General features: G+C 65.0%; 847 protein-coding genes, 10 tRNA genes, 19 pseudogenes and 1 riboswitch (2 of these 877 only partly in view). Of the genes and pseudogenes, 338 read left to right on the forward strand and 538 right to left on the reverse strand.

The genetic code is table 11. The annotated features are described in order from the left end of the window. From EDD25_RS03775 to EDD25_RS03785, 3 genes are all read right to left on the reverse strand, one after another. On the reverse strand, positions 1-1,301 hold the 5' portion of the coding sequence (locus EDD25_RS03775) for an aldehyde dehydrogenase family protein (protein ID WP_134172095.1). The gene continues 226 nt to the left of window position 1, outside the view; the window shows 1,301 of its 1,527 coding nt (coding positions 1-1,301); the start codon lies at positions 1,299-1,301; the stop codon falls past the left edge of the window. A 10-nt stretch (positions 1,302-1,311) separates the two neighbouring features. Further along, complete coding sequence (gene deoC, locus EDD25_RS03780) at positions 1,312-2,325, reverse strand: deoxyribose-phosphate aldolase (RefSeq protein ID WP_134172096.1); 1,014 nt, start codon at positions 2,323-2,325, stop codon at positions 1,312-1,314. Between the two features lie 69 nt (positions 2,326-2,394). Then, positions 2,395-3,345: a sugar-binding transcriptional regulator gene (locus EDD25_RS03785; RefSeq protein ID WP_134172097.1), complete on the reverse strand. Its 951-nt coding sequence runs from the start codon at positions 3,343-3,345 to the stop codon at positions 2,395-2,397. Between the two features lie 135 nt (positions 3,346-3,480). Here EDD25_RS03785 and EDD25_RS03790 point away from each other — a divergent pair, with 135 nt between their 5' ends. Then, complete coding sequence (locus EDD25_RS03790) at positions 3,481-4,422, forward strand: ROK family protein (RefSeq protein WP_134172098.1); 942 nt, start codon at positions 3,481-3,483, stop codon at positions 4,420-4,422. 13 nt (positions 4,423-4,435) lie between these two features. Here the strand turns inward: EDD25_RS03790 and EDD25_RS03795 are convergent, their stop codons facing one another. The 7 genes from EDD25_RS03795 to truB form a co-directional block, all read right to left on the reverse strand. Next, entirely contained in the window at positions 4,436-5,653 is a 1,218-nt protein-coding gene (locus EDD25_RS03795; protein WP_134172099.1) for an MFS transporter, read from the reverse strand. Positions 5,654-5,669: 16 nt separating this feature from the next. Next, on the reverse strand, positions 5,670-6,317 hold the full coding sequence (locus EDD25_RS03800) for a ScbR family autoregulator-binding transcription factor (RefSeq protein WP_134172100.1): 648 nt from the start codon (positions 6,315-6,317) through the stop codon (positions 5,670-5,672). Positions 6,318-6,433: 116 nt separating this feature from the next. Next, on the reverse strand, positions 6,434-8,881 hold the full coding sequence (locus EDD25_RS03805) for a transglycosylase domain-containing protein (protein WP_134172101.1): 2,448 nt from the start codon (positions 8,879-8,881) through the stop codon (positions 6,434-6,436). Between the two features lie 146 nt (positions 8,882-9,027). Next, on the reverse strand, positions 9,028-9,975 hold the full coding sequence (locus EDD25_RS03810) for a bifunctional riboflavin kinase/FAD synthetase (RefSeq protein WP_134172102.1): 948 nt from the start codon (positions 9,973-9,975) through the stop codon (positions 9,028-9,030). Further along, positions 9,972-10,415 carry a hypothetical protein gene (locus EDD25_RS03815; protein ID WP_134172103.1) on the reverse strand — a complete coding sequence of 148 codons (444 nt, stop codon included), beginning with the start codon at positions 10,413-10,415 and terminating at the stop codon, positions 9,972-9,974. The genes EDD25_RS03810 and EDD25_RS03815 overlap by 4 nt, the downstream gene beginning before the upstream one ends. 43 nt (positions 10,416-10,458) lie before the next feature. Further along, positions 10,459-10,827 carry a hypothetical protein gene (locus EDD25_RS03820; protein WP_134172104.1) on the reverse strand — a complete coding sequence of 123 codons (369 nt, stop codon included), beginning with the start codon at positions 10,825-10,827 and terminating at the stop codon, positions 10,459-10,461. Continuing rightward, positions 10,824-11,783, reverse strand: a complete 960-nt coding sequence (gene truB, locus EDD25_RS03825) for a tRNA pseudouridine(55) synthase TruB (RefSeq protein ID WP_134172105.1) — start codon at positions 11,781-11,783, stop codon at positions 10,824-10,826. Before truB ends, EDD25_RS03820 begins: the two co-directional genes overlap by 4 nt. 200 nt (positions 11,784-11,983) lie before the next feature. On the opposite strand from truB, the gene EDD25_RS03830 reads away from it, so the two are divergent. Further along, positions 11,984-12,991: a ketopantoate reductase family protein gene (locus EDD25_RS03830; protein ID WP_134172106.1), complete on the forward strand. Its 1,008-nt coding sequence runs from the start codon at positions 11,984-11,986 to the stop codon at positions 12,989-12,991. 22 nt (positions 12,992-13,013) lie between these two features. Here EDD25_RS03830 and EDD25_RS03835 read toward each other — a convergent pair whose 3' ends face one another. Continuing rightward, positions 13,014-13,619: a nucleoside/nucleotide kinase family protein gene (locus EDD25_RS03835; RefSeq protein WP_134172107.1), complete on the reverse strand. Its 606-nt coding sequence runs from the start codon at positions 13,617-13,619 to the stop codon at positions 13,014-13,016. Between the two features lie 23 nt (positions 13,620-13,642). Between EDD25_RS03835 and EDD25_RS03840 the strand changes: the two genes are divergently transcribed. Further along, on the forward strand, positions 13,643-14,554 hold the full coding sequence (locus EDD25_RS03840; protein ID WP_134172108.1) for an HhH-GPD family protein: 912 nt from the start codon (positions 13,643-13,645) through the stop codon (positions 14,552-14,554). A gap of 147 nt (positions 14,555-14,701) precedes the next feature. Here EDD25_RS03840 and rbfA read toward each other — a convergent pair whose 3' ends face one another. The 5 genes from rbfA to EDD25_RS03865 all read right to left on the reverse strand — a co-directional run bounded on the left by rbfA (position 14,702) and on the right by EDD25_RS03865 (position 21,436). Continuing rightward, positions 14,702-15,166 (reverse strand): 30S ribosome-binding factor RbfA, encoded by a 465-nt coding sequence (gene rbfA / locus EDD25_RS03845; protein WP_134172109.1) that lies wholly within the window; start codon positions 15,164-15,166, stop codon positions 14,702-14,704. Positions 15,167-15,298: 132 nt separating this feature from the next. Continuing rightward, a complete protein-coding gene (infB, locus tag EDD25_RS03850; protein ID WP_134172110.1) occupies positions 15,299-18,217 on the reverse strand; it encodes a translation initiation factor IF-2 in 2,919 nt (972 codons plus the stop codon). Between the two features lie 76 nt (positions 18,218-18,293). Beyond that, complete coding sequence (locus tag EDD25_RS03855) at positions 18,294-18,551, reverse strand: YlxR family protein (protein WP_134172111.1); 258 nt, start codon at positions 18,549-18,551, stop codon at positions 18,294-18,296. A gap of 8 nt (positions 18,552-18,559) precedes the next feature. After that, entirely contained in the window at positions 18,560-19,570 is a 1,011-nt protein-coding gene (nusA, locus tag EDD25_RS03860; RefSeq protein WP_134172112.1) for a transcription termination factor NusA, read from the reverse strand. A gap of 102 nt (positions 19,571-19,672) precedes the next feature. Continuing rightward, the gene (locus EDD25_RS03865) at positions 19,673-21,436 is read right to left on the reverse strand and encodes a proline--tRNA ligase (RefSeq protein ID WP_134172113.1); all 1,764 of its coding nucleotides are present in this window, start codon (positions 21,434-21,436) and stop codon (positions 19,673-19,675) included. A gap of 252 nt (positions 21,437-21,688) precedes the next feature. On the opposite strand from EDD25_RS03865, the gene EDD25_RS03870 reads away from it, so the two are divergent. After that, positions 21,689-23,173: an HNH endonuclease signature motif containing protein gene (locus EDD25_RS03870; RefSeq protein ID WP_134172114.1), complete on the forward strand. Its 1,485-nt coding sequence runs from the start codon at positions 21,689-21,691 to the stop codon at positions 23,171-23,173. An 88-nt stretch (positions 23,174-23,261) separates the two neighbouring features. Here the strand turns inward: EDD25_RS03870 and rbsD are convergent, their stop codons facing one another. Genes rbsD through EDD25_RS03900 form a run of 6 tightly spaced genes read right to left on the reverse strand, consistent with a single transcriptional unit; the run spans position 23,262 to position 29,077 of the window. Next, positions 23,262-23,645: a D-ribose pyranase gene (gene rbsD, locus EDD25_RS03875; protein WP_134172115.1), complete on the reverse strand. Its 384-nt coding sequence runs from the start codon at positions 23,643-23,645 to the stop codon at positions 23,262-23,264. After that, positions 23,642-24,565: a ribokinase gene (locus EDD25_RS03880; RefSeq protein WP_134172116.1), complete on the reverse strand. Its 924-nt coding sequence runs from the start codon at positions 24,563-24,565 to the stop codon at positions 23,642-23,644. The genes rbsD and EDD25_RS03880 overlap by 4 nt, the downstream gene beginning before the upstream one ends. Beyond that, positions 24,565-25,506 carry a substrate-binding domain-containing protein gene (locus tag EDD25_RS03885; RefSeq protein WP_134172117.1) on the reverse strand — a complete coding sequence of 314 codons (942 nt, stop codon included), beginning with the start codon at positions 25,504-25,506 and terminating at the stop codon, positions 24,565-24,567. Before EDD25_RS03885 ends, EDD25_RS03880 begins: the two co-directional genes overlap by 1 nt. Before the next feature lie 46 nt (positions 25,507-25,552). Further along, a complete protein-coding gene (locus EDD25_RS03890; protein ID WP_134172118.1) occupies positions 25,553-26,521 on the reverse strand; it encodes an ABC transporter permease in 969 nt (322 codons plus the stop codon). Beyond that, a complete protein-coding gene (locus EDD25_RS03895) occupies positions 26,518-28,059 on the reverse strand; it encodes a sugar ABC transporter ATP-binding protein (protein WP_134172119.1) in 1,542 nt (513 codons plus the stop codon). The genes EDD25_RS03890 and EDD25_RS03895 overlap by 4 nt, the downstream gene beginning before the upstream one ends. Before the next feature lies 1 nt (position 28,060). After that, the gene (locus EDD25_RS03900; RefSeq protein ID WP_134172120.1) at positions 28,061-29,077 is read right to left on the reverse strand and encodes a LacI family DNA-binding transcriptional regulator; all 1,017 of its coding nucleotides are present in this window, start codon (positions 29,075-29,077) and stop codon (positions 28,061-28,063) included. 362 nt (positions 29,078-29,439) lie between these two features. On the opposite strand from EDD25_RS03900, the gene EDD25_RS03905 reads away from it, so the two are divergent. Further along, positions 29,440-30,921: an HNH endonuclease signature motif containing protein gene (locus EDD25_RS03905; RefSeq protein WP_134172121.1), complete on the forward strand. Its 1,482-nt coding sequence runs from the start codon at positions 29,440-29,442 to the stop codon at positions 30,919-30,921. 113 nt (positions 30,922-31,034) lie between these two features. Here the strand turns inward: EDD25_RS03905 and ispG are convergent, their stop codons facing one another. From ispG to EDD25_RS03945, 8 genes and pseudogenes are all read right to left on the reverse strand, one after another. Beyond that, positions 31,035-32,186, reverse strand: coding sequence for a flavodoxin-dependent (E)-4-hydroxy-3-methylbut-2-enyl-diphosphate synthase (gene ispG, locus EDD25_RS03910; RefSeq protein WP_175183006.1), 1,152 nt, complete (start codon positions 32,184-32,186; stop codon positions 31,035-31,037). A 9-nt stretch (positions 32,187-32,195) separates the two neighbouring features. Then, on the reverse strand, positions 32,196-33,260 hold the full coding sequence (locus tag EDD25_RS03915) for an alpha/beta fold hydrolase (RefSeq protein ID WP_134172123.1): 1,065 nt from the start codon (positions 33,258-33,260) through the stop codon (positions 32,196-32,198). 53 nt (positions 33,261-33,313) lie between these two features. Continuing rightward, positions 33,314-34,237 carry an alpha/beta fold hydrolase gene (locus EDD25_RS03920; protein ID WP_134172124.1) on the reverse strand — a complete coding sequence of 308 codons (924 nt, stop codon included), beginning with the start codon at positions 34,235-34,237 and terminating at the stop codon, positions 33,314-33,316. Next, a complete protein-coding gene (locus EDD25_RS03925) occupies positions 34,230-34,946 on the reverse strand; it encodes a TetR/AcrR family transcriptional regulator (RefSeq protein WP_134172125.1) in 717 nt (238 codons plus the stop codon). The genes EDD25_RS03920 and EDD25_RS03925 overlap by 8 nt, the downstream gene beginning before the upstream one ends. Continuing rightward, positions 34,943-36,292 carry an AMP-binding protein gene (locus EDD25_RS03930; RefSeq protein WP_134172126.1) on the reverse strand — a complete coding sequence of 450 codons (1,350 nt, stop codon included), beginning with the start codon at positions 36,290-36,292 and terminating at the stop codon, positions 34,943-34,945. The genes EDD25_RS03925 and EDD25_RS03930 overlap by 4 nt, the downstream gene beginning before the upstream one ends. Beyond that, positions 36,285-37,299: pseudogene (locus tag EDD25_RS03935) on the reverse strand (branched-chain amino acid ABC transporter permease). Before EDD25_RS03935 ends, EDD25_RS03930 begins: the two are co-directional and overlap by 8 nt. Further along, positions 37,296-37,769, reverse strand: coding sequence for an ABC transporter permease subunit (locus EDD25_RS03940; RefSeq protein WP_134172127.1), 474 nt, complete (start codon positions 37,767-37,769; stop codon positions 37,296-37,298). Before EDD25_RS03940 ends, EDD25_RS03935 begins: the two are co-directional and overlap by 4 nt. Continuing rightward, positions 37,766-38,302 (reverse strand): ATP-binding cassette domain-containing protein, encoded by a 537-nt coding sequence (locus tag EDD25_RS03945; RefSeq protein ID WP_341765331.1) that lies wholly within the window; start codon positions 38,300-38,302, stop codon positions 37,766-37,768. Before EDD25_RS03945 ends, EDD25_RS03940 begins: the two co-directional genes overlap by 4 nt. A 158-nt stretch (positions 38,303-38,460) precedes the next feature. On the opposite strand from EDD25_RS03945, the gene EDD25_RS03950 reads away from it, so the two are divergent. Continuing rightward, positions 38,461-39,645, forward strand: coding sequence for an acetyl-CoA C-acetyltransferase (locus EDD25_RS03950; protein WP_134172129.1), 1,185 nt, complete (start codon positions 38,461-38,463; stop codon positions 39,643-39,645). Between the two features lie 52 nt (positions 39,646-39,697). Here the strand turns inward: EDD25_RS03950 and EDD25_RS03955 are convergent, their stop codons facing one another. Beyond that, on the reverse strand, positions 39,698-41,074 hold the full coding sequence (locus EDD25_RS03955) for a M50 family metallopeptidase (protein WP_134172130.1): 1,377 nt from the start codon (positions 41,072-41,074) through the stop codon (positions 39,698-39,700). 175 nt (positions 41,075-41,249) lie between these two features. On the opposite strand from EDD25_RS03955, the gene EDD25_RS03960 reads away from it, so the two are divergent. Then, a complete protein-coding gene (locus EDD25_RS03960) occupies positions 41,250-42,473 on the forward strand; it encodes a serine/threonine-protein kinase (protein WP_277871691.1) in 1,224 nt (407 codons plus the stop codon). After that, positions 42,470-42,994, forward strand: a complete 525-nt coding sequence (locus EDD25_RS03965) for a mucin-associated surface protein (protein WP_134172132.1) — start codon at positions 42,470-42,472, stop codon at positions 42,992-42,994. The genes EDD25_RS03960 and EDD25_RS03965 overlap by 4 nt, the downstream gene beginning before the upstream one ends. Here EDD25_RS03965 and dxr read toward each other — a convergent pair. Further along, positions 42,991-44,082, reverse strand: coding sequence for a 1-deoxy-D-xylulose-5-phosphate reductoisomerase (dxr, locus tag EDD25_RS03970; RefSeq protein WP_134172133.1), 1,092 nt, complete (start codon positions 44,080-44,082; stop codon positions 42,991-42,993). The two genes, EDD25_RS03965 and dxr, sit on opposite strands and share 4 nt — an antisense overlap. Positions 44,083-44,126: 44 nt before the next feature. Between dxr and EDD25_RS03975 the strand changes: the two genes are divergently transcribed. Together EDD25_RS03975 and EDD25_RS03980 are read left to right on the forward strand one after the other, a co-directional pair. Continuing rightward, on the forward strand, positions 44,127-44,909 hold the full coding sequence (locus EDD25_RS03975; protein ID WP_422386782.1) for a lysophospholipid acyltransferase family protein: 783 nt from the start codon (positions 44,127-44,129) through the stop codon (positions 44,907-44,909). Between the two features lie 50 nt (positions 44,910-44,959). Next, the gene (locus EDD25_RS03980; RefSeq protein ID WP_134172134.1) at positions 44,960-46,309 is read left to right on the forward strand and encodes an aminotransferase class III-fold pyridoxal phosphate-dependent enzyme; all 1,350 of its coding nucleotides are present in this window, start codon (positions 44,960-44,962) and stop codon (positions 46,307-46,309) included. A 17-nt stretch (positions 46,310-46,326) separates the two neighbouring features. Here the strand turns inward: EDD25_RS03980 and EDD25_RS03985 are convergent, their stop codons facing one another. Then, complete coding sequence (locus EDD25_RS03985; RefSeq protein ID WP_134172135.1) at positions 46,327-46,815, reverse strand: OsmC family protein; 489 nt, start codon at positions 46,813-46,815, stop codon at positions 46,327-46,329. A 77-nt stretch (positions 46,816-46,892) separates the two neighbouring features. On the opposite strand from EDD25_RS03985, the gene gabT reads away from it, so the two are divergent. From gabT to ald (EDD25_RS04000), 3 genes are all read left to right on the forward strand, one after another. Next, positions 46,893-48,275 (forward strand): 4-aminobutyrate--2-oxoglutarate transaminase, encoded by a 1,383-nt coding sequence (gabT, locus tag EDD25_RS03990; protein ID WP_134172136.1) that lies wholly within the window; start codon positions 46,893-46,895, stop codon positions 48,273-48,275. Between the two features lie 86 nt (positions 48,276-48,361). Further along, the gene (locus EDD25_RS03995) at positions 48,362-49,354 is read left to right on the forward strand and encodes an asparaginase (RefSeq protein WP_134172137.1); all 993 of its coding nucleotides are present in this window, start codon (positions 48,362-48,364) and stop codon (positions 49,352-49,354) included. Positions 49,355-49,479: 125 nt separating this feature from the next. Continuing rightward, complete coding sequence (ald, locus tag EDD25_RS04000; protein ID WP_134172138.1) at positions 49,480-50,595, forward strand: alanine dehydrogenase; 1,116 nt, start codon at positions 49,480-49,482, stop codon at positions 50,593-50,595. Here ald (EDD25_RS04000) and EDD25_RS04005 read toward each other — a convergent pair. From EDD25_RS04005 to EDD25_RS04070, 14 genes are all read right to left on the reverse strand, one after another. Next, positions 50,592-53,591 (reverse strand): ATP-binding protein, encoded by a 3,000-nt coding sequence (locus tag EDD25_RS04005; RefSeq protein WP_134172139.1) that lies wholly within the window; start codon positions 53,589-53,591, stop codon positions 50,592-50,594. The genes ald (EDD25_RS04000) and EDD25_RS04005 overlap by 4 nt on opposite strands. Before the next feature lie 91 nt (positions 53,592-53,682). Continuing rightward, entirely contained in the window at positions 53,683-54,270 is a 588-nt protein-coding gene (locus EDD25_RS04010; RefSeq protein ID WP_134172140.1) for an FHA domain-containing protein, read from the reverse strand. Beyond that, on the reverse strand, positions 54,267-56,660 hold the full coding sequence (locus tag EDD25_RS04015) for a transglutaminase TgpA family protein (protein WP_134172141.1): 2,394 nt from the start codon (positions 56,658-56,660) through the stop codon (positions 54,267-54,269). Before EDD25_RS04015 ends, EDD25_RS04010 begins: the two co-directional genes overlap by 4 nt. After that, a complete protein-coding gene (locus tag EDD25_RS04020; protein ID WP_241986436.1) occupies positions 56,657-57,988 on the reverse strand; it encodes a DUF58 domain-containing protein in 1,332 nt (443 codons plus the stop codon). Before EDD25_RS04020 ends, EDD25_RS04015 begins: the two co-directional genes overlap by 4 nt. Beyond that, complete coding sequence (locus EDD25_RS04025; protein ID WP_134175121.1) at positions 57,981-58,955, reverse strand: AAA family ATPase; 975 nt, start codon at positions 58,953-58,955, stop codon at positions 57,981-57,983. Before EDD25_RS04025 ends, EDD25_RS04020 begins: the two co-directional genes overlap by 8 nt. A 17-nt stretch (positions 58,956-58,972) precedes the next feature. After that, positions 58,973-64,918, reverse strand: coding sequence for an Ig-like domain-containing protein (locus EDD25_RS04030; protein WP_134172143.1), 5,946 nt, complete (start codon positions 64,916-64,918; stop codon positions 58,973-58,975). A gap of 16 nt (positions 64,919-64,934) precedes the next feature. Further along, the gene (locus EDD25_RS04035) at positions 64,935-66,419 is read right to left on the reverse strand and encodes a serine/threonine-protein kinase (protein ID WP_134172144.1); all 1,485 of its coding nucleotides are present in this window, start codon (positions 66,417-66,419) and stop codon (positions 64,935-64,937) included. A 118-nt stretch (positions 66,420-66,537) separates the two neighbouring features. Continuing rightward, positions 66,538-67,371 (reverse strand): PP2C family protein-serine/threonine phosphatase, encoded by an 834-nt coding sequence (locus tag EDD25_RS04040; RefSeq protein ID WP_134172145.1) that lies wholly within the window; start codon positions 67,369-67,371, stop codon positions 66,538-66,540. Positions 67,372-67,420: 49 nt separating this feature from the next. Further along, on the reverse strand, positions 67,421-68,551 hold the full coding sequence (locus EDD25_RS04045; RefSeq protein WP_134172146.1) for an FHA domain-containing protein: 1,131 nt from the start codon (positions 68,549-68,551) through the stop codon (positions 67,421-67,423). A 91-nt stretch (positions 68,552-68,642) separates the two neighbouring features. Beyond that, positions 68,643-69,854 carry a DUF4192 domain-containing protein gene (locus EDD25_RS04050; RefSeq protein ID WP_134172147.1) on the reverse strand — a complete coding sequence of 404 codons (1,212 nt, stop codon included), beginning with the start codon at positions 69,852-69,854 and terminating at the stop codon, positions 68,643-68,645. Positions 69,855-69,952: 98 nt separating this feature from the next. Continuing rightward, positions 69,953-71,917 carry an ABC transporter ATP-binding protein gene (locus EDD25_RS04055; RefSeq protein WP_134172148.1) on the reverse strand — a complete coding sequence of 655 codons (1,965 nt, stop codon included), beginning with the start codon at positions 71,915-71,917 and terminating at the stop codon, positions 69,953-69,955. Further along, positions 71,914-73,647 (reverse strand): ABC transporter ATP-binding protein, encoded by a 1,734-nt coding sequence (locus tag EDD25_RS04060; RefSeq protein ID WP_134175123.1) that lies wholly within the window; start codon positions 73,645-73,647, stop codon positions 71,914-71,916. The genes EDD25_RS04055 and EDD25_RS04060 overlap by 4 nt, the downstream gene beginning before the upstream one ends. A gap of 11 nt (positions 73,648-73,658) precedes the next feature. Then, complete coding sequence (locus EDD25_RS04065; RefSeq protein ID WP_134172149.1) at positions 73,659-74,327, reverse strand: TetR/AcrR family transcriptional regulator; 669 nt, start codon at positions 74,325-74,327, stop codon at positions 73,659-73,661. Between the two features lie 60 nt (positions 74,328-74,387). Then, positions 74,388-75,350: an aldo/keto reductase gene (locus EDD25_RS04070; RefSeq protein ID WP_134172150.1), complete on the reverse strand. Its 963-nt coding sequence runs from the start codon at positions 75,348-75,350 to the stop codon at positions 74,388-74,390. A gap of 111 nt (positions 75,351-75,461) precedes the next feature. Here EDD25_RS04070 and EDD25_RS04075 point away from each other — a divergent pair, with 111 nt between their 5' ends. Together EDD25_RS04075 and EDD25_RS04080 are read left to right on the forward strand one after the other, a co-directional pair. Further along, the gene (locus EDD25_RS04075; protein ID WP_134172151.1) at positions 75,462-75,962 is read left to right on the forward strand and encodes a methylated-DNA--[protein]-cysteine S-methyltransferase; all 501 of its coding nucleotides are present in this window, start codon (positions 75,462-75,464) and stop codon (positions 75,960-75,962) included. Then, positions 75,959-76,582 (forward strand): DNA-3-methyladenine glycosylase I, encoded by a 624-nt coding sequence (locus EDD25_RS04080; protein WP_134172152.1) that lies wholly within the window; start codon positions 75,959-75,961, stop codon positions 76,580-76,582. The genes EDD25_RS04075 and EDD25_RS04080 overlap by 4 nt, the downstream gene beginning before the upstream one ends. Here the strand turns inward: EDD25_RS04080 and EDD25_RS04085 are convergent. The 14 genes from EDD25_RS04085 to prmC all read right to left on the reverse strand — a co-directional run bounded on the left by EDD25_RS04085 (position 76,579) and on the right by prmC (position 88,935). Beyond that, positions 76,579-77,574, reverse strand: a complete 996-nt coding sequence (locus EDD25_RS04085) for a malate dehydrogenase (RefSeq protein ID WP_479684280.1) — start codon at positions 77,572-77,574, stop codon at positions 76,579-76,581. The genes EDD25_RS04080 and EDD25_RS04085 overlap by 4 nt on opposite strands. A gap of 63 nt (positions 77,575-77,637) precedes the next feature. Next, positions 77,638-78,420, reverse strand: coding sequence for a YaaA family protein (locus EDD25_RS04090; protein WP_134172154.1), 783 nt, complete (start codon positions 78,418-78,420; stop codon positions 77,638-77,640). A gap of 22 nt (positions 78,421-78,442) precedes the next feature. Beyond that, positions 78,443-78,706, reverse strand: coding sequence for a F0F1 ATP synthase subunit epsilon (locus tag EDD25_RS04095; protein ID WP_134172155.1), 264 nt, complete (start codon positions 78,704-78,706; stop codon positions 78,443-78,445). Between the two features lie 2 nt (positions 78,707-78,708). Continuing rightward, positions 78,709-80,172 carry a F0F1 ATP synthase subunit beta gene (gene atpD / locus EDD25_RS04100; protein ID WP_134172156.1) on the reverse strand — a complete coding sequence of 488 codons (1,464 nt, stop codon included), beginning with the start codon at positions 80,170-80,172 and terminating at the stop codon, positions 78,709-78,711. Between the two features lie 17 nt (positions 80,173-80,189). Next, a complete protein-coding gene (locus tag EDD25_RS04105) occupies positions 80,190-81,095 on the reverse strand; it encodes a F0F1 ATP synthase subunit gamma (protein WP_134172157.1) in 906 nt (301 codons plus the stop codon). 49 nt (positions 81,096-81,144) lie between these two features. Then, entirely contained in the window at positions 81,145-82,782 is a 1,638-nt protein-coding gene (atpA, locus tag EDD25_RS04110) for a F0F1 ATP synthase subunit alpha (protein WP_134175125.1), read from the reverse strand. 84 nt (positions 82,783-82,866) lie between these two features. After that, a complete protein-coding gene (locus EDD25_RS04115; RefSeq protein WP_134172158.1) occupies positions 82,867-83,664 on the reverse strand; it encodes a F0F1 ATP synthase subunit delta in 798 nt (265 codons plus the stop codon). A 3-nt stretch (positions 83,665-83,667) separates the two neighbouring features. Further along, complete coding sequence (locus tag EDD25_RS04120) at positions 83,668-84,234, reverse strand: F0F1 ATP synthase subunit B (protein WP_134175127.1); 567 nt, start codon at positions 84,232-84,234, stop codon at positions 83,668-83,670. Positions 84,235-84,264: 30 nt separating this feature from the next. Next, a complete protein-coding gene (gene atpE, locus EDD25_RS04125) occupies positions 84,265-84,501 on the reverse strand; it encodes an ATP synthase F0 subunit C (RefSeq protein WP_134172159.1) in 237 nt (78 codons plus the stop codon). Between the two features lie 50 nt (positions 84,502-84,551). Continuing rightward, positions 84,552-85,355, reverse strand: coding sequence for a F0F1 ATP synthase subunit A (atpB, locus tag EDD25_RS04130; RefSeq protein WP_481764301.1), 804 nt, complete (start codon positions 85,353-85,355; stop codon positions 84,552-84,554). Positions 85,356-85,524: 169 nt separating this feature from the next. Next, complete coding sequence (locus EDD25_RS04135) at positions 85,525-85,995, reverse strand: Cg1360 family ATP-synthase-associated protein (protein ID WP_134172161.1); 471 nt, start codon at positions 85,993-85,995, stop codon at positions 85,525-85,527. Further along, positions 85,992-87,227: an MraY family glycosyltransferase gene (locus tag EDD25_RS04140; protein WP_134172162.1), complete on the reverse strand. Its 1,236-nt coding sequence runs from the start codon at positions 87,225-87,227 to the stop codon at positions 85,992-85,994. Before EDD25_RS04140 ends, EDD25_RS04135 begins: the two co-directional genes overlap by 4 nt. A 3-nt stretch (positions 87,228-87,230) precedes the next feature. Further along, positions 87,231-87,974, reverse strand: coding sequence for an L-threonylcarbamoyladenylate synthase (locus tag EDD25_RS04145; protein ID WP_134172163.1), 744 nt, complete (start codon positions 87,972-87,974; stop codon positions 87,231-87,233). A gap of 49 nt (positions 87,975-88,023) precedes the next feature. Beyond that, complete coding sequence (gene prmC / locus EDD25_RS04150) at positions 88,024-88,935, reverse strand: peptide chain release factor N(5)-glutamine methyltransferase (protein ID WP_422386784.1); 912 nt, start codon at positions 88,933-88,935, stop codon at positions 88,024-88,026. An 84-nt stretch (positions 88,936-89,019) separates the two neighbouring features. On the opposite strand from prmC, the gene cysK reads away from it, so the two are divergent. Beyond that, entirely contained in the window at positions 89,020-89,958 is a 939-nt protein-coding gene (cysK, locus tag EDD25_RS04155; RefSeq protein ID WP_134172164.1) for a cysteine synthase A, read from the forward strand. Positions 89,959-89,978: 20 nt separating this feature from the next. Then, on the forward strand, positions 89,979-90,569 hold the full coding sequence (epsC, locus tag EDD25_RS04160; protein WP_134172165.1) for a serine O-acetyltransferase EpsC: 591 nt from the start codon (positions 89,979-89,981) through the stop codon (positions 90,567-90,569). 95 nt (positions 90,570-90,664) lie between these two features. Here epsC and prfA read toward each other — a convergent pair whose 3' ends face one another. The 8 genes from prfA to argS form a co-directional block, all read right to left on the reverse strand. Next, positions 90,665-91,744, reverse strand: a complete 1,080-nt coding sequence (gene prfA / locus EDD25_RS04165; RefSeq protein ID WP_134172166.1) for a peptide chain release factor 1 — start codon at positions 91,742-91,744, stop codon at positions 90,665-90,667. Beyond that, entirely contained in the window at positions 91,744-94,131 is a 2,388-nt protein-coding gene (gene rho, locus EDD25_RS04170) for a transcription termination factor Rho (protein WP_134172167.1), read from the reverse strand. The genes prfA and rho overlap by 1 nt, the downstream gene beginning before the upstream one ends. Positions 94,132-94,426: 295 nt before the next feature. Further along, positions 94,427-95,374 carry a homoserine kinase gene (gene thrB, locus EDD25_RS04175; protein WP_134172168.1) on the reverse strand — a complete coding sequence of 316 codons (948 nt, stop codon included), beginning with the start codon at positions 95,372-95,374 and terminating at the stop codon, positions 94,427-94,429. Further along, the gene (gene thrC, locus EDD25_RS04180; RefSeq protein WP_134172169.1) at positions 95,371-96,522 is read right to left on the reverse strand and encodes a threonine synthase; all 1,152 of its coding nucleotides are present in this window, start codon (positions 96,520-96,522) and stop codon (positions 95,371-95,373) included. Before thrC ends, thrB begins: the two co-directional genes overlap by 4 nt. After that, positions 96,522-97,856, reverse strand: a complete 1,335-nt coding sequence (locus tag EDD25_RS04185) for a homoserine dehydrogenase (protein ID WP_134172170.1) — start codon at positions 97,854-97,856, stop codon at positions 96,522-96,524. The genes thrC and EDD25_RS04185 overlap by 1 nt, the downstream gene beginning before the upstream one ends. Continuing rightward, on the reverse strand, positions 97,853-99,304 hold the full coding sequence (lysA, locus tag EDD25_RS04190) for a diaminopimelate decarboxylase (protein WP_134172171.1): 1,452 nt from the start codon (positions 99,302-99,304) through the stop codon (positions 97,853-97,855). The genes EDD25_RS04185 and lysA overlap by 4 nt, the downstream gene beginning before the upstream one ends. Before the next feature lie 157 nt (positions 99,305-99,461). Continuing rightward, positions 99,462-100,217 carry an LmeA family phospholipid-binding protein gene (locus EDD25_RS04195; protein WP_134172172.1) on the reverse strand — a complete coding sequence of 252 codons (756 nt, stop codon included), beginning with the start codon at positions 100,215-100,217 and terminating at the stop codon, positions 99,462-99,464. 2 nt (positions 100,218-100,219) lie between these two features. Further along, positions 100,220-101,896 (reverse strand): arginine--tRNA ligase, encoded by a 1,677-nt coding sequence (argS, locus tag EDD25_RS04200; protein ID WP_134172173.1) that lies wholly within the window; start codon positions 101,894-101,896, stop codon positions 100,220-100,222. Between the two features lie 43 nt (positions 101,897-101,939). On the opposite strand from argS, the gene EDD25_RS17405 reads away from it, so the two are divergent. Together EDD25_RS17405 and EDD25_RS04210 are read left to right on the forward strand one after the other, a co-directional pair. Then, positions 101,940-102,584 carry an iron ABC transporter ATP-binding protein gene (locus tag EDD25_RS17405; protein ID WP_166671189.1) on the forward strand — a complete coding sequence of 215 codons (645 nt, stop codon included), beginning with the start codon at positions 101,940-101,942 and terminating at the stop codon, positions 102,582-102,584. 37 nt (positions 102,585-102,621) lie between these two features. Beyond that, positions 102,622-102,693: transfer RNA gene (locus EDD25_RS04210), tRNA-Arg, on the forward strand. 30 nt (positions 102,694-102,723) lie between these two features. On the opposite strand, the pseudogene EDD25_RS17905 reads toward EDD25_RS04210, so the two are convergent. Further along, positions 102,724-102,957, reverse strand: a pseudogene (locus EDD25_RS17905) (site-specific integrase); the annotation flags it as partial. Between the two features lie 1,726 nt (positions 102,958-104,683). Here EDD25_RS17905 and EDD25_RS04220 point away from each other — a divergent pair. Continuing rightward, positions 104,684-105,265, forward strand: coding sequence for a recombinase family protein (locus EDD25_RS04220; protein ID WP_134172175.1), 582 nt, complete (start codon positions 104,684-104,686; stop codon positions 105,263-105,265). Positions 105,266-105,603: 338 nt separating this feature from the next. Here EDD25_RS04220 and EDD25_RS04230 read toward each other — a convergent pair whose 3' ends face one another. From EDD25_RS04230 to EDD25_RS04240, 3 genes are all read right to left on the reverse strand, one after another. After that, a complete protein-coding gene (locus EDD25_RS04230) occupies positions 105,604-107,037 on the reverse strand; it encodes an ATP-dependent nuclease (RefSeq protein WP_134172176.1) in 1,434 nt (477 codons plus the stop codon). Positions 107,038-107,194: 157 nt separating this feature from the next. Further along, positions 107,195-107,962, reverse strand: coding sequence for an ATP-binding protein (locus EDD25_RS04235; protein WP_134175133.1), 768 nt, complete (start codon positions 107,960-107,962; stop codon positions 107,195-107,197). Next, on the reverse strand, positions 107,962-108,786 hold the full coding sequence (locus EDD25_RS04240; protein ID WP_134172177.1) for a Mu transposase domain-containing protein: 825 nt from the start codon (positions 108,784-108,786) through the stop codon (positions 107,962-107,964). Before EDD25_RS04240 ends, EDD25_RS04235 begins: the two co-directional genes overlap by 1 nt. Positions 108,787-108,985: 199 nt before the next feature. Between EDD25_RS04240 and EDD25_RS04245 the strand changes: the two genes are divergently transcribed. The 3 genes from EDD25_RS04245 to EDD25_RS04255 are packed head-to-tail and all read left to right on the forward strand — an operon-like array spanning position 108,986 to position 112,207. Continuing rightward, complete coding sequence (locus EDD25_RS04245; RefSeq protein ID WP_134172178.1) at positions 108,986-110,230, forward strand: tyrosine-type recombinase/integrase; 1,245 nt, start codon at positions 108,986-108,988, stop codon at positions 110,228-110,230. Continuing rightward, positions 110,227-111,201, forward strand: coding sequence for a tyrosine-type recombinase/integrase (locus tag EDD25_RS04250; RefSeq protein ID WP_134172179.1), 975 nt, complete (start codon positions 110,227-110,229; stop codon positions 111,199-111,201). The genes EDD25_RS04245 and EDD25_RS04250 overlap by 4 nt, the downstream gene beginning before the upstream one ends. Continuing rightward, on the forward strand, positions 111,188-112,207 hold the full coding sequence (locus EDD25_RS04255) for a tyrosine-type recombinase/integrase (protein ID WP_134172180.1): 1,020 nt from the start codon (positions 111,188-111,190) through the stop codon (positions 112,205-112,207). The genes EDD25_RS04250 and EDD25_RS04255 overlap by 14 nt, the downstream gene beginning before the upstream one ends. Positions 112,208-112,228: 21 nt before the next feature. Here the strand turns inward: EDD25_RS04255 and EDD25_RS04260 are convergent, their stop codons facing one another. Together EDD25_RS04260 and EDD25_RS04265 are read right to left on the reverse strand one after the other, a co-directional pair. Further along, positions 112,229-113,032, reverse strand: a complete 804-nt coding sequence (locus tag EDD25_RS04260; RefSeq protein ID WP_134172181.1) for a DDE-type integrase/transposase/recombinase — start codon at positions 113,030-113,032, stop codon at positions 112,229-112,231. 122 nt (positions 113,033-113,154) lie between these two features. After that, a complete protein-coding gene (locus tag EDD25_RS04265) occupies positions 113,155-113,484 on the reverse strand; it encodes an AAA family ATPase (RefSeq protein ID WP_134172182.1) in 330 nt (109 codons plus the stop codon). A gap of 195 nt (positions 113,485-113,679) precedes the next feature. On the opposite strand from EDD25_RS04265, the gene EDD25_RS04270 reads away from it, so the two are divergent. After that, positions 113,680-114,075 (forward strand): hypothetical protein, encoded by a 396-nt coding sequence (locus EDD25_RS04270; RefSeq protein WP_134172183.1) that lies wholly within the window; start codon positions 113,680-113,682, stop codon positions 114,073-114,075. A 433-nt stretch (positions 114,076-114,508) separates the two neighbouring features. Then, positions 114,509-115,966: pseudogene (locus EDD25_RS04275) on the forward strand (PAS domain-containing protein); the annotation flags it as partial. 14 nt (positions 115,967-115,980) lie between these two features. On the opposite strand, the gene EDD25_RS04280 reads toward EDD25_RS04275, so the two are convergent. After that, on the reverse strand, positions 115,981-117,231 hold the full coding sequence (locus EDD25_RS04280; RefSeq protein WP_134172185.1) for a PucR family transcriptional regulator: 1,251 nt from the start codon (positions 117,229-117,231) through the stop codon (positions 115,981-115,983). A 168-nt stretch (positions 117,232-117,399) separates the two neighbouring features. Here EDD25_RS04280 and EDD25_RS04285 point away from each other — a divergent pair, with 168 nt between their 5' ends. From EDD25_RS04285 to EDD25_RS04300, 4 genes are read left to right on the forward strand one after another with little or no spacing between them, the layout of a single operon-like run. Beyond that, a complete protein-coding gene (locus EDD25_RS04285; RefSeq protein ID WP_134172186.1) occupies positions 117,400-119,151 on the forward strand; it encodes an aldehyde dehydrogenase family protein in 1,752 nt (583 codons plus the stop codon). 59 nt (positions 119,152-119,210) lie between these two features. Then, positions 119,211-120,797 (forward strand): AMP-binding protein, encoded by a 1,587-nt coding sequence (locus EDD25_RS04290; protein ID WP_198418920.1) that lies wholly within the window; start codon positions 119,211-119,213, stop codon positions 120,795-120,797. Then, on the forward strand, positions 120,794-122,422 hold the full coding sequence (locus EDD25_RS04295; RefSeq protein ID WP_134172188.1) for a GMC family oxidoreductase: 1,629 nt from the start codon (positions 120,794-120,796) through the stop codon (positions 122,420-122,422). The genes EDD25_RS04290 and EDD25_RS04295 overlap by 4 nt, the downstream gene beginning before the upstream one ends. A gap of 25 nt (positions 122,423-122,447) precedes the next feature. Further along, positions 122,448-123,059 carry a hypothetical protein gene (locus EDD25_RS04300; protein WP_134172189.1) on the forward strand — a complete coding sequence of 204 codons (612 nt, stop codon included), beginning with the start codon at positions 122,448-122,450 and terminating at the stop codon, positions 123,057-123,059. Between the two features lie 184 nt (positions 123,060-123,243). Here EDD25_RS04300 and EDD25_RS04305 read toward each other — a convergent pair whose 3' ends face one another. Next, the gene (locus EDD25_RS04305) at positions 123,244-124,341 is read right to left on the reverse strand and encodes a type I restriction endonuclease (RefSeq protein WP_134175135.1); all 1,098 of its coding nucleotides are present in this window, start codon (positions 124,339-124,341) and stop codon (positions 123,244-123,246) included. 164 nt (positions 124,342-124,505) lie between these two features. Here EDD25_RS04305 and EDD25_RS04310 point away from each other — a divergent pair, with 164 nt between their 5' ends. Both EDD25_RS04310 and EDD25_RS04315 read left to right on the forward strand, forming a co-directional pair. Next, on the forward strand, positions 124,506-125,075 hold the full coding sequence (locus EDD25_RS04310; protein WP_134172190.1) for an RNA polymerase sigma factor: 570 nt from the start codon (positions 124,506-124,508) through the stop codon (positions 125,073-125,075). Further along, positions 125,062-125,670, forward strand: coding sequence for a hypothetical protein (locus EDD25_RS04315; RefSeq protein ID WP_134172191.1), 609 nt, complete (start codon positions 125,062-125,064; stop codon positions 125,668-125,670). Before EDD25_RS04310 ends, EDD25_RS04315 begins: the two co-directional genes overlap by 14 nt. Before the next feature lie 336 nt (positions 125,671-126,006). Here the strand turns inward: EDD25_RS04315 and EDD25_RS04320 are convergent, their stop codons facing one another. Next, positions 126,007-126,684, reverse strand: coding sequence for a CHRD domain-containing protein (locus tag EDD25_RS04320; protein WP_134172192.1), 678 nt, complete (start codon positions 126,682-126,684; stop codon positions 126,007-126,009). Between the two features lie 329 nt (positions 126,685-127,013). Here EDD25_RS04320 and EDD25_RS04325 point away from each other — a divergent pair, with 329 nt between their 5' ends. From EDD25_RS04325 to EDD25_RS04340, 4 genes and pseudogenes are all read left to right on the forward strand, one after another. Further along, entirely contained in the window at positions 127,014-127,388 is a 375-nt protein-coding gene (locus EDD25_RS04325; protein WP_134172193.1) for a hypothetical protein, read from the forward strand. A gap of 168 nt (positions 127,389-127,556) precedes the next feature. Continuing rightward, a pseudogene (locus EDD25_RS18225) lies at positions 127,557-127,775 on the forward strand (transposase domain-containing protein); the annotation flags it as partial. A 746-nt stretch (positions 127,776-128,521) separates the two neighbouring features. Then, positions 128,522-129,439 carry a hypothetical protein gene (locus tag EDD25_RS04335; protein ID WP_134172194.1) on the forward strand — a complete coding sequence of 306 codons (918 nt, stop codon included), beginning with the start codon at positions 128,522-128,524 and terminating at the stop codon, positions 129,437-129,439. Further along, positions 129,436-129,822, forward strand: coding sequence for a GntR family transcriptional regulator (locus EDD25_RS04340; protein ID WP_134172195.1), 387 nt, complete (start codon positions 129,436-129,438; stop codon positions 129,820-129,822). The genes EDD25_RS04335 and EDD25_RS04340 overlap by 4 nt, the downstream gene beginning before the upstream one ends. A gap of 125 nt (positions 129,823-129,947) precedes the next feature. Here the strand turns inward: EDD25_RS04340 and EDD25_RS18140 are convergent, their stop codons facing one another. The 3 genes from EDD25_RS18140 to EDD25_RS04350 all read right to left on the reverse strand — a co-directional run bounded on the left by EDD25_RS18140 (position 129,948) and on the right by EDD25_RS04350 (position 130,889). Next, the gene (locus EDD25_RS18140; RefSeq protein WP_277871710.1) at positions 129,948-130,073 is read right to left on the reverse strand and encodes a hypothetical protein; all 126 of its coding nucleotides are present in this window, start codon (positions 130,071-130,073) and stop codon (positions 129,948-129,950) included. Positions 130,074-130,311: 238 nt separating this feature from the next. After that, on the reverse strand, positions 130,312-130,689 hold the full coding sequence (locus tag EDD25_RS04345) for a type II toxin-antitoxin system death-on-curing family toxin (RefSeq protein WP_134172196.1): 378 nt from the start codon (positions 130,687-130,689) through the stop codon (positions 130,312-130,314). Then, on the reverse strand, positions 130,686-130,889 hold the full coding sequence (locus EDD25_RS04350; RefSeq protein WP_175183032.1) for a ribbon-helix-helix domain-containing protein: 204 nt from the start codon (positions 130,887-130,889) through the stop codon (positions 130,686-130,688). The genes EDD25_RS04345 and EDD25_RS04350 overlap by 4 nt, the downstream gene beginning before the upstream one ends. A gap of 62 nt (positions 130,890-130,951) precedes the next feature. Between EDD25_RS04350 and EDD25_RS18230 the strand changes: the two are divergent. The 8 genes and pseudogenes from EDD25_RS18230 to EDD25_RS04385 all read left to right on the forward strand — a co-directional run. Beyond that, a pseudogene (locus tag EDD25_RS18230) lies at positions 130,952-131,125 on the forward strand (uracil-DNA glycosylase family protein); the annotation flags it as partial. Positions 131,126-131,264: 139 nt separating this feature from the next. Then, positions 131,265-132,392, forward strand: a complete 1,128-nt coding sequence (locus EDD25_RS04360; protein ID WP_241986635.1) for an alcohol dehydrogenase family protein — start codon at positions 131,265-131,267, stop codon at positions 132,390-132,392. A gap of 189 nt (positions 132,393-132,581) precedes the next feature. Then, on the forward strand, positions 132,582-132,752 hold the full coding sequence (locus EDD25_RS18235) for a hypothetical protein (protein ID WP_338419653.1): 171 nt from the start codon (positions 132,582-132,584) through the stop codon (positions 132,750-132,752). A gap of 3 nt (positions 132,753-132,755) precedes the next feature. Next, the gene (locus EDD25_RS18240; protein WP_338419655.1) at positions 132,756-132,944 is read left to right on the forward strand and encodes an HNH endonuclease; all 189 of its coding nucleotides are present in this window, start codon (positions 132,756-132,758) and stop codon (positions 132,942-132,944) included. After that, entirely contained in the window at positions 132,928-133,428 is a 501-nt protein-coding gene (locus EDD25_RS04370) for an aldo-keto reductase family protein (protein ID WP_134172197.1), read from the forward strand. Before EDD25_RS18240 ends, EDD25_RS04370 begins: the two co-directional genes overlap by 17 nt. A gap of 48 nt (positions 133,429-133,476) precedes the next feature. Further along, on the forward strand, positions 133,477-134,499 hold the full coding sequence (locus EDD25_RS04375; RefSeq protein WP_134172198.1) for an NYN domain-containing protein: 1,023 nt from the start codon (positions 133,477-133,479) through the stop codon (positions 134,497-134,499). A 172-nt stretch (positions 134,500-134,671) separates the two neighbouring features. Next, positions 134,672-135,196, forward strand: coding sequence for a hypothetical protein (locus EDD25_RS04380; RefSeq protein ID WP_134172199.1), 525 nt, complete (start codon positions 134,672-134,674; stop codon positions 135,194-135,196). Continuing rightward, the gene (locus EDD25_RS04385) at positions 135,196-135,657 is read left to right on the forward strand and encodes a hypothetical protein (protein WP_134172200.1); all 462 of its coding nucleotides are present in this window, start codon (positions 135,196-135,198) and stop codon (positions 135,655-135,657) included. The genes EDD25_RS04380 and EDD25_RS04385 overlap by 1 nt, the downstream gene beginning before the upstream one ends. 94 nt (positions 135,658-135,751) lie before the next feature. Here the strand turns inward: EDD25_RS04385 and EDD25_RS04390 are convergent, their stop codons facing one another. After that, the gene (locus EDD25_RS04390; RefSeq protein WP_134172201.1) at positions 135,752-136,255 is read right to left on the reverse strand and encodes a GNAT family N-acetyltransferase; all 504 of its coding nucleotides are present in this window, start codon (positions 136,253-136,255) and stop codon (positions 135,752-135,754) included. Positions 136,256-136,395: 140 nt separating this feature from the next. On the opposite strand from EDD25_RS04390, the gene EDD25_RS04395 reads away from it, so the two are divergent. From EDD25_RS04395 to EDD25_RS04410, 4 genes are all read left to right on the forward strand, one after another. Beyond that, positions 136,396-137,628, forward strand: coding sequence for a glycosyltransferase (locus tag EDD25_RS04395; RefSeq protein WP_241986637.1), 1,233 nt, complete (start codon positions 136,396-136,398; stop codon positions 137,626-137,628). Next, positions 137,625-138,356: a PIG-L deacetylase family protein gene (locus EDD25_RS04400; protein ID WP_134172202.1), complete on the forward strand. Its 732-nt coding sequence runs from the start codon at positions 137,625-137,627 to the stop codon at positions 138,354-138,356. The genes EDD25_RS04395 and EDD25_RS04400 overlap by 4 nt, the downstream gene beginning before the upstream one ends. A 93-nt stretch (positions 138,357-138,449) precedes the next feature. Further along, positions 138,450-138,881 (forward strand): universal stress protein, encoded by a 432-nt coding sequence (locus EDD25_RS04405; protein WP_134172203.1) that lies wholly within the window; start codon positions 138,450-138,452, stop codon positions 138,879-138,881. Further along, positions 138,878-140,353 carry an alanine/glycine:cation symporter family protein gene (locus EDD25_RS04410; protein WP_134172204.1) on the forward strand — a complete coding sequence of 492 codons (1,476 nt, stop codon included), beginning with the start codon at positions 138,878-138,880 and terminating at the stop codon, positions 140,351-140,353. The genes EDD25_RS04405 and EDD25_RS04410 overlap by 4 nt, the downstream gene beginning before the upstream one ends. A gap of 112 nt (positions 140,354-140,465) precedes the next feature. Here the strand turns inward: EDD25_RS04410 and EDD25_RS04415 are convergent, their stop codons facing one another. Then, positions 140,466-141,248 (reverse strand): gamma-glutamyl-gamma-aminobutyrate hydrolase family protein, encoded by a 783-nt coding sequence (locus EDD25_RS04415; RefSeq protein ID WP_241986638.1) that lies wholly within the window; start codon positions 141,246-141,248, stop codon positions 140,466-140,468. A 231-nt stretch (positions 141,249-141,479) separates the two neighbouring features. Here EDD25_RS04415 and EDD25_RS04420 point away from each other — a divergent pair, with 231 nt between their 5' ends. From EDD25_RS04420 to EDD25_RS04445, 6 genes are all read left to right on the forward strand, one after another. Next, a complete protein-coding gene (locus EDD25_RS04420; protein WP_134172205.1) occupies positions 141,480-142,211 on the forward strand; it encodes a PspA/IM30 family protein in 732 nt (243 codons plus the stop codon). Positions 142,212-142,248: 37 nt separating this feature from the next. Continuing rightward, on the forward strand, positions 142,249-142,896 hold the full coding sequence (locus EDD25_RS04425) for an NADPH-dependent F420 reductase (protein ID WP_134172206.1): 648 nt from the start codon (positions 142,249-142,251) through the stop codon (positions 142,894-142,896). A gap of 125 nt (positions 142,897-143,021) precedes the next feature. After that, complete coding sequence (locus tag EDD25_RS04430) at positions 143,022-143,798, forward strand: arginase family protein (RefSeq protein ID WP_241986639.1); 777 nt, start codon at positions 143,022-143,024, stop codon at positions 143,796-143,798. A gap of 86 nt (positions 143,799-143,884) precedes the next feature. Beyond that, positions 143,885-144,700 carry a crotonase/enoyl-CoA hydratase family protein gene (locus tag EDD25_RS04435; RefSeq protein ID WP_134172208.1) on the forward strand — a complete coding sequence of 272 codons (816 nt, stop codon included), beginning with the start codon at positions 143,885-143,887 and terminating at the stop codon, positions 144,698-144,700. Positions 144,701-144,781: 81 nt separating this feature from the next. Then, the gene (locus EDD25_RS04440) at positions 144,782-146,269 is read left to right on the forward strand and encodes a dihydrolipoyl dehydrogenase family protein (RefSeq protein ID WP_134172209.1); all 1,488 of its coding nucleotides are present in this window, start codon (positions 144,782-144,784) and stop codon (positions 146,267-146,269) included. A 19-nt stretch (positions 146,270-146,288) separates the two neighbouring features. Continuing rightward, positions 146,289-146,648 carry a Fe-S oxidoreductase gene (locus EDD25_RS04445; RefSeq protein WP_134172210.1) on the forward strand — a complete coding sequence of 120 codons (360 nt, stop codon included), beginning with the start codon at positions 146,289-146,291 and terminating at the stop codon, positions 146,646-146,648. 65 nt (positions 146,649-146,713) lie between these two features. On the opposite strand, the gene EDD25_RS04450 is transcribed toward EDD25_RS04445, so the two are convergent. The 7 genes from EDD25_RS04450 to EDD25_RS04480 all read right to left on the reverse strand — a co-directional run bounded on the left by EDD25_RS04450 (position 146,714) and on the right by EDD25_RS04480 (position 154,291). Further along, positions 146,714-148,189 (reverse strand): catalase, encoded by a 1,476-nt coding sequence (locus EDD25_RS04450; RefSeq protein ID WP_134172211.1) that lies wholly within the window; start codon positions 148,187-148,189, stop codon positions 146,714-146,716. Next, a complete protein-coding gene (locus tag EDD25_RS04455; protein WP_134172212.1) occupies positions 148,186-148,677 on the reverse strand; it encodes a Fur family transcriptional regulator in 492 nt (163 codons plus the stop codon). Before EDD25_RS04455 ends, EDD25_RS04450 begins: the two co-directional genes overlap by 4 nt. Before the next feature lie 84 nt (positions 148,678-148,761). Then, entirely contained in the window at positions 148,762-149,625 is an 864-nt protein-coding gene (locus tag EDD25_RS04460) for an ABC transporter permease (RefSeq protein ID WP_134172213.1), read from the reverse strand. After that, on the reverse strand, positions 149,622-150,425 hold the full coding sequence (locus tag EDD25_RS04465; RefSeq protein ID WP_175183033.1) for an ABC transporter permease: 804 nt from the start codon (positions 150,423-150,425) through the stop codon (positions 149,622-149,624). Before EDD25_RS04465 ends, EDD25_RS04460 begins: the two co-directional genes overlap by 4 nt. Further along, the gene (locus EDD25_RS04470; RefSeq protein ID WP_134175147.1) at positions 150,425-151,237 is read right to left on the reverse strand and encodes an ABC transporter ATP-binding protein; all 813 of its coding nucleotides are present in this window, start codon (positions 151,235-151,237) and stop codon (positions 150,425-150,427) included. The genes EDD25_RS04465 and EDD25_RS04470 overlap by 1 nt, the downstream gene beginning before the upstream one ends. A gap of 135 nt (positions 151,238-151,372) precedes the next feature. Next, positions 151,373-152,461: an ABC transporter substrate-binding protein gene (locus tag EDD25_RS04475; protein WP_134172214.1), complete on the reverse strand. Its 1,089-nt coding sequence runs from the start codon at positions 152,459-152,461 to the stop codon at positions 151,373-151,375. Between the two features lie 375 nt (positions 152,462-152,836). Continuing rightward, a complete protein-coding gene (locus EDD25_RS04480; RefSeq protein ID WP_134172215.1) occupies positions 152,837-154,291 on the reverse strand; it encodes an amidase in 1,455 nt (484 codons plus the stop codon). Between the two features lie 34 nt (positions 154,292-154,325). Between EDD25_RS04480 and EDD25_RS04485 the strand changes: the two genes are divergently transcribed. Further along, positions 154,326-155,126: an SDR family NAD(P)-dependent oxidoreductase gene (locus EDD25_RS04485; protein ID WP_134172216.1), complete on the forward strand. Its 801-nt coding sequence runs from the start codon at positions 154,326-154,328 to the stop codon at positions 155,124-155,126. Positions 155,127-155,166: 40 nt separating this feature from the next. Here EDD25_RS04485 and EDD25_RS04490 read toward each other — a convergent pair whose 3' ends face one another. The 7 genes from EDD25_RS04490 to EDD25_RS04520 all read right to left on the reverse strand — a co-directional run bounded on the left by EDD25_RS04490 (position 155,167) and on the right by EDD25_RS04520 (position 161,702). Further along, positions 155,167-155,745, reverse strand: coding sequence for a GNAT family N-acetyltransferase (locus EDD25_RS04490; RefSeq protein ID WP_175183034.1), 579 nt, complete (start codon positions 155,743-155,745; stop codon positions 155,167-155,169). A 30-nt stretch (positions 155,746-155,775) separates the two neighbouring features. Then, complete coding sequence (locus tag EDD25_RS04495) at positions 155,776-156,450, reverse strand: uracil-DNA glycosylase (protein ID WP_198418923.1); 675 nt, start codon at positions 156,448-156,450, stop codon at positions 155,776-155,778. Positions 156,451-156,493: 43 nt separating this feature from the next. Beyond that, positions 156,494-157,213 carry a Type 1 glutamine amidotransferase-like domain-containing protein gene (locus EDD25_RS04500; RefSeq protein ID WP_134172217.1) on the reverse strand — a complete coding sequence of 240 codons (720 nt, stop codon included), beginning with the start codon at positions 157,211-157,213 and terminating at the stop codon, positions 156,494-156,496. Positions 157,214-157,338: 125 nt separating this feature from the next. Beyond that, positions 157,339-158,481, reverse strand: coding sequence for a bifunctional 2-methylcitrate synthase/citrate synthase (locus EDD25_RS04505; RefSeq protein WP_422386818.1), 1,143 nt, complete (start codon positions 158,479-158,481; stop codon positions 157,339-157,341). Between the two features lie 45 nt (positions 158,482-158,526). Further along, positions 158,527-159,444, reverse strand: a complete 918-nt coding sequence (gene prpB / locus EDD25_RS04510) for a methylisocitrate lyase (protein ID WP_134172219.1) — start codon at positions 159,442-159,444, stop codon at positions 158,527-158,529. Beyond that, positions 159,444-160,976 (reverse strand): MmgE/PrpD family protein, encoded by a 1,533-nt coding sequence (locus tag EDD25_RS04515; RefSeq protein WP_422386817.1) that lies wholly within the window; start codon positions 160,974-160,976, stop codon positions 159,444-159,446. The genes prpB and EDD25_RS04515 overlap by 1 nt, the downstream gene beginning before the upstream one ends. A 15-nt stretch (positions 160,977-160,991) precedes the next feature. Next, complete coding sequence (locus tag EDD25_RS04520) at positions 160,992-161,702, reverse strand: GntR family transcriptional regulator (RefSeq protein WP_338419654.1); 711 nt, start codon at positions 161,700-161,702, stop codon at positions 160,992-160,994. Positions 161,703-161,778: 76 nt separating this feature from the next. On the opposite strand from EDD25_RS04520, the gene EDD25_RS04525 reads away from it, so the two are divergent. Genes EDD25_RS04525 through EDD25_RS04535 form a run of 3 tightly spaced genes read left to right on the forward strand, consistent with a single transcriptional unit; the run spans position 161,779 to position 165,769 of the window. Next, positions 161,779-163,737: an AMP-binding protein gene (locus EDD25_RS04525; RefSeq protein WP_134172221.1), complete on the forward strand. Its 1,959-nt coding sequence runs from the start codon at positions 161,779-161,781 to the stop codon at positions 163,735-163,737. Positions 163,738-163,796: 59 nt separating this feature from the next. Then, complete coding sequence (locus tag EDD25_RS04530; RefSeq protein WP_134172222.1) at positions 163,797-164,144, forward strand: DUF485 domain-containing protein; 348 nt, start codon at positions 163,797-163,799, stop codon at positions 164,142-164,144. After that, positions 164,141-165,769, forward strand: a complete 1,629-nt coding sequence (locus tag EDD25_RS04535; RefSeq protein WP_134172223.1) for a solute symporter family protein — start codon at positions 164,141-164,143, stop codon at positions 165,767-165,769. Before EDD25_RS04530 ends, EDD25_RS04535 begins: the two co-directional genes overlap by 4 nt. 90 nt (positions 165,770-165,859) lie before the next feature. Here EDD25_RS04535 and EDD25_RS04540 read toward each other — a convergent pair whose 3' ends face one another. After that, on the reverse strand, positions 165,860-166,636 hold the full coding sequence (locus EDD25_RS04540; RefSeq protein WP_134172224.1) for an SDR family oxidoreductase: 777 nt from the start codon (positions 166,634-166,636) through the stop codon (positions 165,860-165,862). A gap of 29 nt (positions 166,637-166,665) precedes the next feature. Between EDD25_RS04540 and EDD25_RS04545 the strand changes: the two genes are divergently transcribed. The 6 genes from EDD25_RS04545 to EDD25_RS04570 all read left to right on the forward strand — a co-directional run bounded on the left by EDD25_RS04545 (position 166,666) and on the right by EDD25_RS04570 (position 173,717). After that, the gene (locus EDD25_RS04545) at positions 166,666-167,766 is read left to right on the forward strand and encodes an acyltransferase family protein (RefSeq protein WP_134172225.1); all 1,101 of its coding nucleotides are present in this window, start codon (positions 166,666-166,668) and stop codon (positions 167,764-167,766) included. Positions 167,767-167,896: 130 nt separating this feature from the next. Further along, positions 167,897-169,228, forward strand: coding sequence for a bifunctional o-acetylhomoserine/o-acetylserine sulfhydrylase (locus tag EDD25_RS04550; RefSeq protein WP_134172226.1), 1,332 nt, complete (start codon positions 167,897-167,899; stop codon positions 169,226-169,228). A 69-nt stretch (positions 169,229-169,297) separates the two neighbouring features. Next, positions 169,298-170,500 (forward strand): homoserine O-acetyltransferase MetX, encoded by a 1,203-nt coding sequence (gene metX, locus EDD25_RS04555; RefSeq protein ID WP_134172227.1) that lies wholly within the window; start codon positions 169,298-169,300, stop codon positions 170,498-170,500. Between the two features lie 84 nt (positions 170,501-170,584). After that, positions 170,585-171,754 (forward strand): sensor histidine kinase, encoded by a 1,170-nt coding sequence (locus EDD25_RS04560; RefSeq protein WP_134172228.1) that lies wholly within the window; start codon positions 170,585-170,587, stop codon positions 171,752-171,754. After that, a complete protein-coding gene (locus EDD25_RS04565; RefSeq protein ID WP_134172229.1) occupies positions 171,751-173,013 on the forward strand; it encodes a hypothetical protein in 1,263 nt (420 codons plus the stop codon). Before EDD25_RS04560 ends, EDD25_RS04565 begins: the two co-directional genes overlap by 4 nt. Before the next feature lie 47 nt (positions 173,014-173,060). Beyond that, complete coding sequence (locus EDD25_RS04570) at positions 173,061-173,717, forward strand: response regulator (protein ID WP_277871711.1); 657 nt, start codon at positions 173,061-173,063, stop codon at positions 173,715-173,717. Positions 173,718-173,780: 63 nt separating this feature from the next. Here EDD25_RS04570 and EDD25_RS04575 read toward each other — a convergent pair whose 3' ends face one another. After that, on the reverse strand, positions 173,781-175,052 hold the full coding sequence (locus EDD25_RS04575) for an MFS transporter (protein ID WP_134172230.1): 1,272 nt from the start codon (positions 175,050-175,052) through the stop codon (positions 173,781-173,783). Positions 175,053-175,201: 149 nt separating this feature from the next. Between EDD25_RS04575 and EDD25_RS04580 the strand changes: the two genes are divergently transcribed. Beyond that, positions 175,202-176,680 (forward strand): HNH endonuclease signature motif containing protein, encoded by a 1,479-nt coding sequence (locus EDD25_RS04580; RefSeq protein WP_134172231.1) that lies wholly within the window; start codon positions 175,202-175,204, stop codon positions 176,678-176,680. 98 nt (positions 176,681-176,778) lie between these two features. Here EDD25_RS04580 and EDD25_RS04585 read toward each other — a convergent pair whose 3' ends face one another. From EDD25_RS04585 to rsmI, 10 genes are all read right to left on the reverse strand, one after another. Continuing rightward, on the reverse strand, positions 176,779-177,438 hold the full coding sequence (locus EDD25_RS04585) for a methionine ABC transporter permease (protein WP_134172232.1): 660 nt from the start codon (positions 177,436-177,438) through the stop codon (positions 176,779-176,781). A gap of 1 nt (position 177,439) precedes the next feature. Continuing rightward, the gene (locus EDD25_RS04590) at positions 177,440-178,468 is read right to left on the reverse strand and encodes a methionine ABC transporter ATP-binding protein (RefSeq protein ID WP_134172233.1); all 1,029 of its coding nucleotides are present in this window, start codon (positions 178,466-178,468) and stop codon (positions 177,440-177,442) included. A 114-nt stretch (positions 178,469-178,582) separates the two neighbouring features. Beyond that, positions 178,583-179,491, reverse strand: coding sequence for a MetQ/NlpA family ABC transporter substrate-binding protein (locus tag EDD25_RS04595; RefSeq protein WP_241986343.1), 909 nt, complete (start codon positions 179,489-179,491; stop codon positions 178,583-178,585). Positions 179,492-179,723: 232 nt separating this feature from the next. After that, on the reverse strand, positions 179,724-181,517 hold the full coding sequence (locus EDD25_RS04600) for an ABC-F family ATP-binding cassette domain-containing protein (RefSeq protein ID WP_134172234.1): 1,794 nt from the start codon (positions 181,515-181,517) through the stop codon (positions 179,724-179,726). A gap of 70 nt (positions 181,518-181,587) precedes the next feature. Next, positions 181,588-182,526 (reverse strand): 4-(cytidine 5'-diphospho)-2-C-methyl-D-erythritol kinase, encoded by a 939-nt coding sequence (locus EDD25_RS04605; RefSeq protein WP_134172235.1) that lies wholly within the window; start codon positions 182,524-182,526, stop codon positions 181,588-181,590. A 51-nt stretch (positions 182,527-182,577) separates the two neighbouring features. Further along, positions 182,578-183,468 carry a 16S rRNA (adenine(1518)-N(6)/adenine(1519)-N(6))-dimethyltransferase RsmA gene (gene rsmA / locus EDD25_RS04610; RefSeq protein WP_134172236.1) on the reverse strand — a complete coding sequence of 297 codons (891 nt, stop codon included), beginning with the start codon at positions 183,466-183,468 and terminating at the stop codon, positions 182,578-182,580. Then, the gene (locus tag EDD25_RS04615; RefSeq protein WP_134172237.1) at positions 183,465-184,433 is read right to left on the reverse strand and encodes a TatD family hydrolase; all 969 of its coding nucleotides are present in this window, start codon (positions 184,431-184,433) and stop codon (positions 183,465-183,467) included. The genes rsmA and EDD25_RS04615 overlap by 4 nt, the downstream gene beginning before the upstream one ends. Further along, positions 184,426-185,988, reverse strand: a complete 1,563-nt coding sequence (metG, locus tag EDD25_RS04620; protein WP_134172238.1) for a methionine--tRNA ligase — start codon at positions 185,986-185,988, stop codon at positions 184,426-184,428. The genes EDD25_RS04615 and metG overlap by 8 nt, the downstream gene beginning before the upstream one ends. A 65-nt stretch (positions 185,989-186,053) precedes the next feature. After that, the gene (locus tag EDD25_RS04625) at positions 186,054-187,043 is read right to left on the reverse strand and encodes an NADP-dependent oxidoreductase (RefSeq protein WP_134172239.1); all 990 of its coding nucleotides are present in this window, start codon (positions 187,041-187,043) and stop codon (positions 186,054-186,056) included. 86 nt (positions 187,044-187,129) lie between these two features. After that, entirely contained in the window at positions 187,130-187,972 is an 843-nt protein-coding gene (gene rsmI / locus EDD25_RS04630) for a 16S rRNA (cytidine(1402)-2'-O)-methyltransferase (protein WP_134172240.1), read from the reverse strand. A 56-nt stretch (positions 187,973-188,028) separates the two neighbouring features. On the opposite strand from rsmI, the gene EDD25_RS04635 reads away from it, so the two are divergent. The 7 genes from EDD25_RS04635 (at position 188,029) to EDD25_RS04665 (ending at position 195,872) form a co-directional block, all read left to right on the forward strand. Next, positions 188,029-189,564 carry a dolichyl-phosphate-mannose--protein mannosyltransferase gene (locus EDD25_RS04635; protein ID WP_134172241.1) on the forward strand — a complete coding sequence of 512 codons (1,536 nt, stop codon included), beginning with the start codon at positions 188,029-188,031 and terminating at the stop codon, positions 189,562-189,564. A gap of 157 nt (positions 189,565-189,721) precedes the next feature. Then, entirely contained in the window at positions 189,722-190,822 is a 1,101-nt protein-coding gene (locus tag EDD25_RS04640; RefSeq protein WP_134172242.1) for a fatty acid desaturase family protein, read from the forward strand. Between the two features lie 123 nt (positions 190,823-190,945). After that, positions 190,946-191,938, forward strand: a complete 993-nt coding sequence (locus EDD25_RS04645) for a YeiH family protein (RefSeq protein WP_134172243.1) — start codon at positions 190,946-190,948, stop codon at positions 191,936-191,938. 73 nt (positions 191,939-192,011) lie between these two features. Continuing rightward, complete coding sequence (locus EDD25_RS04650; protein WP_134172244.1) at positions 192,012-193,346, forward strand: O-acetylhomoserine aminocarboxypropyltransferase/cysteine synthase family protein; 1,335 nt, start codon at positions 192,012-192,014, stop codon at positions 193,344-193,346. 5 nt (positions 193,347-193,351) lie between these two features. Further along, positions 193,352-193,882 carry a CoA-binding protein gene (locus tag EDD25_RS04655; RefSeq protein ID WP_241986349.1) on the forward strand — a complete coding sequence of 177 codons (531 nt, stop codon included), beginning with the start codon at positions 193,352-193,354 and terminating at the stop codon, positions 193,880-193,882. A gap of 42 nt (positions 193,883-193,924) precedes the next feature. Further along, entirely contained in the window at positions 193,925-195,301 is a 1,377-nt protein-coding gene (locus tag EDD25_RS04660) for an L-serine ammonia-lyase (protein WP_134172246.1), read from the forward strand. A gap of 139 nt (positions 195,302-195,440) precedes the next feature. After that, complete coding sequence (locus EDD25_RS04665; protein WP_134172247.1) at positions 195,441-195,872, forward strand: LysM peptidoglycan-binding domain-containing protein; 432 nt, start codon at positions 195,441-195,443, stop codon at positions 195,870-195,872. Positions 195,873-195,894: 22 nt separating this feature from the next. Here EDD25_RS04665 and EDD25_RS04670 read toward each other — a convergent pair whose 3' ends face one another. The 6 genes from EDD25_RS04670 to EDD25_RS04695 all read right to left on the reverse strand — a co-directional run bounded on the left by EDD25_RS04670 (position 195,895) and on the right by EDD25_RS04695 (position 204,539). Next, positions 195,895-196,941, reverse strand: a complete 1,047-nt coding sequence (locus EDD25_RS04670; RefSeq protein WP_134172248.1) for a Gfo/Idh/MocA family protein — start codon at positions 196,939-196,941, stop codon at positions 195,895-195,897. Between the two features lie 49 nt (positions 196,942-196,990). Further along, positions 196,991-199,090, reverse strand: a complete 2,100-nt coding sequence (locus tag EDD25_RS04675; protein ID WP_134172249.1) for an alpha-galactosidase — start codon at positions 199,088-199,090, stop codon at positions 196,991-196,993. Positions 199,091-199,194: 104 nt separating this feature from the next. Then, positions 199,195-200,520: an ABC transporter substrate-binding protein gene (locus tag EDD25_RS04680; RefSeq protein ID WP_134172250.1), complete on the reverse strand. Its 1,326-nt coding sequence runs from the start codon at positions 200,518-200,520 to the stop codon at positions 199,195-199,197. 88 nt (positions 200,521-200,608) lie between these two features. Then, positions 200,609-201,526: a carbohydrate ABC transporter permease gene (locus EDD25_RS04685; protein ID WP_198418849.1), complete on the reverse strand. Its 918-nt coding sequence runs from the start codon at positions 201,524-201,526 to the stop codon at positions 200,609-200,611. Next, the gene (locus EDD25_RS04690) at positions 201,523-202,464 is read right to left on the reverse strand and encodes a carbohydrate ABC transporter permease (RefSeq protein WP_134172251.1); all 942 of its coding nucleotides are present in this window, start codon (positions 202,462-202,464) and stop codon (positions 201,523-201,525) included. The genes EDD25_RS04685 and EDD25_RS04690 overlap by 4 nt, the downstream gene beginning before the upstream one ends. Further along, positions 202,461-204,539, reverse strand: a complete 2,079-nt coding sequence (locus tag EDD25_RS04695) for a beta-galactosidase (RefSeq protein WP_134172252.1) — start codon at positions 204,537-204,539, stop codon at positions 202,461-202,463. The genes EDD25_RS04690 and EDD25_RS04695 overlap by 4 nt, the downstream gene beginning before the upstream one ends. A gap of 127 nt (positions 204,540-204,666) precedes the next feature. Here EDD25_RS04695 and EDD25_RS04700 point away from each other — a divergent pair, with 127 nt between their 5' ends. Further along, the gene (locus EDD25_RS04700; protein ID WP_134172253.1) at positions 204,667-205,689 is read left to right on the forward strand and encodes a LacI family DNA-binding transcriptional regulator; all 1,023 of its coding nucleotides are present in this window, start codon (positions 204,667-204,669) and stop codon (positions 205,687-205,689) included. A 63-nt stretch (positions 205,690-205,752) separates the two neighbouring features. Here the strand turns inward: EDD25_RS04700 and EDD25_RS04705 are convergent, their stop codons facing one another. Next, on the reverse strand, positions 205,753-208,275 hold the full coding sequence (locus tag EDD25_RS04705) for a DEAD/DEAH box helicase (protein WP_134172254.1): 2,523 nt from the start codon (positions 208,273-208,275) through the stop codon (positions 205,753-205,755). Positions 208,276-208,414: 139 nt separating this feature from the next. Here EDD25_RS04705 and EDD25_RS04710 point away from each other — a divergent pair, with 139 nt between their 5' ends. After that, positions 208,415-210,025 (forward strand): molybdopterin-dependent oxidoreductase, encoded by a 1,611-nt coding sequence (locus EDD25_RS04710; RefSeq protein ID WP_134172255.1) that lies wholly within the window; start codon positions 208,415-208,417, stop codon positions 210,023-210,025. Between the two features lie 3 nt (positions 210,026-210,028). Here EDD25_RS04710 and EDD25_RS04715 read toward each other — a convergent pair whose 3' ends face one another. After that, positions 210,029-210,460 carry a nitroreductase/quinone reductase family protein gene (locus tag EDD25_RS04715; protein ID WP_134172256.1) on the reverse strand — a complete coding sequence of 144 codons (432 nt, stop codon included), beginning with the start codon at positions 210,458-210,460 and terminating at the stop codon, positions 210,029-210,031. A gap of 212 nt (positions 210,461-210,672) precedes the next feature. Here EDD25_RS04715 and EDD25_RS04720 point away from each other — a divergent pair, with 212 nt between their 5' ends. Further along, positions 210,673-211,443 carry a ribonuclease H family protein gene (locus tag EDD25_RS04720; protein ID WP_134172257.1) on the forward strand — a complete coding sequence of 257 codons (771 nt, stop codon included), beginning with the start codon at positions 210,673-210,675 and terminating at the stop codon, positions 211,441-211,443. Between the two features lie 120 nt (positions 211,444-211,563). Next, positions 211,564-211,950, forward strand: coding sequence for a TraR/DksA family transcriptional regulator (locus EDD25_RS04725; protein ID WP_241986344.1), 387 nt, complete (start codon positions 211,564-211,566; stop codon positions 211,948-211,950). Positions 211,951-212,052: 102 nt separating this feature from the next. On the opposite strand, the gene EDD25_RS04730 is transcribed toward EDD25_RS04725, so the two are convergent. After that, complete coding sequence (locus EDD25_RS04730) at positions 212,053-213,237, reverse strand: exonuclease domain-containing protein (protein WP_134172258.1); 1,185 nt, start codon at positions 213,235-213,237, stop codon at positions 212,053-212,055. 176 nt (positions 213,238-213,413) lie between these two features. Here EDD25_RS04730 and EDD25_RS04735 point away from each other — a divergent pair, with 176 nt between their 5' ends. From EDD25_RS04735 to EDD25_RS17410, 6 genes are all read left to right on the forward strand, one after another. Further along, a complete protein-coding gene (locus EDD25_RS04735) occupies positions 213,414-214,073 on the forward strand; it encodes an IclR family transcriptional regulator (protein ID WP_134172259.1) in 660 nt (219 codons plus the stop codon). Between the two features lie 69 nt (positions 214,074-214,142). Next, entirely contained in the window at positions 214,143-215,831 is a 1,689-nt protein-coding gene (gene hutU / locus EDD25_RS04740) for a urocanate hydratase (protein ID WP_134172260.1), read from the forward strand. Beyond that, complete coding sequence (locus EDD25_RS04745) at positions 215,828-217,042, forward strand: allantoate amidohydrolase (protein ID WP_198418850.1); 1,215 nt, start codon at positions 215,828-215,830, stop codon at positions 217,040-217,042. The genes hutU and EDD25_RS04745 overlap by 4 nt, the downstream gene beginning before the upstream one ends. Beyond that, positions 217,039-218,439: a formimidoylglutamate deiminase gene (locus EDD25_RS04750; RefSeq protein ID WP_134172261.1), complete on the forward strand. Its 1,401-nt coding sequence runs from the start codon at positions 217,039-217,041 to the stop codon at positions 218,437-218,439. The genes EDD25_RS04745 and EDD25_RS04750 overlap by 4 nt, the downstream gene beginning before the upstream one ends. Before the next feature lie 11 nt (positions 218,440-218,450). Then, positions 218,451-219,656, forward strand: a complete 1,206-nt coding sequence (gene hutI, locus EDD25_RS04755) for an imidazolonepropionase (protein ID WP_134172262.1) — start codon at positions 218,451-218,453, stop codon at positions 219,654-219,656. A gap of 138 nt (positions 219,657-219,794) precedes the next feature. After that, positions 219,795-219,950 carry a hypothetical protein gene (locus tag EDD25_RS17410; protein WP_166671191.1) on the forward strand — a complete coding sequence of 52 codons (156 nt, stop codon included), beginning with the start codon at positions 219,795-219,797 and terminating at the stop codon, positions 219,948-219,950. 21 nt (positions 219,951-219,971) lie between these two features. Here the strand turns inward: EDD25_RS17410 and EDD25_RS04760 are convergent, their stop codons facing one another. Continuing rightward, positions 219,972-221,447, reverse strand: coding sequence for a sugar porter family MFS transporter (locus EDD25_RS04760; protein WP_241986345.1), 1,476 nt, complete (start codon positions 221,445-221,447; stop codon positions 219,972-219,974). A 235-nt stretch (positions 221,448-221,682) separates the two neighbouring features. On the opposite strand from EDD25_RS04760, the gene EDD25_RS04765 reads away from it, so the two are divergent. Beyond that, entirely contained in the window at positions 221,683-222,597 is a 915-nt protein-coding gene (locus EDD25_RS04765; protein ID WP_134172264.1) for an oxygenase MpaB family protein, read from the forward strand. Between the two features lie 73 nt (positions 222,598-222,670). Here the strand turns inward: EDD25_RS04765 and EDD25_RS04770 are convergent, their stop codons facing one another. Beyond that, a complete protein-coding gene (locus tag EDD25_RS04770) occupies positions 222,671-223,951 on the reverse strand; it encodes a M18 family aminopeptidase (protein ID WP_134172265.1) in 1,281 nt (426 codons plus the stop codon). Between the two features lie 85 nt (positions 223,952-224,036). Here EDD25_RS04770 and EDD25_RS04775 point away from each other — a divergent pair, with 85 nt between their 5' ends. Further along, positions 224,037-224,642 (forward strand): DUF2510 domain-containing protein, encoded by a 606-nt coding sequence (locus tag EDD25_RS04775; RefSeq protein ID WP_134172266.1) that lies wholly within the window; start codon positions 224,037-224,039, stop codon positions 224,640-224,642. Positions 224,643-224,649: 7 nt separating this feature from the next. Here EDD25_RS04775 and EDD25_RS04780 read toward each other — a convergent pair whose 3' ends face one another. After that, positions 224,650-225,387, reverse strand: a complete 738-nt coding sequence (locus EDD25_RS04780) for a hypothetical protein (protein WP_134172267.1) — start codon at positions 225,385-225,387, stop codon at positions 224,650-224,652. Positions 225,388-225,466: 79 nt separating this feature from the next. On the opposite strand from EDD25_RS04780, the gene EDD25_RS04785 reads away from it, so the two are divergent. The 5 genes from EDD25_RS04785 (at position 225,467) to EDD25_RS04805 (ending at position 230,559) form a co-directional block, all read left to right on the forward strand. After that, positions 225,467-225,946 (forward strand): PPOX class F420-dependent oxidoreductase, encoded by a 480-nt coding sequence (locus EDD25_RS04785; RefSeq protein ID WP_134172268.1) that lies wholly within the window; start codon positions 225,467-225,469, stop codon positions 225,944-225,946. Positions 225,947-225,987: 41 nt separating this feature from the next. Then, positions 225,988-228,129, forward strand: coding sequence for a RecQ family ATP-dependent DNA helicase (locus tag EDD25_RS04790; protein WP_134172269.1), 2,142 nt, complete (start codon positions 225,988-225,990; stop codon positions 228,127-228,129). A gap of 131 nt (positions 228,130-228,260) precedes the next feature. Beyond that, positions 228,261-229,070: an amino acid ABC transporter substrate-binding protein gene (locus EDD25_RS04795; RefSeq protein ID WP_134172270.1), complete on the forward strand. Its 810-nt coding sequence runs from the start codon at positions 228,261-228,263 to the stop codon at positions 229,068-229,070. A 60-nt stretch (positions 229,071-229,130) separates the two neighbouring features. Next, complete coding sequence (locus EDD25_RS04800) at positions 229,131-229,799, forward strand: amino acid ABC transporter permease (protein WP_134172271.1); 669 nt, start codon at positions 229,131-229,133, stop codon at positions 229,797-229,799. After that, entirely contained in the window at positions 229,786-230,559 is a 774-nt protein-coding gene (locus EDD25_RS04805) for an amino acid ABC transporter ATP-binding protein (protein WP_134172272.1), read from the forward strand. The genes EDD25_RS04800 and EDD25_RS04805 overlap by 14 nt, the downstream gene beginning before the upstream one ends. Here the strand turns inward: EDD25_RS04805 and EDD25_RS04810 are convergent. Further along, positions 230,556-232,034: an HNH endonuclease signature motif containing protein gene (locus tag EDD25_RS04810; protein ID WP_134172273.1), complete on the reverse strand. Its 1,479-nt coding sequence runs from the start codon at positions 232,032-232,034 to the stop codon at positions 230,556-230,558. The genes EDD25_RS04805 and EDD25_RS04810 overlap by 4 nt on opposite strands. A 350-nt stretch (positions 232,035-232,384) precedes the next feature. Here EDD25_RS04810 and EDD25_RS04815 point away from each other — a divergent pair, with 350 nt between their 5' ends. Then, complete coding sequence (locus tag EDD25_RS04815) at positions 232,385-232,996, forward strand: Pr6Pr family membrane protein (protein ID WP_134172274.1); 612 nt, start codon at positions 232,385-232,387, stop codon at positions 232,994-232,996. A gap of 154 nt (positions 232,997-233,150) precedes the next feature. Here EDD25_RS04815 and EDD25_RS04820 read toward each other — a convergent pair whose 3' ends face one another. Next, positions 233,151-236,147, reverse strand: coding sequence for an AAA family ATPase (locus EDD25_RS04820; RefSeq protein ID WP_134172275.1), 2,997 nt, complete (start codon positions 236,145-236,147; stop codon positions 233,151-233,153). Then, positions 236,144-237,334 carry an exonuclease SbcCD subunit D gene (locus tag EDD25_RS04825; RefSeq protein ID WP_134172276.1) on the reverse strand — a complete coding sequence of 397 codons (1,191 nt, stop codon included), beginning with the start codon at positions 237,332-237,334 and terminating at the stop codon, positions 236,144-236,146. Before EDD25_RS04825 ends, EDD25_RS04820 begins: the two co-directional genes overlap by 4 nt. A 168-nt stretch (positions 237,335-237,502) precedes the next feature. Here EDD25_RS04825 and EDD25_RS04830 point away from each other — a divergent pair, with 168 nt between their 5' ends. From EDD25_RS04830 to EDD25_RS04850, 5 genes are all read left to right on the forward strand, one after another. After that, a complete protein-coding gene (locus tag EDD25_RS04830) occupies positions 237,503-238,291 on the forward strand; it encodes a DeoR/GlpR family DNA-binding transcription regulator (protein ID WP_134172277.1) in 789 nt (262 codons plus the stop codon). Then, on the forward strand, positions 238,288-239,274 hold the full coding sequence (locus EDD25_RS04835; RefSeq protein WP_134172278.1) for a 1-phosphofructokinase family hexose kinase: 987 nt from the start codon (positions 238,288-238,290) through the stop codon (positions 239,272-239,274). Before EDD25_RS04830 ends, EDD25_RS04835 begins: the two co-directional genes overlap by 4 nt. Next, positions 239,271-241,286 carry a PTS fructose transporter subunit IIABC gene (locus EDD25_RS04840; RefSeq protein ID WP_134172279.1) on the forward strand — a complete coding sequence of 672 codons (2,016 nt, stop codon included), beginning with the start codon at positions 239,271-239,273 and terminating at the stop codon, positions 241,284-241,286. Before EDD25_RS04835 ends, EDD25_RS04840 begins: the two co-directional genes overlap by 4 nt. A gap of 103 nt (positions 241,287-241,389) precedes the next feature. Further along, positions 241,390-243,087 (forward strand): phosphoenolpyruvate--protein phosphotransferase, encoded by a 1,698-nt coding sequence (ptsP, locus tag EDD25_RS04845; RefSeq protein WP_277871679.1) that lies wholly within the window; start codon positions 241,390-241,392, stop codon positions 243,085-243,087. Positions 243,088-243,139: 52 nt separating this feature from the next. Further along, a complete protein-coding gene (locus EDD25_RS04850; RefSeq protein ID WP_134172280.1) occupies positions 243,140-243,418 on the forward strand; it encodes an HPr family phosphocarrier protein in 279 nt (92 codons plus the stop codon). A 10-nt stretch (positions 243,419-243,428) separates the two neighbouring features. Here the strand turns inward: EDD25_RS04850 and EDD25_RS04855 are convergent, their stop codons facing one another. After that, a complete protein-coding gene (locus EDD25_RS04855; protein ID WP_134172281.1) occupies positions 243,429-246,899 on the reverse strand; it encodes a TM0106 family RecB-like putative nuclease in 3,471 nt (1,156 codons plus the stop codon). 294 nt (positions 246,900-247,193) lie between these two features. Further along, positions 247,194-247,370, reverse strand: a complete 177-nt coding sequence (locus EDD25_RS17415; protein WP_166671192.1) for a hypothetical protein — start codon at positions 247,368-247,370, stop codon at positions 247,194-247,196. 59 nt (positions 247,371-247,429) lie between these two features. Between EDD25_RS17415 and EDD25_RS04860 the strand changes: the two genes are divergently transcribed. From EDD25_RS04860 to EDD25_RS04870, 3 genes are all read left to right on the forward strand, one after another. Next, positions 247,430-249,550 carry a S9 family peptidase gene (locus EDD25_RS04860; protein ID WP_134172282.1) on the forward strand — a complete coding sequence of 707 codons (2,121 nt, stop codon included), beginning with the start codon at positions 247,430-247,432 and terminating at the stop codon, positions 249,548-249,550. 172 nt (positions 249,551-249,722) lie between these two features. Then, the gene (locus EDD25_RS04865; RefSeq protein ID WP_241986347.1) at positions 249,723-250,349 is read left to right on the forward strand and encodes a GAF and ANTAR domain-containing protein; all 627 of its coding nucleotides are present in this window, start codon (positions 249,723-249,725) and stop codon (positions 250,347-250,349) included. A 38-nt stretch (positions 250,350-250,387) separates the two neighbouring features. After that, the gene (locus EDD25_RS04870) at positions 250,388-251,101 is read left to right on the forward strand and encodes a GAF and ANTAR domain-containing protein (RefSeq protein WP_134172284.1); all 714 of its coding nucleotides are present in this window, start codon (positions 250,388-250,390) and stop codon (positions 251,099-251,101) included. A gap of 43 nt (positions 251,102-251,144) precedes the next feature. Here the strand turns inward: EDD25_RS04870 and EDD25_RS04875 are convergent, their stop codons facing one another. Next, complete coding sequence (locus tag EDD25_RS04875; RefSeq protein ID WP_134172285.1) at positions 251,145-252,509, reverse strand: bifunctional PIG-L family deacetylase/class I SAM-dependent methyltransferase; 1,365 nt, start codon at positions 252,507-252,509, stop codon at positions 251,145-251,147. Positions 252,510-252,757: 248 nt separating this feature from the next. On the opposite strand from EDD25_RS04875, the gene EDD25_RS04880 reads away from it, so the two are divergent. Both EDD25_RS04880 and EDD25_RS04885 read left to right on the forward strand, forming a co-directional pair. Then, a complete protein-coding gene (locus tag EDD25_RS04880) occupies positions 252,758-255,844 on the forward strand; it encodes a DEAD/DEAH box helicase (protein WP_134172286.1) in 3,087 nt (1,028 codons plus the stop codon). 59 nt (positions 255,845-255,903) lie between these two features. Next, positions 255,904-256,236 (forward strand): hypothetical protein, encoded by a 333-nt coding sequence (locus EDD25_RS04885; RefSeq protein WP_134172287.1) that lies wholly within the window; start codon positions 255,904-255,906, stop codon positions 256,234-256,236. 130 nt (positions 256,237-256,366) lie between these two features. On the opposite strand, the gene mgrA is transcribed toward EDD25_RS04885, so the two are convergent. Next, a complete protein-coding gene (gene mgrA / locus EDD25_RS04890) occupies positions 256,367-257,392 on the reverse strand; it encodes an L-glyceraldehyde 3-phosphate reductase (protein ID WP_277871680.1) in 1,026 nt (341 codons plus the stop codon). 49 nt (positions 257,393-257,441) lie between these two features. Between mgrA and EDD25_RS04895 the strand changes: the two genes are divergently transcribed. Further along, complete coding sequence (locus EDD25_RS04895; RefSeq protein ID WP_134172289.1) at positions 257,442-257,828, forward strand: VOC family protein; 387 nt, start codon at positions 257,442-257,444, stop codon at positions 257,826-257,828. A gap of 28 nt (positions 257,829-257,856) precedes the next feature. Further along, positions 257,857-258,414: an MOSC domain-containing protein gene (locus EDD25_RS04900; protein ID WP_134172290.1), complete on the forward strand. Its 558-nt coding sequence runs from the start codon at positions 257,857-257,859 to the stop codon at positions 258,412-258,414. 9 nt (positions 258,415-258,423) lie between these two features. Here EDD25_RS04900 and EDD25_RS04905 read toward each other — a convergent pair whose 3' ends face one another. Together EDD25_RS04905 and EDD25_RS04910 are read right to left on the reverse strand one after the other, a co-directional pair. Next, positions 258,424-259,296: a DUF4433 domain-containing protein gene (locus tag EDD25_RS04905; RefSeq protein WP_166671193.1), complete on the reverse strand. Its 873-nt coding sequence runs from the start codon at positions 259,294-259,296 to the stop codon at positions 258,424-258,426. 131 nt (positions 259,297-259,427) lie between these two features. After that, positions 259,428-260,120, reverse strand: coding sequence for an HAD family hydrolase (locus tag EDD25_RS04910; RefSeq protein WP_134172292.1), 693 nt, complete (start codon positions 260,118-260,120; stop codon positions 259,428-259,430). Positions 260,121-260,210: 90 nt separating this feature from the next. On the opposite strand from EDD25_RS04910, the gene EDD25_RS04915 reads away from it, so the two are divergent. Next, a complete protein-coding gene (locus tag EDD25_RS04915; RefSeq protein ID WP_134172293.1) occupies positions 260,211-260,429 on the forward strand; it encodes a hypothetical protein in 219 nt (72 codons plus the stop codon). 93 nt (positions 260,430-260,522) lie between these two features. On the opposite strand, the gene EDD25_RS04920 is transcribed toward EDD25_RS04915, so the two are convergent. Both EDD25_RS04920 and EDD25_RS04925 read right to left on the reverse strand, forming a co-directional pair. After that, positions 260,523-261,260, reverse strand: coding sequence for an endonuclease/exonuclease/phosphatase family protein (locus EDD25_RS04920; protein ID WP_134172294.1), 738 nt, complete (start codon positions 261,258-261,260; stop codon positions 260,523-260,525). 75 nt (positions 261,261-261,335) lie between these two features. Next, positions 261,336-262,655, reverse strand: a complete 1,320-nt coding sequence (locus EDD25_RS04925; protein WP_134175166.1) for a short-chain fatty acid transporter — start codon at positions 262,653-262,655, stop codon at positions 261,336-261,338. Positions 262,656-262,851: 196 nt separating this feature from the next. Between EDD25_RS04925 and EDD25_RS04930 the strand changes: the two genes are divergently transcribed. From EDD25_RS04930 to EDD25_RS04955, 6 genes are all read left to right on the forward strand, one after another. Next, complete coding sequence (locus EDD25_RS04930; protein WP_134172295.1) at positions 262,852-263,451, forward strand: histidine phosphatase family protein; 600 nt, start codon at positions 262,852-262,854, stop codon at positions 263,449-263,451. A 116-nt stretch (positions 263,452-263,567) separates the two neighbouring features. Continuing rightward, complete coding sequence (locus tag EDD25_RS04935) at positions 263,568-263,771, forward strand: hypothetical protein (protein ID WP_134172296.1); 204 nt, start codon at positions 263,568-263,570, stop codon at positions 263,769-263,771. A gap of 129 nt (positions 263,772-263,900) precedes the next feature. Then, the gene (gene aceB / locus EDD25_RS04940) at positions 263,901-265,526 is read left to right on the forward strand and encodes a malate synthase A (protein WP_134172297.1); all 1,626 of its coding nucleotides are present in this window, start codon (positions 263,901-263,903) and stop codon (positions 265,524-265,526) included. Between the two features lie 92 nt (positions 265,527-265,618). Continuing rightward, positions 265,619-265,897 (forward strand): glutaredoxin family protein, encoded by a 279-nt coding sequence (locus tag EDD25_RS04945; RefSeq protein ID WP_134172298.1) that lies wholly within the window; start codon positions 265,619-265,621, stop codon positions 265,895-265,897. A 72-nt stretch (positions 265,898-265,969) separates the two neighbouring features. Then, positions 265,970-267,064, forward strand: a complete 1,095-nt coding sequence (locus EDD25_RS04950) for an S-(hydroxymethyl)mycothiol dehydrogenase (protein WP_134172299.1) — start codon at positions 265,970-265,972, stop codon at positions 267,062-267,064. Next, the gene (locus EDD25_RS04955; protein ID WP_134172300.1) at positions 267,064-267,690 is read left to right on the forward strand and encodes an MBL fold metallo-hydrolase; all 627 of its coding nucleotides are present in this window, start codon (positions 267,064-267,066) and stop codon (positions 267,688-267,690) included. The genes EDD25_RS04950 and EDD25_RS04955 overlap by 1 nt, the downstream gene beginning before the upstream one ends. Positions 267,691-267,794: 104 nt before the next feature. Here the strand turns inward: EDD25_RS04955 and EDD25_RS04960 are convergent, their stop codons facing one another. After that, positions 267,795-269,507, reverse strand: coding sequence for a tetratricopeptide repeat-containing diguanylate cyclase (locus tag EDD25_RS04960; protein ID WP_134172301.1), 1,713 nt, complete (start codon positions 269,505-269,507; stop codon positions 267,795-267,797). A gap of 634 nt (positions 269,508-270,141) precedes the next feature. Continuing rightward, the gene (locus EDD25_RS04965) at positions 270,142-274,980 is read right to left on the reverse strand and encodes an NAD-glutamate dehydrogenase (protein ID WP_134172302.1); all 4,839 of its coding nucleotides are present in this window, start codon (positions 274,978-274,980) and stop codon (positions 270,142-270,144) included. A 192-nt stretch (positions 274,981-275,172) separates the two neighbouring features. Between EDD25_RS04965 and EDD25_RS04970 the strand changes: the two genes are divergently transcribed. Further along, positions 275,173-275,616 carry a DUF1294 domain-containing protein gene (locus EDD25_RS04970; RefSeq protein ID WP_198418851.1) on the forward strand — a complete coding sequence of 148 codons (444 nt, stop codon included), beginning with the start codon at positions 275,173-275,175 and terminating at the stop codon, positions 275,614-275,616. Here the strand turns inward: EDD25_RS04970 and EDD25_RS17720 are convergent. Both EDD25_RS17720 and nagA read right to left on the reverse strand, forming a co-directional pair. Beyond that, complete coding sequence (locus EDD25_RS17720) at positions 275,613-276,458, reverse strand: aggregation-promoting factor C-terminal-like domain-containing protein (protein WP_134172303.1); 846 nt, start codon at positions 276,456-276,458, stop codon at positions 275,613-275,615. The genes EDD25_RS04970 and EDD25_RS17720 overlap by 4 nt on opposite strands. A gap of 319 nt (positions 276,459-276,777) precedes the next feature. Further along, the gene (nagA, locus tag EDD25_RS04980; protein ID WP_134172304.1) at positions 276,778-277,935 is read right to left on the reverse strand and encodes an N-acetylglucosamine-6-phosphate deacetylase; all 1,158 of its coding nucleotides are present in this window, start codon (positions 277,933-277,935) and stop codon (positions 276,778-276,780) included. A 137-nt stretch (positions 277,936-278,072) separates the two neighbouring features. On the opposite strand from nagA, the gene EDD25_RS04985 reads away from it, so the two are divergent. Both EDD25_RS04985 and EDD25_RS18335 read left to right on the forward strand, forming a co-directional pair. After that, positions 278,073-278,399, forward strand: coding sequence for a cupin domain-containing protein (locus tag EDD25_RS04985; protein ID WP_134172305.1), 327 nt, complete (start codon positions 278,073-278,075; stop codon positions 278,397-278,399). A gap of 183 nt (positions 278,400-278,582) precedes the next feature. Beyond that, positions 278,583-279,218: a DarT ssDNA thymidine ADP-ribosyltransferase family protein gene (locus EDD25_RS18335; protein WP_422386770.1), complete on the forward strand. Its 636-nt coding sequence runs from the start codon at positions 278,583-278,585 to the stop codon at positions 279,216-279,218. 119 nt (positions 279,219-279,337) lie between these two features. Here the strand turns inward: EDD25_RS18335 and EDD25_RS18340 are convergent. Continuing rightward, positions 279,338-279,901 (reverse strand): annotated as a pseudogene (locus EDD25_RS18340) (GGDEF domain-containing protein); the annotation flags it as partial. Continuing rightward, positions 279,801-280,637 (reverse strand): hypothetical protein, encoded by an 837-nt coding sequence (locus EDD25_RS17425; protein ID WP_166671194.1) that lies wholly within the window; start codon positions 280,635-280,637, stop codon positions 279,801-279,803. The pseudogene EDD25_RS18340 and the gene EDD25_RS17425, both read right to left, overlap by 101 nt. Before the next feature lie 423 nt (positions 280,638-281,060). On the opposite strand from EDD25_RS17425, the gene EDD25_RS05000 reads away from it, so the two are divergent. The 4 genes from EDD25_RS05000 (at position 281,061) to alr (ending at position 285,452) form a co-directional block, all read left to right on the forward strand. Further along, positions 281,061-282,338: an ABC transporter substrate-binding protein gene (locus EDD25_RS05000; protein WP_134172307.1), complete on the forward strand. Its 1,278-nt coding sequence runs from the start codon at positions 281,061-281,063 to the stop codon at positions 282,336-282,338. Between the two features lie 84 nt (positions 282,339-282,422). After that, positions 282,423-283,313, forward strand: coding sequence for a carbohydrate ABC transporter permease (locus tag EDD25_RS05005; RefSeq protein ID WP_134172308.1), 891 nt, complete (start codon positions 282,423-282,425; stop codon positions 283,311-283,313). Then, entirely contained in the window at positions 283,310-284,236 is a 927-nt protein-coding gene (locus EDD25_RS05010; RefSeq protein WP_134172309.1) for a carbohydrate ABC transporter permease, read from the forward strand. The genes EDD25_RS05005 and EDD25_RS05010 overlap by 4 nt, the downstream gene beginning before the upstream one ends. A 73-nt stretch (positions 284,237-284,309) precedes the next feature. Then, a complete protein-coding gene (alr, locus tag EDD25_RS05015) occupies positions 284,310-285,452 on the forward strand; it encodes an alanine racemase (protein WP_134175170.1) in 1,143 nt (380 codons plus the stop codon). Between the two features lie 57 nt (positions 285,453-285,509). On the opposite strand, the gene EDD25_RS05020 is transcribed toward alr, so the two are convergent. Beyond that, positions 285,510-286,715, reverse strand: coding sequence for a PucR family transcriptional regulator (locus tag EDD25_RS05020; RefSeq protein WP_134172310.1), 1,206 nt, complete (start codon positions 286,713-286,715; stop codon positions 285,510-285,512). Between the two features lie 302 nt (positions 286,716-287,017). Here EDD25_RS05020 and ald (EDD25_RS05025) point away from each other — a divergent pair, with 302 nt between their 5' ends. The 3 genes from ald (EDD25_RS05025) to EDD25_RS05035 all read left to right on the forward strand — a co-directional run bounded on the left by ald (EDD25_RS05025) (position 287,018) and on the right by EDD25_RS05035 (position 290,901). Further along, positions 287,018-288,154, forward strand: coding sequence for an alanine dehydrogenase (gene ald, locus EDD25_RS05025; protein WP_134172311.1), 1,137 nt, complete (start codon positions 287,018-287,020; stop codon positions 288,152-288,154). Positions 288,155-288,254: 100 nt separating this feature from the next. Further along, the gene (cycA, locus tag EDD25_RS05030) at positions 288,255-289,727 is read left to right on the forward strand and encodes a D-serine/D-alanine/glycine transporter (RefSeq protein WP_134172312.1); all 1,473 of its coding nucleotides are present in this window, start codon (positions 288,255-288,257) and stop codon (positions 289,725-289,727) included. Positions 289,728-289,860: 133 nt separating this feature from the next. Further along, positions 289,861-290,901, forward strand: a complete 1,041-nt coding sequence (locus EDD25_RS05035; RefSeq protein ID WP_134172313.1) for a GmrSD restriction endonuclease domain-containing protein — start codon at positions 289,861-289,863, stop codon at positions 290,899-290,901. Positions 290,902-290,963: 62 nt separating this feature from the next. On the opposite strand, the gene EDD25_RS05040 is transcribed toward EDD25_RS05035, so the two are convergent. Beyond that, the gene (locus EDD25_RS05040) at positions 290,964-291,596 is read right to left on the reverse strand and encodes a nuclease-related domain-containing protein (RefSeq protein WP_134172314.1); all 633 of its coding nucleotides are present in this window, start codon (positions 291,594-291,596) and stop codon (positions 290,964-290,966) included. A gap of 325 nt (positions 291,597-291,921) precedes the next feature. Between EDD25_RS05040 and EDD25_RS05045 the strand changes: the two genes are divergently transcribed. Then, a complete protein-coding gene (locus EDD25_RS05045) occupies positions 291,922-292,416 on the forward strand; it encodes a universal stress protein (RefSeq protein WP_134172315.1) in 495 nt (164 codons plus the stop codon). 115 nt (positions 292,417-292,531) lie between these two features. Beyond that, positions 292,532-293,323: a metal-dependent hydrolase gene (locus EDD25_RS05050; protein WP_166671195.1), complete on the forward strand. Its 792-nt coding sequence runs from the start codon at positions 292,532-292,534 to the stop codon at positions 293,321-293,323. 19 nt (positions 293,324-293,342) lie between these two features. Here EDD25_RS05050 and EDD25_RS05055 read toward each other — a convergent pair whose 3' ends face one another. Together EDD25_RS05055 and rraA are read right to left on the reverse strand one after the other, a co-directional pair. Beyond that, positions 293,343-294,176, reverse strand: a complete 834-nt coding sequence (locus tag EDD25_RS05055) for a nuclease-related domain-containing protein (protein ID WP_166671196.1) — start codon at positions 294,174-294,176, stop codon at positions 293,343-293,345. A 164-nt stretch (positions 294,177-294,340) separates the two neighbouring features. Next, on the reverse strand, positions 294,341-294,808 hold the full coding sequence (rraA, locus tag EDD25_RS05060; RefSeq protein WP_134172318.1) for a ribonuclease E activity regulator RraA: 468 nt from the start codon (positions 294,806-294,808) through the stop codon (positions 294,341-294,343). Positions 294,809-294,902: 94 nt separating this feature from the next. Here rraA and EDD25_RS05065 point away from each other — a divergent pair, with 94 nt between their 5' ends. Both EDD25_RS05065 and EDD25_RS05070 read left to right on the forward strand, forming a co-directional pair. Beyond that, on the forward strand, positions 294,903-295,172 hold the full coding sequence (locus EDD25_RS05065) for an acylphosphatase (protein ID WP_241986348.1): 270 nt from the start codon (positions 294,903-294,905) through the stop codon (positions 295,170-295,172). Positions 295,173-295,272: 100 nt separating this feature from the next. Next, positions 295,273-296,013 carry a Pr6Pr family membrane protein gene (locus EDD25_RS05070; RefSeq protein ID WP_134172320.1) on the forward strand — a complete coding sequence of 247 codons (741 nt, stop codon included), beginning with the start codon at positions 295,273-295,275 and terminating at the stop codon, positions 296,011-296,013. A 54-nt stretch (positions 296,014-296,067) separates the two neighbouring features. On the opposite strand, the gene EDD25_RS05075 is transcribed toward EDD25_RS05070, so the two are convergent. Then, positions 296,068-297,327, reverse strand: a complete 1,260-nt coding sequence (locus EDD25_RS05075) for a flavin monoamine oxidase family protein (protein ID WP_166671197.1) — start codon at positions 297,325-297,327, stop codon at positions 296,068-296,070. On the opposite strand from EDD25_RS05075, the gene EDD25_RS17430 reads away from it, so the two are divergent. Next, positions 297,326-297,493, forward strand: a complete 168-nt coding sequence (locus EDD25_RS17430; protein WP_166671198.1) for a hypothetical protein — start codon at positions 297,326-297,328, stop codon at positions 297,491-297,493. The genes EDD25_RS05075 and EDD25_RS17430 overlap by 2 nt on opposite strands. A 191-nt stretch (positions 297,494-297,684) precedes the next feature. On the opposite strand, the gene EDD25_RS05080 is transcribed toward EDD25_RS17430, so the two are convergent. The 5 genes from EDD25_RS05080 to EDD25_RS05100 all read right to left on the reverse strand — a co-directional run bounded on the left by EDD25_RS05080 (position 297,685) and on the right by EDD25_RS05100 (position 303,342). Continuing rightward, positions 297,685-299,235 carry a DUF7059 domain-containing protein gene (locus tag EDD25_RS05080; RefSeq protein ID WP_134172322.1) on the reverse strand — a complete coding sequence of 517 codons (1,551 nt, stop codon included), beginning with the start codon at positions 299,233-299,235 and terminating at the stop codon, positions 297,685-297,687. Positions 299,236-299,252: 17 nt separating this feature from the next. Further along, positions 299,253-300,380 (reverse strand): FAD-dependent oxidoreductase, encoded by a 1,128-nt coding sequence (locus EDD25_RS05085; protein WP_134172323.1) that lies wholly within the window; start codon positions 300,378-300,380, stop codon positions 299,253-299,255. Further along, positions 300,373-301,134 (reverse strand): methyltransferase domain-containing protein, encoded by a 762-nt coding sequence (locus tag EDD25_RS05090; RefSeq protein ID WP_134172324.1) that lies wholly within the window; start codon positions 301,132-301,134, stop codon positions 300,373-300,375. Before EDD25_RS05090 ends, EDD25_RS05085 begins: the two co-directional genes overlap by 8 nt. Positions 301,135-301,142: 8 nt before the next feature. Continuing rightward, entirely contained in the window at positions 301,143-302,396 is a 1,254-nt protein-coding gene (locus EDD25_RS05095; protein ID WP_134172325.1) for a type III polyketide synthase, read from the reverse strand. Positions 302,397-302,457: 61 nt separating this feature from the next. After that, positions 302,458-303,342, reverse strand: a complete 885-nt coding sequence (locus tag EDD25_RS05100) for a phosphatase PAP2 family protein (RefSeq protein WP_134172326.1) — start codon at positions 303,340-303,342, stop codon at positions 302,458-302,460. Between the two features lie 85 nt (positions 303,343-303,427). On the opposite strand from EDD25_RS05100, the gene EDD25_RS05105 reads away from it, so the two are divergent. Next, on the forward strand, positions 303,428-303,640 hold the full coding sequence (locus EDD25_RS05105) for a hypothetical protein (RefSeq protein WP_134172327.1): 213 nt from the start codon (positions 303,428-303,430) through the stop codon (positions 303,638-303,640). 187 nt (positions 303,641-303,827) lie between these two features. Here EDD25_RS05105 and EDD25_RS05110 read toward each other — a convergent pair whose 3' ends face one another. Further along, on the reverse strand, positions 303,828-305,384 hold the full coding sequence (locus EDD25_RS05110) for an IS1182 family transposase (protein WP_134172328.1): 1,557 nt from the start codon (positions 305,382-305,384) through the stop codon (positions 303,828-303,830). Between the two features lie 340 nt (positions 305,385-305,724). On the opposite strand from EDD25_RS05110, the gene EDD25_RS05115 reads away from it, so the two are divergent. After that, the gene (locus EDD25_RS05115; protein WP_134172329.1) at positions 305,725-306,678 is read left to right on the forward strand and encodes a phosphodiesterase; all 954 of its coding nucleotides are present in this window, start codon (positions 305,725-305,727) and stop codon (positions 306,676-306,678) included. On the opposite strand, the gene EDD25_RS05120 is transcribed toward EDD25_RS05115, so the two are convergent. From EDD25_RS05120 to EDD25_RS05130, 4 genes are all read right to left on the reverse strand, one after another. Beyond that, positions 306,605-308,323 (reverse strand): stealth family protein, encoded by a 1,719-nt coding sequence (locus EDD25_RS05120; RefSeq protein WP_134172330.1) that lies wholly within the window; start codon positions 308,321-308,323, stop codon positions 306,605-306,607. The two genes, EDD25_RS05115 and EDD25_RS05120, sit on opposite strands and share 74 nt — an antisense overlap. A gap of 147 nt (positions 308,324-308,470) precedes the next feature. Beyond that, positions 308,471-308,617 carry a hypothetical protein gene (locus tag EDD25_RS17435; RefSeq protein ID WP_166671199.1) on the reverse strand — a complete coding sequence of 49 codons (147 nt, stop codon included), beginning with the start codon at positions 308,615-308,617 and terminating at the stop codon, positions 308,471-308,473. Between the two features lie 143 nt (positions 308,618-308,760). Beyond that, a complete protein-coding gene (locus EDD25_RS05125; protein ID WP_134172331.1) occupies positions 308,761-310,656 on the reverse strand; it encodes a thioredoxin domain-containing protein in 1,896 nt (631 codons plus the stop codon). 393 nt (positions 310,657-311,049) lie between these two features. After that, a complete protein-coding gene (locus tag EDD25_RS05130) occupies positions 311,050-311,883 on the reverse strand; it encodes an aldo/keto reductase (RefSeq protein WP_134172332.1) in 834 nt (277 codons plus the stop codon). 152 nt (positions 311,884-312,035) lie between these two features. On the opposite strand from EDD25_RS05130, the gene EDD25_RS17915 reads away from it, so the two are divergent. Beyond that, entirely contained in the window at positions 312,036-316,163 is a 4,128-nt protein-coding gene (locus tag EDD25_RS17915) for a DUF3418 domain-containing protein (RefSeq protein WP_134172333.1), read from the forward strand. A gap of 100 nt (positions 316,164-316,263) precedes the next feature. Here the strand turns inward: EDD25_RS17915 and EDD25_RS05140 are convergent, their stop codons facing one another. Genes EDD25_RS05140 through EDD25_RS05150 form a run of 3 tightly spaced genes read right to left on the reverse strand, consistent with a single transcriptional unit; the run spans position 316,264 to position 318,986 of the window. Further along, entirely contained in the window at positions 316,264-317,058 is a 795-nt protein-coding gene (locus EDD25_RS05140; RefSeq protein ID WP_277871664.1) for an amino acid ABC transporter ATP-binding protein, read from the reverse strand. Next, complete coding sequence (locus tag EDD25_RS05145; protein ID WP_134172334.1) at positions 317,055-318,092, reverse strand: amino acid ABC transporter permease; 1,038 nt, start codon at positions 318,090-318,092, stop codon at positions 317,055-317,057. The genes EDD25_RS05140 and EDD25_RS05145 overlap by 4 nt, the downstream gene beginning before the upstream one ends. 3 nt (positions 318,093-318,095) lie before the next feature. Then, positions 318,096-318,986, reverse strand: a complete 891-nt coding sequence (locus EDD25_RS05150; protein ID WP_134172335.1) for an ABC transporter substrate-binding protein — start codon at positions 318,984-318,986, stop codon at positions 318,096-318,098. 744 nt (positions 318,987-319,730) lie between these two features. Between EDD25_RS05150 and EDD25_RS05155 the strand changes: the two genes are divergently transcribed. Next, entirely contained in the window at positions 319,731-320,939 is a 1,209-nt protein-coding gene (locus tag EDD25_RS05155) for an MFS transporter (RefSeq protein ID WP_134172336.1), read from the forward strand. 33 nt (positions 320,940-320,972) lie between these two features. Further along, the gene (locus EDD25_RS05160; RefSeq protein ID WP_134172337.1) at positions 320,973-321,797 is read left to right on the forward strand and encodes an aldo/keto reductase; all 825 of its coding nucleotides are present in this window, start codon (positions 320,973-320,975) and stop codon (positions 321,795-321,797) included. Positions 321,798-321,806: 9 nt separating this feature from the next. Here the strand turns inward: EDD25_RS05160 and EDD25_RS05165 are convergent, their stop codons facing one another. The 3 genes from EDD25_RS05165 to EDD25_RS05175 form a co-directional block, all read right to left on the reverse strand. Then, on the reverse strand, positions 321,807-322,793 hold the full coding sequence (locus tag EDD25_RS05165) for an aldo/keto reductase (protein ID WP_134172338.1): 987 nt from the start codon (positions 322,791-322,793) through the stop codon (positions 321,807-321,809). A 117-nt stretch (positions 322,794-322,910) separates the two neighbouring features. After that, positions 322,911-323,642 carry an IclR family transcriptional regulator gene (locus EDD25_RS05170; RefSeq protein ID WP_198418830.1) on the reverse strand — a complete coding sequence of 244 codons (732 nt, stop codon included), beginning with the start codon at positions 323,640-323,642 and terminating at the stop codon, positions 322,911-322,913. A gap of 2 nt (positions 323,643-323,644) precedes the next feature. Continuing rightward, a complete protein-coding gene (locus EDD25_RS05175) occupies positions 323,645-325,120 on the reverse strand; it encodes an APC family permease (RefSeq protein ID WP_134172340.1) in 1,476 nt (491 codons plus the stop codon). A 237-nt stretch (positions 325,121-325,357) separates the two neighbouring features. On the opposite strand from EDD25_RS05175, the gene EDD25_RS05180 reads away from it, so the two are divergent. The 4 genes from EDD25_RS05180 (at position 325,358) to EDD25_RS05195 (ending at position 330,526) form a co-directional block, all read left to right on the forward strand. Continuing rightward, entirely contained in the window at positions 325,358-326,842 is a 1,485-nt protein-coding gene (locus EDD25_RS05180; protein WP_134172341.1) for an APC family permease, read from the forward strand. A gap of 56 nt (positions 326,843-326,898) precedes the next feature. Further along, on the forward strand, positions 326,899-328,920 hold the full coding sequence (locus tag EDD25_RS05185; RefSeq protein WP_134172342.1) for a primary-amine oxidase: 2,022 nt from the start codon (positions 326,899-326,901) through the stop codon (positions 328,918-328,920). 12 nt (positions 328,921-328,932) lie between these two features. Continuing rightward, positions 328,933-329,463 (forward strand): hypothetical protein, encoded by a 531-nt coding sequence (locus tag EDD25_RS05190; RefSeq protein WP_134172343.1) that lies wholly within the window; start codon positions 328,933-328,935, stop codon positions 329,461-329,463. Positions 329,464-329,572: 109 nt separating this feature from the next. Beyond that, positions 329,573-330,526, forward strand: a complete 954-nt coding sequence (locus tag EDD25_RS05195) for an SDR family oxidoreductase (RefSeq protein WP_134172344.1) — start codon at positions 329,573-329,575, stop codon at positions 330,524-330,526. Positions 330,527-330,560: 34 nt separating this feature from the next. On the opposite strand, the gene EDD25_RS05200 is transcribed toward EDD25_RS05195, so the two are convergent. After that, the gene (locus EDD25_RS05200; protein ID WP_134172345.1) at positions 330,561-331,463 is read right to left on the reverse strand and encodes an alpha/beta fold hydrolase; all 903 of its coding nucleotides are present in this window, start codon (positions 331,461-331,463) and stop codon (positions 330,561-330,563) included. A 3-nt stretch (positions 331,464-331,466) separates the two neighbouring features. After that, the gene (locus tag EDD25_RS05205; protein WP_134172346.1) at positions 331,467-331,667 is read right to left on the reverse strand and encodes a hypothetical protein; all 201 of its coding nucleotides are present in this window, start codon (positions 331,665-331,667) and stop codon (positions 331,467-331,469) included. Positions 331,668-331,834: 167 nt separating this feature from the next. On the opposite strand from EDD25_RS05205, the gene EDD25_RS05210 reads away from it, so the two are divergent. Together EDD25_RS05210 and EDD25_RS05215 are read left to right on the forward strand one after the other, a co-directional pair. After that, positions 331,835-332,710 (forward strand): DUF4349 domain-containing protein, encoded by an 876-nt coding sequence (locus tag EDD25_RS05210; protein WP_166671200.1) that lies wholly within the window; start codon positions 331,835-331,837, stop codon positions 332,708-332,710. A 110-nt stretch (positions 332,711-332,820) separates the two neighbouring features. Further along, positions 332,821-334,164 (forward strand): threonine/serine exporter family protein, encoded by a 1,344-nt coding sequence (locus tag EDD25_RS05215; protein WP_134172348.1) that lies wholly within the window; start codon positions 332,821-332,823, stop codon positions 334,162-334,164. Positions 334,165-334,169: 5 nt separating this feature from the next. Here EDD25_RS05215 and EDD25_RS05220 read toward each other — a convergent pair whose 3' ends face one another. Further along, on the reverse strand, positions 334,170-334,415 hold the full coding sequence (locus EDD25_RS05220; protein ID WP_134172349.1) for a hypothetical protein: 246 nt from the start codon (positions 334,413-334,415) through the stop codon (positions 334,170-334,172). A 218-nt stretch (positions 334,416-334,633) separates the two neighbouring features. On the opposite strand from EDD25_RS05220, the gene EDD25_RS18145 reads away from it, so the two are divergent. After that, positions 334,634-334,756, forward strand: a complete 123-nt coding sequence (locus EDD25_RS18145; RefSeq protein ID WP_255408738.1) for a hypothetical protein — start codon at positions 334,634-334,636, stop codon at positions 334,754-334,756. Between the two features lie 86 nt (positions 334,757-334,842). Further along, on the forward strand, positions 334,843-335,709 hold the full coding sequence (locus EDD25_RS05225) for an alanyl-tRNA editing protein (protein ID WP_134172350.1): 867 nt from the start codon (positions 334,843-334,845) through the stop codon (positions 335,707-335,709). A gap of 44 nt (positions 335,710-335,753) precedes the next feature. Here the strand turns inward: EDD25_RS05225 and EDD25_RS05230 are convergent, their stop codons facing one another. After that, positions 335,754-337,784, reverse strand: a complete 2,031-nt coding sequence (locus tag EDD25_RS05230) for a CocE/NonD family hydrolase (RefSeq protein ID WP_134172351.1) — start codon at positions 337,782-337,784, stop codon at positions 335,754-335,756. Between the two features lie 14 nt (positions 337,785-337,798). Beyond that, a complete protein-coding gene (locus tag EDD25_RS05235; protein WP_134172352.1) occupies positions 337,799-339,076 on the reverse strand; it encodes an ATP-grasp domain-containing protein in 1,278 nt (425 codons plus the stop codon). A gap of 75 nt (positions 339,077-339,151) precedes the next feature. On the opposite strand from EDD25_RS05235, the pseudogene EDD25_RS18245 reads away from it, so the two are divergent. The 4 genes and pseudogenes from EDD25_RS18245 to EDD25_RS05250 form a co-directional block, all read left to right on the forward strand. Further along, a pseudogene (locus EDD25_RS18245) lies at positions 339,152-339,343 on the forward strand (DUF6855 family protein); the annotation flags it as partial. Between the two features lie 106 nt (positions 339,344-339,449). Further along, positions 339,450-340,469, forward strand: a complete 1,020-nt coding sequence (locus tag EDD25_RS05240) for a VOC family protein (RefSeq protein WP_134172353.1) — start codon at positions 339,450-339,452, stop codon at positions 340,467-340,469. 177 nt (positions 340,470-340,646) lie between these two features. Next, positions 340,647-341,876 (forward strand): NRAMP family divalent metal transporter, encoded by a 1,230-nt coding sequence (locus EDD25_RS05245; protein WP_241986290.1) that lies wholly within the window; start codon positions 340,647-340,649, stop codon positions 341,874-341,876. 44 nt (positions 341,877-341,920) lie between these two features. After that, the gene (locus tag EDD25_RS05250) at positions 341,921-342,730 is read left to right on the forward strand and encodes a putative hydro-lyase (RefSeq protein ID WP_134175175.1); all 810 of its coding nucleotides are present in this window, start codon (positions 341,921-341,923) and stop codon (positions 342,728-342,730) included. A gap of 119 nt (positions 342,731-342,849) precedes the next feature. On the opposite strand, the gene EDD25_RS05255 is transcribed toward EDD25_RS05250, so the two are convergent. From EDD25_RS05255 to EDD25_RS05285, 7 genes are all read right to left on the reverse strand, one after another. Next, positions 342,850-343,530 (reverse strand): GntR family transcriptional regulator, encoded by a 681-nt coding sequence (locus tag EDD25_RS05255; protein WP_134172354.1) that lies wholly within the window; start codon positions 343,528-343,530, stop codon positions 342,850-342,852. A gap of 17 nt (positions 343,531-343,547) precedes the next feature. Further along, positions 343,548-345,278: an acetyl/propionyl/methylcrotonyl-CoA carboxylase subunit alpha gene (locus tag EDD25_RS05260; protein ID WP_134172355.1), complete on the reverse strand. Its 1,731-nt coding sequence runs from the start codon at positions 345,276-345,278 to the stop codon at positions 343,548-343,550. A gap of 3 nt (positions 345,279-345,281) precedes the next feature. Further along, positions 345,282-346,979 carry a 5-oxoprolinase subunit B/C family protein gene (locus EDD25_RS05265; protein WP_134172356.1) on the reverse strand — a complete coding sequence of 566 codons (1,698 nt, stop codon included), beginning with the start codon at positions 346,977-346,979 and terminating at the stop codon, positions 345,282-345,284. A gap of 3 nt (positions 346,980-346,982) precedes the next feature. After that, complete coding sequence (locus EDD25_RS05270) at positions 346,983-347,741, reverse strand: LamB/YcsF family protein (protein WP_134172357.1); 759 nt, start codon at positions 347,739-347,741, stop codon at positions 346,983-346,985. A 92-nt stretch (positions 347,742-347,833) separates the two neighbouring features. Continuing rightward, the gene (locus EDD25_RS05275; protein WP_134172358.1) at positions 347,834-349,027 is read right to left on the reverse strand and encodes an acetyl-CoA acetyltransferase; all 1,194 of its coding nucleotides are present in this window, start codon (positions 349,025-349,027) and stop codon (positions 347,834-347,836) included. Then, positions 349,024-349,680: a CoA transferase subunit B gene (locus EDD25_RS05280; RefSeq protein WP_134172359.1), complete on the reverse strand. Its 657-nt coding sequence runs from the start codon at positions 349,678-349,680 to the stop codon at positions 349,024-349,026. Before EDD25_RS05280 ends, EDD25_RS05275 begins: the two co-directional genes overlap by 4 nt. Before the next feature lie 25 nt (positions 349,681-349,705). After that, on the reverse strand, positions 349,706-350,419 hold the full coding sequence (locus EDD25_RS05285; RefSeq protein WP_134172360.1) for a CoA transferase subunit A: 714 nt from the start codon (positions 350,417-350,419) through the stop codon (positions 349,706-349,708). A gap of 203 nt (positions 350,420-350,622) precedes the next feature. Here EDD25_RS05285 and EDD25_RS05290 point away from each other — a divergent pair, with 203 nt between their 5' ends. Further along, a complete protein-coding gene (locus EDD25_RS05290; RefSeq protein ID WP_134172361.1) occupies positions 350,623-351,420 on the forward strand; it encodes an IclR family transcriptional regulator in 798 nt (265 codons plus the stop codon). Positions 351,421-351,525: 105 nt separating this feature from the next. Then, positions 351,526-353,100, forward strand: a complete 1,575-nt coding sequence (locus tag EDD25_RS05295) for a DUF4389 domain-containing protein (protein ID WP_134172362.1) — start codon at positions 351,526-351,528, stop codon at positions 353,098-353,100. Positions 353,101-353,319: 219 nt separating this feature from the next. Here EDD25_RS05295 and EDD25_RS05300 read toward each other — a convergent pair whose 3' ends face one another. Next, entirely contained in the window at positions 353,320-353,868 is a 549-nt protein-coding gene (locus tag EDD25_RS05300) for a helix-turn-helix domain-containing protein (protein ID WP_134172363.1), read from the reverse strand. A gap of 9 nt (positions 353,869-353,877) precedes the next feature. After that, positions 353,878-354,546 (reverse strand): cyclase family protein, encoded by a 669-nt coding sequence (locus EDD25_RS05305; protein WP_134172364.1) that lies wholly within the window; start codon positions 354,544-354,546, stop codon positions 353,878-353,880. A gap of 91 nt (positions 354,547-354,637) precedes the next feature. Here EDD25_RS05305 and EDD25_RS05310 point away from each other — a divergent pair, with 91 nt between their 5' ends. From EDD25_RS05310 to EDD25_RS05325, 4 genes are read left to right on the forward strand one after another with little or no spacing between them, the layout of a single operon-like run. After that, positions 354,638-356,209, forward strand: coding sequence for a purine-cytosine permease family protein (locus EDD25_RS05310; RefSeq protein WP_134172365.1), 1,572 nt, complete (start codon positions 354,638-354,640; stop codon positions 356,207-356,209). After that, the gene (locus EDD25_RS05315) at positions 356,206-356,658 is read left to right on the forward strand and encodes a nuclear transport factor 2 family protein (protein WP_134172366.1); all 453 of its coding nucleotides are present in this window, start codon (positions 356,206-356,208) and stop codon (positions 356,656-356,658) included. The genes EDD25_RS05310 and EDD25_RS05315 overlap by 4 nt, the downstream gene beginning before the upstream one ends. Beyond that, positions 356,655-357,359, forward strand: a complete 705-nt coding sequence (locus EDD25_RS05320) for an SDR family NAD(P)-dependent oxidoreductase (protein ID WP_134172367.1) — start codon at positions 356,655-356,657, stop codon at positions 357,357-357,359. The genes EDD25_RS05315 and EDD25_RS05320 overlap by 4 nt, the downstream gene beginning before the upstream one ends. Next, entirely contained in the window at positions 357,359-358,015 is a 657-nt protein-coding gene (locus tag EDD25_RS05325; RefSeq protein WP_134172368.1) for an SDR family NAD(P)-dependent oxidoreductase, read from the forward strand. The genes EDD25_RS05320 and EDD25_RS05325 overlap by 1 nt, the downstream gene beginning before the upstream one ends. Before the next feature lie 53 nt (positions 358,016-358,068). Here EDD25_RS05325 and EDD25_RS05330 read toward each other — a convergent pair whose 3' ends face one another. From EDD25_RS05330 to galU, 5 genes are all read right to left on the reverse strand, one after another. Further along, entirely contained in the window at positions 358,069-358,578 is a 510-nt protein-coding gene (locus EDD25_RS05330) for a mycothiol transferase (protein WP_134172369.1), read from the reverse strand. A gap of 113 nt (positions 358,579-358,691) precedes the next feature. Beyond that, a tRNA-Ala gene (locus EDD25_RS05335) sits at positions 358,692-358,764 on the reverse strand. Between the two features lie 65 nt (positions 358,765-358,829). Next, positions 358,830-359,837 carry a hypothetical protein gene (locus EDD25_RS05340; RefSeq protein WP_134172370.1) on the reverse strand — a complete coding sequence of 336 codons (1,008 nt, stop codon included), beginning with the start codon at positions 359,835-359,837 and terminating at the stop codon, positions 358,830-358,832. A gap of 82 nt (positions 359,838-359,919) precedes the next feature. After that, positions 359,920-360,588 (reverse strand): GNAT family N-acetyltransferase, encoded by a 669-nt coding sequence (locus EDD25_RS05345; protein ID WP_134172371.1) that lies wholly within the window; start codon positions 360,586-360,588, stop codon positions 359,920-359,922. 87 nt (positions 360,589-360,675) lie between these two features. Continuing rightward, positions 360,676-361,569 carry a UTP--glucose-1-phosphate uridylyltransferase GalU gene (gene galU, locus EDD25_RS05350; RefSeq protein WP_134172372.1) on the reverse strand — a complete coding sequence of 298 codons (894 nt, stop codon included), beginning with the start codon at positions 361,567-361,569 and terminating at the stop codon, positions 360,676-360,678. A 34-nt stretch (positions 361,570-361,603) separates the two neighbouring features. Here galU and EDD25_RS05355 point away from each other — a divergent pair, with 34 nt between their 5' ends. The 3 genes from EDD25_RS05355 to mscL all read left to right on the forward strand — a co-directional run bounded on the left by EDD25_RS05355 (position 361,604) and on the right by mscL (position 363,117). Further along, positions 361,604-362,182 (forward strand): 5-formyltetrahydrofolate cyclo-ligase, encoded by a 579-nt coding sequence (locus tag EDD25_RS05355; protein ID WP_134172373.1) that lies wholly within the window; start codon positions 361,604-361,606, stop codon positions 362,180-362,182. Positions 362,183-362,231: 49 nt separating this feature from the next. Further along, the gene (locus EDD25_RS05360; protein WP_134172374.1) at positions 362,232-362,582 is read left to right on the forward strand and encodes an FmdB family zinc ribbon protein; all 351 of its coding nucleotides are present in this window, start codon (positions 362,232-362,234) and stop codon (positions 362,580-362,582) included. Positions 362,583-362,661: 79 nt separating this feature from the next. Further along, the gene (mscL, locus tag EDD25_RS05365; protein ID WP_134172375.1) at positions 362,662-363,117 is read left to right on the forward strand and encodes a large conductance mechanosensitive channel protein MscL; all 456 of its coding nucleotides are present in this window, start codon (positions 362,662-362,664) and stop codon (positions 363,115-363,117) included. A 204-nt stretch (positions 363,118-363,321) separates the two neighbouring features. On the opposite strand, the gene EDD25_RS05370 is transcribed toward mscL, so the two are convergent. From EDD25_RS05370 to EDD25_RS05400, 8 genes are all read right to left on the reverse strand, one after another. Further along, complete coding sequence (locus EDD25_RS05370; RefSeq protein ID WP_134172376.1) at positions 363,322-364,113, reverse strand: ATP-binding cassette domain-containing protein; 792 nt, start codon at positions 364,111-364,113, stop codon at positions 363,322-363,324. Beyond that, a complete protein-coding gene (locus tag EDD25_RS05375) occupies positions 364,110-365,162 on the reverse strand; it encodes an ABC transporter permease (protein WP_134172377.1) in 1,053 nt (350 codons plus the stop codon). The genes EDD25_RS05370 and EDD25_RS05375 overlap by 4 nt, the downstream gene beginning before the upstream one ends. A gap of 67 nt (positions 365,163-365,229) precedes the next feature. Then, positions 365,230-366,231 carry a substrate-binding domain-containing protein gene (locus EDD25_RS05380; protein WP_134172378.1) on the reverse strand — a complete coding sequence of 334 codons (1,002 nt, stop codon included), beginning with the start codon at positions 366,229-366,231 and terminating at the stop codon, positions 365,230-365,232. Positions 366,232-366,312: 81 nt separating this feature from the next. After that, positions 366,313-366,477 (reverse strand): hypothetical protein, encoded by a 165-nt coding sequence (locus tag EDD25_RS17440; protein WP_166671144.1) that lies wholly within the window; start codon positions 366,475-366,477, stop codon positions 366,313-366,315. Next, positions 366,474-366,668 carry a hypothetical protein gene (locus EDD25_RS05385; protein ID WP_134172379.1) on the reverse strand — a complete coding sequence of 65 codons (195 nt, stop codon included), beginning with the start codon at positions 366,666-366,668 and terminating at the stop codon, positions 366,474-366,476. The genes EDD25_RS17440 and EDD25_RS05385 overlap by 4 nt, the downstream gene beginning before the upstream one ends. A 174-nt stretch (positions 366,669-366,842) precedes the next feature. Then, positions 366,843-367,049 carry a hypothetical protein gene (locus EDD25_RS05390; RefSeq protein ID WP_134172380.1) on the reverse strand — a complete coding sequence of 69 codons (207 nt, stop codon included), beginning with the start codon at positions 367,047-367,049 and terminating at the stop codon, positions 366,843-366,845. Between the two features lie 10 nt (positions 367,050-367,059). Continuing rightward, a complete protein-coding gene (locus EDD25_RS05395; protein WP_241986289.1) occupies positions 367,060-370,830 on the reverse strand; it encodes an AAA family ATPase in 3,771 nt (1,256 codons plus the stop codon). 115 nt (positions 370,831-370,945) lie between these two features. Next, positions 370,946-371,962, reverse strand: coding sequence for a magnesium and cobalt transport protein CorA (locus EDD25_RS05400; RefSeq protein ID WP_134172381.1), 1,017 nt, complete (start codon positions 371,960-371,962; stop codon positions 370,946-370,948). Between the two features lie 65 nt (positions 371,963-372,027). Here EDD25_RS05400 and EDD25_RS05405 point away from each other — a divergent pair, with 65 nt between their 5' ends. Further along, positions 372,028-372,645, forward strand: coding sequence for a 4'-phosphopantetheinyl transferase family protein (locus tag EDD25_RS05405; protein WP_134172382.1), 618 nt, complete (start codon positions 372,028-372,030; stop codon positions 372,643-372,645). An 83-nt stretch (positions 372,646-372,728) separates the two neighbouring features. Here the strand turns inward: EDD25_RS05405 and EDD25_RS05410 are convergent, their stop codons facing one another. The 6 genes from EDD25_RS05410 to EDD25_RS05435 form a co-directional block, all read right to left on the reverse strand. Next, positions 372,729-374,057, reverse strand: coding sequence for a M1 family metallopeptidase (locus tag EDD25_RS05410; RefSeq protein WP_134172383.1), 1,329 nt, complete (start codon positions 374,055-374,057; stop codon positions 372,729-372,731). A 10-nt stretch (positions 374,058-374,067) separates the two neighbouring features. Next, positions 374,068-378,165 carry a Pls/PosA family non-ribosomal peptide synthetase gene (locus EDD25_RS05415; RefSeq protein ID WP_134172384.1) on the reverse strand — a complete coding sequence of 1,366 codons (4,098 nt, stop codon included), beginning with the start codon at positions 378,163-378,165 and terminating at the stop codon, positions 374,068-374,070. Between the two features lie 39 nt (positions 378,166-378,204). Beyond that, on the reverse strand, positions 378,205-379,236 hold the full coding sequence (locus tag EDD25_RS05420) for a nitronate monooxygenase (protein ID WP_134172385.1): 1,032 nt from the start codon (positions 379,234-379,236) through the stop codon (positions 378,205-378,207). Between the two features lie 77 nt (positions 379,237-379,313). Continuing rightward, positions 379,314-380,276, reverse strand: coding sequence for an ATP-grasp domain-containing protein (locus EDD25_RS05425; RefSeq protein WP_134172386.1), 963 nt, complete (start codon positions 380,274-380,276; stop codon positions 379,314-379,316). Between the two features lie 104 nt (positions 380,277-380,380). Beyond that, a complete protein-coding gene (locus EDD25_RS05430; RefSeq protein ID WP_134172387.1) occupies positions 380,381-381,658 on the reverse strand; it encodes a hypothetical protein in 1,278 nt (425 codons plus the stop codon). Positions 381,659-382,023: 365 nt separating this feature from the next. Then, positions 382,024-383,640: an isocitrate lyase gene (locus EDD25_RS05435; protein ID WP_134172388.1), complete on the reverse strand. Its 1,617-nt coding sequence runs from the start codon at positions 383,638-383,640 to the stop codon at positions 382,024-382,026. Positions 383,641-383,978: 338 nt separating this feature from the next. Here EDD25_RS05435 and EDD25_RS05440 point away from each other — a divergent pair, with 338 nt between their 5' ends. From EDD25_RS05440 to EDD25_RS05470, 7 genes are all read left to right on the forward strand, one after another. Next, positions 383,979-385,517, forward strand: coding sequence for an ABC1 kinase family protein (locus EDD25_RS05440; protein WP_166671201.1), 1,539 nt, complete (start codon positions 383,979-383,981; stop codon positions 385,515-385,517). 413 nt (positions 385,518-385,930) lie between these two features. After that, a complete protein-coding gene (locus EDD25_RS05445) occupies positions 385,931-386,596 on the forward strand; it encodes a GntR family transcriptional regulator (protein ID WP_241986288.1) in 666 nt (221 codons plus the stop codon). Between the two features lie 26 nt (positions 386,597-386,622). Further along, a complete protein-coding gene (locus EDD25_RS05450; RefSeq protein WP_166671202.1) occupies positions 386,623-387,339 on the forward strand; it encodes a GntR family transcriptional regulator in 717 nt (238 codons plus the stop codon). A gap of 129 nt (positions 387,340-387,468) precedes the next feature. Then, entirely contained in the window at positions 387,469-388,662 is a 1,194-nt protein-coding gene (locus tag EDD25_RS05455; RefSeq protein ID WP_134172391.1) for an NAD(P)/FAD-dependent oxidoreductase, read from the forward strand. A 43-nt stretch (positions 388,663-388,705) separates the two neighbouring features. Further along, entirely contained in the window at positions 388,706-390,103 is a 1,398-nt protein-coding gene (gene hglS, locus EDD25_RS05460; protein WP_134172392.1) for a 2-oxoadipate dioxygenase/decarboxylase, read from the forward strand. Between the two features lie 34 nt (positions 390,104-390,137). After that, on the forward strand, positions 390,138-391,679 hold the full coding sequence (amaB, locus tag EDD25_RS05465) for an L-piperidine-6-carboxylate dehydrogenase (RefSeq protein ID WP_198418829.1): 1,542 nt from the start codon (positions 390,138-390,140) through the stop codon (positions 391,677-391,679). A 371-nt stretch (positions 391,680-392,050) separates the two neighbouring features. Beyond that, positions 392,051-394,873 carry an FAD-binding and (Fe-S)-binding domain-containing protein gene (locus EDD25_RS05470; protein WP_134172393.1) on the forward strand — a complete coding sequence of 941 codons (2,823 nt, stop codon included), beginning with the start codon at positions 392,051-392,053 and terminating at the stop codon, positions 394,871-394,873. Between the two features lie 80 nt (positions 394,874-394,953). Here EDD25_RS05470 and EDD25_RS05475 read toward each other — a convergent pair whose 3' ends face one another. Both EDD25_RS05475 and EDD25_RS05480 read right to left on the reverse strand, forming a co-directional pair. Further along, complete coding sequence (locus EDD25_RS05475) at positions 394,954-397,404, reverse strand: GcvT family protein (RefSeq protein WP_134172394.1); 2,451 nt, start codon at positions 397,402-397,404, stop codon at positions 394,954-394,956. 505 nt (positions 397,405-397,909) lie between these two features. Beyond that, positions 397,910-398,773: an IclR family transcriptional regulator gene (locus tag EDD25_RS05480; RefSeq protein ID WP_241986287.1), complete on the reverse strand. Its 864-nt coding sequence runs from the start codon at positions 398,771-398,773 to the stop codon at positions 397,910-397,912. A 120-nt stretch (positions 398,774-398,893) separates the two neighbouring features. Here EDD25_RS05480 and purU (EDD25_RS05485) point away from each other — a divergent pair, with 120 nt between their 5' ends. Both purU (EDD25_RS05485) and EDD25_RS05490 read left to right on the forward strand, forming a co-directional pair. After that, positions 398,894-399,766: a formyltetrahydrofolate deformylase gene (purU, locus tag EDD25_RS05485; RefSeq protein WP_134172395.1), complete on the forward strand. Its 873-nt coding sequence runs from the start codon at positions 398,894-398,896 to the stop codon at positions 399,764-399,766. Between the two features lie 75 nt (positions 399,767-399,841). After that, positions 399,842-400,615 carry an IclR family transcriptional regulator gene (locus tag EDD25_RS05490; protein WP_134172396.1) on the forward strand — a complete coding sequence of 258 codons (774 nt, stop codon included), beginning with the start codon at positions 399,842-399,844 and terminating at the stop codon, positions 400,613-400,615. Between the two features lie 15 nt (positions 400,616-400,630). On the opposite strand, the gene EDD25_RS05495 is transcribed toward EDD25_RS05490, so the two are convergent. The 7 genes from EDD25_RS05495 to EDD25_RS05525 form a co-directional block, all read right to left on the reverse strand. Continuing rightward, a complete protein-coding gene (locus EDD25_RS05495) occupies positions 400,631-401,764 on the reverse strand; it encodes an aromatic ring-hydroxylating oxygenase subunit alpha (protein ID WP_134172397.1) in 1,134 nt (377 codons plus the stop codon). 76 nt (positions 401,765-401,840) lie between these two features. Beyond that, positions 401,841-402,998 carry an NAD(P)/FAD-dependent oxidoreductase gene (locus tag EDD25_RS05500; protein WP_134172398.1) on the reverse strand — a complete coding sequence of 386 codons (1,158 nt, stop codon included), beginning with the start codon at positions 402,996-402,998 and terminating at the stop codon, positions 401,841-401,843. An 18-nt stretch (positions 402,999-403,016) separates the two neighbouring features. Beyond that, on the reverse strand, positions 403,017-403,355 hold the full coding sequence (locus EDD25_RS05505) for a bifunctional 3-phenylpropionate/cinnamic acid dioxygenase ferredoxin subunit (protein ID WP_134175183.1): 339 nt from the start codon (positions 403,353-403,355) through the stop codon (positions 403,017-403,019). 258 nt (positions 403,356-403,613) lie between these two features. Beyond that, entirely contained in the window at positions 403,614-404,216 is a 603-nt protein-coding gene (locus tag EDD25_RS05510; RefSeq protein ID WP_134172399.1) for a sarcosine oxidase subunit gamma, read from the reverse strand. Then, entirely contained in the window at positions 404,206-407,064 is a 2,859-nt protein-coding gene (locus tag EDD25_RS05515) for a 2Fe-2S iron-sulfur cluster-binding protein (protein ID WP_134172400.1), read from the reverse strand. The genes EDD25_RS05510 and EDD25_RS05515 overlap by 11 nt, the downstream gene beginning before the upstream one ends. Continuing rightward, entirely contained in the window at positions 407,061-407,339 is a 279-nt protein-coding gene (locus tag EDD25_RS05520; protein WP_134172401.1) for a sarcosine oxidase subunit delta, read from the reverse strand. The genes EDD25_RS05515 and EDD25_RS05520 overlap by 4 nt, the downstream gene beginning before the upstream one ends. A gap of 18 nt (positions 407,340-407,357) precedes the next feature. Further along, positions 407,358-408,608: a sarcosine oxidase subunit beta family protein gene (locus EDD25_RS05525; RefSeq protein ID WP_241986286.1), complete on the reverse strand. Its 1,251-nt coding sequence runs from the start codon at positions 408,606-408,608 to the stop codon at positions 407,358-407,360. Between the two features lie 199 nt (positions 408,609-408,807). On the opposite strand from EDD25_RS05525, the gene EDD25_RS05530 reads away from it, so the two are divergent. Then, positions 408,808-409,476 (forward strand): GntR family transcriptional regulator, encoded by a 669-nt coding sequence (locus tag EDD25_RS05530; protein WP_134172402.1) that lies wholly within the window; start codon positions 408,808-408,810, stop codon positions 409,474-409,476. Between the two features lie 83 nt (positions 409,477-409,559). Here the strand turns inward: EDD25_RS05530 and EDD25_RS05535 are convergent, their stop codons facing one another. Further along, a complete protein-coding gene (locus tag EDD25_RS05535; protein ID WP_134172403.1) occupies positions 409,560-410,195 on the reverse strand; it encodes a TetR/AcrR family transcriptional regulator in 636 nt (211 codons plus the stop codon). Between the two features lie 162 nt (positions 410,196-410,357). Between EDD25_RS05535 and EDD25_RS05540 the strand changes: the two genes are divergently transcribed. The 5 genes from EDD25_RS05540 (at position 410,358) to EDD25_RS05560 (ending at position 414,963) form a co-directional block, all read left to right on the forward strand. Beyond that, positions 410,358-411,155, forward strand: a complete 798-nt coding sequence (locus EDD25_RS05540; protein WP_134175186.1) for an SDR family oxidoreductase — start codon at positions 410,358-410,360, stop codon at positions 411,153-411,155. Between the two features lie 99 nt (positions 411,156-411,254). Continuing rightward, complete coding sequence (locus EDD25_RS05545; RefSeq protein ID WP_134172404.1) at positions 411,255-412,520, forward strand: acyl-CoA dehydrogenase family protein; 1,266 nt, start codon at positions 411,255-411,257, stop codon at positions 412,518-412,520. Further along, entirely contained in the window at positions 412,520-413,641 is a 1,122-nt protein-coding gene (locus tag EDD25_RS05550) for a phosphotransferase family protein (protein WP_241986285.1), read from the forward strand. Before EDD25_RS05545 ends, EDD25_RS05550 begins: the two co-directional genes overlap by 1 nt. 382 nt (positions 413,642-414,023) lie before the next feature. Next, positions 414,024-414,221 (forward strand): hypothetical protein, encoded by a 198-nt coding sequence (locus tag EDD25_RS05555; RefSeq protein WP_134172405.1) that lies wholly within the window; start codon positions 414,024-414,026, stop codon positions 414,219-414,221. A gap of 391 nt (positions 414,222-414,612) precedes the next feature. After that, positions 414,613-414,963, forward strand: coding sequence for an HPF/RaiA family ribosome-associated protein (locus EDD25_RS05560; protein WP_134172406.1), 351 nt, complete (start codon positions 414,613-414,615; stop codon positions 414,961-414,963). Between the two features lie 276 nt (positions 414,964-415,239). Here the strand turns inward: EDD25_RS05560 and EDD25_RS17445 are convergent. The 4 genes from EDD25_RS17445 to EDD25_RS05575 all read right to left on the reverse strand — a co-directional run bounded on the left by EDD25_RS17445 (position 415,240) and on the right by EDD25_RS05575 (position 419,780). Continuing rightward, a tRNA-OTHER gene (locus EDD25_RS17445) sits at positions 415,240-415,307 on the reverse strand. Between the two features lie 696 nt (positions 415,308-416,003). Further along, positions 416,004-416,603, reverse strand: coding sequence for an RHS repeat-associated core domain-containing protein (locus EDD25_RS05565; protein ID WP_134172407.1), 600 nt, complete (start codon positions 416,601-416,603; stop codon positions 416,004-416,006). A 279-nt stretch (positions 416,604-416,882) separates the two neighbouring features. Then, positions 416,883-418,271, reverse strand: coding sequence for an aspartate aminotransferase family protein (locus tag EDD25_RS05570; RefSeq protein WP_134172408.1), 1,389 nt, complete (start codon positions 418,269-418,271; stop codon positions 416,883-416,885). Between the two features lie 21 nt (positions 418,272-418,292). After that, the gene (locus tag EDD25_RS05575) at positions 418,293-419,780 is read right to left on the reverse strand and encodes a CoA-acylating methylmalonate-semialdehyde dehydrogenase (RefSeq protein WP_134172409.1); all 1,488 of its coding nucleotides are present in this window, start codon (positions 419,778-419,780) and stop codon (positions 418,293-418,295) included. 120 nt (positions 419,781-419,900) lie between these two features. Here EDD25_RS05575 and EDD25_RS05580 point away from each other — a divergent pair, with 120 nt between their 5' ends. The 5 genes from EDD25_RS05580 (at position 419,901) to EDD25_RS05600 (ending at position 426,867) form a co-directional block, all read left to right on the forward strand. After that, positions 419,901-421,505: a PucR family transcriptional regulator gene (locus EDD25_RS05580; RefSeq protein WP_134172410.1), complete on the forward strand. Its 1,605-nt coding sequence runs from the start codon at positions 419,901-419,903 to the stop codon at positions 421,503-421,505. Positions 421,506-421,518: 13 nt separating this feature from the next. After that, complete coding sequence (locus EDD25_RS05585; protein ID WP_241986284.1) at positions 421,519-422,433, forward strand: LysR family transcriptional regulator; 915 nt, start codon at positions 421,519-421,521, stop codon at positions 422,431-422,433. A gap of 299 nt (positions 422,434-422,732) precedes the next feature. Then, positions 422,733-424,064, forward strand: coding sequence for an MFS transporter (locus EDD25_RS05590; protein ID WP_243834548.1), 1,332 nt, complete (start codon positions 422,733-422,735; stop codon positions 424,062-424,064). A gap of 40 nt (positions 424,065-424,104) precedes the next feature. Continuing rightward, positions 424,105-425,376: a M20 family metallo-hydrolase gene (locus tag EDD25_RS05595; protein WP_277871663.1), complete on the forward strand. Its 1,272-nt coding sequence runs from the start codon at positions 424,105-424,107 to the stop codon at positions 425,374-425,376. A 3-nt stretch (positions 425,377-425,379) separates the two neighbouring features. Beyond that, complete coding sequence (locus EDD25_RS05600) at positions 425,380-426,867, forward strand: amidase (RefSeq protein WP_134172413.1); 1,488 nt, start codon at positions 425,380-425,382, stop codon at positions 426,865-426,867. Between the two features lie 492 nt (positions 426,868-427,359). On the opposite strand, the gene EDD25_RS05605 is transcribed toward EDD25_RS05600, so the two are convergent. The 4 genes from EDD25_RS05605 to EDD25_RS05620 all read right to left on the reverse strand — a co-directional run bounded on the left by EDD25_RS05605 (position 427,360) and on the right by EDD25_RS05620 (position 430,346). After that, positions 427,360-427,431, reverse strand: a tRNA-Arg gene (locus tag EDD25_RS05605). 208 nt (positions 427,432-427,639) lie between these two features. After that, entirely contained in the window at positions 427,640-428,143 is a 504-nt protein-coding gene (locus tag EDD25_RS05610; protein WP_134172414.1) for an HNH endonuclease, read from the reverse strand. Positions 428,144-428,509: 366 nt separating this feature from the next. Next, positions 428,510-429,199 (reverse strand): C40 family peptidase, encoded by a 690-nt coding sequence (locus tag EDD25_RS05615; RefSeq protein WP_166671203.1) that lies wholly within the window; start codon positions 429,197-429,199, stop codon positions 428,510-428,512. Between the two features lie 439 nt (positions 429,200-429,638). Then, positions 429,639-430,346 carry an iron-dependent transcriptional repressor DtxR gene (locus EDD25_RS05620; RefSeq protein ID WP_134172416.1) on the reverse strand — a complete coding sequence of 236 codons (708 nt, stop codon included), beginning with the start codon at positions 430,344-430,346 and terminating at the stop codon, positions 429,639-429,641. An 86-nt stretch (positions 430,347-430,432) separates the two neighbouring features. Here EDD25_RS05620 and serC point away from each other — a divergent pair, with 86 nt between their 5' ends. Continuing rightward, a complete protein-coding gene (serC, locus tag EDD25_RS05625; RefSeq protein WP_134172417.1) occupies positions 430,433-431,551 on the forward strand; it encodes a phosphoserine transaminase in 1,119 nt (372 codons plus the stop codon). 21 nt (positions 431,552-431,572) lie between these two features. Then, positions 431,573-431,809 (forward strand): DUF2530 domain-containing protein, encoded by a 237-nt coding sequence (locus EDD25_RS05630; RefSeq protein ID WP_134172418.1) that lies wholly within the window; start codon positions 431,573-431,575, stop codon positions 431,807-431,809. A 122-nt stretch (positions 431,810-431,931) separates the two neighbouring features. On the opposite strand, the gene EDD25_RS05635 is transcribed toward EDD25_RS05630, so the two are convergent. Both EDD25_RS05635 and EDD25_RS05640 read right to left on the reverse strand, forming a co-directional pair. Then, entirely contained in the window at positions 431,932-432,408 is a 477-nt protein-coding gene (locus tag EDD25_RS05635) for a DUF3027 domain-containing protein (protein ID WP_134172419.1), read from the reverse strand. Continuing rightward, positions 432,401-432,781 carry a cold-shock protein gene (locus tag EDD25_RS05640; RefSeq protein ID WP_134172420.1) on the reverse strand — a complete coding sequence of 127 codons (381 nt, stop codon included), beginning with the start codon at positions 432,779-432,781 and terminating at the stop codon, positions 432,401-432,403. Before EDD25_RS05640 ends, EDD25_RS05635 begins: the two co-directional genes overlap by 8 nt. A gap of 103 nt (positions 432,782-432,884) precedes the next feature. Here EDD25_RS05640 and EDD25_RS05645 point away from each other — a divergent pair, with 103 nt between their 5' ends. The 3 genes from EDD25_RS05645 to EDD25_RS05655 are packed head-to-tail and all read left to right on the forward strand — an operon-like array spanning position 432,885 to position 436,766. Further along, complete coding sequence (locus EDD25_RS05645; protein ID WP_134172421.1) at positions 432,885-433,157, forward strand: hypothetical protein; 273 nt, start codon at positions 432,885-432,887, stop codon at positions 433,155-433,157. Between the two features lie 4 nt (positions 433,158-433,161). Next, positions 433,162-435,078 carry a helicase-associated domain-containing protein gene (locus EDD25_RS05650; RefSeq protein WP_134172422.1) on the forward strand — a complete coding sequence of 639 codons (1,917 nt, stop codon included), beginning with the start codon at positions 433,162-433,164 and terminating at the stop codon, positions 435,076-435,078. A 41-nt stretch (positions 435,079-435,119) separates the two neighbouring features. Next, the gene (locus EDD25_RS05655) at positions 435,120-436,766 is read left to right on the forward strand and encodes a DNA repair helicase XPB (RefSeq protein ID WP_134172423.1); all 1,647 of its coding nucleotides are present in this window, start codon (positions 435,120-435,122) and stop codon (positions 436,764-436,766) included. 91 nt (positions 436,767-436,857) lie between these two features. On the opposite strand, the gene EDD25_RS05660 is transcribed toward EDD25_RS05655, so the two are convergent. Next, on the reverse strand, positions 436,858-437,586 hold the full coding sequence (locus tag EDD25_RS05660; RefSeq protein WP_277871665.1) for a pyrimidine reductase family protein: 729 nt from the start codon (positions 437,584-437,586) through the stop codon (positions 436,858-436,860). Next, a complete protein-coding gene (folP, locus tag EDD25_RS05665) occupies positions 437,586-438,491 on the reverse strand; it encodes a dihydropteroate synthase (protein WP_134172425.1) in 906 nt (301 codons plus the stop codon). Before folP (EDD25_RS05665) ends, EDD25_RS05660 begins: the two co-directional genes overlap by 1 nt. 230 nt (positions 438,492-438,721) lie before the next feature. On the opposite strand from folP (EDD25_RS05665), the gene EDD25_RS05670 reads away from it, so the two are divergent. Both EDD25_RS05670 and EDD25_RS05675 read left to right on the forward strand, forming a co-directional pair. Next, complete coding sequence (locus tag EDD25_RS05670) at positions 438,722-439,414, forward strand: response regulator transcription factor (RefSeq protein WP_134172426.1); 693 nt, start codon at positions 438,722-438,724, stop codon at positions 439,412-439,414. A gap of 32 nt (positions 439,415-439,446) precedes the next feature. After that, positions 439,447-441,555: a WXG100 family type VII secretion target gene (locus tag EDD25_RS05675; protein ID WP_134172427.1), complete on the forward strand. Its 2,109-nt coding sequence runs from the start codon at positions 439,447-439,449 to the stop codon at positions 441,553-441,555. Positions 441,556-441,566: 11 nt separating this feature from the next. On the opposite strand, the gene EDD25_RS05680 is transcribed toward EDD25_RS05675, so the two are convergent. Continuing rightward, positions 441,567-442,772: an ROK family protein gene (locus EDD25_RS05680; RefSeq protein WP_134172428.1), complete on the reverse strand. Its 1,206-nt coding sequence runs from the start codon at positions 442,770-442,772 to the stop codon at positions 441,567-441,569. A 108-nt stretch (positions 442,773-442,880) separates the two neighbouring features. On the opposite strand from EDD25_RS05680, the gene EDD25_RS05685 reads away from it, so the two are divergent. Next, positions 442,881-444,575 (forward strand): glycoside hydrolase family 13 protein, encoded by a 1,695-nt coding sequence (locus EDD25_RS05685; protein WP_134172429.1) that lies wholly within the window; start codon positions 442,881-442,883, stop codon positions 444,573-444,575. Between the two features lie 131 nt (positions 444,576-444,706). Here EDD25_RS05685 and groL read toward each other — a convergent pair whose 3' ends face one another. The 5 genes from groL to EDD25_RS05710 all read right to left on the reverse strand — a co-directional run bounded on the left by groL (position 444,707) and on the right by EDD25_RS05710 (position 448,882). Beyond that, on the reverse strand, positions 444,707-446,326 hold the full coding sequence (gene groL, locus EDD25_RS05690; RefSeq protein WP_134172430.1) for a chaperonin GroEL: 1,620 nt from the start codon (positions 446,324-446,326) through the stop codon (positions 444,707-444,709). A gap of 131 nt (positions 446,327-446,457) precedes the next feature. Continuing rightward, a complete protein-coding gene (locus tag EDD25_RS05695) occupies positions 446,458-447,405 on the reverse strand; it encodes a DUF3048 domain-containing protein (RefSeq protein WP_166671205.1) in 948 nt (315 codons plus the stop codon). 171 nt (positions 447,406-447,576) lie between these two features. Continuing rightward, positions 447,577-447,780 (reverse strand): cold-shock protein, encoded by a 204-nt coding sequence (locus EDD25_RS05700; RefSeq protein WP_134172432.1) that lies wholly within the window; start codon positions 447,778-447,780, stop codon positions 447,577-447,579. Between the two features lie 223 nt (positions 447,781-448,003). Then, positions 448,004-448,567: a LytR C-terminal domain-containing protein gene (locus tag EDD25_RS05705; RefSeq protein ID WP_134172433.1), complete on the reverse strand. Its 564-nt coding sequence runs from the start codon at positions 448,565-448,567 to the stop codon at positions 448,004-448,006. A gap of 36 nt (positions 448,568-448,603) precedes the next feature. Then, positions 448,604-448,882 carry a DUF3263 domain-containing protein gene (locus tag EDD25_RS05710; protein ID WP_338419609.1) on the reverse strand — a complete coding sequence of 93 codons (279 nt, stop codon included), beginning with the start codon at positions 448,880-448,882 and terminating at the stop codon, positions 448,604-448,606. A 229-nt stretch (positions 448,883-449,111) separates the two neighbouring features. Here EDD25_RS05710 and msrB point away from each other — a divergent pair, with 229 nt between their 5' ends. The 3 genes from msrB to EDD25_RS17455 all read left to right on the forward strand — a co-directional run bounded on the left by msrB (position 449,112) and on the right by EDD25_RS17455 (position 450,367). Beyond that, a complete protein-coding gene (gene msrB, locus EDD25_RS05715; protein WP_134172435.1) occupies positions 449,112-449,513 on the forward strand; it encodes a peptide-methionine (R)-S-oxide reductase MsrB in 402 nt (133 codons plus the stop codon). A gap of 65 nt (positions 449,514-449,578) precedes the next feature. Then, complete coding sequence (locus tag EDD25_RS05720) at positions 449,579-450,106, forward strand: nitroreductase family protein (RefSeq protein ID WP_134172436.1); 528 nt, start codon at positions 449,579-449,581, stop codon at positions 450,104-450,106. Positions 450,107-450,190: 84 nt separating this feature from the next. After that, a complete protein-coding gene (locus tag EDD25_RS17455; RefSeq protein WP_166671206.1) occupies positions 450,191-450,367 on the forward strand; it encodes a hypothetical protein in 177 nt (58 codons plus the stop codon). Here the strand turns inward: EDD25_RS17455 and EDD25_RS05725 are convergent. The 3 genes from EDD25_RS05725 to EDD25_RS05735 all read right to left on the reverse strand — a co-directional run bounded on the left by EDD25_RS05725 (position 450,364) and on the right by EDD25_RS05735 (position 453,517). Continuing rightward, a complete protein-coding gene (locus EDD25_RS05725) occupies positions 450,364-451,371 on the reverse strand; it encodes a DMT family transporter (RefSeq protein ID WP_241986283.1) in 1,008 nt (335 codons plus the stop codon). The two genes, EDD25_RS17455 and EDD25_RS05725, sit on opposite strands and share 4 nt — an antisense overlap. A 135-nt stretch (positions 451,372-451,506) precedes the next feature. Beyond that, on the reverse strand, positions 451,507-452,475 hold the full coding sequence (gene ctlX, locus EDD25_RS05730) for a citrulline utilization hydrolase CtlX (protein ID WP_134172437.1): 969 nt from the start codon (positions 452,473-452,475) through the stop codon (positions 451,507-451,509). 10 nt (positions 452,476-452,485) lie between these two features. Next, positions 452,486-453,517 carry an ornithine cyclodeaminase gene (locus tag EDD25_RS05735; protein WP_134172438.1) on the reverse strand — a complete coding sequence of 344 codons (1,032 nt, stop codon included), beginning with the start codon at positions 453,515-453,517 and terminating at the stop codon, positions 452,486-452,488. 124 nt (positions 453,518-453,641) lie between these two features. On the opposite strand from EDD25_RS05735, the gene EDD25_RS05740 reads away from it, so the two are divergent. After that, entirely contained in the window at positions 453,642-454,073 is a 432-nt protein-coding gene (locus EDD25_RS05740) for an Lrp/AsnC family transcriptional regulator (protein ID WP_134172439.1), read from the forward strand. Positions 454,074-454,086: 13 nt separating this feature from the next. On the opposite strand, the gene EDD25_RS05745 is transcribed toward EDD25_RS05740, so the two are convergent. The 4 genes from EDD25_RS05745 to EDD25_RS17460 all read right to left on the reverse strand — a co-directional run bounded on the left by EDD25_RS05745 (position 454,087) and on the right by EDD25_RS17460 (position 459,602). After that, positions 454,087-456,705: a putative bifunctional diguanylate cyclase/phosphodiesterase gene (locus EDD25_RS05745; protein WP_134172440.1), complete on the reverse strand. Its 2,619-nt coding sequence runs from the start codon at positions 456,703-456,705 to the stop codon at positions 454,087-454,089. Positions 456,706-456,968: 263 nt separating this feature from the next. Next, positions 456,969-457,700 (reverse strand): IS21-like element helper ATPase IstB, encoded by a 732-nt coding sequence (istB, locus tag EDD25_RS05750; protein ID WP_175183030.1) that lies wholly within the window; start codon positions 457,698-457,700, stop codon positions 456,969-456,971. Then, on the reverse strand, positions 457,697-459,178 hold the full coding sequence (gene istA / locus EDD25_RS05755; RefSeq protein WP_134175076.1) for an IS21 family transposase: 1,482 nt from the start codon (positions 459,176-459,178) through the stop codon (positions 457,697-457,699). The genes istB (EDD25_RS05750) and istA (EDD25_RS05755) overlap by 4 nt, the downstream gene beginning before the upstream one ends. Before the next feature lie 250 nt (positions 459,179-459,428). Continuing rightward, complete coding sequence (locus tag EDD25_RS17460; RefSeq protein ID WP_166671207.1) at positions 459,429-459,602, reverse strand: hypothetical protein; 174 nt, start codon at positions 459,600-459,602, stop codon at positions 459,429-459,431. Positions 459,603-459,807: 205 nt separating this feature from the next. Here EDD25_RS17460 and EDD25_RS05760 point away from each other — a divergent pair, with 205 nt between their 5' ends. Together EDD25_RS05760 and EDD25_RS05765 are read left to right on the forward strand one after the other, a co-directional pair. Continuing rightward, positions 459,808-460,251, forward strand: coding sequence for a helix-turn-helix transcriptional regulator (locus EDD25_RS05760; RefSeq protein WP_134172441.1), 444 nt, complete (start codon positions 459,808-459,810; stop codon positions 460,249-460,251). 22 nt (positions 460,252-460,273) lie between these two features. Beyond that, positions 460,274-460,711 (forward strand): VOC family protein, encoded by a 438-nt coding sequence (locus EDD25_RS05765; RefSeq protein ID WP_134172442.1) that lies wholly within the window; start codon positions 460,274-460,276, stop codon positions 460,709-460,711. A gap of 528 nt (positions 460,712-461,239) precedes the next feature. On the opposite strand, the gene EDD25_RS05770 is transcribed toward EDD25_RS05765, so the two are convergent. Then, entirely contained in the window at positions 461,240-462,574 is a 1,335-nt protein-coding gene (locus tag EDD25_RS05770) for a dihydrolipoamide acetyltransferase family protein (RefSeq protein WP_134172443.1), read from the reverse strand. After that, positions 462,574-464,760: an alpha-ketoacid dehydrogenase subunit alpha/beta gene (locus EDD25_RS05775; protein ID WP_134171461.1), complete on the reverse strand. Its 2,187-nt coding sequence runs from the start codon at positions 464,758-464,760 to the stop codon at positions 462,574-462,576. The genes EDD25_RS05770 and EDD25_RS05775 overlap by 1 nt, the downstream gene beginning before the upstream one ends. Before the next feature lie 163 nt (positions 464,761-464,923). On the opposite strand from EDD25_RS05775, the gene EDD25_RS05780 reads away from it, so the two are divergent. The 3 genes from EDD25_RS05780 to EDD25_RS05790 are packed head-to-tail and all read left to right on the forward strand — an operon-like array spanning position 464,924 to position 467,538. Further along, positions 464,924-465,451: a VOC family protein gene (locus tag EDD25_RS05780; protein WP_134171460.1), complete on the forward strand. Its 528-nt coding sequence runs from the start codon at positions 464,924-464,926 to the stop codon at positions 465,449-465,451. Positions 465,452-465,461: 10 nt separating this feature from the next. Further along, entirely contained in the window at positions 465,462-466,151 is a 690-nt protein-coding gene (locus EDD25_RS05785) for a GntR family transcriptional regulator (protein WP_134172444.1), read from the forward strand. 10 nt (positions 466,152-466,161) lie between these two features. Beyond that, positions 466,162-467,538 (forward strand): NADP-dependent succinic semialdehyde dehydrogenase, encoded by a 1,377-nt coding sequence (locus EDD25_RS05790; RefSeq protein WP_134172445.1) that lies wholly within the window; start codon positions 466,162-466,164, stop codon positions 467,536-467,538. 74 nt (positions 467,539-467,612) lie between these two features. Here EDD25_RS05790 and EDD25_RS05795 read toward each other — a convergent pair whose 3' ends face one another. Both EDD25_RS05795 and EDD25_RS05800 read right to left on the reverse strand, forming a co-directional pair. Further along, positions 467,613-468,911 carry a M24 family metallopeptidase gene (locus tag EDD25_RS05795; RefSeq protein WP_134172446.1) on the reverse strand — a complete coding sequence of 433 codons (1,299 nt, stop codon included), beginning with the start codon at positions 468,909-468,911 and terminating at the stop codon, positions 467,613-467,615. 66 nt (positions 468,912-468,977) lie between these two features. Further along, a complete protein-coding gene (locus tag EDD25_RS05800; RefSeq protein ID WP_134172447.1) occupies positions 468,978-469,685 on the reverse strand; it encodes a cupin domain-containing protein in 708 nt (235 codons plus the stop codon). 166 nt (positions 469,686-469,851) lie between these two features. Here EDD25_RS05800 and EDD25_RS05805 point away from each other — a divergent pair, with 166 nt between their 5' ends. Next, complete coding sequence (locus EDD25_RS05805; RefSeq protein WP_134172448.1) at positions 469,852-471,237, forward strand: M24 family metallopeptidase; 1,386 nt, start codon at positions 469,852-469,854, stop codon at positions 471,235-471,237. Then, the gene (locus tag EDD25_RS05810) at positions 471,234-472,277 is read left to right on the forward strand and encodes a zinc-dependent alcohol dehydrogenase (protein WP_198418821.1); all 1,044 of its coding nucleotides are present in this window, start codon (positions 471,234-471,236) and stop codon (positions 472,275-472,277) included. Before EDD25_RS05805 ends, EDD25_RS05810 begins: the two co-directional genes overlap by 4 nt. On the opposite strand, the gene EDD25_RS05815 is transcribed toward EDD25_RS05810, so the two are convergent. From EDD25_RS05815 to EDD25_RS18345, 7 genes and pseudogenes are all read right to left on the reverse strand, one after another. Next, positions 472,233-473,324 (reverse strand): LacI family DNA-binding transcriptional regulator, encoded by a 1,092-nt coding sequence (locus EDD25_RS05815; RefSeq protein ID WP_134172449.1) that lies wholly within the window; start codon positions 473,322-473,324, stop codon positions 472,233-472,235. The two genes, EDD25_RS05810 and EDD25_RS05815, sit on opposite strands and share 45 nt — an antisense overlap. A 32-nt stretch (positions 473,325-473,356) precedes the next feature. Further along, positions 473,357-474,409 (reverse strand): branched-chain amino acid ABC transporter permease, encoded by a 1,053-nt coding sequence (locus tag EDD25_RS05820; RefSeq protein ID WP_134172450.1) that lies wholly within the window; start codon positions 474,407-474,409, stop codon positions 473,357-473,359. After that, positions 474,409-475,287, reverse strand: a complete 879-nt coding sequence (locus EDD25_RS05825; protein WP_134172451.1) for a branched-chain amino acid ABC transporter permease — start codon at positions 475,285-475,287, stop codon at positions 474,409-474,411. Before EDD25_RS05825 ends, EDD25_RS05820 begins: the two co-directional genes overlap by 1 nt. A 13-nt stretch (positions 475,288-475,300) precedes the next feature. Then, positions 475,301-476,056, reverse strand: coding sequence for an ABC transporter ATP-binding protein (locus EDD25_RS05830; protein WP_134172452.1), 756 nt, complete (start codon positions 476,054-476,056; stop codon positions 475,301-475,303). Next, the gene (locus tag EDD25_RS05835) at positions 476,053-476,793 is read right to left on the reverse strand and encodes an ABC transporter ATP-binding protein (RefSeq protein ID WP_134175195.1); all 741 of its coding nucleotides are present in this window, start codon (positions 476,791-476,793) and stop codon (positions 476,053-476,055) included. Before EDD25_RS05835 ends, EDD25_RS05830 begins: the two co-directional genes overlap by 4 nt. 47 nt (positions 476,794-476,840) lie before the next feature. Further along, on the reverse strand, positions 476,841-478,088 hold the full coding sequence (locus tag EDD25_RS05840; RefSeq protein WP_134172453.1) for an amino acid ABC transporter substrate-binding protein: 1,248 nt from the start codon (positions 478,086-478,088) through the stop codon (positions 476,841-476,843). Positions 478,089-478,581: 493 nt separating this feature from the next. Beyond that, positions 478,582-478,939 (reverse strand): annotated as a pseudogene (locus tag EDD25_RS18345) (IS701 family transposase); the annotation flags it as partial. 400 nt (positions 478,940-479,339) lie between these two features. Between EDD25_RS18345 and EDD25_RS05850 the strand changes: the two are divergent. The 4 genes from EDD25_RS05850 (at position 479,340) to EDD25_RS05865 (ending at position 481,027) form a co-directional block, all read left to right on the forward strand. Next, a complete protein-coding gene (locus EDD25_RS05850; RefSeq protein WP_134172455.1) occupies positions 479,340-480,224 on the forward strand; it encodes an NAD(P)-dependent oxidoreductase in 885 nt (294 codons plus the stop codon). An 8-nt stretch (positions 480,225-480,232) separates the two neighbouring features. Continuing rightward, positions 480,233-480,481: a ketopantoate reductase family protein gene (locus tag EDD25_RS18350; protein ID WP_134172456.1), complete on the forward strand. Its 249-nt coding sequence runs from the start codon at positions 480,233-480,235 to the stop codon at positions 480,479-480,481. Next, positions 480,387-480,725 carry a ketopantoate reductase family protein gene (locus EDD25_RS05860; protein WP_243834549.1) on the forward strand — a complete coding sequence of 113 codons (339 nt, stop codon included), beginning with the start codon at positions 480,387-480,389 and terminating at the stop codon, positions 480,723-480,725. Before EDD25_RS18350 ends, EDD25_RS05860 begins: the two co-directional genes overlap by 95 nt. Before the next feature lie 104 nt (positions 480,726-480,829). Further along, positions 480,830-481,027, forward strand: coding sequence for a hypothetical protein (locus EDD25_RS05865; RefSeq protein ID WP_134172458.1), 198 nt, complete (start codon positions 480,830-480,832; stop codon positions 481,025-481,027). A gap of 12 nt (positions 481,028-481,039) precedes the next feature. Here the strand turns inward: EDD25_RS05865 and EDD25_RS05870 are convergent, their stop codons facing one another. Continuing rightward, positions 481,040-481,366 carry a Dabb family protein gene (locus EDD25_RS05870; protein WP_134172459.1) on the reverse strand — a complete coding sequence of 109 codons (327 nt, stop codon included), beginning with the start codon at positions 481,364-481,366 and terminating at the stop codon, positions 481,040-481,042. Between the two features lie 70 nt (positions 481,367-481,436). Here EDD25_RS05870 and EDD25_RS05875 point away from each other — a divergent pair, with 70 nt between their 5' ends. The 3 genes and pseudogenes from EDD25_RS05875 to EDD25_RS17465 all read left to right on the forward strand — a co-directional run. Then, complete coding sequence (locus EDD25_RS05875) at positions 481,437-482,465, forward strand: ketopantoate reductase family protein (RefSeq protein WP_134172460.1); 1,029 nt, start codon at positions 481,437-481,439, stop codon at positions 482,463-482,465. Between the two features lie 129 nt (positions 482,466-482,594). Continuing rightward, on the forward strand, positions 482,595-482,882 hold the full coding sequence (locus EDD25_RS05880; RefSeq protein WP_134172461.1) for a cupin domain-containing protein: 288 nt from the start codon (positions 482,595-482,597) through the stop codon (positions 482,880-482,882). Positions 482,883-483,134: 252 nt separating this feature from the next. Beyond that, a pseudogene (locus EDD25_RS17465) lies at positions 483,135-483,389 on the forward strand (cupin domain-containing protein); the annotation flags it as partial. Position 483,390: 1 nt separating this feature from the next. Here the strand turns inward: EDD25_RS17465 and EDD25_RS05890 are convergent. The 7 genes and pseudogenes from EDD25_RS05890 to EDD25_RS05920 all read right to left on the reverse strand — a co-directional run. After that, positions 483,391-484,449, reverse strand: coding sequence for a ketopantoate reductase family protein (locus EDD25_RS05890; protein WP_241986261.1), 1,059 nt, complete (start codon positions 484,447-484,449; stop codon positions 483,391-483,393). A gap of 36 nt (positions 484,450-484,485) precedes the next feature. Next, positions 484,486-485,685 (reverse strand): OsmC family protein, encoded by a 1,200-nt coding sequence (locus tag EDD25_RS05895; protein WP_134172463.1) that lies wholly within the window; start codon positions 485,683-485,685, stop codon positions 484,486-484,488. After that, positions 485,646-486,101 (reverse strand): leucine zipper domain-containing protein, encoded by a 456-nt coding sequence (locus EDD25_RS18355; RefSeq protein ID WP_134172464.1) that lies wholly within the window; start codon positions 486,099-486,101, stop codon positions 485,646-485,648. The genes EDD25_RS05895 and EDD25_RS18355 overlap by 40 nt, the downstream gene beginning before the upstream one ends. 241 nt (positions 486,102-486,342) lie before the next feature. After that, positions 486,343-487,623: a TRAP transporter large permease gene (locus EDD25_RS05905; protein WP_134172465.1), complete on the reverse strand. Its 1,281-nt coding sequence runs from the start codon at positions 487,621-487,623 to the stop codon at positions 486,343-486,345. Beyond that, positions 487,620-488,180 (reverse strand): TRAP transporter small permease, encoded by a 561-nt coding sequence (locus tag EDD25_RS05910; protein WP_134172466.1) that lies wholly within the window; start codon positions 488,178-488,180, stop codon positions 487,620-487,622. Before EDD25_RS05910 ends, EDD25_RS05905 begins: the two co-directional genes overlap by 4 nt. A 291-nt stretch (positions 488,181-488,471) precedes the next feature. After that, entirely contained in the window at positions 488,472-489,464 is a 993-nt protein-coding gene (locus tag EDD25_RS05915) for a DctP family TRAP transporter solute-binding subunit (protein ID WP_134172467.1), read from the reverse strand. Positions 489,465-489,769: 305 nt separating this feature from the next. After that, positions 489,770-490,321: pseudogene (locus EDD25_RS05920) on the reverse strand (transposase); the annotation flags it as partial. Between the two features lie 332 nt (positions 490,322-490,653). On the opposite strand from EDD25_RS05920, the gene EDD25_RS05925 reads away from it, so the two are divergent. The 3 genes from EDD25_RS05925 to EDD25_RS17470 all read left to right on the forward strand — a co-directional run bounded on the left by EDD25_RS05925 (position 490,654) and on the right by EDD25_RS17470 (position 493,140). Beyond that, positions 490,654-491,934: an IS110 family RNA-guided transposase gene (locus EDD25_RS05925; protein ID WP_134172468.1), complete on the forward strand. Its 1,281-nt coding sequence runs from the start codon at positions 490,654-490,656 to the stop codon at positions 491,932-491,934. Then, a complete protein-coding gene (locus tag EDD25_RS05930) occupies positions 491,931-492,287 on the forward strand; it encodes a tyrosine-type recombinase/integrase (RefSeq protein ID WP_134172469.1) in 357 nt (118 codons plus the stop codon). The genes EDD25_RS05925 and EDD25_RS05930 overlap by 4 nt, the downstream gene beginning before the upstream one ends. A 691-nt stretch (positions 492,288-492,978) precedes the next feature. Then, the gene (locus EDD25_RS17470; RefSeq protein WP_166671210.1) at positions 492,979-493,140 is read left to right on the forward strand and encodes a hypothetical protein; all 162 of its coding nucleotides are present in this window, start codon (positions 492,979-492,981) and stop codon (positions 493,138-493,140) included. Between the two features lie 188 nt (positions 493,141-493,328). Here EDD25_RS17470 and EDD25_RS05935 read toward each other — a convergent pair. Continuing rightward, positions 493,329-493,401, reverse strand: a tRNA-Thr gene (locus EDD25_RS05935). 218 nt (positions 493,402-493,619) lie between these two features. Continuing rightward, positions 493,620-494,549 carry a DsbA family protein gene (locus tag EDD25_RS05940; protein WP_134172470.1) on the reverse strand — a complete coding sequence of 310 codons (930 nt, stop codon included), beginning with the start codon at positions 494,547-494,549 and terminating at the stop codon, positions 493,620-493,622. Between the two features lie 256 nt (positions 494,550-494,805). On the opposite strand from EDD25_RS05940, the gene EDD25_RS05945 reads away from it, so the two are divergent. Together EDD25_RS05945 and EDD25_RS05950 are read left to right on the forward strand one after the other, a co-directional pair. Further along, positions 494,806-495,903, forward strand: a complete 1,098-nt coding sequence (locus EDD25_RS05945; RefSeq protein WP_134172471.1) for an ABC transporter ATP-binding protein — start codon at positions 494,806-494,808, stop codon at positions 495,901-495,903. A gap of 111 nt (positions 495,904-496,014) precedes the next feature. Beyond that, positions 496,015-497,337, forward strand: a complete 1,323-nt coding sequence (locus tag EDD25_RS05950; RefSeq protein WP_134172472.1) for a DUF4032 domain-containing protein — start codon at positions 496,015-496,017, stop codon at positions 497,335-497,337. Positions 497,338-497,423: 86 nt separating this feature from the next. Here EDD25_RS05950 and rlmB read toward each other — a convergent pair whose 3' ends face one another. The 4 genes from rlmB to EDD25_RS05970 all read right to left on the reverse strand — a co-directional run bounded on the left by rlmB (position 497,424) and on the right by EDD25_RS05970 (position 501,820). Continuing rightward, a complete protein-coding gene (gene rlmB / locus EDD25_RS05955) occupies positions 497,424-498,560 on the reverse strand; it encodes a 23S rRNA (guanosine(2251)-2'-O)-methyltransferase RlmB (RefSeq protein WP_134172473.1) in 1,137 nt (378 codons plus the stop codon). Next, a complete protein-coding gene (gene cysS / locus EDD25_RS05960) occupies positions 498,560-499,975 on the reverse strand; it encodes a cysteine--tRNA ligase (protein WP_134172474.1) in 1,416 nt (471 codons plus the stop codon). Before cysS ends, rlmB begins: the two co-directional genes overlap by 1 nt. Continuing rightward, positions 499,972-501,210, reverse strand: a complete 1,239-nt coding sequence (gene ispD, locus EDD25_RS05965; protein WP_134172475.1) for a 2-C-methyl-D-erythritol 4-phosphate cytidylyltransferase — start codon at positions 501,208-501,210, stop codon at positions 499,972-499,974. The genes cysS and ispD overlap by 4 nt, the downstream gene beginning before the upstream one ends. A gap of 127 nt (positions 501,211-501,337) precedes the next feature. Beyond that, positions 501,338-501,820: a CarD family transcriptional regulator gene (locus EDD25_RS05970; protein ID WP_134172476.1), complete on the reverse strand. Its 483-nt coding sequence runs from the start codon at positions 501,818-501,820 to the stop codon at positions 501,338-501,340. A gap of 187 nt (positions 501,821-502,007) precedes the next feature. On the opposite strand from EDD25_RS05970, the gene EDD25_RS05975 reads away from it, so the two are divergent. Both EDD25_RS05975 and EDD25_RS05980 read left to right on the forward strand, forming a co-directional pair. Beyond that, positions 502,008-502,541, forward strand: coding sequence for a hypothetical protein (locus EDD25_RS05975; RefSeq protein ID WP_134172477.1), 534 nt, complete (start codon positions 502,008-502,010; stop codon positions 502,539-502,541). 588 nt (positions 502,542-503,129) lie between these two features. Next, positions 503,130-503,831 carry a M23 family metallopeptidase gene (locus EDD25_RS05980; protein ID WP_241986262.1) on the forward strand — a complete coding sequence of 234 codons (702 nt, stop codon included), beginning with the start codon at positions 503,130-503,132 and terminating at the stop codon, positions 503,829-503,831. A gap of 781 nt (positions 503,832-504,612) precedes the next feature. Here the strand turns inward: EDD25_RS05980 and EDD25_RS05985 are convergent. Further along, positions 504,613-505,293: a response regulator transcription factor gene (locus EDD25_RS05985; RefSeq protein WP_134172479.1), complete on the reverse strand. Its 681-nt coding sequence runs from the start codon at positions 505,291-505,293 to the stop codon at positions 504,613-504,615. A 10-nt stretch (positions 505,294-505,303) separates the two neighbouring features. Next, positions 505,304-506,476 (reverse strand): sensor histidine kinase, encoded by a 1,173-nt coding sequence (locus tag EDD25_RS05990; RefSeq protein WP_134172480.1) that lies wholly within the window; start codon positions 506,474-506,476, stop codon positions 505,304-505,306. 179 nt (positions 506,477-506,655) lie between these two features. Between EDD25_RS05990 and phoU the strand changes: the two genes are divergently transcribed. Then, positions 506,656-507,312, forward strand: coding sequence for a phosphate signaling complex protein PhoU (gene phoU / locus EDD25_RS05995; protein ID WP_134172481.1), 657 nt, complete (start codon positions 506,656-506,658; stop codon positions 507,310-507,312). Between the two features lie 77 nt (positions 507,313-507,389). Here the strand turns inward: phoU and EDD25_RS06000 are convergent, their stop codons facing one another. The 4 genes from EDD25_RS06000 to EDD25_RS06015 form a co-directional block, all read right to left on the reverse strand. Beyond that, a complete protein-coding gene (locus EDD25_RS06000; protein ID WP_134172482.1) occupies positions 507,390-508,139 on the reverse strand; it encodes a phosphoglyceromutase in 750 nt (249 codons plus the stop codon). Between the two features lie 35 nt (positions 508,140-508,174). Further along, positions 508,175-509,398: a CAF17-like 4Fe-4S cluster assembly/insertion protein YgfZ gene (gene ygfZ / locus EDD25_RS06005; RefSeq protein WP_134172483.1), complete on the reverse strand. Its 1,224-nt coding sequence runs from the start codon at positions 509,396-509,398 to the stop codon at positions 508,175-508,177. 93 nt (positions 509,399-509,491) lie between these two features. Next, the gene (locus EDD25_RS06010) at positions 509,492-510,106 is read right to left on the reverse strand and encodes a heme-binding beta-barrel domain-containing protein (protein WP_134172484.1); all 615 of its coding nucleotides are present in this window, start codon (positions 510,104-510,106) and stop codon (positions 509,492-509,494) included. Between the two features lie 218 nt (positions 510,107-510,324). Further along, entirely contained in the window at positions 510,325-510,588 is a 264-nt protein-coding gene (locus tag EDD25_RS06015; RefSeq protein ID WP_134172485.1) for a hypothetical protein, read from the reverse strand. Between the two features lie 75 nt (positions 510,589-510,663). On the opposite strand from EDD25_RS06015, the gene EDD25_RS17920 reads away from it, so the two are divergent. From EDD25_RS17920 to pstB, 8 genes are all read left to right on the forward strand, one after another. Beyond that, positions 510,664-511,353: a response regulator transcription factor gene (locus tag EDD25_RS17920; RefSeq protein ID WP_241986263.1), complete on the forward strand. Its 690-nt coding sequence runs from the start codon at positions 510,664-510,666 to the stop codon at positions 511,351-511,353. Further along, entirely contained in the window at positions 511,322-512,242 is a 921-nt protein-coding gene (gene mshD, locus EDD25_RS06025; RefSeq protein WP_134172486.1) for a mycothiol synthase, read from the forward strand. Before EDD25_RS17920 ends, mshD begins: the two co-directional genes overlap by 32 nt. A gap of 55 nt (positions 512,243-512,297) precedes the next feature. Beyond that, positions 512,298-514,472, forward strand: coding sequence for an RNA degradosome polyphosphate kinase (locus EDD25_RS06030; RefSeq protein WP_134172487.1), 2,175 nt, complete (start codon positions 512,298-512,300; stop codon positions 514,470-514,472). Then, positions 514,469-515,404, forward strand: coding sequence for an NUDIX hydrolase (locus EDD25_RS06035; protein ID WP_134172488.1), 936 nt, complete (start codon positions 514,469-514,471; stop codon positions 515,402-515,404). The genes EDD25_RS06030 and EDD25_RS06035 overlap by 4 nt, the downstream gene beginning before the upstream one ends. A 136-nt stretch (positions 515,405-515,540) precedes the next feature. Further along, the gene (gene pstS / locus EDD25_RS06040; protein WP_241986264.1) at positions 515,541-516,629 is read left to right on the forward strand and encodes a phosphate ABC transporter substrate-binding protein PstS; all 1,089 of its coding nucleotides are present in this window, start codon (positions 515,541-515,543) and stop codon (positions 516,627-516,629) included. Positions 516,630-516,770: 141 nt separating this feature from the next. Next, a complete protein-coding gene (gene pstC, locus EDD25_RS06045) occupies positions 516,771-517,715 on the forward strand; it encodes a phosphate ABC transporter permease subunit PstC (protein ID WP_134172490.1) in 945 nt (314 codons plus the stop codon). Further along, entirely contained in the window at positions 517,715-518,803 is a 1,089-nt protein-coding gene (gene pstA, locus EDD25_RS06050; RefSeq protein ID WP_134172491.1) for a phosphate ABC transporter permease PstA, read from the forward strand. The genes pstC and pstA overlap by 1 nt, the downstream gene beginning before the upstream one ends. Before the next feature lie 33 nt (positions 518,804-518,836). Next, a complete protein-coding gene (gene pstB / locus EDD25_RS06055) occupies positions 518,837-519,616 on the forward strand; it encodes a phosphate ABC transporter ATP-binding protein PstB (protein ID WP_134172492.1) in 780 nt (259 codons plus the stop codon). Between the two features lie 86 nt (positions 519,617-519,702). On the opposite strand, the gene EDD25_RS06060 is transcribed toward pstB, so the two are convergent. From EDD25_RS06060 to EDD25_RS06075, 4 genes are all read right to left on the reverse strand, one after another. Next, entirely contained in the window at positions 519,703-520,590 is an 888-nt protein-coding gene (locus EDD25_RS06060) for an aminodeoxychorismate lyase (RefSeq protein WP_134172493.1), read from the reverse strand. Positions 520,591-520,639: 49 nt separating this feature from the next. Next, positions 520,640-521,488 carry an anti-sigma factor gene (locus EDD25_RS06065; protein ID WP_134172494.1) on the reverse strand — a complete coding sequence of 283 codons (849 nt, stop codon included), beginning with the start codon at positions 521,486-521,488 and terminating at the stop codon, positions 520,640-520,642. Next, positions 521,485-522,069, reverse strand: coding sequence for an ECF RNA polymerase sigma factor SigK (gene sigK / locus EDD25_RS06070; RefSeq protein ID WP_422386762.1), 585 nt, complete (start codon positions 522,067-522,069; stop codon positions 521,485-521,487). Before sigK ends, EDD25_RS06065 begins: the two co-directional genes overlap by 4 nt. A 282-nt stretch (positions 522,070-522,351) precedes the next feature. After that, positions 522,352-522,981 (reverse strand): DNA-directed RNA polymerase subunit beta, encoded by a 630-nt coding sequence (locus EDD25_RS06075; protein WP_134172495.1) that lies wholly within the window; start codon positions 522,979-522,981, stop codon positions 522,352-522,354. Between the two features lie 147 nt (positions 522,982-523,128). Here EDD25_RS06075 and EDD25_RS06080 point away from each other — a divergent pair. Together EDD25_RS06080 and EDD25_RS06085 are read left to right on the forward strand one after the other, a co-directional pair. Then, a tRNA-Lys gene (locus EDD25_RS06080) sits at positions 523,129-523,201 on the forward strand. Positions 523,202-523,323: 122 nt separating this feature from the next. Next, positions 523,324-524,991 (forward strand): AMP-binding protein, encoded by a 1,668-nt coding sequence (locus EDD25_RS06085; protein ID WP_134172496.1) that lies wholly within the window; start codon positions 523,324-523,326, stop codon positions 524,989-524,991. On the opposite strand, the gene EDD25_RS06090 is transcribed toward EDD25_RS06085, so the two are convergent. Genes EDD25_RS06090 through EDD25_RS06100 form a run of 3 tightly spaced genes read right to left on the reverse strand, consistent with a single transcriptional unit; the run spans position 524,988 to position 528,085 of the window. Next, positions 524,988-526,283, reverse strand: a complete 1,296-nt coding sequence (locus EDD25_RS06090; RefSeq protein ID WP_134172497.1) for a DUF445 domain-containing protein — start codon at positions 526,281-526,283, stop codon at positions 524,988-524,990. The genes EDD25_RS06085 and EDD25_RS06090 overlap by 4 nt on opposite strands. A 7-nt stretch (positions 526,284-526,290) precedes the next feature. Next, positions 526,291-527,253: an aldose 1-epimerase family protein gene (locus tag EDD25_RS06095; RefSeq protein ID WP_134172498.1), complete on the reverse strand. Its 963-nt coding sequence runs from the start codon at positions 527,251-527,253 to the stop codon at positions 526,291-526,293. A 4-nt stretch (positions 527,254-527,257) separates the two neighbouring features. After that, positions 527,258-528,085: a DeoR/GlpR family DNA-binding transcription regulator gene (locus EDD25_RS06100; RefSeq protein WP_134172499.1), complete on the reverse strand. Its 828-nt coding sequence runs from the start codon at positions 528,083-528,085 to the stop codon at positions 527,258-527,260. Between the two features lie 84 nt (positions 528,086-528,169). Between EDD25_RS06100 and galT the strand changes: the two genes are divergently transcribed. Together galT and galK are read left to right on the forward strand one after the other, a co-directional pair. Next, positions 528,170-529,339: a galactose-1-phosphate uridylyltransferase gene (gene galT, locus EDD25_RS06105; RefSeq protein WP_134172500.1), complete on the forward strand. Its 1,170-nt coding sequence runs from the start codon at positions 528,170-528,172 to the stop codon at positions 529,337-529,339. A 1-nt stretch (position 529,340) separates the two neighbouring features. Next, positions 529,341-530,501: a galactokinase gene (gene galK, locus EDD25_RS06110; RefSeq protein WP_134172501.1), complete on the forward strand. Its 1,161-nt coding sequence runs from the start codon at positions 529,341-529,343 to the stop codon at positions 530,499-530,501. Positions 530,502-530,535: 34 nt separating this feature from the next. Here the strand turns inward: galK and EDD25_RS06115 are convergent, their stop codons facing one another. Next, a complete protein-coding gene (locus EDD25_RS06115) occupies positions 530,536-532,032 on the reverse strand; it encodes an HNH endonuclease signature motif containing protein (protein ID WP_134172502.1) in 1,497 nt (498 codons plus the stop codon). A gap of 84 nt (positions 532,033-532,116) precedes the next feature. Beyond that, positions 532,117-533,394: an alpha-hydroxy acid oxidase gene (locus EDD25_RS06120; RefSeq protein WP_134172503.1), complete on the reverse strand. Its 1,278-nt coding sequence runs from the start codon at positions 533,392-533,394 to the stop codon at positions 532,117-532,119. 120 nt (positions 533,395-533,514) lie between these two features. On the opposite strand from EDD25_RS06120, the gene EDD25_RS06125 reads away from it, so the two are divergent. Next, positions 533,515-535,152, forward strand: a complete 1,638-nt coding sequence (locus EDD25_RS06125) for a PucR family transcriptional regulator (RefSeq protein ID WP_134172504.1) — start codon at positions 533,515-533,517, stop codon at positions 535,150-535,152. 42 nt (positions 535,153-535,194) lie between these two features. On the opposite strand, the gene EDD25_RS06130 is transcribed toward EDD25_RS06125, so the two are convergent. Together EDD25_RS06130 and EDD25_RS06135 are read right to left on the reverse strand one after the other, a co-directional pair. Then, positions 535,195-536,091 (reverse strand): ABC transporter substrate-binding protein, encoded by an 897-nt coding sequence (locus EDD25_RS06130; RefSeq protein ID WP_134172505.1) that lies wholly within the window; start codon positions 536,089-536,091, stop codon positions 535,195-535,197. Positions 536,092-536,216: 125 nt separating this feature from the next. Further along, a complete protein-coding gene (locus EDD25_RS06135) occupies positions 536,217-536,693 on the reverse strand; it encodes a YbaK/EbsC family protein (protein WP_134172506.1) in 477 nt (158 codons plus the stop codon). A gap of 43 nt (positions 536,694-536,736) precedes the next feature. Here EDD25_RS06135 and EDD25_RS06140 point away from each other — a divergent pair, with 43 nt between their 5' ends. Continuing rightward, positions 536,737-537,276 carry a gamma carbonic anhydrase family protein gene (locus tag EDD25_RS06140; RefSeq protein WP_134172507.1) on the forward strand — a complete coding sequence of 180 codons (540 nt, stop codon included), beginning with the start codon at positions 536,737-536,739 and terminating at the stop codon, positions 537,274-537,276. Between the two features lie 83 nt (positions 537,277-537,359). Here the strand turns inward: EDD25_RS06140 and EDD25_RS06145 are convergent, their stop codons facing one another. From EDD25_RS06145 to EDD25_RS06185, 9 genes are all read right to left on the reverse strand, one after another. Beyond that, a complete protein-coding gene (locus EDD25_RS06145) occupies positions 537,360-538,244 on the reverse strand; it encodes a bifunctional methylenetetrahydrofolate dehydrogenase/methenyltetrahydrofolate cyclohydrolase (RefSeq protein WP_134175203.1) in 885 nt (294 codons plus the stop codon). Between the two features lie 125 nt (positions 538,245-538,369). Beyond that, entirely contained in the window at positions 538,370-539,668 is a 1,299-nt protein-coding gene (gene glyA / locus EDD25_RS06150; RefSeq protein WP_134172508.1) for a serine hydroxymethyltransferase, read from the reverse strand. Between the two features lie 21 nt (positions 539,669-539,689). Further along, a riboswitch (ZMP/ZTP riboswitch) is annotated at positions 539,690-539,778 on the reverse strand. A gap of 39 nt (positions 539,779-539,817) precedes the next feature. Further along, positions 539,818-540,201, reverse strand: a complete 384-nt coding sequence (gene mnhG, locus EDD25_RS06155) for a monovalent cation/H(+) antiporter subunit G (RefSeq protein ID WP_134172509.1) — start codon at positions 540,199-540,201, stop codon at positions 539,818-539,820. Further along, on the reverse strand, positions 540,198-540,464 hold the full coding sequence (locus EDD25_RS06160; RefSeq protein ID WP_338419606.1) for an MrpF/PhaF family protein: 267 nt from the start codon (positions 540,462-540,464) through the stop codon (positions 540,198-540,200). The genes mnhG and EDD25_RS06160 overlap by 4 nt, the downstream gene beginning before the upstream one ends. Further along, positions 540,461-541,054: a Na+/H+ antiporter subunit E gene (locus tag EDD25_RS06165; RefSeq protein ID WP_134172510.1), complete on the reverse strand. Its 594-nt coding sequence runs from the start codon at positions 541,052-541,054 to the stop codon at positions 540,461-540,463. The genes EDD25_RS06160 and EDD25_RS06165 overlap by 4 nt, the downstream gene beginning before the upstream one ends. Continuing rightward, positions 541,051-542,610: a Na+/H+ antiporter subunit D gene (locus tag EDD25_RS06170; protein WP_134172511.1), complete on the reverse strand. Its 1,560-nt coding sequence runs from the start codon at positions 542,608-542,610 to the stop codon at positions 541,051-541,053. Before EDD25_RS06170 ends, EDD25_RS06165 begins: the two co-directional genes overlap by 4 nt. Further along, the gene (locus tag EDD25_RS06175) at positions 542,607-543,110 is read right to left on the reverse strand and encodes a sodium:proton antiporter (RefSeq protein ID WP_134172512.1); all 504 of its coding nucleotides are present in this window, start codon (positions 543,108-543,110) and stop codon (positions 542,607-542,609) included. The genes EDD25_RS06170 and EDD25_RS06175 overlap by 4 nt, the downstream gene beginning before the upstream one ends. After that, on the reverse strand, positions 543,107-546,088 hold the full coding sequence (locus EDD25_RS06180) for a Na+/H+ antiporter subunit A (protein WP_134172513.1): 2,982 nt from the start codon (positions 546,086-546,088) through the stop codon (positions 543,107-543,109). Before EDD25_RS06180 ends, EDD25_RS06175 begins: the two co-directional genes overlap by 4 nt. 185 nt (positions 546,089-546,273) lie before the next feature. After that, positions 546,274-547,548, reverse strand: a complete 1,275-nt coding sequence (locus EDD25_RS06185) for an MFS transporter (protein WP_134172514.1) — start codon at positions 547,546-547,548, stop codon at positions 546,274-546,276. A 191-nt stretch (positions 547,549-547,739) separates the two neighbouring features. Here EDD25_RS06185 and purU (EDD25_RS06190) point away from each other — a divergent pair, with 191 nt between their 5' ends. Both purU (EDD25_RS06190) and EDD25_RS06195 read left to right on the forward strand, forming a co-directional pair. Continuing rightward, complete coding sequence (gene purU / locus EDD25_RS06190) at positions 547,740-548,648, forward strand: formyltetrahydrofolate deformylase (protein WP_134172515.1); 909 nt, start codon at positions 547,740-547,742, stop codon at positions 548,646-548,648. A 52-nt stretch (positions 548,649-548,700) separates the two neighbouring features. Further along, entirely contained in the window at positions 548,701-549,060 is a 360-nt protein-coding gene (locus EDD25_RS06195) for a YrdB family protein (protein WP_134172516.1), read from the forward strand. Between the two features lie 5 nt (positions 549,061-549,065). Here EDD25_RS06195 and EDD25_RS06200 read toward each other — a convergent pair whose 3' ends face one another. From EDD25_RS06200 to EDD25_RS06210, 3 genes are all read right to left on the reverse strand, one after another. Next, on the reverse strand, positions 549,066-550,286 hold the full coding sequence (locus EDD25_RS06200) for an MFS transporter (RefSeq protein ID WP_134172517.1): 1,221 nt from the start codon (positions 550,284-550,286) through the stop codon (positions 549,066-549,068). Positions 550,287-550,463: 177 nt separating this feature from the next. Continuing rightward, entirely contained in the window at positions 550,464-552,356 is a 1,893-nt protein-coding gene (locus tag EDD25_RS06205) for a heavy metal translocating P-type ATPase (RefSeq protein WP_134172518.1), read from the reverse strand. Between the two features lie 119 nt (positions 552,357-552,475). Continuing rightward, positions 552,476-553,690 (reverse strand): NADP-dependent isocitrate dehydrogenase, encoded by a 1,215-nt coding sequence (locus EDD25_RS06210; RefSeq protein WP_134172519.1) that lies wholly within the window; start codon positions 553,688-553,690, stop codon positions 552,476-552,478. Positions 553,691-553,848: 158 nt separating this feature from the next. Here EDD25_RS06210 and EDD25_RS06215 point away from each other — a divergent pair, with 158 nt between their 5' ends. Both EDD25_RS06215 and EDD25_RS06220 read left to right on the forward strand, forming a co-directional pair. Next, complete coding sequence (locus EDD25_RS06215) at positions 553,849-554,301, forward strand: GNAT family N-acetyltransferase (protein WP_134172520.1); 453 nt, start codon at positions 553,849-553,851, stop codon at positions 554,299-554,301. A 12-nt stretch (positions 554,302-554,313) separates the two neighbouring features. Continuing rightward, positions 554,314-554,634, forward strand: a complete 321-nt coding sequence (locus EDD25_RS06220) for an MGMT family protein (protein ID WP_134172521.1) — start codon at positions 554,314-554,316, stop codon at positions 554,632-554,634. Positions 554,635-554,646: 12 nt separating this feature from the next. Here the strand turns inward: EDD25_RS06220 and EDD25_RS06230 are convergent, their stop codons facing one another. Both EDD25_RS06230 and EDD25_RS06235 read right to left on the reverse strand, forming a co-directional pair. Next, entirely contained in the window at positions 554,647-556,350 is a 1,704-nt protein-coding gene (locus EDD25_RS06230) for an ABC transporter ATP-binding protein (RefSeq protein WP_241986265.1), read from the reverse strand. Continuing rightward, positions 556,347-557,884: pseudogene (locus tag EDD25_RS06235) on the reverse strand (ABC transporter ATP-binding protein). The gene EDD25_RS06230 and the pseudogene EDD25_RS06235 overlap by 4 nt, the downstream one beginning before the upstream one ends. 597 nt (positions 557,885-558,481) lie before the next feature. On the opposite strand from EDD25_RS06235, the gene EDD25_RS06240 reads away from it, so the two are divergent. Continuing rightward, entirely contained in the window at positions 558,482-559,171 is a 690-nt protein-coding gene (locus EDD25_RS06240) for a DedA family protein (protein ID WP_134172522.1), read from the forward strand. A gap of 64 nt (positions 559,172-559,235) precedes the next feature. Here EDD25_RS06240 and EDD25_RS06245 read toward each other — a convergent pair whose 3' ends face one another. The 7 genes from EDD25_RS06245 to sucC form a co-directional block, all read right to left on the reverse strand. Then, a complete protein-coding gene (locus EDD25_RS06245) occupies positions 559,236-560,132 on the reverse strand; it encodes an SCO6745 family protein (RefSeq protein WP_134172523.1) in 897 nt (298 codons plus the stop codon). Between the two features lie 216 nt (positions 560,133-560,348). Then, positions 560,349-561,428, reverse strand: coding sequence for a Glu/Leu/Phe/Val dehydrogenase dimerization domain-containing protein (locus tag EDD25_RS06250; RefSeq protein WP_134172524.1), 1,080 nt, complete (start codon positions 561,426-561,428; stop codon positions 560,349-560,351). 221 nt (positions 561,429-561,649) lie between these two features. Further along, a complete protein-coding gene (gene purH, locus EDD25_RS06255; RefSeq protein WP_134172525.1) occupies positions 561,650-563,359 on the reverse strand; it encodes a bifunctional phosphoribosylaminoimidazolecarboxamide formyltransferase/IMP cyclohydrolase in 1,710 nt (569 codons plus the stop codon). Further along, entirely contained in the window at positions 563,356-563,949 is a 594-nt protein-coding gene (gene purN, locus EDD25_RS06260; protein WP_134172526.1) for a phosphoribosylglycinamide formyltransferase, read from the reverse strand. The genes purH and purN overlap by 4 nt, the downstream gene beginning before the upstream one ends. 190 nt (positions 563,950-564,139) lie before the next feature. Next, positions 564,140-565,477: a cell division protein PerM gene (locus EDD25_RS06265; RefSeq protein WP_134172527.1), complete on the reverse strand. Its 1,338-nt coding sequence runs from the start codon at positions 565,475-565,477 to the stop codon at positions 564,140-564,142. Between the two features lie 267 nt (positions 565,478-565,744). After that, positions 565,745-566,644 (reverse strand): succinate--CoA ligase subunit alpha, encoded by a 900-nt coding sequence (gene sucD / locus EDD25_RS06270; RefSeq protein WP_134172528.1) that lies wholly within the window; start codon positions 566,642-566,644, stop codon positions 565,745-565,747. A 30-nt stretch (positions 566,645-566,674) separates the two neighbouring features. Continuing rightward, complete coding sequence (gene sucC, locus EDD25_RS06275; RefSeq protein WP_134172529.1) at positions 566,675-567,844, reverse strand: ADP-forming succinate--CoA ligase subunit beta; 1,170 nt, start codon at positions 567,842-567,844, stop codon at positions 566,675-566,677. A 233-nt stretch (positions 567,845-568,077) separates the two neighbouring features. On the opposite strand from sucC, the gene EDD25_RS06280 reads away from it, so the two are divergent. Both EDD25_RS06280 and EDD25_RS06285 read left to right on the forward strand, forming a co-directional pair. Further along, positions 568,078-568,788: a VIT1/CCC1 transporter family protein gene (locus EDD25_RS06280; protein ID WP_134172530.1), complete on the forward strand. Its 711-nt coding sequence runs from the start codon at positions 568,078-568,080 to the stop codon at positions 568,786-568,788. An 18-nt stretch (positions 568,789-568,806) separates the two neighbouring features. Beyond that, positions 568,807-569,187 carry a DUF3054 domain-containing protein gene (locus EDD25_RS06285; protein WP_134172531.1) on the forward strand — a complete coding sequence of 127 codons (381 nt, stop codon included), beginning with the start codon at positions 568,807-568,809 and terminating at the stop codon, positions 569,185-569,187. 73 nt (positions 569,188-569,260) lie between these two features. On the opposite strand, the gene EDD25_RS06290 is transcribed toward EDD25_RS06285, so the two are convergent. The 4 genes from EDD25_RS06290 to EDD25_RS06305 all read right to left on the reverse strand — a co-directional run bounded on the left by EDD25_RS06290 (position 569,261) and on the right by EDD25_RS06305 (position 574,011). After that, positions 569,261-570,571 carry a DUF2079 domain-containing protein gene (locus EDD25_RS06290; RefSeq protein WP_134172532.1) on the reverse strand — a complete coding sequence of 437 codons (1,311 nt, stop codon included), beginning with the start codon at positions 570,569-570,571 and terminating at the stop codon, positions 569,261-569,263. 9 nt (positions 570,572-570,580) lie between these two features. Next, positions 570,581-571,591, reverse strand: a complete 1,011-nt coding sequence (locus EDD25_RS06295) for a YihY/virulence factor BrkB family protein (RefSeq protein ID WP_166671211.1) — start codon at positions 571,589-571,591, stop codon at positions 570,581-570,583. A 273-nt stretch (positions 571,592-571,864) separates the two neighbouring features. Continuing rightward, positions 571,865-572,821: an ROK family protein gene (locus EDD25_RS06300; protein ID WP_134172534.1), complete on the reverse strand. Its 957-nt coding sequence runs from the start codon at positions 572,819-572,821 to the stop codon at positions 571,865-571,867. 17 nt (positions 572,822-572,838) lie between these two features. Next, on the reverse strand, positions 572,839-574,011 hold the full coding sequence (locus tag EDD25_RS06305) for a DUF6544 family protein (protein ID WP_134172535.1): 1,173 nt from the start codon (positions 574,009-574,011) through the stop codon (positions 572,839-572,841). 302 nt (positions 574,012-574,313) lie between these two features. On the opposite strand from EDD25_RS06305, the gene EDD25_RS06310 reads away from it, so the two are divergent. Together EDD25_RS06310 and EDD25_RS06315 are read left to right on the forward strand one after the other, a co-directional pair. Continuing rightward, positions 574,314-575,180 (forward strand): NmrA family NAD(P)-binding protein, encoded by an 867-nt coding sequence (locus tag EDD25_RS06310; RefSeq protein WP_166671212.1) that lies wholly within the window; start codon positions 574,314-574,316, stop codon positions 575,178-575,180. Between the two features lie 294 nt (positions 575,181-575,474). Further along, complete coding sequence (locus tag EDD25_RS06315; RefSeq protein WP_134172537.1) at positions 575,475-576,992, forward strand: APC family permease; 1,518 nt, start codon at positions 575,475-575,477, stop codon at positions 576,990-576,992. 144 nt (positions 576,993-577,136) lie between these two features. Here EDD25_RS06315 and EDD25_RS17475 read toward each other — a convergent pair whose 3' ends face one another. Next, positions 577,137-577,274, reverse strand: coding sequence for a hypothetical protein (locus EDD25_RS17475; RefSeq protein ID WP_166671213.1), 138 nt, complete (start codon positions 577,272-577,274; stop codon positions 577,137-577,139). 188 nt (positions 577,275-577,462) lie between these two features. Between EDD25_RS17475 and EDD25_RS06320 the strand changes: the two genes are divergently transcribed. Then, entirely contained in the window at positions 577,463-577,957 is a 495-nt protein-coding gene (locus tag EDD25_RS06320) for a MarR family winged helix-turn-helix transcriptional regulator (RefSeq protein WP_134172538.1), read from the forward strand. 11 nt (positions 577,958-577,968) lie between these two features. On the opposite strand, the gene EDD25_RS06325 is transcribed toward EDD25_RS06320, so the two are convergent. From EDD25_RS06325 to EDD25_RS06350, 6 genes are all read right to left on the reverse strand, one after another. Beyond that, positions 577,969-578,469: an FMN-binding protein gene (locus EDD25_RS06325; protein WP_241986266.1), complete on the reverse strand. Its 501-nt coding sequence runs from the start codon at positions 578,467-578,469 to the stop codon at positions 577,969-577,971. Next, positions 578,466-579,875: a ferredoxin reductase family protein gene (locus EDD25_RS06330; RefSeq protein ID WP_241986267.1), complete on the reverse strand. Its 1,410-nt coding sequence runs from the start codon at positions 579,873-579,875 to the stop codon at positions 578,466-578,468. Before EDD25_RS06330 ends, EDD25_RS06325 begins: the two co-directional genes overlap by 4 nt. Before the next feature lie 115 nt (positions 579,876-579,990). Further along, positions 579,991-580,179 (reverse strand): hypothetical protein, encoded by a 189-nt coding sequence (locus EDD25_RS06335; RefSeq protein ID WP_134172539.1) that lies wholly within the window; start codon positions 580,177-580,179, stop codon positions 579,991-579,993. 132 nt (positions 580,180-580,311) lie between these two features. Next, a complete protein-coding gene (locus EDD25_RS06340; RefSeq protein ID WP_241986268.1) occupies positions 580,312-581,418 on the reverse strand; it encodes an FUSC family protein in 1,107 nt (368 codons plus the stop codon). Then, a complete protein-coding gene (locus EDD25_RS06345) occupies positions 581,418-583,874 on the reverse strand; it encodes an ATP-dependent helicase (RefSeq protein WP_134172540.1) in 2,457 nt (818 codons plus the stop codon). Before EDD25_RS06345 ends, EDD25_RS06340 begins: the two co-directional genes overlap by 1 nt. 56 nt (positions 583,875-583,930) lie before the next feature. Next, positions 583,931-584,944 carry a glycerophosphodiester phosphodiesterase family protein gene (locus tag EDD25_RS06350; protein WP_134172541.1) on the reverse strand — a complete coding sequence of 338 codons (1,014 nt, stop codon included), beginning with the start codon at positions 584,942-584,944 and terminating at the stop codon, positions 583,931-583,933. Positions 584,945-584,979: 35 nt separating this feature from the next. On the opposite strand from EDD25_RS06350, the gene EDD25_RS06355 reads away from it, so the two are divergent. Further along, positions 584,980-585,489: a hypothetical protein gene (locus EDD25_RS06355; RefSeq protein ID WP_134172542.1), complete on the forward strand. Its 510-nt coding sequence runs from the start codon at positions 584,980-584,982 to the stop codon at positions 585,487-585,489. Positions 585,490-585,591: 102 nt separating this feature from the next. Further along, positions 585,592-586,386: a Bax inhibitor-1/YccA family protein gene (locus EDD25_RS06360; RefSeq protein WP_134172543.1), complete on the forward strand. Its 795-nt coding sequence runs from the start codon at positions 585,592-585,594 to the stop codon at positions 586,384-586,386. A 71-nt stretch (positions 586,387-586,457) separates the two neighbouring features. Here the strand turns inward: EDD25_RS06360 and EDD25_RS06365 are convergent, their stop codons facing one another. The 3 genes from EDD25_RS06365 to EDD25_RS06375 all read right to left on the reverse strand — a co-directional run bounded on the left by EDD25_RS06365 (position 586,458) and on the right by EDD25_RS06375 (position 589,762). Continuing rightward, positions 586,458-587,963 carry an APC family permease gene (locus EDD25_RS06365; protein WP_134172544.1) on the reverse strand — a complete coding sequence of 502 codons (1,506 nt, stop codon included), beginning with the start codon at positions 587,961-587,963 and terminating at the stop codon, positions 586,458-586,460. Between the two features lie 130 nt (positions 587,964-588,093). Continuing rightward, positions 588,094-589,056, reverse strand: a complete 963-nt coding sequence (locus EDD25_RS06370) for an AraC-like ligand-binding domain-containing protein (protein WP_134172545.1) — start codon at positions 589,054-589,056, stop codon at positions 588,094-588,096. 109 nt (positions 589,057-589,165) lie between these two features. Beyond that, positions 589,166-589,762 (reverse strand): TetR/AcrR family transcriptional regulator, encoded by a 597-nt coding sequence (locus EDD25_RS06375; protein WP_134172546.1) that lies wholly within the window; start codon positions 589,760-589,762, stop codon positions 589,166-589,168. Between the two features lie 134 nt (positions 589,763-589,896). Here EDD25_RS06375 and EDD25_RS06380 point away from each other — a divergent pair, with 134 nt between their 5' ends. Beyond that, positions 589,897-591,831 (forward strand): primary-amine oxidase, encoded by a 1,935-nt coding sequence (locus tag EDD25_RS06380; RefSeq protein WP_134172547.1) that lies wholly within the window; start codon positions 589,897-589,899, stop codon positions 591,829-591,831. A gap of 31 nt (positions 591,832-591,862) precedes the next feature. Continuing rightward, complete coding sequence (locus tag EDD25_RS06385; protein ID WP_166671214.1) at positions 591,863-592,507, forward strand: DUF5134 domain-containing protein; 645 nt, start codon at positions 591,863-591,865, stop codon at positions 592,505-592,507. A 59-nt stretch (positions 592,508-592,566) separates the two neighbouring features. Here the strand turns inward: EDD25_RS06385 and EDD25_RS06390 are convergent, their stop codons facing one another. Next, on the reverse strand, positions 592,567-593,976 hold the full coding sequence (locus EDD25_RS06390; RefSeq protein WP_134172549.1) for an aldehyde dehydrogenase family protein: 1,410 nt from the start codon (positions 593,974-593,976) through the stop codon (positions 592,567-592,569). Positions 593,977-594,196: 220 nt separating this feature from the next. On the opposite strand from EDD25_RS06390, the gene EDD25_RS17480 reads away from it, so the two are divergent. Next, on the forward strand, positions 594,197-594,352 hold the full coding sequence (locus EDD25_RS17480) for a hypothetical protein (RefSeq protein WP_166671215.1): 156 nt from the start codon (positions 594,197-594,199) through the stop codon (positions 594,350-594,352). A gap of 266 nt (positions 594,353-594,618) precedes the next feature. On the opposite strand, the gene guaA is transcribed toward EDD25_RS17480, so the two are convergent. The 8 genes from guaA to EDD25_RS06430 all read right to left on the reverse strand — a co-directional run bounded on the left by guaA (position 594,619) and on the right by EDD25_RS06430 (position 601,071). Next, complete coding sequence (guaA, locus tag EDD25_RS06395) at positions 594,619-596,238, reverse strand: glutamine-hydrolyzing GMP synthase (protein ID WP_479684279.1); 1,620 nt, start codon at positions 596,236-596,238, stop codon at positions 594,619-594,621. After that, positions 596,235-596,687 (reverse strand): DUF3817 domain-containing protein, encoded by a 453-nt coding sequence (locus tag EDD25_RS06400; RefSeq protein ID WP_134172550.1) that lies wholly within the window; start codon positions 596,685-596,687, stop codon positions 596,235-596,237. Before EDD25_RS06400 ends, guaA begins: the two co-directional genes overlap by 4 nt. A gap of 9 nt (positions 596,688-596,696) precedes the next feature. Beyond that, the gene (locus tag EDD25_RS06405; protein ID WP_134172551.1) at positions 596,697-597,479 is read right to left on the reverse strand and encodes an SURF1 family protein; all 783 of its coding nucleotides are present in this window, start codon (positions 597,477-597,479) and stop codon (positions 596,697-596,699) included. 5 nt (positions 597,480-597,484) lie between these two features. Further along, on the reverse strand, positions 597,485-598,963 hold the full coding sequence (locus EDD25_RS06410; RefSeq protein WP_134172552.1) for a cation:proton antiporter: 1,479 nt from the start codon (positions 598,961-598,963) through the stop codon (positions 597,485-597,487). Between the two features lie 3 nt (positions 598,964-598,966). Beyond that, a complete protein-coding gene (locus EDD25_RS06415; RefSeq protein WP_134172553.1) occupies positions 598,967-599,494 on the reverse strand; it encodes a cation:proton antiporter regulatory subunit in 528 nt (175 codons plus the stop codon). Between the two features lie 109 nt (positions 599,495-599,603). Then, positions 599,604-599,909: a hypothetical protein gene (locus tag EDD25_RS06420; RefSeq protein ID WP_134172554.1), complete on the reverse strand. Its 306-nt coding sequence runs from the start codon at positions 599,907-599,909 to the stop codon at positions 599,604-599,606. Continuing rightward, the gene (locus EDD25_RS06425; protein ID WP_241986269.1) at positions 599,906-600,499 is read right to left on the reverse strand and encodes an Asp23/Gls24 family envelope stress response protein; all 594 of its coding nucleotides are present in this window, start codon (positions 600,497-600,499) and stop codon (positions 599,906-599,908) included. Before EDD25_RS06425 ends, EDD25_RS06420 begins: the two co-directional genes overlap by 4 nt. Further along, positions 600,496-601,071, reverse strand: a complete 576-nt coding sequence (locus EDD25_RS06430; protein WP_166671216.1) for an RNA polymerase sigma factor — start codon at positions 601,069-601,071, stop codon at positions 600,496-600,498. Before EDD25_RS06430 ends, EDD25_RS06425 begins: the two co-directional genes overlap by 4 nt. A gap of 128 nt (positions 601,072-601,199) precedes the next feature. On the opposite strand from EDD25_RS06430, the gene EDD25_RS06435 reads away from it, so the two are divergent. The 5 genes from EDD25_RS06435 to EDD25_RS06455 are packed head-to-tail and all read left to right on the forward strand — an operon-like array spanning position 601,200 to position 603,484. Continuing rightward, positions 601,200-601,709: an Asp23/Gls24 family envelope stress response protein gene (locus EDD25_RS06435; protein ID WP_134172556.1), complete on the forward strand. Its 510-nt coding sequence runs from the start codon at positions 601,200-601,202 to the stop codon at positions 601,707-601,709. Further along, a complete protein-coding gene (locus EDD25_RS06440; protein ID WP_134172557.1) occupies positions 601,706-601,894 on the forward strand; it encodes a DUF2273 domain-containing protein in 189 nt (62 codons plus the stop codon). The genes EDD25_RS06435 and EDD25_RS06440 overlap by 4 nt, the downstream gene beginning before the upstream one ends. Next, entirely contained in the window at positions 601,894-602,292 is a 399-nt protein-coding gene (locus tag EDD25_RS06445; protein ID WP_134172558.1) for a hypothetical protein, read from the forward strand. The genes EDD25_RS06440 and EDD25_RS06445 overlap by 1 nt, the downstream gene beginning before the upstream one ends. A 2-nt stretch (positions 602,293-602,294) precedes the next feature. After that, positions 602,295-602,873 carry an Asp23/Gls24 family envelope stress response protein gene (locus tag EDD25_RS06450; RefSeq protein WP_134172559.1) on the forward strand — a complete coding sequence of 193 codons (579 nt, stop codon included), beginning with the start codon at positions 602,295-602,297 and terminating at the stop codon, positions 602,871-602,873. Further along, positions 602,870-603,484, forward strand: a complete 615-nt coding sequence (locus tag EDD25_RS06455; protein ID WP_134172560.1) for a hypothetical protein — start codon at positions 602,870-602,872, stop codon at positions 603,482-603,484. Before EDD25_RS06450 ends, EDD25_RS06455 begins: the two co-directional genes overlap by 4 nt. Positions 603,485-604,720: 1,236 nt before the next feature. On the opposite strand, the gene EDD25_RS06460 is transcribed toward EDD25_RS06455, so the two are convergent. Both EDD25_RS06460 and EDD25_RS06465 read right to left on the reverse strand, forming a co-directional pair. Next, positions 604,721-606,469 (reverse strand): glycerol-3-phosphate dehydrogenase/oxidase, encoded by a 1,749-nt coding sequence (locus EDD25_RS06460; RefSeq protein WP_175182973.1) that lies wholly within the window; start codon positions 606,467-606,469, stop codon positions 604,721-604,723. A gap of 49 nt (positions 606,470-606,518) precedes the next feature. Then, positions 606,519-607,637 carry a GuaB3 family IMP dehydrogenase-related protein gene (locus tag EDD25_RS06465; protein ID WP_134175221.1) on the reverse strand — a complete coding sequence of 373 codons (1,119 nt, stop codon included), beginning with the start codon at positions 607,635-607,637 and terminating at the stop codon, positions 606,519-606,521. 150 nt (positions 607,638-607,787) lie between these two features. Between EDD25_RS06465 and EDD25_RS06470 the strand changes: the two genes are divergently transcribed. Further along, entirely contained in the window at positions 607,788-608,210 is a 423-nt protein-coding gene (locus tag EDD25_RS06470) for a thioredoxin (RefSeq protein WP_134172561.1), read from the forward strand. Positions 608,211-608,239: 29 nt separating this feature from the next. After that, complete coding sequence (locus EDD25_RS06475; RefSeq protein WP_134172562.1) at positions 608,240-609,889, forward strand: DUF3179 domain-containing (seleno)protein; 1,650 nt, start codon at positions 608,240-608,242, stop codon at positions 609,887-609,889. A 114-nt stretch (positions 609,890-610,003) separates the two neighbouring features. Here EDD25_RS06475 and guaB read toward each other — a convergent pair whose 3' ends face one another. After that, complete coding sequence (gene guaB, locus EDD25_RS06480; protein WP_134172563.1) at positions 610,004-611,506, reverse strand: IMP dehydrogenase; 1,503 nt, start codon at positions 611,504-611,506, stop codon at positions 610,004-610,006. Between the two features lie 296 nt (positions 611,507-611,802). Between guaB and EDD25_RS06485 the strand changes: the two genes are divergently transcribed. From EDD25_RS06485 to EDD25_RS06500, 4 genes are read left to right on the forward strand one after another with little or no spacing between them, the layout of a single operon-like run. Continuing rightward, the gene (locus EDD25_RS06485; protein ID WP_175182974.1) at positions 611,803-613,077 is read left to right on the forward strand and encodes a branched-chain amino acid ABC transporter permease; all 1,275 of its coding nucleotides are present in this window, start codon (positions 611,803-611,805) and stop codon (positions 613,075-613,077) included. Between the two features lie 12 nt (positions 613,078-613,089). Then, positions 613,090-614,070 (forward strand): branched-chain amino acid ABC transporter permease, encoded by a 981-nt coding sequence (locus EDD25_RS06490; RefSeq protein WP_134175225.1) that lies wholly within the window; start codon positions 613,090-613,092, stop codon positions 614,068-614,070. Beyond that, positions 614,060-615,007, forward strand: coding sequence for an ABC transporter ATP-binding protein (locus EDD25_RS06495; RefSeq protein ID WP_198418822.1), 948 nt, complete (start codon positions 614,060-614,062; stop codon positions 615,005-615,007). Before EDD25_RS06490 ends, EDD25_RS06495 begins: the two co-directional genes overlap by 11 nt. Continuing rightward, on the forward strand, positions 614,994-615,761 hold the full coding sequence (locus EDD25_RS06500) for an ABC transporter ATP-binding protein (protein ID WP_134172564.1): 768 nt from the start codon (positions 614,994-614,996) through the stop codon (positions 615,759-615,761). The genes EDD25_RS06495 and EDD25_RS06500 overlap by 14 nt, the downstream gene beginning before the upstream one ends. A gap of 402 nt (positions 615,762-616,163) precedes the next feature. On the opposite strand, the gene EDD25_RS06505 is transcribed toward EDD25_RS06500, so the two are convergent. The 4 genes from EDD25_RS06505 to groES all read right to left on the reverse strand — a co-directional run bounded on the left by EDD25_RS06505 (position 616,164) and on the right by groES (position 619,753). Beyond that, a complete protein-coding gene (locus EDD25_RS06505; RefSeq protein ID WP_134172565.1) occupies positions 616,164-617,462 on the reverse strand; it encodes an ABC transporter substrate-binding protein in 1,299 nt (432 codons plus the stop codon). A gap of 127 nt (positions 617,463-617,589) precedes the next feature. Beyond that, complete coding sequence (locus EDD25_RS06510; RefSeq protein WP_134172566.1) at positions 617,590-618,306, reverse strand: ABC transporter substrate-binding protein; 717 nt, start codon at positions 618,304-618,306, stop codon at positions 617,590-617,592. 40 nt (positions 618,307-618,346) lie between these two features. Beyond that, entirely contained in the window at positions 618,347-619,309 is a 963-nt protein-coding gene (gene rarD, locus EDD25_RS06515) for an EamA family transporter RarD (protein WP_134172567.1), read from the reverse strand. Positions 619,310-619,456: 147 nt separating this feature from the next. Then, a complete protein-coding gene (groES, locus tag EDD25_RS06520) occupies positions 619,457-619,753 on the reverse strand; it encodes a co-chaperone GroES (protein ID WP_134172568.1) in 297 nt (98 codons plus the stop codon). A 131-nt stretch (positions 619,754-619,884) separates the two neighbouring features. On the opposite strand from groES, the gene EDD25_RS06525 reads away from it, so the two are divergent. Continuing rightward, on the forward strand, positions 619,885-621,087 hold the full coding sequence (locus EDD25_RS06525) for a class I SAM-dependent methyltransferase (protein WP_134172569.1): 1,203 nt from the start codon (positions 619,885-619,887) through the stop codon (positions 621,085-621,087). 105 nt (positions 621,088-621,192) lie between these two features. Here EDD25_RS06525 and EDD25_RS06530 read toward each other — a convergent pair whose 3' ends face one another. From EDD25_RS06530 to glmS, 10 genes are all read right to left on the reverse strand, one after another. Next, the gene (locus tag EDD25_RS06530) at positions 621,193-621,597 is read right to left on the reverse strand and encodes a hypothetical protein (protein ID WP_134172570.1); all 405 of its coding nucleotides are present in this window, start codon (positions 621,595-621,597) and stop codon (positions 621,193-621,195) included. A 60-nt stretch (positions 621,598-621,657) separates the two neighbouring features. Beyond that, a complete protein-coding gene (locus tag EDD25_RS06535; RefSeq protein WP_134172571.1) occupies positions 621,658-622,149 on the reverse strand; it encodes a DUF4190 domain-containing protein in 492 nt (163 codons plus the stop codon). Between the two features lie 66 nt (positions 622,150-622,215). Beyond that, positions 622,216-622,611 (reverse strand): DUF4190 domain-containing protein, encoded by a 396-nt coding sequence (locus tag EDD25_RS06540; RefSeq protein ID WP_134172572.1) that lies wholly within the window; start codon positions 622,609-622,611, stop codon positions 622,216-622,218. 83 nt (positions 622,612-622,694) lie between these two features. After that, positions 622,695-623,762, reverse strand: coding sequence for a tRNA (adenosine(37)-N6)-threonylcarbamoyltransferase complex transferase subunit TsaD (tsaD, locus tag EDD25_RS06545; protein ID WP_134172573.1), 1,068 nt, complete (start codon positions 623,760-623,762; stop codon positions 622,695-622,697). Between the two features lies 1 nt (position 623,763). Then, a complete protein-coding gene (rimI, locus tag EDD25_RS06550) occupies positions 623,764-624,270 on the reverse strand; it encodes a ribosomal protein S18-alanine N-acetyltransferase (RefSeq protein WP_166671217.1) in 507 nt (168 codons plus the stop codon). Next, a complete protein-coding gene (gene tsaB, locus EDD25_RS06555; RefSeq protein ID WP_134172574.1) occupies positions 624,271-624,903 on the reverse strand; it encodes a tRNA (adenosine(37)-N6)-threonylcarbamoyltransferase complex dimerization subunit type 1 TsaB in 633 nt (210 codons plus the stop codon). It lies immediately after the preceding gene. Between the two features lie 9 nt (positions 624,904-624,912). Beyond that, a complete protein-coding gene (locus tag EDD25_RS06560) occupies positions 624,913-625,743 on the reverse strand; it encodes a sulfite exporter TauE/SafE family protein (protein WP_134172575.1) in 831 nt (276 codons plus the stop codon). A 9-nt stretch (positions 625,744-625,752) separates the two neighbouring features. Further along, positions 625,753-626,265, reverse strand: a complete 513-nt coding sequence (gene tsaE, locus EDD25_RS06565) for a tRNA (adenosine(37)-N6)-threonylcarbamoyltransferase complex ATPase subunit type 1 TsaE (protein WP_134172576.1) — start codon at positions 626,263-626,265, stop codon at positions 625,753-625,755. Beyond that, complete coding sequence (locus EDD25_RS06570; protein WP_134172577.1) at positions 626,262-626,615, reverse strand: holo-ACP synthase; 354 nt, start codon at positions 626,613-626,615, stop codon at positions 626,262-626,264. The genes tsaE and EDD25_RS06570 overlap by 4 nt, the downstream gene beginning before the upstream one ends. A 26-nt stretch (positions 626,616-626,641) precedes the next feature. Next, positions 626,642-628,492 (reverse strand): glutamine--fructose-6-phosphate transaminase (isomerizing), encoded by a 1,851-nt coding sequence (glmS, locus tag EDD25_RS06575; protein WP_134172578.1) that lies wholly within the window; start codon positions 628,490-628,492, stop codon positions 626,642-626,644. A gap of 33 nt (positions 628,493-628,525) precedes the next feature. Between glmS and coaA the strand changes: the two genes are divergently transcribed. Then, positions 628,526-629,482: a type I pantothenate kinase gene (gene coaA, locus EDD25_RS06580; RefSeq protein ID WP_175182975.1), complete on the forward strand. Its 957-nt coding sequence runs from the start codon at positions 628,526-628,528 to the stop codon at positions 629,480-629,482. 9 nt (positions 629,483-629,491) lie between these two features. Here coaA and EDD25_RS06585 read toward each other — a convergent pair whose 3' ends face one another. Genes EDD25_RS06585 through idi form a run of 9 tightly spaced genes read right to left on the reverse strand, consistent with a single transcriptional unit; the run spans position 629,492 to position 638,922 of the window. After that, positions 629,492-631,126, reverse strand: a complete 1,635-nt coding sequence (locus tag EDD25_RS06585; RefSeq protein WP_134172579.1) for an MFS transporter — start codon at positions 631,124-631,126, stop codon at positions 629,492-629,494. Between the two features lie 11 nt (positions 631,127-631,137). Next, positions 631,138-633,306 carry an MMPL family transporter gene (locus EDD25_RS06590; RefSeq protein WP_134172580.1) on the reverse strand — a complete coding sequence of 723 codons (2,169 nt, stop codon included), beginning with the start codon at positions 633,304-633,306 and terminating at the stop codon, positions 631,138-631,140. Positions 633,307-633,313: 7 nt separating this feature from the next. Next, entirely contained in the window at positions 633,314-634,198 is an 885-nt protein-coding gene (locus EDD25_RS06595) for a prenyltransferase (protein ID WP_134172581.1), read from the reverse strand. Beyond that, positions 634,188-634,517, reverse strand: a complete 330-nt coding sequence (locus EDD25_RS06600; protein ID WP_134172582.1) for a lycopene cyclase domain-containing protein — start codon at positions 634,515-634,517, stop codon at positions 634,188-634,190. The genes EDD25_RS06595 and EDD25_RS06600 overlap by 11 nt, the downstream gene beginning before the upstream one ends. After that, positions 634,514-634,843, reverse strand: coding sequence for a lycopene cyclase domain-containing protein (locus EDD25_RS06605; protein WP_134172583.1), 330 nt, complete (start codon positions 634,841-634,843; stop codon positions 634,514-634,516). Before EDD25_RS06605 ends, EDD25_RS06600 begins: the two co-directional genes overlap by 4 nt. Then, the gene (gene crtI, locus EDD25_RS06610) at positions 634,840-636,408 is read right to left on the reverse strand and encodes a phytoene desaturase family protein (protein WP_241986270.1); all 1,569 of its coding nucleotides are present in this window, start codon (positions 636,406-636,408) and stop codon (positions 634,840-634,842) included. Before crtI ends, EDD25_RS06605 begins: the two co-directional genes overlap by 4 nt. A gap of 5 nt (positions 636,409-636,413) precedes the next feature. Next, a complete protein-coding gene (locus EDD25_RS17925; protein ID WP_241986271.1) occupies positions 636,414-637,301 on the reverse strand; it encodes a phytoene/squalene synthase family protein in 888 nt (295 codons plus the stop codon). Then, on the reverse strand, positions 637,298-638,368 hold the full coding sequence (locus EDD25_RS06615) for a polyprenyl synthetase family protein (protein WP_134172584.1): 1,071 nt from the start codon (positions 638,366-638,368) through the stop codon (positions 637,298-637,300). The genes EDD25_RS17925 and EDD25_RS06615 overlap by 4 nt, the downstream gene beginning before the upstream one ends. Then, on the reverse strand, positions 638,365-638,922 hold the full coding sequence (gene idi / locus EDD25_RS06620; protein ID WP_134172585.1) for an isopentenyl-diphosphate Delta-isomerase: 558 nt from the start codon (positions 638,920-638,922) through the stop codon (positions 638,365-638,367). Before idi ends, EDD25_RS06615 begins: the two co-directional genes overlap by 4 nt. 89 nt (positions 638,923-639,011) lie before the next feature. Between idi and EDD25_RS06625 the strand changes: the two genes are divergently transcribed. After that, positions 639,012-639,602: a MarR family winged helix-turn-helix transcriptional regulator gene (locus EDD25_RS06625; protein WP_243834550.1), complete on the forward strand. Its 591-nt coding sequence runs from the start codon at positions 639,012-639,014 to the stop codon at positions 639,600-639,602. A gap of 21 nt (positions 639,603-639,623) precedes the next feature. On the opposite strand, the gene EDD25_RS06630 is transcribed toward EDD25_RS06625, so the two are convergent. Further along, positions 639,624-640,823 (reverse strand): sensor histidine kinase, encoded by a 1,200-nt coding sequence (locus EDD25_RS06630; RefSeq protein ID WP_134172586.1) that lies wholly within the window; start codon positions 640,821-640,823, stop codon positions 639,624-639,626. Then, on the reverse strand, positions 640,820-641,488 hold the full coding sequence (locus EDD25_RS06635) for a response regulator transcription factor (RefSeq protein ID WP_134172587.1): 669 nt from the start codon (positions 641,486-641,488) through the stop codon (positions 640,820-640,822). Before EDD25_RS06635 ends, EDD25_RS06630 begins: the two co-directional genes overlap by 4 nt. Before the next feature lie 98 nt (positions 641,489-641,586). On the opposite strand from EDD25_RS06635, the gene EDD25_RS06640 reads away from it, so the two are divergent. From EDD25_RS06640 to EDD25_RS06650, 3 genes are read left to right on the forward strand one after another with little or no spacing between them, the layout of a single operon-like run. After that, positions 641,587-642,999: a ferredoxin reductase family protein gene (locus EDD25_RS06640; protein ID WP_134172588.1), complete on the forward strand. Its 1,413-nt coding sequence runs from the start codon at positions 641,587-641,589 to the stop codon at positions 642,997-642,999. Continuing rightward, positions 642,996-643,493 (forward strand): FMN-binding protein, encoded by a 498-nt coding sequence (locus EDD25_RS06645; RefSeq protein WP_198418823.1) that lies wholly within the window; start codon positions 642,996-642,998, stop codon positions 643,491-643,493. Before EDD25_RS06640 ends, EDD25_RS06645 begins: the two co-directional genes overlap by 4 nt. Before the next feature lie 2 nt (positions 643,494-643,495). Beyond that, positions 643,496-644,230, forward strand: a complete 735-nt coding sequence (locus EDD25_RS06650) for an FAD:protein FMN transferase (RefSeq protein WP_241986272.1) — start codon at positions 643,496-643,498, stop codon at positions 644,228-644,230. Positions 644,231-644,239: 9 nt separating this feature from the next. Here the strand turns inward: EDD25_RS06650 and EDD25_RS06655 are convergent, their stop codons facing one another. Next, complete coding sequence (locus tag EDD25_RS06655; RefSeq protein WP_134172589.1) at positions 644,240-645,241, reverse strand: acetamidase/formamidase family protein; 1,002 nt, start codon at positions 645,239-645,241, stop codon at positions 644,240-644,242. A gap of 25 nt (positions 645,242-645,266) precedes the next feature. Next, positions 645,267-646,028 (reverse strand): SDR family NAD(P)-dependent oxidoreductase, encoded by a 762-nt coding sequence (locus tag EDD25_RS06660; protein WP_134172590.1) that lies wholly within the window; start codon positions 646,026-646,028, stop codon positions 645,267-645,269. Positions 646,029-646,159: 131 nt separating this feature from the next. Between EDD25_RS06660 and EDD25_RS06665 the strand changes: the two genes are divergently transcribed. Next, the gene (locus EDD25_RS06665; protein WP_134172591.1) at positions 646,160-646,819 is read left to right on the forward strand and encodes a class I SAM-dependent methyltransferase; all 660 of its coding nucleotides are present in this window, start codon (positions 646,160-646,162) and stop codon (positions 646,817-646,819) included. A gap of 309 nt (positions 646,820-647,128) precedes the next feature. Here EDD25_RS06665 and glmM read toward each other — a convergent pair whose 3' ends face one another. The 4 genes from glmM to truA form a co-directional block, all read right to left on the reverse strand. Continuing rightward, the gene (gene glmM / locus EDD25_RS06670) at positions 647,129-648,490 is read right to left on the reverse strand and encodes a phosphoglucosamine mutase (protein ID WP_134172592.1); all 1,362 of its coding nucleotides are present in this window, start codon (positions 648,488-648,490) and stop codon (positions 647,129-647,131) included. A 24-nt stretch (positions 648,491-648,514) separates the two neighbouring features. Further along, positions 648,515-649,000, reverse strand: a complete 486-nt coding sequence (gene rpsI / locus EDD25_RS06675; RefSeq protein ID WP_134172593.1) for a 30S ribosomal protein S9 — start codon at positions 648,998-649,000, stop codon at positions 648,515-648,517. 48 nt (positions 649,001-649,048) lie between these two features. Further along, complete coding sequence (gene rplM / locus EDD25_RS06680) at positions 649,049-649,495, reverse strand: 50S ribosomal protein L13 (RefSeq protein ID WP_134172594.1); 447 nt, start codon at positions 649,493-649,495, stop codon at positions 649,049-649,051. A 171-nt stretch (positions 649,496-649,666) separates the two neighbouring features. Continuing rightward, the gene (gene truA, locus EDD25_RS06685; protein ID WP_241986273.1) at positions 649,667-650,581 is read right to left on the reverse strand and encodes a tRNA pseudouridine(38-40) synthase TruA; all 915 of its coding nucleotides are present in this window, start codon (positions 650,579-650,581) and stop codon (positions 649,667-649,669) included. Between the two features lie 76 nt (positions 650,582-650,657). On the opposite strand from truA, the gene EDD25_RS06690 reads away from it, so the two are divergent. Continuing rightward, positions 650,658-652,544 carry an acyltransferase family protein gene (locus EDD25_RS06690; protein ID WP_134172596.1) on the forward strand — a complete coding sequence of 629 codons (1,887 nt, stop codon included), beginning with the start codon at positions 650,658-650,660 and terminating at the stop codon, positions 652,542-652,544. 107 nt (positions 652,545-652,651) lie between these two features. Here the strand turns inward: EDD25_RS06690 and EDD25_RS06695 are convergent, their stop codons facing one another. From EDD25_RS06695 to EDD25_RS06755, 13 genes and pseudogenes are all read right to left on the reverse strand, one after another. Next, positions 652,652-653,683 (reverse strand): GNAT family N-acetyltransferase, encoded by a 1,032-nt coding sequence (locus tag EDD25_RS06695; protein ID WP_134172597.1) that lies wholly within the window; start codon positions 653,681-653,683, stop codon positions 652,652-652,654. 113 nt (positions 653,684-653,796) lie between these two features. Further along, positions 653,797-654,312 (reverse strand): 50S ribosomal protein L17, encoded by a 516-nt coding sequence (rplQ, locus tag EDD25_RS06700; protein ID WP_134172598.1) that lies wholly within the window; start codon positions 654,310-654,312, stop codon positions 653,797-653,799. Positions 654,313-654,361: 49 nt separating this feature from the next. After that, positions 654,362-655,351: a DNA-directed RNA polymerase subunit alpha gene (locus tag EDD25_RS06705; RefSeq protein ID WP_035834642.1), complete on the reverse strand. Its 990-nt coding sequence runs from the start codon at positions 655,349-655,351 to the stop codon at positions 654,362-654,364. Between the two features lie 160 nt (positions 655,352-655,511). Then, positions 655,512-655,910, reverse strand: a complete 399-nt coding sequence (gene rpsK / locus EDD25_RS06710) for a 30S ribosomal protein S11 (RefSeq protein WP_134172599.1) — start codon at positions 655,908-655,910, stop codon at positions 655,512-655,514. Between the two features lie 45 nt (positions 655,911-655,955). Then, a complete protein-coding gene (rpsM, locus tag EDD25_RS06715; protein WP_134172600.1) occupies positions 655,956-656,330 on the reverse strand; it encodes a 30S ribosomal protein S13 in 375 nt (124 codons plus the stop codon). Positions 656,331-656,477: 147 nt separating this feature from the next. Next, positions 656,478-656,591, reverse strand: coding sequence for a 50S ribosomal protein L36 (gene rpmJ / locus EDD25_RS06720; protein ID WP_035880836.1), 114 nt, complete (start codon positions 656,589-656,591; stop codon positions 656,478-656,480). A 90-nt stretch (positions 656,592-656,681) separates the two neighbouring features. Further along, positions 656,682-656,903, reverse strand: coding sequence for a translation initiation factor IF-1 (gene infA / locus EDD25_RS06725; protein WP_035834638.1), 222 nt, complete (start codon positions 656,901-656,903; stop codon positions 656,682-656,684). A 130-nt stretch (positions 656,904-657,033) separates the two neighbouring features. Then, positions 657,034-658,182, reverse strand: a complete 1,149-nt coding sequence (locus tag EDD25_RS06730; protein ID WP_134172601.1) for a mannitol-1-phosphate 5-dehydrogenase — start codon at positions 658,180-658,182, stop codon at positions 657,034-657,036. Beyond that, positions 658,179-658,616, reverse strand: coding sequence for a PTS mannitol transporter subunit IIA (locus EDD25_RS06735; protein ID WP_134172602.1), 438 nt, complete (start codon positions 658,614-658,616; stop codon positions 658,179-658,181). The genes EDD25_RS06730 and EDD25_RS06735 overlap by 4 nt, the downstream gene beginning before the upstream one ends. Further along, positions 658,613-660,091, reverse strand: coding sequence for a PTS mannitol transporter subunit IIBC (locus tag EDD25_RS06740; protein WP_134172603.1), 1,479 nt, complete (start codon positions 660,089-660,091; stop codon positions 658,613-658,615). The genes EDD25_RS06735 and EDD25_RS06740 overlap by 4 nt, the downstream gene beginning before the upstream one ends. Beyond that, positions 660,088-661,758 carry a phosphoenolpyruvate--protein phosphotransferase gene (gene ptsP / locus EDD25_RS06745; RefSeq protein WP_422386763.1) on the reverse strand — a complete coding sequence of 557 codons (1,671 nt, stop codon included), beginning with the start codon at positions 661,756-661,758 and terminating at the stop codon, positions 660,088-660,090. Before ptsP (EDD25_RS06745) ends, EDD25_RS06740 begins: the two co-directional genes overlap by 4 nt. 77 nt (positions 661,759-661,835) lie before the next feature. Continuing rightward, positions 661,836-662,102 carry an HPr family phosphocarrier protein gene (locus tag EDD25_RS06750; RefSeq protein WP_134175239.1) on the reverse strand — a complete coding sequence of 89 codons (267 nt, stop codon included), beginning with the start codon at positions 662,100-662,102 and terminating at the stop codon, positions 661,836-661,838. A gap of 129 nt (positions 662,103-662,231) precedes the next feature. Continuing rightward, positions 662,232-662,426 (reverse strand): annotated as a pseudogene (locus EDD25_RS06755) (PTS sugar transporter subunit IIB); the annotation flags it as partial. A 226-nt stretch (positions 662,427-662,652) separates the two neighbouring features. Here EDD25_RS06755 and EDD25_RS06760 point away from each other — a divergent pair. Beyond that, a complete protein-coding gene (locus EDD25_RS06760; RefSeq protein WP_134172605.1) occupies positions 662,653-664,587 on the forward strand; it encodes a BglG family transcription antiterminator in 1,935 nt (644 codons plus the stop codon). Between the two features lie 119 nt (positions 664,588-664,706). Here the strand turns inward: EDD25_RS06760 and map are convergent, their stop codons facing one another. From map to EDD25_RS06970, 42 genes are all read right to left on the reverse strand, one after another. Continuing rightward, the gene (map, locus tag EDD25_RS06765; protein WP_241986274.1) at positions 664,707-665,537 is read right to left on the reverse strand and encodes a type I methionyl aminopeptidase; all 831 of its coding nucleotides are present in this window, start codon (positions 665,535-665,537) and stop codon (positions 664,707-664,709) included. A gap of 18 nt (positions 665,538-665,555) precedes the next feature. Next, positions 665,556-666,170, reverse strand: coding sequence for an adenylate kinase (locus EDD25_RS06770; RefSeq protein ID WP_175182976.1), 615 nt, complete (start codon positions 666,168-666,170; stop codon positions 665,556-665,558). After that, positions 666,167-667,489 (reverse strand): preprotein translocase subunit SecY, encoded by a 1,323-nt coding sequence (gene secY, locus EDD25_RS06775; protein WP_134172606.1) that lies wholly within the window; start codon positions 667,487-667,489, stop codon positions 666,167-666,169. Before secY ends, EDD25_RS06770 begins: the two co-directional genes overlap by 4 nt. 114 nt (positions 667,490-667,603) lie before the next feature. Continuing rightward, entirely contained in the window at positions 667,604-668,194 is a 591-nt protein-coding gene (rplO, locus tag EDD25_RS06780) for a 50S ribosomal protein L15 (protein ID WP_134172607.1), read from the reverse strand. Beyond that, complete coding sequence (rpmD, locus tag EDD25_RS06785; RefSeq protein WP_174775401.1) at positions 668,194-668,376, reverse strand: 50S ribosomal protein L30; 183 nt, start codon at positions 668,374-668,376, stop codon at positions 668,194-668,196. The genes rplO and rpmD overlap by 1 nt, the downstream gene beginning before the upstream one ends. Continuing rightward, positions 668,376-669,086, reverse strand: coding sequence for a 30S ribosomal protein S5 (gene rpsE, locus EDD25_RS06790; RefSeq protein WP_134172608.1), 711 nt, complete (start codon positions 669,084-669,086; stop codon positions 668,376-668,378). The genes rpmD and rpsE overlap by 1 nt, the downstream gene beginning before the upstream one ends. After that, on the reverse strand, positions 669,083-669,454 hold the full coding sequence (gene rplR / locus EDD25_RS06795; RefSeq protein WP_134172609.1) for a 50S ribosomal protein L18: 372 nt from the start codon (positions 669,452-669,454) through the stop codon (positions 669,083-669,085). Before rplR ends, rpsE begins: the two co-directional genes overlap by 4 nt. Positions 669,455-669,457: 3 nt before the next feature. Continuing rightward, positions 669,458-669,994, reverse strand: a complete 537-nt coding sequence (gene rplF, locus EDD25_RS06800; RefSeq protein ID WP_134172610.1) for a 50S ribosomal protein L6 — start codon at positions 669,992-669,994, stop codon at positions 669,458-669,460. A 6-nt stretch (positions 669,995-670,000) separates the two neighbouring features. Continuing rightward, on the reverse strand, positions 670,001-670,399 hold the full coding sequence (gene rpsH / locus EDD25_RS06805; protein ID WP_134172611.1) for a 30S ribosomal protein S8: 399 nt from the start codon (positions 670,397-670,399) through the stop codon (positions 670,001-670,003). 193 nt (positions 670,400-670,592) lie between these two features. Next, positions 670,593-671,195, reverse strand: coding sequence for a 50S ribosomal protein L5 (gene rplE, locus EDD25_RS06810; protein WP_134172612.1), 603 nt, complete (start codon positions 671,193-671,195; stop codon positions 670,593-670,595). Next, positions 671,195-671,554: a 50S ribosomal protein L24 gene (rplX, locus tag EDD25_RS06815; protein WP_134172613.1), complete on the reverse strand. Its 360-nt coding sequence runs from the start codon at positions 671,552-671,554 to the stop codon at positions 671,195-671,197. Before rplX ends, rplE begins: the two co-directional genes overlap by 1 nt. Before the next feature lie 2 nt (positions 671,555-671,556). After that, a complete protein-coding gene (gene rplN, locus EDD25_RS06820) occupies positions 671,557-671,925 on the reverse strand; it encodes a 50S ribosomal protein L14 (RefSeq protein ID WP_134172614.1) in 369 nt (122 codons plus the stop codon). A 35-nt stretch (positions 671,926-671,960) separates the two neighbouring features. Next, the gene (rpsQ, locus tag EDD25_RS06825) at positions 671,961-672,260 is read right to left on the reverse strand and encodes a 30S ribosomal protein S17 (protein WP_134172615.1); all 300 of its coding nucleotides are present in this window, start codon (positions 672,258-672,260) and stop codon (positions 671,961-671,963) included. 2 nt (positions 672,261-672,262) lie between these two features. After that, positions 672,263-672,607 (reverse strand): 50S ribosomal protein L29, encoded by a 345-nt coding sequence (gene rpmC, locus EDD25_RS18150; protein ID WP_134172616.1) that lies wholly within the window; start codon positions 672,605-672,607, stop codon positions 672,263-672,265. After that, positions 672,607-673,026, reverse strand: a complete 420-nt coding sequence (gene rplP / locus EDD25_RS06835) for a 50S ribosomal protein L16 (protein WP_134172617.1) — start codon at positions 673,024-673,026, stop codon at positions 672,607-672,609. Before rplP ends, rpmC begins: the two co-directional genes overlap by 1 nt. 2 nt (positions 673,027-673,028) lie before the next feature. Beyond that, a complete protein-coding gene (gene rpsC, locus EDD25_RS06840) occupies positions 673,029-673,805 on the reverse strand; it encodes a 30S ribosomal protein S3 (protein ID WP_134172618.1) in 777 nt (258 codons plus the stop codon). After that, positions 673,805-674,170: a 50S ribosomal protein L22 gene (gene rplV / locus EDD25_RS06845; RefSeq protein WP_035834614.1), complete on the reverse strand. Its 366-nt coding sequence runs from the start codon at positions 674,168-674,170 to the stop codon at positions 673,805-673,807. Before rplV ends, rpsC begins: the two co-directional genes overlap by 1 nt. A gap of 26 nt (positions 674,171-674,196) precedes the next feature. Next, a complete protein-coding gene (gene rpsS, locus EDD25_RS06850; protein ID WP_035834613.1) occupies positions 674,197-674,478 on the reverse strand; it encodes a 30S ribosomal protein S19 in 282 nt (93 codons plus the stop codon). Between the two features lie 9 nt (positions 674,479-674,487). Further along, positions 674,488-675,327 (reverse strand): 50S ribosomal protein L2, encoded by an 840-nt coding sequence (gene rplB / locus EDD25_RS06855; RefSeq protein ID WP_134172619.1) that lies wholly within the window; start codon positions 675,325-675,327, stop codon positions 674,488-674,490. A 24-nt stretch (positions 675,328-675,351) separates the two neighbouring features. Further along, positions 675,352-675,654, reverse strand: a complete 303-nt coding sequence (gene rplW, locus EDD25_RS06860) for a 50S ribosomal protein L23 (protein WP_134172620.1) — start codon at positions 675,652-675,654, stop codon at positions 675,352-675,354. Next, positions 675,654-676,304: a 50S ribosomal protein L4 gene (gene rplD, locus EDD25_RS06865; protein ID WP_134172621.1), complete on the reverse strand. Its 651-nt coding sequence runs from the start codon at positions 676,302-676,304 to the stop codon at positions 675,654-675,656. Before rplD ends, rplW begins: the two co-directional genes overlap by 1 nt. A gap of 5 nt (positions 676,305-676,309) precedes the next feature. Then, on the reverse strand, positions 676,310-676,969 hold the full coding sequence (rplC, locus tag EDD25_RS06870) for a 50S ribosomal protein L3 (protein ID WP_134172622.1): 660 nt from the start codon (positions 676,967-676,969) through the stop codon (positions 676,310-676,312). A gap of 8 nt (positions 676,970-676,977) precedes the next feature. Next, a complete protein-coding gene (gene rpsJ, locus EDD25_RS06875) occupies positions 676,978-677,286 on the reverse strand; it encodes a 30S ribosomal protein S10 (RefSeq protein WP_134172623.1) in 309 nt (102 codons plus the stop codon). A gap of 501 nt (positions 677,287-677,787) precedes the next feature. After that, complete coding sequence (tuf, locus tag EDD25_RS06880) at positions 677,788-678,981, reverse strand: elongation factor Tu (protein WP_134172624.1); 1,194 nt, start codon at positions 678,979-678,981, stop codon at positions 677,788-677,790. 134 nt (positions 678,982-679,115) lie between these two features. After that, positions 679,116-681,230 (reverse strand): elongation factor G, encoded by a 2,115-nt coding sequence (gene fusA / locus EDD25_RS06885; RefSeq protein WP_134172625.1) that lies wholly within the window; start codon positions 681,228-681,230, stop codon positions 679,116-679,118. 99 nt (positions 681,231-681,329) lie between these two features. Continuing rightward, positions 681,330-681,800 carry a 30S ribosomal protein S7 gene (gene rpsG, locus EDD25_RS06890; protein WP_134172626.1) on the reverse strand — a complete coding sequence of 157 codons (471 nt, stop codon included), beginning with the start codon at positions 681,798-681,800 and terminating at the stop codon, positions 681,330-681,332. Further along, positions 681,800-682,174, reverse strand: coding sequence for a 30S ribosomal protein S12 (rpsL, locus tag EDD25_RS06895; RefSeq protein WP_035834602.1), 375 nt, complete (start codon positions 682,172-682,174; stop codon positions 681,800-681,802). The genes rpsG and rpsL overlap by 1 nt, the downstream gene beginning before the upstream one ends. A gap of 317 nt (positions 682,175-682,491) precedes the next feature. After that, positions 682,492-683,163, reverse strand: coding sequence for a spermidine/putrescine ABC transporter substrate-binding protein (locus tag EDD25_RS06900; protein ID WP_134172627.1), 672 nt, complete (start codon positions 683,161-683,163; stop codon positions 682,492-682,494). Positions 683,164-683,189: 26 nt separating this feature from the next. Beyond that, positions 683,190-683,678: a DUF6121 family protein gene (locus tag EDD25_RS06905; protein ID WP_134172628.1), complete on the reverse strand. Its 489-nt coding sequence runs from the start codon at positions 683,676-683,678 to the stop codon at positions 683,190-683,192. Positions 683,679-683,758: 80 nt separating this feature from the next. Further along, positions 683,759-684,697, reverse strand: a complete 939-nt coding sequence (locus EDD25_RS06910; RefSeq protein ID WP_134172629.1) for a ribonuclease E domain-containing protein — start codon at positions 684,695-684,697, stop codon at positions 683,759-683,761. Positions 684,698-684,779: 82 nt separating this feature from the next. Then, positions 684,780-685,610 carry a prepilin peptidase gene (locus tag EDD25_RS06915; protein WP_422386760.1) on the reverse strand — a complete coding sequence of 277 codons (831 nt, stop codon included), beginning with the start codon at positions 685,608-685,610 and terminating at the stop codon, positions 684,780-684,782. A gap of 16 nt (positions 685,611-685,626) precedes the next feature. Then, positions 685,627-686,370, reverse strand: a complete 744-nt coding sequence (locus EDD25_RS06920; RefSeq protein WP_134172630.1) for a hypothetical protein — start codon at positions 686,368-686,370, stop codon at positions 685,627-685,629. A gap of 2 nt (positions 686,371-686,372) precedes the next feature. Continuing rightward, positions 686,373-687,038 carry a hypothetical protein gene (locus EDD25_RS06925; protein ID WP_134172631.1) on the reverse strand — a complete coding sequence of 222 codons (666 nt, stop codon included), beginning with the start codon at positions 687,036-687,038 and terminating at the stop codon, positions 686,373-686,375. Further along, a complete protein-coding gene (gene pilM, locus EDD25_RS06930) occupies positions 687,035-688,078 on the reverse strand; it encodes a type IV pilus assembly protein PilM (protein ID WP_134172632.1) in 1,044 nt (347 codons plus the stop codon). The genes EDD25_RS06925 and pilM overlap by 4 nt, the downstream gene beginning before the upstream one ends. Before the next feature lie 192 nt (positions 688,079-688,270). Then, on the reverse strand, positions 688,271-689,623 hold the full coding sequence (locus tag EDD25_RS06935; protein ID WP_134172633.1) for a hypothetical protein: 1,353 nt from the start codon (positions 689,621-689,623) through the stop codon (positions 688,271-688,273). A gap of 68 nt (positions 689,624-689,691) precedes the next feature. Further along, entirely contained in the window at positions 689,692-690,282 is a 591-nt protein-coding gene (locus tag EDD25_RS06940) for a PulJ/GspJ family protein (protein ID WP_134172634.1), read from the reverse strand. Further along, positions 690,279-690,704: a type II secretion system protein gene (locus EDD25_RS06945; protein WP_134172635.1), complete on the reverse strand. Its 426-nt coding sequence runs from the start codon at positions 690,702-690,704 to the stop codon at positions 690,279-690,281. The genes EDD25_RS06940 and EDD25_RS06945 overlap by 4 nt, the downstream gene beginning before the upstream one ends. A 94-nt stretch (positions 690,705-690,798) precedes the next feature. Further along, entirely contained in the window at positions 690,799-691,227 is a 429-nt protein-coding gene (locus tag EDD25_RS18155) for a type II secretion system protein (protein ID WP_198418824.1), read from the reverse strand. Positions 691,228-691,350: 123 nt separating this feature from the next. Further along, complete coding sequence (locus EDD25_RS06955; RefSeq protein WP_134172636.1) at positions 691,351-692,580, reverse strand: type II secretion system F family protein; 1,230 nt, start codon at positions 692,578-692,580, stop codon at positions 691,351-691,353. A gap of 3 nt (positions 692,581-692,583) precedes the next feature. Continuing rightward, positions 692,584-693,867: a type IV pilus twitching motility protein PilT gene (locus EDD25_RS06960; RefSeq protein ID WP_241986275.1), complete on the reverse strand. Its 1,284-nt coding sequence runs from the start codon at positions 693,865-693,867 to the stop codon at positions 692,584-692,586. 17 nt (positions 693,868-693,884) lie between these two features. Next, positions 693,885-695,555, reverse strand: a complete 1,671-nt coding sequence (locus EDD25_RS06965; RefSeq protein ID WP_134172637.1) for a GspE/PulE family protein — start codon at positions 695,553-695,555, stop codon at positions 693,885-693,887. A 94-nt stretch (positions 695,556-695,649) separates the two neighbouring features. Further along, on the reverse strand, positions 695,650-698,562 hold the full coding sequence (locus tag EDD25_RS06970) for a GGDEF domain-containing phosphodiesterase (RefSeq protein WP_166671219.1): 2,913 nt from the start codon (positions 698,560-698,562) through the stop codon (positions 695,650-695,652). Between the two features lie 263 nt (positions 698,563-698,825). Here EDD25_RS06970 and EDD25_RS06975 point away from each other — a divergent pair, with 263 nt between their 5' ends. Further along, positions 698,826-699,452, forward strand: a complete 627-nt coding sequence (locus tag EDD25_RS06975; RefSeq protein WP_134172639.1) for an acetate uptake transporter — start codon at positions 698,826-698,828, stop codon at positions 699,450-699,452. Positions 699,453-699,523: 71 nt separating this feature from the next. On the opposite strand, the gene rpoC is transcribed toward EDD25_RS06975, so the two are convergent. Next, a complete protein-coding gene (rpoC, locus tag EDD25_RS06980) occupies positions 699,524-703,420 on the reverse strand; it encodes a DNA-directed RNA polymerase subunit beta' (RefSeq protein WP_134172640.1) in 3,897 nt (1,298 codons plus the stop codon). Positions 703,421-703,461: 41 nt separating this feature from the next. Continuing rightward, entirely contained in the window at positions 703,462-706,953 is a 3,492-nt protein-coding gene (rpoB, locus tag EDD25_RS06985; protein ID WP_134172641.1) for a DNA-directed RNA polymerase subunit beta, read from the reverse strand. A gap of 289 nt (positions 706,954-707,242) precedes the next feature. Here rpoB and EDD25_RS06990 point away from each other — a divergent pair, with 289 nt between their 5' ends. From EDD25_RS06990 to EDD25_RS07010, 5 genes are all read left to right on the forward strand, one after another. Further along, positions 707,243-708,112, forward strand: coding sequence for a spermidine synthase (locus EDD25_RS06990; protein ID WP_134172642.1), 870 nt, complete (start codon positions 707,243-707,245; stop codon positions 708,110-708,112). 161 nt (positions 708,113-708,273) lie between these two features. After that, on the forward strand, positions 708,274-708,828 hold the full coding sequence (locus EDD25_RS06995; RefSeq protein ID WP_241986276.1) for a hypothetical protein: 555 nt from the start codon (positions 708,274-708,276) through the stop codon (positions 708,826-708,828). A 14-nt stretch (positions 708,829-708,842) separates the two neighbouring features. Beyond that, on the forward strand, positions 708,843-709,982 hold the full coding sequence (locus EDD25_RS07000) for a PQQ-dependent sugar dehydrogenase (protein ID WP_134172643.1): 1,140 nt from the start codon (positions 708,843-708,845) through the stop codon (positions 709,980-709,982). After that, positions 709,975-710,469 carry a SprT-like domain-containing protein gene (locus tag EDD25_RS07005; RefSeq protein WP_134172644.1) on the forward strand — a complete coding sequence of 165 codons (495 nt, stop codon included), beginning with the start codon at positions 709,975-709,977 and terminating at the stop codon, positions 710,467-710,469. The genes EDD25_RS07000 and EDD25_RS07005 overlap by 8 nt, the downstream gene beginning before the upstream one ends. A 101-nt stretch (positions 710,470-710,570) precedes the next feature. Next, entirely contained in the window at positions 710,571-710,957 is a 387-nt protein-coding gene (locus EDD25_RS07010) for a RidA family protein (RefSeq protein ID WP_134172645.1), read from the forward strand. A gap of 2 nt (positions 710,958-710,959) precedes the next feature. Here EDD25_RS07010 and EDD25_RS07015 read toward each other — a convergent pair whose 3' ends face one another. From EDD25_RS07015 to EDD25_RS07025, 3 genes are all read right to left on the reverse strand, one after another. Next, entirely contained in the window at positions 710,960-711,499 is a 540-nt protein-coding gene (locus tag EDD25_RS07015; protein ID WP_134172646.1) for a 2-phosphosulfolactate phosphatase, read from the reverse strand. A 165-nt stretch (positions 711,500-711,664) separates the two neighbouring features. Further along, the gene (locus EDD25_RS07020) at positions 711,665-712,915 is read right to left on the reverse strand and encodes a hypothetical protein (RefSeq protein ID WP_134172647.1); all 1,251 of its coding nucleotides are present in this window, start codon (positions 712,913-712,915) and stop codon (positions 711,665-711,667) included. Between the two features lie 29 nt (positions 712,916-712,944). Then, positions 712,945-713,385, reverse strand: coding sequence for an EVE domain-containing protein (locus EDD25_RS07025; protein ID WP_241986277.1), 441 nt, complete (start codon positions 713,383-713,385; stop codon positions 712,945-712,947). Between the two features lie 43 nt (positions 713,386-713,428). Between EDD25_RS07025 and EDD25_RS07030 the strand changes: the two genes are divergently transcribed. From EDD25_RS07030 to EDD25_RS07095, 14 genes are all read left to right on the forward strand, one after another. Further along, on the forward strand, positions 713,429-713,965 hold the full coding sequence (locus EDD25_RS07030) for a hypothetical protein (protein ID WP_134172648.1): 537 nt from the start codon (positions 713,429-713,431) through the stop codon (positions 713,963-713,965). Between the two features lie 111 nt (positions 713,966-714,076). Beyond that, positions 714,077-714,745, forward strand: coding sequence for a DUF1684 domain-containing protein (locus EDD25_RS07035; protein WP_134172649.1), 669 nt, complete (start codon positions 714,077-714,079; stop codon positions 714,743-714,745). A gap of 83 nt (positions 714,746-714,828) precedes the next feature. Next, positions 714,829-715,263: a hypothetical protein gene (locus tag EDD25_RS07040; RefSeq protein ID WP_134172650.1), complete on the forward strand. Its 435-nt coding sequence runs from the start codon at positions 714,829-714,831 to the stop codon at positions 715,261-715,263. A gap of 90 nt (positions 715,264-715,353) precedes the next feature. Further along, the gene (locus EDD25_RS07045; RefSeq protein WP_134172651.1) at positions 715,354-715,947 is read left to right on the forward strand and encodes a DUF305 domain-containing protein; all 594 of its coding nucleotides are present in this window, start codon (positions 715,354-715,356) and stop codon (positions 715,945-715,947) included. Between the two features lie 203 nt (positions 715,948-716,150). Further along, on the forward strand, positions 716,151-716,942 hold the full coding sequence (locus EDD25_RS07050; protein ID WP_134172652.1) for a M23 family metallopeptidase: 792 nt from the start codon (positions 716,151-716,153) through the stop codon (positions 716,940-716,942). Then, positions 716,935-718,272 (forward strand): M23 family metallopeptidase, encoded by a 1,338-nt coding sequence (locus tag EDD25_RS07055; RefSeq protein ID WP_134172653.1) that lies wholly within the window; start codon positions 716,935-716,937, stop codon positions 718,270-718,272. The genes EDD25_RS07050 and EDD25_RS07055 overlap by 8 nt, the downstream gene beginning before the upstream one ends. Then, positions 718,265-719,224, forward strand: coding sequence for a F510_1955 family glycosylhydrolase (locus EDD25_RS07060; RefSeq protein WP_134172654.1), 960 nt, complete (start codon positions 718,265-718,267; stop codon positions 719,222-719,224). Before EDD25_RS07055 ends, EDD25_RS07060 begins: the two co-directional genes overlap by 8 nt. A 96-nt stretch (positions 719,225-719,320) precedes the next feature. Further along, the gene (locus tag EDD25_RS07065) at positions 719,321-719,572 is read left to right on the forward strand and encodes an SHOCT domain-containing protein (protein WP_134172655.1); all 252 of its coding nucleotides are present in this window, start codon (positions 719,321-719,323) and stop codon (positions 719,570-719,572) included. 2 nt (positions 719,573-719,574) lie between these two features. Next, on the forward strand, positions 719,575-721,035 hold the full coding sequence (locus tag EDD25_RS07070) for a multicopper oxidase family protein (protein WP_134172656.1): 1,461 nt from the start codon (positions 719,575-719,577) through the stop codon (positions 721,033-721,035). A gap of 82 nt (positions 721,036-721,117) precedes the next feature. Beyond that, positions 721,118-723,217 (forward strand): heavy metal translocating P-type ATPase, encoded by a 2,100-nt coding sequence (locus EDD25_RS07075; protein ID WP_134172657.1) that lies wholly within the window; start codon positions 721,118-721,120, stop codon positions 723,215-723,217. A gap of 312 nt (positions 723,218-723,529) precedes the next feature. Continuing rightward, positions 723,530-725,092, forward strand: coding sequence for a DEAD/DEAH box helicase (locus EDD25_RS07080; protein WP_134172658.1), 1,563 nt, complete (start codon positions 723,530-723,532; stop codon positions 725,090-725,092). Positions 725,093-725,200: 108 nt separating this feature from the next. Beyond that, positions 725,201-725,692, forward strand: a complete 492-nt coding sequence (locus tag EDD25_RS07085; RefSeq protein ID WP_134172659.1) for a GNAT family N-acetyltransferase — start codon at positions 725,201-725,203, stop codon at positions 725,690-725,692. A 35-nt stretch (positions 725,693-725,727) separates the two neighbouring features. After that, entirely contained in the window at positions 725,728-726,693 is a 966-nt protein-coding gene (locus tag EDD25_RS07090) for a nucleoside hydrolase (RefSeq protein WP_134172660.1), read from the forward strand. 77 nt (positions 726,694-726,770) lie between these two features. Then, positions 726,771-727,028: an SHOCT domain-containing protein gene (locus EDD25_RS07095; protein WP_134175251.1), complete on the forward strand. Its 258-nt coding sequence runs from the start codon at positions 726,771-726,773 to the stop codon at positions 727,026-727,028. 114 nt (positions 727,029-727,142) lie between these two features. Here EDD25_RS07095 and EDD25_RS07100 read toward each other — a convergent pair whose 3' ends face one another. Next, positions 727,143-727,727, reverse strand: coding sequence for an NUDIX hydrolase family protein (locus EDD25_RS07100; RefSeq protein ID WP_134172661.1), 585 nt, complete (start codon positions 727,725-727,727; stop codon positions 727,143-727,145). A 155-nt stretch (positions 727,728-727,882) separates the two neighbouring features. Next, entirely contained in the window at positions 727,883-728,308 is a 426-nt protein-coding gene (locus EDD25_RS07105) for a DUF6157 family protein (RefSeq protein WP_134172662.1), read from the reverse strand. A 27-nt stretch (positions 728,309-728,335) separates the two neighbouring features. Here EDD25_RS07105 and EDD25_RS07110 point away from each other — a divergent pair, with 27 nt between their 5' ends. Next, positions 728,336-728,986: an alpha/beta hydrolase gene (locus tag EDD25_RS07110; RefSeq protein WP_134172663.1), complete on the forward strand. Its 651-nt coding sequence runs from the start codon at positions 728,336-728,338 to the stop codon at positions 728,984-728,986. A 128-nt stretch (positions 728,987-729,114) separates the two neighbouring features. On the opposite strand, the gene EDD25_RS07115 is transcribed toward EDD25_RS07110, so the two are convergent. Further along, complete coding sequence (locus tag EDD25_RS07115) at positions 729,115-729,558, reverse strand: DUF5997 family protein (protein ID WP_134172664.1); 444 nt, start codon at positions 729,556-729,558, stop codon at positions 729,115-729,117. Positions 729,559-729,622: 64 nt separating this feature from the next. On the opposite strand from EDD25_RS07115, the gene EDD25_RS07120 reads away from it, so the two are divergent. Next, positions 729,623-730,417, forward strand: a complete 795-nt coding sequence (locus tag EDD25_RS07120; protein WP_134172665.1) for a LysR family substrate-binding domain-containing protein — start codon at positions 729,623-729,625, stop codon at positions 730,415-730,417. A 125-nt stretch (positions 730,418-730,542) separates the two neighbouring features. Here the strand turns inward: EDD25_RS07120 and EDD25_RS07125 are convergent, their stop codons facing one another. From EDD25_RS07125 to EDD25_RS07155, 8 genes are all read right to left on the reverse strand, one after another. After that, positions 730,543-730,929 (reverse strand): VOC family protein, encoded by a 387-nt coding sequence (locus EDD25_RS07125; RefSeq protein WP_134172666.1) that lies wholly within the window; start codon positions 730,927-730,929, stop codon positions 730,543-730,545. Positions 730,930-730,966: 37 nt separating this feature from the next. Further along, positions 730,967-731,809 (reverse strand): ABC transporter permease, encoded by an 843-nt coding sequence (locus EDD25_RS07130; RefSeq protein WP_134172667.1) that lies wholly within the window; start codon positions 731,807-731,809, stop codon positions 730,967-730,969. Continuing rightward, positions 731,806-732,843: an ATP-binding cassette domain-containing protein gene (locus EDD25_RS07135; RefSeq protein WP_241986278.1), complete on the reverse strand. Its 1,038-nt coding sequence runs from the start codon at positions 732,841-732,843 to the stop codon at positions 731,806-731,808. Before EDD25_RS07135 ends, EDD25_RS07130 begins: the two co-directional genes overlap by 4 nt. Positions 732,844-732,857: 14 nt before the next feature. Further along, on the reverse strand, positions 732,858-732,983 hold the full coding sequence (locus tag EDD25_RS18160) for a hypothetical protein (protein ID WP_279586315.1): 126 nt from the start codon (positions 732,981-732,983) through the stop codon (positions 732,858-732,860). Between the two features lie 25 nt (positions 732,984-733,008). Next, positions 733,009-734,064: a CNNM domain-containing protein gene (locus EDD25_RS07140; protein ID WP_134172668.1), complete on the reverse strand. Its 1,056-nt coding sequence runs from the start codon at positions 734,062-734,064 to the stop codon at positions 733,009-733,011. After that, entirely contained in the window at positions 734,061-735,446 is a 1,386-nt protein-coding gene (locus EDD25_RS07145; RefSeq protein ID WP_134172669.1) for a hemolysin family protein, read from the reverse strand. Before EDD25_RS07145 ends, EDD25_RS07140 begins: the two co-directional genes overlap by 4 nt. A 600-nt stretch (positions 735,447-736,046) precedes the next feature. Next, entirely contained in the window at positions 736,047-737,333 is a 1,287-nt protein-coding gene (locus EDD25_RS07150) for an ATP-binding protein (protein ID WP_134172670.1), read from the reverse strand. A 258-nt stretch (positions 737,334-737,591) separates the two neighbouring features. Beyond that, complete coding sequence (locus tag EDD25_RS07155) at positions 737,592-737,936, reverse strand: hypothetical protein (protein ID WP_134172671.1); 345 nt, start codon at positions 737,934-737,936, stop codon at positions 737,592-737,594. A gap of 433 nt (positions 737,937-738,369) precedes the next feature. On the opposite strand from EDD25_RS07155, the gene EDD25_RS07160 reads away from it, so the two are divergent. Continuing rightward, positions 738,370-739,125 (forward strand): SDR family NAD(P)-dependent oxidoreductase, encoded by a 756-nt coding sequence (locus EDD25_RS07160; protein ID WP_134172672.1) that lies wholly within the window; start codon positions 738,370-738,372, stop codon positions 739,123-739,125. Between the two features lie 235 nt (positions 739,126-739,360). Beyond that, positions 739,361-739,675, forward strand: a complete 315-nt coding sequence (locus tag EDD25_RS07165) for a GIY-YIG nuclease family protein (protein ID WP_134172673.1) — start codon at positions 739,361-739,363, stop codon at positions 739,673-739,675. Between the two features lie 351 nt (positions 739,676-740,026). Here EDD25_RS07165 and EDD25_RS07170 read toward each other — a convergent pair whose 3' ends face one another. The 3 genes from EDD25_RS07170 to gmd all read right to left on the reverse strand — a co-directional run bounded on the left by EDD25_RS07170 (position 740,027) and on the right by gmd (position 742,842). Beyond that, entirely contained in the window at positions 740,027-740,575 is a 549-nt protein-coding gene (locus EDD25_RS07170) for a sortase (RefSeq protein ID WP_134172674.1), read from the reverse strand. A 249-nt stretch (positions 740,576-740,824) separates the two neighbouring features. Next, complete coding sequence (locus EDD25_RS07175; protein ID WP_134172675.1) at positions 740,825-741,787, reverse strand: GDP-L-fucose synthase family protein; 963 nt, start codon at positions 741,785-741,787, stop codon at positions 740,825-740,827. Next, a complete protein-coding gene (gmd, locus tag EDD25_RS07180; RefSeq protein WP_134172676.1) occupies positions 741,787-742,842 on the reverse strand; it encodes a GDP-mannose 4,6-dehydratase in 1,056 nt (351 codons plus the stop codon). Before gmd ends, EDD25_RS07175 begins: the two co-directional genes overlap by 1 nt. Before the next feature lie 581 nt (positions 742,843-743,423). Here gmd and EDD25_RS07185 point away from each other — a divergent pair. Next, on the forward strand, positions 743,424-744,200 hold the full coding sequence (locus EDD25_RS07185) for a WecB/TagA/CpsF family glycosyltransferase (protein ID WP_134172677.1): 777 nt from the start codon (positions 743,424-743,426) through the stop codon (positions 744,198-744,200). 152 nt (positions 744,201-744,352) lie between these two features. Continuing rightward, positions 744,353-745,309: a glycosyltransferase gene (locus EDD25_RS07190; protein ID WP_166671220.1), complete on the forward strand. Its 957-nt coding sequence runs from the start codon at positions 744,353-744,355 to the stop codon at positions 745,307-745,309. Positions 745,310-745,325: 16 nt separating this feature from the next. Here EDD25_RS07190 and galE read toward each other — a convergent pair whose 3' ends face one another. The 3 genes from galE to EDD25_RS07205 all read right to left on the reverse strand — a co-directional run bounded on the left by galE (position 745,326) and on the right by EDD25_RS07205 (position 748,885). After that, on the reverse strand, positions 745,326-746,312 hold the full coding sequence (galE, locus tag EDD25_RS07195; RefSeq protein ID WP_134172679.1) for a UDP-glucose 4-epimerase GalE: 987 nt from the start codon (positions 746,310-746,312) through the stop codon (positions 745,326-745,328). 220 nt (positions 746,313-746,532) lie between these two features. Continuing rightward, positions 746,533-747,390 (reverse strand): glycosyltransferase family 2 protein, encoded by an 858-nt coding sequence (locus EDD25_RS18360; protein WP_134172680.1) that lies wholly within the window; start codon positions 747,388-747,390, stop codon positions 746,533-746,535. A gap of 367 nt (positions 747,391-747,757) precedes the next feature. Beyond that, positions 747,758-748,885: an MATE family efflux transporter gene (locus EDD25_RS07205; protein ID WP_134172681.1), complete on the reverse strand. Its 1,128-nt coding sequence runs from the start codon at positions 748,883-748,885 to the stop codon at positions 747,758-747,760. 752 nt (positions 748,886-749,637) lie between these two features. Between EDD25_RS07205 and EDD25_RS07210 the strand changes: the two genes are divergently transcribed. Next, a complete protein-coding gene (locus tag EDD25_RS07210) occupies positions 749,638-750,798 on the forward strand; it encodes a glycosyltransferase (RefSeq protein WP_134172682.1) in 1,161 nt (386 codons plus the stop codon). A 68-nt stretch (positions 750,799-750,866) separates the two neighbouring features. Then, on the forward strand, positions 750,867-752,066 hold the full coding sequence (locus EDD25_RS07215) for an O-antigen ligase family protein (RefSeq protein ID WP_166671222.1): 1,200 nt from the start codon (positions 750,867-750,869) through the stop codon (positions 752,064-752,066). Between the two features lie 174 nt (positions 752,067-752,240). On the opposite strand, the pseudogene EDD25_RS07220 reads toward EDD25_RS07215, so the two are convergent. Beyond that, positions 752,241-752,557: pseudogene (locus tag EDD25_RS07220) on the reverse strand (transposase); the annotation flags it as partial. A gap of 161 nt (positions 752,558-752,718) precedes the next feature. Here EDD25_RS07220 and EDD25_RS07225 point away from each other — a divergent pair. From EDD25_RS07225 to EDD25_RS07235, 3 genes are read left to right on the forward strand one after another with little or no spacing between them, the layout of a single operon-like run. After that, positions 752,719-753,939, forward strand: a complete 1,221-nt coding sequence (locus EDD25_RS07225) for a tyrosine-type recombinase/integrase (RefSeq protein ID WP_134172684.1) — start codon at positions 752,719-752,721, stop codon at positions 753,937-753,939. Next, positions 753,932-754,861 (forward strand): tyrosine-type recombinase/integrase, encoded by a 930-nt coding sequence (locus tag EDD25_RS07230; RefSeq protein WP_166671223.1) that lies wholly within the window; start codon positions 753,932-753,934, stop codon positions 754,859-754,861. Before EDD25_RS07225 ends, EDD25_RS07230 begins: the two co-directional genes overlap by 8 nt. Next, positions 754,858-755,853: a tyrosine-type recombinase/integrase gene (locus EDD25_RS07235; RefSeq protein ID WP_134172686.1), complete on the forward strand. Its 996-nt coding sequence runs from the start codon at positions 754,858-754,860 to the stop codon at positions 755,851-755,853. Before EDD25_RS07230 ends, EDD25_RS07235 begins: the two co-directional genes overlap by 4 nt. A gap of 71 nt (positions 755,854-755,924) precedes the next feature. On the opposite strand, the pseudogene EDD25_RS07240 reads toward EDD25_RS07235, so the two are convergent. The 5 genes and pseudogenes from EDD25_RS07240 to istA (EDD25_RS07260) form a co-directional block, all read right to left on the reverse strand. Beyond that, positions 755,925-757,016: pseudogene (locus EDD25_RS07240) on the reverse strand (IS1380 family transposase); the annotation flags it as partial. Positions 757,017-757,844: 828 nt separating this feature from the next. Then, positions 757,845-758,738, reverse strand: a complete 894-nt coding sequence (locus EDD25_RS07245; RefSeq protein ID WP_166671224.1) for a nucleotidyl transferase AbiEii/AbiGii toxin family protein — start codon at positions 758,736-758,738, stop codon at positions 757,845-757,847. After that, on the reverse strand, positions 758,735-759,319 hold the full coding sequence (locus tag EDD25_RS07250; RefSeq protein WP_134172688.1) for a type IV toxin-antitoxin system AbiEi family antitoxin domain-containing protein: 585 nt from the start codon (positions 759,317-759,319) through the stop codon (positions 758,735-758,737). Before EDD25_RS07250 ends, EDD25_RS07245 begins: the two co-directional genes overlap by 4 nt. A 359-nt stretch (positions 759,320-759,678) precedes the next feature. After that, a complete protein-coding gene (istB, locus tag EDD25_RS07255; RefSeq protein ID WP_134172689.1) occupies positions 759,679-760,458 on the reverse strand; it encodes an IS21-like element helper ATPase IstB in 780 nt (259 codons plus the stop codon). Further along, positions 760,455-762,017, reverse strand: coding sequence for an IS21 family transposase (gene istA, locus EDD25_RS07260; protein WP_175182977.1), 1,563 nt, complete (start codon positions 762,015-762,017; stop codon positions 760,455-760,457). Before istA (EDD25_RS07260) ends, istB (EDD25_RS07255) begins: the two co-directional genes overlap by 4 nt. Positions 762,018-762,112: 95 nt before the next feature. On the opposite strand from istA (EDD25_RS07260), the gene istA (EDD25_RS07265) reads away from it, so the two are divergent. The 3 genes from istA (EDD25_RS07265) (at position 762,113) to EDD25_RS07275 (ending at position 765,884) form a co-directional block, all read left to right on the forward strand. After that, positions 762,113-763,702 (forward strand): IS21 family transposase, encoded by a 1,590-nt coding sequence (gene istA, locus EDD25_RS07265; RefSeq protein WP_134172690.1) that lies wholly within the window; start codon positions 762,113-762,115, stop codon positions 763,700-763,702. Then, positions 763,699-764,469: an ATP-binding protein gene (locus EDD25_RS07270; RefSeq protein ID WP_134172691.1), complete on the forward strand. Its 771-nt coding sequence runs from the start codon at positions 763,699-763,701 to the stop codon at positions 764,467-764,469. Before istA (EDD25_RS07265) ends, EDD25_RS07270 begins: the two co-directional genes overlap by 4 nt. 500 nt (positions 764,470-764,969) lie before the next feature. Continuing rightward, positions 764,970-765,884 carry a tyrosine-type recombinase/integrase gene (locus EDD25_RS07275; protein WP_134172692.1) on the forward strand — a complete coding sequence of 305 codons (915 nt, stop codon included), beginning with the start codon at positions 764,970-764,972 and terminating at the stop codon, positions 765,882-765,884. A gap of 98 nt (positions 765,885-765,982) precedes the next feature. On the opposite strand, the gene EDD25_RS07280 is transcribed toward EDD25_RS07275, so the two are convergent. The 3 genes from EDD25_RS07280 to EDD25_RS17485 all read right to left on the reverse strand — a co-directional run bounded on the left by EDD25_RS07280 (position 765,983) and on the right by EDD25_RS17485 (position 769,139). After that, positions 765,983-767,458, reverse strand: a complete 1,476-nt coding sequence (locus EDD25_RS07280) for a sugar transferase (RefSeq protein WP_134172693.1) — start codon at positions 767,456-767,458, stop codon at positions 765,983-765,985. 380 nt (positions 767,459-767,838) lie between these two features. Next, positions 767,839-768,660, reverse strand: coding sequence for a hypothetical protein (locus EDD25_RS07285; protein WP_134172694.1), 822 nt, complete (start codon positions 768,658-768,660; stop codon positions 767,839-767,841). Positions 768,661-768,977: 317 nt separating this feature from the next. Beyond that, a complete protein-coding gene (locus EDD25_RS17485; protein ID WP_166671225.1) occupies positions 768,978-769,139 on the reverse strand; it encodes a hypothetical protein in 162 nt (53 codons plus the stop codon). On the opposite strand from EDD25_RS17485, the gene EDD25_RS07290 reads away from it, so the two are divergent. Further along, complete coding sequence (locus EDD25_RS07290; protein ID WP_134172695.1) at positions 769,138-769,827, forward strand: response regulator transcription factor; 690 nt, start codon at positions 769,138-769,140, stop codon at positions 769,825-769,827. The genes EDD25_RS17485 and EDD25_RS07290 overlap by 2 nt on opposite strands. Next, entirely contained in the window at positions 769,827-771,212 is a 1,386-nt protein-coding gene (locus EDD25_RS07295; RefSeq protein ID WP_134172696.1) for an ATP-binding protein, read from the forward strand. Before EDD25_RS07290 ends, EDD25_RS07295 begins: the two co-directional genes overlap by 1 nt. A gap of 37 nt (positions 771,213-771,249) precedes the next feature. Here EDD25_RS07295 and EDD25_RS07300 read toward each other — a convergent pair whose 3' ends face one another. Further along, the gene (locus tag EDD25_RS07300; protein ID WP_134172697.1) at positions 771,250-771,690 is read right to left on the reverse strand and encodes a hypothetical protein; all 441 of its coding nucleotides are present in this window, start codon (positions 771,688-771,690) and stop codon (positions 771,250-771,252) included. Between the two features lie 187 nt (positions 771,691-771,877). Between EDD25_RS07300 and EDD25_RS07305 the strand changes: the two genes are divergently transcribed. Both EDD25_RS07305 and EDD25_RS07310 read left to right on the forward strand, forming a co-directional pair. After that, the gene (locus tag EDD25_RS07305) at positions 771,878-772,360 is read left to right on the forward strand and encodes a DUF2127 domain-containing protein (protein ID WP_134172698.1); all 483 of its coding nucleotides are present in this window, start codon (positions 771,878-771,880) and stop codon (positions 772,358-772,360) included. 20 nt (positions 772,361-772,380) lie between these two features. Then, positions 772,381-772,677, forward strand: coding sequence for a hypothetical protein (locus EDD25_RS07310; protein ID WP_134172699.1), 297 nt, complete (start codon positions 772,381-772,383; stop codon positions 772,675-772,677). A 137-nt stretch (positions 772,678-772,814) separates the two neighbouring features. Here the strand turns inward: EDD25_RS07310 and EDD25_RS07315 are convergent, their stop codons facing one another. From EDD25_RS07315 to EDD25_RS17490, 6 genes are all read right to left on the reverse strand, one after another. After that, positions 772,815-775,208, reverse strand: coding sequence for a trehalase-like domain-containing protein (locus EDD25_RS07315; RefSeq protein ID WP_134172700.1), 2,394 nt, complete (start codon positions 775,206-775,208; stop codon positions 772,815-772,817). A 178-nt stretch (positions 775,209-775,386) separates the two neighbouring features. Further along, entirely contained in the window at positions 775,387-775,731 is a 345-nt protein-coding gene (locus tag EDD25_RS07320) for a zinc ribbon domain-containing protein YjdM (RefSeq protein ID WP_134172701.1), read from the reverse strand. 38 nt (positions 775,732-775,769) lie between these two features. After that, a complete protein-coding gene (locus EDD25_RS07325) occupies positions 775,770-778,205 on the reverse strand; it encodes a penicillin-binding protein (RefSeq protein ID WP_134172702.1) in 2,436 nt (811 codons plus the stop codon). Positions 778,206-778,315: 110 nt separating this feature from the next. Further along, on the reverse strand, positions 778,316-779,296 hold the full coding sequence (locus EDD25_RS07330; protein WP_134172703.1) for an alpha/beta hydrolase: 981 nt from the start codon (positions 779,294-779,296) through the stop codon (positions 778,316-778,318). A 106-nt stretch (positions 779,297-779,402) separates the two neighbouring features. Beyond that, positions 779,403-780,170, reverse strand: a complete 768-nt coding sequence (locus EDD25_RS07335; RefSeq protein WP_134172704.1) for a hypothetical protein — start codon at positions 780,168-780,170, stop codon at positions 779,403-779,405. 156 nt (positions 780,171-780,326) lie between these two features. Continuing rightward, positions 780,327-780,500 carry a hypothetical protein gene (locus EDD25_RS17490; RefSeq protein ID WP_166671226.1) on the reverse strand — a complete coding sequence of 58 codons (174 nt, stop codon included), beginning with the start codon at positions 780,498-780,500 and terminating at the stop codon, positions 780,327-780,329. A 184-nt stretch (positions 780,501-780,684) separates the two neighbouring features. On the opposite strand from EDD25_RS17490, the gene EDD25_RS07340 reads away from it, so the two are divergent. The 4 genes from EDD25_RS07340 (at position 780,685) to EDD25_RS07360 (ending at position 784,699) form a co-directional block, all read left to right on the forward strand. Further along, positions 780,685-782,169 (forward strand): HNH endonuclease signature motif containing protein, encoded by a 1,485-nt coding sequence (locus EDD25_RS07340; protein ID WP_134172705.1) that lies wholly within the window; start codon positions 780,685-780,687, stop codon positions 782,167-782,169. 294 nt (positions 782,170-782,463) lie between these two features. Beyond that, positions 782,464-782,943 (forward strand): ATP-binding cassette domain-containing protein, encoded by a 480-nt coding sequence (locus EDD25_RS07345; protein WP_134172706.1) that lies wholly within the window; start codon positions 782,464-782,466, stop codon positions 782,941-782,943. Further along, a complete protein-coding gene (locus EDD25_RS07350) occupies positions 782,933-783,721 on the forward strand; it encodes an ABC transporter permease subunit (protein ID WP_134172707.1) in 789 nt (262 codons plus the stop codon). The genes EDD25_RS07345 and EDD25_RS07350 overlap by 11 nt, the downstream gene beginning before the upstream one ends. A gap of 264 nt (positions 783,722-783,985) precedes the next feature. After that, the gene (locus EDD25_RS07360; protein WP_134172708.1) at positions 783,986-784,699 is read left to right on the forward strand and encodes an IclR family transcriptional regulator; all 714 of its coding nucleotides are present in this window, start codon (positions 783,986-783,988) and stop codon (positions 784,697-784,699) included. 8 nt (positions 784,700-784,707) lie between these two features. On the opposite strand, the gene EDD25_RS07365 is transcribed toward EDD25_RS07360, so the two are convergent. Further along, a complete protein-coding gene (locus EDD25_RS07365) occupies positions 784,708-786,603 on the reverse strand; it encodes an FAD-binding monooxygenase (protein ID WP_134172709.1) in 1,896 nt (631 codons plus the stop codon). 201 nt (positions 786,604-786,804) lie between these two features. Here EDD25_RS07365 and EDD25_RS07370 point away from each other — a divergent pair, with 201 nt between their 5' ends. After that, complete coding sequence (locus tag EDD25_RS07370; protein WP_166671227.1) at positions 786,805-787,578, forward strand: MOSC domain-containing protein; 774 nt, start codon at positions 786,805-786,807, stop codon at positions 787,576-787,578. Between the two features lie 34 nt (positions 787,579-787,612). Here EDD25_RS07370 and EDD25_RS07375 read toward each other — a convergent pair whose 3' ends face one another. The 7 genes from EDD25_RS07375 to EDD25_RS07405 form a co-directional block, all read right to left on the reverse strand. Next, positions 787,613-788,383 carry an amino acid ABC transporter ATP-binding protein gene (locus EDD25_RS07375; RefSeq protein ID WP_198418880.1) on the reverse strand — a complete coding sequence of 257 codons (771 nt, stop codon included), beginning with the start codon at positions 788,381-788,383 and terminating at the stop codon, positions 787,613-787,615. Next, positions 788,380-789,414, reverse strand: coding sequence for an amino acid ABC transporter permease (locus tag EDD25_RS07380; RefSeq protein WP_241986489.1), 1,035 nt, complete (start codon positions 789,412-789,414; stop codon positions 788,380-788,382). Before EDD25_RS07380 ends, EDD25_RS07375 begins: the two co-directional genes overlap by 4 nt. Positions 789,415-789,418: 4 nt before the next feature. Beyond that, a complete protein-coding gene (locus EDD25_RS07385; protein ID WP_134172711.1) occupies positions 789,419-790,351 on the reverse strand; it encodes a transporter substrate-binding domain-containing protein in 933 nt (310 codons plus the stop codon). 54 nt (positions 790,352-790,405) lie between these two features. Further along, complete coding sequence (locus tag EDD25_RS07390) at positions 790,406-791,887, reverse strand: amidohydrolase (protein WP_134172712.1); 1,482 nt, start codon at positions 791,885-791,887, stop codon at positions 790,406-790,408. 3 nt (positions 791,888-791,890) lie between these two features. Then, positions 791,891-792,823, reverse strand: a complete 933-nt coding sequence (locus tag EDD25_RS07395; protein WP_166671228.1) for an ABC transporter substrate-binding protein — start codon at positions 792,821-792,823, stop codon at positions 791,891-791,893. 77 nt (positions 792,824-792,900) lie between these two features. Continuing rightward, positions 792,901-794,010 (reverse strand): o-succinylbenzoate synthase, encoded by a 1,110-nt coding sequence (gene menC / locus EDD25_RS07400; protein ID WP_134172714.1) that lies wholly within the window; start codon positions 794,008-794,010, stop codon positions 792,901-792,903. Further along, positions 794,007-796,094 (reverse strand): M20/M25/M40 family metallo-hydrolase, encoded by a 2,088-nt coding sequence (locus tag EDD25_RS07405; RefSeq protein WP_134172715.1) that lies wholly within the window; start codon positions 796,092-796,094, stop codon positions 794,007-794,009. The genes menC and EDD25_RS07405 overlap by 4 nt, the downstream gene beginning before the upstream one ends. Positions 796,095-796,165: 71 nt before the next feature. Here EDD25_RS07405 and EDD25_RS07410 point away from each other — a divergent pair, with 71 nt between their 5' ends. Continuing rightward, positions 796,166-797,170 carry an Lrp/AsnC family transcriptional regulator gene (locus tag EDD25_RS07410; RefSeq protein WP_134172716.1) on the forward strand — a complete coding sequence of 335 codons (1,005 nt, stop codon included), beginning with the start codon at positions 796,166-796,168 and terminating at the stop codon, positions 797,168-797,170. 85 nt (positions 797,171-797,255) lie between these two features. Next, positions 797,256-797,933 carry a haloacid dehalogenase type II gene (locus EDD25_RS07415; protein WP_166671229.1) on the forward strand — a complete coding sequence of 226 codons (678 nt, stop codon included), beginning with the start codon at positions 797,256-797,258 and terminating at the stop codon, positions 797,931-797,933. 45 nt (positions 797,934-797,978) lie between these two features. On the opposite strand, the gene EDD25_RS07420 is transcribed toward EDD25_RS07415, so the two are convergent. From EDD25_RS07420 to EDD25_RS07495, 16 genes are all read right to left on the reverse strand, one after another. Continuing rightward, positions 797,979-798,767, reverse strand: a complete 789-nt coding sequence (locus EDD25_RS07420; protein ID WP_198418879.1) for a Crp/Fnr family transcriptional regulator — start codon at positions 798,765-798,767, stop codon at positions 797,979-797,981. Further along, the gene (locus EDD25_RS07425) at positions 798,764-799,216 is read right to left on the reverse strand and encodes a hypothetical protein (RefSeq protein ID WP_166671230.1); all 453 of its coding nucleotides are present in this window, start codon (positions 799,214-799,216) and stop codon (positions 798,764-798,766) included. Before EDD25_RS07425 ends, EDD25_RS07420 begins: the two co-directional genes overlap by 4 nt. A gap of 187 nt (positions 799,217-799,403) precedes the next feature. Next, on the reverse strand, positions 799,404-799,703 hold the full coding sequence (locus EDD25_RS07430) for a hypothetical protein (protein ID WP_134172717.1): 300 nt from the start codon (positions 799,701-799,703) through the stop codon (positions 799,404-799,406). A gap of 88 nt (positions 799,704-799,791) precedes the next feature. Further along, positions 799,792-800,397, reverse strand: coding sequence for a helix-turn-helix domain-containing protein (locus EDD25_RS07435; protein ID WP_134172718.1), 606 nt, complete (start codon positions 800,395-800,397; stop codon positions 799,792-799,794). An 88-nt stretch (positions 800,398-800,485) separates the two neighbouring features. Beyond that, positions 800,486-800,935 (reverse strand): cytidine/deoxycytidylate deaminase family protein, encoded by a 450-nt coding sequence (locus EDD25_RS07440; RefSeq protein WP_134172719.1) that lies wholly within the window; start codon positions 800,933-800,935, stop codon positions 800,486-800,488. Positions 800,936-800,949: 14 nt separating this feature from the next. After that, positions 800,950-801,768 (reverse strand): ABC transporter permease, encoded by an 819-nt coding sequence (locus tag EDD25_RS07445; RefSeq protein WP_134172720.1) that lies wholly within the window; start codon positions 801,766-801,768, stop codon positions 800,950-800,952. Further along, the gene (locus EDD25_RS07450; protein ID WP_134172721.1) at positions 801,768-802,589 is read right to left on the reverse strand and encodes an ABC transporter ATP-binding protein; all 822 of its coding nucleotides are present in this window, start codon (positions 802,587-802,589) and stop codon (positions 801,768-801,770) included. The genes EDD25_RS07445 and EDD25_RS07450 overlap by 1 nt, the downstream gene beginning before the upstream one ends. Continuing rightward, positions 802,586-803,683, reverse strand: a complete 1,098-nt coding sequence (locus EDD25_RS07455; RefSeq protein WP_166671231.1) for an ABC transporter substrate-binding protein — start codon at positions 803,681-803,683, stop codon at positions 802,586-802,588. Before EDD25_RS07455 ends, EDD25_RS07450 begins: the two co-directional genes overlap by 4 nt. Positions 803,684-803,786: 103 nt before the next feature. Further along, positions 803,787-804,392: a helix-turn-helix domain-containing protein gene (locus tag EDD25_RS07460; RefSeq protein ID WP_134172723.1), complete on the reverse strand. Its 606-nt coding sequence runs from the start codon at positions 804,390-804,392 to the stop codon at positions 803,787-803,789. 167 nt (positions 804,393-804,559) lie between these two features. Beyond that, positions 804,560-804,892 carry a ferredoxin gene (gene fdxA, locus EDD25_RS07465; RefSeq protein WP_134172724.1) on the reverse strand — a complete coding sequence of 111 codons (333 nt, stop codon included), beginning with the start codon at positions 804,890-804,892 and terminating at the stop codon, positions 804,560-804,562. A gap of 9 nt (positions 804,893-804,901) precedes the next feature. Then, on the reverse strand, positions 804,902-806,335 hold the full coding sequence (locus tag EDD25_RS07470) for an aldehyde dehydrogenase family protein (RefSeq protein ID WP_134172725.1): 1,434 nt from the start codon (positions 806,333-806,335) through the stop codon (positions 804,902-804,904). Between the two features lie 26 nt (positions 806,336-806,361). Further along, entirely contained in the window at positions 806,362-807,135 is a 774-nt protein-coding gene (locus EDD25_RS07475; protein ID WP_134172726.1) for an SDR family oxidoreductase, read from the reverse strand. Beyond that, a complete protein-coding gene (locus EDD25_RS07480) occupies positions 807,135-808,061 on the reverse strand; it encodes a dihydrodipicolinate synthase family protein (RefSeq protein ID WP_134172727.1) in 927 nt (308 codons plus the stop codon). Before EDD25_RS07480 ends, EDD25_RS07475 begins: the two co-directional genes overlap by 1 nt. After that, positions 808,058-808,858: an enoyl-CoA hydratase-related protein gene (locus EDD25_RS07485; RefSeq protein WP_134172728.1), complete on the reverse strand. Its 801-nt coding sequence runs from the start codon at positions 808,856-808,858 to the stop codon at positions 808,058-808,060. The genes EDD25_RS07480 and EDD25_RS07485 overlap by 4 nt, the downstream gene beginning before the upstream one ends. Next, entirely contained in the window at positions 808,855-810,048 is a 1,194-nt protein-coding gene (locus EDD25_RS07490; protein ID WP_134172729.1) for a CaiB/BaiF CoA transferase family protein, read from the reverse strand. Before EDD25_RS07490 ends, EDD25_RS07485 begins: the two co-directional genes overlap by 4 nt. Then, positions 810,045-811,409: an FAD-dependent oxidoreductase gene (locus tag EDD25_RS07495; RefSeq protein WP_134172730.1), complete on the reverse strand. Its 1,365-nt coding sequence runs from the start codon at positions 811,407-811,409 to the stop codon at positions 810,045-810,047. Before EDD25_RS07495 ends, EDD25_RS07490 begins: the two co-directional genes overlap by 4 nt. A gap of 652 nt (positions 811,410-812,061) precedes the next feature. Between EDD25_RS07495 and EDD25_RS07500 the strand changes: the two genes are divergently transcribed. Beyond that, complete coding sequence (locus EDD25_RS07500; protein ID WP_134172731.1) at positions 812,062-813,642, forward strand: alkaline phosphatase PhoX; 1,581 nt, start codon at positions 812,062-812,064, stop codon at positions 813,640-813,642. Between the two features lie 119 nt (positions 813,643-813,761). On the opposite strand, the gene EDD25_RS07505 is transcribed toward EDD25_RS07500, so the two are convergent. The 8 genes from EDD25_RS07505 to EDD25_RS07540 form a co-directional block, all read right to left on the reverse strand. Further along, positions 813,762-814,994 carry a Dyp-type peroxidase gene (locus EDD25_RS07505; protein ID WP_134172732.1) on the reverse strand — a complete coding sequence of 411 codons (1,233 nt, stop codon included), beginning with the start codon at positions 814,992-814,994 and terminating at the stop codon, positions 813,762-813,764. After that, positions 814,994-815,542: a copper chaperone PCu(A)C gene (locus EDD25_RS07510; RefSeq protein ID WP_134172733.1), complete on the reverse strand. Its 549-nt coding sequence runs from the start codon at positions 815,540-815,542 to the stop codon at positions 814,994-814,996. Before EDD25_RS07510 ends, EDD25_RS07505 begins: the two co-directional genes overlap by 1 nt. Positions 815,543-815,621: 79 nt before the next feature. Further along, positions 815,622-816,230: a copper resistance CopC family protein gene (locus EDD25_RS07515; protein ID WP_134172734.1), complete on the reverse strand. Its 609-nt coding sequence runs from the start codon at positions 816,228-816,230 to the stop codon at positions 815,622-815,624. Between the two features lie 132 nt (positions 816,231-816,362). Further along, a complete protein-coding gene (locus tag EDD25_RS07520; RefSeq protein ID WP_134172735.1) occupies positions 816,363-816,995 on the reverse strand; it encodes a hypothetical protein in 633 nt (210 codons plus the stop codon). Between the two features lie 94 nt (positions 816,996-817,089). Further along, on the reverse strand, positions 817,090-817,854 hold the full coding sequence (locus EDD25_RS07525) for a sulfite exporter TauE/SafE family protein (RefSeq protein ID WP_134172736.1): 765 nt from the start codon (positions 817,852-817,854) through the stop codon (positions 817,090-817,092). Next, a complete protein-coding gene (locus EDD25_RS07530) occupies positions 817,851-818,162 on the reverse strand; it encodes a rhodanese-like domain-containing protein (RefSeq protein WP_134172737.1) in 312 nt (103 codons plus the stop codon). The genes EDD25_RS07525 and EDD25_RS07530 overlap by 4 nt, the downstream gene beginning before the upstream one ends. After that, positions 818,159-819,208: a HoxN/HupN/NixA family nickel/cobalt transporter gene (locus EDD25_RS07535; RefSeq protein WP_134172738.1), complete on the reverse strand. Its 1,050-nt coding sequence runs from the start codon at positions 819,206-819,208 to the stop codon at positions 818,159-818,161. The genes EDD25_RS07530 and EDD25_RS07535 overlap by 4 nt, the downstream gene beginning before the upstream one ends. A gap of 94 nt (positions 819,209-819,302) precedes the next feature. Next, a complete protein-coding gene (locus EDD25_RS07540; protein ID WP_134172739.1) occupies positions 819,303-820,664 on the reverse strand; it encodes an MBL fold metallo-hydrolase in 1,362 nt (453 codons plus the stop codon). A 167-nt stretch (positions 820,665-820,831) separates the two neighbouring features. Here EDD25_RS07540 and EDD25_RS07545 point away from each other — a divergent pair, with 167 nt between their 5' ends. After that, on the forward strand, positions 820,832-821,200 hold the full coding sequence (locus tag EDD25_RS07545) for a thioredoxin family protein (protein ID WP_134172740.1): 369 nt from the start codon (positions 820,832-820,834) through the stop codon (positions 821,198-821,200). A gap of 23 nt (positions 821,201-821,223) precedes the next feature. After that, entirely contained in the window at positions 821,224-822,516 is a 1,293-nt protein-coding gene (locus EDD25_RS07550) for an MFS transporter (protein WP_241986488.1), read from the forward strand. Here the strand turns inward: EDD25_RS07550 and EDD25_RS07555 are convergent. From EDD25_RS07555 to EDD25_RS07575, 5 genes are all read right to left on the reverse strand, one after another. Further along, a complete protein-coding gene (locus tag EDD25_RS07555; RefSeq protein WP_134172741.1) occupies positions 822,483-823,199 on the reverse strand; it encodes an ABC transporter ATP-binding protein in 717 nt (238 codons plus the stop codon). The genes EDD25_RS07550 and EDD25_RS07555 overlap by 34 nt on opposite strands. After that, the gene (locus tag EDD25_RS07560; protein WP_134172742.1) at positions 823,196-825,115 is read right to left on the reverse strand and encodes a branched-chain amino acid ABC transporter ATP-binding protein/permease; all 1,920 of its coding nucleotides are present in this window, start codon (positions 825,113-825,115) and stop codon (positions 823,196-823,198) included. Before EDD25_RS07560 ends, EDD25_RS07555 begins: the two co-directional genes overlap by 4 nt. Before the next feature lie 6 nt (positions 825,116-825,121). Further along, a complete protein-coding gene (locus EDD25_RS07565) occupies positions 825,122-825,994 on the reverse strand; it encodes a branched-chain amino acid ABC transporter permease (RefSeq protein ID WP_341765332.1) in 873 nt (290 codons plus the stop codon). A 2-nt stretch (positions 825,995-825,996) separates the two neighbouring features. Beyond that, complete coding sequence (locus EDD25_RS07570; RefSeq protein WP_134172744.1) at positions 825,997-827,181, reverse strand: ABC transporter substrate-binding protein; 1,185 nt, start codon at positions 827,179-827,181, stop codon at positions 825,997-825,999. Between the two features lie 252 nt (positions 827,182-827,433). Further along, on the reverse strand, positions 827,434-827,742 hold the full coding sequence (locus EDD25_RS07575; protein WP_134172745.1) for a thioredoxin family protein: 309 nt from the start codon (positions 827,740-827,742) through the stop codon (positions 827,434-827,436). Between the two features lie 119 nt (positions 827,743-827,861). On the opposite strand from EDD25_RS07575, the gene EDD25_RS07580 reads away from it, so the two are divergent. Beyond that, on the forward strand, positions 827,862-828,677 hold the full coding sequence (locus EDD25_RS07580; protein WP_134172746.1) for a thioesterase family protein: 816 nt from the start codon (positions 827,862-827,864) through the stop codon (positions 828,675-828,677). Here EDD25_RS07580 and EDD25_RS07585 read toward each other — a convergent pair. The 4 genes from EDD25_RS07585 to EDD25_RS17940 all read right to left on the reverse strand — a co-directional run bounded on the left by EDD25_RS07585 (position 828,655) and on the right by EDD25_RS17940 (position 832,173). Next, positions 828,655-829,311, reverse strand: coding sequence for an alpha/beta hydrolase (locus tag EDD25_RS07585; protein ID WP_134172747.1), 657 nt, complete (start codon positions 829,309-829,311; stop codon positions 828,655-828,657). The two genes, EDD25_RS07580 and EDD25_RS07585, sit on opposite strands and share 23 nt — an antisense overlap. A gap of 2 nt (positions 829,312-829,313) precedes the next feature. Next, on the reverse strand, positions 829,314-830,285 hold the full coding sequence (locus EDD25_RS07590) for a ring-cleaving dioxygenase (RefSeq protein WP_134172748.1): 972 nt from the start codon (positions 830,283-830,285) through the stop codon (positions 829,314-829,316). Between the two features lie 249 nt (positions 830,286-830,534). Continuing rightward, positions 830,535-831,821, reverse strand: coding sequence for an APC family permease (locus tag EDD25_RS07595; protein ID WP_134172749.1), 1,287 nt, complete (start codon positions 831,819-831,821; stop codon positions 830,535-830,537). Between the two features lie 157 nt (positions 831,822-831,978). Continuing rightward, complete coding sequence (locus tag EDD25_RS17940) at positions 831,979-832,173, reverse strand: heavy-metal-associated domain-containing protein (RefSeq protein WP_243834552.1); 195 nt, start codon at positions 832,171-832,173, stop codon at positions 831,979-831,981. A 272-nt stretch (positions 832,174-832,445) separates the two neighbouring features. Between EDD25_RS17940 and EDD25_RS18250 the strand changes: the two genes are divergently transcribed. Then, complete coding sequence (locus EDD25_RS18250) at positions 832,446-832,700, forward strand: metal-sensitive transcriptional regulator (protein ID WP_134172751.1); 255 nt, start codon at positions 832,446-832,448, stop codon at positions 832,698-832,700. Here EDD25_RS18250 and EDD25_RS17945 read toward each other — a convergent pair. Further along, positions 832,699-832,908, reverse strand: a pseudogene (locus tag EDD25_RS17945) (IS110 family transposase); the annotation flags it as partial. The gene EDD25_RS18250 and the pseudogene EDD25_RS17945 sit on opposite strands and share 2 nt — an antisense overlap. Here EDD25_RS17945 and EDD25_RS07610 point away from each other — a divergent pair. Together EDD25_RS07610 and EDD25_RS07615 are read left to right on the forward strand one after the other, a co-directional pair. Continuing rightward, positions 832,858-833,226: pseudogene (locus tag EDD25_RS07610) on the forward strand (ISL3 family transposase); the annotation flags it as partial. The pseudogenes EDD25_RS17945 and EDD25_RS07610 overlap by 51 nt on opposite strands. A 171-nt stretch (positions 833,227-833,397) precedes the next feature. After that, on the forward strand, positions 833,398-834,276 hold the full coding sequence (locus EDD25_RS07615) for a bacteriorhodopsin-like (protein ID WP_198418878.1): 879 nt from the start codon (positions 833,398-833,400) through the stop codon (positions 834,274-834,276). A gap of 400 nt (positions 834,277-834,676) precedes the next feature. On the opposite strand, the gene EDD25_RS07620 is transcribed toward EDD25_RS07615, so the two are convergent. Then, positions 834,677-835,252, reverse strand: a complete 576-nt coding sequence (locus EDD25_RS07620; RefSeq protein WP_134172752.1) for a TetR/AcrR family transcriptional regulator — start codon at positions 835,250-835,252, stop codon at positions 834,677-834,679. Between the two features lie 191 nt (positions 835,253-835,443). Here EDD25_RS07620 and EDD25_RS07625 point away from each other — a divergent pair. Continuing rightward, a pseudogene (locus EDD25_RS07625) lies at positions 835,444-837,113 on the forward strand (AMP-dependent synthetase/ligase). 184 nt (positions 837,114-837,297) lie between these two features. Here the strand turns inward: EDD25_RS07625 and EDD25_RS18170 are convergent. The 5 genes from EDD25_RS18170 to EDD25_RS07645 all read right to left on the reverse strand — a co-directional run bounded on the left by EDD25_RS18170 (position 837,298) and on the right by EDD25_RS07645 (position 840,872). Next, positions 837,298-837,432, reverse strand: a complete 135-nt coding sequence (locus EDD25_RS18170) for a hypothetical protein (RefSeq protein ID WP_277871694.1) — start codon at positions 837,430-837,432, stop codon at positions 837,298-837,300. 167 nt (positions 837,433-837,599) lie between these two features. After that, on the reverse strand, positions 837,600-837,947 hold the full coding sequence (locus EDD25_RS07630; RefSeq protein WP_241986502.1) for a type II toxin-antitoxin system PemK/MazF family toxin: 348 nt from the start codon (positions 837,945-837,947) through the stop codon (positions 837,600-837,602). Then, positions 837,941-838,117, reverse strand: a complete 177-nt coding sequence (locus EDD25_RS07635) for a hypothetical protein (RefSeq protein WP_241986504.1) — start codon at positions 838,115-838,117, stop codon at positions 837,941-837,943. The genes EDD25_RS07630 and EDD25_RS07635 overlap by 7 nt, the downstream gene beginning before the upstream one ends. A 408-nt stretch (positions 838,118-838,525) precedes the next feature. After that, positions 838,526-839,644 (reverse strand): Fic family protein, encoded by a 1,119-nt coding sequence (locus tag EDD25_RS07640; RefSeq protein ID WP_134172754.1) that lies wholly within the window; start codon positions 839,642-839,644, stop codon positions 838,526-838,528. A 976-nt stretch (positions 839,645-840,620) separates the two neighbouring features. Next, positions 840,621-840,872 (reverse strand): PLDc N-terminal domain-containing protein, encoded by a 252-nt coding sequence (locus tag EDD25_RS07645; RefSeq protein ID WP_134172755.1) that lies wholly within the window; start codon positions 840,870-840,872, stop codon positions 840,621-840,623. A gap of 228 nt (positions 840,873-841,100) precedes the next feature. On the opposite strand from EDD25_RS07645, the gene EDD25_RS07650 reads away from it, so the two are divergent. After that, the gene (locus tag EDD25_RS07650; RefSeq protein ID WP_134172756.1) at positions 841,101-842,048 is read left to right on the forward strand and encodes a hypothetical protein; all 948 of its coding nucleotides are present in this window, start codon (positions 841,101-841,103) and stop codon (positions 842,046-842,048) included. Further along, a complete protein-coding gene (locus EDD25_RS07655; protein ID WP_175183013.1) occupies positions 842,048-842,455 on the forward strand; it encodes a GntR family transcriptional regulator in 408 nt (135 codons plus the stop codon). Before EDD25_RS07650 ends, EDD25_RS07655 begins: the two co-directional genes overlap by 1 nt. A 181-nt stretch (positions 842,456-842,636) precedes the next feature. Here EDD25_RS07655 and EDD25_RS17740 read toward each other — a convergent pair. From EDD25_RS17740 to EDD25_RS07670, 3 genes and pseudogenes are all read right to left on the reverse strand, one after another. Beyond that, positions 842,637-842,747 (reverse strand): annotated as a pseudogene (locus EDD25_RS17740) (IS21-like element helper ATPase IstB); the annotation flags it as partial. A 93-nt stretch (positions 842,748-842,840) separates the two neighbouring features. Then, positions 842,841-843,332, reverse strand: coding sequence for a GNAT family N-acetyltransferase (locus EDD25_RS07665; protein ID WP_134172757.1), 492 nt, complete (start codon positions 843,330-843,332; stop codon positions 842,841-842,843). Between the two features lie 77 nt (positions 843,333-843,409). Then, a complete protein-coding gene (locus EDD25_RS07670; RefSeq protein ID WP_198418881.1) occupies positions 843,410-843,934 on the reverse strand; it encodes a bleomycin resistance protein in 525 nt (174 codons plus the stop codon). A gap of 667 nt (positions 843,935-844,601) precedes the next feature. Here EDD25_RS07670 and EDD25_RS07680 point away from each other — a divergent pair. Next, on the forward strand, positions 844,602-845,012 hold the full coding sequence (locus EDD25_RS07680; RefSeq protein ID WP_166671233.1) for a MarR family winged helix-turn-helix transcriptional regulator: 411 nt from the start codon (positions 844,602-844,604) through the stop codon (positions 845,010-845,012). Positions 845,013-845,049: 37 nt separating this feature from the next. Here EDD25_RS07680 and EDD25_RS07685 read toward each other — a convergent pair whose 3' ends face one another. The 4 genes from EDD25_RS07685 to EDD25_RS18180 form a co-directional block, all read right to left on the reverse strand. After that, on the reverse strand, positions 845,050-845,382 hold the full coding sequence (locus EDD25_RS07685) for a type II toxin-antitoxin system RelE/ParE family toxin (protein ID WP_134172760.1): 333 nt from the start codon (positions 845,380-845,382) through the stop codon (positions 845,050-845,052). Further along, complete coding sequence (locus EDD25_RS07690) at positions 845,379-845,648, reverse strand: ribbon-helix-helix domain-containing protein (RefSeq protein WP_134172761.1); 270 nt, start codon at positions 845,646-845,648, stop codon at positions 845,379-845,381. Before EDD25_RS07690 ends, EDD25_RS07685 begins: the two co-directional genes overlap by 4 nt. Before the next feature lie 823 nt (positions 845,649-846,471). After that, the gene (locus tag EDD25_RS18175) at positions 846,472-846,603 is read right to left on the reverse strand and encodes a hypothetical protein (protein ID WP_277871695.1); all 132 of its coding nucleotides are present in this window, start codon (positions 846,601-846,603) and stop codon (positions 846,472-846,474) included. Positions 846,604-846,633: 30 nt separating this feature from the next. After that, positions 846,634-846,759 carry a hypothetical protein gene (locus tag EDD25_RS18180; protein ID WP_277871696.1) on the reverse strand — a complete coding sequence of 42 codons (126 nt, stop codon included), beginning with the start codon at positions 846,757-846,759 and terminating at the stop codon, positions 846,634-846,636. Positions 846,760-846,831: 72 nt separating this feature from the next. Here EDD25_RS18180 and EDD25_RS07695 point away from each other — a divergent pair, with 72 nt between their 5' ends. The 5 genes from EDD25_RS07695 to EDD25_RS07715 all read left to right on the forward strand — a co-directional run bounded on the left by EDD25_RS07695 (position 846,832) and on the right by EDD25_RS07715 (position 849,880). Beyond that, complete coding sequence (locus EDD25_RS07695) at positions 846,832-847,260, forward strand: hypothetical protein (protein WP_241986506.1); 429 nt, start codon at positions 846,832-846,834, stop codon at positions 847,258-847,260. Positions 847,261-847,289: 29 nt separating this feature from the next. Continuing rightward, positions 847,290-847,766, forward strand: a complete 477-nt coding sequence (locus EDD25_RS07700) for a hypothetical protein (RefSeq protein ID WP_134172762.1) — start codon at positions 847,290-847,292, stop codon at positions 847,764-847,766. A 332-nt stretch (positions 847,767-848,098) separates the two neighbouring features. Further along, positions 848,099-848,935, forward strand: coding sequence for an alpha/beta fold hydrolase (locus EDD25_RS07705; protein WP_134172763.1), 837 nt, complete (start codon positions 848,099-848,101; stop codon positions 848,933-848,935). Positions 848,936-848,954: 19 nt separating this feature from the next. Next, positions 848,955-849,497 (forward strand): TetR/AcrR family transcriptional regulator, encoded by a 543-nt coding sequence (locus tag EDD25_RS07710; protein WP_166671234.1) that lies wholly within the window; start codon positions 848,955-848,957, stop codon positions 849,495-849,497. 53 nt (positions 849,498-849,550) lie between these two features. Beyond that, a complete protein-coding gene (locus EDD25_RS07715; protein ID WP_166671235.1) occupies positions 849,551-849,880 on the forward strand; it encodes a DUF4260 family protein in 330 nt (109 codons plus the stop codon). Between the two features lie 146 nt (positions 849,881-850,026). On the opposite strand, the gene EDD25_RS17495 is transcribed toward EDD25_RS07715, so the two are convergent. Together EDD25_RS17495 and EDD25_RS07720 are read right to left on the reverse strand one after the other, a co-directional pair. Further along, positions 850,027-850,188 (reverse strand): hypothetical protein, encoded by a 162-nt coding sequence (locus EDD25_RS17495; RefSeq protein WP_166671236.1) that lies wholly within the window; start codon positions 850,186-850,188, stop codon positions 850,027-850,029. 47 nt (positions 850,189-850,235) lie between these two features. Further along, on the reverse strand, positions 850,236-850,763 hold the full coding sequence (locus EDD25_RS07720; RefSeq protein ID WP_134172766.1) for a GNAT family N-acetyltransferase: 528 nt from the start codon (positions 850,761-850,763) through the stop codon (positions 850,236-850,238). Between the two features lie 160 nt (positions 850,764-850,923). On the opposite strand from EDD25_RS07720, the gene EDD25_RS07725 reads away from it, so the two are divergent. The 3 genes from EDD25_RS07725 to EDD25_RS07740 all read left to right on the forward strand — a co-directional run bounded on the left by EDD25_RS07725 (position 850,924) and on the right by EDD25_RS07740 (position 854,074). Next, positions 850,924-851,406, forward strand: coding sequence for a hypothetical protein (locus EDD25_RS07725; protein WP_134172767.1), 483 nt, complete (start codon positions 850,924-850,926; stop codon positions 851,404-851,406). A 258-nt stretch (positions 851,407-851,664) separates the two neighbouring features. Next, entirely contained in the window at positions 851,665-852,954 is a 1,290-nt protein-coding gene (locus EDD25_RS07730; RefSeq protein ID WP_134172768.1) for a nidogen-like domain-containing protein, read from the forward strand. Between the two features lie 316 nt (positions 852,955-853,270). Continuing rightward, entirely contained in the window at positions 853,271-854,074 is an 804-nt protein-coding gene (locus tag EDD25_RS07740; RefSeq protein WP_134172181.1) for a DDE-type integrase/transposase/recombinase, read from the forward strand. 21 nt (positions 854,075-854,095) lie between these two features. Here EDD25_RS07740 and EDD25_RS07745 read toward each other — a convergent pair whose 3' ends face one another. From EDD25_RS07745 to EDD25_RS07755, 3 genes are read right to left on the reverse strand one after another with little or no spacing between them, the layout of a single operon-like run. Further along, positions 854,096-855,115, reverse strand: coding sequence for a tyrosine-type recombinase/integrase (locus tag EDD25_RS07745; protein ID WP_134172180.1), 1,020 nt, complete (start codon positions 855,113-855,115; stop codon positions 854,096-854,098). Beyond that, the gene (locus tag EDD25_RS07750; RefSeq protein ID WP_134172179.1) at positions 855,102-856,076 is read right to left on the reverse strand and encodes a tyrosine-type recombinase/integrase; all 975 of its coding nucleotides are present in this window, start codon (positions 856,074-856,076) and stop codon (positions 855,102-855,104) included. The genes EDD25_RS07745 and EDD25_RS07750 overlap by 14 nt, the downstream gene beginning before the upstream one ends. Beyond that, positions 856,073-857,317, reverse strand: a complete 1,245-nt coding sequence (locus EDD25_RS07755; protein WP_134172178.1) for a tyrosine-type recombinase/integrase — start codon at positions 857,315-857,317, stop codon at positions 856,073-856,075. Before EDD25_RS07755 ends, EDD25_RS07750 begins: the two co-directional genes overlap by 4 nt. Before the next feature lie 199 nt (positions 857,318-857,516). On the opposite strand from EDD25_RS07755, the gene EDD25_RS07760 reads away from it, so the two are divergent. Further along, entirely contained in the window at positions 857,517-858,341 is an 825-nt protein-coding gene (locus tag EDD25_RS07760) for a Mu transposase domain-containing protein (RefSeq protein ID WP_134172177.1), read from the forward strand. Further along, entirely contained in the window at positions 858,341-859,108 is a 768-nt protein-coding gene (locus EDD25_RS07765) for an ATP-binding protein (protein WP_134175133.1), read from the forward strand. Before EDD25_RS07760 ends, EDD25_RS07765 begins: the two co-directional genes overlap by 1 nt. 100 nt (positions 859,109-859,208) lie before the next feature. On the opposite strand, the pseudogene EDD25_RS07770 reads toward EDD25_RS07765, so the two are convergent. Further along, positions 859,209-859,655: pseudogene (locus EDD25_RS07770) on the reverse strand (transposase); the annotation flags it as partial. Positions 859,656-859,722: 67 nt separating this feature from the next. Between EDD25_RS07770 and EDD25_RS17500 the strand changes: the two are divergent. Next, positions 859,723-859,935, forward strand: coding sequence for a hypothetical protein (locus tag EDD25_RS17500; RefSeq protein WP_166671238.1), 213 nt, complete (start codon positions 859,723-859,725; stop codon positions 859,933-859,935). 212 nt (positions 859,936-860,147) lie between these two features. Then, the gene (locus tag EDD25_RS07775) at positions 860,148-861,251 is read left to right on the forward strand and encodes a tyrosine-type recombinase/integrase (protein WP_134172771.1); all 1,104 of its coding nucleotides are present in this window, start codon (positions 860,148-860,150) and stop codon (positions 861,249-861,251) included. Between the two features lie 46 nt (positions 861,252-861,297). On the opposite strand, the gene EDD25_RS07780 is transcribed toward EDD25_RS07775, so the two are convergent. Then, complete coding sequence (locus tag EDD25_RS07780) at positions 861,298-861,774, reverse strand: DUF1643 domain-containing protein (protein WP_134172772.1); 477 nt, start codon at positions 861,772-861,774, stop codon at positions 861,298-861,300. 233 nt (positions 861,775-862,007) lie between these two features. Beyond that, a tRNA-Ser gene (locus EDD25_RS07785) sits at positions 862,008-862,097 on the reverse strand. A gap of 85 nt (positions 862,098-862,182) precedes the next feature. Here EDD25_RS07785 and EDD25_RS07790 point away from each other — a divergent pair. Next, positions 862,183-862,968 carry an SGNH/GDSL hydrolase family protein gene (locus EDD25_RS07790; RefSeq protein WP_241986339.1) on the forward strand — a complete coding sequence of 262 codons (786 nt, stop codon included), beginning with the start codon at positions 862,183-862,185 and terminating at the stop codon, positions 862,966-862,968. A 10-nt stretch (positions 862,969-862,978) separates the two neighbouring features. Beyond that, on the forward strand, positions 862,979-864,343 hold the full coding sequence (radA, locus tag EDD25_RS07795; protein ID WP_134172774.1) for a DNA repair protein RadA: 1,365 nt from the start codon (positions 862,979-862,981) through the stop codon (positions 864,341-864,343). Between the two features lie 2 nt (positions 864,344-864,345). Here radA and EDD25_RS07800 read toward each other — a convergent pair whose 3' ends face one another. From EDD25_RS07800 to EDD25_RS07815, 4 genes are all read right to left on the reverse strand, one after another. After that, complete coding sequence (locus tag EDD25_RS07800; RefSeq protein ID WP_134172775.1) at positions 864,346-864,786, reverse strand: dehydrogenase; 441 nt, start codon at positions 864,784-864,786, stop codon at positions 864,346-864,348. 181 nt (positions 864,787-864,967) lie between these two features. Further along, on the reverse strand, positions 864,968-865,606 hold the full coding sequence (locus tag EDD25_RS07805) for a hypothetical protein (protein ID WP_134172776.1): 639 nt from the start codon (positions 865,604-865,606) through the stop codon (positions 864,968-864,970). Positions 865,607-865,743: 137 nt separating this feature from the next. Further along, positions 865,744-870,435 carry an ExeM/NucH family extracellular endonuclease gene (locus EDD25_RS07810; RefSeq protein WP_241986340.1) on the reverse strand — a complete coding sequence of 1,564 codons (4,692 nt, stop codon included), beginning with the start codon at positions 870,433-870,435 and terminating at the stop codon, positions 865,744-865,746. Between the two features lie 232 nt (positions 870,436-870,667). Further along, positions 870,668-871,186 (reverse strand): amino-acid N-acetyltransferase, encoded by a 519-nt coding sequence (locus EDD25_RS07815; protein WP_134172778.1) that lies wholly within the window; start codon positions 871,184-871,186, stop codon positions 870,668-870,670. A 572-nt stretch (positions 871,187-871,758) separates the two neighbouring features. Here EDD25_RS07815 and EDD25_RS07820 point away from each other — a divergent pair. Beyond that, positions 871,759-873,243, forward strand: coding sequence for an HNH endonuclease signature motif containing protein (locus tag EDD25_RS07820; RefSeq protein ID WP_134172779.1), 1,485 nt, complete (start codon positions 871,759-871,761; stop codon positions 873,241-873,243). A 96-nt stretch (positions 873,244-873,339) separates the two neighbouring features. Here the strand turns inward: EDD25_RS07820 and EDD25_RS07825 are convergent, their stop codons facing one another. The 17 genes from EDD25_RS07825 to tilS form a co-directional block, all read right to left on the reverse strand. Further along, positions 873,340-875,865 (reverse strand): ATP-dependent Clp protease ATP-binding subunit, encoded by a 2,526-nt coding sequence (locus EDD25_RS07825; RefSeq protein WP_134172780.1) that lies wholly within the window; start codon positions 875,863-875,865, stop codon positions 873,340-873,342. A 154-nt stretch (positions 875,866-876,019) separates the two neighbouring features. After that, on the reverse strand, positions 876,020-877,483 hold the full coding sequence (gene cls, locus EDD25_RS07830; protein ID WP_134172781.1) for a cardiolipin synthase: 1,464 nt from the start codon (positions 877,481-877,483) through the stop codon (positions 876,020-876,022). A 5-nt stretch (positions 877,484-877,488) separates the two neighbouring features. Then, positions 877,489-877,668, reverse strand: a complete 180-nt coding sequence (locus tag EDD25_RS07835) for a hypothetical protein (protein WP_134172782.1) — start codon at positions 877,666-877,668, stop codon at positions 877,489-877,491. 16 nt (positions 877,669-877,684) lie between these two features. After that, positions 877,685-877,828, reverse strand: coding sequence for a hypothetical protein (locus EDD25_RS17505; RefSeq protein WP_166671239.1), 144 nt, complete (start codon positions 877,826-877,828; stop codon positions 877,685-877,687). A gap of 2 nt (positions 877,829-877,830) precedes the next feature. Beyond that, positions 877,831-879,351: a lysine--tRNA ligase gene (lysS, locus tag EDD25_RS07840; protein ID WP_134172783.1), complete on the reverse strand. Its 1,521-nt coding sequence runs from the start codon at positions 879,349-879,351 to the stop codon at positions 877,831-877,833. 54 nt (positions 879,352-879,405) lie between these two features. Beyond that, a complete protein-coding gene (panC, locus tag EDD25_RS07845; RefSeq protein WP_134172784.1) occupies positions 879,406-880,272 on the reverse strand; it encodes a pantoate--beta-alanine ligase in 867 nt (288 codons plus the stop codon). Between the two features lie 11 nt (positions 880,273-880,283). After that, the gene (locus tag EDD25_RS07850; RefSeq protein ID WP_134172785.1) at positions 880,284-881,078 is read right to left on the reverse strand and encodes a Rossmann-like and DUF2520 domain-containing protein; all 795 of its coding nucleotides are present in this window, start codon (positions 881,076-881,078) and stop codon (positions 880,284-880,286) included. Then, positions 881,075-882,736: a PH domain-containing protein gene (locus EDD25_RS07855; RefSeq protein WP_134172786.1), complete on the reverse strand. Its 1,662-nt coding sequence runs from the start codon at positions 882,734-882,736 to the stop codon at positions 881,075-881,077. Before EDD25_RS07855 ends, EDD25_RS07850 begins: the two co-directional genes overlap by 4 nt. Then, positions 882,733-883,254 (reverse strand): PH domain-containing protein, encoded by a 522-nt coding sequence (locus tag EDD25_RS07860; RefSeq protein WP_134175278.1) that lies wholly within the window; start codon positions 883,252-883,254, stop codon positions 882,733-882,735. Before EDD25_RS07860 ends, EDD25_RS07855 begins: the two co-directional genes overlap by 4 nt. Beyond that, positions 883,229-883,723: a DUF3180 domain-containing protein gene (locus tag EDD25_RS07865; RefSeq protein ID WP_134172787.1), complete on the reverse strand. Its 495-nt coding sequence runs from the start codon at positions 883,721-883,723 to the stop codon at positions 883,229-883,231. The genes EDD25_RS07860 and EDD25_RS07865 overlap by 26 nt, the downstream gene beginning before the upstream one ends. Continuing rightward, positions 883,720-884,259 carry a 2-amino-4-hydroxy-6-hydroxymethyldihydropteridine diphosphokinase gene (folK, locus tag EDD25_RS07870; protein WP_134172788.1) on the reverse strand — a complete coding sequence of 180 codons (540 nt, stop codon included), beginning with the start codon at positions 884,257-884,259 and terminating at the stop codon, positions 883,720-883,722. The genes EDD25_RS07865 and folK overlap by 4 nt, the downstream gene beginning before the upstream one ends. Then, positions 884,256-884,618, reverse strand: a complete 363-nt coding sequence (folB, locus tag EDD25_RS07875) for a dihydroneopterin aldolase (RefSeq protein ID WP_134172789.1) — start codon at positions 884,616-884,618, stop codon at positions 884,256-884,258. The genes folK and folB overlap by 4 nt, the downstream gene beginning before the upstream one ends. A 14-nt stretch (positions 884,619-884,632) precedes the next feature. After that, positions 884,633-885,448 carry a dihydropteroate synthase gene (folP, locus tag EDD25_RS07880; protein WP_134172790.1) on the reverse strand — a complete coding sequence of 272 codons (816 nt, stop codon included), beginning with the start codon at positions 885,446-885,448 and terminating at the stop codon, positions 884,633-884,635. Then, positions 885,445-886,014 (reverse strand): GTP cyclohydrolase I, encoded by a 570-nt coding sequence (folE, locus tag EDD25_RS07885; RefSeq protein WP_134172791.1) that lies wholly within the window; start codon positions 886,012-886,014, stop codon positions 885,445-885,447. The genes folP (EDD25_RS07880) and folE overlap by 4 nt, the downstream gene beginning before the upstream one ends. Before the next feature lie 6 nt (positions 886,015-886,020). Further along, a complete protein-coding gene (gene ftsH, locus EDD25_RS07890; RefSeq protein ID WP_134172792.1) occupies positions 886,021-888,033 on the reverse strand; it encodes an ATP-dependent zinc metalloprotease FtsH in 2,013 nt (670 codons plus the stop codon). A gap of 98 nt (positions 888,034-888,131) precedes the next feature. After that, positions 888,132-888,707 carry a hypoxanthine phosphoribosyltransferase gene (gene hpt / locus EDD25_RS07895; RefSeq protein WP_134172793.1) on the reverse strand — a complete coding sequence of 192 codons (576 nt, stop codon included), beginning with the start codon at positions 888,705-888,707 and terminating at the stop codon, positions 888,132-888,134. Then, complete coding sequence (tilS, locus tag EDD25_RS07900; RefSeq protein ID WP_134172794.1) at positions 888,688-889,728, reverse strand: tRNA lysidine(34) synthetase TilS; 1,041 nt, start codon at positions 889,726-889,728, stop codon at positions 888,688-888,690. Before tilS ends, hpt begins: the two co-directional genes overlap by 20 nt. A gap of 45 nt (positions 889,729-889,773) precedes the next feature. On the opposite strand from tilS, the gene EDD25_RS07905 reads away from it, so the two are divergent. Beyond that, positions 889,774-890,265 carry an inorganic diphosphatase gene (locus EDD25_RS07905; RefSeq protein ID WP_035880063.1) on the forward strand — a complete coding sequence of 164 codons (492 nt, stop codon included), beginning with the start codon at positions 889,774-889,776 and terminating at the stop codon, positions 890,263-890,265. Between the two features lie 119 nt (positions 890,266-890,384). Here the strand turns inward: EDD25_RS07905 and EDD25_RS07910 are convergent, their stop codons facing one another. Both EDD25_RS07910 and EDD25_RS07915 read right to left on the reverse strand, forming a co-directional pair. Continuing rightward, complete coding sequence (locus EDD25_RS07910) at positions 890,385-891,848, reverse strand: C40 family peptidase (protein WP_134172795.1); 1,464 nt, start codon at positions 891,846-891,848, stop codon at positions 890,385-890,387. After that, on the reverse strand, positions 891,841-893,244 hold the full coding sequence (locus EDD25_RS07915) for a peptidoglycan DD-metalloendopeptidase family protein (protein WP_241986509.1): 1,404 nt from the start codon (positions 893,242-893,244) through the stop codon (positions 891,841-891,843). The genes EDD25_RS07910 and EDD25_RS07915 overlap by 8 nt, the downstream gene beginning before the upstream one ends. A gap of 231 nt (positions 893,245-893,475) precedes the next feature. On the opposite strand from EDD25_RS07915, the gene EDD25_RS07920 reads away from it, so the two are divergent. The 11 genes from EDD25_RS07920 to EDD25_RS07970 all read left to right on the forward strand — a co-directional run bounded on the left by EDD25_RS07920 (position 893,476) and on the right by EDD25_RS07970 (position 902,025). Beyond that, positions 893,476-893,548: transfer RNA gene (locus tag EDD25_RS07920), tRNA-Glu, on the forward strand. A gap of 119 nt (positions 893,549-893,667) precedes the next feature. Then, positions 893,668-893,741 (forward strand) — tRNA-Asp (locus EDD25_RS07925). Positions 893,742-893,807: 66 nt separating this feature from the next. Further along, positions 893,808-893,880, forward strand: a tRNA-Phe gene (locus EDD25_RS07930). A gap of 438 nt (positions 893,881-894,318) precedes the next feature. After that, entirely contained in the window at positions 894,319-895,872 is a 1,554-nt protein-coding gene (locus EDD25_RS07935) for a sugar transferase (protein ID WP_134172796.1), read from the forward strand. After that, entirely contained in the window at positions 895,872-896,516 is a 645-nt protein-coding gene (locus EDD25_RS07940) for an acyltransferase (RefSeq protein ID WP_134172797.1), read from the forward strand. The genes EDD25_RS07935 and EDD25_RS07940 overlap by 1 nt, the downstream gene beginning before the upstream one ends. Next, positions 896,513-897,916: a glycosyltransferase family 4 protein gene (locus EDD25_RS07945; protein WP_134172798.1), complete on the forward strand. Its 1,404-nt coding sequence runs from the start codon at positions 896,513-896,515 to the stop codon at positions 897,914-897,916. The genes EDD25_RS07940 and EDD25_RS07945 overlap by 4 nt, the downstream gene beginning before the upstream one ends. 18 nt (positions 897,917-897,934) lie before the next feature. Then, complete coding sequence (locus tag EDD25_RS17745) at positions 897,935-898,147, forward strand: asparagine synthase-related protein (protein WP_241986511.1); 213 nt, start codon at positions 897,935-897,937, stop codon at positions 898,145-898,147. After that, positions 898,144-898,854, forward strand: coding sequence for a hypothetical protein (locus EDD25_RS07955; protein WP_134172799.1), 711 nt, complete (start codon positions 898,144-898,146; stop codon positions 898,852-898,854). The genes EDD25_RS17745 and EDD25_RS07955 overlap by 4 nt, the downstream gene beginning before the upstream one ends. Next, complete coding sequence (locus EDD25_RS07960) at positions 898,845-899,684, forward strand: hypothetical protein (protein WP_134172800.1); 840 nt, start codon at positions 898,845-898,847, stop codon at positions 899,682-899,684. The genes EDD25_RS07955 and EDD25_RS07960 overlap by 10 nt, the downstream gene beginning before the upstream one ends. A gap of 5 nt (positions 899,685-899,689) precedes the next feature. Next, positions 899,690-901,057, forward strand: a complete 1,368-nt coding sequence (locus tag EDD25_RS07965) for an O-antigen ligase family protein (RefSeq protein ID WP_134172801.1) — start codon at positions 899,690-899,692, stop codon at positions 901,055-901,057. Beyond that, on the forward strand, positions 901,054-902,025 hold the full coding sequence (locus EDD25_RS07970; RefSeq protein WP_134172802.1) for a glycosyltransferase family 2 protein: 972 nt from the start codon (positions 901,054-901,056) through the stop codon (positions 902,023-902,025). Before EDD25_RS07965 ends, EDD25_RS07970 begins: the two co-directional genes overlap by 4 nt. A gap of 6 nt (positions 902,026-902,031) precedes the next feature. On the opposite strand, the gene EDD25_RS07975 is transcribed toward EDD25_RS07970, so the two are convergent. Both EDD25_RS07975 and EDD25_RS07980 read right to left on the reverse strand, forming a co-directional pair. Next, positions 902,032-902,685 carry a polysaccharide deacetylase family protein gene (locus tag EDD25_RS07975; protein ID WP_134172803.1) on the reverse strand — a complete coding sequence of 218 codons (654 nt, stop codon included), beginning with the start codon at positions 902,683-902,685 and terminating at the stop codon, positions 902,032-902,034. Further along, a complete protein-coding gene (locus EDD25_RS07980; protein ID WP_134172804.1) occupies positions 902,682-903,557 on the reverse strand; it encodes a glycosyltransferase family 2 protein in 876 nt (291 codons plus the stop codon). The genes EDD25_RS07975 and EDD25_RS07980 overlap by 4 nt, the downstream gene beginning before the upstream one ends. A 98-nt stretch (positions 903,558-903,655) precedes the next feature. On the opposite strand from EDD25_RS07980, the gene EDD25_RS07985 reads away from it, so the two are divergent. After that, a complete protein-coding gene (locus EDD25_RS07985) occupies positions 903,656-904,522 on the forward strand; it encodes a hypothetical protein (protein WP_198418885.1) in 867 nt (288 codons plus the stop codon). A gap of 98 nt (positions 904,523-904,620) precedes the next feature. On the opposite strand, the gene EDD25_RS07990 is transcribed toward EDD25_RS07985, so the two are convergent. After that, a complete protein-coding gene (locus tag EDD25_RS07990) occupies positions 904,621-906,165 on the reverse strand; it encodes a DUF4082 domain-containing protein (protein ID WP_134172805.1) in 1,545 nt (514 codons plus the stop codon). A 302-nt stretch (positions 906,166-906,467) separates the two neighbouring features. On the opposite strand from EDD25_RS07990, the gene EDD25_RS07995 reads away from it, so the two are divergent. Next, positions 906,468-906,764: a hypothetical protein gene (locus EDD25_RS07995; protein WP_134172806.1), complete on the forward strand. Its 297-nt coding sequence runs from the start codon at positions 906,468-906,470 to the stop codon at positions 906,762-906,764. Here EDD25_RS07995 and EDD25_RS08000 read toward each other — a convergent pair. The 9 genes in view from EDD25_RS08000 to EDD25_RS08040 are tightly spaced (at most 27 nt apart) and all read right to left on the reverse strand, a layout consistent with a single transcriptional unit that may run on beyond the window. Further along, positions 906,744-907,001 (reverse strand): acyl carrier protein, encoded by a 258-nt coding sequence (locus EDD25_RS08000; protein WP_134172807.1) that lies wholly within the window; start codon positions 906,999-907,001, stop codon positions 906,744-906,746. The genes EDD25_RS07995 and EDD25_RS08000 overlap by 21 nt on opposite strands. A 27-nt stretch (positions 907,002-907,028) precedes the next feature. Further along, entirely contained in the window at positions 907,029-908,255 is a 1,227-nt protein-coding gene (locus EDD25_RS08005; RefSeq protein ID WP_134172808.1) for a pyridoxal-dependent decarboxylase, exosortase A system-associated, read from the reverse strand. After that, positions 908,252-909,829 (reverse strand): acyl-CoA ligase (AMP-forming), exosortase A system-associated, encoded by a 1,578-nt coding sequence (locus EDD25_RS08010; RefSeq protein ID WP_134172809.1) that lies wholly within the window; start codon positions 909,827-909,829, stop codon positions 908,252-908,254. The genes EDD25_RS08005 and EDD25_RS08010 overlap by 4 nt, the downstream gene beginning before the upstream one ends. Continuing rightward, positions 909,829-910,038, reverse strand: coding sequence for a hypothetical protein (locus EDD25_RS08015; RefSeq protein ID WP_134172810.1), 210 nt, complete (start codon positions 910,036-910,038; stop codon positions 909,829-909,831). The genes EDD25_RS08010 and EDD25_RS08015 overlap by 1 nt, the downstream gene beginning before the upstream one ends. Next, positions 910,035-911,279 carry a glycosyltransferase family 1 protein gene (locus EDD25_RS08020; RefSeq protein ID WP_134172811.1) on the reverse strand — a complete coding sequence of 415 codons (1,245 nt, stop codon included), beginning with the start codon at positions 911,277-911,279 and terminating at the stop codon, positions 910,035-910,037. Before EDD25_RS08020 ends, EDD25_RS08015 begins: the two co-directional genes overlap by 4 nt. Further along, positions 911,279-912,745, reverse strand: coding sequence for a glycosyltransferase family 4 protein (locus EDD25_RS08025; RefSeq protein WP_134172812.1), 1,467 nt, complete (start codon positions 912,743-912,745; stop codon positions 911,279-911,281). The genes EDD25_RS08020 and EDD25_RS08025 overlap by 1 nt, the downstream gene beginning before the upstream one ends. Beyond that, positions 912,742-914,328, reverse strand: a complete 1,587-nt coding sequence (locus tag EDD25_RS08030; protein ID WP_134175284.1) for a lipopolysaccharide biosynthesis protein — start codon at positions 914,326-914,328, stop codon at positions 912,742-912,744. The genes EDD25_RS08025 and EDD25_RS08030 overlap by 4 nt, the downstream gene beginning before the upstream one ends. Further along, the gene (locus tag EDD25_RS08035) at positions 914,328-915,560 is read right to left on the reverse strand and encodes a glycosyltransferase family 4 protein (RefSeq protein ID WP_134172813.1); all 1,233 of its coding nucleotides are present in this window, start codon (positions 915,558-915,560) and stop codon (positions 914,328-914,330) included. Before EDD25_RS08035 ends, EDD25_RS08030 begins: the two co-directional genes overlap by 1 nt. After that, a protein-coding gene (locus tag EDD25_RS08040) for a DegT/DnrJ/EryC1/StrS family aminotransferase (protein ID WP_134172814.1) crosses the window boundary here: on the reverse strand, positions 915,557-916,172 show its 3' portion. It continues 512 nt past the right edge of the window; the window shows 616 of its 1,128 coding nt (coding positions 513-1,128); its start codon lies beyond the right edge, outside the window; the stop codon is at positions 915,557-915,559. Before EDD25_RS08040 ends, EDD25_RS08035 begins: the two co-directional genes overlap by 4 nt.

The following is a 916,172-nucleotide window of genomic DNA, read 5'->3' on the forward strand; positions in this document are numbered from 1 at the left end:
TTGTCGGCGACGGCGAGGATGCGGCTTCCCTTGTCACTCCAGATGCCCGCGGAGAGGCCGTACGGGGTGTTGTTGGCCTTGGCGATCGCCTCGGCGGGGGTGCGGAAGGTGAGCACGGACAGCACCGGCCCGAACACCTCCTCGCGGGCGATCCGGTGACTCGTCGACACGTTGGTGAAGATCGTCGGTGCGAACCAGAATCCGTTCTCCGGAATGGCGCAGTCGGCACTCCACCGTTCGGCACCTTCCTGGTCGCCGATGTCGGAGAGCTCGGTGATGCGCGCAAGCTGCGCGGCACTGTTGATGGCACCGATGTCGGTGTTCTTGTCGAGCGGGTCGCCGAGGCGCAGGGTCGACAGTCGCTGCTTCAAACGATCGATGACCTCGTCGTGGATGCTCTCCTGCACCAGCAGACGACTGCCCGCGCAGCAGACGTGGCCCTGATTGAAGAAGACACCGCGAACGATGCCCTCGATGGCCTGGTCGATGGGCGCGTCATCGAAGACGATATTGGCGCCCTTGCCACCAAGCTCGAGGGTGAGCTTCTTATCGGTGCCGGCTACCGACCGCGCGATGGCACGTCCGACGGCCGTGGACCCGGTGAAGGCCACCTTGTTCACGTCCGGGTGGTTGACGAGAGCGGAACCGGTGTCTCCGGCGCCCGTGATGATGTTGACGACACCGGCGGGCAGGTCTGCCTGCTGCAGAATCTCGGCGAACAGCATGGCGGTCAGCGACGTGGTCTCGGCGGGCTTGAGCACGACCGTGTTTCCGGCAGCGAGGGCCGGCGCGATCTTCCACGCGAGCATCAGGAGCGGGAAGTTCCACGGGATGACCTGGGCGGCAACGCCCAGGGCCGCCGGGTTCGGGCCGACGCCGGCATGATCGAGCTTGTCTGCCCAGCCCGCGTAGTAGAAGAACCACGCGGCCACGAGGGGCACGTCCACGTCGCGGGTCTCCTTGATGGGCTTGCCGTTGTCGAGGCTCTCGGCGACGGCGAGTTCCCTGGCCCGTTCCTGCACGAGCCGTGCAATACGGAACAGGTACTTGCCACGGTCACTGCCGGAAAGGCGCGACCACGTCTGTTCGTAGGCGTGACGTGCGGCGGCCACGGCGAGGTCGACATCCGCCGCGTTGGCCGAGGAGATCATGGCGATCTGCTTCTCGGTGGCCGGGGAAATAGTCTGGAACGGGGTCCCGCGACCGGGCGTGAAGTCCCCGTCGATGAACAGGCCGTACTCGGCCTGGAGGTTGAGGAGCGCCTGGGACTCCGGGGCGGGGGCGTAGTCAAGAAAATTCATGGGAAGGTCCTTAGTCGATCGTCACGTAGTCGGGGCCGGAGTAGTGCCCTGTGGTCATCTTCTGGCGCTGAAGCAGCACGTCATTGAGCAGGCTCGACGCGCCGAAGCGGAACAGGTGCGGCTGGAGCCATTCCTCGCCCACCGTTTCGGCCACGGTGACGAGGTACTTGATCGCGTCTTTCGACGTGCGGATGCCGCCGGCCGGTTTGACACCGACCTTCTCCCCGGTGAGACGGTGCCAGTCGCGGACAACCTCGAGCATCGAGAGGGTCATGGGCAGGGTCGCCGCCGGGGCGACCTTTCCGGTGGAGGTCTTGATGAAGTCTCCCCCGGCGAGGATGGCGAGCCAGCTCGCGCGGCGCACGTTGTCGTAGGTGTTGAGTTCACCGGTCTCCAGGATGACCTTGAGGTGGGCGGACGTTCCATCGCTGCGACGGCAGGCGTCCTTCACCGCCACAATCTCGTCGTAGACCTGGCCGAAGCGACCGGAAAGGAAGGCACCACGATCAATGACCATGTCGATCTCGTCGGCACCGGCGTTGACCGCGTCGGCGACGTCGAGCAGCTTGATCGCCAGCGACGCACGGCCACTCGGAAAAGCGGTGGCGACGGCCGCGACATTCACGCCCTCCGCTCTGCCTGCGGCATGCGCGGAACCGAGAGCGGTCACGGCCGTGCCCACCATGTCGCCGTAGACGCAGACGGCAGCAACGCGCGGGCACCCCGGATCGCTCGGGTCGGGGATGAGCGCCTTGCTCACGAGGGAGCGCACCTTGCCGGGGGTGTCGGCGCCTTCCAGCGTCGTGAGGTCAATGAGGCCGATGATCGTGTCGATCGCCCAGCGCTTCGAGCTGGTCTTGATGGAGCGGCTGCCGAGATCGGCGGCGCGCGCCTCAAGGCCGACGGCATCAATTCCGGGGATGCCGTGCAGGTAGCGGCGCAGGTTCGCGTCGGTCGCTTCGCCCCCGATGAGGGAATGCGCGCGCTGGGCCGCCCGGGCGGGTACCAGATTACTGGTCGTCATAACGTGTCCTTACTGTGAAAGTCTGGCTCGGCACCGGGTGATGGATGCTGTTCGATGTCGGTGTGCGGGTCAATCGCTGCTGCTGAGGAGTGCGTTTGCGGTGTCCTCGTCGGTGATGAGCACGGTGCAGAGGCCGTTGTCCACGATGGCCCTGGCAACCCGGTGCTTGGCTCGTCCGGAGATGACGGCAATGGCATGCGGTGCGCGCCGCAGTTGCTCCAGTTGGATACCGACCGTACGCTCATCAAGTTCGGGGTCGACGATGCGTCCGTTCTTGTCGATGTAGCGGCCCACGATGTCACCCACCGCACCTTTTTGCACGAGCTCGGTGATCTGAGCGACGGTGAGGTAGCCGCTGTCCACGAGCGCAGAGTTCTCGTCGGCCTGGCCGGCACTGTAGAGGTAGGCGGTGGCGTTCGCGCCCTGCTCCAATACCGCTGCGACGGTGCGGTCGGATTCGATCGCACGTTTGGTCTCGCGGTGCTCGAAAATTGCGGGGCTGGGCAGCAGGGTAGCCAGTCCGTGCGCTTTCTGGGCAATCATCACGGCCGTGGCCGCCGCGGTGCCGGCGTGCTGGTTGAGGCTCACGCCGCCGTTGATCTGCACGACGTTGACGCCGGGGGCCCAGCCCGGCTTGAGGCTGAGGGAGATTTCGTGCAGGGTACGTCCCCAGCTGATGCCGAGGGTGCGGGGAATCGGTCGGAGCCCGGTGAGGTAGTCGGCAGCGGCCTGGGCCGTGCGCGCCTGCAGTTCCTCGTCGCTTGAGACCCCGGCGGCGGAGACGACGATGACGTCAGTGAGACCGGTGGTCTCACGCAGCTTGCGTTCGATCGGCAGGCGGCGGGCTCGTGGATGCACGATTTCGATGCGGATGAAGCCGTTGGCCTTGGCCTGGGCGAGGAGACGTCCCACCTTCCAGCGGGTGATACGCAGGATCACCCCGATTTCGTCCTGCGTCTGGTTCTCCTCGTAATAGAGCTCGGCGGCTCGAATGGAGAGAAGCTCATCAATGTCGCTCATACGTCCGGCCTTTCCACTGTCCTGAGGCCAGCCTAGGTTGCTCCGCGGACGCAAACAACAGACGTTGAAAATAATGCTCATATGAGCGGGCAGGGTCACGTCGCGCCGTGACCGGCCGCAGCCTAGGCTCTCACCATGGACCACACGCCCCCACACCCCGCCCTCGCCATTGACGTGGGCGGCACGAAGGTTGAAGCCGCCCTCGTAGACAGCCTCGGGGCTCTGGTGCCCGGAACCCGGCATCGCGCGCCCACGGGCCAGGGTGCCACGAGCGGCGAGCTCGCCGCGGCCGTGACCGCCGTTGTCACGCGCACGCTCGCCGACCTACCCGCCGAATCGGAACTGGCCGGCGTGGGTATCGGATGCGCCGGACCCATCAATCTTCCGGACGGCGCCGTGTCCCCGCTCAACCTTTCGGTGTGGCGCGACTTCGGCCTGCGCAACCTCGTGCAGGCACTCGTGCCCGAAACCACGGTGCGGCTCCGAATGGACGGCCTGTGCATCACGCTCGCCGAACACTGGGTGGGCGCCGGGCGCGGCTACGACAACGTCATGGGCATGGTCGTATCGACCGGGGTCGGCGGAGGACTCATCCTCGACGGCAACACGGTGAGCGGCCCCACCGGGAATGCCGGACACGTGGGACACATCGAGGTCGGCGGATTCGACGACCCCTGCGTGTGCGGCGGGACCGGATGCCTCGAAGCCATCGCATCCGGACCCAAGACCGTGGCCTGGGCCCGGCGTCAGGGGTGGACGGGCGAAACGGGGGAACATCTCTCGGAGGCCTATGCGGCCGGGGATGCGATCGCGATGCGCGCCGTTCAGCGCAGCGGCCGCGCCCTCGGGCAGGCCATTGCCGCCGCGACGACTCTCCTCGACCTGGACATCGTAGCCATCGGGGGCGGGTTCTCCCAGGTGACGCCGGACCTGTTCCGGTTCGCCCGCGAGGCGATTGCCCTGCGCACCCAGCTGCCCTACGCCACCCGGGTGCAGGTCGTGCCGTCGGCGCTCTCGGGCGACGGGCCCCTGATCGGTGCCGCCGCCCTCATCCACCGCGCGTCGCTCGTGCCGTGATCCCTCTCGAACGTCAGCGTGACCGGTTGAGATCGTCCTCAAGCATGTGCGGACGGGAAATGACGGCCGCCGCCACCGGCACCACACCCGCCATGGCGACAAGGACCAGCAGCGGCCAGGTCCACCCGCCAGTGACTGAGTGCAGCAGGCCGAATAGGAGCGGCCCGAGCGCACCAATCGTGTAACCGACGCTCTGCACGAATCCGCTCAGGGCCACGGAGCCGGTGCGGGTGCGGGTGCGCAGGTTGATGAGCACGAGGGCCAGCGGAAACAGAAGCGGCCCGAGGCCGGCGAACACGACCCACAGCCAGGTGAGCGTTTCGGGTGCGAGGAGCAGGCCGAGGTCCCCCGCAATGAAGAACCCCACGCCGAGGTACACCAGCCGTCCGATGTTCTTCATCCGGGCGGCCAGCACCGGGATGAGGAACGCACCCGGAACACCCATCCCCGCATAGACGGCCAGCAGGGTTCCCGCCTGGGCGGCGCTCATCCCCGCGGTATCCCGGAGCAACTGCGGCAGCCACGCGAAGAAGGAGTACGCGTTGACGGCGGCGATTGCGAAGATCGCGGCAATCGCCCACGCGACCGAGGAACGCCAAATACGGCCCAGAACAACCGGGTCGGCCTCGTCGATCACCGGGGTCGGCGCGCTCCGCGTGCGGTGGCGCACGAGCATGGTCGTCCACGGCACGAGAGCCACCAACGCGAGCACCATCCACATGCCGAGCGAGGTTCGCCAGCCCACGGCATTCGCTACGGGGACGGCCACGAGCGCCGGGAACAGGGTACTGAGCGCCATCAGGGTGACGTAGAGCGAGGTGAGGAGTCCGACCCGGTCGGGAAAGTATTTCTTGACCAGCGGCGGCAGGAGCACATTGCCGATGCCGAGGCCCGCAAACGTGAGCGCGCTCCCGAGCAGCAGGCCCATGAGCGAGACCGAGAGACCACGGGCCAGATGACCGAACAGAATGGCGAGCAGGGAAACGATGAGGAGGCCCTCAAGCCCGATTCGGCGCGTGAAGACGGGGGCGACGATGCCGAACACCGCAAAACACACCGGCGGCAACATTCCGAGCACGCCCAACGTTGCGACACTCAGCGAAATGTCCGCGTCGATTCGACTCGCGATCGGCGACAGGGCGGCGACGGCCGTGCGCAGGTTCGCGGCGACCAGCAGGATCCCCACAAACGCGAGGGTGCGGCCGTAGAACACGCGGCGCCTGGCGCTCATGCGGCCAGCGGGCGGTTCACGCCGCGGCGCGTTCCTCGCGAATGCGCGTGGGAAGGTCTTTCAGCTCAAGCCAACGATCGGTCGGCACGAGTGAGGGCATAACAACGGCCCACATCTCGATCAGGCGATCTTCGATGTCGTCGCGGCCGGTGAGCACGTCCGAGACGACCTGCACGCCCGTGAAGGCCGAGATGATGAAATGCGCCATCGCGACGGTGTCGATGTCGGGTGAGATCTCACCCTCCGCGATGCCGCGGCGCAGGTACTCTTCACAGGCCTCCATCCAGTCGAGATAGGGACCGGCGACCGGCGTCTCGAAGTTGGCGGCCTCGATCGTGAGGCGCACGCCCGCGCTGACAATCGGGTCTTCGTGCAGCTGGCGCGCGAGTTCGAGGGACATGATGATGATCGCCCGCAGTCCAAGCACATTCTCGCTCAGCAGGGTGCGACCAATGGCAGCGGATGCCTCGTGCTGGGCGTCGATGACGGCAACCGCGAGGGCTTCCTTGGAGTCGAAGTGAAAATACAGCGCCCCCTTCGTCACCCCGGCCGCTGCGCTCACCTGCGCGAGGGAGGTGCTGCCGTAGCCGCGTGTCTGGAAGGCCGCAGCCGCCCCGCGAATGATTGCCGCGCGCGTTTCAATCGCTCGTTCCTGCTGTGCCATGCCACTCCTCGCTCGTTCCTGCTGCAAGGTTAGCGGCCCAAACGGGGCACGGCCGAATCACCGGCCCCCTGACGGGCGCTTCCCTGATGGGGGCACCCGTCGAAGACGGCGTGCGTTCAGCCCCCGGGCGGTGCCCCCGGAGCCTCGGCCGGGGCATCCGGTGCCGGCGCATCCGGTGTCGGACTCGGTTCCGGAACGACCTCCGGAACCCCGCTGCTCGTGAAGACGGTGACCGTGCTGCCCTTGAAAGCAGAACGGGAGGGGTCTGAACGCACGACCGTGCCCTCTGGCATGTCTGAGGTGATCACGCCGCCGTGCGCAAACCGGAACCCGGCCCGTTGAATGGTGGCCTTGGCCTGGGAGAGCTGCATGCCGCGCACATCAGGCACCGAAACCGGTACACCATTGATGACCTCGGACGTGGGCTCGGCGAAGGCGTCACCGCCGTACTTGGCGTTGGCGACGTCCATAACATCTGGCCACATCCGGTGACGTGCCTCAGAAACCCGTCCGCTCGCGAAGCGGAGGCTGCGCTGGCTGAGCTTGCCCGTGAGGCTCACCACGCCGGCAACCGTGGCCACCTTGCTGCTCGCGCCCGTCATCCACGTGTCGGCGCCGGAGTCGGTGGTACCCGTCTTGGCGATCATCGGAACGCGCGGGGACGTGGCCCAGTAGGACGCTCGCGCGGTGCCGCTCGTCATGACGCGCTGCATGGCGTAGGTCATGCCCGCAGCAACCGAGGGCTGCACAGACGTTTCGCACGTCGACTGCGGAATGGGACGTTCTTCGCCGTTGGCGCCGATGATCTGGTCGATGACGATCGGGCTGCACGTCACGCCGTTGTTGGCAATCCCGGCGAACGCCACTGCCATGGTGAGGGGCGCGATCTCGTTGGTGCCGATGACGGTTGCGGCACTCTGCTTGAGCGGGTCGCCGTCGGCGCGGTGAACGCCGAACGATTCGGCGCGTTCCTTGATGTCGCACAGGTCGAGGCGTTTGGCCATACCGATGAACCCCGTGTTGTAGGAGTTGATGGTGGATTGCAGGGCACTGTAGTGGGCCCCGGTCTCGCTCAGCGAGTCGTTGCGGGGGTTCCAGCCCTGACTGTTGTAGTTCTGCGGACCGAGGCACCGGTCCGAGAAGGTGCCCCAGTTGGCCTTACGTGCCGAGTCGACCCGCTCGCCGAGGGCGTGGCCGTCGCTCAGCCACTGGGCCAGGGTAAACACCTTGTAGGTCGATCCCGGCTGGAATCCGCTCGAACCGCCCATGTTCTTGTCGGTGTTGTAGTTGAGGCTCGTGTAGTTGGCGCCGGTTGCCAGAACTGCTGGATCCTGGCTGTAGTCCTTGCTCTGCGTCATGGCGAGCACCCGCCCGGTTCCCACCTGAACGCTCGTGATGACGCCGCCGAGATCGCCGGCGGCGTAGGTCTTGGGCACGTTGCTGTTCATCGTTGCGACCGCGGCGCCCTGAACGTCGAGGTCGAGGCTCGTATACACGTCGTAGCCGCCGAGGCGGATGTTGGCCGCGCGTGCGTCCTCGTCGGCACCGAAGGTGGCATCGGTCTTCAGCACCCGCGTGACGTAGTCGCAGAAGAACGCGTTGTCCCCGGCGGTCTGGCATCCCGTGCTGGGCGGAGTGATCACGGGCTCAATCACCGTGGCGACGGCCTCATCGTGCTCTTCCTGGGTGATCTTGTCATACGTGAGCATCTCGCGCAGGATGTAGTCCCGGCGCTGCTTGTTGGCGGCGTATCCGCTCGCCGCACCGTTGAACTCACTCGCCGGGCGATCAAGCTGGTACCGCACCGGATTGTTGACGATGGCAACGAGGCTTGCCGCCTGCGGCAGGGTGAGGTTGAGGGCGTTGGTGTTGAAGTAGTAGTTGGCTGCAGCCTCGATGCCGTAGACGGTTCCACCGAAGCCGGTGATGTTGAGGTAGCCGCGCAGGATGTCATCCTTGGAGTATTCCTTCTCCATGCCGATCGCGAGGCGCATCTCCTTGAGCTTGCGGCTGGCCGAGATCTCGGTGGCGCTCACGTAGCATTCGCGGCTCGCCTCCTGGTCCTGCATGGCTTCGCACTTCTGCACCAGGACGTTCTTCACGTACTGCTGGGTGATGGATGACCCGCCGCGCGTGCCTCCCCCGGCGAACGTGCTCACGGCGCCGCTGATGGTGCCCTGCAGGTCGATACCGCCGTGCTCCAGAAAGCGCGGGTCCTCGCTCGACACGACGGCGTCCTTGACGAAGGGGCTGATGGCGTCCGAGCCCACCTCGACCCGGTTCTGCTGATAGAACGAGGCCATGAGTACCGGCGTTCCGTCGGTCTGCCTGGCGTAGATGTTGCTCTTCTGCGACAGCTGCTCCAGGGCAATGTATCCGGGCAGATTCTCAAACATGTTGATCGTGTTCGTTGCCGTCATGCCGGAGAGCGCGAGGGCGGGCGTGACGGCCACGGTCACGAGCAGGCCGGCGACGGCGCTCATGCAGATCAGGCCGATGAAGCCACCGACGACTCCCCCGAGCCGTCGCCCTGTGCTGGGACTCGAACCGGTGTCCTCGTTCATGCCACTACCCCTTGCAAATTGCGATACGACGTGCGGCGAACCCCGGGCCGCTCGTCTACTCTACGCAGCGATTCTGGATATCGTCACCGCTCCGCCCGCCGACTGCTCGTTACCCCCTCGAACTGGGGCAACCGGTCGGTTGGACTTTAAGCGTGTTGCTGCAGCTCGAGGATCGCACGCACGCGCTCGACATCGTCACGAATCTGTTCAATCAACGGTTCGATTCCGGAATAGGCAACCATGCCGCGAATTCGGCGTACGAAGGACACATCCACGACATGGTCGTACAGGTCAAGATCGGTTTCATCGAGCACGTAGGCCTCCACCTGGCGACGCTGAACGCCCTCGAACGTGGGATTGTTGCCGATGGAAATAGCCGCTGGATACCGAGTGCCCGCATCCGTCAGCCACCCGGCATAGACGCCATCGGCGGGGGTGAACCCCTCCGAATCGGGAGCGAGGTTCGCGGTCGGAAACCCGAGTTCGCGGCCGCGGGCGGCACCGTGCACGACGAGCCCGCGCATGGTGGGAAGGTGGTCGAGCATCTCGGTGGCCGTCGCCACGTCGCCGCTTCCGAGCAGGTCACGAATCCAGGTGGACGACACCCGACGGTCCTGGCGCGGTTTCACGTCATCGATCAGTCGCACCTCAAAACCGTATTTCGTGCCGAGGCGCTTGAGCAGTGCAACGTCACCCGCGCCCTGGGCACCGAAACGAAAGTCGCGGCCCACGAGCACGAACCTGGCCTGCAGGGCGTGCACAAGAATCGAGGCGACGAACTCCCCGGGGGCCAGCCCGGCGAGCTGCGAATCGAAGCCGAGCACGAGAGTCGCGTCAACGCCGGTTTCGGCCAGCAGGTCAAGCTTCTGCTCCAGGCTCACGAGCGCGTCCGGGCAGTGTTCCGGCGACAAGAGGGCGAGCGGATGCCGATCGAACGTCACCACGACGGCCGCGAGCTGATGCTCGGCCGCGAGAGCGTTGAGTCCGGTGATGACCGCACGATGGCCGGCATGCACTCCGTCGAACTTGCCGATGCACACGGCAGAGGCCGGCCAGTCGGCCGGTACGGCCGTGGTGCCGTAAAGGGTCTTCACGAGTGCGCCACCGCCCGGGTCGTCGGGGCGGGGTGGCGAGCGAGCCACCACATTCCGAGGATCGGAAGCACAAGGGGAACAAAGCCGTAGCCTCGCCCGAAGACCGACCAGACGGTCTTGTGCTGGAAGAGCTCCGGGTCGACCAGACTCAGGGTTCCAACGACCAGCACGCCGAGCAGTTCGAAACTGATCGTGATCCAGGCCACGCGGTACCAGGCCGGACTACGCCGCACCAGGGCGATGGTGGCCACGATGTACACCGCTGCGGCAAGGGCGGAGAGGGAATACGACAACGGAGCATCGGAGAAGGTCTCCACTATCTGCACGAAAGACCGACCCGTCGCCGCGAGGGCCAGCAGGCCGTAGACGGCAATCAGGAGTCGCCCAATGCCGGTAACTCGTCGCGTTGGGGCCGCCGCTTCGGTCTGCTTTTCTGTCATGGCTTGGTAATTATCGCAGTTTCCCGAACGGGTCGGCACCGGTTCAGAGTCCCTGCACGGTCCAGATCTGCAACATGCGGTACAACATGACGGCAACCGCGAGGCAGGCTACCCCGAGAATAACGGTGCTCCAGCGGCTGCGTTCCACGAGCGCCCAGAACCCGGCTGCCACGGGAAGCAGGATGGCGCTGACGAGGTAGGTGTAGAACTCCAGCACGCTCCCGGTGGCCGCGTTGCCCACCAGGGGCGCCACGATTGCGACCACGAGCTGAACGAGAAGGAGCAGTTCGACGAGGGCCGTCGCCCCCATGGTGAGGTCCGTTGGTTTGCGCCCCGCAAGTCCGAGGGCGACACACAGCAGCCCGGCGGGAATGGCCACGGCCAGTTGCAACCAGGTGAGCCATTCGATCATGCGGATTCTCCCGGAAGTGTCTCGCCCTGCGCCGTTACGGGTGTTGCCGGCTCATCGGGCGGAAAATTGAGAATCGATTTGGCCTGGCTGCCGCGCATTTCGACGAGGCCCACGAGCCGGCCATCCGGCGCGATTGCGGCGATGGGCCCCGTGCCCTCCGGCGGCGGCGCCACGTCGATGCGTTTGCCGTGGCCGAGGTCAATCGCCTGTTGTTCGGTGAGGTCCAGCCGGTCGAGCAGGCGGGTCGCGGCATCCGTTGGGGAGATGAGGGACGCGGACACGTCGAGCTCGTCGAGCGGGAAGGCCGATTCGATCCGAAACGGGCCGATGCGGGTGCGGCGCAGCTGCGTGAGGTGCCCGCCGACGGCGAGGGCGTCGCCGAGGTCGCGGGCCAGCGCCCGAATGTACGTTCCGGAGCCGCAGTTGACGCGCACCTCGAGGTCGAGAAAACCGTCCAGCGGGGTGCTGGAGAGCAGTTCGAAGGAACTGACCGTGACCGGGCGCTCGGCGAGCTGCACGTCTTCGCCGGCGCGAACGCGGGCGTAGGCGCGCACGCCGGCGACCTTGATGGCACTCACGGCACTCGGCCGCTGGCTGATGTCCCCGGTCAGGGCCGCGATTCCGGCGGTGATGGCGTCGGCGGTCACGCCGTCCATCGCCGCGGCGGTTGCCCGCTCGATTTCTTCGCCCTCAGCGTCATCGGTGGTCGTCGAGGCCCCGAGGCGGATGGTGGCGAGGTATTCCTTGTCAAGGCCGACGACAAAGGTGAGCAGGCGCGTGGAGCTGTTCACCCCAAGAACGAGCAGTCCGGTTGCCATGGGGTCGAGGGTTCCGGCGTGGCCCACCTTGCGGGTGCCGGCGAGACGGCGGGTGCGGGCAACGGCGTCGTGGCTGGTCCAGCCCTGCGCCTTGTCCACCAGCAGCAGGCCGCTGTGAACCGACGCGGCGGGCTTCATGCCGGCACCTGCGATGTCGCGGCGGCGCTCGGGGTGTTCGGGTCGCATGGGGTGGGGGACGTAAAACGTTCGGTTTCAGCAGCACCTCGGGGGGCCGGAATCGTGTCCCTCGATGTCTCAATCACAGGTCAAATCTTACCAGTGCGACGCTAAGCCCCTCCTCGCCCCGTCGTGGTCGAACGTCGCCCTAGGCTGAAGTCATGCGAATTGCTGTGATCGGTGCCGGCGCCCTGGGCGGAACGTTCGCCACCCTGCTTGAGGGTGCGGGGCATGAGGTCACGGTCACCGCGCGTGGCGAGACCCTCGCCGCGATCCGGGCCGATGGCATCCGGCTCAGCGGTGCGTTCGGCGACGCGCACGCGCATCCCCTGGCGCTGACGCGCCTCACCGAAACACCCGATCTCGCGCTCGTATGCACGAAGGCGCAGGACGCGGCCGCAGCGATCACCGACAATGCCGGGTTTCTGAACGGATGCCCCGTGATCGTCGTGCAAAACGGCCTTCTCGGGGTGCGCACCGCCACCGACCTCCTGCCGGATTCGGAGTGCTTCGGCCTGCTCGTGATCGTGGCCGCGAACTACACCGAACCGGGGCACGTGAGCGTGACGACCGCTGCACCGAGTTACCTCGGTCGCGGCAGCGGGGCCGTCGACGACGAGACGATGCGCTGGCAGGCGGTGCTCGGCGGCCCGCTCCGCACCGTAACCATCGCCAACTTCGTGGGCGCGCAGTGGACCAAGCTTGTCGTGAACATGCTCAATTCCCTGCCGGCGATCACCGGGCTCAGCGTGCAGGAGGTCGTTGACGCTCCTCGTCTGCGGCGGGTGCTCACGGCGAGCATGCGCGAGACCGTGCGCGTGGCGATGCGGCGGGGCGTGCGTTTCGGCTCCCTGCAGAAACTTGACGACCGCCGGTTGCGGGTCTTCTCACGGCTGCCGCTCTGGGCCGGGCAGGTTCTCCCCCTCGGCATGCGCGCGCGGATGGGGCAGGTTCCCAACCGCGGCTCCACCCTGCAGAGCCTGCTGCGGCGACAGCTCACCGAGATCGACTTCCTCAACGGCACCGTCGTGCGCGAGGCGCAATCGGCCGGACTGACGGCGCCCGTCAATGCCCTGCTCACGGCGCTCGTGCACGAGGTGGAGTCCAGCGGCACCAGCCTCCCCGTGAACGAGGTGCTCGAACGCTTAGCGGTGCTCGGTCGTTCCTGAGACGCCACCTCGACCAACGGGGTCAGCAGCTGTCGAGGAAGAGGCGGCGCGGGGCCGCGGCATCCGTGTTATCGACCACGGCATCGACAAGGTTTCGCGGGGCAACCTCCGCCCGGTAGAGCCTGTCTGCCGCGGTCTCTGGGCCGCTCTCCACGAGGATGCTGAACAACCACAGGTCATGGAGCTCCGGGCGGTTGGCGAACTCGCCCTCCACAATCAGGATCGCGTCGGGCGACGTGGTACTCCACGTTGGTTCGATCCACGTATCGCGATCCGGGTCGAAGTGCTCCATGACAAACCCCGCGCTCCCGTTGATCCGGAACGGCTCAACCAGCACGCGCCGCAGCGCCGAGTAGTCGTAACCGAAGCGGTAGCGGCGCTCGGGCGTTGGCGTTCCGAACGCGTTCTGCTCTGCCGTTGAGCGTTGAAAGAAGTGCAGGGAGGCGCTGAACACGTTGCGTTCATCGTCTTCCCGGAGCACCTCTGCGAGGTCTTCCGCCACTCGGGCCCGACCGGAGGCGTCAGAGCCGTCGACCGAGATGACGGTGCGGCCCCGCCCGTAGTGGTGCAGGATTTCGTCCGCGAGGGTTCGTAGGAATTCGACGCGCGGTGTGGAGGGAAGCCTCATGAATCGAGCCTAGGTTAGAACCAATGAACGTTACAGCCCCCACCACGGAGACCGGCGCCCCGACCGGCGCCCTCAGCCCGGTGCTCAACGAGTGGTTTCGCGGCAATGCCAGGGACCTGCCGTGGCGGCGCAGCGACTTCTCGCCGTGGGGTGTGCTCGTGAGTGAGTTCATGTTGCAGCAGACGCCCGTGGTACGCGTCATCCCCCGTCTGAACGAGTGGCTCGCACGCTGGCCGACGCCCGCGCACCTTGCCGCGGCGCCTCCCAGCGAGGCCGTGCGCGCTTGGGCGTCCCTCGGGTACCCCCGGCGAGCCCTGTGGTTGCACGCGGCGGCCGTGCAGATCACGGAGCGTCACGACGGTCGGGTACCCGAAGAAGTTGATGACCTGCTCAGCCTCACCGGGGTCGGGGATTACACCGCGCGCGCGGTGGCTGTCTTCGCGTTTGGCCACCGGCATCCGGTCGTCGATACGAACACACGGCGTGTGCTCGCACGCTCCGTCACCGGGCAGGCCGAACCGGCCCCGCCCAGCCGCACGCGCGACCTCGATCTGATGTCGTCAGAGCTGCCGGAGGACCCGGTCGAAGCCGCCGTGTTCAACGCGGCCACGATGGAGCTCGGCGCCGTGGTGTGCACGAGCCGATCCCCCCACTGTGCGGAGTGTCCCCTGCGAGATTCATGTGCGTGGCGTGCGCTCGGGTACCCGGCGTACACGGGTGCCCGCAAGGCCGTGCAGAAGAAGTTCGAGGGCAGTGATCGCCAGGTTCGCGGCCTCATCATGGCGGAGTTGCGTTCCACGCATCGCCCCGTGACGGCGGAGGAGATAACCGGTCTTTGGGCCGATGCCGCGCAGCGCGACCGTGCGCTGGCGAGCCTCCTCGTCGACGGCCTCGCGGTGCCGGCCCCGGCCGGCGGCTACACGCTTCCGGGTTAGCCCTGCACCCGTGTGGGTGCTACTTCAGGACTGTGCCCGCGCCGCCCGTGCCCGCCCGGTTAAACACCGGTGACTCCCTGCTGCCAACCCAGGATCTCCTGAAGTAGCAACCGGAAGCCACCGGGGCGTTGCCTGATGCCGTCTGACCTATTTGGCGACGGACTCGTCGGCCGTGTCGTCGTCCTCGTCGGACTCACGCGGCTTGGCGTACGGGTCGGCATCGCCAGCGTACGTGGCCGTGACCGCGTCGCGCTCCGTGATGGAGTCGCGTTCGTGAGCTTCGCGCAACAGGTCGTCAATGAGTGCGGCGTTCTCGGGGATACCATCCGCAATGAACTCAATTGACGGAGTCAGCCGCGCGGTGATGTTCTTGCCCACCTCGCTGCGCATCATGCCGGTCGCCGCCTTGAGTGCTGCGGCGCTGTCGGTGCGTTCTTCGATCGAACCGTACACGGTGTAGAAGACCGAGGCGTGCTGCAGGTCGCCGGTCACCTTCACGTCGGTGATCGTCACGAAGCCCAGACGCGGGTCGCGCAGGCCGCGTTCCAGACGCTTGGCGATGATGACCTTGATGCGGTCCGCCATCTTTCTCGCGCGTTCCGGATCTGCCATGACTTTCTCCTTCTATCAAAAACTGCGGTTGTGGTGATTCAGTGTTGGGTTCGTTCAGTGTTGCGTTAAAAACCGGGGGTCTCCGCCCGATTGCCCGGTGGACAATCGAGCGGAGACCCCTGGACCGTGGAGTTAGACCCGCGGCTTTTCCTTCATTTCGATCGTCTCGATCTCATCGCCGATCTGGATGTCGTTGAACTTGCCCAGTCCGATACCACACTCGAAGTCCGTACGGACCTCGGTGACATCGTCCTTGAAGCGACGCAGCGATTCGATGCCCAGGCTGTCCCCCACCACGACGCCGTCGCGGATGACGCGAGCCTTGGCGTTTCTGGTGATGGTTCCGGAGCGAACGATAACGCCGGCGACGTTTCCGAACTTGGACGAGCTGAAGACCTCGCGGATCTCGGCGACACCACTCTGCACCTCTTCGAACTCGGGCTTGAGCATTCCCTTGAGGGAGCTCTCAATGTCCTCGAGCGCGGAGTAGATGACGGAGTAGAAACGCACGTCCACACCTTCGCGAGAAGCACGTTCACGTGCCTTCGTGTCGGGGCGAACGTTGAATCCAATGATGATGGCGTTGTCGACGGTAGCGAGGTTGACGTCGCTCTCGGTGACCGCACCGACACCACGGTGGATGATGCGCAGCTGTACGGAATCGTCGACCTCGATCTTGAGGAGCGACTCTTCCAGTGCCTCAACGGCACCGGAAACGTCACCCTTGATGATGAGGTTGAGCGACTCGACCTTGCCCTCTTCGAGTGCACGGGTGAAGTCTTCGAGGCTGATGCGCTTGCGGGCCTTGGCCAGCAGTGCGTTGCGCTGGGCGGCTTCACGCTTCTCGGCGATCTGACGCGCGGTGCGGTCTTCCTGGATGACCAGGAAGGTGTCACCGGCACGAGGAACGCTCGAGAGGCCCTGCACCTGGACGGCGCGTGACGGGGTGGCCGCGAGGACCGCGTTGCCATTCTCGTCAGCCATGGCACGAACGCGGCCATAGGCCGTTCCGGCAACAATCGAGTCTCCGATGTGCAGGGTTCCCGACTGGATGAGCACTGTTGCGACGGCGCCGCGGCCCTTGTCGAGCTTGGCCTCGATGGCCACACCGCGAGCATCCTTATCGGGGTTTGCACGCATGTCGAGTCCGGCATCCGCTACGAGCAGCACGGCGTCCAGGATTTCCTGGATTCCGGTCTTGTTCTTAGCCGAAACGTCGACGAACATGACGTCTCCACCGTATTCTTCGGCCACGAGACCGAACTCGGTGAGCTGCTGGCGAACCTTCTGCGGGTTGGCGCCAGGCTTGTCAACCTTGTTGACTGCAACCACGATCGGCACGTCAGCGGCCTGTGCGTGGTTGAGTGCCTCAATGGTCTGCGGCATGATGCCGTCGTCGGCGGCGACCACGAGGATCGCGATGTCCGTCACCTGCGCACCACGAGCACGCATGGCGGTGAACGCCTCGTGGCCCGGTGTGTCAATGAAGGTGATGGCGCGGTCGATGCCCTCGTGCTCGCTGACGACCTGGTACGCACCGATGTGCTGCGTGATGCCTCCGGCCTCACCGGCGGCAACCTTGGCGTTACGGATCGCGTCGAGCAGTGCGGTCTTACCGTGGTCGACGTGGCCCATGACCGTGACGACGGGAGGACGAATCTGGAGCTGTTCGTCGGTTTCTTCTTCGAGTTCCTGGTCGATGTCGATGTCGAAGGCCAGCAGAAGCTCGCGATCCTCATCGTCAGGCGAGACCATCTGGATCTTGTAACCGAGCTCGCTGCCGAGCACGTCGAAGGTGGCCTCGTCGAGGGACTCCGTTGCCGTTGCCATCTCACCGAGGTGGAACAGCACGGTAACGAGGTTTCCGGGGCTCGCGTCAATCTTGTCGGCGAAGTCCGTGATCGAGGCACCGCGACGCAGGCGAACAACGGTTCCACCGTCGCCACGGGGTACGCTCACGCCACCCAGCGACGGGGCTTCGCGCAGTTCGAATTCTGCTCTCTTCGTGCGCTTGGACTTGCGTGCCTTGTTCTTGCCGCCACCACGACCGAATGCACCAGCGGTTCCACCGCCGGGGCCGCGACCGCGACCAGCGCCGCCGCCTGCGGGCCGGGGCGGGCCAAAGCCGGGCGCGCCGGCCGGTGCTCCACCAGGACGCGCGGGGCGTGCGCCACCGGCGCCGCCGGGTGCTCCGCCGGGACGCTGGAATGCGCCGGGGCGCTGACCAAAGCCGGTCGGGCGAGCGGCCTGACCGGGTCCGCCGGGGCGAGGAGCCCCCGGGCGAGGCTGCGCGGGGCGGGGGATGTTGCTCGGGCTGGGCGCCGCGGGACGCTGACCCATGCCCTGCGCGCTTGCGAACGGGTTATTACCCGGACGCGGCGGCTGGGCGGGGCGCTGGCCCATGCCCTGGTTACTGGCGAAGGGGTTGTTTCCCGGACGTGCTGCTCCGGGGCGAGGCATCCCCGGCTTGACCGGAGTGGCCGAGCCACCCTTGGTTTTTGCGGCGGGGGTCTCTGTACTCGGCGTCGCCTCTGGTTCGGCGGCAGCTGCCTTGTCTGCTGCCGCTGCCTTTTCGGCGGCCGCGGCCTTCTCCGCGGCCTGCGCCTGGCGTTCGGCAACCGTGAGCGGTGCGACGGGAACCGGCGCGGCCTCAGTTGCTTCGGCCGGCTCTGCCACGACGGCGGCAGGCTGAGGTGCGGGCGCTCCAGGGGTGGGACGCGCTCCGGGCTTGACGCCCGGCTTCATTGCGCCGGGCTTGACCACTCCAGGCTTGACGCCTGTGCTCGGCCGCGGGCCGGGTGCAGGCGCCTTTGTGGTGGCGGCCGTGGCCGTACCCGTCGGTGCGTCCGAGGCGGGAGCTGCCGGGTTGGCAGCCTTGGCGCTCGCGCTCTCAGCTTCCAGGGCGGCACGAAGCCGTCTGGCCACCGGGGGCTCAACGCTACTGGACGGTCCCTTGACGAACTCGCCCATTTCTTTCAATTTTGCAAGGGCAACCTTGCTGTCGACTCCGAGCTCGCTAGCGATCTCGTGTACGCGTGGTTTTGCAGCCACAATTCTCCTGTTCCGGGCCTGCACCCGGAAAGGGGCAGACCGTTAGTAACGGACGGGTCTCATTTCGAGCCGCTCATTAGTTATCCATAAGCCAAGTCAGCCTGTTCTCTAGTTGTTTCGCGTCCAGCGAACTGGTCACGCGAAGGGCACGCACGAAAGCGCGTCGCCTCTGTGCGTCTTGGAAGCACGAGACGGTCGGATGCAACCACGCGCCCCTGCCGGGGAGAGTAGCGGTTTCATCCACCACGATCTCTGGCCCACGGGCGACGATCCTCATGAGTGAAGAACGTTCGGCGCGCGAACGGCATCCAATGCACGTTCTAACGGAGTCCATCGTACCCCCTATTCGGCATCCTCCAGAATGCTGTCCGGCTGAATGTCGATTTTGGCACCCGTCAGCTTGGCCGCGAGGCGCGCATTCTGGCCCTCTTTGCCAATCGCGAGAGAGAGCTGATAGTCGGGAACCAATGCTCGAACGGCCTTGATCGACTCATCAATCACGTAGGCGCTCGTCACCTTGGCGGGCGACAGTGCACTGGCGACAAAGGTGGCCAGGTCGGGCGAAAAGTCGACGACATCGATCTTTTCGTTGTTGAGCTCGTTCGTGACGGCGCGTACGCGCTGGCCGAGTTCACCGATGCAGGCACCCTTGGCGTTCACGCCCGCTTCGGTCGCCCGAACGGCGATCTTGGTGCGGTGTCCGGCTTCACGCGCAAGGGAGACGATTTCCACGACGCCGCTGGCGATTTCCGGCACCTCGAGAGCAAAAAGCTTGCGCACGAGCGAGGGGTGGGTGCGTGAAACGGTGATCTGCGGGCCCTTGAGACCACGTGCAACCGTCGTAACGAACACGCGGATGCGCGCGCCGTGCACGTAAGTCTCGCTCGGAACCTGCTCCTCGGGAGGCATGATGGCCTCGATGCTGCCCAGGTCAATGTGAATCATGCGCGGGTTGGGACCCTGCTGGATGATCCCGGCGACAATGTCACCTTCGCGGCCCTTGAACTCGCCGAGAACAGCGTCATCCGCGAGGTCGCGGAGACGCTGGTTGATGACCTGCTTGGCCGCGAACGCCGCGATTCGACCGAAGTCTGTCGGGTTGCTGATGGCTTCACCGATGACGTTGTCATCTTCGTCGTGCTCTGGAACGTAGATGTCTACGTGCCCGTTCTTGCGGTCGAGTACAACGCGTACTCCCGCCTCTTCCATGGCTGCCTGCTTCGTGGGCTCATCCGGGTGGGTGTGCTTCAGATAGGCCGTCAGGATTGCCTGCTCAATAATCTGCACGAGTTCCTCGAAGGGAATCTCTTTCTCGCGCTCCAATTGCCGCAAAACACTGAGGTCGATGTCCATGGCCGGCCTCCTCTATTCAGATCTTGCCGCCGCGAAACTGCGCAGCGGGCTCACGTCTAAAGGTACCCGACTCCGGGGGCCATTGTCACCGCAGCCGAGGGTCTAGGCGAAGTGCGCGGCCACGTCAGCAACCGTGACCTGCTCGCGCTCCCCCGTGCTGCGATTCCAGAGTTCCACAATGCCGTCGGCCGCTCCGCGTCCCACAATAACGATCCACGGCACGCCGATGAGCTCCGCGTCACCGAACTTCACGCCGGGCGATACCTTGCGGCGGTCGTCGTACAAGACCTCACGGTTGGAGGCCTCGAGGGCGGTCACGACGAGCTCAGACGTCTCGAAGACGATCTCGTCCCGGCCGGTCGCGATCACGTGCACGTCGAAGGGAGCAACGGCCTCTGGCCAGATGAGGCCCTTTGCGTCGTTGTTGAGTTCGGCGATGACCGCGAGGATGCGGGTGACACCGATTCCGTAGGACCCCATGGTCACGGTCACGAGCTTGCCATTCTCATCCAACACTTTGAGCCCCAGGATCTCCGCGTACTTGCGTCCGAGTTGGAACACATGTCCAATTTCCATTCCGCGAATGAGTTCGACCGGTCCGGAGCCATCGGGCGCCGGGTCCCCGGCGCGCACGTCGGAGGCCTCCACGATCGAGTCAACGGAGAAGTCACGCCCGGCAACGAGACCGAAGGCGTGGCGTCCTGCCTCGTTGGCGCCGGTGATCCACTCGGTGCCGGCAACAACGCGCGGGTCGACGAAGAAACGTATGCCGGTGGTCGACTTCTCGCCGAGCACTGCTCCGGCCGCGCTCCACGGTCCGATGTAGCCCTTGACCAGGCCAGGCTTCTTGGCGAAGTCGCCCTCGTTTGCGGCTTCAACCTCGGCGGGGCCGAAGGCCACCTCCACGCGCTTGAGGTCGACGTCCCGGTCACCGGGAACGCCGATCGCGATGATCTCGCGGGTACCGTCAGGCTGGATGAGCGCCAGCACAACGTTTTTCAGCGTGTCGGCCGCGGTCCACTCCCGACCGTCGGGGCGGGGCTGCTCGGCGTTGGCCTTGTCGACCAGAGTCTGAATCGTGGGAGTGTCCGGCGTGTCGAATACCGCGGCAGCAGGCAGCGCGGTCCAGTCGGTAGCGGGCGGGGCGATTGTGCGGAACGCCTCGACGTTGGCCGTGTACCCGCCTGCGGAGCGCACGAACGTGTCTTCGCCGACCATGGTGGGGTGCAGGAACTCTTCGCTCTTGGACCCACCCATGGCGCCGGCATCCGCTTGCACAATGGCGTATTCGAGGCCGAAGCGGGTGAAGATGCGCTCGTAGGCGTCGCGCTGCGCCTGGTAGCTCGCGTCGAGCCCGGCGTCGGTGTAGTCGAAGGAGTAAGCGTCTTTCATGGTGAATTCGCGGCCGCGCAGCAGGCCACCGCGGGAGCGTGCCTCGTCGCGGTACTTGTCCTGGATCTGGTAGATCGACAGCGGCAGATCCTTGTAGCTGCTGTACAGGTCTTTCACGAGCAGCGTGAAGACCTCTTCGTGGGTGGGGGCGAGAAGCATGTCGGAGCCCTTGCGGTCCTGCAGGCGAAACAGGCCGTCGCCATACTCGTTCCAGCGGCCCGTGAGCTCGTAGGGTTCGCGCGGCAGCAGCGCCGGAAAGTGCACCTCGTAGGCGCCCGCGGCCGTCATCTCCTCGCGGATGATCTTCTCGACTTTCGCCTTCACTCGCAGCCCGAGGGGCAGCCAGGCGAAGATACCGGGAGCCTGGCGACGGATGTATCCAGCGCGCACCAGAAGGCGGTGGCTGGTCACCTCGGCGTCGGAGGGATCTTCGCGGAGTGTACGGAGGAAGTAGTTAGAGAGACGTGTAGGCACCCGACTACCTTACGGTGAACCGGCGCCTTCCCCCACAGGGCGATCTCGCGGGTGCCGCTGAGCGCCAATTTCAGGGCCGCGGATGGGCCGGCAGGTGGGCCGCGACCGGGCCGGGAACACCCGCCGTTGCCGCTCCTGCGGGCGTCGGAGGGCTCATTCGCGCCCTCCGGTCAGGGTAATCAACTACGAGAGTTCTAAAGATTTAGGTGAGCAACTCTCGCGTTTACGTTCGATTCGCGCTAAAATGGGGGTATGTTCACGACGGTGAAGTCCGGAGCTGAGATGGTCGCCCTGCTACTGCAGGCCGGCGAACTCGTCACGGCCGCCCTCGCCGGAGTGCAGTTCAGCCTCCTCGATGATGACGATGCACTCAGCGTGATGGGCGCGCTGGAGGCCGTGGGGCGTCGGGTGGATGGTGGCCGGATCAGCTCCGCGGCCAATGTCGGGTTTCGCGCCGACTCCGGCCTCGGGCATGACTCGCTCGCGTGGAAGAACGGATGCCGCGGCAAGTTCGAACTGATCACCGGGGTGACGCGTATCTCGAGTAGCGAGGCGAAGCGGCGGATGCGCCTCGGCGGCACCATCACCGGGGTCTCGTCCGCGACCAGCGGCCTGGTCGGGCAAGTCATGCCGGTGCGGCACCCCGCCGTCGCCGAGAGTCTGGCCGCCGGGGAACTCGGCATCGACGCCGCCGACGTCATCGTCACCGCTCTGGAGCAGATCTCGACCCGGGTCGCCCCGGACGACCTCGACCGGGCCGAACGCGCCCTGGTGGCGTCGGCGACGGGGGCGATCACCCCGGAGACCGAAGGACTCCCGGGTGCGGGGATCGCGTTCAGTGCCGACCTCATTCGGGCGCAGGCCCACGAATGGGCGGCGATGCTCGACCCTGATGGGGCGGCGCCGAGCGACGACAAGACGGCCGCGAAGAGCACGTTCGGGTTCGGGCTCCTGCGGGATGGGCTGTATCCGCTGCGCGGCGGCGTGACGCCCGACCTCCGCGGCGTGATGAACGGGGTGTTCAACACGTTCCTCAGTGCCCACGCGGCACCCGCGTTTCCGTCGGCGGAGGACCAGGCGCGCCTGGAGGCCGGGGAACTCATCCCCGGCGCCGAAGAAGCCGTCGACGACCGCACCGGCGGCGAGAAGTGCGCCGACATTCTGCGGGCGGTGTTCGAAAAGACCGCCCGAGACCCGAAAACCCCGACCATGGGCGGCGCGGCGCCCGTCGTGATGGTGCACGTGAACGCCCGCGACCTGAAGAACGGTCGCGGCGTCGGCTGGATCGACGGCGTGGACGCCCCGATCAGCCTTCGCAGCGTAAACCAGCGGCTGTGCGCGGGCGGCTACCAGCAGGTCATCATCGGCGACGACGGCCACGTACTGCACCTCGGAGCGAAGGAACGCTTCTTCAGCCCCGCCCAGCGCCGCGCGATCGCCGCCCGCGACGGCGGCTGCGTCATCCCCGGCTGCAAAATCGCGGCCGCCTGGTGCGAGGTGCACCACGTGATCCCGTGGCAATCTCAGGGAAAGACCGACGTGGAAAACGGTGTGCTGCTGTGCTGGTTCCACCACCACACCATTGACACCGCCGGGTGGGACATCCAGATGATCAACGGCCGGCCTCACCTGCGCGGCCCGGTGCTCTTCGACCCCACCCGAACCTGGCGACCCGCCGCCGCACACCGCGCCAACACACCCAGCAGTGACCCGCCGTGGCTCAGATCGAAGCAGTGAAGAGCGCGGAGCAGTTGCACCCTACGGCCCGCCCCGGACAGACTTGCCGAACCAACAGCGGAGGCAAACGCTTCGCTCGCCGCCGGTCTTAGAAGGGCACGCCGCAGACCAGCGCTGCGTTGGCGTAGGGCGTCGCCTCACCGGTGCGAATGAACAGGGCAGCCGTCTTGGATAGCTCTTTCACATCGACATGGCTTCGAAGCTCGATATTGTCGAATCGGCTCGTGAGCCAGTGCTCCGCCACCGTCGACCGAATCTCCTCCGCAGCGACGCACCGTTCAAACACGGCCTCCTCAAGCAGAGCATCGAGCACCTGCTCAAACCGGGGAACGCCATGCACGAGGGCGAGGTCGATGACCGTGACCCCGGCCGGTATCGGCAGGCCACAATCGGCCACGATCACGACGTCAAGGTGACCCAGGCGGCTGATCGCCGCGTTCAGGTCGGCATTCAGAATTCCGCGGCGCTTCATGCCGCCACCTCCGGAAGAACGTCGTCCAGCGTCGGATACGAGGGCTGCGTTCCATGACCCCGCACGGCGAAGGCGCCGACACGAACCGCCACCCGAACGCCGTCGACCAGCGTCGCACCGGCCGCAAGCTCCGCGCTCAACGCGCCGACGAAGGCGTCACCGGCGCCCGAGGAATCAATCGATTCCACCGTGGGCGCCGCAACCGAATGCGTTCCGGTCGAATCTGCGATGACAGCACCCAGCGGCCCACAGGTCACCACAACGGAGGCGATTCCCCACGCCCGAAGCGCGTCGGCAACTCCGGCGTCGTCGCCCGGCACATCCTGGCCGGCAGCCACCTGCTGGAGCAGTAGTCCTGCTTCGTGCTCGTTCACGACGAGCGGATCGGCCAGGCGCAGCGCCTCAGCGCCCACCGCAACCACGGGCGCGAGGTTCAATACCACCCGACCACTGGTCCGCAGCATCACGGCCGTGATCGTGCTGACCGGGATCTCCCCCTGGAGCACGACGACAGCCGCCGTCTCGAGCAGCGACGCGTGCTGCTCAGCGACATCCGCTGTGACCGCATCGTTGGCGCCCGGAACGACGATGATGGTATTTTCACCATCGGCGCCGACCGTGATCAGTGCCAGGCCCGTGGGGCCCGGCACCACTCGAACCAGTGAAACGTCAACACCGCTGCTCGTGAGCGTCGCGAGGGCAGTGGCCGCGTGCGCGTCGTCGCCGACCGCACCGATCATGCTCACACGTGCACCACGCAGGGCAGCAGCGACAGCCTGGTTCGCTCCCTTGCCGCCCGGCAGCACCTGCAGTGAGCCACCGATCAAGGTCTCTCCGGGTCGCGGGTGTCGATCGACCCTGACCACCTGGTCGACGTTGATGGATCCCACCACGACGACGCGAGCTGCGGTGTGTGTCATTAGGAGAAGTCGCCGACGTTCTCCTTGGTGACCGATACGACCTCGACCGGAACGATCTCCTCAACCGTCTCACCGTTGATCGCCTTCAGTGCCTGCTCGACCGCGAGCTGTCCGAGCTTCGCGGGCTGCTGGGCAACCGTGCTGTGGAGTGTGCCGGCCGAGATGGCCTCGAAACCGTCGCTGGTGCCGTCGAACCCGGCGACCATCACCTCGGTACCGGCGCGGGCGCCGAGCGACTGGATGGCGCCAAGGGCCATCTCGTCGTTCTCGGCGAATATTCCGGTCACGCCGGCGTTGGCCTGCATGAGGTTGGTGGTCACGTCGAGCGCTGCGGCCCGGTCGAAGTTGGCGGTCTGCTCGGCGACGATCTGAATGTTCGGGTACGCCTTGATGCCTTCGCGGAATCCTTCGCCGCGGTCACGGCTGGCCGACGTGCCGGCGACGCCCTGCAAGATGATGACGCTGCCCGTCTCGCCCATCGATTCGGCGAGTGCGACAGCGGCCTGCGCTCCGCCCGCAACATTGTCGCTGGCGACCAGCGACACCACGTCGGCATCGTTCACGGTGCGGTCGACCGCGATGACGGGGATGTTCGCCTTGTTCAGCGCGGTGACCGAGGGGCCGGCTGCGGCCGAGTCGACGGGGTTCACGATGACGGCCTTGGTGTTTCCGGCCATCGCTGTCGCGAGCTGGTTGGCCTGGGTGGCCGAGTCATTCTGAGCGTCAACGATGTCGAGCTGCACGCCGGCCGACTTGGCGGCGGCCAGTGCGCCGTCGCGAAGGTCGACGAAGAAGGGGTTGTTGAGTGTGGAGAGGGCCATGACGATCTTGGTCTCCCCTTCGGCGGCCTCACTGGTGCGGTTGCAGCCGACCGTGCCGGCGAGAACGAGGGCAGCGACAGCGGAGAGCGTGGCTACCTTGCGGAATGCAGAAAACTTCATTGTCTTTTTCCTTGCGGGTTGAGGGTGGTGAATGTGAAAGAAGGGATCAGCGGCTGGAGGTCTTGCGACGCAGCACGTCGAAGCCAACGGCGACGGCGATGACCAGGCCGATGACGACCTGCTGCCAGAACGACGTGACGTTGAGTAGGTTGAGTCCGTTGCGAATGACGACGAGCACGAGGGCGCCGATGAACGTACCCGAAATGCGGCCCACGCCGCCCGCCAGGGAGGCTCCACCGATGACCACGGCGGCAATCGCATCGAGCTCGTAGCCGGCAGCGGCCTGCGGTTGGGCGGAGTCGAGCCGGCCCGCCAGGAGCAGGCCGGCGACGGCGGCGAACAGCCCGGCGAGGGCGAACACCGTCACCGTGATGCGCTTGACCGGCAGCCCGGAGAGACGGGCCGCTTCGGCGTTACCGCCCACGGCGTACATTGACCGGCCGATGACCGTTCGATTGAGAACGAACGACGCGATAAGGGCGGTACCGATCAGAACGATGATGGGCATCGGGATCGGGCCGAGGTCGCCGCCGAGGAACGAGACTTCGGGCGAGGTCGAGATCGGCCGTCCGTCAGAGATCACCAGGGTGAGTCCTCGAGCAACGCTGAGCATGGCCAGCGTGGCGATGAAGGAGGGGAGCTTGCCGTAGGCGCTTGCCAGGCCGTTGACCGTGCCGATCACCAGTCCGGTGACGAGTCCGCCGACCAGCGCCATCCAGCCGGGCAGCCCCGCGCTGGCGAAGAACCAGCCCGACACGGTGGCCGACAGCGCCGCGACGGAGCCGACCGAGAGGTCGATCCCGCCGGCGACGATGACGAACGTCATTCCGAAGGCGAGCACAGCGACCGTTGACACCTGAATGCCGATGTTGAGCAGGTTCTGGCCGGTCAAGAAGTTGGGGGTCGCGATGAACAGCGCCAGGCACAGCACAACCAGTCCCACGAGGGCGCCGTTGTTGGACAGGAATTTCTTGTAGTCGAAGGAGCGTGCCCGCGCCTGCATGGTGTCGGTCATCGTCGAACCTTCTTCTCTGCGTCGTCTGTGGCTGTCTCGGTCTCGAGCGCATCCCGGGTGGCAAGCGTCATGATTTCGTCCTGGCTGGTGTTGGCCGTGATCAGCTCGCCGGCCAGCCGGCCGTCACGCATGACCAGGATGCGGTCGCTCATGCCGATCAGTTCCGGAAGTTCGCTGGAGACCATGACAATCGCACCGCCGGCCGCGGTGATCTCGTTCATGAGCTCATAGATCTCGACCTTGGCGCCCACATCAACCCCGCGGGTCGGTTCATCGAGCAGCAGCACTGTCGATGCGGCGAGGATCCACCGGCCGAAGACCGCCTTCTGCTGGTTGCCTCCGGACAGCGATCCGATGGGCTGGTCGATGCTGTTCATGCGGATCCGCAGCGTGTCTGCGACGCTTGTCGCCCGCTCCCGCTGTCCGGCAAAGTCGGCGAGGCCGAGCCGTGCCGTGGAGGCGAGCGTGGCGTAGCCGAGGTTGTCGTTGACGGATGCGTCGAGCACGAGCCCCTGCACCTTGCGGTCCTCGGGCACATGGCCGATCCCGGCGGCGATGGCGGCGCGCACGTTTCCCTTGGGCAGGAGCGTGTCCCCTACCCGCACCGTGCCGGAGTCGTAGCGGTCGGCGCCCGCAATCGCGCGGATCACCTCGGTGCGTCCGGCCCCGACGAGTCCGGCGATGCCGAGCACCTCTCCGGCCCGCAGGCCGAAGCTGATGCCCTCGAAGCGGCCCTTCGCCGTGAGCGAATCAACGGTCAGCACCACGGCGGTCGTGTCGCTTTCGGTCAGGCGCCGGGGGAACTGGTCGTCGATGCTGCGCCCCACCATAAGTGTGACCAGGTCGGCTTCGGGTGTCGATGCCGGCACCTCGGCGACGAATTCACCGTCGCGCAGCACGGTGATGGAATCGCCGATTTCACCGATCTCATCGAGGTGATGACTGATGAACAGCATCCCAACGCCGTGGCTGCGCAGGTCGTTGACGACTCGGAACAGTCTGTCGGTTTCGGTTCTGGTCAACGCGGCGGTCGGCTCATCCAGAATCAGAATGCGAGCGTTGATGCTGAGTGCCTTGGCAATCTCGACGAGCTGCTGGCGTGCGATTCCCAGCTCCCCCACCCGGGTATCGACATCCATGTCCAAGCCGATCAGCTGCAGCGCGGCGCGAGCCTGGCGACGCAGCTCCTTGCGGTCGACCAGGCCAAACCTGGTGGGGAATCGGCCCATCATGACGTTCTCGGCGATGGTCAACGACGCAACCAGATTGAGTTCCTGGTGAATGGTCGCGATGCCGAGAGCTTCGGCCGCCCGAGTGTTCGGCAGGTGCACGGCGGTTCCGTCGACCAGGATGTCCCCGGCGTCCGGCTGGTAGACGCCAGCCATCATCTTGATCAGGGTGGACTTGCCTGCGCCATTCTCACCGAGCAGCACCTGCACCTTCCCCGGGTAGACGTCCACGGTGACGTCACGAATCACGCGGACGGGACCGAAGGATTTGCTCACGTTCTTCAGTGAGATGAGCGGCTGCTGGGTCATGTCAGTTCCTCCGTGTGATCGGGCCGGTGGCCGACGAGGCCCGGACGATCAGCTCGCTGGGCAATTGCACCGATGCGGGCCGACCGCCGGCAATGACCTGCTCGAGCAGGTCGACGGCGATGCGTCCCATGTCTTCGACGCTGTGCGAGACGACGCTCAGCGCGGGGTTCAACAGGGCGAACCATTCGATGTCATCGAAGGCGACGAGCGCGATCTGCTCCCCCAGCCGTACGCCGCGACGATTGAGCGTCGCGATCGCTCCGACGGCCATGAGGCTGTCGGCGGCAAGAATTGCGGTGGGCGGCTCGGTCAGTCCGAGCAGCGCCTCCACGCCAGCCGACCCGCTCTCGGCTTGAAAGTCGCCCTGAAAGATGAGTTGGGCGTCATGCGGGAGCCCGGCCGAAGCGATCGCTCGCGTGAACGCATCGAGGCGTTCCCGACCGGTCGACACGTCCTGCGGGCCGGCAATGTAGCCAATACGGGTGTGGCCGACGGCAACGAGGTGCGCCACGGCCTGGCGGATACCGCCATCGCTGTCGGTCGTCACGCTCGGCACGTCGATACCGGCAATCCGGCGGTCAACGAAAACCGTGGGGATGCCGCGTTCGATGAGCGAACGGATGCTGCCGCTGCCGTCGCCCTGGGGCGCCACGATGATTCCGTCAACGCGCTGCGAAATCATGACGTCGAGGTAGCGGTCCTGCTGGGCGGTCTGCTCGTTGGCGTTGCCGAGCAGGGTTACGTAGCCAGCGCCACGAGCGGCCTGCTCGACCGCGTGGGCGAGGTCGGCGAAGAACGGGTTGCGGATGTCGGAGACCAGCAGGCCGATGGTGTGGGTGTGGGTCGAGCGCAGTGCTCGCGCTTGTGCGTTGGGCCTGAAATCGAGTTGCCGCACCGCTGCGGCCACGCTTTCCCGGGATTCGGGGGAAGTCGCCGGGTTTCCGGAGAGAACCCGCGATGCGGTTGCCGCGGACACACCGGCCAGAGCGGCCACGTCCTTGATTGTTGTCACGCTCACCCGGAATCACTTCATCGTGGTTATCATGGAATCGATTCCATGGAAACGATTCCATGAGCATAGGTCGAACGAGGAGCCCGTGTCAAAACGAGCACCGCCCCGCGACCACGGCACCCCTCCCTCGCCAACGAGAACCCGCATGATCCCCGATCAGGCACCAGTGACGCTGGGCACCCATCTCCGGGCCGAGGAATGGCCGGTAGGCGGGCTGCGTTGGCGACGAGAACCGGCGTCAGCGCCGCCCGTGAGGGCGCTGGCGGGTTCGTTTACGGGCTTCGGTCGGCAGAATTACTTACTAAGGTCTATAAAGAAATAGGTGAGCAACTCTCGCGTTTACGTTCGATTCGCGCTAAAATGGGGGTATGTTCACGACGGTGAAGTCCGGAGCTGAGATGGTCGCCCTGCTACTGCAGGCCGGCGAACTCGTCACGGCCGCCCTCGCCGGAGTGCAATTCGCACTCCTGGACGACGATGCGGCGCTGGCCGTGATGGGCGCGTTGGAGGCCGTGGGGCGTCGGGTGGATGGTGGCCGGATCAGCTCCGCGGCCCATGTCGGGTTTCGCGCCGATTCCGGCCTCGGTCATGACTCGCTCGCGTGGAAGAACGGATGCCGCGGCAAGTTCGAACTGATCACCGGGGTGACGCGTATCTCGAGTAGCGAGGCGAAGCGGCGGATGCGCCTCGGCGGCACCATCACCGGAGTCTCGTCCGCGACCAGCGGCCTGGTCGGGCAAGTCATGCCGGTGCGGCACCCCGCCGTCGCCGAGAGTCTGGCCGCCGGGGAACTCGGCATCGACGCCGCCGACGTCATCGTCACCGCACTGGAACAGATTTCGACCCGGGTCGCCCCGGACGACCTCGACCGGGCCGAACGCGCCCTGGTTGCCTCCGCCACCGGGGCGATCACCCCCGAGACCGAAGGACTCCCGGGTGCCGGGATCGCGTTCAGTGCCGACCTCATTCGGGCGCAGGCCCACGAATGGGCGGCGATGCTCGACCCCGATGGGGCGGCGCCCAGCGACGACAAGACCGCCGCGAAGAGCACGTTCGGGTTCGGGCTCCTGCGGGATGGGCTGTATCCGCTGCGCGGCGGTGTGACGCCCGACCTTCGCGGCGTGATGAACGGGGTGTTCAACACGTTCCTCAGTGCCCACGCGGCACCGGCGTTTCCGTCGGCGGAGGACCAGGCGCGCCTGGAGGCCGGGGAACTCATCCCCGGCGCCGAAGAAGCCGTCGATGACCGTACCGGCGGCGAGAAGTGCGCCGACATTCTGCGGGCGGTGTTCGAGAAGACCGCGCGTGACCCGAAAACCCCGACCATGGGCGGCGCGGCGCCCGTCGTGATGGTGCACGTGAACGCCCGCGACCTGAAGAACGGTCGCGGCGTCGGCTGGATCGACGGCGTGGACGCCCCGATCAGCCTTCGCAGCGTAAACCAGCGGCTGTGCGCGGGCGGCTACCAGCAGGTCATCATCGGCGACGACGGCCACGTACTGCACCTGGGAGCGAAGGAACGATTCTTCAGCCCCGCCCAGCGCCGCGCGATCGCCGCCCGCGACGGCGGCTGCGTCATCCCCGGCTGCAAAATCGCGGCCGCCTGGTGCGAGGTGCACCACGTGATCCCGTGGCAATCCCACGGACTGACCGACGTGGAAAACGGTGTTCTGTTGTGCTGGTTCCACCACCACACCATCGACACCGCCGGGTGGGACATTCGAATGATCAACGGGAGGCCCCACCTGCGCGGCCCCGTACTCTTCGACCCCACCCGAACCTGGCGACCCGCCGCCGCACACCGCGCCAACACACCCAGCAGTGACCCGCCGTGGCTCAGATCCAGATAGTAAGCCGGGTCTTCCTGGCCCCACTGTCCCCTCCCCCGCAGGCGAAGGTTTCCGAACCGGACATCAGCGCCCATTGCGCTGGCCACACGTGTCCGATTCGGGACCTCTTGCGGCTACTGGGAGACGCTAACCGTGGGGGAACCGAGCTCGGCGGCGGGCATTTCCGCGGCGAGGCGGTTGGCTTCCTCGATCAGCGTGGCGACGATCTCGGACTCCGGCACGGTCTTGATGACCTCACCCTTGACGAAGATCTGGCCCTTGCCGTTGCCGGAGGCCACACCGAGGTCGGCTTCGCGAGCCTCACCCGGTCCGTTGACAACGCAACCCATCACGGCAACGCGCAGCGGAACGGTCATGCCCTCAAGGCCGTCCGTCACATCGTTCGCGAGCTTGTACACGTCGACCTGGGCGCGTCCACAGCTGGGGCACGACACGATCTCAAGCTTGCGCTCGCGCAGGTTGAGCGACTGCAGAATCTGCAGGCCCACCTTGATCTCCTCCGCAGGAGGCGCGCTGAGGGACACGCGAATGGTGTCGCCGATGCCCTCCCCGAGCAGGATGCCGAACGCCGTGGCGCTCTTAATGGTGCCCTGGAACGACGGCCCGGCCTCGGTCACACCGAGGTGAAGCGGCCAGTCGCCGCGTTCGGCGAGCATCCGGTAGGCCTTGACCATGATCACCGGGTCGTTGTGCTTGACCGAGATCTTGAAGTCGTGGAAGTCGTGATCCTCGAACAGGCTCGCCTCCCAGACGGCGCTCTCCACGAGCGCCTCCGGGGTGGCCTTGCCGTACTTCTGCAGCAGGCTGGGCTCGAGCGAACCGGCGTTCACGCCGATGCGCAGGCTCACGCCAGCGGCCTTGGCTGCGGCGGCGATCTTGCCCACCTGGTCGTCGAACTTACGGATGTTGCCCGGATTCACTCGAACGGCCGCGCAGCCCGCGTCAATGGCCGCGAAGACGTAGTTCGGCTGAAAGTGAATGTCAGCAATGACCGGGATCTGGCTCTTCTTCGCAATGATCGACAAGACCTCGGCGTCATCACGGGTGGGAACGGCCACGCGCACAATGTCGCATCCGCTCGCCGTGAGTTCGGCGATCTGCTGCAACGTCGCGTTGATGTTGGTCGTCTGCGTGGTCGTCATCGATTGAACGCTCACCTGAGCGTCACCACCGACGAGGACCTTACCGACCTTGATCTGGCGGGACTTGCGTCTCGGAGCGAGTATCTCGGGTACTTTGGGCATTCCCAAATTGATTGCAGCCACGGGTTCAGCCTACTCGTCGCTCTGGGAAAGAACCTGCAGCAGGGCCTGCAGAGTAGCGGCCGGGTGCTCCAGGTGCGGCGAGTGTCCGCAATCAGCCAGCTCGAGCTCGGTCGTGGCACCGCCCTGTGCCTCGTACGCGGCCAGCACCGCGCGAGTCTGCTGGATCATCGGCTGGGGCGGCGCCGTGTCGGCTCCGGGCCAGCCCGGAATCACCCCGAGCTGCCCCAGGAAGTTCAGGTCGAAATACGAGGTGTCCGACACGATCACATCATCACTGCCGTGCACCCACAGAATGGGCGGTTTGTCGGCCAGTTCGGAGATCGCGCTCGTGTTGAAGTACTGCGGTGCCATGGTGTTGAGCACGCCGCCGGTGCCGGGGGCGAAGCCGGGCCAGTTCGTCGAGGCGAGGGAGTCGCCCGGGTAATTGTCGGGGCCGGTGGCCGTCATGAGCATCGACTCAACCCACACGTCGTCATGGTCCGAGCTGAACGGCGGCTTGACGTACGCGGTCTGGTACACGGTACGCGGGCTTGTCTGCGCCTCAGCCGTGCGGTCGTGCGCGTTCAGCCGAGTGATGAAGTCCGGGTTGGCACCACCCGCGCCCGTTCCGGCGTCGTCCAGGTTCAGCCGCACCCCCTCGGCACCGCGAGTGCCGCCGAAACCGTAGGGCGAGACGGGCGCCACCAGGGTCAGGCTTCGAACGGATGCCGGGTGATCGAGCAAGAACTGCATCACCACTCCCCCGCCCATGCTCCACCCCACGAAATGCGCCCGGTCGACACCAATCTGCGCCAGCACCGACGCGACATCGTCGGCGAAGTCACTGAGGCCACGTGTGGCATCGACCGGCAGGGTCTCGCTTGTTCCGAAGCCGCGCAGGTCGATCGCCAAAGCCCGCACGGTGCGCGGCAGAGCCAGCATCATCGGTTGCCAGAACAGCGACGACGACACGTTGCCGTGAATGAAGACCACGGTTTCGGTCGGTGCTGTTGCGGGCCGCTCCAGCACCCCGGCCGACAGTCGTGGTGTGGTGATCGTGTGTTGCGTGATTCCGTCGAAAATTGTGTTGGTCATTAGGAAGTCCTCTCTGACTTCTCGGGGTACCAGGTGGTGCTCGGCCAATCATGTCAGGCCGGGTGCGTGTGCTCCGTGACAACGGAAGCCACCTGTTCGGCCCCGCGTTCTGACATGACGATTGTGTAGTGGTTGACGCCCTCGACCTCGTGCGCCCGAAACGTCGGCATCCGCGCGACCGCAGCATCGACCGCGGCACGCGCATACAGCGCGGTCGGCTCGTTCAGCAGCCCGCGCGGCGCCCGCAGAAAGTCGATCGGCAGGCTCAACCCGGCGAGGGCCTCCGCATACCCGCCGGAGCCGTTGAGCTGCGTGACGTTCTCGGCGACGGCCTCGAGCCGGGCCGAAGGATGCAGCTGGGGCGCCGTGCCATCGAGGTCGTAATTCGCGAAGTCGGCGAGGCGCTGTGACCAGTCACCGGCAAAGGCCGGGTGTGCCTGCCAGAACTGGGCGTACGTCTCGCGGCTGGGAAATACTTGGGACAGGCGCTCCACCGCAGGGCCGAGCATCCGGATCGGATCGATACCCTCCTCGTGCGGAATCGGCAGGCCCCCGTCAACGAGCACAAGCGATTCAACCCGATCGGGGTGCAGGTGAGCGAGCCACACGGCGACGAACGCACCCATCGAATGCCCGACCACGACCACCCGTTCGACCTCGAGAAAATCGAGCGCCACGGCCAGGTCATCGGCCTGGTGGCGGAGACCATACGGTCCCGGCAGGCCGTTGCTGCGCGCCCGCCCGCGCAGGTCGGGTGCGATCACCCGGGTGCCGGGCAGTTGCGCGGCCAGCCACGGCCAGGACAGGTGCGAGGCAGTGATGCCGTGCACCGCGAGCACGGCCGTGCCGTCGCTCTCGGCGGCACGCCACTGGCCGCCGAAGAGATCGCCGCCGTCGACCGGCGCCTGGAACGCGCTGTAGCCTGGCGCCTGAACGCCACCGCCTGAGCCGTTGCCGGTCGCGATCAGGTCAGTCATCGGTGCCTCGGTTCTCGTCGGAAGCGGTTACGGATGTCGCGCCGGGCGATCCGACGGATGCCGCCGGCCTCCCGAGGGCACCCTCAATGAAGCGCATCATCTGCTCGAAAACATGCTCGGGGACCTGTCGGGTCCCACTCGCAAACGGATCGGCGTCGGAGCCGGACTGTGCATCGGCAGTCGTTGGGTCCCCCCACAGCACCCAGCGCATGCCGATCATTTCGCCGACGCCCATCAAGGCCCACGCCGCAACGGTCGGATCAATGTCGCTGATCTCGCCCGCCTGCCCAGCCGCTCGCAGCCCCGCAATGTACCCCTCGACGATGCGCGAGTAGTGCATGCGCAGGGCCCCTGGCGAGACGAACTCCGCCTCCCGAACCACCCGGTACAGCGCCGGATGGTCGGCCGTGAACTGGAAGAACGCGCGAAACCCGGCCCGCTCAGAGTCGAGACGATTCGTGGTCGACGCCGATGCTGCACTCATCGCCTGACGCACCCGGTGGTTGAGGTCTTCGACGAGTTCGTTGAAGATCTGCAGTTTCGAATCGAAATACAGATAGAACGTGCCCTGGCCGATGCCGGCGGCCTCCGTGATGCGCGAGATCGACGCGTCGGAGTATCCGACGCGGGAAAAGACGTCTTCGGCCGCTTCGATCAGTTTGCGTTTGGTCAGTGCCCCGCGCGCGGTGCGCGGCTCGGCGGCGCTCACCGGGCACCTCCAACGAGGTTATTCTGCCAGCTTGCCAGAAGTTCCCGGCGCAGCACCTTGCTGCCCAGCGATCGGGGTATCTGCGGCACGAATCGCACGTGCGCGGGCACCTTGAACCCCGACAGCTGGCTTCGGGCGTACACCAGGAGTCTCTCCGCCGACTCCGCGACGCCCGGTTCGGTCACAACAAAGGCGACCCCCACTTCGCCCCAGCGGTCGTCGGGGACCCCGATGACCGCGACGTCGGCCACGACAGCATGTTCAAACAAAACGTTCTCCACTTCGGCGGGGGCGACGCTCTCGCCGCCCGAGATATAGATATCGGTGAGCCGGTCGATGACGGCGAAGTACCCGTGTTCGTCGCGACGAACGAGGTCACCGGTGTGCAGCCATCCGTCTCGGAGGGTGCGGGCGGTCTCCTCGGGGGCGCGAAAATACCCGGAGAACACGCAGGGGCCGCGTACAAGCAGCTCCCCCGTGCTCGCCCCGGCCCGATGTTCGCCGGTGACCGGGTCTGCGACAACGACCTCGACGTGCGCGTACGGTTTTCCGGCGTACCTGAGCATGCTGGGGGCGTCTTCGTTGGGCAGGCACAGCACGTTCGGCGAGGCCTCGGTCAGCCCATACCCCTGGGTCAGTGCGACGCCGCGAGCATGCCAGGTGCGCAGCAGCGGTGCGGGCATCGGCGCCCCACCGACGACAGCGTGGTTCAGGCTCGACAGGTCGGTTTCGGCGAAGTTCGGATGCTGCGCCACAAACAGGTAGTTTGCCAGCACACCCATTATGGTGGTGATTCGCCGATCTTGAATGAGCTGCAACACCCGGCCCGGGTCGAAGGTACGCTCCAGCACCACGGTCGCGCCCATCCACCAGGCCAGCAGCGGCTGGATGTTCCATCCGCCCACGTGGTACTGCGGCATGACCGCCAGCACCACACCTTTGCTCGTGATCTCGGTCATGGGCGACAAAGACAGGTTGGTCCAGAAACAGTTGGAGTGGGTGAGCACAACCCCTTTGGCCCGGCCGAGGGTGCCGGAGGTGAACGCGATCAACAACGGGTCGTCGTCGCGCACCGGGCGCTGCGGCGCACGCTCCGGAAGGTCGGCGCGACGGCCCGGCACGACCCGGTCCTGGCTGTTGCCGGTGATCGTCGCCACCCGGTCGCCGATACCGTACCCGGCCGCCCGAAAAGCGGCGGAGAGATCGCCGGCCCGGTCGTCGAGGTCGTGGTAGCGCAGCGTGACGCCGCGGTCGTCGACGGCGACGCGGTCGGGGGTGGCCCTGGCACGGTCGCGGGTCCAGCGGCCGAGGGTGTGCAGCCCGTCAGTGGGGGGTGTTTCATTCACGAGTTGATTCCTCCGACTCAAGCATGCGCTCTCGTTGGAGTTCCCCGGCCCGACCGCTGCGGCGCGGGCGCCGGCCCAGTCGGGTCAACCGGGCCAGGCCGCCCGGCAGAAACAAGACAACGAGGATGAACAGTGTGCCGAGGATGAACAACGGCTGCGACAACGGGATACGCAGCACATCGGGCAGCCCGGCGATGAATTCCGACCCGGCCAGGGCGGTGAGGCGCTGGTCGAGCAGCGTGTAGACGACGGCGCCGAGCACCGCTCCCCAACGCAGCCCCACCCCGCCGAGCACGACGATCACGAGCAGGGTGAGCGTGAAGTCCGGCGTCGCACCCCGCGGCGATACCCCGCTCTGCAGCAAGAGGAAGGCCGCACCGGCCAGCGCCGCCAGCGCGCCGGCGATGCTGAAGATGAGCAGGCGCACAAAGTACGGGCGAATACCGATGACACGCACTCGGAGTTCGTTCTCGCGCGTCGCGGCCACAACGTGACCGGCCCTTCTCGACCCACAGCACGACGAGGTAGACCACAACGACCACGGCGAGGGCGAAGGCGAAGGCGAGGGTCACCATGGCGAACGAGATGCCGGTGACGCGCAGGCTGAGCGAGCCGACGACCGCGGCGAGCACGAAGCCGAGCACGATCGTAATCAGCACGGCGGCAACGAACGTTGCCGTCTGGGGCAGCCAGCTCGGCGAGAAGTTTTGCAGCGCGATCCCGAGGCCATACGCGCCGGCCGCGAAGAAGAGCGCGTGCCCGAACGAGAGCATTCCGGCGAGTCCGAACAACAGGTGGTAGCTGAGTGCGAGCGCCGCGATGATCATGGCGTAGGCGAGCAGCTGCAGGGTGCCGGGGGTGGAGGTCGGCCCCGGAAGCACACCGGGGATACTGATGCTCAGCAGGGGAAGCAGCGCCAGCAGCACCACAAACGCGACCCCCGCCGCGATCCGGCTGGCCGGCCGCGCCCAACGGGGCCGGCCGGGGCCGTAAGCCCGGATGCTCATGTTGTGCTCCCGAGTAGGCCGCGCGGTCTGATCAGCAGCACCGCGGCGAGCGCGAGCACGACGGCGAGGTCGCCGGTGCCGCCCAGATAGAAGTTCGCGAACGGCTGGAGCACGGCCACGAGAACGGGTGCCAGGGCCGCGCCGCTCAGGGAACCGAGGCCCACGGTGACGAGCACCTGTTCAATGTGCCGGTTGTATAGCCGGCGAATGAGAAAGTATTCGGTCGCCGCAGCGGCGAGCGCCCCGACCAGCGCTCCGGTGATCATGGCGGCGAGGAGGGCCCACCAGGAGCCGTCGCTCAGTCGGCGCGCGGCCTCCCAGCCCATGAAGGCACCAATCGTGAGGAAGGAGCCATGCGCGAAGTTGAGCACGCCCATGAGCCCGTAGATGAGCGACAGCCCGGAGGCGACAAGAAAGTACAGGGCGCCGAGACCCAGGCCGGTGATCAGGAGCAGGACGATGGTACTCACTGCGGCACCGCCGCATCCGCTGGATCCGCCGCGCCGGCGCTGACACCAAGGTAACGCTGGATGCGCTCCGGGTCATCGAGCAGTTCGGTCGCGAGCCCGGTGAACACCACGCGGCCGCCGGAAAGCACGACGACCCGGTCGGCGAGCTGCCGGATCACCTGCAGGTTCTGCTCGACCAGGAGAATCGGCACGGTCTGAGCGGCGGTGAGGAGCGTCTGGACGACGTCGCCGACGATCCTGGGCGCGAGGCCCTTCGTCGGTTCGTCGACGAGAAGAAGTCCGTTGCGGTTGAGCAGGGCCCTGGCCAGGGAGACCATTTGCTGTTGGCCGCCGGAGAGGGTCCCGGCCAGTTGATTCTGGCGTTGCACCAGATAGAGCACCTGGTTCTGGGCGGCCTGGTCGGCAAGGCTGATCGCGATCCCGGAGGCGACGGTGCCAGGAACTTCTTTGTTACCCGCATGGAAGGGCCTTTCGTGCTGTTGAACGGAGTGTGAGTGGGTGAAGGGCGGGGTGCAATCGAGCGGTGAACCCAAACATGACACATGATTCAGGTTTCAGAAAACTATGGCGTCTAAGCGCTACTGTCAAGGGATGGATGCGCTGGTGCAGAAACACAGGATCGGCAGTGTCATGCTGGCTCCGGCCGTTTTTCTGGAACGCCAGCTCACAAAAACTTGACGAAGGAGTCCTTATGACCGCAATTGACGTCGTTATTCTTGCCGGGTCCCGTACGCCGCAGGGCCGCGTGAACGGCCAGCTTGCCTCCCTCACCGCCGTTCAGCTCGGCACCGCCGCCATCGCGGGTGCCCTCGCCCGCGCGGGCGTTGCCCCCGACCAGGTCGACACCGTTCTCATGGGCCAGGTGCTTCAGGCCGGTGCCGGCCAGAACCCCGCCCGCCAGAGTGCGATCGGCGCCGGGATCCCCTGGAACGTGCCAGCGATGACACTCAACAAGGTGTGCCTGTCCGGCCTCGCCGCCATCATTGACGCGGCCCGCCTCGTGCGCCTCGGCGAAGCCGACGTCGTGGTCGCCGGCGGCCAGGAGTCGATGAGTCGCGCGCCCCACCTTCTGCCCGGCTCACGCCAGGGCTGGGCCTACGGCACGGTCTCCATGCTCGACCACGCCGCGCACGACGGCCTCACCGATGCCTTCGACGGGCTGTCGATGGGCCTGTCCACCGAACTGGCCAACGAAAAGCTCGGCCTCACCCGCCTCGAGCAGGACGCCGTGGCCGCCGCCTCGCACCAGCGCACGGCTGCCGCCGATGCAGCGGATGTCTTCGCCAACGAAATCACGCCGGTGAGCGTGCCCCAGCGCAAGGGTGACCCCCTCGTGCTCACGACCGATGAGGGCGTTCGGGGCGACAGCACGACCGAGACGCTCGGACGCCTGCGCCCCGCGTTCTCCACGGACGGCAACATCACGGCCGGAAACGCGGCGCCCCTGAGCGACGGTGCGAGCGCCGTCGTCGTGGCAAGCAAAGCCTGGGCCGAGGCACATGGTCTCAGCTGGCTCGCCGTGATCGAGGCCTCCGGCCAGGTTGCCGGACCCGACAATTCCCTGCACTCCCAGCCGGCCAACGCCATTGCGAGCGCCCTGACGAAACAGGGCTGGGACGCCGGTGACCTCGACGTAGTCGAGATCAATGAGGCATTCGCCTCCGTTGTCATGCAGTCGTCGAAGGTGCTCGGCGTTTCGGCCGACAAGGTGAACATTCACGGTGGCGGCATCGCCATGGGCCACCCGATCGGCGCGTCGGGGGCGCGCGTGGCGCTGCACGCCGCACTCGAGCTCTCCCGTCGGGGAAGCGGCAAGGCGGCCGTGGCGCTCTGCGGCGGCGGCGGCCAGGGCGAGGCACTGCTGCTCTCGCGCTAGTCATGCACTGAACGGTGAGAGCCGCCGCCCCGGGGTATCCCGGGGCGGCGGCTCAGCCGAAGAGGTTGACGGGTTTGACGATGTCGGCGTACACGAGCAGCAGGCTCATCCCACCGAGCAGCACGACCACGGCCAACGTGAGGGGCATGAGTTTGGCCATGTCGACCGGCCCCGGCTCCGGCCGTTTGAACAGCTTCGCGAAAGCACGACGGATGCCCTCCCACAACGCCCCGGCCACGTGTCCGCCGTCGAGCGGCAGCAGCGGAACGAGGTTGAACACGAAGAGGGCAATGTTGACCGAACCGAGAATGCCGACCATGGTGGCAACCTTGCTGGCCACCGGAATGGTGTCGATACTCGCGATCTCGCCGGCGACGCGACCGACGCCGACCATGCTCATGGGGCCGTTCGGGTCGCGTTCGCCCGGTCCGAACGCGGCGTTTGCCACGTCAACGAGACGCTGCGGCAACTGGATGATGATGCCGGCGGTCGAGGCGATCGTGTCGCCGACCGCGGGCATGACGGCCGTGGCCGGCTGGCGCACGAGTTCGCCGGCGGCACCGATGCCCACGAAACCGACCTGCTCGGTGACCGGGGCGCCCGCGGCATCCGTCACCGGTTCGCCCGCAGAGTCGAGAACGTAGCGTTCGGTGAGCTTGGGGGTGATCGTGAGGGCCACCTCAGTGCCGGCGCGGTCGACCACCATCTGCAGGGCCTGGCCGGGGGCACCCCGAATGATCTGCGTTGACTGGCTCCAGCTGGTGATGGCGGTGCCACCGATGCTCACGAAGCGGTCGCCCGGCTTCAGCCCGGCCGCGGCGCCGGGGGCGGCCTCGTCGCTGCTCTCGCAGGACTGCCTGTCGCTGGTGGCCGGGAGCACGCACGAGCTGACGCTGCCGACGGTCGTGCTCGTCTGGGTGGTGCCGAAGCCCATCAGCAGAATGGAGAACATGACGATCGCGATGAGCAGGTTCATCGTGGGTCCGCCGAGCATGATGACGATGCGCTTGTAGACGGGGAGTGTGTAGAACGCGCGGTGATGCTCGCCCTCACCAATGGTGTCAGCGCTCGCCTGGCGCGCGTCGTCGACCATGGTCGCCATCGCCCCCGGCTTCTTCTCCGGCGCGCCCTCCTGCACCAGGGTGTCGAAGAACCCCGTGCTCGCGCTCTGTACCGCCCCGCCCTTTTTCGGCGGGAACATGCCGATCATGGAGATGTAGCCGCCGAGCGGGATGGCCTTGAACCCGTATTCGGTTTCGCCCTTCTTCTTCGACCACAGCGTCGGCCCGAAGCCGATCATGTACTGCGTGACCTTCACGCCAAACAGCTTGGCGGGAACCAGGTGCCCGATCTCGTGCAGGCCGATAGAAACGGCGAGGCCCACGACGATGACGACGACGCCGAGAATGAATAGCAGTACAGATTCCACAGTCGTAGAGTAGCTGTTCCAAGCTGCAAAGCGGCTGGTCGTTCTTCTGCCTGTCAACCACGCGGGTCTTCTCCTGTGGTTTGCTTAGTACAGCCTCTGGAGGTACCCCCTGTCTATCCAACCCAAAGCTGATCCCCTCGGCCTGCTCCTCGCCGACCGTTTCAGGCTCGATCGACTGGTGGGCACGGGCGGCATGGCATCCGTCTATCAGGCAACGGATACCTCGCTCGGCCGCACGGTGGCGGTGAAACTTTTTCGCTCCGACAGCATGGATTCCGCGGGTCCCGAACGCCAGAGCGGTGAGATTTCGCTGCTCGCGAGCCTGAACCACTTCGCCCTCGTGACCCTGTTCGATGCGGGGACCGCGCAGGTCAACGGCTCACCGCGCACCTTCATCGTGATGGAATTCGTCGATGGCTCCGATCTGCGCACGCGCCTGCTTGATGGACCGCTCGAGCCCCGCGACCTCGCTGACATTGGCGCGGACCTCGCCGAGGCCCTGCACTACGTGCACGCGCTCGGCATCATTCACCGGGACATCAAGCCCGCGAACGTTCTGCTGACGCCGTCGGGGTTCCCCGGTCGTGCCATGCACGCCAAGCTCGCCGACTTCGGCATTGCGCGCCTTCTCGATGAGACGCGGCTCACCGCCACCGGGGCCACACTCGGCACCGCCAGCTACCTCAGCCCCGAACAGGCGCTCGGCACCGCCCTCGGCCCGCCAACGGACGTGTATTCGCTCGGACTCGTGCTGTTGGAAAGCCTCACCGGCGAGCGCGCGTACCCCGGAACCGCGATCGAATCGGCCATGGCCCGGCTGCAGCGCCAGCCGCAGATTCCCGCCGGCGTGAGCCAGGGATGGGCGGACCTTCTGACCGCCATGACGAGTCGCGAGGCCGCCGATCGTCCCACCGCCTCCGCTGCGGCCGTGGTCTTGCGCACGCTCGTGGCCGATAGCGCGCCGGAACTGGTTCCCACGGTTCCCCTGCTCGACGACCTCGCCGCCGAAACCGGGCTCGCGACGGCGCTCATGGCCGAACCGGCGCATGCCGCCACCCGACTCCTGCCGGAGCAGCCGGCATTCGTTCCCCAGCTGGCACCCGAGCACGATCCGGCCAGCGACGACGACAACGCCCCAACCGCGCTGCTGCCCCGAGGTGACAGGTCAGAGCCGAGCCGTGCCCCCCGTACGAAGCGCCCGCGGCGGGCACCCGCCACGTCGCCGCGTACCGCGCGCGCCATCGCCGTTGGCGCCGGAATAGTGCTGGCTCTTGTTGTGCTGCTTGTTGTGCTGCTCAACCGACCGAGCACGCCGGAGGCGGCGCCGCCGACCTACCCCGCCGTCGACGGCCCACTCGGCGACCACCTGCAGCAGCTTCAGGAGAGCGTGACCCCATGACCCGCATTCGTTTTCGCCTGACCCTGGCCACCCTGGCCCTGTCGGCCCTCGCCCTCTCCGGGTGTGCCGGCGATCCCGTTTCCCTGCAGCCGTCGACGGCCGAACAGTTGCAAAGCGCCGTGCTTGATGTGACGACGGCCGCTGCCGAGGGTGACCTCACCAGCGCACAGTCCCTGCTCACGAACGTTGAGTCCAACCTGCGCACCGCCGCCGCCGCCGGCCAGGTGACCCCGGAGCGGTCCGCGGAGATTCAGGTGGCCATCAACCTGGTGGGCACCGACCTCAGCACGGCGATCGACACGGCCGCCGCACAGGCCGCCGCACAGGCCGCCGCACAGGCCGCCGCAGAGGCACAGGCCGCCAAGGACGCCGCCCAGGCGGATACCGACGCCGACGCGCCCAAGGATGCCGCCCAGGCAGCCGACGAGGCAGCCAAGGCAGCCGACGAGGCGGCCAAAAATGGCGGCAAAGACGGCAAAGACTCCTCGTGCGAAAAGGGCGACAAGGACTGCGAGGGCTAGCGCGCGCTGGCCGCGATGATGTGTTGGTCGGCGGTGGCGCGAGCCCAGGCCTCTGCCCCGGCCAGCGATTCCCGGGTGAGCGGTCCGTCCTGCTCGTGTGACTCGACCGCGCGCAGCACGGTGTCGACGATGTCGAGGAACCCGATCTTGCCGTCGTGGAAGGCCGCCACGGCCTGCTCATTCGCGGCGTTGAACACGGCCGGGTAGCTGCCGCCGGCGCGCCCGACCCGCTTGGCGAGGTCCACGGCAGGAAATGCGGTGTCGTCGAGCGGTTCGAAGGTCCAGGCGTGCGGTGTCGCCCAGTCGATCGGCGTTCCTACCGCCGCCACCCGGTTCGGCCAGTCCAGACCCAGTGAAATGGGCAGGCGCATGTCGGGCGGCGACGCCTGCGCAATCGTGGAACCGTCGATGAACTCCACCATGGAGTGCACGATCGACTGCGGGTGCACCACCACGTCGATCCGGTCGTAGCCCACGTCGAAGAGCAGATGGGCCTCGATGATCTCAAGTCCCTTGTTCACGAGGGTCGCCGAGTTCGTCGTGACCACGACGCCCATGTCCCACGTGGGGTGGTTGAGCGCCTCGCGAGGCGTCACGTTGGCCAGCTGCTCACGAGTACGACCGCGAAACGGGCCACCGGATGCCGTCAGCACGAGCCGACGCACCTCGTCGCTGGTGCCCGATCGCAAGGCCTGGGCAATCGCGGAGTGCTCGGAGTCGACCGGAACAATCTGGCCGGGAGCGGCGAGGGACTTCACGAGGTCACCCCCCACGATGAGTGACTCCTTGTTGGCCAGCGCAAGAACGCGGCCGGACTTGAGGGCGGCGAGGGTCGGGCCGAGGCCCACCGAACCGGTGATCCCGTTGAGCACGACGTCGGCATCGACGCCCTGCACGAGCTGCTCCGCCTCCTCCGCCCCGAGCGCCGTGTCGTCCACGCCGAACTCGGCGGCCTGTTCGTCGAGGAGGGCCCGGTTGGTGCCGGCCGACAGGCCGACTACCTCAAACCTGGTGGGATTGGCTTTGATCACGTCGAGGGCCTGCGTACCGATTGAACCGGTGGACCCGAGGATTATTACTCTGCGCACGCCTCCATGCTAGGTGCAGCCGCCGGGCAGAGTAGGGTCGAGCAGTGACCGGTGCCAATGAAGAACCCCAGGACGACGCTGAAGTCGTCTCCCCCCCGCGTGCAAAACGACCCGGATTCGTGTATTTCCTGGGCTACGGAATCATGGCCCCGATCGCCAGATTTGTTTTTCGTCCACATATCACAGGCCGCGAGAACATCCCCAAAACCGGTCCCGTCATTTTCGCGAGCAACCACCTGTCCTTCATTGACAGCATCGTCATCCCGCTCACCGCGCCCCGGCGGGTGCAGTTCCTCGCCAAGTCCACATACTTCACCGGGACCGGATTCAGTGGCTGGGTGTCGCGTAACTTCTTCACGTCCATCGGCGCGGTCGGTGTGGAACGTGGGGCCGGGCAGGCCGCACAGGTTGCGCTCGACGCGGGGCGCAGCATCCTCGATGCTGAGAGTGCATTCGCGATTTATCCGGAGGGCACCCGCTCGCTCGATGGGCGACTCTACCGCGGACGCACCGGGGTGGCCTGGCTCGCGCTTACGACCGGTGCCGTCGTCGTGCCGGTTGGCCTGATCGGCACGCAAGAGATCATGCCGGTGGGAAGCAAGACGCCCCGCATCCGCAAGATCACCGTGGCGTTCGGTGAACCGATCGACGTGAGTGCGCACGGAACGGCCGATTCGGGCAAGGCACGCCGTCAGGCGACCGACGAGATCATGGCCGCCATTCATGAGCTGTCCGGCCAGGAACTCGCCAGGACCTACAACGAATCGCCCCCCTCCGGAACCCTGCTCCGGCTCGCCGACAAGGTCTTCCCGCGCGAACGGGTGTAGCCTCCCGGCCCGAGGATTCGGCGTTCAGCCGACAGCCCTAGGGTGGCCGGATGACTGCTTCCTATTCCGTCCCCCAGACCCGCAAGCTCGTCACCGCCCTTCCCGGCCCCCGGTCGGTTGAACTGCAGGCGCGGCGTGAGCGAACCGTTGCGCGCGGCGCCGGAACCCTGGCCAACATCTACATGGATCACGGAGCCGGCGCGATCCTCGTCGACGTCGACGGCAACCAGATCATCGACCTGGGCTGCGGCATCGGCGTGACGACGATCGGCCACGCCAACCCGGACGTCGCCGCTGCGGCAGCCGAACAGGCCGCAAAGCTCACCCACACGCTGTTCACCGTGACGCCATACGAGAACTACGTGCGCGTCGCCGAGAAACTCGCCGAGATCACGCCCGGAGATTTCGAGAAGCGCTCGATTCTGGTGAACACGGGAGCCGAGGCCGTGGAGAACGCGGTCAAGATCGCCCGCAAGTTCACCGGTCGCCGCGCCATCGTTGCCCTTGACCACGCGTTCCACGGTCGCACCAACCTCACGATGGCCATGACGTACCGCCCCTGGCCGGAGCGCGCCGGCATGGGTCCGTTCCCCGGCGAGATCTACAGCGTGCCCACGAGTTACCCCTTCCGTGACGAACTCTCCGGGGAGGAAGCGGCGGAGAAGACGATTGATTACATCAACACCCACATCGGCGCGACGGAGATCGCCGCGTTCTTCGTCGAACCGATCCAGGGCGACGGCGGTATCGTCACCCCCGCCCCCGGGTTCTTCGAGCGGATCCGCGAGTTCTGCACCGAGAACGGAATCGTTTTCGTCGCCGACGAGATACAGGCGGGCATCGCTCGTACCGGAGCCTGGTACTCGATCGAGCACCACAACGTGGTCCCCGACCTCGTCACCACGGCCAAGGGCATCGCGGGCGGGTTCCCGCTCGCTGCGGTCACGGGCCGCGCCGACATCATGGATTCCGTGCAGCCGGGAGGTGTTGGCGGTACGTTCGGCGGCAACCCGGTCTCCACCGCGGCCGCCCTCGCCGTGTTCAACCTGATCGAACGCGACGACCTCCTCGCCGAGGCGCAGCGTGTGGAGAAGACCCTCCGGGCTCGCATCGGCGACTGGGCGGAGAAGTTCTCGGTGGTGGGAGACGTGCGCGGCAAGGGCGCCATGTTCGGGGTGGAGCTCGTGCACCCCGAAACGAAGAAGCCCTACCCCGAGGCTCTCACTGCCGTCATCAAGCACGCCACGTCGAACGGTGTCATCGTGCTCGACGCCGGCAGCTGGGACTCCGTGCTGCGCATCCTGCCCTCCGTCGTCATCTCCGACGAACTCATCGACGACGCGGCCACCGTCATCGAAGAGGCCCTCGCGGTGTTGTCCGCGACCTACCCGGAGGGCTGACCCGCCTCGCTGGTCGGCTACGGTGCGGGAAGCGTCTCCGGCTCGTGGCCGACGGGAAAGTTGACGGAGGCCGCGATGAAGCACTCGCGAGCGGCCTCGGCGTGCAGCGACTGCGCGAGGTCGACCTGCGCGGGATCGGCAATGGTGACGCGCGGGCGGAGGGTGACCGTCGTGAAGTGCCCCCCGCCCCCGGTGAGTTGTTCCATCGTGCCGACCGGGGCATCCGTGTAGGCGGTCACGGTGACGCCGTTACGCGCGGCCACGTGCAGGTACGAGAGCAGGTGGCACTGGCTGAGCGCGGCGAGCAGCAACTCCTCGGGGTTCCACCGGTCATTGTCGCCGTGAAAGGTGGGGTCGGATGATCCGCTGATCGACGGCTTCGCAGCGGATGCCCGCCCGGCCGGTGAGATCAGGTGATCGCGTCCGTAGGCCTTGTAATGGTTTGTGCCGGTGCCGCGGTTACCCGTCCACTCGACCCGCACCGCATAATCATGCACTCCGTTCATGCGTCTCCTTCGCTTGTGAAAGATTCTTGCAGACCCTTCAGCTTCATCCGGCAATGGGTCGGTAAAGTGGGACCATCATGACTGACATTCTCGCCGCTGCGCCCGCCTCCTCCTCCGCTACGTCGACCACCTATACGGTGCCGCAAGAACGCAAGATTGTGACCGCGATCCCCGGCCCCAAATCGACCGAGCTGCATGCCCGGCGCCTGAGCGTCGTCTCCAGTGGTGTCACCTCGATGCTTCCCGTGTACATCAAGAAGACCAACGGCGCCATCGTCGTCGACGTTGACGGCAACCAGTTCATCGACCTCGGCGCCGGCATCGGAGTGACCACGATCGGCCACACCGAGTCCAGCGTCGTCGCCGCGGCCGTCACCCAGACCGAAGACTTCATCCACACCCTGTTCACCGTGACGCCCTACGAGGAATACATTCGCGTCGCCGAGCTGCTCGCCGAGCACACCCCCGGTGACTTCCCGAAGAAGTCCGTGCTCATCAACTCCGGCGCCGAAGCCGTGGAGAACGGCGTGAAAATCGCGCGCAAGTACACTGGCCGCCGTGCCGTTGCCGTGCTCGACCACGCGTACCACGGTCGCACCGTGCTCACGATGGCCATGAACTACAAGGCTGCCCCGTACGCAACCGGCTACGGTCCCCTCGCCAGCGACGTGTACCACGCGCCGAGCTCCTACCCGTATCACGACGGCCTCAACGGTGCGGATGCTGCGGCCCGTACCATCGCCTACCTCGAGAAGGTCGTCGGCGCGACGGACCTCGCGTGCCTCGTCGTCGAGCCCATCCAGGGTGAGGGCGGCTTCATGGTTCCCGCCGACGGTTATCTTCCTGCCCTGCAGTCCTGGTGCACCGACAACGGTGTTGTCATGATCGCCGACGAAATTCAGAGCGGAATGGGCCGCACCGGAAAGTACTTCGCGAGCGAGCACTTCGGTTGGGTCCCTGACCTCGTTCTTTCGGCCAAGGGCATCGCCGGCGGCTTCCCGCTCGCCGCCGTCACCGGCCGCGCCGAGATCCTTGACGCCTCCCAGCCCGGCGGCCTTGGTGGCACGTTCGGTGGTAACCCCGTGTCGTGCGCGGCGGCCGTCGCCGTGTTCGAGGCAATCGAGGCGAACAACCTCCTCGCCGAGGGCGAGCGGATCGGTGCGACCCTCACCGCCGGCCTGACCGTGCTGAAGGACAAGTACGACATCATCGGTGAGATTCGCGGACGCGGCGCCATGATCGCCATCGAGCTCGTGCAGCCCGGAACCGGTGACACAACGAAGGCCCCGAACGCTGCGGCCGTCTCCGCGATCTCCGCGTACGCGGCGGCCCACGGAGTGCTGTTGCTCACCGCCGGCACCTACGGGAGCGTTCTGCGCTTCCTGCCGAGCCTAGCGCTGACCGATGCGCTGATCACCGATGCCCTCTCGGTGATCGACGACGCGATGGCTGCGCTCTAAACCAGACGCGCCATCCCGCACGCAGTCCGATTCCGTCGGAGCTGACCCCTGGTCAGCTCCGACGGCAACCAGCCAGGAGCAACACCGTGTCAGAAACCTTCACCATCACCGATGCGGTCGAGCTCGCCGTTGTTGAACGCAGCGGCTTTGTCGAGTCTCGGCATGCGGGTTCGGCAGTGGTGTTGGGCTCCAACGGTGAGGTGCTGCGGGCGCTCGGCGACATCGAGACACCGATCTTTCCGCGGTCGACACTGAAACCGTTCCAGGCCATCGCGGTCATGTCCAGCGGCGTCACCCTCCGGGGCGAAGACGCGGCAATCGCGACGGCCAGTCACAGTGGAACGCAGAAGCACGCTGACCTCGTGCGTGGCCTGCTCGCCCGCGCCGGCATCAACGAGTCAGCCCTCGGCTGCCCGGCCGCATGGCCGATCGACTCGGCGTCCAGGGACACGCTCGTGCGCCTCGGGGCCGGCAAGTCCGCCGTGTACATGGAGTGCTCCGGCAAGCACGCCGCGATGCTGGTGGCGTGCGTGCAGAACGGCTGGTCGCTGACCGGTTATCTCGACCCGGAGCATCCGTTGCAGAAGCGCGTTCTCGATGTCGTCGAACGCTTCACGGGTGAGCGCCCGGCGGCTTCGGGGATCGACGGCTGCGGAACCCCCGTGCACGCCCTGACGCTCACCGGCCTGGCACGTGGCGTTGCCCGCATCGCCACATCGAAGTCGAACTCCCCGTTCGCGATCTACCGCGAGGCCGGCTTCCTGGCCGAGGCGGTTCGGGAGAACGGTTGGGTCGTGGCCGGCCCCGGTCTCTCCGACAGCATCGTGATCGACCGGCTCGGACTGTTCATCAAGGGCGGCGCCGAGGGAGTCATGGTCGCCTCTGCCGACAACGGTATGACGGTGGCACTGAAGATTCTCGACGGCAACTTGCGTGCCGCGACGGTCGTGGCCCTGAGCCTGCTGGCGGATGCTGGCGCGATTTCCCGGGCGGACGTCGATGCCCTGATCCCCGAGCTCTCCCTCGTGGTCAGCGGAGGCGGCCGGCCGGTCGGCTCGATCCGCCCCAGCTACACGTAGTTGATTCCCCCCGCAGACAGGCACCCCACGAACATTCACCCGGCGCGCAGGCGGCCGCGGGGATACCTTGGTCTCAGTCAGGGACAGCGTTGTCCCCCGGCGATACCTGCGAACTAAGGAGCACCATGAAGGTTGCCATCCCCACCGAAGTGAAGAACAACGAGTTTCGAGTGGCCATCACCCCCGCCGGGGTTCATGAACTCACCGCGAACGGCCACGAGGTACTGGTACAGTCCGGCGCCGGACTGGGTTCGTCCATCACGGACGCGGCCTACACCGCTGCCGGCGCCATCATTCTGCCGGATGCCGTGAGCACGTGGGCCGCGGCAGACCTGCTGCTCAAGGTGAAGGAGCCGATTCCCAGCGAGTACGGCCATTTTCGCCCCGACCTGTTGCTCTTCACCTACCTGCACCTCGCGGCCGAGCGCGAGCTCACCCAGGCACTGCTCGCCGCCGGGGTGACGGCAATCGCCTACGAAACGGTACAGCTGCCATCCCGTGCCCTGCCCCTGCTCGCACCGATGAGCGAGGTAGCGGGTCGACTAGCGCCCATCGTGGGCGCCAATGCCATGCTCAAGCCCAACGGCGGGCCGGGGCTGCTCGTGCCCGGCGTTCCGGGCACGCAACCGGCTCGCATCACGGTGCTCGGCGGGGGTGTCGCCGGAACCGCGGCGATGCAGGTGTCCCTCGGCCTCGGTGCCGACGTGACGGTCCTCGATACGAATCTGTTCCGGCTGCGCGAACTGGATGCCCTCTACTTCGGTCGGGTGAAGACCATCGCGTCGAACAGCTTCGAGATCGACAAGGCCGTCATCGAGGCGGACCTTGTGATCGGCTCCGTCCTCATCCCCGGGGCCCGCGCACCCAAGCTGGTCAGCAACGAACTCGTCTCCCGTATGCGGCCGGGAAGTGTTCTGGTCGACATTGCCGTCGACCAGGGCGGATGCTTCGCCGACTCCCACCCGACGACTCACGCCGACCCGACGTTCACCGTGCACCGGTCGTTGTTCTACTGCGTCGCGAACATGCCCGGCGCGGTTCCGCACACCTCGACGTACGCGCTCACGAACGCAACGCTGCCCTACGTTCGTGCCATTGCGAACCTCGGTTGGAAAGAGGCCCTGCGCTGGGATGCTCCCCTCGCGCTCGGGCTCAATACCTTCTCGGGCACGGTCGTGAGCGCTCCCGTCGCGAGCGCACACGGCCTCGAACACCGCGCGCTCGCGGACGTGCTCGCTTAGCGAGCGGCGGGGGTGCTTCCCGGGGCGACCGCCGGCCCGGAGTCCGCTGGCATTGAGGCTCGAACGACCGACCCGTCGGGGCGCAGCACCCACACGTGCCCGCGGCCCGGCGCGAGCGCCGGCGGCACGTCCCGGCGACGGCCGATGACCCGAAAATCTCCCAGGCTGCAGCCGTCGAAAACCATCGCCGTCCCCGGCCGCAGTGCGGCCAGGAGCGCCCACTGGGTCTGCCAGGCGTCGGCGTCTCCGATCACCACCCGCGGGTTCCTGCCTTCGATGATCTCGAGCCGGTCGGAAACCGGGAGCGTTGACGCACCGGTGAGGTCAATAACCTCGGTACGACCGGCCCGCACACTGCGCCACAGTGCCGCGGTGCGGGCGGGTGAGGAGGAGACCACCAACAGTGCCGCATCGTCGTCGAGCTGCGCGGGCAGGGCGGGCAGGGCGGGCAGGGCGGGCAGGGTGGGTGGCGCCGTGCAGGGCCGGGGAACGAGCAGCTGCACGCGCAGCCCGCGGAAGCGGCCCCCACCGGGAGGGAGGGACGCATCGAACTGGGCTGACTGTCCTCCCGCGGCCACGTGCTCCTGCGCGTTGGGCATTCTCAGGAGCAGCAGGTTTGCGCAGAGCGCCGTGAGGCCATTCACCGCCCCGGCGAGACGCTGCACCGCAACCACGACGATGAGTCCGCGGGCCGGACCGTCACGGAGCACGGTCGTCATCATCTCCAGCGCGGCGAGACGGTGTTCCGTCTCCCACCGGGCACACACCGAATCGAAGTCATCGAGCAGCAGCACCCGGGCGGGGCGCCCGGCAGTACCCTGCACCTCACGGCAGGCCTCATCCAGCGCATCCCATGTGCCCTCCACATCGGCCGGCACGAGGTCGACCGGCATCCGGTCGCGCTGCGCCAGGAGCGTCCCCAACAGGGTGCTCTTGCCGGACCCGGCGCCGCCCACGACGAGCAGGTGACCGTCGCGGCCCGGGTTCCAGCGCGCCACCCGATACCGCTGCCGCTCCGGCTCGTCGAGCAGCCCCAGCAGAAAATCTTCCCTGGTCTCCGGCGCCGCGGTGTCGTCGGTACCGACACAATCGACATCGGTGACCGTGCTCGGGAGCGGATCAAGCCACGGCCGACGGGGCCCCGGCGTTACCTCGCCTCCTGCCGGGTCTGGCCCTGGCGAGGTGTTCCCGGCGGCGGCGCGAATATCCTGCGGCTGGGTCGTGGCAATCTGGCACAGGCTCGGTTCCCCGGACGAGACCGCGATCAGGCAGCGGCCCGGCAGATCCGCCGGGAGCGTGGCTGCCGCATCCGTTCCGATGACGGCATGGCTGTCGGCCGCGTTGTTGACCCTGAGCGACAGCCGCAGGCTGCAGTTGGCCAGGAGCGCGTCTCGCACCACCCCTGCCGGACGCTGCGTGCACAGGATCAGATGCACCCCGAGTGAGCGCCCACGGGCGGCAATGTCCACAAACAGGGCGTGCAGTTCGGGGAAGGCATTGATCATGGTGGCGAATTCGTCCACCACAATGACGAGCCGGGAGAGGCTCCCTGGCCCGCGGGACAGCCGGGGATCCGTGACGTCGGTCGCGTGGGCGGCGGCCAGCACACCCTCCCGGTGACGCAGTTCTGCCGCGAGGCTCGATAGCGCCCTGGATGCGGCCGTGGCGTTGAGGTCGGTGATGAGGCCCACGCAGTGCGGCAATGACTGCAGGGGCCCGAAGGCTGCTCCCCCCTTGAAATCGACCAGGAGGAACGTCACCTGGGCCGGGGAATAGCTGCCGGCGAGTGCCGTGACCCAGGTGACGAGCAACTCGCTCTTGCCGCTGCCGGTGGTTCCCCCCACAACGGCATGTGGACCGCCTCTCACCAGGTCGACGACGAGGCCACCGGCGTCGCCGCGGCCGAGGAGGCAGGCGAGCGACGCGGGAGCTCCTGCCCCGACCTCCGTCGTGCGAAATCGTCCGATCTCGCTGAGGGTGACCGCGGAAGGAAGCTGTTCCTGCCATGGCCCAAGTCCGAATGCGAGGGCCTGCTCCGTTGCGTCGGCGGCAAAGCGAAGGGCGGCCTCGGCCGAGACGAGTTCGGGTTGGAATTCGAGTCCGACGGCGTGCAGCGGTGACGCCGCGAGCACGGCGCGTCTGGGTCCATGTACCCGCACCACGGTGGCGCAGCCCGGCTGCAGGTCGCCGACACGCTCAGCGAGGCTGATCACGAGCGCGTCGGGCGAGGGGTCCACACCGCCGGTCACGGGCACCCGTTCAGGACGCGCGGCGCACGGTGGCGCCGCGACCACGATGGAATACCGTGTGCCGGGCCGACCGGGGCCCTGGCTGTGCGGCAGCGACGCGGCCCACTCCCACCCGGCCAACGGTATCGACGCGACCGTGCATTCACCCGGCGGCAGCGCGAAACACAACTGCACCACGACGCACCTGGCCACCGCGCGAGCGAGGGCCGGTGGGCCGACGATCCCAATTCCGCCGCGTGCGTCGACCGTGATCGGGGCGTCCGGGAGGGTCGCAGCCCAGCGCCGCAGTTCGCGCTGCTCACCGGGTGCTGCTCCGACCGAGAGCCGCACGTCGCTGTTGATCGTGCCGAGCCCGAGACTGAGGATCGTTGCGCCTGACCGCCGCCAGCGCCCGGTCCCGGTCGGCTCGGCGAGGATGCACGCGACCGATGGTGTCTGCTGCCCAAGCGAGCGGCGCCGACTGTCGAGGCGCTCGGCGACGCTCTCCCGCAGCTCGTCAAGCGCCGTGGCGTAGGACGCGGCGTCCCGTGTCGCCCGTTTGCGTTGGGTGCGCCGCGCGTCGAACATGCTCGCGACGGCGATCACGGGACTGAGGACGGCGAAGATCAGCGCGAAGGCCGAGCCGGTCACGAACCAGATGAGGGCGGCCACGCCGAGGGGAGCGAGCGTCGCGAGCAGGGGAAAGACCGGCGGCGGCGGTGACGCCGGCCGGGGCGGCACGGTGAGGGTTTCATCGGGGAGAATCACCCCGCCAGCACAGCACCCGCCGGGATGGTGCGCGGGGATTCTGGCGAACCGGCGCACAAGTGCCCGAGCGCGGCAGCGGTGGAGGAGCGGGTCAGTTCACGGTGAAGTGTTGGTCGGCCATTTCGACCCGCGAGCGCCGCAGCACTCGATAGCGTCGACCGGGCTCGCACCGCACGGGAGCCTCGTTGGGACGGCGAAGCACGGTGCCGTTGCCGGAGAACCGGTCATTGACCCAGAATTCCCCCTCGTGCTGACCGAATTCCAGGTGCGTCTTGGACACCGACATGCCGACATCCGCTATGGGGAGCAGCACGTCGAAGGCCTCGCCCGGTTGGGGCATGGGCCGGCGGCCGATCAAACCCGAGCCGCGCACGGAAACGGTTTCGCCGGTGCTGAACTGCAACACGAAGCCGACCGGCAGGTAGCCCGGTACCGAGGTCGCGCCGCTCTGCACCGTCTCTGGCCGCATCGGGGGCCGCCCCTTTGCCGGCGCAACATCGGTGTCAACGGGAACCGATACGACCGTGGACCGGGGCGGCAGCGGGGCGATGATGGTCGTATCGTTCGGCCGCGGATCGGGGCGCTTGCGAGTGAGGGGTGTCGCGGTACGTGAGCTGCCGCACTCGCCGCAGAACATGGCTCCGGTCGGCAGGATCACCCCACAAATCTGGCACGTCACGAGCCTGCTCCTTCCCTCTGCGCTTTTCCTCCAGCGTACCGACTGAACGATCGAAGCGAGATGACCGCCCGCAGGCGTTCCCTCCGAGTGCGGCCGGCCCCGAACCCTCGGCGCAGGTCATCGACGCGGTCCCACACCGCGTCGGCGTCGGCCGCCGACGGAGTGACGGGAGAAAACACGGCGCGGTCAACGGCCCTGGCGAGGACGTGGGCGTCCTCACGCGTGTGGGCACCGTCGAGGGGCGCTGCGATGGCGTCCACGGCTGCGGCCAGTTCCAGCCGGGTGGCGTTCGCCGGCAGGGGAACGGCCCGGTCCGTTGCCGCGTCGGCGAATTCACGCCAGGCGCCACTGATCCGGGCGAGCGGCGTCGGCCCCGTGCGTCGCAGCCGGCGCCGGCGTGCCTTGGCCGCAACCACGAACAGCACCGGGGACAGGACCACGAGCAGCCCGAGCACTGTCCATCCGGTTGCGACAGCGGCAGCGAGCAGAAAGGCGAGCAGGGGGCTGAGCGGAACGACCGGCTCCTCCACCGCGCGTTCGGCCGGGGCCGGGTCGCGCTGCTGGGGTGTGTCAACGACCGGCGGTGGGAGCACGGATTGCGGCCGCGAGACGACGGTCGGCTCATCGGGCTGGTTCGCTGGAATGTCCCGCACCGTCGGCGTCGGATCGATCGTCACCCAATTGTCCGTGCTCGACTGCACCTCGAGCCACGCCGAAGCGTCGGATCCAGTGACACGAACCGCGTCGGAGCCGCCGGCATCCGTCTGCGGGGCGAAACCAACGACGACGCGCGCCGGAAAACCGATCTGCCGTGCCATGAGTGCGGCGGCGACCGCATACTGCTCCTCGTCACCGAGCATGGGCACATCGGTGAAGAGTTGGGTGATGCGATCGGCACCGTGCCCGGAGCGGCTGAGCGGCTCATCCGCTCCGAGGCCGTGACTGACATAGCCGTCGCTCGCGAGACCATCAAGCGCCTGCTGCAGTTGCGCCCCCGGTGCGGCGTCGGCGCTGATATACCCGTCAAGGGCCAGGACGAGCCCGTCGGGAACGACACCCACCGGCGGCTGAACGGCCGAGCCGGGGCGCAGGGCGGAGAGGTCAGACACCCGCGGCGGTGTCACGGACTCACTGCGGTACGAATCCCCGCGAATCAGCCCGGTGAGCACGGCGGCGGATGCGCCGATGTCGTTGTAGAAGAACGCGTCCGACCGGGTGAGCGCGGTCGCGCCACCGAACTCGATCTGTTCGAGCTGCCCGATCCCCGGCACCCACCGGCCCGTGTACCCGTCGACCGTCACCGAGAGAACCGTCGGTTCCCCCGCAACCTGGCTCTGGTCCAGCCGGTAGGGCAGCCGAGTGAACGATCCGGCCGCACTGCGGGTCACGGCGTTTCCCGCGGAATAGACGATCCCGTCGTAGCCGTCGAGGGTGGCCAGGCGCAAGCGACCATCGCGCGGCAGCCCCGTCACCTCGAACAGGGTCTCGTCGGCGAGGGCCGGCTGCAGGTAACTGCGGAATTCGCTCAGCGGACTCGCGTAGTCCTGCGGGTTGAAGGGCTGCTGTACCCGGGCTCGCAGCACGTCCCGCTCCGTGGTGGCGGGCGCGGCAATCGCGGCCACCGTGCCCACCGAAACGGCGACCATGATGAGCGCGGCGGCGCTCATCATGGTTCGCGCGCCGGAACGGTGCTCGTGGCGGGTTTGCCTCCCCTGCCCCGAAAATCCGCGGTTCGACGCTCGCCGGTTGCGGCGCATCCACAGCAGCCACCCGAGCACAACGGCGAAGAAACCGAGGCTGGAGAGAACCGGTGAGAACGGGGCCGTGGGCCCGAGCACGATGCCGGCGAGAAAGAACAGGGCAGGCGCGAGAACGGCGCGTTCGGGCACGCGGGAGCGCAGCGCCGTGGACAGCCCCGCCACGGTGGAGACGAGAACAAGAATGAGCACGGGAACGAGCAGCGTTTGGTAGGAACCCACCGGGAGCACGATCGTGACGAGTTGCTTCCAGCTCAGCGCGCTGGCGGCCAGGAGTTCGACGAGGCCGACGGCCGAGGGCCAGATGCCGGCAACGGCCCGGCCGGGTACGGCCAGGGGAACGCCAACGAGCAGGAACCCGGCGAGGGTTGCGAGCATGACGATCCAGGCCTGCCATCGAAAAAAAGCTCCGCCGACCGCGATGAGGGCACCGACGACGAACGCCCCGAGAACCGCGACGACGAAGTGGCGGCTTTGGTAGACGGGCCAGAGAGTGACGGATGCCGCGATGGTCGCCAGGAGCAGTGCGAGCGTGTGCCCGGCTACGAGGCGCCGGCGTGGACGCACCCACGCGCGCGCCGTCCGCCGGGGCGACTCGCCGGTTCCTGCGGCCGCACGCTCCGGCACACTCATGCGGCCTTCGTTCGTGCGAGGCTCTTGTGCAGGTCATCGAGGAACCCGATCGTGATCACGCTGAGCTCACCCATGCGGCGATAGCTGGGTACCGCCTCCGGTTCGCACACCACGGCGACGACCTCGACGCCGGCGGAGAAGCGGTTCGCCGCGGCCCGCAGCTGGCGTGCGGTGACCGTGGAACCGCACACCAGGAAGGCGACCGAGATTCCGTTCACCGCGTCGGAGGCCAGGCCGGCGACGTCGGCGAGGGGAAGCGCAGCGGGGTGTCGTTCAATGATGCTGAGGTCGTCGAGCAACCGATTGCGGGTCACCGTGCTGAGGCTCCGCATGGCCGTGACCTGGCGCAGCGCGTAGGGAGGGGTGAGCGCGCTCACCGACACGGAGACAGTACGGTCGTCGCGGATGGCCCGCACCCCGAGCGACCCCGCCACACTCACGGCCAGCTCGAACTCATCATCCGTTGCGCATTCAGCGTCTCTGAGTCCCAGGACGACCATCAGTTCGCTGCGCCTGGTCTCCTCAAACTGCCGCACCATGAGCGTGCCGGTTTTGGCTGTGCTCTTCCAATGGATGCTGCGGCGCTCGTCCCCCGGAACGTATTCACGCAGGGAGTTGAAGGACACGTCGTTGGTGGTGAGATCGCGCGTGGGGTTGCCTTCGAGGTCGCGAATCAGCCCGGTGCTCGTGGCCGGGATGGAGATGGTGCGCGGGTGAACGCGCAGCTCGATCTTCTCGGCCCACACCAGTTCTTTGCGCACGAGCCCGATCGGGTCGGCGCGAACCGTGCGCACCGGCCCCACGGTCACCAGTCCCCTGCGCCGGGTCGGCACGACGAAGTCGTGACTGAAACGCGCCAGACGGCCAAGGCTCGGCATCGGGATGACCGACAACGCCGAGCCAACCGGAACCTCAACACGCACCGCTGGCAGGCGCCGGCGGGCAGGGTTCTCGATGACAACCCGCCCGGTGACGGGGTCACCGACCACGACCCGGCGCGTGCCCAGGCTCAGGGAAACGGCGTACTTCGTGCGTCCGAGCAGGTAGGCGAGAGCCATCAGGCAGAGCGTCAGGCCGGTCCAGGCAATCACGACGAGTTCCGTCCACCCTGCGAGGTATCCGCCGAGGAAGGCGAGGCTCACCGTGGCGGCGAGACTCCAGCCGAGCGGGGTGACAACGGCCCGCACGACCCGAAACGCCCTCCCGAGCCGGAGGCGCGTCGACCGTGACCGGTGCAGCGCCGCGGCAATGACACCGGCGAGGCGCCCCTCCGGTGCGGCCGGCGCAGCGACGCCGCGCGTCCGAGCGTTCGTGAGGGTGTCAGTCACGATGCGCTCGTTCGCTCGGCGGGGGCGTCTCGACGACGATCTGGGCGATGACCTGCGAGGCCGTTGCGCCGTCGAATTCGCTTTCCGGGTCGAGCAGCAGGCGGTGCGCGAGCACGGGTTCGGCGAGAACCTTCACGTCGTCGGGAATGACGTAGTGGCGACCGTTGGCCGCCGCGAGGGTCTTGGCCGTGCGAATGAGCGCGAGGGCGCCCCGCACGCTCACCCCGAGACGCACCTCAGGGGCGGTGCGGGTGGCGTCGACCAGCCGGGAGACATAGTCGGTGATGCTCGGGTCCACGAACACGGTGCGGGCGAGGGCCGCGAGCTCGACAACGGTTTCGGCGGTGAGCACGGGCGCCACGGTCACCTCGTGCGCGCGATGACCGGCGCCGTCGAGGATGCGAATCATGGAGGCATGGTCGGGGTAACCGATCGAGGACTTCATGATGAAGCGATCGAGCTGCGCTTCGGGAAGCCGGTAGGTTCCGGCCTGTTCGATGGGGTTCTGCGTGGCGATGACCATGAAGGGCGTTCCAACCTGGTGGGTCACGCCATCCGTTGTCACCTGTCCCTCCTCCATCACCTCCAGCAGCGCCGATTGGGTCTTCGGGCTGGCCCGGTTGATTTCGTCAGCGAGCACGATGTTGGCGAAGATGGGTCCGCGGTGAAACTCGAACGCGCCATGGCGCTGGTCGTAGATGCTCACGCCGGTGATGTCCCCCGGCAGCAGGTCGGGCGTGAACTGCACGCGGTTGCTCGTGCCCCGCACGCTCTGCGCGATCGCGCGGGCGAGCGACGTCTTGCCGGTGCCCGGAACATCCTCGAGCAAAAGGTGGCCCTCGCTGAGCAGCGCCGTGAACGCGAGGCGAATGACGTGGTTCTTGCCGAGAACCACGTCTTCCACGCCGCTCACGAGCCGGTCGAAGGCGTCGGCGAACTGGGTGGCCTGCTCGGGGATCATCGTCATGGGGAGGTCTCTCTCGTTCATTCGTCGTAGTCGTAGCTGTGAGTGTTCACGGTCACCGTCAGCCGCACGGTGCCGGCAGCCGGCGCCCCCGGCACGGTGCAGGTGTTCGAAGAATCGGCGGAGGTGGGCTCGCCGGTTGTCTCACGCACCGAGCAGGCGTAGCTGGCCGGAATCGACCCATTGGGCGGGTCGTTGGTCCACGAGAACCGGCCGGTGGCGGCGTCGTAGGCGACTCCGCCCACGACGCGGGTGATGGATGCCTCCGGTGCGGTCGCCGGCGCAGCCCACGGACCGCAGCCGCCCCAGACGTTGCACGCGCGAATTTCCACCGAGACGGTGTCCCCGAAGGCGCCGCCGAGCAGCTCCCTGGGCCAGCCCGTGCCGCTGAAGGCGACGATCGCACCGGTGCCGTCCGCGGACCGCAGCTCGTATCGGTCAGCACCGACGACGACGCCCGCGGTGACCTGGTAATCCCACGCCGTACCGTGGGAACGCATGGTCCCCGTGACGAGGGGGGCGCCGGCGGGGTCAGCGCGGATCACGGCGGAGGCCACCTGGGACACGGCGCATCCGGCACGGTTGTAGCCCCAGACCACGAAGGAGTAGCGTCCGTTGTTGCCGCTGAGCCCCTCGAACTGTGCCGAGGTCGAGGTGCCGGAGACTGTGAGCTGGGCGTCGACGGCTCCCCCCTCGACCGGGGCCGTCACCGTGCCGGGGGCCGGGGACGTGACAGAGCACGCCTGCGCTCCCGACGGCGCCCGGTTGCCGGTGATCCGCTGTACGACGTAGCCGGCCACCGGATCGCCGGAGTTGGGGAAGGGGCTCCACGACACGGTCACCGTTCCGGTGGCGTCGCTTCCCGACGCCACGATGCTGGTCGCCTGCGGTGGTCCATAGGGTTTGCCGGTGCCGCGGGCGACGGTCCAGCTGGAGAGTTCGGGTAACGCGTCGTTTCGGGCACTCACGGTGAATTCGACGTTTGCGCCATTCGACAGGCCGCTCACGTCGATACTGCACCGCGCCGCCGTCGCGCACCGCGCCCCGGTGGCACTGACCTCCGGTTGCGTCTTCCCGCCAACGGTCACCACATAGCCGCGGATGGCCGTGCCGCCACCGCCCGGCGACACCGCACCCCAGCTGAGGCGAAGCCCCCCGTCGAGCGGCGCGGCGGCCAGGCCGGTCGGTGCTCCCGGAACGACGTCGGACCACACGTCGCCGCGCAGGGTGGTGGAAGCGGACGCCCCGATCGCGTTCTGCGCGGTGACCGACACCCGCACGGCGTTGTCGCGTCCATTTCCGCGGGTGAAGACCTGGCACGACGTGGCGTGGCACAGTGTCGTCCCCACGACCGCACCGGAGCCGGCGTCACGGAGCACGAGCTGATAACCGGTGATCGGTGAGTTGTTCGCGGCACCGGCAGTGAACGACACCGTGAGGGAACCGTCCCCGAAACCACCGACGCTGACGTTGGTCACGGCCTCCGGCACGTCCTGGACCGAGATGCGTACGGTGCCCCAGGCGTAGCGGTCGGGGTCGCCCGTGGCATCCGCCACCTGGTACTGCAGGTTCGTGTCAACGGGCGCCGCGTCCGCGGACACACGGATGCTGAGCCGGCTGGAATCGGTGCTCGGGGTGATCGTGACCCCCGGCGGAACGTTGGCTCCGCCGAGGCCACGCACGTCCACCACGCGCAACGGAGTCGCGGGGAAGGGGTTTGCCGCCTCGTCGTTGGCGAGCACGTCAACGACGGTGGTCTGCCCGCGTGGCGCGACGGCGGCATCCGCTGCCGGGATGGCGGTGGGTCGGGTGGATGCGACGACGCGCATATCGATGCGACCGGACCGCCCCTCGGCGAGGCTGTCGCGCACTCCGATCAGGACGGAACGTGAACTGCCCTTGAGGGCGGAGCTGTCGGCGCGGAGGGTGAGCTCGTGACCGCTGAGCGACGAGGTGAAACCGGCGGGTTTCGGGTCGAGCACCGTGAACGCGAGTTCCCCGAGGTCGTTCGGGTACGGGTAGGAGGTGAGCTTGAGAAGGTCGATGACCTTCGTCTGTTCCGGTTCGAAGTCGAGGACGGCGCCGTCGAAGGCGGGCGACTGGTTGTCGCTCGGCGTCACCGTGATCGGGAGCACGATCGTGTTCTTGCGGCCCTCCGGGTCGCTCGCGCTCGAACCGTCGGTCACCTCGAACGAGATGGAGGCCGGACCGTAGTATCCAGCGGCACTGGTGAATTCCAGTCGTGTGGGCGAGGTGGCGAGTGCGGCGCCGTCCGAGTGGGTGGCGCGCACGGTGCCGGTGTCGGTGAGTCGCACCGGCTTGCCACCGACCGCGACCACGTAGTCGTTGATGGTGAGGTTCAGGGTCGCTTCGCTTTTCACCGTGAGCGCCGGCACCCCGCTGCGCACCTGGGGCAGGGCGTCGCGAAAACCGGGGACCCAGACGAAGGCGTACGACACGATACTCGACTCATCGGGGTGCGTGACGGAGAAGGGGATGATCTGACTGCGGTCGGCGACGCTCACCCGGATGCGCCTGGTCTCGGTGACCGTGGCCGCGTCCGTGAAACCGGGCAGCACGGCCACGTCAAGGGTGCTGGACGCACCGTCGGCGAAAAATACCTGGGCGAGCACGTCCACGTCGACCGTCTTGCGGCCCTGAATGTCGCTCAGGGTGAGTCGGGTGTCCCGCGCGATCGGCTGGGACCGGGGCGCGTCCTTGCTCACCAGAACGGTGAGGAAGTTGGAACTCGTGCCGCCGCGTTCGTTCTGGATCACGTAGATGTATCCGTAGCGCCCCTCCCGCTGCGGCGCGGTCACGGCGACGACCAGGTTGTCGATTGCGGCCGAACCCGAGTCGACTCCCGGGTTGCTCGCTTCGACGCTCACGATGCTCAGAGTGCCACCGTCCGGGTCGGAATCGTTGCCGAGTACCTGCACCGAGACGGTGCTGCCGGGGCGCACGACGACCTCGTCGGGGGCGGCGATTGGATTGCGGGCACCGTCGAGACGGGCGCTGATGCCCACGCGCACGGTTCCGACGGCGCGGGCGCCGAGCGCATCGACGATCGCGTAGGTGAATGTGTCGGTGCCGGCGGAGTATTCACCGGCGGTGTACTCGAACGATTCGGAGTCCATGCCCGTGACGGCGCCCTTGTCGGGGTTGGTCTCCTGGCCGATCAGCTGCACCGAATCGCCGTCGGGGTCGATTCCGTTGAGCGGAATCGGAATGTGCACGGTGCCGCCGGCGAGGACCCGGGCAACGACGGTCTGGGGCTCCGGCGCGTTGTTGGTCGCGGCATCCGCTTCGCGCACCAGGATGCGAACCTCGGCGTTGGCGAATTGCCCGTCGGGCGCGGTGACCCGGTACACGGCGCTGTAGTTGCCAGCCGTGGCGGGGGCGAGGTAACGCAGCACGGTGCCCGAGGCGAAGAGCACCCCGGCCTGGCCGGTCAGGCCCTCGGTCAGCACCGGGTCAAGGGTGAGCGGGTCGCCGTCGGGGTGTTCGTCGTTGGCGAGCACCGGGATGTCGATGGCGTCGTTCACTCGAACCGACACCGTGTCGGGCAGTGCGCGCGGGGCCTGCTTCTGCGACACCGCGGGAAGTTCAATGACCGTGACGCTGCCAGCGGATTCGACGAGCCCGTTGCTCACCCGGTAACCGAAGGACACCGAGCCGGTGGCCAGCGGCTGGGTGAGGGTCACCCGCAACAGTCGCTGTTCGAGAATTTCCACCCGCAGGCCGCTGTCCGCGGGGATGTTCGTCGTTCCCGTCACCAGCAAGACGCCGCCGGCCGGGTCGAAGTCGGTCGCGAGCACGTCGACGAGCGTCGGCTGGCTGCCGCGGATGAATGCGGTGTGCGGCACGGTGACGGGGGTGCTGGCGCCGGAGGCCGCGGCCGACACCTCGACGCGCACCTGCCCGGTCGCCGTTTCCGTTCCGTCCGTCACCGCATATTCGAGGTAGTGCGTGCCGACCTGCATGCTCACGAAGCGGAACGTGCCGTCATCCCACCGCGGCGTGATCGTCACGTTCGGTTTGGCGGGAACGCTGCTCAGCCGCAGCACACCCGAACCGCCCCTCGTGTGCTCAAGCGGTGACAGTGTGATCTCGGCGCCCGCGGTTGCGAGGGCGGAGTACGAGTCGGTCAGGATCGGCACCGTGCCCGCAGGCCGCACGAACACCGTCAACGTTCCCGTGCCCACGTCGCGACCATCCGACACGGTCAGTGCCACGTCCGTGCGCTGCTCGGCGTCGGCGTTGCCCGTTCCGCCGTGCGTGAAGGTCACCGCTCCCGTCGGTGTGAAGCCGACCTGGTCCGGCGCCGTCGCCGCCGCGGACGCGAGGTAGAACGGGTCACCGTCGGGGTCGATCCAGTCCCCGAGCACCTGGGCGGCGACCTGGCCCGATGTCTCGGCCGTGGCGCGGGTGGCGCGCACCTGAACGGGCGCGGAGTTCTCCTCGACGCCGCGAACGCTCACCGTCACCGAGGCCGACGCCGTTCCGCCGCGACCGTCGCTGATCGCGTAGCTGAACGTCACGGGTTCCGTTGCCGAAGGCGGCAGGGTGAGCTGCACCTGCTGGTTGTCGGCGACGAGTTCGAGGCGTCCCCGGTCCGCAGAGATCTCACTGAAGCTGGTGACCAGGAGCACGTCGTCGTTCGCGTCATAGTCGTTGAGCAGTACCGGGAGCACGGTCGCCCGGCCCGGCCGGGCACCGAAGTCGTCGTCGACGGCCACGGGAGGCATCTGCGCCTGTTCGAAGGTCGGCGGGGTATCGCCGTTGTCCTCCTCCACCTTCTGCTCGGTCTGATCGGTGTCAATCAGGTCGGCCCAGTTGTCAATGCGCTCGCCACGTCGTTGCACGGCCCACGTGGTGCCGTTGTAGGAGTCGTTGAGCACGACACCGTCACCGTTCATGCGCAATTCCAGCCGGGCGGATGCCGCAATCCCGTCCAGGGTCATCTCGGCAGCGGTCATATCGGCAGCGCCCGGTTCGCCGTCGCAGTCCCGCCAGGCGGTCCCGTCCGACCACGCGGCATACGCGCACGCGCCAACGGATGCCGGTGCCGCCGCCGAACCGTGGCGTCCCGTCAGGAGCGGCTCGGGTGTTCCGCCAGTGAGGTTCACGGAGAGCAGGCCGCCCTCGTGCGCCACGAGCACCCGGTCGGCCGACGCCGCCGCGTGTTGGATCACGGGGTTGTTCGTGACCCCGAGGTCAACGTCTGCCTCGGCGAGGAAGACGTGTGAGGTGGTGGCGTTGAGCAGCGCCCAGCTGCCGGCCACACTGGAGACCTCGTACTCGTCATCCGCCGCCCCAACCAATCTTTGGCCTGGCTCGCCGGCGGTCGCCTCTCCGGCCAGCGTCGTCGCGAGCGTTACTGTCGTCACGACAGCGTTTGCCGTCGTCGTATCGACCTGCAGCAGGCTTCCCGTGCCAGGGGTGAAGGCGGTGAGCAGCCCGGCCGGATCGAGCGCCACCAACGTCCCGGCTCCGAGGCTCAGGGTCGGCGCGGACAAGCCGTCGAAATCGGCAATTTCCGCGGCGGGCAGTGTCCAGATGTCTCCGTTGGACGCAACGACGGCACGGTCGGCTCCGAGCAGCACGGTCGGCGCGAGCGGGGGAAGCGGCACGCTCCCGGTGACCTGCGCCGTCGCCGCATCGACAATCTCGAGCGAACTGTTGCCGTGGTCGAGCACGAGCACCGTCGCACCTCGTTGCAGCACGTCGATGCTGCTGCTGTCGACGGCGACGACGGTGTTGAGCTCCATGACGGCGGTGTTGGCGCGGCCCACCGATTGGCGGGACTCGTTGGTCACCCAGACGGCCGCATCGCCGAGGTCGAGCCGCTCGGCGGTGTACCCGCCGGATACGACGGCGACCGTCGCGACGAGTGCCGCGATCACCGTGCCGCTCGTGATGGTCCCGATCAGCGAGCGATGGGTCCGACCCCAGGCCCACCTCACCGGGTCACCCGTGAACTCACTGATTCACCGCGGCGTCGACGCATTTCTCTGCGCTGGGTTCGCCGGCAGCCCCTGCCCGGTTCACCGTCACGGTGAGACAGACCGTGCTCCGGCCCTCCGGATCAACACCGAATTCGGTTCCGCGCTGGATGCTCTTCTCTCCCGAGCGCAGCTGGACGACATAGTTGTCGCTGGAGAGCACACCGGGATTCTCCCACTGAAAAACGATCGAGGCGCCCTGTACCGCGCCGGTGACGTCGCTCACGCGTGGGATACCCGCGGTGTTGCCACCGGCGAGCAGCGTCACCACCATGGCGGCCGTTCCCGCCACGAGGATGAGCCCGGCCGCCCAGGCGAGGCCGGACCAGCGCTGCGGGCGGCGCCGCCCGGAGTACGATGTGTCTCGCCGCCCGCGGGTTTGCGTGCCGCGGGTTTGGCCCGTTCGGGTACGGGCCGAGGAGCGCTCCCGCCTCATCGCCCCCACACGGGCTGAGCCGCCGGAACGGCGACGCACGGCTCCCGCCCCCGCGAGCACACCGGGGCCGGTGATCCGGGTCTGATCCAGCGGGTCCACCGGCGTGGCCGCCGCCCAATCATCGACGGAGACCTCAAGTGGTGTCTGCGCCAGACCCAGTTCGGCTTCAACCGATTGCAGCTCCCGGATCAGCTCCAACACGCTCTGCTGGCGCTGCTGCGGCGAGCGGCGCATGGCACGCGCGAGGATCTCGTTCAACCGGGGCGGAACATCCGCTCGATCGATGGGCGCGACCCTGGCCCGCGCGATGCGTGCCGTGAGCCCGGCCGTCTCATTGTCGCCGCCGGGCACCTCGAAGGGAGAGCGGCCCGCCAGAAGCGAGTAGAGGGTGGCGCCGACGGCCCAAACCTCCGTCGCGATCGAGCCGGGCACGTCGCCGTGCAAAACCTCGGGGGCCGACCACGGAATGGACAGGCCGACAACGTCTGAGCGCACGTCCCGGGCACCGAGGTCGTTTCCGCTGCCCGTTTCGGCATCGGCGAGCGTGGCCGCTATGCCGAAGTCCGAGAGCACCGGATGCCCATATGCCGTAATGAGAATGTTGGAGGGTTTGATGTCCCGGTGCAGCACACCCGAGCGGTGGGCGCTCTCAACGGCGCTGGCAATCTTGATGCCGATCCGCAGCACATCTGGCACGCTCAGCGGCTCCGCTCGGTAGCGCTGGCTGAGATTGGCTGAGCAGTATTCCATCACGAGGTACGGTCGGCCGTCGGCCGAGACGCTCGATTGAAAAACGGTGAGAATGGACGGATGCGAGCCGAGCTGGGCCATCACGTTGGCCTCGGTGCGGAAGAGATCACGAACCTGATCGTTCACCACACTTTTGAGCAGAACCTTGACGGCCACGGGGCGGCGAGGCAGGTTCTGTTCGAACAGAAAGACGTCGGCGAACCCACCGGAGCCGAGAGCCCGCACGTAGGTGAAACCCGGAAGCGTCGGCGGCGTTGACGGGAGACGTCGTGCCATGATCGCCTCCGCGCCGCTTCAGGTAGACCGGTCACGATTCACCGGAACCACGCCACCGAGAGACGGCACCGTGACCCCCATTGTAGGGTGACTCGGCGACCGTTTTCGCCGGTAGGGATCAGTTTTTTGCGCTCACCCGATCGGTCGAGTGATCTGCCGTGCCGGTGAGGTCGTTGACGGTCACAACGTCAAGCACGATCACGGTCACGTTGTCGCGGCCACCGTTCTCCAGCGCCGCCTCCAGAAGCGCCGCCGCGGCATCCGCTGCGTGCGGATTCGACATCAGGAAGTGCCGAATCCCGTAGGACGTGATCTCTTTGGAGAGACCGTCGGAGCACACCAGGATGCGCATTCCCGCCTGCAGGGGCAGAATACGATAATCGGGAATGGGCGGCTCGTGGAACCCGACGGCCCGGGTGATGATATTGCCGTGCGGGTGCACCTCGGCCTCTTCGCGCGTGATACGACCAGCGTCGAAGAGTTCCTGAACGACGGAGTGGTCGGTTGTGACCTGCTCCAGAACTCCGGCGTTGAGCTGGTACACACGTGAATCGCCAATGTTGAAGGCAATCCAGTTCGGCGCTCCAGAGACCACGGCGAGAGCGACGCCGGTTACCGTCGTACCGGTCCCCTGGTCGGTGACGCCAGCGCCCTTCGCCATGTCCTCGACCGCGAGGCTCAGCGCCGAGTCGATGGACGGAGCGTCGAGCACGGGCCTGCCGGCGTGTTCGGCGAGGCGTGTCACGACGGCCGCGCTGGCAACATCACCGGCGGAATGACCGCCCATGCCATCAGCGACGGAGAAGATGGGCGATTCGGCGAGCACGCTGTCCTCGTTCACTTCACGCCGGTGACCGACATCCGTCAGGGCGGACCAGGCCAGGGTTACGCTCTTGCCGGTGGAGGGCAGCTCGACCGTGAATTCCGTCGAGCTCTGACCAATCTGGGTCACGGGTGATGCCTTCCAACGTCGAATCTGCAGAGAATGAGCCGGCCCCTGTTCAACGGAGGACTTCGATGATGTTACCGTCCCCAATGTCCACCCGTGTACCGGGACGCACCGCGACGGATTGTCCCGCGCGAAGTCGCTGGCGCCGTCCGCGCGCCGGAAACACCATTGTTCCGTTCGTGGACCCGACGTCGGTGACCACCACGGAGTCGCCATCCTGGCGAATTTCCAGGTGCGTCGCCGAGACCGCTGACGTGCGGGAGGCAATGGTGATCAGTCGTGAGGCGCCGCCGGCTCCGACCCGAGTCGGCTGCGGGTGCCGTCCCAGCAGGTACACGGTGTCCAGCCGGCGTTCTGTCCCGTCGGGCAGGCGGAACCCGTAGCGTTCGAGCGGAACATCAGCCTGCTCGGGTGCCGGGTGCCCGCTGTTCTCCCGTGCCGGGGCGACGCCCCTGGCGGATGCGCCCGGCACCCGAAGAATGGTGTCCTCGGCGGGAAGCGGGGCGACATTCGCGGTAATCGGGCTCGCAGACCACGGCGCGCGCAGGACCGTGTCGTCGAAACCGTCGCCCGGCTGCGCTGTCGACGATGGCGGGGGCGGGTTCATCGGCGCGTCTCGGTGCTGCGGGTCTGCCGCCCGGCCGACCGTCTGGGCCGATGAAGACTGGACTGATGAGAACTGGGCCGATGAGAATTCGGCCGACCAGAACAGGGCGCTGCCCGAGATTGCCCCGGGGCCGATCGTTTGGCCGGACTCGAGTTCGGCGGGACTGACCCGAGCGATCCCCGGGGACCCGATGGCGATCCCGGTGACGGAGACGAAGTCGCCCGACCACCATGGCGACGCGCCGCCATCCGAGATGCGTCGGGAACCGCCGATCGAGAACACATCGACCACAACGGATCCACGCACGACCACGGATACCCGCACGCCGTCGGCATCGGTCGGCTCCCCCGGGATGACGACGGCGAAACTGTCAACGGCCTCGTCGCCGCCCTGCGGAATCAGCGCCAGAACGTCGTCGACCGTGGCGCCGGAGCGCTCAGCCCGGCCGTGGAGCGTTTCCAGGAGATGCGCCGGGGTTGCCACCGGAAGAGCGACCAGGAGGTCAGATCCCACAATGAACGTCCACTCCGGCGCGGATCCGGGCCACAGCGCACAGCCCACTCGTCCCACGTTCATTCCCCCACCTCTTTCCGCACGGCCGGGAGCCGCACGGCCCCGGTTCTCGCTTAAGTCTGCACTACCAGTATGAGCCGAATGCCCGACAAAATCACGTCGCACCGGGCTCTCCCCTGTCGCCGTGACCAGCGGCGGGCACCATATAGACCCAGTCGGGGAGAAGGCCAGACGACAGCATCCGGTGCAGCAGAACGGCCATTCCGTAGCTCGGATCGATCGCGAGCGCCCGGTCGATGAAGATCGCGGCGACCGAGCCGCGTCCGAGCGCCCACGACAGCCAGGCGAGCATGCACAACGGTGCAGTCCTCGTCGGTCTCGGCGCGCTCGCGACCACAAGCTTGAGCAGTGCGATTCCGCGTTCGATCCGCTCGGGGTCGGGCCGTTGATCGGTCAGGCCGAGCATGAGGTCTCCGATGACCGCGGCCTCCGGGCTGATACCCCGCTGGTGCTGCTCGATGACGAGGTCATCGAGGTCCCGCCCGGTCACCGCCTGGAGTGCCCAGTAGTACTGGTTCACGGCCCGGGCGTTCTCCCCCACCTCGCGCCCGAACGCGAATTGCAGCATGACCTGGTCCCTGTTGCCTGCGCCCTGCAGAACGAACACGAGCCGGGCCACGACATTGGCGTGAAGGGCCGCAGTATCCCACGTGAGGGCATCCTCGGCGATGTCAACGGAGTCAAGAACCTCACCCACCACGGGCAGGAGCTCCGCGGGAGGACCCGACGGTGCGTGCAGCCCGGCGTAGCGGCGGTACTCGCGGGCCACGCGCTCGCGCTGGGCGGGTGACACCCTGGGCAGTTCCGTGCCGCTGGCGAGCGTTCCGATGCTCCCCCGCGCACCCGGCGGAGGGGGTTCGTGCACGCGGGAGTCCGTGATGAACCCGAGCGACCGGCCGGAGGCCGGACAGTGCGGGTCCAGGTAGGAACCCCAGGCATCGGCGCCAACGCACAGGGCATCACGAACGAGGAAACCGCTCATTTCAGCGCGTTTCACGAGGCAGCCCATGAAGCGCTCCTGCGGAATCCCGTTCGCCTCGGTGAAGGATTCCCCGGTGTACGCCACCGGCACGACGGCGTCCACTCCGGGAATCTTGCACAGGGTCCCGATGAGGGTTGTCGCGATGCGTCTCAGCACCTTCGCGGCGGCATCCGCTTCGGGCAGGTTGAAGCGCAGTGCACCACAGGTGCGATTGCCGCGAAAGGCGACGAGGACCATGCTCTGCTCGGGCTGAAACCCGACGAGCTGGGGAACGAGTGCCAGGAAGTCGAATGCTTCGCTGGTCTTGACGATTGTCGGCTGCATGCGATCAGAATGGCCGCCGTCGCCCCCGAGGAAGGCTGCCGGCGGCCACTCTGGGCACAACCACGTCGGTGGCGTGCTGGGGAGGAACCGCTACTGGGTCAGACCTCGTCCGCGATGGGAGCGGCGAACTGCGCCTCGTAGAGCGCGTGGTAGGCCCCACCGGCGGCAAGCAGGTCCGCGTGGCTGCCCTGCTCCACGATCCGGCCGGATTCCATCACAAGGATGAGGTCGGCATCACGAATCGTCGACAGCCGGTGCGCGATAACGAAGCTCGTGCGTTCGGCCCGCAGCGCGCTCATCGCCTTCTGCACGAGCACCTCGGTGCGGGTGTCCACGGAACTCGTGGCCTCATCGAGGATGAGCACGCTCGGCTTGGCCAGGAATGCCCGCGCAATCGTGAGCAGCTGCATCTCACCAGCACTCACGTTGCCGCCCTCATCGTCGAGCACCGTATCGTAGCCGTCGGGCAGGGAGTGCACGAACCGGTCAACATACGTGGCCTTGGCGGCGTCGAGTATTTCCTCCTCCGTGGACTCCGGCCGGCCGTAGGCGATGTTGTCGCGAATCGTTCCACCGAACAGCCACGTGTCCTGCAGCACCATGCCCATTCGGCTGCGCAGGTCGCGACGCGTCATCTGAGCCACGTCAACGCCGTCGAGCAGAATGCGTCCCGAGTCGATCTCGTAGAAGCGCATCATGAGGTTGACGAGGGTGGTCTTTCCCGCACCCGTCGGCCCCACAATGGCGATCGTCTGCCCGGGCTCAGCCACGAGGCTCAGGTCTGCGATCAGCGGCCGGTCCGGCGTGTAGCGGAACGACACGTCTTCGAAGACCAGGCGCCCGTGCATCCCCTCGGGTGTTTCGGCTTCCTGGAGATCTTCGCTCTGCTCCTCGGCATCGAGCAGGTCGAAGACTCGCTCAGCGGATGCGACGCCGGACTGCAGCAGGTTCGCCATCGATCCGAGCTGTGCGAGCGGCTGCGTGAATTGGCGGGAATACTGGATGAAGGCCTGCACATCACCGAGCTGCATGGCCCCGGAGGCCACCTGCAGGCCACCGGCGACCGCGATCGCCACGTACACGAGGTTGCCGATGAAGGTCATCGCCGGCATGATCAGGCCGCTGATGAACTGCGCGCCGAAACTCGCCTCGTACAGCTCCTCATTTTTTGCTGTGAAACGTTCTTCGACCTCTTTCTGCCGACCGAATACCTTCACGAGCGCATGGCCGGTGAAGGTCTCCTCGATCTGGCCGTTGAGCTCGCCCGTGTTTCTCCATTGCCCCACGAATAGTTTCTGGGAGCGCTTGGCGATGAGTGCGGTGATCACCAGGGTCAGCGGCACCGTCACGAGGGCGATGAGCGCGAGCAGCGGCGACAGCAGGAACATCATCACGATGACACCGATCACGGTGAGCAGTGAGGTGACGACCTGGCTGAGCGACTGTTGCAGGCTCTGCGAGATATTGTCCACGTCGTTGGTCACGCGGCTGAGCAGATCGCCGCGCGGCCGCTTGTCAAAGTAGCTCAGCGGGAGGCGGTTGATCTTGGCCTCGATCTCCTCACGCAGGCGATACACGGTGCGCTGAACAATGCCATTGAGGACGAACGCCTGCAGCCAGCTGAACACGCTCGAGAGCACGTAGAGCGCGAGCGCCCAGAACAACACGGTGGAGAGCATCGCAAAGTCGATGCCGAGCCCCGGTGTGAGTGTCATCCCGCTGAGCATGTCGGCCCTGGCCGTATCGCCGGAGGCACGTAGTTGATCAATGACGGCGGCCTGCGTCGTTCCCGTCGGCAGCGCCTTCGAGACGATGCCGGAGAAGATGAGGTTGGTGCCCTCGCCGAGAAGACGTGGGCCCAGCACGGCGAACGTGACACTGATGACGGCCAGTCCGAACACGAGCGCAAGCCACAGTCGCTCCGGGCGCAGCTTCCCCACGAGCCGCTTGCCGGAGGCCGTGAAGTTCAGCGCCTTCTCGGCTGGCAGGTTCATACCGCCGAAGGGTCCACCGCCGCGCGGCGGACGTGCGGCCGGCTTGTCGGTGGTGCTGGACTCGCTCATGCTGCTTCCTCCGCGGTCAGCTGGGAGGACACAATTTCCTGATAGGTGGTGTTACTTTCCAGCAGCTCCTCGTGGGTGCCCCTGGCCACAATGCGGCCGTCCTCGAGAACGAGGATCTGATCGGCGTCAATGATGCTCGAGACACGCTGGGCCACGATCACCATCGTCGCTCCCTCCGTGCTCTGCTTCAGGGCCAGCCGGAGACGGGCATCCGTTGCAAGGTCGAGCGCCGAGAACGAGTCATCGAAGATGTAGAGGTCCGGACGTTTGACGAGGGCTCTGGCAATGGCGAGCCGTTGGCGCTGGCCGCCGGAAACGTTCGTTCCGCCCTGCGAGATGGGCGCATCGAGCCCGCCCTCCATCTCCTCCACAAAGTCTTTCGCCTGCGCGATGGTGAGGGCCCGCCAGAGTTCCGCCTCGGTGGCATCCGGCTTGCCGTATCGCAGGTTGCTGCGCACGGTACCGGAGAACAGGTAGGGCTTCTGCGGCACAAGTCCGATGTTGCCCCAGAGCAGGTCGGGGTTGAGGTCGCGCACGTTGACGCCATCAACGAGCACCGAGCCGCTCGTGGCGTCGAAGAGCCTGGGCAGCAGATTGACGAGGGTGGATTTGCCGCTGCCGGTGCTCCCGATGATGGCAGTCGTTTCGCCGTGGCGGGCAATGAAACTCACGTTGCGCAGCACGGGCTGTTCGGCGCCCGGGTAGGCGAAGCCCACGTCGAGGAGTTCGAGTTCGCCATGCCCGATGGTTTCGTTCACGGGGTTCGCGGGGGGCACCACACTGGAGTCGGTCGAGAGTACCTCGCTGATGCGATCGGCAGACACCGCGGCGCGCGGGATCATGACAGCCATGAACGTGGCCATCATCACGGCCATCAGAATCTGCATGAGATAGCTGAGGAAGGCGATGAGCGTGCCCACCTGCATGGATCCGTCCTCGATCCGGAAGGCACCGAACCAGATGACGGCGACGCTCGACACGTTGAGCACGAGCATGACGATGGGGAACATGAGCGCCATCAGCCGCCCGGAACTCAGCGCGACCTCGGTCACGTCGCGGTTGGCAACAGCGAAGCGCTCGGTCTCAACGTCTTCGCGCACAAAAGCACGCACGACGCGGATGCCGGTGAGCTGCTCCCGCAGAACCCGGTTGACCGTGTCGATGCGGGTCTGCATCTTGCGGAACAGCGGCACCATCTTCACGATGATGAGGCCTACGGCCACGAGCAGGATCGGAACACTCACGGCGATGAGCCAGGACAGCTGCACGTCCTGGCGGATGGCCATGATGACCCCGCCGATGCTGAGGATGGGGGCGGACACGAGCAGCGTGCAGGTGGTCAGCACGAGCATCTGCACCTGCTGCACATCGTTGGTGGACCGGGTGATGAGCGAGGCCGGCCCGAAGCGGGTCACCTCCTGCTCGGAGAACTCTCCCACGCGGGTGAAGACTCCGGCGCGCAGGTCACGTCCCACCTTCATGGCGACCTTGGCGCCGAAGTACACGGCCACGATCGCGCACAGGATCTGCGCGAGCGTGATGAGAAGCATGACGCCGCCGACGCGCAGGATGTAGCCGGTGTCCCCCTTCGCCACGCCCTCGTCGATGATGTCGGCGTTGAGGGTGGGCAGAAAGAGCGAGGCGATCGACTGGCCGAGCTGAAACACCACCACCGCCACGAGCAGTGGCCAGTATGGCCGCAGGTAGCGCACGAGCAGTTTCCACAACAACACGGGTTCTCCTATTTCAGTGCGAGGTCGGGAATGGCAGCGAGTGGCGACGCGGGCGCGTCGACGGGGACAGGAGCGAGATCTTTGTGATGGGCGCCCATCGAGCCGTCGGCGCGGCGCCCCATGATGCCATACAGAATGACGTCCGTCACCTCATCGGCGCTGAACGTCAGCCCGCCACGGATCTGCTGGATCGACGTCGAGAGGGCCACCATGCGAATGATCTGGCCCGCCCGTTCCGCACCGAAGTTCAGCCGATCGAGATCGGCTTCGACAGCCTGGCCGAGCACGTCTGTGAAATCATGCCGGGGGTCGTGCGCATGTGGGGGCCCGAACCGGCCCAGGGCGGTCATGATCGTGAACACGGTTGTGAATCGGTCGCGCATCAGCACGACAATGGCGCGCACCTTGTCCTCGAGAGGCAGCGTCACGTCAATGCCCCTCAGCCGATCCCGGAACGGCTCCGGGTCGAGCTGACGGTCGACGGCAGCCTGGATCAGCTCATCTTTCGTGCCGAAGGCCCGAAAGATGGTCCCCTCGGCGATACCGGCCCCGGTGGCGATCTGTTTGGTCGTGAGCGCCTGGCCGTGCTCGATCAGCAACGGCGTCACGACGTCGATCAGCATCTCCTGCCGGTCTTCGACCGACAGGGAACGGGCTCGGGTTGCTTTATTACTCACCCCAGAATACTAACTGAGTGAGCGCTCACTCACAAACGGTTGTGTCGTTAAACGCACCGGTCAGGCGAACAGGTCAGAGATGAACGCGAGGTCCTCGATGGTGGGCTGCCACATCGACGCTGCGGTCGCGTTCGCCACGATTTGTTCCGGCCTGGTTGCCCCGGCAATCACGCTCGTGAGCCCCGGCTGCGCGAGCAACCAGGTGAACGTGGCCGCGAGCATCGTGACCCCACGCTCGGCGCACCAGGCCTCGTACCGCTCGATCGTGTCCCACGGAGCGTTCTCAACCAGGTGCGGCCGGATCATCATGATGCGGCTGTCCGCCGGCCCCCCGCTGGGCGAGAACTTGCCGGTGAACAGCCCGTTGTAGAGCGGGAAGAAAGGCAGAAAACCGAGTCCGTAGGCGTTGACGGCGGGAAGCACCTCCTTCTCCGCGCCGCGCACCAGGAGGCTGTACTCGTTCTGGCTTGAAATGAACTTCGGGTGCCCGTTCAGCGTGGCGGTGAACTCGGCCTCGGCGATCTGCCACCCGGCCAGATTCGAGTGGCCGATGTAGCGAATCTTGCCCTCGCTGATCAGGTCGTCGAGCGTTGAGAGCGTCTCCTCGATCGGCGTGTGCGGGTCGGGCTCATGCAGTTGGTACAGGTCGATCCAGTCGGTCTGCAGGCGCCGCAGCGACGCTTCAACGGCCAGGCGGATGTACCGGCGCGAGCCGCGTGCGCCCCAATCGGGCCCGTTGGCCCCGCCCATGTCCATACCGAACTTGGACGCGAGCACGATCCGGTCGCGTTTGCCCTTGAGTGCATGTCCCATGAGCGTTTCACTCTGGCCACGCTCGGCGCCGTAGATGTCAGCGGTGTCGAACAGCGTCACGCCCACATCGATCGCGGCATCGATTACCGCGTTCGTACCCGCCTGCGACGCGGTCACCGTTCCCGCTCGCCCGAAGTTGTTACACCCCAGCCCGATCGTCGACACGGTGAGTCCGGATGCGCCAAGCCTGCGGTATTCGATCTGAGCCATATGCCAACACTACGACGACTCACGACTCCTCCCCAGGCCGGGCGCGTCCACCGGCGCACAGATGTCCGAATCCCGCCAGCCTGCGATCGGGGTGGCGGCTACAGTCGAAATATGACCACTTCCGATACCTCGCTGATCCGCGTGGCCAGCCCCATCGGTCGGCTCGAGATCACCGCCGATGCCACCGGCATCGTGTCGCTGTCCGTCGAACGCGAAGGCATGCTTCCCCTCGAATCGATGGCGGAGTCCCCCTCCCCCATGCTGCGTATGGCCGCCGCACAGCTCGGTGAATACTTCGCCGGCACGCGCACCGCTTTCGACCTTCCCGTGCGCCTGACAGGCGGCACCGTATTCCAGCAGCGCGTCTGGCGCGGCCTGCAGGGGCTTCGTTTCGGGGAGGTCATCTCCTACGGTGACCTCGGCGCCGCGATCGGTCGCCCCGGATCGGGCCGTGCCATTGGCGGTGCCGTTGGCGCCAATCCCGTGCCGATCATCATCGCGTGTCATCGCGTGCTCGCGTCCACCGGTCGCATCACCGGGTACAGCGTCGGCGCGGGCATTCCGACCAAGGCCTGGTTGCTCGGCCTTGAGGGCATCGCCCACACGGTATGAGCGACGCAATGCCGATGCAGCCCGCCTTCCTCTCGCTTGGTGACGACGGGGTGTCCCGTTGCGGCTGGGTGGGAACCGACCCGGACTACCGGCGCTACCACGACGAGGAATGGGGCCGTCCCCTCCGCGACGACCAGAGACTCTTCGAGAAGGTCTGCCTGGAGGGGTTTCAGGCGGGGCTGTCCTGGATCACCATTTTGCGCCGCCGGCCGGTGTTTCGGGAGGTCTTCCACGATTTCGACGTTGACCTGGTCGCCGAGATGACCGCGGACGACGTGGAGCGGCTGCTGGGCGACGCTCGGATCATCCGTCACCGCGGCAAGATAGAGGCCACCATCAGCAACGCCAGAATCACCCGTGACCTCGGCGAGAGCCTCGGGCAAATCATCTGGAGCTTCGCGCCCGCAGTGCCCCGGGTTCGAGCGGTGCGCAGCTACGCCGATATCCCGGCCATCACGGAGCAGTCGACGGCGCTGAGCCGTGAGTTGCGGCACCGAGGCTACACGTTCGTGGGTCCCACCACGATGTATGCGCTCATGCAATCGGCGGGGCTGGTCGACGACCATCTCGTGGGCTGCCACCTGGCACCCGTCGAGCAGGAGGGCGGGCCGAGTAGCTAGTCGGGAATCAGCCCGAGCGCCCGCACGGCCTCGCGCTCCTCCACGAGCTCGGCAACGGATGCGTCCACTCGCGCCCGGGAGAACGCCCCCATCTCGAGTCCCTCAACGATCCGCCACGCTCCGCCAACGGAACGCACGGGGAACGAACTCACCAGGCCGGCCGGCACGCCGTATGAGCCGTCGGAGGCCACGGCAGCGCTTGTCCACCCACTGCCAGTGCCGTTCACCCAGTCGAAGACGTGGTCGAGCGTCGCGCTGGCCGCCGACCCGACGGAAGAGGCGCCGCGCACGCGAATGATCTCCGATCCACGGTTGGCCACCCGCGGAATGAAGGTCTCCGCCAGCCAGGACTCGCCAACGAGGTCAATCACGGGCCGACCATCGACCGTGGCGTGAAACACGTCCGGATATTGGCTTGCCGAGTGATTGCCCCAAATGGTGAGTCCGGCGATCGACGTGACCGGCACCGCCAGGTGCGCGGCCAGCTGGGCCACCGCGCGATTATGATCGAGCCTGGTCATCGCCGTGAACCGTTCCGCCGGGACGTCGGGGGCGTGCGCGGCCGTGATGAGCGCATTCGTGTTGGCGGGGTTGCCCACCACGAGCACGCGCACGTCGTCTGCGGCCCCCGCGTTGATGGCCCGCCCCTGCGGGCCGAAGATGCGTCCGTTGGCCTCGAGCAGGTCAGCTCGTTCCATGCCCGGGCCTCGTGGGCGAGACCCGACCAGCAGCCCCACGTTGACACCGTCAAAGGCGCGAGTGGCGTCATCCGTCACCTCGACCGATTGCAGCAGCGGGAAGGCGCCGTCGTGCAGTTCAAGCGCAGCGCCCTCGGCCGCGTTGAGTCCCTGCGGGATCTCGAGGAGCCTGAGTTTGATGGGCACGTCGGCACCGAGCAGCTGGCCGGATGCAATGCGAAAAAGCAGTGCGTAACCAATCTGTCCGCCGGCGCCGGTCACGGTCACATTCCTGGCTTCTGTGGGCACGCTCACACCTTAGCCAGTTTCGGTCGTCCGGGGAAGCGAACCCCGTTTCGGCCGGCCGGGAACCTGTGGCTAGGGCCAGAAGATGGTGAACTCCGGTGCGGGACGGCTCGCGTCCACCACCAGTTCCAGCTCGCCGGCGGCACCTGGTCGCAGAATGATCTTCAGGGATCTCGCCCAATCGATGAGCTCATCCGTGGTCTGAAAATCGACGGCGTTCTGCACGAGCGCGCGCACGAATTCTCCCTTGGACTTCTTATTGAAGTGGTTGAGCGCCCGAGTACCACCGTCCACGTCCGTGACGACGCGCAGGAACACCGACTCCGCACGCTTCGGAGCCGCCCCGAGCGCCACGTAGGCCTCGGAGCGGAGGTCCAGCAGGAGACCGGGAGTGTCCTTGAGCACGGCCGCGACCGGTGCCCCCCAATGCTTCTTGAGGGCAAGGTCGGGGAGGCGCGAATCGGGGGAAATCCGGTACGCCGGAATCGCATCCAGCGCCCCGATGGGACCGAAGAGGGCAGAATGCACGAGCACGTGTTTCGCGGCAAAGTCACGTTGCTGTTCGGTGAGGGAGCCACCATCCAGGGCATCGAAAATGACGCCGGTGTAGCGGTCCACGGCCGGCATCGTGAGCGACGTCAGGAGAGAGCGGTTGCGCTCGATCTCGGCTGACTGCGTGCGGCCCAGTTTGAGTGCCGTCATGGCGGCATCCGGGTTCTTCGACAGGCTGACGAGGGCGCGGGCGAGCGAACGCCGTGCCGGAGTCAGGGACGGGAATGACAGCGTGGGCCAGTCCAGGGGTACAGCTTCGCCGCCGGAGCGTTTCGTCTCCGACGGCGGAAGCAGTACTAACATGCCGTTCTATACAGCTGGTGAACTAAACCAGTGCCGCCTGGCGGGCGACGATGGTGACAATGTCGTTGTCAACGGACAGGAATCCGTCGGCAGCTTCAGCCACAATCTTCGACCCGTCGGCCAGGGTGAGGCGAACCTCACCCTCAGCGAGGATAGCCAACAGGGGCTCGTGGCCGGCCAGAATACCGATCTCGCCTTCCACGGTGCGCGCTACGACCATGGTCGCCTCGCCAGTCCAGACCTGCTGGTCCGCCGAAACAACGCTGACGCTCAGCGGTGCTGCCATGTTTAGCCGTTCTCTTTCTGAATCTGAGCCCACTTCTCTTCGACGTCGTTGATGCCACCGACGTTGAAGAAGGCCTGCTCGGCCACGTGGTCGAAGTCACCGTTGGCGATTGCCGTGAACGACTCGATCGTGTCCTTGAGCGGAACCGTGGAACCCTCAACACCGGTGAACTTCTTCGCCATGTAGGTGTTCTGGCTCAGGAACTGCTGGATACGACGGGCACGGGAAACCGTGACCTTGTCCTCTTCAGAGAGCTCGTCAACACCGAGGATCGCGATGATCTCCTGGAGTTCCTTGTTCTTCTGCAGAATGGCCTTGACGCGAACGGCCGTGTTGTAGTGATCGACACCCAAGTAACGGGGGTCAAGGATACGACTCGTCGAGGTGAGCGGGTCGACGGCCGGGTACAGGCCCTTCGACGCGATTTCGCGCGACAGTTCCGTCGTGGCGTCGAGGTGGGCGAAGGTGGTCGCCGGTGCCGGGTCGGTGTAGTCGTCCGCGGGGACGTAGATCGCCTGGAGGGAGGTGATCGAGTGTCCACGGGTCGACGTGATGCGCTCCTGGAGGACACCCATCTCGTCGGCGAGGTTCGGCTGGTAACCCACGGCGGACGGCATACGGCCAAGCAGCGTGGAAACCTCTGAACCGGCCTGCGTGAAGCGGTAGATGTTGTCGATGAAGAGCAACACGTCCTGCTTCTCAACGTCGCGGAAGTACTCAGCCATGGTGAGGGCGGAGAGTGCGACGCGAAGACGCGTTCCTGGCGGCTCGTCCATCTGGCCGAACACGAGGGCTGTCTTATCGAAGACCCCTGCTTCTTCCATCTCGGCGATGAGGTCGTTGCCCTCACGGGTACGCTCACCGACTCCGGCGAATACCGATACACCACCGTGGTTCTGCGCAACACGCTGGATCATTTCCTGGATCAGCACGGTCTTGCCAACGCCGGCTCCACCGAAGAGTCCGATCTTTCCGCCGAGGACATACGGCGTCAGGAGGTCGATGACCTTGATGCCGGTTTCGAACAGCTGAGTCTTGGACTCGAGCTGGTCGAAGGGCGGCGGCTTGCGGTGGATGGGCCAGCGCTCCGTCACTTCGATCTTCTCGCCGGGAGCGGCGTTGAGCACATCCCCGATGACGTTGAAGACCTTACCCTTGGTGACGTTTCCAACGGGAACGGTGATGGGGCTTCCGGTGTCCCGAACTTCCTGGCCGCGAACGAGTCCGTCGGTCGGGTTCAGGGCAATCGCGCGAATGAGGTCATCGCCGAGGTGCAGTGCAACCTCAAGCGTGATCTCGTTCGTCTCTCCACCGATCGTGATGGAGGTCTTCAGGGCGTTGTACATGCCGGGGATCGAGTCATGCGGAAACTCGATGTCGACAACGGGGCCGGTCACGCGAGCGACACGGCCAACAGAGCCGGCCGTATCCTCCGCGAGGACTGGCGCGGTTACGGTGTCAGTCATTGCTCTCTCTTCTCTGGTTACTTCTTGGCGGATGAGAGCGCATCGGCTCCACCCACGATCTCGGAAATCTGCTGGGTGATCTCGGACTGACGTGCGTTGTTCGACAGCCGCGTGTAGTCCGTGATGAGCGTGTCAGCGTTGTCGCTGGCCGACTTCATGGCCTTCTGGCGGCTGGCGTGCTCGGAGGCCGCGGACTGCAACATGGCGTTGAACAAACGGCTCTCGATGTAAACCGGGAGCAGACTGTCCAGCACCGTTTCAACGTCCGGTTCGAACTCATACAACGGCAAAATCTTGTTATCGTCGGTGGCCTCAGCGGCACCCTCGACAACCTCAAGGGGAAGCAGTCGTACGACCTCGGGGACCTGCGTGACCATGCTCACAAAGCGGTTGTACACAATGTGAATCTCGTCGACTCCACCGTCGGTGTAATCCCGAAGGAAGGTCTCGAGAAGAGCCTCACCAATTTCCTTGGCCGTTTCAAACTGCGGCAGATCAGTGCCGCCGGTCCAGACGCGTTCAGACGCCCGGTTGCGGAACGCGAAGTAGGCAATCGACTTACGCCCAACGAGGAAGTAAGTGACGTCCTTGCCCTGGTTGCGGAGCAGTTCGCTCAGCGACTCCGCTTCGCGCAGAACCTGTGAGCTGAATGCTCCGGCCAGACCGCGGTCGGAGGCGAAGATGACGACGGCAGCGCGTTGAATCTTCTCCGGTTCGGTGGTGAGTACGTGCTCAACGTTCGAGTACGTAGCCACTGCGGATACGGCGCGGGTGACCGCTCGCGAATACGGGGTTGACGCAGCGACTCGCGCCTGCGCCTTTTGAATGCGCGAGGCGGAGATCAGCTCCATGGCCCGAGTGATCTTCTTAGTCGTCTGGGCAGACTTGATTTTCTGCCGGTAGACGCGAAGTTGCGCTCCCATGTATCTCCTGGTTTCCTTGTCTGTCAGTGATTAATCGGGCGGCGACGCTTTAGCGACGGTGCTTGACGATCTTTTCCTGAGTGACTTCTTCGACGGCGATGGCCTCGAACTTTTCGGTGCCCACGGAGGCAAGTGTCTTGCCTTCGCCGGTCTGGAATTCGAGCTTGAATTTGTCGATCTCAGTCGTCATGCTCGATACGGTGTCGTCGGTGAGCAGGTTGGACTCGCGCAGGTCCGACAGCACCGTGGTGTTGCGGGCCAGGTAGTCGAGCAGTTCGCGCTCGAAGCGCAGAACGTCTGATACCGGAACCTCATCGAGCTTGCCGTTGATGCCGGCCCAGATCGAGACGACCTGGTCTTCGACGGGGTACGGCGAGTACTGCGGCTGGCGCAGCAGCTCGGTGAGGCGGGCGCCGCGAGCAAGCTGGCGGCGGCTGGCCGCGTCGAGGTCCGATGCGAACATGGCGAAGGCCTCGAGTGAGCGGTACTGCGCGAGCTCAAGCTTCAGCGTTCCGGACACCTTCTTGATCGACTTGAACTGGGCGTCCCCACCGACTCGCGAGACCGAGATTCCCACGTCAACAGCGGGACGCTGGTTGGCGTTGAAGAGGTCGGACTGCAGGAAGATCTGGCCGTCGGTAATCGAGATCACGTTGGTCGGGATGTACGCTGCAACGTCGTTGGCCTTGGTCTCGACGATCGGCAGACCCGTCATCGATCCGGCGCCGAGGGCGTCGGAGAGCTTGGCACAACGCTCGAGAAGTCGGGAGTGAAGGTAGAACACGTCCCCGGGGTACGCTTCGCGTCCCGGCGGACGGCGCAGGAGCAGCGAAACGGCGCGGTAGGCCTCTGCCTGCTTGGACAGGTCATCGAAGACGATGAGAACGTGCTTGCCAGCGTACATCCAGTGCTGGCCGATGGCCGAACCGGTGTACGGGGCGAGGTACTTGAAGCCGGCCGGGTCAGAGGCGGGGGCGGCGACGATGGTGGTGTACTCCATCGCTCCGGCATCCTCGAGCGCACCCTTCACCCCGGCGATGGTGGAGCCCTTCTGGCCGATGGCGACGTAGATGCAACGCACCTGCTTCTTCGCGTCGCCCGACTCCCAGTTCGCCTTCTGGTTGATGATGGTGTCGATCGCGATGGCGGTCTTACCGGTCTGGCGGTCACCGATGATGAGCTGACGCTGACCACGGCCGATCGGGATCATGGCGTCAATGGCCTTGATTCCGGTCTGCATGGGCTCGTGCACGCTCTTACGATCCATGACGCCGGGCGCCTGCAGCTCGAGGGCACGACGCCCTTCGGTTGCAATCTCGCCGAGACCGTCGAGGGGCTCACCGAGCGGGTCGACGACGCGGCCGAGGTAGCCGTCTCCAACAGGAACGGAGAGAACCTCGCCGGTGCGGTGCACCTCCATGCCCTCAACGATTCCGGCGAACTCGCCGAGTACGACGACACCGATCTCGTCTTCGTCGAGGTTCTGGGCGAGGCCCAGGGTACCGTCGGCGAATTTGATGAGCTCGTTGGCCATCACGCCGGGCAGTCCCTCTACGTGGGCGATGCCATCGCCTGCGGTGGTGACGTAGCCGACCTCGGTGGTGGAGGTCTTGTTCGGCTCGTAGGACTTGACGAAGTCCTGGAGAGCGTCGCGGATCTCATCGGGGCTGATCGTTAGTTCTGCCATCATCTTCCCTTTTCTGTACTGGTTGTACAGGTGTTAGCTGTTGTGAAACGCTGCCGTCTCGAGGTTTGTGTGGTGCTGCTCGTTCTAGTGAGCGAGCTGAAGTCTCAGGTCCGCGAGGCGGGTAGCGATGCTGCCGTCAATGACGTCATCACCAATCTGAATGCGCACGCCGCCGAGAACCGCCGGGTCAATGACCAGGTTGATGCTGAGCTTGCGTCCGTAGCGCTCCGACAGGCTCTCGGTGAGTCGCTGGAGTTGGGCCGGGGCCAGGGCTCCGGCAGACGTTATTGTGGCGATCGACATTCCGGCCTGGTCTGCGACAACCGCGGCAGCCTGCCGAAGCAGCTCACCGATTCGGCGGCCGCGAGGCTGCTGAACGAGGTGGCGCACGATGGCGAGCGTCTGACCGGAGACTTTCCCGGCCAGAAGAGTGTCAACCAATCCCGCTTTCGCCGCCGGGCGACCCAGCTTGCTGGCCAGGGCCAGCTCCAGGTCGGCGTCCGAAGATACGGCTGTTCCGAACGCGAACAGTTCCGCACCAATCGACACCTCGGCCGGGGCCGAAATCGCGGTCGCCCGCAGGCCCAGGTCTTCAATGCCGGCGAGCAGGTCATCGTGGTCTGACCAACGCTCGGCCACAACGGCTCCCAGGAGTTCGAGTGCCTGGGGTGTCACGGTGCTGCCGAATACTGCCTTGACCAGCGTGACCTTCGCCTCAGCGGATGCCGCCGGGTCAGCCAGCGCGGAGAGCAACTGCGACGAGGCACCCACAACACGGCCGGCACTGAAGAGGCTTTCGCCCGTGGCCAGATCAATCGTTGCTACCGAGTCGGACAGAACCGATCTCGATGATGCCAATGCTTCTCTGGTGGCGCTTCCCATTGACTACTTCTTCCCTGCTGTCTCGGCAGCGTTCTCCGAGGCTTCAAGTTCAGCCAGGAAGCGGTCGACAATAGCGCTCGCCTTGGCGTCGTCGGTCAGGCTCTCGCCAATGACACCGGATGCCAGGTCGATGGCCAGGGTTCCCACTTCACTACGAAGTGAAACAACGGCTGACTGACGCTCGGCTTCGATCTGAGCCTTGGCGCTTGCGGTGACGCGAGCGGCCTCTGACACGGCCTGGTCCTTGTGCTCAGCGACAATGCGCTGGCCGTCGGTGCGTGCCTGGTCACGAATCTGTCCAGCTTCGGCGCGAGCCTCAGCGAGCTGAGCCGTGTACTGCTCGAGAGCAGCTTCGGCCTTGCGCTGGGCGTCGTCGGCCTTGGCGATGTTGCCCTCGATGGCCTCTGCACGGTTGTCAAGAAGCGTCTGCATCTTCGGAAGAGCGTACTTCCAGAAGAAGAACAAAATCACGACAAAGCAGACAGCCGACCAGATGATGTCGTAGACAGCCGGGATGAGGGGGTTTTGCGCCTCTTCCGTGGCGGCGGCTGCAATTACTGCGTGAAGCATCATGCCTCCTTTACTAGTGAGAAAAGAGGACTAGGCCGTGAAGATGAAGTACGTGGCGATGCCGATGAAGGCGAGCGCCTCGGTGAAGGCGATACCAATGTACATCAGGACCTGAAGGCGGCCGGCCAGTTCGGGCTGACGAGCAACACCCTCAATGGTCTTTCCGACGACGATACCCACACCGATTGCCGGGCCGATGGCTGCGAGGCCATAACCGACAGTCGCGATGTTGCCGTTGATTTCCGCGAGAACGGTTGTTGCGTCCACGTGTGTTTCCTTCCGTAAGGGGTGAATGCGGCGAGTGCCGAATTCTATGTCTAGTGTTCCTCAGCCAGCGCGAGCTGGATGTAGACGGCGGTGAGTAGGGCAAAAATGTAGGCCTGCAGGACCGCGATCAGGATCTCGAAGAGGGTGAAGGCGAATCCGAAGACGAGCGTTCCAGCTCCGAAGAGCTTGAATCCTCCGTCAGCCGTGAAGAAGAAGAACTGTGTTGCGCTGAAGAACAGCACCAACAGCAGGTGGCCGACGATCATGTTCATCATGAGTCGAAGCGTCAGGGTGACCGGACGAATCAGGAAGGTCGAGATGAACTCGATCGGCGTCACGATGATGTAGAGACCCGGCGGCACTCCGGGGGGGAACAGGGAATTTCTGAAGAATTTACCCGGGCTCTTCTTGACGCCGGCGTAAATAAACGCTCCGTAGGAGATGACTCCAAGAAGGAGCGGCACTCCAATCACCGAGGTGCCGGCGATATTGAGGAACGGAATAATTCCCGTGATATTCATGAAAAGGACCATAAAGAAAATGGTCGTGAGAAGCGGCAAGAAACGCTTGCCGTCTTTCTTTCCGAGGAGATCTTCCGCGATGTTGACTCGCACGAAGTCCAAGCCCATTTCGGCCAGGCTCTGCATACGCGTCGGAATGATCTTCATGTTTCGGGTACCGATCCAGAACAACAGAATCAAGACCGCAACCGCAAGAAAGCGGATGAGGATGATTCGGTTCATCTCGAACGGGGTATCCGCGAAGAAGATCACATCAGGAAAGAACTCGTTGATGGATGGACCAATGAAGTCACCGTCACTACTTGCAGACGGGACCAGCAGGTTTACGGCGATTTTTAGCAGCGCTTTCTCCTGTTTCGGGGCGGTGAGCTCTGCTCGCGCTTCGACGAATGTGGGACGGGTTTACGACGCTGTAGAAGAGCTGCAAACCAGGGGGGATCGGTGTTCACCCTACCGGAAATCCGGCCCTGCAACGAATCGAGACACCGCATGAGTTCCCGTGTCACTCGTCAGCGGGTGCTGGGGGCAGGGTGACGTCACTCACGTAACTCATTCGGCTCTTCATTACGACGACCGCGTCGACGACGAGGGAGCCGATGACTCCGGCAACAATGCTCAGGAACAGCACGATCGGTGAGATCCAGGCCTGGTCGCGCAGCAGCACCATGAGGACCAGGAAAACCACGAATTTGAGCAGCCACCCGCCCATGACGATTCCGAAGAATGCACCAATGGCGGCTTCACGTCCGGCAAAGCGATTGGCCAGCAGGATGCTCCCGGCCGTGATGCCCATGAACACAACCGCCATGGCAGTTCCAACCAGGGCACTCACCACGCCGATGGAGCCTTCGACGAGGCCGCCGACGACGGCGCCGACGACGGCAATGCCGAGCGCGAGGAATCCCCCGTAGACGAGGATTCGCCGGAGAATGGGGATGGACGTGGGCTGCGGGGGCAGGGTCGGGCTTGTCATGCGGTCTCCTCGGCAGGCTTCACAGTCTGCGCGGCCTCATCAAGAGGGTCGAGTTGGGCGATTTCTTCGGTTTGGGGGGCGCTGCTGGGGTAGAGCTGACTTTCCCGCTCGCCTGCCTTGCGTCTGCTCAGCGGCGCGAGGGTCACCATGGTGCAGATGATCAGGGCGACGACGAGAAAGACCGTGGCGTACCACGTGGGCAGGCCCAGGTAGCCGGGGAGCACGAAGTACAGCAGGCATCCCACCGACGCGGCCGCCGTCCAGCCGTAGAAGATGAGCACGGCATGCAGGTGCGAGTGGCCCATGTCGAGCAGCCTGTGGTGCAGATGTTTGCGGTCGGCGCTGAAGGGAGACTTGCCTGCTCGTACGCGACGGAACACCGCAAGCCCGAAGTCCAGGAGCGGGATGATGAGAATTGCCACGGGAAGCAGGATGGGAATGAAGGCGGGGATGAGCTGGGAGCGATTGACCGCGGTGGGGTCGACCTGGCCCGTGATGGCGATCGCCGAGGTGGCCATGAGCAATCCGACGAGGAGCGCCCCGGCGTCGCCCATGAACATGCGGGCCGGGTGCCAGTTGAGCGGAAGGAATCCCACACAGGCGCCCACAAGGATGGCGGCGATCAGCGAGGCGAGATTGAAGTAGTTGGTGGGAGAGGTGTCACGCACGAGCAGGTAGCTGTAGACGAAGAAGACACCGTTGGCGATGAGGGCAACACCCGTGACCAGACCGTCGAGCCCATCGATGAAGTTGATCATGTTCATGACAACGACGATGGCCACGACAGTGAACACGATCGACATCCAGCCGCTACCCACGGTGAGCCCGCCGATGGGCAGCGAGTAGATCTGCACGCCCTGCCAGGCCACGAGACCCGCCGCGATGAACTGGCCGGCCAGTTTGGTCATCCAGTCCAGGTCCCACAAATCGTCGGCGACACCGACGAGCACGATGAGCAGCGCCGCCCCGAGGATGGCGAGGATCTGCTCCGGATCGGCGAACACGAGTTGCAGCGGCGGAAACTGTGACGACGCCAGATATGCGACTCCGAAGGCGAACAGAATACCCAGGAACATGGCGATCCCGCCGAGGCGCGGAGTGGGCCGCGTGTGCACGTCCCTGTCGCGGACCTGGGGGTACAGCTGGTAGCGATGGCTCAACTTATAGACGACGATGGACAACCCAAAGGTCACGAGCGCCGATACCAGCGCGAGCAGCATGAAAATAGTCATGGGTCAGTCGCGATTGCTGGGGTCGCGCGGCACGTCGAGTTCTGGCTCTGGCTCATCCTTGGGGGCGAGAGCGTCACCGATCACGGCCTCGATCGCTGCCCGGCTCACGACGCCGTCCCGCACGATATGCAACCTGCCGCCGTTCGAGTCGAAGCCCGTGGCGTCCACGATCGTTGACGACAAGTTAACGGATGCCCCGGCATCCGCCTCGTAGGACTCACCGGCCACTCCCCCGTCGAGGTAGACGGCCACGCGGTCGCCGAGCGCGGCTTCGGCGGATTGGGCGTCGACGGCGGCGGGCTGGCCGCTCAGGTTGGCCGACGAGACCGCGAGCGGCCCCGTCTCCTTGAGCACATCGAGGGCCACCTGGTTGCTCGGCATGCGCAACGCAACGGTTCCCCGTGTCTCGCCGAGGTCCCACACGAGGGACGGCTGCGCGTTGAGAATGACGGTCAGTCCGCCCGGCCAGAACTTTGCGACCAGGTCACGAACCGGCTCGGGGATCCCCACGGCGAGGGCATCCATTGTGGTCACAGCGGGAATCAGCACGGGCGGCGGGGACGTGCGCCCGCGACCCTTGGCGTCGAGGAGGTTTTGGACGGCCCCCGGGCTGAAGGCGTCAGCGGCAATGCCGTACACGGTGTCGGTCGGGATGACGACGAGAGCGCTGCGACCGATCGCCGAGAGGGCCATTCTCATGCCGGCGGCGTATTCCGCTTCGACCGAGCAATTGTAGATGCGTGTCATTTCCTTCAATTCTAGCGGAGGTACCCTGACGCTTCGGCGTGAGCGCGGGCTAGGTGTTGCGGATGGCGGTCGTGGCCCGGTCCCTGGTCGTGTAATCGCGGTGCGTCGCCGGGGCACGCCAGCCGTCGTCGGTGAGGATCTGGCGAATTTCAGCGCCCTGCAGTTCCCCGTGCTCGATCACGAGCACGCCGCCCGCGCGCAGCAGGCGCAGCGCCGTGTGCGAAACCTGCCGAACGATGTCGAGCCCGTCCGTTCCGCCGAACAGCGCACGGGCGGGGTCGAACAGGCGAACCTCGGGGTCGCGGGGAATGGCATCCGCGGGAATGTAGGGGGGGTTCGAGATGACCACGGCGACGGTGCCATCGAGGTCCGTGAACGCGTCGGCCAAGTCACCGAAGGCGAGCGTGGCGTTCGCTGCGCCGACCTCGACGAAATTGCGGCTGGTCCATTCGAAGGCCTCTGGCGAGTTCTCGACCGCCCACACCCTGGCGTGTGGAACCTCGGTGGCGAGCGAGAGCGCGATCGCTCCGCTTCCGGTACCGAGGTCCACGGCGATCGGTTCGGGATCGGGCATCGACCGCAGGGCATCGATAGCGAGCTGGGCGACTTGCTCCGTTTCGGGGCGCGGCACGAACACGCCGGGGCCGACGCGGAGGTTGAGGGCACGGAAGGGGGCACGGCCGGTGATGTGCTGCAGGGGTTCGCGGCTGGCACGACGAGCGGCGAGTTCGAGGATCGCCACGGCATCCGCTTCGGCCAGCGGTTTGCGGAGGATGCCGGCGGCCTGCACCTGCCCCCGACTCTGGGCGAGTACGTGGCCGATCAGCAGGTCGGCGTCGACTCCGGCATCGGCGATGCCCGCGAGGGAGAGCCGGTCAATGAGCTGTTCTCGCAGAGAATCTATGTCTGCGGGAATACCCGGCTCGTCGCGGTTGCTTGGCTCTATTACGGGAAAGGTCACAGTGAAATCTACCGCACTCCCCTAAGCGCCCCACTGCCCGTAGGCTGAACACGGCCACTGCCCCCGAGTGAAAGTTGACTCCGAATGCCCCAGAAAATTTACGCTGACATCACGAAGGCCGTCGGTGGAACCCCGCTCGTCCAGCTCAATCGTCTGACGACCGGCCTTGATGCAACTGTTCTGCTGAAGCTCGAGTTCTACAACCCGTCCAGCAGCGTGAAGGACCGCATCGGTGTCGCCATTGTCGACGCTGCCGAAGCGGATGGCTCGCTGCAGCCGGGCGGGACCATCGTTGAGGCCACCAGTGGCAACACGGGCATCGCGCTGGCCATGGTGGGCGCCGCTCGCGGCTACAAGGTGATCCTGGCCATGCCGGAGACCATGAGCAAGGAACGCCGCGTGGTGATGCGCGCGTACGGAGCGGAAATCGTGCTCACGAGCGGTGCCGACGGCATGCGCGGCGCCGTGGAGACCGCCAATTCCATTGTGGCGTCCACCCCGGGTGCGATCCTCGCGAGCCAGTTCACCAACCCCGCCAACCCTGCTATCCACCGCGCGACGACCGGTGTGGAGATTTGGAACGACACCGACGGCGCCGTGGACATCCTGGTTTCCGGTATCGGCACCGGCGGTACGATCAGCGGAACCGGAGCGCTTCTGAAGGAGCGCAAGAGCTCGGTCGTCGTGGTGGGTGTTGAGCCGATCGACTCCCCCATCCTCACCGGCGGTAAGCCCGGCCCGCACAAGATCCAGGGGCTGGGTGCGAACTTCGTGCCAGAAACCCTCGACCGCACCGTGTATGACTCCGTCACCGATGTGACCCTTGCCGATTCCCTCGCCACGGCGCGCTCGCTCGCTCGCCAGGAAGGCATCCTCGCCGGCATTTCCGGTGGAGCGGCCGTCTGGGCCGCTCTGGAGCAGGCCAAGCTGGCCGAGAACGCCGGCAAGACGATCGTGGTGATCGTTCCCGGCTTCGGGGAGCGGTACATTTCGACGGTCCTGTACGAAGACCTCCTGGATTAGGTCAGCCGAGTATTCCTGAGATGACCGTGGTGGCGCGTGTTCGCGAAGATATTGCGAACGCGCGCCGACACGACCCCGCATCACGCAGCGACGCGGAGGTCTTTCTCGCCTACAGCGGCCTGCACGCGGTGTGGACGTACCGCATCGCCCACCGGTTGTGGACGAGGGGTTTTTACTTGGGGGCCCGTCTGCTTTCGCAGTTCGCCCGTTTTCTGACGGGCATCGAGATTCATCCCGGAGCCACCATCGGGCGTCGACTGTTCATCGATCACGGCATGGGTGTCGTCATTGGCGAGACCGCGATTCTCGGTGATGACGTCATGCTCTACCACAGCGTGACTCTCGGCGGCAAGAGCCGCCATGGCGTGAAGCCCGGGGATAAAAGACACCCCACCCTCGGCGACGGTGTCACGGTGGGTGCCGGCGCGAAGGTACTCGGCGACATCACCATCGGGGAGGGAAGCACAATCGGAGCGAATTCGGTCGTAACCAAGGACGCCCCGCCGTATTCGCTTCTTGTGGGTCTCCCGGCGAAGGTGCGGCCAGTAAAGCCGGCAACGACGGAATCGGCCCGCGGCGGGGTCTGCTGGCCGGAGGACTACTCGGTCTGACCAGCCCGACCGGCACAGCGTGCCGCGCCTGCACAGACCAGTGGACCCCGGCTTTCACCGGGGCCCACTGGTCTGTGCAGGCATCTGGGCTGTTGTTACTCCGGATCGCCCAGCTCGGCGAGACGGGTTTCCTCGTCGGCCGTGATGCAGGACTCGATGACCGCGTGCAGGGCACCGTTCATGACGGCATCCAGATTGTAGGCCTTGTAGCCCGTGCGGTGATCGGCAATACGGTTTTCCGGGAAGTTGTACGTGCGAATGCGCTCTGAGCGATCCATCGTGCGAATCTGACCCTTACGAACCAGGCTCGCCGCAGCGTCGATCTCTTCCTGCTGCCGGGCCAGAACCCGGGCACGCAGAACCCGCATGCCCGCTTCCTTGTTCTGAAGCTGGCTCTTCTCGTTCTGCATCGCCACCACGATGCCCGTGGGCAAGTGGGTGATGCGAACGGCGGAGTCGGTGGTGTTGACCGACTGGCCGCCGGGGCCGCTCGAACGGTAGACGTCGATCTTCAGGTCGTTCGCGCTGATTTCGACTTCTTCGGGCTCATCGACCTCGGGGAAGACGAGAACACCCGCCGCCGAGGTGTGGATGCGTCCCTGGGACTCGGTCGCCGGCACGCGCTGAACACGGTGCACGCCACCTTCGTATTTCAGGTGTGCCCACACGCCCTCGGCAGGGTCGCTCGAATTGCCCTTGATCGCGAGCTGGATGTCCTTGATTCCGCCCAGGTCGCTCGAGGTCTGCTCGATGACCTCGGTCTTCCAGCGCTTCGACTCTGCATAGTGCAGGTACATGCGCAGCAGATCAGCGGCGAACAGCGCGGATTCCGCACCGCCCTCCCCCATCTTGATCTCCATGATCACGTCACGCGCGTCGAGTTCGTCACGCGGGATCAGCAGGCGACGCAGCTTTTCGGCCGTGATCTCCAGCTGTTTCGTGAGCTCCGGGATCTCTTCAGCGAATGCCGAATCCTCCTCCGCGAGTTCGCGAGCGGCGTCGAGGTTGTCGCTGACCGCTTTCCACTCGTGGTACGCGGCTATGACGCGACTGAGCTCGGCGTAGCGCCGGTTGACCTTCTTGGAACGGACCGGATTCGCGTGCAGTTCCGGATCCGCCAACTGCGACTGTAGGTCGTCGTGCTCAGCCAGCAGGGTAAGGACGGATTCGAACATTAGCGATCCTTGTCCGACCCGCTCAGGGTCGGCATCGACTTCTGCACCTGGGCGAGGAATTCGACGTTCGAGGCGGTTTCCTTGAGACGACCGAGGATGAGCTCAAGCGCCTGCTGCTGCTCCAAGCCGGCGAGGGCGCGACGCAGCTTCCAGGTGACCTTGACCTCGTCGGCGCTCATGAGCATTTCTTCGCGGCGGGTGCCCGATGCGTTCACATCAACGGCCGGGAAGATGCGCTTGTCCGCCAGGTGGCGGGACAGGCGAAGCTCCATGTTTCCGGTGCCCTTGAACTCCTCGAAGATGACCTCATCCATCTTGGAACCGGTCTCAACGAGTGCCGAGGCGAGAATGGTGAGCGAGCCACCGTTTTCGATGTTGCGCGCCGCGCCGAAGAAACGCTTCGGCGGGTAGAGAGCGGATGCGTCGACGCCGCCGGACAGGATGCGTCCCGATGCCGGGGCGACGAGGTTGTACGCGCGGCCCAGTCGGGTGATGGAGTCCAGCAGCACGACGACGTCGTGGCCCAGCTCCACCAGACGTTTGGCGCGCTCAATGGCGAGCTCCGCGACCGTGGTGTGGTCTTCTGCCGGGCGGTCGAAGGTGGAGGCAATGACCTCACCCTTGACGGTGCGCTGCATGTCGGTGACTTCTTCCGGACGCTCATCGACCAGGACAACCATGAGGTGGACCTCGGGGTTGTTCGTCGCGATGGCGTTCGCAATCTGCTGCATGACGATGGTCTTGCCGGCCTTGGGCGGGGCGACGATGAGACCGCGCTGGCCCTTGCCGATCGGGGCGACGAGGTCGATGATGCGCTGGGTGACCTTGCCGGACTCGGTTTCGAGGCGGAGTCGTTCCTGCGGGTACAGGGGCGTGAGCTTCTGGAACTCCACGCGGGTGGCGGCTTCTTCGACGGTCAGACCGTTGATCGAGTCAACCTTGACGATCGCGTTGTACTTCTGGCGACCGCTCTGGTCACCCTCGTGCGGCTGGCGAATGGAGCCGACCACGGCGTCACCCTTGCGCAGGTTGTACTTCTTGACCTGGCCGAGGGAAACGTACACGTCGCTCGCGCCCGGCAGGTACCCGGACGTACGCACGAAGGCGTAGTTGTCGAGCACGTCAAGGATTCCAGCGACGGGGATGAGAACATCATCGTCGTTGACCTCCGGCTCGAGTTCCTCGCCGGCGTTCGGTCCGCGGCGCTTGCGGTCGCGGTAGCGGTTCCGGTTGCCGCGGCCGTTGATGTCGTCGTCCAGTCCCGTGCGGTCAGGACCCTGGTTACGGTCCTGCTGGCTGCGGTCGTTCTGACCACCCTGGTTGCGATCGTTCTGGCCGCCCTGGTTGCGGTTGTTCTGCTGGCGCTGGTTCTGCTGGCGGTTACCGTCGTCCTGGGCGCCCTGGTTGCGATCGTTCTGGTTGCGGTCCTGGGCCTGATTACTGTCCTGCGCCTGGTTACGGTCCTGGGCCTGGTTACGGCCCTGGCCCTGGCCCTGGCCCTGGGCACGATCCTGGCCCTGGGTGGTGCGCTCGGGCTGGGCGTTGCGATCGGCAGCCTGAGTGCGATCTCCACCGCGGCTGCGGTTGCGGCTGCGGCCCTGACGAGGCTGCTCCTGCTCGGGTTCTTCGGCCTGAACGTCCGTGTCCTGCGCGGAAACGGTCTCCGCAGGCGCGGCCTGTACCGGAGTTTCGTCCTGAGCAACCTTGGGGCGCTGCGACGAGGCGCGGCGCGAGTTACGACGCGATCCGGTCGCGGGAGCGTCGGTCACGGAAGCCTCGGCCGCGGGTGCCTCCGAGTTCGCAACAGCGTCGACCGTGTCGCTGACGACGCCGTCGGCCTCACCCCGGTCGATGGGGGCAACGCGAACGCCGCGCTTGCGTGTCTGGCGTGCGGGCTTCTCGTCGGAGCCGGCGTCAACGTCGTTGGACGTGACGGTGGGCTTGGCTTCCGGAAGGATGATTCCGAGCAGTCCGAGGCCGTCAGCCGGAGAAACAGCCGGCGCTGCCGTTGCGGAGCTGGCACGACGCGGTGCGCGCTTGCGCGGGGCGGTCGGCGCCGACTCCGCTGCGGCAACAGGGGCGTCCTGAACCGGAGCGTCAGCGACGACGGGCGCTGCCGGCGCCTCGTGGACCGGGGCGTCTTTGTCCGCGGGGGCGTCGACGGGAGCGTCGACCGGTACATCGTTGGTACTGGTGGTGTCTACTGCGACGCCCTCATCGGCGACCTTGGCTTGTTGCGCAGCGATGGCGTCCACGAGTTCTCCTTTACGAAGTTTGGATGCGCCCTGGATACCCAGTCCGCCGGCCAGAGCTTGCAGCTCGGCGACGCGGAGAGTGTTCAGGCGAGAAGTGTCCGTACCAGTGGAACGGAGATTGACATCGGTCACGAAGGGGGTTCCTTTCCCCTGACGCCATACAGAACGTGCCAGGAGAGATGTGTGCAGCGACTGATCGCGCTGCGAGTGAACCAATCCGACAAATGAGGGGGATTGGTGTGAACACACACAGCCACGGTCTAACGACGCAATAGCAGTGAGTTACAGGGAATGCACCGGAGAAGAGGTCGCAGTTATCGCGGTTTCTATCGGGTACGCAGCCACTCTAACACTTCCGCACGCCGCGAAAAGGCACCGAGGGGCGCCTCGACGCGGTACTACCGCTTCGAGACGCCCCACGTTCGAGCTACGCGGCCGCGTCGCTGACAATCGGCGCGACGGTCGCACCCTGAAAGTCCACGGCGAGCATCAGAGCCCGCCAGGGCGTTTCTGATTCCTTCGCCACGAGCTCGGCGGCGACGAGGCGCTGCCCCGGGTCGCTCGCGAGCACGAGAATCGATGGTCCGGCACCGGAGACAACGGCAGCGAAACCGTGCTCACGCAGCAGCGAGATGAGGCGATTCGTCTCCGGCATGGCCGTGGCACGGTAACTCTGGTGCAGCTTGTCTTCCGTGGCGGTGAGCAGAAGCTCTGGGCTCTGGATGAGCGCCGCAATCAGCAGCGCCGACCGTGACAGGTTGAAGACGGCGTCTTCGTGGGGCACCGACTCCGGCTGCAGGCTGCGGGCCAGCGCCGTGGACATCACGTGCTCCGGCACGAAGACGAGCGGCTTCACACCGCGGTGCACCATGAGCTTCTTGTGCTTGGGACCCTCGGGGGTCATCCACGCAATGGTCAGACCGCCGAACAGAGCGGGGGCCACGTTGTCGGGATGCCCCTCCATTTCGGTGGCGAGGGCAAGCAGCGCTTCGGCGTCGAGGTCGACGATTCCCTCCAGCAGCCCCTTGGCCGCGAGAATGCCCGACACGATTGCCGCACCCGATGATCCGAGACCCCGGCCATGCGGAATCACATTCTGCGCGATCAGGTTGAGGCCGGGCATCCGCTGCCCATAGGCGGCGAAGGTGTGCGCGATCGCTCGCACGACGAGGTTGGTTTCGTCGGTCGGAACCTCACCCTCCCCCACACCGTGCACCTCAACGGTGACGCCGGGTTCGTCGCGCACGCGCACTTCGAGGTGGTCATACTGGGCCAGGGCGAGACCGAGCGTGTCGAAGCCCGGTCCGAGGTTCGCCGTGGTGGCCGGAACCTGAACCGTTACGGCTCGGCCGGCAAACGAGGGTGTCTCGCTCATGCTTTGCCCAGCCCAAGAACGCTGGCAACTTCGGCGGTGTCGACGGGCACAATCGTGGGCGTCACGTCGGAACCGTCGGCGGTGCGAAGGGCCCACTGCGGGTCTTTCAAACCGTGGCCGGTGACGGTGATAACAATCGTCGCGCCGGCGGGAATGAGGCCAGCCTCTGAGCGTTCGAGCAGGCCGGCCACGCCGATGGCGGAGGCCGGTTCAACGAAGATGCCCACCTCAGCGGAGAGGATGCGATGCGCTTCGAGGATCTTGGCGTCGGTGATGGCCCCGAAGTAGCCGTCGCTGTCGGCGCGGGCCTTGATCGCGAGATCCCACGATGCCGGATTGCCGATGCGGATGGCGCTCGCAATCGTGTCGGGGTTCTCGACGCGGTGTCCGAGCACGATGGGTGCGCTGCCGGAGGCCTGGAAGCCGAACATGCGCGGGAGCTTTGTGGTGGCGCCGCGCGCCACCTCTTCGCTGTAGCCGCGGTGGTACGCCGTGTAGTTTCCAGCGTTGCCCACGGGAACGAAGTGGAAGTCGGGGGCGTCGCCGAGAACCTCGACAACCTCGAACGCGGCCGTCTTCTGGCCCTCGATGCGGTCGGGGTTCACCGAGTTCACGAGGTGAACCGGGTAGTTTGCGGCGAGATCGCGGGCGATGTCGAGGCAGTCGTCGAAGTTGCCCTGCACCTGAAGCAGCTGGGCGTTATGCGCCACAGCCTGGCTGAGCTTGCCCATGGCGATCTTGCCCTCGGGCACGAGCACCGCGGCGGTGATGCCGGCGTGCGTGGCGTAGGCCGCGGCAGACGCCGAGGTATTACCGGTCGAGGCGCAGATGACGGCCTTGGCGCCGTCCTCCATCGCCTTCGAGATAGCCATGGTCATGCCGCGGTCCTTGAACGAACCGGTGGGGTTCATGCCCTCGAACTTGATCCACACCTTCGCACCCGTGCGGGCGGAGAGCGCCGGTGCGGGGATGAGCGGCGTGCCACCCTCGCCCAGGGTGATGATGGGCGTGGCGTCGGTGACATTGAGTCGATCCGCGTATTCACGCAGCACCCCGCGCCACTGCCGCGATGGGGGTGACTTGACTGCGGCCAGAACGGACTCGTCCGCGCTGGACGACTTCAGGCTGGTCTCTCGTACGACGGACATCAGACTCCTTCAACTCTCAAAACGGATGCGACGGTGGTGACAAAACGGTTGGCCGCGAGATCGCGCACGGTAGCGGCAAGTGCGGCTTCCGTGGCGTCGTGTGTTCCGATCACAAGGGTAGCCGTGGCGGACACGGCCGCACGACTCACGGTCTTGGCGACAGCAGGGGTCATGGACTGTTCCACCAGCGCGAGCGACACGTGGTGGTCGCTGAACACGCTGGCAACCTCGGCGAGCACGCCGGGCTCGTCGGTGACCTCAAGGGTGACCGCATACCGCGTCATCACACTGCCGATGTCGAAAACCGGGAGCTCGGCGTGGCTTGAAGCCGCGACACCGGGGCCGCCGGCCACATGGCGACGTGCCAGGGACACGAGGTCACCGAGAACGGCCGAAGCCGTCTCCACTCCCCCGGCGCCGGCGCCGTAGAACATCAGGCTGCCGGCCGCTTCAGCCTCGACGAACACCGCGTTGTTGGCGCCGTGCACCGCCGCGAGCGGGTGGCTGCGCGGCACCATGGCGGGATACACCCGCGCCGAGACCCCATCGACACCGTGCTCGTCCGTGAAACGCTCACAGATGGCGAGCAGCTTCACGACGTAGCCGGCCTTGCGCGCCGATTCGATCTGGGCCGGCGTCACAGACGTGATGCCCTCCCGGTAAACGGATTCGAGCGGCACCGTCGTGTGAAAAGCCAGGCTGGCCAGAATGGCCGCCTTCTGGGCGGCGTCGTACCCTCCGACATCGGCGGTCGGGTCGGCCTCCGCATAGCCGAGGGCCGTGGCCGAAGCGAGTGCTTCTTCGAGGGAGTCTCCCGCTTCGTCCATGCGGTCGAGGATGTAGTTCGTCGTGCCGTTAACGATGCCGAGGATGCGAACGACGCGGTCGCCGGCGAGGCTTTCGCGCAGGGGGCGCAGGATGGGGATCGCCCCGGCAACGGCGGCCTCGTAGTTGAGCTGGGCGCCGACCTGGTCGGCGGCAGCGAAGAGCTCCGCGCCGTGCTCGGCGAGCAGCGCCTTATTCGCTGTCACGACGTCTGCGCCGGAATTGATGGCGAGCAGAATGTAGCTGCGGGCCGGTTCGATGCCGCCCATGAGCTCGATCACGACGTCGGCGCCGAGAATGAGGGATTCGGCATCCGTGGTGAAGAGTTCCTTGGGCAGGTCCACGGTGCGCTCGGCGTTCACGTCGCGCACGGCGATGCCCACCAGTTCGAGGCTTGCGCCCACTCTGCCGGCCAGTTCGTCGCGCTGCTCGAGGAGCAGGCGAGCGACCTGGGCGCCTACGGAGCCGCCGCCCAGCAGGGCGACTCGCAGGTTGCGGTATTCGATCATCGGGTGGTTCCTCCATCATGTGCGGTGGTCGAGCCACTGTTGTTGGTCGTGTCTACGCGCTGGTCGTGGCCCCAGCCAGCATCGCGCGCCAGCAAGTCGGCGATTGTTTCGCCGCGCACGAGCACGCGGGCCTGCCCGCCCGAAACAGCGACGACGGGCGCGCGGCCCAGGTAGTTGTAGTTGTTGGCGAGCGACCAGCAGTACGCGCCCGTCGCCGGAACCGCCACGAGATCGCCGGGGGCGACATCGCCGGGAAGGTAGTCGGCACTCACCACAATGTCGCCGCTCTCGCAGTGCTTGCCGGCCAGGCGCACGAGTACGGGGTCGGCCGACGAGACGCGATTGGCCAGGCGAACGGAATAGTCCGCGCCGTAGAGCGCCGGACGCACGTTGTCGCTCATGCCACCGTCGACGCTCACATACAGCCGGGTGTCGCCGGAGACGTCTACGGGCTTCGTCGTGCCCACCTCGTAGAGTGTCGCCCCGGCCGGTCCGATGATGACCCGCCCGGGCTCGAAGGCCACGGTGGGTATGGGGATGCCGCGGCGCGTGCACTCGGCGGAGACAATGTCGGCCAGTCGCGCAGCCAGCTCCCCGATCGGCGTGGGGGTGTCGGCGTTTGTATAGGCGATGCCGAAGCCGCCTCCCAGGTTGAGCTCGGGAACCGGGCCGCCATCGAGCAGGTCGGCGTGCACCGCGAGCAGCCGTGAGGCGCTCTCGGCGAAGCCGTCGGCGCCGAAGATCTGCGAGCCGATGTGGCAGTGCAGACCGATGAACCGCAGCGATTTCTCGGCACGAATGAGGGCAACGAGCCGCGCAGCGTCGCCCAGCACGACACCGAATTTCTGGTCTTCATGCGAGGTCGCAAGGAATTCGTGGGTGGAGGCGTGTACTCCGCTGTTCACACGCAGCCGCACGTTGAGAACGACCCCGTGCCTCGCGGCGGCCGCGGCAACCCTCGCGATCTCGATTTCGCTGTCGATCACGAGCGAGCCGATGCGCACGCGTGCGGCCTCGTCGATCTCCGCGAGTGATTTGTTGTTGCCGTGGTAGCCGAGGCGGGCGGGGTCGGCACCGGCGGCGAGGGCGACCGCGAGTTCCCCGGTGGTGCACACGTCGATGTTCAGGCCGGCATCGAGCATCCAGCGTGCGATCTCGATCGACAGGAACGCCTTGCCGGCGTAATACACGTGCACCTCGCCGCCGATACGGGCGAATTCGGTCTCAAAGACGCGCAGCAGCTCGGAGGCGCGACTGCGGGCATCCGCTTCGTCAACTACATAGAGAGGCGTGCCGAATTCGGCGACAAGGGCGGAGGCGCTGACACCGCCGATCTCGAGTTCGCCGAGGGCGGTGCGTGAGGCGTTCGCGGGCCAGAGGCCGGGTGCGAGGGCGTTGGCGTCGGGGGGCAGGGCGAGCCATGCCGGGGCGAGCGGGTTCGGTGGCACGAGTGTAAACCTCAGAAGGATCGGGTGCGCGAGCGGTGTGGCGCGGGCGGGAATACCGAGCGAGCGAACCCGGATTGGTCCCTGAAGCCGAGCTTGCAGCCGCAGGATGCGGGCCAGCTGGTATGAATTCTAGCGAACCTGGGTGTGGGAGCCGAAATCACCCGGGGCAGGTGCCCAGGGTGGCGAGCGACTGCGTGGTGAGCACTAGTGTGCTTGAGTCCAGCGTAATACGTGCCCGCTCGGGGGTGACATCCGCGCTCCGCACGGCGACTTCCGCGGGCAGGTATTTCGCCACGCAGATGCGGATCGGGGTCTGCCCCAGCACGGTCGCCACGATCCCGCTCAGGTCGAGGGTGCCGAGCTCGGTCGTCACCTGCGCGCCGGTCGGCGTGAAAAGGAGAGAGTCGGGGGTGGTCGACGGGGTCGCGGTGGCGAGGTAGCCGGTCGTGATTCCGAGCACGTCGAGGTTTCCGGTGTAGGTCACCTCATCCGTCCCGAGCACGAGTTCTGTCTCGGGCGGGGTGCCTGCGGCGTGCGCGAGGTTGTTGAGCGCCTCGGGCGTGAGGTCGATGGTGGCCACCACATGACCGATGCTGCCGCCCAGTTTCGGCTGTACATCGGCGGCCACGACACGAATGGATGCCGGCACGCCGTCGACCGTGAGCCGCGGTGCCGTGAGCTCCACCTCGTCAAAACTGCCGGTTACATACTGGGTGATCACGGAGACACCGCCGATGGACACGTTCACGTCACCCGTCGCCGACGCCGGGAGGGCATCGCGAATCTGGCTCTCCGCCTGCCCCTCGGCAAAGGCACGCAACCCGAAGTCGACGAGAAAAAAAGCACTGACGAGCAACCCCACCATCACGACGAGCATGATGAGGCGGCCGGGACCGCGGCGTTTGCCGGCCATTTCTACATCTTTTCCGGAGCGGCCACGCCGAGCAGACCGAGGCCGTTGCGAACGACCTGGCCGGTGGCGTCGTTGAGCCAGAGGCGGGTGCGGTGCACGTCGGTGATGGGTTCTTCACCGAGCGGGATGACGCGGCAGTTGTCGTACCAGCGGTGGTAGTAGCCGGCGACCTCTTCGATGTAGCGGGCAACACGGTGCGGTTCGCGCAGCTCGGCGGCCTGCGCCACGACGCGGGGGAATTCCTGCAGCACACCGAGCAGGGCGGATTCGCTGTCGTGCACGAGAAGCTCGGGCGCAAAGACCGTGCGTTCCACGCCGGAGGCGGCGGCGTTGCGGGCGACCGAACACGTGCGGGCGTGGGCGTACTGCACGTAGAACACGGGGTTCTCGTTGGTGCGCTTCCCGAGCAGGTCGAGGTCGATGTCGAGCTGTGAGTCGCTGCTGGAGCGCACGAGCGAGTAGCGACCGGCGTCGACCCCGACGGCGTCGACGAGGTCATCGAGGGTGACGATGGTTCCGGCGCGCTTGCTCATGCGCACCGGTTCGCCGCCCTTGAGTAGGTTGACCATCTGGCCGATGAGAATCTGCAGGTTCACGCCCGGCTCGTCGCCGAAGGCGGAGACCATGGCCATCATGCGTCCCACGTAGCCGTGGTGGTCGGCGCCGAGCATGATCAGGCACTGGTCGAAGCCACGCTCGCGCTTGTCAAGGTAGTAGCCGAGGTCGCCGGAGATGTAGGCCGGTTCGCCGTTCGAGCGAATGATGACGCGGTCACGGTCGTCGCCGAAGGTTGTGGTGCGCAACCAGATGGCGCCGTCAGCCTCGAAGATGTGGCCCAGCTCGCGCAGGCGGGCGATCGCTCGGTCAACGGCACCGGACTCATGCAGGGAGTCTTCGTGGAAGAACACGTCGAAGTCCACGCCGAAACCGTGCAGCTTCTCTTTGATCTCCGTGAACATGAGGTCAACGCCTACCGAGCGGAAGACCTCCTGCTGGTCGTCGCGGGCGAGGGTCGCGATGTCGCCGTCGTAGAGGCCCACGACCGTGTTCGCGATGTCTGCGATGTACGCTCCGCCGTAGCCGTCTTCTGGGGTGGACTCGCCCAGGTAACTCGCGAGCACGCTACGAGCGAAGCGGTCGATCTGCGAGCCGTGATCGTTGAAGTAATACTCGCGCGTGACATCCGCCCCCTGCGCCGTGAGCACGCGGGCGAGGCTGTCGCCTACGGCCGCCCAGCGCACACCCCCCATGTGCACGGGGCCGGTGGGGTTCGCGGAGACGAATTCGAGGTTGATCTTGAGGTCGTCGTAGAGGTGACCCGTGCCATAGGAGGGGCCCGCCTCAACGATTTTCTTGGCGAGTGCGCCGGCGGCGGCGGCTTCGAGGCGAATGTTGATGAAACCGGGACCGGCAACCTCAACGGATGCGACGTCGTCGAGCTTCTCAAGCCCCGCGGCCAGCTCTGCGGCGATTTCGCGCGGCGACGTGCCGAACGGCTTCGCGATCTTCAGGGCGATGCTTGAGGCCCAGTCGCCGTGATCGCGGTTTCGTGGGCGTTCGAGGGTGACGTCCGACACGGAGAGGCCGAGGTCCACCGCGTCGTTCTCACCGTCGTGTCGGCGCTCACCAGCTTCGCTGATGAGGTCGAAGAGGGTCTGGGCAAGTTCGGCGGGAGTCACACCTTTAATCTTACCGGCCCCTCACTCTTGGTAAGGTCAACGCGTGACTGACTCTCGTGCTACCCCAGTTCTTGCTCGCGCTCGTCGGCGTCATTCCGGCGTCATTCTGGCAGGTAGCGCTCTCGCGCTGCTCGTTCTCACCGGATGCACGCCTGCGGATTCGACGTCCCCCAGCGCCTCCGCGACGCCCACGGCGAGCGCAGCGGCCACAGCGAGCGCAACACCGACACCGACGCCGACACCCACGCCTGAGCCCACCGGCACGCCCGTCGCTTACAAGTGCGACCAGATTCTCACGGCGCAGGATGCCTACGACTTCAACCCGAACTACGGCACCGCGCCCGGTTACGAACCTGCCGACGGCAGCCTCGCCGCCACCGCAGTAAAGTACAGCGGCGTGTCGTGCGGGTGGTCGAACCAGTCGAGCGGTGAGGTCATCGCGATCTCTGTCGCCCAACCGGAAGATGCACTGAACACGACACTGAAGGATGCGGCGATCGAGGGCAGCCAGGTCGTTCCGACCTACAGCACCTCCCCCGAAATCGAGGGCTTTTTCACCGTGAGCGCCGGCACCGGCCAGGTACAGGTCTTCAACGGCACGTATTGGGTCACGCTCAGCTCCCCCGCCTTCTTCGAGCCGGGCGACGCGCAGTCGCTCGTGGCGACGGTGCTCGGCCACCTGGGCTAGTCACCCGCCACGGGGTGCTAACCTTATGAACACCCTGGCCCCCATAGCTCAGGGGATAGAGCACTGCCCTCCGGAGGCAGGGGCGGCAGTTCGAATCTGCCTGGGGGCACACTCGCCAGATCCGCGTAATCACGCGGAACTAAGCACCTTTCGACGCTTCGCCTGATGTTGTCAAATCGTGGTTTGCCCACATTTTGCCCACATTCATTTTAATAATGACCTGATTCAGGGCAGCTGCAACGCTGTCAAGGTCCGCATCAAAGAGATCGCTGTACGTGTCCAGCGTCTCTTTTGCTGACGCATGTCCGAGCATTCTCTGAAGCGCTTTTACGTTGGCACCCGCCGATACAGCCAAGCTCGCGCACGTATGGTGGCGAGTAGCGCTTGGTGGTAGCGCCAGTCCAGGCAGGTGGTGTGTTATGAGACTCATCGTCCGCGAAGTGATGAGATTTAGTGTCCACGATGTCACGAGATAACACACCAACAACGTGGACTACCAGTACCAAAAGCAACTACCCGCCATCTAAATCTCTATTACTGTATGTTGATTCTATTAATATTGAGGCGGGATGCACGGGCCTGCTCGCCTAAGCGACCGCAGGCTTTCTGAGCTCGTGGATATCGAGGGCCGTCAATGTATAGCCTGACAAACACACAACCAGAATCCATCTTGGCCTCACCCGAGCCTGACGTAGGGCCTCACCGTACCGAACCGCGATGAGGCATTGGATAAGCAACCCCAGTAGTGCAGGCCCGGCGTGTCGGCTCCGCTGGCCCCGTCCCCCGCCGGCGAGCACAAAAGGCCTGAAGAGTGGATCATCGGCCCTGCCATTTCCCGGCGGACTCGCACAGGGCCACACGTCAAGCGGCAACTGCCCCTGGGGCAGCTCGGGAATGACTCCACCGAGCCGAGATGTAGACTCGCCTCCATGCGGGGGCCTGGGTTAATTATCGGAATCGTGTTGGCATTCACTCTGACAGGCTGCGTCTCTGCCGGCGGCCCGGACGCCGCACCAGCAGTATCCGAGACACCGAGTACTGTCCCGTCCGTGACAGTCCCGACGGCGGTCCCCTCACCGTCGGCTGAGCCAACAGGGTCACCCCGCAGCCCGTCACCGACTGCCACGACCGCCACAGGCTGCCCCGCCAATAACGTGCCCGTTCCCACCGATGCGGTCTTGGCCACAATTCAGGACGTCGACTTCGACGGGCGTCCCGACACTGAGTTCTACTCCGAGGTGGACGGGTTTTACTACGGCATCCGCACAGCGTCCGGAGCCACAATCCTTCTAAAAGATGACCTCGCAGGACCTAACACACACAGTGGATGGACGTCCATCCGAGAGGGAGGCACCGTCACCGTCCTGGACGATGGTCGCACGACAACGCTGCACGCATTCATCGACTGTACATTTGCCACAACAACCGATGTCGGCGGCACTCCCTACCGATTCGGGCTCAACGGATTCAGTGACTACGGGACCGGCGTAAAGTGCACAGACCAAAATGGCGGCGCCCTCCTCTACGGCGTCCTGGCTAAACGTCAGAGCAATGGACTGTACGACCTCACCGGAACGCAAATCATCCTTAACGACAGAGGCCGCATCGCTCGAAATTCCACTCTCAACTGGGATATCGCACAAAACCTACCCAGAGCCGACGCACAAGCAACCCTCGCAATGAGATCAACATGCGGGCAAACCCCCATCGTTCACACCTCCGGACGATAACGACAAACGCCCCGTCAGCAGACCGGACCAAACTGACTCTGCGAAAAGCAGCCACCAGCCTCGAGCTCCACACCGCACAGCTGCCCCAAAGAGTACATCGCAGGCATCTCATTAAAGGTTCCTTTGACGGGACAGACAGCCGACACGTCACCACCTGCCTCTGAGATTCACGCGCCAGCAGTGTGTCATTTTCAGCACTTGCCTGCACAGCCCCGAAAACATGCGGGCAATCGTGCAAACGAGTGCTGAAAATGACATCGACTGTTCGCGGCGTGCCCGCGTCCCAACTGTCTCAACAACGTGTCTCATACGGATATTCTCAAGAACACGTCAGGAGGTCCTTTGACGAGATAGCGGAAGACGAGCGACATGACGAGACTTGGGTATGCCCGAGTGAGCACGGCGGACCAGAACACCGAGCTGCAGATCCGGGAACTTGAAGCCGCCGGCTGCGAACGTATCTACCGCGACCAGGGGGTCAGCGGAACCACGACTAGTCGCCCCGAACTGGACAAAATGCTCGACCGCCTCAGCCGAGGCGACGAAGTTGTGGTGTGGAAGCTAGACAGGTTGGGACGCAACACCCGCCACCTTTTGGAACTGCTGGACGGCTTCACCGAGCGCGGCATCAAGTTCCGCTCCCTACGTGACGGCATCGCCACCGACCCGGACAGCGAACTGGGCGGCGCCATCGCCCGGGCCATGGTCACCATCATCTCCGCGTTCGCACAGCTCGAACGCGACCAACTCTCCGAACGCACCCGCGCCGGCATGGCCGTGGCAGCCTCCCACGGGCGCAAAGCAGGACGACGCGAAATCACCGCCGACCACGCCAACGTCAAGCGCGCCCACGAGCTGAAGGCCCAAGGCCTGAAACCTGCCGATATCGGGAAGATCATCGGAACCAGCCGTGCCACCGTCTACCGGTATCTCAGCATGGGCCTCCATTAGCGACGGTCTCGGGAACCATTTGTTTAGACAGCGGAAGAGGACAGATCTCCATGCCGCAGGAGGTAGGGCGGGAGACATCTTGTATCCCGAGGTCACGAGAATGTCGGGGGGTCATGATTGGCTTCAGCAATGAACGAGATGGATCGACCTAATCTAATCGGTAAGCCGTTCGTCGTACTTGCCGTCAGAGGGCTTCCGACCCCGAACGGTTGCAGATGGTGTGGCCTCGACGCGCGGTCGCATGGAATAAGTCACGCTCGATCAACAAAATTTCATACTTGGGCAAACCCCACGACTGCGCAGCGGAAGGCGCGCATGCGCGCACGGGCGCAAACTAACTAAATCGCAAGCTCAATGAGGGCCTGAAATGCATCTCTAAGCTGCTCGGGAACGTCTTCAGGTGACTTGACGTGCAGAGCCATAGCAACCATCACGTCAGGCTTTCCACTCGGACCGTCCAGGCTCTGTTCTCTTAGCTCAGTGAGGAGGTCCTTGCTGAACTTCTTTTCCCGGAGAGAAGCGAAGTGAGATTTCGTCCAGGCAGTCTGATCCTCGCGTGGCCATTGAGCATTGGCGAGTTGTGCCCACTGAGCGTCTGAGAAGAGGTCCTCGATCTCGTTCGGGGCACCAATGTAAAGGGCGTGCTTATCCGGGTCAAGGCCACGCTGTCTTAGCTTCCCCTCCGAGAAGACATGCTTGACGTTGCGGCTGTCGGCATCGACGAGAAAAGCGACAGAGCGGCCGTGTTTCACAAGGAAACTCGCGAAGTCAGCCGCCCCTTCGTTGTTCCGGCAGGCCCAAATAGCTATGCCACACGACTCGAGTTGTTGACCCATAGCCGTTTTGAAAAGAACCGGCAGAGCGGCAGTTTCGGTAGGGCCCTCAACCCCAACGAACAGCCGTTCGTGAAGTAAGACGGTGTTGCGCAGCCCGAGAGACGCAGCCACAGCGCCCAGGTGCTGGCCAACTTCCGTGGTATCGCCAAGTTGGTCAGCGACCGTCCGGTGATCGACATGCTTGATGTGGATAACGTCGCCTATGTCGACGCCATCGATCAAATTCATGGAATGTGTAGCAATGACCATTCTCACGTTAGGCAGTCGGGATTGGTCCCTGACAACGCGCATAAAATCGCGTTGGTGCTTGTAGTCCAAGTGGGTATCCGGCTCGTCGTAGAGCAGGACAACATCACCCGCTCCATCGAGCAGACCAGTTGTGTATTCCCATACCGCGAGCGAAACGCGCCGGGCCCGACCAGCCCCGGCCTCCCCCAAGTGAATGTCCTCGCCCTTTTTCCCCGTGACGCTTATCTGCGTCGACTTTAGCCCTGAGCTGAAACTTACCGCCGGCAGGATCTCGACCTCGCCTATGTCGCCACATCGCGCGCGAATGTGATCACGGATTGCTTCGGCATCCTTTTGCAGCTTGCCTTCAAGTTCTTCTTCGAGGCTCCGAACGGTTCCCTGCAAAGCATCGGCCTCAACATGCTTCTTGTAAGCCGTTTGCAGCGCAGATTGAATTGAGTTCTCAGCGTCCCGCAAGCCGCTTGGCTCAAAACGCTCAACTTTCGGCAGGCGCTTAACAACAGTCGACGCAAGGGATGCCCACGCGTCCTGCTGTTCGACCGCTGCGAGAACGTCCAAAGCAGCGATTAAAACCGGCTTGGCACCCTTGGGGACTTCGCTCCCGAGTTCAGCGAACAGCTCTCCGAGCTCGACCACAGTTTTACCCGCGTAGTCGCGCAAGAGCGGATTTGCGGAAACTTTAGTCAAATACTCATAGCCTGATGATGCGCCATCAGTGGCGATCCGACGGATACGGACTTCACTGGCGAGTAGCGCTTGATGGTAGCGCCAGTCCGGCGAGTTGGTAGCGCAGTTCTGACGAGGTGGTAGCGGCCCGGTCGGGTTGCCCGGGCCGCCTCCGGTGTTATTCCCAGTAGGTCTCGTGGGCGCGGGCTTGGTCGTTGCGGTGCCTGCGCATGTCGATCTGGCCGAGGTTGATGATTCGGGCGTTGTTGGCGAGGCGGTTCACGATCGAGTCCGCTGCGACCCGGTCAGGCAGCTCGGCAACCCAGTGCGCGGGTCCGGTTTGCGAGGCGATCATTGTCGGGAGCCGGTGTTCGCGGTTCGCGAGGATCGCGAACAGGTCGCTGGCGGCGTCGCTGTCGATGCCGACGGTGAGGAAATCGTCGATGATGAGCAGGTCGATGTTGGAGAGCTCGTTCAATAGCTTTTGGTGGGCGATGCCGTCGCCGCGGGCGATGATGAGCCGTCGGGCGAGGTCGTCCATCCGGAAGTAAAGAACCGAGTGCTCGCTCTGGCAGGCGCCGATGGCCAGCGCGCAGGCGAGGTAGGTTTTCCCGCCTCCGGTGGGCGAGATGATGAGCAGATTCGTCGGATCTGCCCGCCAGGCATGGTCGGCATAGCGACGCATTCTGACCGGTGTGATCCCGCGCCCCTCGCGGTAGTCGACCTCGGCAACCGTCGCGCCCGGGATCGGGAAGGTGGCCTGGCGGATGAGTTTGTCGACCTTGTTGATGCGCCGGGACTCCAGCGCGTCGTCGACGGCGGTGAGGAAGAGCTGCTCGGGGGTGAGGGTGTCGTTGCCCTCGTCCTGGATCAGTTCCTCCAGCCGGGTCGCAACGTGGGTGACGCGAAGGGCCCGGAACTTGTCGTAATCGACGCTGGTGAACATCACTTGCCCTCCTCGCCGCGTGCGTAGTGTGAGGCGTCGCGAACATAAACGTCTGGCATGCTGTCGCGGAAAACGACGGTGCTGACGCGTTTGCGTGTCGAGGCCGCCGGGACGACTGGCCGGGGTTTCTTCGCGTCGCTGTCGATGGCCGCCATCAAACGTTTCAGGGTGGAGTAGGTCGGGTGGGCGCTGCGGTTCACGAGCTCCTGGCAGGCCGCCTCCAACCGTTCCCGGTTGTTCTTGCCGAGCCCGTCGAGGATGTTCTGGCAGGACAGGTAGCCCTGCGCCTCGATCACCTGGCCGTCGAGGATCTGCTCGATCACCGTGACTGTGGCCGGCCCAAAGCTGCGCGCCCGGTCGGTGAACCACCGCCTGGACCACAGCCCGTCGATGTTGCGGTGCTGCGGCGGGACGTGTTCGGGCAGGGTCGAGTATTGGCCTTTGCGGCCCGTCAGCCGAGTGTGTTCGCAGATGCTCTCGTGTCCGTCGAAAATCGTCACTCGGGAAGACGTCAGCCTCACCCGCAGCAGCTTGCCCGCCAGAGCGAAGGGCACGGAATACCGTTGTGTGTCCGCGGTGACGTGGTAGTTCCGGGCGGCCTTGAGCTCCTTCCACTCGACGTCCTCGAACCCGGCGTCGGGCAACGCGCCCAGCAGCTCCCGCTCCTCAGCGTCGAACCTCTCCCACCGGGTCGTGTCGTCGGCGCGGCGGATGTCATGGTTGATCTCCCGCACCCGCACCCGCTCCTGGATCGCAGCATTCAACTCGCTCAGCGTGGTGAAGACATCGTCCTCGAGGTAGCCGATGACGCGTTTGTTGACCACATTCACCGCATTCTCGGCTGATGCCTTGTCGCGCTTATCCCGAATTCGGGATAAGCGCGACTATCCCGAGGATTTTGTTATCCCGAGTTTCAGTCGCGGAGCCTGTGCGTTGGCGGCCTGAGTGGCCATTTCCTCGGGATAATCGCGGCCTGTTTACGCTGGCTCATCTCTATCGATTTTCACTGGAGGTGAGCCAGAGATGAGTGTTTCTATCAGCGATGTGATCGTGCAGGCTGACGCGGCAATTGGTCCGCTGGGACATGCGCCGTCGACGACCATGCAATACCGGTGGGCTTGGTCCCAGTTCGCGAGGTTCTGTTCCCGCGACGGCATCGAGGAGTTCTCCGAGGAGGCTGTTGCCTCGTTTGTCGCCTTCATTGCGGCGGAACACCGGGCTGGCCGGTTCAAGGACTGGAAACACAGGCTTCTTCGCAAGGCTGTTCTGGTCTTGTCCGAGGTGGCACGGACGGGCTCCTACCAGTGGTGTTTGTCTCGCCAGGCTCATCCTAATGATGCGCTGAATGCTGTCTTCCGTCCCGTCCAGGAACAGTTCGAGGTCTGGTTGCAGAGCCAGTCGGTGGCCGTTGCGACCCAGAGTTTGTATGCCACGGTGTCCCGCACCGCGTTGGCGTGGTTGCCCGAACGCGCAGTGGCTGATGCCCAGTCGATATCTGTCTCGGACGTGTCAGCGATGGTGGTGTTCCTCGGCGGCCGGTATCAGCCGGGGAGTATGAGGACGGTGGTGTCGGCGCTGCGCGTGCTGTGTCGATTCTTGGAAGAATCCGGCAGCGTCACCGGACTCTCACACGCGATCCCAGCTCAGATGGTGCGACGTGTCCGCTCGGTGGGAGTTGTCCCAGCCGACGGAATCGACGCGCTGGTGAACTCCACGGATATCTCCACGCCGATGGGTCTGCGGGACAGGGCGCTGTTGCTGCTGGGCGCCAGGACGGGCCTGCGGCCGGTGGACATCGCCGGTTTGCGGTTGCGTGATATCGATTGGGCGCAGGCGAAGATCACCCTCGTCCAACACAAAACGGGGGCGGTGTTGACGTTGCCGCTGCTTGCCGATGTTGGTGAGGCGATCGCGGACTATCTCCTGCACGGCAGACCGGTTGGTGGTGAAGACGATCATGTGTTCCTTCGCTCTCATGCTCCCTACGTCGGCCTTCGCCCATGTGACAGTTTGTATTGGGTGGCCTCACGCGCCTTTGCCCGCAGCGGGACCATCACCCAGAACGGCACGGGCCGCGGGTTCAGAGTATTGCGAGCCTCGTTCGCCACCCGGCTACTCGAGGGCGGAACGCTACTACCGGTGATCTCCGGAGCGCTCGGGCACCGGACGATCGACTCGGCGAAACACTACCTGTCCACCGATGAGACGCGGATGCGGGCCTGTTGTCTGGACTTCGCGGGCATTGCACCTCGAGGGACACGATCATGAGCGGCTTTTACAGCGGTCTGGCCGAGCCATTGCGGTCCCTGCTCGAGGTCAAACACGCGCTCGGGTTGCCCTACGAGGAGTCCGAGCGGCATCTGCATCGTTTCGACCAGATGTGTGCGGAGGACTTTCCCGGCCAGGTGGCGTTAACGAAGGAGATGGCGATGGCCTGGGCCGTCGCCCGGCCCGCAGAACACGTCAACGGCCAGATGCGGCGGATGAGCCCGATCCGGCAACTGGCCAAACACATGAATGGGCTCGGCATGACCGCCTACGTCATCCCGTCAGGAATCCCGGGAAAACAAATCCGTTACCGCCCGCACATCTTCACCCACGAGGAGCTGCGAGCCCTCTTCGACGCCGCCGATACCATCCAGGCCACCAGCTTCGGCGGCAGGCGGGAAGTGATCATCCCGGTAATCTTCCGGATGGTCTACTGTCTGGGACTGCGTCCCAGCGAAGCCCGCACGCTGCACCGCAACGACGTCGACCTGCTTCGTGGCACCGTGAACATTCGGCAGTCCAAGGGCCACAAGGACCGCATCGTGTTCCTGTCCCCGGATTTGCACGAGTACTGCCAAAACTATGACGCCACGATCAGCGCCCACCATCCAGATCGGATGCCGTTCTTCCCCAACCGTTCGGGAAACTTCTATAGCCATTGCACCATCGACTATTGGTTCCAGCAGCTGTTAGGCGCCGCCGATCCGCACATCGCGTCCAGCCCGGGTTCTCCGCCGCGCGTTTATGACCTCCGTCACGCCCACGTGGTCGAGAACATCAACCGGTGGACGGTCGCCGGGAAAGATCCGGAATCGTTGGTGCCCTATCTGAGTTTGCACCTCGGACACAGCAACACCGAAGACACCTGGTACTACTTCCACCTCGCGGCGGATTTCCATCCTGATCTGCGCCGCCTCGCCAACACCGGCATCGAAGGCGCTCTGCCGGAGGCGCCCGATGGCCTCCGTTGAGTTCTTCGCCCTGGTCCGTGCATGGCTGACTATCCATCTGCCGCGGGCCCGCCGGCTCAGCCCGCACACCATCCGCTCCTATAAAACGGCGCTAAACACGCTGCTGGACTTCCTGCGCGAAACCCAGCACCTCACCCTCGCGGAGGTCAGCTTCGAGGCGATCGACCGCGCCACCATCACCGCCTTTTTCACCTGGCTGCTCGACACCCAGCATCTGAGCGTGTCCTCGGCGAACCAACGCCTTGCCGCGATCAAGTCGTTCCTGTCCTATTGCGCTGGCGAGGATCCGGCGCTGGTGTCGATCTGGTTAGGCGTCCGACAGGTCAAACCCGCCCGAATACCCGCGCGGGCACCGGATGGGTTGAGTATGCCTGCCGTCGACGCGTTGATCCGCGCGCCCGGACAGAACACCAACCGGGGCAGGCGAGACACGACTCTAATCCTGCTCATGTTTGACGCCGCAGCACGGATCCAGGAAATGCTGGATCTGACTCCGGCCGATATCGACACCACAGTCGGCGCCGCCCGGGTGACGCTGACCGGCAAAGGCCACAAGATCAGAACTGTTCCCCTGATGGATAAAACTGCGCGCCACCTGGAGCAGTATCTGGCCGAGTTCCATCCCGGCACCCCCGAAGCAGCTTCCCCGTTGTTCTTCACAATCCGGGCGGGCCACCGACAGCAGATGAGCCAGGACAACATCACCTACCTGCTCAACAAACACGCCGCGATCGCACAACAGGAATGTCCGGAGGTCCCGGAGAAGATCCATGCCCACCAGCTGCGGCACGCCCGCGCGATGCAGATGCTGCGCGCCGGGGTTCCTCTTCCCCATATCAAGGAGTTCCTCGGCCACGCCAACATCGCGACCACGAGTATCTACGCGTCAGCGGATAACGAGATGGTGCGTCAAGCGATCCAGAAAGCCGGCAGCGCCAACCCCGAGCTCGCACCGCTTTGGACGGGAGGCGACGATCTCATCCTCCAACTCGCTGGCCTGAAATGATTATCCCGAGGAAATGGTCGCTCAGGCCGCCAACGCACAGGCCTCACGGCCAGAACTCGGGATAACAAAATCCTCGGGATAGTCGCGCGGTTTTTTCACTCTGGCCGGGACAATTGCAGTCTGGTAATGGTCTGCGAGCTGCTGATATCGGGCGTTCACGACCCGCTCCGCGTCGCCCTTATGAGTTTGGTGCGTGGAGGTCGTCGGGTTGTCCGGCACGATAATCTGCGTCACGCCGCCGAAGAACGCGAACGCTTGAACGTGGGCGTCGAGCCAGGCCGGGGACTTCATGTCCGCGTAGGCGCGGCAGAACATCAGCCCCGAGAATGGCAGCACCGCGACGAACAAGATTGCCCGGACCACCTCGCCGGTGATGGTGTCGACGACATCCATCGTGTCGCCGGCCCAGTCCACCAGCATCGCCCGGCCCGGCTCGTGGCGGAGTACCGCCACCAGATCGTGGCTGCGGAGGTAGTCGGTGAACAGGGCGCAGAACTGCGAATACCCGTACTTCTTTCCCGCGTCTTTGGTGTCGACGTATCGGCGCCAGGCCAACAGCAACGTGAAGTGCCGGTTCGCTTTCATCGAGGCCAGCACCCGCGAGAGGTCGGGCTGGTCGTACTCTTCCGACACTTTCCGGCGCCCGTCCGGGAACCATTCCGCGACGTCAGCGTCGGTGATCGCGACCGCCGAGGTCAGACCCCGCTCCTGGACCTCCTGCCGGACCCGGGCCACGTCGCGATGCGAGCACCCCGCGATCTCGACAACCTCGCGGTAACTGCGCCCTTCCAGCAACAGTCCCAATATTTTTCGATAGTCCGCCATGAACCCGCCCTTAGCAATGAAACGACAACGCCGTATGCGTTGTCCTTCCACAGCAGAGCAGTACACCGCCCGGCGGCGCTACCGTGTTCCCGGAAACGTGCTACCAACTCGCCGGACTGCCGCTACCACCAAGCGCTACTCGCCACTTCACAGCGGTCACCAAGGCCCAGCTCGGTCTGTTCGACTTCTGAGAGAGCGAATACCCCTTCGACCCAGGACTGGGGCACTCGACGGCCACTCTGATTCTCCTCCAGGCCTTCCTCTTGGTTGGCCACATAAGTACGGTCGCGCTCCAGAAGCGCATAATCGTTGAGTAAGAACCGAATCGCGTCGAGGATGGAAGATTTTCCAGCATCGTTGTGGCCCGTCAGAAGGGTCGGAGCACCAATCCCCAGCTCAGGCAAATCTGCGATCGACCTGAACCCCTCTATCGCAATTCTTGTCAGTTTCATCGTTCCCCCCAATTATTGACACGTCTGCGTGACGTAACCCAACATATCTCTAGCTAATGACGTCAGAGGGACTGCTCTCGAATTTGATGGATTCGCTGACGTGCTCTCCGTCAAACGCTCGCGTCTCCGCGTCGTAAGCGGCTGAACGCCCTGACGATATCGGGGACGATTGCACGCGCCCGATACAGTGAGCGGATGAAGAAACTTGTTCCCGTGGTATTTGCGGCGGCCCTGCTCCTCTCTGCTTGCTCCGGTACGGCTGAGCCTGTAGATACGTCCTCTGGTACGACTGCGCCCGTTGCGACTGTCGTCGATCGAACGGCGGACGTTTCTGCCGCGCTTTCACCAGAGCTCGCTGCGTTCGTCACCCAGGCCGAAGAGCCAGAAACGGGTCGCATTAATGTTTCAACGACCATCGTTGATCCACGCGGTTCTAACGGAAGTGCGGATGCCGTCACAGCCCTAGCGATATGCACCGCCGTGTCTCAACTCGATGGAATTGAGAACGTAAGCATCTACGAGGCGGATGGTACGAGCCTCGTGCTCTTTGGGCATCCTTCAGTGCCGGCAGGCAAGTGCGGCGAGGTCTAACCAGCACTACCTGCAGATGTCCGTTGTCCAGTCGTCAGCCCACCGCTTGCTGAATATCTTCCGCAGGAAATCGACGGATATAGTACGGCCATTTATCGTCGCTATTCACAAGTCGAATCCGTATCTCTTGCGCGATTCGGCGCCGTGAACCTGACTTGAGCAATGCAACACCGCCCCAGAAATCAATCCTGACCCACGGAGCGCGGACCGTTTCGCACTCAATGAACTGGGACGACTTCATTCCGAAGGAACACCGCCCGGGCTGCAGAGCGGACGCTCGACATGCCAGAAAGCGACCTGATCGGATATAGGCTGGAGCTTTGCCCGCGCTGCGAGGCCCGCGCCGTCAACGTGTGCGCAAACTGAGCGTTGACCTGACGATCACGTTGGAGCGTCCATGCAAAGTGACACAGCAGCTCCAGAGCGACGATTCATGGAAGACAACGGTTTGAATCCAAACTTGATCGTTCGGTCGGCCACCCAACTACAATCCGATTTTGAGTACCGGGAGCTCCTCGAAGCGGCGCCGGATGCCATGGTAATTGTGAATGCGGACAGCGAGATCGTGCTTGTCAACGCTCAGGCGGAACGAATTTTCGGCTATCCCCGTGCTGAGTTGCTCGGCCAGGGACTTGAAATTCTCCTCCCCGAGCGATTCCGTACCGGGCATGCCAGTCACCTGGCCCGCTTTGCTGAATGCCCGAGCACGCGGGCCATGGGCTCGAACGTCGAGCTTGTCGGACGTCGCCGAGACGGGTCGGAGTTCCCAGTGGAGATCGCTCTCAGCCCCCTGAAAGCTGATCGGGGGATGCTCTTCTCCAGCGCCATCCGCGATGTTACCGAGCGCAAACGCACCGAGGCATCCCTGCGGATGCTTTCGGCACAAGTTGAAGCGTCGAGCGACGCTATCTTTAGTTGTGGCACCGACAACGTGATCACGACCTGGAACGCAGCGGCAGAGTCCACGTTCGGGTACTCCGTAGAGGAGGCTGTGGGGCAGCCTGCATCGCTCATGCTCGGGACGGCTGATCACGACGTTGACACACAATTGGACGCAGGCACTCAGGTTCGGTCGCTGGAGACGGTTGGGCACCGAAAAGACGGATCGACCGTCGAGATTTCGCTCAGCGTGTCCTTCTTGTACGACGCCCAGAACGTGAAGATGGGATCCTCCTTCATCGCCCGCGACGTCAGTGAAGCGAATCTTCGTCGAGCGGAGTCGGATCTTGATCGGGCCCGCCTCGCCACCACACAACACACAGCGGGTGTTGGCAGCTTCGAGCTCGATCTGACTACCGGGGAACGGTGGTGGTCCGACGAGTTTTGGCGAATTCTCGGGGTCGATGTAGCCGAGAATGCGTCGTTGGAACTGATGCTGACCGGTGTTCACCCCGACGACCGTGAAACCGTGGAAAACGCCGTGACGAGTCTTTACTCCGGTGCACCGGTCGACCTCATTTACCGCGTCGTGAGTCCTTCGGGCCACGTCCGATGGGTGCACTCCCGCGCGAATGCCGAATTTGCCGAGGACGGATCCCCCGTCCGAATCCTTGGCACGACATTGGACGTAACGGATCTGCATCTGGCACATACCCAACGCCGGGAGGCCGAGACCAACTTCCAGATAGGTTTTGACCTTTCTCCCATCGGCACCGCGATAGCCACTCTCGCCGGACGGCTTACCCAGGTGAACCCCGCAGTGTGCGACATCCTCGGACGCACAACGGATAAAATTCTCGGCAAACTGCTCCAAGCCTTTCGGCACCCTGAAGACACTGCGGGCCAACTAGAGGCATTCGAGCTTAATCGAGCGGTCAAGTCGCGTCCCGCGCACGTCGACCGGCAATACCAGCAGCCTGATGGTGACGTGGTGTGGGTGCAGGAAACCGTGTCAACCGTGCCTGGTCAGGCGCTCCTGAGAGCTGCCCGCAGGGGCGCACGCGCGGGGGTTGCCCATAAACCGGTCAGTCGCACCGCTCGAAGGGCGGTAAACAGCTCAGCTGCCTGGCCGGGTTTCGCTACGGAGCGCCCGGTCATCTCGGTTATCCGACCCAAGCGGTGAAGGACGGTATTTCGGTGGCAATGAAGTTGCTTGCCACACTCGGCGGTCGAGCCGTCGGTAGCGAAGAAGCATTCCAGCGTGTCCAGCAGCACGCGAGCATCATCCGGATCAAGGTCGGCCAGCCCGCCGAGAACGCCGTCACGGAGTTCGGCAGCGTATGCGGGTTGAGCAACAAGCATGGTGTCGATCGGGGCTGCGCCGTAGAGATGCACTCCCACCGCGGTGGGGGCGATGCAGCGCATGGCGAGAAGCGCTTGCCGCACAGCGTCTGGCGCGCGCTCGAGAGATTCCAGCGGCAGGCTCGCCCCGATTCGTGACCTGACGGTTCCGTCAAGTGCCTGCGCCGCGGCGGACGGGTGCGCACCCGCCCCGCTTCCGAGCAGGCCCAGGTACTCACCTTTCCACGGGGCCCATGCCGAGCTGACCCCCATCCCTCGAAGCAGGTCGGTGATAGCGGGAATCGGATCATCATCTGAGTGCCGCATCTCGACGGCAAGAACGACGAAGGTCGCTTGGTTGGGAAGGCCAAGAGCGCGAACCGCTCGACCGGCGTCGCCCGAGAACTCGCCTTCCAGAATCGTGAGCAACATGACGTTCTTGCTCTGCTGGTCTTTGCGTTCTCGTTCGTCAACGACCTCTCGATACGTCTCCGCGGCGGCGCTCGAGTACCGGTCGATGATGCCCCAGACTCCGGATGACGCGGTGAGCAGCGCGGTTGCGTGTTCGGGTGTCGTCGCCTTCGCCATCATCGCGTCCCACAGGTGCAGACCGGCAAGCCGGTAGGCGTGCAGCAGACTCGCCATAGGGATACCGTGCTCGGCTTTCACGCGGCCGGCATGGCGTGGGGCGGCGAGCGAGTCATTGATGCCGAGCAGGCACTGCAGGATCGCCTCGAGGTTGTCGTGCACAATGCCTTCGAGCACACCTTCGGCGAGGACGCTCTCGGCGTAATCGTGCTCGCCGTTGATAATCTGGGCGACGACGCTGTCTGACAACTCGCCGACCGAGTCGATCATGCCCGAGAAGAGCTCGCGAGCGCCCTCCACCATGGCATCCGGGGTCGGCACACTCTGCGGCGCTCCATTGCTTTCCATGCGTTCAGTGTAATCCGGTAGTTATGCCGATTGGTTGTGCGGCCGCACAACGCAGGGGGCCGAAGTCGCGGCGGCGGCCTATCGCTATCGCCGACAGCGGAGCCAATACTGGGCTGACACGGCAGGCCTGAATTCGAGTCGCCGTCAGGGAACAATCAAGGGAGATTGATGACCACCACCGATCCGACGTCGAGGACACAGGCCGTTACGGCCCTCGACCAGCAGCAGCGCGATGAACTCGATGCCGCCATCACTGAGTTGGCCTCGGGCGCCAAGCTTTGGGCAAGCACCCCACTTTCCGAACGAGCCGGATTGCTGGGGGCTGTGCACGCGGCGATGACGGGGGCCGTCCAGGAATGGGCCGAGACGGCCGCTGCGATCAAGGGACTGGATCCTTCCTCCCAGCTCATCGGGGAAGAATGGATCGCCGGCCCATATGCGGGCCTTGCGGGCGCAGGTACCCTCGCGCATTCCGTCGCAGCACTCGCTGCGGGAACGAGTCCTCTTGCCACCAGCCGGTTCGGGACGGCGCCCGGTGGTCGCGTCACCATCCCGGTGCTTCCCACCAATGGGCACGAGTGGTTGCTGCTGCACGGATTCAGCGCTGAGGTCTGGATGGCTCCGGGCCGCTCTGCCGGGGAGGTGCGGGCCAGCGCCGGCCTTGGTGAGCTCACGCCGTCGATGTCGGGCGGAGTGGGACTCGTGCTCGGTGCCGGCAACATCACGTCGATCCCACCGCTCGACGTGCTGTACGAGATCGTCGCGAACAACCGGGCGGTGCTGCTCAAGCTCAATCCGGTCATGGCCGGAATGAAATCTGTTTTCGACAAGGCTCTCGCCCCCCTGATCGACTTCGGGGTGCTTCGCATCGTGCAGGGCGCTGGAGACGTTGGGGCGTATCTCACGCAGCACGATGTCATCTCTCACGTACACATCACCGGCAGTGCGGCAACTCACGATGCCATCGTCTGGGGTACGGGCGAGGATGCTGCGCGCCGCAAGGCAGCAGGCAGCCCGTTGCTCGCGAAGCCCATCACCAGCGAACTCGGCGGAGTATCGCCCATCATCATCGTGCCGAGCGCATGGACGAAGCATGACCTGCGCTACCAGGCCGAGCACGTCGTCACCCAGCGCCTACACAATGGAGGTTACAACTGCATTGCCGGCCAGGTGGTTGTGGTCAGTAGCAACTGGCCCCAGAAGAAAGCGTTCCTCGCCGAACTCCGCCGGGCACTCGCGGCCGCCCCTCACCGCCCAGCCTGGTATCCCGGTAGCGATGGCCGAATGAGGGCCGCATCAGCCGCCTATCCGGCTGCCGAGAGGATGGGCAAAGACGGCTGCCGCCTGCTGATCGATGTTCAGGCCGAAGACAACGCATCGCATGTGCTCACTACGGAATATTTTTCCCCGGTGCTGGGCGTTGTCGAAGTGCCGGGCACAGGGCAGGCCTTCCTCGACGCTGCCGTCACTCTGGCCAACGACGAGTTCGTTGGCACCCTGGGCGCCAACCTCATTGTCGAACCGAAGGTCATCCGGCAGCTCGGGACCGGGTTCCTGGGCGCCGTTGCACGCCTACGTTACGGCACGATCGCCATCAACGCGTGGACCGGCCTCGGCTTCCTCACCGCAACCGCATCGTGGGGCGCATTCCCCGGCGCCACCATCGACAACGTGCAGAGCGGCATCGGAACTGTTCACAACGCCCTGCTCATCGATCGGCCAGAGCGCACGATCGTCCGCGGCCCGTTCCGGCCGTTCCCGCGATCGTTCGCGCACGGAGAGTTCACCCTTTTCCCAAAGCCGCCGTGGTTCGTGCAGGCGCGTTCCGCCGCGACCACCGGACGACGTCTCGCCGGGTTCGCGGCCAAGCCGTCATGGCTGAAGATGCCCGCAATCTTCTTTGCGGCATTCCGGGCCTGACCACCCTGTCATCCCGCACGCTCCCCCACCAATCCTCCCCAGCCAGAAGGCGAGCCGCCGTGTTCAACAGTCCCTTTCCCGACGTCGAAATCCCGAATCTCAGCGTATTTGACTACCTCTTCGGATCGCTAGACACCGCATCCGCCGACCGGGTTGCCCTCACCGACGGGGCGACCGGTGAGGCCACCACGTATGGAGAGCTGGTGCGCCAGATCGAAGCACTAGCTCGGGCGCTCGCCGCTCGTGGCATCGGTGTGGGCAGCGTCGTGGCGCTGCATTCCCCGAATCGACCCGATTTCGCGGTGGCGTTCCACGGGATTCTGCGAGCTGGCGCGACGGCGACGACGGTCAACGCGCTGTCGACGGCGGGCGAGATGGCAACGCAGCTCACCGACTCGAAAGCGGTAGCCATCATCGCAGCGGATGCGCTGTTCCCGGTATCTGCGGAAGCCGGAAAGTTGGCCGGTGTTGCAGCTGAGCGCATGATCAGCCTCGGGGAGGTCGATGGGAGCACGAGTCTGGCCGACATGGTTCGCGAGACTCACCCCGCTCAGGATGTGAGTTTCGATCCGGCGACGCACCTGGCGGTGCTGCCATATAGTTCGGGCACGACGGGCAAAGCAAAGGGTGTCATGCTCACCCACCGCAACCTCGTGGCGAATGTCGCACAGTCGGCATCCCTCGTAGGGGTGACGAAAGATGATCGCGTTCTAGCTGTGCTTCCGTTCTTCCACATCTACGGCATGACGGTGTTGCTCAACATAGCGCTCGCGCAACGGGCAAATCTGGTGACCATGGCGAGATTCGATCTGGCCGATTTCCTGGGCCTCATCCAGTCCGCGCGCATCACCTACGTCTTTATCGCGCCTCCCATCGCGGTCGCGCTGGCGAAGCATCCGCTGGTCGCCGAATTTGACCTGTCAAGCCTTCGCACGGTGTTCTCTGGAGCGGCGCCCCTCGATGGCAGCGTCGGTGGCGCTGTTGCCGAGCGACTGAACTGCGAGGTTCTCCAGGGCTACGGGATGACCGAAATGAGCCCCGTGTCGCACGCCTCGCCCCGAGGTCGAACCGACATCCCCCTGAACTCGGTCGGTCTTACGGTGCCGAACATCCAGTGCCGCATCGTCGATCCGCTCACCGGAAGCGACATAGCGATCCCGACGGTGGGTGTGAGTGAGCCCGGCGAACTGCTATGCCGTGGCCCGAACATCATGGTGGGCTACCTCGGCAACGATGAGGCAACCCGGGCGACTCTCGACGTGGACGGATTCCTGCACACCGGCGACATTGCGACGGTGAGTGCCGAGGGGTTCGTGACTATCGTCGACCGGCTCAAGGAGCTCATCAAGTACAAGGGCTACCAGGTGGCGCCCGCGGAACTCGAGGCGTTGTTGTTGGGCCATCCCCAGATCGCCGACGCCGCCGTCATCGGCGTGATCGACGCGGACGGAGAAGAGGTGCCCAAAGCATTCCTGAGGCTGCAGCCGGAGGCAACGCTCAGCAAGGAGGACGTCATGATTTGGGTCGCTGAGCGGGTGGCCCCGCACAAGAAGGTTCGACAGGTAGAAATGATCGACTTCATCCCGAAGTCGGCGTCAGGCAAGATCCTGCGCAAGGATCTGCGATCAAAAGGAGCTCTCGTATGAGTAACAGCACGGAAGAATTCGACTACATCGTGGTCGGTGCCGGATCGGCCGGAGCAGCTGTCGCCGCTCGACTCACCGAAGATGCGAGCATCTCCGTTTTGCTGCTCGAAGCCGGCGGTGTCGACGACAAACAGGAGATCGTCATCCCGGCGGCATTCCCGAAGCTGTTCAAGTCCGACGCCGATTGGAACTACCAGACCGAGCCGCAGGGCGAGCTCGAGGGGCGGTCGATCTACTGGCCACGTGGCAAGGTGCTCGGCGGCTCATCCTCCCTCAATGCCATGATGTGGGTGCGCGGATTCGCTGCAGATTACGACAACTGGGCGAGACTCGCCGGTGCCGACTGGTCGTACGAGGCGCTCCTGCCATATTTCCGCAAGGCGGAGGCCGTCGAGGGCAACACAGATCCTGACCAGGGCACGAACGGAGCGAATTCGATCTCGCACCAACGCAGCCCGCGATCGCACACTGCAACCTTCCTCAATGCTGCCGTCGAGGCCGGCCTGCCACTCGTCGCCCCGAACTCGGCAAACCCTGAAGGGGTCAGCCAGACGATGGTCAGCCAGCGTGGCGGCATGCGGCACAACACCGCGGCGGCCTACCTCGTACCGGCAGCCGAGCGCTCCAACCTCGTCGTTCAAACCGGGGCACACGTCACTCGCGTGCTCTTCGAGGGAACCCGCGCTGTAGGTGTCGAGTACCTCAGCGATGGCACCATGACCTCGGTCTCCGCGCGCCGCGAGATCGTACTGAGCGGCGGAGCAGTGAACACGCCCCAGCTGCTCATGTTGTCGGGTATTGGCGATGCCACGCACCTCCGCTCCTTCGGAATCACCGTGCTTGTCGACGCTCCGGAGGTCGGCTCGAACATGCGCGACCACCTGTTCGCCACGCTCGCGGTCGACACCGACGATGACACCCTCTTCGGCGCCGAGACCGAGGAGCAGCTCAACGACTTCGTCTCGCAGCAGCGCGGCATGCTCACCTCCAACGTTGCGGAGGCCTACGGGTTCGTCAAGACCGACCCGTCACTCGCCTACCCAGACATTGAAGTGCTCTTCGCTGCCGTGCCCTACATCGGTGAGGGGCTTGTGGCCGCACCGCGACACGGCGTCAGCGTCGGCGCTATCCTGCTGCAGCCGAAAAGCCTCGGAACCGTGCAACTCGCATCCGCCGATCCGCTCGCGAAGCCACTGATCGATCCGAACTACCTGGGAGACCCGGAAGGGGAGGATCGCGCCACACTGCTCGCGGGCCTCGGCGTGTGTGAGCGCATTCTTGCCGCCCCGGCGTTCGCGTCAACGCGGGGCGATGGTAAGTTCATCCAACCCGCCGGGTCAGATGCACAGGCGCCAGCCGTGCGGGCTGCAACGGTGATCGATGAGTTCTCGCAGACCCTGTACCACCCGACGAGCACCGCTCGCATGGGATCGGATGCTGGATCGGTGGTCGACCCGGAGTTGCGTGTGCGCGGTGTGCAGGGACTTCGCATCGCCGACGCGTCGATCATGCCTGAGATCATCCGGGGGCACACGAACGCTCCATCCATCATCATCGGCGAGAAGGCGGCGGATCTTCTGCGCGCGTCGATGCCGACTTTGGAGGAAGCGGCTTCGGTTCATTGATATGAGTCCGGCGACGAGGATCGCGTTGCAGCGCTCATCCACCAGGCGCAGGATCACGATCGCGGCGAGAGTCTCCCTCGCGACCGGTGGTGGCGTGAACCAGCGGATGGTCAGCGATGTCTGCGAGCAGATCGGGCTTCATCCGCACGCATTTCGCTCCCTGTTCCCGACCGATGATGTGCTGCTTGATGCGGTGAATGAGCTCCTCGTCGAGGAGTGCGCGGAACGGCTTCAGGGTGGAGTTTCGGCGTTCACTCCGAAAGGTGACGGTTCAGAATTCACTGAGGCTGCGCTGGCTCTCGCGAAGTCGTGGCCGCTCGATCGAAGCGCCATGATCATTCGCGCGGAGCGCAGATTTCTTGCGCTCCATAAAGGCGAGGGCGATCGGACGGTCACCGCTGCTGAGCGACGGTTCGTTTCGGTTCTCACCAGCGTGTTCAACGGACTCCTGCCGAAACTAGATCGCACGTTCAGCTGGAATCCGACTCTGGCCGTGCGCGTGATTCTCGACACCTGGGAGAGATCCTTCGAGGCCTGGCTTCTCGACGGGCACAGCGAGTCGAGCTTCTTCGAATCTCCCTATATCGCCAGGACTTTGCCTGCGTTGCTGGAACAGGTCAGCGAAAGGCGAACGTAGTCGGGCAGCACCGCGGGGTGGCCACGAGGATGCATACCCAGATCGGAATGTGAATCAAGCGCACCCAGCCTGCGGCGGCTAGACGAAATGCGGGTGTTCCACCCTTGAGGCTGGGGCTGAACACCCGCATATCCAGGCCGAGACGTGGTGCTGATTCGTGCACGGTCGGGAAGCCGGAGGCGGTCTAGCCTTGGTGCAGCTTCACGGTCCCTCGGATCGCCGCAGCATGCAGGTAGATTTCGTCGAGCGAGTCGATGGGGTGGCGGGTCTCGTTCTTGTCACTATCAAACAGCCCGATGTACTTCTGTTTCTTGCTGTTGAAGTGCAGGCGTGCAATCGGTTTGCGATTGTTGTTGTCCAGCAGAATCGCGAAATAGGACTTGGCATCGCGGTGCGTGACTTGCTGGGGCTTGACGTCACTACAGGCGATTGCCTTCACAATCTGGTAGCCCTCGAGCTCCTCGAGAGTCGTCTCGATTTCAGTGTCGCGGTCCAGATCCTCTTGGGCGACCGGCTTGCTGCTGATCGCATCCGCACTCTCGTCAGCGATTGTCGAGTCGAAATTCGATCCGCCGAGAGCAGTCTTCAGCCTGGCGTTCACCTGATCATTCAGGAACTGCTTCGTCGCTTTCGTCACCAGCGACGTGAACTGCTCACGAACCTTCTGCGTGAACGCACCTTCATAGACACGGGTGGTGAAAAACCGAATCCACTCGTCCTGCGGTTCCGTGAACTGCGCAGCGATGGTCCGCTTGATCTGGCCAATGTACTTCAGCTCCTCCGCAGAACTGATGATGGAGTTGAGGTCGAAGACGTCCTTGGTCAACTTGCGGACTTCAGGGATCAACGTCTCGTCAATATCCAGAAGGTCAAGAACGAGGAACGGCTTCTCGTCCATCCGGTTGGGGGCGTCGAGGTCCGTGTAGAACTGATAAACCTCACCATTTGTGAGCACTGCGATACGCGCGTTCGTGACTGTGAAATAGCGGAAAAGCTGAGAGGCGTGTTCAATCCGGAGCGGTTCGATCGACTTCTTGCACTCGATCAGAATCTGAACTTCTCCCCCGCGCATGATGGCATAGTCGACCTTTTCGCCACGCTTCACCCCGACATCGGCGGTGAACTCGGGAACCACCTCAAGCGGGTCGAACACGTCGTAGCCGAGAATCGACGAGATGAAAGGCATGACGAACGCGTTCTTCGTCGCCTCCTCCGTCTGAATCCCGTCTTTCTGGTTCCGCACCTTCAGCGCCAATGCTGCAAGCGATTCCGCAAAATCCATTGTTCCCCCAATTGGTCTCGTCATCCCGACGATAGTAGAGACCACCGTCGATACGGCACATGACCTTCGACATGCCCTGCGCCCACTGCCCTCTCGGCCCCGCCGCGCCGCGCCGCGCCATGAAATCCCGGCACCCCTGCCGGACATGCCTCAGTATGAGAGCTGTGACCGACACCGAGCGCGAGAAACGGATGTGCACCCTCGTCGCGCTCGTCGCCGACCCTGTGCGCGGCTACCTGCACCGCCGCACCGACGCCGCGACGGCTGACGACGTGCTCGCCGACACCCTGCTGGTGTGCTGGCGTCGCCTCGACGCAGTGCCCGTCGACGCCCTCCCCTGGGCGATCGTCGTCGCTCGGCAGTGCCTCAGCAACGCCCAGCGCGCCGAGCGTCGCCGCAACCGTCTCATCGGCCGCATCATCGCCATAGACCCGCCGCCGGCCGCTGCAGACGACAGCCCCGCAGCATCCACGGTCGACGGCACCACCGCCGTCGACGTCCGCGTGACCACCGCACTCGCAGTCCTGCGGCGAAACGACGCCGAGATACTGCGTCTGTGGGCGTGGGACGAGCTGACGAGCCCACAGCTTGCCATCGTGCTCGGCATCAGCGCGAACGCCGCGGCGATTCGCCTGCACCGCGCGAAGGCGCGCCTCAAGCATGAGCTGCTGAAATCCGACAACCCGGCCGGACATGTATCCACCGACGGAGGGAGCACCGATGCACGACGATGACCGTGCGCTGCGCAATCAGCTGCGCGCCGCCGATCCGGCCCGCGCGCTGCCCCCTGCCTCGCCGACGTGGCTCGACCACAGAATGGAGCAGATCATGACCGACCAGTCCCCCACCACCACGCCGGTCACCCCCAAGGCGCCGCGTCCCGCCTTCCGGCGATGGATGCCGGTGGTCGGCGTCGCCGCCGCCCTCGCCATCGCCGCCGCAATCGTCGTGCCCCTCGCCCTCGGCGGCCCGGAACCCACCGTCGAGGCGCTGAAGCTTCCCATGGGCGGAGGCCTCGCGAGCGGCAGCTGCCTCGTGCTCGAGCCGGCGACCGTGGCCGCGCAGGAGCAGGCGTTCGCCGCGACGGTCCTGCAGATTCGGGGCGACACCGTTTTGCTGGAGGTCACGGAGCGTTTCGCCGGCGACGTCGCCGACCGCGTCGAGGTGACGCAGGTCAACGCGATGACCTCCGATTTCTCGGGCATGCCCTTCGAGGCCGGCCAGAACTACCTCGTCGGCGCACGCAACGGAACGATCACCAGCTGCGGCGTCACCGGGCCCGACAGCGCCGAGCTTCGCGCCGTCTACGACGCAGCGTTCCCCGGTTGATCTCCGCCCACGATGATCCCCGCCCGCGAGCTGTTGGAATCGCCATCCAGTGGTAACTCGGACCCGCGCGACGACGCCATGTGTACAGCGTCGCTGTGAGCCAAAGCGTCGTTTCGTCGAAGCCCCCCCCCCCCCCCCCCCCCCCCCCCCCCCCCGGCAACCGGCACTGACCGAGAATTACGCCCAGGACGACGACCTCCACGTTTTAATGGCTCGGAGCTCTTCGTTCGTTTATCGATCTCTCGCATGAGACTTTGGAAGTAAACAACGCGGTGGCCCGTCTCAGAAGACGGGCCACCGCGTTTTGTGCCCAGGAAAGGTTCCTGGCTGTGTTTATTACTGCAGAACGCCGCAGGCGGCCGGGTCCGTGGCTTCTGCCGGAAGGTCCGGGTTGAGTTCGCTCGCACCGTGACTGAAGTCATACTCGTCATTGCCGTTGTAGTCGAGTCCGTGGATCACAACGACGCCTTCACCCTTGCGGATGGAATCTGCGATTTCCTTGGCCTTTCCGCTTCCCTCCACCTTGGTGATGCGGATGTTGTCGCGGCTGTAGTCATAACTGCCGGCGTCAGAAACAGGAAAACGGGCGACGTCCACGACGCTGGCCGGACTAGTGTCGCCCGTTGTGGTCAACGAAACGACTACCGGTCCGTACGCGGGAATGCCTTCCACCGTGTTCAGATGGCCATCCTCGTTCGCGTCATCCCCTGGCAGGGTGGGGCACTCGTGCCGCGCTTGGTCGCCGAAGTGGATGTGTTGCGCGTGCGGAGCGTCTGGCGTTAGCCCGGAAGCATGCACTTCTACGTGCTTGATCTTCTGGTTGCGAACTACGACGGTTGCGGTTCCGAATGCCCCGGAACCGTTGAGCTCCGTAAGATTGGCGCTCAGTGTCACCGTTTTGTGGGCTCCGCTGGGTTCAGGACTATGTGCTTGAGCTGCGGTGGATCCGAGTGCAGCCGCAGCAAGTAACGCAACGGTCGAGGCCCCGATAATCCCAATTCTGTATCGTTTCACGAATTTCTCCTTGGTCATAGGCCAACGAGAATGTCCCGTTGGTCATTCGCGGTTCGTAGCAGACTGTACATCGGTTTGGTGAATTATATGAGTTCTTCTCACACAAACAGTGCGCGGCGGGAGTGGTGCTGCACGTGGCGTCAGGCCACTTTGTCCGATCGTCATCGCGGCGTCGTCGAACCTACCGCAATGGATGTCCTTCCCCCGCAGCCACATGATTCCTCGACACCCACACCGGCTGGCAGTCGGTGTCGCCAGGTCGATGGGGTGAAGACGCGCAAGAATGGGAGGCATGTCGTCCGTCCGCGGCGACCGAATTGGAGCCCCGCATGACTGAATCCGAGCTCGTCAACCTGTGGATCAAGACCCGCTGGCACATTATCGTGTCCCAGTTCGCCCCCACTTTCCTGCTCACGGCGCTGGTGGGCTTCTTTGCCCTGGGCCTGGCCACGGCAGACCCGAGCGTGCGGGCCGCCGCCGCCGGCGTGCTGCTGGCCTCTGGCATCCTCGGCGCGCTGGTGCAGATCAACGCCGCCAATGAAGCTCTGGCGGTCATCGCCGACCTACGAGCTGTGGATGGCATGTCAGCCGTCACGCGGCGAATCCTGTCAGCGGCACCCTGGGTGAACGTGGTGCGGTTCGTTACGCCGGCCGTGTTCGTCGTCGTCTACGTTGCCCTGCTCATCGCCCTGTTCGCCGGCTGAGGCAGCTTCGGTCAGGTTCTCGGCCATTTATCCTGACGTTCCACTGATGTTGTAACCGCGGTCACGGGGCCAGATGTCACGGATGTCGACGTGGAGTCTGCCGTGATGGTCGCTCTGGATTTAGCCTCAATACCGTTCAGTTAAGGGGTTTGCCGGTATGATTGGGGTATGGCTCGATCTGGTTGGGTAAAGCCGGTCTCTGACCGCCGGTTGTCGGATTTTGTGTCGGTGGGCCTGTTGACGCGGGTGTTTCCTGCGGGTGTGGTTGATGAGGTGATTGCTGCGGCGGGGCGTACTGAGGTGCGTCAGCGTGCGTTGCCGGCGCGGGTGATGGCGTATTTCTCGATTGGGATGGCGTTGTATTCGGAGGACTCTTACGAGGACGTATTTCTGTCTTCTTCGTCACAGCATCAAGTGTCGTCATCACGGCACCTTTCCCGCCAGACCCAAGTCCAGCGCGTTAGGCCGGAAACACCGTTTAAGAGACAGTCCCGATTCAGGTTGAGCCACCGGCCACACCAGGGACGACTCTCGCAACATGGGTCAGCGTGCCCGACACTGCGCTCGGCGATCCCTATCGACGCCCAGGGCGAGGGCCTGTGAATCGCCCTTGACTGCGCCGGGAAGGGGACCGTGACAGTCGACATGAGCGACGGCACGTCGTCCACCTTCCAATGCACCTCGGACACAGTGTCGCACTATGGCAATCACTCCAACCAGCCTCACGGACAGTCAACGGTCTCGGTGTCCACGACGGACGATGTTGTCTGGGGACTAACGATCTCGAGCGCGCCGCTCACCGACCCAAGTCAGGGCTGAGGCGACGTCACTGTGTCACGGACTGGGAGCACGCAGCAGCATCCACCTGTCTACGATTCGGTCCGATAGCCGTTGATTTTCGAAACAGCGACGCTATGTGAGCACGCAGGCGGTGCTGCAATCTGGTCCCAACCGGCAGGGCCGAGAGTCCCTGAAGTCCCGTTCAGTGATGAATCGACAATCGCTCCGCTGCCCCGCGGGCACGGAGGTGACTTCGTTGATTCTGCGGCATTGGCATGTCATGCGAATGTAGCAATGTGCTGCTACATTACTGTAGCGTTCAGGTGATACAAGAGAGTGAAGGGTCGCAGCGCATGACGTGGTTGTATCTGTTGGTGTTCGGCTCCCTCGTCGCGGGTATTATTCTCGCGTTGGCGTGGTGGCTGATCTGGGGGCGCAGGGCCGGGCTGCCATTCGGTCCCGCTAGCGGCTTCACAATCACCGCGGGACTTCTTGCCCTGGTGGGTGACATCGTGAGGCGTCTACTTGACGCGTCGATTCTGCTGCCTTTCGACGTGCCGCGTTTCCTGAGCGATTGGTATTGGGACTACCGGTTCACTGTCCCGCTACTGGTAGGTATTCTCAGCGTGGTGTTCCTCGCATTCCCGGTTCATGCGCGTGGCGGGCGGGGTACGGCGGAGCTCACCCGACGTTCGCCGATATCTTTCGCGCGAGCGAGGTGGTTCCTTGCCCCAGGCGTTCTCCTCGCCCTCATTCTTCTCATCACAGTCGTGGCGGGGGCAGCGTCTGAGCCAGACTCTGTGACGGGTCGCTACACGATGTACTCCGTGGATCTCGGCGGGGAGCGGGGAATGGGAACCGGCATCTACGGATGGTTCTTCTCCATTCCGGCCATGATTCTCACGGGCATCCTGATCGTGATCAGCATCGTCGGCCTGTCTCTCATCGCCCGGCCAGCACTGGCCGAGGATCAGGAGCGAGATATCCGCGTGCGCACTATCCGCACCCGCAACATCGTCGTCGCAGGAACAGGCGCGCTGCTGTTGCACCTGGGACTCATCTTCAGCTCGCTCGCCGGGACCGCATCGATTCGAGCATGGTTCACTACCTCCGAGGGACCCGTGGCATTTTGGACCACGTTCTCCGCCCTCCAGCCTGTGTTCACTGCCGCGTCTATGCTGTGTGCCGCGCTCGGTATCGCACTCTGGGCTACCATCGCGCTGTCAGCCATTCCGTCGCGTCGCCGCGTGCCGGTCATGGTCGGGTCATGATTATCACCTTGTCCGGGTCCGCGCCACCGACGGATCAGATTCACGACCAGATCCACGGGCTGGTCGCGACCGGTCGGCTGGCGGCCAACGAACGCCTCCCCTCAGTGCGCCAGCTCGCCAAAGACCTCTGTGTTGCCACGGGTACCGTCGCAAAGGCCTATCGAGCGTTGGAAGCCGAGGGCTTCCTCGTCAGCCGAACCGGCAGCGGAACCCGCGTCAGCCCCACCGCGTCCACGACAGCCCGACCCGTGCTCGAAGCCGCCCGCCGCCTCGCTGGTGCCAGTACCCGTGCCGGCACCAGCCTCGACGACACGATTCGTATCCTCCGCGCCACCTGGCCGGTCGCGCCCGGAGCCGACACGACAAAACAGAACAGGTCATGAACCCCGCCACCACCAGGTCAATAAGATGACAACCGGACTCCACCAGATAGTACGAATGCGCTAGCCGAGACCTCTGCGGACGTCCTGCAAGGGTTGGGCGGACGGGCGCTCCTGGTTGGTGTAGTTTACGGCTGGCCGACCGTGGAGTCCTCTGCCGCGAGAGCAGACAGCAGGAGGTGCCGGCCACGGAGCTGAAAACCCGCCAACGCGATGAGGTCCTCAACGTCGGCGGGATCCAGATACTCCGTCACTTGGAGAGGGCGTCGAGCAGTTCCGTTTTCTCGTGCATGATGCGCTCAAAGAGCGCGCGGGCACGGGTATTCTTATCCGCTTTGGCGGCGCCCTCTTCAACGGCCATCTTCACGACTTCCGTCTTCGAGCGGCGCCCTTGCGCGGCGAGAGCCTCCATGCTTCACAGCGCGTGTGGAGGCGAGGTGAGCGTGCGACGGCACCGTTTTACCTTTCCGATTGGCGAGGCGGTCGCGTCGTTCAGCGCTCTTCGCTGCCCAGCGCAATTCGGTCAGCGATATCGGAAACGTCATCAAGGCGCCCGGAAGCCACATCCATGATGAATTCGTAGGCATCATCATTGGACCAGGTCAACCGTCGTCCGTTCAGACCGAGGAAGGCGATCAAGGCAGCGAGACTCAGCCGCTTGTTGCCGTCAATCAGTCCGTGATTGCGGGCCAAGGAATGCGTCAGCGCCGCGGCCTTCTCATTGAGACTCCCGTAGGCGTCTCCTCCGAACGCGCTCGCGCGTGGACGGGCCAGCGCTGACTCAAGCAGTCCCTGGTCCCGAACCGGCATGTCTCCTCCAAGAACTCGCTGCCCAACGTAGAGGAGATCCGCGTAGGTGAGATAGATCACTTTCCGAGACGTTCAAGCGCTTCGGCGTAGCGCGGGAGCTGCTCGTCGAGAACACTGCTCAGGAGGTCCTGGCGACTGTGATTCTCGACGTATTCCCGCACCGCCTGCTTGACGACGTCCTGCATGGATCGGCACTCATATTCGGCGCGTCGACGCAGGGCGTCCGCCTCAGCATCAGTCAAGCGAAGGGTCATTGGCATGCACACATGGTATCACCGGTGACACCGTTGGCCACAGTGTCCCGGCGAGGGTTCGCCGACCGGTGGCATCCCCGCTGCTTGCGCTGAAGCCCGACATTCAGTTGACCCTGTTGATCGGCCGGTACGCCCAAATTCACTATCTGCCGTCGGCGCTGCACAACACGCTGACAGACACGGTGCGCAACTGTCAGCTATTCGTACCGCAGCGGTTTCCGCTCGTGCACCCGTCGCCGCTGAACTTCCGCTGGCAGGCACAGAACCCGTGGTTCGTCACCGAGGTGCTCCCGGAGCTGCGCACGCACGCCCACCGCCGCCCTCGACAACCCGATCGCCGACAGCCACCACCGTCGCGGTCCTTCCTGAGAGACTGGTGTCATGACCCAACGGCAGAGCGTTCAAGCCTTCCACGCGCACGCGGCGAGCATGACCGCCGTCGTCACCACGGGTGTTGGAGACTTCGACCGGCTCGTTATGAGCGAGGTCCCCAAGCCGGCGGCCGGACCGGGAGAGGTTCTCGTTCAGGTGCTCGCGGCTGGCGTCAACAACACCGACATCAATACCCGGCTCGGCTGGTATTCGTCGACCGTATCGACCGCCACCAACGAATCATCCGACGGGATCGATGGTCTGGGAGCAGGTCGCACTGACGGAGGCTGGAACGGGGCCACACCGTTTCCGCTGATCCAGGGCACAGACTGCTGTGGCCGTGTCGTCGCCGTCGGCACCGGGGGCGACGAGGCCGTCGTCGGTGCCCGGGTGCTCATTCGTTCGTGCATGCCGCTCGGCGACGGGGCAGATTCCCACGAGACGGAGTGGCTCGGGTCTGATCGTGACGGCGCATTCGCTCAGTTCACCGTCGTTCGCGCCCGCGACGTGTTCCCGGTCGAGAGCACGTGGAGCGATGCAGAGCTCGCAACGATTCCCTGTGCGTATGGCACCGCGGAGAATATGGTGAGCCGTGCCGGGATCACCGTGGGCACGCGCGTGCTCGTTCCCGGAGCATCCGGGGGCGTTGGATCGGCCGTCGTGCAGCTTGCGAAACGACGTGGCGCGTACGTCATCGGGATCGCGAGCGCCGCGAAACGCGACCGTGTGCTCGAGATCGGTGCCGACGAGGTGCTTGAGCGGGGAACGGACCCGGTTGTGCAGCTGGGTGCCCAGAGCGTCGACGTCGTGATCGACAACGTCGCCGGCAGCGGGTTTGGCAGCATGCTCGCCCTGCTGCGTCACGGAGGCGTCTATGTGACGTCGGGTGCAATCGCCGGCCCGATCGTCGAACTTGACCTGCGCACGCTCTACCTGGGCGACCTGCGGCTCATCGGGTGCACCGCCTGGGATGAGCATGTGTTTGCCGACGTCGTTTCGTACGTCGAACGCGGCGAGATCCGCCCGCTGCTCGAGCGCACCTACCCGATGAGCGACATTGTCACCGCGCAGCGAGACTTTCTTGAAAAGCGCCACGTCGGAAACGTCGTCCTGATTCCGCCAACGTTGAGCAACTGATTCGCGACGGAACACCGGCCGTGTCTGTCTTCAGCCGTCCGCGACGCTTCTATCGGCTCACGGCTGGTCGCCGATAGAAGTTCAAGCCGGGGGTCTGGCAAGCAGCGGTTCACGGCAACCTTCGACACCGTTGAGACGCCGAGCGATGACTCGGGATAGTTCGCATGCCCCCGCGGTTAGGCTGAATCCATGCCCCACCCGAACAGTCGCGCTGCCAAGGCCGTTCGTCGACGCAAACGACGCACGGCGCTGGTCGAAAGCGATCTGACCGCAGACCAGTGGGCGACGCTGCAGCAGCTATGGGACGGCTGCGCCTATTGCGCAGCACACGACCGTGCCCTGCAGCGCGACTGCGTGTAACCAATTTCCCGGGGTGGGCGATACACCCTCGACAACATCGTTCCGGCGTGCGGCGCCTGCAACGCAAGCAAGAGCAACGACGAGGTGACGAGCTGGATGCGCCGCAAGAAGTTGGATGAGCGCCGCTTTCTCGTGCGGTTAGTCGAGGTGCGGGCCGCACTGACCCTGAAACCGGATGCTGCCACGCCCTGACCTGAACGTGGTGTCCGTCAGTGAGCGTGAGCCGGCGGCCGTGTTCGCCGCCCCCGACGAAAGGCGCGTCATCGCTGCGGGCGTATTCAACTCGGGGCTGTTATCGAGGGCTCGCCCGTTGCCCGGGGCCACAAACAACAACGCAGCCGCACCGCACGACCTGCTGCGCCGTGTCGACGCCCTCATCGACGTGCTCGAGCAGCGTGCGGTGACACTGCCGCAGGCCGCGATTGCCTTCCCGCTCCACAATTCTGCCGTCGCGAGCGTGGTTCTCCGGATGCGCACGGCGGCGCAGGCGAACGAGAATTGCGATCTGCACGAGACGGCGATCGAGCCGTCACTGTGCGGAGAACGTCGCGGTGCGGGGCTACTGGGCTGGGGTCGCGCCCGTCGTTTCCCCACGGTCGAGCTCGTCCTCCGGCGCTTTGGCACGAGCGTGCTGCGAGTTCGAGTTGCTCTCGCCGCATTGCTCGCCGCAAACTAGAGGTACCGGATCGCTATTGAGTCTTCCGCCTACGGCTAAGGAGCTCCCATGACCGAACCGAACGACGCACGCGTCGGTCTCTACATCGACTTCGACAACATCGTCATCTCGCGTTATCAGCAGCTGCACGGGCGCAACGCGTTCCAGCGCGACGGTATCCGTGACTTCGACAAGTCGAGGGCGGATGCCGACCCCGAGATCGCCGCGAGACTCGCCGCCGCCACGGTCGACTTCAACGCCATCATCGATTTCGCCTTGTCATTCGGCGCCCTGGTCGTCAACCGGGCATACGCCGACTGGTCAGTGCCCGTCAACGCGAATTACCAACGCCAGCTCATGTCCCGAGCGGTTGACCTAACTCAGCTCTTCACCGCAACGACGCGGGGAACGAAGAACGGCGCCGACATCCGGCTCGCCGTCGACGTCGTCGAAGACCTCTTCCGGCTGCCCGACCTCACCCACGTCATCATCGTCGCCGGCGACTCCGACTACATCGCTCTCGCCCAGAAGTCGAAGCGACTCGGTCGCTTCGTCGTCGGCATCGGAGTCGCCGGGTCGACGAGCACCTCCCTCGCGGCAGCCTGCGACGAATTCGAGGACTACGGCTCGCTCCCCGGGATCGAGAAGGTCGCTGCAACGTCGGACGCCGCCGCAACAACGACCGAGAAACCCAAAGCGGGCAAGAAGGCCTCGGAACCCGCTGATAAGCAGCCCAAAGAGGCGCCCACCAAGGTACGCAAGTTCACGACGAACCCGATGTTCTCGCACACCGACGACATGCAATTCGACGAGCCGGAACCGGCTGACGACACCGACCCGCAGACGGTTGCCACGGATCTCCTCGTGCGCGCCCTGCAGATCGGTCACGCGAAAGGCGATGCCGACGAGTGGCTCAATACGGGCACGGTCAAGAACCAGATGCGCAGGATGGACCCCTCCTTCAACGAGAAGCCCCTCGGCTATCGTTCGTTCACCGACTTTCTCGCCTCGCGCAGCGATCTGGCCGAGCTGCAAGAGGACGGCCCACAGCGGCTCATTCGACTGCGCCCCGATGCAGCCGGCCGCCGCTGAGGCCACGAGCTGACAACGCGCGCCCGTCTCAGCGAATCCTGCACGCAGAAGGTGACTCATCGCGGGCTCGCGGCTCCACACGCATCAAGGCGTTCCGAGCCACAACCCACCAGGGAATGAGGGGCTTCGCGGGTGGGCTCTTGTACAGTGAAGGTGTCAATGGTCGCGATCTGTGACCACGGCATCGAGTAGGGAACACACCACGGACCACGAACAACGCGTCGTTCACGCGCGCGAACTTCTCGCGGGCCTTGACCTGCCTCGACCCCTGACACCGGAGAATCTCCATCACCGCATGGAACGGCTGCGCGGCAAACAGATTGTCGTGCGAGAGGCAACATCTCGCATGGTTGAGTTCGGAATCTGCGGCCTGTGGATCGAGATTGCCGACGAAGCATTCGAGCGCGTGCACTACGCACCCACCGAGTCCGCGGTTCACCGGCAGCAATTCCTCAATCACGAGTATGGGCACATGATTCTCGCCCACGAGAAGGTGCTGGTGCCCGCCGACCGCATCGCTCTGTTGGCTCCCCTGATCCCCATTGATGCGATCGTGCACGCGCTGTCTCGTCGGGACTTCACGGTTGAGCAGGAGGCGCTCGCTGAAGCGATCGGCGACGAGCTCGCGATCACCATGCTGAGGGATTCCTTCAACACCCGGTCCGGGGCGAAAACCGGATTCGGGAAGGTTCTCTAATGACCGACCGGCACGTGATCGCCCGCAACGCCAGCGCCGCCGATTCCTCCGCCGCCCAACGCGAACTCGCCCGCAAACTGAACCTTCTGCTCGACGTGGTGGTTGCGGAAGGCAACACTCCGCACACCTATAAGGACATCGCCTCCGCCTTGACGGCGAAGGGGTTGTCTTTGTCCCGCGCACGCTGGGCCTACATGCTTTCCGGGTCAGGACCTCTCGTCACCGAACCAGCGCTGCTCACCGGGATCGCAGAATTCTTCAGGATTCCCGCCGAGTACCTCCGGGGCTCCGACGACGACATTCCGGAACGAGTGGATTCGCAGTTGGCGTTCGTGCGAGAGCTGCGAGCGAACCGCGTCGTCGACTTTGCGGCGCGCACGATCTCTGACGTGTCACCGGAGACCCTTCGAGCCATCACGGCGCTTCTGCGCGACGACATCACCGGGGACAACGCGCCGTAAGGCCCTGCACGGCCCATACCGCGGCCACCGGCTCATCGCTCAGGTTAATCGGGCCAGATCCAGCTTCGTGAGACCGAGGCCGGGCCGCCAGCAGCTACGAAACGGATGCCGCGAGCAGCGCGACGACGACCGTGTCGCCCTTGGTGGAATGCTCGCCGATGGCCGTGAATCCAAGACGGGCGTGAAAGGCGAGCGACCGCGGATTGGGCGGGAACGTGTTGACTTCGCAGAACACCTCGGCGGCCTGAACCTCGCGAGCGGCCTGGAAGACCGAGCCGTAGAGCACCTCGCCGAGGCCCTGGCTTCGGGCGTTCGGCGCCACAACAATGCGATCCACGTAGAGGAAGTCGTTCGACCGCGCTTCGAACCAGCGGTAGTTCTCGCTCGCGTACTCGGCAAACGGGGCAAAACCGATCACGAAACCGAGCACAGTGGCCGCGTCGTCCACGGTCGTGATGACCACCGAATGCGCCGCGGATGCCACGAGTTCCGCCAACGAGTCGGCGTCCAGGGCATTGACCGCAGGAACCGCCGCATTGTTGAGCGTGAGCACCTGGGGCAGGTCGAGGGGATCGAGGGTTCGAAGCGCATACGTCATGGGAGCCACGATACCCAGCAGAGCTGAACAGAGTCCCCAACAGAGCCCTCAGAAGTCACCCCGAGTCGCCCCGGCCCAGCCGCGCAGCTACCCAACGGCGGTGCCAGCATGCGCGAGCCGGCGTGCGTTAAGATTTCAGGGTGCCTCCTGTATCGACTTCCCTCCGCATCGCGCTCGTTTCCCTGCACACGTCCCCGGGCGCTGAACCGGGTTCCGGCGATGCGGGCGGAATGAACGTCGTCGTGCGTAACCAGGCCGAGGCCCTCGCTGCGGCCGGGCACACCGTGGAAATCCTCACCCGGCGCTCCTCCCCCGAGATCGCTCGCAAGGTGCAGCTGCACCCCCGCGTCACCCTGCGTTTTCTCGATGCCGGACCAGCCGCGCCCGCACCCAAGGGCGACCACGAAGACTTCATCGACGCGTTTCGGCAGCGGATGTCTGCCCTCGGCCCGTACGACATCATCCATTCTCATCACTGGTTCTCCGGCATGGCGGCCCTCCCCCTCGCGCGCGAACGCATGACGCCGCACGTGCAAAGCTTCCACAGCATCGCCGCGGAGGAGTCCACCCCCCTCTCGGAAGGCGAGCGGCCGGAGTCCGGTGGGAGAATGGCCGGCGAAGCCTGGCTGGCACGGGAATCCGATGCGATCGTCGCGATCAGCGAGGCGGAAGCCGACACCGTGGTTCGCCGGCTCGGCGGCGTCAGGGAGTGCATTCAGGTGGTGCAACCGGGCGTGGACGGCACCCTGTTTCGGCCGACGAAACACCCCGTCCGCCCCGGACTCGGCTACGTGCTTGTCGCCGCCCGCCTGCAGCCGCTCAAAGGACTCGACCTCGCGATTGAGGCCATCGCCGCGGTGCCAGAGTCGATCCGGCCCGAACTGATCATTGCCGGCGATGCCTCGACCGACTTCGATGGCTACGTCGACGAGCTGCGCGCCCTCGCCGCGCGGCACGGCATTGAACACGACGTGCGCTTCGTCGGCCCACAGAACCGGGCCAAGCTCGCCGTACTCTTTCGCGAGGCACGGGCCGTGCTCATTCCCTCCCATTCCGAAACCTACGGACTGGTGGCCCTCGAGGCCGCCGCGAGCGGCGTGCCCGTCGTGGCCGCGGCGTCCGGTGGCCTGCGTGAGGCCGTGGTGCACGGCACGACCGGCGTGGTGATCGAGTCCCGCGATCCCCTGGTGTGGGCCCGGTATATCTCCCAGCTGCTCTCCGACCACGAATTCGCCCAGCACCTCTCGGTCGCGGCACGCGAACGCGCCGAGCACCTCGACTGGCCACGATCGGCGCAGAAACTGCTTGAGGTCTACCGGCGACTCGTGCTTCCGGGGTCTGCGGGCTGCCGGCACGAGCTCGCGATCGCATGAGTCTGCTCGACACGCTCTCCTCCGTTCTTCTCGTGCACGCACACCCCGATGATGAGACCATCACCACCGGGGCGCTCGCTGCGGAGCTCGTCGCCCGCGGCATCCGGGTGTACCTGCTGACCGCCACCCGCGGCGAGCGCGGCGAAGTCGTGGCCGGGCCGCTCTTCGCCTTGGCGGGAACGGATGCCCTCAGCCTCGAACGCGAACGAGAACTGGACCGCGCGGCGAGTGCCCTCGGCCTCACCGAACGGTTCTGGCTCGGCGAGGCTCCGGCCCGGGCCGCCGGACGGACGCCGCGCCACTACGGGGACTCGGGCATGACCTGGATCCGCCCCGGCCTCGCCGGACCCGCGCTCGACGTCGATGCCGCCGCCCTCGTGCGCGCTCCCCATGCCGAGGTCGCCGCCGATGTGACGGCGCTCCTGTCCCACCTCACGCCCTCGCTCGTGATCAGCTATGACAACGGCGGCGGTTACGGACACCCCGACCATGTGCGCGTGCACGAGATCACGCTCGCCGCGACCCGCCGCACGGGCACACCGTTTGCCGAAATTGTGTCTGACCCGGGTGCGGCCGACGAATGGTTCACGCTCGACCGGCACCTCGGCACGGTCACCGCGGCCCTGCGCTGCCACGCGAGCCAGCTCACCGTCCAGGGTGCGCACATCGTGCATTCGGGTGGGCAGCGTGAGGAGATCACCGCGTCGGTGGGCTTGCGCACGCCCTAGTTTCCGGCAGCCGTTGGTAGGGTTCGGCCCGGTCTGCGCATAGTGTTGAAATCCACGCGGTTTTGTTCAGACAAAACCTACGAAAGGAAGACAATGACGTCACTACTAGTGGGAATCGATGGCAGCGATTCCAGTCGCAGGGCCGTGGCATTCGCCTGTCGTCTCGCCGAGGAATCAGGGGCGGCGGTGCACATCGTGCACGTCATTCCCTGGTCGCCGTATTCATTCACGACCCCAGCCGAGAACGATCACCGTTCGGCCAGTAAGGCCCACGAGATCACAGCAGCCGAGCAACAAATCATGCAGCCGGCACTGGCCGTTGCGCGGGAATTTTCGGTGACCCCCACCTCAAGCGTCGTGCACGGTAGCCCCGCTGACCTGCTCGTGTCGATCGGGGCGCACGACACGACGTCCCAGATCATCGTGGGCCGCACCGGTGACTCCCGTATCAAACAGGTGCTCTTCGGCAGCACTCCCGTGCGTCTCATTCAGATCTCCAAGACCCCGGTGACGGTGGTCCCGTGATCACCACCGGCGTCGACGACGTCATCAGCGACGCGTTCACCCCCATCGCCGATTTCATCAGCGGCATCATCTTCTACTCGATCGAGATCGGTGACCCCGAATCGACCGCCTACATGAAGATTCCCATCATCGTGATGTGGCTCGTCATCGCCGCGCTGTTCTTCACGATCTACCTCAAATTCCAGAATGTGCGCGGTATCAAGCACGCCATCAACCTGGTGCGCGGACGCTACTCCAAACCAGAGGATGCCGGTGAGGTCTCGCACTTCCAGGCCCTCACCACCGCGATCTCCGGCACGGTCGGTCTCGGAAACATCGCGGGCGTGGCGGTTGCCGTGTCCATTGGCGGCCCGGGTGCGACGTTCTGGATGATCCTCGTCGGCTTCCTCAGCATGAGCACCAAAATGGCGGAGTGCACCCTCGGCGTGAAGTATCGCATGACGCACGCCGACGGCTCGGTCTCCGGCGGTCCGATGTACTACCTGCGTGATGGTCTCGCCTCGCTCGGTAAGCGCAAGCTCGGTCGTGTGCTCGCCGTTCTCTTCTCCCTGTTCGCCATCGGCGGCGCCATCGGCGGCGGAAACATGTTCCAGGCCAACCAGGCCACCAGCCAGATCATCAACGTCACCGGCGGCGACGACGGCCCGCTCGGCCAGTGGCGTTTCGTGATCGGCCTGGTCTTCGCCCTGGCCGTGGGCGCCGTGATCATCGGCGGTATCAAGTCCATTGCCAAGGTCACCGAAAAGATCGTTCCCCTGATGGCAGCCATGTATATCCTGGCGTGCCTCGCGGTCATCTTCACGAACTTCACTGCGATCCCGGATGCCATCGGCCAGATCTTCGTCGGAGCCTTCAACCCGGAGGGCATCGCCGGCGGTGTCGTTGGCGTGCTCATCCAGGGCTTCCAGCGCGCCGCGTTCTCGAACGAGGCGGGCGTCGGCTCCGCGTCGATCGCCCACTCCGCGGTCAAGACCGAGGAACCCGCCACGGAGGGCTTCGTGGCCCTGCTGGAGCCCTTCATTGACACCGTGGTGATCTGCACGATGACCGCGCTTGCGATCATCATCACCGGCACCTGGCGAGGTACCTCGAGCGCGCCCGGCGTGGAAACCACGTCGGCGGCGTTCGCCACCGTGGCGCCCTGGTTCCCGATCCTGCTCGCCGTTGCCGTGGTGCTCTTCGCATTCTCGACCATGATCTCGTGGTCGTACTACGGCATGAAGGCCACCGGTTACCTGTTCAAGGACAGTGCTCGTGCCGAACTCGGGTTCAAGATCGGGTTCTGCGTCTTCACCGTCATCGGAGCGACGCTCTCGCTCGGCCCGGTCATCGCGTTCTCCGATGCGATGATCTTCGCCATGGCGATCCCGAATGTGCTCGGCCTGTACCTCATGGCGCGGGTGATCAGGAAGGAAATCTTCGTGTACCGCTCCAAGGTCGAGTCCGGGGAATTCGCGATGGTCGAGAAGTAGACCCGGCACGCACGCGACAGACCACGACGGATGCCCCGGCTGGGCCCCACAGGCCGCCCAGGGCATCCGTCGGCCACGGCCGCCTGTGCGGCCGGCGGCGTGGGGCTGGCGGCTACGCGGCGACGAGCTCGCGAACGGGGAGGGCAGCGACGATGTTGCTGCGGAGCGCCGCGAGTAGACGCGGCAACTGATCGGCCGGAGCATCGGGCGCCTCGGGGTGCCACTGCACGCCGGTGATCGGTGCCGCCCGGTGTTCGAGCGCCTCAACGAGTCCGTCGGGGGCGACGGCGGCGGGCACGAGCCCCACGCCGAGCACGCCGACGCTCTGGTGGTGCGCGCTCTGCACCAGAATTTCGGTGTTGCCGAGCCCGCGGGCGAGGCCGCTCTCCGCCGTGAGCGTCACGCCGTGGGTTGAGAGGATCTCGTCGATCGGCGCGTTCGCGTTCTTGTGAATGCCGTCTTCGATGTGCTGCACGAGGCTGCCACCGAGGGCCACGTTGATGATCTGCAACCCCCGGCAGATGCCGAGCAGCGGAGTATTGTCGGCGAGCGCCCGCTGAACGAGGGCGATCTGGCCCTCGTCGGCCGCCGCGTAGTGCGCGGTCTCGCCCTCGTAGCCAGCCAGCGCACCATAGAAGCTCGGGGTGATGTCCTCACCGCCGACAATCACGATTGCGTCGGCGTCGCGGGTCGCGCGGAGCAGGTCGGCGGGTGTGGTGTCCGCCGCCGCGATGCGTGTGACCTGCCACCCGCCGGAGATGCCATCCTGAACGACACGCCCGTTGAGCACCTGCACCTTGGCGTGGTACTCGGGGCGATCTGGACGGTTCCCGGTAACCTCAATAACGAAAAGCCGCGGTGCGGGGAACATCTGTGTCGTGAGCTGTTCAGTCATGGTCGCCTCCGCATCCGGTTGGGGTTCGTGTGATCTCTCCATTGTGCGTGCGGGCCCCCGCCGCCGCGAGCGACCTCGTAACACAGTGCAACGTGGCGAGCTGCGCGGCGCCGGCCGATGCGGTACCTGTTCAGATCGGCTTCCTAGACTGGTTCGCACGCGAGTCGTATGCTCTGCACGACGGATGCTTGTCACGCCCGACCTCCACAACGCTTTCGAAAGGACCACAACGTGGTGAAACAGTCCATCTTTGGCCGTATTTCTCAGCTGGCCAAGGCCAACATCAATTCCCTGCTGGACTCGGCCGAGGACCCCAAACTCATGCTTGACCAGATGGTGCGGGACTTCACGAGCAGCATCGCGGATGCCGAGAGCGCCATCGCCGAGACGATCGGCAACCTACGGCTGTTGGAAGACGACTACCGCGAAGACGTGGAGACCGCCGGCGAGTGGGGCAACAAGGCCCTCGCCGCGAGCCGCAAGGCCGACCAGCTGCGCACGGCCGGGGACCCCGTCGGTGGCGACAAGTTCGATAACCTCGCCAAGGTGGCCCTCGGCCGCCAGCTCTCCTCCGAAAAGGAGGCCAAGCAGGCCGAACCGCAGATCGAGGCGCAGACGGCCGTCGTCGAGCAGCTCAAGAGCGGCCTGAACGCCATGAAGGAGAAGCTGAAGCAGCTCGCGTCCAAACGCGATGAGCTCGTGGCCCGGTCGAAGACCGCCGCGGCGCAGAAGCAGGTCATGGACGCGGTGAAGAGCATCGACCTGCTCGACCCCACGAGCGAGGTCAGCCGGTTCGAAGACAAGATCCGTCGCGAGGAGGCCCGCGTGCGTGGGGCGAGCGAGCTGGCCGCATCAAGTCTCGATGCCCAGTTCGAAAGCCTGGAAGACCTCGGCGAGCTCTCCGAAGTGGATGCCCGCCTGGCCGCGCTGAAGGCCGGAACCATTACCGCCATCACGAACTGACCCGGTGACCCGGCCCGAATCATGATTTGATTCCACCATGACAACTCTGGGATTCATCGGTGCCGGGCAGCTGGGGAAACAGCTGGCTCGCCTTGCCCTCTTCAACGGGTACAAGGTCGTCGTGAGCAACACAGGCGGTCCGGAGGGCCTCGCCGATCTGGTCGCCGAACTCGGCTCAAACGCGCGGGTCGCCACACCGAGCGAGGCAGCCGCGGCCGGAGACATTGTGGTCGTGTCGATTCCGCTGAGTGGCCTCGCGTCGCTCCCTGTCGAGGTGTTGGCCGGGAAGATCGTGATCGACACCAACGACTACGACCCGGAGCGGGACGGACACATTGAAGCCCTCGACACGGAGACCACCACGGTCTCCGAATTACTGCAATCCCGCCTGTCCGAGTCGCGCGTGGTGAAGGCCTTCAACCACGTGCCGGCGGGTGAGCTCACCACGGCCGGTCGGCCGGCCGGGTCGCCGGAACGCAAGGCGCTCATTGTTGCCGGGCACGACCCCGCATCTCGCGAGGTCGTCGCGTCCCTCATCGATGTCTTCGGCTTCGACAGCATTGACATCGGACCGCTCGAAGAGGGCTGGCGGATCCAGCGGGACACTCCGGGCCACGGTGCCGCGATGGACCTCTTCGATCTGCGGAACGCGCTCGCCACGGCCATTCGCTACCGCGATATGTAGTCACACCGGGGACCGCGTCGGTGGCCTCCGTCGTTTCGCGAGGGATGCCCTTGGGGCCATACTGAGGTATGGCTCCCACTTTCGTTGTAGTTCCACAATGGCAGGGTTCGGTTTCCCCTCGCGCGATGCGACTCGTCGACGGGGCCGCGGCAATTCAAGGCGATCTGCCCGCCTCTGCCACACGTGAGGTCGACGTTCCCGTCGAGGCCGGTGACGCCCAGGACACCGGTATCCGCCGTTTCTCGTCGCTGCAGATCGTGCGCGAACGCCAAGGCACCGTGCTGCGCGCCGTGATGGATTGGGCGCTCACCATCGGTGGCGACTGCGGGGTGTCGCTCGCCTCGGTCGAACACGCGAGCCGTGAGCATCCGGGGGACGTTGCCCTCGTGTGGTTTGGCGCGCACCCGGAGCTGCACACCCCCGAAACGTCCCCGTCCGGCGGATTCTGCGGCATGGTGTTGCGGGCAATCGCTGGAGAGGGCCACCCGGGCGTCGCCCTCGACGAATCGACCCGCATTCCCTTCGACCGGATCGTGCTTGTGGGAGCGCGCGATGTCGACGCCGCTGAGGCCGAACTCATCGCCGAACGACACATCACGACCGTGGACGTGGAACAGCTCGGAACCGCCGAGGCCCTCCTCGCAGCGATTCACGCCACCGGCGCGAACTCGGTCTACGTGCACGTCGGCCTCGACGTTCTCGACCCCTCCGCACTTCACGGACTGGCCGATCTGGTTCCCTTCGGACTCACTGTCCCGGCGCTCACGAGCACCATCACCGCGGTTCGCGTCGCGTTCCCGGTTGTCGGTGCGAGCATCATCGGGTTTTCTCCGGCCTCGCCCACCGCCGCCGGCGACGACCTACCGAGCATCCTGCGCATGATCAGCGCCCTGACCCGCTAGCGGATGCCGCGCGCGGTGTACCAGGGCGAGCGCCCTTGTCTGGCGCCCCACCAATCTCCCCTTCCCACACCGCCAATGGAGGCTTCGTGACCGAGACAACCCCGCCCACCACGTCCGTTCAGCCAAATCGCGTTGTGATCGAACGCCTCGGCCACGTGCTGCTGATCGGGTTCAATCGCCCCGAGAAACGCAACGCCGCGGATCTCGCTCTGTTGGAGCAGTTGTCTCTCGCCTATGGGGAGCTTGATCGTGACCCTGACCTTCGCGTGGGCCTCGTACACGCCATCGGCGATCATTTCACCGCCGGGCTCGACCTCGCCGATGTGGGCCCGCGCCTCGGTGCAACCGGGCTCGACATGGTGCCGGAGGGCGGCGTCAATCCGTGGCAGGTCGACGGACACTCCGTCAGCAAGCCCGTGGTCATGGCCGTTCAGGGCACCTGCCTGACCCTCGGCATTGAACTCATCCTCGCGAGCGATGTGGCGGTGGCCGCGGAGTCGACCGTCTTCGGCCAGATTGAGGTGTCCAGGGGCATCCTACCGTTCGGCGGCGCCACCATACGGCTGCCGCGCGCAATCGGCTGGGGAAACGCCATGCGCTGGCTGCTCACCGGCGACATGTTTGACGCCCGGGAGGCCCTGCGGATCGGGCTGGTGCAGGAGATCGTTCCGGACGGCACGCAGTTCGAACGGGCCCTTGCCCTCGCCGAACGCATCGCGGCGCAGGCCCCCCTCGCCGTGCAGGCCACCCTCGCGAACGCGCGCGTCGCGGTGCGCGCGGGCGACGCCGCCGCCGAGGCGCAGCTTCAGCCGGAGCTGGCTCGCCTGGCGGTCACGAAGGATGCGCGGATCGGCATGGAGTCGTTCCTGACCCGCGTGCCGGCGGTCTTCGAGGGCCGGTAGCGACCTCGGCAACCCGTCGATTGGCGGGTAGGCTTCACCTACCCGGAAGGTGTTCCCGGGTCCCCCTGATTTTGGAGACACATGGTGCCCTCAACCACCCACGCCACCTACGACGTCATCGTGATCGGGGGCGGGGCGGTCGGCGAGAACGTGGCCGACCGCACCGCCCAGGGCGGCCTTCTTACCGTGATCGTGGAGGGCGCACTCGTCGGCGGCGAGTGCTCCTACTGGGCCTGCATGCCCTCCAAATCCCTGCTGCGAAGCGCGGCCGCCGTGGCCGCCGCGCGCCGCGTCTCCGGCGCTGCGCAGCGAGTCACCGAGCCCGCCGACGGATCCCGCGCGACGGTCGATGTCGCCGCCACCCTGAAGCGGCGTGACGGGATGGCCGGCAACTGGTCGGATGCGGGCCAGGTGCAGTGGCTCGAGTCCGCCGGCATCGCCCTCGTGCGCGGCCACGGCCGACTGACCGCCGTGCGAGAGGTCACCGTGACCGCCGCCGACGGTTCGCAGACGGTGCTCACGGCCACGCACGCGGTGGTACTGAGCACGGGATCCGCCGCGCTGCTTCCCGACGTTCCGGGCCTGGCCGGTGTCACACCGTGGACCAGCCGTGAGGCGACATCCGTTCAGAACGTGCCGGAGAGCATCGCCATCATCGGGGGCGGCACCGTGGGCACCGAAATGGCGACGGCGTTTGTCGCGCTCGGTTCACGCGTGACGCTCATCGCCCGCAGCGGCCTGCTCGGCGGGCAGGAACCCTTCGCGGGCACCCTCGTGACCACGGCGCTGGAGCAGGGCGGTGCCACCGTGCTGGTCGGCGTCACGACCTCCGCCGCGCGGCGCACCGACACGGGCGACGTGGAACTCACCCTGGACAACGGTGAAACGGTGACGGCGGCGGAGGTGCTCGTCGCCACCGGCCGAACGCCGATCACCGGTGACCTCGGTCTCACCCTCGTGGGGCTGGAGCCGGGAGACTGGTTGCGGGTCGACGACACGATGCTCGTGCAAGGCGAGTCGTCGTCGCTTGCCGGTGACTGGCTCTACGCCACGGGAGATGTGAACCGCCGCGCGCTGCTCACCCATCAGGGCAAGTACCAGGCGCGCGCCGCCGGAGATGTGATCGTGGCCAGGGCGGCCGGAACCGCCGTCGATGACGCCCCGTGGGGCGCACACGTGGCCACCGCCGACCACGCGACCGTGCCCCAGGTGACGTTCACCGACCCCGAGGTTGCGTCCGTCGGACTCACCGCGGCCGGCGCGGTCAAGGCCGGCTACCGGGTGCGCATCCTCGACCACAACCTCGCCGCGCTCGGCGGAGCCAGCACCCTCTCCGACAGCTACGTGGGAAAGGCCCGCATGATTGTGGACCTCGACCGCGAGGTGATCATCGGCGCCACGTTCGTGGGTCAGGATGTGACCGAGCTGCTGCAGTCGGCCACGATCGCCATCGTCGGCGAAGTACCGATCAGTCGGCTCTGGCATGCGGTGCCAAGCTACCCCACGCTGAGCGAGGTGTGGTTGAGACTGCTCGAGGCGTACGGCCGCCCCGGATACGAATCCCACTAGGACCAACTACTTTAGAGGCATGCGCTGCTTACTCTTCGACTCCCCCGTCAGCCGAGCCGGTTACCTCTACGCCACCCTCGTGGGCACGGTGTGGGGTTCGCTGTGGAGCACCGGAAAGGTGGAGCGCCGCGGCGGGCTGCTTGTGTTTCGCGGCATGCCGGCGTGGACGTTTGGGCGTGGTGGCTCGTGCGTGGGCGGCTGTTACCTCACGAACCAGAACGTGTCAGCGGATGTACTCGAGCACGAGGCCGTGCACAAGCGCCAGTGGCGGCGCTACGGACTGGTCTTTCCCCTGTTGTACGCCATCGCGGGGCGCAACCCGCTCAAAAACCGCTTCGAGATTGAAGCTGGCCTGAAAAAGGGTGGCTACCTGCGCTGAACCCCTGGCGTGGAGACAGAGAAAACGCCCGGCCTCGTCGAGGCCGGGCGTTTTCTGCGCACATATTACCTGGCGGCGGCGAGCTCGGTGGCGGCCAGCGCCTCGAGGTTCTGACGCAGACTTGCACCCAGGTCGGCGTCCACGCTCGTCCAGTACCAGATGGCGCGCTCGGTGACCTCGGGACGCGTCACTCCGCTGATGGCACCGGTGATGGTCGCGAGGAAGCGAGCCTTCGCCGCGTCGTCGTAGACCTCACGGTAGAGCGCTCCGGCCTGGCCGAAGTCGCTGTCCTCGCTGCGCAGGGTTGCGGCAGCCTGGAGCAGTTCTCCGTCGTTCTCCCACGAGCCCTCGCCCGCTGCTGCGGGATCGGCCACGGGGCCATCGAGGGAGTTCGGTGCGTAGTTCGGCGCGCTCGGGGCGTTGAAGCCGTGACGGGCTGCGCCGTCCTGCGAATAGTTGTTGACCGGCGCCTTCGGGGCGTTGATCGGAATCTGATTGAAGTTCGTTCCAACGCGGTAGCGCTGGGCATCAGGGTACGAGAAGATGCGGGCCATGAGCATCTTGTCGGGGCTTGCTGCGATGCCGGGAACCATGTTCGCGGGCGAGAACACGGCCTGCTCGATCTCCGCGAAGAAGTTCTCCGGATTGCGGTTGAGGGTGTGCGTGCCCACCGGGATCAGCGGGAAGTCCGAGTGCGGCCAGACCTTGGTCACGTCGAAGGGGTTGAAACGGTAGGTCTTGCCCTCCTCGTAGGGCATGACCTGCACGGAGACATTCCACGACGGGAAGTTGCCCTCGTCGATGGCCGTGTGGAGGTCCCGACGGTAGTGGTCCGCGTCGGCGCCTGCGAGGAGCTCGGCCTCGGCATTGTCCATCTGGACGTTGCCCTGGTTGGACTCGAAGTGGTACTTCACCCAGAAGCGCTCGCCCTCGGCGTTGATCCACTGGTAGGTGTGCGAGCCGTAGCCAGGCATCTCGCGCCACGAGCGCGGCAGACCGCGGTCGCCCATCAGGTAGGTCACCTGGTGAGCGGACTCCGGAGAGAGGGTCCAGAAGTCCCACTGCATGGTGTCGTCACGCAGGCCGGAACCCGGGAGGCGCTTCTGCGAGTGAATGAAGTCGGGGAACTTGATTCCGTCACGAATGAAGAAGACGGGCGTGTTGTTTCCAACGATGTCGTAGTTGCCCTCGGTGGTGTAGAACTTCACCGAGAAGCCGCGAACGTCGCGCCAGGTGTCAGGGCTGCCCTGTTCGCCGGCCACGCTCGAGAAGCGCTGGAGGGTCTCGGTCGTCGTGCCCGGCTGGAACACGGCGGCACGCGTGTACTTCGAAACATCACCGGTGACGACAAACTGACCGTGCGCTCCGCCGCCCTTGGCGTGAACGATACGCTCCGGAATACGCTCGCGGTTGAACTGGGCGAGCTTCTCGACCAGGTAACGATCGTGCAGGGCCGTGACGCCGGTCGCGCCGACAGCGAGCGAATGCTCATCGCTCGCGACGGGGGTGCCCGACTGGGTGGTGGTGTTCTCGGTGGTCATGAGACTCCTTGCGTGGGGTTGTCGAGTGAAGGAAAAGTAGCGAGCTCGGTCTGGCACGCGGGACACAGGCCCCAATACGTGACCTCGGCGGCGTGAACCGCGAAACCCGAGGTGTTCTCCGGAACGAGGCAGGGGGCCGAACCGACGGCGCAATCCACGTCGTGCACGGCGCTGCACCGGGTGCAGACGAGATGGTGGTGGTTGTCGCCGACCCGACGCTCGAACAGCGCGGCCGAACCGGCCGGCTCGATCTTGCGCACGAGCCCGCCCTCGGTGAAGGCGTACAGCACCCCATAGACGGCCTGCCGGCTCGTGTTCGGCAGCTCCACACTGATGGAGGCGAACAGGCGGTCGGCGCTCGAATGCGGCGCCACCGTCAACGCGCGCAGCACGGCCAGGCGAGGTTCCGTGACTTTGAGACCCACGGCACGGATGTCGGCGGCCAGCGATTCTGTCGCCCCGGCTTCTTTCAATCCTGTGTGTGTCATCCCCCGACGGTAACAGTTGTTTTTACTAGATCAAAATAAGTTTACGTGGTGTTCAGCACAAGCGCCCTCGGGTTGCCCGTCGAGTTAGCTGCCTGCGCTCTGGTCCATTCCCATGCGGCGCAGCACCAGATTCTCGGCGAACTGCGCCACACCGTACAGAACCATGGAGACGATGGTGATGACAACCACCGATGACCACACCTCGAAGTTCTTCACCTGCGAGACCGCAACCACAATCCCGTAGCCGAGGCCCTGGCCGGTAGCAAGCCATTCGGCGAGGAGGGCACCGGTGATCGCGCCGGGAATGGAGATCTTAATGGCCGCAAAGAACGACGGTAGTGAACTCGGCAGGGCCACCTTTCGCAGGGCCGTGAACGGCGTCCCGCCATAGACCGCAATAACGTCGCTCACCTGCGGTGAGGCCGACCGCAACCCGAACGCTATATTCACCAGCGCGGGGAACAAGACCACGATGGCGCCGGTGACCACGGCAATGCTCGGGCCGCGGCCGGTGATGAGGATCAGCACCGGAACGAAGGCGACCAGCGGCACGCTGCGCAACAGGAGCGCAATGGGCATGAGGGCATGCTCGATACCGCGCGAGAGCGTAAAGAGGGTAGCCAGAACCAGGGCGAGCAGCATGCCGGCGACAAAACCGAGGAAGGCGTCGGTCAGAGTGATACCCAGATTGGTCAGGATCAGAGCCCGGTTCTCGGCTGCCGCCGGAACCGTGAACAACCAGTTCACGACGTCGAGGGGGCCCTTAGCAATGAACGGAGAGACGCCCAGCACCAGGATCAGCCCCTGCCAGGCAGCGAGCACGATCACGAGGGTCAGGGTGCCGGTGCCGAGGGCACGGGCGATGTACGCACTGACCCCCCGGGCCGTGGTCCCGGCGTTCGACGTCACCGCGGTAGGCCGGTTGCCCGAGAGGGTTGGTGTGCTCATAAGCTCGTCCGTCCGGTAGCCCACGGGGTGGCAACGCGGGAGATCAACGCAAACATCAGGTAGCCGATGCCAGCCAAGAGACCCGCCACCAGGGCGAGGCTCCACACTCGCTCCACATTCGCGGCGCTGCCTGCGGCCAGCATTGCGACACCGAGGCCTCGTTCAGCTCCGCCAAGGTACTCGCCGAGAATGGCACCCAGCAGGGCAGCCGGCGCGGCGATTTGCAGGGCGTTCAGCACGCTCGGGAGGCCGGCGATGAGCCGCACCTTGCGTAGTTGGGTGAACCGACTGCCACCATAGACTCTGACCACGTCGAGGCTGGACTGGTCAGCGGTCTTGAGGCCAACCAGGGAGCCGACCACGGTGGTGAAGAACACCGACAGGGCAGCAAGAAAAACGGCGGTGCCGGACGGGTCGCCGCGCGGCGGGCCGATCACAATGTAGGCGATGGGACCGATGGCCACGATCGGCACGCAGTAGGTGATCACGGCGATCTGCAAGGCGATCTTCTCGATGCGCGGCACCACCAGCACCACCCCGGCTAGCAGCAGGGCCAGTCCATTTCCCCAGAGAGATCCAATGGCGGCTTCGCTCAGGGTCATCGTGATGTGCGACCAATAGAATCCCCCACCATCGCTGATCAACTGGGAGAGTACCTCGGCAGGGGTGGGAATCGCGCCTCCGGGCACAGAACCGGCGTTCTGAAAGACCGTGAGCGCACTGATCCACCACAGCGCCACCAGGACGACGACACCGAGAACCCCGGTCGCCCAGCCCGGCAGGCGTCTGGCAATCGGCATCAGCGCGCCTCGGATGCGGCCAGAGTGTCAGCACCGAACAGCAGCTCGGACGCCCGATCGTGTAGCGCGTGAAATTCGGGGGTGCGCATCATCTCGGGAAGACGCGGGCGGGGAAGGTCAATCTCAATGACCTCCTTCACGCGGCCGGGCCGAGGGCTCATCACGGCTACCTGATCGGAAAGGAAGACGGCTTCGGAAATGCCATGAGTCACCATGAGGGTTGTCGCGGGCTTCTCGGTCCAGATACGCAAGAGCTCGATATTGAGGCGCTGGCGGGTCATGTCGTCGAGAGCGCCAAACGGTTCGTCGAGGAGCAGCACAGACGGTTTGAGCACGAGCGAACGAGCGATTGACACACGCTGGCGCATCCCACCGGACAGCTGTGCGGGCTTGGCCTTCTCAAAGCCCTGCAGTCCGACGAGCGCGATCAGCTCGGTGACGTAGTCCTCGTCCACGGGGAGACGAGCCACCTCAAACGGCAACTTAATGTTGTTGCGCACGCTGCGCCAGGGCAGCAGTGCCGCGTCCTGAAATGCGATGCCGAGTTCATGGCCGCTGCGCAGTTCGGCGGGGCCCTTGCCGTCCACCCGGGCGGTCCCGCTGGTGACGTTCTCCAACCCGGCCAGGATGCGCAAAATTGTGGATTTTCCGCAACCGGACGGGCCGAGCAGGGAAAGGAAACTCCCCTTGTCGGTGTGCAGGTTCGCGTTTTCGAGAGCCACGACCTCCCGACGTCCCACCGAAAAGGTCTTGTGAAGCTCTGAGATGTGCAGCCCGGTGCCCGGGTTGATGGCGGGAAGACCGGTATCAATCGTGCTCACGTCGTACTTTCCTTACTGGGCGTCGTCGGAGACCGATACATCAGTATCGCCGCGGCACCCGCCTCTGAGAGACGGGTGCCGCGGCGACGCCGATTTTGGGAGCGACTTCTGGGATGGTGCGGGTGATTACTTGCTGTACGCGATGAGGTCGGGATTTTCCTGGTAAACCTCGTCCAGCAGGGTCATATCAAACAGGGAGCCGGCGTCAATGTCGATTCCGGCAGCCTTCAAAGTCGCGATGGACTGCTTTTGGAGCGCATCGCTGATGGTGAAGAGACCGTTCGCCTTGGTGTCGGCGCTCACAATGAGGTCGGTCGACTGGATCTCTGCCTGGCGGGTCTCCTTCTCCATCTTCAAGCCAAGATCCTTGCCGTATGTGTTGACGGTGAGGGTCGCAGCGGCCGTCGGGTCGTTGATAGCGTCAGTCCAACCTTTGATCTCGGCAACCAGTAGCGCCTTGAGCTTCTCACGGTCGTTCTTGATCGCATCATCTGAGACGGTGAGCGTCTCGGCCACGAACGGCAGGCCGTTGTCGGCGAGCGGCAGGTTGACCGGGTCTAGGCCAGCCAGCTCGGCATCAATGCTCTCATTGGTGAGGTAGGCGAACCAACCGTCGACCTCTCCATTGAAGAGAGGGGTCGGGTCGTACTCGACCGGAACCACCGTGATCGTGGATGGGTCGATGTTGTTGATCTTGAGGAAGGCATCCCACAGGCTCTGGTTACTGGCCTGCACTCCAATGGTCTTGCCCGCGAGGTCGTCGAGAGTAGCGATGTTGCCGACGCCCTTGAGCGAGAGGATGGTGAACGGGTTCTTCTGGTACGTCGCCCCGATGATCTTCAGCGGTGCGCCCTCTTGGGCGATAGCGGTCCCGGTAGAGATGGCGTTGCCGACGCCCATATCGACATTGCCGGAGATGACGCCGGCCTCAGCCGATGCCGGGCCGGGAATGAGGTCGACCGAGTCGAAGCCCACTGCAGTGAAGTAGCCGGCGTCGTCGGCGACGAACTCACCCATGAACTCAGCGTTCTTTATCCACGACAGCTGAATGCTCGCGTCACCGAATGACGCGGCCCCGGCGGAATCAGCTGTCGACGATCCGGTGTCGCTGGCACAGGACATGAGGAGGAGTGCGAGGGCGGCAGCGGTGGCGGCCCCGGTGGTGATGCGCTTGAAGGATTGACGGGAGAACGGGGACAGTGGGGCTGGCGTCATGACGCTATTCCTCTCGGTGGTGCTCGGGGCATCCGCTGTTTCAAGGGTCCGGATCATTCGAATGTTAAGTGCACTGAGTGACGCGCCAATGACCGACATGTTTCCGGATTATTACGACCCGGGTCCGGTGCCGGAATGACTCCCGTGGAGAGACAGACAGGCATACCGAATGCCTCCGCAACCGGCACCGAAACACCAGGACAACCAGAACGCCCTGTTTGCCGAGTCGGAACGGGTAGGCCTGCGGCTGGTCAACGGACGCGGCATCCAAACCATCGGCCCCGGTTCAGCCTCTCGGCGCGGACGAATACGCTCGCGGCGTGGCGTGGCGTGAAATCTACGACGAGGTTTGCGGTGACCGCTCCCTGAGCTCACTCACCATTCGGCATCGTTCACGGCAGACCCCGGCTCGGGCGGCACGCGATCCTGCCACCGGAACCGCCGTTCGAGCTGGGCGCCGAGCGCGAACAGGGGGGCCTCGCCGCCAGGGCGACCAATGAGCTGCACGCCCATCGGCAGGCCGTCGGCGGTCTGCGCCACCGGCAAGACGATCGCCGGCAGGCCACTGACGTTCACCATGGAGGTGAAAGGCGTGTACTGCACTTGCTGGGCGAAGTTACGCTCCCCGTCTTCTGCGTCATACCAGCCCACCGGCCGCGGGGTGAGGGCCAGCGCCGGCGTGAGAACGGCATCGAAACGCGAGAGCTGTCGTATGAACGAACGCTCGAACGTGCTCAGCGCGGCGAGCGCCTCGGCCAGCTCGCGAGCGGTCAGTGCGCGGCCGCGGTGCATGAGCCACCGCGTGAGCGGGTCCAGCAGTTGTTCCTGGGCTTCGCCCTCCGCGGGGATGCTCGCGGCCCCGGCCTGCCAGATGGTACGAAAAGCCGGAACGTAGCTGGGATCCGGGTCAAGAGCGATGTCATCGATGCCGTGACCGAGCACGTCGAGTTCTTCCCGCGCGGTCTCCAGGGCTGCGACAGCCTCAGGGGCCAGGTCGATGTCGTAGTCGTTGTCCCACGCCGAGGTCGTCATCACCCCGAGCTGGAACCGTCCTTCTCCGTGCATGGCATGCGCGAGCAGGGGACCGTCGTCCCCCGGGGCACGCAGGGTGAAGTGGTGGTCCGGGTGATTTCCGCGCGGCGTGATCATCGCATCGAGCAGCAGCGCGGCATCCGCTACCGTGCGGGCGAGCGGTCCGGCCACCGAAAGCCCGCCGAGCTTGTCGATACCGGATGCCGCCGGCACCCGACCGCGGGACGGCTTGACGCCCACGAGGCCGCACACCGCCGCGGGGATGCGCACGGACCCTCCACCGTCGGAGCCGGGCGCGAACGGAAGCAACCGGGCGGACACGGCGACCGCCGCGCCGCCGCTCGAACCGCCGGCTCCCAGTCGGAGGTCCCACGGGTTTCGTGCCGGCGGCCCCGCAAGTCCCTCCGTGTACGACGGCAACCCGAATTCGGGTGTGTTCGTCTTACCGAGGCTCACGCCGCCGGCCTCGTCGAGTGCGATCACGAGGTCATCGGATTCCTCCGGAATGAAATCTTGCATGAGCCTCGACCCGAAGCGCGCGGGGACGCCGGCTCGCAACTGCAGGTCCTTGTCGGCGAACGGCAGCCCCCACAGCGGTGCCGTTCGCGGCACACTCCGCTCCACCTGGCGGGCCCTGGCCCTGGACCTGGACGCGGTCACCGTCACAAACGCGCCGAGGGTCGCGTCACGCGCCTCAATTCTCGCCAGGTAGTGCTCCGTGAGCTCAGAGGGACTCAGCTCTCCACGCTGGAGGGCCTGCCACTGCTCGAGCGCGGTCAATTCATGCGGTTCAGCCATGCTGTGAGCCTAGCTTTGCGAGTAGCGTTGATGCATGCCACGCGCACCGTACAACCCCATGGGAACCACCGCCCTGATCACCGGCGCCTCAAGCGGAATCGGAGCCGGGTACGCACACGAACTGGCCCAGCGCGGCGCGGACCTCGTTCTCGTGGCCCGACGCCAGGACCGCCTCGAGGCCCTCGCCGTTGACCTGGCAGAGAAGTACGGCACCGTGTCGACGGTGATACCCCTCGACCTGACCGCCGGGGACGCGGTCCCCGAGCTGGTGGCCGACCTGACGAATCGCAATATCGCGATCGGCACGCTCGTCAACAGCGCGGGCTTCGGTACCATCGGCGCCTTCGTGCACACGGACGCTGCCCGGCAGCTCGAGCAGTTACGGTTGAACGTTATCGCCCTCACGCACCTCACCCACGCTCTGCTGCCCGACCTGGTGGACACGGCCGCCCGGCATCCCCATGCGGCGGCGCTCGTGAACCTTGCGAGCACGGCCGCTTTCCAGCCCATGCCTCACATGTCGGTCTACGCCGCGAGCAAGGCCTACGTGCTCAGTTTCACGGAGTCGCTCTGGTACGAGACGCGATCGACCGGTCTCAAGGTCACCGCGGTGTGCCCCGGGTTTGTCGACACGGAATTCGCCAGCGTCGCCGGAAGCACCACTCCATATCGATCCCTCACCGTGGAACGTGTCATACACAGCACGTGCTCGGCGCTCGACCGCCGTGTCACTCCTCCGCAGGTGATCGTCGGCAAACGCAACGCACTGCTGGCCCGCGCCGTAGTTCTCTCGCCGCGCCGGGCCGTTCTCTCTATCGCCGCTCGTCGTCACTGACGGCGCTGTCAGTGCCAGCGCTGTCAGTGCCGGCTGAGCGCTACTTCAGGCTCTTCTGCATGAGCACGGTTCCGAGCCAGCGCTCGAACTTGAACCCGACCTTGCCCATACGCCCGATCTCCTCGAAGCCGAAGTCCTCGTGCAGCTTGATCGAGGCGTCCGCTCCCTGGTCGGCGATGACGGCGATGATCTCCTTGAGCCCGGCGGCTTTCGATCGTGCGATCAGCTCGGCCAGCAGCTTTCGGCCCAGCCCCTTGCCCGTGGATGCCGCGCCCAGGTAAATGGAATTCTCCACCGTGAACCGGAACGCCCGTTTCTGCTTCCACGGCGCTACGAGGGCATAGCCGAGAACCTGTCCGGCCGGCGACTCGGCCACGATGAACGGCATCCCGTGCTTGCTGAGGTAGTAGAACTTGTCGCGCCACTCCGGCAGGGTCATGGCGTCTTCGTCGAAGGTCACCGTGCTGTTGGCCACGTAGTAGTTATAGATCTCGCGGATGTTCGGCAGGTCGGTGACCCGCGCCTCGCGCATCGTGTACGAGAACGCATTCTCGGACGCCGGTTCCGGCCTCAGGTGCCTCGGCAGCCGTCTTGGCCGCTCATATTCTTCTTCCAGCACCGCGCACGTCCTTTCACGTTCTCTTTCAGATTACTCGAACGCCCAATCCACCGGGGTCGCGCCCTGGGCACGCAACAGCTCGTTGGCACGGCTGAACGGGCGGGATCCGAAGAAGCCCCGGCGAGCCGATAGCGGGCTGGGATGCGGCGACTCGATTATCGGCGTCTCACCGAGAACCGGCCTGAGCGATGCGGCGTCCTTTCCCCAGAGTATCGCCACGAGCGGAGCATCGCGGGCCACCAGTGCCCGAATGGCCTGCTCCGTCACTGCTTCCCAGTCGTGCCGCCGGTGAGAACCCGCCTCCCCTGACCGAACGGTAAGCACTCGGTTGAGCAGGAGCACACCGGCGCGCGACCAGGCGGTGAGGTCGCCGTGCCCGGGCGGCGCCACACCCACGTCGCTCGCCAGTTCCCGGTAGATGTTGACCAGGCTGCGCGGCACGGGGCGCACATGCGGGTCGACGGCGAAGGCGAGCCCAATCGCGTGCCCCGGTGTCGGGTAGGGGTCCTGTCCCACGATGAGCACGCGCACGGAATCGAAGGGTTCGCGAAAGGCGCGCAGCACGTTACCTTCGGCGGGCAACCAGGGTCGTCCCGCCGCGATTTCATCGTCGAGAAAATGCTCGAGTCGTTCCAGCTCGGGGGCAACCGGTGCCAGCGCCGTGGCCCAGCCCCGGTCGATCGGCGCGGCCGTGAGGCTCAGGATCCCCGGGGAGCCTTGGGTCCCCCGGGAGGTCGGTGCGTCGTCTTCAAGCACCGAAGGTGCTCACGAGCACGCCACCGTCCGCCTGGCTCACCCGCCACACGCTGCCGACCCCGGCTACGCTCAGGGCGCCCTCGCCGACAACCAGTGCGGTGTTCTCGTCGATCGCGAGACCGCCATCGATGAGGCCGGCCTCTGTCGCGGAAATCAGCCGGGACAGGGTGCCCCACTGGGCGGCGTGCACGTCCACGGTCACGTCGAGCAGTCCGATGCCCTGCTCGATCGTGATCTCGTCGAGGTCCCCGGCGGTGCCCTGCGGACTCACCTCGACGCCGCCAATGCGCCAGCCGCCCAGGATGGCGCGTTCGGCGGCGATCATCGCGCCGGCCGAGAAGCCGAGGTAGGGCACCCCGGCAGAGACCTGGCGGCGAATCTCCCCACTGATGGGCAGCAGGGCCCGCAGGTAAGCGGGGGTGGCACCCCCGCCAATGAGGATCCCATCGACATCCGCTATCGACAGGTTCGTCGCGAGGCCGTCAGGCTCGAGCACCGTGACGACGGGCTCGAAGGGGCCCGTAGCGGCGAGGGCCGCGGTGAGTCGTGCGCTGTGGTCCGCGGCGTCACCTGCGCCCACGGCAACGATCGCGATGCGCGGCTCACTGCGACCGGATGCCGCGGCGCGGGCCGCTGCTTCCCGGAAGAATGGCCCGTAGACACTCGCGTCGTGCTCGGGCGCAGAGCCACCACCGACCAGGTGCACGCTCATGAGGCAACCCCACCGGTGACGGAATCGAGAGAGAGGGCGGACCGGTGGGGGCCGGCGAGGCGAGTCACTGCATCAGAAGTCATGGTCCGATTTTAGTTCATGCCAGGTCTCGCCGGTCCGGGCCACTACGCCGAGTGCGCCGCTCCCGGCACGTGACGCTCGTCATGACCGTTGTAGAGCGACAGCGGACGGATGAGTGAGTTCGACGCGCGCTGCTCGATGATGTGCGCGGTCCACCCGGTCACCCGGGCGGCCACGAACAGCGGGGTGAAGCTCAGGGTGTCGAATCCCATCAGGTGATAGGCCGGTCCGGACGGATAGTCCAGGTTCGGCAGAATCGCCTTCTTCGAGGCCATAGCGGCCTCGAGGGATTCGTACATCTCCAGCATCTCGGGCGCGTCGTAGTGCTCGATGAGCGTGAGCAGTGCCGCGCGCATCGTGGGTACCCGCGAGTCGCCGCTCTTGTAGACGCGGTGGCCGAAGCCCATGATCTTGCGCTTGTCGACGAGCGCCTGGGCCAGCCAGTCCGTCGCCCGCTCGCCGGCGCCGGCGCCGAGGCCGATCTCGGTGAACGTGTGCATGACGGCTTCGTTCGCGCCACCGTGCAGCGCTCCCTTGAGCGCCCCGATCGCTCCGGTGACCGCCGAATAGTAGTCCGCGAGTGTCGACGTGATGACGCGCGCGGTGAACGTCGACGCGTTGAACGAGTGCTCCGCGTACAGGATCATCGACACGTCGAACGCGTTCACAACGACGAGCTCCGGCACCTCACCGAAGGTCATGTGCAGGAAGTTCGCCGAGTACCCCAGATCGGAGCGCGGCTCGACGAGGCCGAGCCCATGGCGGCGGCGCTGGTCGTACGACACGATTGCGGGCAGCTGCGCGAAGAGGCGCACCGCCTTGGCGAGGTCGGCCTCGGGCGAGTCATCGCTCGTCTGTGGGTCGCTCGCGCCGATGACGCTGACCGCGGTGCGCACGACGTCCATCGGGTGTGCGGTGAGCGGCAGCTCATCGATCACACGGCGTACCGCGGGCTCGAGGTGCCGCAGGGCACGTTCTGCCGTTTCGAAGTCGGCGAGCTGCGTCTCGGTCGGAAGCTCTCCGTACCAGAGCAGGTACGCCACCTCCTCGAAGTTGCATCGCGCGGCCAGTTGCTGCACCGGATAGCCCCGGTATAGCAGGGAGTTCGTGTCGGGGTTGACCTTGGAAATGGCGGTGGTGTCGACAACGACCCCGGCCAGTCCCTTGAAGATCTTGGGCTCGGTCACCGGAGTCCCGGTTGCGTTCGGCTCAGTCATAGTCATGTCGCTCCTTCAGACCTTGGATGTGATGTGCGGGTTGAGGGTGAAATCAAAGATGCCGGAGTCGAAGTGGCTGTACTCCGAGTACTCAAGCAGCTCGTACAGATCGGCACGATGTTGCATCTCACCAAGCATCGGCTCGAGCGTACCCTGCTGCAGAATCGAGTCGAGCCCCCGATCGGCAGCCCCCATGGCGAGGCGCAGAAGCGAAACGGGGAAGATGACCATGTTCATGCCCACGTTCGCGAGCTCGTCAACGGTGAAAAGCTGACCCTTGCCGAATTCGGTCATATTCGCAAGCAGCGGAACGTCCACCGCGGCGCGCATGGCCTCGAACTCGGCGAGGCTACCCATCGCTTCGGGGAAAATCGCGTCGGCCCCCGCGTCGACGAGCTTCCTGGCCCGGTCGAGCGCGGCGTCCAAACCGTCGACGGCGCGGATGTCCGTACGCGCCATGACCAGGAAGTTCGGGTCTCGACGTGCGTCGACCGCAGCGCGGATGCGCTTGATCGCTGTGTCGTCGTCAACGACCTGCTTGCCGTCAAGGTGGCCGCACCGCTTCGGGTTGACCTGGTCCTCGATGTGCATGCCAGCAAGGCCGGCGTCCTCGAGCGTCTGGATCGTCCGTGCCACGTTCATCGGTTCGCCGAAGCCGGTGTCCGCGTCGACGATCGCCGGCAGGTCCGTCATCCTGGCCATCTGCTGGCTTCGGCCGGCAACCTCGGTGAGCGTCGTCAGGCCGATATCAGGCAGGCCCAGGTCGGCCGAAAGCACCGCCCCGGAGATGTACACCCCCTCAAAGCCCTTGTTCTGGATGAGCTTGGCCGACAGCGGGTTGAATGCGCCGGGATAGCGCTGCAGCACGCCTGATGCGAGGCCGGCGCGCAGGGCAATCCGCTTGTCAGCGGCCGAGACACGGGAGTACAGCATTAGAAGATTCCCATCACGCTTGTCGTCGGCAGCAACCCGGGCCTGGCCGTGATCGTCAGCTGGCCGAGTTCGACGGCATTCAGCTCAGGGAGGCGCTCGGCCAGGGCAAGGAAACGTTCGACTTCCGCGGGCTCGAGCACGTCGGCGGCGAGCATCCGGAACTTGTTCACGTATTCCGTGCGACCGAAGGGCTTGGCGCCGAGCGGATGCGCGTCGGCAACGGCGATCTCGTCGGTGATCGTGCGGCCGTCGGTGAGCGTGATGACCACGCGACCGCCGAAGGCCTTCTCCGTGACGTCGAGGGAATGGTAGCGGCGCGTCCATTCCTTGTCCTCGGTCGTGGTCACCTTGGACCAGAGCGCCACCGTGTCGGGGCGCCCCGCGCGCTCGGGCGAGTAGGAGTCGACGTGGTGCCAGCTGCCGTCCTGCAGCGCCACCGTGAAGATGTAGGGAATCGAGTGGTCGAGGGTCTCCCGCGATGCGGTGGGATCGTATTTCTGCGGGTCGTTCGCGCCGGAGCCGATCACGTAGTGCGTGTGGTGGCTCGTGTGAATGACGACGGAGGCAATGGACTCACCCGACGCGAGTTCAGGATGGGCGCGGTGAAGTCGACGTGCGAGGTCGATCCAGGCCTGCGCCTGGTACTCCGCCGAGTGCTCCTTCGTGTAGCTGTCCAGAATGGCGCGCTTGGCGCTGCCGGGCTGGGGCAGGGACACGTCATAGGACCCCTCGGGGCCGTCAAGCAGCCAGGCGATGACACCGTCTTCACCCTCGTAGATGGGTGTCGGGCTGGTCTCGCCGCGCAGTGCGCGGTCCACGGCCTCGATGGCCATCTTGCCGGCGAAGGCCGGAGCGTGGGATTTCCAGCTGCTGATTTCCCCCTTGCGCGACTGGCGCGTGGCCGTCGTGGTGTGCAGGGCCTGGCCGATGGCCTGGAAAATGATGTCCTTCTCGAGACCGAGGAGAGAACCGATGCCGGCGGCGGCCGACGGGCCGAGGTGGGCCACATGGTCGATTTTGTGCGCGTGCAGGCTGATCGACTTCACGAGGTCGATCTGGATCTCGTATCCGGTGGCGATGCCACGAACGAGGTCGCGGCCGGTGAGCCCCTTGGCGGAGGCGAGGTGCTGGGCTACCGCGAGGATCGGAGGAATGTTGTCGCCAGGGTGGGAGTATTCCGCGGCGAGGAACGTGTCGTGGTAGTCGAGTTCACGCACGGCCACGCCGTTCGCCCAGGCCGCCCACTCCGGAGAGACCCTCCGGGCGAGATCGAGGCCGAAGACGGTCGATCCTTCGCCGCCGTTCGAGCGGGGGTGGGCGAGCGCCTGCGACCGGGCCGCCGTCACGGGCTTGCGGGTCAGTGACGCCGCGGCAACGGAGGCGTTGTCGATAACACGGTTGATGATCATTTCGGTGACGTCGTCGGTGACGGCAACGGGATCGGCCGCGCACTCGGCGATCTTCCAGGCAAGCTGGTCCTCGCGGGCGAGGTTTTCTTCACTACGGTGAACTCGAATGTGGTGGAGCTGCACGATGATTCCCTTCGGTTAATCGGCCGGGACGGCCGCTTCCTCACCAAGCGTTGCGAGAACGTTTGTGAGGCTCTGGTAGAGATGGATATGGGTGGCGTGGGCGGCTAGCGAGGTATCGCCGGCGATAATGGCGTCAATGATGAGCAGATGTTCTGCCGCCGCTGCCCGCAGGCGCGCCTGATTTCCGCGGGCTATGCGGCGGATGCGGGCAAGGTGCGTTCGCACGCTCTCCAGGGCACCGAGCAGGAACGGGTTGGCCACGGCAGCGTCGATGGCCGCTTCGAAGTCGTCGATGAGCTCGTAGTAGCGGTGAATCCCGGTCTCGCCCTGCAGCAGAAGCTCCGGAGCATCGCGGAACTGCACGCGCAGGGCCTCGAAGCCCTCCGGGTTGCGTCGCTCGGCGGCAAGCCTCGCGGCGTGCACCTCAAGTCCCTCCCGCAGTTCGTAGAGACCCGTGATGCTCGCGATAGACAACTCGGTCACCTCGAAGCCACGCCCGTTGCGACCCACGACGAGGCCGTCGGCGATCAATCGGGCGACAGCGGCCCGTAAGGGGGTGCGCGACACACCGATCCGTTCCGCCTGCTCAACCTCAAGCAAGCCGGCACCGGGCGCCAACTCACCGTCGAGAATCTCGCTGCGCAACTGCCGATACGCTCGCTCGCTGGCACTGATAGGGGCTTTCGACCCTAGCTTTGCGGATTCTGTATACACAAAACTAATCATATTCCACCAAACCCAGTTATATGCAATACTTCAACCACTCTTTGTATACAGAGGCGTTTCAAAGGAGAGGTTCACCATGAATGGCGCACCACCGCACGGGTCGTATCAGCACACGTGGCAGCGGAGCATTAACTCCCCCGAAGATTTCTGGCTGGAAGCCGCAGACGGCATCGAGTGGAACACGCGACCGCGCGCGGCACTAGAGCAGCGTTCCCCCACGGACTGGTCCTGGTTCCCCGGCGGACGCCTGAACACCAGCTTCAATGCCCTGGATCGGCACGTCCATGCCGGCCGAGGGGCACAAACCGCGTTGATCTACGACTCGGCAATGACGGGCACACAGGCATCACTGACCTACCTTGAACTTCTCGGGCGCGTGTCAAAGTTTGCTGGCGCGCTCCGTGCCAACGGCGTCGGCCGCGGCGACCGCGTCATTATCTACCTGCCCATGATCCCGGAAGCCGTCATCGCGATGCTCGCCTGTGCTCGCATTGGCGCCATCCACTCGGTCGTTTTCGGCGGATTCGCCGCCAATGAACTCGCCGCGCGCATCGATGATGCTCGTCCGTCCGTGATCGTCACGGCATCGGGCGGCCACGAACCCGGTCGCGCAGTGGAATACCTCCCCCTCGTGCAGCGAGCACTCGCCCTCAGCGCTGGTTCCGTGCACACGGTGATCGTGCGCAATCGGAACACCATCCCCGGCTCCGCCGCGGACTACGCCAACGAGCCGGTGTCCTGGCTGGACTGGGACGTCCAGGAGGAGTCCGCTGCACCCGCCGATCCGGTCAGCATGGCCTCAGAGGACCCGCTCTATATTCTCTACACGTCAGGCACCACGGGAAGCCCCAAAGGAATCGTGCGCGATACCGGTGGCCACGCCGTCGCCCTCGCCTGGTCAATGCGAAACATTTACAACGTCGAGCCGGGAGATGTCTATTGGGCCGCCTCGGACGTGGGCTGGGTGGTCGGCCATTCGTATATCGTCTACGCCCCACTCCTGGTGGGCGCCACGACGGTCATCTACGAGGGCAAACCCATTGGGACCCCGGATGCCGGTGCCTTCTGGCGCGTCATCCAGCAGTACCAGGTCAAGGTGCTCTTCACCGCGCCCACGGCCGTTCGGGCGATCCGACGGGTTGACCCCGAACTCACAGAACTCGCGAAGTACGACGTGTCCTGCCTCGCCAGCCTCTTCCTCGCCGGAGAACGCCTCGACCCAGAGACATTTCACTGGGCCAACGACGGACTGCACTGCCCCGTCGTCGACCACTGGTGGCAGACGGAAACCGGATGGGCGATCTGCGCCAATCCTCTCGGAATCGAGGAGCTCGAAACACGTCCGGGTTCGGCCACTGTTCCGGTTCCCGGATACAAGATTGAGATCCTCAATTCAAAGGGGCAGCCCGTCAGCCGGGTGGGCAAAGACGGCAACATCGCGATTCGACTTCCCCTGCCCCCGGGTAACCTGCTGGGAATCTGGGGAAGCAAGGAACGATTCTCGAGCGCCTACCTCACGGCCTTCCCCGGCTACTACGCCACGGGTGACTCCGGTCATTTCGACGACGACGGGTACCTCTACATCATGGGGCGCACCGACGACGTGATCAACGTTGCCGGGCATCGGCTCTCGACGGGGTCGCTCGAAGAGGTCCTCACGCTGCATCCCGCCGTCGCCGAGTGTGCCGTTCTCGGCGTGCACGACGCTCTCAAGGGACAGCGCGCGGCTGGCTTCGTCACCCTCAAGGCCGGCGCCACCATCGATCACGACACCCTGGCCACGGAACTCGTGGCCCTCGTTCGCGACCACGTGGGCCCCGTCGCGGCGTTCCGTGATGTGACGATTCTCGAACGCCTCCCCAAGACCCGATCGGGCAAGATTCTGCGCAAGACCATTCGCCAGATCGTGGACGGAGAGCCGTACACGGTTCCCCCCACCATCGAGGACCCCACCGTTCTGGATGACCTCAAGAGTGCACTCGACGCCTCCGCCAACAAGGCACCGGTTCCGCGCGCACTCGTCGAACCGACGTGACACAGCACTCGCTTTCCCCTTACCCCACTGATACCCCCCACTGAAGCAAGGAGGCTCCAATGAGTGAACAGTTGAAAGACGCGTCACCACAATCACAAATTGACTACATAGCATTCGAGAAAACGGCACGCTTCAAGGCGCTAAAGAAGACACGGAACGGCTTCGTCGTGCCTTTGTCCGCATTCTTTCTGCTTTGGTACTTCGCCTACGTGCTCGCGGCCGGGTACTTCCCCGAGTTCATGGCGACACCGGTATTCGGCCGCATCAACCTCGGGCTGATACTCGGCCTCGGCCAGTTCGTCACGACGTTCGTCATCACGATGGCATACGTGACTTTCGCGAACCGCAAGATCGACCCCCTCACCGAAGACCTTCGCTCTGAGCTGGAAAGGATGGAAAAAGCATGATCACCAGTGCCCTGCACACGGTTTCGACCCTCGTCAAACCCGTGGAGAATAACCCGGTCCTGAACATCTCGATCTTCCTTGCCTTCGTCGGTGTGACGCTGATCGTCGTGATTCGAGCCGGCCGAAACAACAAGAGCGCGGCCGACTATTATACGGGTGGCCGTTCCTTCACCGGCACGCAGAACGGTTTCGCGATCGCCGGCGACTACCTCTCCGCGGCATCCTTCCTCGGAATCGTCGGGGCCATCGCCGTCACGGGATACGACGGCTTCATGTACTCGATCGGCTTCCTCGTGGCCTGGCTGGTCGCGCTGCTCCTCGTGGCCGAACTCATGCGCAACACCGGCAAGTTCACCATGGCCGATGTTCTCTCATTCCGGCTGAAGCAGGGCCCGGTCCGGGTGGCGGCCGCGACCACGACCCTCGCCGTGTGTTTCTTCTACCTGCTGGCACAGATGGCCGGAGCCGGCGGCCTCGTGTCGCTGCTCCTTGGCATCGACGACAAGCTCGGCCAGTCGATCGTCGTCGTGGTCGTCGGTGCGCTCATGATCGTCTACGTCCTGGTCGGTGGGATGAAGGGCACCACGTGGGTGCAGATCATCAAGGCCTTCCTGCTGATCATCGGCGCACTCGCGATGACCATCTGGGTGATGGCTATCAACGGCTTCAACCTGTCCACACTGCTCGAAAGCGCCGTGGCCGTCTCAACGTCCGTTCCCGCGGATGCGATCCTCGCTCCCGGCCTGAAATACGGCGCCAACCCGCTTGATTTCATCTCCCTCGCCATCGCCCTCGTGCTCGGAACGGCCGGCCTGCCGCACGTTCTGATGCGCTTCTACACGGTGCCCACGGCGAAGGAAGCGCGTCGCTCGGTGGTCTGGGCGATCTGGCTCATCGGTGGTTTCTACATCTTCACCCTGGTCCTCGGCTTCGGCGCCGCGGCCCTCGTAGGTGGCGAAACGATCCTCGCCGCTCCCGGTGGAGTGAATTCGGCCGCTCCCCTGCTGTCGCTCGCCCTCGGCGGTCCGCTTCTGCTCGGCTTCATCTCGGCGATCGCGTTCGCGACGATTCTGGCGGTGGTGGCCGGAATCACGATCACCGCAGCCACGTCCTTCGCGCATGACATCTACGGATCCGTCATCAAAAAGGGCAAGGGCAACCCCGATGACGAGGTCAAGGTTGCGCGTCGCACCGTCGTTGTGATCGGCCTCCTGGCCATTGCCGGTGGTATCGGTGTGCAGGGGCAGAACATTGCCTTCCTGGTGGCCCTGGCCTTCGCCGTTGCGGCGAGCGCCAACCTGCCCACGATCCTGTATTCGCTCTTCTGGCGTGGTTTCACCACCCGCGGCGCGGTCTGGAGCATGTACGGCGGACTCACCTCGGCGATCGTGCTCATCGTGCTCTCGCCGGTGTTCTCCAGCACTCCCACGTCCATGTTCGGTGAGGGCGTCGACTTCGCCATCTTCCCGCTGAGCAACCCGGGCATCATCTCGATCCCGCTCGGGTTCATCCTCGGCTGGCTCGGTTCGATCACGAGCACGGTCAAGGAGAGCCCCACGCTGGCTGCCGAGATGTCCGTTCGGTCCCTCACCGGCTTCGGTGCGGAAAAGGCGGTCGAGCACTAGAACACAACCAGGCAGTAACACCTGCACGTACGATAGCGGCGCCCGGGATGAGCCTTCTCTCGGGCGCCGCCTGCGTGCGTGCTGGTACAGCTAACGAACTCTCAGCGGTCCCCGTGCGATTCGGGTGGGTGCGGCCTGCGCCACGGGCTTGATCACGATCAGGTCGATGTTGACGTGGGCCGGGCGAAGCACGCTCGACACGATCGTTTCGGCGACGTCCTCAGCCACCAGCGGGTGGGGAACGTTCTCGTAGGCGGCGGCGGCCTTGGCCGCATCACCACCGAAGCGAACGAGACCGAATTCGTCGGTTTTCACCATTCCCGGCGCGATCTCAATCACCCTGATGGGTTCGCCGTTCAGCTCGAGCCGCAGCACCTCGGTCATGGCATGGGCAGCGAACTTGGAAGCGTTGTACCCGCCACCGCCGAGGTAGGCCACGTGGCCGGCGATCGAGGTGACATTGACGATGTCAGCGGATGTTCCCTCCTCCGTTATCGACGCCCGCAGCAGGGGCAGGATGGCACTCGTCACGCGCTTGACGGCAAGCACGTTGATCTCGAACATCCAGGCCCAGTCATCGAGGCTCGAGCTCTCCACCGAGTCGAGCCCCTTGGCACCGCCCGCGTTGTTCACGAGGGCGTGTACCGGCCCGGATTCCGCCAGGTAGTCCCGAAGCGCGTCCACGTCCTCCTGCTTCGTCAGATCCGCTGTGAAGACCGCTGCCCCGGTCTCCTCGGCGAGCGCCGCGAGACGATCCGCGCGCCGCGCGACGCCCACCACATTCCAGCCCTGATCGCCGAATGCTCGCACCGTGGCGGCTCCGATTCCCGAGCTCGCACCGGTCACCACTGCTCTTCGTGTACTCATTTCTCCATTCTGGCGGGAGAATGGTGTGAATGAGCGCATCGCCCCCCGCCACAATTCAGCCGACCACGCGACGGGTTCCCCTGTGGGACAACGCCAGGTGGATCACGGTCACGCTCGTGGTGGTAGGGCACGCGATCCTCAAGTTGATTGCCGAGTCCGATTCGGCCTACGCGATGTACCTCTTCATCTATGCCTTCCACGTGCCCATTTTCGTGGCGGTCAGCGGCTATTTCGCCAAATCGGGCCCCCCAGGCATGCGCCAGTTGCAGCGCCTGCTCACGGACATCGTCTTCCCCTATGTGATCTTCGAGACCATTTGGACCTGTGTGCGCTGGCTGCTCGGCGGCAAATTCAACCTGGACTATTCGACCGCAAGCTGGACGCTCTGGTTCCTGCTCGCGCTGATAATATGGCGCATCACCCTGCCGTATCTCGTGATGCTGCGCTACCCGCTGCTGATCAGCATCATCCTCTCGATCAGTTCGGGCTACATTGACAGCATTGACAGCACTTTCACACTCTCGCGAACGATCGGCCTGTTCCCGTTCTTCGTCTTCGGCTGGAAGCTGCGCCAGTGGCAAATCACCGACCGGTGGCTGCAGCTGCGCACCGCCGACATCTGGAAGTGGCGAGCAGGCGCCCTCGCCCTGCTCACGACCGTGTACCTGCTCATCTCGCTCAACATCGGGCCGCTGCGCACGCTCAAGATGCGCCAGTTCCTGCTCTACGACGACAGCTATTCTGCGTTCGGCTATACGCAGTTCTGGGCCGGCGGCGTGCGCCTGGCCTTCATATTTCTCGCCTTTGCGCTGATCGTGGCATTTCTGCTTCTCATGCCGCGTCGCGCCACGTGGTTCACGCCCTTCGGCTCGGCCACGATGTACATCTACCTGCTCCACAGCTTTGTGCTCTTTCCGCTGCGGGAAACCGGAGTTCTCGACGGACCGCAGCCAGCCTGGGCCCTGCCGGGCATGATCGCGCTGAGCGTGATCATCTCCGTGGTCCTCTCCCTCACACCCGTGCGGAATGTGGTTCGCCCCTTCGTGGAACCGCGAGCCCGGTGGCTCTTCAGACCGACAGCGGCGACCCCCACCGGCACGATCGTGCTGCCGCAGCGAGACCGTAAGTAGCCGAAACCATCGGTGAACGCGTGTGACGTCGTGTTTCGGCGCGCTTGCGGGCACTCGGAGTGCGTGCCTATGCTCGCTGCAGAGCGCTGAACGCCCCGCTCATCGACGATTACCAGCGAGAGGCCACCTCATGAGCGACAACGCCGCACAGTGGAAGTTCGAAACCAAGCAGGTTCACTCCGGTGCACGTCCCGATCCGGTGACGAACGCGCGGGCCACCCCGATCTACCAGACCACCTCGTATGTGTTCAACAGCTCAGAGCACGCCCAGAACCTTTTCGCCCTGGCCGAGTTCGGCAACATCTACACCCGCATCCAGAACCCCACCCAGGCCGTCGTCGAAGAACGCGTCGCGGCGCTTGAGGGCGGCACCGGCGCCCTCCTCGTGGCGTCCGGCCAGTCGGCCTCCACCTTCTCCGTACTCAACATCGCCCAGGCCGGTGACCACATTGTGTCGTCGAGCTCCATCTACGGCGGCACCTACAACCTCTTCAAGTACACACTCGCCAAGCTCGGCATCGAGACGACCTTTGTTGAAGACCAGGACGACGCCGAGGAATGGCGCCGCGCGGTTCGCCCGAACACGAAGCTGTTCTTCGCGGAGACCATCGGCAACCCCCGGATCAACGTGCTCGACATCAGCCTGGTCGCCGACGTGGCCCACAGCAGTGGCGTGCCTCTCATCGTCGATAACACCATTGCGACGCCGTACCTGATTCGCCCGTTCGAGCACGGCGCGGACATTGTCGTGCACTCAGCCACCAAGTTCCTCGGCGGCCACGGCGCCGTCATCGGCGGCGTCATCGTGGACGGCGGAAAGTTCGAGTGGACCAAGAACGTTGAGAAGTTCCCCGGCCTGACGGAGCCCGACCCCTCGTACCACGGCGCCAGCTACACGACCGCCGTCGGAGAGGGACTGGCCTACATCATCAAGGCGCGCGTGCAGTTGCTGCGCGACCTCGGTTCATCGATCGCCCCGGCGAGCGCGTGGCAGCTGATCCAGGGCATCGAGACCCTCAGTCTCCGCATCGAGCGCCACGTGCAGAACGCGCAGGAGATCGCCGAGTGGCTCGAAAGCCACGCCGATATCGCGTCGGTCAACTACGCGGGACTGCCCTCGAGCCCCTGGTACGCCACGGCCAACAAGTATGCCCCGCAGGGCGTCGGCGCTGTGCTCTCCTTCGAGCTCAAGGGCGGCGTCGATGCCGGCCGTGCCCTCGTCGACAACCTCGAGCTGTTCAGCCACCTCGCCAACATCGGCGACGTGCGGTCGCTCGTGATCCATCCCGCGTCCACGACGCACGCGCAGCTCACGCCCGAACAGCAGCTCACCGCCGGCGTCACTCCCGGGCTCGTACGCCTGTCGGTTGGCATCGAGAATGTGGCGGATCTCAAGGCTGACCTTGAGACGGGACTTGCGGCCGCTCGCGCCGTCGTCACCGCCTCTCGCGCCAACGCATAGGTACGTTCAATCTCCGGGTCGACGTAACATGGCGCCGGCCCCGCCCGAGGGCCGACAGAATGGGAGCCTATGGAATGGCAACTACCCTCAGACACGGTCCCCTCCAGCTTCATCACTGAAGCCCAGGCACGGTCGCTTCTGGGCAAACCTCCGGCGTCCGGCGCGTGGCGTGACGGCGACCCCGTTGGCCACCGTCTCTTCGAGGACATCGGCCCCCTCCACTTTGAAGCAGGCGGGAGCCTGCCCTCCGTGCGCATGGCTTACGAGACATGGGGTCGGCTCTCCCCCACGGGCGACAACGCCATCCTCGTGCTCCACGCCCTCACCGGCGACAGTCACCTGCGCGGGCCGGCGGAGCCCGGTCACAAGACGGCCGGGTGGTGGGGCGGAATTGTGGGGCCGGGGCTGGCCATAGACACCGACCGCTACTTCGTCGTCGCCCCCAACATGCTCGGCGGCTGCCAGGGCAGCGCCGGACCGTCCTCCGTCGCCCCGGACGGTCTGGAGTGGGGAGCCCGCTTCCCCTACCTGACCATCCGGGATCAGGTGGCCGCTCAGATCGCCCTCACCGACCGGCTGGGCATCGATCGCTGGGCCGCGGTCGTGGGCGGTTCCATGGGCGGCATGCACGCACTCGAATGGGCCATCGAGGTTCCTGATCGCGTCGAGCGGCTGGCGATTCTCGCGGCGCCGCCGGTGACGACGGCCGACCAGATCGCCCTCAACTCCGTGCAGCTTGAGGCGGTACGAACCGACCCGTCCTTCTGCTCGGGCAGCTACTATGATGCCAAAGACGGAGATGGCCCCACGAGGGGCCTTGCACTCGCCCGGCGCATGGCCCTTCTCAACTACCGCAGCCCAGCCGAATTGAACCTGAGGTTCGACCGGTCCTGGCAGAGTCCGATCAGCCCCCTGGGCGAGGGCGGCCGGTTCGCGGTGGAGTCTTACCTCGATTTTCATGGCAACAAATTCACCCGCCGCTTCGACGCAAACAGCTACGTTGTGCTGGTCGAAGCCATGAACACGCACGACATCGGTCGGGGGCGAGACGGCGTCGAAGCGGCCCTATCCGTCGTTACTGCCCGAGCGCTCGTCGTGGGGATTGACAGCGACCGGCTCTTTCCCGTCGGGGGCCAGGAAGCCATAGCAAAGCACCTCAGAGGTAACATTGATGGCCAGAAACCAGTCATCATACACTCGCAGTACGGCCATGACAGTTTTTTGATCGAAAATGAGGCCGTCAGCATACAATTCCAGAGATTGCTGGCCTAAGGGGTCGAATATCGGGTCCCTAGCCCGATATGGTGCATAAATACATTCACTAACATGTTCCTCCCTGACCCGAAACAGGAATTCATGCAACGAATACTAAAGGAGCGCGACCGCCTTCTCCGAAAATCCGCTCAGGCCTATGGTCTGGCCGGATCGGTCGCCGTACTGGTCTGCCTGCTCATTCCCGGCGGGATCGCATCCGGTGCCCGTCAGGGTTCCATCGTGCTCGTGCTCCTCATGGCCGGTGGCCAGTACATTCTCGGCCGCACCGGTGCTATCCGCTGGGCGCTCCTGACGGTCGCCTGCGGAATCGGCATCATTCTCCTGGTCGGACTGGACAGCCCTCCGAGCGTGCCTCTCAACCTGGTCGAGGAAGCCACCCTCGGCATTGTCGCAGCGGTTCCCATGAGCTGCGTAGCCATGGTGCTCGTGGTCAGTCGCACGCGTATCTTCGTTCTGCTGGGCTCCTTCTCCGCAACGATGGCTGCCATTATCGTCGTCGTCTCGATTCACTCGGCCACGCCGTTGCCGCTCGCGCTCGGCATCACGGGGTGGCTCTCGTGCACCATGGCCGGATGGTGGATCGCGCAGAGCGTTCCCCGCGTCATGCACCGCATCGCCGCCATTGGTCGCGCACACCGCGCCGAACGCCACGCTAGCGAGGTGGAGGCCCAGCGGCGCACCGACGCTCGCCTACTGCACGACACGGTGCTGGCCACCCTGACCCTGCTCGCGCATTCCGGTGTCGGGGTGACTCCGCTCGCCCTGAGGCAGCAGTCGGGTGACGATGCCCGGCTTCTGCGCCAGCTGCGCCTCGGCGGGATGCCCAGTCCACGCCGCTCCGGGGTCTACACACTCGAGGCGACCAGCGAGTCCACCCTGGGAACAACGCTTGAATCGGTACGCCAACGCTTTGTCCGCATGGGGCTCGAGGTCGACTGGCACGGCAGCGGTGAGGTGCGCCTGCCCGCCGATGTTCTCGATTCCTTTCTGCTCGCGCTCGGCGAGTGTCTCGAAAACGTGCGGCGACACTCCGGTGTATTGCACGCCGACGTGACGATCACCGACGACGCCACAACCGTCCGAGCCATGGTGACGGATGCCGGGGTCGGCTTCGATCTGGCACGCGTCAGTACGGAACGGCTCGGGGTGGCCGAATCCGTCGTTGCGCGCCTCCGCGCCGTCGGCGGAAACGCCCGGTTGTTCTCCTCCCCGGGCTCCGGCACCACCGTCGTCCTTGAGGTACCCAAATGATCTTCTCCGGCCTTGTCGACGGCCGCGTGGTCGCGCCACGGTCGGTAGCCAATCGCGTTGACGCACGCCCGTCACACTGGAGCCGTCAACTCCTCTCCCTGGACGATGCGTCAAGCAGCACGGCGAACGGGCTCGGGGGCCAACACCTCGGCATCGGCATGACCCTCAGCGGCGCCTTCATCGCGACGTTTCTGCTCGCGCAATTCATCGTCGAATGGCAGGGACGCTCGTTTCCGACGCTCAGCCTGATCGCCTGGATCCTCCTGGTGTCCGCCGCTCTCGTCGTCAACCAGATCGTTCAGCGACTCGCCACCCGGATGCCGCTGTGGCTCTTCCTGGCCGCACTCTCCGTGGGCGCCGTGGTCGTCGTGCTCGATCTGGCCGGATGCTGGGGACTCACGGGAGACGGGGTTTACCCGACGGCCGCTGCAGCCGTCGGCGCCCTGCTCATGCCGATGATCACCCTGCGCGACACGAAAGACATCCTCCTGACCATCGCGGGTCTTGGTTCCCTGTTGCTGCTCGGTGCTCTCGCCGAACCGCGCGATGATGTTCTCACCTTCGGCCCGGAGGTGCTCACCATCGCAATCGCCATCATTCCCCCGCTCGCGGGCGCGGGAATCGCCCGCGGGTTTCGGCGCATGGTGCAGCGCGAACTCGACCTCGTGCTCGTACAGAGCACCGTCTCACAACCCCGATTCGCGGTGGGCATGCTCGCCTCGGAGCAGCTCGCTCGCCTCGACCTCGATGCGGAGACCCTGCTGAACGATGTGGCCCAAGGCCGCACAGCGTTACCCCTCGGCCCGACGACGGCGATGACCGCCGGCGCACTCGCCACTGCCCTCCGACTGCACCTCATCGAGGGCCGCACCGAGACATGGCTGCACCATGCCGTCACCGAGTCGGAGTATCTCAATCCTGCCGTGACGCTCCTCGACCCAAACGGCCTGGCCGGCCTGCTGTCCCCGGTTCAACGCGAGGGCCTCCTGTTGACGATCTGGCTGCTGGTGGGCGATACGAGCGGCCCGGACGCATCCGTTTCACTCCACTTTGGAACGATGGCGCCCACCCGCCCCGGCTCCTCAGCGCATGTCCTGCACTACGATCTTCAACTGCAAACGAAGGGCGTTCCGCGCCGCCGCGTTGACCCAGAAACCTGGCACGCAATTCGTGCCGTTGGACCCTACATCGACTCCAATAGAAACGGTACTCTGCAGGTAGACATTGAGTGCAGTGTGGATAACCCCGCCGATGCCTAGAATTCTGGATTTTCTTCACACCACGCAAGCCAGTAGGAGGCATCATCGTGACGACAACAGGTAATCCCATTCGTTTGGCTCTCGTCGATGACCATCGGATGCTCTTGGGGGCGCTCACCGAGTGGATCAGAAGTGCGGCAGACGACATCGACATGGTAGCGGCGGTGACCACCTGGCCAGAGCTGCTCACGCATCCCGAGTTCCCTGTGGATGTCGTACTGCTCGATCTCGACCTCAAAGACAACATCCCGGTCTCGCTGAAGATCGCCACCCTCAAGACGACGGGCGTGAAAACGGTGCTCATGAGCACCTACTCCGAACCGGCTCTCGTACGCGAGGCGCTTGCGGCGGGTGCGCTCGGCTATCTCGTCAAGAGCGAAGAAGCCCACATGATCGTGGAGGCAATCCGCGCCGCGGCGGTAGGCAAATCGTACATTTCGGCGGAGCTTGACTACGCACTCAATTCCGACCAGACCGCCGACGGTCCGCGTCTGAGCGCTCAAGAGCGTCGAGTCATGGCCCTCTACGGGGCAGGTGAGCCGGTGAAGGCCGTTGCGTACCAGCTTGGCATCTCCGAGGAGACGGCCAAGTCGTACCTCAAGCGCATCCGCGAGAAGTACCGTCTTGCCGGGTACGACGTGGGAACCAAGGTCGCCCTGCGCAAGCGCGCGATCCACGACGGAATCCTGCTCCAGACCGACTGATTACAATGACAGAGATGACCGGCCGTTTGCTTCGCGGTCCGGTCCTTTTTGTGCCAGCTCGGCCTACTTGACGGTGCGGATCAGCTGGGTGCCGTACGGTACGACAACCCCGCGCAGGCGCCATCGACGGTCTATGCCGAAGGTGACAAGCGTCAGTGCGACACCGATGAGGCTCAGGGCCACACCGATCCACACGGGTGCGAGGTAACCGAAGCCGCCGGCAATGGCGACGCCGCCCAGGGCTGCGCCGAGTGCGTTGCCGACGTTGAGGGAGGAATGGTTGAGGGCGGCCGCGAGCGACTGGCTCTCATGCGCCACATCCATGAGACGCGCCTGGAGAGTGGGCGAAAGAGCGGATGCCGCAGCGCCGATGAAGAACATGCCCACGAGCAAACCGACGAGGGAGTGTGCGGACAGCGCGAGGACGAGAAGCGCGCCGATGAGCACCGCGAAGGCGATATACATGGTGCGCCGCACGCTCCAGTCGGCGAGTGCGCCGCCGCCGAAGTTTCCGGCGGTCATTCCCAGGCCCACCACGACGAGAACGAGCGGAACGGCTCCGGCGGTGAGCCCGGTGATCTCGATCACGAGCGGCGCAACGTAGGTGTAGACAGCGAAGAGTCCACCGAAGCCGATCGCGCCGATGCCGAGGGTGATCCACACCTGCAGTTGACGGAAGGCCTGCAGCTCCGCCCGCATCGTGGCGTGCGGGTTGCCCGATTGGAACGGGACGAAGATGGCCACTGCTGCGAAGGTGAGTGCGAAGATGCCGGCGACGACCAGGTACGCCACCCGCCATCCGCTCGTCTGCCCGATGAAGGTGATGGTGGGGACGCCGATCACGTTGGCGATCGTGAGTCCGGAGAGCACGAGGGCGATGCCTCGCGCCCGCTTGCCCGGTCCCATAAGGTCGGCCGCGACGAGTGAGGCGATCCCGAAGTAGGCGCCGTGCGGCAGAGCCGCGATGAAACGGGCGATCAGTACCGTTTCAAAGCTCGGCAGGAGTGCCGAGGCAATCGTTCCCAGCGTGAAGGCGGTCAGGAGCGCCAGCAGCAGCTTTTTACGCGGCCAGCGGGCTGCACCGGCCGCGATGGTGGGGGCGCCGACGACAACGCCGAGCGCATACGCGGAGATGAGCCAGCCAGCCTGGGCGTTGGCGGCATCGGGCGAGGTGGCGTAAAGCGCCGGCAGCAGGTCGTTGGCCAGATTAGGCAGGAGCCCCATGGCGACAAATTCGGTCGAGCCGATGCCGAATCCGCCCAGGGCGAGTGCGAGCAGGGCAAGACGAATCCGGGTCGACGACAGCGGCGTCGACCCGTCAGTGGAGAGGGGCATGTGCCCATGCTAATCGCCGACCTCCGATCCCGGCTGCTGCCGCCGCACCTCCCTAAGCCTCAGGCGCGACCTCGCCACGCCCCCACACTCGTGGAATCACAACATGAGGGAGAATCAGGAATGTCGGTGGTGTCTGCTTGAATTGGGTTATGGAGAACAACGAAGAAGTGCCTCCAGAAGAGGATGCCGCGGGCCCCGTCCCGCCCGACACACCCGCAACTGCACCCGACCCGACACCCCTGACGACCCCGGTGAAGCCAATGCTGGCCATTACGAACGGTGACGTTCGTCCGTCTGACGTTGCGCGCATTCGCCGGGTGATCGACAACGCCCAGGCCGTACTACTCGACAGTATTACCGCGTTCGACCGGCTGATCAACATGGCTCACGCCGCCCGCGCGGTCGTCATCGCGGACGCGCACCGGTGGACAACGAGCACCGCGCAGTCCGGGCGGCCCAACGGGTCGCACGACCTCACCGAGTTTCAGTGGTCCGATGCGACGGCCGCACACGAAGGATTCATCGCCGAGCTCGCCGCCCTGCTGAAGCTTCCCGAGGGATCCGCGCGGAACCTGCTCACCGAGAGTGAGCTGCTCCAGTACAACCTGCCGCGCACACACCGGGCGCTGCTGGACGGGGACATCAGTTACCGGCACGCGCAGGTCATCATCGACAACGCCCTAGCGTTGCCCGACTCAGCGATGGACACTTACGAGACGGAGGTGCTCACCGACGCCGAGACCCTCACGGTGCCGCAACTGAAGAAGAAGGCCATCACCCTGCGGGAACTCTCCCACCCGGAGACAAGCCGGGCCCGGCACACCACCGCCGTCAAAGACCGCTGTTTCGGGGTGCATCCGGCCCGTGACGGCATGGCGTACCTCGAAATGACCCTGACCAACGATGATGCCAGCGCCATCAACGACCGGGTCGAAGCGATGGCGCGCAGCCTCCGCGTCACCGGTGAGGAGCGCACCCTGCCGCAGCTGCGCTGCGACGTGGCCGTCGACCTGCTGCTGAAGGGCGTCACCGAAACCGGGCTTGGCGCCGGCGTCGTCGGCAACGTGTACGTCACCATCCCCATCCTCACCCTGATGGGCAAAGGCGACGAACCCGCCATGCTCGAAGGATTCGGGCCGATCGACCCCGAGACCGCACGCCGACTCGCCGGCACTGCCACCGGGTTTCACCGCATCCTCATCCACCCCGAGACCGGCGCGATGCTCTCCTTCGGCCGCGACACCTACCGGGTGCCCAAAGCCCTCCGTCGCTACCTGGAGGTGCGCGACGAGACCTGCCGTTTCGTCGGCTGCAACAGAAGCGCCCGGCACTGCGACATGGACCACACCACGGCATGGCAATACGGCGGTGAAACCACCTTCAGCAACCTCGCCACGCTCTGCGGCCGATCGCACAAACTCAAGCACGAAACCGGCTGGGACGTGAGCCAAAACGACCAGGGAACCCTCACCTGGACCAGCCCCGCCGGCAAACACTACGCCACCCACCCCGCCAGCAGAATCCGGCCACCACTCCTACCCCCAGACCTCACCCCACCCCCGGTCAAAAAACCCCGAATCGACCACTGGGCCCAACCCCTCACCTACGCCACCGACACCCCCTTCTAAGAAAGACCGGTCGATTGGACACAGGACCGAACACAGGGTCGAACACAGGGTCGAACACAGGGCGCCGGACTCTCAACGCCTGAACACCCTCATATTCTCTAGCGGCGCAGTGCCTTGCGGGCGAGCCAGTTGCCGAAGAACTGCACGAACTGCACCAGAACGATGATCAGCAGCACCGCCGCCCAGGTCACGATCGGGTTGAACTGGCGGTAGCCGTATTGCAGGGCGAAGTTACCCAGGCCGCCGCCGCCGACATAGCCGGCGACCGCCGACATGTCCACGAGCGCGACAAAGATGAAGGTGTAGCCGAGAATCAGCGGTCCGAGCGCTTCGGGCAGCAACACCGTGAAGATGATGCGGATCGGCCCGGCGCCAACACTGCGTGCCGCGTCGATCACGCCGGGCGTCACCGTGAGCAGGTTCTGCTCCACGATGCGGGCCATGGCGAAGGAGGCCGCGAGGGCGATCGTGAAGATGATCGCGTTGTTGCCGATGCCGCTGCCGGTGACGGCCCGAGCGAGCGGTTGGGCGGCCGCAAGAAAAATGATGAACGGAATCGGGCGAATGAAGTTGACCAGCAGGTTGAGAACAAAAAACAATGACTTGTTTTCGAGAATGCTGCCGGCGCGGGTGAGGTAGAGCCCGAGGCCCACCAGCAACCCGCCGAGGCCGCCGAAGAACAGCGTGAGCGCGACGATATAGAGGGTCTCGTAGGCGGCCGTCCAGAGTTCGGGCAGCAGATCAGTGAGTGCATCCATGTCAGCGCACCTCCGTGACGGTCGTGAGCGTTCGAATGTGGGCGAGCACCTGGTCGATGACCGGGTCAGCGCCGGTGAGGGCGAGGGTGAGATGCCCGAACGGGCGCCCCTGGATCTCGTTGATGCCGCCGTAGACGACCTCGAACGCCACTCCGGCCGCCCCGAGCTCGCCGAAGACGGCCTTCTGATCGACGGCACTGTCGCGGAAGGCCAGCGTCACGATGCGTCCTGCGTGCCGCTCACGCAGTACGGCGAGTTCGCCGGGCGATGGAACCCCTTTGACCACAGTTGAAACGAAACGAGCGGATGCCGCGGCTTGCGGGTTCGAGAAAACGTCAAAGACGGGTCCGCGCTCGATGACCTGGCCCTGGTCCATTACGGCGACCTTGGTCGCGATGGTCTGAATGACATCCATTTCGTGGGTGATCACGATGATGGTGACCCCGAATTCCGCGTTCACGCGCTTGAGCAGCGCGAGCACCTCGTGGGTGGTTTCCGGGTCGAGCGCGCTCGTGGCCTCGTCGGCCAGCAGGATGCTCGGCTGGGTGGCGAGGGCACGAGCGATCCCCACCCGCTGCTTCTGACCGCCAGAGAGCTGGTCGGGAAAAGAACCGGCCTTGTCAGCGAGGCCGACGAAGTCGAGCAGTTCGGCCACGCGCGCAGCACGCGCTTCTTTCGGATGGCCGGCCACTTCGAGCGGGTAGGCCACGTTGCGGGCCACGGTGCGGGAGCCGAGCAGGTTGAACTGTTGAAAGATCATGCCAATGCCCAGGCGCACCGTGCGCAGGTCACGCTCGCGCATCAGCGCAATGTCCTGGCCGTTGACCCATATCTCACCGGAGGTCGAGCGTTCGAGCGCGTTGACGAGCCGCACGAGGGTGCTCTTGCCGGCACCGGAATACCCGATGATGCCGTAAATATCGCCGGCCTCGACGTCGAGGCTCACCCCGTCGATCGCCGTGACGCTCGGGCCGTCTTTGGTCGTGGGCGGGTACACCTTGCCCACATTGCGCAGACTGACTACAGCCATCCGTTTGCCCCGCTCATTTCAGTTCTCAGTGATGCGTGCCGTGATAACCGCCCGGCACAACGGCGCAGCCCGGGGCTTGTGCTCCCCCGGACTGCGCCGTTATGAAGCGGATGTTTACTTGGCGGCCGTGATATCGGACTGAACCGTGGCGAGCGACTCGACAAGATCGGACACCGGGGTGGTCACCATTTCGGCGGTCTCGCCGGAAACAGCGAAGACACCGTCCTGCACGGCCTCAGTGGTCTGGTATATCTCGACGAGCTTCTGGAAGGTCTTGTTGTTCTTGTCTTCGGCCCGCGAGGCGAACACGTTCACGTAGGGCAGCGCCTGCGGGTCTGTCGCGTCGTCCGTGGCGATGGCCTCCGAAAACTTCAATCCGGCCTTCTCGGCGAAGTCGTTATTGATGATGGCAGCCGCGACGTCGGGCAGCGAGCTCGCGGTGAGCGAGGCATCGAGGGCCGTGACCTTGACCTTCGAGGCCTGCTCGTCGACGTCGTCGAGGCTGGAGAAGATCGAGCCGCCGTCTGTCAACTCAATGAGGCCGTTGGACTGCAAAATGACAAGCGCACGCGCCTGGTTGCTGTCATCATCGGGCACGGCGACGGTGTCACCCTTCACGATGTCGTCAACGTTGCTGTACTGCGTGGAGTAGAGACCGAGGGGGTAGATCGCCGTGGCGCCGATCGGGGCCAGGTCTTCGCCGCTCGCCTCGTTGTACTCGGCGAGGTAGACGATGTGCTGGAACTGGTTGAGGTCCACCTCACCGGCGGCGAGGGCCGGGTTAACCTGCGGGTACTGCGCGAAATCGACGATTTCAATTTCGATGCCCTCGGCAGCTGCCGCCTCGGTGTAGACATCCCAGTACGCGTCGCTCGCCCCGACAACGCCGATCTTGATGACGTCGCCGTCGGTGCCGGTGGCGGGACCGTCGGAGGCTCCGGCGCAGCTGGCCAGCAGAGCGGTGAGCGGTATCACCGTGAGCGCGGCGAGCAGGGACTTCTTGATACGGGCGGTTCTCTTCACGGTGCAGATCCTTTTCGCTGTGGGTGTGTGCGCGCACGCCGCAGAGAGCGGTCCGGCCGTCGTGGGCCGATTCGGCAGGGACGGAGAAACCGTCCAATTTCGGGCACAGGCCAACCCCAACAAAGCGGGGGTGGGGGTCTGTGCCGCAGCTCTGCGAGGCACACTTCAACGATATCCGCCGAAGCTGCGTTTCGCAGGTCGCTGCGACACACTCCGTCACAGAACCTGCGACCTAGCCCTCGATTAGCTCAGTAAGTTCGACCCAGCGGGTTTCGAGGGTGACGATCGTGGCTTCGAGTTCGCTGAGCTTCACTCCGAGTTCGCTCAGGCCGGCAAAGTCGGACTGATCGTGGGAGGCGAGCTTCTCGTGTTTGACGGCGATGCGTTCCTGTAGCTTGACCACCTTGCGGTCGATCGAGCCGATTTCCTTCTGCGCGTTGCGCAGTTCGGCGCCGCCGATGTTGGGCTTGCGCTTTACCGGACCCGAGGCATCCGTCGGGGCACCCGAGGCCGGACCGGCGACGGCCTTGCGGCGCACCTCGAGGTACTGGTCCACTCCGCCCGGCAGGTGCCGGAAGCCACCGTCCATGACCGCGTACTGGTTGTCGGTGACGCGCTCGATCAGGTAGCGGTCGTGCGAGACGACGAGGAGGGTGCCGGGGAAAGAATCCAGCAGGTCTTCCATAGCCGCGAGCATGTCGGTGTCGAGGTCGTTAGTGGGCTCGTCAAGGATGAGCACGTTCGGCTCGTCGAGCACGATCAGCAGCAGCTGAAGGCGGCGCTTCTGCCCACCGGAGAGCTCCTTGACCCTGGTCGAGAGCTGGGCGCTCATGAAGCCCATACGCTCGAGCATCTGGCCGGGGGTGATTTCCTTGCCGGCGGCCATGTAGCTCGTCTTCTGGCGCCCGATGACCTCGCTGACCTTGTCGTTCTGGATGTCGTCGAGTTCGAACAGCTGCTGGGTGAGCACGGCGACCTTGATGGTCTTGCCTCGCTTGACCGTGCCGCCGGTCGGCTGGAGGGAACCGGCAACGAGGTGCAGCAGCGTGGACTTGCCGGCTCCGTTGACGCCCATGATGCCGGTTCGCTCCCCCGGTGCAATGCGCCAGGTGATGTCGTTCAGCACAGTCTTGTCGCCGAATTTCACGGTGATGTCGATGAGGTCGACGACGTCCTTGCCGAGGCGCTGCATGGCCATCGACTGCATCGAGACCGTGTCACGGGGCGGCGGCTCGTTCTCGATGAGCACGTTGGCGGCGTCAATGCGGAATTTGGGCTTCGCGGTGCGGGCGGGGGCGCCGCGGCGCAGCCAGGCCAGTTCCTTCTTCATGAGGTTCTGGCGCTTCGCCTCGACCACGGAGCTCATCCGGTCGCGTTCGACGCGCTGCAGGATGTAGGCGGCGTAACCACCCTCGAAGGGCTCAATCAGACGGTCGTGCACCTCCCAGGTCATGTTGCAGACCTCGTCGAGGAACCACCGGTCGTGTGTGACGACCACGAGTCCGCCGGACTGTGCGGCCCAGCGGGTCTTCAGGTGCCCGGCGAGCCAGGAGATGCCTTCCACGTCGAGGTGGTTAGTGGGCTCATCCAGGAAGATCACGTCGTGGTCGCCGATGAGGACCGCGGCCAAAGCCACCCGGCGTCGCTGGCCACCGGAGAGGTCGTCAACGAGGGCATCCCATGGGATGTCGCGTACGAGCCCGCCGATGACGTCCCGCGCCCTGGAGTCTCCCGCCCAGACGTGCTCTTCGATGCCGCCGACGATGGTGTGCCCTACGGTCATGCCGGAAGCGAGATCGTCGGATTGGTCGAGCATGCCGACGGTGACGCCGCGACGGCGCGTGACTCTACCCTCGTCGGGCTCGATGCGGCCGGCGAGGAGCCGCATGAGCGTGGACTTGCCGTCGCCGTTGCGCCCGACGACGCCGATGCGGTCGCCTTCATTGAGGCCGGCGGTCACGCTGTCAAAAATGACGCGGGTGGGATATTCAAGGTGCAGGGACTCAGCCCCGAGCAAATGTGCCATAGCCTCCGAGTTTACGTCACGTAGCGGCCGGGGAGATGTGACGGCGACGCAAGTTGTTTGGAGCGGTGGCTCAGCCGTTGATGAGGCGTGCCCCGTGCACCGGTCCCGTGGCCCGCACCACCCGGAGCCGGGACGCGGAGAGGGCGACCTGCAGCTCGAGCGCACTGTCGGCATCGGCGACCAGGAACGCGACCGTGGGGCCAGATCCGGAGATGATGCCCGCGAGGGCGCCATTCTCCTCGCCGAGCTGGATGACGCTGCCGAGCCCGGGGGCGAGGTGCAGCGCCGGCGCCTGCAGATCGTTGTGCAGCGCGTCGGCGAGCATGTGCGGATCGCCGGCCCGCAGGGCCAGGAGAACGTTCGCATCGACGGTCGGCTGCACCTCGGCCGGAAAGATGTCCTGGGCGTGACGGTCCCGGTGTCGGTCCAGTTCGCTGTAGACCGCCGGGGTTGAAATGCCGAATTCGGCCAGCGCGAGTACCCACTGGAATTTGCCCTTGGCCAGCGCCGGACTCAGCTGGTCGCCGCGGCCGGTGCCGATCGCGGTTCCGCCGGTGATGGCGAAGGGCACATCGGCGCCGAGTTTCGCGCCGATGGCGAGCAACTCGTCTTTGCTCGCGTTCGTGCCCCATAGCGCGTCACAGGCCAGGAGCGTGGCCGCGGCATCCGCTGATCCGCCGCCCATACCGCCCGCGATGGGGACGTTCTTCTCAATGTCGAGGTGCACTCCCCCGCGATACCCCGTCTTGCGGGCGAGGGCCCGGGCGGCCTTGATGGCGAGGTTGGTGCCCCCGGTCGCGAGGCCGGAGGTGTCAACGGAGCCGCTGAACGAGACCGAGAAGTCACTCGCGGCCTGGGCTCGCACCTCTTCGCTCAGCGACACGGCCTGGAACGCCGTCGCGAGCTCGTGGTAGCCGTCGTCCCGAACCGCGCCCACCTTGAGGAAGACGTTGATCTTGCCCGGCGCTCGTGCGTGCACAACCTGGGTGCCAGCCGCCGTCGTCGTCATGCTCTTAACCTAGCCCAGCGCGCGTGGTCCCCTCGACCCCGCTCCGGCGGTTCAGGCCGTTTGGGAGTCCATCCAGACCCGAGCAACCGCCAGGAAGTCGTGCACGGTGAGCTGCTCGCCACGGGTCGTCGGGTCGATCCCCGCGCTCTGCATGAGCGCGGATGCCGCGGCGGAATCACCCAGAACCGCGGAGAGAGACTGGCGCAGCATCTTCCGGCGCTGCTGGAACGCGGCGTCAACGAGGGCGAAAGTGGCCAGGCGCAGTTCTTCGCTCTCCAGCGGCGTGGCGCGGCGTTCGAACGCGATCAGAATGGAGTCAACGTTCGGCACCGGCCAGAACACCTGGCGACTGACCTTGCCCGCGGTACGGAAATCCCCGTACCAGGCGACTTTGACGCTCGGGCTGCCGTAGATCTTGCTGCCGGGTGCGGCGGCGAGTCGCTCGCCGACCTCGGCCTGGACCATGACCACACCGGCCCGGATGGACCCGAAGTTCTCCAGCAGGTACAGCAGCACCGGCACCGACACGTTGTAGGGCAGGTTGGCCACGAGCCGGGTGGGGTCGCCAGGAAGCGCGTCGATGCGCAGGGCGTCGCCGCGGATCACCGTGAGCGGGGCGCCCGGCTGCATGAGTTCCACGGTGAGGGGCAGCTGTTCGGCGAGACGGTCGTCGATCTCGACGGCGACGACGCTGGCGCCGGCCTCGAGAATGCCGAGCGTGAGCGAGCCGAGCCCCGGCCCCACCTCCACAACGGTGTCGCCTGCGGCGACGCTCGCCACGCGCACGATGCGGCGCACGGTGTTGCCGTCGATGACGAAGTTCTGGCCGAGTTTCTTCGTGGGGTTCACACCGAGCATCTCAGCGAGGTCGCGAATCTCGGCAGGCCCGAGCAGTTTGTGCGGAGCGCGTGCGGCGTCTCCCCCGGAGGGTTCCGCGGTCATGCGAGACCGCCGATGGGGTTGAGGTCGCGGTTCACGGCGTCGTGGGCGGCCGTGACCGGCTCAGCGTCCCACCGTCCATAGACGAGTTCGGTGTTTGAGGTGATCTGGGCAGACAGGAGCGAGACATCCGTTTCAAGGTGGCGGGCCATCATCCGCAGGGTGTTGGGCAGCAGGTAGGGGGCATTGGGCCGCCCGCGGTGAGGCATGGGGGTGAGGAAGGGGGCATCCGTCTCGACCAGGAGCAGGTGGCGTGGGGCGACAGAGAGCGCGGCGCGCAGGTCGTGGGCGTTACCGAAGGTGACGTTACCGGCGAAGGACATGTACCAGCCGTTTTCGGCGCAGACCCTGGCCATTTCGGCGTCTCCGGAGAAGCAGTGAAAGACCGTGCGCTCGGGGGCGCCGACTCGCAGGAGCGTGGCAATGACCTCGGCGTGGGCGTTGCGGTCGTGGATCTGCAGGGCGAGACCGTTCTGCTTCGCGATCTCAATGTGCGCCTCGAACGAACGAACCTGTGTCGAGTGACCGGGCTCGTCGGTGCGAAAGAAGTCGAGTCCCGTCTCGCCGACGGCCACGACGCGCGGCCAGGCCGCGAGGTCACTCATCTCTGCGATGGCATCGTCGAGCGTGCCGGTGCTCGCGTAGCGCGGGGCCTCATTCGGGTGAATGGCGACGGCGGCGAGCATTCTCGGTTCGATCTGTGCGCTCTCGGCAGACCAGCGCGAGGTCCGTCGGTCGCCGCCGACCTGGACGACGCCGCGCACCCCCACGCTCGACGCGCGATCGAGGTGCTCACTGTAGGTGAGGGGGATCTCACCGTCCTGGATGCGACCCCCTGAGCTCACGGCCGGGTCCAGGTGAGTGTGGTTGTCGTAAATGGGAACGGAGAGCGGTTCGGGTAGCGGCGGGTAGCTCAGGTCACGTTTCGTTTTGCCGGTGGCCCGAGGCGGCGCGGTGTCGCTAGCCAACCGTCGACTCGATTCGCGGGAACAGCGGTTCGAGTGCGGACACCTGCGCGCCGCCCGTCCACTCCCAGGCACGGTCGATGCGCTGGTCGGCGAGGGCACCCGTGCCGCCGAGGGCGCTCCAGAGCTTTCCCGTGGCAATGGGGATCACCGGGGAGAGCAGCACGGCGAGGGTGCCGAGGCCGCGCACGGCCGTGTGCAGTACCGTCTCGAGGCGTTCCCGGTTGGCGGGGTCCTTGGCGAGGGCCCACGGCTCCTGCAGGGTGATGTAGCCGTTGAGCTCGTCAACGAGCTCCCAGACGGAGGCGATGGCCTCGTGGATCGCGAGGCGATCGATGGCCGCTGCTGCGGCGTCCGTTGCCCGCTGTTCCGTGGCGTGGATGGCGGCGTCGGCCTCACTCGGAGTGCCGCCGACGGGAACAGAACCGTCGCAGTAGCGCAGCACCATCGCGATGACGCGGGAGGCGAGGTTGCCGAAACCGTTCGCGAGTTCGGACTGGTACCGGGCCGACAGGTCTTCCCAGGAGAAGGACCCGTCCTGGCCAAAGCTGATGGCGCGCATGAAGTAGTACCGGAACGCGTCGGAGCCGAACGTGTCGGTGATCTGGCTCGGGGCGATGCCGGTGAGCTTGGACTTGCTCATCTTTTCGCCGCCGACGAGCAGCCAGCCGTGCCCGAAGACCTGCTTGGGCACCTCGATGCCGGCGGCCATGAGCATCGCAGGCCAGATGACCGCGTGGAAACGCAGGATGTCCTTGCCCACGATGTGCGTGGCGGGCCAGCGACTCGCGAAGGCTTCGTCGTCCTGCCCGTAGCCTGCGGCGGTGATGTAGTTGAGCAGCGCGTCGAACCACACGTACACGACGTGGCTTTCGTCCCACGGAACCTTGATGCCCCAGTCGAAGCTGGAGCGGGAGATGGACAGGTCGCTCAGGCCGCGCTTGACGAAGGCGATGACCTCGTTGCGGGCTGATTCCGGCTGCACGAAGTTGGGGTTCTCCTCGTAGAGGGCGAGGAGCTGGTCGGCGAAGGCGCTCATCTTGAAGAAGTAGTTCTTCTCGTGCAGCAGTTCGACGGGCTTGGAGTGGATCGCACACACGAGAACGCCGACGTCTTCGCCGGTGCCGTCGACGAGGTCGGTGGTGGGCTTGTATTCCTCACAGCCCACGCAGTAATAGCCCTCGTACTCGCCCGTGTAGATGTGCCCCTGGGTCTGCAGGTGCTGCAGGAACTTCTGCGCATTCACCTCGTGGCGTTCGTCGGTGGTGCGGATGAAGTCGTCGTTGGCGATGTTCACCGTCTCGAGCAACGGCTTCCACGCGGTCTCGACCAGGCGGTCAGCCCACTCCTTCGGCGAGACGCCGTTGGCCGTGGCCGTGCGCAGGATCTTCTGCCCGTGCTCGTCCGTTCCAGTGAGCAGCCACGCATCGTCACCCGACTGGCGGTGCCAGCGGGCAAGCACGTCTGCCGCCACCTCGGTGTACGCGTGCCCGATGTGCGGGACATCATTCACATAGAAAATGGGCGTGGTGATGTAGAAAGAAGAGCCGTCGGACATTCTCACATCCTATGCGTGCGCGGCGACTTCCCTCGCCCCGTGACGAAAGAGTGGCGCCGCGAGAGCTAGCCGACGGTGATGAGAGGGGCCGGGTGGTGCCGGTGGCCGAAGACGGGCGGGAGCACCTCGCGGGTCGGGGGGCCCTGTTTGCGGTCAGGGGCGTCCCTTGTCGCCTCGCTATACCGTATGTCGATACCGTGCACCTTTTGGCGGGTATACGCAACGGGCACCATGCTCAGCACAATCTTGCCGTGGGCGTGGCCCGCTTCAAGCTCACGATAGGCCACAGCGACATCGTCGAGGGGATAGATGGCGGCCACGGGGACGGTTATCTGGCGATCCTCGATCAGCTGGGCGATGCGAGTGAGCGCCGCGTTGTTGGTCGAGTCCACGGTGGCGATGGTCGGATCACAGTCATGTTCAAGTTCCGCGTCCACCCCGCGAGGCGCCACCCGGCGCAGCTCGTCCTGCAGACCCGGGCCGTATTCCACCGGGACCACCCCGAGCTGGCGCAGGCGGTCAAAGCTTTCAGGGCTCGCCGTGCCAATCACGGTTGCGCCGCGGCGCTTGGCAAGTTGCGCAGCGATTATGCCCACGCCACCGGCCGCGGCGTGCACGAGCACGGTACGGCCCGGCCCCGGGTTCGCACCCTGCACGGCCGCCCAGGCGCTTGCGGCCGCCACGAACAAGCTGCCCGCGATCTCCCAGGACAGCCCTTCCGGCTTGCGAATCACGTTGCCGGCGGGCACGAGCACAAACTCCGCCTGCGCGCCGTGCACGGTGTGCCCGAGCACCGCATCCTTCACCTTCCAGCCGACGACGCCCTCACCAAGACGGTAGATGAAACCGGCGAAGTCGCCCCCGTGCCCTGCGGGAAGGCTCAGTGGCCATTGCTTCTGCAGGCGGCCCTCTCTGATACTGGTGTCGATGGGGTTCAGGCCCGCGGACATCACTGCGACGACCACTTCGCCTGGGCCGGGAACGGGAATCGGCACCTCGACGATCTCAAGAACCTCAGGTCCCCCGTAGCGGGAAAACGTGACAGCACGTGACATGGTGCACCTCCAGCAACTCTGAAAGACGTTGCCACTAGCATATCTCAGTCAGTCTTCGCTGGCATTTTTGTGCTCGAGGCGGTGAGTCAGCGCAGGGAACGCGGCGGCTTCGGCTCTTTCTGCTGCAGGGCCGCCTCGTACAGGTCACGCTTACTCAGCCCGCTCGCGGCCGAGACATCGGCGGTCGCGTCTTTCAACCGGATGCCGCTGGCCACGAGCGCGATCACCTCGGCCACGCCGTCGCTCAGGTCCAGCACGCGAACCTCGGCGCCCGCGACGACGACGCAGATCTCACCACGAACCCCGCCGGCGGCCCACTCGGCGAGTTCGGTCGCGGTGCCACGCTTGACCTCTTCATAGAATTTGGTGAGCTCGCGGCACACCACCACGCGGCGATCAGCCCCCAAGACCGCAGCAAGGTCGAGCAGGCTGGCCGCGAGACGATTGGGCGATTCGAAGAAGACCATGGTGCGCCGTTCGGCGGCAAGCTCGCGAAAGAGGGAGGTACGTTCACCGTGCTTGCGAGGAAGGAACCCCTCGAACGTGAAGCGGTCGGTGGGGAGTCCGGACACCGCGAGGGCGGTGAGCACGGCCGAGGGTCCAGGCAGCGCCGAGACGACGACTCCGGCCGCGACGGCGGCATCAACCAGGTGGAAGCCCGGATCGGAGACCGTGGGCATTCCGGCGTCGCTCAGCACGAGCAGGTCGGTGTCCCGAGCGAGTTCCACGAGCTCCGCTGCCTTGCCGCGTTCGTTGTGATCGTGCAGGCTGATGAGACGCGGGCGATTCTCGATACCGAGGGCCTTGAGCAGGTGGATGGTGACCCGCGTGTCTTCGGAGGCGACGACGGTCGCAGTGGTGAGCGCCTCAACCAGGCGCTTGGAGGCATCCCCGAGGTTTCCGATCGGTGTGGCAGCGAGGATGATCATGAACTCATTGTCTCAGCTTCAGCTTCGGGTCACGCGACGCTCACTACGATGGTCAGGTGCTCGCAACTTCTCGATGGGTCCGCTGGGCCGCTCCCGTCTGTGTCGTGGCGCTGGCGCTGGCGCTGCGGCTGTGGAACCTCGGCAACCCTCACTCGCTCGTCTTCGATGAGACGTTCTATGTGAAGGACGCCTGGTCGCTGTTCAACAACGGCTACGAATCCACCTGGCCCGCCGGCGCCGACGCGCTTTTCGCCGGGGGCAACACCGACATCTATTCGACCGACCCGTCGTTCGTCGTGCACCCCCCGCTCGGCAAGTGGCTCATCGCGCTCGGCATGGTCGCCGTCGGTCCCGGGAGCGACTGGGGCTGGCGCATCTCCACCGTGATCATCGGCGTGCTTGCCGTCGTGCTCCTCATGCTCATCGCCCGCAAGCTCTTCGGCTCGCTCACCCTTGCCGTGATCGCCGGCTTCCTGCTCGCTATCGACGGCCACGCCATTGTCATGTCCCGGGTGGCGCTGCTCGACAACTCGGTCATGTTCTTCGCCCTGCTCGGCTTCGGAGCAATACTGCTCGATCGCCCGTGGCACGCACGCCGACTCGGAGCCTGGCTCGACGGCAGGCGTGCGGCCGGGCTGGATCCGCACTGGGGACCGACGCTCTGGTGGCGACCGTGGCTGCTTGCCGCCGGGCTCACGTTCGGGTTGGCCTGTTCGGTCAAGTGGTCCGGCGTCTACTTTCTCGCCGCGTTCGGCGTCTATACGGTGGTTGTCGACGCCCTCGCGCGGCGCCGCGCCGGCGTGTCGTTCTGGGCGAGCGCCGCCGTACTCAAACAGGCACCGGCGAATTTTCTGCTCCTGGTGCCACTCGCGGTCATCACGTTCCTGGCGTCCTGGACAGGGTGGTTCGTCACCCGCGGCGGCTTCTACCGGAACTGGGCGGACTCACTCGGTGCGGCGTGGACAGGGCCGCTCGCCTGGGTGCCACACTCCATGCAGAGCTTCTGGCACTACCAGGCCTCCGCCTATACGTATCATGTGGGCCTCGCGACGCCGCATCCCTACCAGGCCAACCCTCTCACCTGGCTTTTCATGATCCGGCCGACGAGCATGTACTACGCGGGAACCAGTCGGGGCGAGAACGGCTGCGCAAGCGACAGCTGTTCCGCGGCCATCACCTCGGTGGGCAACCCGCTCATCTGGTGGGCCGCCACGGCCGCCCTGTTCTACCTCGTGTACCGGCTCGCGCGCTACCGCGAATGGCGAGTGGGTCTCATCATGATGGGCATGGTTGCCGGTTACCTGCCGTGGCTCATGTACCCCAACCGAACCGTATTCCAGTTTTACACGATCACCTTCGAGCCCTACCTCTTGCTGGGAATCACCTTCGTGATTGGGCTCAGTCTCGGGCTGTCCCCGGGCGTCAGGACGCGGAGACCCGATCCGATTCAGCAAACAAACGGCATCCGACTCGTCGTTGTCTTCTTGATTTTAGCGCTTCTGATCAGTGCTTTCTTCTATCCACTGTGGACGGGGATGCAGACGTCATTCACCTTCTGGCAGCTTCACACATGGATGCCGAGTTGGCGATAATGGGACTTGATATATTCTAATTTAGGCATATGATGGCTGGGAATCCTGTGTGAAAACTTGGTGTTCAGAGGGGTCCGGACTCTAGAGTGGAAGGTATCTGCAGAACGAGTAATTGCTCACATCCCGGCTGAGAAGTCCTACGTCCAACAAAGGCCTCATGACGGAAGCAACTGCCGCACCCGCGGTCCGCATCATTCGGACCCGTCCGGGTGGAGATAACAAGAACCCCACGAGTGACTACTCGTCGTTGCTGCACACGGTGCGCAACCTCGGCCTTCTGGGACGCCGCACAGGTTTCTACTGGATGATCTTCGCGATCCTCATCGTGGCAACCGGTGGCGCCGTTGCTGGCTTCGTACTTCTCGGCGACTCCTGGTACCAGCTCCTGATCGCGGCCGCCCTCGGCATCATCTTCACGCAGTTCGCCTTTCTGGCGCACGAGGCATCTCACCGAGCGGTCTTCCAGTCGGGCAGGGCCAACGACCGCGCCGGGCGCATTCTCGCCAATCTGTTCGTCGGCATCAGCTACGCCTGGTGGATGACGAAGCACAGCCGCCACCACGCCAACCCCAATGTGGTCGGCAAGGACCCCGACATCGAGCCTGACTTCATTGTCTTTCGCGAGGAGGACGCCGCCAAGGCCACCTGGCTGGGCTCCTTCATCACGCGCAAGCAGGGTTACCTCTTCTTCCCCCTGTTGATGCTCGAAGGCTTCAACCTTCACGTGCAGGGCTTCAAGACGGTCTTCGGCCGCCGCAAGGTCGACAAGCGCTGGGTCGAGATCTCCATGCTCGTCACCCGCATCACCCTGTATGTCGCTGTGATCTTCTTCTTCCTGCCCGTCGGCATCGCATTCGCCTTCATTGGCGTTCAGCTCGCCGTTTTCGGCGTGTACATGGGAGCATCCTTCGCACCCAACCACAAGGGCATGCCTCAGCTGCCCGCCGAGAGCCGTGTGGACTTCCTTCGACGCCAGGTACTCACCTCACGCAACATTCGTGGTGGAACCTTCATCGACACCTACATGGGCGGCCTCAACTACCAGATTGAGCACCACCTCTTCCCGAACATGGCTCGCCCGCACCTGCGTAAGGCGCAGGAGATCACCAAGGAATACTGCGCATCCAACGACATCAAATACACCGAAACCGGCGTGTTCGAGTCGTACGGCATCGTCATTGAGTACCTGAACAAGGTCGGCCTGTCAGCCAGGGACCCGTTCGACTGCCCGATGGTTGCACGCTTCCGCTACCGCTAGCACCTCAAACGCCCACCGAGGGTCGCCTCTCGGCCAGCAAACGCCTCACCGCGTTCCTGGCCGAGGGGTATTTTTGTGCCCGCGCGGAGCGGGGCCGCGTCAGGCCCGTTTAGGCTGGACACCATGTGGCTGCCCGGCGTGCTCGTCGCAGGCGCCGCCGGTGTGCTCGCGTGGGGCCTGCACGCCCTCGTGCCCGCCCTGCCCCTGCTCACGGCGGCCGTGGTCCTCGGCATTCTCGTGGGCCAGGTCCCCGCGCTTCGCCCCACCCTCGCCGGCGTTCTCGCGCCCGGCCTGTCCATGGCGGGGACGCGCTTCATGCGCCTCGGCATCGTTGCGCTCGGACTCCGGCTCAGCCTCGGCGACATTGCCGGTCTCGGCTGGCTCACCATTGTCACGACAGTCGGGATCGTGCTCGTCACCTTTGCCGGCACCCTCGCCCTGGGCCGGTTGTTCCGGCTTCCCGGGGATCAGCCGCTGCTGATCGCAACCGGGTTCTCCATCTGCGGCGCCTCGGCGATCGGCGCCATGAGCGGCGTCGTGAAGGCGAAGGACGAAGACACCGCGACGTCGATCGCGCTCGTGACCCTGTGCGGAACGCTGGCTATTGCCGTGCTGCCGGCACTGTGGCATCCGCTGGGACTCACCGCCCCGCAGTTCGGTCACTGGGTGGGCGCCGGCGTGCACGACGTTGGTCAGGTCGTGGCGACCGCGCAAATAGCCGGCGCTGCCGCGCTCTCCCTCGCGGTTGTCGTCAAGCTCACCCGGGTGCTCCTGCTCGCGCCGATCGTGGCCGTCGCCTCGGTTGTGGAGCGACGGCGCCCCGTTCTGCACGGTCCAACAGCGACGACGACGGGCAATCGCACCCCGATCATGCCGCTTTTCGTCGTTGGTTTCCTCGGCGCGATGCTGCTGAACAGCGCCGTGCCCCTCCCGGACGCGCTGCGAGGCGGCGCCGACACGGCGCAGACGGCGCTTCTGGCGATGGCCCTGTTCGCGCTCGGCTCGGCGGTGCGGCTCGTGCCGCTGCTGCGCACCGGCTGGCGTGCACTGATCGTTGGCCTGCTGTCATGGGCACTCATCGCGGCCCTCGCGCTCTGGGCGGTGCAGCTGGCCTAGAACGGTCCCGCCAGGGTTGCGCGAGGTTACGTGCGCTGATGCAGCGGGCAGACGCGCCCGGTAGCGTGAGGTCATGGCAGATCGCGAGTATGGCTTCTCGACGCGTGCAATTCACGCTGGCAACATCCCCGATGCGGTAACCGGTGCCCGCGCCCTCCCCATCTATCAGACGAGTGCGTTCGTCTTCGACGACACCGCGGATGCGGCCGCTCGTTTCGCCCTGCAGAAATACGGCAACATCTATTCCCGCGTCGCCAACCCCACGGTTGCCGCGTTCGAGGAGCGGGTGGCGAGCCTCGAGGGCGGACTCGGAGCCGTGGCCACGGCAAGCGGACTGGCCGCGCAGTACATCACCTTCTCCAGCCTCGTGGGCTCCGGCGACCACATCGTCTCCAGCGCAAACCTGTATGGCGGATCCATCACACAGCTCGACGTCACGCTGCGTCGCTTCGGCGTTGACACGACGTTCGTGCAGAGCGCCGACCCGGCCGACTACGCCGCAGCCATCACCGACAAGACCAGGTTCATCTTCTCCGAGACGGTGGCCAACCCCTCCGGTGAGGTCGCCGACATCGAGGGGCTCGCCGCGGTTGCCCACGCCGCCGGCATCCCCCTCATCATCGATTCAACCATCGCCACGCCCTACCTGTGCAGACCCATCGAGTGGGGAGCCGACATCGTCATTCACTCGGCGACCAAGTTTCTCGGCGGGCACGGGACAACGCTCGGCGGCGTGGTCGTGGAGAGCGGGCGCTTCAACTGGGCCAGCGACAAGTTTCCGCTGTTCACCGAACCGGTACCGAGCTATGGCGGCCTCGAGTGGTCGGGAAACTTCGGCGAATACGCGTTCCTCACCCGGCTGCGGTCCGAACAGCTTCGCGACATCGGCCCGACCCTCGCCCCCCACTCCGCTTTCCTCCTCGCCCAGGGCGTCGAAACGCTTCCGTACCGGATGCAGGCGCACATCAACAATGCGCGAATCGTCGCGGAATGGCTCGACGCGGATCCACGCATCGACTACGTGAATTGGGCGGGGCTCCCGAGCCACCCGCATCACGAACGCGCAAAGAAGTACCTGCCGAAGGACCCCGGTTCGGTGTTCAGCTTCGGTGTGAAGGGCGGACGCGACCGGGGCCGTGCCTTCATCGAAGCGGTCGATCTCGCCAGCCACCTCGCCAACATCGGGGACGCGAAAACCCTCGTGATCCACCCGGCGTCAACAACGCACGCTCAGCTCACCGAGGAGCAGCTCGTGGCCGCCGGCGCCCTGCCCGGGCTCGTGCGCATCAGCGTGGGCATTGAAGACGTTGAGGACATCATTTACGATCTTGACCAGGCCCTGACCCGGGCCGCTGGAGGTGCACGGCGACCGACCACGCTCCCCGCACGGAAACTGTTCGCCTCGTGAACGGCCTGAGCTGCTCCGTGCCCACCGATTCCCCGCTCGCCACGCTCTCGACGTCAGAGCACACGTGGGAGGGTCCCGATGCCAAGGAACGCCTGAGGATTCTCCGGGCCGCCAAATCAGTGGCCATTGTGGGGGCTTCGCCCAACCCCGCCCGCTCCAGCTACTTCGTGGGGACGTACCTGCAGCAGTCCACCAACTACCGGGTCTACTTCGTCAACCCGAACGCCGACACAATTCTCGGCGAGAAGGCCTACCCAAACCTGGCATCGCTACCGGAGGTTCCCGATATCGTCGACGTGTTCCGTCGCGCGAGCGATGTCCCGGCCGTACTCGACGAGGTCCTCGCCGTCGGCGCGAAGACGATCTGGGTTCAGCTCGGTATCTGGAACCAGGAAGCCGCGGAGTATGGCGAGTCGAAGGGACTCACTGTCGTGATGGACCGGTGCATCAAGATCGAGCACGCGCGTTTCCACGGCGGCCTGCACCTGCTCGGCTTCGATACCGGCCAGATCACCGCCCGCAAGACCATTCGGTAGTGCGTGCCGCCCGCGCGGCGTAACACCACGTAACATAAGAGCGTGACAGCGTACGTCTCGGCTCTCGACCTCTTCTCGATTGGGATCGGTCCATCCAGTTCCCACACGGTTGGCCCGATGCGGGCCGCCCTCGTTTTCGCCGAGCGCCTGCGAGATTCCGGCCGGTTGAACGACGTGGAGCGCGTGCGATGCTCGCTCTTCGGCTCCCTCGGGTCCACGGGCCTCGGCCACGGAACCCCCGACGCCGTGCTCGCCGGCCTCGCCGGCTTCCGGCCGGAGGCGTGCGACCCCGATGATGTGCGCGGAGCCTGGTCGGACCTCCAGGAGGGCGCGAGCCTCACCCTCCTCGGGGGCCGCACCATTGCGATCAGCAAGAGCGACGTCACGTTCGAGCCGCGGACCCGACTACCGGGCCACCCCAACGCACTCACCATTTCGGCCTGGGGTGACGCGGATGATGCCCCCCTGTTCGAGCAGACGTTTTACTCCATCGGGGGCGGGTTCATTCGCCAGGACGGCGACCGGGTCGGCGCCACCCCCGCCCCCGCGCAACCCCTCCCCTACATTTCAAGTGCGCAACTCCTTTCCCTGTGCGACGAACACGACCTCCACATCTGCGAGGTGGCCCGCCGCAACGAAGAAGCGATACATGGAGCCGAAACGCTCAACGCCGGGCTCGACGCCATCTGGGACGCCATGCACGTGTGCGTCGAGGCCGGGCTGGTGGCGACCGGCACGCTTCCCGGCGGCCTCAAGGTCAAGCGACGCGCCGCATCCGTTCGTATGCGCCTTGAGGAATATGACGGGCAGTCGCAACGTGACCACGACACCTCGACCGAGTGGCTGCATGCGTTCGCCCTCGCCGTGAACGAGGAGAACGCCTCCGGCGGAAGGGTGGTGACCGCACCGACCAACGGAGCGGCCGGCATCATTCCGGCCGTCGGCCACTACTACCTGCGCTTCGTGCCCGGAGCTGATGCCGAGGGCATCCGCCGCTACCTGCTCACTGCCGTGGCCATCGGGTCGCTCGTGAAGGCGAATGCCTCCATCTCCGGAGCCGAGGGAGGTTGCCAGGCCGAGGTGGGATCAGCATGCGCGATGGCGGCCGGTGCGCTCTGCGCCGTGCTCGGCGGAACACCCCGGCAGGTCGAGAACGCGGCCGAAATCGCCATGGAGCACCACCTGGGCCTCACCTGCGACCCCGTCGGCGGACTCGTGCAGGTCCCGTGCATCGAACGGAATGCGATCGCCTCGTCGACGGCTGTCTCGGCGGCCCGGCTCGCGTTGCACGGCGACGGAACACACCTCGTGTCCCTCGACACGGTGATCGAAACGATGCGGCAGACCGGCCTGGACATGATGACCAAATACAAGGAAACGAGCGAGGGCGGACTGGCCGTCAACGTCGTCGAATGCTAGTGGCCCATGACAGGGGCCGTGGGCCGCGAGTCGTTAAGCCCTAGAGTGGTCAGGCACGACGCGATATCACCGGGGGGCACATATTCTGCGCACGACAACACTGCGGCTTGGCATTACCATGGTCGCCGCCACTGTACTCATGACCCTTTCCGGTTGCGCCGGCACGCCGGCGCCAGCCCCAACCGTGACCGTGACGTTCACGCCAACAGCAACGCCCACTCCCAGTGCGCTGCCCACGGACACGCCCACCGCCGAACCGGTTCCGGAGGCTGAGCTCATCCCTAACCCTGAGGTTCCCGACCTCGTACCGAATGCAGAGCCGGTCCCGCTGCCACAGGGACCGGCCGTTGATCTCGGTTCGGTGCCTGGCGCGCGGGGCACGGCCGTTGCGAACACGGCCGGAACGCTACACACGTACACGGTTGTCGAGGGTGACGCCTTCTTTGACATCGCCCAGCGCTTCAATATTCCGGTGCAGTTACTGCTCACCATGAATCCTTCGGTGCCCGGTCTCGGGGAACGCATCTACCTGCAGCAGATCATCAACCTCGACTGGACGACCACGCGCTAGGTGCACTGAGTCATACTTTGGTTCAGGACCGGGTGGCGTGGACCTGCTCGATGATCTCGATCACCCGCAGCGCATCGCGCGGGTCCACCGGTACCGCCGCACCGCGCAACAGGGCGTCGGCCAGCCCCGCATAGAACAGGTCATACCGACCGCGTTCTGTGGGGTGGGGAGCCACGGCGCCGTCGATTCCGAGCACGCCCCAGCTATTCTCCGCCGCAACCCCGAATCCGCGGCCTGTCGGCAGCGCTCCGTTCTTGAGCGCGGCTTCCTGCCCATCAAGGCCCCAGGTCGTGTAGCCGGCCAACGACCCGAGAACCCGAAAACGCGCTCCGCGCTGGGTGGCGAGACCGTTCAGCCACAGGTGGGACGTCACTCCGGATGCGTGACGGAGCGCCACAAAGGAATCATCGTCAGCGACGCCGCCCTCCCGGCGCGTGAACGTCTCCGCGTACACGTGATCGACCGGGCCGAAGAGCACGATGGCCTGGTCGATGAGGTGCGGCCCGAGATCGTAGAGCAGACCACCACCACCGTGCGGCGTGGCCTTGAGCTTCCAGGATGCGCGCTGAGTGGGCTTCCAGAACTCGAATCGCGACTCGAAACGACGGATCTCGCCGAGCGTTCCGGAGGCGATGAGCGCCCGAAGCGTGAGAAAATCGCCGTCCCAGCGCCGGTTCTGAAATACGGTCAGCGCGAGGCCGAGCGCCTCCGCCTTCTCGACGAGTTGCAGGCCTTCGGTCGAGGTCACGGCGAAGGGCTTATCAATGACGACAGCGAGCGCGGCGTCCAGGGCGGCGTGGGCGAGCTCTACGTGGCTCGCGGGTGGAGAACCGATCACGACGAGGTCGAGGTCATCGCAACGTGCGAACAGTTCGTTCGTCGACGACATGATCCGGGCATTCGGGTGGAGCGCCCGGGCATCCGCTTGACGTTCGGCATTGCCCGTGACGATGACGTCGAGCGAGAATTCGGGGTTCACGGCGATGAAGGGGCTGTGAAAGGTGCGGCCGGAAAGTCCGAAACCGATCACCGCGGTGCGGATGGGAGAACGGGTCGGGGTGCGCGTCATACTCCAACGTAACGAGGTTCAGCGTGCGCGGTACCTTTTGCCGACGCGCCTAGACCGCGTCGACGGTGAACAGCACCGCTTGTTCGGGCGTGATCAGGGGTGCGGGCAGTCCCACGCGGGCGAGTACCGCGCCGGTGAGTACCAGCTCCCCCGCCTCGGCGGACAGCCACGCCGGCGGAATGGTCTGCACCGTTTGCGGAACGGGACCCACGAGCAGCGGCCGCACTCGGTAACGGCGTTCCGGCGCGAGGCCAGGGAATCGTATCGGCGCGGGCAATGCGGTGCGCGGCGCAGCCACGGCGACATGCTCGAAAACTGCGGACGAGCCATCCTGAGCCACAACGCCGTGCAGCTCGAGCGCCGGATCGGAGCCCTCAGCGTGCACGACAACCCCGCTGTGCAAGAGCGCCCGCCGCTGTTTGTAGATCGTGATCCAGGCCCCGACTTGGTCAAGCTCGGCCGGTGTGGCCTTGGTGAGGTCCCACTCGATGCCGGCGCTGCCGAACAACGCCGTCGCCAGCCGGAACCCGAGCGCGGAGGTTCGCCCGGTGGTGTGAGCGGTGGCTGCGCCGAGGTGCCCGCCGAGATACTCCGGCGGAACCAGCACGCCCGTGTAGCGCTGGATCTGTTGCCGCTCGAGAGGGTCATTGGTGTCGCTCGTCCATACCCTGTCCACCCGCTCCAGGATGCCGAGGTCGATGCGGCCGCCGCCGGACGCGCAGGACTCGATTTCGAGTCCCGGCTGTGCGGCGCGCACGGCGTCGATGAGCTGGTAGAGGGCGACCGTCTGCCGGTGCGCCGATCCACCGAGCAGATCTCGGTTGTGGTCCCACTTCAGGTAGGCAATCGGGTACTCGGCCAGCAGCGCGGTGAGTCGTTCGAGCAGCCAGGCGAAGGCCTCGGAATTGGCCAGGTCCAGCAGCCGCTGGCCACGCCAGGTGGGCGCCGTGGCCGATCCGAGAAGCCAGTCGGGGTGTGCCCTGGCGAGGTCGGAATCCGGGTTGACCATCTCGGGTTCCACCCACAGGCCAAAATCGAGGCCCGCCGCGTGTACTCGTTCGATGAGCGGGTGCAATCCGTCCGGCCATTTGGTGGCGTCGACGAACCAGTCGCCGAGGGCACGCTGATCATCGGTACGACCGGAGAACCAACCGTCGTCGAGCACAAACCGTTCCACGCCCACCCGCGCGGCGGCGTCAACGAGCCGGCCGAGCGTGTCCAGGTCGTGATCGAAGTACACGGCTTCCCAGGTGTTCAGCACGACCGGGCGCGGCCCTGAGACGGTCGACCAGGACCGAATCCACGGATGCAGCCGCGCGCTCAGGCCGTCGAGACCGGCGTCCGAGTACACGAAGACGGTCCACGGGTTGCTGTAGCTTTCCCCGCCGGCCAGGCTCAGCTCGCCGGGTTCGAGCAGCTCGCCGGCACCGAGGGCTGCGTAGCCAAGCGCACTGCGCTCGGCCCAGACCCGCTTGTCGCCGCTCCACGCCTCGTGCACGGCCCAGGCCTCGCCCGATCGGAAGTCGAATCCGGGGGTGCCGACCACCGTGAGGAACGAGTCGTCGTGGCCCGGACGGCCGTGTCGGGATTCGCGGCTCCAGACGCCCTGGCCGAGCAGACTGCGCTGCGGTCGACGTTCGTGACTCCAGAGCCCGGTGAAGTCGAGGAGCTCTCTGGCGCGGTCCGGCACGGGCAGGATGACATCGAGGGCCGCCAACTCGAAGGAGCCGATGCCGGTATTGGTGAGAGTGTGCCGCAGCCGCAGCACGCCCTGCACGGTGAGTTCAAGGTCGATGAGAACAGTGACGGATGCGTTCCGCTCGACCAGTTCGATTGCCAGCGCGTTCACACCACGCTCGTGGACGGCGAGAAGCTCAAATGCGAGGTCGGCCTGCCCTGCGCCGGGCCGGAATCCAGCGATCCCGGGGCGGCCGCTCCACCCTGCGGCGAGGGTGGGCAGCAGCGACAAACGCACCGGCACGTCGAGAGAGCTGGGGCCAACGGGCGGAACACTCGAGGCAGCCAGGGCGGCAAGGTCCGCCGGGTCAAGCGCGCCGAGATCGCCACCCCAGTGCACGATCACGGGCACGCCCGGGCCGGATATATCCAGGACGAGGGCGGTACCTGCAGCACGGAGGTGGCGGATCATGGGACTTCTTCCAATCGGGGCACGGGCGTTCCAGGGGTGACATGACGATACTGCCCGGTGCGCGTTCCCCGGGCAGTATCGTCAACTCAGTCGATCAGTGAGGTCTATTCCTTGACGGGAATGGACTGCGCCTTGAGGGCATCGATCGTGGCGGTCTCGCCGGTGACGAGCGCCTCGGCGAGGGTGCCCTTGCCGCTCACTGCAGCCTTGAAACCGTCGGAAACGTCGTTGTATGTCTGGGTCATCGTCGGACCCCAGACGAAGTCGGCCGAGACCTGACTGGAGGCGGTCGCGAAGACGTCGTAGATGGCCTGGTTGCCGTAGAACTCCACGCCCTCCTTGAGCACGGGCAGGTCGAGTCCGGACTTGGCGGCCGGGTACAGGTTGGCCGACTCGTTGAGCATCGTGAGTGACTCGCTGGAGCTGTTCAGCCACAGGGCGAACTTCGCGGCCTCGTACGGGTGCTTCGAACCGGTGAAGACCGCGGTGGACGATCCACCCCAGTTGCCGCTGGCGGCATCGCCCGCGTCCCACTGCGGGGACGGAGCCACGGCCCAGTTGCCGGCGGTGTCCGGGGCGCCGCTGGCGATGGAGTTCGCACCCCAGGCTGCGGAGTTCCAGGTCCAGGCGGCTCCGGTGTTGTACGCGTTGTCCCACTCGGTTGTCCACGGCGGCTGCGTCGACACGAGGTCGCGGTCGATCAGGTCCTGCCAGTAGTCGGCGACCTTGATGGAGGTGTCGTCGGTGAGGTCGACGGACCAATCGCTGCCATCGTTGCCGAACCAGGTTCCGCCGGCCTGCCAGACGAGCCCGGCGAACTGGTTGATGTCACTCTGCGAGAAGTTGGTGATGTACGCGCCCGTGGCTCGCACCTGCTCGGCCGCGGTCGCGAACTCCGCCCAGGTGGTCGGGATCGCGATGTTGTTCGCTGCGAAGAGGTCGGCGCGGTAGAACATGGCCATGGGACCGGAGTCCTGCGGGATCGCGTAAACGGCGTCATCCTCGTTGAAACTGACCTGGCCCCAGGTCCAGTCAACGAAATTGGCCTGCGCGTCCATGACACCGTCGCAGGAGGCAAGGTTGACCAGGCCGTCCTGTACGCGGAAGTTGGGCAGGGCGTCGTATTCGATCTGGCCGAGGTCGGGCGCGTTGCCGGCCTCGAGCTGGTTGAAGAAGTTGGCGTACGTGCCGCCGTTGCCGTTCGGACCTGTCTGGACGGCGACCTGGATGTCGGGGTTCGCCTCGTTCCACACGTCGACGACGTTTTCGATACCGGGGATCCAGGACGTGAACGTCAGGTCGACTTTTCCGTCTGCCGGGGCGCAGTCCGCGGCGGTGTCGCTCGTGGATGCGCTGGTGGAGCAGCCGGCGAGGACGACCGTCGCGGCGGTGAGCAGGGCAACGGTGGCCGCTCTTTTCGTGATTCGCATTGTTTGCCTTTGTTGGGTTTTCGCTGACATGGAGTGATGCAGGTGACACGGATGGTGCAGGGTGAAGCAGTCGGAAAGTTTGGGTGGGCTACTTGACGCTGCCGGCGCCGAGGCCGCTGCGCCAGAATCGCTGCAGCAGCAGGAACAGGACGATCAGCGGGATGATCGACAGCAGCGCGCCGATGAGCACGTAGCCGCGCAGTTCGGGGATCTGGTTGACCTGGGAGTTCCAGGCATAGAGGCCGAGGGTGACCGGGAACAGTGCCTCGTCGCGCAGCATGATCAGGGGCAGGAAGAAATTGTTCCAGATCGCGACGAACTGGAACAGGAACACCGTAACGAGGGCGGGGAACATGAGCCGCACCGAGACGGTGAAGAAGGTACGCACCTCGCCGGCACCGTCGAGGCGGGCCGCCTCGATCAGTTCGTCCGGCACGCTCGCTGCGGCAAAGATGCGCGTGAGGTAGACGCCGAAGGGGCTGACCAGGCTGGGAAGGAACACCGCCCAGAAGGTGTTGGTGAGGCTGACCTGGCTGAAGATCAGGAACAGGGGCAACGCCAGCGCGGTGGCTGGCACGAGCACCCCGCCGAGCACGATGTTGAACAACAGTTCACGGCCGGGAAAGCGGTACTTGGCGAGGGCGTAACCGGTCATGCCGGCGAACAACGTGGCCAGCAACGCGCCGGCACCGGCGTAAAGCGCACTATTGAGCATCCACTTGAGGAAGACGCCGTCGCGGTACGCCACCAGGTTCGTGATGTTCTGGATCAGGTTGAAGTCAGCGAACCAGAGCGGGTTAGTACTGGTGAACTGACTACTCGACTTGGTGCCGGCAACGAACAGCCACCAGATCGGTACGAGAAAGTACAGCGTGAAGACAAGCATCACCGTCATTGCGCTGATCCGTGAGAGCGGACTCTCCTTGGGCCCCGTGGGGGTGGAGCTGGCCGCAGCCGTGCGCTTGGCGGAGCGGGCGGGGGCCGGAGACTCAGTGATCGGGCTCATTTGCCTTCCTTCCGCTGGGTGAATTTGAGGAACGAGAACGACAGGACGAAAGTGGCCAGAGCCAGCACCACGCTGAACGCGGCGGCGAGGTTCACATTGGGGATCGCGGAGGTGGAGTAGACCATCAGGTTCGGCGTGAACGTGCTGGTCACAGCGGAGCTGAAGGAACGGAACACCTGCGGCTCAGCGAGCAGCTGCAGCGTACCGATGATGGAGAAGATGCCCGTGAGCACGATCGCGGGCATGATCAGCGGAATCTTGATCGACCAGGCGATGCGCAGCTGCCCTGCACCGTCGAGGCGGGCGGCCTCGTAGATCTCGGTGGGAATGGCCAGCAGCGCCGAGTAGATGATGAGCATGTTGTAGCCCACGTACACCCAGGTGACGACGTTGGCGATCGCCCAGAGCACGAGGTCTGCGGAGAGGAAGCTGACATTGCTCGTGAGCGCGGTGAACGGCGACAGATTGGGCGAGTAGAGGAAGCCCCACATAATCGCGGCGATGACGCCGGGCACGGCGTAGGGCACGAAGAATGCGAGCCGGAAGAAGCGCTTCCCGCGCAGCAGTGGCGAATCCAGTAGCAGCGCGAAGATCAGCGCGAGGCCCAGCATGACCGGGACCTGCACCACACCGAAGCTGAGCACGCGTCCGATGGATGCCCAGAACGGGCCGTTCTGGAAGACCAGGATGTACTGCGTCAGGCCGCCGAACACCTCGGTAGCCTTGCCGAAGGTGCCCTCACGCTCGATAACGAGCAACGATTGGTAGACCGCGTAGCCGATGGGAACCAGATAGAACAAGGTGAACAGCACGGCGAAGGGCACGATGAAGATCACGATCGCCGTCGGGTGCTCCACGCGGATTTTGCGAGAGCGCTGCCCGGGGCGGCCGAGTGCCGCACTCCGGGCAGCCGTGGCCAACACGACTGGTGCACTCATGAAATGGTGTCCTCTCTGATGACGCGGACGGCGCCAGCCGGTACGCGCAGGCTGCGAATGATGTCGGCACCGGTGACCAGCTCGAATCCGTTCGCGCCCATGTCCACGTCGGTATCGCCGTGGTTGATGATGAAGCGGTAGCTTCGGTCGTTTCCGGCGCGCCGCACAACCTCGAGCAGGCCGTCGTTCTCGGGACCCGCCACGGTGACGCCGGCCGTTGTGGTGATGGTGCGCATGAGGTCGCGGTAGGTGGCCGGGTCCGGTGCTGTGGCGAGGTACCAGGCGGTGCCGTCGCCGTGGCTGTTGCGGGTGATCGCGGGCACGCCGGTGAGCGGTCCTTCCGAGTAGCTCGCCAAGGCCTCCGCGCCGGCCAGGCGCAGTCGTTCCGTCCACAGGGTGCCGGTGGCGTCCCCGGTCAGGGCGGTCTCGGCGATCGCGCCGATCGCGGCGAGGCGAACGGTACGACCGGGAGCTATCGGTGCGAATTCTTCCACGGTGATGCCGAGCAGCGTACGGAACGCGCCGGGGTAGCCGCCCAGTCGAACCCGGTCGTCTTCGTCGACGATTCCGCTGTAGAAGGTGACCACGGTGTGGCCCCCCGCGGCCACGAACCCGGCGAGCAGGTCCGCCTGGGTGTCGGTGACCAGGTACAGCGCGGGGACCACAACAAGGCGGTACCCGCTGAGGTCGGCATCCGGGGAGACAATGTCGACGGTGATGCCGAGCCGGTGCAGCGCGGTGTATGCGGCATGAACCTGCTCGATGTACTTCACTGACGTGGAAGGACGGGACTCGTTGTCACCGGCCCACCAGGCCTCCCAGCTGAACAGGATCGCGCAGTCCGCCACGACCCGGGTACCGACCACCTCGTCCAGTCGGTCGAGGGTGGCGCCGAGTTCGACCACCTCGCGCCACAGCACGGTGTCTGTTCCGGAGTGCGGCACCAGTGCGGAGTGGAACTTCTCCGAGCCCTGCTGGGACGCGCGCCACTGGAAGAAGCAGACGGCCTCGGCGCCGCGGGCCACATGGGAGAGCGAATTGCGAGTCATCTCCCCCGGGGCTTTTGCCACGTTGAGCGGCTGCCAGTTGACGGCGCTGGTCGCCTGCTCCATGAGCAGCCAGGCACCGCCATTGGCGAGGCCCCTGCTGAGGTCGGCGGCGAAGGCGAGCTCGGTGGTGGGGTCGTCGAGGCGGTGGTCGAGATAGTGGTCGTTGGCGACCACGTCAACCGCGGATGCCCACGACCAGTAGTCAAGGTTGCGAATGTGCGCGGTGACCATGAAGTTCGTCGTAACGGGCACGCGACTGTGTCGGCGGATCACGGCCTCCTCTGCCCGGTAATAGCCGAGCAGTTCGTCGGAGCTGAACCGGTGGAAGTCGAGCACCTGGCCGGGATTACGGCTGGACAGCGTGAGCCGCGGGGTGTGGACCTCGCCCCAGGCACCGTAGCGCTGGCTCCAGAACGAGGTGCCCCAGGCGGCGTTGAGGGCGGCAATGCTGCCGTAACGGGCTTCGAGCCAGCGGCGGAAGGCCGCGGCGGTGTCGTCGTCGTAGCACAGGGCGTTATGGCAGCCGAGCTCGTTGGACACGTGCCAGAGCGCCACGGCGGGGTGCGCGCCGTACCGGCGGGCCACCTGCTCCACCAGGCGAAGGGCATGCTCGCGGAACACCGGCGAGCTGGGGCACCAGGCCTGTCGTCCGCCGGAGTATCGGGTGGTGCCGTCTTCGGCCTGCGGCAGAATCTCCGGGTGCGCGGTGGTGAGCCACGGCGGCGGCGAGGAGGTACCGGTGCCCAGATTCACGCGGATGCCGTGGGAGTGCAGCAGGTCAATGACCGTGTCCAGCAGGGTGAAGTCGTACTCGCCCTGGCGGGGTTCGAGGGAGGACCACCCGAAAATGTTGATCGCCACGAGGTCGACGCCGGACTGCTGCATCAGCAGCACGTCTTCGGCCCAGACATCGGGTCCCCACTGCTCCGGGTTGTAGTCACAGCCATAGGCGATGCCGGTCTGCACGAACGGGGTAGCCCGGGTGGCCTCGTCTACGTCGCCCTGGGTCGCTGCTGGGGTGTACATCTGCTCCTGCTCCTGTGAACGTGCACAGATCAGGAGAAAACAACTCCGCGGTGAGTTTCTGTGAACGTACACAGACTAGATATGACGACGCCAACGTGTCAAGCTGCACAGCCGGTACAGTTATCAAATGGTGACCATTCCGAGGCGGCGCAAACGCGCGACGATCCACGATGTCGCCGCGGAAGCCGGCGTTTCCCGCGGAACGGTCAGTCGAGTGGTGAACAACGAGCCGTACGTGTCGGCCGAAGCCCGCAGCGCCATTGAGGCGGCCATTGAGAAGGTCGGCTACGTGCCGAACAACGCCGCCCGCAACCTCGTCATGCAGCGTTCCCAAGCCGTCGGCCTCATCGTTCACGAGCCGCATTCCCTCTTCCTTGAGGATCCGAATATCGGCGCGATCCTGCTCGGTGCCAATACGGCGCTCTCGCGCGCGGACTATCAGATGGTCAGCCTGGTGATCGAGTCAGATCGGGACACCGAGCGGGTGGCCCGGTATCTCAGCGGCGGCTTCGTCGACGGCGCTGTCGTGGTATCAGCCCGAGAGAAAGACCCGATCACGCGTGTTATCGAACGACTCGACATGCCGGCAGCCTTTGTCGGGCACCCGCAGGACCTGCAGGACCTTCCCTACGTGGGTATCGACAACCGTGCCGCTGCCCGCGCGATCACCGAACGACTGATGGCCACCGGGCGACGCCGAATCGGCATGATCGTCGCTGCCCTCGACCGCGACTCGGGCACCGACCGCCTGGCGGGGTTCACCGAGGCCCTTGGCGACCGGTTCGACCCGTCGCTGGTGGCTCCAGTCCCGCTCTACACCTACGCGGACGGGCGTGACGGCATGCGCGCACTGCTTGCACGCGACCCGCTCATTGACGGGGTTTTCGCGGCCTCTGACGCCATCGCCGCCGGCGCGCTGGACGCCTTGCGGGAGGTCGGCCGCAGCGTGCCAGGCGACGTGGGAATTGTCGGCTTCGACGACAGCGCTTGGGCATTGCGGTGCCAGCCGTTGCTCTCGACCGTGCGTCAGCCTGCCAACGGGCTCGGCGAGCGCGCCGCGGAGTCGGTGCTCAGCCAGCTGCGCGGCGAGCCCCCCGAGCTCGGCGGCATTCTGCTCGACACCGAAATAGTGTGGCGCGACTCCGCGTGACCGGCAGCCCGCCCCGACGAACCGCCCGATCAAGCATGCACGGCCGAATCTCGCGAACGACGGCTACAAGCGGTTGACCCCGGTGACGCGCACAACGGCCTCGCCACGCTCGTCGGAGGCCGCGAGGTCGACGTCGGCGCTGATGCCCCAGTCGTGGTCGCCCGCCGGGTCGTCCAGAATCTGGCGCACCGTCCAGCTGGTGGGCGTCGTCTCGATCATCAGCAGGTCGGAGCTACGCGCATTGGCCCCGGTGAGGATCTCGTCATGTTCCGCGAAATACCCGTCCAGGGCATCACCCCACACCTCGGCCGTGAACCCGTGCTCCTTATCGAGGTCGCCGAGCTCGTCGTAGTGTTCAAGCGCGGCCAGCTGCACTCGACGGAACAACTCGTTTCGAACGAGGATGCGAAATGCCCGCACATTCGTGGTGAGCCGCTTCGGGGCGGGCGGCAGGAGCGCGTGGGCTTCGGTCTCGTGCTCCACGGGGTCGGGATGCAGCAGCTCTTCCCACTCGTCGAGCAGGCTCGAATCCACCTGGCGCACGAGTTCGCCGAGCCACTCAATCAGGTCGAGCAGGTCCTCGTTCTTGGCCTCGTCCGGAATCGTCTGCCGGGCGGCGCGATACGCGTCGGAGAGATAGCGCAGCACGACCCCTTCGCTGCGGGCGAGCTTGTAGAACGCAATGAACTCCCCGAATGACATCGCCCGCTCGTACATGTCGCGCACCACGGACTTGGGCCGCAGCGCGAAGTCCGCGATCCAGGGCTGTGACGCCTTGTAGGTCTCGAACGTGTAATTCAACAGCTCTTCGAGCGGCTTGGGCCAGGTGATCTCCTCCAGCAGCGCCATTCGCTCGTCGTACTCAATCCCCTCGCGTTTCATGGCGTTCACGGCCTCACCGCGCGCCGCGAACTGCTGACCCATCAGCACGGGGCGCGGGTCGTCGAGCGTCGCCTCGAGAATGGAGATCATGTCGAGGGCGTAGTGCCCGGTGCCGGGGCCGGGACCCATGGCCGGGTCGGGGTCGAGCAGCTCGAACGCGGCGAGCGCGAACGGCGACAGGGGCTGGTTGAGCGCGAAGTTGGCCTGCAGGTCTACCGTGAGTCGGATGCCACCTGCCGCACTCTGCTCCACGATCCCGGCTTCTCGCAGCGTCTTGTAAATGCCGAGCGCGCGCCGGGCGAGCACGAGCTGGCGCTTCCACGGCTCGTGGTTATCGAAGACGAGGGAGTGCACGTGTGCGAAGGCATCGCCACCCCGCCCGATCACGTTGATGAGCATGGCGGCCGTCATCTGCATGCTCGAACTGAGCGTCTCCGGCTCGGCGTCGACCAGGCGGCGGAACGACGGTTCGCCCCAGGACACGAAGCCCTCCGGCGCCTTTTTGCGCACGATCTTGCGCTTCTTCTTCGGATCATCGCCGGCCTTCTCAACGGCCTTGAGGTTCTCGGACTCGTGGTCGGGGGCCTGAACGACCACGGTGCCGGCGGTGTCGTAACCCGCACGCCCGGCGCGACCGGCGATCTGGTGGAATTCCCGGGCGAGCACCTGACGCATCTTCACGCCGTCATACTTCGTGAGTGCGGTGAACAGCACGGTGCGAATGGGCACGTTGATGCCGACGCCGAGCGTGTCGGTTCCGCAGATGACCCGCAGCATCCCGCGTTGCGCGAGCTGCTCCACCAGACGGCGGTACTTGGGCAGCATCCCGGCGTGGTGCACGCCGATGCCCATGCGGATGAGCCGGGACAGCGTCTTGCCGAAGCTCGTCGTGAACCGGAACTCGCCGATGAGTTCCGCAATCTCGTCACGCTGCTCGCGGGTGGCCACCTTGGCGCTCGCGAGTGCCTGCGCGCGCTCGAGGGCGGCAGCCTGAGCGAAGTGAACAATGTAGACGGGCGCCTTCTGCGTGTGCAGCAGCTCTTCGATCGTCTCGTGCACGGGCGTGTTCTCGTAGTAGAAGTTGAGCGGCACCGGGCGCTCGACACCGGTGACGATCGCGGTGTCACGGCCCGTGCGCTTCGACAGGTCGTCGGCGATGAACTTCACGTCACCGAGGGTCGCCGACATGAGAATGAACTGCACGCGCGGCAACAGGAGCAGCGGAACCTGCCAGGCCCAGCCGCGCTCCGGGTCCCCATAGAAGTGAAACTCGTCCATGACCACCTGGTCGACTTCGGTGTCTTCGCCGTGGCGCAGTGCGAGGTTCGCGAGGATCTCAGCCGTGCAGCAGATGATCGGGGCGTCGGCGTTCACCGAGGAGTCGCCCGTCATCATGCCCACGTTTTCGGCACCGAACGTCTCCACGAGGGAGAAGAACTTCTCGCTCACGAGCGCCTTGATGGGAGCCGTGTAGAAGGTGCGCTTGCCGGCGGACAGCGCCGCGAAGTGAGCCCCGACCGCCACAAGCGATTTACCCGTGCCCGTGGGCGTGCTGAGGATGAGGTTCGCCCCTGACACGATCTCGATGACCGCTTCCTCCTGAGCCGGGTACAAGGAAAGCCCCTGCTCGGTCGCCCAGTCTTCGAACGCCTCGAAGAGAACATCGGGGTCGGTTACATTGGGGAGACTCGTGAGAAGTGACATGTTCCCTTAAGACTGCACTACTTCTGTCCCCCGCGCCTCTCCGCCTGCCCGGCCGCGGCAGATGTGACGATTGTCTGACGCTTGAGGAACCGGGCGCGAGCCGGGGCGCCAACACAGGCAACGGTTCTAGGGTGGTGCCATGGCCCCCAGTGATGCCTCAACCCGTGATGCCTCGCCCCGTGATACCTCGCCCCGTGACGCCTCGCCCCTCCAGGCTCAGCAGCGCGGGAACGCGTTTTCGACGGTGTGGCGCCCCGCCATCGCCGGCTTCGCCGCGGCGACCGCGGCACTCGGCTTCGCGGAACTGACCGCAGCGCTCCTCGCTCCCACCGCAAGCCCGGTGCTCTCCGTCGGCGCCCTCATCATCGACCTCGTACCACCGGGAGTGAAAGACCTCGTGATCGGGCTCTTCGGCACGGCCGACAAGCTCGTGCTCATCATCAGCATCGGCCTCGTCGTGTTCGCGCTCGCCGGCCTGGCCGGAATTCTGGAGTACCGCCGGCCACCGTGGGGCCGCGTGCTCGTGGTCGCCGCCGCCGCCCTCGCCCTGTTCGCGGCGCTCACCCGTGCGGACTCCGCCGCGCTGGACGCTTTTCCCTCCCTCGTGGCCGCCGGTGTCGGCACGATCGTTCTCACCGTTCTCACCCGTCGGCTCAGCAACCGGCCCGCCGGAGAGGGAACCCTGGACCGTCGCGGCTTCCTGGCGTTCACGGGAGCGAGCGCCGGCCTCGGCGTTCTCGCGCTCATCGGCGGCCAGCTGCTGCTCGCCGGCACCCGGGCAGCGGATGCCGCGCGCGCCCTGTTCACGCTGCCACCGGCATCCGTTCCCGGCGTGCCGATCCCGGAGGGGGCCTCATTCGAGGTTGCGGGACTCTCGCCCATCATCACGCCGAACGCGGATTTCTATCGCATCGACACCGCACTGCAGGTGCCGCGGATCGACCCCAGCACGTGGACGCTGCGCATCACCGGCATGGTGGAGAAGGAGGTGGAGATCTCTTTCGCTGAGCTGCTCGCTCTCCCCCTTGAAGAGAGCACGACGACCCTCGCGTGCGTGTCCAACTATGTCGGCGGCGATCTGATCGGCAACGCCGTGTGGCTCGGCTACCCCATCCGCCATCTCCTTGCCCGGGCGGTACCCACGGGCGGCGCCGACATGGTGCTCTCCCGCAGCTCCGACGGGTTCACGGCCGGCACGCCCCTTGAGGCGCTCACCGATGAGCGCAACGCCATCCTCGCCGTGGGCATGAACGGTGACCCGCTTCCGCTTGAACATGGCTACCCGGTTCGTATGGTCGTTCCCGGCCTCTACGGTTACGTCTCCGCCACGAAGTGGGTGGTTGAGCTCGGCGTCACCCGCTTCGATCAGGCGCAGGGGTATTGGACGCCGAGGGGCTGGTCCGAGCTCGGCCCGGTGAAGCTGTCCTCACGCATCGACGTGCCGCGCAGGGGCGCGCAGGTGGCGGCCGGCCAGGTTGTGGTGGCGGGCGTCGCCTGGTCACAGCATGTGGGGGTGAGCGCCGTGCAGGTGCAGATCGACGACGGTGAGTGGAACGATGCCACGCTCGCGGACGCCATCTCCGCCGACACCTGGCGGCAGTGGATGTTCACCTGGCCCGCCACGCCCGGCAGCCACTCCGTCACGGTGCGGGCCACCGATGCCAACGGCCTCGTTCAGACGTCGCTCACGCGCGATGTCGCGCCCGACGGCGCCACCGGCCTGCACCGAGTGTCGGTGAACGTCGCCTAATCGCTAGACCGGCGTGAGGACGGCGATCGGTATCGTGCGGTCCGTATTTTTCTGGTATCTGGCGAAGGTGCTCGCCTGTGCGATCACCACGTCGTTCCACAGCCGGTCTCGTTCGGCCGGGTCCGTTACTCGTACGAATACGTCGGTATGCCGCGAACGAATCTGAATGTGGGCGCGTGCGGACTTCCGAAGGTTCCTGAACCACTGCGGTTCCTGGGGCGAGCCCCCGGCGGAACCAACGACCAGGTAGCCGCCCTCGTGTTCGAAGAACCCCACGGGAACGGTGTGCGGCGTGCCGGATTTGCGGCCCGGCACGGTGAGGAGCAGCACATCGAGCCTGCCGAGCGATCCCCCGATGAGGCCGTTCGTGAGGCGATAGATCCAGACCGCCATGCGCATGGCCACCCGCATCATGGTCATCGCTGGAGAATTCATGTCCTCCCCTCGTCAGGAGCGATCATGGCACCGCGCACCCGGCAGGTCAACGTTTGGGCGTTCCGGCCGCGCCCCCTGCGCCCCTTGCGCGTTCGGTGCAACGCTCAGGCACCTGATGATCACACCCTCGGAGCCGGGTGGGGGGACCGTGTTACACACTGCACACGTTGCCGTTTTCGAGCGTCGGCGGTCACGGGTGGTTTAATGGAGCAATGACTATTACTGCTGCCGCCGACGGGTCAGCCCTCGGCAACCCCGGCCCGGCAGGGTGGGCCTGGTACGTCGATAACTCCAACTGGGCCGCCGGCGGCTGGAAACACGCCACCAATAACCAGGGTGAGCTCAAGGCGGTGCTCGAACTCTTTCGCGCCACCAAACACATCGACGACGACCTGCTCGTGCTCTGCGACAGCCAGTACGTCATCAACTGCATCACGAAGTGGATGCGGGGGTGGAAGGCCAAGGGCTGGCGCAAAGCCGACGGCAAGCCCGTGCTCAACGTGGATCTGCTCAAGGAGATTGACGCGGAGATCGTGGGGCGCCGATACCGTTTCGAATGGGTGAAGGGCCATGCCAACCATCCACTCAACGAGGCGGCCGACGTGCGTGCCCGCGGGGCCGCCGAATCGTTTCAGCGCGGTGCACCCGTGCGGAGTGGGCCCGGTTACACGGCGCCTGGTCGGGCAGCCATTGCCGCACCGACCTCGAATCGCTCGACCCCGGAGGCTGCCGCGACGGCACGCACGGTCACTTCCGCCCACTCCGAACTTTTCTCCTTCGACGAAGACGCCGGAGACCTCGGGGACGCGCCCGAGAGCCTGGGCGGCCAGCACAGCAACGATCACCCGGTCTCGGCGCTGCGCAGCGTCAGCGAACAGCGCAGTATCACCCTGACGCTCACCGCCGACGATTTCGACCGGCTCACCCAGCGTGCCCGCGTGCGCGGGCTCAGCATAGAGGATTGCCTGCGCGCCCTGATCTGATACCTGTCACCACATCGCCCGCGGGCGTATACTGCCGATATTCCCCTGGACGATCCTGACGTTCGTCCGCTCAGCCTGTGCAGCAATCGTCTCTCTCCCTCATCGACGAACGGAGTAATCATGGTCATGACAGCACTCACCTCTGCCGATGTGCGCCACTTGGAACAGAGCCTGCGGCGGATGCGCGCCGAACTCGCCACCGAACTTGCGCGGCTCGCCGAGTCGCTCGACGAGGTGCGGGTAACCCGGGATGAAGCGCAGGACGACGAGCATGACCCGGAGGGGCCCGCCCTCACCATGGAATGGTCGCGGCTGTCCGGGGTGCAACACGATTTCGCCGAGAAGCTCGCACGCATCGACAGGGCGTTGCAACGAGTCGACGACGGAACCTACGGCGTCTGCCTGCGCCAAGGGGAGCCGATCGGTCGCGAACGCCTCGAGGCCCGGCCCGCAACGGAATTCTGCATCGACTGCGCCCTCGAACTTGAGGCCGAACAACGACGCTGAGTCGCGTGCATGCGCCTGACCCGGCGACTGCACCTGGCCTGTCGTCTGCACCTGGCCTGTCGTCTGCACCTGGCCTGTCGTCTGCACTTGGCCTGTACGGAGCTACCGCACCCCGATCAGGGACCTGAGCCCGAATTCCGACACCATGGGGATCCCGTAGTCGACCGCTTTGGCTGACTTCCCCGTGGTCGCACTCGGGTTGGCGACCACGAGAAGTCGGGTGCGCATCGTGATGGCTGGCGCCACGGTGAACCCCCGCGCGCACAGTTCACGGTTCCAGTCGGAGCGCGACCGGGCAAGGTCACCGGTCAACACGACGATGTCACCCTGGTTCAGCGATACCGTTTCCGGCTGCGGCGCTTCGCGTCCCTCGGGCAGCCCCGCCGACGGCAGCGGATCGACAACCGCGGTCACGAGCTCGGCTGCAACACCGAGCATGGTGGCGACGCCGAGCAGCTCTTCGCGCTCCTCCGCACCCAGGGTGCCCGCGAGCCGGGCGACGCGGGCAAGGTCTTCCACGTAGGCGCTGTTGAGATCCGCACACTCCGTGGCGCTGATCCCGCTCATTTCGGCGAGTTGCGTGAGCACGCGCAGATCCCCGCGATCGAGGCGGTCGTTGATCAGGCAGAGGTCAAGCAGGGCAAGGTAGTCGAGGTGCCCGTCCGGGCCCGGATAGTTGGGCAGCCGAGCGGCCGTTCGCTCGAGAAAACTCGGCAGAGAAAGCTCGGTTCCCGGCAAGCGGGGAACCCACCCTGACCGCGCGGATCCGAGCGGTGCCCAGGGCGTAGCGGCGGCGCGATCCAGGGCCATCTGCCAGGCCGGGAGACCCGGGTCGCTCTGGACATACGCTGCGAGGAGTTGCGCGGTCGCCACGGCCTTCAGAAGAGCGCCGTGCCCCGATGCCACCTCAATGTCGAAGGCCGCACAGCAGTCCGCAAGCGACCGGCCGGCCCCTGGCAGGAATTCCCGGGCGAGTTGCATGGTGCACACCGCTTCCATGCCCCGACGCGGACGATACGACATCCGTTGAAACTCACTCATGAGAAAACTCGTGGCGAACTGGGCGTTGTGGCAGACGAGTACCCGGCCGGAGAGAAGCTCGACGAGCCGTGATGCGATCAGTTCGAACGCGGGGTACTCCGGCGCACCGACCATGGTGTGCCAACGCCCGGTGATGTTTCCGGCCGCATCGGCATTAACCACGGCGATCTCAACGACCCGATCGCTCCGGTACGGGGAGAGACCCGTCGTCTCGATATCCAGTACGGCAAATCCACGCTGCGGCATTCTTACTCCGACCTGTTCTCAGGTGAAGGTATCCGCTATGCTCAGCAACCCGCGAGCTCCAGTTCGGGTGGCCTCAGTTTGGGGCGGCGGCTCAGGCCGCCCGGCTGAAAAAAAGTGTTGCCATTGCATGGCAATTGCATTTTACTGGATGGCAGGGCATTCAACGAAGGAGCACCGTGGCCGAGTCATCCACCCGCACCGTGGACCGCGCCCTCAGCCTGCTTGCCGTCATCTGCGACGGGGACGGCCTCACACTATCCGCCAGCTCCCGGGCCGTCGATCTCTCGCCGAGCACCGCCCTGCGCCTTCTGCGAACGCTCGAGACGAGCGGATTCGTGCGGAGGGACGACGGCGGCGGCTACCGCCCGGGCAGTCGACTGATCCAGCTCGGCGCCCAGGCGCTGAGCAACCAGTCACTCGCTCCGCACTGCCGCCCTGTCATGGAAGACCTCGTCGCCGCGACCGGGGAATCGGTCTACCTCAGCGTCGAAGGCCACACCCGCACGGCCCTCTATCTCGCCATCGTCGAGGGCACGCACTCGGTCCGCCACGCCAGCTGGGTCGGCCGCACCGTTCCACTCGAGCAGTCCGCCGCCGGCCAGGTGCTCGAAGGACGTACCCCGGCGCCGGGCTACGTCGTCGTCGAACGCGGCATCGAGTCGGACGTCACCGCCATCGCCGCACCGATCCGCTCCGCCGGCCGAGTCGTGGCCGCACTCAGCCTCGTCATCCCGAGCTATCGAGTCACCGCGGCCGATATCGACCGCTACGGGCCACTGCTCGCCGCCGCCGCCGACCGGGTGTCGGCGGGCCTCAGCTCGCCGACCGGTCCCTGATCTCCCCCGCGCAGCACCACTCGACCTGACACACCCGACCTGAACGCGATTTGAACCAAGGAGACACCGATGTCCGAATCCCGCCCCGTTCGCGCCGCCCGCGGCAACACCCTGACAGCGAAGAGCTGGCAGACCGAAGGCCCGCTGCGGATGCTCATGAACAACCTCGACCCCGAGGTCGCTGAGCATCCGGAGAACCTCGTCGTGTACGGCGGGACTGGGAAGGCCGCCCGCAACTGGGAAGCCTACGACGCGATCGTGCGCACGCTCACCACGCTGGAGAAGGACGAGACCCTGCTGGTGCAGTCCGGCAAGCCGGTGGGCGTGTTCCGCACCAACGAGTGGGCGCCGCGCGTGCTCATCGCCAACTCGAACCTCGTCGGTGACTGGGCGACCTGGCCGGAGTTCCGCAGGCTCGAGGCGCTCGGCCTGACCATGTACGGCCAGATGACCGCCGGCTCCTGGATCTACATCGGCACCCAGGGCATCCTGCAGGGCACCTACGAGACGTTCGCGGCCGTCGCCGCCAAGCTCGCCGCCCGACGGGGCGGGCTTGACGAGCACGATGGCGGCACGCTGGCCGGGACCCTCACCCTCACCGGCGGGGCCGGCGGCATGGGCGGCGCGCAGCCGCTCGCCGTCACCATGAACGACGGCGTCGTGCTGATCGTCGACGTCGACGAGACCCGGCTGCAGCGCCGGGTCGACCACGGCTACCTCGACGAACTCACCACAGACCTCGACGACGCGATCGCCCGGGTTCTCGCGGCGAAGGACGCGAAGCGCGCCCTGTCGGTGGGCCTGGTCGGCAACGCCGCGACCGTGTTCGCCGAGCTGCTCGCCCGCAAGGTGCCCATTGACATCGTCACCGACCAGACGAGCGCGCACGACCCACTGTCGTACCTGCCCGAGGGCGTCACCGTCGAGGATTGGCACCCCTACGCGGCCGAGAAGCCGGAGGAGTTCACCGAACGCGCCCGCGCCGCCATGGCCAAGCAGGTCAAAGCCATGGTCGAATTCCAGGATGCCGGAGCCGAGGTTTTCGACTACGGCAACTCGATCCGCGCCGAGGCCGAGCTCGGCGGCTACGAGCGGGCATTCGAATTCCCCGGGTTCGTGCCCGCGTACATCCGGCCGCTTTTCGCCGAAGGCAAGGGCCCGTTCCGCTGGGTCGCTCTCTCCGGCGACCCGGCCGACATCGCGGCCACCGACAAGGCCATCGTCGAGCTGTTCCCGGAAGACGAGCACCTGCGCCGGTGGATCACCAAGGCCCAGGACCTCGTTCATTTCGAGGGCCTGCCTGCCCGGATCTGCTGGCTCGGCTACAAGGAACGCCACCTGGCCGGCCTGAAATTCAACGAGATGGTCGCCTCCGGCGAGCTCTCCGCGCCGATCGTGATCGGCCGGGACCACCTCGACTCCGGCTCCGTCGCCTCGCCCTACCGGGAGACCGAAGATATGAAGGACGGCTCGGACGCGATCGCCGACTGGCCGCTGCTGAACGCCCTGCTCAACACGGCATCCGGTGCCACCTGGGTGTCGATCCACCACGGTGGCGGTGTCGGGATCGGCCGCAGTATCCACGCCGGCCAGGTGATCGTCGCCGACGGAACCGCCCTCGCCGCCGAGAAGATCGAGCGGGTGCTCACGAACGACCCGGGCACCGGCGTGATGCGCCACGTCGACGCCGGCTACGAGCGGGCCGAAGAGGTCGCGCGCGAGCGCGGCCTGCGCGTGCCGATGATGGAATCGGATTGAGCGGGCTCCTCGCCCACGGTGTCCTGGCCGGTCTCGACGAAATTAATGAGACCGGCCAGGATGCCCAGCGTGGCGGCTACTCACGGCACGTCTGGCAGGGGCCCGACCTCGAGTTGCGGGCGTGGTTCATCGAACGAGCCGAGCGCATCGGGCTCGCCGTCGAAACCGACCGCAACGGCAACATCTGGGCCTGGTGGGGAACCCCGGGGCCGGATGCCGTCGTCACCGGCAGCCACCTCGACTCCGTGCCGGGCGGCGGCGCGTACGACGGCCCGCTCGGCGTCGTGTCGGCGCTCGACGCCATCGCACGACTTCAGGCCACCGGCGTCACGCCGTCGCGCCCCTGCGCCATCCTGGTCTTCGCGGAGGAGGAGGGCTCCCGGTTCGGCATCGCCTGCCTCGGCTCGAGGTTGATGACCGGGACACTGGACGCCGACCGCGCCAGGGCCCTCGTCGATCCGGACGGCGTCACGCTGGCCGAAGCCGCAGCGCACGCCGGAATCGATCCGGCCCACCTCGGCACCGACCGGGACGCGCTGAATCGGATCGGACTGTTCGTTGAACTGCACATCGAGCAGGGCCGCGGCCTGATCGACCTCGGGCACCCGGTGGCCGTTGCCTCCTCGATCCTGGCACACGGTCGCTGGCGCCTCACCATGACCGGGCAGGGCAATCACGCCGGCGCCACCCTGATGACCGACCGCCGCGACCCGATGGTGGCCGCCGCGCGCGCCGTGCTCGCGGTGCAGGAGGCGGCCTCGGCCAGGCCCGGCACCAGGGCCACCGTCGGCCGGATGAACATCATCCCCTGTGGTACGAACGTGATCCCGTCGCGCGTCGAGGCCTGGCTCGACGCCAGGGCGGAGACCGACGAGGAGACCCGCGCCCTCGTGAGCGAGATCACCGCCGGGGTCGACGCGGCCGTGGCCGAGAACGGATGCGCCGTCTCGATTGTGGAGGAATCGTGGGCCGGCTCTGTGCACTTCGACCCCGAACTGCGAGACCGATTCAGCGCCGCCCTCCACGGCGTTCCGACCCTGCCGACGGGCGCCGGCCATGACGCCGGTGTGCTCGCGGCGAGCGTGCCGAGCGCCATGCTCTTCGTGCGCAACCCGACCGGGATCTCGCACTCGCCCGAGGAATTCGCGTCGGCCGAGGACTGCATGGCCGGGATCGACGCGCTGGAGAAGCTGCTCAGGACGCTGCTGTGACGGGCGCGGGAACCCACGTCTTCTGGTGCGAGACCCTGCTCGTTGACGGCGAGCCGACCCCCGGCGTTCGCGTTGAGGTAGGAGCAGACGGGCGCATCGCCCGCCTCACGCCCGGCTGCGCGCCGAGGCCGCGAGACGTGCGCCTCGGCACCGTACTGCCCGGCATGGCCAACGCGCACTCCCACGCGTTCCACCGCGCGTTACGCGGCTGCACCCACGCGGACGGTGGCGACTTCTGGCAGTGGCGCGAGGCGATGTACCTCGCGGCCGGACGACTCGACCCCGACCGGTACTACGCTCTCGCCCGGGCCGTGTTCGCCGAGATGCTCGTCAGCGGCTGGACCGCGGTCGGCGAGTTCCACTACGTGCACCACCGCCCGGACGGCTCCCGGTACCCGCGCGAACACGCCATGGAACTCGCGCTGGCCGCGGCGGCGCGCGATGTGGGCATCCGTCTCGTGCTGCTCGACACGCTCTACCTCGCCGGCGGCATCGGGCGCCCGCTCGCTCCGGAACAGCGCGCCTTCGACGACGGCTCGGCGGCGGGCTGGCTGGAGCGCTGGCGATCCCTGAACGAGACCCTCGGCGCGGATCCGGATGCCCGGGTCAGCCTCGGCGCCGCGATCCACTCCGTGCGCGCCGTGCCCACGGCCGCCATGCGGGAGGTGCTCGCGGGGCTGCCTTCCGCCGTGCCCCTGCACATTCATCTCTCCGAGCAGCCGCAGGAGAACGCGGACTGCCTGGCCGAATACGGTCTGACGCCGACCGGCGTGCTCGCCGACCTCGACGCCCTCTCGCCGCGCCTGAGCGTCGTGCACGCCACCCACCTCACCGACGCAGACATCGAATTGATTGGGCGCACCGGCACCACCGTCATCATGTGCCCGACGACGGAGGCCGACCTCGGCGACGGGATCGGCCCGGCCCGGCGCCTCGCCGACGCCGGCGCCAGGATCGCCCTCGGCTCCGACCAGAACGCCGTCGTCGACCCGCTGCTCGAGATGCGCGGCCTCGAGGCCGGCGAACGGCTGGCCTCCGGCGAGCGCGGTCGATTCGACCCGGCCGCGCTCCTGGCCGCCGCGTCGACCAGCGGCTACGCCTGCCTCGGCCTCGGCGACAACCGCCTGCGTCCCGGCGGTCTGTGCGACCTCGTCGAGGTCTCGATGGACAGCGTGCGCACCATCGGGTCGGCGCCGGCCCAGCTGCCGCTCAGCGCCACGGCATCCGACGTTGTGCGCGTCATCGTGCACGGCGTGATCGTGGCCGACTCCGGACGGCTCGTCTCCGCGGGCGGCGCCGCGGCCGACCGGCTGCCCGAGGCGTTGCTGCGGCACGCCCTGGCCACGCTCGACAACATCCCGCCCATCCACGACGGCACCTCGGGAGATCCCGCATGACCAGACCCCGCATGACCAGCCCCCCTGTCACCAGCCAACAGACCACCGAGCTGATCACCGGCATCGCCGAGCTGACCACCCAGGCCGACGATCGGGAGCGCCTGCTCGACGCGGCGCTGGTGATCGAAAACGGTCGAATCGCGTGGATCGGCTCGGCCGCCGACGCCCCCGCCGCCGACCGGCGAACGGACGTCGGCGGCCGCGCCGCGCTGCCCGGCTGGGTCGACACGCACTCCCACCTCCTCTTCGCCGGCGACCGCGCCGCGGAATTCGAGGCCCGCATGGCCGGGCAGCGTTACGAAGCCGGCGGGATCAACACAACGGTGCGTGCCACGCGGGCGGCGACCGAGGAGCAACTGGTCGCCAATGCCCTGCGACTCCGCCTTGAGGCCGAGTCGCAGGGCACGACGTTCCTCGAAACCAAGACCGGCTACGGCCTCGATCTGGAGAGCGAGGTGCGGTCCGCGCGGGCCGCGGCGACCGTCGCCGACGTCGTCACGTACCTCGGCGCCCACGTGGTGCCGCAGGGACACGATCGGCGGGACTATCTCGACCTCGTCACCGGGCCGATGCTCGCGGCGGTGGCACCGTACGTGTCGTACATCGACGCGTTCTGCGAGGCCGGCGCCTTTGACGTGGAGGAGACCCGCGAGGTGCTCCTCGCCGGACGCGCCGCCGGTCTCGGCCTGCGCGTGCACGGCAACCAGCTCGGCTTCAGCGGCGGTGTGCGGCTGGCCGTTGAGCTCGGAGCGGCGAGCGTCGACCACTGCAACCACCTCGAGGCGGCGGACATCGACGCACTCGCACAGTCGACGACGGTCGCAACACTGCTGCCCGCCTGCGATCTCTCGACGCGCGAACCCTTCCCGCCGGCCAGGGCGCTGCTCGACGCCGGCGCGAGCATCGCCCTCGCCACCAACTGCAACCCCGGATCCTCGTACACAACGTCGATGCCGTTCTGCGTGTCCACGGCGGTGCTGCAAATGGGCCTGACGATCGACGAGGCCATCTGGGCCGCCACGCGCGGGGCAGCCCAGGCGGTGGGCCGTGAGCGGGGACCGGATGCCGTCGGATCGCTCCAAGTGGGTGGCCTGGCCGACCTCCAGGTGCTTGACGCGCCAGCCGTGGCGCACCTCGCCTACCGTCCGGGCGTTCCACTGACCCACGCAGTGTGGCGCCGCGGCGTGAGGCCGGGCGTCGGCGGGCGCCCTGTCTGAGCCCGCCGACGTGCGGGGAACCGCGCGCGTCGCCGTCGCCCGGGTGCGCTTCCGCCGCCGGGGCTGACCCGTCCGGTCGTGCAACCCGCGGTGGTCACTTAGCGGTGCGGGCGCGCTCGGCGTAGTAGCGTGGCCTCCATGATGAACCTGATCGTTTTTCTCCTCGTTGTCTGGCTTGTTTTCGCGGTGCTGGGATTCGTGATCAAGGGGCTGTTCTGGCTCGCTGTCATCGGAATCATCCTGTTCCTCGTGACCGCCGCCTTTGGCTGGGTGAAGCGCAAGACGGCGAAATAACGGCTCCCGCCCGGCGGTGAATCAGACGGGGATGTTCTCCGATTTGCGGGCTTCACGGGCCGAATTCTTCGGCGGAAGCAGGGTGTCCGCCTGCTCAAGCGACATGCCGTTGGTCTCCGGAATCTTCGCGAGCACGAACCAGAACGACAGGCCGGCGAAGAGCGCGTACAGGCCATAGGTGATGGGCAGGGACAGCTCCGCCATCGGGGGAAAGCTCACGGTGATCAAGAAGTTGGCGATCCACTGCGCGGCTGCTGCCAGGCCAAGCGCCTTGGCCCGAATGGCGTTCGGGAAGATTTCTCCCAGCAACACCCAGACGACAGGACCCCACGAGGCGCCGAACGAAATAACGAAGAGGTTCGCCGCCACGAGGGCGATCGGCGCCCAGGCATCCGGCAGGCTCAGCGTCCCGTTGACCGTCTCGGACTGGCTGAACGCCACGGCCATGGTGGCCAGCGACACGGTCATGCCGATCGAGCCGGCGAGGAGGATGGGGCGCCGGCCAATCCGGTCGACGAGGGCAATCGCCACGAGGGTCACGAGAATGTTGGTCACCGAGGTGATGACCGAGATCGTGAGGGAGCTGCTCTCCTCGAAGCCCACGGCCTCCCACAGGGTTGTGGAGTAGTAGAAGATCACGTTGATGCCCACGAACTGCTGGAACACCGAGAGAATGATCCCCACCCACACGACGGGCTTGAGGCCGAAGGCCGTGCCACGCAGGGACCCCGAGCGCTGGGATCGCTGGTCGTTGGTGATCGATTCGTTCATGTCGCGCAGTTCGCGGTCGACGTCGCCCGTGGGCCAGAGGCGCACGAACACGGTGCGAGCTTCGCTTTCGCGGCCCTTGAGCACCAGGAATCGCGGGGACTCGGGCAGCAGGTAGGCGACGGCGCCGTAGACGATGGCAGGCACGGCACCGGCCAGGAACATCCAGCGCCAGGCCTCGAGACCGAGCCAGTACGTTCCGCTCGCGCCCCCCGCGGCGTTGGCGAACACGGCGTCGGACAGGAGCGCCGTGAAGATTCCCAGGGTGATTGCGAGCTGCTGCAGCGACCCCAGGCGTCCGCGCATGTGGCGCGGGGAGATCTCGGCGATGTACGCGGGGGCAACGACCGACGCCAGCCCAATCCCCAGGCCACCGACAACGCGCCACACAATGAGGTCGACGACGCCGAAGGCCAAGCCGGAGCCGATCGAGCTCGCGAGGAACACGATGCCACCCACAATCATCATGGGGATGCGTCCATAGCGGTCGGCGAAGCGCCCACCGAAGAAAGCACCCGCCGCAGCACCGAGGAGTGCGCAGGCCACGGCGAAGCCGGTGAGGACCCCGCTCAGGGCGAACTCGTCCTGCACGGCATTGACGGCACCGTTGATGACCGAGGAGTCGAAGCCGAAGAGGAACCCTCCGAGCGCCCCGGCAATGGCCAGGACGATGACTTTTCGGTTGGTCCCCTGCTGGCCCGTACTGCTCAGCGTGGTCGTCTCAGTCAAAGTGCCGCTCCCCTGCGTTCTTGAGTCAACGATGTGTTCGGAATGCATCGCCAATTTTTTGCAACCTGCCGAGCCTACGCCTCGTACCCCTATCCGGGACACCGGTCGGGGTAGCGGCGGGCAGAAGGGAGGAAATCAGGACTGCGGGCTGGAAACGGCACCACGACTGGGCATAGGCCGGCAAGCGCTCTAAAGAGTCGGCTGACACCCAGCCGGCCCGGGCTAATCTCAGCTCATGAGCAGGTTTGCGGACACGTGGCGTGCACGGTTGTTGACCACGTTGTCTGGCAATGACCGGGGTCGACCGAAGTGGGTCGAGAAGATGGAACTCGGCGACGACATCGGCTTCTTCGGCCCGGGTTCAGCATCGTGGGCGGTGCACGGCGGCATGGCCACGATGGTGGCGGGCATCCGCGCCCTGCTCATGCAGACCCTGCATCCGGGAGCGATGGCGGGGGTGCACGACTGGTCCCGCTACGAAGAGGACCCGCTCGGCAGGCTCTCGGGAACGATTCAATGGCTGGTAACCGTGACCTTCGCCAGCACAGAGCAGGCCGTGCACGAGTCGGGCCGGGTGGCCCACTTTCACGACCGCGTCGCCGGCACCTACCTCGACGCGCAGGGGATGGAGCGCCCCTACCGCGCGGGCGACCCCGAATTGCTGTCGTGGGTTCACGTGGTTTTCACTGATGCCTTCCTCGCGGCCGAAACGGTGTGGGGCGGCCCGATCCCGGGTGGTGCCGACCAGTACGTGCGCGAGTGGTCGAAGGCCGGCGAACTCGTGGGGGTGATCGATCCGCCGCTCTCGGAGCGTGACCTGCGCGGCCAGCTTGAGGCCTTTCGCGCCGCGGGAACGCTCAAGAGCGACGAGCGGGTGGCCGAGGCGGTGCGCTTCATTCGCTACCCACCCCTGCGGCCTTCGATGCTGCCGTTCTACCGCATCATGTTCGCCGGGGCCGTGGCCTCACTGCCCGTGGAATACCGCGAGATGCTCGGGCTGAAGCGGTCACGGCTGCCGGTGATCTGGGCGACCGGCGTTGTGCTCGGGCTCGTGCGCTCACTGCTCGGCGCTTCGTCGTCGTCGGAAGACGCAGCCCGGGCGCGCATCGCCCGCATCGACGCCGCGGACAGCAAGCGTTCGCGCGGGTAGAACGTCATGGTGGCGACCGGAACGCCAGTCGCCGTGCTCAACTCGGCCGTTGCCGGGCCTCACGGTCCCGGGGTCAGGCCTCGGGTGTGAAGAAGGCGACGATCGCGAGCGAGAGCGCGGCCGGGTCGTTAACGTGGCACAGTTCACGGGCCGAGTGCATCGACAGCAGCGGCACGCCCACGTCCACGGTGCGGATACCGAGGCGGGTTGCGGTGAGCGGTCCAATGGTCGAGCCGCACGGAACAACATTGCTCGACACGAACTCCTGGTACTCAACGCCGGCCTGCTCGCAGGTGCGAGCCCACAGGGCCGCGCCCACGGCATCCGTTGCGTAGCGCTGGTTCGCGTTGATCTTGAGCAGCGGACCGCCGCCGAGACGGGGCGTATTGGCGGGGTCATGGCGCTCGGAATAGTTGGGGTGCACGGCGTGGCCCGTGTCGGCGGAGAGGCACCACGACTCGGCATAGGCCTGCAAACGCTGGGAAACGGATGCGCCGAGGCCCGCCGCGATCCGGGTGAGCACGTCGTCGAGCAGGGGCCCGCTCGCACCCGACCGGGACGCGGAGCCGATCTCCTCGTGATCGAACGCGGCGAGCACGCTGATCGAGCCGGCGGCGGGACTGGCCGCCGCGACGATGAGGGCGCACAGGCCGGCGTGCACCGACGAGAGGTTGTCCATACGTCCCGCCGCGAAGAGCGAGCCGTCCTGCCCGAACGTTGCCGGGGGCTGGGTGTCGGCCGTGAGAATGTCGTACCCGGCGACATCCGCTGCCAGGACCCCGGCGAGGGCGGCGAGGTGCGCCACGAGGTCGGCATCGGCGAGGTCGCCCACGCCGAAGACCGGCGTCATGTGACGCTGCCGGTCGAGCACGAGGCCGTTGTTGACCTCACGGTCCAGGTGCACGGCGAGCTGCGGGATGCGCAGGAACGGGCCGGTGCGCACGAGGTGCTCCGTGCCGTCTTTCGTGACGAGGCGGCCGGCAAGTTCAAGTTCGCGGTCGAGCCACGAGTTGAGCAGGGGCCCGCCGTACACCTCGACGCCGGCTTGAAGCCAGCCGTGAGAGCTAATGGTGGGCTTGGGCTTGAGCTTGAATCCGGGCGAGTCGGTGTGGGCACCGAGCACCCGGAACGGGGTTGCCGGACCCGCTGCACCGGGCTGCACCCAGGCGATGATCGCACCGTCGCGCAGCACGAAGTGGCCACCGGCCGCACCCGACCATGCATCGGATTCGCTCAGTCGGGTGAATCCCTCGGCCTCAAGTCGTCTGGCCACCTCGTTGGCCGCGTGGTACGACGACGGTGAAGCGATGATGAAGCGTGCGAAATCGTCGAGGTAAGCGGGGGTGGCGTCCATGTGTCCATCCAACCACTCCTGCCCGCGGTCCTAGACTGGCCGTTATTGCATCGGTGACTCACATCGGTGACGCGAGGGGACCCCGATGACGGATTCGAACGGCAACACCACGTATCCGGCGGGCTGGTACCCGGATCCGTCCGGCGCTCCGGTGCAGCGTTGGTGGAACGGCACGGCCTGGACCGAAGACCTGTATGACCCCTCGCTCGCGGTCTATGGGACGACTCCGCCGCTCGTGGCCGGCCAGGGCACGCCGGTGAGCAACGGACTCCTCTGGGTCATTGTTCTGCTGCCTCTCGTCTCCCTGATCGCGAACGCGCAACTTGACATGACCGCCTACCTGAGGGCTTCCCTTTCGTCGACCGGTCCCATCATCGACCCCGCATACGCTGTGCTGCAGTTCCTCGGATTCGCCGTCTATGCGGCCACGATTGTGCTGGCCTTCTTCGATCACCGCAGGCTTTCGCGCCTCGGGGTGTCGCGGCCGTTCCACTGGGCCTGGGCGTTCCTCTGGGGCGCCATCTATGTGTTCGGTCGCACGATCGTCGTGCGCCGCCGCGTGGGCGGCAGCCTGGCACCGATCTGGACGTGGGCAGCCATCACGGTGCTGACCGTGTTCGTGGCCATCACCAAGATGGCGTCGGCAATCTCCGAATTGGCCCCGGCCCTCGGGAACGCCATCGCCAGCTAGCGTCCCGTCAGCTCGCTGCGGACGCTTCGGTCTGCAGCGCGGCACGCGCGAAAGCGGCGCCGCCCACGCTCGGTGTCCACGAGTTGCCGTACCAGTCCTCGGTCGGCTCGAAGACGCCGAGCCGGTTCAGCAGGCGCCATTTCTCCATCAGGAGGCCGTGCACCTTTGCCGTGCTGACCCCGTCGCCGCCCGGTTCCGCCCAGCCAATGGTCTCAAGGCCCCTGGCCACCGCCACGAGGTATTCCGCCGACTGGTCGAGGGAACGGGTCGCCACAAACAGCAGGAGCAGGCGCGTCGCGTCTCTCACTTCGGGGACCCGGCTCTTGTGCACCGTCCGGGCGAGGTGCCACCAGAGCGCACGGGGTGAATCCGTGAGCGCACGCCCCTTGGCCGTGCGCAGCAGCGTTCCCTTGCTGATTCGAAGCAGGCCGACGTCGCGCATGTGCAGGCGCATTTCCCGCAGGGGGCTGATGTGGCTCTCCCGATTCACGGTGACGGGCCATCCCCAGTCCAGCTCGGTTGTGGCTTCGATCACCACTGACGGCGGCAAGTGCCCGGCCTTCGTCAAGCGGATACCGTCGGCGCCGACGCGCCGCAGCATCCAGTTGATCTGCTCCACCATTCGCGTCATCGCTCTCGGGTTGAGCAGGATGGGGTCGCTCACCCGAGCCTGCGCGATGAGCCGCCGGAAGCCCGGCACGGAGTCTGCGTGCATTCGCGGCTCGAATTGCTGGATGACGTTCATCCTTCGAGCCTAGCCACGCCCGCCGAAACCGTTGGTCCCTGCACCATTGCGAGCGAAAAATGTCGCGTAGCCTTGGAAAATGGCTCGAAGCATCGCAACCAACACCGTCATTGACCTGGACGACCTTCTCGACTGGGTGCGCCCGCGGCACCACATGCTGCTCGCAACCACACGCAGGGACGGCCGACCCCAGATCTCACCGGTGTCCGGCGGCGTCGACGCTGAGGGCCGCATCGTGATCGCCACCTATCCCGGCCGCGCAAAGACCCGCAACGCCGAACGAGACGCGCACGCCTCCGTCGTCGTGTTGTCGGACGAATGGGACGGCGCGTGGGTGCAGATTGATGGTGACGCCGAGGTACTGCACATGCCGGAGGCCGCCGACGGACTGGTCGACTATTTTCGGTGCATCGCCGGCGAGCACTCCGACTGGGACGAGTACCGCGCGGCCATGGCGCTGCAGGACAAGTCGCTCATTCGCGTGACGCCCACCCGGTGGAGCCCCATCGCGACGGGAGGCTTCCCCGCCGACGTCGCCACCCGCCTCGAGGCACGCTGACCGGCGACCCCACTGTCAGGCGTATCTGACACGCTTGACTCATGACTGATACCCGGGCATCCGCTCTCGAAATTCTTCGCACGCTCGTGGGGCGTCCCGACGCGGATTTTCACGAGGGCCAGTTCGAGGCCATCGAGACCCTCGTCGATCAGCGGCGCCGCGCCCTCGTTGTGCAACGCACCGGCTGGGGCAAGTCGGCCGTGTACTTCGTGGCCACCCTGTTGCTGCGCCGCCAGGGAGCAGGACCCACCATCCTGGTATCGCCGTTGCTCGCGCTCATGCGTGACCAGGTTGCCGCCGCCGCACGCGCCGGCGTGCGCGCGGTCTCGATCAATTCGTCGAACGCCCACGAGTGGGGCGAGGTACTCCAGAAAGTTCAGCGCGACGAGGTCGACGTGCTCCTCGTCTCCCCCGAGCGTCTGAACAACCCGTCGTTCCGTGATGAACAGCTCCCGACGCTCATCGCCCGGGTGGGCCTGCTCGTGGTCGATGAGGCGCACTGCATTTCGGACTGGGGCCACGATTTTCGCCCCGACTACCGGCGCCTGCGTGATCTCATTGCCCAGATGCCCGCCGGTGTTCCCGTTCTCGCCACGACGGCCACCGCGAACAGCCGGGTGGTGACCGACGTCGCGGAGCAGATTGCCCAGGCGAACACCGGGTTGCCTCCCGGCTCTGCCGTCAGCCCTGTGGTCACCATTCGCGGGCCCCTCGCCCGCACGTCACTGCGCCTCGGGGTGCTGCGACTGCCGGATTCCCGCGCCCGGCTCGCCTGGCTGCTGAGCCACCTCGGTGAACTTCCCGGAAGCGGCATCATCTATACGCTCACGGTTTCTGCGGCTGAAGACACCGCACGACTGCTGCGCGACGCCGGCCACGTCGTGCGCTCGTACACGGGCCAGACCGACACCACCGAGAGGGAAGAATCGGAGGGCCTGCTCAAGAAAAATGAGGTGAAGGCTCTCGTCGCCACGAGCGCCCTCGGCATGGGTTTCGACAAGCCCGACCTCGGTTTCGTGCTGCACCTCGGGGCGCCATCCTCGCCCGTCGCCTACTACCAGCAGGTGGGCCGCGCGGGGCGTGCCACGGCGAACGCCGACGTGTTGCTGCTGCCCGGCACTGAAGATGAAGCCATCTGGCACTACTTCGCCACCGCATCGATGCCCAACCAGGCCAAGGCGGAAGCCGTGCTGGGTGCCCTCACCGAGAACGGGCCGTCTCCCCTCTCGACGCCGGCTCTCGAAACGCGCGTCGACCTGCGCCGCACCCCGCTTGAGCTGCTGCTCAAGGTGCTCGACGTCGACGGCGCCGTGCGTCGCGTGAAGGGCGGCTGGGTCGCGACGGGAGAACCGTGGGTCTACGACCGGGACCGTTACGAGCGCATCGCCGCCGCGCGACTCACCGAGCAACGCGCCATGCTGGAATTCGAAAGCACAACGGGCTGCCGCATGGAGTTTCTCCAGCGAGCCCTCGACGATGACACGGCAGTGCCCTGCGGGCGCTGCGACAACTGCACCGCACCGTGGTATCCGCAGGACGTGCGCGAAGAAGCCGCGAGCGCCGCGACCGCCTCGCTCGACCGCGTTGGCGTCACCCTCGACGCCCGCGCCCAGTGGCCCACGGGAATGGCCAGCCTCGGCGTAACCGCTTCCGGCAAGATCGCGCTCGGTGATCGACTGTCCGAAGGTCGAGCGCTCGCGCGGCTCACCGACCTCGGCTGGGGCGGCGCCCTGCGCGAAATCTTTGAGGGCACCGGCCCGGACACCCCGGCAACGACCGCCATGACGGCCGCGTGCATCCGGGTGCTCGCCGAGTGGAAATGGCACGAACGCCCGGTCGCCGTGGTGAGCATGCCGTCCCGGCGGCATCCGCTGCTCATTGACTCGGTCGCCCGCACATTGTCTGAGGTGGGCCGGTTGCCGTGGCTCGGCGATCTGGGCCTGTCGAACGGGGGTCCCACGGGAACGTCCGGCGGTAACAGCGCGTATCGACTCTCCAACGTCTGGGATCGCTTTGAGGTGGGCGCGGAGCTGGCTGCGGCTCTCGAACCCTTCGCCGGACGCCCGATTCTGCTCGTCGATGATGTGGCTGACAGCCGCTGGACGCTGACGGTGGCGGGCCGTGAGTTGCGCCGGGCGGGGGCCTCGGCGGTGCTGCCCTTCACGCTCGCCCTGCGCTCGTAGCCGGCGGCGACCCGCGCCCGATTCACCGCCACACAAGGTAACCGGAATATTTCACCCTCGCGGTCGCTTGTTACGCTACGGAAGCCGCCACTGCGGCTCCGCAGATCATTGATTCCCGAAGGCCAGTACTTATGAAGCTCACGCTCCCCACAGCAGCACTCCTCACAGCGGTCGCCCTTACTTTCACCGGCTGCGCCGCTTCGGGTAGCGGTTCGACCTCCGAGACCGGCGCCGACACGTCGCTCAGCGCCGTGCAGGACGCCGGCGTGCTGACCGTGGGGACCGAGGGAACCTACCGACCGTTCTCGTTCCATGAAGACGGCTCGGGAAAGCTCACCGGCTACGACGTCGACGTCGTCACGGCCGTCGCCGAGGAAATCGGGGTATCGGTCGCCTTCGAGGAGACCCAATGGGACGCCATCTTCGCCGGCCTGACCGCCGGCCGCTTCGACGTGATCGCGAACCAGGTGTCCATCACGCCGGAGCGCACGGAGGCCTACACGTTCTCGACGCCCTACACCTACTCGACCGGCGTGATTGTGGTTCCCACCGACAACACGTCCATCACCTCCTTCGAGAGCCTGTCCGGCAAGAAAACGGCCCAGTCGCTCACCAGCAACTGGAACACTCTCGCGACCGAGAGCGGTGCCATCGTCGAAGGTGTTGAGGGGTGGGCGCAGTCCGTCGCGCTCGTCGAGCAGGGTCGAGTGGATGCCACGATCAACGACAAGCTCACGTTCCTCGACTACAAGAAGCAGACCGGTGCAGACGGCCTGAAGATCGCCGCCGAGACGAGCGACCGTTCGGAGAGCGCGTTTGCGATCGCCAAGGGCGGCACGGCACTGGCGACCGCCATTGACACGGCGTTGGCCACGTTGAAAGAGAATGGAACCCTGGCCACGATCTCCGACAAGTACTTCGGCGCGGACGTCAGCCAGTAACTCGCCCGCACCGGTCGCGCTGCGAACCCGAACACTGACACGCACGGAGGAGCGGAGCCCATGATCCAGCCCAATTGGGAGTTGTTCTTCACCTCCTTCCTTCCCCTGCTGGACGGGGCCATTCGGGGCACGATCCCGCTTGCCCTCATGTCATTCGCGATCGGGCTCGTGCTTGCCCTCGCCCTCGCCCTGATGCGTCTCTCGGCCCGCCGGTGGATCTCCGGGATCGCCCGCGTGTACATATCGATCGTTCGCGGCACTCCCCTGCTGGTGCAGCTGTTCGTGATTTTCTATGGACTTCCGTCGGTGGGCCTTCTCATCGACCCGTGGCCCAGCGCCGTTGTCGCCTTCTCCATCAACGTGGGCGGTTACGCCGCCGAGGTGATTCGTGCGGCGATCCTGTCGGTACCGAAGGGGCAGTGGGAAGCCGCGTACATGATCGGCATGACCCGCGCGCGCGCCCTCACCCGCATCATCCTCCCGCAGGCGGCGCGGGTGTCGGTGCCCCCGCTCTCCAACACCTTCATCAGTCTCGTGAAGGACACCTCCCTCGCCTCACTGATCCTGGTCACCGAGCTGTTCCGGGAGGCGCAGCAGGTCGCGGCGTTCAGCCAGGAGTTCATGCTTCTGTATCTGGAGGCCGCACTCATCTACTGGGTCATCTGCCTCGTGCTCTCCACTGGCCAGGGTTTCCTCGAAAAGCGATTGGACCGTTATGTCGCCCGCTGATCCGTCTCCGGCACTGCTCACCGTGCGTGGCCTGCAAAAGAGCTTCGGCAAGAACAACGTGCTGTCGTCGATCGACCTGGAGGTGAACCGCGGTAACGTGCTCGCGCTTATCGGGCCGTCGGGGTCGGGCAAGACCACCATTCTGCGTTGCCTCAACGGGCTCGAACTCGCCGACGGCGGCAGCATTGACGTCGCCGGGGAGCTCGCTCTCAGCTTCGAAACGACGCCGTCGAAGAAATCGCTCACCGTCCTCCGGGACCGGTCGGCGATGGTATTCCAGCACTACAATCTCTTCCCGCACAAGACCGTGTTGGAGAACGTGGTGGAGGGGCCGGTCGTCGTTCAACGGCGCCCCGTCGCCGAGGCACGGGCAGAGGCCCTCGCTCTGCTCGCCCGCGTTGGACTCACGGACAAGCAGAACAGCTATCCCTTTGAGCTCTCCGGCGGTCAGCAGCAGCGGGTTGGGATCGTGCGCGCCCTCGCGCTGCGGCCACAGCTTCTGCTCTTTGACGAGCCAACCTCCGCCCTTGACCCGGAACTCGTCGGCGACGTGCTGCGTCTCATCAAGGAGCTCGCGGGTGAGGGATGGACCATGGTCATCGTGACTCACGAACTCGAATTCGCCCGCGAAGTCGCCCACGAAGTCGCCTTCGTTGACGGCGGCCACATCGTGGAACGCGGCGACCCCAAGGAACTGCTGCGAAACCCCCAGAACGAGCGCACCCAGCAGTTCCTGCACCGCCTGCTGCACCCCTTCTAAATCCTGCTCCACGGTGGATCGGCACTCGGGGTGTTCGCGCGGTGGCTGGCCGCTGGTCGCCAGGTTCGGGTGGGGTCGAAGAGCACGGGACCGCGCAGGTGGGGCCTCCCGTTGATCATTCGAATGTCCCACCCGGCGGTGTCAATGGTGTGGTGGTGGAACCAGCACAGCAGCACACCGTTTTCCACGTCGGTAAGTCCGTGGGATTGCCACGGGATCACGTGGTGTACTTCGCACCAGGCGGCGGCGATTTTGCAGCCGGGGATGACGCAGCCGCCGTCGCGGGCGGCGATCGCGCGGCGCTGGGCGGGGCTGAAGAATCGTTCCTTCGCTCCCAGGTGCAGTACGTGGCCGTCGTCGCCGATGATGACCTGCTGGTAGCCGCCCGCGCACAGCCGCTGGTTTACGCTGCGGAGGCTGATCGGGGCGTCCACGCCGTCGATCCAGCCGACGCCGCGACCGTTCTTCAGGTCGCGGGCGTTCACGTGCACCATCACGACGGGCGCCGCGCCGCCCATGGTCGGGGTTTTCGGGTCTCGGGCGGTCTTCTCGAACACCGCCCGCAGAATGTCGGCGCACTTCTCGCCGCCGGTGCGGTCGTCGACGGCTTCTTCGGCGCCGGGGATGAGTTCCCCGGCCTCCAGGCGCGCCTGGTCCTCCGCCGACGGAAACGCCGGTGCCGCGTGGGCTGACAGGAACGTGTTGAACACGCCGTTCATCACGCCGCGAAGGTCGGGCGTCACGCCGCCGCGCAGCGGATACAGCCCATCCCGCAGGAGCCCGAACCCGAACGTGCTCTTCGCGGCCGTCTTGTCGTCGCTCGGCGCCGCCCCATCAGGGTCGAGCATCGCCGCCCATTCGTGGGCCTGCGCCCGAATGAGGTCGGCACTGAACGCGATCCCCGCGCCCGGGAGTCCTTCGGTCTCGGGGGTGATCGCCCCGGTGGCGGAGGCAACCAGGGCGCGTTCGGCCCGGTCGAGGTCGTCCGGGGCGACCCGGGTCGAAATCTGCTCCAGAGCGGTCACGATGACGTCGGCGGCGTCGATGCCGAGTTCCCCGGCGGCCAGACTCTCGGCGACGGCGGGGTGCCGCACCGGCATGACTTGTCCGACCAGGCCGCTGGTCGCGGACGAGACCCCGGTGATGGTGCCGCCGAGGCGCATCCGCCGCTTCGCCTCGCTACTGGAGATACGCGTCACCCCGGTGATCAGTTCGAACTTGCCGCGGCATCCGTTCTTCCACGCGAGCGAGTCATGACCGAGCCCGGAGTCGGCGCGAAAAGCCACGTTGGCCGCGGAGCTGATCCGGCCACCATCCACCCGACGCCCCACGGCTTCCAACGCGCCCATCACGCTGAGTGCGTCGTCGTCATCGAGGAGGCTGAATTGCACTCCGGCGAGGGCGGCCGTGACGAGTTCGCCGGCCTGCAGTAGCAGGGCGACCATCTCAGCTCCGGACTTCACCGTCGTGAACATACCCCCATTTTAGCGCGAATCGAACGTAAAAGCGAGCTTTACTCATAAATGACTTTAAGACTTTCGTAGTCAATTTCCCGGACCGCAACCCGCAAACCAGCCCTCCAGCGGCCCCACGGGCACGCCTGACGGCAGTTGTCGGCGCCGGCACGCAACGCCCCGTCCCTGGAACACGAGGCTCCAATCGTCTTCGCGGCGACACACCTCCGGGGCCTGCGACTCCCGGCCGCTGTCGGCATCCCTCGGGTTACGCTGTCCCGGTGAACCCGCAAACGTCGACCGTAATAGTTCAGCCTCAAAACGCGCAACCGATACCCGACGGACCGACCGCAGTCCGGCGAGGGAGCGGCGTGCTGCGCCTGGGGATGGGCCTGCTCCTGCTGGCTGCCGTTGCCACGCAGGTGATCGACGAGTCGGTTCACGATTCCTTCGTGCCCGGCGAGTACTTCAGTTACTTCACCATTCTGTCGGCCCTCATGACCGGTGTCGTGCTTCTTCTGGCCGGTGTGGTCACGTTGACGCGCAGCACGGATTCGACGGCGTTCACGACGGTACGCCTCGCGGTGCTCTCCTACATGGTGGTGACCGGGGTCGTCTATGCGGCGCTACTGCGGGGCGTGCCGACCGATGGTTATGCCGGTATCGCCTGGCCCAATGAGGCGCTCCACGTGTGGGCACCGATTTTCATTGCATTCGATTGGCTCTTCTCCCCCGGTCGCGTACGGCTGGCATGGAAAAGCCTGTGGCTCGTGCTCATCTATCCCGTTGTGTGGCTCGCATTCACCCTCGCCCGTGGGGGTGTCACCGACTGGTATCCGTACCCATTTCTGGATCCAGCGCTGCCGGCCGGCTGGTCGGGCGTCGCGCTGTACATTGTGGGGATCGCGGTGTTCATCGTGGCCGTGGCCGCGGGTGGCCTGGGCGCTGAGAGGTTGGCCCAAGGGTTCAGGACCTTAAAGTAAGGATCAGTCTGGCCGGTAGGGCGGCATCAGACTGATCCGAGAAAGACGCGTTAGGCGTGTAGGGCGGCCTTCATGTCTCTCATTAAATGAAACATACTGCTCTCGACCATGCGGATCAAGGGAATCGGGCCAAGTTCCTGAATATTTCTCAGATTCACCGGTGGTTCTCCTGCGCAATGGCGCTGGGACCAGCATCGGTCACCACCACGTTCAGGGATGCCGGCACCTGTTCCTTCATCGACTCGACGTGACTAATGAGACCGACAGTTCGACCACCCGCGCGCAGCGCATCGAGGGTGCCCATCGCCGTTTCCAACGTCTCGGCATCGAGGGACCCGAAGCCCTCGTCAACGAACAGCGTGTCCAGGGTCACCCCACCGGCCTGGCCGGTCACGACCTCGGCGAGCCCCAGGGCGAGCGAAAGCGACGCCAGGAAGGTCTCCCCGCCGGAGAGTGAGTGGGTGGCGCGCGCCCGTCCGGTGTGCTCGTCTCGAATGGCAAGCCCCAAACCGGACTGCCCACCGCGGTACTCCGCGGAGTCGTCGTGCTCGAGCGTGTAGCGACCGCTCGTCATGGTGCGCAGGCGAGTATTGGCCGCTGCCACGATCTGCTCGAGCTCGGCGGCGAGCACGTAGGTTTCGAGCCGCATCCGCTTGGTGTTCGGCTCCTCCCCGTGCACAACATCGGCGAGTTGGCGCACCTGATTATGTCGACTGATCACCTCAGCAGACGCCGCAAATTGCGTTGTGACGTCGGCCACGAGCCGACCAAGCTGCCCGGTTCGCTCGGCGAGCGAACTGTGCACCCTGAAGGCGGCATCGCGGGCAGAACCGGCCTGCTGGAGAGCCAGCGCGAAGGGCTCTCGGTCGACGGGCTCGGTCGGCAGACCCGCGAGCTCCGGGTCCGTGGAGGCCGCCCGCGCAGCAGCCAGCGCATCGTCGTAGTCGCGCACTTCCGTTTCGACCTCACGAATGCGAGCGTCGTCCAGGCGCGCGTCAACGGCATCCGCTTCGTCGGTGAATCCCTCCCGGTCGGTTTCGGAGCGGAGAGCAGCGACGGCGGCATCACGGCTGGCCTCCCGCTCTCGACTCAGCGCGAGTGCAGCGTGCAGCGCTCGCGCGGCGTCGAGCTCCCGCTGAAGTTCGTTCATTTGCGCACCGATGCTGGCGAAGCCAGCATGGTGGGCGGAAACTCGCGCCCGAAGCAGATCTCGGTTGGCCGTGCGTTCCCCATGGGTTGCGGCAACGGCGTCTCGCTCGGCGCGGATATTGACGAGGCCGGCTTGCTCGCTCGCGAGTTCTTCTCGATGCTGCGCGAGCTCGAGCGCCAGGCGTCCCAGTTGCTCCGACGCGCCGCGGATTGCGCGGAGAACCTCTTCCGCGCTCTCAACCTCGAGCCGCAGCTCCCCCACGCCTCGGTTGGAGGCGAGGGCCTTCACCTCAGCGAGCCGGGCTGAGGCAGCGCTCACGAGCCCGTGGGCTGCGGTCAGCGACTCCTGCCGCTCAAGCATGACCGTGCGGGAGCGCTCGAGATCGAGTTCGGTGACGGGCTCCGCCTCGACGGTTGCCGGGTTGGGGTGCTCCGGTGACCCGCATACCGAGCACGGAGTCCCGTCGAGAAGCTGGCTGGCCAGTTCTTGGGCATGGCCGGCGAACCTGCGGGCCAGAAGCGCCTCGTACGAGAGCGCGGCGGCGGTGTTCTCTCGGCTTCGCTCGAGCAGGGCGTCGCTCGCTAGATCCGCCGTGCGCTGACACGCGACGACGTCTTCCGCGGCCTGGAGCGCCGCGCGTACGCGTATTCGCTCGGCATCGGCCTGTTTCTCCCCGGCGGCGGCCACGGCGACCATCGAGTGGTTCGCGGCCAGCTTCTCGATCTCCGTGGGAAGCACGTCGAGGCGCGCCTCGGCCGCAGCCAAAGCCGTCGTGCTGCTTACGAGCGAGGCAGCGAGTGCCCCGACCTCGCTGTCGAGCCCGGGGAGCTGCTCCTCATCGAGCAGCGCGGCACCGAGCGCCCCCAGGCGGCCGAGCAACTCGTCAATCGACTTCTGCAAGACCACGCCTTCGGCGACTCCCGGCCCGTCCGTGGACACGGCGTTCATGTGCTCGCTCGTCGACCGACGCAGGTCCAGCCAGCACGCACGGGCATCCGCTTCGCCCGCGTTTGCGGCGGCGGCGTTGACCTCGGCCGCTCGGCTGCTGCGAATCTGGGGCCACACTCGAGCGGCCCGGACGGCTCGATTCAGCACCGCACGAAGCTGGGTCACCTGACGGTGCTGTTCGTCAAGGACCAGGAGTTTCGCTGCCGCTGCCGCTCGTCGGCCCTGGCGGCGTGCGGTCTCGGCGGCGTCATTGTCCTCTGCTGCTGCGCGGGTCAGCGCCTCAGCAGCACTCTCGACGTGGACGGCGGCCTGGTCCAGTTCGTCCCGAAGGCGGGAGAGGGCTGTGGTGAACCAGGCCAAGTCGGGATTGGTCACGCCATCGACCAGCCGCAGCTGATGCGCTGCGGCCGCAGCATGCTCGGCGATGGCGCGTTGTACGGCACCCAGCTCGTCATCGAGCCCTTTACGCCTCAGGATGAGGTCCGTTTCGAGTTGTGCGAACCGGCTTGACCCGCACAGGTTGCGCAGCACCTCGCGGCGCTCCTCGGTCTTGGCCAGGAGAAAGCGCTGGAATCGGTTCTGGGCGAGCAGGATCACCTGCAGGAACTGGTCCTGCTTGAGCGGAAGAATTGCCGCGAGTTCCTGGCCGACGGCACCCGGCTTCGCCGCGATTCCCCGCCACCCGTCACGGTTTTTGATCTGCAGGATGGCGGTGGGCGCGGCGGTGGTCATGCCGGAGCCGTTCTTCTTGGCCCGCTCATACTGGGGAGTACGCAGCAGTCGATAGTCGGTGTCGTTGATGGCGAAGTCGAGTTCAACGTAGGTGGGATCGGTCGCAGCGCAATGATCGCTCCGTAGCTGCTGTTCACTGCCGGAGAAGCGCGGCACCTGCCCATAGAGCGCAAAACAGATGGCGTCGAGAATGCTGGACTTGCCGGCGCCGGTCTTGCCCGTGATGAGGAAGATACCGTCGGCATCGAAGGCCTCGAAGTCCACGAACTGCTCGGACTTGAACGGCCCGAATCCGGCGAGCCTCAGTTTCTTGATCTTCATGAGTTGGCCTCTCGTGCGCCCTGCTCGGCGAAGAGCTCGGAGATGAGTGCGGTCTCGAACCCCGTCGGTCCTTCGCCATTGCGCACGAACGACAAGAAACCCGCCACGATCTCGGGATCTGTTCTCGCGGCCCGCAACCGTTCGGCGTAGGTCGCATTCTCGGGCGTCACCGTGCGGGCGGGTCGGTGCTCAAGTGTGATGCAGTGAGGAAAGCGTTCCTGCAGGCTACGCATGCTATCGAGGGGGCGCACCTGATCGGTGAGAATCGCCTTCACCCAATCCTGTTCCCGCTCCGCATATCGCTCGTCGGTGAGCAGGTCCTGCAGCGTCCCTTCCAGCACTGTGAGCCGGCGGGGCACGGGAAGATGGACCCACTCGACCGCCAGCTGATTTCCGTCGCCCGCGGCGTCCACTGCCGAAGCCAGCAGCTCGACGAGCCAGGCGCCACGAGGCTTGCCGGCTTCCGCGAAGGAATAGTGCAGTGGCGCGCCGGAATAACGCACTCGATCGCTCAGTCGTGCCCGGCCGTGAATATGACCGAGAGCCACGTAGTCTGGCCCATCGAAGACCTCAAGGGGTACGACGTCGAGTCCCCCCACCGTGATGTCACGCTCCACCGTGCTCGCCTCCGCTGCGGCCGCGACTCCCGCCACAAAGCAATGCGAGAGCACAACGCTGCGCCCGCCCCTGGCCTGCAAATCCAGCCGGATGCGGTCCATGGCGAAGCGGAGTGCCTGCTCGTGAGTCTTCAGTTCGACGTCGGGGTAAAAATGCCGAATGAGCGCGGGTTCAAGATAGGGAATGCCGTAGAAGTGCACAGGGCCGTCGTCGTCGTGGATCGTCACGGGCGCGAGGTATTCGTCGTGCCGCGTTACGACGTGAATGCCGGCCAGGCTCGCCCACTCTGCCTGGAATCCCAGCCGCGCGGCGGAATCGTGGTTTCCGCTGGTCATCACGACCGCGGCCCCCGCGTCCTTGATGTCACGCAGAACCCGCGTGAGCACGGCGTAGCTCTCTTTAGAGGGCATGGCGTTATCGAAGATGTCCCCGGCGACGGCCACCACGTCAACACCTCGGTCACGCACCACGGCGACCAGGGCCGACAGCACGGTGTTCAGGTTGTCGAGGGTCGAATGAGTATGGAAGGTTCGGCCGATGTGCCAGTCGGAGGTGTGCAGAATCTTCATGCTTCCCACGCTACCGTCGGCCGCCGACCGCGCCTGCTGCGGTCCGCGCAGTCCGGAAAACTGTTTCTTTTTTTATCTGTGTTTACCTTGACACTCAAATCAAACCACAGCTAAAGTCAATGAGAACAACTTCCCGTGGCATCCGTCACTCACCGTCGAGGAGGCATCATGTTCGCCGAAGAACGTCAGCTCTTGATTGCCGCGCTGGTCACCGAACGCGGCCGCGTCACCGTGAGCGACCTCGCCACCCGCTTCAACATCACGTCCGAAACGGTTCGTCGCGACCTTGACGCGCTCGAGAAGGCTCGCCAGCTCCGTCGAGTCCACGGCGGCGCCGTCGCCGTTGACCGCATGAGCCTGTCCGAGCCGAGCCTCCAGGAACGCCAGACCCAGCAACTCGACGAGAAGTCGCGCATCGCCAAGGCCGCCCTGGCCATGATCCCCACGAGCCGCACCGGGTCGATCATTCTCGACGCGGGCACCACCACGGAGCACCTCGCCGACCTGCTGGCGCAGTGGTCCCCACCGGCCCCCGGCGACCAGCTTCTCGTCATCACCAATGCGCTGCCGATTGCGTGGAAACTCTCCAACAACCCTGCGATTCATCTGCACGTGCTTGGCGGCCGCGTTCGTGGTCTCACGAGCGCCATCGTGGGCAGCGGCACGATCGAACAGCTCGGTGCACTGCGCCCCGACATCGCCTTCATCGGCGCCAACGGCGTCAATGCCACGTTCGGACTGAGCACGCCGGACTCCGTCGAGGCGGCGGTGAAGGCTGCCATTGTGCGTTCGGCCCGCCGCGTGGTTGCGCTGGCCGATTCGTCCAAGCTCGATGAGGAAACCCTCGTGTGCTTCGCCGAGTTGGCGGACATCGACACCCTGATAACGGATGCCCCACCATCAGCGGAACTCGCGGCCGCCCTGGCCGCCGCCGACGTAGAGGTTGTGATCGCATGATCGTGACGCTGACACCCAATCCGAGCCTGGACCGGACCATTGAACTGGCCGGGCCGCTGGCCCGGGGCGAGGTGCAGCGCGCCGTTCTGGCTCACCACGAACCCGGCGGGAAGGGCGTGAACATCTGCCGCGCCCTTGAGGCCTCCGGGCTCCGCAGCCTGGCGATTCTTCCCGGGGACGAGAACGACCCCGTGCTCGTTGCCCTTCGCAGCCAGGGAATTCCGCACCTCGGGCTGCCGATCGGTGCCGCGCTGCGCAGCAACGTCGCGATCACCGAACCGGATGGCACGACCACCAAGGTCAACGAACCCGGCCCGGCGCTCACCGACGCACAGCAGCTCGCTCTCGTAGAACTCGTTCTCGACCAGGCCAGGGGAGCCAGCTGGTTGGTCCTCGCGGGATCGCTGCCACCCGGCGTACCGGCCGACTTCTACGCCATGCTCATCCGCAAGGTGCGCGACCGCTTCGGCGCCGATGCCCCCCGCGTGGCAGTGGATTCCTCCGGTGCGCCCCTCGCCGCCGCTGCGGCAGCAGCCCCTGACCTGCTCAAACCGAATGCCGAGGAGCTCGCCGAGCTCACCGGGCGTTTTGATGCCGACACTCTCGAGGCCAACCCGCAGCTCACCGTCCGGGCCGCTCGCACCCTCATCGGCGCCGGCGCCGGCGCCGTGCTGGCAACGCTCGGCGCGAGAGGTGCCGTACTCGTCACCGCCGAGGGCAGCTGGCTCGCCCAGACTCCTCCGATCACGGCCGTCAGCACGGTCGGTGCCGGGGACTCCGCCCTGGCCGGCTTTCTCCTGAGCAACAACGCCGGGGCGAGCCCCGCCAACTGTCTCCGCCAGGCCGCCGCCCACGGCGCCGCCGCCGCGTCCCTTCCCGGTTCCACCGTTCCCGCCCTGAACCAAACACACCCCAGCGCCGTGCTCGTAACGGCACTTGACGAACACAGTATGACCCTGAATCCAAAGGAGGATGACCAGTGAGCGCACTGATAACCCCGGAGCTCGTTGCTCTGGACACCGACCTCGGTACCGAGCCGGCGACCGTTATTCGACACCTTGCCGAACTCATTGTCGCGGCCGGCCGGGCCACCGCGGTCGACGGCCTGTACGCCGATGCCCTCGCCCGCGAAGCAAAAACGGCAACCGGGATCCCCGGCGGCCTCGCCATTCCCCACTGTCGTTCCACGGCCGTGCTCGAGCCGACCCTGGCCCTGGCCCGGCTGTCGACTCCCGTGGACTTCGGGTCGAAGGACGGCCCCGCCGACCTCGTCTTCTTCATCGCCGCCCCCGACGGCGCCGATCAGGAGCACCTGAAGATTCTCGCGAAACTCGCCCGATCCCTCATGAAGAAGGACTTCACGGCAGCGCTTCGCGGCGCTTCTTCAGCGCCGACGATCGTGGAACTCGTCACCAACGTCGTGACTCCCGCACCGGTGCCCGTCGGAGCAGCGCACGCGGCCGAAAGTTCCAACACGGGAACCGGGACCGCGGCATCCGCCGACACCGCAACCAAACGCCTCGTCGCCGTCACCGCCTGCCCCACCGGCATCGCACACACCTACATGGCAGCCGACTCCCTCGTGGCCGCCGCACGCGCCGCTGGAATCGACCTGCAGGTGGAGACGCAGGGATCGGCCGGACTCACCCCGCTCGACCCTGCCGTGATCGCCGGGGCGTCCGCCGTCATCTTTGCCGTGGACGTTGACGTGCGTGGCCGTGAGCGCTTCTCCGGCCTTCCTGTGGTCAACGCCCCCGTCAAACGTGGCATCGACGAACCGGACAAGCTGATTGCCGAAGCCCTCGCGGCCGCGGACAACCCCAACGCCCGCCGGGTCAGCGGCGGCGCCGCGGCGTCGGAGACGACGGAGGCAAATGAGCACTTCGGCCAGAAGGTCAAGCGCGCCCTCCTCACCGGCGTGAGCTACATGATTCCCTTCGTGGCCGGTGGAGGACTGCTCATCGCCCTCGGGTTCCTCCTCGGCGGCTATGACGTCACCGACGTCGCCGACAAGGTCGTGCTGGAGAACAGCCTGCTGAACCTGCCGGAAGGCGGCCTCGCCATTTACCTTGGTGCGGTGTTCTTCAAGATCGGCGCGCTGTCGATGGGCTTCCTCGTGCCGGCCCTCGCCGGTTACATCTCCTACGCCATCGCGGATCGCCCGGGTATCGCACCGGGCTTTGTCGCCGGCGCCGTTGCCGGCTTCATGGGCGCCGGGTTCCTCGGCGGTATCGTCGGTGGCCTCCTGGCCGGTGTCGTTGCAGCGAGTATCGGTCGTCTCAACGTGCCACGCTGGCTCCGGAGTCTCATGCCCGTCGTGATCATCCCGCTCGTGGCGTCGATCGCCGCCTCCGGGATCATGTTCATCCTTCTCGGCGGCCCGATCGCGGCCCTCACAGTGGCGCTGAACGGGTGGCTCGGCGGCATGACCGGCGCCTCCGCGGTCATCCTCGGCACGATCCTCGGCCTCATGATGGCCTTCGACCTCGGCGGCCCGGTCAACAAGGTGGCCTACGCCTTCGCCGTGGCCGGCCTCGGCGCCGCGACCCTCGCCAACCAGGCGCCGTGGCAGATCATGGCCGCGGTCATGGCCGCCGGCATGGTCCCTCCGCTCGCGATGGCCCTGGCCACCGTTCTCGACCGCAAGCTGTTCAGCCTCGCTGAGCGCGAAAACGGCAAGGCGGCCTGGCTGCTGGGCGCCTCGTTCATCTCCGAAGGCGCCATCCCGTTCGCTGCCGCCGACGTGTTCCGCGTCATCCCGGCCAGCATGCTCGGTGCCGCCGTCACAGGTGCTCTCTCCATGGCCTGGGGCGTGACGAGCAAGGCACCGCACGGTGGAATCTTTGTCTTCTTCGCGATCGACAACTTCCTGCTCTTCGTGCTCTCCATCGTCATCGGTACCATCGTTGCGGCATTCGCGGTCGTCGGCCTGAAGCGTTACGCCGTGCGCAAGCCCACGGTCGCCGTCAACGACGCATCCGTGGCATCCGCCTGAGTCACCCGCAGTAGACTAACCAGGACCAATTCACCGGTATCCCATTCGGCCCGCACCCCGAAAGCGGGTTCGGGTCGGATGCCGCCACAACCAAGGGAGTCTCGTGGAGACGTTGTCCGACAACACGTATACCGGGGTCGGGGTCAGCCCGGGTCGGATCATCGGATCCGTCCGGCAGATGCCTAAAGCAGTGTCCGAGCCCCCTGTTGGGGAGCGCCTCACCCACGAGACCCCCGAGGCTGCGGCCGACGCCCTGCGCACGGCAGCGAAGTCCGTTCAAGCGTCTCTCAATGAGCGAGCGGCCGGCGCCGGCGGCGCGGGCCGCGAGGTGCTCGAGGCCACCGCACTGATGGCCGCAGACCCCATGCTCATCAAGGCCGCGGTGAAGCTCATCAACGGCGGAGCCTCGGCCGAGCGGGCGGTCTGGGAGGCCGCAGCATCCGTCGCCGAGATGTTGCACAACCTCGGCGGTTATATGGCGGAGCGGGCAACGGATGTCTTCGATGTACGTTCCCGAATCGTCGCCGAGTTGCGGGGAGTGCCAGCTCCCGGAATTCCCCGCAGCGACACCCCCTTCGTGCTCGTGGCGGAGGATCTGGCCCCCGCCGACACGGCGACCCTCGATCCCGCGAACGTCATTGCCCTCGTCACCTCGACCGGCGGACCGCAGTCACACACGGCAATCATCGCCAGGGCCCTCGGGCTCCCCGCGGTTGTCGCTGCAGTGGGCGTGACGGAGCTCGCCGAGGGGACCCGCGTCTTCGTTGACGGCGCGACCGGAACCATCACGGTCGATCCCGGTGCCGCCGAGATTCAGGCCGCAGCGGACTGGCTCCGGACCATGGCCGCACTGGCCGATTTTGACGGCACTGGACGCACCCTCGACGGTCACCTCGTTCCGTTGCTCTCCAACGTGGGCGGCGCGGCCGACGCAGTGAAGGCCGCAGCGGCCGGCGCGCAGGGCGTCGGGCTTCTGCGCACCGAGTTCTGCTTCCTTGACCGCGACACCGAACCGAGCGTGGACGAACAGGTTGCCGCGTACCGCGGCGTCTTCGACGCCTTCCCCGGCAAGAAGGTTGTTCTGCGCACCCTCGACGCGGGCGCCGACAAGCCCCTCCCCTTCCTCACCGACGCCTCAGAACCAAACCCCGCCCTCGGTGTGCGCGGCTACCGCACGGATTTCACCTCTCCGGGGGTGCTCGAACGCCAACTCAGCGCCGTGGCCCTGGCGGCGGAAGGCTCCGACGCCGACGTATGGGTGATGGCCCCGATGATCTCGACCGCCGAGGAAGCCGGGGACTTCGCCGCGCTCTGCGCTGCCGCCGGCCTGAAAACGCCAGGCGTCATGGTGGAGGTTCCCTCCGCCGCGCTCACGAGCGAGGCGATCCTGGGGCGCGTCGCCTTCGTCAGCCTCGGCACCAACGACCTGACGCAGTATGCCATGGCCGCTGACCGCCAGCTCGGCCCGCTCGCGGCCCTCAACACCCCGTGGCAGCCGGCCGTTCTGCAGTTGGTGCGGCTCACCGTCGCCGGATCCATTGCGGAGGGACACCGTAAGCCGGTAGGCGTCTGTGGTGAGGCCGCAGCCGATCCTGCCCTCGCCGTGGTGCTCGTGGGCCTCGGCGTGTCAACGCTGTCCATGACCGCGCGGGCGTTGTCCGCCGTGGGCGCCGTGCTCGCGAGCGTCACGCTCGAGCGGGCCCAGGGCCTCGCCACCGTGGCCCTCGCCGCGTCGAGTGCGACGGAGGCGCGTGCCGCCGTGCGCGCTCAACTACCCATACTGGATGAACTGGGCCTGTAGCCTTCTCGTCCACCACCCGTACCGTGACAACCACGCTTTTCCAGGAGAAAACATGTCTGAACGCACCGCCGTCATCGCCAGCCGCGTGGGTCTGCACGCCCGTCCGGCCGGAATCTTCGTCGCCGCCGTGAGCGCGCTTCCCCTTGAGATCACCATCTCCCTGCAGGGCGAGCCCGCCGACGATGCCATGGATGCCTCGAGCATCCTGTCGATCATGAGCCTCGGCGCCGCCAACGGAGACACCGTCGTGCTGCGAGCCGAGGGCGATGGCGCCGACGACGCCCTCGACGCGCTCGTCACCCTCCTTGAAACGGACCTCGACGCCGAATAGCAGCCCAGGTTCACCGGACAAGCGGTGCTGGCTCCACCAGGGTGATGAACGCACTCAGCTGGGCCAGCGCCGCCGCTTTCCTGGGCAGGTAGTCGGTGAGCGCCGGCGAATACACGAGGTAGGCCGCCCACTGTGCGCGGGAGATGGCCACGTTGAGCCGATTGGCCAGCAGCAGGAACTCCAGTCCCCGCGGAACCTCCGCCGCCGAGGAGGCGGCAAGCGACACAATGGCAACCGCGGCCTCCCTCCCCTGGAATTTATCGACCGTCCCCACGGCCACGGAGCCGAAGCCGGCTTCAGACAGCGATGCGCGCAGCAGTTCGACCTGCGCGTTGTACGGCGCGACGACGATGATATTCTCCTGCTCGAGCGGACCGGTGTTCCCGCCCGACGACCAGGCTCGACCCAGCACCTCGCCCACGAGCGCCACCACGGCGGCGGCCTCCTCCGGTGAGGATGTGGAGTTGGATCGGTGGTCGACGGGGACCGGATGCAGGCCGGGAGCGACTCCCGCGAGCGTGCGATCCGAGCCATGCGACCGGAGCTTGCCCTCGTAGGACAGCACGGAGACGGGCGCGCACACGGCCGGATGCATTCGCCAGCTCGTGGCCAGGAAGTAGCCAAATTCGCTCGGCAGCACGTTGTGCCCGTCGGAGAGCCATCCCAGCGCCGACGTGTCGACGGGTTCCGGGTGTGTGCCCTGGCTCACCTGCGGCAGCTGTTGCGGATCACCGAGCAGCAGCAGGCGCTGCGCCGACACCGCGGCGGCGATGGTGCTCGCAAGCGAGTATTGCCCGGCCTCGTCGATCACGAGCAGATCGAGCGAGCCACGCGGAATTCGGCCGGCGTTGCTGAAGTCCCAGGCCGTTCCACCGACGACGAATCCGCCCTGCTGCCCGGTGAAACGGGCGAATGAGCCGGTGTCCAGCGCCGTCCACGGCACGGGAAGTTTCTCCTCGCCTTTGCGTGACTTCTTGCCGACTCGGTCGGGGTCGAGTCCCGCGGCGAGAACGGCCCGCAACATATTTTCGACCGTGGCATGCGACTGGGCAACGACGCCCACCTTCCAACCATGATTGAGCACGAGGTCGGCAACCACCCGCGACCCCACATAGGTCTTACCTGTTCCAGGCGGTCCCTGCACGGCGAGGTACGAGCGGTCGAGGGAGAGCAGGCTGTCACGGATGGCGGTTTGCACGTCGCCGTCGATGACCGCGGCGAGACCGCTCCCGCTTCTTCTCCGTGGCTCCGACCGGCGCAGTATGTCGAAGGCGGGGTCGGCCACGGGCTCCGGGTATTCCGCGAGCACCGTGCGGCCCCAGTCCGAGATCGCGTCCACCTGGGTGCCCGCCGGCGGCGGGGTGCCGGGCGTCAACGCGAGCGGCAGCTCGTCGTGATGCGGGGCCTCCGCCTGCAGGATCTCCTCGATGAGATACTCGAAGGTGTCGGTGACCTCCACGATCGTGGCCTTGTTGTGCGCGGTGCGCGCCCCAGGGTCTGTGCTGCGAGTGATCGGTGGGTACGGTGGGCCGTACACGAGAAATGGCTGGTCGCCGGCCTTGAGGGAGCTGCCGGGGGCGAGCGTTCCGGAGACGCGCAACAGTCGACGGTCCAGCTTCTGGCGGCCCCCTCGGTGCCAGTCAAGGTCGACGGAGGCGGAGTCGATCACGAGCACCCCCCGCGTGTCGGCCCAGTCGTCGACCGGTGTGCTGAGCCGGGCATAGTGGTCCCACCAGAACGACTTCTGCTCCCGGCGATGGTAGTCAATGGCCGCAGAGGCCAACGCCAGGGCCGTCTGATCGGGGGTGCGCTCGCTCGGCGGCACATCAACGAGCAGCGCCATGAGTTCGAGGTACACCGGGTCTGGTTCGCGCAGGACAACGTCGAGGGTGAGGTCGAGGGCGGTCGCGAGCGGCACCCCACTTTCGCTGGCGCGCGCAAGCAACCAGTCGCGCAGTCGCAGGGTTGAGCGGCAGTCGTAGGCGTTATATCTGCCGATGTCCGCGAGAACGGATGCTGCGGCATCCGTTTCACCCGCGGCCAGCAGCGCCCGAAAACGCACGTACTCGGCGATGGAGTCGGCGGCATTGGCCACGCCGGACCGTTCGTCGTCCCCCATGTACAAGGGCTCCAGTTTCTTGAGCGAGTAGCTGCGAGAGCCGATGCGCAACCCCTGGCGCACGACCGGGTAGAGGTCGATGAGCACCCGGCTGCGCAGCAGATCGTCAACGATCTGCTCGCCGACCCCGTGACGGGCGGCAAGGGTGAGCAGGTGCGTGCGCTCGTAGGGCGCGTAGTGATAGATGTGCATGTTGGGGTGCCGCGCGCGACGAGCCTGCACCCAATCGAGAAACTCGATGAGCGCCACGCGTTCCTCGGCGTAGGAGTGCGCCCAGTAGGCATGAAAGGTGTCGTCGGGTTCGACGAGCCCGAACAGGTAGTCGAGGCCCCAGGTAATGCTCTCAGCTTCGGCGGGAGCGTTCTCCCGGCTCGGGGTGCCGGTCTCCGAATACAACGGGTCGCCCTCGAAATCGAAGAAGATGTCGCCCGCGTCGGGTTCGGGCAGCGCCGCGAGGGCCGTGGCGTTCACAACCTCCCAGGTGATCGGCTGCCCGCCCGCGGGTGTCGTGGTCTGCACCCTGGCCTGCTCACGCAGCGCGGTCAGCGCGGTGCCGGAAAGCCCCTCGACCGGGTTGAACCGGAGGGCAAGCTGCTCGATGGTCGTGACACCGGCCATGCGGAGATGCGCACGTTGACCCAGTCGCAGGTTGGCCACGAGCAGCACGTCGCGGTGCGACCGCACCTGCTCGTCGCAGGCCTCGCAGCGTCCGCACGCGGTGTAGCGCGGGTCGTTCCATTCGGCGGGCGCGCCCGCGGCGACGCGCCCATCGATGAGAAGCTCCAGCCGGGCGCGGCGTTGCCGGTAGACGGGCAGGATGTCCTGCAAACGATGCGAGCTCGTGCGTCCATCACCAAGCACGACGTGCACCAGCTCGCCCACCGGTATCCCCTGGCGCATGAGCTGGTCACTGTACGCGGCGAGCTGCAGTAGCGCCGTGACTTTCGCTGTTCGTGCGAGCTTGGTGTCATAGACCTCGTACGTCGACGTGTCGGTGGCGCGGATGATGAAGTCCGCATAGCCAAGAAAGCGCCCGTCGAAGAAGGCCGCCTGATACAGGGCCTCAGCACCGGCGCGCAGCGCCGCCTCGCTCTGCTCCACCCCAACCAGTGGGTCGTCAGCGAAAGCGGGTCGCTCGATTTCGACGACCGTACGAGTGGTGCGCAACCGCTCAAGCATGCGCAGCTCGTGCTCGTCACCGAGCTCGGCCGTGCGGCGCAGCATGGCGTCTTCGGTGGCGGCGACCCGGCCGCCGCGTCCGAGCCGGCCGTCGAGGTTGCGCATGAGCGCCCACTCGCACTGCGCGGCAGCACTCAAATCACTTGCCGAGTAGATGACGGTCGTCCGGTCACGCACGTACACGCAGGCTCCTTGAGTCGGGGCACGGGGCGATCCCCCGCCACTCGAGGCTACCGAACACCACCGACACCGGCGCCGGGCCGGGCAGGTCGACGCGGTGACATAGCACCGGGGACGACGCTGCGCTATCCCCCCAGCGAGACGCCCCGTTCCGACCCGCACCGTCGTATGGTGGAATTATCGATCCGATGACAGAGAATCGGCGACGGGAAGGATTCTTGTGAAGATGCTAGAGATTGAGTGCCCAGAGTGTAATCAATTGGTCTGGATTACCTCCGATACGCGCTTCGCGACGTATCACTCAAAGGAGAACTCGACCGACGATTGCCCCGGTTCACGCACCACCATTCCGGTGCCCCCCAAGACGTCCGTCCGACGAAAAAGCGTCAGCACGCCGCAGTAGTCGGGCAGCGCTACCGGAAACAAGCCGGTATTTGTCTTCGAAAAGACAAATGCCGGCTTGTTTTCTGTCACGGGGAGGTGCGGGCGGGTCCCGAATCGGGCGCACGGGTTCTGCAGACGTACCCTTGACCATGAGCACTCCTCCCCTGGCGGCGCAGAAACCGCAACAGCGCATTCATCACAGCGACGTGTACGTGGACAACTACGAATGGTTGCGGGACAAGGAGAGCCCGGAGGTGATTGGCCATCTTGAGGCCGAGAATGCCTACACGCACGCACGCACCGGTCACCTGGAGTTGCTGCAGGAGCAGCTCTTCGAGGAGATCAAGGGCCGCACGCAAGAAACCGATCTGAGCGTACCGGTGCGCCGCGGCGACTGGTGGTACTACACCCGCACCATCGAGGGGCGGGAATACGGCATCCACTGCCGCGCGCCCATCGCCGCGCCGGACGACTGGGTGCCCCCGGTCGTGCAGGCGGTTGACGGGGTCGGGCTCCCCGGTGAGCAGATCCTGCTCGACGACAACGTGGAGGCGGCCGGTCACGATTTCTACTCCCTCGGCAGCTTTGACCTAAGCGCGGACGGCAGCATGCTGCTCTACGCAACCGATGTGGAGGGCGACGAGCGCTACACAATCCGGGTGCGCACCATCGCCACCGGCACGAACCTCGCCGACGAAATCTCGAACACGAGCGCGGGCGCGGTCTTCGACCCGAGCGGTCGTTATCTCTTCTACACGACCGTTGACGAGGCGTGGCGCCCCGACACGGTATGGCGTCACCTGATCGGTACCGCGGCATCCGCTGATGCCAGCATTTTCACCGAACCCGATGAACGTTTCTGGGTGGGGGTTGGCCTCACCCGCAGCCACAAATACCTCATGATCGAGGCCGGCTCAAGCGTCACGACCGAGACGCACCTCCTTGACGGCTCCGACCCGACCGGCGACTTCGCCGTGGTGTGGCCTCGGCGAGAGGGCGTGGAGTATGACGTCGAGCATGCGGTGATCGATGGTGAGGACCGCCTGCTGATCGTGCACAACGATCAGGCCATCAACTTCGAGCTCGTGAGCGTCGCGGCCGCCGACCCACACGGCGATAAGCGGATACTGCTCGCTCACAACCCCGATATTCGCCTCGAGGGCGTGGATGCGTTCCGTGATTTCATCGTGGTCGAGTATCGCAAGGACGGCCTGACCCGGATCGCGGTCGACCGCCCGGGCGAAGTGCTCACCGAGATCACCTTCGAGGAGGAACTCTTCACCGTGGGAACCTCCGGGAACCCGGAGTGGACCCAGCCCACCGTGCGCCTCGGATACACGAGTTTCGTCACCCCCGGCACGGTCTACGACTATGTGGTTGCCACGGGCGAGCTGCGAATGCTCAAGCAGCAACCGGTACTCGGCGGGTACGACCCGACCCTCTTCGAGCAACGGCGCGAGTGGGCCATTGCGGCGGACGGCACACGGATTCCCATCTCGCTCGTGTTCCGGCGCGACCTTGTGACGCCGGGCACACCCGCACCGACGGTGCTCTACGGCTACGGCTCCTACGAGCACAGCGTCGATCCCGGTTTCGGCATTTCCCGACTCAGCCTGCTCGATCGCGGCATGATCTTCGCCATCGCGCACGTGCGCGGCGGTGGGGAGCTCGGCCGCTCCTGGTACGAGCAGGGCAAGACGCATCACAAGCGCAACACCTTCACCGACTTCATAGCCTGCGCGGAGCACCTCATCGACGAGGACTACACCGCGCCGGACCGACTCGTCGCCGAGGGCGGCAGTGCGGGCGGCCTGCTGGTGGGCGCGGTGGCGAACATGGCGCCGCAGCTTTTCGCCGGCATCCTCGCCGTCGTGCCGTTCGTGGACGCGCTCACCTCGATTCTGGACCCCTCTCTGCCGCTCACCGTCATCGAGTGGGACGAATGGGGAGATCCCCTGCACGATCCGGAGGTCTATGCCTACATGAAGTCTTATTCCCCCGTGGAGAACGTGCACGACACGCACTACCCGCGCATCCTCGCGGTCACGAGCCTCAACGACACGAGGGTGCTCTACGTTGAGTCGGCCAAGTGGGTGGCGCGGCTGCGTGAGGTGGGGGCGGATGTCCTCCTCAAGACCGAGATGTCTGCCGGCCACGGCGGCGTCTCCGGCCGATACAGTGCCTGGCGGGAGCGCGCGTTCAACTACGCGTGGGTGGTGGACGCGGCCGGCGCGCATCCGTCAGGCGAGGAACCCGCCGTTATCGACTGAGCCGCCCGGTTCGTGGAAACTTTCTCGGCCACCAGAACCCAAAAATCCTCGCCGACGGGCGCGCTCGGTCGTATCCTGTAGGGGCACAGGCAATGAGCGCCAGAAAGGCCAGAAGGGCCGGTCGATTATGCGACAGCGGGGGGGTTCCTCGAACCCGGAATATAGAGGTGGGATGTGCGCGGATTTCGTCGCGGCACTTCCGATCACTGGCGCCGCCGTGTCCGCGTTCGGCAGTTCGCTCCCCGAAACCTTCGTCTGTGCATCAGACCGTCTCGCCGCGCACCTCGATGAGCTTCAGTTTGACCTGGCGGAAGGTCCCAGATGGGAAGCCGTGCGCACACGACGTCCGGTTCTCGTGCCCTTCCTGCGCAGCGACCCGCACACGAATTGGCCCGTTTGTGGGAAAGCTCTTCTGCTGCTCGACCTTCAGGCGATTTTCGTGTTTCCGCTCATCATCGGCGCCATTGACGTGGGTGTCGTGGAGCTCTACAGCACGGCTCCCGATCGCCTGGAATACGATGATGTCCAGATCGCCATGGCCTTGGCCGACAAGGCGGCCTGGGCGTTGTTGCACAACGTCCTCACCTGGAGCGAGCGTCCTGACAAAGTGACCCAGGTGGCGTCGCCTCTCAGCCGACGGGAGATCCACCAGGCCACGGGTATGGTGCTCGCGCAGCTGGAATCGACCGCCACCGAGGCCCTCCTGCGTCTGCGCGCACATGCCTTCCTCAACGGCCAGTCGGTGCGGGACGTGGCCAGAGAGGTGGTGGCCCGCACGCTGGTATTCACACCGGATTAGGAGTTACGTAGCGCCGACTTTGGTTTTACAATATTTGCATGACCACTGTGAGCCGCGCATGGCAAGTGAGCAGCGCGTTCGTCAAATTGACTGACACGCTGGTGGGCGAGTACGACGTCCTCGATGTTCTACACACCCTCGTGGAGGTATCTGTTGACCTGCTCGACGCGGAATCGGCCGGGCTGCTCCTGGTTGATCCGAACGGTGAGCTGCAGGTACTCGCGTCCACGAGCGAAGAGAGCCAGCTGGTGGAGATACTGCAGAGCCAGGCCGGCGTCGGCCCCTGTATCGACGCCTTCCGAACCGGAACCGTCGTGACGATCAGTGACATAGCGACGGAGGGTTCCCAGTATCCGGAATTCCAGGCAGCTGCCCTGTCACAGGGATTCCATTCCGTGCACGCCATTCCGATGCGTGTTCGTCCCAACACCATCGGGGCCCTCAACCTGTTCCGCAAAAACACGGGTCGACTCACCGAAGAGGACGCGGCGATCGGCCAGGCCCTCGCGGACGTGGCGACCATCAGCATTCTGCAGGAGCGAACCGTGCGAGAAAACACGGTGGTGAACGAGCAACTGCAACGAGCGCTCAACAGTCGGATTCTCATCGAGCAGGCCAAGGGAGTGATCGCCCAGCGCAGCCAGGTGAACATGAACGAGGCCTTCAACCGCCTTCGCGCATACGCGCGCTCCCACAATGAACTCATGCACGAGAGCGCAGAAAAGGTGATCAGCAGTACCGTGCAGCTGTGACCGACGCGTCGCGAGGATCTCCCGGGGTACGCTCAGTGCACGGCTAGCCGACCAGCCCCTCTCGCTCCGCCACGGAACGTGCGGGCCGGGGTTCGAACACATCGAGCAGGAAATCTTTCTCCCGGTGCTCAACCGTGCGTTGCAGTCCGGACAGACGAGTGAGTTCGGTGTGCACATGGTCCGAGCTCAACGGATACTCGCGAACAGGATGCCGCCGATTGCAGGCGAGGAGCACCCCGTCCGGGGTGAGGCTTGCCCGACATTTCGCGAGCAAACGGCCCAGCTCCGCGGTCGAACAGAAATACGCCACCTCGGACAGCACGATAAGGTCGAAGGTTCCGTCCGGCCAATCCAAAGGCAGGCACCGCTTCTCGAACGTCACGTGCGGTTGTCCGGCCAGTCGCGCCCGGGCAAGCTCGACCGCCGTCTCCACGCCGTCCAGGGCAAGCAGCCGGGTGCAGCGCCCAGCCAGCGCCGAGGTGAGTACGCCCGTGGAGCAGCCGAGTTCGAGTGCGGCGGAGAAGTGTTCGCGCGGCAGAACAGCCATCGTCAGGGCACGCTTGCGTCTCTCGTACCAGCCAGGGTCACCTCCCTGCGGGTCTGTCTCGTTCGAGTACATGCGGCCCGGAAACGGGGCCTTCAGGCTCTCGCCCACGTCGGCCTCGATGAACGTCTCGAATCTGCGCGTGAAGTACGCGCTGAACTCCGGCTTGAAGATCGGTTCATCACCCGTCGCTTCGTGCGACTCATGTCCCGGGGTTCGACGCAGGCCGAGGGCCTTGGCCTTCGCCTCGCGCTCGGCCGCGGTGAGATCCAGCGCGCGCAGGGCGGCATCCGGCCACACCTTGTCGGTCGGGGTCGACCAGTGCCATGCCCAGATCGGGTATTCGAATAACCGGGCACCACTGGCTTTCGCCGCGTCGACCGCAGCCTGTCCGGCGGCCATATGGTCCGGTTGCCCGTCGGCACGCCAGGGGGCCACGATCCAGGTGCCGGGTCCGCTCTCCCCGACGTCGGTCGCGATGGCCTGCGAGGCGTCGTCAACGTGGGCGGAGAGCAGCCCATCCGGCAACTCCAGCAATCGCAGTCTCACCTCCGGTGCCATCGCTGCGACGGTGTCCATGACATCGATGCGTCGGATCGCGGCCAGCCGCTCGGGCGTCACGTTGGACGATCCGGTGTTCGAGAGGTCGCCGTTGCTGAGCACCAGCACCGAAATGGGCAGCCCCATGGCCGCTACCCGGGCGATCAAACCCCCGGCGCCGAGCGCTTCATCGTAGGGATGCGCGGCCACGACGACGAGGCGGCGCAGGTCGTGCAGGGGCAGCTCGGGCAGGGCTGCCCTCCACTCAGCGGCGGCCCACACGCGCTCTGGGGTGCCGTCTTCTCCCCGGCCGAAGGTCACCATGGCGCGGTGCACCCATCGGCACGGCTGTCGCTATGGGGCATGGTTTTCGTCCCTTTCACCGTGCGCCATCCGCCGTCTCGAGTGGCGTCGAGACCATATCACCGCCGTCTCGGTTCGGCCACTGCTGCGCGGCCACCAGCGGCCCGTCGCCCGGCTCTCCTGGCGGTCGGCGGAGCAGCCGCGGTGACCCTGTCAACGTGAGATTATTGACGCATGGCCCTATCCGCTGCGTCCCACGGGAGTACGCCGTGGTGACCGGGCCCGTCTCGTCCGCGCCGGCCTCATCCAACGGGATCCCCGCGTGGAAGGCGCTGCTTGCCGCTCCGATCGAGGCGGCCGAGGCATCCGTTCAGCGTCACTCCGGTCGGATCGGCAGCCAGCCCTCCCCCGCAGCTCCCAGCCGGGCGACCACGCGCATGGGCCTGCAGTTCGAGCTGCGAGAGCAGACGCCACGCACGAGCGAACGCTGGCGGGGGCCAACGGCGCAGCCAGTGAAGACGGTCAAGCCCGGCCACGGCGACTTTCGCCTCGGCGTTCGACCCGTCGTGCAGAACGACAACGGCAACTGGGTGCGTGCGAGCCTCGCGTGGAACAACCTCACGTTTCAGGTGCGGGAGCTGAACCTCGATCCCCTGCAGCATCGTTGGTTCTCCGAGCTCATTGCCCTGTACCGGGCCGTTCGCATGGTCTATTCCAGCCAGGAGGCCGACTGGATCTACGTGGACGAGTTCAGCAGCCCCCTGCTCTGGCACTTTCTCGAGCAGGCGAACGTGCTCGGCATCGCGCTGGTGGGAACCAAGAAGAACGTGGCCGTGACGGTGGAGGCCGAAGCCCGCGTGAGCCTCGACGTCACGCGGGCCGACGGCACCCTGAGCCTCGAAACCGTGCTGACCCTCGACGACCGCCCCCATCCCGCGGAACAGGCCGGCGTCATCGGCACCCACGGTATCTACACGTATTCGTTCGCCCCACATGCGGTCTTCACGCTCGCTCCAACGCTGCTTCCGCTCACGACTGCGCAGCGCGCCCTCATCGGCAAGCCGACCACGGCGGTTGTGCCGGAGGCCGATGTGGCCGAATTCCTCACCGAGTATTACCCGGCCCTTCGCCGCACCGTGCCGACGACGAGCACGGATGCCTCGGTGCACTTTGCCTCGCCGGCTCCCCCGACGCTCGTGGTCACCGCCCGATTCGAGGCCGGGCAGGCCCTGCGCCTCGACGGCGAATTCGAGTACCGGGAGGGCACTCTCGTGACTCGCCTGCCGCTCGAACCGCGCACTGGCGAACCTGACGCCCGCGACGCCGACGCGGAGGCCGGACTGCGGGAACGTGCCGCCCAGGTGCTCACCCCCGGTGGGGCCGCGCCTGGGTCGGCACCCGCCGCGCCTTCACCCGCCATGGCGTTTGGAGATACCCTCCGCGGCGTCGACGCGGCGGAGTTCACCGACAAGGTGCTCAGCAGGCTGCGCGCCCTCGTCGGCGTGCGCGTGGACGTGATCGGCGAGGAGCCCGACTATCGCGAGCTGACCGCCCCGCCGGTCCTCACGTTCACCACTGTGGAGAGCACCCAGCGCGACTGGTTCGACCTCGGCGTTCTCGTGCGGGTCAACGGTCGAAGCGTTCCCTTCGCCCCACTGTTCACGGCCCTCTCAAAGGGTCAGACCCGCCTGTTGCTCGTCGACAACAGCTACCTCTCGCTGCGGCAGCCCGTGTTCGATCGACTGCGCGAGCTCATCGAGGAGGCCCGTGAGCTCTCCGAGTGGGAGACGGGCCTGCGCATCAGCCGTCACCAGGCGAGCCTCTGGGCCGACTTCGAAGACCTCGCCGACGAGACCGAGCAGGCCGTGACCTGGCGGGCCGCCGTCGCCGGGCTCCTCGATGTGACCGCGATCGACCCCGCACCGCTGCCCTTCGGCGTGCACGCGACGCTGCGCCCGTACCAACTTCATGGCTTTCAGTGGCTCGCCTTTCTCTGGGAGCACCGTCTCGGCGGAATCCTCGCCGACGATATGGGGCTCGGCAAGACCCTGCAGGCCCTCGCGCTCATCGAGCACGCCACAGGGCACGGCGGGCCCGACCGCGGAACCGCGAACGACCGGCGGCCGTTCCTGGTCGTGGCGCCGACATCCGTTGTCTCGAATTGGGTGACGGAGGCCGCGCGGTTCACCCCCGGTCTCAGGGTGCGCGCCGTCACGACCACCGAGGGTGCCGACCGAACATCGATAGCGGATGCCGCGACGGGCGCCGACGTGATCGTCACGTCCTACGCGCTGTTCCGACTCGACTTCGATGCGTACCAGGCGCACGGCTGGGCTGGGCTGGTGCTCGACGAGGCGCAGTTCGTGAAGAACCGCACGTCGCAGGCGTACCTGTGCGCGAAGGAACTGCGCACGTCATTCAAGCTCGCTATCACGGGCACTCCGATGGAGAACAGCCTGCTCGACCTGTGGTCGCTGCTGAGTATCGTGGCGCCCGGGCTCTTCGCGTCGGCGCGGCTGTTCACGGAGACGTATGTGCGTCCGCTGGAGCTCGCGGCCAACCCGGCGCTGTATGCGAAGTTGCGCCGTCGCATCCGCCCGGTGTTGCTGCGGCGCACCAAGGAGGTCGTGGCGCCGGAGCTGCCTCCCAAGCAGGAGCAGGTGCTGTCGATTGAGCTGGGCCCGGAGCACCGCACGATTTACGACACGTTTTTACAGCGCGAACGACAGAAGCTGCTCGGACTCATCGAAGACATGGACAAGAACCGGTTCATCATCTTTCGCTCGATCACGCTGCTGCGCATGCTCAGCCTCGATGTGTCGCTCGTGGACGAGTCGAATCGGGACGTGCCGTCGAGCAAGCTCGATGTGCTGTTCGAACAGCTGGAGGATGTGGTGACCGAGGGGCATCGGGCGCTGATCTTCAGCCAGTTCACGTCGTTCTTGAAGCTCGCGGCGGCCCGGCTCGACGCGCTCGGCACACCGTATTGCTATCTCGACGGGTCGACACTGGCACGTTCGGAGGTGATCGACCGGTTCAAGACGGGGCTCGCGCCGGTGTTCCTGATCAGTCTCAAGGCGGGTGGCTTCGGTCTCAACCTCACCGAGGCGGACTACGTGTTTCTGCTCGACCCGTGGTGGAACCCGGCGAGTGAGGCGCAGGCCGTCGACCGCACGCACCGCATCGGCCAGACCCGCAACGTGATGGTCTATCGCATGGTGGCGACGGGTACGATCGAGGAGAAGGTGATGGCGCTCAAGCAGCGCAAGGCCGCTGTGTTCGACGCTGTACTCGGCGACGACGCGGGCTTCAGCGAGTCGCTCACCGCCGACGATATCCGCTCCCTGCTCGAATGACCTGCCAGGTCCGACGAACCGGATGTGCGCGAGCAGTGCCCGCTGAAAGAGATCGACGTGTGAGTGGCCCCGTTGCGCAACCTCGCATCGAAGCGCACGCATCCGCTTTGATGGCGGGGTCCCTCAGCGTCGTACTGGTGGGGGCCGTGGTCCTGGCCCCAAAGTCGCGATCGCCCATACAGCTTGTGCTTGTCTCGGCCCACAACTTCGTCTCCGGCGCTCTCATCGTGCTCCCCGTCACGATCGCTCTTCAGCTGCCACTACTGCGTTACATGGGACGACGCCGAGTCGACTATGGGATCCAGATCGTTGTTTCATCACTCGCGGGCCTCACCGGGTTTGTCTGCGGTCTGGTGAGCGCTGTCTGCGTACCGCCCTCATCGGGATCGTGAGCATGGTCTTTTAGATCGAGCACGCGCGCCGCGGTACGTAAACTCGGAGATTTTCATGGCACGCCGGGTTTTGTGGCTGCGGTGACGGCATGTTGCGAAAAAATCCGAGTTTACGTGTGCTCCGCGAGTCCTAGACCGCGCTCGAACCCGCCCAGAGGTTGATGCCCTGGTCGGTGGCGTGCTCGTCGATCGCGGCGAGCTCGTCGACACTGAACGAGAGGCTGTCGAGCGCGGCAACGTTCGTCTCCAGCTGCGCCACCGAGGAGGCACCCACGAGCGCCGACGTGACCGCCGTATTGCGCAGCACCCAGGCGAGGGCCATCTGGGCCAGTGACTGGCCGCGACCCTGCGCGATGTCGGTGAGCGAACGGATGCTCGCAAGCGTCGCCGCGTTCACCATGGACTTGTTCGCCGAACCGTCACGTGCCACACGCGAATCCGACGGAATTCCGCCGAGGTAGCGGTCGGTGAGCAGTCCCTGCGCGAGTGGGGAGAACGCGATGCAGCCGGCACCGATGTCGTCGAGGGTGTCGAGCAGGTCGTCTTCGACCCAGCGGTTGAACAGGGAATAAGAGGGCTGGTGAATGAGCAACGGCGTCCCCATATCGGCGAGAATCGCGGCGGCCTCGCGCGATCGAGCCGGTGAGTATGAGGAGATGCCGGCGTAGAGCGCCCGGCCGCTGGTGACGGCCGTGTGCAGCGCACCCATGGTCTCCTCGAGCGGGGTGTCGGGGTCGGCGCGGTGGGAGTAAAAAATGTCGACGTAGTCCACGCCCATGCGACCGAGGGACTGGTCGAGGCTCGCGAGCAGGTACTTGCGCGAACCGAAGTTGCCGTACGGCCCCGGCCACATGTCGTAGCCGGCCTTGCTCGAGATGATCATTTCGTCGCGGTGGGCCACGAAGTCCTCACGGAAGATCTTGCCGAAGTTCGTCTCCGCGCTGCCGTAGGGCGGGCCGTAATTGTTCGCGAGGTCGAAGTGCGTGATGCCGAGGTCGAAGGCCCGGCGCAGGATGGCGCGCTGGGTGTCGATGGGCTTGTCATCGCCGAAATTCTGCCAGAGTCCGAGCGAGATCGAGGGCAGCTTGAGGCCACTCCGCCCCGTGCGTCGGTACGGCATGGATTCATAGCGGGCTTCTGCGGGAATGTAGGTCACCCTCCTGATACTGCCACGGCATCCGCTCGTCTCGTAGTTGACTGGGCCCATGCGAATCAACGGAGTGCACCACATTGCCATCATCGCGAGTGACTATGAGGTCTCGAAACGCTTCTACCAGGAGGTGCTCGGCTGCCGCCTCGACGCCGAATATTACCGCGGCGAACGCGAGTCCTGGATGGGCAAGCTCTCGCTCAACGGCACGTATCTCATTGAGCTCTTCACCTTTCCGAACACGCCACCGCGACGCACCGGCCCCGAGTCACTCGGGCTGCGCCACCTCGCATTCGAGGTCGACGACGTGCCGGCGGCCAGGGAAGAGCTCCTCGGCAAGCACGTGGAGTGCGAAGAGCTGCGCGTTGACCCGAATACTCACAAGGCCATGTTCTTCTTCCGCGACCCCGACGGCCTGCCGCTCGAAATCTACGAACACTGACTCGCGTGCTCGATGCGAGAATTGGCGCATGACCTCCGCTCCTTCTCCGGCCACGGTCGTCGCGGTGAGCCGTGATGACCGGCACCGTTTCAGCAAACCCGCCGTCACCGAGATCGTGCTGCTCGAAGGCTTCGGTATCGAGGGCGACGCGCACGCCGGCGCCACCACGCAGCACCGTTACCTGCTGAAGAAAAACCCCACGAGGCCCAACCTCACGCAGGTGCATTTGATTGCGTCGCAGCTCTTCGCCGACCTTGAGCCCGACGGTTTCAGCGTGGCCCCCGGAGAGCTCGGCGAGAACATCACGACTGCGGGCGTCGACCTGATGGCCCTGCCGGAGGGCGCCCTGCTTCATCTGGGCGGCGAGGCCGTTGTACGAATCACCGGCATGCGCAGCCCGTGTTCGAGTATCAACGAATTCCAGCGCGGTCTCATGAAGGCACTCATAGAAACGGATGCCGCGGGACGCCCCGTGCGCCGGGCCGGCGTCATGGGCGTGGTGGCACGCGGCGGCGTCGTCCGGCCCGGCGACACCCTTCGGGTGGAGCTGCCCAGCGGCGAGCAGCGCCCCCTCGGCGTTGTCTGACGGAGGGCGTTAGTCCTCGAGCTCAACCTCTTCGGTCGGCTGGAACCACGGCGGGTACACGGCGACCTTGGGTCGATACGACGACTGCTTCAGGATGTCGCGCACGACGTCGCGCACGCGGTCGTTCGCCACGCCGAGCAGGGTGACGAGCTCAAGCGGGAAGGAGTCCATCACGAGCAGTTCCGCATTCAGGAGAACATCGGAGTCGGGATCGGAACGCAGGCGAACGAGCATCCGCTCGACACCGTCACTGGTGGCAACGATGCGGGAGCCGGCCCGGGCGGCATCGCCGTCGGCGAGGGCCACCCCGGCGGGGAAGTCATCGTTGGTGGCCACATGGGCGTCGACAACCGTCTTGACCGTGCTGACGATGATCACGAAGTCGTAGGCATCGGAGCCGTGGGCGTTGAGGACGAGTCGCGGGTCACCATTGCGGGCACGAATCGCGTCCCACACCGTGGCGTGCGGGGAGAGGAAGAAGGGCACATAGTTGGCCACGCTGAGGTCGTCGTCGCCGGGGAGAAGCACCGAGCGGCGCGCATCGCGAACCGCGGGCGTGGAGACGTCTACGTGCGGTCGCGTCTCGAGCGACTCGCTCGCGTCGGCCAACAGGTACCCGCTTTCGAGGATAGCGGCGAGGTTGCTGATGTGGGTCACGTGGTACAGCCGCTGCTCACCGACGTTGTCGGCGGCACGCTTCGCTGCTGTCGTCTTGCGGGGCGCTGCGGCAGGCGTTACTCGACGCGGGCCGGTCAGCGACGGCGGCTTGGCGGTGCTGGACCGCTTGCGCACGGTGGCCACGGGTACGACCTCCGGTGCAGCCTTGGGAAAGCAGATCGCGCAGAGTTTGCCATCAAGTCCATGAATGCATTCGTCGCTCAAGTCAAAACCTTTCGTGGGTGTGGAGAAAACCACCACCAATCAACGTTACGTTCATTTTGAGCGCCTCGCTGACACTCGTCGTGATTGTTTGATCCTCAACTCCCTGCTTCGGACCTCACCGCCGCGCCCCGTCAGCGCCGAAGGCTGAAGACCACGCCCTCGTCGGTGACGGTCGCCCGCAGGCGATCAAGGCTCGGCAGCACAAGGTCTGCCACGAGGTCGTCGGCAGTGTGGGTTCCCACCACGGCGATGGTCGCACACCCGGCCGCACGGGCTGCGGTGAGGCCAGCTGGCGCGTCTTCGATCACGACGCAGTGGCGCGGATCGACACCGAGCCGCACGGCGCCCTCCAGGAACGGATCGGGGTTGGGCTTGCCGCGGCTTGTGTCGTCGATGGTCACGACCACGCTCGGCGCGGCGAGTCCCGACGCGGCGATGCGGGCGGCGGCAAGCGTGCCCGCGCAGGACGTGACGATGGCACGCCGCGCATCGGGGATGCCGAGGAGCAGCTCGGCGGCCCCCGGCAACACGGTGATGTCGTGGGTATCGACCGTTTCCAAGGCCAGCACCCGAGCGAGCGCTTCTTCCACGTAGCCTTCCGGCACGAGCGATTCGACGATTTGGCGCGCGGGCTTCCCATGATTACCCGTGCGGAACGCTTCATCCAGTCCACGCTCGGCAGCCCAACGCAGCCACGACCGGTTTACAGCGGGGGTCGAGTCAATGAGCGTGCCGTCCATGTCGAACAGCACTCCCTGGAAGCCGCGCCCCAGCACGTTTTCGGTGACGGGTGACGTAGCGGAAACGGCATTGATGTTGAGCATGTGGTTCCTTTCGAGCTGTCCTTCAAGGCTAGGGGGGGGTGGGGTGCTGCGCACCCATGGCTCGCACAACGGGCTCGGGTACCGTGAAGTATGCAGACTTCTGAAACGAACCCCGTGGCCCCCGCCGACCCCGCCCCGAGCGCACAACGCTTGATCGCGGTCATCCGGCAGCTCGCCGAATTCGACGTGGTCCAGTCCACGGAGGAGGATCAGCTTGCCGTGCAGGAAGCCGTCGCCCTCACCTCGCCCGAGCACCAGCGCGCCCTCCTGATCGCTCTCCTTCTCGAACGCGTTCGCGCCGAGCAGTAGCTCGATACACGCGCCGTCCCCGGGAGAACGCGCCCGGCGGACGGCGGACGGTCACCGAGACCGGCTGAGGCCGGCACCGCATGGCCGGCAGCGTCAGATCCCGATCGTGACGTCCCGGTCAGTGGCCGCGGACCCGACGTAGAGCGGGCGCATCGGTTTGTCGGCGCTATATGACGATGTCACGAGGATGGGCATGTGGTCGGACGTGCCGCTCGGCAGGGTCGCGACGTTGTCGATGCTGAGTCCCACCGAGGTGGCGAGGTCGAAGTGACCCTGGAAGAACTTGTACCGCGTGTACGTGACGGTGTCGCTCAGGGTCAGGTCGTAGCCTGACTCGTTGACGTGCGCACTCAGCTTCTGTTTGAAGATCGGATAGTTGTAGTCGCCGACCATGAGCGTCGGCAGGCCAGGACCGAGTTCGTGCAGCTCATCATGTGCCGAACGGATCTGGTTGCGCCGCAGGGAGTTCAGCGCGGTGAGCGGTGCGGCGTGGAACGACGCCACGACGATCTCCCGCTGCTCGACGAGATCGACCAGGCGCGTGCCGATCAGTCGTTCGTGAGCGGGCGTCAACAACCGGTCGTGCACGGACTTCTTGAGCGCGAACGTCTGTGTCTTCACCGTGGTGAAGCGGTCCCTGCGGTAGTAAATGGCCAGTCCCAGCCGGTTGCGCACGGTCCAGTCCGCGAGGTGCAGCAGGCCAACCTCGGCGGGCAGCTCGAGCGTGTCACACTCCTGCAGACACAGGATGTCGGGGTCGTACCGTTCCGCCAAGGCGATGAGTTCACCGCTGGCCCGATTCTTGCGGAGGTTGTAACTGATGACCTTCATGGAAGACCTGCCTCAAACTCAATAGGAATATCCCAGCCTAAGGTTCGCCACCCGGGAGTTTGCACTATCGAAGGCTTACCCGGCGCCCACGATGAGCAGGGTGACGCAGAAGACCAGACCCGCGGCGAGAAAAGTGATCGTCGTGTAGCCCAGGATATCTCGCATCTTCAGTCCCGCGATGGCGAGCAGCGGGAGCGCCCAGAACGGTTGGATCATGTTCGTCCACTGGTCCCCGTACGAGACGGCCATGATCGCAACTGAGGGGTCGACGCCGAGGCGATCGGCGGCATCGAGCATGATCGGGCCCTGCACGGCGAACTGACCACCGCCGGAGGGAACGAAGAAGTTCACTAGCCCGGCTGACAGCAAGGCCATGACCCCGAAGGTCTGCGGCGTGGAGATATTCACGAAGAAGTCCGAGAACACCCCGATCAGTCCGGAGCCCACCATCATGCCCAGGATTCCCGCATAGAGCGGGAACTGCAGCAGGATGTCGCCCACGTTGGATGCGGCGTTGCGCACGAGGCGAATGAGTTCGAACGGGTTGTGCACGAGCAGGAAGATGAGCGCCAGGAAGGACCAATTGACGATGTCGAGGGTGAGCGTGCCGCCCTCGACGAAGTGCACCACGAGGTAGGCCACGAGGGCGAGCCCCACGAGGAGGGTGAGGATGCGGCTCGCGTCGAGCCGGTCGGCCGGAGTGACGACCTTCTCCTCTTCGACCTTCTTCTCGCGGGCATCGAACTCAAGCTCAAAAATCGGGGCGGTGCGCTTCGGCGCCACAACGGCGAGGGCGAGCGCCACCACCACGATGGTCCCCCCGGCCGCGGCGATGTTCCACGGCGAGAACATTGTGTCACCGAGCGGAATCGTACGGCCGAGCGCTTCCGCGAGGAAGGAACCCTCGGTCGCGGCGGCGAGCGGCCCCGACCCGGAGTAACCCATGTGCCAGACGACGAAACCGGAGTAGCCGGCGGCCACGAGCAGGGGGAAGTGCAGCTTCACTCCCCTGGCGCGCGACTGCGCCGCGACCTCCTTGGCCAGCAGGCCTCCGACCACGAGGCCGAGGCCCCAGGTGATGAGTGAGGCGAGCGACGCAACGACGAACACAAACACGTAGGCCTGCAACGGGGTGCGGGGAACCCCTCCGAGCTTCGTGAGCAGGCGGTGAACCGGGCTCGTATTGGCGAGCGCGTGCCCCAGCAGCAGCACGAGCGCCATCTGGGTCATGAAGGCGAGCAGCCCCGCGAGACCGTCACCCCAGCTGCGAATCACGTCGACCGGCCCAGCATCCGTCAGGACGAGCGCAAGAATCGCGACCACGATGGTGAGCACGATCACGAAAACGAGAGCACTCGGAATGTACCGCTCGACAAGCGAATTGATGGGCCTCATGAAGGCGGCGACCGGGCCGGCGACCCGTTTATCACTTGCTACGGACACGAAAAATCCCCCTGATTGGCAACGATGGTTTCGCTTCAGGGCGTCTGCACTGACCTGATCACCATACAGGCGTCCTATTCACCCCCGTTGCCACGCTCCTAGACTGAGGGAAGGCAGGTGTTCACCGTCACGACGCAGGGATGCAACTATGAGGCAGAACGACATCGTTTTGATCCGGCATGGACAAACCGACTGGAGCATCACCGGCCAGCACACCGGCCGCACCGATGTGCCGCTCACTGATTTTGGTCGCCAGCAAGCAGATGCCCTGGGCGGCATGCTCGATGGCGAACACTTCGATCTGGTTCTCTCAAGCCCACTGGTTCGCGCCTGGGAAACGATGGAACGCGCCGGCTACCGGGCGCAGGGCGTGCCGACCGACAACGTTCTTGAGTGGGACTACGGCGTCTACGAGGGACGACGCACCGACGACGTCCGCATGGAGATTCCCGGCTGGTCGGTCTGGACCCACCCGATTCTCGGCGGCGAGTCCGCCGAGGAGGTGGGCGCCCGCGCAGATCTCGCCATCGAGCAGTGTCTCGCTGCGGAGGGCCGCGTGGCACTGTTCGCCCATGGTCATTTCCTGCGCGTCATGGCGGCCCGGTGGATAGGGCTGCCCGCACTCTCCGGCAAGAGCCTGAGCCTCGGAACCGCCACCGTATCAATGCTCGGCTGGGAGCGGGAGAACCGCGTGTTGCAGGGTTGGAACGACGCGTGCCACCTCAGTTCCATGGACCCGCTGCTCTAGGAATCCCCCTTGAAAGCAACCGGCGCAGCCCCTTTCGCGGGATCTCCACTGGGGCTGGGTTGATTTCGATATGCCTCGGTCGAGGGCGGTAACCGACGCGCACGAAGGAGAAACCGATGACAGCCGAACGAGTTGAGCTTGAGCCGCTCACCATGATGGGCGTGCACGAGGTAGTCCCCATGGACCAGCTGACAGAGTACTTCGGCCGTGCCATCACTGTCACGGCGACCGACGCTATGTGTGAAGAATATCTCGTCGATCCCGGCTCCGAGCCGGACCCGGCCAACTGGCAGACGCGCCTCACCTGGCTCTTCGTCTGAGGCGCTCGCTGAGGATCACGTCCCCACGTTTCCCCTGCAACCGGGGTCGTCAAAAGACGATCTGTCACGATTCAGAATGTATAGTCCATTATACGGAAGTCCCGCGAACGTGAAGCAGAGGATTGACAGATGTCGATAACGATCACACCGCCCCACCCCGTAGAGCGAGCCGATGAGATTTTAACTCCGGATGCCCTCGCCTTCGTTGAAAAACTGCACCAGAAGTTCGCCGGCACCCGCAATGCACTCCTCGCGGCCCGCTCCACGCGTCGCGAGGAAGTCGCCCGCACCGGCAAGCTGGATTTCCTGGCCGAGACCGCCGGCATCCGTTCGGCGGAGTGGCAGGTCGCGCCCGCACCGCTGCCGTTGCAGGACCGCCGCGTAGAAATGACCGGCCCGGCCTCCCCTTCCAAGATGGCGATCAACGCCCTCAACTCCGGCGCCAGGGTCTGGCTCGCTGACTTCGAAGACGCAAGTACCCCCACGTGGCACAACGTCATTGATTCCCAGCTCTCGCTTCTGGATGCCACCCGCGGCACCCTCTCCTACACCTCCCCCGAGGGCAAGGCGTATTCCCTCCGAACGGATGCCCCGCTCGCCGTCGTCGTGATGCGCCCGCGCGGCTGGCACCTGGACGAGTCCCACGTCACCGTCGACGGCACCCCCGGCATCGGCGCCCTCGTGGACTTCGGCCTGCATTTCTTCCACAACGCTGCGGAGCTCCTGCAAAACGGAAGCGGCCCGTACTACTACCTTCCCAAGCTTGAGAGCCACCTTGAGGCTCGACTCTGGAACGATATCTTCGTGTTCGCGCAGGAGGAGCTGGGCATTGACCAGGGCTCCATCCGCGCCACCGTGCTGATTGAGACGATCCCCGCCGCGTTCGAGATGGAGGAGATCCTCTACGAACTCCGCGATCACGTCTCTGGACTCAACGCCGGGCGCTGGGACTACCTATTCAGCATGATCAAGTACTTCCGCGATGCGGGCGTCGCCTTCTCCCTGCCGGACCGCGCCGACATCTCCATGACGGCGCCATTCATGCGCGCGTACACCGAGCTGCTCGTGAAAACGTGTCACCGTCGTGGTGCCTTCGCCATGGGGGGGATGGCGGCCGTCATTCCCAACCGTCGTGAGCCGGAGGTCACCAAACAGGCCTTCGACAAGGTTCGCGCCGACAAGACCCGTGAGGCCGGCGACGGCTTCGATGGATCATGGGTGGCGCACCCCGACCTGGTGCCCGTGTGCCGCGAGGTCTTCGACTCCGTGCTCGGCGAACGTCCGAACCAGATCGATCGCCAGCGCCCCGAGGTTGAGGTGACTGCGGCCGATCTTCTCGACGTGACGAGCGCACCAGGACGTGCCACCGAGGCCGGACTGCGCTCCAACCTTTACGTGGCCGTGGCCTACGTTGCCGTCTGGCTCTCCGGCAACGGGGCCGTCGCCATCCACAACCTCATGGAAGACGCCGCGACCGCCGAGATCTCCCGCTCGCAGGTGTGGCAGCAGATTCGCAACAGCGTCACGCTGAGCGACACCGGCACCACGGTGACCCGCGAACTCGTGACGCGCATTCTCGCCGAAGAGACCGCGCGCCTTCGCGACGAGGTGGACGAACAGGCCTTCAACAACTTCTACGCCCCGGCCAGTGAGCTCGTGGCCGAGATCTGTCTGAGCGAGAACTACACCGACTTCCTGACCCAGCCGGCCTACGAGCTGCTCGTGAGCAACGCAATGGCCGCCGCCTCGCTGTAGGTGACGAGTGGCAGGTGACCGGTATCGCACCGCTCATCTGCTACTCACCGCTCGCTCAGGGTCAACGGATGTGGCGCCTTTAGACTCAAGTCATGACTGAAACAGCAGCTTCCACCGATTCCCAGCGCATCACGATGTTCGGAGCGGAATGGTGCGGCGACTGCCGCCGCTCCAAGAAAGTACTCGACAGCCTCGCTGTGGACTACGACTACGTCGATCTGGAGAGCGTCGAAGACGGTGCCGACCGTGCAAAGGCCATCAGCGGTCTCTCCAAGATTCCCGTGATCGTTTTCCCCGACAACACGTATGTCGTCGAGCCCACCGATGCCGACCTGCGCGCCAGGCTCGACGAGTCCACCCCCGTCGCCTGACTTTCGCCTGAACCCCTCGTCGGCACCGCGTGCGAGGGTGAAACGACAGCCCACCAAGTTTCGAGGAGCCTCATGCCCACCACCGTTCACGGCGTCATCGTTCGTTCGAAGGGCGCCCCGGTGGAACTCACCGACATCGTCATTCCCGACCCGGGCCCCGGCGAGGTCATCGTCGACATCGAGACCTGCGGCGTCTGCCACACCGACTTCCACTACAAGGAGGGCGGCATCAGCGATGACTTCCCGTTCCTGCTCGGGCACGAAGCCGCCGGACGCGTGAGCGTCGTTGGCGAGGGCGTCACCCACGTCGCCGTCGGCGACTTCGTCGTGCTCAACTGGCGCGCCGTCTGCGGCGACTGCCGTGCCTGCAAACGGGCCGAACCCTGGTACTGCTTCAACACCTTCAATGCCACCCAGAAGATGACCCTGACCGACGGCACCGAGCTCAGCCCCGCCCTCGGAATCGGTGCATTCGCCGACAAGACCCTCGTGCACGAGAAGCAGTGCACCAGGGTGAACCCGGATGCCGACCCTGCGGCGGTCGGGCTGCTCGGCTGCGGCATCATGGCCGGCATCGGCGCCGCCATGAACACCGGCAACGTGACCCACGGCGACTCGGTCGCCGTCATCGGGTGCGGCGGAGTGGGCGATGCGGCGGTTGTGGGCTCGAAACTCGCCGGGGCATCCGTCATCATCGCCATCGACCGCGACCCGAAAAAACTGGTCAAGGCCCGCGAGCTCGGGGCCACACACGAGATTGACTCCTCCGACCTCGATGAGGCCGGAGTGGTCGCCGCCGTGCAGTCGATGACCGGCGGCTTCGGTGCCGACGTCGTGATCGACGCCGTCGGCCGCCCCGAAACCTGGCGCCAGGCCTTCTACGCCCGCGACCTCGCCGGAACCGTCGTTCTCGTGGGCGTGCCAACCCCCGACATGATGCTCGAGATCCCCCTGCTCGACGTCTTCGGCCGCGGCGGCTCGCTCAAGTCCTCCTGGTACGGCGATTGCCTGCCGGAACGGGATTTCCCCATGCTCACCGACCTCTATCTGCAGGGGCGGCTACCGCTCGACCAGTTCGTCAGCGAGCGGATAGGGATCGACGACATCGACGCGGCCTTCGACAAGATGGCCCGCGGCGACGTGCTGCGCTCGGTCGTGGTGCTGTAATGGCCGCTCGCATCGACAGCCTCGTGACAGCCGGCAGCTTCAGCCTCGACGGCGGCACGTGGGACCTGGAAAACAACGTCTGGATCGTTGGCGACGAAACCGAATGCATTGTGATCGACGCCGCCCACGACCCCGAGGCCATTCTCGCGGCCGTCGGGAGCCGCACCCTGCTCGGCATCTACTGCACGCACGCGCACAACGACCATATCGGCGCGGTTGCCGACGTTCAGTCGCTCACGCAGGCGCCCGCTTACCTGCACCCGGCCGACGATATGCTGTGGAAAACGGTATACCCGAATGCCGCACACCTGCCCCTTGAGAACGGCCAGCACATCTCCGTGGCCGGCACCGAGCTCGCGGTCATTCACACGCCAGGGCATTCCCCGGGTGCGGTCTGCTTCTACGCTGCGGAGCTCGGCACCCTGTTCAGCGGGGACACCCTGTTTCACGGCGGCCCCGGGGCAACCGGGCGCTCGTACAGCGATTTTCCCACCATCATCGAATCGATCGCCACGCGACTGCTCACCCTGCCGGCCGAGACCATCGTGCTCACCGGGCACGGCGAGTCGACGACAATCGGCGACGAAGCACCCGAACTGGATGCGTGGGTTGCCAGAGGGTACTAAGCACACGGAGGTGGGCGACCCGGCCGCGGGGATGCTCCCTCACGCCGTTGCGGTCACCGCGACAGTTCTCGCGGTTGCCGGTGCGCCTCGCACCATGGTGATTCTCACAGCGGGTCGGTGCTCACTCGGTCTCGTCCACCGCGCTTGGACGCGTACAGTGCGGAGTCAGCCCGCGCGAGCCAGTGAGCGGTGCTCTCCCCCGGTTGCATCTGGGAGATGCCGACGCTCACCGTGCAGGTGAGGTCCACGCCGAGGCTGCTCCAGGGGTAGGCACGCACGGACGCGAGCAGCCGTTCACACGCCCGCGCGGCCTGGTCGCGCCTGGTGTCGGCAAAGACCAGCAGGAACTCTTCGCCGCCCATGCGCACGGCCAGGTCGGTTTCCCGAGTGACCTCACGCAGCATCGCGGACATGGCAACGAGAACCTGGTCACCGACGCCGTGTCCGAAGGTGTCGTTCACGAGCTTGAAGTTGTCGAAGTCGATCATGGCAGCGCACAGGGGCTCGTCGGCGTCGCGGGCTTGCGCGATCATGACCGGTAGCGCTCCATCGAGAGCTCGACGGTTGGGCAGCAGCGTGAGCGGGTCGGTCTTGGCTTCCGTACTGAATTCGTCAGCCCGGATGCGTTCCATCTGCGCTTCGAACCTGGCTCGCGCCGCCTCGTGACGTGCCTGCTCAATCTCGATGGTGTTGATGAGCATCCTGGCCTGCAATCCGGCGGTCTGCTGCGTCATCTGAAAAGTGAGTTCGTGCAGTTTCTCGTAATGCTGCAGCGCTGGCTCGAAACGACCGCTGGCCTTATGCATTTCGAAGAGCGCCCGGTGAAGGGTGGCGAGCAGCTCAAGGTCGCCCTCCGAGGATGGATCCTCGAGTTGGGCATCCATCATTGCGGTCGCCTCGTCCAGATTTCCCTCCGCCCGAACGATGGCGGCAAGCTGCGCGTCGTTATTGATCTCAACGTTCCGGTACCCGTTGTCGCGCGCCAGCTTCGTGGCCCGAGCGACTTGTTCGCGCCCCTCGGCGAACTGCCCCAACTCAATCAGGAGGCTGACGAGGTTTGTTCGGGCGAGCGACTCATAGAAGGAGTGTCCCTGCGCCTGCGCGAGGGACACGGCCTCACGCACGTGGGAGAGTCCTGCCGTCAGTGCGGCGACGGGATCGAGTCCGGCGAGCCGTTGGTTCTTAGCCACTTCGAGATATGTGTCCCCCAAGTTGTTGCTTGCCGCGAAGGCAATCTCAGGGTCGTCAAGGCTACGCGCGAGATCGAACGCCTTGCATCCGAGCTCGACGCCCCGCTGGGGATCCCCCATTACCTCGTGCACCATGGCCGAGCGGCTCAGCGCCCAGAACTCTGCCGAGTAGCTTCCGCAGGCGCGCGCGGCCTCAAGTGCGGCGAGCACGTGATGCAAGGCCGGTTCGTTGAGCGCGGTCTCATGGTAGGCCAGAGCCAGGGTGCAGTGCAGTTTGGACTGCCGCGGCAGGTCGCCATTGACCGTCAGGAATTCCAGGGCCAGTAGGCCGTTCTGCACGGATGCGGCAAAGTCGCCGAGCCTCAGGCGGTGCAGGGCGAGCAGCTCCCGGGCGTGCGCCTGCTGCGCGCGAGTGATCTTTGCACGCGCCAGCACGGCATCGGCTTGTTCCGCGCCCTCACGGTGGCGCCCTTCCACTCCGAAGCGCTCGGACTCGGCGAGCGTCTCGGCGACCGACATCGTCGCTCGGATGAAGAAATTTGAGGTGTCTGTAGCGCGCGTTGCGACGCAGACCACGAGAGCGGAGGCGCCAGGCGACCCGTCACTCGATGATGAGATTTCTCTCACAGTTTTGTCCAAAGTCACGCGCCTACCCCCCCCACGTCTTCCAGGCTTATTTTCGAACCTAGCAGGTGAAATCCGGCCGGCACCACTCGACCGGGTGGCACCTGGACGCGCGGCCAGGCCGGGTGGACAGACAGGGAGTTGTCCACATGCATGAACATCGCTCACGTTCGTCCTTTTTCACCCTCCCGCGTGGGTGCAACGACCCACAGATCAACGTCTCACACGCCCGACGAATCGCGCCGATATCCCCGCTGGCGAGCACACTCACGCGCCAACGCGGCGTCGAATTCGTCGTTTGAACTTTCTCCGACAACCTCTCCGACAGGGCGCAAAAAGTCCCTGGTCAGGCATTTCAGGATTGGCTGGCGCCGCGGTATGCGCGGGAAGCTCTCGCAAGGGCCAACGCGCACACGTCATTGCAGTGCCGCCGCGGCGGGTCTGCACCCGTGCCGCCGGGAGTGTGCGGGCCGGTTCCGATGCGCTCGGCCTCGCTCCGGTCGAAACCGGGCACCGATGGCCGGTTCGGGGTGAGACGCCGTCCCGCTGACGAGTTCGGCGCGGCAAAAAAACTTGGCGGATCGGGCAATAATTCCTGAATCAGGAACCATTGACCGATCCGGCCACGGTGGTGACGTTAACGACGCACGATGGACCGCAGGAGGCGCAGGGCCACCGAGAGCGAAGCCATGTCGTCCTGGCCGAGCGCATTGACCTCCTCGAACACGCTGCGTGCCCGCTGGAGCTGCTCGACGTTGAGTGCCTCCCACGCGAGCAGGCGGTCTTCGGCAGTCCCGGCATCCGTTGCCTCCAACACGGCCTTGGCCATGTCGGCCACGGTCGAGTAGAGGTCATCGCGCAGGGCGGCTCGGGCGAGGGCCTGCCAGCGGTCTTTGCGCGGCAACGCCGTGATCCGCACAAGAATGTCATCGATCCGGAACCGGTCGTAGACCAGGTAGTACACGGCCGCGACGTCTTCCACCGACTCCTGCGTGCGCGCCGCGACCTGTGTCACGTCGAGCAGCGCGAAAGCCTCAAAGAGCTCGGCCCACTGGTGACCAAGCGTCTCCGGAACACCCCACTCTTCGGCTTTCTGCATCTGCATCTGCAGACGCTTGAGGTCGGCACCCTGCAGGTACCGGCTCAGGCTGGAGCGCAGGCGGTGCACCTGCGGCTTGTACTTCTCCACGACCTGGGCCACCGTGCGAGTGTCGCCCTGGTTCACCTGCCAGCGCACCGCTCGGTCGAGCAGACGGCGAATATCGAGGTGCATCGCCGTCCACTGCCCGGTGGGGAACGAGGAGGGCAAGGAGTTGAGTGCGTCGATCATGGAGTCGAGATCGAAGATCTCCCGCAGGGCCACGAACGCCCGGGCCACCGTGGCCGGGCTCGCCGACGTCTCTTCAATCGTGCGGAACGCGAATGTGACCCCGCCGAGATTGATCATGTCGTTCGCGACGACCGTGGCGATGATCTCCCGCCGCAGCGGATGCGTGTCGAGTTCGGCGTCGAAACGCTCGGACAGCTGAGCCGGGAAGTAGCGGCGCAGCGTGCCGCCGAACCACGGGTCGTCCGCAAGGTCGCTGTCGCGCAGCGCGGTCGCAAGCTCGATCTTCGCGTAGGCAGCGAGCACCGACAACTCGGGCGAGGTGAGTCCCTGCCCCTGATCGAGTCGTTCCCGCAACGTTGCCGTGGTCGGCAGTGCCTCAAGTTCACGCTGCAGGTCCCCGGCCGACTCAAGCCAGTTCATGAGGCGTTCGTAGCTCGGGCTCCAATTGTTGACGAGAACCCGATCGTTGAGCAGAAGGATGTTCTGGTCAACGTTGTCCTGCAAGACAAGGCGACCCACCTCATCCGTCATCTCGGCCAGGAATTGGGCACGTTCGGCCGTGTCGAGCTTGCCCGCGGCGACCATACGGTCGACGAAGATCTTGATGTTGACCTCGTGGTCGGAGCAGTCGACGCCAGCCGAGTTGTCGATGGCGTCGGTGTTGAGAATGACGCCGTGCAACGCCGCCTCGATGCGGCCGAGCTGGGTGAGCCCGAGGTTCCCGCCCTCGCCGACCACCTTCACACGCAGGTCCTTGCCATCCACCCGGATGCCGTCGTTGGCCTTGTCGCCCACCTGCGCGGCTGTTTCGCTGCTCGCCTTGACGTAGGTTCCGATGCCGCCGTTGTACAGCAGGTCAGCCGGTGCCGTCAGGATCGCGCGCAGCAATTCCGGCGGACTCAACCGAGTCGTGCTCTCGGCGAGCCCGAGCACAACCCGAACCTCGGCGGAGATGGGCACGGACTTGGACTGTCTCGGATACACGCCGCCGCCGGCGCTGATGAGTTCGGCCGAGTAGTCCGCCCATGACGAGCGCGGCAGTGCGAAGAGTCGCGCGCGTTCCGCGAAAGAGAGTGCCGCGTCAGGGTTCGGGTCGAGGAAAATGTGGCGGTGGTCGAAGGCTGCCACGAGCTTGATGTGCTTCGAAAGCAACATGCCGTTGCCGAACACATCACCTGACATATCACCGACGCCGACGACGGTGAACTCCTCGGTCTGCGAGTCAACATCGAATTCGCTGAAGTGGCGTTTCACCGATTCCCAGGCCCCGCGCGCGGTGATGCCCATTTCTTTGTGGTCGTAGCCGACCGATCCGCCGGAAGCGAAAGCATCCCCGAGCCAGAAGCCGTACTCGGCAGCAAGGCCGTTGGCGATATCCGAGAAGGAGGCCGTGCCCTTGTCGGCGGCCACCACGAGGTAGGTGTCAGCATCGTCGTGGCTGACCACTCGGGCCGGCGGCACCATGCGCTCGCCCTCGTCGGGCGTGGTGACGAGGTTGTCGGTCAGGTCGAGCAGCCCGCGAATGAAGGTCTTGTAGCTTTCAACACCCTCGGCCATCCACGCGGCGCGGTCGACCGCGGGGTTGGGTAGCTTCTTGGCGAAGAACCCGCCCTTGGCGCCCGTGGGAACAATCACGGCGTTCTTCACCGTCTGCGCCTTCACGAGGCCGAGCACCTCCGTGCGGAAGTCCTCCTTGCGGTCAGACCAGCGCAGGCCACCGCGGGCAACCTTGCCGAAGCGCAGGTGCACACCCTCGACGCGGGGCGAGTACACCCAGATCTCGTATTTCGGCCGGGGGAAGGGCAGCAGGGCGATCTCGGTCGGATCGAGCTTGATGCTCAGGTAAGGCTTGTTTTGGAAGAAGTTCGTGCGCAGGGAAGCTTCGATCAGGTTAATGAATATGCGCAGCACGCGGTCTGCATCGAGGGTGGCCACCTCTTCCATGGCTGCGGTGAGCTGGGCACGCACCTCGTCGACCCGCGGCATCCGTTCGTCATCGCTCAAGTCGGGGTCGAACCGTGCCTCGAAGAGCGCCACGAGACCGCTCGCGACGACCGGGTTGGCGAGCAGGGTGTTGGCAACGAACTCGTAGGAGTTGGTGTTGCCGATCTGGCGCAGGTACTTGGCATAGCTGCGCAAAATCACCACGCGATGCCAGGCCATACCCTCGCGCAGAACCAGACGGTCGAGGCTGTCGGATTCGATGGCCCCGCTCACTGCGGCACCGAACGAGTCTGCGAGCAGCTCGCCGGTGGCGATGGGATCGACGCTCTCCGGGTAGACCAGGCCCAGGTCGTAGAGAAAGAACTCACGGCCGTCGGAGGTTTCGATGCCGAACGGCACCTCGTCGAGGACTTCAATCCCGAGGTTCTGGAAGTACGGCAGAATCTGGCTGAGGCTCTGCGACTCCATCATGTAGAGCTTCACGCGGACGGGGGCTGATTCGCTGGCCTCGGGAATGTAGACATGGAGTCCGGGGCGTGCAGGCGCCGTACCGGCCGCTTCCGCCCGTGCCGCTGCCAGTGCACAGGCCTCGAACCGAGCTATGTCTTCGAGGGCGTCCTTGACTTCGTAGTCCACGCGGTAGCTGTCGGGGAAGGCCTCTGCCCAGACCCCGGCGAGGCGATCGGCTTCCTCAAGCGGGTGCGTTTCGCGCAGTTCGTCAATGATTCCCTCTGGCCACGAGCGCACCGCCATGGCGAGCCGACGTTCCAGGGCAAGGCCATCGACCTCTTCCACAGCATGGGGCTGCGGCAAGCGGATGCGATAGAAGAGGCGGGCGAGCGCCGACTCGGTCATGCGGGCTTCAAAATCGAGGGAATCCGCCTGGAAAGTCTCGCGCAGCTCTTTCTCAATACGCAGACGGACGGCCGTGTTGTACCGGTCGCGGGGAAGGTATACCAGCGCGGACATGAAACGTCCGTAGACATCGGGACGCAGGAACAGACGGGTGCGGCGTCGCTCCTGCAACCGCTGGATGGCGAGGGCTACGACAACGAGCGCCGGCACCTCAATCTGGAAGAGCTCGTCACGGGGGTAGGTCTCCATGATGCCGAGGAGATCCTTGCCACTGTGGGATCCGGGAGGGAAGCCGACTTCGTTGAGAACGGCCTCGACCTTCTCGCGCAGAACGGGCACGACCTCCACGGAACTGGTGTACGCACTGGCCGCGAAGAGTCCGATGAAGCGCTGCTCACCGCGCACGAGTCCATTCTCGTCGAAGCTCTTGATACCGATGTAATCGAAGAAGGCAGGTCGGTGCACGGTCGACCGCGAGTTGGCTTTCGTGATCACGAGGGCGGTGCGCTCCCGCGCCTTGGTTCGTCCGGCCTCCGTGAGGTGCTGGATCTGGTGCCGGTCCTCGGCGGAGCGCAGCAGCCCCAGGCCGCTGCCCTCACGGATCGACAGCACATCCTCGCCGTCGAGGGTTTCAAGCTCATACTCGCGGTAGCCGAGGAATGTGAAGTTGTCGCTCTCAAGCCAGGCCAGCAGGTTCTGCGTCTGCCTGAGATCGTGGATCTGTTCACCGTGCGTTACGTGATTGAGGTCGTCGGCAACCTGAATCGCTTTCCGGCGCATGAGGGGCCAGTCCTCAACAGCGGCGCGCACGTCAGCAAGCACGGCGGCGAGACCCTCAACGAGCTGTTGCCGACGTTCTTCGCCGACACCGTCGATTTCGATGGCGATCCAGGACTCGAGGTGAGAGCCATTGCCGCCCGTGGCGATCAGGTGCGAGATGCTCGGCATCGCCGAGGTATCGCCGCTGGCCACGCCGACGTTGGCGGGCATCCGCGAGATGCTGACGAGTTCATGTGATTCCCGATTTCGCGCCACGATCAGCAGCGGGTGCACCACCAGGCGAATGGCGGACTGCTGGCGTACGAGTTCGGCAATGACGGAGTCCACGAGAAAGGGCATGTCATCGGTGACGATGAAGACCACACTGCGACCCATTTCGCTGCGAACGTCCACGTTCGCAGTCTTGGGTTTGCGATTGCGCGCCACCTCCCAATGAGCGAGCGCGCGTTCCTGCAGTACCGCATCCGTGTAGTTCTGCGCATCATCGTCGATGAGGTGCTCATAGTAATCGGCGAGGAAGGTGCGTTCCACCGGGGACTGATCGATCGCCGTGGGCTCAGACGTCATTGTAGAAAATCCTCCATCACATTCTGTGATCGGTGCCACTCAAGCCACGGAGAATCCCCCGGCACGCACCAATCGGGCCCTGCAAAAAAAGTGCACGGCCCTTATAGGGTAGTCAACTTCTTGCCATCAGAACGGATGCGACCGGGCCAAGTCTGCAAAGATCGGCCTGCATTCGGCGGCTACGCTCGAAATATGGGTTCTGCATCGAGTCGACACCCGGGTACAGCAGCCTCGCCACGATCGAAGCGCCGACGTTCTGGTCGGGCGGGTTACCTCGTTATTGCCGGTTTTCTCGTCGCCTATGCCGTCATCGGCATGTCCCGCCCCATACCCCTATGGGTCGCCGCGCTGTATTCCCTGGCGAGTATCGCGTCGTACATTGTCTATGCCGTAGACAAGTCGGCGGCGCGTGCGAATCGTCGACGGGTACCGGAACGCAGCCTGCTGCTGCTGGGCCTCGTCTGCGGCTGGCCTGGCGCGATTGTGGCGCAGCAGCTGCTGCGCCACAAAACCCAGAAGGTCTCCTTCCGGCGGGCCTTCTGGGTTTCCGTGGTGGTGAACCTCGCGGTTTTCGCCGCGCTCACGACTCCGATGCTCGCAGTCATCGTGGATGGCGCGGTCGCGGCTGGAGGCTAGTACCAGTTGTTGGCCTGGGAGTGAGCCCAGGCCGCGCACGGCGTTCCGTAGCTTGAGGCCTTGATGTATCCGAGGCCCCACGCCACCTGTGTGCTCGCGTTGGTGGCCCAGTCGGTTCCGGCCGAGGCCATTTTGCTTCCCGGCAGCGCCTGCGGGATACCGGTTGCGCCGCTCGGGTTGTAGGCCTGGTAGTCCCAGCCGGATTCCTTCTCCCACAGCTGGTTCAGGCACGAGAACTGGTCACTGCCCCAGCCATACTTCGAGGAGGCGAGGGCCCGTGCCGCGGCTTTTGCACCCTCGGGTGTGTTCGTGGTGGCGAGTGTGGCCTGGCGAGCGGCCTCGGCGGCGGCGGCCTCGGCGGCGGCGGCCTCAGCGGCGGCGGCGGCCTCAGCGGCGGCGGCGGCCTCAGCGGCGGCGGCGGCTTCAGCGGCAACCCGGTCGGCCTCGGCTGCTGCGGCGCTCAGTGCGGCTGTTTCGGTCTTCGTCTCTGCGGTCAGTGACACAACGAGGTCGATCGGCATGCTCTCGAAGCCGGCGAGCGAGCTGCTCACTGCGGTGAGGGCGGAAGCGTCCGCTTTGCCCTCCGTGTTCGCGAGAACCTGATTGGCCTCGTCCAGGGTGACGGATGCCGTCTTGTCGGTGTGCGCCTCGGCAATTGTGCTGTACGCGCCGAGCTGTTCGTGCTGGCGGCCGGTGGCGTCGCTCAGGGCGCTTGTGGCGGTGACGCTCTCGCGGCTGTCGGCAGCCGATTGCACGGCATGGACGCCGCCCGTGGCGAGTCCTGCAATCGCAAGCACCGCGACCGTGCCGAGCGTGAAACGCTTCAGGCGCGGGCCAGCCATTTTTTTGGTGGAGCTGACGGATGTGGGGACAGATGAAGTCGTGCGCATAACCTACCAAATCGTGGACCTGCACGCTCAAGAGCGTCGGCTCACTGAGCGTCGGGCCCGCGCACTCCGGTGCGTCGCAGGCGAAGCGCCAAACATTCCACAGGTTTCTGGACAAATCCTCAGTAAAGCCTAGAAATTACATGTGACATGCACGTGGCCGGGACCGGCGAGCTGGCCCAGGGCCCCCACGAAGTTCGGCACGATCAGGTCGTCGAGTCGCCGCTCCACGACATCGACGGGGCGGAGCCTCTCTCGTTCCCGGACGGTCTCGTCACGCGAGTCGTCGCCCCGCCGCGAACACCGCGTCGACCCTGAACGCGTCATCCAGGAGCACGGCATCGGCCGCGTAGCCGACGGCAAGCTTCCCCAGGTCGTGTCCTCGACCGATGGCTCGCGCGGGCGTCAGCGTCAGCGCCGTCACGGCGGCTTCGATGGTCACACCGACGTCGGTCACCGCCCGGCGTAGTGCCTCGTCGAGCGTGAGGGTTGAGCCGGCGATCGCTCCGCCGTCAACAAGACGCGCAACACCGCCCTTCACGCTGACCGCAAGGGTTCCGAGCAGATAGGAGCCGTCGGATGCTCCGGCGGCGGCCATGGCATCGGTCACCAAGGCAATGCGACCAGGAGCGCCGGCGAAGGCCAGGCGAACCATCTCGGGGTGCACATGCACCCCATCGTTGATGATCTCGAGGGTGACCCCTGCGGAGCGCGTGGCGGCCGCGATGGGGCCTGGCTCCCGGTGGTGGAGCCCCCGCATGCCGTTGAAGGCATGCGTCAGGATGGTCGCTCCCCCATCGAACGCCCGGAGCGCGGTGTCGTAGTCTGCGGCGCTGTGGCCGACCGCCACGACAATCCCGGCGTCAACCAGAGTGCGAATGGTCGAGGTGGCGCCAGGCAGTTCGGGTGCGACGGTCATCTGTCTCAGGTGACCCCGACCAGCCGCGAGGAGCCGGTCCACGGACCCGGCATCCGGCGCACGGAGCAGCGCCGGATCGTGGGCACCGCGGTACGTCGGGTCCAGAAAGGGGCCTTCGAGGTGGGCGCCGAGAATGAGTGGATTCTTCTCGGCCGCGTCTGCCACGGCGGTCAGTCGCGTTTCGAGATCCGTCTGGCTGGCCGTCACCAGGGAGAGCATGGTCCGCGTGGTTCCATGGCGGTGATGCACGCCCAAGGCGGTGTCGATGGCCGCCGCACCGTCGTCGAATGCGGCACCCCCCGCGCCATGGCAGTGGATGTCAATGAATCCGGGGGTGAGTACCCGTCCGGCAGCATCCACGACGTCATGTGCGCCCGTCGCCAACGGCTGCCACGTACCGCCCACTCCGAGCTGGCGAACGGTGTCCCCCTCGAAAACCACCCAGGAATTTGCGGTGACAGTGCCCCCGGACACCAGTCTGGCCGAGTGAATAATGATGCGCCCACCGATCATGAGGCAACACTCACGTCGAGGCCGGTGGCGGAGAGGGTCAAGAGGCGCTGAAACGTGGGCACTGTGTGAATCTAGCGTCGGAGAGTGAGCGCGCGATATTTTGGCCTGCGTCCGGCCCGCAGGACTATCGTGTGGGTATGGAAACCAGCGTCGGTCCGACCACCTTCATTCCCGACATCATCGATGGAACGGTTGTGGAGCCGGGTCGAATACATCACACCAAGGTACTGAGCTCGCCCGGCGTGCGCGTCGTCGTGCTCACGTTCGAGGCCGGGCACATTCTCCAGGAGCACAACGCGCCCAAGGTACTCCTGATGCAAGCATTGGCGGGGCGGCTTCTCGTGAGCGCCAACGGCGCCGTGCACGAGCTGACGCCGGGAGCACTGCTGCGTCTGGACGCGAATGTGCCGCACTCCGTGGAAGCGTTCGAGGAATCCCGCCTCATGCTCACGCTGATTGGGTAGACCTCTGACGAGATACCGCAGGTCTGCGGCAGACTGGGTGTGACGAAGGGAGGATGAGTGGTTCATTTCATCGACCCGCTGGAAGAGAACGCTGCCCCGGCGCCCCGGTCTTCGCCGATTCGGCGGTCGCGCATCGGCACCAGAGAGGTTCTGTCGCGTGGGTCGCGCGAGGTGCGCCGCGCCGTGGAGCCAGGGGCCCAGGTCGGCGAGCAGCAGATCTTCCATCTGACCCACGAAGGCAACCTGGCGTCAATCGTTGCCGAGAAACAGCTCTTCGCCGACACCAACCCGGACTGGGAGGAACGCCCGGCAGTAGACCTCGCGGCGGAAGCCACTCGACTCGCGCGCCGCGCGCGGCACACCGGGCATCACGACGACTCGGTCGTGGCTGATTTTGTCCCGTTTTCTTTGCGCCCGGATTCGCGCCAGCTGCGCGGGCTCGTACCACGTGCGGGGCTTGTGCTGCTGGTGAGCAGCATCGCCAGTGTGCTCGATTGGCAGACGACAGCGCACCCGGCGCACACGCCCAAAATGCTGTTCACCAACATGGATGCCGCGGTGCCCGGCGCTGAATTCGGCCGCACGCGTGAGCAGCTCGCGTCGCTTGTGCGGATGCTGTTCAGCCCGGCAACGGCGCCCGCGCATGTTGAGGAGTCTCGCGCGGCGGAGTTTCTTGTGCAGGGGTTCTTCCCGCTGCGGAGGGTGCTGTCGATCGGGGTGCCCTCCGAGGAGGCCGCCACGCGGGTTCGCGCGGTGCTCGCCGATCGGTCGGCAACCATAGACGTGCTCGTGCGGCCGGAGTGGTTCCGGGCCGACTGAGGCCTCCGGGTCTGCCCTGCGCCGTGTGACGGCCGGCGGCTGATCGCGTGGACCGTGCGACTACCGGTCAGTGGCCCCCGCCTCAGCCCGGAAGACGCGGTGGCGATCTGGTCCCGGCCGGCGTGCTTCGCTTCGTACAGGGCGGCATCCGCCCTGGCAAGCCAGTCCGCAACGTTTTCGTCGCCTTCGAGTCGTGCCAGACCGGCACTGACGGTGCAGGGGAGCCCCGGGGCCAGCGCGTCCCAGTCGTAGGTGCGCACCGAGGTGAGCAGCCATTCACATGCGTGCAGGGCTTCGTTCAGTCCGGTTTCGGCGAAAACAAGCAGGAATTCCTCGCCGCCCACTCGCACGGCGAGGTCGGAGCCGCGCGTGATCGTGCGCAGCATTGCGGCCATTACCGTCAGCACCCGGTCCCCCGTGGCGTGGCCGTACTCGTCATTGACTCGCTTGAAGTGGTCGAAGTCGATCATGGCGGCGCAGAGCGGTTGCATTCTCTTCTGCGCGCGTCCGATCAGCCACGGCAGTTCCCGCTCCAGCGCACGGCGGTTCGGCAGACGCGTCAGCGGGTCGGTGTGCGCCTGGTCATCGAGTTCTTCGGCCCGGAGCCGTTCCACCCGCAGTTCCAGTTGGGACTTCTCCACCTCGTGGCGGGCGGGCTCGATCTCGATGGTGTTGATGAGCATCTGAGACTGCAACCCGGCCGTCTGCACGGTCATGCGCAGAATCGCGGCGTGCAGCTTCTCCTGATGTTCCGATGCCGACCATGTTCGTCCGCGCCAGCGCCTCGTTGAAGGGGTTTACCTGCGACTGGGCCAGGGCAACGGCCTCCCTCATCAGAACCAGTGCGTCAGTGAACGGTTGCGTGGGGTCATCGCCGCGGTTTACAGCTTCCCTGGCCATGACCAGGTAGGTGTCGCCCAGGTTATTGACAGCGACAAAACTGGTTTCCGGGTCGTGGAGCGTCTGCGCCACGGCAAGCGCCTGCCGGCCCAGATCAATCGATCGCGCGTCATCCCCCATCGCCCCGCGCACGAGGGAGAACCGGCTGAGTGCCCAGAATTCCGCCGTCGGGTTGCCGCAGGCCCGCGCTGCCTCGAGCGCCCCGAGCACGTGCCGCAGCGCCGTCTCGTTCAGCGCGGTGTCGGTGAAGGCCAGCGCGAGGGTGCAGTGCACGCGCGACTGGGCGAGCAAATCACCGTTGGCGGTGAAGAACTCAAGCGCCTGCAGGCCCTGCTGTACACAGTCCTGATAGTCGCCGAGACGAAGCCGGTGGAGTGCGAGCAGTTCACGGGCTTTCGCCTGGTTGTCGGGCGTCGCATCCGGGTGGTTGAGCGCCGTTTCAGCCCCCTCTGCGCCCTGACGATGGTCACCGGACTCGGTCGCACTCCGACTCTGCGTCAGCAGGTCGTCAACCGACATCGAATCGCGCTCAGATCGGAGTGTGTCAGGTTCAACCACGATGCAGCCCCCCAGCTGTTTAAGGGTCCAGAGCGAACCTGGAAACGGCGCACGTCAGTGTCCGCCGGGCCCCAATTCTGACCTTAGTCACAGCATAGGCATCCCGGCATCGTTCGGGCGCCATTCTCGCCACAGGTCTCATTGTGGTGACACTGGCGAACCGTCAACCAACGCATGGACGCGCCCCCGCCCCATCCCGCACGAGGGCGTGAGCCTTCCTCGCTTGACGGTCAACGTCCGGCGACCATAAACTCTCTGTCAAGCTTGTGCGTGTGTCGTCGCGCGCCGACCTCTGTCGGCGACTATTGGCAGATGCGCAGCACCTCATGCACCCCCCGACCACAGCAGATTGGGGCGGCAGATTATCCAATGGAGGAAAATCACATGCGTAAAAAAAGACTGTCCCTCATCGCGGGCGTTGCGCTCGTCGGCCTCGCCCTGGCGGGCTGTTCCCCGGCGGGAGGGGACACCGACGATGGCAACGCCAATCAGGTGGAGGTCTTCACCTGGTGGGCCTCTGGATCGGAAAAAGTCGGACTCGATGCGCTCGTGGGCGTCTTCAACGAGCAGTACCCCGACGTGGAATTCAACAACGCTGCCGTTGCCGGTGGTGCTGGCTCGAATGCCAAGGCCGCCCTGGCGTCCCGGCTTGAGGCGAACAACCCGCCCGACACGTTCCAAGCCCACGCGGGTGCCGAGCTCACCGACTACATCGCCGCCGGCCAGTTGCAGGATCTCAGCAGCTTCTACGAAGAGAACGGCCTCAACGAGGCGTTCCCCGCCACGCTGATTGAGCAGCTCACCTCCGACGGCAAGATCTACTCGGTGCCGAGCAACATTCACCGCGCCAACGTCACCTGGGTGAACGTCGACGTGCTTGAGAGCGCGGGCATCGACCCGAACGTCGCTCCAGCCGACATGGACGCCTGGATCGCGGACCTCACCAGGCTCAAGGACTCGGGCATCAAGACGCCCCTCGCCCTGGGTACCGAGTGGACCCAGATGCAGCTGTTGGAAAACGTGCTCATCGCCGATCTCGGTGCCGAGGGATACTCCGGCCTGTGGGACGGCACCACCCCGTGGGACGGTCCCGGCGTTGCGACGGCCGTTGACCACTACGGCCAGCTATTGGACTTCGTCAACAGTGACTATGTCGGACTCGACTGGGATGCCGCCATGCAGCTTGTGCTCGACGGCAACGCCGGCTACAACGTGATGGGCGACTGGGCCGAGGCTGCCTTCGTGCAGGCCGGCCAGACGTACGGTACCGAGTACACCACCTGGGCCACCCCGGGCACCGAGGGCATCTTCGACTTCCTCGCCGACTCGTTCACCCTGCCCGAGGGCGCCCCGCATGAGGCCGCGGCCATCGACTGGCTGACCACCATCAGCTCCGCCGAGGGCCAGAAGGCGTTCAACATCGCCAAGGGTTCAATTCCGGCCCGAACGGATGCCGTCGCATCCGACTACCCGGCCTACCAGCAGACCGCGATGACGTCCTTCGGCGAAGACACCGTGGTGAGCTCGCTCGCGCACGGTGCCGCCGCGGCGAGTTCCTGGTCGGCTGACCTCTCCTCGGCGATTGGCAAGTTCGGCGCCGACCGTAAGGGCGACGCGCTGATCGCTGCGATGGTCTCGGCTGCCTCGAGCGCACTGGGCTAATCTGCTCCATCCGCACAGGGCGGGCGACGGCCAAGGCCTCGCCCTCCCTGTGCATCGACGCTTCAACGCACGGAAAGGCGCATTGTGCGCAAGGGAGTACGCAACTGGGGACCCCCGCTTCTGCTGGTATCCCCCACCATTCTCATCCTGGGCATCTTCGTGTACGGCCTCATCGCCGCCAACATTCAGGTTTCCACGACCAACCGGCACAGCCTCGCGCCCGAATCCGAGTTCGTCGGCCTCGACAATTACCTGGCGCTGCTCAGTGAAGATCGTTTTCTGCACTCGCTGTTCAACCTCGTCATGTTCACGGTTGTATTCATCGCGGGCACGATGCTCTTCGGCTTCATCTGGGCGTGGATGCTCGACAAGGGTGTGAGTGCCGAAGGTGTCTTCCGCTCCGTCTTCCTGTTCCCGATGGCGATCTCATTCGTTGCATCCGGTGTGGTGTGGCGGTGGCTGCTCAACAGCGCGGAGGGTGATCGGGCATCAGGTCTTAACCGCATCTTTGAGAGCCTCGGGCTGGGTTTTCTGCAGAACGCCTGGTGGAACGAGCCCATCTGGGGCATGGCGGCCATCGCCCTGCCCGCTATCTGGCAACTCTCCGGCTATGTCATGGCCCTGTTCCTGGCCGGCTTCCGCGGGGTTCCGCAGGAGTTGCGCGAGGCGGCCCGAATGGATGGCGCCTCCGAGTGGAAGCTCTACCGTTTCGTGGTGTTTCCGCAGCTGAGCCCGATCGCGTTGTCGGCGCTCATCATCGTGAGCCACATGTCGCTCAAGGTCTTTGACCTGATCATGTCGATCACCGGCTCGATCTACCAGACCGAGGTGCCCGCCACGTACATGTGGGTCACGCTCACCTCGAATGACTACGCCAAGTCGGCTACGATCGCCACGATCTTGCTGCTGCTGGCGTCGCTCTTCATCATCCCCTACCTCATTCAAACGTGGCGTTCAGAGAAGGCGACCCGATGACCGTCACCGCAGAAGTGCCCCCGGCCGCACGGCCCCGTCCCGAACCGGCGCCCCGCACGCCCAAGCCGGTGCGTCGCGTCACCATGGGGCGCACGCTCAAATACGTGCTCCTGGTCCTCTTCGTTTTCGTGGTGCTCATTCCCGTCTACGTGCTCATCGTGACGAGCTTCAAGCCCCCCGCGGACGTCACAGCCTCCACGTCCTGGGGTCTGCCGGTGCGGTGGCCGTGGGAGAGCGTGGCCCCGGGCGGACCGACCGGCTTCGACAATTGGACCGGGGCCTGGACGGCCCTCGGTCCGGCGCTCGGCCGAACGTTCCTCCTGGCCATTCCGGCGGCGCTCATTTCATCGTTCATCGGCGCCATGAATGGCTTCGTGCTGTCACGCTGGCGGTTCCCGCACGCCGACATCGTCTTCACGTTCATCCTGTTCGGCATGTTCATTCCGTACCAGGCCATCATGACGCCGCTGGTGCAGATGAAGACGACTCTCGGCCTGCCGAGCGACATTTCGACGCTGCTCATGGTGCATATCATCTACGGACTGCCGATTTGCACGCTGATCTTTCGCAACTACTACGTCAGCATCCCGATGGAACTCATGGAAGCTTCGCGTATGGACGGCGCCGGAATGTTGCGTACCTTCGCCTCGATCGTGCTGCCCCTGTCGCTGCCGGGTTTCGTGGTTACGATCATCTGGCAGTTCACCAACGCCTGGAACGACTTCTTGTTCGCTATGTTCCTCTCGGACACCAGCGGCGGCCCGGTCTCGCTCGCGTTGAACAACCTCGCCCAGGGCGCGCAATTGGCCAATTACGGTACGGCCATGGCGGGAGCGCTCATTGCGTCGTTGCCCACCCTGCTCGTGTACATCATCCTCGGCAAGTACTTCATCGGAGGGCTCATGAGCGGATCGGTCAAGTAGCCTCCCGCGGTCGCCTGCCGGCGGTAGGCTGCAACGTGTGAAATCTGCAGTCAGCGTCACCGCCACCGAACGGATGCCAGAGCGCGCGGCGGTCATCGACCTCGCCGCCGTCAGGGACAACGTTCGGCACCTGGTGGAACTCGCCGCCCCGGCCGCGGTCATGGCCGTGGTCAAGGCGGATGCCTACGGGCATGGCGCCCTTCCGGTGGCCCGCGCGGCGCTCGAAGCAGGCGCCGGCTGGCTCGGCGTGGCACACATCTCGGAGGCGCTGCCGCTGCGTGCGGCGGGCATCGACGCCCCGCTGCTCGCGTGGCTGCACACCGTCGACAGCGACTTTTCTGCGGCCGTCGCCGCAAACATTGACCTCGGATGCTCCGGCTGGGAGCTGCCCCACATCGTCGCCGCCGCGCAGCTGCTGAACACAACCGCACGCATCCACCTGAAGATTGACACCGGTCTCGGCCGCAACGGCAGCACCCCGGCGGACTGGCAGGAATTCGTGCGCCTCGCCCGGCAGGCCGAACTCGCCGGCGCCGTCCGTGTCGTCGGCATCTTCTCGCACCTTGCCGTGGCGGACGAACCAGCACGCCCGGAGACCGACGAGCAGCTTGCGGTGTTCATGCGGGCAGTGGCCCAGGCCGAGGCCGCGGGCCTGCGCCCCGCACAACGCCACATTGCCAACAGCGCCGGCGTGCTTTCCCGTGCGGACACCCACTTCGATCTCGTGCGCCCGGGACTGGCCATCTATGGTCTCTCGCCGTTCGCCGACCGAACCTCGAAGAGCCTCGGCCTGCGCCCCGCGATGACCCTACGCACCGTGGTCTCGGTCTGCAAGGACGTGCCTGCCGGGCAGGGGGTGTCGTACGGGCTGACCTACCACACGGCCGGCCCGACAACGCTCGGTCTCATTCCACTCGGCTACGCGGATGGCATTCCGCGCATCGCAACCGGGGGCCCGGTGCGGGTGAACGGGGTCACGTACCCGGTGGTGGGCCGCATCGCAATGGACCAGATGGTCATCGACCTCGGCCGCGCCGCCCTGGTTGCCGCCGGCGCGAGCATGATCGGCGCCGAGGCGATCCTCTTCGGCCCCGGGGACGACGGGGAGGCATCCGCTGACGAGTGGGCGGTAGCCGCCGGCACCATCAACTACGAAGTGGTGACCCGCATCAGCTCCCGCGTGCCTCGCGTCTACCGCAACGCCGTCCCCACCTGACGCTTACTCCGGCCACCCGTCGACTGGCGCAGTGGGGTACAGGCCCGGCGGGCATCGCTAAAGGCGGGGACGGCCCGCCCATCTGTCGGCCTTGAGCGCGAGATGCAACTCGAGGCGGGCGTGGCCGCCCAGAGCGTCGACCCCGATCAGCGCACGGATGCGTCCGAGCCGGTTGTAAATGCTGGTGCGGTGCAGGTGCAGTTGCTCAGCGACCTCGGCGACGGAGCCGTCCTTGTCGTAGAGCAGTTCAAGGACGGGCAGCAGCTCCTCGTTGCGGTCGAGCTCCCGCAAATCCGAGAAGAGCGTTGACTCGCCGGGCGACACGTCGCGGCCCTCCACGGCCAGAAACTGGTACACCCCGATGGCGCGGAACGACACCAGCGCACCGAGCTGGCCGTCCACCCATGCCGCCTGCACCGCGCTGCGGGCCTCCGCGTACGCTCGGGGAAGCCGGCGCAGGTCGGAGAAGGGTTCGCTCAGTCCGAGTAGCGCGGGCGAGGCCGGCTGCCCGCTGCGGCGGGCCACCTCACGCCCGAAACGGCGCAGAATCTCCGTCTCGTCCTCGCCACCAATGGCATCCTGCAGGAGCAGGACAGCGTGCGTCTCCGTGCCGGCGGAAAACAGCACGGTGTTAATGCCAAGCGTGGCGTGCAGCGCGGAGAGTCGCTGCAACAGGCCGCTCTCCACCGGGTCTGACGGGTTCTCCCCACGCACCAGCAGCGTCGCAAGCCGCCACGGCCCACGCCCATGCACTCCCGGCCAGCCGCCCACGCCCACCACGGCTTCCCGATCGCCGCGGCAGGCGGCAACAAATTGGGCCTCCCGCAGCCGACGCCCGTCGGAGTCCGCGCTGGTGCGATTGAGCAGCATCTCCGCGAGCGAGTCCATCTCCGGCCGGATCATTCGAAGTTCCTGCAAGATCGCATCCGGTGCGTGCTCGTCGTCCAACTGCAGCACCCACAGGTATCCCACCCGGAATCCCCGCGCGAGGAGAGGGACGCACACCCGGCCCAGCATTTCCAGCTCGGCATTGGCCGGAACCGGCACGGGCTTCACCGCAGTCGCGATGCCGTGGCTGAGCTGCCAGGCGCCCACGTCGGGAGGGACCATCTTGCTCAGGAGAAAGTTCGTGCGCACCCGGTCGGCTGTTGCCACGTGCGCGCTGTAGGCGAGCAGCAGCCCGTCGAGGTCTTCCAAAGAGAGTGCGCGGCCGAGGCGCGCGGCGATAATCGCCACCGCCTGGTCGATATCGGCCGCTTGCATAGCCTCAAGTCTAGGGACGCGCGTGAACGTCAGGCGACAATCGACGCGTGTTGACGCTACATCTGTCGACCTGTTCGCGGGACACCCGGCAGCACAAACGTCGGCACCGGGTGCCCCGGCGCCTCCCGCCCCCCTGTAAACACGGGCATCGCAGCCGACGGGTGCCCCGCGCCGCCAACGGATGCCGACCATCGGCTTCCGTCCCCCGTCGCCGGTCGAACGCCCGAGCGGCAAAAACCTGACATATCGTTTTTCTGCTGACCCCGTATCGGCGCCGCGACCACAACGAGCTGGAGTTTCCCGTGATTATTGGTGTTCCCACAGAAGTCAAAAACAACGAATTCCGCGTGGCCATCACCGCCGCCGGAGTACACGAGGCCAGGCTGCACGGCCACACCGTGCTCGTGCAGGCCGGCGCGGGAGTCGAATCCGGCTTCTCCAACGCCGACTACGAGTCGGCCGGCGCCACCATCGTCGACGGCGCCGCCTCGGTATGGGCCGGCGCCGACATGGTCCTCAAGGTGAAAGAGCCCATCACCGCCGAGTACGTGCACTTTCGCAGCGGCCTGATCCTCTTCACGTACCTGCACCTCGCCGCCGAGCCGGAGCTTGCCGCCGCCCTGCTCGAGGCCGGCGTCACCGCCATCGCCTACGAGACCGTGCAGAAGGCCGACCGGTCGCTGCCGCTGCTCGCCCCAATGAGCGAGGTCGCCGGACGCCTCGCCGTTCAGGTCGGCGCCCAGTCGATGACCCGTCCCGCCGGCGGTCCCGGCATCCTGATGGGCGGCGTACCAGGCGTGCGTGCCGCGAAGGTCACCGTCATCGGTGCCGGCGTGGCCGGCACGAACGCCGCCGCCATGGCCCTCGGCCTGGGCGCGGACGTCTCCATCCTCGACATCAACATCGACCGCCTGCGCGAACTCGACGCCCTGTACGCCGGACGACTCAAGACCATCGCCTCGAACGCCTTCGAAATCGACCGTGCCGTCGTCGAGGCCGACCTCGTCATCGGCTCCGTGCTGATCCCGGGCGCCAAGGCCCCCAAGCTCGTCACCAACGAGCTGGTCTCCCGGATGAAGCCGGGCAGTGTGCTCGTCGACATCGCCGTGGACCAGGGCGGCTGCTTCGCCGACTCGCACGCGACCACGCACGAAGCCCCCACCTTCGCCGTGCACGGCTCCATTTTCTACTGCGTCGCGAACATGCCCGGCGCCGTGCCGCGCACGTCGACGAACGCCCTCACGAATGTCACCCTGCCCTACGCCCTCTCCATCGCCGACCGTGGGGTGCGCGCCGCGTTCGAGCGTGACGCCGCCCTCGCCGGCGGCCTCAACATCGCGGCCGGCAAGGTCGCGAACCGCTCGGTGAGCGTGGCCCTCGGCCTCGAACTCGCCAGCTGGACCGACCTCGTCGCCGAGGTCGAGCTCGCCCTCGCCTAACCTGCGCGCATAAGCGGATGCCGGGGGTCAACCACCATGGTCGACCCCCGGCATCCGCATTACACGCTCACTCTCTCCCTCAGGAAGAAGCCCGATGTCAATGAAGACACCCCCGGTCGCCACGAGCCGTCCAACCTTCTCGAACCGGCAGCCGCACCTCGCCCGCTCCCTGTCCAACAGGCACATTCAGCTCATCGCCATCGGTGGCGCCATCGGAACCGGCCTCTTCATGGGTTCGGGGAAGACCATTGCCCTCGCCGGCCCCTCGGTGATCTTCGTGTACATGATCATCGGCTTCATGCTGTTCTTCGTGATGCGGGCCATGGGCGAACTGCTGCTCTCCAACCTGGAATACAAGTCGTTCAGTGATTTCGCCGGCGACCTTCTCGGCCCATGGGCCGGATTCTTCACAAGCTGGACCTACTGGCTATGCTGGATCGTCACGGGCATCGCCGAACTCATCGCGATCGCCCTGTACACGAGCTTCTGGTGGCCCGACCTGCCACTGTGGATTCCCGCTCTCGCCGCGGTGGGGATCCTGCTCGGCCTCAATCTCACGAGCGTCAAGGCCTTCGGCGAGACCGAATTCTGGTTCGCGCTGATCAAGATCGTCGCCATCGTTACGCTCATCGTCGTGGGCCTCGTCATGGTTATCACGAAATTCCAGTCGCCCGGGGGAACCCCGGCGAGCTTCAACAACCTCTGGAACGACGGCGGAATGTTCCCGACCGGGCCGATGGGCTTCATTGCGGGCTTCCAGATCGCGGTGTTCGCTTTCGTCGGGCTCGAACTCGTGGGAACCACGGCCGCCGAGGCCAAGGACCCCGAGAAGAACCTGCCCAAGGCAATCAACTCGATTCCCATTCGCATCATGCTCTTCTATGTGGTGGCCCTGATCATGATCATGACCGTCACCCCCTGGCGCGAGGTCACCGCCGATGTCAGCCCCTTCGTAGCGATGTTCTCCCTGGCCGGCCTGGGCATTGCCGCGGCCGTGATCAACTTCGTCGTGCTCACGAGCGCCACGTCCTCCGCGAACTCCGGCCTGTATTCCACATCAAGAATGATGTTCGGCCTCGCCGGGGAGGGCAGCGCCCCGAGCCGCTTCCAGCGACTGTCACGACACAAGGTGCCCGCCAACGCGTTGCTGTTCTCGTGTGCGTTCCTGCTCGCCTCTGCGGTGCTGCTCTACGCCAACCCGTCGATCATTGCCGTGTTCACGGTGGTCACCACCATGTCGGCAGTGCTGTTCATCTTCGTCTGGACCATCATCCTCGTCAGCTACATCGTGTTCCGCAAGCGCCGTCCCGCGCTGCATGCCGCCTCGAAGTTCAAGATGCCCGGCGGTGTCTACATGTGTTACGTGGTGCTGGCATTCTTTGGTTTTCTCATCTGGGCGCTCACGCAGAAAACCGACACCCTGCAGGCGCTGCTCGTGACGCCGCTGTGGTTTGTCGCCTTGGGCATCGTGTGGTTCATCATTCGTCGACGCCCGGAGCAGGTGGCCCACCACGAGTTGCACCGTGCCAATGTGGAGGCCGACAGGGACGCGATACTCGCCGCGCAGTCCTGACAGCCGCGTGCGGCCCGGTTCGAACGATCGGGCCGCACCCGCGTTTATGCCGCCGGACGCATGCACGTGTACGGACGGCATGCCCCCGGTCAGTTAGATTCGAGGTACCGCATGCGCGGGCCAAAGGAGCACCATGACCGCCCGAACACGAATTCGCCCGCCATACTCCGCCCGCATCTGGGTGATCCTTGTGGCAACGTTGTCGCTCAGCGGGATTGTGCTCGCCGGTGCGCTCACGCCGGCGTCCGGGGACACCCCCGTCAGCACGCCGAACGCAACGAGCCCACAGCTCACGCCAACCCCCACGCCCACACCCACACCAACACCAACGGATGCCTCCCCCCTCGACCCGGAGACGTCCCGCTTCGCCGCCGATGAGGCGTCCGTCGGCGTCACGGACTCCACCGCCACCGACAGCACCGCCCTCGCGCTGCTGGCGACGCTCGCGGTCAAGGGGCGCGCACCGAAAACCGGGTACGATCGCACCGGCAGCTTCGGCTCCGCCTGGCTCGACGTGGACCGAAACGGGTGCGACACCCGCAACGATATTCTGGCTCGTGACCTCACGGGCATCGTGACATCCGGATCGTGCCGTGTCATGGCCGGCACCCTGACCGGCCCGTACACCGGCCAGGACATCGGATTTGTGCGCGGCACCTCCACCTCCACGCTCGTGCAGATCGACCACGTCGTTGCCCTCTCCAACGCCTGGCAGACCGGCGCCCAGCAGCTCACGCAGGGCCAGCGCGTGTCGCTCGCCAACGACCCGCTCAACCTCCTGGCGGTGGACGGACCGACCAACTCGAGCAAGGGAGACGGTGACACCGCAACCTGGCTGCCGCCACAGAAGTCATTCCGCTGCGCTTATGTTGCCCGGCAGGTCTCGGTCAAGGCCACATACACGCTGTGGGTGACCCCCGCAGAGCAGGTGGCCATGACCCGCGTTCTCACGGACTGCCCCGGCGAGCGCGCGACGACCTCGGCCTTCGCACCCGTCGCGCCAGAGGCCATCCCCGCAGCTCCCGTTGCGCCCGCGCCCATCCCCGCCACCGCCACCGCGTACTACAAGAACTGCACGGCAGCCCGGGTGGCGGGCGCCGCGCCGGTGCGCGTCGGCGACGCCGGCTATGCCCGGCACCTGGACCGCGACGGCGACGGGGTCGGCTGCGAGTAGCCCGCACGGCATATGCGCGGCGCGGCCGGTCGCATTCGCTTCGCTGAAACGGATGCCTGCGTTCAAGCGGCCGTCGGGTCGCCGAAGTGCCGCATCGAGGGGCGAGTACCCCAGGTGACGGGATTGTCGATCACGGCGGCCAGTTCCATGCGTTCGATCGGGCGCAGCACGGAGGGCAGCTCCTGCAACCAGCCCTGCAGGTCACGCGCATCAACGACCTTCACGTCGGCGGGCTTGCCTCGCGCGAAAATGAACCGGGCGCCGAAGAGCACGATCACCGGGCGTACCGGTGCGCGGAGCGGAATGCGGGCGCGCAGCAGGCTCGTCACGAGGTGCGCCTCCGCGATCGCGTCGCGACCGTCGGGCCTGCGGCGACCGGACACCCGAACGGTGCCCCTGTCAACCCATACCCATTCGCCGTCAGAATGCCGGGTGCGCAGGGTGTGCAGGGTGAAGATTCCGCCTGGCCCCACAACGAGATGCTCAGAGACGGGGCTCGCCGAATCTGAGTCGAAAACGGCCCAGTCGTTCGGTGGCTCCTGGAGAAGAGTCGCAAGCGCCAATTCCCCCTGCGCGGCGACGTAGCGCGACGGGCGTGGGGGCTGTTGCGGCTCGGGCACGGGTGACGTGCGCGGGCGCTGCTCGGTTGTGATCAGCGCCGGGTGACGACGCCTTACTGAGGATGCATGAGTCATGGTGTACTCCTCGCCGGGTTTCATATCATGCCATTTCGGCGGCAAAAAGCAATACCCCACAGCGGAGGACGTGCGGTGAACAACGCAAATTTCGGGTCGAAAGCCGCCAAAAACGGGCTGCGGGGCGGTGACCGTGCCGAGAGTGCCTTCGGCAGCTCAGCGAGCAGTGGACGTCGGGCCCCGGTCTGCACCAGCCCACGGGGCCGCCGAGCGAGGTACGCCGGGCGGCCCCGTTCTGGCGGGGGGCTAGGCGTCGGCCAAACAGGCACCACAATGGTACGGAGACAGAGTCGTCCGCACACGCCCACCACACAAGGAGCAATACATGAACACCGAAGACACTCTCGGAAACACTGACCCGGCAGCCGCGACGGCAGCCGTTCCCGCCGGCAGCATCGTCGTCGGTCACGATGGCTCCAACTGCTCGGATCGCGCGCTCACCGAAGCACTCGAACTTGCCGTACAGCTCACGGCTCCCGTCGTCGTCGTCCGCACGTGGACCATCGACACGGCCCCCCGCCCCGCCGACTGGGAATTCGGCTACGTGTCCTCATTCGCCGAGTATTCCACCGCGGTGCACGACGGGCTCGTGCACGACGTCGAGGCGCAGATCAAAAAGTTCTCCGATGTCTCGGTCGGCTACCGGGTCCTCCACTCGGGCGCGGCCAAGGGTCTCATCGAAGTTTCGCGCACCGCACGGATGCTGGTGGTTGGCTCCCGGGGGCACGGCGGCTTCGCGGGCATGCTGCTCGGCTCCGTGAGCGACCAGTGCGTGCGCCACGCGGCGTGCCCGGTGCTCGTGGTGCGTCCCCACAGCTGAGTGAGCGTGCAGAACCCGCCCGCCAGCAGAACCGCAACGGCCATGTCGGGGGTGGCGCCTACAGTGGTGAGCGGTCGGGATTCGCCCGGCCCTCACTCGAATGGAGGCCTCGCTCATGATGGGTGCACATCACGCCGTGACCGGTGCCGCCGCCTGGATCGCCGTGACCGCGACCGCGGGGCATGGGCTGGGGCTGTTCCCCGTGACCCCAACCGGCGCGCTTGCCGGCACTCTCCTGTGCGCGGGGGCAGCTCTCCTACCCGATGCCGACCACGGATCGGCCACGATCTCCAATTCGGTCCCCGTGGTGGGAAAATTCGTCACCTCAAGCATCTCCCGCGCCTCTGGCGGTCATCGCCACGGGCTGCACAGCCTGCTTGCCATCGCCTGCGTCTGGATCCTCGCGACCGGGCTCGGACTTCTCGTGTGGCAGCCGACCGGATGGGCCGAGCCGATCAGTGTGGGTCCGGCGGTGATGACGGCAATGACCGTGGCATTCGCCGCGAAGGCATTGCGCCTCGCCAAACGGTGGGCTCTTGCCTGGCTCATCGGACTGGCGGTGGCGGCATTCATCGCGCTGTATGCTCCCGAGCAGCAGGCGTGGTTCGTGGTCTGTGTAGCACTCGGCTACGCCGTTCACCTGCTGGGCGATTTCCTGACGACCGGCGGGCTTCCCCTGCTGTGGCCGTGGCGACCCAAGCCGCCCCCGCTGTGGCGCAGGACTCCCCTCCGGCACATCTGGACCTCCGGCGGCTACATGGCCCTGCCCGTTCTCGGAAACGCTGGCTCGTTCCGGGAGTGGGTGTTGCTCCTGCCGCTGACGGCATACGTGGTCTACGGCATGCTCTTCGCCGCGCTGGCCGCAGCCAGGGGCAGCACCAGCCTGCCGGCACTCTTCGGGTGGTGACCCTGCGCGACGCCCTGCATCACAGGCCTGCGGGATGCTGCATGCCGATGTCGGCAAGCATCGCGGTGACCACGTTCAGCACGACGACGGCTTCGACCCCCACCATGGCGATCACCAGGACCGTGGCCCACGAGGTCCACCACAGCCTCCGACGACGTGAGATGCTCACGTCGCCGTCGAGTGCGGCGAATCGCGCCATCACCTCCTGCGCGTTCACCTGCGGCGCAGCTCCCCACGTCTTCGGGTCATCAACGATGGTCATGATCTCGACGAGCTCACGGTCGTTGAGCACGGGTGGCTGCCGCACCAGCCACGCATTCAAGTGACGCGAGTTGAGCACCTTCACCTCTGAGGGCTTCTCGCGAATGACGACTTCACGCGGGTTCACCAGGGCGATGACCGGCCGCACGGCGTGGTGCTGCGGCATCCGTTTTCGCAACACGCGGGTGGCGCGTTCCGCCTCAAGTTCGGCGTCGCGCAGGTAGGAGACACTACGCCCCGCCACGAGCAGCAACCGCTTGAAGACCCAGATATTCTGACCGCGCGCATTCCTCATGGTGACCGTGAACACACCGTTGGGCCCCACGACGAGGTGCCCGATCTCCGATCGCGCCTTGCCAACGGGGAGGGAATGGAAAACCTTCCAGCCGGCGGGAATCCTGGCGAGCGCGGCGGCCACGGAAATGTCGTCCTTGGCGCCGTGGAACACGGCGAGGCTCTCACCGTGTAATGGCGAGCGGCCAAGCAGACGGGCGAGAGGTGAACGGGTGGGCACAACGCGCTGGTCCAAGAGATCTTCGATGACCGTTTGGGCCGCGAGTCGAGCACGCAGGGGGGGCGGTTCGACTGTCACGGAAAATCCTCCTCGAGAAACGGTAGCGAGGGCAGGCGGCGTCCCCAATGCCCCAGAAGGGGCACTGGAACGATCGATGTGTTGCGCCCGCGCCGATCAGGGCGGTCACGAAGCGGGCATCCCGGCCACGAAAACGATGAGGGCGCCCGCGCTGAACCGAGTTCTCAGCGCTCGACGAGAATCCCGTCTTCGTCGCAGTAGATCGTGCGCCCGGGCGTGAACGTCACCCCGGCGAACGTGACGACGGCGTCCGCTTCGCCGCTTCCTGTCTTCGAACTCTTGCGCGGGTTACTGCCCAGCGCTTTGACCCCGAGATCGAGACCCGAGATGGCGACGCGATCGCGGATCGCGCCGTTGATGACAACACCGGCCCACCCGTTGGCCACGGCGGATTCGGCGATCATGTCGCCCATGAGCGCGGAATTGAGTGACCCGGCCCCGTCAATCACGAGCACGGAGCCCTCGCCAGGGGTGGCCAGGATCGATTTGACCAGAGCGTTGTCCTCGAAGCATGCCACCGTGCGGATGGGACCGCTGAAGCGGGCGCGGCCACCGAGCGTTTGAAACTGCAGCGGAACGGACTGGAGAACTTCTTCGTACTCATCATAGAGATCAGCGGTTAACAGCGTCATGGAAATCCTCCGAAAGAGTGTGGCACGTGCTCGGTTCCTCCAGAGTACGGCCACCGCAGTGGCGCGAGCGGACACGGTGGTGCACACTGATTGCGTGATTCGACGACGCGTGACGGTGAGTGGGCAGGTACAGGGTGTCGGATTTCGCTACTACACGGCGGAACAGGCGCGCGACCTCGGCGTGCACGGCACCGTTCGAAACCTCGCGAACGGCAACGTCGAGGCAGAAATCGAGGGATTGCCGGCGGCCATCGACGCCATGGTCGCCTGGTTACATGCTGGTCCAAGGTCGGCGGTGGTGGATAACGTGACGGTTGTCGATGTCCCAGCGACGGGCGAGAAGACATTTCGCGTGGCGCACTGATCTCCGACACGGCCCGCGCGCTGCCGGATGACGAAAGCTGGCGTAGCGTTGTCACGTCGCCGTGGGCGAGTAAGCACTTTTCTTGTCGAGGGGAGATGCGGTGCGCAGAACGTTCGGCGTTGCCCGACTTCTCTTGGCGACCGTCGAACTCGTGTCCCTGACGGGCTATTTCATGTACACGCTGAGCGTGGCGAGTTTTGCCATCGGCAACTTCTTCGCGTACTTCACCGTGCTGAGCGCGATGACCACCGTGATCGTTCTGGTCACCGCCGCCACCATTGCGCTGCGCCGCCCCCGGGATCCGGCCTGGCTGGACATGGCCCGCGTCATGATCACCACGTACATCCTCGTGTCCGGGGTGGTCTATGCCATCATCGTGTGGCAGGCGGCCAGCGTCAACTATTCGATCGCGGTACCCTGGTCAAGCCAGATCCTGCACTTCTGGATCCCGGCCTTCGTGCTCATCGACTGGATCGTGGACCCGTATAAGGCCCGGGTGCCGTGGCGATATCTTGCGTGGGTGATCGTGTTCCCCGTTATCTGGCTCGTAGGCACCCTCATCCGCGGTGATATTTTGGGCTGGTACCCCTACTTTTTCCTCGACGCGCGACAGGTGAGCGGCCCCACCGAGACGGTGTTGTACTGCGCCCTGATTGTCGTCATCATCACGGGAATCGCGGCAATCCTCGTCACCGCGACCCGCATCAAGTGGAAGCCGCGGACCGGCACCACGTCGATGTCCCTGACACATCCGCACGCGCAACCGACGTCAAGCCCGGCGCCCCGCCCCTCGGCCGGGCAGCACAAACGCCATCTGAAACGGAGCCGCACGGGCACCTGAACCAGGGGGGCTGCACCTCGGCGGAACGGCTTCACCGAAGGCCACCCCGGGAGGCTACGTCGCGGCCCGGAACGGCTCGAGCGAATGCATCGCCGCAGTGAGGAACACCTCGTCGCTCGCCTCGGCGAGGCGCAGGGCGTTTTCGGCGGCGATCATGCCCATCAACACGGGTTCTCCCGTGATCGGCAGCATGTTCACCCAGACCGGGAAGTCGGAATCCGTGCCCACCACGGTCCACAGCGGGGCCTCGGTGTCCCAGAACGGCTCATCGAAGCGCAGCCACACCTTGTCGAGGACGCCAACGCCAATCGCCGCAATCGCACTGCGATGGGCGAACGGCAGCTCGGGAGAAAACTCCACGGCCTCATCCTTCAACACTCCCAGCGGAACGGTGACGATCACGCGGTCCGCGGAGAGCGCTTCACCGGCCCCGAGGCGCAGGCTGACGCCCTCGTCGTCGTAGGCGATGCGCGTGACCACGCTCGCCATCGTCACGTCGAGGGCGGCGGCGTCACTCGTGAGCAGGTTGGCGTAGCCGCCCACGACGATGAGGTCGTCATCGGCCAGGGGCTCCGCGGGGGTATACCAGGCGGACTGCTCGCTCAGGAGCGCACCGGAGGTCATTTTGAGCCGGGTGCTGATCTCATATTCGAGCCAATCGGCATCAGACAGGCCCTGCGCATTGAGCGCGTCAGAGAGCCTGGACTCCCCCGAGTCCACGAACGCACGCTCCACCGACACGTCCTGCGGCTGAGTCGCCGCCCAGGCGAGGGCCTCGGCCACGGCCTCGGCGCCGAGGGGCGACAGCGGCACGACCTCACGAGCCCGGGTGCGTGCCTGTGGCACGCGCGGGAAGGGGAGGGTGCTCACACCGAGGGTCGCGAACTCATCGTCGAGGGTGTTCTCGGTGCTGTTATGCACGAACGAGGGTCCGAGTTCAATCGGGTTCGGCCAGCCCTTGGTGATCGTGTCGATACGCCCACCCACCCGTTCGCGCGCCTCGACGACGGTGACGTCGTAACCCGCCTCGCGGAGTTGGGTTGCGGCGGCGAGGCCCGCGATGCCAGCGCCAACAACGATGATGCGCTCGTTCGTTCGACCAACGGCCTGCAGCTGGGTGGCTGCACGGAGTCCCGACTCGCGGGCGCCATTAACCGTACCCGGTTCCGTGGCCGCCGTGGCTTCCCCGGCAAAGAACATCCGACCGAGTACGGGTTCGGCGAGCGCCGCACGATGTTCCGGCGATGCACCCACGGCGGGAAAACTGAACGAGCCACGCGCAAACGGGTCGATTGACCATGAGGAGCGCTGCATGGCCTGCGGTTTCGGCACCACAGAGGGTGCTCCCGTTGGCACCGGTACCTTCGTGGGCTGCGGTGACGGCGAACCGCAGGCCGCGAGCACCAACACCGAAAGCCCTGACGCCGTGCCGATCAAAAACTGGCGACGTTTCATCACCGTGCGAACGTCTCGGTTGTGAGCATTCTGCACGTTGCCGACCCTGCGCCATTCATACGACCAAACTACCCCAGTGCACGAGATTCCCCGGGGTCGAACAGGGCGGATTCCAGCATCCGTTCTTGACAACCCCGCCCTCCGCAAAACCGGGGTTTCTGAGACACGCCGTGTTGGACATCCGCCCCGCACGGCGTGTCGTGACAAAGACCGGTCTTACAACTCAAGGAATCCGTCAGAGACGAGCTCGCGCATCTGCGGAAGCAGCTCGGACCGAAGCGCAGCCTCGTCGACGCTCAGCAGTTGCGCGAGCGCACCCACGATCGCGCCGATGCTCAGCTCACCGTCGCATGCGCCCACGAGCCCGGCGAGCGCGGTGCTCAGCGGCACCGAGCGGCCGAACCCTCCGCCCTGATGCAGCGTCAACAGGGTCGGGTCATCCTGACCAGGCCAGTAGTGGCGTTCCTCGGTCACATCGGATGCCACGGTGAGCGTCGCGCTCAGGAGCGCGGCGTCATCCGTCGCGGCCTGCCAGTCATGGGCGGCGAGGCAATCCGCCAGATGCGCGCCGATTTCCGCCGCATTGTGGCCGAGGGCCTCCGGCAGACGCTCAAACCGATGCAGGGTGGGCGCGCCGGTCACCGGCCGGCGCAGCATCAGGTAGCCGAAGCCCACCTGGCGTACGTCGCGCGCCTCGAAGTCGTCGAGCCACGCCGCGTACAGCCGGTCGAAGTCGGGGGTGTCCGGGCGGGTACCGCCGTCGCGGATCCACGTTTCGGCGTATTCCGTGGGCTGCTGCACCTCCCGCTCAATGATCCACGCGTCGAGCTCGGGCGTTTCGCCCAGCGAGCCGGGGGTGTTCGAGGTGAGCCAGGAGGCCAGCCGGTCGAACGCGTCGTCGTCGGCTCGATACTCCCAGTTGCCGAGGAGCTGCGCCACACCATCGGGGTTGAGGTGCTCCGCGGTGCCGCGCACCACGGCCTCCACGAGCGCGTCGCCGACCATTCCCCCATCGCGGTACTCATAGCTGGGTACGCCGGGAGTTCGCGGAGTGATCACGAACGGTGGGTTGGAGATGATGTGGTCGAAACGCTCGCCCGCGACGGGGTCGAAGAGGCTCCCCAGCCGAAACTCAATGTTGTTGACATCGTTGAGCCGGGCGTTGAGCGCCGCAAGTTCGAGGGCGCGCGGGGAGATATCGGTCGCCACGACCCGCGATGCCTGCCGCGCCGCGTGCAGGGCCTGGATGCCACAGCCGGTGCCCAGGTCGAGCACGGACTCCACCTGGATCGGCATGATGAGCGAGCTCAGCGTGCGCGAGGCCCCTCCCACCCCGAGCACGTGGTTTTCGCCGAGCGGGTGACCGAGCGCGAGCTCGCCCAGGTCGGAAACGATCCACCAGCTGCCGGCACCGGCCGCATCAAGGAACGAGTACGGCCGGAGCTCAACGAGGGGGCGCACTTCCCCTGCGTGCTCCGCCACGAGCCCCAGCTCCATCGCTCCCGCGACACCGAGCGACGGCAACGCCGCACGCAGGTCGTCGGCAGACACGGGCAGGCCCAGCACGAACAGTTGGGCGAGCGTCGCGGTGGGTTCGGGGCGGGAGAGACGTTCGCGCAGAGCGACGAGGGCCCGGCGGGCCGGCACCTGCTGGTTACGGCGCAGCGCGGCATCCGCCTGGATTCCCCACAGCCCGGTGAGCGCACTCACCGAATAGTGGGCGGCGGTCAGGTCGGCGCGGAGCAGGTCAATCAGAGCGGAAGTCACTCGTCCATTAAACCCGACTACAACCACCGCATGGTGAAGGCCCTCGCCAGAAGGGCGTTGGCGGGCGGCTGCGCCAGGGCGCGCACGAGCGCGTTGCGCGCGCCGAGTCGCAGTCCGGTGGCCGGGCGGCCCATGTTCATGTTGAACCCGGCCTGCCGCGCAGCCATGACCGCGGCACGTCGCCTCCGCCGACCGTAGACCGCCAGAGCGGATACCGCTTCCCGCGGCTCGGCGAGACCCCGCTCGATGGCCGGGGCCAGGGCCACGGCGTCGAGCCACCCCAGGTTCATGCCCTGCCCACCGATGGGGCTGATCTGGTGGCCGGCGTCGCCCACGAATGCTACCCGCCCGGCCGACAGGCGAGAGGCCAGGTGCTGCTGCACCGCGAACGCGCTTGCCACGCCGCGAGGGTCACCAACCTCGACGCCCGTGCGGTGACGGATGATCCCGGCCAGGTCGCCGCTCGTGGCCTCCGTCGCGAGAAAGTCGGTCATCGCCACCCACCGGCGGCGCCCGCCGGGTAAGGGGAAGGACTCCACCACTCCCCCGCGTTCGAAGAAGAGCATGGCGGTGTCGCCCAGGGCTCCCGTATCGGCATAGTCGCCCATCACATAGGTTTCACGGCGGCCGAGGGACGTCCAGCCGATGCGCATCACATCCCGAACCCGGCTCGTGGCACCGTCGGCCGCGACCACGAAACGTGCGGGAACGCTCTCGCCCGTTTCGGTGAGTACCTCCACGTGGTCTGGGTGTTCACGAATCCCGGTCACCGTGACGCCGCCGCGCGAGCAGCCGGGGCGCAGCTGCTCAAAGCGAGCGCGCAACAGAAACTCGGTGTCGTACTGCGGCAGCGTGACGATGAACGGGTAGCGGGTGGGTAGGTCCGCAAAGGACAGGCGCCCCAGGTCCAGGCCGTCACAGCGCACGCTGCCCTCCTGCACGTGCGTGCCGCGGCTCACGACCGCTCCCCCCACGCCGATGTCCTCGAGTACGCGCAGCAGCGGCGGGTGGATGCCGATCGCTCGCGACCGCATCGACGGCTCGGTGCGCCGCTCCAGCACCTGCACATCGAGTCCGCGCACCGCGAGCACGCAGGCCAGCATCGTGCCCACCGGGCCTCCGCCCACGATCACCACGTCACGCACGGAAGCCGCCCGCTCCTCGCGCCGAAGCGGATGCCCCTGCCCGGCGCCGGGTGGTGCCCCGTGAAGCCGGTGCGGCCCACTCGAGCAGGAGGCGGGAGGGACGCCCGCGTACCACCCGCCAGCCGGGCGGCGCGACCGCGGTCAACTCTCGCGCGGTGAAACTGCGTCGAATGGAGGTGAGTCCGTCCGGGCGGATGTAGGAGCGACGAAAGAACGGCCACGTTCCGACGGAGAAACCCAGATAGGCCAGGTGGCTGCGCTCGATATCGGCATGCAACACACGCTGGGCGGCGAGCCGCTCCGAGTCCACGAGCAGCGCCCCCAGCGCGGCCGCGCCCAGGTGATGCAGCATGTGGTTCGACACGACGAAGTCAAACCGTGCCCCTTCGCTCACGAGTTCTGAACTGTAGGCGCGACGGAACGTGAGTCCCTGCTGCACCGGCTGAGCGAGGCAGAACGCGTGCGCACGGGCATCCGGGTCAATGCCCGTGACATCGAGGCGCAGGCCGTCCCGCACCGCCCACCGGGCGAGTGCCCGCGACACGTCCCCGCCGCCGGAGCCAATATCGAGCAGGGTCGTGAGCCGCGTGGTCGACAGGAACGGCCGAATATCGCGGCGGTATATCGCGCCCCAGCCCGACACCACGGCGTTGACCAGACGAAAGTCTGCGTAGGTTCGCGTCAGCATGTCGGGGTCGCAGGGGCCGTCCATGATCTCGACCGCGTCATCCGCTCGCCCGCGGAGCGAGGGCATGAGCACGCTCACCCCACGCTGACGGTCATGAGTGCCGACTCGACCGTGAGCCCCGGCCCGAACGCCATGGCGCAGAGGCGTTCGCCGTGTGCGCTCGTCGGCTCGTCGAGAATGGCCTTCATCACGAACAGGACGGTGGCGCTGCTCATGTTCCCGTGAGCCCGCAGCGTCTCGCGGGAGGGGCGCAGTTGCGCTTCACTCAGTCGGAGCTTCGCCTCTGTCTTGTCCAGGATGCTGCGCCCGCCCGGGTGGATGGCCCAGTGCGCGATGGCCTCGCTCGGGGCGGGGGCCAGAAGGGTGGCGACCGAGCCGGCGGAGGCGGGCTCCCGGCTGGCAGCATCCCTGGATTCGTCGGGCACGAGCGCCGCGGTGAGGGCCGTGAAACCGAGACCATCGTCGGTGAGCAGTGAGCTGAGCGCCGAGTCACGCGCCATGAGCGGTGCGAGCGCGCTCTCGATGTGCTCGTCGATGATGTGCGGCACGTACGTGCTGAGCACCATTTCAAAGCCCTCATCACCGATTTTCCACGCCATGTCCCCCTCGCCGATCGGCGTGATCACCGTCTCGAAGACGTCGAGATCGAGCGCCTTCTCCCCCGGGTACGGCGCTCGAGCACTCACGATTCCCGCGGCGGCCCCATCGGAGAAGAGCGAGGAGGCCACGATCGTGTCGGGGTCGTTGGACGTGCGCAGATGCAGGGAGCAGAGCTCGGCGCTCACGACGAGCACGACCGCTTCGGGGTCGGCCTCCACGAATTGTTTGGCGGTGCGCAGCGCCGGCATTGCGGCGTAGCAGCCCATGAAACCCAGGTGATACCGCTGGGTGGCGGGGCTTAGCCCCAGCTCACGCACAAGCATGTAGTCGGGCCCTGGGGCGAAGAATCCGGTGCAGGAGACAGTGACAACGTGCGTGATGTCGGAGGCCTCAACCCCAGGACATGACTCGAGGGCACGGCGACCGGCTTCCACGAACAATTTGGTGGCCTCCACGATGTAGAGCTCGTTGCGCACGCGCGTGCCGGGAACAAGCAATCGTCGCTCCACCGGATCGAAGAACTGCGCACTCGCACCGTCGGCATCAAGGTTGAGCTCCTCAATGACCGTATGGCGGGTGTCGATTCCCGACACGTTGAAGGAGGTGTTGACGAGGCGTTGGCCGAGTCGACTCAGTCCTGGCTGGGCCGCGAACACGTCGCGAACCTGCTCCTGGTACAGCACGGTGGGCGGAACTGCAGTCTGGAGCGATCTCAGCGTGACGGCCATACGACAGTGTGGCATGCACTCCCGATTTTCGCTGGACTTTTATCGCCACGAATGGCCCGGGTCAGGGCAGGCGGGAGAACAACCGAATCCCTGTGAGGGCCAGCGTGAGCCCCGCCGTCACAATCGCGGTGACGCCGCCGACGTAGGCCACGAACAGGTCGACCGACTCCCGGAATTCAAACACGAACGTTGCGGCGAGCGCGATCCCGGCCACGGCTGCGAAGGGCACGAGCGATACACGCAAGAGTCGCGTGAACGTGGATGCCCGGGGCAGTGCCAGGCGAGTCGTCTGCACGTTCACCGGCGCTCTCGTCCCGGCTCCGCTTCGAGGCCACGCGAGCACCGCCCCACCCACACAACCCCAGAACGCCACCACGAGCAGCGACGCGATGACGTCGCTCGGCCGATGCCATTGGTTGGCGAGGGTCGCTGCGCCGGCGAGCACGGCGAATGCGGTACCGGCCACGGCCAGGATCGGCCGCAGGCGCGGGCTGGCCACGAGAAAGACCACCAGCGCGGACGCTGCGGCCACAGTCGTGTGCCCCGAGGGGAAGGAGTTGCCCGCGTACCCCGATACTCCGAGATCTGGTCGGTCGAGTAAACCGTGCTTGAGCAGCTGCGCCGACAGCACAGCGGCGGCGGCCACCCCGAGTGCCACGACGAGGGTGCGCCAGTTGCGACGCAGCACGGCGATCAGGCCCGTAACGAGGAAGGCGAGTACCACTGCGACGGAGGGCACCGAGTCGAGCAAACCGCGGGTGAACGGCGTCACGCTGCGGTGTCCGAATTGCGCGCCGTCGTACGCGAGCTGATCAGCACTCTGCCCGGCGTGCGAGGCAACGAAGAAGAAATAAAGGGCGATGAACGCCAACGCCACGAGCGCTGCACCACCGAGATATCGAGCCGACTCGGAGGGAAGGGGGGAGCGCACGATCCAGCATGCCATAATCGCCGCCCCAGATACATCGAAAACCAGTTCGTGTCACAGTCAACCACTTGACTTTCGCCTGCTCCGGCGTATTTTCTCGAATATGTTTAAGTTTCATTGGCGCAACAAGAAGTCCGAGCAGCCACGCCCCACGCGCCGGGCGGTAGGCGACAACAGTGGATTCACTGACCTGGAAGGCGACTTCGAGTCTGAACGCCGCCGCGCTGAGTCCAGCGAGGCGAGCCACCCGAAACCGGACAAGCACGACGATGATCCTCATCTCCCCGGAGGCTGGTCGGCATTCACCCACCCCTAGGACGCTGCTGATTTAGGGGTTGTGGGGAGGCCTGGCGAGTCGTGAGAGCGATTTTTGGCCTGTGTATTTCATGGTGACGCCTCTCATTTCTCGTTTTTGTGGTGGTGTTGATCTTCGCGTGCGGGGCGGTTGCGGTCTCTGATGGCCGTCTGCGGCCGGCGGCCGTGGGTGGCCGTCTTCCGGGGTGTTATCCCATGGCCCAGATCCCGCTCTGGCGGGTGAGGCCGAGGTTCAGGAGCCGTTTAAGGTTGATTCCGGCCGCCCGATTCACCCACCACGCGTTGTTCTTCACGACGCCTCGGTAAGGGACGCGGCGGGACTTGCGTGTCATCCAGGCGATGGAGCGTTCAACCATCGGCCGGTGTTGTCGATAATCGGCTTGGAAGAGCGGATCCTGAGCCCGGACACGGTGCTCCCGGCGGATGGCGTCATGCTCACGGAGCAGCATTTTCTTGCCGCTCTTCGCCGTCGTGCACTGCTTCATGAGGGGGCAGGTGGCGCAGGAACTACCAAAACTTGCGCGCCCCGCAGCACTGAGTGGGCGGGTCTGACCCGCTGGGCAGGTGACCGTGTTCGTGGTCTCGTCGATAGTGAAATCATCGACGGTGAAGCCGCCGGGAATCGCCCGTCCCAGCGGCGGTGGTTTGATGATCGCGGTGTGACCGGCGGCGGTGATCGCGGCGAGAAGCTCACCACTGCCATAAGCAGAATCGCCCAGAACATCGACGTTCTGGGCGCCGATGCTCGTGTCTTTGGTGACTAGTTCCATGCCGCGGGCCGCGTCGCTGTTGGCCAAACCAGCCGCCTTGGTCAGGATCGCCGCGGTCACCAGGCCCGTGTCCGGTTCGATGATGATGTGGCTTTTGAAGCCGTCGACTTTCTTCTGCCGGCTCTTGTGCGCGTGACGGGCATCAGGATCAACGGTGGAAATGACCCGGTCCGGGGCGACCCGCCGTGCAATTTTCCACCGCCCCTCCGTTTCATGCGACCCGTCTGCCGGCTCAACGTCCTGCCCGGCGACCAACGCGAGCAGGGCGACGGTTTCCTGCTGCGCGTCGGTGAGAACCGTCGGGTCAATGCCGGCCAGCAAGGACAGGGCATCGGTGACGAGCGCGGACACGAGGTCGTCGCGAGCGGCTCGGTCATCCCACGCGATATCCGGTTTCCCTGGCTTCGCGTAATCGTGACCGGTCAACGCGGACACGAGCACATCCGCGCCGGGAATCTCCCGGCCCACCCGGCGGATCTGCGCAACGAGCTGTGTGACGGTGTCCTGACGCGCGACAGCGTCCTCCAAAATTGTGGAGTCCAACGCGCGTCGCTTCCGACCCGATAACGCCCCGGACTGCTCGATAACCTCGGTCACTGCCTCAAAAATACGGTGGGGGCGCGTGCTGTTCGCGAGGCGGCGGCGCCAATACGTGAGGACCGTCGGATGAAACGACGCGTCCGTCAACGCGAACCCGCAGGCCGCTTTCCACCGCAAGTCGAACGTGACCGCCTCGGCCGTTTCCCGATCCGAGAGGCTATGCAACGTCTGCAACACCATCACCGACGCGATCACATCAACTGGAGTGGACGGGCGCCCCCGACCGGACGGAAACAAATCCTCGAACGCGTCATCGGGGAACAACTCGTGCCGATGATCGGCGAGGAACTTGAACACGGAACCCGCTGGAAGCATATGCCCCGCCATCGACTCGACATCCAAAAGCTGACGTTGACCATCATCACGACCCTGCATGAATCAAGTCTTAATCATCGGCCCGCAAACCCGAGCAGGCGCGCCTTAATACCCCAGATTAATCAGCAGCGTCCTAGCGACGGGCGAGCCGGCACGGGAGGTCGCCCTGCGGGCGGCGGTGCGTTTCCAGCGCTGTCCCACCTCACCGTCGGCTTCGTTTTCAGCGCGCTCCTGTGCAGTGCGGCAACGGGCCGGAATGAGTCTCGTGCCGTGCCGTACCCGAACAGATACCAAACAATTGCGTGGCGTACACCCAACATTCACCTGGGTCTGATCGAATAGAGTGAGAAAAGTGAGTGCGCGCGCTCAGAGTGCGTACCTCAGAACGAATGGAAGCTCCGTGAACATTCGAACGGCCGAATATCCTCGGCCGGACCATTTCCTGTTACACCTGAGTGATACCCACCTGCTGGCGGGGGGTGGCCGCCTCTATGGGAGTGTGGATGTTGAAGCGCACCTCGCCGAGCTGTTCCGCGAGGTCGAGGCCTCCGGAGCCCGGCCAGAGGCAATTGTGTTCACGGGCGACCTCACCGACAAGGGTGAACCCGGTGCGTACGCACGCCTGCGGGAGATGGTCGAACCGGTCGCCGAGCGCATGGGTGCCCGTGTCATCTGGGTGATGGGCAACCACGACGACCGCGCGGCCTTCCGCGAGGGACTCTTCGATAAGGCGCCGAGCGAAAGTCCCTTCGAGGGCCCCGTCGACCACGTCTATGAGCTCAACGGTCTGCGGCTGATCACACTCGACACGACCGTACCCGGCCACCATTACGGCGAGGTGTCACCCGAACAGCTCGACTGGTTGGCACACGAGCTGAGCGTTCCTGCTCCGGACGGCACCATCCTGGCCCTGCACCATCCGCCCGTACCGAGCGTGTTGGACCTCGCGGTGGCCGTGGAGCTGCGCGACCAGCAGCCGCTTGCCCGCGTGCTTCGCAACACCGATGTGCGCAGCATTATCGCCGGCCACCTGCACTACTCGTCGACGGCGACGTTTGCAGGAATCCCCGTTTCTGTGGCATCCGCTACCTGCTACACGCAGGATCTCAATGTTCCGGTGGGCGGGACCCTTGGTCGCGATGGTGCCCGGGCGTTCAATCTGGTTCATGTCTTCCCGGACACCGTGCTTCACTCGGTCGTACCGCTCGGCACATTCCCCACGCTCGAGCACATCGACGCGGCGGAGACCGCCCGTCGGCTGCAGGCGTCCGAGATCGCCATTACCCCGTCGGGAACTTCGCCTGCATGGCACGAGCCGCCAATGACCACGCCGATCCCGGTTCTGAGCTCGTAAACGACGTCGAACGCTCCCACGGAGCCACGATCGGAAAGTACCGGTCGAGGAAGACAGTCACGGCCGCGCGACGCACGTCCGCCGTGATCTCGGGATTACTGCCGTCGTTGAGGCAGAACATGTCCTGGTCGCGGCGCTTGCGCAACCGGTTCATCTGACGCAATGCCACCCGAAGCGTCGTCTCAATGTAGAGAGATCGGGCCTGCGTCTGCTCCACGGCACGACCGGTCATGAGCGCGTAGTAGTGATAGAGGGAGTTGGTCACCGAGATGTCCGTGGCCGAACGGAAACGGCTCGCCGCCGTGCGGGCGAAGTCCTCCGGAAACTCCTTCTCAAGTTCGAGAAGCACGCTCTTGCGCATGGGCGCCGGCGTGTGCTCCAGGTGACGCGTGGTGACCTTGCCAAAGCGCTGGTGCAGCAGCGCACGGTTCACCCGTGCGGCGTTCTCGAAACCGCTGCGCGTCGGGTCGTTTTCTCCGAGGCCGATGCGCGTTGACGCTTCCACGAACTTGGTGATGCCGCCCGGGGAGAAGAACATCTCGGGTCCCACGGGCCGTCCGAAGAACATATCGTCGTTGGAATACAGGAAGTGCTCCGCGAGCCCCGGAATGTGGTGCAGCTGGCTCTCCACGGCGTGCGAGTTATGGATGGGCAGCACGCTCGTGTCCACGAAGAAGTCTTCGCTGCGCATGATCGTGACGCGCGGGTGATCGGCGAGCCACACCGGCGCGGGCGAATCCGTGGCGATGAAGATGCGCCGGATCCAAGGCGCGAACATGTAGACGCTGCGCAGCGCGTACTTGAGTTCGTCGATCTGGCGGAAGCGGGCGTCCGAGTCGTCGCCCTCCCCCACGACGTAGGACTGCATGCGCTTGGCGCGCTCGCGCTGGAATTCGTCGGAGGAGCCGTCGACCCACGAGAAGACGAGGTCGATATCGAAACTCACGTCGCTCGCGAGGTCATCGAACATGTTCTGCAGCGTCAGCCAGGTGCGTCCGTAGAGATCGATCGTGGTCTCGCGGGCCTCTGCGCGTGGCAACCGGGTGCGCATGAGCGCGTTCTCGACCGGCGCGATGATCTCCTCGTCGCCGAAACGCCAGAGTTCAAGCTGGAATGCCGTTTCTGCGCCGTAGCGCAATCGCCCGATCGGTTCGATCCGGGGTCGGTAGACGCGAAAAACGGTGGATTTGCGCATCGTCGACAACACACCGTCGGCGAGCAGCAGGGGCATGGTCTGGTTGCCGTTGAGGGGTTTGGCGTAGAACGGCTCGTTGTCGAAGGCCATGGCCAACACGCCGGTGATTTCCTTGCGGCGTTTGCGGTCCACCGCGATCACCGGGCGATCGTGGTCCCCACGAACGAGCAGAAAGTCGATGCCCGCGGCCTTGAGGGCATCGTGCACGGCGACGAGGTCTTTCACCATGGACTCGTGCGGGGTGAAATGACCGTTGATCAGGGCAAATTCTCCCTTACGCACAACCAGGTCGTCGCGGTCGAAACGGCGAGTGCGGGCATCCGGTGTCACCAGGACGAGCTCTGGCTCCGCACTGAGGACCGGGGCCGGGATGAGACCGGAATCGGTGTTTGTGAAGTCGTTGTTCGGAACGCCAGCGGGCTGAGCGTCCGGAAAGTCGATTGTCGCCATGTTCCTCCTCGAAAAGTGGACGACCCCGGGTGAGGCGACCAAGCGCTGGCCTCAGGGAGTGCGTCCGATATAGCGGCCCGCTCAGCGACCCGGTGGGAGACATTGAGGACGAAGCGGCGGGTCAAACGCGGTGGCGCTGGCTCAATTCTATGCGGTGTCGGCGGTCCCCGACTGTGTGGCCGGCTGTGTGGCCGCTCCCCCACGGCCGCCGAGTCCGGCGGCGCTGATGCCAAAGAGCCCGAGGATGAGCGCCATGACCATGAGAGTGACGAGTTTGTGGGCAAGGTTGAGCATGGTCAGTCCGGCCGGACGACGGTCAAAACGTCGTGCGTAACCATGCGGGCTGCGGTGGAACCCGCCCAGGGAAGGGGCGTGCTCCGGAGCGTGCTGGCGAGGAAATTTCCACCGTAGAAAGGCTCGGCGATCGCCGCCGCGGTTCAGCTGGCTCCCGGCCCGCCGAGCGCCGCCGCGTCTGTGACCGGAAGCAGGCACACGAAATCGAGGCACAGGTAGGCCCTCGGCCGCGACCCCATGGCTGTTCGACCGGCGAAGAGTTCAAACCCGGCGTTGGCGAAGGCCTGCGCCTGCTGCTCGGTGACGGATGCGACGAGTGCGGCCGGATGCCGCCGGGCGGCTTCGACCAGTTCCGTCGGTGTTTTAGGTGTGCTCTCCGTGGGCGAGACGACCACGAGCTGTTCGGTCGCCTCGGTGAGGGTGTTGAAGAGCCGCAGGGTCGCACCGAAAGCGAGCGGCCGGTCAGGGACGAGGGCCGCCACGTGGCTCATGGCGGCTTCGGCACCCGCACGGTACCGCGGTTCGGCGGTCAGCAGGTACAAGATATTGGCCGCTCCGGCCGTGGCGGTGAGCCCGGAGGGGTATGCGCCCTCTGACGGATCGAGGGCGATCGCGAGCCCCTGGGCTTCGAGCACCGGGTCGGCACCGTTGGGAGCTCGAAAGACCTCGCTGTCCTCGGTGTCGACAACCTTGTCGCTGGGCCGGCGCAGGGTGCTGTCCAGCAGGCTGCGGGCCGTCACGGCATAACTGACGTCTCCGGTTGACAGGGCCAGTTCCAGGAGGCCCCGCGAATACATTCCGTAGTCCTCCAGCGTGGCCTCGGCCACCGAGGTACGGCTACCGATCGACGCCCGCACGAGGGTTCCGTCTGCGCGCACGTGCCGGTGCTGGAGGTAGTCCGCCGCGCGCCGGGCGGCGCCGAGCATTTCCGCCCCGCTCTCGCCGAAAGCAAAACCGGCTCGCGCGAGGGCGCCGATCGCGAGACCGTTCCATCCGGTGAGCACCTTGTCGTCGAGGGCTGGCGGGGTCTCGGCGCGGCGCGCGTCCACGTCAAGCGTGTAGTACCCGCCCTCCACTCGCTGACCCTTCACGGTGCTCTCGGAATCCTGGGCGCTCGCAAAACCGCCGCCGGGCAGTTGCATCACCTGCACGAGAAAGCGCCCCACGCCCTCAGCGACGAGCCGCGCCCATGGCTCTCCGGTCAGCTTCCACGCCTGGGTGTAGTGATCGAGCAATTGGGCGTTGTCGTAGAGCATCCGCTCATAGTGCGGCTCGCTCCAGTCCCGGTTCACGGCGTAGCGGAAGAACCCGCCCTCAATCGGGTCACGAAGGGGTGAGGCACCGAGGCGTTTGAGCGTGCGCAGGGCGAGCTGCTGGCCGTCGACGCGGTCAAGGAGAAAGCCGAGGGCGGGTGCCACCGGAAATTTTGGAGCGGTGCCGAACCCGCCGAACTGCACGTCTTCCATGGCGCTGATCTCGGAAACCATCACCTCAAGGGCGCCGGCATCGGGCAGGTCGCTCTGTGCGCGCAGCTGAACCGACGACTCCGCGAGGGCCTCCGCCACACGGGACGCTCCCGCTTCGACCTCACGCCGACGCGTGGTCCAGGCATCCGTTACGGCTTCAAGCACCTCACGAAAGGACGGGTTGCCGAGCATGGGCCTCGGGGGAAAGTAGGTTCCGGCGTGGAAGGCCTTGCCGTCGGGGGTGACGAACACGTTGAGCGGCCAGCCCAGGCCCTGCACGAAGGCGCTCGCGGCGGCGAGATAGCTCGCGTCAACGTCGGGGTGTTCCTCGCGGTCGACCTTGATGCTCACGAAGTTGTCGTTGAGGTAGCCGGCGAGATCCGGGTCGCTGAAGCTCTCGCGCGCCATGACGTGACACCAGTGGCACGTGGAGTAGCCGATCGACACGAGCACCGGCAGGTCGCGGTTGCGAGCCTCGGTGAACGCCTCGGCGCCCCAGCCGTGCCAGTCCACCGGGTTCTCGGCATGGGAGCGCAGATAGGGACTAATGGCGTCAACGAGTCGGTTCGGCATACTCCATTGTGCTCGCCACATGGGAATCGGGCTACGTCGCGCCGAGGACCGGCCGGGTTCGTCGCTGCACCACACGATGAACCCGATGATCGTGAACGCGCCATAGAACAGGAAGAGAACGGCGGCTGCGTAATGGCCCGGCCTGACCGAGGAGGTTCACCGGGTTGGGGTGCCGATGTGGCGTTGCGCGTCAAACAACCACTCGATCAGAATCATCCGGCCCCGCCGCCAGGCACACTCAGACGCTGCCGCGTACAACCGTGCGCGCCTCCAACCTATGCCCTGCCGGCACCGCGTCCGCTACAAGAGTTGCCCGAACGCACGTCAGCGGCTGGGGCGCCGGCCATCTTTGTCCGTTCGGGCCGCTCTGGTGCGGCGAGCCGTTGCCGGGGGCTAGTTGACGTCGTTCGGGTGCGACGAGACGCGACCCGCACGCTCCAGGGCGGAGATCATGGAAATCTCCGTGGGCGAGAGCTCAAAGTCGAACACGTCCAGGTTCTCGATCATGCGTTCGCGCCGGTTCGACTTCGGGAACAAAATGTTCCCCGTCTGCAGGTGCCACCGAATCACAACCTGTGCGGGCGACTTACCGTGCTCCTCTGCGGCCTCCGCGATCACCTGCGCCTCAAAGAGCGGGTACTTGCCCTGCCCGAGCGGCCCCCAGGCCTCGATGTGGATCCCGTTTTCGCGCGCGAACGCGGTCACCTCACGCTGCTGGTGGGCGGGGTGCAGCTCGATCTGGTTGACGACGGGCACAATGTCGGTCTCGGTGAGCACGCGATCGAGGTGCGGCACGAGAAAGTTCGAGACCCCGATGGAGCGGGAACGCTCGCTCTCGCGAATCTTCTCGAGAGCCTTCCAGCTCTCCAGGAACTTGTCATTCGCCGGTGCCGGCCAATGAATCAGGTACAGGTCAACGTAGTCGAGGCCGAGCTTTTCGAGGCTCTCCTCGAAGGCAGCGAACGCCGACTCGGTGCCCTGGCGGTCATTCCACAGCTTCGTCGTGATGAAGAGCTCGTCGCGGGCGATTCCGGATTCGGCGATGGCCTTGCCCACGCCCTCCTCGTTGCCGTAGATCGCGGCCGTGTCGATGTGGCGGTAGCCCACATCAAGGGCGTCCCGAACGATTCGGGTCGTCTCTCCCGGATCGACCTTGAACACGCCAAAACCGAGCTGCGGAATCGTGTGACCGTCATTAAGAGTGAGGGTGGCTGCTGGCTTCGTCATGCCCACAGCCTAAGGCTGAGCGCTGATCACTGCCTGCAGACCGGGCCGCGTGCCCCAGGGCTGCAGGAAACTGGCCCGACAAGGTCGCCCGCACCGCCAAACCGCCTTCGGTACAGGAGCGCCCGACCGCGGCGAAGTACGATAGGAGATCCATGGAAAACGTTGAGATCACCTTCCCGCCCGAACTGCCGGTCAGCCAGCGCCGCGACGATATCGCCCGCGCCATCCGTGACAACCAGGTGGTCATCGTTGCCGGCGCCACAGGCTCGGGCAAAACCACCCAGCTGCCCAAGATCTGCCTCGAGCTCGGCCGCAAGAACATCGGCCACACCCAGCCACGTCGCCTCGCCGCACGCACGATCGCCGAGCGCATCGCCGAGGAACTGGGCCAGGAGGTGGGCGGCATCGTCGGCTACCAGGTGCGGTTCACCGACCACGTTGGCCCCGATACCCGCGTCAAGCTCATGACCGATGGGATCCTGCTCAACGAGATCCACCGCGACCGCATGCTGCGCAAGTACGACACGATCATCATTGACGAGGCGCACGAGCGCAGCCTCAACATCGACTTTCTGCTCGGTTACCTGCGCCAGCTGCTACCCAAACGCCCCGACCTCAAGCTCATCATCACCTCGGCCACGATCGACCCGGCGAGTTTTGCGAAACATTTCGCCGCCGCCGACGGCACTCCCGCACCCGTCGTCGAGGTGTCCGGTCGAACGTTCCCGGTGGAGATCCGCTACCGCCCCCTCGTGGCGGAACCCGGAGTCGACGACGATGACGACACGACGGATGCCGCCCCGAGCGTCGACCGCGATTACATCGAAGGCATCACCGCGGCCCTCGACGAACTCGAACGTGAGTCGAGCGGCGACGTGCTCGTCTTCCTCAGTGGAGAGACCGAGATCCGCGATGCAGCGGATGCTCTGCAGGGCAAGTTTGCCTCGAGCGCCTCGACGAATCCCACCGAGGTGCTGCCGCTGTATGGCCGTCTGTCCTCAAGCGATCAGCACAAGGTCTTCCAGCCGTCGAAGGTGGCCGGGGTGCGGCGCCGCATCGTGCTCGCGACGAACGTGGCGGAGACCAGCCTGACGGTTCCGGGCATCCGCTATGTGATCGATGCCGGAACGGCCCGCATCAGCCGCTACAGCGTGCGATCGAAGGTGCAGCGGCTGCCCATCGAAGCAATCTCGCAGGCCTCCGGCAACCAGCGGTCCGGTCGAAGTGGGCGCACGAGCGATGGCATTGCCATTCGGTTATATTCCGAAGAAGACTTCACGCGCCGACCGGAATATACCGAGCCGGAGATTCTCCGCACCAACCTCGCCGCCGTGATTCTGCAGATGATTTCGCTGGGCCTCGGCGACATCGCCTCGTTCCCGTTCCTCACGCCACCGGACTCACGCAATATCAAGGACGGCCTCGACCTGCTCGCCGAGCTCGGCGCAGTCGAGGCATCCGGTGCCGGGCGCACCAAGAGCTCACGCGGTCGCCGCGACGACGCCAGGGGCCAGACTGCTTCCGGAGGGCCAGCGCTTGAGGCTGCGGCCGTGACGCCGACGGTGACACCGAAAGCTGATGCCGGGCCGCGCCTGACGCGCATCGGCCAACAGCTCGCGCAGCTCCCGATCGACCCGCGATTCGGCCGCATGGTGATCGAGTCGAAGAAGCAGGGCACGAGCCGCGAGGTGATGGCCATCGTGGCCGGCCTCACCATTCAGGACCCGCGCGAGCGGCCACTCGAACGACGAGCCCAGGCCGACCAGCTTCACGCGCGCTTCGCCGACCCCACGAGCGACTTCCTCACGCTGCTCAACCTCTGGAACTATCTTGAGAAGCAGCAGAGCGAGCTCGGGTCGAGCGCGTTCCGTCGCCTCTGCAAGAACGAATATCTGAACTACCTGCGGGTACGCGAGTGGCAGGACGTGCTGCGCCAGCTGCGCCAACTCGCCAAACCCCTCGGCCTGCACCTCGGGGACCCGAGCACGAACCCCGACGGGGTGCATCGCTCGCTACTGGCCGGCCTGCTCTCCCACATCGGGTTGAAAGACGTCGCCAAGAAGGATTACGTGGGCGCCCGGCAGCAGCGCTTCGTGCTGTTCCCCGGGTCGACCCTCGCCAAAAAGCAACCACAGGCCGTGATGAGTGCCGAGCTCGTGGAGACCAGCCGGCTGTTCGCACGCATGAACGCGGTCGTCGATCCCACGTGGGCCGAACCGCTCGCAGGGGACCTCTGCAAGCGCAGCTACTCCGAGCCGCACTGGGAGATGAAGCAGGGCGCGGCTGTGGTCTACGAGCGCGTCACTCTGTACGGCGTGCCGATCGTGGCACGCCGCCGCGTGCAGTTCTCGCGCATCGACCCCGCGTACGCTCGCGAGCTGTTCATCCGGCACGCGCTCGTCGAGGGCGAGTGGGACCGCGCGTCCGGCGCTCGCCCCTCCTCCTCGCTGGTCGAGCCTGTCGAGTCCGAGGCGGACCGTGGAGGACGCGGACCCTCGCGCAACGAACGCGTGGGCATTTCGGTCGACGGCGGCGTAGCATCCGCCGGCCGCGGCCAGGGCGCCGCTGCCGCTGCCCGGGGCGGCAGGCCGGGGCAGACCGGCGACCCCGGAATGTGGGCCTTCGAACGCGCCAACGCGCAGCTGCGCGCGGAGCTCGCCGAGCTTGAGGAACGCACCCGCCGCCGCGATATCCTCTTCGACGACGAGGCCGTGTTCGAGTTCTACCAGCGGCGCATTCCCGCCGACGTCTCCTCGACGAAGAGCTTCGAGGGCTGGTGGCGCAAGGCCCGGCTCGAGACCCCGCAGCTGCTCACCATGACCGCGGATGCGCTCGTGGCCGACGACTCCCCCGAAATCGACGAGGGCCTCTTTCCCCCGAGCTGGCAGCAGGGCGACCAGCGGCTCTCCCTCGGCTATCGCTTCGAACCGGGCGCGGAAGATGACGGCGTGACCGTGCGCCTTCCTCTGGCGCTGCTCGCGCGGCTCTCGCCGAATGGCTTCGACTGGCAGGTGCCCGGGTTGCGGGCGGAACTCGTGACGGCACTGCTCAAGTCGCTCCCCAAGAACATTCGTCGCAATGTGGTGCCCGCAGCGGACTGGGCGGCTCGGTTGCTCGCCGAGCTGCCGCCGCAGCCAGGAATCGTGCAGACCCTGCCGACCGAGGTTCCCGACACGACGTTCACCGCAACGCTCGCGGCACTCATCCAGAAGCTCACCTACGTTCCCGTCACCGAGCGGGACTTTGAACTCGACCGGGTTCCCTCGCACCTGCGAGTGACGTTCGTAATCACCGACGAGCGCGGGCGCACCGTCGCTGCCGACAAGGACCTCGGCGATCTGCAGCGCCGGCTGGGCACGCGGGTGCGCGAGAGCGTCGCCAAAGCCACGAGCGCGGCGACGCCGTCGAATGCCATCGAACGCCAGGGCCTCACCACGTGGGACTTCGTGGAACTGCCCCGATTCCTGGACACGAAGCAGGGCGACACCACGATTCGGGGGTACCCGACGCTGATTGATGACGGTGACTCGGTCTCCATCCGCATGATGAGCACCGAGATCGAGCAGGCCAGGGCGCTGCCTCGTGGCGTGCGACGCCTGCTGCTCCTCGCAACGCCGTCCCCGTCGGCGTATGTGCAGCAGCATCTCACCGCCACCGAGAAACTCAGCCTCGCGACGAGCCCGTACAAGAACACGCCGGCACTGTTCGAGGATTGCCTCTCCGCTGCGATCGACGACGTCCTCTACCGGGTGCGCCCCGACGGCCAGGTCTTCATGAAGGCCGAGTTCACCACTATTCGCGATCGGGTCTCGGGCGTCGTGATGGATTCGATGTTTGAGACGGTCGGCCTCGTCGCCCGTATTCTCGCCGCGAGTCGCACCGCCGACAAGGCCCTCAAGGCCGCCACGAGCATGGCGCTGCTGCCGGGCATCAGTGATGGGCGCGGGCAGCTCGCGGCGCTCGTCTACCCGGGCTTCGTGAGCCAGACCGGGCTCGCCCAGTTGCGCCACCTGCCGCGGTATCTTGGCGGCATCAGCGCGCGCATCCCGAAGCTCGTCGACAACCCAGGCCGCGACCGGGTCTGGATGAATGAGGCCCAGGCGGCCACGACCCGGTTCGAGAAGGCCGGCGGCGCCATGCCGCTGGCCCCGGATGCCGCGGCGCACCTCGTGCGGGCCCGGTGGATGATCGAGGAGCTGCGCATCAGCCTGTTCGCCCAGGAGCTCAGGGCCGCCGAGTCCGTGTCGCTGCAGCGCATCCAGAAGGTCCTCGCCGGCTGACCTGCGCCCACTCCACGCCGCCCGCGCCCCCAAAATCGGTGGCCGCTACGGTAAGCGGCGTAGCGACCACCGAGAACGGGCGTGGCGACGCCCCTCGGGGTTAGAGCACCTTGGAGAGGAACGCCTGCGTGCGGGCGTGCTGCGGGTTACTGAGCACCTCGGTGGGGTCACCGGATTCCACGACCACGCCGCCGTCCATGAACACGAGCGAGTCGGCGACCTCTTTGGCAAAGCCCATCTCGTGGGTGACCACGATCATGGTCATGCCCTCACGAGCGAGGTTCTGCATCACGTCAAGAACCTCACCGACGAGCTCGGGGTCGAGCGCACTGGTTGGCTCATCGAAGAGCATGAGCTTGGGCTGCATGGCGAGCGCCCGGGCAATCGCCACCCGCTGCTGCTGCCCGCCGGACAGGTGCGCCGGGTAGTAGTCGGCACGGTTGGCCAGACCGACCCGTGCCAACAGGGCACGCGCATTGGTCTCAACGGCGGCCTTGTTCAGGCCCTTGACCCGAATCGGCGCCTCCATCACGTTCTGCAGCGCGGTCATGTGCGGAAACAGGTTGAAACGCTGGAAGACCATGCCGATGTTGCGACGCTGCAGCGCGGCGGCCTTCGGATGCATCTCGTAGAGCTTGCCCCTGCTCTCCGTGTACCCGATGAGTTCACCGTCGACGCTGAGCCGACCCGCTGACACCACCTCCAGATGGTTGATGCAGCGCAGGAACGTGGACTTGCCCGAACCACTCGGCCCGACGAGGCACATCACCTCGCCCCGCTTCACCTCGAGCGAAATGCTCTTGAGCACCTCGTTCGAGCCGAAGCTCTTGGAGACCGCCTCGGCGACCACCATGGGAACGTCTTCGGTCGATGGTGGCCCTGCCGTGGCGGTCATCGCACGTCTCCGTTGTTGTTGTTGTTGTTGTTGGGCGGGTTCTCTGGCATCTTCGGCGGGAGGACCACTGTTGCCTGTCCGCCACCGACGACCGGCACTATTCCGGTGAGGGCGCCCGTGGCCTCATCTGCCTTGCGATCGGGACGCCGGTCCCCGATGCCGCGCGCGAAGCGCTTCTCCAGGAAATACTGACCGACCATGAGGATCGAGGTGAAGAACAGGTACCAGATCGACGCCACAATGAGTAGCGGAACCGGGTTGAACGTGACCGCCGATATGTCCCGCGATCGCGTGTACAGCTCAAGCGTGAACGGAATGGCCGTCACGAGCGACGTGGTCTTGAGCATCGAAATGACTTCGTTGCCGGCGGGGGGAATGATGACGCGCATCGACTGCGGAATGACAACGCGTGTCATGGTCTGCGCCCAGCTCATGCCGAGGGCGGTCGCGGCTTCTTCCTGGCCGCTGTCGACAGCCAGCAGGCCAGCGCGCACGATCTCCGCCATGTAGGCCGCTTCGTTGAGCGCCAGTCCGATGATGGCGAGCACAAAAGCACTCATCGCGACCCGGGTGGGGTACGACGCCCACGGTTCCGTGAACGGCAGGCCAATGTCAATGGTCTGGTAAATCGTTCCAACCAGGCCCCAGAACGTGAGTTGCACGTAGACCGGGGTACCGCGGAAGACCCAGAGGTATATCCAGGCGATGCTATTCACGACGGGGTTCGGCGAGAGGCGCATCACCGCGAGGGTCACACCCAGGATGATGGCGATCACCATGCTGTAGACGGTGAGCTGCAGGGTGACGAATGCGGCCTGCGAGATGCGCTGGTCGAACAGGAACTTGCCGACGGACGGCCAGTCGTAGGCGGGCCGCTGCGCCGCGTCGATCACGAAGAGGGCCACGAGTAGCAGCAGGACGACGGCGAAGACGTTTCGCCACGGATGCCGAAGGCGGATCGCCTTGATTCCGGGCGTAGGTTCTGCGCCGTTCGGCGGGGTCCCCGCCGAACGGTTCACGACTGTGTCAGACATCGATTAGCCGTTGGCCGCGGCGTTGATCGTGATGGTGTCGAGGCCGCCGTCGGTGACGCCCCAGGCGTCAAGGATCTTGGCGTACGAACCGTCATCGACCATGGACTGTAGCGCGGCCTGCACGGCCTTGGTCAGCTCAGAATCCTTGTTGACCACGATGCCATAGGGGGCAACATCGAAGCTCTCTCCAGCAGCCTCCAGCTTGCCCTCGGTCTTGGAGATGGCGTAGAGCGTCACCGGGGAGTCGGCACTGAGCGCATCCGCTTTGCCCAGAACGACGGCGTTGGTCGCCTCGTCCTGTGAGGTGTAGGGCAAGACGTCGATGGCGGGCTTACCGGCCGCGGCGCAGGCCGCATTCTTGGCGGGCAGCTCGTCGGTGTCTTCCACCGTGTTCGACTGCACGGCAACGGTGAGGCCACAGGCATTATTGGGGTCGACATCACTGCCGGCCTTGGCCGCCCACAGGATTCCGGCGTTGAAGTAGTTGACGAAGTCAACCTGCTTCTCGCGCTCCAGATTGTCGGTGAACGACGACTCGCCAATGTCGACGGTGCCTCCGGTGATGCTGGGGATGATGTTGTCGAAGTCGGCGATCTGGTACTTCGGTTCGAGGCCCAGCTTGCCGGCAATGGCATTGGCGAGGTCAATGCCCCAGCCGATGGGCGCGCCGGCATCATCCTTGAACTCGTTGGGCGGGTAGGCCGCGTCCGTTCCGATCCGAAGGGTGCCTGAGCTCTTGATGTCGGCGGGCAGCAGCGCAACGGCGGCGGCGTCGGGAGCGACGGTCGCGGCCTCCGTTGATCCGCCGGCGCTCGGCGTCGAGTTGTCAACACAACCGGTGAGCAGGAGGGCGGCCACGGCAGCAAAAGCCGGGATTACGTATCTGGCACGCATTAGGAGTCCTTCGTTGTGATCTGGAGATGGGTTTCGTCATTGAAGCCGTGACAAGATGCGACAGGGACGAGCCTATAACACCGCTGTACGGCGATTTCGTGCGTCAGGAGCGGGTATACACCCATTTTGAAGCGTCATGACGAATGTGTTGCGCAAATTTGAGCGTTTCATGAAGAACAGACGGATTTGACCGCACCGTAGAGGAGCGTGATCTGCCCACGCACATCACGATGCCGTACCGCCTCATTTTGACACTCTTTGCCCCTTTCCCCACTTCTCCCTCTGGAAACGATGCAGTTTTCGACTGAAACGCACGTTTCCACGCGTAAACGTGCGTTCTTCGCCGCGATCTCCGTCGCCGGCGACGTGCGCTCCGGGTAGTCCGCGACCGCTGCGGACAGCAGGTCGCGTGGTACTGACGACCCCCCGTGAGCGGCAGGCTGGCGGGCGGGGATACTGTCGGCCGTGCGCGCGATGCTGTCCCGGTTTCGGGCGACCCGGGCGCGTGTGCCCGCGTCGAGGAACGTCCCGTGCGGTGCTGTGCTGCGAGGTAGCCAGGTGAGCTCGCAGCCGGGCGACAGCGTGCCAGTGGCGGTATCCGTTCCGCTCGAAGGCACGGCGAGCGTGACCTGCGAATGACCGGGCTGAGGCAGTGGGATGCCGCGACGGGGCAATCGTTCGCCCGGGGAAACGCCATCGCGTCTGCGCCCGCGAACCGGGCGGCTACCCGCTTAGACTCAGGTGGTGAGCAGCTACATAAGTCTTCTGAAAACGCCGGGCGTGGCCCGCCTGATCGGCGCCCAGCTGACAGCTCGATTCCCGTTCGGGATGCTCTCCCTCGCCTTCCTCATTCACATCGAGCGACTGTTTGACTCCTACACGGCCGCCGGACTGGTACTCGGCGCCATGAGCATCGGCCAGGCCGTCGCCGGCCCGCTCACCAGCCGGCTCATGGGTCGCTGGGGTATTCGCCCGGTGATCATCGTGACGCTCGTCGTCTGCGCCATCTCGATCATTGCCATGGCCGTCGTGCCCATGGGTATTCCCCTCCTGATGATCATCGGCCTCGTGTCTGGTCTCGCAACCCCGCCCATCCAGCCGGCGGTGCGCACCATCTACCCCAAAATTGTCAACTCCCGCCAGCTGACGCCACTCTTCTCGCTGGATGCTTCGGCGCAGGAGATCATCTGGGTACTCGGCCCGGTGATCGCCACGTTCGTCGCCATTCAGGTGAGCACCGTCGCCGGGATCCTGCTCGCGGCCGTCTTCCTCATCGGTGGCGGCATCTGGTTCCTCGTGCTGCCCGAAGTCGGACGCGTTCGCGTCCCCCGCAGCCGACGCAAGCTCGGCGTCGTACTCAAACGGCCTGCCGTTCTGCTGAGCACCGTCGTGGGGTTCATGCTCGTGGCCGCGTGCGCGGCCCTGGAGGCGGGCATCGTGGCCGCATTCGGGCACGGCAGCATCAACTCGGGTTGGATTCTCTGCATCTTCGGCGTGGGTTCGCTCATCGGTGGACTCGCACTCGGGCACCTGCCGATCGGCCCGTGGGCACTCGCGAGCCGCATGCTCATCGTGACCCTTGGCATGGGCCTCGCCGGCCTGTGGCTGAATTTCGGCTGGCTCGCCGGCACCCTGCTGCTCGCCGGAATCGGCGTCGCCCCCGCCTTCGCGGTGCTGTTTGGAATCGTCTCGGCGAGCGTGAAGTTCAGCGACACGGCGGAGGCCTACGGCTGGATCGGCACCGGCCAGCTGATCGGAGCCGCCATGGGTTCGGCCTTCGCCGGCTTCGCAATCGATCAGTCCGGAGCCGCCGCGGCGATATTTCTCGCCGCTGGTTTCGCGGGCGTGGGCTGCGTTATCCCGGCGCTCGGGCGCCGCTGGCACCCCGATCTGCGCGGCCGGGACCCGAGCCCGATCCCCGACACCGAACCGATCCAGGTTCAGGTCTCCTAGCGTTCCGACCCGGGTAACCTGCGACGATAGAGGATGACCTCTTCCCCGCTCCTGACGCTCAACGATGGCCGTTCAATCCCGCAGCTGGGACTCGGCGTGTACAAGGTCGCCGATGACCTCGCCGCGGACACGGTGCGGGTCGCCCTTGAGGCCGGGTACCGGCACGTGGACACGGCAGCGCTCTATGAGAACGAAGTTGGCGTGGGGCAGGGCATTGCCCGGGCGGGGCTCCCCCGCGACGACGTGTTCGTGACGACAAAGGTCTGGAACGACCGCCACGGCTACGACGAGACGCTGCGCGCCTTCGACGAGAGCCTGGACAAACTCGGCCTGGACTACGTGGACCTGTACCTCATCCATTGGCCCGCTCCCCGGCAGGACCGCTATATCGACACCTACTGGGCGCTCGAAACCCTCCGCGCCGACGGGCGCGCACGCTCCATCGGCGTCTCCAATTTTCACACCCACCACCTTGACCGGCTGCTTGCCGAGACCGAGGTCGTGCCGGTGATCAACCAGGTGGAGTTGCACCCGTGGCTGCCGCAGGCGGACGTGCGCAGCTATGACGCGGCCCACGGCATCCTGACCGAGGCCTGGTCGCCGCTGGCCCGCGGCCGTGCCGTCGGCAACGACACCCTCGATCGCATCGGCGCGAAGTATGGAAAGTCGGCCGCTCAGGTCGTGATTCGCTGGCATCTCGAGCTGGGCAACGTGGTCATTCCCAAGTCGGTGACGCCGCAGCGCATTCGCGACAACCTCAACGTGTTCGACTTCGCGCTCGATGCGGACGATCTCGCCGCGATTGCCGCGTTCGATTCCGGCGAACGCACCGGGAAAGACCCGGATCTGCTCGACTAGGCCCGAAAACTACCAGCGCGGGTGGATCGCCTCGCGCAGCAGGCGGTCATAGATGTCTTGAACGCCCTCGTTGAACTCGTGAGCGAGCGGCTCGGCGACCCCGACGGCGGCGTTTCCCAGCGCTTGTGCCACCGAGCGGGCACCCGGGATGACGGCACTCACGCCGTCGATCTGCGCCACCCACGCGAGCGCGGCCTGGGCGGCCGTGCTCCCGACCGGCGCGAGCGCCGCGAACTCGGTGGCCGCCTGTAGCCCCACCTCGAAGTCCACGCCGGAGAACGTCTCCCCCACGTCGAAGTGACTTCCATCACGGTTGAAGTTGCGGTGGTCAGATTCGGGGAACACCGTCGCCTCGGTGTACGTGCCGGTGAGGAGTCCGCTCGCAAGCGGCACCCGGGCAATGATGCCAACGCCAGCCTCGCGCGCGGCCGGGACGACGGCGTCAAGCGGTTTGAGCCGGAAGGCATTCAAAATGATCTGGACCGTAGCGACCCCGGGCCGCTTGATGGCGGCAAGCGCCTGCTCGCAGGTCTCAACGCTCACGCCGTAGCCGGCGATGACCTGCTCGGCAACGAGCGTATCGAGGGCGTCGTACACCTCGTCGGATGCGATCACGGCCGACGGCGGGCAGTGCAACTGCACGAGGTCGAGGGTGTCAGTGCCGAGGTTGCGGCGCGATCGGTCGGTCCACTCGCGAAAGTTCGCGAGCACGTAGTTTTCCGGCACCTGATCGAGGCGCCGACCCATCTTGGTGGCCACGGTAACCTCGTCACCCGGTGCGTCGGTGGCAAGAAAATGCCCGATCAGGCGTTCACTGCGCCCGTCGCCGTAGACATCGGCCGTATCGAAAAAGGTGACACCGGCGTCAACGGATGCCGCAAGCACGCCGAGCGCATCGGCATCCGCTACCGCGCCCCAATCCCCGCCCAACTGCCAGGTGCCGAGGCCGATGACGGATACTTCACGACCGGTTCGTCCCAGAATTCGTGTGTGCATGACTCAAGCCTATTCGGACCGTGTCCGTCGGCGCTGCAGTAATTTTCTGCGGTTTCGGGCCATCACGAGTCGCCGCATGCTGAAGATGCCGCGCTAGTGAGACGTGCCCGGCGAGAGTCAGGCCAGCAGCGGAGTCAACTCGAGGGCGCCGCCATGCAGTAACGCGACGAGGTCGACCGGTTGTTGGATGCGCGAGTGCGGTGCCGAGCCACACAGCCCGCCGATGAGCAGCCCCGCGCTGTCCCGTATCGGCACTGCGATGCACGTGTAGCCCACGCGCATCCCGTCACTCTGACGTGCGTAGCCGAGTTCGGCGATTTCGGCGAGCGCTTCCGGTCCGCCCCACTCATCGCGAGAGCCACGAGCCGGAGTCGCTCGGCATCGATCGCGTTCAAACAAGAGCAGCCGCCCCATGGCCGAGGCCGGCATACTGCCCGAATGGTGCGCCTGATCGCTCGGTGGAAAATCCGGGTCACCGTCGATAATGCGCACGCAGTCGTTCTCATAACGCACGAGGTGGATTCCCCCGCGTATTCCACCGCGCAGCCGCTCCATGATCACCCGCACGGCCTCGGGCGGAAGAGAAACGGTCGGGGTCACGAGCCGGGCGAATTCGACGACCCTGCGACCCAGGGCAAAACCGCTCAGGTCGGGGGTGCGTACGAGGTATTCGTCTTCCACGAGCACGTTCAGCAAGCGATATGCGGTCGCGCGGGCCAGAGTGAGGTTATCGGAAATCTGCCGAGCGGTGACCCCGGCCCCGCAACGCGCCACTTCTTCGAGAACGGTTAAGGCATTGTGGATGGCTTTCGGTTGCCGAGGATGCAGCCCCAGCGATTCAGGCCGCACGATCACGATCCGCCGAGTACGTCGGCCCCAACCGGCTCATCGTAGAGTCCCACCGTGTGCCGCCGCCACGGCCGGCCGCCGTGCCGCACGGCAAAAAGCGCCCCGCCGAACATCATTACCCCGATAAAGACCCAGACGCCCGCCCGGCGCTCCGTCGCCAACTCAACGACGAGAAAGGTGACGAGTACCACTGTCAGCAAGAGGACGGCGGCACCAGCGCGCAGGCACGGACCGACCGTCAGCTCTCCGATCCGCCACAGGAACACGACTGCTGCAATGCTTGCCAGAATGTACGCGACGATATAGCCGCCCGCCGCAACGACGAGCAGAATCTCCATCGCATGCCACACACTTCCAGCGAGCCAGATGGCACCGACGAGAACGCCGCTCAGCAGCGGCACCACCGCGACGAGGGCGACCACGGGCGTGCGGAACCGGGGGTGGGTGCGTCCGAACGCGCTGGGCAGCATCCCCTCACGCCCCATCGAGAAAATCACCCGTGTCAGGGCGGTGATCGAAGCCAGGGCGCAGGCAAAGAACGAGGTCGCAATACTGACGTCGAGCAGGAGCCCGATGCCGTCGATGCCGAAGGCCGCCGCCAGGTCGTTCACCGGAGAACCACTCGATTGGAGGTCACGTCCGAGGGCCGCAAAGCCAACGAGCTGACTGAACGAGGCCACCAGGTAGAGCAGGCCCGACGCGATCACCGTGCGCAGGATCGCGCGTGGAATGTGGGCGAGTGGCCGTCGCGCTTCAGCACCGAGTGTTGAGGCGCTCTCGAAACCAACGAAGGCGGTGAGAGCGAGAGCGGAACCCACCGCGAACATTCCCGGTGACGTTTCACCGAGGCTCAACACGGACCAGTCGATGCCCGGGCCGACCTGGTAAAGCAGCGCGCCGATCAGAAACAGAATGATCACGACCGAGAATGATTCGATCACGAGTGTCACCCGGCTGGAGAGACGGATGCCGCGCCGTAACACGAGGAGGCACAGCCCGGCCATTCCGACGACGATGCCGGCGACGAAAAAATGCGATTCAGCCAGGTTCGGCCACAATCGGCCGACCAAGATCTGCAGGTAGTAGCCGGCCCCGGCGAGCGCGAACATCGCGATGAAGCCATAGCCCACGAGTAACGCGAGACCGGTGACGAAGGATGCCGTGCGCCCGAGGCCGCGGGAGACAACGGTATAGAGGGACCCGGTCGATGCGACCCTCCGGGTGAACTGGTTGACCGTGGTGGCCACGAGCAGTGACAGCAGCATCGCTCCGGCCAGTGCCCACACGGGGGCACCGCCGGTAGAGGCGATGAGCAGGGGAATCGTCGTGGCGGCCGCCGATGGCGCGACGGCCGAAACCGACTGCGCGAAGACATCCAGAAAGCCGACACTCCGACGATCAAGACCGTAAACCGGTGAGCGAGAACCAAACCCCGTCACGCGCTCGGGGTCTTGAATCGCCCGCGCGAGTGCAGTCATCCAGCCACACCTGCCCATCGCGGTCCCCGCACGGGAGCGGGTACCACTCACAGTAGCCGCGTCGCATTGCGTGTCTGATTCCGTCATGTTTCGAACGTGTGCAGCCAACTGAGACACCGAAGACTGTGGTGTCTCAGTAGGCGGCGCAGAGGTTTTACCGCGCTGAGATGGCGACGCAACAGCGGCTCGGCAGGATGAGTTCAACCTGTTCCCCGCACCCTGAACCTCGGAGATGCTATGACCGCTTTGTCACAAGCCCCCACCCGCGCGGACTCCCCCGCCGCCGAACGGTCGCTGACCGGATCGCTCGGCACCGCAGCCATTGTCATGATGGTGGTCGCCGCCGCCGCGCCGCTCACCGTTGTCGGTGGAGCCGCCCCGCTGGGCATTCTGCTCGGCAACGGTGTTGGTTTTCCGGCGATGTACGCAATCTCAGCAGTCGTGCTGTTTCTGTTCGCTGTCGGCCTCTCGGCGATGACCCGGCATGTTCCGAAGCCGGGCGCATTCTTCACCTTTGTCGGCTACGGTCTGGGGCGACCGGCCGGCCTCGCCACGGCATTTCTTGCCCTGCTCACCTACACCGCCATCCAGGTCTCGGTGCACGGCTACGTCGGCTACATTCTCTCGGTCACCGTGACAGGGCTGGGCGGCCCCGATCTGCCCTGGTATCTGTACTCCCTCGCAACGATTCTGCTGGTCGGTATTCTCGGGTACCGTCACATCGATCTGAGCTCGAAGGTTCTCGGGGTGCTTTTGGTCGCCGAGGTCGCGATTGTTCTGGCCCTGGTTGCCGCCGTGACTTTTTCGGGTGGCCCTGAGGGGCTCTCGCTCGCTCCATTCGAGCCAAACAACGTACTGTCCGGTTCGCCCGGCATCGGCCTGATGTTCGCCATCGCCGCTTTCATCGGCTTCGAAGCGACCGCAATCTTTCGCGACGAGGCCAAGGACCCGGCGCGCACGATTCCCCGCGCCACGTACATCGCCGTGATCGGTATCGGCGTCTTCTATACTCTTGCCTCGTGGTCACTGGTCATGGCGTGGGGTCCGAGCGGTGTTCTCGCCCAGGCAGCAGAAGACCCGGGGGCGATGATCCTGATCACGACGCTCAAATTCCTCGGCCCGATCGGCGAGGTGATTATGAACGTGCTTCTGATCACGAGCATGTTCGCCTGCGTCCTGTCGTTTCACAACGTCATCACCCGCTACCAGCACTCCATGTCAAACGCGAAGGTGCTCCCCGACGTGCTCGGTTCCGTGCACCACAAGCACTTCGCCCCCCACGTGTCGTCGGTCGTGCAGACCACGACGGCGGCCGTACTCGTCGCCATTTTCGCTGTGCTCGGCCTCGACCCGGTACTTGAAGTCTTCACCTGGTTCGCCGGCGTCGCCACCCTCGCCATCGCCATCCTGATGGCCATCACGAGCCTCGCCGTGATCGTGTTCTTCGCCCGTACCGGCACCGACAAACGCATCTGGAACACCAAGATTGCTCCGGCACTCGGGCTGATCGGGCTTGCCGGTTCGGCCGTCGTCATCGCCGTGAACTTTCCGATGCTCGTCAGCGATGTGAATGCCGACGGCGCTCCCGCCTTCGGAATGGTCAGCGCTGTGCTTCTCGGGATCATCGTGCTCTTCCCTGCGATCGGCCTCGTTCAGGCCGCTGTGCTCAAGCGCACCGACCGGGTTGCCTACGACAACATGACGGAGGCGATCAGCGGATAGCCGACAACCGCCCAGACCACCTGCACTCGCTCATCCGCACCATTTCAGGAGAACGCATGACCATCACCGATCTTGACCTGTCCACACACGCGCCGACGCCCGGCGACCCGACGCATCCGCTGTCGAGCCTGAACGCGGCCGAGTTCACGGCCGTTCGCGACATCATCACCAGCTCAACCAGCTTCACCGAGACCACCCGCTTCGTTTACGTTGGCCTCGAAGAGCCGCACAAACGCGACGTGCTCGCCTGGCAGGCGAAAACCGCTCCGCGACCGGAGCGCCGGGTGCGGGTTATGTTGCTCGACATGACCACGGGGCATTCCACGGACAATGTCGTGTCGCTCGCCACCGGTACGATCGTTTCAACTGCGGTGCTCGATGGTTCGACCGGTCAGTTGCCGGTGCTGATCGCGGAATTCGACGCCATCGCCGACATCGTCGCCGAAGACCCTCGCTGGGTTGCCGCCCTCGAGGCCCGTGGAACGAGCATCACCGAGGTCGTCGTGGTGCCCTTGTCTGCGGGATACTACGACTACCCCGAAGAAATCGGCCGACGCATCGTGCGCGTGCTCGCGTTTCGTCAGGGCTACCCCGAAGATCACCCGTGGGCGCACCCGGTCGACGGGCTCAGCGCGTACGTTGACACGGCCCGTCGCACGATCACCCGACTGATCGACTCGGCCGTGCTCGAGATTCCCGCCGAAAGCGGCAACTTCGACGACCCGGCCGTGCAGGGTGCCCCTCTGACCACCCTCAAACCGATCGTTATCACCCAGCCGGAGGGGCCGAGCTTCACCGTGGACGGCGAGTGGGTCAGCTGGGCGAACTGGAAGTTCCAGGTGGGCTTCGATACCCGAGAAGGCCTCGTGCTACGTCAGCTCTCCTTCACCGATGCCGGCGAAGAACGGCCCATCATCTACCGAGCCTCGATCAACGAAATGCTCGTTCCCTATGGCGACCCGTCACCCGTGCGGTTCTGGCAGAACTATTTCGACACCGGAGAATATCTCTACGGTCGGTTCACGAACTCTCTCGCGCTCGGCTGCGACTGCGTCGGGGAGATCAAATACTTCGACGCCGTGCTCGCCGATGAACTGGGCAATCCGTTCACGATCAAGAACGGCATCTGCATGCACGAGGAGGACGTGGGCACCCTCTGGAAGCACGGCGATATGTTCACCGGTTCCAACGAGGTCCGGCGCCAGCGCCGCCTGGTGATCAGCTTCTTCACCACCGTCGGCAACTACGACTATGGCTTCTACTGGTATCTCAGCCTCGACGGAACGATCGAGTGCGAGGCCAAACTCACCGGCGTGCTTTTCACCTCGGCTTACCCCGGCGTGGCGAGCCCGACTGCGACGGATGAGCCCGGCACCGACTACCCGTATGCCAGCGAGGTTGCACCCGGCCTCGGCGCGCCGTACCACCAGCACCTGTTCAGCGCCCGCCTCGACATGATGGTCGACGGGATCTCGAATGCCGTCGATGAGGTCGATGCGCAACGACTGCCCATGGGCCCAGGAAACGAGCACGGCAACGCGTTCACCAAGAAAGTGACGCGGCTGGGCAGCGAGCTGGAGTCTGGGCGGGTGGCCGACGCATCCGTTGCCCGGGCCTGGCACATTGTGAACACCGAGAAGACCAACCGTCTCGGCCGTCCGACCGGTTATGTACTCTACCCCGAGGCGGCGCCGACGCTTATGGCCGACGCTGGCTCGAGCATCGCCACGCGTGCCGAGTTCGCCACGAAACACCTGTTCGTCAGCCAGTACGATCCGGCCGAGCAGTATGCGGCGGGCGACTTCGTGCACCAGAATCCGGGCGGGGACGGCGTCACGAAGTACATCGCCGGTGACCGTTCGATCGACGGCGAAGACATCGTGTTGTGGCACACGTTCGGTCCGACGCACTTTCCCCGGATCGAGGACTGGCCGGTCATGCCGGTGGACTATGCCAGGTTCACTCTCAAGCCGTACGGCTTCTTCGGAAAGAACCCGGCCATGAACATTCCGGCGAATGAGCCCACCGAGCACTGTTCCACCGGGGGTGCCGTTCACGCGTGCGCTGGCGACCAGTAGACCGGTAAGGCGATGACCCTCGACCTGCTTCGCGGGCTCATGCTCGCCGCGGTCGGGGTGAATGCCTGCTGCCTCCTCGGCAGCAGGCATTCTCGCAACACCGTGACGATCGTATCGACAGTGCTGATGACTGCGGCGATGATCGACGTGAGTTTTGCCCTCCTGGGCATTCCACCACTTGCATGGACGTGCCTGCTCCTGGCCTGGAGCATGCTCTGCGCCGCAGCGCTGCGGCGTCGGACGGCAAATACGGCCACGCCAACGTCAACACACGCCGGTAACCACCAGCTGCACCACCTGCTCGGCCTCATTGTGCTGGGCGGGCAGTTGGCGGGACATCCCGCAGCAGCGACTGCGGTACGTACCGGGGCGCATTCCCACTCGTCATCCCTATTGCTGGCAGTTGTCGTTGCCGGAGCAGCGGCCTACACCCTCTGGTCGCTCGCCTTGCTGCTGCACACGCGGCAGCCCCGCTCGGAGCGGGGCGCCCTCGCGAGCATGTCCGCCATGACCGTCTGCATGGGGCTGATGCCCTTTCTGTGAATGACGGGCGCCACCCAAACCCCCAATCTGCTCCCGCTTCGCGGCCGTCAATCGTTTTCCGGGACTCAAACGGGTTAGATGGATTAAACGACAAATTGAGGGAGCACTCATGGCACACGTCTACCCGATCGTGACCGTGCCCGACCTCACCGGGACCCTGACCGTGATCACCGGCGCGAACAGCGGTCTCGGCTTCGGACTCACCTCCCGGGTCGCTGCGGCCGGCGGCGAGGTGATCCTCGCCGTACGCAACCTCGAGAAGGGTGAAGCGGCGATCGCTCGGATTCGCGAGCAGACTCCGACGGCAAGCCTCAGCCTGCGTCGCCTTGACCTGGCCAGCCTCGCCAGCGTCGCCGAATTCGGCGCCCAGTTATCCAGCGAAGGCCGCCCGATCAACGTGCTCATCAACAACGCCGGCATCATGATGGCGCCCCAGCGAAACACGACCGAAGACGGTCTGGAACTGCAGTTCGGCACCAATCACCTCGGTCATTTCGCTCTCACCGCGCACCTGATGCCTCTGCTGCGCTCCGCCGGAACCAGCCGCGTTGTGAGTCTCTCGAGCCTCATCGCCCGTTCGGGGCGCCTCGACTTCAACGACCTGCAGGGCATTCGCTACTCGCCGACGCGCGCCTACGGGCTCTCGAAGCTGGCCACGCTCATGTTTGCGCGAGAGCTCAACCGCCGCAGCGTCGCTGCCGGGTGGGGAATCCGCAGTATTGCCGCCCACCCGGGCGCAACGCTGACGAACCTGCAGGTGACCGGGCCCACCCATGGCGGGGCCTCCGCACGCCTCATGCGGGGCTTCATCGGGGCGACGCGGGGCGTTGGCTGGATGTGGCAGCACATTCCAGAGGGCATCCTCCCCGCCCTCTACGCCGCGACCGACCCGCACGCGGCCGGCGGAGGCTTCTACGGACCCGATGGTTTCGGCGAGCTGACCGGCGGCCCGGCCCCCGCACGCATTCCCGCACGCGCACTCAACGACGCCGACGCCGAGCGGCTGTGGCGCGCCTCGGAGCACCTCACCCGCATGGAGTTTCCGCACAACGTTCCCGTCTGACCCGAGCCTCGGGGCGTGGGCTCCCCGGCACGATTCAGCTGCTGCCGGTCGCCGGTTCCGCAGCACGGTCGGGGTCTGCGGTATCCGCTTCGATGACGCGCACGAGAACCCGCGCGAGGCCCCGGCGAATGATGTGGTCGTTCGCCTCGACGCGGTGCATGGTGACATGGCGCATGCGCTCGATCACGGTGAGACTGCCGGGGGCGATGAACTGGTCGAGCGCGCCGTAGACCACGTCGACGGGCAAGTGCAGGCTCGCGACGTCGCTCACGACGGTCTGCGACTCGATGCAGTGCTCGAGCGATTTGACGAACGGCGTCCACGTCTTCGTGGTGATCTGGAAGACGCCCCTGGGCAGCAGGCGCGAGATGATCGCGGCGTTGGCGAGCGTGAAATCCCGGTTGGTTCGCAGATAGTCGTAGGCACGCAGGTAGGCCGCGACCCTGGCGCGTACGCGCGCATCACCGATGTCTTGCGGAGACGTGTAGACCGGAGGTCCGACGAGCACGAGCCGGCGTACCGGCCCCTGGCGAGCGAGCCGATTCCAGAGGGATCTCCCGGTGCCGCGCCGGTTCAGAGCGGCGTAGCGGGTGCCGATGAGGCTTCCAAGCGAGTGCCCGACCAACAGGAAGGGCTCGTGAATCTTCAGTGAGCGGATGGTCGCGGCCAGCGCTCGCACATGATCCTCAAGCCGATACTCACACCCGTCCGGTGCCGGCGACTCCCCGAAACCCAGGATATCGATGGCGATAACCCGATGTTGTGTCACGAGAAGCGGGATCACGTCTTGAAATGTCACCGACGAGGAGGCGATCCCGTGAACGAGGATAACGACGGGGCCGGAACCCTGATCCGCCGCAATGTGCAGGATCGGCGTACGGCGGAAGGATGGACGGAAGGGCCGATCCTGCCGGCTACCCACCGTCCACCTCTTCATGTATTAAGTATCGTTGCGAAGTTCATTTTTGTAGTCATTCTTCGCCTTGGTGGCGTCGCGTTCGGCCTCGGCCTGCTTCACCTTGGCGTCGGCCTTGCCCTCCTCGACCCTGTCTTCAACCGTGTCGCGAGCGTCGTCGACCGCACGACCAATCCTCTTACCGGTGGCGTCGAGCGCATCCTTGGCGTCGTCTACGATTCCCATGGGTTCCTCCCAGATATACGAGTTGCAGTGGACAGTGGTGCTGCCGTCTACGCGTGAGCGTGGCCGACCCAATGACCATACTTCGAGACACCCAATCGAGTCTGAATTGTGATGCGTCTCCCAGAAATCGGGCAGACACGGGCGCTCCCAAGGGGAATACTTTAAATATGAGACGATCCTGGACACGCACCGGAGCACTGACCGCGGTCGTTCTCACGGCGCTTCTCCTAGCCGGCTGCACCGCCAATGGCGGCGGCTCCAGCAGCCCCAGTGAAGGCGGCGCGCCAAATGTGGGCGTGATCGAGCCGGGGGTCAGAGACGAAACCACAGGCTTCGCCGCTGACGGAATGACCAGCGAGGTGAAGACGTCCAATCGCGACGTTGTGACGACCGGGTCGGTGTCGATAACCGTGCCGGACCCGATCAAGTCCGCCCAGTCGGCTGTGACCCTCACCGAGCAGGCCGGCGGCCGGGTGGATTCCCGAAACGAGATGCCCGCGACCGACAACCAGGCGGCGAGCGCAACACTGAGGCTGCGCATCCCCGCGGATGCCCTCGATCACACGCTCATCGAGCTCAAGGCGCTCGGCACGGTGAATTACGTGTCACTCAATGCCACCGACGTGACCCAACAGACCAAAGACCTCGACGCGCGGATCACCGCGCTGCAGACGTCGGTTGACCGGCTCCTCTCCCTCATGAGCGCCGCAAGCGACACCACCGACCTGATTACAATCGAGGACGCACTGTCCAGCCGGCAGGCAGACCTGGAGAGCCTGATCTCGCAGCGCAACCTGCTCGCGGACCAGATCGACTACTCCACGATCACGCTGGATCTCTATGAGGACGGCATCGTGGCCCCCGGTGCCCCCGGCGATTTCTGGAGCGGGGTCGTCGCGGGCTGGCTCGCCCTCGTCAACACGGTCGGGGCGGTCGTCGTGGCCCTCGGCGTGGCTCTTCCCTGGATCGGCGCGATCGTGATTGTGGGGCTGATTGTGCTCCTGATCGTGCGCTTGTTCACGCGGAGGCGCAACGCTGCGTAGGCTTGGCTAGTGCTTGAGTTTTCCTTATCTGTACCCCTGCCCGCGGCGAGTCGCGCGCACACTGATCTTGTCGGTTCCGCCGTGGCGTTCAGCCACTCGGGCGCTGCCCGATGAACGACCTCACCGGGGCCATTCCGCTCGATCACGCGGCCTACACGCGAGCGGTCCTCGACCTCACTATGCGCCTCGCCGAGGTGATCTTCACCGCCGGTGCTGGTGCGGAAGACGCGACCGCTGCGATGGAAGCACTCACCCGGGCCTACGGCCTCAAGGGCACGGACGCGAACATCACGCACACGATCATCACGCTCACGATGGAAGACCAGTCCACCCACGAGTCCATCACCCGCAGCCGAAACGTGAAGTACCGCACGCTCGACTACACCAAGCTCACTCTCACGTCTGAGTTGATCGCCGAGCTCATCGAGCACCCGGTGGACATCGCAGAGGCCCGCAAACGCCTCGCCATCATCGTCAGTTCGAAGCCGCAGGTCACCGTGCGCTACCGCCGCCTCGGCTGGAGCATCGTCGGTTTCGGCGCCGCAGCGCTGATCGGTGGTGGCCCGGTCGTGATGATCGCGGCCTTCATCGCAACCTATTTCATCGACCTCATCACGTCGACCCTCGCGAACCGTCAGGTTCCCCTGTTCTATCAGACGGTCGCCGGCGGGGCCATCGGCCCCCTGTCCGCCGGGGTCGTGCATTTCATCGAGCCCACGGCCAATTCCTCGATCGTCGTGGTCGCGACGATCATCATGCTCCTGGCCGGGGTCACGACGTTCGGCGCCGTACACGACACCCTCTCGGGCTTCTACCTCACGGGAACCGCTCGAATGGTGGAGGCCGTACTCATCACCGGCGGGCTCGTCACCGGTGTGGCCGGAGCATCGTTGTTCGTGAGCCGCTTCGGACTCGACCTCAGTGTGGAGTCGCGCTGGCAGCCGACGTTCCTTGACCTGCCCCTGCTGCTGGCGGCATCCGTCGTGATCGTCATCGGATTCGCTCTTGCGGTTCAGGTGCCGTGGCGTGCCTTCTGGGTCGTGTGCCTGCTCGGCGCCCTCGCGGAATTCCTCTACCTGCTCGGCGCCCTCGCGGGTTTCGGCCTGGTGTGGGCCTCGGGGATCAGCGCGATCGGCGTGGGCCTCGCGGCCTCGGTCGCCGCGCGCCTGGTGCGGACGCCGCCGCTCGTCATCGTGGTCACGGCCCTCGTGCCGCTCGTTCCAGGACTGATTCTATTTCGGGGGCTGCTCCAGCTCTCCAACGGCGATATCAACGGACTGCTGAACCTGTTGACAGCCGCCGCGGTGGCGCTCGCCCTCGCAGCCGGCGCCATCCTGGCCCAGTACGTCGTTCAATACGTGTGGGGCCCCGCACGGCGCCTGCAACGACGGTTCGTGGGACCGCTCATGGCCCTGCCGGTTCGTTTGAGTCGTACCGGCGCCAAGCGCATCTAGCCGGGTCAGTTCGGAACGTCGGGTTCGGGGTCGGCCTCGACGTCGGTCTCCTCGTGGAACCGGTACGGAACCGGCTCCTCGGTCTCGTGACCGCGCCGGTAGCTGCGCATGATCACGTTGCCGTCATCCACGGCCTCAAGAACGACGGAATCCTGATACTCGCCGTCCACGTATTCGAGGTCGAGTTCCAGGCCGCCCGCGATGGGGTTGGGGCCGTACAGAACGGCCCTGTAGGTGGCGATACCAGTCATGGTCCCTCTTCCTTCTCGTGCGCCCTGTGCTGATCAGGGGCGCCGCGTGCACCGCCAGCATACGACGACGACAAGCGGATGCACAGGGTCATTTTCAGCCACTTCGGGATTCAGTGCCTTTCATCAGTGTTTTCCTTGGAATGCAGTGGTGTCGGCCAGGTCGTTTCCGCGTATTCTTCATGTGACGGGTCCGCAAGGCTCACTGCGAAGGAGTGCACATGGCTGACAAATCACCAAAGAAAGATGCGACCAAGAAGGTCGCTGACAAGTCGCTGAAGGAGAAGAGGGCCGACAAGAAGGCCAAGTCTGAAGAGACCGCCTCCCGGGCTCGTAAGAGCTAGGTTCTTTCTCCCTGACATAGCATCGAAGGTGTCGCCACGCTTGTGGCGGCACCTTTTTGTTGTCCTGCCCCACTGAAAGGCCCGTCATGCTCCCCGTTGAAGACACGCTCGTCACCTATCCCTCGGGCGCTGTCGAGACCGCCGCAACCGTCGCGCACGTGCGAGACCTCACCGATGGGCGACGCGCGGTTCTGCTCGATGTGACCAGCGTGCACCCGGTCGATGCCGGTTGGCCTGACCAGGGCGCCGACCGTGCCGTGCTCCGCTCCGGCACCGACGAGATCATCGTGCTTGACTGCGTCGTGGGTGCCACCGACGGGGCGGACCTGTACCTTGGGCGCGACATCCCCGTGGGCAAGGGCACCGAGGGCTGGGCCTTCGTGGTGGTGCACATCGTCGTCGGCGACTGCGCCCTGGCCGAGGGCGATTCGGTTGCCACCAGCGTCGACGTGGGATTCCGTGCGCGCACATCAGCCGGACACACGGCCTGCCACCTCGCGTCGCTCGCTCTCAACCTCGCGGTCGCCGACCGCTGGAAGAAGGAGCCGCGCTCCGACGCGCTCGGCACCCCCGACTTCGACGGCACCGCCATCGACGTCTCGCTGATCACCGAGAACACGTCCACCGATACGTATCGGCTCGGCAAGTCGCTGCGTAAAAAAGGGTTCGTGACCGGGGGACTCGAAGAGGCCCTCCCCACGATCGAGCGTTTCATCAACGCAACACTCGCCACATGGGTCGCAACGGATGCCGCGGTGCACATCGATCGCGACGGCGACCGTCTCACGGACCGTCGTTACTGGGCCTTGGACCTTCCGGGCCAGACCCTCCGCATTCCATGCGGGGGCACGCACGTGAGCGCACTCAGCGAACTCGGCTCCCTGCGCGTGATCCTTTCAATGCAGGACGTGGAGGGCACGAACGTGCTCACGATGGTGACACGCGTCGGCTGAGGCCCCCGGTACACCTGCACCCGAGGCGGCTCGGCGAGCCGGGCTCAGATGCAATCGCGCGGGATCGTGGTGTTCCACGTCTTGGACATCACCCGCCGTCCACCCTCGAAGGCGTCGAGTTCGGCGTAGAGGTGAAAATCGGTGGGCGTCGAGCTGAGCACCGTTCTCGTTCTCGTATGCACCTTCCAATCGCCGCGCTCGAACTGCATGGTCCAGTTGGTCTCGCCGCGAACGGAGTTGAAATCCGCCCCGACAAAGCTGTACCGTTCGTCCACCCGGCGCGTGACGAGCAGGTCGATGTCGCGGAAGTGCACCACGCCGAGGTCTTTGACCACGGTCAGGGCCGCCGACAGGTCGACGAGGTTCCGGGAGACGTGCCAGACCTGCTCGCCGGGTTGCTTCTGGGTCACGGCAATCGGCGCGGCCCCTTCCGCCTCGTCGAAGCGCGGCACCGGGTCCGCGGCGTCGACGCCGACCGGGCGTACAGGCAGTATCAGGCAGCTCTGGCCGGGGTCGACCGTCAGCCGCACCGATTCCGGCGGCGGCCAGACCAACGGCCAATACGACGTCGAGAGCGAGATCCGCAGCCGATGCCCCGCGGGGAACGCCTGCGCCATTCCGTTGAGTTGCACCGTGACCCTGTGGCGTTCACCTGGTTCCAGCGGCTGGGGGGCATCCGAGCCGCCGTAGTGGTTCAGGTTGCGCATGCCATAGCTGACCCGGGTCGCCTCGCCGTCTGGTGCGACATCGGACAGCCGCACGGCCACCATGGCGACCGGACGATCGGCGGAGAGCACGAGCTCCACGAGGGGCGCTCCGAGCACCTCCAGGCGTTCGGACAGCGGGTCGCTGTCGAAGACCATCGAGCCGCCGTCCTCCTCGCGCTGGTCGTATGGCATGTCCGGAGGGGCGTTGTAGGAACACCATTTTCCCGCGAACTGCCCCACCGACAGCGGCGACTGCACCGTCAGCTCCGTGCTGGGCTCCGGGGACTCCCCCGGCCCGGCGATCCGGTGAAGTCCGAGCGGGTAAAACGTCTCAACGATGCGCGGGCTGGGCCAGCTCGGCTCGCCCACCCAGCGCCCCGGGCGATGTTTGTAGCTGGTCGCGGGGCGTACCGTGTCCTGCATCCAGATGGTCAGCGCCGGGCCGTCCATCGCGCCGTTGTCACGCTTATCCTTCAGCCAGTGGTCCCACCAGATGACGGCCTCCTGCAGGAACCCGATCGGCGGGCCGGGTTGGCCCTGGTGCGGGTATTTGTGACTCCAGGGGCCGATTAGGCCCCGGACCGGGCTGTGGAGTCCCGAGAGCAGTCGGAACACCGCGTTGGAGTACCCGTCGGCCCAGCCGCTCACGGCGAGCACCGGGCATTCGATCGCGGAGTAGTCCTCTTTGACAGAACCGCGCCGCCAGTACGCGTCGCGGCGTTGGTGTCGCAGCCACGGCTCGAGCCACAGCCCGCTGTGCCGGAGCCGACCCAACCAGATTTCGCGCCAGCGATCACCGACGATTACCGGATCGGGCGGGCAGGAGGTGTAGGCGAACATCGTCGAGGCCCAGGACAGGTTGTCGCTGAGCAGACAGCCGCCCATGTAGTGCACGTCGTCGGCGTACCGGTCGTCGGAGGAACAGACGGTGATGATGGCGCCCAGCCCCGGCGGCCGACGCGCGGCGACTTGCAGGGCGTTGAACCCTCCCCACGAGATCCCCATCATCCCGGTACGCCCTGTGCACCACGGCTGCGCCGCCATCCACGCCAGCACTTCCTCGGCGTCGCAGAGCTCCCGCTCGAGGTATTCGTCGGTGAGCACCCCCTCGGAGTCGCCGCTGCCGCGCAGGTCGACGCGTAGGCAGGCGTAGCCATGGCCGGCCATGTACGGATGGTTGATGGAGTCCCGCTGCGCGGTGAGGTCGCGTTTGCGGTACGGAATCATCTCCAGCACCCCGGGCACGGGCTCGCGCCCCGAGAGAACGGGGCGCCACAGGCGTGCGGAAAGCCGGACGCCGTCGGACATGGGAATCCACAGGTGTTCGATTTCCTCGACCTCGTGGGGCAAGGTGGTGACGGTACGCATCCGGCTCCTCCTGGTTAGTCATCAATCGTGAAGTTGAGTGCCTCGACGCACTGGGTGTATTTGTCGCTCAATTCCTGCTCGTCGCGTCCGCCGGTGTAGATTTCCGCCAGAACGTAGCTGTAGCTGTCTTCGCCATCGAGCTCCGAGAGCCTCGTCCCCTCCGGAGCGGTGACGCAAACCGTAGTGCCCATAATGCGGCCCTCGATCTCGGCGACCTCCTCACGTGTCGGTACGCGGCGCACCAGACCGTTGGAGAAACGCCGCAGGAACCATTTCGCCGCCAAGGGGAACGCCCCCTTCCCCAGTTCGACGCGGCGCGGGTCACGATCCAGGGCCAGGTCGAGCATGTACGCATGATTGGCCACACCGTCGACGAGCTCGAACAGCAGGGCGTGCGACTGGGAATGCCGGGCGTTGATCTCAAGCAGACTGATCCGCTCGGTTACCCGGTCCCAGAAGTACTCGATGTTGAACGTGCTGTTGTTCAGCCCGAGGGCTGTGATCACGCGGCGAGACACCTCGCCCATATAATCCAGGGTGTGCTCCGGGACGAGCCGCGAAGGGTACTGATAGCGCAGGAAGCTGGACTCACCGCTGTAACTGACCGAGTCGACCACCCCGTAGATTTCGACTCGGCCGCCGCGACTGAAACCCTCGACGGTGACCTGTTGGCCGGTGGCGGCCTCCTCGACCAGGCAGGTCTGGACGCCGACCGCGGCGATCTCCGCGGGCAGGTCGACCAGGGCGAGGACCTCGGCGAAGGGGCCTCCAATCCGATCAACCACCTGGCGCTCCTCATCCAGGGAGTCCCGGAGCTGCTCATCGTTCTCGACATAGAGGGCGCCCTGGGATGCGGTGGACTTGATCGGCTTGATCCAGACCGGGTAGGAGAGCGGCGCCGGAAGGGTGGGGTTATCGTCAGTCAGGTCGAGGAGGCCGAAGGGCACGTATTCGTCGATCACCTTGCGTTGTTCCAGCCGGCTCCAGTATTTGTGCTCGCATTTCAGGACGGCTTCGAGGCCCGCCGAAGGCAATCCGTAGTGCGTGCACAATATGGGGACCATCATGCTCACCGGGAAGTCCCAGTAGCCCATGATGGCGTCGATGGAACCATCGAAGGAATCCAGTTGGCGCCGGGCCTTGTCCAGCAGCTCCGGAACAGAGACGGTCCCGGTCTGGAGTTCTCGGCGCGTGAGTAGCTGATGAAAATCGTACTGATCGGCATCCGCCAGCCGGAGCAGCGTCGAGAGGTTGAGCTCGTCAAGCCCGAGGACGAAAATGTTCCGGCTCATCGGTGGCCTTTCCCCGTGGCGAGCGATACCTCGCCGGTGAACTTTGGAGCACGAACCGACTGGCCCGCGGTGTGATTGTATCCGGACCGGCCACCTCGCCTAGGGGTAATTTTTCCGGCATGGTGCAGGCGATGGAGGGCGGTCGACCTCGGCAGTGCGCACGAGCCGAAACCAGCCGAAGGCGGCACGGTCGAGTCCTGGGAACGTTCGGGAGCCAACCCGGTCGGAGGCTGGTACGGTCTGAAGAAGGGTCTGCGCGGACGGTTCGGCATGTACCTCCCGCCTCTTCTGGAGGCTGTCGGTCTCGCCATCCTCGAGCAGAATCCCCTGAAACAACCGCATGCGCGCGCTCTAACGTTTGGCCCCACTCCTCATGATCAAGCTGCTCTCCCACCTCTCGCACGTTCGGCTGGCGGCGGCGGACGTCGAGGCATCCGTTCTCTTCTACAGCGGGCAGCTGGGCCTGCGCGAGGTCTACCGCGACCATGGTTCGGTCTACCTGCGCACGAGCGACGACTTCTACCTGTTCAGCCTCGTGGTCGAGCCTGGACCCGAACCCGCGCTGGTGAGCCTGGGCTGGCGCACGGTGAGCGAGGCTGCGCTCGACGAGGCGGCGGAGCGAGTGCAGTCGTCCGGGGTGGAGGGGCAGTGGCGACAGCCTGCGTTCGGGCGCGGCCGCTCCTTCGTGTTCACGGGGCCGTGGGGGCACACGATGGAGTTGTTCGCCCACGCCGAAAAGTTTCGACCGCCACAACACGCCGCAGAGGCGGAGGCCGGCACGGCAGACGTGCGAGCGCTCGACCATGTGACGATCGCGACGACCGAGGTGACCGCCTGCGTCACGTGGCACAGCGACGTTCTCGGACTGCAGCTCCAACCGGAGACCCAGCTCGACAGTTCCGACATCACCGTCTACGCCGTTCTCGGTACCAACGCCGCATCGCGCGAGCTCGGCGTGGTGCTCGACAGCTCTTCCAGGCCCGGCCGAATCAATCACGTTGCGTACCGACTCGACACTCGGCAGGCTCTCCTCGATGCCGCCCCGGCCCTTACTGCCGGCGGAGTGCGCATTGAGCACGGTCCGAGCACCCACCTCGAATACGGTCCGAGCATCCATGTGCTCGGCGAACAGAACTACCTCTACGTTCGCGAACCGAGCGGCCTGCGCGTGGAGCTGACCACCGGCGGGTTTCTTCCGGCGGTGCCTGACCGCACCCCTGCCCTCTGGCGGCCTTCCCCCGGCCCCGGCAACTTCTACCTGAATGCCCGCATGCCGCTGTCTATGACTGAGGGTTTTCCACCGGATGGCTCCCCCACCGCAACCGAGGAGGGACTGGTTCCCGGCACGGAGACGCGCCTTGTGCCTCCGATCATCCCCCGCCGAATGCACTGACCGTCCCCCCCGCTTCTCCCGACACTGTCCGGCGTTGTGTGTCGAACGGATTACGTTTACGGGCTATTTCGCCCAATCAGACCGTTGTGCTTGCGCTGATTGTTCAACAATCGTAGGCTTTCAGAAACCCAACGGCCTCCGGCGCTGGGGCCCGCCCCAACGAAGTGAGCGCAGCACATGGTCACCACGGTTCCTCCCGTCCAGGAAAAGCGACGCAAGCCCCGCAGCCAGCACCGCGGTGCGCTACTCGGCGCCATGTTCCTCATGGCAACGAGCGCCGTCGGTCCCGGCTTCATCGTGCAGACCACGAACTTCACGGTTCAGCTCGGCGCCGCGTTCGCATTCGCCATCCTGGTATCGATCCTCGTCGACATCGCCGTGCAGCTCAACGTGTGGCGGGTCATCGGAGTGAGCGGGAAGCGCGCACAGGAGCTGGCCAACACGGTCCTGCCCGGTGCCGGCTGGTTCCTCGCCGCACTCATCTGCCTCGGCGGGCTCGTCTTCAATGTTGGCAACATCGCCGGAGCCGGCCTCGGCCTCAACGTGCTGCTGGGCATCGACGCGCGTCTCGGCGGAATCCTCTCGGCCGTCGTCGCCATTGCCATCTTCCTCAGCAAGCGCGCCGGCCTCGCCCTCGACAAGATCGTCGTCGTGCTCGGCGCCGTGATGATCATCCTGGTTGCCTACGTGGCCATCGTGTCGCAGCCGCCACTGGGTGAAGCGATCAAGAATGCGGTCATTCCCGAGAACATCGACTTTCTCATCATCACCACCCTGATCGGTGGCACGATCGGCGGGTACATCACCTACGCCGGTGCACACCGCATGATCGACACGGGTATTTCCGGCAAGGAAAACGTTCGCGAAATCACGCGCAGCTCCATTCTCGGCATCATCATCACCGGTGTCATCCGCGTTCTGCTCTTCCTCGCCATCCTCGGCGTGGTCGCCGGCGGCGTGGCGCTCACGAGCGATAACCTCGCGGCCGAAGCCTTCCAGTCCGCAGCGGGCGACCTCGGCTTCCGGCTGTTTGGAGTCATCCTCTGGGCAGCGTCGATCACCTCGGTGATCGGTGCCGCATATACGTCGATCTCCTTTGTCACCACCTCGAAGACCTCGCCGCGCGTGCGCAGTCTCGCGACGTGCGCATTCATCGCCGTCTCGACCGTCATCTACTCCTTCATCGGCCAGGCACCGGCAACGCTGCTCATCATGGCTGGCGCAGTCAACGGTCTGATCCTGCCCGTGGGCTTCGCCGTCATCCTCTGGGTGGCGTGGCGCCGGCGCGATCTGCTCGGCGGGTACGTGTATCCCAAGGGGCTCCTGATCATCGGCGTGCTCGCCTGGCTGCTCACGCTCTTCCTCGGCTACCAGTCCCTCGGTGGCCTCGCAAAGCTCTGGGTCTAGCACCAATGACGATGCGTGCGGACGGTTCGGCGGGGCCGGCCGACATGAGGCTGCCCGGGATCCCGAGTGCTCCCGAGCGGGCGGCGCTCACGCCCGCCGAGGCGCGAGCGCTGTTCCGGGACGGCCTGGCCACACCGACCGCGGGCTGGTCCAGCGGGTTCACGCAGGCCAACCTCATCATCGTGCCGCGCGAGCAGGCCTTCGACGTGCTGCTCTTTGCCCAGCGGAATCCGAAGTCCTGCCCCATCCTCGGCGTGATCGAGGCCGGTGCGACGAGCGGTCCCCTGCTCGCGGACGGCGATATCCGCACCGATGTGGGTCGCTACATGGTGTACGAGAACGGTGTTCTCGTGGCGGAGCCGACGGACCTTCACGACTGGTGGCGCCCCGATCTCGTGACCTTCATCGTGGGCTGCAGCTTCACCTTTGAGGCGGCTCTCCAGCACGAGGGCATCCCCATCGCGCACATCGAGGAGGGCAGCAACGTGCCCATGTACCGCACCAATGTGCGTTGCGCGCCGGCCGGAGAAATGTCCGGCCCGCTCGTCGTCTCCATGCGGCCGATCGCCGCTGATCGGATAGCCGATGCCGTGCGGATCACCGCGCAGTACCCCGCGGTTCATGGCGACCCCGTGCACGTGGGTGACCCGGCCGCGCTGGGCATCCGTGACCTGGCGCGCCCAGACTTCGGCGACGCCGTGACGGTGCCGGCTGGGCACGTGCCCGTCTTCTGGGCGTGCGGGGTCACCCCGCAGGCGGCCGTCATGGAATCGCGTCCGCCGCTGGCGATCGGCCACGCCCCCGGTCACATGCTCATCACGGACGCGCGCGACTCTGACTACCTCGTTCCTTAGCCCGCCGGCGGCCCGCGGAACGGCTCTGGTGGCGCCCTGTGCATACTCCTGACGGCGACGTTGCCAGCCTAGAGTAGGCGACCACAGTGGCGGCCACAGTGCCGGTCACAGCGGCGCTGTCAGCCGTGGGCGCGAGCAGCAAGGAGCTGCTCTTCGGCGCGGTGCAGATAGCTGACCATCAGTGCCGCAGACTCGGCCCGGTCGCCGGCCTCAAAGCGCTCGAGAATGCGGGCATTCTCTTCGATATACGGCGCGTGGAAACCCGGATCGGCGACCATGGAGTGGAACACGAGTCGCATCTCCGCGAGCACCTGTGCCATCTGTCCGTTGAGGCGCTCGCTGCGGGCGAGGGCGACGACACCGGCGTGGAATTCCTGGTTGGCGCCGGCCATCCCCGGCACGGAGCCCTTGGCGCGTGCGACGCGAGCACGAGCGATGGCCGAGTGGAGGGCATCCGTTCTCTCATCGGTGCACCACATGAGCGCGGCCGGCTCGAGAAAACGGCGCACCCGATAGATCTCGCGAACGTCATCGACCGAGGGCAGCGTGACGAAAACGCCACGGTTGGGAATGCGGGTGACCACATGTTCGCCGGCGAGTGTGGCGAACGCCTCGCGCAAGGTGTTGCGGGAAACACCCAGCACGTCGCACAGGACGTGCTCGGAAAGCTTCGCGCCCGGCGCCAACTGCCCGGCGGAGATCCGCTCGCGCAGCACCGACGCCGCCCATATTCCCGTTTCGGCATGTCGATCATCGGCGGTCGCCCGACGCAGGTCGGGGAGGATCTCGTCGAGGGTCATAGCCCCACAGTATCTACTCAGGCCTCGATGGCGGCGACCACGACGTTGACGGCAACGGAATCGCCGGCCACGACGTGCAGGACGGACAACGTGCCGGAGCGGTGGGCGAGCACCGTTGATTCCATTTTCATGGCCTCCAGGATGAGCAGCGGTTCGCCCTCGGCCACGGTCGCGCCCTCGTCGGCCAGCCATTTCACTACGGTTCCGGCCATCGTCGAGCGCAGCTCGGCCGGACTGGCCTCTTCGGCCACGGGTGCGGCCGCTGCGGTGCCGCCGCCGGCGAGCCCGGCGAGCAGGGTCTCCGGCAGCCCGAGGGCCAGCCGCTTACCGTCGACCTCGATCGTGATGGTGCGCCGGGCAGCCGACGGGGTGGCCGGCGTGAGGTCGGGGTCGATGGCGAGCTGTGCGGCGAACTCGGTTTCAATCCAACTCGTGTGCACCCCCAGCCGGTCGAGGCCCGTGAACGCCGGCGTGGCGACGACGGCACGGTGGAAGGGCAGAACGGTCGGCAGTCCCGTGATCTCGAATTCGGCGAGCGCCCGTCGTGCACGCCGCAGCGCCTGCTGGCGGTCGGCGCCGGTCACGATCAGTTTCCCGAGCAGCGAGTCGAACTGTGCCGGCACCGTTCCACCGGCACGCACGCCGGCATCAACGCGAACACCCGGTCCTGTCGGCACGACGAAGGTCGCCACGGTTCCGGGGGCGGGCAGGAAACCACGGCCCGGGTCTTCGGCGTTGATCCGAAATTCGAACGCATGCCCGCGCGGCAGCGGGTCTTCCAGCACCGGAAGCGGGCCGCCCGCCGCGATCTGCAGCTGTGCGAGCACCAGGTCGACGCCGGACGTCTCCTCCGTGATGGGGTGTTCCACCTGCAACCGGGTGTTCACCTCGAGGAAGGAGATCGTGCCGTCGTCGGCAAGCAGGTATTCCACCGTGCCAGCGCCGACATAGTTGGCCTCGAGGCAGATGGCCTTCGCCGATGTGTAAATCTGGTCACGCTGGGCGGGGGTCAGGAAGGGGGCTGGTGCCTCCTCGACGAGCTTCTGGTTGCGGCGCTGCAGCGAGCAGTCCCGGGTACCGACGACGACGACGGTGCCGCGCCCGTCGGCGAGGATCTGCGCCTCCACGTGCCGTGGCTTGTGCAGGAACCGTTCCACGTAGCATTCGCCACGACCGAAGGCGGCGACGCTTTCGCGCACGGCCGCGTCGAAGGCCTCCTCAATCGCATCCATTTCCCAGACGACCTTCATGCCACGGCCACCGCCGCCGAACGCCGCCTTGATGGCCAGGGGCAGTCCGTGCTCCTCGGCGAAGGTGCGCACCTCCGCCGCAGTCTTGAGGTGACCCTCCGAGCCGGCCACGAGGGGGGCACCCACGCGCACCGCAATTTCGCGTGCCGACACCTTGTTGCCGAGAATCCGGATACTCTCGGGGCTCGGCCCAATCCAGATCAGCCCGGCATCGACGACCGCCTGCGCGAACTCGGCATTTTCGGAGAGAAAACCGTAGCCGGGGTGAAGCGCGTCAGCCCCGGCACGCGCGGCGATCGCGAGGAGCTTCTCCACATTGAGGTAGCTGTCGGCGGGGCTGTCGCCGCCCAGGGCGTATGCCGCCGTGGCGAGGCCCACGTGCAGAGCGTCGGCGTCGACGTCGGCGTAGACGGCCACGGACGACAGGCCAGCGTCATCGCAGGCCCGGATGATGCGCACGGCGATCTCGCCGCGGTTGGCAATCAGTACTTTCTGCACGATTCAGCTCTCGTTCGGGGTGGTGGTAGCGGATGCGATGGTGCCGGACGCCGTATCGGCGGCTGGGGTGATTCTCGTGGCGGGTGGCACCGGGGAGTCGGCGCCGGCCGGAGATGAAGAGGACGAGGTGACGGGCAGGGAAACAGGCACGAAGCGGATCTGGGCTCCGGTTCCGAGCTGGGCGGCGAGGTCAAGATCGGCGTGCAGCACGACACCGAGCACGGGGTAACCTCCGGTCACCGGGTGATCAGCAAGAAACAGCACCGGTAGTCCCGAAGCCGGAAGCTGAATCGCCCCGGACACGGTTCCCTCGCTGGGCAGCTCCCCCGCACGTGACCGGGTGAGGGACAGCCCGTCGAGTCGCAGGCCAATGCGGTTGGACTGCGCCGTGACCGTGTAGGTACCCGCGGTGAAGGCGGCGAGCGTCTCCGAACTGAACCAATCGTCGCGCGGGCCGAGGACGAAGCGCAGATCGGTCACCTCGGCGGGCGGCTGCGGTGTCGGCTCGGGAGCCCCAACCACGCTCGTGGGCGGCGCGAGCGCAACGCTCAGCTCGGTGCCGGCGCGCAGCGGAACGGGTCCGAGTCCCGACATGGAGTCGGTGGACCTGCTGCCGAGCACTTCGGGCACGTCGAAGCCGCCGCGCACCGCGACGTAGCTGCGCACGCCCCACTCCGGCGTGCCCAGTGTCATCCGTTCTCCGGCGTGCAGGGCGAAGGGGGCGTCGGTCGGCACCCGGCGCGCGAGGTGTGTACCGCCGGTGACCTCGACCGACACGCTCGCCCCGGTGACCGCGAGCACCTGGTCGCTCCGCGCCTCGAGCACGAGTCCTCCGAGGGCATTTTCCAGGACGGCGGCCGTGGCCGGGTTTCCGGCGAGTCTGTTGGAGCGCCGCACGGCGCCACGGTCGAGCGCGCCCGCGCCGGCGACACCGAGGTTGGCCAGGCCAGGGCGTCCGAGGTCCTGCACGGTGGTCTGCAACCCCGGCTGCACCACGACGAGACCGGCGGTTCCTGCGGCCGAGTCGGAGGACGTGCCGCTCAGCGTCGGTGTCGACACTGCGGTGTCGGCAGCGACGACGTCACGAACGGCGCGAAACTGCACCCGGTTTCCCGGCTGCACAAGCGCCGGCTGCTCACGGTCGAGGCTCCACATCTCGGCATCCGTGCGTCCGATGAGCTGCCAACCACCCGGCGAGACACGCGGATACACCGCCGAGTACGCGTCGGCGAGGGCGACAGACCCCGCGGGAACCGCGTGCCGCGGCGTGCGTCGCCGAGGCACGAGCAGTCGGTCATCACCGACGAGGTACGCGAACCCCGGGGCGAAGCCGCCGAACGCGGCGGTCCAGTGTTGCGAGGTGTGGGCAGCAATCACGCCGTCCCGGCCGAGTCCGGTGAGCTCGGCGACCTCGTCGAGGTCTTCACCGTCGTAGACGACGTCGATCGTGACGAGCATGTCGTCACCGGTCGTGGGGCGGCTCGCGTCGATGGCCCGCAGCAGGGCAGGCCACCGGCGCGCCGCGGCGGCCGAATTCGCCGTCACGAGCACAGTCTCGGCCGCCGCCACCACGTCTACCTGACCCTCAAGCGGATGCTCCACCAGGGCCTCATACATGCTCAATACTTCGCCGAGCGTGGCGAACTGCACAAGAAAAGCGCGGTCGCCGACGGGACGGACGGATCGACTCGGTGACAACATCCGCTACACGAAGCTTTCGATGGTGATGCCGGAGCCAACGATGGCGGAACGCACAGCTGCGGCGAGAACCACGGAATCGGGGGTATCACCGTGCAAGCAGATACTTTCGACCTCCATGTCGATGAGGGTGCCGTCGATGGCCAACACCTGGTGGTCACCCGCCAGTCGCAATACCTGCTCGGTGACGGCGGCAACGGAGTGCAGCACGGCGCCGGGGAGCCTGCGCGACACGAGCGTGCCGTCGGGGTTGTAGGCGCGATCGGCGAAGCCCTCGGCCACGGTGCGCAGGCCAGCGGCGCGCGCGGCGCGCTCGATCTCCGAGTTCGGCAACACCATCACCGGCAGGGACGGGTCCACGGCGAGCACGGCCTCGACCACGGCGAGAGCCTGCTCGGGGTGGTGCACAATGGCGTTGTAGAGGGCGCCGTGCGGCTTCACATACCGCACCTCGGTACCGGCGGCCCTGGCGAGGGCCTGCATGGCACCGACCTGGTAGACCACATCGTTGCTGAGGTCGACGGCATTCATTTCGATGAAGCGCCGACCAAAACCGGACAGGTCCCGGTAGCCCGGGTGGGCGCCCACCGTGACGCGGGCGGTGGCCGCCGCCGCGCACGTGGCACGGATGGTGCTCGGGTCGCCGGCGTGGAATCCGCAGGCCACGTTAATACTCGACACCGACGCGATAATCGCGGCGTCGTCGCCAAAGGTCCAGATGCCGAAGGATTCCCCGACGTCGCTGTTCAGGTCAATGCTGGGCATCAGTGTCCCGTCTCAAGAAAAATTGTTCTCTCTAGACTGCCTTACTTATGCACATTGTTCAACAATCTGCCTAAAACTGGGAATAACCGTGGCTACACCGCCTCCAGAACACTCACGTAGTTGGCCACTCCCACGCCGCCCATATTCTGCACGGCAGCACGGCGGGCACGGGGCAGCTGCATCTCGCCCGCGGTTCCGGTGAGCTGCATCGCAGAGATCACGTGCTGCGACACCCCGGTCGCCCCCACCGGATGCCCCTTGGCCTTGAGCCCGCCGGACACGTTGATCGGGAGCCTGCCGCCGATATAGGCCCAGCCCTCATCAATCGCCCGTCGCCCGTCGCCGCGCCCGGTCAGGCCGATCACCTCATACATGATCAGTTCGGCAATCGTGAAGCAGTCGTGGACCTCGACGAAGTCCAGGTCGTCGAGCCCCACCCCGGCCATCGTCATCGCTCGCTCGAACGAGACCCGCGTCGAGGCGAACTCGGTCGGGTCCCGGCGCCCGGCGGGCAAGAAATCGTTGGCCTGCCCGAAACCGGCCAGGCGCACCGGGCCGGTCGCCGCTGCGCCCGAGCAGTACGGCTCGGTCGTGAGAACCAGCGCGGCAGCGCCGTCGGAGACGGGAGAGCAGTCGGTGCGGCGCAGAGGCTCGGCGACCATCGGATTGCGATCAGATACGGTTTGGCAGAAGTCCTCGCCGAGGTCCTTGCGCAACTGCGCGTAGGGGTTCTCCACGCCGTTGCGGTGATTCTTCGCGGCAATCGAGCCGAGCACGTCACCGATGGCCCCATAGCGCGCCTCATAGGCCGCAGCCACCGTGGCGAACAGCCCGGTGAACCCGGTCGTCGACGGCATTCCGGCCATGTCGTAATCTGCGCCGAGCAGCGCCGACCCGACCAGTTCGGCCGGGGCGTGCGTCATCTTCTCAGCGCCGATCACGAGCACGGTGCGCGCGGTACCGGCGAGGATCGACTTCACGCCCTGTTGCACGGCAGCCGAACCCGACGCGCAGGCGTTCTCGACGCGGGTCGCGGGCACGTGTCGCAGACCGGCATCCGTCTGCAGGGCCAACGACGAGGGAAAAGCAAGCGGGGTCAGGCCCGAGTTGAACTGGCCCACGAAGATCTCGTCGACCTGGCTCGCGTCAATGCCGGCGTGGGCGAGGGCCTCCGTTGCCACCTGAACGATGAGGGTCTCGAGGGTCTCGTCGACAAGCTTGCCGAAACGGCTGTGCCCCCAACCAGTGAGGAGCACGTCGCGGCCGAACCGCTCCTTCAGGCTCATACGAGTACGTCCGAGAGTTCGGGAGCCACAACGAAATCGGCCTCGGTCTTCTCCCGAATCTCGGCCACGGTCACGCCGGGCGCGAGGCGCCGCAGCAGCAGGCCATCCGGCGTCACGTCGAAGACCGCGAGATCCGAGATGATGCGGTCAACCACGGCGAGGCCGGTGAGGGGAAGGGTGCATGTGTGCACGATCTTGGCCGAGCCATCCCTGGCCACGTGCTCGGTGAGTACGACCACGCGCGGGGTACCGGCCACGAGGTCCATGGCGCCGCCCATGCCCTTGACCATCTTGCCCGGGATGGTCCAGTTGGCGAGGTCGCCGTTACCGGCCACCTGCATGGCACCAAGAATGGCGACCTTCACATGCCCGCCGCGGATCATGCCGAAGGAGGCGGCGGAGTCGAAGATCGAGCCGCCGGGCAGCACGGTGACCGTCTGCTTGCCGGCGTTGATCAGGTCGGCGTCTTCCTCGCCCTCGTAGGGGAACGGCCCCATGCCCAGCAGGCCGTTCTCGCTCTGCAAGGTCACGGAGATTCCCGCGGGCAGGTTGTTGGCCACGAGCGTCGGAATTCCGATGCCGAGGTTCACGTAGTCGCCGTCGACCAGCTCTTCGGCCGCGATCGCGGCCATTTCGTCGCGTGTCCAGGTCATTATCTTCTCCTTGGGTCTCTAGAAATCAGGCTGCGACGGCGTCGCGGGGGCGCACCGTGCGTTGTTCGATGTCTTTGGCACGGTTCAGCGAGTGCACGATCCGCTGGATGTAGACCCCGGGAGTCACCACGTGGTCTGGCTCGATCTCCCCCGGCTGCACGATGTGCTCCGCCTCCGCAATCGTCACGAGACCCGCCGTGGCCACGACGGGGTTGAAGTTTCGTGCGGTGTAGCGGTAGACGAGGTTGCCGCGCGTGTCGGCCATGTACGCCTTCACGAGGGCGACATCCGCCACGATCCCGCGCTCCTGCACATAGGTGACGCCGTCGAACTCGGCGAGAGGCTTGCCCTCGGCAATGAGCGTGCCCACGCCCGTCTTCGTGTAAAACGCGGGGATTCCCGCGCCGCCGGCCCGCAACCGTTCGGCGAGGGTGCCCTGGGGGCTGAACTCCACGTCGAGCGCTCCGGCCAGGAACTGCTCGGCGAAGAGCTTGTTCTCTCCCACGTACGAGGCAATCACCTTGCGCACCTGCCCCGTCTCGAGCAGCACACCCAGACCCTTGCCGTCGACGCCCATGTTGTTGGAGACCACGGTGAGGTTCGTGACACCGGATGCGCGCACCGCGTCGATGAGATCGGCCGGAATGCCGCTGAGACCGAAGCCTCCCACGGCGAGCGTCATGTCGTCCCTGAGCACGTCGCCGAGAGCTTCTGCCGCACTTGTCTGCACCTTGGTCACTGGATCTCCTCGTTGAGTCAACTACCGATCGGCTGTCGTCCACTTTGTGGACGGATCGGACACTACCCAGCCAACCGTGATCACGGGCCTCCTGTCAACGGATGCGGCCCGTCAATCCCCTGAGGTATCCATGCCGTGACCACGCGAAGAGTTCTTGTCCATATAATGGACATGAAGCAACCTCTGAGGAGAAACGGGCACCAATGCCAGGCCACAGCACCAGCCGCACTCCCGCCCCGGTGCAGGGTGCTCAGGTCGTGAGCCGGGTCGCCCTGCTGCTGCGAATCGTCGGGCAGGCCCCCCGCGGCCTGCCGCTCGCCCAGATTGTGCGCGAGAGCGGACTCACCAGGCCCACCGTGCATCGGTTGCTCAGTTCGTTGCTCGGCGAGGGCCTTGTGGACCACGACCCGGTCGCCGGCACCTGGCGGTTCGGGCCGGAGATCTTTGTGATGGGCACCGTGGCTGCACAGTCCTATCCGATCGAGGATCTCGCCCGCCCGAGCCTGCACCGGCTCGCCGAGGAGACCGGGGAGAGCGCGTTTCTTTCCATCCGTCGCGGCGCCGAAACCGTCTGCCTGCTGCGCGAGGAGGGCAGTTTCCCCATTCGCTCATTCGTTCTCCATGAGGGCGTGCGTTTTCCACTCGGCGTCGCATCCGCCGGCCTCGCCATCCTCGCCTACCTGTCGACCGACGAAGTGGACCGGCTCCTCGTGCAGGACGAGGCCTTCCGGGAACACTGGGGAGAGCAGCACTCCCCCGCAGCCATACGGCAACACCTGGAGCAGACGCGGGCCACGGGCTATGCGGTGAACCCCGAGCTGATTCTCGAAGGAAGCTGGGGAATGGGGGCGGCCGTCTTCGACCAGGCCGGACGGCCCACGTGGGCGCTCTCGCTCACCGGCATCGAACCGCGTTTTCGGGCCGGCCGGCAACCTTATCTCGGCCAGCTATTGCTCGATGAGGCGCACAAGATCACCCAGAAACTGCAGCACGCACGCTAGACGTCGCAACGATTTGGGACGTACGGCCCTAGATCCGGCCATTCGGGTACATCATCGTTGAGACCACCCGCTGATCACTTTCCGAGGATGCCTGAGGTATTGCGCATGAGCACAACAACGGCCGCATCATCAGCAACACCCACTCGGCCCGGGGGCGGGCGTCGGGCGCTCCTGCTCATCCTCGTCATCCTCGGTTCCCTCATTGCATCGTCCGGGCTCGCAACGGTGCTCGGCGGATCGGCGTTGGCCTGGGTGAATGCGCAACAGGGTGCAGCGGGCTACTTGAGCACGCCGACGGAAACACTCTCCGTCAACACCTACGCGGTGACGTCCCCGTCGCTCGACCTCGGCAACCAGCAGGGACTGACCGTAATCGCTGGCGACCTCGGCAACATTCGACTGCAGGCCACCTCGACGCAAACGAACGTCCCGCTGTTCCTCGGAATCGCCCCCACCGCCGACGTTGAACGGTACCTCGCTTCCGCCGCACACTCCGAAATCACCAGCATGGAGATGTATCCGTTCGCGGCTCGCTTTCGCCAGTTGACTGGCACCGAACAGCCCGCACCGCCCGGCACCCAGGATTTCTGGGCCGCATCGACAACCGGCACGGGAACGCAGGAGCTCGTTGTCGCCCTGGAGTCCGGCAAGGAGATACCCTCCGGACGCTGGACCGTCGTGATCATGAACGTCGACGCGAGCCAGGGCGTGTCTGCCGACGTGTCGGTGGGCGCGCGGGTGGGCTTCCTGGGCCCGCTCGGCGTCCTCCTCATCCTCGGAGGGATCCTCTCGCTGCTCGTGGGGATCGCCCTGATCCTGGTCGGCGCGATCATGCTCGGTCGCGAGCAGGAGCGAGGCGGCGCATCCGCCTCGGGCGCGGATGGTCAGCCGATGCAGAATGTCGCCGGCCCGGGGAACGCCGGGTTCGTCGCCGGCCCCGCACCCACGGCGGGCCTACCGCCCGCCTCGCTCTACCCTTCGCGGGTGCGCGGCGCACTCGACCTGAACCTGTCGAACTGGCTCTGGCTCTTCAAGTGGGTACTCATCGTCCCGCACGTGATCATTCTTTTCTTCCTGGGGTTCGCCTTCGCGGTCGTCACGGTCATCGCGTGGTTCGCCATTTTGTTCACGGCCCGGTACCCGCGTGTCCTGTTCGCCTTCAACGTGGGCGTCATCCGTTGGGGCTGGCGGGTGGCCTACTATTCCTATTCCGCCCTCGGCACCGACCGGTATCCGCCGTTCACACTGGACAAGACCGACTACCCGGCCGATTTTGACGTGGACTACCCCGAACGCCTCTCGCGCGGCCTCATCTTTGTGAAGTCGTGGCTGCTGGCCATCCCGCACCTGCTGATTATTGCCGCGTTCACGGGTGCCGCGACCGGTGGAACGTGGATGCCCAGCTGGCCGATGACCGGGCGGATACCGACGGGCGTCTCCGCGGGAGCCTCCCTGCTGGGACTGCTCGTGCTCGTGGCGGCCGTGATCTTGTTGTTCAGCGGCCGCTACCAGCAGCCGCTGTTCGATCTGATTCTCGGTCTCAACCGCTGGGTGCTGCGCGTGCTGACCTACACGGGGCTCTTCCGGGACGAGTACCCACCCTTCCGCCTCGATCAGGGCGCCGAAGAACCGGAACCCGCGTCCGTGGGCACCCGCTCCGCCTCCGGCTCACCTCAGTAGCCCGGACGGTCAGGCCGGTGGCCATCGTGCCCACCAGCAGGGACAGGCCCGTTCGGGTGCTGAGTGTCGTCCTGAGGCGTCCTTGTCTCGACGTGCAGGGACAATGTGTCAACGGGAAGAATATGCGTTTGAGGCAAGAGAACTGGATCTTATAAGGCCACCCCGTACCCATGCTGCGGGGCATTTGACAGTGATACCACGTAGCGATTCAGTATCGGGCTAGGGGGCGGGCGTCAGTACCCACAGCACTTCGCATTCCTCGCTATCCGAGGTATTGCGCCAGGTGTGCGGGTCGCGTCCGCGAAAGGTCATGGCGTCGCCGTGGCCGAGCACAAAGGCATTCTCACCGATGGTGAGGTCGAGTGAGCCGCGCATGACGAACACGAACTCGACATCGATGTCGAGCACGTACATGTCAACACCGGCGGTACCTCCGGGCTCGATCACCGATTGGATGACCTCGACCTGGCTCTGCGTTCCGGGCGTCATGAGGTATTCGGCCGCGCCCCGTCCGCCGAAGTTGATCGGCGAACCCTGGCCGGCGCGCACGATCTGCGCGGTTGGCGGCTCGAACAGCTCACCCACCCGGAGCCCGACGGCATCGCAGATGGCCACGAGGGTGGCCACCGACGGTGAAACCTGGTCACGTTCGAGCTTGCTCACGAACCCCTGCGTGATGCCGGCGGTCGTTGCGACCGCCTCCAGGGTGAGGCCCTTGCTTAGACGCGCGGCACGCAGTCGCAGACCGATGGGAACCTGACGGGTCACGCTGTTCTCCTAGGATTCGAGGTTGAGGGCGACCGCGCGAACGGGGGCGCCATCGGCGGCTTCGAAGGCGATCGGCAGTAGGGAGATGAGCGGCTCCCCGAAGTCAATCGCGGCCACATTGGTGAGGTTTTCGCTGATCACACCGCCGACGTCGGCGATGAGGTGGTGCACCGGAAAGCCGACCCCCGGATGCTCATCATCGGGGGTCTCGTCAATGTTAATGGCGTCAATCCCGAAGGTACGCACCCCGAGCGCGATCATGCGTCGGCAGGCGTCGGCATCGAGATACGGATTCTCGAAGTACGTCGGGGTTCCGTAGTGCTCGCTCCACCCGGTGTGCAGCAGCACGATCACGCCCGGTTCGAGCTGGTCGGCAAGGGGCGAAATGTGCTCCCACGTGATGACACCGCGTGCGCCGAGGCCCCGCGCGTCAACAATGACGCCACGGCCGACGAACCGGTCAAGCGGGATCTCATCAATCTTCGGGGCTGCCTCATCGAAGTGGTACGGGGCGTCAACGTGGGTTCCCGTTTGCGAGCCCATGCTCACGCTCAGCAGATTGAACCCATCGCGCTCAATCGTGCTGTGCACAAGAAAGCGAGCCTCGGGGTCGCCGGGGTAGGTCTGGGTTTCGGCGTTGATGACCAGTGACAGATCAACAACCTTGTTTATCCTCATAGTCAAGAACTATTGCACATTGGTCAAGTTCGGCGCTAGTGTCACTTTCAGCTTGTTTTACAACTGATCTCACCAACCCGAAGGCAGCAGCATGAGTATCAACAGCGACGTTGTTCCCAGCACCGAAACGATCGTGCTGAACGACCGGCCCAAGGTGACCGAGGTCGAGCAACACGGCATCGACACCATCCCCGACGCGGACCGCACCTCAACCTGGGTCGACCTGCTGCGTATTCAGTTCGGTGGGGCGAACACCTTCGCGACCGTGCTGCTCGGGACGTTCCCGATCGTGCTCGGTCTCTCCTTCTGGCAGGCCGTCATCGCAACACTGTGCGGGGTGCTCGTGGGCTCCCTGTTTCTCATGCCGATGGGCCTGTTCGGTCCGAAGACCGGCACAAACAATGCAGTGTCCTCTGGCGCCTTGTTCGGTGTGCGCGGCCGGGTCGTAGGATCGTTTCTTTCTCTGCTGACCGCGATAGCGTTCTACTCGATCTCGGTCTGGGTCAGCGGCGATGCCCTCGTCGGCGCGCTCACCCGACTGGTCGGCGTGCCCGACTCGATCGGGCTGCGCACCGTCGTCTACGGTGTGATCGGCATCATCGTCATCGTCGTTGTCGTATTCGGGTTCCAGTTCATGCTTCTCGTGAACAAGACCGCCGCCATCGCGAATACGGCCCTCATCCTGCTCGCGATCGTTGCCTTCTCGGGCACCTTCGACGCCGGGTACAACCCGGGGGTGGATGCCTACGCCCTCGGCGGATTCTGGCCCACCTTCGTCGCCGCGGCACTCATCGTCATGAGTAATCCGATCTCCTTCGGCCCCTTCCTCGGCGATTGGGCCCGGTATATTCCGAAAAGCACACCACCTCGCAAGCTGTTTCTGGGAACGTTTCTCGGCCAGCTGCTGACCCTCATCCCGTTCCTGTTCGGCGTCGCCACCGCGACGATCGTGGCCGGCCAGGGGGACTATGTATTCGCCCTGATTCAGGCCTCACCCATCTGGTACGCCCTGTTGCTCATGTTCGTCGCGTTTATCGGGGGACTCTCGACAGGAACCACCTCGCTCTACGGAACCGGGCTCGATTTCTCCTCGGTGTTCCCCAGGTTCAACCGGGTGCAGGCCACGATCGGCATCGGCGTGGTCGCCTTCGGATTCATCCTGACCGGGCGGTTGTTCTTCGACCTGCTCGGCGCCGTGAATGCGTTCGTCGGAGCGATCATCGTGACCACGACCCCGTGGATCGTCATCATGGCCATTGGTTATTTCGTGCGCCGCGGCCACTTCGACGCGCGGAACCTGCAAGTCTTCAACAAGGGCGAGATCGGAGGCCTCTACTGGTTCAACGACGGAGTGAACTGGCGCGGCATGGTCGCCTGGATCGGTGCGGCGGTGCTCGGACTGCTGTTCGCCAACTATCCGCCAGTAATCGTCGGACCGTTCAGCAGCCTTGGCGGCGGCATGGACCTGAGCCTCGTCGTCGCGGTCACGGCCGGAGCCGTGCTGTACCTCGGCGCCCTGTGGATCTTTCCCGAACCACGCTATGTGTTCGGCCCGGACGGTGCGCGCATCGTCCCGACCCTGCCCGGCACCCCCCATGTCATTGAAATGGATCATAATTCGACGGCGGCGAAGATGGTCGTGCTGCGGAGCCGCAGGCCGTGAGCGCAGCGCCCGCCGCTCCCGCTTCCACGACCGTTCCGGGTAGCGCCGAAGCCAACGCCCTCGCCGCCGTCGACGCGATCATCGACAACTTCCGCAGCCACCGCAAGGCCGCCTACTTCGCCGGCTTTGCGGAAGATGCGACCTTCCTGTTTCACACCACACCGCACCGCATCGACGGTCGCGCCGGCTATGAAGCACTCTGGACCGAGTGGGAGACAAACGACGGTTTTCGCGTGCACGACGCCACGTCCACGAATCGCCGTATTCAGGTCTTCGGTTCAACGGCCGTGTTCAGCCACGACGTTGAAACAACCCTGGAAACGAACGGCGACATCCTGACCGTCAACGAACGGGAGTCGATCATTCTGGAGCGCAGCGACGACGCCTGGCTGTGCGTGCACGAGCATCTCTCCATCGCCTCACCCGACATGATTGAGACCGAAAAATGACTCCCACACCCGATTCCGGTGTCGCGATCGTGACCGGTGCCGCCAGCGGTCTCGGCGCCGCCGTCGCCGTGGCACTGCGCACGGCCGGCTGGCGCGTGGCCGGCTTCGATCTGCGCTCCTCCGACACGGCGCTGAGCGTCGAGGTCGACGTGACGGATGCCGCGGCCCTCTCTGCCGCAGCCGCCCGCGTGACGCAGGAGCTCGGCCCGGCCGATGCCCTCGTCACGGTGGCCGGCATCTACGAGGAACTCCCCCTCGAATCGATCACCGACGAACGGTGGGATCGCATGCTCGCCGTGAACATCGGCGGAACGGTCAAGACCTGCGCCGCCGTTCTGCCGCAGATGCTCGAACGCCGGAGCGGGGCGATCGTGACCATTTCCTCTGATCTCGGCCTCGGTGGAAGCCAGGGCGATGCCCACTATGCCGCAACGAAGGGAGCCATCGTGGGCTTCAGCCGCAGTCTCGCCCTCGAGCTTGAGGGCAGTGGGGTATTCGTGAACACCGTCGCCCCCGGGGCGGCCGACACCCCCATGCTGGCAGCGGATTCGCCGTGGAGGGCCGAGTCATTCCTGGCGACCCTGCCAGCGGGGCGCCTCGTGCGCCCCGCCGAGATTGCCGCCGCCGTGCTGTTTTTCCTTGAGGTGGGCAGCGCCTGCGTCGGCCAGGTCGTCTCCCCCAACGCCGGAGCAACAATCTAATGGGCGAGCACGGTGTACTGAACGAGCACGGTCTCGTGAACGAGCAGAGAGTCGCCCTGGTTGCGCTCGATAACGAAGCGGAGCGTTCCGCTGTGGTGGCGGCGCTCGCCCGAACCGGCGTGCGGGTCGCGGTGCTCGGCTCCGTGGTCGCGGGGGCGCAGCTCGCCCTGCCGCTCGGAAACGATGCGGCTGCGGTCGCCGCGGTCGAGCAGGACTTCGGCTGCATCAACATCCTGGTGGTGGGCGCAGCGAACCCGGCTCCAGCGCGGTTCATCGATACCGACGTGACGCAGTGGTTCCAGGCCGTGCACGAGGCGATGTCGACACCGTTCCGATTAATGCGGGCGACCGTCGACGCGTTGCGCCGGGCCGATGACAGCCGCATCGTTCTGGTCGGTGCCGGCTGGGGTGCGGCGGGCGTTCCGAACGCCACCGCCGGCGCATCCGTTCACGGTGCACTGATCGCCCTCACGAAGACCCTGGCCCGGGACCTCGGACCGGACGGCGTGATCGTGAACGAGATCGCCGTGCAGCCGGGCGCCGCAGCGGATACTCGCGCGCTCGCATCCGCTGTCGTCTATTTGGCGAGCCCGGCCGGGTCCGCCATGGTCGGCCAGGTTGTCGCCCTCGGCCGCGGCGGAGAGGTGCGCCCGTAATCACGGCCACACCTGCCGTGCCGGGGCGCCCCGGCACACCCTGAGCAGTGCGCCTACCCGCGGCGTTGCACGAGCCCGCGGATGAAGGCGGCCTGGCCGGCATGTTCGAGGTCGTCGCTGATCACGCTGACCAGTCGCACCCCGCGGGTGACCGCCGGGATCCACCGGCGGTCAATCACCTCGTCGAGGTCTGCGTCGGTCAAGGCCTGAAGGTAGGCGAGCGTCTGGGCGTGCACGGCGTCGTAGTAGCCGCCGAGAAGCTCGGCGTCGACACGCACGGCGGCGACCTCGCTGCTCGAGTGCCCGTAGCCGGTCGCCGCCGGTTCAAAGGGCAGGGAGAACTTCTGCGCCCAGCCGTCACGCGTCCAGGTCTGCTCGCGTCCGGCCAGCTCGGCCACGTGGTCGTCCTGCACGCGGGTGAGGTGCCAGACGAGCCAGGCGATGGTGTTGGCATCGGCATCCGCTCGAAAAGTGAGGGCCTTCGCGGATCCCCCGGCCAGCGCCCCATGTACGGCACCGTGGACGCGCCCAAAGGCTTCGATGAGCAGGTCAGTCGAGTTCATGGGTCTCCTTCGTGAGGCCGGGGTCGTACGTGTGATCCCACGATACTGGCCAACGTTGCCACCGAAGAAACAAAAAAGGCCGCCTTGTCAGGCGGCCTTTCTCGTGCATGCGGTGGAGCTAAGGAGATTCGAACTCCTGACCTTCTCATTGCGAACGAGACGCGCTACCAACTGCGCCATAGCCCCCGACTGCTTATGCAGAATATCACGAGCGGGAGGGGTCCGCGTGCACGGGCGCACCCAATTCGGGGTTAGCCGACGGCGCGGCGCAGACGAAGTACGGCGTCAAGGTCGGTCATACCGGGCTCCGTCTCACCCACGATCCCCATCGCGGCGAAGCGACTGTCGGTGGACGGTTTCGCCGAAGCCACACGCGCCGGCGCCGACACCGGGGCCGGCAGGGGGCGCGCAAGGGGCGCGGCGGAAGCGGTGATCCGGGAGGCACGACGCTCGATCTCGGCTTCCTGGGCGACGCGACGCAGCTCGGCCGCGGCATCCACTGAGGCCATCGCCGTCTGCGCGATCGAGCCGCGGGAGAGGTGCAGGGGGCGCGGCAGGGGCTGCGGAGTCCAGGTGGGGGCGACGACGGGAGTCGTCTCGAGGTGCACGGGCTCAAACGGCTGTCCGGTGAGAGGTGCACGCGCGGGAGCCGCGACGTGCACAATGCGCGCCGTGCGCGCCACTTTGGCCAGGCGGGACAGGGTCAGGAACGCTGCGGCGACCGTGACGACGCCCATGCCGAAGAGCAGCCAGGAGCCGGTAGCCACGATCGGCGCGACGCCACCGAGGGCGCAGATCAGTCCGGTGAGGAGCACGATCGAGCTGAGGGCACGCCCGCGGCGCAGGCGTCGGAGAATTCGTGCCGGCGAGACGGGGAGGGGAGTTCGGTTAGCCGCCTCAATGGCGGCTGCCACTCCGTGTGCCGCGGCTGCGGCATCCGCTTCGGCCTGGTCTGCTGCTGCAACCTGCATCTTTGCCTGTTCCTTCGTTGCGGCACGCGCAGCGGAACGAGCCGTTCCTTCGGTGCGCGCGAGAATCTTTTGTTGTTCGGCCACGGTACGTGCGTTCGCCTCGAGGCGCACCTGCGCCGGGACCTCGGCCGTTTCAGCCAGAATGCGCAGCGTCTGTTGCAGGCGCACGGCGTTTCGCTCGGTCGCGAGATACTCCCGTCGGCGGGACCAGGTGGGCATCAAATAGGCCATCCAGAGCACAGCAGCCACCGCTACCATCACTCCACCGCCGAGGGCCTCACCATTCATATTCACAACGGTAAGAGTCGGTGGGCAGTCCGGTCATGATTACGGATGGTGTGTCATCGAAATTCGTCACTATTTTGTAGCCCTACAACACCGAACGGGATTTGACCGGGAGCGGCCGCACGGACGCCTCGAAATCGGCGGCGTTGACTTTGGCCGCATCCGCCGGGACACGACCGTCTTTCCACCGCCGCATCACGCCTTGGTCGAGCTCTTCGGCAACGAGTCCGAAACAGAAGTGATCGCGCCAGTCACCATTGATGTGAATGAATCGCCGCCTGAGCCCCTCGTAGCGAAAACCGAGCTTTTCGACCACACGCAAGGAGGCGGCATTCTCCGGGCGAATGCAGATCTCCATGCGGTGCAACCCGAGCTGGTAGAAGCAGTAATCCACGGCGAGGGCCACCGCGGTGGGGGTGACCGACCTCCCGGCGAACCGCTCCCCCACCCAGTACCCCATCGTCGCCGACGAGAGAGAGCCCCAGGTGATCGACGACACGTTCAGCTGCCCCGCGAGCTGGCCGTCGTACTCCACGATGAAGGGCAGCCCATTGCCCGCACGAGAATGCGCGAGCAGACCACGGATGCTGGCCCTCGAGTCGAAAGACGCAGGCGCGTACGGGTTGGTCGCCTCCCATTTGCGCAACCACACCCGATTAGCGAGAAGTTCCCCCTCGAGCACCTTGGCGTCGCGCAGGCGCACCGGACGCAGCGTGACGAGGCCCTCCCTGAGGGTGGGAATGGCGAGTGGCACGTGTGACCTGTCTTTTCGTGGGCCGCGCGAGCACGACGCCCGGCTACCCCAACGGTGTGGGGAGTACTTGCTATGGGCCAGTCTGCCCTAGTCCATCTGCTTCACGAAGTCCCGAAGCCACGGACGCAGGTCCCTGCCGAGGTCTTCACGGTCAACGGCCAGCTGCACGATGGCCTTGATGTAGTCGAGGCGGTCCCCGGTGTCATATCGGCGCCCGCGGAAGATGACGCCGTACACGCCGCCGGTCTCCTCGGGATTGACAGCCATCTCCTGCAACGCGTCGGTGAGCTGGATCTCGTTGCCTTTGCCCGGTGCGGTGTGCTCGAGAATATCGAAGACCTCCGGGCGCAGCACGTAGCGACCGATGATGGCCAGGTTGGAGGGGGCCTCCGCTGCACTCGGCTTTTCGACAAGTCCGGTGATGCGCACCACATCAGGGTCGTCGGTGGGCTCGATCGCGGCGGCGCCGTACATGTGGATCTGCGAGGGGGCGACCTCCATGAGGGCGACGATGCTCGTGTTGCGCTTCACCTGCTCGTCGATCATCTGGGTGAGCAGGATATCGCGCGAGTCAATAATGTCGTCACCCAGCAGAACGGCGAAGGGCTCGTGGTTCACGTGCATGCGGGCGCGGAGCACGGCGTGACCGAGGCCACGCGGGTTGCCCTGGCGCACATAGTGAATATCGGCAAGCTCGTTCGACTCGCGCACCCTGGCGAGGCGGGCGTGGTCGCCCTTGCGCTCCAGCATGGCCTCCAGCTCGGTCATGCGGTCGAAGTGGTTCTCGAGCGCGTTCTTGTTGCGCCCGGTGACCATGAGGATGTCGCTCAGACCAGAGGCCACGGCCTCCTCCACCACGTACTGGATCGCCGGCTTGTCGACGACAGGGAGCATCTCCTTGGGCATTGCTTTGGTGGCCGGCAGAAAGCGTGTGCCCAGTCCTGCTGCCGGAATGACGGCCTTGGTGATTTTGGTTCCCATGGCCCCTACGTTAGCGGCATCTAGAATGTCACGTATGGACTCAGACATCGCTCACCACAAGCGGGCGCTCCGTGCTGAGTTACGGGAACGCCGCCAGAACCTGACCTCGCGCGAACGCGAGGCCGCAACGGCCGGTTTCACCGAGAACCTGCAGAGCCTCGTCATTGATCTTTCCGCTCGTTCACTGGCCTGTTACCTCTCAGCGCGCAGCGAACCGAATACCCGACCTTTTCTCAACTGGGCGCAGACGCAGGGCCTGAGAGTGCTGTTGCCCATTTCACGGGACGACGGCCTTCTTGACTGGACCGTTGGAGACAATGAGGAAGAGATTGAGGGCCTCTCCGGCGTGCCGGAGGCCGTGGGCGAACTCCTTGGCCCCATCGCCATCAATGACGTCGACCTGATCATCGTTCCGGCCGCTGCCGTGGATGCCAGCGGGTTGCGGATGGGCTGGGGCCGCGGTTATTTCGACAAGACCCTCGGTTCCATGGAAAAATGTCCCCCGGTATACGCTGTCGTCTTCGACAATGAGTATCTGGAGAAAGTACCCCGCGAGGTGCATGACCAGCCCGTCAACGGCCTGGTCACCCCCACGCGCATCATCGCGTTCTAGTTCTACCCGGTAGGCAAAAGCCTGCCGTGCCTTACCAGCTGGAGATTTAGTGCCTACCTATTCCTACCGTTGCACCGAGTGTGACACCGCCTTCGATATCCAGCAGGCGTTCACCGACCACTCACTCACGGTGTGCCCCACGTGCCAGGGAAAGCTGCGCAAGGTCTTCTCGTCCATTGGCGTGACATTCAGCGGCTCTGGCTTCTACAGCAACGATTCGAAGAGTGACTCCAACCGGTCCAACTCGAACCTCGACCGCAAGCCGAGCGAGAAGTCCGAGACCAAGTCGGAATCGAAGCCGGCCGAGTCTTCGAGCACGCCGGCCAAGAAGGACAGCGCTCCCGCGGCTTCCTCGTCGTCGTCCTCAAGCTCCTCGACCCCCGCGCCGAAGGCCTCCTAGGGCCTCCCACGGCCTCCTGGGACTTCCTGGGGCCTCTGCCTGTGCACCTTCCCCGATAAGTCATATTCAGGAGCATCCTGTGTTCAAGGGTTTCAAAGAGTTCATCATGCGCGGCAACGTCATTGACCTTGCCGTCGCCGTTGTCATCGGAGCGGCGTTCACCGCCGTTGTCACTGCTCTGGTCACCAACATCTTCAATCCGCTGATCGCCGCGATATTCAACGTGGAGACGCTCAGCACGGCGATGACGATCCCGCTGCGCAGCGGGGAGAATCCGCCGGTGCTGGCACTCGGAGCCGTGCTCGCCGCCCTCATCAACTTCGTTCTGATCGCCGCCGTGGTCTACTTCGTCTTCGTGCTGCCGATCAACCGGCTCAAGAAGGCGCAGGCGCGCCGACGCGACGAGGGCGTTCCCGCCGCCGTCGTCGACGATCCCACGACCGAACTCGACATGCTCACCGAGATCCGTGACCTGCTCGCCAAGAACGCGATCGCCCCGGCGCAGGGCACCCCAGCACTAAGCACTAAGCACTAAGCACCGCCGCATCCGCTCGCCGTGTTGTTGCTACTTCAGGAGATCCGGCTGCGCGCATCCGTTCACCCCGGCAATCACGTGGGGGCCCGACGAGGCGCACCGGCTTCGTCCTGAAGTAGCGACCGGCACCCCGCAACCTCGCCGCGCGGCGCCGCGCCTCCGCACGGTGGGGCGAGACGCGATGTCGTGTGTACGTCGAGGGCGTCAGGCGCGCTCGAGCTCGTGCGCGAGTGCTTCGAGCTCGGCGCCGCCAGCCATGAGCCTCGTGAGCTCGGCGATCTCAATGTCCTTCTTCGCGAACTCGCCGAGGCTCATGCCGCGCTTGAGCAGCAGGAATTTGTCCCCCACCGGGTAGGCGTGGTGCGGGTTGTGTGTGATGAAAACCACGCCGAGGCCACGATCACGGGCCTGCGCCACGTATCGCAACACCACCCCGGCCTGCTTCACACCGAGCGCGGATGTGGGCTCGTCGAGAATGACGACCTTGGCGCCGAAGTACACGGCCCGCGCAATCGCCACGGACTGGCGCTCACCGCCGGAGAGCGTACCAATGGGCTGATCGACGTCGCGCAGGTCAATGCCCATTTTTCGCAGCTCGCGCTTGGTGATGGCCCTCATCTCGCGCACCTTGAGGCTGCTGAATGGTCCGAAACCCGCGTACAACTCCGCTCCCAGAAAGAAATTGCGCCACACCGGCATGAGCGGCACAACGGCGAGGTCCTGGTAGACGGTGGCGATGCCCGCGTCGAGCGCGTCGCGGGGCCCGGTGAATCGTTTCTCCGTGCCGTTGAGCAGAAGCGAGCCGGACGTGTAGTCGTGAGCCCCAGCCAGGATCTTAATAAACGTGGACTTACCGGCACCGTTGTCGCCGAGCACGCAGACGACTTCGCCGAATCCGACCGACGTGGAGATATCGGTCAAGGCGATAATCGACCCGTAGCTCTTGCCGATGTTGCGCACCTCAAGTATTGGCGGTACGGATTGCTCAGCACTCATTCTCTGGCTCCTGCCTGGCGACGAACATAAAGGTTGACAAGCACAGCGAGCAGCAGCATCCCGCCGAGGAACGCCTTGAGCCAGTTGTTATCCCACTGGGCGAACACAATCCCCTGCAGCGTCATGCCGTAGATGAGCGCGCCAATGGCCGCACCGATCGCGGAGCCGAAGCCTCCGGTGAGCAGGCACCCGCCCACCACCGCGCAGATGATGTAGATGAACTCCTGGCCGATGCCGGTTGTGGCCTGCACCGTCGAGACGTCGAAGAGCGAGAGCATTCCCACAAGCCAGCCGGCGCCGGCCGTGGTCATGAAGAGTCCCACCTTGGTTTTCACCACGGGCACGCCGGTCTGGCGGGCGCTCTGCACCTGTCCACCAGAGGCAAAGATCCAGTTGCCGTACTTCGTGCGCAGCAGAATCCACGTGGCGATGGCCGTGATCGCGATCCACCAGAAAATCGAAATCTTGAGGTTGAGCCCGAAGATCTGCACCGTCGATCCGAATATGCTCTTCACGGTATCGAATCCGGGAACCGAAGACATGCCCTGGATAGCGACCTGCCCGGTGATGAGTTTCGTGCCGGCGAGGTTGACACCCTGCAGGATGAAGAAGGTTCCCAGGGTGACAATGAAGCTCGGCAGCCCGGTCTTCATGACGACGAATCCATTGAACGCCCCCACCGAGAGGGCCACTCCCAGGGCCATCAGCATGGCGACCCAGATGTTCATGCCGTACTGCGTGGTGAACGCGCCCACGACGAGTCCCGTGGTTCCGGTCATGGCGCCCGCGGAGAGGTCGAATTCCCCGCCAATCATGAGCATCGCCACGGCAACGGCCATGATGCCGAAGAGCGAGGCCGAGAACAGCCATGTGGAGACCCCGGCCGGGGAGAGGAATGAATTGGTGAACACGGAGAAGAACACGAAGATTCCCAGGGCTGCCACGAGCGCGCCGATCTCGGGGCGGCGAAGCAGCAGAACGATCGGTCCGGTGCGAGCCAGCCGTTCGTCCTGCACGTCCTTGGCTGGCGAGGCAAGGGTGGTACTCATGGGGTTCCGTTCTTCGCGAGGATCGCGAGCCGTGCGGATGGGGTGATCGTCGGCAGCTGCTGTCGCCCTAGCGGGTCCCGTTTACAGCATATTCGGCTACCTGTGCGGCGTTCTCCTTGGTGATGAAGCCGGGGCCCGAGTAGACCGGAGCTCCACCGCCGACGACGTTTCCGTTGCTCCAGTAGAGGCCGAAGAAGGTCACGGGCAGGTAGCCCTGCAGGTAGGGCTGCTGGTCGATCGCGAAGAGAATCTTACCCTCTTCGATGAGGCTCGTGACGTCGGAGGAGACATCGAAGGTGCCCACCTGGGCAGTGCTCGCGGCCTCGGCGACGGCCTGTGAGGCCGCGACGGCGATGGCCGGGTTGAGCGTCAGGACGCTGTCAATGCTCGGGTCGGCCAGAAGCGCACTCTTGATCGTGTTCTGGGCATCGGCAATGTTTGCGACGTCCACCTGAATGTTCTTGACCGTTCCGCCGAAGCTGTCGGTCGCGCCGGCGCAGCGGTCTTCGAGGCCCTTGTTACCGGCCTCGTGCACGATGCAGATGAGATTCTGGACGCCCGCATCGTTGAATTGCTTTCCGGCGCCCTGCCCGGCGGGGAATTCGCTCTGGCCCACGTGGGTCATGGCGCCGAACGCGGCGGACTGTTCGGAGCCCGAGTTGATGGTGATGACCGGGATCTTGGCGGCCACGGCGTCGGCAATCGCACCCTGCACTCCCTCGGGGTTGGCCATGGAGACGATGATGCCGTCGACCTTGTCGGCGATTGCGGTCTCGATCAGCTGACTCTGTTTCTGCGGGTCGGGGTTGCCCTGGTAGGTGATCGTGGCGCCATCGGACGTGGCTGCGGCCTCGGCCCCTGACTTCACGACGTCCCAGAACGGGTCGCCGGGCACGGAGTGCACGACAAGAGCGTACGTGCGATCGCCAGCATCGGCGGCTTTGCCGGACGTGGTCCCCGCCGTGGGCGTGCATCCGCTCAACACAAGCGGCACGGTGACGGCGACGGCGACGGCGACGAGCAGGCCGCGGCGGAGACGGCGGGTGGGGGCACCGAAATATCGTGACATGGGAAAATATGCTCCTTTGAATATTTGCGAGGGCTGTATATAACGCAGCGGTTATGGGGAAAGAAAAGTGGACGCGCTGGCTTAGCCGGCACTCGGGAGCTCGGTTGGAACCGAGCTGGCGGCGTCGTAGCCCCGAACGCCGGTGGCCTCGGCGAGTACGAGCTGGTGACCCCACCCGGGGACCTCGCGCAGGCCCCAGGAGATCGGTGCTCCGGCAATCTTCACGGCGGAGGCTGCAGCGCTCATCGGGCCACGCTCGCTGTCTCACGGATCGCGGCCGTGCTTCCGGTCATCTCGGGGATCGTGACCCGGACGCCGGACTCGACCGACGTGTCGGTGGCCCTGATAACACGGGCCGAGGCGACCGCGTCATGGATGTTGGGGTTCTCGGCGGTCCCGCCGATGCAGGCCTGTAGGAACTTCTTTGCCTCGATCACTTTCAAATCATCGTATCCCATGCCTGTTCGGCGCCGGGCTGGAACCGGTCAAAGTCACCGGGCTCGGGCCTCGCATGGATGGTGGCGTGGCCCACATGCGAGTCGATTCGACCGACGGCCAACCGCAGCCTCCGGAAAGCTGCAGCGGTGCTACTGCATCTTTCCGTTTCTCGGCTACCAGTGCGGCGGGCGGTCCTGTCGCAGGCGTGCGTCGTTTGCACTCGGGGCCGCACCGCCGTCGGCGATACCGCCCTCTTCCCGCAACACCGGCGGATGCGGGTTCGGATCGGTATCGGGTGCGGGCAGAAGCTTCGCGCGGCGCGCCTTCCCCGTCTGCCGCATGATGGGCTGGCGTTCCGTGCCCGGGTTGTCCGTCGTCATCGGATCGCCATCACTCGGTGGGTCGTTGGGGATCGATCTGAGCGGTCGGGCCGGTTGCGGCGCTCGTCGGCTGCAGGCCCGCGATGGACGCCACACGGGCGGCGACGGCATCGGGATTGCTGAACAGCTCGAAGCTGTGCACACGCAGGTAGTGCCAGCCGAGGCGACGCAGCACCTCAGGCCGAAGCCTCAGGGACTCACGCAGGCTGGCGCGGCCGACCACGGCATCCGTTTCAACAACGATGGCACGACCGTTGTGGGAGGCCGCGAGGGCGAGCTTGCCACGGTGGCCGAGGGTCACCGTGAGGCCGAGACGTTCGAGGCGGCCGGCGAGGTCGACGAGCATGGATTCACTCGCATCGGGCACCTGTACCTCGACGCCACGCGCCTCGGTTTCACTGAGCACTTGGGCCAGGGCCAGAATACCGTGACGCTGGCGGTCCGCCTCGATGTCTGAGGGGCGGAAGCACGACACGATGTCCATGGACCGACGGGCGCGCGTCATGCCGATCGCGAGCAGGCGTTCGCCACCCGGCTCGCCGAGCGAACCGAAGTTGGACAGGAGTCGCCCGTGCGGCGTGCGGCCGTAGCCGATAGAGAAGATGACCCGGTCACGGCTCTGCGCGACCGCCTGTTCCAGGGTGAGCACCGTGAACGGCTCGGCACGGTCCTTCAGGATGAAGTCGGAGAGGTCGGTGCGCTTGGCGAAAGCGGCGAGCACGGCCTGGTGAACGCGCACCGAGTGCCGCGCGCTCGCCGTGATGACCATGAGCGATTCGCGTGGGCGTTTGACGGCGTGGTCGAGCACGAGTTCGACGACCTTCACCACCTCGGCATCGACACTCTCAATGGCGCCGCTGTCAGCATCGGGCATCCCGCGACCGCCGGCCACATAGTTGATGCTCAGGCTTCCGTGCCCGAGATAGCTGCCCGCCCACGGGAGCGAGTCAATGCGCCCCCCGTAGAAACGGTGGTTCACGAGTTCGGCGAGGTCCTCTCCCCCGGCCCGGTAGCTGCGGGTGAGGGTGAGCGTGGGCAGCAGCTCACCGAGGCGAGCGAGCGCAGAGTCGGCGTGCATCGCGTCGACAGTGAAGGCTGGTTCGGAGCCGGGTTCAGCCAGGTCCCGGATGCCGGTCTCAAACAGCGAAGGGGTTTGGGTGACCGGGTCGCCGAATGCCACAATCTGCTTGCCCCGGCGAATTGCACCCACATTCTCGGCAAGGGTCGTCGCACCGGCATCCACGAGCAGCACGGTATCGAAGTTGATGAGATCGGAGATTCCCGCCATCTCGTACGGCGAGGCCAGCCACACCGGCGCAAGCACGCTACCGAGGTGCGGCGCCACATCGTTCAGGCGCGCGGGGGTGGCGCGGTCGGCGCGCAGCAAGCGACGCAGCTGGTCGGCTTCTTCCGGCCAGTCCACGACGCCGATTTTCCAGGTTTCGGCCAGCAGCCAGGCCAGGAGCTGACCGGTAGCGGATGCATGTGCCTCGTCCACGAGCTTGAAATCGGCCTCGAGGCGGTCGAGTACTCCGGTGTTCGCGTTCAGCAGGGCGCGGTCCCCCGAGAGCATGATCTCAAGCACGGACTGCCACCAGGCGAGTTCGAGTTCGGCGGCCACGTTCTGCTCGGACACGTGTCGCTGCGACAGGTCCGTCATAAGCGGGTCGAGGTTGTTCTCGCGCAGGGTCGCAAGCAGCGCGGTGCGCTCGTGCAGATTCGCGAGCACCTCGCTGTCCGCGGCGAGACCAGTGACCGTATAAATCAGCTCTTTGATCGGGCGGGACACGAGCGCACGCGTCGTGCCGGTGGCGCCGAGCGGAACGTCGAGCAGGCCGAGGTCTTCGGAGACGCGCTGGTAGGCGACGTGCACGTCATTGATACCCACCGGAACCTCCGGCGTAACGCCAGCCGCCGCATACCGCTGCCACAGGGTGCGCTGCTGCTGAATGCGATGCAGGCTTTCGTTCATGTCACTGACGCGCACGCCGGGACGCAGATACTCGTCGGCCAGCTTGCGCAGCCGGCGCCGGTTGGCCGAGGTCATCTCGGACGACTCGCGGCGGGACGAGGTGGCGGTAATCAGCTCCGTGAGCGAACGGTCGTAGACCGCCGGCTGGAATTTGTCGAGCGTCTCCCGAATATCGAGCAGCAGACGCAGATAGACACCGAGCTCCGCGATGGATTCGAAGGGGCGCAGACGCGTCTGGCCCACGAGGCCAGCGGCACGTTCGAGTAGGCGCGGCAGCTCTGTCTGGTCGATGCGCTTGGCGAGCTGGTGCGCGTTCGACGCATCCGCTGTGGAGGTGAAGGACGCGCCGTACCAGGGCGAGTCTCCGGGGCCGTAGCGGAATTCACCGAGGGCGGCAGCCTTGATGAGCGTCGCGGCGGCTGCCGGACGCGAGTGTGCGAGCAGCTCCAACGCGTTCCGGTCGAGGCGCGCGGTGGTGGCGGGCGGAGGGGAAAGCTGGGCGAGGCGAGCGAGCTCGCCGAGCGCGTCCAGTACCGACACGCCGAGAGCGGAGTCGCGCCGGGTCAGCGCCGAACGGTAGTCGAGCAGCACCTTACGCAGGCGTACCAGGGCGTCGTCAACGTCGCTGACGCGCGGCTGGGTGGCCTTCTCGTTGCGCGTGATGGACTGAATCAGGTCACGCTTGAGGGTACGCGGAGTGACGGCCACTCCGGGCAGGCCAACCTGCACGAGGCGGTGGGCGATGCCGTCGAGGCTTGATCGGCGGGCGCTCACCACGAGCACACGCTTGTGCTGGGCGATGAGGGAGCCGATCGCGTTCACGATCGTCTGGGTTCCGCCGGTGCCCGGCAGGGTCTTCACCACGAGGGAATTGCCGGCGGCGATCTGCGCCACCACGTTCTCCTGCTCGGGGTCGGCGTCGAGCAGCAACACGTCGGTGGCGGGCGGGCGGGCGTCCTGGCCGATCGGTACGACGGGGTTATACGCGGTTTCAACGTTCTGGCGAGCGTTGTGATTGCCGGCCATGGCATCGAGCAGCGGGTGCTCAAGCTTGCGGGCATCGGCTGCGAGGGCGCGTCCCACGTCGGCAAACGATGACACCACGAGGCGTGGCACGACTTGGAACCATGGCAGGTGCGAGGTCAACCCGCGCAGCCGGTCGATCACCGGTTGCGGTTTGAAGGCCCCATTCGTCACAGCGAGGGCCACGAAGGCGTCCGCGTCGAGGGTGATCTGGAACTGGTCGTGCAGGGCCCTGGCGAGCTCGGGGTTCAGGAAGGGCTGACCCTTGAGCTTGAGTTCATAGTCGCGACCGTAGCGACGGATGGCGAGCGGACGCAGCAGCACCGGCGCGAGAAAGTCCACGTCGTTGAAGCGCCACTCGGCGAGACCGATTCCCAGATTGACCGACTCAATGCCGCGCATCGAGCGCAGCTCAATGCCCTTTTGGGTGATTTCGTTGGCGGCGAGGCGTGCGTTGCGAAGCGCCAGCTCGTCACGAATGAGGTTGGACAACAGCGTGGTCTTGCCGGATATGAATTGCGGAAGACCACCGGGGTGGGTTGCGCTCAACTCGATGCGCGTGCGCGGGCTGTCGCTGAAGTGCAACAGCGGGGAACGACCGCCGAGCTGCCCGAGTTCGTCGCGCCAGCGTTGCCAGGCCGGCTCAGCGATATTGCCGGCCACGAGCGAGGGATCACCCAGGCTCAGCGCGTGCGGGCTGGTCGAGTTTTGCGGGTCGGGTGAGGGGACGTCCGCGTACTTCGACAGCACATCGTCGTCGTCTTGTTTTCTATCGAGGTGCCACACAGGGATACCCTAAGTGCCGAACATGGCAATCGTCGTCAAGCGGCCGGGGTTTCGTGCGTTTTCAACGGGATTTGTCAAGCCGCGCGCCCGATTGGCCCAAACTCGCGCCGCAGGCCTACAGCCAATTGCGCTTCTTGAAGGCGCGGTAGAGCACGACGCCAAGCACAGTCATGAGGCCGAGGGCCAGCGGGTACCCGTACGTCCAGTCGAGTTCTGGCATATTCCGAAAGTTCATGCCGTAGATGGTTCCCACGAGGGCCGGGGCGAAGAGAATCGCTGCCCAACTGGAGATCTTCTTCACCTCCTCGCTCTGCGCGAGACCCGTTTCGCCCAGCTTGCGCATCTCGTCGTTCTGCGCCTGGGCAACGAGGGTGCTGTGCACGGTGAGGGCGCTCTGCAGGAGCTGACGGAAGGCATCCGCTCTCTCGACCACCCGCAGGGCGTGATCGAGTACGTCGCGCAGGTGGCGGTGTAGCTCGAGGTCAACGTTGTATTTGTCGAATCCGCGCTGCACGGACTCAAAGATGGCCACAAGAGGCTGGGTCGCCCGCTGGAACTCGATCACTTCACGCGACAGGGCGTAAATGCGCAGCGACACCGCGGGATCACCGTCGAAGAGCTGATCCTCGATCTCGTCAATATCGTTCTGGAGCCCCGCGACGACGGGGGCGTATTCGTCGACGACCTGGTCGAGGATTGCGTACAACACGGCCTCCGGGCCGAGCGCGAGCAGGTGCGGTGTCTCCTCCATGCGCTTGCGAACCCTGGCCAGGTCAGGCGACTCCGCGTGACGCACGGTCACCACGAAATCGGGGCCAACGAAAATGTGCAGTTCACCGAACTCCACGCGCTCGTCAGCGTCGACATATCGGGCCGGTCGCAGCACGATGAACAACGTGTCGGTGTAGCGCTCGATCTTCGCGCGTTGATGGCCGGCCAGCGTGTCGTCGACCGCGAGCCCGTGCAGGTTGAATTCGGCGGCGACCGATCGGATCTCCTCCTCGCTCGGTCGGTACAGGCCGATCCAGGCGAAGCCGTCGTGCGCCTTCATGGCCGCGAAGGTGTCGTGCAGCGTGTCGTGGGTCGCGACCCGCTGCCCCTCCACATAGACCGCGTTGTCGATCAGTGCCATTCTTCTCCCTTATATGGCTGTCATTCTGCCACCAGTCGCTCGGTCGACCGGCATAGGCTCTGGCTGTGCAGAACAACTACCCAACGGATGTCACGGTGCGCGTTCGCGCGCGCGGCACCACCAAGGCTGCCGATTATGCCCTATTGGCCGAGGCGGTCGCCGACGCGGCAATGCTGCAGCGGGCCGGAATCGAGATCACGCAGCACTGTGCGTATTGCGGAGCCACCGAGCACGGTCGCCCGTTCGTCACCGCTCCCCCGGACCTCGCCGATACCGTTCACGTCAGCCTGAGCCGCGCGGGCGGCCTTACCGCCATGGCCGTGTCATTCGACGGCCCCGTGGGAATCGACATCGAGGACATTGCCGCCGTGCGCCGCGCCGGCTTCGATGAGGTGGCTTTCAACGCGGCGGAACGCTCCGAACTGGCTCACCTCGCTGCCGCCGAGGGCGATCACGCCCGTGCCGTGCTCTGGACGCGGAAAGAGGCCATTCTCAAGCTCACCGGCGACGGCCTGCGGGTGGACCCGCGCGAACTCAACCCTTCGGTCGCCGGACTCACCCCCCTCTCTTGGCCCGGTGCGCGCGTCGACATGACCCACGTTCGCCTGACGCCCATCACCCTCGGGCACGCGGGCCTCGTCGGAACACTCGCTCATCTGCCGAAGGAGGATCCCGCGCCCTGAAACCGCCCCCGAAATCGGTGGTCGCTACGGTAACCGGTGTAGCGACCACCGAAACCGGGCGCGGCCGCGCATCCGGGCGCGGGTCAGAGGATGGGGAGGGCGGCCTGGCGGATCCACCGGTCAATGGACGTGCCGATAACGCGGCTGCCGGTGTGCTCGGCGAAGAACGTGATGAAGGCATCCGTTGTGACGTGGCCGTGTCGAAAGGCCAATGTGTACGCCCGAAGTGCGGAGAAGAACGCCTCGTCGCCAAGCGACACGCGAATGGCATGCAGTGCCAGCGCCCCGCGCTTGTAGACCCGGTCGTCGAACATGTCGCGCGGACCGGCGTCTCCCACGACGAGGTCTTTGGGCAGCTTGTTGAGCTCGTTGCGGTACGCGCGGGCGTTCTGGTCGGCGGTCAGCCCCCCGCGCTGCTCCTCCCAGAGCCATTCGGCGTAGCAGGCAAAGCCTTCCTGCAGCCAGATGTCCCGCCAGTGCGACACCGTGAGGCTGTTGCCGTACCACTGGTGTGCGAGTTCGTGGGCGATAAGCCGATCGCTGCCGTGCTCACCGTCGGCGTGATTGCGCCCGAACACGGCGAGGCCGTGGGCCTCCAGAGGAATCTCAAGCTCGTCGTCGGTCACCACGACGGAGTAGGACGAGAACGGGTACGGCCCGAACTTCTCGGAGAAGAACGTGATCATCTCGCCGAGGCGCCCAAAGTCGGTCGCCACCTTGCTCGTGTGGTTCGCGGGGAAGAAGATGCTCTGCGCCACCGGTGCGGCGGCCAGGTCCCGGCGGCGGTAGCGCCCGATGGACACGGCGGCGAGGTAGGTGGCCACCGGTTCGTTCACGGCGAAGGTCCAGGTCGTACGACCCGACCGAGCCGACTGCGACACGAGCGGCCCGTTGGAGATGACGGTGTAGCCCGATTCGCACGTCACGCTGATGCGATAGGTGGCCTTGTTACTCGGATGGTCATTGCAGGGAAACCAGGTTTGCGCGCCGATGGGCTGTCCGGAGACGAGCACGCCGTCGTCGAGCTCTTCCCAGCCCACCTCGCCCCACGCGCTGCGCACCGGGTGGGGCGCGCCGCGGTATCGCACGAGAACCTCGAAGGATTCCCCCGGCTCGAGCGTCGTCGCGGTCGTGATCACCAGTTTGCGTGAGGCCTGGGAGATCTTCCGCGCCGCCACCCCGTTCACGGTCACCTTGTCTACCGTGAGCCCCGCGCAATCGAGGCTGAAGCGATCGAGCCGGCTCGTGGCCCGTGCCGTGATGGTTGCGGTGGCGTTGAGTCGATTCGTGGCCACCCGGTAATCGAGGGCGAGGTCGTAGTGCTCAGCGAGATAGCCGCCGTTGCCGCTCGTTGGAGTGTACGGGTCTCCGGCCGATGCGGAGCCGTAGTTGGGCGGGGTCGTCGAAGGCATAAACGTCCAACTATTTCATGGCCGGCTGGGCACCGGCGAATTGCTCGTCCCACGGCGGATTGTGCCACGGTGAAATGGGGTTGCCCGACCACACGGAACCGGTCGGTACACGTTCGCCGCGCATCACGAGGGAGGAGGGTCCCACGGTCGATCCCTCATCCACCGAAGCGGCGGGCAGGATCACGCTGTGCGGGCCGAGCGTCGACCCTGCGCCCATGGCCACCGTGTCGAGCTGCATGATGCGGTCGTGAAACAGGTGCGTTTGCACGACGCACCCGCGGTTCACGGTCACGCCATCCTCAAGGGTCACGAGGTCTGCTTCCGGCAGCCAGTACGACTCGCACCACACACCTCGGCCCACCTTCGCGCCGAGGGTGCGCAGCCACACGGCGAGCGCGGGCGTTCCCGCGGCCTTCGCCGCAAACCACGGCCGGGCCACGATCTCCACAAAACTGTCCGACACCTCGTTGCGCCAGATGAACGATGACCACAACGGATGCTCCGTGGCGGTGATCCGCCCCACGAGCAGCCACTTGGCCACCGTCGTCGCGGCGGCGGCCACCGCCCCCGCCGCGAGCAGAACCACGCCGGACAGCGTGATCGCCCAGCCGAGACCGAGGGTGATCCACAGCCACTCGAGGCCGCCGAGCACGCCGAGGCCCACCCAGGCGGTAACGATCGCGGGGACCAGCCGCAGGATCTCCCACAGTGTCCTCGCCACCTTGAGCTGCACGGGCGGGTCGAACGTGCGGGCTTCGTCGGCATCCGTTGTCGTGCGTCGCAGCCGTGCCGCGGGGTTGCCGAGCCAGCTGGAGCCGCGCTTGGCCTTGCGCGGTGTGGACGAGAGCACGGCCACGAGGCCGTTGCGGGGCACGGTACGGCCCGGGCCCGCCATGCCGCTGTTGCCGAGGAACGCCCGTCGACCGACCTTGGCCGGGCCGATGTGCAACCATCCGCCGCCGAGTTCGTAACACGCCACCATGGTGTCGTCGGCGAGGAAGGCGTACGGCGCGATGGTCGTGAGTGAGGGGATCAGCAGAACGGTGCTCGCTTCGACGCCCGGTCCCACTTTGGCTCCGAGCAGCCGCAGCCACGCGGGTGTGAACAGGCTCGCGAAGAGGGGGAACAGCACGTCGCGGGTGCCGTCGAGCAGTCGCTCGGTCATCCAGACCTGCCAGCCAATGCGACTGCGCACCGGGTAATAGCCTTCCCGGAGCCCGATGCTGAGGGACCGCACCGCGCCGATCACGAGCAGCGCGTAGAACACGCCGCCCACGACAACGGCGACAGGCATCATGGCGGCGGCGCGCAGCAGTGCAGAGCCCAGCGAGTCGGCGTTGCCGATGGCGAGGCCGAGAAGCAGCGCCCCGAGCCCGATCGCGAGCGCCGGGATACCGGTCAGGGTGATCGATCCGGCCGCGAACAGGGCGAGCCAGCGGCGGCCGGCGCTCGGGCGGGCGGCTGGCCAGGACGACTTTGCCGAGCCCACGCGGCGGGCCGGCGATCCGGCCCAGCGTTCCCCGGCCGGTACGGCGTCGCTCACGGCCGCGCCCGGTTCGATCTGGGCGCCGTTTCCGATGTGAGCGCCGCCGAGCAGGGTGCTGCGGGAGCCGATCTTCGCATCGGCGCCGATGTGCACGTGGCCGATGCGCAGAATGTCGCCGTCAATCCAGTACCCGGCGAGGTCGCTCTCCGGTTCGATGGCGGCCTGCGACCCGATCGAGAGCATCCCGGTGACGGGTGGAAGCGTGTGCAGGTCAACATCGCGGCCGATCTGGGCGCCGAGGGCGCGGGCGTAGTAGCTGATCCATGGCGCCCCGGCCAGGCTCTGTGCGTCGACAAGAAGTGCGACCTGCTCGGCGAGCCACAACCGCAGGTGTATGGAACCGCCTCGGGGATAGTTACCGGGTTTCAGGCCATGCAGCAGCATCCGCGCGGCAACGACCGAGATCGCCATCTTTCCGGGAGGAGTGACGAAGAGAATGAACCCGGCCAGCACGCCCCACCATGACGCCGTAGGCACAACGGTGGATGCGCCCCAGGCCGCGAGCAGGTTGTTCGCCACGGCCAGGTAGACCAGCCAGCGGATGCCGACGAGCGCGTGCAACGGGATCCCCAGCAGCGTCTGGGCGAACTGGCTGCCGCGCGGCGTGGGAAGCACCTGTCGAGTGACAACAGGAACGCCGGGTGTGCGGGCGTCGAGCTCCTCCGCGAGGGAACCGATGCGCGGGTAGTCATAGATGTCGGCGACCGTGGTTTCGGAGAAACGCTCGCGCACCGCGGAGACGAATTGGGCGGCGGAGAGCGAGCCACCGCCGTGGGCGAAGAAGTCGTCGTCGGGGCCGGAGACGGCAACACCGAGAATGGCGGCCCACTTCTCGGCGAGCCACCCGGCCGTGGGGCTGAGCTCGCTCGCGCCGCCCTCATCGATTGTCACGGGAAGCGGCCAGGGCAGGGCCGCGCGGTCGACCTTGCCGGACGTGCGGGTGGGCAGTTCGGGAACGATCGCGAGCAGGGGCACGAGGGCGGCCGGAAGTTCTTCGCGGAGTCGGTCCATGGCGCGGCCGCGGTCGAAGCCGTGCGGGGCATCCGCGTGACCGGCAGCGGTCAGCGCGATGTAGCCGACGAGAACGTGGTTGCCGGCCGGGGTGGTCTGCACGACGGCGACGCCGCCGGCGACCCCGGCGAGCGACTGCAGTGCGGCGTCGACCTCGCCGAGTTCAATACGGCGACCGCCGAGTTTCACCTGGTCGTCGGCGCGCCCCACGAACACGAGCCCGGCCGCTTCGAAGCGCACCAGGTCGCCGCTGCGGTAGGCGCGTTCCCAGCCGAGCCCGGCGTGCGCGGCGTATTTCTCGGCGTCTTTTGCCGGGTCGAGGTAGCGGGCGAGTCCGACACCGCCGATGATGAGCTCGCCGGTTTCACCTTCGGCCACGCGCCGGCCCGACGCATCAACGACGGCGAGGTTCCAGCCGTCGAGCGGCAGACCGATGCGCACGAGGTTTTCGGTGCCGAGCAGTGCCCCGCACGCCACGACGGTGGCCTCGGTGGGGCCGTAGGTGTTCCACACCTCACGATCGCGATCGGTGATGCGGGCCACGAGGTCGGGCGGGCAGGCCTCACCACCAAAGATGACGAGGCGCACGCGTTCGAGCGCGTCCTGCGGCCACAGCGCGGCGAGGGTGGGCACGGTGGAGACGACGGTGATGCCGTGGGCGATGATCCAGGGTCCGAGGTCTGCCCCGGAGCGCACGAGGGAGCGCGGGGCGGGAACGAGGCAGGCACCGTTGCGCCAGGCGAGCCACATCTCTTCGCAGCTCGCGTCGAAGGCCACCGAGAGGCCCGCGAGCACGCGGTCGCCGGTCCCGATCGGTTCGTTGCGCAGGAAGAGGCCGGCCTCGGCGTCGACGAACGCCGCTGCGGAGCGGTGGGTGACGGCCACGCCCTTGGGCACGCCGGTTGAGCCGGACGTGAAGATCACCCAGGCGTCATCGTCGGGTGTGGGAATCATGCCCGTGGGAAGGACGAGGCCCGGGTCTTCGTTGGCGGGCAGGCCACGGGCGGCGAGGGCGGCGCCGTCGACGACGTCCCGCACCTCGAACACGGCCCTGGGGCCGATGATGCCCACAACTCCGGCCTCGGTGAAGACGAGCCGCGCGCGTTCCTCCGGGTCATCGGCGTCGACGGGCACGTAGGCGGCGCCCACGAGCAGGGTCGCGAGGATGGAGACGTAGAGGTCACGGGTTCCCGAGGGGATGCGAATGCCTACGTTGTCACCGCGACGCACGCCACTGCGGCTGAGGCGGATGGCCTGGTCGTTCACGAGCAGCATCAGCCCGCGGTAGCTGATGCCGCCGGCCGCGTCTTCGAGCGCGAGCACCTCGGGGTGCAGCTCGGCGGTCGCGGCGAGGATGTCGGCGAGGGTGCGTGCAGGCGTGACCCGCGACCCGGCTTCGAGCACCCGCTGCGCGTGTCCGCTTCGGTTGCGATGCTTCTCGTCTGTGGTGCTCTGGTTCACGGGGGCTCCCCTATATCGCTCGCCCTCATCGGCCGCGCAAGGCCCCAGTTTAGAGGTTGGAGGTGTCACCCGGGCGCGCTGGCGTACCATCAGCCCGTGGCACCCGGTGACCGAGTCGTCCGCGATCTCCTAAAGCAGGCGGCGCTCACGCCAGAGCGTGGTGACCACGGCGGCGGCCGGGCCGCACTGTGCCGCACGAAATCCGGTGCCCGCCCACAGGGCGAGGCCGTCGGGGTCGGCGCGACGGGCGGCATCCGCTCGAAGAGGCGCCGTCAGGTGATGCACCTGCGGGTAGGCGCGCGGGGCCCCGGCGTCGTGCTCGGCAATGAACGCATTGAGCAGGCCCCGGGCCGCGCGCCCCGAGAACGCGCGCGTGATCACGGTGCGGTCAAACCGTGCCGCCGCGAGTGCGTCTTTATGCGCCGCATTCGCGCCGCTCTCATCGGTGCGCAGGAACGCCGTTCCGAGCTGAACCGCGGTGGCACCGGCCGCGAGCAGCGCCACGATCTGCTCGCCCGCATGGATGCCCCCGGCCGCGACAAGAGGCAGGCCACACTCGGCATGAATCGCGGCCACGAGCTCTGGCAGCGGAATCGTCTCGGGTTCGTTCTCGGTGACGAACGTGCCGCGGTGTCCCCCGGCTTCCGGGCCCTGCACGCAGAGCGCGTCGACGCCGAGCGCCTCGGCCTGCCGGGCCTCGGCCACCGACGTCACGGTGGCGACAACGATCGAGCCTGCGACCTGAAGCGCCGCGACGACGTGGGTGGGCGGTAGCCCGAACGTGAAGGACACCACAGCCACCCGCAGCTCGCACAGCAGGGCGATCTTCTCGTCGAACCCGTCGTCGTCCGTGATCCTGGTCGGCGGCAGGTCAATACCGGCCGCTGCCGCCCGGAGCTCGAGCTCACGCCGGTAGCGCTCCACGCCGGCGAGGTCGCTCGCGGGGGCCTGCGGCACGAAGACGTTGACCCCGAACGGATGCGCCGAATGGCTTCGTACCGCGCGGATCTGCTGTGCGAGCAGCTCGGGTGTCTTGTATCCGGCCGCGAGAAAACCCAGTCCGCCGCCCTCCGCCACGCTGGCGACAAGCGCCGGCGTTGACGCGCCACCCGCCATCGGCGCCGCAATGATGGGTATCTCAAGCTCTGCCAGGATGAACACGTGCTCTCCTTTGTGGGGTGCGCGGGCACGACCCCACTGCCAGTGTGGCGCACCGCTAACTGCGGGCTCTCCCGTTTCTACGCGGTGAGTCCTCCGAAGTAACGGGCAAGGGCCTGCGGGGCGGAGCGTGGTGCCGCCGCCTCGACGACCGCGTTGTAGTTGGTGTTCGTGTTCACGTCGTAGGTGAGAACACGGCCGTCCTCCGCCTCGATGAACTCGATCCCGAACACCTCAAGTCCCGCCCGGCGTCCGAACTCGAGGTACTTCTCGATGATCGTGTGGTCAAAATCGTCCCGCAGGCTGAACAGCTGCTGCCCGGCCACGGGGGCGATGGTGGCCCCGGCCGGCATAATCAGTTCGCGCGTGATCGGGTCGATGGCGCAGGCATCCGCTGGGCACAGCTGAAAACCACCGCGCGCGGTGTCGGCCTTCACCGCATAGATGAATTCGCCGCCCACGATCTCGGCCCGGGTGATAAACGGTTCGGCCGCCCGAATGTATTCCTGCACGAGCGTGATGCCGTCTTGTGACTGCTCGAAGTCGGGCCCGTTCACGTACTCGGCGAGTTCGTCGTGGCTGTCGATCTTGCGCACTCCGAGCCCCTTGCCGCCCTGGTTGTGCTTGATGATGAACGGCGCCGAGAACCCGCGGGCTGCGTCGAGAATCTGCGACCGGCCCACGGCGGCGACCGTGCGCGGGGTGTCGATGCCGGCGGCCTTGAGCGCCACATGCTGCTCGACCTTGCTCATCTCAAGCTCGAGAACGCGGCGCCCGTTCACGGTGCGGCGCCCGTGGGCCTCGAGCCAGGCCAGAACGGCCCGCGCGTAATCCTTTGACAACCCGTGGTCACGAGTGTGAGCGGATGCGCTGATGCGCGACCAGAAAACACCCTCCGGTGGCACCGAATCGAGGTCCAGAACCCCGTCAGTGAGCAGCCACTCCTCGACCTCCATGCCCTCGGCCTCGAAGGCGCGGGCGAACGGCCCGAACCATTCCGGGTTCTCGTGCAGGGCGTAGATCTTCGGCTGGCTCGGTCTCATGGAGAAATCCTTTCGCAAAACGTGCGTGCTTCAAACCTAAGGCAGCCATGCAGCGCAGTATTCCGGCGCCGGTCAGGCGCCGCTGTCGCCAACAGGGATCGGCCCTAAACGAGTGCTGCGCAGAGCAGGAGGGCGGGCCACGCCACGACCAGAACAACGCCGAGGTAGACGAGGTTCTGCCTCGTGAGAGCGAGGCTCTCGATCCCGTAGCGAGAATTCAACAGCATGGTCAGGCCGGTGATCGGGCCAACGGCCGTGCCCGTCCCCCATCCGATGCACGCAGCCAGTGTGAACAGGGTGGGGTCGGGGTGCAGGGGGATCACGAGGGCGGCGACGATGGCCACCGACACAACCGGGTGAACTCCAACGAGGGCGAGCAGGATCATGACGAGCATGGAGGCCCAGGCGACCGCGACGGTGAACGTCGACAGGGGCAGCTCCAGGTCGAGCAGGGGGAAGAGCACGCGCAGGCCGACAGCCAGAACGCCCGCCGAAGCGAAGAGGGTGACCTCGCCGCGGAGGGTGGGCAGGTCGTGGCGCGCGTGCCTGGCCAGCGCGCGCAGAGCCGTGCGCCGGTTGACGATGATCAGCCCGACGAGCGTCACGAGCAGGCCAGACACCAGAACAATTCGGGGCACCGACGCGAGCGGAAAGATCCGGTGGACCACAATGACGAGGGCCACGAGGGCCAGGGGAATGCGCATCAGCGCCCAGCTGAGTGCGTAGCCACGATACCCCCGAAGGTCCTCCCCGAGCAGGTGAAAAACGTCCCACAGGCTCAGCAGAACCGCCACGGTCGCCATCGAGAGTCCCACCACAATGAGCACGAGCGCGTTCGCACCGGGAACCAGCGCGGTCGCGGCCGCCCCGGCGGCCCAAAACGGCGACCAGAAGGCCGCCGCGGAGAACGACCTCGACAGCAGTGCCGCGTCGGCGAGGCGCAGCGGCCCCCGCCCCCGAAGGTTGTCCCCCACGATGCTGACGACTCCAATGTTGATGACGGAGCCCAGGAGGTGCGTCGTGAGCGCCGTGCGGGCCACCGCCATCCGCCCGTGCAGCCGCGTGAGGGTGGGCGGCGAAACGGGTGTGATCAGTCGCAGGAACGACACGGCAGTGAGCATTCCGATGAGGTCCTGATTGACCGACAGCACGTCGCCGGCATCAACCCTGCCACCGAGACCGATGGCCACCAGCAGTGCCGCGACACCGATCGACATCAAAACGGAGGCGATGATGCGTTGGTTTCGGCCCACGAGAAAAAGACCGACGACGGCCAGTGCCAGGGTCAGCACCCCCGCCAGCAGCGTCGCCTGCGGCACGATGGCGGAGAGCCCAACGGCCATGATCACACCGCTCAGCAGCGAGGCGTAGATCAGAGTCACGCCAATCTCCTTTTTCCGCCAGTGAGACTCAGGCTATCGGGGTCAGCGTGGCGAGCAGTCCTTCCGGCCGATGCCCCCCCCCCCCCCCCCCCGCACCCGGGGCGCACCCGGGATCGTGAACAAGCCCACACGATGCCCGGGTGTCCTGTTAATTGCGCTCAAACCGCACGACCGCGACACGCCTGCCTCACCGGCGAAGCATCCGACATCGAATACAGCCAGAACCTGCAGCTCCCCATTGATCTCCCGCTGCAGCCCCACGTCCGAGAGCGGCATGAGCTGGCGGTCGACCCCCCCGCAAAATCAGAGAAGCCCCCATCGTGTGACGGGGGCTTCTCTGGTGCTACCTCGAGGAGGCTATCGACTTAGTGGCTGCTGAGAGCCGGTTCGTCGAACTGGTTGCTCGTGTTGTTCACGCCGCCGGCCTTCAGCGCGGCTTCACCGGCGAAGTATTCCTTGTGGTTGTCGCCCAGGTCGGATCCCGACATGTTCTGGTGCTTGACCGTGGCGATTCCCTCGCGGATCTCGCGACGCTGCACGCCCTTGACGTAGGCGAGCATGCCCTGGTCAGCGAAGTAGCCCTTGGCCAGGTCATCGGTGGACAGCGCCGCCGTGTGGTACGTCGGCAGGGTGATGAGGTGGTGGAAGATACCCGCCTCGGCTGAGCTGTCGCGCTGGAAGGTGCGAATCTTCTCATCGGCGTTCTGTGCAAGCTCGGTCTCGTCGTAGTCGACGCTCATGAGCTTGGCGCGGTCGTAAGCCGACACGTCCTTGCCCTCTGCGAGCAGTGCGTCGTACGCCTGCTGGCGGAAGTTGAGCGTCCAGTTGAACGACGGGCTGTTGTTGTACACCAGCTTGGCGTTCGGGATCTCCTTGCGAACTTCGTTCATCATCGCGGCGATCTGGCCGATGTGCGGCTTCTCGGTCTCGATCCAGAGCAGGTCCGCACCGTTGCGCAGCGAGGTGATGCTGTCGAGCACGCAACGGGCCTCACCGGTTCCGGGACGGAACTGGAAGAGGTTGCTGGCCAGACGCTTCGGGCGAAGCAGCTTGCCGTCGCGCTTGATGACAACATCGCCGTTGCCCAGGTCGGCCTCGGTGATCTCGTCAACGTCGAGGAAAGAGTTGTACTGGTCGCCCAAGTCGCCGGGCTCGTTGGTCACGGCGAGCTTCTGCGTGAGGCCGGCACCGAGAGAGTCGGTGCGCGAGACGATGATGCCGTTCTCAATTCCGAGCTCAAGGAACGCGTAACGCACGGCGTTGATCTTGGCGATGAAGTCCTCGTGAGGAACGGTGACCTTGCCGTCCTGGTGGCCGCATTGCTTCTCGTCCGAGACCTGGTTCTCGATCTGGATGGCGCAGGCGCCAGCCTCGATCATCTTCTTGGCCAGCAGGTACGTGGCCTCGGGGTTACCGAATCCTGCGTCGATGTCGGCGATGATCGGCACAACGTGCGTCTCGAAGTTATCGATCTGCGTCTGGATCGTAGCAACCTTGGCGTCATCGCCGACGATGCGGGCATTGTCGAGGCCGGTGAACAGCAGGTCGAGTTCACGAGCGTCAGCCTGGCGGAGGAACGTGTAGAGCTCCTCGACCAGCGCAGGAACGGCCGTCTTCTCGTGCATGGACTGGTCAGGGAGCGGGCCGAACTCGCTGCGGAGCGCGGCGACCATCCAGCCGGAGAGGTACAGGTAACGCTTGTTGGTCGTCTTGAGGTGCTTCTTGATGGAAATCATCTTCTGCTGGCCGATGAATCCGTGCCAGACGCCAAGGGACTGCGTGTAGATGGAGGAGTCTCCGTCGTACTCCGCCATGTCCTTGCGCATGATGTCGGCCGTGTACTGGGCGATCTCGAGGCCGGTCTTGAAACGGTTCTGGGCACGCATGCGGGCTACCGACTCGGGGTTGATCGCGTCCCAGCTGCTGCCGATCTGCTGCTTGAGGGCTTCGATGGCCTCGGTGTCGTCCTGATAAGTGGTCATGTGCATTCCTTCGACTGGTGAGGTGCGGTGAGCCTGGACAAAAAATGTGGCGGCCTCTATCGGCTGCTGATTACAGACTCTCGTAGAACAAGTCCTGATGTTCGTTCTTCTCGGCAGAACTTTCTCGTTTCTTCTGCGTTTGAGAAAAAAACCACGGACCGACAGCTCACGAAGCCGGAAAAAGTACCACAAATGCCCTCGACGGGGCATCGACGATTCGCGCCCGACGGCCTGGATCCCAGGGTTGCGGCCAGCTGGTGTCCCGGTTCATGTCCAGCCAGCCGTGGTTGCATGATGCAACACATATGCCCGTCGTACCGGGCGAGGAGAGAGTTGTCATGGCGAACGAGGCACTCGGCATCGCCGTCCCTCGCCTGTCGTTGGTCACTGATCGCAGTGCGGCAGTGCGGAAGGTGTCGGTGCTCGGCCGGGGCCGGCGATTCGCGCAGCTCATGGGCATCGCTCGCAAGAACGGCCTGCTCCCGATTCGCACGCTTGACTTCAGTACAGCACCGAGCGGTGCCGCAAAACGCCTGGTGCAGGCCGAGGGACTGCGCCGTGCGCTGGAGGAGGCCGGCGGCGCCTTCGTGAAGATGGGCCAGCTCATGTCCACCCGAACGGATGCCCTCCCCGAAGAATTCGTATCGGCGCTCTCCCAGCTGCAGCATTCCGTCACACCCGCTCCGTGGCAGGACGTCGAAACCCTGCTCGTCGCGGAGTTCGGCGCACCACTGGAGAGTCTCTTCTCGTCGTTTGACCGCGAACCCGTCGCCGCGGCATCCATTGGTCAGGTGCATCGCGCCACACTGAAGTCGGGCCGGGTGGTGGCCGTCAAGGTTCAGCGCCCCGGGATCGTGCCAGAGGTGCGGCGCGATGTCGACATCGCCCTGCGCATGGTGAACGCGCTCAGCCTGTCATCACCGCAGGCGCGGGCACTCGGCATCAAGGCCGCCGCCGCACAGTATGGCGCCGACCTGATACGGCAACTGGACTTCCGGCTTGAGGCGCGCAACCTCATGGCGCTGCGCGCGTTGCAGACCCGCTGCGCACGTTCCGGGGAGCTGCGACTTCCGGAACTCGTCGAGGCATTGTCAACCGATCGCGTCATTCTCATGGAGTTTCTCGAGGGCGATACCTTCGCTTCTCTCAATGAGAGAACGGATGCGGCACCCGCCGAGCTCACCGCCGCCATGCGTGTGATCCTGAGTGCTTTTGTACGCCAGATCGTCTTCGATGGGGTCTATCACGCGGACCTGCACCCCGGAAATATAATGCTGCTCGCCGACGGACAGCCGGCCCTGGTCGACTTCGGGTCAGTCGGCCGGCTGGATCTGCAGTTGCGGGAGGCGGTGCAGGAATTACTCATCGCGTTCCTGCAATCCGACACCCAGCTCATTGCCGACGGTCTCCTCGCCCTCGCCCCCCTGAGGGACGGGGCCGACGAGCGCGGTTTTCGCCGCGACCTGAGCGTCTTCATCACCTTTGAGCTCGGCCCGGGGGCGCGCGTCGACGTGACGACCGTGGATGCTCTCGTCGCGATCCTCGTCCAATACTCGCTGGCGGTGCCCGCGGAATTCATCGCGGCGGCCCGCGCCCTGGCCGTCCTCGAGGGCACCCTGCGCTCCACCCTGCCCGAGTTCGACCTGTTGGAGGAAGCGCGCGCCCTCGCCGCGGGCCAAATTCGAGATCAGATGGCCCCGGCCAACCTGCGTGAAATCGGAACAACAGAGCTGCTAGCCCTGTTGCCCAGCATCCGCCGGCTACCGCGCCGCTTCGATCAGATCGGCCTCGCGCTCGAGACCGGCAAGCTCAACGTCAATGTGCGACTCCTCGCCGATCGGCGGGACCGCAGGCTGCTCTCGCACCGCCGCGAGTGACCGCCAGCCGGGCGGACCGAGCCGCGGCGGCGATCCCGCTGCACAGCGAGGTGCCCCGATACCCACCGATCTGCTGTGACGCATTCACGAGTGATCGGAGCGGGGCCCCGAAAAGGAAGAGTGGCATCCAGGAGACGGCGACGAAGACGGCGCTCGGAGCGGAAGCGCTCAGGCTCGTGAGATTCACGGTGCCGCTTTTCTGGTGGATAGACCGACACGGCGACTTCACGCGTAACGTGTAATACGTAATCGGTTGTCGATAACTAACATCACAAGAGTGAACGGTGCGTGGTTGTCAAGCATTTCTCGTCCTGATTCACGCAACATTCGTCCGCTATCGACACGCTCACGGCGACAGGCAGGCACGGACAGCGCGTTGACCTCGTCCTAAATTTCCCGAGTTGAGGAGCACAATGTCCAAGTCCCCGCATCCCGTCATTGGCCTGTCCGGAGTGGGGCTTGACCGCAGTACGAAGAAAGATGAGGCCATGTCCATCGTCCGCCGAGCGCTGATGACAGGTGACATGGAACCGGGCAAGATCTACTCAGCGAACGCGCTGGCCAGCCAGCTGGGCGTGTCAAACAGCCCCGTGCGCGAGGCGATGATGGCCCTCGCCGCCAAGGGGCTCCTTGAACTCGTTCGAAACCGCGGCTTTCGAGTCGTCGAGATGACGGTGCCGGACCAACGCGAGGTCTATGACCTTCGGCGACTCATCGAGGTGACCGCTGTCGGCCGAGTCGCCGAACTCGCCATCTCTACTGCTGACAAAGCCTGGCTACAAGAACTTGAGCGAGCGGTGGCCACCGCTTCCCGTCCGGATAATCTCGCCGAGTATTTGGAACGTGACCAACAGTTTCACCTCGGGATGGTGGGCCTGCTCGGCAGCCGCCGGCTGGTCGAGATAATCGAGAACCTCCGCGACCAAAGCCGAATCAGCCACACTTATCGACTGATTGAACGGGGGCAGCTCGCCCACAGCGCCGCCGAACACGGCCCCCTGTTGGACGCAGTCTTGGCCGGAGACCGAGTTAGGGCTGAAGCCTTGATGACCGCGCACCTTAATCACTCCAACCCCTGATGATGCAATCGGTCGATGGAAGATCTTTGACTGACCAGGTCAGCAGGCTGATCACGCAGGCCATCCACGATGGGACATTGGCACCGGCGACGATGTACTCGATTGTGCAGCTCGCCGACGAGCTGGGGGTGTCCCGCAGCCCGGTACGGGAAGCCCTGCTCCGGATGGCCGAAGCCGGCATTGTGAGAATCGAGCGAAACCGTGGTTTCAGCATCGTGCGCCCTCTTGCCAGGGACGTGGTCGAAATCTTCGCGATCCGCCTCGCACTCGAGGTTTACGCTGTGGGGCGAGTCTCTCGCACCGCCAATTCCGGGCTAGCGAGCACGCTTCGGGACGATCTTCGGGCGGCTCACCAGCGCGCAGCGGAGTGCGATGAGGAAGGGTTTTTTCGTCACGACTTCAATTTTCACGACCATATCCTCGAAGCCGCCGGCAACGACCGGGCACGCAACACCGTACTCCGGCTTCGAGAAACCATGCGCATCCTGGGGCCGGCGACCACTGCCGCGGGCCGATCGCTCGCCGCGATTGAGGCGGAACACGAGCCGATCATCACCGGCATCACCGACGGAAACGCGGCCGCTGCCATGCAGGCCATGATGGAACACCTTACCCATACCGGCCTCCTGCTCACCCAACACGCGCTGCGCCTTGAGCGGGGCACGACGGCAGAAGGCTCCACTGACGACGATAGCGACGACGTCGCTGGCGCCCTCGTGATTTGGCACTCACTCATCGGCTGACAACCGGCAGTCTCAACGCGCGGCGAAAACTGGTACTTGACGTGGACGTATTCTTGCCCGAATCTGGTTGTATATAACACGTTACCGATCGTCAGGCCTTGAATTGCCTGACCTGACGAAGGAGTGCAGATGACGAGCCAGGTCATTTCGCTGGAGCTCGCACACGGGGCGTGCCAGCCGGCAGCAGCAGAGGTCGTCATCATCGGCGGCGGCATCATGGGAACGAGTATTGCCTTTCACCTGGCCCAGGCCGGGGTTCGCAATATCGTTCTCGTCGAGCAGGCCGAACTCGGTTCCGGGTCCTCGGCCAAGCCCCTGGGCGGGGTCCGCGCCACTTTTTCAGATCCGGCGAACATCCTCCTCGGGCAGAGAAGCCTGCGGGCCTATGAGCGTTTCGCGGCCGAGTTCTCGACCGACATCGGGCTGCGCAAGGTGGGCTACCTATTCCTCTGTCGCAGCGGCGCCGAGGTCTCCGACTGCGAACGCAGCACCTCCATTCAAAACGAACTCGGCAGCACCAGTCGCATGATCTCTCCGCGCGAAGCCACCGAGATCAACCCATTTGTGCAGCAGGACTGCCTGATCGGAGCCTCCTATTCGCCGAATGATGGCTTCGCCGAGCCCGGCAGGGTCGTCGACGCCTATGCCGCAGCAGCCCGGCGCCTGGGCGTCACCATCCTGAATCGCACGGAGGTCATGGACGTCGGAACGGCCAACGGTCAAATCGATTCCGTCACCACGAACCGTGGCGTCATTCGCGCAGGCTCCGTCATCTGCTGTGCAGGCGCGTGGTCTCGTCGGGTGGGGGATATGGTCGGCGTGCCACTGCCCGTGACTCCGGTACGGCGGCAAATCGGTATGACTCGCCAGCACGCCAGCCCTTTTCCGGCGGTGCCCTTCACCCTGGACCTCTCCACGACGCTCTACTTTCACAATTACTACAACGGCATGCTCCTCGGCATCTCCAACACCAATCAGTCCCCGGGCTTCAGCCGAGAGTTCTCCTACGGCTGGCTGCCCGAGTTCAATGCGGCGGCCCGTGTGTGTGCGCCGAGTCTGGAAAACCCCGACCTCGAATTTGGGTGGGCTGGCCTCTACGAGAACACGCCAGATCACAACGCGCTTATTGGGGGTTCCGACCGCGTCTCCGGGTTCTTCTACGCGACTGGTTTCTCGGGGCACGGGTTTTTGCAGGGGCCCGCTGTTGGAGAGCTCATGCGGGACCTCTATCTGGGGCAGGAACCTTTCATGGATGCGGGCGTGTTCTCTGCAGACCGGTTTCGCAATGCGAATCAGCTGCTGCATGAAGTACACATCATCTAAACGACCGAACTTTCCATTTGTCGCGACGCAGCGAAGGGACAGCATGAAATATCTGGAATCGTGGGAACTGAGGGCAGAATTCGCCCGACGACTGTCGGTGATGTACGGCGCCGAGGTGCCGGCCTACAACACTCTCGTCGGCGTGTCCACCGAGGTCAACCGTGACTTCTTTGAGCGGCACGGAGCCAGCGCAGAACGGTTCGGCAGCATCTCCAGGGTCACCGCCGAACGGCACGGGGCCATACGAGTAGGCTCACCGCGGGAAATGGCGCAGGTCGCCCGTGTCTTTGCCGCCTTCGGCATGTACCCCGTGGGCTTCTACGACCTGCGTGATGCCTCATCGAGTGCGGTCCCCGTGGTCTCCACGGCCTTCCGCCCCGTTGACCCCGAGGAGCTGGCCCGCAATCCCTTTCGCGTATTCACATCGATGCTCGCGGCTGAAGATCCTCGCTTTTTCACTCCGACGTTGCAGGAGGAGCTGGCTGCCTTCATCGGCGCGCGCAAGCTGTTTGGCGAGGAGTTACTCACTCTCGCCGACCGCGCAGCGGCCGAGAAATCTCTGGGTGAAGCGGATGCGGAGCGGCTCCTGACCCTCGCCACAGCTGTTTTCGAGCTCTCGGACGAACCCGTCGATCTCGAGTGGTATCGAAGGCTCGAAGCCGTCTCCGCCGTGGCCGCCGATATTGGTGGCGTCACGACGACCCACATCAATCACCTCACCCCGCGCGTGCTGGATATCGACGGCCTCTATGAGCGCATGCAATCGCGTGGTATCACCATGATCGACGAGATTCAGGGCCCACCCCGCTGGCCGGGACCGGATGTGCTGCTACGCCAAACCTCGTTTCGTGCCTTGGGTGAGAACCGGGTGTTCCGTCACTCCGATGGCACGGTGCACGACGGGGAGCTGCGGGTTCGGTTCGGTGAGGTTGAGGCCCGTGGGATCGCCCTCACTGCGGCCGGCCGGGTTCTCTACGACGACATGGTGGCAGAGACCGACCGGCTGCTTGCGGACCATCCTCATGAAACTCGAGTCGATCTTGCGAGAACCGTGTGGGAGCGGCACCTGCCCCACACGGAGCAGGATTTGGCAGAACAGGGCCTGGCTTTTTTCACCTTCACCATAAACGAGGAGGCGCTGTCAGCGGACCCCGTTGTGTGTGCCGTGACGCTGCAGTCGCTCATCGCGGCCGGAATAGTCACACCGGAACCCATCGTCTATGAGGATTTTCTCCCCCGGTCGGCGGCGGGAATCTTTCAGTCCAACCTCACCGAAAAGGGTTCCAAGGACGAAGGACAGACCGGAACCGACTACGACATCGATCGCATGTCGCTAATCGTCGGTGCGACCGTGCTCGACCCGACCGATCTCTACCAGCGCCAGCAGGACGCATCCGTTACCGCACTCGCCCAGCGCCTCGGCGTGGACGTCACGTACTAAACAACAGCAGCATTCAGAACAGGAGCCAATTCTCATGACAAATCTTTTGACCCAGTCCATGCCCGAGGCCGCCCAGGTCGCATCTCTGGTGCGCACGTCCCTCGAAGCCTGCGGTGTCGATATCGACAGTCTGCAGGGCGAGCAGGAGGCACGATCCCCGCTCACAGGCACGGTGCTCACCATGGTCGCATCGAGTTCGTTCGACGACATCGACAGGATGATCGGCGAGGCGGCCGAGGCTTTTACCAGCTGGCGAGACGTACCAGCCCCGGTTCGTGGAGGCCTGGTCAAGAGGTGGGGCGAGCTGCTGACCGAGCACAAAGACGACCTGGCGAATATCATCACCGCCGAGGCCGGCAAGATCACCTCGGAAGCCCTCGGCGAGGTGCAGGAAATGATTGACATCTGTGACTTCGCCGTCGGACAGTCTCGGCAGTTGTACGGCAAGACCATGCCGTCTGAGCGCCCAGGCCACCGGCTGATGGAGACCTGGCACCCACTCGGTGTGGTGGGTATCATCTCGGCATTCAATTTTCCGGTGGCCGTCTACTCCTGGAACACCGCCCTCGCTCTGATCTGTGGCGATACGGTCATCTGGAAGCCCTCCGAGACGACGGTGCTGTCGGCCCTCGCCGTCGACGCGCTACTGGGCCAGGCCGTGAAAGACGTCGGCGCGCCGGCAAATCTGCACAAACTCGCCATCACTGACCGCGTCGGCGGGGAACGTCTCGTAGACGATCCGCGAGTCGCGCTGATCTCGGCCACAGGCTCGGTACGTATGGGACGCGAAGTCGCCCCTCGGGTCGCCGCACGCTTCGGCCGGGCGCTGCTGGAGCTCGGGGGCAACAACGCGGCTATCGTTGCGCCCTCGGCCGACCTGGACCTCGCGCTCACTGGCATCGTGTTCGCGGCCGTGGGCACCGCCGGGCAGCGTTGCACTTCGATGCGCCGCCTGATCGTGCATGAGTCCATCGTCACCGAACTGACCGACAAACTCGTCGCGGCCTACGGCACTCTCCGCATCGGTAGCCCCCTGCAGAGTGAGAACCTCGTGGGACCGCTCATAAACCAGGGCAGCTTCGACGCCATGCAGGCTACGCTCACGGCGGCGCGCGCGCAAGGGGGAACGGTGCTGTGTGGCGGTGACAGAGTGCTGGCAGCCGAGGCGCCTGGAGCCTATTACGTGCAGCCTGCGGTGGTACGCATGCCTGGCCACACACCGGTCGTGGCTGACGAAACGTTCGCCCCGCTGTTGTACGTGATGACCTACCGCGACCTGAATGAGGCTCTCACCCTGCAAAACGGGGTGCCACAGGGGCTGTCGTCGGCGATATTCACAAACGACCAGATCGAAGCCGAACGATTCCTATCGGCGAGCGGTTCGGACTGCGGAATTGCCAATGTCAACATCGGCACCTCCGGCGCTGAAATCGGCGGTGCGTTCGGTGGCGAGAAGGAAACCGGCGGCGGGCGCGAGTCTGGGTCGGACTCCTGGAAGAACTACATGCGCCAGGCCACCAACACCATCAACTACTCGGGAATGCTTCCGCTTGCACAGGGCGTCAAGTTTCTCTAGACCTCCCACACCACCCTCCACGACGAAGGAGTCACAATGCCCGGTCTGTTCAACGTGATGGATGAGGGGGACCGGAAAGAATAGTCACGGTCAATAACGTCAAGACGGGCCTGAACGGGGTGCTCGTAATCGACAACACCGCGCAAGGAATCGGTAGGGGCGGCACTCGCATGCCGCCCACGGTGAGAATCATAGAGATCACCCACCTGGCACGCGTTATAACGGGGAAGTAGGCCGGCGTGGATCTATTCCGCCTCCCCCTGCAAAGAGGAGGTTCTGCGCTCGTCCACAAGCGAGATCTTCACGACGCGGCCCGAAACCTGGTGCAAGACACGGGATACAGGCCGAATGAGAAAGGACACTTCATACAGATGAGCATCGATCCGACAGTCAATATCGACGCCGTCGTTCGTGAGCTGAGCGCAGCGGTGCGGGGAATCGTTGACAGCAGCACTCGGCGACGCGCGGAATACTCCGCTGACGCTTCGAACTACCGGGTGGTCCCCCAGGTTGTCGTCATGCCCCGGGATGAGGCAGATGTGCTGGCCGCCGTCACCGTTGCCCGCCGCCATCTACTGGCGGTGACCGTGCGTGGCGGCGGAACCTCCTGCGCCGGCAACGCGGTGGGTCCGGGCATGATTCTTGACTTCAGCCGGTTCATGAACAAGATCGTCAGTATCGACGCGGCGAATCGCACAGCGATTGTGCAACCGGGGGTGGTGCTGAGCGATCTGCAGAAAGCAGCGGCCGTTCACGGGCTGCGCTTCGGACCGGACCCGTCAACATCCACTCGCTGCACTGTCGGCGGAATGATTGGCAACAATGCCTGCGGACCGCACGGCCTGGCCTACGGCCGCACGGCCGACAACGTGGTTCGGCTGCGCTGGCTCACCGGGACGGGAACAGCGCTTGAGCTGAGCGCGGGTAGCGGGTCGGTCGCTGCCATTCCCGGGCTGGAAGCCTTTATCCAGGCCAATCTTGAGCTGTTACGCACGGAACTGGGCCGGTTCGGTCGGCAAATTTCCGGGTACAGCCTCGAGCACCTCCTGCCCGAGAACGGCCGCAACCTGGTTGCTGCACTCACAGGCACCGAGGGCACCTGCGGCGTCATCCTTGAGGCTGAAGTGAATCTCGTCGTACTCGCGCCGGCGCCCGTCCTCGTTATCCTGGGGTACGCCGACATGCCGTCGGCAGCTGATGCGGTGCCGGCACTCTTGCCTCACCGACCCTTGGCCCTGGAAGGCATCGACGCCCAACTCGTGAAAGTGGTCCGGTCAGTGCGGGGAAGCACATCGATGCCGTCCCTGCCGAACGGCAACGGCTGGCTCATGGTCGAGGTAGGAGGTGACACAGCCGAGCTGGCCGTGAGCGCGGCGCATGCCCTCGTCGCCGACGCTGGCGCTCTCGATTCGCTGGTGCTGCCGGCCGGTCCCGACGCGCGACGATTGTGGCAGATTCGAGCCGACGGCGCCGGCCTGGCAGGTCGCACAGCGTCCGGAAATCAGGCCTGGCCCGGGTGGGAGGACGCGGCCGTGCCGCCGCAGCACCTCGGCGCCTACCTGCGTGATTTCCAGTCCCTGATGCAGGGTGAAGGACTCTCGGGCCTGGCCTATGGGCACTTTGGTGACGGATGCGTGCACGTCCGAATCGATTTTCCGCTCGAGTACAGCGCCGACACAATGAAGCGTTTTCTCACGGCCGCCGCCCACCTCGTCGCGTCCTACGGCGGATCACTCTCGGGAGAGCACGGTGATGGCCGGGCTCGAGGCGAACTACTGCCGATCATGTATTCGCCGCGAGCAATAGCTGCGTTCGCCGGGTTCAAGACCCTCCTCGACCCTCAGAACCTGTTCAACCCGGGCGTCATCGTCGACCCCGATCCGATCGACGCGTCGCTGCGGCGGCCGCAGGCGCTCAACCTCCTGGCCACGGACGGTTTCGCCTTCACGCACGACAGCGGCAACATCACCAATGCTCTGCACCGGTGCGTGGGCGTAGGCAAGTGCCGTGCTGATCTGCGCGAGCAGGGTGGTTTCATGTGCCCGTCGTACCTCGCCTCCGCCGACGAGAAGGATTCGACGCGCGGCCGTGCCCGAGTGTTGCAGGAAATGCTTAATGGTGGGGTCGTGGATACGTCGTGGAGCTCCCCCGAGGTGCACGACGCCCTCGATCTGTGCCTGAGCTGCAAAGCCTGCGCGAACGACTGCCCGACGGGCATCGACATGGCCATGTACAAGTCTGAGGCTCTCTTCCAGACCTATCGCGGGCGCATTCGCCCCATCAGCCATTACACGCTGGGCCGACTGCCCACCTGGCTTCGACTCGTGGGGTCGCTGGGCCCGCTGCTGAACGTGGTCGGTTCCGTCGCAATCCTTCGACGCAGCCTCCTGTGGCTCGCCAGTGCCGATCCGCGGCGTTCCCTGCCCACCTTCGCGCGGGTCCCATTCCGCATGATGCAGAAGCCTGTGCCAGTCCCCGCGACGGGAACACACCGCGTGCTGCTCTGGGTGGATTCCTTCACCGACAGCATGACCCCCGAGGTCGCTGTCGCAGCCGTGCAGGTTTTGACCTCGGCCGGCTGCGACGTTCAGGTTGCGGGACCGGGGGCGTGCTGTGGCCTCACGCTCATCACTACCGGCCAGCTCACGGCTGCCCGGGCCACGTTACAGAAGACCGTCGCCATCCTCGCACCACACGTGGATAGCGGGCGCACGATTATCGGCCTCGAACCTTCATGCACGGCAGTTCTCCGCTCCGACCTACTCGAGCTGCTGCCGGGAGACCTGGCAGCCCAGCGCGTGTCCGCAAGTGTGAAGACGGTAGCGGAGTTTTTGGGGTCCATCGCGTGGAAGCCTCCCGCCAGCACGGAGCTGATCCTGGCTCAGCCGCACTGCCACCAGCACGCCGTCATGGGGTACGACGCCGACCTCAAGATCATGAATGCCATGGGCTGTGACGTGCAGATATCAGGCGGATGTTGTGGGCTGGCTGGCAACTTTGGAATGGAAAAGGGCCACTACGACATTTCGGTAGCGATCGCGCGGCAAGGCATCCTCGGCAAGATCGAGGCCGAGCCCGCGCGGCACATCCTGGCCGACGGGTTCTCTTGCCGAACACAGGTGTCCGACCTGGCCGGCCGAGACTCCCGGCACCTGGTGCAAGTGATCGCGGACGCACTCCAGGAAGGCCAGTGAGAATTCACACGTGTCGGATGGCACTCGCATCCGCTACAGCACCGATCTTCCGTGCCATGCGCTCCTGTTGTGGTGGAGATTTAGCACCGAATTCGTTCTCCCTTCGGGTCGAACGCCGGTTCCGCCCGAACGGTAGCGGGGATTAGCCGATTGAAGTAACCGATTTGCACGCTGGTCCCGGGTTCACAGAGTTCGATGGGAAGCCACGCGTACGCCAACGGGGTACCCAGCGTGTAGGCGTAGGCGGCCGAAGTGACGTAGCCCACCGCTTCGCCGTGGGCGTAGACCGGCTCAGAACCGAGAACAATCCCGTTCGGTTCATCGATGATGAGCAGGCTGAGTTTCTTGCTCGGCGGCGTTGATGTCGAGAGCGCCTCGCGGCCGAGGAAATGTGGTTTGGCCATTCTCACGGCGAATTCGACCCCGGCCTCTGCCGGCGTGTGGTCGTTGTTCATGTCAGAGCCAAACGAGCGGTAGCCCTTCTCCAGCCTCAACGAGTTGAACGCGCCCCGACCTGCCGCGATGATTCCGTGCTCCTGGCCGGCCGCCATGAGCGTGTCCCAGAGAGCGAGACCAACATCCGCAGTGCAATACAGTTCCCAGCCCAGTTCACCCACATAGGACAGGCGCATCGCAGTCACCTCGATCAGGCCCAGGTAAGCGGTCTTGGCCTTGAAATATCCAAAACCCTCGTGCGAGAAATCCTCGTCGGTCAGCGACTGCACGACCGCGCGCGCCCTCGGTCCCCAGATACCGATGCAGCAGGTTCCTGCCGTGGTGTCACGCACCTGGACGGCTGACCCCTCTGGTAGTTGCCGCCGGAGCCAGTTCAGGTCGATAACGCCGTTCGCACCGACCTGATAGAGTTCCTCGCCGAGCCTGGCCACCGTCACGTCGGAGCGGATGGTGCCGTTCTCTCCCAGCATGAGGCAATAGGTCACGGACCCCACCGACCGGCCCACATTTCCGGTGACGATCCCCTGGAGAAAGTCGGTGGCACCGTGACCGCTGACCTCAAGGCGTTTGAGTGCCGTCATGTCGTAGAGCGCAACATCCGTCCTGGTGATAGCGGCTTCGGCCGCGATCGTGGGAGACCAATACTGCGACGCCCACTCGTCCGGCTGGGGAATGTTCCATCCGGTGTTTCGATCGCTCGTGACAAGCGCATCGTTGGCGCTGTACCAATGCGGCCTCTCCCAGCCGCCCGCCTCGAGGAACATCCCGCCGAGTTCCTGCTGTCGCGGATAGAACGGGGAGGTGCGCAGCGGACGCGAATGCTCGCGCGGCTGAAGCGGATGCATGATGTCGTAGACCTCAACGAAGTTCTGCAGGTTCGTCGCCTCGACGAACTGAGGACCAAGCTGGTATTTCTCGAACCGGTTGACGTCGCACGCGTGCAGGTCGAAAGTCGACGAATACCCATCGACGATCCACTCGGCCATCGCTCGGCCGACGCCAGCGGAGTGGGTTACCCAGACCGCTTCAGCAAACCAGAAACCGTCCACGCTCGCATGCGGACCAAGAAGTGGCATGTTGTCGACGGTGAACGAGAAGACACCGTTGATCGCCTCGCTGAGTCGTGCACCGGCGGTGGCCGGAAGAATGCGGGCGCTCTCCGCCACGGCGAACTCGAAGTCCTCCGGGGTGAACGGCTGAACGGACGGCATGATCTCCGCGCCCCAGCGGCCGAAGTCCTCGACCCTGGTAGGCATCGGGCGATGGCGATACGAGCCGATGCCGATGCCGTTTCCATTCTCGCGGTAGTAGAGATCGGCATCCTGGTGTCGCAGCACCGGCCGGGTGGCCTCGGCGCGATGACCTGCAAGGGCCGGGATTGGCGCCGTCCAGGCGAGCTGGTGTGCCAGAGGCGTGAGCGCGAGCGCCTGACCGACCATGGCGGCGATCTTCGGACCCCAGATTCCCGCGCAGCAAACCACGATGTCTGCGTCGAGATGGCCGAGGTCGGTGTCGACGCCGGTCACCTTCCCGCCCGTCGTGGTGATTCCGATTACCTCATGCCCGTCGAGGATCCGTGCGCCACGGGAGACCGCTCGGTCCAATTGAGCGGCGATTGCCCTGACCGATTTGGCAATGCCGTCGCTGGGCACATAGAGGCCCCCGTAGATGTGTTCGGGATCGAGCAGGTCCCACGTCGCCACCGTCTCAGCGGGGTCCAGTAGGCGAGCCCCGGCGACCCCCCAGGACTGCGAGTAGCCAAAGCGACGCTTGAGTTCCTCCGCTCGTTCCGGAGTTGTGGCGATTTCGAGGCCGCCGACGGACAGGAAGCATGGCTCGTCGCGCCAGCTGAGGGAGCTGAGCTTGTCGACGGTGTACTTTGCCAGCTCAGTCATGACCTGAGAACCATTGGTTTGGAAAACAACCCCGGGAGCGTGCGAACTGGACCCCCCGGCATCGGGAAGACGTCCGGCGTCCACGACCGTGACGTTGGTCCAACCCTTTGCGGTGATTTCGTCCGCAAGAGAGGCTCCCACAACACCGCCCCCAATAATTACGACAGTCGGCTGGATCATCGACGCTCCCATTTCAAATCGCACGAATTGATGTACATGAATTGATCGTTTCGCAACGTTTTGGGGGCGCAGGCCCTTCTCCCCCGACCAAAGGCACGGGGCCCACTGCCACAACGGACCCGCTTACGGACATCAGAGGCTCATGCCGGCAATTTCGCGCAAGATCGAGTCCCTGTCGACGACACCGACGTAGAGACTTTCACGCACTCGTGCTGCGTCATGCACGCTGGTCGTCGTATTTCTCACGGCCATCCCTCCTCTTCCGAGTGGGCGGCACGACGCTCGATCGCGTCTTGCCGCAAAAAAGCACCGTCTGCTGGTTGCGTATTGCGCAGCGCTGCGCTTCTCTTGCAACATGTTCCGACGTTGGGGGCTCCGCGTCAAGCGATTCCGACGATTTGCACCCAACCGAAACAGAATCACTTCAGTTCCTCCCCCTCCCCGCCCACAACATGTGAAAGTCTGCTGGCGCTGAGGACGTCGTCTACGCTCATGCTCGAGCGGATCAGTCCGTGGACATGAAGGCGTGGTGGCCCATACGGGTCGAGACCTCGGCTGCGGCAGCGAGCAGCGCAGGGATCGCCTCAGCGAGGCGATCGGGGTTGAGCCGGAAACTCGGCCCGGACACGGACAGCGACGCGATCACCGTTCCAGCGTCGCCGCGGATCGGCGCTGCGATCGCCGTCAAACCGAGCTCAAGCTCGTCGACGGCGACATCGTAGCCCCGGTCTCGCACGGATGCCAGGATGCCTCGCAGCACCCCCGGATCAGTGACCGTCTGCTCGGTGTGCCGCTCGAAGGCACCGTTGGATTCGACGAGCCGGTCGATGACCTGATCGATTTCCGTCGGCGGCAGCCACGCCAGGAGCACCCGGCCATTCGCGGTCGCGTAAACAGGGTTGCGCTTGCCCAGCCAGTTTTGGATTTGCACGGCAGAGGGGCTGGAGACCTGGTCGAGATAGAGAGTTTCCAGGTCGGTCAGAATCGCCACGTTCACGGTTTCGCCAGTCCGGGCGGCCAGCCCCCTGCTGATCTGGCGGCATTCGGTCACGATGTCAAGACGTCCCCGTGCGGCACCGGCCAGGCGCACGATACCCAGAGCGAGCCGGTACTGGCCGCGGTCAGAGATCTGCTCCACCAGTCCGTGCTCCTCCAGGGTCGCCACGAGGCGCGACACGGTGGACTTGTGCACGTCGAGAGTCTTCGCCATCTCGGTCACCCCGAGCTCCCCACCCACCGCCAGCAGTTCGAGGATGGTGAGGGCCCGGTCGACGGACTGCACCAGTCCATTCCCCACAACCTCCGACTCTGCGTGCATCCCGTGGCGGTCGGATGCAGCGAAAACGTTATTGGGCTCAAAGGAAGGCATGGCCGGATAATAGCGCTGTTGCGCCTTCGGCTCCTCTCGCCCGTGTTTTTTGTTGCGCTTTCTGCTACAGGTTGCGTAACATGCATCTCATTCCGCCGTGATTGAAGAGTGAGGAACATCATGTCGCCGAATCGCAAACCGGGCCGAGAGTACATCCTGACTCTCTCCTGCCAGGACGGCCCTGGCCTCGTCCACGAGGTCGCCGGGTTCCTCGTTCGGCACCACGCGAACATAATCAGCAGCCAACAACTCGACGACCGACGCACTGGCCAGTTCTTCATGCGCGTGCAGTTCGACTTCACCGGCAGCGTTCCCCCCGTTGACGAGCTCTCAGCCGCCTTCACCGAGGTCGCGGATCGTCGCGGCATGGCCTTCAACCTGGTCGACAGCGCCACCCCTACGCGTACTCTCATCATGGTCAGCCGCTTCGGCCACTGCCTCAACGATTTGCTGTATCGCTATCGACTGGGCACCCTCAACATCGAAATTCCCGTCATCGTCTCAAACCACCCGGATTTCGCTTCGCTCGCGGCCTCCTACGACGTCGAGTACCGGCACCTCCCCGTCACTCCGGAGACAAAGGCGGAGATGGAAGCCACTCTGCTCAACCTGATCGACCTCCATGAGATCGACCTCGTCGTGCTCGCTCGGTACATGCAGATCCTGTCGCCGGAGACCAGTCACGAGCTCTCGGGACGGGCCATAAACATCCATCACTCGTTCCTCCCCAGCTTCAAGGGCGCCAAGCCCTACCATCAGGCGCACGAACGCGGTGTGAAATTGATCGGCGCGACCGCGCATTACGTCAACGACGATCTCGATGAAGGCCCCATCATCGAACAGGATGTGGTTCGCGTCGACCACGGTTTCGGCCCGGAGGACCTGGTCGCCGCGGGACGCGACGTTGAGACGCAGGTGCTCTCCCGCGCCGTGCAGTGGCACAGCGAGCGCCGCGTTTTCCCCAACGGCAGTCGTACCGTCGTATTCCGCTGAGCCCGGTCTCCGTTATCAGGGTTCGGCTCTCTCAAGTGGCATGTGGTGTGCTGGCGTATGCGGTTAGATTGCAGCATGAGCACTACGAGCGGTGAGAACAGCGGGCCCCAGTCCGTCGACCGTGCGGTGACGGTTCTGGAAATCATTGCCAGGAAGGGCGAAGCAAGCGTCTCCGATGTGGCGACCGAGGTAGGGGTGCATCGCTCGACGATCTCGCGCCTGCTCGCCGTACTGCGGTCGCGGGGCATGGTCGAGGTCGCCGGTTCCAGCGGACACTACCGGCTCGGACCGAACCTCCTGCGGCTGGCTGGCGCCGTGCGAGCGAACCTCGAAGTGAGGATACAGGGTGCCGAAACCAGCCGCGCGCTCGCGTCGCTCCTCGGTGAAACCGTCAACATCGCGATCACGCAGGGTGACAGCGCCGTCAACGTCTACCAGGCCGAGGGTCCCAGCACGATCACAGTCGACAACTGGGTGGGACACCCAACGCCGCTGCACGCCACCAGCTCCGGCAAGATTCTCCTGGCCTGGCTCCCGGCGCAGGCGGCCGATGCACTGCTCGGAGCGACTCTCGCCCGTTACACGCCCGAGACCACGACTGACCGAGTGACGCTGGCCCAGCAACTCGCGCTTGCCCGCGCGGAAGGTTTCGCGATCACCCTTGGCGAGCTCGAGGAAGGTCTCAACGCGATCGCGGCCCCGATTCGCGGGCCGGGAGGGCACGTGATCGCTGCGCTGTCGGTGTCCGGTCCGGGTTTTCGCCTGCCGCGGGAACTCCTTCTCGGGCAGGCCGGCGAGGTCATCGCCGCCGCCGCCAGGATTAGCGACCTGATGGGGCATCTGGGTTAGACGCGCGGCCCCCGGTCACGAGGCCAACATCGCGCCGTGCCACGCATGGAACTCCGTGATGTGGTGCTCGGCCGGCACCAGCACGCCGCCGCCGGTGTACATCCGGGAGGACATGGACGGCTGCGTACGCTCGCAGACGTCAAAGTCCTGACGGTTGACCCGATCGAAGAGCTCGACTGAGTTGGTGAGGTCAGCGCCGTTCTCGACCACGCTCGGCAAGTAGAGCCAGTCACACTCCACGATGGTGAGGTCTTCGGAGATGGGGAACATTCGGTGGAAGATGATGTGGTCGGGAACCATATTGATAAAGATCTGCGGTTTCACCGTGATCGCGTAGTACTTGCGGTCCTGGTCCGGGTTCACGCCGGGAAGGAGATCGACGCCGGCGGAACCATCCACCGTGAAACCCTTGATGTCCTCACCGAACGCGGCGCCGTGGTTGACGAACAGCTGGGCCGCGAGACCGTCGGCGAACTCCGGCAGAACCTCGGTGAGCTCCGGATGAATCGTGGCGCAGTGGTAGCACTCCATGAAGTTCTCGATGATGAGTTTCCAGTTTGCTTTGACGTTATAGACGATTCTCTTACCGACCACGAGGGTGTCCACCGCATAGCGATCGAGATTCGAAACTTCACCGAGCCGGTCGACGACTTCCCCGAGCACCGTCTCTTCGAACGACGGCGCCTCATCGGCGACGCACACCCAGAGGTAACCGAGCCATTCCCGCACGTGAACCCTTTTTAACCCGTAGTCCTGGCGGTCGAGGTCCGGCATCCTGGTCAGATTTGGAGCCGCGATGAGTTTTCCGTCGAGGTCGTAGGTCCAGGCGTGGTAGCCGCAACGGAAGTTCCGCTGGCCGTCGCTGTCCTCGCCCGAACACACCTGCATCCCCCGGTGGCGACAGACGTTGAAGAAGGCACGGGGCTCACCCTTGCGATTACGGCTGACAATGATCGACTCACGGCCAACCTGCACGGTCTTGAATGCTCCGGGCGCAGCGACGTCGCTGCCGCGGACAGCGCAGAACCACATCCGTTCGAAAATTTTCTCTTGCTCCAGGGCGAAGACGTTCGCATCGGTATAAGCAGAGCCGGGCAGCGTCTGCATGAGCGAGCCGGCCACCGGCTTGTCGAGTTGCTCGATGATCATGGGTTCATACTCCTACTGGTGTCTCGTCGGATGGGGAGGGTGCTGCGGGCCGTACGGATGCTGGCGGGCTGGATCCCTACCCTGTTTCGAGAGAGGCCAGTCGTTTGCGCCATTGGGCGACCAGCCGCGGTTGGTTGATTCCGACCACCGCGACCGGCCGTTCCGCTTGCCGATAGACCATCAAGAGATCGCCGCTATCAATGTCGCCAGCTTCGATCGCGATTGTTTCATCGCCCATCACGCGGCCAGCGAATTGAATCTTTGCCCCGCACTGGTCAGACCACAGGTAGCTGGGACGGACACCGCGAGCGGGCGGGCGGCCGGAGAGGAGGGCCGCGACTGCGGTTGCAGGGCGTTCCCGGGAGTCGGACCAGTGTTCGACTCGATGGTGACGACCACGAACCGGGTCGAACCACGCTGAACAATCACCGACGCCGATAACTCCGTCCGCTGCGGTCGCGCCGACCTCGTCACACATGAGACCACCTCGAATGTCGAGTCCGGAATTCGAGAGCCATTCAATTGCGGGCAGAGAACCGATGCCCATGACCACGACATCCGCGGGGATCATCTCCCCGGTGGATAGACGAACTCCAATAACTCGCTCCGAGCCGAGTACAGCCTCGACGACAGTGTTGTTCCTGACAACGATTCCGTTTGCTTCGTGCAGCCGCTGTACGGCGGTGCCGACCTCGACGCCCAAGGAGCGGGAGAGTGGATTGCCTGATGAGCCAAGCACGGTCACCTCAAGGCCGAGAGACCGGGCCGTAGATGCCACTTCGAGGCCGATGAACCCTGAGCCGACGACCACCAGGAGCGCGCCGGAGACCAGCTCAGCCCTGAGCGCGATGGCGTCATCCAGAGTTCGAAGTGTGTGAACTCCGGCTGGAACCCCGGGAAGACACCTGGCGAATGATCCGGACGCGATGATGACTACGTCAGAGCGGACGATGCCGCCGTCTGTCAATGTGATCTGGCGGTCCCCCGGGTCCAGGGACGCCGCTCGAGCCCCCAGCAACCATTCAGCCTGCAAGTCTTCACCCTCGGCCTCAAGGGTGAGTTCGTCAGCCTGCGCCGCGCCCGCGAGGAAATCCTTGGACAACGGCGGCCGGTCGTATGGGCGGTGTATTTCGTCGCCGATGATCGTCACTCTGCCGTCGAATCCCTGGAGGCGCAGTGCCTTCGCGCTGGCGTGTCCGGCGAGTCCCGCTCCCACGATGGTCACTGATTTCACAGCGCGCCGTTTCTGAACCTAGTAGGTAATTCCGGGAGGCAGGTTGGGCGCTGCCACGCTCATCACCACGTGGATGTCGCCGTCTATGATCGTGACGGCGTGGGTGCGCACGCCCCGCTTCGCGGGGGGCGCATCGACCCTGCCGGTGCGTAGGTCGAACCGGGAGGCGTGCAACGGGCACTCCACCTCGCAGCCATCCACCCACCCGTCGGCCAAGGAAGCATCCTGGTGGCTGCACGTGTCGTCGAGAGCAAATACCTCGCCGTCCTCGGTATGGAAGATTGCCAGTGGCGGTGATATCGCATCGAATCGAATCGCCTCCCCGGGGGCGATGTTGGCCAGAGGACATATCCACATATCGAATCCCCACATTCGCAGTTAGAACAACAAGATTCTTATTACGCAACAGGATCGCGCCTGGAAGACCTAGTGTCAAGGGGTCGCGAGCCATTTCGGCACAGAATGGCATTCCACCCCGAGGAGACTCGCTAAACGTCCTTGTCGACCGAGAAGTGGATAGGACGTGTACCGCCAAGGACCAGCGTGAGGTTGTCGCGCGTTTCAACTCGAGAGTCGACGCTGATGCTCACGCCGCTCAGCTCCCCTTCCGGCGTGTCACGGCGTCGCGAGCGGATCGCTCGCCGCATCCAGGAGCCAATCGGCGAGGTACCGGGCAAATGAACTGCGGACGAGAATTTCAATCTCCGTGGCGCTGTCATTCCGTGCGAGCAACACGACGATGGTTTGGCCCAGGAAGCTCTGAACCGCAGTCCCCGCGGGGAATGCCGCGGGGTGCAGGTCGATGGATGTTCCCTTGGTCAGGAGCCCCGCAGCATCCCCGGTGACGAGGAACGAGACTCGTTGTCCGGATTGCTCCACTACGGCTCCGTCATTTTCGATGACGGCGTTCCGCAGCCGTCCCTCGAGGCCTACCTGACCGATTCCCTCGACGACAAGCCATTCGTCGGGGCCGAGCCAGATGACCGTTCCAACGCTGGTCTCAATCCAGGTTGACGCCATCGTCGGCAGTGCGGATCCGAGAAGCGCAACCAGCAGCGTTCCTCCCACCGCGTCGGCGGCGACGCGAACGTTGTAGTGACGGGCAAGAGGGAGCACCTCAACGCCAACGAGCGCCGATGCGATCGACGTGAAGGCGTCCCGATATCGGTCAAGGGCGCCGCAAGCCTGCAGCGATCTGACGAGCGTGCTATCCGTCACGACGAGCTCCTTCGGGGTCGAACAGTACGTGGCTGGTGAGGATGACGGGAACGAGCCGGCCGTCGACGACGGCGTTGAGTGATTCGCCCAGCCGGGAGTGCCCTCCCTTGATCAGGGCGAGGGCAAAGGTTCGCTCGAGGGCCGCGCTGCGGTAACTGGACGTGACAAATCCGTGCATCGGGACCGGCGTCTCAGCGAGAGAGTCGACGGAGACGAGTTGTGTGCCCTCGGGGAGGAGCGTGGTGTGGTCGATCGGAAGGACTCCGACCAGCTGTCGCCGGGTGGCCTCGTTGTTGGCGGAGCGCGCGAATGACCGCTTGCCCACGAAATCGAGTTTCTTCTTGGACACAACCCAGGACATACCGAGGTCTTGAGGGGTCACTGTGCCGTCAGTGTCCTGCCCGATGATCGGATAACCCTTTTCGGCGCGTAACACGTGCATGGTCTCGGTGCCGTAGGTGGTGATTCCGTACCGTTGCCCCGCGGCATGGATACGCTTCCACAAGTCAAGGCCGAACCAGCTCACAACATTGACTTCGTACGCGAGTTCTCCCGAGAAGCTCACGCGAGAGAGTCGAACGGGAACGCCGTCCAGTTCCGTATCGCGCCAGGTCATGAACGGGAACGCCTCGTTGGAGACGTCCACGTCGGGGAATAGCTCCCCAATCAGGGCCCGCGATTTCGGTCCGACCACAGGGAAGGTCGACCAGTGCTCCGTGACCGACGCCAGCCACACCCGGAAATGCGGCCACTCCGTTTGTAACCACTCTTCCAGCCAGTCAAGGATTTTCGCCGCCCCGCCCGTGGTGGTGAAGATGAGGAATCTCTCCTCGTCGATGCGCAGGACCGTGCCGTCATCGAGCACCATCCCGTCAACCCCGCACATCACGCCGTAGCGGATTGACCCGACCTTCAGCGTGCTCATGAGGTTCGTGTACATGAGGTCGAGGAATTCACCGGCGTCTTTTCCCTGGACGTCGATCTTGCCCAGCGTCGTACCATCCAGCATGCCCACGCCGGTTCGCACGGCAGCGCACTCCCGATGAACGGCGGCATGGATGTCTTCGCCGGGCTGCGGGTAATACCAGGGCCTTTTCCACTGCCCGACGTCCTCGAACAGCGCGCCGTTCTCAACATGCCAGTCGTGGACGCTTGTGACCCGCACGGGGTCGAAGAGGTCGCCACGGTTTCGTCCCGCCAGGGTCGCGAAGGCGACGGGCGTGTAGGGAGGCCGGAATTTTGTCGTTCCCAGATCGGAAATGCCGACGCCCGAGAGTTCAGCGGTGATCCCCGAGGAGATGATTCCCGACGTCTTGCCCTGGTCGTGTGCGGTACCGATTGTGGTGTACCGCTTGACGTGCTCGACAGAACGAAGGCCGGCGCCAACGGCACGTGCGATGTCGGCGACTGTGGCGTCTCGTTGGAGGTCAACGAAGTGCGTGTGGAGGGTGGGCGGATCGCCGGTGGGGACGTACCAGAGCACCATCCCCGGGTTCGAGTCGGCATCCTTGTCTGCGGATGGCGTGAGGGGGTCGCCTTCCCTGCCACCGAGCTTGTGCAGGGTCGCGATGGCGACTTCGCGGCCGTGAGACAGGACCTCGTTGAGCGAAAAGACGCCTGCCGCCGATCCGGCCACGGCTATGCCGTCAATCCGGGCATCCGGAACGAAGGCTCCCAGACGGTCGTCATAGGCCAACGTGCCACCAGCCTGGCTGTACAGGTGCACGGCCGGGTTCCAACCGCCGCTCACCAGCAGCGAGTCGGCCTCGAACGAAGCGGATGGCCCCACAACGTCGGCGTCGCAGGTGGCGTGGGAAATGCGGGTGAGGCGATCAGGGCCGTCCGTTCCCGTCACCACGCTGCCCGGATGGACGGCGATGCCCCGGTCGGCGGCCGCGTCGAGCCATTCCGTCCCGACAAGCGGCCGGGAGTCGATGATCCCCGTGATCGCGACACCCGCGTCGTGAAGTTCAAACGCGGCGGTGTACGCGCTGTCATTCGTGGTGAAGACGGCAACCGCATTGCCAATTCGAACGGCGTACCGATTGAGATACGTACGCGCTGAATTGGCCAGGATGATCCCCGGCCGGTCGTTGTCCGCGAAGACGACGGGACGCTCATGCGCGCCGGCGGCCACGATGGTCTGTCGGGCACGGATCCGCCACACCCGCTGGCGAAGAGCGTCGGCGGGCGAAGCGGTGCCGAGGTGGTCGGTTCGCCGTTGCACGGCGAGGGCGAGACCATCGTCGTAGACGCCGAAGATTGTCGTCCGTTGCAGGTGTGTCACTCGAGGGTTCTCACTGATCTCGTCGACGATGCCGCTGATCCAGTCCGGGGCCGGGAGCCCGTCGATTTCTTGCAGCGTGCTGAGCAGGCTGCCTCCCGCCTCTGGTTGCTCGTCGACGATGGCAACCCGCAGGTTGGCCCTGGCCGCGGTGACTGCCGCCACGAGTCCCGCAGGGCCCGAGCCAACGACCAGTACGTCCACATGTAGATGGACGGCGTCGTACCGCGCCGGGTCTTTGGTGTCGGCCAGTTTGCCCTGCCCCGGAACGCCGTGGGCTACGAGGCCTGGCGCCAGCTCAATCGTGGTGGCAAGCTGCATCGGATCGGGGAAGGGTTCATCAACCTGCACGATCCCACTGGGATCTTCTGCTCCGGCGGCTGCGATTCCGCGGGCGCGCCCAAACTTGATGCTGCTGGTGACGGTATGCACGCCGTTGGCCAGAAGCGCGGAGGCCAGGGTGTCACCAACGTATCCCTGCAGTTCCGTTCCGTTGTAGCGGAACGTTACGGGCTGTGAGCGATCAACGCGGCCTCCGGCCACGGTGCGGAAGGGCTGGGTCACGGAATCACCGGCGCTTTCTCATTCAGTTCGTAGACGGCCAGGAACTTGTATGTTCCGGTGTCCCTGAGCGCGTTGAACCACCGACGGCATCCGGCGGAGTGCACCCATCGCTCAGCGAACGGGCCTTGCGGGTTATCCCGGAAGAAGATGTAATGCGCCCACGCCTCATCGCTGAGTTCTGCGGGCTTTTCCGGATACGCGATATGGGCCTGGCCGCCGTATGTGAAGTCGATCTCTTCGCGGGGCCCGCACCGTGGGCATTCAATGAGTTGCATCGGATTCCTTCAGTATGTCTAGTGGGCCACTGCTGCGGCGCCGTGCTCGTCCACGAGCCGGCCGTTGACGAAGCGATCAAGATTGAACGGGGCGATCAGTTCGTGCGGCGTACCGGTGGCGATGGTGTGTGCCAGCACGTGTCCGAGGCCTGGCGTGGCCTTAAAGCCGCCCGTTCCCCACCCGCAGTTGAGGTAGAGATTCTCATACGGCGTGAGCCCGACGATGGGTGACGCGTCTGGAGTGACATCAACGATGCCGCCCCAGCTGCGCAGCAGGTGAGCCCGAGCAAAGATCGGAAACAACTCGACGGCCGCGGCCATCTGCCTCTCGATGATGTGGAAGGACCCCCGCTGGCCGAAGCCGTTGTAGGTATCGACGCCCGCGCCCATTACCAGCTCGCCTTTGTGTGCCTGGGAGACATAGACGTGGACAGCGTTGGACATGACGATCGTGGGGTGGACCGGTTCGAGCAGCTCCGACACGAGCGCCTGGAGTGGGTGGCTCTGGATCGGCACCCGGATGCCCAACGTCTCGGTCAGTGTCGACGTGTGCCCGGCCGCGGTGAGGGCGACGCTTCCCGCCCCGATGTCGCCCTTGTTCGTGCGCACACCGACCACACGGTCTCCGTCGGTCAGGAATCCCGTCACCTGTGTGTCCTGGATAAGGTGCACGCCTGCCTGGCTGACTCGACGGGCAAAGCCCCACCCGACGTAGTCATGCTTGGCGATGCCCGCGCGGGCCTGATACGTCGCTCCGAGCACCGGGTAACGAATGTCCGATGACGTGTTGACGATGGGGCAGAGTTCCTTCACCCCGTCGGCGTCGACCCACTCGGCATCGACCCCATTGAGTTTGTTGGCCTCGACGCGTCGCCGCGAGTCGCGAACGTCCTGGAGCGAGTGCGCGAGATTCAGCACACCGCGCTGGCTGAACAGAATCGGGTAATCGAGGTCTTCCTCGAGACCCTCCCACAGTTTGAGGGAGTGCTCGTAGATCGCCGTGCTTTCGTCCCAGAGATAGTTCGAACGGATGAGGGTGGTATTTCGGGCCATGTTGCCGCCGGCCAGCCAGCCGCGTTCGATTACGGCGACGTTTGTGATCCCGTGGTTCTTGACCAGGTAGTGCGCCGTCGCGAGACCGTGGCCTCCCCCACCCACGATGACCACGTCATAGTTGCGTTTGGCGATGGGGTTTTCCCAGAGGAAGTCGGGGTGTTCCGGGAGGTCCGCCCCCGGAGTGCGCGGCATTTCCGGAGTTGAGATGCTCATGACAGCATCTCAGGTTCGGCGAGTTGCCGAGTGAGATCATTCGCGATCAGGCCCTGGCCTGCCAGGCCTCTCTCAGTGGCTATGTGAGTCAACGCTGGCTCCTCAGGTCCGTCTGTCATCCAACTGGTATATCAGCCGTTTCACGAATAGTATGTGCGTATGAGCGCAGAGTCAACACACCCGTGATTCGGGGCCGAGAATGACGTCCACGACGCAGTCTTCATCGACGCAGAGGTCCGAATCCCTCGCAGAGTACGCATACAACGAGCTCCGGGACCGCCTGATTGTGCTCGCTATCGCTCCCGGGTCTCCGATCAACGATGATCAGATGGGCAAGGAGCTTGGCGTGGGTCGCACACCCGTCCGGGAGGCATTGAAACGCCTGGAAGTGGATCACTTGGTGAACGTCTACCCTCGCCGCGGCACCTTTGCCGCAACCGTCGACATCACCGACCTTGCCGAGATATCCGAGATTCGCGCACGGCTCGAACCGCTCGCAGCGGGCCGGGCGGCACGGCTGTCCAACGCCGGCACCCGAGCGGAACTCGAATCGCTGGCATCCACGTTGGAAAGCCTGCAACCCGGCGACCCCAGCCAGCGTGACGTCATGCGCTACGACATTCAGGTTCACCGCAGCATCTATCGAGCAGCCGGCAGCCGGCACCTTGAGGACACGCTCGTGCGATACGACAACCTCGCCACACGAATCTGGTGCCTGGTTCTCGACCGACTCCCCCCGGTCAGCGACCACGTGATGGAACACGTCGAACTGTTGCGCCACATCGTCGCGGGGAGGGCCGATGAAGCCGAAAAACTGGCCCTGCATCACGTCACCGCGTTCGAACGGCTTGTGCGAAGCGTGCTCTAACCGTCGCCCCGAACCCCGGCCCCACACCTGTGTGAATGTCGTTGGCCGCCTCACGCCTCAGCGGCCACGTTCGGGGCGAGTTCTTACCGGTTTGATTGCCCGAGCGCGGCTCGCGCGATCGCCACGTAGCGGTGCGCGAGTTCCTCAGGACTCAGTGCGCCGTCGCGGCGATACCACTGGGCGACCCCCGTACACATGGTGACGATGGCCCGGCTGGTTTCTCGCGGATACTCGGTGGTAAAAAGCCCCTCGGCGGTTCCGCGGTAAATGATGTCATCCACCATGCGCTGCTGCTCGTCCCGCGACGCGATGTGCGCCGCCCGGGCGTCCTCTTCCAGGCTTCTGATTTCACTCGCGGCGATGAAGGCCACCTCGCTGCGGTGCGCATGAAAGAGCACCAGGCACTCCACCAACAGGTGCAACCTCTCCTCGGCGGAGGTGCCCGCCTCGGTCAGGGCCGCGTGACTCCGGCGCAGCAGATCCTCCATCGCAAACTGCGCGATGGAGACCAGCAGGGCCTGCTTCGACGGATAGTGGTGATAGAGGCCGGGCACGGAAAGCCCGGTTCGCTGCGCCACGGTGCGGATGGTCGTGCCGTGATAGCCGTGCTCGACGAAACAGTCCAGCGCCACCTGCAGGAGCGGCGGCAGGGCCGAGGACTCGTACTGTCGCCACGGCACCACCACACTGTTCTCGATCGCCCTTGAGCGATGTTCCATGGCTGCTCCTCGATCTCAGTTTCACTCACCCTACGGTCACGCTTGACACGGCGCGTGCAGTGGCTACAGACTAACCCTACCGAGCGCTCGCTCGGTAGTATAGCTCGGGCAACAGTTCCCCGCGATGAGGCGGGGAGGGAAGGCGTGACCATCATCGACGTCATGACCGAGAACAGCACAGACGAGTCCGCGGTGCAGGCGCATCGGCTCCGCGGCACGGTCGCCATCGTCACCGGGGCCAGCCGCGGTATCGGCCTGGCCATCGCCCGGCGGCTCGTCGCCGAAGGCGCCCGGGTGGCGATCACGGCGCGCCATGCCATACCGCTAGCGGATGCCGCGGCGACCTTTCCCGAAGGGTCCGTGATCGCCATCGCGGGCAAAGCAGATGACGGCGATCACCGCCGCGAGGTGTTCGACACCGTCGCCGGAGAATTCGGCCCCCTCGACATCCTCGTCAACAACGCCGGAATCAATCCGGTCTACGGCCCCCTCATGGACATGGACGCGGATGCCGGACGCAAGATCATGGAGGTCAACCTGTTCGCCACCCTCGCCTGGATCCAGGACGCCTACCGCCACGAGGGCCTTAATTTTTCCCGTGGCGGCGGCTCCGTCATCAACCTGTCCTCGGTGAGCGGGCAGACCCCCAGCCCGGGAATCGGGTTCTACGGAATCAGCAAGGCCGCCATCTCGCACCTCACTCGCACCCTCGCCGGGGAGCTCGGACCCAGCATCCGGGTCAACGCGGTGGCACCCGCAGTGGTCAAAACACAGTTCGCCCAGGCCCTCTATGAGGGCAGAGAAGACGAAGTTGCCGCGCAGTACCCGTTGAAACGGCTCGGCACCCCCGAAGACATCGCCGGCGCCGTGGCCTTTCTGGCCTCCACGGATGCGTCTTGGATCACCGGCCAGACCCTCACCCTCGACGGCGGGCTGCTGAGCGTCGGCGGCACTGCCTGACATTTCGGCACGCTCCGCGCCCACCCACGCGTCCTCTCACCCGCTCCATCGACTACCCGCCGCGCCAGTTCCCTCCGGGCGCAAAAAAGGACAGATCATATGCCGCACCACACCCTCCCCGCAGAGTATGAAGACCTGCGGATGCGCACGCGCGCTTTTATCCGCGACGTCGTGATACCGGCCGAACCCCGTTCCGGCGAGCGCCTCAACGACGTGACCCGCGATCAGTTGCAGGCCGCGGCCAAAGCGGCGGGCGTGTTCGCCCCCCACGTGCCCCGTGAATACGGCGGCCAGGGCCTGCCCCTCGAGTATTGGTCCCCGATCTTTCAGGAGTGCGGCTATTCGCCCATTGGAGCGTCAATTCTCAACTGCATGGCACCCGATGAAGGAAACATGCACATGCTGGGCCTCATCGCCTCGGAGGCCCAGAAACAGCGCTATCTGCTTCCTCTGGCGGCCGGAACGTCCCGGTCATGTTTCGCCATGACGGAGCCGCACCCGGGTGCGGGCTCTGATCCGGCTGCACTCCAGACCCGTGCGACGAAGATTGACGGCGGCTGGTCGATCACCGGCCATAAGCGCTTCACGAGCGGCGCAGAGGATGCCGCCTTCTGCATCGTCATGGCACGTACCCAGGGCCACGGCGACTCCCCCGCCGGCGCCACCATGTTCCTCGTCGACATGACCAACCCCGGTGTGCGGCTCGGAAGAATGATCCACACCACAGACCGCGCGATCAGCGGCGGGCATCCGCATGTGCACTTCGACGACTGCGTTGTGGCCGACGACGCTGTGCTGGGAGAGGTGGGCCTCGGTTTCCGATACGCCCAGGTGCGCCTCGGTCCCGCGCGGCTCACGCACTGCATGCGGTGGTTGGGTCTGGCCAGACGGTCGCTCGATATCGCCCTCGATCGAGCCGAACGCCGCGAGATCTTCGGGTCGCCGCTGAAAGACCTGGGACTCGCCCAGGAACTGATCGCGCAGTGCGTCATCGACATTGAAACCTCCGATGCCATCATCGAGACGACCGGCACGCTGCTCGCGTCGGATCCCAAAGCGGGGTCCGCACTGTCGTCTGTGGCCAAGGTGCACTGCTCCGAGGCGATCTACCGGGTGATCGACCGGGCCATCCAGATCTGCGGCGGCGACGGCGTGTCTGACGCACTGCCGCTCGCCGGGTATCTCAACGAAGTGCGGCCGTTTCGCATCTACGACGGTTCCAACGAGACCCACAAATGGGCCATTTCCCGTCGCGCGTCGGCGCATCGTGCCCGAGAGGTCGCTGCCGGCGCTCCCTACCTGGCCGACGTGGATGCCGAGTTCGAATTCGACCGTGATGCCGCAGTCGTGGGGCGAGGGCTGTAATGCCTGCCATGCAGCGCGCCCCGGATGGCGTCGAGGTTGTGGCCACCCGCGAGGCCGCGGCCGCGCTGTCCTCACCGCCGCTGCTGATTGTGGATGCGGTCACTGAGTTCTTGGATTCCCACGGCCTCGGCAGCGGGCCCATCTCCTGGTGTCGCATCGGCGACGGGCAGTCCAACGTGACCTATCGCATCCATCGCGGCCGTGATGTCTTCGTCCTGCGGCGCGGCCCCCGCCCACCGCTGCCCAAATCAACGCACGACATGGTGCGGGAAGCCCGAATCCAGCAGCTCGTGGCCGCGCAGGGTTTCCCGGTGCCCGAGATTCTCGCCGTCTGCCCGGACGAGTCGATTCTCGGTGTTCCGTTCTATGTCATGTCGTTCATACCGGGCACCATCATCACCGACCGGATTCCACCCGCTCTGATTGCCCCCGGGCAGCGCGCCGCCACCAGTGCCGCGGTCGTCGACACGCTCGTGCAGCTGCACCAGATCGACGTTAATTCAAGCCCGCTGGCCGCCTTCGGTCGGCCCGACGGGTACGTGCAGCGGCAGGTCGAGCGCTTCGGGGCGCTGTGGGACGTCAACGCCACGAGGAACCTGCCCGATGTCGCGCGCATCGGCAGCTGGCTGCAACAGAATATTCCCGAGAGCCAGTCGGCCGCCGTCATCCATGGGGATTTTCGCACCGGTAATCTCATGTTCGCAGCGGATGCCCCGCCGCGGGTCACAGCGGTGCTCGACTGGGAAATGGCCACAGTGGGCGATCCGCTCGCCGACCTCGGCTACCTCACGGCAACCTACGCCGAGCCGGGGAGCCTGCCCACGCTGATGGAGCTCACGCCCGTCACCCGAGAAGCCGGATACCTCAGCCGGGACCAGCTCATCACCCGGTACCGCGAGCGGATGATGCTCGATACCGAGGCACTGCCGTGGTATCAGACCCTGGCGTTGTGGAAGGCCTCGATCTTCTGCGAGGCGATTTACGCTCGCTGGTTGAAGGGTGAGCGCCCCGACGACGTTCACTTCGGCCCGTCGCTCGAGGCGGGCATCCCGTTCCTGCTCGACTCCGCCCGCGAGTTCATCGGGCTGGCGCCGAGCGCCGCCCCGACGAGGCTCAGGTAGCGACTACGACGGCGAGAGTTCGCGCCCTGCAAGAACAGTGGGACCGCCCACCGCCGCTTGACGAGAATTGGAGCGTCCACGGTCCGCGCTCACATGCGCCGCGGCGGGTTCCTCCCCCGCCGCTCCGGAAGGACGTCCACACGGCCGGAATAACAATTCGATGCCATAGAGCGAGAAATGAGCGTGACTCACGTAGCGTTGATAGTCAATCAAACAGCCGCTCCGGTACCCGGGTCTCCCGAACACTCGAGCGGAGTGACACAAAGCCCGTAGCCCAGCTACGAGCACGAAGAGCCTCATCGCAACCGAACACGTTCGATCCACTGCTCGCCAGATTATCGGCGGGGGCAGCACGCTGGGTCGAGTGAGAAACATTGCACTCATGACCGACGACGACCTGCTCCGTGAAACCGACTACACAAGTTATTGCGACTCGTGCCGCGACCCACACATCACCCCCGCGGACGACCTCGTGGAATGCCGGCGGCAGAATGGCCACGCCGACACCCACGCGACAAGGGCGGGCCTGCGCGCCATCCGGTGGAACACGGGCTGGCGCGATGCCCCCCTCCTCGGCTGAGAGACATCGGCAAGCCACGAGGAACCGGCAACGAGACCACGATTAGAGACCCCCGGAAGCCTGTTCCTGCTCCCCAAAACGCGACTCGTTCCGGGGCTTTGAATCCCGAATGACCAGTTCTGGCTTTGACGGGAACGAACGGGAGCGCTGATCGGGTTCACCGAACATTTCGGCGCACTCCAACGGAACAACTCTCGACGACACGACGTCAACCCCCGCATCCGCGGACCGACGGTGCCCTCTCTATTCGGGCCATACTGGCATGACACGATTCGCTTGGGTGGAAAACAAGAACATGTCGGCCTGTCAGCACGCGAGCGGAACGTGAACGGCCCTGAATCCACAGCCCATGAGGGCCGTGGAGCCAAGGACCTACGACAAAGGAGCAACGATGCAGATCCTGGTAAACACCGATAGCAACATCGAAGGCACGGACGATATGGTTCGCGAGGTCGAAGCTTCGGTGAACACGCTACTGGCACGGTTCACGCCCCGTTTGACTCGGATTGAAGTTCACCTCAGGGATGAGAGCGCCGGCAAAACGACACCTGATGACATCACGTGCACGCTTGAGGCCCGCCCTGCCGGCGGAAATCCCCTGGTGGTAACCGACAACGCCTCGACCCCAACCGCGGCCGTCACGGGAGCCCTTCACAAGTTGGCCAGCATGCTCGACAGCACGTTCGGTCGACTCGACAACCACAAGGGCGCATCGGCCATGGGAGACGAACAACCGTACTGACGTCATGAAGGCAGCAACTCATAGCGTTCAGGCCGGTTCCCGCTTGACCGGCTTCGACATCTTTGCCTCAGAGCCCTGCTGCACTTCGCATCTTGAAGCACCGGAGCCCAGCCGAGTCCTGGATCGTACGTTCCAGGGAATGCACGAAGGGCACCGCATCTCGGCTGGTGCCCTCCGGTGATCCACGCGTAGACGTGGGCATTCTCTACGGGTGCGACGGACTCCTCAGCGCTGCTGTGGGATCGTGCCCCAGCAGGACGTTGCTGGGAAATACAGTGGTGCCCCTGGAGGGATTCGAACCCCCAACCTTTTCCTTAGGCCGGAGAGGGGAAACTACAGCCTACAAAGTCCCAGATACCAGTCAATCTCTGCACCCTCACCGGGATGCATGGACGATGGCTACCTTAGTTGCCCCTGCATGACCTTCGACGTTCCGACGTTAATGTCGGGTAAACGTTGGGAAGCAGCGACCTGAAATGATGATATCTCATGTGCTGATTCGCGTACGAAAGAGTTAGGGGTTATGGAAATTTAGAAACTTCGCTGGGAGTTTACTCGCGACCGGACGGTTGCCTCACCTGACACAACATCATCCCCGAAGTCGGGCAATACTATGGAGTTCGTCGCCGCCGAACCAGTTCACTCAGCGCCCCGCCACCAATGAGGGCCACGGTCAAAGCCCGAGCGGGGGCCTTGCCGAACTCAACGACATCCTTCTCCGCGACCTACTCGAGGGGCATACCTATTCGGTGATCTGAGTACGATACTCCCAGCCGGCACCACGCTGGATGAGTGCGAAATGGCGGTAGTTCAGGTTTTGAACGCGTCGCTGCGCGGCAGGGCCGATATCTACGACACCTTTCGCACCCCAGTGCTTGATCGCTTACCAGGAGGGCTATTTCAGAGCGCGTCCAACCGCTCTCGCGTAATCACGCGATGACTTGTCCACAGAAGAATGGTCGCAAGAACCATTAGTGCGGTTGCAACCCACATCAAAGGATGAACTCCAGAGCCAAGGAGATAAATGAGCGACATGCCGATCATCGCGAATCGCGAATCGCGAATCGCGAATCGCGAATCGCGTCCATGTTCGCCCCCGACGCGAATGCCACGCGCAAAGCACTGTAGCGGACAAAAAACGCTCCCATGAAGACGGAAGTCACTTGCAGAACTACGACCAGATTGACAATGCCCGGACCAGTTTTGGGACTGATTCTTGTCGAGGTGTTGCCTCGACTCGGTGAGGATATTAGCTGCCCGTTCGATTTCCGAGGGGTGGCATTAAAGACTGCGTTGCAGGCCTCCGAGCCACAGTCTTGGCGTTCTCCACTCAGGTCCAATTTGTTGATCGGGTCTAAAGGATAGTCGTAGTTGCTTGTCACGCCGTCCTCGACCGGGTCCACTGAGAGGAAGCGACCAAGAGCTGGAACATACTGCGTAGCACCCATCTCGATCGTGGCGATACTACTTGCGTGCTCAGTGAGTTTGCCCGCTCTTCCTACCCACCCGAGGTCGGCGTCGGCGCCGGGAATATTCTCCGGCAGGGCATCGTCGGCAACGGCGGTACCGATCTTGTCTGTGGCGGAGTCAATTGACTGCCCGAACGGGTCGTACCGAAATGCTGCGCTGCGAGCACCCACAGCGTCGGCTGTCCCGCTCTCTGAACATGGAGGGCATCGCGTGCCGCGGTACACACGGCTGCGGAGGCGGTGAGGTCCCGGCGGTCATCGGGCGGCACAGTGGTGTGGCGGTCCACGTTCCGGCAACAGCAAACAAGAATTTAATCAGGGGCCCGGGCCAGTATCCGGGCGAAGAGGGAGCGACGCAGCGGGAGCGCAGAGGCAGCCACAGGCACCGTTCCGAACACGACATCGCTTGCTGTGCGGCATCCTGCACCAGCTTTCCGCCCTCGGGTCGGATCAGGTGGGATTACCTACCGCAATGCGGGCATCGGCGATGTCGAGCACCTCGTCGATGATGTCGAGCCCGAGTTGGGCATCCGCCCTGGTGATGTTGCACGGCGGGACCACGTGAATGCGGTTGAAATTCGCGAACGGCAGCAGACCTCGCTGTTTGCAGGCTGCGATCAATTCATTCATGACGGGGCTCGAGCTGCCGTACGGCGCGAGGGGTTCCCGAGTCGCCCGGTCGGTCACCAGCTCAATGGCCCAGAACACACCGGTGCCGCGCACCTCACCGACGGAGGCGTGCCGCTGCGAGAAATCTCGCAGCGCCGGTCCGATGACTGTCTCGCCGATCGTTGCCGCGTTCTCCACGATGCCCTCGTCGCGCATGGTAGTTATCGTGGAGACGACGGCCGCGCTCGCAAGCGGATGCCCGGAGTACGTCAGCCCACCGGGAAAGGCCTTCGTCGCGAATGTCGCGGCAATGTGCGGCGATATAGCCACTCCCCCGAGCGGCACGTAGCCGGAGTTGACTCCTTTGGCGAAGGTAATCAGGTCGGGGACCACAACCGAGTGCTCGATGGCGAACCATTTTCCACTACGGCCGAACCCGCTCATTACCTCATCGGCGATGAAGACGATTCCGTATTTGGTCGCCAGTTCGCGCACGCCCACCAGGTATCCGGGCGGTGGCATCATGATGCCTGCGGTGCCGGGGATCGACTCGAGCACAATCGCCGCGATGCTTGCCGGGCCTTCGAAACAGATCATCTGCTCGAGGTGTTCGAGCGCCCGATCGGATTCCTCCTTCTCGGTGGTCGAGTGGAAGGTCGTGCGGTACAGGAAGGGTGCGAAGAAGTGCACCGCTCCGGAATCGCTGCGGTCGTTAGGCCACCGCCGCGGGTCACCCGTGAGGTTGACGGCGAGCGTGGACCCTCCGTGGTAGGACCGAAATGCGGTGAGGACCTTGTGCCGGCCGGTGTGAAGCCGGGCCATCCGAACCGCGTACTCATTGGCCTCCGCCCCGGCATTGGTGAAGAAGATCTGGTCGAGGTCCCCGGGAGTGACCTCGGCGATCAGACGAGCCGCCTCCGAGCGGGCATCGTTCACGTACTGCGGCGCGATCGTGCAGAGCCGTCCGGCCTGCTCCTGAATCGCCTGAACGACCCGGGGGTGCTGGTGGCCGATGTTGGTGTTCACGAGCTGGGACGAGAAGTCGAGAAGCTTGTTCCCCTCCCCGTCCCAGACCCATGACCCCGACGCGGCGGAGATGGTCATCGGGTCGATCAGCGTCTGCGCTGACCAGGAGTGGAAGACGTGCTTCCGATCCAGTTCGTAGGCTCGCCGCGCGGTGGCACGTGCCTCCTCGTCGAACCGAACCGGGCTGTCGATGGTGTTCGTCATGGAAATTTCCTCTTTCCGGAATCAGGAGTTCTGCGGGAAGCCGAGATTGATGCCACCATGGCTGGGTTCCTGCCAGCGACTGGTCACGACCTTGCCGCGAGTGTAGAAGTTGACTCCCTCCATGCCGTGGGCATGGCTGTCTCCAAAGAGGGAGTTCTTCCAGCCGCCGAAAGAGTAGTACGCCATCGGCACCGGAACCGGCACGTTGATGCCGACCATGCCCACCTCAACCTCGTTTTCGAAGCGTCGCGCCGCACCGCCGTCGTTCGTGAAGATGGCGGTGCCATTGCCGAACTCGTTGGAGTTGATGAGGGTGAGCGCCTCGTCGTAAGTGTCCACACGGATGACAGCCAGAACAGGACCGAATATCTCGTCGGTGTAGATGCTCATGTCCGGCGTGACGTGGTCGAACAGCGTCGGGCCCAAGAAGAAGCCGTTCGCGTCGGCGTCAGCCGTAACGCCGCGTCCGTCGACCACGATGGTCGCGCCCGCCGCTTCGCCAGCGTCGATGTATCCAGCGACCTTGTCACGGTGTGCCGCGGTCACGAGCGGTCCCATGTCACAGCCGCGAACGCCATCTCCGACTCTGAGAGTGCTCGTTCGACTGGCGATCCGCTCAACGAGACCATCGGCGATGTCCCCCACTGCGACGAGAGCCGAAATGGCCATGCAACGTTCACCGGCGGAGCCGAAGCCAGCGTTCACTGCCGCGTCCGCTGCAAGGTCGAGGTCGGCGTCAGGCAGCACGACCATGTGGTTCTTCGCTCCGCCGAGGGCCTGCACGCGTTTCCCGTGCGCTGTTCCCGTGCGGTAGACGTATTGCGCAATCGGTGTCGATCCTACAAAGGAAACGGCTTTGATATCGGGATGCGTCAGCAGGGCATCCACGGCAACCTTGTCTCCGTGCAGAACGTTGAAGACTCCGTCGGGCAGCCCTGCCTCTTTCCACAGCTCGGCCACCCAGTTCAGCGCCGATGGGTCCTTTTCGCTCGGTTTTACGACGACGGTGTTGCCAGCCGCGATGGCGATGGGGAAGAACCACATGGGAACCATGGCTGGAAAATTGAATGGGCTGATGATGGCTACGGGGCCGAGTGACTGGCGCTTGGAATGCACGTCCACGTTGGTCGAGGCGTTCTCGGTGTACGCGCCTTTCAGCAGGTGAGGCATGCCGCAGGCGAATTCGACGACCTCCTGGCCGCGGGTGATTTCACCCAGGGCGTCGTCGAGCACCTTGCCGTGCTCAGCGGTCACAATCGCGGCCAGTTCGGGTCGGCGAGCGTTCAGTAGCTCCCGAAAGGCGAAGAGGATCTGGGTGCGCCGTGCCAGTGATGTGTCTCGCCAGGCCGGAAAGGCGGCCGCAGCGGCCGCGACGGCCGCGTTGCTTTCGTCAACGGACGCCAGGGAAACCGCACCGGTGACAACGCCGGTTGCCGGGTTGGTCACGTCGGCGGTTCGTTCGCCGATCGGCGCATACGTTCCATTGATCCAGTGCGGGATGGTCTTCATCGTGGTCTCCTCGAAAAGCAGCTGCCCCGTCGTTCGGGCTTATCCCGAGTCTGCCTCCCGGAAGGGCGCCCGTCAGGCGCAGTGTGTAATGAATCTGGCGGTATGGATTACACTCTGTAAATGCTCCCCAGTATTCGAACCATCCTCGATTTGGCCATCGTGCAGACGGCAGAGCCCGTGGTGCTGAGCGGGCTCGACCGTTTACAGCATGAGGTTCGCTGGGTACACGTGAGCGAAACCCGAAATATGACGGGCTTGCTGCGCGGCGGGGAAATGGTGCTCGGCACCGGCCTGGCCATTGGCCACGGAGTCGGCGCCATTACGGCCTACCTGTCCCACCTCGAGCGCGCCGGCGCAGTGGCTCTGCTCGTCGAGCTGACCAACGCCCTTGAGCAGCAGGCGACAGACCTGAGGGTCGCCGCCGGCGCTGTCACGATGCCCGTCATCACGGTGGCCAGGCGTGTTCGATTCGTGGAGATCACCGAAACGGTGCACCGGATGATAGTGGCCGACCAGCTGGACAAGCTCGAACGAGCTAGGGGCGTACACGAAACCTTCACGACGCTGAGCCTCGAAAGCGCGGGGGCCGCCGACATCGTTCGACGGGCGGCCGAGCTGATCGATGCCCCCGTGGTACTTGAAGACCTCGCTCATCTGGTGGTCGCCCACTCTGCGCAAGGCCGATCGGCCCCTGAGCTCCTGCTCGATTGGGAGGGTCGCTCACGTTCCACGCATCTGCGAGACCGTACAGAACGCGCGGGCCCGGAGGCATGGTTGCAGACCCCCGTGGGCACTCGTACGCAGCGTTGGGGACGGCTGATCGTCCCCGTGCTGACAAAGGACGACGACGACGCCAAGATGATTCTCGAGCGAGCCAGCCAAGCACTCTCTATCAACCGGCTCGCCGAGAAAGACCAGTGGGAGCTGTCCCATCAGGCTCAGGCCGGGCTGCTCCACGAGCTCCGCCAGCCGCACGCGATCAGCCTCCAGGATGTCGAGGCGAGAGCTCAGGCCCTGGGCCTCAAAGCCGCTTCCACCTACGCACCCGTGGTGATTTGCGTCGAGGATGGTCTCGGGGAGGTGACGGATGCGCTCGCTTCGCTCCATGAGGACCGAGTGATTCTTGAGGCCGTCGCATTTGCCGTGCGGGCCAGCCGGAGTTCTGCTCTCGTGGCCACGTTACAAGCGGGCAACATCGGCGTGGTCCTGGCCATCCCCGACGGCGCAGCCGAGGCTGCGCTCCTTGAGCGCTTCTGCCATACACTGAACACCCAGCTGTCCGGTGCCCGTGTGGTCCTAGGAGTCAGCGCGAGCCGCGGAAACATCATCGACGCCGCAGCGGGACTCGACGAGGCCCTCCACGTGGCGCGCACCGCAGCCACGCTCCCCGGAGAGCGGAAGGCCTTGTATAGATCCTCTGACGTGCGCCTGCGCGGCCTGCTCGCGCTGTTCCGCGACGATCCGCGGGCGCAGGTTTTTGCGGAATCCGAGCTCGCCGGAATTCTCGGGTCCCACGACGCCGCGGATCTCGCCCTGCTGCGACGATTCCTCAATTCTGGAGGCAACAAGGCCGCCCTCGCCCGCACCGGATACGTCAGCCGCCCCACCCTCTACGCGCGCCTTGCCCGGCTGGAAGAACAACTCGGCGTCGACCTGGCCGACGCCGAGTCCCGAACCAGCCTGCACGTCGCCTTGCTCCTGCACGACCTGCGCCTTCTTCGATGAGACCGGAAACCTGATGCGAAACTTCACCCTCACCCAACTCCGCTACTTCGCTGTGGTCGCCGAGCTCGAGAGCATGACCAGAGCGGCAGCTCGCCTCCTGGTGACGCAGTCGGCCGTCTCGACCGCAATGGCGGAGCTCGAGCGTATTCTCGGCGCCCAACTCTTTCTCCGCAACCGGTCGACAGGACTCAAACTCACCTCAACCGGTCGTGCTTTTGCGATGGAGGTGAAGTCCTTTCTGGACCACGCTGATGCTCTGTTCGAGTCCACCTCGGACTCAGGCGAGGCCCTGAGCGGGCAACTGACGGTGGGAGTGTTCTCGCCGCTGGCATCCTTCCGACTGCCGGTGCTTCTCCGGGCCTTCGAATCCCAACATCCCGGAGTCGACGTGACGTTTCTTGAGGCCGATCTGGCGACACTGCATACCGCGCTTCGGGACGGACGATGCGACCTGGCCCTGACGTACGGGCACGGCCTTGGCAGTGAATTCTCAAGCCAGGTTCTCGAGAGGGTGCCGCCGCACGTGATCGTTTCGGCCGACCACCCGCTCGCGAACAGCCCCGGCCACGAGGTCGCGCTCCGCGACTTGGAAGGCGAGCCCCTGATTCTTCTGGATCTTCCACACAGCCGGGAATACTACGAAAGCCTGTTTGCGCTGTCAGGCCTGACCCCCAACATCCGTCACAGGTTTTCGGGTTACGAGACTGTGCGGTCTTTTGTCGCCCGCGGCCACGGCTACGCCCTGCTCAATCAGCGAGTGCACAACGATGTGCCGTATTCCGGCGGGCGAGTTGTCCCGCTGCGTCTCATTGACGAGTTCCCTCCGAGCGAGGTCATGATCGTGCACCTCAGTGATGCCGTGCCTACGCGGCGCGCGCTGGCCTTTACAAATTCGTGCCGGCGTTTGTACGGCGCATCACCGCCCTAGCTCATAAACAGAATCGATGCGTTCGGCGAAGAGAATCAATTGGACAGAAGCACGGTGCCGGACGCAAGCTTGACCACAATCAGGCTCGGATGCCCCGGTACGACCGCTGCCGACTGGGAGCCCGCTGATTATTGATCAAGGAGGATCAGTGTTCGAACACAACAGAATTGTGTCGCCCCGGTTACGTCGAGGTCGGATTCAGGCAATATGCCCGACACACGGGCCTCGTCGAATTCACGGGCCCGAAACGAAGCGACGATCGCCCGTATTCTGCCGTCCCTAACGTGGAAGTCATGACCATGAGCAATGTCACAGCCGATATCCAGACCACGCCGACGACGACCGAACCACCTCGGAAGGCATCGTCCGATCTTCAACGACGGGTCCTGCTCGGGGGCAGCATCGGGCAGTTCATCGAGTTCTACGACTTCACCCTGTACGGGTTGACGGCCGTCATCTTCTCGCAGCTGTTCTTCCCCAACTCGGATCCCGTCTTCGCGCTCTTGGCGACGTTCGCGACGTTCGGCTTCGCCTTCGTCATTCGTCCGCTCGGCGGGCTCTTCTTCGGTTCTTTGGGAGACAGGATCGGTCGCCGCAAGGTGCTCGCGATCACCCTGCTCTCGATCGGTGGCGCGACCGCCGCAATGGGCCTCCTGCCGACCTTCGATCAGATCGGGCTCTGGGCTCCCGCGCTCCTGCTGATCTTGCGGCTCGTGCAAGGCTTCTCGGCAGGCGGCGAATCGGTGGGCGCCCCGTCCTTCGTTTTCGAGCACGCTCCCGTCAACCGACGAGGCCTGTGGCTCAACCTCACGATCGCCGCGACAGCCCTCCCCTCGGTGTTCGCCGGCACCATGATCCTCATTCTCAGCCAGAGCATGTCCGATGACTCCTTCATGGCCTGGGGCTGGCGCCTGCCCTTCCTGCTCGCCCTCCCCCTTGCACTGTTCGGCGTCTGGATCCGCACCCGCACGGAGGAAAGCAAGTCCTTCACCGATGCCCAGGCCACCAAGACGAAGGAATTCAGCCCGGTTCGGGAGTCATTCCGTCAGAACAAGCTCCGGATGGTGCAGGTCATCTTCGTGATGGGCCTCACCGCCATGGGCTTCTACTTCTTGTCCGCGTACTTCGTGTCCTATGTACAGACCACCGGCAACCTCAGCCGTGAACAATCACTGCTGGCCAATGCTGCGGCTCTGGCCCTGTACGCGGTGCTGCTCCCCCTCGGAGGACGCCTCAGCGACAAGGTCGGCCGTAAACCGATGCTCATCGCCGGTTCGGCCGCCATCGCGATCTTCTCTGTCCCCTGCTTCATGCTGGTGACCAGCGGCAGCCTGCCACTCGCCCTCCTCGGGCAGGCACTGTTCGTCATCCCGCTGTGCATCTACGGCGGCGGCTGCTACACCTTCTTCGTCGAGATCTTCACGACCAAAACGAGATTCACCAGCGCAGCGGTGAGCTACAACGTGGCCTATGCGGTCTTCGGCGGAACGGCACCCCTGATCGGCACGGCCCTCGTCGCTGGTACAGGGGTCCCGGCGGCCCCTGGCTATTACATGGCGGCAGCCGCTGTGACCGTGCTGCTGCTCGTGACCCTCACGAAGGTACCGGAAACACACGGCCGCGTCGGCTAAGTAGCGCGCCCCCAACCCTCTCACTGCAACCAAGGAGCCTGTGCCTATGCCTGCAAACGACTTTCTCACCGACTTTCACCACGTCGCCACGATCGGCGCCACCCCACGAAACGGCGTCGACCGTCAGGCGGCCACCGCCGAAGACGCGCTGACCCGGGACTGGTTCGCCGCCTGGATCCACGATGCCGGCTACACGCTGCACGTGGACGGAATCGGCAACATGTTCGGACTGATCGACTGGACGCCGGGCGCACCGTACGTTCTCGTCGGCTCCCACCTCGACAGCCAGCCGCTCGGTGGCCGCTTCGACGGTGCCTACGGGGTGCTGGCGGCCCTCCACGCGGCCCGCAACGTGGACCAATTGGTTACCGAGAGCGGACAGGCTCCCCCCTTCAACCTCGCGGTGGTCAACTGGTTCAACGAAGAGGGGGGACGTTTCCCGCCGAGCGTCATGGGCAGCTCCGTGTTCGCCGGGCTCTTTGACGAGGACAGGATGCTCGACACCACCGACCTCGCGGGGATCACCGCTCGGGCGGCCCTCTCCGAAATCGGCTATCTCGGCACCGACCCCCGGCCAGCGACCGTCAGCTACGCCGAGATCCACATCGAGCAGGGGCGCATCCTGGAGCGTGAAGAGATTGCGATCGGGGTGGTCGACCGCAGCTGGTACACGCAGAAGCTCGACATCGAAGTGCTCGGCGAACAGTCTCATACCGGAGCGACGGCCATGGCCGACCGACACGATGCCCTGATCGCCGCCGCCAAGATCGTGCTCATGGTGAATGACGTGACCACGCAGTTCGAGGAGGAATCCTTGGTCTCCTCCGTGGGCCAGCTGACGCTCGAGCCCAACTCCCCGATCGTCGTCCCTCGCCGGGTCCGCCTGATCGCAGATTTGCGCTCCGGCGATCCCCAGATCGTGCAGGCCGCCCGCACTACGCTCCTCACGAAGATCGCGGCCCTCGCCGAAGAACACGATATCCAAATCAACGTGACCGATTTCGACATCCGACCCATCCGCTACTTCCCCGAGGACGGACTCCAACTGGCTGAAGCTGCGGTAGCCAACTTGGGACTGTCCTCGCGGCGCATCCGGACCATGGCCGGCCATGACTCGGTGGCCATGAACAACATCGTTCCTTCGATCATGCTCTTCATCCCGAGCATCGATGGCGTGTCGCACTGCGAACGGGAGTTCAGCACGGATTCCGACATGGTCACCGGCCTCAGGTTGCTCACTGAAGTCGCCCGGCAACTTGTAAACGGCGCGCTCGTAACAACCGCGTCGACGCCGGTTTACGCCGAGGTCTGAGCCGTGGGCAGGAGCAACGCTGTCAGGAGCACGGCAGTCGCGAACGGCGGCACGGTCGCCGAGACTGAACTCCACTATCTCGACGCCACGACGGCACGGGCGTTGTTTCGCTCCGGGGATCTGTCGCCTGTCGAACTTCTGCGGGCCGTGATGGAGAGAACGGATGCCCTCAACCCACAGGTCAACGCCCTCACCGAGCGACTGGTCGGCGAGGCCATGGCCGGCGCGAAAGATGCCGAACGCCAATTTCGCACCGGCGGGGAGCTGCCGCCTCTCCTGGGTATCCCCGTAGCCACGAAGGAGAAGCACGCACTGGCGGGTCGCGTGCTCAGCAACGGGCTCGTCGCGCAGCAGGAGGTCATCGCAGACTCCGATCATCCCGTAGTCGATCGCATCCGTCGGGCTGGGGGAATTATTCACGAACGCACGACGACCCCAGAGTTCTGCTGCGCGACCGTGACGCACAGCCCGCTCTGGGGAGTGACGCGCAACCCGTGGAACCTCGGGCTGTCACCAGGCGGGTCGTCGGGCGGATCCGGTGCGGCCCTCGCGGCGGGTTTCGCTCCACTGGCGACTGGTTCGGATATCGCCGGTTCAACCCGCCTTCCTGCGGCGTTCACGGGCACTGTCGGTTTCAAGGCCCCCTACGGCCGAGTCCCGGGTTCACCCCCTCTCTCGGCCGACCACTACAGGGGCGATGGGCCGATGGCCCGAACGGTGGCCGATACCGCGCTGCTTGCCAATGTGATGGCCGGGCCGCACCGCGACGATCACTCGTCGCTGGCGAGCGCGCCGCAGCTGCCCGCCGAGTGGCCGTCTGTGGCCGGGCTGCACATCGCCCTATGCGTGCGGCTCGGCGATTACGTCGTCGACGTCGATGTGGAGGCCAACACACGCGCCGTCGCGGACGCGCTCCGAAGCGCGGGAGCGTTGGTCGAGGAGATCGAGCTACCGTGGTCGACCGCGGAAATCCACCAGACGGCCTTCACCCACTTCGGCCACATCCTCGGGCCGGCCATGGAGGACGAAACCGCCGGCGGCGAACACCTGCTCGCTCCATACACTCGGCAGTTCATGGCCGACGCTCGCACGGCCGCGCGGGGCAGCCGATACCTCGACGGGTTACGCGTCGAATCGCGAATGCAGGGCGAGCTCGCACGGGGCATGGATGGGTTCGATGCCTTGATCTGCCCGACATCGGCGGTCGCCTCGCTGAGGGCCGACGGCGAATACCTTGACGGACTATCCGCGAGCGGTGTTCACCTGCGGCACTATTGGCAGGGCCACATGACGGTGCCGTTCAATATCGCAAACCGTTACCCGGTGCTCGCTGTACCGAGCGGTATGGCCACCTGCGGGATCCCGACCGGCGTGCAGATCGTCGGGCATCCGTTCGACGACGACATGGTGTTCCGCGTGGGGGCGGCCGTCGAGACGTTACGCCCCTGGGCCCAGCGCTACGCCCTCGTCACTTCCCGAACGAGGGCGTAGGGCCCGTTCCTCTGGTCGAGACGGTCCAGTCCCGTCCAAGACACGGCACCTTGCGTGACCTGATCAAATCGGACGATTGTGCGGAGGTCCGCTGACCTGCACGGCGCTGGCAGAATCCAGTGCTTGTGACAGCTTCATTGGATACCACTCGGACCAGCACTCATATTCGGACTGCCGCCGGTCTTGATTGGATGACGCCGCACCACTTGCGAAAGACTGCAGTCACGCGCGTCGCCGAGGTTTTCGGGGCGGACACGGCGTCAAAATACGTAGACCACGAAACACTGGAAATCACCGTTAAGGTTTACATTGACAAGCCGGAGGGAACGGGCCCGGACGTCCGCTCGGACTTCGACAGTCTGGCACCAAAACCGCAGTCTTAGAGTATCCGTGGAACTGCATGGGTTCAGGTTTCCCGCAATTCACGTCGGGTAAACGTCGGATGGGCCGGAAATTGGAGGAATCCAGACCGGCCCTTCACCGTATCTATCGTGCCCCTGGAGGGATTCGAACCCCCAACCGTTTCCTTAGGACGGAACTGCTCTTCCGTTGAGCTACAGAGGCTGGTCTGGCAAGTTTAGCCGCTCCCGGCAGGCTTCGAGGCCGCCACGACCGGACGGCGTCTCGACACGCCTGAATCGAGCCTGTCGATATTTAGAACAGCGCGGGGCGTTCCTGAGGTCGGGTTGCGGGGTGTCGACAAGCTGTGTATCGAGCGCGCCGAGATGTCTACCAACGAGTGGGGCGTTGTCGAGAGTGGGGCGACGGGCAGTTAGGCGGCTGCTGCGGGGGCCAGGTAGGCGTCCCATTGCGAGAGGGGGTGCTCGACTCCGCGCACGACCCACGTGGTTCCCGATGGCATCCGGGGCGTGAAACGTAGACTCCAGCCCATTTCCGCTGGCGTGTGGTCGCTTTTTGAGTTGTTGCATTTGAGGCAACACGCCGCCAGGTTGTCCCACGTGTCCCGCCCGCCACGTGAACGCGGCAGCACGTGATCGATGGTGGCGGCCGATTTTCCGCAGTAGCAGCACCGATGGTCGTCACGCCGCAGCACGCCGCGCCGGCTGACCGGAACGATCCTCCCCCGCGGCAAGCGCACGTAACGCACGAGCAGAATCACGCTCGGCCGCTCCCACATGCCAGAGGTGGCGAAGACCGGATGCCCCAGGTCGGATTGCACGATGGTGGCCTTCTGGTTCATCACCAGAATCATCGCTCGTTTGTATGTGACCACGGCGAGGGGCTCGTACCCCGCGTTGAGGACCAATGTTCGCATGCGCTCCCTTTCGAAGGAGACTGGACGGCTTCCAGCCATTCGAACTGCTTTTCTGACGTAAGCAGGAGGAAACGAGCGATCAAACAAAAAAGGACGCTGTCACGAATGACAACGCCCATCAGGCCACGACGTGGCTCACTGTCTGACAGCTATGACGACGCACAGAATGTACGCGCTCATCCATGGTGTGGATTGTGCGTACCTCGTGCATTCGGCTCTCCCTAACCCGTAAACAACAGAACATTAGGTTAACCCACAAGTGGCGCCTACGCGAAACGCGAGACGCCACTTCTGTGATACGTGTTACACAATGTTCACCGGCCAGCCATCAAAAACGACGAATTCACCGGAACATCAAGTGGGAATTTAGATCCCGATACGAACGATGTAGTAGTCACTGGTCCAGATGGGCTGGATGCGCACGTTCTGACCGGTGTACGGCGCGTGCAGGATGTTGCCGTTCCCGGCATAGAAGCCGTCGTGGCCGGGCATGATGACGAGGTCACCGGGAACCGCGTCTTCAATGGAGATGCGCGTACCCATGGCGCCCTGGCTGGTGGACGAGTGCGGCAGGTTGACGCCGAACTGGGCGTAGACATACTTGATCAAGCCGGAGCAGTCGAAGCCGGCCGGAGTTGCTCCGCCGTAGACATAGGGAACGCCCTGGTACTCCGCGGCCTTGTTGAACACGGCCTGCAGATCGAAGGAGGGGTGGTTCGGGCTGGCGAGGTAGTCAGCCGCTGACGGGCCGGTGTAGGCGTTCGCATAGCTCACGCGCTGCGAGGCGACCTCGACGCGACGGGCCTCAGCAGCCGCAACAGCCTCAGCAGCCGCGGTTGCCGCAGCGGCTGCCGCGATTTCCTCGGGGGTCGTGGCGGAGAAGCCTTCGCGGGCGACGGTCACGGTGTTGGCCTGTGCGTCCACTTCAACGGCTTGGGCGCCGGACTTGGTGGCCTCGTTCGACGCGGTCGACTCGAACGTGGCATCCCGTGAGCCGGGAGCGAACGCGTAGGCCGGAAGGGCCATCGTGGCGACGAGGCCAGAGGTGAGAGTCATGATGACGATGTTGCTGATGCCGCCACGGCGTGAGCGCTTGGGTGCGGCCCGGTGGGTGGCAGTCTGACGATTGACCGACGTTTCCACCTGTGCCAGTGAATCGGATGTGGGTTTTGTCCCACGTCGGAGCCTACTCATTCCTAATGCAGCCAAAGTTATCCTCCGACGCCTTGACAACACTAGGTAGTTGCCCCGTCCACTTCGCTCGTCGCGGGTGTGTACCGCAGCAAGAGACGGGTGATTCTGGCGTCTTGCCGAGGGTCCTTCGACCTTCATCTGGTCTGTGGGACAGCTAAGAGATTACGTGACAGCGGTCGGTTTGTCACTCTGAATGGCACATTTCTAACGAATTGGTAACGAACCGTCAGGTTCGAACGAACGCATGACGCCGGTCGAGCGCGGCATCCGCCACCCGTCTATATGTGACGGATCGCCGTGATTACGCGGAAGTTTCGGGTGTCGTGACGAAGATGTGACCTGCAACATCGTTGGGCAGCTCGAGGCCGTTTCCGAATCCTTCGACCTTTACCAGAACGTACGACCCGGCGGCCGAAAACATTGCCGTTGCTCCGGGAAACGCTCCGGACTGCTTGAGCTGCAGCAGAAGTTCGGGGTCAAACTGCACGGGTTCACCGAGGCGACGGATGACCGCGCTCACCGGCTCGGGCGAGCTGGCCACGAGCGACAGCAGGTTCGTGACCCCGGCCATGAACGCGACGGCCGGCGAATCGCCGAACTCATCGAGCCCGGGAATGGGGTTGCCATAGGGAGACTCCGTGGGGTGCCCGAGGATCTCGAGGATTTTGCGCTCAACCTGCTCGCTCATCACGTGTTCCCAGCGGCAGGCTTCGTCGTGCACGAACTCCCACTCAAGACCGATCACGTCGCTCAGCAACCGCTCGGCAAGACGGTGCTTGCGCATCACATGAACGGCCTTACTGCGCCCTTCTTCGGTGAGTTCGAGATGGCGATCACCGGACACAACAACAAGGCCGTCGCGTTCCATGCGCGCCACGGTCTGGGAAACGGTGGGCCCGGACTGACCGAGGCGCTCCGAAATACGGGCGCGGAGGGGCACGATCTGCTCCTCCTCCAGATCAAGAATCGTCCGGAGGTACATCTCGGTCGTATCAATCAAATCAGTCATCCGCAGCCTCTCTCTGGGCCGCTGCACGGCCTTGCATTCGATGTAACAAGACTACCCGCCACCGAAGGGGCAACTAGAATCGCCGTATGCCGGACCTGATGATTCCCACTGAAATGCTGCCCCTTGACGGACGATTCGGCTGCGGCCCATCGAAAATCCGTCGCGAACAACTCGATCATCTGATCGGATTCGCGACCGGGATTCTCGGTACGAGTCACCGCCAGCCCCCTGTGAAAGAGCTTGTCGGCCGCGTGCGCGCTGGCCTCGCCGAGCTCTTCGACATTCCTGAAGGCTACGAAGTTGTGCTCGGCAACGGCGGTTCCACCGCGTTCTGGGACGCCGCCGTCTTCTCCCTAATCGAGAAGCGCAGCCAGCACCTCGTATTCGGCGAATTCGGCGGAAAGTTCGCCAAGGCCGCCGCCGCCCCCTTCCTCGACGCCCCCGACGTGGTGTCGGCCCCGACCGGTTCACGCAGTGAATTCGTGCCCCTGGAAGGCATCGACGTGTACGCGTGGCCGCAGAACGAGACGTCGACCGGCGTCATGGCTCCGGTCACACGCGTCGTCGGCGACGAGGGTGCCCTCACCGTGATTGACGCCACGAGCGCGGCCGCCGGCATCGACTTCGCGGCCGATCAGGCGGATGTCTACTACTTCGCCCCGCAGAAGAACCTCGCCTCCGACGGTGGCCTCTGGCTCGCCCTCTTCTCCCCCGCCGCGATTGAGCGGGTCGAACGCATCCACGCGAGCGGACGCTACATCCCCGAGTTCCTCAGCCTCAAAAACGCGATCGACAACTCGCGCCTCAACCAGACCCTCAACACGCCGGCGCTCAGCACTCTCCTGCTGATGGAGAACCAGATCGACTGGATCAACGGGAACGGCGGACTCGCCTGGGCTTCTGCGCGAACGCAGGAATCGTCATCCGTTCTCTACGACTGGGCCGAGAGCGTCGACTACGCCACCCCGTTCGTGACCGACAAGGCGCACCGCTCGCAGGTCGTCGCGACGATCGACTTCGCAGACTCCGTCGACGCCTCGGCCGTCAGCCGCATCCTGCGCGCCAACGGGATTCTGGACACCGAGCCGTACCGCAAGCTCGGCCGCAACCAGCTGCGCGTGGCCACATTCACGGCTATCGACCCGAACGATGTGCGTCGGCTCGTGCAGTCCATCGAGCACGTCGTCGGTCACCTCGGCGACTAAAACAGAGACAGGGGCAGGCCAATGAGGTTGTGGTTGAAAGACAGCGAACGTCGGCCTGACCCCCTGCCCGCCAGAACGGATGCCCGCGCGGCGCTGCTCACCGGCACCGTGGCGTGGCTGCTCGCCCTCACGGCCACGTTGATCTGGCGCGACCAGATCACCGCCGCCGGCTTGGGGTGGTGGGTCTGGTGCGCCATGATCGGCGTGGTGTTGGGACTACTCGCGCTGCTTTGGGTGCAGCTTCGACGGCGCCGCTAGCCGTTCCCACGCCGGTTGCGCGCAGCACAGCGGCCCACAACTACGGACATTTTCGCGACACGCCGCACCCCAGCTTCGGGGAATGCGGCGTGTCGTAATGTTCTCCGCGGTTAGCTGCGGTGCTAGCGGTCCTCGCCGTCAGAATCGTCGTGGTCGTCGTCATCATCGTCGTCAGGCTCGTCGTCGTCAGGCCCGTCTGCGTCGTCCGTCTCGTCGTCGGAGTCGCCTTCGCCGTCCATCAAACGGTCAGACCAAGGGACCCAATCGGGCGCAGTCAAGGCGAATTCGCCGGGCATGAGCTCGGTCTCCAGCACGGTGGGCTCGGCGTTCTCGTTGGTGCGCGCGAGCGACACGGTCCAGTGCCAGCCCGGGTATCCGCTCAGTGTGCAGTCGAAGAGCAGCGAGACGACGCGTTCCCCCTCGACCTCATGCCCGAGCATTTCGCCGATCGACTCTGCTGGTGTGATCTCCTGCAGCGCGGTACGCGCCAGGTCGACGGCGGCGAGAAGAACCTCATCGGCAACGATCGCCCGAGTGGTGGGGGTTTCGGGCTCGGCGAGCTCACTCATCGGGGGCAGGGTGGCGTCGTCGTCAGGCATCCAGTTCTTCTGCAACTTTCCGCAGCATCGCTGCAATCTTGTGGCTGTGCGAGCTTTCCGGGTAGCGACCGCGACGCAGGTTCGCGCCGATCCCGTCAAGCAACTTCACGAGGTCTTCGACAATGATGGCCATGTCGTCGGCCGATTTGCGATTGATTTTGGAAAGGCTCGGGGACGCCTCGATCACGCGAACGGAGAGGGCCTGGGCGCCGCGCTTGCCATCGGCGATGCCGAATTCCAGTTTCGTACCGGCTTTCACCGTCACGCCGGAGGGCAGCGCAGAAGCGTGCAGAAAGACCTCGTGGCCATCGTCAGATGCAATGAAGCCAAAACCCTTTTCCTCGTCGTAGAACTTGACCTTGCCGGTGGGCATCTGGACCTCGCTGGAGTTAGGGGTGTGTGGGCCGCGCGAAACCGCGCTACGTGCGGGTCCAGCATATTGCGTTCCAGCTGGTCGCGCCCCGTATCCTTGCAGTGTGACCAATCATAATTCAGCCTCCACCGGCCGGCTCGAACGCATCTTGGCGTACATGGTCGCGGGGGTGGTGGGACTCTCGATCTTGTCGTTCATCGCCGTCATCGCCGGCACGGCCGCCGGTGCCGGCGCCAACGACGGCTTCAGCACGGGTCTGTGGCCGTTCATCTTCGTACTCCCGCTGTATGGTCTGCCACTCGCCTTCCTGTTGACCATCAGTCTCATCGTGTTCGTCGGCATTCGTCGCCGCCGCGAGTCCAGGGCGAACGAGTAACCGGATGCTGTCACTCGCCACCCGCCTGCGCGCCCTTGACGACGCCACCCTTCGACGTGCCCTTGAGGTGCGCCTGGTCGCTCCAGCGGGCATCCGGGATTTTTTTGATCTTGCCGACGCCCTGCTTGAGCCCGGCGCGGTGCAGAAAACCCTGGCTCATCTGGACAGAGCCACCCTTGCCGTTCTCGCCGGCACCGGTGAGCTCGTTCGAAACGGTGCCGCCGAGGCCGCCCGGCTGAGCGCCATCGACCCGGCCGCCGCCACGACGGGCGCCGTTCCTGCACCAACGCTCACCGAGGTCGCCGCGCACCTCAGCGAACTGAGCGGCGCCGTTGTCCCCGACGAGCATGTGGCCGCCCGGGCGACCGAGCTCGATTCGCTGCTTCTGTGCCGCGTCGTCGATGGCAGGATCACCCCCTACGACGCCGTGTCGGCCCAGCTCTTCGTCTGGCCGGCCCAGGGCCTTCCAAGCGCGAGCGACCTGGTCACCGTGGCGGCCCCCGCCGCCCTCGCCCCGACCGCGGGACTCGACATCGCCTTCACCAACCAGCTTGCCGCCGAGCGAGCCTTCGCCTGTGTGTCATCCCTCGCCGAGCTGGTCAGCGAACTGGCTCGGGATCCGGCCCGCGAGCTCAGCCGCGGGGGCCTCGGCCTGCCCGATACCAAGCGTCTCGCCCTCGTGATGAGCGTCGAGATTGAGAATGTCGCCATTCTCGTGACCATCGCGGCCCGCGCCGACCTGATCGCTCACTCTGAGGGCTACTGGATGGAGACCGAGGTCGGGGAGGCGTGGCTGCTCAACACCACCCCCGAGCGTTGGGCCGTCCTCGCGCAGGCGTGGCTCACGACCGTGCCGGCCTCGGTGCGCGACATCCTTCCTCGGGAACCCGGGGTCGTCTGGGGCGCAGGGCTGCACGGCTTCATCGACTGGCTGTATCCGGCCGGTGGCGAGTGGATGGCGGCCCAGGTTGCCGAGTTCGCCCGCGATGCCGAAATCCTGGGCCTCACGGTACAGGAGACGACGAGCCTGGCCGGCGCGCAGGTGCTCAGCGGCGACCTCGAGTTGGCCCGCGCCACGATGACCGAGTCCCTGCCCGCCGAGGTGGGCGCCGTGTACCTGCAGCACGATCTCTCGATCGTGGCGCCCGGACCGCTGGCCCCCTCCATCGATGGGCGGCTCCGGTGCCTCGCCGATGTGGAAGGGCGGGAACTGGCCTCGAGCTATCGCATCACCGCAGCATCCGTTAACCGTGCCCTCGCCGCTGGCGAGAACGCAGAGACCCTGCTCACGTTCCTCGGCGCGATTTCTCTCACCGGAATTCCGCAGCCGGTGCAATACCTCATCGAGGAATCGGCCTCACGGTATGGTCGGGTTCGGGTGGGCAGCCTGCCGCCCGGCTCCGCCCCCATACACAGTTACGTGCGGTCCGACGACGCCGCGCTTCTGGGCACCATCGCGGTCGACCAGACGCTGTCCGCGCTGGGGCTCGAACGCGACGGTGACCGGCTGACCACCCGGTTTGCGGCCGACCTGGTCTTCTGGGCGCTCAGCGACGCCCGTTACCCTGTGGCGGCCGAGAACTCCGAAAATGAGATCGTTCACCTGCGGCGTCACCAGGTGGCGCGCGTTATCCCGCCGACCCCGGTCGACCCGGCCCAGACCCTCGTCGACAAGTTACGGGCGAGCGACGGTGGCGAAGTGATGGCAGCGGATGCCTGGTTCGCACGCCAGCTGGACACCGCCATCCGTTCAAAGGCAACGGTGACGGTGAGCATCAGCATGCCGGGCGGCGCCATCGTGGACTACCTGCTGGAGCCGGCGAGCGTCGGCGGTGGGCGCTTTCGGGCGCGGGACCGCCGCGCCGACATTGAGCGCACGCTGCCCATTTCGAGCATTATCAGCATCACCCCGGCCCCGTAGCTGTACGGGTTGTTAACCCAACGGGCGTAGGCTTGCTGGCTATGTCTGATGGCCCACTGATCGTCCAAAGTGACCGCACGGTTTTGCTCGAGGTCGCGCACCCTCTCGCCGAGGATGCGCGGCACGATCTTGCCGTATTCGCCGAACTCGAACGCGCACCGGAACACATCCACACGTACCGCATTACACGGCTGGGTCTGTGGAACGCCCGAGCCGCGGGACACGATGCCCCTGACATGCTCGCCACGCTTGAGAAGTACTCCAAATTCGCCATACCTCAAACGGTGGCCGTGGACATCACCGAAACCGTTGGTCGCTACGGTCGCCTTGTGATCGAACGTGACGCCGAGGGCAGCCTCGTGCTGCAGAGCAATGACCAGGCCGTGCTCACCGAAATTGCCGGTGCCAAACGCATCGCACCGCTGCTGATCGGCCGCCCGTCCACCGACACGTACCTGGTGGAGCCCTGGGCGCGTGGTCAGCTCAAACAGGAGCTCGTGAAGCTCGGCTGGCCCGCCGAGGACCTCGCCGGATATACGCCAGGCACCCCGCACGATATTGCCCTGCGCGAAGACGGCTGGGCGCTGCGCGACTACCAGAACAAGGCCGTGTCGAGCTTCTTCGACGGTGGCTCCGGCGTGGTCGTGCTGCCCTGCGGTGCCGGTAAAACCCTCGTGGGTGCCGGGGCGATGGCCACCGCTAAGACCAACACGCTCATTCTCGTCACCAACACGGTCTCCGCGCGCCAGTGGCGCGATGAGCTGCTCAAACGCACGACGCTGACAGCGGATGAGATCGGCGAGTACTCGGGGCAGGTGAAAGAGGTCAAGCCGGTCACCATCGCCACGTACCAGATTCTTACAGCCAAGAGAAAGGGCGAGTACGCGCACCTTGAGCTGCTGGATGCCATGGACTGGGGCCTCGTGATCTACGACGAGGTTCACCTCCTGCCGGCGCCGGTGTTCAAACTCACCGCCGAGCTGCAGGCCCGCCGTCGACTCGGACTCACAGCCACCCTCGTGCGCGAAGACGGCAGGGAGGGCGACGTATTCTCGCTCATCGGACCCAAACGCTTCGACGCACCATGGAAGGAGATCGAGGCTCAGGGCTTCATCTCCCCCGCCTCCTGCTACGAGGTGCGCATTGACCTGCCACAGTCTGAGCGTCTCACCTACGCCGCCGCGGCCGATGATGAACGTTACCGCCTCGCCGCCACGGCACCCGCCAAACTCGGCGTCGTGCAGGCGCTCATCGCGAAGCATGACGGGGAACGCATCCTCGTGATCGGGCAGTACCTCGACCAGATCGAAGAACTCGCCGCGGTCCTGAACGCGCCGCAGCTCACCGGGGCGACCCCGATCGACGAACGCGAACGGCTGTACCAGGCCTTCCGAGTGGGCGAGGTGAAGGTGCTCGTCGTGTCGAAGGTCGCGAACTTCTCCGTTGACCTGCCCGAGGCAACCGTCGCCATCCAAGTGTCGGGTTCCTATGGTTCGCGCCAGGAAGAAGCCCAGCGCCTCGGGCGACTGTTGCGTCCCAAGGAGTCGGGTCTCTCGGCAAACTTCTACACGCTCGTCGCCCGCGACACCGTGGACCAGGACTTCGCGCAGAACCGCCAGCGGTTCCTCGCCGAGCAGGGCTACAGCTACACCATCCTCGACTCGCAGAGCCTCAAGGCCGCCGTCTAACGCCCGGCGGGCGGGCCGCGCACGGCAAGTGGCGTCGATGACACCTGGGCTCAGGACGGCGTAACCGGCGCCGACCAACGCCAGCCGAGGCTTACTGCGCGGCTGGCTCCGCACGGTGCCGACGCACGTAGCGCAGAAAGACCATGTCCCCGGCGGTGAACACATGCCACAGGATCATGGGCTGGGTGGCCTGGGCGTGGCCGCGCGAAATGCGGTCGGCGGAGCCGCCCTCGAGCACAGGACTCACGCTCAGGCACACTTCGTCCACGCAGTCGGCCTCAAGGAGCGCACCGAACAGGCTCGGCCCGCCCTCACACAAAATCTGCGGGTAACCGCGCACCGCGAGGGCGAGAACCATGGCCACAGGGTCCACGGCGTCCTCGCCGCACACGAGCACATCGGCGACCCGGCTGAGCGCCTTCCGCGCGCCAACGGGCGCCTTGGCGTGTGTCACGACGAGGGGCCGCACGACCGCCTCGGTGAACACCGGATGCCCCGGGTCCAGGTCGAGCCGTCCCGACACGATCGCGATGGGCGGTTGCGGCGGGATTCCATGCTCGACTCGCCAGGCGGCATCCGCTGGCGAGAGGCGCACCCCACCGTATCCCTCGGCTCGCACGGTTCCGGCGCCGACCAGAATCACGTCGGTGAGCATGCGCAGGGTATCGAAGACGAGCTTGTCGTCGGCGTTGTTGAGTGCGCCGCTCAGCCCATCATGTGTGGACGCGCCGTCAATGCTCGCAATGAAGTTGACGCGTACGAGTGGCACTGTCCGATCCGCGACCCGGTGACGCTGGATGAGTTCCGGGCGGGAGAGCATCACTGGTTGTGCCGCAGGTAGGCGGGCCGACGCATGCCGAGAATGGCTTCCGTCATGCGCACGGCATCGACGGTGGCAGCAACGTTATGCATGCGCACGATGCGCGCGCCCTGCAGGATGCACGCGACCATCGCGGCGACGGAACCCTCCACGCGTTCTCCGCGCTCTCGGTCGAGGGTCTCCCCGATAAAGTCCTTGTTGGACACGGCCACGAGCGTGGGCAGCCCGAGCGAGGTGATCTCGTGCAGGCGTCGGGTGAGCTCGAGCGAGTGCAGGGTGTTCTTGTTGAGGTCGTGGCCCGGGTCGACCACGAGCCGCTCGAGCGGCACGCCGTTGTCGACCGCCCGCTCCACCCTGGCCCGCAAGAAGTCGACGACATCGCGCACAACATCGCCATAGGTGGGCGAGGGGCAGGGCATCCGCGGAGCGGCCAGGCTGTGTGTGATCACGAGCGTCGCGTCGCTTTCTGCCACCACTCGGGCCATGTCCGGGTCATGAAGACCCGTCGTATCGTTGATCACGTGGGCACCGGCCCCGAGCGCCGCGAGCGCGACCGTCGGGTGGAAGGTGTCCACGGAAATCACGGCCCCGGAGCCGTGCAGCGCCTCAACGACCGGAACCACCCGGTTGATCTCCTCCCCAATGGGCACCGGCGGGCCCGGAGCGAACTTGGCCCCGCCGATATCAACCCAGTCGGCGCCGTCGTCGATGGCCCGCCGAGCGGCGGCAACGGATGCGTCGAGAGCAAATGTGGCCCCGCGGTCGTAGAACGAATCGGGCGTGCGATTGATGATGGCCATGACCGCCACCTCACGCGAGAAGTCGAACAAACGCCCGTTCATGCGGCGTTCGGGCTCGTCGATCGTCGGCAGACGCAGTCCCGTCTCGGTCACATCGGCGCTCATGGGCTGGCCTCCAGTGTCAATCGTGCCGTTCATTTCGTGGCCCCGTTCTCCACGGTCAGGGCGACAAGATCGTACCCTGCAATGTTCTCATTCACGAGGTTTCCCGGAGAAAACGTTGATGCAGAGCGAATGAGATCCGGTGCGAGTTCCCTCCCTCCCCACATGCGCCAAACCTCTCACGCACCGCCTACTATCAGGAATAGTTCAGCTAACGCGCAGAGAATGGGGTCATGACTGATGGCCCTCGCATTCTTATTGTTGATGACGAACCGAATATCCGCGACCTGCTCACGACCAGCCTGCGCTTCGCCGGCTTCGCCGTGCGGGCCGTCGGCAACGGCGCCCAGGCGATTTCTGCCGTACTTGAGGAAGAACCCGACCTCATCATCCTCGACGTGATGTTGCCCGATATGAACGGCTTCGGGGTGACGAAGCGTCTGCGCAGCGCCGGCTACACGGCCCCGATCCTCTTCCTCACCGCGAAGGACGACACGGAGGACAAGATCACCGGTCTCACCGTCGGCGGTGACGACTACGTGACCAAGCCCTTCAGCCTCGACGAGATCGTGGCGCGCATCAAGGCGATTCTGCGCCGCACGATGCAGGCCGACGAAGACGCCGTCATCCGCGCCGGAGAACTCACCATGGACCAGGACACGCACGAGGTTCTCGTGGGCACCGAAGCGATTGAGCTGAGCCCCACCGAGTTCAAGCTTCTGCGTTACCTCATGCTCAACCCCAACCGGGTGCTGTCGAAGGCGCAGATCCTCGACCACGTGTGGGAATACGATTTCAACGGCGATGCCGGAATCGTGGAGTCGTACATCTCCTATCTGCGACGCAAAGTAGACGTGCACTCGAGCGAGCCGCTCATTCAAACCAAACGTGGGTTCGGGTACATGCTCAAGGCGGCCAAGGCGTAGTCCCAGACTCGGTTCTCTAGACTGGAACCCTCATGCATCAGTCACTGGCCGAACGATGGAGCCGCACATCGTTGCGGTCCAAGATCACTGGCGTGACCGTGCTCATGCTCACGCTCGGCCTGCTTGTTTCGGGCGTCGGCACGATGGCGATGCTCAGGCAATACGTTGTCGACCAGGTCGACACCCAGTTGCGCGCCGAGATTCAGACCACGCTCACGTCGTCTTCGTCGTCCGCGCTCTCCCAGGGCGGCGCGGAGCTCGTGCCCTCCAACTATTACGCCGCCCTGTATGACGCCGATGGCCAGCTGATGACGCGCACGTGGCGCGATCACGATCACGCCGAGTTGCCCGTCGTGGGGATGCCGCTCAACCTTGCGCAGACCGCGCAGCTCGACGGGCGCACGCAGACCCTCTACAACGCCTCACACGACACTGCCTTTCTGGCCGTCGCCGTTCCCGTGGTGATCTCGCCGAACGGAACATACGGAACACTGCTCATGGCCGCGTCCCTGCGACCCACCGAGAACACCATGGCCACCTACCTCACCATCTTTCTGGGCTTCGGCGCAGGAGTCGTGCTCATCGGAGCAATGCTCACTCGCCTGCTCGTCACGACCACCTTCGCCCCCCTGCGCCAGGTTGAACGTACCGCCGCGGACATCGCCAACGGCGACTTCAGCCAGCGGCTCAGCGGCGCCACGCCCAACACCGAGGTGGGTCGGCTCAGCCGTTCCCTCAACACCATGCTGAACCGCATCGACAGGGCCTTCAAAGACCGTGCCCGCACAATCGATCAGATGCGTCGTTTCGTCGGCGATGCCAGCCATGAGCTGCGCACTCCGCTCGTCTCCGTACGCGGCTATGCGGAGCTCTACCGCATGGGCGCCCTTCAGACGCCCGACGACGTGGCCCAGGCCATGCAGCGCATTGAGAAGGAAGCGATCCGCATGGGCGGGCTCGTCGAAGACCTGCTGGAACTGGCGCGTCTGGACGAGACCAAGCCGCTCGCCCTCGCTCCGGTAGACCTTGTACCGCTCGCCCGCGACGCGGCCCTCGATGCCATGGCCTCGTCTCCGGCTCGCCGGGTGACCGTTCTGACACCCGTACCGATGGCGTCCGCGCCCACGGCATCCGCTGACGGCACGCTGGCTGACAGTGCCGCGGTCGAATCTGTCGACCCCGACGCCGCTCAAGCGACGGGGTCGCTCTCGTTCGCCGCCACGCTCGCACGGCTGCGCCCCCGCAAGCCTCGCCGAACGGATGCCCCCGCGCCGCTCATCGAGGACGCCGTCGATACCGTTGACGTTGAGACTCCCGCGATCGTCATGGCGGAGGAGAACAAGATCCGCCAGGTGATCACGAACCTGATGGGCAACGCGGCGCGCTTCACCGCAGCCGACAGCCCGATCGAACTCGAGGTGTCCGTCGACCCGGTGAACCAGCGTGCATCGATTGCGGTCATCGACCACGGCGAGGGAATCCCGCCTCAGGTTCGTGAGAAGATCTTCCAGCGCTTCTGGCGCGCCGACTCGTCGCGTACCAGGGAGACCGGCGGCAGCGGACTCGGCCTTGCCATCGTGGCGGCAATCGTGTCCTCGCACAACGGCACTGTCGACGTCGTCGAGACCTCGGGCGGCGGCGCCACCTTCCGTGTCTCCCTGCCCCTCGCCGGCAGCCCGAGCGCCCCCCAGCGCCCAGAAACCGTCGTCCCTAACGGCCGCCACTGGCCTGCGCCCGACCCTCCACCGCACACGGTGGTGGAGGAGTCCGCACAGATTGACCAGCCGGATGCGCGACGCGGAGCGCCGGCTCCTACAGTCGAGGGAAACACCTCAACGGAAGGGCTCCTCATGACCAGCTACCAGGTAGACAGCGAGGTACTCGTCGCTGCAGCGAACGCAACACGCGGCACGATCGGTCGCATCGAGGCCGACGTCATCGGGCTGCACGGCCAGCTCGTAGGAGTCGAAGCAGCCTGGTCCGGGCAGGCGTCTGCGGCGTTCCAGGGCGCGGTCGCCAATTGGAAGTCCGTACAGCAACAAGTCGAAGAGTGCCTCGCGGGGCTCAACCAGGCGCTCGGACTGGCCGGCCAACAGTACGCCGAGATCGAGCAGGCCAACACCCGGCTCTTCGCGCGCTGACCGCGCCACGATTATGCGGGCGCGAGATCGAGATCGAGCGCATTCACCTCGATGTAGTCGAGCGCGAGGCGAACGGCACCCACGGCCACGATCGTGTCCCCCAACGTCGAGACAGCCACCCGCGGCGGTGTGGCCGTCCAACGGGGCAGCTCCCGCTCGATGGTGGCAACGAGCGTGCCAGCGGATGCCGCGACCGCGCCCCCGATAACAACGAGCGTCGGATTCAACATGGTCCCGAGCATCGCGACCACCCGGGCCATGCGGAGGGCGATGCGTTCCAGGATCGCGGACGCGACGGCGTCTCCCCCGGCTGCCGCCTGGAACACCATTTCGGCCGTCACCGTACCGCCCGGGCCACCCCGCGCGGTCAGCGCGGTGGAGGGAGACCCATCGGCCAACGCCGCGGTACCCCAGATTCGGGCCAGGCGGGCGATGCCGTCGGCTGTTCCCACGCCGGCAATGAGTTCGAGGCTCCCCGCCTCGCCCGCACCACCCGCGCTCCCATGCAGGAGCCGCCCGTTCTCCACCAGGCCCGTCCCGATGCGCTCACCGGCGAGCATCACGGCCAGGTCATCCACCCCGGCGCCCACGCCGCACCATCGCTCCGCGAGGGCTGCGAGGTTCGCGTCATTGTCGATCCGCACGGTCCACCCGTACCGCTGCCACAGCTCGGCCTGCAACCCCATATCGAAGGCCTCCCAGAACCCCTGACCGTGCGAGATGGTCCCGTCGCGACTCACAGCCGCGGCCACCCCCACCCCCACGGCAAGGATCATCGACGGTGTGAGTCCAGCCGATTCGAGGGCCTCGGACAGGGCCCGGTCAATCGTGGCCACGCGTTCCGCCGTCGACGCCTCGAAGGCGCCGAATGTCTCCATTGCCTTGCCGAGGGGACGTCCCATGAGATCAGCCACGAGAACCGTCGTCTTCGCTGCGCCCACATCGATGCCCACGACGGCACCGGCGGCGTGGTTGAACTGGAACCGCCGGGCCGGGCGGCCCCTGATGTTGTCCGAACTGAAGCGGTGGCTCTCGATTTCCTGAACCCAGCCCAAACGGATCAAGTCGTCGCAGACGGCGATCACGGTCGCACGGGTCAATCCGGTGTGCCCCATCAGGTCGGATCCGGTCACCACACCCGTTCCGCGCATGTGTCGGAGGATCGCGGTCATATTCGTGCGCCGGAGCAGCTGGGGACCGGTGGCCGTCAGTTCCATGGTGTCCTTCTTGACGCGGGAAGTCTGTGGTCCGCATAATGACATTGCACTATAAATTTAGACCCTATCTCAAAGCCGAGCACGACGCACCGCACAAGGGACTTCGCAATGACCACCACCGAGCGCGCGCTCGTCACCCGTCCACGAGACACCGACCGCATGTCCGATCCGAATTGGTGGAGGCAGGCCACGGTTTACCAGATTTACCCGCGCAGCTTCGCCGACGCCAACGGTGACGGTATTGGCGATGTACAGGGCATCACCGCCAAGGTTCCGTACATCGCGAGCCTCGGCGTCGACGCGGTATGGCTCAGCCCCTTCTACCCCTCCGCACTGGCCGATGGCGGATACGACGTAGACGATTACCGCGACGTGGACCCGAAGCTCGGCACCCTTGCCGACTTCGACGAGATGACGGCTGCCCTACACGCGAACGGCATCAAACTCATCGTCGACATCGTGCCCAATCATTCCTCCAACCTGCACGTGTGGTTCCAGGAAGCGCTCGCATCCCCCCGGGGGTCTGCGGCACGCGCCCGGTACATATTCCGCGACGGCCGCGGCCCCAATGGCGACCTGCCGCCTTCGGACTGGACCGCGATGTTCGGCGGAAGCGCCTGGGACCGAGTCGAAGAACCCGACGACACGCCCGGCCAGTGGTACCTGCACCTCTTCACCCCCGAGCAGCCCGACTGGAACTGGGACAACCGCGAGGTGCGCGACGACTTCCTGAAGACCCTGCGCTTCTGGTCCGACCGCGGCGTCGACGGCTTCCGAGTAGATGTGGCGCACGCTCTCGCCAAGAACCTCATCGAACCGCTGCCATCAAGCATCGACCTCACCCGGGAGGGCGAACAGATTGACGGCTCGCATCCGTTCTGGGACCGCGACGAGGTGCACGACATCTACACCGAATGGCGCGCCGTGTTCAACGAGTACACCCCTCCGCGTACCGCGGTCGCCGAGGCGTGGGTGCACCCCACCCGGCGCGCGCGCTACGCGAGCACTGACGGACTCGGTCAGGCCTTCAACTTCGACCTGCTGCTGGCCAACTTCGACGCCGCCCAATTCCAGAACATCATCACGCTCAACCTTGCGGAGGCTGCGGCGTCCGGCGCCTCATCCACCTGGGTGTTGTCCAATCACGACGTCGTGCGCCATGCCACCCGCTACGGCCTGCCGATCGGCGAGGGCCGCCAGGATGGCAAGGCCTGGGTACTCGCGGGGGGCGAGACGCCGGCGCTCGACCGCGACCTGGGGACGCGCCGCGCCCGCGCGGCAACGCAGCTCATGCTCGCGCTTCCCGGATCCGCCTACCTCTACCAGGGCGAGGAGCTGGGCCTGCACGAGGTCGTCGAGATCCCCGACGCCGACCGCCAGGACCCGGCGTTCTTCCGCAACACGGGCGTCGAGAAGGGGAGAGACGGATGCCGCGTGCCGCTCCCTTGGGCCGCCACCGGCGCCTCCTTCGGTTTCGGCGCGGCGGGAGCACACCTGCCACAGCCCGCGTGGTTCGCCGGTTTCAGCGTTGAGGTGCAGGAGCAGGAACCGGAGTCGACGCTGCTCTTCTACCGCCGGGCTCTCGCCCTGCGCCACGAGTTGCAGTGCGCGGAGGAACTCGAGTGGATCCCCACGGGCAACCCTGGAGTACGCCACTTCCGGCGCCCGGGTGGATGGCACACCATCACCAACTTCGGCGGGGCGCCCGTCGCGCTGCCGCCTGGCGAGGTTGTGCTCACGAGCGCTCCCCTGCAGGCAAGCCTGCTCCCCGAGAATGCCACCGCCTGGGTGCTCGCCCCCTGACCCGGGTGCGCTCGCCCGCAGCGGGCGCAGCTCCGGGGGCCGGCAGGCGCGACCAGCAGACACCAAAAATGGGCGTCTCCCAGCGGAGACGCCCATTCTGTCGTGCGGTACTACATGGTGCTGCGGCGGACTTAGAAGTCCATGCCACCGGTGGGGTCGCCGGCCGGAGCCGCGTTCTTCTCCGGCTTGTCAGCGACAACGGCCTCGGTGGTGAGGAACAGGCCCGCGATCGACGCTGCGTTGAGCAGCGCGGAGCGGGTGACCTTCACCGGGTCATTGATGCCGGCAGCGAGCATGTCAACGTACTCACCGGTCGCGGCGTTGAGGCCCCAACCGATCGGCAGGTTGCGAACCTTGTCGGCGACAACGCCCGGCTCCATGCCGGCGTTGAGGGCGATCTGCTTAAGCGGAGCATCGATGGCGACGCGCACGATGTTCGCACCCGTTGCCTCGTCGCCCGTGAGCTCCAGCTTCTCGAATGCGGTCTTGCCGGCCTGGATGAGCGCAACGCCACCACCGGCGACGATGCCCTCTTCGACGGCGGCCTTCGCGTTACGAACGGCGTCCTCAATGCGGTGCTTGCGCTCCTTGAGCTCAACCTCCGTTGCGGCGCCGGCCTTGATGACGGCAACTCCGCCAGCAAGCTTGGCGAGACGCTCCTGGAGCTTCTCACGGTCGTAGTCGCTGTCGGTGTTCTCGATCTCGCTGCGGATCTGCTGAACGCGTCCGGCAATCGCCTCGACGTCGCCGGCACCCTCAACGATCGTGGTCTCGTCCTTGGTGATAACGATCTTGCGAGCGTTACCGAGCAGGTCGAGGGTCACGTTCTCGAGCTTGAGGCCGACCTCTTCAGAGATGACCTGTCCACCCGTGAGGATGGCGATGTCCTGAAGCTGAGCCTTGCGACGGTCTCCGAAGCCCGGAGCCTTGACGGCAACCGACTTGAAGATGCCACGGATCTTGTTCACAACGAGCGTGGCCAGGGCCTCGCCGTCGACGTCCTCGGCAATGATGAGGAGCTGCTTGCCAGTCTGGATGACCTTGTCCACGATGGGGAGCAGGTCCTTGATGTTCGAGACCTTGGAGTTGACGATCAGGATGTAGCAGTCTTCGAAGACCACTTCCTGACGGTCGGCGTCGGTCACGAAGTACGCGGAGAGGAAGCCCTTGTCGAAGCGCATGCCCTCGGTCAGCTCAAGCTCGGTGCCGAATGTGTTCGACTCCTCAACGGTGACAACACCTTCCTTGCCGACCTTGTCGATGGCCTCGGCGATGATGGCGCCGATCTCGGGGTCGCCGGCAGAGATGGATGCGGTTGCCGCGATCTCTTCCTTGGTCTCAACCTCTTTCGCGTTGGCGATGAGCTCGACGATGACGGCAGCAGTTGCCTTCTCGATGCCGCGCTTGAGGCTGATGGGGTCGGCGCCGGCTGCGACGTTACGCAGGCCTTCGCGGACGAGTGCCTGGGCGAGCACGGTCGCGGTGGTGGTACCGTCGCCGGCTACGTCGTCAGTCTTCTTGGCGACCTCTTTGACGAGCTCCGCACCGATCTTCTCGTACGGGTCGTCGAGCTCGATCTCCTTGGCGATGGAGACGCCGTCGTTGGTGATCGTGGGGGCGCCCCACTTCTTCTCCAGAACGACGTTACGGCCGCGCGGGCCGAGGGTGACCTTGACGGTGTCGGCGAGAATGTTCAAGCCGCGCTCAAGCCCACGACGGGCCTCTTCATTGAATGCAATGATTTTTGCCATATGTGTAACTCGTCCCTCCCGGACGTTCCAAAAACGATGATGGGTTAGCACTCAAAACCTCAGAGTGCCAAGTCGATTCTGGCACTCTAGGGTCGAGAGTGCAAGCGAACAGCTTGCGGCGACGGCTCAGCTCACGGCAACAGCTCGACCGATCCCTGATCGATGGGCACGAGCTCGATCCAGGTGTTTCCCGGCGCGAGTCGAATGGTGACCCCGTTGGCGTCGGCGAAACGAATGGGATCGTCCCGCGAGTCCTTCGCCCAGGTAGCGCTGAGCGTCTGGCCCCCGGTCGAAACGGATGCCTCCCCCGAGCCGATCATCGTCGTCTTGGGGATGGCGCCATACGTGTTGTCGATCGCCACGCGCAGGGTGAGGACGTTCGTCGACTTCAGCTGCGCACCGTTACCGTCGAGGTCGGGGGCACCCTCCTGGGAACGCAGGTAGGACTGGCCCGCGGCATCCCAGCTCCAACTCGGCCAGCGCACCGGGGAGAATCGCATGTTAATGGCCGAGATGGGGGTGCCGTCCACCATCGCTGAGGAAGCCGCGACGGACGGCGCGTAGCCGAACTGTCGCGCCGGCGCGGGAAGGTCACCGTGACGACTCACCATTTCACTCGCCTTGAGCACCACGTTGTGCGGCGCAGACTTAGTACTGATGCGTGAGAACAGTCCGGTCGTGTCCTCGTCAAAGCTGGCATTGAACACGGGCGCGACCCTGATCATGTCCAGAAAGGCTGGCGCTCCTCCGGAGTACGCTCCGATACCGCCGAACGGCGACATGATGTCGGGGTCCATCGGCCGGATGGACCGCACCGGGCCGATCTCGTCGGGTACATCTGACTGCCATACGGCCACGTACCGGGTAATGCCGCCCTCGACGAGTTCTTCGAAGACGATGTCAGTGCGCTCGAGTCCGATTTGGGGCCGAGCAGCTACGTGATTGTCGATCTTGGCCGCGAGTGACGGATGCGCGAGGGTTCCGGCGGTGACCTCAGTCCCGCGCAATGGCGCCAGTTCAATGGGCGCTGGCTCGGCATAGGTCGATTCCCAACCGGATGCGGTGGGAGTTGGTGCCACCGGGGCTGCACTCGAGCACGCGCTGAGGAGCAATGCCGGAATAATTACCGCGACGATGCGGCCGAATCTGCGGGGACAAACGACCCGATTATTTATTGCGTTCACCTCGACACACTAACGCCGCCCGTTGCGGCGGGCGGCGTCAGCGGGGGTGCGCCTTGAAATTGGACCCTAGTTCGGACGAACCGATTCAGCCTGGGGACCCTTGGCTCCTGCGCCGACCTCGAAGATAACGTGCTGGCCTTCTTCGAGTACCTTATATCCGCTCATGTCGATGGCGGAGTAGTGGACGAAAACGTCTTGTCCTCCTCCATCCACGGTGATGAAGCCGAAGCCCTTTTCAGCGTTGAACCACTTCACGGTTCCGTTCGCCATGTGTTACTCCTTGGTGCTGTGATTGCGTCGGCAACTGCCCATTGGCCGTACCGGGCCTGCCGCAGAACCTGCGATCGTTTCGCCTGCACGCCAAGCCCTCACTCACAAGGGCGCATTGCACGGACAAAACGTTTGACCACCCAGATCGTAGCGAAGCAGCGCGAGAAGAACAGGGGGTTGACGCAAGGCGCGGAGGCCGCTAGTAGACGGATCGTTCTGCGCGCTACGGAATGACGTAATCGTTGCCGACGACGACGGTCAGGTCCCCGCCGGAATCGACGAAATCATTCGCCAGCAGAACCTGCGCCCCCGGGATCGACTGCGCGATCCCGAGCGCGGCTCCCTCGAGCGAGGCGTCGGCGTAGTAGACGATTGTGGTCGGCTGGTCCTGGACGTTGGCATTGCTCGTGGCACCCACATTCCAGCCGGCATCCGTCAGGGTCTGTGAAGCGGACGCCGCCACACCGTTCGACGAGGAGCCGTTGAGCACCGTCACCGAGAGTTCGGGGGCCACCGTCGCGACAGCGGTCGGTGCCGGTGTCTCCGACGGCGTTGCGGTCTCGGTGGAGGTCGCCGACGGGGAGGAGCCGGGGACGGTGAAGCTGAGGCGGTCGTTCAACGACAGGATACCGACGACGCCGACGCCGATGAGCACGATGGTCGCTGCGAGTGCCCACCAGAACGCCACCCAACCGCGCCCCTTGCGGCCGGGGGCTCGATGAGCGCCCACCCTGTGAAGGTCATGCGGAACGTGGTCGAAGCGGTCTTTTACGTCATGAGTGGGCATTGTGGGTCTGCTTCGGTCCTCGTTTGGGGGTACTGACTACTGATCGTAAGCGCTGAGGGAACGACCAGCTCGTGCTGACGCGCGAGCCTCACGCATCCGCCGCAATCGTTTGACGAGCATCGGATCCTGGGCAAGGGCCCATGGTGAATCGATCACGACGGCCAAAAGTTGGTAGTACCGGGCAGCCGACAGCGCAAATTCGGCCCGGATGGCTTCTTCCTTGGCGCCGGCGCTTCGCCACCATTTTTTCTCGAAGACAAGAATGGCCAGGTCTCGTTCGGTCCGGCCGGCCACGGCGGGGGCCGGTTCAAGCACACCCTCCACCTGCCACCTCCGACCCGTACGTGCCCCTGTGGCACGGAACGCGTGCGACACGGCAATCCTATTCATCGGTGCTGGTTGTTGTCCAAGTCACCTCGGCCTGCCGCATTTCGGCGAAGATTCACCGCAACCTGACCGAATGCGGAATGTCACCGCCGGTCGTCGAGTTTAGTCTTGGGGAAGAGGTCGCCGGCAGGCGCCTGAGGCAACGAAGGGATTCACCATGGACCACGAAGTCACGAAGTCAGACGCACAATGGCGCGAAGAACTCACCCCCGAGAAGTACGCGGTACTTCGTGAAGCCGGAACCGAGCGCCCGTGGACCGGTGAGCTGCTCGACGAAGGCCGCTCCGGCATCTACACCTGCGGCGCCTGCAACGCCGAACTGTTCAAGAGCGGCACCAAGTTCGATTCAGGATGCGGCTGGCCCAGCTTCTACGAATCCGTGCGGCCGGAAGCGGTTGAGCTCATTGAAGATCGTTCACTCGGCACCGTTCGCACCGAGGTGCGCTGCGCCGCCTGTGGTTCGCATCTCGGACACGTTTTCGACGACGGATTCGGCACCCCCACCGGTGACCGCTACTGCATGAACTCCGTCTCGCTCAACTTCACGCCCGCCGAATAACCTTGCCAAGCGCCGACTCAACGCCGTCTAAAATCGAAAGTGCGGTTCATCCCGTGCTGGAGGCCGTGCGGACTCGACGGTCGCACTCCCAGGTCACCGCGATCGCGCCCAGCCACGCCGAGCTCCTGCCGCTCGTGGCCGCGGCCGCGAGAGCGGCCGATCATGCCTCACTGCGCCCCTGGCGGTTGATCGAGCTGCGCGGCGACGCCCGCGACCGTCTCGGTCAGGCGTTCGTGCAAGCCGCCGGGCTGACCGGCGATGCGGCGCTCAAACAGGCGGGCAAGCCTTTGCGCGCCGGGCTTCTGCTCGCCATCGTGGCCTGTCGGCAGCCGAGCGAGAAGGTCGAGGAGTGGGAGCAGGAGGCCGCGGCCGCCGGGGTCGCACATCTGCTGACGCTGCTGCTCAGTGAAGCGGGCTGGGGTGTCATGTGGCGCAGCGGCCCGTACACCAGGGCCGACGCCGTGCGCCGCATGCATGGGCTCCGTGACTCAGAGCAGTTGCTCGGCTGGCTCTATGTTGGCGCCGTGCCCGCCGATTGCAAGCCGGCCCACCGCACTCCGATCGACCCGAACGAGTACCTGAGCGCGCTCTAGCACCCGCCACCCCGACCGAACCTCGACACGTTGCGGTTACCCGATGGTCCCCGCACCGTTACCACGTGCTCGTAGTCTGCCCTCGTGAGCGAAAAACTGAACGCAGTCCCGGTTCGATCCAACGCCGTCACCGTGCGGGCCGCGCGGTTGCCGGTGTCGGCTGCCGATCTCACTCTGCGTGGCCTGTGGCAGCTCGTTGGCGTCTATGTCTGGGTGGTTCTCCTGTTCAAGCGGCGCGTCCCCGCCCGGCGCTACGACTAGGCCGGCGGCGCGGGTCGGCGGCCCAGGAGCTGCCAGCGAAAGCCCACGATCACCACGGCGGCCAGAGCAAGCATCGATCCCCCAACGGTTTCGACGTTGAGCGGATGCCCCGACGTGGGCGCAATCAGATCAATGGCCAGCGCGCAGAGCAGCTGTCCAGCGACGATGGAGAGTCCGAGGAGCAGCACCCCGGTCGTGCGCACGACCACGGCCGCGCCCGCGATGAAGATGCACCCGATGGCGCCGCCGAGGTAGAGCCACGGGGCGGTCGGGAGCGACGTCGGAAAGTCGCCGACGAAACCGTGTACCACCGCGGCGATGACGAGCGCGATGGTCCCGGTCAGAAAGTTGAGAAATGTCGCGGTGAGGGCGCTGCGGGCACGGATGCGCACGTGCCCGTTCACGGCCTGCTGCCACCCCTGTGCGATTCCGGCCGCGAGCGGGAGCCAGAGCATCCACAGCGGCACGTCGCCTTTCAGCTGGCCGGATACGGTCCAGGCCACGGCGACCAGCGCAACGACCACGCCGATTATCTTGGTCGCGGTGAGCGGGCGCCGTCCACCGGGCCCAATGCCGAAACGATCCATGAGCAGGCCGCTCACCGTCTGGCCGGCAACGATCGCCACTGTGAAGAGGGCAATACCGAGCAACGAAGCGGTGAGGCCCTGCGACAGCACGAAGAACGCGCCGGAGACACCGCCGAACAGCTGCCACCAGGACAGGTCCCTGGAGCGCACGGCCTCCCCGACCCTGGTGAGTCCGCGCCGCCCCGCGGGCCAGAGCAGCATGCAGACACACAGGATCACCAGCCCGGAGCCGAAGGAGATCGCGGCGGCGGAGAATCCGTCGCCGATCTGCACCCCCAGCTCGCCATTGACGCGGGACTGCACCGCGTAGAGTGCGCCGATAAGCACCGAAAAGACCACGGCGAGCCACACCGGAAGAACCGGCCGGGTCGCTGTAACCTGATCACGCAGAATGGGGCGCGGCTTGAGTTCGGTCACACTGTAATCTTAGGCGGCCAGCGGATGCGCCAGCGCAGGCCGGTGCGCAGGCACACGGTTCCGCCGGCAAACCGGCGCTCGTCGAGCGACATGGTGCCCGAGCAGATCAGGAGGGCCACCTCATACTCACGTTCGTCAGGCGCTGAGCGTGCGCACACCCGCTTCAGCGACGGCCGGAGTGCGCGGGGAACGCGACTCCAGGTGGATACCTGCGATCATACAACGCACGGATCCGCCGGCAAGCTCGATCGTGGGCACATCGAGCGGTACGACCTGCGCCGACTTTTCGATGATGGCCAGTTGCTCGGGAGCCAGGGCGGTGAATGCCCGCTTGGACAGTGCCAGGATGCGTCCCTCCGAGCCGTGGAGCTCAATCGCGTTGCCCACAAAGTTGCGAATCTGAGCCTGGCTGAGGCTGATGACGGTACGGCCTGGAGCAGCCAACCGCGACTCGATCTCCCGCCGCCGGCTGGCGGAGGTGATCATGTCAAGACCGATGAACGCGAAATCCGTGCCAATGCACATCATGACATTCGTGTGGTAGCAGGCCACGCCCGCTTCGTCCACGGCGTCAAAGACCATGGGCTCGTAACCGAAGTTCGTGCAGAACCGCTCGAGGGCGATGGGGTCTGCCCGGTGTGAGCGTGCCACATAGGCCACTCGGCTCACATGGTCGAGCACCATGGCACCGGTGCCTTCGAGGTAGATGCCGTCGTGCTCAAGCCCGGAATAGTCGATGACGTCTTGAACGCGGTAGCGCTCCTTGAGCAGCTCGATCACGTCGGGCCGGCGTTCGGTGCGCCGGTTCGGCGCGTACATGGGGTACAGAGCCACGTGCCCGCCCGCGTGCGTGGAGAACCAGTTGTTGGGGAAGACACTGTCCGGCGACGCGTCGTGAGCGTCGTCGAAGAGGTGCACGGTCACCCCATGCTCCTGCAGCGTCGCGGCCACGAGCGAGACTTCGTCGTAGGCGCGGCCGGCCAGGGACAGGTCTGTCCCTGGCACGGCGGCGCTCTGAAAGGAATTGTCGGCCTGCGTCTGCGGGTTGGGGTGAAAGTGGTGCGGGCGAACGAGGAGGACGGCGCTGGGCGCCTGAGCGGACATGACCGTCGTCTTAGACGAGGACGGGCGCTGCTGCAGTCACGAGCCCGAAGAGGTCCTTCGGGTCCGCGGGGTTGGCGATGAGGTCGACCTCGTCATAGAACCCCGTGCCATCAACGGCATCACGCACGTAGCGCAGCGCCGAGAAGTCTTCGATCGCGAAGCCCACGGAATCGAAAACCGTCACCTGTTCGGCCGAGGTGCGTCCGGCGGCACGTCCGGCCATGACCTGCCAGAGCTCGGTGATGGGTGAGTCCGCGTCGAGCTGCTGAATCTCACCCTCGACGCGAGTCTGCGGCGGGAACTCAACAAACACGGTTGCTCGGCGCAGAATCTCGGCGTCGAGTTCTGTTTTGCCCGGGCAGTCGCCCCCAATGGCATTGAGGTGCATGCCGGGTTCGATCATGTCATTCGTGACGATGGTGGCGTTTGCCTTGTCCGCCGTGCACGTGGTGACGATGTCGGCTCCGCGAACAGCTTCACGGGCGCTCGTGGCCACAACAATGTCGAATCCGAGCGGCGCCATGTTGCGCGCGAACTTCTCCATCGCGGCGGGGTCGGTGTCCCAGATTCGAATCTCGGTGATGCCGAGAATGGCGCGGAACGCCAGGGCCTGGAACTCGGACTGCGTTCCGGCGCCGATGAGGGCCAACGTGCTCGAATCGGGGCGCGCCAGGAGCCTGGCAACCATGGCACTCGTGGCGCCCGTGCGCAGCGCCGTCAGGAGTGTCATCTCCGACCAGAAGGTGGGGTAACCGTTGGAAACGTTCGCGAGGACACCGAAAGCGGTCACGGTCTGAAAACCGCGACTCGGGTTGAGCGGGTGACCGTTGACGTACTTGAAGGCGTACGTGTCACCATCGCTCGTGGGCATGAGTTCGATCACACCGGAATCCGAGTGGCTCGGCACGCGCGAGGTCTTGTCAAAGAGTTCCCAGCGCAGAAAGTCCTGTTCAAGATAGTCGACCATGCCGGTGATGATCGGTTCGACGCCATCCTGGGCGATCCACTTGGTCATATTTGCCACATCTACGAAGCGCACCATCAGCGCCTCCTTTCCTCGTTAAGTCAACGGTATTACTAGGCGATGTGTAGCGACCATGGCTCTTGAGCATCATTTTGCCCACCAAAACGCGCAATCCGTTTGGCCTCGCTATACACTTAGTGCCATGTCGACCCTTGATGATCTGGACCGCCGCCTGCTCGCGCTCCTCCGGGTGAACGCGCGGGAGTCCGTGGCGAGCCTTGCCCGCCACCTCGAGGTGACCCGGTCGACCGTGACCGCACGCCTCGACCGCCTCCAGCACTCGGGAACGGTCGTCGGCTTCTCCGTTCGAGTCCGAGAAGACCGGGACCCGTCCTCCATCCGCGCCATCACGCTCCTCGAAGTCGAGGGCCGAAGCACCGACGCCGTCATTCGCAAGCTGCGCGGGTTCTCCGAGGTGCACGCCCTGCACACCACAAACGGCGGCTGGGACCTCGTGGCGGAACTACGAACCGACACCCTCGGCAACTTCGACAGCCTGCTGGGTCGCATCCGCTCGGTCGAAGGCATCGTCAACAGCGAGACGAGCCTGCTGCTCAGCTCTGTGCTCGTATGAGCAGCACCGCCGGTCAGGCCAGGATCGCCGGATCCGGCGCACCGGCTTCGAGCGCGGGGGCAGGGCGCCCGAGCAGGTAACCCTGGGCGTAGCAACAGCCGGCTTCACGCAGCACGTGCAGCTGCTCAATGGTCTCCACACCCTCGGCAATCACGCCAATCTTGAGCTTCTGGGCGAGGGCGAGCAACGCCTGAACGAGGGCGACGGATGCCGCATCCGGCAGGTCCATGATGAACGAACGATCGATTTTTATTTGGTCAACAGGCAGCGCCTTGAGCCAGGCCAGCGTGGAGAACCCGGTGCCAAAATCGTCGAGGGAAATGCGCACGCCGAACTGGCGGAGCTGGGTGAGCTGCTCGATCGTGCCGGGAACGTCAATGAGCGCCCGGCTCTCGATCACCTCAAGAATCAACCGATCCGGTGACAACTGGCTCCGGTGCACGGCCGCTCGCACCGTGGGCAACAGCCGCTCATCGACCAGGGTCGCACTCGACAGGTTGACCGCCACGTGCACGGGTCGGCGGCCGTTATCCGGCCAGTTCGCCAGAGCCTCACAGGCAACTCCGAGCGACCAGAGGTCCAGCTCGGCGATCAGCCCGGTCTCTTCCGCGAGGGGCAGGAATGCGCCAGGGGCGAGGAGCCCGAGCCGCGGATGCGCCCACCGGATGAGGGCCTCCACGCCCACGACGTCACCCGTGTCCGTCACGGACATGTCGACGATCGGCTGAAAATGTAGTCGCATCTCGTTGCGCTCAAGCGCCAAGGCCAGCTCTTCGTGTTGCAGCGGTGAGGGCCCGGTGGCGGATATCTCATTCGACACGGATACTTGGTTGCGCCCGAGTCGCTTGGCCGCATACATGGCGGTGTCAGCGGCGACCAGCAGCTGCTCACCCCGCCCATTGGTACCCCCGTGCAGGGCAACGCCCACGCTCGCCGTGATCCGCAGACCTTGGCCGGCCACCCGGAAGGGCACGTTGAGGCACTCCACAATTCGCTTCGCCTGGTCGACGGCCCACGCTTCCCCCGGCACTTCACGGAATACCATGGCGAACTCGTCGCCGCTCAGGCGGCCAATCGTTCCACCCTCACTGATCTCGACGCGCAAACGCTCGGCGATTTGACGCAGGAGCTCGTCCCCCGTGCCATGCCCCAGCTTGTCGTTCACCCGCTTGAAATTGTCGAGGTCACAAAAGAGCACGGCCGTGGTGGATTCCGGCCCGCTCTCCGCGAGCGCCGTCTCAAGCGCCCCGGTGAACAGCACTCGATTCGGCAGGCCGGTCAGGGAATCGTGCAGGGCTTGGTGCCGTACGGTGGCGAGCAGGCGTGCGTTCTCCAGGGCCTTGGCTCCCTGTTGGCTGACTCCCTCTATGCGCGCAAGCAGCCCACACTCGCGTTCGAGCGGTACCGGTGTGCACCAGCCGGCGACGGCAATGCCCATGAGCTTGTCACCGGCAAGGAGAGGCACAGCAATCACACTCGGCACTCCGATGGCGCCAAGGAGCATTGCAAGGGGAGGGCTTACAGCGTCAATGCTGAGGAGGACCGACCTGTGGTTCGCAAGGATCTCCGTGATCTCCGGAGTCTCTGAGGCACGAAGCGGGTTCTGCAGCAGAAGGCTGCGTTCCTTTTCACCAAATTGGGAGGTCGCGACGGTCTTCAAGACTCCGAGGTGCTGGTCCCACATCAACACCGCGGACAGGTCGCAGCCGACAATCTTCGGCACGGCCGTGGCGATCGCTTCTGACACCTGTTGAACACTGTCAACGACGGCGAGTTCATGGGCGAGACCGAGGAGCGCCGACGAACGGCGTGCCTCGCGGTTGCTGCCGTCGAGCGCGGTGAACAGATCGAGTGCGGCTGCGGCGTGTCCGGCGTAGGCCTCGAAGAGCTCTTTCTCGCCGTCCATCGCTTGATGCCCCGGCGAGAACAGTGCGGCCGCGTAACCGTGACGCCTTCGCGCCGACTCGATGGGAACGACGACCGAACGCTCGCCGAGGTCGTCCCCACTCAGGATCTGCTCCGCAGTGCGCTCGGCCTCCTCGGGGTCAAGGCCATGCGAACGCACGATGGGCCGGCCATGGTCCGGCTGGATCACGACAAGGTGCGCCGGGGCCAGGACGGCTGAGTCTGCGTGGTCAACGATGCGGGTGAGCATCTCGTCGAGATCTTCGCTGCTGACCAGGTTGGCCGCGGCGTGCTGCACCTCTTTCACCCGATGAAGTAACGCACCAAAGGATTGCTGGGTGGATAGCGCTGGTTTGCGCGACGACCACCACCGCTCACGCTTCGACCACGTCATCTCATAGGTACAGGCGGGGAAGCCATCCGACTGGCACTCGCGGTGCTCAATCCTGGCACGCCCGAACCCGAAAAGCGTGGGTACGGCCGCCAGCAACCCGCTGGCGTATTGACAGTCCAACCGGGAATGCTCGTATCCGTCACGCAGGCGATACCGGACGACCGCGCGCGACTTTTCGACTTCCACCACCTCCATCGTCGATGTGGTGGTGAACTTGGGCACGATGCGTGGCAGGCGGCGGTAGGCGGCGGCGGGGTTCGCGAAGGTGGAAAGAAGCTGCAGGAGCACGGATGGAGCGCTGCCGGTGGCCGCTGTCGCCCCCATTTCAAACATGGTGCGTGGGTCACCAAGTACGGCCGTGGCCGCCTCGAAAAGTCGAATTCGGGTGGCGTAGCTGACCCACTGTGTTTTGTCAACTTGAAGCCGGCCATTTCAGCGCTAAGAAACCTGCCAGTTCAGCACCGTTTCCGGCCAGTTGAGCACCGCGGCCTCATCGGCCGGTTTTCGGGGTTAACTCCGTCGCCACGAGCCTTGGAGCAGGGCGTTGCGGTGGCCCGGTCGGCGTCAGGTTCGAGGTCGGCCGGGCCGGTCCAGGGCTATTTCATGAGCGCGTGCTTCACGCGGTAGGACTCGCCGCGAAACTGGAGGAGGCGGCCGTGGTGGACGATGCGGTCGATGACGGCTGCGGCCATGTTGTCGTCGCCGAACACCGTTCCCCAGCGCGAAAATTCTAGATTTGTTGTGATGATCAGGCTTCTTTTTTCATAACCATCCGCGATGACTTGGAACAAGAGCCGAGCTCCCTCAGTATCAATCGGGAGGTAGCCAAATTCGTCAATTGCGATGAGCCGGTTCTTCGCTATGTTGGCTAGTTCCCGGTCGAGGCGGCCTTCGTCTTTGGCGCGGCGCAGCTGCATCACTAGCGACGAGGTCGTGTAGAAGCGGCCTGGGATTCCTTGCTGGCAGGCGGCGGCGATGAGCGCGCTGGCGAGGTGGGTTTTGCCGGTGCCAACGTCGCCGTAGAGGACCAGGTCTTCGGCCCGGTTGATGAAATCCAACGACGTCAGCTCCTCCCGGCCGTAGTCCTCGGGGAATTTCACGCTTGAGTAGTCGAAACCTGTGAGCGATTTCAGCGCCGGCAGCCGAGCGGCCGTCAACAGTCGTTGACGGCGTGATGCTTGTCGGGATTCGTGCTCGGCCAGGAGCACTCCGTGAAGGTATTCGCGTTGTTTCGGGGTGCCTTTCTCGGCCCATTCGACCAGCACGGCGTGGGTCAGCGATGCTTGCCGGCCGGTCGCGATGATGTCCTGCGCAGTGATCAGGGTCATGCGATTTCTCCCGTCAGCGTGTTGACGGTAGTGAAGGCGTCGGCGGTGAAGATGTCATAAACGCTCAAGTCCACGTTCTCCACTGCCGGGCTGGTCCCGCCGGCCAGGCGCCGGGCGAGCATGCCCAACGCAGCGATCTCCGGGGTGTCTCCGCGCTGGATCAGCATGTCAGCAGCAGTGATGGCAGCATCGAACCCGGCCGATCCTGATGCGGCATCAACGGCACTGAGAAGTCGGCGCCGGTTGGTTGCGGTGGCCTTGTCGAGCCAGTCGCGCACGGGCCCTGGGACCAACGGCCGCAGCTGGGAATGGCTCCAGGCGCCGGGCTTGGTCACTAGCAACGGCAGGAGCGCGGCCGGTCCGAAGATCGTCTCGGTCTGTCGTCCGAAGGCCCGCGGGAAGGAGCGGACGGGCGTCGACTGTTCGTCGAGGATCTCGATGACGTCGTGGCGTAATCCGACCGTGAGGGTGCGGCTGTGGAAGGAGGAACCGGCCGCGTAGGTGTTCCCGTCGATGAGGAGGTTGCCCTTCTTGTCGGCGGTGCGGGACTCGTAACGCACCGGGTCAAAGCCGACGCCGGGCAACGCCAGGCTGGCAGCGACGTCCTGGGCGAAGAGCTCGCTGATGGGCAGGCCTTTCCGGTAGTGCGTGGCCTCAGCCAGCGCCAGGCACCGCGTCATCAGCACCTCGTTCAGGCCCTGCAAGGTGGCTGCTTCGGGCTCGGGGACCATCAGGTTCCGGCGGAGGAACCCGACGGCGTTTTCCACGTTGCCTTTCTCGTTGCCGGAGTATGGATTGCAGTATCTGGATTCGGATCGGTAGTGCAGTTTGAACGCGCCAAACAGCTTGGTCTCGACGACCTTGGTGCCGACGCGTCGTCCGATGCCAGTGGCATTGTCAAAGACCAAGTGCCGCGGCGCAGCACCGATGTGATCAAACACAGTGCGCAGCCCGTGGCAGACGCACTCGGCGGTTTCGCCGCGGTAGGCCTGCACGAAGCGCATGTTCGAGAACGGAAACGTGACAACGAAGATATGCAGGACCTGCCGGAGCCCGCCGATGATGGCCTCGGCCTGGCCGAAGTCGACCTGCGCGGTGCCGGCCGGCCAGACCAATTCGGTGAAGCCCTCCCCGGCCTGGCGATGAAGGTCGTTCCACTTCTTCACGAAGCGTTGCACCGGAGAGTAACTGCCGGTGAAACCCCTCTCGGCGACCAACCGGTCAAAGACCCGCTTGGCCGTGTGGCGTTGCTTCCGGGGTCGGCGCTGGTCCTCGCTCAACCACTCTTCCACGGTCGTTTCAAACCCAGTCATCGCCGAGCCCGCGGGCCGGGCCATCGGCGCCGGAGGCTGGGGTGAGTAGTCACGTTGACCGGTGTATTTGACCACCGCGTCGCGGCTGACTCCCAACCGGCGGGCGATTTCACGGCCCGCAATTCCGTGGGAGTCGAGAGTTCTGATATTTTCTTGCACGGACATGGGTACCGTCATCTGCTTCCTGGTTCCTTCCGGCGCGACCGCTTGGCAGTAGACACGCCTTTAGGAACCTATCGGGGGGTGGCGGGCCCATGTCTCCATCGCTTGGGAGAGGGCCACGGCCACCGGTGATCTCAATCTCTACGCATCCCCGGATCCAAGGTTTTGGAGGGGAATCTGCTGGCCTGATTCTTAGCGCTTTTTTGGCAGGAAACCAGCCGCTAACTTGGCAGGAATCCAGCGCCGAAACGGCCTACAAAGAGTTGATCACACACACCCACGACGAGGGTTCCAGCAACTGCTCGGGCGAGAGTTCAACCTGTGCGAGCGCCAAGACATCATGCACCGCCTGGTCGCCGCGATGCGCACGCACATAGCCCAGGATCAGACTAATCGTGGCGCTCGACGTCTCACGCGGTTCCATCACTGCACTATTCCTTCGATGATCATGTCCGCGGTGGGTAGCGACCAATCCGTCTCACTCATCATTATCGGCCGAAGAACAGCGAATGTTACGACTTCCCCACAGTACCTTTCTCCCGGGCGCGGAACGCGAAGCGATCGAAGCATGTCTCCAGTTGTTCCGTGCGGCCTGTGGGCCGGAGCGTGCTCGTCTCGCCACGCGGTGAGAAATGACGACCAGCGGCGCCGACCGAGACGATCCCGGAGAGTCCTGCCATCACCCACGAACGCTGGCAGAAGTATGCCGCGTGGCCCGTTTCGATCGACACTTCTCGGAGCCGCTTGATGTGGCCGCGATCGCCGAAATAGCGCATATGTCGGTTTCATACTTCTCTCGACGGCTCCGCCTCGTGTTCTGCGAATCTCCACACCAGTATCTTTACCGTCGACGTATTGAGCGTGCCAAATGGTTACTGCGAACCAGTGAATTACCTGTCACTGAGATTGCCAACGCGGTCGGATACGCCAGTCTGGGGACCTTCACGCGGACATTCGTGCGTATTGTCGGCGAAACTCCCACCCGTCACCGGGCACGCGGACCAATTGGTCCGATTCCCGGATGTATCGCCCGTGCGTGGAACAAAGACAGCACAATTGGAGAAGCCAGCAGATAGCGAACGCCTCTACTGTTGGCACATGTTCACCAATATTCTTGTCACTCCGATGTACGTGACCGATCAAGACCAAGCATTAGCGTTCTACGTCGACAAGCTCGGCTTCGAGGTCGAAACCGACGCCGACCTAGGCAATATGAGGTGGTTGACTGTGCGTTTACCCTCCCGCACCGATCGGGTTGTGCTGCTTCAGCGCATCGGCGACCAGTCCGCCACAGGCTCGCCCGAGACAGCCGAGATGCTGCGAGAGCTGACCGAGCGAGGCACATCGAGTTGGATGATCCTCACCACGAACGACTGTCATGACACCTATAGGAAACTGACCGAGCTGGGTGTCGAGATCATCCAAGAACCGACCGAACAGATGTACGGCACCGACATGGCGATCCGGGATCCATTTGGGAACCAGATCCGGATCACGCAAATGCCCAGCCAAGGCGAGGAATCTGCTCCTTCATAGCGGGCAGACTTTCACAGCCCATTTCGCGACGCCGGAGACGCCATGAGGCTAACTTTCGTGAGCGGCCAGCGAACAGACCGCCTTTGGGCAATGAAGGGACTCCGAATCGCCCGCAGGCGAACTGTGCATGTCTACGTCAACTGTCCACAGATGGTGGCCCGTCTCCTGATCGTAGGCTCCCACGTCGGGTGCGGTCCAGGAGTTGGTCACGAGGACGGCCTTCGCGGCCACTTCCGACGAAACTGACCGCGTCCTTCTGCAATGCGCGGCGAGCACCGTTAATCTCCGTGCGGTACGAACGGAAGCGTCAACCACGATCGAACGAAAGGTAGTGATCCAAAAACAACGCGAAAGTTCCTTCGTCGAAGACCACGGATTCGGAGCTCATCAGCTGGACCGAGTTCCTGTGCCACGTGTGACGTTTCCATGATTCATGTCATCTCAGCTTTGACGCGCAGGTTGAAAGCCTGCTCGTTGAAAACACAGCAACGCTCGCGAAAAAGTAGACCGGGGAGGTATTCCCGTCTGCTAGATCAGGATCGTGATCGGATTCTCGATCCTCCGGACAAACGCCGCGAGCCACTGTGCCGCGAGCACACCGTCGAGCACCCGGTGGTCGGCCGAGAGGGTCACCGTCATGACGGTTCCCACCTGAATCGCCCCGTCGACGACCACGGGAAGCTGCCGGGCGAGGCCGACCGCGAGGATCGCCGACTGCGGCGGGTTGATGATCGCCGAGAACTCGGTGACCCCGTACATTCCGAGGTTGGAGATCGCGAAGCTGCCGCCTTCGAGCTCGTGCTGGCGGAGTTTCCCTGCCCGGGCACGCTCAGCGAGGTCGCCGATCGAACGGCTGATCTCGGTGAGGGACAGTGTCTGCACGGAGCGGAGGACCGGCGTGACCAGGCCCCCGTCGATGCCGACCGCGACCGACATGTCGACCGAGTCGTGCCGACGGATGGCCGTCTCACCCCACGTCGCATTGGCCTCGGGCACGTCCTGGAATGCCGCTGCCGCCGCCTTGACAACGAAGTCGTTGAGCGAGACTTTGACGGAGCCCCCGCTGTTGACGGTCGCACGCAAGGCGATGAGTGTGTCGACCCGGCAGTCGGCCACGAGGTAGAAATGCGGAACGGTCGATTTGCTCTCGGTGAGCCTGCGCGCGATCGCCCGGCGCATGGCCGTGTGCGGGATGTCGACTCCCCCGGATTCCGCCGGAACGGCTTGAGCCGCGCTGGCCGGTGCGGGAGCCGCGGCGGCAGCCACGGCCGGAGCTGCTGGAGCTGCTGGATTTTCCAGGGCAGTCGCGAGCCCCTCGATGTCGCGCCGGACGATTCGGCCGCCGGGGCCGGTGCCGCGCACGCCCGACAGGTCGAGCCCGCGCTCCTTGACGAGCCGGCGAACGAGTGGGCTCGCGAAGCGGCGTTCGCCGTTGCCCGGCGCGTGATCGCCCTGCCCGTGGCTACCGTCGAGCTCGGTGGGGGCGGATGCGAGCGGGGACTCCCCCGGCTCCGGCGCGGTTTCGGGCTCGGGGGCCGCCGCAGCGACCACCTCGCTCGGTACCGCATTGGCAGACGCAGGCACCGCGGCCGGGCTGTCGCCCAGCATGTCGTCGATGTTCTCGCCCTCGGCGCCGACGACCGCGATCGGGGTTCCGACCGCGACCGGCTCACCCTCGGCGACGAGCAACCGCAGCACGGTGCCCTCGGTCTCGGCCGCATATTCGACGATCGCCTTCTCGGTCTCGACCTCGGCCAGTGGCACGCCGACCGCGATCGCCTGCCCCACGCTGACGAGCCAGGTCTGGATGGCGGCATCCTCGCTGCCCGCGAGCACCTCGGGCATTCGAATCAGAGTGGCCATCAGCGCTCTCCCATTCCCGCGCGAACGCGCTCGAGGCCGGCGACGACCTCTTCGGTGCGGGCGATCGCCGCGCGCTCGAGCACGCGGGAGATGCTCGGCGATGCTTCGCCGCCCGTGACGCGTTCGATGGGCTGGTCGAGCCAGTCGAAGAAACGTCGCTGGATCTCGTCGGCGAGCCAGCCGCCATACGAGGTGCCGCGTGCGCCCTGCTCGACGATGAGAACGGCGTTGGTCTTGCGGATGCTCTCGCCGAGGGTGTCCCAGTCGAGCGAGGCCGCGTCGAGCCAGCGCAGGTCGATGACCTCGGCGTCAATGCCGGTCTGCTCGACGGCCTCCAGCGAATGGCGCACCATGGAGAGGTAGCTGATGACCGTGACGTCGTTGCCGGCGCGGCGAATTCCGGCCTTGCCGAACGGCAGTTGATAGTCGAGGTCGCCGGCCGGCACCTCGTCGGCCTGACCGTAAAGGTCGACGTGTTCGATAACGAGTACCGGGTCCTGCAGCGCGAGCGCCGCGTTCATCAGGCCGATGTAATCTGCCGCGGTGGACGGTGCGACGATGCGCCAGCCGGGGCTGGTCGCAAAGATCCCGGCGGGGTCCATGAGGTGCTGCGATCCGTAGCCGGAGCCCATTGCGACCTTCGTGCGCAGCACGAGGGGCACCGGGTTCACACCGCCGAACATGTGGCGGGCCTTGCCGATCTGGTTGAACACCTGATCGGCGGCGACCCAGAGGAAGTCGGGATACATGAACTCGACGACGGGGCGGAAGCGGCCGTCCAGCGCCATGCCACCGCCGAGGCCGGCGAACGCGTTCTCGCTGATCGGGGTGCCGAGCACCCGGTCGGGATAGCGCTTCGTCAGTCCCTTCGTGGCGCCGTTCGTGCCGCCGCCCAACCGGTGGATGTCCTCGCCCATGAGGACGATCCGCTCGTCCTGGTCCATGCGGCGGTCCATGACCGCGGCCACAGCTTCCACGAACTTCTTGCGCTCCAGCTCCCCGTCGTAGTGAAGCGGGTCGAGGGTGCGCGCCTCGGCAAGCTCACTCGTGTCACCGCGCAAGCCGACGTCGACGAAGTCGGTATCGGGCCAGAGCTCGGTGCGGATGCGACGCTTGCCGGCCGACTCCGGGTCGGCCTCGGTGAGCTGCGCGGCGGCATCCGTCATAGCGGCCTGCGCCTGCTCCCGCACGGAGGCGACGCCCGCCTCGTCGATGAGCCCGAGGGCGATCATCTCTTTCGCCACGCGCTCGAGGGGATCGCGGGCGCGCCACGAGGCCTCCTCCTCCTTCGATCGGTAGCCGAACGCGCTTCCGGGGTAGGCGCCGTTCTGGTGGAAGAAGCGGTAGACCTCGAGCTCCACGACTGCGGGACCACCACCCGAGCGCATGACCTCTCCCGCCTGTCGCATCGCGAGGTGCACAGCGAGCGGGTCCATGCCGTCGACACGCCAGGACGGGATCGCGAAGCCGAGACCGCGGCCAGACAGCCGGGGCTCGGCAGTGGCCTCCTGCACTGAGGTCGATACAGCGTAGAGGTTGTTCTCGATCATGAAAGCGAACGGCAGCTTCCACGCCGCGGCGAGGTTCATCGTCTCAAGCACAGAGCCGATGTTCACGGCGCCGTCGCCGAAGTAACTGAGCGTGATGTCGCTGGTGCCGGAGTGCTTCTGCGCCCAGGCGTTACCCGCGCCAAGCGGCACCCCGCCGCCCACGATAGCGTTGGTGCCCAAGGCTCCCGCCTCGAACCACTGCAGATGCATGGAGCCACCACGACCTGCGCAATAGCCCTGGGCGAGACCGAGGATCTCCGCGAGGGTGCGCTGCAGCACGGTCTGGATCGGCTCGCTCACGAGGTTCGCCAGGTCGAGTTCGCCCGACGAGACGTGGGTGATCGCCTTGGCGAGAAACTGGTGGTGGCCACGGTGGGAGCCGTTGATGGCATCGGTCGACCTCAGGCCCACGATTGAGCCGACGGCGCCGCCCTCCTGGCCGATGCTCGAGTGCGCCGGGCCGTGCACGAGGCCTTCGCCCGCGAGGTCGAGCACGGTCTCCTCGAAGGCCCGGATGAGATGGAGTTCACCGAGCATTGCAGCGAGGAGCGTCGGGTCGGCCGCCTTCCAGTCCGCGGGCGTCGTGGTGATCTGCACCCACGGTGCGGCTGGATCCAATCGGTGCATTTTCGGCATCGTTCCTCTTTCTCCATTGAAAATCGGTCGGCCCGTGATTCACCGGGCGGGTCCACAACCCACCATACTTCTTGATTGCATCCAATCACAACAACAAATCTCGAATCAATGTCGCGATTCGATTCATTGGGCGTTATAGTGGATCCAATCAAGGAGGATTGGCATGGGAATTCCGGGCCTACGCGGCACCGAGCACATCGGCTTCACCGTCCCCGACCTCGACGAGGCGGACGACTTCTTCGTCAGGGTGATCGGCTGTGACCGCATCTATACGCTCGGCCCTTACCGCGACGACGCCGGCACCTGGATGGCCGACCACCTCAATGTGCACCCGCGCACCGTCATGCGCGAGCTGCGGTTCTACCGCTGCGGCACCGGCCCCAACTTCGAGGTCTTCCAGTACGACGCTGCCGACGAGCAGCGTCCCCAGCCCCGCAACAGCGACCTCGGCGGCCACCACCTCGGCTTCTACGTCGACGATCTGGATGCCGCACTCGAGCACCTGCGCAGCAACAACATACGCATCCTCGGCGAGCCCACCTCGAGCTCCCGGTACAGTGAGGGCCAGCGCTGGGTCTACTTCCTGAGCCCGTGGGGCATGCAGTTCGAGCTCGTCTCCTTCCCGAACGGCAAGGCCTACGAGAAGGACGCGCCGGTGCTGCTGTGGCACCCGCTGCGGCCCGGTGAGTGAGAATTGGCAGATGAGCAAAGTAACCACCCGGGACGGCAACGCGAGCACCCGCATCGCCGACAGCATCCGCGCCAGCATCCTCGCCGGTGAATACCCGCCCGACACGCGGATCCGCCAGGAGGACGTTGCTGAGAGGTTCGGCGCGAGCAGGCTGCCGGTGCGGGAGGCCCTGCGCACCCTGGAGTCCGACGGACTCGTCCACCTCGTCGCCAACACGGGCGCCTGGGTCAACCGGCTGACCCTCGCCGACTGCGAGGAGATCTACCAGACCCGTGAGCGCCTCGAACCGCTCCTGCTCCGCTACGCGATGCCCCACCTCGACGACGCCCGGCTCGACCTGCTCGATGAGCTGGCCCAGGCCATGGAGGACACGACCGAGGTCGACGAGTTCCTGCGGCTCGACCGCGAATTCCACCTCTCCTCCTACGAGCCCAGCGGCACCCATATTCTCGGCGACCTCGTGCGCCGGCTCTGGAACTCCACCCAGTTCTACCGCCGCGCCTACACCATGCTCCTCGACGACGACCGTCGGCGGATCATGCACGACGAGCACCACCTGCTCACGACAGCCCTGCGCGAGGGCGACGCAGACGGCGCCGAGCGCGTCGTCGAGTCACACATCCGCCGTACCCGGCTCCAGCTCGCGCGGCATCCGGAGGTCTTCGACCTCCCCACGAGCCGAGAGGCACACTCCAAATGAAAGGCACCCCATGGCGATCGCGACCGTAAACCCCACCACAGGACTGACAGAGCAGGAGTTCGAGGCGCACACCGCCGAGGAGATCGAGCACCGGATCGGCGAGGCGGATGCCGCCCACGCGGCCCTGCGCGCCACCGACTACCCCGAGCGGGCCGGCTGGATGCGGGCCGCCGCCGAGCTGATCGAGGGCGACCTCGACGAGCTCGCGACGCTGCTGACGGTGGAGATGGGCAAGCCCATCGCGCAGTCCCGGGCCGAAGTGCTCAAATGCGCGAAAAACATGCGCTTCTACGCCGAGCACGCCTCCTCATTCCTCGCCGACGAGCAGCTCGCCGACCCCGCCGCCGTGAACGCGACCAGCGCCTGGACGCGGTACGACCCGCTCGGCGTCGTGCTCGCCGTGATGCCGTGGAACTACCCGCTCTGGCAGGTCATCCGCTTCGCCGCGCCCGCGCTCATGGCCGGCAACACGGGCCTACTCAAGCACGCCTCGAACGTGCCGCAGACCGCGATCTACCTCGACACCCTGTTCGAGCGCGGCGGATTCCCGACCGGCTCCTTCCGCACGCTGCTCATCGGCGCCCGCGAGGTCGCCGCGGTGATTCAGGACCCGAGGGTCAAGGCCGTGACCCTCACCGGCTCCGAGCCCGCCGGTCGCTCAGTCGCCACCGTCGCCGGCGAGCAGGTGAAGAAGGCCGTGCTCGAGCTCGGCGGATCCGACCCGTTCATCGTCATGCCCTCGGCTGACCTTGACGCGGCATCCAGCACCGCGGTGAAGGCGCGGGTATCAAACAACGGCCAATCCTGCATCGCCGGGAAACGGTTCATCGTGCACAGCGACGTCTACGACGAGTTCACCCGCCTCTTCGGCGAGAAGATGGCCGCGCTCACCGTCGGTGACCCGAAGGACGAGGCCACCGACGTCGGCCCGCTCGCGACCGAGTCCGGCCGCGACGAGATCGCGGAGCTCGTGGCGGATGCCGTGGCGAAGGGCGCCACAGTCGTCACCGGCGGCCGGGTGCCCGACCGCGCCGGCTGGTTCTACGAACCAACCGTGCTCGCCGGACTCACGAACGACATGCGCCTCGTGATGGAGGAGGCCTTCGGGCCGGTCGCCACGCTGTACCGGGTCGCCGACCGCGACGAGGCCGTCGCGATCGCCAACCAGACGACCTTCGGCCTGAGCTCCTCAGTCTGGACCCACGACGCCACCGAGGAGTCGTTCTTCGTGCGCGCGGTGGATGCCGGCGCGGTCTTCATCAACGGTATGACAGTGTCGTACCCGGAGCTGCCGTTCGGCGGCATCAAAGACTCCGGCTACGGGCGAGAGCTCGCCGCCGCGGGAATCCAGGAGTTCTGCAACCTGAAGACAGTGTGGAAGGCCTGATTCGGCGGCGCTGAGAGACGGCACACAGATGGGGCGGGCCCGCGGGCCCGCCCCATCTGTGTGCGCCCGCGCGATCAGTAGAACTTCTTGTACGGGTTGGCAACGAAAAGCTCCTGGGCAGGGAACTTCGTGAGCACCTGCGCGCCGTTGTTTGTGATCACGACCTCCTCTTCGATCCGGGCGGCCGAGACGCCGTCGGAGGCCGGGCAGTAGGTCTCCAGTGCGAAGACCATACCGGCCTTGATCTCGACGGGATGCTCGAGACTGTTCAGCCTCGAGATGATCGGGCGTTCGTGCAAGCCCAGGCCGAGGCCGTGCCCGAACTGCAGGCCGAACGCCTCCATCTCGTTGGCGAAGCCCAGATCAGTCGCCTTGGGCCAGAGCAGCGCGACCTCGTCGGTTCCGACGCCATCAGCGACCTTATTAATCGCGGCATCCATCCATTCCCGGGCTTTGGTATAGGCATCATGCTGGCTCGGAGTGGAGCTGCCGACCGAGAAAGTGCGGTAGTAACAGGTGCGGTACCCGTTGAACGAGTGAATGATATCGAAGAACGCCTGGTCACCGGGGCGGATGAGGCGGTCGGAGAAGTTGTGCGGATGCGGGTTGCACCGTTCACCCGAGACCGCGTTGATCGCCTCGACCTGGTCCGACCCCATCTCATAAAGCCGCTTGCTCGCGAGCGCGACAATCTCGTTCTCGCGAATACCAGGACGCAAGGCCTCGGAGATGTCCTGATAGACACCGTCGACCATCGCCGCGGCCTGGCTGAGCAGCATAATTTCGTCGACGGACTTGATCGACCGGGCATCCAGCATCGACTGCTGGATATCGACGACCTTGAGCCCCTGCGCCTGCATCTCGAACAGGAAAGCCGGCTCGACGATATCGACACCAACCGGGAGATTGGCGACGCCCGCATCGGTGAGCAGTCCCTTGATGACCTTCACAGCGTCACGCATCAAACCCGCCTCCGGCGCGATCGCGCCGCGGAGCCCGAGCATGCCAGCGTGACTGTGGTCTTGTTCCAGCCAGGGCGCGAACATGCGGTGATGTTTGGCCGCCGAACCGAAGTCCCACAGGTGTGGCTTGCCGTCCCGGCCGAGCAGCGCGTACCGCGACATCTTGTCGCCCAGGGCACCGCCGATCCAAGTCTGGGTCGTGTAACGGATGTTGTAGAAGTCGAATAGTAGGAAGGCGCCACACTCGCTCGCCTCAAGTGAGTCCATCGCCCGGCCGAGACGGTAGCGGCGCAAGCGGTCGAAATCGACCCGCTTCTCGTAATCCACCGCCATGTGGCCCGGGGCAGGAATCATCCTGTTATCGAAATTTAGTGCGGATTCCGGCACCGCGCGGTCGAAAGACATGGTCATAGTGCATCTCCTAGACGGTGGTGATGAAGTAAGGCCCCGGGGTGGGCGCGCTTCAGCGCTCGGTCCCTATGGCAGGGGAACTGTGGTGAACGTTTCGTTGCGGCCGGGGACGGGGCCCAACGCGCCGAGAACATCGACCGCGGAATTCATTGGTTTCGGCGCGCTGTAGGCAGAGTGCCCCTCTTGCGACCGACCGAGCACGTACCAGATGCCTCGCGCCGTCTTGTCGGTGCGATTCTCGTAGAGGTGAGGACGGCGCGAGTCGAAACACATCGAGTCGCCGGCCCGGAGAACGTAGGTGTCGAACCCCAATCTCAGGGTAACCTCACCCTCGATGACGTAGCCGTACTCGACGCCCGAGTGGCGCATCTGCTTGCCTTCGACCGAACTGGAGCTTCCCGGATCATAGCTGGTGAGGAGGGCATCCATCATTCCAGAGCCCTCGACCGCGAGACGCTCCCATGTCACGCCGTTCTCCATGACGATGGTCGGATTATCTGCTGCCCTCTGGACCGGGATCGCTGTGACGGGCGAATACGTCCCGCCGTCGGATCCCGAGGAGCTCGACGCACGCTGGGGCAAGCCCAGAAGCTCATCAATGGAGACCTCGAGGATGTTGACGAGCGCATAGAGCGTGCCCACCGACGGCCGGGTCCTGCCGGTTTCCACCTGCGAGAGCAGGCTCGGCGAGATCTCCGCAGCGGCGGCAACGGATCGCAAACTCATACCCTTCCGAACGCGAACGGCACGAATTGCCGCACCCAAGTCCTCCATGCTGTCCCAATCTCTCTTAAGCACCCGGCACCCGGCGGCTCCGGTCGGTAAATCAATTCCACGAGCAGTACCGACTGACAATTAGTGTACAGTACGAGTGAACATTCTGTAGTGTCGTGGTCCGGGAAAGTCCCCGCCACTTTCGTATCAGGAGAGTCAAATAATTATGAACATCGATACCGCGACGGTCGGAACCATGGGAGTGGACTGGGAAGCGCGAGTTGACTTCGATCGGCTCCGCTCCCAGCGGCTGGCCAGCCTCCGAGCGCAGTTGGAGAGTTCAGATCTCGGCGCACTCCTCGCCTTCGACTTCGGCAACATCCGGTACATGACGTCGACCCACATCGGTACGTGGGCCATGGACAAGTTCATCCGGTTCGCACTGATCACCCGGCACTCCGACCCGATCTCGTGGGATTTCGGGTCAGCCGCACGTCATCATGCGCTCAACAACCCGTGGCTCGGCCAGACGACGATGGAACTCGACGCGGACCCGCACGCGCCCCACCACGGAGCGACCCGACCCAGGGCCGAATCCGGCGCCCGTCCCGGGCTCTCCGTGCTGCGCGGCGCATTCCACCCCGACGCCGGCATCGCGGAGTCGCTCGCCGCAAAGATCCATCGGGAACTCGACAAGTTCGGCGTGCTCAACGAACCGCTCGGAGTGGACATCGTGGAGATGCCGGTCTTGTCCGCGCTCCAGGCCATGGGCATCAACGTGGTCGACGGGCAGCAAGTGTTCATGGAAGCGCGTCGGATCAAGACTCGCGACGAGATCTCACTCCTGTCGACGGCGGCCTCCATGGTGGATGCCGCCTACGAGAAGCTCTACGAATTCCTGCGGCCGGGCGTGCGCGAAAACGAGACGGTAGGGCTGGTCTCCAAGACCCTGTACGACCTCGGCTCGGAGTATGTCGAAGGCGTCAACGCGATCTCCGGTGAGCGATGCTCGCCGCATCCCCACGTCTATTCCGATCGGATCATCCGCCCCGGCGACCCTGCGTTCTTCGATATCCTCCACAGCTTCAACGGCTACCGGACCTGCTACTACCGCACCTTCGCGGTCGGCTCGGCGACGCGCGCTCAAAAGGATGCATATACGCGGGCGCGTGAGTACATGGACAATGCCATCGCGCTGGTCCGACCCGGCGCCACCACCGCCGACATCGTGTCGGTCTGGCCCAAGGCTCAGGAATTCGGCTTCCCGGATGAAGAGGCCGCATTCGCGCTCCAGTACGGGCACGGTGTCGGGCTGTCCATCTGGGAGAAGCCCATTTTCTCGCGACTTGTGTCATTCGATCACCCCGAGGTCCTTGAAGCGGGGATGGTCTTCGCCCTTGAAACCTATTGGCCCGCGGCCGACGGCGTTGGTGCTGCGCGAATCGAGGAGGAGGTCGTGGTCACCGAGACCGGGTGCGAAGTGATCACCAGGTTCCCTGCCCAGGAGCTCATGGTCGCCGGCGGACACCGCTACTTCACCATCGACGGCCCCATGAACCTGATCACGGAACCCTTCGCCCACATCAACACCGAGCCGCCGACGGCACCATGAGCACCCCGACGACGATGCGCGCCGCCGTGTACCACGGGCCCAGAGACATCCGCATCGAGGACGTACCGGCCCCAATGCCCGGTCCCGACGACGTGCTGGTCCGGGTGCTCCGGTCGGGCCTGTGCGGTACGGACGTCACGGAGTGGGTAAGCGGACCGTTGATGATTCCCCTCTATTCGGCCCATGCGCACTCCGGCCACTCCGGCCCAATGATCCAGGGCCACGAGATCCTCGGCGAAGTCATGAGTGCCCCTGCCGACTCGTCCCTCAGCAACGGTCAGATCGTCGCCTCGGGCGCCCAGGTTTTCTGTGGCGAGTGCGAGCGATGCCGAGAGGGCCGCGTCAATATCTGCGAGCGCCTGTACACCCTTGGTCTCAACACCAACGGAGGCCATGCCGAGTACGTCATCGCGCCGGTCAGGTCGTGGGTGCCGGTGCCGAGCAACCTCTCCCTCGACCACGCCGGCCTTGTGCAGCCGCTGGCCGTCGGGCTCCACGCGGCCCGCCGGTCGGGCGCCGGTGGTGGCGACTTCGTTCTTATTTCAGGTGCGGGTGCGATTGGAAGTTTCGTCCTTGCCGCCCTGCGCCATCTCGAACCCGCCCTCGAGATCACCCTCACCGACGTCGATGCCCTTAAACTCGAGCGCGCCCAGCGGCTCGGAGCCGACCACGTCATGCTCGCTGGCGCAGTTCATGACCGCGAGTTCGATGTGACGATCGAGGCCAGCGGTGCCCCGGGAACGCTCGCAAGGTGCATCGAACTGACCCGTGTCGGGGGTCGCGTGCTCGCCGTGGGTATGCCCGCGCGACCGCTGGAGCTGGACATCCACCACCTGGTTCTCCGGGAGATCACCCTCGACACCACGGTCGCCCTGATCACTCAGGAAGACATGGTGCCGGCTCTGGAGATACTCTCGACCACAGGACTCGGCACTGAACTCCTGGACTCCGTCCAGCCCCTGAGTCAGATCGCGGCGGTTCTCGACGCGATCGCGTCAGGCAGGGTCCAGGGGAAGGTCCTGCTCGACCCTCGCGGTTGAGCGTGCGTCGGCGGGGGTGATCGTAGACTCGCGGACGATCAGCTCCGGCTGCAGCGAGATCACGAATTCCACGGGATTACGCTCTGCCACGACGGCGAGGACGGCCCGCGCTGCCTCCTTCCCCATCCGATCGATCTGCAGGCGGATTGTCGTGAGTCCCGGCTGGAGATGACCCGTCAGCGGGTTGTCGTTGTAACCCACGACGGAGACCTGCCGGGGGCACTCGATCCCGACATCGGCGAGCGCATCGATTGCCCCGACCGCCAGCAGGTCGTTGTGCGCGAAAACCGCGCTCGCGTCGAAGGGGGCGCCCGACGCGAGAATCCCCGCCATCACCCTGTAACCCTCCTCGACCGACGGGGTGGCGGAACGCACGGTCGTGTACAGGATCGAGCCCGGTGACTCGGCAAGCACCTCCCGGAACCCACGAGCGCGCTCGGCAAAAGTACTGATGTCGGTGGGGCCCGCGATCTCGAGGATCCGTTCATGACCGAGCTCGAGGAGGTGGCGCGCTGCGAGAGCTCCGCCGCGGGCGTCGTCATTCACCACCCGTGGGATGCCCGTCGCCTCGATCCAGCGCAGGCACAGAATGACGGGCATCCCGCTCTCGGCGAGAGAGCGCAGGATGGCGGCATCCCTACCGCGGGCGGAGGCGCAGATCAGCCCATCGATACCCCTGGCGCGCATCATGTCGATCGCATCGGAGAGCCGATCACCGTCGGCGTCGTCGGGAACCTCCGTGATCAGCAGGTGGTACCCGAGGCGTTCGAGCTCCCCGCTGATCCCGTGCAGCAGCTCGCCATAGATAGGGTTGCTGAAACTCGAGATCAGCACACCAATCGTGTTGCTCTGGCGTCGGCGGAGGCTGCTCGCCACGAGGTTGGGGTGGTAGCCCAGGGTCGCAGCAGCGAGAACTACGCGTTCCCGGGTAGCTGCCTTCACCTGGCCCCGCTTGCGCGGGTCCAGGCTTCGACTCACCGTCGACGCATGCACCCCAGCGAGCCGGGCGACATCAGCAGCGGTGGGAACGCGCTGTCGGGAAACCACGGAGTGCTCTAAGCCTTGGTGAACGGAGACGGTCAGACGCTAATCTGACGGCCCCTGCGCCTATTGAGCAGGCCCACGATACCGCGACGGATGAACAACGCGAAGATGATCAGGATCACGCCCAAGATGAGGCGGTTCGTCTCATTGGGCAGGTCGAACCCAAACAGGTCGACGCCCGGGAGGGTCACCCGCAGGAACTGCTCGAGACCGACGACGATGAAGGAGCCGATCAGCGGTCCGAGCCAGCTTCCGAGGCCCCCGATCACGCAGACCAGCACAATGTCGAGAGCGATCTTGACGCTGAAAGCACCCGTCGGCTCGATATATCCGGTGAGGAACGCCCATGCGGCACCAGCGGTACCGCCCAGAGCGGCACCGATCACGAGAGCCCTCAGTTTCACCTGGACGGTCTTCACGCCGAGTACCTGTGCGGCTGGCTCATCCTCGCTGATAGCGCGAAGCGCATAGCCGAAGTTGGAATGCTCAACGGCATACGCAATAACTGTCGCGATCAGCGAGAGGCCCAGCATCAGGTAGAAGAACAACGCGGCCAGGTCCCGGGAGCTGATGTCGTTTCCGACTCTGACAAAGAGTCCGGTGGCACCCCCCAATGCTGGTGTGTTCTTCACGATCGTCAGCGCCAGGAAGAGCAGTATCAGGGTGAAGATCGCGAAATAGTGACTGCGCAAACGTAGCGTCGCGTAGCCGATGATGACCGACACCACGACTGCCGCCAGTGCACCGGGGATCAGCGTGTACCAGACCGGCCAACCGAAGGAATTGTTCAACCACGCGGCCATGTAAGCCCCCGCGCCAACGAAAAGCGCCGCACCGAAGTTCAGGTAGCCCCCGTATCCTCCAAGCAGGTTCCACCCCTGGGCAACGATGACATAGAAGAGGATCGAGGTCAGCGTAGTCAAGAGACCGAGCCCGCTCAGGTATCCCAGCGGAGCCATCGCGAGGAAGATCGCGCCGCCAACCGCAGGTAGCACCCATCGGGGAAGCGAACGGGTCGCCACCGCAGATGACTTGGCCTGCGCGAGGGCAATGTTTTCAGTCGGCGTTGCCGGCTTGATGTCGTTCATCAGATGATCCTCTGCTTCACTCCGCCAAGACCCTCACTGCGCACGAGCAGTGCGACAGCCAGGATTCCGTATAGGACGAGGTAGGTGTACTGGAAAGGGATGATAATGCCGACCATGGTTTCGACGATTCCCACGATGAACCCCGAAATTAGGGTGCGCAGGGCCGAACCGAGACCACCCAGGATCACAACTAGGAATGCCCACGCCAGCCACCGGTAGTGCTCCTGAGGGTTGAACGACTGCACCATCGCGAGCACGATTCCACCGAACGCCGCAAAGGCGATGCCTGCCGCGAAGACGCGTCGGGACAGGGTGTTGACGTCGATGCCGACCATGGAGGCGACGTCACGATTCTGGGCAAGTCCCCGGATGGCTGAACCGGTCAGCGTTCGAGTCAGGAAGAAATGGAGAGCCACCAGGACCACGATCGTGATCCCCGCTCCAACAAGCCGCGAGACGGGAGCAGATATCGACCCGATCTCCACGACTTCGGAGAGGTAGCCAAGAGATACAGTGCGGGTGTCTGTCGTCCAAATCATCACCGCGACGCTCTCAAGAATGACGAGCAGGCCGAAGAACGCCAGCATCACCGTCGACCCTTTGTCTTTGACCAGGTGCTGGGCTATGCCACGGTGCACGAGTAGTCCGAACCCGTAACCGATCGCCACCACGGGCGCGATCATGAGCAGAGGGTCGAGACCAAGGCCGTTGACGAACTCCCAGTAGAGCAGGGCCGCGAAGATGATGATCGCGCTATGGGCGAGGTTGAGCACTCCGAGCACGCCCAAGATGAGGCTGAGCCCGATAGCGAGCCCGCCGTAGACGCCTCCGAGGAGAATCCCGTTGACGAAGGACTGGGTTATGGAATCCAGGTTCACGAGTCTGTGCCTTTCACAAGTTCAACCATTGTTTGATCAGGTCGTCCAGCTGGCCCTCGAAACTGTCACGAGAGCCGTGGAGGTGGTTGCGTCCATAGGCGAGGGTATAAACGCTGTCGGCGAGGTCGACTGCCGCCTTGACGTTCTGGTCCACCAGCATGATCGTGCGCCCCTCTTCTTTGAGACGGTCCAGTTCGTCATACACTCCGTCGACGAGCACGGGTGCGAGGCCGACTGAGGGCTCATCAATGAGCAGTACACGCGGTTCGAGGATCAGGGTCCGGGCGAACTCCACGATTCGCGCCTGGCCGCCGCTCAGGCTGCCAGCGAGCTTGTGGCGCATGGGTTTGATCGTCGGATAGCGCTCGAACATCGCGTCCACTGCGCCAGCGAAACGCTGGCGGTCGTGCCGGATTTGCCACGCCCCGAGCCGGAGGTTCTCCTCCACCGAGAGCTCGGGGAAGATCGAGCGCCCCTGGGGCAGAACAGAGATTCCCTGGGAAAGCCTGTCGGCGGGACCCATGGTAGAGATATCCACCCCGCCCAAAGTGACCTGACCCACGCGGGGTTTGAGGAAGCCCGCCATGATCCGCAGGAGAGTTGACTTCCCACTCCCGTTGGGCCCGAGAAGTACGGTGACCTTGCCCGGCTCCACCGTGACTGTGACATTCTCGAGGACCATGTCGTTGGCAAGATATCCGGCGGTAACGCCGTTGACCGAGAGCTCGACTCCTTGGTCGGCAGACGGGGCTATCATCTTCGATTTCATCCGCGTTCTCCTCGTCCGGCGGGTCCATGCCCGAGGTATGCCTCAATAACACTGGGGTGCGAGATGACCTCGGATGGCGATCCGGAAGCGATGACCGCGCCCTCCGCCATACAGATGATCATCGAGCACAGCCGCGTGAGGTCAGGGATCTCGTGGCTGACAATCAAGAACGCTGTACCGCTGGCGTTGCGCTCCATGATCCGCTCACGCATAACTTCTTTGACACTGGGATGCACGCCAGCAAAAGGCTCATCCATCAGCACAACTTTGGGATCCGTCATCAGTGCCCGCACGAACTCAAGCAGCTTCTGCTGCCCGCCCGAGAGCTCACTCGCTGGAGTGTCGCGGTGCTGCGACAGCCCTACGAACTCGAGAAGTGATTCGGCCTTGGCGATCCACTGGCTCCGAAGGCCCTTGCTGTGCAGGACCGGTACGAGCATGTTCTCGATCGCAGTGATCGTCGAGAACACCCTGGCGTTCTGGAAGGTTCGTGTGACCCCCGCCTTCACGAGGGCCGTGCTGGACTTGCCAGCCAACTCCACACCGTCCACCCGGATGGAACCGGAGTCGGGTGGAGTCACACCGTTGAGGAGGTTGAGCGTCGTGGTCTTGCCGGACCCGTTGGGTCCGATAAGCCCGACTATCGATCCTTCCGGTATCCCGAAAGCTGCCCCATTCACCGCAGTCACGCCGCCATAACTCTTGGCAAGGGACTGCACGTCGATGATCGACGACATACGCTCACTCTCCTCTGGTGTGTCTTCTAGTACATAACCCGCACTGCCTAGCGCAGCGGGGTCACCGCATCCGCAGTCGCCTGGTCAATCGGCCAAATTACCTTGTTGCCGCCGTCAGCCTGGAACTGGAGGAGAACCTGTCTGAAGTCGGTCGTGCCATCTTCGTTGTAGGAGATATCACCTACGGCGGTACTGAAGGTGTTGTTGGCGATGTACTCGCGCAGGGCCTGCGAGTCGAGCGTGCCAGCGCCTTCGATGGCCTGCTGGATCACCTGGCCTGCAGCGTACGCAACCGCCGAGTAGGCGGGAGCTCCGGAGACGCCCTGCTGCTCAGCGATGTAGTCGGAGATCTCCTGAAGGCCGGAGTAACCCTGGGTCGGGAATGCCGAAGTGCTCGCGAAGACGTTGTTACCAGCAGCGCCAAGGTCGGGCCAGTTGGGAAGCGACGTCACCTGGGATCCGCAGGAGCAGTAGAACGTCGGGTCATATCCCGATTCGTTCACCGTCTTGGCGACGAGCGCACCATCGTTCGGAAGGCTCAGCGCAAAGAACATGTCAGCGTTAGAGGCCTTGACCGTCTCGATGAGGCTCGACAGGTCAGTAGCGGTCTGGTCGTACTCCTCGTTGACCACGACCTCGATACCGCGCTCCTTCGCATAGTTCAAGACGCCGCCGTTGCCGTCGAAGCCGTTGAGTGCCGCGAGGGTGAACGGGTTCTGCGCCGTGACGACCGCGATGGTCTTCGGCATCTCCGATGCGGGGAGCGTATCGAGGTACTCGAACATGCCCAGCGAGTACTCGACGTCCTGGTACGGCCAGGTGCTCACGAGGAGATCGGCCGTCTGATGGATCTCCTTGCCGACGAATCCGGCGTTGATCATGAGCATGCCTGCACGCTCGGCAATGGGCACTACGGCGCCACCCACGGCTGTCGTGTACGGCGCGAGGAGGAGATCGACACCGTCCTCGTTGATGAGGCGCTGGTAGAGCTGCTGCGCGACTGTCGGCGTGCTCTCGTCGTCGTAGATGATCAGTTCCACGGGGCGGCCATCGATTCCGCCTGCGGCGTTGACTTGGTCTAACCAATATTCATAGGCGAGCTCGTAGCCCGCTGACGGGCCAGAGAATACGCCGGTGAGGCCCAGGGTTCCGCCGATCACGATCGGCTCGTTGCTTGAATCGGAAGCGGATGTGTCTCCGCCACCCGCTGTGCAACCCGCCAGCGCAAGCGCCATGGCTGCTCCGACTGCCAATGGCGTCAGGAAACGGGACCGCCACTTTTTGGTGATGTTCATCGTTGAACTCCTTTTTTTTTGCGACACTATTTGGTGTGAGGTCGTCGCTTCGCATTCCCCGCGTCAAGGTCAATCGGCCTGCCGGAAAGCAGGGCGCGAAGGCACAAGCCTTGGTCTCTCTCAGCAAGAAACTCAGTTGCATTCGATTGCAGCAATGCTCACATGGCCCAAGCGCCTCTGTCAATCCTCACTGAACAAATGCAACCAAGTTGTTCAGTCATGACACCCAGAACATCCCCGAAGTTGGCGTGTCCGGTCCTCGCATTGTCCGGTGGCGAGTCTCCCGCATCCGGTCAAATCCTTTGATTTCTTTTCTATTTGCGACTCGGTGTTCTTCTGCCGCCCGGGCTCTCAGCGGCGGCGGCGGACTTCACGGGAGGCCCGCAACTAGTAATATTTGATTAGGTTGTTCCGGCTCGTTGGCGGCAGTAGGGGCAGTGTGCGAGGTCCTGGATAACGGCGATCTGGAGATATCGCAGCGTCTGATAGAAGCTCAGGCCGCCCCGTGGGCTCTTGGGTCAGCGGTCAGCCTCAGGGTGGTGACGAAGAGATTGGCTGCGGTGACGAATGCGGTGTGATGGTGCCAGCCGGCGAAGGTATGGCCTTCGAAATGGGCCAGCCTCAGGCCTTGTTTGGAGTTCGCGGTAGTCGTGCTCAATGCGCCAGCAGATCTTTGCCAGCCGGACGAGCCCTGGTAGTGGCTTGTCTTCGGGCTGGCTGGATGGCCCCTATTCGGTGGGTTCTGCTGCGCTGTCTGGCCATTCGGCGATGAGCCACTCAGCGGGCAGGGTGCCGTCGGAGGCGCGGGGCACGCTTCGGTTCGCCGGTCGCACGCGGACGGCCGTGAACCGGCTTCTCATCTGGGCCCCAGGGTTCGTGGGGCTGGCCTTGGTTCCGTGGCGCCGAGTGATCTCGGCGAACGCCTCGCTCGCCCCGGCAAGGTTTTTGACTGAGGATGGGGCCTGCTGGTAAGGGACGGTGCGCGGGTGATCGCCCATCGGCTGCATCGACTTCCGCCGCTCGTCGAGCATCAGCCCCTGCAGATACAGGCCCCCCTTGCCGCGCTGATCCAGACGCGGCAACGACCCGAAAACCTTCTGCACGAACTCATCCAGGCGGTCCCGCACCTCACTGATCTCATTGGGTTGCACACCGAGATGTGACAGATTTCCGCCAGCCTGATCAAGTACTACTAGAGTCCATGTGTAGTAGGATTGAACAAACGCTCGAGTACGGACCCCCGGAGAAACCATGACGTCCATCTCATACGTCGGACTCGGAACCATGGGCCTCGAGATGGCCAGGCGGCTCGTCGCTGCGGGGCACTTCGTGACCATCTGGAACCGTTCTGACAACCCCGCTCTCGCAGAATTGGAGCGAGACGGCGCCAGGCGAGTGCGCTCGGTGGGAGAGGCGATGAAGTCGGACGTCGTCTTCTCGATGCTCGCCCACGATGCCGCAGTCAGGGAACAGTTCAGCCCTGACGTGCTGTCCCACGCCCAGTCCTCCACCATCCACGTCAACATGGCCACGGTCAGCGTTGCCCTGGCTGACGACATGGAAAAGCAGCACCGGGGTGCCGGCGTCGGCTATCTGGCTGCACCCGTCCTCGGTCGCCCACCGGTGGCGGCGGCCGGCCAATTGAACATCGTCGCTAGCGGCGACCCCGACCTGATCGCCAGGGTCGAACCGCTACTGGCCATCCTCGGCAAGCGCACGTGGATCGTCGGTCCGCGACCCCGGGATGCGAACCTGGTGAAGATCGCCGTCAACTACAACATCATCCACGCGATCCAGGCCCTGGCTGAGTCGATCACGCTGATCGAACAGGGTGGTATTGCCGGGCAGCAGTTCGTGGATATCCTCACCGATGCCGCTTTCACCGGCTCCGCCTACACCGGATACGGCGCCATCATTGCTGGAAAGCGGTACTCACCCGCCTCCTTCCCCGTCGCACTCGGCCTCAAGGATCTCGGGCTCGCGGAGGAAGCAGCCGGTCTGCACGGTATGTCCCTTCCTGTTGCCCCCGTACTCCGCGATCTCTTCGAGCGCACACTCGCTGAGCCCGACCTGGCCACGCTCGACTGGTCAGCGGTGGCCGAGATCACCCGAGGCCTCGCCGGGCAGACGCGGTAGAGCCGGCAATGGGTCCACGTATCGCCATCCTGGGACCAGGAGCCAAAGGCGCAACCACTGGCGCGGACCTCGTCCGCGCCAGTCGCGATGTCACTTTCATCGAGCAATGGCCCGCGCATGTCGAGGACATACGCGACGGAGGCATCGCGATCACCTGCGACGGTGACACCGTCGCAGGTCGCGCATCTGTGCGACATCGCGACGATGCGCGAGCCATTCGATGTCGTGCTCGTCCTGATCCTGGTCAAGGCGCATGACACCCGCTCGGCGGTCGAGCTGATCCGCCCGTTCATCGCGAAAGACGACGCCGTTGTCGGCCAGCAGAACGGGATGTCGATCGAGGAGATTGCCGAGACCGCCGGCGCCGACCGAGCCCCGGGACGACGTGATCGAGCTGGGTTCGAACATGTACCTACCCGGCGCCGCGACTCGGGACACTCTCCCGAAAAGATCGTGGTTTGCCGTCGGTGGCCTCACCCCACCCGCGCAATTACCCGCTGAACCCACGCGGCGGCCCTGCTGCGTGGCGTGGGGCTAAGGAATCGAAAGCCGATCTCCGTGCAACCAAGTGGCTGAAGCCCGCGCTCCCCACAACCAAGGCCACGGTGCTTCAGGACTGGTCGAAGGGTCGCCGCAGCGAAGTCGGCCAGATCAATAGTCTCGTGCGCAACATCCTTGAGCGCAATGGTAAGACCGCACCGGTCAGCACAGCCCCGGTTGGGATCGCACACCGGATCGAAGCCGGATCCTGCGAACCGTCGCTCGACCTGCTGTGCCCTCGGGTCGAGCTCAGCAGGGCCTGAGAAGTCGAAGAACTAGTTGTCGCCGTCGACCTCGTAGTCAACGGTGGTTCGTTCGGCCACTACGGTACGACCGAATTGAGCGACCTCCACGTGCAGGGGATGTGCCTGGTACGCCTCCAAACCCGCGTAGCTGCGGTGCCGACTGGTCAGCACCATATCCGCGTGGCCGTGGAGGCGGCCGAGGTCGATCTCGATTCCGGTGAGGCCGGGGATCTTTCCGGCGAGCGCACCTAGCCGAGCGCCGAACTGTTCGGCAGCCCGCACCCTGGACTTCAACTCCGGAGCCGACATACGAAAAGTGACTACGTGCACGATCATTGAGTCTCCCAAAGTGTTCATTCTGGCTTAACGCTATTCACTCTATTCTGCTACGCTTTTTTCACTAACCGGCCGGATCAGAGAGGATCTCATGACTCGCATTGCCGTACTCGGCGCAGGTGCCAACGGAGCCTCAATCGGTGCCGACCTGACCATCGCGGGCCTCGATGTCACCCTGATCGAACAGTGGCCGGCCCACGTTGAAGCGATCCGGGCCAACGGAGTGGTCATTAACACTCCGACCGAGTCCTACCACACCCCCATCCGCGTTCACCACCTGTGTGAGGTCGCGACCCTGCGGGAACCCTACGACGTCGTGTTCACGCTCGTCAAGGCGTACGATTCCCGCTGGGCAGCCGAACTCATCAAACCGCTTCTTCGCCACGACGGACTTCTCGTGGGTGTTCAGAACGGCATGACCGTCGACGATATTACGGACGTGGTGGGCCAGGAGCGAACGCTGGGCTGCGTTATCGAGATCTCGTCGATGATGTTCGAACCGGGCATCGTTGAGCGGCATTCCGGCAAAGAGCGCTCGTGGTTCGCGGTCGGCTCCGCCTCGCCGAGCACAAGCGGCCGAGAAGAGGAAGTCGCAGCTCTTCTGCGGAACGCCGGCAAGGTCGAAGTCGTCGATGACATTCGATCGACCAAGTGGATGAAACTGGTCAGCAACTCGACAACACTCGTGACAACGGCAATCTTGGGGCTTCCGATGCTCGATGCCGCGAGCATCCCCGAGATGCGCGAACTCATGCTGCGCTCCGGGAGGGAAGCGCTCAAGGCCGGCCGACTTCAGGGGCTGTCCGCGCCACCCATCTTCGGCCTCACCCAGTCCGACATCGATGGCGGTGGCGACCTCGTCGAACTGCTCCTCGAGACCCTCCTTGCAGGCTTCGTCATGCCGAACACCAAGACCACGATCCTGCAGGATTGGATGAAGGGTCGGCGGAGCGAGGTCGGCGATATCAACGGACGCGTCGTCAGCGCGCTGCATTCCCACGGTAGCGCTGCCCCGGTGAACTCCTCGATCGTGAAGCTCGCGGGCCAGATCGAGAGCGGCGAGTTGGAACCGGGGCCGAACAACCTGGCGCTTCTCCTCGCAGCAAGCGGTAGTTCCTAGCCTCATCCCAGTGGCCCCGAAACGGCGTGGCCGTTCGCGGGCGAGAAACCCCAGGAGTTGATGTGTCCTTTCGTGTTGTCAAGAAGCTAGCAGCAGTTCAGTGCCGTTGAGGGAAGCGCCGGTTTCTCTGTGGCACCGCTAATCGCGGCGGCATCCGGTTCAGTCCACATGGACCTCGCGGTGTGCACTCTCGCCCCTGGCGCTTCGACCCTGGCCCAGCGGCACGCCTTCGAGGAATCCTGGTTCGTGCTTGAAGGCTTAGACACTGCGTCCGTCGCCCACCTCACCTTCGACACAGCCTTCGGGTCATTCGGAATGACGCCTGATGCTGCACCCGAACAGAAGACCGCCGGGACCGATGGCATGTACCTGGTTGCGGATGCGCGCTCCCCAGGCACAGGCCGCCGACCCGCATGAGGGACACGCGCCCGCCCCGGACTGGACCCCGTCGACCGTCAGGCTCGCGCCTGGCGAAACTGACCCTCGGTCGCAGTGGACCGGTCAGTGGACCGAGGACGACATGGGTCCCCGTGGACCGCTGTCGATGCCTGGCTACCACGGTCCCAACATCAAGAGCATCTTCATTCGGATGCTCGTTGACGAACTCCTCGGCGCGCACCAGCACACGCATTTCATGGTCGAGTTCGGGCCGAAGGACCCAACGCGCAGTTCGCCAGCGCCAACTACCATCCTTTCGAGGAGGCGTGCTTCCTCCTCAACGGGTCAGCGCATGGCATTCTCGACGGTGAAGACGTGGACATGAGCGCTGGGGACACCGTCTGGACCGGGGTGGGCGCGACGCACGGCTTCTACGCCACCAGCGACGAGCCACTTCGCTGGCTTGAAGTGCAGACACCCACGCCCCGGAGCCAGAACGCGTTCTATTTCCCGAAGGGCTGGGCGCGGTCGCAGAACCCGTCCTGACCTACCGGCTCGTGCCCACGGAAGCGGTATGCCCGAGCGCTGCACGCAGCAGCGGAGCGTTGTCTTTCGAGGGCGCCAGTTCCCCGGACTCTATACGCTCGGCGATAGCCAGAACTGCACTGTTCACGGGGGCCGTCGATCCGAGGGCTGCTTGCTGGCGCACTATGTAGCCGCTGAACGCATCGAGCTCTGCCCTGCGGCCCTTGTCCCAGTCCTGGAGAACGGCCACTCGGGTGTTCGGCAACGAATATGACTCGAGGACATTGTCGAGCAGGCTGATCGCGTACTCCTCCGAGTTGGTGACCCCGGCTGCGGCGCGGCCGAAGATCGGAGTCATGGTGATGCCGAGTTGCCGAGCCAGCCGGTACGCCTCACACGCGACCTCGTCCATCACCTCACGGATCCCCGGAATCCTGACGGCCTCAAGCAGGGGCACGTTCAGGATCGCGGACGGGAGCATCTCCGGGATGTTGGCGATGAGCTTCATCCACTTCGAAGCCCGGATGTTCGGGGAGACAACGACAGTGCCGCAATGCGCGAGTGCCTCAGCGACGTCGTCTAATGCCTGGCTGTGGCCGCCATCATAGGTGCCCACCGTGAGCCAGGTGCCGCTGGGCGGGATCTGCCGAACCACGACGCCGGGCTCGTACATGTTGGCGGCGATGCCGAGCACGGCACCTATCGTGCGATGCGGTCCGACGATCTCCGCAACGTCGTCGATCGTCATGCCGTTCTGCAGACCGACGACGACCGAGTCGTCATGGAGCAACGGCTTGATGAGTTCGGTGACCCATCTCGTGTCGTAGGTCTTGACGGAGATGAAGACGATGTCGAATGGCGCACGGAGTTCAGCGACCTCGCAAAGGTGTAGCGCGCGGACCGGAGTCAGCTCGGTGGTCTCCGGAAGGTGGACGGTGATTCCGTTCGCCCTCATCGCCTCCACATGGGCGGGCCACTGCTCGATGAACGTGACGTCGAGACCGGCGCGCACCATGTCCGCCCCCAGGGACGCACCGTTCGCCCCCGTTCCGACGACCGCAATCCTGATTCCCTCAGCCACCTGATTCACCTTTCACCGTGCTGTTCGGGTCCGCGCTCACACCGAGTGTGCGCAGACATCTGTTGTCATGGCGACTTCGACGCCCATAGCCCGGTGGACATAGCAGGTATTCGCCGCGACCTTGAGCAATGACCTGGTGTCATCCTGGGTCGCCCCACCGTGCAGGAACATCTCGGTCATGATCTCGCCGGCCGGGGCTGTGCCCTCGCCGGAGGGGTCGATCGAGGTGTACGAAGTGAGCTGGGCGAGGCTCGAGTCGGCGAGGTCGAGGCGTCGAACAGTCACGTACCTGCTCAACTGTGTGTGGTAGCAAAAGGCAGTTCCGATCGCAAACATCGCCAGCGGTGTCGGCGCGACCTTGCCCAGCGGATCCATGAGGACAACCCACCGGTCCGAGGTCATTTCGGGCAGTCCGGTGCTCGCTCGCATGAGACCCGTCTCGAGGTCCAGCTCACCACGAGCATCCACATAGAAGCCGACCGGGATCTCACTGGCGTCCATGCTCGAGTGGGTGGCAATTTTGTCTTTCGCTTCCGCTGGCTGCCCGCCACCATCGACGAAGGTGAACACCTGTTCAGCACTCTCCCCAGTGGCATCGGGCATGGAGTCGTAGCGGCTGCCTGGATCGGTGACTGTTGGGGCATCCCACACGGTAAGACCCTCGAGGGAGGTGGGCTCACCGTTGGTCTGCAGCGCAAAGAGACCCTCCTTGGCCTCCCGCATCGCCGCGACCGCCGGCGAGGTGCGCATCGCAGTGTCGACGATGTCGTCGATCTCAGATTCAGGCGCCGAACTGCGGACATCGAAGTCCCAGTCGAGACCGAAGATCAGCGCGACAGCTTTGCCCCGGGCAAACGACCCCTTGGACGCGAGGCCCTGGCTCACCCCGACGTGCAGGTACTCGAGTTCGATCGAACGGGCACGCGCTACCGCGGCAATGCGCGAGGCGACATCCGCCTGAAGACCGGCGAGCCAATGGAAGAGCGGTGCGGGCGCCAGGTTCGTTCCGCCCAGGCTTGCACCTTCGTCCGACTGCAGGCACCACGTGCGGCCGCTCGACTTCTCTTCGACGAGCCCCACCTTGTGGAACTTCCCGAGGCCGAACACCTCTGAGAGATAGGTCTCGGTACCTTTAGAACCGTAGGGCACAGCCGACGACGAGGTTACCTCGCGCGTCGGGTAGCCCCTGGACTCACTCACGTTCGTGCTGGGCACGAGACTGCCTGTTGTCGACATTGATACGGACCTCCTTGTTGGGACAAGAGTAGCAAGTGTACGCTCCCATTGAACAGCGATCTTCGCTGTTCAACTGCCTTCTGGTCAGAACGACCCTGTGACGAGTACGTAGCGATGATGCGTCGTTCCGTGCGCTGCGCCGTTTGCGCCGGCGAGCGGTGCGGTTTGGACGAGCGGTCGGCCAGACCCGCCATCCCATCGGCTCGGTACCGGCGGGTCCATTTGGAGACGATGGCCCGGAGAACTCCAGGCGTTCGGCGACGCGTGCCTGCACCCAGCCATCCTCGATGACAAGTTCGACGAGTTTGAGGCGCCCTGCCGGCGTCAGTGGTGCGTTGAAGTGGGTAACGTGTGAGATGAGGGCCTCCGTGGCATCGCTTGAGTGTGGTAACCCAATCGATACAGGAGGTCCTCACCTTTTTACGTCACGCCACGCGCACAACCTCCGTGGGAAGAACACCTAAGCTTCCGTTGTTCTCATTCACTGCTCGTGAAGAGTAAGAGCGCCGTGAAACCGCACCCAGCCAGCACCACGCATGCCCCTACCGTCAGGGTGAGTTGAGGCCAGTAGCTCAGAGCAAGTCCGTGATGCCATCTCTTGATTTAAGTAGCCGACGGTCCAGTTGGGCCCGTCGGAAATCACGGGCCCTCGCCGCCCTAGCTGAAACCGAGCATTCCGGGCAGCCACGTACTCAACGCAGGAACCAGGGAAATGAGCACCAGCACTAGCAGCATCGGAATGAAGAATGGCAGCACGCCCCTGATCACCTCTGGTACCGGGGCACCGGTGACGCTCGAAAGTACGAACAGTACTAGACCGACTGGTGGTGTAAGGAGACCGATCACCAGGTTGAAGATCATCATGACCGCGAACTGGATCGGGTCCACCCCGAAGGTGATGGCAACCGGTGCCAGCACAGGGACCAGAATTAGAATCGCCGCCGTGGGTTCGAGCACGGCGCCGATGATGAGCAGAAAGATGTTCACCAGCAGCAAGAACACGAACGGGTTGTCAGTGAAGTTCAAGATCATCTCTGCGGCCAGCTGAGGGGCTCGCTCACGGGCAAGTGTCCAGCCGAATAGCGCGGCCGAGGCGACGATCAGAAGCACGGATCCCGAAGTCTCCACAGTGGACAGCAGCATGCGGTAGATCGACTTCCACGTCAGCGCCCGGTAGGCGATCGCGAGGATGAAGAGGTAGAGCACGCCGATGCCGGAGGCCTCGGTCGGGGTGAAGATGCCAGAGAGAATGCCACCAAGCACCACGACCGCGGCTCCCGCCGCGGGCAGCGACCCCAGGAGCGTACGTCCACGCTCGCCCCAACCAGACTTGGGCAGACGCAGTTCCTCCCGATTGCGAGTCTGTACCCACACCATGAAGCACAGTGTTGCTACCAGCACAAGCGCCGGTACGATGCCTGCGACGAAGAGCGCACCCACTGACACACCGGCGGTCACCGCATAGATGATTGCTGGGATACTCGGCGGCAACATGGGAGCGATGAGCGATGACGCACCCGTCACGCCCAGGCTGAAGCTTCGATCGTACCCACGTTTCACCATGGCAGGCACCTGCACTCGGCCCATAGCTGCGGCGTCAGCAATCGCTGCTCCACTCATCCAAGAGAAACCGAAGCTCGTGCCGACGTTGACATAGCCAAGGCTGCCACGGATATGTCCGATCCAGGCAACACCCGCGTTGTAGAGTCGTTCCGAGATGCCCGACTCGTTTGCCAGTCCACCGAGCAAGATGAACAACGGAACCGCCAGCAGTGCGAAGCTGTTAACACCCGAAGCCATCTGTTGTGCCGCCGTCGCAAAGTTCGCAGTCGGATCGAATATAACGTACACGAGCGAAGGTACAAGTAGCGCAATCACCACGGGCACTCGCAGCGCGAGTAGTAGCAACAGGGCGGCAATCATAATAATGAGAGTCATGCTGCTTCTCCGATCTCTCCGTCAGTGGACTTGAGTTTTGGTTTTCCCCTGCGACGCAGATCGAACACAGTATTCAGCACGCCGTGAACGAAGATCAGCAGAAATCCGACAGCAACGGCCAGGTAGAGCAAACTCGTCGAAATACCTGCCGCGGGCGACTTAAGGCCTACCGTCGCGAGCGCGAGCTGGACACCTGCCCAAGTCATGACCACAGAAGTGATCAGTACGACACTTATCGCAAAGCCGTTGACCACGCGCTTCGACTTCAATCCGAGTTTGTCGACCAGCAGATCGACGGAGATATGCCCTCGTCGTGCCATGACGAAACCGGCGCTAACGAAGGCGAGCCAGACCAGCGTGAAACGGGCGGTCTCCTCGGTCCAACTCAGCGGCGCCTGGAAGACGTATCGGCTGGTCACCTGCAGCAGGACAAGAACCAGGGTGACCAGCAGTGCCAGGGAAGCCACCACCCGCTCTGTCGTCACTAAGACGAACACCAGACGACTCGACTTCTCGAGCTCGTCAGGTTGATCCGGAGTCATGAGTTCATCGGTCATCGTGATGCACCCCGCGTGAACGCGTCTGGTCAACCCGGCGCTCAGACGCACACTGGGCGAAGTCGCACGGTGATAAATGCCCGCTCTTCGTCGCACTACAAAATTTCATGAATGGGCTCCTTGAAAGCCGGGGTACGCCCGAAGTTGAAAGACGGGGTGCGCCCCAAAGTTGAAAGCCGGGGCGCGCCCCAAGGCCATGCGTAACTATCCTGAGAACGAATCGGCGGTCGGAGCTTCGGAGCTCTTGCACCTCCGCCCCAACCGCCGTTCGTTAGTCGTTCGTGGCGCTACTCAACGCCCTTCGCGAATACTGTTATAAAAATCCCCATACACGGGGTCAGCCGACCAATGCTCTTGCACTGTCTTCTTCATCTCATCGAGACCCGAAGGCACGTGGACATTAATACTGCCATCGTTCTTCCACTCGGCAAGAGTCTCTTCCTCTGCTGAGACGATGCAGTCGTAAACCGATTCCGATGCCGTATCGAATGCGGCGTCGAGGGCTTCATTCTGCTCGTCTGTGAGCGAGTCCTCGAGGTTGGCGTTCGACACAACGAAGAGCCCTTGGACCATGTGACCGGTCAGATTGATGTAGTCCTGCACCTCGTTTAGTTTCGAAGCGGCGATCGTGGGAATTGGGTTCTCCTGCGCATCGATGACGCCCTGCTGCAGCCCAAGGTAGACCTCGCCGAGCGCCATCGGAGTGCCTACTCCGCCCAGCAGCTCGATATTGCGCATGAACATGGGCGCGTCCGGCGTGCGTATTTTCAGGCCCGCGAGATCACTGGGGCTGTCCAGTGGCTTGTTCGCCGTCATGTGGCGCGCACCGTAATACCAGGACGACTGAATCTTTAGACCAGTGTCCGACTCGAGCTGGCCAAAAAGCTCGTCAAACGCCCCATTGTTCGCCGACTCGCGGAAATGCTCCGCATCGTCGAACAGGTAGCCTGCGTCGAGCACGGCCATCGGGTCGTACCAGGTGCCGAGGAAGGAGCCGCCCGAGATCGCGAAATCCAACGTGCCCATCGACACCTGCTCGAGCGATTCGCTGTCATTGGCTAGCTGTGCGGAGGGGTAGCTTTCCACCCGAAGGCCGCTTCCCTCAAGCCCGTTGTTCAGCGCCGGCACACCGCAGGTTTCGAAGGGGTGAGTCGCCTCATACGCGTGTGAGAAGCGGAGTACGCGTTCTTCCTGGTCTGCGGAGGCGCTGCTACAGCCCGAGAGCCCGAGAGCGCCTGCAGCAGCAGCGGCCACCACCACCAAACCGAATCTACGATTTTTCATATTTACTGTTCCTCCTTGAACAACGACACAGCATTATCGCGGCGCGAACTTAATTGTATCCAATAATGTCAAAAAGCAAAATTTACTAATTATTCGACTGGCCGGAACTAGAGCGTGAAAAGCACAATAATTTGGTGACGCCGGGCATAGCACCCATAGATTGTGCGGATTAGTCCGGTCACGCAGGGCGCATCTGCCCTGCCCAGTGGAAGGCGAAGACCCTATGACGATCCTGTCTGCCGAAAAGATTGGATCCTAGTGTGACGATTGCAGATTCCACGAACCGACGTCTAGATGAGTGAGCCCTAATGGTCGTAGGCGATGAGGGATCGTTTGTGGGGTGTTCCGAGAAGCCAGTTGTGCCAGATTCCCGCGGCGAGGGCGAGTAGGCGGCCGACGACGCGGGAGAAAACGCCGGGAATGGTGCGTCCGCCGTGGTCTTCGCGGGTGAGTTGTCCTTTGAGGGTGTCGAAGACGGACTCGACCTATTGACGGATACCGCCCAGTTTCCCAAAGCGTTTCTTCTCGTCTTTGCGGTCGGGTCTGATCAGGTGCGCTCCAAGTTCACCGGTGATGAACCCGTCGAACTCGCGTCGGGGGAAGCCTTTGTCTCCGATGATGATCTGGCCGGGGCGGATGAGGTGTCGGTCGTGCCGGAGCATGTTTTCTGCGGCTTCGAGTTCACCGATTTTGGAGTTGGCCAGGCCCCAGACGACGGGCATCCCGTCGGGGGTGCAGATCAGGTAAAGCCGGAAGCCCCAGAAATAGCGGGAGTGTGATGCGCAGTAGCCATCGCCGGCGTGACCGGCCAGATCGGAGCGTTTCACGGTCTCTCGTGATTTTCCGCAGGAATCCGGCCACTAACGCGGCAGGATTCCGGAGCCGAAACGGCCTACAAAGAGTCGATCACACACAGGTGGCCCACTGCATCGGTAATCCGACGCTCAACCCCGGGAAATTACACATAGACAATGGATATAACCCCGAGGCGGTGTGACTCACAATTACACCGACGCCGGTCACACGGTTGTCTTTGAGCGGATCTGTCCACCGTTTCGGGGCCATTGTCACCCAACGATTTGGCGGCCATGACTTGATAGGAGCTTGACCGCGACGTCTCACCTTTGTGCTGTCTTCCCGTCCGGTCCGTGGTGACTTCCCGTATTTCCAACGACGGAAGGACGCAGTTATGACCGCCACGACACACCTTTCCTCCTTGGACAGTGACCACATTCCACCGGGAATCTATGTCGGGGTCGATACCCACAAAGACACCCACCATGTTGCTGCGGTCGACGAACTCGGCCGCGCTCTCGCGGACAAAGAAATCCTCGCCGTGGGCAGCGGCTACAGCCAGAGCCTCGACTTCCTCCACAGCCTCGGCATCGTCCAAGCAGTGGGCGTCGAAGGCACCGGATCTTACGGAGCCGAACTCGCCCGCACCCTTGCGACCGCCGGCATGCGAGTCGTGGACGTCGCCCGCACGGACCGCTCCGAACGCCGCCTGCGCGGCAAGTCCGACCCGATCGACGCACGACAAGCGGCACTGTCCGTCCTCGCAGGCCGTGGATTGGCCACGCCCAAACAACGCGACGGCCGGGCAGAATCCATCCGGATGCTTCTGGCCGAACGCTCCTCCGCCGCCAAGGCCCGCACCGCCACGATCAACCAGATTCATGCTCAACTCGTGACCGCACCCGAGGCGGTCCGGGCTGACTTCCGCCGCTATGAGGGCGAGAAACTCCTTCAGGTCGTGGGGCGGACACGACCTCTGAAAGGCGCGACTCCCGACCACACCAGCAGGCTCTGCCTCAAACGCCTCGCCCAGCGCACCCAGATGCTCGAGGGCGAGATCGTCGATATCGATGCCCAGCTCGGGGATCTCACCCGGCTGAGCAACCCCGCACTACTCTCCGCCCATGGAGTTGGACCGGTCGTCGCGGGCACCCTGTTGGCGACGCTGGGTGATAATCCAGATCGCATTGGCAACAAAGCGCAGTTCGCCGCGATCTGCGGCGTTGCCCCTATCCCAGCATCCTCTGGAGTGCGCCACCGACATCGCCTCTCCCGCGGCGGCGACCGCCAGGCCAACGCCGCACTGCACCGCATCGTCCTTAGCCGGCGCCGCCACAAAGACCCCCGCACAATGGCCTACTTCGATAAACGCCGCGCCGAGGGTCTCTCAGATCGCGACATCGTCCGCTGCATCGAACGACACGTCGCGAACGAGATCTTCGCCCTGCTCACCAACCCAGAAATCAGTACTCCCCAGGGACCCCTCCTGCGCCAGCGGCGTCAAACGCTCCAGCTGGCCATGACCGAAGTTGCCCACCAAATGGGCGTCCCCTACCAGCGCCTTCGGCGCCTGGAACTGGGCGAACGCTCCGATGCAGAACTCCAAAACACCTACGAAACCTGGCTCGACAAACTCACGGAAGACGAGTCCAGTACAGCCCAAAAAGCCGCTTGACAACGATAGGAGCATCCACTCGGAGGAACGCAACCCTCGACGCCTGCGCCGGCGACCGCAAGACTGGGCAGCTGCTCTTCACCGACCTCCGCACGCCGATGGATCGGCGCACGGCGTACCGGCGTATCAAGTCGCTCGGCAAGCGTGCAGGGCTCCCCGCCGGCTTGCATCCGCACACCCTGCGCCATAGTGCGATCACTGCGGCGCTGGACTCTGGAGCGACGTTGCGTGACGCGCAGATCTTCGCTCGGCATTCAGATCCTCGCATGACCAACCGCTACGACCACAACCGGGGCAACCTCGACCGGCACGCAGCGCACGGGCTTGCGGCCTACTTCGCGGGCGCAGCGTAGGCGTACGAAAAAGCCCCGCCATTCTTCGGAGTGGCGGGGCTTTTCGTTATTATCGGTCAGCGTCTAGTATCCGGCTGCACCCAGCGGATGCCCTCGCCAGAGGCGGGTGCGTACTTCACCTCTGTGATTGAGGCGTCCCGTGCGGTAACGAATGTGAACCAACCACGAATGCACTCGCCGGGCGCGATTGCCGCATCCCCAAAAGTAAGGTTCGGTTCTGGAAAAGATGAGTAACCGGTCGAGGAGGCTTGGAACTGTCGGTTATCACTTGATACAAGACGCCACGGGTCGGAAGTCAGATACGCCTCGGGAGTGCTCCCGTTGCAGTTCTCCACGTCGATGGAGCTCCATCGGTCTGAGGTGTTCGGGGGCTGTGGGCCGTCAGGTGCAGAGTCAAGGACTAGCTCGTGCAGCGTCACCGTCCAGTCGCCGTTGTGGGTATAGGGCACCCCGATTGTGGGCACTGCGTCTGCAGGTGTCGGAGTGGGAGTTGGGGAAGGGGTAACTGTGGGTGTGGCCGCCTGTATAACGGGTTCAGCCACGGCTGGCTCCGCGGCGCCCGCACATCCGGCAAGCAGCAAAACGGCGCCGGCACCGACGATCAACATTGACTTCATGGTTCCCCATATGTTGCCACGAGCCTATCGATCGCGCCCCGGACCGCAGTCTATTCCGGGCGGCATCGTGAGGCATGGACATTTCTGAGCTCATCGTCATCCTGGCCGTATCAACTTTCGTTGTCACCGGCATTCTCTACTGGACGATACGGAACGGCGTGACTGCAGCCTTGCGCAGCGTGAGCGCCGACCCGACCGGGCAGAAGGCCGGCGCGAGTCGGCTCACTGGCGACTGAGCCCGGATCCCGGAACGCCCCCAGCTACCCTCGCCTCGAGGTGTGGCTGGGGGCGTTTGGCTTTGGGCTATTGCCTGGCCACCATCCGTGATGGCAAAGCGTCGGGTAAACGATGGATTGGGGACAAATCGCGACCGCTACTAAAAAGCGAAACCCCCTACATCCCAGTCGAGAGTAAGGGGAGAGAGGGCCGGCCACGAGACTCGAACTCGTAACCCCCACTTTACAAGAGTGGTGCGCTACCAATTGCGCCAGGCCGGCATGAGGTATTTCGACCTCAAGCCTCCATCCTAGCCGCACCGCAAGAGGTACACGCACGGGGTTTCGGCGCGCCGACGGTTGCTGGTTCAGGAGAACCGGCCCGCGGCATCCGCTCTGCTGCGTCTTTTCGCGGCTCCCCGGCCTCACCGGGCGCGGATCTCCTGAACTAGCAACGCGTGGGGCACGAAGGACCTTCGGGCGCGTCAGCCCGAAGGCCGCTAGCCGGCAGGAGTCGTAGCCGCCGGCGTGGGCGTCGACGTCGACGTCGACGTCGAGTAGCTCTCGCCGACCGACTGAAGCACGAAGGCCGCGAATTCCTTCGGATCTTTCAGGCTGCCCTGATACTGCTTGCCGTCAACCAACACCGTAGGAGTCGATGCGATGGCGGAGATGGCGGAGTTGGGAATCGGGCCGTTCGTGGCGCGGTCCGTGGCGGCGATGACCCAGGACTTGTAGGTCTCGTCGGTGATGCAGGTGTTGATCTCGGAAAGAGACTTGCTGACACCCGACGCCTTCACAACGTCCTGCAGGTCAGAGTCACTGCGACCGACGGTGTTTTCCTCCGGCTGATCGACAAAGAGCGCGGAGTTGAAGGCGTAGAAGTCATCGGGCGAGTAGTTGGCGACGCAGGCGGCGGCGTTCGCCGCGCGCAGCGAGTACTGGCTTCCGGCGGAACGACCGGTCAGAATGGCGATCGGGTGAATCTCGACCGTCGCGGCCCCGGACTCTACCCACTGGGCGATCTGGTCGCCGTTGGTGGTTTCGAACTCGCCGCAGAAGGGGCAGAGGTAGTCCACGTACACCCGAATGTTGGCCACGGTCCCGGTCGCGTCCGGCTTGGAGGCCACGGGCGTCGCATCAGGCTGCAGGGCGCTCGTCGTCACGGCGGTGAGACCTTCGCCGAGGAGGAGTCCGTCGCTGGCCATGTTCGCGGGGCCGGGAACGGCCGGACGAATCGAATTCATGATGACGAGGGCCACAACCACCACGATCCCCAGGGCAGCGACACCGATGCCACCCTGCAGGAAGATCTTGTTTCTGCGGTCTTTCTTCTGCTGCTCGACACGCAGCTGCTTGGCTTTTTTCCTCGCCGCATCGCGTCGCTGGTTCTTTGAAGGACGGTTGTCGCTCGTTCCGTCAGTAGTCATAAATGCCCGCTCCGCAAGGTCGATGTGTGCCCAGTTTTAATGCTGATGCAGTGCAAATAATACGGCCCCGCGCTGGGAGTCAACCACAGGGAGTCCCCTCAACGCCCCCCGAAATGTTCTATGCCGACGGCGTCGCGGGCGAATATGCAATACTGAAAAGGTTCGACGGGTCTTTTTCGAGGACCGTCATACGAACCAAATCCTATTCACAACGGATCGTCCGGCACGTACCTGCCGGTGAAGGAGATTTAAAACCATGGCTTCAGTGACTTTTGACAAGGCAACCCGCCTCTACCCGGGTTCCACTCGCCCAGCTGTTGATCAGCTCGACCTACAGGTCGCCGATGGTGAGTTCCTCGTTCTCGTTGGACCTTCCGGTTGCGGAAAGTCCACCTCGCTCCGCATGCTCGCGGGCCTCGAAGAGGTCAACGACGGTGACATCTTCATCGGTGACCGCAACGTTACGGATGTCCCGCCGAAAGACCGCGACATCGCCATGGTTTTCCAGAACTACGCTCTCTACCCGCACATGACCGTGGCCGAGAACATGGGCTTCGCGCTCAAGATCGCCGGGATCAACAAGGACGAGCGCGCGGCCCGCGTGCTGGAGGCTGCCAAGCTCCTCGACCTCGAGCCATACCTGAGCCGCAAACCGAAGGCTCTCTCCGGTGGTCAGCGCCAGCGTGTGGCCATGGGTCGCGCCATCGTGCGTCAGCCCCAGGTATTCCTCATGGACGAGCCCCTGTCCAACCTCGACGCCAAGCTGCGCGTGCAGACTCGCACCCAGATCGCCAGCCTGCAGCGTCGCCTCGGCGTCACCACGGTCTACGTCACCCACGACCAAACCGAGGCGCTCACCATGGGGGACCGCATCGCCGTTCTGAAAGACGGCATCCTGCAGCAGGTCGGCTCCCCCCGCGACCTGTACGCCAAGCCGCAGAACGTGTTCGTGGCCGGATTCATCGGCAGCCCGGCGATGAACCTGTTCCTCGCCGACACCATCGATGGCGGCATCAAGTTCGGAACCTCCACGATTCCCGTTGCGCGCGAGACCCTCGCCGGCGTTGCCGGTAAGAAGGTCACCGTGGGAGTGCGCCCCGAGGACATCCAGATGTCGAGCACCCCTGGCGCAGGCCTGCAGATCGAGGTCGACCTCGTCGAGGAACTCGGCGCCGACGGTTACCTCTACGGTCACTCCACCATCGAGGGCAAGCGCACCGACGTCGTCGCCCGCGTCGACGGTCGCTCGCACCCCTCGGCCGGCGAGACGGTGTACCTCACCGCCACGCCGAACCACCTGCACGTGTTCGACTCCGAGAGCGGTCTCCGCCTCGGTGGCGCCGTAACCGACTAGGTTCACTCAGCTCGGTTTCAACAGTCTGGTCTCGACCGGCTCAGCCGGCGCAGGAATGCGCTGGTTGAGCCGGTCGAGACCATTTTTTTCTCCAAACGTTAGGCTCGTTTCATGAGTGGTTCCCTCAACATCACGTCAGCCATCGCCGACCCGGCCCTTCTCGACCTGCCCTGGCAGCTTCCGCTCGATGCCTGGCCCAACGACGCCATCGCGTCTCTGCCCAAGGGCCTCTCGCGCCACCTCGTGCGGTTCGCCCACCTCAGCGGACGTGTCGTGGCCATCAAAGAGACCACGAGTGAGATGGCTCGCGGGGAGTACGACATGCTCCGCAACCTGCAGGGCCTCGAAGTGCCGTGCGTCGAGCCCGTCGCCGTGATCACCAATCGAACGGATGAGGACGGCCAGCCGCTGAACTCCGTGCTCGTCACCCGGCATCTCAAGTTCTCGCTCCCCTACCGCGCCCTGTACTCGCACACCCTTCGCCCCGACACCGCCACGCGACTCATCGACGCCCTCGCGGTACTGCTCGTGCGGGTGCACATGGTCGGCTTCTTCTGGGGCGATGTGTCGCTGTCGAATACCCTGTTCCGTCGTGACGCCGGAGCGTTCGCCGCCTACCTCGTCGACGCCGAAACTGGTCAGCTCTACGCCGGCGGCCTGTCCAACGGCCAACGCGAGAACGACCTCGAAATTGCGCGGGTCAACATTGCCGGCGAGCTCATGGACCTCGAGGCGGGCGGCCGAGTGGCCGACGAGCTTGACCCCATTCGGGTGAGCAACGGGATCGTCGCCGCCTACCGCTCGCTCTGGAAGGAACTCACCGGCTCCGAGTCCTTCGCAAGCTCCGAACGTTGGCGCATCACCCAGCGGGTGGAACGCCTCAACGAACTCGGCTTCGATATTGAAGAACTGACGATCAAGACCGACACCGACGGCACGAAGGTACGCATCCAGCCGAAGGTCGTGGACGCCGGCCACCACCAGCGTCGCCTGCTGCGACTCACCGGGCTCGACGCCGAGGAAAACCAGGCTCGCCGCCTACTCAACGACCTCGACTCCTACCGCGCATCATACGGAAAGGTCGAAGCCGACGAGGACATGGTGGCGCACGAGTGGCTCGTGCGCGTTTTTGAACCCGTCGTGCGAGCCATCCCCGTCGAGATGCGCGGAAGACTCGAACGCGCAGAGGTGTTTCACCAGATGCTGGACCACCGCTGGTACATGGCGCAGAACCAGTCCCGCGACATTCCGCTGGCCGAGGCCGTGAGCTCCTACGTGCAAGACGTGCTGCGGCACCGGCGCGACGAGGCCACCATGATGGACCCGCCCACGGAGTCGATCACGCTGCCGATCCAGGTGATCCGCTCCGACGACGAGAAGGAAGACGCCGGCACAGACCCCGACGACGCGAACGACTGGAAACTCAAGGTCTAAGCACTCCCGCCGCACGCGGGCGGAACGACGAAGGGGTGACGAATGCCGCGGCATCCGTCACCCCTTCATGGTGCGATGGGCAGTGCCTAGGCCTGTTTCGCTGCCTTGATCGCGGCGCGCAGTCGAGATACCTCGTAAAGGGTGACTCCGACGGCGATGCCCGCGTTGAGGGACTCGGTCGAGGCGCTGATCGGGATGGAGACGATCGCGTCGCAGGTCTCGGTGACGAGGCGGGACAGCCCCTTACCCTCGCTGCCCACGACGATGACGATCGGCCGCTCGGCAAAGCCCTGGCCGAGCTCGGGAAGCTGTACGTCGCCGTCGCCGTCGAGGCCGAGCACGAATACGCCCTGTTCCTTGAGCGCCTTGAGCGTCTGGGTGAGGTTGCTGGCCATGGCCACGGGCGTGCGGGCCGCGGCGCCGGCCGACGTCTTCCACGCCGAAGCGGTGACGCCCACGGAACGACGCTGCGGCACGATTACGCCGTGTCCGCCGAACGCCGCCGTGGAGCGGATGATCGCACCCAGGTTACGCGGATCGGTGATGCCGTCGAGGGCCACGAAAACCGGCTTGTGGCCGCGGCTGATCGTGAGCTGCAACAGTTCCATGGGGTGTGCGTATTCGTAGGCCGGAACCTTGAGCGCGAGGCCCTGGTGCACGGAATCGCGCCCGGCGAGACGGTCGAGCTCGGGGCGCATGACCTCGAGGATGGGAATATTTCGGCTCGTGGCCATGAGGAGAACCTCTTTGACCCGCTCATCCATTTCGATGCGCGATGCGATGTAGAGCGTGGTCGCGGGGATCTTGGCTCGGAGCGCCTCGACGACCGAGTTACGACCGGTGACGATTTCGTGCTCGTCCACCTGCTTGGCCCGACGCGTGGAGGCGCCGCCTCCACCGGAATTGCCGGTGCTGCGCTGTCCGGGCTGCGAGGCCCCGCGGGAGCCCTGCGACGCGCCGCGGCTTGACCCACGGGCACCGCCGCGTGCGGCGCCCTCGTTTGTGCTGTCCTTGGTCGGACGCGATGCGAACCCACCGGCCGCGGCGAAGCGATCCTTGGCGGCCTTCTTTTTTCCGGCGGGGTGGTACGGCCGGTCTTCGGCCTTGGGTGTGGGCTTCTTGCCCTCCAGCGCCTGGCGACCCTGGCCGCCTGAGCCGACCTGGCCGCCGCGGCTGCCCTTGCGCACGGACCCGGTGCGTGCCTTGCGGTCTGTGTTCTTCATCAGTCAAAACTCCAATGGGCACCCGAGGGTGTGTCTTCGATGGTTATTCCGGCGGCGACGAGTTCGTCCCGGATACGGTCTGCGGCTTGATAGTCGCGGGTTTCCCTGGCGGTTTCGCGATCCTTGAGCAGACGCTCAACGAGGGCGGTGAGGGCAACCATGGCGGGCTCATCCGTTGCTACCGACCATCCGGTCGATAGCGGGTTGATTCCGAGAACTTCGCTCATAGCGAGCACTTCACCACGGGCGGAAGCCGCCGCGTGCAGGTCTTCGGCGTCGAGCGCCGCATTACCGGTGCGAACGGTGTCATGCAACACCCCGAGCGCCTGGGGAACGGCAAGGTCGTCGTCCATGGCCTCCGCGAATTCCACGGGGACGACGAGCGCGCCGGAGCCGGCAAAACGTGTGTCAGCCAGACGGCGGTCGGCACGGTCGAGAAAGCTCTCCACGCGTTCGAGTGCGGCCTCGGCCTCCAACAGGGCGCCGTCGTGGTAGTCGATCGTCGAACGATAGTGAGCAGCGCCGAGGTAATAGCGCACCACGATGGCGCGGGCCTGGTTGAGCAGCTCGGCGGCGTAGATGGAGTTGCCAAGCGACTTGCTCATCTTCTGCCCGTTCACATGCACGAGGCCGTTGTGCACCCAGTAGGTCGCGAAGGGGTCGCCCGCCGCCGTGGACTGCGCGACTTCGTTCTCGTGGTGCGGGAAGCGCAGGTCGAGGCCGCCGCCGTGAATGTCGAACGCCGCACCGAGGTAGCGCACCGCCATGGCGGAGCACTCGATATGCCAGCCCGGGCGGCCGGAGCCCCACGGGGAGTCCCAGGAGGCGGACTCGGGCTCGTCGGCTTTACGACCCTTCCAGAGGGCGAAGTCGCGCGGGTCGCGCTTGGCGCGAGGGTCCGCATCCGCTGCCGCTTCCATGTCGCCATGGCCCTGACGGGTGAGGTCGCCGTAGGCGTCCCAGCTGGCGGTTTCAAAGTACACATCATGGGAGTCGTCGCTCGCCGGATAGGCATGGCCCAGATCAATGAGCCGCGTGATCAGGTTCTGCATCTCCTGGATGCTCGCCGTCGCTCGCGGTTCGTACGTGGGCGCGAGAATTCCGAGGCGCTGGTAGCCGGCCGTGAACTCGAGCTCGTAACGATAGGCGAGCGCCCACCATTGCTCGCTTGAGCCCTGCGCGTTGACCAGGATTTTGTCGTCAATGTCCGTCACGTTGCGAATGAAGGTGACGTCGAGACCGCGATAGGTGAGCCAGCGGCGCAACTGGTCGTACACGAGTGCGCTGCGCAGGTGGCCGATGTGTGGGCTCGACTGCACGGTGGGTCCACACACGTAGATTCCGGCCTTGCCCGGTTCAAGGGGGACAAAGTCACGGAGGGCCTGGGCCTGGGAATCGTAGAGTCGCATGGTCACACATCCAAGCTTAGGACAGGGCGCATGACGGTCGGCCGGGTGAGCGGGGCACGAGGCACCAGCAGTGCCGTCGCCGTGGCGGCGATGCCCTCGCCACGGCCGGTGAAGCCGAGTGCATCCGTGGTCGTCGCGGCGATGTTCACCGGGGCCTGCAGCAGGCCGGCGAGTAACGCCTCCGCCTCGCCACGGCGGGGTGCGAACCGGGGGCGGTTGCCGATGATCTGCACCGACACGTTGCCCACCGCGAAGCCGGCCTCGGCCACGAGGCGCAGGGTCTCGGTGAGAAACACGTCGCCGTGTGCGCCGGCGAAGCGGGCATCCGATGTGCCGAAGATGCCGCCGATGTCGCCGAGTCCGGCAGCGCCGAGCAGGGCATCGCAGACGGCGTGCACGGCCACGTCGCCGTCGCTGTGGCCGGAGAGCCCGCGCTCCCCCGGCCAGTTGAGGCCTGCGAGCCAGAGTTCGGCGGTGTCACTGAAGGCGTGCACGTCGAGGCCGGTTCCGATGCGCGGCACGATGATGGCGCCGGGAGCGGGCGCGAGCAGAAGCCCGGCGCGTTCGAGGTCGTTCGGGGTGGTGATTTTGAAGGCGAGCGGCGAACCCTCGATCACACGCACGGCGTGACCCGCGGCGGCCACGAGCGCCGCGTCATCCGTTGCCTCATCGGCGAGCGTGTCGTGGGCTGCCACGAGAACGGCGCGGGGAAAGCCCTGTGGCGTCTGCACGGCCGACAGCTCGGCGCGGTCGACGGTGTCGAGAATGAGATCGGATGCGTCGACGCGTTTGATCGTGTCGACCACAGCGAGTCCGGGGATCACCCCGGCACCGGTGGCTCGCACGGCGGCAACGACGCGGTCGCACAGGTCTGAGGGGGTCAGTGCGCGGGCGGCGTCATGCACGAGCACGATCTCGACCTCGGCGTCGAGGGCTGCGAGGCCGCGGTCGACGGACTGCTGACGTGTGGTCCCGCCGGCCACCACGCTGACCGGGCCCAGCGCCTCGCGCGCCGCGGAGGCGTCGGCAGCGACGGCGCGTGCCTCGCCAACGCGGTCCTCCGGCGCGACCACAATCACCTGAACGGCCTCCGACATGCCAAAGACACCCAGCAGCGCGTGCTCGAGCAGAGTCCGGCCCTGAAGGTGCACGAAAGCCTTGGGATGAGAGCGACCAAGCCTCGTGCCACTTCCGGCAGCGACCACAATGACCCCGACCGTGGGAGCGGGTGTTTCAGTCATGTCTGGCGGCTATCTGCTGGGTTGATTGGACGGATGAACGAGGCGGTGCGCTGGCGGAACGCAAGCGAAAGGCGGCACCTCGCGGCACCGCCTTTCTCAGGGAAAAGCATGTTGGGGTTGTGGGGGCTTACGACGCGAGGACCTCGTCGAGAACGGTTGAGGCCTTCTCTTCGTCGGTCTTCTCAGCCAGGGCGAGCTCGCTGATCAGAATCTGGCGGGCCTTCGCGAGCATGCGCTTCTCGCCCGCTGACAGGCCGCGATCCTGATCGCGACGCCAGAGGTCGCGCACGACCTCTGAAACCTTGATGACGTCACCAGAGGCAAGCTTCTCTAGATTTGCTTTGTAGCGACGAGACCAGTTGGTGGGCTCCTCGGTGAACGGCGCGCGCAGCACGGTGAAAACCTCATCGAGCCCTTCGCGACCGATGACATCGCGAACACCAACGAGATCGACGTTCTCTGCCGGAACCTCGATGGTGAGGTCGCCCTGGGTGACATTGAGCTTGAGGTACAGCTTTTCTTCACCCTTGACGATGCGCATTTTGACCTCTGTGATCACTGCGGCACCGTGGTGGGGATAAACGACGGTTTCGCCAACCTCGAAAAGCATAGATGTTTATCCCTTCAGCAAGGTCTAGGATACCACATCGAGTAGTGGTAGGGTGCGGTCGGTTTCATCGACGGTGCCGTTCGTCCGTTCGTTCATTGCGGCGCCCCGGCGCCGCTAAGCTGGAGTCAAAGCGAAATTTGCAGCACCGGGCCCTTCCGCGCGGTCGCTGCCCCGTTGTGGAGGTCTTGTGAGTGCGCGCATCGTTGCATCCGTTGTTATAGCGGCCGGCATCCTGATCGGAACCAGCGCCTGTGGCTTTGGCGCCCCCCAGGCCACGCTCATTCAGTACGACCCCAGCGATGGTGTCAGTGGCGACGTCGGCGACGTGGCTATTCGCAACGCCATGCTGCTCTCCGCAGACGGCGAAACGGCGACCCTGCTCGTGACCGCGGTCAACGTGGGCGACACGGCCGAGAGCCTCACCGTGCAGTACGACGCCAACGGCAAGAAGGTCACCGAGCTCGTGACAGTGCGCGCCAATTCCAGCGTCACCATCGGCGCGAAGAACGAGCCGAACGTGACGCTCGAAAACATTGACACCGCTCCCGGCGACCTCTTCCCGGTCTTCTTCCAGTATGGCGAAGAGACCGGTGTGCAGCTCCTGCTCCCCGTACTCACCGGCGAACAGCCCGAATACCAGGGCCTGCTGCCCGCGGGCGCTCCGAGCGCCACCCCCACGGCGATTCCCAGCGCACCCCCCACGGAAGCCCCGGCCCACTAGGCCACGGACGACCGCTCGGCCCTCGAGCCGAGCAACGAGTACCCGCATGACGCTGTGGGCACCCGGCGTTCACGGCAAGACCCACGCGGGCCATTCCCCGCCATGAGTTTGTGCCCCGATTCAGCCTGCGCAGGAGAAGCGCACACCGGTCGACACCGGGCAGTGGTTCAGGCGATCCGCCAGGCCGGGGGCCGCGAACACAGAGTCTTCCCAGTCCAGAAAAAACACGCCGTGTAGCGTTAAGGGTGTCAGCGAGTGGCGGGCGAGACGAATACGAACCCAATTCGTGCCGCCACGAGCATGCCCGTGCCTGGCCTCTGAACTGCGTGTTTGAGAGGCCCGGCTCCTCTGCTTACGCCGTTCTGACGGCAATTCTGGAAAATCTAATGCCTCACACCTCCTTCATCCATGCCCCGTCACCAGGGACGAACACCAGTGCCTAGCCCGTCCACGAACGGCGCCACGGAAAACACTGCCGCTTCGGCCACACGACGAGCTCTTCGCGCAGAAGAACGTCAACGTCCGCATCCTGCCCCAACGCTGGACGACCGTCCGAGCCGGGCACGACGTTCAGCCCCCCAGAAGCGGATGCGTTCTGCCCTGGGCCGGGGACTCGTCGGCCTGACGGCCATGAGCGCCGTTGGACTCATGATGGTTACGACCGCGATGCCGGCATTGGCGATGGACTCCGTCACGGCCGTCACGTCGACCTCATCGTTCACGGCTTCTGGCGCCTCAAGCAGTCATTCCCCCGCCGAACAGTCCATCGACATTAGCGCCGATGCCGTTGCGGCCCCGGCCCAACGTGATGGTTACACGTTCACGGAGGTGCCGAAGGTCGTCGTCCCCGCCGTCGAAGAAACGACCCCGTTCACGTTGGGCCTCGGATGGGTGCTGCCCGTGGCCGGACACATTTCGAGCCCCTATGGGCCGCGGGCCAACAAACCGGTCGACGGCGTCGGCAGCTTCCACAACGGGACCGATATCGCGGCCTCGTGCGGGCAGCCCGTGTCCGCGGCCAACGGCGGCACCGTCGTGGAGGCTGGCTACAAGGGTTCCTACGGAAACTGGGTCCTCATCGATCACGGCGACGGGATCCAGACCGGATACGCACACAACAGCACGGTCCTGGTCACCAAGGGGCAGACCGTCTCCGCCGGCGAAACGATCGCCGAGGTCGGTAGCACCGGCGCATCCAGCGGATGTCACGTGCACTTCGAAACGCGCGTCGATGACTCACCAGTCAACCCCCGGGCATTCATGAGCGCACGAGGAGTCTCTCTCGGCTAAGCACGCGGTTCGACGTGGCGGGTCTCGCGATCGGCGAAACCCTGCCTACGAGCTAGAACGGTTGACGGCACTTCCACCAACGAGCGACAGCCCCGCGCCCTGACGCTCAAGAACCCACACAAACCCTGGGCACCGCGTCAGCGCCGATCCCATCGGGCAGGTGTACCCGGTGCAGCTACGCGACGACGAGCCGGCTCACCGAACCTGACGTCTACGTCCAGCTCACGCAATCCGGACCGTGCCCCGCCAAAATACCGCAACCCACAAGCCAAAGCGGCGACTGATGATCGCGTCCTTCTCGCCCGGACGTGCAGTCTTTTTCGAGGAAGATCCCGTGGATTTGTGGGGGCTGAGGCGCGCGCACGTGTATACACCCCCGAACTGGGGCCGAATTGATGGGCGCTCGGCGGCATAATCGTACGAATTACGAAATTTTCCGCCCGGGGTGCTCCTGCCCCTTTGAGAGGAGACACACGTGCGATTCACTTGTCCGTATTGCCATTCCGAAGCTCGACTGACTCCCAATCCCGCCCATGATCATTGGAAGGATGCGCCCCGCTACGTGCTGGAGTGCTCCGGGTGCAGCCGAGTCGTTGTCGGCATGGCTCCCGTGCCTTCCCACCGAAGCGCGACGACGCATTCGCGTTACGACCGGATTGCACCACCCCGCAAGAGCACCCAAACCGGCCAGCGAGCTACTGCCCTCTGACTGGCAGCATCCCGGTGGGCCCTATCGGTGGCGCGTGACCGTCGCCAGGGGCTAAGGGCTAAGGGCTAGGGGCTAGGCCTCGAAGCGGTACCCCAGGCCACGAACGGTCACGAGCATCGTCGGGTCTGAGGGCGTGGACTCAATGCGCGAACGGATTCGCTTGATGTGTACGTCAAGTGTCTTCGTGTCGCCGAAATAATCCGTGCCCCAGACCCGGTCGATAAGCTGTCCTCGGGTGAGCACCCGTCCGGCGTTGCGGAGCAGATATTCGAGAAGCTCAAATTCCTTCAGCGGCATATTCACAACATCGCCCGACACGGCTACTGTGTGCCGCTCGATGTCCATGCGCACGGTGCCGGCTTCCAGTGCAGCGTCGTCGGCGTCGTCCTGCTCCGTGTGCCGACGCATGACCGCGCGAATACGCGCGAGCAGCTCACGGGTGGAATACGGTTTTGTGACATAGTCATCGGCGCCCAGTTCGAGGCCAACGACGACGTCTACTTCCGAGTCCTTGGCAGTGACCATGATTATGGGGACCGTGGATCGCGAGCGGATCTCCCGGCAGACCTCCGTCCCGGGGATCCCGGGAAGCATGAGGTCGAGCAGAATGAGGTCGGTGCCGTTGCGGTCGAACTCGGCGATCGCGCTCGGTCCGTCTTCGACCACCGTGACCTCGTAGCCCTCACGTTCAAGCAGGAAGCTCAGCGGCTCGCTGAGCGCGCTCTCGTCTTCGACCAAAAGGATGCGTGTCACTGGATCTGTCCTATCGCTGAGCGTTGTGCGGCACCGAAGCGCCACCCTGGTTGACTTCTGGTTTCGCCGCCTCTGGGAGGCGGATGGTGAAGGTGGAACCCCGACCGGGCTGGGACCAGACGCGTATATCGCCTCCATGGTTCTGCACCACGTGCTTCACGATGGAAAGTCCCAGGCCCGTGCCGCCGGTGTGACGTGAGCGAGCCTGGTCCACCCGGAAGAACCGCTCGAAAACCCGATCGATGTCGCTCTCGGCGATACCGATGCCCTGGTCGGTCACGGTGATCTCGACGACGTTCTTCTGCCTGCGCACGCCGATGCCGACTCGGGACCCGGGTTGTGAGTAGTTGACCGCGTTCGAGACGAGGTTGTGCACCGCCACAATGAGCAGCTTTTCGTCCCCGTAGACGAAGGCACCGGATTTCTTACCCACGGCAATGGTGATGTTTTCGGCCTCGGCCACGACCCGGCTCTGGTCCACCGCCGCCGCGACGACCTCGTCAACGTTCAGGCGCTCCGGCGTCGCCAGCGCGTCCTTCGCCTGGAGCCGAGAGAGCTCAATGATCTCCTGGGTGAGGCGACCCAGCCTGGCCGATTCGGTCGTGAGCCGGTTCGCGAATCGACGCACCTGGGCTGGTTCGTCCGCCGCCTGGTCGAGCGCCTCGGCTAGCAGGCCGACCGACGCGATGGGCGTCTTGAGCTCGTGGCTGATGTTCGCCACGAAATCGCGACGCACCTCATCGAGACGGAAAGATTCCGTGCGATCCTCCGCCAGGATGAGCACGTAGCGAGTTCCAAGGCGCGCCAACCGCACCCGATAGTGCAGGCTCGCGTCGTTGAACGGGCCACGCGACAGCACAAGGTCCTCCGAAATGGGCTCACCGGTTCGACGCACCCGTCGGGCCAGCTCGACGAGTTCCGTGTGCACGAGTTGCGCGTTGAAGACGAGGCCCATGGTGAGGGCTGCAGCCGATGTCTTGACCACGTTATTGGACGGATCGAGCACGATTCCAGCCGATTCAAGCGCGTCAAGCACCTGGTCGATCCCGTCAGGGACCACGGGATTGACCACCTCAGTTGCCCGCCGACCGTGGTGCTCGGCCATCTGCAGCAGTACCACGAACCCGGCACCGACTCCCAGACCGAGCGCCAGAGACAACAGCACCAGCCATGTCGATTGCATATAGCCAGATTACTTGCGTTTCGCGGGCCACCGACGCAGCATCCGGCCCGCAGACCCTGTACTTTAGAAGAAGTTCAGCTCCCCGGCGTCTCCTGTTCACTTTGGTGCGGCAGAATACGTCGGAGCCAATGCGGGTCCAAGCCAGGGGAACCCCGCGCCTGAGAAAGGGCCACACACCCATGCGTGAAGTATTTCAATCAGAACTTGCCGAGGTGCAGTCGCGCCTCGTGGAGATCTCTCGACTTGTCGCGATCTCGATCGACAAGGCCACTCGTTCCTTCAACGAGTCCGACGTTGGCCTCGCCGAAGAAGCCATCACCGAGGACGAGAAGATCGACGAACTCACGGTTGAGCTCGACGAGCTTGCCATCACGATCCTCGCCCGCCAGCAGCCGGTCGCCCGCGACCTGCGCATCGTCGTGAGCGCACTGCGCATCAGCGCCTCGCTCGAGAGGATGGGCGACCTGTCCACCCACATCGCGCAGCTGGCTCGCTACCGCTTCCCGGACAAGGCCATCCCGAAGGGGCTGCGGAGCACCTTCGCCGAAATGGGCGCCCTCGACGTCGTCATCGCCAAGATGCTCACCGAGCTGCTCACGAGCGAGGACATGAAACTCGCCGAGATCATTCGCAATGAAGACGACAAGGTCGACGCTCTGCACCTGAGCGTCTTCGAGGCCGTACTCGGCGAAAGTTGGAAGGGTCTCGCGGCAGACACCGTGGATGCCACCCTCGCGAGCCGGTACCACGAACGCTTCGCGGACCACGCGGTGTCGATTGCCAAGAAGGTCCAGTACCTCGGTACCGGTGCCTGGCACCAGGACATCAACGCGTAACACGCTCATCAGTACTAAGAAGGCCCCGTCACCAGATGACGGGGCCTTCGCTGCGTGAAGTCACGCTGCCGTAGTGGCTACTTCTTGCCCTGCGCCGCGACGGCCGCGGCACCGGCTGCTGCTGCCGCGGGGTCGAGGTACTCGCCCGGACCGAGCGGCATGAGGTCTTCACCGAGCTTGTAGACGAGCGGGATGCCGGTGGGGATATTGAGCTCGGCGATGTCCGCGTCGCTGATCCCGTCGAGGTGCTTCACCAGCGCACGCAGCGAGTTGCCGTGCGCGGTCACGAGAACGGTTTGGCCTGTGCGGAGGTCGGCGGAGATATCGGATTCCCAGTAGGGCAGCATCCGCTCGACAACGTCCTTCAGGCACTCGGTGCGCGGCAGTTCGTCGCCGAGACCGGCGTAGCGCGGATCCCCGGCCTGCGACCACTCGTTGTCGTCGGCCAGCACGGGCGGCGGGGTGTCGAAGGAACGGCGCCAGAGCATGAACTGCTCCTGGCCGTATGTGCTGAGGGTCTCCGCCTTGTCGAGTCCCTGCAGCGCACCGTAGTGGCGCTCGTTGAGACGCCAGGAACGCTTCACGGGAATCCAGAGGCGGTCGGCCTCTTCGAGGGCGAGGTTGGCGGTCTGGATGGCGCGGCTGAGCAGGCTGGTGTGCTGCACATCGGGCAGGAGGTTGGCCTCGGCCAGCAGCTGGCCGGCGCGCCTGGCTTCGGTGACTCCCTGCTCGCTGAGGCGAACATCCACCCAGCCGGTGAACAGGTTCTGCTGGTTCCAGGTGCTTTGGCCGTGACGGAGGAGGATGAGAGTATAGGGAGCAGGCATAAACCCACTCTAGCGAGTGGGCACGGCCCCCCGGATCAGTGTTTGGGAGTGCGGGGGCCGAGGCGCGGCAGCCGTGGAATTTCGGCGACGGACCCGGCGGTCTGCGGCACAATAATCTCCTGGGCGGCCGAAATCGACACGTCCTGCGACGAAACATAGAGAGTGGATGCCGCAGGGATCATCCGCTTCACCACGGCGAGCGCGATCGGGCCGAGTTCGTGGTGGATGGCGCTTGACGTGATTGTGCCAACGATGACCCGTTCCGTTTCGCGTGCGGCATCGTCGGCTGCGTCGGCTGCGTCGGCGGAGGCGGGACGGCGCCGGTCGGCCTGCACCGCGTCGCCGTGCACCGGCAACACGCCCTCCGACCCGTCGAGGTGAAGCAACACGAGGCGACGCGGCGGGTGGCCGAGGTTGTGCACCTTGGCCACGCTCTCCTGGCCGCGGTAGCAGCCCTTGTTGAGGTGAACGGCAGTCCGCAGCCAGTCAAGCTCGTGGGGAAGGGTCTTGTCGTCAACCTCCATGGCACGTCGTGGACGCCATGCGGCGATACGCAGTGCCTCGAGGGCGATCAGGCCTGCCGGAACGATCCCGGTGGAGGGCGACTGCGCGGCGAGTGCCGCCGCAAGCGCCGAAAGCGACGCGCGGGCCACCAGCATCTCCGCCCACTGCCAGGATGCCCCGGGGTGCTCGGGGGTTTCCGCGTACTGGAACCCTCCTCGAGCCACGCTCGCCCACGGGTCCGTCCACACGAGCGGCACACCGTTCGGCCGAGAGACAGGAACGGCGAGGCCGTCAAGCAGCGCAGCGGGGTCGCCCGCCATCGTGCCGACGGTGGCGTAGCTGAGGCTGAAGTCCACGATCTGTACCCGCAGCGTGAACTTCATCCTGTCGAGGAAGGCCTGCAGGCCGGGAAGCTCCGCCGCTTCAACCAGGAGCCAGGCCTGCACCCCGTCGTCCATGACCCGGATGGCATATTCCAGTCGTCCGCTGGGATCGAGCAGCAGCGCCTCGGTGGATTCACCCACCGCAAGACTGCGCAGCTCCTGGCTGGCAATGGAGTTGAGCCAGGTGAGCCGGTCGGGACCGGAGACTCCCAGCACACCGTGGTGCGACAGGTCTACCAGGGCGCGACCGGCCAGAAGCGAGCGCTGCTCGATCATGGGATTGCCGTAGTGGGCCGCAACCCCGGCATCGGTGCCTTCGGCCTGAACGGCGCCGTCCAGGTCGAGAAGGGGGGAAATTGCTGGGCTGGTCATGAGACTCAATTCTGCCCGGATACCGTCGATCCGGGCGGGTGCTGCTGCGTGATGCACGTGCGACGACGGGTTCGCTATTCCAGGGATGTGGGGTTATTCGAGGCGACCCAGGCGGCCGGAGGCGTGCGTGCGAAGCTCCTGTCCGAGGGCGGCGATGTCCCATGCCCACAGCAGGTGGTTGTCAACGAGGCCGTACATTCGGGTGGCGGCCGAGTAGGCCTTGGCCCCCGCGGTGCGCACGACGGCATCCGTTGCCAAATCGATGCGCGGGCCCTTCACCTGGCCGAGGTAGAGCTCGGCCACGCCGCCGGGGTGAGCGAGCACAACCTCGATGTCGAAACCACCGTCGGCGTTGCGCAGGGACTCCACCGCATTGGTCGTGGAATAGGGCCGGTCGTTGAGTCCCGGCAGCAGGCCCGGTCCCTGATCGGCTTCCAGCTGCGGGCGACTGAGTCGCCAATACCCGGTTTCGGTGGCAAGGGGCGTTTTCTCATCGCTCTCGGAACCGGGTTCCGGTTCGAGCCAGGTGTATGAGCTGTAGTTCAGGTAGGGCAGGCCGTCGTGACTGAAACTCACGCGGTGACCGAAGGTGCGACTGACCGAGTCGTCGCTTATCTGGTACTCCAACACGCCGGAACCCTCCCAGACGCCCAGAAGCCAGGACAGTGGAACGAGTTCGGAGGGCAAGCCAACCGGAAGCTCACGCACGGAGGCTACCGCTGCCCCCGGAACAGCTTGAAGACGACCAACCCGGACACCCAGGCGATAGACAAGCTGGCAAGGCCAAGGAGACCCAGGAATAGGAGTTCAAGTGCGAGCAGCGACATGCCCACAGTCTAGCGGTCGATCCACCCGCCACCCGTGCGAATTCCTGCCGCCCTGTGTGCGATTCGGGGACTCGTGCCCCGCATCGCGCGACGCGCGGGTCAGGAGAGGTGCATCATTCCAAAGACGAGGGTCGCGACGCTGAGCACGATGACGGCACCCACAATGCTTGCCGTCACGCGTGCGACGTAGCCCTCTTTCTGACCGGTCGCCAGTTGGAGGGACAGGGTGACGAGTGTGCAGCCGGCCAGGGTGAGCGCCACCCACGCGAGCGTTTCGCCCGGAGGCGCAGTCAATCCGGTGAGGGTAGCGCCGATAACGGCCAGTACCCAGACTGCCGCAATAGATATCCAGTGCCCACTCACCGTTCCATTGTGCCTTGCTCAAGAGCAATTGCGTGCGCAGGGTAGGCTGAGCCGCACGATACTTGGAGGCCTCGCTTGCAGCTGTTGATCCTGACCTCCGCGGTCAACACCGACGTTCTCCCCGCCCTGGCGCTGTTGTCCCACGGCACGCGCGTGATCCCGGCGTCCGCCGATCAGTTGATCACCGCCCCCGATTCGGACGTCATTCTTGTCGATGCCCGCACCAATCTCGCTGCAGCAAAGTCGCTGTGCCAGGTTCTTCGCAGCACCGGGCTATCGGTTCCGTTGCTGCTCGTGATCACTGAGGGCGGCCTCGCCGCGGTGAGTCCCGACTGGGGCGTCGACGATGTTGTGCTCGACACCGCTGGTCCGGCAGAGGTCGATGCCCGAATGCGCCTCAACGCGGGGCGGGTGTCTCGCAACGAGCCCTCCCCCACCATTCGTGCGGCCGGCGTCGTCATTGACGAGGCGAGCTATTCGGCCAAGGTTCACGGCAAACCGCTCGACCTCACGTTCAAGGAATTCGAGCTGCTGCGGTTTCTTGCGGCGCACCCGTCGCGGGTATTCACGCGCGAACAGCTGCTCAGCGAAGTGTGGGGCTACGACTATTTCGGCGGCACCCGCACCGTCGACGTGCATGTGCGCCGTCTTCGCGCGAAGCTTGGCGACCAGGAATCACTCATTGGTACCGTGCGTAACGTCGGGTACCGCTTCAACGTGCATGAGGACAAAGATGAACGCGTACCCCACCCCATTCGAGACTGACCCCGTAACGCTCGTCAGCATCGAGGCATCGGATACGGCGGGACTCGCCGCCTTCGAGGCGGTTGCGGTCGCCGCGCTCGACAATGACGGGTACGAACCGTTCAATGAGCAGACCATGTTCGACGTGCGCGCCGGGAAGCGCACGGGGTACGTGGTCTCGACAGGTTCGACCAGCGAGATGGGGGCGACTTCGGGGCAGGTTGTGGGGGCGGCCGTTGAGGGAGCCGGGGAGGTGGACCTGGTGGTCGCGCCGGCCGTTCGACGCCGGGGATATGGGCGCGCCGCACTCGCGACGGTATTGCAGTACGTTGACGGCGAGGTGACCGCGTGGTCGCACGGAGATCACCCTGGTGCGCGAGGCCTCGCCGCTCACTTCCACTTCGAGAAAGTTCGCACGCTGCTCGAGCTTCGGATGCCCCTGGGGCCGCAGCCGCAGCATCCGCTGCCCGAGAAATTCGTCATTGACACGTTTCGACCCGAAACCGACGCAGCCGACTGGGTTGCACTCAACGCGCACATCTTTGCGGCGCATCCGGAACAGGGCGGCGTCACCGTGGCCGACCTCACGGACCGGCAGGCCGAGCACTGGTTCGAGGCCGAGGACTTTCTGATCGCCCGAGACCGGGGCGGTCGCATGGTGGGGTACAACTGGCTGAAAGTGGAGGGCGATGTGGGTGAGATCTATGTTTTGGGGGTTCACCCCGGCACCGCAGGGGCCGGCCTCGGGCGAGCGCTGATGCTCGCCGGGCTCAAGCGCCTCTCAGCTCGGGGATGCACGACCGCTTCCCTCTACGTGGAGGCCGACAGCGTGGGGCCTGTTCACCTGTACCGGTCCCTCGGGTTCAGCGAACACACCGTCGACGTACAGTACCGACGCCTGCCCGTTTAAGAAGATGTTGCCCGGATCGACGTCCGATCGGGGTGGAAGCTGGAAGGATAGTCAGATGGACGGCGAAATAACTCAGGCGAATTCCGGACTCGGCAATGATTTTGACGATGACTTCGACCCGCTCTTCGGTAAGAACGATCCGGCACTCCCGAGCGACCGTTACCTTGACCGGGAACTCAGCTGGCTGGCATTCAACCGGCGCGTACTGGAACTCGCGGAAGACCCCGCCCTTCCCGTTCTCGAACGCGCCAATTTTCTCGCGATCTTCGCGAGCAACCTCGACGAATTCTTCATGGTGCGCGTCGCCGGTCTCAAGCGACGCATCCTCACCGGTCTCGCCGTACCCACCAACGTGGGGCGCGCCGCCACCGATGTTCTGAGCGACATCTCCACCCAGGCCCACGCCCTGCAGACCCGTCACGCGCTGGCCTTCCAGGAACTCGTGCGCCCGGCCCTCGCCGAGTCCGGCGTGGACGTCGTTAACTGGCAGAGCCTCGGCGACGACGACCGACGTTCGCTGCGCACGTATTTCTCCAATCAGATCTTCCCGGTGCTCATGCCCCTCGCCGTCGACCCGGCGCATCCGTTTCCCTACATCTCCGGGCTATCGCTCAATCTCGCCGTGCGTGTGCGCAACTCAAAGACCGGCAAGCAGGAATTCGCCCGGCTCAAAGTGCCACCCATGCTGCCGCGGTTCGTGCGCGTCGACCGCACCGAATCCGTCGACCGCCTGCGCTTCATCGCCCTTGAGGACCTCATCGCCAATCAGCTCGGCGACCTGTTTCCCGGGATGGAAATTCTCGAACACCACGTTTTTCGCGTCACCCGCAATGAAGACGTGGAGATCGACGAGGACGAGACCGAGAATCTCATCAAGGCGCTTGAAAAAGAGCTGCTGAGACGCCGCTTTGGCCCGCCCATTCGACTCGAGGTCACCGAGGACATGGACGAGGTGACCCTCGGGCTGCTCGTTCGCGAACTCGATGTCACCGAGCAGGAGGTCTACCACCTGCCGGCACCGCTCGACCTGGGCGGACTGTTCGACCTGCGCATCGACCGCCCCGACCTGCACTTTCCCAAGCACGTGCCCACCACGGCCGCAGCGCTGCTGCCCGCAGAAGCCAACGCCGAGTCCGACATCTTCACCGCGATCGCGCACGGCGATGTCCTGCTGCACCACCCCTACGAGTCATTCGCCACGAGCGTGCAAGCCTTCCTCGAGCAGGCCGCCGCGGACCCGAACGTGCTCGCCATCAAGCAGACCCTTTACCGCACCTCCGGCGACAGCCCCATCGTGGAGGCGCTCATTGCCGCCGCGCATGCAGGCAAGCAGGTGCTCGCCCTCGTGGAGATCAAGGCCCGCTTCGACGAACAGGCAAACATCACCTGGGCGCGCAAGCTCGAAAAGGCCGGCGTGCACGTCGTGTACGGGCTGGTGGGCCTCAAGACCCACTGCAAGCTCGCGCTCGTGGTGCGCTACGAGAAGGGTGTGCTGCGCCACTACAGCCACATCGGCACAGGAAACTACAACCCCAAGACCAGCCGCATCTATGAAGACCTGGGCCTGCTCACCGCCGACCCCCAGGTGGGCAAAGACCTCACCCGGCTCTTCAATGAGCTCTCCGGATACGCCATCGAGAAGAAGTTCAAGCGTCTTCTCGTGGCGCCGCTGCACCTGCGTAAGGCGTTGCTCAAGCACATCGCGACCGAGACCGAGAATGCCCTCTCCGGCGCGACGAGCGGCATCCGCATCAAGGTCAATTCCATGGTCGATGAAGACATCATTGATGCCCTGTACCGGGCGAGCCAGGCCGGGGTGCGCGTGGATGTGTGGGTGCGCGGTATCTGCAGCCTCAAGCCCAACGTTCCCGGCATGAGCGAGAACATTCGCGTTCGCTCCATTCTCGGTCGCTATCTGGAGCATTCGCGCATCTTCTCCTTTCACAACCTCGGAGACACGCAGGTGTACATCGGAAGCGCCGACATGATGCACCGCAACCTCGACCGGCGCGTGGAGGCGCTCGTGCGGCTCGTCGATCCGGCACACCAGATGGAGATCGACGGTCTCTTCGAACGAGCCATGAGCGATCGCACGTCGGCCTGGTGGCTCGATGACACCGGCCACTGGACCCGGCACGACCAGGACGCGGCAGGCGCGCCGCTCGATGACATGCAGAACCGTCTCATGCAACAGATCAGCCAGCGCAAACGCCAGGGAATCCGCCGGTGAGCGCGCCGGAAATTTATGCGGCCGGTGCCGTGTGCTGGCGCCTCGTCGACGGCCGCATGCACGTGCTGCTGATTCACCGCACCGTGCACGGCGACGTCACCATCCCCAAGGGCAAGGTCGACCCCGGAGAGTCCCTCCCGCGCACGGCCGTTCGCGAGGTGAAGGAGGAAACCGGTCTCGACGTGGCCTTGGGCGTGCCTCTGGGAATATCACGCTACGACATGCCTGACGGGCGCGCCAAGATCGTGCGCTACTGGGCCGCGGAGATCACACCCGAAGCGATTGCGCGTTCCACCTTCGTGCCCAACGGCGAGGTGGCGGCCATTGAATGGGTCACCATCAAGAAGGCCCGCACGTACCTGAGCTACTCGGCCGACGTTGACATTCTCGAGGCCTTCTCCGCGCTCGTGGATGCGGGAATCACTCGCACCTTCGCCCTGATCACACTCCGGCACGGCAAGGCCGCCCCGCGCACGGGCCTAGGGCAGGACAGCAAGCGTCCGCTCACGACCCGCGGCGTTCTCCAGGCCGTAAACGTCGCCGACATGATCACCGCCTGGGGTCCGCAGCGCATCATCTCCAGCACGGCCACGCGGTGCGTCACCACGGTCGCGCCGCTCGCTGCGGCGACCGGCATCACCGCCAAACAAACTGATCTGATCAGTCAGGACGCACTCGAATCCGGCGAAGCGGATGTTCGCGCGGTGATCGGCAAGCGGGTACGGTCCCGCAAGACCGCCGTCCTGTGCAGCCACAGCCCCGTTCTTCCCGAAATCATGCGTGAAATCGGCCTCGCGACCGGCAGCACGCCGAACGCGGAACTGGCCGACGCGGCAGATCTGGATACCGGGGCGTTCTCGATCGTGCACCTGTCAAGCGAGAATCCGAGTGCCGGAATCATCGCAATCGAGAGGCACACACCGCACATATAGGCGCCTCGTTCACCTTCCGTTTACCTTCGCGAGGGTGTCCCGTTAATCAACCCGCCTATATTCGCCTATGGGTCGGCACCGACCTGCACCGAGCACCGTTCTGATTTGCACCCGATTTACCCTGAAAGGGATCCCCGTGAACTTTAAGCGTTTTGGCCGTCCTGCAGTTGTCGCCGTCGTCGCAGCACTCGCCCTGTCCTCCTGCGCAGCAAACGAAGGTGGATCCTCGGATACTGCCTCCGACAGCACCCTCTCCGGCACCATGAACGCCGGAGGCGCCTCCTCACAGCAGGCGGCCCAGGAAGCCTGGATCGCCACGTTCCAGACGAACAACCCCGACGTCACCATCAACTACGACCCCTCCGGTTCCGGCGCGGGTCGCGAAGCATTCATCGCCGGCGGCTCAGCATTCGCCGGGTCTGACTCCTACCTGAAAGACGACGAGCTGACCGGGGAATTCGGTTCCTGTGCCGTCGACACCAAGGCCGTTGACCTTCCCGTCTACATCTCGCCGATCGCAGTAATCTTCAATGTCGAGGGCGTCGACGACCTCAACATGGATGCTGAGACGCTCGCCAAGATCTTCAAGGGCGACATCACGGCCTGGGACGATGCAGCAATCGTCGCGCTCAACCCGGATGCATCCCTCCCGTCCACCGCGATCACCGCAGTGCACCGCTCCGACGACTCCGGTACCACAAAGAACTTCACGGACTACCTGAACCAGAACGTTCCCGACGTGTGGGACAAATCTGCCGCGGACCCGTTCCCGTACCAGTCCGGTGAAGGAGCCCAGGGCACCTCCGGTGTGGTCAGCGCCGTCACGAACGGCGTGGGCACCATCGGATACGCCGATGCGTCCCAGGCCGGCGAACTCGGAGTTGCCAAGATCAAGGTTGGCGACACGTTCGTGCAGTACTCCGCCGAGGCCGCCGCTGAGGTTGTTGCCGGTTCGCCCGCCGTCGAAGGCCGCGAAGCCAACGACCTCGCGCTCGACCTCAACCGCAAGACCACCAACGCGGCCGAGTACCCCCTCGTGCTCGTGAGCTACGCCGTTGTCTGCACCGAATATGCAGACCCGGCCGTCGCTGAGCTCGTCAAGGCATACGTTGGCTTCATGGCCGGCGCTGAGGGACAGGCAGAGGCCGCCGACAAGGCCGGCGCGGCGCCGCTCTCGCCCGAGCTTCAGGACAAGGTCGCCGCCGTTATCGAGACCATCAAGTAGCACCCGCCCGCTTTACAATTTGCCCGGCACGGCCCTCGCATTGCATGAGGGGGCCGTGCCGGGCAAAATGAGGTTATCGGCCGAACCAGTCAGCCGCACCTCTTCGACAGGTTCGATCACAGATTCAGGGAGATGTCCGGCATGACGACCGTAGTTGCCGCCACCACGATCAAGGCCAGACAGCGACCAGGCGACCGAATTTTTTCGGGCGCCACCGTCGTAGCGGGAAGCCTCATTCTCGCCGTGCTCGCCATGGTCGCGCTCTTTCTGCTCTGGCAGAGCCTGCCCGCCTTCACCGCCCCGGCCGACGAATTCGGCAGCCGCATCACCAACTTCTGGCAGTACGTCGGGCCGTTCGTGTTCGGAACCCTCTGGTCGGCCGCCCTGGCCCTCCTGATGGCCGTTCCCGTCGCCATCGGCATCGCGTTGTTCATCTCGCACTACGCCCCGCGCAAGCTCGCCCAGGGCCTCGGCTACCTGATCGACCTGCTCGCCGCTGTGCCCTCCGTGGTCTTCGGCCTCTGGGGCATTGGCGTGCTCGCACCCCTGGTGCAGCCCTTTTACGCAACGCTCGTGGATTGGTTCGGCTGGATCGTCTTCTTCGAGGGTCCGGTTTCCGGAACCGGGCGCACCATTTTCACGGTGGCCGTCGTGCTCGCCGTCATGATTCTGCCCATCATCACCGCCATCTGCCGCGAGATCTTTCTGCAAACGCCCCTCCTGCACGAAGAGGCAGCATTGGCTCTGGGCGCAACGCGCTGGGAAATGATCAAGATGGCCGTGCTCCCCTTCGGCCGGGCTGGGATCATCTCCGCGGCAATGCTCGGCCTTGGGCGGGCCCTCGGCGAGACCATGGCCGTGGCGATGGTGCTCTCCCCCAGTCCACAGGTCATTTTCCAGCTGCTCACCTCCCAGAACCCCACGACGATCGCGGCCAACATCGCACTGAACTTTCCCGAGTCGCACGGCATCGGAGTGAACATTCTGCTCGCCACCGGCCTCGTTCTCTTCGTGGTCACCCTGATTGTGAACATGCTGGCTCGCGTCGTCATCAACCGCCGTAAGGCATTCTCCGGAGCCAATTGATGAGCGTCCCCACCGTTGCCCGCCCGTTGAGCAATTCCCTCACCGCTGGCAAGCTGCCCAAGAATTCACCGATCTGGATGCTGCTCGCAAGCTGGCTCGTCGCGGGCCTGTTCTTCGTTGTGCTGAATGTCTCCGGCGCCACCGACGGCTTCAACGTGATCGGGACCGTTATCACCGGCGCGCTTCTGTACTGCATCGCCATTTACGTCTTCTCCCGCGCCGTCGAGGGCGGCCGCAAAGCCACCGACCGGCTTGTCACGGCCCTCGTGACCGGCGCCTTCATCATTGCGCTCATCCCGCTCATCTCGCTCGTCGGCACGACGGTGATCAACGGTCTTCCGGCCGCTCTCACCCCCACGTTCTTCACCTCGTCCCTTCGCAATGTGGTGGGCGAGGGTGGCGGCGCGCTGCACGCCATCATGGGCACGCTTCTGGTCACCGGCACCGCAACGCTGATCTCGGTACCCATCGGGCTGCTCGCCGCCATCTACCTCGTGGAATACGGTCGTGGCCGACTCGCGAAGGGCATCACGTTCTTCGTCGACGTCATGACCGGCATCCCCTCCATCGTGGCCGGCCTCTTCGCCTTCGCCCTGTTCTCGTTGCTCTTCAACGACCCGGGCATCCGCTTCGGCTTCGGGGGATCGATTGCCCTCGCGGTGCTCATGATCCCCGTGGTGGTGCGCTCAAGCGAAGAGATGCTCAAGCTCGTTCCCAACGAGTTGCGGGAGGCCGCGTACGCACTCGGGGTGCCGAAATGGCTGACCGTTCTCAAGGTCGTGCTGCCGACATCCATTGCCGGGATCGTCACCGGAATCATGCTCTCGATTGCCCGGGTCATTGGTGAAACCGCTCCGCTGCTCATTGTCGCGGGGTTCACCTCGAGCATGAACTACGATCTGTTCAGCGAGCGGATGATGACCCTCCCGGTCTTCGTGTACACGCAGTACGCGAACCAGGGAGCAGATTTTCAGGCCTACGTTGACCGGGCGTGGGCCGGAGCCCTGACCCTCATTGTCATCGTGATGGTGCTCAACGGTCTCGCTCGCTTGATCGCCAAGATCTTCTCCCCGAAGTTCAGCCGCTAACTTTTTTTCTGTACCAAACCGTGAAAGGGACATATGTCCAAGCGCATTGAAGTTGCCGACCTCAACGTTTACTACAGCAATTTTTTGGCCGTCGAGGGCGTCTCGCTCGTCATTGAACCGCGTACGGTGACGGCCCTGATCGGACCCAGCGGCTGCGGTAAGTCCACGTTCATCCGCACGCTGAACCGCATGCACGAAGTCATCCCCGGCGCCCGCGTTGAGGGTGAGGTCTTGATCGACGGCAACAACCTCTACGGACCCGGCGTCGACCCGGTGCTCGTGCGCCGTCAGGTGGGCATGGTGTTCCAGCGTCCGAACCCGTTCCCCACCATGTCAATCCAGGACAATGTGCTCGCCGGTGTGAAACTCAACAACCGCCGCATGAGCAAGAGCGACGCCGACGCGCTCACCGAGCAGTCGCTGCGCGGCGCCAACCTGTGGAACGAGGTCAAGGACCGCCTCGACCGTCCGGGCTCGGGGCTCTCCGGTGGCCAGCAGCAGCGCCTGTGCATTGCACGCGCGATTGCCGTGGCGCCCGACGTGATCCTCATGGATGAGCCCTGCTCGGCGCTTGACCCGATCTCCACCCTCGCCATTGAGGACCTCATCGAAGAGATGAAGGCCCAGTACACGATCGTCATCGTGACGCACAATATGCAGCAGGCCTCGCGCGTTTCTGACCGCACCGCATTCTTCAACATCGCCGGTACCGGCAAGCCAGGCAAGCTCATCGAGTACGACGACACCACGACGATGTTCTCGAACCCGAGTGAGCAGTCCACCGAGGACTACGTCTCCGGCCGCTTCGGCTAGGCACCACCTAGCCTCGCCACCACACGCTGGTCGAGCCTGTCGAGACCCCGCGAGACAACCTCGCCTCGTGGACCTCGGGCGCGAGCCTAGTCGGTGCGGCCGAGCAGGTAGGAGTTGATGGCCTGGGTCAGCTCGCGGTCGGTGCGCATCGTCTCCCCGTCCAGCGCTGTCACGGCCACGGCGAGACGAACACTGGACACGAGCCAGGCAGCATCCGCTTGCCGCAGCTCACTCAGCGGCACGTCACGATACTCCACCTGGTCGCCCCTTACCCTCAGGTATTCAAAGAGGCTCTGCTGCGTGGTGCCATGCAGAATGGCGCCGCTGGGTGCGGGCGTGACGTAGACCCCGCCCGTGCGCAGGACCACGTTCGACGTCGGGCCCTCCATCACGTAGCCGTCCGTGGTGACGAAGATCGTGTCGTCGGCTCCCCGGCGTTGGGCTTCCCGCAGCGCGGCCATGTTGATGGCGTAGCTGAGCGTCTTGGCGCCCATGAGCAGCCAGGGTGCGCGCTCGGCGACTCCCCTCGGATACCCACGGTCCAGGGTGACAACGCGCACACCGTTCTCCCGCACCCGTCGAAAGTCAGTGGCCGTTGTGGCGTGCAGCCACGCCGTGGGCGCCGGGCCGGATTCCACACCCCGACTGAGCACAATTTTCAGGGCCAGCTCGCCCTCGTGAGGAATCCGGGCAACGGCATAGGCGATCGCTGCGCGCCACTGCGCCGGATTCGGCACCGGGAGGTCGCAGATCTCAGCGGAGTTGCGCAGGCGGGCAATGTGCGGCTCCACCTCTTGCGGGTGCCCGTTCACAACGCTGAGCGTTTCGAAGATACCGTCACCACGTTGGGTGCTCAACTCCCCGACCCGCAGGGCAGGGGCAGCAGAGTCCATCTCGTGGAACGTGTCGTCGAAGGACGTACGCTCAGAGTCGACGGGAACCGGGTCGATCAGCAGGGTGAAGGGAAGGCTCATGATGCGAGCCTAATCCGCCTGGTGACCGACCCGCACGATCGGTTGCCGCTTAGGAACTTTGGAACGCCACAATCGGATCCGTCGTCGGCTGCTTCGAGCCGCCGCGCGGCTCGACCGTGATGCCAACCGTGTCTCCGGCGTGCATCACGCCGTCGAGCACACGCCAAGTGGTGCCGGTGCCGGTTGAGTCGAACGTTCCGGCCGGCGCCGCTCCCGCATCATTGATGTACCAGAGCTGGTAGTCCTGGTCGTTGCCGAGCGAGGGCAGGTCGTTGACCATAACGGCGGACAGGCCCAGGGTGTTGGACCAGACCAGGGTGGCGGAGTGGCCGTCCGAGGTGGTCGTCGCTGCGCGCTGGGTGTCGGACGCTGCGGTAATCTGCACCATGCTGGCCGCCTGCTGTTCGACGAACTGGTTGTTGTTGAACGCCTGGCCGGCAAAGGTTCCACCCACAAAAAGCACGACAGCTGCCGCGGCGGCCACCAAGACCTGGGCCGGTCGCTGGAACCACCGCTGCTGGGCGCGCGTGGTTGCGGCGCCGGCGCCGCTCATCGGCGGCTCGGCTGAGTCGTCGACAGGAGCGACGGGGGCTGCGGGGACCGCAGGAACGCTCGACGGGGCATGAACGGCAGCGGGAGCAGCCGTCAACGGGGCCAGCTGGGGCGTGGAAGCGAGCTTGGCCATGAGGCTCGCGCGCAGGGCGGACGAGGGCTGCACGGGCTCTGCGGCGAGCCCCAGGGCCGCAGCCGTGTCGCTCAGCTCGTCCGCTTCGGTGCGTGCCGACTCTGACGTTTCGAGGTGGGCCTCGAAGTCGGCCGCCTCTTCTGCGGTGAGTGCGTTCAGGGCGTACGCGCCGGTGAGGTCAGCGGCGTTGTCTTGTCCGCGGATGCCGGTCATGAGGTCACGCCCAGTTCTTCTCGCAACCGGATTAAGCCGTCGCGCAGTCGGGTTTTCACGGTACCGAGGGGGATCTTGAGCATGCCCGCGACTTCACTGTGCGTGTATCCGCCGTAATACGCCAGGCTCACCGCCTGTCGCTGCAGCTGCGTCAGTCTAGACATTGCCTTCTCCACCCTTTCATGTTCAATCCGAACCTCAACGGATTCGGCAACGTGATCGTAGGCAACCGCCATGTCGCGGATACCGATCTTGGAATCTCGATCACGCCCGGCCTGCGACGACCGAATTCGGTCGACCGCGCGACGGTGTGCCATGGTCATGATCCAGGTGGATGCTCCACCGCGAGTCGCCTCGTACCGCGTCGCCGTCTGCCAGATCTCCAGAAAAATCTCCTGGGTCACTTCTTCCGACTGCGCATGGTCAACCAAGAGACGCTTAACCAGGCCCAGCACCCGAGGGGCGATCTGGTCATACAGCTCTCCGAATGCCAATTCGTCGCCCAAGGCCGCTCGTGCCAGCAGCTCCTCTTTGGAGAGAGCATCCGCCGACGAATCGTCGAGGCTTAAATCAGTCGTCATGAGGCTAAGCATGTCAGGTTCAATCCCTTTCCATGATGAGGGTTCGGTACCGAGGCCCACATGGATTGGATATTGACAGCGTTTTGTCGCGGGAAAGAAAAATAGACAGGTGAGGCCGGGCCGCAGAGCACCTCTCGGCGCGAGGCCGCTCGAAGCGGCGAATAATGGAACCCGGGATTACTGCGGCCCGACCAGATTCCAGTCTAAACCAAATCCATGAAATCGAAAGCTCTCAGCCGCACCGACAGCCACCGGTCAGGTTTCGTTGGGAGGTCACGGAAACTACTCGAGCGACTCGCTGCGCCACAATCGTGCGCACGCCGTGAACTCCGCCGCGGTGGTCGACAATCGCAGGGCGCGAGTGGTCAGCGCTGAGGAGCGCGCGGGTTCGGTCTGCTCGAAGTCATCGGCCACGCTCGTGCACCCGGTGGCCGTGACCCGGCAATACGCGGCCGCTCTCTCGAGCGCAACGGCGAAATCGCCCGTGAACATGCCGCGCAGAATCTCATCGGCGAGCGCGATGATCTCGGCCGGGCCCGTGGGCACGGCTGCCCCCGCAACGACATGATCGATCGTTCGGGCCAGCTCAATGCCACGCTGGTACAGGTAGGCGGTACCTTCGGGGTCCTGACGGATCAAGAGCCGGATGAGATAGATCCGCCAGAGAGCCCCCGGCAGACTACGCGGGGTGGCACGCGACCAGAGCTCGGCGACCGCGTCGATACCGTTCTCGTCCGTGTAGGCAACGAGCCGCTCGACCGTGGCCGGGTCGGGGTCAGAGCGCACCCGGGTGAGCAGGGCCTGGGCGGTCTCATGGGCGACGCGACTGATCGTCGCCGGATCTTCCCCGCCCTTAATCGCCTCAAACTTGTTTCCGGAGAACTGCGTGGGTTTGTGGAAATTATCGGCCAAGGGGTTCTCCCGTCTCTCTGAACTCGTATTGTGGCGCATCTGAGCGCCGTGGCTGTCCCGTAAAAAGGGCCAAAATCGCGTGGATTCGGTCGCTCTCAACGCTACCCAGAAAAGTGCGCCGCAAATCCACGATAGATTGGTGTTTGCGGGCCTCTAGCTCAGTTGGTAGAGCAAAGGACTTTTAATCCTTGGGTCGTCGGTTCGAGCCCGACGGGGCCCACAAAAGTATGTGCGGGAGCTGGGCGCGGGAACGATTGGCCGCGACCCGGCTGCACTTGGTACGGTGCACGTGGTCGGACTCGGTGTCACGGCCGTCCACCGTGATCAAAGGAGATCCCGCACATGCTGTCGCACTCTCAGACTCTCTCAGACCAACCGTTGCTGGAATCCACAATCGGCGATCATTTTGAAAACACCGTGGCACGGTTTCCGCATCGCGACGCCCTCATTGAGGTCGCAAGCGGCCGACAGTGGACCTATGTGGAATTGAATTCAGACATCGACCGGCTCGCCCTCGGACTCCTGGCCCTGGGCATCGAGCGTGGCGACCGCGTGGGCATCTGGTCCCCCAACTGCGCCGAGTGGACGATCGTTCAATACGCGACCGCCAAGATCGGCGCGATCCTCGTGAACGTGAATCCCGCGTTCCGGATCGTCGAACTGGAGTACGTGATCCGGCAGTGTGGAATGCGCATGCTCATCTCCGCACCCTCCGACAAGAACAGCGAATACACGAGCATGGCCCGCGAAGCCCTCGCGAGCTGTTCGGAACTGCGCGAACTCGTGTTCATCGGCGACGATGACCACCCGAGCCAGCCCGGAGAGTTCACCTACGGCACGGTGCTCGACGCGGGCAAGGACCTCCCACCGCTTGACCTGCGCGGCCGGATGGACCAGCTCAGTTCCAGGGACCCGATCAACTTGCAGTACACATCCGGAACAACGGGTTTCCCCAAGGGCGCCACGCTCACGCACCGCAACATTCTGAACAACGGCTTTTCCATCGGCGAACTGCTGCACTACACGGAACACGACCGCGTCGTGCTCCCGGTGCCCTTCTACCACTGCTTCGGCATGGTCATCGGCAACCTGAACATTTACACGCACGGGGCCGCCGCGATCATTCCCGGGCGCGGTTTCACGGCAACCGCTGCCCTTGAAGCGGTGCAGGATTACGGCGGCACCTCCCTCTACGGCGTGCCCACCATGTTCATGGCCGAGCTGGCCCTGCCCGATTTCAGCGACTACAACCTGTCGACGCTGCGAACCGGCGTGATGGCCGGGTCCACGTGCCCGGCCGCCGTGATGAGTCGCGTGATCGACGAAATGAACATGGTTGACGTGGCCATTTGCTACGGCATGACGGAGACCGCACCGGTATCAACGATGACCCGCAGCGACGACACGATCGAACGCCGCACGTCGACCGTGGGACGCACGATGCCACACCTGGAGAACAAGATCGTGGACCCGCAGACCGGTGACACGCTGGAGCGCGGCGAGATCGGCGAGTTGTGCACGCGAGGCTACAGCGTCATCTCTGGGTACTGGAATGAGCCGGAGAAGACGAAGGAGGCCATCGACGAGGAGGGCTGGATCCACACGGGTGACCTCGCGACGATGGACACCGAGGACTACATCACGGTGGAGGGACGGATCAAGGACATGGTCATTCGCGGGGGCGAGAACATCTATCCGCGCGAAATCGAGGAATTCCTGTTTCTCCACCCGTCGATCCATGACGTGCAGGTGATCGGTGTCCCCGACGAGAAATACGGCGAGGAGCTGATGGCGTGCATCATCCTCAAGCCGGATGTCGACGTTCTGACCGTCGAAGACCTCGCCGCGTTCTGCCACGGGCGCCTCTCTCACTTCAAAGTGCCCCGGCACATGGACATTCGCGAGAGCTTCCCGCTGACCGTCTCAGGCAAGATTCGCAAGGTCGACATGCGCGATGAGGCGATCGCGCGCCTCGCCGCGAGCGTGGAGTCGGAACAGACGATCGTCTAGAACAGCGCCGAGATGCCGTGGGCGGCGGCAAAAATGGTGAGGCCGGCGAGCGAGCCCACGATGGTGCCGTTGATACGAATGAATTGCAGATCTCGACCCACCTGCAGCTCAATTTTCGCGGAGGTCTCCGCCGAATCCCAGCGTTCAACGGTCTCGGCGATGACCCCGGCGATTTCGTGCCCGTAGTTCTGCACGAGCGTCGTCACGGAGTCCACCAGCCACCGGTCGATGCGCGCGCCAAGTGCCTCATCACGTTCCAGTCGTGAACCGAAATCGACGAGGGTGTCTCGGATCCCGACACGCACGGCACTCTCCGTGTCATCAAGCGCCTCAAGGAGCGACGCCTTCACCGACTCCCAGGTCTCCCCCGCGAACTCGCGCAGCCGAGGACTGTCGACGAGCCCCGCCTTGAGCGTCTCCACGCGCTGGATCATGGCGGGATCATGCTGCAGGTCATTCATGACCTCGCCCAGGTAGCGGTCGATGGCCTGACGCACCGGATGCTCAGGCTGAGCCCGCACCCCCTCGACGAAGGCGATCACCTCGCGGTACGCCCGGTCGTCAACGAGCTTGTCGACAAAACCGGGCATCCAGCTGGGTAGCCGGGCCGACACGGCCCGTCCGAACGCCTCCGGATGCGCGCGCAGCCACGTGTCGGCGCGGTCGAGGAGCAGATCGACGCCGGCACGCTGTTGACCGCTCACGACGAGCCGCTCGCCCACCCGGCCGAGGCTCGGGCCCCACTCAGGCACCAGGAGGTGCTCCCGCGCGAGGGACTCGATCAGGTTCTTGATCGCGTCATCGTCGAGCAGCTCGAGCACCCCTCGTGCTCCCGTGGAGAGTTCGCCAGTCAGCCGCTCCGCATTGCGAGGTACCGCGAGCCACGCCCCGGCCCGGCGGGAAATGCCCACCGATTCGAGCTTTCCCCGCACCACAGACTCGGCCAGAAAGTTCGTCTCGACGAACTCGCCGAGGCTCGCACCGATCTCGTTCTTGCGGGTGGCGATGATATTGGTGTGCGGAATGCGCAGACCGAGCGGGTAACGGAAGAGTGCCGTGACGGCGAACCAGTCGGCAATGGCACCGACCATGCCGCCCTCCGCGGCCGCGCGCACATACGCCAACGCCGGGTAACGATCCTGCAGGGCAAACGACAGCGTGAAGATCAGCGCCATGAGCACGAGCAGGGCGCCCGCGAGCCGTTTCATACGGGTGAGCGCGCGGCTGCGCTCAGCGTCCTGCGGTGACAGCGCCGCGGCATCCGCTGCCCGAACGCCCTGTGTCGTGGTCATCACCGGCTCAGGACGTGAAACCGTAGTGACGGATGCCCCAGCGCACGGTCCACGTTTCGCCCGGCACGATCCAGCGCAGGCCCGCACCCGAGTTGAAGGCGTTCGCCGGTGCGGTCATCGGTTCGATGGCCACCGCCTGGCCGGTTACCGGAACGTCCCCTCCCTCGGCATGACTACCGCTGCGCGTGGGAAAGACGCGCGGAGTGAAGACCTGGACGTAACGCATGTTCTCGTCGCCCCAGAGGGTGAGCGATCGGCCGTCGGGGGCCGTGAGCGAGTGCTCACCGCGGCCGTTCGGGGCCGGCACGCCGCCGAAGCCGTCATCGAGGTCGAGGTCGCCCACGCGCACGCCCGCGCGCAGGTCGACGGGCGTGCCCGATACGGAGGACTCCCCCACGGGGTTCAGGCGATCATCCACGTCGATGTGGGTCTCGGCGGAGACCCGCAGCACGAGGTCCCTTGTGGGAACGTCGCCGATTTTCAGGTAGGGATGGGCACCCACGGCCACCGGTGCATCCGCTGCCCCCGTGTTCTGAAGGGTATGCGTGACCTCGAGCCCGTCGTCGACGAGGGCGTAGGTGACCTCGATCTCGAGCTGGAACGGATAACCGGACTGCGCGAAGACGGTGGCACCCAGGGTGACGGAAGAACTCGTGCGTGACACGAGGCGGTACGGCGCGAAGCGCAGCAGGCCGTGGATCGCGTTCGACCGGGCCGGCTCCGTCACGGCGAGCTGATGGCGCACGTCACCGTGCGTCCAGGCCCCGTCCCGGATGCGGTTGGGCCAGGGAACGAGCACGATCCCTGCCGCCATGGGCGGCTGCACCTCGGCCGGGAAATACTCCACCAGATCTATGCCTCTCACGGCATACGATCGAATGCCGGCGGCGACCTCGGTGATAGTGGCCCGCGCCCGCCCGTTGGGGCCGTCGGCCATGAGTTCGAATTGTGTTCCCGTTGCTGCTCGCATGAACCTAGCCTATTTGCCGTTGCATCACCATGAGTCCGGTGTCGCGCAGCGCGTCGACGGTCGTTGGATCTGCGGTGGAGTCGGTGATGAGCATGTCGAAGGCTCCGACGGCCCCCACGAGGCCCAGGTGAACCTGGCCGAGCTTGGAGCCGTCGGCAACAACGATGGCTCGCTCCGCCGCGGCGAGCATGAGGGTCTTCACGCCGGCCTCCGGAAGGTTGATGTTCGTCACGCCCCGGTCGACGTCGACGCCGTTGCACCCGATGAAGGCCAGGTCGGCGTGCATCTGGCTCAGCACGGTGCCGGCAAGCGGCTCCACGAGCGAGTGCTGAAGTGGCCGCAGGGTACCCCCGGTGACGATCACCGTGAAGCGGGGAATGGCCGCCTCCAGTTCGAGGGCAATGCTGAGCCCATTGGTCACGATGACCACGTCCCGCAGCTCGCCGCGCTCCCGCAGCGCCCGCGCAATGGCGAGGGTGGTCGTGCCCACGTCGAGAATCACGCTCTGCCCGTTCTGCACGAGCGAGGCGGCGAGCTCCCCGATCTGTTGTTTGGGCACAACGGATGCCGCGAGCGCCTCCTCAAACGAGAACTCGCGTTCCGGGCGTCCCACCGCTCCGGCGCCGGCCGCGTGCGTCGGCACTGCACCGCCGTGCACGCGCCGCGCCAGCCCCGTGAGCACGAGGGCATCGAGGTCGGCTCTCGCCGTGACCCCGGACACGGTGAAGGCCTCCCGCAGCTCACTCACCCGCACGAAGCCTCGTTCGGCAAGCAGGGTCTGAATCTGCTCGCGACGCCGGTGCGCGGGAGTGGCATCTCGGGGAACGGTCATGCCTCATCTTCACTCACTTGTCATTACTTATCAATCCGAAAGTGGTGGTTTCGCTTGAGCAAATCCGGTAGCGTGGAAAACGCCATGACAATCCCACCCCAGAGCGCGGCACGCGCAGTCACTCCCTTCGTCGCCGACGAGGCAATTGCCCGGCACCGGCATTCCCTCGCCGACGGCCGCGACCTGATCTACTTCGACGACCCCGGCACGAACCTGTCGCCAGAGCGATCCATCGATACGCGCACGCCAGAGGCCCGCCCGGAGACCGCGCGTATGCGCCAGGACCCCCTCACCGGAGAGTGGGTCTCCATCGCGTCGAACCGCCAGAACCGCGTGTTTCTCCCGCCGGCACACCTTGACCCACTCGCACCCTCGACACCGGAGAACCCCTCCGAGATTCCGAGTAATTACGACGTGGCCGTGTTCGAGAACAAGTCACCGTCCTTTGGGCCGCTGCTCACGGATGCCGACGCTCCCCTCGGACTCGACGACCTCGCCTCGATCGGGCTCGAGCGCAGCCGCACCTCGGTGGGCCGGTGTGAGGTCGTGTGTTTCAGCCCCGAGCATGAGGGATCGTTCGCGAGCCTCTCGGTCACTCGCGCCCGCACGGTGATTGAGGCCTGGGCCGAACGAACGCATGCCCTCTCGAACCTGCCCGGAATCGAGCAGGTCTTCCCGTTCGAGAACCGCGGCGAGGCGATCGGCGTAACCCTGCGGCATCCGCACGGCCAGATCTACAGCTACCCGTACGTGACGCCGCGCACGTTGCGCGTGATCGACTCCCTCGAACGCTACGGCCCCACGCTCTTCGCGGATATTCTGGCGAGCGAGCAGGCCTCGGAACGCGTCATCCTGCAGGGCGAGCATTGGACGGCCTTCGTTCCTTTCGCGGCGCGTTGGCCCGTCGAGGTGCACATGCTGCCCAACCGCCAACTTCCGGACTTCGCCGCGACCACCCTGGCCGAGCGAGACGAACTCGCGGTGCTCTACCGCCGGGTACTGCGCGGGATCGATGCAATCTATTCGACACCCACCCCGTACATTGCGGCGTGGCACCAGGCGCCGGTCACTGCGCACCGGGACGGGATTCGGCTCATGCTCCAGGTCACCAGTCCCCGGCGTGCCGAGGACAAGCTCAAGTACCTCGCCGGATCCGAAGCAGCCATGGGCGCCTGGATCGGCGACGTGACCCCGGAGAACGCCGCCCGCACCATTCGCGCCGCGGTCGACCGCGCCGACGCCGAGGAAGCCTGAATTGACCGATCTGCTGCCCACCACCCGCACCGGCTTCGAGAGTCGCTTCAACCACGCGCCCGACGGCCTGTGGTCCGCCCCCGGCCGCGTGAATCTGATCGGAGAACACACCGACTACAACGACGGCTTCGTTTTCCCGTTCGCCATTGATCGGCGCACCGTGGTGGCGCTGAGCCTGCGCAGCGATCGCCTGGTCCGCGTGGCCAGTTCCTTCGCAGAGGAGGCCATCGAACTCTCCCTCGATGAACTCTTCCCGGAGAACCTGCACGGCTGGTCTGCCTACCCTCTCGGCGTTGCCTGGGCGCTCGGCGGCTTCGGCGCGGACCTCACCGCCGTCTCCGGTTTCGAGGTCTTCATCGACTCCGACGTTCCGATCGGCGCGGGCCTGTCGTCCTCAGCCGCCATCGAGAGTGCGGTCGCGATGGCCCTCAACGACGTGTGGGGGCTCGATCTGGACCGCCCGGCACTCGCCCGGGTGGGGCAGCTCGCCGAAAACCGTGCGGTCGGCGCCCCCACGGGCATCATGGACCAGTCCGCGTCCCTGCTCGGCCAGGCGGATGCGGGGGTCTTCCTCGATTGCCGCAGCCTGCACTCCGAGGTGATTCCCCTCGGCTTCGACGCGGCCGACCTGGAACTGGTGATCATCGACACCCACGTGAGCCACTCCCACGCCACCGGCGGCTACGCTGCCCGCCGGGCGTCCTGCGAGGCGGGCGCTGCCGCGCTGGGGCGCCCCGCCCTGCGCGACGTTTCCGTGGCCGACCTGGCCCACGCCGAGGAGATCCTCGACGAGAAGACCTTCCGCCGGGTGCGGCACATCGTCACCGAGAACCAGCGGGTGCTCGACACGGTACGCCTACTGCGTGAGCTCGGACCGACCGCGATCGGCCCCCTGCTTGACGCCTCCCACCTGTCCATGCGTGACGACTTCGAGATCTCGGTGCCCGAACTGGACCTCGCCGTGGTCACTGCCCGCGAGGCCGGAGCCATTGGCGCACGAATGACCGGAGGCGGCTTCGGAGGCGCGGCCATCGCCCTCACTCCGCGCGAACTCGTACCGGCCGTCGAGGCCGCGGTGGAGGCGGCGTTTGCGCGGCACGGCTATGCCGCCCCCACGATGTTCCTCGTGCACGCCGCCCGGGGTGCCCTACGGGAAAGCTAGCGGTATCGGGCCAGGACGTTGGTGACACGGCCGGCTAGTGCGACGTTGCCCTCGTCGCCAGAGCGCGTCGTCTGAGTGGTGAACCTGGCTTCAATGGTGATTTGCTGACCAGGCGAATCGGAGCGCGGGCGGTGTCGACCGTTGGCGGTGGGATGAGCCAGTACTCGGTGCCCGTGCGTCTGATCTTCCACCCGTCATTGTGCAACCGAAGGTGATCGCGGGCGCAGAGCAGGATGCCGTCACTGACGTTGGTCAGGCCCCCACCGTCCCAGCCGTGCAGGTGGTGGGCTTCGGAATAGGAGGGCGGTCGGTGGCACTCCGGCCACATGCAGCCGCCGTCGCGGAGCGCCAATACTGCGCGTTGCGCCTGGGTGAAGAGACGTTGCTCGCGTCCGACGTCGAGCACGGTGCCGTCCCGGCTGAACAGCACCGGTATGAAACCGGTGTTACAGACTGACCGGTCGATCGTGGTCGTCGGAACCGCGTCCGGGGAGCCTTCGATGAACCCGTTTCCCGGCAGTAGTGGGCTCGAGGCGCTCTGCCCGGGTGCCGGTGCTGGGGCCTCAATGACGACGAGTTTGACGGAGGGGCGGATACGGCCGAACAGTGTGCCGGGGTCGGCGGCCGCGGCGACTTTGATCACCTCGATCAGAGCCTCGGCGGCGATCTGGTCCGTTGACCGCGGGTCGGCGATGATGCGCTGGGCCCGCTCCTTCTCGCCCTTCTCCACGAACCGAGGACCACCTTGGCGCGGGCCGGTGATCTGCAACAGGAAGTCCTTGAAATACGACCCGTTCTCCGGATCCAGTTCGAAGCTCCCGTGCAACATCCCGTCGGGCTTGTCCCAGACCCGGAGGTACTGGCGGGCTCGCATGGCGTCGGCGCGGGAGGCGATGCCGGCGGCATCAATGGAGTCTCGGCACTGCCGCGCCACCTTTGCGGCCTGGTCGGCGTTCAGGGAACGGCACTCGGCAATCAGCGCGACGACCGCGTCGGCGAGCATCTCATCGGTCACCCCGATCGCCGGTTCGCCGAGGCCGCGGCGAAGGGCGGTCGCGGCGTCGGTGCTGAGGGTTCCGTCGGTAACGGCGGCGCCAAGCGGCGCGAACCACGGCATGTGCACGGCTACCGGCGGCGCTTCCGGATGAGCCAGGGCCAGCCGGTCGGCCTGCTCCTGCCTGGCCCGGGCGGTTTCGGCCTCGGCGGCCATCGTGCCGGCCTCGATCAGGCGGCGGGTATCCGCTTTGGTGCTCCCACCACCGCCACCCAGGGCCTGGACGTAGTCCTCTGCGGTGCCGTAGCCCTTCTTGCGCGCGAGGCCTTCCCGGCCGAGCGCCCAGTCGGAGCGGGAGGCGACGTTCGCCGCCGACAGCGCGACGTACTTGGCGACCTCGCGAGCGTGCTGCGCGATGGCCCGATGGGTGTTCTCCGACCCGTCGTCGGACAACTCCGCGAAAGACGCCGCGGATATACCCGACCGGGCCAGAGACCCGGTCAGATCAACGAAAACACCGTCAATGGTGGTTGTCATGAAACAAGTGTGACACCACCCACCGACACTGAGCCGGCGGCCAATGGCGGGCTCAACCTCGTCACTCGTGGCGCGGGGCGCCGGTCACATCGCCTCGCGCAGCGCCTCGGATGCTGCCACCCGGGCTTCCGGCGCCGCACCACGCAGGTCGCGCACGATCCCGGCGCCGCGCTGCTGCAGCTCGGCGACCGAGGACACCCCCACAAGAGTCATCGTGCGCCGCAGCTCCTCGGCGAGGATCTCGATCACCCGACTCACCCCTGGCGAACCGGCGGCGGCAAGCCCGTACAGGTAGGGCCGGCCGACCGAGCAGGCGTCCGCGCCGAGCGCGAGCGCCTTGACGATGTCGCTGCCCCGCCGGATGCCGGAGTCGACGATCAGTTCGAGTCCGCCGCCGACGCGCTGGCGGGACTCCTCCAGCACGTCCATCGGGCTGAGCATGTGGTCGAGCTGGCGGCCGCCGTGGTTGCTCAGCTGCACCGCATCCATTCCGATCTCCTGCGCCCGGGCCACGTCGTCGGGGTTGACGCACCCCTTGAGGATGATCTTGCCCGGCCACATCGCGCGCAGGGTTTCAAGGTCCGCCCAGCCGCGGCTGGCGTCGGAGTGCCCGAGAATCTGCTGCCACACCGAGGGGGTCACGAGCCCCGCATCCGTTCCGGCCGGTTCCAGGTTGGGGAAACGGAGGCCGTCGGCGCGGAGGAAGTTCATCCACCAGCCGGGTCGCGCCGCAATGCCCAGCAGTGACGCGAGGGTCAGCGCTGGCGGCGCCGTGAAGCCGTTCTTCCGGTCGCGTTCCCGGGAGCCGAGGGCGCGGGTGTCAACGCCGACCAGGAGCGCCCGGTATCCCGCGGCCGCGCAGCGGTCGAGTTTCGCCTGCTGGTAGCCCATGTCAGAGGAGAGACCGATATTGAACCAACGTTCCAGTCCGGGCGATTGCGCAGCCACGTTCTCCATGGAGACCGTACTCAGGCCCGCCAGCCCGTAAGGCACGCCGGCCGCGGCGGCCGCCCGGGCCACGGCGAGTTCGCCTTCCGGGTGGAACAGACGCGTCGCACCGGTCGGGGTGAGCGTCAGGGGCAGGGCGCTGACCCGGCCGAGCACGGTCGTCGTGGTGTCCGGTCCCGTCACGGGACCCCACTGCGGCATGAGCCCCCAGCGGTCGAAGGAGTCACGGTTGCGACGCAGCGTGACCTCGTCTTCGGAACCACCCTCGAGATAGTCGAAGATTCCCGGCGGCAGCGCACGCTGGGCGGCGGCGCGGTATTCGGCCACGTTGTACGCGCTCGCCAGCACCCGACGGGATCGGGACAGAACGGGCGCCTGCACCTGAACGAGCTGCCGCACCTCACGAAGTTTCACGAAACGCCTCTTCCTGTTGCCAATCCCCCGGTTACGGGGGTCGAACCCTGCCGGCCAGCCTAGAATCACTCAACGGCACACACTATGTGTGCCTCGACGAAAATGATGGATCGGATTGTCATGAACTACCAAAAGGTGAGGGAACCGGCGACCGTCAGCCTGCCGCTGCTGGCCGAGGTCTGCCGCTCGTTCGGACCCGACATCCTCAGTCTCGTCGAGGATCCCGCCGAGGAACGGACGCCCGTGGCCGGGTGTGTGCTCTACGACCGGTTCGCTCCCCCCACCCCGTTTCCGGGCGCGATCGCCCTTGCCGTGGGCCTCGACCTCGCCGATGACCAGCTACCGGAGCGGCTGCGCGACCTCGCGGCCGCCGGCTATCTCGGCCTTGTCTACAAGCAGCACGGCCGCCCCGATGCCGGATTGCGCAGCATGGCGCGCTCGAACGGGGTGGCGCTGTTGCGCGCCTCCGACGCGGTGCCGTGGGACCAGCTCACCGAGATCCTTACGGCCGCCATCATCCCGCACGGGGCGTCCGTGCGCACCCTCGTCGATATTCTGCCGGGTGACCTGTTCGCGCTGGCGAACACGGTCGCGTCGCTGACCGGGGGCGCCGTCGCCATCGCCGACCCCGAGCAGACGGTGCTGGCATATTCAACCCTGCCCGGACAGCCCATCGACGACACTCGGCGCAATTCGATCCTGCAGCTGCACGTACCCCACTCTGAGCAGAACGATCTCGACTATCGGCGCGTGCACGCCGCCAGGGACGTCGTCAGCGTCGCCCCTGGCGCGCAGTCGCTCACCCGGTCGGCGGCGGCGATCAGAGCCGGAAGCGTGGTGCTCGGGTCGCTCTGGGTGATCGATGCCGACAACGACCACGACCCCCAGACCGCCCGGCTCTTGCTCGAGGCAGCCAACGTGGCCGCCCTGCACCTGCTGCACCGGCGCACCCACTCGGCATCCGGGCGCGACCGCCAGATCAGCCTCGTGCGGCCGCTCCTGTTCGAACCCGACCGCGCGGAGCTGTCGGCCACACAGCTGGGCATCGCGGCGGAGTCGGTGCGGATCGTCGCGCTCACCGCTGGCGGGCCGACCGGTTCCGCCCCTGCCGCCCTGCAGGCCAGCCTGCTCGTCTTCGACACGGTGCGCACGGCGTGTGCGGTGTGGCTGCCCACCGCGGTCTGCGGCCTCGCGGACAATGTGGTCTACATCGTGCTTCCGCAATCCGCGACGGCTTCCTTCGCGTTCCAGCGCGAGGCCATCCTGCGCATCACCCACCACGCACGCCGCCTGCATGGCCGCCCGATCCTGGCCGGGTTCGGCCGCACGACGCCGATCGGCGCGGTCCCCGAGTCGCGCGCGGACGCCGAGGTGGTTCTCGCCGCGCTCCTGCGCGACGTCGAGGAGGGCCGGTTGCGCGTCGACTCCGACGACATCGTCGCCGACCAGCAATCCCTCGGACCGAGGCTGCAGCTGCGCCAGATCTGTGCAGACCTGCGCGCGGCGGGGCACCTGCCCGGCGCCGACGCGACCCGGATCAGTGACCACGATTCTCGTAAGAAGACCGCGTTCGCGGAAACGATCCGCACCTACCTGGACTGCGACGCGAATGCCATCGAGACGGCTCGACGGCTCGGCCTGCACGCCAACACGGTGCGCTACCGATTGTCCAGGGTCGAATCGCTGTTCGGCGTTCGTCTCGACGACCCGGACAGCCGCCTCCTGCTCTGGCTACAGCTCTGGGCGCAGGGCAACTAGCTCGGCCGGGCCCGCAGGCCCGGCCGCGCCGTCGCGCCGGGATCAGCCCTTGGTCGCGGCGTTGATCGTGATCGTCTCGAGGCCGCCCGCCGCAACGCCCCAGTCGTCGAGGATCGCCTGGTAGCTGCCGTCGTCGACCATGGACTGCAGCGCCGCCTGCACCGCTTCGGCCATTCCGGAGTCCTTGGCGACGGCGAACCCGTACGGGGCCACTTCGAAGCTCGTTCCGGCCAGCTGCAGGCGTCCGTCGAGCTGGTCGATCGCGTAGAGGGTCACCGGGGAATCGGCGCTGAAGGCCACGGCCTGACCGAGCACCACCGCGTTAGCGGCGGTGTCCTGGGTGTCGTAGGGCTTCTTGTTGATCGGCGGCAATCCCGCGGCCACGCAGGCCTCGCTCTTCGCCGGGATCTCCACCGTGTCCTGGTAGGTGGTGGCCTGCACTGCGACCGTGAGCCCGCAGGCGTTGTCGGGATCGACATCCGTTCCCGACGCGGAGGCCCACTGAATTCCGGCCTCGTAGTAGTTAATGAAGTCGACCTGTTTCTCGCGCTCCACGTTGTCGGTGAAGCTGGATGCCCCCACGTCGATGCTGCCGCCCTTGATGCCCGGGATGATGGACTCGAAATTGGCCACGCTGATGTCGGCAGTGAGGCCGAGTTTGCCGGCAATGGCATCGGCGAGGTCAATGGTCCAACCGATCGGCTCGCCTGCATCGTTCTTGTACTCGTTGGGGGCGTAGTTCGGGCTCGTACCGAAGACCAGGGTTCCCGAGGCGCCAACGCCCTCAGGCAGCAGCGCGGCGGCGGCGGCATCCGCAGCGACAGTCCCGGTCGACCCATTATCGGCCGTGCTCTCCGGGGCCGTCGAGTTGTCGACGCAGCCGGAGAGCAGGAGTACGGCCGCAGCCGCGAATACCGGAATGGTGGATCGTACGCGCATGGGGGTTTCCTTCGTCGACGCTGAAACTGTGGAGTAAAAGCGAGCCTAGGTTTCGGGCAGTACCACTGCTATGGATCTTTCCACTATAAGAAGCACCGGGCATTGTGAGAACCTACCAAGGCCAGTCAGGGTTCGACCGCTGTGGCCGCGCCTCCGGTGACGCGCAGGAGTTCGGCAAACGTCGTGGGGAATACGGTGTGCGCATGTCCGGCTGCCGCCCAGACCACGGAAAACTCGGCCAACTCTTCATCGACGAGGGTGCGCAGCGGCGACGGATGCCCCACCGGGGCGACCCCGCCGATCACCTGCCCAGTGGCCGCCTTCACCAGCTCCTTCGAAGCGCGCCCGATGGTACCGCCGAGCCGCTCCCCGAGGAACCGGGTATCCACCCGGTGCGCTCCCGACGTGAGCACGAGCAGTGGCTCTCCGTCGAGGGTAAAGATCAGGGAATTGGCGATCGCCCCGACCGGGATGCCGAGGGCCGCCGCGGCAGCCGCTGCGGTCGTGGCCGCCTCGTCGAACCAACGGATCTCCGGATCAAGCCCGTGCTCGTTGAGCGCGGCCCGGACCCGGTCCACTGCGACATGTTCGGTGTTCACCATGACGCCAGCCTAGGCCGCCGCTACCCCCGCTAGGCTGGCGCTTATGACTGCCGATCCCGCCGCACGAATCATTACCCTGCCCGACGCTCCCGCACCCCGGGTGGCCGATTCCGCTTTCGTGGCGCCGGGCGCCGTGCTCGTGGGCAACGTCACCCTCGACGACCACGCCAGTGTTTGGTACAACTCGGTGCTGCGCGCCGAACAGGAACCGATCACCATCGGGAAGGGCTCAAACCTCCAGGACAACGTCTCCTGTCACGTCGACGTCGGTTTTCCACTCACCGTGGGCCGCAACGTGTCTGTCGGGCATGGCGCCGTGCTGCACGGGTGCACGCTTGAGGACGGCGTGCTCGTGGGCATGTCAGCCACCGTCATGAATGGCGCCGTCATCGGCGCGGGGTCGCTGGTGGCCGGCGGCGCCGTCGTGCTCGAAGGCGCGATCATCCCGCCGGGTTCCCTCGTGGCCGGAGTGCCCGCCAAGGTGCGCCGCGCCTTGAGCGACGAGGAGGTCGCCGGCCTGCTGCACAACGCCGAGACCTACCTGCAGCACACTGCCCTGCACCGGGCGGCCCTGGGCCAGTAGGCGAGCGAGACCCCAAACGGCCGCTCCGGGTCACGGGGTCTCGACAAGCTCGACCAACGAAAGTGGGGCGCTGACGGCCGCTGTTACGGGAGGAGCGATTCCTCGGCGGCCTTGACGACGTTGCTCAGCAGCATGGCGCGGGTCATCGGACCCACTCCACGCGGGTTCGGCGACAGGTGCCCGGCAACACTCGCCACATCGGGGCTCACATCTCCGGTCAGTCGGCCCTTGCCCGTGACCTTGTCGTGCACGCGGGTGATTCCCACGTCCAGCACGGCGGCTCCCGGCTTGATCCAGTCCGCCTGAATGAGGTGCGGCACACCCACGGCAGCCACGACGATATCCGCCCGTCGAACCTCGCCGGCCAGGTCAACCGTGCGCGAGTGCGTGAGCGTGACGGTGGCGTCGAGACCCTTCCGCGTGAAGAGCAGACCGAGCGGCCGGCCCACGGTGAGGCCCCGGCCCACGACAACGACCTTCCTGCCCACGATCGGCACGTCATAGCGGCGCAAGAGCTCCACGATTCCGGCCGGCGTGCACGGCAGCGGGGAGCGCAGCTCGCCCTCGATACCGAGTACGAGACGACCCAGGTTGGTGGGGTGCAGCCCGTCGGCGTCCTTCGACGGGTCGATCAGTTCGAGCATGGCGTTCTCGTTGTGGCCCACCGGCAGGGGCAGCTGAATGATGTAGCCGGTGACTTCACGGCTTGCGTTCAGGTCTTTGATCGCGGCGCGAACATCCGCTGACGTAGCCGAACCGGGCAGATCGATGCGCAAGGATTCGATTCCCACCTCAGCGCAGTCGCGGTGCTTGCCGGCCACGTACGTCTCGGAGCCGGGGTCGTTGCCCACGAGCAGGGTCGCCAGACCCGGGACGACTCCGTGCGAGCGCAGCGCCGCGATACGGTCCACGAGCTCGGACTTGATCTGCGACGCGGTCTTGACCCCGTCAAGGGTGATTGCCACCATCTTGGTTCCTTTGTTCATGTGCACGTTGTCACTACGAAACGACGGAGATTCCAGGACGATCCTGGGCAGCGGATGCGCGCCGCCCCTCCCTCTGGAAATCTCCGCCGTTGTTGCGCGGTCTGCTGCTACTGCTGGAGGCCGGAGTACAGCGGGAAGGCCTGCGTGAGCGTACGAACGCGTGCGCTCAGGGCAGCCTTGTCGGCGCCGGGCTTGAGGGCCTCAGCAATGACGTCGGCGACCTCGGTGAACTCCACGTCGCCAAAGCCACGCGTGGCCAGCGCCGGCGTGCCAATGCGCAGCCCGCTCGTGACCATGGGCGGGCGCGGGTCGAACGGGACCGCGTTGCGGTTCACGGTGATGCCCACCTCGTGCAGGGCGTCTTCGGCCTGCTGGCCGTTGATCTCCGAGTTGCGCAGGTCGGCAAGAACGAGGTGAACGTCGGTGCCTCCCGTGAGTACGTCGATGCCGTGGGCGCGGGTGTCGTCGGCCATCAGCCGGGCGGCGAGGATGCTGGCACCGCGAAGGGTGCGCTCCTGGCGTTCCTTGAACTCGGGCTCGGCCGCAAGCTTGAACGCGGTGGCCTTGGCGGCGATCACGTGCATGAGCGGGCCGCCCTGCTGGCCGGGGAACACGTTGGAGTTGAGCTTCTTGGCCAGGGCCATGTCGCGAGACAGGATGAAGCCGGAGCGCGGACCGGCGAGGGTCTTGTGCACGGTGCTCGAGACCACGTCAGCGAAGGGAACGGGCGAAGGGTGCACGCCAGCAGCAACCAGTCCGGCGAAGTGTGCCATGTCGACCCAGAGGAGCGCGCCCACCTCGTCGGCGATGGCACGGAAGGCTTCGAAGTCGAGCTGACGCGGGTAGGCGGACCAGCCGGCGATGATCACCTTGGGCTTGTGCTCGAGCGCAGCGTCACGCACCGAGTCCATGTCGACGCGGAACGTTTCCTTGTCGACGCCGTAGGCGACCGGGTTGTAGAGCTTGCCGGAGAAGTTGAGCTTCATGCCGTGGGTGAGGTGACCACCGTGGGCGAGCTCAAGGCCGAGGATCGTGTCGCCGGGAGTGGCAATGGCGCTCAGCACGGCGGCGTTGGCGGTGGCGCCGGAGTGCGGCTGAACATTGGCGTATGCGGCACCGAACAGGCTCTTGGCACGGTCGATAGCCAGCTGCTCGGCGACGTCGACGTACTCGCAGCCACCGTAGTAGCGGCGTCCGGGGTAACCCTCGGCGTACTTGTTGGTGAGCACGGAGCCCTGCGACTGCAAGACGGAACGCGGCACGAAGTTCTCGCTGGCGATCATTTCGAGGTAGTCGCGCTGGCGACCGAGTTCCTGCTCGAGAACGGCGGCGATCTCGGGGTCAACGACCTCGAGTGGCTCGTTGAAGGTGGACGCTAGCACGGATGAAGCGGCGGAATCAGGCACGGAGTTCTCCTTAATAATTGGATGTGCGGCCCAGGCGTGCGGCCACTAACCGTGTCAGTCGCTCCCCGATGGTGACCCATCTTCGTGCTACGCCAGTTGCGACATGCCGAGCATATCAGCACCGCGTGGGAATGGCATCGGGTTCCCGCTCAGGCCGGAGGCGCCTGCGGACCGGATGCTGCCCCTGGGCTGCCGGGGGCTCCGCGGCCCGCGAGCTCGTCCACAATCAACAGTTCGGGGTGCAGATGCTGCGTACCGTAGGCGGCCCGGCCCACGAGGTGGGCGGCCATGGGCGCGGTGAGCGCCTGGAAGAGCACGATGGCCACGATGAGGGTGACCGTTCCCACGGTGAAGTTGTTGACCGCAACATCGGTCACGATCGCCATCAGACCGAAGATCTGCGGCTTCGTGGAGGCGTGGATGCGGCTGAAAACGTCGGGAAAGCGCAGCAGCCCGACCCCGGCCGCGAAGCACATGAGCGCCCCGGCGAGCACGAGAACGGCGGTCAGGGCGTCGTGCAGCACGTCACTCATGCGCTGTCCCGCGCGGGGAGGAAACGGGCCACACTGAGCGAGCCGAGCACAGCGAAGAGGGCGAGCACCAGCAGCACGGGGAGGTTGTCGGTGTGGCGGTTGAGCGCCATTTCGGCGCCGAGCGCACAGATAACCGTCGCCACGAGCACATCGGAGGCGATAACCCGATCCAGCACCGACGGGCCCCGCACGATGCGGTACACCGCGAACAGGCCACCGAGGGCGAACAATATTCCGGCGATGATCGCCACCGTCTGCATCATGGGGTCTGTCCTTTCGTGGTGGTGGAGTCGTCCGGTGTCGGCGGTGTGACCCCGCGCAAGCGCTCGAGGTCCTGCCTTGAGCCGACGGCTCGAATGATTCGGCGTTCGGTCTCCAGCACCGTGCGTCGAAACCGTTCGATGCCGGCGGCGCTGTGCACGTTGAGCACGTGCAGGTACAGGGTGGAGTGCTCGCGATCAATGTCTACCACGATGGATCCGGGCACGATCGACGTCGATACTGCGGTCCAGGTGAGGATGAGGTCGCTGCGGGTGCGCAGGTGCACGGCCAAAATGGCGTTGCTCGTGACGAGGCGCGGGGACAGCGCAAGTCCGGCCACCTGCACGGATGCTCGCACAATGTCGATGATGAGGCGCACGAGGTAGGTGAGAACGAACCACGGGTTCACACGGTTGCTCAGCTGCACCGGAACCAGGTAGAACGACACGGAGACGAGCACGGCAACGCCCGTACCGGTCACGAAATTGAGCCAGGAGAATGAGCCCCACAACAGCATCCACAGCACAACGAGACCGACAATCGCGGGCAGCTGGTTGGCGACGCTGACGAGACGTCCTTTGCGCGGTGTCATGGCGTGCCGTTCGGAAAGACGGCGTCAATGTACGTGGACGGATCCGTGATGTTTCCGGCCGCGCGCACGCTGACGTCGAAGAGGGGCCCCGCGAATACCGAAAGACTCAGGGTGAGGACCAGCATGACCGTGGTGGTGCCCACCATGAGCGGTGAAACGGTCTTCTTGAGCACCGTTCCCTCGTCTTCCGGGTCTTCCACCAGCGCGGCGAGCGTGGCGGACGTGTAGGTGAGAACCTCTTTGCGGGGCCGCCAGAACGCGATGTTCCAGGTGCGGGCGAGCGCGTACAGGGTGAGCAGCGACGTAGCGGCACCGGCCGCGATGAGGACCCAGATGATCGGACTGCCCTCCCGCGCGCCGGCCTGGAACAGCGCGACCTTGCCGAGAAAGCCGGAGAACGGCGGGAGTCCGCCGAGGTTCACGGCGCCGGCGAAGAACAAGATCGCCACGAACGGCGACGCCTTCAGCAGACCTCCGAGCCGGGAGAGCGAGGTCGTTCCGCCGACCCGCTCGATGAGCCCCGCGCACAGAAACAGTGTGGTCTGCACCGTGATGTGGTGCACCACGTAGAAGATGGTCGCGGCAATGGCGAGGGGGGTACCGATCGCGATACCGAACAGCATGTAGCCGATGTGGCTGACGAGGGTGAACGAGAGCAGGCGTTTGATGTCAGCTTGGGCGAGCGCCCCGAGAATCCCCACAATCATCGTGAGCCCGGCCACCACCATGAGCAGCATCGAGAATGGGTGGTCGGGAAAGAGCAGCGTCTGGCTGCGCAGAATGGCGTAGATACCCACCTTGGTGAGCAGCCCGGCAAACACCGCCGTCACCGGGGCGGGGGCCGTGGGATACGAGTCCGGTAGCCAGAACGACAGCGGAAAGACGGCCGCCTTCACGCTGAAGGCCAGCAGCAGAAGCAGCCCGAGAATGATCTGCACGTCGCCGGGCAGGTTCGGGAGTCGCTCGGCAATCAGGGCCAGAGTCACCGTGCCCGTGGCTCCGTAGATAAGCGCAATCGAGCTGAGGAACAGTAGGGACGACACAAGGCTCACCACGATGTAGGTGACGCCCGCACGGATGCGCGATCCCGTACCTCCGAGGGTCAGCAGGACGTAGCTCGCGGAGAGCAGCATTTCGAATCCCACGTACATGTTGAACAGGTCCCCGGCGATGAAGGCGTTGAACAGCCCGGCCGACAGCACGAGGTACGTGGGGTGGAAGATCGACACCGGGGTCTCAGCATGCCCGTCCAGCAGCCCCTGGCCCACGGCGAACAGCAGCACACCGAGCAGCATCAACGCCGACACGAGCAGCATGATCGCGGAGAGCCGGTCGACGACGAGCACAATGCCCCAGGGCGCGTTCCAGTTACCCACGTGCACCACGGCCGGTCCGCCACGGTCCACCAGTACGAGCAGTATGGCGCTGATCACCGCCACGGCCACGAGTACCGCCACGCTCACCAGAATCTGTGGTTCGCGGCGTTTGCCGAGTACGAGGGCCATGGCCGCGCCGAGCAGCGGGAGCGCCACGATCAGGGGCACAAGCACGTTCATCGGGTCTTCCCCTCGGTGGCCGGGGGGTCGATGGTGGGTACGGGGGCATCCGAGTCGTCGGTGCCACGCTCGAACTCGTCGAGCGAATCCTGCACGGCGTCCTCATCCTCCGACGACGAACGCAGTGCGGACTCGCTGGACGTTGCGACATCGTCGACGTGCTCGTCGCCCAGATTGTCACCCTCGTCGCCGAGGCGGGCGAGCCACCACGAGCGATAGATGAGGGCGAGCAGCAGCGCGGTGATGCCGAAGTTAATGACGATGGCCGTGAGCATGAGCACCTGGGGAACCGGGTCGACCATAGAATCGTCCAGGCTCGTGCCCGTGACAATGGGTGCGTTTCCCGGCCGGCCACTCATGATGAAGATCAGCAGGTTCGTCGCATTCCCCACAAGCAGGAACCCGATCAGCACCCGGGTGAGGCTGCGCTCCAGCATCACGTACACGCCGCAGGCGTACATAACGGCCATCAACACAACGAGGGTCAGGGAGGCGTTCATGCTCGGCCCTCCCATGTGGTCACCGGCGCGGTATCCGTTGTCGTCTCACTTGCGACGAGACCCGAGCCGGGAACGGATGTCTGCAGTTCCGGCCCGAGCTCATCGACCTCGCTCTGTCGGTCGATCTCGCTGCCGAGGCTGCGCAGAATGTCGTACACGAGCCCAATCACCACGAGGTAGACGCCAATATCGAAGATGGTGGATGTGCCGAACGACAGCGAGCCGAGTACGGGAACCTCGGTCGTCACATAGGCCGATTCAAGCGGAACGCCGCCGAAGACGAGCGAGACGACGCTCAGGCCCCCGGCAAGGATGATACCGAGTCCGAGGATTTTGCCCGGGTCGATGGGGGCGGCCTCGCCGAGCTCGTAGCGTCCTCCGGCAATGTAGCGCAGCACGAGCGCCAGGCCGGCAATGAGCCCGCCGGCGAAGCCGCCACCTGGCTCGTTGTGACCGGCGAAGAGCAGGTACAGGGAGACGATGATTGCCGGGTGGAACAACATGCGCACGAGCACCTCGATCAGGATCGAGCGGTGCTGGGCGGGAATTTTACGCCCGGCAACCAGGAAGGCCTGGCGCGTGACGGCGTGTCCCTCCCCCGAGACCTCCGGGTCGGCGATGACGCGACGGCGGTTACGGCCCAGGCGCAACCGCCGGGAATCCCTGAGCCGGGGCACTTCGGCGTTGCGGCCGGAGACGAACAGCAGGCTGGCCACACCGGTGGCCACGACGATGAGCACGGCGATTTCGCCCAGAGTGTCCCACGCGCGAATGTCCACGAGCATCACGTTGACGATGTTGTTGCCGTGGCCCTCCTCCACAGCGAGGCGAGGAAGCTCACTGGCAATGCTCGGATCCTGACGTGCACCGAGCGCGACCACGCCGATCGTACCCATTACGATGCCCACCAGGGCGCCGATGAGGGCTCGACGCTTGCGGTGCCTGGGTCGATTGTGCTGGGCAATCTGGGTGGGGAGGCGGCGCAGCACGAGCACGAAGATGACCAGGGTGATCGTTTCGACGAGCGCCTGGGTGAGCGCGAGGTCGGGGGCGCCGTGGAACGCGAAAAGCACCACGAGGCCAAAGCCGGTGACGCCGGCCAACAGCACCGCGGTCATCCGCTGCCCCACCCGGGCGGCCATGACGGCGGCGATACCCATGATGAGGGCGATGAGCACCTGTCCCGGGTAGTCCCACAGCACGATACGCTCCGGCCAGCTGCGGTTCACCGCGGCGGCGAACCCGAGGGCGAGCACGAACACGACGAGGATGGTTCCGAGGTACTGCGGCAGTCCCCCGCGCTGCCCCAGGTAGGTCAGCCTTGCCGCGGTGCGGTCGACGGCGCGCACCGTCATGCCATACCCGTGGCCCGCGTCGATCCACGCCGGCACGGTGGCCTGCAGCCGGGCGACGCGCCGACGCCAGCGGAACAGCAGCACGCCCAGACCGATCACCACGGCGCTCAGGAGCAACGCTGGTTCGAGACCGTGCCAGAGGGCAAGGTAATACGCCTCACTCGCGCTGCCGTCACCGGGAACGGTGTTGGCGTACGGCGCGAGCAGCGGGTCGAGGGCCGAGGCGAACACGCCCAAGGCCACGGTCGCCACGGTGAGAACTGCCGGGGCCAGCAGGGTGTCCCTCGGGCTCGGGTGCAGCACGGTCGTCGCCACCGTGGGGCGGGTGCCGAAAGCGCCCCAGAAGAAACGGATGCTGTAGGCCACGGTGAGCACGGATCCGACCGCCGTGCCGACGAGCGCGATCCAGCCCCAGGCGCTGCCGCCCACACCCGCGTCGAGCAGCGAGGTGAACACGGCCTCCTTCGCCACGTAGCCGAAGAGCGGGGGAATGCCGGCCATGGAGGCAACCGCGATGAGCGCGATGACGGCGAGGGCGGGGCTGCTGCGTCCCACCCCGGAGAGCGCTCGCCAGTCGCGGGTGCCCGCGCGATGGTCGATCACGCCCACCACGAGGAACAGGGTGGCCTTGTACAGCGCGTGGGCGAGCAGCAGCGCGGCACCGGCGAGGGCCGTGTTGCGGGTGCCGAAGCCGACGACGATCATCAGGAAACCGAGCTGGCTCACGGTGCCGTAGGCCAGCAGGAGCTTGAGGTCGTACTGGCGCAGCGAGCGCCACGCGCCCACAAGCATGGTCCACACGCCGAGGGTCACAAGCACGGGCAGCCACCCATCGCTGTCCGCGTAGCCGGGGGCGAGCCTGGCCACAATGTAGATACCGGCCTTCACCATCGCGGCGGCATGCAGGTAGGCGCTCACCGGGGTGGGGGCGGCCATGGCGGCCGGCAGCCAGAAGTGGAAGGGCACGAGGGCGGATTTGGACAGCGCGCCCACGAGGATGAGCAGGATTCCCCACGTACCGAGCGGGCCGGTGACCGGCTGGGCCACGATCACCGCGAGGGACGTCGTACCGGCGCCGACCGAGATCATAATGACGCCCACGAGCATGATCAGGCCGCCGAACGTGGTCACGAGCAGTGCCTGCAGCGCGGCACCACGACTCTCACGCTTGCTCGTGTAATGCCCGATCAGCAGGTAGGACAGCACGCTCGTGATCTCCCAGAACATGAACATCACGAGAAGGTCGTCGGCGGTGACGAGCCCGTACATGGTGCCGGCAAAGGCGAGTAACAGGGCGGCGAAGCGGCCCAGCCCCGGCTCATCGGGAGAGAAGTAGCTAGCGCAGTAGACCAGGACGAGGGCGCCGATGCCCGTGACCACGAGGGCGAGGAGCCACGCGAGCGTGTCAACGCGAAAGGAGAGGCTGATGCCGAGGGCAGGAATCCACGGGATGCTCTGGGTGACGGATCCACCCACGGTGACGACCGCGGTCTGCGTGAGTGTGTAGGCGAAGGCTCCGGCGGGGAGCAGGGCGATCACATAGAACACACGGGTGCCGAGCAGCCGGGTGAGCCACGGCGTGAGCGCCGACAGAACTGTGAATACAAGGAGGAGAGTCGCCACGCGGTCTCCAGTCTCGTCTCGCAGGGGCTGAGGGTTTCCAGTCTAACAGTGCGTTAGCGTACCCTCCGGGACGGGCGCGCGTTCATGCCGCGTCCACGCCGCGCTGCACGCATCCAACTGGCGCTCTTCGCACCTTCCGGGCGCCCGTAAGGTGCGAAGAGCGCCGACGGAGTGAACACCCGGCGTCAGGCGCGGCGGCGGGACAGACTGTCGGTGACGATCACGAGCACGAGGGCCAGCCCGAGCAGGGCCACGTAGACCCACGGAATGACGTTCATGCCCACCGTGTCGAGCAGCAGCGCCCCGAGCAGGGCTCCGCCACCGATGCCGGCGTTGAATGCGGTGGTGTACCAGGCACTCGCGGTGTCGCGTATGCGGGCAGACGCGGTGTGCAGCATCCGGGTCTGCAGCAGGGGCGGCAGGGTGCCGAACGCGAGCCCCCAGAGCATGAAGGCTCCGATGGCGACCGGCATCGTGACGACACTTCCGGGCAGCTGGGTGATGGCGAGCACCGCGACCGCGGCGGCGGCGGCGGCGATGCCCACCACGAGGCCAAGCTGCGGCCGGGGGCCGAAGACCGTGCCCACGAGCAGTAGGCCCACCGCGCCGGCGATGCCGAACGCGAAGAGCATGGCGGGAACATCGGCCACGGTCACGCCGAGCCCGCCGGTGAGGAACGGGGTGACGTAGGTGTAAAAGGTGTAGTGCCCCACCATCGTGAGCGCGGTGATGGCGCAGATGAGGGCGACGGCGGCTGTCGTCGGGTCACGACGAGCCTTCGGGGCAGCCGAGGCCGCGGCGCCCTTCTGCGCGCGCGGATGGCGCCCGGCGTGGTGCGTCACTCGAGGCACGAAGCGCCATACGAGGAACGCACCCACCAGCATGAGGCCGGCGAGCAGAATAAACGTGGGTCGCCAGCCGAGCAGGTGCCCGATCATCGTGGCCACGGGCACGCCGAATATGAACGCGAGGGTTCCACCGGCAACCGTGATGGCCACGGCGCGGCCGATCTGTTCCTTGGGCACGAGGTGCCCGGCGTAGGCGCCGACGACCGACCAGAAGATTCCGTGCGCCATGCCGCCGAGCACCCGGGACGCGACGACGAATTCGTAGCTGGGCGCGATGGCGGTGAGCACGTTGCTGATCGCGAAGACCACGAGCACGGCCAGGAGCAGGCTGTGTCGGGGGAATCGACGGGTGAGATGGGCGAGGCCGGTGCTCGTGGCCACCACGGTGAACGCGAACCAGCTCACGAGCAGGCCGACCTGCGACGGGGCGACGCCGAGCGACGAGCTCATCTCGGGCAGCAGCCCGACGGGCATCATCTCCGAGGTGATCGAGAGGAAGACGGCGGCGCCGAGAACGATGAGTCCTGCCCAGGGGAAAGGCCGTCCGAGCGGGATCACGCCGGTGGGCGGTTCCTCGGCCCGTTGAATGGGAATGGACGCGGTAATTGACATGACACTGCAATCGACAAGCGGCGGGACGGCTGGTCATCTGCAGTGAGAACACTGCGGCTATGGGATGAGCATGACAGAGCAGAACGGCTGCGCGCCGACGTGCGCGCCCGGGGCCGCGAGCGTGAACGCGACCGTGAACAAGGCTAGCCGATGTGTCTCCACGGGGCCAGTCCCGCCGGTAATCTGGTCGGATGACTTCTTCCCTCGTGCCGGAGCACGCTGAGCATACCGAGCACTCCGAGCGCCACACCCCCACAAACCACTGGGTGATCACCCTCGTCTGCGCCGACAAGCCCGGCATCGTGCATGCGGTCAGCGGCGCCATCGTAGAGGCCCGCGGCAACATCGTCGAGAGCCAGCAGTTCTCGAGCGACGACACCGGTCGGTTCTTCATGCGCCTCCAGGTGGAGTCTCCCGCCGAGCGCGCCGACTTCGATGCGGCCCTCGCGCCGGTTCTCAACCGCTACGACATGACATCCGTTATCGACGTCGTGGGTCGCCCGCTCCGCACCCTTGTGCTTGCCTCCTCGGCCGCGCACTGCGTGAACGACCTGCTCTTTCGCCAGCGCGGCGGCCAGATTCCGGTGGAGATTCCCCTCGTGCTCAGCAACCACGGAACCCTGCGCGACCTCGTGGGTTTCTACGGCGTGCCGTTCGAATCCCGCCCCATCACGGATGCCGCCAGCAAGGCCGCGTTTGAGGCCCGTGTCATGCACGCGGTCGACGAGCTCGACATTGAACTCGTCGTACTCGCCCGGTACATGCAGATTCTCTCCCCCGAACTCTGCGAACGTCTGGCCGGCCGGGCGATCAACATTCACCACTCGTTCCTGCCCGGGTTCAAGGGCGCGAACCCCTACCGGCAGGCGCATGCGCGCGGCGTGAAGCTCATTGGAGCGACCGCCCACTTCGTGACCGGCGACCTCGACGAGGGCCCGATCATTGAGCAGAACGTGGTGCGCGTCGACCACTCCCGCACACCGGCCGAGCTTGTCGCCATCGGCCAGGACGAGGAGAGCCGCACGCTCACCCAGGCGGTCAAGTGGTTCGCGGAGAACCGCGTGCTGCTCGACGGCGCCCGAACGATCATCTTCAAGTAGCTCGCTCCATTGCGAGCAGCCCACGGGCCGGGGCCTTCGGTAGAATGACGGGGTGACAGATTCCCGCGCGCAGCCACCCATCGGCCCCAACGACATCCTCCGCTCCGTGCTCGAACTCTTCGCGTTCATCAGCCTCGGCCTCTGGGGCTTTCTGGCCTGGCCACTGCCGTGGCCCGGCGTGCTCGTGGGTATCGCTGCACCGGCGTTCGCCATTCTCGTGTGGGCGCTGTTCCGGTCACCGAAGGCCGTCTTCACACTTGACCCGTTCGGCAAGGCCTTCGTGGAGATCTGCGTCTTCGGCGCGGCCGCCATCGCCTGGTGGGACCTCGGTCAGCCCGTGGTCACCGTGGTCTTCGCCGTTGTCGCCACGGTGAGCGGCATCATCTCCGGCCGCAAGGAACTCGCCGGCTGAACCCGTTACGCCGGCAGGTGCGTGCGGGGCATGCGTAGCGCGTAAGCAGATGTCGCGAGCAGCAACAGGGCGCCGACGAGGAACGCGAGTGGGAGCGACACCAGATCCACGAGCAGTCCGGCCACGAGCGGACCGGCAATCGCCCCGGCGTCGGAGAACATTGAGAACACGGCCACGGGGCGCCCTCCCCTGGCTCCGGCCGCGTCGCCCAGTGCGGCTGCCGGGGCGGTTCCCATGAAGGCCGCGGCCACGCCGTACAGGCACAGCAGCGCGCCGAGCACCCAGATGTTCGGCGCGAAGGGCACGGCCATGATCGTCACCGCGGCGAGCGCGAACGCCCCGATGATCGCGGGGCGGCGGCCGACCGTGTCAATGAACCGGGCGGCCGGGGCGAGGGTGAGCGTCTGGGCCACGGCCGCGCACGCGAAGGCGATGCCGGTCCAGCTCGTGGGTCCGCGCAGCACCTCGACGATGATGACCGGGACCAGGGTTCCACGAACGCCCAGCGATGTCCATCCCTGGGCAAAGTTAGCCAGGCACGCAGCCCGAAACCGGGTATCACGCAACACCGTGCGGAACGGGGTGCGTTGCGCGGTCTCGGCCGAGGTATCTGCTGTGCCAGAAGTTGTCGAGCGCAACAGCACGATGCCGATCACGCCGGCCACGCCGAGGGTGCCGGCGTAGAAGAAGAATGGAGCGGTGAGGGAGATGGTGGCGAGGAGGCCGCCGATGGCTGGACCGGCCATGCCGCCAATGAGGAAGCCACCCTGATAGAAGCCGATGGCTCGCGCGCGAATGGCCGTGGGGGTGGAGCCGAGCAGCAGCGTCATCGCGGAAACGGAGAACAGTGCGGAGCCGATGCCGCCAACGCCGCGCAGCAGCAGCAGCTGCGGGTACGTCTCGGCGATGCCCGCGAGCCCGCTCGAAACGGCGACGATTCCGATTCCGGCCGAGAGGATGGTGCGTTCACCGGCCCAGTCGATCAGGCGACCGCAGAACGGGCTCGTGACGAGGCGCATCAGGGCGAAGGCAGAGACCACGGCTCCCACGGCGACATAGTTCACGCCGAAGCTGCGCACGTAGACCGGCAGCACGGGGACCACCACGCCGAAGCCGACCATGACGAAGAAGGCGATCACGCCGAGGACGAGCACATCGCGGGGAAGTCGGGGCCGCGGCGCCGCACCTGCACCCTGGGTGCCGCGTGAGAAACGGCCCGTTCGCATTCCTCCAGCCTAATACGGGGCTCCCTGTCCCGCGGGCCGCCAGCGACCCGAACGAGAACGGTACTCCCGGTCCAAAGACAGCGAGCCCCGTGGTGGGCACGTCTACCCGGCGCGTGCGACGCCTGCCGGGTCGCCCGCACGGGCACTCCTTGCTGTCGAACCGGCCGGCGGTTCGGGTCAGACGGCTTCCCCGGTCGCCCCTTCGGTCGGTACGGTCGCGTGCACACGTGCCGCGGCATCCGCGCGCCCACCGATGGCGCGCAGAGCGTTGAGGATCGTGATGAGGTCAACGACTTCCTGGCTGAGCGCCCCGATCGTGGCCGGGATCAGGCCGAACGCGGCCACAATCATGAGGATGACGCTCAGCGCTATGCCGAGCCAGATGCTCTGCAGGGCGACCCGCACGGTGTCCTGACCGATGGTGACCGCGCGCGCGGTGCGTGACACGTCGTCGAGCAGGATCACGACGTCGGCTGATTCGCTCGCCGCCGTTGAACCGCGCGCCCCCATGGCGATGCCCACGTCGGCGACCGCGAGCACCGGGGCGTCGTTGACGCCGTCGCCCACCATGATCACGGGCCGGGCCGTGAGCGCACGCACCGCGTCGACCTTGTCGCTCGGCAGGCAATCCGCCTGCACCCGGGTGATCCCGACCTGTCCGGCGATGTGTTCGGCGGTTTCCCGCGCGTCGCCGGTGAGCATGAGGGATTCCTTCACCCCGAGCTCGGCCAGCCGTGCGACCGTGTGGCTGGCGTTGTCCCGCACGAGGTCCCGCGCCACGAGCGACCCCGCGAACCGGCCCCCGACCGCCACGTACATGGCCAGCTCGCCCCCGCGCAGACGCGCGAGGGCGGCATCCGGTGCATGCTCGCGCACGAAGGCAAGCTTGCCCACGACCACCTCCCGCGGGCCGAACTCGGCGGTGACGCCATGAGTGGCCACCTCGCTCGCCGTGTCGGCGGCGGTGAGGGCGAGGTGTCGTTCGCGCGCTTCGTTGACAACGGATGCCGCGAGTACGTGGGAGGAATACTGCTCGGCCGACGCCGCGAGGGCCAGCATCTCGTTCTCGTCGAATCCGGGCTCCGCCCGCACCTCGGCGATCACCGGAGTGCCCTGGGTGAGGGTCCCGGTCTTGTCGAACACCACCGTGCGTGCCCGCGCGAGGGTCTCGAGCACGCCCGCTCCCTTCACGATGATGCCATTTCGTGCGGCACGGCTCATCCCTCCCAGGAACGCCACCGGCGCGGCGAGGAGGAGCGGGCACGGGGTGGCAACCACGAGCACCTCGGCGAACCGCACCGGGTCGCCGGAGAGTGCCCATGCGAGGCCGGCGAGACCGAGTGACAGCAGCGTGAATGGCACGGCGTAGCGGTCGGCGAGGCGCACCACAGGGGCTTTGCTGTTCGCCGCCTCCTCCACGAGCGCGATGATGCGCTGAAACTGGCTGTCGGCCGCCGTCGCGGTGGCACGAACGATGATGGCGGTCTGCCCGTTGATCGACCCGCTCAGCACGCTATCGCCGGTGCGCCGTTCCACCGGGAGGCTCTCGCCGGTGAGGGAGGACTCGTCGAAGGAGGCCTCCGCCGATTGCAGCGCGCCGTCCACGGGAACGATTTCGGCCGGCCGCACGAGCAGGAGGTCGTTCACGGCCACCTCGGTGACCGGAACGTCGGAGACATCCGCGTCATCGCCGCTCAAGCGGTGCGCCAGCTGCGGGGCGCGCGTCAGTAGGGCGTTGAGCTCCCGGGTGGCGCGGCCCGCCGCGTAGTCTTCGAGGGCCGCGCCACCGCTGAGCATGAGCACGATGATGAGGGTGGCCACGTATTCGCCGACCGCGATGGTCGCCATGATGGCAATGATCGCCAGCAGATCCAGGCCGACGGAACCGTTGCGGAGGCGCCGCACCATGCCTGTGAACTCAATCACGGCCACAACGAACCCGAATCCGCTGAACAGCCAGCGCACGGTATCCGGCGCCCCGCCCCACCACAGGGCCAGGCCCAGCAGGCCGACGAGTACGGTCGCAACCACAATGGGGTAACGCCGAGCCGAGCCCAGAATGCGCTTCATGCTCAAATTCTGGCGCGTGGAGGCAAGAATAGCCAGCGAGGGGACCCTCACTGTTCTGCGGTGCGCCCGGGCATACAGCAACGGCCCCGACCAGAAGGTCGGGACCGTTGCGGTGCGAGTTACGCCAGGCGCGCCTGGAGGTTCTCGTCGAGGGAAGCGAGGAACTCTTCCGTCGTCTGATAGCCCTGGTCCGGGCCAACGAGGAGCGCGAGGTCCTTGGTCATCTTGCCGCTCTCCACGGTCTTGATGACAACGTCCTCGACGATGCGCGAGAACTCGATCAGGGCCGCGTTGTTGTCCAGCTTGCCGCGGTGCGCGAGCCCGCGGGTCCACGCATAGATCGACGCGATCGGGTTCGTCGAGGTGGGCTTGCCCTGCTGGTGCTGGCGGTAGTGACGCGTCACGGTGCCGTGTGCAGCCTCGGCCTCGACGACCTTGCCGTCGGGGGTGGAGAGCACGCTGGTCATCAGGCCGAGTGAGCCGAAGCCCTGCGCCACGGTGTCAGACTGCACGTCGCCGTCGTAGTTCTTGCAGGCCCAGACGTAGCCGCCCTCCCACTTCATGGCCGATGCGACCATGTCGTCGATGAGGCGGTGCTCGTAGGTGAGGCCGGCAGCGTCGTAACGCTCCTTGAACTCGGCGTCGAAGATCTCCTGGAAGATGTCCTTGAACCGACCGTCATAGGCCTTGAGGATGGTGTTCTTCGTGGAGAGATACACCGGGAAGTTGCGCTCGAGGCCGTAGTTGAGCGAGGCACGGGCGAAGTCGGTGATCGAGTTGTCGAGGTTGTACATTCCCATGGCCACACCGCTGCCGGGTGCCTTGAAGACCTCGAAGGACTGCGGTTCGCTGCCATCCTTCGGGGTGAAAGTCATGCTCAGCGTGCCTTCGCCCTCGAAGCGGAAGTTCGTCGCCTTGTACTGGTCGCCGAACGCGTGGCGGCCGATGATGATCGGCTTGTTCCAGCCGGGCACGAGGCGCGGGATGTTGGAGATGATGATGGGCTCACGGAAGATCGTGCCGCCGAGGATGTTACGGATCGTGCCGTTGGGCGATGCCCACATCTTCTTCAGGCCGAATTCCTCGACGCGCGCCTCGTCGGGCGTGATCGTCGCGCACTTGACGCCGACGCCGTGCTTCTGGATGGCGCGGGCCGCGTCGACCGTGATCTGGTCGTCGGTCTCGTCGCGCTTCTGGATCGACAGGTCGTAGTACTCGAGGTCAATATCGAGATACGGGTGAATGAGCGTGTCCTTGATGGCGTGCCAGATGATGCGGGTCATCTCGTCGCCGTCAAGCTCGACAACCGTTCCCTCAACCTTAATCTTCGACAATTAGCTCTCCTCTGAAACATTGGTGACCGCTATGGCCACCGACCAGCTTAGTAGATCCGCCCAATTATCTCGACATCGAGATATATTTGTGGGTCTGGAACCCCGCGAATACCCCCAAATGTCAACCAGAAGTGCCGGGCAGCGGTTACCCTGATCAGATGGGTGAGTTGAGACTGGAAGAACTGTCCGCACGCAATATCGTTGCGGCTAATAACCTGAGCCTGAAGCCCGGCCAGGAGCAATTTATTGCGCCCGTATCGTATTCCGTCGCGGCATCCACTACCAACCCCGCCACGTCGTGGCAGCGAGTCGTTCTGCTCGATGGCGAGGTCGCCGGGTTCATCCACGGCAACTTTGACCCCGAGTCCGATCACGACGAGTTTCGAGCCTGCATCTGGCGCATCAACGTTGACGCCGCCGCGCAAGGCCAGGGTGTGGGTAAGTTCGCTGCCGATTCGCTGGCCGAAGAGGCACGTTCACGCGGCTTCAAACAGATCACGGTGATCTGGGAGTCCGGCGAAGAGGGCCCCGAGGCGTTCTTCCACCGCCTCGGCTTCACCGACACCGGCCAGACCCCGTACGGCGAGGTCATCGGCGCGCTCCAGCTCTAGCACCGCGGCATCATGCATTCGGCGCAGGACGACGATTTTGTGTCGCACGTACTCGGCATCGTTGATGCCATTCCACCCGGCCGGGTCATGACGTACGGCGATGTCGCGGCCGTGCTCGGGTCACGAGCCGCCCGCGCGGTGGGCCAGGTCATGGCGCGCTACGGCACGGATATGCCGTGGTGGCGGGTCGTCCGGGCCGGCGGGCATCCGCCGATTGAGCACGAGGACCGTGCCCTGGAGCACTACCTGGCCGAGGGAACTCCGCTGGTGCCCCGGACCCCGACGCACGCGTATCGGATCGACTACGCGGCCGCCCGGTGGTCTCCCGCGTAGCTCCCGAAACTGCTACTGGCCGCCGGGGGTGGGCGGTGTTACGCTGCGTCCATGAGCAGCGATCCTGTCATCTCGAACCCCAGTCTCTACCGCGTCATCATGGAGAACGAGCGCGTGCGCGTTCTGGAGTACCGCGACCAGCCCGGGGACAAGTCCACTCCACACCACCATCCGGACAGCGTGATGGTCTCGCTCAGTTCCTTCCGCCGGCGGCTGTCCACCGGCGAGCACCAGGTTGACGTCGAGGTGCCGGCCGGGGGTGTGCGGTGGCTGCCGACCCAGGATCATTCCGGCGAGAACATCGGCGACACCGAAACCCACACCATCTTCGTTGAGCTGAAGGGCCCGTCGGCAGGCCCACCCGCCCCGGGCGCCGCCGTCCCGCTCGGCCCCGTCGGCGATCACCCGGGTTCCTGAGGCCGCGGTGCGGTCGCTCAGCAGCGTCTGCAACGCCTCCTGCACGAGCCGTTCACTCGGAATGTCCAGCGACGACGTGGCCTCATCGAGGATCAGCACCGCCGGGTTCGCCAGGAAGGCGCGCGCGAACGAGATCAGCTGACGCTGCCCCTCCGAGATCCGCCCGCCCCGCTTGTGCACGTCCGTGTCGTAACCCATGGGCAGCGACTCGATGAATCCGTGCGCGCCAACGGCCTTCGCGGCGGCCGCGATTTCGGCGAGCGTCGCATCCGGTTTGCCGATGGCGATGTTGTCGGCAACCGAACCGCTGAACAGGTAGGCCTCCTGCGTGACCATGATGATGGCGCGGCGCAGGTCTTTGGGGTGAAGATCGCGCAGGTCGACGCCATCGAGCAGCACCCGGCCCTCGCTCGGGTCGTAGAACCGGCTCATGAGCTTGGCCAGCGTGGACTTGCCCGCACCCGTCAAGCCCACCAGGGCGATGGTCTGCCCGGCCGGAACGTTCAGGTCGAAGCGCGACAGGATCACCCGGTCGGTCTTGTAGGCAAACTGCACGCCATCGAATTGCACGTTACCGGATGCTTCGCGCAGGTCAACGGGCACCACCGGGTCCGGCACGCCCGAGCGTTCCTTCAGTACGCCGGAGATCTTCTCCAGAGCCGCCGCGGCCGCCTGGTACGAGTTGTAGAACATCGCCATCTCCTCCATCGGGTCGAAGAAACGCCGGGTGTAGAGCAGCGCACCGATAGCGAGGCTGCCGTCGACCACCCGGAAGGCACCAACGAGGAGCACAACAGCCACCGTGACGTTTCCAATGAGCACCAGCCCCGGATCGAAAACGCCGAACAGCTGGATCACGCGCGCGTTGACGGAGCGGTAGTCCTCCACCAGGCGACCGAACTGCTGCTCATTGCGCTTCTCCTTACGGAACGCCTTCACCGCACGAATTCCGGTCATCGTTTCAACGAAGTGCACGATGAGGCTCGCGGAGGCGGTGCGCGACTGACGGAGCAGTGTCTGCGCCCGCACCTGGAACCACCGGGAGAGCAGGGCGAGGGGCAGCAGCGCGGCAAACAGCACGAGGCCGCTCGTACCGTCCAGGAGAAACAGTGCCACCGCCGTGAACGTCATGTACAGCACACCCTGCACAAGCTGGTTGATGCCCGAGTCGAGCAGCACCCGGACGCGCACGGGCCGGAGCAGGGAACCGAGCAGGCGCAGCGAACGTCGCCGCAGGCGCGTGCTCTCGGACGTGGTGAAATCGTGGCGTTCTTCACCCGTTACGCCGGTGACGCTCACAGCTGCTCCTCCGCTCTCTTGTTCTCTCGTCGTTCTTCGTCTTCCAGGCTGGAGATGACGAAGGTATAGTGCGGACTCGTACGCAACAGCTCGGTGTGGGTGCCCACCGCCGTGATGCGCCCGTCTTCCAACAGCGCCACGCGGTCGGCGAGCATCACGGTGGAGGGGCGGTGCGCCACGATCAGCGCGGTGGTCGACACGAGCACCTCGCGCAGCGCCCGTTCCACCAGCGACTCGGTGTTCACCTCGAGGGCGGAGAGCGGGTCATCCAGGATAAGCACCGCCGGCTCGGCTGCCACCGCCCGCGCCAACGCAATGCGCTGGCGTTGTCCGCCGGACAGGCTCATGCCCTCCTCTCCCACGAGGGTGTCGACACCGTCGGGCAGGTCGTGCACGAATCCGGCCTGGGCGATCTGCAGTGCCTGCTCGAGCGCGGCATCCGCTGCCTCCGACGCCTCGGCGAGCTCTTCGCGACCCAGCAGCACGTTGTCTCGAACGGATGCCGAGAACAGCGTGGCATCTTCGAACGCCATCGCGAGGTGGCGGCGCAGGTCTTCACGTGCCAGGTCGCGCACGTCGACGCCGTCGAGGGTCACCCGCCCCCGAGGCGCGTCGAGCGCGACCGGAGCGACCGGGTCGGTGATCGAGTTGGGCGAATCCATCACGTCGAAGAATCGGTCGGTCGCCGTACGGGCGTCGAAGGGCATCGACAGCAGGAATCCGATCGATTCCACCGGAAAACGCAGCACGGTCGCCGTGGCGAAGAACGCCACGAGTTCCCCGGCGCTGAGCTGACCCTGGCTCGTGAGCCACACGCCGGCGACAAGCCCGAGCGCAAATGCCACATCGGGAATGAGCTGCAACCAGAGCCAGATGCCGGCTATGGCCCTCGCCTTCGCGATCTCGGTGCCGCGCAGGGTTTCGGCCTGTGCGGCAAAATTCTTGAGCGCGAAACTGCCACGGCCGAACGCCTTGAGCACGCGGATGCCGTGCACGGATTCCTCCACCGCCGTCGCGAGGTCACCGGCCTGGTCCTGGCTGCGGCGGGCAATGGAGGAGTACTTGTTCTCGAAAACGTAACCGTAGATGAACAACGGGATCGAGCAGGCCACGAAGATGACGCCGAGGATCCAGTTCATCGACACGAGAATGACCACTCCGATCACGATGGTCAGCAGGTTGATCACGATCAGCACGAGCCCGAACGAGATCCAGCGGCGAATGAGATTGAGGTCGCTCACGGCGCGCGACAGCAGCTGCCCGCTGGGCCACCGGTCGTGGAATGTGACGGGGAGGTCCTGCAACCGGGCGTAGATTGCGCCTCGCATGGCGGCCTCGATGTGCGTGCCGGGGGTGAGCACGAACCAGCGGCGAAGCGCAATCATGATGGCCTCGAGCACGCCGAGGCCGAGCACGATCGACACCGCCGGCCAGATCTGGCTCGGGTCGCGGTTCGACAGGGGCCGTCAACGAGCCGCTGCAGAACCTGCGGGATCGCCAGGGCGACGAGGCTGGCCAGCAGGGCGGCGAGCATCCCGAGCCCAATGCGCCCCAGCGCCGGCTTGGCATAGGGGTAGAGCCGCCGGAGTGCGCGCAGCGTGGTCACGCGTGGCGCGGCACCGGTCGATGAATGGGGGGGCAGGTTCTGAGGTCATCGTGAGTCCTGTGTCAGGCGGCGCTATGGCGCCAATGATGCGAATACTGGCCGACACACGTCGACGGATGCGAGAAGGTTCTTCTCACGGCTTTCGGGACTGAGCGCTGGACATGATCAGCACCGACGGTCAGTTGCGCCGGTGGACACCGAACGCGAACGGGTGGGACGGTACTGAACGCTAGTGCGCAGAACGCAGGGGGGTGACGCGGCCGGCGGAGATGGCGAAGGCACCCAGAGCCGCAACGCGTGCGTGCGTGAAGTGGGTTGTCCTTGTCATGTCGGCCTCCTGAGCGCGCTTTTTTGCTGTGTGCTCCCGTGGTCAGGCAACCTTTCAGAATACGTGAGTCCCTGCGCGGGGCGCAAGCATTCTCTCATCCGGTGTGCCAGGCGACGGACTACATAAACCGTTAAGGCAGCTGAACTACTCTGTTACCCGGGTTCTGGCGCGTCGGCCGGCTCAACGAGAGGACCTTCATGTACCCCATGCTCTTCGGCATCACTTTTCTCGACTCCGAGTGGCTGATCGGCTGGTTCGGGTCGTTCGTTCTGATCGGCGTTGCCGCCGTGATCTTCGTCGAGACCGGATTCATCGTGTTGTCGTTCATGCCCGGCGATTCCCTGCTCTTCACCGTGGGTTTGCTCACCGCCACCGGAGCCGTACCGTTCCCAATCTGGATCACCGGCATCGTGGTGTTCATTGCCGCGTTCTCCGGCGACCAGCTCGCCTATTACATTGGGCGAAAGGCCGGTCCGGCCGTGTTCTCCCGCGAGCAGAACCGGTTCTTCAACCCCCAGAATGTGGAGCGCACCAACGCCTTCTTCGCGAAGCACGGTGGCAAGTCCATCATCATGGCGCGCTTCCTCCCCGTGTTCCGCGCCTTTGTGCCCGTCGCTGCCGGCGTGGGCCGAATGCGTTACCGCACGTTCGTCACCTTCAACGTGATCGGTGCGTTCGCTTGGGGCGTGGGCCTCACTCTCGTGGGTTTCTTCCTCGGCCAGATCGCGTTTGTCGCCGCCTACTCCGAGTACTTCATCATCGGGATCATTCTGCTCTCGGGCATCCCGATCCTCACCGAACTGACCAAAGCCACCCTGGCCAACCGCAGGAGCCGCGGCCAGGCCACGGTGCCCGAGGCCGTCGTCCCCGCCGAACTGCGCGAGTAACCAACGCCCGCTCGCCGGCATCGCTCAAGCGGGCGCGTCGGGTGCAGCGGATGCCCGTTCGCCCTCAGTCGGGAGCGACGGGCATGGCGGCTGCCTGTGGTTCCACATCGGGGTCCCACGGCTGCGGCATGCCGATCGGGTTCGGGAGCGGAAGGACGGCACCGCAGGCGAGCGCTATCGGTGAGAGCAACCGGGCGACGTCTGCCACAGCCGTGTCGTCGAGGCCATTCCACGGCTCCAGGGCCAAGCGATTGGTGAGCCCCTCTGCACGGTTCAGGGCCGCTGTCCCGAGCGGGCTGATGGCGTCGTGTGCGGTGAGCAGCCGGCGCTCACACAGGGCCTCAACCTCGGCGTTCCACTGTTCCTCCGTCCAGCCGCGCCCGCGCTTCATCGCGGCGGGGTCGAGGTCGAGGGAGCTGCGCAGCACGATGGTCGACAGCCCGGCGATGTTCTCGCAGACGAGTGCGAGCACGTGTCCGTCACCGCGGTGCTCCCTGAGGGTTGCGGTGGCCTGCCACAGTTGGCGGTACGGGTCTGCTTCTTCGGGAAGAGCTCGGTTCGCCGCGGCGAGGGGACGTCCGATGGTGTCGACACGGTCCGAGATGCGCGTGAGGGCCGCCGCGGCATCCGTGACAAGTCCCTCGTCGGGCACCAACTCACGCAGGGTCTGGGCGGCACCGAGGGACCGAGCCTCAAGCACCCGTTCGACCGAAGCGACCGACCAGGCGGCGGGCAGCGCGCGTTCGACGAGGGCCGGGGCGAATCCACTGAACATGGCCGTGACCGGAGCGGCCCTCACGGCCCCGAGCGGCGCTGCGCGGCCGGCGAAGTAGCCGTCCCAGTAGCGAGTGAGCCCGACGGCGGCGAAGTGCTCTCGAGCCTGGGAGGCGAAATAGGTTACGGCGTGGATGGGCTCGAACAACGTCCACAGCGCCCGTACCAGGTGTTCACGATTGTGCATACGACCTCCTCGTCGCGGCCAGCCTACGGGTTCAACGCCGGGGCCGCCTGAAGGTTCGCTGGGACGCGCCCCCGACCGCGCCGGTTGCTACTTCAGGAGATCCGCGGCGCCGAGAACAGCACCACACCGCGAAGACGCGGGTGAGCGGATGCCCCCGGTCCGGATCTCCTGAAGTAGCGACGCCGCGCGCGGGGAACGCGTGCCGCGGCAGTGACGCTAGCTGGCGGCGTCGAGGCGAGCCGAGGCCAGCAGTTCGGCGGCGGCGAGGGTGGTGATCGACTGCTCGTGGGCATCCGCAAAGATCTGCGTCACGACGTCGGCAATGGCGTCGACTCGCGTGGTGATGCTCGCGAGGTCGGCATCAGGCTCGCTCGCCATGGCGAGGTAGACGACGCCACCGGCATTCACCACGAAGTCGGGGGCCCAGAGGATGCCGCGGGCGTCGAGCTCGGCCGCGCTGGCGGGGCTCTCCAGCTGGTTGTTGGCCGCACCGACGACGCCGAGCACGTTGAGCTCGCCGATCACCGTGGAGGTGAGCACACCACCGAGGCCACAGGGCACGAAGAGGTCGGCCTGAACGCGGTGCACGCCGGCGACGGGAACCCATTCGGCGCCGAGTTCGTCGGCGAGCTCCCGCTTGGCGGGGTTGATATCGGTGACGGTGAGGGTGGCGCCAGCGGCGGCGAGGGCAATCGCGAGGCGGCCACCGACCTGACCGAGGCCCGCGATGACGAGGTGACGACCGGTGACGTCGCGACTGCCGAAGAGGGCTTCGAGGGTGGCGAGGATGCTCGCATAAACGCCGGCCGCCGTGGCATCGGCGGGTTCGCCCACTCCGCCGCTGGATGCGGGGAGGCCGCAAACATGGTCAGTGCGCTCCTGCACGATGGCCATGAGTTCGGCGCTCGTGCCCACGTCTTCGGCGGTCATGTACACACCACCGAGGCTCTCGATGGCGTCGCCGAGGTCGAGCATCGCGTCGCGCTTCTCGGCGTCGGTCAGCACGACTCCGAGCGGAAGGTGAATGACGGACTTACCGCCACCCAGGTTGAGGCCGGCCGCGGCGTTCTTCAGCGTCATGGCCGTGGAGAGACGCAGCGCGTCGGCGACGGCGTCGGTCCAGTCGGGGTACTGCCACATGCGCGCGCCACCGAGGGCCTGGCCCAGCTTGGTGGAATGCACGGCCACGGTGATCACGAGTCCGGAGCGGGTTCCGGTGGTGATGAGCACTCGTTCATGGGTGAAGGGAATGCCTACAAGCGCTTCCAGCGACGGTGATGGGTGCGTGAGTGTCATCTGTATTTCTCCTTGAGACCTGGCCTTGTGAGCCTGTTGTCGGGCGCGCAGGTGTGTTGCGCGGAACGACAAGACTAACGCCGCGCGCCACGGAGCGAAAGGATCCGTGTCACGGCGCACATCACGGGATCGGGGTCGAACGGTCCGAATCCGCCCGTCGGTGCCGAAAACGCCCTCCCGGTGACCGGGAGGGCGTTTTCGGCACCAGCTGCGGCCGTGGCCTAGTGGAAGAAGTGACGCTCTCCCGTGAAGTACATCGAAACGCCGGCCGCGGTGGCCGCGGCGATGACTTCCTCGTCGCGAACCGATCCGCCGGGCTGCACCACGGCGGTCACGCCGGCATCGAGCAGAACCTGCAGGCCATCAGCGAAGGGGAAGAACGCGTCGGACGCGGCGACCGAGCCCGCTGCACGGTCTGCCGCACGGCTCACGGCGAGGTGGCAGGAATCCACCCGGTTCACCTGGCCCATTCCCACACCAACGGATGCTCCGCCGTGGGCGAGCAGAATCGCGTTCGACTTCACGGAGCGGCACGCCTTCCACGCGAATTCCAGGTCGGTGCGGGTGGCGGCATCCGCTTCGGGGCCGGCCACGAGCGCCCAACCAGCGGAGCTGAAGTCCTCGAACGTGTCGGTCTCCTGCACGAGCAGTCCACCCGAGATCTGGCGCAGCTCGAGCGAGGACCGCTCGTAGTCTGCGGGCAGCTCCAGCAGGCGGATGTTCTTCTTGGCGGTGAGCACCGTGAGAGCCTCAGGCTCGAACCCGGGGGCCACGAGCACCTCGGTGAAGATGTGGCTGACCGTTTCGGCCATGGCCAGCGTCACCGGGCGGTTGGCGGCGATGACGCCTCCGAAGGCACTCATCGGGTCACAGTCGTGCGCGCGGCGATGCGCCGACGCGATCGAATCGGGTGTCTTCGCGGCGGCGACGGCGATGCCACAGGGGTTCGAGTGCTTCACGATGGCCACGGCCGGCTCGGTGAAGTCATACGCGGCGCGCACCGCGGCATCCGCGTCGACGTAGTTGTTGTACGACATCTCTTTGCCGTGCAGCTGCAGGGCCTGGGCGATGCCCTGGCCGCCCTCGCCCACGTAGAGGGCCGCAGCCTGGTGCGCGTTCTCGCCGTAGCGGAGGATGGCGTTGCGCTCGGCCTCGATGAGGATGCCGTCGGGGAACGGCGAGTCTTCGACGGACGCGTCGTCTTCGGGCTCCTCGGCCGAGTCATCATCGAGCGGGTCGCCGCCGAGGAACTCGTTGTCGTCTTCCCACTGGTCATAAACGTTGTCGGTGAACCAGGCGGAGACGCTCAGGTCGTAGTCGGCGGTGTGCTCGAAGGCGAGCGAGGCGAGCTTCTGGCGAAGCTTGAGCGTCGAGCCGCCGGTTTCGACCGCGGCGATGAGCTCACCGTAGTTGGCCGGGTCAACGACGATGGCCACGTTGGCGTGGTTCTTGGCCGCGGCGCGCACGAGCGCGGGGCCGCCGATGTCGATCTGCTCAATCACGTCGGCGGGCTTGGCGCCCGACTCGACGGTCTCCACGAACGGGTACAGGTTCACGACCACGAGCTGGAACGCGGCGATTCCGAGGTCATTGAGCTGAGCCTCGTGCGACTCGAGGCGCAGGTCGGCAAGAATTCCGGCGTGCACGCCGGGGTGCAGGGTCTTCACTCGTCCATCGAGGGATTCGGGGAACCCGGTGACGGCGGACACGTCAGTAACGTCGTGGCCGGCCTCGCGAATCGTGGCGGCGGTTGAGCCGGTGGAGACGATCTCGACGCCGGAGGCGACGAGCGTGGCGGCGAGTTCAAGCAGGCCGGTCTTGTCACTCACGGAGATGAGCGCCCGCTGAACCTTGATCAGGTCCCGTTCGCGGTACAGGCTCGCAGCGGATGCCGCCTGGTTGCTCTGGCCGTTATTGGTGTGACCGCTCATACGTTGGAGTGCTCCTTGAGATTGACGTGTCCGTTGGCAATGTCGAGCACCGCTTGCACCAGCAGGCGCCGCTCGACGATTTTGATGCGATCGTGCAGGGAAGTTTCGCTGTCGTGCGGGTGCACCGCGACGCGTTCCTGCGCAATGATTGGTCCGTCATCGACACCGTTGTCAACCACAATGATGCTCGCGCCGGTCTCGGTGACCCCGGCCGCAAGCGCGTCGCGCACGCCGTGCGCTCCTGGAAACTCGGGGAGGTAGGCCGGATGCGTGTTGATCAGATTCGGGGACAGCGCGGCGACGACGCGCGGCGGCAGCAGCCGCATGAGCCCGCTCAGCACCACGAGGTCGGGTTTCCACTGCTCGATCTGGGCGAGCAGCTCATCGCCCCAGGCCGCACGATCTTTAAATGACGTGAACGGCACGGAAAACGTGGGGATGCCGAATTCTTCGCCGAGGGCCAGCCCGTCGGCGTCACGATCGGCGCCAATGGCCACGATCCTCGCGGGATACTCGGCGTCTTCTGACGCCTCGAGCAGGGAACGCAGGTTGGATCCGCCACCGGAGATCAATACGACCAATGAAAGCACAACATCGACCTTACCGTTTAGCCGCGCGGGGTGCAGGCTCCCGCGGGCGCGGTACCACCGTGATCGTGTGTTGCGGCTTCAGGAGATTGGTCTCCTGTGGCGCGCGGCCACCCCGAGAACATGCGGCAGAGCGGATGCCCCGGGCCGGATCTCCTGAAGTGGCAACACCCAGCGCCCGTGCGTGTGGGCGCTAGCTGCGGGCCTTCCGGCGCAGTCGCGGAATGGGAACCCGCGGCACACGCACCCCGCCGCCCACGAGCATGCCGAGGGCCGCGGCAACGCCGATCTCGCCCGCCGCGACGGCGCCAACGAGCAGCGGGTTCGGCCCCACGTCGGCCAGGCGTCCTGGGCCGAGCGACCCTGCCGACCACCAGGCGAGAATCCCGAGGATGAATCCGGCCACGATCCCCATCCCGAGCCCACTGAGCACATGCTGCAGGGTGCTTCGCGCGGGCATGCCCGCGCCGTCGAGACGCTGGCGCACAATGATCGCGAACACGAAGCCGATCAGAATCGGAACGAGCAGCCCGAGAAAGCCCCACGCGAGCGCCCCCTGCGGGAGCACCCCCAGAATCGGCAGTCCGGGAACCGGTCCCAGCAGGGTGCCAGCCGGCGAAACATTTGACCCCACACCCACCGCGATCCCCGGCCCAACCAGCCACGCCATGGTCCAGATCACGAAGTTGGGGATAAACGCGAGTTGCCCGAGGGTGATCGTGGCACCGCCGACGATTCCGGCCTGAATCGCCTCGTAGAGTCCGATGATCGTGGCATAGTTCACGACCAGAAGCACGAAGAACGCGATCGCCGCCAGCATGATGACGCCGGCACTCGCGGCTGCTCCCCCACGCAGCGCCCCCGAAATGACGGCGCGCGTGCTCTGCTGCAGTCGCCGATAGCGATCACGGATGCCCCGGCTCACCGGATCGAGGCGGTTCTGCACGCCATCGGCGGTCGCGGCGCCCATCCTCCGGGCGTTCGCGCTGTCATCCCGCACGGCCGCCCTGGCAACGCGGTAGCCGCGCAGGCGGGCGCGTTCCGCCCCGAAGAGAACTCCCGCGCCGTAGACGAGCGTGGGAAAGAGCATCCCCTGAACGGTCGATGGCGTGACCGTGCCTCCGTCGGCGGAGAGGGTAGCGATCGTGGCCATGACTCCGTAGACCAGCACGGCCGAAATGATTCCGGTCCAGCGGTGTGGTGTCTCGGCCGCGCGGCGACCGGTGAGTATGCCCAGGAGCACGGTGACGACCGCGAAACCGAGCGGTGCCAGGGTGAGGAGGAACGGGGCCTCCGCTCCGGGAAGGCCGAAAGTGCCGACCAGGTCGGGGCCGAGCTGCACGCTGAGGTCGACGCCGTTGCCAAGTAGCCAGATGTCGACGGCGGCCCGCCAGAATACGAACCACTCAACGGAGAGTCCAAAATGGGCAGCCCACAGCACGGTCAGTGGCACGAGGGCGATACCCACGCCGATGGCCACGACGAGCAGCGCTTCGAGCGCCGCGAGCAGGGCAGTAGTTGTACGGTTCATCCGGGTTTCGAGCCTACCGTCCCTCCCCCGTCTCGCAGGCTCGCCTCACCTCGCGCACCTCGAATACGACGAAGATTCGCGGTTACACGGGGTCCGGCGCGGCGTGTCGCGGCGGGCATCTCGCCGCGCCCGGTTTCGGTGGCCGCTACGCCGGTTACCGTAGCGGCCACCGATTTGGGGCGCGGGCGCCATCCGCGCGGCGCCAAAAACCCCTTAACGAGGCAGGGCCCGCCGCGAATGCGACGGGCCCTGCCTGGACGAACTGACTTACGCGGAAACCTTGAGCGCGGAGAGTGCCTCGCGCAGCAGGGTTGCAGCCTCGCTCGGCGTCTTGCCGACCTTGACTCCGGCGGCCTCGAGGGCCTCCTTCTTGCCCTGGGCGGTTCCGGCTCCGTCGGAGACGATGGCGCCGGCGTGGCCCATGGTCTTGCCCTCGGGGGCCGTGAAGCCGGCCACGTAGCCGATGACCGGCTTCGTGACATGCGCCTTGATGTACTCGGCGGCCTTCTCTTCGGCGTCTCCACCGATTTCGCCGATCATCACGATCGCGAGGGTCTCGGGGTCGGCCTCGAACGCCTCAAGGGCGTCGATGTGCGTGGTACCGATGATGGGGTCGCCACCGATGCCGATTGCGGTCGAGAAGCCGAGGTCGCGCAGCTCGTACATCATCTGGTACGTGAGGGTGCCCGACTTCGAAACGAGGCCGACCGGTCCCTTCCCGGTGATGTTCGCGGGGGTGATGCCCACGAGAGCTTCGCCGGGCGTGATGATGCCGGGGCAGTTCGGACCGATGATGCGGGTCTTGTTGCCCTTGGCCTTGGCGTAGGCCCAGAACTCGGCGGAGTCCTGAACGGGAACGCCCTCGGTGATGATCACGAGGAGGGGGATCTCGGCGTCGATCGCTTCGATGACGGCGTTCTTGGTGAACACCGGCGGTACGAAGATGATCGAGACGTCGGCACCGGTCTCGGCGACGGCCTCGGAGACCGTGCCGAACACGGGCAGTTCGACGGCGCCGTGCACAACCGTGGTGCCGGCCTTGCGGGCGTTGACGCCACCGACCACCTGGGTGCCGGCCTTGAGCATGAGGGCGGTGTGCTTGGTGCCCTCACCTCCGGTGATGCCCTGAACGATGACCTTGGAGTCTTTGTTGAGGAAAATTGACATTCTGTTCTAGTCCTTACTCTCGACAGTCGATCAGCTGGCTGCGTGGGCGAGTTCGGCAGCCTTGGCGGCCCCCTCGTCCATCGTTGCGGCCAGGGTGACGAGCGGGTGGTTGGCCTCGGCCAGGATGCGACGGCCTTCGTCAACGTTGTTGCCGTCGAGGCGAACCACAAGCGGCTTGTTGGCGGAGGTGCCGAGCTCGGCGAGGGCGCCCACGATGCCCTTGGCGACAGCGTCACACGCGGTGATGCCACCGAACACGTTGACGAAGACCGATTTCACCTGGGGGTCGCCCAGAATGACGTCGAGTCCGGCCGCCATGACCTCAGCGGATGCTCCGCCTCCGATGTCGAGGAAGTTGGCCGGTTTGACGTTGCCGAAGTTTTCGCCCGCGTAGGCGACAACGTCGAGCGTGCTCATGACCAGACCGGCACCGTTTCCGATGATGCCAACTTCGCCGTCGAGCTTCACGTAGTTGAGTCCGGCGAGCTTGGCCTTGGCCTCGAGCGGGTCGGCTGCGGCAGCGTCTTCGAGATGCGCGTGCTTCGGGTGACGGAAGTCAGCGTTCTCGTCGATCGTGACCTTGCCATCGAGCGCGATGATGTCGCCCTCTTCGGTGAGGACGAGGGGGTTGACCTCGACCAGGGTTGCGTCCTCGCCCTTGAACACGTTGTAGAGCTGCACGAAGACCGGTGCGACCTTGTCAACGAGCTCGGCGGGGAACTTGGCGTCAATCGCGATCTGCGTCGCGACAGCCAGGTCGATACCGACCGCGGGGTCGACCGCCGTGTAGGCGAGTGCTTCGGGCTTCTCCACGGCGAGAACTTCGATCTCCACGCCGCCCTCGTAGCTGGCGAGGGAGAGGTAGGACCGATTCGACCGGTCCAGCAGCACGGAGAAGTAGAACTCCTGCTTGATGCGCGCTCCACCGGCGACCATGACACGGCCCACGGTGTGGCCCTTGATGTCGAGGCCCAGAATGTCGCGGCCAGCGGCCTCGGCATCGTCGGGGGTCTTGGCAACCTTCACGCCGCCAGCTTTGCCGCGGCCACCGACCTTGACCTGCGCCTTGACGACGACAACGCCGCCGAGCTTCTCGGCCGCTGCACGTACTTCTGCGGGGGTGTCCGCGATGATGCCCGGCAGAACCGGCACACCATATTCCTCAAAGAGGTCTCTTGCTTGGTATTCGTAAAGATCCACGCTGCTCTTCCAATCCGCGTCTCAGCAATCACGCTGGTGTTGAGGTTGTTGGTGACAGCAGCCCGTCGCAAATTAGCTCGACATCAAGACATACCGACCATCTGAAACTCTATCGCGTCTCGGCGGTCAACTCTCACCCCAAAGCGGCTCGCGCGCGGAAATACGGCGTACGCGAGTGAAAGGCTAGCCACACCTTGCTGGACCGCGTGGCGCCGGAGTGCTTATCTAGTGCTATGACTAATGTGCACCAAGGGGTGGAACCCCATGCGGCCGGCCTGGCGTCGCGTTTGAATTGGCTGCGAGCGGGCGTTCTGGGCGCGAACGACGGCATTGTCTCGGTGGCGGCCCTGGTGGTGGGTGTCGCTGCCGCGACAACCGATTCGCATGTCATTCTCATTGCCGGCGTTGCAAGCCTCCTCGCCGGGGCGATTTCGATGGCGCTCGGCGAATACGTGTCGGTGAGCAGCCAACGCGATTCCGAGCGGGCCCTCATCGCCAAGGAAACCTGGGAGCTCGCGAACCAGCCCGAGGAGGAACTTGCCGAGCTCGCCGGGTTCTATCAAGCCAAAGGCCTGTCGGCACACACCGCCGAGTTGGTCGCGGTCGAGCTGACCCGGCACGACGCCCTCGCCGCCCACCTCGAGGTTGAGCTGCATATCGACGCCGAAGACGTGTCGAACCCATGGCACGCGGCCTTCGCCTCCGCGATTTCATTTACCATCGGTGCGGCGCTGCCCCTCTTGGCCGTCTTGCTGCCGCCGCCGGGGCTCCGCATCGGCGCAACATTCCTGGCCGTGCTCGTGGCCCTCGTGATCACCGGCTGGCTCAGCGCGTTCCTCGGCAACAGCCCGAAGCCACGTGCCATTGCGCGCATCGTCATCGGCGGGCTCCTCGCCCTCGCCGTGACCTACTTGATCGGTACCCTCATCGGCGGCACCGTCTAACCCGATTAGGCTGACACAATGCCCACTCGCCGTCCCCTGACGTTCTTCCTCGTCGATGCACTGTTCGTGCTCGCGTTCGTCCTCATCGGGCGGGCGAGCCACAACGAGGGTGCTCTCGGCACCCTCGTGACCTACTGGCCGTTTCTCGGCGGACTCATTCTCGGCTGGCTGCTGCTGCGCGCGTGGCGCAGCCCGCAACGCATCCGCATCACGGGCCTCGGCATCTGGGTTTCGACGGTAACGTTCGGGCTGCTGCTGCGAGTGTTGAGCGGCCAGGGGGTGCAGTTGAGCTTCGCGATCGTCACCACGATTGTGCTCGGCGTTTTCCTGCTGGGCTGGCGCTCGGTCGCCGCCCTCGTTCGTCGTTCGCATTCGCGTTCGCGTTCGCGCACAGCCTGACGAAGAACGCTCGAACGACCGGATGCCCCTGCTCACGAGCGCGGGCGGTGCTGATCCCGGCGCGGAGGCCACTTCAGTGGGCGGCGTCGATTCGTTTCGCTACCTCGTAGCCGTCGCGGGAGAAGATCGTCTGAAAGCGCACTCCGGCATGCACCTGCGCGGCGACGTCCCCCACCGAGTGCCACTCTGCGGGCAGGCCACCGGACTGCAGGTCGACGACGAGGTAGTCGGGGGTCGGATTCGTGTTGCCCACCCAGTAGACCGTGGTCCGAGGCGCCAGATATCCCATCAAACCGATGTCGGATTCCACCAGCGAGGCATCAGGAACGCTCACGAGGGCAGCGTGGGCGGCGGCGGCGGCGGCGCTGCGCTGAGTTGAGTTGAGTTGAGTTGAGTTGAGTTGAGTTGAGAAATGCGTATCGGTGCTGACCACCGCGGGTGCCATGCGCCCGTACGTCCGGGTCCATCGACTGCGCTCATTCCGACAGCCGGTGATCGCATCCAGCACAGCGACGAACAGAATGGGCATGAGAACCGCACTGTATTGCCAGCCGGGCCCCCAATAGCCGGAATTATCGGAAAGAAACCGCCACGCGAGCGTGGGGAGAAGTAAAAGGACCAATGGCGAACGAAGGGCGATGGCGCCGGACGCCACGATGAGCAGAACGAGGGTCAGAGCCTTCTCGGGCTGTAAGAAGATCGTCGAGGCCGCCGCAGGGTTCAAGCTCTGCGCGTAGGCCCAGCGACCGTCGGGGTTGAGCAAGGGCAGCACGATCAGAGTCGCAATACCGAACCAACCGATTCCCCAGACCGCAAGCCAAACCCCGCGAGGGCGGCGGCTGCGGTAGGCGAGCACAATCCCGAGCGCAGCCACGGTGAGGCCCAGATCCTCCTGCACGAACACGAGGGGCATCGCCCACAGCATGCAGGCGATCCACTGCCGACGCAGAAAGGCGGTGAGTGAGAATGCCAGGAGCGGTACGGCGAAGGCGATCTCGTGGAACTGCGCCTCCACGGCCCCCTGCAGACCCCAACTGAACGCAAACGCCAGCCCGAACAACAGCCCCAGGGGCTGGCCCAGCAGCCGAACTGCCCCGAAAGCGATGGCTCTCGCTGCAATCCCCAGGAGGACATTTTGGGCCACCAAGACCGTGAAGGTGCTCGGGAACGCCGCGTACTGCTTCGCGAGTTGGGTGAAGATTCCCAAATCCCACGACGGCACCACATAGGCGTTCCACTGAAACCACGAAAATATCGTGTAGACGGTGGTCGTGATCATCCCGACGAGCATCGCTGCGCCGACACCCTTGGACCTCGCTGCAGCAGCATCGGGTGCCGTCTGCGCCGCCGGCTGGATCGATTGTTCTCGGTTTTCCTCTCGCATGCGCCGCGCCTATCGACGGAGTCGAATCCGGGCCAGGATGGATTGCGCGGCTTCTCGGGCTCGGGCGATCAAGGTGTCTGTGCGAGCAGGTGGGGGCTCCCCGTGTCGCAGGAGGGTGCCGTGTTGTTCGTCGATGTGGGCGGTGTGCCGGGTGAGGTCGCTTGACGTGGTGTCTCGTGGGGGAAGTTGGAGTTGGGTTTCGGCGGGAATGCCGGCCTGGAGTTGGCGTCCGCGTTCGAGTTCCGCATTGAATTCGGCGCCGAGGAGCAGCGCCATATTTACGAGGAAGACCCAGATCAAGAAGATGATGACTCCGGCGAGGGTGCCAAAGGTTTGGTTGTAGGTGGAAAAATTCGCGACGTAGAACGCGAATCCGGCCGATGCTGTGGCGAGGAGAACGATGGCCAAAATGGCGCCGAGGCTGAGCCATCGAAACCGTGGTTGTTGGATGTTCGGGGTTGCGGCGTAAAGAACGGCAACGATCACGACGACGGCAGCGGCAAGGATCGGCCATTTTGCGACGTCCCAGACTGCAACGGCAGTGTTTCCGATGCCCAGCGCTTCACCGAAGGCGCGGAGGATCGGGCCCGACACCACCACGATGGTGGCGCTGAGGAGAACGAGGGTGACGAGGACGACGGTGACGGCGAGTTGGGCGGGTTTCCGTTTCCAATAGGGGCGACCTTCGTCGACTTCGTAGATGCGGTTCATGGCCCGACCGAATGCGCTGACGAAGGCCGAGGCCGACCACAATGCTGCCAGCACGCCGATCACGAAGGTGAGGCTTGCGGTGGAGGTTGTCGCGATGTCGTCGAGGGGTTGCCGGAGGATCTCGATGACGGCTCCGGGAGCAACTTGATCGAGCAGAGACAGAAGGCGGTCGACTGCGGCCGGCCCATCACCGATGACACCAATGAGCGACACGATCGCTAATGCTGCCGGGAAAACCGACAGGACGGCGAAAAAGGTCAGCCCGGCAGCGGCGTCAATGCCGCCGTCCTGGCCAAATTCATGCACCATCCGACGCAGCGAATAGACCCAAGTCTGTTTCCGGATCTGGGTCGGCCATGATGCTTTCGACGCGTCGTCCGGTGGCGGCGGGGTCGTGGGCATGATCTACGTTATCCCTCCCACGTGATGTGGTGGCCGGAGCTACGTCAGAATCCGTAGCCGCTGACCTTGTACCGCCATCTTTCACCGGATTGGCCGATGAAACGCAAGGTCGCAGGCACCTTCATGCGGCAGTCGACGCGCTGAAGCGACCTGCTACGCGAGTATCGACCTGAGTGTGCGTCAGCTCGTGATGACTGCTGCTCGGGCGAGCGCGGCGGCTCCAACAACACCGGCGTCGTCTCCCAGCTCAGAGACAACGAATTTAAGGTCGGGGTTGTGCTGCAGCATCCAGGGTTTGGCCGCGCTGAAGAGTCGGTCGGCAAGGTCTTGGCCGAGTTTTTCGGCCAGCCCACCCCCGATGACGACCCGGTCCAGATCGAGGAGATTGTTCGTGGAGCCGATCGCGATACCGAGGGTCTCGATTGCCGTGTCGAACAGTTTCTCGGCGAGCTGGTCTTCGTCGTCGAGCGCCTCGGCCCAGACCTTGGAGGTCAGCTTGGTTTTACCCTCGTCGTCGCGAATCGTGAACAGGGATGTCTTCCATCCGGCGTCGACCATCGACGTGGCGACGCCGCGCATCGATCGTCGTCCCGCATAGGCCTCGGCGCACCCGCGGCGACCGCAGGTGCAGAGCGCACCGCCGGCCAGAACGATGACGTGGCCGATCTCGCCGGCTGCTCCTCGGCTTCCTACGTACGGCCGGCCGTCGAGGATAAGGCCGCCACCGATCCCGGTTCCCATCCAGAGACCGAGGACGTTCCGACCGCCGCGTGCCGCACCCGCGATCCACTCCCCGAGCAGACCGACGTTGGCGTCGTTTCCCAGAGTGACAGGGACTCCGAGTTGGCCCGAGAGGGGTCCGATGAGGTCGACGTTTTCGGTCCAACCGGTGAGGTTGGGCACGGTGAGGGCGCGACCCTCATGCACGACACCGGGAATCCCGACTCCGACAGCGATGGGGTGGGCATCGAGGGAGCCAACCAATTCGGTGATGACGCGGATGACATTTTCCGGTCCACCTTCCGGGGTGGCGGCTTTAGCCCGCTGGAGTACATGATGACGTTCATCGACGGAACCGACCTCGATGTTGGTGCCGCCAACGTCGACGCCAACGACAACCAAATCTGTTTCACTCATGCCCCATCGTCGCACCACTACGCCTGAAGACCAGCTTTACCGCTAACCCGGTCAGATTCCTGGCTGGCCGGCTGGCTTCGGTTCGCGACGTTGTAGGCCAGCGAGGTGAGCTCAAATTCACCGTACGTCCAGGCGCCCGAGTCGGGATGCCACCTCACCTCGGCCTTCGTCGCCACCCGTGCGGGTCCGACCTGCGCATAGTCGTGCAACGGCGTCGACCAGCGCAGCGGTGTGAGGGTGTGGCCGTCAGGAGACATGCTCCCACGCCCGTCGGCGACGAAGTCGACCAGATCCCCCAGGTCATCGAATCGCAACTCGGCCGTGATGGTGTTGGGCCCCAGGGCGAAGTGCGCTGTGGCAGTGTGCTTGTCGATCGGCTCCCAGGTGATTGCGCGTGAGAGCAGGGCGCCGGGCGCCAGGCAGCACAGGTCGTTGAACAGCGTCACCGTTTCGGCGTGGGTGAGTGCGCTCCCCTTCGCATCGACCATCGAGCGGATCGACAGCAGCCGCACCCGCATGGTCGCGCCGTGATCGTCGAATGCGTGCAGAACATCCACCGGGAGTCCTTTCATCCTGGCGTTCATCATGAAGAAGCGTTCCGGGGTATCTACGAGGTCCAGCTGGTCAGCGGTGAACGTCATCCATGCGCTGTCCGGGGCGCTGCGGATCCGGCCGGTCCAGGTTGCCCGGAAGTCGGTCACGGGCGGCCGGCCGATTACACCGGACCGATGAAGGTAGCGCTGCACCGGATCGGGCAGGGAAGCCAAGTCACCCTCGAGGATCACCCCGCCGGACGCCGACCGGACCAACGGCCACACGCGTGTCAGGGCATGCTCGAATTCGGCGCGAAGGCTCAGCGGGCCCCGGGAGGCGAAGCCATATATGACTGCTCCGAGGAGCACCACGTTCGCGATGGTGCCCACGCTGGCGTCTCCCCAGGAGGTGAGAATGACGGCTTGCGAGATGACCACGGCACCAGCACCGACTGCCCACCACAACCGGGGTGCAAAGAACAGCGCGCCGGCGGCGATCAGGCAGAGCATGCCTGCGGCCAGCCAGAGCAGCCCCACGGGTTGCGAAATGGGTTGCACCAACTGGGGGATATCGGCGAGCTGGAAGGCCTTGACGAAGCCGAAGAAGTGAATCAGGCCGTGCAGCACGAAAACCGCGGCGATGGTGATGCGGATCATGGTCGTGGTTTCCCTTCGAAGGGGCGTCGTAATGCGTCTGCGCTTCAGCCTTCACTGGCGGGGGCAGGCAGACCAGAGCCGAAAGTCCCGGCCAAGTCGGAAGAGCCACCGTTCAGACGAGGTCGTCCTCCCTTATGTCTGTCCGCGAGATGGCGACAATGTCAACGCTCCTATAGTGGATAGCGACGGAGGTGAGGAGAATCTGCCCTATGTCGATCGTCACAGGCGAATCCGGATGACGAATAATCCCGGGTCCTCACCCTTACCCTCACTGAGCTTCTCGGACGAACAAGGAGAGCATTGTGCCTGATTCGGTCTTTGTCACCGGAGCCACCGGGATCGTCGGCCGTGGCGTCGTCGATGCACTTCTCACGAAGGGCGTGAAAGTGATTGCGGGCCTCCGGGACCAGGGAAGCGCCCACTGCCTCCCAGACGGGGTCGAAGCCCGCACCTTCAACTTCGGTGCCGGCGCCAAAGAGCTGGAGGATGTGCTTGAGGGCGCGGATCGGCTGTTCCTGATGCGGCCCCCGCAGATCGCGGACGTCCAATCGCAACTGTTCCCCGTCATTGACGCAGGGAACCGTCGCGGGATCCGTCAGACCGTCTTCCTCTCCCTACAAGGAGTGCAATATAACAAGGCGACCCCGCACCACGCGGTCGAGGAATACATGCGCCAGATCGATGTGCCCTACACGTTCCTGCGCCCGAACTTCTTCATGCAGAACCTGTCGACCACCTACGCCGCCGAGATCCGCGAACGCGGAGAGATCTACGTGCCCGCCGGGCGGTCCTTCACCGCGTTCATCGATGCGCGCGACATCGGCCGGGTCGCCGCAACCACTTTCACCGAATCAGGTCACACCCGCAAGGCATACACCCTCTCCGGAGAGCAATCACTCACCTACCGCAACATCGCCCGCACCATGACCGACGTGCTCGGTCGCCACATCACTTACGCTCGCCCGTCGGAGACGGACTACCTCGCCCACCTCGCCGCGCAAGGCCAGCCCGAGGGCTACATAGACGTGCAGAAGATGATCTACCGCATCGTCCGGCTCAACATCAGCGCCATCCCCAACCGAGCCATCCGTCAGCTCACCGGCACGCCCGCCACCACGTTCGCGGACTTCGTCCGCGACAACAGATCAGCATGGACACCCCAACGCTGAGAACCCGACCTCAAGAGGAACCTTTACCGGGAAGTGAAGGTCAATAATGTCACCGGGGAAGCCGCAGCCCCCTGGGCCAAGGTCATAGATGAACACCTCCGAGGACGGTGACCGAGTCATCGGCAGCAGGCCGGCGTCACGCATGCAGATAGTGCGCGACGGGCCCTGAGCCGTGAGACTCGCCGACGATTTTCGCCGGCCCCATCGGGGGCAGGGCATGGGCTAGATTGAACTCAACGGACGACGGCGTCTGCGGACTCGCCGCGACCTCGGTCTGTTCCGAAAGGTCATGGCATGTCTGAAGATGCATCCGCCCAGAAGGGGATCGGCGACGCCGAACACCTCAAGGTGCTCGGTTACGAAGACTCCTTCCGCCGCTCCATGTCCCTCTGGGCAAACTTCGCCCTCGGCTTCACGTATCTCTCCCCGCTGGTCGGCGTCTACTCGCTGTTCGCGCTCGCGCTGAGCACGGGCGGTCCGCCCTCTATCTTCTGGCTCCTCATCGTCGGCACCGGCCAGCTACTCGTTGCCCTCATCTTTGGGGAGGTGGTGTCGCAGTACCCAATCGCCGGCGGCATCTACCCGTGGACCAGGCGTCTCTGGGGCAAACGCTACGCATGGATGGCATCCTGGGTCTATATCTGGGCGCTCATCGTGACGATTACAGCGGTCGCTGAGTTCGGCAGCGGGTTCCTCGGCAGCCTGATCGACGCGCCCGTCACGAAGGAAGTAACCCTGGGCTTGACCGTGCTGCTGTTGCTCGTCGCGTTTGGATTCAACTTCTCGGGCACGAAGATGCTGGGCCGCGTCGCCCGGATCGGCCTCGCCGCCGAACTGATCGGCGTGATCGGTGTTGGGCTGTACCTGTTGATCTTCCAACGCAAACAGGAATTCAGTGTGTTCTTCGACGGCATGGGAGTTCAGGGCGACGGAAGCTACTTGGCAGCCTTCCTCGGGGCTGCGCTGGCCGGCCTCTTTCTGTTCTACGGGTTCGAAGCGTGCGGCGACGTTGCTGAGGAGGTAACGAACCCTGCGAAGCGCATCCCGACGGCCATGATTATGACGATCCTCGTCGGCGGCGTCTCGGCCCTATTTTCTTTCGGCGGCTACGTCATGGCCGCACCCGATCTGCAAGCCATCGTCAATGGCTCCATCGCTGATCCGATACCGGCGATCCTCGAGTCGTCATTGGGACCCGTGGGCGCCAAGTTATTCCTCGTAGTTGCCGTGCTCGCTTTCCTGTCCTGCGTGCTGAGCCTACAGGCCGCCGCCAGTCGCCTCCTCTTCTCGTTCGGGAGGGACGGGATGATCCCCGGCCACGCCTGGATATCACACGTGTCCGCACGCCGGGCCGTTCCGGTAAACGCACTCATTGTGGCGTGCTCGATCCCTCTGCTGCTTTCCGTTTTCATCTACGTCGGGGGCAACAGCCTGCTCACCCAGATCACGTCATTCGCCGTGATCGGCATCTACGCCGCATTCCAGGCCGTCGTGCTCGCTGCTCTCCGGCAGCGCATCAAGGGCTGGCGGCCGGCGGGCCCATTCAACCTGGGGTTGATCGGTGGGTATGTCGTGAACATAGGAGCCCTCGTGTACGGGATCTTCGCGATGATTCTTTTGGCCGTGCCCGGCTCGAGCGGCGTTTTTCTCGACGACTGGATCGTGCTGATCGGATTTGGGGTCGTTGTGGTGAGCGGCCTTCTCTACCTGTTCATCGGCAAGCCGCACAGCGCCTCGCGACAGCCGGAGGGTGACGCGATCGCCATCGCCGCGCTCCTCCGAGCGCACCCGGACCACGCCGACCACCCCTAGCCGCCCGTATGACGACAAAGGTCTATCTCGGACGCGCCTTGGTCGGCACTCCAGTAACAGGCTGACCAACGGTCACCGCTGGTCACCGGCTATCCCTGTCGTCCCTGGCCCACATCAATGGCCCATCGGCCAAACGATCCAGTGTCAGGCGGGTGCTTTCATGAGCAACCCGGTGGCTACCCGGAGTGCGCTGGTCATTCCGCGCAGCTCGGATCTCAGAATGGCGTTCTCGTGTTCGAGTTCGCTGATACGGGTCTCATCTACGGACGACTGTGCACTCATGGTCTACCCCCAGACCTCAGGTATACCACACGTTCTACGGGCCGGCTCCTCATGAGCTCATCACGATTAATCGGTGACCAGGGCAACGACGGCGGCCTTGGCCTCGTCGGGGTCGGAGGCACTTGAAGCAACAACTAACTCTTAGAACTTTTAAGTTGAAACTTCAAGTCAAATGATAGATTGCTGCTATGCCCGAAGACAGCCCAACCGAACCCCGCTGGTTGAACGACGACGAGCGCACCGCCTGGTTGCGCCTGATCGCGGTGACCATGCTGCTGCCGAGCCGCTTGGAGTCCGAACTCAAACGAGACTCAGGCGTGAGCCACTTCGAGTACTACGTGCTCGCCATGATCTCCGAGAACGACGCCCGGTCGCTACCGCTGACCGAACTCGCCTCGCGAACGAACTCCTCACTCTCCCGACTGTCCCATGTGTTGGCCCGGCTCGAACGGCAGGGGTTTCTCACGCGCTGCGCGTCGAGGAGGGACGCCCGAGCCTCCGTGGCGAATCTCACCGAGGAGGGATGGGCGAAGGTCGTGGCGAGCGCTCCCGGGCACGTCGAGGAGGTGCGTACGGTCGTGTTCGACCCGCTCACGGCCCGCCAGGTGACGCAACTCAGCGACATCTGTGGTCGCCTGCTGAGCACCCTCGACCCCGACCACCGCCTGCTCGGCCTGGAGTAGCAGGGTCCGGCCTAGAACCCGGCAGAGTCGAGGGCCGACTGCAGCGATTGCAGGTAGCCACTGCTCGTGTAGGTTGCGCCGCTGACACCCTTCACGTTCGCCGACTGCGCCGACAGCACCTCTGAGCGCAGGATGGGCGCGGCATAGTTGCTGATCTGCACCGAGCGGCCGTCGTGGTTGGTCAGTTGCAGGGCCGTCACCTCGGTGATCGCGCCGGCGTCGATGGTGACCGAGACCTGCATGTTTCCGAATCGGGTCTGGACGCTCGATCCGGCGAAGGTTCCGGATGCCGCGGCGTCGCTCACGGCTGTGCCGCCGGCATCCGCTGACGACGTGGGTGTCGGCGTGGCTGTCGCCGCGGGAGCCGCCCCCGACGTGGTCAGGGTTGTCGCGTTCCCGACGGGTCCGGCGAGGTTCTGCGTGGCATTGATCTGGCCCATGCCCAGCTCGAGGCCGATTCCCATGACCGCCAGGGACGCGGCGGCGGCGGCCATCACGGCGCGTGCTCTCACCAGTCAAACCTTTCGTAGTGGATCTGCTCCTTGGGAACTCCGCCAGAACGGGCGTCCCGCACGACGGCGTCGGTCCAGGGCCGCGGCCCGCAGATGTAGATGTCGGAGTGCTTGATTTCGGGCACGATCGTGCGGAGGGTGGTTCCGGCCCGAGCGGCGTCGGCGGGGAGCCAGCTGCTGATGCCCTCGGGCCTTCTGCCGGCAATGATGCGCAGCTCTGCCCCGCGCACCCGGCACAGGTCCGTTAATTCGTCGACGAGGTAGGTGTCGCCGGCTGCGTGGGACCGAAGAATCACCGTGGCGTTGCCGGGAGCGAAAGACACGGTCTCAAGCAGCGACCGAATCGGCGCCACGCCAATGCCGGCGGCGATCAACACCACGCGGGGCGAGGTGCGAGCGTTTTCGGTGAAGAGTCCGTAGGGGCCCTCGAAACTGACCCTGGTCCCCCGGCGCAATCGCGGCAGTTCGGCCGAGGCGTCGCCGAGGCCGCGCACGGTGATGCGCAGCGACCGACCGTTGGGCGCCGCCGACAAAGAGAACGGATGCGCCTGCCACCACAATCCCTTCGCCCAGAATCTCCAAATGAAGAACTGGCCCGATATCGCGCGCAGCTGGTTGAGGTGCCGCCCGGTGAGGCTGATGGAGACCACGCCCGGTGCCACGTGGTCGATGCTGTCGACGACCAGGCCATGGCGCAGTGAGCGCCAGACCGGGAGCACGAACCGAAACAGCACAATCGAGCCGGCGACGGCACTGTAGAGCGCGAGCCAATAGTAGTGCGCGATCGTGCCGTCAGACAGCAAGGCCCCGACGCTCAGCTGGTGCGGAATCGCGACGAGAACCGCGGCATAAGACAGCACGTGCACGGCGTGCCACGCCTCATATCGAAACCTGCGCCGCACGACCACGACGCTGGTCACGACGACGAGGATCATGAGCCCGAAGCCGATGAAGGCGAGCGGCATGTCCGGCAGGGTCGTGAGCATGCTCCAGGTCTCGGCGAAGACGTTGATGTTTTCGAGCAGGGCATAGCCGGTGATCAGCAGGGCGGCGTGGGCAAGAATCAGGTACAGCGTCGGCTTGCCGAGTGACTGGTGCAGGGCCATCGCCCGGTCGTGCCCGAAGGCACGGTCGATCGGAGGGAGCCGCGCCGCCAGAACCATCATGATCAGGAGCAGGTCTGTTCCCACGAGTCCGGAGAGGATGCCGAGCGACGTGAAGGCGTCCGCTGCGGTACCGAACCGGCCGACGCCCCCATCGGCGAGGAAGATGGCGATGACGACGGCAACGGAGGTGATGCAGGCGACCTGCAGTCGGCCGGCCAGGCGCATCCGCTTCGGGTAGGCCGGGTGCACAAGACGCCCTCGTACAACCGAGGTGCGGGGTTTGCGGGTATCGAGGCTCATGAGTAGAGCATCGAGCCGTGAGCATTCGAGTCGCTATCGATTGCCTGTGAGTAGCCTGTGTATCGGCGCAGGCTGCGCAGGAGTCCCTCCGGGCGCCGGGCGCGACGTGGGCGCGTTAGGGCACGTCGTCGGGGGCCGGGCCTTCTTCGCGATCGTCGTCGGGGGCCAGGCCTACCTCGCGCTCGTCGGCGTCGAAGCCCTCCTCGTCGGGCTTGGCAACGCCGAAATCGAGGTCATCGACCGCCGCTCCGATGTCGTCGACGACACGATCGTCGTCACTCCAGAATTTGTCGGGATCACTCATGGTCGTACCTCCTCAGCGCAAAGTCGCACGTGCGCCGACCACGGTACCCCGGCCGTTCCGAGGAGACAAGGGGCGTGCCGCCGAACGCCAGCGGTGGCTCCCCGGCATCCTCGATCGGGTGGACCGCGCCACTCAGGACAGCGGGGGGCGAGGCTTTCTGCGACGCGCGGCCGCCTGTACGAGCAGCACGATCGCGAGGGCGATTCCGCCGCCGAGCGTGGTCTCGATGACGCGATCGATGAGCAGCGTGTGCACCGGCGCCGGGCTCGTGAGGTGCACCACGGTGAGGGCGAGCGGCGTGACGAACAGCAACGCGGCACCGTAGTGCCGACCAATGAGCATCTCGGCGCCGAACTGGCAGATGGCTATCACGGCGATGAGCACGAACACCGGCGGGCCGGGAACCAGCACAAGCCCGGCGATGACGACGCCGATTGCGGTTCCGATGATGCGGTGGAACGCCCGCGACACCGAGTGGGCGGCACCCGGCGGCGGCAGCACGGCCACGACGCTCACAACCGCCCAATACGGATGCCCGATGCCGGCCGCCATGGCCAGGCCGCCGGCCAGCAGGGCGCCCACCACGTTCTGCGCGACGGAGAACCACACCCGGCGGTCTCGATAGGCAGCGGGACGTACGAGCGCGCCGTACAGCAGGTTCTTGAACAGGGCGTCGGACCGCTCGCCCGCGACACGGCGCAGCAGCCAGCCCGACATGGTGAGCGTCCACGCGAAGCTCGCGGCGGCGACGGCCACAAGAAACCGCGGCCAGAACTCGTCGCCGGGAGTGGGTAGCTGCGCGACCACCGCGTAGCCGAACACGAAAAACACGGGTGTGGCCGGAAAAAGGCCGGCCGTGGACGCCACAATAATGCCCACGGCGAGCACGGCCACGAGCCCGAGGGTGAGCACGAACAACGGCGCCTGCGCGACCGCGAGCACAAGCGCGAACGTGATGAAGGTCAACATGAGGAGCGCGGCCACGGTGACCGTGCGCATCCGTACTCGGTAAGGTTCGTTGCGACCGAAAAGCGAGGTCATGGCGCCGAACGCGGCGTACGCAGCCCAATCGAGGTGGTCGGTGAGCAGCAGCACGACCAGCGGAAGGGCCACGGAGAGCGCCGCACGCGACGCCACCTCAAAGTGGAACGCCCGCAGCGACCGAACCCACTGCGCGAGCGTCTCCGGACCCGAGCGCCGGGCGCCCTCGGCGGGGTCCCGTGCCGCCGGGTTCGCCACTAGATCTTCTCGATGGGCGCGATCTTGATCAGCAGCTTCTTTGCCCCCGAGGTGTCGAACTGTACATGCGCGATGCGCTTGGTGCCCTCACCGGTCACCTGGTTCACCCGGCCTTCGCCGAAATCATGATGACGGATGCGGTCGCCCGCCGCGAGCTCAAGGCCCCCGTTGTCGCGCACGGTTCCGGTGATGGTGTTTGCCCACGCGGTCTTCGGCTTGGGCGTTGCCGGCGGAAGGCCGGCCTGCTCCTTGCTGCGGCCGCCGAAGCCGTCACGGCGGGCGTTGAGCGCGCGCGGCTGCGTGCCGCCGCGACTGTTCGCCATGCCCGGTGACTGCTTCCAGTCGATGAGTTCGGCCGGGATCTCCTGCAGGTACCGGCTCGGCATCGCCACGTTGATGTCACCGAACTGCGCCCGGGTCATGGCGAGGGAGAGATAGAGGCGCTTGCGGGCACGGGTGATGCCCACGTAGAAGAGTCGGCGTTCCTCGGCGGGGCCGCCGGGTTCGTTGGCCGACATCTGGTGGGGCAGCAGCCCCTCCTCGACACCGGTGAGGAACACCGCGTCGTATTCGAGGCCCTTCGCCGTGTGCAGGGTCATGAGCGACACCGTTCCCGAGACGTCGTCGAGGTCATCGGCGGCGGCCACGAGTGACACCTGGGTGAGAAAGTCAACAAGGCCCCCGTCGGGGTTCTCCTTGTTGAAGTCCTTCGTCTGGGCGACGAGCTCCTCAATGTTCTCGGCGCGGGCCTCGTCTTGCGGGTCGCGACTCTTGCGCAGCACCGAAAGCAGTCCGCTGCCCTCGAGCAGAAACTCAAGCACCTCTGACACATTCGATTGCCCGGCCGGGTTCTCCGGGTCGAGGGTGAGCGCGGCGGAGTCGAGCAGCTCGGACAACTGCAGGATGGCGTTGGTCACCTTCGGGCCGAGCCCCAGCGCACTGCAGTTACGCATGGCCTGGCGGAACGTGAGTCCGTTGTCGTCGGCAAAGCTCGAGATCGCCGTCTCGGTGGCCGGGCCGATCCCGCGCTTGGGGGTGTTGAGGATGCGGCGCAGGGCGAGTTCGTCCACCGGGTTGGCGACCGAGATGAGGTACGCGAGGGCGTCTTTGATCTCGGCCCGCTCGTAGAACTTGGTGCCGCCGACCACACGGTAGGGCGTGGCCGAGCGCACCAGGATTTCTTCGAGCGCACGCGTCTGCGCGTTGGTGCGGTAGAACACGGCCATGTCGCGGTACGCCATGCCGGCCGAGTGCAGCGCCTCGATCTCGTCCGAGACGAACTGTGCCTCGTCGTGCCCGGAGTACGCCGTGTAACCGGTGATCTTCTCACCGTCGCCGCCCGCGCTCCACAGCTTCTTCTCCTTGCGGTCGAAGTTATGGCCGATCACGGCGTTCGCCGCGCTCAGGATGTTCTGGGTGGAGCGGTAGTTCTGCTCGAGCAGAATGACCCTGGCGCCCGGGAAGTCTTGTTCGAAACCGCTGATGTTGCGGGTGTCCGCGCCGCGGAAGGCGTAAATGGACTGGTCGGAGTCGCCCACGACGGTGAGCGAGGCGCCGGGGATGGCGCCGGTTGCGTCTCGCAGTCCGCGCACGTGCACGCCGTCGCGGTCCATCTCCTCCGCGAGCTCCGATGCGACGGGACGGGTGAGTTCGCGAATGAGGGCGTACTGGGCGTGGTTGGTGTCCTGGTACTCGTCGACCAGAAGGTGCCGGAACCGGCGACGGTAGAGCGCGGCGACCTTGGGGAAGGCCCGGAACAGGTACACGGTCTCACCGATGAGGTCGTCGAAGTCGAGAGCACTCGCGGCACGCAGGCGGCTCGTGTACTGCCGGAAGATCTCCACGAACATGACCTCTTGTGGGTCGCTCATGTTGGCGTTGCGGGCGTAGGAGTCGGCATCCGCCAGCTCGTTTTTGTACTTGGAGATCTTCGACGACACGTTGCCGGGCGTGAAACCGAGGGTATCGGCGTTGAGCGATTTAATGATGCGTTTGAGCGTGACCTTGGTGTCGGCGGAGTCGTAGATGCTGAAGGTCTTGGAGAGCCCGACGCTTTCGGCTTCGCGGCGCAGGATGCGCACGCAGGAGGAGTGGAACGTGGAGATCCACATGCCCTCCGAGCCCTGACCGAGAATGGCCTGCACTCGTTCGCGCATTTCGGCGGCGGCCTTGTTGGTGAACGTGATGGCGAGGATCTGGCTCGGCCACGCGTCGCGGGTTTCGAGCAGGCTCGCCACCCGGCGGGTGAGCACGCTCGTTTTGCCCGACCCGGCGCCGGCGATGATGAGCAGGGCCTGGCCGCGGTACTCCACGGCCTCGCGCTGCTCGGGGTTGAGCCCGTCGAGCAGTGGGCTCGTGCGTTCCGAGCCGGCCGCACCGCCCAACGCGGGGTGGCCGGGGGCATCCACGATGATCGGCGTGGACGAAGGCGTGGGGCTCGAGGAAGGCGTCGTCATATCACTGGCAATTCTAGGCGATGCCCCCGACGCGGGCTCAGGAAGACTTGTATTGGCTACTCGGGGCCGGGCTTCGGCGCGTCGCGCACGTGCACGGCGAGGTCGGGGTGGTCGGCGAAGACTCCGTCGATCCCGCTTCCGAGAATCGTGCGAAATTCCTGCTGCCAGTTGCCCCAGTGCGACGCGCGGCCGCCCCGACGGGAGCTCTGCGCCAGGAACCGGTTCTCGGGGCGCAGGGTCCAGCAGAACGCGGTGAGTCCCGCCGCGTGCACCTCGTCGACCAGGGTCGTGGCGCCGGAGACGTTTCCGGCGGCATCCGTTTTCAGAATGCGGGACTTGTGTACGCTCACCCCCTGCACCGCCTCGCCGAGGCCGGCCAGGCCGCCGGGCGTGAGGTAGTGCGCATAGTGCGCGCCCTCGGTGCCATGGCGGGCAATCTCGTCGTGCGGCTGGCCCTCGTTCTCCAGCAGAAAGATTCGATTCCCCCGGATGCCGCGCGCGGCCAGCTGGCTCAACACGCCAACTTCGAAGCTCTCCGTCACGAGCCGGCCATCATTCCAGCCCGCGGCCTCAACCTCGGCGGCGAACAGCTCATCGAGGGGAAGCCCGATCGACGCGAAGTAGGTGGCGTGTTTGATCTCGGCCACGACGGCGAGGGGTCGCGGAGTGCTCTCGGCCGCGGCGTCGACCAACGCGAACACGTCTCTCAGGCGCAGAATCGGCTGCTCCCCGTCGAAACTCGCGTTCGAGCGGCGCGTCTTCGGCATGCGCTCGCGGGCGCGCAGCGTCGCCAGTTCCGCCCAGGTGAAGTCCTCGGTGAACCAGCCGGTGAGGTGGGCGCCGGCGATGAGTTTCTCGGTGCGGCGGTGGGCGAATTCGGGCCGGGCCTCGACATCCGTTGTGCCGGAAATCTCATTCTCGTGCCTCACCACGAGCACGCCGTCCCGGGTGGCGACAACGTCGGGTTCGACCGCGTCGGCACCGAGCCCGAACGCCAGATCGTAGGCCGCCCGAGTGTGCTCGGGGCGGTAGCCGCTGGCCCCGCGGTGCCCGATGACCAACGTGTGCATCTACCAAGGCTAGCCGCACCTGTCACAATCGGTGCGTGACCATTTGGACAGAGCCCCTGCCTTCCCCCCGCGACGGTTGGCGTCGCTCGCCGGTTCGACTCTCAGGGGGGCTGCTGCTCGTCTGCCTCGGTGTGGGAGCCACCAGCCTGTCGAGCACCTACAGCCTGTGGTTTCTGGCAATCGGCCCCCTCGTTCAGGGCATCGGCTGGATGCTGTTGCCCGGCCCGCTGTGGCGCCGTCTGGTCGTGTTGTTCCCCTGCCTGCTCGCCGGCGTGATTCTGCTCGGTGGCGTGGACTTCGTCGGCGCGTTCACGATCCTGCTCGGCGGCTGGCTGCTCGTGCGACGCCGACCGCTGGCCACCTACGTCACGATCCTGCTGCCGGTCATGGCGAGTGTGGGCGTGAAGACCGAACTATCGCACTATGACCAGAACCTGCTGGCGCTCCTCCTTGGCACCATCGCCACCGTGGCCGGAGCCTGGCTGTCCGTGTGGATGGAGAATTGGTTGCGCACGCGCACCGAGCTGCGCACTGTCACCGGCTAAGCAGCTGATCCCCAGCACATTCCATGCCGGTTCGGATAGGTTGGAGGCACGCCCATTTTCGGGCGCCCCGAACACCACAGCTGATTGCGAGTTACGTACCCCATGGCATCCTCCAACCCCGCTTTCTCCCGCAACGCCGCGTTCGGCGCTCCGGGCGCATTGGCGTCGTCGAAGGCTCTTTCCGATAACGACCTGCAGACGATGTACGACCAGCCTTCGGCAGGTTCGCAGAATACCGACCGCATGACATACGAAGACACCATCGGCAAGACAGGCCTCAGCTTCGCGCTGCTGCTCGTGGCGGCGGCCATCGGCTGGATCGCCCCGATCCTGGTGATCCCGGGTGCCATCATCGGACTCGTGCTCGGACTCGTCAACACGTTCAAGAAGGAGCCGTCCGCTCCGCTCATCCTCATGTTCGCCGGTGCGCAGGGACTCTTCGTCGGTGGCATTTCCAATATCTTCGAGGCGATGTACCCCGGCGTTGTGGTGCAGGCCGTACTGGCCACCCTCGTGGTGGTCGGCGTGACCCTCGCGCTGTTCCGCAGCGGCAAGATTCGCGCGTCGAAGAAGGCCACCAAGGTCTTCACCATCGCGATGGTCGGCTACGGCGTCTTCTCGCTGATCAACGTCGGCATGATGATCTTCGGCGGGACCGACCAAGCTTTCGGTCTGCGCAGCCAGGAGTTCTTCGGCATTCCGCTCGGGCTCATCATCGGCGTGCTCGCCGTGGTGATGGCCGCGTACTCCCTTGTGCTCGACTTCGACTTCGTGCAGAAGGGCGTGAACAACCGTGTTCCGCGTAAGTACGGCTGGAGCGCCGCCTTCGGCATCGTGCTCACGGTCGTGTGGCTTTACATCGAGATGCTGCGCATCTTCGCGATCGCTCGCGATTAGAACGACGAAAGCGGGGCCGGTCCATCTGGACCGGCCCCGCTTTCGTGTACCCATGCTTACCGAAGCATCTCTCAGGACAGTACGTCCTTGACCAGGGCCTCGTTCTCGCTTCTCGACAGCGCCGACCAGAGGTACCCGACCAGCAGAAGAACGAACGGCAGGCTCACGAGCACCCAGCCCAGGGGACTCAACCCCCACGCCGTCACCGTCGGGTCCACACCCTCGACGACGGTGCCGGCGAGCAGCCCGAAGCGGCTCATCAACAGGTACTCACCCATGATGAGTCCGGCGGCGGCCAGTACCGGAGCGATGACGGTCTGGAACAGGTTTTCCGAACCCCGATTCCGGCGGAAGTAGACGATGACCGCGATGCAGACCAGGATCTCAATGAGCACGATTGCCACCACGGCGAGCCCGCTGAACCAGTAGAAGAGGTTCAGCACCGGGTCGAGCTGGAAGAGCGCGAACGTGATGATGACAGCGCCGGTCACGGCCGAGGTCACGAGCGATGCCGCGCTCGGGGCCCCGCGCTTGTTGACGCGGCCGAGCGGCCGGGGCAGCGCACCGCCGCGCCCGAGGGCGAACAGGTACCGACCGGCGGCGTTCTGGAAGGCCAGCAACCCGGCGAACAGGCTCGACAGCACGAGGATGCCCATTACCGTCGCCATCCACGGTCCCACGTACTGGGTCGCGAGGCCGAAGAGCACGGCGGCCGGATCGGCCAGCGGCACCCCGTCCAGGCTTGACAGCTCCACCGTCCTCTCCACCACCGTGGAGGCACCGAGCCCGGTGACCATGGCGAACGCGGTCATGGCGAACAGAACCGTGATCACGCCGACGGCGAGATAGGTCGCCCGCGGCACAACCGTTTTCGGGTCTTTCGATTCCTCCCCATAGATTGCCGTGGCCTCGAAGCCGATGAACGAGGCGAACGCGAACGCGAACGCGATGCCCGCCGATCCCGCGAGCCCGCCAGCAATGATCGCCCCCGGGCTGAAGGACGCCGCGAAATTGAGTCCTTCCGGGCCCCCATCCACGAGGATCGCCACCGCCGTGACGACCAGCGCGGCGAGTTCGAGCAGCATGAGCAGTCCGAGTACCTTGGCCCCGACGTCCACGCTGAGCAGGGAGAGCAGGGTGACAACGCCCCAGGCCAGGAGCGTCCAGGCCCACCAGGGAAGCAGCCCCACCTGGGCGGACATGAGTCCCCCGAAGAAGCCATAGATGGCCAGCTGAATGGCGAGGTACGCGAGGATCGACACGAAGGCCGAGGCGCTGCCGAGGTGCTTGCCCAGCCCGCGACCGATGTAGGCGAAAAACGCACCGGCGTTGGTGACCCGCTGGCTCATGGCGGCGTAGCCAACGCTGAAGAGCAGGAGCGTCAGGCCGACGGCGAGATAGGCGCCGGGGGCGCCGGTACCGTTGCCGAGCACGATCGCAACCGGAACGGCGCCGGTCATGCCGACGAGCGGGGCCGCAGCTGCGACCACGAAGAAGACGATGCCGATGACGCCCAGGCGCCCGGTTCGCAGGGATGATGAGGCGTCCGCCTGTGGCGTGGTGGGTGTAGTTGTCATGTGTGCTCCTCGTTGAGCGGCTCCCTCGCACGAGAGCCAGTACTACGACTCTGGTCGACAATCCCGTCACAGACTTGGCGTTGCGGGAACGAAACTTGACGTTCAGCGAAACCTCACGACGGGGAGCGGGCTAACCGCGCCGGTAGGCGGTGGGCGGCTCTCCGAAGGCCGCCCGGAATATTCGACTGAAGTGGGCGGCATCCAGGAAGCCCCAACGGGCCGCGATGGCACCAATGGGGCGGTCGGCCAGGATCGGGTCCCGCAGGTCGCGACGGCAGCGCTCCAGCCTCCGGCGCCGGATCCAGCTTGACACCGTGGTGTCTGCTTCATGGAACACACTGTGCAGGTGCCGGGTGGAAATGAAATGTGCCGCCGCGATCCCGGCCGGAGACAGTCCAGGATCGCCCAGTTCGGCTTCGATGTATTTGCGCGTGACGGCGAGCATATCGGCGTGGGTGCCGGGTATCGGTTGGCGGCGAATGCTGAGCTCGTTCTCGAACATCGTGGCGATCAGGTCGACGGCGTTGTACGCCAGCCGGTGGCCGGTCGCGCCGGACAGCGCCTCGAGATTCTCGACCAGCTGCACCATGAAGGGGCTGATCATGCGACCGAGGCCCACGTCGCCGGCCATCCGAACGGCGGTGAGCTGGGCGACGGAATCTACCGGGAGGTCGAGTGCATCGTGGGGGAACATGAGCACGAGCGTGCGAAAGTCCTGTTCGAAGGCCAGGGTGTACGGCCGGTTCGTGTCGTACACGGCGATGTCGCCGGGGCGCAGTGTCGCCTCCCTGTTGTCCTGGACCAGGATGCCGTGACCGGACAATTGCAGGTTGAGCTTGAAGTATTGCCGCTCCGACCGTGCAATCAGGGCCGGCGTGCGCAGCACCTGGTGCCCGGTGGCCGTCACTTCCACGATCGACAACTCGTCGAGCACTCTCGCACGGAGGGTGCCGCTGAATTCGTCGGCTTCCGAACGCACGTCAAGCGGCACGAAGGAGTCGGAGACCAGCGTGCGCCAGTGCGCGAACGTGTCGGCACGGGCGTTCCGCACAGGCTCGAAGCCCCCGAAGGTGGTGGCGGATTCGATCACCATTTTCACGGGAGCTCCTTTGCCGTTACGCGTACTCGCATTGACAGCAACATAGTCGCGATGGCGGCAATTGTCACCTATTTTCGACACACGTCGAAAAAAGGGATGGTGTTCAGTCGCCCGAAACCAGCAGTTTCAGGTAGCCGTCCAGCTGGCTGATCAGCCGCTCCGGTGAATGCTCCGCCGGGGTGAGCAACGCCGTGATCTGGGCCCCGAGGACGACCGTCATCAGGTGTCCGACAATATCGTCGTCCACTAACGTCGTGTGGATTTCACCGGCCTCCCGCGCCTGCGTCAGACATGCCTGTAGTGCCTGACGCCACTCCTGCATCGCCATGTTGTGCAGGTTCGCCTTGGCCGGATCCGTGAGCGCCCGCTGCCAGAAGGGAATGACGATCCGCGCCTCGCTGATGCGAGTGTCGTCGAGCGGGAGGATCTCATGGCAGTAGGCGCGCAGCCGGGCGAGACCGGTCCTGTCGGCCGTGACGTCGAGCATCCGCTGGCTGGTCTGACCGAAGACGTGGCCGAAGGCGAAGGAGAGCAGGTCGTCTTTGGTGGGAAAGTACGGTTTGAGCGCGCCATTGGCGAATCCCGCCTCGGCGGCAATCTGACGCATGGTGGTGCCCTCGATACCGAGCCGGGCGATGATGCGCCAGGTGGCTTCGACCAGTGCGGTGCGGCGCTGATCGTGATTGACAACTTTCGGCATTGTGTCCCTTCTGCGGCGGTGCGCAATCCGTTCCGGCAAATGGATGCTTGCCTTCCGAGCTTACTGAGCCTTATTCTTCTACAACCATAGAAAAATACGTGAATTCGGCCTATGACAGTCCGGAAAGGGTACCCATGACCTCCGCATCGCTTACCACTCCCCCCACAACGACCGCGGCGGGGGCGTACGCGCTCCCGACAGCCGCCGAGGTTCTCCAGGTACGAACGGTGCTCTCCGAGGCGGGCCTGCTCGGCGACAGCGTCCGGGTTGCCTACCTTGGGCTGCTCGATCCCCCGCGCGGCACCGAGGCCCTCACTGTGGACCGCCGCTTTCGGGTTTTCCTGCACGATCTTTCCGGTTCCGCCCCCACGGACGTCACCGTGTCGGCGACCCTGGGAACCGTGGAATCCATCATGTCGCTCGACACCGGGACGATGGGCGAATTGCCGGTCCTCGAGGAGGAGTTCGGGAGCGTCGAAGAGATCCTCTCCCAGGATGAGCGCTGGCTCGCGGCGCTGTCCGCACGAGGCCTTGATGTGGCAACGGTGCGTGTGGCCCCGCTGTCGGCCGGCGTATTCGAGTACCCGGAGGAGAAGGGGCGGCGTATTCTTCGCGGTCTCGCCTTCGTGCAGAATTTTCCCGAGGACAGCGCCTGGGCGCACCCGATTGACGGGCTGGTGGCCTACGTCGACGTCGTCGGCAAGACCGTCGACCAGGTCATTGACTACGGCGTCGTTCCCATCCCGGCCGAGCACGGCAACTACACTGACCCCGCACTCACCGGGCCGCTGCGTGACACCCTCAAGCCCATCAGCATCACGCAACCGGAAGGCCCGAGCTTCACGGTGACGGGGGGCAACCACATCGAGTGGGAGAAGTGGAGCCTCGACGTGGGCTTTGACGTCCGAGAAGGCGTCGTGCTGCACAACATCGGCTTCGACGACGCCGGAGTGCGGCGCCCGATCATCCGTCGCGCCTCCATCGCCGAAATGGTCGTCCCCTACGGCGACCCGGCACCCGTGCGGTCCTGGCAGAACTACTTCGACACCGGCGAGTACCTGGTCGGCCAGTACGCCAACTCACTCGAACTCGGCTGCGATTGCCTGGGAGACATCACGTATCTGAGCCCGGTCATCACCGACGGCTTCGGAAACCCGCGGGAGATCCGCAACGGCATCTGCATGCACGAAGAGGACTGGGGCGTCCTGGCCAAGCACAGCGATCTGTGGAGCGGCATCGACTACACCAGGCGCAATCGCCGCCTCGTGATTTCGTTCTTCACCACCGTGGGCAACTACGATTACGGCTTCTACTGGTACCTGTACCTCGACGGCACGATCGAGTTCGAGGCCAAAGCAACCGGCGTCGTGTTCACGAGCGCCTACCCGGGCAAGGGCTACCCCTACGCCTCCGAACTCGCCCCGGGCCTGGGCGCTCCCTTCCACCAGCACCTGTTCAGCGCCCGCCTCGACATGGCCATCGACGGGCTGGGCAACCGCGTCGAAGAAGAGGAGGCTGTACGCGTGCCCATGGGTGTGGGAAACGAGCGAGGAAACGCGTTCTCCCGCAAGCGCACCCTTTTGGCACGGGAATCCGAAGCCATCCGCGAGGCGGACATGCGCAGCGGGCGCACCTGGCTCATCTCCAACCCGAGCAGCCTCAACCGTCTGGGCGAACCCGTGGGTTACAAGCTCTATCCCGAAGGGCAGCCAACGTTGCTCGCGGACGCGGACTCCTCCGTGGCCAAGCGTGCCGCGTTCGCCACGAAGGACCTGTGGGTCACCCGCTTCGCCGAGACGGAGCGTTACCCAACCGGTGATTTCGTCAACCAGCATGCTGGAGGGGCCGGGCTGCCGTCGTACGTGAAACAGGACAGGGACATCGACGGCCAGGACATCGTCGTGTGGCACACGTTTGGTCTGACGCACTTTCCCCGCGTCGAGGATTGGCCGATCATGCCGGTCGACACGGCGGGGTTCAAGCTGCGACCCGAGGGATTCTTCGACCGCAGCCCCGTGCTCGATGTTCCGGCAAACACGCCGGCCGACGACGGTCACTGCCCCTGCTGAGCCACCCTTAGCACCGAGACCCGAGGTCGCAATGGTTGACAATGTTGTTCTCCGTGCCGCCGTCTCCGTGCTGTTGCTGGCGGCGCTCCTGTACTCACTCGCGCGCGCCGCCGGCAGCCCGTCACCGCATGCCCGTATCGACTTCGGGCTGAAATCCCTGATGTCGGGCACCATGCTGGCCATGCTGTCCGGAGCGGCCTGGCCCGTGCTTCCCACCGTTGTCGTCTTCGCCGCCGCCACCTGGTGGTTCGCCATCCAGGCCACGGTTCATCCCTCGTCCCGCGCCAGCTGCGCGGGACGAGCCGGCCGCGCCACGTGCCTCTACCACGGCACGATGATGGCGGCCACGGCTTTCATGGCTGCCTCCATGATCACGGCCGGTGTTCTCGATCCCGCGGCGAGCGCTGTTCAGGCGACCGGCGAAAAGCTGGCCGCCGCGCATGCGCAGCACGACGAGGCCTTCAGTCTGCCGGTGGGTGGGTGGACGCTCGACCTGGGCGCTCTCGGGGTGGTGTTCTTCGCGGTCGCCGTCGGTTGGTGGGCCACGCGTCTCGTTCGGTCTGTCCGGAGCGGTCACGGCGCCACCTCCGGCGTGCGCCACGGGCGGCTTCACCGTGCCGACCTGGCCGCCGAACTCGTGGGTGCCGCGGCGATGGTGGTGATGTTCGCCGTCTAGGCGAACAGATGGCCGGGACCGGTTCCCCGGTCCCGGCCATCAAACGGCAATCGTGGAACTCAGCCGTTGATCACCTGCGGCACGCCCAGCGCCTTGAGACCGTCGACGCCGAACTCGAGGCCGTAACCAGACTGCTTCGAGCCACCGAACGGGATCATCGGGTGCACACCGCCGTGCGAGTTGATCCACACGGTTCCCGTCTCCATACGTGCGGCGACCTCACGCGCCTTCGCCACGTCGGCGGACCAGACCGAACCGCCCAGGCCGACGTCCACGCCGTTCGCCATCGCAATGGCGTCGTCGACGCTGCTGTAGCGAATGATCGGCAGCGCGGGGCCGAACTGCTCCTCGGCCACGAGGGGGTTGTCATTGTCGATGTCAGCGATGAGGGTGGTCGGGTAGAAGTACCCGGGCGCTCCGGCAACGGGGTTGCCGCCGAGAAGCACTCGGGCACCGGATGCCTTCGCAGCATCGACGAGGCCGGCGACGATGTCGAACTGCGCCTTGTTCTGCAGCGGGCCGAGGAGGTTGTTCTCGTCGACCCCCACGCCCATCGGTATGGCTGCGGCGACCGCGGTCAGTGCCGTGCACACGTCCTCGTAGATGTCGTCGTGCACATAGAGACGCTTGAGTGCGGCGCAGGTCTGACCGGTGTTGATGAAGGCTCCCCAGAACAGGCCCTCGGCGATGGCGGTCGGGTCGGCATCCGGCAGCACGATCCCGGCGTCGTTCCCCCCGAGTTCGAGCGTGAGTCGCTTGACGGTGTCGGCGGAGCTGCGGATGATGGCCTTGCCGGTCGCGGTCGACCCGGTGAACATGACCTTGCCGATGTCAGGGTGTGAGGACAGGCGCGCCCCGACCTCGCGATCACCGGAGACGACGGTGACCAGACCCGCCGGCAGCACCTGGTTCATCACGGCGACCAGCGCGAGAACGCTCAGCGGGGTGTACTCGGACGGCTTGACGACGACAGCGTTGCCCATGCGCAGCGCCGGGGCGATCTGCCAGATCGTGATCATCATCGGCCAGTTCCACGGGCCGATCGCGCCGACCACACCGATCGGGCGATAGTGCATCACGGCGTGCGTTGAATCGTCATCGACGACGACCTCGGTCTCCAGCGGCGTGCTGGCGGCCGTACGCAGCCACGCGGAGGCCCCGCCGAGCTCGAAGCGGGCGTTCGGACCGTTCAGGGGCTTGCCCTGTTCGCGGGAGAGAAGTTCGGCCAGCGGCTCGGCCGCAGCGTCGATCGCGTCCGCCACCCGCATGAGGGTTTCGCTGCGGGCTGCGTGCCCCAGCGCCGCCCAGGCCGGCTGGGCCGCCACGGCGGCCGCAACCGCCCGGTCGAGGTCATCGATGGTGTGAATGGGGGCCGAGCCGACCAGTTCCCCGGTCGCAGGATCGAGAATCTCTCTCGTCGGTCCTGACGTCGGCGTGATCGTCGCGAGAAGGCTCTCGAAGCTGTTCATGTGTCCTCCACAGTGAGTCCGGTAGTTTTCTTCAACCGTAGTCACGGGCGTCGGGCATCCACTTGCATATGCGTGCGCGACGGTTGCCGGTGGCCGCACGATCACATCGGGCTCACCTGCGGCAATTTCCGTGCCGGGTGCAGCACCGACCACGACCGGTGCTCAGGTAGTTTTACGTCCGCGGTTTCGAAGACCGGGCCAACGGTGGTGGAATAGACGTATGAGTTTCACGGAACTACCCGCACTGCTCCTCAGCGAGGGCGCCGGCACCACGGCCACCGTCGGCTACGTCGTCAGCGCCGTCATCACGGTCGGCGCGCTCACGGGCATCGTCATCATCGCCGTGCGCCGCTACTTCCGCGCCCCCAAGGACTAGCCGGGGATCGAAAAGCCGCCAGCGGCGCTGGCACTTGTTCCGACTCGTGGCACCAGGCCCAACGCGTGCCCCGGGTCGCAGGACGTGCCGCGTGGGCTCCACCGCGTGCCGCGGGCCGGGCGGGTGCCGCGGCAGCCGCCGCTGTGCCTGCGCCCCACCCCTACAACGAAGGACCGCCTCTTTCGAGACGGTCCTTCGGTCACGCCAGGGGGTCTCGACAGGCTCGACCAGCGCGTGGGGGCGCTGACGACGACATCAGCGCGACCTTACTCCCACTCGATCGTGCCCGGCGGCTTCGACGTGACGTCGAGAACAACGCGGTTCACACCGTGCACCTCGTTGGTGATGCGGTTGGAGATCCTGGCCAGCAGGTCGTACGGCAGCCGGGTCCAGTCGGCCGTCATGGCGTCCTCGCTCGACACGGGGCGCAGCACGATCGGGTGTCCGTACGTACGACCGTCACCCTGCACGCCCACGGAGCGCACGTCGGCGAGCAGCACGACCGGGCACTGCCAGATCTCGCGGTCGAGACCGGCCTCCGTCAGCTCGTAGCGCACAATCGCATCCGCCTGGCGCAGCAGGTCCAGACGCTCCCGGTTGATCGAACCGACGATGCGAATCCCCAGGCCGGGTCCGGGAAACGGCTGACGCTGCACGATCTCCGCCGGCAGGCCCAGCTCGGCGCCGATGGCGCGAACCTCGTCCTTGAACAGGGTTCGCAACGGCTCAACGAGTTCGAACTGCAGGTCTTCGGGCAACCCGCCCACGTTGTGGTGGCTCTTGATGTTGGCCGTGCCGCTGCCGCCGCCGGACTCGACGACGTCGGGGTACAGGGTGCCCTGCACAAGAAAACGAATCGGGTCGCCGTCGATCTCGGCGGCCTCATTGATGAGCTCGGCCTGAGCCTGCTCGAAGGTGCGAATGAACTCGCGGCCGATGATCTTGCGCTTGGTCTCCGGGTCGCTCACGCCCTCGAGCGCGGTGAGGAACTGCTCACGCACATCGACGGTCACGAGACGGATGCCGGTGGCCTTGACATAGTCTTCCTCCACCTGGCGGCGCTCGTCCTGGCGCAGAAGTCCGTGGTCAACGAACACACACACGAGCTGGTCACCGATGGCCTTGTGCACGAGGGCGGCAGCCACGGCGGAGTCGACCCCGCCGGAGAGGCCGCAGATGACCTTGCCGGTGCCCACCTGGGCGCGGATCTTGGCGACCTGCTCGGCGATGACGTTGCCGCTGTTCCAGTCTGCGGGAATACCGGCGGCGCGGTGCAGGAAGTTCTCGAGCACGTGCTGGCCGTTTTCGGAGTGCTTGACCTCGGGGTGCCACTGCACGCCGTACAGGCGACGCTCGTCATTCGCGAACGCGGCGACGGGGGTGGAGCTCGAGGAGGCGAGCACAGTGAAGCCGGCCGGCGCGGTGGCCACCGAATCGCCGTGGCTCATCCACACGGTCTGATCGGCGGGCTGGTCGGCGAGCAGCACGTTGTTCGAGTTGCTCACGGTCACCGGGGTGGAGCCGTATTCGCGGGCGCCGGTGTGGGCGACGGTGCCACCGAGGGCGGTCGCCATCACTTGGAACCCGTAGCAAATGCCCAGCACGGGAATGCCCAGGTCGAAGATCTCGGCGTCGAAGGCGGGAGCGCCCTCGGCGTACACGCTCGACGGGCCACCGCTCAGAACAATGCCGAGCGGATTCTTCGCCGTGATCTCGGCGGCCGTGATGGTGTGCGCCACGATCTCGGAATAAACGGATGCCTCACGCACACGTCGGGCGATCAGCTGCGCGTACTGGGCACCGAAGTCCACCACGAGCACCGGGCGGTCGATGCCCGATGCGGTGGCCATCGCCGGGGCATCCGTTGTTATGTCAGTGGCACTCATGAACGGGCCTCGGCACTTTCTGCAGCGAGCGCTGCGGCATTCACGTCGTTCTCGGCGAGGCAACGCTTGACCGTGCGGCTGAACGGGCCCTCAAGGAAGAACGACAGGGTGGGAATAATGCCGCCGAGGGCCATGAGCGCCAAACGCCACAACGGCCAGCGCATCATGCTCCACAGGCGGAAGTCGGCGAACAGGTACAGCACGTAGAACCAGCCGTGCATGATGAGGATGGCGGTGCTCACGTTGACCGCGGCCACCGTTCCGCGCGGAACCAGTGCGAGAAAACCGTTCTCGCCATTCATCTCGACCTCATAGCCGTAGATGAACTTGGCGATCACCTCGGCGCAGAGCAGGAGCAGAAACACTCCCGTAATGACGGATGACACCTGGTAGAGCCGGAGCGCACCGGGAATCTTGGGTATATCGGCGGGCTTGGGTAAACGAGGCATGCTCTAATTCTACGTGCCGGAGGTGAGAGCTTCCGCAGCGTCCTTCTCGGCCTCCTCCACGTCTTCCTGCTCGCGCTCGACGGCGTCGCGCACGAGACGGAACCAGATAAACACGGCGAATCCGGCGAAGACGACCCACTCGATCGCGTAGAAGATGTTGAGCCAGTTGAGGGAGGCTCCGATCTCCGGAACCGGGGAGTCGATCGTGGCGAGACCGGTCGGGGCCACCGCATCCACGATGTACCCCGTGAACACGGGCTGGTCGGTGAAATTGGCCCACAGGTTGATGAGCGCCGACGGCGCCACCGTCGTCTGCACGCTGGAGGGGCCGGCCGCGTCGGGCAGCTCAGGAGCCTCGCCCGGCAGAAAGCGACCCGTAATCGTGACGGGCGTGGCGGCATCCTGCGCGAGATCGTCCATCACGGCGCGCGCACCGGCCTCGTCGACCGACCAACCGCGCGCTACCGCGATGTGGGCGGCATCCGGCGTGGTGACGTAATGGCTCACGACCCAGAACCCCAACTCGTCACCGTTGAAGCGCTTGCTGATGAGCTGCTCGTCACCCGGCACGACGGTGGCCTCAAACGTCACCATCTGCCCCGTGGACACCTGGGTCGACGCGCGGCTGGGCTGCACCACGTCGGTGAGCGGCTGCACGACCTCGGTCGAGCGTTCCACGACCACGCCGGATTCAATGGCCCGAGCGAGCTGCCAGTGCCCCAGCACCGCGAAGCCCGCCGCTATCGCCAGGGCCAGCAGCAGGGCGAGAACCCACCGTGGGCGTCTCATCATCTCGATCACGTGTAGTCACCCGTTCGTGGTTTTGGTGCCGGTTTGTCCAGGGGGTCCACGTCGGACGTTGACCCTGGCGGTTTCGGACGTTTCGGGCCCGGCCGGTCCTCGACGAATTCGAGCATGGCGGTCATGGCCGCGTCGAGGGAATCCGGCACGGATGCTGCGGGCTCCGTCGTCGCCGTGCCGCGCGTGACCGTGAGCGTGTCTTCCGGTTCATCGTGGGCGCGCGCCTCGGCGGCCTGGGCCTCGGTCACGGCCTCAACGAGGGCTATCTCCTCGTCAAGCATGCGGTTGCGTCGGCGACGAGGGATCACCGGCCGCCTCCCGCGGAGCAGCGCGCCGATCTTCTCGGAGTTGCCCGCGAACGTCGGCCCGAGAATGGCCATGACCAGCACATAGAGCCCGGCGAAGGGCTGCAGTCGCGAATCAAGCCCGGCGCTCACGCTGAGTGTCGCGAGAATCAGGGTGAACTCCCCGCGGTTCACGAAGATCGCGGCGGTGTTGAGGGCCTCCCGCGGGCCCATCTTGTGCAGCCAGGCGAGCAGCGCTCCGGTGCCGAGGCTCAGCACAAAGGTCATGCCCACGGCGATGACCACAATCAGGATGACCGAGCCGAATTCGGCGATATTGAGCGCGAGACCGAAGTTGAGAAAGAAGAAGGCGGCGAAAATGTCGCGCAGCGGTACCGCCACACGTTCGATTTTTGCGCGGTAGCTGCTCGCGCCGAGCACGACGCCGATCAGGAACGCACCGATCGCATCCGTTACCCCGATGATCTCGCCGATGCCGGCAAAGAGAACAACGAGGCCGAAAAACAGGATGGTGAACAGCTCGTCGTCCTTGGTGCGCACCAGCCGGGACACGACGCGGCCGCCCCAGCGTGCCAGCGAGAACATGACCACAAGGAAGAGGAACGCGATCGACAGTTGCAGCACAATCGGCCACACCTCGGTCTTGCCACTGAGCACGACCGAGACGATGGAGAGGTAAATGGCGATGAAAATGTCGCCGACCACGGTGACGCCGAGGATCATCGGCGTTTCTTTGTTGGCGAGTCGCCGCAGCTCAATGAGAAGCTTCGTGATGATGGCGCTCGATGACGTGCCGGTCATGCCCGCAATCACCAGCGCCTCTCGCGGGCCCCAACCCACAAGCATGCCGAAGACGTAGCCGGCCCCCATGTTGATGAGCACCCACGAGCCACCGGAAATGAGCAGGGTCTTGGCGTTGCCGAAGAATTCTTCCTGGTCGAACTCGAGCCCGAGGCTGAACAGGAGCAGGATGAGCCCGAAGACCGCGATGAGTTCAATATCGCCGGACTGAAAATCGAGCGGGAAGAAATTGCTGTACGGGCTGGCGAGCAGCCCCACGATCATGTAGATCGGGATCGACGGCAGGCCGATGACTTTGCCCAACCGACCGAGAATATACGCAACGACGAGCAGAGTGCCGAGAACGATGAGGTCTTCGCCCAAGTGCATCGGCTAGCCTCCGGGCGGCGCGTTGACGATCTTGGTCTTGAGCTCACCGGTGCGGAAGAAGGCAAAGGCCTTGGCAACCTTCTCGGGAGATCCGGCGACGACGAGGGTGTCGCCCGGGAACACCTTGAAGTCTGCGGCCGGTGCCGGGTTCGCGGATTCCCCGCGCACCACGGCGACGACGGTGAGTCCGGCAATGCCGCGATCGGCGGGATTTCCGAGGGGTTGCCCGGCAATGTGGTCCTCATAGTCGACGGTGAACCAGTCGATGCTGAGGCCCGGGATCTGGTCGAGCGCGGTGAGCGACTCGGTGATCTGAGTGCCTCCGAGAAGCTCGGCCAGGGTGTGGGCTTCGTCCTCGCTCAGGCGCAGGGAGACCTTGGCGGCGTCGGGGCCACCCTCATCGTCCGCAAAGGTGACGAGGTCGCTGTGGCCGGAGCGGTGGGCGATAACGCCGACCTTGCCACCGTCATCCGTGATGAAGGTGTGCAGCACACCAACGCCCGGGAGTTTGACCCGCCGCACATCAACCATGGTTAGAACTCCTGAGGCTTAAGGATGGTTTCCCCATTCTACCGGGGATGCCCCACCTCGCTCCCGCCGCCTCTGCCCGGCCGGTGCTGTTCGTACAGATCGCTCGAGGTCAGCTGATGCGGGCTATCTTTACGCTCACGGTTGTATCGGGTTCGGCCTCGGCCAGGAGTGCGTCGGCGACTCGTCGGGCTGTTTCGCGGGCGGGCTGATCGGCGGTGGTCGCAATCTTCGCAGTGATTCGTGCACCGCTGGGCGTTTCCTTCACCTCGATACGGTCCGGCCGGATGGTACTGCGGGCGCGGATGCCGGCTGCGGAGAGCTGGCTGATCGGGGGTGAGAGCGGAAAAATCTCCGCGACACCAGAGATGGCCAGGATCCGTGCAGCGAGGTGCTCTGAGTCGAGTGGGGTGCTCATTGTGGGGCCTCACGATCGGGGATGAATCCGTGCAGGTCGTCGATGATGATGTTCACCGCGGTGACCCGCAGGTCGGTGTGCTGCCACAACGCTTCCCGCACGCGCTGGCGGAGAGCGTGGCTGAGTTCCTGCACGGAGCGGCCCCACAATATGCTGGCCGTGATCGTGACTTCTACGGGCGCGTCGAGAGTTTCTGCGTCCCCGTCGATGCGGCATCTGCCGATCACGACCCCGTCGATGTCATCGCCGACGGACCGCACCAGTGCACGCACGGCACCCTCCGTGATGCTCAGAGTGACCTGGGAGTTGTCGTGGTGCAGGGGCAGGGAGCGGCCGGCGCGCACTTCCTGGGCGATGTTCGTGACGATGCTCGTGATCCACGACTCCGTTGGGGCGGGGAGCCTGCCCATGTCGCGGGCGATCAGGTCTCGAGAGAGTTGGGCAACCCGGTCCAATCCGTCCAGCGCGCTGAGGCACTCCGGGCATATCTCGATGTCCGGGTCCGGGGGCGTGCGATCGGCGGCGAGGTATGCGCTGAGCTCCTCGATCGTCTTCCCGCACTCCAACGTGGCGGGCGTGTTCTCGGTCACCGCCATCCCTTCATCTGTGCGTAAATATTCGCTCTGGCACGTGCCAGTTTGCCACGGGCGGTGGAGGGGCTGATGCACAGCTCCTCTGCGATCTGCTCGTAGCTGAGGCCTGCGACTTCTCGCAGCAGCCAACACTGCCGTTGATCTTCGCTGACCGCCTCCAAGGCTGCCGAGAGGGCCCTCAGTTGGGCGTTGCGGATCGCGACGCTCTCGGGTTGCGACTCAGGCGGAACGGCGCATTCTCGCTCCGGCAAGGCGCGCTCGGCTGGACGCCCACGGAGGCGCGTGAGCGCCTGCCGGCTGGCGATCTTCATCAACCATGCCCTGACGGCGGTGGGGTCGTGCAGGGTAGACAGCTGTCTCCAGGCGAGGAGAAAGGAGTCCTGTACGACATCGTCGGCGGCGCTGACCGATCCGAGCATTCGGACGGTGTACGCGCGCATCATGGGGGCGTGGCGGCGCACCAGAGTTTCGAAGGCGGAGACGTCGCCGTCGGTTGCGCGGCCTACGAGCATTGCGTCGGACACGTCCTCCCGCGGGTCGGCTGTGCCGTCCGCGCCTGTGGAGAACATACCGGAAACCAATCTGCGAGAAGTTTGTGACAAATGTGGGTCGACGCGCGTCTTATCTGTAGAGCGAGAATACCGCTTACATCCGTCACCACAAGGTGTCGGTTACCCTTCTCACAGATTGAGCAATCATGGCCAACGAAACTCAGAACCCGTCCGACGCTTCCACCTCGCCGGCGCAGAGCGGCACCCCCAAGGCGTCGGGAGCGTCCATGTCGCGTGTTGATCATGCGTCCACTTCGTCTGGCACGGCTATGGACTCCTCGACGAGCGGAAAGACGACCATCGCCGAAGGCGTCGTCTCCAAGGTCGCCGGTATTGCTGCCCGCGCCGTTCCCGGCGTGTTCGCTCTCGGTGGTGGGGGCGCCCGCGCGATGGGCGCGCTGCGGGACGCGTTCAACGCCACCGACCCCAGCCAGGGCATCAAGGTCGAGGTCGGTGAAACGCAGGCGGCCGTCGATCTCACGTTGGTCGTCGAATACCCGGCGCCGATCCAGGAGGTCTGTGACAACGTGCGAGCGAGCGTCGCCGGGGCGATCCACACCCTCGTCGGCTTGGAAGTTGTCGAGGTGAACATTGCCGTCAACGACGTGCACCTTCCTGGTGAGGAGAGCGAACCCGAGGAGTCACGCGTCTCATGAGCGGCACCGTGACCGGCATCCTGTGCGGGGCGATCCTCGCATTCGCCATCCTTCTGTTTGGGTTCTGGGGGTTCCTTCTGGTTGTCGTGCTAATGGCCATCGGCGCGCTGGTCGGTCGCCTCGTATCCGGACAGGTCGACATCCGCGGGCTCGCGGACGCGTTCCGCGGCCGGCGCACGTCGTAATGGACACGCAGACCGTTGCCCGGCATGGTGGCGCGCCTCCGCCGCGCGCCACCATCGGGGTGACGCTGCGCCCCGGTCGCACCGTCGTCCACGACCGGGTCATCCAGAAAGTCGTCGAAGAAGTATCCGCCGCCGCGCTGGGAGTAGACCGAAGCAAAGTGACCGTGAGAATCTCCCCAGCCTCCGGGGGGATCGCCGTGACCGTCGCGTCCCCGCTGCCGATCCCGCCGTTGGATGACGCTACCGCCGTTCGGGCAACAGGGTCCGTCCTGGACCGCCTCAGTGCAACGCAGGCGAGCCTCCGACAACAAATCGAGCGGATCACCGGGCGGGATGTGACCCGTGTGAACATCACCGTTACCGGTGCGATCGTCAGCGAGCAGCGGAGAGTGAAATGAGCATGAGCGCCGCATCGCAACGCGTCATTCGTCGAGAGACTCACTCTCCTCGCACGGTCGCGATGACCATCGCCGTCATCCTCGCCATCGTGGCATTGGCCTACCTCGGCACGGAGATTGTCCTCTCGCTTCTCGCCCAACCCGGCCTCCTGGTCTCGCCCATGGCGGCCGGCAACTGGTTAACGGGCCTGCCCGATCAGCAGCCGGTGTGGGCGATCCTCACCGCCGCGGTGCTGCTGGCCATTGTCGGGGTCGTGTTCATCCTGCTCGCACTCACCCCGGGGAGGCTCCCCAAGCACCAGATAGTACGCACGGGGCGGGTCGTACTGGTCGATAATGCCGTGATCGCCGCAGCCCTGGCGCAGCACCTCAGCGACCACACGGGCATCGCCCGCGACCGCGTCACTATTGGCGTTTCGCGTCGTGTTGTTGACGTCACCGTCGCTCCCGACGCCGGCCTTCCCGTCCCGGATGCCAGAATCCGGGATCTGGTCGCCGCCGAGCTGGACACGTACCAGCTCGTCCGACCGATCAGCACCCGGGTGCGGCCCACCAAGCAGCGCGAAGGAGCCCCCTCATGAACCACACCAACCGGTTTCTGAACCGCGCACTGCTGCTGCTCATTGGCCTGATCTTCCTCGTCCTGGGTGCCGGAGTCGTTGCCGTCTTCGCCTGGCCCGCGGCCGCGCAATGGTGGTCCGCCGCATCCGCGTCCGCCCAAGCGTGGGTTGACGACGCGATACGCGGGACCATGGTCGGGGAGAGCGCACTCAGTTGGGTCTCTGTCGGCTCCCTCGCCGCCATTGTGCTGCTCATCGTCCTGTTGATCATCGTCATGGCCCGGCTCGGCGGAGGACACACGCACTCGCTCGTTCGCACCGGCGGCCAGGACAGCCCCGCCGGGAGGATCATCATCGATACCGGCTTTATCTCCGACGCGCTGCGACAGTCCCTGGACCACAGACCCGAGATTCTCTTCTCCCGCGTATCGGTGGCCAACATCCGCCGCGTACCGATGATGCACCTCAGCGTCACACCCCGCCAGAGCACCTCCCCCCGGCAGATCACGGATGACGTCGATCACCTTCTCGACAACTTGGCAGCACTGACAGGTGCCGATATCCCCAGCTATGTGTCGATCCATACCGGCCTGAGGTCGAAACTCGCTCACGACCAACGTCGAATCACCTGACACGCGGTTCGCACGACGGCGAACCCCGGCACCCCGCGACGTTCACCGCCGCGCCCCGTGTGGGTCCTCGCTACGCCCGTTACCGTAGCGCTCACCCGTTACCGTAGCGCTGACCGGTGCACGCAACGGTGGCCGCCGATCCCCCGCAGTCACTGCACGCGCGCAGTTATCCACCGATCTCGACCCGGAGGCGTCGCGGGCGTGTGAAAGCGGCAGTCTCGCTGCATGATCTCACCAACCGCACCCAATCCCGTGCTCCATGCCCTGCGACGCTCGGACGGGCTCCTGCTGCGATCGGAGGCGGCCGCGCTGGGCCTCGAACAGGAACTGCGCACGGGGTATGAGCAGAAGAACCTGACCCGGCTGCGGCAGGGAGTGTACATGTTCGCCACCGAGTGGGCAGCCCTGGACCAGACCGAACGCTACCTGTGCCGAATCCGAGCGTTCGCGGCGATGAGCGCCGAACCTCCGGTCTTCTCGCCCTATTCCGCGGCGGCCCTCTGGGGCCTTCCCCGGCCCTTCGACTGGCCGACGGATGTCCACATCCAGACGGCCCCGGCGTCCGGCGGGCGTTCCCACCACGGTGTCGTGCGTCATCCAAGCATCGCATCCACAGCGGTGATGCATGGAGGCCTCTTCGTCACTCCCGTTGCCGATACGGCGGTCGCCATGGCGAGGGTGCTCCCTTTTGCGGAGGCCGTCGCGATGATGGACAAGACCATTCATCTTCCGCGTGCCGGGCGTGCGTTGGCCACACGCGACGAACTCGAGTCGGCACTGGATGCTCTCGCCGGCCCGGCGCGCCTGATCGGCCGGGAGGCGGCGTACCGCGCCGTTGCATTCGCCTCCACCCGGTCCGATTCGGGAGGGGAATCCATTAGCCGGGCGCACATCTTCCTGCTCGGCTTCCTGGCGCCTGAATTGCAGGTGCGCTTCGATGACGCGAGGGGGCTCATCGCCTACGTGGACTTCTTCTGGCGCGGCATCAATCGGGTGGGTGAGTTCGACGGGCTTGGCAAGTACCTCAAGGAGGAGTACACCAACGGCAAAACCACCGCCGACATTGTCATGGCAGAAAAGCGACGTGAGGATCGGGTGCGCGCGTGCGGGCCCTCTTTCTCCCGCTGGGACTGGCCGATGGCACGAAAACTGGCCGACTTCGGTGCGTTCCTGCACGCCGAAGGCATCCCGCGCCCGCCCGGTGACCGCGCGGCCGCCGGGCGGGCGCGGGCGGGGCTATTGGGCGGCGGAGGTGATGTCGGGAGCCGCGAGCCGCACACGGTCGGCGGACTCGTCGTCGGGCTCTTCCTGGGACGCACGCTCCGCAGCGACCCGGGTGAGGTAGAACGTGATCTCGCGTTCCGTCTGCTCCTCATCCCAGCCGAGCACTCCGGCCATCAGCCGCGCGGCGACGGGGGCCGCGGAGACGCCGCGATCCCACGCCTCGATAGAGATGCGGGTACGCCGGGCCAGTACGTCGTCGAGGTGCAGCGCTCCCTCGTGCGAGGCGGCGTACATGATCTCGGCACCGATGTAGTCGTCGGCACCGGGCAGGGGTTCGGCGAGGGAGGCATCCGCTCGGATCAGGTCCAGCAGCTCGTCGGTGAGGGTGCCGTACCGGTTGAGCAGGTGTTCGATGCGCACGGTGTGCAGGCCGAAGGCCCGCGCGATCTTGCGGCGCTTGTTCCAGGCGGCCTGGTATCCCTCGGCGCCGAGCAGGGGGATGTCGTGGGTCGTTGATGCGGGAATCTTGCCGTCGAGGGCATCCACTGCCGCATCGACGGCGTCCTTGGCCATGATGCGATAGGTGGTCCACTTGCCGCCGGCGATCACCACGAGTCCGGGCACGGAGTGGCCCACGAGGTGTTCGCGGGAGAGCTTGGAGGTCTGGTCGGATTCTCCGGCCAGTAGCGGTCGTAATCCCGCGAATACGCCCTCGACGTCTTCACGGGTGAGGGGAACGGTCAGCACGGAGTTGACGCGTTCGAGGATGTAGTCGATGTCGGCTGCCGTCGCTGCCGGGTGCTCCTTGTCCAGGTGCCAGTCGGTGTCGGTTGTGCCGATGAGCCAGTGTCGGCCCCACGGAATGACGAACAAGACGCTCTTCTCGGTGCGCAGCAGCAGCCCCATGGCCGACTGGAAACGATCACGCGGTACCAGCAGGTGCACGCCCTTCGACGCACGAACCTTGAACGTTCCGCGTTCGCCGACCATGCGCTGCGTGTCGTCGGTCCACACCCCCGTGGCGTTCACAACCTGCTTGGCCCGCACGTCGAAGCGTTCACCGGTCTGCAGGTCGTGCGCGTGTACGCCCACCACCCGCTCGCCCACTTTGATGAAACCTTCGACCCGCACCCGGCTTGCCGCGTGGGCGCCGTAGAACGATGCCGTGCGCACGAGCGAGGCCACATAGCGCGCGTCATCGACCTGCGCGTCGTAGTACGTGATGCCGCCCACGAGCGCGTCGTGCGCAAGGCTCGGCATGAGCTTCTGCACCTGTCGCTTGGAGAGATGGCGGTGGTGCGGAACGCCCGGATGGCGCCCACCCGTGTAAGAGAAGATGTCGTAGAGCAGCATGCCCGCACCGATGTAGAACCGCTCGGTGAAGCGCTTCTTGAGCGGGAAGAGAAAACGCACGGGCTTCACGAGGTGCGGGGCGAGCCGCTGCAGCAGCAGGCCACGCTCGGTGAGCGCCTCACGAACGAGCCGAAAGTCGAGCTGCTCCAGGTAACGGATGCCGCCGTGCACGAGCTTGGACGACCGGCTCGACGTTCCCGACGACCAGTCTCTGGCCTCGAGGATCCCGACACTCAGCCCGCGGGTCACCGCGTCCATCGCGCAACCCGCACCGACGATGCCGCCGCCCACGACCAGAATGTCGAGTTCCCGGGATTTCAGCTTCTCGAGCGCTGCTTCGCGTTCCTCCGGGCCCAGCCTGGTGGACCGGGTCACTGATTTACGTGGGACCGAGTTCTGCGAGGCCATGTGCGACTCCTGTTCAAAGAGATGCGGGACAACTGCGTCACAACCGACGTTACTTCACCGGGTACGGCGCGACAACCACCTCAACGCGTTGGAATTCCTTCAGGTCGGAATAGCCTGTGGTGGCCATGGAACGTCGGAGCGCACCCACGAGGTTGGCCGTGCCGTCGGCGCCCGGCGCCGGTCCGTAGAGAATTTCTTCGAGCGGCGCCACGGTGCCCACCTCGACGCGCTGTCCGCGCGGCAGCTGCGGGTGGTGCGCCTCGGCGCCCCAGTGGAAACCGCCACCGGGGGCATCCGTTGCCCGGGCGAGGGCGGTGCCGAGCATCACGGCGTCGGCGCCGCAGGCGATGGCCTTCACGATGTCGCCGGAGGTACCGAGGCCGCCGTCGGCGATGACGTGCACGTAGCGGCCACCCGACTCGTCCATGTAGTCGCGACGAGCGCCGGCGACGTCAGCGACGGCCGTGGCCATCGGGGCGTGGATGCCGAGGGTCGCGCGGGTGGTGGACGCCGCTCCCCCGCCGAAGCCGACGAGCACGCCGGCGGCGCCGGTGCGCATGAGGTGCAATGCCGCGGTATACGTGGCGGCGCCGCCCACGATCACGGGAACGTCGAGCTCGTAGATGAACTTCTTGAGGTTGAGGGGTTCCTGGTTCTGTGACACGTGCTCCGCCGACACGGTGGTGCCACGAATAACGAACAGGTCGACGCCGGCGGCGACAACCGTTTCGTAGAGTTCCTGGGTGCGCTGCGGCGACAGGGCGCCGGCCACCGTGACGCCACCGGCACGGATCTCGGCCAGACGTGCGGTCACGAGTTCGGGCTTGATCGGGGCCGAGTACATCTCCTGAAGGCGAACGGTCGCCTTCGCCTCAGGCAGACGACGGATCTCGGCGAGCAGCGGCTCCGGGTCGTCGTGACGGGTCCAGAGACCTTCGAGGTCGAGAACGCCGACGCCGCCGAGCTGGCCCATCATGATCGCCGTCGTGGGTGACACGACGGAGTCCATCGGTGCGGCAAGCACCGGGATCGCAAACTGGTACGCATCGATCGACCAGGAGACAGAAATGTCTTCCGGATCTCGGGTGCGCCGACTCGGCACCACCGCAATGTCGTCGAAGGCGTATACGCGGCGAGCGCGCTTGGAACGGCCGATCTCGATTTCCATACTCACACAATCAGTTTAGGTGCAGCCGCAGACACGTGTTGCCCGCGACGGATCCGCGACCGGGTTGCGTTGTGTGTGCGGGATCACAGAACTCAGGTTTCTGGATCGATAGCGTGGAGGGAAGACTCGTTGCCCAGGAAGGCACCGCCCATGAACAGACGGATTATCGCCATCGCGATCGCTGCGACGATCGTGACGGGCGGGGCCGTGGTCCTGGCCCGGTCGCAGCCCGCGGACCCCGGCCCAACGTCGGTCTCCGCATCCGCCGCGTACCGCGATTACTCTCCCGAGGCCGTCGCTGCGGCATCCGACGACGACAAGGTCATCCTCTTCTTCCACGCCCAGTGGTGCGCGACCTGCAAGCTGCTCTCCGATGACATCACCGCCAACGTCGACAAGATTCCCGAGAACGTTCGCATCCTGCACGTCGACTTCGATACCGCGACGGCGCTCAAACAGCGATACGAGGTCACCCTGCAGCACACCCTGGTGCAGGTCAGCCCTGACGGAGACCGGATTGCGACCTGGCACCTCACCCCCACTCTCGACGCCCTGCTCGGTGAGCTCGGGTAACGCGCTACGAAAACGGATGTCGGTGCCCCATGGAGCTCTTGCCGCTTTCGTTTCTTGCGGGCGTCCTGACGATTCTGTCGCCCTGCGTGCTCCCGTTGCTCCCGGTCGTGCTCGCCGGCGCGGCGGAGGGGCGGAGCCGACGCTCCCCCTACCTCATCATCGCGAGCCTTGCCGTCTCGGTGGTTCTCTTCACACTCCTGACCAAGGCCACCACTGCATTGCTCGGGGTTCCGAGCAACGTGTGGCTGATCATTTCCGGCGCACTCGTCGCGTTCATCGGTGTGTCGCTGGCCTTCCCGACAATCTGGGACCGGCTCTCGGCTCGACTGCGCCTCCAGGAGCGCAGCGGTAACCTCGCTGACCGCTCGGCGCGCAAGACCGGAGCGACCCGAAGCATTGTGCTCGGCCTCTCACTCGGGCCGATCTTCACCAGCTGCAGCCCCACCTACGGCCTGATTCTCGCCGTCGTCCTGCCCGCCAACCTGACGGACGGCATCGCGAACATCGTCGCGTACACGCTGGGCCTGAGCGCTGTCATGCTTCTCGTGGCGCTCGGCGGACGCTCGGTCACCACGCGCCTGGGCTGGGCCACCAACCCCGACGGCAAATTCCGACGCGGGCTCGGGGTATTCCTCATCATCATCGGCCTGCTGATCTCCACCGGGCAGGTGCGGAACATCGAGGTATGGCTCATCGATCGGGGATTCCTTGGCGCCGTCCAGCTGGAGCGGCCTCTGCTCGACTCGATGAGCGACCAGGCTGTGGGCTCCGGCGCGGACCCCACCGGTATCGAGGTTCCCGACTTCCTGCTCCGGTCGTTCCCCGACACTGACTGGTCCAGGGCCGATCCGGCGATCGCTGGGGCGCTGGGCGGTGGACCGCCGCGGGACGGGATTCCCGCTCTCGATGCCCCGCACTTCGAGCCGATCGCGACCTTCCCGCACGACGACAGCGTGCAGGCGATCGTTTTGGAGGGCGAGACCGAGGTGAAGGTGTACCCCTACAACATCCTGGTCTGGCACGAGATCGTGAATGACACACTCGACGATGCACCCGTCGCCGTGACCTTCTGCCCGCTCTGCGGCAGCGCCATCGTCTATGACCGTATTCTCCCGGGCGGCGAGGTCACCACGTTCGGCGTGAGCGGAGGCTTGATCGAGAGCAACATGGTCATGTTCGATCGCAGCAGTGAAACGCTCTGGCAGCAGAGCACCGGCAAGGCGCTCGCGGGCGAGCATTTTCCGCACCAGCTCGAACTGCGAAAGTTTCAGCTCCTGACCGTCGGCGAGATCGAGGGCGCGTTTCCCGGCGCCGTGATCCTCAGCGAAAACACCGGCCATTCCAGGGACTACTCCCGTAGCCCCTACTCGGGCTATGACCAGAGCGAGGGCTTCATCTTCTCGCCGAGCCAGCTCGACACGCGGTACCCGGCCAAGGAGATCTTCGTCGCGTTCACCGTCGACGGCACCCGGGTCGCCGCGCCGTGGCTCGCCCTCAAGAACGACGAGAAGTACCTGACGGATGTCGCCGGGCAGACCATCACGCTGGAGAAGACCACAAACCAACTCGCAATCAGCGCAGCAGACGGGGAAGACATCCCCTTCTACTTTGAGATGTGGTTCAGCTGGGCGGTTCAGCACCAGGAGGCCGGGGTCGTCTTCGACCCCGGCACACAGTGAGCGCGCGATCAGATCGCCTGTCGCGCACCGACGCTCGGAAGACCGGAAGCAGCCGCAAAAAAATGTGTTGCCCCGCCCGAACGTTCACGGGCGAGGCAACACGGCGAACACGCCCTACCGGCGGTAGTTCGGCGCCTCGACGACGATCTGCACGTCGTGCGGGTGCGACTCCTTGAGTCCGGCCGAGGTGATGCGCACGAACTTGCCCTGCTGCTTGAGCTCGGCAATCGTGCGGGCACCCACGTAGAACATCGACTGGCGCAGGCCGCCGATGAGCTGATAGGCCACGGCGGACAGGGAACCGCGATAGGGAACCTGGCCTTCGATGCCCTCGGGGATGAGCTTGTCGTCAGTGGGGACATCCGCCTGGAAGTAGCGGTCCTTCGAGTACGACGTCTTCGACCCGCGGGTCTGCAGCGCGCCGAGTGAGCCCATGCCGCGGTACGACTTGAACTGCTTGCCGTTGACGAACGCAAGCTCGCCGGGGCTTTCGTCACAGCCAGCGAGCAGCGAGCCGAGCATCACGGTGTCGGCACCGGCCACGAGGGCCTTCGCGATGTCACCCGAGTACTGCAGTCCGCCGTCGGCGATCACCGGAACGCCGGACTCCCGTGCGGCCAGCGAGGCCTGGTACACGGCCGTGACCTGGGGAACACCCACGCCGGCGACGATGCGGGTGGTGCAAATGGAGCCGGGGCCCACACCCACCTTGATCGCGTCTGCACCGGCATCGATGAGCGCCTGGGCACCGGAACGCGTGCCCACGTTTCCGCCGATCACGTCGACGTCGGCGAAGGCCTTGTCACTCTTCAGACGACGGATGATGTCGAGCACGCCGGAGCTGTCGCCGTTGGCGGTGTCAACCACGAGCACGTCGACACCGGCTTCGAGCAGCGCGGTCGCCCGCTGCCACGCGTCGCCGAAGAAGCCGATGGCCGCACCGACGCGCAGGCGCCCGTTGTCGTCCTTGGTCGCGAGCGGGTATTCCTCGCTCTTGTCGAAGTCCTTCACCGTGATGAGCCCGGTGAGCTTGCCGGCCGCGTCGATCAGGGGAAGTTTCTCGATCTTGTGCTTGGCGAAGATGGCGAGTGCGTCTTCGGGCGGCATACCGACCTTGCCCGTGATGAGCGTCGAGGTGGTCATGACGTCGCGCACGCGGGTGGTGCGCTTCTCGGCCTTGGGCACGAAGCGCATGTCCCGGTTGGTGATGAGACCAACGAGCACACCCTCACCGTCGATCACGGGGAGGCCACTCACGCGGAACTGCCCGCAGATAGCGTCAACCTCCGCCACGGTGGCATCGGGCGAAGTTGTTACCGGATTGGTAATCATGCCGGATTCGCTGCGTTTGACGAGGTCAACCTGCTCGGCCTGGTCGCCAATGGAGAGGTTGCGGTGCAAGATTCCCAGGCCGCCCTCACGGGCCATCGCAATGGCCATACGAGTTTCGGTGACCGTGTCCATGGCGCTCGACAGCAGCGGCGTTGCGACGTTGATTCGCTTCGTGAGGCGCGACATTGTCACTGCCTCACTGGGAATCACGTCGGTATGGCCCGGCAGGAGCAGAACATCGTCATAGGTAAGCCCGATGAAACCGAACGGATCTGGCTGATCCATAAAACCTCTTAACTCGTGTGTGCACGCATTACTTGTCTCGAAAAAATGACCCCGCCCGCGCGCTGCACTGGGCTGAAAGCGGTATGTCAATGTTAAGCGTGTTTGGGCCCCGCGCATTCCTCCGAACGCCTTGCGGAAACAAACTGGGTGCGCAGGCGCCCGCGTACGAAACATTTACGACATAATCGGCAGGTACGGTCAACAACGTTGTTGGCAGTGAGACTCGGCGCCCGCCGGTTACCAGCTGTCGGCGCCCCCATGGAGGTCCAGTGAACCCCACTGACACGGCTCGCAGAATGACACCTCGGATACTCATCGTGCTCCTCGGCGTACTCTTCGCAGCCCTCACCCTGTCCACCCTCACGGCGGGACCGGCTCATGCTGACGAGGTCGGCACCGAGTACGACTTCTCTTTCGCCGGCAACGTGCAGTTCAACGGCGAGCCGCTGGACGGCGTTCTCATCTCGGTGAAGGGCGCCGACTATAAAGCCGAGGCCAAGACCGACGCCGAAGGCAAATGGCGAATCGGTGTGCCGGAACGCGCCGAGTACACCATCACCCTCGACGAGGACACGCTTCCCGACGGGGTCGCCATCATCAAGGATTCCGAGATCAAGGCGGAGTTCGGACAGACCAAGTTCAAATCCGTGAACTTCTTCCTCGGCCAGGCGGAGAGGAACACGGTCAGCTTCTTTGACCAGTTCCTGAACCGGGCGGTGAACGGCCTCAACTTCGGGCTCCTGCTGGCGCTCGCGGCCATCGGCCTGTCGCTGATTTTCGGCACCACCGGGCTGAGCAACTTCGCCCACGCCGAACTCATCACCTTCGGTGCCTTGATGACGCTGGTCTTTTCGGTCAACTTGGCACTCCCCATCTGGATCGCGATCATCATCGCAATCCTGCTGAGCGCGGGTCTCGGCTGGGGACTCGATGCGGTCGTCTGGAAACCGCTGCGCCGCAAAGGCGTGGCGCTGGTTCCCCTCATGATCGTGAGCATCGGGCTGTCCCTGGCCCTGCGCTACCTGTACCAGTACTTCTTCGGCGGTTCGACCAGTCAGCTGCCCGGGTCCGGCATGGCCGACCTCAAGTTCGGGCCCGTGTCGCTGTCGGTGATCGACATGGCCAGCATGGGAATCAGCATCGTCGTGCTGCTGCTCGTTGCCTACTTCCTGTTGCGTACCCGCATCGGCAAGGCTACCCGGGCGGTCTCCGACAACCCCAGCCTCGCCTCGGCGAGTGGCATCGACGTTGACGGCGTCATCAAGATCGTGTGGGTGGCCGGCGCGGCCCTCGCCGGGCTCAGCGGGGTGCTGTGGGCATACTTCCGACCCGGTGTCAGCTGGGACATGGGCTTCCAGCTCCTGCTGCTGGTCTTCGCAGCCGTAACCCTGGGCGGTCTGGGCACCGCGTTCGGAGCCCTGATCGGCTCCATCATCGTCGGCTTGTTCGTTGAGCTGTCGACGCTTTGGCTTCCGTCCGACATGAAGTACGTCGGCGCGCTCGTGATTCTGATCCTGGTGCTGCTGTTTCGGCCTCAAGGCATCATGGGTCGCAAAGAGAGAATTGGTTAAGGGGCAACGATGATCGACTGGCAAGCAATCTTTGGCAACGCAGCCGTCGAGCTGCTCAGCCCGACCACCGCAGCGTACGCGCTCGCGGCTCTGGGCCTCGCGGTTCACTTCGGATACACCGGACTCCTGAACTTCGGCCAGGCCGGCTTCATGGCACTGGGTGCCTACGGGTACGCGATCTCGATCCTGACCTTCGGGTTCCCCGTCTGGGGAGCCTTCCTGGTCGGTGTCGGGGCATCCGTAATCTTCGCCCTGATCCTCGGAATTCCTACCCTGCGGTTGCGGGCGGACTACCTGGCGATCGTGACGATCGCGGCCGCGGAAATCGTGCGGTTGCTGTTCACGACGAACACCTTCGCCTCGGTCACCGGTTCGGCCAACGGTCTCAGCGGCTACAAGAACGAGTTCGCGGCACTGAACCCGCTGCCGCCGGGTTCCTACGGCTTCGGCCCGTTCGAGAACAACGCCTACGACACCTGGCTGCGCCTCGTGGCCTGGACAATCGTGATCCTGGCCTGCCTGCTCGTCTGGCAGCTCATGCGCAGTCCCTGGGGCCGCGTCATCAAGGGCATCCGCGAAGACGAGGACGCCGTGCGTGCGCTCGGCAAGAATGTCTACGCCTACAAAATGCAGTCGCTCGTCATCGGTGGCGTCTTCGGGACCGTCGCCGGCATGATCTTCGCGTTGCCGCGGGCCGTGGTGCCGTCCAACTATCAGACGACACTGACGTTCTTCATCTACGCGATCCTCCTGCTCGGCGGCGCCGCGACCATCCTCGGCCCAGTGATCGGGTCGATGATCTTCTGGGTGCTGTTGTCCTTCTTCTCCGGGTTCATGGCCCGGGCGGTGGAGGCGGGCTGGTTGCCTTTCATGACCAATATTCAAGCCGGCCAGTTGCGCTTCATTCTGGTGGGGGTCGCGATTATGCTGATAGTCATCTTCAGACCGCAAGGCATCTTCGGCAATAAGAAGGAGTTGGCCTTTGTCCGCTAACGGTGTACCCACAAACGATGCCCCGGACGATGTAGAAGTTGTCCCGTCGACCAAGCCGGTGAAATCGACCGACCTGCACATCGGTGAGGCGGTTCCGGGCTGCCAGAAGCGCGACCCGATCCTCGTCGCCGACCATGTGCGGCGCAGCTTCGGCGGCCTGACCGCGGTCGATGTCGCGCACATCGAGATTCCGCGCGGCGCGATCACGGCCCTGATCGGTCCGAACGGCGCCGGAAAGACGACCCTGTTCAACCTGCTGACCGGGTTCGACAAGCCGGACAGCGGAAAGTGGACCTTTGAGGGTCGTTCCCTGGCCGGACTGCCCGCATTCAAGGTCGCCCGTCTGGGCCAGATTCGCACCTTCCAGCTCACCAAGGCGCTTGGCCTGCTGACGGTCATGGACAACATGCTGCTCGGCGCGAAGGGCCAGGTCGGCGAGGACATGTTCCGATCGCTGTTCCCGTTCCTGTGGCGTCGGCAGGAGGTGGCCAATGAAGCCAAGGCCGCCGAGCTGCTGACGCGTTTCAAACTGCATGAGAAGAAGGACGACTACGCGGCGAGCCTGTCGGGCGGTCAACGCAAGCTCCTGGAGATGGCGCGGGCGTTGATGAGCGACCCCACCCTCGTGATGCTCGACGAGCCGATGGCCGGCGTGAACCCGGCCCTCACCCAGTCGCTGCTCGACCACGTGCTCAACCTCAAGGCGCAGGGCATGACCGTGCTCTTCGTCGAACACGACATGCAAATGGTGCGCCACATCGCCGACTGGGTGATCGTGATGGCCGAGGGCAAGGTGGTCGCGGAGGGCGACCCCCATGAGGTCATGCGTAACCAGGTCGTGATCGACGCCTATCTGGGCCAGCACCACGACGAAGACATCGGCGAGGACCAGGAACACGTAGTAGCTATGAAGGAGTTGCTCGATGACGAACGTTAGCCCCAGCGCCACCCCCGTTGCGGCCCCTGAGCGTGACAAGGTGGTTGAAGTCCGCAATGTCACGGCCGGTTATGTGACCGGGGTGAACATTCTCAATTCCTGCTCGCTCACCGCCTACGACGGCGAGCTCATCGGCATCATCGGTCCGAACGGCGCGGGAAAGTCCACGCTGCTCAAGGCGATCTTCGGGCTGGTGAAGGTGCGCGAGGGCGAGATCATGTTGCGCGGCAAAGACATCACCAACCACAAGGCGAACAAGCTCGTCTCCATGGGTGTGGGGTTCGTCCCGCAGTCCAATAACGTCTTCCCGACCCTCACCATTCGGGAAAACTTGGAGATGGGCATCTTCCAGAAGCCGAAGGGCCTCATAGAACGCCTCGAGTACGTCACCGAGATCTTTCCGGAACTGGGCAAACGGATGTCCCAGCGCGCGGGATCGCTCTCGGGCGGAGAACGACAGATGGTCGCCATGAGCCGAGCGCTCATGATGGGCCCGCACGTCATGCTCCTCGACGAGCCCTCTGCCGGCCTGTCGCCGGTGCGTCAGGACGAGGCGTTCCTGCGTGTGAAGGAAATCAACAAGGCCGGAGTCACGACGATCATGGTCGAGCAGAACGCCCAACGCTGCCTGCAGATCTGCGACCGCGGGTACGTGCTCGACCAGGGCAAGGACGCCTACACCGGCACCGGTCGCGAATTGCTCAACGACCCCAAGGTCATTGGCCTGTACCTGGGCACCCTCGGGCAGGACTAGCTCCTCCCCCGCACGACCCGCACGACAGCGGCGCCCGAGGTCACCTCGGGCGCCGCTGTCGTGCGCCCGCCATGAGTCGCCGTTGCAGGCGCGGAGTCCGCTCGGCGCGACTCCCCAGCGGGGCGCAGGAGATCCACGGCACCCGTTCCGATGCCACGCCCCCGTCGGGACACCGGAACGGCACAGCGCCATCCGGGCGTAGCTGCGACGCGGGACCGGGCAGCGCTCGTCGCGCTGCCGTGCGTCGCGCCGCCCCGCACTCGTCTGCCCCGCGCTCGTCTGCCCCGCACGGCGTGGCGCCAGGTCGGACGCGGGCTCCGTACCGCCGCGCGGGCACGCAACGGGCAGACAGAAGGGCCCCGGCCGAAGCCGGGGCCCTTCTGTTCTGTGTGGCGCTATAGGCTAGTTGATGCGGCTGTAGGTGTTGTCGTCAGCGTACTCGTAGACGCCGATGGTGGCCTCGGTCGGGTCGCCGTTCTCATCGAAAGTGACCGGTCCGGAGAAGCCGTCGTAGTCGATCTGGTCTCCGTTGGCGAGCGCCTCGGCACCGGCTGCGAAGTCAGTGACCTTGACTCCGTCGCCCGTTCCGCCCGAAATCTGGCGGAGGTGGTCGGCGATCGAACGGCCTGACACGTCGTTGGCTGCATAGGCGGCCAGGGCAAGCAGGACCACGGTGTCATAGGACTCCGCGGCGTAGCTGAAGTCGGTCAGCGTAGCGTCGACCCCCAGCAGGCGATCGGTGAAGTCGCCCAGGCCGCCGACGTCGAGGCCGGGGAGGGTTCCCTTGGCACCGGTCATGGTGCCGGCTGCGAAGTCAGCGCTGTAGTCGGCGAGGTTGCCGTCTACGAAGTACAGCTTGTCGCCCGGGAAGCCGGTGCCGACGAGTGTCGGAACGATGACCTTGGCCTGATCGAAGGTGATCAGCACGATCGCATCAGGAGCCGCCGCGGTGACGTCGGAGATCTGAGCGTCGAAGGTGGAGTCGCCCTCGTTGAACAGGGACTCGGCAACGACTTCACCGCCGGCCGCTTCGAACGCGGCCTTGGTCGAGGACGCCAGGCCGGTACCGTACGCGTCGTTGAGAACGATCATGCCGAGGGTGGCGTTACCGTCGGCGGCGATCTGGTTGCCCAGTACTTCACCCTGGAGGAGGTCCGAGGGTGCGGTGCGCCAGTAGAGGTTGTCATCGGGATAGTCGGTGAAGTCGGCCGAGGTGTTGGCCGGGGAGAAGTGCACAACGCCGGCCCCGGTGATCTTGTCGATCACGGTCTTGGAGACACCCGAGGACGCCGCTCCGACGATGGCCGAAACATCCTGGGAGAGGAGGTCGGTCACCGAGACGGTTGCGGTGTCGGTCTGGGTGTCGCCCGAGTCGCGGAAGATTGCCTCGACGGTGAGACCCAGGCCGGCGGCATTGATGTCGTCGACGGCCAGCTGCACACCGGCTTCTTCCGGCGGGCCGAGGAAGGCCAGCGCTCCACTCTGGGGGAGAATAGTGCCGATCTTGAGAGTCAGGTCGCGATCGCCGGCCGTGATCGGCTTTGCGTCGTCGCTCGCGGCGGGCGAGGAAGTGTCATCAGATGTGGTGCCCGCACCGGAGGCGCAGCCGGTGAGCAGCAACGCGCTCACACCAACCATGGCGATTCCGGTGAAAACGGCACGAAGTGAGCCGGAGGCAGGTGCCTTCGCGAATACGCTCATGTTGCTCCTTGGGAGTTGAAAAAGACGTAGAGATGGCCGTCGGATGACTGCCGTTATGTCACAGTAGGCAGTCCGGGCCACCAGTTCCATGAAATGCATGTTACAACTGCGTAAAGCGACCAAATCGTTACGATTGGCTGCCGGTCAATCCCTGGTACTCAATCTGCAGGCCTTCCTGCAGAGCGAGTACGCATTCACCCCACGAGGTGCAGACCGCTGGGCCCTGGCGCACTCTCACCCAGCCGGTCTCCAGCGAGGCTGCCCCGTCGTCGCCGGTCACGATCGCGGCGAGCGCGGTGGCGATGACGCCGTCGTAGGCCTCGGCCGCCCCGGCCGTATCGCTCAGTCCCGGGTCGGCCAGCTTCAGGCGCGTGGCGAAGTCCTCGCCCACGGCGAGGGGCGTGCCGCCATTCACGAGATCGCTGAGCGAGAGCAACGCGGCAGGAGCCACGGATGCCGCAAGCTCGGGCCGCGCCGCTGTCTGTGCGTCCCAGAGCACCGCGTCCACCGCCCGGTCGGTGAGGCTCGCGAACGCCGCCGCCTCGTCCCTCACAGAATTGCGATGGATCAGCTGTACCGGTTGCCCCAGCACGCCGCCGCGTGCGGCTATCTCCCGTGCGGCGACCTCTGATCCGGCCACCTGGGCGGCCCCGCTGGCCGCATGATCCCCGCTCAACGGAAACAGGGTACCGATGCGTAGCAGGCCGTCGCCGGTGGGGCTCACGGCCGTGGGTGTTGCGGTTGCGGTTGCAACTGTGGGCACCGGAACGGGTCCGGAGCACCCGGCGAGCGTGGTGGCAAGCACGGCGGCCAGGAGCGCAGCACAAAGGGTGGGGCGGGGCATCTAGGTCCTCTCGGAAGGTCTTCCCCGAGCGTAAATCGAATCAGACCGGTTCGAGGGACGCTCGCCGGGCCACCCGACCTGAGGCGATCATGTCGATCGTGAGAACGATGAGCGCCACCCACACGAGGGAGAACCCGATCCAGCGTTCCACGGGCATCGGCTCCTTCAGAATGACGACCCCCACAAGAAACTGCAGCACCGGTGCCGCGAATTGGATCAGCCCCAGCACGGTGAGGGGCAGGCGGCGCGCAGCGGCGGCAAACAGGAGCAGGGGAACAGCGGTCACGAGACCGGCCCCGAGCAGCCCCAGGGTGTGCGCCGTGGACACCGTGCCGATGGTGAGGCCAGACATACTTCCGACGACCACGAGCTGGATGATGGCCACCGGAGCGAGCCAGGCCGTCTCAATGGTCAGCCCCGTGACGGCGTCAACGCGCGAGCCCACCCGCTTCTTCATGAGGCCGTAGAAGCCGAAGGAGAAGGCAAGCACGAGCGAGATCCACGGAAGCGTCCCATACCCAACGGTGAGAACAATCACCGCGACCAGGCTGATGGCGATCGCAATCCACTGGATGCGACGCAATCGTTCGCGCAGCACGAGGACGCCGAGAAGCACCGTGACGATGGGGTTGATGAAGTAGCCGAGCGCGGCTTCGACCACGTGACCGGTCATGGCCGCAAACACATAGGTCTGCCAGTTCACGAAGATGAGCAGCCCGGCCAGACCCATGGTGAGCATGACGCGGCGCTGGCCGAGGACTGCCCGCAGCACGCCCCACTTGCGTGTGGCCGTGATGAGCACGACGCAGACAACGAGGGAGAAGAGCACCCGCCAGCCCACGACCTCGAACGCACCCGTGGGCGTGAGCAGAACGAAGTAGAGGGGAAGGAGGCCCCAGAGACCGTAGGCGAGGAAGCCGAAGAGCAGCCCACGACTGTGCTCAGATCGTGAAGCGCCGGCGGTGGCTGCCGACACGGCCTTGGTGGGCGGAGCATTCGTCATCAATATTCCTGTCTACAACTCTGCCAAAGACTGATCTCACCTGATTTGCGGCACTTGGGTGCAACGCACGACGGGCACAAAAAACTCCCGAACGGCGAAGCCATCCGGGAGTTTTTTCGTACCAGTGAAACGTACGGGTGAAGCTACTTAGCGAATGACGACCGCGAGAACGTCGCGAGCCGACAGAACGAGAAGGTCGTCGCCACCGAACTTGACTTCGGTTCCGCCGTACTTGGAGTAGAGCACCTTGTCGCCAACGGCGATGTCGAGGGGGACGCGGTTGCCCTTGTCGTCGATGCGGCCGGGGCCGACAGCAACAACTTCACCCTCCTGGGGCTTTTCCTTGGCGGAGTCAGGAATGACGAGTCCTGAAGCGGTCGTCTGCTCTGCGTCGACCTGCTTGATGACGATGCGATCCTCGAGCGGCTTGATGGAGACCGACACGGTTGACCTCTTTCTTTACGAAGATATGGGGTTAGCAGACTCACAACGAGAGTGCCAAAACGAGCTTAGGGTGCTTCTGGCACTCACGCAACGTGAGTGCCAGACCCAGGCAGGATTGATAGGTTTATTCAATGGAACGCACCGAGCTCGTCGAGCTGCTTTCGCCCGAGGGTTTACGCCTGCTGGACTCCCTTCCCGCCTACGGCACAATCGACGTCGTGCGGGCCGTGAGCGAGCTTCGCAAGGCCGGGCACGCCGCCGGCCTCGTGGCGGCGGCGCTGAGCCAGTCCCGGCTGCGAGCGAAGGCCGCACCGAAATTCGACGAATTCGCGAGCCGCATGCTCTTCACCGAGGCCGGACTCGAACAGGCCACGCGCCTGCGTGTCGCGGCCCTGCACGCCGGCCGCTTCGCCGGGCTGCGCACCGACACGGACCGACCGGTCCGCATCGTCGACCTCGGCTGCGGCATCGGCGGCGACGCCATGGCCATGGCCGCAATCGACCTCGACGTCACGGCCGTTGACGCCGACGAGGTGACGGCCAGCGTGGCGAGCTACAACCTCGCGCCCTTTCCCCGGGCGAGCGTGGTGCACTCCCCCGCCGAAGATGTGAACCTCGACGACTTCGACGCGGCCTGGCTCGACCCGGCTCGCCGCACGAGCGGGCACAACAACACCTCCCGCATCACCCGCCCGGAGGACTACTCCCCCTCCCTCGACTGGGCCTTCGGCCTTGCCCAGCGAATGCCGGTGGGCGTGAAACTCGGTCCGGGTCACGACCGCGATCTGATCCCGGCCGACGCGGAGGCACAGTGGGTATCCGTTGACGGCCAGCTCGTGGAGATGGGGCTGTGGTTCGGCGCACTCGCGCGGGAGGGCATCCGTCGTTCCGCTTTGCTCCTGACGGCAACCGGAGCGGTCGAGATGACCGCGGAGGGCGACAGCGACGATGCCCCGGTGGGCGAGCTCGGCAGCTACGTGTACGAGCCGGACGGTGCGATCATTCGCGCGCGCCTCATCGGTGACCTCGCCCGCACCCTCGGTGCCGAAATGCTCAGTGAGGGCATCGCGTACCTCACAGCGCCCACGCTCGTGCAGACCCCGTTTGCGAGCGCCTTCCGCGTGCTCGAGGTGCTGCCGGTCGACGAGAAGAAGCTGCGTCTGGCGCTGCAGGAACGCCGCATCGGCACGCTCGAGATCAAGAAGCGCGGAGTGGACGTGGATCCCGCTGCCCTGCGCAGCCGGTTGAAACTCAAGGGCCCCGAGTCGGCGACGCTCATCCTGACCCGCGCCGCCGGGCACCGCGTGGCGCTGCTCGTGGAGCGCGTGCGCTAACCCCGCCGTCGTTCCGCGCCCCGGACACGTGCGCAACTGCGGATTTTTTCGCGACACGCCGCATTCCCCGCCACGAAACACGGCGTGTCGCGAATTTGCCCGAGATTACGCCAGCACGACCTGGGTGATGTAGAGGAACCAAAACACGGCGAGAAGGATGCCGCCGAGCCCGGCCACGAGGCCGCTCAGCCAGAACACCCTCGCGCGGTACTCGACGGTGCGGGCGATGAGGGCCAGGATCACGGCGGTCACCGAGATAAAGACGCCCCACACGCCGATGATTCCGAGCAGTAGCCCGAGCAGACCGCAGACCAGGGCAGCGATGGACAAGCGCCGACGGGTCGTGTGCGTGTGCACCTCCGCGTCGGTGTAGACATACGGAACCCACTCGGTGGGCGCGGTAATCGTCGATTCCCACGCCAGCTCGCTGCCGGGCGGTGCCGGCGGACGCGTGTGGTCCAGCCCATAGGCGTCGGCGGCAGTGTCAGCGTCGCGGTGCGCTCCGCTCATTGCAGTCCTCCGTGGTGCCGGTGCGGGCGGGCACCCCCGGGGAGGAGGCCCGCCACTGGATCAATACGTGTAGTCGTACGAGCTGCCGGCTGCGAAGATCAGCGCCCACAACCCGAAGCTCAGCAGCATGAGGCCAATTCCCACGAAGCCGCTGATGATTCCGGTCAGCCAGAACCCGCGCGCGGTCGGCTCGCGCTTCTTGCCGAGGAATCCCAGAACGACGCCGGCGACCGGGAAGAGCAGGCCCAGGAACCCTCCGACGAACGGGAGGATGGCAATCGGCGAGCCGATGACGCCGATGATTCCGGCGATCATGGCCAGGATGCTGAACATCGGCGGCTTCTTTGCGGTCGTGCCCGTATACGGGTTTGATTCGTAGGGGTTTGCCGGGGCGCCGTATGAGGGCGGCGGGGGCGTGGCAGAGCCACCGGCCGGCGGCGGGATCGGCGCTCCGTAGCTGGGTGGCGGGGCGGGCGCGGACGGCGGCGAGACCGGAGGAACGCCCGGCACCTTCGGCACGTCGGGTACCTGCGGGGTATTCGGATCACTCATGGAGTTCGTTCCTTTCCAGTTGGTACGGGCACGTGTGGAGCGGGCTCGGCCGGGCGCCGCGCGAAACTATTGACCGCTCAGCATATTCGGGTCTGCCTGAACGAGCACGAAGAGCGACACGAAAGCAACTATGGCCCCGGTGAGGCCGACGAGTATGCCGGCGTAGCCAATCACCAGGCCGGCAATGGCCAGGCCTCGACCCTTTTCGCCGGTCTTCTTGATCTGCGAGAGGGCGATGTGGCCGCAGATGACGGCGGCCAGTGACACCACGAAGGCGCTGACGAACGACACGATTGCGAGCACATTGAAGGTTTCGGGGCCGGGGCCAGCCGGAGCCCCGTACGCGAATGACTGCTTCTGCTGCGCATAAACGGGTGCCGGCTGGGCCTGGTACGTGGGTGCGGCGGATGCCGGCGGCGGTGTCGGTTCGCTCGGAGGTACGTTGGCGGTGGGATCTGACATGTGAGAACTCCTCATAACAAATGACACGTTGGCGCTCCCCAGAATATCCCGCGCCGCAGAATTTGGCTCGGTGGGACGCGGTTTTATACTTGGATCTCGCTCACCGGGAGCGTGGAATCCGCCCCGAAATCCAGCGACGACGGCTCATGCCCGGCCATGATCAGCTGGGCTCCAAGTGCGGCGATCATGGCGCCGTTGTCGGTGCAGAGCGAGAGGGGCGGTATGCGCAGAACAATACCGGCGGCATCCGCTCTCTCGGCGGCAACCTCGCGCAACCGTCGGTTGGCGATCACACCACCGCCGAGCAACAGCCGGGGCACGTCGTAGGCCACACAGGCGGCCACGGCCTTGGTGAGCAGAATGTCCACGACGGCCTCGCGAAAGCTCGCCGCCACGTCGTTGATCGGCACCGGCTGCCCGGCATCTTCGTGCTGCTCCACCCAGCGGGCAACGGATGTCTTCAGCCCCGAAAAAGAGAAGTCGTAGCGGTGCTGCGCCATGTCCTTCTGCTTGCTCAGTCCCCGCGGAAAACGGATGGCGCCAGGATCGCCCGTGAGGGCGGCCGCGTCGATGTGCGGGCCGCCCGGGTACGGCATGCCGAGCACCCTGGCGACCTTGTCGAAGGCCTCCCCCGCGGCATCGTCAATGGTCTCACCGAGCAGTTCGACATCGCTCGTGAGGTCACGCACGAGCAGCAGGGACGTGTGCCCACCGGAGACGAGCAACGCGATCGTCGGGTATTCGAGGGGCTCCTCCGCATCGTCGGTGCCCGTGCGCAGCAGGTCTGCCCCTACGTGACCGACGAGGTGATTGACCGCGTAGATGGGCTTGTTGAGAGCCAGGGCGAGGGCTTTCGCGGCGCCGACGCCCACCATGAGGGCCCCGGAGAGTCCTGGGCCGCTCGTGACCGCGATCGCATCCACGTCGTCGAGGCGAATTCCGGCCTCCGCGACGGCGGCGGTGATGGCCGGCACGAGTTCGTCGAGGTGGGCGCGGGCGGCGACCTCTGGCACGACACCGCCGTAACGGGCGTGCTCGTCCATGGAGCTGGCGATGGTGTTGGAGAGCAGGCGCGTGCCGCGCACGATGCCGATGCCGGTCTCATCGCAGGAGGTTTCGATGCCGAGAACGAGGGGATCTGTTCGGTTCATGTCAGGCCTCGCTTGCGTCGGGGGTGGTGGCGAGCGCCGCCCGCGGCTCCGGAATGTTCAGGCGCATCACGAGCGCGTCCACGTCGTCGGGCTGGTAGTAGCCGCGCCGCACCCCGAGTTCCTCAAAACCGAGGGACCGATACAGGCCCTGCGCCGACGGATTGTCGGCGCGCACCTCGAGGAACACCTGCCGGGCGCCGCGCTCGAGCGCCTCGGCGATGAGACGGAGCATCAGAACCCGACCGAGGCCGCGTCCACGCGCGTCTTCCGCCACCCCGATGGTCTGGATGTCGCCCTCGGTCGCACCCTGCGGCGCGAGCAGGCCAGCGTACGCCTGGATGCGCGTCGGGTTGTCGGGCGGAAACGCCACGAGGTAGTAGCACGCGGGGTCGGCCACATCGCGGGCCATCATCTCGCTCGACCAGGCATCATTGTCGAAGATGCCGGTTTCGAGCACCATGATCGCCTCAACGTCGGCCGGGGTTGCCCGGCGCAGCTGCCAGGTCACTCAGCTCACCCGCTTGCGGCCGTTGGGCATGGTCACGTCGGGCGAGCGCAGGTAGAGCGGCGCATCGGCGGCGAACGGCAGCCCCGCGGCGAAGGTGAGTTCGGCGACGAGTCCGAGGTCGCCGGCCGAGACCGTTACCGCGTCCCGCCGCGGCAGGCCGGCGTGTTCGAAGGACGATTCGAGCATCTCGGCGGGTTTGGCGAGACCGGGCGCGCCGATGCGGCGGGGCAGCCCGTTGGCATCCGCTTCACTGTAGGCCGACCAGTACACCTCGCGCCTCCGGGCGTCGGTGACCACGAGCAGCGGCCCGCGGTGACCGGTGCGGTAGGCGTTGAAGGCGATGGCGTCGTGGCTCACGACGGGTACCAGGGGTGTGCCGGCACCCAGGGCGAAGACGCGGGCGGCCGCGATGCCCACGCGCAGTCCGGTGAACGGGCCGGGGCCCATTCCGCCGACGACACCGGAGAGCTCGCTCGCGGCGACTCCCGCTTCGGCGAGGCATTCACGAATCATGCGACCGATCACTTCGGCGTGGCGCATGGTGTCGCTCTCGACGCGTTCGCTGATCACGCCGCGGCCCCGGTCGACGATGGCGACACTCGTACCGGCTGAGGTATCAATGACGAGAAGCACCCGTCAAGACTATACGGGCGGGGTGCGGTCCTTGCGCTGGACCCGCACGGCCTTCACTGTGAGCTGCAGCGCCGCGACGACGAGAAGCACGGCGAAGAGGATGCTCGACACCCGCGGGGTCATGAGCAGGGCGAGCGCAACACCGGGAACGGATGCCGCCACAGCTGCGACCCCCACCACGACGCCGGCGCGCAGGTCAACGAGGTGGCCGCGCAGGTTGGCGACGGTTCCCACGATGCCCGTGGGAATGAGCACGAGCAGGGACGTGCCCTTGGCGATGAGGTCGCTCGCCCCGAAGATGGCCACCAGTGCCGGCACGGCGATGACACCGCCGCCGATGCCGAAGAGTCCGGAGGCGATGCCCATGATGAGGCCGAGCGCGACGTAGCCGAGCACGACGGGGACACTCAGGTCAACCGCGCCGTCGCGCTCGGGCACCAGGAGCACCATGCGCACAGCGACGAGGAGCATGAGAAGGATGAACATCCAGCGCAACCACACGAGGGGGATGCGGCGCAGCAGCATGCTGCCGATCACCGCACCGATCACGGCCCCCGCCGCGATGATGCCGCTCGCCACGAGGTCGATCTGGTCGTTGGCGAGGTAGGCCAGGGACCCCACGAGTGCGGTGGGGATGATGGCCACGAGCGAGGTGGCCCCCGCCCGGCGCTGGTCCATGTGCACGAACGTGATCAGCAGCGGCACCATGATGATGCCGCCGCCGACGCCGAACGCGCCGGAGAGCAGCCCGCCGATCAGGCCGATGATCGCGAGGGTGATCCAATAGTGCGCGCCCTTGCGAGGGGACGTGGCATCCGTCGATTTGCTGGGGGCAACCATGGGTTTAGCCTAGGCGTCGGGCCAGCCCGCGGCGTGCCACCGGGGCCCGTGGCCGGTGAGCGTGATGGTGCGCGGTTCGTCGAGGTCGAGGTCGTCCGCGTCGTGGCCGGTGGCGGCATCCTCGGTGACGGCGGATGCGCCCGTCGGTCGTTCGATCTCGATGTCAAGCCAGGAGTCGGTGATGCCGTCCAGCATGCCGCGGCCCCATTCGACCACGACGATGGACCGCGCGAAGTCAATGTCGAGGTCGTCGAGTTCGAGGGCGCTGCCGAGCCGGTAGGCGTCGACGTGCACGAGCGGCGGGCCGCCCACGGTGCTCGGATGCGTGCGAGCGAGCACGAAGGTGGGGCTCGTCACGGCACCGCGCACGTGCAGCCCGTCACCGAGCCCGCGGGTGAGGGTGGTCTTGCCGGCACCGAGCGGGCCCGTGAGCACCACGAGGTCCCCGGCGCGCAGGCGCGACGCGAGCGCGTGCCCGAACCGGTCCATCGCCTCTGGGCTCTCGATGGTGACGACGCTCATGCGCCCTCGGCGACGACGAAGGCGCACGCGACACCGGCATCGTGGGTCATGGTGACGTGCAGGCTCGTAATGCCCCGGGCCTGCATGAGGCTTTCGAGTGAGCCGTGCAGCACGAAGCCGGGTTTTCCCTGCGCGTCGGAGACGATTTCCATCTCCTGCCACGTGGCTCCGGCGCTGTCGCCGAGCGCCTTGATGAGCGCCTCCTTGGCGGCGAAGCGGGCCGCCAGGGAGTGCATGGGCAGGCCGCGCTCCCCCTCGGCGAAGAGCCGCGGAATGAGTCCGGGGGTTCGTTCGACCTGGCGCGTAAAACGCGCCAGGTCGACGATGTCGACGCCGATACCCCGGATCATCCGCTTCTTCCGGCTACTCGGGCGGGTTACTCGACCGTGACCGACTTCGCGAGGTTACGCGGCTGGTCCACGTCGAGGCCCTTCGCGATGGCCAGTTCCATGGCGAACATCTGCAGCGGAACCACGGCGAGCAGCGGCTCGAACAGCGGGGCCGCGAGCGGAATGTGAATGACGGTGTCGGCAAAGGGCAGCACGGCGGCGTCGCCGGACTCGGCGATGGCGATGATGCGCGCGCCACGGGCACGAATCTCCTGGATGTTGGAGACCACCTTGGGGTGCAGGTGCGCGGAACCACGGGGGCTCGGCACCACCACGAACACGGGCTGGCCGGGCTCGATGAGGGCGATCGGGCCGTGCTTGAGCTCGCCGGCGGCGAAGCCCTCCGCATGGATGTAGGCCAGTTCCTTGAGCTTGAGGGCCCCCTCGAGGGCGATGGGGAAACCCACGTGGCGGCCGAGGAACAGCACCGCACGGGTGTCGGACATGTAGCGGGCGAGCTGACGCACCTCATCCTCGGCGAGCAGCGTCGTGGCGAGCTTCTCCGGAATGGCCTGCAGCTCCTCAACCTGAGTCAGCTGCTCGGCGTCGGTCAGTGTGCCGCGAACCCGCGCCAGGTGCAACGCGAAGAGGTACAGCGCCGAGATCTGGGCGACGAAGGCCTTGGTCGACGCCACGGCAACTTCGGGTCCGGCGTGCGTGTAAATCACGGCGTCGGACTCGCGCGGAATGGTGGCACCCTGCGTGTTGCAGATGGAGATGGTCTTGGCGCCGAGGGACATGGCGTACTTGACGGCCATGAGCGTGTCCATGGTCTCGCCGGACTGGCTGATCGAGATCACGAGTGTGTCGCTGGTGAGCACCGGGTCGCGGTAGCGGAATTCGTGGCTGAGCTCAACGTCCACGGGAACCTGGGCCCACTTCTCAATGGCGTACTTCGCGGTCTGTCCGGCGTAGGCAGCCGTGCCGCAGGCGATGATGACGATGCGACGGATGCCCGCGAGCACGTCATCTCCGAAGGCGACGAGTTCGGGAACCACGACGTGGCCGTCGGCGATGCGTCCGCGCAGGGTGTTGGCAACGGCGTCGGGCTGCTCGGAGACTTCCTTGGCCATGAAGCTCGACCATCCGCCCTTTTCCGACGCCGAAGCGTCCCAGGCGATGTCGAACTCTTCGGTTTCCACGCCAACGCCATCGAAATCGGTCACGGTCACGCTCGTGGGGGTGATGGTCACGATCTGGTCCTGACCGATGGCCACGGCGCGGCGCGTGTACTCCACGAAGGCGGCCACGTCGGAGCCGAGGAAGTTCTCACCGTCGCCGAGCCCGATCACCAGCGGGGAGTTGCGGCGTGCGCCCACGACGATGCCGGGCTGGTCCTTGTGCACCGCGAGCAGGGTGAAGGCCCCGTCGAGGCGTGCGACCACGGCACGGAATGCCTCGGCGAGGTCACCGACGCGCTGGTACTCGCGGCCGAGCAGCACGGACGCCACCTCGGTGTCGGTCTCGCTCAAGAAGGTGAAGCCCTCGGCAAGCAGCTCGGCGCGAAGCGGCGCGAAGTTCTCGATGATGCCGTTGTGAATGAGGGCGAGCTTGCCGTTGTCGCCGAGGTGCGGGTGTGCATTCACGTCGGTGGGGCCACCGTGGGTCGCCCAGCGGGTGTGTCCGATTCCGGTGCGCCCGTTCGCAATGGGGTGCGCCGCGAGCTCGTCGGAGAGCACGGCGAGCTTGCCCGCGCGCTTCACCGTGGTGAGCTCGCCATTATCGTCGATCACGGCGATGCCGGCCGAGTCGTACCCCCGATACTCAAGCCTGCGCAGACCGCCCATAAGGACCTCGACGCTTTTACTGTCTCCGACATAACCCACGATTCCGCACATAGCGTTGATTTTAGTCGGACTAAGCTTGGGCAAATGTCCGATCCGATGTTCAGCGTGCGCAATAACGGTCACGCTACCCCCTTCGTGGAACTCGACCGGGCCGATTGGGCGGCCCTCGCACCCACCACCCAGCTGCCGCTGAAAGAGACAGAACTCGTGCAACTGCGCGGGCTCGGCGAGCCGCTTGACCTCAGCGAGGTCACGGATGTCTACCTTCCGCTCAGTCGGCTGCTCAACCTCTACGCCGCCGGGGCCCGGCAACTGCACCGGGCCACGAGCGACTTTCTCGGTGAGAGAGCGCAACGCACGCCCTTCGTGATCGGCGTGGCGGGCTCAGTGGCCGTGGGCAAGTCCACGATTGCCCGCTTGCTGCGCGAGATGCTGGCACGCTGGGAGGACACTCCCCGGGTGGAGCTCGTCACCACCGACGGCTTCCTCTTTCCGAACGCCGAACTGGCTCGCAGAGGCCTGATGGAGCGTAAGGGTTTTCCGGAGGCCTACGATCGCCGGGCCCTCCTGCGCTTCGTGAGCGCCATCAAGAGCGGTGCGACCGAGGTTCGGGCGCCGTTCTACTCGCACCTCACCTATGACATCGTGCCCGACGCCCAGATCGTGGTGCGGCGGCCAGACATCCTCATCGTCGAGGGCTTGAACGTGCTGCAGCCGCCCGCGGCCGGACACGGCCTCGCCGTCAGTGACCTCTTCGACTTCACCATCTATGTGGATGCCCGCACCCAGGACATCGCCCGGTGGTACGAGGAGCGTTTCCTGAAACTGCAGCGCGGCGCCTTCGCCAACCCCAGGTCGTACTTTCACCGCTATGCCTCGCTCACCGAAGACGAGGCGCGAGCGCGGGCACGCAGCATCTGGAAGAGCATCAACGAACCCAACCTGTTGCAGAACATTCGCCCGACCAGGTCGCGGGCCACGCTCGTGCTGCGCAAGGACCCGACGCACCTGGTCTCCACCGTGCTGCTCCGCAAGGTTTAGGGCGATACCTCAGTCGACCGTTTCTTCCTCGAGAACACGTTCGACGTCCTCAGGCCGGCGTGCACCGGACAGGCGAAGGGTGGCAAGCAGACCGAAGACGAGGAACCCGGCCGCGGCGAGCGCCGAGTATCTGGTGCCATCGCTGAACGCGTCCCTGGCGGCGTTCCCGATCTCCGGGTTCTCTTCCACGAGTCCGGGGATGGCCCCTCCGGCACTGACCACCACGGTGTCCACGATCTGACTTCGCGCGGACTCTGGCAGCCCGGGGAACTGATCGGCGAGCCTTGTATCGAGGGACGCCCCGACCGAGGTGAAGAGAATCGTTCCGAGCACGGCAATCCCGAGGGCCGAACCGATCTGCCTGGCCGTGCTGGACGTTCCGGACCCCTGACCGCTTTGGTCCACCGGCACGTCCTTGAGTACCACTCCGGTCAGCTGCGCCGTGGCCAGGCCCACCCCGATGCCGTACACGAAGAGGAACGGAACGATGGTGACCCACGATGCGGTCGAGCCGATGGCCAGCCCGAGCCCGGTGACGCCCAGGATCTCGGCGGCAATTCCGACCTGTACCAGGGTGACCGGCGTCACCTTCTGGCTGAATGCGCCCGCCACTCCACTGGCAAAAAACGAACCGATGGCCAGTGCCAGCAGCACGAATCCGGTCTGCAGGGCGTTGTAGCCGAGCACATTCTGCAGCCAGAGCGGCAGCGACAGGATGATTCCGAATTCGCCGAGGGAGACGATCATGGCTGCAATGTTCCCGTTTCGGAACGAGGGAATCGCGAACAGCGAGAAGGCCAGGAGCGTGCTCTTGCCCGCGCGCTGACGACGGATGCCCCACCAGATGAACAAGGCGCCGGACACGACGGTGACCGCACCCGTAATGGGGATCGGTGAGAGCGCGAACGGCCACGTCCAGGTGCCGATGACGGGAGCATGGGCGGTGTTGGTGAGCCACCAGCCGTAGCTGCGTCCCTCGATCAGGCCGAAGACGAGGGACGCGCTCGCGATGATGGACAGGGCCGCACCGACAACGTCGAGGCGGCGCGGCGGGCCGGCGTCTTTCGATTCCGCCACGCACAGGAGCACCCCGACGATGATGATCACGGCGAGGGGAATGTTGATGCCGAACGCCCATCGCCAGGAGTAGTACGTGGTCAGCCATCCGCCCAGAAGCGGACCGACCGCGACCATGCCGCCGATGGTCGAACCCCAGATCGCGAACGCGAAGCCACGTTCCTTGCCACGGAAGGTGGCATTGATCAACGACAGGGTGGTCGGCAGCACCATGGCACCACCGACGCCCTGAAGAATTCGGGAACCAATGAGTACGTTCCCGGAGGAGGCCAGGGCTGCGAGGACGGAGGCCGCAGCGAAGACGCTGATGCCGGTGATCAGAAGTCGCCGGCGGCCGTAGCGATCCGCGAGCGTTCCGAAGACGAGCAGCAGGGCCGCGAAAACGAGGGTGTAGCTCTCCTGCACCCACTGCACCTGGGTCGAGGTGATGTCCAGGTCGCGCACGATCGACGGGACCGAGACGTTGACAATCGTCGAATCAACGATGATCAACGCCACGGCGATGCTAATGAAGACCAGACCGGCCCAGCGCCGGGTGGAAACGGTGGGAGCCGTAACGTTTGACATGAATCAATCTCCTAGCGCAGTGAGTCCCGGCCGAGTTTCGACGGCCACCAGATGGCACGGCCGATGTCATAGGACACGGCCGGTACGAGCAGAGACCGCACGATGACCGTGTCGAGGAGCACACCGAATGCGACGATGAAGGCAATCTGCACCAGGAACAGGATCGGGATCACCGCCAACGCCGCGAACGTGGCCGCCAGAACGACTCCGGCCGAGGTGATGACGCTCCCGGTCATGGCAAGACCACGCAGGATTCCGGGTCTCGTGCCCATCCGCATCGTCTCTTCCCTCACCCTGGTCATCAGGAAAATGTTGTAATCCACCCCGAGCGCCACCAGGAAGACGAAGCCGAACAGCGGCACCGTCGCATCCGCTCCCGGGAAGTCGAACACGTGATTGAACACGATTGCCGACACGCCGAGGGCGGCCGCATAGGAGACGACCACGCTCGCCACCAGCAACACCGGGGCCACGATCGAACGCAGCAGCAGCATGAGGATCGCCAGGATGACCAGCAGAACGATGGGAATGATCCTGACGAGGTCGCTTTGCGCGGTCGTGTTGGTGTCCAGTGCGATCGCGGTCACACCGCCGACCAGCACACCGGCATCCGTCGCGGGGAGGTCTTCCCTGAGGGTGCGTACGACACCTTCGGCCGTCTGGGAATCGGCCTGTGACGAGAGCACGGCATTGATCAGCACCTGTCCGTCTCTCACGACCGGCTCGGCCGGGGCGCCGGGGCCGGTGTTGCCGGTGTAGATCGCCGCCGAGCTGACGCCGTCGGCCGACTCCACGGCCCGCAGCGTGGCATCCGCGTTGCCTCGGTCGGTCACGATGACGACCGGGCTTCCGGCACCGCTGGGGAAGTGTTCAGCGGCCACCTTTTGACCGTCGACCGCTTCGGACTGGGTGAGGATGATGTCGGTCTGCGCCACCCCGTTCGCCTGCAGCTGCAACAGGCCAAGCGAACAGGCCACGAGCAGCAGCACGGAGGCGACCCAGGTGACGCGCGGTCGACGCGCGACGAGGCCTCCGACCCGTCCCCACAGGCCCCGCACACCCTGCAGCCCGTCAAAGGACGCAACGGCGCTGTGCCGGGCGGGGGTGTCGTCGGTGCCGACGCGCGGGCGGAACGGCCAGAAAGCGACGCGGCCGAAGAGAACCAGCAGAACGGGCAAGAGGGTCAGCGAGGCGAAGAGCGAGAAGACAATCCCGATCGCGGCGATGGGCCCCAGGCTCCGGTTCGAGTTCAGATCGGAGAACAGCAGGCAGAGCAGGGCGATGATCACGGTCGCCCCGGACGCCACGATGGGTTCGAGCGCCGCCCGCCACGCGCGTGCCATTGCCGCCCACTTGGACTCGACCTGGCGGAGAGCTTCCCGGTACCGCGCCACGAGAAGCAGGGAGTAGTCGGTTGCCGCTCCGATCACCAGGATCGACAGGATGCCCTGGCTCTGTCCGCTCAGCTGGATCCACCCCCAGCTGGCGAAGGCGTACACCAGCAGGATCGCGGCCGACAGTGCAAAGATCGACGTGAACAGCACGAGAAACGGCAGCACGATGGAGCGGTAGACCAGCAGGAGGATGAGGAAGACGGCGCCGGCCGCCACCAGGAGCAGGAGGCCGTCGATTCCGGCAAACGCGGCGACCAGGTCCGCCGTGAGGCCCGCCGGACCGGTGACATAGGCGGTCGTCGACGAGGTCGTGGACGCGTCCGCGACCGCACGGAGGTCGGCGACAACCGTATCCACCTCTTCCGTGTCGCTGATGGGCACAATGAATTCGACGGCCATGCCGTCCTCCGACGGAATCGGTCCGACCACCGCGGGAGCGCCCGGCGCCTGCGGGGCTTGAACCCCGGTGACCGCGCCGAGCTGCAGCCCCACGTCGGCGTAGGACGCGAGATCGGCCGGGGAAATCGTGGTGTCGGAGACGAAGAGCACAATCGCGGGAATGGCCTGTGAGTCCGTGAATTTCTGCTGCACCTCGTTCACCCGGGTGGATTCGGCGCTGGCCGGGAGGAAGGCGGCCTGATCATTGCTCGACACGGAGGAGAGCTTGCCAAAGGTCGGTCCGCCGAAGGCAGCGGCCGTCAGCCAGATGATCAGAAGAACCACCGGCAGCACAATTCGCAGCCAGCGCGGTGGATTCCAGTCACGGCGTCGAGTTGGATCGGTCATAGAAGGGTCAAGGCCTTTCACGTACATAAATAATCAGCAGCAAAGTGATGAGGAAACCCACCGAATAATTGATCCAGAGGAAGCGTTTCCAGCCACGGTTGGCCGCTTCCGATTCTTCGTCGGAGACGGAGCGGAATGGCATCGCGGTGGCAATGTAGGGCAGCACCAGAAGGGCGGCCAGCGGCCCCGGCCACGTGGTGGGGAGCATCAGGAGACCGGCAACGGCCCACGCCGCCATGGCGAAGCGCACCGTCCAGCGAGCGCCCATGACGGTGGCGACCGAGCGGATGCCGCCGGCCCGATCCGGCACCACATCCTGCACGGCACCGAAGGCGTGGCTCGCGATCCCCCACAGGAAGACAGCGATCAAGAGCAACAGCAGCTCGAAGGTGAGGGTCGCACCGGCCAGCACGAGTCCATAGAGGGCCGGCGAAACGAAGTGCGTGCTGGAGGTGATCGAATCCAGAAATGGCTTCTCCTTGAAGCGCAGTCCCGGAACGGAGTACGCGGCAACGGCAAAGAGACTGACGGCCAGAACCAGCCAGGACAGCGGGTTGCCCAGCAGGACCAGCACGATGATGAAGGGAACGGCGGTGAGTACCGCGACCTGCAGGACCAACCGGTGATCGGCGCGTTGCAGCACGGCGCCTTCGAGACCGCCCTTGCGCGGATTGGCCAGGTCCGATTCGTAATCGAATACATCGTTGATTCCGTACATCGCGAGGTTGTACGGCACCAGAAAGAAGATTGTTCCGACCAGGAGGGCCGCATCGATCTCCCCGACGGTCAGGTAGTAGACGGCAGCGAAAGGGAACGCGGTGTTGATCCAGCTGACCGGACGCGACGCCAGGAACAGCGCACCCATGATCCGGCGGGTGCGGTTAGCGCTCATCTGCGCCTCGCCTCCCGAAGAGAAGCCACAGCGACGGGAGCAGGATCAACCCGGCGAGGGGGTAGGCGAAGTCCTCCACCGGTGCAACGCCGACGAGGAGACCGGACGTGGTGCCCGACGCATAGGCCATCAATCCGCTCTGAATCATCACGTTGTCGAAAACGGCGGTGAGGATCATCACCACCACCCCCGCGGCCACGATAGGCAGCCGCCACCGAACGAGAAGGGTTCGCCGCGACGCCCGCCACGAGCCGAGTGCGGCCAGCAACACCACGGCGGCGACCACGAGGAAGATCAGGCTCAACCATGCATAGGTCACGATCGGCGCTCCCTGACTCGGCTCACAGCCGGCTCGATGCCGCCGATGAGCACCATGATCAGGTAGCAGAGGAACGCAAGAAAGAGGGGTTCCTCAAGTGGCAGCTCCGGTGCCAGGAGAACGCCCGTCATGAAGCTCGTTTCACCGCGGAAGAAGATTCCCAGATAAATTCCCAGCAGGTCCCAAACCAGGAAGAACGCCACCCCGATGACCAGCACCGCCGCCGCGCGCGGCGCATCCTTCCAGAAGAAGAGACGGTATCGCCTGTCGATCAGTACCATGCAGCCGATCACGACCACGAGAATCACGAGGTAGCTCAAGCTCACAGCGGCTCCGGCAATGCCGGCGTGCTGGTATCCCCGCGCAGCCTCTTGATGACAAGTTCGGCACTGATCAGGCACATCGGCAGGCCGATCCCGGGAACCGTCGTGCCGCCGGAATAGAACAGACCATCCACTTTTGCGGACACGTTCTTGCCACGCAGGAACGCGCTCTGACGCAGGGTGTGCGCGGGGCCGAGCGCGCTGCCCTTCCACGAGTTCAGGTCCCGTTCGAAATCCGCCGGCCCCACTGTTCGCCGCAGCACGATGCGCTCGGCCAGGTCGGGAATGCCCGCCCAATCGGCGATCTGTTCAATGACCGTGTCGGCAACGGCTTCGACCATTGCGTCACCTTCACCATTCACTCCGCCCCCACCGATCGTCGGGTCTGCCGGTACGGGAACGAGAACGAAGAGGTTCTCGTGCCCGGCCGGTGCCACCGCGCCATCCGTTGCGCTCGGGCGGCAGACATAGATTGACGCGGGGTCAGGAACGGAGGTCGGCTGGGCGAAGATGCGGCCGAAGTTCTCGGCCCAATCCTCGGTAAAGAACAGGCTGTGATGAGCGAGTGGGGGCAGCGTTCCACGCACCCCGAGGTACACCAGGACGGCTCCGGGGCCGGCGATTTTCTTCTCCCACCACTTCTCCGGATACGTGCGCAGTGCTTCGGGGAGCAACTCGGTTTCCGTGTGGTGCAGGTCGGCCGTCGACACCACGATGTCCGCGTTTGCGTGCCGCGCGACTCCGGTGGAATCGGTGTACCGCACTCCGGTCACGGTGGTGCGCCCGCGCGTGACGCTTGTGGATATCGCGGTCGCGCGAGCGCCGGTGACGATATCGACCCCCTCGTTGCCCGCGAGGCGCGCGATTGCCTCGATGACCTCGGTGAACCCGCCATCCGGGTAGTAGACACCGTCCTCGAGGTCCAGGTGGCTCATCAGGTGATAGAGGCTCGGCGTCATCGACGGGGCCGATCCGAGGAAGACGGCGGGATATCCGAGAATCTGGCGCAAGCGGTTATCGGTGAACGCGCGGGCAACGAACCGATCGAGCGGTTGCAGCAGCAGCCGGGCGAGTCGAACGGTTCGCGTCAGCACATCAGGCACGAGGAGGGTTCGGAACGAGGCGAAGGTGCTGTACAGAAAACGGCGTACCGCAACGATGTAGGTATCTCGTGCCGAGTCGAGGTATTTTTCGAGCGCGGCTGCCGCTCCCGGTTCGATCCGCTCGAAAGTCCGCAGGTTCGTGGCTCTGTCGGCCGCGATATCCACCGAGTCAGAGTGCTTCTCGAAGAACACGCGATACCCGGGATCCAGTCGGGTGAGCGTGAGCTGTTCGTCGCTGGAGGTACCGAGCAGGCGAAAGAAGTGGTCGAATACTTCCGGCATCAGGTACCAGGAGGGCCCCGTGTCGAAGCGGAAACCATCCCGCTCCCAGCTGCCCGCCCGACCGCCGAGTTCACTGCGCGCTTCAAGCAGCGTGACGTTGAGTCCTTCTCGAGCCAGCAGAGAGGCGGTTGCCAGGCCAGCGATGCCGCCGCCGATAACGACGGCTGTTTTCTTGTCGCTCACCGCTCTCAACGCGCCCGTCCGTGCATCGTTGCCGCTATGACAATCGCGAGCTTGCCTGCGTTGGGGACACGAATGCGCGCCGCCAGCAGGTCGGCTGCCGGGGTTGCCCGCAGACGCTGGGTCAACGCGGCAAACAGTCCGTGTGCCGCGTCGACCGCTACGCGGCAGTTCTGTGGCAATTCCGGAATGACCGCCGCCGCCGCGTCGAGGTCGGCCTCGATGTCGGCAACCAGGTCCAACTTCTGTGTTTCGGTCAGGCGATCGGGATCGATGTGCGGGAAGTAGTTTCGACCCAGATCGTGCCAGTCGGCGCGAAGGTCGCGCAGAAAGTTGATCTTCTGAAAGGCAGACCCCAGCCTCCGGGCACCACTCTCGAGCCGTGCGCGTTGGTCGGAATCGCATGGAACCCCGGCCAGGAACGCGTTCAGGCACATGAGCCCGATGACTTCTGCCGACCCGTAGATGTAGTCGCTCACCTCGTCGACCGTGAAGCCTGCGGGGTCGAGGTCACGTCTCATGGATGCGAAGAACGGGCGGGTCAGCTCTGCTCCGAACCCGACAGAGCGGGCCGTGACGGCAAACGAGTGCACGGTGAGGTTGGTGCTGTATCCGGTCTGCAGGGTCGTCTCGGTTTCGACTTCGAGAGCATCCAGTAGGGCACGCTGGGCGTCAACATCCAGTCCTGCCGCAGCGGCCGCCCCATCGACGACCTCATCCGCGATGCGCACGAGCCCGTAGATGTTCTCGATGTGCGGCCTGATCTGCCGACCCAACAGGCGGGTGGCCATTCCGAAGGAGGTCGAATACTCGCGGATGATCCCGGCCGAGCTCATATGCGCGGCGTGAGAATACAGGCTGAGGCCGTTCGCGGCATCCGTTCGCTGAATTGTCATGCGGATCGGTCGCATGCCTTGTGCGCCACTTCCTCGAGTTGCAGGCGCAAGCTGGAGGGGATGGCCGGAGAGTCGATCGCTGCAATGGCGAAATGCGCATAGTCGGTGATCAGGCCCTCGATGAAGTCGCGTGCGCCACTGCTCTGCAGGATCTGCCGCACCCGGTCAGCATCCGACGCGGTGATCTCTGCCTGCGACAGGATGCCCGCCAGTTCGTCGGTATCGCTTCGCTGCAACGCGGAGCACATCAGCAGCGTCATTTTGCCTTCGCGCAGGTCGCTTGTCGAGCTCTTGCCCGTCTCGTCTTCAGCACCAAAGGCCCCCAGAATGTCGTCACGCAACTGGAACGCAATACCAATATTGCGACCAAATTCACTCAAGCCACGCACCGTCGCCTCGCTCGCGTCGGCGAGGATCGCGCCGGCCTGCAGCGGAGCCTGGAAGGAATAGTGCGCCGTCTTCCACTGGGTCATCGACACCACATCGGAGAGCACGGGAACCTGAACACTGGTGCTGAAGGAGACATCGGCGAGTTCCCCGGCCGCGGTGACGAACACGCACTCCTCGAGCAGGTCCAACAGCGCCAGGCGTTTGTTCTCCGCCACACTCAACCGTGCCACCTGTCCCTGTGCCGCGTGAATGAGCAGATCCCCGGCCAAGATGGCGGATGCCTCCCCCCACGTTGCCGCGGATCTCGCGCTCACGCCTCGAGCAGAAGCCTCTGCGGAGAATGTGCCGAGCAGATTCGGTTGTCCCCGCCGCGTCGTGTCGCCGTCGATGACGTCGTCGTGGAGCAGGAAGGCGGTGTGCAGCAGCTCGAAGGCCGTGGCAACAGCAACGGCAGCGGCCTGGTTGTCACCCCCCAGCGCCTCGTAGGTGTTGACCACGAGGGCAGGGCGAAACTTCTTGCCGCCCTCGCTCGCGTGACGCGCGGCAGCCCACAGATCGGCATATTGGCCACCGAGCGTGGCCGCCAGGCGTTGCTTCTCATCGAAGAAGTCCGCGAGGCGCGTTGTCACCTCTGTGACGCGCGTGGAAGCACGAAAGAGGGATACTCGGGGCGTCATCGAAGCACGTCCTCACGTAATGCACTGGTTCCACCCAGCAGCGGCAGCACCTGGGCTTGGAGTACCAGCCACGGGCTGAACGCCCACGGGGCCAGCCGGATCGACTGTCCCAGGCCGACGGCATCAACCCACGCATGGTCCATCACCTCGTCGGGATGCGCCTGCACCGGCCCCGGCGTCCACGCGACGTAAACCGGGCAGACCTCGTTCTCCACGATCCCCGAGGAATCGGTGGCCCGATAACGGAAATCCGGCAGCGCGAGTTCTACGCGTGACAGCTGCAGGCCCAGTTCGTAGTCGGCACGACGGTGAACCGCAGCAAGGCTCAGTTCCGCCGGCTGGGGGTGACCACAGAACGAGTTCGACCATACCCCCGGCCACGCCCGCTTCGTCAACGCGCGCCGAGTCACGAGCACCTCGCCGGCGTCGTTGAGAACGTGACAGGAGAATGCCAGGTGGAGAGGCGTGTCGAACCCGTGCACGGTTGCCTTCGGCGCGGTGCCGACGGGTGTGCCGTCTGCGTTCAGCAGGACAACCTCTTCTACCTCGGTCATGTTCGGCACCGCACCCCCTCCGGGTAATTTCATCTAACTTAGCAAGTAAATAGGTTGGCAAGCATTACGTACAGTAATATAATACTCTTATGCCCGTGCCGCACAACAGGCCTTCCCAGCCCGCGGATTTGATGCTTGACCCTCGCGTCATTGATCCGCATCAGGAACTCGTTGACTATTCGTCGATGAACGAGGCCGAAATCGCGCAGGTCACCCGGGTGCTCGTGGGCATCCGTCGGTGGCGCGAGTCGGAAGAGGCCTTGAGCTTCAAGTCGAGAAATCACATGCGACTCAACGAAACCGACATGAAGGCGCTCCGCTTCCTGGTCGTGTCACAGAACCAGAACGTTGTGGCCACCCCCGGCGCCCTCGCCGAGCACCTGAGCATCTCCAGTGCCGCGACGACCAAACTGTTGGACCGTTTGACGGCCGGCGACCACATCGAGCGCTCACCTCATCCCACGGATCGTCGCGCGTTGATGATCACGATCACCAAGCGAACGCATGAGCAGGTCAGGGATTCGGTGGGCCGAACTCACGCCCTTCGATTCGACGCGGTCGCCCGCCTCACGGGGGCGGAGCGCGAGGTCGTCATCCGCTTCTTGAACGATCTCTGTCAACCCCGGGACGAAACAGACGTAAGTGCCGGCGTGACTGTTCCGGTCACTCCTTCGGAGTAACCTGGCGGTCGACAGAGCAGCCTAGCCCCGCGGCAGTTCGATGCGCACGATCCCGCCCGGTCGGTCTGTGACCACCGCGACACGCCCGCCGAACCGAGCAACCACGTCGGCGACCAGCGCCAGGCCGAGCCCATAGTGCCGCGAGGTCTCCATGGGCGGACGACGTGACGAGAATCGCTCAAACGGCCGGGTATCCACCGGAAACCCCGGTCCGTCATCGGTCACCTCAACCGTGACCAGGCGAGGGGTTCCCGTTATCGTGATTGCCACGGTGCTCACGGCGTGGTCGAGTGCGTTCGCGAGTAGTGCGAGGTACACGCGGCGCAGCGGCGCCTCGACGGCCTGGATGACCGCAGGATCTCCCCGATGGGCCACGTCGACGGACAATGAGCGGTCCTGCGCGGCGGCGACAACGCTCCCGACGGCATCATCGGCCAGTTGGCCCAGGTCAACGTCGACCATGCCGACATCGCGGGTATCGGCGGCGACGAGGAGATCCTCAACGATTCCCGTCAGTGCCTTCGTGTCCTTCTCCACCGCTGCCACCTCGGCCGCGAGCGCGGAGTCGCGATCTTCGCGTGCGAGGGCGCGCCGAAGCATTTGCACCCGGGTGCTGAGCAGGGTCAACGGGGTACGCAGCTCGTGACTGGCATCGGCGACGAAACGGCGCTGCAGCGCGAGAGCTTCGATCAACGGTTTCATGGCGTGCCGTGACAGCAGGTAGCCGGCCCCACCGGCGGCGACCGCACCCACAATCCCGGCAATCACGAGTGACCACAGCAGGCGGCCGATTTCCTCGCCCGTTTCTCGCCGGTCGATGGCGACCTGAACCGTCAGGCCCTTGTCGGCCCGGGTTCTCACGCTGTACGACGTACCGTCGGATTCGACTGTGGAATCGACGACGGAGCGGGTAGCGGTGACATCGCGAAGCGCATCACGGTCGGGGAGTCCCTCCGGCAGCGTCTTCCCGGAGGCAATCTGGCCGTCGCGCATCGTGATCACATAGGTACCGACGGCCGCTTCATCCCCGCGGAGATCCTGCGCGGCGCTGGTCAGGGCACGATTCATCGACTCCTGGATGCTCGCCGACACGATGGCAAAGGCCACCAACCCGACGAGGGCGACAATGGCGACGATGAGGGCCGAAAACTGCAGCGCGAGCCGCAACGATGTGCGGCGCAGCAGGCGTTCGTCCGCGGTGAGGTCACGTCGAACCATCATGACTCCCCCAGCCGGTAGCCGATTCCGCGAATCGTGGTGACACAGCCGCGTCCGAGTTTGCGGCGCAGATAATGCACATACGTGTCGACGACGCCGATGTCTTCCGCGTCAGGGAACACCCGACGCAGCAGCGTTTCGCGTTCAAAGACCTGAGACGGTTCGCGGGACAATTCACGCAACAGGTCCGCTTCACGCTCGGACAGGGCCACCACCTCGCTGCTGGCCAGGCGCACGAGGCGGGATTCGGTGTCGAAAGCGGCGCCGCCCGGAAGCCGAATCGTTGTCGCCGCAGTGCGGTGTCGGCGGAGAAGCGCGCGCACGCGAGCGAGGAGCTCATCGACATCGAATGGCTTGGCCAGGTAATCCTCGGCGCCGCGGTCGAGGCCATCCACTCGATCTGCGGGGTTGCCGAGCGCAGAAAGAATCAGGGTGGGCGCCTCGATCCCGGCGGCGCGAAGCTTGCCGAGAACATCGAGGCCGTCGATCAGGGGAAGTCCGCGGTCGAGCACCAAGGCGTCCCAGTCTTCCGTCAGGGCGAGATGAAGCGCGCGTTGTCCGTCGCGAGCCGTCCTGACGTGATACCCCTCCCCCGTGAAGAGAGTCTCGAGCATGCGCAGCAGCTCGGCGTCGTCTTCGACGACGAGGAGGCGGGGGGTCGGCGGCATAGACAAAGTATAGGGAGGGCGCAGCTACTAAGAATTCTGGAAGAAATCTGGACGATTGTGGAGAACAGCAGACACCCGTCTTGAGAATCGAGTCCAAAATGTCCCTTCGAACTGAACCCGCGCGCAGGTTCAGTCCCGACCGGATCGACCGTACCCGGCGCGTGCAGTCCCGCCGCCGGGCACGCATGGCCGACCTGCTCGCCGTGGTGAGCAGCACCTCCGTGGCGACCGCCGTTGCGCTCTACCTTGCGTACGGCGGCCTCGCCTCCGTCACCGACGCCGCCTCTGCAATCACCTCCGTCGGGATCGTGACCGGCCTGGTGGGAACGGACCTCATTCTTGTCATGCTCGTGCTCGCCGCGCGCGTCCCTCTCATCGACCGCGTTGTCGGCCAGGACAAGGCGATGGCCTTCCACCGCAAGCTCGGCAAGCCCGCGCTCTACCTGATCCTCGCCCACGGCGTTCTCCTCACCATTGGTTATGCAATGGCCGACGGGTCGAGCGTGGTTGCGGAGACCATCGCGTTGTTCAACGGGCCCGACTTCGCACTGGCGTATCTGGGCCTCGGTTTGCTGCTGGCCGTCGTCGTGACCTCCGTGCTCGCGGTGCGCCGCCGGTTCTCGTATGAGGCCTGGCACCTCATCCACATGCTCAGCTATGCCGCCGTGCTGGTCGCCGTTCCGCACCAGCTCAGTTCCGGCGCCGTGCTGGCCGACGGCACGTGGCAACGCGTGTACTGGCTCGGTCTGTACGTGCTCGCGTTCGGTTCGATCGGCCTGTTCCGTTTCATCGTGCCCATGGTGCGAAGCGCCCGCCACGACATACGCGTCGCGAAAGTGGAATCGATCGCCCCCGGGGTGGTGTCGATCCACCTGTCCGGGAGCGATCTCGACCGGCTGCGCACCAAGGGTGGACAGTACGCGATCTGGCGATTCTGGACCGGAACGACCTGGTGGCACGCGCACCCCATCTCCTTCTCCGCCGTGCCCACCACAGGCACTGCTCGCATCACGGTTCGGGACTTCGGTCGCGGTAGCCGGACTCTGGGCCGCGTGCGCCCGGGAACCCGGGTGTCGATAGAGGGCCCCTACGGGGTATTCACGGATGCCCACCGCTCCGCACCCCGACTCGCCGTCATCGCCGCGGGGATCGGGATCACACCCATCCGCTCGCTGCTCGAGGGGTCGTCGCTGCGTCCAGGCGAAGCCACCGTGATCCTCCGTGGAACCGACGACTCGCAGCGTTACCTGTGGGACGAGATCGGCTCCCTGGCCGGCCTGCGCGGCAGCATGATCCACACCATGATGGGAGCGCGGCCGCCCGGTCTCGCGACCTGGATGTCGGCCGAGGCGCTCGAACGCGGGGTCACGATCAGCAGCGCATTGCCGCACCTACTGGATTCTGACCTCTATATCTGCGGCCCGCAGGCGTGGACCTACCTGGTCGTGCGCGACGCGCTCGCCGCCGGCCTGCCCGCAACACAACTCCACGTGGAAAGGTTCGACTGGTGAGACGCCGCGCGATTGCCCTCAGCCTCCTCTCCTCATCCATGGTGCTCGCCGCCGGCTATCAGTTCGGCGTACAGTCCCACGCTATCGACGCGGCCAACCTGGCGAGCGCGAGCGTGGCATCCGCTGCGGCCTCAGGTGCCACACCGGCACCGAGCGACACCACCGCGGGGGCCGCCTCGTCAGCTGCGGGAACCGGCAGCGCGAAGCCGTCGAGTGTCTCCGGAACATTCACCGGCGCCAGCGAGCGGACCCGATTCGGGAACGTGCAGGTACAGATCACGGTCGCAAATAGCACGATCACGGACGTTTCCGCACTGCAGCTGACCAATGCGGACGGGAGGTCTGTTGCGATCAGCAATTATGCCGCTCCCGTGCTCCGACAGGAGGCGCTCTCGGCGCAGTCCGCACACGTGCAGAGCGTGTCGGGTGCGACGTACACCAGCAACGGCTACCTCAGTTCCCTGCAATCGGCGCTGGACCAGGCCGGGATCTGATCGTGGGCGTGCACGTCTTTGCCACCATGGGAACCATGGTGAGCATCCGCTTCGCCGGAGATGTCCCCGGCAGTGAGATTCTCGCCGGGGTGGAGCGGGTGTTCCACGGCATCGACGTGCAATTCAGCCTGTATCGGGCCGAGTCCGAGATCAGCCGGGTCGCCAGGGGCGAGCTGGCCCTCACCGCAACGAGCGAACTGTTTCGGGAAACCTATGCCCGCGCGATCGAGTGGCGCAGACTCACGAACGATGCGTTCACGCCGTACCGACCGGATGGTGTCATTGACCTCTCCGGCCTGGTGAAGGCCGATGCCATCGAGGCGGCAGGGACGGTTCTCGTCTCGGGCGGGGAGGTGAACTGGGTGCTGAATGCCGGCGGTGATGTGCTCTCGTGTGGTGACGTCGCCGGGGAGCCCTGGAGCGTGGGCATCGTCGACCCCGACGATCGCTCTGGCCTGCTGGGGGCCATGCCCCTCTCCCCGGAGCGGCGAGCGATGGCAACCTCGGGAACGGCGGAACGCGGCGAGCACGTCTGGCGGAGCGACCGCTCGAGCCGATATCGGCAGGTGACCGTTGTGGCCGCCGACATCGTGACGGCAGATGTTCTCGCCACCACGGTCCTCGCCGGCGGGGAACAGGCACGCGACGACGTTCTGTCGCGGTTCGACGTGGACCTGCTTACCGTTGACCTCGACGGCGGATTGACCGCGACGCCGATGCTCCGGCAGCGGCGCTGACCCCAGAACTCACCCCATCGCGCTCGCGCGGGAGCGCAGTTCCCGGTGCATTCCATCGAATGCCTGTCCGGTCGTGAAAAACGACTTGCGCACCTTCACGACGACGCTGTAGTTGGGGTCGACCACGTTGGCAATCGGGGCCTCGGCGACCTGGCTGAGCAGCTGGTAGGCATCCATTTCGTGCAACTCGAACATTTCGGAGAGCCACCGGATCATTTCGAGCTGGGCAATGCGCCAGGAATCCTCCATCGGCCTCGAGGACCCGACCACCATCCAGTAGTCATCGTTCTCCAGCCGCGGCCAGAGCGGGCCGTGCCCCTTGATCAACTCGACAACGATCACCGAGTTCATGGCGCCCTCGACGGCCGTGCCGCAGGCCTCGCCTTCGCCCTGGCGGTAGTGCCCGTCGCCGATGGACAGCAGCGCACCCTCCACGTTGACGCCGAGATAGGCGGTGGTGCCGGCGCGCATTTCGGGGGTGTCCATATTGCCCCCGAAGCGCTCGGGCACCAACGATGAGCGCACCTCACCACCCGACGGCGCAACGCCCACGGTGCCGAGCATGGGGGCTAGCGGCAGAGCCACCTCGAAATTGCCAAAGCGCGACTGGAACCCCACCGTGCCCGCCGCGGAATCGACCTCGTAGATCCAGGTGGCCTCCGGCAGCGCCGGCTGAAGCATGGCCGTGCGATCGGTGCTGGTCATCCCACCAAAAAAGGGGATCGTGGCGGATGCGCCCCAGCTGCGGGCAGGCGTCAAACTCACGATATGCACGACGAGGGTGTCGCCGGGTTCCGCCCCGACGATGTAAAACGGTCCCGTCTGCGGGTTGAGGTAACGCACGTCGAGCTTCGTGCTCGCCACGTCATCGACCGAGCGCAGGGCGTGGTTGTACGCATCCTCCGACCACAGCGCGAGCGCCGTTCCCGGACGAACCCGCATGATGGGCGCGGCTCCGCCAAAGGTGTACACGAACTGTGAGCGTTCGGGGGTGAACTCAATTCTTTCCATGTCGATACCTTCCTCTCGCCAGCGGTTAGAACTGAATGCCTCGGGTGAGCGCCCCATCGATCAGCAGGTTGGTACCGGTGGTGCGGCTCGACACCGGGCTGGAGAGAAAAACGACCCCGGACGCGATTTCCTGCGGCGTTCCCATCCGACCTGTTGGGTTCAGTCCCATGGCAAAGGAATACAGGTCAGGGTTCCCCGTCTCGATGCCGGACCAGACGCCACCGGGCTCGTAGGTGTTGCCCGGGGAGACCGTATTGGCGCGGATGCCCTTCTCAGCGAGCTGAAAGGCCAGGCCGGCAATGTAGCCGATGATGGCGGTCTTGAACGTGCCGTAAGGCCCGGACGCGAAGTCGACCTCCCGCCCCGACACGCTCGAGATGGCAACGATGGACGCCGCCTCGCTCTGTTCGAGGTAGGGCATGGCGGCATTCACGAGGTTGACCGTTCCCATCAGGTCCACCTCGAACGAGTCGACCCAGTTTTCTGGCGTATCAGGGATGGCGAGGGCGCTCACGTTGGCCACGATCATGTCGATGCCGCCGAACGTCTTGGCGGAGGAGTCAACCCAGGCGGTGAGGGCCGCGGCGTCGCGGACGTTCAGCACGGAACCGATGACGGTGCTGGGGCTGTCGGCGAAGGTCGCCTCACAGGCGGCCACCTCCTCGGCGTTCCGCGCACAAAATGCCACGTTCGCGCCCTCGGCGACGAATGCTTCCACGATTGCTCGGCCGATGCCCTTGGTACCACCGGTGACGAGCGCGGTCTTCGTTGCAATTTTGAGGTCCATGCGGTCATCCTGCCAGACGGGACTGTTCCCGTCGCCTCTTGTGCGGCCCAGACTTCACACCCAGCCTGCCCGTTCGGCGCTCCACCTTGTTGGGTGGGGGCCCAATGTTCGACGCTAGTATCGAGGACACCATGACAGAACACAGCACTGACGAGCCGGTCTTCGACGGCGACTTCTGGGACGCCCGCTACCGCGAGAGCACCTCCGTGTGGAGCGGCAACCCCAACCCCATTCTCGTGAGTGAGACCTCAGCGCTGCCCCCCGGAACGGCCCTCGACATCGGCAGCGGGGAGGGAGCGGATGCCATCTGGCTCGCCGCCCGAGGCTGGACCACCACCGCCGTGGATATCAGCACTGTTGCCCTCCAGCGCGCCGCCGAGCGCGCCAGCGCCGCCGACCCGGATACGGCCGCACGCATCACGTGGTCCCAGCATGACCTCATCGAGTGGGCACCGCCCGCAGGCGCATTCGACCTCATCACCGCGCAATTCATGCACCTGCCCAGCGCTCAGCGCCTGATTCTGTTCGCGAGGCTCGCCGAGGCGGTTGCCCCCGGCGGCACCCTGCTGATCGTGGGGCACCACCCGTCGGACATGCAGTCCACGGTGCAGCGGCCCCAGCGTCCCGACCTGTTCTTCACGGCCGAAGAGGTCGCCGCGAGCCTCGATCCGGCCCAGTGGGAGATCGGCGTGAGCGACGCCCGGGCACGCACCGTCGCCGACGCCGAAGGCGCTCCCGCGGTCGTGAGAGACTCCGTGCTCCGCGCCCAACGCCGGCCTGTCGCCGAGTGACCGGCGAGCCGCCGAGGAGGTGCGCACCGAAGCCTCGAGCTGGATCAGCACGGCGGTGAATCCGGCAGCAGCGATCATCGTCGGGGCCGTTGTCGATGTCGTCGATCCCCGGCTCGATTTCTCGTCGGTGCGGCACTCGCCGTCGCGGCACTCGTTCCGACCACTGGCACGTGTTACAACACGTGCCACAGTGACCAACGCGTGCCGCGGTCATCCGCTCATCGAACCACGCGTAGCACGACGGAGATTGGGGCGAAAACGGCCCGTTTAGGCGTAACCCCCAGTCGTTTTCACACGGATGCGACGGCGCTATTTGGCGAGGCGCTCGAGAACGATCGCGGCCAGCTTGTGGGCAAGACGGTCGGCCGTCGGCTGATCAGCGGCCTCGACCATGACACGAACCATCGGTTCGGTGCCGGAGGGGCGCAACAGAACACGGCCGGTGTCGCCCAGTTCGGCTTCGGCTTCGATAACCGCTTGCGCGATCACGTCGTCCGAGGCGAGGGCGGAACGGTCAACGCCGCGCACGTTCACGAGGATCTGCGGGAAGACCGTCATCACCGAGGCGAGCTCGGCAATCGACTTGCCCGTTCGCGCCATTTCGGCAACGAGGTGCAGCCCGGTGAGGATGCCGTCGCCGGTCGTGGCGAACCTTGTCATGATCACGTGACCGGACTGCTCCCCGCCCAGGGAATACCCGTGGGCGTTGAGCTCCTCAAGCACGTAGCGGTCGCCGACCTTGGTCTGCACCACGGTGATGTCGTTGGCGGCCATCGCCTTACGCAGACCCAGGTTGCTCATCACGGTGGCCACGAGCGTGCGGTCTTTCAGCACACCGCGCTCCGCCATCGACACGGCGAGAATGGCCATGATCTGGTCACCGTCAATAACGTTGCCGTCGCGGTCCACGGCCAGGCAGCGGTCCGCGTCGCCATCGTGAGCGATACCGATATCGGCTCCGTGCTCGAGCACGGCCTTGGCGAGGTTGTCGAGGTGGGTTGAACCCACGCCGTCGTTGATGTTGAGGCCGTCGGGGTCGGCGCCGATCACGGTGAGGCGAGCACCGGCATCCGTGAACACCTGGGGGGACACGCCGGCGGCCGCGCCGTGGGCGCAGTCGAGCACAACGTGAATACCATCGAGGCGATGCGGCAGGGTGCCGAGCAGGTGCACGACGTACCGGTCTTCGGCGTCGGCGAACCGGCGAACGCGGCCCACGTCACCGCCGATGGGCATGAGGGTGTCGCGACCGATGTAGGACTCAATGCGGTCCTCGACATCGTCGGGAAGTTTGGTTCCGCCAAAGGCGAAGATCTTGATGCCGTTGTCGGGCGCCTCGTTGTGTGAGGCGGAAATCATCACACCAAAGTCGGCGCCGATGTCGGCGATCAGAAAGGCTGCGGCGGGCGTGGGAATGACCCCGGCGTCGAGAACGTCGACGCCACTGCTGGCAAGTCCGGCCGAGACTGCGGCCGTCAGAAATTCTCCGGAGATGCGGGGGTCGCGAGCGACCACGGCTACGGGCCGGCGACCCTCGGCGAGACGTGCCTTGGCACGACGACCGGTTGTCAGTACTGCTGCGCTGGCTTGGGCAAGGCCCAGGGCCAGGCCAGCCGTGAGATCACGGTTGGCCAGGCCCCGAACACCGTCCGTGCCGAATAGGCGAGACATATAGTCCTGTATTCGACGTGTGGATTAGCGCTTAGAGAACTGAGGTGCCTTACGGGCCTTCTTGAGTCCGGCCTTCTTGCGCTCCTTGACACGAGCGTCGCGGCTCAGGAAGCCGTTCTTCTTGAGGATCGCGCGGTTGTTCTCTTCGTCGATCAGGTTAAGCGAGCGAGCGATGCCGAGGCGAAGCGCGCCAGCCTGGCCCGAGGGGCCACCACCGGTGATGCGAGCAATGACATCGTACGAGCCGAGAAGGTCAAGAACCTTGAACGGGTCGTTGATGAGCTGCTGGTGCAGCTTGTTGGGGAAGTAATCGGCGAACTCGCGGCCGTTCACAACGATGGTTCCGGAGCCGGGGACGATGCGCACGCGGGCAATGGCCTGCTTGCGACGGCCGACGGCTGCGCCGGGAACGTTGAGGACGGCGCGGGGCGCCTTGGCTGCGGTCTCCGCGGGAGTCTCGGTCGAGTAGCTCTCGGGAGTTGCGTCTATCTGGTCTGCGATCTGCGCCACGATGGGTTGAATCCTTTTTCTTAGAGTCGAGAAGTCTGGGGGTCAGCGCTACTGCGCGACCTGGCCAAGGGTGTACGGCTTGGGCTGCTGAGCGGAGTGCGGGTGCTCGGGGCCTGCGTAGACCTTGAGCTTCGTCAGCTGTGCACGGCCGAGCGAGTTCTTCGGCAGCATGCCGCGAATCGCCTTCTCAACCGCACGCGTGGGGTGCTTCTCAAGCATCTCGGAGTAGTTGGTTGCCGTGAGGCCGCCCGGGTAACCGGAGTGGCGGTAAGCAATCTTGAGGTCGAGCTTCTTGCCGGTCAAAGCAATCTTGTCCGCGTTCACGATGATGACGAAGTCGCCACCATCCATGTGCGGGGAGAAGGTTGCCTTGTGCTTGCCGCGAAGCAGGATTGCCGCGTGGCTGGCCAGACGTCCAAGAATGATATCGGTGGCATCGATGACGACCCAGTCGTGCTGGAGTTCGCTTGCCTTGGGGGTGTAAGTGCGCGTCACTGTTGTGCTGCTTTCTTCTTTTCGAACGGAGGTGTTCGTGAATCCCGCTCCGGGCGTGTTTTCGTGATGAAAACACTGTCGATGGAGGGCTCACGTTCGTATGTCGCGCTGCAACGCGCAGACATCAAGTGACAACACTACTCGCCCGACAATCCCGGTGCAAGTTGAGGGTTAAAGCACTGGCAGAGCTCGCCGATTGCGGGTTTCCACTGCGCGGATGGCCAGTTCAGCGTCTTCGGGGTACCCGACGTCAAGAAGGGTGAGCCCCTCTGCGGGCATCACTTTGAACTCCACGATTCGGGAACGTTCAATGTTCAGGTTCACGAGACGAGCGGCATCGAGTTTGCCCTCCCCCACGGCCACGCACGCACCCACGAGAGCGCGAACCATGCTGTGACAGAAGGCGTCAGCCGTGAGCGTGGCGATGAGCACCCCCTCCTCGTCACGACGCCAGCGAAAGTCCTGCAGGGTACGAATGGTTGTGGCCCCCGGGCGCGGCTTGCAGTACGCGGCGAAGTCGTGCAGTCCCACGAGGTTGGCCGCTCCGGCATCCATCAGGTCAACGTCAAGCTTTCCCGGATGCCACGTGGTGCGCAGGCGCTGCTGCGGGTCACGCAGGGCATACAGGTCGGAGATGCGGTACTCGTACCGGCGCCACAGCGCGGAGAACCGGGCATCGAAACTCGTGGGAACCACAATGGCGCTGCGCACCACGATGTCGGGCTGCGTCACGAGCACGCCGCTGAGGCGACGCTGCACGGCGACGGCAAGCGGAATTGGCGGGCGGTCCCCGGTGCCGCGTTTCACCCGCACGAGCGAGTCGGCCTGCTCGGGCGTGAGATCGAAGTGGGCGACCTGCCCCCTGGCGTGCACACCGGCATCCGTTCGCCCGGCCACGATGAGGGTCGGATGCGGCAGGTACTTCTGCAGGATCGTCGCGAGTCCCGCCTCAACCTGGCCCTGCACGGTACGGAAGCCGGGCTGACGCGCCCAACCAGCAAAGTCGGTGCCGTCATAGGCGATGTCGAGCCTGATGCGCGTGGTCGCCGGCCAGGGCGGGCCGATACGTGGCGCAGGAAGATTCACAGGGACCAGCCTATGCCGCTTATGTAGGGTTATTGTTGAGGTCGACTTTTGGCCTCGGCCGAATTGCTCCGCGACCATGAACTCCACGCAATCCACGCAGACCAGTCTGGTCGCTTCTCCCCCTGCGGGCACCGGTCTAGGTTCTGCCCTGTCCACGGGCCGGTTGTCCGGCCTCGACGGTCTTCGTGCCATCGCCGTTATCGCGGTGATTGTCTATCACTTTTTTCCCGATGTACTGCCCGGCGGTTTCATCGGTGTGGACATCTTCTTTGTGATCAGCGGCTTTCTGATCACCGGGCTGCTCGTGTCTGAGCGAACACGCACCGGCCGAGTGTCGCTGCGAAACTTCTGGCAGCGCCGTGCACGCCGGCTTGTTCCTCCGCTCGTGCCGGTGCTGCTCGTGTGCTCCACGGCGGCCTGGCTCATTGGGGGCGATGTTCTCGTGGGGCTCGGTGCTCAGCTGCTCGGGGCAGTCACGTTCGGGTACAACTGGGTATCGATTGCCGGCAATGCGAGCTATTTCGCCGTCGACCAGCCCGAGCTGTTTCGCAATCTCTGGTCCCTGGCCGTTGAGGAACAGTTCTATGTGATCTGGCCGCTGCTGCTGCTCGCCATCCTGTTGATCCGGCGACCGTGGATGCGCCTCGCCCTCGTGGCCGTGCTTGCCGCGGCATCGATGTGGTGGATGGCCGGGCTGTACCAGCCGGGGGCCGACCCGACCCGCGTGTACTACGGTTCGGACACGCACAGCTTCGGGCTGCTCACCGGGGCGACCCTCGCTTTGTTGCTCCGACGCCCCGCCGGGTTGCGCAATGAGCTGCCGCGCCTGCGCCCGTGGCTGGGCGGCGCGGCGCTGCTGGGCATTGCGGCTGCCGCCGTGTGGCTGCCGGAAGACGGCACCGCCACGTACCGCGGAGGGCTCGCCGTGGTGAGCCTGCTCACCGCCGTGGCCATTTGGGCCGGCGTGCGTGGCGGCCGGTTCGGTCGCCTGCTCGACGTGACGCCCCTGCGGTACGTGGGCGAGCGCTCCTACGGCATCTACCTCTGGCACTGGCCGGTGCTCGTACTGCTCCAGGTGGCGCTCCCGGGGCAGCCATCCGTATGGCGGCTCGCACTCATCGGCCTGCTCGCGGGTGCGATCACCCTCGGCGCATCCGCGGCATCATATCGCTGGCTGGAGCAACCGGTACGGCGAGACGGCGTGCGTGGCGGCATCCGTCGCGTGTCGCTGGCCTGGCGGCTGCCCGTTCGCGGGCGCGTCCTCGTGATCTCGCTCGTTGCCGCCCTGGTACTCAGTTCCGGCGGGACCGCCGCGGCCCTCGTCACCGCGCCCTCCACAGCGACGGCCGAACTCGAGATCGAGCGCGGGCAGCAGGCCCTGGATGCCGCGAAGGATGCGGCACGGCAGGCCGCCTCGACGCCCGCGCCGCTGCCGGGTGGCGATCTCATCACCGCGGTTGGCGACTCCGTCATGCTCGCCTCGGCCGCGGAACTGCAGGGCAGCTTTCCCGGTATCGCCATCGACGCCGCCGTTTCCCGCGGAATGTATTCCGCTGCCGGCATATTGGCGGAGCTCAACCGAGCAGGCACGCTGCGTCCCGTGGTCGTCGTGGGCCTGGGCACAAATGGCCCGATAAAAAGCGATGAGTTAAAAGCGATCGAGAGTGCGATCGGTTCGGATCGCAAGCTCATCCTCGTGAACGCCTATGCGGACCGGGACTGGACAAACGGTGTCAACGCGTCATTGGCCGACTTCTCTGCCCGCCACCGGCTGGTGGAACTCGCCAACTGGCATGACGCGATCGCGTCCCGCACAGAGTTGCTGTCCGGCGATGGCGTGCATCCCGGTACCGCGGGCGGACAGGTTTACGCGAATACCGTCACCGCGGCCCTGCAGCGCCTGGCCGGGCTGCCACCGCTGCGCCTCCCGGGCGAGAACCGCCTGCTCCCCGCCGCGCTGTAACCGCCCAGCAGGTCTCGGCCGCACGAGAGTGCCCCGTGCGAACAAGGGTGCTCGGCGCACCAGACACTCTCGTCCGCAGGGGGCACACCCGTCGGCGAGCGGGGCCGCTAGAACTGCAGGGTGTAGGCCATCTTGCGGTGAGCGGCGTGAAAGCCCATGCCCGTGTAGAGACCGAGCGCTCCCGTGGGACTGTCGGAATCCACGGCGAGCGTGACCCGGTCGTGTCCGAGCGCTCGTCCGGCCTCCAGCTGCGCCGCGAGCAGCGACTGGGCGATGTGGCGGCCGCGCCATCCGCTCGTCACGCCCACGAGGTCGATGTAGCCGCCGGTGAATCCCTGGGTCTCCCAGACGTTCTCGTTCGCGGTGGAGAGCACGAAGCCCACGACCTCGGTGCCCGCCCACGCCACGAAGGACAGGTCCGGCCGAAACCAGCGACCGTTCACGAACGCTGCCCAGTTCTCATCGCTCATCGGCTGGCTTGCCCAGTGGTCCATGAACGCGTCGTCCCTGGCCACGTGCACCTGCGCGGAATCGGCGGGGGTGAACGCCGCAATACGGATGCCGTCGGCCGGCTCCACCGCTCGCACCGGCTCGTCGAGGGGTCGCTCCAGCGACAGGAAGTAACGAGTGAGGTCGAGCCCGCCGCGTTCGAAGAGGTGGGCGCTCTGCGGCGCGCGTTCGTCGGCGTAGGCGAAGATCCAGCCGGGCAGGGTTTTGGTCGAGGATGCGAGCTGCTGTTTCGCTCGCCCGACCTGCCACGCGAGCAGCTCGCGGCCAATCCCCCGGCCTCGGAGTTCGGGGTGTACGCCGCCAATCAGAATGGACCGTACGAGGGTTTCCTGGCGCGGGGGGAAGAGCACCATACCGTTGGCGACGATGCGGCCGTCGGCGCCGAGGCCCACGAGGGAATCGAGGGCCGCGTTCACGTGGGAGTAGCCGAAGTCCGCGGCAATCGCGCCTCGGGTGGTGAGGTAATTCGGATGATCAACCCGGCCCATGGCCTCGCGCAACTGCCAGATACCGTCGATGTCTGCCTCGGTGGCCGCCCGCCACTCCGCCACGTCGGGATGCACCGGAAGGTCAAGCAGCGCGGGCGCGGTCACTCGTTCGTTCAGGGGCCGCAGCAGCTCGTCAGTCATGATCCAACCCTAACCGCCTCCGCGTCTCAACGAGCGGGGCGCGACCAGCGAAGGCGGGCGGTTAACGAAAGAGGGGCCCGACCGAAGTCAGGCCCCTCTTCAGAAACGTGTTACTACTTGGTGTCCGTGGTGTCCGGGTCAGCAGCAGCATCGGCCTCGACGGGAGCCTCAACGGGCTCCTCGACAGCAGCGTCAGCGACGACAACCTCTTCGACGACGGGCTTCTCAGCCGTCACCGTGGAGGTCTTGGAATGCTTGACCTTGGGCGTTACCGGCTCAAGAACGAGTTCCATCTGAACCATCGACGCGTTGTCACCCTTGCGGAAACCGAGCTTCGTGATGCGGGTGTAACCGCCCTGACGCTCGTTTACCTGCGGGGCGATGACCGTGAACAGCTCGTGTACAACGGTCTTGTCGGTGATCGTCGCGAGAACGCGACGACGGGCGTGCAGGTCGCCGCGCTTGGCGAACTGCACCAGGCGCTCGGCGAGCGGACGCAGGCGCTTGGCACGCGTCTCGGTCGTCTTGATCGACTTGTGCGTGAACAGGGCAGCAGCCAGGTTCGCAAGCATGAGGCGCTCGTGCGCCGGGCCGCCACCGAGACGGGGCCCCTTTGTGGGCTTAGGCATTGTTATTCTCCAGTATCAAAAAATCGAAAGGCAGTCGCGAAGACGAGCCTTAGTTGGTCTCTTCTTCGTAGCCGCTGTAGAAGTGCGCTCCATCGAATCCGGGAACCGAATCCTTCAGGGACAGGCCAAGCTCAACGAGCTTGTCCTTCACCTCGTCAACCGACTTCTGTCCGAAGTTGCGGATGTTCATCAGCTGGGTCTCCGAGAGGGCGACCAGTTCGCTGACGTTGTTGATGCCTTCGCGCTTGAGGCAGTTGTACGAACGAACCGACAGGTCCAGGTCCTCGATCGGAATCGACAACTCGGTCGAGAGCACGGCGTCAACCGGCGCGGGGCCGATCTCGATGCCCTCGGCTGCGGTGTTGAGCTCGCGGGCCAGACCGAACAGTTCGGTCAGCGTGCGACCGGACGATGCGATGGCGTCACGAGGCGTGATCGCGGACTTGGTCTCAACGTCAACGACGAGGCGGTCGAAGTCGGTACGCTCACCGGCGCGAGTTGCCTCGACACGGTAGGTCACCTTGAGAACGGGCGAGTAGATCGAGTCGACCGGAATCTGGCCGGCCTCGGAGAACTCGTTGCGGTTCTGGGCGGATGACACGTAACCACGGCCACGCTCAATGGTCAGTTCAAGTTCGAACTTCGCATTGTCGTTGAGGGTTGCGATAACCAGCTCGGGGTTGTGAACCTCGACACCGGCCGGAGCCGAGATGTCAGCGGCGGTAACCTGGCCGGCACCCTGCTTGCGCAGGTACGCGGTGATGGGCTCGTCGTGCTCGCTGGAGACGACGAGGCCCTTGATGTTGAGGATGATTTCAGTGACATCTTCTTTTACACCGGGAACGGTGCTGAACTCGTGCAGCACGCCATCGATACGGATGCTGGTAACAGCAGCGCCCGGGATCGAGGAGAGCAGGGTGCGGCGAAGCGAGTTCCCGAGGGTGTAACCGAAGCCAGGTTCGAGCGGCTCGATGATGAACCGGGACCGGAACTCCGAAATGTTCTCTTCGGTGAGCGTGGGACGCTGTGCAATAAGCACTGTTAATTCCTTTCGGCGAAGTGTCCGCTATATGACACTTGCAATGACGTGTTTACAAATTCTGAAAGGGTCGAAGCTGGGCGCCTGGTCAGAAACCCGACGCCCAGCCTGAGGTTGAACTGGCTCACCGACGAACGATGAGTCCGATCAGCACAAGGAATTAAACGCGACGACGCTTCGGCGGGCGGCAACCATTGTGCGCCTGAGGTGTGACGTCGTTGATCGAGCCGACCTCCAGGCCAGCGGCCTGAAGCGAACGGATCGCAGTTTCGCGTCCCGATCCGGGGCCCTTGACGAAAACGTCAACCTTCTTCATGCCGTGCTCCTGAGCCTGGCGCGCGGCCGACTCTGCAGCGAGCTGAGCGGCGAAAGGGGTCGACTTACGCGAACCCTTGAAGCCGACCTGGCCCGAAGAGGCCCAGCTGATGACGGCACCAGTGGTGTCGGTGATCGAAACGATCGTGTTGTTGAAGGTGCTCTTGATGTGGGCCTGGCCCACAGCAACGTTCTTCTTCTCTTTCTTACGCGGCTTCCGTACGGCCGACTTGGTTTGTGCCATGAATTTCTCCTGAATCCTAAAGGCGTTAGCGGGCTAGGCCGGGGCCTAGCGCGCCTTCTTCTTGCCGGCTACGGTGCGCTTCGGGCCCTTGCGGGTGCGAGCGTTGGTCTTGGTGCGCTGTCCACGCACGGGCAGGCCCTTGCGGTGACGGATTCCCTCGTAGCTGCCAATTTCGACCTTGCGGCGGATGTCAGCGGCAACCTCACGGCGGAGGTCACCCTCAACCTTGAAGGTTTCTTCAATGTAGTCACGGAGCAGGATGAGCTGGTCATCGCTCAAATCCTTGACTCGGATGTCTCCATCGATGGCGGTGTCGGCGAGGGTCTTGATAGCCCTCGTGCGGCCAACACCGTAAATGTAAGTCAATGCAACTTCCACGCGCTTATCGCGCGGGATGTCAACGCCGGCTAGACGTGCCATTGTGTCTCCTGTTAATGATTGGAGGTCTGTAGCAGTCCCTGTACATCGGCCTCCAACCGATGGTGTCACCCCAAGGGGTTCCCGGAACTGCTATCGATATTGAGTTGCTAAGGCAAAACGTCAACGAGCTCAGTGAGCCCGTTGAGACTAACCCTGGCGCTGCTTGTGACGCGGGTTATCGCAGATGACCATCACGTTGCCGTTACGGCGGATGACCTTGCACTTTTCGCAGATCTTCTTGACGCTGGGCTTAACCTTCATGGTGTTTCCTTCTAGTCGCTGTCTTCGTGCCGAATCTCAGTGATCGTGTCTCAACAATCGGTCGAGATCGGCCGTTACTTACAGCATCCGTTACTTGTAGCGGTAGACGATCCGGCCTCGGGTCAGATCGTAAGGGCTCAACTCAACGATCACGCGGTCCTCTGGAAGGATGCGGATGTAGTGCTGACGCATCTTGCCCGAGATGTGGGCAAGTACTCTGTGGCCGTTGGACAGCTCAACGCGAAACATCGCGTTGGGCAGAGCTTCGACTACCGCGCCCTCGATTTCGATGACACCGTCTTTTTTGGCCATAGCCTCACTGTCGCTCTTTGTATTGATTGCTGGTCATGCGTGGATGTGGTGCTTGAACACGCCGCGAACGACGTTGCCAGACACCAAGGGTCAATCTTATGGTATGAAATTGCCTTTTGGCAATTCAGTCCTATAATCCTTGGGCGCGCCGCACCTCGAGGACCACATGTTCGTAAAGCGGATGCGCCGGGTCAAGCCCGCAGACCTGCTGTACGACGTGTTCCGCGCTCACGGCCCGCAACATCCGCTGCAGCTCGACACTCTGATCGTCGGTGGGAACCGCAAAGCGCAGCGCGGCCCCGATGGCTTCGAGCAGCGCCACCGGCGTCGTGCCCGACTCGGCGATCTCCGCCGCCGGGCCGATGAAGCGCTCAGTGCGGCTGAGTTTGCGTAGCGGCTGCCGCCCCACCCGCAGGGTGGTGTCCAGCAGGGCGGGGTTGCTGAACCGGGTGAGGATCTTCTCCCGGTAGGCACGCTGCGCGTCCTCGTCGAGCCCGTGCTTGTCCACGAGCAGGGCTGAGGTCTCTTCGAGCACCCGCCGGGCGACGGCGACGACCTCCGGAAACTGCAAGGCCTCCGCGATGCTCGTCGCGCCCGCCTCGTGACCGAGGTAGGCAATGGTGGCATGGCCGGTGTTCACCGTGAAAAGCTTGCGCTCAATGTACGGCTCAAGGTCGTCCACAAAGGTGGCGCCGGGAATGACGGGTTCGGCGCCACGGAATGCGCCCCGTTCGATGACCCATTCGTAGAAGGCCTCCACCGTGACGGACGTGCCCGCGTCGGCGGCCTGGTTGGGAACGATGCGGTCCACGGCCGTGTTGGCGAACGCCGCCCGGGAGGCAACGCCCGGCCAATCGGCCTGGGTCACGTGGCCGCGCACCTGCTCGGCGAGCAGGTCGGTCGCGTTGATCGCGTTCTCACACGCGATCACCGCGAGCGGTGCGAGCTCCACCGCACGACGAGCGAGCCCCGCCGCGATGACGGGCGCCACGAACTTGAGAACGTTCGGCCCCACCGCCGTGGTGACGATGTCGGCCGTCGCGATCTCGTCGATCAGCGCCTCCGCGTCGGTTGAACTGTTGATGGCGCGGAAGTTGTCGACGCGGTGGGTGCGGCCGCCCTCGCCCTGTTCGAGCACGTCGTAGGTCGCGGCGGCCTGCAGGGAGTCGATGAGGGCTGAATTCACGTCGGCGAAGACAACCTCGTACCCGGCCTCATGCAGCAGGAGTCCGACGAACCCGCGTCCGATGTTGCCCGCGCCGAAGTGAATGGCTTTCATTCTGCGTTGACCTCCTCGAGCAGGGCAAAGATGTCTTCGGCCGAACTGGCGTCGATGAGCTTCTGCACCTCGTCCTCGTCAGAGAACACGATGGCAATCTTCGAGAGAATCTCCAGGTGCTCGTTGTTCAGTCCGGCGATGGCCACGGCGAACCGCACCGGCTGGCCGTTCCAGTCGATCGGGTCGGCGTAGCGCACGAGCGAGAGCGCGGAGCGCCGGATCGATTCCTTCGCTTCGTTGGTGCCGTGCGGAATAGCCAGGGTGTTGCCCATGTACGTTGAAACGGATGCTTCGCGCTCGAACATGGACGCCACGTAGTCCTCGCTGACCGCGCCGGAGCCAACGAGCAGCGCGCCAGCCTCACGAATCGCCTCGTCCCTCGTGCGGGCGGTTCCGGCAGCAATCACGTTGCGGGGTTCGAGGATTTGGTTCATGAGGTGACTCCTTCATTCTCCTGGGTTTCCAGCAGGCTCACGATGTCGTCGTACTTCGGACTGTTCATGAAATTATCGACCGACACGTGCATGGAGTCCGGTGACTTCGCCCGCGCCCGATCCGTCAGGTCCTGGTGCGTGATCACGAGATCGGCGCTGCCATCGAGATTCGCGATGGCCTGGTTGACCACCGTAATCCCCTCGACGCCGGCCTTCTTGATCTTGTTGCGCAGAACGGAGGCTCCCATCGCGCTGGAGCCCATGCCGGCGTCGCACGCGAAGACGATGTTCTTGATGGGGTGGCTGTCGGCGGCAGCGGCGCCCGCGCCGGCGAGGCCGCTGAGGACGCTGCTGGACTTGCCCTTCATGGCCTCTGTCTTCGAGACGGCCGCGTTGAGGTCGCCGTTGAGGCCATTGGCGATGTCGCGCTTGCGGCTGGACCGCAGGATGACCGAGGCGATCAGGAACGACACCGTTGCGGAGAGGATGACGGACAGGATCACGCCGACGTAGCTGTCCGACGCGGTCTGCAGGAGAACTGCGAAGATGCTGCCTGGTGAGGCGGGAGCGCGCAGACCGGTCTGGAAGGCCACGTTGACTGCAACGCCGGTCATTCCGCCGCCGATGGCTGCGAGGATCAGGATCGGCTTCATCAGCACGTACGGGAAGTAGATCTCGTGGATGCCACCGAGGAAGTGGATGATGATCGCACCGGGCGCGCTCGCCCGGGCGAGGCCGAGACCGAAGAACGAGTAGGCGAGCAGGATGCCGAGGCCGGGGCCGGGGTTCGCTTCGATCAGGAAGAGTAGCGACTTGCCTGATTCGGCAACCTGCTGCACGCCGATCGGCGTGAACACGCCGTGGTTGATGGCGTTGTTGAGGAATAGCACCTTGCCGGGCTCGACCAGGATGCTCGCGAGCGGCAGCAGGTTGTTACTGACGAGCCAGTTGACGCCGGACTCGAGCATGGTGCTGAAGGCGGTCACGACCGGGGCGATTCCGAAGAACGCGCCCAGGGCGAGGATGGCGCCGAGGATGCCGGAGGAGAAGTTGTCGATGAGCATCTCAAAGCCGGGCTTGACCTTGCCGGCCCACAGCCCGTCGAGCTTCTTGAGCAGGTACGCCGAGAGCGGACCGACGAGCATGGCCCCGATGAACATCGGGATATCACTGCCGACGATGACACCCATGGTCGCGATCGTGGCGACAACGCCGCCGCGGACGCCGTAGACCATCCGGCCACCAGTGTTGGCGATGAGTAGCGGGAGCAAGTACACGATCATCGGGCCGACCATCGCCGCGACCGTTTCGTTGGGGGTCCAGCCGGTGGGAATGAAGAATGCCGTGATCAAGCCCCACGCGATGAATGCCGCGATGTTGGGCATGATCATCCCGCTGAGGAAGGTGCCGAAGCGCTGGACATGCACGCGGGCTCCCCCGCTCGTGCTTGTCGTCCCGGTTGACGTCGTCGTCATTGTTCTGCCTTTCGTTTCGGTGATGATTTCGGTGCTGTGTAAGTGGAGTGCACTGCTTTCGCCGTTCGGGTGAAGGTGAGCAGAAGCGCGCGTGCCGCCTCACGGGCGGCTCCGGCGCCGTCCGCAGCGAGGGCCGTGGCGGCGAGTTGTCGGGCCTGGGTCGTGGTGTACCGGACGAGCTCCGCCCGGACATCGGCAAGGGCTGCCGCCGACATGGACAGGCTCGTCGCGCCGAGGCCGACGAGCACGACCGCGAGCAGCGGGTCCGCTGCCGCCTCACCACACACCCCGACCGGTTTGCCCAGAGCCGCGCCTGCGGCCCCGACTTCCCCGACCAGGCGCAGAACGGCGGGGTTCCACGGGTCCTGGAAAGCGGTAACCGTGCCGAGCATGCGGTCGGCGGCGAGCGTGTACTGGGTGAGGTCATTCGTGCCGATGGAAGCGAAGTCGGCGTGCGCGAGAATCCGGTCGGCCAGCAGGGCCGCGGAGGGAACCTCCACCATGACCCCGGCGGTGCGCAGTCCCCGCTCGCGGGCGAGTCCCGCGAAGTACTTCGTCTCATCGACGGTGGCCACCATCGGGGCCATCACCCACAGCTCGGCGTCGGTCACGGCATCCGCCTGGGCGAGGGCCGTGAGCTGGTCCCGAAGAATGTTCTCGGAGGCGCGCAGTGCCCGCAGCCCGCGCAGCCCGAGCGCGGGGTTCTCCTCGCGGGCATTGTTGAGAAAGGCGAGCGGCTTGTCGGCTCCGGTGTCGAGGGCGCGAACGACCACCTTTTTGCCGTGGAACGCGCGCAGCATCCGCTCATATTGAGCGCTCTGCTCGGCGACGGTCGGCGCGGTCACGGAGTCGAGAAAGAGAAACTCGGTGCGGAACAGTCCGACGCCCTCGGCGCCGAGGACCGCGGCCTGCTCGGCCCCCTCGGCGGAACCGAGGTTGGCGAGCAGGGGAATTGGGGAGCCGTCGGCGAGGCGACCCGGCGAGACGGGCGCCTCCGCCAGTGCGGCACGGGCCGCACTGCGAGCGTGCGCGTCGGCGAGCTGTTCGGCCGTCGGCTGGGCGATGACCACGCCGTTGGCGGCATCCAGAATCACCCCGGTGCCCTCTTCAAGGTCTGCGGCGAGCGTTGCGCCGACGAGGGCAACGATGGACTTCTCCCGCGCCAGGATGGCGGTGTGCGAGGTGGGTCCACCGTCGGTGGTCACGAGGCCGAGCACCATGCTGAGGTCGAGCGTTGCGGTGTCGGCCGGGGCGAGATCACGGGCGACCAGGATGAACGGATGCCCCGGGTCGGGAACCCCGGGAGCTGCCACGCCGGAGAGGCTCGCGATGACCCGGCGCGACACATCATCGAGGTCCCCCGCGCGCTCGGATATGTACCCGCCGAGTTCGGTGAGGAGGTCGCGGAAGGCGACGAACGCTTCAAACACGGCACGTTCTGCCGTGGCTCCGGCCGCCAGGCGCACACCGACGTCATCAACGAGGGTGGGATCCTCCGCGATCATGGCCTGCGCCTCAAGCACCTCGCCGGCCGTACCGCCGGCTTGCTCCCCGCGGGCCGTGAGGTCGACGGCAACGCGGTGCAGGGCCGCTGTCGCCCGGGCGCCCTCCTCCTGCGGAGCGAGAGCGCCCGCGGTCATGATGGGTTCCGGCAGCGGTTCCGTCATGCGCACAACGCGACCCACTGCGATGCCGCGGCCAATGCCGATTCCCTGCATTTCGGTGAGCGAGCCCATGGTGTGCCTTACGCGTCGTGATCGGTGAGCAGCAGTTCGGTGAGTTTGTCGAGAACGGCCTCGGCCTTGTCGCCCTCTGCTGCGAGCGTCACCTCATCGCCGTGATTGATGCCCAGGGAGATGACGCCGAGGATGCTGGCGGCGTTGGCGGTCTTCCCGCCCGTCTTGGTGATGGTCACGGGCATCCCCGCAGCGGTAGCCGCCTGGCTGAACAGTTTGGCGGGGCGCGCGTGCAGGCCGTGGGTGGAACCGATTTGGACCGTGCGTTCAAGAATTGCGGAGGCTTTCGTTTCGTGTGTGAGGTCGTTGTCAAGGGCGAGGTCAAGGGCCGCCTCACCGTCGCGGGCAGCGAAGACGGAGTCGGGCAGGATTCGGGCTCGCACTCCGAAGAGGCCGGCCTGCTCCGCGATGGCCTCGAACCTGTCGGAAAGGTGCGGGCCAATGAGCAGCACATCTGTCACCGATAGGGTGTCGGCCAGATCTGATTCGCTTCCCGCCGTCACGTGAACGGCGAGGCCACGCTGAGCGGCGGTGCGGCGCAATCGCAGGGCGACAAAGGTGCTCGAGGCACCGGCACCACAGACAACGTGAATCCTCATTGATTCGCCCTTTCTCGGCTCATTTTGGGTTCCTCCCAGTGTGCGCGGCGGCCCCGTCGGGGGCCAGCAGACACCTTTCCGCACCCCCGGAAGCAGCGGCCCTGCGGGTGAGCGAGCAACCGAGCCGACTCACAAGAGGTGAGTACGATCAGAGGTATGAGAGTTGCCGGAAACAGTCGTGCACAACGGGGCTGGGCGTCGGGACTGCACGCGACGGATGCGAACCATGAGTAGCAAGCAGACGCGCATGCTCGACTATCTGCTGCGCGCTCCCGGCTGGGTGACGGCGGGGGAACTCGCCGATCTTCTTGGCGTCACACCGCGGAGCGTGCGCAGCTATGTCACCAACGTGAAGGCTGCGGCGCATCCGCTGAACCTGATCGAATCGGGCCCGGCCGGCTACCTGCTGAACCGCGACGCGTACGCGGCCTTCACCACAGTGCAACCGCAGCGGCCCGTCGATACCGACACTCCGCAGAACCGTCTGTATCAGCTCGTGCGTCGGCTCACCGATGGGGCGGCGGGGCTCGACGTGTATGAGCTTGCGGCAGACATGTTCGTGAGCGACTCAACGATCGAGGCCGACCTGGGTCGTGTCCGTGCCCTCCTTCCGGACTCAGGGTTGTCGCTCTCCCGTCACGGGAGCGTCGTGTCCCTCGTCGGCTCAGAGACCGACCGTCGGCGGTTGCTCAGCCGAATGTTCCGTGATGAGAGCAAGCGCGGGTTGCTTGAGCTCGCCGCCATCCAACGGGAGTTCGCTTCCGAAAGTCTCGAAGCGTTCAAGACCGACCTCATCACGATGCTCGATACCCAGGGCTACTTCGTCAACGAATTCGGTACCAACAACGTGCTCCTGCACGTCGCCATCGCCGTGGATCGCGTCGGCAAGCGCGACTCCCCCGACGCTGCCGCCCCTGACCCGTCGATAGCGAGCACGACGGCCACGTCGGCAGAAATGACCGCGGCCTTGTCCGCCCTCATCGATACGCACTTTGGTGTCGCGCTCGACGACGGCGACATCGCCTACCTCATTGCCCTGCTCAAGACCCGGGTCGTCACGCCCGGAAACGATCAGCCCACGGAGGTACTGGCACAGACCTTCGCCCGCCCCGACGACCTGGCCGTGGTGCGTCGCATCGTCAGCCAGGCGAGCGAGGAATATCTGGTGGACCTCGCCGATGACGACTTCATCACCCGGCTCACACTGCACGTGCGCAATCTCATCGACCGTGCGCAGGTGCGCGAGTACTCACGCAACCCCCTGACCCGGTCGATCAAGACCTCGTATCCCATGACCTACGAACTCGCGGTCTTCATCGCGAGCGAACTCCAGCGGCACGAGCAGATCCTCATCAATGACGACGAGATCGCGTACATCGCCATGCACGTTGGCTCGCACCTCGAGCAGCAGTCCCACACCGAGGAACACGTCACGTGCGTGATCGTGTGCCCGAACTATTACACGATGCACGTGCAGCTGCGGCAGCGCATCGAGCGCGTGCTCGGTGACGATCTCACCGTGGTCGCCCAGATCACCCGCAGCGACGTGCATTGGGATGACCTGCACGCCGACCTCGTACTCACGACGATTGAACCACCCGTTCCCGCCGCTGGCGTCCTCGTCATTCAACCGTTCCTCACCGAGGGCGACATTGACCGCATCCGCCGGGCCGCCATCCGCGTGCGCCGCCTCCGCCGCCGCGCCCAGATCAAGGACGATCTGCTTCAGTTCTTTGACGAGTCACTGTTCCTGCGCAACTTCTACGTGGGTGACGAAGAGGCCATGATTCGCGAGCTCGGCGCCCGTATGATGCGTCACGGCGTGATCGACGAGGCCTACGTGCACGGCGCCCTTGAACGCGAGCGGATGTCCTCAACGGCGTTCACCGACAACCTCGCGGTGCCGCACGCCATGGCCATGACCGCACAGCGCACGTCCATTGCCATTGTGGTCAACGACTCCCCCATGGACTGGGGCGACAGCCGCGTCACGGTTGTGGCGCTCATCGCATTCAGCGCCGCCGGCCGCGCCTCATTCCAGGCGGTCTTTGATCAGTTCGTCGAGGTTTTCACCGACCGGGCCGACGTGCAGCACCTGATCAGGAGTTCCGTGGACTTTCCATCGTTCATCGACAGCCTCGTGCACCTGATGGACAAGTAGCCAGCCCACCGGCCTGCCACGCACGCCTCGGCACGCGTTACGACCCGCGGCACGCGCTCAGACGCGTGCCGCGGGTTCGGACGCGTGCCGCGGGTTCGGACGCGTGCCGCGACAGGGCGTTAGGGGATGGGGACAGGAACGATGCCGAACTGGGCGAGGCCAGCGGCGCCACCGTCTTCGGCAGTGAGCACCCAGATGCCGTCCTGATGCACGGCGATGCTGTGCTCCCAGTGCGCTGCGGCCAGGCCGTCGGTTGTGGCGATGGTCCAGTCGTCGGGCCGCACCGTGGTCTCGATCGATCCCATCACGACCATCGGTTCGATGGCCACGACGAGTCCCGGCTTGATCTGCGGGCCGCGTGAACTCACCCGGTAGTTGAATACGGGTGGGTCCTCGTGCATCGCGCGTCCGATACCGTGACCCACGTAGTCGGTGAGGATCCCGTAGGGACCCTGGCTCTCCACGTAGTCTTCGATCGCGTCGCCGACCTCGTTGAGCCACCGGCCGGTCGCCAACACTGCAATGCCGTGCCACAGGGACTGCTCGGTGACGTCGGAGAGCTTCTGGCGCTCGGCCACCACGTCGGGTCGATCGGGATCCGGAATGACGATGCTGAAGGCGGCGTCACCGTTCCAGCCCTCGATGATGGCTCCACTGTCGACCGACAGGATGTCACCGGCAACCAGTACTCGACCGGTCGGGATGCCGTGTACGACCTCGTCGTTCACGGAAGCACACACCGTGTGGTTATAGCCCTCTTCGAGCTTGAAGTTGGACTTGCCGCCAAGGGCGACGATTGCGGCCTCCGCCGCGGCATCCACGTCGAGGGTCGTGGCACCGGGAACGGCGGCCGCTCTGGCCGCGGCGAGCGATGCCGCCGTGGCCAGGCCGGGAGCGACCATCAGTCGCAACTGCGCCGGGGTTTTGTAAATTGAGCGACGAAAGCTCACAGATTTCCTACAGACTAGCTACGAAGGGTTCGCAGCCTTTTCGATGGTGTTGGTGGCGTGCAATCCGCGGTCAGCAAGGGCCGCGAGGATCCGGTCGGTCACAACGTCAACGGCACCGAGGCCGTCAATGGTGATGACCAGCCCGCGAGCACTGTAGACGTCGATCAGCGGGGCAGTCTGCTCCGCATAGACGTCCAGACGGTGACGGATGACGTCGGCCGTGTCATCAGCGCGGCCCTGCTCCTCAGCGCGCTTGAGCAACCGAGAGACGACCTCATCGGTGTCCGCCGTGATCAGGACAACAGCGTCAAGTTTCGTGCCCTCGTCATCGAGCAGACGGTCCAGCTCTGCGACCTGGTCGGTCGTGCGCGGGTAGCCGTCGAGCAGGAACCCGGAAGCAGCGTCGGATTCCCCCAGGCGGTCCTTCACGATGGCGTTGGTCAACGTGTCGGGAACGTAGGCGCCGGCGTCCATGAACGCCTTCACCTGCAGTCCGAGTGCGGTCTCGTTCTTCACGTTGAACCGGAAGATGTCTCCCGTGGAGACGGCCGGAACGACAAAGGCTTCGGCCAGACGAGTGGCCTGGGTGCCTTTGCCCGCGCCGGGCGGTCCAATCAGTAGCAGTCGGGTCATTTAAGGAGCCCCTCATAATGTCGCTGTTGCAGTTGCGAGTCGATCTGTTTGACCGTCTCGAGCCCGACGCCGACAACGATCAAAATACTCGCGCCGCCGAACGGGAAGTTCTGGTCTGCCCCGATTACCGAGAAGGCGACGAGCGGCAGTAGCGCAATCAGACCCAGATAGATCGACCCCGGAAGGGTGATGCGGGTCAGCACGAAGTCGAGGTACTCGGCCGTCGGCCGTCCGGCCCGGATGCCCGGGATGAATCCGCCGTACTTCTTCATGTTGTCGGCGACCTCTTCTGGGTTGAACGTGATCGCAACGTAGAAGTAGGTGAAGCCGATGATGAGGAGGAAGTACATCGCCATGTACAGCGGGTGGTCGCCCGAGGTGAGGTTATTCGTGATCCAGACAACCCACGCGGCCGGCGATTGACCGGCGGCCGGCTGGTTGAACTGGGCGATGAGGGCGGGCAGGTACAGCAGCGAGGAGGCGAAGATCACCGGGATGACACCGGCCATGTTGACCTTGATCGGAATGTACGTGTTGTTCCCGCCGTAGGTACGACGACCGACCATCCGTTTGGCGTACTGCACCGGGATTCGGCGCTGCGACTGTTCAACGAACACCACCGCTGCGACGACCAGGAGTCCGACCGCGAGCACGAGGAGAAGAACGTCGAGGCCCTGCGCGGTAGCAATTGAGGTCAGCGAGGCCGGGAAAAGCGCCGCGATCGACGTGAAGATCAACAGTGACATACCGTTGCCGACACCGCGTTCGGTGACGAGTTCACCCATCCACATGATCACGCCGGTTCCGGCGGTCATGGTGATCACCATGAGCATGATGGCGTACCACGCGTCATTCGTGATCAGCTGCGTGCACTCGGTGCTGGAGTTTGTCCCGAATAGGGCGCCGCTCCTGGCCACGGTGATGAGCGTGGTCGACTGCAGAATGCCCAGGGCAATCGTGAGGTAACGGGTGTACTGGGTCAGAGTGCTCTGACCGGAGGCACCCTCTTTGTGGAGGGTGTCGAAGTGGGGAATGACCACGCGCAGCAGCTGCACGATGATCGAGGCCGTGATGTACGGCATGATGCCCAGTGCGAACACGGACAGCTTGAGGAGCGCGCCACCACTGAAGAGGTTCACCAACTCATAGAGGCCGTCGGTGCCCTGGTTGGCTGCAAGACAAGCCTGCACGTTGCCGAAGTCCACAAAGGGGGCTGGAATGAACGAGCCCAGTCGGAACAAGGCAATAATGCCCAGGGTGAAGCCGATCTTCTTACGAAGGTCAGGCGTGCGGAAAATCCGCGCAATGGCGCTAAACAAAAAAGGCCTCCAGTTTGTAACGTAAAACGAGCTTAACGCAGATCGAGCCTGACCGGAGCCACCAACGATTCTCGATTGGTGACTCCGACAAGCTCGACGTGTGCGTCTAAGGAATTACTTTACAGATCCACCAGCGGCGACGATCTTCTGCAGTGCTGAGCCAGAGACCTTGTCGACCGATACGGTCAGTTTAACTGTAATTTCACCGTTACCGAGAACCTTGACCTTCTCGTTGTCCCGGACTGCGCCCTTGGCAACCAGGCTGGCGATGGTGACATCTCCTCCGGTCGGGTACAGCTCTTCCAGACGCTCCAGGTTTACAACCTGGTACTCGACCCGGAACGGGTTCTTGAATCCACGCAGTTTCGGGGTACGCATGTGCAGAGGCATCTGCCCACCCTCGAAGCCGACGCGCACGTTGTAACGTGCCTTCGTGCCCTTGGTTCCACGACCCGCGGTCTTACCCTTGGATCCTTCACCGCGGCCCTTGCGCTGACGGGTCTTCTTTGCTCCGGGAGCCGGGCGAAGGTGGTGTACCTTCAGCACGTGCTCGCGGGGCGCATTCGGCTCGTCCTTGACTGCAGCAGCAGCGGCGGCGGGCGCCTTCTTCGCGGCAGTCTTGGGCGCTGCAGCCTTGGGGGCTGCTGCCTTCTTCGTGGCGGGCTTGTCGGCTACCGTCTTGGTAGCTTCCTTCTCGTCAGCCATTAGTCAATCTCCTCGACCTTCACGAGGTGAGCGACGGTGTTGACGTAGCCACGGTTCTGCGAGTTGTCCTCGCGGATCGTGACGGCGCCAATGCGTCGGAGACCCAGACTGCGAAGCGTGTCGCGCTGGTTCTGCTTCTCACTAATTTTGGACTTGATCTGTGTGATCCTCAGCTGAGCCATCACGCACCTGCCTTTGCTGTTGCTGCAGCGGCTGCTGCTGCGGCATCGGCACGAAGGAAACGGGCCGGGGCCACGTCCTCGTATGCAAGGCCGCGGCGAGCCGCAACCGCACGCGGCTCTTCGAGCTGGCGCAGCGCCTCCACCGTGGCGTGCACGATGTTGATGGTGTTCGACGAGCCGAGCGACTTGCTCAGAACGTCGTGGATGCCGGCGCACTCCAGTACGGCGCGAACCGGGCCACCGGCGATAACGCCGGTACCTGCTGCGGCCGGACGAAGCAGAACAACGCCTGCTGCGGCTTCACCCTGAACGGGGTGCGGGATCGTCAGACCAACGCGAGGAACGCGGAAGAAGTTCTTCTTCGCTTCATCGACGCCCTTGGAGATAGCGGTCGGCACCTCGCGGGCCTTGCCATATCCAACGCCGACGAGGCCGTTACCGTCTCCGACAACGACGAGAGCGGTGAAGCTGAAGCGACGACCACCCTTGACGACCTTGGAAACACGGTTGATGGTGACGACGCGCTCCAGGAACTGGCTCTTGTCGGCATCGCGGCTTCCGCGGTCCTTGTTGGGGTTGCGCTCACGGCCACCACGACGAGCCTCACGAGGCTCGTTCTGTGCGGGTGCCGTTGAAGCAGCGGTCTCCACCGGGGCTTCGGCGACTGCAACGGGTGCAGTTGTTTCGGTCTTGCTGGTTTCAGTGCTCACAGGTTCAATCCACCCTCTCGAGCTCCATCGGCGATAGCTGCGACGCGACCCGCGTACTTGCTGCCACCACGGTCAAATACAACGGACTCGATCCCGGCGGCTTTCGCGCGCTCAGCAACAAGTTCGCCGACCTTGCGGGCCTTGGCGGTCTTGTCACCATCGAAGGTGCGCATGTCAGTCTCGAGAGTGGATGCCGACGCGAGGGTGAAACCCTTGCTGTCGTCAACGACCTGGACGAATACGTGGCGTGCCGAACGCGTAACGACGAGGCGCGGGCGCAGCGCCGTTCCCTCGACCTTCTTGCGAAGACGTGTGTGCCTGCGTCCGCGGGCAGCGGACTTGCTCTTGCCTCTAGTTCCCAGTCCCATGGCTTACTTACCACTCTTTCCGGCCTTGCGGCGAACAATCTCGCCGGCGTAACGCACACCCTTGCCCTTGTACGGCTCAGGCCTGCGAATTTTACGAATGTTGGCGGCGACCTCGCCGACAGCCTGCTTGTCGATACCGCTGACCGTGAGCTTGTTGACGCTCTCGACGGTCAAAACGATTCCGACGGGGGGCTCGACGACGACCGGGTGCGAGAAGCCGAGGGCGAACTCAACTGAGGTGCCCTTCTGCGCCGCGCGGTAACCGGTACCTACGATTTCGAGGCCCTTGGTGTAACCAACGGTTACGCCAATGATCTGGTTGTTGATGAGGGTACGAGTCAGACCGTGAAGCGAACGCGAAACGCGCTCGTCGTTCGGACGGGTGACGAGAACGTGACCGTCCTCGATCGTGACCTCGATGGGCTTGGCGACGACGAGTGCGAGCTCGCCCTTCGGGCCCTTGACGGAGACGGCCTGGCCGTCAGCCACAACCGTTACCCCAGCGGGGATCGGGATGGGCAGTCTTCCAATACGTGACATTGTCGGTTACCACACGTAGGCGAGTACTTCTCCGCCTACGCCCTTCTTCTCAGCCTGGCGGTCTGTCAGCAGACCACTGGAGGTGGACAGGATGGCAACGCCGAGGCCGCCGAGAACCATTGGGATCTCAGTCGACTTTGCGTACACGCGCAGCCCGGGCTTGGAAACCCGCTTGATGCCGACGATGGAGCGCTCACGGTTCGAACCGAACTTCAGGTTGAGCGTGAGGGTCTGGCCAACGCGGGCATCCGTAACGGTCCAGGCTGAAATGTAGCCCTGTACCTTGAGGATATCGGCGATGTGCGCTTTCAGTTTGCTGTTCGGCATCGACACTGTGTCGTGGTACGCCGAGTTAGCGTTGCGCAGTCTGGTCAGCATATCTGCGACCGGATCTGTCATTGTCATTTTGTGGTGCCTTTCTCGCCTGGTTTCGCTCACCCGTTACACGGATGACGACCTGTGGTGGTGAGGGGGCCGGTCGGATGGCCGGCCCCCGAGTTGAAGTTATTGCGCTGGACCTGAAGTCCTCAACAGCGTTGAGGTCCTTACTAAGCGCAAGCTACCCACACTAGTCGAATTTGACGACTAGTTGTGGTGGCTACTTGGTTTCTACCGACTTGAACGGGAAGCCGAGCGCCTTGAGCAGCGCGCGACCCTCGTCGTTGTTCTTGGCGGTCGTCACAACAGTGATGTCCATTCCGCGAACACGATCGATACGGTCCTGGTCGATCTCGTGGAACATAACCTGCTCCGTGAGACCGAAGGTGTAGTTTCCGTTGCCATCGAACTGCTGGTCCGAGAGGCCGCGGAAGTCGCGGATACGCGGAAGAGCAAGGCCCAGCAGACGGTCGAGGAACTCCCACATGCGGTCGCCACGAAGGGTGACGTGCGCGCCAATGGGCTGGCCCTCACGCAGTTTGAACTGCGCGATCGACTTGCGAGCCTTGGTGACCTGCGGCTTCTGGCCGGTGATCTTGGTGAGGTCAGAAACCGCACCATCCATCACCTTGCCGTCGCGCGCTGCTTCTCCGACACCCATGTTGACAACGATCTTCGTCAGCGAGGGGATGCGGTGAACGTTGGTGAATCCAAGGTCAGCGGAAAGCTGAGCGCGAATTTCGCTCGTGTACTTCTGCTTGAGCCGCGGCTGGATTTTGCCAGCCGGAGCCGCAGCTTCTGTTGCTACTGCGGAGTCAGTCATTAGAGGTCCTTACCCGACTTCTTGGCGTAACGAACGCGAACAGTCTTAGCGACGCCGTCCTTCGTTACCTCTTCGGTGCGGAAGCCAACGCGCGTCGGCTTCTTGGTCTCCGGGTCGACGATCGCAACGTTGGACACGTGAATAGCTGCCTCGAACGTCTCGATGCCGCCGGTCTTGGTGCCGCGCTGGGTCTGACCAACGCGAACGTGCTTGGTCACGAAGTTGATGCCCTCAACGAGGACACGGTTCTTCTCGACGTCAACAGAGATGATCTTGCCCTGCTTGCCACGGTCTCCCCCGCGAGCCTGGCTACGGCCGGTGATGACCTGGACGAGGTCGCCCTTTTTGATTCTGGCCATGATTAAATAACCTCCGGTGCCAGCGAGATGATCTTCATGAACTTCTTGTCGCGAAGCTCGCGACCGACCGGTCCGAAGATTCGGGTGCCACGGGGGTCACCGTCAGCCTTCAAGATCACTGCAGCGTTCTCATCGAACTTGATGTACGAGCCGTCTGAACGACGGGTCTCCTTCTTGGTGCGAACGATGACAGCTTTGACGATGTCACCCTTCTTGACGTTGCCGCCCGGGATGGCGTCCTTGACCGTGGCGACGATGACGTCGCCCAGTCCGGCGTAACGACGGCCGGAGCCTCCGAGAACGCGGATGGTCAGGAGTTGCTTGGCGCCGGAGTTATCGGCAACCTTGACGCGTGATTCTTGCTGAAGCATTTTGTTACTCCTCTGTAGTCAAGTAAGCGCGAGGCTTACTTGGCCTTCTCAAGAATCTCGACCAGGCGCCAGCGCTTGGAAGCGCTGAGCGGACGGGTCTCACTGATCAGGACCAGGTCTCCGATGCCGGCGGAATTCGCCTCATCGTGAGCCTTCAGCTTGGACGTACGGCGGATGACCTTGCCGTACAGCGGGTGCTTCACGCGGTCTTCGACCACGACAATGATGGTTTTGTTCATCTTGTCGCTGGTCACGTAACCACGCAGTGTCTTGCGGTAACCGCGAACGAGAGCTTCAGTCTCGGCTGCGACGACCTTATCGTCAGTCTTCGCCATGACTAGGCCTCCTTCGTGTCGACGGTCTCGGCTGCGGCGTCGTCGGTGGACTCCACTGCGGCCTTGGCCTTCTTGGTCTTCTTCTCTGCCTTCTCAGCCTTGGCCGGAGCCTCGACTGCAACGGGAGTGGCACGAATGCCCAGCTCACGTTCGCGCAGAACGGTGTAGATGCGAGCGATGTCGCGCTTCACGGCGCGCAGGCGGCCGTGGCTTTCGAGCTGGCCGGTGGCCGACTGGAAGCGCAGGTTGAACAGCTCTTCCTTGGCCTTCTTCAGCTCGTCGAACAGTCGCTCATTTTCATATGTGTCGAGCTCGACTGGGGCGAGCTCCTTGGTTCCGATCGCCATTATGCGTCGCCCTCCTCGCGCTTGATGATGCGTGCCTTGAGGGGCAGCTTATGAATAGCGCGGGTCAGCGCTTCGCGGGCAACGGCGTCAGTGACACCGCTGAGCTCGAAGAGAACGCGACCCGGCTTGACGTTGGCAACCCACCACTCGACAGAACCCTTACCGGAACCCATGCGGGTTTCGGCCGGCTTCTTGGTCAGCGGGCGGTCGGGGTAGATGTTGATCCACACCTTTCCGCCACGCTTGATGTGACGCGTCATGGCGATACGAGCGGACTCGATCTGACGGTTGGTCACATACGCGGGGCTCATCGCCTGGATACCGTACTCACCGAACGCCACCGTGGTGCCACCGGTTGCGTGGCCAGTACGGCCGGGGTGGTGCTGCTTGCGGTGCTTCACTCTACGTGGAATCAACATGGTTATGCCTCAACTCCTGCTGCGACCGGAGCCGCTGCCGCTGCTGCCGGCGCCTCAGCGCGAGGGGCACGGCGTGGTCGGTCGTCACGACGCTCGGGGCGGGACGACTTAGCGTTGGCCTGCTCGCGAGCGAGTTCCTTGTTGGTGATGTCGCCCTTGTAGATCCAGACCTTCACGCCGATACGGCCGAAGGTGGTCTTGGCCTCGTAGAAGCCGTAGTCGATGTTCGCACGAAGCGTGTGCAGTGGCACACGGCCTTCGCGGTAGAACTCCGAACGGCTCATTTCAGCGCCACCGAGACGACCGGAAACCTGGATGCGAACACCCTTGGCTCCGGCGCGCTGGGCGCCCTGCAGGCCCTTACGCATCGCGCGGCGGAAAGCCACACGAGCGGAGAGCTGCTCGGCGATGCCCTGGGCGACAAGCTGTGCATCCTGCTCGGGGTTCTTGACCTCGAGGATGTTCAGCTGGATCTGCTTGGCGGTGAGCTTTTCGAGGTCGGAGCGAATGCGCTCGGCTTCCGCGCCGCGGCGACCAATCACGATGCCCGGACGGGCGGTGTGAATGTCAACGCGAACACGATCGCGAGTGCGCTCGATCTCGATGCGAGAAACGCCGGCACGGTCGAGGCTGGTGCTCAACAGGCTGCGGATCTTGACGTCTTCAGCGACGAAGTCGCTGTAACGCTGGCCGGGCTTCGTGCTGTCAGAGAACCAACGCGACACGTGGTCGGTCGTGATTCCCAGACGGAAGCCATATGGATTTACTTTCTGACCCATTACTTCGTACCCTCCTCAGGAGTGGTGAGCACAACCGTGATGTGGCTGGTGCGCTTCTTGATTTCGAAAGCGCGACCCTGCGCACGAGCCTGGAAACGCTTGAGGGTCGTACCCTCGTCAACGAATGCCCGGCTAATGAACAGGTCCTGCTCGTCCAGATACGTGTTCGCAGCATCTGCCTTGACCCGGGCGTTGGCGATGGCCGAGGCCACCAGCTTGTACACCGGATCGCTCGCACCCTGGGGTGCGAACTTCAGAATGCCCAGCGCTTCATGCGCCTGCTTGCCGCGAATCAAGTTGACAACGCGACGAGCCTTCTGGGGGGTAACGCGGATGTGACGCACGCGTGCGATCGACTCCACCATTTCTTCTCCTCCTTCACGCCACCGCGCTAGCGGCGACGGCCCTTCTTGTCGTCCTTCACGTGTCCACGGAAGGTGCGCGTGGGGGCGAACTCACCGAGTTTGTGCCCAACCATGCTCTCGGTGACGAACACCGGGATGTGCTTGCGACCGTCGTGCACTGCGATGGTGTGTCCGAGCATGTCGGGGATAATCATCGAGCGGCGCGACCAGGTCTTGATTACGTTCTTGCTCTTGGCCTCGTTCGCCGTGACTACCTTGCGGAGCAGGTGGTCGTCAACGAATGGGCCCTTCTTAAGACTGCGTGGCATCGTCTACTCCTACTTACGCTTCTTGCCGACGGTGCGGCGACGAACAATGAGCTTGTCGCTTTCCTTGTTCGGGTGGCGGGTGCGCCCTTCCTTCTGGCCCCACGGGGTGACCGGGTGACGTCCACCGGACGTCTTACCCTCTCCACCACCGTGCGGGTGGTCGACCGGGTTCATGGCTACACCACGAACTGTCGGGCGAACGCCTTTCCAGCGCATACGGCCGGCCTTGCCCCAGTTGATGTTCGACTGCTCGGCGTTGCCGACCTCGCCGATCGTTGCGCGGCAGCGAGCGTCGACGTTGCGGATTTCTCCGGACGGCAGACGAAGCTGGGCGTAAACGCCCTCCTTCGCGACGAGGCGAACCGACGAACCAGCGGAGCGGGCCATCTTGGCGCCACCACCCGGACGCAGCTCGATCGCGTGAATGATGGTACCGGTGGGGATGTTCTTCAGAGGCAGGTTGTTACCGGGCTTGATGTCAGCCCCGGCTCCCGACTCGATGACATCGCCCTGGCTCAGCTTGTTCGGCGCGATGATGTAACGCTTCGTGCCGTCAATGAAGTGCAGGAGCGCGATGCGCGCCGTGCGGTTGGGGTCGTACTCGATTTCGGCAACGCGAGCGTTGACGCCATCCTTGTCGTTGCGCTTGAAGTCGATCACACGGTACTGGCGCTTGTGGCCACCACCAATGTGACGCGTCGTGATGCGCCCCTGGTTGTTACGTCCACCGGTCTTGGAAAGCGGCCGCAGAAGCGACTTTTCCGGGGTGGAGCGAGTGATTTCCGCGAAGTCGGCAACGGATGAACCGCGACGACCCGGGGTCGTGGGCTTGTACTTACGAATTGCCATTTCTGTTCCTCTTGTCCGCGCCGCTTAGCCGACGGCCGTGAAGATGTCGATGGAGCCGGACTTGAGCGTGACAATGGCACGCTTGGTGTCCTTGCGCTTGCCCATTCCGAACTTGGTGCGACGTGTCTTGCCCACGCGGTTCAGGGTGTTGATCGAAGCGACCTCTACCTTGAAGATGGACTCGATCGCGAGCTTGATCTCCGTCTTGTTCGAACGGGGGTCAACGATGAACGTGTACTTGCCCTCGTCGATCAAGCCGTAGCTCTTCTCAGAGACGACCGGAGCGATGATGATATCGCGGGGGTCCTTGTTAATCGCGGTAGCCATTATGCGGACACCTCTTCCTTCTTGGTCTTGCTCGCCACGAACGCGTCGAACGCGCCCTTGGTGAAGACGATGTCGTCGCTGACGAGCACGTCATAGGCGTTGAGCTGGTCCCACGAGAGGATGTGAACCGTCGGAAGGTTGCGAATGCTTCGCAGTGTCGACTCGTCGGTACGCTCGAGAATCACAAGAACGTGCTTGCTGCTGGCGATCTGCGTGAGCAGGGCCTGAGCGGTCTTCGTGTTGGGAGTCTCGGCCGTGAAGAGCGACTCAACGATGTGCAGGCGGCCGCCACGTGCGCGGTCGGACAGTGCACCCTTGAGGGCTGCGGCGATCATCTTTTTCGGGGTGCGCTGGTCATAGCTGCGAGGCGTCGGTCCGTGGACGATGCCACCACCGGTCATCTGAGGAGCACGGATCGAGCCCTGACGAGCGCGACCGGTTCCTTTCTGCTTGAACGGCTTGCGACCAGCACCGGAAACTTCTCCACGGCGCTTGACCTTGGAGGTTCCCTGCCGTGCCGAAGCGAGCTGCGCGACAACGACCTGGTGGATGAGCGGAATGTTGGCCGCGACGTCGAAGAGTTCGGCGGGCAGCTCAGCAGAGCCGGCCTTCGCACCCTTGGCGTCGAGGATGTCGAGTGCAGTAGTCATATTAACTACGCTCCCTTCACTGCGTTGCGGACGAATACGAGTCGGCCACGAGCACCGGGAACGGCGCCCTTGACGAGCATGACGCCGTTGGCGGCGTCAACCGAGTACACCTTGAGGTTCAGCACGGTAACGCGCTCGCCACCCATACGACCGGCCATGCGCATGCCCTTGAAGACACGGCTCGGGGTCGATGAAGCACCGATGGAACCGGGCTTGCGGTGGTTACGGTGCGAACCGTGCGAAGCGCCGACACCCTTGAAGTTGTGACGCTTCATAACGCCGGCGAAACCCTTACCCTTGCTGGTGCCCATGACATCAACCTTGGTGTTGGCAGCGAACACACCGTCAACGGTGAGTTCCTGTCCCAGGGCGTAGTCAGCGGCATCCGCAGTGCGGAGCTCGGTGATGTGACGGCGCGGCGTGACGCCGGCCTTGTCGAAGTGGCCGGCAAGGGGCTTGGTGATCTTGCGCGGGTCGATGGCACCGGCGGCGATCTGAACGCCGTTGTAGCCGTCGACGGCCTTGGTACGGATCTGGGTGACAACGTTCGGCGCGATCTCGATGACGGTAACGGGAACAAGCTTGTTGTTCTCGTCCCACACCTGGGTCATGCCGAGCTTCTTGCCGAGGAGACCCTTGGTGGTCTTGGTATCTGAGTAAGACATCGCGGCCCCTAGAGCTTGATCTCGATGTTGACGTCTGCCGGAAGGTCGAGGCGCATAAGCGAGTCAACGGCCTTCGGCGTCGGGTCAATGATGTCGATCAGACGCTTGTGGGTGCGCATCTCAAAGTGCTCCCGGCTGTCCTTGTACTTGTGAGGAGAACGGATAACACACACCACGTTCTTCTCGGTCGGAAGCGGCACGGGGCCGATTACCGTAGCGCCCGCGCGGGTCACTGTATCGACGATCTTCCGTGCCGAAATGTCGATGACCTCGTGGTCATACGACTTAAGTCGAATGCGGATCTTCTGTCCCGCCATGTCGAACTCTCTCTCTGTTGAGGCGTCTTACATACAACTGCTTGTTGCAGAGGTTGCATTGGACGCCGTAGTAGCACTGCTGCTGTCGCACCACTGTTCATATGTCAATTTCGACCCACGCCAATGAATTGGCCCGAGCCGATCAGCGCCGGCTCCCAGAGCAGAACCTGGGGAAGGGCGTGAAAAAACACGCCATTCGAACGTTGATTTAGGCTGTGTTCTGCTACCCACGGCCTAACCTGAGCCCCCGACTCCCCACTAAGGGAGTAGAACTCGGCTATGCACTGCCTGGTAGTGATCCCGGGCCGCGCTGACGCGACACCCGGAAATGCTGAACTAGATGAGTCTGCCACACCGGTGGCACTTCATGCAACCCGGGCGTGTCGCCGTCGGCGTGTCGCCGGGTTTCCTGTGTGTACGCACAAAAAAGGGCCGGATCCATGGGATCCGGCCCTTCTTAGATTCGACGGGCTCGACGAGCGAGCCTGCAGAAAGGGGGTGCTACTTGATGACCTTCGTCACCGTTCCGGCGCCGACGGTGCGGCCACCTTCACGAATCGCGAAGCCGAGGCCCTCTTCCATGGCGATCGGCTGAATCAGCGCGACCGTCATGTCGGTGGTGTCGCCGGGCATGACCATCTCGGTGCCCTCGGGCAACGTGATGACGCCGGTGACGTCGGTGGTGCGGAAGTAGAACTGCGGGCGGTAGTTCGCGTAGAACGGGTTGTGACGTCCACCCTCGTTCTTGCTGAGGATGTACGCGGTGCCCTCGAAGTCGGTGTGGGGCGTAACCGAACCCGGCTTGACGACAACCTGGCCGCGCTCAACGTCTTCGCGCTTCGTGCCACGAAGAAGAAGTCCACAGTTCTCGCCGGCCCACGCCTCGTCGAGCTGCTTGTGGAACATCTCGATACCAGTGACCGTGGTCTTCTGGGTCTTGCGGATTCCGACGATCTCGACCTCGGAGTTGATCTTCAGGGTTCCACGCTCGGCGCGACCCGTGACAACGGTTCCACGACCGGTGATCGTGAAGACGTCCTCAACCGGCATCAAGAACGGCTTGTCCTTGTCGCGGATGGGGTCCGGGATGTACTCATCGACGGCCGTCATGAGCTCGAGGATGTTTGCGGTCCACTTCGGGTCGCCCTCAAGCGCCTTGAGTGCGGAGACCGCTACAACGGGAGCGTTGTCGCCATCGAAGCCCTGGCTGGAAAGCAACTCGCGAACTTCGAGCTCAACGAGCTCCATGATCTCTTCGTCGTCAACCATGTCGGCCTTGTTCAGTGCGACGAGCAGGGTGGGAACGCCAACCTGCTTCGCGAGCAGAACGTGCTCACGGGTCTGGGCCATCGGGCCGTCAGTAGCAGCAACCACGAGGATTGCGCCGTCCATCTGAGCAGCACCGGTGATCATGTTCTTGATGTAGTCAGCGTGGCCCGGAGCATCGACGTGCGCGTAGTGGCGCTTGTCGGTCTCGTACTCAACATGCGAGATGTTGATGGTGATGCCGCGCTGGCGTTCCTCGGGAGCCGAGTCAATCGACGCGAAGTCCCGCTGAACATTGATCTTGGACGGGAACGTGTCGGCAAGGACCTTGGAGATCGCTGCAGTCAGCGTGGTCTTTCCGTGGTCAACGTGACCGATGGTTCCGATGTTTACGTGCGTCTTTGTCCGCTCGAACTTGGCCTTGGCCACTGTGGGTCCTCCTCAGGACTCGCGTGCAAATTCACGATTGTCATTAAGACCAATCGGGGATGCGCTGGATGTGTCTACTTATGTTACTCGGGCCAGGTGGCCCAAGCGATTCGGCCCTAAGGCCACCTTGAAGGCTATTCGCCCTTATTCTTGTTGATGATCTCGTCGGCTACAGCCTTCGGGACCTCCGCATAGCTCTCGAAAGTCATCGAGTACACGGCGCGTCCTGAGGTCTTCGACCGCAGGTCACCGATGTATCCGAACATCTCGGAGAGGGGGACGTGTGCGCGAATTACCTTCACGCCCTGTGCGTCCTCCATGGTCTGGATCTGCCCACGACGCGAGTTGAGGTCTCCGATTACGTCACCCATGTATTCCTCAGGGGTGCGAACTTCGACGCTCATCAGCGGCTCGAGCAATACGGGGTTTGCCTTGCGAACGGCTTCCTTGAAGCCCATCGAACCAGCAATCTTGAACGCCATCTCCGAGGAGTCGACGTCGTGTGCGGCACCGTCGAGCAGGCTTGCCCGAACGCCGACCATGGGGTAACCGGCAAGGATACCCACGTGCAGGGCGTCCTGGATTCCGGCATCCACGGAGGGGATGTATTCACGCGGGATACGTCCACCGGTGACCTTGTTCAAGAACTCGTACGACTTGTCTGCAGTGATTTCCATCGGCTCGATCGCGATCTGAATCTTCGCGAACTGGCCGGATCCACCGGTCTGCTTCTTGTGCGTGAAGTCGTGACGCTCGACGGCCTTGCGGATCGTCTCGCGGTACGCAACCTGGGGCTTGCCGACGTTTGCTTCCACGTTGAATTCACGCTTCATGCGGTCGACGAGGATGTCCAGGTGAAGTTCACCCATTCCCTTGATTACCGTCTGGCCAGTTTCCTGGTTCTGCTCGGTACGGAAGGTGGGGTCTTCTTCGGCCAGCTTCTGGATCGCGAGACCCAGCTTTTCCTGGTCCTGCTTGGTCTTCGGCTCGATGGCAACCTCGATAACCGGATCAGGGAACGTCATCGACTCAAGTACGACCTGCTTGTTCGGGTCGCACAGGGTGTCGCCGGTGGTGGTGTCCTTGAGGCCGATGACCGCGTAGATGTGACCGGCGGTCACGAAGGCCACCGGGTTCTCCTTGTTGGCGTGCATCTGGAAGATCTTCCCGATGCGCTCCTTCTTGCCCTTGGTCGAGTTGGTGACGAAGGCTCCGCTGTCGAGGCGGCCGGAGTACACGCGCACGTAGGTGAGGCGACCGAAGAACGGGTGCACCGCAACCTTGAATGCGAGGGCCGTAAACGGCTCCGCAGAATCCGGGTGACGCATGATGATCTTCTCTTCGTCGCGCGGGTCGTGCGCCTCAATGGCAGGCACGTCGAGCGGCGTCGGGAGGTAATCGATGACAGCGTCGAGCATCGGCTGAACGCCGCGGTTCTTGAAAGCAGAACCACAGAGAACCGGGTAGATCTCGCTATTGATCGTGAGCTTGCGAATGGCGCCCTTGATCTCGGCAACCGTCAACTCTTCACCGGCGAAGTAGCGCTCCATGAGGTCATCGTCGGTTTCGGCGACGGTCTCGAGAAGAAGCGTGCGGTACTCAGCAGCCTTCTCAACGAGGTCGGCGGGGATCTCTTCGATGGCGTACTTCGAGCCCATCTCCACGTCACCCTTGGAGTCTCCGCGCCAGGTGAGTGCACGCATCTGAACGAGGTCTACAACACCCTCGAAGCTTGACTCTTCACCGATCGGCAGCTGGAGAACCAGCGGCTTCGCGCCGAGGCGCTTGATGATGGTGTCGACCGTGAAGTAGAAGTCGGCGCCGAGCTTGTCCATCTTGTTGACGAAGCAAATGCGGGGAACGTCGTACTTGTCGGCCTGACGCCACACGGTTTCGGACTGGGGCTCAACGCCCTCCTTGCCATCGAATACGGCGACAGCACCGTCGAGGACGCGGAGCGAACGCTCCACCTCCACGGTGAAGTCAACGTGACCCGGGGTGTCGATGATGTTGATCTGGTTGTTGTCCCAGAAACATGTCGTCGCAGCGGAGGTGATCGTGATGCCACGTTCCTGCTCCTGCGCCATCCAGTCCATCGTTGAGGCGCCGTCGTGGGTCTCACCGATCTTGTGGTTGACACCCGTGTAGAACAGGATGCGCTCAGTCGTGGTGGTCTTGCCAGCATCAATGTGAGCCATGATGCCGATATTGCGGACCTTGCTCAGGTCGGTGAGCACGTCAAGTGCCACGGGGGTCCTCCGGAAGGGTAGGGGTGGGAAAAGTTGAACACTGCCGCCGGTCGGGCACGTCGAGAACAGGTCTCGACGTGCCCGACCAATGGTGCGTGACTACCAGCGGTAGTGAGCGAAGGCCTTGTTCGCCTCGGCCATCTTGTGCGTGTCTTCACGACGCTTCACAGCGGCGCCGAGGCCGTTGCTCGCGTCGAGAATCTCGTTGGTGAGACGCTCGGTCATGGTCTTCTCGCGACGCGCCTTGGCGTAGCTCGTCAACCAACGAAGCGCCAGGGTGTTGGCGCGGTGCGGCTTGACCTCAACGGGCACCTGGTACGTGGAGCCACCGACGCGGCGCGAACGCACCTCGAGGGTCGGGCGCACGTTGTCGAGTGCCTTCTTCAGCGTGACAACAGCATCCAGCTCGTTCTTGGCAGCGACACCGGCGAGTGCATCGTAAACGATGCGCTCAGCGAGGCCCTTTTTGCCGTCGAGGAGAATCTTGTTGACCAGCTGGCTGACGATGGGGGCACCGTAAACCGGATCTGCTACTACGGGACGCTTAGGAGCGGGACCTTTACGAGGCATTACTTCTTCTCCATCTTTGCGCCGTAGCGGCTACGAGCCTGCTTGCGGTTCTTGACGGCCTGGGTGTCCAGTGCGCCGCGAATGATCTTGTAACGCACACCGGGAAGGTCCTTAACACGGCCTCCGCGCACGAGCACCATCGAGTGCTCCTGCAGGTTGTGGCCCTCGCCGGGAATGTAGGCGGTGACCTCGGTGCCGTTGGACAGCTTGACGCGGGCGACCTTACGCAGAGCCGAGTTCGGCTTCTTCGGGGTGGTCGTGTATACACGGGTGCATACGCCGCGCTGCTGCGGGTTGGACTTGAGGGCGGGAGCCTTGGTCTTGGTGACCTTGGGGCTGCGGCCCTTTCTGACCAACTGCTGAATGGTGGGCACTAATTACTCCTTGTTATTGCTGCACGGTGACAGCTTTGTGATGGTTAGCATTCGACGAGCCGTTGCCGGCGCACCGAGTTCATCTGGACCCGTCTTTCCTCACGGAATCGCTTCCGTTCGGTTCGATGGGTATGCCGTGGGGGCTGCTCGGTGAGCAAACCCTGCAGTGTGGCTGCCGCGGCTGTCTATGTGTCGTTACTACTCATGTTTCAGGAGCAGCCCGGGGCACGCTTAAGGCGCACGACAAAGCGCACACCTTGCAACAGTAACCTGCCGGGATGCCTGCGGTCAAATGGGGTGAACCGGGCCGACCAGGCTCAGGATCCGCGACGCCACAGCGGCGAGTCGAGCGTGCTTTCAAGGTCGGCGAGCAGGGCCTGCACCTGCGGCTCGACGAATTCGGCGACGGCCGCACGTATGCGTTGTCGGTGCAACGCGAGCTCTGCGCACAGCCGACGCCCGGCCTCGGCGGCAAACCTGTCGGCAATGGCAACCTCACCGAGAACGGCCGCCTTCTCCTCGGCGCTGAGCGGCTGCGGTGGCGGTTCCGGCTCCGGTTCGGGGTCTGCCCCCTCCGCATCGGGTAACTCGGCGAGCTCGCCCAGGGTGAACAGGTATGGCGCCTCCGGTGCAGTCGGCGGATCGAGGTCGAGGCCCCTGTGCTCGGGATCGAGGCCCTCGTTCGGGCGATAGAGCCGTCGGGCGCGCCTCGCTTCGTCGAGGCGCAGCTCACGAGCGAGCAGCGGCAAGTGCTGCTCCGTGTATTCGTGGACGGATGCATCGACCACGACCTTCATGCGCATCGCGAGTGCGTGCTGCACGGCGTGTGGCACGTCTTCGTTGAGTCCGGCCGCGGCAATGACCGGAGAACCGAAGCATTGGTGACACAGGCGGGCGCGACTGCGATAGGTGCCGGGCCGCCATCTCGGCAACCAGCGCAACCAATTATCAACCTCGTGGCTCACCCGCGCCTCTACGGACCGCTCCATATCACTAAGGATACGCGAAAAAGGCCCTATTCGCCGCGGCGTTCCCACGGCCACAGGGGCCGGCCACCGGAGCCAACATGGGCGGCGAGCAGCCACGAGTACAGCAGGCTCACCAGGAAGGCAAACAGGCCCGCCAGGGTGGCAAAGGGGGCGAGCAGCATCTCGGATGCCAGGGCCGTCGCACTGCGGATATCGCCGGTTCCGAAGAGAACGAATGTTGCGCCGGCCGCCAGGAACAGTACCCAGGTGACCACGCCGGTGACGATCGAGTAAGCGAGCATCACGCGCTGGTTCTCCGGCCTGGTGCGGATCCCGATGAGCACCATGCGAACCAGGACGAACACCACGATCACACCCACGCTGCTCGGCCCCACCAGGGGGCCTGCCTGCGGGTCCGGGATCACGTCGGCGTTAGTGAGCAGGCTTCCGACACCGAGCACGGCAACAACAAGCGACGCATAGAGAACGGCTGCGAAAAGGGCGAGAACAATCGCGTACTTCTGATACTCGCGCACGAAGACTCCTTCCGTCTGGATCGCGACCCCTCGGCGGGATCTATCGGTCCGCCGATAGGGAGTCGCCGTGCGGTGAGCGACTAGTTGGAGAGGTGCGGGCCATCGGCGAGAACGCGCTCGTACTCCGCGCGAGCCTCAAGGTTACGCTTCGTCACGCGCTTTCCACGCTGCGCGATCCACGCGCCGGTCCAGACGGGAACCTCACGGGCGATCACAGCGGCGGTGATTGCACCAAGGTTCAACCACTGGGTCGAGAGGAAGCGTGCGGCTTCGTCGGCGGTGAGGGTCCAGGCCTGCACGGTGAGAAGGGCTGCTCCGATGTAGGAGAAGTACACGACGACGGCCACGACGAAGCCGAAGAGCACGTAGGCCCACCAGCCGCCGCGGTTCACGATGGCCACGAGAATCGACAGGGCCAGGAAGAAGAAGATGACCGGGATGTAGAAGACCGGGCGAACGGCGAATTCGGTGAACGTCGTCGCGGCGACCGAGATGGTCGCGCTCGTGAAGCCGGCAATGACGAAGATCGCTACGGCGTAGAGCACCGTGAAGATGGCTGTGGCGATCAGGGCTATGAAAATGCCGCCACCACGGTTGCTGCGATCGACGGGCTTCTGCGGCGCCTGCACGTAAATGGGCGTCTGGGCCGCGAGGGGCGCCACGGGAGTGGGGTCGGCTACCGGAACGGGCGTCGGCGACGCAACGGGCGCAACGGGCTCGGACGCAGCAGAGGCTGCAACAACGGGGGTGACGACCTCCGTGTCGTCGTTCGTGCGGGCGTGGTCGCGTGCCGCATAGTCGTCGGCGAGGCTCGGTGCGGCAGCGTGCGATCCGGTGCCGTTGACGCTCTCGGGCTCCTCCGTGGCGGCAGCGTAGTCGATGTCGCCAGGTTCGGAGTCGGCCGTGGTTGAGGCAGCGGCGGTTGAGGCACCACCGGTTTCGGTGGCTTCGTGCTCAACCGGCGTCGCAGCATCCGTCTCGGGATTCTTCTTGCCGTCATTGGATGTGATGTCGCTCATGCTGCACTCCTCGTGGCCTGAATGGTGGCTGACCGGGACATAGTACCAAGGCCTTTCTCCGTATGCCCGCAGGCTCGGCGCGTCACGCCAAACCGTAGAGCCTCAGATAGCCGTGCGCAATGGTGTCGCCGAAGAGAATGCCGATCCATGCTCCCACGAGCATCCACGGACCGAACGGGATGCTGCTCTTTCGCCCCGCGCGCCGTGCGGCGAGCAGCACGGCGCCGAAGAGGCCCCCGAGCAGGAACGCCCCGAAGGCGCCGACCGCGAGTTCGCCCCAGCCGAGCCAGCCCAGGTACAGGCCGAGCACCCCCGCGAGCTTGACGTCGCCGAAGCCCATGCCGCCCGGGCGGATGACGGCCAGGGCGAAGTACAGGGCGAAGAGGCCCGCACCGCCGGCGAGCGCCACCAAGAGCCGCTCGGGTTCGCCGGCCAGGAGCGCCGCCGCGGTCAACAGAACCGCGACAACCCAATATGCCGGAAGGAGAATGCGATTGGGCAGCCGCCGGGTCTCGATGTCAATGAGACCGAGCGCGACGCTGATCGCAGCGAGGTAGAGGAACGCGACCAGGGCAACGATGAGGGCGACAGGGGCCTCAGTCGGCACGCCGTTCTGCAGCGCCCACCACCCGACGACACCGAAGAAGACGGCCGTGCCGAGTTCCACGAGAAGGTAACGCGGCGAGATGGGCGCACCGCAGTCGCGGCACCTCCCCCGCAGTACGAGCCACGAGATCACGGGAATGTTGTCGAACGGCCGAATACGCGCTCCGCACTGTGGACACGCGCTCGGCGGCGACACGACGGATTCCCCCCGGGGCACCCGGTAGATGACGACGTTGAGGAACGATCCAATCATCAGCCCGAAGACGGCCGCGAGCACGGCGCCGAGGACCGACACTGACAGGATCACTGTCGCCCCTCCAACGTCACTGCGCCGCCGCTGGGGTGGTCGGGGTCGTGAGCACGTAGATGAACGCCGTGATGGAGCCGGTCACAACGCCGGTGTCGCTGGCTGGCTCGCTCACGCCGACCTCAACGCCAGCGACGTTTGCTGGCTCGCTCATTGACACCGCAGTCACCATGATGAGGCGTTCGCCGTGTTGGATGCCGGACACGAAGTCGAGCACGCCGGCCGCGGAGCCGTCGACGACAAACGTGACCGGGATCGCTGCGAAATTCGCGGCTGTGATGCGCGGGTCCACGACCGGGGCCGCGGGCGCTCCGGCCACCGCTGCGGTCGCCTCGCTCGGCGCCGGAGCGACCTCCGACGTGCCCGATTCGGTGGATGGAGCCGGGGCAGCCACCGCCACCCCGGCCAGGGTCGGGTCGTAGGCCTGGGCATCATTCTGCGTGATACTCGAAATGACCACCTGGCTGGCCTCGGAGATAGCATTGAGCTCGGTAATCAGCGCCGGGAACTCGGCGGAGCTCGGCACGGAGAGTTGCAGGGCGGCGAGGTCAGCCTTCAGTGCGCCGAGGCCCTCGAACTGCTTCTTCAGCGTCTCCCCCTGCACTTCATGCACGGCGTTCTCAGAGGTGGCGGCTGCCAGCTCTGCCTGTGCTGTACTTGCCTCGGTGAGTTTGGGTGAAATCCCGAGTACCCAGCCGAGCAAGACGATGGCAACGATGACGAGCGCCGTGCCGATGACCCACAGCCTGTTCTTATCCACGGTTACTCGCCTTCCGGAGTTGAGAATCGCTGGGCAAGTGCTTCCTCGTTGACGTGAAGCACCCAGTCCACCGAGTAGGTACCTTCTGCCGTGCGTGAGGTGAGGCGGGCCTGCGAATCCGCGTATCCGGGCAGGCTTGACATCACTTCCAGCCACGGCGGCAGCGACGATACCGCCGGGGACGTGAACCTGATCGTGATCGTGGCCAGTCTGGGGTTCAGCAGCGGAGTGGTTGGCTGCTCGTAAGCCATGAACGGGTTTGCACCGTCGAGGGTGACGGACGCGATGCCCACATCAGCGGGGAGCAGCAACTGAATATCGGCGACGTATGCCGCCCAGTCGAATTCGGTTGACGCAGCGAACCCCCGCGCGGCCCGGGTCATGTCGAGGGCGGTTTGCACCTTGTGCACCTCGGCGTATTGGACCTGCTCAGCGAGCAGCTCCGCGGTGCGTTCCCGCTCGGCGGCGAGCTCGGCCTGCGTCGACGTTGCCTGCAACGTGGAGGCGCCGATCCCGGCGCTGACCACGAGCACCACGGTGACGAGCAGGGCGCCGAGACGCCAGCGTGTGGCCTTGTCGCGCTTCATCAATCGGATTTCGGGAGGAAGCAAGTCCATGCGCGGTTCCGCACCGAAGCTCATCACCTCGGCAGAGTGTTTCTTGCTCATACGGTGCTCCCCAGTGCCAGACCGAGCGCCACGGCAAACGCGCCCTTGTTGTTGTTCAGCGTCGTTGCGTCGACGCCGCGCCCCAGTGTTACGGAGCTGACCGGGTCCGCCGTGAGGCTGGGAAGCCGGGTCAGCGCCCCGAGGGCTGCCGGGAAACCCGCCAGTTCGGTGCCACCGCCAGTGAGCACGAGGCCCGTCACCGGTATGTGCTGACGCGTGTTCGCGAAGTAGTTCACGGTATTGCGCAGGCTGTTGAGCAGTTCGGTCGTGGTCTCCGCGATGATGACGGCCTCCGGTGTTGTTGCCGTGGCGAGCGGGACCAGCCCGGTCGCTCTCTTAGCGACCTCCGCCGCATCCGCGTCAATCGACAGGCCACGCATCAGGGCCTGCGTGACGTCGCCACCGCCCGCGGGAATCAACCGTACGAATTCCGGAACGCCTGCCCTGGTGATCACGATCGAGGTGGTCGCTAGGCCCACGTCGATGAGCGCCACGGCCCCCTCGAAGGTCGAACCGCGTGAAATGGCACGGCTCAGCGCGAACGGGATCAGATCGACTTCGACGACGGTCAGTCCCGCCAGTTGCACCGCCCTGATGTTGCCGAGCACCGCTTCCTTCACCGCGGCAATCAACAGCCCGTTGATTTCCGGCCCGTTCTCGCCCGCGCTCTCGGAGATGGGGTAGAAATCGAGGAGTGCGTCGGCGACCGGCACGGGCAGCAGGTCTTGCACCAGGAACGGCAGCGTTTCGCGGATGCGTTTCAGCGACATTTTGGGCACGGCCAGGTCTCGCGCGAGGGCGCGGTGGTTTCCGATGCCGAGAACCACGCGCTTGCTCTTGAACCCTCCGGCCGACCACAGGGTTTTGAGCGCGGTGGCGACGGTGTTGGGTTCGACGACCTCGCCGCGGCTCACCGCCCCCTCGGGCAATGGCACCTCGTGGTAGCGAACAAGCTTCGGGGACGCCTTTCCGGCATCCGCTAACTCCACGGCACGAATGCCGGAGGTTCCGATGTCGATTCCTACGATGTTCTTTGTCACTGCTGGTTTCTCCTCATCAGCCGGTCACTTCTCTCCGCGAGCTGACCGCGCCAAGTTGCGGGGTCGTCGAGCTCGGGCTGACGCCATCTGTGTGGCGACTCGGTCGAGCGACCGGCCGGGATACGGAACATGACCACGTTGAAAAACGAGCCGATCAGTGGTCCGAATGCCCCGACGCCAGTCGCGGCGGCGCTAGTCACCGCCGGCCAGTTGGCGACGACTCGTGAGGGCACCGAGTTGGGCGCCAGTAACTTTTGATACCGTCACGCCGCCCGCCAGGTCAACGCCCGCAATTCCGACCGGGACGAAGCTGAGTTGTGCCTGCTCACCGAACTCAATCTCGCCGCCGTAGATCTGCCCGCGGAACCCATTCCTGTCGCTGTATACCTTGCAGGGCGTATAAACCATGGCGGAAATCGTGGTGCCGAAATCGGCTTCGCTGGTGAGACGGATCTCCCCGTTCAGGCCCGCAGGAGGTGTGCAGGTGGGCGTCCCATCGGCGACCTTGTCGGGAACGATGAATGCCAGCTGGCGATCAACCGCGGAAGTGAAGTAGATCTTGTCGAACGTGAACTGATTGGCGATGAAGACTAGGTTCGTGTTCAAGGCGACCGTGTCCATCGCGTTGCTCGTCGTGACTGCCGTTGTGGGGCACTTGGTGAGAAAGTTAACCACCGTAGGATGCGTGTATCCCTTCAGGTCAGTCCAGGCCACGTCGCCCTTCTTGATAGCGCACGGACCGGTCCAGCTGACGAAATTGTAACCCTGGGCGATCCACTCTGCCTGGCTGTAATTGACGTCGACCCAGTTGGGAACCACTGGCAGCGCAGCTGCCGGGCCCGACGTAACGGTGCCCCCTATAACACTGTTCGTGATGGTCGCAAGACCATGCGCGGTCACGTCAACTCCGATATTGCTCTTGTTCATCGTGACGTCTTTGGACACGTGAACAGATCCGGCCACGTCGCACATATCTAGTTTCGCGCTTCCATCGCCGAGGACGAGGTCTCCGCCGATCTTCGCACCGTTTGTACATTCGACGTCGCCGGTTCGGACCATCACGGATGTCGCCACGCTATTGCTTGCGGATGACAAGACAAACTTTTTTAGGACACCATTGACCTTGTGCGCATAGACGGCGACGCCATCCAGCGGAACCTGAACGATGATGGGCACATAAGTGAAGATGGCCTCCGTTACCGCGCTGTCCCCCGAGGTCTTGCCCGCGACACCAAGACTCTGCGCCGCACCCGTGGACGTGATCCGCATTGAGGTCGTCGTGACGTCCGGGCACCCCTTGGTCCAGCCGAGAACGGGGTCAAGGTGTTCGAGCAGCACTGAAAACACAGGCACAGTCGATACGGCGCTTGTGAAGGTGCCGTTCGCGTCAGCCATGCAGCCATTTGTTGTCCGAAGGTTTCGGATGGCCACGTCTACACCTGCGTCAGCCGCCGCCCGTGCCTGAACGGATGCCTTGCTCGTGCTGGTAAAACCCAAAGCGTTGATCGTCGCGGCGCTGATCGTGACGGCGACAATGGCGGTCACAGCCATGACGCCAAGGACCGCGATAAGGGTGCTACCCCGTTCGTTCTGACGAAGACCTCTTAGGTGTCCTACGGGAAACATTTCGGCGACGCTCCTATCGCTGCATTCGGCTGGCGGGTGACCGCAGAGGTGCGAACCAGAACGGCCTTGCCGCCCTCCACCTTCGCTTCGAGAATGAGGTCGACTTGGCGACCCGTCACGGTGAAAACGGGCGTAGTCCCAGCGGAAACACGCTGCATGCCGTCGCCGAGGAGAGTCCAGGTTGCCACCGTTGTTGAGGTTTGGTTTGTCGAGATGGCGCTGGTCGAGGTGGTCGTTCTAACCGACCCGTTGTCGTAGGCCCAGGCCTGACAAAACCACGTCCCGGCTGAGTCTGAGCGCATAGTGCGAGCCATGATCACTTCCGGTACCGCGCCGGCGGGGCTGTGCCAAAGAGAACTGGCGTTCCGAACGCCGTGGCCTACGGAACGTGTAACAAGCTGACCGCTATTGCTGGCCTGCGTCGCGTTGTCAACGGTGCGTTGCGCTTTCATGGTGTTGATCAGAAACCCTCCGGCGATGAGCAGCACTACGACCATCAGCGCGGAATAAACCAACAGCTCGATCAGGGTGAAGCCACCGTTCGAGGATGACCGGCCCACACCGCGTGTGATGTTCATGAAGGAGCTCGCAGGTAGATCAAAGTCGTCGCGCTCACGGTCGCACCGGTGGACGGGATGACCGAGACAGTGACTTTCACAGTTGCGGGATAGTCGGCCAAGGCTGCCGAGCAGGGGCCCACCGTGCGAACAGGCTGATAGCTGACACCCCGGGCGTCGGGCACAACGTCGATAACGGCGAGATGAAATGCCGTGATGGCAGCGCAGGTGTCTCCAGCCCCGCGCGCCAGTTCCATCTGCTGGCTAACCAACTGTGTCGCTGTGGCGGTCGTCGAGTTGACGACCGTTGTTTTCATCGAGGTGACGAGGAGAGGAAGAAAAGCAATTGCCAGAAGCCCGAGCAGGAACATCGAGACGATTATCTCGATCAGTCCAAAACCAGAATCGTTTCGCACGGAGTCGGCGTCTGCGGCGTTGTCCACTTCAGCCCCCTTCTACGGATTCCATCACCATGGATTAGTAGAGCGATGGGGCGCCGGTGCGCGGCGCCCCATCGCTCTCAAAGCAGCGAACGTGTTACGGCACTAGTGCTCCAGCTGTGCACGTGGCCCCAGCGACGGCCGCACCCTTGTCAGTAATGGCAGCAAGGTGGCCGCCCGAGAGGGCGGAGCCGGAAATGCAGAAGGACGTGTTCTCGGTGTCCCATGAGATCACGACGGGGATGTCGGCGCTTTCCGTGAAATCTGTGACACCAACCATCATGAAGGGGGCCGCCGTTCCACTAACAAGCTGCGCCACCACAGCGGTCTTGGCGTTCGTGATCTGAGCCAAGGTAGCCTTGTCCTTCGCAGTGTCCTGCTGGCCGAGGAAGATCGGAATCGCGATCGCGGCAAGAATTCCGATGATGATGACGACCACGAGGAGCTCGATGAGCGTGAATCCCTGGTCTTCTTTGTTGAGGGAAGCGCGCTTGCGGGCGAGCGGTCCGGTGAGCTTACTGAACATATGTGAGTTCCTTCTCTGTATACCGGCCGTGAGAACCTTCGCGCGCCTGAGGTGAGCTTAACGCCTGTAGCACTACCAAATGTGAGCATTATGCAAATCAATCCCCAAATAGAGGGTAGAACGTTATTTGATGTACTCGAAGATGGAAAACATCGGCATATACAGGGCTACGATCATGCCGCCGATGACGACGCCGATGAACGCGATCATGAGCGGCTCGATCAGAGCGGTGAGCTGCTCCGCCGTTGACTGCACTTCCTGGTCGTAGAAGTCCGCGATCTTGCTGAGCATCGTTTGCAGCGCTCCGGCGTCTTCACCGACGGCAATCATCTGCACAACCATCGGGGGAAATACGGGTTCTAGTGACAGCGGACCGGCTATCGACATGCCCTGGCGCACCGATTCCTGCACCTTGCGCAGGGCAGCTTCGATAACCCAGTTGCCCGAGGTCTCCCCCACGATGGTGAGCGACTGCAGAATGGGCACACCGGCGCCGATCATGGTGGAGAAGTTGCGACTGAAACGGGCAATTGCGAGCTTTTGCATGAGTGGGCCGAAAACCGGCACCTTGAGTTTGACCGGGTCGACGATCTTGCGCACGCGCTCGGTGTTCTTATTGGCGCGCCACCAGATCGAGAACGCGATGCCGGCCACGATCAGAAGCGGCAGCAACCACGTCATCATCGAGGACAGAACAACCAATATCTGTGTGGGCAGGGGCAGCTGCCCCCCGAATCCTGCGAACATCTTCTCAAAAACGGGCACGATGAACGTGAGCATTCCGATCACAGCCAGGACGGCCATGATCAGAACGATGGTGGGGTATGCCATGGCCGACTTGATCGTGTCTTGGAGCTTGCCCTCCGACTCGAAGTTGTTGGCCACCGAGTTGAGCGAACTCTCGAGGAAACCGCCGGTTTCACCGGCCTTCACGAGGTTGATCATGATCGGCGGAAAGACGGTCGAATGCTTCACCATTGCCGCAGACAGGGATCCCCCGGACTCCACGTCGTTGCGCACGGCGGTCAGAATCCTCGCGAGTTCCTTGTTCTCGGTCTGCTCGGAAAGGATGTTGAGCGTGCGCAGCAGAGACAGCCCGGCCGAGGTCATGGTCGCCATCTGACGGCTCATGACGGCGAGGTCTTTGAGGCCCACCCGTTTGGTCATGCCGGGTATGTTGATCTCGCGGCTGAGCCCCGTGCCCACAGCCACTTCGGCGACGGAAATGGGGGCAAGCCCCATGGTGCGGATTCGCGTCGTCGCCGCGCTCTCCGAGGAGGCATCGAGTCGCCCCTTCACGACCTTGCCGGCGGCGTTGCGCCCCTTGTATGCGAAGGCGACTGAGGTGGGCATCTTTTAGCCGTTTCCGGGCGAGTAGGAGTCGCCGAAGTCGATACCGCCCGATCCCATCGAGCCCGCGTCCCCGTCCACGCGGCGAATCAGCTGAGTGAGCCCCTCAATGTCCTGGGCCTTTTCCTCGGCTGAATGGCGGGTGATCTGGCCGGCATTCACGAGATCGGCGAGGTGCTGGTCCATCGTGTGCATCCCGAGAGAGCGACCGGCCTGCATCGCCGAGGCGATCTGGTACGTCTTGCCCTCGCGAATCAGGTTAGCAATGGCCGACGTGCCCACGAGCACCTCAGTGGCCACAACGCGACCCCCGCCGACCTTTTTCACCAGGGCCTGGCACACGACGCCCTGCAGTGTCGCCGCGAGCTGGGCGCGCACCTGCCCCTGCTGGTGCGGCGGGAAGACGTCGATCACGCGGTCGATGGTCTGTGCCGCGTCTTGCGTGTGCAGCGTTGCAAAGACGAGGTGCCCGGTCTCGGCGGCGGTCAGCGCCACGGATACCGTCTCCAGGTCTCGCAGCTCACCGATGAGAATCACATCGGGGTCCTGGCGAAGAACATGCTTGAGCGCCGCCGCAAAGCTGTGCGTGTCGTGCCCCACCTCACGCTGATTCACGAGGGACTTCTGGTGCCGGTGCAGAAATTCAATCGGGTCCTCGACGGTGACGATGTGATCGGCCCGAGTCTGGTTCACGAGGTCGATGAGCGCAGCGAGGGTGGTTGACTTACCCGAACCGGTCGGTCCGGTCACGAGCACGAGGCCACGGGCCAATTGCGCGAATCGGGCAACGGAATCCGGCACCCCGAGCTCGGCCAGGGGCTTGATCTCACGAGGGATCAACCGAAAAGCACCGCCCACCGAGTTGCGCTGCAGGTAGTAGTTGACACGAAAACGAGCTCCCCCGGCCGTATAGGCGAAGTCCAGCTCGAGTTCACGCTCGAACTCCTCCCGCTGATCGCGCGTCAACAGGCTGAAGAGAGCCGTGGTGACCTTGTCGCCCATCCACTTCGTCGTTCCCTCAACCGGCCGCAGGGCACCATCCAGACGGATGCTGGGCGGCGCGCCGACGGTGATGTGCAGGTCGGAGGCGTCCAGTTCGAGCACGATCTTGAGCGCACGCAGGAGGTCTTTGTCGGGAGTCAGCGGTTCTTCCCGCAAGCGGGAACGAAGGGTGGTGTCGTCGGGGGACGTCAGGTATTCTCGCTCCCGGGTTTCGGCAGTCGCAGCGCCGTCATCGTCGTGGCCGACGACATTCGCAATCACTGGGATTTCATAGATCGGATTGGTCATAGTCCTTATCCAGTGCTCTATGCGACAACGCGCAAGATTTCTTGTATGGAGGTCAGCCCAAGCAACACCTTGGCCCAACCATCTTCCCGCAGGGAAATCATTCCCTGCTTGCGCGCTGCCCTCGCGATTTCGGCGCTGGAGGCACGTGCCACCGTGAGCCTCTCGATTTCCTCCGAGACGGTCATCACCTCGTGGATCGCGATGCGGCCGCGGTAGCCGGTTTTGGAGCACGTCGCGCAACCGACGGGGCGATAGATGCGGGGCGCAGCAAGGTCGGGGTCGACCCCGAAATTGAGAAGTCTCAGTTCATCCACATCCCGGTCGTCGGGTGCCTTGCAGCGATCACACAGCCGTCGCGCGAGCCGCTGGGCGACCACGCAGTCGATGGCCGAGCCCACCAGGAACGGCTCAATGCCCATTTCGGTGAGTCGTGTAATGGCGCTGGGAGCATTGTTCGTGTGCAGCGTGGAGAGCACGAGGTGTCCGGTGAGCGCCGCTTCGATCGCGATCTGCGCGGTCTCGTGGTCGCGAATCTCACCGATCAAAACGACGTCAGGGTCGGAACGGAGGATCGAGCGCAGGGCACTCGCAAAGGTGAGGCCGGCCTTGGGGTTCACCTGCACCTGGTTGATGCCTGCCATCCGGTATTCCACCGGGTCCTCGACCGTGATCACATTGACCTCCGGCCGGGCAACGGAATTCAGCGTCGTGTACAGCGTTGTGGACTTGCCGGATCCGGTGGGCCCGGTCACCAGGATCATGCCGTAGGGCTTGGAGTACGCCGTCTTGTAGGCGTTGAAATTTCCCTCAAGCAGATTCAGGTCACGCAGGCTCACCTTGGCCATGGAACTGTCCAGGATTCGCATAACGATCTTCTCGCCCCAGACCGTCGGCAGCGTGGCCACACGCAGGTCGATCTTGTGTCCGCCATGGCTCACCGACATGCGACCGTCCTGCGGCTTACGGCGCTCAGAAATGTCGATGTCGCTCATGATCTTCAGCCGGGAGATCACCCCGTTCTGGATGCTCTTGGGTGCTCGCTGCATCTCATGCAGCACGCCGTCAATGCGGTATCGCACCACGAGGCTCTCTTCGGCCGGTTCGATGTGGATGTCCGAGGCGCGGTCCTGAATCGCCTGGCTGACGAGCAGGTTGACGAACCGCACAATCGGAGCATCGTCGTCGAGGGACTCCGACACCCCGAAGGCTGCCGTGTCGGCCGGTGCGTGTTCTTCTTCCAGGGTGGTCGTGAGGTTGGTGAGCTCATCGTCGGCACGGTGGTAGCGGGCGATGGCGGCCATCAGGTCAGCGCGTTCCGCCACAACCACCTTCACCTGCAGGTGCGATGCCTCGCGCACATCGTCGAGGGCGAACACGTTGCCGGGGTCGACCATGGCCAGCAACAGGCGACCGTCGACGATCGCAATGGGAAGCACCTCGTGGCGACGGCACACCCCGGGCGTGACGAGGGCGACGGCCAGCCGATCCACCGGGTAATCCACGAGCTCCACGAAGGGAAGATCGGCCTGTTGCGCCCGGGCCTTGGCGAACTGCACCTCGGTGATCACACCGCTGGCCACCAAATCGCGAACGGCGCTCTCGTCGGCCGGATCCCCCGCCAGAAGCGTGTCGAGCACTTCAATGGGGAGCAGGCCGTGCAGGATCAAAATTTCGGTCAGGGTTGCCACGGGCCTCCCCCGATCAGATCACTTAGCTGTGAGCCTATATCCAATGCCGGCCCCTGACGATCCTTTTGTAACCTATTTAGGGGGGATAAGGCGATCAATCGCCGCTCGCCGCCTCAAGCAGGTCGCCGAAGTGAACATTGGGAAAGACGACCGGGCTGGGTTTCGAGAAGAGGTAGCCCTGCCCATAGCGACAGCCCATCTCCGTCAGGAGGTCTCGTTGCCCGGTTGTTTCAATTCCCTCCGCGACGACGTCGAGGTTGAGGGAATCACCCAGACGCACGATGCCCTCAACGATGGCCCTGTCGTGGTCCGAACGCTCAACGTCTCGCACGAAGGTCAGGTCGATCTTGAGCAGGTCAACGGTGAATGACCGCAGGTGGCTGAAAGACGAATAGCCGGTGCCGAAGTCGTCGATGGCCAGGCGCACGCCGAGTGCCCGAAGTTCCTGGAAGGTGCGAGCGGCGGAGTCGATCGCCTCGAGCACCGCGCTCTCCGTGAGTTCGAGCCACAGCTGGTCCGCCGGAAGGCCGGTTTCCTTGAGCATGCGTTTCACGAACACGCCGAAGTCGTCCTGCACGAACTGCCGCGGGGACACGTTCACGCTCACGGCCATGCGCCCGCCCAGAGACGTGGCTGCCCGGCACGCCTGGCCCAGCACGGTGGTGCCGATCCCCTTGATCAGACCGACCTCCTCGGCGATCGCGATGAACTCCCCCGGGGAGACGAGGCCCTTGTCCGGGCGACGCCATCGAGCGAGCGCCTCCGTGGCGACGACCGTCTGCTGCTGCAGATCGACGATCGGCTGGAACCAGGTCTCGATCTCGCCGAGCTGCACCGCGTCGCGCAGGGCCAGCTCGGTGTCGAGCCGACGCTCGATCCGGCCGCGCAAGTCGTCGTCGAACACCTCGTAGCGTGCCCGGCCTCGGTCCTTCGCCAGGTACATGGCCTGGTCCGCGTTGCGCAGGAGCAATTCGGCATCGTCATGGCCCTGACCGAAAGCGATGCCGATGCTGGCATCGACGGATGCCATTTGGTCACCGATCAGCACCGGCTCGGCGATGACCTTCTGCAGGGCATCAGCGATCTTATTCACGTCCCGGTTGCTGCCGACATCGGGGCAGATCACGACAAACTCATCGCCGCCAATGCGGGAGACGGTGTCCGTTGACCGGGCGGTCATCCGCAGCCGGATGCCGACCTCGGCGAGCACGGCGTCCCCGGCGTAGTGACCGAGACTGTCGTTGACGAACTTGAAACGGTCGAGGTCGATGAACAGCACGGCGACGCCGTGGCCGTTTCGGGCGGACAGCAGGAGGGCCTGGTTGAGCCGGTCGAGCAACAGACGGCGGTTGGGCAGGTTGGTCAGCGGATCGTGGAACGCGAGGTGCTCCACCCGCGCCTCGGCCAGCCGGCGGGCGGTGATGTCCTCCAGCTGGTACAGGAGCCCCCCGGTGTGCTCTCCCTCGCTGATCTCGGCAATGCTGACCTTGACCCAGGTTTCTTCCCCGTCGCCGCGTCGCATCCGCCGGTCCATGCGCTGGCGAGTGAACGGTCCGTCCGTGAGGCGGGGCCGATCGTCACCACGGTCTCCGACGGGCATGAAGATCTCGTCAATGTGAGCTGCGACCACGGCGGCAGATCGCCCGGCGAGGTCGAAAAACCGCTTGTTGGCCTCCAGCACCTCGCCGTCGAGCGAGACGATCGCCGTGCCCAGCGGCGAGGATGCGAAGGCCGCCTCGAAACGGGCCCGCGCGGCGGCGGCTGATTCTTCGGCGTCTCGAAGTTCGGTGATGTCGGTCACGGTGCCCAGGTGACCGGTGGCGGCGAGGGAATCCTGGTCATGGATCGGGGCGGTACTGACCTGGACCCAGTTCACCCGGCCCGCCGGGGTGCGAAAGCGCAGGGCCGTCTCGTAGCCGATCCCCGCGGCGACGGCCTCGCCCCACTCTGCGGACACCCGGTCGAGGTCGTCGGGGTGCATGGCCTTCACCCATCCGTCGGCCAGGGATTCACGCAGGCTCAGGCCGCTCAGTGCCAGCCACTGGTCGTTCGCGGTGAGGAGCCCGCCCGCGGAATCCAGCTGCACGATGCCCACAGGAGCGATCTTGATGAAGGTGTGAAGCGTGTCGGCTGCCTCAGCAAGCTCCCGGGTGCGGTGACCGACGGCATCCTCAAGGGTGTGGTTGACCGTCGCCAAAGCGTGCATCGCCTCGTCGCGCTGCCGGTCGAGTTCCCGCAACTTCATGGCGGCGATCCAGGTCAGGACGATGCCCAGTACCGTGACACTCGCGATCAGGATGGCGACGCCGGACACCGCGTCGAACCAGCGCTGACTTTGGCCCCAGAGACGCAGCCCGCCGAGTAAAAAGGGGCCGATAAAGAGGAACGGCACGAACCTGCGCGTCATCTCCCCGGCGCTGCCACGATCGCGAAGCAGTCCGACCAGCCCGACCGTGGGATTCTGCAGCAGGACGGCCACGGACAAGGCCGCAATTCCCAACGCAGTGTGCAGCGCGACACTCGTGAATCCCGCCACGGTGTACAGCGACGAGACGCCGTAGGCATAGCCGAGCAGGGCGATCAGGCTGACCAGGAGCGAGGCGTGCGCGAAGACCTGCATCAGGGTCGTGCGATTCAGCCTGCCCGCTATGACGGCCTCGCCGACCAGAATCATGCCCACCGCCGTGCTCGGCGCCATTCGCGGTTCCCGGCCGGCCAGGTCGATCCCCGGCACCCAACCGGCAATGCCGAACGTGGACCCGATCGCGTACCCGGCCAGGGTCACCAATGCCAGCGCAATGGCGACGACGGCCAGGCTCAAGCTCACCGACCGCTGCGTGACCAGGGACAGCGACAGCAGGATCAGCGCGACGGCAGTGGTCGGTTTCATTGGGACAAGGCCCGGGAGCACTGTCGTGAGCGCCGTGGTCTGCGTGTACCAGCCGATCAGGACGAGGAGGCCCACGGCCACGACGAACACCGCCCCAACGCGTCCTGCTACCTGCATGCTGTTCCTCTGTTCTCCCCTGTCAGAAGTGCACACGGTCCCGAGAAGCCTACGCGGCCTCGGGGCACCACAGGAGCGCCGAGGAGGGAGCCGGAACAGCGACGTGACACTCGGTGTCAGTTGAGCCGCATCAGCCGCCCTTTCTCCGGGTTTCAGGTGGCAAAAGGTGAGCCGGAGTGTCATACTCGAGCTGCTTCCCGCTTATGTTCACATTTTGGCGACACGAAGTCGCACAGTCCCGGCCCACACATTGGAGTGTCCGAATGACGACCGTTCTCAACCCCACCCGTCCGGCTCGCCCGGAAACCACCCCCGTCACGGAACCCGCGCCGCGCATAGCGATCGCCGACCCGGCGGCACTCGGACTGGGCGCGTTTGCCCTGACCACGTTCGTTCTCAGCCTTGCCAACTCCGGGCTCATTCCCACTGCGGGCGCCGCCGTGATCGGCCTCGCCGTGTTCTACGGCGGAATCGCCCAATTCGCCGCGGGCATGTGGGAGTTCATCAAGGGCAACACCTTCGGCGCGACCGCGTTCACATCATATGGGGCGTTCTGGCTCGCCTTCTGGTGGCTGCTCACCCATCCGGAGACCGAGGCCGCTGCCGGCGCCGCCGGAATCGGCGCGTTCCTGCTCGCCTGGACCCTCTTCACCGTGTACATGACCATCGCCGCAGCGAGGACCAATGTCATGCTGCTTTCCCTGTTCATCGCCGCCACACTGACCTTTCTGGGCCTCACGATCGGCGCTTTCTCGGGTAGCGCGGCCATCCACCAGCTGGCCGGCTGGATCGGGATCGCGACCGCGCTCATCGCCTGGTACGGCTCGGCTGCCGTGGCGGTCAACTCCACGTGGAAGCGCGCCGTCTTCCCGCTGGGTCCGCTCGCGTAACACGTTGCGGCCCGTTCCCCGGGTACGAAAAAGGCCCCAATCTTGCGATGGGGGCCTTTTCGTATCAGGTGCTAGTTGTACGTACCGGGAGTCAGGTCATCCGACGGGAAGCTGTCGAAATCAACGAAGCTCAGGTCACCCTCGGTGAACGTGGCATCTTCGGTGAAGATGCGGTTCGGGTAACGCTCAGCCTTGGCTTCCTCAGTTGCCTCGACGGTGACGTCGCGGTAACGCGGGAGACCGGTTCCGGCCGGGATCAACTTACCGATGATCACGTTCTCCTTGAGGCCCATCAGCGGGTCGCTCTTGCCTTCCATGGCCGCCTGGGTCAGAACCCGGGTGGTCTCCTGGAAGGAAGCGGCCGACAGCCAGGACTCGGTGGCCAGGGATGCCTTGGTGATACCCATGACCTCCTGACGAGCCGAAGCCGTCTTCTTGCCCTCGGTGAGCGCGCTGCGGTTGAGGTCGTTGTACTTCAACCGGTCAACGAGCTCGCCCGGAAGCAGGCCGGTGTCGCCGTGCTCAACGACAGTCACCTTGCGAAGCATCTGACGAACGATGACCTCGATGTGCTTGTCGTGAATCGGTACACCCTGCGAACGGTAAACGTCCTGCACACCGCCCACGAGGTGCTTCTGCACCGCGCGAACGCCCTTGACGCGAAGAACTTCCTTCGGGTCGACGGCGCCGATGATGATCTGCGTTCCGAGCTCAACGTGCTGGCCGTCCTCAACGAGAAGGGTCGAACGCTTGAGTACCGGGTAGGCAATCGCTTCATCACCGTTGTCGGGCGTGAGAATGACCTTACGGCCCTTGTCGCTGTCCTCGATGGTGATGCGTCCGGCGGAGTCAACGATGGGCGACGCACCCTTGGGGGTGCGAGCCTCGAAGAGCTCCTGAACACGCGGCAGACCCTGGGTGATGTCGTCAGCGGATGCCGACCCACCCGTGTGGAAGGTACGCATGGTCAGCTGGGTGCCGGGCTCACCGATGGACTGCGCGGCAATGATACCGACGGCCTCACCGATGTCGACGAGCTGGCCCGTGGCGAGCGAACGGCCGTAGCAGACCGCACAAACACCAACGGACGACTCGCACGTCAGCACGGAGCGAACCTTGATGGTCTCGATACCGGACGCGATGAGCTGCGCGATGAGCACATCTCCCACGTCGGCGCCGGCCTCGGCCACAACCACGCCAGCGGCGTCGACCGCGGGTGCGGCCAGGCTGCGAGCGTAGACCGCGTTCTCAACGTTCGGGTGAACGCCGAGCACGCCAGCGGAATCCCGGTCACCGATCGGCAACTCGAGACCCTTGGTCGTGCCGCAGTCGTCTTCGCGGATGATGACATCCTGCGAGACGTCCACGAGACGACGGGTGAGGTACCCCGAGTCAGCGGTACGAAGAGCCGTGTCAGCCAGTCCCTTACGAGCACCGTGAGTAGCAATGAAGTACTCGGCGACGGACAGGCCTTCGCGGTAGCTCGAGATGATCGGGCGAGGAATGATCTCACCCTTCGGGTTGTTCACGAGGCCTCGCATGCCGGCGATGTTTCGCACCTGCAGCCAGTTACCACGAGCACCAGAGGTGACCATACGGTTGATCGTGTTGTCAGCCGGAATGTTCGCCTGCATGGCCTTGGCCACGTCTTCAGTTGCCCTGGTCCAGATCTGGATGAGCTCCTGGCGACGCTCGAGGTCGGTCGTGAGACCCTTCTCGAACTGCGCCTGAACCTTTGCGGCCAGCTTCTCGTACGTGCTGACGATCTCCTTCTTGTTCGGAGGCGTCAGGATGTCGCTGAGCGCGACGGTCACACCGGAGCGAGTAGCCCAGTAGAACCCGGCGTCCTTGATCCGGTCGAGCGTGGCGGCCACTTCGACCTTCACGTACCGCTCGGCCAGGTCGTTGACGATCGTCGACATGGTGACCTTGTCGGCCACCTGCTCGAAGTACGGGTAGTCAACCGGAAGCGCCTCGTTGAAGATGGCGCGACCCAGGCTGGTGGTGACCAGTACGGTTCCAACAGCCTGCCCATTGACGAGCTCCACGCCTTCAGGCTGCGTGCCCTCGGCGAAGTACTTGTCGGCAAGACGGATGCGAACCTTGGCGTTCAGGTCGAGTGACTTCTGGTCGAAGGCCAGGATCGCCTCGGCGACGTTGGTGAAGGCACGGCCTTCGCCGATTACGCCTTCCTTCATCGTCGTGAGGTGGTGCAGACCGATGATCATGTCCTGTGTGGGCAGGGTTACCGGACGACCGTCAGACGGCTTCAGGATGTTGTTCGAGGCGAGCATCAGGATGCGTGCCTCGGCCTGGGCCTCAACCGAGAGCGGAAGGTGCACAGCCATCTGGTCACCGTCGAAGTCGGCGTTGAACGCCGCGCAGACGAGCGGGTGCAGCTGGATGGCCTTACCCTCAACGAGCTGAGGCTCGAAGGCCTGGATGCCCAGGCGGTGCAGGGTCGGTGCACGGTTCAGAAGAACCGGGCGCTCGCGAATGATCTCCTCGAGCACGTCCCAGACCTGCGGGCGTGAACGCTCAACCATACGCTTGGCAGCCTTGATGTTCTGAGCGTGGCTCAGGTCGATCAGGCGCTTGATCACGAACGGCTTGAAGAGTTCCAGGGCCATCTGCTTGGGCAGGCCACACTGGTGCAGCTTCAGCTGCGGGCCGACGACGATGACCGAACGGCCAGAGTAGTCAACGCGCTTTCCGAGCAGGTTCTGACGGAAACGACCCTGCTTACCCTTGAGCATGTCGCTCAGGGACTTGAGGGCGCGGTTACCGGTACCGGTGACCGGGCGACCACGACGACCGTTGTCGAAGAGTGCGTCGACGGCCTCCTGCAGCATCCGCTTCTCGTTGTTCACGATGATCTCGGGGGCACCGAGGTCAAGCAGACGACGCAGGCGGTTGTTGCGGTTGATCACACGACGGTAGAGGTCGTTGAGGTCGGACGTGGCGAAACGGCCACCGTCAAGCTGCACCATCGGGCGCAGCTCGGGCGGGATGACCGGCACGATGTCGAGCACCATCGCGGCCGGCGAGTTGCCGGTCATGATGAACGCGTTGACCACGCGAAGGCGCTTGATGGCGCGGATCTTCTTCTGACCCTTGCCTTCAGCGATCTGCAGGTGGAGGCTTTCGCTCTCGCTGACGAGGTCGAAGGCCTCAAGGCGCTTCTTGATGGCCTCGGCGCCCATGAAGGCCTCGAAGTACATGCCGAAGCGGTCCTGGAGCTCGTGGAAGACGGAGTCTTCGGGCTTCAGGTCGCCGACCTTGAGGGTGCGGAAGTCTTCCCACACGCGCTCGAGGTGTGCGATCTGCTCGTCCAGAGACTTGCGAATCTGGCTCATTTCCTTCTCGGCGGCGTCTTTCGCGCGCTTCTTCTGGTCGCTCTTGGCGCCCTCGGCCTCAAGCGCTGCGAGGTCGGTTTCGAGGCGCTGCAGGCGATCGGCGATGCGCGAATCACGGCTGGTCTCGAGGGTCTTGAGCTCAAGGCGCAGCTCGTTCTCGAGTCCAGGCATGTCCTGGTGGCGACCGTCTTCGTCGACCGAGATGACCATGTAGGCGGCGAAGTAGATGACCTTTTCGAGGTCCTTCGGAGCCATGTCGAGCAGGTAACCGAGGCGAGACGGCACACCCTTGAAGTACCAGATGTGGGTAACCGGAGCGGCGAGTTCGATGTGGCCCATGCGCTCACGGCGCACCGACGACTTCGTGACCTCTACGCCACAGCGCTCACAAACAATGCCTTTGAAGCGCACACGCTTGTACTTGCCACAGGAGCATTCCCAGTCCCTGGAAGGGCCGAAGATCTGTTCGCCGAACAGACCGTCCTTCTCGGGCTTGAGCGTGCGGTAGTTGATGGTTTCGGGCTTCTTGACCTCACCGTGCGACCAACGACGCATGTCGTCAGCGGTGGCCAGGCCAATGCGAAGCTCGTCAAATGTTGTTACGTCGAGCAATTTCTCTCCCTTGGAAAGTTTTCGAGTCTCAGTGGCCGGGCTTAGATGTCGTCGATGGTCGACGACTCAAACCGGGTGGAAATGTTGATGCCGAGCTCTTCTGCGGCACGGAAGACCTCGTCATCCGTGTCGCGCAGGCTGACCGCGGTGCCGTCGGACGAGAGGACCTCGACGTTCAAGCACAGCGACTGCATTTCCTTGATCAGAACCTTGAAGCTCTCGGGGATACCGGGCTCCTGGATGTTCTCACCCTTGACGATGGCTTCGTAGACCTTGACGCGGCCGAGGATATCGTCGCTCTTGATGGTCAGGAGTTCCTGCAGGGCGTAAGCGGCTCCATATGCTTCGAGCGCCCACACCTCCATCTCACCGAAACGCTGTCCACCGAACTGCGCCTTACCACCCAGCGGCTGCTGCGTGATCATGGAGTACGGACCGGTCGAACGAGCGTGGATCTTGTCGTCGACGAGGTGGTGCAGCTTCAGGATGTACATGTAGCCGACAGAGACCGGGTCAGGGAACGGCTCGCCGGAGCGGCCGTCGAAGAGCACAGTCTTACCTGACGAACCGATGAGGCGTTCGCCGTCACGGGTCGGGGTCGTGGACTCCAGGAGACCCTCGATCTCGATCTCGAGCGCGCCGTCGAAGACCGGGGTTGCGACCTTCGTGCCGGGTGCTGCGCTCCAGGCCTCTTCCGGAAGACGAGCAGCCCACTTGGGCTTGCCCTCGACCTGCCAGCCCTGCTTCGCGATCCACCCGAGGTGGGTCTCGAGAACCTGACCGAAGTTCATTCGTCCCGGAATACCCAGCGGGTTGAGGATGATGTCGACCGGGGTTCCGTCGGCGAGGAACGGCATGTCCTCGATCGGCAGAATACGGGAGATGACACCCTTGTTGCCGTGACGACCGGCGAGCTTGTCACCCTCGGTGATCTTGCGCTTCTGGGCGATGAAGACAACAACACGCTGGTTGACGCCGGAGCCGAGCTCGTCGTCGCCGTCCTGCGAGTCGAAGACCTTGACACCGATGATGGTGCCGCGCTCACCGTGGGGAACCTTGAGCGAGGTGTCGCGAACTTCGCGGCTCTTCTCGTTGAAGATGGCGCGAAGCAGGCGTTCCTCAGCGGAAAGCTCGGTCTCGCCCTTGGGCGTGACCTTGCCAACGAGGATGTCGCCGGGGCGAACCTCTGCTCCGATGCGGATGATGCCACGCTCGTCGAGGTCGGCGAGGAAGTCGGGCGACACGTTGGGAAGGTCGCGAGTGATCTCTTCCTTACCCAGCTTGGTGTCGCGGGCATCCACTTCGTACTCTTCGATGTGAATCGACGACAGGGTGTCGTCCTTGACCAGGTTCTGGCTCAGGATGATCGCGTCCTCGAAGTTGTAGCCTTCCCACGGCATGAATGCCACGAGCAGGTTCTTTCCGAGTGCGACCTCGCCCTGGTCCGTTGCCGGACCGTCGGCGATGACTTCGCCTACTTCAATGCGCTCTCCGGCATTGACGATGACGCGGTGGTTGAAGCTCGTGCCCTGGTTGGAGCGCGAGAACTTGCGCAGGTAGTACGTCTGCGTTCCGCCCTCGTCGAGCTGGATGGTGACGAAGTCAGCAGACACTTCGCCGACCACACCGGCCTTGTCGGCGGTGAGTACGTCGCCGGCGTCGATGGCCGTGTAGCCCTCCATGCCGGTTCCGACGAGCGGGCTGTCGCTGAGCAGCAGCGGGACAGCCTGACGCTGCATGTTGGCACCCATGAGCGCGCGGTTTGCATCGTCATGGTCGAGGAACGGGATGAGCGAGGTTCCGACCGACACCATCTGGCGCGGTGAAACGTCCATGTAGCCGATGTCTTCTGCGGGGAAGAGGTCAACCTCTCCACCCTTCTTACGGGCGAGGACGCGGTCTTCTGCGAAGTGCGAGTCCTTGGTCAACGGAGCGTTGGCCTGGGCGACGATGAAGTCGTCCTCCTCGCTCGCGGTGAGGTAATCGATCGTCTCGGTGACCTTGTTGTTGACCACGCGACGGTACGGCGTCTCAATGAAACCGAAGGCGTTGATTCGCGCGAACGAAGCGAGCGAACCAATCAGGCCAATGTTCGGGCCTTCCGGGGTTTCAATGGGGCACATACGACCGTAGTGCGAGGGGTGAACGTCTCGCACCTCGACGCCGGCACGGTCACGGGACAGACCACCCGGGCCCAGCGCGGACAGGCGACGCTTGTGCGTCAGTCCGGCGAGCGGGTTGTTCTGGTCCATGAACTGCGACAGCTGGCTGGTTCCGAAGAACTCCTTGATCGCGGCGACGACGGGGCGCACGTTGATCAGGGTCTGCGGGGTGATCGCTTCGATGTCCTGCGTGGTCATGCGCTCGCGAACGACGCGCTCCATGCGGGACAGGCCGGTGCGCACCTGGTTCTGGATGAGCTCACCAACGGCACGGATACGACGGTTACCGAAGTGGTCGATGTCGTCGATGTCGATGTTGATGTCGGTGGTCTTGCCATCGCGCAGGCCAACAATCGTAGAACGGTTGTCGTGCAGCGAAACGAGGTACTTGATGGTGGCCAGGATGTCCTGGAGCGTCAGTACCGAGTCGCTGAGCGGAGCCTCAAGGCCGAGCTTGCGGTTGATCTTGTAACGACCAACCTTGGCCAGGTCGTAGCGCTTGGAGTTGAAGAAGAAGTTGTCCAACAGAGCGCGGGCAGCTTCAGCGGCAACCTGCTCGCCTGGACGCAGCTTGCGGTAGATGTCCTTGAGGGCTTCTTCCTTCGTGAGGATGTTGTCCTTCTCAAGGGTGAGCTCGATGGACGGGAAGCCCTTGAACTCTTCGAGGATCTCTTCGCTCGAGAGGCCGAGGGCCTTGAGGAAGACAGTCACGGACTGCTTGCGCTTGCGGTCGATGCGCACGCCAACCTGGTCGCGCTTGTCGATCTCGAACTCGAGCCATGCACCACGGCTCGGAATGACGCGAGCGGAGTAGATGTCCTTATCGGAGGTCTTCTCCTGCTGGCGATCGAAGTACACGCCGGGTGAACGCACGAGCTGCGACACGACGACACGCTCGGTGCCGTTGATCACAAAGGTGCCCTTGGGCGTCATCAGCGGGAAGTCGCCCATGAATACGGTCTGAGTCTTGATCTCACCGGTGAGGTGGTTCATGAACTCTGCGTTCACATAGAGGGGTGCGGAGAAGGTCTTACCCTTTTCCTTGCACTCATCAATGGTGTACTTCTCCGGCTCGAGCTCCGGGTTGGTGAAGGAGAGCTGCATCGTTTCGCCGAGGTCTTCGATGGGAGAGATCTCTTCGAAGATCTCATCGAGCCCGGTGTGATTCGGCAGGTCCTGGCGTCCGGCCTTCTGGGCTTCAGCGACGCGCTTCTTCCAGATGTCGTTGCCAACGAGCCAGTCAAAGCTCTCGGTCTGCAATGCAAGCAGATCCGGAACAGTGAGGTGGTCGCTAATCTTCGCGAACGAAAGACGCTCAGCTGAGCGGCCGTTCTTGGGTGAGTTGGTGGTTGCGTTGCGCGCAGCAGCCAAGGAAATAACCTCCGTGGACCCCGTCAGGTCTAGTTACTGTTATTGGTGAAGGACTCCACAGACCCTGAACGAATGAATTCTTCGCACGGAATGTGCCGCAAGGTGGCTTGGGCACGCAAAGCCGACCGCAATATGAAGGCAGAGTTTGTCTGGGAGCGCAAGGATCAACTATACGCGCCCTCTTGCGGGATGTCCACTCCTTTGTTGACCTTTTCTGGATTCTCGGGTATAACCCAGTTTTCGGCGAGCGCCCGAAGGGCGCAGACTGGAGCCATGAGTAGCGAGCGTAATGAGTAAGGGCGAGCAGGAGCATCCGTCGGCCGTCTTGAAGTTGAGCGGGCACCTGGCCGTGATCGAACCCGACCGGTTCACCCCCGGCAGTTTTCAGCTGGTGGTGGATGGTACGCCGCAGTCCCATGTGAACCTGGAGCATCCCGACGAGTTGTTCTTTGAATACATTCAGCGCATCGGACACGTGATCGACCTGCTCGGCGACCCGCATGAGCCGATCACGGCCGTGCACCTCGGCGCGGGGGCGCTCACCCTCCCCCGCTACGTGGAGGCGACCCGGCCCGGGTCCCGCCAGCAGGTGGTGGAGATCGAAAGCGACCTGATCGACCTCGTGCGCGCCGAGCTGCCGTGGGACAAGCGCGCGCAGCTGCGGGTGCGGCACGGAGACGCCCGCGAGGTGCTCGGCAAGCTGCCGGCCGGCCTGCGCGGCACGGTCGACCTTGTGGTCATCGATATTTTCTCCGGGGCACGCACTCCCAAGCACGTGACCAGCAAGGAGTTCTTCGCCCTCACCTCTCCCCTGCTGTCCCAGCGTGGCGTGGTTGCCGTGAACGTAGCTGACGGACCGGGCCTCGCGTTCGCTCGCGGGCAGGCCGCGACGCTCTCCGCCGTGTACGAGCATGTGATCGGCTTCGCCGAGACGCAGGTGCTCAAGGGGCGCCGCTTCGGCAACATCGTGTTCATCGCGGCGCACACGCCCATCGACCTCAACTGGATTCCGCGCCTGCTCGCCAGCGGCCCGCACCCCGCCAAGGTGATCGAGGGCGCGGAGCTGGCCCAGTTCATGGCCGGTTCGCTCGTGGCCACGGACGACACCTCCACGCAGTCCCCGCTGCCGGGACGCACGGTCTTTCAGATCGGCCACTAGCGCGGTACGTAAACTCGGACTTTTTCGCGACTCGCGGCATCCGGTGGCGGGAAAGGCCGCGTGTCGCGAATTTGTCCGAGGTTACGCGCGCAAGCGGCGGATCTCAGGAAATCGCGACGAGACGGGGATAGGGTGAAGAGTCCAAATTTTCCCGCGGCCACATGGTCGCCGACTGTCAGGAACACACCCTGAACATCATCACCGGTTACGACGCGATCACCCTGCGTGAAAAAGTCGACCTCACCGCCGCCACCGAACGCCTCGACGACCTCGGCAACATGCGCAGCCTCTCCGCGCTCAACGAAAAGGTCAGCCTGCTGCGCCTGCTCGGGCGCCTCGACGAGGCCTGGGAGATCGCTAACGAGGCCTGGCGCTTGTCGCGCTTCACCGGCGACCGCGAGCATGCCGTGGCCAGCCGCATCCGGCGCGCCCAGGTGCTGCAGTACCAGGGCAAGCTCGACGAGGCAGCCACCGAACTCAACCACTGCATTCTCGACGCTGAGACGCACGAGTGGACCAATGCGTCCGCCGAGGCCCGCCAGCACCGCGGCAAGGTGCTCTACGACATGGGCGAGCTCGACGCCGCCCTCGCCGATTTCACCGCCGCGGTTTCTCTGCGCGAAAAAGACGGCGCAACCGCTGACGAACTCGAGGGTTGCCTGATTGCGGTGGCCGTGGTCGAATCGTTTATCGCGGAGCGCACGCACCGCAGCTAAGAAGGGTCGCGGCCATGAGCATCCGTCCTCGCCTGGCTGGCAGCCTCGCCCTCGCGGCTGTCCTGGCCCTCACGGCCTGCTCCGGCGATAACCGCGTCACGCCGACCACATCGACTCCGGGGTCTGAGAGCTCGCCGGCGCTCACCTCCACCGCACCGGTGCGGCCCGTGGGTGAGCCGGTCGCGATCGCGAGCGGGCTGAACGCGCCCTGGTCGATCCTGCGCCTGCCCGACGGTGGCACGCTCATCAGCGAGCGCGACACCACGCTCGTGCGCGAGCTGCTGGACGACGGCACGTTGCGCGACGTCGGTTCCGTCACCGACGCGCGTGCCTCCGGTGAGGGCGGCCTGCTGGGCCTGGCCTTCCTGCCCGGTGACGACTGGGTCTACGCGTATTTCACGACCGCCACCGACAACCGAATCGACCGGATGCCGCTGCTCGGCGACGCGGGCAGCTACGGCCTCGGCGCGGCCGAGACCGTTCTGTCGGGGCTGCCCACGGCATCGAACCACAACGGAGGGCGCATCGCCTTCGGTCCCGACAGGCTGCTCTACGCCACCGTCGGCGACGCCGGCACCCCTGGCCGGGCGCAGGACCTCGATTCGCTCGGCGGAAAGATCCTGCGCATGTCGCCCACCGGCGCGGTGCCGCCCGACAACCCCTTCAACACGCTCGTGTATTCGTACGGCCACCGCAACCCCCAAGGCATCGCGTGGGACTCGCGCGGTCGCCTGTGGGCGAGCGAGTTCGGCCAGAACACCTGGGACGAACTCAACCTGATCGAGCCCGGCAACAACTACGGCTGGCCGGAGGCGGAGGGGCGCGGCGGCAACCCGGACTACGTGGATCCGGTTCAGCAGTGGGCGACCTCCGACGCGAGCCCAAGCGGAATCGCGATCGTGGGCGACACCCTGTTCATGGCCAGCCTGCGCGGCGAGCGCCTGTGGAGTGTCGACGTCTCCCCCGGCGTCGACTCCACCACAGTGACCCCCGCCGCCTGGTTTGTGCACGACTACGGTCGCCTGCGCGATGTGGCGTCGGGCCCCGGTGGCACACTGTGGTTCATGACGAACAACACGGATGGCCGGGGTCGCCCCTCCCCCGGCGATGACCGGCTTCTCGAAGTGCGCCTGGAGCGCGCGACGGATGGCTGATCTCGACCGGGTGCACCACTGGGCCCACGCGCTCATTGCTCTGCACCTCGACCCGAGCTGGTCGTTTGCGTTCGACAACGCCAAGAAGCGTGCGGGGCTGTGCAACTTCACGCACAAACGCATCACCGTGTCACGGTACCTGGCCGCCCGGTATGACGACGACGACGTGCACCAGATCCTGTTGCACGAAGTGGCCCACGCCCTCGCCGGACCGCGTGCCGGTCACGGCCCCAGGTGGCGGGTGGTGGCGCAGAACCTCGGCTACGACGGCAAGCGCACCCACGATGGCGAGATAGCCGATGAACTCGCCCCGTGGGTAGGAACCTGCCCGGCCGGTCACGCGCACTACCGGTACCGAAAGCCCACCAGGGCCCTCGCCTGTGGCCTGTGCGGCCGCGGATACCGCGCCGAGAATGTGATCACGTGGGGGCATCGGCACATCACGGCGGCAACGCGGCGGCGGGCGGCGGCATCCGCTGGTCTCTAGTTGTTGCGGGTGGGTAAAAATTGACCAGCGGCCTTGATCCGCACGACGAACGCGAGTTGACTTGGAACAGCGCAGCGCGCTTGAAGGAGAAGGACAGCCCCATGACCGTCACGAGAATCAACACCGCGTCTGTGCACCGCAATGTGGCCTTCGCACAGGGAACCCTCGTGGATCCGGGCCGACGCCTCATGTTTATTGGCGGCCAGAATGGCGTAGACATCCAGGGGGCCATCGTGGGCCCTGACACTCTCAGCCAGGCCCGCCAGGCCTTGCGCAATCTCTTGGCCGTGCTCGCTGAGGTGGGCGCGACCCAGGAGAACGTGGCCAAGCTCACGGTGCACCTCACCGAGAACGCCGACCTGAGTCAAATGTTCGCAGCGGCGGAAACGGAGTGGGGCCAGCACCCCACCGCCATCACGGTGCTGCGCGTGGCCGGTCTCGCCAACCCCGAGTTTCTGGTGGAGATCGACGCCGTCGCCGCGCTGTAGGGCTAGCGGCGGAGCGCGGCCACGTCGTGGCTGTTGTCGAGCCGGGCGGCGAGGCGCACCTCGGCGTCGCGGCCGAGCGCCACGAGCGCCTGGCCGCTCTCCGAGGCGCTCACCAAGTGCCGCGCGGCCTGCTTGAGCCCCACGAAAGCCGCGGATGCCGCGGCCGCCTCGGGCGAGCAGTGGTCGATTCCGAGACCGATGAGCGCATCGATCACCGCGCCGGAGGCCAGGAGGTCTTCCACCGCGAAGCGCACCGTGCCGTCGGCGCGCAGACCCCCGGCGGCGATGACGGCCACCCCGAACCGGTCGCCCTTCTCGGACTGCCGGGCAACGATCCACTCGGCCACGGCCGTGCGATTGCCGAACCCGGCGGTGATCACCTGCGTGTCACTGGCCGCGGGCACGACGGGCGCGGCGGCATCCGCTTCGGGCAGCACGTCGACGACGACGACCACATCCACGAACGGCTCGAGCGCCTGAAAACCGGCCTGGCCCCAATCGAAACGAACCTGGTACTTCTGCTGTGCGGGGGCGTGGGTCATTGCTTCAGGCTATCGCGAGCGATTCACCGACGCGGTCGCGGGGGCATGAGGGCGTGGGCGCGCCCGGAATGGGTGGGCGCTACGCCGGTTGCCGTAGCGATCACCGAAATCGGGGGCGGCGACAGGTGGGCGGTCGGGAACGCGGCGAGGGGGTGGGTGCGGCGGTCAGCGGGCGTCGTAGCGGGCCAGGGCGTCGGCATCCGTGGCGTGGGTCATGGCGCGCCTGGCATTGTCGAGGGCGATGACCGGGTCGGCCTCTGCCTCGGCGAGCGCCAACTGCCGCTCCGCCTCTGAGAGCCGGGTGCGGGCGCCTGCCTGCACGCGGCTCCGGTTCCCGCCAATGAAGTCGCGGGTGAGTGAGATCTGACCACGTGCCGTGAGCAGCGCCCCCGCGAGCGCGGTGCGGGCGTTCTCCAGACGCAGCTGGCGGTTGCGCGCCTCGGAGCGCATGACGTCGAGCCCATCCATGACCTCACGTAGGCGGGCCAGGTCCACGGCCGGATCGCTCAGCCGGTCGGGCCCACCCAACTGGGCGAGCACCCGGGTGGCCTCCGCAACCACCCGGTTGAGGTTGGCGCTGGTGTCGGCCTCATCGTGGGAATCGCGCAGCCCGCGCGCCTCGGTGAGCTCGATCGCCGCGGCATCCGTCGCCCGGCCGAGGTTGGCGAAGCCGATGTGCAACTCGTCTTCCCCGCTTTCGATGGCGTCGAGCAGCTGCGTAGCGGTGAACAGGCCATGTTCGGCGGCGCTCATCTGCTCGCCCACCGGTTCGCCCGCGGTGAGCCGCGCCGCGGCGCTGGCGGCGGCCTCGCGAGCGTCGTCGAGAGCTGCCTGGGCCCTGGCCACGTTGGTGCTGATGGGCGCGAGGGCGTGCGCGGTGTAACTCAGGCCAAGGCGGTCAATGCTTCGCGCACCGTTCTTCACGCGGTCCGCTGACCGGTCGAGCCGACGCACCAGCTGGTCAAGCGCCTGCGGTGCGGTGCGTTCCACGCCGCGTTTCTTATCGAAGTTGCGGGTCTGAGCCACGAGGCGTTGGGTGGCCTCGTCGGCCACGGCGCGAATCTTCTCATTCCATCGATGAATTTCCGCTGCCGCATCCGGTTCGACGTCATCGAGTTTCTGCTGCAGGGCGAAGGCCTCCGTGAGCTGACGGCGGGACAGGGTGAGCGCTGCGGCAAACTCGCGCGTGGCGTTCTCGCCGAACTGGGCGATGGCGAAACCGAGCTCGTTCGTGGCGTCTTGCACGAGGTCATCCGCGCGAACGAGGCTGATCGAGGCGGACCGCACGAGCTCAGCGGCGGCGTCGCTCTCCAGTCGCAGGCGGGTGCGGGTGCGACGACGGGCGAGGCCAACGAGCACGGCTATGCCGACGAGGACGAATCCTAAAACCACCAATGAGGGCAAGAAAACGTCCATGGGGCGAGTCTAATGAACCGGGACGGGCGCTAGAGGTCGTCGGCGCTGGGGCGGCGCATCTGCTGGCGAATCATCTCGAAGTCGTGGCGGGAGATCTCGAGCAGGCCCTGCCGTAGCTGGCGCCCCCAGCTCGGGTTGCCGCGAGTGAGCTCGAGCACCGACAGGAGCGGCCGAATCGACGTGGCCACGGCATGCGGGTCGTAGTCGGCGCGCCGGCGCCACGGCTGAAACTCGGTGCCGGGATCACCGATCGGGGCGACGGCGGCATCCGTTATGCGGGCGATGGCCGTGAATTCCCGCAGCACTTCGCCCTCGAACGCGGTTTTCGGTGAGTAGTACACCAGGCCGTCGGCCTCGCCCATGCCGGCGAGCGTCACGCGCGCGGCCTGGCTCGCATGGGCCATGCCCATATGAACGCCGCGCAGCACCTGCTCGCGCTGGGCGACCCCCAGCCAGAAACGAATTGCCACGTATCAGTTGTACAACATCCGGCGGGACTCCACACTAGTGAGCATGCGCGTACTCCTGAAGAAGGTTCTCGATTGTGATCCGGATGCCGCCTGGCGCGCCATCCGCAGCCCCGCGGTTTTTCGAGAGGTCAGCTCGCCACTGCTCGCGGTGGACTCGCTCGAACCGGGCGGTTTCCCCACCGTGTGGCAGCCGGGCGATCACCCGGCCACGTTTCGCGCGCTCGGACTCGTTCCGATGGGCACGCAGGTGATTCGCCTCGCCGAGCAGACCGAACGGCCCGATGGGGTGCGCATCCTGCGCGACACCGGCTACGGCGTGTCAGGCGCCCTCGCGGCTGTCACGCTGTGGGACCACCGCATGGCGATCGCGCCCGACCCGGCTGGCACCGGAAAGACGCTCTACCGCGACCAGCTGATCTTCAAGGCCGGGCTTGGCACGATCGCGCTGTGGCCGAGCTTCTGGGCGTTCTGGCAGGTGCGGATGCTGCGCCTCGAGCACCTGGCACCCACCTGGCGCCACGACGTGGGAGTCGACGCGCCCGTACCCGTGGAGAACGACGGAGAGTACGGGCAGGCCTGAGACCTGCGCCCGCTGGTTCGGTTCACCGGCGTGCGACCGGGACAATCTCCGTCAGGGGCCCACCGGGCAAACCCATCGCGGCGGCGACGGCGCCGGCGGTAACCTGTTGGCATGAGTTCTTCTCTGGGGGCATTGCAGATCGCAGACTGGCGTCGTCGCGTTTTCGGACTGTACGCGGGGGTGCGCCAACTGAGCGTGCAGAGCCCGGAGGCCGGGCATGAGCTGTGGCGATCGGGTCGGGACGAACTCTTCGCGGGGCATCCGTCATCACCGTTGCTGCCCGACGATCGAGCCGCGTTCACGGGTCTGCCCATCGCCGGCTACGACCCGGACTGGCGCTTCGAAGTGGAGGTGCACCGGGCCGATCGCCCGCTGCGCATCACCGTGGACACGGGAACAGACGGCGCCGTGCCCTTCGACCTGGTGGGAACCGTGCGATTGCCCTACCTCGGGTCGCTCGACGTGTGGCGCCTCGGCAATTACGGCGGCGGCCTGTTCCTCCCGGTCAAAGACGCGCTCGCCGGCAAGCCCGGCGGCACGTACGGCGGAGGTCGCTACCTGCTCGACACGGTCAAAGGCGCCGATCTGGGCCCCGGAGCCAACGATGACACGCTCATTCTTGACTTCAATTTTGCGTACAACCCCTCCTGCGCCTACGACCCGATGTGGGCCTGCCCGCTCGCGCAACCGGGCAACACGATCGACGTTGCCGTGCCGGTTGGTGAGCTCTACAACGGTGAGGTCTACGCCGCTCACGCATCAGATACGCACAGATCCTGACCGGCGTCCTCACGAGCGGGCGATGAGATAGTGTCGATGTGACGCTAGTCAAAGCTGTGCCCTGAAAAAAAGACGGAGGTGACATGACGGTGAATCGCGGAACGCGACCGGATTCAATCGCTTTCGTATCCCCTCTTGTCACGTTGATCGCCCTGGTGGCCTTGCTTTTCGGCGTTTTCGCCATCCACTCGGAGGCGACCGGACAGGATATGCACATGGCGGGGTCGTCGCCGTCTGTTGCGGCGAGCGCCGCGGTCGACGCCTCAGCAGCGGCTGCCGTGAGTTTGGTCGCACCCGTCGTCGCGGCACTCTCTACCGGTTCGCACGGGGGAATGCTCGATTGCGCTCTGCTTGCCATGGCATGTGTTCTGCTGCTCGTGCTCATCGCCCTCGTGGTCCTGACCCGGTTGCCGGCCACCTACCGGCTACTCCTTGAGTCCGGTGGCAGGCCCGCCAGCATCGTCACGGTTCCCGTGCCCCGGCCCAGTCTCACCGCTCTCTCCATCCGTCGCGTTTAGACCGCACTGTATCTCTGCGGCCATTTTTGGCTGCGTGCTCTGCCGTACTCACGGCCACTCGGTCTCAATCTTGACGATGAATGGATGCAAATGCTCAAATCACGTACGTATTTCGCTGGAGCCATAGCCCTGGCCGCAGCTCTCGCCCTCAGCTCGTGCGCTGGCGGCAGCGCCGCCACGGACTCCACGACCTCCTCAGCTGAGGCCTCTTCGGCGACCTTCAATGACGCCGATGTGACGTTTGCGCAGATGATGATCCCGCACCACGAACAGGCTGTCGAGATGAGCGACGACCTGCTGGCCAAGGACGGCATCGACCAGGCGATCGTCGACCTCGCCACCGAGATCAAGGCCGCACAGGAACCGGAAATCACCCAGTTGAACGACTGGTTGACCGAGTGGGAATCAGAAGACAACAGCATGTCGGGAATGACCGACATGGACGACGGCGCTGAGGGCATGATGTCCGACGACGACATGATGGCTCTTCAGAACGCCACCGAAACCGACGCGGGCCGCCTGTTCCTCGAGCAGATGACGGTGCACCATGAGGGCGCTGTCGAGATGGCGCAGCTCGAAATCGACAACGGCGAGAATGCCGATGCCCGGGCCCTGGCCGAAAACATCCTCACGACACAGACGGCAGAAATCGCCGTCATGGCAGAGCTTCTCGCAACCCTGTAGCGGGTCGCTCAGGCGGGGCAACGTCGCCGGTCATCGACCGGTGAAGCCCCGCGTGCGTGCCTGTTCTTATCCAAATCTCCCAAGGACTTTTTTGATGCACTTTTCACCATTTGCTCGTTTCCCTCGTGTTGCCCCGGTGCGCGCGCGTGGATAGTACCGGCCACATTGCAACCGCACCGGCAGTCCCCGGTTTGCTGCCGACGATGTCTCGGCGAGATATTCGTGCCCTCGAGAACCGTATGCGCGAGAGCCGATTCGCGCCACCCCTGCCGAAGCCGGCACGAACCGCGCCGAAACGAGCATCGATTGGCCGGCAGACGGCCACCGGTGTTGCCATGGCGATGATCGCGCTCTTCACCGTGAGCGCGTCCCTCCCCGCTCTGGCTGTCTCCCCGCAAGCACCACAGGCATCGGCGCCCTCGTCGGCTGACTCTGCCGGCGAGCAAATCCTCCGCTTTTCCAGCACGGCGTCGGCGCCGATCCAACGTGACGGATTCACCGTCACCGATGTTCCCAAACCTGCGTCATACACCGAGCTCGCCGCAAACGGCAGGTGGGCCAGCCTCGATGAGAGCCAGCTCTCCGACCTGGGATGGGCGCTGCCCGTACTGGGCCGCGTTACCAGCCGCTTCGGCCCGCGCCCGAACAGACCGGTCGCCGGGGTCGGCGGTTACCACAAGGGAACCGACATCGCCGCTCCGTGCGGCCAGCCGGTGTTCGCGGCGACCGGAGGAACCGTTGTCCAGTCCGGCTACCAGGGCTCCTATGGCAAGTGGTTACTCATCGACCACGGAGATGGCATTAAGAGCGGATACGCCCACAACAGCACCCTCCTCGTCAACGCCGGGCAGACCGTCACCGCCGGCGAGGTCATCGCCCTGGTGGGGACCACCGGTTCGTCCAGCGGATGCCACGTACATTTTGAGACCCGTGTGGATGGAACGCACCTAAACCCGCAAACGTTCATGAGTTCCCGAGGAGTATCTCTTGACTGAGCCCGCAGCAGTTGCACGCGTCATTCGTACAGGCATCGCGACGATGGCAATATTTGCCATGCTCGCTGTCGCAGCGCCGGCCAGAGCGGAGGAATACCCCACTTGGGCGGAGGTCGAGAGTTCTCGGTCATCCGAAGCCGCCAAACAGACGCAGATCAAGGCAATAACCTCACTGATCAACGGCCTGACGGCTGAAGTGGATGCTGCGCGTGCTGAGGCAGACGCGCGAGCGACCGAGTACGAGGCGGCGCAGAGCACCTTCGATGCGGCAAGCCTCAAAGCGGCGACCCTTCAAAATAAAGCAGATGAGGCGACGGCGCTGGCTGATGTCTCTGCCGAGCAAGCCGGCCGTTTTGCGGCCCTCCTCGCCCGGTCCGGACCCGGCGACATGTCGATGACCCTGTTCCTGGAACCAGATGAGGCGGGTGACCTGCTGAATCAGTTGGGTTCCATGAGCAAGATGACCGAGCGAATGAGCCTGGTCTATGAGACGGCAACAGCGAACCGAAATTCCGCGACGGCCGCGACCGATCAGGCCAAAGTAGCCCAGGAAGCGCGGGGAGAATTGGCAGCTGCCGCCGAGACAGCGTTAGCTGGGGCGGTGGCCGCGAGCGACCGCGTAGAAACGGCACTCGCCGACCAACAGCAGGTGGCCGGAACACTGCAGGCGCAACTCACCGTGCTCACCGAAGATCGTGCCGCGACGGAGGCCGACTACGCCACGGGTGAAGAGGTGCGCCGTGCTGCGGAAGCCGCTGCCGCCGCTGCGCGCGCAGCCCAGGCCGCCGCCGCCGCGCGGGCAGCCCAGGCCCAAGCCCAGGCCCAAGCCCAAGCCGCCGCCGCGGCCGCGGCCGCGGCCGCAGCGTCAGCGTCCGCATCCGCCCGCCCGGCGCCACCCACCGGCAGCAGCGCTCCCGGCAACCAGGGCTGGGTGTTGCCGGTGTACGGCTGGATCAGCTCCGCCTACGGCCCGCGCCTCAGCAGGCCGGTTGCCGGCGTCGGGGCGTTTCACCACGGCACAGACATTGCCGCCGGGTGTGGACAGGGAGTGTACGCAGCATCCGCTGGGACGGTTGTCTATGCCGGCTGGCTGGGCTCCTACGGCAAGTGGGTTCTGATTGACCATGGTGACGGCACGCAGACTGGGTACGCCCACAACAGCTCCGTGCTCGTCAACCGCGGGCAGCAGGTTTCGGCGGGGGCGACAGTCGCGCTCGTGGGGACGACCGGTGCGTCCTCGGGCTGTCACGTGCACTATGAAACACGCGTCAACGGTGCGCGTGTGAACCCACAACCCTTCATGAGTTCACGAGGAGTCACCCTTGGCTAGATTCAGCTTGTCCCACTGCCAGGCCCGGATGCTGTCAGTGGCGCTTGTGAGTACCCTTGCCCTCGCTGGCTGCGCCACCCCAGATGCCGGGAAGGGCGCCGCTTCCGAAGAGAACGCAACGGTCAACCGCGCGTTCGAGCATGTCCACGGCCTCGGCGCCGACCCCTTGACGGGAAACACGTATGCGGCGACCCACCAAGGAGTGTGGCTCATCCCGACCGGGCGTCTCCCGGACACGTATCTCGAAGGAACGCCGCGCAGCACCACGGTCGAGCCCAGCCAGATCGCCGGCGGAGCGCAGGACACCATGGCATTCACCGTTGCCGCTCCCGGCCACCTTCTGGCGTCCGGCCACCCCGCACCGACGGAGCAGACCGACCTGAACCTGCCAAACCTTGGACTTATCTCCAGTACCGACGGTGCCAATTCCTGGACCGCCCTCTCCCTGGAGGGCGAAACGGATTTCCATGATCTCGCCGCGGTGCCCCTGGACGAGACCTTGCGCGTCTATGGGTACGACGCCGGTGCGGGGACCATCCTGGTGAGTGATGATTCCGGCGCCACGTGGTCCACCGGAGGGGCACTGCCCCTGCGCGACCTGACGGTAGATCCGTCACGACCTGATCGGGTCTTCGCGACGACAGCCGAGGGTCTCGCGATGAGCGACGACGCCGGTCGCACGTTTGACCTCGTGGATGGCGCTCCCGTGCTTCTGCTGGTCGAGGCCGCCGATGCCTCCGCCGGCGGGGGGTTGGTAGGAATTGACCCGCAGGGCACACTGTGGCGGCAGGAGGGCGCTGCCGGAACGTGGACAGAGGCAGGCGCAATCGACGGCCCTCCCGACGCCTTCACTTTTGTCGGCGGCTCCTCGCCCTGGATCCTCGTCGCGGTCGCCGGTGGCGTTGCTGCGAGCGATGACTATGGCCTCACCTGGACGGAACTGCTTTCATGATGGTCACGTCACTCACTTCATACCCCCACGGGTATAATGGGACCAGGCTGCGCAAGCCGAACGAATGAATGAATCCCAGGACGGACGGAGAATCTGATGATGTGGGGAACAGCAAATATGGGGTGGACCTGGGGATTCGGGCTGTTGGCGGTCGCGGGCGTTGCCCTGATCATCTATGTGGTCGTTCGTGCGCTCTCGAACAACACCACGGGGAAGGCCGGCCCGCCCTCGACACCGAGTCCGCCCGCGCCTACTCGCGCCCGGCTGATTCTGGATGAACGCTTCGCTCGTGGGGAACTCACCCAAGAGCAGTATAAGGATCAGCTGCGCACACTGGACGAGGGTTAGCCGTGCGCCCGATGACTCGGCGCAACGCCCTCATCCTCGGCGGGGTGGGGATCGCCGGCGTGGCTGTCGGAGGAACGGGACTGCTGATGAATCAAGGAGCGCCGTCTCTCTCGCCGTCGGACATCGACGCCGGCGGCGAGTTCATCGAACCCACTGAGCTGCGAAGCGCAGGCGGCGCTCTCGCCGTGACTCTCGAGTCTGCTCCCGGGCAGGTGACCATAGCGGGGCGAACCGTACGGGCACTGGGCTATAACGGCGGCACGCCAGGACCCACACTGCGCGTTCGAGCGGGCGACACCCTCAGCGTGAGCCTGCGCAACGGCCTGACAGACCCGAGCAATCTGCATGTGCACGGCCTGCACGTCTCCCCCGAAAACAACAGCGACAACATGTTCGTCACCGTCCCGGCCGGAGAGTCCTTCGATTACCAGTACGACCTGCCGGCCAATCACCCGCCGGGCGTGTATTGGTATCACCCGCACCAGCACGGTTTCGTCACCGACCAGGTGTTCGGCGGCCTTTTCGGTGCCATCATCGTCGAAGACCCGGACCCCATCCCCGCGGACCGCGAGCGCCTCCTCGTGGTCTCTGACATCACCATCAGCTCGGCAGGAACAGTTCCCGCCGCAACGTCAATGGAGAAGATGTCCGGCCGCGAGGGAGAACTCGTTCTGGTCAACGGGCAGCTCAACCCGGGTATGACGGCTCGTCCCGGCGAACGGGAACGGTGGCGCATCGTCAATGCCAGCGTGTCCCGCTACCTGCGGTTGCGCCTCGACGGGCAGCGGATGACCCTCCTCGGAATTGACTCCGGACGCTTCGAATCTGCCCGCGACGTCGAGGAGATCGTGCTGGCGCCGGGAAACCGGGCAGACCTGCTCGTGACCGGAGCCTCCGGAACGTCCGTTCTCCGCACCCTCCCCTACGACCGCGGGTCCTCCGGAGGAATGATGGGAGGAGGCTTTTCCCCTGCTACGGATGACGTCGCCCTGGCCACACTCACCGTGGCGGGTGAGACCGCCGACGAACCGGCTGCGATACCCCGCCAACCCACTCCGCGCGACCTACGCAGCACAACCGTGACCGCGCGGCGCGAGCTGGTCTTCGCCATGGGCATGGGCGGTATGGGCGGCGGGATGATGACGCCCACCATCAACGGCCGCGTCTTTGACCCGTCCCGAGACGACGAAACAGTTCAGTTCGGAAGCGTCGAGGAATGGCTTCTCACCAATACCAGCCCCCTGGATCATCCACTGCACCTGCACGTCTGGCCCATGCAAATCGTCGAGCAGGACGGCCAGGCCGTGGAGACCGCGATCTGGCAGGACGTCGTCAACATCCGGGCACGCAGCACGACTCGAGTGCGAATCGCATTTGAAGACTTCAGCGGCCGAACCGTCTATCACTGCCACATTCTCGATCACGAGGATGCCGGAATGATGGGAATCATTCAGGCACGCTGAACCCACCCGATCGCCCCCGGCCGACACGTGCCTCGTAATAAAGTTCTGTCAGGATACCCCCGCAGGGTATATCGTGGGCGTTATGACCTCCAAGCACAACCATCCGGAACCATCGGCTGCTTCGCCTGCAGAAACGGAGGGACTCGAGTCCCCGCCCGATCATGAGGAGATGAAGCAGGCGTCAATGAACCACTCTGGACACGGTGGGCATGGAGACCACGTCGGCCAGTTTCGGCGATTGTTTTGGACCATGTTGTTCATCGCCGTGCCCGTCGTCGGTTTCAGTTCGATGTTCGCCACGCTCGTGGGGTACACGCTGCCGCCCAGTGGATGGATGAACTGGATCTCACCGCTCCTGGGGACCCTGATGTACGTCTGGGGCGGTCGGCCATTCCTCACGGGTGCCCTCTCAGAGCTGAAGAGTCGCAAACCGGGAATGATGCTCCTCATCGCTCTCGCGATCACGGTGGCCTTCCTCGCGTCCTGGGGTGCCAGCCTGGGCATCATCGATCGTGAACTCGATTTCTGGTGGGAGCTGGCCCTCCTGATCGTCATCATGCTCCTTGGCCACTGGGTTGAGATGCGATCCCTGGCGCAGACGTCCACCGCGCTGGAATCTTTGGCCGCCCTTCTGCCTGATGAAGCGGAACGCGTCGAAGGCGACCTCGTCGTGCTCGTTTCCCCGACAGACCTCGTGCTGGGCGATGTCATTGTGGTGCGCCCTGGTGGGCGCGTACCGGCGGACGGCCTCATCACGGAAGGCACCGCAGACGTTGACGAGTCGATGATCACCGGCGAATCGCGCGCCGTCTCCCGCGCACCGGGCGACCACGTCGTCGCCGGCACGGTCGCAACCGATTCAGCGCTTCGCGTGCGCGTCACCGCCGTCGGCGATGACACCGCCCTGGCCGGCATTCAACGCCTGGTAGCCGAGGCCCAGGGGTCGTCATCCAAGGCCCAGCGCATCGCCGACAGGGCAGCCGGCTGGCTGTTCTGGTTTGCGCTCGGAGCCGGAGTCGTGACGGCCATCACCTGGACCCTGCTCGGGCAACCTCAGAATGCGGTCATCCGCACGATCACCGTTCTCGTGATCGCCTGCCCCCACGCCCTGGGCCTCGCGATTCCCCTCGTGGTTTCCATCGCGACGGAACGCGCAGCGAAGGGCGGCGTTTTGATCAAGGATCGCCTTGCCCTTGAAAGTATGCGCACCGTCAATTCCGTTCTCTTCGACAAGACCGGCACCCTCACCAAAGGCGAGCCCACCGTGTCGCACATCACGGTTGTCGACGGGTACACCGAAGATGACCTTCTGGCGTGGGCGGCCTCCACGGAAGCCGACAGCGAGCATCCTCTCGCCCGCGCCATCGTGACCGCCGCACAGGGCAAAAACCTGACGGTCCCCCGAGCTACCGCCTTCCGCACATCCGCTGCAGTCGGCGTCTCGGGCACCCTGGAGGGACATGAGATAAGTGTGGGCGGTCCGAGCATGCTCGAGAGCCACAGTGCCAGCCCACTCGACCTCACCGAGGAGTGGAAGAAGCAGGGCGCCATCATTTTGCACGTGCTTCGGGACGGTGCCGTCATCGGCGCCATCGGCTTGGCCGACGAGATTCGGGAGGAGTCCAGGCAAGCGGTCGACGCACTTCATGCCCTCGGAATCCAGGTTGTCATGATCACTGGCGATGCTGAAGCCGTGGCACAATCAGTGTCCGCCGAACTCGGAATCGACCGCGTTTTCGCAGGGGTTCACCCCGAGGACAAGGCCAAGAAAGTTGCCGAGCTGCAGCATGAAGGCAGAAGAGTCGCCATGGTCGGCGACGGCGTCAATGACGCGCCCGCACTGGCGCAGGCGGATGTTGGCATCGCCATTGGCGCCGGCACGGACGTGGCAATCGCGTCTGCCGGTGTCATCCTCGCCAGCGACGATCCACGCTCGGTCCTGTCGGTCATCGAGCTGTCCCGGGCCACGTACCGAAAGATGAAACAGAACCTGTGGTGGGCCGCCGGCTACAACCTGATATCCGTCCCCCTCGCTGCGGGCGTTCTCGCCCCGATCGGCTTCATACTGCCCATGGAAATCGGAGCGCTCCTCATGTCAGCATCGACCGTGGTGGTCGCCGTCAACGCACAGCTTCTGCGGCGCCTGGACCTCCGTCCGGAGTCCTCGGTGGGCACACGCTAGCGGCGGACTACGCGCCGATTGAACGGGGACTCAGGAGGCGCTGCCTGCCGGCAGATGGGCCCGCGGGGCCCGCGGAGTGATTCGTGAGGTAGGGTGGAGGTACTTGCGAGTGCGTAGTTGCGCTTGCTGCGTCGTAGAACGCCCTCTTCTTTTCGCGGCAGCCCCCAGGGCCGGCCCGATTTCGGAATGAAACATTCTTACGGCGAACGGATGTGCCCTTCGGCACCTTCGCCATGTGAATCCTCCTGGTTCCGGCAGCCGCATGCGCGGCCTCGGTTCGGGCGAGGAGCCTGATGCCCGAAAGGCACCACTTTGACTGAAACAACTTTTAGCGCGCTCGGCGTGCCCGCCGCCCTCGTGAGCGTTCTCTCGTCGCAGGGAATCGACAACGCGTTCCCGATCCAGGTCGACACGCTTCCCGACACCCTCAAGGGCCGCGACGTTCTCGGCCGCGGAAAGACCGGATCGGGCAAGACCCTCGCCTTCGCCCTTCCCATGGTCTCCCGCCTCGGCGGCAAGCTCGCTGGTGGCAAGCGCCGCCCGGGTCGCCCGCTCGGCCTGATCCTCGCACCGACCCGTGAGCTGGCCACCCAGATCACCAACGCGATCACCCCGTTCGCCGAGGCCTACGGCCTCAACACGACCACCATCTTCGGTGGCGTCTCGCAGAACCGTCAGGTCTCCGCCCTCAAGTCCGGCGTCGACATCGTCGTGGCCTGCCCCGGCCGCCTCGAGGACCTCATGAAGCAGGGCTTCGTGAACCTCGACGCCGTGGAGATCACCGTGCTCGACGAGGCCGACCACATGGCCGACCTCGGCTTTCTGCCCGTCGTCACGCGCATCCTCGACAAGACGCCCGGCAACGGCCAGCGCATGCTGTTCTCCGCCACGCTCGACAACGGCGTGGACAAGATCGTTCGCCGCTTCCTGCACGACCCGGTGATGCACTCCGTCGACGAGGCCAACAGCCACGTTTCGGCCATGACCCACCACGTGTTCGAGGTCTCCGGCACCGAGGCGAAGAAGGACCTCGTTCAGAAGCTGGCCTCGGGCAGCGGACGTCGCATTCTCTTCATGCGCACCAAGCACCAGGCCAAGAAGCTCGCCAAGACCCTCATCGACGCGGGCATTCCCGCCGTCGACCTGCACGGCAACCTCTCGCAGGTGGCCCGTGACCGCAACCTCGCCGCGTTCAGCGCCGGCGACGTAAAGGTTCTGGTGGCAACGGATGTCGCGGCTCGCGGCGTGCACGTTGACGACATTGAGCTCGTGATTCACGTTGACCCGCCCGCCGAGCACAAGGCGTACCTGCACCGCTCGGGCCGCACCGCCCGTGCCGGCAGCGCCGGTGACGTGGTCACCGTTGTTCTCCCCGAGCAGAAGCGCGACACCGACTCCCTGCTGCGCAAGGCCGCCATCAAGGTGACCCCGCAGCGCGTTGATGCCTCCTCAGCCGCCGTAGACGCCCTCGTCGGCGACGTTGCCGCCTACGTGAAGCCGCTTCCTCGTGTTGAGCAGCCGCAGCAGCAGCGCCAGTCGCAGGGCGGCCGCTCGCAGGGCGCCAACGCCCAGCGCAAGCGCGTCAACCGTGACGAGCAGGGCAACGGCCGTGGCGGCCGCGACAACGGCGGCCGCGATGCCGGCACCCGTGAGGTTCGTGGCGGACGCTCGAACAGCAGCGACGCGGCTTCGGCCGGTGGCGCTCGTCGCACCAGCCGTCCGGCAGGTGCCGGACGCAGCCAGAACGCCCCCGCAGGCAGCGCGGCGGGTCGCTCCGGCGGACCCCGCGTGGGCAGCCTCCAGGTCGGCGGACTCGTTCGCGGCTCCGGCTCCGGCGGAGCGGGTCGCTCGGATCCGCGCCGTTCGAAGGGCTAAAGTATTCGCTTTCTCTAGCTGCTAAAAACGGGCCGGTCTCTCACGAGGCCGGCCCGTTTTGCATGCCCGTGGACAAAACGGGTGCACAAATGCAGGTACAGTCGCTACATGAACTCCACTGTTGTCGTTCGACCCGTTGAAGAAGCAGATGCCGACAGCCTGGGCCGCGTACACGCGACCTGCTGGCACGAGACCTATGATCACCTGCTGAGCTCGGCTGCCCTGTCCCAGCTGCGGCCAGAGCGCTTCGCCGCCCTCTGGCGCCGGTTCACCGCTCAAGGACCGGACTACCGTCAAGTTGTCGCTGTCGTGGACGACGACATCGTCGGATTTGCCTGCAGCGGTCCGTCTCGCGACGCGACGTCCCCGGTGGACAACGAGCTCTACAACATGTACTTGTTGCAGGCCTCTCACGGCTCCGGTCTGGGCCAGAAACTCTTCGATGCCGTCGTGGATCCCGGCGAATCGATGCTGTGGGTCGCCGCCGACAATCCTCGCGCCCATTCCTTTTACGCCCGGAACGGCTATCGCCCCGACGGCCTCGAACGCAACGAAGAGGTACTCGGCGAGCATCTGCACGAGGTTCGACTGGTGCGCTAGCCCGATCGGTGGCGGGGGCGAACTAGGCTGAACGGATGTCTACCGCACCCACCATTCCGGTCATCCTCGACGTCGACACCGGCGTCGACGATGCCCTCGCCATCCTGTTCGCCGTCGCTCACCCGGGCCTCGACGTGCTCGGCATCAGCTGCGTTGCCGGTAACGCTTCCCTCGAGCGCGTTGTGCAGAACACGCTGCGCATTCTTGACGCGGCTGGCGCGCCCGATATTCCCGTGGCGGCCGGGGCCCGTCGCCCGCTGCTCGAACCGGCGCGTTCCGCCGCGCATGTGCACGGCGAGGGCGGACTCGGCACGCTGCGGCTACCGCCGAGCGACCGCGCTGCGGTGCCCGGCAGCTCGATTGAGCTCATGCGCTCCCTCATCGAGGCGAGCCCGCGGCCGATCACCCTCGTGGCGCTCGCCCCGCAGACCAACCTCGCCCTGATGCTGCGCCAGTACCCCGACCTCGCCAACAACATTGAGCGCATCGTGTTCATGGGCGGCTCGGCGAGCGTGGGCAACGCCACCGCGGTGGCCGAATTCAACGTCTGGCACGACCCGGAGGCGGCCGCGATCGTGCTCGATTCCGGCATCCCCACGTTCATGTACGGGCTCGACGTGTTCAACCGGGTGGGAGTTGCCGAGCCGACGGCATCCGCTCTGCTGAACGGCGAATCGCCGCTCGGCCGAATCGTGGGCGCGCTGCTGACCAACCGCATCATGCTCGGCGCCGACCGGGCGAGCGAGTACTCGGGGCTGATCGGTGACGCCGGCGCCGTGTGCGCCCTCGTGGACCCGGGTGCGCTGCGCACCGAGCTGCGACCGGTGAGCGTGCAGCTCGCCGGGTATGGTCGGGGCCAGACTCTGGTGGACCTGCGGCTGCACCCGGGCGAGGACATCGTGCACGGACTGCACGAGGAGTGGGCGGCCGTGGAGGTTGCCCTCGATGTGGATGCCGCCCGCTATGAGCGCCTGTTCCTCGACACCCTCGGCCTGAGCTAGCGCAGCACCCCGAGGACTTACGGCCCTGTTCGGCGATCCTGAGGAGCGATAGCCTTGTAAAAAATGGAGGTGTGACCATGTACGGATGGGGTGGCGACAGTTGGGGAATGGGCGGCTGGATCGTAATGGCCGTGTTGATGGTCTTGTTCTGGGGAGGGGTGATCACCCTCGTCATCGTGGTTCTGCTGAGGCGCCCGCGCTCCGACCAGGGAACGACCGCTCTGCGCCCTTCGCACCATGATGCGGAGCGCATTCTGAACGAGCGTTTCGCCCGCGGAGAGATCGACGAAACCGAATACCTCGCCCGCCGCACCGCGCTGCGGCGACCGGAGTGACATTTGTCCGACGTGGTATCTGCAGAGAGCGGACGTGATCTGCGACGCCAGCCGCTTTAAGAACGGATGCGCCGGAGCCAGTCGGCCCGGCGCATCCGTTTCTTAGGTGCTGGGCTAGCGCAGCAGACCCACGGAGGCCATGGCGGATCGCAGCAGCGCACCGCGCCCGCCCTCCATCTCGGCGGAGACGGCCGGGGACGCGGCTTCATCGGGGCTCATCCAGGTGATCTCAAGCGCGTCCTGGCGGGGGTCGCACGTGCCGGTGACCGGAACGACGTAGGCCAGCGACACGGCGTGCTGGCGATCGTCGGTGAACGCGGAGATGCCGGGCAGCGGGAAGTACTCGGCGATGGTGAACGGCACCGGGCTCGCGGGCAATTGCGGGAAGGCCATCGGGCCGAGGTCTTTCTCGAGGTGGCGAAACAGCGCATCGCGCAGCGTCTCGCCGTACAACACCCGCCCGGACACGAGGGTGCGCGTCATCTCGCCGGTGGGCCGGGCGCGCAGCAGCACGCCCACCTCCACGACCTGGCCGAGGCCGTCAACCCGCACGGGCACGGCCTCGATATAGAGAATGGGCAGGCGACGCCGAATCTCGGCGAGCTCCACGTCTTTCAGCCATGCGGGGTTGTTGCTCGGAACACTGGAGTCACCCTTGGGTAGCCAGTCCGGGTCGGGGTCAGGTGTGCGCACGCTCATGAGTTCATTCTCGCGCACCGCGGACCCGATTGCGCACGGCGGCCCCTCCTCGCGGGCGGGCGGCGAGCCACCCTGCGTCCAGTGGCGCCCAACGCACCCTCCCGGCCACCCGGAAGGCGCGAACTCCGCCGGCGTCGTGGGCGTCACGCGTGCGGTCAGCGACGGATGCTGCGCATCGCGCGGGTGAGCGCCACCGGTTCGCCGTTTGGCGCGACCCCCGCGGCGAAGGCGGCGTACTCGCGCGTTCCCACCGCATACAGGGCCACATGCCCCGTGGTGTCGGCGTGGATCCCCCACCCGTAGCGTTTGCCGAGGTCGCTCGACCGGAGGCAGGCGCGACCCACGCTGAAGTATTCCTCCCGGGCGTGGGGGCGATCGGCCGCCGCAATCTTGGCCCGGTCGGCGTGCACCGAGAAGATCACGTCGGCTGAGGTGTATTTGTAGGGCGATTGGGTGATCATGTGCCACATGCGCGAGACCACGGTGCCCGATTTTGCTCCGCCGTGCGGAACCATCCCGCCCGTCGCGGTGGAATCGGGTGCAACGGCAATGAAAGTATTGAAGTAGTCAACGCCGCTCATGCGTTGATAGTAAATCGGAGGGCACCAATGGACAACCACAATGTCGCGCCAATCGACACCAACGCCGTACTCTGGTCCGCCGCCGGCGCCGAACGCGTCGGCCGACCGCTGCTGCTGATCCTGCACGGCTACGGCTCGCACGAGGGCGACCTCTTCTCGCTCGCCCCGCACCTACCGCTCGAGCCCGTGATCGCGGCGCTGCGCGCACCGTTGCCCGTCGGCGACGGCTGGTCCTGGTTTCCGATCACCGACCCGAGCAGACCCGCCACTGTCGTGGAATCCGCCGTTGACGCTGCCACCACCGCTGTGCTCGACTGGCTCGACAATTTGGCCGAGCCGCCGGCATCCGTGGGGCTGCTCGGCTTTTCGCAGGGCGGGGCCATGGCGTTGCAACTGCTGCGCCGCGCCCCCGACCGCTTCACCTTCGCCGTGCAGCTCTCCGGCTTCGTGTCGACCGGAGATAGCACGGGCGATGAGCGGCTCGCCGAGCGTCGCCCTCCGGTGTTCTGGGGGCGAGGAACGGCCGACCCGGTCATTCCCACGGCCGCCGTGGACCGCACGCAGGCCTGGCTACCCGGTCACAGCACGCTCACGGAACGTATTTACGAGGGAATGGGGCACTCCGTGTCGCAGGCCGAGCTCGGCGACGTCGTGTCGTTCCTGCGCGAGCAGTACTGAGCCGACGGGATGCCGCGCCCGGTTTCGGCGGGCGCTACGCCGGTTACCGTAGCGGCCACCAATTCCAGGGGCGGCCACAGCGGGCACCGGGCAGGTGAGCGGATGCCGCGGCATCCGCTCACGGGGAGTTAGTTCTTGCGGGTTTCCTTCGCGAGCTCCTGCGCGGCCTTGCGCTCGATGTGCGCCTTCTTCGCGGCACGCTCGGCGTCGCGGTCTTTCGCAGCGATCTGGTCGGCACGAACGCCGGCCTGGGTGGAACGCTCCAGTACAAGCCATGCCGGCGGCTGCTGCAGCAGGGCGCTGATCTCGGCGGTGGTGAGGGGTTCGGTCGCGCCGCTGCGGGCGAGTCCGGAGATCGACACGCCGAGCTTGGCGGCGACGACCTGCTTGGGGTGCGGTCCGTTGGCGCGCAGTTCAACGAGCCATTCGGGCGGGTTTTCCATCAGTGCAGCGAGTTCGGTGCGGGTCACGAGCGCGGTCTGGAATTCAGCGGGTGCCGCGTCGAGCAGAATCCCGAGTTTCTGGGCCGCCGTGGCAGGCTTCATGGTCTGGGGCTTCTTTACGGACGTCATCCCCTAAGCGTATAGCCTGAGACCACCCCCTTTGGGGCATTTTAGTGTTGCAGAAGAGGATGCCGTGAGCTTTTCCATTGCCTTCGTCGCCGGAGTGACTCCCACCAAGTGGACTCGCATCTGGGCCGAGCGCCGACCCGAGGTTCCGCTCGAGGTTTTTCGTACCGAAACCAACGAGCAGGTAAGCGTTCTCCTCGACGGCCGCGCCGAGGTCAGCCTCGTGCGCCTGCCCATCGACGAGAATCAGTTGAGCGTCATCGGTCTCTACAGCGAGGTGCCCGTTGTGGTTGCCGCCAAGGGCCACGAGATCGCGGATGCCGACCTCGTCGCCCTCGCGGATCTCGCCGACGAGCACCTGCTGCAAGACCCCGACGAGGTGCCCGCGTGGCGTGACATGGCGACCGAGGTGCGGGACGGCATCCGTCGTGCGCTGCCGGTCATGAAGGACATGGATGAGGTGATGGAGCAGGTCGCGGCCGGCGTGGGCATCATCATCGTGCCGCATTCCATTGCGCGCCTGCACGGTCGCAAAGACGTGATTTCTCGGCCGGTCGACGGTGTGCCGGAGACGCAGATCGCGCTCGCGTGGATCACCGCCGACACGAGCGACGACATTGAAGAGTTCATCGGCATCGTGCGTGGACGCTCGAGCGCGAGTTCCCGCGCCACCGTGCCCGAGGAGGCGCAGGAGCCGGGCGCGCGCCCTCCGCGCAAGCCCAAGAAGACCGACAAGGCCAAGGCCGCCGCCAAAGCCCTGCGCGTGGCCGCCGCCCAGGCCAAGCCCGCCGCGAAGAAGAAGTCGGAATCCGCTCCCGGTCGCACCCGCCCCACCCGCAACCCCCGTAAACGCCGCAGCTGACCCGCGCCCCAAGCCGTTCGCCGTGGCGGCACTCATTAAGACCGCTGGCACTCGCAGCAACCAGTGCCGCGGGTCTTAACACGTGCCACGACACAGGACGCAGGCCGCGGCACGTGCCGCGGCCGCTACGTGGTGTGCAGCACCGAGAGGATGTTGCCGGCCGGGTCGGTGAACCAGGCGATCTCCGGGTCTCCCCCACGTTGAATCCCCTTCACGTCTTGCTCGAAGACCCCGTCGTAGCGCAAGAATTCGACGCCGCGCTCGGTGAGTTCGTCGACGGCCACGTCGATGTTGGCGACGACAAGGTTGAGAATGGTGAAGTTGGCGGGCTCGTGGTCGGGCTTGGGGTAGATGATCATCTCGGCGCCGCCGGGAAGCTGCAGGCGCAGCATGCCCATCTGGCCCTGGCGCACCTCGAGGCCCAACGTTTCGCCGTAGAACGCGACCGCGGCCTCAATATCATTCACGGCGAATCCGCCGAACGCGTGCTGGATACCGAGTGAAACTGTCATGTCAGGCTCCTTTGCTTCGAGGTGGGAACGATAAAACCTAGCGCGAACTGATCGACGCGAACTTGCGGATGCACAGGGGCACGAACACGAGCAGCATCACCGCGATGCCGATCAGCGACGTGAGAATGGGGTTCTGCATCGTCCAGATGTCGGGCACCGGGGCCGTGCCGAGGTTGCCGAACAGTTGCCGCACCGCCTGCACGAGCGAGGACACCGGGTTCCACTCCGCGAAGATGCGCAGGGGTGTGGGCAGGGTCTCGCTCGGTACGAACGCGTTCGAGATGAACGTGAGCGGAAAGAGAATGAGGAACGAAGCGTTGTTGATCACCTCGGGGCTTTTCACGCTCATTCCGAGCAGCGCCATCACCCAGCTGAACGCGTAGGCGAAGAGCAGCAGCAGGCCGACCCCGGCCAGGAACTGCTCGGGGGTGGAGTCCACCCGCCAGCCCACCGCAAGCCCGGTGAGCATCATGATCACCATCGAGATGCTGTTCAGCACGAGGTCACCGTTGGTGCGGCCAATGAGCACCGCCGACGACGTCATCGGCAGGCTGCGGAACCGGTCGATGATGCCTTCTTTGAGGTCGAGCGCCATAGCGGAACCCGAGTACGTGGCACCGAAAACAACGGTCTGCGCGAAGATCCCGGCCATCAGAAACTGGGTGTAGTCGGTGCCCTGCACCGCAATCGCGCCCCCGTACACCTGGCTGAACAAGAGCACGAACATGATCGGCTGGATCACCGCGAAAACAAGCACGTCGGGCGACCGCTTCACCTTGATCAGGTTGCGCTTCGTCACCGTCCACCCGTCGGAATACCACTCCGAGAGCGGGTTCCAGGCGGGCTCCGTCTGCGCCGGCGTCTCGATCACGGCGCTCATGCGGCCTTCCCCGCTTTCGTCTTGGCGGACTTCTCGGCATCCGGGTCGTCGTCCTGGCTGAGGTCGGCCTTGTGCCCGGTGAGCTTCAAGAACACATCGTCGAGGGTGGGCCGGCGCATGCCAGCGTCGTGCAGTTCGATCCCGGCCGCACCGAGCTCGGCGAGCACGTGCTGCAGCGCCTGCGGGCCGTCGTTCACCGCCACCTCCACGCCGCGCCCGTCGGTCGACACCGTCGCCTCCCCCACACCGTGACGCATCAGGATGCCGCGGGCCGCGCCGCTATCACCGGCGTCGACGAGTGCCACCTCGAGTCGGTGCCCACCGATCTGTGCCTTGAGCTGGTCGGATGTTCCCTCGGCGATGACCCTGCCGTCGTCGATCACCACGATGTCGTCCGCGAGCTGGTCGGCTTCCTCGAGGTATTGGGTGGTGAGCAGCACGGTCGTGCCGTCGGCAACGAGTTTTTTGATGATGCCCCACAGCGCAATGCGACTGCGCGGGTCGAGTCCTGTGGTCGGTTCGTCGAGAAAGAGCACCTTGGGCTTGATCACGAGTGCTCCCGCGAGGTCGATGCGCCGCCGCATGCCTCCGGAGAAACCCTTGACCGGGCGGCTTCCCGCCGCGGTGAGCTCGAAGAGGTCGATGAGTTCCTGCGCGCGGTGCCGCGCTGCCGCGCCGCCGAGGTGGTACAGCCGACCGACCATCTCGAGGTTCTCGAAGCCGGTGAGGTTCTCGTCGACGGCCGCGTACTGACCCGAGACACCGATGAGCCGCCGCACGGCCTTGGGGTTCTGCACGACGTCGATTCCGTCGAGGAAGGCGGTGCCGGCATCCGGTCGAATCAGGGTGGTGAGCATCTTCACGACCGTGGTCTTGCCGGCTCCGTTCGGGCCGAGCAGGGCCTTGACCGTACCGCGTGGCACCGAGAGGTCGAGCCCGGCGAGCGCATGCACCGGGCCGCTCTTGGACTTGTACGTCTTGGTTAGGCCAGTGGCCTCGATGATCACGGCGCGGTCCTTTTCCTGATGCGTCACGGGTGACTCAAATGCTAGTCACCGGGCATTCCCTTGACAACCGGTTGGGGTCGGCGGAATGCGTCGGCGGCGGCCGAGATTGCCCCGACCCGGGCCATTCCGGCGGCCCCGGCGGTGTTGGCCAGGCCGACACCACCCATCGCGTCTGCGACACCTCCGCCTGGCTCACCCGGTGCGCCAGGCGGTGTCGCTGGTTGCCTGCTCCTCCGCGCTGGGGAGCACCCGTCGGAGAACGTCGGCGAGCGTGACGACACCGACGAATCGCTCGCCCTCCATGACCACCGCGAACTGCTCGCTCGCCTCACGCAAGCGAGCGAGGGCCACGTGAACCGGGGTGCCGACAGCGATCACGAAGGCAGTGCGAGCCACCTCGCGAGCCGGACGCGCGGCCGATTCGAGAAGCGTGTCGCGCACGTGCACGACACGGGGCTGCGAGCCCGAGAGTGCGGGGTCGGCCGCCACGAGAATGCGCATGTGGCCTGACCGCGCCGCCGCGGTCTGCACCTCAGCCACGCTCGCGCCGGCCGAGACTGCCGTCGGCTCGCTGTTCGAGGCGATGAGCTGCTCGATGTGCATCGTCTCAAGCTCGATCACGCTCGAAATCTGGGAACGGAACGACGATTCCAGCGACCCCACGCTGGCGGAGTACTCCACGAGGTGTCGGATCGTCTCGGCATTGAGCCCGCCGATGGCGGCACTCTCGACCGGTTCGACCCCGGTCGCCGCCACGAGGCGGTTCGCGATGCTGTTCACCCACCTCAGCAGGGGCCGGAACAGCCACACGAAGGCGCGCGCGGGAATCCCGATGAGAATGGCCGAGCGCTCAGGATGCGCGATGGCCCACGACTTCGGTGCCATCTCGCCGACCACGAGGTGCAGGAACGTGACCAGCAGGAGCGACAGCGCAAAGGCCGCACCGTCGGCCGCCCAGGAGGGCATGCCCCACGATTCGAATACCGGGCCGAGCCATCGGTCGACTGCGGGCTTGGTCACGGCTCCGAGTGCGAACGTCGCTGCGGTGATGCCGAGCTGCGCGCCCGCGAGCATCAGAGTGAGTTCGTTCACGCCGCGCAGGGCGGCCCTCGCCGACCGGCTCGTCGCCGCCGACTCTTCGAGACGATGCCGCCTCGCGCCCAGCAGGGCGAACTCGATGACCACAAAGAATGCGCTGAGGGCGATGAGCAGCACGGTCACGATGATGATGACCCAGGGATTGCTCATCGCTCGACCTTCTTGTCGGTCTCGGGCGCGGCGGCGACCTCAACCAAGCTCACCCGCACCTCGCTCGGCACGTGCCGATCGACCTCGAGAATATCAACATCGAGCCGGCGTCGAATCGGTTCATCGAGCACCAGATCGGCGGGGTCAAAGGGGAGAGCGATCCTCACCCTCTCGCCCACACGCGGCAACGCACCGCTCTCGGCGATGAGGAGGCCCGCCACCGTCTCGAAGTCACCGCGCGGCAGGTCATGACCGATGGCGCGCTCGGCCTCATCGACGTGCACATCGCCACCCATCAGCCACATATTGTCGCCGTCCGGCGTCAGAACAGAGGTTGCGCCGGTGTCGTGCTCGTCGGTGATCTCACCAACGAGTTCCTCGGCGAGGTCTTCGATGGTGAGCACGCCCGCGAAACCGCCGTACTCGTCGATCACACACGCGAGTTCGTTGTGCGTGCGCGTGAGTTGAGCCAGGGCATCCGGCAGCCTCATGAGAGTGGGTACGACCATCGGCGGCCTCATGATCTGCGCCACCGGCGCGTTGTCTTCGACCCCGCCGCCGAGCAGATCAGCGAGTTGCGCGACGCCCACCGGTTCACCACGAGCATCGACGACCGGATACCGGGTGTGGGCCTTCGCCATGAGGGTGCGCAGCTCGCCCACCGTCGTCTCAGGCCGAACGGTATCGACGCGTGCGCGCGGAATCATCGCGTGCTCGACGTCGCGGTGCGGAAAGTCGAGGATGCGGTCGAGCAGGTACGACAGCTCGTCGGGCAGGTCACCGCTCTCCCGGGAGTCAGAGACGATGCGTTCGAGGTCTTGGGCGGTGGCACTCATGTCCACGTCGTGCACCGGCTCGATGCGCAGCACGCGCAGCAGCAGATTGGCGGCGTGATCGAACACGGTGATAAGCCATCCGCAGGCGGTTAGATAGATCGTCGTCGACCGCGCGAGTCCCTTGGCCAGAGGTTCGGGGTTGGCGATGGCGTAGTTCTTCGGGAACAGCTCGCCGAAGATCATCTGCACGATCGTCGAGGCCACGAGCGCGAGCAGTGTTCCGACCGTGATGCTCACCGCGGCAGGAATCCCGACTCCTCCGAGCAGAACTCCGAGCGACCGACCGACGAGCGGTTCCGCGACGAAACCGACGAGCAGGCCCGTCACGGTGATGCCGAGCTGCGCACCCGAGAGCATGAACGAGGTGCGGCGCGTCACGGCGAGCGCGCGCTTCGCCGATTTGTCGCCCGAATCCGCCTGTACGGAGAGCTTTCGGCGGTCGACCGACATGTAGGCGAATTCCTGGGCGACGAAGTAGCCGTTCACCGCGATGATCACGAGAATCACGAGAATGCCCAGGAGAAGAGTGAGCACCTCGCCGATCATCGGATGCCTACTGAGCGCGTTTCGCGATCACAACAATGGTCGGGGTCAGAAGATGACCCGGCAGAACTGGTCGTGTGGTCCACGTGGGTGACAGTGCCTCCGTCGAAGATGCTTTGATCAGCATCCTACAGCGCCCAGCTCGGGGCACACCGCCAATCGCGGCCGACTCACGGTGGGAGCCCGCCCCGCCAACATCGCCGACACCGTCTTGGCGCGGGTCGGGCTTCCCGTCGTTCGCTATCGCCATCCCGCGGTGCCCACGCCCGGGCCACATCACCCCTGACTCACGTCTGTCGCCGCGCCGACCTGGCCTTTTGGAACGCGACGCAACGCGCGCCGGTTGCTACTTCAGGAGATCCGCGACCGGGAGCATCCATCGCCGCGCCACGACACAGGTCAGCGGATGCCGACGGCCAGATCTCCTGAAGTAGCAACCGAAACCAGGTCAACACCGGCGGGGCGCGTCGCTACTTCAGGAGATCCGCGACCGGGAGCATCCATCGCCGCGCCACGACACAGGTCAGCGGATGCCGACAGCCAGATCTCCTGAAGTAGCAACCGAAACCAGGTCAACACCCTCGGCTCGGCCGACTCGCGCCGCTACAGGCGGGCGAGGCGCTCGATGTCTTCGAGGAACTCGGCCGCGACCTCCGCCGACACGGTGGTGCGGGTGGAGAGGATCGCGTCGACGTAGTCGGAGGTGCTCGGACCGGCCAGGGCGGTGGCATCCGCGTCGGAGTGCAGCGACTTCTCGAGCGCGTTCTGCGAGGCCCGGTGCGCGGCGTATTCGATGTCGGCGGGCGAGAAGCCCTCGCTCTGCTCCACGAGGGTGTCGAGGTCGACGACTCCCGCCACGGCCGAGGGAATGTAACGCTCCCAGATGGCCTCGCGGGCGGCCACGTCGGGCAGCCCGATGGGAATGACGTAGTCGAAGCGTCCGTGGCGGAGAAACGCGGAGTCGAGCGCGCGAATGAAGTTGGTCGCACACACGAGCAGGCGGTCGGGCTGGTCGCGGAACGCCGGGATGATCTTCAGCAGCTCGTTGGTCACTCCCTGCATGGCCGAGGGCGGGTCGCCCTGGCGCTGCGCGGCGATCTCTTCGACCTCGTCGATGAAGACCACGGCGTGCTCGAGTTCGGAGATCTTGAGGAACGTCTCGCGCAGCGCACCGGCGAGGCCCTGCGGATCGGCGGCCAGGCGCGACGGGAACACCTCCACGAACGACCACTCGAGCCGGGAGGCGATGGCCTTGGCGAACGTGGTCTTACCGGTACCGGGAGGGCCGAAGAGCACCACGGCCTTCGGCGCCGAGACACCGTACTGCTCGGCGAGGTCGGGCTTGGCCAGCGGAAGCACGAGGCGGCGTTCGAGCAGGTCTTTCTCCCGCTGCATGCCGCCCACCTTGCTCCACAGGTCGCGGGGCAGTACGCGTCCGCCGAGCTCGGTGAGCAGCTTGAGTTCCTCGCGCTGAACGGGAATGTGCCGCTCGAAGTAGCGCAGGTTCTTCTTCACCTCGAAACCGCGGTTGATGAACGCGTCGACTCGGGTCTCGGACTCGGGCATGAGCGCCGACAGTTTCGTCATGCCGTCGGGCGCCATGCGGGCTTCGAGGGCGGCGAGCATCGCGGTGCCGATGCCCTGACTCTGCCACTTCTGCGCGGTGGCGAGAAACACGACCCAGCCCTGTGCATGGGCGGCCCGGCTGACGGCGGCCCCCACGATCTCGTCGCCGTGCACGGCGACGACCGCGTAATCCTTCTGGCACGAGGCGAGCACCTCGGAGAGTCCGTAGACCGGCTCCGTGTCGGATGCCTTGATCTCCTCCCACAGGCGCAGAATGCCGTCGAGGTCGTCGGAGTGAAAGTCGCGCAGGCGCCAGCCGGTCATTCTGTTCCTCACATCATTGGGTGTTCTGCCAATCTACGGCACCCCGCGCCGCGCCCCGCCCGTCGCACCCTCCCGCTGGTCGAGCCCCGTCGAGACCCCCGCCACGAGCCAACGCCCGTCGCCGCCCCCGAAATCGATGGTCGCCACCGAAACCGGGCGCGGCCACGCCGTGACCGAATCGCACAACGAAGCGGCCTTGACCACGTTCAACCCGACGCGAAGCGGATGCCGTCCACCGCCCAGTCGTTTCCGCCCCGCTCAGTGTGACGACGGTCTCCGTCGGCGAAGTCCAACCGCCACGACGCCCGCCCCCAGCAGCGACAACACCGACACTCCTGCCATCCCCGTCGAGATCCAGTCCGCTCGCCTGACGACCATCTCACCGTCGGTCGCGGTGAAGCTGCACTGCACTCCCAGCGGGAAGCGCGTGATTGTCCCGACGATGGGATACGCCTGATCAAAGCCCACGCCTGCCGCCGGCAGAACGTCGACGATGCAGGAGTAGGTGGGGTCACGCACCGAATACACTCCGGCGAGCACGGGTAGGCCGAGCAGCAGAGCGACCACGCACAGCGCCCCGATCGTCCCGCCCCTGACTGACATGCCCCTATGCAATCAGATCGACACCGGTCGAGTAAATCGAACAAAGCTCGCCCGAGGCATCCAACGTGGCGCAAACGCAAACGCCGACGCCCTGACCGCTCGCACCCACCTCGCTGGTCGAGGAGCCGGCACGCACTTCGTCGGCGTCTCGAGACCCGGCGACCCGACCCCGAAAACCGGCCCACCAGGTCTCGACTGCTCGCAAGCTCGCGCTCGACCAACGCGCCCACCTCGACCGGTCCCACTGGAGCGCCGACGCCGCAGATATCGTTCTGATATCCGCGCTCTCCTTCTCAGGGCTGCACGGCAGCGGATGCCTCGCCGGCTCGGAACGCCCCGTGCCACACACGGTTCGTAGTATAGAACCACCAATTGAACATCACAGGTTTGCACCTGACCTCGCTCAGAGTGCACACCACGTCTGGAGATCATCATGGCAACGTACGATGTCGCACATCGCTCAGCAATCGTCACCGGAGCCGGTTCCGGCATTGGGCGAGCCGTAGCTTTGGAACTGGCCGCGAACGGGGCATCCGTTGTCGTCGCCGACCTGAATGCCGAGGGAGCGGATGCCGTTGTGGCCGAGATCATCGCCGCCGGCGGAACCGCCGTCTCCTTCATCGGAGACTCCAGCGACCCGGCGATCGCCGAGGGCGCCATTGCCGTCGCCAACGAGATGGCGCCGCTCAAGATCGCCGTGAACAACGCCGGCATCGGCGGAGAAGCCGCCCCGATCGGCGACTACTCCCTCGAAGGCTGGCGCAAGGTGATCGACGTCAACCTCAACGCCGTGTCCTACGGCCTCAAGTTTCAGCTGCCGGCCATCGCGGCCAACGGCGGCGGCGCGATCGTGAACATGTCATCGATACTCGGCTCCGTGGGCTTCCCAATGTCGAGCGCCTACGTCACGGCCAAGCACGGTCTGCTCGGCCTCACCCAGAATGCCGCCCTCGAATACGGCGCCCAGAACGTGCGCACCAACGCCGTCGGCCCCGGGTTCATCCACACTCCGCTCGTGGACGCCAACGTGGATGCCGACACCCAGGAGTTCCTGGCCGGCAAGCACGCACTCGGTCGCCTCGGCAACCCCGAAGAGGTCTCGGCACTCGTGTCATTCCTCGTCTCCGACGCCGCCTCGTTCATCAGCGGAAGCTACCACCTCGTAGACGGCGGCTACACCGCCCAGTAGCCCCGCCCCCCTCCGCGCTGGTCGAGGAGTCGGCACGCCCTTTCGCCGGCGTCTCGAGACCCCGCAACCCAGCCCACCAGGTCTCGACCACTCGCAAGCTCGCGCTCGACCAACGCGCCCCTCGCGCTGGTCGAGGAGCCGGCACGCCCTTTCGCCGGCGTCTCGAGACCCCGCAACCCAACATTCCCCCTGTGGATAACGCCCCACCACGCTGGCCCCGTGCCACGATCCCTGCATGCCCTACATGTACATTCTCGAATGCGCCGATGGCTCCTTCTATGTCGGCAGCACCTGGGACATCGACCGCCGTCTCTGGCAGCACAACGCCGGCGAGGGCGCCGTGTACACGAAACGCCGGCGCCCGGTGAAGCTCGTCTACCTCGAAGAGTGTTCTCAAATAGCGGATGCCTACGCCCGCGAGAAGCAGGTTCAGGGCTGGAGTCGCGCCAAGCGCATCGCGCTGATCGAACGCAGGCGTGACGATCTCCCCCGGCTCAGCGTCCGCCACAGCAAGACCAAGCCCTCGGCCCCGCAGCCTCCGCCGTCGTGACCGCTTCCCCCCACCGGTCGCACCCACCCCGCGCTGGTCGAGGAGCCGGCACGCACTTCGCCGGCGTCTCGAGACCCCGTGACCCGCACCAGATCTCGACCACTCGCAAGCTCGCGCTCGACCAACGCGACCACCCCGCTGGTCGAGGAGCGCGCACGCAAAGGGGCCCAACGGCTCGCGCAAACCAGGTCTTATCCCCCTTGCGATGCCCCCACCGGTCACCACACGTGGGGCCGGGTATACGCGCACGGCGCGGGTTGGCCCGCAGCATCGCCCATATCGCGTCAACGCGAGGCGCCGCGCACAAAGAAAGGCCCCGGACTTCCGCCCAGGGCCTTTCAGAGAAGCTGGTTACGCGTTCGCGCGCTGGCGACGAACGATGTTCAGCACGATCACCAGTGCGGTGCCGAGGAGAAGTGCACCCGCGGCGGACCAGATGAGGAGAAACGGAACGTCGAAGCCGGTGGCGGCCAGGTTGTCTCCGGTGGTGCCGGCGCCTGCATCAGCTGAGGCGACGGTCAGGGTCGCGGCGCCGACCGTGCCCGAGGTGAGGCCAGTGCCGGTGACGGTGTACGAACCGGTGGCATCCGTCGGCAGGGTGACGGTCAGTGTGACTGCGCCCTGGGCATCCGTGGACTTGACGGTCGTGACCGTCGCTGCCTTGAAGTTCGAGAGCGTCGCGGAGCCGCGGCCGCTCACCGCGAAGGAGACCCTTTCGCCGGTACCGGGGCCACCGAACGAGCCATCGGCGAAAATGACGTCGAGGGCGGCGCCGGCCGTCGCTGACCCATTGACGGCCACCTTGTCCTCGGGCACATACCCGACGGCGTTAGCCGCGGCCGGTACGGCGAAAATTGCCAGAACGGCGAGTGCGATAACCGCGAAAGTCTTTTTTGCCATGAGTAATTTCCCCCTAAGTGTTGGATGAGTGTCCAGCCGACACCAAAAGCGCCACATGGAACTCTTCTACCCTACGGGTAGATTCACAGGAGATCCCCAATTCGGGTTTCGTGACTGTTAATTCCGGGTGTAGTTTGTGCAACGATTTGGCCGGAGAAGGGTTTCGCACCGAGCCAGCGGCAGTGCAGAACAGTGGATGCACCCTGCGCCCGCTCCACGCCGATGCTGCTCAGCAGCGAGACGACTTCGCTACTGCCGCAACGCCCCCGCCTGCGCCCGGTACCACTCCACCGTTGAGCGCAGCCCATCCTCAAGCCCAATCGACGACGTCCACCCGGCCGCAGCCAGCTTCGACACGTCCAGCAGCTTCTGCGGGGTGCCGTCGGGCTTCGTCGAATCCCACTCCGTTGCCCCGGTGAACCCAACCACCCGAGCAATAGTCTCCGCGATCTCCCGAATCGTCACATCCGACCCGGTTCCCACGTTCACCTGCTCCGGCCCGTCATAGTTCTCCATCAGGTGCAGGCACGCCGCGGCCATGTCATCCACGTGCAAGAACTCACGCCTGGGCGTGCCGGTTCCCCAGTTCGTCACCGACGTCGCGCCCGACGCGGCGGCCTCGTCATACCGGCGAATCAACGCGGGCAGCACGTGCGACCCCACGGGCGAGAAGTTGTCGCCCGGTCCATACAGGTTGGTCGGCATTGCCGAGATCCACGGCAGCCCATACTGGCGCCGCACGGCCTGAATCTGCAGAATCCCCGCGATCTTCGCAATCGCATAGGCGTCGTTCGTGGGCTCCAGGTGCCCGGTGAGCAGCGAGTCCTCCCGAATCGGCTGCTCGGCGAGTCGCGGGTAGATGCACGACGACCCCAAAAACAGCACCCGCTCCACGCCGGCCGCCACGGCCGCGTCGAGCACGTTCACCTGAATCTGCAGGTTCTCGCTCAAGAAATCGACCGGATACGTGTTGTTGGCCAAAATGCCACCCACTTTGGCCGCAGCCAGGACAACATACCGAGGCCGAGTCTCCGAGAAGAAGGCAAAGACCGCAGCACGGTCTTTCAGATCCAACTCGGCCGATGTCTGTCCCACCAGGTCGGTGAAGCCCTCAGCCTCGAGCAGGCGCCAGATGGCCGACCCCACGAGACCACGGTGCCCGGCAACGTAGAACGTGCCAGAGCGGTCTAGAGCGGCGGGAGTAAACACCATTACGCAGTGACCCCGCTCAGTACGGGCGCGGTGCCCCAGCTCGCGAGTTTGACCTCGTCGATCCAGCGTCCGCCGGCGTGCTCGAGCGCGGTGATGTCAGCATCCACCATGATGCGGGCAAGCTCTGCCGTGTCGACGGTGGCCTTCCAGCCGAGCTGGGCCTCGGCTTTCGAGGCGTCGCCGACGAGGGCATCCACCTCCGTGGGGCGCAGGTAACGCTCGTCGAAACGAACGTGCTTCTCCCAATCCAGGCCGGCGTGCTCGAACGCGGTCTGCACAAAGTCGCGCACGGTGAAGTTTCCGCCGGTGGCCAACACAAAGTCTTCGGGCTCATCGGCCTGCAGCATGCGCCACATGCCCTCCACGTACTCGGCCGCATACCCCCAGTCACGCACGGAATCGAGGTTACCCAGGTACACGTGACTCTGCGTGCCCGCCTTGATCGCCGCGACAGCGCGGGTGATCTTGCGCGTCACAAAGGTTTCACCACGGCGCGGCGATTCGTGGTTGAACAGAATGCCGTTCACGGCGAACATGTCATAGGCCTCGCGGTAATTCTTGGTAATCCAATAGCTGTAGACCTTGGCTGCGCCATAGGGCGAGCGCGGATAGAACGGGGTGTCTTCGTTCTGCGGCGGTGGCGTCGCGCCGAACATCTCCGAACTCGACGCCTGGTAGAACCGGCAGTGAATACCCGACATACGCACGGCCTCAAGCAGGCGAATCGTGCCCATTCCCGTCGTATCCGCCGTGTGCTCAGGCTCGTCAAACGACACGCGCACGTGCGACTGCGCGGCCAGGTTGTAGACCTCGTCCGGCTTGATCTCCGCAAGCAGCGTCGACAGGCGCGAGCCATCGCTCAGGTCGCCATAATGCAAAAACAGCTTCGCGCCGGTATCGTGCGGGTCCACATACAGGTGATCAATACGTGACGTATTAAAAGTGGACGCCCGCCGAATCAGGCCGTGCACCTCGTAGCCCTTGGCCAGCAGCAGCTCAGCCAAATAGGAGCCGTCCTGCCCCGTAATGCCTGTAATTAACGCGCGTTTTGCCATGACTCCCCCTGTGCCTAAATGCAATCTCCGGCAAGTTTACCGTGGCCGCAGGCCCGGATTTTCGACGTGCCGTCGCTGAGCAGGTGCTGCACAAGTCGACGATTCGTCATTATCCCTCGCTTTTGTCACGCTACTGGGCTACTTTCCCAGTTACGTGCTTGTGCTTACCCCACTCGTTCTGCGTTCGACCCGACGATATTTCGTAGCCCGAAGGATGCCCCTCATGCCTCACACGACGAGCCGCCCGCTCCAAAAATGGCTGGCGAAGCACGCCTCTTCCCCTGCGCGTGGTACCGCGACACTCGATCGACTTCGCGCCAAACTCGCCGCCACTCCGCCCGCCTGTCGGTACTGCGGCGGAGAGGTTTCTGCCCAGCGCAAGGGTAGCGAGGCACGGTGGTGCTCGACTGAACATTGGATCGAGGACGTCAACCTCGTTCTGTAACAGCGTCCAACGAACCACCAGCCGAAACCGTCGAGGCGAAGTGCGTTGCTGTGCCCTAAACTCACTGTGGGGGGCCTTCGCCTTTAGATGATCAACACTGATCTCCCGTTCAGAATACGAACTAGGTAGGTCAATCGTGCTTCACGCTGAGGTCAAGGAATTCCACTACTCCACAGTCGGTCATGTTCCCTTCGCCATTACGAACCTAGAGCAGGCCACAGCATGGCTCATCGCCACCTCAAAAGGCGGCCCGACGCCGATCGCTGTGCGTCTCGCGAATGCATACTGTGTGGCGCTTGCCGAAGGGGAGCAGAGCTATCGGACGCTGTTAACGACAAGCGGCATCAATTTTCCCGATGGAACCCCCGTCGTGAAGGTGATGCAGCTCAATTGTCGGGGCAGCCAAGCAGAACCTGGCCGAGTGCGCGGGCCATCTCTTTTCACCAGAGTCTTGGAAGAAGGGCAGCATCAGGGTCTCCGGCACTTCTTCCTCGGTGGGTCCCCGGAAACGTTGGCGGCACTCGAGACCAACGTAAAGTCACGCTTTCCTGACGCAGAAATCGTCGGAAGCTACTCCCCTCCGTTCGCACCCATCTCGGACAGCTATGTCGATGACTGTGCCCAAACCATCGAACAGACTTCGGCAGAGGTGGTGTGGGTCGGTCTGGGTACGCCGAAGCAGGACTTCGTCGCCTCCGCTCTGGCTCCTCGGTTAGGCCTCCCCGTGGTGGGGGTTGGTGCCGCCTTCGATTTCGTCGCGGGAACAACGCGAGAAGCTCCCGTTTGGATGCAGAATTCCGGAACGGAATGGCTCTTCCGATTTGCCTCTGAGCCTCGCCGACTGTGGAAACGATACGTCTTTGGAAACATTCGCTTCCTTAAGGCAGTAATTTGGCCTCGACAGAAACACTAGACGGTTTGCTGACGAACACGCAGAGAACCCTGGTGATAAGCCAGACGCCTCCTCCCCTCCACGGTTCCACAGTCATGACAGCAACGTTGCTTGGCGTGCTGGATCGCATAGGAATGAACCCACGCTTGCTCGACCGCAGATTCAGTCGGTCCATGAATGAGGTCGGTCGAACTTCGACTAGAAAGATCCTTGCAGTATTTTCTCTCATAGGACGCCTTATCCGCACTCTCGCAGTCACCCGGCCGACATCATGCATCTTTTTCATTACCACCCGACCAGGCTCTTTCCTGATCGATTGGGTCCTGAACGAAATACTTACCCTCGCTAGGGTCCCTATAATCCACTACATTCACACCCAGGGCTTCGTGGACCTTGCGGCCCGCGGACGAATATGGGATGTACTTGTCCGCAGGCTGTTGGGGAACGCGCAGATGACCATTTGCCTAGGCCCATCATTGGTGCCTGATGTCAGTGCGTGGGTAAAAGGTCAACTCATCTGCATTCCAAACACTACGAGCGGGTCGCCCACCGCGGGCGTGAAAAACCACGAAGACCACCCGCAAAAGGTTCTGTTTCTATCCAATCTGATCCCGTCCAAGGGCCCCGAGGACTTCATAGAAATGGCGCTACATGTCCGGCGTAACTCACCCGCCGCTGTACTCCAAATCGTGGGCGCTGACAGCGACCCTGAATTTACTTTCACACTCAAGTCGAGGGCAGCCCAACTCGGACTTGATCACTGCCTTCAGTTCTTAGGCCCAAAATATGGGGAAGACAAGTGGCTCTTGCTACAGGACGCGACCGTCTTGATTTACCCCAGCCACTACGACGCGCAACCCCTAACGATCTTAGAAGCCTTTTCGTGCAGCACCCCAGTCATCGCGTATAGGACAGGCGGTATTCCCGATCTGATTTCTAGCGACGTCAACGGCTATCTCGTAGATCCGGGAGACCTGGAGGCCCTCGCGGGTCACTGCAATAGTATTCTTAGCGACGTGGCGCTTCGCAAGAGGCTCAAGGAATCTGCGTTGCTGAGTTACCTTGAGGACTATTCCTTGGCAGCCTATGAAGCATCTTGGCAGTCCGCCATGCGCTCGGCATTCGCATGACTTAAATCACTTCCGTTCAATGCAGGCGTTTTGACATTCTGTTATAGAGAAATGATTCCCACGCCGAGGTTACAATCTCATCGATGCCGCGCTTGGATTTCCATCCAAGGGCCAATTCTATCGCGACGGGATCGGCCACAACACTTCCTGGATCGCCAGCGCGCCGTCCACGTATCTCAGGGGTCAAATCCATAGCGGCCGCTGTAAGAATCGACCGAATCATTTCGCGCACGGATGCGCCAAAACCTGTACCGACGTTGTAGACCTCGTGTCGTGGTGGCCCGTCCTTAAGGCTGTCCATGGTCGCAACGTGCGCGTCCGCCAAATCAAGAACATGGATAAAGTCACGCACACAAGTTCCGTCGGTAGTCAGGTAGTCATCACCGAAAATAATAGGGGGCAGCCCCTGAACGATGCGGTCAAATACCATTGGAACCAAGTTTAGGACGGCTGTATCGCCAAGTTCGGCCCACCCAGCGCCAGCAACGTTAAAATACCGCAAACTGGCCGCGCGCAGTTTCTGGGCCGTGGCAGCGCCAGAGATGAGCCATTCACCGGCGAGCTTCGACTCTCCGTACGGGTTTATTGGTTCAGTTCGAGCCGTCTCCGGGATTAGGCCATTGTCAGGCGCACCGTAGACGGCCGCCGATGAAGAAAAAACGATTCTTGAGACTTCGGCCGCCTCCATCGCAATTAGAAGATTTGCAAGGGCGCCAACATTTTGTTGATAGTACCAAGCCGGGCGTATCACCGACTCACCTACCTGCTTTCGCCCCGCAAAATGGAAAACCGAAGTCACCGAGTACTCACGCAGTATCGCTTCAACCGTACCGATCGAGTCAGCGTGCGCTAAGTCAAGTTCGATAATCGGAATGTCAGGGACGCGCTCCCTGTTGCCAGTGATGAGATCATCCACTATGACGATTTCATCACCGCGATCGCGAAGTAATCGCGCAACATGCGATCCGATATATCCGGCCCCGCCCGTAATGAGAATGCTCATTCTTTCATCCTAAATGATCGTTCAATAGTGCAGTTTGCGTCAACCGGCCACCGCGTGTGCCTTGACTAGAGACTCCTCCGACTGCCGACGCATGCCTTGGAAGAGCCCGATCACGATTTCGATGCACGTTCCATTGAGCCGGCGGAGAGCCCCAATCCCACCATCGAACAGCGCGCACATGAGCGTAGTACACGTCGAATCTGTCTTGACGAAAAGTGGGCTACGACTCGAACCGCACCCGTTCGGCGAAGCGTCTTCTAGCCCACGTAATGATTGAGCGAAGGTCGGTTGGAGCACTCATCGGCAACGCCTGCAACTTTGCGCTTGGCCGAGGAAACCGATCCCGATTCCTGACCCGAGCAAGTCGCCCATCCCGGCCGCTGACAAGTGCGTACTGCAGACTTATTGGTCGGACGGTTCGATAAAGAAGGAGAACGGAGTCGACACAGCCGAATTCGCTGGCGCGTAATTTGCGAAAAAGCGCGAAATCCTCGGCTCGCCGGCAATTTTCATCGTACCCACCCACTGCCAAGAATGCTGCCTTGCGAAACATAGAGGCTCCGTGTGCAACTGGCATCTTCGAACGACGGATTCGTGCTTGGATTTCCGCGGAGGCGACCGGCCAATGATGCACTATCGGACCACCCCAAGTGCCAAATTCAGCGAGGTGCCCACTTAGGACAGCCATTTGTGGATGCTGGATCATCTCCTCAAATTGCATTTGTAATCGATGTGGGAGGGACAAATCGTCGGCGTCTAAAATCGCAATTAGATCTGCCTTCGACCGTCCGATGCCCGTATTTCGCGCTGCCCCCGCCCCCATGTTCATCGGTTGAACTAGCATTTGAATTTTGGGGTCCTCGAGAAAAGGTCGGACCATATCCGGAGTCCGATCAGTTGAAGCATCATCAACGATAATCAATTCCCAGTCAAGAAACGTCTGATTTTGAACAGACCTTATTGCATCGCCGATTGTGTACTCTGAGTTGTACGCCGCCATAACGACAGAAACCGAAGTCAAAATACGCACCGTTGCAGGGCGCCTTGCCGGCGTTGGATCGCAACCCTGATGCCACATCGATCATTCAACGGAGCCCTCGGAATCCTAAATCTAACGTACCTGCGAACGGTGGGACCAACGATAGAAAGATCACCGAAATCGCGAAGGGACGCTTGGCCTTCGCGCGGAGCGAGCATGTCGTTCCGATCCGAACGATGGAGTGGTGAACGAATGACATCTATAGTCGTAGTGTGCTGCACCCCTCCGATGACCGATCGGTTCGACGGGTCAACTCCAGCCGTTCCGAGGTGGAACCGCACGAGTCTCTTGTGAAAAATCATGATTGCCCCCTAAGCCATTGCGCCGTCTACTTTGCTGAGCTTAGCCTGTCGTCATTCTTTGGGCCACTCAACTCAATCCCTCTTCGTTACCGACTTGGTAATTCCTAGAACAAGAGACGCTTGACCAGAACGACCATGGAGATGACTCGAAGGAATTGGACTGCGAGCGCCGCCCACGCCGCACCTTCAACTCCTGCGACCAAACTCCCCATTGCTACCCCGGCCAAGAGAGCCACTCCAAATATAAGTCCGATGACGGCCGTCGCGTGCGCTCCTCGGTATGCCTGAGCCAAGGATGACAGTGGAGACGCTACTGCGGCAAATATCGTCCCAACGACGACCAGAACCAACAGATTGCCTGCATCCGAGTAGCCCGACCCAAAAAGGACTCCCATGATGGCGTTGGACCAAGGGAGCGCACATATCGCCATTACTGTCGCCACTATCGTGCCAACCGACAGATAGGCGAGGAGGCGCCTTGAAAATTGGAGCCCACCGCGTGCAACGGCTGGCATGACTGCGCTTCCGATGGCGCTCGCGACTAGGAAGATTGGGATCGAGACCTTGCTCGCCGCTGCCATAATGCCAGCAGACGACGTTCCCGAAAGCAAAGCGACGATCGGGATATCAAGGTTTCTGGCTTGACTGGCAATATTAGTCAATGAGTACGGAAGTGCCTCCCGCAGAATCAACCGCCAGGCGATAGTTTCAGTTTCCCAAAACTGACTTTGGCGCCGGATGGAAAAATGGGCATGGAGCGCTCCTCCAAAGCTCCCCACCAAGAGACTGATTCCAAATGTGAGCTCAGAAGCCAGGTCAAAAGATGAGAGAGAAATGAAGCACAAAACAGGTAAAATCCGTCGAATCGCGATGGAGACCGCAGGCGTAACGACGGCTTGTTGAGCGATGAACACACCAAGTTGCGCCTCGACATTTTTCTCAAAGGCAACCCAAGCTATCACCAAGACCGCCCACGGCGTCCAGCCCACTGCCGAGCATGCGACTAAATATAGCGCGCTGAGAAGCAGTGCGAATATAGAGGTAGAAACTTGGTTTATCCGAAGCGCAGCCGCCACCCTGGATATGTCGCGATCGACGGCGAATGCTTTGACTATAAAAGTTGACAGCCCTAGGTCAGCCATTACGCCCAGAAAAGCGGCGATGCCGATGAGCGCATTGACCTCCCCGAAAAGCCCAGAGTCGACGGATCTCGCGAAGAGCACAAACAGCATTGCTTGGCAAAAGCTTCCCCCGCCGCGTGATATCAACACCCAGGTTGCTTGCCGTCTCACCGGGCCTTCGTTCGGCTTCGCTCATTCGCGAATCGATACACATTCAGGCTCATGCCAGCTAAAGTCCCATCCTAGGTTCAACGACCCTTAGACCAATTATGGGCACACCAGCGATCCCCTTCAATCAAACACTCAACCGAACGGAAGCGCCAGTACGGTAGCCATCAAGAAAACGCGGCGTGACAGTTCGAGGTTGTATGGTGCAGGGTAAGTCCAGACAGCGAAGTGTCGCGAGAGTCTTCGGGCGATTCACAATCATCGTGCTCGGGTGCCGGAGTTTTGCAACTGCGAAATTTTCGAACCGTCGTGGGCAGGCGACGACCTTTCGTCGGAATGGCCTTGGTCCTTTGACCCTGCAGTACTGAAGGAAAATCCGTCGTGGTTGCGCGAGCACGAACTGCAGGCTTCGGCTGCGCTTAGGCTATCATCGTGTACCCGCGATGTTTGTGTCTGAGACTGGCCCCGCGGCACCCCGCAGTCAAGCGACCCGCGCCGTGCAACCCCGACTCATGCAAATTTTTGTCGACGATGGAGACTCCCCAATTCATCGCCGCGGTTAGGTTTCGACGCCGTTGACCCCTTCGTCGGAGCCAGCGATTCCAAGCGTCGCCTACGGAGTAGTCTTAAGGAACATTGAGGAGTCCGCCTCTACCGCAAACAGGAACGGCGTAGCCGCCATCGGGGGAACAACCATGAAGCTGGAAGGCCAAAGCGACGCTTTCACACCCCTAAAGTCGCTTGAAGTCTCGACACGTTCCGACGTGACTCCAGCCGACGAAACCATGCAAGGTCGAGGCATGAGACTCGTGCATTATTACCGTGATTTGTCTCGCCCATCAGGTGTAACAGCAGCTATAGCTGGATGGCAATTGGCCAGCCAACGTGCTGGTGTGGACACAATTGCCCTGCACAATGGCGAGGAGGGCGAGTGGGATCTTCGGAGTGAAATCGTGCCCCACTATGGTCGGGGTCGTCAGGGGCAAATACCACGTCTGGATGGATATCTCAGTCGTAACGATATTCTCGTGCTGCACGAAGGTTGGATTACCTCTAACTATGCCGCCGCCGCAACAGCGCGCCGATTGGGGATCCCCTACATAGTCGTTCCGCACGGCGTCTATGAGCCTGGAGTGCGTGAAGGCCTCAAGATGCAGTGGTCGGGTCGCGACCAGTTTGAACGACATTATTTACGTCGTGCGAGCGCCGCGCATATCTTTTATCCCACCGAGGAACCACACGTACGCGCCCTAGCACCGCGTGTTCCGACCTTTTCTCTACCCACCGGCTCCAAGCCGGCAAGTTCTCAGTGGACCGGAGGAGACGGCTACTACGCTTGGTTCGGTAGGTACGCCATGGGCCACAAGGGGATCGATCGCATGCTCTACTCGTATTCCATGATGCCGCCGTCTAAACGATTACCTCTCAAACTTCGAGGTATCGATTATGACTCCGGTCGGGATGCGACGAGAAACCTTGTATCCAAGCTCGATCTTGACAAGTGGGTCGCCGTTGGCGGACAGCTAGAATCCGCCGAGAAGGACGACTTCCTGAGCCGCTGCAGCGCTTTCTTGTTTCCGTCCCGGTGGGAGAGCCAGGGAATTGCATTAGTGGAAGCCCTCGCAATGGGCACTCCGTGCGTCGTGAGTGATTCCATACATATGTCGGCCAGTTTGCTCTCTTCTGGTGCTGCTTCCGTTGTTTCGTTTGACGATTTCACGCGGGCCTCTGACGCGATGGCTCAGGTCATTCACCAGCGCAACTTGTCCGTGCAAGCACGCAGCTATGTTGAACGAGAGTTGTCTTGGCCCACGCTGGGCGTTCGCTACGCACAGGAGGTAGCAGCTCTCGTATGAGCATTCGAGGCTCGAGAACCGAATTAAAGGGCTCGAAGTCTGACCCTACGATTGCAAACAAATTGCCCGTGGTCGCCATCGTTGGTCTATCTTGGCTCATGCTTAGTGAGGTTGTTCGGGATAACAACCTGCAAGGCCCGCTTACCGTTGGCCTCGCAGCCCTGGTTAGCGTCTTCTTGCCCCTCGTATTTGCGCGACGGCACTCGTGGCGTCAATTGGGTTCTATGCAGACGTGGATCAGTTGCCTCTTTGGGTTTTTCCTTGTTTGGGTGATTTTCAGACTCGTTACTGGTGACAGCGGCTTAAGTCGTAACGGAATACAGAACGTAAGCGTGTACGCAGTCTTTGTCGTTGTACTTCTCGCCGTCACTACTTCAGCGAAAAGTATCAACACGTCTCAGTTGATCTCAACGACAAGAAATCTTGCGGCAATTGGGTCGTTGCCCTTTTTCGCGCTGGCGGCGGTGACCGATGGGTTGAGCGGCAGGTTTATCGGAACCGGCAGTATCACCGCTATCGCGGCTATCGGACTAATAATGAGCGTCGTCGTGCCACGTACTCTCTGGACAAGACTTTTCATTCTTGCCTTCTTCCTCGTAATTTTTGCTTCCCTGTCAAGGACGTACATCGTGTACGCAATCTTCTGCCTGACGCTGCCGCCCTTGAGATTGTCAGCTCTTGGTTCGTTCCTCAGACGGTGGTTTGCCAGAGCGGCGGCAGCTGCAGTAGCGGCAATCGTTCTTATGACGCAATATGCTCCTCTTAGAGACAGATTTCTAGTAAATGACGGCGCAACAATAGCGGGACTGTCGGTCGGCACGTCCGGGCGTATCAATATTTGGGCGGCGGTCAGTTCGCATATGGACGACTGGTCCCTGACGTTTGGACACGGTGCGGGCCAAGCCGAGGTACTCGTCGAGAGAATCTTCGTCGTCATCACGCAGCCTCACAACGACTACCTCAGGCTCCTATACGATTTTGGTCTTATCGGCTTGTTGCTTTGGATTATACCTCTCGTTTCTGCCCTCATTTTTACTTTCAGGATGTCGTCCAAAATGCGCCATTCCAACGAAATTTCGCTCTTTCTCGCAACTTTCCTCTTGCTGGGGCTCCTCACGACCAGCGGGCTTTTGGACAACATGATTATCTACGTGTTCGTGATGGCACCCATAGCGGTTTTTATCGGTGCTTCACTACACGAGGCTGCGAATACGAACCGACGAATTTCACACAGCATCGACTTACCGAGGGAACGCTCGCGAACCTAGGTTCAAGTCGGCGGAATGGGCGCCCCAAGGTCGGTCTAAGCCTCGATCCACCGGTCCGCCTTGATTGATCGGCGTCGCTGAATTCACAACCCGGGTTTTGGTGGCGGGCAGGGCGAAGCTGCCGGCCTTGCTGCCGGTGGTGTTCCAAGTCTTCGTTCGCCGTGTGGCTGGTGGTCAGGTGGCGGCGGTTTGCGGCGGGCCGCAGGCCGCCGCGAACGCGGCCGTCCATCCGGGTTCCCACGGCCAGTTGGTCGGCAGGTGCAGGGTGATTTTTCGCGCGGAGGTGGAGATGCGGGCGGGGACGCTGATGAGTTTGCGGCGGATTGTGCCGCTGCGTGCCTTGCCCAGATCTGCGTCGGCCAGCGAACCAACGGCGCGCGAAAGGTTGAACGCGATCGTGGCCAGCACGAGCCAGGCCGCGTTGGCCGTGAACACACCCTCGGCAGGTGCGCCAGCGCGCTGTCCTTAAGATCTGCGTTAATCTGCTCGATCTTATGCAGACGTCTGCATAACATCGATTATCTTGATGTTCTGGTTATGCCGATGTTCTTCCTAAAAAGCTGGTCAGAGCCAGTTCCCTAGTGAATACTTCGGCATAATTGGGTGAATAGATCCATGCTTGTCCTTTCCGATTCTTGAAAGGACAGAAGTTATGAGTAACCCATCTAACGTCGTAGTTGTTGGTCCCCTTGCTGTTTTGAAAGAGCAGCTCGAGGATGAGTTTCTTCACCTGGGATATGCTCCGTCGACGGTTGCACGACAGCTGCAGCTCTTGGCGCATGTGTCCTCGTGGATGCAGGGCCGTGGAGTCGAGATTTCGCACCTCTCGTGGGTGGATATCGGCATGTTCTGTTCAGATCATGATCTGGCCTGCGTGCATCGGTACGCGCCGCCGCCCGTGATGGTCTTAATGAGAATGATTCAACCGGAGCTGGCCCCGACGCGAGCGGCGCTGCCGGGCACTGTGCTGCCGCTCGAGTCGGAAGAATTGTTGGCGTCGTTCGGCGTCTATCTTCGCGATGAACGAGCGCTGATGACATCGACGCGGGTGCTGTATCTGTATCAGGTTCGTTTGTTCGCGCTGTGGTTCGTTGGCCGATTCGGCCCGGATTTGTCTCGGATGACGATTACGGCTGTCGACGAGTTCTTCGCTGCTCGAGGCACGTTGTGGTCGACGTCGGCGGCACGCTCCTCGGTCATTGCTCTGCGCGCGTTCGCGCGGTGGCTGTTCCTGATAGGGCGGTCGACGACGAATTTGTCGGCGGCCATTCTGACCGTCAAGGACACATCGCAGGATGCCTTGCCGAAGGCGTTAGCGTCTGCCGATTTAGCGAAATTGCTGGCTATAACGATGTCGGCAAGAGACCGAGCGATTCTTCTTTTGCTCACTCGGCTCGGTCTTCGCGCCCATGAGGTCTCAGGCCTAAGGATTCACGATTTCGATTGGCGTGCCGGGACAGTCCTGATTCATGGCAAAGGAAACGACTCCCAACTCATGCCAGTTCCGGTTGAGGTCGGTCAAGCGATCGCCGACTACCTCTCCGAATCGTTAAGGGCTCACTCGTCCCATGGAGAAGTGTTTCTGGGCGCCTACGCACCGCACCTGCCTTTGGGCCGATGCGCGGTCACGATGGTCGTTACGTATCTAGCCAGGCGGGCAGGGATCGCTGGTCGGGTCGGATCCCACCGCCTCCGTCACACCGCTGCAACAGCGGTCCTCACGGGCGGAGGAACGCTGGCCGAGGCGGGGCAACTTCTCCGTCATCGGAGCGCTCAATCGACGATGATTTATGCCCGAACGGACCTGGAAACGCTGGCTCAACTCGCGCGGCCCTGGCCTGGGCGCGCGGGCCAGGACAGCGCTCATGAATGAGCTGTTGCGCGCAAGCGCTGCTGACTACTTGTTGTTGCGCAAATTGCGCGGATACCAGCCCGGCGATCAGGTCTGGTTGCTTCGGGACTATCTCGACTACCTCGACACGCACGGTTTCACAACCATCACGGTGGCCAATGCAATGGCATGGGCGTGCTTGCCTGCACACGCCCAATCACGGTGGCACGCAGAGAGACTCACAGTCCTGCGCCTTTTCGCCGGTCACCTCCATGCCAGCGCGCCAGATAGAGCTGAACTCATTCCGCTGGGACTGCTCCCCAGCCGTGTGGTGAGGGCCTCGCCGTATCTTTATAGTTCGAATCAGGTGGAGGTGCTCATCGCCCAGGCCGGCACGCTGAGACCAGTGCTCCTCGGGCACACGTTGGCGACGGTCATCGGGGTGATGGCCGCCACCGGGATGCGCACAGCCGAAGCGCTGAGTTTGAATATGACCGACGTTGACTCGGAGCTTGCAACAATCGTGGTCCGGGGAAAGGGCGGCCGGCAACGGATACTGCCAGTTCAGGCCTCGACGATATCGGCCCTGGCCCAGTACGTCACGACCAGCCGTGCCATTATGAAGCCCAGCGATAACGCGCTCTTCCTGAGTCCAGCAGGAGCGAGACCGCTTGCGAATACGATTCAGCAAGCATTTCGACGCGTTGCCACGGCCTGCCAATTGCAGCCGGGCTTAGGACAACGAAAACCTCGCCTCCACGACCTGCGACATACCTTCGCGGTGAACACCCTGATCGACGCCCATCGGAGCGGTACTGGAATTGACGCGCGCATCGCCGCGCTGGCGACTTACCTCGGTCACGGCAGCCCGATCCATACCTATTGGTATCTCTCAGCCAGTCCCGAACTGCTCCACATCGTCAGCGAGCGGGTCGAACAATACGCTCCAGGAGATCGATCATGAGCACTTTTACCGCGACCCTTCAGTCCTTCTTCACCACGTTTCTGGTCGGCCAGAAAGCGGCCAGCCACCACACCATCGCCGCTTACCGGGACACCTTCAGAATGCTGCTGCTCCAGCTTCACGATGCGACCGGAACGGCACCCGACGCGGTGGAATTCACCGACGTGAACGCCGAAGCGATTACATCGTTCCTGACCTATCTAGAAATCGTTCGGAAGAACACGATCCGCACGCGCAACGCACGCCTCGCCGCACTGCACGCGTTCTTCACCTACGCCGCCTATCGACACCCCGAACACGCTGACCTGATCGCCCGAGTCTTGGCCATAAAGACCAAGAATACGAACACGACAGTTCTCACATACCTCACCCGCCCAGAGGTTGACGCGCTCCTCACCGCGCCCGATCAGAACACGGCGACCGGGCGGCGAGATCATGTGATCATCCTGGTATTCATAACTACCGGACTCCGTGTGAGCGAACTGACCGGGTTGACCCAGCAAGACCTTCAGCTGAGCAAACCTGCACACCTGCTTTGCCATGGCAAAGGTCGCAAGGATCGCATCACGCCCCTGAACAAGGAGACCACGCGTGCTCTTCAAGAATTCGGCGCAGGACGGCCCCCTGCGCTCCCGCACGATCCCCTTTTCACAGCTCAAGGCAGCGCTAAGGCGCTGGGTCGCGACGCGATCGCGGCTCGACTTCGGCTCTATTGCGCCGCCGCAGCCACTACCTGCCCGAGCTTGAAGAGCAAAACCGTTACACCCCACACGCTGCGCCACACCACAGCGATGAGGATGCTCGATGCGGGCATTGACATCACCACCATCGCCCTCTGGCTCGGCCACGAATCCACCCAAGCGACTCAGGCTTATCTCCACGCCGACCTCGGCATGAAAGAGCGCGCCATGACAAGGATCGCTCCGATCGGAAGCAAAGGACTCCGATTCGTCCCCAAAGGGCGGCTGCTCTCCTTCCTGGAATCCCTGTAGTTATGCCGAAGTATTCACTAGGGAACTGGCTCTGACCAGCTTTTTAGGAAGAACATCGGCATAACCAGAACATCAAGATAATCGATGATGGCATGCTGCCGGTGGGTCTGGTCCGCGGTGACAGTGTCCAGGTCGCTCGTGGTGAAGAATGCATGAAACGGGTGCGTGTCGAACAGGGTCGGCAGCCCTTCGGTGGCTTTCTGATTCAATTCCGGGATCCGGCGCACGACCAGGCGCCCCACGATGCGTTCGGCCTTCTTGCGCGAGCTGAACGCGGTGAACGGGACTTCCGCAACCTCGGCGGACGATATCCAGGCGCCGGTAGCCTCGTCCCGGATCGCGTCCGTGTAGTTGATCGTCGCCCATTGGTCATCGGTGATCGTGCCGATAGCGCGCTTCACAGCCGGGTCCATCCGGGCCGTGATGGAGACTTTCGCGCCAGCGCGGTGTGCCGCGGCGACGACCGCGTGTCCGTAGAACGCACTGTCCGCGCGCAGCAGCACCAGGCCGGCAGACGTCTGGGTGCGGAGGCGTTTCACCGTGGCAAGGACGTCCCCGACGAACTTTCCCGCGCCGCGCGGGGAACCCGCCGCTCCTTTCCGCAGCCGCGACCCGATGATAATCGGCGCGGCCTTGGGTGAGGAGACGATGCCGATCAGAGCGTTCAAGCCGCGCACTCCGGAGTAGCCGTAACCGGAGCCTTGCTTCTGATATCCGTGGACTTCCTTGATCGTGTCGTCGATATCCACCAGGGCATAATCATCGATTCCCGCCACGATCGGGGTGTGTGCGGCGACGTTGACCAGCCATCGCCAGGCGACGGCGTCCAACTGCCGGACGTGACCAAACGTGAACGACCGCAGGAACGACCCCAACGTCGACGGGGCATACGTCCCGACGAAGAGTTTCTTCATACCGCCGTGCCGCAGCAACGCCATGTCATCAATCGAATCGGCACCAGCGAGCATCCCCGCAACCAACGCGGTCACTTTCAACCCGGAGTTCGCGCCGAAGTACCCCGGCAAGGTCAGCCACGCGTCGGCGAGGTCGCTGAGCCCGGTTTTCACCGCCAACGCCATCGCGGGGACCAGTCCCGCGGCCGACACGAGATTTGTGTCGTCGAAGGTGGCTGACAAGCGGCTGGAACTGTGGAAAAGTTGCATCTACGAGATGCCTCTCGAATCGGTTGAAATGAACCCTAAGTAAGTTCTATTTTTCCTGATCCGAGTGGCATTTTCGGTTTAACGCGCCGCTACAACCTCAACTCGACCGGTGGATCGAGGCTAAGGGACCCGAGCGAGGGTGTCAGATGGTCTGTGTTAGGGGCTGCGGATCTAACGGAAGGATTGCGAAAATCATGGTCATGATAATGGATCGGAAAGAACTACATAAGCCACCGAAGTCCCCGGCGCAGCGTGCGGTGGACGCCCACCCGATGAGTTCTTCATGCCCGTCCGGCGTTGCGTCGAAGCGTTGTGGCGACGCGTTTACCCAACTGGGTGATCAACGCCGCGTCGTGAAAATCTTTGTGAGTAGCGACGCCGAGGACGAGATTTTGTCGAGGATGAGACATGCTTGAATACAGCCCTTCATATTGGGGTCAGCATTCAGGGGCGCTTGCAGACAAGTCAGTGAAGAGACGAGAGCCAAGCTCCTATTAAGTCATGTTGGCGCTCCTGAACGCGACAATACGTTCAGGGATCGACCAGGTCGACGCATCGAGACAAAGACAACCGAAGCGTCAGACAAGCTCGAGCAACGGGTGGGCGGGCTCGGCACGCGGTCCATAATCCGTCGCGTCCGCCCTGCGCGACTAAATGCCACGATTGCAACGACTGTTCAGATACTGGCGGCCCCGAGCACGCCATTACTCAAAGTGTTCCACGACCCACCTGAGAAACTCGGCGTGCACGTCAACGACTTCCTCGCCACCAACGTCGTCGTCCGCATTTTCACTATCGGAGGCGTCGTCGACAAGATCGCACGCGTCATCACTCGCCGCCTCCCGAAGTTCCCCATTCTCGGAGCTCTCTGTTCCACACCGCATCGTCACCGGCTGCGCCCGAGAACACGGGGTCGATGAAGGCGATAACCTCGGCGAGTTGCTCCTCGAACAATTCACGGCATCGGCTCTCGAGTTCGTTCTTACGTCGCCACGCCGACCACTTCGGTTGCGCGATATCTCCGTAACCGGCGGTCACGTCCGAGAGCGGGCCGAGGCTCACGCCGCGATGCCGAGCGACGCCTTCTGCCGCCGTGCGGAGGTCCCCCGCGCGAAAGGTGAGGGCTCCAGCCAGGCTGCTCAGATCCAGGAAATCCCGCCATCCGGTGCTCGTCACACCTCGTTGAAGGACAGTGACCGCCTTTTCGGCGATCACTGTCTCGGGAGGGTGGCCGGAAATTGCAAAATCCCCACCAAGGAGACGCGGGAGGCGCACGAGGCGAGGTGCTGGCCAAATCGGGTCGCCGATACTGATGTCGAGATGCAGATTGACTCGAGCAGTGTGGACTCGAGTGGGAACATGTACGCGAAGGCCAGAGTATTCATCGGCGTCGCGGATCTGCTCAACACGGATTGCGGTCGTATCGATCACGAGAGCATCATCCATGATGACGTTGGCGACCTCCATGACCACGTCGCGCAGATGCCTCTCGTCCAGCATGAAATCCATGGCCTGCATGTCGATATCCCGAGTGGGCCGACGGAGCCGGTACGCGGCCAGGAGCACGCCACCCTTGAGAACGAAAGACTCCCGGTACTCGGTGAGCGTCAGCCGTTCCAGAAAGCGTTCGAGCACGTAGAGGGTCAGTAGCTCGCTGGTTGCGCGCCCCTGCCCGCGCGCGAGACGTTGCAGTGCTGTGTAAATTGTCGCGGGGTCACTCACGCTAGATACTCCAATGCTCTGAGGATGGGACCCCGTGAGCGCGGTAACTTACTCGCCATCTCCAGTAAGGCTGCTGGTTGCGAGCCACGCTGGCGCAACCAGGCTCGGAGGGCTTCGGTGGCGATCTCGTACCCTTCGGTGCCGCGCAGCCGGAATGCGTCGACGATGGACCGCTCCGGCGAATACAGACCGATGCTCCTACCCGTGCCGTCCAGGGGGATCTCTGTGCGACCAAGAGTGAACGTGTCGGCGTCAAAAATGTGCCAACTGATCGCTGGTGCCGTGGTGGGCGCGGCCTTTCCGCGCGGTATAGCGATGTCGGTTCGCGCGGGGATGGCATCGGTGAGCCCATGGTGAGCCAGTGCGCTGGTGAGGCAGATCGTCGACTCGACGCGACGCATGACAGCCTCAACCAGGTCAAGGTCCTCGGTTTGAGAATCCATTCTCTGATAGAGCCCACGGGCTATCTGTTCGACCAAACCCGCATCCCGCAGACGGTAGAGGGTGCGGGAGCTGACCCCTGCTCGGGCAACGTCCGATTGTCGGAACGGTGACCGCGGGAGTGCGGTCGGTATCTTCATGGCACCTCCATATTGCCTAGTTTAGCTCACAGATACGATTATCTATAGTGCTTTATAAGCGTTCCGGTAAATGCAATCCGAGATGACCGACCGTCACCAAATCGGAGAGCACGGCGACAGAAGCGCGGCTTGCCGCGGCGGATGCGCTCAAGTCGGAAGAAACCGCCGCGTAGATCAAGCGAGAAGCCTCTTCTCTGCCATCTACAGTTCCTCTGTTCCAAACACTGTCAAGGGCCATGAAGAACTGCCCACTGGCGGACACGGAAAATGCCCGCTGATGGCCATGAAAACTGCCCACTCATGGCCAACAGATCTGCCCACCAGGAGTTCGGCGGCGTTGGCCATGCGCGGAGCGAGTGTTAGCTCATCGGCGTCACGCCCTGCCCGGCGAGGGCCTGCGTGAGGCGGATCGATTCGCCCGACGTCTGACAGACGTGAGCGTGGTGAAGTAGCCGGTCGACGGTCGCTGTCGCGAGGGTTTTGGGCATGAGCTCGTCAAAGCCGGCAGGATGTAAATTCGACGAGACCGCGATGGACCGTTTTTCATAGGCCGCGTCGACGAGCCGATAGAGCCCCTCGGCCGCGTCTGTCCCCACGGCGAGGAGCCCTATGTCGTCAATCACGATGAGGTCGGCGCGGAGGATGCGCGCGACGACTCGGGTGACGCTGTCGTCAGCGCGGTGGGCGCGCATCAATGCGCCGAGGTCCTCGAGGCGGAACCACGCCACGCGCATGCCGGCCTCGACGACTTGCTGGCCGAGGGCCTCGAGGAAGAACGTTTTCCCCGTTCCGGAGGGACCGCAAACGACAACATTCTCTTTCCGGCTGATCCACTCGAGAGTGCGGAGGGCTTGCTGCGTCGGCAGCGGGATCGATGACACGGCCGGGTCCCAGGTGTCGAAGGTTTTCCCTGTGGGGAACCCCGCGGCTTTCCGGCGGGTGGCGAGCATCGATCGGGACCGGCCGGTGACTTCCTCGACGAGGAGAGCTTTGACGACTTCGGCGGGTTCCCACCGTTGCGTGCGCGCCGTGATCAGCAGCTCCGGCGCTAACGCCCTCGCGTAGGGCATCTTCAGCTGCCGCATCAACGCCTCCAGGTCGGCCGGGAGCGCGGGGGCGGCGGTCGGGACGGGGCTCATGCGCTTTCCTCCACGGTGTCGTCGATAACGCTCGCGGGCGGTTGACCGATCGCGGCCCAGCCTCGGGTTCCTTGGGTGAGGGACTGGGTTTCGCTGGCCGTGTGGGTGCTCGCGCGCAACCCTGCCGCGTTCAGGATCGAGGCGAGGTCCTTGTGCGCGAAGCGGCCATGGATGGCTGCGGTGCCCAGGGCCTGGTCGACGTCTGCCTGCCCGGCGATCTTCGCCAGCGCCACGGCCTCAGCCATCTTCTGCGTGATCCGCATCGTCCCCACCGCGGCGGCCTCGAGCAGCCAGGTCCGGGCGCCGGCGCCGATTGCGAGGAACTCCAGTTCGGCGGCGTTCTTCCCTTTCACCGCGTAGTCGCCGGGGATTTTGGGGGCATGATCGGGGAAATGAGCATCGTCGATGGCGGGGCTGCCCGGCCGGGCGCGCTGGTGCCGGGCGACCTCCACGGGCCCGTCTCTACCCTCGTGGACGACGATGACCTGCTCAGCCAGGCCGAGGCCGTGGCTGCGCACGAACACTCGCGCGCCGAGCAGATAGGACGGCACCGAGTACTGAGCGTTCTCGAACGTGACCATCGGAGTGTTGTCCGGGACGCTGCGAGACATACCGAAGGAGATGGTGTGCGCGGCGTCTGGAACACGGTGCAACCGGGGCGCTTCCTCCAGAAGCATCGCGGTGGGCTTGCGGCGAGTGGCGCGATGCTCACGGTTGTTGACCAGGTCCATGAACTCCTGGCAGGCCGTTTCGATGTCAGCGAAGGAGTCATACTCGGGACGGAGGTTGGTGTCTTTGGGGACGATGTCGGCCTTGGCGAGCTTCACGGAGGACTCGACACCGCCCTTGGTCGCGGGGTCCGCTGGCTGGCAGGTGAGCACCGTGACGCCGTAGTGGCGGGCGAAGTCCACCGTCGCGACGTTCCGGACCGGAACGCCGGCGATGTGAGACACGGTGACAGTTTTCTCATTGTCGGTCAGGACGTAGGTCGGGGCACCGCCAATGATGCGGAACGTGCGATCCAGCGCCGCGTAAACACTCGGCGCCGTGCGATCACGCATCACGATGACGACCCGGAACCGCGACCACGCAAGCCACGCGATGTAGAGCACGGTCTTCTTGCCGTCCATCAGTGGTCCGTCGCCGAAATCGTACTGAATCCACATACCTGGCTCCGAGATCCACGGCCGGTGCACGCGGGTGTTGCCAAGGCGGTAGGCGGCACGAACCTGAGCGAACGCGCGGCGAGTCGAGCGGTCCGACCCGGTGTAGCCGAGAGCAACGAGTTTGGTGTGGGCGACGTCGGAGCGCAGCTTGCCTTTGGATTTGTCCATCCATTCCTCAAGCTTGGGCATGAACGGGTCGGTGATCCGGCCGCGGTTGACGGGGTTAGCGATCGGCTGGCCGGCGTCACGGGCCGCGACATGGCGGGCGACGGTGTGGTGCGAACACCCCGTCAGCTCTGCGGCGCCCCGCAAAGATTTGGTCAGATCATACGCAGCGAGAATTTCTGGCGAGTAGCCCTTGAAGGTAGCACTAGTCCGACGACACGGTAGCAAGATTCCGGGAACACGGTAGCGCTGATGCTGCCAATCTGCTCTGCTGTGGAAGGACAACGCGCAAGGCGTTGTCCTTCCATTGTTAAGGGCGGGTCATGGCGGATTATCGGAAAATATTGGGGTTGCTGCTCGAGGGGCGCAGCTACCGCGACGTCGTCGAGATCGTGGGGTGCTCGCATCGCGACGTGGCTCGGGTGCGGCAGGAGGTCGAGGCTCGAGGCCTGACCGCGACCGTTACGGTGAGTGATACCGAGTTGGCGGAATGGTTCCCCGACGGGCGTCGGAAAGTCTCAGACGAGTACGACCAACCCGACCTGGCACGGGTGCTGGCGGCGATGAAAGCAAACCGGCACTTCACGTTGCTGCTGGCCTGGCGCCGCTACGTCGACACCACAGATGCGGGCAAGAAGTACGGGTACTCGCAGTTCTGCGCCCTGTTCACCGGTTATCTTCGCACCCACGATCTCGTCGCGGTGCTCCGCCACGAGCCGGGACGGGCGATGTTGGTGGACTGGGCCGGCGACACGATGGACATCGTCGACACCATCACCGGTGAAGTGGTCCGGGCCATCTTGTTCGTTGCGGTGCTTCCGTTTTCGGGGCTGATGTTTTGCCGCGCCTACGCGGATATGAAGTCCCCCGCCTGGCTCGACGCCCACGTTCACGCATTCGCCTTCTTTGGAGGCGTCACGCAGATCATCGTGCCGGACAACCCGACGACGTCGACCCACCGAACCCACCAAGGCGATGCGGAGCGGGTCGTGAACGCCCGATATCAGCAACTCGCTGACCACTATCAGACAGCAATTGTCCCGGCCAGACCGAAAAAGCCGCGCGACAAGGCATCAGCCGAGAATGCGGTGAACGTCGTCAACAAACGCGTCATCGGCTATCTCGAAGACGATGTCTTCACGACCCTGAGCGAATTGAACACCGCAATCGAGGAACGGGTGCGAGAGATCAACCACGACATTCGCCGCGCCGACGACACCACCCGGTGGGAACGCTTCGACACCGAAGAGCGCGAGCTTTTGGGCTCGCTGCCTGATATCGGGTTCGAGGACGTCGAGTGGAAAGAGTTGAAAGCTGCCCGGAACTACCACGTCACCGCGGACACGCAACGCTATTCCGTGCCCTTTGCCCTAGCGGGCAAGCTGCTGCGGGTCCGGGTGACATCGTCTCGGGTGACGATCTTCGACGGCAACGACAGCATCTGCGAACACCCAAGGCTGACAGGTCGGAAGGGCCAGTACTCGACTCTTCCCGAGCATGTTCCGCCGCAGCACCGCGATATCGACGGGTTGTGGTCGAGGCGGTGGTTCATTGACCGGGCGCGCAGCGCCGGGCCGGCGACCGTCACGGTGATCGAGCAGATCCTCGACAGCCAAGCAATCGAAGCGCAAGGATACCTGTCCTGCCAGAACATCCTCGACGGCCTCGGCAAGAACAACCGAGAACGCTTGGAGGCCGCCTGCCAAGACCTCGTCAACCGCAAAGCCCATCCGACGTATTCCACTCTGAAACGGTTGATGGCGGCCATTGATAGTGACGTGAAAAAGCCCCGACCGGTGACCCCGGCGGCCTCGACACGCAAACGCAGCAGCACTGTCGTGTTCCGCGACACCGTCACGGACGTCTATGTCCGTGACGCCTCCCACTACGCCCGAAACGAGGACGGAAAGTGACGTTCACCAGCGTTGACTATGACAAGTTCCGCGCACTGCGCGTAACCCACGTCGCGACCCGGCTGGAGGAACTCATCCAAGACGAAGCCAACGACACCCTCACGCCAGAGCAGCTGTTCCTCACTGCGGTCGATGACGCGTTGGAATCCCGACGCGTCAGCCGGGTCGACAAACTCATCCGCCAGGCAGCCCTCCCCATCCCTGGCGCCACCGTCGCTGAGGTCGACTACCGCGAGGGACGCGGCATCACCGCCGTCAGAATGCGGCGCTATGCCGCCCATGACTGGCGCTTGGATGCGACCAACCTGCTCATCATCTCGCCTACCGGTGGCGGGAAAACCTACCTCGCCTGCGCGCTGGCCATCGGCGCTTGCCACAGTGAGCACTCCGTTCTCTACTCCCGGATGGACGACCTCGCCCGGAGACTCGTCATCGCTCGCGGCGACGGCATCGCGCATCAGAAACTGTTGAACGAGCTCTCCAACATCGATTTGCTGATCATTGATGATTTCCTGACCGTCGGCGTTGACAGCGACGCAGCCAGCGACTTGTTCGCGATCCTCGCGAACCGGGAGCACCGACTGCCGACGATGATCGCCTCGCAGACCGGACCCGCGCATTGGGTCGCCGAGCTGCCCGACCGCGTCGCGGCGGACTCAATCGTGAACCGCCTCGCCAACAACGCCCGCATCATCAACCTCGGCCAGATCGACATGCGTCAGCACCGAAACGACCAAGCCCGCGCCGAGAAGAGCTACTGGGAGTAACACCGGAGCGGCTCGGGCGCCAAGCTCGGGCCGCTACCCCCTCGTCAGAACAGCGCTACCACGTGCTCGGACGTGCGCTACCGCCAGGGGCTACTCGTCAAATTTCCATGATTTCTACGTCTACCTTCATAAGTGGGCCTCTTCCTGAGCTGTTTGATGCGTCTAGATACCGCAATCAAACCCCAGGGAGAGGTTCCGCCGTTTTAACGGGCGGGTTCAGATAAGGAAGTGGGCAGATCTCATGGCCACCAGCAGGCAGTTTTCCTGGCCGTCAGTGGGCAGTTCCGTGGCCGCCTATGGGCAGCTTGTCATGGCCGCCGACAAAAGTACGTGGCTCGCCTAAGTTATCCACAGGCGGGCACGTCGAAGTTCTCCACACTTTGCCCCTCATCGCTGTATTCATCGTGGCGGGTGCGTAGCCTTCTTTCACCGCACAGTGCGATACCCCGTCGGGTCATCACCGCAGGAGCGACCCTTCCATTGGCACCTGGAGGTCGACCATGTTTAAGCCTGGCCCGATCGAGCCCATGTTCAACGCCCACATGACCGCCGAGGAGATCGCCGCCACGGCCTTCCTCGCCGGTTATAAAGGCGCCACCCGTGCCCTGTACATCGGCGATCTGCGCATCTTCTTCGAATGGTGCTCGGTGAACGGAGTTAGGCCACTCGGGGCTGAGCGCGTGCACATCGAATTCTTCGCTCGATACCTTGAGGAAGTGCGCGGCAATGGTGCCGCGGCGACCTTTCGCCGGCTGTCCGTTCTCAAGGGCTTTTACCGAATCGCGGAGGCCGATAACCGCATCAAGCACTCTCCCATGACGTATGTGCGCATGCCCAGAGTAGTCTGGGACGAAAACGCCGCAATGGGCCTTGACCGCTCCCAGCTGCGTCAGCTTCTTCAGACAGCTCGAGCGAAGTCGACGACCGACGCCGCGCTCGTGATTCTCATGGGCATGCTCGGCCTTCGCGTGAGTGAGGCCTGCAGCGTGCAAATTGAGGATTTCACCGAGACTCAGAGCGGGCATCGAGTGCTGCGCGTCATGGGCAAAGGCGGGAAGCCGGCCACGATTCCTCTGCCCATGCCCGTACTGCGTGCCCTCGAGGAGTGCGCCGGAGAGCGCACAGCCGGCCAGCTTCTTGTTACGAACATCGGCACGGCCATGGAGCGTCGATCGGCCTATCGCCGCATCAAATCCCTCGGCAAGCAGGCCGGCCTGCCGGCGGGGCTGCATCCACATACCCTCCGCCATAGTGCGATCACTGCCGCTCTCGACAGCGGAGCGACGCTGCGGGACGCGCAGATTTTCGCTCGACATGCCGACCCTCGAATGACCGTGCGCTATGACCGCAATCGCGGCAACCTCGACCGGCACGCCGCGCACGGGCTGGCGGCCTACCTTGACGACGATTCGTAGCTACCCGGGAGAGGGTCGGGCGGCGTCGACGCGGAAAGACTGGCGATTTGTGGTCTCGACAAGCTCGACCAACGGGAACAAGCTCGACCGGGCGGTAGTTAGTAGGCGCCATCTCGTTGTAGGACGGCACGGGCGGTGCGCCAGAGAATGACCAGGTCGCCGGTCATGGACCAGTTCTCCACGTAATAGAGGTCGAGGCGCACGGTCTCGGCCCAGGAGAGGTTGGAACGGCCGCTGATCTGCCACAGACCGGTGATTCCAGGCTTGACCAGAAAACGACGGTGCACGTGGTTCTCATAATCACCGACTTCACGCTCTAATGGCGGACGCGGGCCGACCAACGACATCGACCCCGCGAGCACGTTGAACAATTGCGGCAGCTCATCAATGCTGTAACGCCGAATGAACCGGCCAACCGGCGTGACCCGTGGGTCGTTGCGCATCTTGAACATGACCGTGTTGCCTTCGGTGCGTGCCTGGTTTTGCAGACCATCTAGCAGGGTCTCAGCATCCGTTACCATCGAACGAAACTTGAACATTCGAAAACGTGAGCCGTTGATACCCACCCGGTCTTGCCTGAAAAACACGGCGCCGGGGCTGCTCAGGCGCACAATCAGGGCGACGACAAACAGGAACGGCGACAAGACCAGCAGCAGGCTGGCCGAGCCAACAATATCGAACGCGCGTTTTGCGAACAGAGTGCGGCCCTCGTAGCGCGGGGTTTCAACATGAATGAGCGGCAGGCCCGAGACCGGCCGGGTGTGAATGCGCGGGCCGCCGATGTCGATCAGCTGCGGAACGACGACCATGTGGTAACGACCGGGTTCCAGCCCCCAGCTGAGTTCGCGCATGCTCGTGGGGGTGAGGTCGCTGCTGCTCGTGACGACGACGGTGTCGGCATCCGTTGTCTCAAGCGCGGAGTGCACGTCGTCGAGGCCGCCGAATATGGGGATATCGGTGCCGGGCAGTTCGGCGTCTTCCGGCCCCGTGGTCACCACGGCACCCACCACGCGGTAGCCCGCACCGGGCGTGCTGCGCAGCTCGCGGGCGATTCGGGCTGAGGAAGCCAGCGTGCCCACCAGAATCACGCGGGCGGTGAAGTGGCCATCCATGCGCTTCACCACCAGCCACTGGCGCCAGACCCAGCGCGAGAAGATCAGTACGGAGACGCCGAGGGGGAACGCCAGCAGAATGTAGCCGCGGGCGATGTCGATCTTGAACAGAAACGAGATGATCGCGATGATGCCAAACAGGCGAATGGATGCGTTGACGATGAGTTTGTACTCGTCGGGGCCGGTGCCGAGCACCCGGTGCTCACGGGTGCCGAAGACACTGAGCAGAGCCATCCAGCCGGCAATAAGAATGATCGAGAACGAGGTGTAGGTGACGGCGAGGTAGCCGACGTCGCCGCTGAACTGAACGTCGGCGGTGTCGAAGCCGAACCAGGCCAGCTGCACGCCGAAGACAACCCAGATGAGCACCAGAAAGTCGGTCAGGGCGAGGCGGGCGGCGTACTGGTCGCGCCAGTCGCGCGCATGCGGGTTGCGCGTCGTCGCTTTCGTTGCGTTCGACATTGCACTCTCCCCGGGTGGCGACCTCTGTCACCTAGGTTGCAGTCTACTAACAGTGAGTAGACCCCATTGCGAGGGGCGGTCGGGAGGTGAGTGGTCTTGACAAGCTCGACCAACGGCTTCAAGGGTCGACCAACGGCTTCAAGGGCTCAACCAAAGACTTTGGCAGGGTCGACCCACGACTTTGAGAAGGTCGAACAATAGGGGTGGACGTTGTCGTCGTGCTCGGCATGTCACATCAGCGTGCTCACCAACTCGCCAATAGGTGCAGTCGCTGCGTGAAACCAAACTTCGCGGGCGCGCGGGGCGACATTCGTCGTGGGACGCGCGGACAGAGAAATGGCCGGGAGCGTGTGCTCCCGGCCATCATGGTGCTGGTGTGGCTAGCGGTCGGCGTCGGCCTTGGCTTCGGCGTGCATCGGCGCGTCGGCGTTCGCAGCGCCGTTGGCCTGGAGGTGCTCGGCGATCTTCTGAATCTCGGCACCGTACTCGCCCGCGAGACCGTTGGCCTCGATGGCGTCGGCGGCAGCCGAGCGGTCGCCGGCCGGGGCATCCTTGAGCGCCGTCAGGTCGTTCTGCAGCTCGGTCGGCAGGTTCGCGAAGAGCCCGGGGTTGCTCAGGAGAGCGCCTGTGATCCTCTCGGCCGTGGCCTCGGCCCGGCCGCCGCGCCCCTCCTCGGCCTCGCCGGCGTCAAGCGACACGAGTGCGCGCATGGCTGCGGCAAGCGGGTGCTTCGGGTTGTCCTGCACGGCCGTGGCGACCTTCTGCGCTTCCTCTCCGTAGCCACCATCGAGGGCGGTGGTACCGATCTGCGCGGCGAGCGCGTCACGCTCGTCGTCGGATGCGGCGTTGAGCTCGGTAAGGTCGGCCTGCAGGTTCGCGGGCAGGCTGGCGAAGAGCTCGGCGTGGCTCTCGAGCGTGATCGACACGTTCTGCGCCTTCTCGCCCACGCTGTCGCCCGAGCGGATGTCGGCGCGCAACTGATGCTTGACCGCGGCGATCACGTCGTCGGTGTTGCTGGCCGAACCCTCGGCCGAGGCGCTGGTCTTGGTGGAGGCGTCGGTGGCCTCGTCGGCGGGGACTGCCTGAGCGCCGACCGCACCGAGGCCCAGCAGGGATCCTGCGGTCATCACGGTGACGGCTCCGCCGAACAGCTTCTTCTTGAGGGGAGTGTTGAACGCCTTGGGGGTGTGGTTCTGGGGCATCTGTCGTTCCTTTCGATAGCTCGTGACATCCGACGGGTCGGCTGCCACCTGGGCATGGCCCGAGCATAGGTATCGATTTGTTGCCGAGGATCCGAAAAGGCTGAGTACTCAGGTTTGGGCGGAGTGGCTTTTCGGGGGCCACGGCCGGTCACCGGCTGTCCCGCGAGGGCTCCGCGGAGGGTGTGGTGGGGATGCTTTCGGCCCGGGAGGCTCAGCTTTCTCCCACCACTTTCCCATGTGCGGGCCAACGGGCCTTGTCGAGGGAGGGCTCGTGATGGCGACGTCCGAGCTGAACTCCGGCGAGAACGCCGACGCCCTCAATTGAGAAGTCTCAGACGGCGGAGATCGCCGAGATGACGAGCCTGATTGCGGCACTCTAGCCCGTCGGGGTCGCGCGCCGTGCAGCAGCCGGTGCGGTCGACGACGAATCGCCGTGCGGCATCCGCGTGGAGAAGCCAGAATGGCAGTGTGGTGATCATGGGCGAGACCTTGGGCCGACTTCTGGTGGTTGAAGATGACGAGGAGATGGGGCGGCTGCTCGTGCGTGGCCTCACCGAAGACGGATATGTTGTGGAGTGGGCACGCACCGGCGTGGACGCACTGATCGTGGCCGGCGAGCAGGAGTTCTCCGCGACCATTCTCGACATCATGCTGCCGGGAATGTCCGGCTTCGAGGTGTGCCGGCGCCTGCGGGTGGCGCAACCGTTGCTGCCGATCCTGCTGCTCACCGCCCGTGACGCGGTGGACGACCGCGTGCGCGGGCTCGATGCGGGAGCGGATGACTACCTCATCAAGCCGTTCGCGTTCACTGAACTGAATGCCCGATTGCGCGCCATTCGCCGGCGGGAGCAGCTCGTTCCGACCCAGGTGCTGCGCGTGGGAGCCCTGCGCATCGACAGCCATGACCACGAGGTGACGAGCGACGATCGCACCATCTCGCTCAGCCCGAAGGAGTTCGCCGTGCTGCGCCTGCTGGCGGAGAACGTGAACAGCACCGTCAGCCGCGAAAGCATCCTCACCGACGTTTGGGGATCGAGCGACTACACCGACGCGAATGTCGTGGACCAATACGTGAGCTACCTGCGTCGCAAAATGGACCCGGAGAACGACGGCGTCGCCATCGTGACGGAACGCGGCATCGGCTTCCGACTCCACATCGTGCCGTGATGGTGCTGCACCGGCTTTCGATCCGCACGCGGATCACGATGGGAACGCTGCTGCTGGCGGCGCTGTTTTTCGGCGGCGCGGCGTTCGTGGTGCACTCGCAGGTGCGGGCGGTGCTCGTGAACGCGTCGACGCAGCTGCTGAAGAGCGCCGCCTCGCCGTACGTGTCGGCCATCGCGCGGGAGGCGGGAGAGATGGACAGTCCCGGCGGGGGGCAGCTCATCACCGTCGTCGACCCGAGCGGAGCGGTGGCCCTGTCGAAGTTCCCGCGGTCTCTCGAAGAACAGATCGGCAGCATCCCCACCGACGAGAGCGACCCGCAGACGATTACCGCCGGCACGGCCAACTACCTCGTACTCGTGACGAACGTGCCCGCACCGGCGGGAACCTGGCACGTGTATTCGGCGGTGAACCAAGCCGCATCCCGCCTCGTGCTCGCTGGCATCACCGAGCAGCTGGGGATCGCGCTCGTGCTGCTCACGCTCGTGTTCGGCGCCGCATCGTGGCTGCTCACCGGAGCCGCGTTGCGCCCGGTCGCCCAGCTGCGGCGAAGCGCCGACTCCCTCATCGACTCGAATTCGTCCGAGACGCTTCCGGTGGGCCCGGCGAACGACGAGGTGCAGCAGCTCGCGCGAACGCTCAACACCCTGATTGTGAGCCTGCGTGCCGCGGCGGAACGTGAACGCCAGCTCGTCTCCGACGCGAGCCACGAACTACGAACGCCAGTCGCCATTCTGCAGGCGCAACTCGAACTCATTCGCACCGGAGACCAGTCGACGCTCTCGAGCGATCTGGCCGCGGCGGAACGTGCCGTGCACCGCCTGGGCGGCCTGGTGTCGAGCCTGTTGGCACTCTCACGCATCGAGGCCGGATCCGAAACGGGGCTGGCGACGGTACGGGAGCTGGCAGATGAGCTGGTTGCCGCCGTGGACCGGGCCCGGTCCACGGCCCGATCCACCGACATCACCATCGACTTCGAGCTACCGTCTACCGCCGACGGGGCTCGGCAGGTGCCGATCTCAGCCGACGAGTTCGGCCGGATCGTCGATAATCTCCTGGGCAACGCCATTCACGCGATGGGAGATGCCGGTCTCGTCACGGCGTCCCTCACGGCAACGACGACGGGGACCGTTTTGACCGTGCTCGACTCGGGCCCGGGAATCGACGAAGCATTTCTCCCGCGAGCACTGGACCGGTTCTCGCAGGCCAAACCCTCCCGAGACGGGGCCGCCGGCACGGGACTCGGCCTCGCCATTGTGGCGGCCGCGGCGCGTGCCGCCCACGGCACGGTCACCCTCAGCAACGTTGCCGGCTCGGGCGTGAGCGTCGTTGTCAGTCTTCCGGATGCTGTGGGGGCGACCGAGACACACGGGCCGGGCAGGAGCTAGCTCCTGCCCGGCCACCACCCACGGCTCCCCCGACGAACTACTGGATCGAGCGCGGTGCTGCGGACAGCTGCACGACCGCCGAGATGGCCTGCCACACCACAAATGCCTCGATGACGAGGGAAAGCAGCCCGAGCGGCTCGAACCAGTTACCGATGTCGTCCATGGCACCGGGCATTCCCACCGTGCGATTGATGGTGAATCCGATGAGCACGGCGGCGGCCAGCGCGGCGGCGGCCGCGAAGTCCAGCCTCGACCCGCCCGTGATGAGCCGCTCCATGATGACGAACGACGCCACGATCAGCAGGAGGTACACGTAGCCGAGGTACGGTGTCTCCGCGAATTTTCCGGGGAGGTCAAGAATGTGCACCGCGGCAATGCCGGCCAGTCCGAGTGCCACGGCGATCCGCCGACTCAGGAGCACGGCGCTGTGGTTCTGGCCGGTGATACCGGTCTCGACTCCTTCGATAACACTGGTCATGATTCCTCCGTAGCGTTGCGTTGGGGTGCCCCTGTGGCTGTATGGGAGTAAGGCTAGATCGCTGGGGAACGGCGCGTCGGGGCATCCGTTGTTCCTGTGAGCATTCACATCGAAAAGCGGAGCGTCTCAGGTAGATTCGGAGCCTCGGCAGTCGTACGGCCGGAGATCACCAATTCGGGGAGGCCTCATGAGCAGCCTCCTTGATCGAACCTTTCGGGTCAGCTTGATCCTGAAGGGTCTCGACGGGGTGCTGGAGCTGATTGGTGGGGTACTGCTCCTGGTGGTTGCGCCGGAGCAACTCGGAGCGATCACCCGGTTGCTCACTCAGCATGAGATCTCCGAAGATCCGCACGACGTGATCGCGAACAGCCTGCTGAACCTGACGGCTGACCTCAGCGTGTCTGCCACACTCTTCGGCGCGGCCTACCTGCTGCTGCACGGCCTCGTGAAAGTGGTGCTCGTGTGGGCAGTGCTGCGGGACCAGCTCTGGGCCTACCCCTGGATGATCGGGTTTCTCCTGGTCTTCATCGCGTACCAGTCGTACCAGATCGCCACGGCACCCTCCTGGGGAATGATTCTCCTCACCGCGTTTGACATCTTCATCGTGTGGCTCACCTGGCGGGAATATGGCCTGCACCGCACCCGGCACACCCCCGCAGCAGACCGCTAGCTCACTTCACCGGGAGCTTGATGTTCGACACCTTCTTCGGCCTTGCGCTGCATCCCTTCATCGTGCACGCGACCGAAGTGATCGTGCCGACCGCTGCCCTCGTGGTTCTGGTCGCGGCGCTCTGGCCACGGTTTCGCAAATGGGAGCGGTTTCTCCCCCTCGCACTGGCCCTCGCGGCCCTCGTTCTCGTGCCGCTATCGACCGAGTCGGGCGAAAGCCTTGAGGCTCGCGTCGGCGGTTCTGCGCTGATTGAGACCCACGCGGATCTCGCCGAGGGCCTGCTGCCCTGGGTGAGAGGCGCGCCCGGAACGCGGTAGCACCGCCGGCACGCGCTCGGACCAGTGCCAGGGGCCGGCAGGAGTGCCACGGCGACGGAACCGGCCACACGGAGCGGGTCAGCGGAGGCCGCGGCGGCCTCGAGAGGCGCGCCGCGGCATCCGTTCGTGAGTGCGGGTCAGGCGATTCCGGCGAGCACGTAGGGCACCGCGTCGCGCTTGCGGTGCGCGTCGAGCAGCTGCGCGCAGCGGATGAACCCGAGGTGCGAGTACGCCTGCGGGTGGTTGCCGAGGTGCGTCTCCGTGGCCGGGTCGAACTCCTCGGAGAGCAACCCGGTGGGGCCGGCGAGGCTGATCAGCTGGTCGAACAGGGCCTCGGCCTCGTCGAAACGACCGGTCAGCATGTACGCCTCGATGAGCCACGTGGTGCAGATGTGGAACCCGCCCTCGAGGCCGGGCAGACCGTCGTCGTAGCGGTAGCGGAAGACCGTGGGGCCCACGCGCAACTCACGCTCGACGGCGCTGACGGTCTGGTAGAAGCGCGGGTCCGACACGTCGAGCAGTCCGGAAAGCCCGATGTGCAGCACGGCAGCGTCGAGGTCGGGGCTGTCATAGGCCACGGTGTACGACTTCACGTCGTCGTCCCAGCCCTCGCGCAGCACGTCTTCACGAATCGTCTCGGCGAGCAGCTCCCAGTGCGGTTCGGGCGTACGGCCGTGGCGGGCAGCCACGCGCAGGGCCCGGTCAACCGTCACCCAGCACATGGTCTTCGTGTACGTGTGGTGACGCGGGCTGCGGCGGGCTTCCCAGATGCCGTGGTCGGGTTCATACCAACGACTGTCGACGGCCTCCACCATCTGCGAGAGCAGGCCCCACTGAAAGTCGCTGATCTCGCCGGTGCGTGCCGTCAGGGTATCGATGAGCTCGGCAACGGGGCCGAACACGTCAAGCTGCACCTGGTTGTCGGCGGCGTTTCCGATGCGCACCGGGCGTGAGCCCGCGTAGCCGGGCAACGACTCCAGGCTCGCCTCGGTGGAGAGCGACGATCCCGAAACCGAATACAGCGGATGCAACCACTCAGCTCCCGGGCTGCGCTCAAGAATATCGTCGAGCCAGACCAAAAAGCCCTCGGCTTCGGCGGTCGAACCCAGGTCGGCGAGCGCCTTCACCGTCATGGAACCGTCGCGCAGCCAGCAGTAGCGGTAGTCCCAGTTGCGGGTGCCGCCGATGCCTTCGGGAAGGGAGGTGGTGGACGCGGCCAGCACTGCTCCGGTCGGTTCGTAGACGAGCGCTCGCAGCACGAGGGCAGAACGGCCCACGAGGGCAGGCTTGACGCTCGGCAGGTCGAGGGAGCTCACCCAGGCGCGCGACGCGGAGGCAACTGCCGCGCGACGCTCGCGTTCGGTCGAGGCCTCGGGGGGCACGGGCTCGGTGTCGCCGCACCGCATGTTGAGCACGACCGGTCCGTGGGAGAGGTCGACGATCGCGGTCGCGGTGGCGTTACGACCGTCGGACGTGATCGCGAAGTCCATGCCGGGCGAGGAGAGCGTGATCGGATCCGGCGTGCCGGTGATGTGCACGCCAAGCGAGTCCGCGTGCATGTTGAAATAGGCCGCCGCGTAGTCCGGGCGGGGGGCAAAGATCACGCGCGCCGATCCGGTGCCGGTGAGCACGCGTACCAGGCTGGTGATTCCGAGAGGCGACGGTTCGATGTAGTCCGTCACCGTCACATCCGCCCACCGGGTCTCAACGATCATGGTGTTGTCGAGGTAACGCTGTCCGAGCACGCGCGACTTCTTCACCGGTTCGATGGAGAAGTGGCCGGCCTCGTCGCTGCCGAGAATGCTCGCGAAGAGTGAGCCGGAGTCGGGCAGCGGATGCGTCATCCAGCAGATGCGGGCATCCGGCGTCACGAGGGCGGTCGTTGTGCCGTCGCCGATCATGGAGTGGCGTTCGATGGCCACGACTTCCTGGCCGAAGAGCCAGTCCTTGCGCAGCTCGAAGAGCAGGGCGAGCATCTGGGCGAGGACCTCGGGGCCGCTGATGTGGTGGCGCGCCACCGACTGGCCGGGACCCACGCGCACACCCATGTCGGGACCGTGCAGGGTGCTCATGGCATGCTCGTCGCTCTCCGCGTCGCCGGCGAAGAACGCGGCACTCACGCCAAGCCGGGAGCGGAGGCGATCGAGGGCAACGCCGGAGTCTTCGACTCCCCCGCCTCCGGGCGAGGACGAGGTGAAGAACTCGGAGTCGAATTCGGCCCCGTGGTCTCCCACCAGGTGCACCTCACGCGGGAGGCGCGAATCGGCCGCGAGATCGCGCAGGGGGCGGCCGGACAGCACCGCGGTATGCGTGTTGGGCAGCGAGGCCAGCGCGCGCAGCGCCGTCGCCGATTCGGCGAGCGGTTGCGAGGGCACCGACGAATCACCGTGGTACGACAGGGTGCCGCCGTAGTTGCAGGCCACGAGCAGCGACGGCGTGCGGGCAAGCTGCTGCAGGTCCTGCAGGAGGCCGAGTGACAAGCCGGCAACAGAGCGTGGGAGAGAACTCGAACGAATCAGGCGTTGTGGCATGGCGTGTCCTTGGGGCTGGGGTACGGGGGCATCGGCTCAGCGTTGTGCCGCAATCGGAGAGAGTCCGCGCCTATTAATAGTGTCATCGACTGCGCGAATTCGGGAATTTCTGAGGTATTTGTACAGATTTTTACTGCCAAACAGGTCGGATGGCGGTTCTTCGGGGGTTCCCCGAACGTTAGACCTTCTTCACGAGGCCTGATTTCAGCTGCATCGGACCAAAGCCGTCGACCTTGCAATCGATGTCGTGGCCGTCAACGGGAGTAATGAGGCGAATGTTGCGCACCTTGGTTCCCACCTTGATGGCGGCCCCGCCGCCCTTGAATTTGAGGTCCTTGATCACGGTCACGGTGTCACCGTCGGTGAGAACGGTACCGAAGGCATCCTTGAACACGGGCTCGGTCGCTTCTTCGACCGGTTCGTCCGACCATTCGTGGGCGCACATGGGGCAGACGAGCAGGGCACCCATCTCATAGGCGAGGTCGCTGGAGCATTCGGGGCAGGGAGGCAAGGTGTCATTCACCTGCTTAACGTTACTCCCGGACTCCGGCGAGTCGTAACTCACAGGGGCGGGAGCGGCAGAGGTGAGGCGGTGGGGCTGGGCGTGCTGGTGGGCTTGGGCGTCTTGGTGGGCTTGGGCGCGTGGGGCTTCTCGGTGGGGATCGGGCCTTCACTGGTGCGCACGGTAATCGTGCTCCCCGGATATGCGCGGCCGGGTGAGAAGGAGACGACCGTTCCCTGGGGTGCGTCTGACGCCGTCGTTCCCCCGTCGGACAGGGTGAACCCGGCGCTGCCCAGTGCCGTCTCGGCATCCGCGAGCGACAGGCCAACCAGGTCGGGAACGGTCGCTTTCGCCCCGTAGATCATGGAACGGTTAGGCGTGGCGAAGGCATCTCCGCCATATTTGGCGTTGGCGACGCTCATGACGTCGGGCCACATGCGGTGCCGCGCGGTGGCGGCCGACCCACTGTCGAAGCTCACCCGACGCTGGTTGATCTCCCCGGTCACGCTCACGACGCCGACGACCGTGGCGACGTTGCTGCTCGCCCCGCTCATCCAGGTGTCCTGGCTGCCGTCGGTGGTGCCGGTTTTCGCGATCATCGGAACTCGTGGTGATGTTGCCGCATAGGACTGCCGGGCGGTTCCACTCGTCATTACGCGGTGCATCGCATAGGTCATGCCGGCGGCCACCTTCGGGGTCACCGACTCGGAGCAGTCGGAGTGAGAGAGGGGAATCTCGTCACCATTCGGGCCGGTGACCGTGTCGATGGCGACGGGGCTGCAGGTGGTACCGCTGTTGGCGATGCCGGCAAAGGCAGCCGCCATGGTGAGCGGCGCGATCTCGTTGGTGCCGATCACGGTCGCCGCGCTTTGCCGCAGCGGATCACCGTCGGCACGGTGAACGTCGAACTTTTCTGCGGTCTTACGAATAGCGCAGAGGTCGAGTTCTTTGGCCATGCCGATGAACCCGGTGTTGATCGAGCTGATCGTGGACTCCAGGGCGCTGTAGTGCGGGTTGTTCTCGCCGGACGAATCGTTGCGCGGGTTCCATCCGGGGTATCGCTGCGGGCCGCGGCAGCTGTCCTGAAAGGTGCCCCAATTGCTCGTGCGGCTGGAGTCGACGCGCTCCCTCAGGGCATGGCCGGCGGAGAGCCATTCGGCCAGAGTGAAGACCTTGTACGTGGACCCCGGCTGAAACCCGCTTGATCCACCGTGCGCGAAGTCGGTGTTGTAGTTGATGGCGGTAGCGGATGCCCCGCGCGACGCCACATCCGGATTCTGGCTGTACGTCTTGTTCTGGGCCATGGCGAGCACTCGGCCTGTGCCGACCTGCACGCTGCTGATGACGCCACCGACGTCCCCGCCGGGATACGACTGCGGCACATTCTCGGCCATCGTCGTGACGGCGGCATTCTGCAGGTCGAGGTCGAGGGTCGTGTAGACGTCGTATCCCCCGCGGCCGAAGTTGACCAGGCGGCTGTCGGCATCCTCTCCGAAGGCGGGATCGTTCTGCAGTTCCTTGACCACGTAGTCACAGAAGAACGCGTTGGCACCCGCGGCCTGGCATCCGGTACTCGGCTGGGTAATGGTGGGGGTGATCACCGTAGCGACGGCGTCGTCGTACTGGGCGATACCGATCTTGTCGTGCACGAGCATCTCGCCGAGGATGTAGTCACGACGGCTCTTGTTGGCGGCATACCCGCCGGCCGCACCGTTGCTCTCACTGTTGGGCTTGTCGAGCTGGAACTTGACCGGGTTGTTCACAATGGCCACGAGGCTCGCGGCCTGCGGAAGCGTGAGGTCAGCCGCCGAGGTATCGAAGTAGTGCCGCGCCGCGGCCTCGATGCCATAGACCGCCCCGCCGAAACCGATGATGTTGAGGTACTGGCGAAGGATGTCGCTCTTCTCGTACTTCTTCTCCACGCCGATGGCGAGGCGCATCTCCTCCAACTTGCGACCCGCGGTCGTCTCGGTCGCGGCGACGTAGCACGCCTCACTGTCGGACTTGTTGGCGATCAGCTCGCACTTCTGCACGAGTACGTTCTTGACGTACTGCTGGGTAATGGATGACCCGCCCTGGGTCGCACTCCCTGTGGCGGTTTTCAGAACGGCACGGATGGTGCCCTGAATGTCGACGCCGTTGTGCTCATAGAAGCGCGGATCCTCGCCGGCCACGGCGGCGTCTTTCACGAACTGACTGATCTGGTGCGAGGCGACCTCGACCCGGTTCTGGTCGTAGAACGACGCCAACAACACCGGGGAACCGTCGGCCTGTTTCGCGTAGATATTGCTCCTCTGAGAGAGCCGACCGATCTCGAGGCTGCCGGGAAGGCTATCGAAGGCGGTGATCGCCGTGCCGGCGGACAGGCCGCTGAGAGCGAGGACCGGCGTCACGCCGATCGCGGCCAGCACCCCAACCGCGGCGCTCATGGCAATGAAACCCAGAAGCGCAATCGACTTCCTCCCGCGTTTGCGGCCTGTCGATTTGTCACGCATATGGAGAATGTGTTCCTTCTGGGTCACTCATGAAAGCGGTATTCACCCTTCACCGTACGCGGGGCAGACTGGACGACCCCTGAGCGCTCTCGCGGAGGCCGCCCAATCGCCTACTCTTCGACAGAGTTCACGAACGCCACGCTCGCTTGTGACACCGTGTGGCGCGCGGCATCGTGAGTGATGGTCGGCTCGCCATCGCCCGCCTGGGCTCCGTAGTCGCCGAAGTACGAGTGGACTCCCCCGTTGATCACCAGATAGGTGGAGCCTGACGGTAAAACAGCCTTTGACGCATCGATCTTGGCGACAGTTGCCAAGCCGTCGTTCGAACCCGAGATTGACGTGACCTGTGCCTGCAGCCCGCCCAAGTCGGTGGCCGGGTAGGAGGCGTAGAGCAAGAGGCCGACGGCCGGTTCGGTCGGCGCCTCGGCGAACGCCTCCGCATTCATCGCAGCGACCGTGCCGCCGAGCGAATGCCCGCCGACCACCCAGCGGGTCACGGTCGTGTCCTCGTCACGAAGGGACGCGAACACCTGCGTCGACAAAAAGGCGATGCCGAGGGGCTGCTTGGGAATGACCACGAGGTGGCCGGCTTCGGCGATCGGCCGCAGCACAGCGGCGTACGCCCGGGCGTCGACGAGCGCTCCCGGCTGAAAGAACACCCCGACGGTGCTTTCGGTGCTTTCGGTGCTTTCGGTGCTTTCGGCACGCGTCGGTGTCATGACGATCCGGTCGACGGTCTCGGTGACAGTCACAGCCTGGTCGGAGTTCATCGCAGACAGCGCTGGCTGCTGCGCAGACGAGGGCACGAGCCACCAGACCAGTGCGATCACGCCGAGCGACATGACGGCGAGAGCGCTCCTGGCAACCTTGCGCTTGCGGGGCGTGACCCGGCGCATCGGCCAGGAACGCACCGCGAAAACGGCGCTGACCACGAACGCCAGAACGAGAAGCACCAGGTACGCCGGATGCCCGTGCACGAGCATCGACCCGGTGGCCACCGCTGCCCATGCGGTGACAATCACGCCCAGCGCCGACACCACGCGAGTGACCCAGAAGAAGGCCTTGTCGCCGCGGGTGAGTGTGAGATCCATGGTTCTAAAGTAGCCGGGTTCATTCTTCGCGGCCGGCCGCTCGACCTCCCGCTGCCGACGTTGATCGAGATGATCTGCGGGCGTTCGTGAACGCCATGGGTGCCTGCTAGCTGATGCCACCCATGCGTTCGAGGGCCGCGCGCATGATCTGCGCCTCCGGGGTGGGCGCAACGTGGTGATTCACGTAGATTCCGAGCAGCCACTGCAGCACCTCGTCCTCGCTCATGGCCACGGCGGCCCAGTCCACGTCGGGGACCGCCTCGGTGCGCGGTTCGCCGGTGGCCGGGTCAAGCCAGGCACGGGCGATCTGCTCGCCGGAACGGTCGGGATCCGCAGACCAGACGAGGGCGATGGGGTGGTTGTCCCCGTCGATGTGTTCGTGGTCGACGCTTCCGGAACCCAGCCATGGGAGGGTGAGCAGCTCGCCGGTGATGCCCACCTCGATGAGCTCGAGCTGGGTCGGTTCAGTTTCGGGCACGTAGAGGGTGAACCCCTGCTCGAACCAGTCGGCGGCATCCGCGATCGTGTCGAGCAAGTCGCCCAGTGAGTAGACCTCCTGGGCCAGGGTGAGCGCCCACTTGAGCAGCACCTCGGCCTGGTCGCTGGGCCACGGGCTCTCGAACGGGTCGTGGGTGCCGTGGTAGTGAAATGCGGGCCCGGATTCGTCGAGCACAATGTGTAGCTGGCCCTCTTCGAAATCGACGGACAGGTTGAGGGCATCGCCGTCGCTCTCGCCGTCGTCGCCTTCCCAATCTGCGAAGAGGTCGGGGTGGGCGAGGGCTTCGGGCAGCGGGATCGCCGAGGCGAGCCTCTCCCCCAGGTCGAGCACGGCACGAAACTGGATGGTCGGCAGGCGCAGGGTTTCGTCGGTCATCACTCGTTCACTTCTTGGGACATAGAGCAAGTTTATCGAAAGCGGGGCGGTGGTCGGGCTGGCGGTTCTGCGCGCGTCGTTGCGGCGTCGGGGCGCGGCGGCGTTGCGCGCGGCGGCGTTGCGCGCGGCGGCGTTGCGCGCGGCGGCGTTGCTACTTCAGGAGATCCGGCCGGGAACATCCACTCGCCCGCGAGACTGCGCGGCGGTCGGGTGCTGTCGACCGCGGATCTCCTGAAGTAGCAACCGGGGGGCGGATGCCGAGGGCGCGTTCGGAGTGCGGCGCTGGGTGCGCAGGGTGCGCTGGGTGCGCTGGGTGCGCTGGGTGCCCATCTCCGGGCCGAGGAATGGCCGGTAGGCGGGCTGCGTTGGCGACGAGAACCGGCGTCAGCGCCGCCCGTGAGGGCGCTGGCGGGCTCGTTTGCGGACTTCGGCTGGCAGAATTACTTACTAAGGTCTATAAAGAAATAGGTGAGCAACTCTCGCGTTTACGTTCGATTCGCGCTAAAATGGGGGTATGTTCACGACGGTGAAGTCCGGAGCTGAGATGGTCGCCCTGCTACTGCAGGCCGGCGAACTCGTCACGGCCGCCCTCGCCGGAGTGCAGTTCAGCCTCCTCGATGATGACGATGCACTCGGCGTCATGGCGGCGCTGGAGGCCGTGGGGCGTCGGGTGGATGGTGGCCGGATCAGCTCCGCCGCCAACGTGGCTTTTCGCGCCGATTCCGGGCTCGGTCATGACTCGCTCGCGTGGAAGAACGGATGCCGCGGCAAGTTCGAACTGATCACCGGGGTGACGCGTATCTCCAGCAGCGAGGCGAAACGGCGGATGCGCCTCGGCGGCACCATCACCGGGGTCTCGTCCGCGACCAGCGGACTGGTCGGGCAAGTCATGCCGGTGCGGCACCCCGCCGTCGCCGACAGTCTGGCCGCCGGGGAACTCGGCATCGACGCCGCCGACGTGATCGTCACCGCACTGGAACAGATTTCGACCCGGGTCGCCCCGGACGACCTCGACCGGGCCGAACGCGCCCTGGTGGCGTCGGCGACGGGGGCGATCACCCCCGAGACCGAAGGACTCCCGGGCGCGGGGATCGCGTTCAGTGCCGACCTCATTCGGGCGCAGGCCCACGAATGGGCGGCGATGCTCGACCCTGATGGGGCGGCGCCGAGCGACGACAAGACGGCCGCGAAGAGCACGTTCGGGTTCGGGCTCCTGCGGGATGGGCTGTATCCGCTGCGCGGCGGCGTGACGCCCGACCTTCGCGGCGTGATGAACGGGGTGTTCAACACGTTCCTCAGTGCCCACGCGGCACCGGCGTTTCCGTCGGCGGAGGACCAGGCGCGCCTGGAGGCCGGGGAACTCATCCCCGGCGCCGAAGAAGCCGTCGATGACCGTACCGGCGGGGAGAAGTGCGCCGACATTCTGCGGGCGGTGTTCGATAAGACCGCGCGTGACCCGAAAACCCCGACCATGGGCGGCGCGGCGCCCGTCGTGATGGTGCACGTGAACGCCCGCGACCTGAAGAACGGTCGCGGCGTCGGCTGGATCGACGGCGTGGACGCCCCGATCAGCCTCCGCAGCGTAAACCAGCGGCTGTGCGCGGGCGGCTACCAGCAGGTCATCATCGGCGACGACGGCCACGTACTGCACCTGGGAGCGAAGGAACGATTCTTCAGCCCCGCCCAGCGCCGCGCGATCGCCGCCCGCGACGGCGGCTGCGTCATCCCCGGCTGCAAAATCGCCGCCGCCTGGTGCGAGGTGCACCACGTGATTCCGTGGCAATCCCACGGACTGACCGACGTGGAAAACGGTGTGCTGCTGTGCTGGTTCCACCACCACACCATCGACACCGCCGGGTGGGACATCCAGATGATCAACGGGAGGCCCCACCTGCGCGGCCCGGTGCTCTTCGACCCCACCCGAACCTGGCGGCCCGCCGCCGCCCACCGCGCGAACACCCCGAGTGCCGATCCGCCGTGGAGCAGATCCAGACAGTAGGCACGACTGAGGCGAGGCGATCGGGCATTCCGTGTGGTCGAAGGGTGGCGGCATCCGTTATCTGGCGGGCAACCAGAGGATGCCGAGGCACCAAGGCTGATCTGATCGCGGACTAAACTGCGGATCGCACGCTCGTGAAGTTCCCAGGGATGGCTCGGGACGGCTCGGGACGGCTATCAATCGGTGCGCGGCCTGAGCGCTCACTGTCTGACCGTAAGGGAGACAACTTGTCGTTGACGGCGATCGAGATTGCGGGTTTGACCAAATCGTTCGGTTCCCACCGGGGGATCGTGGATGTCGACCTCCGGACTCGACCCCCTTCTTCAGCACGAGTTCATCTCGCTGTTGGAGGAGACAGCCGCAGATGGACGAACCGTCTTTCTCTCCTCTCACGATCTCGATGAGGTGCAACGCACGGTGAACCGGCTGGCCATCATCAAGGAGGGCCGCATCGTCGTGACCGACACGGTCGATGGTCTGCGCGAGCGCGCTCCCCGCACCGTCGAGCTGACCTTCGATCCCGGCGTCGACGTGACCCCGATCACCCGTCTCGCGGGCGTGACGGTCAACCACCAGAGTCCAGGCCGACTGGCACTCACCCTGCGCGGGCCCGTCGCGCCACTGCTGCACGTAGTGACGCCGTTGGAGCCCCTGGACATCGTGGCCAGACCGGCCAACCTCGACGAACTTTTTCTCGACTACTACGGTGCCACCGAAGCCAAAGCCGATGCCGATACCGACACCGCGAGCCAGGAGCCAACCCATGAGAAGTGACATCGCTCGCATCGACCTTCGACTGCGTCGACGCTCCATGATCTGGTTCGCCGTTGGCCTGGCGGCATATGCCTATCTGATCGTGGCCATGTACCCGCTCGTGAAGTCGGACCAGTCGCTGGGATCGCTCACGGCAGACAACCCCACTGTCGCTGCGCTTCTGGGCGTCAGCGGCTCGCTGACCTCACCGGTCGGATGGATCAACGGCAACCTGTACACCAACTTCTTACCGCTGATGATTCTGCTGGTGACCATCGGGTACGGGGCGTCCTCGCTAGCCGGTCAATCAGAGGCCGGGTCACTGGGGCTGATCGCCACCTTGCCGATCAGTAGGCGCAGTATCGTTCAGCAGAAGGCACTGGCCCTGGCCCTGCTCGCCCTTCCGCTCACGCTCGTGACCCTGGCGTGCATCCTCATCGGGAGGTTCTATGACCTCTCGCTTCCGATTGGGGCCGTGGTGGGCACTACCTTCGCCGTCTGGCTGATGTGCGTCGACTTCGGCCTGGCGGCTCTTCTCATCGGCGTGCTGAGCGGAAGCCGCGGCCTTGCCATGGGGCTCGCTTCCGCTATCGCGGCTGCCTCCTTCCTCATCAGCTCCCTGGCCCCGATCGTGGACGCGGTGCACTCCATCCGCTGGATGTCCCTGTTCTACTGGGCGGTCGGCAGCAACCAGCTCACCGATGGCCCAACGGTCATCGCCTGGGTGGTGCTCGGTGCTGTCGCGGCGTTGCTCCTCGTCGCCAGCGTCCTGCTGGTCGACCGCATGGACATTCCCTGACCTGAAGACGCGAGCGCGACGATCGTCGGCTTGCGGCACCTCTGCTGTTGACCCCGTCGTCGCTCAGCAGGAACGTGATCGAGTCGGCAAGCCGGTCAGCCGTCGCTATCGAGGGAATCGTGCGGTGGAACGGACTCAGCCGAGCCTCCCCGCCCTCCCCCGGTGCGCCGCCGAGGCCGGGCGCGGCGTTCTGTCCTAATATCGAACACGAGGATCACATAGTGTGATGCTCCCTCGCGCGGTGATAGGAAGGCCGAGTCCCAGATGACTACACAAGCTGGCAGCCAAGCCGGTTCTCAGACGCTCGACCGCGGCATCCGCTTGCTCGAAATTCTGGCTGCCGCCGACCGCAATCTGTCAATCGCCGAGCTCGCCGGCGCGTTGGAGGTACACCGTTCGGTGGCGTATCGACTGCTGCGTACGCTCGAGGAGCACGACCTCGTCATACGCGACGATGGCGGAAATTTCACCCTCGGAGTCGGACTCGTCGCGCTCACCTCCGGGGTGGCACGCAACCTGCAGCAGGCCGCACTGCCAGTGCTCAACGACATCGCCAACGAGCTCGGGATGACGTGTTTGATCGCCGTGCTCGCAGACGGCGGCGAAGCCGTGACCCTGGCGAGCGCTGCACCGCGCCAGACGGTCGCCGTGGTGTCGTACCGGCCCGGCCACCGGCATCCGATCACCCGCGGCGGCCCCGGCAAGGCAATTCTGCTGGGGCTGCCCGAGAGCGCCTGGCCCACCGACCTGAGCGCCGAACTGCGCGCCGAAATCGTGCTCAGCCGAACCCGCGGGTACGCCTCCAGCCATGACGAAGTCGTGCCATCACTGCTCTCGGTGGCGGTGCCGCTGGCTCTGCCCGGACAGCCGCCCGCGTCGCTTGCGGTGATCCATATCTCACTGCCACGCCCGGAAACCGAGATCGCCGAGCGCCTTCGCCTCGGAGCTCAGGCCGTGGCGCGCGCCTACGGAGCCTGAACCACACGTCACACGGCGGTCACCCGGGCACCGAGCAGAATCGGCCGAAAGAAGGCGGCCAGCTCCGCGGTTGCCGCCAGCGGCAAGACGTGCGCCACATACTGGTCGGGACGAACCACCACAACGGCGCCCGATCGGTCAATGTCGCGCAGGTCGAAAATGTCCTGCTCGGGGTCGGCGGCGTAGAGCTTTTCATAGTCGATCAGCTCAAAGGGGCCCGTTCGCGGCAGGAACACCGCGGGAACCCTCGTCACGTCGACGTCTCGGTGTGCCTGCTGGTAGATGACCTTGATATCGAAGACGCTGTCGATGTCGGCGCCTTCGGGAGTGTGCGCCAACAGCGGGGAATCAGGTGACGACTGCAACCAGGCCGCCCACTCGGTGAGCGCCGAGGCCGCACCCGGGGTGGCAGCATCCGCAAAGGCATACAGGCGCCAGCGCCCGTCGGCACGGTGGTGATGGCCGAGCTGCACCGGATTGGCGTCGGCGACACGCACCACCTGGGCAGATTTGAAACGCTTGCCGATGGGGAACCCGTCGGCGAGCGCCTGGTGGGTGGCCTCGCCGATCAACATCGACGGCGGGTATTGCGTCATGAAGCCGGCCGGGAACTCGGCCGTTCTCACGTAGAAATCCTCGAGCTCCGACGGGTCCGCGAGGTCTTCCTGCCTGGTGGCCATCAGCGTCGACCACTGCTTGTCGAAGTCAATGAGGTTCTTGGCGATCACCTGACGCTCTGCCGAGTACGTGCCCAGCAGGCTCTCCGGGCTGCGACCGGAGAGCACGGCACCGAGCTTCCACGCGAGGTTGAAGCCGTCCTGCATCGACACGTTCATGCCCTGACCGGCCTTGGCACTGTGCGTGTGGCAGGCGTCACCGGCGATGAAGACCCGCGGAGTTCTGGTGCCAACCTCGTGCGGCAGCAGGTTGTCGAACCTGTCGGTGAGGCGGTGGGCGACCTCGTACACGCTGTGCCACGCGACGTTCTTCACGTCCAGTACATAGGGGTGAAGGATCTCGTTCGCCTTCTTGATGATCTCCGCAATCGTGGTCTTGCGCACGGCGCCCTTGTCGTCCGGGCGCACCTCGCCCAGGTCGACATACATGCGGAACAGGTATCCGCCCTCGCGGGGAATGAGCAGAATGTTGCCGCCAGCGCCCGACTGGATCGCGCACTTCGTGCGGATGTCCGGAAAGTCGGTGACCGCAAGAACGTCCATGACACCCCACGCATGGAACGCCTGGTCGCCGGCCATGGTGCATCCGATGGAATCGCGCACGGCACTGCGTGCGCCGTCGGCGCCGAGCACGTATTTGGCGTTCACGATGCGCTCGGGGCCGTCGACGCCGTGCCGGAGTGTCACCGCGACGGGGTAGTCACCGTCGTCCGCGACCTCGAGGCTCTGAAACTCGAAGCCGTAGTCGGGCGTCATGCGGGTCGGTGCGTTCTCCATCACCTCGGCGAAGTAGTCCAGAACGCGCGCCTGGTTGACGATCAGGTGCGGGAACTCGCTGATGCCGGTGGGGTCATCAACGGCGCGAGCCGTACGGACAATGCGCGACGGGTCACGGGGATCGGGCTTCCAGAACGCCATCTCGGTGATGCGGTACGCCTCGGCGATGATGCGCTCGGCAAACCCGAAGGCCTGGAAGGTCTCCACGCTGCGGGCCTGGATGCCGTCGGCTTGGCCGATGGCGAGGCGCTCCCCGCGACGCTCGACGATGCGCGTCGTGATGCCGGGATACTGCGACAGCTGGGCCGCGGCGATCATGCCTGCGGGACCCGATCCGACGATGAGCACGTCAACGTTCTCGGGGAGCTGGGCGGGGCGGTCTATTCCCACGCCCGCAGGGTCTTGTATGCGCGGGTCTGTGGACACGTATCCGTGGTGGTGGAATTGCACGGCATTCCTCACTTCTCTGTGGTGAATCGAACGGTATCATCAGTGGGAGTTCTATAATCGAACTGGTGATTCTAATATCGCTTTTTGTATCATACGGCGGCCCTCTCGAGAGAACAAGCACTTCGCCCCGTACCCGGCTTCGCGTAGCGTGTGAAATACCGTCCCGTTGAGCACCATCCGGCCGAATGGATGACCCGCACCATGCACGTAGAAGCCATTGGAGTATCGCCGCTCAAGGGCGGCCGCCATCGCTCACGGGAGCACGTTCTGCTCCAAGCGGATGGCCCGGCCGATGACCGCGTCTTTGCGTTCATCGATCTTGATGCCGGACAGGTCGTGAAAACCGTTGAGCATCCGTCCCTGGTGACCTGCCAAGCGCATTGGGACGACGGGACGCTGTCGTTGCAGATCGACGGGCGGTGGATCACGGCGGCGCCCGAACCGAGCGGGCACCATGTCGCAATCGACTATTGGGGCCGAACCGCGTCACTGGAGGTGGTGGAGGGACCCTGGGCCCGGGAATTCTCCCGGTTCCTGGGACGAAAAGTGGTTCTCGCGCGGAGCGCCGCCGCGGGTGAGGTGGTCTACGGCGCTGCCGTCACAATCGCCACAACCAGTTCACTGCGTCACCTGACCCGCGAATCCGGAATCGATGTCGATGAGCGCCGGTTCCGGCCCACCTTCACGATTGACACCGGCGAGTGCGCTGCGCACGTTGAGGATGCCTGGGCCGGCCGCGAACTCGAGCTGGGGAGCGCTCGGCTGCTCGTGCAGGGCGGCGTTGCCCGCTGCGCGGTCATCGACCTCGACCCCGACACCGGCGCTCGCGGAACGAACCTGCTGAAGACACTGGCCGGCTATCGACTGCAGTCCGGTGATATCAACTTCGCCGTCTACGCCGAGGTCGTACACCCGGGGATCGTTCACCGGGGCGACCGGGCCACGCTGCTGCCCGCGCCCATCCCGCGAACCTGACCACCGCCCTCGCGGTGGCCAGGCTGGGCCGCGATCACATCACACTGTCGAGGAATGCCTTGGTGCGCTCATTCTGCGGGTTGTCGAGCACGCTGGACGGCGGACCGGATTCCACGACGACTCCCCCGTCCATGAACACCACTTCGTCGGCCGCCCCGCGGGCGAACCCGATCTCGTGCGTCACCACGATCATCGTCATCCCATCGGCAGCGAGCTGACGCATGACATCGAGCACGTCCCCCACAAGTTCCGGGTCCAGCGCACTGGTGGGCTCATCGAACAGCAACAGTTTCGGATCCATTGCCAGGGCCCTGGCAATGGCCACTCTCTGCTGCTGCCCACCGGACAGCTGCGCCGGGTAGGAGGCGGCGTGGTCGGCCAGACCCACCCGATCAAGCAGCTCCAGGCCCCTGGCGTTCGCGGTCTGCTTGGGCAGTCGCCGCACCCCCGTGGGTGCCGCCGTGATGTTTTCGAGCGCCGTCATGTGCGGGAACAGGTTGAACCGCTGGAACACCATGCCGATGTCGCGGCGCTGCCTGGCCACTTCCCGGGGGTTCATCTCGTAGATCCGGTTGCGCCGTTCGGCGTAGCCGACCAGTTCTCCGGCCACCGAGATTCGCCCGCCATCGACCCGTTCCAGATGGTTGATGCAGCGCAGGAACGTCGACTTACCCGAGCCGGAAGGGCCGAGAAGACACATCACCTGGCCGGCGTCGACGGTCAGGGAAATTCCCTTCAGCACCTGGACTGCCCCATAGTGCTTGCGAACCTTCACAGCGGAGAGCAGCGGTTCAGTCCTGGTCATCGTTCATCCGCCTTATCTGTCGTTGTCGCCGCTTGTGTCGCGGCCGACCTTCCTGTCACGGCCGTGGCTTGCGTCCCGGTCGTCGTTCGTGCCGGGCGCAGTGCGCTCCACACTCGTTCCAGCGGCGTCCGAGGCCGCTGTCGTGCATTGCCACGCCCGTAATGACGTTCCAGGTAGTACTGGGGAATCGAGAGCACCGACGTGAGGAACAGGTACCAGCAGCTGACGACCACGAGCAGTTCCACCTGGCGGAGGTTCTGCGACGAGATCTGAGTGGCCACCGTGTACAGCTCGAGCACGGCGATCACCGACAGGAGCGACGTGTTCTTCAGCATCGAAATTGTCTCGTTGCCCATGGGCGGGATGATGACACGCATGGCCTGCGGCAGAATCACCTTGAACAGGGTCAACGCCGGGCTCATGCCCACCGAGTACGCCGCCTCATGCTGCCCCTCGTCCACGGAGAGCATCCCGGCGCGCACAATCTCTGCCGAGTACGCCGCCTGGTTCAACGTCAACGCCAGCAGCCCGGCCGTGAACGCCGGAATCAGGGTGTTGGTGTCGATGGAGAAGAGGTTGAGATCGGTGAACGGCACGCCCAGGGTGATCTGGGAGTACAGCAGACCGAGGTACCCCCAGAAGACGATCTGGATCAGCAGCGGAGTGCCGCGGAAGATCCAGACGTACAGCCACGCGAGGGAGTTCATGACCGGGTTCGTCGACAGTCGCATGACCGCGAGGATCACGGCCAGGATTGTCGACACGATCATCGAGACGACGGTGAGCACCAGGGTGAGCACCACGCCATCGAGGATGCGGTTGTTGAAGAGGTACTCGCTGATGGTCGAATGGTCAATGTTCTCGTTCTCCCACAACGACGTCGCGAGGGCCACGAACGCGCCGCCGAGCACCACCGCAGCAGCCCAGCGCCACGGATGGCGAAGCGGCACGGCAACGATGTCGTCAGGATCAACGTCGGCCGCAGTCACATCCGACGGGCGCTTGGGCGCAATTACTCCGTTGTTCATCATCAGGTCACTTTCCGAGGTTGAGTCCGGCAGCGTCGACCGCATAGTCGCCCAGGTCGTACTTCTCGAGAATCTCCTGGTAGCTGCCGTCCGCGATGACCGACTTCAGGGCGAGCAGGAGGGCCTCGGACAGTTCGGCGTCTGCCTTCAGAACACCGATCCCGGTGTAGACCGGGTTGTACCCTGCCGGGTTCTCCGGGTCTCTGACCATGTCAAACATCGTGCCGCCACCGGCCGTCTGTGCGGCATACGCTGCGACGGCCGAGTCGACGACATCGGCCACAGCCTTGCCGCTTCGAACGGCCGTTTGCACGTCGGTCTCGAGCGGGAGCTCCACCACGCCAATCGGGCCGTCGCCGAGTGACGCGCACTGGTCGTCATAGCTGTGCAGAATCTGCGCCTGAACGGTGGCCTTCTGTACCGCGACGTCCTTGCCGCAGAGGTCAAGCACGCCGGTGATGTTCTCGGGGTTCCCCTTCATCACCAGGATGGAGAAACCGGCATGGAAGTAGTCGACGAAGTCGAGGGTCTCCTGCCTGGCCTGGGTGTCGTTCAGCCCGGCGATGATGATGTCGTGCTTTCCGGACTGCAGCGACGGAATGATGCTGTCGAACTGCTGCTGGCGCATGTCCACCTGCACGCCGAGTTTCGCGCCGAGGGCGTTGGCGAGGTCAACGTCAAAGCCCGTCAGTTTCTGGTTGTCGTCAAACATCTCCATCGGCGGGTAGATGCCCGTCGCGGCATTGATCACACCGGCGTCAGCGTATTTCGCGGGAAGCGCTGCCGCGGCCGCCGCATCCACATCGCCGGCCGATCCGGAACCAGCCGGTACGGCAGTGGGGTCGGGAGTGGCCGCGCACGCTGACAGGGCCAGCATGCTGGCGAAACCCAGGGACACGGCGATCTTCCATGACGACCGGTTGCTGTGGGTGGTTCTCATTGTTGTTCTCCAAACGTGTGTGTGTTGCGTGACTTCAACGGAGTGAAAAGAGGTTCAGAGGCGGTTGTGTGTGAAACGCCCGGCAAGCAGGGTCGCGGCGACGGGCATCCGCCTCAGTTCGTCGACGGATGCCGTGAACGGGTCGCTCTCGCAGATCGCCAGGTCGGCAACATCACCGACGGCGATGCCGGAACGCCCGCGGGCAGAGGCCGCGAGCGCCGCCGCCCGGGAAACCGACTGTTCGGGATGCCACGGCTCGCGCCCATCCCTGGTGCGTCCCACGGCGGATGCCATTGCCGCCCACGGATCGAGCGGCGCCACCGGGGCGTCCGAACCGAATGCCAGCTCCACACCGGCTTCGAGCAGGCTGGCGAGGGGAAACGCCCGGTCTGTCTCGCCAGCCCAGAACCGGTCGGCCACATCCCGGTCGTCCATGGCATGTTCGGGTTGCACGCTGGCCACAACACCGAGTGTTGCGAAGCGTTCGATATCGGCACGCATCAGCAACTGCGCATGCTCGATGCTCCCGGTACAGCCGACGGCCTCGAAGGCGTCAAGCGCGTAGCTGTTGGCCCGGTCGCCGATGGCGTGCACGGCAGGACGGATTCCGGCCTGCGCCGCCATCTGCATCCAGGACTGCAGTTCCCGTGGCGGCACGGTCGATAACCCCCGGGAGCCGCAGGTGTCTTCCAAGCCGGGGTATTCGTTGACGCAGAGAGCCGTGCGGGTGTTGAGCGATCCATCGGTCAGAACCTTGAATGGCCCGACCGTGAGGAGGCCGTCCGTGCCGTCGATGACGGCGCCCGTTCTAAGCCCCAGCTCAATCGCGCGTTGCAGATGCGCGGCGTAGATGCCGAACTCCACCCGCAGCGACGTGCTGCCCCCGTTGATGCGGCGGCGCCACGTGTCGAGGTTCCAGGCCATCTCCAGATCCACGATTCCCACGACACCCCGCGCGGCGGCGTTCACCGCCGCGCCCTCCGCCCAGGCATCCATGCTTTCGTCAGCAACCGTGCCGATGGCCGACACCACGGTGAAGCACTCGTCCTCCCGCAGGAGTCCTGTCGGGTGGTCGGCGAACCCGTGAAGGGCCAGCGCGGCGGAGTTCAGCCAGCAGCAGTGCAGATCGCCGCTGACCAGTATCACCGGAACGGTCGGTGATGCGGCGTCCAGCACCGCGCGGCTCGGGGCATCCGGCCAGAGTCCGTCGCGAAAGCCGCTGCCGACGATGGTGTCCGACGGTGCGACGTGTGCGGCGTGCCCGGCCACCAGCGCGGCCGTCTCCGCGGCGCTGCCGCATGTGGAGAGGTCGAGTCGGCTGGAATTCTGCGCCCACTGACTGAAGTGCACATGGTTGTCCCAGAGACCCGGGACCAGCCAGCGTCCGTCGAGATCGACGGATTCGGCCGACGACAGGGCGCCGGTGCTTCGCGAAATGCGCCGCAGCACGGGCTCATTGGTGTCGGTGTCGCCGATCTCGACGTCCCAGCTGACCTCGCTGCCCGGAAGCCTGCCGTTGCGCAGAACGAGCGTCATGCCTTACGACCCGAGGTTCAGGCCGGCTTTGTCGATGGCGTAGTCACCCAGGTCGTACTTCTCAAGAATCTCCTGGTAGCTGCCATCGGCAATGATCGAGTCGAGCGCCAGCACGAGCGCACTGGTCAACTCGGAGTCCTTCTTGAGCACGCCGATCCCGGTGAAGACCGGGTTGTATCCGTTGGGGTTGGCGGGGTCGCGCACCACCTCGAACATCTCGCCGTCGCCGGCGGTCTGTGCGGAGTAGGCGGCCACGGCGGAGTCGACGACGTCGGCAATGGCTTTGCCGGAGCGCACGGCGGTCTGCACGTCGGTCTCGCTGGGCAGTTCGGCGATCTTGATCGGGCCCGGCCCGGCCTGCGTGCACTGGTCGTCGTAGCCGCGCAGGATCTCGGCCTGGATCGTCGCCTTCGACACGGCGACGTCCTTGCCGCACAGATCGAGCACGGTCGTGATCTTCTCGGGGTTGCCGGCCAGCACCATGATCGAGAATCCGGCGTGGAAGTAGTCGACGAAGTCGAGCGTTTCCTGCCGCTTGGCGGTGTCGTTCATGCCGGACATGATGATGTCGCTCTGTCCGGATTGCAGGGCCGGGATGTTGGTGGCGAATGCCTGCTTCTCCAACGTCAGGGGCACACCCAGCTTGACGCCGAGGGCCTGTGCGAGGTCGAAGTCCAGTCCGGTGAGGTTCTGATCCTCATCGAGCATCTCCATGGGCGGGTAGGGATAGTCGGAAGCCACGCGGATGACACCGGCCTTCACGTATTTCTCCGGAAGCGCCGCTGCGGCGGCCGCATCGACCTCGCCGACAGGCGCCTCCTCAACGGGAGCGGCCGGCGCGGGGGCTGCGGAGCAGGCACTCAAAGCGAGAGTTGCCGCAAACCCGAGTGATACCGCTATCTGCCACGATGGCCGACTGCGCTGTGGTGTGTTCATTGCTGCTCTCCTCATTGCTGTGCGGAGCCGGGCGTCGTTGCCCGGCTGTGCGGTCTAGCGTGCGTAGGGCCGTGGCCCTAGAAAGCGATGTCGGTTCGTGATGTCGTGACGTTGGCCAGGGCATCCGGCAGAACGTCGACGCCGATCCCCGGCCCGGTCGGCACCGGAAGGCACCCGTCCTGCAACACGAACGGCGCGGTCAGGTCCTGGGCGTAGTAGCGGCTGGAAGCCGACGTGTCACCGGGGAGGGTGAAGTTGGGCAACCCGGCGAGCGCAACATTCGCCGCACGCCCAATCCCCGTTTCGAGCATCCCTCCACACCACACGGGCACCCCATGCGCGGCTGCAACATCGTGGATGCGCCTGGCTTCCAGAAAACCGCCGACCCGAGCCGGCTTCACGTTGATGATGCTGCAGGCACCGAGAACGATGGCGGCGGCGGCGTCACGGGCGGATTCGATCGACTCGTCGAGGCAGATCGGTGTCGTCATCAGCTTGGCCAGGCTGGCGTGGCCGAGGATGTCGTCCTCCGGCAGCGGCTGCTCGATCAGCAGCAGGTTGAAGGGGTCGAGCCGGGCAAGGTGCCGGGCATCGGCCAGCGAATAGGCGGTGTTGGCGTCAACCTGCAGCAGGATGTCGTCGCCGAAACGTTCGCGCACGGCACGAACCGGCTCGATGTCCCATCCCGGTTCGATCTTCAGCTTGATCCGCAGGTATCCCTCGGCGAGGTACTCGCCGACGACGTCGAGCAGACCATCAATCGACTCCATGATTCCGACGGAGACACCGGACGGCACCGTCTGATTGACCGCACCCAGGTGCTGGCCGAAGGACACGCCACGTTCCTTGAGCTGCGCGTCGAGGATGGCGGTCTCCAGCACGGCTTTGGACATCGGATGCCCCTTCACCGGCGCCAGCGTCGTCGCGACATGTTCGGCGGTCAGTCCGTCTCCGACAGCCCGAAGCCGGGGAAGCAGATGATCGCGGATCACGAGGTCGCAGCCGTCGAGAAACTCGGAGCTGTAGAGCGGATCGGGTTCGGCGGCGCATTCTGCCCAGCCCTCGGCGTTGGCGGTCGTTACGCGCACAATCGTCATTTCGCGGTGGTCGATCTGTCCGAATGACGTACGGAAGGGGCGCACCAGAGGCATCGTCACCCGGCGTAGTTCAACATTCTCGATCTTCATTGCTGTCCTCCTGTTGCGAGCCGATACCAACCTGCTCGAGTGACCCCGCGGGCGATGTGTCCCGAGGAAAAATTTGTGGCGAACACGTTCCGTGCAAAGCGTCGCCAGTCCGCGGCAAGGATCGGGCTCTGCCCGCGGAGCCCGACGATGTCAGTCGGCACCCGGCACCAGAGCGCTCCAGCCGTCTCGACCAACGCCGGCTGGTCGTCGGGGCCAAGCTCCCGCACCTGATCGGGCGAGAACGGGGGCAAATCCGTGGTTTCCGGCCGTCCCTCGCTGCACGCGATGGCCAGGTCCGACGTCAGCGGCCAGTGGGCCGTCAACCGGTCGCTCTCATCGTTGGCGTTGATCGACCCGCTCATCGCACCATAGAAGTTCCGCGTGTACTCGGACGAGTGGGCGCCGAGCTTGGTCAGGTTGAATCGGGCGTTGCGACTGACCAGGGGGTCGAAGGTCCAGCGGATGGCTTCGATGTCACGCGCCAGCGCCCACGCCCGCTGATGCTGCTTGAGCGCAAACCCCACGCCCTGATCGGCGTTCCCCGGGAGGACTCCGGCGAGCAGGGAGTATGCCGACACCGCCCCCGGCGACACGACGAGCACCGCGACGCCACAGAGGATTCCGGCCCGGTCGTAGGCGGCCGTCACGGCGCTACCCGCATGGCCGAGGCTGCGCAGGAGTTCTGCGTTCATCGGACTCTCGTCGGGCTCAAGGCCCCAGACCGAAACGAGCAGCGCCGAGATCGGTTGCAGGCGGTCCATCTCGGTCTCGTCCCGGATGCTCACCCCGGCGAGCGCCGCAGCCCGGGCTGCGGCGGCACCGGCCTGGCGAGCGAGCGGATGGCCGGTCTCCAGGAGAGGGCTGGTGTTCAGGAGAGGGCTGGTGTTCGCGGCCTCCGCTGCGGGAGCCGGCCGCGCGGAGTCCGAGAGCAGCAGGCCCGCGGCGAGCGCGGCGCGTTCGACCAGACCCGATCGGCTGGTGTGTTCGTGCCGGGCGTGCGCGCCGTCACCGACCGCCCCCAGACCATCGAGTACCGGTACGCCGAGCGCGGCCACGAAGTTCGCATCGCTGGCCCCGCCCACGGAGACTTCAGCCAGCTCAACCCCGAGCATCCGCCCGACGCGGGCCGCCCTCTCGAAGAGCACCCCGATCTCGGCGGTGCGCTCGAACGGTGGCCGGTTCCAGTCGGTATCGACGCTGAAGGTCACGTGCGGGTCGCTCGTGGTCAGGCCGGTGAAGCAGGCGTCAATGCGTGCCATTTCGGCGGCGCTCGTCACGCGAACGTCAACACATGTCTCGGCGGTACCGGCCGAGACGTTGCTGCGTGACCCGCCGGTGACCAGGCCGGCGTTCACGGTCGTGCCCGCGGCGTGGTCGGCGAATCCCACAATCCGGGTGATGGCCTCTGCGATCGCGTGCACCGCACTGGCACCATCGAGCGGGTTCAGGCCGGCATGAGCTTCGATGCCGGTGGCGGTCACGGTGAAGAGTCCGACGCCCTTCCTCCCCGTTTTCAAGGCGCCGGCCGCGCTTCCCTCGAAGACGTAGACGGCGGGCATCCCGCTCGTTTCGGACTCGATGATGGCGCGGGAGGCGTGGCTGCCGGTCTCTTCATCACCGGTGAGGATCAGCCGGGTGTTCGGCGTGAAATCGGCGGTTTGTTGTAGCGCCCGGACGCCCCAGACCGCCTGTACGAGACCGGCTTTCATATCGAAGATGCCCGGGCCGGACAGTCGCTCGTCATCGAATTGCAGCGGCCACGTCGTCGTTGTTCCCGCGGGCCACACCGTGTCGTAGTGCGCGAGCAGCACCGACTCGGGGGCGCGGCCGAAGTCGAGCACCGCGATGTTGCCAAGATCGGCGCTTTCAAAGATTTCTTCGCGGGTGGGCATTCCGATGCGGGCGTAGATCCAGTCGAGGATGAGCGGGAAGGCACGGTCGAGCAGACCCTTGTCGTCGCTGGGGGTTTCCCACCGCACGTACGCCTCCAGGTCATCCACCATGTCGTCGCGATGGGCCGTGAGATAGGCGAGCGCGTCGCTGATGATGAGACTGGGATCGGCCGCAGCTGCACGTTTAGACATGACGACAGTCTTTGGCCCGTAGTGTTGATCCACCGAACAAGTGCTGAATCATTTCAGATGCGGAGGCGAGTATGCCGGATTCTTACGTACCCGATGAGCTGGACATCGCCATCGTCGACAGTCTCAGCATCCACCCGCGCGCCAGCTGGATCGCCGTTGCCGACGCTCTCGGGAGCAATGCGTCAACGGTGGCACGCCGGTGGGATCGGTTGAAACTTCTCGGGCTCGCGTGGACGCTCTGCGTGCGTGACTACACGGCGCTGGCGGTGCAGGACCATCTCGATATTCGCTGCCGCCCCGGCTTCATCGAGGAGCTCGCCGCCCTGTTCTGCGAGGTGAAGTGTTGCCTCACGGTGTCGGCGGTGTCCGGCAACGCCGACCTGCGCATCCTCGTCGATGTGCCGGATATCAGCTCCCTGCACGCCTTCATGAATCATGAGGTGTGGCGCAATCCCGGCATTGTGAGCGTTGAGCACAACATCGCGACGGAGGTCTTTCAAACCGCTCGCGGCTGGGTGTCCGGATCGTTGTCGCTCAGGCAGCGGACGGCCCTGCGGCAGTCGATCACGGTGCACCGGCCGGCGCTGGCCAGGCTGACGGCCAGGGAAGAGCAGATCGCGATCATCCTGCAACGTGATGCTCGAACATCGGCCAGCGACATCGCCGACGAGCTGGGCATGAGTCTTCCGTCGGCCAGCCGACAGATCAGCAGGTTGATCGCGTCGAACAAGATCGAGCTGCGCGCTGAAGCCGCTCACGCGGTGGTGGGCTGGCCGATCTCGGTGTGCCTGTATTCGCAGGTGAAACCGGGCCGGCTGCGCGCGGCAGCGGCCGGAGCGGCCAAGCTGCCCCGGTCCCGTGCCACCCACACGGTCGTGAGCCCGCGGTGGAACCTGATGACAATCTATTGGATGCGCGATCTGGCTGACATCCATCGGATCGAGGAAGCGCTGGAGACGTCAAACGAGTCATTGACCGTCGTGGCCAGGCAGGTCACCCTGAAGTCCTACAAACGCATGGGCATGATCTTCGATGCGAACGCGCGCGCCGTGCGCAATGTGCTGACGGACCTGTAGCGAGGGACCACCCGGCGAAATGTCGCCAATGCGGCCGCTCAGCGGCAGACTTGAGGGCACCGGCACATTCTCAAAAGGAGAGCCCATGACCACCGTCCCGCCCGTCATCGTTTTCGACGTGAACGAAACCCTCTCCGACATGTCCCCCCTGGCCCAGCGCTTCCGAGACATCGGGGCACCGGTCGGCCTGGCCGCGCTCTGGTTCGCCACCCTGCTGCGCGACGGATTCGCCCTCACTGCCAGCGGCGACCACGCCTCGTTCTCCGTGATCGGTGCCGATGCCCTGCGGCGGCTTCTGGCCGACGTCAAGCTGGACCGCTCCGCGGACGCGGCGGTCGACCATGTGATGACCGGCCTGACCAGCCTCGGGGTGCACCCCGACGTCCCCGCGGGCATCCGGGCGCTCTCCGCCGCCGGGTTGCGGCTGACCACCCTCAGCAACGGCTCGGCCAGAATAGCGGATGCGTTGTTGAGCGCGGCCGGGATCCGGAACGAGTTCGAGGCGTTGCTCTCGGTCGACGATGCGCCCGCCTGGAAACCTGCCCGCGCCTCGTACGACTATGCCGCCGCCGCGCTCGGGACGGATCCGGCCGGCATGCTGCTGGTAGCCGTGCACCCGTGGGACATCCACGGTGCCGCCCGCGCGGGACTGCGCACGGCCTGGGTGAACCGCACCGGGGAACGCTACCCGGGATACTTCGAGGCTCCCGAATTCACCGTGGCCGCCCTGACCGAGCTTCCGGCGGCCCTCGCCACCGCCTGACCCCGCCGCGCCGCGCCGCCGCGAACGACGGTATCGCGGCGGCGATCAGGCGGTGCTGCGGGCGAGCCTGTGCAACATGTCGCGGTCCTGAATGACGATGCGTCCGCGGCCCTGACGGATCGCCTTCCGGGCCGCGAGGTCACTCATCACCTTGCTGGTCGCCTCCCGCGAGGCTCCGAGCAGACCGGCAAGTTGTTCGTGGGTCAAACGGATCGTGCGGGCCTGCCCGAAACGCGGCGGCGCCGCCGCATCACCGAGTTTCAGCAGGGTCGACGCCACCTGGGCGGCCAGTGGTCGCAGCGCCAGGTTGGTCAGCCGTTCTTCGAGGCGAGCAACCTGCTCGCCGAGAAGGTGGGAGATGCGGATGGCGATGCGCGGGTCCGAGAGCAGAAAACGTTCGACGTCCTCCACGCTGAGCTGGCAGATGGCCGAGTCCTCGATGGCCTCGGCGTAGTTGTCGTACATCCGCTGTCCCACGAGCATCATCTCCCCGAAGACCGCTCCCGGCTCCAGGATGGCCATCGTCAGGGCTTTTCCGTCTTCGGCGATCCGGAACACTCGCACTCGACCGGACTTGAGAATGAACAGGGCCGTAGCGGGTTGGCTTTGACTGAACAGCAGTTCCCCGCGGCGGAACAACCGGGCCGGGGCCATGACATCCAGGGCCTGGATCTCCTGCGGGCTCAGGTCGGCGAACAGGTCAACCTCGTTCAGGCAACTGAACGGCTCTGCGGGTGCTGCCATGAGCGGGTTGGCCTCTCGTTGCTGCGGGGCCCACGGTCGCAGGTCTCCGGATATGGTGCCCGCCACGTCGACCCTGCAGCTCTCGGTCATGCCCGGTGCGCGAGGATGCGGACCGCCACCAGCCCCAGAATAGCGCCATAGATCAGGTGACCCATGAGACTCATCAGAGCAATCGTGTCAACGTTGAACAGCGGCATGCCCATCAGGAGCGGCATCATCAGCAGCGGGCCGAGTACCCACCAGATGGCCCCGTAGCCGAGCCCGACGAGGGCGCCGCGACCGTACCCGGTGAGCAGGCTGTTGCCGAACAGCACCGTCAGTCCCAGTCCGATCAGGATCGAAATCATGATGTGCACGCCGAACCCGACCACGGCCGAGGTGGAGCCGACCATGGATGCGATGACGGGCAGCGTGCCCATCGTCGCCATGAGCATCCCGAACACGATACCGCCGGCGATGCCGCCGATGGCTCCGGCAGCCATGCGCCGACCCAGGCTCGCGGTGAACGTTCGGTGTGTGAGAGTTGATGCAGTTGTCATGAGCGTGACCTTTCGGTGAAGTGTTTGTGTGAACGCCTTCACGCTATGACCGGGCCCTGACGCCGGTCAGTAATCTGCGCTACACAACACAACAAATATCGCTGGCTGAGCTTGTGCCAGCGCGGTCAGCCCGTGACGGGGCTCGTCGCGAAGCCGACCCGGCGCCGGGCGAGCAGATCCACGATGGCTAGCGCGAAGGCCGCGACGCAGAGCAGCCCCACGAGCGGCGCGGCGATGTCGATGGCGGTGGCCAGGCCGAGGGACGGCCGATGGCATCGGACACTCCCCCGAAGAACAACAGCACAAGCAGCAACGCGAGCGGGTACGCGCCGAAGACGGATGTCGTCACGACCGCCGGGAGATCCCAGTCGGCGGCGTACACCGGGTACAGCACGCTCGGAGCGCCGCTGGCCCACAGGCACAGCGCCAGCACGACCGCGGCCGACCAGAACGTTCCCCGGCGACCGAGGCTGAGAATCTTCCTCATTCCGCCAACCTACGGCACCCCGACGGCCCCCTCGCCCTGCCGCGGGGGAACCGACCGGAATGTCGGGAAGAGCCTGAGTGGAGGGTCCTCACCGAGCGGGAGGGGTGCTCACCCAGACTGCTACGCATGGTTCTTCGTAGCGGTTGATGTACCAGTGCGGAATCGTGGAGGCGAAGGTCATTGAATCGCCCGCCTCCACGGTGTGGCGTTCTCCGTCAAGATAGACGTCGATCTTGCCGGAGATGACGATGCCGAACTCCTCACCACCATGATGGAAGGGAGTTGCACTCGTGTCGTGCCCTGGGGGGCTCACAATCCACTGCGCCTCGAGGAGGCCGTTCTGATCCGGGGTCAGCAGTTCGTGGGCTGCTTCGCCCACGGACTCCCGGGTGACACCCTGCAGGTTGCGCCGGTCGGTACCGCGCACGACGGGCGACACCGGTTCGTCATGACCGAAGAAGAATCGACCCACCGGAATTTCGAGGCCATGGGCCAGCTGCGCCAGCGTCGTGAACGACGGGTTGGCCTTGCCGCGTTCGATCTGGCTCACAATGGCCGGACTCAGACCGGACGTCTCGGCCAGCTGCGCCAGGGTCATTCCCTTTTCTTTTCGCAGGGAGTGCACCATGGTCCCGACCGTGGCCAGGAGGCCGCTCAGCGCAGCTGAAGCGACCCCCGTTTTTGTGTCAGTCATCGCGCTCCCATGTCGAATAAAGAAATATTCACTATTATAGAATAATTTAGTGCATCGTCGTTCTCCTTCCGTCACCACCTCCGCCGGCCTACGCTGTCGTGGCTGTGGGTTGCGGCACCACCCAGTCGGTTTCGTTGGCTCGCATCCACGGGAGCGGCAACAACTCTGCCATCGTGACTTTTGCTATTGTGCCCTGAGCATCCACCAGAACGGACATGTCCGGACCGTACGTACTGAATAGTTCCCGGCACACACCGCAGGGATTGACGACCTGCGGAATGCCTGTGTTCGCGTTCATGCATACCGCAACCGCGTTGCTGAGGTGGGTCTCACCGGCCATGCGGGCGTTGGCTATGGCAGACGATTCTGCACAGATATTCACTCGCTTCGACCCCAGGTGCAACCCGAGGTAGATCGTCCCCGATGCGCCGCGGATCGCGGATGCAACCCGATGATTGTCAGCGTGGTGAGACGCGAGCAGCATTCGGGATGCGGCCCGGTAGAGGTCGATGTCGAGTGGGTCAAGAACAGTATTCATAGCGGGCCGGCCTTCTAGCTGTCTTCCGCTGGTTTCCAGCGCACGATGAGGCGTTCGGCGGTGGCCACAATCGAGAAGAGAGAGATCGACAGGATGGACGCGGCGAGCATGACGACGTAGAGCAGAGGCGTGTCGTAACTGTAGGTGGTTTGGATGATGAGGTAGCCCAGCCCCTGTTGAGAGCCGATCCATTCGGCGATGATCGCACCGATAAAGGCACTGCCGGCCGCGATCTTGAGTGCGGAAAACAGGAATGGCAGGCACGCATAGGCGCGAATATTGGTGAGCGTTTCGGTCTTGCTCGCCGAGAGCACCTGCATGAGTTCGATGGACTGGCGGTCCGCTGATCGCAGTCCTTTGACCATGTTCACGAGAGTCGGAAAGAAACAGACCAACGCTGCAACGGCGATCTTCGACGTGTATCCGCTTCCCATCATGATCACGAGCACCGGGGCGATGGCCACAACCGGGATGGTGTGCGCAATGATCGCCATCGGCATCACCATGCGTTCGGCCGACCGCCAGTACATGAAGGTCACGGCCAGCAGAATTGCAACGGAGTTGCCCAGGAGGAAGCCCATCACGGCTTCAAAGATCGTCGGCCACATGTGAGTCAGCACAAGCGGATAATTACTTATCAGCGCGCCGAACACGTCGGTGGGTGCCGGGAAGATGTAGACGGGGATCGAAAACGCCGTAGTGACTATCTGGGCGACGATAACCAGGACAACGATCCCCGCGATGGGTACGAATCGGTGGCCTCCGTGGCGACGTTTTCGGCTCGGTGCCGGTCCTGCCGGTCGTCGCGTGGCGACGGGGCTGATGGTGGCCATTAGCAGACCTCCAGAACGCGCCGCAGATGTGCGGCCACGTTCGTAAATTCCATGGAATCTCGAACGCTCAGCTCGCGCGGCTGCGGGAGATCGATCGTCACGATCTCCTGCACGCGTCCCGGATTTGCCGCCAGGAGGATGACTTGCTCAGACAAGAACGCGGCTTCGGCGATCGAGTGGGTGACAAACACAATCGTGGTCCCGGTGGTCTGCCAGATCCGCAGCAGTTCGCCGTTCAAGTGATCGCGGGTGATCTCATCCAGCGCCCCGAACGGCTCGTCCATGAGCAGGATCTTCGGCTTGCAGATCAGGGCTCGCGCGATGGCGACGCGCTGGCGCATACCACCGGACAATTCGTGCGGAAACGCCATCTCCCGTCCTTCCAGTCCCACGAGCTTCAAGAGTTCGTGCGGGTCGGCGTGGTCGGTGATGCTGGCGCCTCCACCCACCTGGAGCGGCAGAAGAATGTTGTCTAAGACATTTCGCCAGGGCAACAGGGTCGCGTCCTGGAAGACAAATCCGATTTTGCGTGTGGTGCGGGCTTCATGCGGGCTCTGGCCAAAGAGGTTGACTGTTCCCTTCGTCGGCTGTACGAGGTCGGAGATCACCCGGAGCAGTGTGGACTTTCCGCAGCCTGACGGCCCGAGCAGCGACGTGAAGCTTCCTGCCGGGAAGACGGCGCTCAGCCCGGCGATTGCGGTGATCGTGGCGCGGTTGGTGTCAAAGGTCACCGTGACGTCGCTCACCCGCAGCTCATCGATTGCCGCTGCCGCTGCCGTTGCCGTTGCCGCTGCCGTTGCCGTTGCCGTTGCGGCGGTCATAGTTCGTCACTGATTTTCACTCGGGTGGTCTTGGTATCGTCCAGGATGGTGGTGTTGATGACATCGTCGAGCGCAGGAACAGCGTTCGGGAACAGGCCGAGGGATTCCCACGTATCGAGTTGGTTGGCCCAGACGTCGGGGTCCATGGTCCCCCAATTCACTCGAGTGCCCGAACCGTCAGCCTCATAGGCGTGGGCGATGGTGATACCTTCGGCGATGATCTCCGTGTCGAGTCCTGGCGCGAGCGCGGCCACCGCGGCGGCGGCCTCATCCAGATTGGCGTAGGCGTACTCCCATCCGCGCGAGGTGACTTCGAGATACGTCGCAAGAGTTTCGGGCTTGTCGGCCAGAGTCGACTCGGTCGCGTAGTACACCCGGGGATACAGCTGCACGCCGGCATCCCACAGCGCCATTTCGAAGTAGTCCTTGTCGACTTCGCCGAGGGTGCGTGCGATAGAGGCCGTTGTCGCCCAGCCCGTCCAAACGTCGACGGCGCCGGTCGTGAGGGGTGTGATCTCGGATCCAACAACCTGCACGGTCACGTCGGACGGATCGATGTCGTTGGCGGCCAGCACTGCCTGGAGGAGCACCTGGCCGGTTGCCTGGACACCAACGGTCTTGCCGATCAGGTCGCGTGGCTCGGTGACGGCGTTGTCCTCGAGGGAAAAGAAGGTGTACGGGTGCTTCTGGAGTCCCGCAGCAAATGCTTGCACCGGGATGCCCTGCGAACGTGCCAGCATCAAACTCGGGCTGGACGACAACTGTCCGATGTCGCTGGCACCGCTGGACACCAGCGCAACACCGTCAAGGCTGGGACCGCCGGCCTTGATCTCAAGGTCGATGCCGGCGTCCTCGTACCAGCCCTTCGAGAGAGCAACAGCCTCGCCGGCGATTCCGTCATCAATTAGCCACCCCAGTTGCAATGACAGGGGCGTCAGTTCCGCACCTGAATCGACGGCGGCAGCGTCCGTCGATGGGAGTGCTGAGCTGCACGAGGCGAGCACAAGCGAGAGGGAAGCCGCTGCAACAGCGGCGGCAACGAAGCGGCGAGACAGACCCTGGCGATGCGTGTTGGGTCGACGAAAATTAGGCATGAAGCTCCTCATAAAACTTTTCGGGACCGAAAATCGACGCGGCACGTACGCCGCAGCGAGGCAATCGATCGGAATGTTGGGAAGAGCCTGGGTGGAAGGGGCCTCACCGAGCGGGAGGGGTGCTCACCCAGACTGCTACGCATGACTCTTCGTAGCGGTTGATGTACCAATGCGGCACGGTGGAGGCATAGGTGATCGAATCGCCCGCCTCCAGGATGTGACGTTCTCCGTCAAGATAGATGTCGATCTTTCCGGAAAGGACGATGCCGAACTCTTCCCCGCGGTGGCGGAAAGGAGTCTCACTCGTGTTGTGCCCCGGGGGGCTCACAATCCACTGCGCCTCAAGGAGGCCATTGTGATCCGGGGTCAGCAGTTCATGGGCTGCTTCTCCCACGGACTCCCGGGTGACACCTTGCAGATTGCGCCGATCCGTTCTGCGCACGACGGGTGATGCTGGTTCGTCGTGGCCGAGGAAGAACCGACCCACAGGAATTTCGAGGCCGTGGGCCAGCTGCGCCAGCGTGATAAACGCTGGGTTGGCCTTGCCACGTTCGATCTGACTCACGATCGCCGGGCTCAGCCCGGCGGTCTCGGCCAACTGCGCCAGAGTCATTCCTTTCTCCTTCCGCAGGGAGTGCACCAGAGTTCCGACCGTTGCCAGCAGTCCATTCAGCGCAGCTGAGGGGACCCCCGTCTTGGTGTCGGTCATTGGTACATCCTGTCGATTGGAGAGTGAGTACAACAATATTCAAGATATTCACCTTGTCAAGAGAAATATTCATTATGGTAAAAGACTTTATTGAATCGTCACCTTGCTTCCATCACCACCTCCCGCGACAAGGATGAGGGCAGAACCCACCCACCCGAGGGCGTCGATCACACCGGTGCTCCCTGATTCTGCGGTGTGAGCGCTGCAATGAACGGATGATCCCGGCCGGTGTTCCCCAGCGAGACGGCGCCCAGGGGTGAGCCCAGTTCGCTGAAGAATTCGACGTTGGCTCGCGTGTACTCTGCCCATTCATCGGGTACGTCGTCGACGTAGAAGATGGCCTCCACAGGGCAGACCGGATCGCAGGCCCCGCAGTCGACGCACTCATCCGGGTGGATATACAGCGACCGCTCGCCCTCGTAGATGCAGTCCACGGGGCAGGCCTCGATGCAGGCCTTGTCCTTGACGTCCACGCAGGGCTGGGCGATGACGAATGTCATGGCCGGGGATCACACCCCGGTGTAGACGGTCTTGCCCCAGGTGAAGAAGTCCAGCGCGGTGCGACCCTGTTCCCGGAACGTGTTCGTGGAGGAGTCCTTGACGCCGCCGAACGGCACATTGAGGTCAAGACCCGCCGTCGGACGATTGACCTTGATGACGCCGGCCTGGGCACGCTGGGCGAAATCGGTGGAGCGGGCGAGGCTGTCGGTACAGATTCCGGCGGTGAGGCCGTAGCGCGAGTCGTTGATGGCAGTGAGCCCGGACTCGTAGTCCGGCACCTCGAGGGCAGCGATGACCGGGCCGAAGATCTCGTCGCGCACGGCGGGATCGTCATGCGCGATATCGGTGAGCACCGTCGGGGCGAAGTGCAGGCCGTTGTCGGCGGGTGCGCCGTGCAGGGCGGTCGCGCCGCGGCCGAGCGCGTCGCGCACGGCGCCCTCGTTCTGCTCCAGCTGGTTGTCGCTGACCACGACGCCCATCTTCGTCGCCGCGTCAAGGCCGTCGCCGGGCGCATAGGAACCGGCCTGCGCCACAAGTTCTTCAAGGAATGCGGAGCGGATGCCCGGGGTGACGTACACGCGCGACGTCGCCGTGCACGCCTGCCCGGTGAGGCCGAAGCCGCCAGCCGCGACCACCTGGGCGGCCTTGCGGGGGTCGGCATCGTCGAGCACGAGAACGCCGTTCTTGCCCCCCATTTCGAGCTGCACGCGGGCGCGGCGCTCACTCATCACCTGATGCAGACCCAGGCCGACGGCCGTGGAACCGGTGAACGAGAGCCCGGCGACACGGGGGTCGTGTGCGAGGGCGGAGCCGATGATGCGTCCCTTGCCGTGCACGATGTTGAGCACGCCGGCCGGCAGCCCGGCATCGGCCAGTGCCTTGGCGAGGTGGGTGGCCGACATCGGTGTCATTTCGGCGGGCTTGAGGATGACGGCGTTGCCGCTGATCAGCGCCGGGGCGGTCTTCCACGCGGGAATGGCGATGGGGAAGTTCCACGGTGTGATCAACCCGACGACGCCGATGGGCTCCCGGCGCGTGTAGATCGAGGTGTTCGGGAGCCCGCTCGGCAGGACCTCCCCCGTCGGGGCCCAGCCGAGCGATCCGAAGAAGCGCATCACGTCGATGGCGCGAGTGACCTCGCCCATGGCCTCGGCGATCGTCTTGCCCTCTTCACGCACGAGGTCTTCGGCAATGGCGCGCTTGCGTTCCTGTAGCAGCGTACCGGCGGTGATCAGGATGGCACCGCGGGCGGGCATCGGCATGGCGGCCCACTCGGCTTGCGCCGACTCGGCGGCCGCGATGGCCTGGTCGAGGGCCTCGAGGTTCGCGGTCGGAGAGACGACCGCGACCTGGCCGGGGCGCGCCGGGTTCATTCTCTCGACGTCGGCTCCGCCGAGCCATTCGCCGTTGATCAGGTTCTGTGCAATTGCTGCGTTACTCATGGGGATTCCTTCGTTGGGGTCGATGTCTAGAGGCTGCGAACGAGGCCGCCGTCGCAGCGCAGGGCCACTCCGGTAATGTACGAGGCCGGTCCACTGCACAGGAAGGCTGCCGAGGCGCCGAACTCCGCCGGTTCGCCGTAGCGGCGGGCGGGAATGCTGGTGCGCGATTCCTGCTGGATCGCTTCAACGGTCGTACCGCGCCGTTTGGCCGCGGCGTGATCGAGTTCGCCGACCCGGTCGGTGTCGATCCTGCCGGGCAGGAGCAGGTTGACCGTCACGGCGTCGAGGGCGACTTCGGCAGCCAGGGTCTTGAGGTAGCCGGCGAGTGCCGCCCGGCCGATGTTGGAGACGGCCAGGTTGGGCAGCGGCGCGACGATTCCGCTCGAACCGAGCGCGAGGATGCGCCCCCAACGCCGGGATCGCATGCCGGGCAACACCCGGCTGATCAGCGCGTGCTGAGGCTTGACAAGCAGGTCAAAGCTCGCGGCGATGTCGTCACTGCTCAGCGCTGCAGCGGCCCCGGGTTTGGGTCCGGGGCCGTTGAGCACGAGAATGTCGATGGGACCGAAGGCCGCGACGGCGCCGTCGACCGCCAGGTCGATGCCCTCGTCGGTGTTGAGGTCGGCCGCAATGCCGATGGCGCTCGGTAACGCGTCTGCGACCTCCCTGGCGCGGTCCGCCCGCCGACCGGTGATGACGACATTGGCGCCCTCCTCGGCCAGTGCGGTGGCCACGGCGAGGCCGAGGCCCCCGGTGGACGCGGCAACGAGTGCCGTCTTTCCCTGCAGTTTGAGATCCATCAGTTCCTCCCTGGGTAGGCTGCGGCGGCTTCGCGCAGGTGAATGAGCATCGCGTCGCGCAGGCTCTCCGGGTAATCCGCGGCGGGGGGCCGCGCTCCGGATTCCTTGATCAGGCCGCGCTGGCGGAAGCATTCCTTGCGCAGGGCAAGGGCGATCCTGGCCTGCTGCTCGAAGTTGATCAACGGCAGCACGGGCAGGAGCGCGTCGCGCGCCGCCTCGTACCCCGAGCTCGTCCACGCGTTCACGCAGGCGATGAGAGCCTCGGGGTAGGAGAATCCCGTCATCGCGCCGGCGGCACCGGACACCAGCTCGTCGAGCAGTCCCTGGCCGCCCAAACCGCCGAAGACGGGCACGTCGAGGGCCGCGGTGAGGGCGGCAATGGCCACCGGTGTCGGCGGCGCCTCTGCCTTGACCGCAATGACGAACGCACAGGCTGAGACCACCGAGATCAGGGCCGGCGTCGGAATGGCCACTCCGCTGGCCATGGGGTAGTCCTGCAGTACGATGAACGCGCCCGTCGCCTCATGGATGGCCTGCAGGTGGTGGGTCACGACGCGGGGGTTCGGGGAATTGGCCTGCACCATCACGGCGGCGATCCGGTCGCCAGCGGCGGCCTGCGCTGCTCGAATCTCCTCGATCGCCGGCTGTGTGGCCAGGGCGGAGATGCCGACGACGAGCGGGAGGGTCGTGGTCTCGGTCACAATTTCGAGAACCAGCTCGCGCTCCGGGGCGGACAGCGCTGCGGCTTCACCGAAGACTCCGAGTACGGTCAGTCCGGTCGCGCCGATCGCCTCATAGTGCTCGGCCAACATGGCGAGACTGTCGACGTCAACGTCGAAGGTGCTGCCCTGGAAGGGCGTCGCGAGCACGCCCCAGACGCCGGGCGTGAAGGTCCGGCGCGCGGGCATGCTCTGCTGCCCGGTCATTTTCCGGGCCAAACGGGTCGACGCTTCTCTTGGAAGGCCAGGACGCCTTCGGCGGAGTCGCTGCTGTCGAGGGAATCCATCAGGGCGGGCAGCCGAACCCGGCGGGCGTCGTGGGCGGAGAGGTGCGTGGTGCGGGTCACCATCTGCTTGACCGCTCGCACGGAGGTCGGGGCGCAGGAGAGGATCTGCTGCACCCAGCGGTCAACGGCTTCGTCCAGTTCGGCGGCGGGAACCACCTCGTTGACGAGGCCCAGGGTTGCCATTTCGGAGGCCGGTGCCTTGCGCCCGGTGAGGAGCAGCCCCATGGCCTGGGTGTAGGGAATCTTGCGCACGAGCTGGCTGATTCCGCCGTCGAGGGCGAGTCGTCCCACACGCGGTTCGGTCAGGCCGAACTGGGCGGACTCGGCCGCCACGACGATGTCGGTGCCGAGCACCATTTCCATGCCGCCGCCGAGTGCATAGCCGTTGACGCGGGCGATGACGGGGATATCCAGCGTGGTGCGCAGGCTGAGGCCGCCGAAGCCGTTGGGATCGAGGTCGGCCCAGTACTGCAGGCCGGTCTTGTCCACCGCCGCGGCGGACATGTCGGCGCCGACGCAGAAGGCGCGGTCCCCGGCGCCGGTCAGCACGACGACGCGAATGTCGCGGTCGTTCTCGATCTGGTCCCAGATCTCGTTGAGCCGGGCCGTCGTGGTCTCGTCGACGGCGTTCATCACCTGCGGGCGGTTGATGGTCACGGTGGCAACGTGGTTGTCGATCTCCAGCACGACGCCGTCGCTCGGCAGCGCCGCGCTCATCGCAGCACGCCCAGCTCCTGCAGCCGCGCTATGGCCGCCTCGTCGTATCCGTTTTCCTGCAGCACTTCCACGTTGTGTTCCCCGAGACGCGGGGCGCTTCTGCGGATTGTCGGCGGCGTCGCCGACAGCCGAATGGGGGCGTTGAGCATGCGCACCGTTCCCACCGACGGGTGCTCGACCTCGACGATCATCTTGTTCGCCGTGGTCTGCTCATCGGCCAGCGCCTGCTCCAGCGTGTGTACCGGTGCGTTGAGCAGGCCTTCGTTCTCCAGTCGCTCGACCCAGTACGCGGTGGTGTTGGTGGCAATCTTGTCGCGGAAGATGCCCTGGAGAACGGGCTTGTGTTCGAACTGCTGCTCGAGCGTGGCGAATTCGGGCCGCAGGCTGAGGTCCTCGTCGAGTTCGAGGGCCGCGGAGATGTGCTGCAGCGGGTCGGGGGTGAAGCCGCCGACCATGGTGATGGCGCCATCCGTCGTGGCATAGACGCCGCTGAGCGGCATGGCTCCCCAGTTGACCTCGTAACCACGGTTGAGCTGCATGCACGCCTCCTGCATCTGCATGTGCAGCATGGAGTCGTACATGGTGACCTCGACTTTTTGGCCGACACCGGATTCGTCGCGGGTGCGCAGCGCCAGCAGGATGCCCTGCATCAGGTGCATGCCGGTCGTGTAGTCACACAGCGTGGTCGGGTAGACGGAGAGCGGGGAGTCCGCGGATTCCCGGCGCCACATCACACCCGAGTAGGCCTGGGCGATGACGTCCTGGCCGCCCTTGTGCGAGTAGGGGCCCTCCGTGCCGAACCCGGTGCCGGAGGCCCAGATGATGCCGGGGTTGATCTTCTTCAGCTCCTCGTAGCCGAAACCCATGCGCTCCATCACGCCGGCGCGGAAGTTGCTGACGACGACGTCGGCGTCGACCAGGAGCTGGTGCAGAACCTCGCGACCCTCCTCCTTACGGGTGTCGATGGAGAGGCTGCGCTTGTTGCGGTTGATTGCGAGGAAGATCGGGTTGTCCTGACCGTCCTTATCCGGGAAGGAGTTGCGGGAGATGTCTCCCAGGCCCGGTCGTTCGATCTTGATGATGTCGGCGCCGTAGTCACCGAGCAGCTGGGTACAGCTGGGCCCCATGTACACCTGGGTGAAGTCGACGATGGTGACGCCGGAAAGCGGCATCGGAGCGGGGGCGGTCATACCTGGGCCAGCGCTTCCGAGTCGATGGTGGCGTTGGCGGACGGCACGTCTCCCGGGTCGGCACCGTGCTTGTGCATTTCGCGCTGGATGTCGGCGACCGGCACGTCGCGTACGAGCACGCCCTGGTCCACGGCGAGCGCGGCGGCCGCGCCGACGGCCTGTCCCATGGCCATGCACGGCGGGATCTCGCGGGACATCTTCTGCGCCTCCGGGGTGGCGGAGTAGTGCCGTCCGGCAACGAGCAGCTGGTCGACCTCCTTGGGCAGAAGGGACCGGTAGGGGTAGTAGTAGTCGCGGCCGCGGGCCACAGAGTCGGCGAAGTGGCGCCTGGAGGTGACGTCTTCCTTGGTCATGACGTATTCGCCCTCGAGGAGCCTGGTCTGGCGCACGCCCATCTGCTGGGCGACGTCGACGATGTAGGTGTTCTCGAAGCCGGGCAGGTTGGCCTTGACGAAGTCGACCGCCGCGGTGATGCGGTCCCGCGCGGCGAACTCGGCCTTCGTCATGTCTTCCGGATCAACACCGTCGAATCCGGTCATGTGCGGGGCGTTGCACCAGACCACGCCGGGGATGGGCGTCTTCAACCACCACAGCTCCCACGCTCCGCCGAGCAGGCGCTTCACCTGACGGTTGATGGCGCGAGCTTCCTTGGGGTGGTCCTGCTCATACTGTTCGGCGGCGACGGTGTCGACGCCGCCGAGGCGGAAGACGAGGGTGGTCATGTAGCTGTCGTGGGCGTAGCTCGCGCCGGCCCGGGAGGCGACGTCGATGTCGCCGGTGGTGTCGATGACGACGTCGGCCATGAACGCCTGCGGGCCCGACTTGGTCTCGCAGATGACGCCCTTCATGACGCCGTTGTCGACGATCGGCCGGGAGAACCAGGAGTGCAGGCGCAGGTTCACGCCGGCCTCGCGCACGAGGTCGTTGGAGACGCGCTTCCAGCCGTCCGGGTCGAATGCGGCCGCGTAGCAGATCGGCTTAGGGTTGCTGTGCGAGTGGAAGTCGAAGAGGCCGAAGCGGCCCCACTTGTTCCAGGTTTCGGTGGCAGCGTGGCGATCCTCTTCCGGCGGAACCACGGCCAGTCCGATGCTTTCGAGCCGGTCGACGTACTCGCTGACAATCCCGGTGACGGTCATCTCCGGGCCGTTGATCATGTCATCGAGCACCAGGACCATCCCGCCGGAGGCGAGGCCTCCGAGCGCGGAGTATCGCTCCAGCAGGGTGACGCTGGCGCCGCTTCGCGCGGCGGTGACGGCCGCGGCGACGCCGGCCGGGCCGCCGCCCACCACGAGGATGTCGGAGCGGGAGATGACGGGTGCCGTGAGGTCGGCGGTGTTGGTGCGCAGGTCGAGAGTAGTCATGGAGTGTCCTTACTTTCCAACGAACAAGCCGTTGGAGCGGCGGGCGAGCAGATAGAAGATGATGCTGAGAAGGGAGAGCACGGCGACGTAAAAGGGGAAGACCCAGGTTTTCCCAGGCTAAGGAGACCTCGGCGAACATCCGGAGAAAGCCGAGATCGTGTGTGGGCCTCGTGTTTGACTGCAGTGCTGAGCATGTGTGTTTCCTTCTTTGACGCGACTATTGGCGCATGAGGGTGCTGGCATTCGCCGCCGTGACGGGGTCACGTCGGCGAGCGCCTATCGGGTGTCGGGACAGCCACTGGAGGGAAGGGGACCCCAGGGGCGGGGCGGGCGCCAACCCGGGGTGCTACGCATGTCTCTTCGTAGCGGTTGACGTTCAGTACGGGGTCGTGGAGGCGTGCGTGATGGAATCGCCGCCTACAGCATTGGCACTAGGTTTGATAACTAGGCACAACTATATTGAATAAATTTACGAAGTCAACGATTTTCTTCATTATGGTAAAGAAGTGTTATCTCGGCAGATTTCTGGGTGGTGGATGGCGTTGTTCCGCGCATCGGCAGCCAGCGTTCAGGCCGTCGTTACCTGCCGGACAGCTTCGGCGACTTGTGTGGTCTGCGGGGTTGGGCACCGGCTCGCCCCGAGGAGGGCACAATGAAGTACACAAAAATCGGTGTGACCACGGCCGTAGGCCTGGGACTCAGCCTGGCCGCGCTGGCCGGAGCCTCGCTTCCCGCCGCCGCGACGCCCGACGCCGCCACAGGCGGCGTCGCCGCGAACTCGGCATTCGGCATCCAGGGCAACGTTCTCGCCGCCGGCCTCGAGCAGAGCCCAGTGGCGTGGGGCCAGTTGCCGCTCTCCAATCCGAACGGCGGAATCTCGCACTACGGCTACAACACGTCCAATGGCGGTCCGCTGACGCAGGACCCGAAAGAGGCGTTCAAGACCGAGCCTGACAAGAACGTCTACCTCGTTTTCGGCGGCAAGCACTACCTGTTCCAGGGGCACGAGGGCGGGCCGCAGGGATACGTCACGCGCATCAACCTCGACGAGAAGGACCCGGCCAAGAGGGTGACGCTCATTGCGGCTGCCCGGTCCGACGGCGCCGAGGTTCCCACCTTCGACGGCATCACCTGGGATCCGTTCACCCACCAGCTGCTCCTGACCGCAGAGGCTTCGGCCCCGAAGGGCGGCGTCTTCGGTGTCACCCTGGACGACCAGGGAGACCCGGTCGACGGCAAGATCACCCCGCTTCCGGCGCTGGGCTCCGGTGGCTACGAGGGTATCCAGAACGACTCGGCCGGTAACGTGTGGCTGGTTGAGGACATCGGCGGCGCCAAGGTGTCCGGCGGCAAGGTGCCCAACAGCTACGTCTACCGCTTCACTCCCACGGAGGCGGGCGACCTGTCCACCGGAACGCTCCAGGCGCTGCAGGTGAGCAGGACCGACGGCACCGCGGTCACCGCGAAGCAGCTTGCCGACAACCCGTCTGACCCGTTCATCACCGACCTGCACAGCTATGGTGCGTCGTTCGACACGAAGTGGGTCACGGTCACCCCTGGCGCCGACAACAGTTCGGCCGCCGCCGCTGCCGCCGCGGGCGCCACCCCGTTCAAACGGCCCGAGAACGGCGTCTTCCGCCCGGGCACCGATTTCGGTGAGTTCTACTTCACCGAGACCGGCGACACGAACAAGGACAGCACTCTCCCCGGTGCGTTTGGCGCGGTGTTCAAGCTCAGCCAGTCGTCACCGACGGCGCAGACCGGCACGCTGTCCCCCGCGTTCCTCGGCGACCTGGAGCACACGGGCCTGGACAACATCCAGTTCGCCGGCGAGAACAAGCTACTGGTGACTGAGGATGCCGGCGATTCGCTCCACGCCCAGCGTGACGCGCTCGACTCCGGCTACGAGCTCGACATCTCCAAGAAGAGCAAGAAGGGGCCGGAGGCTGTGCGCTGGCTGGCCGAGGGCCGGGACGCCTCCGCGACCTACGACCACACCACGAGCCCCGGCTACAACGACGGCGACAACGAGATCACGGGTATCCACGTCTCCAACGGTGACCCGACGGCCGCCGGAATCCTCGGCGCCCAGGTCCCGCAGATGATGACCGGCGACTGGCGCACGTTCTGGACCCAGCAGCACGGCGATAATGTGACGTGGGAGCTGCACAACGCGGCATCCGCTGACCCGCACGGTGATGACCAGCACGACGACAAGGACGACAAGGACTAGGCACCCGTCCGCTCCGCACCACCCCGACGATGCCCCGGTTGCCGCCGCAACCGGGGCATCGTCGCGTCCGGAGCCAACCAGTCGACGGCGGCAGGCCTCGCTGAACCCCACGGGGCACGCTAGAAGAGAGTGTCACCGATGTAACCGCCCGGGGAGCATCCCGGCGGGATGGCGAACACGGCGGAGCCGATCGGAGTGATCCACTCGTTGAGCAGGTCGAGGGTGTCGAGGCGCTGCTGGATGGGAACGAATTGCCGGTCCACATCGGCCTGGAACGAGACGAAGAGCAGCCCGGAATTGGAGATGCCCTCCCCGACACGCACGTCGTCGTAGTTGTAGCCACGCCGCACAATTCGCTCCGCTGGGTTCTCTGACCGGGCACGCCGCAGGTGCGAGTACTCGGGGATGACCGGGAAGCCAAGCGGCGTCGTGGCCGCGAAATCCGGTTCGTCTCGTTCGTTCGTGCCGGTCAGTGGCGCCCCGTTGGCGAGCGTGCGCCCGACAGCCGATTCGCGACCGGAGCGGTCGAGCTGGTCCCATTTGTCGAGGTCCATGCTGACCCGGCGGAGCACGAAGCCCGTGCCGCCGGTCAGCCACCCGGGGTTCTCGCCGGTCGCCCAGACCAGTTGCTCGAAGTCGTGGGTACCGGGGCCCGCATTCACGGTGCCGTCGACCTGGCCGAACAGGTTGCGCATGGTCGTTCCCGGCTTTTCGGATCCCGGGGCCCGCCGGAACCCCGTCTGCACCCAATGGACGGTGGCAAAGGACCGGAGGTCCTTGAGGAGCATCCGGGTTGCGTGCGCGATTGTCACCGGGTCGTCGGCAGCAACCTGGAGCAGGAGATCGCCGCCGGTCCAGGCCGGGTCGAGCCGGTCGATGCCAAAGGCGGGCAGGGGCCGAAGCCAGCCGGGCGCCTGCCCTCCGGCGCGTGACACCAGGCCCGGCCCGAAGCCGAACGTGATGGTGAGGCGCGCGGGGGTGACCGCCAGTTCGGGCTCGGAGTCGGCCAGTGCCCCCTCGCCCCGGGTGAGGCGAGCCGCGTCATCGGTCAGGATGCGCATCATCCGTCTGAGCGCTTCCCGGTCGACGTCGGCGCGCAGGTTCAGCGCGACCAGAGTGGCGTGGCCCTGGGGCGTCGTTTCGATGCCCGCCTGGTGGATGCCGTAGAAGGGCACGATTTGCGTGCCGTTGAGGGGCACATCGACGGCTGGCGACAAGGATGTCGCGCCAGCCCTTCCGGCGAGGTCGATACCGATGGCACCGGCCGCGCCGATGCCGGCGGCGGCACCGCCCAGAAGGAGGTGCCGCCTGCTGAGGCCGCGTGCCGTCGGGGGCTGCTGGCCGGCGGTCATTACTCCGTGTCCATGTTCATCTCGCCCGTGTACGTTTCGTTGGCGCCGGAGAAGTCCTTGGCCGCTGCGGTGAACTCAGACGCGGAGCCGTCGGAGAGGGTCAACGTGACGGTAATCTCGTCACCGGCGTTGATCGGCCCCGTCAACGCCATGAACATGATGTGATTGCCGCCGGGGGCGAGCGTGAGGGAGCCGCCGGCCGGCACGACGAAACCGGTCTGCTTTTTCTGCATCACCATGTCCCCCGCGTCGTTGACGACGGTCTCGTGCAACTCCAGCATGCCCGCCGCCGGGGATTCGGCTGACACGACGGTCACGACGGTCGTGCCTGAGTTTTCGAGAATGCCGAAGGCGGCGGACATGCCCGTATCGGCGGCCTTCACCCAGGCATCCGTGACATTCAGTGCGTCTGCGGCCACGGCCTCGGCCGGCGTCGAGGCCGGGGCCGCGGCACTGCCGGCGCCAGCGCAGCCGGTGAGGGCGAGGATCAGGACGACGGCGCCAACGGCAAGTCGACCGGTGATGGTGGTGGTGGTGGTCTTGTTCATGGGGAGTACTCCTGGGTTGCGTGGTGATGTTCGTGGCGGTGTGCGGGCGCGGGCGCGGTGGTGCCGAGCCTGCTGAGACTCAGGTTCGGCGACGACGCGCCCGCTTCCGGACCAGAAGCGAGACGAGCGCGAAGAGCACGATCCCGATCAGGGCGCCGCTGACGCCCACGACTACGATCGGGATTCCACCGTCGGGAGCGGTGGCCGCAGCCGCGCGAACCTCGGCGGTGGCGTCGGCGTTGGCCGGCATCGATGGCGATGTCGATCGCGACACTGGCGGGGCGGAAGCCGTCGGCGCGAGCACCCCGACCGAGAAGGCGAAGACCCCGGAGATCGGGTGCCCGTCGACCGAGACGACCCGCCAGCGCACCTGGTAGGCGCCGTCGGGCAGTCCAGGCTTGAGGGCCTGGGTAGCCTCAGCTCCGTCGAGCCGCGCTGTTCCGTCTGCCCAGTCCGTGCCGCGGCTGTCGACGACGAGGACGATTGCGCCGATGCTCAGCACGTCCTCTGTAAAACGCAGGCTCACCTCTGTCGGCGCCTCCATGACCTGCTGTTTGTCTTCGGGGGTCGTCGACGAGATCTGGTCATGGGCGCTCGCCGGCACCGTGGAAGTCACGACGACAGCAAGTGCGAGGGCGACAGCCGCGAGGGCGCCGCCGGCCCAGCGGGATCGTTTCGGGTCGGACATGGATTAGCCTCCGGGGTCAGCGTTGCGAGCGGCTCGCAAACCGTCATGCGGGGTCGGAGCTGCCGCGGCGCGGGCACCGGGGCGCTCCGAAAGAAGGCCAGAAGCCCAGAAAGGTCAGAAAGGTCAGAAAGGTCAGAAGACGATTCGAATGACCGGCGGACCACGACGGGTCAGGCATGACCGCAAGACCGCTAACGGAGACGGCACAAACGCATCGGCCGCGACCAGGGGAGCCGGCACGGCATGAACGAAAACCGGCACGAGGTCGCGGGTACCGCGAAGCACGACGGCGAGGCCCGAAGCCGCGAGATCGACGAGGAACCAGAACGCTCTCTCGCCGCGGTGCAGGGCAACGATCGTGAGGACTGCGGCAACACCGTGGGCGGCCCACATCCAGGCGTCGGTACCCGACGTCCCGGCCACGGACATCCCCATGGAGTCGACGGCGGCCGCGGTTCCCGGTGAGATCGACACGGGACCGTGATGGCCGGAACCGGTCAGGATCGGTGACGTGGCGCCGCTGCCAAGTCCGAACAATGCATGGAGGGCGATCTGGCTGACGGCCACGGAGGCTGAAGACCGCAGCAGGGAGAGGGTCTTTCCCGCCAACGCGACGCAGACCATGCCAGAAAACGCCAGGGCGAGGGAGATACTCACCGGCGCCGGCGCCGCGCCACCGGCCACGACGTGGGAGAAGGCCGCGACGAACACGGCGAAAGACGCCGTGATCCAGCCACGGACGAACCTTCCCCACCGTGACGACATGCGATCTCCCGAACGACGATTCTTCTCCGCTTGGAGAATTACTATCTCTGACAACCTTATCGAGTCGAGCTTCCGAGGGCGATGATCTGCCCGGTTAGCCGATCAGCGCCTGCACAGCCACATAGACCGCGACGCCGAGCACCAGGACAGCGAAGCCCCGCTTGAGGACCTTGTCGGACAGGCCTCGGCCGAGCCGGCCCGCCACGAGGGACGCGGCCATGGCAGATACCGCGAATGCGCCGGTGACCGCCCAGTCGATCTGAACGGTGCCGAGGTGCGCGGTGAATCCGGCGACAGAATTGATGACGATAATGACCAACGAGGTGCCCACCGTCACACTCATTGGCAGGCCGAGGACCAGCGTGAGCGCGGGCACGATGAGGAATCCCCCACCGACGCCGAGCAGACCGGTGAGAAAGCCGACGACCGCACCGGTGGCCAGCGCCCTGGGTAGGCAGCTGCGCCAGTTGATGCCTCCACCGGGGAGCGCGCAGGGACCACCCACCGACCTGGTCGGCAGGAACATCCGCACGCCAGCGATGACCATGATCACGGCGAAGGCCCCGAGGAGCAACCGCGGGTCGAGCATCCGGTTGACCATCGTGCCCAGATAGGCGGTGGCCACGCCGGCCGCGCCCACGATGAGGGCGAGGCGCCAGTTCACGCCGCGGCGAAGCCGAGGGATCACCGCAACGGCGGAGGCCGCTCCCACCACGATCAGGGAGGTCGGGATCGCCTCGGACAACGGCAAACCCACGCCGTAGACGAGGGCGGGGACGGCGAGAATTGACCCGCCCCCGCCGACCAGGCCCAGCAATGCCCCGACGATCAGCCCCAGGACGAGGGCAGTGATGATCACGGAGTCTGGGTGAAGACCGTCGGGAGTCCCTCCACAGCCCACTCGAGCATGCCACCCGTCATCGTGTGTGCGTCAAACCCGGCGGCGGACAGGTGCTCCGCGGCGTTGGCACTTCGGCGCCCACTGCGGCACACCAGGATGACCGGTCGAGTCGAATCCAGGGCCGCGTGGCTTTCCGGGATCATGCCCAGCGGAATGTGCACGGCACCGGGAATCATGCCGTCGACCAGCTCCGCGGCCTCTCGAACGTCGACGATCTGGGCTTCGTCCAGTCGGGTCGATACTTGCTGGGGGGTGATTTCCATCATGAGTGTCTTTCTTGTGCGGTGTTGGGGCGGAATCTCCACCACAGGACTGCGGAGAGCCAGATCATCGCAAAAACGCCGATCAGGAACACTCCAAGGAAGTTGAGGTCGACGGCTGCGAACACATCGAGGGTCCTGCCGCCGATCCCGAGGTCGGTGAGCATGGACATGAGGCCCATCCCGCCGACCAGGAAGGCAACGAAAACGGATACCCCGGTCACGATCAGGTTGTAGTAGACCTTTCGCAGCGGGTCGGCGGATGCCCATCGGTAGACGTGGTTCATCAGGATTCCGTCTGCGCTGTCGAACAGGGTCATCCCGGCCATGAAGACGACCGGGAGAACCATCGCCGCGTACCAGGGAAGGCCTGGCGTGAGCACTCCCGCGAAGACAAAGAGGCTGACCGATACGGCCGTGTCCAGACCGAGGCCGAAGAGCACTCCGATCGGGAACATCTTCCAGGGGGTGTCCACGAGCCGGGACATGGGCCGAAGGATCTTGTTGATCAGCCCCCGATTGTCGAGGTGCCCGTCTAATTCGCTTTGCACAAACCGCCCCGAGCGAACGTCTCGAAGGACCTGTCGCAGACCTTTCAGGGAGGACAGGTTGAGCGCTCCCATCAGGATCAGGAACGCGCCGGAGATGGCGGCACCCCATACGCCGGTGATCTGCCTGAGGGCGGAGCCTTCGTCAGCGAGGCTGCCGGCGAAGGCGTTGATGCCCACGATCAGCAGTACCACGGAGATCAGGACGACGGTGGAATGCCCCAGGGCGAACCAGAACCCCACGGACACCGGACGCCGTCCACCGGCAACCAGACGGCGGGTGGTGTTGTCGATCGCGACGATGTGGTCGGCATCGAAGGCGTGCCGAACCCCGAGCAGATAGGCGCTGACTGCCAATCCGAGCAGAACCGCCGTGTTGCCGCCCGACCGGGCCAGGTTCGGCAGAACCAACAGGAACAGCGTTCCCCATCCAATTAGGTGGAGGGCAACCACGGCCGCACCCATGCCGAGAAGACTGCGCTTCTCGGCGGGGTGGAAAGCCATTCGGAGCACCGTCACAGTGTTGCCTTTCACAAAGTCGGCCACGTGGGTCGTGCGTCGGGTGCGAGCCGCAGCGCCGCCCCCAACGAGCGGATTCCTAGACGGTCAGCTCGGCCATCGATACTCCGGCAGTTGCCGCCTCGTCGAAGTTCGCGTCGACGTGAACGACGTCCCGTCCGGTGCGCTGCAAGAGGCTGGCGGCGACCCCGGCACGGTAGCCGGAACCGCAGTGTACCCAGACCTTGCCCGCGGGGATCTCGTCCGTGCGGGAGAGGATCTCGTGCAGGGGCACGTTCACGGCGCCGAGCAGGTGGGATGCGGCGTACTCGTCGGTGCGCCGCGTGTCCAGGAGCACGTCGTCCGCAGCGCGGCCCTCAAGCAGCCCTTCCCAGCCCACGCGGGGGTAGGAGGCGACGGGGGCATCCGGAGCCACGGCGTGCGGCTCGGTGCCGATGGCGGCATCCGGTGAGTCGATGCCGATCCGGGACAGGTCCCGAATCGCGTCCTCGACGTCGGCGTGCTCTCCAACGAGGGTGAGCTTGTCGCTCCAGGGCAGGACCCAGCCGAGGTACGTGGTGAAGTTGGACCCGTTGCCGTATTCAAAGCTCACAGCGCCCTGGAGGTGGTTACTGGAGAAGGCCACGCGGTTGCGAAGGTCGACCACCCATTCGCCGTCAGCCAGCCTGCGGGTGAGCTCGGCGGCATCCAGCGACTCGGGCACCTGCAGGTTCGCGGGGCCGGGGCCCTGGGCGTTGGCGGGTGCCATGTGCGCGTAGTACGACGGGTAAGCCGTGAGGTTGGCGATGAGGTCGCGAACGAAGTGCTCCTCATCGGCATCAGTCAGGGCGTGGTTCGCCGTGAGCTGTTCGCCCATGGTCGATGAGCCGGCACCGGTGGCGGGGCCACTGGAGCAGAACGAGCCAAACCCATGAGTCGGGAAGAGCTCAGCGTCGTGCTCGGCTTCATGTACGAGCCGGCGGGCCGAGGCGTACTGGTCGTGGGTGAGTCCGACCGTGTCGGAGGCGGCAACCAGGTCGGTGCGTCCAACGGACCCGAAGAGCAGGCTTCCGCCGGAGAACACGGCCTCGGTGGTGCCATCGCTGGCGATGTAGGAGAGGTGGGTGTGGGTGTGCCCCGGGGTGGCGACCACGGTGACGCTGAAGTTGCCGATCTGGATGACCTGGCCGTCCGTGACCGGCTCCCGGTCGAACTTCACGGGGTCAGCGGCGTTGACCAGATACTTCGCGCCATGCGCCCTGGCAAGATCGTAACCACCGGTCACATAGTCATTGTGCAGGTGGGTCTCTGCGACGTGGGTGATCACGACCCCTGCTTCGCGGGCGGCGGCGTCCACACGGTCGGTGTCGCGTTGCGGGTCGATGACCAGCGCAACAGCGCCGTCATGCACCAGGTAGCTGCGGTCTCCCAGTTGCGGGGTTTCGATAACGATGACGTCCATGGTCAGAAGTCCTCCAAGTCTCAAGCGGATCGTTCTACCCTTCAAAATATACCCCCGGGGATATTTAATGGCAAGTCAGGGCACCCCGCCTGGCACTCGTCTCCACGCGCCGACGAATGCCCCGACGGGTGTTTACAACAATACCCCATAGGGTATATTCTGGGTTCATGGCTACCATTGACATCACCGAAAAGACATTCGACGCGACCATCACCGACAACAGCATCGTGCTCCTGGACTTCTGGGCCGGCTGGTGCGCACCCTGCCGCATGTTCGCGCCGACCTTCACCGCGGCTTCGGAGAAGCACCCGGAGATCGTCTTCGCCAAGGTCGACACCGAGGCAGAACAGGGGCTGGCCGCTGCGGCCGGCATCAGTTCCATTCCCACCCTGATGGCATTCCGGGACAAGGTTCTCGTATTCTCCCAGCCCGGAGCGCTCAACGCCTCGTCCTTGGACGAGGTGATCGCCGGCGTGCAGAACCTGGACATGGCGGCCGTGCACGCCAGCATCGCCGCCCAGCAAGCCTCCGCCTGACCGGTCGAACGCCAGGCATCACGGTGACCGTCCCGCCACTCCGCCCTGTCCGCGCGCGCCAGCAGGTTACGTTGGGCCTGAAGCAGAATCTTGCCCAGTTCCTGCTGCTCGTCGCCGTCAACGCTCTCGTCGGCGGCACGCTTGGTCAGGAGCGCACCGTGCTGCCGCTGCTGGCAGACCAGGTCTTCCATCTGGACCTCTACACGAGCGCCCTGACCTACATTGTCGCCTTCGGGCTGGCGAAGGCCGGCACGAACTACTTCGCCGGAACTCTCTCCGACCGCTACGGTCGCAAACCCGTGCTCATCGCCGGCTGGCTGATCGCCATCCCGGTGCCGCTACTGCTGATCTTCGGCCCCTCGTGGGAGTGGATCGTGGCGGCCAACGTCGTGCTCGGGATCAGCCAGGGCCTGACCTGGTCCACCACCGTCATGATGAAGATGGACCTCGTCGGCCCGCAGCGGCGCGGACTGGCCATGGGCTTCAACGAAGCCGCCGGATACCTCGGCGTCGCCGGTGCGGCGCTGGCCACCGGGTACATCGCCGCCACCTCCGGGCTTCGACCCGGCCCGTTCCTGCTCGGCGCCGTCTTCATCGCGCTGGGCCTCGGACTCTCCGTCGTCTTCGTTCGCGAGACTCACCACCATGCAAAGGTCGAAGCGGCCAACCACGTCGCCCGGCACGCCAACGCCGGCGCTTCCCTGAGCAACCGTCAGGTGTTCACCCTCACCAGCTTCCGGGACAAATCACTGTCCTCGGTCAGCCAGGCCGGCCTGGTCAACAACCTCAACGACGGCCTGGCCTGGGGACTGTTCCCGATCCTTTTCGCGGCGGCCGGTCTCAGCATCGAACGTATCGGCATCCTCGCCGCCGTCTACCCGGCGGTCTGGGGAGCCGGCCAGCTCATCACCGGCGGCCTCTCCGACCGAATCGGCCGCAAATGGCTGATCGTCGGGGGGATGCTGGTGCAGGCGGTGGCGCTGGTCATGGTCGGGGTGGGCCACAGTTTCGGCTTCTGGCTGGCCGCCGCCGTGTTGCTCGGGGCCGGGACCTCCATGGTTTACCCGACCCTGCTGGCCGCCATCGGCGACGTCGCCCACCCCGAATGGCGCGCTCGCTCCGTGGGAATCTACCGCTTGTGGCGTGACGGAGGGTTCGCGATCGGTGCCCTGCTCTCCGGCCTGCTCGCCGACGCGTTCGGCATTCCCACCGCCGTCCTGGTCGTGGCTGCACTCACCGCGGCATCCGGAGCTGTGGTTGCCGTGCGCATGCGCGGAACGGACTACGAGGCGGGGGTGGCCGCACCGCCCAGGTAGGCGTTGTGCACTTCGGGAAGCTTCACGAGTTCAGCCGGCGTCCCCGTCAGCGTGACCCGCCCGCGGTGCATGACCACCGCGCGGTGCGCGATCTTGAACGATGCGTGCACGTTCTGTTCCACGAGCAGCACCGCGAGCTGCTTCTCGACGCAGAGCCGGGAAAGCACCTCCATGATCTCGGCGACCACCTTCGGCGCCAGGCCGATGGACGGCTCATCGAGGATGATCGCCGTCGGATCCGCCATGAGACCGCGCCCAATGGCCACCATCTGCTGCTCACCACCCGAGAGCGTTCCGGCGGCTTGTCCCATGCGGGTACGCAGTCGGGGGAACAGCTCGAGGATCGAATCGACGTCACCGTGGCCACCCTTGGCCCACGCGCCCAGCATGAGGTTGTCCCGCACCGAGAGGCTCGGGAAGCACAGCCGGTTCTCGGGCACGTGGGTCAGACCGAAGCCTGCCATCTTCTCCGCTGGCTTGCCGGTGATCGTGCGGCCCTCGAGGGTCACACTGCCCGCGGTGGGCCGGATAAGACCGCTAATGGCTCGCAGCAGGGTCGTCTTTCCGGCCCCGTTCGAACCCACGACGGCGACGATTTCACCGCGCGCCACCTCGAAGGAGATGTCATGCAGCACCGCGAGCTGCCCATAGCCGGCGTCGAGGCCGGAAACGACTAGCGTCATACGTTCTTCTCCAACTCGTTCAGGTCCGCTTCGGTTTCGGCAAGGTCGGTGCCCAGATACGCGGCCACCACGGCCGGGTCGGTGCGCACGGACTCCGGTTCACCGTGCGCGATGAGCACGCCATCGTCGAGTACCGCGACGTTGTCAGCCAGGGACATCACCTGCGCCACATCGTGCTCGACAAGCACAATGGTGAGTCCGGCGGTCCGCAGCCGCCGCAGCAGCTCGGCCATCACTTCCCGTTCCTCCCCGGACAGGCCAGCCATCGGCTCATCGAGGAGCAGCAGGGCCGGCTCGGCTGCCAGTGCCCGGCACACCTCCATAATGCGCTGCTTACCGAACGGCAGTGCCGAGGCCGAGTCGTCCGCGGCATCCGTCAGTCTCATCGACTTCAGGATCTCGTAGGACGCAGCGCGGTGCGTGCTCTGCTCGTGCGCCTGCAGGCCCAGCATTCCGCGCAGGACGCCCGCGCTTCCCTTGCGGTACCGGCCCATGTACACGTTGCCGACGACATCCGTCGAGGTGAACACCTGAAGGTTCTGGAACGTGCGGGTCAATCCGTGGGAGGCGGCGACGTGCGGCTTTCGGCCGGAGATGACCTGGCCGAGGAACGTCACGGTGCCCGAGGTCGGGTCCAGGGCGCCGGAGATCATGTTGAAACAGGTCGTCTTCCCTGCGCCATTGGGCCCGATCAGGCCCAGGATGCTTCCGGCCGGCACGGTGAGGTTCACCTCGTCGACGGCAACGACGCCGCCGTACCGCTTGGTCAGACCCGAGAGCACGAGGATCGGTTCACCCGCCGCGAGCGGGGTGCTGACCGCCGGGAGCGTTGGAATCGTCAGGTCATCGTCCTCCGTGGCCTGGGCATGGGCGTCCTTGGACGGGCGTTTCCCGGAGAAGGGCAGCATCTTCCACAAAGTTGTCGTCGCCTGGTGGAGTCCGCCCGGGAGAAGCAGGATCACGAGGATCAGCACGATGCCATAACCGAGCAACTGCACCTCGCCGGTGGCACCGGGGAAGATGGCCGGAATGACATCGCGCATCCCCTCGCCGAGGAACTGCACGAGGAATGCCCCTGCCACGGCGCCCCAGACCGATCCGAGGCCGCCGATGACGACCATCAGCAGGATCGAGACCGACAGGTGGAACTCGGAGGTCGTCGGGCTCACGATGGCGACCTGGTAGGCGTAGAAGACACCGCCCAGGCCGGCGAATCCGGCGGAAAGCACGAAGACCTTCAACCTCAGCGCATAGGTGCTGACGCCGAGGCTCTCCGCGGCGAGTTCGGAGTCGTTGACGGCCGAGAGGGCACGACCGGCGCGGCTGCGGGTGAGGTTGAGGGCCAGGATGAGCCCAATCACCACGAACGGAGTGACGAACCACAGGAAGAATCCGTTGTTGTCGATCGGGATTCCGAAGACGGTGGGCCGCGAGATGCCGTAAATACCTGTGGTGCGTCCGGTGACGTCCCATTCGCGCACACCGATCATCACGATGAAGCCGAGCCCCAGCGTCGCCAGTGCGAGATAATGACCGCGCAGGCGCATGATCGGAAGGCCGACGAGCAAAGCGACGAGCATCGCGGCGACCACACCGATGGTGGCGGCGACCGGGCCGGGCAGATTGAGTTTGGTCAGCATGATCGCGTGGGTGTACGCGCCGATCGCGAAGAACGCGGCCTGCCCGAGGCTGACCTGTCCGGCCAGGCCCATCAGCAGGTTGAGCCCGATGGCAGGGAGGGCGAAGATCATGGCGAACACGACGATGTTCATGGCCGTGGAACTGGCCGTGAAGGGGATCACGATCATCAGCGCGACGAGGATGCCGCAGCCGATGATCGTGCCCTTGTTATTGATCCAGAAACGCGCCTTCGGGGACAGCGTCCCGGCGAAGGTTGGAGTGGTTACGTGTGTCATTTTTCGCTACACCCTGACCGCTGTCGGCTTGAGAACGAGGCCCTGGGGGCGGACGACGAGAACAAGGATGAGGATGAGGAAGGCGGCGCCGTCCCTCAGGCCGGAGGCGATATAGCCGGCCACGTAGGCCTCGATCATTCCGAGGAGGAGAGCCCCAATGATCGCGGCGCGGAAGGAGACGAAGCCGCCCAGAACGGCGGCGACGAAGCCCTTGAGCCCGAGCAGCACGCCGCCCGACCACAGCGACAGGTAGATCGGGGAGGACACCAGGCCAGCGACCGCCCCAACGAATCCTGCAATCGCGAAGGCCAGCACGGACGCGGTGACGGGAGAGATCCCCACGATGCGCGCGGCAACGGGTTGCTCAGCACACGCGCGCAGGGCCTTGCCCCAGCGGGACTTCTCGTAGAAGAGCACGATTCCGCCGCCGACCACGACGAGGGCGCCGATCATCCAGAACTCCTGTGAGCGGATGCTCACACCGCCGATCAGAATGTTACTGCCGGGGAACCGGGGCACCCCTTTCGCCTCAGGGCCCCAGATCAGCAACATGGTCGCCTGCAGCAGAGTCGAGACCCCGAGGGTCAGGATGATCGAAATGAGCGGCGTCAGCTTCTTCACCCTCGCGATGATCAGTCGTTCCATCACGATGGCGACGAGAGTCACCGTGAGAATGGCGATCAGAATCGCGAGGAAGAGCGGCATACCGGCCGCGGTAAGCCAGGCAGAGCCCAGCCCGGCCAGCATCGCGAACTCGCCCTGGGCGATGTTGATGACGTGGCGCACCGTGTAGACGGCGATCAGGCCGACAGCGAGCAGGGCGTACACAGATCCCTGTGATAGCCCTGCCACTGTCAACTGCAGGAAATCAGTGAGCACAATCAGCCCTCGAGGAGGTTCCAGCGACCATCCTGAGCCTCAGCAAGGATGAGGGCTGAGGCGGTGAGGCCGGAGTGGTTCTCTGCAGTCATCTGGAAGACCCCGGAGACACCCGTCCACTGAGCGGTTTCGAGTTCCTCGCGCAGGTCACTAGCGTCGGTTCCGACTGCCTCGATCGCGTTGACGGCGATGTGCCAGGCGTCGAACGCGTGGCCGGCGAAAGCGTTCGGCTGCTCGCCGTATGCCGCGCTGTAGTCAGCCTGGAACTGTGAGATGACGTCGCGCTGGGCGTTGTCGTCCGCCAGCTGGTCGGCGACGAGCAGGCGGCCCATCGGCGCGATGACGCCGTTGGCGGCGTCGCCGGCCGTGTCGAAGAACGACTGGTTCGCGATGCCGTGAGACTGGTACACCGGCTTGTTCACGCCGAGCTGAACGAATGCCTTCTGTGCCAGGGCCGCCGACGGGTTGATGCCCCAGATGATGACGGCGTCTGCGTCCGAGCTGCGCACGTTGGTCATCTGCGGGGTGAAGTCGGTCGCGCTCGGCTCAAATGACTCCGTGGTGACGAGGGTGATGCCACGATCTGCACCGAGCTCGGTGATGTATTCCGCAACGCCTTCGCCGAATCCGGTTGCGTCTCGAACGAGGGCCACCTCGGTGTATCCCTTGGCCTGGGCGTCGTCGAGCATGCGCTCGATCACGATCACGTCGTTCTGCGTGGTCTTGAAGACCCACTCTGAGCCCTCCACGATGGCCACGTTCGCCGCGACGGAGATCATCGGGATTTTCGCGGCTTCCGCAAGCGGGCGCATGGCCAGGCTGGGCCCGGTGCGTGAGGCGCCGATGATGATGTCGACCTTTTCGCTCTCGATCAACTTGCTCGTGGCCTTGGCCGCGCCGTCTTCGGTTGACTGGTTGTCGAGGACGGTGAGCTCGACGTCGCGGCCGTCGATACCGCCGTCGGCCTTGAGCTGCTTGGCCAGCATGTTCAGTGTGTTCTGCTCCGGGACGCCGAGGCTGGCGCCAGCGCCGGTAACGTCGAGAACCGCACCGATCTTGATCGGCCCGCTGTCCCCCGCGGGGTCATCGGGGCTGCTGCCGCCGAGGTTGGAGGTGCTACAGCCGGTCAGCGCGAGGGCTGTGACGACGGCAATCGGCGCGATGAGACGCAGACGAGACTTCTTCATTGGAATCTCCTATAAGAGGAACAGTTAATTAGTGACCGACCAGTCGGTCACTAATTCAGGGTATGCACCGACAATACAATGACGACGGCGCGCGCGGCAAGCGTTCAGCCCCTCCGAAAAGTAACAAATCCGCAACCTCTGGTTCGTGAGTCACGCGCGATGGCGAGCACGCCAGCAGTTTGGGGCTGAATTCTCAGAATGAACCGCTGACATTTCGGATGATCCCCGTGCTGGAAGCAATTCGATAAATCCTCATCCGCGAGATAGCAGCGCATGGTGCAGTTGTTCGAGGGTAGGCCAGCCGGCGAGGCCATCGGGGGTCAGGTAGATCCGGCATACGAGATCGGTGTCGCGCCCCTCAGACGGGAACAGATCGGTACCGTCAACGAGGATCGTGGGCGAACCCGCGAACGGCACCTGCGTCGCGGCGGCCTCTGAAGCGATAAGCGTGTATGTGATACCCGCGTCCCGATGACCGGTCGAGTCCAGGGCCTCCCGGAGGAGTCGACCCGCTTCTACCCAACTGGGGCAATCGTCGATATGTAAGATTTCCGCTTTCACGCCTTAGTCCTTTGCTCGCCCCGCGCATCGAACTCTACCGCTGCGAGCGCAAGCGCCGCTCCTAATCGCCCCTATGGTGGATGGCACGGCACTGCGGCGCCTGACTAAGGAGAAGCAACATGAGTGAACAGTCCGGCGCGCACCTTCCGACAAGTGCCTATTTCGACGCGATCTCCCCCGGCCACTATCGGCCGACCGAGGCTGCCGGCGGCGCGTGGAATTCCGACGAGATCCATTTCAGCCCACTGGGCGGCCTGATCGTGCACGCCATCGACCTGCACCGAGCCGCCGCAGAGGGCGGGGTCAACGGCAAGGAGCTCGGGCGCATCAGCTTCGATATCCTGGGCTTCCTCGCCGCGACCGACTGCGAGATCCGGGTCGAGACGATTCGCCCCGGCCGCACCATTGAACTCATCGAAGCCACCGTGATCATCGCAGGCCGTCCCGCCGTGCTCGCCCGCGCCTGGTTCATCGCCACCACCGACACCAGCGGGGTCGCCGGTGGCCAACCGGCCCCCCTGCCATCTCCCGACCGGTCTGCCCCGTGGTCGATGGTGGACATCTGGCCCGGCGGTTACATCGCCTCCCTTGATTTCAGGAGCGTCGCCCCTCCGCTGCCCGGAAAAGCGAGCGCCTGGCTTCGAACCGAAAAGGCACTCGTCGCCGGGGAGCCAAGCAGCCCGCATGCCATGTTCATCGCGCTGGTCGACACCGCCAACGGGATCGCTGTGCGCCAGTCCCCCCTGGACTGGGCGTACCCCAACCTTGACCTCACCATCCACTTTCATCGGCAGCCGACCGGGAACTGGGTGGGGCTGGATACCACCGTCACGTTCGGGCCGGCCGGCCACGGCCTCACCAGTAGCGTGCTCCACGATGAGGACGGGCCGGTTGGCCGCGCCGAGCAGATACTCACCGTGCGACCCCTGAGCTGACCGGCGGCCGCGTTCCGTTGCCCCGCACCCAACGATGGGCTTCCGCCACTTCCTCGGGTGTGATTCCGTGTCCTCCCGTTCGGGTGAACCGGGTGACGGATGCGCCGTGCCGAAGCAGCTCGGATTCGAGACGGTCCACTGAGCTTGCGGGCGCCAACGGGTCAGCGCTCCCGTTCAACATGAGCGCGTCCGTCTCCGAGATCTGGGCAGGTGCATCCCGGTCTGCGAAGGGGTACATCCCCGAGAACGCGACCACGCGCGTGATCGTCGTCGGGTGAAGCATCATCGTTGCCAGGGCAATGTTCGCTCCGTTGGAGAACCCGACGGCGACGAGGGGTCGGTTTTGCAGGCCATATTCGCGCTGGGCAGACTCGACAAGTTCCGCAAGCTCGCCGGCTCTCTGCACAACGTCGTCGACATCGAAGATCCCTTCCTCGAGGCGGCGGAACCAGCGATTCGACCCGTTTTCACGCACCCTGCCTCGGGGAGCCAGCACTGCAGCATCCGGGTCGAGCTGCTGGCCGAGCTCGGCGATTTCCTGCTCGTTGCCGCCCGTGCCGTGAAGCATGAGAAGCACCGTTCCCACACCTTCCCGGTAGAGATACGGCCACTCGGCCAGCTCGATCGCGTGCACGGTTAGATCTCAACTGACTGAGGGTTGTTCTCCACCGGAATCTCGATCGGAATCACCGCGTGCTCAATTGCCTCTCGCGAGGGCTCCAGCCACGGCGGCAGTTTGAGGCTGCGTCCGAGTTCGAGCAGCGGTTCGTCGATGTCGAAGCCGGGCGTGTCGGTGGCGATCTCGAAGAGCACACCGCCGGGCTCGTGGAAATAGATGGATGTGAAGTACTGGCGATCGAGAATCTGGGTCACCTGGTAGCCATGGTCGACCAGTTGCTGGCGCCACACCTGCTGCGTTTCGCCGTCGGGAACCCGGAAGGCAATGTGATGCACGGTTCCCCCGGCGGTGAGGCCCTCCTGCGCTCCGGGATCGACAATGACGTCAACAATATGCCCGGCGGCACCGTCGCCTGCGGCGAAGCGCAGCCGGTCGCCCTGCTCAGAGACCAGGTGCATGCCGAGCTCCTGCGTGAGCACCTGCGCGGTACCTGCCGCATCACGAACAGTCAGAACCGAGGAGTGCTGGCCGCGCACGGCGAATTCGGCGGGAACGGATGCAGAATCCCAGGGTGCACGAGGATCGGCGACCGATGACGCCACAAGATCGAGTTGCAGCCCATCAGGGTCACGAAGCGACAAACGTTCTTCGACAGAATCTGTCGTGCTGATCCGGGAGTCGATGCCGAGCGCCGCAAAATGCGACTCCCACCAACCGATGCTTCCCGCGGGAACCGAGAAGGCAGTCGTTGTCGACTGGCCAGCGCCGATGCGCCCTGCCGGAACGTTTTTCCACGGGAAGAAGGTCATCAGCGAGCCGGGACGCCCCGAATCGTCACCGTAATAGAGGTGATAGGTGCTCGGGTCGTCAAAATTGACGGTCTTCTTCACCAACCGGAGTCCGAGACCCTTGATATAGAAGTTGATGTTGTTCTGGGGGGCGCCACCGATGGCAGTGACGTGATGCAGGCCGGATGTCTCCGCGATCATGATGGTTCTCTCCTCTGGCGCACGAGATTGAGTGATCGTGCTCTATATGCGAACGCATATAACACGAGAGTATTCCCGAACTCCGTCACTGCCAGAGATCGACGGGCAGGCCGTTAGCCGCCACCCCGATCGGGAGCGCAGCAGCAGGGGACTTTCCACGAGCGCGGGCGCTCCCCCGCTACTCGAATAAGTCACCACAGGGGGGCTGGCGTACGCAGCATCTGCTTCGGCAGCGGCGGCCCGTGGCGTCTACTCGCTGTGCGTTCTCCCACGGGCCGCGATGGCCTGAGCGATGATGATCGCTGCAGCGACCGATGCCGCAACGATGACGGTGAGGAGGTCGTTCTGAAGTTTCAGGACCGTGAAGGGGACCAGGATCGCAAGATCGAGCACGATCGAGAGCACCGGAACCCAGAAGTTCGCCTGGATCTTCGAGCGGAGGTGGCGGACGACGCCCCACTGCACGGAGATATCCATAGCAAGGTAGAGGAATGCGCCCATCGAGGCGATCTGGCTGAGATCGAGAAACGCGGTGGCGAGAACGGCGAGACCTGCGGTGATGATCATCGGCTGGTGCGAGATTCTCTGGGGCAGTGCTGGCGCCTGCCGCATGTCTTGCAGCATGGCGTAGAGGCGTGACACCGAGTAGAGGCTGGCGAGGAGCCCCGACAAGGTCGCGACGACGGCGATCGCGACGGTGATCCCGACTCCCCACGCGCCGAAGAGGGGTTCGGCGGCTTGCGCGAGCGCGTAGTCACGGGCCTTAACGACGCCTTCGGCGCCGATGCTCGACTCCACCGACACCGTGATGAGCAGATACAGAACGGTGCAGATCAGCAGTGAGATGATGATCGATCGTGCGATGTTCTTCTTCGGGTCGCGGATGTCGTCACCCTGGTTGGTAATGGTGGTGAAACCTTTGTAGGCGAGCACGCAGAGTGTGGTGCCTGCCAGGAGTCCGACGATGCCTGGCGAGTCACCGGAAGACTTCGAGAAGAATCCGTTGCCGGATACCGCGGCGCCGATGAGGCCGGCAATCGCGAGTACGGCGATGCCGAGGATCTTCAGCACCGCGGTGGTGGTCGCTGAGCCTTCGACGAGCTTGTTGCCCACGAGGTTCACGATCGCAGCGGCGACGATCGCGGCGACGCCCAGCACGGGCACGAGTATCGCCGAGTCCTGCAGGCCGAAGGGGCGCAACAGGTAGGTACCGAATGTGCGCGCCAGGAGGCTCTCCGCGACCACCATCGACACGTACATGAACAGCGAGACTGACCCGGCGACCACACCCGGTCCGTAGGCGTCTTTCAGCAGCATCGCGATACCGCCGGAGGACGGGTTCACGCTGGAGTAGCGAACATAGGAATAGGAACTGACTCCGGCGACAATCGCGCCGAGGAGAAAGGCGAGCGGAAACCAGTCGCCGGCGAATTCGGCCACTTGACCCACTAGGGCGAAGATCCCCGCACCGATCATTACCCCGGTGCCGAGGGAGATCGATCCTGTCAGCGAAATCTTGTCAGTGCGATTGGGCATGAGTCATTATCTCCACACGCGAGCTGTCTCTGCAGCGTGGTAGTCGTCAGCGACCTGAACCGGAGGTTCGGCACGGCATGCCGTGGTGCCAAAAGATCTGCCTCATCAACACCTTGTCCGGTTTGGGACCTGACGACAAGTTCGACCTGTTGGCCACTCATCGGGACTGGGCAACCCAGTCGTAGCCGGCCTCGTCGATCGCGGCGGCGACCGCGTCACGGTCCAATTCGCCGACGCTCGAGACTGTCACCTGGGAGAGGCCGCCGGAGACAAGCGCGACCTCCACGTTGGTCGCGCCCTGCAGTCGGCCCAGTTCCTCCGTCACGCTCTTCACGCAGTGACTGCAGGTCATTCCAGACACCGCCCAAGTGCTCGTGATCGTGGCCCGTTCGGCACTGTCGGATGACGTTGCGGCTGCTTTCTCGTGCGTGGGGGTTCCGCACGCACACGAGCCTGTGCCCGCTGTCTCGTGGGCGTGGGTTCCACACGCGCAGGAAGCGTCGGTCAGGCCGAGGTCATTCTGGTTCGTTGTGCACATAAGCTGCAGTCCTTTCAATCAGCTGTACCCCCCGGGGGTACCTGAACCCACTATACCCTTATACCACCCTGGGGTATAGCGCTCCCATGAATGAACCCACCGAAACGGAGACCGCGCCCCATCATCACGGGTACATCTCCAACAAGGATGACTACCTCAAGCGCCTGCGCCGCATCGAGGGAAACTCCCGCGGCTTGCAAAGCATGGTGACGGACGAGAAGTACTGCATCCCGGTGACCAACTCAACCACCCGCAGACGCGGGCTGAAAGCCGTTGCCGACCCGCTCCAGTGCAGGGCGGATTGGGTGAGCAGCCCGCGGATACGTTTGCTGGCGGCCTGACCGCGATCGGCAGAGCGCCGATGGTCGCGGGCTGGTCCACGATCATCAAGACCGTGCCGTGCTGTTTCAGTTTCTGCAGCACTGCACTCATCTGGGCTTCGTCCTGGGGCAGTGCCTCGTCGAAGAGCACTTTCCCGACCCAGTTGAGGGCACCGGCGTGGCGCTCGCCTGGGTCGTCCACACCGACCCCACCCTCGGCCGGGCCTATTACCTCAAAGAAGGCCTCCGGGTGATATTCAAACTCTCTCTCGACGAAGCCGCAGAAGCACTCGACAAATGGGTCGCCTGGGCGAGACGCTGCCGGATCCCCGCGTTCGTGAAACTCCAACGCAGCATCGTCAAACACCGCTCCGCGATCCTCGCCTCCATCGAGCACGGGCTCTCCAACGGACGCATCGAATCCATGAACACCAAGATTCGACTCATCACCCGCATCGCCTTCGGCTTCAAATCCCCCGACGCCCTCATCGCCCTCGCCATGCTCAGCGTCGGCGGCCACCGTCCCGTGCTCCCCGGCCGGAATTAACCCACGGTTACGTCACAAGAGCCTGAAAATTTTCCTGTTTAATTTGCGCAGGGGTGCATCCAAGAGGGCAGCGGATCGGGAAGAAACAGTAAGTCCGAAACAATTCAATCCACTAAGGACAAGTTCGGACCGCGCACCACTCCACGACCTATTCGCTCACCGGAGGACACCGTGATACCCGATTCGCTGAACCAAGCTCAATACGACACCGTTTACAACTTCTTCTCCCTCGTGATCGCGGCGCAGCTCTTCGCCTCGATCTTCATGCTGGTCAGCCTCAACCGGGTTCTGCCGAGGTACCGGCAGGCGATGACCGTGGCAGCGGTGGTGTGCGGCATTGCCGCGTACCACTACTTTCGCATTTTCGACTCGTTCAAGACGGCATTCGTGACCGACGCCGTCGGCGGCCGCGGGGACTATGTGCAGGTCGCCGGCGCCAGTTTCAACGAGGGCTACCGCTACGTCGACTGGCTGCTGACGGTGCCGCTACTCCTCCTCGAACTCATCGCCGTGCTGGCCCTCGCCCGCCGCGTGCAGACGCGCCTCCTCGCGCGACTCATCCCGGCATCGGCCCTGATGATCGCGCTCGGGTACCCGGGTGAGATCAGCGGGGACGACGGTCTTCGCGGACTGTTCGGCGTGCTCTCCACGATCCCGTTCGTATATATTCTGTACGTTCTCTTCGTCGAGTTGACCCGATCGCTCGACCGGCAGCCGGCGAGCGTGCGCAAGACGATCAGTCAGCTCCGCCTGTTACTCCTCCTGACCTGGGGCGTCTACCCGATCGCATACTTCCTGCCCATGCTCGGCCTCGATGGGGCGGATGCCTGGGTCGGCAAACAGCTCGGCTACTCGATCGCCGACATCCTCGCCAAGGCGCTTTACGGCCTGATCATCTACCGGATCGCCCGGATGAAGTCGTTCGCCGATGACGACGCCTTCGCCACCAGGGAGCTGTCGGTCGACGAGGTGCGCGAGGTGACGGCAGGCGCCCCGCCCCGGAACGGGGCGCCAGTGCCCAAGCGGGTACGGGGCCGCGACACCGATTAGGAGTGTGTCAGGTTGCCACCAAGTGCGGTCGGACCGTCGACGAACAGACGGCTCGGCCGCACAGGACCTGTGACAGTCATGACGTGCTGCCGGAACGAGCCGGGGATACAGCTGGCCCACGCCATGGATGCTGATGCGGTCATGATCGATCGCATCGTTGCGGCCAACACATCAGGCCGCGCCTTCGGGATATCGTCTCCTGATTCACGGCGTCGAAGCACGCGCGTTCGCCGATGGTATGCCTGAACTCCTGTGGCACGCGTGGACAGAAGCAGTGTAATCGCGTGCTCCTTCGAGAGATGCACTCAAGAGCGAGGACATCTACCGACAAACGGCGGTTCACGGAACACGTTCGACGCCTGCGATCCAGGCGGAGTTCAGTTCTCCGTGCGGGTCTGTCTCAGCGCTTGAGGGCGAGGAGCCGGGTGGTCCACAACGACATCACGGGCAGCAGGCTGAGCAGTTCGGGTGCGGCCGATTGGTCGAGGGCATCAGAGACCAGATCTCGTACGGCGTCGACGCTCCCAATGTGATCGCTGAGCGGGGCGGGCGGAGTGTCACTGATCGCGGCTTGTGCGTCGCGCATGAGGGCGGCGAGGCGGGTGGTGTCAGCACGTCGGCATTTCCGAGCAGCGGCACCGAGAGATTCGAATTCGACGTGGACCGCGCGGGCCGCGACGAGGTCGAGCTGCAGGGTGCTGAGGTAGGCCTCGATGAAGCGCTCGTACGCAGCGAACACGCAGGCGTCCTTGTCATCGAAGGCTGCGTAGAACCCGGCCCGGGAGACGCGGGCGCGGGCTGTGATCTCTCGCACGCCGACGCCTCGATAGCCTTCGGATGCGAGCAACTCGGTCGCGGCGATCATCAGGCTTTCCCGGTGGATGGCCGGCACCTCACCGCGCCTGAGTACGGGTGGCATCGTGAAAAAGATGCCGTCGGCAATGTTTACCGGCGTCTCGTCGAGACGCTCGCTCATACGGCCATCATGTTTGACCTACTTCGATTAAAGCAACTAATGTTTCTTTAAACGAGAGGGGCCTCAGTCGATGGAGAGTAAGGCCGAATCGCAACGCGACGGGGCGCGTCGTATGTGACACGCACCCTTCCCACGTTGCTTGGCCGGATGACGGCTCCGATTGTGAGAACCTCCCCGGTCGCGGCAGCGGCCTGTTGATGGAGCGCGTCGCCGCAACGCCAGAACTGGTGCTCTTCTCCCGTGTTGTGGAGTCCGGGAGGTTGGATATCACGGCAGCGGAGTTTCTGGCGCAAGTGAAGAGTCTCGCGAAGGGATTCATTGCGGCCGGCCTTCAGCCGGGGCAGCGCATCGGACTGATCGCCGGTACCCGCTACGAGTGGAGCCTGATTGATTTTGCGGCCTGGTTCGCCGGGGTCGTCCTCGTCCCGATCTACGAAACGTCGTCGCCGTTCCAGATCCGCTGGAACCTGGGTGACTCTGGGGCCGTTGCTGTGATCGTTGAGGACGCCGCGCTGCGCGCTCGAGTGGGGGAGGTGTTGCCGGAGCTGCCGGAGGTCGAACGGGTCTGGACGATCGATGACGGTGACCTCGACGTGCTCACCACCCAAGGGACCACGATCGGCGACGTCGAGCTTGAACGTCGACGCAGCCTCGCGAACGAAGATGACATCGCCACGATCATCTATACTTCGGGCACGACAGGCACCCCCAAGGGCTGCGTGCTGACCCACGGCAACTTCGTCGAGTTGAGTCGCAACACGGCCAACGAACTCCCCGAGGTATTCGCGTCCGGAGCATCCACGCTGCTCTTCCTCCCGATGGCGCACGTTTTTGCGCGCTTCATCGCTGTCGTGAGCGTGTATGGCGGGGTGAGGATCGCCCACGAGGGAGACACGAAGAAGCTGATCGAGAGACTCGGGGAATTCAAACCGACATTCCTCTTCGCCGTCCCACGCGTGTTCGAAAAGATCTACAACTCCAGCGAGCAACGCGCCGAAGCAGGCGGGCGCGGAAAACTGTTCCGACAGGCGGTGGAAACGGCGATCGCCCGCTCGAAGGCCCTTGACCAGGGCCACGTCCCGCTCGGACTCCGTGTGCGCTTCGCAGTGCTCGACCGACTGGTGCTATCCAAGCTGCGGACCGCGCTTGGCGGGAGAGTGCAGTTCGCAGTGTCCGGAGGCGGTCCTCTCGGGGAGCGACTCGGGCATTTCTACCGAAGTCTTGGCGTCAGCATCCTCGAGGGGTACGGGCTGACGGAGACGACCGCCCCGGCCACCGTATGTCGGCCGGGTTCGGTCAAGATCGGCACGGTCGGACCACCCCTGCCCGGTGTGTCCGTGCGCATCGCTGACGATGGCGAAGTCGAGATCGCAGGTGTGAACGTGTTCAAAGAGTACTGGCGCAATCCCGACGCCACCGCTGCCGTATTCGATGACGGCTGGCTCCGAACCGGAGATCTCGGCACACTCGACGAGAAGGGCAACCTGGCCATCACCGGCCGCAAGAAGGAGATCCTCGTCACCGCCGGCGGCAAGAACGTGGCACCAACAGCTCTCGAAGTCCCCATCACGAGTAACCCGATCGTCGGGCAGGCGGTGGTCGTCGGCGACCGCCGCCCGTTCATCACCCCGCAGTACGAGCCGAGGTACAGCGGGCGATCGATCACGGCAACTCGTTCGTCTCACGAGCAGAGTCGATTCGCAGCTTCGTCATCCTTTCAACCGAATTCACCGAAGCGAGTGGGCATCTCACGCCGAAACTCTCAACGAAACGCTCGGTCATCCTTGACGACTTCGCCGGCGAGATCGAGCTCCTCTACGCGGGCACCCCGGGCCACATCGACGCCGCGCCCCACCGGTGACAACGATCAGCGGCGGCGACAGCAGCGGCAGCACAGGCAGCACAGGCAGCACAGGCATAGGTTTTCGTCGACATCACGGCAACGCTACACACGCCGCCGGCCGAACGGTTATTTCGGAACGTAGGAAGAGAGCTGTTGGGCAACGTACGGGGTGAATGGATCACAATCTGAATTGTGCCAGTTTTCATACCACCGTCTTGCTGGCGGCTTCGTCCTTCTGCGAGGCGTTAGTTTCAGCGAAGTATGCGAAAGCGACCATCTCGTTGCTCAGGGAGAGCGTCGGCGCGACAGACTCGGTGACAGCCACTGCACAGGTCATCGGGGAAGACACGAGGCATCCCCGAAACGGATGACTCGCCTCGCGCCGTCCCTCAATCGCAGGACGACCCGAAACCCCATTACATGCCAGCAGTGCCCGGACAATTCAGTGCACGAGGGCCGTGCCACGGCGCGCTGGCTAGATTCGTGATTGTGAGCGTTTGCTGGTCAGATACCGGTGACCAACCTGATGCCGGCGGCGATTTTCGACAGCACATATCCTGGCACATGACCGGCCGGATACGGGTCTAGAAACTCCCGGCTGACCGGACCAAGTTGGGAGACAACTGCGACAGACTCCCTGTCGAGAGCGGAGGCTTCTCTCGGCACGAGGACGTTGCCGGGGAATGCTTCGAGTGCGACGTTCGAGGTGAGCGGCACCACAAGGACTGTGGCTATGTCGGTTGCAAGAAGCCAGTTCTCTTGCATAACGATTGCGGGTCGAACCTTGGCTGGTTCTGATCCTCGAGGCACGCCGAAGTCCACCCACACGACATCACCGTGGGCGATCACCACTCCACGCCATCTCGCTTCATCTGCTCAGACTCACGAAGAAAAATAGCGTCCCCAGACGGCTGCCCAACGCGAGCGATCACCGCGTTCGCTATCGCGGTCAGTTCGGACTCGCCCTCGAGCTCGTTGGCGAGACGCTGACCGGCGAGCCGGTAGAACTCTGATCGGTTCATCCCGTGTCTCGCCGCAACCCGTTCGAACCGCTCGAAATCACCGTCAGGTACTGAAATGGCAGTCTTCATAAGCATGAGTATAACTGGTCATACCCGTCTGTCGCCAAAAAGCATGCGAAGAATGTTCACGTGTCGTTGTGCTGTGCCCTCGGGAGCTCATGGTGGCAATGACGAAGCCCCTTACTTCCCAGTGAAAAACTGGGATGTAAGGGGTTTTTCGTGGCGGTACCGGTGCGATTTGAACCCAAATGCTTACCCAATCAGAAGCCCGAATGGGCCTGAGATCCGCATGATTACGCGGGTTTTCAATCATTTAAGCCCGGTTGGAATGGGAGCAATTTCATTCAAATGTTGCCAAAATGTTGCCACGCTTCGGGGCCGCGTTTCAACACTGTGAATCATCTTGCACTAGAAGAGAGTCGGTTCATCGCTGGGCGTGGCAGAATCCGGGCGCACGAGCAAGTCAAAGAAGTCGGTATTGACAAAAAGTCGCTCACGCCCAACCTTGACGTCGATCAAGGTTCCCGCTTCCACGAGCGAATTGAGCCATCCCGTCGCCGTCGGTCGGGACACCTTGCACCGCGTCATGACGCTCGTAATGCGACAGTACGGCTGTTCGAACAGGACGGAGAGCAGGTCCGCGTTGGCGCCCCCGGTGGTGACCGCGCGGATGATCTCCTGGGTCGCCGCTTCGAGGTCATGGATGGCGTCGATCTTCTGGACGGTCGACAGGGATGTCTGTCGAATTCCCTCCAGAATGAACAGAATCCATTCCTCCCAGGCACCCGATTCGGTGACCGCCAGCAGGAGCCGGTAGTAGTCGGCCTTGTTCTCCATGATGTACCGCGACAGGTAGAGGACCGGGTGGTGAAGCAGGCCCGCCTGCATGAGGAGCAGGATATTGAGGATGCGACCCGTGCGGCCGTTGCCATCAGCAAATGGGTGAATTGCTTCGAACTGATAGTGGGCAACGGCGAGCGTAACCAGCGGGTCGAGATCGTTCCCGGCATGGATGAACTGTTCCCAATTGAAGAGCTTGTCGCGGAGCAACCGCTCCCCTGCGGGCGGGGTATAGATGGCCTTCTTGGTTACGGGGTTGCCAATGAACGTGCCGGGCAGGTTGCGTATGATCATTTCGCGCGAGTGGATGATGGAGCACGCTTCGATCGCCGTGGTGACCGACAACGGCCGGGCTCGCATGCTCTCAATTCCGCTGAACAGAGCAGTCCTGTAGCGCAGCGTTTCCTTGGTTTCCGAGTTGGTCGCACGTGACTCGTCCTGGGCAAATTTGAAGAGGTCATCGGCCGTCGTGACGATGTTCTCAATTTCGGAGCTTGCCTGCGCTTCCAGCAGGGGAATCGTGTTGATGAGTACCGTCGGGTTGGGGATCCGCCGTGACGCCTGATCGAGTGAAGCAAGAGCTGTACGTGCTTGGATCGTCGCCTTTAAGACTTTCTTGGATTCTAGGTCGACCGCCGGCGGTAGGGCCGGCAAGTCGTTGTAGGGCTTCCCGGCAATCCACGTCATATGCAAACTCTAGGCGCACATTCGTTAAACGTGTAAAAAAATAAGCCGAAATTTCAAACGTTGACGGCACGCGTAAATCTTCTTGGCATGTTCTCACGGAGCACATTTTCGGCAGCGAATGGATCTCGCTCCGGATCAGCGTGACTCTCCAACTCCCCGCTTCCGAAGATTCGCACAGCACTGACGATCGCAGTGACCATGATGAGTAGAGGGGTTCCTCCACCAAGAATGCCTGCGTAAAGAAGACTGTGCGAGCAGAACACGCTCCCCAAAGCCCAACCTCCTGCGGGACGAGCCGGGATGGAGTCGGGCGACGTGCTTGGAGCGCTACCGTGCAAAACTCGAGGCGCGGTCGAGCCCCCGTAACGATCGCTTACCGTCTCCGTGCGGAGTTAGTCTTCGCCCATAGAATCTGACCATGAGTCCGAATCGACCCGCGCTGATCGCGATTGCCGTAGCAGTCGGCATGTGTGGGTGCACGGCTGAGCCGCCGACAGTAATTCCAGCGGGGGCTGCAACGACCGCATATCCTGGCCAGCCGACACCTCTGCCCAGTGGTCTGGTTGACCCCATTGCGGGCTACGCAACAGTCGTCGATGGGCGGCTCGCGATTGTCCTGTCCGGCAGCTCGAGTTGTCCGCCACACGCCGAATCAGCGGATCTAGCCACGATGACGTTCGGATTCTCGGCCGATACTGAAGGCCCATGCACGGCAGATTTGGCCCCCTCTACTTTCGAGTTCTACGTGCCATCAACCGACAATCTGCCGACGTTCATCACGATAAACTTCACGGCCGGCGAGACGTCCAGCTCTCAGCTGCCGGTTCTGCGGTAAACATCGATCGCGCACGGCCGTGCCGGCGTCGAGACTCACCATGCTGCGCGCTCTGGCTGAAAGGCCACTATTTGCCGCTGTCATTCGCAGCGACCTCTATTGCAGTTCCTTCCCCCGCCTACGCCTTGTTCGTGGGAACGACTATCGATCTGTGCTCGGCTGCACTTGGGCGAGACCTGATCTACGTCCAATTGAAAGCCATGCCACCGGACCGAGGACCGGCACGAAAATCGTCACGAGCACCCAGATCAGGGCTTGGGTTGAGGTGAGGCGTTTAGCGGTTCGAGCGATCGAGAAGAGCGCTACGACGATCAGGGCAATGACCAGAACCGAGACCATTGTCCACGCGATGTCATACCCGACGGGAATGATTGGATTAATAGAGCTCCCCATGTCGTCAGCTTACGGTGAAGAATCTGCTTATACGGTACCGGCAGCAAAGACCATGCCTTGTCGTTTGTGTGGTCAGTCCGTACGGGGAACCCTCTACGGGACTCCCCTCTGGTTGTGTCAACTAGGCGTGGCTCACGATGACGGCTTGATTGACTCCACCCGATTGCGGGCCGCAAGCACCTTCGTGCTAACGTACCTATGTCTTGATACATAGGTACGGAGGGTTTTATGCATATACTCGTCTTTGTCGCCGCGCTAGCGGTGCTCCTCGCAGCGGTTCCCCTGATCGCCACACCGCCCACAACGCGCGTTGCCTCTTGGCTTCGAGCTCGAGATCCGGCCGTACCCGAGTCGGCCGTCATCGCGTCGCGAGCCGCCCTGCAACACATCAACGTCACCAGCGGTGCCGTGATCGTCGTGCTGGCGATCGCATGGGTGATCAGTGATGTCGACTTCTACCTGTCCATAGTGGGTTATGCGGTCGCAGTCATCGTCGGGACGGCCACACGCCTGGGGGGAAGCGAGCAACGCCGCGCCGGTCTCACCCCCGCCAACACCAGCCCAGGACTGTGGACAAGACGGGTCTTCCGGCTGTCCCTCGGCCTGGCGTCTACCACCCTGGTCCTATCGCTGGCGATGCTCGCCGTGTTCACGGATCGTGCCGGGAACACGGCAACCTATCTGACTCTCATGAACCCCTTCGAGCTCCCCGACATCAGTACGCGCTCTCTCATCATCACGGCAAGCGTGTCCGCCCTTCTCACCCTCCTCGCGGTGGCCGGCTGGGCAGTGGTCGGGCGGAGGCAGTCCGCAGCGGGTACCTCACCGGAGATCGACGGCATGATCCGCGCCCTCTGCTTCCGCCGCATAGCCTTGGCATCTCTCGGTGCCCAAGCAGTGCTTCTCGGCGCTCTCCTGCCCGCTGTTCAGATCACAACTCTCGAGGTAGCGCGGCTCTCCTCCTACTCAGTCGACGAAGACCTCGTCGCCCTCACGTCCATCTCGGGGCTCGCACTCATCGTCATCGGGATCGCAGCGTGCGCGTACGCCGTGCTGCAGCCCGTCTGGATACAGCCAAAGCGAACAACCAGATATCGGCGGACTGAGAACTCAGACGCCGAAACCACTCACCCAGAGGTCACGCTTCCCGCGGCGACCGGGAACAGCTCCCACTGATGATCGAGATCACTGTAGACACGCGAAGCCCCACCCCGCACTACGAACAGATCAGAAGCCAGATCACCGGCTTCGTCCTCACCGGTGCGCTGCCCCCCGGAACGCAACTGCCACCCATCCGGCAACTCGCCGGCCACCTCGGACTCTCCAACGGGGCCGTCGCCCGGGCCTACAAAGAACTCGAACGCGAAGGCACCGTCACCACCAACGGCAAAAAGGGCACCGCCATCGCCCCACAGGACAAACGAACCGCTCCAGGCAGGACCAGTCCCGATCGCCTCGCCGTCCTGAGCGATGCTGCAAGAGAGTACGCGGCCATCGCCCACTCACTGGGCTACGACCTCACCGCCGCATCCGCAGCGCTGCACAGCGCCATGACCTCCCCTTTCACCAAGGCCCCCTCGTGACGGAGCAGCGTGAGAGCAGGACCGCGCGTGGAAGATCCGACCTGACGCGCTCGAGCAGCCCTTAACCGCTGATTCAGGCTCGCTGCCCGTCGTGCGCAGTCGCACGGCTCGAACTTCACTTGATCCGCCCGATCTCCGACTGCTTTCTGGCGCTGGCGAGTCGGTACGAGTCGGTGCCGGTCTAGTTGATCGTGCCACTGAAGGTGAGCCGGCCCACGATCGCCGCACACGGTCTGGGATCGATGAACGACTTCGTCCACTTGGAGAATGACTCATTCGACGCGATCGCGACGCCTCTCACGGCGACGGCGCACCCTGCATTAGAGGAACCCTGATCGGGCGCTAAAGCCGACCAAGCCCTTCGCTGGCCTTCAAGAACTGGATTTCACGCCAATTCCTTCCGGAACCAATGGTTCGCGTACGGGTCCGTGTTGTGGGCTTCACCTTCGATGTAGCCAAGGGACGCATACAGGCTTCGCGCTTCGACGAGGTCCGTTCGTGTGTCCAACCGCAATGCGTCGAGTCCTAGTTCGCGGGATTTGCCTTCCAGTTCCTTCATGAGCAGGCGTCCCACGCCCTTACCGCGCGCCGCCGGTTCCACGAAGACTCTGGTCACCTCGCCGATGTCGCCGGGGCGCACCCGCATTCCTGCACAGCCGAGAACGGTGGCTCCTTGGCGGGCCAGCAGAAGGATGCCGAGGGGTACGACCAGGTCGTCACTGGGGTATCCGGCCTGGGCGGCCAGAGTCTCCTGCCGAGACGCGGGTCGCCCGTGGTAGCGACCCACAATGTCCTCATAGTACCGAAGTGACACGTCCTTGGCCTCTGCGGACGTCGGTGATGTCGCGGAGATGACGATCGGCATCGTTGGGGTCATGCGTTCCACCGTACTTCTTGAGCCACGGACCAAGTCGGAGTGAGCTTGCACCTACGGAGCGGCGTTCGGCTGCAGTGTTAGAGGCTGTCAGTCTCGGTAGGCCTGCGGCCCAGGGACGCTTGGAATCGGATCAAGTATCCATCCGGGTCTTGCACCAGGAACTGGGCCACGCCAGCCTCGGTCGTGCCGGTCCGGTACCACTTCGTCTCCGGCTCCATGAAGAGTGCCCAACTCGCGACCTCAAGAGCACCTAACAGCGGTTGTATCGACGCCACAGTGATCTGGAAGTTGATCCCGCGGCCGAGAGGCAGTTCCAGCGGGGCAGGTATCCAGTTCCGTCCCGATCCTCTTTGTTCAAGCATGATGTGCGCCGTGCCGCTGGTGATGTAGGCAAAACCTTCATCGGGGCGGTCGTAGAGCACCTCGAATCCGCAAAGGCGGCACCAGAAATCCAGGCTCGCCTCGAGGGAGGTGATCAGTAGCTCCGGGACCAGGCCGGGACCTGGTGTGCTGTCCGCTTTTGCCATGACTTCGGTGACTTCTTGGTCCGGAGCGGACCTGGCCGATGCGGCGGAGACAAGGATCGGCGACGTGGGCATCATGCGGACCACCCTACGCGCCGAACGAGCGAGCGGATTTGTCGCGGCTTGATCCCTCAAAAGCGCTCTTGATCAGCATCAGGGCGCCTGATGCACTGCTGTCCGCCGGACGCGAGCGGTCTCCGGAAAGCGAACCTCCTGTGCTTCTGCAGGGCGGGCGTACACTCGGCGGCAGGGCTGAACGGCGCCGTTCCGCGGCCGGCCGGCCATCCGCCACGTTGGGGCGGGTAGTTGTTCAGGCGGAAAGCTGTGCAGTCGGCTGGATGGATCACCCAGTTGGACGCTGCGGGCTGACAAGAGGAAGGTGAACACCATGGACGCGGACGAGATCGTTCAGGAGGATGAGCCTGGTCCAGTTGCCGCGGTCACACGGGACCGCTCGCGAGCCTTGCCGGCTCGGGTGCGAGTAGAGGACCAGAGCACGTCCGTACCGGCTTCGGATGCACCGGACCCTGAGGGTGGCAGGAACCCTGACAATGACTGGTTGCTCCGTGGGGTGTGAGCCGGCGTATAAATCCAATCACCTGGGAGAGTCGGCTCTCGCAGTGCGTTGTCTGGCTGGTCGCCGAACGATCCGGAACGACAGATGGGTCAACAACTGTGCTTTGGCGGACGCAATGTCCGTTGCGAGGTACTCGCGGTAGCAGCAGAGAAGAGAATAACCATGCCGATGACCGATGAACAGCTTCTGGGCCGTCCAGTGGGTTGGTGGCTCAAGGAAGCGGACGACCGACTGAATGCAGCCTTCGACCGCGCCCTTGAGTGCTCCGACGTGAGCCGCCGGGGATGGCAGGTCCTCAGCTCTCTGTCCAAGCGGCCGTCCACTCTCACGGACCTGGTAGCTACGCTCAAGTCCTTCGACTCACCTGACGCGATCCACGGCGTCGTGGCAGAACTTGAACGGCGCAGTTGGGTTCATGAAGAGGACGAGGTCCTGCGGCTCACGACCTACGGTGCCCAGATGTATACGGACCTCACGCCCGTCGTCGATCGAGTCCGGCGGCAAGTTCAGACTGCTCTCCCGCCCGACGATTACATCAACCTCATCCGGCTACTCGCCCGACTCACCGAAGCACTGTGAACGCCCGCATCGAGCGCAACGGTTCGTAAGCGGAACCTCAAACGGGCGGATCTGCGCGCTCGTTGCTGTCGAGGAGAATCTGCTCGTGGTCGCGACCGCCGTAGAAAACGCCGATGATGGCCACGGTCTCCTCTAGGACAACAAAGGCGATCACGACCCGTTTCCGAAAGCCAATCGTCCGCAACCCTGGGCGGAGGTCTTCCCGCGCCACACCGCGATAGGGGAAATCGGACAGGGCTTCGCAGAAAGTGACAATCGATTCAGCGAAGCCCGCAGCGTTGGCGGGAGAGCCGGCGTCGGCGATGAAGTCGTAGAGGTCCTCGAGTTGTTGCAGTGCTTCGCGCCGGAATACGACCCGATAGTGGGTCACTGCTGGTCGGCGTGCTTCGCTGAAAGCCGCGCACGCACGTCATCGGCGCTGACCACGGCGGAGGGATCAGCCACGAGCGCGTCATAGGCGCTGACAACCTCCTCGCGAAGCCAGGATTCGAGCACCTGGTCTCGTGCGAACAAGGTGCGCAATCCGTCTCGGATGACTTCGCTCTCACTTGCGTACGCACCTGAACTCACTCGCTGGCGCAAGGCGTCGGCCATCTCGTTCGGAAGGGTGATGCTCAGTTGCCGTGTCGTGCGCATGGTCGCTCCCAGTGTCGGTGTCGGTGTCGGTAGGACTAAATCCTATCCGAATACGGTTGCGCTTTTGAAGTGAATTCGGGAGAAGGATGAACCGCACTCGCCCCTGGCAACGGCCAATCCCTTGGCCGATGGCCCGTTACAGGAACCCCTTACGAGAGGCTTCGCTTCGAGGTATCCGAGTTCGCGGCCACCGAAGCAGGCAGCGCCCGACTCATCTACTCATACCGATTGTGACCGACCGCCGAATGCACGTGTAGCTGAGTCGCCGGGGCTCCGGAGTCGTCGGTCCGAATTTTGGGAGCGGAGGGCTGGCATCGACGATCGCCTGCGAGCGGCGTTCAATAGCTCAAAGCCGGACCACAAGAGGCGCTTGAGACGCAACTACCGATCAACGCCGTTTTTTTTGGTTGCACCCGCCATCGGATCATGGCTATTCTGACGCCATACAGTTTCCTCAGGGGGGGGAGATTGAAGGAGACTAGGGGGAATTGAACATGAAACACGTTTCAACTCTGAGGACCGCAGGGCTTATTGGAGCACTGGCGCTTGCCTTCATGACCATAGCGGCAGCGAACCCCGTCGCGAGTTACACTGCGCCGGACAACGGAACGAATGCTGTCGCGGTGGATCAAATCATCGATCGAATGTCCGACCGGATGCCGGTGGATGCCACCGCAATCAACGCGCTGCAGGAGCGCCAACAGACGGCATCGGCGAATCAACAGCCGGTAACGGTCCACACGCCCATCCCTCTCCCGGCTGGAGTCGCGCTGCGGACCGGGGAGAATGTTCAGGTGAACTACAGTGACGGCGTGGTTGTGCATCAGTCCCTCGCTGCCTCGTGTACCGCCACGTCGAGCGTCGGGAATCCGTACGTCTCAAACGGGGTTGCGTTGGCGAGCCACTCATATGGACTCAGTGGAGGCTGTTCAGCAACGGCATCGGTGAACGGCATCCTGTCGTCCTTTGCCTGGCCCTGGTGGCATCAGAGGGACTTCCACACCGTCAATGTGTCCCCGTCGAGTACTACGTACTGGGCAACGAGGAAGATCTGCGTGAACACCGGAAGCACGACCTGGCACGCGGAGAATTCAGTAGGTTCCTCCAGCATATCCTTGACGCCCGATGTCAACCTGGCGTGCAATCCGGGATGATGGTACGGCTGCTGGAGTGAGGAGACATCATGGTTGAATCCAACGTGCCCGCTGAGATGAGCGGGACAGGACGCGCTTTCCTCAGGATCGTCGTGTCGCTGGGGATTGGTCTCGTAGTGGGGGCATTGACCTATTACGTCACGGCAGTGGTGGCGGCCCTGCAGATCTCAGGCAATTTTACGAACAACCCTCTGATGTTGGCCACAGTCGCTATCGTCGGCGCACTCGCGGTCGCCGTTGGATGGCGCTGGCCGATCGTTGGTCTGACTGCCGGCATCGTCATCATCGCCGTCGTCGCGTGTGCCGTAACCGGACGAATGGGATGGTCTCCTTCCAATGGTGCGCTGAATCCATACAACGCAGTGGCATTCGGCGCGATGAGCGTGGCTCCGACAATCGTCGGGGCCACGATGGTCGCCGCTTCAGCCCTGAAATTGCGCTCTCGCCGGACTCGCTAGGGAAACCGCGAAGGACCCAGGCTGCCAGCATGACGGATAGCGATGAGCGGGGTCGATACGGACCGATCCGACGAGGACCGGTCTGCATTGAGCCCGTTCAACGCCTGCCTTTCGACATTTCCATCCTGTCAGTGACTGGTCTGGTCATCATCTGCGAACTCGATGATCCGCCTCCAGGAAACTCCCGGCCAACCATGAGTATGAAGATCACCCAGTATTTGCGCCTCTCCGATGAATCGATGATTCGTCTCGATATGGATCGGGGAGTGTCCTCGTTCAAGCATGGGCATATCGAGGCCATCTCCTGGAAACGCTCCGCAGTCGACGTGATTTCAGAGGTCCTCACGCTGGTGCAAGCGGAAGCCTCTGTACCGGATTCATTTCCGTGGGAACAATATACGGAGGCCGCACGGCTGAGGGGAATCGCGGTTGACGCCGAGGCACTGCGCGATCTTCCCCACACGGTGCTGCTGTCGGATGAGCTCGCCACGATCTACGAATTCTGATCGACAACGGCCACACTGCGACAGTTCTCTCGGTCCTGCAAGCTGGCGTCCCGCAAGCCGGACGGTCAGCGACGCAGGTCGAGCGCGAAAGTCGCCATCCCAGGGTGGAGCTCGTCGAGTGTCACAAGGGAACCCAGTGCGGGATGCTTGCCCGAAAGATTCGGTGGCGCCTAGTTGTACTGAGTCATGACGTTGGTGACATTCGGCTGATGGGAGTTGTTCCGATGCCGGTGTGTTCGCAAGCGTTCCTGGCGATGAGGTCCAGGCCAGCGCCCAAACCGCTTCAAGAAAGAACTATTGACATTAGCCCTGCGGCTAATTAGATTAGCCGCATGAATACTCAACACGCAACACCGCCACCAGCGACGCGATTCCTTGCCCAGCCGGAAGGCAGAATCGCATACGACATCCAGGGCGCCGGGCCGCTCGTGCTTCTCGTACCAGGCATGGGCGACCTTCGATCCACCTACCGGTTTCTCACTCCCGCCCTCGTTGCCGCCGGCTACACGGTTGCGACCACCGACCTTCGCGGCCATGGGGACAGCAGCAGCGTGTTCTCCAGCTATGGGGATGCCGTTACTGCGAGCGACCTTGTGGCGCTTCTTGACGACCTGGGGACACCGGCAGTCGTCATCGGGAACTCCATGGGGGCAGGAGCGGCGGTGATCGCCGCGGCCGATCGCCCGGAGCTTGTCAACGGCCTGGTCCTGGTGGGGCCCTTCGTCCGTGAGCCGGCATCCAACACCCCCTTCAAACGCTTGTTTCTGCGCCTGCTCATGGCGCGGCCCTGGGCTGCGGCCGCGTGGAAGGCGTACCTGCCTAAGCTTTATGTAGGAAGGCCGCCGACCGATTTCAGCCAGTACAAGAAGGACGTGATCGCGAGCATCAGGCGCCCCGGCTACACGCGGGCCTTCAGCCTGACGACGCGAACCGACCACGTCCAGGCCGGCGACAGTCTGGACCGCGTCACAGCTCCCGTCCTCATCGTCATGGGTGAGAAGGATCCCGATTTCAAGGACCCAAAGGCAGAAGCTGACTGGATCGCGCGCACGCTGCACGGTGAAGCGGTGATGGTCCCGGACGCCGGGCACTACCCCCAGTCGCAGCAACCGGAACGCACCTCGGCCGCCATCATCCGGTTCCTCAGCACCCTGAAGAACCATGCCTAGGCCCAGACTAAACACGGCCATGGTCGTCGATCACGCCGCTCAGATGCTCGACGAACGCGGCTCAGCCGGGTTCAACCTCGCTGCTCTGGCCGAAAGCCTCGATGTGCGCATCCCGTCGCTGTACAAGCACATCGAGGGGATGCCCGGCCTTCGACGCGGCATCATGATCCAAGCCAAGGCAAGCCTCGCCCACGCCCTCGGGCAGGCGGCCATCGGACGCTCCCGAGACGACGCGATCGAGAGGATGTCGTTCGCGTACCGCCGCTGGGCGCTCGAGCACCCCGGGCAGTACCCGATGACGGTGCACGCACCGGCACCCGGCGACGACGAAGACCTGAAGGTGTCCTCCGCGATCGCCGACGTCGTCTACAACGTCCTCGCCGGCTACGACCTCCGTGACGACGACGCGGTAGACGCCACCCGTTTCCTCCGGTCCGCGCTGCACGGTTTTGTGGCCCTCGAGACCAGCGGCGGCTTCGAGTTGCCGGTGGACCTGGAACGCAGCTTCATGAGGCTCGTCACGAGCGTCGTCACCGCTTTGGCGAGCTGGTCCGGGTCATGAAAAGGAGCGCCGCGCCCAAGGCAGAGCACCCGGCGAAGGCCCCATCCAGTCCGGTGAGCCCTATCCACCGGGTTGAGGGTGCCGCGGTCGCTGCGTCCGCCGCGACCCTTTTCATTCTGGGGGGATTCAGCTGGTGGTGGCTGCCGGTGTTGTTCCTGGTCTTCGACCTTTCCTTCATCGGATACGCCGTCAGCAACCGGGCCGGAGCCTACGGATACAACCTCGTTCACAACTACGCGGCCCCCGCGATCCTGATCGCCGTCTATAGCCTCCTTCACGTGATCGGGATCCCGCTGTGGCCACTGGCATTCATCGCCGGATACTGGTTCTTCCACGTCGGCGCCGACCGAGCCATGGGCTACGGCCCACGGCCACCGAGATAGGACGGTCCAGCACGTCTTCCAGCCGGACTTCCCGCCGAACAAGCACAGTCAGCAGGCTCTCGCTCATGCGGGACGGTCAGCGACGCAGGTCGAGCGCGCAAGTCGCCATCCCAGGGTGGAGCTCGTCGAGTGTCACAAGGGAACGCTCAGCGAGATGGCGCCCCAGGCTTTTGAGCAGCAGCCTGCGCCTCGAGAAGTGCGACAGTCTTTTCGCTCGCATCCCGAATTCGATGAAGGGCGCCGACGATGCTGATGCTCGCGAACACGACTACGAGGATGAGCACAACGAGCAGCCAGACGGGGTCCATGTCCCTATCCTTTCAGTAGCTCCTACCTGCGCCCGCAGGTGGAACGGCTATCGGACGCCGGCAGGATTCAGCTCCCATCGAATCTCGCCCTGTTGAATCGTGCTCGTTGGGTTGAGACCCTGATGTTTTGCAACCGCCACCGAGGCCCGATGCTGAGGGTGAACGAAAGCGCCGAGGGAGTCGACGCCGTGTTCCCGCAACCATCGGATCATTCCGCGCGTCGCTTCGGTAGCCACACCATTTCCTTGGGCTCGTGGTGCCACGACCCACTCAATATCGGCGCTGAGCCTCCCTGCGTCTTCTTCAACGGTGGCCTGAACAAAACCGACCAGCGCGCCGGAAGCATTATCTCGGATGACCCAGTTGAGCCACCACTGCGATCCGTCGTCCGACTCACCAACTGATTGGGCGGTGTAACGCCGGACCAGCCCTTCGAGAGTGGGCGGCTCTCCGCCGATGAACTCATAGAGCGATGGGTCAGCTAGTACGACGACCATCTCTGGAGCATGGTTGACGGAAACCGGTTCCAACGCGAACCGTTCCGTTTCCACCCGCTGGGGCGCTGGCCACACCATTGCTCCAGTCTTCCACCGACAGTCGTGCTATCGCCCGCATGCCGAACCTCTGCTGGCACACATTCCGGCATTGATCGGATGCCATTTTGTCCATTGCCTTGATCGATGACCTTCAACCAGGAAAGGCCGCTTTGTAAAGCGGGGCGCTAGAGTCTCGGTCATGTCTGTTTCCGACCATCCCCTGATCCCCGACACAGAGATTCGACTTTCCGTACTGCTCAACCGAATCCACGTGCTCGGCAAGGTCGAGGGAGTAACAGTTGTTGCCGAACGGGTCGATTTAACAGAGGAGCGAGTGTGGCTGCACGCGCGCGCCGTGCCGAACAGCTCGACTGAGCAGCTGACCACTGAGTTCTGGAGTGCCGGCCAGCGCTGGCGCCACGTGCAACAGACACAAGGTTGGGAAGCCGCAGGGGAACCGCCGCGAGGGCCTGGTGAAATGATGACCCGCATCGAGGTCACGCTGACCAAAAATGGTCCGGGAGTGAACTTTGATCGCCAACTCTCGGTTGGGGGATCAGGGACCGAATGGTCAATTGAATGGTCGTGGCCGAGACCCAACGGCGGCTCGGTGACATTTATCGGAACATCACCGGAGGCAGGAGACACCGAACTCATCGTCGAGATGCCATCGCCCAAGTAAGTCCCAACACCTGAACTCCGGACGCGGACGCCCGCAAGTGGAACCTCCTGCGGGCTCATAGGAGTCGCGGATCAAGTTCGAGCAGCGGAATAAAGGATTTCCGGCATAGGGAAGGGGGTCTCCCAACCCTATTTTGGGGGGTGGCGTCGGTTCGCCGGGCGCCCATATGATCCGACTAGTCGCTGGGGACTGGGCGGCGATCTCAAAACGGGGGTTGAAACGTGCAAGGTCGCAAACGGGTCTTCGTCGAAGGTGACCTTGCCGTTCTCTCTCGACTTCTACGGACAGACCTACGACGGACTGTACGTCAACAACAACGGCGACGTCTCCTTCGGCGCTCCGTTGAGCACATACACGCCCTTCGGACTCGCGTCTGCAAGCGTCCCTCTCATCGCTCCCTTCTTTGCTGATGTAGATACCGGAGGCAGCGGTTCGCAGCCTGTCCAGTACGGCTATGGGGAAACAACATACGAGGGACGCCCTGCCTTCTGCGTGAACTGGCTCAACGTTGGATACTTCTCCAACCATTTCGACAAACTCAACTCCTTCCAGCTTCTCCTGGTCTCCCGGCAGGACAAGGCTGTTGGAGCATTCGACATTGTCTTCAACTACGACACCATCAATTGGGAAACCGGCGACGCCAGTGGAGGTAGCGAAGGACTTGGGGGCGTCTCCGCCCGCGTCGGTTTCACCGCCGGTACCGGCCAAGACGGAACTTTCACCGAGTTTGCCGGCTCCGGTACGCCCGGCGTCTTCCTGGACGGCGGGCCGACGCCATTGAACGTCGGCCAGCAAGATAGCTCCGTCAGGGGCAGATACATCTTCTCGGTTCGAAACGGAGGGACGCTGGTCAACGGATACGTCGCACTAGGCGACTCGTACCAGAGCGGCGAAGGAACCTTTGACTACATCGACGGGACGAACGTCGATGGGATCAATCAGTGCCACCGCTCTGACTTCGCTTACCCGAGCCTCCTTGTGGATCAGGGCGTCGTCAAACTTGATCTGGACTTCCGGGCCTGTTCCGGCGCGACCGTGAGTACGATGCTCATCCCAAGCAGCACGAGTGGTCCGCCGTGGAATGACGGCATCGCACAGGTAAACGCCCTCGACACTTCGACTCGACTGGTCACTGTCGGCATCATCGGCAACGACCTCGGCTTCGGCGATTTCATCACGAAGTGCGTGACATTGAGCCTGACGACAAGCAAGACATGCGAGAACGAGCTTGGCTCGAGCTTGAAAGGCCAGCTCACCTCCCTTGAATCAGGCGCGCTGAAGAAGTCCCTGATCGAGCTGTACCGGCTCATCCGGGCCAAAGCGCCAAACGCGCGTGTCGTCGTCGTGTCCTACCCACACTTCTTTCCCGAGTTCAACAAGGAGAAGAACTGCGGCCTCATCTACCGAACCAGCGATCAAACATGGATGAATTCTGCGGTAGACCGTGCGGACACTGCGATCGGAGTTGCGGCACGTAGCGCTGGATTCGAGTACGCGAATACGGAAGATGTCAACCTTTATGAGTCAGTTTCTTTAGCCGGTCATTGAGTTCGTTCCTTCCTTTTCGGGTTCGTTGATCCACGTCGTCGTCGGGAATGTTGGCGGCTGCGGGAGCTTCCGAACGAAGCGTTCAGGGTGCGTGGCATAGGCGGTCCTGAGAACGCGGGCACGAGCGTGCTGGATGGCGGGTGCGCGGCCGTGGTGAACGTTGAACGGGGTTGGCGAGTAGCGCTTGGTGGTAGCGGCAGTCCGGCGAGTTGGTAGCACGTTTCCGGGAACACGGTAGCGCCGCCGGGCGGTGTACTGCTCTGCTGTGGAAGGACAACGCATACGGCGTTGTCGTTTCATTGCTAAGGGCGGGTTCATGGCGGACTATCGAAAAATATTGGGACTGTTGCTGGAAGGGCGCAGTTACCGCGAGGTTGTCGAGATCGCGGGGTGCTCGCATCGCGACGTGGCCCGGGTCCGGCAGGAGGTCCAGGAGCGGGGTCTGACCTCGGCGGTCGCGATCACCGACGCTGACGTCGCGGAATGGTTCCCGGACGGGCGCCGGAAAGTGTCGGAAGAGTACGACCAGCCCGACCTCTCGCGGGTGCTGGCCTCGATGAAAGCGAACCGGCACTTCACGTTGCTGTTGGCCTGGCGCCGATACGTCGACACCAAAGACGCGGGAAAGAAGTACGGGTATTCGCAGTTCTGCGCCCTGTTCACCGACTACCTCCGCAGCCACGATCTGGTGGCGGTACTCCGCCACGAGCCGGGCCGGGCGATGCTGGTGGACTGGGCCGGCGACACGATGGATGTCGTCGACACCATCACCGGCGAGGTGGTCCGGGCAATCTTGTTCGTCGCGGTGCTGCCATTCTCGGGGCTGATGTTCTGCCGCGCCTACGCGGACATGAAGTCCCCGGCCTGGCTCGACGCCCACGTTCAAGCGTTCGCGTTCTTCGGCGGCGTGACGCAGATTATCGTGCCGGACAACCCGACGACCTCCACGCACCAAACTCATAAGGGCGACGCGGAGCGGGTCGTGAACGCCCGATATCAGCAGCTCGCAGACCATTACCAGACTGCAATTGTCCCGGCCAGAGTGAAAAAACCGCGCGACTATCCCGAGGATTTTGTTATCCCGAGTTCTGGCCGTGAGGCCTGTGCGTTGGCGGCCTGAGCGACCATTTCCTCGGGATAATCATTTCAGGCCAGCGAGTTGGAGGATGAGATCGTCGCCTCCCGTCCAAAGCGGTGCGAGCTCGGGGTTGGCGCTGCCGGCTTTCTGGATCGCTTGACGCACCATCTCGTTATCCGCTGACGCGTAGATACTCGTGGTCGCGATGTTGGCGTGGCCGAGGAACTCCTTGATATGGGGAAGAGGAACCCCGGCGCGCAGCATCTGCATCGCGCGGGCGTGCCGCAGCTGGTGGGCATGGATCTTCTCCGGGACCTCCGGACATTCCTGTTGTGCGATCGCGGCGTGTTTGTTGAGCAGGTAGGTGATGTTGTCCTGGCTCATCTGCTGTCGGTGGCCCGCCCGGATTGTGAAGAACAACGGGGAAGCTGCTTCGGGGGTGCCGGGATGGAACTCGGCCAGATACTGCTCCAGGTGGCGCGCAGTTTTATCCATCAGGGGAACAGTTCTGATCTTGTGGCCTTTGCCGGTCAGCGTCACCCGGGCGGCGCCGACTGTGGTGTCGATATCGGCCGGAGTCAGATCCAGCATTTCCTGGATCCGTGCTGCGGCGTCAAACATGAGCAGGATTAGAGTCGTGTCTCGCCTGCCCCGGTTGGTGTTCTGTCCGGGCGCGCGGATCAACGCGTCGACGGCAGGCATACTCAACCCATCCGGTGCCCGCGCGGGTATTCGGGCGGGTTTGACCTGTCGGACGCCTAACCAGATCGACACCAGCGCCGGATCCTCGCCAGCGCAATAGGACAGGAACGACTTGATCGCGGCAAGGCGTTGGTTCGCCGAGGACACGCTCAGATGCTGGGTGTCGAGCAGCCAGGTGAAAAAGGCGGTGATGGTGGCGCGGTCGATCGCCTCGAAGCTGACCTCCGCGAGGGTGAGGTGCTGGGTTTCGCGCAGGAAGTCCAGCAGCGTGTTTAGCGCCGTTTTATAGGAGCGGATGGTGTGCGGGCTGAGCCGGCGGGCCCGCGGCAGATGGATAGTCAGCCATGCACGGACCAGGGCGAAGAACTCAACGGAGGCCATCGGGCGCCTCCGGCAGAGCGCCTTCGATGCCGGTGTTGGCGAGGCGGCGCAGATCAGGATGGAAATCCGCCGCGAGGTGGAAGTAGTACCAGGTGTCTTCGGTGTTGCTGTGTCCGAGGTGCAAACTCAGATAGGGCACCAACGATTCCGGATCTTTCCCGGCGACCGTCCACCGGTTGATGTTCTCGACCACGTGGGCGTGACGGAGGTCATAAACGCGCGGCGGAGAACCCGGGCTGGACGCGATGTGCGGATCGGCGGCGCCTAACAGCTGCTGGAACCAATAGTCGATGGTGCAATGGCTATAGAAGTTTCCCGAACGGTTGGGGAAGAACGGCATCCGATCTGGATGGTGGGCGCTGATCGTGGCGTCATAGTTTTGGCAGTACTCGTGCAAATCCGGGGACAGGAACACGATGCGGTCCTTGTGGCCCTTGGACTGCCGAATGTTCACGGTGCCACGAAGCAGGTCGACGTCGTTGCGGTGCAGCGTGCGGGCTTCGCTGGGACGCAGTCCCAGACAGTAGACCATCCGGAAGATTACCGGGATGATCACTTCCCGCCTGCCGCCGAAGCTGGTGGCCTGGATGGTATCGGCGGCGTCGAAGAGGGCTCGCAGCTCCTCGTGGGTGAAGATGTGCGGGCGGTAACGGATTTGTTTTCCCGGGATTCCTGACGGGATGACGTAGGCGGTCATGCCGAGCCCATTCATGTGTTTGGCCAGTTGCCGGATCGGGCTCATCCGCCGCATCTGGCCGTTGACGTGTTCTGCGGGCCGGGCGACGGCCCAGGCCATCGCCATCTCCTTCGTTAACGCCACCTGGCCGGGAAAGTCCTCCGCACACATCTGGTCGAAACGATGCAGATGCCGCTCGGACTCCTCGTAGGGCAACCCGAGCGCGTGTTTGACCTCGAGCAGGGACCGCAATGGCTCGGCCAGACCGCTGTAAAAGCCGCTCATGATCGTGTCCCTCGAGGTGCAATGCCCGCGAAGTCCAGACAACAGGCCCGCATCCGCGTCTCATCGGTGGACAGGTAGTGTTTCGCCGAGTCGATCGTCCGGTGCCCGAGCGCTCCGGAGATCACCGGTAGTAGCGTTCCGCCCTCGAGTAGCCGGGTGGCGAACGAGGCTCGCAATACTCTGAACCCGCGGCCCGTGCCGTTCTGGGTGATGGTCCCGCTGCGGGCAAAGGCGCGTGAGGCCACCCAATACAAACTGTCACATGGGCGAAGGCCGACGTAGGGAGCATGAGAGCGAAGGAACACATGATCGTCTTCACCACCAACCGGTCTGCCGTGCAGGAGATAGTCCGCGATCGCCTCACCAACATCGGCAAGCAGCGGCAACGTCAACACCGCCCCCGTTTTGTGTTGGACGAGGGTGATCTTCGCCTGCGCCCAATCGATATCACGCAACCGCAAACCGGCGATGTCCACCGGCCGCAGGCCCGTCCTGGCGCCCAGCAGCAACAGCGCCCTGTCCCGCAGACCCATCGGCGTGGAGATATCCGTGGAGTTCACCAGCGCGTCGATTCCGTCGGCTGGGACAACTCCCACCGAGCGGACACGTCGCACCATCTGAGCTGGGATCGCGTGTGAGAGTCCGGTGACGCTGCCGGATTCTTCCAAGAATCGACACAGCACGCGCAGCGCCGACACCACCGTCCTCATACTCCCCGGCTGATACCGGCCGCCGAGGAACACCACCATCGCTGACACGTCCGAGACAGATATCGACTGGGCATCAGCCACTGCGCGTTCGGGCAACCACGCCAACGCGGTGCGGGACACCGTGGCATACAAACTCTGGGTCGCAACGGCCACCGACTGGCTCTGCAACCAGACCTCGAACTGTTCCTGGACGGGACGGAAGACAGCATTCAGCGCATCATTAGGATGAGCCTGGCGAGACAAACACCACTGGTAGGAGCCCGTCCGTGCCACCTCGGACAAGACCAGAACAGCCTTGCGAAGAAGCCTGTGTTTCCAGTCCTTGAACCGGCCAGCCCGGTGTTCCGCCGCAATGAAGGCGACAAACGAGGCAACAGCCTCCTCGGAGAACTCCTCGATGCCGTCGCGGGAACAGAACCTCGCGAACTGGGACCAAGCCCACCGGTATTGCATGGTCGTCGACGGCGCATGTCCCAGCGGACCAATTGCCGCGTCAGCCTGCACGATCACATCGCTGATAGAAACACTCATCTCTGGCTCACCTCCAGTGAAAATCGATAGAGATGAGCCAGCGTAAACAGGCCGCGATTATCCCGAGGAAATGGCCACTCAGGCCGCCAACGCACAGGCTCCGCGACTGAAACTCGGGATAACAAAATCCTCGGGATAGTCGCGCTTATCCCGAATTCGGGATAAGCGCGACAAGGCATCAGCCGAGAATGCGGTGAATGTGGTCAACAAACGCGTCATCGGCTACCTCGAGGACGATGTCTTCACCACGCTGAGCGAGTTGAATGCTGCGATCCAGGAGCGGGTGCGGGTGCGGGAGATCAACCATGACATCCGCCGCGCCGACGACACGACCCGGTGGGAGAGGTTCGACGCTGAGGAGCGGGAGCTGCTGGGCGCGTTGCCCGACGCCGGGTTCGAGGACGTCGAGTGGAAGGAGCTCAAGGCCGCCCGGAACTACCACGTCACCGCGGACACACAACGGTATTCCGTGCCCTTCGCTCTGGCGGGCAAGCTGCTGCGGGTGAGGCTGACGTCTTCCCGAGTGACGATTTTCGACGGACACGAGAGCATCTGCGAACACACTCGGCTGACGGGCCGCAAAGGCCAATACTCGACCCTGCCCGAACACGTCCCGCCGCAGCACCGCAACATCGACGGGCTGTGGTCCAGGCGGTGGTTCACCGACCGGGCGCGCAGCTTTGGGCCGGCCACAGTCACGGTGATCGAGCAGATCCTCGACGGCCAGGTGATCGAGGCGCAGGGCTACCTGTCCTGCCAGAACATCCTCGACGGGCTCGGCAAGAACAACCGGGAACGGTTGGAGGCGGCCTGCCAGGAGCTCGTGAACCGCAGCGCCCACCCGACCTACTCCACCCTGAAACGTTTGATGGCGGCCATCGACAGCGACGCGAAGAAACCCCGGCCAGTCGTCCCGGCGGCCTCGACACGCAAACGCGTCAGCACCGTCGTTTTCCGCGACAGCATGCCAGACGTTTATGTTCGCGACGCCTCACACTACGCACGCGGCGAGGAGGGCAAGTGATGTTCACCAGCGTCGATTACGACAAGTTCCGGGCCCTTCGCGTCACCCACGTTGCGACCCGGCTGGAGGAACTGATCCAGGACGAGGGCAACGACACCCTCACCCCCGAGCAGCTCTTCCTCACCGCCGTCGACGACGCGCTGGAGTCCCGGCGCATCAACAAGGTCGACAAACTCATCCGCCAGGCCACCTTCCCGATCCCGGGCGCGACGGTTGCCGAGGTCGACTACCGCGAGGGGCGCGGGATCACACCGGTCAGAATGCGTCGCTATGCCGACCATGCCTGGCGGGCAGATCCGACGAATCTGCTCATCATCTCGCCCACCGGAGGCGGGAAAACCTACCTCGCCTGCGCGCTGGCCATCGGCGCCTGCCAGAGCGAGCACTCGGTTCTTTACTTCCGGATGGACGACCTCGCCCGACGGCTCATCATCGCCCGCGGCGACGGCATCGCCCACCAAAAGCTATTGAACGAGCTCTCCAACATCGACCTGCTCATCATCGACGATTTCCTCACCGTCGGCATCGACAGCGACGCCGCCAGCGACCTGTTCGCGATCCTCGCGAACCGCGAACACCGGCTCCCGACAATGATCGCCTCGCAAACCGGACCCGCGCACTGGGTTGCCGAGCTGCCTGACCGGGTCGCAGCGGACTCGATCGTGAACCGCCTCGCCAACAACGCCCGAATCATCAACCTCGGCCAGATCGACATGCGCAGGCACCGCAACGACCAAGCCCGCGCCCACGAGACCTACTGGGAATAACACCGGAGGCGGCCCGGGCAACCCGACCGGGCCGCTACCACCTCGTCAGAACTGCGCTACCAACTCGCCGGACTGGCGCTACCATCAAGCGCTACTCGCCAGGGGTGTGCATTCCAATGCCGGAGTGGCGATGTTCACCGTTGTACCAGTCGTAGAATTCGGTGCAGAATGAGCGTGCCTCGGCGAGGCTGTGGAACCGGTCTGGGAACTCGGGCCGGTACTTCAGAATTTTGAAATGCGACTCCGAAAATGGATTGTCATTACTCGTATGCGGGCGGGAGTGCGACTTGGTCACGCCCAGGTCGGCAAGCAGAAACGCGACGGGTTTCGACGCCATCGAGGACCCGTTATCGGAGTGGATCGTCAGCTGATCACGGCGAATGTTCTGCTTCTCGATCGTGTCGAGCAGGAGCCGCTCGGCCAGATCGGCGGACTCCCGGGTGGCGACCATCCACCCGACGACGTACCGCGAGTAAATGTCGATAATCGTATACAAGTAGAAGTACGACCATGTGGCCGGACCCTTGAGCTTCGAGATGTCCCACGACTTATGCCGACGTCGGCATAAGTCGTGAGACCTCACCGAGCGCACGGAACGCTCGCAACTCGAGGCCATGCGCGAACTGATCGCCAGCCTGCGGGAGCGCCGCCGCCTCACCATCAACGTGTCCATCGAAGCAGAGCTCACCCCCGCCAGCGAAGTCACCACCGAACCCCCGATCTGGGACACCTCCCAAGAACAACTCGCCGAGGCAAACCGTCGCATAAAACAGCTCAGCACCTACCTCGCCGATACGGGGTGGGACATCGAAGGCTGGGCCCAGTAACCACTGGAATCAAGCCAAAGCATTGTCGCGAGGGAGCCGCAGAGAACTGGCCCGCCAGTTGTAATCTGTGCGCGTGACGAACTTTCTGGCACGAGTTCGGATCGGCAACCGCATTCATGCGATCCGCAAACAGCGCGGCATCCACTCGATGTCGGTGGGTCCGAGGATAGTAAGACCAGATTCACGATCACTGACGATCCCGAGGTGAGGTCATGGGAAGCATCGAGTCTTACGCCACGACGAGCGGCAAGCGCTATCGAGTGATTTATCGGCGTCCCGATCATCTGCAGACTCAGAAGCGCGGGTTCCGAACGAAGAGAGACGCCGAGCTCTACCTGTCGGCCATAGAGATCAAGAAGGCTACCGGTGAATACATCGATGCCACCGCCTCGAAGGCCCTAATCGCCGTGTTGGGTGCTGACTGGTTGGCATCTCAGACACACCTCAAGCCGTCTTCACTTCACCCCGTTGAGGTTGCGTGGAGGCGATACGTCCTTCCGACCTGGGGCACCTACAAGGTCGGCCAGATTCGCCACAGCGACGTGCAGATTTGGATCTCGCAGCTGGTTGCGGGCCGCAGCGCGACGACCGTTTTGCGGATCTATGGTGTGCTGGCCGCGATCCTTGATGTTGCGGTGAAGGATCGGCGCATTCCCTCGAATCCTGCGCGGGGAGTGACCCTGCCGCGTAAGACGAAGGGCCAGCACGCATACCTGTCGCACAGACAGGTCGCGCTGCTCGCACAAAACTCCCGTAAGCACTCGACTCTCGTTCTCGCCTTGGCCTATACCGGGTTGCGCTCGGGTGAAGCGACCGCGTTGCGAATTCGCGACGTGGACACGGTGCGACGGCGTATTCAGGTGCACGAAAATGCGGTGAGCGTTAGTGGGACGATCCACGTCGGCACACCCAAGACGCATCAAGCGCGCGCGGTCCCCTATCCAACGTTTCTCAATCCGCTCTTCGTCGAACTCATGAAAGACTCGACTGGGGGCACTCGTGGTCGCGGCGAGCTGCTTTTTGGAAGTGGCCTCGACTACGTCCGCAGCCCCGATTCCCGGCGCGGTTGGTTTGTGTCGGCGGTGCGCAAATCGCAGACTGCCGACAGCACGTTTCCGCGAATGACTTTGCACGATCTACGCCACACCGCAGCGAGCCTGGCCATCTCCGCTGGCGCCAATGTGAAAGCCATCCAACGAATGCTTGGCCACGCGTCGGCAGCCATGACTCTCGACACCTACGCCGATCTTTTCGACGACGATCTCGACTCAGTGGCTGACGCGCTCGACGACGCTCGAACTCTCAGCATCGACTGAGCCCCGTTCCACCCATCAGTTTGGAGGCCGTGTGGGGATCATGTCCTTAGACAGGCCACGACGTCGGTGTCAGTTCGCTCGGCAGATACAGCGGATGACTCGGATGCCCTCGCTTCGTCGTCCGCAGGCAGGTAAGCATGTCGAATCCAGGAATTGACAGCACTTCTCTGACGCGCTCTGGTTTGGCGTGCATGCCCCAGGCTGCGACCAGTACCTCACCGCTCGCGCCAGCCTCGTCCAGATAGCGGTCGTTCTCTGGACCGATGGGATCCGCTGCGGTCCACAAGTCGGCCGGCTGCGTTGCCCGGAACGCGTAGAGGTTCACGACGTTCAGCCCTCCGAGCCCCCAACGCCGGGAGAATCCGATACATCGCCGAAGCGTTGGATCATCCGAATGCTCATCCGCGGTGGAGGGATTCAGCATTACGAAAGTCGCGCGCGGACCATCAGACCACACTCGGGAAAGTCGGTAGCGATACATTCGATTTTTCGAAAGTTCGGCTCGCTTGTCGACTTCGATCATTCATCACTATCTCACGGTGATCCGAGCGGGCAAAAATGGGCCTGGACCTGCCTCGTGAGCGTGCTCCCTCTATGCGCAGCACGAGGCTCGACCGGCCACTTTTCATCACGTTGATGCTCGTTTTTCACACCGAAATTTTTTCAAGTGTTGCCAAAATGTTGCCAAAACGGCCATCTGGGCAAAGAAGAACCCCCTACTCCCCAGTGAAACACTGGGATGCAGGGGGTTTTTCGTGGCGGTACCGGTGGGATTTGAACCCACGGTGGAGTCTCCCCCACACGACTTTTCGAGAGTCGCACCTTCGGCCGCTCGGACACGGTACCGAGAGAGATCTTAGTTCACTCTGCGGCCCCACGCGAATCGAGAGTTTCCCTGTACCGTTTCATCCGCTCGCTGTAGTCTCTGCTCGTGAGGATTCTGAGTCCCAGCATTCGTGCTTTCATCAGTGCGGTCGGCATCGGCTTCGCCGCAGCACTGCAGCCCAGGGGCTTTCGCGCGCGACTGGCGATCAGCGCTGCGGAGCTCAACGAGACACTTCCGGTGCACTCACTCTGGTGGCGTGACCACGCCAAAGAAGACGGCGAGCTGCTCTACGTGGCGGTCGGCGACAGCGCGGCGCAGGGAATCGGCGCGAGCCGACCGAACAACAGCTACGTGGGCATCCTCGCCGACCATGTGCGGGCGCGCACGGGCCGCACGGTGCGCGTGATCAACCTCAGCGTGTCGGGTGCCACGGTCGAGCTAGCCGTGCGCGACCAGCTGCCCCGCTTCGCCGCCCTCTCCCCCGACCTCGTGACCGTCGCCATCGGCGCCAACGACATCGCCCAGTGGAATGCCGTGCTCTTCGAAGCGGGCATTCGTCGCGTCTTCGAGGTGCTTCCAAGCCACGCGCTCGTGGCCGAACTGCCGTGCTTTCACCTGCCATCAGCCGAACGCAAGGTAGCCGTGGCCAACCGCATCGTGCGCGACGTCGCCGCCGAACGGGGCCTCACCGTGGTGCCGTTGCACGCCGCAACCAAGCGCCCGGGGCTGCGCAGCGTCGCGACACATGTGGCGAAAGACCTCTTTCACCCCAATGATCTCGGGTACCGCGTGTGGGCCGATGCCTTTCTCCCCTCCCTCACCGCCCGGGTCGCCCGCCGTTTCGCCATGACCAATGACCCCGCGCCCGAGAGTGTCGGAGGCCGCGGCTAGGCTCGATTACATGGCCAAACTCGTCTCCAGCTTTCGTTGCACGGAGTGTGGCTGGACCACACCCAAATGGGCCGGCCGCTGCGGCGAGTGCCAGCAGTGGGGCACGGTGCAAGACGCCGGCCAGTCGGCGGGCATCATCCGCACGCTCAAGGCAACACCGGTCGTCGGCGACGGCATCGCCCGCCCCATCACGCATGCCCAAACGGATGCTGCCGAGCACTGGCCCACCGGAATCAACGAGTTCGACCGCGTGCTCGGCGGTGGCATCGTTCCCGGTTCCGTCATTCTGCTCAGCGGCGAGCCCGGCGTCGGAAAGTCCACGCTGCTGCTCGAGGTGGCCTCCATGGCGGCGGCAGCCAAGTCCCGCGTGCTCTATGTGAGCGCCGAGGAATCCGTGAACCAGGTGCGCCTGCGCGCCGAACGCACCAACGCTCTCCAGGAGGAGCTGTACATCGCCGCCGAAACTGACCTCGGCACCATCCTCGGCCAGATTGACGCGATCAAGCCCGACCTGCTCATCGTGGACTCCGTGCAAACGGTGTCGAGCGCGCTCTCCGAGGGATCGGCGGGCATGCCCAGCCAGGTGCGGGAGGTGGCATCCACTCTCATTCGCGTGGCCAAAGACCGTGACCTGCCCGTGCTGCTCGTCGGCCACGTCACCAAAGACGGCTCGATTGCCGGCCCGCGCGTGCTGGAGCACCTGGTCGACGTCGTGTGCCAGTTCGAGGGCGACCGGCAGACCTCGTTGCGCTTCGTGCGTGCGCTCAAGAACCGATTCGGACCAACCGACGAGGTGGGCTGCTTCACAATGACCGGCGAGGGCATCGAAGAGGTGCCAGACCCCAGCGGCCTGTTTCTCAGCCGCGGCGCCGAGCCGGTTTATGGCACGTGTGTCACCATCACGATGGAGGGGCGGCGCGCGATGCCGGTCGAGGTGCAGGCACTCGTCACGAAAACCTCGGCGCCGAACCCTCGTCGCGTCACGAGCGGGATCGACGCATCGCGGGTGGCCATGCTGCTCGCCGTGCTGCAGGAGCGCGTCAACATGGACCTCTCCGGCATGGACGTCTACGTGTCGACCGTGGGCGGCATCCGCCTCACCGAACCGGCAGCCGACCTCGCCATAGCCCTTGCCATCGCGTCGGCCATGACGTCGCTGCCCATCGGGCACGAGGTGGTGGCGTTTGGAGAGATCAGCCTGGCCGGCGAGATTCGGGGCACGTCGGCGGCCAAGCAGCGCGCGAACGAAGCGAAACGGCTGGGTTTCAGCACCCACGTGGATGCCGCGAGCGGCTCGATCCAAGCGGCCGTCGCTTATGCGCTCACCACCGGCCGCGACCCGCGCGACGCCGAGCTCGACGAGGCCTTTCGCTAGGTCTAGTCGAGGCTGCTGATGTCGGGCGCGGCGCCCTCGTCTGGCTGCTCACCGAGCGCACGCATGAGGTCGGCCGGGGCGGCCTGCATGACGTGAGGTCCGGCGATGTCGAAGAACACCATCTCGAGGGTGCTCTCGTGCACGGTGAGAAACTCGCGCAGCCATTGGCCGTCACCGACCATCACCTGCGGGTTCACATCGTCGGGCACCATTCGGGTGTAGTTCTCCGCGGAGGAGAAAAGCAGGAGCATGCGCTTGTCGGTCCCCTCGCGACCGAAGACGCGCACCTGCTCGGCCTGTCCGTTGACCACGAGTTGCGGGATGATCATCACGTCATTACGGAGAGCATAGGCGACCGCCACCACGTCCTGGGCGGCGAGGGCTGCGGCGAGAGCCTCTGACTGGGTGGGAGTGGCAGGGTCTGGGGAGAGAGAATCGGTCACCCCTTCATTCAATCAGGCCGCGCGCTGCGCGCGCAGTCCTCGAGGCACGCCGCGAGCGAACGCGGAAGTGTTATCGAGAAAGAGGTCACGGGGTCTCGACAGGCTCGACCAACGAGACGGGGCGTTATCGAGAAAGAGGTCACGGGGTCTCGACAGGCTCGACCAACGAGACGGGGCGGAGTTAGTAGAGGAGGATCTGTTTGGGGCTCGTGGAGGCTATTCCGTCGACCGTGACGTTCAGAAAGTAGGAGGCACCGCCCCCGGGAGCGGCCTCACGCGTCGGGTCCTCACACGTGCCCGCGGCGGAACGGGTGCGGTCCCACGCGATGGGCGTCGACGAACTCACGGTCACACCGGGCTTGAGCGTGACCTCGGAGTCCGCGGCATCGGTCTGGCAGTCCGTCGACGTCCAGTACGTGTCGTTGCCGCTCGTCACCGTGAACACCTGCTGAGCCGTGCCGGCGTTGATCGCGCAAGCGTTTGAGCCATTGTTCGTGAGGCTCAGGGACAACTGCGGCAGCTCCCCCGATTCGTAGGTGCTCTTGTCGGTGAGCGCCTCGATCGCCACATTGCCGGCGTCGCACGGAGCACCATCGACCGTGGCTGCCGCTGACGGGGCCGGACTCGCCGAAGCATCCGTCGCGGTGCTCGCCGGCGATGCCCCCGAACCCGCGCCGGGTTCTCCGCTGCTCGCGCCAGGTTTCACGATCACCAGGGTAATGACGACCGCCACCAGGAGCAGTCCGAGTAGCGCTACGAGACGACGGCGCCGGTATACCTTGCTGGACTGGCGGCCGAGAGGCTGCTTGATCGTCGACATGCCCCAAGGTTAATGACGTTCGGAGCTCGCACCCGGTAATGGTGAGCGTGTCGGAGGCATTTGTTGCAGGAATGCACACTGCCCGCCTGCAACCGGAGAGGTTCCGGTTGCAGGCGGGCAGTGTCAAAGCCGACGGGTTAGCGCTGCACGCCCTTCGGCGGCTTCGGTGCCTTCTTGGCCTTATCGACCTTGACGTCGGTCCAGCCGATCACGTCACCGTCCGCGTTCTGCGCGGAGATGGTGTGCTTGCTCTGCTTGAGACCCTCGTCGAGCGTGACGCTCACGGTGCCCTCAGCGCTCACCAGTAGCCATCCGCCCAGATTGTGGGCCTCCTTCTTGGCGTAGGCCCACACCGACACGTACTCTCCGGCGTGTTCCACCCCGACGTCGACAACCATCGTGGCACCGGCCACATAGGAGTCCTTGTCGGTGTCGATCGCGTTCTTGAGCACCTTGGTCAACGACTTCTCGGGGACTGCGGTGGGCGCATCCCCCGGTGCGGCGCTGACGGCCACCGCGATCGCAAGGCGCACGATGGTGCCTGACGGGGCGGCGGTCATCTCCAGCACGCTGTTCTCGACGGCGTCGGCCGGCACTGTGACGGTGACGGTAGCCGTACCGGTGGCGTCAACGGATGCCGTACCCACGTCGGTGCCCGACCAGCGCAGCGCGAGCTGCGTGTTCTTCGGGGCACCGAGCGAGGTGAGGTTGAGGTCGCCCACCGTGAAGGTGATCGTGTCACCCGGGTTGACCGCGGTGGTCGGAGCGCCGGTGATCGAGGCCTGGTTGGCCTTGAACGACGGGGACAGCGGGCTGCTGGTCTGGATGTAAGAGATCCAGGCTTCCCGGTCGACGAGACCAGAGTCACGGGTGGCTGTTCCATTGAGGAACTCACGGAAGTTGTCGCCTCCGGTGAGCAGGAAGTTGAACGAACCGATGCGGTAGCTCTGCGCCGCATCGATGGCCACGCCGTCGATCCAGATGCCCGTCACGCGGTCGCCCGCAGCACGGCTGGCATCGAATGTGTAGTTCACGTTGTCGCTCAGGCCCAGCTGCAGGAATGGACGGCTCGGGATCGTGCCATCCGCGTTGGTCTGCCACTGCTGCTCAAGAATCACCTTGAACTGCGCGCCGGTGAGGCTCGTGGTCCAGAGGTTGTTCAGGAACGGCAGCACGGCGTTCGCCTCGGCGTAGGTGATGACACCGTCGGGAGCGTACAAGAGGTCGGACCGCATTCCACCCGGGTTGACGACGCCAATTTCGGCGCCGCCGATCGTGGGGTCGGAAAGCGAGGCGCGCAGCGAGTTCGCCACGAGGGTGCCCAGGGTCGACGGCGCCATGCGGTTCTCGGAGCACGGCGCAACGCCGTCAACGCAGGCCCGGGTGATGTCGGCGGTCAGCGTACCCACCGGCACGTTACCGAGAACGGCGGCCTCGGCCAGCGCCGCGTTCGTGATTGCCTGCACCGTTGCAACACGCGGGTACATGGTCACGAGCTCGGCATCCGGGGTGGCAACACGAGCTACGTTTCGGTTCTTGACCGTGGTCGTGTCACCGGAGGTGCGATCGTAGCTGAGCACGACCTGGCCGATGTTGGAGCCGTAGCTTCCCGTCTGCAGCACCGGGCGCGTTACGCCGTCCGCGGCACCGGGAACCTGTGCGTCCCACGCGTACTGCTTGTGCGTGTGACCGGTGAAGATGGCGTCGACCTCGGGTGAGGTTCCGTTGACGATGTTCTCGAAGGCGCTGCCGGTGAGGGCGAGTTCCTGCTCAAGCGTCGCTTGGTCGGGGGTGCCCCCGCTGGCGCCCTCGTGGAATTCGGCGATCAAAACATCCGCTTCGCCGTTTGCCGGGTCACCGTCGGTGAGTTCCGCTGCGACACGGTTGACCGCCTCGACCGGGTCGCCGAAGCTGAGCGCCGCGATTCCGGTGGGCGTCACGAGCGACGGGGTCTCCTTGGTGACAGCGCCGATCACGCCGACCTGCACACCATCGATCGTGAAGACCTCGAACTCCTGCATGGCCGGCGTTGTGGTTCCCGCGTTGTACACGTTGGCGCCGAGGTAGCTGAAGTCCGCTGCATCGTTGACTCGACCCTGCAGGTCGGCGAAGCCCTTATCGAACTCGTGGTTTCCCACGGCGGAGGCGTTGAGACCCAGCGCGTTGAGCACGTCGATCGTGGGCTTGTCGAGCTGTGAGGAAGAGGCGAACAACGAGGCCCCGATGTTGTCTCCACTGGAGAGGAACAGGGTGTTGGCGTCACCGTACTCGGCCCGCAGCTGCTCCACCGTTCCGGCGAACTTGACGGTCTTGGCGTCAATGCGCCCGTGGAAGTCGTTGATGTTGAGCAGGTTGAGCTCGACAGCAGACGAGGTGGCGATGTTGAGCCCGACAATGACCGGGTCGTGATCGGACGAGCGGTACGCGTCTGCCGAGTAGAAGTTGGTGACGTTGCTGTTGTAGCGGCTGTATTCCAGGGCGACCGATTCAACCGAGTTGATGTTCCACACGTCAACGTCGTTCACCGTGGCATCCGCTTCGGGGGAAGCAAACACGTGGTCGAGCGAACCAACCGTGCCGCCGTAGGCGTACGTGTACTCGCCGCTCTTGGCCTCCTGGGTGATATAGCCGGCGTCGGTGATGACCTTGATCGGGTCTTCCTGGTCGTAGGCGTTGAAGTCCCCGGTGAGGAACACCCGGTCAATGCCCGTGCTGCCCTTCAATCCATCGGCGAAGGCGACGAGTGCGGTGGCCTGGTTGACGCGTGAGGCGTTGGATGCACCCTGACCGTCTCCCATGTCGGCATCGACGCCCGTGCCTGAACCCTTGGACTTGAAGTGGTTGACGATGGCGAGGAAACGACTGCCCTCGTCACCGGTCAGCTGGAAAGCCTGCGCGAGCGGCTGGCGTGCGTTGCTGAAGGCGGCCGAGCCGGTGAGGATCGTGGATGCTCCCACGGTTTCGACGGTGCCGACCTTGTAGATGAACGCGGTGCGGATGACGTCCTCGTTGACGGGAAGCAAGGCGGGCGAGGCCACGAAGGCCCAGACCGTGCTGCCGGCGGCGGCGTTGAGCGCGTTCACCAGGTTGGAGAGGGCATCGTCGCGAACCTTGCCGAACACGGCGGAGTTTTCGATCTCTTCGAGCGACACCACGTCGGCGTCGAGCGCGTTGATCGCCGCGACGATCTTGGCCTGCTGACGCAGGAAGTTCACCTCGTTCGCCGCGCCGCGTGCGTCGCATCCGCTGCGCACGGTGATCGGGTTTCCGGCCCGGTCGTTGTAGTACGTGCAGCCGGTAAGGGAGTCACCGGTTGTGGAGAAATAGTTCAAAACGTTGAAACTTGCGAGGCGGATGTCGCCTCCCACGTTCTCGGGAACGTCCGTGCGGGTGTTGGCGAAGGTTGCGGGCTGTACCGATGCGGCGTTTGCCGCCGTCAGCACCTCGGTCGGCTGGAATTTCCAGGCGCTGAAGCGATAGTCGAGGATCACCGGCTTCGTGAACGTGACGGCCGCACCGATGCGCAGCGGGTCACTCACCGTGAGGTACGGAACCGGGGTGCCCTGGTTGGAGGATGAGAGGTAGTTGGTGCTCGCGCCATCATCAAGCGTCACAGCGCGGGCCGCGTTGTCTGCGATGGCCGCCGTGTACTCCGCCGAACCGGGACGTGCCGTCACCGTGGGGTTGACCAGCGGCGTCGTTCCGGCCGCAAGGCCGATCTCGGCGTACTGGTTGGTCGCGTAGTTGTTGGTGACGGTGAAGTCGCCGACCGGGGCGATGAGCATGCCTTCGAGCGACTCGCGCCCGGCATCCGTGCCGGGCAGGCCAACGGTCGCGGGCAGCGGGTCGACAATGTCCGTCCCGTTGAGCGAGGTGATGTCGCTTAGTGATGCGACGTTGAGTTCGGTGAGGCCGTAGTACTCGGTGATATTGCCGACCACGGAAACGTAGTCGCCGATGGCAACGTCGGCCGTGAGCCCGGTTCCCGTGTAGACGAACAGGCCGTCGGATGCGGCGTGTGTGCCGAGGTCAATGGCGCCGCCGGTGCCGGGGGTCTGCAGGTAGAAGCCCGCGAAGCCGCCGGTCGGATACGCTGCCGTGACGATTCCCGTGGTCTTCACCGTGGCGCCCACGAGGGGGCTGTCGGCTGTTGTGCCCTGAATCGCGCTGATGGCGGTCACCTCGCTGGGCGGGTCCGTGGGAACAGGTGGATCGGTGGGCGGGGGCGTCTGGGACGTCGAGTTTGTGGGGGTAATTTGCGCAGAGAGGCTGAAGTCGGCCCGGTTGTTGTCCGTGTCGGCGAATCCCGTGCGGTTCAGGGACTTGACGTCAGTGTTGCTGTTCGGGGCGACGGATGCCGCACCTTCGAAGGTCAGCGACGTGCCGTAACCGATCGCGTCGACGACGCTGGCGTTACCGGCGATGTTTCCCGACGGGAGAGTGAGGGTCGACTGGGTGTTGGCGAGTACGAGGGTTCCACCCGACCCACTGGGGTTGAGCTTGCCGACGAGGTCGGGTGTCGGAAGGGCCTCACCGGGTGTCGTCGAACCATTGGAGCCGCCGGAGATGAGGAAGTATCCGCCGGCCGCGATCGTGCCCGACAGCGTGTCGTTGCCGCTGAAGGCGTCAACCGACGAACCGGTGGCTTTGCGGTACTGCAGCGACCACGTGCTGAGGTCGATGGCGGCATCCGTGGGATTGTAAAGTTCCACAAATTTGTTCGTGAAGGCAGCGCCGGCGCTACCGCCGCTCAAATATGCCTCGTTGATGACCACGCCGGTGCCACCGGTATTGGCCATCGCGGGTAGGGCAACCAATGGGGCAGCCACGAGGCTCACTCCCAGAACTGCCGCGGATATAAGCGTAGAAACGCTCCTGAACGAATTTTTCATTGGTTCCCCTGCGAATATTCATTGTCCCGAGTGGTGCTCGCAGACTATCCAGCGCGCGTGCCCAGTTGGTTAACAAAGCGAAGTTTGCTCACATGAGCGCCCGAGCGGAAGGCGCCTCATGCTCGCCGTCAAGCGGATGCCGGCGCTCGCGCGGCCTCGGCCCGTGGCGCTAAGCCGCCGAAACGGCCTTCACCATGCGGGTATTGCCCAGGGTGTTTGGCTTGACTCGGGCGAGGTCGAGGAACTCCGCCACGCCCTCGTCATGGGAGCGCACGAGTTCGGCATAAATGGCCGGATCGACCGTCTCGGAGCCCATGTCGACAAATCCGTTGCGGCTGAAGAACGGCACCTCAAACGTGAGGCAGAACAGGCGGGTCAGGCCGAGCTCGTGGGCATCCACTTCGAGGCGCCCGAGCAGGGCGCGGCCCACCCCGTAGCCAAGCCACGCGGCATCCACGGCCAGGGTGCGAACCTCGCCGAGGTCTTCCCAGATGACGTGGACGGCGCCGCAGCCGATCAGGCGGCCGGTGGAGTCTTCGGCGACACGAAATTCCTGCACGGCTTCGTAGAACACGACGAGATCTTTGCCGAGGAGGATGCGCTGCTGCACGAGCGGCTCGACGAGCGCCTGGATTCCGGGCACGTCACTCGTACGAGCGCGGCGCACCGTGAAGTCGTTCTGCGTCATCGGATGGCCCTTTCGTCGTGGAACCTCAAGTTTAGGGAGTGCCCCCGGACGCGTCCGACCAGCGTGGCGGACCCCGCGAGGCGCCGCGGCACTCATTAGGCACCCTCGCACTCGTTGGAACAAGTGCCACGCGTCCTGACGAGTGCCGCGCACGGGGCCCCAAACGCCCCGGTCGCCCACGCGCGCGCTCGCTCGCTCGCTCGCTGGGTGATGTTGCTACTTCAGGAGATCCGGCCGGGAACATCCACTCGCCCGCGAGACTACGCGGCGGTCGGGTACTGTCGACCGCGGATCTCCTGAAGTAGCAACCGGAGGGGGCGGATGCCGAGGGCGCGTTCGGAGTGCGGCGCAGGGTGCGCTGGGTGCGCTGGGTGCGCTGGGTGCCCATCTCCGGGCCGAGGAATGGCCGGTAGGCGGGCTGCGTTGGCGCCCGGAACCGGCGCCAACCGCGCCCGTGAGGGCGCTGGCGGGTTCGTTTACGGGCTTCGGTCGGCAGAATTACTTACTAAGATCTATAAAGAAACAGGTGAGCAACTCTCGCGTTTACGTTCGATTCGCGCTAAAATGGGGGTATGTTCACGACGGTGAAGTCCGGAGCTGAGATGGTCGCCCTGCTACTGCAGGCCGGCGAACTCGTCACGGCCGCCCTCGCCGGAGTGCAGTTCAGCCTCCTCGATGATGACGATGCACTCAGCGTGATGGGCGCGTTGGAGGCCGTGGGGCGTCGGGTGGATGGTGGCCGGATCAGCTCCGCCGCCAACGTGGCTTTTCGCGCCGACTCCGGCCTCGGTCATGACTCGCTCGCGTGGAAGAACGGATGCCGCGGCAAGTTCGAACTGATCACCGGGGTGACGCGTATCTCGAGTAGCGAGGCGAAGCGGCGGATGCGCCTCGGCGGCACCATCACCGGGGTCTCGTCCGCGACCAGCGGACTGGTCGGGCAGGTCATGCCGGTGCGGCACCCCGCCGTCGCCGAGAGTCTGGCCGCCGGGGAACTCGGGGTCGACGCCGCCGACGTGATCGTCACCGCACTCGAACAGATCTCGACCCGGGTCGCCCCGGACGACCTCGACCGGGCCGAACGCGCCCTGGTGGCGTCGGCGACGGGGGCGATCACCGCCGAGACCGAGGGCCTCCCGGGTGCGGGGATCGCGTTCAGTGCCGACCTCATTCGGGCGCAGGCCCACGAATGGGCGGCGATGCTCGACCCTGATGGGGCGGCGCCGAGCGACGACAAGACGGCCGCGAAGAGCACGTTCGGGTTCGGGCTCCTGCGGGATGGGCTGTATCCGCTGCGCGGCGGTGTGACGCCCGACCTTCGCGGCGTGATGAACGGGGTGTTCAACACGTTCCTCAGTGCCCACGCGGCACCGGCGTTTCCGTCGGCGGAGGACCAGGCGCGCCTGGAGGCCGGGGAACTCATCCCCGGCGCCGAAGAAGCCGTCGATGACCGTACCGGCGGGGAGAAGTGCGCCGACATTCTGCGGGCGGTGTTCGAGAAGACCGCCCGAGACCCGAAAACCCCGACCATGGGCGGCGCGGCGCCCGTCGTGATGGTGCACGTGAACGCCCGCGACCTGAAGAACGGTCGCGGCGTCGGCTGGATCGACGGCGTGGACGCCCCGATCAGCCTTCGCAGCGTAAACCAGCGGCTGTGCGCGGGCGGCTACCAGCAGGTCATCATCGGCGACGACGGTCACGTACTGCACCTCGGAGCGAAGGAACGCTTCTTCAGCCCCGCCCAGCGCCGCGCGATCGCCGCCCGCGACGGCGGCTGCGTCATCCCCGGCTGCAAAATCGCCGCCGCCTGGTGCGAGGTGCACCACGTGATTCCGTGGCAATCTCAGGGAAAGACCGACGTGGAAAACGGTGTTCTGTTGTGCTGGTTCCACCACCACACCATTGACACCGCCGGGTGGGACATCCGAATGATCACCGGCCGCCCCCACCTGCGCGGCCCGGTGCTCTTCGACCCCACTCGAACCTGGCGGCCCGCCGCCACCCACCGCGCCAATACGCCCAGCAGCGATCCGCCGTGGAGCCGGTCGAAGCAGTAGACCGTGACGAGGGTGTTGGGTTTGAGTCTGTTGTCGCCGGTGAACAGCGAAGGGCCCGACGGAGTATTCCGTCGGGCCCTTCGTTACTGCGTGTGGCTAGTCGCTCGTGATGGCGAGGTCCGGGGTACCCGGGCCCGTGCCAACGCTCGCCGTTGTGTTCACGCCGACACCCACCGCGTCGTCACGCGTCGTGGTGGTGAAGACGAACGCGCCGTCGGCCCAGTCAACGTCAACGTGGTCTCCCGCGTTCAGCTCGCCCTGCAGGATCTTCTCCGACAGACGGTCCTCCACCTCACGCTGGATGGCCCGACGCAGCGGACGCGCTCCGAGAGTGGGATCGAAGCCGATCTCGATGAGGCGCTCCTTGGCGGCCAGTGTGAGGTCCACCGTCATGTCGCGGTCGAGCAGACGCACGCCGAGACGCTTGATGAACAGGTCCACGATCTGAAGCAACTCGGGCTTCGTCAGCTGCGGGAAGACGATGATCTCGTCCACGCGGTTGAGGAACTCGGGCTTGAAGTTCTTCTTCAGCTCGTCTTTCACCTTGCCGGCCATACGCTCATAGCCCGTGGTGGAGTCACCCTCGAGCTGGAAACCAACGGGTCCACCGCTGATGTCTTTCGTGCCGAGGTTGGTGGTCATGATGATCACGGTGTTCTTGAAGTCAACAACGCGACCCTGGCCATCCGTCAGACGTCCCTCTTCCAGAATCTGGAGGAGCGAGTTGAAGATGTCGGGGTGAGCCTTCTCGATCTCATCGAACAGCACCACGGAGAACGGCTTGCGGCGCACCTTCTCGGTGAGCTGGCCACCCTCTTCGAAGCCGACGAATCCGGGAGGGGCACCGAACAGACGCGAGACGGTGTGCTTCTCGCCGTACTCACTCATGTCGAGCGAGATCATGGCGGCCTCGTCATCGAACAGGAACTCGGCGAGCGCCTTGGCGAGCTCGGTCTTGCCCACACCGGTGGGTCCGGCGAAGACGAAGGAACCCGACGGACGCTTCGGGTCCTTGAGCCCGGCACGGGTGCGACGGATGGTCTTGGCGAGCGCCGAGATGGCCTGTTCCTGACCGATGACGCGCTGGTGCAGGGCCTTCTCCATGAACACGAGGCGAGCGGACTCTTCCTCGGTCAGCTTGAAGACGGGGATGCCGGTGGCCTGGGCCAGAACCTCGGCGATCAGACCCTCATCAACAACAGCCGTGGACTTGACGTCGCCCGACTTCCACTTTTTCTCCAGGCGCAGGCGCTCTCCGAGGAGGTTCTTCTCCTCGTCGCGCAGTCCGGCAGCCTTCTCGAAGTCCTGCTCCTCAATCGCGAGCTCCTTCTTGGAGCGAACGACGGCGATCTTCTCATCGAATTCGCGCAGCTCGGGCGGGCTCGACAGGATCGACAGACGCAGGCGGGCGCCAGCCTCGTCGATCAGGTCGATGGCCTTGTCCGGCAGGAACCGGTCGGAGACGTAGCGGTCAGCGAGGTTCGCCGCGGCGACGAGTGCACCATCGGTGATCGACACCTTGTGGTGCGCCTCGTAGCGGTCGCGCAGGCCCTTCAGAATGTTGATCGTGTGGGGCAGCGACGGTTCGTTCACCTGGATCGGCTGGAAGCGGCGCTCGAGCGCGGCATCCTTCTCGAAGTGCTTGCGGTACTCATCGAGCGTGGTGGCACCAATGGTCTGCAGTTCACCGCGGGCCAGCAGGGGCTTCAAAATGCTGGCGGCGTCGATGGCGCCCTCGGCGGCACCCGCACCCACGAGGGTGTGGATCTCGTCGATGAAGACGATGATGTCACCACGCGTGCGGATCTCCTTGGTGACCTTTTTCAGTCGCTCTTCGAAGTCACCGCGGTAGCGGCTGCCAGCGATGAGCGAGCCGAGGTCGAGCGAGTAGAGCTGCTTGTCCTTCAGCGTCTCGGGGACATCGCCCTTGACGATCGCCTGGGCGAGGCCCTCAACGACGGCCGTCTTACCGACACCGGGTTCACCGATGAGCACAGGGTTGTTCTTGGTACGCCGAGACAGGATCTGCATGACCCGCTCGATCTCCTTCTCGCGCCCGATGACCGGGTCGAGTTTGTTGTCGCGGGCGGACTGCGTGAGGTTCCGACCGAACTGGTCGAGAACCTGGCTGCCCGCCGTGTTGGCGGTCTGCTCGTTGGCGCCGACCTGCACCTGCTCCTTGCCCTGGTAACCAGAAAGGAGCTGAATGACCTGCTGGCGCACCCGGTTGAGGTCTGCACCGAGCTTCACGAGCACCTGGGCAGCAACGCCCTCACCCTCACGAATGAGGCCGAGCAGAATGTGCTCGGTACCGATGTAGTTGTGGCCAAGCTGCAGCGCTTCGCGCAGGCTCAACTCAAGAACCTTCTTCGCACGCGGCGTGAAGGGGATGTGGCCGGTGGGCTGCTGCTGCCCCTGACCGATAATGTCCTGAACCTGCTCGCGCACGGCATCCAGCGAGATGCCGAGGCTCTCCAGAGCCTTCGCAGCGACGCCTTCACCCTCGTGAATCAGCCCGAGCAGAATGTGCTCCGTACCGATGTAGTTGTGGTTGAGCATCTTGGCCTCTTCCTGGGCCAAAACGACGACGCGACGAGCTCGGTCGGTAAATCTCTCAAACATATGATCGCTCCCTTGGCGCCAGGGCAGTTGGTGCCGTTACATCGAGAATAACGAGACTGCGCGGGCAATGGGCCGATGTTCGCCCTAGGCGTGACGGATGCTTATCCCGCCCCCTCTTGCGGGGCCCCACCGACGACGTAAATCGACGACGTCGCTACTGCACGGCGGAGGTCAGCCGGGCGAGATTGTCGAGCACGGTGGAACGCAGCGACTGCTTCATCCACGCCTCGAGGGTGAGCTCACGACTGTTCGCCCGGTAACCGTCCTCGACCGCACGCAGCTCCTGCACGAACGACTCCCCGCGCACCATGAGCGACACCTCCATGTTCAGGCTGAAGGAACGCTGGTCCATGTTGCTCGAGCCGATCACGGCAACGTCGTCGTCGATCGTGAAGTGCTTGGCATGCAGGATGTACGGTGCCTTGTACATGTAGATCTTCACCCCGGCCCGCAGCAGTTCCTCATAGTACGAACGCTGCGCGTGGTAGACGAGCGCCTGGTCGCCGATCTCCGACACGAACAGTTCCACGTGCAGGCCCCGCTGGGTGGCGGTCGTGATTGCGTACATCATGGCCTCGTCCGGAACGAAGTAGGGGCTCGTGATGACGATGCGGTTCTGGGCGTAGTACAGCAGAGCCAGGAACAGTCGTAGGTTGTTTTCGCCTGTGAACCCGGGGCCGCTCGGCACCACCTGGCAATCGAGGGCAGCGCTGCCAATCTGCGGGTGTACCGGTTCCACATCGCGCGTGAGCAACTCGTTGGTCTCGCTGTACCAGTCGGTGATGAAGATGGCGTTGAGCCCTGCCACGATCGGGCCCTCGACCCGGGTCATGAGGTCTTTCCATTGCAGGCCCCGGCGAATGTTGCGGCGAATGTTGTAGGACCGGTCAATGATGTTCTGCGAGCCCATGAAGCCCACGATGCCGTCCACGATGAGGAGTTTGCGATGGTTGCGCAGGTCTGGGCGCTGCCATTTTCCTTTGAGGGGCTGCAACGGCAACATGAGTTCCCAGTGCACCCCGGACGCGGTCATCCGCTTCTTGGTGCGCCCGAACCCCGGCTTGCGCAGGCATTGCAGGTGGTCCATGAGCACGCGTACGGTCACGCCGCGCGCGACGGCCCGTTCCATGGCGTCGAAGAACGGGGCCGTGGTGTCGTCGAGGGAGAGGATGTAGAACTCCACGTGCACGTACTTCGTCGCCGCATCGATGTCCGCGATCATTGCGTCGAACGCGTCCTGGTACCCGCCGATCAGGCTCGCGCTGTTGTCACCCACGAGCGGCATCGCCCCGAGGTTGCGGTTGAGTTCCACCACGGATTCCAGCCAGGTCGGCCACGGATGGTCGCGCTGCACGCGTTCCACTCCCTCGGTGCTTTCGAGGATGAACTGGTTGATCTCGGCCTGCATCGCGAGCCGCTTCTTCGGCAGGGTGCGGTAACCGATGAGCAGGAACAGCAGCACTCCCACATAGGGAATGAAGAAGATCGTCAGCAGCCAGGCCATGCCCGACATGGGCCGCCGATTGCGCGGCACGACGATGATCGCCACCACCCTGACAGCGAAGTCAACGACGAAGGCCAGAAGAACGACGATGGTCGTTCCATCGATGCCGAACATTCGAATCAGGTGACGGGCTTGTCGAGACCGAGGCGCGCACGCTCTTCGGCCTCGATCTGGGCATAAACCTTACGTTCGGTGCGGTCGGCGTGGAGAATCGAGCGCAGCAGCATCCAGAACAGCAGCCCCAGAAAAATGGTGGGGATTACTGAAAAGAGTGCGTTGGCCCAGAAGTTCTCGATCACGCATTCAGACTACCCGTTATTTATCGATGAGTCCCATGATGCCGGAGAGTAGGGAATACGCGCCGATGCCGCCGACGACCACCCAGATGACGATCCGGTTCATCGACGGCGTCTTCGGATCTTTGTCCGGTTGAAGATCGCCCGGCGGCAGAAACGTCATGACTACTTCACCAGTGGGAAGAGGATGGTCTCACGGATACCGAGGCCGGTGAGGGCCATGAGCATGCGATCGATTCCCATGCCCATTCCACCGGTCGGCGGCATCCCGTGCTCAAGTGCACGCAGGAACTCCTCGTCCAGGCGCATCGCCTCCGGGTCACCGTCCGCAGCGAGCCGGGCCTGCTCTGCGAAGCGTTCACGCTGCACGACGGGGTCAACGAGCTCAGAGTACCCGGTGGCGAGTTCGAAACCACGAACGTAGAGGTCCCACTTCTCGACGACTCCCGCAATGGAGCGGTGTCCGCGTACCAGGGGGCTCGTGTCCACGGGAAAGTCCATCACGAAGGTGGGGCGCGTGAGAGCGCCCTTCACGAAGTGCTCCCACAGCTCTTCGACATACTTTCCGTGGATGGGGTGATCGATCTCGAGGTCTTCGCGGGCGGCGAGCGCCTTGAGCTCCGCGATCGGGGTGTCGGGCGTGATGACGACACCCGCCGCCGCCGACAGGCTGTCGTACATGCTGATGCGCGCCCAGTCACCGCCGAGGTCGAATTCGGTGCCATCTGCCCAGGTCACGACGTGCGATCCGGCAATCGCGAACGCGGCGTTCTGAATGAGATTCTGCGTCAGGTCGGCGATGGAGTTGTAATCGCCGTAGGCCTCATAGGCCTCGAGCATCGCGAATTCGGGCGAGTGCGTCGAGTCCGCACCCTCGTTGCGAAAGTTGCGGTTGATCTCGTAGACGCGGTCGATGCCGCCCACGACGGCGCGCTTGAGAAAGAGCTCCGGCGCGATGCGCAGGAACAGTTCGGTGTCGAACGCGTTGCTGTGCGTGGCGAACGGGCGAGCGGATGCCCCGCCGTGCATGACCTGCAGCATCGGCGTCTCGATCTCGAGAAACTCGAGGTCGGTGAACGTCTTGCGCAGGCTCGCGACGGCCGTGGACCTCGCGACGACGTTGCGGCGGGCCTGGTCACGGTTGATCAGGTCGAGATAGCGGCTGCGCACGCGGGTCTCTTCACTGAGTTCGGTGTGCAGGTTGGGGAGGGGCAGCAGCGCCTTCGCGGCGATCTGCCAGTCGCTCACCATGATCGACAGCTCCCCACGGCGGCTGGAGATGACCTGGCCGGACACGAAGACATGGTCGCCGAGGTCGACGAGGTCTTTCCACTTGGCGAGGGAATCCTCGCCCACCTCACCGAGGGACACCATCACCTGGATGCGGGTGCCGTCTCCGGACTGCAGGCTCGCGAAGCACAGCTTGCCGGTGTTGCGGGAGTGGACCACACGGCCGGCGAGGCCGGCGACAACGCCGGTGACGGCATCCGCTTCAAGACCGCCGAAGCGCGCCCGCACGGCCGGGATCGTGTCGGTCACGGGAACCGAAACCGGGTAGGCACCGCCGGCCGGGGACGTCGCCGCAGCGTTCAGGCGCTCGCGCTTACCCAGGCGCACGGCCTTCTGCTCGTTCATCTCAGCGGGGGTGAGCTCTGCGGGATTGAGCTCTGCGGGATTGGTGCTCATGCGGGTCTCCATTGCGGTGCGGGCTGTGTCTGGTGCGGTGTCTGGTGGGGGTCGTTACGCCACGTCGAGTGACACGTTGTCGATGAGCCTCGTGCCGCCCACGAGAGCGGCCACGAGCATCCGGGCCGGCCCGACATGCTCTGCCCCAACGGGAAGGAACGTGTGCGGGTGAACGACAACGAGATAGTCCAGCTTAACCAGCGGCTGGGGGTCGATGAGCGCATGGGCCGCGGCGAGTGCGGCGACGGAGCCTCCGGCCGCCGCCGACTGGGCGCTCGTCAGGCCCGCATAGAGCGCGGCGGCGGCGTGGAGCTGGGCTTCGTTCAGGTTGCGGTTGCGGCTCGACAGGGCCAGTCCGCTCGCCTCGCGAACGGTGGGGACGACGTCAATCGCCACGCGTACGTTCAGGTCGGTCACCATGCTCTGCGCGAGGAACACCTGCTGGGCGTCCTTCTGGCCGAACACCGCCGTGTCGGGGGTCACAATATTGAGGAGCTTCGCGACCACGGTGAGCATGCCATCGAAGTGCCCGGGGCGGGACGCGCCCTCGAGGAGCGAAGCGATGGGACCGGCCGTGACCCGGGTGCCGTTGCTCGGCTCCGGGTACATCTCGTGGGCGCTCGGTGCGAAGACGAAGGTCACGTCCTCCGCTGCGAGGGCCTGCAGGTCGGCCGCGAACGTGCGCGGGTAGCGGTCGAGGTCCTCGTTCACACCGAACTGAAGCGGGTTGACGAAGATGGAGACGACGACGATGTCGCCGAGCTGCCTGGCGCGCCGAATGAGCGCGAGGTGCCCCTCGTGCAGGGCGCCCATCGTGGGAACGAGCACCACGCGCGTATCGCCGCCGACCATGGCCGCCGAGTCCCGGGTCTCGCCCACTCGATTGCGCAGTTCGTCAATGGTGCCAATGACTTCTGGCATGGTGAGCACAGTCACTCGTCCTCCGGGTCGTGGTCGTCGAATGGTTCGCGTGGGCCGTCGTCAAGCCTGTCACGAAGCACACTCTCCTGCAGACCGTCGAGGCCCGACAGATCGACCGAATCGGCGCCGATCCGACCGAGGGCATTCTCCATGGCCGAGCGCACGAGCGGGCCGATGACGGCACCCGGCTGCTCGATGCCGATGTCAGCGAGCAGCCGGGTGGCCTGCTCCACGATCGACGTGGAGAAGGCTGTGGCCGTCTCCACTGCTTCGGCGTAGCTCTCCCGATCGCCCTCGGACACGACGATGGGTTCCCCACCCATCTCCACCACGAGGGCCTGCCCGATGGGCAACACCGGAGTGGGCGCCGTCACGGCAAAGTAGCTGTCCGAGAGCCGCGTGAGGTCGAGGCTCGTGCCGGTGAACGCCATCGCCGGATGAATGGCCAGCGGGATGGCGCCGCCGGCGAGGGCGGGAGCGAGCACCGCCGTACCGAACCTGGCCGAGGTGTGGAGTACCAGCTGTCCGGGCTGCCAGGTCTTGGTGGCCGCGAGGCCCGCCACCAGGCCCGCCAACTCGGCATCCGGCACCGCGAGGATGACGAGCTCGCTTCGTTCCACAATCTGCGGCACCGTGAGGATAGGCACGAGCGGCAGGATCGCTTCGGCTCGATCACGGCTCGACTGGGAAATGGCGTTGATGCCGACGATGGCGTGTCCTGCGCCGGCGAGAGCAGCGCCGAGGATCGGGCCGACCCGGCCAGCGCCGATGATGCCGACGCCGAGCCGTCCTGGTCGTTGAATCATGCGGCTGGTCCTGTCATGTCGTTGGTGTCGTTGGTGTCGTTGGTGTCGTTGGTGTCGTTGGTGTCGTTGGTGTCGTTGGTGTCGATTTCCGCCGCAGCGATGGCGCCGCTGGAGACGAGTTCGAACAGGCGCACGGCCTCGAGCCGGTCCATAACACTAACCGTGGCCGACACCGGGCCGCTCACGGTGTGCAGCGCGGCCGTGGCGAGGCGCAATCGCCGCTGGAGCGGACCCTGCGAGATACGCACGCTCTGCAATCGCGCGAGCGGTACGAGCACCAGTTCACGGGACAGCACTCCTCGACGCAGCAGCGCGACGCCCCGGCTCATCGCGTATCCCGTGCGTCGCCAGGAGAATGGTCGCAGCCAGGCGGCCGCCCGCGGAGCGTTGACGAAGCCGTCACAGCCGCCCTTTGAGCGCAGGCCCCGTTCAATCAGGTCCCTCTGCTGCCCGCCGGCGAAGCCTGGCACGAGCAGTTCCAGTACCTGGGACACGTCGTCGATGGTGCCGACCGGCAACGTGACCGTGTTCGCCGTGCCGGCCGCGCCCGCGTTGGAGGAATGCCCGGCCTTGTTGACCTGCACCTGCCACCAGCCGAACGGCCGCCACAGCAACGGCTGCGACACGCCAATGGCATGGATGCGACCACTGGGCAGGGTCTCGCTGCTCGTGGACAACAGGCCGAAACCAACTCGAACTCCCTCGTTCGTCGCCGCGATGCTGTAGCGCAGGGACCTCGTGAAGCGGGAGTAGTAGAAACCGAAGCTGCCGATGAGGCCGGGCAGAATGGCGAACAGCAACCACTCGGGGCCGCCGACCACCGCACTCACAATCACGGCCGCGATCGCCAGCAGCACAAACACCGTGAATCCGCTGCAGACGACGGAGCCGATGAGCCGGCCGGGAGGAATGCGCACGACCGACTCCGGCGGTGCGGCGTTGGGATCGAGTTCGGGGGCCAAAAACTCGTTCACCCGCGAGTGGGCCAGATCACCAAACGTGGCGCCGGCGCCCGCAGGAACAGCGGATGCCGGGAGGCCGGGCACCGAGGCATCCGCCAGGCCGGACTGACGCAGCCCGGAGGCGAGTCGCAGGATGTCGCGGCGCAGGCCGTCGGCGAGGGAGGAGCCGAGGTACGCGAGCTGCACGTTGCCGTCCTGTCCCGCCACGCTCACCTCGAGGCGCGCCGCACCGAACAGGCGCGGAATGAACGGGCGCACCAGGTTGACGCCCTGCACACGGTCGAGGCGGGCGCGGCGGCTACTGCGGAAGACGACGCCACTGCGCACCTCCACGACCTCCGAGGTCACCCGGAAAGTGTGCATGCGCCACGAGAGCGTGAACACAATGAGGATGACGATGAGCGCAACCGCGACGCCGAGCAGCGCCCAGCCCACCGCGCCGTTGTCGACGATGGCATCGATGGGGTCATTGCCGTAGGTCGGCTCGTTGAAAAAGATGGCGAGCAGGCGTTCGCGCAGGTTGGCGATGACGAAACCGAGAACGGCCAAAATGAAGATTCCGCCGCGCAGCAGCGGGGTCGCCGGGTGCAGCCGATGCCACTGGCCGTCGGTGACCCCGGGCACCGTGAGCGACACGCCAAGGTCGGTCGGCGGCCCGGCCACCGGCTCCGCCTCCGGAGGCTCGTCGGGCGTCACAGTCCAGCCCGGCGACTCTCGGCGAGTTGTACGAGGCGATCACGCAGGCTCTCGGCGTCGGCGTCGTCGAGTCCGGGGATCTCAACGCCCGTGGCGGCAGCGGCCGTGACGAACTTGAGGTCAGCGAGCCCGAGCCAGCGCGCCACGGGGCCACGGGTGATGTCGACAAGCTGCATGCGCCCGTAGGGAACCGCGACGAAGCGCTGGAACATGATCCCGCGGCGAAACAGCAGGTCGTCGTCGCGCAGCTGGTAGCCGATGGAACGCACACGGCGCGGCTCAAACGCCACGCTCACGATGGTGATGACCGCAATGGCCAGCCCCACGTACAGCGCCCACGTCTGGTTAGCGAGAAGCCAGACCAGCGTGGCAGCGCCGCAGAGCACGAGGCCGAAGAGAATGCTGCCGACGATCTCCACCACGACGTAGCGCGGGGCCACCCGCTGCCACTCCCCCACGTGTGGCACGTCGAACCGCACAGACCCGTTCGGTTCAGACTCGTTGGCCACCCGGAACATCTCCACTCAGTTTGTCTCTGTTTTGCTCGTCATCGTCGGGAGGCAGCGTGCAGAAATATTCGGCCACCAGCCCTCCCACCAGCAGCAGAAGGGCACCGATCCCCGCTGTGATCGTGAGCCACAACGATGGTAGCGCCGCGACAACCGTGCGGGTGAGAATGTAGGTGACAATGCCGAGCGCCGTGCCGAGCAGCACCGCGCCGCTCAGGCTAGACGCCTTCGACAGCACGGCCACGCGCATGGCCCAGAACGGGTCCACGCGGCGGGTGCCGCGGCGTCTGATCGACCGGCGCACCCGCCAGGCCAGGCTCACCACAATGACCGCCATCACGGCGAGGGTGAGCGGCAGGCTCGCGGGCGGCACGATGATGGCCGAACCGGATGCCACGGCACCGATTTCCAGCAGAAATCCGATAACGAGACCCAGCAGTCCGAGCCCGATGAGCGGTGTCGCGTGCGTGCGCTTCATAGCGTTGCCCCCGTTGCACGGGCCGGCACGACAGTGTTGTCCGTGGCGGCGAGCAGGTCGCGCACAAGTCCACGGCCGGGGACGGCGGCATCCGCGTCGAGGCGCAGCCACGGCGCGAGCACGAAGTCACGCTCCCAGGCGCGGGGGTGAGGCAGGGTGAGGCGAGCAGTGTCGAGTTCAAGATCGTCAACGGCAATGATGTCGATGTCGAGCGTGCGATCGCCCCACCGTTCCGCGCGTACGCGCCCATGGCGCGCCTCGATGTCGTTCACGGCATCGAGCAGGTCGACCGCCTCACCGGCATACCGGCCCGTCACCACGGAGTTCAGGTAGCGCGGAGCGGTGTCATCGACACCGTCAGGTTTGACCGCGACCGATTCGAACGCGGGTGAGACGCCGGTCAGATCGAAGCCGGTCAGGTCGGCGAGGTCATGTGCGGCCGAGGCAAGTGTCGCGGCCCGGTCTCCGAGATTGCTGCCGAGCGCCAGAACGACGTGCGCCCGCCCTGGAACCGGCGGCACGGGGAGAGCGCTCATGCGCGCGTCCGCTCGATGCGCACCGCGACATCCGTGAACGGCACCTCGATCGGCGCCTGCGGCTTGTGCACGGTCACCTGCACGCGCTCGGCGGCCTCATGCAGCAGCACGACGGCGGCGATACGCTCGGCGACCGTCTCGATGAGGTCAACCGGGTTGTGCTGCGCGGCCACGGTGACCTCATTCGCGAGCTCGCCGTAATGGATCGTGCGCGACACGTCGTCGCTCACAGCAGCCGTGCGCAGGTCGAGCCACACGGTGACATCGATCACGAAATCCTGCCCGTTCTCTCGCTCAAAGTCGTAGACGCCGTGGTGGGCATTGACCCGCAGCCCGGTAAGAATGATCGAGTCGGTCATGACCCCATTGTGGCTCATGCTGCGGGTCCCGACGCGACGGCCGCCGCGACGCGCTCCAGAACGTTGAGTGCGGTGCGTGTCGCCGACACGTCGTGCACCCGAACGGCCCACGCTCCGGCCTGCGCGGCCAGCACGCTGATGACGGCCGTGGGCAGATCGCGAGCCAGAACGGATGCCTGCGCTGGCAACACCGCAGCAACGAAGCGTTTACGAGACGCCCCCACCATCATCGGGAGGTTCAACTCGTCGAAAGCAGAGAGGTTCGCGAGCAACTCCCAGTCGTGTTCGGCGAGCTTGGCGAATCCAAGTCCCGGGTCGAGCACAAGGTTGGACCGCTTGATGCCGGCCCGTTCCAGCTCGACAACGCGGAGAGCCAGTTCGCCCCGCACCTCGGCGACCACGTCACCGTAGCGGGCGCGCGCGCCCATCTCCTGGGCGTGACCACGCCAGTGCATCGCCACATAGGTGCGCCCGCTGCGAGCGGCAACGCCCGCCATGAGCGGATCGGCGAGGCCGCCGGAGACGTCGTTGATGATCTCCGCGCCGGCGGCGACGGCCGCTTCGGCGGTGTCCGCGTTGAAGGTGTCAACGCTGACGCGCACGCCGTTTTGCGCGAGGGCCGTGATGACCGGGATGACCCGTGACCGTTCGTCGGCCGGCGCCACCCGGGTCGCGCCCGGACGCGTGGACTCACCACCCACGTCGACCACATCGGCTCCCTGCGCGACGAGTTCGAGACCGTGCTTGATTGCGACATCCGTGGACGCCCATCGCCCGCCGTCGCTGAAGGAATCGGGGGTGACATTGAGCACCCCCATCACGAGCGTCATGATCCGGACGCGATCAGGGAGATGATCTCGGCCCGCGCCACCGGGGAGGACAGGCTGCCGCGACTGGCCAGGGTGACCGTGGAGCTGCGGGTCTGGCGGGGGCCCCGCGTACCGACGCAGCCGTGCACCGCGTCGAGCACCACAAGAACCCCGAGGGGGTCGAGACCGTCTTGCAGCACCTCGGCGATCTCCTCGGTCAGCCGCTCCTGCAGCTGCGGGCGCGCCGCGATCGTCTCGATCACGGCCGGCAGGCGGCCGAGTCCAACGACCCGTTCCCGCGGCAGGTACGCGATGTGTGCCGTTCCGAGGAACGGGAGCAGGTGGTGTTCACAGATGGATCGGAACGAGACGTCGCGCAGCAGCACCAGTTCGCCCGTGTGCGGGCCCACCGGCAGGAAGTCGCGGAGGTGATCGAGTGGATCCCGGCCGATCCCACCGAAGAACTCCGCGTAGGCATCCGCCACCCGGGTGGGAGTCGACTCCAGGCCCTCGCGATCGGGGTCTTCCCCGATCGCGACCAGAATCTCCGCAACAGCCGCCTGAATGCGCGCCTTATCGACCCCCACGGCGACCTAGGCCGTTGCGGGACGCGGGTTGCGGTTCGGTGTGCGCTTCGGCTTGGCGGTGGCGTGGTCCTCGCTCGAAACGCCACCGTCGACGACACCCTCATCGATGGGCGCCTTGGGCACCGGCATATTGATGGGCGGCACGTCCGAGACCGGGCGCTTATCGCTGGAAAGCCACTGCGCACGCGGCGCCAACTTCTCCACGTTCGTGAAGATCTCGGCGAGGGCGTGCTGGTCGAGTGTTTCGTTCTCGAGCAGTGCGGCGGCGAGCTCGTCGAGGACGCCGCGGTTGCTGACCAGCACCGTGTAGGCCTCGTCGTGGGCGTCTTCGAGCAGCTGGCGCACCTCGTCGTCGACCTGTGCGGCGACGCGCTCTGAGTAGTCGCGTTGGTGGCCCATGTCACGACCGAGGAAGACCTCGCCGGAACCCTGGCCAAGCTTGAGCGGGCCAACGGAGGCGCTCATCCCGAACTCGGTGACCATCTTGCGGGCGGTCGCCGTGGCCTTCTCGATGTCGTTTGAGGCGCCCGTGGTGGGGTCGTGGAAAATAAGCTCCTCGGCCACCCGGCCGCCCATGGCGTAGGCGAGCTGGTCGAGCAGTTCGTTGCGCGTCACGGAGTAGCGGTCTTCGAGCGGCATGACCATCGTGTAGCCGAGGGCACGGCCGCGCGGCAGGATCGTGATCTTGGTCACGGGGTCGGTGTTGCGCATCGCCGTGGCGACGAGGGCGTGTCCGCCCTCGTGGTACGCGGTGATGAGCTTCTCCTGGTCGCGCATCACGCGGGACCGACGCTGCGGACCGGCCATGACCCGATCAACGGCCTCGTCGAGGGCACGGTTGTCGATCAGCTGCGCGTTGGAGCGAGCGGTCAACAGTGCGGCCTCGTTCAGCACGTTGGCCAGATCGGCGCCGGTGAAACCGGGGGTCTTGCGGGCGAGCACCTCAAGGTCGACGCCGGGAGCCATGGGTTTGCCCTTCGAGTGCACCTCGAGAATGTGCTTGCGTCCGAGCATGTCGGGCGCATCCACACCGATCTGACGGTCGAATCGGCCGGGGCGCAGCAGCGCGGGGTCGAGAATGTCAGGGCGGTTGGTGGCGGCGATGAGGATGACGTTCGCCTTGACGTCGAAGCCGTCCATCTCGACGAGCAACTGGTTGAGGGTCTGCTCACGCTCGTCGTGCCCGCCACCCATGCCGGCGCCGCGGTGGCGGCCGACGGCATCGATCTCATCGATGAAGATGATGGCCGGGGCGTTCTCCTTCGCCTGCTGGAACAGGTCGCGCACGCGGCTGGCGCCGACGCCCACGAACATCTCCACAAAGTCTGATCCGGAGATGGCGTAGAACGGAACGTTTGCCTCGCCGGCGACGGCGCGGGCCAGCAGGGTCTTACCCGTGCCGGGAGGGCCGTAGAGCAGCACGCCCTTGGGAATGCGAGCCCCGACGGCCTGGAACTTCGCGGGTTCCTTGAGGAATTCTTTGATCTCTTCAAGTTCTTCGATGGCTTCGGTGGCACCGGCGACGTCAGCGAAGGTCACCTGAGGGCTCTCTTTGGAGACGAGCTTGGCCTTCGACTTGCCGAACTGCATCACCTTGTTGCCGCCGCCCTGCATGCCCGAGAGCATGAGCCAGAAGAACGCACCGATCAGCAGCACGGGAAGCAGGAACCCCAGGATGGAGAGAAGAGCGTTGGGCTGCGGCACCTCGTCGGTGAAGCCATTCTTCGGGTTCGCGTTGCTGACGGCGGTGACGACCTCTTCGCCACGCTGCGACACGTAGTTGAACTGCACCTGGGTGCCGAGGTCACCGGACGCCTTCGACAGCGTGAGGTCGACACGCTGTTCGCCGTCGACGATCTTGGCCTCGGCCACCTGTCCGTTCTTCAGGAACTCGAGCCCCTGCTGGGTGGTGATCTCGCGGAATCCGGACATGGTGATCAGGCTCGACCCCACCCAGACAGCGATGACGGCGAGCACGATGTAGAGAATAGGACCGCGAAGCAGCTTCTTGACGTTCATAGTGCTCCTAAGCTAGCGTGCCCGCACTGGGGGAAAGGTGTGTGTTCGCCTCAAGGAAAATCGGAAGTGTTGACCCGGGGGCGAGATCAGACCGTGGCTCAGCTGGCAGCAGCGCCGCCGGTCGGCGCGTACACGTGCGGGGCGAGCACTCCCACCGAACGCAGGTTGCGGTACTTTTCGTCGTAGTCGAGACCGTAGCCGACGACGAACTGGTTCGGAATGTCGAAACCGGCGTACTTCACGTTGATCTCCACCCGTGCGGCATCGGGCTTGCGCAGCAGGGCACAAATTTCAACGGATGTCGGTCCGCGCGAATTCAGGTTGGCGAGCAGCCACGACAGGGTCAGGCCGGAGTCGATGATGTCTTCGACGATGAGCACGTGACGGCCGGTGAGGTCGGTGTCGAGGTCCTTGAGGATGCGCACGACGCCGCTCGAGGTTGTTCCGGAACCGTAGGAGCTCACGGCCATCCAGTCCATCGAGATGGGATGGTGCAGTTCGCGGGCAAGGTCTGCCATCACCATGACGGCGCCCTTGAGCACACCGACGAGCAGGAGGTCCTTGCCGGCGTAGTCCGCCTCGATTTGCCGAGACATCTCCGCGAGGCGGGTGTGGATCTGCTCTTCGCTGATCAGAATTTCGGTGAGGTCGCCGTCAATGTCGCGAGGTTCCATGGGAGCGGGGCAGTCCTTTACTGGGGTGTGTGTCCAGAACGGTGAATGTCAGCACACCGTCCTGCCGTTCAACTCTAATGCCTGGCAGGTTGAGCGCTTCCTGTCCGTGCCAATCCGTCACTAAACGGCCCACCGCGAGGGTGTGGCTACGGGTCAGCAGCGCCCCGAACGTCTCCTCCGCCGCGAAGCGAATCACCCGCTGCCGCACGGCCGCAGACGAGGGGGCGAGGGCCGCGACCGGGATCTGTCCGCCGTGTTCGGTACGTGACCACGCGCCCTGCAGCAGAGCGCGTGCGAGTTCGTCGAGCGCGTCGGAGTCCTCACGCAGCGCGTCGGCCGTGCGCGCGAGCGCCTCGCTGATTCCGGGACCGAGTTCGCGCTCAAGCAGGGGCAGCACGGTCTGCCGCACCCGTACCCTCGCGTAGCGCGCGTCGTCGTTCTGCGGGTCGTGCCAGGGCGTGAGCCCGCTGTCGATGCAGAACTGGCGGGTCTGCTCCCGGCGGATGCCGAGGATCGGGCGCAGGTACGGGCCGTTGCGCACGCTCATACCGCGCAGGCTCGTCGGGCCGGAGCCGCGGGCGAGGCCGAGCAGCACCGTCTCGGCCTGGTCGTCGAGGGTATGGCCGAGCAGCACGGCACTCGCTCCGGTTTCGGCGAGAGCGCGCTCGAAGGCGGCATAACGGGCCGCACGGGCGGCGGCTTCCGGGCCGCCGCCCGTACCAACGTCAACCGTGAGCACGAGTACGGGCGTGAGGCCCAACTGGCGGGCCTGGTCGGCCGCCGTCGCCGCGACATCCGCTGACCCGGCCTGAAGGCGGTGGTCGACGATGACGGCGCCGGCGCGCACGCCGGCGCGGCGCGCTTCGAATGACGTCGCGGCGGCGAGGGCGAGCGAATCCGCTCCCCCACTGAGGCCCACGAGCACGAATTCGGGAACGGGCGCGGCGCGGAGAATCTCACGCACGGACCGGCGCACATCGGCAATGGCCGGGGTGAGACGGCGGCGGCGTTCAGACTGCATCCAGTAACGTTAGCCGCAGACTTAGATCAAGGGAGAAAAAAGGCCATGGCCGAATACGACGCAGTCATCGAAATCCCCCGTGGGAGCCGCAACAAATACGAGGTCGATCACAAGACCGGACGGGTCTACCTCGACCGCGTTCTCTACACAAGCTTCATGTACCCCACCGACTACGGTTACTTCGAGAACACGCTCGGACTCGACGGCGACCCCGTCGACGTTCTCGTACTGCTCGACTACCCGCTGTTCCCCGGCGTTGGCGTCTCGGTTCGCCCCGTGGCCGTGTTCAACATGACGGATGACGGCGGTTCAGACGCCAAGGTGATCGCCGTTCCTGCGGGCGACCCGCGCTGGAACCACATTCAGGACGTGCTCGACATTCCCGAGTACACCCGCAAGGAGATCGAGCACTTCTTCGAGCACTACAAGGACCTGGAGCCCGGCAAATGGGTGAAGACCGAAGGCTGGGGTGACGCCGCCGAAGCAGACCAGATCGTACGTGACGGCATCACCAAGCTTGCCGCAGAGGGTCACTGACCCCCCGTCGCACGCCGCGCAACGAGGAAGGCCCCGAGCACATGCTCGGGGCCTTCATCTGTGCGGGGTCAGGCTCTGTGCGGGGTCAGGCTGTGTGCCCGGTCAGGCTGTGTGCGCGGTCAGGCCGGGCGGCCCACGTACGGCGCCACCTGGCTGATGGACCAAATACTGTGGATCCGCACGGGCGAGGAGGGGTTGGGGGCCTCCAGAATCTGACCGCCCCCCATGTAAATGGCCACGTGATAGTAGTTCCCGGGGCTGCCCCAGAACACGAGGTCACCAACGGCCACGTTCGCGAACGACACGAGTCGCCCCCGCGCCGACATGGTGTTGTACTGGTTGGTCGCGGAATGCGAGCCGATGTAGATTCCCGCTGCTGAGTACGCCGCCCTGGTGAGACCCGAGCAGTCCCACACGTCGGGGCCGGCGCCGCCAAGCAGGTACCGGTCGCCGAGCTGCGCCCTGGCGAAAGAAATCGCCGTGCTCACAGCGTTCGCGTTGGGGATGGGTGCAGGGGTTCCGGTTGTCGCGCCGGAGCTGCTGCCGTTGCCCGATGAGGCGGGAGGTGCCACCCGGGGCGCTACCGGAGGCGCTATCGGAGGCGCTACCGGTGCCGCAACGGGTGCCGCGACCTGTGCCGCAACCGGTGTTCGCACCGGTGCGGCAACGGGCGCCGACACGGGTGCGGCTACAGGCGCCGACACGGGCACGGTTACGGGTGCCGCAGCGCCCGCCTTGGCCGCGGCGGCTGCCGCGATCCGGGCCGCCGAAGCCTGGGCCGCGGCGAACGCCTTGGCGGTAGCCGCAGCATCCACGCCGGCCTGGTAGCTGCGTTCTTCCTCGGCCGTCGTGTCCTTGAGCAGGGCGAGCTGCTCGAAGAGCTCACTCGACTTCTTCTGCTGAAGGTCGAAGGCGGCCTGCGTCACGGTCGCCGCCCGGCTGGCCGCGTCAAGCGTGGTCTTGGACTCCTCGGTGAGACGCGTGCGCTCCGCGCTGGCGGATGCCGCCTGGTCGCCCAGCGACTCGGCCGTGTTCTTGTCCTGGAGCGCCTGGTCGTAAATGGCCGCGGACTGTTCGCTGAGCTTGCTCGCGGTACCGAGCTGGTGCAGCAGGTCGTCGGCGGTGTTGCCGTTGAGGAAGAGATTGAGCGAGAGCCCGCCGGCGCCGGCCTTGCCCAGGTGCGCGGCAATGAGGCCGGCCCGCATCTTGGAGGTGGCGGCGGCGGCCTCGGCGGCGGACGCCTGCCGGGTGAGGCTCGCTTCGCGCGCCGTCGCGGCGTCGAGCGCATCCAGCGTCACCCGATAGGCCTCGGCGGCCACCTGGGATGATGTGGCGGCGTCTTCGGCACTCGCCCGCAGGGCACCGAGCAATCCGGAGATCTTCTCGATCTCGGCGCTCTTGGTGGCCTCGTTCCCTTTGGCCTTCTGTACGTCGTCCCAGCTCGGGTATCCCGGGGCGGCGAAAGCGGCCGGTGCGGCGAGGCCGCCCGAAACACCCACTGCTCCGACGAGTCCGATGGTCACGGCCGAGAGCAGCCGATTGGGTCGCAGTCGTGCATGCGTGCGAGCGTTGATTTTAGCCAAGTGGAGCTCCCCTGTCGGCCATGAACGGTGCGGCGTTGATGCGGTTCCCGTTGATCCACACCTCGAAGTGCAGGTGGCACGCGGTCGAGGCGCCCGTTTCACCGGAACTCGCGATGTTCTGCCCGACCGACACTCTCTGGCCTGCCTGAACAAAGATTCCCCCATCGCGGATGTGCGCGTAGCCGGTGGAGACTCCGTCGCCATGGTCGATCTTCACGAAGTTTCCGTATGTTCCGAGCCGTCCGGCCCAGGTGACGGTGCCGGATTTCGCGGCGTATATGGGTGCGTAGCAGCCCGTGCCGAGGTCGGTGCCGTAGTGGAAGGTTCCACTGCAGTAGCCGCCGCCGCTGCTGCACAGCGATGTTCGGGAGCCGTAGCCGCCGGTGATGCGGCCGCTGGCGGGAACGCCCCAACCGGTTGAGCTGACCGAGCTACTTGTTCCGCCCGAACTGCCTGAGCTGGCGGGGGCCCGCGCGGCAGCTGCGGCTGCCGCGGCCGCCTGAGCTGCCGCGCGTGCTGCTGCCGCCTGACGTGCGACCTCGGCCACCCGGATCGCCTCGAGGCGGGCGCGTTCAACCACGCCGGCTTCATAGCCGGCGGATGTCGTCGCCTCCGCGTCGCGCATGAACGCGAGCTGCGAGTCGAGTTCGACGCTCTTCTCCTGCGATTCCACGAGAGCGGCGGCGGCGACTTCGGCCGCGGACTGGGCGGCCTTGAGGGCGGCTTCCGCCGCCACACGGAGGGTTTCGCGTTCGGTCTGGGCGATCCTGGCCTGGTCACCGAGCGCCTGCGCGCTGTTGTTGGCCGATTGCGCCACATCGTAGATGTCGGTGCTGCGCTCTACGAGCTTGCTCATGTTGCCGAGCTTGGAGAGCAGGGCGTCGGCTTCTCCGCCGCTGCTGCCCTCGATGAACAGGTTGACGCTCAGGTCGGTTCCACCCGTGCGGTAGAGCTGGGCGGCGAGTTGACCGGCCTGGCGCGTGGCGGCATCCGCTGTCGCTTTGCTGGCGTCGGCCTGCTCCTGGAGGTCACTCGCGCGTCGAGCCGCGTCGTCAAATTTCTGCTGGGCCTCTTCGAGTGCGGCGGCGCGAGCATCAGCCTCGGCCTGGGTCTGCTCGACCTGCGTTTGCAGGCCCACGAGCAACTCCTGGATTCTGGTGACCTGCTCCGCGGCGGCCACGGTGTTGGACTTGGCGTTCTGCAGATCTTGCCAGGTGGGGTAGTCGAGGGCCTGGGCTGACCCAACCGGGCTGACCAGCGTCACCAGCAGTGTCAGCGTGGCTGTGACGCTGGTGACCGCGAGGGCTCGACGACGGGCAGGGCCGCGATTGTGGCTGAGGCGCCGCCAGGCACCCGCCAGCTCGCGGCCGATCACGGTTGTCGTGCGATTCATCATTCCCCGATCGGGCGCTCATTAGTCACATTTATCACGGTGATCACGTACTTAACATTGTTCACAGTAACAAGGCAGATAAGTATTACCCAGTGGTGGGCTTGAATCTGACCCAGATGACCCCCAAAACAGCGGTCATTTGCGGGCGCGGCGGACGACCCCCACCCTCGATTTGAGCTTTTGAGATTTAGACCGTATGCTTACCTCTCGTTGGTCATGCACGCTGTGACACACGGCCCCATCGTTTAGTGGCCTAGGACGGCGCCCTTTCACGGCGTTAACACGGGTTCGAATCCCGTTGGGGTCACGTAAGTGAAGGCAAGGAAAATAGAATAGTATTGCAAGCAGTTACATTTACAGCAGTTGATTTATCGCAGTTCAGTTCCACCGCAGTTAGATTTACAGCAGTCACAGTTTCACCAGTAAGGCCCTGTAGCGCAGTTGGTTAGCGCGCCGCCCTGTCACGGCGGAGGTCGCCGGTTCAAGTCCGGTCAGGGTCGCAAAAGCAGGAACCCTTTCGAAAGAGAGGGTTTTTGTTTGAGAAGGCATCGTTCACGAGGCCTTCTGGCCCTGTAGCTCAGTTGGTAGAGCGTTCGACTGAAAATCGAAAGGTCACCGGATCGACGCCGGTCGGGGCCACCGCAGCCACTCCCTTGGAAACACAGGGATGTGGCCTTTTTTGTTTAACCGCCGCGGTGACGATCCCGGCTGGTTGTTCTTCTTCAATGACGGGCGTAATGGAGAACCCCGCCGTTCACCTTTCGGCTTCTGCTACTCCAACGACGCCGAGCACAGCGTGCGGCGTTCACGCGTGCGACCAGGCGTTGCCCCCCTAACTGGCCGCAGCGACGCTCGTAGCAACGGCGGTACTGTCTCTTCGTGCCTAGCTGAGGATGATTCACCTACCCGAATACGACCTTGGTGGCTCTCTGTTCCGTCACGGCACTATCCACCCTTCGACCTGTAACCCCTAGATGCAGGGATAGACATAGTGAAACAGTCCGCTCCGGGGCGACTCCACCGTCGCGCCCAACTCTCCCACCCCGTTCGCACCGACGCTGCGCAGGTGGTTCCTCGATGAGCGATCCCACCCCGAAGGTTAACCTAGCCCCCGCCGCTGCGACAGCTCCCCGCCTGACCCTTGTGGGCAGCCCCGAGACGGTGCGCTCCGACGTCGAGATTGACTCCCCCGCCTCCGGCGCGGTGTGGGCACGCCGCTACCGCGCCAAGCTCGTAATGAGCGATGGCGCCGTCATCGCGGCAGCCCTCACCGCGGCGATGCTCGCAAGATTCGGCATCGACAGCGCGGCCGCTCCTGTCGGCGTGCTGTACCTGGACTACTGGTTCATCACCGCGGTCATTGGCGGCACGTGGATCTGTGCCCTCTCCGCGCTACGCACCCGTGATCCCCGTGTCATGGGCATGGGTGCGACCGAATACAAACGGGTCATCAATGCGAGCGCGATCACGTTCGGTCTGTTGGCGATCGCTTTTCTCGTGTTCCAGGTAGACATTGCTCGCAGCTACTTCGTTCTCTCCTTCCCGGCGGGGGCCGCAGCTCTTACCCTCGAGCGTTGGTTGTGGCGCAAGTGGCTCTCTCGTCAGCGCCGATTTGGCCATTACCTCTTGCGTGCACTCGTGGTGGGGCAGCGTGACGACGTGGAGTACGTGATCACCCAGCTGCATGCCAAGTCGGCGATCGCCTACTACGTGGTTGGCGTGGCGCTCGACGCCGTCGATGAGTTTGCCCGGCCGGCGGAGATCGCGGTGGACGACCAGGTCGTGCCTATTGTGACCGACTTGGAGAACGTCGCCGAAACCGTCTCCACGCTCGGTGTAGACACCGTTATCGTTGCCGGCAGCCCGAGGGGCGGCGCACAGTACATTCGCTCGTTGGGGTGGGACCTTGAGCACACGAACGCGGAGCTTGTGCTATCCAGCCGGCTCACCGATGTCGCTGGGCCTCGCATCCATTTCCGACCGGTCGATGGTCTCCCACTGATTCACGTGGAAATTCCGCGCTTCGACGGGTTCAAACATGCCCTCAAGCGCGGCCTCGATGTCGTGGCATCCGCTGTCGCACTGCTGGTGCTCTTCCCCGGTTTGCTCATCGTCGCGGGACTCATTCGACTCGATAGCCCCGGTCCGGTGCTGTTTCGACAGGAACGCTGCGGACGTAACGGCGAGACCTTTCGTATGGTCAAGTTTCGTTCCATGGTGCAGAACGCGGAGGACACTCTGACGGGGCTACTCGATCAGAACCAGGCGTCCGGCAACCTGTTCAAGATTCGCAACGACCCGCGAATCACCCGCATCGGCGGGTTTCTGCGCAAGCACTCCATAGACGAATTGCCCCAGATCTGGAACATCCTGGTGGGCAACATGAGCATCGTGGGCCCGCGGCCCTCCCTCCCCCGTGAAGTCCTCAACTATGAGACCCACGTGCACCGTCGCCTGTACATCAAGCCGGGCCTCACCGGCATGTGGCAGATCAGCGGCCGTTCCGACCTGACCTGGGAGGAAAGCGTTCGACTCGACCTGTATTACGTCGAGAACTGGTCCCTGGCTGGCGACCTGATGATCATCTGGCGCACGATTAAAGTCGTCATTCACCCCGTAGGAGCGTATTGATGATTCCCACCCCTGTCCCGTCCCCGGCCACACCCTCGGCTGCAGGCGTCGACGTCCCGGCGCAGGTCTCCGAGACCGCCGACATCGATGCGACGGCCATCCTCGGTGTCGGAAGCCAGATCTGGCACCTCGCGCAGGTGCGGGAACACGCGCGCGTTGGCCCGGGCTGCATCATCGGCCGCGGAGCCTACATCGGCCCTGGCGTCATCCTCGGCCGCAACTGCAAGGTGCAGAACTACGCCCTGGTCTACGAGCCGGCCGTGTTGGAAGACGGTGTCTTCGTTGGCCCCGGCGTTGTGTTCACCAATGACGTATTTCCGCGCGCGATCAACGTGGATGGCTCGCGTAAGAGCGCCGCCGACTGGCCCATCGTCGGTGTCATCGTTCGCACCGGCGCATCCATCGGCGCCCGCGCGGTGTGCATCGCACCGGTCACGGTCGGGCGCTGGTCCATGGTCGCCGCCGGATCTGTCGTCACCACCGACGTACCGGAATTCGCCCTGGTGGTCGGCGTTCCTGCCCGGCGCATCGGCTGGGTCGGCCGCAGCGGTGTTGCCCTGCACGAAGACGAACCCGGGCGGTTCACCTGCCCGGCAACCGGGGAAAAGTACACGGAGACCGAAGGGATCCTCACCCTCTCATGACCACGACAACCCGCCTGGAGGCTCCCGCACGACCGGGCACGCGAGTGCTGATCATCGTGCAGAACCTCCCCGTTCCCCTCGACCGCCGCGTCTGGCTGGAGTGTCAGGCCCTGCGTGCGCAGGGCTACTCTGTCTCGGTCATCTGTCCCAAAGGCCCCGGGGACCCGGCCCGCGAGGTCATCGACGGGATCGGAATCTACAAGTATCGCCCGGCGCCCGAGGCGCGCGGCGCAACCGGCTTCGCGATCGAATTCGCGCTCTCCTGGATCCGCACGGCCGCCCTCTCCCTCACGGTGCGGCGCGAACGCGGGTTCGACGTGATCCAGGCGTGCAATCCGCCGGACACCTACTGGCTCCTCGGCCTGCTCTGGCGTCGCAAGGGTGTTCGCTTCATTTTCGACCACCATGATCTCAACCCCGAACTGTTCCTGTCCCGATTCGGTCGGCCCCGCGGGCTTGCCGCACGATTCGAGTACAAGACCCTGCTGTGGCTTGAGCGTATGACGTTCCGCGTGGCCGACCACGTAATTTCGACCAATAATTCGTATCGCGCCATCGCCCTGCGTCGCGGGCATCTGCGCACCGATCAGGTCACCGTGGTGCGCAGCGGGCCGGATACCCGGGTGATGCGGCCGATCCAGCCTGCCGCCGATGTGGCGAAGATGCAGGATTACCTCCTCGTGTACCTCGGCATCATGGGCCCCCAGGACAACGTCGACAAGGTTCTCGAGGTCGTCAGTGAGCTCGTGCAGACTCGAGGCAGAACGGATGTCCGGGCCGTGCTGATGGGTTTCGGTGACTGCCTCGAAGCGCTCAAGGCGCAATCCATCGCAATGGGTCTTGGCGACCGGGTGCACTTCACCGGCCGGGTGGGACCCGAAACCATTGCGAATTACCTCAGCGCTGCCAACATCGGCGTTGGACCGGACGAGAAGACCCCGCTCAACGACCTGTCGACCATGAACAAGACCATGGAGTACATGGCGTATGCGCTTCCCTCCGTGTCCTTCGATCTGACCGAGACCCGGGTGTCCGGCGGTGACAGCGCCATCTACGTGCCCTCGGGTGACATCGGCGCCTTTGCCGATGCCGTTGAGCTTCTGCTCGACGATCCGGAGGCCCGTGCGAACCTGGGTCGCGCGGCTCGCACGCGGGTTGCGAGCGAGCTCGACTGGCAGCACCAGGCCCAGGCGTATATTCGCGTCTTCGACACCGTGCTCCAGCGCGACCAGAACGACCTTCGTGCCGCCGCGTGGCCATTCTCCAACGCCGGCCTGCCGGCCCGCCCCGAACACATCAATCTCGACGACGCGGTCGCGTACGAGAAGTTCCTGGTGAGCAGGGGCCGCCACTTCCAGGCACCGGAGGCCGAGTACATTCAGCATTCGACCGGGGCATAGCGACATATGTGCGGAATAATGGGCATCCAACACCTCGACGGCACCGCCGGCGACGAGCCCGTGACCGAGGCCGTGAACGCCGCGCTCGTGGCCGACGTTCCCCGGGGCGCCTGTCTCAGCGGCGGGGTAGACAGCAGCCTGATCGGCCAGCATGCACCCGCGGTCCCCCAACTCCACGTTGCGCGGCGCGGTGCACAGGTGAGCCCTGTCAGTTCGGGCGCCCGCCGATGACCGTTCGCGAGCTCATGTCCACGATGCTTCGTCGCTGGTACATCCCGATCGGGTTGCTCGTCTGCGCCGCACTGGTCACAGGGATTCTGGCGCGTGACGGGGGTATCTACACCACCAAGACGGTGGTGTCGTTCATGCGACCTGCCTCGACGAGCTTGTCGCCAACGAATGGAGCCAACGACACGAGCGTCATCGCGTTCGCGGGCGTTGTCGTTCGGGAGACGAACAACGGGCGGCCCCCCGCACGGTACTCGACGAGCGATTCTCCCTATTACGGCGCGGGGGTGCGCGAGGGCGTACTCGTCGATTTGGCGAACTCGGGTAGTCAATGGGCGTCGACGTTCAGCAAATCAGACATCGAGATTCAGATCGTGGGACGCACGTTCGACTGGGTCAAGACGAGGCAGAAAGAAGTGGTAGACCGGGTCCTGAGCATCTCCGACGCTGAACAGGCCGCTCTGGAAATTCCATCGGATGACCGGATCACGGCAACCGTGGCCCCCATCACCATGCAGATCGACTATGTCTCCCCCTCCCGAAAGAGTCAGGTGGCCACTGGCGCGGCGATGCTCGCCGTCGCCCTGATAGTCGGCGCATGGGGTTCGATCACGGTTGACCGACTGCGTGTGCGGCGACGATTTGCCGCGGGCAGTCAGACACAGGTTTCATCACAGCGCAATTCGAAAGGAACGTCGTCATGTATTTGACCGATACACTCCGCGGGCTCTGGCGCCGCTGGTACATAGTCATGCCGGGGATACTCATCGCGGCGTCGCTAGCCATCGGCGCGTGGTACCTGATTCCCCCGGGCTACGAGCGTTCCTCAACACAGCTCCTTGTCCCCGGGGCCGGTAGCATACCGGATGGGGCGAACCCCTACCTGTTCCTGGGGGGGCTGACGCCCGCGGCCGATGTCATCGTGCGTGCGGTTGGCTCAGAGAATCTCCTCAACGAAGTGGTTGCAGAGTACCCGGGAGTTAAGATCGAGGTCTCTCGCGACACGACGACAGCAGGACCGGTCATCCTCATCGTCGTTACGGCGCCGAGCAACGCCGCCGCAGGTGAAGTGCTGGGGCTGCTCGTCGAGCGAACCGCGATGGTGGTCGACGACATCCAGAAGACGGAAGGCATCGCTGCGCCGAATCGCATGAACGTGTTGCCCGTCACCGTCGATAGCCGCAGTGTCCTCCAAGAGCGGAACCGATTCATCGCGGCCGGTGCCGCCGGTTTCATCGGACTGGCGCTGACGCTGCTGCTTGCGAGCCTCGTCGACGGATTCAGCCTGCAACGAAAGCGGGACGGGGACGGGGCGGGCAGCACAGCGGAGGCCACCCGCCCCCCGAACGGGGCCCCGGACATCGTGAACGGGACCAACCCGGCCTCAACAGCGTTGAGTCCCAAGCCGGCACGGGCGTCCGTGGCTTCCGGGCCGTCCGGGCCGCCCAGGAGGTCATCCAAGACATCCGCAGTGCGGGGCCAGCCGCGCGACGACAGCGAGGAGCACGCGACCGCATCCACTCTCCGCAATCCGCGGTGAGCAGAATGCCCACTCTCCACTTGTCGTCACGAATCGTATCCGCCTCGAGCGGCGTCACCGCTCGTCGAGGAGTCGATGCCGTAACGATGCTCACGGTGTACCTGGTACTGCTCCTGGCGATCCCCTCGGGGGTGGTGATCACCGCGCTCGGCGCGCTCGGTCGCCCGTCCCTAATCTGGGGGCTTGTCCTGCTGGGCTGGTGGGCTGTCGCCCGGTTGCAAATGCGAACCTCCGACGCGAGGCCAGTTTTCCAGCCGGTTCGATTCACCGTCGTCGCATTCCTCGTGATCATTCTCGTGAGTTACGCCGTGGCCATGCTGCGAGGTCAGCCGGACGATCAGGTCAGCCCCGCCTTTACCGCGCTGATCCGGATGCTGTCCTGGGCGGGAGTGCTGCTCGTCGCGGTTGATGGCATCCGTACGGTGACGGATCTCGCGAGCATGGTGCGTCGGATTGGAATCGGCGCCGGATTGCTCGCGGCACTCGGCCTCTTGCAGTTCTTGACAGGGCAGGGAATCGTCGATTTCTTCGGCACGATTCCGGGGCTGAGCATGGAGGGGGGCATCCAGGAGCGTGCTGGTGTAATCCGCTCGTCTGGAACAGCAATCCATCCGCTCGAGTATGCGACCGTGATCACCGCCGCCCTCCCGCTCGTCATCGCCGCGGCGATTTCGCGCGGATTTCGGTCGAATCGCTCCCACGGGGGACTGTGGTACTGGCTGCCCGCCGGTCTCATCTCGATTTCGGCACTGGTTGCCGTCTCCCGTTCGGCCATCATCGGCTTCGCGGTGGCGGTGATTTCGATGATTCCGGCGGTTCCGGCTCGGTTTCGCGCCACCGTCATCGGCACCGGCTCTGGTATCGCCCTGGTGATCTTCGCGGCGACACCCGGATTGCTCTCGGCGACCATGCGGCTGTTCTCGGGTGCGGCGTTGGATCCGAGTACTCAGTCTCGAACGAGGGGACTGGAACGGATTCCCGAGTTCATGTCCACGTCGCCACTGATCGGTTCCGGGTTCGGCATATTCCTGCCCAGATATTACGTTTTCGACAACCAATGGGTGCTGATCATAATCGAGTTGGGCGTCCTCGGTCTCCTGAGCTTCCTCGCATTTTTCGTGGCGGGCATCTGGAGCGCCCGCCAGTCGCGGCGCTCCAGCAATTCCAACATCCGGCTGCTGGGTCACGCCTTGTCCGCATCGCTGTTCACCGTCGCCGTTCTCTTCGCCTTCTTTGATGGGCTTTCCTTCCCGATCGCGGGCGGCATGCTGTTTCTCCTGGCGGGGTTGTGCGGAAGCGTCCATACCGTCGTCGCTGCGAATATAGTTTCCGACGCGCCACCAACGGGCCGACATAAAGGGGTCATCCGATGACGATTGTCTCGAACGTCTCGAACACCGAGGAGACCCCGGGCGAGACGCCCCAAATGGTCGAGCCCCCACCACTTGACGTTGCTGCCGTCGTCGTCACGTACAACAGCACACGCCACGTGGGCGCCCTCCTCGACAGCCTGCCTGCTGCGTTCGGCGGCCTGACCTATTCCGTTTTGGTCGTCGACAATGATTCGACCGACGGGACGCCAGAGCTGCTCGCTCGTCGGTCCGACTGCACTGTTGTACGGGCCTCGAACGATGGATACGCGGCCGGAATCAATCGAGCCGTACTAGCCTCACCCGGAGCGTCGACGGTCCTCATCCTCAACCCCGATGCCACGCTCGACCCCGACGCTGTGCCACGGATGCTCGAGGTTCTCCAACGACGGCCCGGTGCCGGCATCATCGCACCGCGCGTGCGCGAGGAAGATGGCCGTCTCTCCCCCACACTGCGGCGGGGACCGACGCTCGGACGCGTCGGCGGGTTGAGCTTCACGGGTCTGCCGGTCTTCACGGAGCGGATCGAGATCCTGGGCGAGTATAAGAGCGAGCACGAGGTCGACTGGGCCGTGGGCGCGATCCTGCTCGTCGACCGACGGTGTTTCGATGCGTTGGAGGGCCTCGACCAGTCCTTCTTCCTGTACTCGGAAGAGACGGATTTCAGTCTCAGGGCTCGTGATGCCGGCTGGGCGACCGTCTACACCCCGCGCGCCGGCGCGATGCATGTCGGCGGGGGCTCAGGTGAGAGCGCCACAACGCACACGATGCAGATGCTCAACCGAATACGCATCTATCGCCGTCGCACGGGCGACGTGCGCGCATGGCTCTACTTCGCCATGACGGTCGTCGTCGAAGTGCGGCGTGCGGTCCTCGGAGACCGCAAGTCCTGGACGACCGTACGGGCGCTGCTGAGGCCCTCGATCCGTCCCCCGCAGCTGGGCGCGAGCGCCGCGTTCTTGCCCGAGTAACGGCGGTCAGCGGATCCGTTTGACCCTGCTTGCCAGCAGGTTGCGCACATCCCGCACACCTGGACGGTGCGTGATCACCGAGCGGATCGACTCCACAGTGTCGTTCGCGGTCACGCTGTAACGCGCCTGAATCCACGCGGACGAACGCGCGGGGAGCCGATCACTCGTGTACACCGTTCGGTAGCCGACCCGTGCCAGCCGCCCAAGCAGCTGACGATCGTACCGCCCGAGCGGGAGTGCAACATCATCAATCTCCCCTCCGCTGGCCTCGGCGAGGGCAGTGCGGGCATCCACGAGCTCCCGGCGTGCCTCCTCCTCACCGAGCCCGCGCCAGGGAACGTGCGTCCAGCCGTGGCTGCCGATCGCCATGCCGGCACTGCGGAGATCCCTGAGATCGGACGATGACAGGCTCGCCGGATCATCCAAGCGGCCGGCGAGCGCGAAGAACGAGGCGCGCAACTCACGCTCACGCAGTGCGGGGAACGCAATCGAGACGTCTGAACGGTTGCCATCGTCAAAACTCAGCCTCACCTGGGGGCTCTCTCGCACCTCATCCAGGATGCGAAGGAAGCAGTCCTCCGTCACCCAGTACCGGGACTCTCCTGATTCCCGCTCGTGAACGATGGTTCCGATACCGTGGAAGCAGAGGTTGGTGATCACGCCTCTGCGCCATTCGCCGTTGACGGTCGCGTTCGACGAGTACTGTCATCGCGCCCCCAACCTTCGCCCGAACTCACCCTGCGGCGTGCGAGGAGGCCCGCGATCAGCGAGATCAGCACGTACGGAACCGCCGCGGGCAACAATCGGGGATTGGGCAGCACTACGTCGTGCAGCCAGGCCCAGCGGTCGGCTGCTCGGACGGTCACATCGATCGTTCCCTCCGCGGCCGCGGCCCTCATCTCGGCGTTGCCCCGCCGCACTCGGACCAGTCGGCGCACCAGGTCACGGGTTGTGAACGGGGCTCCCACCACGACCTCGACGAGGCGCACCTCCCTCTTCTCGGCAACGGTGAATTGAGAATCGAGGAAGAGGTCGTCCGCGATCATGGACGGAAATGCGTCGAAGCGTGCGCGGCCCTCTTCAGACAGGGCGATTAACCCCCGTCCGAACAATCCGGTCCGGAACGCGGGCAATCTTTCGTTGATCGAGAAGTAGGCTCGGACGGTCCAGGGCCGTCCCATCGTGTCCAGACGACGCCGAGGCACCACGGCGAGTACGTGCGGGGTCTCAGCAAAACATCTGACCAACGCGGCGAGCCCACCGGGAGGCACGAGGATGTCAGCGTCTAGGTAGATCCGGGGGAAACCGGTAGCAGCTCGGTCGCCCACGTTGAGCGCTGCGGCTTTGCCCGGTTCCGGGCGATCGATCACGATGACGCCCGCACGCGTCGCCATGGCGACCGTCCGGTCAGTGCACCCGTTGGCGCTGACGACGACCTCGATGGCGTCGTGCGTCTCCTGGGCGAGCAGCGCGTCGAGGCTGTGCCCGATCACGTTCTCCTCGTTGTGGGCGGCGATCACGATGCTCGGCATGGGATTCCTTTCGGCGGGACATTAAAAGACCAGACAACGAACACCTTCGTCGAGAATAGTACCGGCGCATGCGCCCTGTGTGCCGTAGCATTCGGCTCATGAACCGCAAGAAGATCGACGTTCGACCGATCATGGCTGATGACACCGATGTGGTCTCCTGGTTCCTCCACAATCACCTGAACTCGAGGGTAGGTCCTTCGGCATGGGGGGCACTTCTGGCTCCCCCGTGGAGTGCCGATCCACCCAACCACGGGTTCCAACTCGTCGCGGACGACACGATCGTCGGCGCCTATATCGCGGTGTACTCCGAACGCGACGTCGACGGCGAACCGCGCAGGTTTTGTAATCTCGCGGCGTTCTGCGTGCTCGAGGAATTCCGAGGCCACAGCCTTCGCCTGATGCGAGCGATCCTCGCACAACAGGGGTTCGAGTTCACCGACTTTTCGCCGAGCGGGAACGTCGTGGCGCTGAACCAGAGGCTCGGCTTCGCTGTGCTCGACACCGCAACCCGGTTGACGCCGAACCTGCCTCGCCTCCCGCGACGCGGGCTCACCATATCGGATGATCCGACCGTGGTGGCGGGGGTCCTGTCGGGGCGGGACGCTCGCGTGCACGCAGAGCACCGGGACGCCACTGCGGCTCGCCACATCGTCGCGATCAGGGAGGGCGAGTATGGCTATCTCGTCGTCCGCAAGGACCGCCGCAAACGACTTCCACTTTTCGCATCACCGCTGTACGTCGGAGGAAGCCAGGACCTGCTCCGAGCGGCGTGGCCACAAATCAGCTCCCACCTGCTGTTGCGACACGCTGCCCTGGCAACACTGGCCGAGCGGCGTGTGCTCGGATTCAGCCCCACGCTCGGTTTCGACCTTGCTGCACCTCGGGCGAAGATGCTACGCAGCAAGAATGTGCGAGCTGAGGCCGTCGACTACCTCTATAGCGAGCTGACCTTGCTCGAGTGGTAGGCGGCGGATGCCACGAGGGCCTCCGCGAATCGACCCGAGTCCGTTGACTCAAATCGATTAGCGGAGGCCCTCATGGCGCTCAGTCGCGCCGCTGTGGCTCAGAGCGCCGGGGCCACGAGTGATCCGTCCGCCCAACGGTTGTTGTCCCACTGGTTCCCAGCGCCCGACGAGTCGAACGCTGTCACCGGCCCGTAATAGCCACACTTCTGGTTCACTGACGTTCCGAACGTGTTATCCAGGAACCGCATGTCCGAGGAGGGGCGCTCCGCGTTGCCCTTCGTCTCGCCACCCGCATACACGCAGTAGCCGCCACCGTCGAACAGGTTGCCCTGCACGAGAGTATTCGTGAAGGAGCTGCTCTGATTCAACAGTGAGAGTGCCGCAGTGAAGTTCCCTTGCGGGTCCGGCCCGGTCGTCAGGCGATTGTTTGTGATCGTGATGTTCGGCCCACCCAGGCTCAAGATTGGCTGGTTGTGCGAGTCGCCAGAAACGGCGAGGTCGTGAATCCACGAGTTCTTGATCGTCGTGTTTCCGTCAGTCATCACGCCATCCCCCCACCCATGAATGTTGCACGCATCACAGGTGAAGTTGACGTAACCGATAGCGGGATACTTCACAGTCGATGACCCGGGTCCAGCAATTTCTGTGCTCTGCACGAGCAGACCGGTGTACGGCTGGTCCATTGCAACTCGACCATTCACGATGGAGTTACGGACTGTAACGTCGTTGGCCTTGATAATCACATCGCCTGAGAACTCGTAGCCGTCGTACACGGCACCTGCGGTAGTGATCGTGATTCCACCGGAAGCCTTCAGCGAGGTACCCGCGGGGGGTCCCGTCGTGTCCGCGTTCGGGAATGTGCCCGGTGTCGGTGTCGGTGTCGGTTCCGGTGCCGGTGTCGGTTCCGGAGCCGGGGTCGGTTCCGGAGCCGGGGTCGGTTCCGGAGCCGGGGTCGGTTCCGGAGCCGGGGTCGGTTCCGGTGCCGGGGTGCTTGACGTTGAGGCTGGGCTGAAGACTACATCGACGAAGTAATTCGCCGCCTTCCATGTCGACCTCGGCACATCACCCGTCGTCCCATAGCGGTAGCGGCCGCTCCCTGCTGCCGCCGTCAGCGGGCCGCTGGTCTTTGCCTCGGAGAAGTAGTCGTTCGTGTAGGAGTATCGACCGTTCGGGGCCACATAAGAGACGACGTACGACTTCCCGGCGGTCAACGCAGCGGGCTCCGCAAGCTCGGCGGTCTGCCATCCTGTTGCGGTCTCGTCAGTGAAGGCCACGCTCTGAAGCTTCGTTCCGGATGCCGTCCAGAGGTTCCCGGTGTGGGTTCCCCCGTTCCCCGGTCCCTTGTAGAAGCGCAGCGCCGAAACGGTACCCGCCTCGGACGGAGTGAATTCAACACCCAGCTCCACGGCAGCGGTGTCGTCAGGCGCGGCGGCCACCGCGGGGGTTTCTGTGTTGAAGAGCGAGGATGACGACGTCGTCCCCTGCTTCAGAGCTGTCGGAGGGTCGAGCTGGTCGTTGTGTGCCCATGCGGCGGAAGAGCCGACCGCGAGGGACATGACGACGGAGGCAGCGATAGCCGTCCCGATCGTTCTGCGGCGTTTAAGCGAGGAGTTTGGTCCCGCCCGCCGGTTGAGGTTCATCATTTACGTTGTGGACCTCTCGTGTGATCTGGACGCGCCGATCACCAATCCGTCCACAGATCTACGACGCGCCAATTCCAACCGAGTCGTGATCAAAATTCACTTTACTGTAACCCTTTTTGGGGGGCAGAAACCAAGTCCTGCCGCTTATTTGCAGGCGATTCGGAGGAGTCCTCATTTTTGTACGTCACTTTATCGCATCACGGCCCTCGAACGCCTCGCCCCATTCGGGCCGCTCGGATCGTGCCAGAAGGCACCGCCGTTCCGGCGTTCCCCTGAATCGGTAACCGAAAGGCCGACGGCAGATGAGAGTCCTGTACAGCTTTCCGCACCCCCTCGATCGCGCCGGGATCGCCTTCACGGCGCGCCAGCAAGTGCTCGGGTTGGCGGAACACGGCGTGCAGGTCGTATTGTTCTGCACATCCGTCGGCGGCCTCGAGTTGCCACCGTCGGTGAAGTTGCACGAGACACTGACGCTGGACAAGATCCGCGTTCCTCACCGCACCCTCGGCGTTGAGCAAGCATATTTAGTCCACGACAGTGCAGCCCACCGACCGGTTACCGCCGGTCACCCCTTCAAGTCAGGCTGCGGCGAGTTTTGAATTGACGAACCCGGTTAGCGTGCCGACGGTCTCAAAGATCTCGGCGCCGAACTCGTCATCGTCGACGGTGATGTCGAATCGCTCCTCGAGCGATGCCACGAGACTCACAACGCCAAAGGAGTCGAGTTCCGGCAGCGAGCCGAACAACACGGTCTCCTCGCGCAGGTCTTCCGGGCGGTGGTGCAACTCAAGGGTCTCGATCAGTACGTTGCGAACGGCGTTCAGGGTGTCGGTCATGGTTGCTCCTAGGTGGGACGGGGGGGGTTAGATGAGGACTTCCGCGGGTGCGGGATGTCCAAGGAAGGCGGTCGGACTGGCGGTGAGGCCGTACGCCCCGGCCTGGAAAATTACGATGAGGTCGTCGATGTCGGCGTGGGGCAGCTGGACATCGTCGGCGAGCAGGTCGAGCGGCGTGCACAGACATCCCACGACGGTGACCGCCTCGTCGGAGGCGACCTCGACGCGGTTTCCGACCACGACGGGATAGTTTCGGCGAATGGCCTGGCCGAAGTTCCCTGAGGCTGCGAGCTGGTGGTGCATACCCCCGTCGACGACCAGGAAGGTCTTACCGCGCGACACCTTGCGGTCCAGCACCTTCGTGACGTACACACCGCACTCCCCCACAAGGTATCGACCGAGTTCGATGACCGGGCTGGCCTCGGGCATCCGCTCGGCGAGAGGCCCATCGACCAGATCATGAAGGTTCGCGGCGACCGCCTCCAGGTCGAGGGGTCGGTCCTTCTCGACGTACGGGATGCCGAACCCGCCACCCAGGTTGAAATAGCGCAGCGGTGTGGTCAGGTGCTCGGCGAGGCCGCTCACCAGGTCGACGGTACGCCGCTGCGCCTCGGCGATGATCTCCGCGTTCAGATTCTGTGAGCCGGCAAACACATGGAAGCCGAGTACATTCGCTCCCGCAGTGGCGTATTCGCGCAGCACCGCGGGCACCTGCTCCGCATCGATGCCGAACTGCTGCGGTCCGCCGCCCATCCGCATACCCGACCCTTTCACTGCGAAGTCGGGGTTCACGCGTACGGCGACGTTCGGCGCGAGCCCGAGTTCGTCGCCCGCAGCGATGACGCGGCGGAATTCCGTTGTGGACTCGATCTCGATCAGGATGCCAGCGGCGACCGCCTGCCTGATCTCCGCCGGCGTCTTGCCCGGGCCGGCGAAACTGACCTTGTCAGCCCGGATCGTGGTGTCGAGCGCAGTCTGCAGTTCCAGGCCCGACGCGATGTCGATCCGGTCGAGCCTGCGCGCCAGGTGTTGCACGATGGCGGGCATGGGATTCGCCTTCATCGCGAAGCTGAGTTCGATCCGGGCGGGCAGGGCCGAACGTAGCCGATCGACACGCTGGTCGAGAAGGGCGCGATCATACGCGAAAAACGGCGTCGACCCAACGCGGGCGGCAAGCCTGCTCAGCGGCATCCCTCCGACCCGGAGTTCGCCATCGACGGTGCCGAAGGCGACGACGTGCTCGTGCGGCTTCATTGTGACACCTCCAACATGAGCTCGGACAGAAGACTGCTGCGGTCATACTTGCCGTTAGGCGAACGGGGAAGTTCATCGCGCGCGTCGATGCGGGACGGCACCATGTAGAGCGGCAGGACCCGTTTCAGCTCGGCAGTCAGCGCGTCGACGTCGAGTGCACCAGCAGCGGGCGTCGCCATCAGCACGATGCGCTGGCCAAGCGCGGGGTCGTCAATCCCCATGGCTACGGCGTCGCGTACGAGTCCGGTGCTGTGAGCGGCTTCCTCGATCTCGCTCGGGCTCACTCGGTATCCGGAAGTCTTGATCATGTCATCGCGACGGCCGACGAAGAAGAGAAAGCCCTCTTCGTCGGCCACGACCCTATCGCCCGACCAGACGGCTCTCTCCGGAGCCCGCCACGCCTGCTCGGGATGGTGCACCGGTCGGTAGCGTCCTGCGGTTCTCGTCGGATCGTTCCAATAGCCGAGCGCGACAAGTGCGCCACGGTGCACGAGCTCTCCTTCCTCGCCGGGATCGCAAGGCGCTCCGTCTGGACGGAGGACGAGGATCTCAGCATTGGGGATGGCCTTGCCGATCGAGTCCGGATGCCGATCGATCTCAGCGGGATCAAGGTAGGTCGATCTGAACGCCTCCGTCAGGCCATACATGAGGTACGGGTCGGCCTCGGTGAAGATCCCACGCAGACGATCGAGGGTCGCACGCGGCATCCGGCCTCCCGTGTTCGCCCAGTACCGCAGGCGACTGGCGGCCGTCTGCGGCCAGCTGAGTTCAGCCAGTTGCAGCCACAGCGGAGGCACGCCGGTGAGGCCCGTGACGCCGTACTGCTCGCATAGCCTGGGCACTTCTCGGGGCAACAAGTAGTTCATGAGGATGCAATGAGCGCCGACCGAAAAGGCCGTCGTCACCTGGCTCAGGCCGGCGTCGAAGCTGAGGGGCAGCACGCTGAGGATGACGTCGTCGCTCGTGTTCTTCAGGTAGGAGCACACGCTCTCGGCGCCTACGATCAGGTTGCGGTGGCTGAGCACGACGCCCTTCGGCCTACCGGTGCTGCCTGAGGTGTACAGGATCGCGGCCGGGTCGATATCGATGGCCAGCGACCGGCCGCTGTCTCGGGACGCCGCATGCTGGTCGTCCCAGCTGTGGACCTGCCAGGATGCCGGTGCCTCGAGCCCGGTATCGCCGAGGACGATCACGTGCGCGACACGTGTCTCCGGCAGCACCGAAGCGAGCTGGGGGAGCCTGTCGGCCGAGGTGATGAGAACCTCTGCGCCGCTGTCGGTGAGGATGTGGCGAACCTGTGCCGCCTTGAGCACGTGGTTGATCGGGACGAACACTCCCCCGGCGGCGGACACTGCGAAGATCGACGTGACGGTTTCGAACCGTTTCTCGAGGTAAATCGCCACGCGGTCGCCACGCTGCAGGCCCACGGCGAGCAGCTGCGCCGCGGCGGTCCGGCACATGCGCCAGGTCTCGGCGTAGCTGATGGTGATCGCGCGATAGGTCAGCGCCGGAGCATCCGGCGTCTCGGCGGCCGCTTGGCTGAGCAGGTGATGGAGATTCGTTCTGGCTGGCATTAGCGTGGGCTCCGCTCGGCTTGTGCACTGCGTTCCATAAGATATCGGTTGAACTCCTCGGCATCATTGAGGTTGACATAGCGCCGCCCCTTGGGGCCGGTGTTCTTGGGGTAGATCGGACGCAGTCGGCGGGCGTCCGGCCCGCTTCGCACGACGGTCACGTCGTCGGAGCGGCGACGCGGCTTTGTTCCCTCGGTGACGGGCGTCATGATCCGTACACCTCGTCCTCGATGATCCGGACGACGTCGGCTTGGGCCCTCGTCCAGCCGAACTGCCGTACCGACTCGGATGCCGCCCGCGCGGCGGCGGCACGATCGGAACTCGTCACAACCGCGCTCAGCGCGGCGGCGATCCCGTGGGGCGTTGGGGTGGCCCATTTCACGTGCTCGTTCACGAGATCCGCGCGAGAATGCACCGAGTCGTTCACCACGGGGATGGTGCCCGCCGCCAGCATCTCCTCGGCCACGAGGCTGATGTTGGTGAACGACATGGCGAGCCCGGCAATGCTGGAGTTGTAGAGCTCGTTGAGTTCCGTCGGCGTGAGCCTCCCATGCTGCGTCGCCGGGAACGGGAGGCCCTTGGCCTCTGATCCGTAGAGGTGGACCGCGACCTCGGGGTGGAGCCCGTGGAACCGCTGGAGCGCCAATCGCGCCAACGGGTAGCCGCGGCGAGGCACCTCGGGCCGTGCGAAGAGGACCACGCCGCTGCGCTCACGCTCGGGGAGCAACCGGTACACCGAAGTGTCGCAACCGAACTCGGTGATGTCCGGGGAAATGCCGATCTCGGACCGAAGCAGCATGGCAACCATCTCGCCCAGGGCAATCGCGCGAAACCCGAACCGGTAGGTGTCCTCCGCCAAGGAATACATCGATCCGCGCGCGTAGAAGTACGGCTCATAGTCCTGGATGAAGTACAGGCGCTGCATCGGCGACGTGCCCCGGCGAGCCAGGACATGGGCAGTTTCCCATCCAGAAGCGACGCAGGCGTCGACGCCGGAGATCCCATCGGTTGCGTCGTGGACCTCGGCCCGTATGTTCGGCCACCAGTCGCGGATGACCCGCTCATGCGCGCGCAAGTCGCCGCCGTATCTGTCGTAAAGGAACAGCTCACATCGATGGCCCGCCCTCTCGAGCGCCTCCACCATACGAAACAGGGTCGTGTGACCTCCCGAACCTGCGCTGGGTGGCACCATCACCCACCCAATTCGAAGTGGCTGCGACCGCGGTGGACGGTGTTCGGGGAGCGCCAGGTTCAACTGCGTCGAGTCGGCGATGTCGTCATCGAGGAGAGGTTCGCTGAGACTCGCCGCACCGAGTCTGTTATAGGAGTACCGCGCGAGTCGCTGGGCGAGCACACGCGGACCCTCGCTGCGCAGAATGCCTGCGGCCCGGGTGGCCCTGGATCCGAGCTGACGAGATTTCTCACCGATTGTCGTGCGTGTCAGCGTCATCAAAATGGCCCTTCTATCGCGGCGAGACGACCCGTCCCTCGTGTTTGGTCCTCTGGGAGTCGACCCGGTCGGTTCGAGCCGCCGGCAGGGCAACTGCGTGCTGCCTCCCGCAACACGCGTGCGTGCGCATCGATCATGGCGGCCACGCCGTCGGAGGCTTCGCTTGGTGCGAGCGGCATAGCGCGTTCGCTATGCACCGTGTCTACTACGCGCAGGATGGCCTCCCCGAGTTCGGACGAGTTGCGCTGGTGCCCTGCTCTCCAACGTGCGTGTTCAACGCGGGTGTCGGTCACCTCGTTTGCTTCGCCCGCCCCGTTGGCGATGAGAACCGAACGACCGGGATCGCGGGCAACGAGCTCACGGGCCCCGCCGAAATCGCTCAGGATGAGCGGCAGCCCGGCAGCCCACGCCTCCGTCGCGGCAACCGGCCACCCCTCGAAGAACGAGTTGAGCACGAAGGCGTCAGCGGCGGCGAGTAGTGTCCGTGCGTCCGATGTGGCGAGCAAATGCACCCGATCAGCATCATGGCTGCCGCGTCGGATCGCCTCGGATCGCCGCAACTCGACCCAGTCGGAGGGTTCGCCCGCGATCACCAGCTGAGCCGGTACGCCTGCCGCCACGCACGTCAGGAACGATGCCACCGTTCCGGCGATGTTCTTCTGTGCGTCATACCGCGCAAGGCACACGAAGACAACGTCATCGGAGAAGCGGCCGCCGACGGCTCGCTCAAGGAGGCCTCGAGCCTCACGGCGCTGCTGAGGGCCGGGCGCATCAAGCCCTGGCGCGGCGTTGGGAATCACCGCGATCCGCGATCGGAGAAGGGCCGGCAGATGACCCGCGTGGAAAGTGCGCACAAGTTCGCTGACGGCGACCGCTGAGGACGACTCACTGAGCGCCCGCGAGAATCTGCGCCAACGGGCGCGAGAATAGTGGATCTCAGTATTGTGCATCACGGGCACGAGCGGTGCCCGACTCTCGTGGGCGGCAGCTTCAAGATAGGCCGGCGCGCCGTGGAGCTGGATGACATCCGGGCGGAGCTCTTCGAGCGCGCGCAGAGCCGACGCCTTGTCGCGGACGGAGCGCACCTCTATGCCCAAGTCACGCATACGTTGTGCACGCGCTCCGTCGTCCAGGCAAATCACCGCCGAAGCGACCCCCATCGCTGGCAGCCGGGTGGCAAGCAACTCGACGACTGAACCGATACCGCCGATGTCCAGTTCGCTCCCGACGAGGACGCACCTGAGATCCCCGGTCCGTGTGACGTGCGCAGCCGACCCCGATCTCGGGCCGGCATTGAGTGTGCGCAACACCGGCAGCGGCCTGCGCAGGAGCGCTCCCGTGATTCGGTGAACGTACCCGTAGCGAATGCGGGGCGGCAGTAGCCCGGTCGCCCCGATGACGACGCCGAGCACGAGCGCACTCACGCGTGCGCTCACCCGGGTGGCCAGGCCACGCCCGGCGGTCATGAGCGCTCTCGCATCCGCGCGAGGAACGGAAGTCGTGAGCCGATATTGAACCTGCTCGCGATCCGGAGCGCTTCCCGGATGGCCGGCCGGGCCATCAGGAGCGTGATCCCGAGGTGTACCGCGACCATCACGAGCACGATCAGGACGAGGGCCAGCCAGGTGGGAAGCGCGGCGGTCCAGAGCGTGCCGACCCAACCGGCAGCTGCCATGCAGCCGACGACGGTGATCAGGTAGACGAACGGCCCCGCGATCACTCGCGGCGAGGTCTGGAGAGCATGTGCGACGAGGAACCAGCGGACGATGGTCGCGACTGTCGCGACGCAGAGGAACCCGGTGGCGATGGCGACGAGCCCCCAGCGCACTGTGAAGAGGGTGGTGGCGAAGGTCAGGGCGTCGATGACCACGGCGTAGATGAACCACGTGCCGGGTCTGCCCAAACCATAGAAGAGGCCGTGATCAAGCCACGCACCGACCGACAGGGTTCCGGCGAGCGCGAGGACCTGCGCCACCTGATAGCTCTGCTCCCACCCGTCGCCGAAGACGATCGGGATCATGAGCGGCGCCGCGACGGCGACGATGGTGAGCGGCAGCGACAAAGCGGCATACGTCACTTTCAGCGCCCGTCCGTAGGCGTCGCGCAACCGGGGAGCAGAGTCCCGGATCTTCGCGAACGCGACGTTGGTGACGGGGACGATCGCGCTCCCCGTGAGGTCCTGCACGATCTGGACGAGGCGCTGCGCGATGTTCATGTAGCCGAGCGCGGCCAGGCCGAGGGTGGCCGAGATGACGGCAGCTTCCCCCCACGCGCGGAGCATCGCGATGAACTCGACTCCCAGCACCTTCCCGCCGAAGCGAGCCATCCGGACAAATTCCACCCCGGAGAACTCCCAGGTCGGATGCCACGTGACCGTCCACCACGCCAGCGCGGTCGCGAACACGGCGGCCACGAGCGACTGCGCGACGAGGGCCCAGACCCCCATGCCGGAAAACGCCATGATGACCGCGACGACCTGGGCGATGATGGCGGCGGCAGCGCCCTGCGCCGCGATCGTCTTGAACCGCATGTCCCGGCGCAACAGGGCCGTCGGGACGGAGCCGACCGCGGTGACGATGACCCAGATCGACAGCACCTGCAGGACGGGCACGACGCCGGACGCCGCGAAGATCGCGCCAAGCAGCGGCGCAGCGAGGAACAGGCTCCCGCAGAGCAGAATCCCCGCCGACATCGAGAACCAGAACGCGGTGCTCAGCATTCGCCGGTCGGTCTTCGCAACCTGGACGATGTAGGCCGCGAAGCCGAGGTCGGCGAGCAGGAAGAAGAACGGCAGGACCGTGGCGGCCGCCGCCACGGTGCCGAAGTCCTCTGGTTTGAGTAGTCGCGTTAGCACCGCGATCGTTACAAAGCTGAGCACCCGGATCGCCCACTTTTGAATCGTCAGCCAGACGACTCCCTCGGCCGCGGAACGCCCGACATCCAGCTGGGGCACCGGGTCGATCGTTGGCTCGATGTTCCGTATGGCCTCGGCCTCGGGGACGTCGGTGAAGCGGTCGGGTCCGGCGTCTCCCTTCCGCTCGACGTCCATCACGCACCCCCCTCGGGGATCGGCGCGAGGCGCAGCGCGCGTCGAGAGAGGCGAACGAGCTTCGCGGCGAGCGTCCGGCCTTCGAACGGCAGGTCGGCGAGCCAGTCCCGGCTCGTGTACTCGCCCTGGACGGTTCGATAGAAGTCGAAGAGTTTGTCGGCCATCGTCGTGAGGTCAAAACGCTCCTGGGCGAAGTCACGGCCGAAACGTCCGAGTTCGGTGCGCAGTTCGGAGTCGGCGAGCAGGGGCGCGATCGTCGCGGCCAGTCGCGCCGCCGGGTCGGGCACTGCGTCGGGACTCCAGTAGCTGGATCGCGCCAGGACCTCGGCGGACGCTGGTTCGAACAAAGCCGACCATCCCGCCTCGCCCTGCACGACGAGCGGTTTCGCGAATGCCAGCGTACGCGCGGCGGACCCCCCCATCCCGAGCATGATGTCGGCCGCGGCATACGCGGGCCGCGGGTCAGCCATCGGCCCCACGAGGAGGACGGCCTCCCTGCCCAGCTCGTCATTGACGGCATCCGCCTGGGCTTGGAGTGCTGCCACGTTGTCGCCGGTACCGACGATTGCCAGGTTCGCCCCGGTCGGCGCGAGCACACGCATCGCGTCGATGGCGGCGCGAATGGGAACGGACTTCATGCTGGAGTCGAGTCGACTGACGATGACCAGGAGCGGGCCGTCATTGATGTTGTGCGCGGTTCGAAATTGCAGGCGATCGCACACATCCGGGTGATTCGCGCTCAGGTCCACCGGCGGACTGATGAGGATGGTGCGGCCCGGTCGATCCTGCTGTTCATCACGTTGATAGCCGGTACCGACGATCATCGGCATGTGCCGGTAGATCTTGGCCGACACGCTCATCTCGTACACCGTCTGGACCCAGGGCGTGCGGCCGAACCGGGAGGGTCCCCAGTAGGTGGGTCGGGCGCCTCCTCCCCAGGATCCGTACACGTGGACGAGGTCGACCTGGTGTCGGCGGGCGAAGGCTGCCACCTGGCGCGCGCGGGCGAACACGGTCGGTGCGGGATCGTACAGATGGATCTCGATATCCCTCGCCGCGGCGATCTCGATCATCGACGGGCCATCCGGAATGGTGTCACGTGCTCCCAAAAGGATCGACTCGACGCCGCACCCGCGCATCTGGGCGGCGAGATCGACCGCGTTGATCTGCGTTCCACCCAACCCGAGGGAATTCAGATGCACCAGCACCTTGAGCGACGATGTCTGGGTCATCGGCTGGTTCCGACCGTGGTCGTCGCCGCGACTACGGCGAGCTCGGCGACGACCAGTGCCTGCAGGTCGGCCGTGAGATGCGGGTACAGGGGCAGAGAGAGGATGCAGTCGGCAGCCGCTTCCGCGACGGGGAACTCACCAATCCTGTAGTTGAGGCCGGCGTAGGCGGCCGTGAGGTGCAGCGGCGTCGGGTAGTGGATGGCGGCACCGATGCCCGCGGCGCTGAGCTCCGCGAGCACGCGGTCGCGTTCGGCGACCTGCACGACGTAGAGATGCCAGACGTCCTCGTTGCCCTGACGGACGGGCGGTAGGCGCACGCCGGGCACATCGGCGAGCATCTCGGCGTAGCGGGCGGCGGCGGCGCGTCGTGCGCCGTTCCACCCGTCGAGGCGACGGAGCTTCGCACGGAGCACCGAGGCTTGCACGGCGTCGAGACGTGAGTTCATGCCCGCCCGGTCGTGCACATACTTGACGGAGCTGCCGTGGCCGCCGAAGTTTCGTACGAACTCCGCAATGACCGGGTCGTTGGTGAGCACGGCGCCAGCGTCGCCGGCGGCTCCGAGGTTCTTGCCGGGATAGAAGCTCGTCGCGGCAACGCGGCCGATCGAGCCT

The sequence above is a fragment of the Cryobacterium psychrophilum genome, from assembly GCF_004365915.1.
Taxonomy (GTDB): domain Bacteria; phylum Actinomycetota; class Actinomycetes; order Actinomycetales; family Microbacteriaceae; genus Cryobacterium; species Cryobacterium psychrophilum.

Bases quoted from the DNA above. Each gene is read 5' to 3' on its own strand.
- deoC (WP_134172096.1), bottom strand. From the start codon at position 2,325: ATGACGACCAGTAATCTGGTACCCGCCCGGGCGGCCCAGCGCGCGCAT.
- EDD25_RS03785 (WP_134172097.1), bottom strand. From the start codon at position 3,345: ATGAGCGACATTGATGAGCTTCTCTCCATTCGAGCCGCCGAGCTCTAT.
- EDD25_RS03790 (WP_134172098.1), top strand. From the start codon at position 3,481: ATGGACCACACGCCCCCACACCCCGCCCTCGCCATTGACGTGGGCGGC.
- EDD25_RS03795 (WP_134172099.1), bottom strand. From the start codon at position 5,653: ATGAGCGCCAGGCGCCGCGTGTTCTACGGCCGCACCCTCGCGTTTGTG.
- EDD25_RS03800 (WP_134172100.1), bottom strand. From the start codon at position 6,317: ATGGCACAGCAGGAACGAGCGATTGAAACGCGCGCGGCAATCATTCGC.
- EDD25_RS03805 (WP_134172101.1), bottom strand. From the start codon at position 8,881: ATGAACGAGGACACCGGTTCGAGTCCCAGCACAGGGCGACGGCTCGGG.
- EDD25_RS03815 (WP_134172103.1), bottom strand. From the start codon at position 10,415: ATGACAGAAAAGCAGACCGAAGCGGCGGCCCCAACGCGACGAGTTACC.
- EDD25_RS03820 (WP_134172104.1), bottom strand. From the start codon at position 10,827: ATGATCGAATGGCTCACCTGGTTGCAACTGGCCGTGGCCATTCCCGCC.
- truB (WP_134172105.1), bottom strand. From the start codon at position 11,783: ATGAAGCCCGCCGCGTCGGTTCACAGCGGCCTGCTGCTGGTGGACAAG.
- EDD25_RS03830 (WP_134172106.1), top strand. From the start codon at position 11,984: ATGCGAATTGCTGTGATCGGTGCCGGCGCCCTGGGCGGAACGTTCGCC.
- EDD25_RS03835 (WP_134172107.1), bottom strand. From the start codon at position 13,619: ATGAGGCTTCCCTCCACACCGCGCGTCGAATTCCTACGAACCCTCGCG.
- EDD25_RS03840 (WP_134172108.1), top strand. From the start codon at position 13,643: ATGAACGTTACAGCCCCCACCACGGAGACCGGCGCCCCGACCGGCGCC.
- rbfA (WP_134172109.1), bottom strand. From the start codon at position 15,166: ATGGCAGATCCGGAACGCGCGAGAAAGATGGCGGACCGCATCAAGGTC.
- EDD25_RS03855 (WP_134172111.1), bottom strand. From the start codon at position 18,551: ATGGACTCCGTTAGAACGTGCATTGGATGCCGTTCGCGCGCCGAACGT.
- nusA (WP_134172112.1), bottom strand. From the start codon at position 19,570: ATGGACATCGACCTCAGTGTTTTGCGGCAATTGGAGCGCGAGAAAGAG.
- EDD25_RS03870 (WP_134172114.1), top strand. From the start codon at position 21,689: ATGTTCACGACGGTGAAGTCCGGAGCTGAGATGGTCGCCCTGCTACTG.
- rbsD (WP_134172115.1), bottom strand. From the start codon at position 23,645: ATGAAGCGCCGCGGAATTCTGAATGCCGACCTGAACGCGGCGATCAGC.
- EDD25_RS03880 (WP_134172116.1), bottom strand. From the start codon at position 24,565: ATGACACACACCGCAGCTCGCGTCGTCGTGGTGGGATCCATCAACGTC.
- EDD25_RS03885 (WP_134172117.1), bottom strand. From the start codon at position 25,506: ATGAAGTTTTCTGCATTCCGCAAGGTAGCCACGCTCTCCGCTGTCGCT.
- EDD25_RS03890 (WP_134172118.1), bottom strand. From the start codon at position 26,521: ATGACCGACACCATGCAGGCGCGGGCACGCTCCTTCGACTACAAGAAA.
- EDD25_RS03895 (WP_134172119.1), bottom strand. From the start codon at position 28,059: ATGACCCAGCAGCCGCTCATCTCACTGAAGAACGTGAGCAAATCCTTC.
- EDD25_RS03905 (WP_134172121.1), top strand. From the start codon at position 29,440: ATGTTCACGACGGTGAAGTCCGGAGCTGAGATGGTCGCCCTGCTACTG.
- EDD25_RS03915 (WP_134172123.1), bottom strand. From the start codon at position 33,260: ATGACCAACACAATTTTCGACGGAATCACGCAACACACGATCACCACA.
- EDD25_RS03920 (WP_134172124.1), bottom strand. From the start codon at position 34,237: ATGACTGACCTGATCGCGACCGGCAACGGCTCAGGCGGTGGCGTTCAG.
- EDD25_RS03950 (WP_134172129.1), top strand. From the start codon at position 38,461: ATGACCGCAATTGACGTCGTTATTCTTGCCGGGTCCCGTACGCCGCAG.
- EDD25_RS03965 (WP_134172132.1), top strand. From the start codon at position 42,470: ATGACCCGCATTCGTTTTCGCCTGACCCTGGCCACCCTGGCCCTGTCG.
- EDD25_RS03980 (WP_134172134.1), top strand. From the start codon at position 44,960: ATGACTGCTTCCTATTCCGTCCCCCAGACCCGCAAGCTCGTCACCGCC.
- EDD25_RS03985 (WP_134172135.1), bottom strand. From the start codon at position 46,815: ATGAACGGAGTGCATGATTATGCGGTGCGGGTCGAGTGGACGGGTAAC.
- gabT (WP_134172136.1), top strand. From the start codon at position 46,893: ATGACTGACATTCTCGCCGCTGCGCCCGCCTCCTCCTCCGCTACGTCG.
- ald (WP_134172138.1), top strand. From the start codon at position 49,480: ATGAAGGTTGCCATCCCCACCGAAGTGAAGAACAACGAGTTTCGAGTG.
- EDD25_RS04015 (WP_134172141.1), bottom strand. From the start codon at position 56,660: ATGAGTGTGCCGGAGCGTGCGGCCGCAGGAACCGGCGAGTCGCCCCGG.
- EDD25_RS04025 (WP_134175121.1), bottom strand. From the start codon at position 58,955: ATGACGATGATCCCCGAGCAGGCCACCCAGTTCGCCGACGCCTTCGAC.
- EDD25_RS04035 (WP_134172144.1), bottom strand. From the start codon at position 66,419: ATGGCACGACGTCTCCCGTCAACGCCGCCGACGCTTCCGGGTTTCACC.
- EDD25_RS04045 (WP_134172146.1), bottom strand. From the start codon at position 68,551: ATGAACGTGGGACGAGTGGGCTGTGCGCTGTGGCCCGGATCCGCGCCG.
- EDD25_RS04050 (WP_134172147.1), bottom strand. From the start codon at position 69,854: ATGCAGCCGACAATCGTCAAGACCAGCGAAGCATTCGACTTCCTGGCA.
- EDD25_RS04055 (WP_134172148.1), bottom strand. From the start codon at position 71,917: ATGAGCGAGTCCAGCACCACCGACAAGCCGGCCGCACGTCCGCCGCGC.
- EDD25_RS04070 (WP_134172150.1), bottom strand. From the start codon at position 75,350: ATGGCTCAGATCGAATACCGCAGGCTTGGCGCATCCGGACTCACCGTG.
- EDD25_RS04075 (WP_134172151.1), top strand. From the start codon at position 75,462: ATGACCACTTCCGATACCTCGCTGATCCGCGTGGCCAGCCCCATCGGT.
- EDD25_RS04080 (WP_134172152.1), top strand. From the start codon at position 75,959: ATGAGCGACGCAATGCCGATGCAGCCCGCCTTCCTCTCGCTTGGTGAC.
- EDD25_RS04090 (WP_134172154.1), bottom strand. From the start codon at position 78,420: ATGTTAGTACTGCTTCCGCCGTCGGAGACGAAACGCTCCGGCGGCGAA.
- EDD25_RS04095 (WP_134172155.1), bottom strand. From the start codon at position 78,706: ATGGCAGCACCGCTGAGCGTCAGCGTTGTTTCGGCGGACCAGCAGGTC.
- atpD (WP_134172156.1), bottom strand. From the start codon at position 80,172: ATGACTGACACCGTAACCGCGCCAGTCCTCGCGGAGGATACGGCCGGC.
- EDD25_RS04105 (WP_134172157.1), bottom strand. From the start codon at position 81,095: ATGGGAGCGCAACTTCGCGTCTACCGGCAGAAAATCAAGTCTGCCCAG.
- atpA (WP_134175125.1), bottom strand. From the start codon at position 82,782: ATGGCAGAACTAACGATCAGCCCCGATGAGATCCGCGACGCTCTCCAG.
- EDD25_RS04115 (WP_134172158.1), bottom strand. From the start codon at position 83,664: ATGGGAAGCGCCACCAGAGAAGCATTGGCATCATCGAGATCGGTTCTG.
- EDD25_RS04120 (WP_134175127.1), bottom strand. From the start codon at position 84,234: ATGCTTCACGCAGTAATTGCAGCCGCCGCCACGGAAGAGGCGCAAAAC.
- EDD25_RS04135 (WP_134172161.1), bottom strand. From the start codon at position 85,995: ATGACAAGCCCGACCCTGCCCCCGCAGCCCACGTCCATCCCCATTCTC.
- EDD25_RS04140 (WP_134172162.1), bottom strand. From the start codon at position 87,227: ATGACTATTTTCATGCTGCTCGCGCTGGTATCGGCGCTCGTGACCTTT.
- EDD25_RS04145 (WP_134172163.1), bottom strand. From the start codon at position 87,974: ATGACACGCATCTACAATTGCTCGGTCGAAGCGGAATACGCCGCCGGC.
- cysK (WP_134172164.1), top strand. From the start codon at position 89,020: ATGCCCCAGAAAATTTACGCTGACATCACGAAGGCCGTCGGTGGAACC.
- epsC (WP_134172165.1), top strand. From the start codon at position 89,979: ATGACCGTGGTGGCGCGTGTTCGCGAAGATATTGCGAACGCGCGCCGA.
- prfA (WP_134172166.1), bottom strand. From the start codon at position 91,744: ATGTTCGAATCCGTCCTTACCCTGCTGGCTGAGCACGACGACCTACAG.
- thrB (WP_134172168.1), bottom strand. From the start codon at position 95,374: ATGAGCGAGACACCCTCGTTTGCCGGCCGAGCCGTAACGGTTCAGGTT.
- thrC (WP_134172169.1), bottom strand. From the start codon at position 96,522: ATGTCCGTCGTACGAGAGACCAGCCTGAAGTCGTCCAGCGCGGACGAG.
- EDD25_RS04185 (WP_134172170.1), bottom strand. From the start codon at position 97,856: ATGATCGAATACCGCAACCTGCGAGTCGCCCTGCTGGGCGGCGGCTCC.
- EDD25_RS04195 (WP_134172172.1), bottom strand. From the start codon at position 100,217: ATGGCCGGCAAACGCCGCGGTCCCGGCCGCCTCATCATGCTCGTCGTG.
- EDD25_RS04220 (WP_134172175.1), top strand. From the start codon at position 104,684: ATGACGAGACTTGGGTATGCCCGAGTGAGCACGGCGGACCAGAACACC.
- EDD25_RS04235 (WP_134175133.1), bottom strand. From the start codon at position 107,962: ATGTTCACCAGCGTCGATTACGACAAGTTCCGGGCCCTTCGCGTCACC.
- EDD25_RS04245 (WP_134172178.1), top strand. From the start codon at position 108,986: ATGAGTGTTTCTATCAGCGATGTGATCGTGCAGGCTGACGCGGCAATT.
- EDD25_RS04250 (WP_134172179.1), top strand. From the start codon at position 110,227: ATGAGCGGCTTTTACAGCGGTCTGGCCGAGCCATTGCGGTCCCTGCTC.
- EDD25_RS04255 (WP_134172180.1), top strand. From the start codon at position 111,188: ATGGCCTCCGTTGAGTTCTTCGCCCTGGTCCGTGCATGGCTGACTATC.
- EDD25_RS04260 (WP_134172181.1), bottom strand. From the start codon at position 113,032: ATGGCGGACTATCGAAAAATATTGGGACTGTTGCTGGAAGGGCGCAGT.
- EDD25_RS04265 (WP_134172182.1), bottom strand. From the start codon at position 113,484: ATGAAACTGACAAGAATTGCGATAGAGGGGTTCAGGTCGATCGCAGAT.
- EDD25_RS04270 (WP_134172183.1), top strand. From the start codon at position 113,680: ATGAAGAAACTTGTTCCCGTGGTATTTGCGGCGGCCCTGCTCCTCTCT.
- EDD25_RS04280 (WP_134172185.1), bottom strand. From the start codon at position 117,231: ATGGAAAGCAATGGAGCGCCGCAGAGTGTGCCGACCCCGGATGCCATG.
- EDD25_RS04285 (WP_134172186.1), top strand. From the start codon at position 117,400: ATGACCACCACCGATCCGACGTCGAGGACACAGGCCGTTACGGCCCTC.
- EDD25_RS04295 (WP_134172188.1), top strand. From the start codon at position 120,794: ATGAGTAACAGCACGGAAGAATTCGACTACATCGTGGTCGGTGCCGGA.
- EDD25_RS04305 (WP_134175135.1), bottom strand. From the start codon at position 124,341: ATGGATTTTGCGGAATCGCTTGCAGCATTGGCGCTGAAGGTGCGGAAC.
- EDD25_RS04315 (WP_134172191.1), top strand. From the start codon at position 125,062: ATGCACGACGATGACCGTGCGCTGCGCAATCAGCTGCGCGCCGCCGAT.
- EDD25_RS04325 (WP_134172193.1), top strand. From the start codon at position 127,014: ATGACTGAATCCGAGCTCGTCAACCTGTGGATCAAGACCCGCTGGCAC.
- EDD25_RS04335 (WP_134172194.1), top strand. From the start codon at position 128,522: ATGACGTGGTTGTATCTGTTGGTGTTCGGCTCCCTCGTCGCGGGTATT.
- EDD25_RS04340 (WP_134172195.1), top strand. From the start codon at position 129,436: ATGATTATCACCTTGTCCGGGTCCGCGCCACCGACGGATCAGATTCAC.
- EDD25_RS04350 (WP_175183032.1), bottom strand. From the start codon at position 130,889: ATGCCAATGACCCTTCGCTTGACTGATGCTGAGGCGGACGCCCTGCGT.
- EDD25_RS04360 (WP_241986635.1), top strand. From the start codon at position 131,265: ATGACCCAACGGCAGAGCGTTCAAGCCTTCCACGCGCACGCGGCGAGC.
- EDD25_RS18235 (WP_338419653.1), top strand. From the start codon at position 132,582: ATGCCCCACCCGAACAGTCGCGCTGCCAAGGCCGTTCGTCGACGCAAA.
- EDD25_RS04370 (WP_134172197.1), top strand. From the start codon at position 132,928: ATGCTGCCACGCCCTGACCTGAACGTGGTGTCCGTCAGTGAGCGTGAG.
- EDD25_RS04375 (WP_134172198.1), top strand. From the start codon at position 133,477: ATGACCGAACCGAACGACGCACGCGTCGGTCTCTACATCGACTTCGAC.
- EDD25_RS04385 (WP_134172200.1), top strand. From the start codon at position 135,196: ATGACCGACCGGCACGTGATCGCCCGCAACGCCAGCGCCGCCGATTCC.
- EDD25_RS04390 (WP_134172201.1), bottom strand. From the start codon at position 136,255: ATGACGTATGCGCTTCGAACCCTCGATCCCCTCGACCTGCCCCAGGTG.
- EDD25_RS04400 (WP_134172202.1), top strand. From the start codon at position 137,625: ATGAGTCTGCTCGACACGCTCTCCTCCGTTCTTCTCGTGCACGCACAC.
- EDD25_RS04405 (WP_134172203.1), top strand. From the start codon at position 138,450: ATGACGTCACTACTAGTGGGAATCGATGGCAGCGATTCCAGTCGCAGG.
- EDD25_RS04415 (WP_241986638.1), bottom strand. From the start codon at position 141,248: ATGACTGAACAGCTCACGACACAGATGTTCCCCGCACCGCGGCTTTTC.
- EDD25_RS04425 (WP_134172206.1), top strand. From the start codon at position 142,249: ATGACAACTCTGGGATTCATCGGTGCCGGGCAGCTGGGGAAACAGCTG.
- EDD25_RS04430 (WP_241986639.1), top strand. From the start codon at position 143,022: ATGCGACTCGTCGACGGGGCCGCGGCAATTCAAGGCGATCTGCCCGCC.
- EDD25_RS04440 (WP_134172209.1), top strand. From the start codon at position 144,782: ATGGTGCCCTCAACCACCCACGCCACCTACGACGTCATCGTGATCGGG.
- EDD25_RS04445 (WP_134172210.1), top strand. From the start codon at position 146,289: ATGCGCTGCTTACTCTTCGACTCCCCCGTCAGCCGAGCCGGTTACCTC.
- EDD25_RS04450 (WP_134172211.1), bottom strand. From the start codon at position 148,189: ATGACCACCGAGAACACCACCACCCAGTCGGGCACCCCCGTCGCGAGC.
- EDD25_RS04455 (WP_134172212.1), bottom strand. From the start codon at position 148,677: ATGACACACACAGGATTGAAAGAAGCCGGGGCGACAGAATCGCTGGCC.
- EDD25_RS04460 (WP_134172213.1), bottom strand. From the start codon at position 149,625: ATGAGCACACCAACCCTCTCGGGCAACCGGCCTACCGCGGTGACGTCG.
- EDD25_RS04465 (WP_175183033.1), bottom strand. From the start codon at position 150,425: ATGCCGATTGCCAGACGCCTGCCGGGCTGGGCGACCGGGGTTCTCGGT.
- EDD25_RS04475 (WP_134172214.1), bottom strand. From the start codon at position 152,461: ATGACGCCAGCCCCACTGTCCCCGTTCTCCCGTCAATCCTTCAAGCGC.
- EDD25_RS04480 (WP_134172215.1), bottom strand. From the start codon at position 154,291: ATGGCTGAACCGCATGAATTGACCGCGCTCGAGCAGTGGCAGGCCCTC.
- EDD25_RS04485 (WP_134172216.1), top strand. From the start codon at position 154,326: ATGCCACGCGCACCGTACAACCCCATGGGAACCACCGCCCTGATCACC.
- EDD25_RS04500 (WP_134172217.1), bottom strand. From the start codon at position 157,213: ATGAGCGTGCACCTGGTCGGTGGTGGCTCTGCGCCCGAGCACGACGCG.
- prpB (WP_134172219.1), bottom strand. From the start codon at position 159,444: ATGCTGTACTCCCGTGTCTCGGCCGCTGACAAGCGGATTGCCCTGCGC.
- EDD25_RS04520 (WP_338419654.1), bottom strand. From the start codon at position 161,702: ATGATTAGTTTTGTGTATACAGAATCCGCAAAGCTAGGGTCGAAAGCC.
- EDD25_RS04525 (WP_134172221.1), top strand. From the start codon at position 161,779: ATGAATGGCGCACCACCGCACGGGTCGTATCAGCACACGTGGCAGCGG.
- EDD25_RS04530 (WP_134172222.1), top strand. From the start codon at position 163,797: ATGAGTGAACAGTTGAAAGACGCGTCACCACAATCACAAATTGACTAC.
- EDD25_RS04535 (WP_134172223.1), top strand. From the start codon at position 164,141: ATGATCACCAGTGCCCTGCACACGGTTTCGACCCTCGTCAAACCCGTG.
- EDD25_RS04540 (WP_134172224.1), bottom strand. From the start codon at position 166,636: ATGAGTACACGAAGAGCAGTGGTGACCGGTGCGAGCTCGGGAATCGGA.
- EDD25_RS04545 (WP_134172225.1), top strand. From the start codon at position 166,666: ATGAGCGCATCGCCCCCCGCCACAATTCAGCCGACCACGCGACGGGTT.
- EDD25_RS04550 (WP_134172226.1), top strand. From the start codon at position 167,897: ATGAGCGACAACGCCGCACAGTGGAAGTTCGAAACCAAGCAGGTTCAC.
- metX (WP_134172227.1), top strand. From the start codon at position 169,298: ATGGAATGGCAACTACCCTCAGACACGGTCCCCTCCAGCTTCATCACT.
- EDD25_RS04560 (WP_134172228.1), top strand. From the start codon at position 170,585: ATGCAACGAATACTAAAGGAGCGCGACCGCCTTCTCCGAAAATCCGCT.
- EDD25_RS04565 (WP_134172229.1), top strand. From the start codon at position 171,751: ATGATCTTCTCCGGCCTTGTCGACGGCCGCGTGGTCGCGCCACGGTCG.
- EDD25_RS04575 (WP_134172230.1), bottom strand. From the start codon at position 175,052: ATGCCCCTCTCCACTGACGGGTCGACGCCGCTGTCGTCGACCCGGATT.
- EDD25_RS04580 (WP_134172231.1), top strand. From the start codon at position 175,202: ATGGAGAACAACGAAGAAGTGCCTCCAGAAGAGGATGCCGCGGGCCCC.
- EDD25_RS04585 (WP_134172232.1), bottom strand. From the start codon at position 177,438: ATGGATGCACTCACTGATCTGCTGCCCGAACTCTGGACGGCCGCCTAC.
- EDD25_RS04590 (WP_134172233.1), bottom strand. From the start codon at position 178,468: ATGGCTGTAGTCAGTCTGCGCAATGTGGGCAAGGTGTACCCGCCCACG.
- EDD25_RS04600 (WP_134172234.1), bottom strand. From the start codon at position 181,517: ATGGCACATTTGCTCGGGGCTGAGTCCCTGCACCTTGAATATCCCACC.
- EDD25_RS04605 (WP_134172235.1), bottom strand. From the start codon at position 182,526: ATGACGACGACGGCGGCTGGCACCCAGGTTGTGCACGCACGAGCGCCG.
- rsmA (WP_134172236.1), bottom strand. From the start codon at position 183,468: ATGACCGCGGAACCCTCCGGGGGAGACGCCGCACGCGCTCCGCACAAA.
- metG (WP_134172238.1), bottom strand. From the start codon at position 185,988: ATGTCCGACGGCTCTTCTTTCTACATCACCACGCCCATTTTCTATGTG.
- EDD25_RS04625 (WP_134172239.1), bottom strand. From the start codon at position 187,043: ATGTCACGTGCTGTCACGTTTTCCCGCTACGGGGGACCTGAGGTTCTT.
- rsmI (WP_134172240.1), bottom strand. From the start codon at position 187,972: ATGATCATCCTCGCTGCCACACCGATCGGAAACCTCGGGGATGCCTCC.
- EDD25_RS04640 (WP_134172242.1), top strand. From the start codon at position 189,722: ATGACGGAAGCAACTGCCGCACCCGCGGTCCGCATCATTCGGACCCGT.
- EDD25_RS04645 (WP_134172243.1), top strand. From the start codon at position 190,946: ATGTGGCTGCCCGGCGTGCTCGTCGCAGGCGCCGCCGGTGTGCTCGCG.
- EDD25_RS04650 (WP_134172244.1), top strand. From the start codon at position 192,012: ATGGCAGATCGCGAGTATGGCTTCTCGACGCGTGCAATTCACGCTGGC.
- EDD25_RS04665 (WP_134172247.1), top strand. From the start codon at position 195,441: ATGACCCTTTCCGGTTGCGCCGGCACGCCGGCGCCAGCCCCAACCGTG.
- EDD25_RS04670 (WP_134172248.1), bottom strand. From the start codon at position 196,941: ATGACGCGCACCCCGACCCGTTCTCCCATCCGCACCGCGGTGATCGGT.
- EDD25_RS04675 (WP_134172249.1), bottom strand. From the start codon at position 199,090: ATGATCCGCCACCTCCGTGCTGCAGGTACCGCCCTCGTCCTGGATATA.
- EDD25_RS04680 (WP_134172250.1), bottom strand. From the start codon at position 200,520: ATGCGAATCACGAAAAGAGCGGCCACCGTTGCCCTGCTCACCGCCGCG.
- EDD25_RS04685 (WP_198418849.1), bottom strand. From the start codon at position 201,526: ATGAGCCCGATCACTGAGTCTCCGGCCCCCGCCCGCTCCGCCAAGCGC.
- EDD25_RS04690 (WP_134172251.1), bottom strand. From the start codon at position 202,464: ATGAGTGCACCAGTCGTGTTGGCCACGGCTGCCCGGAGTGCGGCACTC.
- EDD25_RS04695 (WP_134172252.1), bottom strand. From the start codon at position 204,539: ATGTACACCCCAGCAGCGACCCAGGGCGACGTAGACGAGGCCACCCGG.
- EDD25_RS04700 (WP_134172253.1), top strand. From the start codon at position 204,667: ATGGTGACCATTCCGAGGCGGCGCAAACGCGCGACGATCCACGATGTC.
- EDD25_RS04705 (WP_134172254.1), bottom strand. From the start codon at position 208,275: ATGTCACTTCTCACGAGTCTCCCCAATGTAACCGACCCCGATGTTCTC.
- EDD25_RS04710 (WP_134172255.1), top strand. From the start codon at position 208,415: ATGGCCCCCAGTGATGCCTCAACCCGTGATGCCTCGCCCCGTGATACC.
- EDD25_RS04715 (WP_134172256.1), bottom strand. From the start codon at position 210,460: ATGAATTCTCCAGCGATGACCATGATGCGGGTGGCCATGCGCATGGCG.
- EDD25_RS04720 (WP_134172257.1), top strand. From the start codon at position 210,673: ATGACTATTACTGCTGCCGCCGACGGGTCAGCCCTCGGCAACCCCGGC.
- EDD25_RS04725 (WP_241986344.1), top strand. From the start codon at position 211,564: ATGGTCATGACAGCACTCACCTCTGCCGATGTGCGCCACTTGGAACAG.
- EDD25_RS04730 (WP_134172258.1), bottom strand. From the start codon at position 213,237: ATGCCGCAGCGTGGATTTGCCGTACTGGATATCGAGACGACGGGTCTC.
- hutU (WP_134172260.1), top strand. From the start codon at position 214,143: ATGTCCGAATCCCGCCCCGTTCGCGCCGCCCGCGGCAACACCCTGACA.
- hutI (WP_134172262.1), top strand. From the start codon at position 218,451: ATGACCAGCCCCCCTGTCACCAGCCAACAGACCACCGAGCTGATCACC.
- EDD25_RS17410 (WP_166671191.1), top strand. From the start codon at position 219,795: ATGATGAACCTGATCGTTTTTCTCCTCGTTGTCTGGCTTGTTTTCGCG.
- EDD25_RS04765 (WP_134172264.1), top strand. From the start codon at position 221,683: ATGAGCAGGTTTGCGGACACGTGGCGTGCACGGTTGTTGACCACGTTG.
- EDD25_RS04770 (WP_134172265.1), bottom strand. From the start codon at position 223,951: ATGGACGCCACCCCCGCTTACCTCGACGATTTCGCACGCTTCATCATC.
- EDD25_RS04775 (WP_134172266.1), top strand. From the start codon at position 224,037: ATGACGGATTCGAACGGCAACACCACGTATCCGGCGGGCTGGTACCCG.
- EDD25_RS04780 (WP_134172267.1), bottom strand. From the start codon at position 225,387: ATGAACGTCATCCAGCAATTCGAGCCGCGAATGCACGCAGACTCCGTG.
- EDD25_RS04785 (WP_134172268.1), top strand. From the start codon at position 225,467: ATGGCTCGAAGCATCGCAACCAACACCGTCATTGACCTGGACGACCTT.
- EDD25_RS04790 (WP_134172269.1), top strand. From the start codon at position 225,988: ATGACTGATACCCGGGCATCCGCTCTCGAAATTCTTCGCACGCTCGTG.
- EDD25_RS04795 (WP_134172270.1), top strand. From the start codon at position 228,261: ATGAAGCTCACGCTCCCCACAGCAGCACTCCTCACAGCGGTCGCCCTT.
- EDD25_RS04800 (WP_134172271.1), top strand. From the start codon at position 229,131: ATGATCCAGCCCAATTGGGAGTTGTTCTTCACCTCCTTCCTTCCCCTG.
- EDD25_RS04805 (WP_134172272.1), top strand. From the start codon at position 229,786: ATGTCGCCCGCTGATCCGTCTCCGGCACTGCTCACCGTGCGTGGCCTG.
- EDD25_RS04810 (WP_134172273.1), bottom strand. From the start codon at position 232,034: ATGTTCACGACGGTGAAGTCCGGAGCTGAGATGGTCGCCCTGCTACTG.
- EDD25_RS04820 (WP_134172275.1), bottom strand. From the start codon at position 236,147: ATGAAGATCAAGAAACTGAGGCTCGCCGGATTCGGGCCGTTCAAGTCC.
- EDD25_RS04825 (WP_134172276.1), bottom strand. From the start codon at position 237,334: ATGAAGATTCTGCACACCTCCGACTGGCACATCGGCCGAACCTTCCAT.
- EDD25_RS04830 (WP_134172277.1), top strand. From the start codon at position 237,503: ATGTTCGCCGAAGAACGTCAGCTCTTGATTGCCGCGCTGGTCACCGAA.
- EDD25_RS04835 (WP_134172278.1), top strand. From the start codon at position 238,288: ATGATCGTGACGCTGACACCCAATCCGAGCCTGGACCGGACCATTGAA.
- EDD25_RS04850 (WP_134172280.1), top strand. From the start codon at position 243,140: ATGTCTGAACGCACCGCCGTCATCGCCAGCCGCGTGGGTCTGCACGCC.
- EDD25_RS04860 (WP_134172282.1), top strand. From the start codon at position 247,430: ATGAGCACTCCTCCCCTGGCGGCGCAGAAACCGCAACAGCGCATTCAT.
- EDD25_RS04865 (WP_241986347.1), top strand. From the start codon at position 249,723: ATGTGCGCGGATTTCGTCGCGGCACTTCCGATCACTGGCGCCGCCGTG.
- EDD25_RS04870 (WP_134172284.1), top strand. From the start codon at position 250,388: ATGACCACTGTGAGCCGCGCATGGCAAGTGAGCAGCGCGTTCGTCAAA.
- EDD25_RS04875 (WP_134172285.1), bottom strand. From the start codon at position 252,509: ATGGTGACCTTCGGCCGGGGAGAAGACGGCACCCCAGAGCGCGTGTGG.
- EDD25_RS04895 (WP_134172289.1), top strand. From the start codon at position 257,442: ATGCGAATCAACGGAGTGCACCACATTGCCATCATCGCGAGTGACTAT.
- EDD25_RS04900 (WP_134172290.1), top strand. From the start codon at position 257,857: ATGACCTCCGCTCCTTCTCCGGCCACGGTCGTCGCGGTGAGCCGTGAT.
- EDD25_RS04910 (WP_134172292.1), bottom strand. From the start codon at position 260,120: ATGCTCAACATCAATGCCGTTTCCGCTACGTCACCCGTCACCGAAAAC.
- EDD25_RS04915 (WP_134172293.1), top strand. From the start codon at position 260,211: ATGCAGACTTCTGAAACGAACCCCGTGGCCCCCGCCGACCCCGCCCCG.
- EDD25_RS04920 (WP_134172294.1), bottom strand. From the start codon at position 261,260: ATGAAGGTCATCAGTTACAACCTCCGCAAGAATCGGGCCAGCGGTGAA.
- EDD25_RS04925 (WP_134175166.1), bottom strand. From the start codon at position 262,655: ATGAGGCCCATCAATTCGCTTGTCGAGCGGTACATTCCGAGTGCTCTC.
- EDD25_RS04930 (WP_134172295.1), top strand. From the start codon at position 262,852: ATGAGGCAGAACGACATCGTTTTGATCCGGCATGGACAAACCGACTGG.
- EDD25_RS04935 (WP_134172296.1), top strand. From the start codon at position 263,568: ATGACAGCCGAACGAGTTGAGCTTGAGCCGCTCACCATGATGGGCGTG.
- aceB (WP_134172297.1), top strand. From the start codon at position 263,901: ATGTCGATAACGATCACACCGCCCCACCCCGTAGAGCGAGCCGATGAG.
- EDD25_RS04945 (WP_134172298.1), top strand. From the start codon at position 265,619: ATGACTGAAACAGCAGCTTCCACCGATTCCCAGCGCATCACGATGTTC.
- EDD25_RS04950 (WP_134172299.1), top strand. From the start codon at position 265,970: ATGCCCACCACCGTTCACGGCGTCATCGTTCGTTCGAAGGGCGCCCCG.
- EDD25_RS04955 (WP_134172300.1), top strand. From the start codon at position 267,064: ATGGCCGCTCGCATCGACAGCCTCGTGACAGCCGGCAGCTTCAGCCTC.
- EDD25_RS04965 (WP_134172302.1), bottom strand. From the start codon at position 274,980: ATGACGTCTGAGCCCACGGCGATCGATCAGTCCCCGGTGGAACGCACC.
- EDD25_RS04970 (WP_198418851.1), top strand. From the start codon at position 275,173: ATGGGTTCTGCATCGAGTCGACACCCGGGTACAGCAGCCTCGCCACGA.
- EDD25_RS17720 (WP_134172303.1), bottom strand. From the start codon at position 276,458: ATGGCTGGCCCGCGCCTGAAGCGTTTCACGCTCGGCACGGTCGCGGTG.
- nagA (WP_134172304.1), bottom strand. From the start codon at position 277,935: ATGATCGGTGGGCGCATCATTATTCACTCGGCCAGACTGGTGTCCGGG.
- EDD25_RS04985 (WP_134172305.1), top strand. From the start codon at position 278,073: ATGGAAACCAGCGTCGGTCCGACCACCTTCATTCCCGACATCATCGAT.
- EDD25_RS17425 (WP_166671194.1), bottom strand. From the start codon at position 280,637: ATGTCGGTTGACGACCTGCTGACGCAGAGTCGGAGTGCGACCGAGTCC.
- EDD25_RS05000 (WP_134172307.1), top strand. From the start codon at position 281,061: ATGCGTAAAAAAAGACTGTCCCTCATCGCGGGCGTTGCGCTCGTCGGC.
- EDD25_RS05010 (WP_134172309.1), top strand. From the start codon at position 283,310: ATGACCGTCACCGCAGAAGTGCCCCCGGCCGCACGGCCCCGTCCCGAA.
- alr (WP_134175170.1), top strand. From the start codon at position 284,310: ATGCCAGAGCGCGCGGCGGTCATCGACCTCGCCGCCGTCAGGGACAAC.
- EDD25_RS05020 (WP_134172310.1), bottom strand. From the start codon at position 286,715: ATGCAAGCGGCCGATATCGACCAGGCGGTGGCGATTATCGCCGCGCGC.
- cycA (WP_134172312.1), top strand. From the start codon at position 288,255: ATGAAGACACCCCCGGTCGCCACGAGCCGTCCAACCTTCTCGAACCGG.
- EDD25_RS05035 (WP_134172313.1), top strand. From the start codon at position 289,861: ATGACCGCCCGAACACGAATTCGCCCGCCATACTCCGCCCGCATCTGG.
- EDD25_RS05040 (WP_134172314.1), bottom strand. From the start codon at position 291,596: ATGACTCATGCATCCTCAGTAAGGCGTCGTCACCCGGCGCTGATCACA.
- EDD25_RS05045 (WP_134172315.1), top strand. From the start codon at position 291,922: ATGAACACCGAAGACACTCTCGGAAACACTGACCCGGCAGCCGCGACG.
- EDD25_RS05050 (WP_166671195.1), top strand. From the start codon at position 292,532: ATGATGGGTGCACATCACGCCGTGACCGGTGCCGCCGCCTGGATCGCC.
- rraA (WP_134172318.1), bottom strand. From the start codon at position 294,808: ATGACGCTGTTAACCGCTGATCTCTATGATGAGTACGAAGAAGTTCTC.
- EDD25_RS17430 (WP_166671198.1), top strand. From the start codon at position 297,326: ATGGCCTGCGGTTTCGGCACCACAGAGGGTGCTCCCGTTGGCACCGGT.
- EDD25_RS05075 (WP_166671197.1), bottom strand. From the start codon at position 297,327: ATGCAGCGCTCCTCATGGTCAATCGACCCGTTTGCGCGTGGCTCGTTC.
- EDD25_RS05090 (WP_134172324.1), bottom strand. From the start codon at position 301,134: ATGCCCTCGCTCCGCGGGCGAGCGGATGACGCGGTCGAGATCATGGAC.
- EDD25_RS05095 (WP_134172325.1), bottom strand. From the start codon at position 302,396: ATGGCCGTCACGCTGAGATCGCTCCAGACTGCAGTTCCGCCCACCGTG.
- EDD25_RS05100 (WP_134172326.1), bottom strand. From the start codon at position 303,342: ATGGCATGCTGGATCGTGCGCTCCCCCCTTCCCTCCGAGTCGGCTCGA.
- EDD25_RS05105 (WP_134172327.1), top strand. From the start codon at position 303,428: ATGTTTAAGTTTCATTGGCGCAACAAGAAGTCCGAGCAGCCACGCCCC.
- EDD25_RS05110 (WP_134172328.1), bottom strand. From the start codon at position 305,384: ATGCAGGGTCGTGATGATGGTCAACGTCAGCTTTTGGATGTCGAGTCG.
- EDD25_RS05120 (WP_134172330.1), bottom strand. From the start codon at position 308,323: ATGGCGACAATCGACTTTCCGGACGCTCAGCCCGCTGGCGTTCCGAAC.
- EDD25_RS17435 (WP_166671199.1), bottom strand. From the start codon at position 308,617: ATGCTCAACCTTGCCCACAAACTCGTCACTCTCATGGTCATGGCGCTC.
- EDD25_RS05125 (WP_134172331.1), bottom strand. From the start codon at position 310,656: ATGCCGAACCGACTCGTTGACGCCATTAGTCCCTATCTGCGCTCCCAT.
- EDD25_RS05130 (WP_134172332.1), bottom strand. From the start codon at position 311,883: ATGACGAAGCCAGCAGCCACCCTCACTCTTAATGACGGTCACACGATT.
- EDD25_RS17915 (WP_134172333.1), top strand. From the start codon at position 312,036: ATGGAAAACGTTGAGATCACCTTCCCGCCCGAACTGCCGGTCAGCCAG.
- EDD25_RS05140 (WP_277871664.1), bottom strand. From the start codon at position 317,058: ATGACCGCCACGGCAGGGCCACCATCGACCGAAGACGTTCCCATGGTG.
- EDD25_RS05145 (WP_134172334.1), bottom strand. From the start codon at position 318,092: ATGTCTGACACAGTCGTGAACCGTTCGGCGGGGACCCCGCCGAACGGC.
- EDD25_RS05150 (WP_134172335.1), bottom strand. From the start codon at position 318,986: ATGCGTGCCAGATACGTAATCCCGGCTTTTGCTGCCGTGGCCGCCCTC.
- EDD25_RS05160 (WP_134172337.1), top strand. From the start codon at position 320,973: ATGACCTCTTCCCCGCTCCTGACGCTCAACGATGGCCGTTCAATCCCG.
- EDD25_RS05165 (WP_134172338.1), bottom strand. From the start codon at position 322,793: ATGCACACACGAATTCTGGGACGAACCGGTCGTGAAGTATCCGTCATC.
- EDD25_RS05175 (WP_134172340.1), bottom strand. From the start codon at position 325,120: ATGACTGCACTCGCGCGGGCGATTCAAGACCCCGAGCGCGTGACGGGG.
- EDD25_RS05180 (WP_134172341.1), top strand. From the start codon at position 325,358: ATGACCGCTTTGTCACAAGCCCCCACCCGCGCGGACTCCCCCGCCGCC.
- EDD25_RS05185 (WP_134172342.1), top strand. From the start codon at position 326,899: ATGACCATCACCGATCTTGACCTGTCCACACACGCGCCGACGCCCGGC.
- EDD25_RS05190 (WP_134172343.1), top strand. From the start codon at position 328,933: ATGACCCTCGACCTGCTTCGCGGGCTCATGCTCGCCGCGGTCGGGGTG.
- EDD25_RS05195 (WP_134172344.1), top strand. From the start codon at position 329,573: ATGGCACACGTCTACCCGATCGTGACCGTGCCCGACCTCACCGGGACC.
- EDD25_RS05200 (WP_134172345.1), bottom strand. From the start codon at position 331,463: ATGAAGAGGTGGACGGTGGGTAGCCGGCAGGATCGGCCCTTCCGTCCA.
- EDD25_RS05205 (WP_134172346.1), bottom strand. From the start codon at position 331,667: ATGGGAATCGTAGACGACGCCAAGGATGCGCTCGACGCCACCGGTAAG.
- EDD25_RS05210 (WP_166671200.1), top strand. From the start codon at position 331,835: ATGAGACGATCCTGGACACGCACCGGAGCACTGACCGCGGTCGTTCTC.
- EDD25_RS05215 (WP_134172348.1), top strand. From the start codon at position 332,821: ATGAACGACCTCACCGGGGCCATTCCGCTCGATCACGCGGCCTACACG.
- EDD25_RS05220 (WP_134172349.1), bottom strand. From the start codon at position 334,415: ATGACTGGTATCGCCACCTACAGGGCCGTTCTGTACGGCCCCAACCCC.
- EDD25_RS18145 (WP_255408738.1), top strand. From the start codon at position 334,634: ATGGCTGACAAATCACCAAAGAAAGATGCGACCAAGAAGGTCGCTGAC.
- EDD25_RS05225 (WP_134172350.1), top strand. From the start codon at position 334,843: ATGCTCCCCGTTGAAGACACGCTCGTCACCTATCCCTCGGGCGCTGTC.
- EDD25_RS05230 (WP_134172351.1), bottom strand. From the start codon at position 337,784: ATGCGTACCGTCACCACCTTGCCCCACGAGGTCGAGGAAATCGAACAC.
- EDD25_RS05235 (WP_134172352.1), bottom strand. From the start codon at position 339,076: ATGAGCCGGAACATTTTCGTCCTCGGGCTTGACGAGCTCAACCTCTCG.
- EDD25_RS05240 (WP_134172353.1), top strand. From the start codon at position 339,450: ATGATCAAGCTGCTCTCCCACCTCTCGCACGTTCGGCTGGCGGCGGCG.
- EDD25_RS05245 (WP_241986290.1), top strand. From the start codon at position 340,647: ATGGTCACCACGGTTCCTCCCGTCCAGGAAAAGCGACGCAAGCCCCGC.
- EDD25_RS05250 (WP_134175175.1), top strand. From the start codon at position 341,921: ATGAGGCTGCCCGGGATCCCGAGTGCTCCCGAGCGGGCGGCGCTCACG.
- EDD25_RS05255 (WP_134172354.1), bottom strand. From the start codon at position 343,530: ATGACCCTCGACGAGATCCTCCCCGACCTGCGTCGGGCGACCGCCGAT.
- EDD25_RS05265 (WP_134172356.1), bottom strand. From the start codon at position 346,979: ATGTTGTCACCGAGTCGATCCGTCCGTCCCGTCGGCGACCGCGCTTTT.
- EDD25_RS05270 (WP_134172357.1), bottom strand. From the start codon at position 347,741: ATGCCCAGCATTGACCTGAACAGCGACGTCGGGGAATCCTTCGGCATC.
- EDD25_RS05275 (WP_134172358.1), bottom strand. From the start codon at position 349,027: ATGAGCCTGAAGGAGCGGTTCGGCCGCGACGTGCTCCTCACTGGTTGG.
- EDD25_RS05280 (WP_134172359.1), bottom strand. From the start codon at position 349,680: ATGACCTGGACACGCGACGAAATGGCCGCGATCGCGGCCGAAGAGCTG.
- EDD25_RS05290 (WP_134172361.1), top strand. From the start codon at position 350,623: ATGCCAGGCCACAGCACCAGCCGCACTCCCGCCCCGGTGCAGGGTGCT.
- EDD25_RS05295 (WP_134172362.1), top strand. From the start codon at position 351,526: ATGAGCACAACAACGGCCGCATCATCAGCAACACCCACTCGGCCCGGG.
- EDD25_RS05305 (WP_134172364.1), bottom strand. From the start codon at position 354,546: ATGAGGATAAACAAGGTTGTTGATCTGTCACTGGTCATCAACGCCGAA.
- EDD25_RS05310 (WP_134172365.1), top strand. From the start codon at position 354,638: ATGAGTATCAACAGCGACGTTGTTCCCAGCACCGAAACGATCGTGCTG.
- EDD25_RS05320 (WP_134172367.1), top strand. From the start codon at position 356,655: ATGACTCCCACACCCGATTCCGGTGTCGCGATCGTGACCGGTGCCGCC.
- EDD25_RS05325 (WP_134172368.1), top strand. From the start codon at position 357,359: ATGGGCGAGCACGGTGTACTGAACGAGCACGGTCTCGTGAACGAGCAG.
- EDD25_RS05330 (WP_134172369.1), bottom strand. From the start codon at position 358,578: ATGAACTCGACTGACCTGCTCATCGAAGCCTTTGGGCGCGTCCACGGT.
- EDD25_RS05340 (WP_134172370.1), bottom strand. From the start codon at position 359,837: ATGAATGGTGAGGCCCTCGGCGGTGGAGTGATGGTAGCGGTGGCTGCT.
- galU (WP_134172372.1), bottom strand. From the start codon at position 361,569: ATGGGAACCAAAATCACCAAGGCCGTCATTCCGGCAGCAGGACTGGGC.
- EDD25_RS05355 (WP_134172373.1), top strand. From the start codon at position 361,604: ATGGACTCAGACATCGCTCACCACAAGCGGGCGCTCCGTGCTGAGTTA.
- EDD25_RS05370 (WP_134172376.1), bottom strand. From the start codon at position 364,113: ATGAGTGCTGAGCAATCCGTACCGCCAATACTTGAGGTGCGCAACATC.
- EDD25_RS05375 (WP_134172377.1), bottom strand. From the start codon at position 365,162: ATGAGTACCACCCTTGCCTCGCCAGCCAAGGACGTGCAGGACGAACGG.
- EDD25_RS05380 (WP_134172378.1), bottom strand. From the start codon at position 366,231: ATGTCACGATATTTCGGTGCCCCCACCCGCCGTCTCCGCCGCGGCCTG.
- EDD25_RS17440 (WP_166671144.1), bottom strand. From the start codon at position 366,477: ATGAGCGCTGCAGCCTCCGCCGTGAAGATTGCCGGAGCACCGATCTCC.
- EDD25_RS05390 (WP_134172380.1), bottom strand. From the start codon at position 367,049: ATGACGACGGACAACCCGGGCACGGAACGCCAGCCCATCATGCGGCAG.
- EDD25_RS05400 (WP_134172381.1), bottom strand. From the start codon at position 371,962: ATGGCACTGATCGACAACGCGGTCTATGTGGAGGGGCAGCGGGTCGCG.
- EDD25_RS05410 (WP_134172383.1), bottom strand. From the start codon at position 374,057: ATGCCTTCGACGACCCCGCCCAACTACGGCTCCGCATCGGCCGGAGAC.
- EDD25_RS05415 (WP_134172384.1), bottom strand. From the start codon at position 378,165: ATGGTACGCCAGCGCGCCCGGGTGACACCTCCAACCTCTAAACTGGGG.
- EDD25_RS05425 (WP_134172386.1), bottom strand. From the start codon at position 380,276: ATGAGACCGAGCCAGCCGAAGATCTACGCCCTGCACGAGAACCCGGAA.
- EDD25_RS05435 (WP_134172388.1), bottom strand. From the start codon at position 383,640: ATGACCACTTATCAGGACGACACCGAGGCCATCGAAGCCCTCAAGCAG.
- EDD25_RS05440 (WP_166671201.1), top strand. From the start codon at position 383,979: ATGGCGAACGAGGCACTCGGCATCGCCGTCCCTCGCCTGTCGTTGGTC.
- EDD25_RS05445 (WP_241986288.1), top strand. From the start codon at position 385,931: ATGTCCAAGTCCCCGCATCCCGTCATTGGCCTGTCCGGAGTGGGGCTT.
- EDD25_RS05455 (WP_134172391.1), top strand. From the start codon at position 387,469: ATGACGAGCCAGGTCATTTCGCTGGAGCTCGCACACGGGGCGTGCCAG.
- hglS (WP_134172392.1), top strand. From the start codon at position 388,706: ATGAAATATCTGGAATCGTGGGAACTGAGGGCAGAATTCGCCCGACGA.
- amaB (WP_198418829.1), top strand. From the start codon at position 390,138: ATGACAAATCTTTTGACCCAGTCCATGCCCGAGGCCGCCCAGGTCGCA.
- EDD25_RS05470 (WP_134172393.1), top strand. From the start codon at position 392,051: ATGAGCATCGATCCGACAGTCAATATCGACGCCGTCGTTCGTGAGCTG.
- EDD25_RS05475 (WP_134172394.1), bottom strand. From the start codon at position 397,404: ATGATCCAGCCGACTGTCGTAATTATTGGGGGCGGTGTTGTGGGAGCC.
- EDD25_RS05480 (WP_241986287.1), bottom strand. From the start codon at position 398,773: ATGCCTTCCTTTGAGCCCAATAACGTTTTCGCTGCATCCGACCGCCAC.
- purU (WP_134172395.1), top strand. From the start codon at position 398,894: ATGTCGCCGAATCGCAAACCGGGCCGAGAGTACATCCTGACTCTCTCC.
- EDD25_RS05490 (WP_134172396.1), top strand. From the start codon at position 399,842: ATGAGCACTACGAGCGGTGAGAACAGCGGGCCCCAGTCCGTCGACCGT.
- EDD25_RS05495 (WP_134172397.1), bottom strand. From the start codon at position 401,764: ATGATCATCGAGCAACTCGACAAGCCGGTGGCCGGCTCGCTCATGCAG.
- EDD25_RS05505 (WP_134175183.1), bottom strand. From the start codon at position 403,355: ATGTGGATATGTCCTCTGGCCAACATCGCCCCCGGGGAGGCGATTCGA.
- EDD25_RS05520 (WP_134172401.1), bottom strand. From the start codon at position 407,339: ATGCAACTCATTGAATGCCCACGGTGCGGGCCCCGCGAAGAGATCGAC.
- EDD25_RS05525 (WP_241986286.1), bottom strand. From the start codon at position 408,608: ATGAGCATCTCAACTCCGGAAATGCCGCGCACTCCGGGGGCGGACCTC.
- EDD25_RS05530 (WP_134172402.1), top strand. From the start codon at position 408,808: ATGACGTCCACGACGCAGTCTTCATCGACGCAGAGGTCCGAATCCCTC.
- EDD25_RS05535 (WP_134172403.1), bottom strand. From the start codon at position 410,195: ATGGAACATCGCTCAAGGGCGATCGAGAACAGTGTGGTGGTGCCGTGG.
- EDD25_RS05540 (WP_134175186.1), top strand. From the start codon at position 410,358: ATGACCGAGAACAGCACAGACGAGTCCGCGGTGCAGGCGCATCGGCTC.
- EDD25_RS05545 (WP_134172404.1), top strand. From the start codon at position 411,255: ATGCCGCACCACACCCTCCCCGCAGAGTATGAAGACCTGCGGATGCGC.
- EDD25_RS05550 (WP_241986285.1), top strand. From the start codon at position 412,520: ATGCCTGCCATGCAGCGCGCCCCGGATGGCGTCGAGGTTGTGGCCACC.
- EDD25_RS05555 (WP_134172405.1), top strand. From the start codon at position 414,024: ATGACCGACGACGACCTGCTCCGTGAAACCGACTACACAAGTTATTGC.
- EDD25_RS05560 (WP_134172406.1), top strand. From the start codon at position 414,613: ATGCAGATCCTGGTAAACACCGATAGCAACATCGAAGGCACGGACGAT.
- EDD25_RS05570 (WP_134172408.1), bottom strand. From the start codon at position 418,271: ATGACGAACACCATCGACAGCCCGGTTCGGTTCGACGAGGAGGCACGT.
- EDD25_RS05575 (WP_134172409.1), bottom strand. From the start codon at position 419,780: ATGAAGACCATCCCGCACTGGATCAATGGAACGTATGCGCCGATCGGC.
- EDD25_RS05580 (WP_134172410.1), top strand. From the start codon at position 419,901: ATGCTCCCCAGTATTCGAACCATCCTCGATTTGGCCATCGTGCAGACG.
- EDD25_RS05585 (WP_241986284.1), top strand. From the start codon at position 421,519: ATGCGAAACTTCACCCTCACCCAACTCCGCTACTTCGCTGTGGTCGCC.
- EDD25_RS05590 (WP_243834548.1), top strand. From the start codon at position 422,733: ATGAGCAATGTCACAGCCGATATCCAGACCACGCCGACGACGACCGAA.
- EDD25_RS05610 (WP_134172414.1), bottom strand. From the start codon at position 428,143: ATGCGAACATTGGTCCTCAACGCGGGGTACGAGCCCCTCGCCGTGGTC.
- EDD25_RS05615 (WP_166671203.1), bottom strand. From the start codon at position 429,199: ATGACTCTCACCTCTGGCCTCGTCGCCACGATGGCCCTTCCGGCCTAC.
- EDD25_RS05620 (WP_134172416.1), bottom strand. From the start codon at position 430,346: ATGACTGATTTGATTGATACGACCGAGATGTACCTCCGGACGATTCTT.
- serC (WP_134172417.1), top strand. From the start codon at position 430,433: ATGCCGGACCTGATGATTCCCACTGAAATGCTGCCCCTTGACGGACGA.
- EDD25_RS05630 (WP_134172418.1), top strand. From the start codon at position 431,573: ATGAGGTTGTGGTTGAAAGACAGCGAACGTCGGCCTGACCCCCTGCCC.
- EDD25_RS05635 (WP_134172419.1), bottom strand. From the start codon at position 432,408: ATGCCTGACGACGACGCCACCCTGCCCCCGATGAGTGAGCTCGCCGAG.
- EDD25_RS05640 (WP_134172420.1), bottom strand. From the start codon at position 432,781: ATGCCCACCGGCAAGGTCAAGTTCTACGACGAGGAAAAGGGTTTTGGC.
- EDD25_RS05650 (WP_134172422.1), top strand. From the start codon at position 433,162: ATGCTGTCACTCGCCACCCGCCTGCGCGCCCTTGACGACGCCACCCTT.
- EDD25_RS05655 (WP_134172423.1), top strand. From the start codon at position 435,120: ATGTCTGATGGCCCACTGATCGTCCAAAGTGACCGCACGGTTTTGCTC.
- EDD25_RS05660 (WP_277871665.1), bottom strand. From the start codon at position 437,586: ATGCTCTCCCGCCCGGAACTCATCCAGCGTCACCGGGTCGCGGATCGG.
- folP (WP_134172425.1), bottom strand. From the start codon at position 438,491: ATGAGCGCCGATGTGACCGAGACGGGACTGCGTCTGCCGACGATCGAC.
- EDD25_RS05670 (WP_134172426.1), top strand. From the start codon at position 438,722: ATGACTGATGGCCCTCGCATTCTTATTGTTGATGACGAACCGAATATC.
- EDD25_RS05675 (WP_134172427.1), top strand. From the start codon at position 439,447: ATGCATCAGTCACTGGCCGAACGATGGAGCCGCACATCGTTGCGGTCC.
- EDD25_RS05680 (WP_134172428.1), bottom strand. From the start codon at position 442,772: ATGGAACTGACGGCCACCGGTCCCCAGCTGCTCCGGCGCACGAATATG.
- EDD25_RS05685 (WP_134172429.1), top strand. From the start codon at position 442,881: ATGACCACCACCGAGCGCGCGCTCGTCACCCGTCCACGAGACACCGAC.
- groL (WP_134172430.1), bottom strand. From the start codon at position 446,326: ATGGCAAAAATCATTGCATTCAATGAAGAGGCCCGTCGTGGGCTTGAG.
- EDD25_RS05700 (WP_134172432.1), bottom strand. From the start codon at position 447,780: ATGGCGAACGGAACCGTGAAGTGGTTCAACGCTGAAAAGGGCTTCGGC.
- EDD25_RS05705 (WP_134172433.1), bottom strand. From the start codon at position 448,567: ATGCCCACTCATGACGTAAAAGACCGCTTCGACCACGTTCCGCATGAC.
- msrB (WP_134172435.1), top strand. From the start codon at position 449,112: ATGGACCACGAAGTCACGAAGTCAGACGCACAATGGCGCGAAGAACTC.
- ctlX (WP_134172437.1), bottom strand. From the start codon at position 452,475: ATGTCCGCTCAGGCGCCCAGCGCCGTCCTCCTCGTTCGCCCGCACCAC.
- EDD25_RS05735 (WP_134172438.1), bottom strand. From the start codon at position 453,517: ATGGTGCGCTTCGTAGATGTGGCAAATATGACCAAGTGGATCGCCCAG.
- EDD25_RS05740 (WP_134172439.1), top strand. From the start codon at position 453,642: ATGTCGACCCTTGATGATCTGGACCGCCGCCTGCTCGCGCTCCTCCGG.
- EDD25_RS05745 (WP_134172440.1), bottom strand. From the start codon at position 456,705: ATGTTTGAAATGGGGGCGACAGCGGCCACCGGCAGCGCTCCATCCGTG.
- istB (WP_175183030.1), bottom strand. From the start codon at position 457,700: ATGACCCTGATCACTGCGCAGGACATCATCGCGACCGGCCGGCAAGCA.
- istA (WP_134175076.1), bottom strand. From the start codon at position 459,178: ATGTCCGTGCAAGAAAATATCAGAACTCTCGACTCCCACGGAATTGCG.
- EDD25_RS05760 (WP_134172441.1), top strand. From the start codon at position 459,808: ATGACGACCAGCGGCGCCGACCGAGACGATCCCGGAGAGTCCTGCCAT.
- EDD25_RS05765 (WP_134172442.1), top strand. From the start codon at position 460,274: ATGTTCACCAATATTCTTGTCACTCCGATGTACGTGACCGATCAAGAC.
- EDD25_RS05770 (WP_134172443.1), bottom strand. From the start codon at position 462,574: ATGGCCACTCTGATTCGAATGCCCGAGGTGCTCGCGGGCAGCGAGGAT.
- EDD25_RS05775 (WP_134171461.1), bottom strand. From the start codon at position 464,760: ATGCCGAAAATGCACCGATTGGATCCAGCCGCACCGTGGGTGCAGATC.
- EDD25_RS05780 (WP_134171460.1), top strand. From the start codon at position 464,924: ATGGGAATTCCGGGCCTACGCGGCACCGAGCACATCGGCTTCACCGTC.
- EDD25_RS05785 (WP_134172444.1), top strand. From the start codon at position 465,462: ATGAGCAAAGTAACCACCCGGGACGGCAACGCGAGCACCCGCATCGCC.
- EDD25_RS05790 (WP_134172445.1), top strand. From the start codon at position 466,162: ATGGCGATCGCGACCGTAAACCCCACCACAGGACTGACAGAGCAGGAG.
- EDD25_RS05795 (WP_134172446.1), bottom strand. From the start codon at position 468,911: ATGACCATGTCTTTCGACCGCGCGGTGCCGGAATCCGCACTAAATTTC.
- EDD25_RS05800 (WP_134172447.1), bottom strand. From the start codon at position 469,685: ATGGAGGACTTGGGTGCGGCAATTCGTGCCGTTCGCGTTCGGAAGGGT.
- EDD25_RS05805 (WP_134172448.1), top strand. From the start codon at position 469,852: ATGAACATCGATACCGCGACGGTCGGAACCATGGGAGTGGACTGGGAA.
- EDD25_RS05810 (WP_198418821.1), top strand. From the start codon at position 471,234: ATGAGCACCCCGACGACGATGCGCGCCGCCGTGTACCACGGGCCCAGA.
- EDD25_RS05820 (WP_134172450.1), bottom strand. From the start codon at position 474,409: ATGAACGACATCAAGCCGGCAACGCCGACTGAAAACATTGCCCTCGCG.
- EDD25_RS05830 (WP_134172452.1), bottom strand. From the start codon at position 476,056: ATGAAATCGAAGATGATAGCCCCGTCTGCCGACCAAGGAGTCGAGCTC.
- EDD25_RS05835 (WP_134175195.1), bottom strand. From the start codon at position 476,793: ATGTCGTCGATCATCGACGTGCAGTCCCTTGCCAAGAGTTATGGCGGC.
- EDD25_RS05840 (WP_134172453.1), bottom strand. From the start codon at position 478,088: ATGAACATCACCAAAAAGTGGCGGTCCCGTTTCCTGACGCCATTGGCA.
- EDD25_RS05850 (WP_134172455.1), top strand. From the start codon at position 479,340: ATGACGTCCATCTCATACGTCGGACTCGGAACCATGGGCCTCGAGATG.
- EDD25_RS18350 (WP_134172456.1), top strand. From the start codon at position 480,233: ATGGGTCCACGTATCGCCATCCTGGGACCAGGAGCCAAAGGCGCAACC.
- EDD25_RS05870 (WP_134172459.1), bottom strand. From the start codon at position 481,366: ATGAACACTTTGGGAGACTCAATGATCGTGCACGTAGTCACTTTTCGT.
- EDD25_RS05875 (WP_134172460.1), top strand. From the start codon at position 481,437: ATGACTCGCATTGCCGTACTCGGCGCAGGTGCCAACGGAGCCTCAATC.
- EDD25_RS05895 (WP_134172463.1), bottom strand. From the start codon at position 485,685: ATGTCGACAACAGGCAGTCTCGTGCCCAGCACGAACGTGAGTGAGTCC.
- EDD25_RS05905 (WP_134172465.1), bottom strand. From the start codon at position 487,623: ATGACTCTCATTATTATGATTGCCGCCCTGTTGCTACTACTCGCGCTG.
- EDD25_RS05910 (WP_134172466.1), bottom strand. From the start codon at position 488,180: ATGACCGATGAACTCATGACTCCGGATCAACCTGACGAGCTCGAGAAG.
- EDD25_RS05915 (WP_134172467.1), bottom strand. From the start codon at position 489,464: ATGAAAAATCGTAGATTCGGTTTGGTGGTGGTGGCCGCTGCTGCTGCA.
- EDD25_RS05925 (WP_134172468.1), top strand. From the start codon at position 490,654: ATGACCGCCACGACACACCTTTCCTCCTTGGACAGTGACCACATTCCA.
- EDD25_RS17470 (WP_166671210.1), top strand. From the start codon at position 492,979: ATGGACATTTCTGAGCTCATCGTCATCCTGGCCGTATCAACTTTCGTT.
- EDD25_RS05940 (WP_134172470.1), bottom strand. From the start codon at position 494,549: ATGACTACTGACGGAACGAGCGACAACCGTCCTTCAAAGAACCAGCGA.
- EDD25_RS05945 (WP_134172471.1), top strand. From the start codon at position 494,806: ATGGCTTCAGTGACTTTTGACAAGGCAACCCGCCTCTACCCGGGTTCC.
- EDD25_RS05950 (WP_134172472.1), top strand. From the start codon at position 496,015: ATGAGTGGTTCCCTCAACATCACGTCAGCCATCGCCGACCCGGCCCTT.
- rlmB (WP_134172473.1), bottom strand. From the start codon at position 498,560: ATGAAGAACACAGACCGCAAGGCACGCACCGGGTCCGTGCGCAAGGGC.
- ispD (WP_134172475.1), bottom strand. From the start codon at position 501,210: ATGACTGAAACACCCGCTCCCACGGTCGGGGTCATTGTGGTCGCTGCC.
- EDD25_RS05970 (WP_134172476.1), bottom strand. From the start codon at position 501,820: ATGCTTTTCGAGGTTGGCGAAACCGTCGTTTATCCCCACCACGGTGCC.
- EDD25_RS05980 (WP_241986262.1), top strand. From the start codon at position 503,130: ATGCGTTCTGCCCTGGGCCGGGGACTCGTCGGCCTGACGGCCATGAGC.
- EDD25_RS05990 (WP_134172480.1), bottom strand. From the start codon at position 506,476: ATGCAATCGACATGGCTGGTGCTGTTGTCTCTGGCGCTCGGTCTGGGA.
- phoU (WP_134172481.1), top strand. From the start codon at position 506,656: ATGCGTGAAGTATTTCAATCAGAACTTGCCGAGGTGCAGTCGCGCCTC.
- EDD25_RS06000 (WP_134172482.1), bottom strand. From the start codon at position 508,139: ATGCCTGCTCCCTATACTCTCATCCTCCTCCGTCACGGCCAAAGCACC.
- ygfZ (WP_134172483.1), bottom strand. From the start codon at position 509,398: ATGACCAGCCCAGCAATTTCCCCCCTTCTCGACCTGGACGGCGCCGTT.
- mshD (WP_134172486.1), top strand. From the start codon at position 511,322: ATGAACGCGTACCCCACCCCATTCGAGACTGACCCCGTAACGCTCGTC.
- EDD25_RS06030 (WP_134172487.1), top strand. From the start codon at position 512,298: ATGGACGGCGAAATAACTCAGGCGAATTCCGGACTCGGCAATGATTTT.
- pstC (WP_134172490.1), top strand. From the start codon at position 516,771: ATGACGACCGTAGTTGCCGCCACCACGATCAAGGCCAGACAGCGACCA.
- pstA (WP_134172491.1), top strand. From the start codon at position 517,715: ATGAGCGTCCCCACCGTTGCCCGCCCGTTGAGCAATTCCCTCACCGCT.
- pstB (WP_134172492.1), top strand. From the start codon at position 518,837: ATGTCCAAGCGCATTGAAGTTGCCGACCTCAACGTTTACTACAGCAAT.
- EDD25_RS06060 (WP_134172493.1), bottom strand. From the start codon at position 520,590: ATGAGCCTTCCCTTCACCCTGCTGATCGACCCGGTTCCCGTCGACTCT.
- EDD25_RS06065 (WP_134172494.1), bottom strand. From the start codon at position 521,488: ATGACCGGCATCCGCGGACAAGACAACGCCGCTGACCTCACCGGCGCG.
- sigK (WP_422386762.1), bottom strand. From the start codon at position 522,069: ATGACGACTGATTTAAGCCTCGACGATTCGTCGGCGGATGCTCTCTCC.
- EDD25_RS06085 (WP_134172496.1), top strand. From the start codon at position 523,324: ATGCTGTCGCACTCTCAGACTCTCTCAGACCAACCGTTGCTGGAATCC.
- EDD25_RS06090 (WP_134172497.1), bottom strand. From the start codon at position 526,283: ATGACCACGACACAGGGCGTTCGGGCAGCGGATGCCGCGGCGCTGTCA.
- EDD25_RS06095 (WP_134172498.1), bottom strand. From the start codon at position 527,253: ATGCGAGCAGCAACGGGAACACAATTCGAACTCATGGCCGACGGCCCC.
- EDD25_RS06100 (WP_134172499.1), bottom strand. From the start codon at position 528,085: ATGACCGTTCCCCGAGATGCCACTCCCGCGCACCGGCGTCGCGAGCAG.
- galT (WP_134172500.1), top strand. From the start codon at position 528,170: ATGACAATCCCACCCCAGAGCGCGGCACGCGCAGTCACTCCCTTCGTC.
- EDD25_RS06115 (WP_134172502.1), bottom strand. From the start codon at position 532,032: ATGACAACCACCATTGACGGTGTTTTCGTTGATCTGACCGGGTCTCTG.
- EDD25_RS06125 (WP_134172504.1), top strand. From the start codon at position 533,515: ATGAACTACCAAAAGGTGAGGGAACCGGCGACCGTCAGCCTGCCGCTG.
- EDD25_RS06130 (WP_134172505.1), bottom strand. From the start codon at position 536,091: ATGCGCGTACGATCCACCATTCCGGTATTCGCGGCTGCGGCCGTACTC.
- EDD25_RS06135 (WP_134172506.1), bottom strand. From the start codon at position 536,693: ATGGTGAACACCGAACATGTCGCAGTGGACCGGGTCCGGGCCGCGCTC.
- EDD25_RS06140 (WP_134172507.1), top strand. From the start codon at position 536,737: ATGACTGCCGATCCCGCCGCACGAATCATTACCCTGCCCGACGCTCCC.
- EDD25_RS06145 (WP_134175203.1), bottom strand. From the start codon at position 538,244: ATGGTGGCAATCACCCTTGACGGGGTCAAGACCGCGTCGCAGATCAAG.
- mnhG (WP_134172509.1), bottom strand. From the start codon at position 540,201: ATGAGTGACGTGCTGCACGACGCCCTGACCGCCGTTCTCGTGCTCGCC.
- EDD25_RS06160 (WP_338419606.1), bottom strand. From the start codon at position 540,464: ATGATGCAGACGGTGGCGATCATCGCCGGAATATTGTTCGCCCTCGGT.
- EDD25_RS06165 (WP_134172510.1), bottom strand. From the start codon at position 541,054: ATGACACCGCGCAAAGGACGTCTCGTCAGCGTCGCCAACCAGCTGCCC.
- EDD25_RS06170 (WP_134172511.1), bottom strand. From the start codon at position 542,610: ATGAACGTGCTTGTGCCCCTGATCGTGGCGCTCCCGCTGCTCGGCGCG.
- EDD25_RS06175 (WP_134172512.1), bottom strand. From the start codon at position 543,110: ATGAACGCCTCCCTGACCCTCGTTGTGTTGATGGCCGTTATGTACGCC.
- EDD25_RS06185 (WP_134172514.1), bottom strand. From the start codon at position 547,548: ATGTCAATTACCGCGTCCATTCCCATTCAACGGGCCGAGGAACCGCCC.
- purU (WP_134172515.1), top strand. From the start codon at position 547,740: ATGACTTCTTCCCTCGTGCCGGAGCACGCTGAGCATACCGAGCACTCC.
- EDD25_RS06200 (WP_134172517.1), bottom strand. From the start codon at position 550,286: ATGCGAACGGGCCGTTTCTCACGCGGCACCCAGGGTGCAGGTGCGGCG.
- EDD25_RS06205 (WP_134172518.1), bottom strand. From the start codon at position 552,356: ATGAAGCGCATTCTGGGCTCGGCTCGGCGTTACCCCATTGTGGTTGCG.
- EDD25_RS06215 (WP_134172520.1), top strand. From the start codon at position 553,849: ATGGGTGAGTTGAGACTGGAAGAACTGTCCGCACGCAATATCGTTGCG.
- EDD25_RS06220 (WP_134172521.1), top strand. From the start codon at position 554,314: ATGCATTCGGCGCAGGACGACGATTTTGTGTCGCACGTACTCGGCATC.
- EDD25_RS06240 (WP_134172522.1), top strand. From the start codon at position 558,482: ATGTACCCCATGCTCTTCGGCATCACTTTTCTCGACTCCGAGTGGCTG.
- EDD25_RS06245 (WP_134172523.1), bottom strand. From the start codon at position 560,132: ATGCACAATCGTGAACACCTGGTACGGGCGCTGTGGACGTTGTTCGAG.
- EDD25_RS06250 (WP_134172524.1), bottom strand. From the start codon at position 561,428: ATGACACTCACGCACCCATCACCGTCGCTGGAAGCGCTTGTAGGCATT.
- purH (WP_134172525.1), bottom strand. From the start codon at position 563,359: ATGAGCGGTCACACCAATAACGGCCAGAGCAACCAGGCGGCATCCGCT.
- EDD25_RS06265 (WP_134172527.1), bottom strand. From the start codon at position 565,477: ATGAACCGTACAACTACTGCCCTGCTCGCGGCGCTCGAAGCGCTGCTC.
- sucD (WP_134172528.1), bottom strand. From the start codon at position 566,644: ATGTCAATTTTCCTCAACAAAGACTCCAAGGTCATCGTTCAGGGCATC.
- EDD25_RS06280 (WP_134172530.1), top strand. From the start codon at position 568,078: ATGACTAATGTGCACCAAGGGGTGGAACCCCATGCGGCCGGCCTGGCG.
- EDD25_RS06285 (WP_134172531.1), top strand. From the start codon at position 568,807: ATGCCCACTCGCCGTCCCCTGACGTTCTTCCTCGTCGATGCACTGTTC.
- EDD25_RS06290 (WP_134172532.1), bottom strand. From the start codon at position 570,571: ATGCGAGAGGAAAACCGAGAACAATCGATCCAGCCGGCGGCGCAGACG.
- EDD25_RS06295 (WP_166671211.1), bottom strand. From the start codon at position 571,591: ATGGTGCATGAATTTGGCCAGGACGGCGGCATTGACGCCGCTGCCGGG.
- EDD25_RS06300 (WP_134172534.1), bottom strand. From the start codon at position 572,821: ATGAGTGAAACAGATTTGGTTGTCGTTGGCGTCGACGTTGGCGGCACC.
- EDD25_RS06305 (WP_134172535.1), bottom strand. From the start codon at position 574,011: ATGATCCGCATCACCATCGCCGCGGTTTTCGTGCTGCACGGCCTGATT.
- EDD25_RS06315 (WP_134172537.1), top strand. From the start codon at position 575,475: ATGTCTGAAGATGCATCCGCCCAGAAGGGGATCGGCGACGCCGAACAC.
- EDD25_RS17475 (WP_166671213.1), bottom strand. From the start codon at position 577,274: ATGAGTGCACAGTCGTCCGTAGATGAGACCCGTATCAGCGAACTCGAA.
- EDD25_RS06320 (WP_134172538.1), top strand. From the start codon at position 577,463: ATGCCCGAAGACAGCCCAACCGAACCCCGCTGGTTGAACGACGACGAG.
- EDD25_RS06330 (WP_241986267.1), bottom strand. From the start codon at position 579,875: ATGAGCCTCGATACCCGCAAACCCCGCACCTCGGTTGTACGAGGGCGT.
- EDD25_RS06335 (WP_134172539.1), bottom strand. From the start codon at position 580,179: ATGAGTGATCCCGACAAATTCTGGAGTGACGACGATCGTGTCGTCGAC.
- EDD25_RS06345 (WP_134172540.1), bottom strand. From the start codon at position 583,874: ATGACGACGCCTTCCTCGAGCCCCACGCCTTCGTCCACGCCGATCATC.
- EDD25_RS06350 (WP_134172541.1), bottom strand. From the start codon at position 584,944: ATGCACACGTTGGTCATCGGGCACCGCGGGGCCAGCGGCTACCGCCCC.
- EDD25_RS06360 (WP_134172543.1), top strand. From the start codon at position 585,592: ATGGCATCCTCCAACCCCGCTTTCTCCCGCAACGCCGCGTTCGGCGCT.
- EDD25_RS06365 (WP_134172544.1), bottom strand. From the start codon at position 587,963: ATGACAACTACACCCACCACGCCACAGGCGGACGCCTCATCATCCCTG.
- EDD25_RS06370 (WP_134172545.1), bottom strand. From the start codon at position 589,056: ATGGTGATCGAATCCGCCACCACCTTCGGGGGCTTCGAGCCTGTGCGG.
- EDD25_RS06375 (WP_134172546.1), bottom strand. From the start codon at position 589,762: ATGCCGAAAGTTGTCAATCACGATCAGCGCCGCACCGCACTGGTCGAA.
- EDD25_RS06380 (WP_134172547.1), top strand. From the start codon at position 589,897: ATGACCTCCGCATCGCTTACCACTCCCCCCACAACGACCGCGGCGGGG.
- EDD25_RS06385 (WP_166671214.1), top strand. From the start codon at position 591,863: ATGGTTGACAATGTTGTTCTCCGTGCCGCCGTCTCCGTGCTGTTGCTG.
- EDD25_RS06390 (WP_134172549.1), bottom strand. From the start codon at position 593,976: ATGAACAGCTTCGAGAGCCTTCTCGCGACGATCACGCCGACGTCAGGA.
- EDD25_RS17480 (WP_166671215.1), top strand. From the start codon at position 594,197: ATGAGTTTCACGGAACTACCCGCACTGCTCCTCAGCGAGGGCGCCGGC.
- guaA (WP_479684279.1), bottom strand. From the start codon at position 596,238: ATGAGTGCCACTGACATAACAACGGATGCCCCGGCGATGGCCACCGCA.
- EDD25_RS06400 (WP_134172550.1), bottom strand. From the start codon at position 596,687: ATGCCTCGTTTACCCAAGCCCGCCGATATACCCAAGATTCCCGGTGCG.
- EDD25_RS06405 (WP_134172551.1), bottom strand. From the start codon at position 597,479: ATGATGAGACGCCCACGGTGGGTTCTCGCCCTGCTGCTGGCCCTGGCG.
- EDD25_RS06410 (WP_134172552.1), bottom strand. From the start codon at position 598,963: ATGCACTTGGGCGAAGACCTCATCGTTCTCGGCACTCTGCTCGTCGTT.
- EDD25_RS06415 (WP_134172553.1), bottom strand. From the start codon at position 599,494: ATGGTTGATGTGCGGCGGGTCAAACTCCCGGGCGTTGGTGTGCTGCAC.
- EDD25_RS06420 (WP_134172554.1), bottom strand. From the start codon at position 599,909: ATGAGCACCCCACTCGACTCAGAGCACCTCGCTGCACGGATCCTGGCC.
- EDD25_RS06430 (WP_166671216.1), bottom strand. From the start codon at position 601,071: ATGTTCTCCACAGGCGCGGACGGCACAGCCGACCCGCGGGAGGACGTG.
- EDD25_RS06435 (WP_134172556.1), top strand. From the start codon at position 601,200: ATGGCCAACGAAACTCAGAACCCGTCCGACGCTTCCACCTCGCCGGCG.
- EDD25_RS06440 (WP_134172557.1), top strand. From the start codon at position 601,706: ATGAGCGGCACCGTGACCGGCATCCTGTGCGGGGCGATCCTCGCATTC.
- EDD25_RS06445 (WP_134172558.1), top strand. From the start codon at position 601,894: ATGGACACGCAGACCGTTGCCCGGCATGGTGGCGCGCCTCCGCCGCGC.
- EDD25_RS06450 (WP_134172559.1), top strand. From the start codon at position 602,295: ATGAGCGCCGCATCGCAACGCGTCATTCGTCGAGAGACTCACTCTCCT.
- EDD25_RS06455 (WP_134172560.1), top strand. From the start codon at position 602,870: ATGAACCACACCAACCGGTTTCTGAACCGCGCACTGCTGCTGCTCATT.
- EDD25_RS06460 (WP_175182973.1), bottom strand. From the start codon at position 606,469: ATGGCCTCGCAGAACTCGGTCCCACGTAAATCAGTGACCCGGTCCACC.
- EDD25_RS06465 (WP_134175221.1), bottom strand. From the start codon at position 607,637: ATGGAAATCGAGATCGGCCGTTCCAAGCGCGCTCGCCGCGTATACGCC.
- EDD25_RS06470 (WP_134172561.1), top strand. From the start codon at position 607,788: ATGAACAGACGGATTATCGCCATCGCGATCGCTGCGACGATCGTGACG.
- EDD25_RS06475 (WP_134172562.1), top strand. From the start codon at position 608,240: ATGGAGCTCTTGCCGCTTTCGTTTCTTGCGGGCGTCCTGACGATTCTG.
- guaB (WP_134172563.1), bottom strand. From the start codon at position 611,506: ATGGATCAGCCAGATCCGTTCGGTTTCATCGGGCTTACCTATGACGAT.
- EDD25_RS06485 (WP_175182974.1), top strand. From the start codon at position 611,803: ATGACACCTCGGATACTCATCGTGCTCCTCGGCGTACTCTTCGCAGCC.
- EDD25_RS06500 (WP_134172564.1), top strand. From the start codon at position 614,994: ATGACGAACGTTAGCCCCAGCGCCACCCCCGTTGCGGCCCCTGAGCGT.
- EDD25_RS06505 (WP_134172565.1), bottom strand. From the start codon at position 617,462: ATGAGCGTATTCGCGAAGGCACCTGCCTCCGGCTCACTTCGTGCCGTT.
- EDD25_RS06510 (WP_134172566.1), bottom strand. From the start codon at position 618,306: ATGCCCCGCCCCACCCTTTGTGCTGCGCTCCTGGCCGCCGTGCTTGCC.
- rarD (WP_134172567.1), bottom strand. From the start codon at position 619,309: ATGACGAATGCTCCGCCCACCAAGGCCGTGTCGGCAGCCACCGCCGGC.
- EDD25_RS06525 (WP_134172569.1), top strand. From the start codon at position 619,885: ATGGAACGCACCGAGCTCGTCGAGCTGCTTTCGCCCGAGGGTTTACGC.
- EDD25_RS06530 (WP_134172570.1), bottom strand. From the start codon at position 621,597: ATGAGCGGAGCGCACCGCGACGCTGACACTGCCGCCGACGCCTATGGG.
- EDD25_RS06535 (WP_134172571.1), bottom strand. From the start codon at position 622,149: ATGAGTGATCCGAATACCCCGCAGGTACCCGACGTGCCGAAGGTGCCG.
- EDD25_RS06540 (WP_134172572.1), bottom strand. From the start codon at position 622,611: ATGTCAGATCCCACCGCCAACGTACCTCCGAGCGAACCGACACCGCCG.
- tsaD (WP_134172573.1), bottom strand. From the start codon at position 623,762: ATGAACCGAACAGATCCCCTCGTTCTCGGCATCGAAACCTCCTGCGAT.
- EDD25_RS06560 (WP_134172575.1), bottom strand. From the start codon at position 625,743: ATGGTTGCCCCCAGCAAATCGACGGATGCCACGTCCCCTCGCAAGGGC.
- tsaE (WP_134172576.1), bottom strand. From the start codon at position 626,265: ATGAGCGTCGTCACCATCGAGAGCCCAGAGGCGATGGACCGGTTCGGG.
- EDD25_RS06570 (WP_134172577.1), bottom strand. From the start codon at position 626,615: ATGATCCGGGGTATCGGCGTCGACATCGTCGACCTGGCGCGTTTTACG.
- glmS (WP_134172578.1), bottom strand. From the start codon at position 628,492: ATGTGCGGAATCGTGGGTTATGTCGGAGACAGTAAAAGCGTCGAGGTC.
- coaA (WP_175182975.1), top strand. From the start codon at position 628,526: ATGTCCGATCCGATGTTCAGCGTGCGCAATAACGGTCACGCTACCCCC.
- EDD25_RS06585 (WP_134172579.1), bottom strand. From the start codon at position 631,126: ATGTCAAACGTTACGGCTCCCACCGTTTCCACCCGGCGCTGGGCCGGT.
- EDD25_RS06590 (WP_134172580.1), bottom strand. From the start codon at position 633,306: ATGACCGATCCAACTCGACGCCGTGACTGGAATCCACCGCGCTGGCTG.
- EDD25_RS06595 (WP_134172581.1), bottom strand. From the start codon at position 634,198: ATGAGCGCTAACCGCACCCGCCGGATCATGGGTGCGCTGTTCCTGGCG.
- EDD25_RS17925 (WP_241986271.1), bottom strand. From the start codon at position 637,301: ATGACAATTCAGCGAACGGATGCCGCGAACGGCCTCAGCCTGTATTCT.
- EDD25_RS06615 (WP_134172584.1), bottom strand. From the start codon at position 638,368: ATGACGCCCCGAGTATCCCTCTTTCGTGCTTCCACGCGCGTCACAGAG.
- idi (WP_134172585.1), bottom strand. From the start codon at position 638,922: ATGACCGAGGTAGAAGAGGTTGTCCTGCTGAACGCAGACGGCACACCC.
- EDD25_RS06625 (WP_243834550.1), top strand. From the start codon at position 639,012: ATGCCCGTGCCGCACAACAGGCCTTCCCAGCCCGCGGATTTGATGCTT.
- EDD25_RS06630 (WP_134172586.1), bottom strand. From the start codon at position 640,823: ATGATGGTTCGACGTGACCTCACCGCGGACGAACGCCTGCTGCGCCGC.
- EDD25_RS06635 (WP_134172587.1), bottom strand. From the start codon at position 641,488: ATGCCGCCGACCCCCCGCCTCCTCGTCGTCGAAGACGACGCCGAGCTG.
- EDD25_RS06640 (WP_134172588.1), top strand. From the start codon at position 641,587: ATGTCCCTTCGAACTGAACCCGCGCGCAGGTTCAGTCCCGACCGGATC.
- EDD25_RS06655 (WP_134172589.1), bottom strand. From the start codon at position 645,241: ATGGAAAGAATTGAGTTCACCCCCGAACGCTCACAGTTCGTGTACACC.
- EDD25_RS06660 (WP_134172590.1), bottom strand. From the start codon at position 646,028: ATGGACCTCAAAATTGCAACGAAGACCGCGCTCGTCACCGGTGGTACC.
- EDD25_RS06665 (WP_134172591.1), top strand. From the start codon at position 646,160: ATGACAGAACACAGCACTGACGAGCCGGTCTTCGACGGCGACTTCTGG.
- glmM (WP_134172592.1), bottom strand. From the start codon at position 648,490: ATGTCTCGCCTATTCGGCACGGACGGTGTTCGGGGCCTGGCCAACCGT.
- EDD25_RS06690 (WP_134172596.1), top strand. From the start codon at position 650,658: ATGAACTCCACGCAATCCACGCAGACCAGTCTGGTCGCTTCTCCCCCT.
- EDD25_RS06695 (WP_134172597.1), bottom strand. From the start codon at position 653,683: ATGACTGACGAGCTGCTGCGGCCCCTGAACGAACGAGTGACCGCGCCC.
- rplQ (WP_134172598.1), bottom strand. From the start codon at position 654,312: ATGCCTAAGCCCACAAAGGGGCCCCGTCTCGGTGGCGGCCCGGCGCAC.
- rpsK (WP_134172599.1), bottom strand. From the start codon at position 655,910: ATGGCACAAACCAAGTCGGCCGTACGGAAGCCGCGTAAGAAAGAGAAG.
- rpsM (WP_134172600.1), bottom strand. From the start codon at position 656,330: ATGGCACGTCTAGCCGGCGTTGACATCCCGCGCGATAAGCGCGTGGAA.
- rpmJ (WP_035880836.1), bottom strand. From the start codon at position 656,591: ATGAAGGTTAAGCCCAGCGTCAAGAAGATCTGCGAAAAGTGCAAGGTC.
- infA (WP_035834638.1), bottom strand. From the start codon at position 656,903: ATGGCCAAAAAAGACGGTGTCATCGAAATCGAGGGCGCGGTAGTCGAA.
- EDD25_RS06730 (WP_134172601.1), bottom strand. From the start codon at position 658,182: ATGAAAGCCATTCACTTCGGCGCGGGCAACATCGGACGCGGGTTCGTC.
- EDD25_RS06735 (WP_134172602.1), bottom strand. From the start codon at position 658,616: ATGAACCAAATCCTCGAACCCCGCAACGTGATTGCTGCCGGAACCGCC.
- EDD25_RS06740 (WP_134172603.1), bottom strand. From the start codon at position 660,091: ATGACGACGACGTCAACCGGGACGACAAGCACGAGCGGGGGAGCCCGC.
- ptsP (WP_422386763.1), bottom strand. From the start codon at position 661,758: ATGACGGAACCGCTGCCGGAACCCATCATGACCGCGGGCGCTCTCGCT.
- EDD25_RS06760 (WP_134172605.1), top strand. From the start codon at position 662,653: ATGAGTAGCAAGCAGACGCGCATGCTCGACTATCTGCTGCGCGCTCCC.
- EDD25_RS06770 (WP_175182976.1), bottom strand. From the start codon at position 666,170: ATGACCCGACTGCTACTGATTGGACCGCCCGGCGCGGGCAAAGGCACC.
- rplO (WP_134172607.1), bottom strand. From the start codon at position 668,194: ATGGCTGACGAGAAGGAAGCTACCAAGACGGTAGCCGACAAGCCCGCC.
- rpmD (WP_174775401.1), bottom strand. From the start codon at position 668,376: ATGGCTCAGCTGAGGATCACACAGATCAAGTCCAAAATTAGTGAGAAG.
- rplR (WP_134172609.1), bottom strand. From the start codon at position 669,454: ATGGGACTGGGAACTAGAGGCAAGAGCAAGTCCGCTGCCCGCGGACGC.
- rplF (WP_134172610.1), bottom strand. From the start codon at position 669,994: ATGTCACGTATTGGAAGACTGCCCATCCCGATCCCCGCTGGGGTAACG.
- rpsH (WP_134172611.1), bottom strand. From the start codon at position 670,399: ATGACAATGACAGATCCGGTCGCAGATATGCTGACCAGACTGCGCAAC.
- rplE (WP_134172612.1), bottom strand. From the start codon at position 671,195: ATGACTGACTCCGCAGTAGCAACAGAAGCTGCGGCTCCGGCTGGCAAA.
- rplX (WP_134172613.1), bottom strand. From the start codon at position 671,554: ATGGCCAGAATCAAAAAGGGCGACCTCGTCCAGGTCATCACCGGCCGT.
- rplN (WP_134172614.1), bottom strand. From the start codon at position 671,925: ATGCTTCAGCAAGAATCACGCGTCAAGGTTGCCGATAACTCCGGCGCC.
- rpsQ (WP_134172615.1), bottom strand. From the start codon at position 672,260: ATGGCGAAGACTGACGATAAGGTCGTCGCAGCCGAGACTGAAGCTCTC.
- rpmC (WP_134172616.1), bottom strand. From the start codon at position 672,607: ATGGCGATCGGAACCAAGGAGCTCGCCCCAGTCGAGCTCGACACATAT.
- rplP (WP_134172617.1), bottom strand. From the start codon at position 673,026: ATGTTGATTCCACGTAGAGTGAAGCACCGCAAGCAGCACCACCCCGGC.
- rpsC (WP_134172618.1), bottom strand. From the start codon at position 673,805: ATGGGTCAGAAAGTAAATCCATATGGCTTCCGTCTGGGAATCACGACC.
- rplV (WP_035834614.1), bottom strand. From the start codon at position 674,170: ATGGTGGAGTCGATCGCACGCGTGCGTCACATCCGCGTTACCCCCCAG.
- rpsS (WP_035834613.1), bottom strand. From the start codon at position 674,478: ATGCCACGCAGTCTTAAGAAGGGCCCATTCGTTGACGACCACCTGCTC.
- rplB (WP_134172619.1), bottom strand. From the start codon at position 675,327: ATGGCAATTCGTAAGTACAAGCCCACGACCCCGGGTCGTCGCGGTTCA.
- rplW (WP_134172620.1), bottom strand. From the start codon at position 675,654: ATGGCTACCGCGATTAACAAGGACCCCCGCGATATCATCATCGCTCCG.
- rplD (WP_134172621.1), bottom strand. From the start codon at position 676,304: ATGACTACTGCACTCGACATCCTCGACGCCAAGGGTGCGAAGGCCGGC.
- rplC (WP_134172622.1), bottom strand. From the start codon at position 676,969: ATGTCTTACTCAGATACCAAGACCACCAAGGGTCTCCTCGGCAAGAAG.
- rpsJ (WP_134172623.1), bottom strand. From the start codon at position 677,286: ATGGCGGGACAGAAGATCCGCATTCGACTTAAGTCGTATGACCACGAG.
- rpsG (WP_134172626.1), bottom strand. From the start codon at position 681,800: ATGCCTCGTAAAGGTCCCGCTCCTAAGCGTCCCGTAGTAGCAGATCCG.
- EDD25_RS06900 (WP_134172627.1), bottom strand. From the start codon at position 683,163: ATGGAGCGGTCCGTAGAGGCGCGGGTGAGCCACGAGGTTGATAATTGG.
- EDD25_RS06910 (WP_134172629.1), bottom strand. From the start codon at position 684,697: ATGAGCGACATCACATCCAATGACGGCAAGAAGAATCCCGAGACGGAT.
- EDD25_RS06925 (WP_134172631.1), bottom strand. From the start codon at position 687,038: ATGAGCAAGAAACACTCTGCCGAGGTGATGAGCTTCGGTGCGGAACCG.
- EDD25_RS06940 (WP_134172634.1), bottom strand. From the start codon at position 690,282: ATGAACATCACACGCGGTGTGGGCCGGTCATCCTCGAACGGTGGCTTC.
- EDD25_RS18155 (WP_198418824.1), bottom strand. From the start codon at position 691,227: ATGTTCAGTAAGCTCACCGGACCGCTCGCCCGCAAGCGCGCTTCCCTC.
- EDD25_RS06955 (WP_134172636.1), bottom strand. From the start codon at position 692,580: ATGCCCACCTCAGTCGCCTTCGCATACAAGGGGCGCAACGCCGCCGGC.
- EDD25_RS06960 (WP_241986275.1), bottom strand. From the start codon at position 693,867: ATGACCAATCCGATCTATGAAATCCCAGTGATTGCGAATGTCGTCGGC.
- EDD25_RS06970 (WP_166671219.1), bottom strand. From the start codon at position 698,562: ATGCAGGTAGCAGGACGCGTTGGGGCGGTGTTCGTCGTGGCCGTGGGC.
- EDD25_RS06975 (WP_134172639.1), top strand. From the start codon at position 698,826: ATGACGACCGTTCTCAACCCCACCCGTCCGGCTCGCCCGGAAACCACC.
- EDD25_RS06990 (WP_134172642.1), top strand. From the start codon at position 707,243: ATGAGTAAGGGCGAGCAGGAGCATCCGTCGGCCGTCTTGAAGTTGAGC.
- EDD25_RS06995 (WP_241986276.1), top strand. From the start codon at position 708,274: ATGGTCGCCGACTGTCAGGAACACACCCTGAACATCATCACCGGTTAC.
- EDD25_RS07000 (WP_134172643.1), top strand. From the start codon at position 708,843: ATGAGCATCCGTCCTCGCCTGGCTGGCAGCCTCGCCCTCGCGGCTGTC.
- EDD25_RS07005 (WP_134172644.1), top strand. From the start codon at position 709,975: ATGGCTGATCTCGACCGGGTGCACCACTGGGCCCACGCGCTCATTGCT.
- EDD25_RS07010 (WP_134172645.1), top strand. From the start codon at position 710,571: ATGACCGTCACGAGAATCAACACCGCGTCTGTGCACCGCAATGTGGCC.
- EDD25_RS07015 (WP_134172646.1), bottom strand. From the start codon at position 711,499: ATGACCCACGCCCCCGCACAGCAGAAGTACCAGGTTCGTTTCGATTGG.
- EDD25_RS07020 (WP_134172647.1), bottom strand. From the start codon at position 712,915: ATGGACGTTTTCTTGCCCTCATTGGTGGTTTTAGGATTCGTCCTCGTC.
- EDD25_RS07030 (WP_134172648.1), top strand. From the start codon at position 713,429: ATGCGCGTACTCCTGAAGAAGGTTCTCGATTGTGATCCGGATGCCGCC.
- EDD25_RS07035 (WP_134172649.1), top strand. From the start codon at position 714,077: ATGAGTTCTTCTCTGGGGGCATTGCAGATCGCAGACTGGCGTCGTCGC.
- EDD25_RS07040 (WP_134172650.1), top strand. From the start codon at position 714,829: ATGACGGTGAATCGCGGAACGCGACCGGATTCAATCGCTTTCGTATCC.
- EDD25_RS07045 (WP_134172651.1), top strand. From the start codon at position 715,354: ATGCTCAAATCACGTACGTATTTCGCTGGAGCCATAGCCCTGGCCGCA.
- EDD25_RS07050 (WP_134172652.1), top strand. From the start codon at position 716,151: ATGTCTCGGCGAGATATTCGTGCCCTCGAGAACCGTATGCGCGAGAGC.
- EDD25_RS07065 (WP_134172655.1), top strand. From the start codon at position 719,321: ATGATGTGGGGAACAGCAAATATGGGGTGGACCTGGGGATTCGGGCTG.
- EDD25_RS07075 (WP_134172657.1), top strand. From the start codon at position 721,118: ATGACCTCCAAGCACAACCATCCGGAACCATCGGCTGCTTCGCCTGCA.
- EDD25_RS07085 (WP_134172659.1), top strand. From the start codon at position 725,201: ATGAACTCCACTGTTGTCGTTCGACCCGTTGAAGAAGCAGATGCCGAC.
- EDD25_RS07090 (WP_134172660.1), top strand. From the start codon at position 725,728: ATGTCTACCGCACCCACCATTCCGGTCATCCTCGACGTCGACACCGGC.
- EDD25_RS07095 (WP_134175251.1), top strand. From the start codon at position 726,771: ATGTACGGATGGGGTGGCGACAGTTGGGGAATGGGCGGCTGGATCGTA.
- EDD25_RS07100 (WP_134172661.1), bottom strand. From the start codon at position 727,727: ATGAGCGTGCGCACACCTGACCCCGACCCGGACTGGCTACCCAAGGGT.
- EDD25_RS07105 (WP_134172662.1), bottom strand. From the start codon at position 728,308: ATGAGCGGCGTTGACTACTTCAATACTTTCATTGCCGTTGCACCCGAT.
- EDD25_RS07110 (WP_134172663.1), top strand. From the start codon at position 728,336: ATGGACAACCACAATGTCGCGCCAATCGACACCAACGCCGTACTCTGG.
- EDD25_RS07115 (WP_134172664.1), bottom strand. From the start codon at position 729,558: ATGACGTCCGTAAAGAAGCCCCAGACCATGAAGCCTGCCACGGCGGCC.
- EDD25_RS07125 (WP_134172666.1), bottom strand. From the start codon at position 730,929: ATGACAGTTTCACTCGGTATCCAGCACGCGTTCGGCGGATTCGCCGTG.
- EDD25_RS07130 (WP_134172667.1), bottom strand. From the start codon at position 731,809: ATGAGCGCCGTGATCGAGACGCCGGCGCAGACGGAGCCCGCCTGGAAC.
- EDD25_RS18160 (WP_279586315.1), bottom strand. From the start codon at position 732,983: ATGGGTGGTGTCGGCCTGGCCAACACCGCCGGGGCCGCCGGAATGGCC.
- EDD25_RS07140 (WP_134172668.1), bottom strand. From the start codon at position 734,064: ATGAGCAATCCCTGGGTCATCATCATCGTGACCGTGCTGCTCATCGCC.
- EDD25_RS07145 (WP_134172669.1), bottom strand. From the start codon at position 735,446: ATGATCGGCGAGGTGCTCACTCTTCTCCTGGGCATTCTCGTGATTCTC.
- EDD25_RS07150 (WP_134172670.1), bottom strand. From the start codon at position 737,333: ATGACCGGCTGGCGCCTGCGCGACTTTCACTCCGACGACCTCGACGGC.
- EDD25_RS07155 (WP_134172671.1), bottom strand. From the start codon at position 737,936: ATGTCAGTCAGGGGCGGGACGATCGGGGCGCTGTGCGTGGTCGCTCTG.
- EDD25_RS07160 (WP_134172672.1), top strand. From the start codon at position 738,370: ATGGCAACGTACGATGTCGCACATCGCTCAGCAATCGTCACCGGAGCC.
- EDD25_RS07165 (WP_134172673.1), top strand. From the start codon at position 739,361: ATGCCCTACATGTACATTCTCGAATGCGCCGATGGCTCCTTCTATGTC.
- EDD25_RS07170 (WP_134172674.1), bottom strand. From the start codon at position 740,575: ATGGCAAAAAAGACTTTCGCGGTTATCGCACTCGCCGTTCTGGCAATT.
- EDD25_RS07175 (WP_134172675.1), bottom strand. From the start codon at position 741,787: ATGGTGTTTACTCCCGCCGCTCTAGACCGCTCTGGCACGTTCTACGTT.
- gmd (WP_134172676.1), bottom strand. From the start codon at position 742,842: ATGGCAAAACGCGCGTTAATTACAGGCATTACGGGGCAGGACGGCTCC.
- EDD25_RS07190 (WP_166671220.1), top strand. From the start codon at position 744,353: ATGAATGAGGTCGGTCGAACTTCGACTAGAAAGATCCTTGCAGTATTT.
- galE (WP_134172679.1), bottom strand. From the start codon at position 746,312: ATGAGCATTCTCATTACGGGCGGGGCCGGATATATCGGATCGCATGTT.
- EDD25_RS18360 (WP_134172680.1), bottom strand. From the start codon at position 747,390: ATGTGGCATCAGGGTTGCGATCCAACGCCGGCAAGGCGCCCTGCAACG.
- EDD25_RS07205 (WP_134172681.1), bottom strand. From the start codon at position 748,885: ATGCTGTTTGTGCTCTTCGCGAGATCCGTCGACTCTGGGCTTTTCGGG.
- EDD25_RS07210 (WP_134172682.1), top strand. From the start codon at position 749,638: ATGAAGCTGGAAGGCCAAAGCGACGCTTTCACACCCCTAAAGTCGCTT.
- EDD25_RS07225 (WP_134172684.1), top strand. From the start codon at position 752,719: ATGAGTAACCCATCTAACGTCGTAGTTGTTGGTCCCCTTGCTGTTTTG.
- EDD25_RS07230 (WP_166671223.1), top strand. From the start codon at position 753,932: ATGAATGAGCTGTTGCGCGCAAGCGCTGCTGACTACTTGTTGTTGCGC.
- EDD25_RS07235 (WP_134172686.1), top strand. From the start codon at position 754,858: ATGAGCACTTTTACCGCGACCCTTCAGTCCTTCTTCACCACGTTTCTG.
- EDD25_RS07250 (WP_134172688.1), bottom strand. From the start codon at position 759,319: ATGAAGATACCGACCGCACTCCCGCGGTCACCGTTCCGACAATCGGAC.
- istB (WP_134172689.1), bottom strand. From the start codon at position 760,458: ATGAGCCCCGTCCCGACCGCCGCCCCCGCGCTCCCGGCCGACCTGGAG.
- istA (WP_134172690.1), top strand. From the start codon at position 762,113: ATGGCGGATTATCGGAAAATATTGGGGTTGCTGCTCGAGGGGCGCAGC.
- EDD25_RS07275 (WP_134172692.1), top strand. From the start codon at position 764,970: ATGTTTAAGCCTGGCCCGATCGAGCCCATGTTCAACGCCCACATGACC.
- EDD25_RS07280 (WP_134172693.1), bottom strand. From the start codon at position 767,458: ATGTCGAACGCAACGAAAGCGACGACGCGCAACCCGCATGCGCGCGAC.
- EDD25_RS07285 (WP_134172694.1), bottom strand. From the start codon at position 768,660: ATGCCCCAGAACCACACCCCCAAGGCGTTCAACACTCCCCTCAAGAAG.
- EDD25_RS07290 (WP_134172695.1), top strand. From the start codon at position 769,138: ATGGGCGAGACCTTGGGCCGACTTCTGGTGGTTGAAGATGACGAGGAG.
- EDD25_RS17485 (WP_166671225.1), bottom strand. From the start codon at position 769,139: ATGATCACCACACTGCCATTCTGGCTTCTCCACGCGGATGCCGCACGG.
- EDD25_RS07295 (WP_134172696.1), top strand. From the start codon at position 769,827: ATGGTGCTGCACCGGCTTTCGATCCGCACGCGGATCACGATGGGAACG.
- EDD25_RS07300 (WP_134172697.1), bottom strand. From the start codon at position 771,690: ATGACCAGTGTTATCGAAGGAGTCGAGACCGGTATCACCGGCCAGAAC.
- EDD25_RS07305 (WP_134172698.1), top strand. From the start codon at position 771,878: ATGAGCAGCCTCCTTGATCGAACCTTTCGGGTCAGCTTGATCCTGAAG.
- EDD25_RS07310 (WP_134172699.1), top strand. From the start codon at position 772,381: ATGTTCGACACCTTCTTCGGCCTTGCGCTGCATCCCTTCATCGTGCAC.
- EDD25_RS07315 (WP_134172700.1), bottom strand. From the start codon at position 775,208: ATGCCACAACGCCTGATTCGTTCGAGTTCTCTCCCACGCTCTGTTGCC.
- EDD25_RS07325 (WP_134172702.1), bottom strand. From the start codon at position 778,205: ATGCGTGACAAATCGACAGGCCGCAAACGCGGGAGGAAGTCGATTGCG.
- EDD25_RS07330 (WP_134172703.1), bottom strand. From the start codon at position 779,296: ATGGATCTCACACTCACCCGCGGCGACAAGGCCTTCTTCTGGGTCACT.
- EDD25_RS07335 (WP_134172704.1), bottom strand. From the start codon at position 780,170: ATGACCGACGAAACCCTGCGCCTGCCGACCATCCAGTTTCGTGCCGTG.
- EDD25_RS17490 (WP_166671226.1), bottom strand. From the start codon at position 780,500: ATGGGCACCCAGCGCACCCAGCGCACCCAGCGCACCCTGCGCACCCAG.
- EDD25_RS07340 (WP_134172705.1), top strand. From the start codon at position 780,685: ATGTTCACGACGGTGAAGTCCGGAGCTGAGATGGTCGCCCTGCTACTG.
- EDD25_RS07345 (WP_134172706.1), top strand. From the start codon at position 782,464: ATGTCGACCTCCGGACTCGACCCCCTTCTTCAGCACGAGTTCATCTCG.
- EDD25_RS07350 (WP_134172707.1), top strand. From the start codon at position 782,933: ATGAGAAGTGACATCGCTCGCATCGACCTTCGACTGCGTCGACGCTCC.
- EDD25_RS07360 (WP_134172708.1), top strand. From the start codon at position 783,986: ATGACTACACAAGCTGGCAGCCAAGCCGGTTCTCAGACGCTCGACCGC.
- EDD25_RS07370 (WP_166671227.1), top strand. From the start codon at position 786,805: ATGCACGTAGAAGCCATTGGAGTATCGCCGCTCAAGGGCGGCCGCCAT.
- EDD25_RS07375 (WP_198418880.1), bottom strand. From the start codon at position 788,383: ATGACCAGGACTGAACCGCTGCTCTCCGCTGTGAAGGTTCGCAAGCAC.
- EDD25_RS07380 (WP_241986489.1), bottom strand. From the start codon at position 789,414: ATGATGAACAACGGAGTAATTGCGCCCAAGCGCCCGTCGGATGTGACT.
- EDD25_RS07385 (WP_134172711.1), bottom strand. From the start codon at position 790,351: ATGAGAACCACCCACAGCAACCGGTCGTCATGGAAGATCGCCGTGTCC.
- EDD25_RS07390 (WP_134172712.1), bottom strand. From the start codon at position 791,887: ATGACGCTCGTTCTGCGCAACGGCAGGCTTCCGGGCAGCGAGGTCAGC.
- EDD25_RS07395 (WP_166671228.1), bottom strand. From the start codon at position 792,823: ATGAACACACCACAGCGCAGTCGGCCATCGTGGCAGATAGCGGTATCA.
- menC (WP_134172714.1), bottom strand. From the start codon at position 794,010: ATGAAGATCGAGAATGTTGAACTACGCCGGGTGACGATGCCTCTGGTG.
- EDD25_RS07405 (WP_134172715.1), bottom strand. From the start codon at position 796,094: ATGTCTAAACGTGCAGCTGCGGCCGATCCCAGTCTCATCATCAGCGAC.
- EDD25_RS07410 (WP_134172716.1), top strand. From the start codon at position 796,166: ATGCCGGATTCTTACGTACCCGATGAGCTGGACATCGCCATCGTCGAC.
- EDD25_RS07415 (WP_166671229.1), top strand. From the start codon at position 797,256: ATGACCACCGTCCCGCCCGTCATCGTTTTCGACGTGAACGAAACCCTC.
- EDD25_RS07420 (WP_198418879.1), bottom strand. From the start codon at position 798,767: ATGACCGAGAGCTGCAGGGTCGACGTGGCGGGCACCATATCCGGAGAC.
- EDD25_RS07425 (WP_166671230.1), bottom strand. From the start codon at position 799,216: ATGACAACTGCATCAACTCTCACACACCGAACGTTCACCGCGAGCCTG.
- EDD25_RS07430 (WP_134172717.1), bottom strand. From the start codon at position 799,703: ATGAGGAAGATTCTCAGCCTCGGTCGCCGGGGAACGTTCTGGTCGGCC.
- EDD25_RS07435 (WP_134172718.1), bottom strand. From the start codon at position 800,397: ATGACTGACACAAAAACGGGGGTCGCTTCAGCTGCGCTGAGCGGCCTC.
- EDD25_RS07440 (WP_134172719.1), bottom strand. From the start codon at position 800,935: ATGAATACTGTTCTTGACCCACTCGACATCGACCTCTACCGGGCCGCA.
- EDD25_RS07445 (WP_134172720.1), bottom strand. From the start codon at position 801,768: ATGGCCACCATCAGCCCCGTCGCCACGCGACGACCGGCAGGACCGGCA.
- EDD25_RS07450 (WP_134172721.1), bottom strand. From the start codon at position 802,589: ATGACCGCCGCAACGGCAACGGCAACGGCAGCGGCAACGGCAACGGCA.
- EDD25_RS07455 (WP_166671231.1), bottom strand. From the start codon at position 803,683: ATGCCTAATTTTCGTCGACCCAACACGCATCGCCAGGGTCTGTCTCGC.
- EDD25_RS07460 (WP_134172723.1), bottom strand. From the start codon at position 804,392: ATGACCGACACCAAGACGGGGGTCCCCTCAGCTGCGCTGAATGGACTG.
- fdxA (WP_134172724.1), bottom strand. From the start codon at position 804,892: ATGACATTCGTCATCGCCCAGCCCTGCGTGGACGTCAAGGACAAGGCC.
- EDD25_RS07470 (WP_134172725.1), bottom strand. From the start codon at position 806,335: ATGAGTAACGCAGCAATTGCACAGAACCTGATCAACGGCGAATGGCTC.
- EDD25_RS07475 (WP_134172726.1), bottom strand. From the start codon at position 807,135: ATGGATCTCAAACTGCAGGGAAAGACGGCACTCGTTGCCGCGTCCACC.
- EDD25_RS07480 (WP_134172727.1), bottom strand. From the start codon at position 808,061: ATGACCGGGCAGCAGAGCATGCCCGCGCGCCGGACCTTCACGCCCGGC.
- EDD25_RS07485 (WP_134172728.1), bottom strand. From the start codon at position 808,858: ATGAGCGCGGCGCTGCCGAGCGACGGCGTCGTGCTGGAGATCGACAAC.
- EDD25_RS07490 (WP_134172729.1), bottom strand. From the start codon at position 810,048: ATGACCGCCCCCGCTCCGATGCCGCTTTCCGGCGTCACCATCGTCGAC.
- EDD25_RS07495 (WP_134172730.1), bottom strand. From the start codon at position 811,409: ATGACTACTCTCGACCTGCGCACCAACACCGCCGACCTCACGGCACCC.
- EDD25_RS07500 (WP_134172731.1), top strand. From the start codon at position 812,062: ATGAAGTACACAAAAATCGGTGTGACCACGGCCGTAGGCCTGGGACTC.
- EDD25_RS07505 (WP_134172732.1), bottom strand. From the start codon at position 814,994: ATGACCGCCGGCCAGCAGCCCCCGACGGCACGCGGCCTCAGCAGGCGG.
- EDD25_RS07510 (WP_134172733.1), bottom strand. From the start codon at position 815,542: ATGAACAAGACCACCACCACCACCATCACCGGTCGACTTGCCGTTGGC.
- EDD25_RS07515 (WP_134172734.1), bottom strand. From the start codon at position 816,230: ATGTCCGACCCGAAACGATCCCGCTGGGCCGGCGGCGCCCTCGCGGCT.
- EDD25_RS07520 (WP_134172735.1), bottom strand. From the start codon at position 816,995: ATGTCGTCACGGTGGGGAAGGTTCGTCCGTGGCTGGATCACGGCGTCT.
- EDD25_RS07530 (WP_134172737.1), bottom strand. From the start codon at position 818,162: ATGATGGAAATCACCCCCCAGCAAGTATCGACCCGACTGGACGAAGCC.
- EDD25_RS07535 (WP_134172738.1), bottom strand. From the start codon at position 819,208: ATGGCTTTCCACCCCGCCGAGAAGCGCAGTCTTCTCGGCATGGGTGCG.
- EDD25_RS07540 (WP_134172739.1), bottom strand. From the start codon at position 820,664: ATGGACGTCATCGTTATCGAAACCCCGCAACTGGGAGACCGCAGCTAC.
- EDD25_RS07545 (WP_134172740.1), top strand. From the start codon at position 820,832: ATGGCTACCATTGACATCACCGAAAAGACATTCGACGCGACCATCACC.
- EDD25_RS07555 (WP_134172741.1), bottom strand. From the start codon at position 823,199: ATGACGCTAGTCGTTTCCGGCCTCGACGCCGGCTATGGGCAGCTCGCG.
- EDD25_RS07560 (WP_134172742.1), bottom strand. From the start codon at position 825,115: ATGACACACGTAACCACTCCAACCTTCGCCGGGACGCTGTCCCCGAAG.
- EDD25_RS07570 (WP_134172744.1), bottom strand. From the start codon at position 827,181: ATGAAGAAGTCTCGTCTGCGTCTCATCGCGCCGATTGCCGTCGTCACA.
- EDD25_RS07580 (WP_134172746.1), top strand. From the start codon at position 827,862: ATGAGTGAACAGTCCGGCGCGCACCTTCCGACAAGTGCCTATTTCGAC.
- EDD25_RS07590 (WP_134172748.1), bottom strand. From the start codon at position 830,285: ATGATCGCGGAGACATCCGGCCTGCATCACGTCACTGCCATCGGTGGC.
- EDD25_RS07595 (WP_134172749.1), bottom strand. From the start codon at position 831,821: ATGCCCAATCGCACTGACAAGATTTCGCTGACAGGATCGATCTCCCTC.
- EDD25_RS17940 (WP_243834552.1), bottom strand. From the start codon at position 832,173: ATGACCTGCAGTCACTGCGTGAAGAGCGTGACGGAGGAACTGGGCCGA.
- EDD25_RS18250 (WP_134172751.1), top strand. From the start codon at position 832,446: ATGAATGAACCCACCGAAACGGAGACCGCGCCCCATCATCACGGGTAC.
- EDD25_RS07620 (WP_134172752.1), bottom strand. From the start codon at position 835,252: ATGAGCGAGCGTCTCGACGAGACGCCGGTAAACATTGCCGACGGCATC.
- EDD25_RS18170 (WP_277871694.1), bottom strand. From the start codon at position 837,432: ATGACCTGTGCAGTGGCTGTCACCGAGTCTGTCGCGCCGACGCTCTCC.
- EDD25_RS07635 (WP_241986504.1), bottom strand. From the start codon at position 838,117: ATGAACCGATCAGAGTTCTACCGGCTCGCCGGTCAGCGTCTCGCCAAC.
- EDD25_RS07640 (WP_134172754.1), bottom strand. From the start codon at position 839,644: ATGACGTGGATTGCCGGGAAGCCCTACAACGACTTGCCGGCCCTACCG.
- EDD25_RS07645 (WP_134172755.1), bottom strand. From the start codon at position 840,872: ATGGGGAGCTCTATTAATCCAATCATTCCCGTCGGGTATGACATCGCG.
- EDD25_RS07650 (WP_134172756.1), top strand. From the start codon at position 841,101: ATGCATATACTCGTCTTTGTCGCCGCGCTAGCGGTGCTCCTCGCAGCG.
- EDD25_RS07655 (WP_175183013.1), top strand. From the start codon at position 842,048: ATGATCGAGATCACTGTAGACACGCGAAGCCCCACCCCGCACTACGAA.
- EDD25_RS07665 (WP_134172757.1), bottom strand. From the start codon at position 843,332: ATGACCCCAACGATGCCGATCGTCATCTCCGCGACATCACCGACGTCC.
- EDD25_RS07670 (WP_198418881.1), bottom strand. From the start codon at position 843,934: ATGATGCCCACGTCGCCGATCCTTGTCTCCGCCGCATCGGCCAGGTCC.
- EDD25_RS07680 (WP_166671233.1), top strand. From the start codon at position 844,602: ATGACCGATGAACAGCTTCTGGGCCGTCCAGTGGGTTGGTGGCTCAAG.
- EDD25_RS07690 (WP_134172761.1), bottom strand. From the start codon at position 845,648: ATGCGCACGACACGGCAACTGAGCATCACCCTTCCGAACGAGATGGCC.
- EDD25_RS18175 (WP_277871695.1), bottom strand. From the start codon at position 846,603: ATGCCGTTCACCGATGCCGTTGCTGAACAGCCTCCACTGAGTCCATAT.
- EDD25_RS18180 (WP_277871696.1), bottom strand. From the start codon at position 846,759: ATGCTGGAGGAACCTACTGAATTCTCCGCGTGCCAGGTCGTGCTTCCG.
- EDD25_RS07695 (WP_241986506.1), top strand. From the start codon at position 846,832: ATGGTTGAATCCAACGTGCCCGCTGAGATGAGCGGGACAGGACGCGCT.
- EDD25_RS07700 (WP_134172762.1), top strand. From the start codon at position 847,290: ATGACGGATAGCGATGAGCGGGGTCGATACGGACCGATCCGACGAGGA.
- EDD25_RS07705 (WP_134172763.1), top strand. From the start codon at position 848,099: ATGAATACTCAACACGCAACACCGCCACCAGCGACGCGATTCCTTGCC.
- EDD25_RS07710 (WP_166671234.1), top strand. From the start codon at position 848,955: ATGGTCGTCGATCACGCCGCTCAGATGCTCGACGAACGCGGCTCAGCC.
- EDD25_RS17495 (WP_166671236.1), bottom strand. From the start codon at position 850,188: ATGGACCCCGTCTGGCTGCTCGTTGTGCTCATCCTCGTAGTCGTGTTC.
- EDD25_RS07720 (WP_134172766.1), bottom strand. From the start codon at position 850,763: ATGGTGTGGCCAGCGCCCCAGCGGGTGGAAACGGAACGGTTCGCGTTG.
- EDD25_RS07725 (WP_134172767.1), top strand. From the start codon at position 850,924: ATGTCTGTTTCCGACCATCCCCTGATCCCCGACACAGAGATTCGACTT.
- EDD25_RS07740 (WP_134172181.1), top strand. From the start codon at position 853,271: ATGGCGGACTATCGAAAAATATTGGGACTGTTGCTGGAAGGGCGCAGT.
- EDD25_RS07745 (WP_134172180.1), bottom strand. From the start codon at position 855,115: ATGGCCTCCGTTGAGTTCTTCGCCCTGGTCCGTGCATGGCTGACTATC.
- EDD25_RS07750 (WP_134172179.1), bottom strand. From the start codon at position 856,076: ATGAGCGGCTTTTACAGCGGTCTGGCCGAGCCATTGCGGTCCCTGCTC.
- EDD25_RS07755 (WP_134172178.1), bottom strand. From the start codon at position 857,317: ATGAGTGTTTCTATCAGCGATGTGATCGTGCAGGCTGACGCGGCAATT.
- EDD25_RS07765 (WP_134175133.1), top strand. From the start codon at position 858,341: ATGTTCACCAGCGTCGATTACGACAAGTTCCGGGCCCTTCGCGTCACC.
- EDD25_RS17500 (WP_166671238.1), top strand. From the start codon at position 859,723: ATGCGCGAACTGATCGCCAGCCTGCGGGAGCGCCGCCGCCTCACCATC.
- EDD25_RS07775 (WP_134172771.1), top strand. From the start codon at position 860,148: ATGGGAAGCATCGAGTCTTACGCCACGACGAGCGGCAAGCGCTATCGA.
- EDD25_RS07780 (WP_134172772.1), bottom strand. From the start codon at position 861,774: ATGATCGAAGTCGACAAGCGAGCCGAACTTTCGAAAAATCGAATGTAT.
- radA (WP_134172774.1), top strand. From the start codon at position 862,979: ATGGCCAAACTCGTCTCCAGCTTTCGTTGCACGGAGTGTGGCTGGACC.
- EDD25_RS07805 (WP_134172776.1), bottom strand. From the start codon at position 865,606: ATGTCGACGATCAAGCAGCCTCTCGGCCGCCAGTCCAGCAAGGTATAC.
- EDD25_RS07815 (WP_134172778.1), bottom strand. From the start codon at position 871,186: ATGACGCAGAACGACTTCACGGTGCGCCGCGCTCGTACGAGTGACGTG.
- EDD25_RS07820 (WP_134172779.1), top strand. From the start codon at position 871,759: ATGTTCACGACGGTGAAGTCCGGAGCTGAGATGGTCGCCCTGCTACTG.
- EDD25_RS07825 (WP_134172780.1), bottom strand. From the start codon at position 875,865: ATGTTTGAGAGATTTACCGACCGAGCTCGTCGCGTCGTCGTTTTGGCC.
- cls (WP_134172781.1), bottom strand. From the start codon at position 877,483: ATGTTCGGCATCGATGGAACGACCATCGTCGTTCTTCTGGCCTTCGTC.
- EDD25_RS17505 (WP_166671239.1), bottom strand. From the start codon at position 877,828: ATGACGTTTCTGCCGCCGGGCGATCTTCAACCGGACAAAGATCCGAAG.
- lysS (WP_134172783.1), bottom strand. From the start codon at position 879,351: ATGAGCACCAATCCCGCAGAGCTCAATCCCGCAGAGCTCACCCCCGCT.
- panC (WP_134172784.1), bottom strand. From the start codon at position 880,272: ATGCCAGAAGTCATTGGCACCATTGACGAACTGCGCAATCGAGTGGGC.
- EDD25_RS07850 (WP_134172785.1), bottom strand. From the start codon at position 881,078: ATGATTCAACGACCAGGACGGCTCGGCGTCGGCATCATCGGCGCTGGC.
- EDD25_RS07860 (WP_134175278.1), bottom strand. From the start codon at position 883,254: ATGTTCCGGGTGGCCAACGAGTCTGAACCGAACGGGTCTGTGCGGTTC.
- EDD25_RS07865 (WP_134172787.1), bottom strand. From the start codon at position 883,723: ATGAAGCGCACGCACGCGACACCGCTCATCGGGCTCGGACTGCTGGGT.
- folK (WP_134172788.1), bottom strand. From the start codon at position 884,259: ATGAGCGCTCTCCCCGTGCCGCCGGTTCCAGGGCGGGCGCACGTCGTT.
- folB (WP_134172789.1), bottom strand. From the start codon at position 884,618: ATGACCGACTCGATCATTCTTACCGGGCTGCGGGTCAATGCCCACCAC.
- folP (WP_134172790.1), bottom strand. From the start codon at position 885,448: ATGACGCTCGTGATGGGGGTGCTCAATGTCACCCCCGATTCCTTCAGC.
- ftsH (WP_134172792.1), bottom strand. From the start codon at position 888,033: ATGAACGTCAAGAAGCTGCTTCGCGGTCCTATTCTCTACATCGTGCTC.
- hpt (WP_134172793.1), bottom strand. From the start codon at position 888,707: ATGGAACCTCGCGACATTGACGGCGACCTCACCGAAATTCTGATCAGC.
- tilS (WP_134172794.1), bottom strand. From the start codon at position 889,728: ATGCAGTCTGAACGCCGCCGCCGTCTCACCCCGGCCATTGCCGATGTG.
- EDD25_RS07905 (WP_035880063.1), top strand. From the start codon at position 889,774: ATGGCCGAATACGACGCAGTCATCGAAATCCCCCGTGGGAGCCGCAAC.
- EDD25_RS07915 (WP_241986509.1), bottom strand. From the start codon at position 893,244: ATGATGAATCGCACGACAACCGTGATCGGCCGCGAGCTGGCGGGTGCC.
- EDD25_RS07935 (WP_134172796.1), top strand. From the start codon at position 894,319: ATGAGCGATCCCACCCCGAAGGTTAACCTAGCCCCCGCCGCTGCGACA.
- EDD25_RS07940 (WP_134172797.1), top strand. From the start codon at position 895,872: ATGATTCCCACCCCTGTCCCGTCCCCGGCCACACCCTCGGCTGCAGGC.
- EDD25_RS07945 (WP_134172798.1), top strand. From the start codon at position 896,513: ATGACCACGACAACCCGCCTGGAGGCTCCCGCACGACCGGGCACGCGA.
- EDD25_RS17745 (WP_241986511.1), top strand. From the start codon at position 897,935: ATGGGCATCCAACACCTCGACGGCACCGCCGGCGACGAGCCCGTGACC.
- EDD25_RS07955 (WP_134172799.1), top strand. From the start codon at position 898,144: ATGACCGTTCGCGAGCTCATGTCCACGATGCTTCGTCGCTGGTACATC.
- EDD25_RS07960 (WP_134172800.1), top strand. From the start codon at position 898,845: ATGTATTTGACCGATACACTCCGCGGGCTCTGGCGCCGCTGGTACATA.
- EDD25_RS07965 (WP_134172801.1), top strand. From the start codon at position 899,690: ATGCCCACTCTCCACTTGTCGTCACGAATCGTATCCGCCTCGAGCGGC.
- EDD25_RS07970 (WP_134172802.1), top strand. From the start codon at position 901,054: ATGACGATTGTCTCGAACGTCTCGAACACCGAGGAGACCCCGGGCGAG.
- EDD25_RS07980 (WP_134172804.1), bottom strand. From the start codon at position 903,557: ATGCCGAGCATCGTGATCGCCGCCCACAACGAGGAGAACGTGATCGGG.
- EDD25_RS07985 (WP_198418885.1), top strand. From the start codon at position 903,656: ATGAACCGCAAGAAGATCGACGTTCGACCGATCATGGCTGATGACACC.
- EDD25_RS07990 (WP_134172805.1), bottom strand. From the start codon at position 906,165: ATGATGAACCTCAACCGGCGGGCGGGACCAAACTCCTCGCTTAAACGC.
- EDD25_RS07995 (WP_134172806.1), top strand. From the start codon at position 906,468: ATGAGAGTCCTGTACAGCTTTCCGCACCCCCTCGATCGCGCCGGGATC.
- EDD25_RS08000 (WP_134172807.1), bottom strand. From the start codon at position 907,001: ATGACCGACACCCTGAACGCCGTTCGCAACGTACTGATCGAGACCCTT.
- EDD25_RS08005 (WP_134172808.1), bottom strand. From the start codon at position 908,255: ATGAAGCCGCACGAGCACGTCGTCGCCTTCGGCACCGTCGATGGCGAA.
- EDD25_RS08010 (WP_134172809.1), bottom strand. From the start codon at position 909,829: ATGCCAGCCAGAACGAATCTCCATCACCTGCTCAGCCAAGCGGCCGCC.
- EDD25_RS08015 (WP_134172810.1), bottom strand. From the start codon at position 910,038: ATGACGCCCGTCACCGAGGGAACAAAGCCGCGTCGCCGCTCCGACGAC.
- EDD25_RS08020 (WP_134172811.1), bottom strand. From the start codon at position 911,279: ATGACGCTGACACGCACGACAATCGGTGAGAAATCTCGTCAGCTCGGA.
- EDD25_RS08025 (WP_134172812.1), bottom strand. From the start codon at position 912,745: ATGACCGCCGGGCGTGGCCTGGCCACCCGGGTGAGCGCACGCGTGAGT.
- EDD25_RS08030 (WP_134175284.1), bottom strand. From the start codon at position 914,328: ATGGACGTCGAGCGGAAGGGAGACGCCGGACCCGACCGCTTCACCGAC.
- EDD25_RS08035 (WP_134172813.1), bottom strand. From the start codon at position 915,560: ATGACCCAGACATCGTCGCTCAAGGTGCTGGTGCATCTGAATTCCCTC.